Genomic DNA, 922,746 nt, shown 5'->3' on the forward strand with positions numbered 1-922,746 from the left:
AGGATCCGAACGTCCAGCATGAACTAGAAGTTATCTTCAATGATGCGAATAAGAAAGTAGAAAATTTTTTTGATAAACCATATGAGGAAGGAAAGACAATTAAGTTTGAACTAGAAAATTATCTTCAAAACTTTTTTCATCAACCTATTAATAACGAAAAGATATACGATCCAGATTTTAAAATCGTTCAGGTCAAATTGAATGAGATTCTAAGGAAATTAAGCTTGCTATTAAGCGATCTACCTGCGGGACTCGGAAGTTTAAATCTGCTGTTTATTGCAACAGAGTTACTATTACTAAATTCTGATATAAGTCATGGTGCAAATATTACTTTAATAGAAGAGATTGAAGCGCATTTACACCCTCAAGCACAATTGCGTTTGATTAAATTCCTTCAATCTGAAGATCAAGAAAAGCGATTAAAAGGCCAGTTTATTCTAACTACCCATAGTACGACCTTAGCAGCTTCAACTAAGCTTGAGAATATTATAGTACTAAACAGTAGCGTAGCATATCCTATGGGTGAGCAACATACTCAATTACATAAAGATGATTATCTTTTTCTTGAACGCTTTTTGGATTCTACAAAGGCTAACTTGTTCTTCGCAAAAGGTGTCATTTTCGTTGAAGGGGATGCAGAAAATTTACTTCTTCCAACAGTAGCTGAAATATTAGATAGACCGTTGCATCGTTTTGGGGTCAGCATCGTTAATATAGGAAACACTGCATTTCAACGTTATTCAAAAATATTTTGTAGGTCAGAAGAATGGTTAACTAAATATCCTGAATTAAAAATCCCAGTTTCCATTATTACTGATGTAGATGTGAGGCCATTAAGCTATTATGAAAATAAAGGCCTAAGTGGAAAGATATATTCTCTCGAATCGCAAGATCAAATAGCATCAATAGCCAAGATTTTGGAAATCGAAGATGATGATTTAGCAGTATTTACAGGACATGTGTTCCTTACCAAAAAAGAAGTTCGAGAAAGTTTTTCGCTATTAAATACTGAATTAAAAGCTGAGAGTTATGAAGTAATATGTAGTATTTTAGAAAATGAGTTATCAGTACCTCTATTAAACTCAATGAGGGAAAAAAAGCGTGAGAATATAATTGCTAAATTAGAAGAAGATAGATCTAAAATTCAGGTTTTTGTTGCTCCTCATTGGACACTAGAGTACCAAATAGCTTTAAGCTCAATTTGGAGCCATTTGTTAGTAGCAACACATAATCTGCGGTATAAAAAACCAACCAGTATTGAAAACACCAAAAAGTATGAGCAATTATATAAGAAGTTGCAGAGTTTACCTGATTAAGAAAGAGCATTTGAACTCTACAAGCCATTGTTAGATAAAAATATCTCTAAAGCTTCAGTTGCGCAGTCCCTAGCATTAATTCTAAAACAGAAACAGGAAGAAGTTAAAGAAATCTTGATTTCGGATCCCTATTTAACTTACTTAAGAGATGCTATATACCATGTGACAGGGGGATCAGAGATTTGAGTGGATATACTGTTGATGAAATAAAAAATATCGGGAGGTTACTTTTACCACCAAATAGTAATTTTAGTGAGGAACAGATAAGCGCAATAATGTCGCATCATTCTTTTGACGTAGTAGCCTGCCCTGGAAGTGGCAAGACAGCTGCATTAATAACGAAAATAGCGCTACTTTTAAAGCAATTGGATAATGACAAGCAAGCTAAGGGCATATGTGTTATTACGCATACAAATGTTGGGGTTAGTGAGATTCTAGATAAGTTAAAATTAGTAGGTATTAACAATATTACTCACCCACATTTTATTGGCACTATCCATGATTTTTTCAATTCATTTTTTTCCATAAGAGCGTACGACTACTTAATGAATAATAATAAAAATTTAGTATTCCTTGAGGATGATGAATTCTTTCAATATTGTAGTAAAGTTTTCAATCGTAATAAGCCAGCATGGTGGACAAGCCCATTGGCAAGAACCGCGATAACAAATTCCCAACTTTATATTAATGATGATATGTCATTCCGATTAGTTGGATTAGAAGATAGGTCTGAGCAATATAAAGGTATACTTCTAAACACATTCAAAGATGTTTTGAAGCAGGGCATTCTATGTCATCGTGATTCATTAATCCTTTGTGATTGGTACACAAGATACTTCAAATCAGAGATTACTAAAGCCATCAGAAATCGATTTTCATTTGTTTTTATGGATGAAACTCAGGATACAAGTCAAACGCAATATTTAATTTTAGAACGTATTTTTAATGAAGAAAATACTGTTGATGATCAAATTGTTGTTCAAAAATTTGGTGACCCTTACCAAGCATTGTATAATTTGTGGAATGGTGAAGAGGATTCTTGGGTCCCAGATGAAGAGAAAAGTTTGCAAATATCCACTAGCAATTGCAAAAATATTAAGAACAACATGCATTAAAAGTTACAGTTTACTTGAGGGGAATCCAAGTATTTCATCATTCGCTCCAACTCTACCAACAAATCAAAGGCATTTAATTACAGATATGGTGTGTGGAGTCATTACTTTTCAGAAAACAAAAATGAAGTGATTAGACAGCTACTCGCGGTTTTGTGTCATTAGACAAAAGAGGTGTCGGTTGTCAAGAACTTTGTCCGAATGAAGTCCGCGTAAACCGCGGGCTTTTTTAGTTATCGGATCAAGTTCTTGTCTTTTCGCGATGACAAGAACTTGAGCCGATTCCCGATTCGTGACAAGAACATTGTCCGATTGCCGATAAGCAGTAGACTGGCCTGTAACCGACGAAATCCTGCGAATGAGTGAGTATATGAGAGAAAAACCCTTAAAACCGAGGGACGGGCAGGATAATGGAAATAATTCGAAGAAATTAACTAGGATAAAAATCGGCTGCTTTTTCTCGATACGAATGAAAGGGGTGATTGTAATTGAAGGTACGGAGTGGAGTAAAAGGAATCGTTGTAAGTAAAAATAAACTGCTGACAATAAAAAAGTATGATCAAGTATTTGGTGCTGATTTTACGTTACCAGGCGGAGGTCAAGAGCATGGTGAAAACTTGATTGAATCACTTAAACGGGAATTTCTTGAGGAAGTTGGCTGCCGAATAGAAGTGAAACAGTTTGCTTTTGTAAGAGAATATATAGGCAGAAATCATCATGGAAACAGCTTGGTAGATCCGAATACTCATGTTGTAGACCATATTTTTTTGTGTGACATATTGGATGAACAAAATGTAGGTCACGGTACAGCTCCAGATGAGGACCATCTTGGTATTGAGTGGATTCCAATATCAAGTCTTGAGGAATATAGATTTTTTCCTAAAGCTTTAATCCCGTACATCAGGGAAATTGCAGAAGGTAATATTATCGAAAGCATTTATACAGGGGATATAAATTGAATTCAGTATTGAAGTAACGGATAACGAGAGTTCAACATAGTAAAATAAAAGCAGTCGATCACTTTAGATCGGCTAACGAGCAGTATCGGTATTAAATCAGGTACTAGATAAAGATAGCACTATTTAATTAAGCTATAACATCCTATAATTTGATTGAAAGTAAATTTGTGTTGGATACTTTAAAGGGAGTTATAAACAAATGGTTAAGCTTGTCTTTCCTGTAGTGATTTCTTTATTGTTGTCACTGTTCTATAGTGTCAAGTTAAATAAGAATCATAAACTTGCCACAATAATCTCAATCGCAACAGTTATTAATATTTTTTGTTTGCTTTTAGGTACAGTTTGGTGGTGGGTAACTGAAACAGATGGATTGGGTCAAGTTATGCAAATCATTATTTACGCTATATGTTTAGGTGTTATATTATTAATTAACGTTACTGCTGTCATAGTTGTAAAAAAGCGTAGAATGTAAGACATAAGGCTGCCATCGATGGGCAGCCTTATTCGTTCAGCGAACGGGCAATGAGAGCTAAATAAACGATAACAGGCAGGCCACCGTGGGAGCAGCCTGTTTATATTGAGCTAAATGGCCGAAACGATAAGGAATTGAAATTACCTAACTCCAGATCTATTAATCCAAAATAATCTAGAATTAATGTTACTTCCACGAAATGAATCTTATAACAGGAGGATGCTGAAGTGATTTATATTTCCATAGTGATTCTAATACTCTTATTTTATATAAGTTTAATTTTACCTACACAATGGTTAAAAATTGAGCAGATTAAACATCCTCTGAATTTAAATTTGAAAATCCTACAGATTAGTGATTTGCATGTAGAACGATTAAGAATAAGTCCATCGAAAATTACAACTATTATTCATCGCGAGAATCCAAATTATATTATTATTACAGGTGATTTTACTAAACGTAGTAAAAGTCTCTCCAAACTAGAAAAGTATCTAAGAGCATTGACTATTTGTAACGTGCCAATTTATTGTGTTCTCGGAAACCATGATTATCAGCAAAAAAATGTTAAGGATTTAATCAATCTACTTAGAAAATATGGTTTGCATTTATTAAGGAATGAATCGGTACATTTAGATCAATTTGAGTTAATTGGAATTGATGATTTTGATTCAGGTATGAGCAACATTGAAGCATCGTTCCACGCTGTTGATCATAATAGAACTAAAGTCGTTATTACCCACGATCCTAACGTAGTCTTACATTTAAATAAACACTATGACTTTTTAATGGCTGGGCATCTTCATGGTAAACAATTTAATATCCCATTTTTTTTTAGTATCAAAAATGCAGGAGACTTACCTAGGAGGGGAATATATAAAGGACTCCATAATAATCAATATGGTACTTACTATATATCGAAGGGAATTGGACAGACGGGGATTAATGCAAGATTTCTAGTCAGAAGTGAGATAACAATGCACCATCTTTAGCTAGATAGAATTAAGCCTAGACGAGTAATTCGCATAGGCTTTTTTGTGTTGTTTGAATTGGGAAGTTTAACGTAAAGCGATAAACTTCGATTCATTTCTAACAGGGTTATGCAGGAATATAAAGATTAGATTAATTGTATTCAACTAACGTGGAACGATAGCTCAATCTACACAAAGTAAGTCTGCAGGTTTTTAGAGGAAAGGACAAGATTTGAATGAGCAGGAAAAGCGTGGTTGCCGGGATACTTTTATCCTTGTCTGTACCGATGATCGTGTTTTTCGCAATTGTAGCTATTACTAATCTCGGTAACGTGCAGGGGCATCCAGAAGATTTTCAATATCACGATTCTTACTTCGTCGTGATACATATTGATCCATACGTGTATCCCGTATTGGCTGTGATTACTTTCACGGTTTATGCAGCAATTTTCTGGGTCGTGCGATACGTTAAGCGAAAGAACCTGTAAGCTTTCGAAGAATGAATCAATGATTCGTTACACTAACTGGGAACGTTTGTTCAATGATAGCAATGTAAGGTTTGCCAGTTTGAACGAAAGGTGATCGTAGTCTTTTTTACTAGGCTTACATTATTGATTTAGCGTTTAAATCCATTTAACTGCTGCTCAGCAATTTGTACAAGACGCTTTGTAATTGTTCCTCCGATAGAGCCTGCATCCCTTGTAAGGAGATTTCCATTGTAGCCATTTGACTGAAGAGGGATGCCCAATTCTTGAGCTACTTCATACTTTAGTTGGTTAATTGCCGCTTTAGCCTGTGGTACGAGTAAAGTGCTGTTATTTGCCATGGGATAAAATCACTCCTTTTCTCAATGTGCTTTATTTTGTGGAGATTAAGGGAGGATTATGTAAGAATAATCTCATTTGAAAAGCTTTAGTTCCCAGTAAGAAATTATTGTTTAATTTCGCCGACCAACTAAGTGATTGGCACAATGTGTCTGCTTATATTACTTCTTAATTGAGTACAATATATATGTTTCAAATTACTCAAAGGGGTGTGCTAAAGTTAACAGGCTTAATTTTTTAGCTTATTTCATCAAGATAGAAAGGAGGTAATCTCAATGTCCGATAAAACTAAAACTAAGATAACCAAATCTCAGCGAACCCTAGATAAGGAACTGCAATCTCGAACTCGAAAATCGCCTGACCAGTCTGCACAAAATAATACACACGATCAACCAGGTGATGCTTAAAAATTTCAGCGAACCCTTCAATTAACAGTAGCTGAATCTGTTGGTGTTGATTACACAATTGCATGAGGCGAAAACGAACCAATGAGGCTCTATGTGGAATAATGGTGGAAAATAGCATCGTAATATAGTAGGGAGATCAACTTTCGAATTTGGAGGATAAATACAATGACATCCAGTAGAGGACATCAAGGAGCTCATGGCACAGGACAATTGTTAAGCAACTGAACAATCAAGCCCAAGCCGCGGAGCAAATTCAAGGAAGTAATAAGGTCGATCAAGAAATTATTGCAGCCGCAAACGAACATAGTTCAGAACTGGATGAAATCATTGATACGGATGTCAGTTCCTAAGTTGAGCTTCGGCATGGAACAATCTAAAGTAATACGAGTTAGAGACCTGCGGCATGCTTCATGCTGCGGGTTTTTTTTCTTGTTCGGCGGCACAAACATAATCGTTGTTTATAGTAAGTGAAAAGGTGCGTACATCACGTTCGCGAGGCTCTAACAGAGAACCTTGGTAATAATAAATGATCCACGGGATAATTCGTGGATCATTTTCCTTTACATATCCAAAGTTCAACAAAGTGGCTGGTCCTCGTGGCTTCTTTAAACGGATTTCATTCGGCTGCTTTTCTCCTTTAGAAACATCCAGGCAATGACTGGATTCACATCTCTCATCCTCTTCTTCGTATTTGCCGTCAATCCCTGACTTAGCATCGCAATCGAGTCTAATTCTTATTTTCAATGTACATTCGGAACACCCACTTTCGTCGTTTATTAATCTACATTGCCCAGATGTTGACCTAAATGAAGTTCGAAATCGCTTCGTTGATTAAGGCCCCGCTCAAGTACTTTCGGCAATATTTCTTGCGTATATTTGGACATTACCCCAGAGATGAAAGCTGTGCGGGATTCTAGTAATTCGGAAGCTTCCGGAAGTCCGCTGCGGCTAAGAAGCGTTTTAGCCTCTATTAATGTTTCTTTCTTGAATGAGGATATTCTTTGCGCCAAATTTTCCACGAATTCGGTTAATTGGGCGTCAGGAATCGATCTGTTAATCCACCCGTAGCGCTCAGCCATTGCGGCGTCGTAATCGTCTGCGCTAAGAACGATTTCAAGGGCGCGGGACCGGCCCACCAATCGGGGCAGCATCTCATTGCCGCCACCTCCAGGCACGAAGCCTACGCCCACTTCAAACTGTCCGAAAACAGCCTTTTCTAGGCTTGCGAACCGCATATCGCAAGCAAGCGCAAACTCGCTCCCCACACCCCGGGCTCGTCCCCGTATTTCAGCAATGCTTACGACTGATGCCTTGGCAAGGCGCGTTATGAAATCCAACCACGCCGGAAGCTCAGTCTCTTTCGGCGTTATTAGCTTTTCTCCAGCTCGCGTCAAATCGTAGTGCGAGATAAAATATTCAGGATCAGCACTGTCGAATACAACAATTTTCAATTCCGGGTCCACCTCGATTTGATCCATAAGCGTCGAAAACTCAAATATCGTATCCGGATCCAAAAGGTTAATCGGAGGGTTTTGAAATGTCACTCGCCAGTAAGATGACGTTTTGCGTGTTATCGAAAGTTGTTTGTACATACGAATTGGTAATAGCTCCTTTGCTTTTATGAGTAAATTCGTGCGGCCGCCTCGCTTACAATTCGGTCAACGATTTGTTTGGCTGTATCGTTTGCCGTCAGCAACGAGTCCCTTGCCCAGCTCACAACGATAAATACTACGCTCGCTGCTTCCTTGGCTGCACCGTTTCGGATATCGCGAGTAAAATTGCTCGCATAAATCGGTTTGTAATGTCGATTTTTTTTTGATATCACCCTTTTTGTAGCTTTCCACAATAAGTGTGCGTGTACTCATTTTTATAGATATTAGTGACAAACGAGTAACAAGAAAGGGAGTACGAGTCGTTGTCCAAGCCAAGCGGGAACGAAGTGAAATCACCAATTCAGCCGTCCAAGAGTTCGGATCGATACGGTACAAAGCAATAAGAATCAGCCAAAATTGTTCAGGAGCAGATTGGACAAATTCATAACAAATACTAGAGAAAACAAAATGTACGGTCAATGGAATGATAATGGACGTCTACTAGATAATTAAGATGCTCTGGGGCAATTTTCAAAACTTTAAGCCAGCCAGTTTTTTGTTCATTCAAGTAAACATTCCTGTTAGTCCTAAGAATTGGACTTTGAAAGAAAAGGAGCGCCTCGGTATGATGGGTTTGTCAAAGGGTTTAACCCAACACCATCAAGGAGGCGCTCTTATTATGAAGTTTAAGCAATCTGACGGTCAAAATCAACGGATCGAACGAATTTCCACGACTCACCTCATTGTGGGAATCGATATAGCGAAAGAAACACATGTCGCACAAGCAACAAATTTTCGAGGAATCATACTTACTAAGAGGCATCTTTCTTTCTCAAATACAATTGAAGGTTATATGAAATTAGAGCGATGGATCCATGAGATTGGGCAGAAGCAAGGAGAGAATCGGAACAAATTCTTGTCATTTATCGGAACAACTTTTTGTCATCCGACAACAGAGGAAGTGATAAGTTAGCAATAAAGATAAAACGTCTGATGGACATGTGTATAAAATACGGGTTTTGTGAATATGTCGTTGTTGACAAGAACATACACCCGATAAAGTTCTTTGTTAAGGCAACCGGTTTAGCAAAGATACGTTTTTCATAAATATACTTTCTTGTTTGTTAACTAAGGGTCCATCCAGTTCTGAGACTCGTTTTACTTCAATCCATTCAACGCATTTCCATATTGGAATGCTCAACAACATAATAAAGACGGTTATTTGTTTCTTCCACATTATGATTCATAAATAATTGAATAACATGATCTCTAAATCTTTCTTGGATAACCTTCATCTTGCCTGGATTTACATCATAAACTCGCAGTTCGTACTTATCTATTAAAAGGTAGGTTACATTAAAAAAAATATCCGCCTTTATTTTTTAAGTTAAAGCGGATATTAATTCTTCGGCAATCATGTTAAACCTACTTAAATCCCGAAAACTTCTCGCTAGTAATTGCGCACCTTGAAGCGAAGCAAGAAATTGATGTGCTTGCACATCCGCGGCACCTTTAAAGTTTAGATGCCCTACTCGACGCCCCTGTTCCAAGACTCTTTCCAACCATTCTAAATTAGCGGTGAAAAGCTGAACTAACCCTTCTCGTGTCTTTCCTGATAAAGTAGCCAGGTCAGTTGAAAGCATGACGCCCAGACAAGTACAAAAATCTTGAACAGGTCCACCGTAAAGCAAAGTGAATTTTCGTAGCTTTTCCAAATTGTTCTGTGTCTCGGTATCGATTTGAGCAATTGCAGAAATAAAATGTCTGTGATAGCGTGCAATCAGCGCTTCTCCTAAATCCTCCTTGTTTGGGAAATGGTAATGAATACTGGCAGTGCGTATCCCTACTTTTTCTGCAATGTGTGCATAGCTGAATCCGTTAAACCCGGCATCCTGCACAATTGATTGGGCAGTATCCAAAATAATCTCTGCTGTATTCTTATTATTGTTCATGTTGGTATTCTACCTTTTAGTAGATAGCATGTCAACCCCTCTTCCCGAGCAAGGAAGGTTGGTTACTGCTGCAGACACCCCATCGATTCCAACTCGGCGGCCTATTCCGAACGGGCAGATATTGTTCAGTAGAAATATTTTCAATTAGTCTAGTATTGCTGTCATATGTGCTTTCGTAACCGACCAGTGGGAGGTAGCCCAGTATTTGGCTTTATCCTTGATGTAAATCATTTGCGGGGATTCGTGTTTGACATTCAAATCCTCAGCAATCTTGTTTGACACCGGACGGGATTCGATAACTTTGACAAGCGTGTAATCTACCTCTTGATTCGGGGTACTCTTCAAATATTCTTCATATTCATGAAGCGCATTGGCGCTAACCGGGCATGTCGAACTATATTTTAAAATAACTTGTCCGCGTATTGACGACTTCGCAAGCATTTCATTCCACTCTTCAAGCGTTGTGATTTCTTTCCAGCTCATTTGAGTAAGTCTCCTTTGTTTCAATATTTATTTTTTCGATGATTACCGGGACAATGCGCCGCAGTCGTAAGAATCAGCTCTCAGAACTAGTGCAAATCTGCGGGGAGTCATGTATTACAAAAGAAAAGGCACAACTTTTGACCGCTGAATCATGAAGAATTTCATGCCTTATGCCAAAAGTAATGCCTCGTGATTTATAAGAGATGGCGAACCGAAAATACCGCAGCTTGCGTTCTGTCGCGCAGCCCATCTTGGCTATGAGATTTGAAACGTGAAAATCACCTTACAAAACAATGGCATATGGTGATTATTGTGATGTACCTTTAGAATAATAACGATTAAATTTGACTGAATAAATTAACACATAGATAACCATTAGCGCAGCAAACAAATTTAGAAGAATCAACGAGAAGTTCAAACTAAAAAATTGAGTCAGCACTCCGACACCAACAGGGGGAACAATGAATCCGGAGTATGCGCATAAATAAAATGCCGAAATGACTCGCGGACGTTCTTCCGGCTTCGGTAACTGGCTGGCAAACCTTAAAGAAACTTGAAACGTCCATCCGGCGCCAATTGCTTGAATGAATATACCGGCCCAGAGCAAAAATAAACTCGCTGTCTGACCAGAAAAAACAATGACCCACGATCCAATGGCAAGAAACAGGATTCCTATACGCATCCGTGTAACGGGATTACGCGGCCAAGGGAAGAATTGCATCAAGGCCCCCCCGCCTAGAAGCACCAATATTAACAACCCGGAAATAGAGAGATTGTTGGTGTGAATAACGTTCTTGACGAAAGAAGGAATAAGAGAAAATACAATTCCGCCTAACGTGAAAAGGGTAAAGATCGGAAGTCCGATAAAAGACCAAAAATGGGAACGAATATTGTCAGGAACACCGAGCGAAATCTTAGTTTTAGCCGGTTTCTGCGCTTGGGAATCTTCGTGCTTCGGTAACATTTCCAGAACTACCAAGGAACTCAATAACATGACGAGCAGAAACCAATACGGCAAATGAAGCGGCTGAAAATGCATATATTGCACGATTAAACCTGAAATAGCTGGACCCAAGCCAAAACCGATGTTTACTATTACTCCTGATAACTTAATTGCCGTACCCACTTTATCGTGAGAGGTTTGTTTTAATAAAAAAGCGCTGGCAGTACCTGTAAAAGCGCCATAGGCGATGCCTTCCAAAATCCTTGCCGCATAGAGCATCCAAACGTTGAAACTCCCTATAAAGAGCAACGTCGATGCGATGGAAATCCATATACTGAAGCGAAGCACCCTTTTCAATCCCCAGGCGCTTCCTCTGGCTCCCACGACAAGCAAGGTTGGCAGCAGGATAGCGGCATAAACGGCAAACAAAATGGTGATTTCCAAACTGCTCAGCCGATAATGCTCCCCATATAAAGGGAATAATGAGGAAATAAACGTAGCTCCGCAGGACATCATAAGAACAACCCAAAGCATTCTTTTCATTTTAGTAATTTCCTTCTCTCATTTAATTTTATTTACTAGTAGATAAGTATTAGTTGTAGATAAACCGCCTTTTAACTTTTAATAAGACGGTTTATCTGATTCAGAACTTGAGATAATACATCCTTTCCCAATGTTCGTTTATATTGCAGAGCACCTTTTATACATGACAGAATGGTATAAGCTAGTGCTTCAACATCTTCTGATTTTTGAACGATATCTTCATTATACCCTTCTGTAAGAATACTTATTAAAACCTTTAATTCAAACTGACTTACCTCCTGTACTTTTTGTCTAATAATATCTGGTAAGGATACAAAATCAGATTGTAGAGATGATATAGGACATATCCCTTCCCCGCATATTTCAATTTGTCTAGCAATGTAATGCATAAGCTTCTCTTCTACTGTCATCGTAGAATTATTAATAAATATTAAGATTTTCTCTAAATTTTGTTGTATCCGCTCGGTAACGGCAACTCCTAAATCCTCCTTTTTTTCAAAATGATAATGAATGCTTGCTTTGGTTACGCCCAATTGTTTGGACAAATCATCATAACTTATGGCAACATAACCTTTTTCTCGAATAAGTTTAAGTGCTAGGTCTAATATTTGTGTTTTTCGATTTTCCATAAGTGAAATATAACCTACTAGTAGATAAGTGTCAAGCCGTGTCATTGAAACGTGACAATAAACTACTCCCTTAATGTTGAAAAGCCCTTGATATATCTATGAAATCAATGATCATATTTTCCAACTCAATGTCGGACAACTTCCGTTGTTCTGCTTTCATGATGTCTACCCCTTCCCCATTGGTATCTCCGCTTTCTGTACCTTGCCCAATTATATTTCTTCTATTCTATCCATTATTTAGCTGTTTTACTTTGGTCTCTATTTTGACAATGGCTGGACTCGCAGTTTTTGCAATTGATGAGATACTGTTCGTCCCTAAAGGGGTTATCGATGCAGTTTGGACATCAGCTGCTGCCGAGTTAGCTGCAGCTGCAGCGACGCCTGATTGAACGGGTTGGGCATCATACCCAAACAGATTCATCTTATCCGAAGTGAACATCAACCCACCGACAACGACCGCGCCAGCCATAAAAGTTGCAAATACAGATCTCAATTTGCTGCTCCCTATCTTCTTTTCAACCTTTTTATCCATTTAAGTTAATCATATTTTTCATATCTTCATTCATGCGATTACCGCCTTTCATATGCCCATTTATTTGAATAGTGTTGATAGATAGAAGTATAGAGCGCTAACCTGAAGTGTTACTTAAGTTTGGCTGATAGGCACATGAAAGTTAACTGAAAGTATGCTGAAGGTGTCGATAGGCGCAAAAAACCTCTTGTTTAACAAAAATAGTTAAACAAGAAATTTTTGTGGTGATACCTTATTTTTGACGATAAATTGGAGCGCCAAACGGGGATGAGCCTGCGCCTCCATCTACGCTAATTTCAGCACCCTGGACAAATGAAGAGTCATCCGAGGCCAGGAACAAGGCGACATTTGCTATCTCCTCCGGTTCACCCAAACGGTTCAGCGGAACCGCGCGCGTGAGTACGGATTCAAATTGCGCTAACCCTTCAGGTTGACCCCAAATTGGCGTCCGCGTCGCTCCCGGCACGATGGTGTTCACGCGAATGCCACGCGGCGACAATTCGGAAACCAGCACTCTCGCCATACTGGTGACAGCCCCTTTGCTGGCCGCATAGGCCGACCATCCCGGGCTTCCTGCCTTTGCAAGCACCGAGCCGTTTAAGATCACCGAAGCACCAGCCTTCAGATGAGGCAAAGCGGCTTGAACAGTGAAAAAAGTCCCAGTAACGTTAATCTTAAGTATCTCCTCAAAGACGGAAAACTCTGTGCCACCTAATGGCGTATTACCACTGATACCTGCATTAGCGAATACCACATCTAGACGGCCAAATTTTTCAACCGCTGCGGCCACAGCTTTATCCGCGCTTGTTGGATCGGCGGCATCAGCCTGCACGACAAGAGCGTTGGTGGTGCCAAGCTCCTCCACTGCCGCGTTTAACGCGACTTGATTACGGCCGGTAATAACGACCTTTGCGCCTTCTGCCACAAATAGTTTTGCGGTTGCCAAGCCAATACCGCTGCTACCCCCAGTAATTAATGCAACTTTCCCATACAGTTTTCCCATAATCTATTGCTCCTTTGTGATTTATAGTTTTCGTCTATTCCGTTTCTTTTTCTTGAGAACGATCATTCTCAAATAAATAAAAAAAATTAGTTGATCTTTAAAATTGACATTGTTGTTTCCACTATTTGCATTAATTTCTATCTGTCATCTGTCGTCTTCGCCAAAACCCGCAGCCCAGTAAATGCATTATTAAAATAACACGATAACCATTCCGCATTGAGCGTTTTGTCAAGTTCGCCCGATTGTTGACCTGCCTCAATAAGCTCACGAATCAATTGTTCAAAATCGGTCAAGCTTTGGTTGACCCAAGCTCTGGACTCAGAATCATGTGGGGCTAACTCAACCGCGGTATTTACCATCAGGCAGCCTTTAGGGAGCTCATCATCATCCCTTCTGATTGCCGTTTCTAACACCAGTCTAATAGTTTCCTTTGCAGAAATGGATCCATTAATAATGCGTTTAACTGATTTATCTATCATTTCACTATATCGCTTTAACGCCTTGATATACAAGGAATGCTTATCGCCAAAGGAGTCATACATGCTTCTCTTGTGAACCCCCATTTGTGAGACTAGGTCCATCATGGAAGTCTTCTCATAGCCCTGTTCCCAGAATAACTGCATGGCTTTGAGCAACACCGCATCCTCATCAAATTCCTTGGTTCTGGCCATTCCTGTTGACTCCTCCTTTCAATAATATCTTAACATATTGAGAACGATCGGTAAAGAATTATTTATACACCAAAGGGATGTTCTTTTGCATTGTATTATCTCTCTTTAAGCGTATAAGTGGATAACGATAAGTCAATACTTGGAACAACCTCTGTGAGGTTAGGAGAGGGAGTGTGAAGATGCAGACAACAGAAAAAATCACGGGAAATCAGCTAGGCTTATTACTATTTACTTTTATCGGTTCCACCATCGTCTTAACCATTCCCGGATGGATGGTGATGATTGCAAAACAGAATGGTTGGATATCCGTGATTCCTTCTACTTCAACAGGTTTATTAACTCTGTGGGCGCTGATTACACTCGCCAATCGTTATCCGGGTTTGACGATTATACAATACAGTTCAAAAATCATTGGGAAATGGTTAGGCAAATGTTTGGGGGTTTTTTATATTTATGCTTGGTTTAATGCTATTTCGGTTATGACCATACAGCATACCTTTTTTATTAAAGCGCTTCTATTACCAAAAAGTCCGTCCATAGTAGAAAGTCTATCGTTATTGATCCTATGCGGTATAGCCGTTTTTGCTGGAATTGAGGTCATTGGAAGATGTAATGAGTTTCTTACACCATTGCTCTTGGGTTCTTTGATTCCGATCTTGATTCTGGCGTTTGGGGAAGCAGATCCCGTCCGGCTAAAGCCATTTTTAGGAGAGGGAATACTGCCGGTATTGCAAGGAGCTGTCATTCCAGGAGGAGCATTCATGAATCAAGTGTTTATATTGGGCTGGCTCCTTCCTTATTTGAATCAGCCGAAAAAGGCTCGCAAGGTCGCGCTGATTGCGTTTTTCAGCCTTTCCATTTTAGTATTTATCATCGTATTACTTACGATTATGGTCCTCGGTACATTAACAGGTAAACTGACCTATTCATTTTTAAGTCTCATGCAATATATAGGTATTGAAGGTTCATTTGAACGTCTGGAGGCTATCGCTGTTGCGGTGTGGGTGTTGGGGAATTTTGTGAAGGTATCGGTATCGTTGTTTATATTATGTCTTTGTGTAAGTCAGCTTTTCGGGATCCGAAATTATCGTGATATCGTAGCTCCGCTAACACTTTTGTCCATCATTGGATCAGCTTGCGTTTTCAAAAGTGGCGCGGAGCTTCAAGCTTTTCTTGCTTTCATTTACCCGAGCGTGGGTTTTATCACACAAACCCTCATACCGTTGTCACTTCTCATGATAGACACTATAAAAAGAAAAGTGCACCATTCAGTGCATTAAAAGCATTTTTCCGATGGGTTCAAAAATAATTTTGAACGGGACAACCATGCTCGGTATGTCAACCCGGGCAATTAATAAGGAACCGGTAATGGATGATACTCCCATTAAAACGCCGAATACCGCTGCTTCTTTGTTTTTTTGCATACTCAGCAAGGATCGGATTCTAACAAAAGACCATACAACCAATAAACATACATATCCCACGATTTGGACGATCATTTTATGATCTCCTTTTCCTTCAAATGTAAAGGAGGACCTGCCATCCCGCTTCCTATTATATTAAGCTTAACTGCAACGGAAACGTCTACCTCCGGAAACTTATGATCCCATTGTTCTTTCAACGCTTTCCATTGTTTCGGCTTATCACGGTAAATTTCTTGGCCGAAACCCACACTATCTACTTTGTACCGTTTCTGGAATTTGGATAATGTATCCAGGACTTGTTTCTCGACCGATTTCTCCAATGCTTTCTGTACAAGTCTAAGATTCTCCGGCAAACTGATATCCAAAGGGGTATTATTTTCCCAGATTGTTCCTTCCCCTTGCAGCTGAATCTTGAATTTGATCTTATCACCACTTATCTCCGTGGTAATTTTTCGGTTTGTTTTTCCCAGAATCACCCCAACTGTTCCATCACCTTCCGGTAATTTAGCGTTGATTCTGCCATCTTTCATTCTATCTGTAACCCAAAGAAATCCATTTGTTTCATTCTCGTTTAGAAAACAGACTAATTTGAAATCCTTAAAAATGGCTGATCCGGCTAGCTTAAATATGTTGTTTTCTTTCATTCCTTCTGATAAATCCTCAGGCATTATGACTCCCAAAACGGGACTGATCCCTTCACTTGATGACGCTAAAAAAAAGTCTCGCAATGTAACCGATAACCCGCTTCCTAATGCTTCCATTTCCTTGATTGCTTCGCTGGGAGCTTGTTCAAAGGGGTATTTAACTTGCAAGAGTCTCCGCGCTTCTCCCCCCTTTACAACCATCATATAGGTTTTTAATCGTTGTTTCGAATCGTGGGTGTAAACATCGAGAATATCTTGAATCCCGTGTTTAGATAACGATTCACCTATAAAAATAACGACGCGATGTGCGGTAAACAACCTGCGTGAACTTTTTTTCTGAAGCCTATAGAACGCTTCATTAATATTCTTTCCAACAGCCGATATAACAAAAAACTTCTCTTTCTGGCTTCCTCCACTCCCTGGTCCCCCCTGAGCGGAGGAAGGGATCGCAATCTGATGTGATAATATATATTCCCCATCATCCGTTATGTCAAATGCCGTACCCGCAATGAACGCAAGATCATTAATCTCCGTACGATCCCAACAACCGCTTGTGGTCAATATTGTGAATAGTAAGCCGATGTATAGGAATGGTTTCATTTTGAAGTTCCTTTCCCTTTCCTCGCAGATTCTGGACTTGGTTTTTGACCTGCCGGTTCACGGACCAAATTGTTAGATCCTGTTGCCTGTGGACGACGAGTTTTAGCCCATATAGGTGCCCGGATGATTACATCTTTCAAATCCGTTATGGTCATAGGGGCTACCGGAGTGAAATAAGGGACACCGAACGAACGAAGGGAGGTGACATGTATCAAGATGCCCAGAAAACCCAGTACAATGCCATAAAGTCCAAGCGTACCTGCCAAGAATAGTATCGGAAAGCGAAGAACTCGGATTCCATTTGCGAAACTGTATCGCGGTATCGTAAACGCTGCAATGCCCGTGATCGAAACGATAATGACGACCGGAGCGGATATAATTCCCGCCTGCACAGCCGCTTGGCCGATGACCAATGCCCCAACAATGCTTATCGCTTGCCCGATTTGTTTGGGTAATCGAATCCCTGCTTCCCGCAATGCCTCAAATATAATTTCCATTATTAAAGCTTCGAACACAGCCGGGAAAGGAACAGGCTCCCTAGAGGAGGCAATACTCAGCACGAGATTAGTCGGAACCATTTCCTGGTGGAAGGTCGTAATTGCAACATATAGGGGAGGAGCAAATATGGCGATACTGATGAAAAGGAATCGAATCCACCGCACAAAAGTTGCAATGGGCCAACGAATATAGTAATCCTCGCTTGCCTGGAGTCCATTCCAGAATGTCATGGGAACAATTAATACAAATGGGGTGGTATCGACAAGAATGGCTATTTTCCCTTCCAATAGCTCTGCAGCTACAACATCTGGTCGCTCTGTACTGTGCACTAGTGGAAAAGGAGAGAAAGGTGAATCCTCAATAAATTCCTCGATATAGCCTGAATCGAGGATCCCGTCGATTTGAATCCGAGTTAACCTTTTTCGAACTTCCTCAACAACAGACTCGGAAACAATACCAACTATATAAGAAATGACTACTTGGGTTTGAGTAAGCTCCCCGAGCGTAATGGATTCCATTTTTAGTCGAGATGTTTTAATTCTATTTCGTATTAGACCAATATTCGTTGAAATGTTCTCGATAAATCCATCCCTAGGACCACGAATAACCGGTTCGGAAGAAGGTTCTTCAAGACTTCGTTGCGACGTGCCATTAACCTTAGCAATCAACGCATTGCTGTCCCCTATCGCAAGAACGGCAGCATGACCATTTAACATATGACTCACAATTTCAGTTACTTTGGAAGTAACAAACGTCGTTCCGATGGAAATCATTTGGTCATCCAGAACTTTTACTTCGTTATTTATCAAATCATCTTGTTTGCTTGATTTAGATATCAATGGTTTCAATATATGCTCGTCAATCAACTTTTCTTCAACCAGACTAGTAAGATATATCACAAGCCATTGAATTTGCCCAGCTATCTGAATCTTGCGGAATATGATGTCAGAGCTGTTTTGGAATATTTTTTTTAAAATCATTTCATTTTGTTCTAAATTCGAGGTTAACCTGGGGTTTTCTTCATCAATTTGATGATCCTCCGGTATATTTGGATACTCAGGTTTAATGCGAATCCATTTCCTAAACCATTTCACTAAATAGACCCCCAAAGAAAACACTGATTTAACTATTTTTCCATTTTACGTCAAAAATATTCTAAACAGGCAAAACATTGGATCGCACTGATGATCGCCTCCGACGGCATGTCCTTTAATAAGTATCCATGAACGCCTTTCTCCAGAACTTTCATAATGAGTTCCACGTCATCGTTCCATACCCGGCTCTAAACCGATGATGGTCGCAAGACGCTCTCTCATGAGCCGCTGATCGTCTACAATCAGGATTTTCAATTTCTTTGCCCCATTTCCGTTATAGGATAAGGAAACTTAACTTCAACAGCAAAGCCTGTCTTCTGATCCATCCTAAAATGCACTTCTCCGTTCCACTCCTTCACCCTTTCTTGCAAATTCATCAAACCAAACCCCGGCTTCAGTTCGGCAGGCAGCTCTCCATCATTACGTATGCTTAGAGAAAATTCGGTTTCGGCATAGGCCAACAAAATGACAACATTGGTCGCATGGCCATGCTTCTGAGCATTGGTAAGGGATTCCTGTACAATTCGATAAGCCGTTAATTGAAGATCGCCCGGGAGGGAAATGGGTGTACCTTCAACTTCAAAAAGAGTATGAACCTTTGCAAATTTGGTAAACTCTTCTGCTAAGCTGGTAAGGCTATCATTTAAAGTAGTAGATGTAATAGACTCGTCTCGTATAGCCCTTACGGAAAGACGTACCTCTTGCAAGGCAGACCTAATTAAATCCTCACATTCCAAGTAGGCTTGCTCACTGCGTAAAGAATCCAGCCTGCTTAGCTTGCGAGCCACTTGCATTTGAACCAACAATGCCGTCAGTTTATGACCAACCGTATCATGAATATCCCGTGCAATTCTCACTCTTTCCCTCGCGGCTGCCCACTCCTCCGTCTGGAGTGCATACTCCTGCAGCCGCTCATGAGATTGCATCAATTGTGCATACAGTTGCATTGTATCCGAACGTGCCTTTTGATGGAAATTAATCAAAGAGCTCACAATACATGCGAACACAATGAACGAAGAGGAAATAAAATAGCTTGTTTCATCAAACCGTTGATACAAATACCATCAATGCTGCCCATCGTAACCATATAGAGTAATAGTAAAAATAACCCAGAGATGATGAGCACTCGGGTATTCTTTACAAACATGAAAATGGCAAAAGCTGTAATTCCAATAAATAGATGATTGGGGAATTTGTCGCCAATATAAACATAGCCATAAGAAGCGGATACCAAGAAATCGATGATCAGGAGGTGCAATAGCCAATGCTTTTTCATGGTGGAGTAAAATAGATAAACGAAAAGAAAAACCATCAAGGAAAATACAACAAAACTTAGTCTCCAAAAGATCGCAATCGAGTTTTCAAAATAAAACATCCCGGTCAGGACTAAATCAAAAACGAGCTTCAGCCCGAATAGCCATCTTAACGAAATAGGATTCTTCCATACGATATCCGTTACTTTCAGCATCATCTATAACTCCCTTATCATGCAACTCCATGTTTGTTCTGACTAAAGTTGAACAAATGCCTCTCCTATATCCGAATCGGAACGATGCCAGAAAAAGTTCGGCGACCGATTCCCCTATTGAATATAGTGAGAATCGATCGCCGCTTAAATAGTTTATGAAACCCCGGATGGTAATAACATTATTCCATTACTAACCGACGGAATTTCATTATCCTTCAGCCGAACGATCCCACCATGCGTTGACCTCCTCAAGCCGTTTCGTATAAGCTTCGCGAATCGTATATGCAGCTTGAGTACCAACCGGAAGACGAAGTGGAGGATTGTCGCTTTTGATAACAGAAATGATCAATTCTACCGCTTTTGCCGGGTCTCCGATCACGATGTTCGAGACTCCTTTCTCGTATGCTTCATACAGCGGAGCATATTCTTGCTTCTTCTCGGTATGTTGCAGCGATTCGCCTAAAAACTCTGTTGCGTACACGGAAGGCTCCACGATCGTCGTCTTGATCCCGAAGCTTGCAAACTCTTTCGCGAACGCTTCGGAGAAACCTTCAACTGCAAACTTGGATGCAGCGTACAGGCTATACGGAGGCATGGACCAGGTTCCGAAGAAAGATGAAACATTAACGTAATGTCCCGATCCTTGACGCTTAAATACGGGGAGTGTCGCTCGGATGACGTCTAGAACACCGAACACGTTGACGTCGAACTGCTTCTGGATTTGTTCATCCGTATACTCCTCCAGCATACCGAACAGTCCGTATCCGGCATTATTCACGACAATATCGATTTTCCCGAAAACGTCAACGGCTTCTTGAACGGCGGATTGAATTTGCGCCTTGTTTGTCACGTCCAAAGCAGCGAGGTGAACACGATCCGGTGCCAGTTCTTTAAAATCCTGAATTGTCTCTAGTTTGCGCGCCGTAGCGACCACTTTGTCTCCTGCTTGAAGCAGCTGCTTCACAAATTGTCTTCCGAATCCTGTCGAAGTCCCTGTAATAAACCATACTTTACTCATCGTTTTGATTTCTCCCCTTTAGTTTTTTCGAAAAGAAAATTCTGCTTATTAGTTGATAAGATTTATTCGGAAGGCCTCCGTTTCTTGCAATCCTCTACAGCCTTCATTAATAGCCGGAGCGGCAATTCGAATTGCCGCTCCGGCTTTATAAGATCTGGAGAGGCTTAAATGTAATTGCATTATGATTTCCTGTATTTATCAAGAAATACGGAAGCTGTAATGGCAATCCAATCAATTTTACTTACTAGTTGATAATTTTTACCCGAAAATATTTAGCTTATAATTAATCTAACTATTTGATCAGTGATCTGAGGTAAGATGTCTTTTTTTAACACACGATTGTACTGCAAGCCACCTTTAAAACTTGACAGGACGGTATAAGCTAAAGATTCAATGTCGACGGAACTTTTAACTAGTCCTTCTTTCTGCGCTTCTCCTAGAAGTTCCATCCAACTCATCAATTCAAACTGGCTTAGTTCTTGGACCTTTACTTGAACGACTTCCGGAAGGGATTCATAGTCCGTTTGAAGCGAAGAGATTGGACATATGCCATTACCCCCAGCTCTAATTGTTTGGCGATGAATCTTTTAATTTTCTCTTCGACGGGTATTGAATCTTTATTCAAGGACAATCTTAAACTTTTCAAAGACTGATGAATCCTATCCGTTAAAGCAACCGCTAAATCCTCCTTTTTTTCGAAGTGGTAATGAATGCTTGCCTTTGTCACGCCTAAGTGCTTAGATATATCGTCATAACTATTTGCAACATATCCTTTTTCGCAAATCAGATCCAGCGACAGGTCAAGAATTTGTGTTTTTCTGTTTTCCATACTCATATTCTAACTTACTAGTAGATAAGTAGTCAAGCGCCCTTAACTTCTCTGCATTTCCCTCCGACAATACCCATAGTAACATCGAATTATCCGACAGGGAGATCGAGGGAGGTGATCGCTTCATTTAAAATTTCCATAATTCTTTTGTTCGACTCGATTGCCACCGTGCCGCCGCGCAGCATAGCTGCCCCGTTTTGAAACAAAGGCCCACAGCATTGGTCGGGCTTTCATACTTGATGTCGATTTAAGTCAAGACAATGTATGACTTCTTTTCATGCAGAAAACTCGAGCCCAGAAAACTATAAGCAAACGTTCCTGGAATGATTCCCAGAAGTGTACCGAATAAAAATGACGAAAAATTCACTTTGGCCACGCCTGCTCCGTAACTGATAAGATCAAACGGGAATATGGGAATCAACCGCAGAAGCAAAATGTAGATAAAGCCCTTCTGCTGCAGTTGCTTTTCAAGCTTGCCCCATTTCTCCTTCGACCTCGTGGAAACCAATTTATTACCCAAAAATCGCGCTAACCAAAAAGACAACACCGCGCCTATCGTTGCACCGATGATCGTATACACGGTTCCCCACACCGGACCGAAAGCCAATCCGCCCGTCAATGAAAGAACGGACGCGGGAAACAATATCAAAGGACGCACCGCATAAATGAAGATGAACAGTACTGGCGCAGCCCCTCCGAATGTTAATATCCAAGTCCTTATGCCTTCAGGACTGAGATGCAAAACTTTATGATTGAACCATAATAAACCTCCGACTACTACGATGAACAATAATGATTTGATTAGCCATGATCGTTGTTTCATTCCAATCTCCTCATGTGGCTTTTCTACTTTTGTTTATTTATCAAAAACAGCAGTCAAATATAGAATTTGGACTGCTGTTTTTGTTTTACTTATTATTTTAGTTGCAGTATTTGCAGCATTGCGGCTACAACGCCATTATGATTGGATAAATGCGCCGCAGTCGTGAGCATCAGCTCTCCAAAATTTTCAGCTTTTTTGAAGTTCTCTGGTACAGGCTCTTCCAGTCTGTCTTTGAACGTATTGTAAAGATGTTCGCGTTGTTCTTTCAAGAGAGCGATCATCTCGTCCCATGCAGGCAACTGCGCCAGCTGCTCTTCTTTCCATTCCGTAGCTTTCGTTCCATAAAAGAAAATATCATGGTACTTTTGCGGAAGGCTCGTTGGTTGTGCACCAAGGTCAAACACGTGGAACTCAGTAACCCGAAGTACATGCCCTAAATGCCAATAAAGGCTGGTGTTAAAACCTTCAGGGACGACCATGCGTTTGTCCTCTGGACATTTAGCAAGCAGGTTTAGAAAGTTATCGTGTTCAACATTATATAGGTGGTAAACGAAATCTTTTCTCATTTTTACAATCTCCTTATATTTAGGTTTTTTATATTAACCATGTAACTGCAAATGATACCGCAGTTACTGTTGATTAAACAACTCGGCATAATCGCCATATCCTTTTTGTTCAAGTTCATTTTTCGGTATAAATTGTAAGGCCGCAGAGTTAATACAGTAACGCAATCCCGTTGGTTTGGGTCCGTCTTTGAACACATCGCCTAGAAAGGAATCCGCATTACGGCTTCTGACCTGCGTAGTCAATGATAGAAAACCAGAGCTTTCTTTTAATATAATATTATTTGGCTCCAAAGGTTTTGTAAAACTAGGCCAGCCCGTGCCTGCATCAAATTTGTCCTTTGAGCTAAACAAAGGCTCACCCGAAACAATATCCACGTAAATACCTTCTTCTTTGTTATCCCAATATTCGTTATTAAATGGCGGCTCATCAATACCATTCTGAGTTACGTTGTATTGGCGCTTAGTCAGCATTTTCAGCTTTTCCTCCTTATTAAAATCTTTATTAATAACTGTTTTTGCAGTAATTTTCACTTCCCGATCCTTGCCCCAAGTTTTATTCAAAAATGCATCGCGACCAGAGCCAAGCTCACTTATCTTGTAGCTGATTGGATTTTTTTTGTAATAATCCTGATGTTCCACTTCGGCTTTGTAAAACGTTGATGCAGATGAAATCTTAGTTACAATTGGTTTATCAAACCTGTTTGATGCTACTAATGCATCTCTGGATGCTTCAACCAACTCTTTCTGTTCATTGCTATTGTAAAATACAGCGGATTGATATTCATTGCCACGATCAACGAATTGACCGTCTGCATTGGTAGGATCAACGTTTCGCCAGAAAACTTGAAGGAGGTTGTCATACGTAATCTGTTTCGGGTTATAACGAACTTCCACCGATTCGAGATGTCCTGTAGTTTCAGAACCCACTTCTGCATAGGTTGGATTTTCCTTATGTCCACCTGTATAACCACTTTCAACACGCAAGACACCGTCAAGCTTTTCGAAAGCCTCTTCCATATGCCAGAAACAACCACCAGCAAAAATAGCGGTTTCGTAAGGCGTGCTCGAATTTTCATTAACCGTAGTTAAAACCTCTTGAGCCTTCACTATCTCTTTTTTGTGAAACGAACTGTAAAAGGAATAAACAATAAAGACTAATAGGGCAATGGTTAACACAACTAATTTACTTTTTTTAAAATTCAATATCTTCTTCACCTCCGTGGTATCTATTAGGGATCGTGCCTCCCCTATCTTCTTAGTTGTTCAAAAAACAATTAATTACAAAAAAAGTTTATCCTCCTTTATTTTTTCTTACACTTGGATTTTAACAAGAAAAGAACGGAAGCAAATCTGTGAAAGGTCATGTATTTACAAAGAAAAAGGCAGAACATTTGGTCGCTAAAGCATGATAAATCTCACGCTCTATGCCAAAAGTCATGCCCATTGAATTATATTGAATGTCTGTACCTTCCGTAATAAAAAGTAAGCTGCAATATCTTTACTATTTAATCCTTGACCCTATAAAGCTAGTACCTCTTTCTCTCGTTCGGTCAATCACAGGGGCAACATTCCGTTATTTCCAATGTCATGGGCGTCTCGGGACGCGACGTGCCGAAGTGTTGAAATCTGTTCGATAAAACCGTCCCTTGGGCCGCGTATAACTGGCTCGTATGACGCTTCCTCAATACTTCTTTTGGATGAACCGGGAATTGAAACCGTCATTACGTTACTGCTGCCTGTCAATAGAATGGCGGCATGACCTTCTAAGACGTTTCGTATGGTATACGATACTTTTGTAGAGCTATTCGTGGTTCCTATGGAGATCATCTCACTTTTAAGATCTCCTGCTTCCTTCGGAAACGTATCCCTTGTTACGCTCGTTAGCTTGGTTTAATGACATGCTCTTCAAGTATTTTAATATCAATCAAGTTATCAATGTAAACAATGAGCCATTGACTCATGAAAGATCCTCCTGGTTGACACAATCACTGCTATTATTCCAATAGAGTAACATAAATGACAAGAACATTATCCCATTCCCGATAAGCCGCCTCGAAAAATCCAAAAAAAGCCGCCCTGTAGTTTCACATGGCGGCTAGGGTTATTGGTGGACCACAGTGAGAGCGCAACGACGATCAGCCAGATCGACTTCCACACCAATTCCCACAGAAGCAAAGGCAGCATCTGCAGTGGATACCGAAGCCCCAGGACGGATAGAGCCGAAAAGGCAGCCAACATGCACTGGACTACTCCCTCCATCAGTTCCCACGGCTTTTCGTGGTGGATGACTCCAGGCCATACCTCGATACCGAGTCCCATGATGATATGAAGGTAAAGCGCCCTCAGCAAATAAAGACATGGCTCGTCATGATGAGTGTCTGAGATTCCAGGTCAACATATGAAATCATTCCTTACACGATCGATTCTCGTACCACCGGACGGCGAAATCCACGATTTCGTCCGCCTCCTCGAAATCATGCCGGCCCTCCTCCCGGAAGAATCTCCCCGATCTTCATCCGGTTCTCCGCCGTAATCTTACTATCAATAGATTAAAGTTCTCCCCCTAATCTTTAAATCTTGACGTCTTCCTGTACTGGATCGGCTTTTCCGGCACCCTTTTCTCAAATTCCCTCAGGAAATGATGATAATGCACATAACCGATATCCTCCGCGATGGAACGGACCGTATCGTCGGAATACCGGAGTCTCCTCTTGGCTTCTTCAATCCGCATGTCGTGGATACATTCGATGATGCCGATACCGTTTCTTCATAAAAGCCTGACCCAAATAGACCGGGTTCATAAAAAACTGCTCTCCGATCTCTTTAATGTTAATCGACTTTCGGTAATTCTCCTGGATGTAGCATTCGATCCCGCGAAGCGGATGACCGTAGCTAGCTTCCTTATGCTTCCGCAACCGGGTCATAAATTCGGTTAAGTAAGCATGCAGGATGTGCTCCAGCCCCGCAAGTGAATTCGGCTCCATCCGGAGAAACCCGCGAAGCTGCTGTCCTATATCCGTGGCAGCCCCCAGTTCCCGGAGCACCTCCATACTCTTCAGCACGAGGTTGATGCTTATCATGCGCACTACTTCCGGTGCGGTCATGGTTTCCCGTAGAAATTGGAACAGTCCTTGCAGAATTCGAAAAGTTTCCTGCTCCTGCAGCCTTTCGGCGGCGGCCAGCAATTGCTCAACTGTAGCCATGGCTTGCAAGTCGTAGCTGACCTCCATCTCGCTCACGATCTCATAATTGACCAGACCGGCATCAGTGTGGAAGAAGTGGTAAACCGAAACCTCCACCGCACCCGAATAGGAATGGGCCAAATCACGGAGAAATGAAACAGTTGGACCCACCGACACGCTGCAATTCGTCCCCCGCTTCCGAAGTTCGCTGCAGACTTTCTCCGCCATCTCTCGTGCCAATTCAGTTCCCTGGACCACCAAGCCGAATTGGCTCCCGTACAGATCGATGAACATACTTTGTGGGGATAGATCCAAAGCTTTGCAGAAATCCAAGTCGTCCCCCTTCAAACCTTCAATAAGAACGAATCTCCAACTTCCTGCCTGCCGGTCCAGTTGTTCGATCAGTTTCGATCCAATAACGTCCGGCTCTTGGACCTCCCCTCGCAGAAGCTGGGCAAGCATGACTGGTAAGTGTCGGCGGGATACCAGTTCCTTCTGATATTTCGAACGGACGCACTCAATCGTAAGTTCGTCTGGGAATACTGTAAATCGGCAGCGGGCTAAAACAAGTCCGAATTTCCTCTTCATACTTTTCATGAATTTCACCTGGCTTCAGCAATGACCATTTTTTCCGGATTAATCACCATTTTAGTAAATTAGGATAGCTAAGCAGTTTTAATGTTTTCCAATAGCAGCGGCAACACTCGTTTTCCCAACTCAATTGGCAACCCCCTATTTTTATTACGATTTCGTACTATTTATGCAAAAAAATTTATAATGATTAATCGTCAATCGCTATTTTACGCAATTTAGCATCTTGAGTTCCGTTCTCTTTCTTTTCATTCCCTTGCAAGGCTTTCCCGACTTTCACGACCAACGAGAGGAACTGTTGAAGCTCATCATTACTGAGTGCAGACTGAACGCGTAGGAACATATTTTCCATGATCGCTCTTGCCTGCAAGGCTAATTCCTTTCCTTCCGCGGTTAGTTGAACAAGAATGATCCGTTGATCCTTATCAGAATGAGCGCGATTTATAAGTCCTTTGCGAACGAGTCGTTTAACCAGACTTGTAACTGTACTCAGAGGTGCCCCTAACTCTGTAGCAAGCACGGAAGTTGACATTTCACCACGGAAGTGCAGAACCAACAATGCTGAAAGATCGGAACGGTTCACTTCCTGTTCAAATTTAGCCGTTTCAGATAATAAACTCAAAGGTCTGAGGCCGTTTTGCAAAAATAACTCTAACATTCGATCTAACACTTGCTGTACCTCCATGCCTAAGAAAGAAGATTAATTTAACAGTTTGATCTTACTACGATTTCGTAACATTTTGCAAGTACAAATAGGTTACGATCAAAATGTTTTTTTAGAAGTATAAAAAATAAGCCTTCACACTGTTTTCAGTGTAACATTCAAGTTTCTACCATTTTATCACATTATGTCTAACCAGAAAGCTGCTATTTCCCAACATCACCTTCACTTTTGAAATACACTCCGCAGCCTCCCGTTTCACCTTAATCGTACCAATTAATGGAGTGAGCTTTAATAAGATTTCATAACATTTATTATGTTAACAAATTTTCAAGTTCCACTTTATTTACGAAATTAACGATTTTAATTACTAAGAAAGCCATAATTTCAAACAAAAAAAATAACCTGTTAGTCAGGTTATCTTTTAAAGTTCAAACATAAATCAAGTACCACAAAAGGTTCGGTAAGGCTGTGTTGATTGTGTAGGCAGTGTGTAATCAGCCTGTTCGGGGGAGTGCGCATAGGGTCTTGAAAGAACATCAAGAAGCCGCTCCATCACGCTATAGTCTCCTTGTTCCACCGCGGCTTCTAATGCGTCTTCTACCCGGTGGTTACGGGGGATTATCGCAGGATTGCTGCTGCGCATCAACTGATTTGAGGAGTCTTTTGTTTCCTGCTGCCTGCCTAGTCTCGCCTGCCACTGCTCATGCCACTGATCAAATTCCGTGGTACCGAACAGGGCTGTCTCGTCTGGCTTATCAAAAGTTAATGCCCAGAAAGTATTGGTATAGTCCGCACTATACTTCTGCATCATAGTGAGCAGGTCTTTAATAAGAGATTCATCCTGCTGTTCTTCATGAAAGATTCCCAGTTTTGCCCTCATGCCTGCGAACCAATTACGGTGATACACCTCGGAAAAACTTGCAATCGCATCCTCAGCTAGTTTGAGAGCCTGTGCCTCGTCGTCATGAAGCAACGGTAGTAGGGTTTCAGCAAATCTGGCGAGATTCCATGCAGCAATATATGGCTGGTTACCATAGGCATAGCGGCCCTGCTTATCAATGGAACTGAATACCGTTGCCGGATCATAGGCATCCATGAAGGCACAAGGACCGTAATCAATGGTTTCTCCACTAATCGCCATGTTGTCGGTGTTCATCACCCCATGAATAAAGCCAACGAGCTGCCATTTGGAGATGAGTACGGCCTGACGCTTGATCACTTCTTGAAGTAGTAAAAGGATGCGGTTCTCATCAGCAGCTTCAATTTCTGGAAAATGTCTTTGCAAGGTGTAATCAGCCAGAGCTTTGAGATCCTGGGCAGTGCCAAATTTAGAAGCATACTGAAAGGTTGCGACGCGCAGATGACTGGCAGCTACGCGGGTAAGAATGGCACCGGGCTGCTCGGTTTCACGGATTATCGACTCACCGGTTGTTACCACCGCTAGGCTGCGTGTGGTAGGAATACCAAGCGCATGCATGGCTTCACTGATGATGTATTCACGCAGCATCGGTCCAAGTGCCGCTCGACCATCGCCCCCGCGGGAGTATGGCGTCCTACCTGAGCCCTTCAGCTGAATATCAACCCGCATACCTTCAGGAGTGATCTGTTCGCCAAGCAGATGAGCCCGGCCGTCCCCTAACCGGTTAAAATGCCCGAATTGATGCCCTGCATAGGCTTGGGCGAGAGGCAAAGCCCCTTCGGGAATCAGGTTGCCGGCCAACGCCGCTGCACCATCATTGCTTTGCAGCGATTGGACGGATAACCCCAAGGATGTTGCCAACTGATCATTAAGAATAATTATCTTCGGTAAGCGAACAGGAGTTGGATTAAGTCTGGTAAAAAGTGATTCCGGCAGACGAGCATAACTGTTGTCGAAGTTCCATCCTGTTTCTATCATTGTTTTTTTCTCTGTCATCGTAGCTCCTTTTTCATTTGTCTTTTTGTATCTTATATTATCACAGTTCTACGCCATCAACTGCAACGCTTTGTTAGCTCCTACTATTATGTCCAATAGTGATGACTACACTTCCCTTTTTGTGTCCTTTATCTACATAACGGTGAGCCTCAGCAGTCTGCTCCAACGGATAGCGTTGATCGATGACCGATTTTATCTTCCCCGACTCATATAGCTCTTTAAGGAAGATTAGATTTTCTTTATTCTGAATTAAGCCTGCAGTCACAAATATGGCTTTTTTGCCGCCGATCATTGAAGTCCATAACATTTGCAGCACAATGGACAACGTAGGGACAGTAGAAAGATAGACTCCACTTTGCGTTAGCGATCCTTTACATTGAGCAAATGAACGCTTGCCTACCGCGTCGAAAATAACGTCATAGGACTGACTTGCTTGTGTAAAATCCTCTTTGGTATAGTCAATGACCTTATCAGCTCCCAGTGACTTAACCAAACTAATATTCGTGGAACTGCATACCCCGGTAACTTCTGCCCCATAGAACTTGGCAAGCTGTATCGCATGAATACCTACCGATCCGGAAGCGCCATTGATCAGGACTTTTTGTCCGCTTTGAATCTTTGCCTTATCTCTAAGGAAAGTCAACGCAGTTGTTGCCCCATCGACGACGGCGACGGCTTCTTCATAGGACATAGAGGACGATTTGATTGCTAGTGGGGCGTCTTCAGGCAGACATTTGTACTCGGCATGAGTACCAGAGATCTTTGCACTTAAACCAAAAACCTGGTCACCTTCTTTATATAATTGCACATCCTTTCCTACTGCCTCGATTTCCCCTGCTAGCTCAAACCCCAGTATTGGGTTTCTCGGTTTGCGAAGACCGTAGATAAGTCTGACAATATACGGGTCGCCCTTTCGAAAGGCGCAATCAGCAGGCCCTACTGTTGCCGCGCATACTCTGATTCGTACTTCATTGTCCTTGGGGGTAGGCTTTTCTACCTCCATAAGTTGAAGAACATCCGGTGATCCGTACTTGGTGCATACAATTGCTTTCATTCGGGATTCCCTCCTACTCTGTATTTCCATGCAGCGAAGTTGTTGTGTAATAAATGTAAAGTATTATATACATAATGTAATTTATTATATACGTCATGTCAAGATTAATATACATTAAATGACGAAGAAATTAGGGAATACACGATGCCTTTTTTGTTTTTCCACTGGTCATTTTTCCAGACAAACTCTCATAAGGTGTTAATTGAACCATTGAACCATTCTACATGAGGCAGGTGAACATAATGTCCGATCAGAACGATCATGGATCGAAGTATTTTGAGAAAATGTTGAATATCATTGATGTCGGTGTTCATCTGATTGATAACAAGGGAATAACCATTTTTTATAATGATAAGATGGCTGAAACCGATGGTTTTAAGCGAGAACAAGTTGTAGGAAAGAACTTCTTCGACCTATTTCCTTCCTTAACGAATGAAACAAGCACCTTCATTAAAGTTCTGCAAACTGGTATAGAAATACGAGAAAAAATACAAACATACGTGAGCGTAACGGGGAAACGGATCACTACCATTAACAGCACGTATCCTCTTTTGGAAAATGGTGAAATCATCGGTGCCTTAGAAGTGGCAAAGGATATAACAAGCATTGTTCATCTCCACGACCAAATCCTTGATCTCAGGCATCAAATCTACGAATCACCATCAAAAGATAAGAAAAACGCAAGCTCCGCTCGATACCATTTCAGTGATTTAATTGGCAAAAGCGAAACCTTCTTACATACCGTCTCTTTCGCCAAAAAGGCATCTCGTACTAGCTCGCCTGTTTTGATATCCGGACCTACCGGTACTGGTAAAGAATTGTTCGCCCAGAGCATACACAATGCCGGAGCCCGCCGAAACCGTCTATTTATTGCTCAAAATTGCGCGGCAGTCCCCAACGAGCTGATGGAAGGTATTATGTTCGGAACTGCGAGAGGAGCGTTTACTGGCGCTATTGACCGAGCTGGTTTATTTGAGCAAGCTAGCGGCGGAACTCTTTTTCTGGATGAGTTAAATAGCTTGGATTTATTTTTGCAGGCCAAATTATTGCGGGTACTTCAAGACGGGATCGTTCGCCGAGTCGGGGGAACCCAGGAACAGCAAGTCGATGTCCGCATCATTACAGCCATGAATATAGACCCGAAGGAAGCATTAGACAAAGCATTGCTGCGCAGCGATCTTTTCTACCGGCTAAACGTCGTGAATCTGTACCTTCCACCACTTGTGCAAAGAAAAGAAGATATTCCTATCCTCACTTACCACTTTATTGATAAATTTAATCACGTATTCGGCATGAAAATAACAGGCATTTCCCCAGCTGCAATGAATTGCTTAATGAACTACCATTGGCCCGGCAATATACGGGAATTAAGCCATGCCATCGAATCCACCTACAATATGATGGAACTGGAATGTGAAATCATTGAAGAAAGTCACCTTCCCGCTTATTTCATGGGGAATCATATAAAAACCGCATCTCCCACCCGGCTATCCGCTCCGTGGAGTGACGAAATGACAACAATCTCAGCAGGTAGATTAACAGATAAAGTGAGGCAAATGGAAAAGGAAACCATCACGGATGCATTAGAAAATCATCAATATAACATCACTCTCACCGCACAAGCTCTAGGAATCAAGCGCCAAGCTTTACAGTATAAACTGAGCCGCTACGGCATCGTGAAAAAGCCCTAAACATCATTAGTTCAGACTCCGACAGGAGTCCTTTTTGCTTTTCAGTTTGTGGTGAAAAGTTGGCATGCTTTTTGCATCCTCCTATTATAAGAAGGCATCATTACTGGAGGTGCAATAATGGAACGACGTGACTGGAAGCAAGTTGATCTATGGAAAAATGTAACGGATGAGCAATGGAATGATTGGCTTTGGCAGCTGACACATACCATTCGTACCTTGGAAGATCTGAAGAAAGTAGTGAATTTAACCCCCGAGGAAGAAGAGGGTGTTCGCATTTCAACGCAAACCATTCCATTAAATATTACCCCTTATTACGCTTCATTGATGAATCCAGATGACCCGCGATGCCCGATTCGCATGCAATCTGTTCCCATTTCCGCCGAATTATTGAAAACTAAGTATGATCTCGAGGATCCCCTATACGAGGACGAAGACTCCCCTACCCCTGGTTTAACACATCGTTACCCTGACAGGGTTCTATTTCTGGTAACGAATCAATGTTCGATGTACTGCAGATACTGCACACGCCGCCGCTTCTCCGGCCAGGTGGGCATGGGGGTTCCCAAAAAACAATTGGATGATGCGATTGCTTATATTCGAAATACGCCCGAGGTGCGTGACGTTCTGCTTTCTGGCGGGGATGGACTATTGATTAACGACAATATTTTGGAGTATATTTTGAAAAATTTACGAGCGATTCCCCATGTTGAGATCATTCGTATCGGTACGAGGGCCCCGGTTGTTTTCCCGCAACGGATTACGGAGCATTTGTGCAGCATTATCAAAAAATATCACCCGGTTTGGCTGAATACCCATTTTAATCATCCTTTGGAAATGACGGACGAAGCGAAAAAGTCCTGCGAAATGCTAGCTAATGCCGGAGTCCCTTTAGGCAATCAGTCGGTGATTCTGGCCGGTATTAACGACAGTACCTATATTATGAAAAAACTCATGCATGATCTTGTGAAAATACGTGTTCGTCCTTACTATATTTATCAATGCGATTTATCCGAAGGGATCGGTCATTTCCGGGCACCTGTTTCCAAAGGTTTGGAAATTATCGAATCGCTTCGCGGCCACACCTCAGGGTATGCGGTACCAACTTTCGTCGTCGACGCTCCAGGAGGCGGCGGGAAAATTGCGCTTCAGCCTAACTATTTAATCTCGCAAAGCCAGGATAAGGTCATTCTGCGTAATTACGAAGGTGTCATAGTCGGTTACCCCGAGCCGAAAAACTATGAACCAGGCCGTGCAGACGAATATTTCAACGAAATCTACGGCATCGAGAAACAGCCGGAAAGCACCGGAATTATTTCGCTCATGAAAGATGAAAAATTTAACCTAGTGCCAGAAAATTTGCGCCGGATTGGCAGAAGGAAAATTTATCAAGATACACCGGAGCACGCATCGTTGAAGGAACGTCGGCCAAAGAGGGATGAAATGAAAGACAAATTGATGAAAGCGCAGCAGAAAGAGATTAAAAAGGATAAAGAGAGAAACGAAAATAAAGAGGATAAAGAGAGTATTCCAAATACGGAGAACTGAGTGTTTGAAAAAACCAGAGGCTTTACGTCAGGTTCTTCGTATAGATCAACCTTCATACACGTTGGCGGCATTGGGAGCGGGTTCCTGCCAACCATTGGAAAGCTCTTGAAAGGGAACGACGATTCGTTATTATGCTTGAAAGCACCTGTTTGGCTAGAGAAGCGGAACGTCGATCCCTTATATCCGCTTTAATTGCCATATTAGAAACAAAAACGGCAAAATAACGTATTAAATGTCACAAAAAAAGACCTCGCCCACGTCAATCATCAATCGTGTGGGTGAGATCTTTTTCCCATGTGTAGACTACTTTTTAAATCATGTCAATTTCAGCTCCGTCAAAACCACACCAATGAATCAGGGTCAATGCGATAATCTCCGCTGCCTCAAACACATGATCCAGCACAATGTGCTCGTTAGGATAATGGGCCACTTGTGTGATGCCTGGGCCGAAAACGATACAAGGTGTTTCGCCGAGCTGCGTCAGCAAACCGCCGTCTGTTCCCCATGGCGATGCTTCAATCGTAGGTTCTTCTTGCTTAACCTCCCGATATTGCTCCATCAGAACCCGCATCAAATCATGCCCTGGATCCACGCTGCCTGGGACCCACCGGGCTCCAAACCATTCAACTGAAACCGGATGTTCTTCAAACCAAGGATCTTTTCCCTTAAGCCCCTCCATCCAACGGGTCATTTCCTCTTTAGCTTCATCAAGCTTTTCCTCAGGTGCTACGCCCATTCTTCCCTCTAACTTTACAGTGTCCGCAACGGAAGAAGGCCAATTGCCTCCTTGAATGACACCTATATTAATAGGGATAGGAATAGGATTTTGAGCGTACAAAGGATCCGAGATCCGAGCATTTCTTTGCTCCTCAAGCTCCCGGATATGCTGCATCACAATCATGCTTTTCTCAATGGCACTAACCCCTTCGTACCTGGTTCCGCCATGAGCTGAACGGCCTTTGACCTCAATACGGAACCACATAGAGCCCTGCTGCTTCGGAAATATGCGTAAATTGGTAGGCTCCGGAATAAGGGCCGCATCTGCTCGATATCCCTTCACAATCGCAGCCAATGTCCCTACCCCTCCGCTTTCCTCTTCAATGACGCTTTGAACAATGACGTCACCATTCAACCTAATGCTAAGACTCTGAATAGCCTCCACAGCAAGAAGGAGAGAGAGATTTCCGCCTTTCATATCCGTTGCTCCGCGTCCATACAGCTTCCCGTCCATCACATTGCCGCTAAATGGATCATCTTGCCATTGATCTCGATTTCCTTCCGGAACGACATCTATATGACCGTTGAGTAGGATAGAACGTCCCCCTCCGGAACCTTTCATTACTCCGACTACATTGGGACTGCCTGTAAACCGTTTTCTAGGAGAACAAAAATAAGGATGTGTCTCAAGGGTCTCTCCATCCGGCTCCCATACATCCACGTCCAGTCTCAACTCACGAAATTTATCAGCAATTAAGGCCTGGACCTCCTTCTCATTGCCTTGTGTGCTGGGGATTCTGACCATCTTCTGCAGAAAACAGGTTCCTTCTTCACGATGAAGCCTAATCCACTCATGAATTTGCTTTTGCAGTTCAGCGTTCAGATTGGGCAAAGGAATTCCCTCCTTCAGATATGCATAAGAAATTGAGTTTGTAACACACGTTTATGGAATGTACGAGATGTTCTCCGGAATGATTAATTCAGCTTCCGTGTGATTTACAACGTCCTCTACCGTATAAGGAAGCATGATTTCTTTTAAAAGCAATCCTTGATCCGTGACCTTCATCACGGCCATTTCCGTAATAATCAATTTGACGCATGTCTGCGCTGTTAGCGGCAAGTCACATTGTTTTTTAACCTTGGATTCCCCCTGCCGATTGACATGGTTCATAAGAACGATGACTTTTTTGGCTTTTTGCGCAAGCTCCATCGCCCCTCCGATCCCTGCCACCCGCTTCCCCGGCCACGATCCAATTGGCCAAATCCCCACGCTCACTGACCTCTAGCGCACCAAGAATCGAGATATCGATACATCCCCTGCGAATCATGGCAAAAGCAATGCTGCTATCGCAGTAGGAAGCACCATTAGTAATCGTGACGGGGTATCCGCCTGCGTTACAGAGAAAAGCATCTTCTTCCCCAGGAAGCGGGGCGCCCCCTGCAGCCAAAATTCCATTTTCCGCATGAAAAACAACATGAATGCCTTCAGGGACGTAATCTGCAACCTGGGTCGGGATGCCGATTCCTAGATTGACAGCCATGCCGTCCTTTAATTCTTGAGCAGCCCGCTTTGCTATTCGGACGCGGGTTTCTTTTCCCATACCCATTCCCAAGTCACCCCTCTGCTCAATATCACCATATCTACGAAAATCCCCGGCGTTACAATGTTTTCGGGGTCAAGTTCGCCTAGCGGTACAATCTCATCAACTTCAGCAATCGTAAATTTCCCGGCCATGGCAACCAATGGATTTAGGTTTCTTCCGCTTTTATCATAGACAAGATTCCCGTAAGTATCGGCTTTTTTCGCATGAACAATGGCAACGTCTGCCGTCAGTGCCGGCTCCACCAGATAATTTTTCTCGTCGATAGAAACAGTCGCCTTTCCCTGCTCCATGATCGTTCCGACACCGACATCCACCAATATCCCGCCAAGACCTACGCCGCCTGCCCGAATTTTTTCCGCCAACGTTCCTTGCGGGTAAAACACTACCTCCATCGTCCCTTCCTCCATCCTTAGGCCGGCGTTAGGATTGGAGCCGATATGGGAGGCAATCACCTTCTTTACTCTGCCTGCTGTGATTAAGCGACCTATGCCGATCTGCGGAAACCCGGTATCATTCCCAATGATCGTTAAATCTTTAATCCCCTTTTGCAAAATACCTTCGATCATCGTTGGAGGCGTTCCTATGCCGCCAAACCCGCCATACATCAACGTACAGCCATCGTTTATCGCTAGAAGTGCCTCTTCCAAGGTCCTTACTTTTCCGTCTATGACATGTGCGTTCTCACGTGGGATCATCATTTCTCCTCCAATACGAGTCGGGTAACTCAACCATAACTTCCCGAATGGATGCATCCAAAATCAGCACGAGCTGGTCGATTTCTTCTTCTGTAATCACAAAAGGTGGAGCCACTATAATGACATCCCCTACCCCGTCCATCGCGCCTGCCGCAGGGTACACGAGAAGGCCTTTTTGAAAGGCTTTTTCGACGATTCGAGAGGTGACACCTAGCCCTGATGGAAACGACTTCTTGTCGGTCCGATCGGAAACAAATTCCATGGCCAGAAGAAGTCCTTGGCCCCTTACATCGCCGATGATCTCGATCCCGTCAGCCATTTGGCGCATCTGGCCCAGCAAATAACTGCCATTGATCTCTGCTGCCCTGACTAACTGATGCTTTTCGATATAGGCGAGAACCGCCAGTGAAACTGCCGCTGATTGCGGATTTGCGCTGTAAGTGTGGCCGGACATGATGCTTTTGGATCCCTGCAAAATGGGTTCCATCACGTGATCTTTAACCAACGTTGCTGCCATTGGTGTATATCCGGCGCTCATGCCTTTTCCTAGAGCCATCAGATCCGGTTCGACGCCATAATGCTCCATGCCGAACATAGCTCCTGTACGGGCAATTCCCGTCATGACCTCATCGGCGATAAAAAGAATCTCATTCCGTTCGCAGATCTCCTTGATCTTCTTGTAATATCCTTCAGGTGGAACAATAGCACCACCTGCAGCACCAATGATCGGCTCTGCTATGAATGCGGCGATATGTTCGGCGCCGATCCGCTTTATGGCGGTTTCCAAATCGTCCGCACACGCTAACTTGCAATCCGGATAGGCCTTGTTCAAGGGACAGTGGTAGCAATAAGGGGGGACGACAACTGGAAAGTCCTCTAATAACGGAATAAATCGTCTTCTTCTAAGTACATGGCCTGACATCGAAAGAGCGCCCATCGTTATACCGTGATAGCTCATCCTTCTTGAAATAACTTTATTTTTTCCTTGGCGACCCTTCTCCTGCCAGTGCTGGATGGCAATCTTCATCGCCGTCTCCGTTGCTTCGGATCCGCTGTTCACAAAGAAAGCCCAGTAATCATTGCCTGGCGCCAAATCACTTAGCTTCTTCGCCAGCTTTTCGGCTGGTTCACTTGTAAACTGAGAACGGTAGACAAAAGAGACCTTGCCCGCTTGCTCCAGCATCGCATCGATGATTTCTTGAACCCCGTGCCCGATTCCGGCTGTCACAGCCCCCGACGATGCGTCTATATAGGCTTTGCCTTGATCATCGTACAAAAAGACGCCTTTTCCATATTGAATGGTGGGATAATGGTGATCCAAAACCGGCTTGATTAAATGCTCCCGCTTCATAAGGCTCCCCCCATTGTAACCATCGCTACGGTTTTATTTGAGAAACATATTCTTAACCCGCGGAGCCTTCAACAGATCTTCATAACGAAATGAGGTTCCAAGCGCGGACACATCATGCCAATATAATGTCTCTTCAATTTGCTGCGCGGTGCTCTCCAAAACGTAAGTACGGCAGTTGGAACATTCGATAGCGGGGACTTCCAAAATCTGAACCGCCACTCTCCCATCCGGCATGACCCAGTAGCAATCTTTCACGCTTTCACGGATATCCTCCGTTTCACACCACATGCACTTCATATGCTTCCTCCTCAATGTACCCCACAAAGTGAAGTAATGCTTCGAAGCTTAGTCCTATTACTTTGCGGGGGCCCCAGAATTTATTTGTTTAGAACATTCTTATCGCTACCTGATTACTATGCAAAATACATACCAACTTTTCGAAGTAGGCATCTAACTTCTGCAGGGTAGGTTATCGCGGGAAAAGCCGCCAATTATTTGGCAGTAGCTATATTTTTGGCAGCAAAAAATTAGAATTCATACGGTATTGCGTGCTTGCAGCACAAACCATGATCTCGTTTTGCAGTTGGCACCATTTTTGCAAATAACTGAATAGAACCATTTTAGGGAGAAAGGGGAATGCAGGATGCCTAATAATCAGCCAACGTATACGAATCAAGTTGAGAAAGGCGACGATTATACGGTAAGCTTTTGCCTCGATTTTTTTAACAAAAGGCTGCGGGTGGATGACTATCTGGGAAATGTGGATGCCGTCTGCAAGAGGATAGGTGAAATTGCCAAAGCCAATGCTTTGACCAAAGTGTTTATTAAATCGAGAGAGGATGATTGGCAAACCTTTCTATCCAAAGGCTGCATGCTGGAGGGAATTTATAAAGGATATTTCAACGGTGGCGATGCTTACTGTATGGCTCTTTATAATGATCTTGAGCGGCGGACTAGCGACTATTGGATGGAGGAAGATCAAATTCTAAAGCAAGTGCTAGCTCTTCCCCTCAAGCCGGATCGGCCCTTGGTTCCTGAATACTATACACTGCGTATAGCTCGGATGGAGGATGCTGAGCGGCTTTCTGTTTTATACGATCAAATATTTCAAACGTACCCGACACCGATGAATGATCCTTTTTACGTCGAAAAAACCATGCGCGAGGGAACGATTTATTATCTCGTAGAATCGCCGGATCAACTGATTAGCGCCGCCTCCGCTGAGATCAATACGGTCTACGCCAATGCGGAAATGACGGATTGCGCCACACTCCCTGCTTATCGAAATCAAGGACTCATGAGACTTCTTATGCATGCCTTGGAAGATGAATTAATCGCACGAAACATCACTTGTGCTTACTCCTTATCCAGAGCCCTTTCTTTCGGTATGAATGCCGTTTTCTTCCAGATGGGATACCGTTATTACGGCAGACTAACGAAAAATTGCGATATCTACGATAAATTTGAGGACATGAATTTGTGGGCCAAAATGCTGAAGTGATTTTGACCCCTTTAGAAACTATATGCGTTTTCTTCTCAGGGAAGAAGAAATGCCTAACTCCTCCCGATATTTGGTTACCGTACGGCGAGAAATTTGAATGCCTTCCTTCATCATTAACTCTGTCAGCTTCTGGTCGGAGTAAGGCTTGGCGTGGTTTTCCCCATGGATCCATTCCTTTATTCTCGCTTTTACGTGCTCCGAGGACGCTGAATCTCCAAGGTTCATTTGCAAACCGGAGGGGAAAAAGTATTTCAACTCGAAGATGCCCCATGGGGTTTGGGCATATTTTCCAGACGTTGCACGGCTGACCGTCGATTCATGTACGCCCAATTTATCGGCAATTCGCTTCAAAGTCATCGGTTTGAGATTGGAAGTTCCCTTCCAGAAAAAATCGGTCTGTTCCTCCACAATAGCTTGCGATACGCGATATATGGTCTTTCGTCTTTGCTCCAAACACTTCAGGAAGAACATCGCTGAATTTAATTTACCAAAGAGGAACTTTGTTGCTTCGTTATTGTCGCTGCTATCCTTCACCATTCGTTCGTAATAACCATTAACGGAGAGGCGGGGCGACGCTGTTTGATGAATCAACACAACGAGCTGTTCACCTGCCTTCTCGATGATGACCTCGGGAATGATATAATGAATAGCTTCTGTGTGAAAAGCTGCACCGGGTCTAGGATTCAGCCCTTTGATCACATCGATCGCAGCCTGAAGTTCTTGTGCTGTCACTTGCAGCATCGTCGACAATTTATGAATGCGATAATCCGCAACATCCTTTAGATGATTACGAATTAGTAAGGATACTAACGGAAAGTACTTCGACAAGGACTGGACCTGAAGAAGCAGACATTCTCTCAAATTTCTTGCTCCCACGCCGATGGGCTCAAAGCCCTGCAAGATCCTTAGGGCAAGCTCCGCTTGAGCAAGATCGACCTTACATACGTCGGATATTTCATTTAAGGAAGGTACAAGATATCCATTATCATCCAGATTTCCGATCATAAACGCGATCATTTTACGAATGGATGGCTGGATCTTTTTTACAAAGCCCAACTGCTCCTTTAAATGCCTTTCCAAGGATACCTCGTTTGATGCTGCGTGATGAATGGGGTCATAGATGTGTTCACGCCTGACTGATGCAGTATGGAATTTATGCGAGGCGTTATAAGCATCCCATTCGTTTCCGCTGAATTCCAATACCGGGTTATCATTCATCTCCTGCTGGACAACCTCCAGCAATTCCGGTGTCGAGAGTTGCAGTATCGTTATGGCTTTTCGCAATTGCGGAGTCATTCGCATTTTTACGGCTTGTTGTTGGAACATTCCGTATCCTGGGCGCATGTACATCACCCCTTTATGTTTTTGCTTTGCTTATATATGTATTCAAGTACGAACCCTTTTTGTCCATTTCGACTAGAAAAGAAAGAAGACGCCGTTTGAAATATTGACGTCTTCTCCTATTACACTACGATATAGTCCACAATGCGATCAAGTAGTTTGCGCTCGCATTGAGTATGGATGCCGCATGTCGGAGCGGTTGAGCCGTAGACAGACTCGGTTACTACCGTATCCGATACAGCAACGTAAGCATTTGCCTCGTTATAATTGCTGCCGACCTCCCAGTGGCCCCACATGATATATTTCTTTGTTTTCTCATTGTACATTACATTAGGCCGCTCGATCTTAGCGTTTGTGAGGTTGGCCGGATCGGACGCAATCGTGAGCGCCTGATTGCGGAACTCCCATTGGATCAAATCCTTAGATGCATATACGGATACCGCCTTAAACAAAGCCGAATTGTGGCTCTTGTCTTCACCGAACCAATAGTACGTGTCGCCCGATTTGATGACGCCGCCGCCATGGGCTTGCATCACATTGCCGTCCGTGTCTAACCAAGGGATGCCGTTGGCAATATTCCCCTACTCCGTCGGGTCAGGGATTGGATCATCCGAATCCGTTGGCGTGACCGTGGTCGTCTCGCTTGCAGCTTCAGACAGATTCGATTCATCAAAGGACATTTCCTCTGCTGCCTTATAGGACACTTTGTCGACGTGCCGGCCACATTTTTGCTGAGTTCGACTCTGGCTTCACTTGTCTTGTTTACTCTGAACATATAGTAATTGCTTGCATCTGTGTATCGGACTACAATACCGAGATAAGCGCCTCCATCCGTCAGCTTCACCCTAAACAGTCGGTGCACTTGCGGATGCAGATGGTAAAGCGATGACTGGATACACCATCGAAAGGATCTGAATAGCCGTCAAGATCTTCGTTCGAAGGTTATAAAACTTCATCATACTATGTACCCCCTTAACTATTCACTCATTTAGAATAAAAAAAGCTCGTAAGATCATCATCTTACGAGCTGTTTGAACACTGCGCTAGCTCCAGTAACGCCTTGACACGCAGTGCTCTTTGGCTAACTTATAGCTGCTTAAATCCACAATTTCAATTGATTTGATCGATTCAGGGGAATGGATCATCTGATTGTCTCCAGCGTAAATCCCCACATGGTGAATAGCTCCCTTGCCTTCTTCATAAGCGAAAAAGAGCAAATCCCCCGGTTCCAGTTGTTCCTTTGCAATGAGCGTTCCCTGCTTAGCTTGGTCAGAGGCGTCTCTTGGAATCGAAATCCCAAAATATCTGTGCATGCTATATGCAAAACCGGAGCAATCGTAGCCAAATGAGGACATTCCGCCCCATAAATAAGGCAGATCAAGAAATCTTCTCCCCTGCTCCACGATTCCACGTCCGATGTGGCCTTCACTAGGCTCGGGGATCAGAGAGCCATCGATCAGGCGAACCTCGTTCACTTTTAAACAACCAGCACCCTCTGGCGTCTTCACCTTTACCCATTCTTCGGTTTCATCAAGGACAGGAAGAGAGGTCAGATAGCTCAACTCGATCGAGCGTTCGGACGGATTCCGATACAGCCACGCTTGAGCTGTTATCACTTCCGCTCTCTTCGAGCCCGCATAGGCTTCCGACTCTCTAACTAGCTGGCATCTTGGCACCCAGCCGGGGTAGCCTAAAGCTTCCTTGCGTGTTCCCTGCTGCGGAATGAGCACTTTGATCCAATCTTCCAGTTCTTCCATGACAAGAACGTAGGTACCATAAAGAATTTGAGTCTGAATCCGGTTCCCTTCCCACAAGTCCAGCTTATCGTCCAAAGTCATGCTGCTCAGCCATACTCTGATTTCGGCTGGATGCTTCAATGCAGGCTCATCCATTAGCCGAGGAGATTCCGGCTTCGTCCAAACCGTTGCGACGGAAACACCGACTGTCATCCGTTTCTGCATACTCATGACCACCCCACAACACTTTCGCTGGGGACCACATCCCGAATGCCAAGGCCTGCTTCTTTTGGGAAGGTCATCATTCTGCCGTCATATTTCACACCGCCAACCACAATATCGTTAAGCATCATTAAAGGAGCATCGAAATCAAAACGGGTAATGTTCTTCTTGCTAGCTGCCAGATGAGCTGCTGCTGTTACAGCCACACGAGATTCGATCATGCTTCCCACCATGCACTCGACACCGAATTCTTCTGCGATATGGTTAATAATTTGCGCTTTGTAAATACCGCCGGATTTCATCAGTTTGATATTAATCAGATCGGCTGCGCGGTGTTTCAGCACTTCGAAGGCTTGTGCCGGAGAAAATACACTCTCATCTGCCATAATGGGGGTTTCCACACTATCTGTAACCATTTTCAGCCCTTCAATGTCGTTAGCTTTCACTGGCTGTTCTACCAATTCAATATCAAGCCCCAAATCCTCCATGCGGCGGATAGTCCGGATGGCGTCCTTTACCTGCCACCCCTGATTCGCATCTATGCGTATTTTCACACTGCTGCCGACACAACTGCGGATTTCCTTAATTCTTTCGATATCCTCTTGGATAACATCTTTGCCAACCTTTATCTTCAGTACATTGAAGCCTTCCTGCACATAACGGATAGCGTCTTCTCCCATTTCCTTAGGTGAATTGACGCTTACCGTGTAATCTGTCTCTATCTGATCCTTATATCCACCTAGGAACTGGTACAATGGCAAACCGCAATACTGCGCGACCAGATCGTATATAGCCATATCTACTGCCGCTTTGGCACTGCTGCTGCCTATCATCGAATGATGAATCTCCTGCAGAATGCGCTCGTACGCCAGTACGTTTTTGCCAATAAGTAAGGGGGTGAACGTATTTACAATAGACGAATGGATACTATCCAAGCTGTCGCCGGTGATTACGATCGTTGCCGGTGCCTCTCCCCATCCGATCCTGCCATCGTTAGCTTGAATCCGAACGATGATAGACTCCGTTTTATACACCGTACGCAGTGCTGTTTTAAATGGCTTAATGAGCGGAGTCGATTGCCGCATTACTTCAACACTTTGAATGTTCATGTTTGCCTCCTGAAAGTTTTGTGCAGCTATGCAAGCGAAGCGGGCTTATGCCACAAAACGACTTCGGAAGCATAAGCTTATGCCTCTACACCGAGTTCCATACATGCCAGCAGCTTATCGTACGTACTCATTCTTGCTCCTATGCCCATCGGAACCGCAATGTTGGGAGAGCAGTGGCCGATCTTAAATCCAGCGAGTGTCGGCTTCCCTGCAGAAACGATGTGATCGTTAAATATTTGCTCTAAAGTAAGCGACACTTTCCGTTTGTTCGGCACGCAATTGTTAAAATCGCAGATCAGAATGCCGGCTGCTTCAGCGAATTTACCTGCTAGTCTTAACTGGTTTAACATCCGATCCAACCTATAGGGCTCTTCGTCAATATCTTCAATAAAAAGGAGTTTCCCCCTCGTGTGCAGCTCATAAGGAGTTGCAAGCGTACTAACAATCAAGGAAATGTTCCCTCCCACGAGGGCCCCGCACGCTTCTCCTTCAACTAAGGTTTGCAGAGGGGAAATCTCCTCCGTATAGCGAAGAACGGAAGGGCGAAGAAGCGTCTCATAATTTTGAATCGTGAGCGGGTGCACATCCTCTTTTCCCAGATCGATCAACATCGGACCATGAAAAGTAACCAAACCCGCTAAACGACCTATCGCCGCATGTAGAAAGGTAATATCGCTATAACCCCAGAAAATCTTCGGATTAGCGCGAATGAGTTCATAGTCCAGCAAATCTGCCATTCTCCCGGTACCGTAACCGCCACGCGCACAAATGATCGCTTTGATCGTCGGATCGGCGAACATTTCGTTCAATTCCGCTGCCCGCTGCTCATCCGTTCCTGCCAGATAGCCATGCTGCATAGAGAGGGTATTTCCCAGCCGCACATGGAGCCCCAGCTCCTCCAGATAGGACGAAGCCGCTTTCACTTGATCCTTGTCAGACCAACTAGCCGGCGCCGTTATGGCTACCGTATCGCCAGGGCTTAACCGCCTAGGCTTTATAAGCTCAACCATCAAGGCACTCCTTACCCGCATGAAAAAAAGGGAGAAGCACCTCTTACAGGTGCATCCCTTGATCATCCGATTTTATTTTAAATCCGCCCACTTAAAGTCGAGGAAGCCGAAAGCGTGTCTAACGACGCCTTCCAATTTGTCGCTTTGCAGGTAAGTGGAATTATAGAAGTAAAGCGGCAGAACCGGAGCTTCGTCCATTAAAATCTTCTCCGCATCATGCATCATTTTGTATCGTTTAGCCTCATCCGATTCTACATATGCGTCTTTGATCAATTTATCATAAGAAGCGTTAACCCACCCTGTTCGGCTGAACGGATTCGTCGATTGGAAGCCGTCCAGGAAGTTGATCGGATCGGCAAAGTCCGGGAGGAACGAAGAACGTGACAATTGCAGCTGCAGAGCCTTTTGTTCGGTAGTCAGAACTTTTCCTTCTTTGTTTGCCAGTTTCACATCGATACCTAAGTTATCTTTGAGCATAGCTTGAAGCGTTTGAGCAATTCGTTGACTCACATCGTTCGTATTATAAGTCAAAGTAACTTCTGGCAGCTTCGTGTATCCGGCTTCCTGCATCCCTTTGTCCAATAGCTTTTTCGCTTCGGCCGCATCAAACTTGATTAGGCTGCCGCCAACCTTGCGGAAGTCTCCACCCGCAGGATCCTTGAGTCCAGGAGATACATAACCGTCTGCCGGTTTCTGCTTTTGCTTTAATACCAAATCTACAAGCTTCTGTCTGTCTACAGCCCCAACAAAAGCTTTACGAATGTTGACGTTATTGAAAGGTGCCATTTTCACATTAAAGCGGTAGAACGCAGTTCCTGCAGCATCTTCAACCTTCACTTTGTTTTCTGCAAACAATTTATCGCTCATGTCAGCCGGAATGGATCCGGTTGTATGAAGCTCGCCAGTAGTGAAGAGCTGGTAAGCGGTGTTGGTATCATTGATCATTTTGAAAGTAACACCCGTCAGTTTTACGTTTGCGGCATCCCAGTACTGGTCGTTTTTCACCATTTTCAGCTCACTATCGTGCTTCCATTCGGTAATTTTGAACGGCCCGTTACTTACAATCGTAGCCGCTTCGCCGGCCCATTTGGCGTTGCTTTCTACTGTTGCCTTATGTACCGGGAAGAACGCCGGACTGGATACCATGCCAATCAACCAAGAAGCAGGCTGTGTCAAAGTAACTTCAAGTGTCTTGTCGTCCAGAGCCTTAATTTTCACATCGCCCGCAGTACCCTTACCGGAGTTGAAAGCTTCTGCACCTTCAATAGGATATGCGAGGAAAGCTGCGTCAGAAGCAGTTTTCGGATCCAACAGACGCTTCCATGCATACTCAAAGTCGGCAGCTTTTACCGGATCTCCATTGGACCACTTAATGCTGTCACGAAGCGTGAACGTGTACTTTTTCCCATCAGGAGTGACTTTCCACTCTTTCGCCATAGCTGGCTCAGGAGACTGGTTCTTGCCAAGACGCGTCAATCCCTCAAACGCATTATTGACAACGTCGTAAGAAACTTGGTCAAATCCTTTCGGAGGATCGAGGGATGTTGGTTCTTTTAAATTGTTGTAAAGGAGGATTTTGGACTTCGTTTCTTTGGCTGCTTCCGTCTGCTTGGCTCCAGACTCTTGCGTTCCGGACCCTGGATCTTTGCTGCATCCGGCTAGTAACGTACTGAATACCAATACGGAGCTGATTAGCATTGCTGAAACTTTTTTCATGAGCACTTCTCCCCTTCGTTCATGGTCTTATTTATCCTAGAGCCGACATCATGTTACTCTTCATCGGCGGCTGGAATACAAATTGAGAGCGCGGATCCTGAAGCCAACAGGCAACCGAATGGCTGCTCGATACAGCAGTCTGCTCCGGCTGATAGGCACCGCATACTTCCATGGCATAACTGCAGCGCGCTGCAAAACCACAGCCTTGTGGCGGAGCAAACAAATCCGGCGGTGTTCCAGCAATTGGAGTGAGCGGAAGTGACTTATCCGTGTCTAGACGCGGCATGGAAGCCAGCAGCCCTTTGGTGTAGGGATGCTGCGGATTGTGGAACAGCTCATCCACTGTCCCTGCTTCAACGACCTTACCGGCATACATCACATTGACCCGATCGGCCATATTCGCAACAACACCAAGGTCATGCGTGATGATGATAATGGAAACACCGGTTTTCTTCTGGAGCATTTTGAACAGCTCAATGATTTGGGCCTGAATGGTGACATCCAGTGCCGTAGTCGGCTCGTCCGCAATAAGAACGGAAGGTTTGCATACCGCTGCGATAGCGATCATAATCCGTTGTCTCATGCCACCGCTGAACTCATGCAAATATTGCTTCAAACGCATCTCGGGGTTGGAAATACCTACCAGACCGAGCATTTCAGTTGCTTGCTTACGGGCTTCTGCACGCGATATTTTCTGATGGCGGATGATTCCTTCCATAATCTGCTCACCTATGGAGATGGTGGGGTTTAAGGCTGTCATCGCATCTTGGAAAATCATTGAAATTTCAGAGCCTCTCAGCTCTCGCAGCTGCTTCTCACTGAGTAATGTCAGTTCCCTGCCCTTATAGCGGATACTGCCTTGGCTGATCTTCGAGCTATGCTCGGGAAGAAGGCGCGTCATGCTGCGGGCAGTTACACTTTTACCACAGCCGGACTCGCCTACGATAGCCAAAGTCTCTCCCTTACTTAGCGTAAAACTGACTCCGCGGACCGCCTTCACTTCTCCACCATGTGTGGTGAACGAGACATGAAGATTGTCCACTTCCAATAGAACGTCGGACATGTTCGTTGCATTCACGTTGGCTACCTCCTCCTCTTCGGATTAAAAGCGTCCTGCAATCCATCGCCCACCAGATTAAAAGCAAGCATGGTCATCGATATGAAAAACGCCGGATAGAACAGCCGCCACCACTGACCTGACAAAATGGTCGACAGACCGTCGTTGGCCATGACGCCCCAGCTTGCCAAGGGAGGCTGAATACCTAAGCCAAGAAAGCTTAAGAACGCTTCTGCGAAGATGGCTGATGGCACCGAGAACGTCACTTGCACGATAATGACTCCTAGCGCGTTGGGTAATAAATGTTTGCGGATAATATAACCCGCACCTCCGCCTAACGTCCTTGCCGCCAGCACGTACTCCGATGATTTCAAACTAAGCACTTGTCCGCGCACGATGCGTGCCATTCCGATCCAGCCTGTGGCACTTAAAGCCACGATGATAGTTAATAGGCCTGGACCCATGACTACCATCAACAGGATGACGACAAGCAAATAAGGGATCCCGTATAAAAGATCAACGAACCGCATCATAAGATTGTCGATCCTTCCGCCTAAGTAACCAGCGATGCCGCCATAAATAATGCCGATGACGAAATCGATCAAAGCAGCCATGAGGCCGATAAATAGCGAGATGCGTGCTCCGTAAAGGATACGGGCATAGACGTCGCGTCCAAGTTCATCCGTACCGAACCAGTGGGCTGCAGATGGATTTTGATTGGCATCGAGCAGCACCTGTTTCGAGTAGCTATGGTCGGTAAGGAACGGTCCAAGGATGGCCAGTAGCGACATCAATAGAACGATGATTAACCCCACCATGGCCAGTTTGTTTGCACGAAGCCTAATCCATGCTTCCTGCCAGAACGACAGCCGTATTCGGACAATCGCTTCAGCCGTACCGTTACTCTTGCTCATTGGGACAAATAAGGAATCTGGAACGTTCATCCTACCCCTCCTTCCTGTGCAGTTTGATGCGGGGGTCAATGATGCCGTAGGCGATATCCACCAGAAACATCATAAAGACTAAAAGAGCGCTATAGAAGACAGTCGTGCCCATAATAAGCGAGTAATCCCGATTATTAATGCCATCAACGAAATATTTGCCCATTCCCGGAATGGCGAATATCTTTTCGATAACGAAGCTCCCTGTGAGAACGTTGGCTACCAAAGCGCCAAGCAGTGTGATGACCGGAAGTACCGCATTACGGAGCGCGTGCTTAATGACAATCGTTGCGGGCGACAGTCCTTTGGCCCTTGCCGTTTCAATGTAGTCTGCCGTCAACACTTCCAGCATGCTGGCCCTTGTCAATCTTGCAATGATCGCAAGAGGCCCAGTCGATAACGCAAGTGCAGGCAGGATGACATGTTTCCAGGTTCCCCATGTAGCTACGGGAAGGAGCTTCCATTCGACTGCTACATATTTGATCAGCAAGGTCGCCACAATGAAGTTGGGTACCGCAATGCCAATAACGGCGAAGATCATGGCGAGGTAGTCTATGATTCGGTTCTGCCTCAATGCTGCGACTGTGCCGAGTGCGATACCGGTTACGATAGAAATAAGGATGGACACGATACCGAGCTTAAACGATACTGGAAATCCCCGGCTGATCATGGAATTGACGGTATCGGGGAAGTGGCCGATGGAAGGTCCAAGGTCCAATGAAAGCAGCGATTTTAAATAAAGCAGGTACTGAGTCGTAATGGGTTGGTCCAAATGGTAAAATTCCATCATGTTCTGAACCGCCGTCGGATTCGAATTCTTGCCCTCCTTTTCGAATGGCGACCCCGGAACAGCATGCATCAGTGCAAAAGTAACCGTAATAATTAGCCACAGTGTGACAATCATGGAGATAAATCTGCGAAGAATATATTGTGTCACGCTATCACCCACTCCCGCTTTTTAACAAAATGCCGTTCTCATCGCCAATTCCGTCATAACCAACATGGCTTGGTAGGCCTCTAGAATATTTTTAGCCTGAAAAGTAACAATAGGGCTATTATCATCAATGGTCGTACCCGGCATCAAGTGTGCCCATTCTGCTTGACCATAGTTGGCAAATTCAATCTTCAACACCGGATTATCCGGCGTTACGAGCGGCTTGACCTTACTGCGATTAGCTAATGCTTCCCTCGTTTTCTCCCGGAGCAGCTGTCCGCTTTTTTCCGGGGTTAGGCACAAAGCCGAAGTCCGGGAAATCCGCCTTTTCACAATCGCTGTCGTGATTCCCGGAATAAGCTCCTCCGCTTCAATCGCAGTCTCATCGTCCCCAGCTACCAATAGAACAGGTACGCCGTAATGACCGGCAACATAAGCATTAAAACCCAGCTCGCCAATTACTCTATCATTTATGTACATATTACGAACGCCGAAGATCATCGTATGGCTTAGTACCCCTTTGGTGGCCGCTCTAGTGTGATAGCCTAGAAAAGCCGCTCCTGCGAAAGAGGCGTCTAATCCTTGTACCATGGAAAACGGCTTCACATCACCTGAGATCAACTGTGTTTCGGGATGGAGCTTCTCGATCAACAGATTGTTCATTTTGGAGTGACTATCATTGACGATGACTTCCTTGCAGCCTGAATCAAAAGCAGTTCCTATAACATAATTGGCTTCATCCGTCATGATGTGCTGCCCGCGAGTATAGTTGTACTGTCTAGAATCGATAAACGTGTTATCGACAAGTCCAGTGATGCCTTCCATATCAATGGAAATATACAGTTTCATAGGTTATCCTCCCATAGTGTAGAGTTGCAAAAACCCAGCAAACAGCCAAGGGAACATTCATCCCAAGAGACTATTTGCTGGGTTTTATTTACGGGTATGTTTCCATACGGATAAATAAAGCAGCTTACACTGTACCGGAAGATTGGAAACCCAGTTCTTCTCGGCCGTTAAGTGCTAATTTATATTTTTTGTGTGCGTCTTTATACGCTACGCTCAGAGCCTTCTGAGATGATCCATGATATCTGCGCCGGATTTCCTCCGTCACCACATCAAGGAGCAGCATATTGTGACCGATAAAGATCGAGCGTACAAAATCCGATGTAAGCGGAATTGTGGATGAACATCCTGCATCGATAATTTTATGGCTAGTGGTATCCACGACAAGTCCGATAAAAAATGCGTTGTACTGCTGAGTAATAGGATTGTTCACGGAAGCTTGAGCGTCGCCGATAACATAAATTGTGTCTTTGTCGTAAAGCAAACGACCACTCTCCTAATTAGCATTCTGTTCGGTTTCCGAGCGGGATGTGGGAAGGGGGGTGCTTCCTACGACCGCCAGAAGCTAGAACACTAATGGTGTAATATATTCTAACATCGAATTAACATGTTGTAAATAATGAATCACTTACTCAAGGAAAGTGGCATGCAATAACCGTGTAAGCTCTTCTTCTGCTTCAAAATAAACGCCATGATCTTTTCTTTGGATAAGACCGTTCATCAGTAAAATAAAGCCCCATTTTTCCTGTTTATGAAAATACATATCGCTAAGCAGTCCATAAGCATCACCGGAATGTCCAATAAGTCTGTGTCCCGGGATCAGATCGTCTGTAATCTGAAACTGGAGCCCGCAATTACGGAAGAAGCCATCTCGTCTATGTCCCGACCAATGAGGGAAGTGCATAAGGTCCACTGTCTCTGGCTTCAGAATTTGAACGCCGTTCAATTCACCCGCATTTATATGCGCTTCCAAAAACCGCGTTAATTCATCTACATTTGTGCGCAGTCCGCCTTGAGGGCTGAAAAGTGCTCCGTTGGTGCCCGGTATATATCCGCTGTAATCGATTGCGTCCGGTTTTCTTCCACGAAAATCGTCCGTTCCTACAATAAATCGATCATTGACCTCGGAATATTCATACAGCACAGCAACGGAATCCATATCCTTGAGATCGCCAATATGAAAACTCGTCTCGTTCATTTGAAGCGGTTCGAACAGATGCCACTTGCAATATTCGTCAAAACGTTCATTCGAAAGCCGTTCCACGACAGTTGCTAGAATGACGGCACCCAGATTTGAGTATTCAAAGCAATCCGAATCCCCGGCCTTCCCTTCTCCCCAGAGGTTGTCCGTGTAATAAGTCCCGCCTGGCAATAAGATATCCGCAAGACGTTTTTGGGGCGGGTTCTCATTTCGCGAATCAACGACAAAGCGAACATATTCATCTTGCAGCCCCGAAGTATGGGTCATGATATGTTTGAGCGTTATCGGTTTATCTGGATACTTTGGATTACGCACCAGAAACCCGAGTAGTTCTCCTACATCCTGATCGATACCGCATAAGCCCTTCTCCACAAGCTGCATAATCGCTGTCGCGACCACTGTCTTCGAAATTGAAGCAATCCGGAAAATGGTTTGAGTCGAAACGGGTATGCGTCTTTCCACATTCGCCCATCCATACCCTCCACACCAAATCAAACGCCCTTCGTAAATCATCGAGGCTGCTAAACCAACGATCCGATGCTTGTCCATAATCTGTTGGATCCGTTCATCCAAAGATTTCAAGGCGATCCTCCTTTGTCCTTTTTTGGCAAAAGAATTTATCGATATATTTACATTATAATAAAGTCTATTCCTGCTGTGTAGCATTTTTTTTGTTAGAAAAACGTGGGCTTAGGACAATACGCAAAAACAGTCAAACCTCGACTGCTGCCGATGGTTTGACTGTTATCTTAGGATTATAGGTTTAACTGCTTCGTCACTGAATGGTTAAGAGGTCTTGATAATTCGGTGGAAAGTCCTTTTTATTGGGTCCCTTCAAATGTTCAAATTTCACGAGTTTAACATCTACTCCGGATTTCACTTCAAATGTAAAGAGATCGTCGCCAACAGCAATATGAGGTCCCACAGTAGGAGTTGCTTCAAGTGTAATCTGAAATTCAAACCCTCGAAACCCGTTTAATCGATCTACCTGTTTAACATCAATAAAATAAGGATACAAATCTGGTGCACCTTTTAAATCCGTGGAATACACCTCAGAGAGCTTGTCCTTCATATATGGTAATAAAAACAGCACAAGCATATCTTGTATTTTCAATTCCTTGGAATCTTTTTCAGGCTTTGTATGTGCTGAAGCAGCACAAGAAATTTGCCATGTAACTAATGATGCAATGATTAGAACATAAACAATGACCCATTTGTTTCTCATTGAAAAGCCCCCCTTTGTTAAACTACATTGATAAGTTTTCCAAAAGGAGTGATGTTCATCACTTTAATCTGCGCGCTACCACCAAAAATAAAACAGGTCGCCGCGGCGCCTGCTTCATAAACTTTATCTATTAATGATCGTTCCTTGTTAGTTTCAAATTAGAATTAAACCCATCCGAACGGCCTAATGACTCGGACTTCAACATGCTTTAAGCCCTGTTCGACTGCCCAATCCAATGCTTCCTCGAAATTAGCTGAAGACGTATTTTTCGAAGTATAGTTACATTTTTTAAGCATTATACTCCTTGTCTAAATAGAAAAAAGTCAACCGATTCACTTAGACCGGCTGACTTTTTCAGATAGTATTGAGTTCTGTTTCTCAAAGTGTCATAGCATGTCCATGCCGTGCCAAAAACGCTTCCTTTTCTTTATAATCCGGCATAATGCTTCCTACACGTCTCCAAAATGATCGATCATGATTCATATGAAGGAGATGACATAGCTCATGAATGATGACATAATCAATAACTTCAACTGGAGCCATGGCTAACCGATAATTAAAGGTTATTTTTTTGTCCGAGCTGCAGCTTCCCCACTTGGTTTTGGACTCATCTACCTCAATCGTTTTGGGTTTTACTTTTAGTTGTGTTTGATAAATTTTGATTCGTTCCCCTACAATCTTCTTGCAGCTTGAGAAATAGAACTTCTTAAGATTCATTTTCAATTCTTCTTCATTTAGCTCATCCGTCTCGATTAACTCATGGAGAAAAACATATTTTCCAAGATGAAGGAACTTTCCTTTATCTTGATACTCTCTTGTCTTCGGGGTTTCTCGAGCTTCCGCAATGAGTTGTAATTTTTCCGAGATCCCTTTCCCATGATGTTTCACAGCACTCATCACCATCTCCTTACTTGTATCATTAGGAGCTTTAACAGTTATGAAACCCATAGAATCAATATGAATTGAGATCTTTTTTCTAATTCCATATTGAACATTAAATTCTATCGTATTATTTTCAAATTCAATTTTCATAAACATCGTTCCTAAAAGGTTATTTATAAATCGTATAAAAGTATCAAAACATTTTTCCATTTATTTTGCAATGTGGGAAACCTTTATGTTAGTTAAAATTAATAGAAAACGCTTGATCCCTGAGTATGTAAGGACCAAGCGTTTCTCATCTGGTGATTGTCTAGTTTTTCATTTGCCCACAGTCGTCGGATTGGTTCTGAACCTACTTGCGCAGTGTTTGAAGCGCTCCACTCCATGCGATCACTTGATCCAGCATAAGTTTAATATTGTGAAGATGTAATTCAGCTGGCTTAAATGTGCTATAATTCTCAAAATCGGTAAATATCGATAAAGTTGGATGTGCTTTCACATCAGCAATTAGTAACTCTCCTAAGATTCCTCTCAGATGCTCAGCCGCTCGTGCCCCGCCAGTTGACCCATAACTAATGATACCTGCAGCTTTGTTATTCCATTCCTCACGTGCTAAATCGAGTGCGTTTTTTAAAGCACCAGTAATACTGTGATTGTATTCTGGCGTAATAAACACAAAACCATCAAGACTATTCAATTTTTCAGTCCAATTTTTGATTTGTTCTTCGCTGCCCGGATCACCAAAAAAGGGCAATTTGTAGTCTGCAATATCCACTAACTCGTAGCTTGCATCTCCGCGTTTATCTGCAATTTCTTTGACCCAATTTCCCACTTGTGGACTCACCCGTCCAGGTCTAGTACTTCCTAAAATAATTCCAATCTTCAGCATATAAAGAGCCTCCTTATGAATTCCTATTTTGAGCTTATGATTCAATTCTGCAAGTATTCTCATGTGTTATTTGACTGCATCCGGAAATTAGTTGGCTTGTAATTGGCGCCACATTGTCATCATATCGATCCAACCTCGATGTTCGGCAATCTTACCATCTACGACTCGATATTGACGGTACAGTGTAACATCAATTGAATTGCCTGTAGGTAAGTTTCCAAAAAACAATCCCTTATGCGTACCTCTCACAACCATTCTTACGATTACCTTCTCCCCTTGAGCTACGATCTCTTCCACTGTGTAGAGTTTATCAGGAAATGCCTCTAATATTCTTCCAGCAAATTGTTTCAGACCTTCTTTTGATTGATAAGAGAGCTCTTGATAATCGGTTGACAAAAATTGTTCTGTACACTCCAAATCACTTTGATTCCAAAAAGCCTCGATAAACGCTGTTACCGTTTCAATATTTTTCTGTTCAATTGTTATCACAATAAAACATCTCCTTTGTTGATATATGTTTGCCTTTTACTACCTCATTCTCGTTCAGAACCTGAAGTTAATTGGCTTTAATTTGGGGCAAAAGTGTCGCTGTATCGAACCAACCACGATGTTCGATAATCTCGCCATCTACTACACGAAATTCACGAAACTGAGTGACCTTAACTGAATTGCCCGTAGGTGAATTTCCTGCAAACGCACCTTTATGCGTACCTGTCATAAAGATTCTCGCTATTACCTTCTCCCCTTGGGCAATGACCTCTTCCACTGAGTAGTGTTTATCAGGAAATGCCTCCCCTATTTGATTAGAAAAGAATTGATCTGTACAATCCAAATCATTTTGATTCGAAAAAGCCTCAATAAACGATGTTACCGTTTCAATATTCTTCTGTTCAATCGTTTTCATAATAAAACATCTCCTTTTTTGTACATACATGAAATGCTTTGAGACAACAATGTTTTCGAGCGATTATGTTACAATAACTAGTCGAGTTAGACGGATCTGTTTATCGCCGGCTGACAAACAAACTTGTTTATGCTAATATGTGACTATACTGTCACCTTTATAATACGTTACCATTTGGTAACATGTCAAGAACAAAAAAAGCATGCTCGTAAGCATACTTTTAGAAGGAGGCGTTCCAAGTAGATAACGATATATTTAAGGCACTTGCTGATCCTAGCCGTCGCACACTCTTAGATCTGCTTCACGCAACAGATGGGCGAACGTTGAACGATCTTTGTACCCCTTTGCAAATGTCAAGATTCGGTGTAATGAAGCATCTTAATATTCTGGAGGAAGCCAACCTCATTACCACCAGAAAAGTTGGCAGGGAAAAGCTGCATTATCTAAATTCAGTGCCCATACGACAAATATACGACCGATGGGTGAGCAAATACGCCGAACCATGGGCTATCGAATTAACATCACTTAAAAACGAATTGGAGCGTGAAACGAATATGGAGAATAAACCCCGACATGTAAACCGAATTGCCATTAAAGCGACACCCGAACAAGTGTGGCAAGCCATTACAGATCCGGCCAAGACATCAAAGTTTTGGTACAATTGCGCCATCCGATCCAACTGGGAAATTGGCTCCTCTTTCGAACTATGGAACCGAGAGGAGAAAAAACTAGCAAATGGAATCATTCTCGAAATGTCTCCTCCACATAAGCTGGTTATGAGTTGGCAGTTCCCCGCGTTTCCAGACACGGCCTCTGAAAGCCCGTCACGTATTACGTGGGAAATCGATTCTCATACCGAGTTAGACGGTATTACCCTTGTAACAGTCGTGCATGATGAATTTGAACAAGCAATAAACACCGCAAAGATTCTTGAAATGGGTCTACCTATTGTACTTTCGGGTATGAAGACATTACTTGAAACCGGCTCAACACTTACTAACGATTAATAAAAGCAAATAGAAAACTACGCTTCTTCATAAGCGTCCAAATCCCTACTCGAATAAATGGCTTGATCTTGGAAACTCTAATTCAATGAAAGGAGGTTCAAACATGGTTGAGTACACAAATATTCAAGACAACTCCGAAGAAATAATGAATTGTATTGTTAACTGCGACACCAACACCGAGCAAGATCAGAAAAAAGTAGATAAAAACCTTTTGAACAGCATCCCAAACGAAGAAGAATATATCGATGAACCTTAATTCACTAACCGCCAAAGATGGCGGTTTTATTTTATCGCGCCTCTCTTTTCTCCCATCCATACGAAAGTAGCTGCCGCGCCAGCAGGAAGCACGTATGAGAACGACTTGCTTCCCCGCTGCACCTTGAACGATCTGCTCTCAGCAGCTGAATTAAAAGCGACGAGCACCTCGGAACCGTTCTGATTTCGGAAGGCGACATCCTCGATATTTCCGCTGCCGAGCGCGTTCGAATCGATCCTATAAGCTCCCGCCCGCACAAACTTACCCGCATGCCCGAAAGCATAATACTCCGGATTATAGGAAATCGCCCCGATCTTCTGATCGATCTTCACGAAGCCGCGACATTTGGGACAACCCCCGTTCTTGGGCCCGTACGTTTCATCAAGGGCCAAATTCCACTTCAGACTGTCCGCGAAATCAGGGGCCCATAATCGATCGAAAATTTCCTAAGCTCAGGATCAGTCCGCCCTTCTGGCACATCGTCATATGTGTAGCTCTTTAGAGAAAAATCCGCGGCTTCCATCGGGAGCCACAAATAGCTAATGCCGATGCCTTGCTTATGATCGAACAATTTATTCATCAGATCGCTTCTTTGCTCAGGATTTAGCTTGTTCGCAATCAACCAGTCGGATGAATCCGTCATAGCCGCACCGAAGCCGTCGATCTATTGATACTTTTTCTCCCTATCGATGACAATGGTAGAATCATTCGGTATGTTATCCTTTACCCAAGCCAAATCCGCCTCTTGATGAATTGACCATAAAAAAGCATCCGGCCTCCAAGGATGGCCGGATGCTTTTGCATATAATACGTAAATGCTCTTTATTTTGCGGACCAAATTTCGATCAAAGCTTTGGCATCAGCCGTGAGGATGGACTTCACTGTTTCGGAGACGTTATCTGTCATCGACATATTATTCAGATGCTTCAGGAAATCCTGCATATGTTTAAGCGCTTTGTCTTTGTCGCCTTTGCCCAATTGATACAGCGCCTGGTCCAGGCTGTTGCGCAATTGGTTAATCAGGGGCCCTTTCAATTCACCTGCTTTGGCATAGCGGTCAATCAAGTTGGACAGTCCTTCGGGGGTGGCTGCAATGGTAAAGCTAACAGTTTCATCCGTCTTATTGCCGGCCAGATCGGTGATAACGATCTTCAGCGTATGGAGGCCAAGATTGCCGGTCAAATCTACGGAAGCGCCGTTTTCCAAACGCTTTCCGTCCAGGGCGAGTTCCTGGCTCTCTAAGCCGGACAATGCATCGTTCGCATTCAAGAGCAGCGCAATCGAACGGTCGTCGGAGAAAACAGCATTTTCCGCAAGCGGTTCCCCGTTTGCCGTCAGAACAAAGACCGGCTTCGTTTTGTCGATCTGGACGCTTAGCTCCTTTGTTTGCTCGATGTTACCCGCAGCGTCAACCGAGCGGAACTGCAGCCGATACACGCCTTCGTTCTTGAAAGCGATTGACCCAGCATAGGTTTGCCATTCCGTGTTATCCCCTACCTCGTATTCCGTTTTCACTACAGCGGAGAGATAGTCAAGCGCCGTCAGTGCGACTGACCCATCCTTGTTCAGCCAGCCATTCCGCAGCGACGGCTCGATCCGCACTTCCGTTTTAGGAGGTGTAACATCTTGCGGATCTACCACCAAGGTCGGTGCCGATATCATTAACTTACGGGAATTCGGGTCTGTTCCTTTTGATCTAACGGCGACTTTGGACACATCGGTTATGCTGCTTGGTAAAGTATAGCTTGTTGCGGTTACCGGTAAGTCAGCAAGTACAATTACTCCATTATAAATTGCGTAACCTTCGCTTAAATCATTAGTATCCCATTTCAGATTTTTAGCTAACTCATTTGCTTCAATTGTAAGATTCTGTGGAGGAGTTGGTGCATTGAACACTTGAACCTGTGTAAGACGTGGAGGTCCTGTTAGATCCGTGCCGGAATTACCGCCTGATGCGTTCTCTACCATTACCTTGATATATCTGGAATGATAGGTCTTACCAAGGTTAATTGGATAGGAACCATCTTCAGAATCAGTGCCTCCATTATTGTTGCCAGTTGCATACGTATAACCTTGAGCAGTCTGTCTATCCACTTGTTTAAACGTCATTGCGTCAAATTCAACAGCCGATGTATGGTTTCCAAAATCATCAGATACATAAACAGTTGCACCTTTTAACCTGTTGGATTTTGCAAATAGTCTTAATTGGCTAAAATCCATAGCCTGGCCAAGGTCAATGACGAAACTGCCTTTTCTCTCTCCGTCAGTACCCAGCCATGAATAATTTCCGATTTGATTCAGACTGGTGACGTTGGTAACATTCCATTTTGTCGGATCTTCCAGTACACCATTGGTCAGTTTGTTTGCATTACCGTATTCGTTAGCCATAGCAGATTGCATCTGGATTGGGTTGGCACCTGCTGCCCTGCTTAGGTTATACGCTTTTTTATTAAGGGCAATGTTTACTGATGATAAACCTGATGCCACCTTTCTTATAGTTATGTCAGCAAGTTGAAGCGAAGCGTCATAGGCAGAGTTGGTTCCGTTAGCAGAGCTGCGGTAAATGCCCCATTTGGGACGCAAATATTGATCAAATGCAGCTGGATATTCCGTCTCGAAGCCGCCGACTCTTTCCGGTCTTCTCCATATATCTTTCATACCGTCACTTGCGCCTTTGTTTGTGAACACTTGATAAACATCCGGGCTGTCATAAGTGTATACCTTACCGGTTACCCTATCCGTTATCTTAATTGTGAACCAGCCGCTATCCGAAATAAGCGCGTTAAGTTCAACCTTAATCCAGTGGCCGTCGATTTCTTTTAACGGAATTCTCATCATGGTCTTATCGCCGTCATATCGGTTATGATTCACGACCAGATCCCTGCTGTTCGTTCCCGAAATCGACATAGCCATGATATAAGCACCGTTTTCACCGCCGTTGTTTCCACCCGGTAAAGTATCAGGCGCTTGGCGATTCACAGCCTTCAACTGGAAAATATGTCTGAAGTTTGATTGATTCCACTGATTGCCGTCCGGAATATTCCAGAGCCATTCATAGGAAACCAAGTCGCCTTCATAGGCTACAAAATCGCCGTTTGAATCTTCACTGGGGCGAATTTCAACCCGCTGCCTGTCCGTGATAGCTGCACCGTCAACCACATAGCCTAAATTCCGATCAAAAACACCTTTGTGGCCATACTCACCGTCGCGAATCTTATCAAGGAATTCATTATTCAAGCCTCTGCCGTTCGCAATGACCTTGAATACATTTTTTTGCAAGGTACTGTCCCAAATGCTTTTAATATGGTCGTCGGCCGCAGTCGCCTTAGTCTGATCACCGTAAAATTCGTGGTAAGCGTCTCTTATTCTTTTGGTAACGCCTTCTACCGGCTCGTCCGTCCCCATTGCGCCGCCTAAAATGTTATAAGGAGATACGCCTTCAATTGCGTTCATCTTGATCGTCTTGTCATTCGCACCATAACCGCGGGCAATTACGTCCAATGCAAATATGGATGGGTTTCCGCTGTTAAAATGAAAGTTGAATTCATTCGTACCAAGTGGCAGTTTGGCAAGGTATGGAAGAGAGAATGTAACTGTGCTGCCAGTTAACGAGTAATCGATATTCGGACGAAGCGCAGTATCGCCTTTGGTAATGCTCGTAAGCGTCTGTCCACTCGCAAGGCTTATATTTGTAGATATAGGTGCAACCTGATCCCATGTGCTGTAGGTATCCTTAGCAGGTACCAATGCGGTTGTGTTAGATACCGAATCTTTGCCGTAGATAGCCAAGCCGGATATCCCCATCGTTGAACTGGTATCATTCGCGCGCTTATCGCTGGGTCCAACAAGTAGCGTGTTGATCATCACATACCGTGCTGTAAACGGATACAAGAATGTCTTGGTATCATAGCCCCATTGTTGTCCGTTGTAAGTGACATAAGACCATAAACCTTCCGTTTCCGTCCCGCCGGCTAGCGTCCAGCCGTTTGCCTTCCAATTATAATTGTTTGCTGTGTCGGAGGCGGTGGGAGCACTTGCCCAAGAATTAGAGTCATTTGTGTAATAAACCTCAAATCTTGTCGCATTGCTTTGGATATTTGCAATTGTGTTGGGTAATTCAAGGTAAAGTTTATCAATCGTTTTTGGAACGCCCAAGTCAAGGGTCAATGCCAGTGAGGATGGCGAATAGTTACTCTTATAGACATTTGAGCTTGAATTACGCCAGTAGCCGCTGCCTCCCGATCGCAAAGCGTCTACTCCTGGATGATCAGCAGCTTCTGAACTTACCTTTAGATTCACACCTGCTTGTGGTGTAAAACGAGAGGGATCCAACAGATTGACTGAACCCGTTTCTGCAGGAAAATAAACAGCTTCCATTACCGAAGAGTTGAGTGTATTGGTATCTGGCGTATTTGCATGAACCGTTGATGCTGGATGAGCGGACAGATTAATAAACGAAAAAGCAAGTGCAAATGAAAGAACTAAGCTTACTATCTTTTTTTGAACCTGTTGCTTAAACATTTGAAAGCCTCCTTATTTTCGTAATATTAAACGTTTACGGTTTCCGCGCCTATTTGTTCGGAGGTGTCCGATTAAGCGCGTTTTCCGCGCTTAATCGGCATGAAGGCGAGGGACGGTCATCTGGGAAGTAAATGTGAACATGTCACTCGATCCCGAATAAAAAAAACGATTCTGCTAATGACAGATAAAATCAGACTAAACTTCTTAACAAAACGAACCCCTTCTTTCCTCATTTTTGCGAGACTGGTAAACGCTTTCAATTACCATCATAATGAATCGATGAAATTTCTGTATTAGTTAATTTATGATACACATGGAATTTTTTACGATTTTACCATGCCGCTGATCTCGTAAACAGCAAGCAAAGCAAAACGCTCAACCTCCCCGATAGTAAATTATCGGCTTAAATTGAACGTTCAACGCATCCTTATCTTATTCTCAATATTGTAATTTCACATTGAGAGGTATCAGAAAACCCACTCGGCAGCTTGTTCCATGGTTCGTCTTGTTGTTTCACGCGGTTCATGCACACGATAGCCAAATGCGATCATTACGCTTATGCCTTATTTCTTCACCCTATGTTCTTTGGTATTTGGATATATAGGTTTATGTATAAACACTGTACATGTCATACGACGACTTTAGTTCATCCTAAGATCTTAGGAAACTTTGGTTATAACGGTTGTTTCGTTTGAAATGTAATGAAGTTGTCTGTTAAGATTTTCCTTGGGTATAAAACGGAAGGGGGTTATTGGAACTAAATTTCAGAATGCAATAAAAAATAAAGTCAACATAACGGAGGAAATAACAATGCTAAAAATCGGAATCATTATTGGCAGCACGCGTCCAGGACGCAGAGGTGAAGCAGTCGCTCGATGGGTTCTCGAGATCGCACAAAAACGCAGTGATGCTGAATACGAAATCGTGGATATTGCTGATTTCAATTTACCGCTATATGATGAACCAAAGCCGCCTATGTTGGCTCAATATACAAAGCCGCATACGGTGGCTTGGTCGAAAGCAATCCATTCGTATGATGGCTATGTTTTCATAACACCCGAGTATAATCATGCGGTCTCCGGCGCCCTCAAAAACGCCATTGACTTTCTTTTCAATGAATGGAAAGATAAGGCGGCAGGTATCGTTAGTTATGGCGGTGGCACTGGCGGGGCTCGTGCGGCAGAAAACCTGAGACTCATCTTAGGTGAGCTGCATGTGGCTGACGTACGTGCTCAGGTCACCCTTTCGCTCTTTACGGATTTTGAAAACTACAGCGTTGTGAAGCCCGCACCTCATCAGGAAGCAGCCGCCAACACACTGTTCGATCAAGTCGTCGCCTGGAGCGGCGCATTAAAAACGTTGCGCTAACACTCCAACCAATCGAATAAGAAAAATAAGCTGGATAGGGTTCGCCTAATCCAGCTTTTTTGATTGTTAAATCACTATTTTGAGTTGCGATTACGCTTATACTCTTCGATCTCAGCCCAAATTAAATAAGATAATAGGGTATTCACCAACCGAATAAAGCATATTTTGAATTAATTGTGGATTCCACCAAAAAAACAACTCCTCTTCAATAAACCTCATCCATATATTACCATATTCTGCCTTATATTACTTCTAAGTAACTATATGACTTCAAAGTGCGTACTTTTCATTCAACACGCCAAAGTGCACAATGATCATGAAACCACCACGGAGTAGGAGAGGATATTTTATGGAAACAAAAGAAGCCACACCACACAAAACCGCTCTTGTTGTCGGAGCTAACGGCGTTATTGGAAGAAATCTTATCGCATATCTGGAGCAGCTTCACGACTGGGATATCATTGGTGTGTCACGGCGGGGTGGGGAGTCGAACAACCGAGTCCGCTATATAGCCGTCGACTTACTTAATGAAAATGATATCCGTGACAAACTTGGAAGTCTAACAGAAGTCACACATATCTTCTATGCTGCTTATCAAGACCGTCCTACCTGGGCCGAATTGGTCCCCCCAAACTTAGCCATGCTCGTCAACATCGTCAATGCGATCGAGCCAATCTCTCCATACCTCCAGCATATCAGTCTCATGCAGGGCTACAAAGTATATGGTGCGCACCTCGGTCCCTTCAAGACACCAGCTCGTGAAACAGATGCCTATCACATGCCGCCTGAGTTTAATGTCGACCAACAACAATTCCTTGAAAATCGACAGAAAGGCAGCAACTGGACCTGGTCGGCGCTTCGGCCTTCCGTCGTATGTGGATATGCATTGGGCAATCCAATGAACCTAGCAATGGTTATCGCAATCTATGCTTCCATGTCAAAGGAACTTGGGTTGCCGCTCCGTTTTCCCGGTAAGCCGGGAGCCTACAACAGCCTTCTGGAAATGACCGACGCGGGATTGTTGGCCAAAGCCACCGTCTGGGCAGCGACAGATGAACGTTGCGCGAATCAGGCGTTCAACATCACGAACGGAGATCTCTTCCGGTGGAACGAGCTTTGGCCAAAGATTGCCGCATATTTCGGACTAGAGACAGCACCTCCGCTGCAGATGTCACTGGATGTAGTCATGGCCGACAAGGAGTCGTTATGGAACACTATGGTGAAGAAGCATGGGTTGGTGGATAACAGCTATAGTGACGTTTCTTCCTGGCGGTTCGGTGACTTTGTTTTTTCTTGGGATTACGACTTTTTTGCTGACGGTACGAAAGCGCGTCGTTTCGGCTTTCACGAGTTCATTGATACAGAAGCAATGTTCCTGAGCATCTTCGAGGATTTGCGTTAACGCAAAGTTATTCCATGACCTAACACAAGAAACTGGCCTCTGAATTCCAGAGACCGGTTTCTGTCTTATTACTGATTATATTCCATTCAAGCGTGGTGAACTTTCCACGATCTTGACCTTATCACCGTACACACGCTCAACATGCCTATCTCCCCATCTGCACATGATATGAAGAAGTTCCTTCAAGCTCCAGCCATACTCGGTCAGCTCATACTCGACTTTTGGCGGCACCTGGTTATATGAAATCCGGGTAACAACCCCATCCTCCTCAAGTTCTCGCAGCTGCTGGGTTAGCACTTTTTGTGTAACCGTTGGCATCAAGCTCATCAGCTCACCGTTGCGTTTCGTACCGAACGTGAGATGGAACAAAATGACTGGCTTCCACTTGCCTCCGATCACCTCGAGCGTTACTTCTACTGCCGTATTATATGTTTTCCCCGGTTCCAGCATAGGATTTGCATCGCCTCCCTACCCTTTACGATACCGTCTCAAGCTCGCAGGTGCAAGCTCTAAGTATTTTAACATTCGTTCTAATGTATTCGTTGTCCCTCTCTTCTCTTACTAAATTTGAGAAACCATAAATAAATGAGTTAATATAGATAATGAAGGAGGCGAAACATGATGGCCGATATGGCAACTAACATAGAAATAGGAATAAGTACTTTCTTGGAGACGACACCAGACCCAGTGACAGGAGAGGTCATCAGCCATGCCGAGCGATTACGCAATGCGGTTGAAGAAATCGTACTAGCCGATCAGGTCGGGCTTGATGTCTATGGCATTGGAGAGCACCATCGTACCGATTACGCAGGCACCTCGCCTGCTGTTGTTCTGGCTGCAGCAGCTGCCATGACTAAGCGGATAAGGCTCACGAGCGCCGTAACCGTGCTGTCCTCAGACGACCCGGTTCGCGTGTATCAAGCTTTCTCTACCCTTGACGGCATATCAAACGGCCGGGCCGAAATTATGGCGGGCCGGGGTTCGTTCATTGAATCCTTTCCGCTTTTCGGATATAGTCTGGATCATTATGACGAATTGTTCGACGAAAAGCTGGAACTGCTGCTTGCGATCAGATCTTCCGAAAAGGTATCCTGGCGCGGCGGTCATCGTCCCGCCATCCATAACCTCGGTGTCTATCCCCGGTCCGTTCAGAACCCATTGCCTGTGTGGATCGCAAGCGGCGGGAATGCACAATCCGCTGTTCGGGCAGGAATGCTGGGTCTACCGATCGTATTCGCTATTATCGGCGGAATGCCCGAGAGTTTTGCTCCCTTAGTTGCACTCTACAAAGAGGTTGCCATGAAGGCTGGGCACGATCCTATCAAGCTGTCCATTGCGACGCACTCGCACGGATTTGTCGGAGAAACTACGGAACAAACTGCCGATTTATTCTTCCCTTCAACGCAGGCCCAAATGAACGTCATCGGACGTGAGCGGGGTTGGGGGCAGAATTACAACCGCGGTACTTTTGATGCCGCACGTAGTATTCGTGGCGCTCTTTATGTCGGCGATCCTGAATACGTTGCAGAAAAGATCATTCTACTGCGTAAAAATTTGGGAATAACTCGTTTCTTCCTACATGTAAATGTCGGAACAATGCCGCACCGTGAGGTCATGCGGTCAATCGAACTGCTCGGCACTAGGGTTGCGCCAATTGTACGACAGGAGCTTGCCCGAAGCTAGTCAAAGAAATAAATGAGCTGTGCTAAGCCCCTCCATCGCCTATTCCGACAGAGAATATGAGCCTATGTTTGTAACGTTGGACATAAAATAAATACAGCTCCTACTTTGTATGATCATTGTCGATTTGTCCGAAGATGTTCTGGTGTTGACGGAAGGTTTCTTAAAATTTTCTAGACCTATGGAGGTTTTGGTTATGATCGTATCCGAAGAAATTTATCAGTCCTACGGCATGGAAAAAGATTCCTTTATTGCGTTTATGAAAGAAAGAAGTCAGAATACCGCTATCCGTACGCTAGGCATTGAAATTGTAGAGCTAACTCCCGATCGCGTTGTGATGACGATGCCAGTTGGACCGGCCACACACCAACCAGCAGGGATTTTACATGGAGGGGCTTCTGTCCTATTGGCTGAGACCGCAGCTTCTATCGCTTCTGAAATTAATATCAATAAAGAAAAACATGCAGCTGTAGGACTTGAAATTAACGCCAATCACCTCAAAAGTAAGAAAGATGGTATCGTAACAGCTGTTGCAACTCCTTTGCACAAAGGCAGGAAAACAATGGTTTGGGAAATTAAAATTTCCGATGAGAATAACCAACTCATATGTATTTCTCGCTGTACGGTCGCGATCCTTGACAAAAAATGATTTGCTTAATAATAATGAAGAGGCTGTCTCACTTTGATATGCTCCCCTTTAAGTAGACAGGTTAAATAAACAAACCGCTACTTGAAGGGGAGTTTTCTTTGTCCAAAAAGAATCAATATAACGCTATAGAGAAATTAGCGGTTATTAAAGAATGGGAAGAAGGCACTGGTAATCGGGCGGAAGTTGCCCAGAGGTACAACATCAGTATCAATACCTTAGTGAAATGGCGACATCGGTATGAATTGTACGGGATGGAAGGATTAGAAATCCGAAGTGGTAAAAGTAGCTATTCCGTGGAACTTAAGCTTCGAGCTGTTCACGATTATTTCTCAGGTCAATATTCTCAATACGAAATCATCGATAAGTACAAAATTGCTAGTCGTACCCAACTCAAACGTTGGATTGACAAGTATAATGGTCATAGCAGCTTTAAACCAGATAACAAGGGAGCAAGAGCTATGACAAAAGGTCGATCTACAACATGGCAGGAACGAATCGATATTGTACTCTACTGTCTTACACATCAGCATGACTACCGGAAAGCCGCGGAGCAGTATCAGGTCTCCTACCATCAAGTGTTCCAGTGGGTAAAAAAGTACGAAGATGGTGGACAGGATTCATTAAAAGACGGTCGGGGACGGAAAAAGGCAACGACGGAAACGTTAAACGAAGCGGATCACCAGAAGCTCGCAATGAAGAAGCTGGAGTATGAAAATGAACGACTTAGAGCGGAGAATGCATTCTTAAAAAAGTTACAGGAATTGCAAAGGAGGCGACGTTAAGCGGGCACCGACAGGAACATGTTTACCTGGCTATCCAGTCCATCCAGCAGGAAGATACGTTTAGTCTACAGCTGCTGTGTGAGATTGCCGAGGTCCCACGGTCAAGCTATTACAAATGGCTCAACCACAAACCTAGTTTGCGTGAACAAGAAAATGAGGGGCTTATAGAGGCTTTGCTTTTCCTGCATGAGAAAGTTGGTGGCATTTACGGATACCGGCGACTAACCCTTCATTTGCGTCGACAAACCAAGCAGCGGATTAACCACAAACGTGTGTATCGCCTTATGAAGCTGGCAAGAATCCAATCGGTTATTCGCAGAAAGAGAAAGAAACATACACATTCCACGCCTCAACATATTGCCCAGAATCTGTTAAAACGTGAGTTCCACGCAGAGTCCCCAAACGAAAAGTGGTTGACAGATGTAACGGAGTTGAAATACGGCAATGGCCAGAAGGCCTATCTCAGCGCCATTCTAGATCTCCATGATAACACTGTAGTCTCCTATGTTTTGGGACACTCCAACAACAATAGTCTTGTATTCCAAACCGTCAAATTGGCCTTACGAGCGACACCAGGAAGCAAACCGATGCTTCATAGTGATCGGGGCTTTCAGTACACCTCTTTAAAATTTAAGAGGTTATTTGGCGAGAAACTCACCCAGAGCATGTCCCGGGTTGGCAGGTGCATTGATAATGGTCCCATGGAAGCATTCTGGGGAATTCTTAAATGTGAGAGGTATTATTTGCGTTCATACACTACCTTTGAGGATCTGAAGAAAGACATTGATACCTACATCTATTTTTACAATAATGAACGATTACAGGCGAAATTAAACGGCCTTAGTCCAATGGAATTTAGGACCAAGACCGCTTAGAATTTTTAATTTTTTGTACTGTCTACTTGACGGGGTGCAGTTCACTTTGGGGACAGCCTCTTGTTTTGTCATAAAGCCTATCTCACAGTCATCTTCGGCGACTTTTTGCACAGCCACTTTTGCTGCAATGATGTATTTCATCGTTAGATTCAAGTTGAGGTAGCATTACGATTGCTGCATCGATGTTTTACATCGTTACGAGGGAGATTGGGAGTATGACGGCTCATCAAAGATTCGACGGCATTAAGAATTTTACCATTGCTCATTAAATGAAAATAACCAGTTATCCGGTCACGCCAACTACGCCCGTATTTCAAAAATTCTTCAGCGGTTAAATGTTCAAAAAGTTCCGCTAGTCGATATTTAAACGGGCGTTCAACCAATTTATCCTCAATTAGTCCGTCACGAAACAATTCATCGGCAATCATTGAAACCTTATACGTCATCGCTTCTTGCGCTGGCGCTAATTCATCATTTGATAGTAAACGATCAAGTACGATGTAACCTTCCTCATTATAAAATTCAATTTGTTGTTTAGTTAAATATCCGCTTTTATTTTCTACCGCCATCTCTATCACCTTCCATTATTAAGTCTCAACGGATAAAGAACCTTCAACCCACTGTAGGTTTGAAGGTTCTTTGCAAACTCATAATAGCAAACGCAATTACTTATTTTTTATACACTTTGTCGTAGGCATCCTGATAGATTTTGATAAATTGATCCATGCCGGAATCTTTAAGGCCTTTCACGTAAGCGTCCCAATCTTTGTCGATGCTTTTGGCCCCCATGATGAATTGCAGCATGGACTGTTTGACGTAATCCGTAATAATCGGCTTCAACTGTTTCACTTGATTGGCCTGGTCGTTCGTCAAGAAAATATCCGTAGGGAACTCTTCTTTCGGTTGATGCCCCTCGTACAATTCCTTGGTGGCCTTGTACAAGCGGGTTTCCAAGCCATCCATCGTATAGATTTCCTGGCTGGCTGCATACGAAGTTTCGCGATATTCGGCTGAACGAAGGTTCGGTCCCATTTGATTCCAATGATCGTTCTGCACCTGACCTACCCCGTAAGACGTTTCCTTAACCTTGAACTTGGCTGCAGTTCCGCGCGTGTTTTTATCGTTCGCTTCCGCCTTCACCCAGTTACGGCCTTCTTCCCCAGAGTTGGACGTTGTCGTCCCCTCTTCTGAGTACAGATAATCGGCTAGACGAATGGCCGCTTCCGGATTTTTATTTTTATTCGTTATTGCAAAAACCGAGTTTCCGATGCCGATGTAGTGTGCTGTGAATGAGGCTCCGTCCGGTCCTGTAAGCGGCGCGATCGGATCATAGTCTTTGTGGCGTGTTGCTGCCGGCGATGCATCCGTAAATTCACCAAACCAGCCTGCAGGAATAGCGCCGGCGATCGCCGTATCCGGGCTATTCCCTTTTTGGGTAAGCGCATCGGATTTTTGTGTAAATGCTTCTTTATCAATTAAGCCTTCCGCATACAGTTTATTCAAAAATTGCAAACCTTTTTTGAAGCCTGGTTGGTCGACCGATGTTGCCAGCTTGCCGCCGCTCATCATGAAATAGTTGTTATCCGCATTGTAATAGACGAACGCGTTCATCACGAACGTCTCAACATCCGTATGCCAACCTGTCGGTGAACCCGTGAACGCAATTTCGTCTGCCTTGCCATTGCCATTTGGATCCTTCTCCTTAAACGCTTTGAGCATGTTATAGAAATCGTCAGTTGTCTTCGGCGCGCTAAGACCGAGCTTTTGCAACCATTTCGTGTTCACCCACATTTTGGCTGAAAACTGGCAGTGATAGCATTCATTTACGGAAGGGATCGCATAAATATTTCCATCTGGCGCAGTGATCGCCTTCTCCAAATACGAAATATCTTTAAACGCTTTCTTAATGTTCGGTGCGTATTGATCGATTAACTTGTTTAATGGAATCAAGACGCCTTGTTGCCCGTACAGCAGCTGCTCCTCTTTCGTTAGATTCCCTTGCATGAAAATATCGGGATAGTCGCCGCTGGCGAGCAGCAGCTGCTTCTTCTCATTCAATGCCGCTGTTTCTCCCGGCACAAGCTGCCAGTTCAAATGAATATTCGTCTTTTCTTCCAAATACTTGGTAAACCAATTCGTATTCAAATCTGCAATATTAGCCGATTGCGGCGCGAAAGCACTCATCGTAATTTTATTTTTGGCGATAGGAAAGCCTATTGCATTAACGTTCGCTCCCCCGTTTACGCTTCCACCCCCATCAGGGCTAGTGCTATCCTTCGGCTCATCACTATTGGACGTACAGCCGATTACAAGCGAAGTGATGAATAAAATCAGGACCACCGATAACCATGTTTTTCTGGTTCCTTTACTTACCATATTCAAAACCCTCCCTGTTTTTTAAAGATAATCAATCCTTGGGGGCAAACCTGATCTGTTCGTGCCTCGCATCCCTCCTTTCAATATCTAACTAGATTCAACCTTTCAGAGAACCAATCAATAACCCCTTTACAAAATGTCTTTGTACAAAAGGATACAGAATAAGAACGGGTGCGCTTGCGACGACGATCAGCGAATATTTAAGCAGCTCCTTCAAGCCTTGTCTTTCCGCAAGTTCTCTGACATCTTTAATCATCGTAGGATCGATCGAATTCAGAATTAGAATGTTCCGTAGAATGAGCTGAAGCGGATACAGATTAGCCGATTTCAAGAAAATTAATGCTTCAAAATACGAATTCCAATAGCCGATAGCGTACATGAGCACTAGTACGGCAATGATGGGTTTGGAAAGTGGAATCACGATACGAAATAAAAACTTGAAGTCGCTGCATCCATCCAAATGTGCGGCCTCCGTTAGTTCAGAAGGAATCGATGTCTGGAAAAACGTTCTCGCCAGAATGACTTGCCATACCGAAATTGCGCCTGGAATAATCATCGCCCCTCTCGTATCGAGCAAGCCCATCCCTTTCACGGTCAAATAATAAGGAATTAATCCCCCACTGAACAGCATCGTAAAAACAAATAGTGCAGTAATGACGTTGCGTCCATAAAAGTTTTTTCGTGAAAGCGGATATGCGGCCGTTATCGTTAGCGTTACGCTAAGCAGTGTCCCGAAGAAGAGATAGAACAAAGAGTTGCCGTACCCCGTCAAGATTTGCGGATTTTGAAACACAGCTTGGTAGCCACGAAGGGTTGGTTCAACCGGGAACAGCCAAACCTTGCCTGAAATAACAGCTGATGACGAGCTGAATGATGAACTAATAATGTAGATGAGCGGATAAGCTACAATAATCAAACATAGGATCAAAAACAAATAGACAAAGAACAAATACAATCTGTCCACACTATTTTCAAGAATGCGGGTAGGTGACTTTCGCACTTCTAGCATCAGTGTCTGTTCGGGATTAGCCATAATTTCTACCTCCTACCACAAACTCGTCTCAGAATTTTTTCTTGCCACATAGTTGACCACAATGAGCAGCAGCAAATTAACGATGGAATTAAACAGTCCGACTGCTGCGGAGAAACTAAAATTCGCTCCTACCAAGCCCATTTTGTAAACATAGGTGGAAATAACCTCAGACGCCCCAACATTAATCGCATTTTGCATCAGGTACACCTTCTCGAATCCAACGTTCATGATTTGCCCTGCATTCAGAATGAGCAGGATGACGGCTGTCGGCATTAAGCTTGGCAAATCGATATGAATCATCCGCTGAAAACGGGACGCGCCATCCACCTTGGCCGCTTCATACAAATGCGGATCCACCCCTGCTAGAGCGGCAATGTAAATGACCGAGGCATATCCCGTAAACTGCCAAACGTCGGAAAGTACATACACGGTTTTGAAATATTCCGGCTTTGACATCAAATTTTCCGCTGGAAACCCGAACTTATCCGCCAAGAGATGGATGAAGCCAAGCTGCGGGGAAAGGAAAAGCATAATAATCGAAACCATGATGACCGTTGAAATAAAGTACGGCGCGAATGTGACCAGCTGTACGGCGCGCTTGAAAACCCCGTTTTTCAGTTCGTTCAGTGCAAGAGCGAGTATAATCGGCGCCGGAAACCCGATAAGAAGCGAGTAAAGGCTAAGCAGCGATGTGTTCTTGATAACCCTCCAAAAAATGGGCAAATGGAAAAAGTCTACAAAGTGCTTAAAACCAATCCAATCGCTTCCCCATATCCCTTTGGTAACCATATAATTTTTAAAAGCAATCTGCACGCCAGCCATAGGTACGTATTTAAAAATAATCAAATATACGAGTGACGGCAAGATAATCAGATAGAGTTGCCAGTTTTTCTTTACCATTCTAAGTGCTATACTCATGATACTCCCCCTCACTGCATTTACGTAAAAGTTAATATTAAGCGCTTACAGGATCTATGATAAAGGAGCTAGAATTAAATTTATAGGGATCATTCTTAAGCAGTAGTGTCCGTTCATAAGGTGGTGTGAGTCATAACAAAGCCAACGATTAACTTTCAAAACTTGTCGATTGTGAAAAAAATGGCGATAGGCTATATCGTTATCATCTTCATTCCGATTATTTCGTTCGGCCTGTTTCTGTATAACCAGAACTACAACAGTTTTCTCGAAGAGTACGCCCAAGGAAGGCAGAAAATTGTTAATCAGGTGCTTAACAACTTAAATGTAAGTACAGTGCAGATCGAATCCGCTTATCAATTATTTCAAAATAATTCGAATACCATTGCTTATTTAAGTGGGAACTACCGGACCGATTTCGATCAGGTATCTAACTTTTTAACCTATATCAGACCCCTATTCTCTTATATTTTGTCATCCAATCGACTGATCGACGGAATGACCATCTATATGGAGCAGCAGAATGGTATGATATTTCGGCCTGAAATGGCCAAGATGGACGAATCCAAGTTGGACGAGAGCATCAAGAAACTCCCGCTAGGGGTTGGAAAATGGATTACGATAAAAAACGGGTCGAATCCAGACATCAACCTACATTTTGTCCATAAAATCGGAAACCGGAATTTTGAACAGGATATCGGTCTTCTCGATATCAAAGTTACTTCGAAATTAATTAAACCTTTGTTAGAATCGCTAAATTTGAACAATAGAAGCAATTTATATGTGCTTGATCAGGATCACCAAGTCATTTCTCTTGTGGAAAAAGTCCCCTTATCTCAGGATTCAGAACAGGCTTTATTTGCCGATGTCTTCCAATCGAACGCAAAATACTCGTATCAGCAGGTTAATGGAAATAAAATGCTAATTGAATCGTTTTATGCCGAAAGCCTTAAGCTGCAGTTTGTCATGATTGAGCAAGTTGACGACGTCTTTATTGGCATCAAAAAAAACAAGTACGTACTCGTATTAACCGTGTCCATCCTTTTATTACTACTTTCCGGCATTTACTATCTGATCGCCAGTTCAATTACGAAGCGCATTTTGAAGCTTTCCAAACATATGCGTCAGGTTGACGAAAACCATTTCCCGCTCTATCACGGAGAAATTAATAAGGATGAGGTCGGGCACCTGACCTCCGCTTATAATGCGATGATCAGGCGTATGGATGAGCTGGTAAATACGGTACACCGTTCGGAAATGCTGCGGAAGGAATCAGCCTATCTCATGATGCAGGCGCAAATCAAGCCCCATTTCCTGTACAATACCCTCGAATCGATTCGCATGATTGCGGAAGCGAACGATGATCCAGAAGCAGCTGAGATGTCCTATACACTTGGCAAACTATTTCGCTACAGCCTTTCGGGAACGAAAAGCGATACTTCGCTGAGAGAAGAAGTTGAAAATGTACAAGACTATATCAAAATCCAGCAAATTCGGCTGGCTGATCGGCTTCAAGTATCTTTCGATATAGACGCTGTTATCGATAACTTTATTTGTCCCCACTATATGCTGCAGCCAATTATTGAAAACTGCATTGTTCACGGGATCGCGAATGTAAGAAAACAAGGCTCGCTTTCGATCCGCATTTGGGAAGATTCCGCGTTTATGTTCATTGCCGTTGAGGATTCTGGTGCAGGTATTGAGGAAGAAAGACTTGTGCTCATCCAAGGCGTCTTAAACGGTAAAATGGATGTCCATCTCTTACAGACGGATGGCGGGGGTCTCGGTATTTTCAATGTAAACGAAAGAGTGAAAATGTTTTTTGGTGAACGTTCGGGTATTCAAATGGAGAGTAAGCTTAACGAGGGGACGACATGTATACTCAAGTTAGCAAAGGGGGCAACACAATGAAGCTGATGGTTGTCGATGATGAGCCTATCATTTTAAATGGGATTATCCGCATGATCCAGAAAGCGAATACATCGTTTACCGAGATCGTCGGCGCTGCCGACGGCGTTGATGCGGTGCAAAAGCTAGCCTATTTTCAGCCCGACCTGATCCTTACAGATATTCATATGCCGGAAATGGACGGTCTCGCTCTTATTAAAGAAATACAAGCTCTGAACCTTTGCAATCGCTTCATTATTTTAACCGGTTATGGCGATTTCGCATATGCTAGACAAGCTCTGCGCTATCAAGTCATCGATTATTTGTTGAAGCCGATTAATAAAGAAGAACTACTCACTGTACTCACAAGAGTTGAGCGAACAATTATGGAGGAACAGCATCAAACCATTGAGCATGACCTACTGCTTCTCAAAGAACATATCCTTTACAATACGCCAATTGAGGACATGCCGCTCAAGCCTGAGCAGCTGCACACCCTACTTCCCTATCCATATACGACGATTATTGTATTCCAGGCATACGAGAGTGTTCCCCTTTTGACGGCCGAACGTCTGGAAGGTGTTTGTGCCCTTCTGTCGCACGTTTGCAAGAAAACGTACACCGTTCATTCCCGTTTCTTAAGGCAAACGGTCCTCATTGCGAACGGTGTGCATGTACCGACAGACGAAGAGTTTCAGCGTGCATGTGGCGAGTTGTTCGATACGAAAAGAATACTGGGCAGCGGATATTGCATTGGGCTCAGTGTGAGGAAGAACGATAATGATAATTTGCGTGATCTGTATATAGAAGCAATGGCTGCAATGTTATTTAATCGGTACTTTTCAAATACCAGTTTGACGATATATAGACCAGAGTCAGAGAACATACATAGTGACTATGATAATCTTGTTCAATATATTGAACATTCGCTAGCCCAACAGATTTCGATCGAGCAGATTGAGAAGGACATCCAGTCCATACTGCCTCCTTTCTCAGGCCATGCAGATTGCAATAAGAAACTGCGTGAGCAGTTTCTTATCTGTGTTGGTGTCTATTTGCAAAGTGTTGGCCTGACGCCTGAATCCATTTGGGGTGAACACGCGGCAAACAAACTATTTTCGCCCAGCAGCACCCCGCTTGAGAATATCAGTGTATCGGAGATCATCGCACAATTAATTCGCTATGCACGCAGCACCGATCGCCATCAGCCGCACACACAGGCAATCGATAAAATCGTTGCTTTCGTGGAACAAAATTACAAGCTGGATCTATCGCTCGATGCCGTTGCGGATCATGTGCAAATGCATCCCAATTACATCAGCATGTTGTTTCGCAAAGAGATGGGACTAACCTTTCTTCACTACTTGCATACGTTCCGACTGACCAAAGCCAAGCAAATCATGCAAGAGAATCCGGAATGGCCGATCAACACCATTGCGGAGCTTGTAGGTTATGAAAATCCGCGGCATTTTTTCAAAGTGTTTAAAAAATTCGAAAACATCACGCCCGGGCAATACCGCCTTGGAAATTCTTCCGTATGAAATTCCTAAGCCTCTTCCATTTCGATATCCAGATTCAGAATCCATCTGCTTATAACGCCGCTTCAATAGTAGGCGTTTTCCGCTGTACAGCTTTACGGAACAAATATACGGACAAACTGAGCTCGAACATGATGACGACGGAACTCGTAATCCCAGCGATCAGACCATTAAGCCCAGGATTGTAGTCCACAAGAAGGAAAAGTATCGTCACTGACAAAATCACATTGCCGAATTTGCTGTAAGCGATTGTCTTATTTACGCCATGATACATAGCAAGCCCGTTCAAATAGTCGATCCAGGGATAGACCGCCGATCTAATGATGAGCACAATCGGGTGGGAAGGCAGCTTGTCAGGCAACCGTCTGGCAAGCGAATGACCTTCGAAACAAGCAACCGCGCTCTCGATGGCCATCCCTGCCAAGAACAGCAACGCTCCGTACCTGCTGTCGTTAGTTAGATTCCAGGAGACCATAGCCCATGACATAAGACCCATGACGAATAAGCGTATCAGAATGCCGATCGTCATCCATTTGGTCAACAGATGTTGGATTATAATGCCCTGGTACAAGCTGCGGGCAGCTGAAAACACGTTGACGAACATCAAGATTTGATAAGCGTTGACTGTAGCATCCAACAAGCTGTCTTGAGCCCCGAAAACATAGTGGAACAACAGCCGGCCAAGCGGCGTCCATGCAATCAGAGCGTTAAATAAGGCAATGATGCCAACAATCGTAACGATCATACGCACCATTTCCCTAAATGAGTGTTGATCCTTCACATATTTGGCGCTGGTTTGCCGGAGTGGAGCGATAGCCTGTTCCAGGATAAATGACAAACTGAGTGCAAGCGCATAACCGCTTATGGTGAGATCAGGGTGTGGCGAGCGTGCAAGCACTCCGCTGATAATGACGTGAGTAAGTGAAGCAAGCAAAGCTGAAGCACCCATGGGCAGGTAAAATAAAATCAATCGAAGCAAACGAGTTCCTCCTGATAGTCGGGTAGATGATTCCTTAAGAGATTTTCATTCGGTAAAGTAAGCTGTTTAATGTGGGATTGTGACGTTTATAAATAAATATATTTATTTTTTTGTGGAATTAAACACATTTTCCCCCATGAACCAACATGTGTCAAGGTTTATAACGGGAAGTTCCCCATTGTTCTAACAAAAACAAAATTTTTAATTCCAACTTTTAGCTGCTTATGCTTACATAAAAAATGCACCCCTTAGAACTCATCGGAATCGATTTTCCAATGTTTATCCTAAGGGGTGCATTTCAAATTTTGAGTGAAACGTTTTTTTTCTTACCTTTTACCAAGCATATGCCTGCGGAGCTGCTCCTCCTGGACCCGGGAAGATTTCATCTAGTTTCTGTAGCGTTGATTCATCCAGTACAATATCAACAACACGCAGTGTATTTTGAAATTGTTCAAGTGTACGCGGTCCAATAATCGGTGCTGTCATAGCTGGGTGAACCAGCGTCCATGCCAACGCCACATTCGCTTCACTTTCACCAAGCTCCTTGCTTAAAGTCGAGAAAGCCTCCAACTGTGTACGAAACTTCTCTACCCTCTCAGGGTTACTCGCTCGTTTAGAGCCCTCAATCGGCTTCAAAGCATTGCCGCCTAGCAGTCCGCCATCTAGCGGGCTCCATGCTATTACACCAATTCCAAGTTCCTCAGCCGCTGGCAGCACTTCAAGTTCAGGCAGTCTGCAGAGCAAGCTGTATTTGTGCTGTTCGGATACAAGACCAATAAGATGACGAGCTTTGGCTTCATATTGCGCTTTCACCAAATCACGACCCGCAAAGTTACTAGATCCTACATAGCCAATTTTCCCTTGGTACACTGGAACTTGAAAAGCTTCCCACAGCTCATCCCAAGATACATTGCGATCCACATGGTGCATTTGATAGAGCTCAATATGATCCGTTTGTAGGCGGCGTAATGACGCGTCCAAGTGTCGGCGAAGCTTGTAAGCGGAAAGCCCGCCTTCCCGGTTAGGTCCGTCGTTCACATCATACATGTCCCCATAGAACTTCGTAGCTAGTATCGTCTTCTCTCTTCGTCCACCGCCTTGTGCGAACCAACGACCTATAATTTCCTCGGTACGCCCCGCATTCTCTCCCCAACCATAAATATTTGCCGTATCAAAAAAATTGATTCCAGCATCCAATGCAGCATCCATGATTCGAAAAGCTTCTTTTTCCTCTGTATCTACACCGAAGTTCATGGTTCCAAGGCACAATTTACTAACTTTTAATCCCGAACGACCTAAGTAACTATATTTCATCTTTATCGCCTCCATTAGTTTATAGAGCAAAGCACGTTTCCATCGTGAAGTGACTCATCCACTTATTCATTTCAACAACCTAATCATACCTGAATCTGGGATGCTTCAGAAGTACGCACTTTTCCTTAACATAGTTGGCTTAGGGTAATCTACTCACCTAAATGTTAGTACTATTTTTGATAAAAAGATAGCCTGAAAAAATAAAAAAAGCCGCGACTAGCGCGACTTTCGAGCTTATACCTTTTTAACAAATTCGGATTTTAATTTCATAGCTCCGAAATCATCAATTTTGCAATCAATATCATGATCTCCATCAACCAAACGTATATTTTTAACTTTTGTACCTATTTTTATGACGGATGAACTTCCTTTTACTTTAAGGTCCTTGATTACCGTAACAGTATCACCGTCATTTAAAACATTTCCATTGGCATCTTTAACAATTTTGTTATCGGCACGATCTTCCGTTTCCAATTCTAACGTCCACTCATGCGCGCATTCTGGGCAAATCAATAGATTCCCATCTTCGTACGTGTACGCTGATTGACATTTTGGACAATTTGGTAAATCTAGCATTAATCTCATTTCCCCCATTCGTTATATGCTTATATACTGCCATAGTCTTCCCATTTTAACAACCCTTCCTCCTTCCTTCGTAACGTACAAATGTACAAACACACTTGCAGCTTTTGCATTTACTGTATTAATAAAGGAAGGAGAAGTGATAGGATGATTGCAAAGCGAGTTACATTCTCAACTGGTATTTTACGGAGACCAAATAAAACGAAGTTTGCCCTTGTCGATGTCGTTAACTTCAATAAAGGGTGCTCCCGCAGGGTAACGGTACAAGTATTTGACTGGTCTAATGGATCACCAATTCCCTCGAAGGTAAGTCCTTGCAACACCAAAAAATGTACGGTAACGGTTGCATCTAATAAATCGGTTTTCTTGTTTGCAGACGTGTCAAAGGTAAGGTTTAAATATGAGGTTCGTATTACACAGCACAATGATCACAAGTTAGTAACGAATGTAACTGGTGTTACGAATGCACCCTTTACTCCGCAAGTAGGAGACACGGTGCTTCAACGAAGTTTAATAAGAATAAAATAGTTTCAGCATTTCAGCTGAAAAACATAAACGAGCAGACTGCGGCTGATGCTCTTTTTATGTTTTGTGTTGTTTTACTTTTGACTATCGTACAATGTAAGATAAAGGAAACAACGAAAGAAATGAGATGATTTCGGATGGAGAAAACAATAAAAGTGTTAGCAATTTCAGGAAGTCTTCGCCAAAAGTCTTCTAATACGGCACTTATGCACGCTATCATAGGACTAGCCCGTGAAAATATGAGCTTTACTGTATATAACGGTTTAGGTGATCTACCGCATTTCAACCCCGATCTTGACGTTGATGATGGACCTGCATCGGTCCTTCAGCTGCGCACACGACTAAACGAAGCCGATGCTGTTCTTATCTGCACACCAGAGTATGGGAATGGAGTACCTGGGGTTTTGAAAAATGCACTAGACTGGTTAGTATCTTCAGGTCAGTTTATGAATAAACCGACAGCGGTAGTCACCGCGTCTCCCACTCCAATGGGCGGTGACAAGGCGCACGATTCCATTCTGCTTACGCTGAACATGATCAATGCCAAAATTGTTGAGAGAGGAACCATGATGATCCCCCACATTAACTTAAAACTTAATAAAGAGGGCGTCATTACTGATGCTAAAACCGAGAATGGTTTAAGTTCCCTGCTTGAAAGTCTTGTAGAGGCTTGTTCATAATTAAAATTCGCCCTCTTATTGCTGATATTTTTTCCTCATAAAATCAAAAGAGCTCCGATTTCTCGAAGCTCTCTTTGGTCACTTGAACCATCCCTTTTCTTTAAAACGCATAATAGCCTCAATACGATTGCTTACATTGAGTTTATCAAGGATTACAGAAATATAGTTGCGGACGGTACCCGTTGTTATATACATTTGATCGGCGATTTCCTTCGTATTTTTACCGTCGGCGATAAGGATCAGCACTTCCTTCTCCCGCTCGGTCAAAGGATTTTCTTCCCCATATGCGTCATCTACTAACTCTGAGGCATAGATGCGGCGGCCAGCCATGATACTGCGAATCGAAGTAGCGAGTTCCTCACTCGGGCTATCTTTCAACAAATAACCGTTGGCACCTGCTTTCACAGCCCTTTCAAAATATCCAGAACGGGCAAATGTAGTCAGTATCATCACCTTGCAGCCAAATCCCTTTAGTTCCTCAGCCGCGTCTAATCCGCTCTTAACTGGCATCTCAATATCCATGATACAAATATCTGGCTTATGAAGATGAACCAGCCTCACAGCGTCCTCTCCATTGCTTGCTGTACCAACGACCTGCATATCTTCTTCCAAATCGAGCAAGGAAGCAAGTGCGCCAAGCAGCATTCGTTGGTCCTCAGCAATTACAATTCGAATCATATCCCCGCCTCCCTTTCCGGTGGTTTGAAGGCATTCGGCACTTTGATAACGATCGTCGTTCCAATGTTTGAAACAATTTCCATGCATCCGTTCACAAACTCAAGCCGCTCTTTCATGCCGCGCAGTCCATTTCCAAGTAAGACAACGGATTCTTTGGCCATGCCGACCCCATTGTCCCCCACTTTGATAACCAAATCGGTTTGTGATGGCTCAATGGAGATCGAACAGGTTGAAGCGCTGCTATGTTTAATTATATTGGTAATGGCTTCCTTTAAGCACATACTCACCACATTCTCGTTCATCAGGGAGGTGTTCGTTAACTGAGGGTCCCCTTCCAAAATGAGGTCGATTTCTGCAGCCTTCAAAATCTGCTTAACGCGAAACATCTCATCCTCGAGTCTAGTACCTCGCATTTGCGTGACCATTTCCCGAACTTCCTTTAATGCACTTCTAGCCGTCTGCCGAACATCATTGATTTCAATTTGTGCTTGCGTCGGGTTTTTGCTAATTAATTTCCCCGCCAAATCACTCTTTAAGCCAATTAATGAGAGCTTCTGACCAAGTGTATCGTGTAAGTCGCGAGCTATTCTTTGGCGTTCTTCCAACTTTACCAGCTCGGAAATTCGTTTATTTGCGTCCTCTAGCTGTCCCTGCAGTTTATCACTCCTGTTTCGGTTGTATGTAGTGACTGGAAGGAGAATAACGCCAATCACGTTAATAAGGACAAACGGCAGCTGTGTAATATATACAGGATTTTGGGATACAAATCCATAGTTGATCGTTACAATTGTGCTTACTAGATGAATGGTGTACAACGTAATAAATCCGGCTCGATTTTGAATATTGCCAATAAAAAATGCTAAAAACAGTGAGAAATAAACATAGCTAAACAATAAGGTCATCGTGATTGAAATCAGAATTTGTACACTCGACCAGAAGTACATGAGCCAGCCTTTAGAGACAAAAGAAAGCACGTAGCAAATAAAGAATACAATAATCATGCTGGTGCCTAATACAATTTGGTAAGTGGCAGAAGAACGAAATATGAAATAAAAAGGGAGGATATAAAAGACAACCCATACATATGGACTAAGACCTGTTTTTTTGTGAAAAATCTGATGCCACTTTTGCATGGTCTCTTTACCCTCTTTTTCTTCGTCATTGATTTCATTCTATTTTAACATAAACATGAATTGACAGGATTATTTTCCTTAAATGACCGATTTACGGACTTTTAAGTTGTTCCCCAAAGAATCTTGCTTATCTTGGTTAGGGAGCACCTGTTTTTTATTTTTATAACCGACAAACGTTTTGTTCTGCTCGTCCCAAAGACGGAAACGTAATGATTGCAGACTTGTGCTAATTGTAATCGTCGTTGCTTTTTGCAGCGGAGGAGTTGCATTATGCGCCTTCTCCAAGTTATAATTTGGCACTTTCGGACTCAAATGATGCACATGATGAAACCCAATATTACCGGTTATCCATTGCAAAAGCTTGGGCAGCTTGTAATAGGAGCTTCCATCTACCGCGGCTTTCACATAACTCCACTCATCTTCGTTCTCAAAGTAGGAATCCTCAAACTGATGCTGTACATAGAACAGCCAGATCCCCAACAAGCCGGCTACAAAAACAAGCGGAGCTTGGATCATAACAAACGACTGCCATCCAATTGCCCAACACATAAATGCATATAACATGATGATGGAAACATTAGTCAAGTAAGTACTGATTCTTTCCTTACGCTTCGCACCTTTTGTATTAACACGGTTAGTAAATAGGAATAAAAAGATGGGGCCAAGACCAAACATAATAAATGGATTCCGATATAATCGATAAGCAACTTTACGCAATAATGGAGAAGCCGCATATTCATCGACAGTAAGAACCCACATATCACCTGTGCCGCGTTTCTCGAGGTTACTGCTCGTTGCATGATGAATGGAATGACTGTTCTTCCACTGTTGATACGGAAAGAGCGTAAGGATACCCGTTATCGTACCGATGATTTCGTTAGCTCGGCGGCTTTTGAAGAACGATTGATGACAACAATCATGGAAAATGATAAAAGTCCTTATAACGAACCCGGAAGCAATGAACGTAATCGGTAACGTTATCCAATAAGAGACAGATAGGCTTAGATACGCAGCATACCACAGCAGCAATAAAGGTCCTAAGGTGTTGAGTAGCTGTTTAACACTCGCCTTCGTATTTGATTTTTCATAAGGGGCAACCTGTTTTTTTAAATTGGATAGCGTAGATTGGGTCATTGTATAGTTCCTCCTCGGGTATGGTAAGCGAGTCATGTTGTCGAACGTAAGTCGCAATATCCTATCTTCATTATAGATATCGCTTTCATTTCGTTGTAGTCATAAACGTCAAGTAGCGGGTATGACAAATGTCATGTCCTATAGTAAAAAAGTGCCGCTACTTCGTAAATAACGAAATAGCAGCACCTGATCACAACATTCTTACTTTAGACGCAGACCCACCGATAGCTTCTCTACGGCCTTCTCAATGCCGGCGCTCCTTGTTACAACACATTAGTCATGGTCCTGATCTTCTAATTTGCTCATCAAAAGTCTGACTTTCGAATCGGTATCCGAACCGGGAGAAGGTGTATACACACTGCATCTTAAATCGGTACGGCCTTGCACTTGAAGTGTTGTCAAATCGAACAGCATCTTTCCTACTTTGGCATGCCTGAATTCAATGAATACTTCTGGCGCTGAACTCACATCACCTTGGTTCCAAAAAGCCCTAAAATCCTGGCTCTGCTCACTGATCTGCTCGATAAACTCACTGTACCAGTTATCTCCCACATATTGCCCATAATAAGATCGAAACATCGCCAAGAATCCCTTTACGAAATCATGCCAGTTTACAGCCAGAGCCTTCAATTCTTTACGTGTAAAAAGCAGCCATATCATATTTCTTTGCTCTACAGGGATAATCGCAAAATCTAGGAATATAGCTGCGGCAGCTTGATTCCATCCAACAATATTACATCGGCGATCTGAAATAATCGTGGGGCAATCGTGAAGTTCTGTCAGGATTCTACTTAACGCTGGGCTGATTGTTGGTATCTTGTCTTCAAATGTGGTCGGTGCCGGCTGCTCGAGAGCCAGCATGAAGAGATACTGGCGTTCATCCTCATTAAGCTGCAAAGCTAATGCGATACGGTCCAGTACTTGCACGGACATTTTAATATCTCTTCCCTGCTCTAGCCAGGTATACCAGGTCGTGCTGACACCAGCAATTGACGCCACTTCTTCTCTGCGTAAGCCAGGTGTTCGTCTACGACTCCCGCCAAGCACCCCAGCTTCACTGGGTTGGATTCTAGCACGATGAGTAGTTAAAAACTCTGACAGCGCCTGTAACCGTTCCTTTGTATCCATGCCAAATCCTCCTACGCATTTATCATAGAAGCTATTATACCAGTATAAACCGTAACTTGTAATAGGATAAGGAGTGTGACAATCTAATGGTAAGTAATCGATTAGGAGGAATAACAAATGAAGCGTGTAGTTGTGACAGGGATGGGTGTCATTACACCCATTGGGAATCAGGTGGATACGTTCTGGGGGAATCTTACGGATGGAAAATCAGGTATTACCAAAATAGATCATATGGATGTAACCGATTATAAAACCAACTTTGCTGGTGTGGTTCGGAATTTCGATGCAGAAGCAGCTGTTGGTCGGCGAGATGTACGCCGGATGGATCGATACTGCCTATTTGCCGTTGCCGCGGCCAAACAGGCTCTTGATGATGCAGCATTAGTCATTGATTCCACGAATGAGGAACGTATCGGCGTCTATATTGGCTCTGGTATTGGCGGTATTCAGACGATTCTGGACAATTATCGTACGTTACTGACCCGCGGACCAAGCCGCGTGAGTCCGACCGTTGTCCCCATGATGATCGCCAATATGGCGGCGGCACAGGTCAGTATCTTGTTCGGTGCCAAGGGCCCATCGCTAGCTCCAGTGACCGCATGTGCCACGGGCAATAACGCCATTGGCGAAGCTTTTAAGCTCATCCAGCGCGGAGGCGCCGACGCCGTCATTGCCGGTGGCGCCGAAGCGACGGTCACCGACCTCGCGCTGGCGGGCTTCGGCAATGCGACAGCGCTCTCGACGCGCTGTGACGCGCCGGAGCAGGCAAGCCGCCCGTTCGACGCGGAGCGGGACGGCTTCGTCGCCGCCGAAGGCGCCGGCGTGCTCGTGCTGGAGTCGCTCGAGCATGCCGAGCGTCGGGGGGCGCGGATCCATGCCGAGCTTGTCGGCTATGGATCAACCTCGGACGCCTACCATATTGTGGCGACCGATCCTGAAGGCTCGGGGGCTTACCGAGCCATGCGCGAAGCGATCGCCGACGCCGGGATCGCCGCGGCGGAGATCGACACGATCAATGCACACGCGACGAGCACGATCGCTGGCGATCTCTCAGAGACGCTCGCCATCAAGCGGCTGCTTGGTCGCGGTGCGTATGACGTACCAATCAGCGCAAACAAGTCCATGCTCGGCCATATGCTCGGCGCAGCTGGCGGTGTAGAAGCCGTCGCGCTGATCAAAACCTTGCAGGACGGCCTCATCCCTCCGACAATTAATCTAGAAAATCCAGATCCTCAGTGCGATCTCGATTATGTTCCAATCGTTGCAAGACGAGCTGAACTTCGTTATGGCTTGTCCAGTTCATTCGGATTTGGTGGGCATAACGCCGTCCTCATTTTCAAAAAACATGAATAAATAATCTCTTCCATCTACTCTCATACAAAATAAACCTAATCCGTTCAGCATAGCTAAATGGATTAGGTTTATTCCATGACTGATTCAGGCGTCTAATTCCAGAACCATCTCTCATAAATATAGTAGCTGCAAAATGAAATGAAAGCGAGGGCTATACTGAGCCACCCTGTAATAAGGGCACCTTTTTTTTCTTTGATCATATTAGCCTTCACATAGATTCTAACATCGAAACATAAAATGAGGATCCCAGAAATTAGTAACAACAAAACCGTGTAATAATTAAAGGTAATCATTGTCGAACCCCTTCTCACCCGAGCCGCGGTCATAAAACTCCTAGCATGGAACCAAGCTTTAACGGATTATTTGGTTTTCGTACCAATTCGTCGAATATTTATACGTAGACTTACGTCAACGGACATTTCACGATACATTTCTTCCCACTTCTGCTTAGTTTTAATTTCTCTATTCCAATAGGAAGGATGGAAAGCACGCACGTCTTCCCCGAAACCGAAGATGTCGCAACCGTCCTTTTGGGTCTGATGAATTAATTTTTCGAAACCTATTTTCCCGTCCTTTTCTATGGTTTGCTCTAATTTTTTAATCGTTTCCTTCGTTAAAGTCAAATTTTCATCCGATTTCTCCCGTAAATCTCCTTCTATTTGACTCACAACTGTGGCATGAATTTTACCGTTTTTGATCTCCGTAGTAATTTTCGCTTTACGATGGGTAGATTGAAATATGGCAGAGGTTTCTGATCCAGGTATCTGTGAGATAACGCTGTATCCTCCAGGATTGATTTGCTTCATTGCCATAAAGTGACCGATTTGCAGTGGCGTAGTGATTCCCTCCATTTTATCACCTTTAAAATAAGCCAATCCGGCGATTTCAATGTTAGATTCTTTCTTCAAATCCAGATAAGGGAGAGACCCTTCCTGTCCTTTAGCAGAACTAGCACTATAGAATACGCCTAGGAAATTATTGGGAAGCTTCCCCATTTCCTTGGCACGATCTAGAGTAGCCACTAGATATAAGGTGGGAACACGCTCTAATTGAGGCGTGGCTCTCATGATATCAGAAGCTTTCCCTTTGGACACAACCATCCAGACTGTTCTTCTTACCTGGGGCTGACGACGGAAGAAATCTTTCTCATTTTCGATCCCCTTCCTTGCCATCGCTTCTGACACTACGATTACACGCAAATGACCAAAAAACAAACGATCCGCCAATTGCTGCTGCAGATTCATCAAGGAATCGTAGATGGTACTCCCAACGCTAGTCAGCACCCAGACTGGTTTCTGCCCCGCTGGACCGCCTCCAGTACCTCCCGTCCCCAAGGGAATGCGTCCCGGAACGGCAATTTGTACAGTGATACGTATTAATCCTTTATTCAACTTAGGATTTTTAAGGATTTGTGTTGCATTGCTGCTTTCATTCGCTTCTTGCGGTTTGGCCTCATCGATGGCAATGGCTAAAACAACGGCTCGATCTTCGATTTCTAAACGATCCCAGCATCCCGTAAGCATTGGTAAAAGTAGTAGAAAAACAAGACCCCGGTTAATCCGTTTTCGCCACACGTTGATCACCCCGACTCCCCTTCTTTTTCTTGCGAATGAGGGCTACGACCAGTAGAACCAATGGATAGAAGACCGTGATGACCAGTCCCCAACGACCAACAATTTGAATAATGCCATACATCTGAAGCAAGTTTTGGGGAAACATGGCAATGACATAGATGAAAGGAATGAGAAAAAATGAAAACAACTTGTGATCGCGCAAATGTAACAGTTGGCTTAAAAAGTGAATGGCCAAGTAATAGGTCGACAACAATGTGGTAAATACAGCTGTGACCCAAACGGCAAGAAAGGCGCCATCCAACCTCTCCAAGATGTTGGCGGGCAGTGATGTGGTTTTGGCTAATTCCAAGGTAGGCCAAACTAAATTTTTAATTTCCTCTGCTCCGAATACGCCAACCGTAGCAACTACGATGAGTAAGTAGAGCCCCCCCGAAATTAACATGCCGACTAAGCTTGCCAACATCGCTCTTTCCGGCCTACGCATCGCAGGAATGACGATGGTCATGACGAAAGATCCTTGAAACAAGGCAGCCATGGTAAGGATTCCTTTTGACATGCCACTCGGTTCATTCCCCCATATTGGCAATAAATTGACCACTTGCGCATTTTTTAGTGATAGAACGACGATCAATACAAGTGGGAACACAATTAGCGGGAAATAAAAATGATGGAAATAGGTGAAGGTTGTCATATCAGCACGCGAAGAAACCGCAGCTAACAACAGCATCACAATAACAGTCACTTCCAGCGGCGTTTTCGTTAAAACGGAAGTCACTACGACTTCACCGAATTCGCGCGAAGCCAGCGCTGTAAGTACGGAAAAGAAAACGATAATCAAGACGCTGAAAACCCGAGCCGTCCATTTACCGATCAAAACTTCACTGTATTCAATAATTGTTTGAGTGGGAAAGCGCATGCCGAGTACAGTAACTAGCCAAAGCCCCAGAGAGCCGATTAAGATACCTATAAAGGTTACGAGTGGCGCCCCCGAATCGGCAGCTCTGACAGCAAAAAGCGAGAGTGCTAATACACCTACCCCGATAATCGTACTAATCAGAATGATCGCCGCTTGAATCATCGTTACTTGGCGAGGATACTCCATCTTTTATGTCCCTCCTTATATTCCCTACTTTCAATGGATCTAAGGTATTGCTTGGTGGATGCTTCATTTCCTTCGTTTTCATTCCCAGACGGGTATCATTCGGCGTATGCAAGAGTGCCGGTCTCTTTGGCATGGACCAGAGTGGCAGCCGAGCCAATGTATCCTTCATCCCTTGGAAATTTCCAGGGACAATCGGACTTAAGTAAGGCACCCCGAACGATTTTAAGGAGAGCATATGGTTGGCGATCAGGATAAGCCCGATCATCACGCCGTACAAGCCAAACATACCAGCCAAAATCACAAGCGGAAAGCGCAGCATCCTTAACGCCAAAGCCGCGTTATAAGCCGGTGTGGCAAAGGAACCAATCGTTGTTAAAGCGATGATTACGACCGTAATTGGACTGATGAATCCAGCAGCAACCGCGGCCTGTCCGACGACTAGTACTCCGACAATTGATAGCGCTCCCCCAACCTGCTGCGGCAGCCGTAGAGTCGCTTCCCTAAGCACCTCCATGGAAACCTCCATGACTAGAACTTCAATTAGAGATGGAAAAGGCACTCCGGCTCTCCCACCCGCAACGGCCACGGCAAACTCTGTTGGTATGAGCTCCGGATTAAAAGAAATCAAGGCAACATATAACGAGGGGAAAATCAAGGAGAAAATAAGAGCTACCAGTCGCGCTAGCCGAATAAAGCTGACCAGTAGAAATCGTTCCGAGTAATCTTCGACGGTTTGGTAAAACTGACTGAACACGGTCGGCAATATGAGGGCAAAGGGGGAACCGTCGACCAGCAGGATAACTCTGCCCTCCAGTAGATTGGCGACAGCCTTATCCGGGCGTTCCGTATTTTGAATCTGCGGGAACGGGGATAGGTGGTTATCTTCAATAAACTGTTCCAAGTATCCAACATCAAGAATCCCATCAATGTCTATCAACGCTAATCGTCTAAACACCTCTTCAACAAGTTGGGGATTGACAATCCCATCCAAGTAACAGATCGCTACTTTAGATTTGGTTACACGCCCTATCCGAATCGTTTTTACCCGTAGATCCGGTGTCGGGAGGCGGTAGCGAAGCAGCGAAAGGTTCGTACCTAACATTTCGATGAATCCTTCTCGTGCTCCGCGGATGACCTGCTCCGTTTCAGGTTGAGTAATCGAGCGCTTATCCACATTTCGTGTACTGAATAGCAGCGCTTCCTCCAACCCGTCCACTACAAGAACTGTTTCTCCTTGTACAATGGCTTGGATAACCTCAGATAAATGCTTTTCTGTTCTTCCTTCACAGGCATACAGCGTATCTCCAAATAATACATCCTTTAAGGGCCGGCTTACCTTCGCTTTCCCTTGCTTGCTAGTCGACGATATCATCAGCGGTTTTAAAATATGCTCATTCAAATACTGCTTTTCAATTAAGTCTGAGAAATACAAAAGCACCGCCGGGTACTGATCAAATATACGAAACCGATGCATAACAAAATCGTCATTTTCACCAAGTATCTTATCAACGAATGAAATCGTTTCTTCGAGAAGTGGAGTGATTTTCCCTTCTTTATTTTCTTCCAAAACCTGATGGGCAGGCGGCTCCTTTGGCGGAATCATGCGAGGTTGCTGGCTTTGTGATACTTTTCTAGACCTTCGTTTATACCATTGCCACATAGCCACGCTAACACCGCCTCCTGAAAACAGTCCCAAGATGTTCTATTCTTCCTGATTCCCTTTCATTTCCTTCTCCGTATTTTTATCCATTTCCCCAATAATATACATGAGAATAGGTAATCTGTCCTGATGAGCCTTTCCTACCGTAACCCCAAAGAGGAAGTTTCCACAGATACATCGAATAACTGTATAGTAAATTATTTCAGAACTGGCGAGGGGGAGCCCTATGCTCTATATCAAAGAAGTTTTGCTGCAATTACTGTTCGCCTTAACTCCCTTTGTTCTATATAACATCTACTATCGTGATAAAACCGCTAACTATTCAAAACGGTTTATCAATATTACGTGTATGATTTGTCTATTTATGTCCATGACCTTTTATTCTAGCGTGCAGAACGGAATTATTTTTGACATTCGTTACGTGATCATGTTTTTCGGACTGGTGTACGGCGGCATGACTACTGGACTTATATTGCTTGTTGAGTTTGTAATGTACCGAATACTAATTGGCGGACAAGGACTATTTTCAGCGATGATTATTCTAGTGATTACATTCAACTTGTCTGTCCTGTTATCCATCTTATATCGTCGACGCTCCGAGTACCGAAACCTAATAACTTTCCTAGCTGGGTTAAGCTTTTCCGTTATACCTATTTGTGTAATGTTAGTAACTGAACATAAATATGTAGTCGAGAACTTGACGTTTAATATCCTAGCTATGCCCATTCAAAATTCCTTGGGTATTTGGTTGTTGATTTCCCTTTTCAATAAGGCTGTTTCGGATAAGCAGCTCTTCCAGAAATATCTTCAAAACGAAAAAGTTGAAACCATCGCTCATGTTGCCGCCTCCCTTGCCCATGAAGTGCGCAATCCACTTACAGCCGTAATGGGATTCTTGAAATTAATTCGTAATGATTCTATCTCTAAAGAGAAGACCAACTATTATATTGATATTTGTGTTGAAGAGATGAAGCGGACGGAAGTTATTCTTTCCGAATATCTATCCATAGCTAAACCTAGTACTCCTAATTATGAACAAATGGATCTTGTGCCGCAGTTGAACTCCATTATAGATATCATGACACCATACGCTAACATGAATAACGTCGCATTAGAAGTACACAATCAGGGGCAAGAACTTTATATATCTGCGAATCCAAACGAAATCAAACAACTACTCATTAATTTCATTAAAAATGCCGTTGAGGCTTGCTCTTATATCTCAAGAGGAAAAGTCGTCATTCGTATGGCCCCCGAATCCCAACTCTATGCAAAGATAACCATACATGATAACGGGGTCGGCATGAGCAGCGAGCAGCTTGAGCGGCTTGGTACCATTTATTTTTCAACTAAAAGCAATGGTACAGGAGTAGGACTAACATTTTCTTATCAATTAATCCGTTCGATGAACGGTTCAGTCCATGTTCAAAGCACATTAGGTAAAGGAACAGAATTCGTTATCTCGTTACCTTTAACCAACTGATTAATCTCTTTAGATTTAAAGTTCGAGATAAATATGAAAAAAGACACCCCGGGGTGTCTTTTTTTCATTCTAAAATATGGCTTCCTCTACGCGATCAATTTACTCAACTTAAGAGTTAGTCGCAACCCCATTAGTCAAAAGAACGACGAGATGGCCAAGACCCCTGCAGTTTGCGAATGAACATGATCTGTCCCGTGTGATATGCGTCATGCATGATGAGGCTATTCACCCATCGGCCAACGGATTGAGATCGATTGGGGAAAATGTGTTCGAATTCTTCCTCTTCCCAGCTTGCGATCCGATCACGAATTCCCTGATGAACGGATTGCAGACGATCCAAGGTTTCTTGCCAATCCCCATTTGTTGTTGCCCCCACTGCAAATGTATCATCATTAGTCAGTTCCTCAGGATAATCGGATTCTTCCCCCGTCATTCTTTTCAATAATCGTTCTTTATAAAAAATCAGATGATGGATATTTTCCCAGATCGTGTTGACATGTTCACCCTCAGGCCGCCAATTGGCTTGCTCTGCGGACAGTTCTTTTAACGCATCAGTAAGTGGCGGATACCAGTCTTCCTTCTCATAGCAGCTATCCCATCCGTGAAGCAACAGCTCGACTTTATTCATTTCATATCCTCCTTAGATTACGCATATGTAACTATCTAAACAAGATTAACGAGTTACACGAGTAATTTACCATGGAATATTATGGAGGTCAAGTAACTAGTAAAATCGATGTTAAGGTGTTACAATGTTTTAAAAAAAGAACGGGGTTTACCTTCTATGCTTTGGGACGATTTCCTGAATAGCTTACATCATGATTGGCGAGGAGACGGAGCAATCGATGATCGTCTAGAAAAACCGGAATGGTTGGATCAATGGATTATGAAGCACCAACTTTCCGTTAATCATCATCCCTCTCCTAACGAATTAAATGCCCTGAAACAATTAAGAACGCTTCTCCATCGGATAGTGACGGATTTCGTAGCCAATTCCTCACCTAGTGAGGATGATATAGAAGCCCTCAACAAAGTCATGGCTGATGGGGCCGTTATTCGTCAACTTACAAAAAACAGTGAACGTTATCAATTAAATTTGTATGCAATCGGTCAGCAGTGGTCCCATATTCAGGCTGAGATTGTATCATCTATGGCACAATTGATCGCTGAGGGAGAACCATCTCGGATACGCATTTGCGATAATCCGAACTGCTTATGGGTTTATTATGATGATACTCGCAACCGCTCCAAAAGATACTGTGATGACAAGCTGTGCGGTAATTTAATGAAAGTACGCCGATTCCGCGCACGACAAAAAGCAGCTGCCGACTTGCCCAAGCATGAGCACTAACGACAACTGTTTTTTTGTGAGGAAGTTAAATGATTGTTGTAGGTACAGGAAACAATGAAGATAGTTATGTGTCTTGAGGATTTAACTGGGAAATGGAGTAATAGGCACGCTCAGTTTGAAGCATCAGCCCATTTTCATTTTGAATCCCTTGAATGATACCGATAAAAGGTATTTCATAAACATCTTCGGGAAGCTTTTGCATTTGACCCTCCACCGTTTCAATGCTTCCATTACCACGTAGTACAATCGTCTGTGGCAGTATATAGCTGTCAAAGGTTTCAGAGCTTCCCATTAAACCAACGTTATCTAGTGTAAATTCAATCTGATCCATATCTTGCTGTTCCTTCTTTTGAATCGTCAAGCTATTGCCTATTTGGCCTTCCAACCAGTTGCAAACTTCTTGTACTGTTATTTCCTCCATAGTGTTCTCCCCTACTTTTATGATTTAGAAGCCTTAACCGGCAAGCGGTCAAGGCTTCTTGTTATTTTTGACCAGAATCAAAAGGCTCGTCCGTTATTTTGACCTTCCCCTCTGCAAGCTGGTGTATACCGTCGCTCGTCCCCGCTGCATACACATCCGAAAGCTGTTCATGCGTAACTATGTTGCCTTCTAATTTTTTGTCACGAGAATCCTTATCATTTTCCACTGCACTCACCTCCATTTGCCTGCTATATCCAATATAGTTTGTACTTACAGACTGTTCTTATTCTCTAATATTTGCATATCTTATTTAAGTATTTCTGCTCAGTAATTTAGCGACGAATTTGGGATTAAATACTTCGGATAGCTCGTCCATTACATTTAAATAGACAAGCCCATTGCCTTCAAGTTTTGGAGAATTCCCTAAGGGTACGGTTCGCTTTATTAATTGAGCATACAGCTCACGCTCTGTGAGATTTCGCTCGAAGCTTGCATTCACAAGTACTTTGATTAACGCCATTGCTCCGGCGACATGTGGAGTTGCCATAGAAGTTCCGCTTAATGTAGCATAGGCTCCGTTTAAATAGGTTGATAAAATTTTCTCTCCAGGGCCCACTAAATCGACTTCATTGTTTGAATTTGAAAAATTGGAAGAGCGTCTCTCCAAGTCAATTGCACCTACGCTAATGACTTCGTTATAACAACCTGGATAGTCAAATTCGTCTGTTGAATCAACCCCATCGCCTTCATTACCTGCCGCACAAATCACAAGAATGTTGGAGGCTACGGCTTTTTGAATCGCTTCGTGTAACGCAGGAAGATTTTCTGGGCCGCCAAGAGACATGGAGATAATATCCGCTTTTTGTTCGATCGCATAGTTAATGCCATTAATTATCCATTCGTATTGACCAGAACCATTTTTATCAAGAACCTTAATAATAAGCAAATTAGCCTCAGGAGCTACACCTACAACGCCATTATTGTTTTTTGTCGCAGCGATAGTTCCCGCAACATGCGTTCCATGACCATTGTAATCCTTGTATACATCCGTCTTGCCTCCATCATCCTTCGTAAAATTAATTCCGCCGATTATTCGTTCTTTTAAGTCAGGATGGGTGATATCACAGCCGGTATCCAGTATGGCAACCGTAATCCCCTTCCCTTTGGTTTGATCCCAGATTTTTGGGGCCTGAATCATTTCCACCCCGGTTGGAATTTCATTGACCTGTTCAATCTTCTCAAGAACTTGAAACGGAATCACACGCATTTGTCGCTCCATTTTAATTTCCTCCTAATTATTATTAAAATAATAAAGCTTTGATTCATTCAAATTTGATGTTGATCGACGGGTTATCTCTATGCTATTATTTGGGAGAACATTTTAACATATCGTTGTAATTTGCTAAAAAAAACAAGAGTGCTACCAACACTCCTGTTTTTTAGATACATTGGCTTTTGGGACCTCCTGGGGCTAATGGTTCATACACACCTACCTGATCGTTTAGCGGCGAAGGGGTAGGTTTTTTAGTGTATTCTAACAATAATTAACGCTATAAAAGTTAACAATGCCAAGAGGAAACTCCCAAATTGTAGAATCAACTTTATCATTTCATCTGGTTTCACCTTTACCCTCCTCCTTCCTGACGAAAGGGAGATCCGGGTGGCCTAGTATCTAACAAAAGTATCTGTAAAGAGTCATTTTGGACAGAAAAAGCCTACCCTCATTTGACAGCTGGCTGGCATAGTTTCCCTTAGCCCCTCTAGCTTTGCGTCACCGCCTTTAAACGGTTTTGCCATTATCGTGGGTAGACTTCTATATACTGTAAATCTATTATATGCCTAATTATTATATAAGAATATAGGGAGTTAGACACATTATGTATTGTAAGTGCATACAACAAATTTGTCGAACTTAATCAAGAAATACACCGGAACATAGAAAATCGTCATTCAACTAGTTCGAAAGCAATGTATTCTACATCTCCGCCATTAAATTCTCAGTAACATGCTGTCTTGTGAACTCATAGAAAGAAAAGGCTTCCTCCCACGTCTGGAATCCCGCCTGTGCAATTATATCGCTACCTCCGCCTTTCCCATTGTATTTTCCTACATATTCTTTGAAGAAAGCACCGCACGAAAGTGGAGAACTACTGTTGTTTGCAAGAATAACTTTGTTCTCCGCAGCAGTAGCGAGCAATACGGGAGTATCACTTTCTGAAGCTAGCTTCACCGCCAGACTTTGCAAATCTTTAAGCGTCTTGTCTTCAAACACACTTGCTATCAAGTTGCCTTCGCGGCTTGATAACAGCTCCTGCGCTACATAAGCATTGTTTTTCTCTTTGAGAGAAACCAGTTCAGCCTGAAGCTGCTTCTGTTCATTTTCCCACTTCTCAATCCGGTCGATAATCTCGTCTTTACCGGTGTTGAATTTGGATGACAAGACACCCAAAATCCGCTGGCTTTCATTAAACTCCTTCAGGGCACGGTATCCGCACAAGAAGTAAATCCGAGTGTTTCCCTTTTGCTTTTCTGCTTTCAGAAGCTTGATCATGCCAATTTCGCCCGTTGATGCGACATGTGTCCCACCGCAAGCGTTGTATTCTACACCTTTTATCTCGACAATTCGAATATGATCCGTCACTTTGGGCTGTTTAACTAGCTGTAGATGAGCTACTTCTTCTTCGGTAATAAAATAACTAACAATGCTGTTGTTCAGGTAAATTTGCCGGTTGACTTCGTTCTCAATTGAAGCAAGCTGGTTCAATGTCAGTTCAGGCTGCTCCACGTCGATGGTGGCATAATCGTTACCCAAATGAAAGCTTACCGTCATGGCCTGATAAAGGTCGCGGCATACCGCAGAGAGCAGATGCTGCCCACTATGCTGCTGCATATGGTCAAATCTTCTATTCCAATCGATCTGGCAAGTCACCTTACTCACATCGGGAAGTCGTGCTAGTTTGTGCAGCACTTCATCTTCTTCATTGATCACATCAAGCACAGGAATTCCGTTAATATGCCCATAATCGCAGGGCTGTCCGCCCCCATGTGGATAAAAAGCTGTCTCCTCCAGGATGACATAATACCCATCTTCTCTTTCGAGCGTTTGGTGTATGTCTGTTTGCCATTCGGTAATATAAGCGGAATTGTAATATAGTTTTATGGACATGACGATTTCCTTTCTTCTTGCTGGCTGTTACAAAAGAGAAATTAATCATTTAGTTACTAGCACTTAACCAACGTGCGCTGTTGAGTATTAGACGCCTGTAAGCTTCCGGTTTAAATGATGGAGCATGATGACCGGGTTGTAAATAGATCACTTTCCCAAGACCATAAGCTTGCTCCCAGGCTGCTGGATACCTGTTTCCATCAAATTCATACTCTAGAAAAACGGTTTTCTTGGTGAAAGGATCAAAATCGAACATATACGGCTCTTCCTCCATGCTGAAGTCCTCGACACCGTCGAGCAATGGATGATTCTCCACGGATCCGTAATAATCCAGAGACTGGTACGGCGGGTGGCCTGTAAACTTTGCACCGATCATCTGGATCAGCTCGTAGCTACGTTGAACCGAAATGCCATTATGGATCACAAGCAACCCGCCTCCACCCGCCACAAATTGAATTAGACCAGAAGTTTGTTCCGGTGACAGATCTCGGTTCCAGCAATCCGTATAGGATATGCAAAGTTGGAATTGTTTTCGATCCAATTCCGTGAAATAGTTGTAGTCCTCCGTACTCGTAATCAGAAATTCTTCGCCAAGAATCCCCCTAAGCTGATGCTTGGCGGGTTCCAATGGATGCCATGGAACATCTGTGTCGTCACCAACCAAAAGTACATTCGTTTTATCACTCATGCGCTCTTCTCCCCCACCTTTTGTTTTACCAAGGCAATTCTTTTCCGGTGTCTGCTTCAAGATAAACCGGCTTTTCGCGAAGCGTATCTTTATATTCCTCTAATCGAGTCAAAATATTGTCGGCCGCTTGTTCCGCAGTATAAGTACCCGCATCATTCCAAATACCGCTCATATACGTTTTGATCGCGTTTTTACTAAATCTCTCCCCAATACACCTCAGTTTCATAATCGAAAAACACATTTCCATCTTGCTCATGCCGTTCAAATATATGCTGCAGTTCCGTCATCATCGGCGCAAAGTTGGGGTGCTCAGGTACGGGAATGTAGGAAGATGACATCAACCTCCCCATCAAACCTTCAAAATCGAAAACTTGAGTAATAGCGAATCGTTCTAGCTGCATACTATCGTTCTTGAAGAAAGACGCCAGCGTTTCCTGCGAAATATTTTTATGAGTAACTTTTTCATAATCACTTCCAAATGTACGAAGCAGTAAGTCGTACTCTTCTCTAAATGCATTGCCATGTTCCAGACGTGAGTTCCAAATCAATAGCACCTTCCCGCCAGGCTTCAGAATCCGTTGGAATTCGGCTTGTGTGGCCGTGCGATCAAACCAGTGAAACGCTTGGGCACAAACGATAAAGTCAACAGACTCATTCGATAGACCAGTCGCTTCTGCGGACCCCGGTATGGTATGAAAATTGGCATCTCCGCTCAACATTTGCTCAGCGGCTTCCCGCATCGCTTGATTCGGTTCAACAGCGATTACTTGGCTCCCTCTTTGTAAGAGCAGCTTTGAAAAAATACCTGTCCCTGCGCCGATGTCCGCAATTACTGCATTTGCGGACAGACCAACGACGTCGTACAAATAATCAATAGCCTCTTTCGGATAACTCGGGCGGAATTTCACATAGGTATCAACGCGATTTGAAAAACGTTCTTTATGATTATTCATCTCATACCTCTCCCATCAGATAAAATATCCTTCTACAAACAAAGCGACCAACTGTTGTTGAGTTAAGAAACTGCGACTTTTGTTTCACTTGGTGAAACAACGTTTCATTAAATACATCTATATCATATTCAATTATTTGGCAAAAGTCCATAACAAATACATAGCACTAAAACACAAAAAACGACCGCTAATTTCGCGGCCATTCACCATTTCTTACAACTTCAACCCTTCTCGAATTCGGTAGGATAGCTAGCTCCAAATGGCGCATCTGGTCTTGCAAATTGTCCCATTAAATAACGGCGTGTCGGAGTTGTGCGGTCTACGAACTCTTGATTATTCTCGAAACGATCTGAGCATCGAACCCACGGCGGACTATAAATATAGTGCATCGTATACCGGTCGTAATCACCATCATGAGCGAAAGTCCGATGCCAGACGGCATTATGAAAAAATAATACCGATCCCGCCGGTGCACAAATGACATGACCGATCGGAACATCATCCTTGGCAGTTCTAATCGCACCCGGAAGCTGCACTTGGCTTCTATGGCTTCATGGGATCATCTCCATATTCCCCATATACAGCGGGATGATCAATCAATCGCTCCAAAGCGGATTCCGTTTCATAGCCTTTTCCCACCTGTGCCAAACCTTTTGCGTCGGCTGACTCGTGTAAACGGATGGATGCTTCCAGACATTCCTTCACCTCATCTTCGGAGAGCACGTTAGGAATAATCAGATAGCCCCATGATTCAAACATAAACCGATCGAGCTCCGTAAACTCTCCTGGATTAGAAATAGGATTCATAGTAAAGCTCCTCCTTTTTTAAACAAATGATTATTTCTTAACCAATAGTTCTCCAGTGGATTCTCCTAACACTAGGGCCGATTTTACGATCACTTTAGTCGGCTCTTTCACACTCTCCTGGTTATTCAACAGTTTAAGCAGAAGTTCAGCCGATTTAGCGCCAATTTCCTGCTCATGTTGGTCTATATGAGTGAATGTAGGGTTTCCGTCTAGCTCGGATGAGGGATTATCGTACGTTATAATAGAGAGGTCGCGCGGTATATTCATTCCCAGTTTTTTAACCAAACTCGTTAAAATCAAGCCTAACTTCAAATTCAAAGTAATGAACGCGGTTGCTGTGCGATATTTGAGATAATGATATAACGGGTGCTTTTCAATGGGGATCGTATCTGTCACTTGAAAATCCGTCACAATTAAAGCCGGGTTAATCATCGAGCCTTTTTGTTTCAGTGCTTCCATATAGCCGCGAATCCGCTCGTCGACGGTCACTGTATGGATCGAAATATCGGAGCAAATAGCAATGTCCCTATGGCCTTGCTCCCATAGATGGTTGACCGCCAATTGAGCGCTCATCCAATTATCCGAACAGACACAGTGGGTATCAAAGCCTGGCAAGTAGCGATCAATGAGCACGAAAGGAAATTTCCGCAGTTTCAGTACCAAGATTTCTTCGTTGTACGTTTCCGCATCAATCGGAAAAATAATAAGTCCGATGGCCCCATTCTTAATCAGCTCCTGAATGGCTTCCTTCTCCCGCTCCTTGCTATTGTGAGTTAGCACAATCGACACATAATAATTTTTGTTCTCGAGCACGGAATTAATTCCCTTCAATAGTCGAATCGCAAAGAAATCTTCCAATAAGGGTAGAACGAAGCCGATCATTTTGCGGGAGGAAGCACGCTCATCCTGCTCTTTCACATCAATTGCGTCAAGCTGATTGTAATCCAGGCTCTCATCTTCTACCTTCGTACGGGATTCTGGACTAACGAAGCTTCCTCTCCCTGGAATCCGGTAAATCCATCCGTCTTTCGCCAGCTGCGTAAGCGCATTGGAAACCGTCATTCGACTGACACCGAATTGCTCCATCAGCTGCTTTTCCGTTGGAAGTTTGTCATTTTCCTCCATAGCGCATAACTGGATCAACTGTTTAAAATGCTCTTGAATCTGCAAGTATAGCGGTTGTCGTTCATCCGTCCTGGCTGATACCCGCATTCTGCTCATATATCTCCCCCTCAGAAGGGCTCAGTGTGACACATCGCCATGCTTCTTCCATATCCCGAATTAAGTCGTCCGGATCCTCGGAACCTATATAGAGTCGAACAAGCGAACCTGTTTGTTGATCATTGTTATTTAAGGCATTTACATTGATTAAACTTTCGAAACCACCCCAGCTGGCTCCAATTCTGAAATAGTGCAGATGGTCCGCCCAAGCCCTTAATTTGACAACCGGCTCATCGGATTCGAACGAAAATAAACTGCTGTACCCGTACATTTGCGTACGAGCCAGCTCATGCTGAGGGTGGTTTGTCAACCCCGGATGGTTAACCTTCCGGACATAATGCTGCCTGCCTAAATATTCGACGACCCTCAGCCCGCTCGACTCATGCCGCTGCATGCGCATTGGCAGTGTACGCAGCCCACGCGTAACTAATCCCGCCGTCTGTGGCGTCATAATGCCGCCGAACAACATATATTCCGTCGACATGAGCGTGTCCATTAATCGGTGGGAGCCGATCACAACACCTCCCACGCAATCGCTATGCCCGGAAATGTACTTCGTGATCGAATGGATGACGAGGCTAACCCCCATCATGAGCGGATTTTGATGACAAGGCGTCGCCCACGAATTGTCGAGAATTGTTTCTGCTCCTATACTTTGAGCCAGCGCTGTACAACCTCTGATATCTTGCAGCTGGAACATCATGCTAGTCGGGCTCTCCAAATACAGTAGTTTGGTATTCGGCCGAACCGTACATTTCCAATTTTCCAATGAACTGCCATCGACAAAGGTCGTTTCGACCCCAAACTTTTGCAAGTAGACGCCTAGAAATTCTCGTGTCGGTCCGTACGCCTGATGAGTGCAAATGACGTGGTCACCCTGCTTGACTATAGACATAATCGCTGCCGAAATCGCTGCCATTCCGGATGAAAAGCACTTGGCTCTTTCCCCTTGCTCCAGCTGGGCGAGCTTGTCCTCCAGGTACCTCACCGTAGGATTATTGCCTCTGGAATACACGAAGTTTTCTTGCTCATCGAGTCTTGCCATGTTGAATTGCTCGTACGTATCGAACGAAAATAAACTTGTCTGATAAATGGGAACATTGATGGCGCCATGATGACGATCATCGTGCGCATCATGTGCCACTATGGAGTACATCTTCTCCTTTGCACTCACTACCCTTTCACCGCCCCTTGGGTTAATCCTTCTACAATAAATCGCTGCGCTAGGGCAAACAACAGTATCGTCGGGAGTACAGACAGCACAGTTCCGGCGGACATAGAGCCCCAATCAACATTAAATTTGAGGATAAAAGAATTCATCGCTACCGGCAGTGTTTTTAACGATTCATTATCGATAAACATGACGGCCAAGAAAAGCTCGTTCCAGTTCTGGACAAAAGCAAATATGAACATCGAGGAAATACCCGGCATCATGATCGGGATAATGACTCGAATGAGGGCAGACAACTGGGAACAGCCGTCGATCATCGCCGCTTCCTCCAGATTGGAAGGAATTCTTTGAAAAAAGCCTCGCAGCATAATCGTGGAAAACGGGATCAAGATGACCGTATACATGAGGATCAATGAAATTCGCTGATTAAGTAGATGCAAGTTTGACATCATCATGTAAAGCGGAGCCAGAGCGATGAATCCTGGAAGCATCTGTGTGACGAAGAATGCGAGCATGATTTGTTTGTGGCCGCGAAACCGAAATCGCGCGAGTACATAAGCGCTGCATATAGCAATCACGATTACGATCAGCGCAGAAGAAATCGAGACGAGAAGGCTGTTGGCAATATATACGTTAAATTTAGACACTTTGAAAATGTTGACGTAATTTTGAAGTGTGAATTGTTCGGGCCAGTAATGAACGGGATAACTGAATATTTCCTTTTGCGGCTTTAACGAGGTGATGACGATCCAGTATAACGGAAACACCATAACGACTAAGTATACGGAAAGAAAGGCAACTTTGATGACCCGATACCCATAATTTCGTTTCATTTAGAAGTCACCTACTTTCTCCGACTTGGTAACCATCAAATAAAACAAAGTGTACAAAAACAACATGACGATCATTATGACCCCGACTGCCGATGCAGCCCCATAATCTCCGTCATAAATAATTTTATTGAGCATCAAGGAGGATAAAATGTGGGTCGCCCCTCCCGGGCCGCCATTCGTCATGCCGTAAATGAGCGTAGGATCATTGAAGATCCAAATAACCCGCAGCAGCGTAGTAGCGATGATGGTTGGCATGATGTACGGAATCGTCACATAAAGCAGCTTTCGATAACCGTTTGCTCCGTCAATGCTCGCTGCTTCGTACAACTCCGAAGGTATAGATTGCAGAGCAGCCAGCAGCATGATGGTAAAAAAGGCTATCCCGTACCATACGTTGGCGACGATAACGGAGGACATCGCCCATTTGGGATCCGACAAGAACCCAATCCGATCTTCAATAATACCTAGTCGCAATAAGAGATCGTTAATGACGCCGATTTGAGAGTTAAACAGCCACTTCCAAATAAGGCCGATCAGAAATCCCGATAATGCCCATGGATAAAAAATAAAGGCTTGGTACACGCCTCGTCCCCAGAATTTCTTGTTCAGAAACAATGCCAGGATGAACCCAAAGAGAAATTGCAAAATTAAGGAGAAAAACACCCAGTAGGCGCTGTTTTTCAATGCTGCAAGAAATTGATGGTCTCGAAATGCATCAACGAAGTTTTGCATACCGACAAAATGCACCTGCTTCAGATTGAACAGCTTGTAATTTTGAAAAGCCATCACCACTCCCTTGAAGAAGGGATAATATGTAAAAATCAACACTAGAAGCAGTGCGGGCAGCAAGCTGGAGAGAATGAATTTTTGCCGAGAACTCACATGAACACCCCCCGGTAAGAAAAAGCGGCAAACGATGACCGCCCGCCGCTTTCAACTATTTCCTTTATTTTTTCATTCCCGCTTTCTGATCTAACCAAAATTTATCCCATTCCTTCAGAGTATCGTCAGTCGATTTCTTGTCGAGCAAATACGATTGCTGCCCTTTCATGCTCAGTTCTCCCCAGCTCCCGTTCCCTGGATATTTGAAAGGAGGTGTAAAGTTGACGAAAACATCTGCTTTTGCAGTCATATCTAGCAGCGTCTTATAAGGGCCTGTTTGAAAGAATGTATCAGCTGTCGCAGATGTATGAATCGGTATGGTGCCAATTTGCTTTGAGAATTCCGTATTTTCTTTCGGGCTCGAGAGATAAGATATCAATTTCCAAGCTTCGTTTTTACTTTTGGAATTCGCTGTTACGCCCCATCCTGCAGCCCCCGTACTGACCAGTGATTTGCCGTTAGGTCCGAGTGGCATCGCTGCCGTTTCTAGTGTTTTGGGGTCCATTTTGTCCTGAAGCACCTTAATAACGTCTGGGTCCTGGAGCAAAATGCCGGTCACCCCAGATGTAAAGGCTTGAACCTGATCCTGGAATCCCCAGTTGATCGAGTCCGGCGGCGATGCTTCTTTATAAAGCTTCTTGTAAAGCTCCAATGCCTGCTTAGCTTCAGGTGTGCTGTACACCGACTTGCCATCCTTCGTAAACGGCGCATCATCGATATTCATCGATTTATCGTTATAATCGTAAATCATATGGTCAAAGTTGCCGTTAGCTCCCGGACCTCCGCGGAATGAGAAACCGTACCGATTTTGTTTCGGATCGGTCAGCTTCTTGGCAGAATCGACCAGCTCTTCCCACGTCTTCGGTGCAGTAAGCCCCTTGGCGTCGAACCAATCTTTCCGATAAAACATTTGTCTTTGATAAAGAGCGTTCGCGATAAAATAGAGTTTTCCGTTATTCGAGCCTACAACTTTGGATGTACCAGAGAGAGTTTTACTATCCGCCCAACTCGATGCGTAGGTATCCAATGGTTCCAAATAACCATTATTCACATACTCGGCAATGTTCAGATCCCGTACCTCGAGAATGTCGAGTTCTTGCTTGGCGGCAAGCATAGTTCTAATTTTGTTGTCCGCTTGATCGAATGGCGGGGATATGAGTTCCACTTTGATGTTCGGATTGTCCTTTTGAAACCGAGCTATGGCATCTTGAAGCAGTTTGGTACGTTCCGGACTCGTTAAACTTTCAATCATATGAAGCGTTACTTGTTTGGCTGGAGGCTCCGTGCTCTTCGAGCTTTCACTGGGCGCTGCCGTATTCCCGCTTGGAGTTGCCGTATTCTCGGAGCTGCCACTCCCGCTACACCCTGCTAAGGAACCCAATAACATTACGCCGGCAAACAAAGTTGTCCATCCTTTGACCACAGCTGCCCCCATATCTGACGCCCTCCTCAATTTAGTCATATTCAACTATATTGTCTTAATTAAATAGATATGTCTTATTGCTGCCGCTTTAATTAACAAAAGCAAAAAAACGCTAATGACATTCCTATGTCATCAGCGTTTTATTTTCCTTTATCTTATACCCCTTCAATAACAGCATGGTTTTGTTTATGTTCAACGACAAGAGCAGCTCGCATGAGCTCTCTCATGACATCGGATTGCAGCTGTGGATTTAAATAGAGAGTTTTGATGTACAGCTGGCCTTTTTCACTCGACGTATATTTGGGAGGTATGCGATTTAAAACTAGCGCAAGAATATCCTCTTTGCAATGCTGACATCCGCATTTGATCTCGTAGCTCTTTTGAAACTCTTCATACAAATTGCTAACGATCGCTTCTACTGCATTAACTAATCCCATACTTGTTCAGACTCCTCTATACCGGCATTTATCTCACTAAACTATCGACTCTATTATTCATTCATCAGCCTTTGATTAAAGTCTTATGTTCCTATTCAATCATGAATATGTTTAGTAAGTGTTAGGCTGCCATAAATGGAACCCTTGCCGTATCTCGAAATAGAAAAAACGAGAGAAGCTTATAAGGAGCTCCCTCGTTTTGTTGATATTATACGGTTTCCGTGCTGTTTAAGAATGCTTTCAAACGCTCTAACTGAAGAAGATGATGGCGATAATGCATCTCAATTAGTGCAAACCATTCTTTCGCGTTAAGCGCGCCTAATCTTGGATGCAGCGAGGTACATCTCGGAGAAATGTCCTCAAGCAAAGGCTCGATTTCTTTCATTCTTTGGAGCACCGTATGCATGCCGTCTATGATCTGCTGTTTACTACCGGGCTGCTCGGGCGTATATTGAGGAGAAGCCGGAACCCTAATGCGTTCAGGTGGAAAACCACCTAACGTAAAGACTGCTGCTCCCGCATCTGTTTTTCCCCCTATAGTATCGACTGCATCTGCGCTCTGATTTTGGCATTTCTCGATATTACCAATCTGCATGTAGAGAGCTGTTTTGATGAGATGGAGGTACAACTGTCCAAGCGACCATTCATTCTCATTTGACTGAAGCTTCAGTTGCTCCATGCTCAGTGGATGTAATTCATCTAGGTAATAGTGCGTGAGTTCCTCAATTCGTTCCACAATTTCAGCTGTTTTTATCATATTATTAGCTCCTCTCGAATCTTATAACTTTAGTATACAAGACACTACTGACAACTGTATGTCAGTAGTGTTTATGCGTTTTAAGACTTTCGTATGAAATAAAGTCCTTGCGGAATAACGAGCCAGAAGCCTGATATAGGCATTATTATTGCCCCTACGACAGACAAAATGAGAATATGCCAGCCTACAAAGCGAGGAATCGCAAGGCCCTTCTCTTTGGTCATCCAACGTATCATTCGTCCAATAATCCACAACAAAACACCAAAAAATAAAAACCAGATAGCTGCCGACCTGTCGAAGGAAGAATCAACGGAATTCCATATCCCAGCTTTCACCATCTCGCTGATCGGTTTCCAAAATAAAATCAAACCGACAGCATTATGAATGTAAGAAGTCCACTCCATCATCCATCCGCTGTGCTTCTGTATGGCCATGCTGCACCTCCTTAGAGTTTCGTTCTAACCAAACTATTTATCGTAAACATAGCTTTAATCTTCAACAGGAATCTGTTTCAAATGATTACTATCGTTCACTTGTTTCATGGAATCATCTTCTTCCAACCGAACTATAGCTGCATCAAGCAGAGATTTGACACCTAATAAGGCTTCTTTTTCCGCTAATCGAAAATGAGCTCTTGCTGCCTCTGGAACGAATCTTGCCACAGCGATGTTTTTAATTCCCTCGAAGAGGAGCACAATATTTTCTAAATCCTGCATATTTGTGCGGATGCTCATGAACCATTTCCTCCTACCTATTTACGATTCTTTGTTAAGACCGAAATGTATGGTCAGTATACCCTCTGCAAGACGTGCTGCCTCCACCTGTCTCCCTATCAAGATCCGAGGCAGTGCAACGATCCGTCTATAGCTGCCGACCTGCAGTGTCAATTCATCGCCTTTTTGATTTAATTGGAGTTGTTTCTTTTCGGTAAAAGGTAGCGAGATGCGGAGTTCATATCCTGCTTCTGTTTTCTTCACTTCCTCTATGATTCCTCTATGCAGAATCGCTCCGCATTCCCGTTCGTGGAAAGCTGCTGCTGCAACGCGCTCTAGCATCTCCTTACCAACAACCTCAAGAGGCATTAGAGGTACTTTCAAGATTGGCAATGGACTAAAGCATTGGACAATTTCTTCTTCGTACTTGTTCTGAATTTGTTTCCACTGCGCGAAATACCCTTCGGATGCTTCTTCGGAAAGCACTTTATTAACGATGACCGCGTCGGTGTGAAACCCGTATAAGTTGAGGTTAGTAAAGGCTCTCCGCGCTTCGGAAATAACCATTTTTTCCGGATTAACGACAAGGCGAATACTAGTAATTTCGGGATCGGCGATTACCTGCTGCAGCTTTTCCAATTGATCGACAACTTGGCTGAAGCTGTCCATAACATCGTCGCTGGGCAGTTCCAAGCCCTTGGTCACTTTCATAATCGGACGGGCAAGCTTGAGAATTTTACGCTCGTAAGGAAATATATTTCGCACCCACCATCGAAGCAGTTGGGGATAGCTAAGCAAACGAAGTGTTTCCCCAGTCGGTGCGCAATCCACAATGATTGCATCATACAGTCCACTTTCGGCATGCTCTTTAATTCTTAAGAGACTAAATAATTCTTCAAACCCTGGAAACACCATAAGCTCTTCAGATCCGATATCATCCAGGTTGGCCCACTGCATAAAGTTCGAGAACCAATTGCGAACACTCCCCCAATACCGCTGTGTTTCCCTTAAGCAATCGATTTCTTGCGCCCACAATCGCTCATGAATTAATATTGGTTCGTGCTGCAGCGGAATACCGAGCGAATCCGATAAGCTGTGTGCAGCATCCGTACTTATAACGATTGTTCGCTTTCCTTCGGCTGCCATTCGGTAAGCCGTTGCTGCGGCGATACTGGTTTTTCCCACTCCGCCTTTACCTGTGTAAATAATAATGCGCAAACTTAGCACCTCCAATAGTACGATTTCGTAGTAATTGCATAAAAAATTAATCAATTTCAATCATTCTCACCATAAACTACGATATCGTAATTAATTCCTACTGTTAAATTACTACTTAATCGTAGTAATGTCAACTGTTCATGCTGGAATTGTTTTTGATCACTTGGTAAATATTATTAATATACAGTCTGACTTCCGTTGTGGCACACATTGAACTGATACATTGAACAGATCAAAATAAGCAGGTGCCATGGCGTCCTGCTCTTTAGTTTCTTTTCGAATATAGGTTTTTTTAATATAGGGGCAAATAAGCGTGCTGCTTGCTCAATTATACGCTATGGATACGAGCGCTGTATCAATTATTCCATTTGCAAAGGTACTGCATTAAGTAGATCACGCTCGAATTTCTCCGTAATTCGCCGATCCTACTCCAGCCATTTCATCATCAATGATCATCACAGTTTTTGGAATAAACATATTCCTTACTCTATTATTCAATCACAGCTATAGCATCAATCTGAACCATAAAACCCATATTTGCTGGCCCTATTGTTCGAGCTGGATATGGTTTTGAGAAGTAGTCTTTGTAAATCAAATTAAATTCATCGAAGCCTGCTCCTTCTCCAAGGAATACAGTTACTTTTACAACATCTTTCAACGCAGCACCCGATTCTTCCAAAACTGCTTTAAGGTTTTCTAATGCCCTTCTCGCTTGTTCTTCTAATGTATTTCCTACTAACCTACCCGTTTCAGGATCAAAAGGTCCTTGTCCAGCAACGTATACCGTATTACCTGCTTTAATTGCCTGCGAGTATGGCATTCCATCAGGGTTTTGTGCTTTCGCTGTAAAAATAACTTCTTTCATGGTTATACCTCCAGTTTATTATTTCGGCCCGTTGATTAATTCGATAAATCCCAAAATATTCCTGCATTTCTTCTGATTTGTGCTCATAAGTATCGGAGAATTTTTATATTTGCCTAACATAATAAGCCGACACGAGCGCCACAAAATAGCAGCTCATGCCGGCTTATCATGTTTAAACCTATTTGGACCAAATCAAGGTAAATATTGATTCTCATAATACTTGACTAATTCAATAACCATGGCCCCCATCCGTTCGCTTTCAGGTACTATGACGAGGTCTAATCCTTCTTCTCTCAAAGCCTCTTCCGTTACTTTCCCTACCGCTACTGCATTTACTCGTGTGTTGAACGATTCTCGGACTGTATCCGCGATCCCTTGACGTTTGGCATATTCAAACAAATATCGCACTTGCACCGCGGTAGTAAAACAAACAGCGTCTATTGATTTCGTTGAAAGCTCATGACACAATGTCTCCAAAGTGGATGATTCCGGTTCTACATGCCGATAAGGCAGCAGTTGAATAACATTCGCCCCCCGATTCTCTAAGAATTGGATCAAATCGGGCTGAGGTTCACCATGTAACTGGACAACTACTGTTTTACCCGCGAAATCACAAAGGTCCATACTTCGAATTAAACCTTGCGTCGTACCATCCTCATCGACAATTTCAGGTTTTATATCTAATTTTTTAAGCAAAGCATACGTCTTATATCCGCGTGCCGCTACCTTCGCTTCTTTCATTTTTTGAATCAGAGTTGAATGAATTCCTAAGCGTTCTGCTGCCACCAGCAGCGTATCTGTTCCAGTGCCTGTTGTTAGAACAAACCAATCAATCCTATTATTCACGCAAAATAATAACTCTTGTTCTATTGCCGACTCATCAGAATATAAAAGGCCTTGCAAAGGACGAATGACAGGGATACCGCCCTGCTTCTCAATTAATAGGCTCATTTCCTCTGTTTTTCTAGAGCCTGCGATTACGATTTTCTTGTTGATAAGCTTTTTCATTTGCTATGAATCCCCCTTTTTTAAAATGACCACGCTTCGCATTGTGCAGCGAAGGCGTGGTCATTTTTACCCGATCGAATAACGAATATACGCTAGTAAGGCTAACAAACCTGCAACAATTGAAATCACATAAAAAGATGTAAGCCGAACCCATTTTACCTCTGTTTTTTGAAAATAAGTTTGATCGCCTTCACGATTCTTACGAGAAAAACCAACCATAAAGGTAACAACTAAACCAAATAATAGTATGATTGAAAATATCCCAAAATAGATATACATATTCATAAAATAACCACCTTTTTCTTTGTAAAATTGGTCTTCGGTGAAAATTATATAGGAATTTAATCCGAAATTCATCAACCACTTTCGTGCTATTTATACCATCCAATTTCTCAAATAGCGGCTAGGCTTCTCCTCAACTAGTATAAATGCAATTTTATTCAGTAGTACGAAGCCAAAAGATAACAAAAAGCCGCGGTCTATAAAAGACTGCGGCTTAATTGCCTTGTTTATGCTCGTTTTATGAGTTCAATCCGTTCACAAGATCTTCAATCGCCTCGCTCAGTGGTGTAACCGGGCGACCAAGAAGTGTCGGAAGATCGTTGCTCTCTATTTCTAGAACGCCATCTCTAATCGCGCTTTGGATGGCAACAAGAATGGGAATAACTTGCTCAGGAACCCCTGCACCGGCCATGATCTTAGCGTAAGTCTCATCGTCAACTTGCTGAATTGGAACCTCACGATCAAGGACCTTAGAAAGAACCCCCGCGAGGTCTTCATGCGTGATCAATGCGCCCGAGAGCTCATAAACCGTATTCTCATGTCCGTTACCTGCAAGCACATTTGCTGCCGCTTGTGCATAATCGCCGCGAGAAGCCCACCCAACTTTGCCAGCTCCTGCTGAGGTCACGAGCGGTGCACCCGCCAATACGCCTTGTAACGTTCCAATCTCGTTCTCAATGTACCAGTTATTACGTAGAAATGAGTATGGAATTCCCGTTTTACGAATCGCTTCCTCTGTCGCACGATGCACAGGCACAAGAAAGAGAGAGCTTTCCTCTGCGTTTGTGGCACTAGTGTACGCGATGAAACCAACCCCAGCGCGCTCAGCCGCAGATACAGCAGCTAAATGTTGACGAATTCGAGTTTCATTATCCCCTTGCGTCGAAACGATAAGTAGGCGGTCAACACCAGCGAAAGCTTTATCAAGAGATGCTGGATCATCAAAATCACCATGGCGTACTTCAACTCCCCGAGAATGTAAATCGGTTGCTTTTTCCGTATCTCTTACGCTAACAGCCAATCTCTCAGCCGGTACGGATGCAAGTAAAGCTTCCACCACTTTTGATCCCAATTGTCCTGTTGCACCGGTTACTAGAATTTTCATTTGTAATACCTCCATCAGATTATTTAATAATAAGTTAGAATCACTATAGTTATAACTAATTTGGTTACAACTAAGCTATAAAAATTAGCTCATTAAGAGCTATTTTTATTTGAAATTAGTTATCAGCTGTTTCAAGGAAACGTTAGACAATCTTTGTTCCATCGCAGATTGAGCATCACGCATTTCTGCACGGAGAACAGATTCAATATTTCTTCCTACCGTACATTTGGGGTTAGGATGGTTGTGGAAATTGAACAATTCCCCATTCTCGATCACTTCCACTGCCCGGTATACATCAAGTAATGTAATCTGGTCCGTATCCTTACATAGCGAAGCTCCGCCAACTCCAGCACGTACTTCAACGAGTCCTGCCTTCTTCAGCATCCCAATAATTTTGCGAATGATGACAGGATTCGTATTCACGCTGCCAGCAATGAAATCACCTGTACATTCTGTTGGAATGGTCGCAATTAACGACAGGATATGAACAGCTATCGAAAATCGACTGCTAATTTGTTTCATTCATCATCACCTACTCGTTGTAACCAGTATAGTTCTAACTAACTTCTAAGTCAAGTTTGTCATGTCAGTTAAAATCATTTTTTTCACCCTTCTTGAATTGTGGCTCATGATTATGTTTGTTAAGAAGAAAAAGAACTCCTTTCGGAGTTCTTCTCGACGGTGAATTGATTGATGGTACTTATGCCTTGAACCTTACTTGGCTTGGTCTATACCTCATCCATTATTGCAGTACAAGTACTACATTAAGTGTTTGCGGCACATCTCCTCGCTTCTATATGGATTCAAAAACAACTTCCCTGGTATTTATCTCGTTGAATGTACAACGGAACCACACCTCTCTTGTTTCACCGTCATAAGTATTATGACTGATCTAATTCAAATTATACACATTCATTTACATAAAGAGTTGCTCCATCCTATGTTGCATCAGTAAGGTCCAATCTCCAATCGTTGCATCGCATGAAGCTTCCCGGAGGGTATTCGAAGCTGCACTCGGCGATGAACTCGAAGTCGAGTTTCCGGCAAATGGCATTCGATGCGGGGTTATCGACCGACGGGAATGCGTGAAGGTACCTGATCTTCTGTTCTGCTCTGGCGCTAGCAGCGGCCGCCGCGGTTGCTGCGCTTGCAATGCCTCTGCGTTGGAACGTCGGCAGTACGCCCCAACCGATCTCGTACACGATCTCTTCCTGCCAGACACGTTCCCAGTACCCGATGTTGCCGACCGCTTCTAGTTCTGGAAGCAGAACGATGCTGAACATACGGCCATTCCCCTTGCCGCCAATCTCGACGTAGCGTTTGTGGCGCGCCAGGATCTGCTCCTCCGTCTCCGGACCACCCAAGTGTTCCAGCATCTCTGGTGCATTCATGCGATACAGCAGTGCAAGATCAGCCTCTGCCCATGGCTCGATCCTTACCTGCAAATCATTCGTTCGATTTAGCATCTTCACACTCCTACTAGGGAAATCATGTCAAAATAAGTTCTTTTACATTGTACTTCTGAATCATTACCATCATCAAGTTTAAAGCCTAATATTCACGATATCAGCAGCAGCTCGATCTACTGATTTTATAGTTGATGTGTTTAATTTATTTGCCCAGATGCAGTAACCCATCCCCACATAAGTTAATCCCCAAAAGAACGCGAACCATTTATTATCTGCGACTGGAATGACTATGGAGAGAATCATAAGCAAGAACAGACCTGGAACCCAGCGGGGAACGTCTCATCTTCCCACAAACTGCGGGTGGAAATCACGGATAATGGCGCATCCCTCCCATCTCGGTCGGGGATTTCGGGCAGTAAAGGCGGCATTGGCCTTGTCTCCATTCGGGAAAGGGCCGCTGAATTGGGTGGTCACTGCACAATGGAAAGACTTGAAAACGGGGGCACACGAGTTTTGGCTTTGCTGCCACTGTAAGAGTTTGTGCTAAGAGATTAGAACTTGAAGTAGATTGATACTAAACATGAAGATCATAATCGCAGATGACCATCCGATATTTCGCAGCGGAGTCAGAAATTTGCTTAGAACGACAGAAGATTTGGAAGTTGTTGGAGAAGCTTCCTCTGGAGATGAGGCTTTGAAGCTAGCGGAACAATGCCAGCCTGATTTGATTTTGATGGATATTCGCATGCCAGGGCTGAACGGGATCGAGGCCACGCGGTTGATTAAAGAGAAATTCCCGCATATCGAAGTATTAATCCTTACCATGTTCCGCGACGATCAGTCGGTCTTTACCGCCATGCGCGTCGGGGCCAAGGGCTACGTGCTGAAGGACGCGGACGAAGTTGAGCTGATGCAGTCCATCCGCATGGTGGGTAGTGGCGGAGCTGTATTCAGCTCGGATATCGCGGCACGGATGATGCATTACTTTTCGGCGCCCAAGCTGGTGGACACTGTGGATCACCCTGCTTTGGCTGAGCTGTCCAAGCGGGAGAAAGAGATATTGGAGCGTATCGCCGAGGGGGATACTAACGCTCAAATCGCCACACGCTTGCACATCAGTTCCAAGACTGTAGCCAACAACGTGTCTACGATACTGAATAAGCTTCAAGTTGTAGATCGGAACGAGGCTAAGCGGCTTTTGAAGGAATCACGGGAGGGTTGAGATTCAAAACAACTATTCAATCACACCTGAGCGAACCATGATTGCTTTGATATCCACTTGGACCTTGGCTTTGGGATACATCTCCCTCCACTTCTCATCCGTCAGATTGGAGTGTCGTACTTTAGAAATATAAGTTTCACCAAAACCGATCGGATCCGATTGAACCGCTTGGGTTTTGGTAATCAGATGTTGCGCACGCCGAACTAATTCCTTGGCAATCTCGCTTTCGAGGGCATGAACGACCTTTGGTTCTCCTAAATTCATCTCGTTTGAAATCTCTTGAATTCTGGCATGCATAGATATATGGACAGAAAATGACGGAATAGTGGGGTCTACTAGCTTAATTTTACTGGAACTTGTGATATTTTCTATCACGATATTAATTTTATCCGTCTGAATACCTGACTTAATTTGTTTAAAAGGTTCAGCGTCCAAGGTTAACTCCAACGCACCAGCTCTGTAACGATCTCGAATAAGTTTAAGCAGAAAAGCCTCGTCCACCTTAAGCCCTCCTACCATCTTATCATTCTGAAACATTGCCGTATTATGCATTGAAATTTCGTCGCCAGAACGCTCAACAATAGGGAGAACCGGGTCTTTTCCTACTGCATATACATCATGAATAAATTCATGAAGCGTGCATGAAAGAATTTGTTCTCCTTGAATATTTTGACGAATCATTTTATAGAGGTAAGTTCCGATATTGCTTATTTCCGGAAATCGATGCGTGATAATATTTTCACTGCTCCCTTTACTTACAGTTACATACATTGTATCTGAAATGGAAGGGTCTCTTGAGAGCGTATCGGTAAGGGTTAAGATCCCACTCCGGGCCAACTTCTCATTATACATGGCAATTCGGAGCTGTCCACCAACGACACGCTTGGATACTTCACGGTTCTGAGCATTTCGAACCCCTTTGCTTGTGTTACCGGTTGTAACGACTACCTGAACCTTTTCTTTCGCTTCCGGATCTATTTGATGGAGCAGCGCTGTTCCCTTGATGCGGTCATTCTCTTGAGGATCATAACCAACAATGACGATGAGTCCTAATTCTTCTAAAATCCTCTTTTGCACACAGCCAGTAGGAAAAAGTAGTACGATAACCGACAGAACTAGCAGGGATTTCCTCATTGTATCCCCTCTCTTTTCTTGTGAAAATGTTGTTTGAGTAAGACAGCTGCGTAAAGTACCCAGGGATAAGCAAATACAAATCTCAGGGCCACTTTCGAAAAGATGTCATTTAAAGTATTAATCTGTAATCGTGTTTTAAAAAAGATCGATACAACAACCAGTATAAGAGCAAAGGTATAAAGGGCATATTTTTGCTTCCATCCAAATATTCGTTTAATTCCTTTGGACGCTGCCCACATGTACATCATTAAGTTGGGAAGGACGATCAACATCCATATACTTATAGCCACATATTCAAAGCGTTCCAGAAATGGAAACACAACAATCTTAAAAAGGCTGAACGTAGCCCAAACGGTCTTCGATAATTGTCCAGGACTAAAGTAAACAAGCGTGACCACCATAACAGCTACATAGATGACAGTGGTGGTAATAAGTCCTAAATGGGCGGCCAAAGGGGCACGGTGTTTATTACGAATAAAAGGATACAAAAACATCAGAATTTCGAAACCGACGATGGTCAAAGACATTTTAACCATGCCTTGAACTAATTCAGAAATGCTTGCTTCCATTATCGGAGTAAGATGTGTCCATTCTGCATACCGAATAGGAAAGTACAAAAATACTATCAACCATGTTGTCAATATTGCGGACATAAAGGAGATCCCCACTACAACCCGAATACCGCCAAGAACGCCATAATTAGTTAACATAGCCAAAAAAGTGCTCAGCAGCCATGTGGGTAGGTCCGGGAATATCCAGGTCTGGACCATTTCTACATAATTGCGGGATATCACCAAGACAGCAGTTAGCATATACAACATAACAATTGTGTTGATTATCCCCCCGAAATATCGACCATAAAGGTCTCTGTGAACTTCATAGAGGTCCATATTCGGATTCAGCTTAAGAGTTCGCAGCATGACCCAAACCGTTAGATGAGACCATACCCCAGCCATGCAGACGGATATCCACGCATCATGCCCCGCCGATTGGAAAATAATACGCTGAAATCCAGACAAACCAGTTCCTATCTGATTGGAAAGAATAACAAAGAATAAGAGAAAGGAACTAAACATCAATCTCTTTGGAGGACTACCAGTCTTCACCTTTACTCCTCCTTGTCCATTATTCATCAATATCGCTGTGGCTAGTCACAATCTCTTGTTCCTCAAACCTGTTGGTGTCATCGCCACGGATATACATGGAGCGTTCACGCAAAAAATTGAAAGGTAATCTCAAAATGCTGTCTTTCAAATCCCCTTTCCGAAACGGATAGAGGGGGTACAAATAAGGCTGTCCCAGACTAGTTAAACGAAGAAGGTGAATCACCAAAAAGCAGATACCAATCATGATCCCAATTCCTCCATAAAAGCCTGCAAGTATAATGATTGGATACCGGATGATACGAATCGTAATACCCATTAGATAAATCGGTGTTATAAACGATGCCAACGTTCCTAGTGCTACGATGATAATGAGAATATTACTAGTAAATCCTGCCTGTACGGCGGCCTGTCCGATAACGATACCACCTACGATTCCGATTGTTTGGCCAATCTTGGTCGGAAGTCTTGCACCAGCTTCACGGAGCAGTTCAATCGTTATTTCCAAAAACAAGGCTTCCATTAAGGGGGGAAATGGTACTCGTGTTCGGGATTCAGCCAGCGGCACGACCATGGCAGAAGGAATGATTTCATAATGGTATGTTAATGCTGCTACATATATGGGTGTGAATAGTAAGGATAAAACCATGGCTCCAACCCGTAAAAGCCGGAAGAAAGTAGCCATATTCCACCGAACTTGATGGTCTTCAGGGGAAGAGAAGAAATCCATCATCGTCGATGGGCATACAATGGCGAACGGACTTCCAGAAACAAACAGCACAATTTTCCCCTCTGATAGGGAGAACGAAGTACGGTCTACACGTTCGGTCATAACAAACTGTGGGAAGATCGTAAATTTATTATCCTCTATGAACTGAACTAGTTGTGCACTGGATACCACACCATCTATCTCAAGATTATTGATCCTGTCGCGCACTCGTTTAACGAGTTCATTATCTGTAAGATTTTTGATATAAAACATCGCCACTTGTGTCTTGATTTCTACGCCAACTTCCAGGTTCTCCTGACATAAGTTTGGACTCGGGAGATACATTTGGAGCAAGGCAACATTGGACCTTAATATTTCGTTGAATGCGATCTGTGGACCAAATACTTGGCTTTCAATGTCAGCTTTTGAAAAGCTCCGATTAGGAGGCTTGTACACATTCAGCAGAAAATTGAAGCTGCTATCATCGGCGTGAAGATACACCCAGCCTAGCAATAATTTTTCCACAACAGCCTGAATATCTTTAACCTCAACAATCCCTGCAACAGGGAATCGGTCTGTTACATTTACTGAAAGGACATCACTTAAACTTAATAATGGCTGGATAATATCCCTTTGGAGCAAATCCTGATCCACTAATGTTTCTAAATAATAGAGAGCAGCCGTTTGTTGTCCTAGCATGACATACTTGGCAATTAAATTCGGATTTTCATTAAGAGATTCCTGTAGCAGCTGTTCCAGCTCGATAATATCGGCAGGTATGTACTTTTTCATGTTCTGCACGATAAAAATCCCTCGTTTCACAATGCCATATCGCATAGTATGTCAAAAGATCAGGAAAACAATCCCATATAGCTTTGAAAAACGTAAAAAACCATCGCTTTGGTTGCGATGGTTCTTAAGGGCGTGAGGCCCGTTAGTTTAGCCAATAAATTGAGTAAGTACCTGGTTAAATCGATCCCGTTCCTCCCAAAAAGGGCCATGGCCACTGTATTGAAATGGAACGAGCTGCGAATTTCTTATTACTTTATTTACTTCCAGCGCTTGTGCAAATGGAATCACTTTGTCATGGATGCCATGAATTATTAATGTTGGTACGAATATTTGATGAAGATCTTGGGATACGTTCTCATCTCTTAATAACTTTATTACTGCAGCAGTTGACCAGCCAGCAGCTTCTAATCCCATCTGAAAAAACCAATCCGAGAATGGCCCGGTTATATATTGAAAGAAAAACGTGTCCGTGATACCTTGCAGCATTTTGGGGCGATCATTAGCATTCTCGATGAGGAATTTATTCGCCGTTTCTGGTGTAAAACCTCTAGGAGCTGCAGCGTCTATTAGGACTAGTTTAGATACACCATAGCCATTATATCGCGCCATATATCGTATTGCGATCGCTCCCCCTGTCGAGTGACCCGCTAATGTGCAATTCTCTAATCTAAGCGCTCCAACTACAGCACGAATATCATCCGCCAATCTGTCATAATGATAGCCACTAAACGGTTTGTCTGAATTACCGAAGCCTCTCCAGTCAATACCAATGCAGCGATATCCCATTGCCGGCAGAACATTAAACTGATATTCAAACTGCTTATGGCTTAAAGGCCAACCATGAATAAACAGGATGGTCTTATTACCCTCCGGGTTTACATCTTCAATAAATATTTTTACTCCTGCTTCTACATTAACATAATATCCCATTTGGACATGCTCCTCTAATAAATTACTCATGTGCAACAAGATATTCACATGCGCAAAAATAGGTGCATGCCTATCGGCATTCTTAATGTTTGGCAGCAATTTTGTAAACAACATTAAATTTTGAACATATCACTGACCGATTGAATTTCGTCTTCACTTAAATGAACGTTTAAGGTTTGAATATTACTCTTGATTTGATCGGGGCGCTTAGCTCCAGGAATAATGATATCTACCCTGGGTCTTGTTAATAACCAAGCTAGAGCTACTTGTGCTGTTTCGACTCCTTTATTCAAAGCGAATTCCTTTAACTGTTCAACACGTTTGAGATTGGTAAGATACGCTTCCCTTTGGAACAGAGGATTATTCATTCGAGACAAATCATCAAATGTTTCATTCTTCGTATATTTACCCGTAAGTAAACCTGAATATTTGTACCTGCAGGATATCCAAATGATCATCCGTATTAAATGCTTTCAATTGATCAATAGTGACGTTGGATACACCAATTGCTTTAACTTTGCCTTCCTGCTTCAATTCAGCCATGGTACGGGCTACTTCTGCAAGCGGGGTTTTGTTATCCGGGAAGTGAAGGAAGAAAATATCCAAGTAATCGGTTTGCAGCCGTGCTAGGCTGTCTTCAATAGATTGTCGAAGGGCAGGCCGGCTGTTATCCACTTCCATGACGCCATCTATATACTTGATATCAGCAGATGCTTTCGTGGAGATAACAAGACGATCACGTCCACCTCTTTCTTTGATAATTTCGCCAATCAATTGTTCAGACCTTCCGAACCCATATAAATAAGCGGTATCGATAAAGTTAATATTTTCATCTAGAGCAGTGTGTATAAGCTGTTTTCCGGTTTCCTCGGTTACATTTGGATACATCATTTGATTGCCTACAGCACCTGCACCTAATCCAATCTTGAAGGCACTTAACCCTGTTCTACCAATTGGTGTTCTGTTATTATTCATCGTAATGGCTCCTTTTTATTTCAAAGTTATTCTAACAGAGCCATCGTATTACTTGGAGTCAACTCCAAGTCAAGTGCTTTTTTTATTGTTCAAATGAGTCTGGTGGACCGAATTTCCCGCTTTTTAATTTCTGATCGATAAAATCCTTAATTATCTGTAATTCGGCCATTTGATTTTCGATACTTTTCTTATGATTTTGAAGCTTTCCATATATTTCAGGAAATTCTGTAAGATCAGCATCATAAGAGAGCTGCAAATACGGCTTCATATCGTCAAGCGACATCCCGGTTTTTTTCAGACATTGAATGAGCTTCATGGTCTTAATATCCTCTGTATGGTATACGCGGTGACCACTTATCTTTCGTTCCGCTCGTGGTAGAAGACCGATTTTCTCGTAGTAACGAATCGTATCTTCAGTTAATCCGGTTTGCTCTGCCGTTTGTTTGATCGTATACTCAATGACTTTGGTCATAATTTCATCACATGCTTTCTGATCCGTTTAGAAGTAATAACGAATTCAATTCACAGTCAACACAATATGATTTCCTGATGGGTCAACTGCTGTATATTCGTTTACAGGATAGCCCAACCGTTCTAGATTCCTTGTCGCAGCATCTCTAGTTATATCATCGGCAAATACTATCGTGAAATATTTCAGACCAACGCTGTTACGAGATGGTGCTTGTACGCCTTTACCGTTCCAGATGTTTAATCCAATATGATGATGGTATCCTCCACTCGAAATAAAGAGCGCTTGATTGCTTATTTGATAAACAACCTTAAACCCAAGTCCATGGATATAAAATTCCGCCGCTTTTGCGAGGTCTGAAACATGTAGATGAATATGCCCCATAATGGTTTCAGACGGCAAACCCGTGAACTTCTCTCCATTCGTTTCAGACAAAAGACTGCGTAAATCAACCTGTTCGGTTGACATGCTAACTTGTTCCCCAATCCATTCCCAACTGTCTGAAGGACGGTCTACATAAATTTCCATCCCATTCCCGTCCGGGTCCGCTAAGTACAGCGCCTCACTCACAAGATGATCGGATATTCCTTGTAACGGGTATCTAATATCGATAAAGTGCTGAATGACTTTTGCCAGCTCTTTCCGGTCCGGTAGAAGTATCGCATAATGATAAAGTCCTGAACGACGTGTTTCTTTCGGTAAGACATCTGCTGGCTGCTCTAGGGTTACTAGAACATCCTTTCCGTTTAACGTCAGTGAAACTGAGGTTTCTGTACGATCCAAAAGTTGAAAACCTAATACCCCTTGGTAGAATGATAAAGACCTTTCAAGCTTTTCAACGATTAAATGTACATGACTAACAAATGTAATTGGTTGTTGATGAAACTTCATATGAGTACCTCCCATTATATATTGGACATTCAACTATGGTTGATGCGTAAATGTTCATCTTGATCACTTTGCCTTACCCTTAGATTCTATAACTTGGAGTTAACACCAAGTCAAGTTATTTTTGACTGAGTAAGCAATAGATGTTGCCACAAAGTTATTATGAAAAAAGCAGGTCGCCGCGGCGCCTGCTCGAGTTATCTTATTCATTTCAATCCTACTTACTTGAAATCTTTATTATCAAGCATAATTAATTGGGAGCTTGACGATTTTGCGGTCTGTTTCGTATGTTGAACGAGATTAAAAATGTCTTTATAGGCTTGTTTTGCCCCTATAACCAATAAGGGCACACCTATGAAATCAATTTTCAACCATCGTGAAAGCATACCACCGCAGGTCATCGCAAAAGGCACAGTCGGAGACGTATTAGATAAAATGATTTTTTCGTTGAGAACCTCTTCTTCAATCAGCATATCAATGAAATTAAAAACGCCTGGAATTAGGATTTTAGACCTTCCTCTGCCCATTGTGTATACTTTATTGCCATCCTCGTCCTTGCCATGAAAGTATAATTTCCCTCTGTCTTTATAAACTAGCTTATTGAAATTGTGTGTATTCAATATTTCATTTTTTGTAGGCTCGTGAGAAGCGTCCAACTTATTGAGATGATAAGCTGCAGCTAAAACTGTTGTATGAGTTCCCCCGAAATCGTTGTAAATATAGATCATAGTTCAAACCCACCACCCAGAGAACAATATTGTATAAAGCTTCTTTACTCATTATCTCCTATAATGAATAAAACAACCCTATTCTCGAGCATATTACAGTTTGTTGTATCCTATTAAATAACAGCAAGGGAGCATTCTTAACGATGACAACAAACAGTGGACATCAAGGAGCGCATGGGATCGGCCAAGAAATAGAGCAGTTAAACAATCAGGCGCAAGCGGCAGAACTCATGCAAGGAAAAAATAAGGTAGATCAAGAAATCATTGCAGCGGCTAACGAGCACAGTTCAGAACTAGAGGAAATCATTGAACGTGAGACCACGTAATTTGTAACGGATTAGAGAAATATACAGAGAAGCCACGCACTGATGCGTGGTTTTTTGTTGTCACTACGTCATCTTGGAATATTCATTGAGTAGGATCAGCTGTATAATCGGGGTCCGCATTTTTTGTTTCTTTGCCAAAAAACAATAAAACCAGTGCTCCGATGACAATCGCTACAAAGAATACCATAAAAATGGAGTTGATTGCTTTATTACTCGCCACCAGCAAACCCACAAGGTACGGACCAATAATACCGCCGATACGTCCGAAAGATGCGGCAAGCCCAACACCCGTTGAGCGTACTTCAGTCGGGTACAACTCAGGTGTATAGGCATACATGGCTCCCCATGCACCAAGATTAAAAAAAGATAAGCTAACACCGGCTGCTATCAACATCCCTTCTGTTTCAGCATTACTGAACCATAGTGCGCTTGCTGCCGTCAGCAGCAAATAGGTGACGAGCACAAACTTACGGCCAAATTTCTCAATAAAATAAGCAGCTGTAAAATAACCTGGAAGCTGTGCCAACGTCATAATCAATACATATTGAAAGCTTTTCACGAGACCAAAACCCTTAAGAACCATCACGGTTGGAAGCCATAGAAACATGCCGTAATAGGAAAACACCACCGTGAACCACAAAATCCAAAGAGTTAAGGTGGATCTTCGATATTTAGATGACCATACGGAAGCTACACGTTTGCGGAATGACAATTTCCGGCTACGCAGCTCGGTAAATCGAGGTGAATCTTGAATCGATCGTCTGAGGTATAAAGCATATAAGGCCGGCAGCGCACCGATAACAAAGGCCGCACGCCAGCCATAAGTAGGAATGACGAAGTAAGCGATGAGCGCCGCGACGATCCACCCGCACGCCCAGAAGCTTTCTAGCAGCACGACAGCACGTCCCCTTTCACTAAGGGGAAATGACTCAGAAACAAGAGTTGACGCGACAGGAAGTTCCCCTCCAAGCCCTACTCCAGTAACGAAACGCAAGACACATAGCATAACAAAGCTAGTGGCAAGAGCAGAGAGTCCGCTGGCAGCGGAAAACATAATAAGCGTTCCAAGTAATACCATCCGGCGTCCGTAACGATCAGCTAGGGAGCCTGCTAATAAAGCCCCTACGGCCATTCCGATGGAATTAATGGCTGCCAATAGACCAATCTGCTGAGCACCTAATTTCCATTCGACTGCTAACGCAGCAACAATAAACGAGATAATCCCTACATCCATAGCGTCGAACAACCAGCTAATACCTGTGCTGAAAAGCAACTTTCGTTTTGCCGGTTCACGTAACAAATTTGTTTTATTCACATTCAAAACGCATTCTCCTAATCATCACATTAGCTTGCCTTATCCTATTTTGTGTTACTTCACAGAAAAACACTCCCTCTGCAACTAATAATCAAACTTCAAGTTGATCGCTCTACCCATCGGATTAAATATGATCGATCTAAACATAATATGGGTATCAACTATAGGAGGAAGTCATGAAACACACAAAAAAATTACTTATAGTATTCAGCTGTATACTTGTTTTGTCTGGGTGCGGTAAAAGGGATGTTACCCCTCAAAAAATTGGAGTCTCCACGCAGCAAGGCGGTATGGATAGTCGGCTGTTGGATCCTAAAATTACAAATCAAGACTTGCTGCTTCAAAGGGGTGATGCCAACATCGAACTAGAAAAACGTGGCTATCGCGCTCAAGATGCCGCTTCTTCCACTAATAGCTCTATCAAAATCCTCGGAGGAACTCAAGGACTCGTTCAAGTATGGCCCAATCCCTCCATCCAGCCCAAAGAAGGTAATTATGCAGAAAATGTGATCTCACAAGCCGCTATGTACTATGGAACTCCATACGAATTCAGTTCGGATCGATCGGACCCATCCACATTTGACTGCTCCGACTTCACACATTGGGTTTATCTTTCTTCTCTAGGGATGGATATCCCAAATGATTCTCGAAGTCAAGCGTCCTATGTTCAATCTTTTTCCAATCGGACTTACACATCTATCGATCAAGCCCAGCGTGGAGATTTACTTTTCTTCGTCAGTTTTAAAGGGACAGATCCGAATAATTACACTGGAATTGATAAATCAATCGAAAACATTACACATGTTGGTCTCTATTTGGGTAATGGCAAAATCATACATACAGCCTCAGCGGCCACAGGTGGCGTACGTATTGATGAAGTTGCCAATAATCATCTAACCTATCGCTTTGTCTTAGGTGGTTCGGTACTAGATACTAAATAATCCTTATTTTAGCGTTTAGTTATGTTTTTCCTGCGCATATCTCAAACAATCTTGGGAATGTTCTCGCAAGTAAAAGAGACGTGTTCTTTTCTAAAGAACACGCCTCTATCTATTGATTATTTATTTTGTATTAAACCGATCCCATTCCCTACTGGATCCACTAAATAGGCAAGATAAAAATCATCAAATTCCATTTTACCACGAACAACTTGTGCTCCCGATTCAACAGATTTAGTAAGTGCTTCATCTATGTTGTCAACTTCGATTTGAATTCTTATTCCGTGTGGAAAATCACTGGGTCCCTTAGAAATACCGCCATTAATGCCAGATTTATCATCATTTCCTGTAGTCACTGGGTGATATCCCCAGTTAGGCTCTGCAATCTTCCAGCCAAAAACAGACGAATAAAAACTTGCAGCACGTTCCGGATCTTGACTATTCATTTCAAATAACACAACACGACCCAAATGATTCAACCTCCGTAATTGGAATTTATACCCACTTCCATAATACCGAATATTTGTTCCCATGTAAATAAATTTATTTCTGAAAAATAACCAAAAAAAACCGATCCTTGATGACCAAGGAACGGCTTCTTTTTGGTATTAATTATAAGTAATCTTTAAACCTAATTCCAGGGCACGGGCAAGCGCCCCTTCAGAAAATTTAGGTTTCTTATACTTCTCTTCAAACTCTTCTTTAGATAGCGGTGCCCAGATGAAATCTTTATTCTGATAGATCCACGTTTTGGTTCCCCAATCGACATGAACCGTCCGGCTCGCAACCTTTTTTACGATGCCAATCTCGATAATAACACCCGTTTTACCGAATATTTTGGCGCAGTATTTGTTAAGCATTTCGCTCACAACAACACCCCATTTCTATACGCCTGATCTTAGTGAATGAATGATACTTGAAGCTATTTCAACAGACTGTTCGTCTGCATGAAATTCATCACGAAAGGAATCAGCCAATACCTTATTAATCGCCTTACCGAGAGATGGAGCATCCAGATCATCTATATGTTTAGTGATATAAATGGTTATCGTTCGCGTTTCACCATCATACTCATCATCCGGACAATCCATCGCTAGAAGCTTTACGGGGTCCCATCTATCGATGTGGTGTTTCACGACCTCCATAATTGGCGTAGGGTCATAAGATAGGGATTCTAAATATTTATTCTCTTTCATGATTTCCTTTTTAATACTCCAAAGCATAACATTCATTTTCGTCTGATCAGATACTGCTCTAAATTTCAATAGAAAAGCCTCCTTTACAGGACGCTTTCTCGATCTTCTGTCACAATCTTTTCAGACCGCTCAATAATCGCCCCATTGAAGTTTATCATTTTCCCTGTACCATGAGCAATACATTCCATCGGGTGCTCTGCGAGATGAACAGGAACGCCTATGTCTTGCTGAAGCCGCTTATCCAACCCTTCCAGCAATGCGCCTCCCCCACATAACAGAATGCCCTGCTCCATCACATCACCAGCAAGTTCTGGCGGGCATTTCTCCATCGCGAGTCGAATGCATTCCAGAATCGATTTCACAAAATCATCCATAATCTCGTAAATTTCCTGCGATGAAATCGAAATCGTTCTGGGCAAGCCCTGCATGAGGTCACGCCCTCTTATATCCATCTTCACTTCTTTCAAAGGCATCACAACGGCAGCAACGTTCTTCTTGATCTCCTCCGCAGTCCGTTCTCCAATGGCCATATTATAAGTTTTCTTCACATATTCGATAATATCCTGATCAATTGACATGCCTCCACGGCGAACCGACTCACTTACGACAATTCCACCAAGTGAGATGATGGCTACTTGACTTGTCCCTCCGCCGATATCAAGTACCATACTTCCAATTGGTTCTGCAACAGGAAGCCCGGCGCCCATAGCTGCAGCTAATGGCTCCTCGATGGTGATCGATCTTCTTGCTCCTTTATGTACAATCATTTCTTCAACGGCACGCTTCTGCACATTCGTTATTCCACAAGGCACGGAGATCAGCACTTGGAAGCTGCGAAACCATTGATAACCTCTTTTTATTTTGCCTATAAAATACTTCAGCATCGCTAAGGTCATATCAAAATTGGCTATAACCCCATCCTTTAAGGGATAGATTACTTCCACATTAGCAGGAGTTCTTCCAATCATATTATAGGCTTCTTGGCCAAAAGCTTTAATTTCCCCCGTATCCGTTTGAATGGCGACGACAGATGGCTCTGACAATACAATCCCTTTTTTTTGTTGATAAATAAGTGTGTTACAGGTGCCCAGGTCGACTCCAAACAGTTCTTCCAATCTCTTTAACATGACTCGCTCCTTCTCGCTGTTCAATAGACTATGCCCATAGTAGCGTGTATATTATTTGATTTTGACTTAACTGCATCTTCATACTTGTTCGCATAAAGCAGCCATTCTAGGGGGGTAAGCCAAAAAATGCCACCCACCATATAGGTGAGCGGCACTCTCAAGTAAGCTTAATTTAGTTGGCAGCTGCTGGTTCTGCTACTGCTTTATAAGCGGAGGAAACGTAAGTTACGGCTTTCGCCTCCGTTATCACATCAGCATACATCGTGTCTGGTTTTGGATCTTGCAGGGTATACGAAATCACCGCTTGACCGTTTTGGTCAAATCGAACATTTTGAATGGTAATACTGTAACCTGAATTCGGTTTTTGACCTCTTGATAAGGTAACCTTGTTCACATCGTCAGTTACTTTCTCCACAGTTACGGATACCTCTTCAATAGGTGCCGGTTTTTGGATATGTGTTTCTAAGACGCGAATCGCATTAAAGATCCATCCAGCAGCTTCACCGCGAGTAAGCTCGGCTTTGGGATTAAACTTGCCATTATTGTCTAGAACGGCAATTTTGTAAAGCAGCAAACGTTGTAGAGCCCCTTGATACTCGGGTGTAATTTGATCCTCATCTTTGATCGGGATAAACATTTTCACCAGTGGGAAATTGCCCTTCTTTTCCAAAGCTCGTACGAGCATTTCCCCAAATTGTTCACGAGTTATCGTAGCGTTCGGGTTTACATCCTTCGGAATGTTCATACCGTTGTAGTGCGCTATGATAAAGGCCTCCGCATACCAAGCATCATTCGGAATGTTGGTAAAAGTGTCAGAAGCTAATGGCTGTTTAATAAAACGCAATGTATCCATATTTAAATTCATGCCTTTAACAATCATTTGAACGGTTTGAGCATAACTAATTTTTCCTTTTGGGACGAAATGATCCTTATCAATACCGCTCACGATTCCGCGTTCTTGTAGAGCAGAGATTGCTGCTGCTTGTCCTTCCTCTACATCCGTAAAAGCGAAGGCACTGCTAAAAGTCAAACTGCTAACTAAAGCTGTCGTCAAAGTTAAAGCTGCTATCTTTTTCATAGTTAATTCTCTCCTTTTAGTTGATTATCTTATTACACTCTATTAACGTATCGTACGTGATAAATGTTTCAGTGATTTCAAAAAAAAATAAAACCGAAGGATTTCCCCCGGCTTAATCATCTTTTAAATGAAGTTCAAACTTCTTTTCAGATCATGAATTATTCTCCTTATTTCTTTGAACGACGTACGTCAAACAATCACTCTTAAGCAGAATTTCGCGCCCATTTCTCTCTATATTAAATTGCAATGCTTTTAAAGTAGTAAATATTATTGTCCAGTCTGGATACGCCGATGATAATAATTGTTTGGCATACTGTTTTTACTGGCTTTGATAGCCATGATCCCTCTTCAAATAATTTGTAGTTATCATAACAAGCTTCATGATATTTCCGCTCTTCATCTCTAATGATTTTGATCCTATTGTCCATTTTTGTTTTCCTCATTTTCTTCTGGAAAAACTGCAACTATTATTCAAAAAGAAATACATTCACACGGATATCATCTTTACCACACCGGGCGTGACGATTCCAGAGATCTATTCGCAGATAATACAAATGGATTAATACAGTTTCTTACTCATTACATACCAGCTATCTGCTCGATCAGGATAAAATTCATGTTCAATTACTTCGTATTTGAGCCGTTTATACATATCTATGTTTTCTGGAATCGACAACCTTACCGCAACTTTTGATTCTTTAATTCCCATTGACAATGCTTTGTTTTCTATAAAATTTAATAAAGATTTACATATTCCTCTTCCGCGATATTCCCGTATAACTGAAACTCTCCCAATATAAATATAATGTTCAATAAATCTATATCTAGCTGAGCCTACAGCCATAATTCCATTCCATGCTAATACGGCTCCTCCACCTTCTTTAAAGGTATTTATTACATTTTGAGTCGTTTCTGAAAGTGCTCCTGAAGGTGGATTCAGTTTCCCACTATATTCCATAAATGATTCTTGCATTGTACGAAATACAATGTCTACTTCTTCTATTTTGGCTTCTCTAATTTCTATTGACATGGTATACACAATCCTCACTCTATGTCTAATTGTTATCCGCTTTTCTATATTTACTTTCAAAAAGTGAAACAAACTCTTCAATTTTAATCATATTCTGCTCAAGTGTTCTTAATTTCTGTTCATCGATATTTAGCAATCCACTCGCGTTTCCAGTAAATAAAGAAAAAAATTCTAAAAGACCAATTGAGGTCTCAAAACCTAATAACTTACTAAACCTCCCCATTTCATAAGATAATTCAGTTGGCTTGATCTGCATGCCCATTTGCAATAATAATCTATCGTTTTCATATGGCCAATCCCTTTTTGATGAACCCAACATACCATTCATTTCTTGCAGGGCAAGGGATCTTAAGTCTTCATCATATTGCTCAAATTCAACCGCACCTTTCAGGTCTAAATAAAACTCTATTTCGTTACAACATATAGAAAAGCATCGCACAGTTGAGGTCCACTCTTTATATTCGGTTGATTTCAGTACGAGTTCTCTTGCCACGGCAGGTGTTGTTCCTTGTTTCAATAGCGTTCTTGTTAGTCGTTCAATGCTCTGACAAACTTCCCAATCTACTTCAAATTTTTCATCATTCATTTTTTTATCCCTTACTTAACGAATTTTTAGTTCAATCATTCTCAATCCTCACGTTTCTCATTTAACCATTTGTTCAAAATTTCTTTGCCAGTTGCAATCTCAATCGTCTTTATAAAAAACCATGTAAACCCAGAATAGAAACCTATAAGTGGGTAGCGAAACGATGCCGGTTTATTCCCCTCAAAATAGAAATGTCCTATCCACGATAAAAGGTAATGTAACATGGCTAGTATCAGCGTTGCTTTTAGACTATAAAACAAAAATAGCCAAGCCATAAAAGCCGACATAAAAGCAAAATAGTGCAGTATACGATTGGTCTTATTCTGATGCTCTTTCAAATAATAATCTAAATCGCGTTGAACTCGATGTATGAACTTCTTTAGTCTCATCTCAATTTTTCCTCATTTTTTAGTGTCCATATCTTTATTTTTATCATTCACTTTGTTCAAATAAGCCTCAAGCTCATCTTCAATTTCTACATTAATCTTTTCAAGTTCCTTTTGTTCGGATTCACTACGCACTTCAAGTTCAAGTTCCTCTTCAATTTCCTCATTCGACATATGAAAATCGTTACGATCCACGATGCCTAATCGTTCTTTAATTCTCTGTATATCATCATACATTTTTTTGTTTCTTTGATGTGCACTTAGAACAAGCCCAAAAATAACAGCCAGTAAAACGATTCCCCCAAATGGCCCTAAATAAATAGAAATCAGTATTGCAAAAATAATGGCTGTAATTATCCCAATAATCGTCATTCGTTTATTCCTTTCAGTGGTTGATCAATTTTTCATCAAAAACTTCCTTTGTTTTAATTCAATAAATCCCAAAATATCCCTGCACAAACTCCCCCCTTTCTCAAATATACTTATAGTCGAATCAAAATGGACAGCCCCCTGTGAAGTGACTGTCCAATGGTATCCTTATTTTCAACCATGATACGAATAAAACCCCTGACCAGATTTGCGCCCCAAACGCCCTGCTTTCACATACTTCCGCAGAAGTGGACATGGGCGATATTTCGAATCCTTAAAGCCTTCATAAAGAATTTCCATGATGGATAGACATGTATCCAACCCGATGAAATCCGCCAACTCTAGCGGTCCCATGGGGTGCTTCATGCCTAGCTTCATCACGGTGTCGACCGATTCAACAGATGCAACACCTTCATAAACGGTAAAAACAGCTTCGTTAATCATCGGCATTAAGATACGATTCGACACAAACCCTGGAAAGTCTTTCACTTCTACAGGGGTCTTCCCCATTCTTTCACTCAATTTATATACAGCTTCGAACACTTCCTGCGAGGTTTCCAAACCTCGGATGACTTCAACTAAAGGCATAACCGGTACTGGGTTCATGAAATGCATGCCAATCACCTGGGCCGGACGCCCCGTCACCGCGGCAATTTCGGTAATGGGAAGCGATGACGTATTCGATGCCAGTATTACTCTAGGCGGGCAAATGGCATCCAGCCTTTGGAATAGTGAAGTTTTCAACACCATATTCTCGGAAATGGCTTCTATTACAAGATCAACCTGTTCCGCGTGTTCTAATTGCTCCGCAGGTTGTATTCGACTTAGAATTTCAGCCTTTCTTGCTTCTGTAAGGCCCCCGTTCTCAACACCTCTAGATAGTTGTTTGTTTATCGAAGCTAATCCTTTGTCAATAAAAGCCATGGAAATATCATGCAATAACACCTTCAAGCCTGAAGCAGCAGCAACTTGAACGATGCCGCTCCCCATTTGTCCCGCACCAGCAACCATGATACTCTGTATATTCATCTATTCACCCCCGCCACAAACTTATGGATCTACATGCAAAAGAATGGCGTCCCCTTGAGCTGCACCGCTGCATATCGCGGCAATCCCATAGCCTCCGCCAATTCTCCGCAGTTCATGGATCAAAGTGAGTATGATTCGCGCCCCGCTGGCACCAATGGGATGACCAAGTGCAATTGCTCCCCCATTTACGTTGACTCGCTCCGGATTCCAGCCAAGCAATCTTCCGCTGGTTAACATAACGGCCGCAAAGGCCTCATTTACTTCGATCCTGTCAATTTGCTCCAAAGACATAGCCGTTTGACGCAACAGCTTCAGAATCGCCGTAGCTGGTGTGGTCGCGATATATGGCGCTCTTTCACCTACAGCAGCGTGACCAATAATCCTTGCCAGAGGCTTTATCCCCTGAGAAACAGCCTTTTCTTTGGACATGACCACCATGGCAGCTGCGCCGTCATTAACGCCGGGGGCGTTCCCAGCTGTTATAGTGCCATCCTCTGTGAACAAAGAAGGTAATGCAGTAAGTTTTTCAAGACTTGTATCTGCTCTAGGGACTTCGTCTTGACTAATTTCAATTGTTCCATCCTTTTTCTCGATGGTTACTGGGACGATTTCCTCCGCAAAATATCCCCTATTCATCGCTTCTACGGCTCGAATATGACTGCGGAGTGCCCAATCATCCTGTGATTCGCGGCTAATTCCGAACTCTGCGGCTACAGTGCTGCCATGAACAATCATATGCACGTTGTGAAATGAACACCATAGACCGTCATGAATCATGAGATCCACGAGGCTTTGATCTCCCATTCTTGCTCCCCACCGGGCGCTTGGCAGGGCAAATGGTGCATTGCTCATGCTTTCCATCCCGCCGGCTACGATACTATCTGCATCCCCTGAACGTATGATTTGATCTGCCATTGTTACACTTCTCAGGCCGGAAGCGCATACTTTGTTAATGGTCTCCGTCGTCACTCTCCAGTCCAGACCGGCCCATCGGGCAGCCTGACGAGAGGGAATTTGTCCTGTTCCTCCCTGCAGTACCATCCCCATAAGCACTTCGTCAATGGTTGCCGGATCAATCGAAGATCGGATGATCGCCTCTTTAATCGCTGTTCCACCAAGAACAACAGCCGGGACTTCTTTCAAAGCGCCGCCAAATTTACCGAATGGAGTTCGGGCACCGCCCACAATCACACTTTCTCTCATAGAATAGTCCTCCATGATTCTCAATAAATGATCGTTTCTTGATCATATTGTTCCAAATAATGCTTAACCCGCTGCATGAAACGACTGCAAATCATCCCGTCCACAATCCGTTGATCATAGGAAACACAAAGTTTGGCTATCGATCGGATCGCAATCATCTCCTGAATGACTACAGGCTTACGTACGATGGACTCAAAAGTCAGTATGGCCGCCTGCGGATTATGAATGATTGGACAGGAAAGCAAGGATCCTACCGAGCCGGTGTTACTAAATGTAAATGAACCCTCTAATAAATCGGCAGGCAGTAATAATCCACTTCTCGCCCTCATGACCAACTCATACAGCTCAATCGCGATTCCTGCTATGGATTTACGATCCGCATGATAGATCACAGGTGTTACGATGGTATCGTCGGCAAGAGCAACAACTATCGAAAGGTTGATATCCTTTTGGAAAAGAATGCTGCCCGAGTGCCAGGTTGAATTCAACATGGGGAACTCCTTCAAGGCATTCACGATCGGTTTCAATACGAAAGGGCTAAGCGAAAGCGGAACGCCCTCTCTACGCATAAAGTCGTCTTTCAACTCTTGCCGCAAGGCGACGAGGTTACTGACATCCACTTCGATCATCATCCAAGCATGGGGATTTTCAGAGATCCTCTGCATACCCAGCCTCCTTCAGATTTCCGCTAATTGGCGCATGGCTTCTTTGACGATGTCGACATTCGGCAGGTAAAACTTCTCTAAGGTTGGCGCCATGCCAACAGGGGGAATATCGGGAGGGCAGCATCTCATGATAGGTGCATCCAATTCGTATAATAGGTGTTCCGCTATTAGAGCCGATATTTCAGCTCCGATGCCACCTGTTTTATTATCCTCGTGGACGATCAATATTTTACCTGTTTTGGCTGCTGCCTCATAAATAGCAGGCTTATCGAGCGGATGAAGTGTCCGCAAATCCAATACTTCGGTACTAATTCCTTCTTGCTCCAGCTCGAAAGCCGCTTTAATTGCATAATGTACCGACAAACCGTAGGCAATCACTGTGATATCCATACCTTCGCGCCTTATGGCTGCTTTGCCAATAGGAACCGTGTAATCTTCTTCAGGTACTTCATCTGATATCGAAAGATAGCATTTCTTATGTTCGAAAAAAAGGACAGGATCCTCGTCCCGTACTGCCGCTTTCAGCAAACCTTTGGCATCATATGCTGTAGACGGCGCAACAATCTTGAGTCCTGGAGTGCCAAAAAACACTGATTCCGGACACTGTGAGTGATACAATCCGCCTCCGCCTGTCGCGCCGTAAGGTGCGCGAATGACGATTGGACAATGCCAGTCATTATTCGAGCGATAACGGATTTTCGCTGCCTCACTAATGATTTGATTAGCCGCCGGGAAAATAAAATCGGCAAACTGGATTTCCGCAATCGGCCTCATCCCGACCATAGCCGCTCCAATCGCAACACCCACAATGGCTGATTCCGAGAGAGGCGTGTCAAGGACTCTTAATTCACCGAACCGATCGCGCATGCCTTTCGTCGCATTCAAAACGCCGCCCTTCCCAATATCCTCTCCGAGCACAAAAACATGCTCATCGCGTTCCATTTCCTCCACCATCGCACGGCGAATGGCCTCCAAATACGTTAAGATTGGCATTTAAGCATCACCCCCATCTTCCGCATAAACATGCCGTAATACATCCTCGGGAGCCGGATATGGGGCTTTTTCAGCATATTTCGTTGCTTCATTCACTTCTTTTGTAACACTCTCATTCAGCACTTGTTCGATCTCTTCGGACATAACCCCACATTCGATCAAATAACGACGAAACCGCTGCAAGCCGTCCTGCTCCTTATGGTACTCTACCTCTTCTTTCGTCCGGTACAGCATATCGTCATCTGCTGTGGAATGCGGCGGGATCCGATAAAGCATCGCTTCAATCAACGTCGGCCCATACCCGCGAACGGCACGCTCCCTCGCTTCTTTGACCGCGCGATACACCTCAAGTGTGTCATTGCCGTCAACACGCTGACCTGGAAAGCCATAGCCTGCGGCACGATCAACAACGCGTCCGGCCACTTGTCTATGCGCAGGAATGGAAATGGCATACTGGTTATTTTCGCATAGGAAGATAACGGGCAGCTTGAATACACCGGCAAAATTGAACGCTTCGTGCACATCCCCTTGGTTGCTCGCCCCTTCGCCGAAGCTGACGAAAGCTACATGATCTTCCTTCCTCATCATGGCCGTCAGTGCGATGCCGACAGCGTGTAGGGCCTGTGTGGCAACCGGGCTTGATCCCGAAACGATATGATGCTTCTTATAACCAAAATGCCCTGGCATTTGCCTGCCACCGTTGATGTCCTCAGCTTTAAATAAGGCTGCCAGCATGAGTTCACGCACGGTCATACCCACCGTTAGGACAAAGGCATAATCCCTGTAATAAGGCAGAAAATAGTCATGCTGCTTATTTAATGCGAACGCCGCTGCTGCCTGGGTCGCTTCTTGACCTACACTAGAGATATGAAAGGCCGTTTTGCCTGACCGTTGAAGAAGTGTTGCTCGCTCGTCAAACTTCCTCGCTTTGAGCATGAAGGTATACATCTGCAGCACCTGTTCATCGGTTAAACCGAGCTGTTGATGTTTCGTATTTTGCTGAGAAGACATAGAAATTCCTCCTCTCTCCTGCTGCTACATATTTCTGCGATATTGCCCGCCTACCTGATAGAGCGCGTGAGTAATTTGCCCCAAACTGGCTACCTTGACCGTTTCCATCAATTCGGCGAAAATGTTGCCGCCATCAAGCGCTATTTGCTGCAGCTTTGCCAAAGCCTCGGTTGATTCTGCTTGGTGCCTCGAGAGAAACTCTCTGAGATTCGTAATTTGCTGCTCTTTTTCTTTCGACGTTGCGCGAGCTAGCGGGATATTCATGTCCTCATCTTTGGAAGGATTGGGATGAAGGAACGTATTTACCCCAATAATGGGCAGCTCGCCATGATGTTTTTTCATTTCATACAGCATCGATTCATTCTGGATTTTACCCCTTTGATACTGAGACTCCATAGCTCCGAGTACACCGCCCCTTTCACTAATTCGTTCTAATTCCTGCAGCACAGCCTCCTCAACCAAATCGGTCAACTCCTCGATGATAAACGAGCCCTGCAGCATGTTTTCGTTTTTAACAAAACCAAGTTCTTTTGTGATGATTAATTGAATAGCCATTGCTCGACGTACGGATTCCTCCGTTGGTGTTGTAATCGCCTCGTCATAAGAATTCGTATGAAGCGAGTTACAGTTATCAAGAAGGGCCATCAGTGCTTGCAGCGTGGTTCGGATATCATTAAAATCAATTTCCTGCGCATGCAGAGATCGCCCCGACGTTTGGATATGATATTTCAGTTTTTGGCTGCGTTCATTAGCGTTGTATTTGTTCTTCATAACCGTAGCCCAAATTCGGCGCGCCACTCGTCCAATCACCGTATATTCCGGATCAAGCCCATTGCTGAAAAAGAAGGACAGATTCGGTGCGAAGTCATCAATCGGCATGCATCTAGCCAGATAATACTCAACATAAGTAAATCCGTTAGCTAATGTAAAAGCGAGCTGTGAGATCGGATTCGCCCCAGCCTCGGCAATATGATAACCCGAAATAGAAACCGAGTAATAATTACGGACTTCATGATCGATAAAATATTGCTGAATATCGCCCATCATCCGCAGTGCGAACTCCGTTGAAAAAATACACGTATTCTGTCCCTGATCCTCCTTCAGAATGTCAGCCTGTACCGTCCCCCTCACCGATCTCAGCGTCTGCCCGCGGATCTGGTTAGCCTCCACGTCCGTTGGTAGTCTAACCTGCTCCCGGGAGAAGCGTTCGATCTGGAAATCGATGGCCGTGTTCATGTACATCGCAAGAAGTATCGGTGCAGGACCGTTGATCGTCATTGAAACCGAAGTTAAAGGATCGCAAAGATCGAACCCGGCATACAGCTTTTTCATATCGTCTAATGAACAGACACTAACCCCGCTCTCACCGATCTTGCCGTAAATGTCCTGCCGTTCATCAGGATCCTCCCCATACAAAGTGACGGAGTCGAAAGCCGTGCTGAGACGCTTGGCTTGATCATTCTGCGATAAATAATGAAATCGTAGATTGGTGCGTTCCGGCGTCCCTTCGCCTGCAAACTGGCGTTTGGGGTCCTCTGCTGTTCGTTTGAAAGGAAAAACACCTGCTGTAAAGGGGAATTCCCCCGGAACATTCTCACGGTACATCCAGCGAATGAGATCTCCTGCATCGCGGTATTTGGGCAGGCTCACCTTCGGGATGTCCAGACCTGACAAGCTTGACGTTGTTAGCTCTGTCACGTATTCTTTATCCCGTACTCGGGTAGTGAATGTTTTGCCTGTGTATTTTCTTTGCAGTTCCGGCCACTGAGCCAGCAGATGGCGTGTTTCTTTTTGCATACGCGTCTCGAGATTCATCTTTAGTGTTTGCAGCAAATTAATACTTTCGTCCGCTCCTAGCTCCTGCTGCAGGGCTGTAATCGCCCCTTCAATTTGATAGCAATTAGTAGCCAGCTCGGCTTCCCCTTCTGCGTAGGCATGATACGCCCGTACAGTATTCGCGATTTCTCCTAAATACCGTGTGCAATCAGTTGGTATGATGACATGCGTCTTAGCAGCAATATGACCAGTTGAAAATCCCTGAACAGGCCACTGCAAAGCACATTTTCGATTCAAGGTTTCGATGAGAGCGTTGAATAACGTATCCACGCCAGCATCGTTAAATTGACTAGCCATTGTTCCATAGACAGGCATGGTTTCAAAATTCAACTCAAATAATCCATGATTTCTCTGAACTTGCTTCTTCACATCCCGAAGTGCATCCGCAGAGCCTCTTCGGTCAAATTTATTAATCGCAATCAGGTCCGCGTAATCAAGCATATCAATCTTCTCTAATTGCGAAGGCGCGCCGAATTCGCTTGTCATCACATAGAGCGACACATCGGCTACTTCTGTGATCTGATGATCACCTTGACCAATTCCGCTGGTTTCCACCAAAACGAGATCAAAGCCGGCCGCCTTCAAGATGACAATGGCAGGAGCGATTGCCAGAGATAGCTCGTTGCCTGAGCCCCGTGTTGCCATACTTCGCATATACACGCGATCGTTGTGAACAGCATTCATGCGGATGCGATCCCCAAGCAAAGCGCCACCGCTTCGCTGCTTGGTTGGATCGACCGATAGGATGGCGATCGTTTTATCCGGGTACTGACGCAGGAAACGCTGGACTAATTCATCGGTTAGGGAGCTTTTCCCCGCTCCGCCCGTACCTGTGATGCCAACAACTGGACATGTGGCCCCATTTGACTGTTTACTTAATATCTCTATCTCCGATTTCGATTCCCTGCTTTCACAAGCTAGTTCGGCAGCTGTAATGAAGCGGGCTATCGACCTATGATCTTTGATTTGCCCTAGTCCGCTTACTTCATAACCTTGGACATAGCCAGAAACCGTACTAAAATCACACTCCTTCATCATGAAGTTAATCATCCCTTGCAAGCCAAGCTCCCTTCCATCGTCAGGGGAAAATAGGCGAGTAACGCCATAGTCATGCAGCATTTTGATTTCTGAAGGAAGGATCACACCCCCTCCGCCGCCGAAGACTTTGATCTCGAGTGCCCCTTTTTCCCGCAATAAATCAATCATATAAGTAAAGTACTCGACGTGCCCGCCTTGATACGATGAAACGGCAATTCCCTGAACATCCTCCTGAATAGCTGCTTGCACAATTTCCCTAACGGATCGGTTATGCCCTAGATGAATGACCTCCGCTCCACTGGCTTGAAGAATTCGCCGCATAATCGTAATGGACACATCATGGCCGTCAAATAAAGCCGAAGCCGATACGAATCTCACCTTATGCATCGCACGATAGTTGGTTTCCGAACCCACAGATGCCACGACTGCACCTCTCTTCCTCAATCAGCAAGAAGGCTTTGAGAAATGACCACTCGCTGGATTTCGTTCGTCCCTCCATAGATTTGCGTGATCTTGGCATCGCGCATATAACGTTCAACGGGGAACGCTTTTGTATAGCCATATCCTCCGAAGATTTGAACAGCTTCTACAGTCACCTCCATGGCCGTGTCTCCAGCAAAAAGCTTGGCATAAGCAGATTCTTTGCCGTATGATATCCCCTGACTTTCTCGCCAAGCGGCTTGATACGTCAGCAATCTGGCTGCCTCGATTTTTGTTGCCATATTCGCAAGCTTAAAGCCAATCGCCTGCTGCTGCGCAATCGGCTTACCAAACTGTTTGCGTTCTTTGGCATAGGCCAACGAGACATCCAGTGCTCCTTGCGCAATCCCTACCGCCTGAGCCGCGATTCCGATTCTAGCGCCATCAATCGTGCGCATTGCGATTTTATATCCTTCTCCTTCATTTCCAAGTAGGTTTTCCATGGGTATGCGGCAGTCGTCAAAGAGAATCTCCGTCGTCGGCGATGAGCGAATGCCCAATTTTCTTTCCTTTTTGCCAAATGTAAATCCGGGTGTGTCTTTCTCTACGATAAATGCGCTCCAGCCTTTGTGCTTTTGCAAAGGATCCGTCAAAGCGAACACGATATAAATTTCCGCAGCACCTGCATTGGTAATGAATTTTTTGGAGCCGTTTAATACATAGTGATCCCCATCTCGTATGGCTGTCGTTCCCATGGATCCAGCATCGGAGCCTGAGCCGATCTCTGTCAGACCGTATGCCCCAAGCTTCTTCCCTTCTGCCATCGGACGTAGAAACCTTATCTTCTGCTCTTCCGTCCCAAAGGTATAAATAGGCCAGCCTGCAAGCGAAATATGTGCCGATAGAGTAATACCTGTAGAAGCGCACACACGAGATAGTTCCTCTACAACAAGACAATAGGTCAGATAATCGGAGCCAAGCCCACCGTAGTTCTCAGCCCAAGGAATCCCCGTCAGACCAAGCTCTCCCATTTTGTTAAATAAGGCTCGATCAAACCGTTCATCCTCATCTCGAAGGGCAGCACTCGGTTCCACCTCATTTTCGGCGAAATCACGGACCATACTGCGAACCATTTCCAATTCCTCCGACAAGCTAAAGTCCATGCCAGTACGACCTCCTCTAGATGACTTAAGTGTACGCAAAGACCCCACCGATATCAGGAGATCAGTGAGGATGATTCAAAGGCCGCTAATCATTTTCATTCAAAATCGTTTTAGCAATTTTCCCATCTAATGCTTCATAATCGTAATACCGAATCGTATCATACAGCTCACTCCGGGTTTGCATATGGCTGATAGAGCCCTTTTGGGTTCCTGTCTGACTAATTTCCTCAAATACTCTTTCATAGGCTTTGGCAGCTACGCGAAGAGAAGTGACAGGATAAATAACCATATGAAATCCCCAGCTTTCAAATTGCTCCGCCGTATAATAAGGAGTTCGCCCGAATTCCGTCATATTGGCTAAAAGTGGGGCCTTCACTTCTTGGCTAAAGTGTTGAAAGTCTTCTTGACTCTCCAACGCTTCTGGAAAAATCGCATCCGCTCCGGCTGCGAGATATTGCTTTGCTCTATGAATCGCTTCACCTATTCCCTCGACGCTCTTGGCGTCCGTACGCGCAACGATAAATAATGTCGGACTCACGGCTTTGATCGTTCGAATTTTTTGAATCATTTCCTCAACCGAAATGAGCTTCTTTCCATTCAAATGTCCGCATTTTTTCGGCATTTCCTGATCCTCTATTTGAACGGCTGCGACTTTCGCCTCCACCATTTCCTTAGCTGTTCGTGCTACATTTAAAATACCGCCGAATCCGGTGTCTATATCGACAAGTAGAGGAAGACCGGATGCACGAACTAACTCTCGGGCACGTTCCGCCACCTCATTAGAGTAAATGAGGCCTAAATCAGGCAGTCCCCTGCTAGCTGTGTAAGCAGCTCCTGATAAATATATGGCTTTAAAATGAGCCTGTTTGGCTATTCTTGCTGCCATTCCGTCGTGGGTTCCGGGGATTTTGACAATTGGACCAGCACCAACAAGCTGACGAAATTCAGCGGCCAATCGTTGTTGATCCGGTTCTTCTTCAATCAGCCATGACATAAAGACCTCCTGCATCTCGCCGATTTTATTAACCAGTGGTCATATAATAAAATGCGCCATAAACTCATGAACAGGTGTTTGAATCAACCGCTCATAATCAAGTGAGAGCTTCCGTATTTCTGTCGTCTTCCTACGAGGAAACCGAGTAAGTAAATTTGCTTCATATTTCTCAATAACCTTAGGTAAACCTTCCTCACGCCGCCTTCGATGCCCGATCGGATACTCGCAAACCACTTTCTCCGTATTCGTACCGTCTTTGAAATCAACTTGGACCGCGTTGGCGATCGAACGTTTGTCAGGATCCAGGTAATCCTTGCTGTACTGCTCATTCTCGACAACGACCATTTTCTCCCTAAGCGCATCAATCCTAGGATCCTTAGCGACCATTTCTTCGTAATGCTCAGCTGTCAATGTACCAAACAGCAGCCCAATCGCTACCATGTATTGCAGACAATGATCCCGATCAGCAGGATTGTGCAAGGGTCCCTTCTTATCAATAATCCGAATCGCAGATTGATGGGTAGTCAATGTGATGTGTGCAATCTCATCCAGTCGCTTGTTTACCTTGGGGTACAACTGCAAAGCACATTCTACGGCCGTTTGAGCATGAAATTCAGCTGGAAATGATATTTTAAATAAAATATTCTCCATCACATAGGAGCCTAATGAACGACCTAATGTGAGTTCTTTTCCTTGAAATAAAACATCTTGGAAGCCCCAGTTTTTCGCAGTAAGTGCCGACGAATAGCCCATTTCTCCACCTACAGCCATCAAAGCTAACCGTACCCCACGACTTGTGGCATCACCGGCAGCCCATGATTTACGTGATCCTGTATTGGGAGCATGTCGATACGTTCTTAAGCTAGCTCCGTCAATCCATGCGTTAGAAAGGGCGCTGCACAGCTCTTCTCTGTTCGCCCCCAACATTGCCGCAGCAACGGCTGTCGAAGCTATTTTCACAAAATGAACATGATCCAGCCCCACACGATTTAAGCTGTTCTCAAGAGCAAGCACTCCTTGAATCTCATGCGCTTTAATCGTCATGGTGAGGACATCTTTCATAATGAGCGGCTTTTTCCCCTCAGCAGCTCGATTGCGGCTAAGATAATCGGCGACGGCAAGAATACTGCCTAAATTATCCGATGGATGCCCCCATTCAGCTGCCAGCCATGTATCGTTATAATCCAGCCAACGTATCATACAGCCGATATTAAAAGCCGCATGGACAGGGTCTAGCTCGTATCTCGTCCCCGGCACACGGGCGCCCCCCGATAAGTTCGCACCTGGTACAATCGGACCCAAATGCTTCGTACAATCCGGGAATCGTAAAGCGAGTAATCCGGTGCCAAGTGAATCCAATAAGACATGCTGTGCGATGCGATACGCTTCCTCACTTTCAATCCCTTTTGCCAATGTATAATCGGCAATTTCCTCTATTAAGGGATCAAAGGTCATCTCCTTATTTTCCAGATATCCAGAACTACTCATTCGTATTCGTCCTTTCTGCTTAAGCGACTCGGCTGCTGAGGAGGGTGTAGATCTCGAGGCCCCTTATAATGAACTCGTGGTCGAAAGAGTCGATTATTATCATGTTGTTCGATCACATGCGCGCTAATGCCGATCGTACGGGCAGCAAGAAATACCGGTGTAAACAAATCAATTGGAATCCCTAGCAAATAGTAAACAGGAGCTGCATAATAATCCAAATTCGGATGCAAATTCTTTTCTCGCTTCATGACTTCTTCCCCAAGGACACACATGTTGTAGAGCTCTGGTTGATTTTTGTCTACTGCGAGTTCAGCAAGCGCCTCTTTCATAAGCAGCGCACGGGGATCCGCTTTTTTCATATAAACCCGATGTCCAAAGCCCATAATTCGTTCTTTCTTTGCTAATTTATTCAGCATGAGTGCTTCAAGCTTTGCTTCCGATCCCGCTTCCAAAAGCATAGCCATGACCGCTTCATTCGCACCGCCGTGCAGAGTCCCTTTGAGTGAAGCAACCGCACCTGTTAATGCACCATAAAGATCGGATTGTGTGGATGCAATAACACGAGCAGCAAACGTAGAATTCGGCATTTCATGCTCACTATAGACGATCAGTGATTGATCAAAGATAGCTTCTTCCATCTTGGTTGGGACGCGTCCTGTGATCATATATAAGAAATTAGCTGTATAGGATAGCACTTTGCGCGGGTCTATGAATGGCTGCTTCGTTTGCGCGCGATACCCATTGGCTACAATTTCCGGCACTTTCGCGAGCAATCGAATGGCTTTACGGGTATTGGCTTCTCTAGAACGATCCTCAAGATCTACATCGTAACTAGCTATAGCTGAGATGCCTGTTCGCAGAACATCCATGAAGTCGGCTTCCTCGGGGAGTAGTTGTAGAATTGCATTCACATTTGGAGGTAATCCATATTCCGATCTCAACTTCTCTTCGATCGAATGCCGTTCATCTGGATTAGGCAGCACTCCGTTTAGAAGCAGCCCTACAATATCCAGATAGGTTACATGTTGGGCAAGCTCAATAAGGTCATATCCGCGAACAACAATTTCCTCCTTCTCCACATCCAGATACGAGATGTTCGTCTCGCTAGCAATGACATTTTCAAGTCCAGGCAAATAGTCTTCACTCATCTCATCGCTCTCCCTTCCTCCGTTCGTTCTTTCATTCAGTCAGTCGGCAAGAAGCATTCGGGATATCACAATACGCTGAATCTCGTTCGTCCCTTCGTATATCTGGGTTACCTTCGCATCGCGCAAAAACCGCTCTACAGGGAAATCCTTGGTATAGCCGTCGTCTCCAAATATTTGCACAGCCTCAATGCAGACCTGAACAGCGGTATCACTGGCGAAAAGCTTGGCAATAGCAGCTTGCTTCCCATATGTTAACCCCTTGCTTTCCCGCCAGGCGGCCTGATAGGCAAGCAGTCTAGCTGCTTCAATGTGAGTTGCCATATCAGCGATTTTATAAGCAATCGTTTGCTGCCCACCAATCGGCTTTGCCAATTGATTTCGTTCTTTTGCATAAGCAATTGAAGCATCTAGAGCACCTTGCGCAATTCCAAGTGCTTGAGCAGCAATTCCGATACGTCCGCCATCCAGACTTTTCATGGCAATTCGGAAGCCTTCACCCTCCGGCCCTAGCAAGTTTTCCGCTGGAACACGGCAATTCTCAAACCTCAATTCCATTGTCGGTGATGAACGGATGCCTAGCTTCTTTTCTTTGCTGCCAAAAATGAATCCAGCAGCTCCCTTTTCTACGATAAAGGCACTGCACCCTTTTTGCCTTTGCTGCATATCTGTCATCGCAAAAACGATGTAAACCTCCGCCTCCCCTCCATTTGTAACAAATAGTTTGGAGCCGTTAAGGACATAACTGTCCCCGTCCTTTATCGCTGTTGTCCTCATTGCCCCAGCATCGGAGCCGGAACCACTTTCCGTTAAGCTATAAGCTCCTAGCTTCTTGCCTTCTGCTAAAGGCCGCAAAAACTTTTGTTTCTGTTCTTCTGTGCCATACCTGTAAATCGCCCAACTGACTAAAGAGGTATGAACGGAAAGCATAACTCCTGTGGAACCACATACCCTAGAAAGCTCTTCGATGACCATGGCATAGGTCAGAAAATCGGACGCAAGCCCACCGTACGCTGCAGGCCACGGAATGCCCGTCAAACCAAGCTTCCCCATTTTATCGAACAAATTACGATCAAATCTCTCTTCTTCATCCCGCTGTGCAGCCGTCGGCTCTACCTCGTTAATCGCAAAATCACGCACCATGAAACGAATCATGTTCTGTTTATCCGTATAGGACACATGCATTCGACTGCCTCCTTCGACATGATGGACATTTCTTCATGTTCTGCCGAGGAAAAATTCGGTCGATGGATTGAAAATAGGACAAGCTGTAAACGCTTTCAGATCTATGCTTTATATATACACCCTTTTACAAAGGCTTATACCTTCGGGGCTGCACTAAAAAATTAAAAGAGCCAGACCTTTGTACAGGGTTGGCTCTTCCAAGTTCATTGTCTTTCCAGTATTTATACCAGTTCATTGACCAGTTGTTGATTTTTTTTGCCAAAAGATACGAAATAAAGTAATGTACTTGCTACGACAACTAAGCATAATATCAGAATGAGATTGCCGTACAAGTAGGCGTGTGAGTCTGAAATTAGAGGATGAAGCGGAAAAGCAAGCAGTTCTTTCTCCATCACTTTAGCAACGAGTGCCGTCACGACCGCTCCGGAAATCGTTGATGTCATATTGAAAAAGCCCATCCCGACGCCAATTTGTTGAACAGGCAATATTTGCGTAATCGTTTCCGTTAATGCCGTCTGCATGAAAGAAAACCCGATGTACATCATGATGAGGGCTGCTCCAATGTACCATACCCAAAGTCCGATTGATGAAGATTGCAGTAAAAGACTAGCTGCTATTAATATCAATCCTAGATATACAACATAATGGCTCCCTCGCTTGACCGTCATATTGCCGGCCACTTTCCCAAATACGACCGCGCTAATGGCTCCAGGAAACATTATAAGTCCAATATGTTCTGTGTCCAGGCCGTATATGTTACTTAACATTAGCGGAATGACGAACATGACCGACATTACGGTGCCAAAAATTAGAAAGCCGATGATGAGACCATTTCGGTAAAGAGAATTTGTGAAAAGTGCAGGTTCGACGAACGGCTCCTTCGCTCTGCGAATATGAACGATAAATAAAATAAGAGCTATCAGCACGATTCCCAAGTAGATCCAATTTCCTTCTGTCGTAAACAAAATCAGCGTTGATATGATAATACCCAAAAGTACCGCTCCTGCAACATCCAATTTACCTGCTTTGCGCGGTTCTACAGGCAGAAACTTTTGAAAAAAAGGAATGGCTATAACGACTGGTACCGAAACAAGAAACAAAAAGGCCCAGTGAAACGATCCTGCAATATAACCGCCAAGTACCGGACCGATCCCAATCGCGAATGAAACGGTCGATGTAATAATACCAAACATTCTCCCCCGTTCTTTCACTGTGAAAAACCGGGCTACCATGACGAAAATCAAGGCTGGGATAGCTGACCCACCTGCCCCTTGTATGGCCCGAGATAAAATGACAGCGGGATACCACGATTGGCATACAAAACCCAATATGGACCCAAAAGCGTAAAGAGAGATCCCTATTGTAATCAATTTTTTGATGCTGTACATATCGGAAAGCTTCCCGAATATAACCATTCCCATACCAAAGACGATAAAAAAGATCGTAACTACCCAGCTTACACCGGAAGCATCCAGACCGAACTGCTTGGCAATGCTTGGAGTAGATACATTGAATACGGATTCATTCAATACGGCAAAAAATATAACATAATAAATCCAAAGGACACTTTTCTTTATTTCTGAGTTGTCCGCTACAGTGTTGGTTTGACTCTCCACGATATTCATTTCGACAAACTTCCTTCCTCTTTACGAATTTAAATTTCATATCATTGAACTTACTACTCATTTACTCCTCGATTCACCCCATTTCTTACCAGCCACCTCAACTTTACCAAACTCACGTTCTCATGTACAGTAGTTTACACAACAAAAATTGTTGACAACATACAACTTGAAAGCTTCGCCAAACAAAAAAACTGCCAACTCTCCGTCGCCAGAGACTAAGCAGTCTTTATAATGGTTTAGTTTACATCCACACTCACTGTAGCATGCGCAACCTCGCTATAAATGGTAATCTTATGAGTACTATCCAACAATTGTTTAGCAATCAGTCTCACTTCAAAGCGAGCATTCCCATTTTCATCAAATAAATCAGTTGTTCCTAGCGAGGTACCTGCCTTTACAATCTCAAGGTTTGGATTTTCAGGCGACACAACAGGCGTCAAGTTCTTTGAAGTGACCTCATTTTGATCAAACTGTTTTTTGATGATCGGGTTCCCATACTGGTCAAACAAATTCAATGAAATGGATACTTCGAGCTGCGCTAAGTTTGCTATTATTCACATAAACGGTTACTGATAAATAATCATTCGTTTGGGAAGTATTCGCTTCTTTGACGTTAGCAATTATAACGAGGTTGCCCCATTCATCTTTTTTAAAATCTGCTGGAGCTGAGCCAGCTACAATGGCCGTGAAACCCGACGTTCCAAGGGATGCCGTTTCTCCGTATTGATTCATCTAATCGTTGCAGCCACCATCGCTAACGCCATTCGTAATTCCAGCTGTTTTCAAAGCTTCAATATATGGTAATGCAAAGCCATTGGCTTGATCATATGTACTTACATCTATAAATGAGGAAACTCTTAAACTAGCATTAATCGGAAGATCCAAGATCTTTGCCGCAACTTTAGCGAACTGTGCACGGTTCATTTGACTCTTTAATCCGAAAGTCGTTTCGGTCATTCCCTCAAAAATACCCGCGCTAATCATCGCATCGAATTTGGCTTTGGTAGCGGCGTCTAGTTGGCTCAAGTCCGTGAAGTCAAATGACGTTTTGCCGAATGCGACAGATGAGAACATGGATAAAGCCATAGCGGATGTAAGTACGAAAGATAGTTGTTTTTTCATAACGTTTCATCCTCCTAAGTCTGGGTTTTGTGTTGATAGGAATTTATACCCAGCTGCTTTGAGATCGAAACGAAATGTTTTGAAATATTTACATTTACCTTCTTGCTTGATGTTTGGATAGATTCCAGGAAGGCCATGAATAGTCTCCGGAATCTGCTTTAATGCGATCTATGGTTGCTTGTATCGACACCAACTCAGGGTGCTTGGATTGCAGTTCCTTAAGTGGCGGGACCACGTCGGTTGAGAGTCTCCCCAGATATTCAAGGTCGATGATTCCCGTTCTTTCGTACCGCTCCATGTTGTTGATTACGATTCGTTGTTCAATGTTCATATAATTCATCACCAGATAGGCCAGGATTGCCGTCGTGATAACAGCTTTTGACAAGGACATCCGCTCCATCCAGATTCGGAAAAAAGCAATGATAAACAAAACACCTAAGAAAATCATGAAACCATGAACGAGTAATCTCGTTTGCGTGAAGCCATACGCCTCTTCATACAACGAAAGCCTTCCATAAGCGGAAATGAGCATCACGATCGTGCATCCAACGAGCATCGTCAGCAGCCCTTTTCGAATGTTTTCCCCCATTTGACCGCTGCGGCGGATCCAATGCAGGCCTGGAAACAGCAGCGAAATATTGATGATAGCGACCGCAACAAGCTCAGCAAACCCTCTTCGCGCGTACTCCGCATAGATCACACCATTTGGTAAAAACCCATTCGCTGCTCCGAATAAATAGGAGAACTGAATGATAGCGAACAGCACATAGACAACGTTGACACACACCAGTAAAGTACCGGCTGTTATTGGATCAATGAGAATTTTTTTGTTTACAGCGGCAGATTCCTTACTTAACTCTTGAGGCGTTTGACTGGCTTCGAGGACTTTTGGAAAAAGAATTCCCCATAAATAGCAGAACGTGTATAGGGTTATTGCAATCCCAAAACCGGTACGTACTATCCCCTCAGCAACCGATATTCCGTTGAACCAATGAGGGATTTGGGTCACCCAAGATTGAAAAACACGATCCGCAGAAGCTAACAACCCAATTACGATGAACAATATGGGGGCTGCCAGCAAAAGGCCTGCACCAACTTTCCCCATCTTTCCCCATGCAGACTCCTTTTCGGTCTTTCTGCTCGGCAGCCAAGCTTTGATCATTCCAAAAGGTACTGACAAGTAAGCTATCGGCCTGCCAATGCAATGTCTCAGCAGATCCTGCAGGAATGTAGCATGATACCATGCATGCTTACTATTGCGTGATAAGACAATCGTCTGCATCGCAATGCATAGGGGTAAGGCAAGCAAATTAAGTGTATGGAACAGATTGTTGGCAAACAATGTATACGTCATAGCAATTAATACAACTGGAGCCAGAAGGAACCAACCCGCTTTATTTTGTCCTTCCCACGGCTCAAAGCCGCCTAATCTTCCTTTTATGGCGTAAAAGTAAAGGCTGTAAAAGCCAGCCACACTAATCAGAACAGAGATGCCGGCGGCATGGTCAATAAACATGTATTGAACCATGAAACCCAATAAACATGCGTACACAAGCATTAAACCGTATTTTCTTTGCCATGGAGCAGGATCTCTCATTGGACTTGTTCTCCTTTGTTTTACAGATGGTCAGGCAGCCTAAGCGTTTGTTATTTCCTGCCCTTTATTGTAACCTGTAAAACAAGAACAAAAAGTGTAAGTTTAAATTTCATAATTTCATATTTTATTCCGGAGGCTAAAGGGTGAAAATACGCAAACATTATTTAACAATTCGACGCTCATTTCCCCATGTCCATGAAGAGAATCCGCTCGAAATAACACTAGAAGAGTTAGCGTTGCATTTGGACTGTACGCACCGCAATATGGTTCTGCTTCTCAAGCGAATGCAGCAGGAGCAGTGGCTCACTTGGCTGCCCAAGAAAGGCCGCGGTAATCGCTCGACCCTTATTTTCCATGCGCGCAAAGAAGATATGCTTCTGGAGGAAGCTAAGGAATTGGTCGCGAAACAGGATCTGCATTCTGCTCTTGAACTGCTGCAAGCAGCCGAGCATGCTTCTTCCCTGCGAGAACAATTCCAAGTTTGGTTGTCAGGGCAATTCGGCTTTCGTTCTGAAGTGCAAGGTCAGCGGAGAACGGATATTTTGCGCTTCCCACTTACGCAAACGATTCACGCCTTAGACCCTGCAGCCATCCATTATGCGGGGGAATCCCATCTGGTGAATCAGCTCTTCGATGGACTCGTTCGGATGGATGCCAAAGGAGATCAGATCCTACCGCATCTTGCACACGCGTGGGATGTGGATGCTTCGCGCACCTTATGGACCTTTTATCTCCGCAAAGGTGTGCAGTTTCATCATGGCCATGAGATGCTGGCAAGCGATGTGAAATATTCACTTGAACGGCTTGGGCGCTTAGCGCCGCGTGGACTGTATAGCTGGGCTTATGCAGGCATCATTGACATTACAACTCCAAACGAAACAACAGTTTGCATTCAACTGTCTGAACGCAATGAATTATTTCTCGGATTTTTAACTACCAATCGCGCTTCTATCGTACCAGCTGATGTGTGTGAAGCTGCCGGCGGACTGATGGATAAGTCGCCTATTGGCACAGGACCTTTCCGGTTAACTGGGCATGAGCAAGGGATATGGATCTTGGAGGCATTCCCTGCTTATTTTCAGGGACGCGGGTTCTTGGATCGGGTCGAAGTATGGACATTGCCGGAGAATGAACAGACGGAATTATCAGCTCAAAGACAGCCTTTCCAAGTCATGCACAATGTGCGAATTTCAGACATGGAAGCGCAGCGTTGGCAGCAAGTAAGGCAATCCGGCATGACGACGAAATTCATGACCGTGAATGAATTGAAAGACGGACCGTTAAAGAATCGCTTCATTCGCGAGGCACTTAACTTAGCCTTGGATCAACCCTATTTACTGGAACAGCTCTCGGGAGATGTGATTGAAGCGGCAAGCAGCTTCTTCTTGCAGCGACAACAAGATACGGATCGTCCAAATCCTGCCATTGACGCGGGACAGCTAATTGAAGTCGAACAGCTGCTAGCAGCTTCCGGCTACCAAGGTGACGTACTGAAGCTGGCGACCATCCCGCAATATGAACAGGACGCGCTTCTTTTGCAGAAAATGTACGCCATGTCCGGAATCTCACTGGAAATCCTGCTTATTCCTGCTGAAGAATTCAAGGGCGAGCTGCGCATGACAGCAGATCTGCTGCTATTTGCCGTCATGCTAGACGAGCATCGTGAGCTGCGGCTCTATGATATGTACAAGAGCATGCGGCAGCATGCGGCGCCTGATGTGCAGACCATGCTCGATGACAGCTTGCGGCAGCTGCGTTCCGAGTCCGACCCGAAACGCAGAATGGCGCTGCTTGAGCAGTTGGAATCCCAGCTCAAGCAGCGCCACAGCCTGCTATTTCTATATCGAAAACATCTCAAAACCGCTTACCATCCGTCGATTCGCGGCATCTCCCTCGACTCACTTGGATGGGTGCGATTTCGCGACATTTGGTTCACCTAGAACCACCCATCGAAGGTAATTTATTCGCTCTTCAGTGTTACACCAGAAGGCAATATGCGAACAATGTGCTCGCGAAGCACCACGTTATCGTGCAGTTCGTCATTGAAGATGGCAATAATTCCACTGTCTTCACGGGTTCTAATCAAGCGCCCTATTCCCTGTCTAAGCCTTAACAGCATATATGGAATATCCACCTCTTCGTACGGCGAGGTTGATGCTTGACGCTTCGCATTGAATACGGGATCTTGTGGAGGAAACGGCAGTGACCAGACAATCACATTGGACAACGAAGGACCCGGTATATCGAGTCCTTCCCATAGAGTGACTGCAGACAACACGCTGTGTTCGTCTCCCTGGAAAGAGGCAATCAAATGGCTGATTTCTTGATCCCCTTCAAACAAGAATGTCAGTTCCGAACAATCCGAACGACCTTTGATTTCTCGCTTAAACCGCTGCAGCTCCTCGTGAGTTGGGAACAGAATAAGCGCTCTTCCTTCTGTTCTTTTTAACAACTGAACCGCGGATTCCATCTTTTCTTGAAACGTACCGCCAGACTCCCATTTGGGTGCGATAACTTCCATCCGCTCTGCATAATCAAAAGGAGAATCTACAGAGAAAGATAGATACTTATCAAGCCCCAAACTGTTAGCCACGTAATTAAATTTCCCCTCAACAGACAGCGTAGCCGATGAGAAAACGATTGGCATTCTGGAAGAAAACACGTGCTCTTTCAGCACTTCTTTCACGGTTCTTGGCATAATCACTAGGCTAAGACCTGTAATGCTTTCGGTTGCCCAGCAAATGAAGGTTTGATCATTGCGGAACAAAGCCAGCGCTTTCTGCATCATTTCCAAGTGTTCTTCCACGATCTTAAGCTGGTAGTCGTTTAATGTGAACATTTCACCTTCAAAGACAAGCTCCTCTTCAATCTCCGATAAAATATCACTTAGACGATGGATCTCTCGCAGCAGTCGGTCATTGATGATAATCTGCTTACGATCCGATCCAACAATCGGTTGACAGCAGCTTTCAAGCACTTCGAACATGAGCTCGCTTTGCTCAATGGCCTGATCAATACAGACGGCTAACGTCTCGCGCACTTCCCCTTTTAACAAACGAACCACTAATTCCTCGAACACCATATGCTTCAGCTTGTACGTTAAAGCTTTCTGAGCAGCCGATTCCATCAGATGTCCTTCATCGAAAACAACCGTACAATGATCCGGCAGCAAAGGAAGCTGACCTTCACGTTTTCTTCCGTCGTACGTCCACACATGTTCCATGTAGAAATCATGCGAGCAGATAATCAGATCCGCCGAACGTCTATACGCTTCACGAGATAACGTTTGGCCGCAGCGATGACGCTTATCGCAGACGAAACAATCCTGATAGGCATCCCAACTCACCTTGTGCCACTGTTCATCATTCAGGTGTGGGTAGTTTTTACGATCCCCATAAGCATGGAATGTTTGCAGCGCTTCACGAGTATGAACAAAGTCAGGAAGACCTTCATGCAGCTCTCTATATATGCCGGTATCCTCATGTCCGAATCGCGCCTCATCAAGCTTGACGAGACATACGTATTGGTCAGGCGATTTGGCAAGCCGCGCATCAATAACGAGATCCAAGTGACGCGATATTTTATCAATATCTCCACCTGGCTTGACCAATTGTTCAATCAAAGATTCATCCGCACAAGCGATGATAGCCGGTTTCTTCATGAATCGCGAGTAACATATCGCATACAATAAATAGACTAGCGTTTTCCCCGTACCTACCCCTGCTTCCGCAAAAATAGTCGATTTCTCAGCAAAAGCTCGTTCTAACTGGAACGCCATGTAAATCTGTTCGTCACGCACCTCAAAGCCTGCTTCAGGCAAAACTTCATAAAATATATCCGCAATCCAGTCAGAAACCTGCTGCATGAATGGCTGTGCGTGATCATATGCAAAAGGATAACGTCCCACGTAATGTGCCCCCAACAAATAGAATTGAATCAAACTTATATTATCCCACGAATGCTGCTTAAAAGCAAAGATCCGCTTGAAAAAGAAACATAAGAAAAAAGCCCATTCCCCAGCACGCACCTGCTAGAATGAGCTCTACCTATTTCTACATGCTAAATCGTTCGCGATATCCACATTTGCGGCATAATTCCTCGACAACTTCACGTCTGGAAAAGCCCTCGAACAATCGGTTCGCCCGTTCACCCTCAACGATTTCGGAGAAAGGCGTTTGGTTGATATTACCCAGATTAATAACCCCTTCTCCATCCAGACAACAAGGAATCACAGTGCCATCAACAAGAATGCCTGCTTGATTCCGCAGCGCGTGACAGAAGCCCGGCCCTTCAATTTCTTCCGCCTTCAAATCCGGCCACTGGAACTCATGATCCTGATTCAGATAGACGCGATCGGCCAGCTTAACACCAGTACCGCGAACGAATTTCTCATCGATTTTGTAATCAAGATCGAACTCTTTCTCGAGCAATTCCAGCACTTCACGGTTTCGCTGCCGTTCTTGATTCGTCTGATTGTCCGTATCTAGATTCCATAAACGGAATGAGATAATCGCATTGGACTTGGCAACGATTTCCTTAGCAAATCGCAGGATACTCGTGACGTATCCTTCTTTATCCTCAGATCCTTCGTGGCCATCAAAGCTGTGCAAGGAGAAATTCATTTGCCGCAGCGCCGGTTTATCCAGCAGCTTGTGTCTATTTTTGTTAATCAGCGTGCCGTTGGTTGTGATATTGACCTTGAAGCCTTTCTCGTGGCTCAAATCCAGCAGTTCGTCAATCTTTGGATGCAGCAAAGGTTCCCCTTTGACATGCAAATAAATGTGATCCGTATGCGGCTTAATTTGATCTAATATATTGGTAAATGTATCGATTTTGATAAAATTAGCTTGGCGCTTCGTCTGTGGGCAGAAGGTGCAGGCCAAGTTACAAACACTTGTAATTTCGATATAAAATTTCTTGAACTTCTTCATTCTATAGCTCCGTTTCTAGCTGCGCTCCTATGATATTTGCTATTATACCAAGCAAGCCCTGTGAAGGAAAGGAAATCGAACAATTAGAAAAACCATCTGACCATCCATCCAATAAAATGAGCAGACGGGATAAGGAAAACTTGCGCAAGCAGTGTCCCGAGAAATCGAGATGTCATGAGCAGCGCATAGATCTTTCCAAGCTGTCTACGTTGCGATTCGTCATGCAGTGCTTTGTCCGTGATAAGACCTAACTGCGGATCTATGAATATGGTAAGCAAAATAGTAGCAATACCGTTAATAAGTCCGGATGCTTGCGACGCTGTCGTTGCAAATTCAGGTAATAAATGCGCGGCATATAAGGAAGAAAGCACACCAACCGAATAGAAAGCAGTCACCATAATATTAATCAAAAGGAATCGTTTTGGAATCCCCAAATAACGGAACTGGCTCAACAGCTTGACATTCGGCTTCTTCAAATATTTTTTCGTGTTCTTCAACTGAGTCACCGTTACACTCGTTATGAGTTTCGGAATCGATCCTGCAATTTCCAACCGGGAAATGACTCGAACGCTGAGATTGATAAAAGACGGGAATAAAGCAATCGCAATCAGTGTCCCAATCGACGAGGCGAATAAACTGATTCGCAGGTATCGTTCCAAATCGAACGTCGGTTCGATCTTCGCAAAATCAACGAAGTGCGCAGTCATTGGCGCCTGAATTAAATTCGCTGTGCGCGATACAAGGACGACAATGCCGACTAAAGAGAGTGCCACGGCCAGCTTATTCACTTGCACCCCAGCGTACCGAATCGAGTATGACAACGTTTCCGCTGTGTGGATAATCATCGTCAGAATGAAGACCAATATGAGCGTGTTCGTCATCGTATGGACTTTTCCTTAGAAAGGGCTAGTAATCCGCTGATTACCTCTTCCCAATGTGCTTTCATCTCTTCTCTTTGCTCCGCGCTGTCCAGCTTCTCTTGATGGAAGCTAATTGTTGTTTTCCCTGGACTAGCGGCAGGCAGCAAGCGAATTTGTAGTGTAGACGCCTTCGGGAAGCCAATTGGCTGCCAAGTCATTCGAAGCTGCTCCTGCGGCTTCACCACACGAAATTCCCCCGTCGTTCCTTCTTGCGTCACGAACTTGTGACCTTTCACGATCTCAACTGTCGCTAAATCACCTAACCAAAGCTTTCTCCCTTGTGTTGAAGTCAGCAGCTCCCAAGCATCCTCTTGGAAAAAGGGAAGTGTACGTCTAACACCAATTTGAAAGCCTGCCGAAGCGGTCAGACCAACTGGTTTATTGGTATTCATCTCTTCTTTCCTCCTATCGGGGTAAAATTCACTGCTTTTATACCGGAAGTCGTTTTCTCATCCAACGAATCTGCCCCCGATGATTAATCTCATCCTCAAATACGTGGTACCACATGAAATAATGGTTAGCGGGCTGGTTCCGCCAGAATGGGTATTCCTCATACAACCAATCATCTGTCTTCTTCTTGAAAACCTCATATGTTTTGCTGCGCACCTCGCTCAAGATGCTTAGATAATAGTCGAGGTTATTTCCCTTAATTTGGGCTCTTTCTTGATCACCAAGCTCGAGGGCTGCTCCCCAGATTTTCATTTCTTCCTCGTTCAAATCACGGTGCTCGAATGTCTCTAACTGATAAGCAACCTCGACGGCCGCGAAGTGCAGCAGCAAAGAGCCGATGGAGTTACTTGCCGCGTCCATTGTGTAGTCTAATTGCTCGGTTGTGAGTCCTTCCACACTTCTCAGCGTCGTACTTCTCGCGTAATTCATCATTGACATCAGCCTGCTAATTTGAGGCGCATAGCCTGGGATGTCTGTGATTAAAAGAAGATTGGGTGAATCGTGCATATGTACATTCGCTCCTTGTTTAATCGTTAAAAGATTATCTTATTTAGATTCGTTCTTTTGGTAGATTTTCCCTGCATAAGCTTTAAACGCCTCTCTCAATCTCAGCTTAAATCTTCCCACTAGCCCAAACATGATAAAGAAACTACCACTATCACTACACCAACAACAACAACAACAACAACCTCTACCAGTTCCAAGTGCTAGGTGCCAAGTGCCAAGTCCAGCCCCCAGTCCCCAGTCCCCAGTCCCCAGTCCCCAGTCCCCAGTCCCGTTGGAGTATCGAACAATATTTGCTGTAAAACATGCAGTTAATTTCACTTCAGCTGCTCATCTCTCATGTATTACCTGCATTTCCTACATCAAATTCACCCATAACGCTCAGTTTGAGCCTCTTAAGGCGAAATTAGCTGTATATTTTGCAGGTAATCCCCTCCGAAGGGCGTTCAACACCTAATTTTGATGCACAAAATGCATGTATTGTGAATTCGTGCTTCCCTCATGGTTGGTCAATAATCTTTACATTTCCATCGTTGTATCCAATGACTAATGAACTTACCATACGAGTAAATAAGCCATTATCAACAACACCTGGAATCAAGTTGATTTGTTTATTTAGCTCTATTGGCTCTACTATTTTTTCAAAGTTACAATCTACGATTATGTTTCCGTTATCCGTGACATACTCTTTATCGTTACTCATTCGTATCCTTGTGTTACACCCTAGTTCCTTTAATTTATTTATTGTTAAATTCGCAGCAAATGGGACAATTTCGACCGGTAATGGAAATTTGCCTAAATGTTCTACTTGTTTTGATTCATCTACAATTACAAAAAATCTCTTACTATTAATGGCTAGTATCTTCTCTCTGACTAATGCGCCTCCTCCACCCTTGATTAAGTTTAAATGAGAATCAACTTCATCCGCACCATCAATCGTTAGGTCTATCACATCTATTTCAGAAAAAGCTACTATTGGAATTCCTAATTTATTTGCCAATTCATCCGAGTCTCTAGAACTCGCTACGGCCCGGATACGAAGTCCTTCCTGTATTCTTTGAGCAATTTTTTGGATTGCCCAATAGGCTGTTGATCCAGTACCTAATCCAACTACCATGCCATCTTCAATAAATTCTACAGCTTTCTCAGCAGCTAGTTGTTTGGGGTTCATCATTTTCTATTTTCACTCCTAAATTTAAGTTATTCCTTACCTTATTTTGCCCTTATCCTATCTTAATTACAATCTTTGTCCATTGGAAAAGGAATTCATATATTTTCGTTAACCCCCCACAAATTTCCTTTATATAAATAAAAAAGAAGCCCAATCTCTCAGGCTTCTCTACTTATTATGATTGCCGCTCATCGCCATACCACAGTTCCCTGAACGTCGCACTTTGCCGCAGCAGTTCCTCCGAGTTTCCTTCGGCCTCAATACGGCCGTCCTTCATTACAATGATGTGGTCAGCCCGCGAGAGCGCCGTTTTGCGGTGAGATACGACCAGGCAGGTCGCGTCGCTTCGACGCTGGAACATCCGCTCCCACAGCTTCTGTTCCGTCTCGACATCGAGCGCGCTCGACAGGTCGTCGAAGACGTAAAGCTCGGCGTCGCGCACGAGCATGCGCGCTGCAGCCGTTCGCTGCGCTTGCCCGCCGGAGAGCTTCACCCCGCGCGGGCCGATGACGGTGTCCAGCCCGCCAGGCAGCTGCGCGACGTCGAACTCCATCACCGCCGCGTGTAAGGCCATTTGCAAGCTATCGCCTTGCTCCGCTTGCCCGAGCAAAATATTGTTGCGCAGCGTATCGCTGTATAGCCGCGGAACCTGCGCGGTATAAGCGCTCCGCGGCGGTGTAAAGAACGTGCCCGGATCTTCGACGGGCACGCCATTCCACGCAATCGTTCCCTCTCCCTTGGGCAGCAGCCCTAGGAGAGAGCGAACAAGCGTGGTCTTGCCCGAACCAATCGTTCCCGTAATAACGGTGAACGATCCTCTTTTCAAGCTGAAGTGAATGTCCGAGATCCCTCTGCCTGTATCAGAGTAGGCGTAGCTAAGTCCATTCACATCAAGCCGCTGCAGCGAGGTCTCAATCTCTTTTTCACGATTGTATCTTTCCTCTACCTTTGCACCAACCGCGATTTCATGCTCGAATCCTATCTCTTGTTTTCCCCCACCCAGACTCTCATTCTCTCTTCCTTTCTGAGCCAAAGGGATAGCGGACACATTAACCTCCGCCACTTTACTTTCCGCCTTCAAATGAAGTGAATTAACCATTGTAAGAACCTTAGCCGATGCCCCCTGCAAAAGGAACGTCAATCTCTCCAGCGACACACTCATCTGCTTAAAATACGTAATAAATTTACCCACATTCGTAATAAACTGCGTAACAAAAGTTAAATAGTACACGAACAAAGCCAAGTCACCGACGGTAAACGTCCCAGCTCTCATTTTTGTTCCAGCTAGTAATAGAATCAGCCCCGTTCCCAAATTAACTGAGTTTGAGAACACTGAATCCAGCAGTTCACCCATGAGCCGATCCTTCAGCATCGCTTTCCTACGGTCATCACCGAAACTGCTGAACCGAGCGATCACTCGTTTCTCCGCACCGGCGACTTGAATCGCCTGCACACTGCCGAACATTTCGCTGATCTCTCCCGTTACCTTGGAGGTAGCTTCGCGGCTAGCTGCGCGATATTTCTGTAAGCGAACCGTAGCCAACTGCGCAGCCGTAATGACCAGAACGATCGGCATAAACACAAGCAGAGTCATTTGAGCATCAATCCGAATCAGGATATAGCCCGATACGAGGGCAAAACAAGTCATCCCGAAAACATCGACCGACCAGCTTGCTGCCTCTTCCGATTGATCAACATCATCTCGGAAGTGACTAATCGCTTCCCCAGGCGAAACGGGAATGGCCTGTGCCCCCGGCTGTTTTAATACATGCTCAAGCAAGTTTCGTCTAAGCAGCATCCCCATACGAAAGCGAAAATTAACATCCGTAATAAAACCAATTACAATCAGCATAATGCGCCCTAAGGCTGCAGCCATTAACAATGCGATCAGTCCCCATACACCATAACCGAGCGCTGACGTACCTGTCAGAGAATCGAAAAACTCTTTCGTTATAAGTCCAGGCGCAATCGGCGCCAAATAGATAACTGTCCAAGCTATGGCGTTAACCAGATACCGTATTGGACGGTACATAATAAGCCGCCACAAATATTGATACGTATTCATGCCAACACCTCCTCTAAGCCTGTGGCAAGTAACTGGCTGAAGCGAGAGTTCGGATCTGCAGCCAGATGCTCTCTTTTACCCGATTCCAACACACGCCCATTATCCAAAATAAGAATGTGATCCGCTCGTTGAACGGTTGTTAGACGATGAGCAATCATGATACAGGACCGCTGTGTCAACAATTTAGAAACCGCTTTTTCCATACGCTGCTCTGTCAGCGGGTCGAGTCGTGAAGAAGCTTCGTCCATGATCACAAGTCCGGGGTTCGTTAAGAAAACCCTTGCGAAGGCTAGCAGCTGTGCTTCTCCTGCTGACAGGCTTCCTCCTCCGGAGGCTAAACCTGTATTTAGCCCATCAGGCATGGCTTCATACCACGCTCCGAGTCCAAGTTCCTTGAGTACTTCAATAATTTGTTCGTCCGTAATCGAATCGTCGTAGAAGGTTAGGTTATCTCGAATGGTCCCTTGCATAATTTCAATATTTTGCGTCACAAGGGCTACACGTTTACGTAGATCAACTAACTTACAGCTCCGGATATCCGTACCGCCAAGCGCGATACTTCCACTTTGAGGATCGTAAAAGCGGAGCAGCAACCTTGCCATTGTTGACTTACCACTCCCCGTGCGGCCGAGAAGTCCTAGGACTTCTCCTGGTTTTAGAGTCAGATTTAAACCCTCAATCGTAGGCTGATCCCCATCATAACTAAACGTGACGTCGCGGAATTCAACGCTTAGCGGTCCTTCCGGTAACGAAGCCCCAGTCCCATCCTTAATCTCAGACTGGATAGCGAACAGCTCGCGAATACGTGAGATACTAGCGTCTGCCTTTTGCAAATCTTCCATTTGCGTACGAATCTTTTCAATCGGCTTGGCTAGTAATTCCGTATAGAAGAAAATCAGATACACCGTACCTAGAGAGATTTGCTGGGTGTGCCACAGATAAGCACTAATACCAAACGCCATGGCATTGCCAAGCGCAAAAACGAAAATAGACATGTTCCACATCGCACAGAAACCGAGAAAGGCTTTTACCCGAAGCGGCAGCATTTTTCTAAGCATCGTATAGAAGCGATTCATAACGAACCCAACTGCACCATTGGCGCGAATATCTTCTGTTCCTTCCAAATGCTCACCAATAAAACCATAAAACTCTGCGTTCGCCTGCCGCCAACCCGCCCAAACTGGAACAGCGAATTTACGAATCCACTGAATCATAAAGACCGCAAAAACGACGAAAAAGGCCATCCCCGCGCCAATCAACCAATTTTCCCGAAGTAATAAAATAATGATACCAGCCATCAAGAGCAGATTACCCAATAAATGAATGATCATGCTCGAGAAGAAATTGGCCAATGCATTCACATCCCCATCTACACGTTCGATGAGCGAGCCTGATGTATGTGATTTATGAAAGGACATATCCAGTGATAAACAATGAGCGGCAAGATCCACTCGCAGCTTATTCGTAGTTTTCCACCCTACATTTTCACTAAAATAGGTAGCTATGACGGAAACCAGCTGCTGCACAAGCGCAAAGCCAATAAACATAATCGCGGCTGTGATCAGTGGCTGCATCGCCCCTTGTGTTTGAGCGGTATCGATAAAATAGCGAATAATTTGCGGGTTGATGAGCTGAAGACCAATAGATGCGAATAAGAGCATCGTCAATACAATGAGCGTACCCTTTTGCGGGAACAAATATCGGCTAAGCAGCTCCGCATATTGTCCCATCGTGTTATGCTTTTTTTGTTTATGCTTCATCATAGAAGCGTCCTCCGCCAATAATTAATGACATTAATATTTTACACTACTAATCAAACCATTTCTTGTTTCTGAATAGCAAATACATGCCGAAACCAATGCCGAACATGATAAATAGAACAACAAAATAACCCCAACGCCAAGTAAGTTCCGGCATATTTTGAAAATTCATTCCGTATATCCCAGCAATAAATGTCAGAGGCATGAAAATCGTCGTAATCACCGTTAAAGTCTTCATAATCGTATTCATACGATAGGAATTTATGGAAACATAACTATCTCGTATATCCGCAGTTAAATCTCGATTGGAGTCAATAATTTCTGAGAGCTTAAGCAGATGGTCGTAGATGTCTGTAAAATAGACGACATGTTCTTTAAGACCTTCAATTTTTTCGGTATTAATAACACGATAGAGCAGATCCCTCATAGGAACAATTGTCTTTCTAATCTTTAACAGCTTAGCTCTTATTTCAAATATTTCATTCATTAAAATGTGAACTGGAACACTTTTACCTCTTACTTCGATTTCATCTAATTGATCTTCGATTTGATATAGACTAGGGAAATATTCATCTACCAGCTTATCTATAATTAAATAAGCCGTGTATACAATACCTTTCTCACGAAACTTTTGTTGTTCTGCCATCCGATGCCATGCCTCATCAATTTCCTTAGACGGTGAATAATGAAAGGTAACAATGAAGTTAGTGCCCCAGAACATGTCCACCTCTTCCGCAGCTAACGTTTCAGGATGCAAGGCATGTAGGACAAAAAAATGAGTATCATTGTAATGATCTAGTTTAGGTCGCTGCAGATGATGATAACAATCTTCTATAGCCAGTGGATGAAATTGAAAGTGCTTTTGTAAGAGCAAGGCTTCCTCTTTGGAAGGCGCATTGAAATCTACCCAATACCGATCTATATTTGAATGTTTAAGATCTTCTAATGAGGATAGATGGATAATCTCCTGTTCTTCGTTAACAGCCAATATTCTAATCACTTGTGTCTCCCCCTTAATTCCCTATTCTTTAACCTACAACAACGATTAAAGCTTGTCCATACACAACGGCAAAAAAGCCGCAATCGCTCGCGGCCCTCATTCCCCTTTTTTTAAAAAAACTAATTAAAAATAACGTGATGTTATCATCTTTTTCTTCGTATAAAACTCTACACCATCTTTGCCATTGGCATGCAAATCTCCATAGAAAGAGTCTTTCCAGCCTGAGAATGGAAAAAAAGCCATCGGAGCCGGCACGCCAACGTTCACGCCAAGCATTCCCGCTTCCACTCCTTCACGAAATTTCCGCACTGCTTTAGCATTTTCCGTGTAAATGACCGCCGAGTTGCCGAATCGCGATTGATTCACTAGGAGCAGCGCTTCGTCCAAATCCTCAGCACGGAATAGGGATAAGACTGGGCCAAATATTTCCTCTTTAGCGATGGTCATGTTCGGTTTCACATGATCAAATACCGTAGCCCCAAGGAAAAATCCTTCCGTCGAACGAGCCTCCGCATCTCTTCCATCTAATAGAAGTTCCGCTCCCTCCTCTATCCCTTTGTCAATAAAAGCTTCAATCCTGGTGCGCTGTTCACTTCGAATGAGCGGTGTGAGTGTTACTTCTTCCTTCATCCCATTGCCAAGAACCATATTACGCGCCTCATGATGAAGCCTATTCACGAAATTATCCCCGTCCCCAACAACTACAATAGCCGAGCAAGCCATGCATCTCTCCCCCGCGCTTCCAAAGGACGACATGATAATATTCTCAATCGTTTTTTCAACATGGGCATCGGGCATGACGATATGATAATTTTTGGCTCCTGCTAGCGCTTGCACACGTTTACCTGCAGAAGAAGCCTTCTCATAGACATATTTCGCAACCGGCTGCGAGCCTACGAATGAGATAGCTTTTACGGCGGGCGTCGTTGTCAGCGTATTTACCACATCATGTGAACCATGGACGATATTCAGCACCCCATCAGGGAGCCCAGCTTCTTGAAAAAGTGCGGCTAATTTCATTGCCGTCAGCGGCGTTCGCTCAGAAGGCTTTAACACGAACGTGTTTCCACAAGCAATGGCTAAGGGAAACATCCAACATGGCACCATCATCGGAAAATTAAAGGGTGTTATCCCTCCAACTACACCGAGCGGCACACGAAATAACTCTGAATCCATATCGGCGGATATGTTAGCCAATGTCGAACCCATCATATGGGAAGGCGTTCCTGCTGCAAATTCTACACATTCGATACCACGTAGTACCTCACCTAACGCTTCTTTATAGCTTTTACCATTCTCAGACGTAATGAGCTCTGCAAGCTCTTGCTCGTGTTCCTGCAATAACTGCCAGTAATGAAATAAGACTCTTGCTCGTTTGGGCACGGGAGTTCTGCTCCATGATTCGAAAGCCGTTTGTGCCGCTAGGACAGCAGCTTCTACGTCTTCAGAAGAAGAAAGCGGCACTCGAGCGATGATTTCTCCTGTTGCCGGATTAATCACATCACTCATAGCATCGCTTTCTGAATCGATCCAAACTCCATTTACGAAATTCTGTAAGAGTTTCATATTCGTTCATCTCCTGGTAGGAAGAATTTTTCCCAAAAGTCTTTGGACACATTGTATAATAGGTGAAATTACTATTCCGCTCTGTTACGTCAACTTTCCTTACATGAAGGTGGTGAACTCGCTTGGTACAGACACTCTTACAATTAACAGTGAAAGATATTTTGCAGAGACCGCTATTCCGCAAAGCAGAAGCCATCGCAAGTGAGGAAGCTTTGAAGCGAAAGGTACGTTGGGTACATATCATGGAAGTGACCCAAGTCGGCCATCTTCTCAATGGGAATGAGCTTATTCTAAGCACAGGCATTGGTTGGCATGATAACGAGGAGCTTAGTCTCTCCTTTTTACAGCAGTTGATCGACAGCGGTGCTTCAGGATTATGTATTGAGCTCGGTACATATACGAAACAGCCGCTTGAACGGATGAAGGAGCTTGCCATCCAAGAGAACTTTCCACTTATCTTTTTCCACGAGGAAGTTCGATATATTGACATTACGCAGGATTTACATGCCTATTTCATCCATCAGCATCATAAAATGGTGTCAGACCTGGAATCCCTCTCCACCCAGTTAAATCAGTTACTCCTCTCGGGGAAAGGACTGCAATCTCTCTTAAAGCTGCTGCATCAAACGACACACTCACAAGTCGCCTTCTTTCCCTTCGGTGCTGAGGCGCAGTTCGTCCCTACCATGCCGAAAGCGAAGGCCGATGTCTTTTATGAGAAATGGATTTATGGTGAGATCTTTCAACTGCCTAAGGCTAAAAGCAAACTGGCCCATCGCCCTATTTTAGCCTTAGAACATTTGTTCGCAGACTTACTTTTATACGCCGATCAAGAACTTAGTGAATTTCAGATCCTTGCCTTAGACAGGTTCGCAACGGCCATTGCACAAGAAATGATGCGAACGAAATATATGGAAGAGAAAACGCGGTACAAACAGAATCTCTGGGTCACAGATTGGCTAAACGGCAAACATACAGGGCAAGAAATTCGCGATTATATGCTCTCCATCAAACCCTCCATGAAGCTGGGCCAAACCATCGTCTGTCTATTTGACATCGTCTCATCAGCCGAATCGTCCAAGGACTATGAAGATCTGCTCTTACAGAAGCAGATGATCGCCCGCGCCCTCTTCGAAGGTGAAGGTTTCTATCTCATACCGACCGTCGTACATGGTCAAATCGTGTTCATCCTACTTGACCAATTGCCCGCTATGCCTTGCAAAGAACGAATCTCCAGAGCCATACAAAGACTTCAAAAATCAGAAGCTAATCAAGAAACAATCTTGTTCTCCCCTATGTTCGGCATCGGGAAAACATTAAGTGATCCGTCTCGCGTTAAGGAAAGCTATGTGACCGCCCAAGAAACGATTGAGATTCAGAAAGATACCCGTTTGTTTGCAAGTCCTTTTTATCATGATCAGCATGTTAACAAAGTGATTCTAAAAATGAAACAAACAGGTTTACTGGAGTCATTTATCGATGAATACATCGGGAAATTAATTCATTATGATCGAGAGAAAAATGGACAGCTCTTGAAGACATTGAAAGTTTATTTAGCGCTATGCGGATCCAAACAGGATACTGCCAAGGAGTTATTTATCGTCCGACAAACCCTGTACCACCGTCTGGACAAAATAGCAGCGCTGCTTGGCGACGATTACATGCATCCACACAAGAGGATTGCCATCGAACTCGCCCTACACGGCTACGAATACATAAATGGCGCTATCGTTTAAGCCTGCGATTGTCCTTGAGCAAGGAGTAAAGAGACATAATACTTTCTAGCATTCGCCGTCGTTAGATGCAGATTCGCCGTTTCACCGCCGGGATGTTCGAGATCGAGCCACGCTCCCTCCAGATCTTCCTTCACCCCGACGATTTTGAACTTCTGAGCCACGAAGTCATCCAATTTCTGCTTTTCTAGCTTAAATTGTGCAAACTCAGACATGTGTGGCTCCCCCTTTGATAGCTTCTTCTTTCTTCGATTTTACAACGCCTGAAGCTGCATGGTACGCGTCTCGTTTCACGAATTGCCCGGCACCTGCTGTGCCAACGAATTGTTTATTCCGGATGACGTATTCGCCTCGAGACAGTACAGTAACAGGCTCCCCAGAGATCACGAAGCCTTCAAATGGATTGTAATCCACATTCATATGGTGGGTTTCAGCTGAGATCGTCCGTGTAACGCTCGGATCAAAGATGACAATATCCGCATCGCATCCTACAGCGATGGTCCCCTTTTTCGGAAATAAGCCAAAAAGCTTCGCAATTCGCGTAGACACGATATCTACGAACTGATTCAGCGTGATGCGGCCCTTCACTACACCTTCTGAATATAGGATGGAGAATCGATCTTCAATGCAGGGTCCTCCATTCGGGATTTTGCTAAAATCACCTAGCCCCAAGTCTTTTTGCCCGTTAAAGTTAAATGAGCAGTGATCAGACCCGAGGGTCTGGAGCTGTCCATTTTTCAAAGCGGTCCACAGAGCCTCTTGGTGATACCGCGGTCGCAGCGGAGGCGACCATACGTATTTCGCCCCTTCGAAATTCGGCTTTTCCAAATAGGTCTGATCCAGCATCAAATACTGCGGGCATGTTTCCCCCCATATATCAACGCCTTGATTCCGTGCTTCGGCAATCTGCTGAACGGCTTCTTCGCACGTCACATGAACTACATAGAGCTGAGAACCAGCCAATGCAGTAAGCTTAGCCGCACGCCCAGTCGCTTCTCCTTCAATTAATGATGGACGCGTTAGTGCATGGTAAATCGGATCCGTATTCCCCGCTTCCAACGCTTCTTTAATCAAATATTCGATCACATCGCCATTCTCTGCGTGTACCATGACTAGAGCTCCGTGTCGCTTTGCCTCGAGCAATGTCCGATACAGCGTGCCGTCGTCGGCTTGGAACACATTTTTATAAGCCATAAACACTTTGAGTGAGGTGATCCCCTCTTCGTGAATCATTTTCGGCAGCTCTGCCAGCACCTCATCGTTGATTTCCGCAATCATTAAATGAAATCCATAGTCGATGACGGATTTGCCTGCGGCTTTTTGATGCCAAGTTTGAACAGACTGACTCAGCGGTCTTCCTTTGTTCGTTAAACAAAAATCAATGATCGTTGTCGTTCCACCGAAAGCAGCCGCTTTAGTACCTGTTTCGAAATCATCGGCTGTAACCGTGCCGCCAAAAGGCATGTCAAGATGAGTATGCGGATCAATACCGCCTGGGAACACATAATGACCTGCGGCATCCACAATTTCTGCCCCTTCCTTGGAGAGGTTCAGACCTATTTGCGTAATGATCCCGTTCTCGATAAGGACGTCTGCCTGATATTGGTCAACAGCCGTCACGACTGTTCCGTTCTTAATGAGCTTGGACATGGGTTACACAGCCTCCTTCTTGGTGGTGTCTTTGCCTTCCGACAGCTTGGCGACAGCCTCCTGCCTTTCGTTCCACGTCATTGGCGCATCTGTACCTGATACCTCAATCATAGAAATGGCGCCTTCAACGGGACAAACAATCGCACATAAGTTACATCCCACACAATCTTCTTCGCGTACTTGCAAATAGGACTGCCCCTGGTCACCGGTCAACATATCAATGCATTGATGAGACGTATCCTCGCAAGCAATATGGCATTTGTTGCAGTTGATACAGGTATCCGTGTCAATTCGTGCCACGACCGCATAGTTCAAATCCAAGTTCCCCCAATCGGAGTAGCGCGGAACGGATTTCCCAATCAATTCGGTGACGCTGGCGAGACCTTTTTCATCCAAATAGTTATTCAAACCATCGATCATATCCTCCACAATGCGGAAACCATGGTGCATCGCCGCCGTACACACTTGAACACCTGTCGCGCCCATCAGCATGAACTCAACGGCATCTCGCCAATTGGAAATACCGCCAATACCAGAAATAGGTACGCCAACCTCTGGGTTTCGCGCACAATCAGCAACCATATGGAGGGCAATTGGTTTAACTGCCGGTCCGCAATATCCGCCATGAGAGCCCTTGCCCCCGACATGAGGAATCGTGTTCCACGAATCGATATCCACGCCAGCTAATGAGTTGATCGTATTGATCAACGAAATCGCATCCGCTCCGCCTCGAACCGCCGCCTTAGCGGTGCTCGTAATATCGGTGATGTTCGGCGTCAGCTTCACGATGACCGGCGTCGTCGCTGCTTCCTTCACCCACATCGTCTGCGCCTCCACGAGATCCGGCTGCTGCCCCGAAGCAGCACCCATGCCGCGTTCAGCCATGCCGTGCGGGCAGCCGAAGTTCAGCTCCAAGCCGTCTACTCCGACAGCTTCGACTTTTTTCACGATCTCATGCCACTTCTCCCGGTTCGGCTCTACCATCAGGGAAACGACAATCGCATGATTCGGAAAACGCTTCTTCGTCTCATAAATCTCTTTGAGATTGACCTCGAGCGGCCGGTCTGTGATAAGTTCAATATTATTGAAGCCTGCAACGCGTTGTCCGTTAAAATGAATGGCCGCAAAGCGCGAAGAGGTATTAATAATAGGATCGCCAAGTGTTTTCCAAACCGCTCCACCCCAACCCGCTTCGAAAGCACGCTGAACTTGATAGCCCGTGTTGGTCGGTGGCGCCGATGCTAACCAGAACGGATTAGGTGACGCTATACCTGCTAGATTTATGCGTAAATCAGCCATGTTGAATCCCTCCCGATCCATTTAGATAGTCATTAAGCCGATGCATGTTCCCTTTTCACCAGTTGATTATAAATAGCGTAGGCCGTTTGTTTGCCCTGCTGAGCCGCCGACACAACCATCGCTTCTCCCTGTCCTTCTCCGAAAATGACGTCGCCCGCTGCATACACCTTGGGATTGGACGTTTGACCTGTTGACGGATCAACCGTAACGGTTCCTCGCATATGTGCAAGTTCGAATTGATCAATGAGCGAAACATGCTTCGTCTGACCAATCGCCTTAATAACAGCATCCACCTCAATGATGAATTCTGAGCCTTCAATGGGAACCGGACGTTTGCGCCCCGCTTCCACATCCACAAGCTCCATCCGCAAGCATTCTAATGCCACAACATTTCCATTCATATCCCCGATGATCCGTTTTGGAGCAGTGAGCCACTGAAATGCAACGCCATCCTGCTTAGCGAAATCATATTCGAAATCATACGCCGTCATCTCTTCCTGCGTACGCCGATACACAATTTGTACCTTTTCAGCTCCTAGCCTCACTGAGCACGTGGCCGCATCAATGGCTGTATTCCCCGCTCCAATGACCGCTATCCGTTTCCCAATGAGGGTTGTATCCAACTCCTGTTCCATCTTCGTAGATTCAACAAAATCAATGGCATCGTACACGCCCGTCAAGGCTTCGCCTTCAATACCCAGCATCGGAACCTTCGACATGCCCACAGCCAGAACTACGGCATCATAATCGCTGACCAGCCCGGTCGCACTAACATCTATGCCAACTCGCGTGCTCATGCGGAATTCCACACCTAACTGTCTAACCTGCTCGACTTCCCATAGCGAAATCTCTTGGGGCAGCCGAAACGATACGATCCCGTAGGTATCTAACCCTCCGGCCTGCTCCTTCGCCTCAAACACAGTGACCTTGAAGCCGAAGCGGGCAAGCTCCCGAGCTGCCGATAAACCAGCAGGCCCGCCACCAATCACAGCAACCGACTTCCCATTACTTGCCCCGGCCTTGAATAAAATTTGTTCATTCTTGATAGCCCAGTCTGTGGCATAGCGTTGTAAGTTACCAATCAGGATAGGCTTGGACGAATGATTGAGTACACAAGCCCCTTCACAAAGCTCCTCTGTGGGACACACCCTTGAACAAGAGGCCCCTACCGGATTCGCTTCCATGATCGTACGTGCGGAGCCTTTGAGATTGCCGGAAGCAATCTTTTTGATAAAAGAAGGAATATCAATACCTGTTGGACAGGCACGAATGCAAGGAGCATCATAACAAAATAAACAGCGGTTCGATTCCTCGATCGCCTCTTTCGGCTTCATGCCAGATTTGACCTCGGCGAAATTGCGTTTCAAATCCGTTAAGGAAATAAATGTTGAACTCATCTTCACTCCCCCTCCCACGCTTATAAGCTAACAATTTGATCATAGGTTTCAGGCCTGCGATCCCGATAAAATTGCCAAACATTGCGGACTTCACGGATTAACTCTTTGTCCATTTCACCGATGACCACTTCATCTTGATCCCGACTTCCGATGGAAACGATCGAACCACGCGGATCCACTAAGTAAGATTGACCATAGAATTCTCCCATGTTCCACGGAGCTTCGAGACCAACACGATTAATAGCACCGACATAATACCCATTGGCCACGGCGTGAGCTGGCTGTTCGAGCTTCCAAAGATACTCGGATGTCCCCGCTACTGTAGCGGAAGGATTGAACACGATCTCCGCTCCGCCGAGTCCGAGAGCCCTTGCTCCTTCTGGGAAGTGGCGATCGTAACAAATGTAAACCCCAACTTTAGCAAACGCTGTATCGAACACGGGGTAGCCCAGATTACCAGGTTTAAAATAATACTTCTCCCAGAACCCGCAAGAACCGCCGCCTGCCGCCACGTGTGGAATGTGATGCTTGCGGTATTTGCCCAAATAGGCACCATCAGCATCAATCACAGCAGCGGTATTGTAGTAGGATGCGATGCCTTCTCTCTCATAAATAGGGAGAATGATGACAACACCAAGCTCCTTCGCCAATTCCTGAAAAAGAATTGTCGTTGGCCCCTTCGGTATTTCCTCTGCGGCATCATACCACCTTGTTGTTTGCTCTGAGCAGAAGTAAGGGCCGTAGAAAATCTCTTGCAATGAAATGATTTGCGCGCCCTGCAGCGCCGCTTTACGAACCAACGCGATATGTTTTTGTATCGCTGCTTCTTTGTGCTTGGCCACAGCCTCATCCCCATGCACATCATGCGATGCTTGAATGAGGCCAATTTTCACTTTGCTCATGGCTGGAAGCCCCCCTTTTCCGTGGCTATTCGTCGTGCAGTGCGGTATAAAAGCTCCGTGCCCTGCGTAATGTCCTCTGGACTAGCATATTCTTTGGGATTGTGACTGATGCCTTCGAGGCATCGAACGAAAATCATCCCATAGTCACACACATAGGACATAGTGAGCGAATCATGAAAAGGTCCGCTCATCAGCTCTGGCGGGGTCAACCCCATCAGAGCTGCTTCCTGATGCAGGCTTTGCTTGATCCAATTCGCGCAGTAGCGTGGTTCACTGTTCGTATCTTCGCGAATCGTATACGTAAGACCATGCTCGCGCGACACGTTCTCGATCACGCTGAGCAGCTCCGCTTCAAGCGCATTGCGACGCCGTAAATCAATGTCCCGCAAGTCAATGGTGAAGGATACCTTCTCTGGGATGATATTGCGGGAATCAGGAAACACCGTAAGGGAGCCCACCGTACCGACGGTCGGAGCACCAGGCTCCTGCCGCACTAACTCATTGAGCGCCACGATAATTTTGGCACAGCCTAGAAGCGCGTCCTGACGCATAGACATCGGCACCGAACCGGCGTGCCCGGCGAAGCCGATCATCTCCACGGTGAGCCACAACGGACCAGAGATTCCGCTGACGATACCGATCGGAGCATCGAGTGACTCCAGAACTGGACCTTGCTCGATATGCAGCTCCAGAAAAGCGCCAATCCGACCTTCTTGGAACACATAGCTCTCGAAGTCAGCAGGGTCACACCCGAACTGAACCAAAGCTTCTCTGCGTGTAACGCCATTTTTGTCCGTACGCTCCAACTCATTTGCTTCAAGCTTTCCGGTCATTCCACGAACGCCGAAAAGCCCTTTGTTGAAGCGACAGCCCTCTTCATCACAGAATGCCACAACTTCAATATTACATTCTGGCGTTATCCCTTCCTCCACCAGCGTTTGGACCACTTCGATCGCACCAAGTACACCTATCGCACCATCAAATCTACCGCCATAAGGCTGCGAATCCACATGAGAGCCTAGCATGAGAACAGGCGCATTCGGATTGCTCCCCTTAAGTACCCCAATTAAGTTGGCGAATGGATCGATGGAAGCTTCCATTCCAGCTTCTTGCATCCAGCTTTTCACCAGCTCTACGCCTTCTCGATCTTCTTTGGACAAGGCAAGCCTGCATACGCCCGTTTCGCCAATTTTCCCGATTTGGGCGAGCTCCTGAATTCGCTGTTGCAGTCGTGAAGCGTTAATTTGTATCTGAGGTGCTCTAGGCAAGTCATATCATCCTCTCTCCTGATTGGCATCAAACACAGCAAGCAAGGTCTCGATGATAAAAGCCACATCCTCATCTGTTGAAGATAACGGCGGACTTAGCGTGAGAATGTTAGCAAATCCAGGCACTGTATCCCCGTTCCTCCCAATGAGCAGACCCTTTTGCTTGCAGCCTACTATGATCTTAGTCACACGATCAGCAGTTGCCGGAACCCTCGACACTTGATCTTCTACGAGCTCGATACCCATCGCTGATCCGAAAATGCGTATCTCTCCAACATGCGGGTGGTCAAGCAAAGGTTCCAATTGAGTTCTAAATGTGTTTCCGATATGAGCAGAGCGCGTAACCAGATTTTCTTTTTCCAAAATCTCCATATTTTTCAACGCAACAACGCAAGAGACTGGATTACCCCCGAAAGTATTGATATGTCTTAAATGGCTGGTCGCTTCTTTATCTTTGAATGATTCATACAATTCAGCCGAAACAGCGGTTGCAGAAAGCGGCGAGTACGCACTGGTCAAGCCTTTGGCCATTGTCACGATATCCGGTCTCACTCCATAATTCAGATGACCGAATTTCTCACCGGATCGACCGAATCCGCAAATCACTTCATCTACAATGAGCAGCACATTATACTTATCACAAATGCTTCGCACCATGGGCAGGTACTCGTCCGGAGGAACAATCATTCCGCCTCCCGTAATTACCGGCTCCACGATTACACCGGCAACAGAATCTGCCCCCTCCCAAACAATGGCATCCTCGATGGCTTTGGCGCATTGAAAACTGCATGACCCCTTCGTCTGGCCAAATGGACAGCGATAACAATAAGGCGGCGGCACATGCTGAAAGCCCACACCAAGCGGTTCATATTTCAACTTACGCTGCGCTTGCCCTGTTGCACCCAATGCCCCCATTGAATTGCCATGATAAGCGCGATGCCGCGAGATGAACTTATGTTTGGATGGCTTCCCATTCTGATGATGGTATTGGCGAGCAATTTTGAAGGCCACTTCATTGGCATCCGACCCCGAATTTGAGTAAAAGATCCGATACTCGCCATCCAGCCACTCATTCAATTTCGCCGCTAATTCAATTGCTGGTACATGGGATTGAACGAGCGTAGCATAAGCGATTTTCATCATTTGCTCAGCGGCCGCTTCCGCAATTTCTTTTCTACCGTGACCCACATTAACGCACCATAATCCGGACATGCCATCCAAATAACGATTCCCATCCACATCCGTAACCCAGCTGCCCTCACCAGAAGCAAGTATTATCGGATTTTCGTTATGTGCAGACATGTGATGCCACACATATTTGCGATCCTTCTCAAGCAGGTCCTCCTTCGTCACCAGATCACTAACCTCGTTAGTGCTCATAAGCCCAGCTCCCCTCTCTTGATGATGTAAAGAAGGATCGCAGACTACAGTCATCCACGATCCGCCTTCCTTTCCAAAACTCACTTGCCCTGTAAAATCGTTTTATCAATAGCCGCAGTCAAATCGGCCGGTTTCTTAATCAAGCCATATTTCAGCGCAATGTCCGCTGTCCGTGTCACTGATTCATCTACGAATGAACCGACTTGTTCACTTTTAAATCCTTCCGGCTTCACAAGCTTCGCCATCTCCTTCAGCATCGTCGTTTGGTGCTGTTTGGTTGTACTGCCTGCCGTTACACTTTTCATCACGATATCAACGACTTCATCCTGATGCTCAATCGCATAATTCCAGCCTTTCATGGTAGCTCTCACGGCTTTAACTGCGAGATCGTGGTTTTTGTCGACCCAGTCCTTCTTCGCAATGAGCGTATCCTCCAGCATCGCAACACCGGCATCATCAAAGTTAAACACATTCAAGTCTGTCTCTTTCACACCGCTCTCAAGCACAACATAGTACTCGTTATAAATCGTCGCTGTCGCCACATCCAGCTGATCCCCAAAGAATTGATCCATCGTAAAGCCTTGTTTCACTAATTGAATGTCTTTCTTCGGGTCAAGTCCGTTCTTCTCCATAAAAGCAAGCACTTGGAACTGCTGGCTGCCCATCCATGTCCCGACCTTTTTGTCCTTCATTTTGGCTGGTGCATCGATACCGGTCGATTTTTTGGATAATAAACGGTACGAACTCTTCTGAGTCACTTGCGCCAAAGAGACGAGAGGTAAACCATTGTCACGGTTGACTAACAAAGAGTCAAAGCTCGATACGCCAATATCGACAGCGCCATTTACAACTTGCTGCTCGATGATGACATCCGGTCCGCCAGGCACAATTTCTACATCTATGCCTTCATCCTTGTAAAAGCCTTTCTCTTTAGCGGCATAGATTCCGGCGAACTGCGCTTGCGGCACCCACTTCAACTGAATTTTGACCTTCTTGAGCGGCTCTGCCGAAGGAGACTTGGTTGCACCTGCTGCGGTAGAAGCACCTGGTGTTGTGGTTGCTGATTTGTCGGAAGCACAAGCTGTGACGAGAACTAAAACCATGAACATACTTAACATCAAAGCCAATTTGCCAGTAAGGATTCTCTTTTTCAATCGAATCAATCCTCTCCTATTTATTTCTATGTATGTAAAGATGGTGTCATCCCTTGATGCTAATGTTAAATATTCGTTTTCATTTAGCGATTGGAATTTGACCACGGTATAAAGCTTTTTTCTACAAGTTGAATGATCGTATATAAAACAATTCCCAGGATAGCTGCGATGACAATACAAGCCCAAGCTAAGGGCATATTGGCCAGTCGGATTTGGTCCGAGAGCAAGTAGCCTAGCCCACGCGATGCAATGAAAAATTCCCCCACTATCGCACCGATGATGCTCGTGGACATGTTGATTTTAAGGGCCGAAAATATCGACGGTAAGGCCTTAGGTAATCTTAATTTGAGAAAAAGCTGTCTGGTGCTAGCCGCGTATGAAGTCATTAACTCCAGGTAGGACGGCTCAATGGAACGCAGCCCTTTGTAGGTGCTAACCGCCATGGTAGCCATCGTCATAACCGAGACGATACCCATTCGTGAGGCGACGCCGTCTCCCAACCAATTATTCATGATTGGTGCAAGTGCCACGATCGGCACCGCATTGAGCGAGGCCATGATCGAAATCGCACCCGCACCCGCTTGTGGCCGAAAGGAAGCCGCGACCGCAGCAAGCCACCCCAGCAGCGAACCGATGAGGAAGCCGCCGATGATTTCCACACCCGTGTACAGCGTATAAATGAGCAGGATATCGCCATTCTCGCGCATGGCTGTGATGATATCCGAAGGAATAGGCAGCTGATAGCGTTCTAAACTGAATAATGTGTGTATCCCTCTGAATTGCCAAAGCAGCAAGAATACGAGACCGAATACATACGGGAATAGCTTCATTGGCTGCGTGAACATAGCCGTGTAGCCTGCTCGTACTTTTCCAGTGGAAGCTCGGGTTGGTTCCTCTAAGCTCGTTAGTGTCGTCACTGCAGTTTGTTGGTCTTTGCTTAAAATGACCTCCTTCATGCGCCTCCCCTCCTGCTTTCGCGGAAATCAGGCTGCCAAGGTGTCAACCATCTTTCTAGAAGAACTAGCATTAGAAAGGTTGTAAAGCCGATGGCAATCGAGACCAGCACCGTGCACCAGAACATGTACACTTGTGCAGCTCCGTAGTACAGCGAGCTGACCATAAGCACGCCGATTCCATCAGGAGCCCCCATTAGCTCAACGATGATGGAAGCTGTGATCGCCAGCGGAGCTGAAATCTTGAGCCCAGCGAACAGCCCCGGCAGCGCAGATGGCAGCTTGAGCTTCAGGTAGCTATGCCAGGTTGAAGCAGCTAAGGAGCGCATAAGCTCCAGCTGTTCAGGCTGCACACTGCGCAGCCCGCGAAGCGAGTTGATAGTGACAGGAAAGAATGTCACATAACCTGCCATAACAATCCGCGAAAGACTCGGATCATGGAGAATTCCGTACAGGATCGGTGCAAGACCGATGATGGGCACCATTTGAGAAGCGACCATGTAAGGAGTTAGCGTGTGTTCAACCGTTTTGGAGAGGCTCATCGAAATGGCTAAGGCGGCGCCGAAAATGGTACCAATCAGGAAACCAGTCATCGCATTGCCGAACGTTGTGAAGCCTTGCTTGATGAGAGTGGGAAGATTGTCTTGTAAGGAGGTTATCACCTTATGCAAATAAGGCAGTTTGGAATCGGGTTGTGAGACTTGAATTACGTTATGGAGCAGCCAAGCGAACACTTCCCAGAGGAGGAGCAATGCCGCTATCCAACAAGCAATAACAGCAGCTTGATGCCATTGTCTATCCAATTTGATCATCAAGGGCATCACTCTCCTCGTAGAAGCAATTTCGAATGGAAGCGGTCAACGCATGGAAACATTCCGATTCTCTGGTTTGCAAAGTGCGATCCTCTCCCAAATCGACGTGGTGTACGGAATGTACGCGACCGGGATTTGCCGATAAAACAATGATTCGATTGGATAAAAAAACGGCTTCCGGAATGCTATGAGTGACGAAAACAATCGTCTTATTCGTCTTTCTTTTAATTTCAAGCAGTTCGAATTGCAGCTTTTCCTTTGTGAATTCATCAAGCGCCGAGAATGGTTCATCCATAAAGAGAATGGGCGGATCCAGCGATAAAGCACGTGCAATAGCAACTCTTTGCTGCATGCCGCCACTTAGCTGCCAAGGATAATAATCTTTGAATTTCGTCAAACCTACGGTTTCAAGGAGTTGATCGACCATACTTCGATACTCCGTGCGATTACGCCCCATTACCTCTAAGGGAAGCTCCACATTTTCGCGTACGGTTCGCCATTCGAAAAGCGTGGGATTTTGAAACACAATGCCGAACTTCCTGCGCAAACGCACTTCCCGCGGATGTTCCTTTTGAATAATAATTTGCCCGCTCGAGGGTTGCAGCAGGTCAGCCATCAGCCGCAGAAGCGTTGATTTGCCACAGCCCGAAGGCCCAAGCAAGGATACGAATTCATTCTGGGCTACATCGAACGAGATGTCTTGGAGTACAGTCACTTGCTTTCCTTTTTTCCCAAACACCATGCAGACGCCATCCACCGATATTTCCACTTTCTGCCCGGAAAGATCTGAATTCATTGTGTCCCTCCTCATACTTTAATGCCGCGTTATGTATATGTCATGTATGATTACTGTATATGTTATATTATATAACTTATATAACGATTTACATTATACAAAGTGTTCCTAAATTTAGCTTTGCATTTGACATAGTGTAAAACAGGTAGTAAAACACTCCACAGCATTGATATATTTTGGATCCCCCTACTCGAACTCTTTTATCATGCATGGGGAAGAAAGCTGTTCATTATGATGCTCTCTAATCAATTGATTACATAATATTTGTTATGTAAACAAATATTATGTAAATAGCCCCGCCTCATATTTATCCATAATTTGTTCATATTCTCTATTTCTTCATTTTGATAGAATATTTATGTACTACATAAACATTAGGAGGAAATTCATGAGAAAGTTTATTCTTTCAACCGTAATGGCGACAAGCCTCTTATTCGGCGGAATCACTTATGCGGCACCTTCAAATCAGTACATTGCTACGGATGCTGACACGTTCTGGACTATTTCACAGAAGTTTAATGTACAATTATCCGATCTTATCGCAAGTAATCCAAACGTTAATCCGCAAAATATCTACGCAGGTGTTGTTATTAACCTTCCAGTTAAAACTCCTCTTAAACAGAGCTGGGAAGTAAAAGCAGATGCCATCATTGCTACAGGGATGCAGCAACTCGGAACGCCATATGTATTTGGCGGCAGCACACCATATGTTGCTTTTGATTGCTCCGGCTTTGTACAATATGCGTTTAATCAACACGGGTTTAACCTTCTTCATTCATCAGCATTGCAGAGTCAATTAGGAACGCCAGTAGATAAAAGCAATCTTCGTAAAGGAGACCTTGTATTTCTACAAGGAACTTATACAAGCGGAGTCTCCCATGTAGGTATCTATCTTGGAGATAACAAAATTCTTCAAGCAGGTACGATGGGAACGAGGGAAGTTAAAATTAGCACACTCTTCGGCACCCCCTATTATGATGCACATTATTGGGGTGCACGTCGTTTAATTAACTAGTATGAGAAAAAGCCGGTTTATACCGGCTTTTTTTTCATTCTAGAAAAGGGGTTACGTGTAAAAAGTGCATTAGGCTTTTACCGTGGGTTCAAGTACAGTAAGCCTGTTATTGTATGTATCAAGGTTTACGTTCGCTCCAATGGGGATTGCTGCTTTATAATAGCCATGAGCTGTACTTACATTGGTCATGAGAGGTTTTCCTAGAGGAGCAATCACCCCAGTTATTAAGTCATTATAAGTCGTAGAATAAGATATAGAGCAGTTCGTGCATTGTCCCATTACCACACCGACGCAATCTTGGAATTTCCTTGCCATGATTAGATGAGTCAAATGTCGGTAAATCACATTCGTTGCTTCGTGTGTCTCTTCTATGACCAATATTTTACCGGCCGTATCAATTTCGTATGGAGTTCCAAGTGCATCAACAAAGGAAGTGAGATTCCCCCCTACGATTGGACCTCTAACATTTCCCTCAACCAGGCTGGTCATCTGCATACCGGGTGGATTCTGAATCACTCTTGGACTACTGAGGGTTGATGTAGCAGAATAAAATTGGTTGAAGTTATAAGCTGGTGTGCTCGTGCTAAAGTCAATTAACAATAGACTTTGAAAAGTAATTAAGTTGGAAAATTGGTACAAGATATTTAATAAAATCGTGATATCACTGTATCCAGTTACGATCTTAGGATTGTTTTTTATAATCGTATAATTTAGGTATGGTAAAATATCTTTGACCCCTGTCCCTCCTCTTGTAGGTAAAATCATCTTCACACTGCGATTTTCAAACATATTCATAAGATCTTCAGCACGCTGCTGTGCTGTTGCGGCAACAATGCCACCATAAGCATACGCATATTTCCCCACTACTACTTTGAATCCCATATTTTCAATTGTTTGAATTCTTTCATCAATAATATTTGCATCAAGCGGACTTCCTAAAGTAACAATTCCGATGGTATCACCCCTTTGTAAAATGGGGGGTTTTATAGCCATATATATGCCTCCTACCAAAGAGAAGTAATTCCATATTTGGATCCTACTTTGTAATCTCTCTGTTGCCTTATATGCGCTACCCGAACTAATTATTACATCTCCCGTTCTAGATCCCCATTCCTACTGGAATAAACGCAGAAACCCGGTTCATTGCATCCTGCTTTTGCTTATCTCCAACATGGGTGTAAATCTGTGTGGTCTGGATGCTCGCATGGCCAAGTAATTCCTGCAAAGTTCGGATATCCGTCCCTGCCAGAACTTGCATCGTGGCGAACGTATGCCGAAGCTTGTGACTTGAGATCGACTTCCCCTGTAGCTCAGCATACTGCTTCTTTAGCACCTCGAAATACTTCTCAGCAATCGTTTGAATCATACGAACACTAATTCGCCGTCCAAATTGAGAAACAAAAAAAGGCTGCTCCACCGAGCTCCTTGTATCCATTCGTTCCATTAATGCTTTATTCAGAACTTTAACCAGTTCGGCAGGAAGAGGGATGACTCGCCATTTCCGTCCTTTGCCAAACACCTGCAGCGTACTCGTTGAACGATTGAAATCAGCGATGTTTAGTCGATGCAGCTCACTTACACGCAAACCTGCATAACTCATCAATAGAAACATGGCCACATTCCGGATCTGATACTTCCCCTCAATCGATTGTAAAAACACAGCAAGCAGCTGCTCGCTGAGAAACGTGGGAATTTGGTTTTTCTCGACCTTCGATTTTTTTACGTTTAGGGAAGGGTTGCTCTGCACAATTTGAAGTTCGATCAACGCCGCGAAAAATGTCCGAATCGAAGATAAATAGCGATTACGCGCGGCATCCCCTGCCCCACCCTGTCGCATTTTCGTCAAGAAGCGCATGATATCAATTGCCTCAATCGTTGGCAACGACTTCTCTATACCGGAAAGGAATAACCGAACATCCCCTAAATAAGCTTGTTGTGTTCGTTTCGTAAAGCCTTGATCTTTCATCCATGAGTCAAAAAGCTCTAAATACTCATCATCATACTCGTACACTTGCCCCAATCCTATTCACTCCGTCCGTTACAATCTAAGTTGCGTTAAATATAGATTTAGTGCAATATTTTTGACAGCAAAAAAACGGTCAATTAGCGCTTATCCCGTGTGAAGAACACCAAAATAAGCTTATTAACCGTTTTTCCGGTCTTAATCCCGTGGGTATTCGACTTTCATAATGTCCATGAAAGGAACTTTATCAATTTCACCATTCGTTTCCATATGTACTCTACCGGTCCGCGAATCCATTGTCGCTATGATGCCGCGAACACGGTCTTCACGCCCCCAAACTGTCAGAACAATCTCGGAGTTTTCCTGCTTCGCTTCGGACAGTTGGTTACCAATCTCTTCCAATACAAATTCATCCCGCGTTGGTCTTTTTGCTACTTTTGCTTTCGCCATCTCACGTTCCCCCTGGATTATAAATCACCTTGCCGGCGATAATATTTCTTTAACACGTCCAACTTGACCATCTGCAAGTCTTACTTTAATCCCATGCGGATGGGTAGACGAGTTCGTTAATAAATCTTTGACAATTCCACGTGTTAACTTCCCGCTGCGTTGGTCTTGCTTCAAAACAATATTCACTTCAATACCTGGAATCACATCTTTACGATTTTGGCCATTCATGCTGTGTAAATCGCCTGCTTTCTTTCAATTGTGTGCTTTATTATAACATAGTTTTCCCCCATTCCCCACCAAGTTGCGTACATTTGCACAACCCTTTACAACGGCTTACTAAATCAATACGATTAATCTACAAAATAAATTTCGAAGTCACGAATATAGAAGGAGATCCACTTATGAGCCGATTATGGCCGTTACCTGACAAGCCCTGGATCATGCGCCAAATCTGGAATGATTTACTCTTTGCTCATTGGCCCATTCCCATCGAAACATTAAGACCACTCCTACCAGCCCATATCCCCATTGATACCTTTGACGGAACAGCATGGATCGGTGTTGTCCCCTTTCACATGTCGTGCGTTGTACCTAGAGGTATACCTCCATTGCCTTACTTTTCAGCTTTTCCAGAAATCAATGTTAGGACCTACGTAACCATACACGGTAAACCCGGCGTTTACTTTTTCAGTCTAGATGCCCACAACCGTTTCGCTGTTGAAGCAGCACGATTCGCTTTCCATCTTCCGTACTTTTATGCGCATATTCAAGTTCAACATCGGCCTAAGAACACCATATTCTACCAATGTTTACGAAAAGATAGTCGTGCACAACAAGGTGAATTTACTGGTGAATACCGCCCATCATCTGATATACGATTAGCAAATCCTAGGACTCTAGAATATTGGTTAACAGAACGATATTGTCTGTATTGCACAGATCGACACGGTAATGTATATCGAGGAGATATCGATCATGACCCCTGGCCCTTACAAGCGGCTGAAGCTTCAATCAACGTCAATACCCTCCCTAATTCTTTTGGGATCCAGCTGCCAGATACACCACCGCTTTTACATTTTGCTAAAAAATTAAAGGTTAAAATCTGGGCGCTTGAAAAGCTTTGCCTTACATAAAACATGATATTACTACTCAAATGATGGAGAAAATATAATTAACCACATTAATATTTAATGGAGTTAATTCATATAAAAACCACAATTAAACGTTGCGTTTCTATCATTTCGTGCTTTTTCCTATTGAAAAAAGCTTATTTCAGTTAAAATAATGACAGAGATGGTAATCGTTTCAGAGAGGTTGTGATTCAAGGATGTTGATTAGTGGAATTTCTGTTTTCCTATTGTTTTGTATCGGTGGCTTACATGTGTTCTGGGCATTTGGCGGTAAATGGGGAAGCAAAGTTGCAATTCCTTCTACAAGCGGATCAAGAGAACAGACATTTATACCTGGCTCAATAGCCACTTTAATCGTGGCCATTCTCTTGTTTAGCGGTGCACTGCTACTGGCTATTCACGGGCACTTACTTCCAACCCTCCCTTCATCTCCATGGGTTCAATGGGGCTGTTGGGTTTGTGTCTTCGTATTTGGACTCCGTGCAATTGGAGATTTCAAGTATGTGGGTATATTTAAAAGGGTCAAACAGACTCGTTTCGCTACATATGATACATTTTTGTTCACACCGCTTTGCTTATGGCTTTGCTTCACATTTTATTACACGCTTATTTACAGCTAATTTGCCCTCACAAGCACAAGACTTTTTTTCGAAAAATATGGAGCTAACACGGAGGGAATACACGATATGCCAAGATTCATGGACTATATGATCAGTCCTTATCCGCTTCGGATCATTACATTACCAATTGATTCCAGTAAATTGAAGCTGCAATCCTTGATTATCCGTGCTGTTGGGCATCTTCCAGGCCGTATCTCATTTCGAGCTAATGCTTCATTTGAGAAATGGGCATTTGTCTATATAGCTGGTGGAAAAGGCTCCTATCAAGTCGATGATGGCGCCGTTCAACACGTTGATAGCGGCAGTCTGTTCTTCCTTCGACCTGGAGCTGTTTATAATTATGGACCTGACTCAGACGGTTATTGGGACGAGTATTACTTCACATTCGAGGGAAGCCGTATTGCGGAATGGCTGAGCAGTTGGCTTACACAAGTGGATTTGGCGAAGCTGGTTGGGCACGAAGATGCTGCACAGCACAATCGAATCGAGCGTATTTTTATCCTTATGGAAAGCGGTATACCCGATAATATAGATCGTGCTGCCTTGCTGCTTGAATCCTTGCTTTTTGAATTTATTCTGGAAAATCAAGTACCAGCAGAGACGACAAAAACGCAGCAATTGATCGATCTCATGGTCGACCTCGGTGATTCGTTATTTCAGCCTTTTGACGCGACGGTTATCGCAAAACGCCACCATATCTCGCTTTCTACGCTGCGGAGAATCGTGAGCGAATATACTGGCTACCCACTTGGTGCTTACATTCACCGTTTGAAAATGGCAGCAGCGAAAAATATTCTATTAAATACGCATGATACAGTAAAGGAAATCGCAGATTCGCTTGGTTATAAAGACGTTTTTTACTTCTCACGGTTATTTAAGAAATACGTCGGTGTCTCTCCTCTTATTTATCGGAACAATATGCAGCTCTAAATTTGTTTACATAATTATGATTATGTAAACATGATTTTTACATAAAATAATCGTGTTGTCCTAGTACGACTTGTTATATGACAGCATATGATAAAGTAGAAAGAAAATCTTCCTACGGGGAGGTGAATCTAAATGACACTTACACTTACGGGTTGGATGCTCTATTCGATGTGGGTAGTTCTTGGTTTTATGGGGCTTAGCTTTTTACTAGGCTTATATAAAGCACTCAAAGCTGGAAGCTTCTCCAGCACTCTGATTCTGACTTATCTGCAAGATATGCTGTACTATGTTTTCCCTTTATTTTTAATTTCGAACATGTTGTCCCTTGATCCAACAGGCTTCGTATTATTAATTGCTTATTACCTCGGCGCACTTGGACTTGTTCTCAAGTATCTGGCACATTTCAAAAAATAAAATGTATCCGCATTCAAAGAATGCTATTATATGAGCTCATAAGAACGCTAGAGCAAAAAGGCTGCCGATTTGTAACGGTGGCCTTTTCATTTGGGTGCACCTATTCATAAAAAAACCTGAGGCTCCTCCTCAGGTCCTTTCAAATGCGGACACTTTCGCTTTTCCACCCTATTCCCCTCATCTTAAACCTTAGCAATCAGACTTGCGCGGCGCAACGGGCTGCAAGCGTCTTTTCGGCGCTTAGCGGGCGTCTTTGCGCGGCGCAGCGAGACATATAAATTCTTATTTGTATAAAAAAAGCAGTTTGCACCATGGCAAACTGCATGCGATAAGCTTTTTAAAATCGAGGTAAATTAGATAAATTGTTACTTGGATCGCCATCCGGATAAGATCTTAGCGTTTTTTGACCTTCACGATTCCTACCGGTATTCACATCTTCAATCAGTCCTGCTTCTGTCATGGCAATGGCATTCGCAATATCAACCACCCTGCCATCTTGGAATTGAACCGCACTGATGCCGCCATCTCCATAATGGACGGATTGAATGATAGCTTTATTGGGGTCTATCGTGTGTGGACCAGCACCATACTGCGTTCCATCCCGCATAAAAGTGCCATATTGGGTTGGTTGGCCATTTGCACCATAGCCGGTATATCCCCCTTGAAAGCCTACATTTCTCGCATCCGCATTGTTGATTCCTGTGTTTCGCTGACCATATTCGGCATTCATGTTGCCTGAAGAACCTGGAACTGGCATTCCACCTTGGGAAGTCTGAGTTCCATTGTTACGAGCTTGGGGAATAAATGACTGCTGCCCGCTTTGACCAGCTTGCTGGTACATCTGTGTTGGAATCGGTTGACCATTCCATGCAAAATTTCCATTATGGGTTGGTTCGACCGCATTGCTATAATTTTGAGAGGGTTCAAACTGTGTATTCGTCATACCATACGGTTGATTCTGCATCATCGGTTGTTGTCCACGTCGGCGTCGCGCCATAGATATCAGCTCCTTTGTTAATTCTATTTAGTGGCTTCCACCTATAGCATGCGTCACCTATATGCAGTTTATCCCTTTTAACCCAATTAACGCCGAAGCCCCATCATATTGCCAGAGGCGTATCGACGGAGTCCTATGTAAAACAAATAGATGCCCCCCAAGCAAAGCAGACCTGTCACAGCTATGGCACCTGACATAAAAGGAATATCCACCTGACGTAACAACCCAATGGGTAAGTAACTGATGAACCCTGCCGGCAACACAGTAAACAGTACGACTTTGCCTAGCCCCCGAAATATGCTCGTTGGATACGTAGTGAATGTTAGGAGCCCATTATATAGCTGAAAACTCAGCCCATCGGAACTCCCAAGCCAGAATGCAGGGCAGTTCACAATAACCGTGAAAAATAAGAAAATCAGCGTCGATAACAGCATGGCTAGACCAAATTTTATGAAGCCTATCATCGATTTATCTCCAAATGCGACGTAAATTAAAAGTGCGAATAAGACGTCCCCAATTGCACTTACCGACATGCGGCTGATGAGAACATGAAGAAGTATCGGCTTTGGTTGAGTTAAATAAATATCAAGCTGCCCGTTTGCGATCAGATTCGAAATTCGCATAGCGTTACCGAAAAACGTAGCCATAACGCCAAAGCCGCCAGCCGCTACAGCCCAAAGCATCATCACATCCTGTAGTTCCCATCCATTCAATACAGAAAATCGGCTAAAATAAAGTCCCCAGAACACAATCCAAACCACATTATTGATAATCATCATACCGGCCGTGAGAAAGAAGCTCATCCGAAACTCCATGGCGCCAGCAAGATTAAGTTTCCAGCATTGCCAGACGAAACGAAGTAAACGCCCGTATTTACCTGGCTGATCAAATTCACTAATAGGTGTCAATTTGCGGCTATCCACCATTAACATTGAGCTTTTTCACTCCTTTTCTATAGACCAATGAGACAATTATGCCAATTATAATAACCCATATCAGCTGAGTGCCGATCATACTTGGCATTTGAACTGCATCAAAGGTCACTGTTGTCTTGGCCGGGATGTAGACAATGGCTTGAAACGGCAGCCAACGACCTACCCGCTGCAGCATGTCGGGAAATAACTCCAGAGGCATCAGCATGCCACCAATCGTGAATAAAAATTTGTTGTATACGAATTCCAGCCCGCGTGTCTCCTCCACCCAGAAAGAGCTTAGCGCTAAAACCATATTCAGCATGAAATTTACTGTGAAACCGCACAATGCCACAATTGGCAACCATAGTAACCCATAACCAAAATCAGGTGGACCCATAATTAGCAATCCTAACAAACCGCCTAGCGCCGCGTTGACGAGAAAACGAATCGCAGCTTCACTCATATATTCGACATAGTGAAAGGCGACAAAACTAACAGGACGGACGAATTTGAACACGATATCCCCGCTTTTCACTTCTTCTTCTACGCGTGAGCAGAGACTTGGACAGGCGAGGATCATCGATTCCGTTATAACGAGATACCACATGATCTGCTTAAAGCTGAAGCCTGCTATGGTTTCCGTACCCTCGCTATGAAACGTTGTCTGCCATAGTTGAAGAAAAATATAAAGAATCAACAGCAGAAACAACGAGCGGATAAGAAAATCGGCCACATAAGCAAGTTGATTACGAAGTGTGATTTTGCCGATAAAGGCATATTTAACCGATTTTCTCCAGCTGTTCATATCCTTTCTCCTCCTTACCGAAATTCCCGTACATACGTGTGATGATGTCCTCCATCGGTGGATCTTCAACCGTAACGTCGATGATCCGGTGCTCAGCCATGATCTGGGACAGCGCTGCTTCTATCGTTGTTTGACTCATATCGACGGAAAGCGAAATTCTTACACCACTTCGTTCGAGTACCTTCACCCCGACAATTTCTATGGAATCCGGCTCCTCTCCCAAAACAAGGCGGACTGTTTTCTGTGTCAAAAACTGCTGCTTCATAACCTCAACACGGTCATCGAAGACAATCCGCCCATGATTGATAACAATCGCCCGGTCACATAGCCGCTCAATATCACCAGCATCATGTGAAGTAAGAAAAACAGTTGTTCCTTCTTCACGTTTTAACTCAAGAATAAGCTCTCGTATTCGCTGTTTAACGACAACATCTAGCCCAATCGTAGGTTCATCAAGGAAAAGCACCTGTGGGCGGTGCATCAAGGATGCAGCGATCTCACAGCGCATCCGTTCGCCAAGCGAGAGCTTCCTCACTGCTGTATGCAAATAGGATCCAAGTTCAAATCTCTCTATGAGTTCATCACGCCGGTGTACATACTCGCTGCGCCGAAGCTCGTAAATACGGCTCATTAACTCAAAGGTATCGATGGGAGGCAGATGATACCATAGCTGAGACTTTTGCCCGAAGACAGAGCCTATTCGATAGCTCAGCTTCGTTCGTTCCTTCCATGGACAGCAGCCTAGAACTTCAGCCTGACCTGTTGTAGGATGAAGGATGCCTGTAAGCATCTTAATTGTTGTGGATTTCCCCGCACCATTCGGTCCGAGAAAGGCAAGTGTTTCCCCTTGATCCACGGAGAACGTTATGCCCTCTACGGCTGACTTGTCTACATACTCCGGCTTTAACAGTGATCTGACACTCGCCATAAAGCCTTCTTCTTTTTTCTTGAGTCGAAAGGATTTCCCCAATTGCTCCACACGGATCGATGCCATCTCTGTTCCCTCCACTTTTTATTTCGGTAAAGCAAAAAAAGACCTCAGTCCGTTTCGCCTAAGCAGGCGGAACTTTCCGAAGGTCTTTTATCCCTTACGGTGTAACACGTCATATATCCGTGTCGGCTTCGCTCGGTTCGCCACCTTTGTAGGTTCGGATCCCTAGAAGCCCTTCCGTTTATTTTCCACATATTAACACATGATGTCATGTACAGACAACACTTTTTTTGCGACCCATTCAAGCAAAAAAAGCCTGTTGCAGATGCACAGACTTTTTACGCTAACTCTCTTGCGTTGCGCTATTGGGATTGATGAGATTCCGAAGATTGTTGAGAATGTTGAGGTTGTTGAGATAGTTGAGATTGTTGAGATTGCTGCGATTCTTGTGTCGTTTGTAATTCTTGTTTTAAATCTTCCGTCTTTTGCTGAGCCTGCTGGATTTGTCCCTGAAGATCTTGCAGCTGTTGTTCTGCTTCGGACAGTGCAGCTTCAGTCGCCTGTGAATAAATCTGCTGAGCAACTTGCAGAGTTTGTTCAGCAGCTTGCTCAGCTTTTTGGGCAGCTTCTTTTATTTGCTCAAAGCCTTGTTGATTTTGTTGCGGCGTTTGTTGTTGCATAGAGATACCCCCAGCTGAATTTTTCATACCTGATTAATTTTAGTAAATGTTCCTTTTTTTATTCCTAATGAATATACTCGCCTCTTATTGTCAAAATATCAGACAGTACGGGAGTCGGAATGATGAATTCAACAACGCCCATATAACCGGGAGAGACCCCGTATTTTTGGAAAGAGAGAATTGTGTCGTTTTGATGGTCATAAGCTTCGAATCGACCTTCTTCTACCAATTTCCCTTACCCACTGCTATACTAACAGCAAGAAGAAGCAAGTGAGGTGACATTTACCTATGAACATCATTAAAGTCAAAGATCGCCTTGAATTAGAAAAAAGAATCCCTTCTATGCCATGGTATATTGAGAAATTTATTAATTATAAGCTGCCAGACCTTTCTCCATCCTCATTACTTGAGTATGTCCGTGATTACGAAATCTTTCTATCCTGGCTGTTGGCCGAAGGATTAAGTTCTGCTCCCTCTATGAACCAAGTTCCTCTGGAGGATTTGGAGAAATTACATATGGATAGCGTTGACAACTTTCGCATGTTCCTAGCTACTCGTAAAGCTCAGGCTAATGTGAAAACCACGATTAACCGTAAGCTTTCCGCTTTGCGTTCCTTATTCCATTATTTAAGCCAGATTGCCGAGGACGATAATTTCTACCCGCTTCTAAAGCGGAATGTGATGGCCAAAGTGGAGATCAAACGCTCGCATAGGCCCAAGGACAGTGCCGCTAAGCTCGAGGGCAAGCTGCTTCAAGAAGAGGAGATTGTTGAATTTATTGCGTATGTGCAATCTGGCTATGAGCACGATGTAGCTACCAATAAGCAAGCCCTTTACTCCTACGAGTTGAACAAAATAAGAGATACTTGCATCATTACACTCATACTAAATTCGGGGCTTCGTGTATCGGAAGTATTCAATCTGAACGTCGATGATATTGACCTTAAGAAGAAGCTTACCTACGTATATCGCAAAGGTAAGAATGATGACACGTTCAAAACTCCCGTATACTTCCGTAATGAAGCTATTCAAGCTCTAACGGACTATATCACCATCCGCTCAACTCGCTATAAGCCGCTCAAAAAGGAAAAAGCCCTCTTCCTTGCCATCGCAAATGGCAAAAAAGAAGGCGAACGTATGACGAAACGGGCTATCCAGGAACTCGTTATTAAGTACGCTAAGCGCTTTGGAAAGCCCTACCTGTCTGTTCATAAGCTGCGGCACTCGTTCGCTACAGACTATTACTTACAGAATGACCTGTACAAAACCCAAGAGCAGCTCGGCCATGCCTCCCCAGAAACAACACAAATCTATGCGCACCTCACGGATAAAACAATGTCCGAAGCGATTGATAAACGATTGGAATCCTGAAGATTACTTCAGGATTTTTTCAATTTTAGCCAATTCTTCTGGCGTGAATTCTAGGTTTTTAAGTGCAGCTACGTTCTCCTCAATTTGGGACACACGACTTGCACCAATCAAAGCGGACGTTACTCGCTCGCCGCGGAGAACCCAAGCTAACGACATTTGCGCCAAGCTTTGGCCACGACTGCTTGCTACCTCATTCAGTTGATTAATTTGAGCAAGTTTCTCTTCCGTAATATCTTTTGTGTTTAGGAATTGACTCTTCCCACCCGCGCGAGAATCACTTGGCACCCCACTCACGTATTTGTTCGTCAGCAAGCCTTGTGCAAGCGGACAAAACGCGATGCTGCCTACGCCAAACTCATCCAGCACATCCTGCAAGCCATTCTCAATCCAACGATTCAGCATACTGTAGGAAGGTTGATGAATCAGCAGCGGTGTTCCCAGACCTTTCAGAATGGTTACTGCTTCTTTCGTTTGCTCTGCCGTATAATTGGAAAGTCCTATGTACAATACTTTACCTTGACGAACAATTAAATCCAGGGCAGCCATTGTCTCTTCGAATGGCGTATTCGGATCCGGTCTGTGGGAATAGAAAATATCTACGTATTCCAATCCCATTCTTTTCAAACTTTGATCCAAACTGGACACTAGACTTTTCTTGGAGCCCCACTCCCCATAAGGACCTTCCCACATGTGGTAACCAGCTTTGGTTGAGATGATCAACTCATCGCGATACGCGGCCAAGTCGCTTTTCAACACCTTACCGAACAATTCCTCAGCAGACCCTGGTGGAGGTCCGTAGTTATTAGCCAAATCAAAATGAGTAATCCCTAGGTCAAAAGAGCGAAGCAGCATAGCCTTCCCATTCTCATGAATATCCAATCCACCGAAATTGTGCCACAATCCTAATGAAATAGCCGGGAGCTTAAGGCCTGATTTACCTGCACGATTATATTTCATTTCTGCATAACGCGTTGAGCTTGCTTGATAGACCATTTTTGTCCTCCTAAATGTTATCGCAGATAACTTACTTCGTAAGCTTCTTCTTGAGTTATCGTAGAAAACTTATTTCGTAAGCATCCACCTAAGTTTCACCAGTGAACTGGCTTCTTAAGTACTAGTATAGGTTAACCAAGGCAACAAAAAAAGAACTGAAAAAAACGTGTCTTACTTACCTCAAGGTTAGTCATGTATTTATTTTACCTACAATCAGAAATAAAACTGCCGAATCTCTTCGACAGCTTTTTCAAATTTATTTACATTTGCCACAACCGCAATGACATTTACGTTTTGATTTGTGAGCCATTTTTCCTTTTGATTTTACTGTGGACTTTGCACTTCCGCGTAATCCAGCACACCGCAGACAATCCGCAATACATTGATTGCGCCCAACTACAAATAATCGATTACACACATTACGACAAAACCGACCACAGTTAGGCACAGCAAGAACATTGCCCAGATAAACACCTTTAGGCATACCTAAACACCACCTTTTCAATTGGTGCTATATAGTATTCCAACTAAAGATCTATCGATTGTACGATTACCCCCATCTTGATGCTATTTGAGCAAAGTAAGCACAAGCTCCGACCCATTCATTTGCAGCCACTTCGTTTTATCAAACGTGTTATGAATAATATCAACGAGCACGCCTTGAGCATCCACACCATCTAAATATCTTCCTAGGAAATGGATAAATACATCCAACCGACGAAGCTCAATCAGAAGAGGCAGCAGCGCAATTTCTTCCTCTCCCAAATGAATCGATTGGCCATACCCCTTATAAAAGGCAGTGCAATTGCGTCGTAGTTCTTCTGCCGGTAGAGTGGGATCGATAAGATCTGATAAGCAGACAGCTAGCTCCATGACTCGAACATCAAGAGTTACGAACTCAAAATCAAGTACAGCCGTAATTTGACTATCGGCATTAACCAGCATATTAGACCCATTGATATCACCATGAACGAGTTGATGAGGAAGCTTCCGAAGATCAGGAATAGCCTTGTAGAAAGCAGCAAATCGTTCAAATATATAGGAAAGCTCATCGCGCTGCTGCCAGAACGGTTCTGGTGGATGAAGACAGAACTCTTGAATCGCATCTGGTGTGCAGCGAGGATGGATATGTTCAATTTCATAATAAGGTGGGTAGACAGGTTCAAGTTCCATGGAAATCGCAGCCAGAGCAGACGAGAGCTGTCCGACAGCTTCTCCGAATTGCAGCAGTTGATGCGTATTCCCCCAAATAGGATTACAGCCTTCTGTGTACGTAAATAAGGCAGCCAATTTGCCTTCCTTAGCGTCTAATCGAATAACAGTCCCCCCTGCTGTGAGCTCCACTGGCACAGGTACACGAAAGGGAAGTTTATCTTTTTCTTTATCTAATGCCAAAAGAACACTATGCTCGAAAATTATTTTGTCCATGTCACGATGAGTTTCGTACAATCGAAGAACATAGGATGTACCTTCCACGTCTACGAACCGAGTTGTATTATTCATACCTCCCGCACCAACACGAATGGACCATGTTTGAGTTGGAAACCAGTATCTTGGCAGTGAGGTTAATTGCTCCTCTTGATCTTTGACACGCATAATTGCATTCCTCAACTCCTCTTCCTAAACCTGATTGTCACCTTCTACCGCAAATTCAAAATCCTCTACGTCATAAGCTTCGACTGGAATTCCTGCTTGAACCATGCGTTCAATGAAATCTAACTGGTCTGTTAACAGAGCAGCCTGTTCTTTGATTGCCGTTAGAATTAATTCGGTTTCAATCGGGTCGAAATTGTCCCCATACTCCTCATTGTCAATCGCAAAAACAACCATCAAAGTAACATGCTCATTAATTGGCAAAGGTGGGCTTTTCCGCCAAGGAACAGTTAACGCTTTTTCAATTTTTTTCTTATTAAACGCTTCCTCGAAGAAAGCAATCAGCTCACCAATCATCTGCTTCACGAAGCCGTCGTCTTCTTCCTCTAACATGATCGGCTCACTGCCGGTTTGAAGCTCGTATAACTCCTGAATGCTGGTATAAGGTATCACATAAGTAACAGGCTGTTCTGGCAACATTAACTGACCATGCACCGCAAGCATAACAGCTTCGATAATAAATGTTTTGCTCATCTTGTTCTCCCCTTTCTCTCTAACCTTGTAAAAGCATTATTTCGCTAAGAAGCTGAGGAATCCTCTTTTCACAACCTTCTCAGCCAAACAAAACCGTCAGTTCCTATGATCGAGGTGACCACATCGAACTAACGGTTTCGATTACTCTTATAGGATGCCATCGATGACCTCATGATTCTCATAAATTGGCTGATACGGCTTCTTCGAAAAACGATTGGCATAGGCCGAAGCTACATAACAATCCGGTTTAATAACAGGAACCATTCCGACGGATTCCACTCTCCGCACCATCTCTTGAACGAATTTAGCCGTCCGATTCTTATTTACATCGTCACCAGCATCAATATGAATAAACATATCGAAGGAAGCACCTTGATACAGATGTGGAAGAATGATGTTTTCCATATCCTGTCGTTTAGACTCATCAAAATACATGGCAATCTCTTCACTCAAGGCAGTTTCCATCGAAAGCTTTTCTTTAATCGAATGTAGGGCCCGATGAACGATGACTTGACGATAACACGCCCACGCTCCTTTTCCTAACCGCTGGATGACTACACCGGTAATGAATTTCGTATGACCTGTGTGTACCTGACAATCCGTACCAATAATAAATTTATAGGTTGCTACGGGGTCGTGACGCATGAAATGGAGAATACGCTCGTGTACGGTATCTAGGTTTAGTCCTCTTTCCGTTGTGTTCCGAAATTCCAGTGGATGGGTCGTCGTCAAAGGTTTCAAAGATAAGGTTCTTCCTTTCTTCTTAGAATGAGGAAGAAGCGGATGCTGAAGCTGCATCCGCCCCTATCTATAGTATATGGCAAAGTTCCTCTGATCGAACCATCACTTAACGTAAAACACTGCCTCCGAACAAAAATCGATTTTCCCATTGCTTCCCAACGATCGTATCCGTACGAACACCGCCGGATTCGATCGAATACGTATGCAGCATATTCCCATTGCCTAAATAAAGACCAACATGCGTGATCGGTTCTGTAAGAACATTCACGTTATCATAATCTGTTGCTTTGCTCCCTTTGTAGTTGCTGAAGAACATCAGATCTCCACGTTTCAAATTTGTCCACTCCTTACTAACAGGACCTAACGATTTAACATAGTTGCCTTGTGCTTGTGAATCGCTAGGTACGGAGAATCGTAGAGCATCCCAGAACATCGTTTGAATGAAATCCGAGCAATCGAAGGTCGTGGTATCATTGCGTTCCGAGCCAAATTCATAAGGAGTGCCTAAGTAAATTTGGCCAGCTGCGATAACGGCTTCAATTTCTTCGGCGAGAGGTAGATTGGGTTTGATAACAGAGAAATCAGTGCTTATGTATTTACTATTTGTGCTTACATACCCGCTAGTTCCATTCGCGTCTTGAATTTGATACCAACTGTCATTGACTTTTGCTGTAACGAGGACGTCTTCCCCTTTACTTAACATCCGAATAACCTTGGAGCCGAGCTCGGAAGCTGGAAGTGTGCGAAAGTTTACGCCATAGATGATTTCCGCATTGCTAGTTATTTTTATGTATTTGCTATTCGTCGAGACATAGCCGCTTACACCCTGCGCATCCTTAATTTTATACCAATTCGTAGTTACATAGTCCGTGACTGTAACAATTTCGTTTGTTTTCAATAAACGTATAACATTGCTTGATGTACTAGCTTGATCTCTGAAACTTACCCCCGAAACAATTTGAGCCTTTGTCGTTATCCCCTCATCTGCGTGAATAGCTTTAGGGACTACAAAAGTAAGCGCTAAAACAAGCATTCCGATAACCATCGTCCATTTTTTCATCGTCTCTACCTCCATATGTTAATATCACTCTAGATGTATCTGCGTAAAACCGAACTGACGAAATGGATAATTTGAACCTGACACCTCCTCTTCATCGTAAAAAGGATGACCCGTTTGCCTCTACTGGGTCATCCTCTTCTTGTAGAAGGGTCCCATCGCATTCGGCAGCTGGCTAGCACTGTGCCTTAGGCACGAGAGCCCCTGTAGCTTTGCGTCCCAAGCTTTCGCTCGGTTTGCGATTTCGATGTGATGTTAATTTTTTCTTTCACATCCTTATTATAGTTGAGCGGGTCTTTCACGAATATAGGTGAAAGGTAGCGTTTGTTGTCGAAATCATAGTGGCTGCGTACCTATTGACGCTGCGGTTTATTTTTCCAGTTTACGGACTTCCGGTTTTCGTGTAGGAAGCCAAAACACTTGCAAATTAGGGTCATTTTTCAACTTCACATTGCAGAGCTTCATTTCCCCTTCCTCAAGCTCAGTCACATGCCAAGCATCCGGCTCCATTCCCCCCATGTTGTGCAGAAATGCAGGAAATTGCTGCTCAGCCTCTTCTAAATCCAGCCAAAATTTTACGCCATAATAGGCTAAACCGTAGTGATTGACTTGTGTACATGTGAAAATCTGTTGCGATATTTTGTGCTGCAGCACATAGGGCATCTTTCATTCCTCCGATAAAAAGGCACGTTCACCAAAGAGGTGAATGTGCCTTCATTTTTATGATGACGACTTATAAATAAGCATTCTCATGCTTGGCTTTTAACATATTCCAACGACGCTCAACTTCCGTCTCGAACGATTTCAGGGAACCCTCATATTCTGGCTTCGTCATATGCTTCGTTTTCCCCATCGTCTTGAGCCAATCCGATAGAGGAATCTTCTTGCTCTTATCCTCCGGATTATACGTGATGGACGTAATCCCGTGCTCCACTTCATAGAGCGGGAAGAAGCAGGAATCTACAGCAGCTCCGACGATATTGGAGCCTTCCTGGTCATCCGACAGCCAGTTGAGCGGACATGCAATGAGAATTTTCCCATACACCAATCCCTCATTTTGGGCGTACCATTGTGCTTTCGCCGCTTTCTTCACAAGATCCTGCGGGTACGCTTCCGACCCCGTAAATACATACGGAATATGGGTAGCGGCCATAATTTGGGCTGTATCCTTGTGATGGAATACTTTACCGCCCTGATGTTTCCCAACGTTTGAAGTCGATGTACGATGACCCATTGGCGTCGAATAAGACAATTGAGCGCCCGTATTCATGTATCCCTCGTTATCGTACTCGAGAATAATCATTTTATGATTGCGCAAAGCCGCTCCGATTGCTGGCCCCATGCCGATATCCATTCCGCCATCACCAGTGATCATGACGAAGGTGAAATCGTCTTTCAAACCCAAATGGTCGAGCTCGCCACGGCGCTTACGCTCCCAGAACATCTCCACAACCCCTGAGAGGGTCGCTGCGCCGTTCTGGAACAGATTATGAATATACGTCGCCTTGTGAGCCGAATACGGATAACCCGTCGTTACAACCATCGCACAGCCTGTATGGAAGATCGAGACAATATCGCCTTCAATCCCTTTGAAAAACAGCTCCAAGCCGGAGAAAATGCCGCAGCCTGGACATGCGCCATGACCCGGAGCAATACGCTTCGGTTTCTTCGTCAATGCACGTAAAGGCGGGATACGTACATTCAGCTTGCCCGAGTTCTCATCCGGCGTTACCGTGATGAGTCCCGTCTTCAAATCCTCATACTTCATCGGCGTCAACACCCGCTTCGGCGCTTTCGAAGGATCGCCTGGCGTGTGGCCGTAGTAATCGAAGGGAACTTCCACCTTGCCGCTTTGTACAGCGTCAATGGCAAATTGGAACAAATTATGCCCGTCTTCGGCATAAAAGTCCTTGCCACCTAAGCCGTAGATTCGGCTTATGACAAGCGTATCTCTGTTCCCATGTGTGAACAGCGCCGCTTTAATTTCGTTGACCATATTGCCGCCATGGCCGCCATAGGAATCCGCGCGATCGCCAACGGTGATCGCCTTTACATTCTGCAAAGCTTCAGCGATCTGCTTTGCTGGGAATGGACGGATGATATTCGGCGCGATCGATCCGGCCTTAATGCCCTTCTCGCGGAGCTGGTCGACGACGTCCTTAATGATTTCGGAAGCCGAATTCATCAAGAACACGGCGACTTCCGCGTCCTCCATCCGATATAGCTCAAGAATCGGATAATCACGGCCTGTCAACTCAGCATATTCCTGCCGAATACGATCATAAACGCCTTCAGCGTTATACATGGCCATGGATTGCTGGTAGCAGTTATTAATATAATCCGGCTCATTCATATAAGGACCTACGGTAATCGGATTATTACGATCCAGCGTATCCGGGAAGCCCTGTGGCTTCTCTCCGACGAAAGCATGCACATCCTCACGATGCGCGAACGTTTGTACTCTACGCTTTTGGTGGGACGTGAAATATCCGTCCGAAGCAACCAAAACCGGCAATCGAACTTCCGGATCTTCAGCCAGCTTTAAAGCTATGATATTCATGTCATAGACCGCTTGCGGGTCCCGGCACATCACAATCGGCCATCCCGTATTTAAAGCATAGTACAAGTCAGAGTGATCCCCATGAATATTCAGCGGTCCGGATACGGAGCGGCATACCAAGTTCATCACCATGGGAAAGCGTGTCCCGGATTGTACCGGCATTTGCTCCAACATATACAAATAACCGTTGGCGCTTGTCGCGTTAAATACGCGGCCGCCAGCAGTTGAAGCGCCATAACATATGCCTGCCGAACCATGTTCACCGTCTGCTGGAATGAGCACGATATCATGTTGTCCGTTGGACTTCATAAGATCTAGAAATTGAGCAACCTCCGTAGATGGAGATATCGGAAAGTATCCCATAACATGATAATTAATTTGATGAGCTGCATATGCCGCCATTTCGTTACCTGATTCATATACAATGCGCTGTTCGACCTTGGCTTGCCCTAATTCTTTTTTGATATCAATGGACATGCGAGTAGTTCCACCCTTCTCCCATAAATACTCTCTAAGAGTTTACAGCTAGATTGAATCGATGCGGCATGCGATTTAAGTCCGCATAACCATCTTCTTCCCGCTCATTAGTGAGCGCTTCGGTCGGACAAGCCTGTACACATTTAAGGCAACCCTTACAATATTGATAGTCGATCCCTTGTAAGAACATTTGAGGCCGCCCCTTCTTGTCGGGGAGTTCATCCCAAACGAAACAGAAATCCGGACACACATTATCGCAGGAGGCACAGTGAATACATTTATCTTCATGGAAATGCGGCATCATCCCCGCACGTGAAATGCTTAAATCTTTCAGAATGCTGTTCCCAGGATTCGTAATGACACCACCAATGGACTGCGTTTCATAGCCAAGCACTGGCGTATCGAAACGAACGAAATCGGGCATCGTCTCCCCTTCTGGAAGCGCATACGTTTGGAACTTAACTTCATTGTAACCGCGGTCAAACGTTCGTAGGGCTGGTGCAACAGCAAGCGGATATTTCTTTTCTAACGATTTACGAATAACGCCTCTCATGACATCTGGATCAAGGAAATCACACAACCGGAATAGCGCGCCAAGCATCGCCATATTAACGCGATTCTTCTCCTCTAGCGAGATTCCAATTGCATCAATAACGGCAATGGTACCTCCCCGGAGCTTCATCTTTTCCTTCAACTCATCCGGCGTTTTTGTCGAATTTACAAGTACGGTACTATCTTCATAGATGCCACTGATAACGTTTACAGTTTTGGAAAGCGATTCGTGAAAAACACCCACAACATGCGGTCGTTCGACCGGTGAAGTATCCCGAATTCTCGTATCCATATCACAAAACCTTATATGTGCTTTCACTGCCGATCCTTTCTTCTCTGAACCATAGGAAGAAAAGCTAACCCCGTTCAAACCCACCCCAACGACTCCCGCTTCCGCCAGCATCTTACCCGCTAGATTCGCGCCGAGTCCACCGATGGATTCCAGTCTAATCTCAAAAAAACCGAGATCGTTCAATTTAGGTAAAGTTACCATGCCAGGTCTCCTTTCAAAAATGAACTGCATAAAGAATGAATAGTATGAATAGTAAATCTACTCTCATTGTAACAAGAAATCTCTGGTAATCAACCTTTTTTTGAAGGAGCCATTCATAGTAAATAATCAATGATGAGGCCGCACCCTCCCAAATAGTAACTTCTCGACCCTGTATTCTCTTCTTGAGCAGAATTGTCTTTCTCAGCATCCTCACAATCTTCACATACGTCCACATAATCATCATCAATCGGATTAAAGACAACACCGCAAACCTGTGAGCACGCCCGCATCCTCATCTCTCCTTGTTTGACAACCAACTTAGATTGTAAACGCTTGCATCATCGTGTTCCTTTATTATACCGCGGTTTATAGGAATTACACCATAAGTCTTTATCAAATCTTTAGCATTTGAAATGCCCCATTTCTCTTGATAAGGTCAGTTTTTGTGAGATAATGTAGAAATAATAAAGATACTGTCGGACAGCGGAAAGGATGGCATTCATTTGTTCCATTCAATCATTTCCAATGAACTACATGGTCTCTTCTACATCATGAGTGCTATATTAATCCATCTAGTTCTTACCCCCATTTTCATATACAAAGAATATCAGCGTAGATCTCTATTCGCACTTATTTTAATCGTACTCATCTTTTTGTACTGGAAATTTGAAGACATTGATCCCTTAATTTATTCCCTCCATTTGTTTCCGATCAGCTTGATTGCTGTGATTTTATTTGTCGGATTTATACCAGCTTTTATCACCTGGACCTTATTTAACATAGGCTGTATGGTCGTCCTGAATTACTACTGGCAACCCGCTCTAATAAGCAGTGCTGTTTTATTATTAGGTGGATTTCTCATCAGAAATACTACAACTCAACCTACACTCAAGATGAAATTAACTTATGCAACGGGTATGCTGCTCGTGTACGAAGTATTGTATGCGCTTATAGCGCTGAACATACGATCTCATATAACCTTGTATGCTGCATACACCGTGTTTTTTTCCTTTTTCTCTCTTTGGATGATTACATACTTACAATTTTTTGTGAAAAAGCATGAGATGCACAAACAGAGACTTGTCGCATTGGAAAAGGATCGAATGCTCGGCCAGTTTGCAGCCACCATTTCTCATGAAATACGTAATCCTCTCACATCAACAAGAGGCTTTCTTCAGTTGCTGGATCAGAATGAGTTATCCTTCAACGATCACAAACGTTATGTAGACCTTGCTTTGTCGGGCGTGGATCAGGCGACCGCCATCCTGGGTGATTACTTAAACTATGCCAAGCCATCTTCTAACTTACAGGAACAATTAGAACTCAAAGAAGAGATAGAAGCCATGCTGCGTTTCATCACACCATTTGCTGCAGATCACCAGGTTGCTATCCATATTAGTCATGAAAATGAAGAACCCCTTTACATACTGGGAGAATCCAAAAAGCTGCGCCAATGTTTGATGAATCTTGTTAAAAATGCGATTGAGTCCATGCCTAACGGCGGTAAAATTTCATTAAGCACCTGTAAGCTGCCTAATGCTGTACAAATTTCTATTTCTGACACTGGCGTTGGAATGAGTAAGCAGCAATTAAACTCACTCGGTATGCCATTCTACACAACCAAAGAACAAGGAACTGGACTTGGTCTCGTCGTGGTCATGAGTATTATCAAAATGATGAACGGAAAAATCTCCTTCTCCAGTAATTTAAACCAAGGCACGCAATGCTCCATTTTATTTCAGCAAAAGTGAACACCCAGCGCCCTCCATTAACAACCTTGATGATCTGTGCTATTCTGTTAAGACAAGCGATCATCATGATTGGTAAGGAGGGCTTTATTATGAATTCAGATTTCATTCCGATTAAATCACTTGAGGGCGACTTGAAAATGTCGCATAAGAAGAGGGATTTCGGTCTTACTGTCTCATCCAAAGAGTTGATCCTTCACAAACCTCACATTAATTATTATTTCAAGTTGGAACATATAATTAGCATTATTCCATACGATCATTCTGCTCTCAAAGCCGTCACCTTCGTAAACTTGCGATCAGCTAATCGAGAATTCACCCATGTAGCTCCGGTTTCTGATTACTTCCGCATTTATGTCCAAGCAGCTACCGTCCATAACCGCAGCGGGCTGTTCGAAATAGGACCAACCGATATCATCATTCCCATCCATCCGAGTATGCTCAAAGCCATATCTGAATATATGCAGCGCATCGGTATAACCATATTTTAGAGCTCCTCCACAACAAAAAAGCAAGGATGAGAAAATAATCTTTTCTCACCCTTGCTTTTTTTATTTCATAAGAGATCATCTTACAGCTTTTCTTTCTCGACAATAAAGGCTAGTAAGCGTTCACAGCTCTCTTCTACCATCTCGTACACCTCTTGAAAATTACCCGTGTAATAAGGGTCTGGAACATCTTTATTTACGCGATCAGGTGCAAAATCCAGCAATTTATGAATGGCAGCTCGTTTCTCACCTTCTACTACAGCAGGAGCAAACGATGCCAAATTCGTTACATTACTCTCATCCATCGCAATGATATATGTATATTGTACAAAGTCATCGGACCTAACTTGCCTTGCTTTTAGACCCTCATGATTAATCTGATACTGATCCAATATATCCCTAGTTCCTTGATGTGGGGGATGTCCAATGTGCCAATCACCGGTTCCGGCTGAATCAATAGCAATTACATTATCGAGACCCGCTTTTTTGACCTGATGACGAAAAACAGCTTCAGCCATGGGAGAACGGCATATATTTCCTAAGCAAACGAATAAGACCTGGATCATATTTCACCAAAGATGAGCTTTTTTTCACGCATAGTGAGCGACCTAGCCGGAATATCCAGCACAATTTTACCTTCAGAAAGTCCCCAAATGCGAGTAGCATATCTCTCCGCGAGCTCAACTTGGTGCAGAGTAGCAATGACGCTCATATTTCGATCTTTGCAAAGGGATTTCAAATCCTGCAAGATATATTCCGTTGATTTCGGATCAAGACCAGATACAGGTTCATCTGCGACAAGGACCTTTGGTCCAAGTATTAGAGCTTTAGCAATAGCAACACGCTGCTGCTCACCTCCGCTTAGCTGACCAACCTTCTTCTCACCCTTATCAAGCAACCCCACTTTTTCTAAATAATCCATGCTGTCCACATGCTCATCTCTTGAAGTCATGCCAGTCAAAATACGCAGAGGCGTTTGATAGACACGACCCATCATGACATTCTTGACAGCGCTTTTATTTCGATTCAAAGCAGGCTTTTCTTCAAGAAATGCGAAATCTCTACCTAATTTGAAGCGTTCGAATGGACCTGGCTTTGATATATCAATGGAGTTATAGATCAACTGACCGCTTGTCCATTTCTCTTGATGACTGATACAACGCAATAATGTGGTTTTCCCACTACCACTACCGCCAATAACAGCAATGAATTCGCCTTCATCAACTTGAAAGCTCACTTGTGAAAGTACCTGAATGTCCGGAGGATATACTTTACTTAAATTACGAACTGTAAGCATGACAATGTCTCCTTCGAGTAAGTCTTCTTCCGTCTTTCCGATAGAAAGACTCATTTCATAAGTTGCTCTTTTGGGAAAAAATCGCCACTCATTTCAAGCGGTAAGCCTGAGTTGAGGGCGATTTTCTAATTCCCAAAGGATGTTATCTTAATCGCAAGATGTCGGAGCTTCCGCCGTACCTGCTTCAACATTAATTTTATCTGATATCGTATCACGAATGACCGACATAACAAGCTGTAATAAATAGTTGATATCCTCTTGTGTTTGCTTGAATTCATTCACAATTGGAATCTCATCTAATTGATCCTGCAGCACTTCAATCTCATTCTCAATTTTTTCGATCATTTTAGCATTTTGGAAAGTCTCAAAAGCAACGACTTCCTTCTGTTTCTTTTTGATCGCACCAATTAGCACTTGGATGTCAGGATTCGTAGCGATTTGCTTCTCAGCCTTTTGATAAAACTGTACCTCATTCGAAGTCGTTAACAATTCAGCCAATTCCTTAGCTTTGGTTAAAATATCTTCGCGTACGATCATTTCCGTATTTGTAAACTCCTCTACTTTAAAAGCATGAGGCTCATTATCGTTATGATTATGATCACATTGGGACACTTCTAAACACGCTCCTATCTATTTCAACTTCAAATTAAATGGACATCTTCATGGGTTTGTGTACAATCTCACCCTTCAAAATCCATGTTTGTGCATGTGTCACTTCTACTTCAACCATTTGACCAATTAAAGACTTGTCGCCAGTAAAATGGATCAATTTATTCGTCCGCGTGCGACCAGCTAGTACTTCAGCGTTATTCTTACTTTCGCCTTCAACAAGTACTTCAACGGTCTGCCCTAACAATCTCTCGTTACTCGCTTTACTGTGTTTATTGACTAACTCATTTAAGCGATAAAGACGTTGTTTCTTTACTTCCATCGGTACATTGTCTTCCATATCGGCAGCAGGTGTACCTTCTCGCGGTGAATAAATAAATGTAAACGCGAAATCGAAGCCTACTTCCTCATAAAGTGACATCGTCTCATCGAATTGCACATCCGTTTCACCTGGAAAACCAACAATAATATCTGTTGTCAGAACGACATCGGGCATCGTTTCTTTAATTTTACTGGCTAGCTGTAAATAATGATCTCTGGAATATTTTCTACTCATTCTTTTCAGAACCTCGGTATTGCCCGATTGAACTGGAAGATGTATATGCTCTACAAGATTACCGCGTTTACCTAACACTTCAATCAAGCGATCATCAAAATCTCTTGGATGCGAAGTAGTAAAGCGAATACGCGGTACATCAATTTTACGAATATCGTCCATCAAGTCAGCGAAAGAAAACGTAATATCCTCAAAATCTTTACCATAGGCATTGACATTCTGTCCAAGCAGCGTAATTTCCTGAAACCCTTGACGAGCTAAGTCTCTAACCTCAGCAAGCACGTCTTGTGGTCGGCGACTTCTCTCTTTACCCCGCGTATAAGGAACTATACAGTATGTACAGAACTTATCGCAGCCGAACATGATGTTCACCCAAGCACGGATTCCTTCACGTTTTTTTGGTAAATTCTCAACGATATCGCCTTCTTTGGACCATACCTCAACGACCATTTCCTTGTTATAGAAAGCATCCTTCAATAAGGTCGGAAGTCGATGAATATTGTGCGTTCCGAATATCAAATCTACAAAAGCATGCTTTTGCATAATTCGATTCACGACCGCTTCTTCCTGCGACATACAACCACAAACACCCAGAACAAGGCCTGGTTTCTGTGCTTTAAGTGCCTTTAAATGGCCAAGTTCACCGAACACCTTGTCTTCTGCATTCTCCCGAATCGCACAAGTGTTGAGCAGAATAACATCTGCTTGGTTCTTGTCCTCTGTCGTTTGATAGCCCATTTGCTCTAGTAAACCCTTCATTACTTCTGTATCATGCTCATTCATCTGACATCCGTAAGTGCGAATCAAATAATATTTATCTTTGCCGAACTCCTGCATGTCCTCAGGAATGGTGAAGTCATAGTGTACGGCGATCTCTTCTTTTCCGCGCTTCTTTGCATCTGTCAGTGAAGGAGGCTGAAAATATTGGGAATAATCCTTGTCGGATTTCACTTGGTTAGCCACTTTCTTTCCTCCTGAGAGTTTTCGTAGAAAACTTACTTCGTAAGCGTTAACTGAGTTTTGCTGTAGTAAACTGACGCAACTTTTATTATAGCATCACATGCCTACATAGTACAAAGAAATTAGCATATGTATGAATATTTGCTTCCTAGAACTAATCTATCAGTTCAGCTAAATCGCCAGTTTTCACACCAGCAGCATTCCCCTCATCCGTGTCAATGTGCATGTCTAATGCATAATGATCAGATACACGCGCAATGACATTCTCGAAAATCAATGGTCGTTCTCCATTCACTTTGACACGCAGAAGCTGTTTATCTTGAATGCCCCATTTCTCAGCATCCGAAGTATGAAAGTGAATATGTCTAGCCGCGACAATTACGCCTTGCGCCAAATCCACCTCTCCCTTTGGACCAATAACTCGGAGGCCAGGAGTGTGCTCAATCTGTCCGGATTCACGTACCGGTGGATTTATCCCTAAAGAAAAAGCATCCGTTCGAGATACTTCGATTTGTGTATTTGGACGAGCAGGACCAAGAATACGTACTTTCTCGATCTTACCTTTGGGTCCAACAATCGTTACCGTTTCTTGAGCCGCAAATTGTCCTGGTTGTGAGAGATCCTTAAACGTCGTCAATTCATATCCCTGACCAAATAAAATATCGATATGAGCTGGAGATAGATGTATATGTCTAGCTGAAACCCCTACTGGGACTGTTTTCATAGTATCCATCCTTTTACTTTTGTGATAGTAGACAGTATTGCCGCTCAGCAAAAAAGGCATACGGAAAATCTCCATATGCCCTCAAGGTGTAACTATTATTTGAATTCAGTAAGCATTTTGCTGAAATCAGCTTCTGAAAGCTTAAGGTCTTGTTTCGAAAGTCCTTCTTTAGCAAAGCTTGGAATGGAATCTTCATAGCTCTTTTTCTCTTTGTTTTGATAGATAATACCTGTCAACATGGAGTTTGTTTCCATGATTTTGGTCATTGCCATCACACGGTTCGTATAATCATAATCAGGAATTTCATCCAGATCTACGATATTCTCTTTGAACCAGTCATACGTGTTTACTTTATTGAAAGTTACGCATGGGCTAAACACGTTAATCAAAGAGAAACCTTTGTGATTCAAACCAGCTTCGATAACAGCCGTTAACTGTTTCAAGTTACTGGAGAACGATTGTGCTACGAAGGAAGCACCGGCAGCCATCGCAACTTCTAATGGTGAGATCGCAGACTCAATTGTACCTGATGGAACGCTTTTCGTTTTGAAACCTTCCGCACTACGTGGGGATGCTTGACCTTTCGTCAAACCGTAGATTTGGTTATCCATAACGATGTATGTTACATCAATGTTACGACGAATCGCATGTACAGTATGTCCCATACCGATTGCGAAGCCGTCGCCGTCACCGCCTGAAGCGATAACAGTCAAATCGCGGTTAGCCATTTTCACACCTTGTGCGATTGGCAAAGATCTACCGTGAATACCGTGGAAACCATAAGCATTGATGTAACCAGAGATACGACCGGAACAGCCGATACCAGATACGATTGCTAAGCCTTCAGGCTCTAAACCAACATTAGCTGCCGCACGCTGAATTGCCGCTTGTACGGAGAAGTCTCCGCAACCTGGACACCAGTTAGGCTTTACATTGTTACGAAAGTCTTTTAATGTTGCCATGCTAAAGTCAACTCCTTACATTTTTGTTCAATTTCTGCTGGCAAGAACGGGTTACCGTTGTATTTAAGAACGTTTTTAATTTTATCTGCATGACCAACATGCAGTTTAATTTGATCTGCTAATTGTCCAGTTGCGTTGTTTTCAACAACGATAACTGTTTTCGCTTTTTCAACAAGAGGTCTAAGCTGCTCTGCAGGAAACGGATGAATCAAACGCACTGTAGCGTGATTTGTCTTGATTCCTTCCAGTTCAACGCGGCTTCTTGCTTCATCGATCGTTCCACCAGTGGAACCCATTCCGATAATCAGAAGATCTGGATTCTCATGAGGTGCGTCGAATTTAATGGCATCTGTTACTTGAATGTGTTTCAGCTTCTCAAGACGCTTATCCATCATACGTTGACGGTTTTCAGTGCTTTCCGAAGGACGACCTGTTTGGTCATGCTCAACACCTGTAACATGGTGAATACCATGCTTCACGCCAGGAATCACACGTGGTGAAACACCGTTCTCAGTGAACTCATAACGTTTGAACAATTGATTCGCTTCTTGTTCAGGAGCTTCTGATACAAGCGCTCCGCGGTCAATTACAATGCGGTTGTAATCTAGCATCTCAGCTGATTGTTTACCCAGAGAGAGTTGCAGATCCGTCATCAAAATCACCGGAACTTGATATTTCTCAGCAAGGTTGAAAGCTTCAATTGTATCATAGAAGCATTCTTCAATCGTGCTTGGGGAAAGAACGATTTTTGGGATTTCACCGTGTGTACCGTATACCATGGCATTCAAATCGGATTGTTCTTGTTTTGTCGGAAGACCCGTACTTGGACCACCACGTTGTGTATCTACGATAACAACAGGCGTTTCTGTCATACCGGCTAAGCCAATTGCTTCCATCATCAAAGACAGACCAGGACCTGCAGAAGCTGTAAGTGCACGAGCACCTGCGTAGTTAGCGCCGATAGCCATTGTACATGCTGCAATTTCATCTTCGGTTTGGATAACAGTTCCACCCAATTTAGGAAGTGCTTTTTGCAAGTATTCCATAACTTCAGATGCTGGTGTGATTGGGTAAGCTGGCATAAAGCGGCAACCTGCTGCTACAGCTCCAAGAGCGATTGCATCGTTACCGATCATGAACAATTTTTGATTGCCGTCAGCTGGTTCCAATTGGAAGTCAGCAATAGGTCCACCGGCTAATTCTAGTACGGATTCTGCACCTTTACGAACAGCTTCAATATTTTTTTCTACAACAGCTGCGCCTTTACGGCCAAATTCTTCTTCAACAGCTTTATTAAACACGTCAAGCGGCAAACCGAGCAATGCCCAAGAAGCGCCTGATGCGGCCATGTTCTTAAATAAGGAAGTTCCTAGTTCTTCTGCAATCGCAGTAATTGGAACTGGAAACAAACGCGCTTTAATTCCTTCAGGTAAAACGGGGTTAAACTTAGCATCTGCAACGATAACACCGTTATCACGAAGTTCGTGTGCATTAAAATCGATACTTTCTTGGTCAAAAGCGACCAGAATGTCCAAATCGTCTGAAATTGCGCGAATCGGTTTAGTGCTGATGCGGATCTTGTTATTTGTATGCCCCCCCTTAATCCGTGAAGAGAAATGACGGTACCCATACAAATAGTAACCGAGACGGTTCAATGCAGTAGAGAAAATGCGGTCTGTACTTTCGACCCCTTCACCCTGCTGACCTCCGATTTTCCAAGATAACTGACTAATCACCGTACGTCCACTCCTTTTGATTGTAGCTGCATGAAGACCTAAAAAGCTAAATTAGTAGAAATTTATGATGATGCTATAAAAATTTTCTTTCACTTGTCATCCAAATTCTATGCCTTTACAGAGCAAATTGCAAGGGGTTAAACGATTCTAAAACATAGAGTTTTTAGATCGAATCCATATCAATATTAGAATGATTCCCAACTTTCAATTTGGAAGATTGGTGAGCATGAAATTCCGCCAATTTCCATACAGGAATGCCTCCACTTGTGTTTCCTTATAGTTTTTACATAAGGCTTCTATTATATTTCCATATTGACCGACATGTCTCAAACCTTTCATCCATTGCTCAATCCCATCAAAATCCGATCCAAAGCCAATATGCCCTTCCCCACCCAATGAACAAACATGATCAATATGCTTCAGCAGTGCCGTAATGGGAACAGCTAAATTAGTGCTATCTACAAAGTAAGGAACAAACGTAATTCCGATCAATCCTTGACACTGAATGATAGCTTTGATTTGATCATCTGATAAATTTCTTGGATGAGGACAAACTTTTTGAGCGTTCGAATGAGATGCTATGAATGGTTTAGCATATACCTCAACCAATTCCCAGAACGCCGCTACGGATAAATGTGATACATCTGCTATTATACCCATAGTTTCTAATTCTTTTAACATCAGCTTGCCTTTTCTTGTAAAACCACTTTTACGCGGCTCCATAACACCATCTGCAGCCCAATTTGCATAGTTCCAAGTCAAACCAATACTTCTAACACCTAGGTGGTGAAGAATCCTTAGATGCGTCATGTTACCAGCTAAAGCATCTAAACCTTCAAGAGTGAGAATAGCTCCAATCTGTTCCCCTGCTTCAACAGCTCGCCAGTCTTCTACATTCTGAATAAATTTCATTCCTGGGTGACGAATAATTTTTCGATGAAATAAATCAACCATTTGCAAAATATGATCAAAAGTAGGCTGCTGAATGGAGTCCGATAAGTAGATGGCAAAACACTGAACTTTTACTCCCGCTTGCTTAAGCCTTGGATAACTAACATCCAACTCCTGTTCTTCTTTATCAAAATCCAGCTTGGGGTTCATATACAATTTCGTAAGCGCATCGCAGTGACCATCCATTATTCTCATCCTAGCAGCCTCCTATACCTCATTTTCCAGACAACACAAAAACCCCTAAGCAGAGGTTTGATAGGAATTGTGAAAAACCTGTCTACTAGGTAAACAGGCTAGGTATTTGGTATGGTACAGTTTATTACCTTGGCTCTACAATAAGTTTAATGGCCGTCCGATCTTCCCCGTCAATCACGATGTCTGTGAAGGCTGGTACACAAATTAAGTCAACTCCACTGGGCGCGACAAATCCTCTTGCGATAGCTACTGCTTTGATGGCTTGGTTTAAGGCGCCTGCACCTATTGCTTGGAGCTCAGCAGCCCCACGCTCGCGCAAAACACCTGCCAATGCACCTGCTACGGAGTTTGGATTGGACTTTGCTGAAACTTTTAATACATCCATGAATAGTAACCTCCTCGGGAATGATGGATAGATTCCATTACCCATCATATTCTCAAGGTTTAACAAACATGCTATCGTATCCAATTAAAATGTTCACAATATTGGGAATTATCTACTAATCCATGAAAACTTGATCTTCATCATAGCGGATAAGGTTAATTCCTTTCGCCAAACCTGTCTGATCGTTCAATTCAATCACGACAGCGTGGAAATGCCATTTGCCTTCATCCGTTACAAATCGAACTGGAAGCTGGGTTTTGAACTTTTGCAGTACAGCATTACGTTCAACGCCAAGAATACCATCACGTGGCCCTACCATCCCTACATCGGTTACATAAGCTGTTCCTTGCGGCAATACACGGTTATCATTCGTTTGTACATGTGTATGTGTGCCGACAACTGCTGACACTTTTCCATCCAAATGCCAACCCATCGCAATTTTCTCAGAGGTTGCTTCCGCATGGAAATCAACAAATACAAACTTATGTTTTTTCTTATCCGCTTCAAGAATTTCGTCCACTTTACGAAATGGGCAATCAATCGGCGGTAAGAATGTGCGTCCCTGCAAATTAATGATCAGCAATTCCTGATCTTTGACCTTAATGACCGTATGTCCTCTACCTGGTGTTCCAGGAGGAAAGTTAGCAGGTCGAACCATCTTCTCGTCACGATCAATGAAATCAAAAATCTCTTTCTGGTCCCACGTATGATTGCCCATCGTCAGAGCTTGAATGCCCATCTCATAGATTTCCTTAGCAATAGCCGCTGTAATACCTTTCCCTGCTGCAGCATTCTCACCATTAGCAATGAACACTGCGTGAGGATGAGCTTGTTTTAATCTAGGCATAATATTCTTTAACGCTTTTCTTCCGACAGATCCTACAATATCTCCAATAAATACAATTTTCATAACAAATAATAGCTCCTTTATAAACACTAGATGCAAAGGCCAGCAATTGATGAATTCAATGACCAGCCTGAAAATAAGGAAAAGTGGCTATATTAGCCACTTTTCGCATTGGTATCTTATTTAGCGTATTCAACAGCCCTTGTTTCACGAATGACCGTAACCTTAATATGTCCTGGATAATCGAGTTCACTCTCGATTTTCTTCGTAATATCGCGGGCTAGACGGAACGCTTCGGTATCATCCACTTTCTCCGGCTGAACCATTACGCGTACTTCGCGACCTGCTTGAATGGCGTATGATTTCTCAACACCTTCGAAGGATTCCGAAATTTCTTCAAGCTTCTCCAGACGTTTAATATACGTTTCGAGCGTCTCTCTGCGTGCTCCAGGTCTTGCTGCGGATAAAGCATCTGCAGCTCCTACTAACATCGCAATAACAGAGGTTGCTTCCACGTCACCGTGATGCGAAGCAATACTATTAATAACGACTGGATGCTCCTTGTACTTCTTACCAATCTCAACACCGATTTCCACATGAGATCCTTCAACCTCGTGGTCTAGCGCCTTACCGATGTCATGAAGCAGCCCGGCACGTTTCGCCAAAGTTACGTCTACCCCGAGCTCCCCGGCCATCAGACCAGCCAGATAAGCTACTTCCATGGAATGTTTCAACACGTTTTGACCGTAACTTGTTCTGAATTTCAAGCGACCCAAAATTTTGATCAAGTCAGGATGCAATCCGTGTACACCAACCTCAAACGTGGCTTGCTCCCCATATTCGCGGATACGTTCGTCCACTTCTTTACGGGATTTCTCCACCATCTCTTCAATGCGTGCTGGATGAATACGTCCATCAGCAACAAGCTTTTCTAAAGATGTACGAGCAATTTCGCGTCGGATTGGATCAAATCCTGATAAAATAACTGCTTCTGGCGTATCATCAATAATAAGGTCGATACCCGTCAATGTTTCCAGTGCGCGAATATTACGTCCTTCACGTCCGATGATTCGGCCTTTCATTTCTTCATTTGGCAGTGATACAACTGAAACGGTTGTTTCAGCAACGTGATCTGCAGCACAACGTTGAATGGCGAGCGTGATGATTTCACGGGCTTTCTTATCGCCTTCTTCTTTGGCTTGCTGTTCGATTTCTTTAATAAGCTGTGCGGTTTCGTGACGAACTTCCTGTTCTACATTTGTAAGAATGATACTCTTAGCTTCATCCATTGTAAGACCAGAAATTCGCTCTAACTCCGAAACTTGACTTTTATAAAGCTGATCAATTTGTGATTGTGTATCCTCGATCCGCTTCTCTTTGTTGGCAACTTGCTCTTCTTTACGCTCGAGAGATTCTAATTTTTTATCCAGCGATTCCTCTTTTTGCAACAATCGTCTTTCTTGTCGTTGAATTTCATTTCGACGTTCACGAATGTCTTTTTCAGCTTCGGACCTTAGTTTATGCACTTCGTCCTTTGCTTCCAGAACCGTTTCTTTTTTCAGTGCTTCTGCTTCCTTCTTGGCAGATTCTCTAATCTGTTCAGCGGCTGTTTCAGCACTGGAAATTTTCGCTTCTGCAAGAGATTTACGGATAAAATAACCAATCCCTAAGCATGCAGCTCCAACAATGAGAATGATCGCGATCCAGATGAATGACATCATCTTGTTCACCTCCTCGTTGGTTTCTCCAAGGTGTTAGCCTGGGATTCCCTTCGGTTTTTTAATCCGATTTTTAATTGTTTGACTAGTCATACATACCCTACTTATTAAGAGTATGGCTTTTAAATGAATGCGCACCGTGCGTTAGAGGCACTATAGTGCTAATAATCCATAATCAACAGTGTAAAAATTGGCGGTTTCTACATCTGTCCCCTCAAAATCAATGAATTGAGTATGATTTTGAATACATTATGAAAATATACACTGTTATTTTATCTTTTGTCGAAGAAGCTTGTCAAGCGAATGTCCCTGAGATGACGGAATAAGTATTTCCAGTACCTGCACAATACTTAATGACATTAACTAACTGAAGTAATAGTTAATGACATTAACAATCAAATGGGTCATCTGAGATTTCAAATTCCTCTTCACTCGATTCACTGCTTAATACCCCCAAAACCTTGTTAACAATAGAGCCTGTATAACCTCTCCGCATTAGAAAAGCTCCCGTCTTTCTTTTACGATCCATCGTCTTGCCTGAGGTTTGCTTCCATTTCGTTTGGCCCAACTTCATTGCCCCCGTATACTCATCTTCGGGATTGATAGTCTCCATAGCATTTTTGACCAATTCTTTATCAATGCCTCTTTGTTGGAGCTCCTGTCGAATGAGATTACGACCTTTCCGCTGTGAAATAATGCGATTATCTGTCCACATTTTCGCAAATTCCTCATCATTGATATAATTTTGCTGGACTAGCTTCTCACATGCCCATGCAATAATAGGCACTTCGAATCCTTTCTCTTTCAGCTTACGTTTTACTTCACTTAATGAATGAGGTCGTCTGCCTATCATGCTTATTGCCTTTATATAAGCCATATTCTGTTCCTCATCAAGCGTTATACTTTCGATTTCTTGTAGATGTATGGTTTCCCCTTTATTTAACCGATGCTTGATTAGAATGTCTTCATGAACAGAGAATGCATACTCTTCATTTAGAAATATATTGTATCTATGCTTACCGCGCTTCTGTTTCTCAACCTTGGTAATAATCAATACTTGTTGCTCTTCACTATTCAAAACTAAACCACTCCTTCAATGAACAAAAGCACCTTAACACAAGGTTTAAGGTGCTTTCATGTATGATCATTTAAACTTATTCGAAATCCGGTTCTAATTCATCATCTTCCTCGTCAACATTAAGAGGAACTGCTTTGATTAAATTACTGTTCTCTCGAATCCGTAATTCAATCGTTTCCGAAATACTTTTGTTATCTTTCAAAAATTGCTTCGAATTCTCACGGCCTTGACCAAGACGCTCACCTTCATACGAATACCAAGCTCCGCTTTTATTAACGATATCCATCTCTGTTCCGATATCAATAATACTGCCTTCGCGTGAAATTCCTTCACCGTACATAATATCAACTTCCGCTTGCTTGAACGGCGGTGCTACTTTATTCTTAACGACTTTAATTCTTGTGCGGTTACCAACCATATCATTACCCTGTTTGATTGTTTCCACACGGCGAACATCTAGTCGAACGGATGAGTAGAACTTCAGTGCACGGCCACCAGGAGTTGTCTCTGGGTTACCAAACATAACGCCGACTTTTTCACGTAATTGGTTAATGAAAATCGCGATAACTTTGGACTTGTTGATCGCACCAGACAGCTTACGAAGTGCTTGGGACATCAAGCGAGCCTGCAGACCCACGTGAGAATCACCCATATCGCCTTCAATCTCTGCTTTAGGCACTAATGCCGCTACAGAGTCAATAACAATAATATCTACAGCACCACTTCGAACTAGTGCTTCAGCGATCTCAAGTGCTTGTTCACCGGTATCTGGCTGAGAGAGTAGAAGCTCATCTATATTAATACCAAGCTTGCTTGCATAAGAAGGATCCAATGCGTGCTCCGCATCGATAAAAGCTGCTTGTCCACCATTCTTCTGTACTTCTGCGATAGCATGTAGAGCTACCGTTGTTTTACCGGAAGACTCGGGTCCGTATACTTCTATAATTCTTCCGCGTGGAAACCCACCAATACCAAGAGCGATATCAAGTGCAAGAGATCCGGATGAAATCGTTTCAACTTGCATATGTGTAGATTCTCCAAGTTTCATAATGGAGCCTTTTCCGAACTGTTTCTCAATTTGACGTAAAGCATTATCAAGTGCTGCGCGACGATCTGACAAAACACTCACTTCCTTCTTCTATCATTATAGGTATATGATAACTTGTTTTCAGGTGTTTGCCAAGCATTTTTTCGAACATACATTCGACTTTTTAGCGAACAAACAAAAAACCGCAACAAAGTTATCGCTTTGCTACGGTTCTTCCGTTAACACTTAGTCTCATTATATGCCAACTCTAGCTATCTTTCAACTGTTTCCATAAATGATAGAGTGCGCTTTTGGCTGCTCTATGCTTGATGGACTCCCGATTACCAGATAGCAGCAGAGTAATAACCCTTGTTGCTACGTCTTTTTGAGCAAAACCTATATAAACAAGTCCAACTGGCTTGCCTTCAGACGGACTTGGACCGGCTACACCCGTGACTGATAGACCAAAGTCACTTCCGGTCACAGTAATCAATTGCTCCGCTAAAAGGGCCGCTGTCTCGCTGCTAACAGCACCAGGTGCACCCTCCCCTTCCAAAACTTCTATTGGAACACCGAGGAGCTTATGCTTTAAGGCATTAGAATAACAAATAACTCCTCCAAGAAATGATTGGGAACTCCCTGGCACCGCAGTAATCAAATCACTGAGCAAGCCGCCCGTGCAGCTTTCAGCTACAGCAAGTGTCTGATTCTTCTCGCCAAGCAATTGCAGCACAATCGTTTCGATGGTAACATCTTGGTCGGCATAGAGATGCTCTCCTAATCGCGTTCTAATCTCTAGTTCGGTCGCTTGAAGATTCCGTTCACCTTCTGAAGCTGTCTGTGCACGTGTTGTTAAGCGAATCGTCACTTCGCTTTCTTTGGCATATGGAGCGATCGTCGGGTCCGTTTGAGCTTGGATTAGATCAATTAATTGATGTTCCAAGTTAGATTCACCGATGCCGGCAAATTTAAGCATTTTGGAATAAAGCGGAATCTCACCCGTCATCCTTGCGCGCAGCCAAGGAGCCGCATACTTGGTGAACATCGGCTTCATTTCTTTGGGCGGACCTGGCAGAAGAATGAAATGTGTCCCTTCGTATGTAAATGCAACACCAACAGCAAGCCCTGTTTCGTTATGTAAAGGATCACTTCCCTCAATCATCATCGCTTGTCGTCTGTTACTTTCCACCATATGAATTCCGCGCGACTGGAACATATCCGTAATTGTTTTCATAGAGGGCTCATGCATAATCAATTCACGGCCTACAAACGCAGCAAGCACATCTTTCGTCAAATCATCCTGCGTAGGTCCAAGACCTCCTGTACAAATAACGACATCAGCCCTTGAAGCGGCTAATTTGAAGCTTTCTAACAATCTCTGTTCATTATCGCCAACGACCGTTTGGAAATACATGTCAACGCCAAGAGCAGCACATTCTCTGGAGAGAAATTGAGCATTTGTATTTACAATTTGGCCGAGTAAAAGTTCCGTTCCAACAGCGATAATTTCTGCTTTCATTCCGAATTACCTCCTTAAAATGAGAAAACCTCTATCGAGGTCATTCAAAAATGAGCGACCTCCTATAGGGATCTTTGGTCTCCAACCAAAGATCCCTGATGCGGAGAGACTTTGGTCTACGACCAAAGAGCCCTGATGCGGAGAGACTTTGGTCTACGACCAAAGACCCCTATCCGCCAATTCTTATGTGGTAGAAAAAACACAATAGGTTGTCCTATTGTGCCTTTTCTGAAAAATCTATGACATGCTTATTCTTTACAAAGTACTCTACACCAGAATACACGGTAATAATTGCTGCTGCCCAACTAGCTATAACATCAAAAGGGAAGTGCATAAACGTAAAAGGAAAATTATTAATAAGTAGTGCAATGATGGCTGTAATCTGAGCTGCCGTCTTCGCTTTTCCCCATTTGCTAGCCGCCATCACGGTGCCTTCCAATAGAGCAATTTGGCGAAGTCCTGTAACAGCCCATTCCCTACTGATAATGACGATGACAATCCAAGCATCTACTTTATCCATTTCCACTAATGACACGAGCACAGCCGTAACAAGCAGCTTATCCGCTAAAGGATCAAGCAGCTTGCCCAAATTAGTTACAAGATTACGTTTTCTGGCAATGTAACCATCTAAACTGTCTGTACTCGCTGCAATAATGAAAATTAAAGCAGCAATAATTTGATTATACGTTATGCTAAATTCCTCTATCCGTATATGAGGGAATTTCACCTTAATCAACAGAAAAAACATGATGATAGGTACTAATAAAATCCTCGCCACGGTGATGCGGTTGGCCAGGTTCATGCAATTACCTCCCCGGATAAGTCAAACTCATAAGAGTGGGTAATACGAACTTTAGCTAGTTCACCAATGTTAAGCTTCGCATTCGATACGAATACTTCTCCATCAATCTCAGGAGCATCAAATTGGGAACGTCCAATATATACATCACTTCTGCCATCGTATCTTTCGATAAGTACGTCAATTTCCTGCCCGATGCGGCGTCCGCCACGCAGATTCGAGATTTCACGTTGAATTTCCATAATCGCGTTCGCGCGGTACTCTTTTACATCATCAGGAACTTGGTCCGACAAACGTGCTGCTGGCGTATCATCTTCCTTGGAATAGGCAAAAACACCGAGACGGTCAAACTGGATGTCGCGAACAAATTGTTTCAAGTTTTCAAAATCTTGTTCGGTTTCGCCTGGGAAACCTACAATGAGTGATGTGCGTAGGGCTACATCCGGAATCGCTTCACGAATTTTACGAACCAGTTCACGCGTATCCTTCTGGCGGCCAGGTCTACGCATCCGTTTGAGGATAGAATCTTCGCTGTGCTGAAGTGGCATATCGATATACTTACATACCTTCGGATTAGATGCCATGACAGCAATCAATTCATCGCTAAAGAATCCAGGATAAGCATAGTGAAGTCGCACCCACTCGATACCTTCCACTTCACTAACTTTATTTAGTAAAGTAGGTAGCATGAAACCATCGTATAGATCCGTTCCATAATTCGTGGAATCCTGCGCGATTAAACTAATCTCTTTAACGCCTTGTGCAGCAAGATTAGCTACTTCAGCAACAATGGACTCCATACTTCTGCTTTTGAAATTGCCTCGCATAATTGGAATACTACAGAATGTACATGCATTATCGCAGCCTTCTGCAATTTTCACATAGGCTGTATATCGAGGAGTAGTCATAAGCCTTGGCAGGTCCGCATCATAATTAAACACCGGATTCCCAACAAGAACCGGTTTCTTTCCGCGAAGTGCTTCATCTACGATATGGTTGATTTTATCGAAATCTCCGGTACCCACGATGCCATCAATCTCAGGCATTTCTTCCATCAACTGCTTTTTGTAGCGTTGAGTCAAACACCCTGATACGATAAGCGCTTTGAGATTCGCTGTTTGCTTTAGTTCTGCCATATCCAAAATTGTATTAACGGATTCTTCTTTTGCTGCATCAATGAACCCGCAAGTGTTCACGATAATGACAGTGGCATCTTCCTTGTTCTCAACAAGCTGAAAACCACGGCCATGAATTAATCCTGACATAATCTCGGAATCGACCAAATTCTTTTCGCAACCGAGAGTAACTACTTTAACCTTTTCTGTCATGAAAGAAACAACCTCCAATAGTCCTAAAAAACACTCCCTACCAGTATAATACAAGCCCTATAGGGTGTCAAAATGTAAAAACCCCCTACATGTAGGGGGTGACTTTCCAAAGAACATCGTATGTATGCTTATTTCAAGTTTACAAATTGTAAATCAAGAGGAATTTCCGCCTTACGCAGCAACGCAATAACGGCTTGTAAGTCATCACGACTCTTCCCGGTTACCCGGATTTGATCCCCTTGGATTTGCGTCTTAACTTTAAGCTTAGAGTCACGAATTAGAATGTTAATTTTTTTCGAGTTCTCCTGATCGACACCTTGTTTCATGCTAATTTTCTGCCTTACGGTAGAACCAGCCGCTGGTTCTACTTTACTGTACTCGAGATTCTTAATCGAGATACCGCGCTTCGTCATTTTGGCATGCATAATATCAAGGACATTCTGAAGCTTAAACTCATCATCGGAAGTGACAACAAGCTGGTCCTTATCCAATTTAATGCTGCTTTTACTACCTTTAAAGTCAAAGCGGGTAAGGATCTCTTTTTCCGCCTGCTGTATGGCGTTGTTTAGTTCCTGCATATCCACCTTGGATACGATATCAAATGAACATTCTGAACTCATCTTAGACAAAACATCCTTTCCATCAAATTACAATAGCATTATAGCAAGAAGCCGTAAAAAAAGAAACATCCCAAGCCCTCTCGGCCTAGGATATCTCTTGGTATTATTCATTACCCGGGAAAGCGCAGGAAACGTCAAAATGCTAGTTTTTCTGCAAATTGAGCTGTACTCTCTTGGGGTTTGGTGTATCCCCGACAGGAACGATCGTACCATTCACATTAAGCTCCAAAGCACTAGCTGCACCTACATTTAAATACGCAGAACCAGTTAAATCAAAAGAGTCCGTGTCACCGGCTTTGTAAAGTTTCTGTCTAAGCATTTCTTTACCGCCTGCCTCTGTAAGAGAGTCCACACGAATCCAACACGAGCCTGTTATTTTCATCTGAATATTCAGATTGGAAGTACCGGTTATCGTATAATTATCTACACCTTTCTCGCTACTGCTAAACTTAACTTGAACAGATGGCGTTGGTGTCGGTACCGGCGTTGGAGTAGGAGTTGAAAGAGGCGCCACTTTACCGTCACCGGACGCATTCATTGTCGTACTTGGAGCAGTGCCAGTCGCTGGATTCGTAGAATCCGTGATTCTCGGAGATTGCGTTTGAGAAGGATTTTCATCCGCTGGCGTTCCCTTATAATTCTTATATGTATAGTAGTATACGATACCGAATATAAGGAGAATGAAACAGACAAACATCGTACCTGAAGCCCAGCGGCTCAATTTCTCGGTATTACGCACACTAGTTCTATTATTACGAATCGTTTCTACAACTGGTTTCTCTACAGCTGGGGAGGGATTCGTCGTTTGGTACATGCCCAGAACTTCAGCAGGATCAAGTCCCACCGCTTCTGCGTAGCTCTTAATAAAGGCACGTACATAGAAGCTGCCAGGCAAAACCTTGTAGTTTCCTTCTTCAATCGCTTCCAAGTAGCGTTTACGAATTTTCGTAACTTCTTGAAGATCATCAAGCGAGATCTTTTTTTCCTGTCGTGTTTTGCGTAAAATGTGTCCTAGATCAGACATATGGTCACCTCCCCGCGGGATCTTCTTTATTTAATGACGATACAGACATCAAAAAGGTTCGGACGTATACGTAAATGAATCATAATTGATTTCTTCATCTGGGCTATTTCGCAACTCAATAATATAATCGAAGTGATTATAAGTGTATTCCGACTCCCGAATAAATATATCCGGATGCTCGATAACCTTGGTAGAAGGCATACCCATAATGTCCTGTAAAAGGCTGTAATGCTTCTCATTTGAACGTATAGTGGAAACGATACCATCAATAATATATACATTATTTGGAGTCATTTCATCTTCCGACAGTTGACTGCGTACGGTTTGTCTGAGTAACGTAGAGGAAACGAAAGTCCAACGTTTGTTTGCGCATACACTTCCTGCAATAATCGACTCCGTTTTACCAACTCGCGGCATTCCCCGAAGGCCTACAACTTGGTTCCCTTCTCGCTTGAAAATCTCACCAAGGAAGTCAACTAATAGCCCCAATTCATCACGAGTAAAACGGAATGTTTTGCGATCATCCGAATCACGCTCAATATACCGACCATGACGGACAGCCAAAATATCAACAAGCTTTGGGGGTCTAAGAGCAGTAATAGTAATATTATCTACTTTTCTTAACATTTTACCCATTAAGTCAATTTTTTCTTCATCATTGGTTTGTAGAAGCATACCGCGTGTACGATCTTCTACCCCATTAATAGTCACAATATTAATATCCAGCATCCCCATCAAGGAAGCAATATCCCCTAATAAGCCGGGACGATTTTTGTGAATTTTGTACTCCATATACCATTCTTTAACGTCCAATCTTTCCACCTCATCGCAATATCTGTAACGAACAAGTCGATACCTATTGAAGTAATTTCTACAATTTCCGTCAATGTCCTTCTTTTATCGCGCAAAAATCCACAAATTTATTTCATTTTTAGTTCTTTAAGCTCTTGTTCGTTGTAAATCGTACCACCCTTTTTCCATGAACTGGTTTTCATCATAGCGAGACGATTTTCCAAAATTTGGGCCCAGTTAAGTTCAGCCGATATAGCTCCTGAGATATCCACAACCGATACTCCAATAGACTTAGCTTTCTGTACTTGTGCCTCATCAACTGGTGTATAGAAAATAATCGTGTTGGAGTGATGCTGTCTTGTTTGGAATGATAGCTGCTGAAACCACTGTTCATTATTATCGAGCAAAACAATATGATCCGCTTCCTCCGAAGGTGCCCAAGCAGAAGGAATGGGACGATCACTTCGAGTCACCCACTCCACGACAACGTTTTGTGCTAACAGGTCTTGGATCCATTTATTTTTCAAGGTCTCAATCTGAAGTGAATCAATTTGTAAGAACGAAGCTTGCTCATTTACCTGACTAGTGATTCCTTTGGCATCAAGCTGACTTTGTAATAAGGTCCATTTACCCATCGAAAGTCCTTGCCCAATCACCCCATTAGCAGAAGGAAACAGTTCATTACCAATGACATATATGTAATCATATTTACTTGCTTTCAACTTTGCTATTACGCTTTCATCCAGTTGATTCAAATCCTTGATCCAATCAAAGGTTATAAAATTCGTATCTCTCCACTGCTGAAGCGCATTTCCTACCGACTGCTTAGAAGACGCAGATATACTAGCTCCTGTCAGCATTAGCACAGATAATTTATTATCCAACAATTCCTGCTTAATGACTGGAATTCCACGATTTCCACACCCTGCTAAGATAAAAGATAAGAGCAATAAAGTAAGCATAAAACGTTTGATTGCCATGAAGTTACAATTCCTTTCTTCCTTATAAAGCGTGCAAAAGCCTCCGAAAGAGGAGGCTTTCACATAGTACCCTATTGAATTGTAAAACGGTTATTAACCTTTGTCTACTAATTTTACCATGAGGCGGGCAATTGTAAGCTTTTCTTGCTCATCCCCTGCATCCCACAGCTCTTTGAGCACTCGCTCTTGTTCATTTTCGGGATCCACTTTATTTGACAGAAATTCACCGATTTGAAAAGCGAGCTTAGAAATGGTTTCCTCACTCATCCCCGCATGTCCAGCCTGACTCACACGTTCAGCCAAAAACTCTTTCCACTTATCAAATACTTTAAGTACAGTAGCCATTGTAAGAAGCCTCCTTTGAGTTATGAGAAATGGTCATTACATACGTAATATTCGCTTCCCTGCTTAAAATTATGCGCGAGGCTTCCTACACTGTACTCAGGTTAACCAACCACCATTTGGACTTATGATTTGACCCGTAATATAACCGGATTCAGGCAGTGCTAGAAAGTATACAAGTGAAGCAACTTCAACAGGCAAAGCAAAACGGCCTGCCGGAATTTCGTTGGCGATCGCTTCCCGCTCCTCAGGCTGAAATCCTGCCATCATTTCGGTATGTACCGCACCGGGCGCTACGGCATTCACAGTCACACCAGAAGGAGCCGAGCTCCTTCGCTAACGCCTTCGTAAAGGCGTTCAACCCACCTTTGGCTGTTGAGTATACAACCTCACAGGAGGCACCTGAGATGCCCCATATGGAGGATACATTAATAATGCGGCCGTACTTTTGTTTGACCATTGCCGTCATGAAAGTTTGTGTACAAAGAAAGGCTCCTTTAAGATTTACATTCATCACCAGGTCCCAATCTTCTTCGCTTACATCAGAAAGCATACCAAAGTGAGAAATCCCCGCATTGTTCACGATAATATCAGGGACCATGTCTCTTTGTTCCAGCTTCTCCTGCATCTTGTTGATTTGCTCACGAGATTTTACATCCGCGGATACGGTTAACACCTTGGCGCCATGCTTCATGCAGGATCTGGCCACTTCATTAGCAGCTTCATGCGACTCACGGTAATGAATAACAACATTCATGCCTACCGCGGCAAAACGCTCAGCAATGGCTGCACCAATTCCCCGGCTAGCTCCTGTTATAAGAACTGTTTGTTCACTGAATGGCTTAGGGAACGTCACGACGGCTTACGACTTTGCACAATCGAAATAGCAAGTCTGCTCCAATCAAAATGCTCGCGGAACCGACGGTTCACGTCTTCAAGTGTAATCTGCTCGTAAACAGGCAGTATATCGAATAAATCAATATCTTTGAAACGGTATTTAGTGAATTCATTCGCTATGGATTCCGGTGAGTTCATCATCCGAAGGAAATTACCAATTTTTTTCTTACGACTCCGTTCAAAAGTGACTTCATCGAGTCCAGAATCCTTACGTTTCTCAACCTCTTCGCGAATGCGCACTACAAGTTGGTCCGGATCTTTGGTATCTCCGCCAAGAATGGAGAAAGCATAACCCTCACTGCAATTATATTCATGACCAAAATTATCGGAAATCAATTGCTCATCATATAGTGCCTGATAAATATCAGAGCTTGAACTGAACAAAACATCTAACATTAATTTCGTCGTCAATTCTCTAACTAACAAGTCTTTCCCACTTACAGAAGGCGCAGGCTCCTTGAATCCGATTAAACATTTTGGCAATGAAACAGGTAGTAATGTTACTCTGCGCGCTTCCTTCACTTCTAGGGGCTCTTCTGGGAAAAATCGTTGGATATCACCTTGAGGTGGAAAAGTTTTGGCAGCTTGGTTCCCTTTAACTAACGACATTACCTCTTCTGGGTCTACGCCTCCAACCACAAACAGACTCATATTGCTAGGATGATAAAATGTGTTGTAGCACTCATACAAGGTTTCTTTTGTGATTTCGGCAATAGACTCTACTGTACCAGCAATATCAATATGGATGGGATGCTTAGCATATAAGGATTCAATTAATCCATAATAGCTTCTCCAATCCGCATTATCTTCGTACATTTTGATCTCTTGACCAATAATGCCTTTTTCCTTTTCTACATTTTCATCTGTAAAATAAGGATTTTGCACAAAATTAATTAATGTCGTTAAATTTGTTAAATAGTGATCCGTGGATGAAAATAAGTACGCTGTCCGATCAAAGCTTGTAAAAGCGTTAGCCGAAGCGCCGTTTGAAGCGAAAGTAGCGAAAATATCACCTTCTGGCTCCTCAAACATTTTGTGCTCAAGAAAATGAGCAATGCCATCCGGAACTTGGACTGCCTCTTTCCCTTCAACTTGAAAAAAGTTGTCAACAGATCCGAATTGCGTCGTGAACGTCGCATAGGTTTTCTGGAAACCGTCTTTGGGTAGAACAAACACATGTAGCCCATTATCAAGCTTCTCGTGATAAATGGTTTCACCCAGGTGTGGATAAGGAATAACCTGCATCTTCTACTCTCCCTTCTGGTCCCGCAAAAAGTATATCGTATCCAGTTGAACACGCTTAGCAGCTTCTGCAATAGCCGTAATATCTACCTGCTCCACAGATTCAATCAAGCCTGAAACCGTACGTTCTTTTCCAGATAAAATAGCATTAAAGTCAAATGAAATTAATTCAAATGCGGAATCCTGAATTTCGCGCAGTTGATTGGCAATCATGGCTCGGGTTTGATTCCATTCAATATCACTAATCTCCCCTTGCTCCATGGCAGTCAGCTGCTTTCGAATGATATCAACCGCTTTCTCATAATTCGCCATTTCAATCCCCGATTGAATCGTCAGAATACCTTTGTGACCATCAAACCGAGAAGAGGCATAATAGGCCAGACTCGCTTTCTCACGAACATTCGTAAACAATTTGGAATGTGGGTACCCTCCGAGAACGCCGTTATACATAAGAGCTACTGGGTACTGCTCATCTCGATACGAAATATTTGTACGCAGTCCCATGTTCAATTTCCCTTGATTAACATCTAGACGTTCAACGATTGTCTTCACATCACCTGAAGCTCCCCGCGGGGCAGATGTTACATATCCGACATCCTCCTTACGTTCAATGGAGAATGCCTGCTTTACAATACCCTCTACTTCAGAAAGCGTCGTATTTCCAACGACATAAATATCGATAGGTGCCGATTGAAGCCAGTGTTTATATTGTTCGTATAGTCGCTCGGCATTGATAGGGTCCAAATCATCTATTTTACCTAAAGGGTGAAGCCGGTAAGGATCATCACTGCACATTTCTTCGATACAGCGTTCAGCCGCATAACGAATTTTATCGTTAATGACTGATTCTATGCGCTTCTGGAGAGTCTGCTTCTCAGCATCGACATATTTATTACGAAAATGTCCTTCTTCAAGCGCTGGTTTTGTCAAAGTTTCTCCAACGAATTCAAGTCCCTGTTTTAATAAAGATTGTGCCGATTTCACGAATCGGTCATTGATGATATCCATGCGTAACTGAACAATCTGATAATCGCCCCGTTTGTAAATATCAAAACCGAATCCTGCACCATATAAATCATCTAAATATTCTCGAAATTGCTTCGTTTCTGGGCGCAATTCCGTACCTCTACGCAGTACAAATGGTGTTAATGCGGTACTCGTGACCGTTTCCTCCTCTAGAGGACGGCCTATGTACACTGAAATGGCAAACGTTTTAAACCGATCTGTCGGCAGCACATGTAAACGTATATGATTCCATGTAGTGCGCTCAAATTGGATATGCTTCAAAGGTCGGTCTCCCTTCTTTGTCCGTGATATAAATCCATTATATTCCTATACGAAGAGGAGAAGCAACCAAAGCTGGTTCCTTCTCCTTGTCCATGTCTAAATTATTTACAGAAAATATGCTTCCCAATATTTTTGACTTGCGGCCTACTCCAAATCCATTTGGATGTCGCCGTTACCGGGTTGAAATAATAGATACAACCGCCCGTAGGATCCCATCCATTCAGCGCATCTTTTACGGCCTTTTTCGTCGATTCGTTTGGTGTTAGCCAAATTTGGCCATCTGCTACGGCTGTGAAAGCACCAGGCTGAAAGATAACACCAGAAACCGTATTAGGAAAACTTGCTGACTTCACACGATTCAAAATAACTGCTGCTACGGCTACTTGACCAATATAAGGTTCTCCCCGAGCCTCACCGTGCACAGCATTCGCCATCAGATTAATATCCTGCTCAGATAAGCCCAGGTTATTAGAAGGCAGCAAATTGGCCGGCTTTTGATTTGAAGTAGCCGTTTCTTTGCCTGCACCGCTCTGTCTTCCTGCAGATGGTGCAGTAGGCTTCCAATTCTTCGTAGCTTCCCACAGTTTAAGCTTGGTCTTGGGACCTACAACGCCATCTACTTTCATCCCAAACTCACCTTGGAATCGCTTCACTGCCGTTAAAGTCTTATACCCATAATCTCCGTCTATACTGCCGTTATAGAAGCCAATGAACTTCAATCTGCCTTGCAGCTCGTTAACGTCTGCTCCTGTGGCTCCATAACGCACTTCATTTTTACTAAACGTTTCTTCTGCAGGTGGATTGAACTTTCCCTTCAACTGAAAAGCGACAACTAGTACGAAAACAATACAAAATGTAAGTACAATTAATCGTTTATTCATTCCCCTTCTCAACCTCACTTTTCAAATTACAGCCTTTTCTTGCTTATTATGAGAAAGGGGCTCTCTGTTTATGCAAAAAAAAACACTCTCCTAAGGAGAGTGCTTGTCCAATCGTCTATTTTAACTAGGAACTGATCCGATTATGATGGTATTGTTCAATCGACATCAGCACCTCTCGAGGCTTACTGCCTTCGTACGGACCGACGACCCCTTTGGCTTCCATAGAGTCAACCAGCCTTGCCGCACGTGTATAACCGACTCTCATACGTCGTTGCAGCAGGGAAACAGAGGCTTGCTTGGCTTCCAATACAATTTGAACAGCCTGGTCGTACAGCTCGTCTTCAAATTCATTTTGCTGTTCCGGCATTTCTTCCACATGCGGGACCATTTCTTCTTGGTAATTCGCCTGCTCCTGCGTGCGTACAAAGCCAACCACATGTTCAACCTCTTGGTCAGATAAAAAGGCACCCTGAATACGAACAGGCTTGGACGCGCCTACTGGCAAATAAAGCATATCGCCTCGACCTAACAGCTTCTCGGCTCCGACCATGTCCAAAATGGTCCTTGAGTCCACTTGAGACGAAACACCAAACGCAATACGAGATGGAATATTGGCTTTAATCACGCCCGTAATAACATCAACGGATGGTCGTTGTGTAGCAATAATTAAATGAATACCTGCTGCGCGGGCCATTTGAGCAAGGCGTGTGATAGAATCTTCCACATCATTAGCAGCAACCATCATTAAATCGGCTAACTCGTCCACAATAACTACGTAATATGGCAGAGGGACTGCTGTACCGCTTTCTGTCAACATGGCATTGTAGCCCTCAATATTTCGCGTTCCGCTTTTCGAGAATAGTTCATAACGCTTTTCCATCTCAACGACGACCTTCTTTAGTGCTAACGAAGCTCGTCGAGGATCAGTTACAACTGGTGCCAGTAGATGTGGGATCCCATTGTAGACATTCAATTCAACCATCTTCGGATCGATCATAAGAAACTTCACTTCATTAGGCTTTGCTTTATACAAAATGCTCGTAATAATCCCATTAATACACACGGATTTTCCTGAACCGGTGGCTCCAGCTACAAGTAGGTGAGGCATTCTCGCCAAATTTCCGACGATTGGTTGTCCAGAAATATCACGCCCAAGTACAACGGATAGCCGCGAGCTGGATTCTTGAAAAGCGGATGTTTCCATGACTTCACGCATGGTCACGATTGAAACCTCCAGATTCGGCACCTCTATGCCGATCGCAGCTTTACCAGGAATCGGCGCTTCCATCCGAATATCCTTGGCGGCAAGCGCCAACGCGATATCATCGGTCAAGGAGACGATTCGGCTGACCTTCACACCCACGTCGGGCTGTATCTCATAGCGTGTCACGGCAGGGCCTCTGACGACCTCCAGCACCTTGGCGCGAACCCCAAAGCTCTCCAAGGTGGCTTCGAGCTTCCTTGCATTCGCTTTATAGTCGGCCATCTCACTGCCTTTGCCAACAGCAGGCTTAGCTAATAATTCAAGGGAAGGCATCTCATATGGCCGTGTTTGCACAATCGGCACATTCTCTTCAAATTCTAGCGTAACTGGTTCCTCATCCGTGTCAACAGCCCCTGCTCCCTGAACTTTAGAGACCGGCGCTGTAGAGGAAGCTGCAGGATGTTTGACAGCCTGCTGAGCTTCTTGAAAAACTTGCTCCTGAAAATCACGAATAATAGGTGTGATTGGTTGATCTGTGGATGGTGAATCTGATTCAGCAGCTTGCTTCGCGCTTGACTTATAAAGAACTTGCTCGGTTTCATCTGCTGCACCTAAATCATTTAAATCATCTGCATTTGAATTATTCTCGACTTCCGCCTTTTTCCGATTTTCCTTATTAGGACGAAGCAGCTCCATAAAAAGAGGTGTCTTCTTCGCCCGTTTAACAGGCTGAAAAACCTCCTCATCGAATTCATCATCAACAGGAACATATGAGGATTTCTTCGCCTTAGGTGCACTAGCACCTGCAGAGACTGTTTGGGGCTGACGTGTTTCGCGATCCTGCAGCCACTCTTTCATTCTATCCTTAAAATTTTGGCCTACATTACTGAAACGACCCTTCACGATATTACCAATGTCTACGTAAGAAATGCCTGTTGCCAGAATAAAACCCATGACAAACAGGGCATATTGGATTAATCTTGCGCCCAAATAATCGAACAGAAAGTAAAGGACACTATATAGCATAGCGCCAATCATTCCGCCGCCAATACCATGTTCGAGTGCCGCTTTGCCTGCTTCTGTTGGATGCAGCCCATCTAACATAGCATTCCATGTTGATCCGATGACTTTACCAGACGTGAAACCGCCATCAGGATATAATTGAGCAAACAAATCAATATGATTTTTTATTAGTAGTCCAAGAATGAAAAGCAGTATGCCTGCTTTCTTGGGCGTAACCATCTGTGGCCATGCTCTCTTAATCATCGCATATAAGGCCACATATATGAAAATCAGCGGTATAAGTGAATACCACGTTCCCACAAAAAATCGAAAAAGGTAAATCAACGAATTCCCGACATGCCCTTGATGAGCAAGCGCAATGACGGAGAAGATTAGAATGAGAATACCATATAACTCGAATAACAAGCTTGTTTTTAGAGCCTTACCTTTTTTCTTGCGTTTCGCCACGCTTGCCACCCCCAAGTCCACATTATACCATATTTGACTTGGGGGATGATACAGGAAGAGCACACTAGAAAGTTAAAGTTGCCTCAACTACAGGACTATATGAAATAATAGTTCCAGGGGCATATTGATTGTTTAAATAATCCTGCGGATTACAGCTAAACAGCCTGACAATACGTGCCTGAAAGCCACTAATCGGTTCAATTTGCATTTTGACTCCACCCTGATCGATCTCGATAAATTTGGGTTCATAAGTCTCCATTCCTTCAAAAATCACATCCATGGGAATAACGGAGTAATGTATCATTGTACGATGCCTCCGTTCGCTGCTGCTTTCTTGATCTCTATACGCTGATTAAGCTCTCGGATTGCATCTCCGATACCACCCACTTGATCTATCAGGCCATATTTAACAGCGTCTATACCAATGACTGTTGTCCCAATATCCCTTGTTAACTCACCGGTCTTAAACATTAACTCTTTAAACTTTTCTTCCGTTACATTAGAGTGCTTCGTAACAAACCGCACAACACGTTCCTGCATTTTATCCAAATATTCAAATGTTTGTGGGACTCCAATAATTAAACCATTTAAACGAATGGGGTGAATCGTCATCGTTGCCGTTTCGGCAATAATCGAGTAGTCCGCTGAAACTGCTATGGGTACACCTATACTGTGCCCGCCACCTAATACCAAAGCAATGGAAGGCTTCGATAGTGTTGCGACCATCTCTGCAATGGCTAGCCCTGCTTCTACATCTCCCCCTACCGTATTTAAAATAATCATAACGCCTTCAATCTTAGGATTCTGCTCTGCGGCGACTAATTGAGGAATTAGGTGCTCATATTTGGTCGTTTTATTCTGGGGAGGGAGAACGATATGTCCTTCCACTTGCCCAATAATGGTGAGACAGAAAATATTAGATTCGCCAGAAAGCGTATTAGTTTGACCTAACTGTTGAATGTTTTCGAGGACTGCGTTTTTCTTACCTTCTTCCGTTTCCGGTTCTTGTTGTTTCGGTCCTGTGGGTGCTGCCACTGAAAATCCCCCTTCGAGTTTTATTTTTGCGAAAACAGCTTTGTAAGCTTAAACAGCATTGTGCTAGCAAACTTTGCATGTACTGTTCATAATCTCCCATAGTATGAATAAATTTGCGTACTTTCATGCATTAGCCCCCACTAACTACAAGAAAAAAAGCTCCCTCCAGTGATGGAGAGAGCTTTACTATTGCATAGGTTCAAGTGACTTGTTCGAGCCTAGACTTCCATGATTATAGGAAGGATCATCGGTCTTCTTCTGGTTTGTTCATATAAAAAGCGTCCGAGAACATCTTTCACGTTTGTTTTTAAAGATGCCCACTCATTTACATTTTCATTCATTAATTTCGTTAATGTATTCGTTACGATACGATTAGCTTCTTCCAAGAGACCCTCAGATTCACGTACATATACGAATCCGCGAGAAATAATATCTGGTCCAGATAAAATTTTGCCATCTTGTTTGCTGAGTGTAACTACGACCACAAGGATACCGTCCTGAGACAGTAATTTACGGTCACGCAACACGATGTTGCCTACATCTCCAACACCCAGTCCATCAATAAGAATGTTGCCGCTTTGAACTTTAGATCCTTTGCGAGCAACACCATTTTGAATTTCTACCGTGTCACCGATATCGCACATAAATATATCTTCTTTAGGAATGCCGACAGACTCGGCTAGGATGGCATGTTGACGCAGCATGCGATATTCGCCATGAATCGGAATAAAGTACTTAGGCTTCATAAGATTGAGCATTAACTTCAATTCTTCTTGGCTACCGTGACCTGATACGTGTACGCCAGTAACAGAACCTGGACCGTAAATCACATTAGCACCAATACGGAATAACTCATCTACGGTACGGCCTACATAACGCTCATTCCCCGGAATTGGAGTTGCCGCAATAATGACAGTATCACCTGGTAAAATATCGATTTTACGATGGGTTGAACGTGCCATTCTTGTAAGAGCCGACATTGGCTCTCCCTGGCTTCCTGTGGAAAGAATGACAACGCGATCAGCGGCAAGTTTGTTAACTTCCTCTGGCTCAATTAACATGCCATCCGGAATGTGCAAGTACCCTAACTCGCTAGCGATCGAAACCACGTTAACCATACTGCGACCGATTACTGTTACTTTGCGATTTGTTGCTGCGGCTGCATCAAACACCTGTTGAACACGGTGAATGTTGGATGCAAATGTCGCAATAACAACTCTTTGCTTAGCTTTACGGAACACTTCTTCAATCTCAACCCCAACACTGCGCTCAGAACCTGTGTAACCAGGACGTTCTGCATTTGTGCTGTCGGAAAGCAAGGCAAGTACGCCTTTCTTCCCAATCTCTGCCATACGATGCAAATCCGCATATTGATCATTTACAGGAGTTTGATCGAACTTAAAGTCTCCTGTATGAACAACAACACCTTCTGGTGTATCTAAAGCGACACCCACAGAATCAGGAATACTATGATTGGTTTTGAAGAATGTTGCTGTAAGAACGCCTAAGGATAGAACGGATTCCGAATTAATGAGGATCCGGTTCGTAGTACCAAGTAAATTTGCTTCCTTCAGCTTTGCTTCGATAAGTCCCATTGTAAGCTTAGTAGCATAAAGTGGAACGTTAAGATGCTTAAGCACATAAGGTAAGCCGCCAATATGATCTTCGTGGCCGTGTGTGATGATAATGCCGCGTACTTTATCCCGATTCTCCGTTAGGTATCCAATATCTGGAATGACGATGTCGATTCCAAGCATGTCCTCCTCTGGAAATTTCAAACCACTATCAATGACGATGATATCGTTCGCATACTGAACGCAATACATATTTTTTCCGATTTCGCCCACGCCGCCAAGAGCGAAGATCAAAAGTTTATCAATATTTTTTTTGGACAAGAATATACCTCCTTCTAAGATTGGACGACGAATTTTAAATGAAAAAACCGAACTAGTCACTTGCAACCATTATACATGAAAAAAAACAACAAATACAAGTTAATACCTATTACTTTAGATTCCCCAAAAAAAGAAAACCGATGCCGGAAGCACCGATTCATTAGGCGTTATCATACAAAAAGTGATTGGATGAATTGTCCTTCTTGCTCGGATACACGAACTAACGGAAGTCTTACGCCTCCAGTTTGAATGCCTTTCAATGCTAGAGCATGCTTAATTGGAGCAGGACTCGGTACACGGAAAATGCCAGTAAAAACAGGATGAAGCTTACGATGAAGTTCTGCCGCTTGCTGAGTGTTACCTTCTAAATAATACTTTATCATAGATTGCATTTCTTTTCCAATCACATGACTAGCAACACTAATAATTCCCTGACATCCAACCGCTAGAGCAGGCAGCGCACTGCTGTCATCCCCACTGTACACATGGAAATTAGGGGCTGCATCATTAAGTATACGTGTCAATTGATCCGTGTTAGCGCAATCTTTGGTAGCCACGATATTCGAAATTTGGGATAGACGAATAGTTGTCTCCGCATCCAAATTCACACCTGTGCGTCCCGGTACATTATAAAGCATAATCGATACCTGAACAGACTCAGCTACTGCTTTAAAATGCTGGTACAACCCTTCTTGGGAAGGGCGGTTATAATAAGGAGCTACGATCAGTAACGCATCGACTCCAAGTTTTTCAACTTTTTGGGAAAAATGAATGGTGTGTGCAGTGTCATTACTTCCTGTACCTGCAATGATCTTGCAGCGCCCCCCAGCATAACGAACAGATAGTTCGATAAGCTTCAGCTTCTCATCATCTGTTAATGTTGGTGCCTCACCAGTCGTGCCACAAATAACAAGGCTATCGGACTGCTGCTCTTCGATCAAATAGTTAATTAATGGTTCCACTTGCTCCCAGTTCACTTGTAAGTTCTCATCAAACGGAGTGACCATAGCTGTAATTACTCTTCCAAAATCCAAAAGTTATACCTCCTCAATCTCACATTTTCACTTATACAAATTGAACTTATGATGTAGTGCCCTAACAGATTTAATCATATCAACACCATGGACAAGCACCCAAATCGTTGTATTTGAATCGGCTGATTGAAGGATACGTATGTCCTCTACCGTTAATGCCTCAACAATATGCGCCATAATTCCTGGCACTCCGTTCATACCGCCGCCGATCACAGAAACTTTCGCACATCCACTCACAGCCTTAGGATCATAACCTTGACCTCTGAGCAGTTTGAGAGCGCGTTCTGCTTCATGATCGAACACCGTATAAACGACACCCGATGGATTGACATTTATAAAATCAACACTAATCTGATGCAGTGCCATCGTTTTAAATACACGAAGCTGAAGATCGAATTGACCTTCAACCGCAGCAACATGAATTTGAGTAATGTTCGTAAAATGGGCAATTCCCGTAACGAATCGATCCTTCACTTGACTAATATCCGTAGGGATACTGTCTGAAGCTGTAACCAACGTTCCTTCTTCTTTGGAAAACGTAGATCGCACACGAATCGGAATATTAGCCTGCATGGCAACTTCTACCGCGCGTGGATGTATAACCTTAGCACCATTATGTGCCATATTGCAGATTTCAGCGAAACTTACGCGAACTAGCGGTTTAGCATCCTCAACGATCCGTGGATCCGCTGTCAATATCCCGTTCACATCTGTGAAAATATCTACAATTTCAGCTTTAAGAGCAGCACCAAGAGCAGTAGCCGATGTATCACTACCCCCGCGACCTAATGTTGTCAGTTCGTCTTGACTTGTTTTACCTTGAAATCCGGTAACAATGACTACCCTATCTTGCTCCAACAATTCAAGGATCCGGTTGGGCTGCATAGCTATTATCTGGGCATTACCGTGAACATCATTCGTAAGAATACCAGCTTGCCCACCTGTCAAAACCGTAGAGTTAATACCTGTTGCTTGTAATAAGCTACACAAATGTACCGCAGAAATTAACTCTCCGCAGCCCATTAGCATATCGAGTTCCCGCGCTGGCAGCCCCTCCCCGTTTTTTCGAACGAGGTCTAAGAGCGTGTCAGTCGCATAGGGTTCTCCTTTTCTTCCCATCGCGGATACAACAACAACTAATTTATAATGATTGATAAGTGCGTCTTGAATGTGTCCAATAACGTGTTCTCTGGCATTAGCGGTGGAAAGCGAAGTGCCTCCAAATTTTTGTACAAGGATTCGCATGAGTTTCCCCCATATTCACTGCATGATGATTAACGCAGTTCTACTTGCTGATTATTGTTCTATAGCAATATATTCAGCAATTTGTACGGCATTCCATGCAGCGCCTTTTAGCAGGTTGTCAGAAACAATCCACATATTTAGCGCTTTCGGATTGCTCAAATCACGGCGTACACGACCAACGAAAGTTTCCAACTTACCCGCTGCATCTGTAGCTAGTGGATATTGCTGCTCAGCCGGATTGTCAACAAGAACAATACCAGGGGCATTAGCAAGTAACGTCTTCACTTCTTCTACGTCGAAATCTTCTTTTAATTCAACATAGACAGACTCAGAGTGTCCATAAACAACCGGAATACGAACACATGTAGCTGTAACTTCAATGGACTCATCGCCCATAATTTTTTTCGTTTCAAGAATCATTTTCATTTCTTCATTCGTAAAACCGTTATCGAGGAATTTATCAATTTGCGGAATCGCATTGAAGGCAATCTGATGTTTCACTGGCAAAGAACCAACCGGCAAAATATCCGGCTTCGCATCATTCCCTTCAAGCACTTCTTTCGATTGCCTCAACATTTCGTTAATCGCTTTAGCACCAGCTCCAGAAACAGCTTGGTACGTTGATACAATGATACGGGAAATCCCGTAGCGATTATATAAAGGCTTAAGTGCAGCTACCATTTGGATCGTGGAACAATTCGGATTTGCAATAATGCCTTTGTGCTCGTTAATTTTCTCTACGTTTACTTCAGGTACTACTAGTGGTGTTTCAGGATCCATGCGGTATGCACTCGTATTGTCGATACAGATCGTACCCGCCTTAACCGCGTGAGGAGCTAATGCCTTCGTAACATCGCCTCCAGCACTAAATAAAGCAATATCAACGCCTTGAAAACTTTCTGGCGTCGCTTCTTGAACAGTTACTTCTTGACCTTTGAAAGAAAGCTTTACGCCCGCTGAACGAGCGGAAGAAAGTAATTTCAATTCCTTGATGGGGAAATTCCGTTCATCCAATAGACGGATAATTTGTTCTCCTACTGCGCCTGTAGCGCCTACGACTGCAACGTTAAAAAGTTTCTGGTTCGACATGAGCTGGACTCTCCCCTTCAAGATGTTATATATGAATTAGTATTGAAATCTCTCAATAATCATGGGCTGCAATTGCTTACCTTCAAGAGCAGCTTCACAGGCTTCCATAATCAAGTCCATCCGAGCTACCAACGAATTTGGTTTCGCTCCAGGTGCATCTTGACCATAGGGTACAAAATAAATGTTTTTGGTAATGAGAAGCTTAGCGATATTCATCGCGTTCAAACCCAGCCCATCATTGGTCGAAATGGCTAAAACTAGCGGCCGCAAATTTCTCATTTGCGCTTTTGCAGCCATAAGTACTGGACTCTCTGTCATCGCGTTTGCTAGCTTACTAGTCGTGTTCCCTGTGCATGGCGCAATAACCATCACATCAAGCAGCTTGGATGGACCTAGAGGCTCAGCGGCCACAATTGTAGATATAATTTCGTTACCTGTTATATCCTTTATCTGTTGCTGCCAATCAGCTGCATTGCCGAAACGTGTGTCGGTAGTCATGACTGTATTCGATACAATCGGAATGACACGAGCACCTGCATCTACAAATCTCTTAATCTGAGGCATGACTTCTTCCAACGTACAGTGAGAACCAGTTAAAGCATATCCGACTGTTTTCCCTTGCCAATTCATTCCACATCGCTCCTGTCTTTGAAGTCTTCCACGATCAGCTGACTGAGTGTGTTTGCCATGATGCGGCCAGCTGTTTTGGGGGCGACGATGCCAGGTAAACCGGGCGCTAGCATCGCTTTGATGCCTCTTTTCTCGGCAAATCGGAAGTCCGTTCCGCCAGGTTTAGAAGCCAAATCGATGATAAGCGCGCGATGTGGGATATTAGTAATAACTTGCGCTGTGACTATCATAGTCGGAATTGTGTTAAAAAGCAAGTCAATATTCCCCACTTCCGGGTACAAGTCCTTTGTATAAAAAGGCTGAAAACCCATCTCCCACGCCCTTGCAAAATGCTCCGGTTTCCTCACGCCAACCTTCACGGTTGCCCCTAATCCCTGCAAAGTTTTGGCCATTGTAAAACCTGTACGACCAAAACCTAAAACCATACTAACTGAACCGTGGATGGTAATATCGGTATTCTGGATCGCCATCATCAGCGCTCCCTCGGCTGTCGGAATGGAGTTATAAATCGCAATATCATCACGCTCGAATAACTCCACTACCTCAATCCCATTTGCCGCACAAAGCTTTTTTAGAAAGCTTTTGGCCATTCCTGTATACACTTTGGCATGCTTTGGCAGTGAAGACATAAGATCGTCAGTCAGTCTCATCTCTTCACTCGAGAATATAGATTCCACTTGTCCCGAATCATCCGTACCTACAGCAGGTAAAATAAGTACATCAACGGTTTGAAACAGCACGGGATCGAGTCTAGCATTTGAAACACCGCTAAATTGTCTCCCTAAATTGTCAAAGCCGATTAATGTCACCGTAGCATCAAGTTCAGTAAATTTCTGAATTACTTCAAGCTGCCGGGCGTCTCCACCCATAATAGCAACCGAAATCCCAGTGAGCATTCTCGCTTACACCCCTTTCTCGGTCCGTTTCGATAAGTTATAGTATGCGTTCGCCTAAGGATGGGTGACTTTCCGTACTCAGTTCCTTGGAAAACAAAAAGAACCCCTTCAATTGAAAGGGGTTCAGGCATTTTATGCTTACGTGTGCAGTAGATTTATTACCGTCCTGTATGACCGAAACCGCCTGATCCTCGCTCCGTCTCCGTTAATTCCGAAACCTCATTGAGCTGGATCTGTGGTACAAGCTGGAATACCATCTGTGCAATTCGCTCATTCCGCCGAATGGTGAACGGCTCCGTCCCATGATTAATCAGCAGCACTTTCACTTCCCCGCGGTAGTCGGCATCAATCGTACCCGGTGAATTCAGTGTTGTGATGCCATGCTTGTAGGCGAGCCCGCTCCGTGGTCGGATCTGAGCTTCAAGCTCAGGTGGCATACTAAGTGCAAAGCCTGTAGAGATAAGTTGACGCTCACCCGGACCTAGAACTACCGGCTCGCTCACAGCAGCATGAAGATCGAAGCCGCTGGCAGCGGCGGACATTTTCTGAGGCAGAAGAATATCTTCCTGTCCGGATACCCGTTTAATTTGAACATCAAAGTTATAGAGAGACAAGCTGATCCCTCCTGAAGCCGTTAATTACATCATCCGAATTTCCCACCATTGACAGAGAAAAAGGTGCCCCGAATAGCGTTTTCGTCAATAGACGAATGTTCTCCATCTGAACGCTTTCAATTCGCTCGATCATTTCGTCGAGACTGTAATGTTTACCAGTCATCAGCTCATTTTTTCCAAATCGGTTCATACGGCTGCTGGTACTCTCCAAACTAAGAATCAAGCTGCCTTTCAGCTGCTCCTTTCCTTTCTTTAGCTCAGAATCTGTCATTCCATTCACCGCAATATCATGCAGCAGCTCCATAGTCACTTTGAGCACTTCTTCCGTCTGCTTCGGTGCTGTGCCTGTATAAATCGTGAACATACCGCTGTCGATATGCGAGGAGTGATACGAATAAACGGAATAAGCAAGCCCGCGTTTCTCCCGAATTTCCTGGAACAATCTAGAACTCATTCCACCGCCAATGGCATTATTCAGCAGTACCATCGGATATAGATTCTCTTCTTGGAGCGATAGACCTGGAAGCGATAGACAGATGTGGTTTTGCTCCGTTTTTTTCGCATGGAAAATCAGTTCTCCAAGGAAATCTGGTGCATCATAACTTGTTTCCACGCCCGTTTGAGCGAATTCACCGAAATGCTTCTCAATAAGCTCGCGCACACTATCATCAATATTGCCAGCAATACTAAGAACTGTATTTTCCGTATTATAGTATTGCTTCATATAGTTACGTAGATCTTCGGATTTCATTTTCGATAAATTGTCCTGAGTTCCGAGGATCGTATACCCTAGCGGATGTGAGCCATAAGAAGCTTTGGCCAATAAATCATGAACCAAATCGTCCGGTGTATCTTCATACATAGAGATTTCTTCATAAATGACGTTCTTCTCTTTTTCTAACTCACTCTCATCAAATGCAGAATGGAAAAACATGTCCGAAAGCATATCCATGGCAAGAGGCAAATGATCATCGAGAACCTTCGCGTAATAGCATGTATACTCTTTGGAGGTGAATGCATTCACATTTCCTCCGATTCCATCAAATATCTCCGCGATATCTTTGGCTGAATGGCGCTCTGTCCCCTTGAACAACATGTGTTCAATAAAATGCGAAATGCCGTTATTATCTTGAGACTCATTACGCGAGCCCGTCTTCACCCAAATCCCGAACGTTACCGATCGAAACGTAGGAATTTGTTCCATGACGACTCTCAAGCCATTATGTAAGCGATATTTGATCACCAAGGTTCCTCCTCGAATTGTAGCACCTAAAGTCCTTTTCCCCAATTATACTTACTCAGTCTAACAAAAATGTGCCAACGACTCAACTTTCCAGCTGATTCATCGATTAATTCGCGATTTGACCCGCTTCAACAACACGTCTAGAGGATAAAAGCTCAGATACGGTACCAATCGTCAATCCTTTATTTTTAATGATACGAATCATACCTTGCAGTGCTTCCTTGGATGAGGTCGTTGGATGCATCAAGATAAGTGATCCAGGCTCGACACTTGTCGATAACCGCTGAAGGATTCGCTCAGCCCCTGGATTTTTCCAATCTAACGTATCGAAAGTCCAAAGGACCGTTTGCAGGTTGAACTCCGATGCTACTTGAATCGTTTCTTGGTTAAAATAACCCGACGGAGGCGCAAACAGTATGTTCTTCACACCAATCTGCTGTTTCAACAAATCCTCTGTTTTAGAAATTTCCTCAACAGCTTTACTGCGAGTTATACTTCTCATATCCTTGTGCGAATAAGCGTGATTAGACAATTCATGCCCTTCGCTTTGGATCTTTTTGGCCATTTCTACGTTCTTCTTCAACCACGAGCCATCCAGAAAGAAAGTCGCATGTACATTTTCCTTGCGGAGAGTGTCTAGCATACTAGATAAATACTCATTTCCCCAAGCAACATTGATCATGAAAGAAACCATTGGCTTCTTGGGATTCCCTTTATAAATTGGATTCGGACCGAGATCGTTCAATTGAATACTAGGCTGCACTTCTTTCATTACATAATTAATTTTATTCGGCGTTAAGTGATGCTCTGCTAGCTTGAGCGTCTCCTCAATATCGACTTCCAATCCATTGTAACCGGGTATAGCTTTCCAAACGGGATCGATTTTGGCATTAATAGGGGCAATCTTTCGTTTTTCAGCTTCTTTCATGATCGTTTCTAGTAAAATGCTATGCTTTGACTTCTTTAGTTCGGTTGAATTTAAAGTCGCAGAGGCAAAGACAGGGAGTGCTTCTTCATCCCTCCAATTGGAATCTGCTAGATACGTGTTTTGATTATTTTTCACTGCATGAATGTAAGTTCCTACGCTAGGGATTGCATCCAATATAAGCAGAACCATAGCAAAAAAACTTCCAAGAAGAAGCCATTTTTTGTGGAGCATACACAGATCTCCCCCTTCCATATTTCCTGATTTTATGCAGGAAAGGACAAGAGTAGAACGAGGCATGTCCTGGTATGACGGAAAAGCAAAAAAGAGACAGATTGATCTGACTCTTTATCCAAAACTATTTAAAGGGGACTTCACAAGTCACGCGGCTTAGGTTTGAGCTGGGACTTGCGAAGTTAATGTCGCTTTGCGAGAAAGATTAACTCTTCCTTGTTGGTCAATCTCGGTTACTTTGACGGTGATTTGATCGCCAATGTTCACTACGTCTTCCACTTTCGCTACACGCTCTGTGGAGATTTGTGAAATATGAACCAAACCTTCTTTACCAGGCAAAATTTCTACGAATGCTCCGAATTTCTCAACGCGTTTTACGGTTCCCAGGTAAGTTTCACCCACGATAACCTCGCGTACGATGCCTTCGATAATGGAACGTGCTTTTTCGTTCATCTCTTGATTGGATGAAGCGATGAATACACGGCCATCTTGTTCGATATCAATTTTAACGCCGGTTTCTTCAATAATTTTATTGATGATTTTACCACCTGCACCAATGACATCACGGATTTTGTCCGGGTTGATGTTCATCGTAAGAATCTTAGGCGCGTATTTGGAAAGGGTCTTCTTAGGCTCAGAAATACGAGATACCATTTTACCCAAAATGTGCAGACGGCCTTCTTTGGCTTGCTGCAAAGATTGCTGTAGGATGCTGCGATCAATCCCATCGATTTTGATATCCATTTGCAGGGCTGTAATACCTTCAGCAGTTCCCGCAACTTTAAAGTCCATATCGCCAAGGTGATCTTCCATACCCTGAATATCGGATAGAATGGAGAAATGATCTCCGTCTTTGATCAGACCCATTGCAATACCAGCAACCGGAGCTTTAATCGGAACACCAGCATCCATTAGAGCAAGTGTACTTGCACAAATACTCGCTTGGGATGTTGAACCGTTCGATTCCAATACTTCAGATACGAGACGAATTGTGTAAGGGAATTCAACTTCATTAGGGATGATTGGCTCAAGGGCTCTCTCACCTAATGCACCATGTCCGATTTCACGACGACCTGGTGGACGAAGCGGTCTTGCTTCCCCAACGGAAAACGGAGGGAAATTGTAATGATGCATGAAACGTTTCGTTTCTGTAAGATCCAAGCCATCCAATATTTGAACATCGCCTAAAGCACCTAATGTACAGATACTCAGAGCTTGTGTTTGTCCACGTGTGAACAAGCCTGAACCGTGAGTACGCGGTAACAGATCAATATCACAATCAATTGGACGAATTTCTTCTGGTTTACGTCCATCCGGTCTCACTTTATCATGCGTGATCAAACGACGTACTTCTTCTTTAACGATATCATAAAGCGTTTCCTTCACATCACCTAGTAAGCCAGGAGTCTCTGCATACAAGGCTGTAAAATGTTCCACGGCTTCGGCATTCACAACATCGATTGCTTCTTGTCTAGCATGCTTCTCAGGAATTTTAATCGCATCAACTAATCTAGCTTGAGCAAATTCACGAACTGCACGATTTACCTCGGCATCAACCGTATGAAGTTTGACCTCCATTTTCGGTTTACCCGCTTGTTCAACCAATTCTTCAATCAACGCAACAATCTTACGGATTTCATCGTGTCCAAACATGATAGCCTCGAGTACAACTTCCTCTGAAACTTCATTCGCACCAGCTTCTACCATCATGATCGCATCTTTGGTGCCGGCAACTGTCAAGTGAAGATCACTTTTCTCTGCTGTCTCACCCGTCGGGTTAATAACGAATTGCCCATCTACTCGTCCCACAATCACACCACCAACAGGCCCATTGAAAGGAACGTCAGAGATTGCTAGTGCAGCAGAAGTACCAATCATTGCTGCCATTTCTGGCGGACACTCTTGGTCTACGCTCATTACGATAGAAACGATTTGCACGTCATTACGGAAGCCTTCAGGGAAAAGTGGGCGAATCGGACGATCCGTTAAACGGCTCGCTAGGATTGCTTTCTCACTTGGACGTCCTTCACGTTTAATAAAACCACCAGGAATTTTACCTACGGAATACAATCTTTCTTCATAATTAACCGTTAACGGAAAGAAATCCAGATCTTTCGGTCCGCTTGAAGCCGTTACTGTACTTAGCACAACCGTATCACCATAACGAACTGTTACAGCTGCATTGGCTTGTTTGGCCAGTCTACCCGTTTCAAGAATGAACGGTTTGCCGCCAAGTTCCATTTGTACCCTTTTCTCCATAACATCCTCCTAAGGAATTGTTCTATTCAATTCATATGTGTTTGATAAACATGCACAGAAAGTAAGGTTCAGAAACCTTTAATATTATGCTCCGTATGTACTCAAAAAATTGCCTAGCGCTGGAGTCATCCACTATTTCTGCGTAATGTCTAGTATTTCCTTCTTTTTCCGTTTTAAAAATACAAGAAAAAGCAACCTCGTTGCTTTTCTTCGCCAAAGCTTTATCAAGCCCAGCAAAGGAGCAACAGGTTGCTTCTCATTGTCGGTTTTATCGACGCAAACCAAGCTTTTCAATCAAAGCACTGTAACGGCTCACATCTTTGTTCTTCACGTATGCTAGCAGCTTACGGCGTTGACCAACCATTTTGAGCAAACCACGGCGGGAATGATGATCTTTCTTGTGAGTCCGCAGATGATTTGTCAGGTTGACAATGTTTTCTGTAAGGATTGCTACTTGTACCTCAGGTGAACCCGTATCGGTATCATGTACCTTGTGAGTTTGAATCAGTTGTGTTTTACGCTCTTGAGTTAATGCCATGATTGTTCATCTCCTAAATTCTATTGTATCCCCGCTAGCCTAGAAATCGCCGATGATAGCGTATGTCCAAGCTAAGGTTCATGCCAGAAGGTATAGATCCTTTTGGCAACGTTATTCAGTATATCATAATCGCACAGTAGAAGTAAATGCTTGTTTCAACTGAAACGTTATAATTTGTTCTTGGCTGTTTCGACGTCAAGTTTAATTTGAGTAACCAAATCGTCCAGGGATGAGAATTTCCGCTCTGGTCGAAGGAAAGCTATGAGCTCAACATTCATATGCTCGCCGTAAATTTGTTCGGAGAAATCAAATAAATGAGCTTCGAATGAGGGCTTCAATTCTCCAGTTGTGAAGGTAGGTTTTACACCAATATTCATAACCCCTTTATAGGTTTCCCCTTTAACAGAAGCTTTAATCGCATAAACACCATTGGTAGGGATGACATAAGACTCATCCAGTTGAATATTAGCGGTAGGAAAACCAAGTGTTCTCCCCCGCTTTTCTCCATCCACAACGATGCCGCTTATACTATAGGGACGCCCAAGAAGTCTGGTAACTGTGTCTATGTCCCCTTGCTGTAATGATTCACGAATGAGTGTACTGCTAACTTTTTCGCCATCCATATGAAAGGGTCTCACCACTTCTACAGAAAATTTCCCATGACTCAACTCACAGAGCGAATCCGGGGTACCTTTACCTTGAAAACCAAACGTAAAATCAAAACCGCATATGACACTTTCAACACCAAGTCGATCTAATACTTGATCCACGAAATGTTCCGGGGATAACCGCATTAAAGAGGCATCAAAGGTAACAATGTAGGTATGATTCACACCCAGTGATTCAAACATCTTCATTTTCTTACTCATCGGAGTTATTAGATCCGTATATCTATCTTGACCCATTACTGCTCTAGGATGTGGGTGAAAGGTCATGATGGCTGCCCTCAGCCCAAGATTCTTAGCCGTGCGTAGGGCTCGTCCAATGACTTCCTGATGTCCCAAATGTACACCATCGAAATCACCAATTGCCACCACTTGCTCTCCTACAATTAGGTCCAAATCATCCATATTAATGGGATATGATATTGGTATTATGCGCATAAGTTCATTTCACCTACCCATGTCAACCTGTCCCGTGACGTTATAATTAGAGGAAAACTTTGGCTGGGATCAGGACTTGGCTAGCGCTGTTCCATTCATACAAACCAAGAAAACGTTCATCAGGCGAATAAGCCCTGAAAATGGTTTGTGAAGCTTCTGCATGAGCCGTCCGATTCGCAGTCATAGTAATTTTCTTCCCCTGTAGTGCATGTACAGCTTCCCCGGCAGATAGTTCAATGAATGGGATATGTGAAATCGCCTGATCCATAGGAATCATATGCGCCTGCAGTAATCCTTGAACCTTCATTTGTTCAATCTGTTCAAATGTTAAGCACTGTTCTTGGCGAATACTGCCCGTCGATGTACGTATTAGACTTTTCATCACCGCCGGATATCCGAGAGCTTTGCCTATATCCACACATAAGGTTCTTATATAGGTCCCTTTGGAGCAAGAAGCACGAAATTGAATCTCTGGATGCTTTTGTTGTAGGTCCATATGAAGAATGTCTAGCTTATGAATCGTCACTTTACGTGACTTCCGCTCTACTTCCTTGCCTTCTCGAGCTAATTCATAGAGTCGTTTCCCATCAATCTTCACCGCAGAGAACATTGGTGGAACCTGTTCAATTTCTCCGACAAAAGAATGAAGAACCTCACGGACCTTCATTTCATCTAAAGTCACCTGTGAAACTTCTTCCAACACCGTACCCGTCATATCCTCCGTATCGGTAGAAAGACCAATTCGAAGAACAGCTTCATATTCCTTAGGCAGATCCTGAATGTACTCCACCATTCGAGTTGCCCTACCTATACATAATGGCAAAACCCCAGTTACTTGCGGGTCAAGCGTTCCCGTGTGGCCGATGCGTTTGATCCCAAGGATACCTCTAACTTTGGCTACTACATCATGAGAAGTGAAGCCCGCTGGTTTCCATACAGGCAAAATGCCTTCTAACGTCATATGAGTTCGTTCCCTACTTCCTGAACCATTTTGGCTACTGCTTCCTCAAGCGTACCTTGGATTGTACAGCCTGATGCACGAACATGGCCGCCACCGCCAAGTGATTGCGCAATCGCAGCAACGTCAACAAGTCCTGATGATCGGAGACTTACTTTAATGACACCGACTGCTTTCTCTTTAAATAGCATGCCCACTTCTACGCCTTCCACATTACGCGGATAATTGACAAGCCCATCCAGATCGTCGCTTGAGGCACCAGTTAACTCCAAATCTGCCAGAGAAACAGCAAGCCATGCTAATTTACGATCATTCGCAAATGAAAGTGTAGATAAAGCTTTCTGAAGAAGTACGATTTGCGAATAAGTGACTCTTTCCAGCACTTGCTCAGCTATGACAGAGCCCTGAACACCAAGTGATAGCAGCGTTGCACCAATCTGCATAACCTCAGGCGAGGTATTCGAATACCGAAAACCACCTGTGTCAGTCAGCAAGCCCGTGTAAATGCAATCACCAAACTCCAAATTCGGTACAAGTTTCATATGTATAGCTAAATCATACAAAATTTGAACGGTTGCAGCGGCATCATGTTTAATCAAATGGCACGAACCAAATCTATCGTTCGTTGGATGATGATCAACATTGAGCAGCTGTGCCTGGTCATCAAAAAGAGTGCTGATCCTACCCATTCTGGAGAAATCAGCACAATCTACACTTATGATGGTTTGGTAAAGTCTTTCTGGAACTTCCTTGCCATAATCAAGGACTTGATCATTTCCCCATAAATAGGAAAATTTAGAGGGCATAGCGCCCTCATTGATCATTGTAAAGGATTTTCCCAGTTGTTTAAGAATCCAACCGGTGGCATACGTAGAACTGGCGGCATCCCCATCCGGTTGGATGTGAGATACCACCAGGAAATCATCATGCTGCTCGATAAACGTAGCTGCTGCTGCCAGCTGCTGGCTGTACTCGGTGGCATGGTTCATTCCACTTCTCATACGCTTGAATTTCCTTCCTGATTAAGCTTGTGCAACAAGTTATCGATATGACTTCCATAATCAATAGAAGCATCGAACTTAAATTGCAGTTCTGGAATTTTACGTAAACGAATTCGTTTGCCTAATTCCGAACGAATATATCCAGAACCCACAGAAAGTGCCTTAAGTGTTGCAGCTTTCTCTTCTTCTGTGCCCATTACGCTAAGAAAAACGCGAGCTAAGGATAAATCGTTCGTTACTTCTACACCAGTTACGGTTAAGAAACCAATGCGTGGATCTTTCAATTCGGACTGAACGATCTGGCTTAATTCTTTCTTGATTTGTTCGCCAACTCGACCTACACGAACTCTAGCCATTTGTCATCACCTCTCAACGGACTCCATGATGAAGGCTTCAATAATGTCGCCCTCTTTAATATCATGATAACGCTCAAGAGATATACCACACTCGTAACCTTGTGCCACTTCTTTTTGGTCATCCTTGAATCGTTTCAGGGAGTCTATTTTACCTTCGTGCACGACAATACCACTGCGGATCAAGCGAGTTTGTGCATTACGAGCAATTTTGCCTGAGATAATCATACATCCAGCAATTGTACCTGAACCCGTAATTTTGAACACATTACGTACTTCTGCTTGACCAAGTACAACTTCTTTAAAGATAGGATCCAGCATGCCCTTCATAGCTTGCTCGATTTCTTCAATTACGTTGTAGATAATGTTATGCAGACGGATATCAACTTTCTCTTGATCTGCTGTTGCTTTCGCAGCAGGTTCAGGACGAACATTGAAACCGATAATAATCGCATTTGATGCAGAAGCCAGAATAATATCAGATTCTGTAACAGCACCAACACCGTTGTGAAGAATTTTAACGCGAACGCCTTCCACTTCGATCTTCTCAAGTGAGCTTTTCAGGGCTTCAACAGAACCTTGAACGTCACCTTTGATGATTACGTTAAGCTCTTTGATTTCGCCGTCTTTAATGTGTTTAAAGAGGTCATCCAGCGTGACGCGGGAATTCGCCGTCATTTCGGATTGTCGAAGTGCTATGGAACGACGATCTGCAATGTCTCTTGCCTTACGCTCATCTTCATAAGCAAGGAATGGATCCCCAGCTTGTGGAACTTCTGTAAGACCCGTGATTTCAACTGGTGTTGAAGGACCCGCTTCTTTCAGACGTTTACCTTTATCATTCACCATCGCTCTTACGCGGCCGAAGCACACGCCAGCTACGAAGCTATCTCCGACTTTTAATGTACCATGTTGAATCAGGATTCTGGCAACTGGACCACGACCTTTATCCAACTCGGCTTCGATTACGGTCGCTCTAGCACGTTTGTTCGGATTAGCTTTATACTCTTGAACTTCCGCAACAAGCAGAATCATCTCAAGCAGATTTTCAAGTCCAATCCGTTGTTTTGCGGAAATTTCGCAGAAAATTGTATCTCCGCCCCACTCTTCCGGAACCAACTCATAAGCAGTAAGTGCTTGTTTGATTTGATCTGGATTTGCGCCTTCTTTATCAATCTTGTTAACTGCAACAATGATCGGAACGCCTGCTGCCTTAGCATGGTTAATTGCTTCAACGGTTTGCGGCATTACGCCGTCATCAGCAGCAACAACGATAATTGTAATATCGGTTACTTGTGCACCGCGGGCACGCATCGTTGTAAAAGCTTCGTGACCAGGCGTATCCAAGAAAGTGATTTTCTTTTGGTTAACTTCAACTTGATAAGCACCGATGTGCTGCGTAATACCGCCTGCTTCGCCTTCGGTTACACTTGTTTTACGAATAGCATCAAGTAAAGTCGTTTTACCATGATCGACGTGCCCCATAATCGTAACAACTGGCGGACGCTCAATCAGATCTGCCTCATCGTCAATTTCTTCGAAAGTCTCGAAATTATCTTCTTCGACTTTAATCTTAATTTCAACTTCAACGCCAAACTCGGATGCAATCAATTGAATGGCTTCCAAATCAAGCTCTTGGTTGATTGTTGCCATTGTACCCAAGAACAAAAGCTTTTTAATAACTTCAGAAGCATCTTTGTGAAGTAATTTCGCTGTTTCACCAACGGTCATACTGCCACGAACGATGATTTTCTTAGGCGTGTTGTCAATTTTTTCTTTCTTAACGGTTTCTTGTTGGTATCTGCCTCTATTGTTACCGCGTTGATTTCCTCTGTTTTGTCCACCAGGTCCGCGATTGCCGCCGGAACGGTTATCATCAAAACGCTTAGGAGTTGGTTTGGATTTCTTAGTTGTAATTACACCAGCTTTAGCTGCTGCATCATCCAATTCAGCTGCTGTTGCTCCTACGTGGAACTGCGGCTTTGCTTCTTGAATGACAGGTCTTCCGCTTTGATTATTGTTACGGTTATCAAACGGTTTGGACTGACGGTTTGGGCCAGCACTACGGTTCGGGCCTGCATTTTGCGGACGGCTGCTATTTGCGCTTTGTCCACCACCAGCTCCCGGTCCACCAGTCCCCTGACTTGGACGAGACCCTGCATAGTTACTATTGCTGCGTGGAGCTCCGCCTTGGCCTTGACCTTGGCCTTGGCTGTAGCCTTGACCGCCACTAGGACGTTGGCTATTGTAGCCGCCAGTTGAACCACTTGGACGCTGGCCACCTGGATTGGAACCTTGATAACCCGTACGTTGTCCACCTTGGCTGGAACCTTGACCACTAGGGCGTTGTCCACCTGGATTGGAGCCTTGATAACCCGTACGTTGTCCACCTTGGCTGGAACCTTGGCCGCTAGGACGCTGTCCGCCTGGATTGGAACCTTGATAACCTGTACGTTGTCCACCTTGGCCTTGACTGTTTGGGCGTTGCCCGCCTTGCGATGATCCTTGACCACTTGGGCGTTGATCACGCCCAGGCTGAGCTGGACGACTAGCCGTATTAGGCGTAGATTGTCCTTGGGGTGCTGTTACAGCACCATTTGTAGTCGTGCTGTTCGTTGGTTCTGAAGCAACTGGCTTCGAAGCCTGTGTTGCTGCACCTTTATTCTCTTGTGCTGGAGCCTGCGTTGCAGGATTCTGATTCGTCGTAGATGAACTCACATTTCCTCCGTCCGTAGCTGCTCGTTTGGCAGCCGCATTGGCTTTAATATCACGAAAAAACTTTTCTACACTGCTTACTGCGTCATTTTCCATTACACTCATATGATTGTTAACGGGAATATTCAGACGTTTGAGGATGGTTATAATTTCTTTGCTGCTCATATTGAGTTGCTTTGCGTATTCGTAAACGCGAGTCTTATCTTTATTGTCTTGTTTATTGGTCAATATGTTTCACCTCCGCAGGATTATCTTGACTCTTCTGCAGCATCTGCGCGAAGCCTCCGTCCAATACACCTATGGTGACACGCATTTCTTTCCCAATGCTGCGGCCCAATTCATACTTCGTACCTATTTCCATGAGTTTAATTCCATAGAATTGGCATTTATCTTGAAATTTCTTACGTGTATTAGCAGATGCATCCTCCGCCATAATGACAAGTTTGGCTTCTCCCGAGCGAATCGCTTTAAACACACCTTCATCACCGGTAACTAGCTTCCCTGCCCGCATCGCCAAGCCCAATTGGGATAGAAATTTAGGATTCATCTTCAGACTCCTCCTCTTTAGAAGAGAGGAACTCATCTTCAACACGAATGAAATCTTGCTCCAATTGGTCATAAATATCGGCACCAACGGCATGCTTCAGCGCTCTATCCAGGGCTTTACTTTTCTTCGCCAATTTAAAACAAGAAACTTTACCGCACAGGTAGGCACCGCGCCCAGACTTTTTCCCTTTGAGATCAATGAGAATTTCATCTTCAGGCGTTTTGACGATGCGGATCAAGTCCCTCTTCGGCATCATTTCCTGGCAGGCCACGCATTTTCTCAGAGGGATTTTTCTCTGCTTCATTCCGATCACCCCTTGCTACGAACAAAAACTTAATCGACACTCACAGAATCTTGATGCATTTCTTCTGAATAAGTTTTCACTCTGCCATATTCTTGTTCGGCTTGTGTTTCACTTTTGATGTCTATTTTCCAACCTGTCAATTTGGCAGCAAGACGAGCATTTTGCCCTTTGATTCCAATAGCCAAAGAAAGCTGATAGTCAGGTACAATGACACGCGCCATTTTTTCATTTTCATGAATTTGCACTTCAAGCACTTTGGAAGGGCTAAGCGCATTGGCTACGTATTCTTCCACGCTTTCCATCCAACGAACGATGTCTATTTTCTCGCCGCGCAGTTCGCTTACAATCGTTTGAACACGTAACCCTTTAGGCCCTACGCAGGATCCTACTGGATCAACTTCAGCGTTGCGAGAGTGAACAGCAATTTTGGATCGGAAGCCGGCTTCACGCGCAACCGAACGAATCTCGACCACACCATCAAAGATTTCAGGAACTTCCAGTTCAAAAAGACGCTTCAACAGCCCTGGATGTGTTCTTGATAAAATGATTTGCGGTCCTTTCGTCGTATTTTCCACTTTCGTGATATAAGCTTTAATCCGATCGCCCTGTTTGAACTTATCCGTAGGCATCAATTCAGTCAAAGGCAGCACAGCCTCAACTTTACCCAAGTCCACATATATGTTACGTTGATCTTGGCGTTGAAGGATTCCTGTAACGATATCTTCTTCCTTGTCGATAAAAGCATTATAAATTAAGCCACGCTCGGCTTCACGAATACGCTGAGTCACCACTTGTTTGGCAGTTTGAGCAGCAATACGTCCGAAATCACGAGGAGTCACTTCAATTTCAACGATATCTTCCAATTGGTAATTCGGATTAATTTCACGAGAAGCGTGAAGTGAAATTTCCAATCTTGGATCTAATACTTCCTCAGTTACGGTTTTACGGGCATATACCTTGATGAGGCCAGTATGGCGATTGATATCAACTCGCACGTTCTGTGCGGTGTTGAAATTACGTTTATAACTTGAAATCATCGCTGCTTCAATTGCATCGATAAGTAACTCCTTTGAGATACCCTTCTCACGTTCAATTTCCGACAGCGCTTCGATAAAATCCGTGTTCATTTGAACTGAGTCCCCCCTTTCAATAAGTAACGGTCACTAAAAAACGATAGCTAGACGAGCGCTTGCTACTTTAGCGAACGGGATAATTATTTTCTTTTTGCCAATTTCAATAACGAGTTCTTCCTCGTCAAAGGAAAGCAGCAAACCTTCAAATTCCTTGGAACCGTCTATAGGTTCATAGGTGGTAACAAATACATGACTATTCACAGCCTTATAATAATCTTGTGTCTTCTTAAGCGGACGTTCCGCGCCAGGTGAAGAAACTTCCAAGAAATAGGCATCAGCAATGGGATCTTTTTCATCCAATTGAACACTTAAGTATTCACTGATGCGGCCGCAATCATCTATATCAATTCCGCCTTCCTTGTCTGCATAGACACGAAGGAACCAATTGCTGCCCTCTTTGACATATTCAATATCCACGAGTTCAAATCCATTTTGTTCAATGAAATCCTTCAGCATGTCCTCAATGACGGATTTGATTTGCGCTTGTGTAGCCACAGATAAATGTACCTCCTAAATTGACTTTCCCTTATCGTATTCCGAAAAGTCCCTATATCAAAATGTAAAGAGTGGGTTTCCCCACTCTTTAATCACAAGATGATATCCTCATTATTGCCAATAAAAATTATACCATAACCATTCTTTGCATTACAATAGCAAACTTGTTAATCATTTTCACTTGACAGCCTAAAGTTTTCTTAAGAAAACTTGCTTCGGAAGCATTAACTTTTGAGTTTTTCTAAAGAAAAACTGACTTCGGTAGCTTAAAATAAGGACAATTGATTCGATTCCGGCAGTCCACGGAAACATCCCATCGAGCTGAGCATCTCAATGACCGTCTTTGAGGCTTTGGACCGATTCTGGAAATCTTCGATGGAGAGGAAGTCGCCTTCCTCTTTGGCAGCGGCAATATTTTTGGCTGCGTTATCTCCGATACCTGACATTGCCGCAAATGGCGGGATAAGTGACGTACCATCGATAATAAAACGTGTCGCATCCGAACGATAGATATCAATCGGTTTGAAACTGAAGCCACGGGACGTCATTTCGAGTGACATCTCCAAAATGGAAACCATCGCTTTTTCTTTCGGCAGCGCCTGGAAGCCTTTTTCTTCAATCTCAATCAACTTTTTAAGAATGGCATCATATCCCTGACACAGAAGCTCTAGATCAAAGTCAGCCGCACGAACACTAAAATAAGTGGCATAGTAGGCTATCGGATGATAAACCTTAAAGTAAGCTGTACGAACAGCTGAGATAACGTAAGCAGCAGCATGCGCTTTTGGAAACATATATTCAATCCGTTCACAAGATTCAATATACCAGGCTGGCACATTACAGCGTTTCATCTCATCTTTCCATTCATCTGTAAGCCCCTTACCTTTACGAACACTCTCGGTAATTTTGAAAGCAAGACCTGCATCCATTCCCGCCTTATAAATCAAGAAAAGCATGATATCATCCCGACAGCCAATAACGGTCTTAATGTTACATATCCCTTTTTTGATTAGCTCCTGTGCGTTCCCCAACCAAACACCTGTTCCATGTGACAAACCGGATATTTGCAGTAAGTCGGCAAAGGAGCTTGGCTGCGTTTCCTGAAGCATCTGACGAACGAACTTGGTTCCCATTTCCGGTACACCATAAGTGGCTACTGGAGAGCGGATTTGATCCGGTCTGACCCCAATCGCTTCCGTCGAGTTGAATATACTCATCGCTTTTGCATCATTCATTGGAATTGTTGTCGGATCAATACCTGTTAAATCTTGCAGCATCCGCATCATCGTCGGGTCGTCGTGTCCGAGAATATCAAGTTTCAGCAAATTGGCGTCAAAGGCGTGATAATCAAAATGGGTCGTTTTCCATTCGGAATTCTTATCATCAGCTGGGTATTGTACGGGTGTGATATCATCAACTTCCATATAATCCGGAACAACGACAATACCGCCGGGATGCTGACCTGTACTTCTCTTCACACCTGTACAGCCCGCAGCTAATCGGCTAATCTCAGCACCGCGCCATTTCTGTCCTTGCTCTTCTTCATACTTCTTGACGAATCCGAATGCCGTCTTCTCGGCGACAGTACCGATGGTCCCCGCGCGGAATACATTCTTCTCACCAAAAATTTCTTTCGTAAAATTATGCGCAATCGGTTGATAAACGCCAGAGAAGTTTAAATCGATATCGGGAACCTTGTCCCCTTTAAAGCCAAGAAACGTCTCAAACGGAATGTCGTGACCGTCACCTTTTAAATTACCCCCGCAATTAGGGCAAACTTTGTTCGGAAGATCGAATCCACTCGGAACGCTCCCGTCAAGGAACCACTCACTATGCTGACAAGATAAACATATATAATGAGGAGGCAGCGGATTAACCTCGGAAATGCCTAACATCATCGCAACGACGGAAGAACCAACGGAACCCCTTGAACCTACGAGATAACCGTCCGCATTCGACTTTTTCACAAGACGTTCGGAAATCAAATAGTTAGCAGAGAAACCGAACTTAATAATCGGAACAAGCTCTTTCTCAAGCCGGGCTATAATGACTTCCGGAAGCTCATCCCCATACATTTTCTTCGCTGTATTGTAACAGGTGGCACGAATTTCTTCGTCGGCACCTTCAATGATGGGTGTAAACAGCTTGTCAGGGAAAAGTTCAATGACTTCAAAGCGATCCGCTAGATCATTCGTACTGCGAATAACAACCTCGATCGCCTTTTCTTCACCAAGAAACTTGAATTCTTCCAGCATTTCTTTGGTCGTACGGAAATGTGCATCCGGTTTTTTCATAGCTTTAAGTGGGCTAAACCCGGTAATTCCATTAATGGCAATATCTCTGCATACTTTCTCACGAGGATTCAGATAATGCGCATTCCCTGTAGCAATAACCGGTTTGCCGGTCTTATAACCAATTTCACAAACACGTCGTACAGCATTTTCTAAATCTTCGACACTTCCCACGAGACCCTTTTCTACCAGATGCATGTTATAGCTCACAGGTTGAATCTCGAGAATGTCATAGAACTCGGCCACTTGCTCGGCTTCTTCGATTGATTTATTCAGAACGGCTTCAAAAAATTCCCCTTTTTCACAGCCGGAGGTGATAAGGAGACCTTCTCTATGCTCTACTAGAACACTTTTGGGAATTGTTGCAGAGCGCTGTAAATAGGTTGTATGGGATAAGGATATAAGTTTGAATAAGTTCTTCTTCCCAACGGCATTAAGTGCATAAACACAACAATGGAAAGGACGTTGATTTGACAAATCTTTTCCTACATAATCATTCAATTTAGCAAGATTCGTTATTTGTCGATCATTAGCCTCGTTAATTAAATGATATAAAACAAAGCCTAAGGCAATAGAGTCATCAATCGCGCGGTGATGGTTGTCCAAGCCTACTTTAAATTTATCCGACAAGGTATTCAATCGATGGTTCTTCATTGAAGGGAATAAAAATCTTGCAAGCTCTAGGGTATCAAGTACGGAGTTCGTAACCTCTGGCAATCCCATACGTTTCAAATTCGCTTGAAGGAAACCCATATCAAATCGTGCATTATGGGCTACGAGAACACAATCACCAACAAACTCAATAAACTTAGGTAGCTCATCCTCGATATCAGGCGCATCTTTTACCATATCATCGTTAATGTTTGTTAATTGTTGAATGTTATAAGGAATTTTCTCGTGGGGATTAATGAACGTTGCAAACCGCTCAATTTCTTTACCGTCCTGCATTTTAACACCTGCAAGCTCAATAATTCGGTTATTGGTAACAGAAAGTCCCGTTGTCTCTACGTCGAATATCACATATGTTGCTTGCTTTAGATCCATATCTCTACCATTCATCACAATAGGAACAGAGTCATTCACAACATTTGCTTCCACACCATAAATCACTTTAATCCCGTGCTTTTTGGCGGCTTTTCCTGCATCAGGAAAACATTGAATGTTACTATGATCGGTAACCGCGATGGCTTTATGTCCCCATTTAGCTGCCATTTTCACATATTGATCAATTGGTGTCAGAGCATCCATGGTACTCATGGTTGTGTGAAGATGAAACTCAACACGCTTCTCAGATGCATCGTCCATCCGATCTCTGGGAGCCATAACTTCATTCAGGTCATTCGGAATCATGACAAGTTCAGGAATTTGCATGAAACGATCGTACTCGACCTTCCCTCTCGCTCTAATCCATGTTCCATTTGCAAGAAGGCTCATAATTTTCACATCATCTTTGGTTTTCGCAAATACTTTCATCGCCAAAGAATCTGTAAAATCGGTCAGGTTAAATGTAAATAACGTGTTTCCATTTCTCAATTCCTTTACGTCTAGTCCAAATACGGTACCCTGAACCGTTACTTTCTTCTCTTCTTCTTGAATGTTCTTAAGTGGCGTCGGCACCTCTTTGATATCGTAGCCCATGACAAGCTTGAGATCCGTATCTGGTAATGAGGATTCTTCTTCTTCCATGTCAATGGACATCATAATCTCTTGAGTGATGGTCTTCTCGCCTTGCTCGCGCTGCTTCGCAAATTTCTCGTACTCAGCTTCGATCTCGCTAGAATCACTTATCGCATACTTTACGTTTAATTCTGTTTGAAAAAAGTTATGAAAAAAGTTCCGTATAAACATATCTACATTTTTCTTTTTAGCAAGTTCAAGTCCAATCTGATCTAGCATTATGAGTGTTAGCGTATGACCTTGTACCTCGAACCTTGCTTTCGACATCCAACCATTAATCGATGCTACTTCTCGCTGCAGCCATTCCATAAATAGGCTCCAGTATTCTTCCACTAAAGCAGCGGGTTCTACTTGCTCATATTTCCAAATAAAACGAATCTTCGCAATTTGAGCGAACTTCTCTTGAATCATTTTGCAAAAAGAGCGGTAAATATTCTGAGGCACTATTTCATTTTTCACCAAATAAAAGGTCCAGTCGCGATTTTTACGACTAATTTCTACTTGCTCGATGTAGCCTTCCGCAAAAAATGACCGCACGATATCGGCTGGAATCTCGGCTTGCTGCATCAAAAGCTCAAAGCGATTCCGTTTATCAGCCAAATTACTCATGAACAGCCTCCCCATAAAAATACGAAGGGCAATGGAATTGTTGCTTCCATTTGCCCTTGATTGTAATTAATAACTTCGGCCAAAAACGACCGTATGTTTAGCAGCATCGCCGCAAACCAGACATGTTGATTTCGTTTCTGAAGGTGTGAAAGGAATGTTACGGCTTGTTGCCCCCGTCTCTTCCTTCACTTGCGCTTCGCAAGCGATAGACCCGCACCAGCCGGCCAAAGCAAAACCGCGTTTCGTCTCCAGGAATGTTTTGAATTCATCAATGGAATCCACTGCAATATAATGCTCGTCACGGAACTGCTTCGCTTTATCATACATCTGCTGATGAATCTCAGCAAGTAAATTTTGAACTTCCTGAACGAAGTCAGTTTGCTGAACGGTTTTCTTCTCCCCGCTTACTCGAGAAACGAGAACAACTTGCCCATTTTCCATGTCACGAGGTCCTAATTCAACTCGGATCGGTACACCGCGCATTTCGTATTCATTAAATTTCCAACCTGGGCTTTGGTCTGCACGGTCATCCACTTTAACTCGAACTCCAGCTTTCTTAAGCTCAGCATACAATTCATCTACTCGTCCAATAACTTGTTCACGTGTTTTTGGCGGACCAATTGGAATCATGATGACTTGTGTAGGGGCAACTTTAGGAGGCAAAACCAACCCACGATCATCACCATGAACCATGATAAGTGCACCGATGAGTCGAGTACTAACTCCCCATGAAGTCGTATGGGCAAATTGATGCTGATTTTCACGGTCCAAGAACTTGATATCGAAAGCGACTGCAAAATTCGTACCCAGATAGTGAGAGGTGCCAGCTTGCACCGCTTTCCCATCTTTCATCATTGCCTCGATAGAGAACGTATCGACAGCACCCGCGAATTTCTCAGAAGGAGTCTTCTGCCCAACAATAACAGGGATTGCTAAGAAATCTTCCGCAAATTGGCGGTATACATCCAGCATCTGCATCGTCTCACGGCGAGCATCCTGCTCATCTTCATGAGCCGTATGTCCTTCCTGCCACAGGAACTCTGTAGTTCGAAGGAAAGGCAATGTTCGCTTCTCCCAACGAACTACGTTAGCCCATTGATTAATCAATAGGGGAAGATCGCGATAGGAGTTGATCCATTCCGAATACATGTGACCGATCATCGTTTCCGAAGTTGGACGAATAGCTAGACGTTCTTCGAGCTTCTCTCCACCTGCTTCAGTGACCCAAGGCAGCTCTGGATTAAAGCCTTCCACGTGTTCTTTTTCCTTCTGGAAAAAACTCTCTGGAATAAATAAAGGAAAATAGGCGTTCCGATGACCCGTTTCTTTAAATTTACTATCGAGTTCACGTTGAATGTTTTCCCATATTTCATAGCCATCCGGTTTAAACACGATACAACCGCGCACTGGTGAATAGCTCATTAAATCAGCTTTCTTGATCACATCTATGTACCAACGGGAGAAATCCTCTCCCTGTGGTGTAATCTCTTTAACAAACTGTTTATCGTTTGACATAAACCCTCCTACAATATTAGGACTATCCCTTAATTAATCTTAAAATATCATTGTAAGTAACTGCCACCATGAGCAGCATTAGCAGTGCAAAACCAACAAAATGAACCATACTTTCTCGATTCGGATCAATTGGCTTCCCGCGTAGTGCCTCTAGACCCATAAATAGAAGTCGGCTTCCATCTAAAGCAGGAATAGGCAGGAGATTAAATATACCTAGATATAAACTTAATGTAGCTGCCCAAGAGATTAAGTAAGTTATTCCCATTTTGGCAAACTCAGCAGATACTTGAGCAGTCCGGACAGGTCCGCCAAGATCATCAAGTTTAAACTGCAGCATAACAAGCTTCTGTAAACCAGTCACAATGCCAATCGTTGTTCCAACGACTTGTTCGTAGGTGCCAGTTAATACTTCGCTAAAGGTTGCGCTTCTACGATCCCCTGAAATGACAACGCCGAGCTTACCAGCCCCTGCTTCCATTTCAGGTGTAACCTGAAGTGTAATTGGATTACCTGCACGATCCACAACCCAAGTCATCGACTTTCCTGCAGATGATTGAATCGAGGTGACAAGCTTCTCCCGGTCATCACCAATCGGCTGATTATCAATCGACATGATAATATCCCCTTTATGAAGACCCGACTTCTCGCCTGCCTTACCTGCAAGCACAGAATCTAGCTTAACGTTCGTAAATACGCCCGACATAATAACAACGATAAAGAACAATACAATCGCGAGTATGAAGTTCATCACAGGACCCATCACAATAGCAATTGCTCTCTGGCCAACCGTTTTCGAACCAAACTGACGATCATATGGAGCAATCTGTGTTTCTGTCCCTTTGGTCACCATCATAGCTTGTGGATCAATGGGATAAGTAACGCTTTCTCCGTCAACATCAAGTGATACTTGAAGCGCTCTATCTAAATCAATTTGTTCCACGACACCAATGATAACATTCGAGCGTCGATCTAATTGATCAAGATAAAGAGATAACACTTGATTTTGTTTATTTAGCTTAACGGCAACCGTTTGTCCAGGGTTCACTTGGACAATTTCCGGGTCTTCCCCTGCCATGCGAACGAATCCACCAATTGGCAAAATGCGCAAGGTATAGCGAGTTTCCCCTTTTTTATATGAGAAAATTTTGGGTCCAAAGCCGATTGCAAATTCTCGAACTAAGATGCCTGCACGTTTCGCAAAGTAAAAATGACCCCATTCATGAATCGTAACGAGAACGAAAAACAACAAAATAACCTTCAATCCAACTTCTATGGCTGACAAGTCGTATTTCCTCCTTCGGGTTTTCTTCAGAAAACTTACCTATGTTTGCAAAAACCATAACGTTTTCGTTTGAAAACCTGCCTTCTAAGCATCCACTTATGGACAGCATGTTCTTAGATTAACATTATTGAACTGCTGAATACAAGCTATGCCCTTTTAGCACAGTATACGAGCTGGGAGTTTGAATTAGACTTTACTTTATAGAGCGCCTAGGTGATAGATTGAAAAAAAGAGCAGAGCCAACCTCGCTGACCTAAGCTCTCATGAAATTAAAATACAATAGATGATGCAAAGGCTCTTGCCCAAATATCTTGTTCATGTATGACATCTAGATGAGGGTTTGAATGTGATTCATGTTTCTGCAAAACAACTTCAATAATCTGTTCAATTTGCAAGAACGTAATCTCACCTTTGAGGAAGCGTGCAACAGCGATTTCGTTCGCTGCATTATAAACAGTAGGTGAAGTACCTCCTTGTTTGCCACTCTCAAAGGCCATTCGTATACACGGATACCGATTGTAATCCATCTCACGGAAATGAAGTTTTCCGATGGCAGCCAAATCTAGCCGATTGGTTGGCGTCGGATATCTGTCTGGATAGGTTAATGCGTATTGGATAGGAACTCGCATATCCGGATTACCTAGCTGAGCAATAACACTATTGTCAACAAATTCTACAAAGGAATGAATGACACTTTCAGGATGTATGAGGACATCTATTTGGTCATAGGAAAGATCAAATAACCAATGAGCCTCAATGACCTCAAGACCTTTATTGACCATCGTCGCTGAATCTATCGTAATCTTAGCTCCCATCGACCAATTCGGATGTTGGAGAGCTTGTTCGACCGTTACTCCCTCTAATTGTTCACGTGATCGATCTCGAAAGGAACCACCAGAAGCAGTAAGCGTTATTTTCGCAATTTGCGAGCGATTCTCGCCATTCAAGCATTGAAAGATAGCCGAATGTTCACTATCAATAGGCAGCAAAGACACACCTTTTCGACGAATAGCATCCTTTACAATATGGCCTGCACTCACTAACGTCTCCTTATTTGCAAGACCAATGTGTTTGCCAGCTTCTATCGCTGCCATTGTAGGCTTAAGTCCCTGACTCCCTACCAACGCTGTTACTACCAAGTCTGCATCTGTTGATGCAGCAACTTCCATTAATCCCTCTTCACCATATAACACCTTGGTCGATGACGAAACATTCTTGGAAACTTCGTCGGCCAGCTCCTTGGTCGCGACCGATACAACTTTTGGGTGAAACTTTTTAACCTGTTCAATCAATAATTGACTATTATAACCGCCAGATAATGCTTCAATCTGAAATTTATCTGGGGCATGCTGGGCAATATCTAAGGTTTGTGTACCAATAGACCCTGTTGAGCCCAGAATGGCAATCCGTTTCATCATATTCCACCTCGCCTATGACTGTTAGTGAGTAAGAATTCCAAGCCAATAAATAAATGGAAATACGATAAGCCAACTATCCATCCGATCGAGTACACCACCGTGCCCGGGAAGTAAAGTTCCCGTATCTTTAATACCCTTTACTCGCTTATAAGCCGACTGTATTAAGTCTCCTACTTGTCCAACAACAGCTATTACGAAACCAAGCACCAATGCCTTGCCAAGCCCAAGTAAATCCGGTGCATACCAGGCGAATCCTAATGCTGCAATCATCGAAATAACGACGCCACCTACAGCTCCCTCAATTGACTTCTTAGGACTGATTTGAGGCCATAGAAGATGTTTCCCCAGCTTCGAACCGACAAAATAAGCTCCTGAATCCGAAGCCCAAATACATACAAACACAACTATTGACCAAAATAAGCCATGCTCCATTAAGCGTGCAGCAATCATATAATTAAATCCAAAACCTATGTAAATGACACCAAGTAAAATAACAGAAACCTGATCTATTGTGATCGTATTTTTTGAAGCGACTGTAATGAAAAGCAAGACAAACATGGTCAGCCAAATAATGGCTGTCGAAGAAACGGGAAATGATCCACCAAACGTTTCCCACGGCACTGTTAAGTATAACAAGGAAATTAAACCAATAGCCGCTGTAAATTTATACTTCGTGTAGCCATTCATTTGCAAATATTCACGGTAGCCGATAATTGACAGTAATACGATTAACCCAGCATACCAATAACCACCCAGTACTAATAACGTAATGAAAACGAGCCCGGCAATGACTCCCGTGACGATCCTTTGCTTCAAGTTGAATCCCCCTAGATGAACACGCGCCGGAAACATACGAAGTGATTAGATACCTCCGTATCTTCTCCCGCGGCGCTGATATTCTGCAATTGCTTGCATAAATAATGATTCCGTGAATTCCGGCCAGTACGCCTCCGTAAACCAAAGCTCCGAATACGCTAATTGCCAAAGAAGAAAATTACTGAGTCTGAGCTCACCGCTTGTTCGAATTAACAAGTCTGGATCTGGTAAATCCGAAGTTAACATATAGGAAGAAAAACTTGCCTCATCCAAATCTTCTACTTGTAGTTTGCCATTCTGAACATCACGAATCATATCCTGAACACCAGCAATCATTTCTTTACGCCCACCATAATTTAAGGCAAAGTTCAGAATGAGTCCTGTATTATCTTTCGTCCGTTCGATAGCTCCCTCAATCGCTTTGAGTGTGTAATCAGGTAAGCCTTCTTTCCAACCCGTCATTCGGATACGAACATTGTTTTCGATCAGCTCTTCAATTTCTAAAGGAAAAAATTCTTGAGGAAGTTTCATTAGAAATTCAACTTCTTCCTTCGGTCTTTTCCAATTTTCCGTTGAAAAAGCGTACATCGTAAGGACCTTAACACCGATCTCATTTGCAGCCATCGTAATTTTCTTCACATTTTTCATGCCCGAATGATGCCCTGCTACGCGAGGCAAGCCTCTTTGCTTAGCCCAACGACCGTTCCCGTCCATAATAATAGCGACATGTGCTGGCACTTTATCCAATTCGATAGCCGGTATAGCCGAAGAAACAGATTTAACATTGATTCCTAACCATTTCTTAATTAGCTTGAGCACAGTTGTTCCTCCCAACTAGGGAAAGATGAAAAACCCCCAGCGAATACCCGGGGGCATATCTATCTTATACTTCCATGATTTCTTTTTCTTTAGCAGCCAAAACTTTCTCAACTTCAGCCACGAATTTATCAGTGAACTTTTGGATATCCTCTTGATGTTTGCGGGACTCGTCTTCGGATATCCCCGCTTTTTCTAACTTTTTGATCTCATCGTTGGCATCACGACGGATGTTACGAATAGCAATTTTTGCTTCCTCGCCAAATTTCTTCGTCATTTTCACAAGATCGCTACGACGCTCTTCTGTTAAAGCCGGTATAACAATTCGAATAACCAAGCCGTCGTTAGATGGCGTTAATCCTAAATCAGACTTCATAATTGCTTTCTCAATCGATGTCATCGAACTTTTGTCCCATGGTTGAATAAGTAATGTACGTGAATCAGGTGTTGTTAAATTTGCCAGTTGATTCACAGGCGTCATCGCTCCGTAATATTCCACTTGGATGCGATCTAATAAAGATGGCGTAGCACGACCTGCACGAAGAGAAGTTAAATCTCTTCTCAAGGCGCCAATTGCTTTATCCATCCGATCTTCTGCATTCTTTTTTACTGATTGTGGCATGGTTTAGACACTCCCTTTAACTGTAGTCCCAATTTTCTCGCCAAGGACCACTCGTTTGATATTCCCTTTTTCTGTGATATTAAACACCACTAACGGGATGTTGTTATCCATACAAAGGGAAGATGCGGTGGAGTCCATGACACCAAGATTGTTACTGATAACTTCCATATAGGTTAACGTCTCGAATTTCTTCGCTGTTGGATCTTTGAATGGATCTGCCGAATATACGCCATCCACTTTATTTTTGGCCATGAGAATAACTTCTGCTTCAATTTCAGCTGCTCTTAAAGCCGCTGTTGTATCTGTTGAGAAATATGGATTCCCAGTACCTGCCGCGAAAATAACAACTCTCCCCTTTTCAAGGTGACGCATTGCTCTTCTACGGATGTATGGTTCAGCCACTTGCTGCATAGTAATGGAAGATTGAACTCTTGTAGGCACATCAAGATTCTCTAGTGCATCCTGCAGAGCCAATGAATTCATGACGGTTGCAAGCATACCCATATAATCTGCTGTCGCACGATCCATACCCTTCTCACTACCTGCAATACCACGCCAAATGTTTCCACCGCCCACAACGATAGCAACTTCTACATTTAATTCCACAACATCCTTCACCTGTTGGGCAATGGAAGTAATAACTTCCGAATCAATGCCATAACCCTGCTGTCCTGCCAAAGCTTCGCCGCTCAATTTTAGCACTATTCTTTTATAAAAAGGTTGACCCAACTTGTATAACCTCCGTTTCAATGCTTAAACAGATCTCTTATTGGCTAAAAAAGAAGGAACACCAAGTGTTCCATCTTTTTTAAATGCCTATTATAGTTTAACTTGGGACATAACTTCTTCCGCAAAGTTCTCTTGTTTTTTCTCAAGACCTTCACCAAGGCCGAAACGTACGAAACGACGAATGGAAATGTTCTCGCCGATTGCTGAGATTTTTTCATTCAACAATTGGTCGATTGTTTTGTCTGGGTCTTTAACGAATTGTTGCTCCATCAAGCAGAACTCTTCGTAGTATTTACCGATCCGGCCTTCAACCATTTTGTCAATGATTTTCTCTGGTTTACCTTCATTCAAAGCTTGGTTACGAAGAATTTCTTTTTCTTTCTCCAAAGCTTCTGTTGGTACTTCTTCGCGACGTACATAAGTCGGGTTAGCCGCAGCGATATGCATAGCGATGTCTCTGCAGAAAGTACGGAATTGCTCCGTTTTACCAACGAAGTCAGTTTCACAGTTGATCTCAACAAGTACGCCTACTTTACCTCCAGCGTGAATGTAAGATTCTACTGCGCCTTCTGTAGCAATACGTCCTGCTTTGTTAGCTGCAGCAGAAAGACCTTTCTCGCGAAGCAATTCGCCTGCTTTGGTGATATCACCGTTTGCTTCTTCAAGCGCTTTCTTACAATCCAACATTCCTGCGCCTGTTTTTTCACGTAACTCTTTCACTTGTGCTGCTGTAACTGCCATTGAAAGAAACCTCCCGATAGTTGTTATTGGTATGTAATACCTATTGATTCTTTAAAAAAAGAGTGGTGACAGGCTGTTACACCTTCCAACCACCCTTTTCACATTCCTATAGATTAAGCTGTTGTTTGCTCGCCTTGGTGTGCTTCGATAACTGCATCAGCAATTTTTGCTGTTAATAATTTAACGGCACGGATCGCATCATCGTTACCTGGAATCACGTAATCAATTTCGTCCGGATCGCAGTTTGTATCAACGATACCAACGATTGGGATACCCAATTTGCGAGCTTCCGCAACAGCAATACGCTCTTTGCGTGGGTCGATAATGAAAAGTGCGCTAGGCAGACCCTTCATGTTCTTGATTCCGCCCAAGAATTTCTCAAGACGATCTTTCTCTTTACGGAGAATGATAACTTCTTTCTTAGGAAGAACTTCGAAAGTACCGTCCTCTTCCCATCTTTCAAGAGTTTTCAAACGGTCAATACGCTTTTGAATCGTTTGGAAGTTTGTTAGAGTACCACCCAACCAACGTTGGTTGATGAAGTACATTCCGCAACGTTCTGCTTCTTCAGCAACGGAATCTTGTGCTTGTTTTTTCGTTCCTACGAAAAGAATCGTACCATTATCTTCAGAAACGGATTTAACAAAGTTGTAAGCTTCTTCAACTTTTTTAACCGTTTTTTGTAGATCGATAATGTAAATACCGTTTCTTTCTGTAAAGATGTATTTGTCCATTTTCGGGTTCCAACGACGTGTTTGGTGACCGAAATGTACGCCAGCTTCTAAAAGCTGTTTCATGGAGATAACTGCCATCCCCAATCCCTCCTCTAAAATGGTTTATTTGGTATCCGCCGCCTGTCGCATCTTTGCATAAAACTTACCAAAGTAAGCACCATTATGCAAATTGACGGGCGTGAGTTTTTAACACCGTGAATAAATATACCACAACTGAAATACCTATGCAACTTTTTGTCATGATCCTCATTTTGCCCTACAAATGGCATGTATATGTACAGAAACAACAAAAACAGACCTCATAATAAAGATCCATTTGTCGGACTATCTATTGAACTGTAATTAAATTGGTCACGACTTTGGGAATATCCGTAACACCTTCAAAAACATGGTAACCGATTTGGATTTTAGTGTTACCACCTTGCTTTTCAAGCTCCGTAACAAAAGCTTTACGATCGGTAATAATGCCAGATTTCACGAGAAGTTCACTGACAGCAGTTGCATCAAGATTTGGCTGTACATAAATAACTATTTTCGGTGTAACTTCAGGTGTATTTGCTTTGGGCTGATCCTGAGGTTTAGCTGCCGCCAATTTGTCTGTTTCCTCTTTGACCTTTTTCAATACGGCTGCATCGAACTCATTTTGCGTAAATACTTTTGTATTCTTATCGAATACTTGGTAGTACTTCGCAGCTTCGACCTTTAACTTCTGAGGATCCATTTCATCCAATGCAAGGCCCGTTTGACCAGGTGCACTAGCTCGCACAGACATTATTTGCAGAAGTAAGGCTCCTACGATAATTCCAGTCCCTATTCCAAAAACGTACGACCTATTTTTAAACACGGGCCCTTTCCTCCTGTCTGGATAATTGAAGGATTAGACTGACCTCGCCTTTATTCATGCCTAGCTTCTTAGCAATGGCTTCGACGCCTTTTCCTTGATCATACAGTGAAAATAGCTCACTGTATCTGCTTTTCATGCCCAATCCAGTGTAGATGGGTTCTTCTACTTCCGATTCTTTAGCAGACGCAACAAGTTCAGAAGAAGCGACTTGAACAGAATGGGCTGGATTAGCACTAGGTATTCCCGAGATAATAGCATGCTGATCATCAGAAAACACGTCAGTTGCCGCATTTGTTCTTTGATTTATTTGATGATTGACATGCACTTTCGTTAATTCCTTCGACAGTTCATGTTTTTGCTTTTCCAATGATTCCAGTCTGCCTGCAAGCTTAGCAAGCTCTATCTCGTAATCTTGTTTCGTTTTGGAGAACAGATTGAGCAGCGTTTGATTTTGTTCATCCATCTCAGCAGCGAAATGCTCGATGGTTTCCTCGATCTCTTGGACTACGTTCGTCTTAATGGACGCTGCCGCTTGTTCCTTAGGTAGGAAACGTGCGTAGACAATCAAGACAAGACCTAGAAGTACGACATACATCCACGGCTGCATAGCCATTGGGTTCACCTTTTTCTATATGTGAGATAATTAGTTATAAGGATAAATCAATATGATGCCCTTTATACGGATGATCTAGCTGATGACTGCCTTCAGGGGAAGCGGAAACTGTCTTACCTTTGTTCTTGGCTTTACCCTTATTAGACTGCTGACGCTGGTCGCCATGATCCTTGATATCTGTACGAACGCTCTCTTCAAGCTTGGCGCTACGATGGCGATCCTTCTCCGTTGTTTGTGCAGCTTGATTCTCCAAGATCGTTTCGTCCTGCCGCGGTTTTTGCATAAGCTGATTTTGACGGATGCCAGCTTCATCGTTTTTGTGTACAGCGAACTGTAAATCGATGGCTTTAAAACTCATCGCTTACCCTCTCCTTCACTCACACATACGCACTCATGGAAATATCGCCTTCACTTAAACGGAACGTCATACGGCTTGTTGGATCTTTGATATATTTCGTATACCGGCCAATGACAATCTTAGTTCCCCCATAAATAGTAGACAATACTTCTACTTTCGCTTTGTCGGAGTCTTCTAACGATTTCTCGATCTCAAGAATACGTTCTTTGATGGTATTTTGCTCTTCTAAAGCTTGCTTTTTCGTATGTGTCAACTTGATTCGCATGGCCACTTTATCCGGACCTAATTGACCTGCTGCTGCTAATTGATTTAATAACGTAAGCGCTTTATCCGTTTTATCCATATTTTCCATGAAAACTTTTAGTTGGTTGCGTAAATCAATCATTTCATTACGAAGCTCTGGAAGAACGCCAACTTCAACAGCTGTAGCCGTTGACATCGAATTCCCTATCGTCCTCGCAGTAACACGCTCCCCGGCTTGTATGGTACCTCCAACTATGAGTCCTTTGGAACCATTACAATTTACGGCCTTGCCTGCTCTAATCGTTGAATGCATAATACTCTGAGAAACCGTTAATTCTCCTGCTACTTCAACAATAGCATCCTGAATGAAGGAACTTTTTACATTCTTACCAGCTTTGATATGTGCCTTATTCTGCCCAACAATGCCTGCACTAATGTCAATAGAACCTTCGGCTTCAAGTTCTGCGGCCTCCACGCCTCCAGTGACACGAATATCCCCAGCAGCACGGATTTTAAAACCAGGAAGAACATTACCTCGAATAACCACAGTACCGATAAAATCAATATTCCCAATATTATAATCAACATTTCCATTCACTTCATAGATAGGAAACACATTAATTTTGTCACGATCTGTTCTTACCACCATGCCATCAATTGTAGAATAAAGCCCCATTTGTTCAGCGTCTGTTACCACATTCTTGCCTAATTTAAATCTAGCTTCTTTCCCTGCTTTAGTAAAAAGGGTCTCACCTGTAACTGCTCTTCCCGGTGTGCCTTCCGTTGCCAGAAACCGCTGTCCGATAAGCTGTCCTTTTCTAACATTATGAAGAGATACTACTTCTTTATAATTCACCCTGCCGTCATCCAGCTCTAATGGTTTTTTTTCATCCTCATCAAAATCAAAAATAAATTTAATATATCCGCTCTGGCCTTCTATTGCCTTCGTTCCCGTTGCAATTGTAACTTTTTGATGATAAAAAGGTTTCGGATTTGCAGCTATTTGAGCAAGTAAAGATCGATTTAAACCGTGAACGATGTGATTCGTTTGAACTAACTCTTCCAATTGTCCTGCTGTTACTTGAAAATCGTCATCAGCATTGTTAATTAACAAATAAGCTGTTAATTTGTCATCCGAGATGGAAATACTAATGTAAAAACCCAAAGGCATGTTCCTCTCAAGCATAGACAAACCACCTTTCATTACCTTCTGATTGTATGTTATGTATCTTGAAATAATTGCGTCTTAAATCGACCTAGTACGCCTTTAAGCCGAAGTATTGCTTTCGAATGTAATTGTGAAATACGAGAAGGAGACAAGCACATAACCTCAGCAATTTCACTTAAGGAGAGCTCTTCGAAATAGAATAATGAGACAACCGTTCTCTCTTTATCCGTTAATCTTTCAATAGCCTTTGCCAAAGACTCCTTCAAATAAAACTCATTAACCTGAAACTCTGGGTTCTTGGCCTTTTCATCTACAAGTAATGAAAGACGCGTTTCCGAATCTTCCTCTCGGATGGGATCATCAATCGAACAAACGGTTGTAATCGAAATATCCTGAAGCATCTGCTGAAAATCTTGCTCACTAATTTGTAAATAGTTGCTGATCTCAGCATCCGTAACTGAGCGTAGATACTGCTGTTCTAGCTTCTGGTAAGCATCTTCGACCTTCTTGGCCTTTTCTCTTACAGAGCGTGGTACCCAATCCCCTTGCCGAAGTCCATCAATAATAGAACCACGAATTCTCCAAGAAGCATAGGTTTCGAATTGCAGTCCGCGTGAATAGTCAAATTTCTCCACGGCATCGATAAGGCCCATCACACCAAAGCTCGATAGATCTTCTCTCGAAACACTTTTGGGAAGTCCTATTGCCATACGTCCGGAAACATAATCGACTAAGGGCAAGTAACTCTCGATAAGCGACTGCTTAGCGGGAACCCAGCCCTGTTCCTTCCATTGCTTCCATAACTCGATGTTGACTAGTTGTGATTGCTTTTGTTCGATCATGATTTACGTTTCACCATCCTTAGTCTTCAGACATTCGCCTTAAGGCACCCGCCAGTTGTTCAGGGTCCAAATTATTCTTGGTGACTAGCTTAGGTGGATTCAGTGGTGAAAATTGCATTTCATTAGATAGTAAAGAGTTATTACTGCCCAGGTTAGCCTTCATCATCTCCCGTGTTTCCTCATCCTCATCTGGTGTAGTCAAATCCAATGATTGACCAACGGACGATTCTATCGTGGGATTCACATAAGATGCACCGCCTGCAGCATGTTCAGCTCCTATCATTACACCCAACACCCATCTAAAACCAAATGTCAGAACGAATAAAATAAGAAAGCTGTATGCACTTTTAAGACAAGTAGAAAGAAATAAATTATTGCCGATCGATAAGGCAAATGTAAATAAGGCAGCCAATGATGCTACGATGACATTAATTCGAATGGTTCCAATCATCATCAAATTTCCTTTACTCCTAATTGGACACTTCGAATAACCAGGATGCCGGTTTCACTATGGAATTCTATCGTTCGACCGTAATTAGCCCCGGTATCCTCAGCATGAATTGGAATTTTGTATTTATTCAACATTTCTTTACAAGATTCTACATTTCTTGGACCAATTCTCATCGTATCATTATTTCCAGCAAATGCAAACATTTGAGCACCGCCGGCAAGCTTTGCTTCTAGCCTATTCACAGTAGCTCCGAGCTTTTCCATTCTGGAGATTAACTCAGGAATAGCCGTATCCGCGTATTTAGCAATATTCAGCGAGCCTTCACGAGCTATCTCGGAAGAAGGCAGCATCACATGAGCCATACCTGCCACTTTTACGCGGCTATCATATAAAGTGACACCCACACACGAACCCAGCCCTGTTGTCTTCAATACACCTGTCTGGTGAGCAACATTCAGGTCAGCCATTCCTACTTTAATTAAATTATCTAACGTCATGGAGACTCTACCCCTAATGCCGAAAATATTTTGCCAAACGATTCCGGATCAGGAATTAAGAAGAAATGTCCTTGTACTTCATTTTCCCCTTCCATAAATTTGGTATCAATGAGAAGTGCTTGATCTCCCATTTGACCAAATTGCAATAATCCATAGCTTAAAATGGCACCGGCCATGTCAATTGCTAACGCAGGGACAGTAGGCTGCATATTCAAATTCGTAAAATCAGCAAGAGAGGATAAATAAGAACCGGCTAGAATATTCCCGATCTCATTCAAAGCAGATAATTCCAGTTCTGAATACTCTTCATGATCTTCGATATGTAACCCAATCAAATCCCTTAGCATATTTTTGGCGGCATCTAAATCAAGGATAAAAAACATATTTCCAGGCGCGTCTCCATCCACACGCAAGAAGATAGCAAGAACAACAGTCTCTGCTCCGCCAACACTTTCGCAGATTTCTTCGAAAGGAAGCATTCTTACCTTTGGAACGAGCATATCAATCGGCTTATCCAGCAAAGTAGATAGGGCGGTAGCAGCATGCCCCGCACCTATGTTACCTACTTCTTTGAGAACGTCCATTTGAAAATCCTCTAAACGACTAAATACATCCACAAGCTATTCCTCTAATCTTTCTAACTGTTGAATTTCATTGCGATCCAAGACTTGCTCTAAATTCAACAAAACAAGCAATCTTTGTTCACCAACGCGTGCGATACCATCCAGATACTTGGCTTTGATTCCGCCTACAATTTCTGGAGGATTATCAATATTATCCGTGTCCAAATCAATAACGTCATTCGCAGAGTCTACAATGAGACCCACTTCAAAGTCACCTGCAGATACGATGATAATACGAGTAGCATCTGAATTAATTTGCTCTTCAAGTCCGAATCTTGAGCGAAGGTCAATAATAGGAATAACAACACCGCGAAGATTAATAACGCCTTTAATGAATGCTGGCGCTTTAGGTACGCGCGTCATTGGCTGCATTCTTTCGATCGTTCTAACTTTCTCAACTTCCACGCCGTACTCTTCCGTTCCAAGTGCGAAGACGATTACCTTTTTCTCTTCTCCCATTGTGAAACCCTCCTTAAAAGTATGTAATTATTTAATCAATGCATTCGGATCAATGATCAATGCGACTTGTCCATCCCCTAGAATCGTTGCACCGGATATTGCGAATAGTCCGGATAAATATTTACCTAAGGTTTTGAGAACGATTTCTTGCTGACCAATAAATTCGTCTACCATCAAGGCAACTTGTTTGTCACCTTTGCGTACAACAACAATTTCGGTCTCTTCCTCAAGATCCTCATTGAAATCAGGCACATTAAATAATGTACTGAGCGATACAAGAGGAATAACATTATTACGATACTCCACCATTTTGTTACCATGAATGTTACGAATCTGATTCTTCTGAATAGCAGAAGTTTCAACAATGGACGATAACGGTATCGCATATTTTTCACTGCCCAGACGCACAAGCATGGCAGAAATAATGGATAACGTCAGTGGTAATTGGACTGAGAACTTACTTCCAAAACCTGGTTTGGAATCAACTTGAACATGTCCACCCAACATCTGAATCTTCGTCTTCACAACGTCAAGACCAACGCCACGTCCAGAAATATCAGAAATTTTCTCGGCCGTACTAAATCCAGATGCGAACAATAAGTTGTATACTTCCAAATCACTTAACTTCGCTGCTTGTTCTGCTGTTACAAGACCATTCTTGAGTGCAGTCTTCAATACCTTTTCTCTATAAATCCCTCTGCCATCTTCTTCAATTTCTATAAACACATGATTCCCACTATGGAAAGCACGCAGCTGAATGGTACCTTGCTCACTTTTGCCAGCAGCCAATCGATCACTGATAGACTCAATACCATGATCGACAGCATTACGCAGTAAATGTACAAGTGGGTCACCAATTTCATCAATAACGGTCCGATCTAATTCTGTTTCTGCACCTGTAATGACCAAATCTACTTTCTTATCTAGCGATTTAGCCAAGTCCCTTATCATCCGTGGGAAGCGATTGAATACAGAATCCACAGGAACCATGCGGAGCTTCAATACTATATTTTGCAAATCACTGCTTACTCTAGACATATGTTCAACTGTTTCAGTCAGATCATTACGTTTAACCTCACTAGCAAGTTGTTCTAAACGTACTCGGTCAATTAATAATTCGCTGAACAGATTCATCAGTGCATCTAAGCGTTCAATATCAACACGTATTGTACGACTTGCAACAGGAGCCCCACCCGCCGCTGGTTTAACTGCAGCTGTAACTGCCTCAGCATTATGTATATTTTCGACTGATACAGCAGGTGCGATTGCTTCTGCAACCGCTGCAGCAATTTCTTGTCTTGCCGCCTCAACTTCAGTTCTTGGACGGGATAATTCGGCAAGCGATTCTGAATCAACTGTGATAATGACGGCTGATTGGATTTCGGAAACATTCAAAATCTCTTTCTCTAACGTTGCTTGATCAACCTTAGAAATAAAATAAAGAGAGAAGGAACGATCAAATTTCTCTTGTTCGATTTCTTGTACGGATGGCGTCGCTTTTACGATTTCGCCCATTCCCTCGAGTGCATCGAACACCATATATGCCCTTGCTGCCTTAAGTACGCAATTCTCATTAACACTTACTTCGATATAGAATACAAGGAATCCCGAGTCAATCGACTGTTGAAGAATAGAGAGTTGAAACTCATCAACTTCGATTCCTTTAGCTGGTTCCTTCGCAGCTGTCACTGCTGGAGCTTGTGCGGTTTTATAGTCACCTGTCACAATGGAACGAAGAGCAACGACGATAGGTGAAACATCCGCTTTCCCTGTACCACCTTGAATAATATCTTCGACCATAGATTCCAATGAATCAAGACTTTTGAAAATGCAGTCAAAAATGAATGGGTTCATATCAATTTTACTGTTACGTACTAAGTCCAACACATTTTCCATCTCGTGTGTTAGGGCGGCGATATCCTCGAAGCCCATTGTTGCAGACATCCCTTTCAACGTATGAGCAGAGCGGAAAATGTTATGAACAATACTAATATCCTGAGGATTGCTTTCTAAATTAAGTAAGTTCTCATTCAAAGATTGCAAATGCTCTTTCGATTCATCGATAAACATGGATAAATATTGACTAAGTTCCAAAACCATACACCTCCAATAGAATCATTATGTACTGCATGCAAAAATTCATTTAATTAAGTACGCATTGTGCTAATCGAATTGCAATATCCTGCTGTGGCAAAACATACATAGCAGCTTGGATCTCTACAGCAGCTCTAGGCATCCCGTATACGATACAAGTTTCTTCGCACTCGGCAATGGTTGTTGATACGCCGGATTGCTTTAATGAGAGCATGCCTTTGGCTCCATCGCTACCCATGCCGGTCATCAGAACGATGTGCCGCTTCAACTCACTCATACCAAGCAATGACTCAAACATGACATCCACCGAGGGGCGGTGGCCAGAACGAGGTTCTTCTTTGGTTAATCGAATTTTGTACGTTTTGTCCGTATCTTTGTAGATGACCATATGCCATCCTCCCGGTGCTACATAAGCTGTTGCCGTTTGGAGCACATCCCCTTCCGCAGCCTCGACTACCTGTATCTGAGAAATGTCATTCAGGCGTTGGGCTAATGATTTGGTGAAATTAGGTGGCATATGTTGAACAATTAAGATCGGTGCAGGAAAACCTGCTGGAATATGAGAGATCACCTGATGTAAGGCACGAGGTCCTCCTGTTGAAGTACCTATGGCTACAAGATGATCGAAATGCGTTGAACCGGGCTTTGCAGCAAGTTTAATATCGGGTGCTTTCATCAAACTGGCATTACTTTTGGATATTAACGGTTGAGTAACCCGCGGAGACACAGGCTCTTGCTGTACCGGCCTTAACTTCGTTCGAACTGCCATATGCAGCTTCTCATGAAGAAGTTGTTTAACTTTATACAGGTCAAGGGATATGGAGCCTGAAGGCTTTCGAATAAAGTCGACAGCTCCCCACTCGAGTGCTTTAATCGTTTCAGAAGCACCCTCCTGGGTTAAGGAACTTAACATAATGACGGGAGTTGGTTGTTCTGCCATGATTCGTTGTAAAGCATCCAAACCATTCATTATTGGCATTTCCACATCCATCGTAACGGCATCGGGGCATAAAAGCTTCACTTGTTCAATAGCTTCTTGACCATTTTTTGCTGTTCCTATTACTTTGTACTGAGGATTATCTGAAATCAAATCGCTTATAATTTTTCGCATAAAGACGGAGTCGTCTACGACAAGAATGTTATATGGTGCCAAGCTGCTTCCCTCCCCCTTATGAGCATATTCGACACGATTTGCGAAAATCCTATTTCAAAAGTTTCATCATTTTATTTAAAAAGCCCTTGACACCGGATGTTGGTGTGTCGATTACTTGATAACCATTCATATAATTAGCGACTAATAATTGAAGACTTCGTGAGGCAGCCGAATTCGGAAAAGCAACAGTAAAAGGTATCTGTTTTTTAACCGCCTTAGATACAGCCGCATCATCGTCAACGAATCCTAATGTAGGGATTTGGATATCCAGAAATTGTTTAGCTACTAAAGAAATTTTATCAGCCGTGTGCTTGCCTTCCTTTGCATCGGTTACTCGGTTGATAACTAGTTTAAACGAAACGTCATGTCCCATTGAGTTAACCATTTTTATAATGGCATAAGCATCAGTTATAGAAGTAGGCTCAGGCGTTGTGACAACAAACGCTTCTTCGGCGGCAAGAATAAATTTCAACGTTTCTTTGGACAATCCGGCTCCTGTGTCAAAAATGATAAAATCAACATACCCGTTGAGCTGCATGACTTGCTCGGCAAAGTAGTTCAGTTCTTCATCGGTTAAGCGAAGTAAATCGTTAAAGCCAGATCCACCTGCTATAAAATCTAAATCATTGTAACCTTTCTGGATAATTTCCCAGATCGTTTTTTCCTTTTTCAACAAGTGATACAAATTGTATTTGGAGGAAATCCCCATCAGCACATCAATGTTGGCAAGCCCAATATCTGCATCAAAGACTAGAACCTTATAACCTTGGGACTGAAGCGTTAAAGCAAAGTTAAGCGTGAAATTTGATTTACCAACGCCTCCCTTTCCACTAGTCACGGTAATAATCCTGGTTGCTTTTGTGCCTTTGTCATTCTGCATCTGTACCAGGTTCCGCAACCCTTCTGCTTGATCCTTCATGCTCTAGGTTCCTCCAATAACAAATCGATGATTTGCCACTCATTCATTTCCGTAATATCATCGGGTACATTTTGACCGTTCGTAACATACGAAAGCTGTAATGAGAACTCGTGAACAATATTTACAATAGCACCGTAGGAGTCTGTTTCATCCATCTTGGTGAATAATACTTTGTCTAGCTTAAATTTATTAAAATTGTTCGTGATCGCTCTCATGTCCCGATACTTTGTTGTTAAGCTCAGAACCAGAATGGTCTCACTATTTCCTTGTGTCTTAAGCAAAGAGTTAAGCTCCGAAACATACATTTCATTTCGGAAATTGCGTCCAGCTGTATCCATGAAAATAACGTCACATTCTTCTAGATTATGAAACGCTTTCGCTAAATCCTGTGGTGAGAAAACAACTTCAAGGGGGACATTCAAGATTGTTCCATATGTTTTTAACTGCTCTATTGCCGCAATTCGATATGTGTCTGAAGTAATAAAACCAACCTTACGTTGATACTTCAACACTTGTTCCGCTGCTAACTTTGCTATGGTTGTCGTCTTTCCAACTCCTGTTGGACCTACGAAATGTACCACGCGTGTTTGCGGTGAAATTTGTTTACTGCGATTGGACTGAAGCACCTGCCCCAGCTTGGATCGCACAACTTGAAGAGCTGACTCATCCGTTAAAGGCTCATCTGCAAGGTGAAAATCTGCCACTACTTCATCCACAATTTGACGAATTAACGTAGGATCTACTTCTTGGTCAAATAATCGTTGTTCAATCTTCTGTAAAGGTTCAGGGAGATTTGACTCCTCGGTTGCATGAGTAAGCTTTCTCATCATTTCCTTCATTTGTTTGAGCTCCTCCATGAGGTGCTCATCTTTGAGAATGGCTCTATTAGGTGCATTTATCGAAACCGGTGAGTAAGACTGCTGTGAAGCATTACGCTGTTGTATCTCAACGCCTGCACTAACGGTAACTGGTTCTTTTTTGGCTGAAACAGGAGCGATTACATCTGGGACATCAGGAAAATCAGATAGATGCGATTGAGCTCTTGCAGGTTGATCTTGACTCATGACCTTCTGCTGTTGAGGCTGTGGTTGAGGTGCAAAACGCTGAGCAGCCCCTCCTGAATTCGTGCTTGCTCCATCAATTGCAGCGATAACTTCAATCTTTTTCTTACCGAATAGACCAAGAAAACCACCCGTGCGAATTTCCTTTGTATTGAGGATTACCGCATCCTTGCCTAAATCCGTTCGAATTTTTTGCAAAGCGTCCGGCATGGAATCGACAACGTATCTTTTTACTCTCATAAATTGACTACCCCCATACTCTGAATTTCAACGCTAGGCTCTAATTCGCTGTAGGATAATACAGGTATATCTTGCAAAGTTCTCTCAAGCAATTGTCTTAAATACATCCGAATCGTTGGTGAAGTTAAAATAACAGGCTGTTGTCCGGATTGAATCAATTTAGAAACTTGCTCACTGACGCGATGATAAATAATTTGTGAAGAGGATGGGTCAAGTGCTAAGTAGCTCCCTTGATCTGATTGCTGAACAGAATCGGCAATTTTCTTTTCCACAGAAGGACCAACCGTGATGACTTTTAAGGAATCTCCTAAAGAAGTAAACTGTTGAGTGATTTGTCTCGATAATGATTGTCTAACATATTCAGTCAGTATTTCAGGATCCTTTGTATAAGAACCATAATCAGCAAGAGTTTCCAAAATCGTTACCAAATCACGTACAGAAATTTTCTCACGAAGTAACTTTGCCAATACCTTCTGAACGTCCCCTACCGACAACACGGAAGGAATAAGATCGTCAACAAGTGCTGGATAAGACTCGCGAACATTCTCGATTAGAGCTTTTGTTTCTTGACGACCTAGAAGTTCATGTGTATGTTTCTTAATAATTTCGGTTAAATGTGTAGCCACTACGGAAGGAGGATCAACGACTGTGTAGCCAGATAGCTCCGCTCTTTCTTTGGTCACTTCATCTATCCATATAGCAGGCAATCCGAAGGCAGGCTCAGTCGTTTCTATACCTGCTATTGAATCATCATCAATACCAGGACTCATGGCTAGGTAGTGATTAAGAAGTAGTTCGCCACGTGCAACCGTATTGCCTTTTATTTTGATGATATACTCATTCGGCCGTAGTTGAATATTATCGCGGATACGAATAACGGGTACGACAACCCCAAGCTCAAGCGCACATTGTCGGCGAATCAAGATAATACGATCTAGTAAATCCCCGCCTTGTTGAGTATCTGCAAGAGGTATTAAACCATAACCAAATTCAAACTCAATGGGATCGACTTGTAACAAGGAAATGACACTTTCAGGACTCCGCACTTCCTCAATTTGCTGCTCTTCCACCAATTGTTCTTCTTTGATCGCTTCGCGCTCCAAATTCTTTTGCATTTTAAAAGCTGCGAAAATTAACAATCCGGCAATCGGAAACGTAGTGTACCAATGAATTGGTGTGAATAAGCCAAGCACCATAAGAGTACCAGCAACAATATAAAGAAGCTTTGGTTGTGCAGTTAACTGTTTGGTGATATCGTGACCTAAATTTCCTTCTGATGATGCCCGTGTTACGATAATACCTGCTGCAGTTGAAATCAACAGGGCAGGAATTTGGCTGACGAGTCCATCACCAATGGTTAGGATTGAGAATGTTTCAAGTGCCTGAGAAAAAGACATCCCTTTCATCGTCATCCCAATAATAAAGCCACCAATCAAATTAATGACAAGGATGATGATGCCGGCAATGGCATCCCCTTTAACAAACTTACTTGCACCATCCATTGCTCCGTAGAAATCCGCTTCTCGTTCAATCTTTTGTCTACGTTCACGAGCCTGGACTTCGTTGATTAAACCTGCATTCAAATCTGCGTCAATACTCATTTGTTTTCCCGGCATCGCATCGAGTGTAAATCTCGCTGCAACCTCGGCAACGCGCTCAGAACCTTTGGTAATTACGATGAATTGTACCAAGACAAGGATGAGAAACACGACGAATCCCACGACGATATTGCCTTGAGCAACGAAAGAACCAAAAGTTCTGACCACGTCGCCTGCTTCTGCATGCGACAAAATGTTCCGCGTAGTCGAGACGTTTAACGCCAACCGAAACAAAGTCGTAATCAGGAGTAAAGAAGGGAAGATTGAGAACTGAAGAGCTTCTTTTGTATTCATAGCAACCAAAATAATCATTAAAGCAATCGATATATTAATAATTAATAAAAAATCCAACAAAGGGATTGGAACCGGTACAATCATCATTAATACAATACCGATAATGCCTATAAGAACCAATAAATCCTTGATCTTCATCTGATTGTACCTCCCTCCTCATTCGTTCGTTTTGCCCTTCACTTTATATACATAAGCCAATACTTCCGCGACAGCCTGGAACAGCTCAGCGGGAATGGAGTCACCAATTTCCACCTGTGCAAAGATCGCTCGAGCAAGCGGTTTATTTTCCATCGTCATAATACCATTTTTCTTCGCAACTTCTTTAATCTTTAAAGCAACATAATCCGCACCCTTAGCAATAACTGTCGGGGCTTGCATATTGTTAGAATCATATTTCAAAGCAACCGCAAAGTGGGTTGGATTGGTAATAATAACATCTGCTTTGGGGACTTCTTGCATCATACGCTGCATGGCCATCTGGCGCTGCTTCGCGCGGATCTTTCCTTTGATAAGTGGATCCCCTTCACTCTTTTTATACTCATCCTTGATATCCTGCTTGGACATTTTGAGACTTTTCTCGTACTCATACTTTTGATATATGTAATCAAAAATGGCAAGGACAATTAATATCGCTCCAATTTTGATCCCTAGTTTTAGCGTGACCGAGGCAATAAATGAAAATGTACTCTCCAGTGGAGCATGGCCAAGGCCCAGCAGTTTAGCTTTTTCCCCCATTAATGTCGTGTACACGACATAACCGATAATTAACATCTTCATTGTTGACTTGAGAAAATCCATGACGGTTCGTAGCGAAAAAATCCGCTTGAAACCCTCGATCGGATTGATCTTGTTAAACTTCATCATCAGGGGGTCACCAATGAACATAAAGCCAATTTGTGCATAATTTCCAATAAAAGCTACTAAAACAACAAGTATAAATATGGGAGCTAAAATGATTAACCCTTGTTTGACTAAATCTACGAATAATACCTGAACGTTAGCGGCTGTAATGTCCATCGTCAGTTGATTCTCATAGACGTTCCGAAAGATGTTAACTATCTTCTCTTTCATATAGCCACCGAACATGAGGAACGATAGAAATGAAAAGAGTAATATAAATGCCGCAGGTAAGTCCATGCTCTTCGCAACTTGACCCTTTTTACGAGCATCTTGCCTTTTCTTTGCAGTCGCAGGTTCCGTCTTATCCCCAGCAAACCATTGTAAATCGAGCTTCAATCGAAATGTTTGGGACACGGCGTACCTCCTACTTAGGTGATGGTTGCTGTGTGCCGCTAATCAGTTGAAGCAACTTCTCCATGTAATCAAAAATTGTTGCAAATAAATGTTGGAATTGTGATATTAATTCTGGGAAAAGAATGACTAGCAGAAAAAAGCCAAGAATCATCTTCAAAGGTGCACCGATAACGAAAATATTAAATTGCGGAGCAACCCTTGTTAGGAGTCCTAACCCTAAATCTGTCAAAAAAAGGGCTGCTATAATAGGAGCAGCGAGTTGAAACGAGAGATAAAACATTTTGGAAAGCGATTGAAACAAGAAATTCGAAATTTGTCCATCATAGATGCGTGAGAACAGTTGATTGTCCAGCGGTATCCAGCGGTAGCTGTCAATAATCGCTCTGATCAAATAATGGTGCCCATCAAAAGAAAGAAAAAGCAGCACGGCTATCATATATTTAAGGTTACCTAACATTGGGGTTGAAGCCCCCGTTAGAGGATCAATTACACTCGCCATACTGAAGCCGATTTGCATATCCATAAAAGAGCCGGCTGTCTGGACAACTGTAAAAAAGATATAGGCGAGAAAACCAAGTAAAACGCCAACAAGCATTTCACGAATGATCAATAGAATGTATTCACCATCCATGGGAATGGGTTTATCCAGCCCCATAGTCGCAAAAATGATTAACGAGATGAATACAGAAAGACCAATTTTGAACATCATCGGAACATTTCTTGAAGAGAGGATAGGAACAACGACAAAGAACGATGTAATTCGACAAAAAATAAGCAGAAAGATAGGGATAACTTGGAAAAAGTATGTCATATCGCTCACAACCTATCCAACGAATTTGTAAAGGTTGTTGAGTAAATTAAAGGTAAAGTCAACCAGTGTATTCATGATCCACGGTCCAAATATTAAAATAGACAGCAGAACCGCAACAATTTTGGGAACAAACGCTAAGGTTTGTTCTTGAATCTGCGTCGTTGCTTGAAAAATACTTATGATCAGACCAACGACAAGCCCAATAATAAGCATGGGCGCACTTGCTTTAAGCACGGTATAAACAGCCTCACCAGCAATCCGTATAACAAATTCCGAGCCCATTTAGAAACCTCCGATATCTTGATCCTTAACCATAGCTTAGGAGTAATGATCTCACCACAAGATACCAACCATCTACAAGTATGAAAAGTAGAATTTTAAAAGGGAGTGAAATCATAACAGGCGGTAACATCATCATTCCCATTGCCATTAAGGTACTGGATACAACCATATCTATGACCAGAAACGGGATGAAAATCATGAACCCCATCTGGAAAGCTGATTTCAGTTCACTTATTGCGTATGCAGGAACTAATGAAGTAATCGGTATATCTTCTACGCCTGTAGGCGCCTTAGCTTTGGTATAGTCTAAGAACAACTTTAGATCCTTCTGACGTGTATGTTTGAACATGAACTTCTTCATTGGTAAGGATGCTTTCTCAAAAGCCTGGGTCTGATTAATTTCACCCTTCAGATAAGGCTGCAGAGCTGTCTGATTAACCTCTCCCAACGTTGGAGACATAATAAAAAAGGTTAAAAACAGAGCTAGTCCGATTAAAACCTGATTAGGCGGCATCTGCTGGGTACCAAGTGATGTTCGAACGAATCCAAGCACGATGACAATTCTTGTGAAACTAGTCATTAAAATAAGAAAAGATGGTGCAAGACTCAATACGGTTAATAAAAGCAATAAGGTAACTGTATTAGAAGATCCACCGGCAGTGCCACTAGTCCCAATATTCACATTTAACCCAGGTATCGGATTGTTTGGATCTGTTTCAGCAGCAGAAGCTGTCAGTGATAAGAGGAACGCTGAAATCATGACAATCAGAAGCGTAAGAACTAATTTATTTCTTTTCATTCATCATTCAACCGATCTGTTTGTTTTTGATCAGAAAGCCACTCGTGAGCATCTTTATTACGGTTTGATACTCGCTGCAGCCTATCGTGAAATACTTGTTGAAAAGATGAAGTAATTTCTACTTCTTCTTCGATCTCTTTCTTTCTAACAGGAAGTTTGCTTATCCACTTACTTATTGCACCAAAGCCCACGCGATCATCCTGAGAAGAAGTAAGCAATTCCGAAATATACGCAACTTCATCGGCGTCATTGATTTTATCCAACAACTGAATGTTCTCACCGACGCCAACCACGAAGAGCGAATGACCAATTTCAACAATCTGAATAGATTTATTTTGTCCGAGGGGAACTCCACCTAAAGAACGAATTGAGTTCCCGAACATAGTACCTTTATTTTTCTTAGCTATGTACTTCATAAGTACAAAGAATAAAAGAATAATTAATACGAGAAAGAAAATGACCTTTACAATCATGCCAAACGAATTAAATGAGTCGGTAGTCGGAAATTCCGATGCTGGAAGACCTTGTCCAGGCTCTGTTTCAGCAAAGCTCATGGATTTGGTATATAACATCGCGACTACACTTAATATTGCTGAAATCAGTCGTTTCGATTGGAGTCTTCTCATAGTCACAACCCTTTCGGTTTATGTAAGACTCAACCGAACGTAGACGGCTTAACCTAGAGTCTTTTTAATCGCTTCGATAACACGGTCTGCTTGAAATGGTTTCACGATAAAGTCTTTTGCCCCTGCTTGAATGGCATCAATAACCATGGCTTGCTGCCCCATCGCGGAACACATAATAACCTTAGCAGTAGGTTCAATTTTTTTTATTTCCTTCAATGCTTGAATACCGTCCATCTCAGGCATCGTAATATCCATAGTAATTAAATCTGGTTTCAATTCCTTGTATTTCTCGATGGCTTGAGCACCATCATTCGCTTCTCCACAAACCTCATAACCATTTTTAGATAAAATATCACGAATCATCATTCTCATAAATGCAGCATCATCAACAATTAGAATACGGTTAGCCATGAGTAAAATCCCCCTAAATATAAATTATTGTAACTTTTGAATTCGTTCCCACTGGTTCACAATGTCTGTAACACGAACCCCAAAGTTTTCATCGATGACTACAACTTCGCCTTTGGCAATTAACTTATTATTTACTAAGATATCTACAGGCTCACCTGCTAGCTTATCCAATTCAATGATCGATCCCTGGGAAAGTTCTAAGATGTCTTTAATCACCTTGTGCGTTCTGCCTAATTCTACAGTCACCTTAAGAGGTATATCCAGTAGTAAATTAAGGTTTGTATCATCAGCCTGCCCCAACGAACCCGATTGTAAATTCCCAAATTGTACGGGTTGAACATTTACATTCCGATTCGGCATCCCACCATAAGCTGCCGGAGGCTGCTGATACATGGGTTGCTGTGGCGGATACATGGGCTGTTGTGGTGGATACATCGGCTGTCCCATTGGTGGCTGTTGATACATCGGTTGTTCATACACTGGCTGCTGTTGTTGGTACATTGGTTGCTCGTATATAGGGCTAGGAGCTACTGGAGGCGGTGTAAGAACTTCCTGTGTAGGTGCTGGTGACGGTGCAGCAGGAGCCGGTGCTTGAGCCGCAGGTGCAGCCTCCATTGAAGAGTCAGAATCACCACCCATGAGAATCGATACCATTTCTTTGGCGAATGGAACAGGTAATAATTGCATGATGTTAGAATCAATAAGATCGCCAATGGCTAGTCGGAACGATATCTTTATAAATACGTCCTCGTCGGGCAGTTTTCCTTCTCCTTTCGACAAATTTAATATGTCGATTCCTGGAGGAGAGATATTGACAAATCGATTAAAGATGGTAGACATGGACGTAGCTGAGGATCCCATCATCTGATTCATCGCTTCTTGTACAGCGCTGATGTGAATTTCACTAAGATTTTCATCACCGCCAGTACCATCACCGCCCATCATTAAATCAGCAATGACCTGAGCATCACGTGTTTTAATGACAAGTAGATTAATACCATCAAAACCATCAACATAATTCACATGAACGGCTACATGAGGTTTCGGAAACTGCTGTTCTAATTCTTCTTTACCAATAATAGAAACCTTAGGTGTCGTTATGTCTACTTTCTTTCCAAGCAATGTCGAAAGCGCTGTGGCTGCACTACCGAAAGTGATATTACCAATTTCACCAAGTGCATCCTGTTCTAGGGGAGATAAATAGTCTTCAACTTTAGGAGGCCCGTTAAAAGAAGAGGCTGAACTATCGTCCGAAGACTGTCTCAACAAAGCATCGATCTCTTCCTGGGACAAATAATCTCTGTTATTCGTCATAATCTTCTTCTCCTTCGTTTACGATTTCTGTAATCTGTACAGCCATCTTCCCTTTTAAGGTTCCGGGGCTTCCGAGATATTTCAGCTTCTCGCCCACTTTGACTTGAAGCGAATCTTCGACGGATTTATGCAGCGGGATTACATCGCCTGGTACTAAGCCAAGGAAATCACGTATGGTAATTTCGGACGATCCCAATTCTGCAATGAGAGGCAGCTTGGTTTTTTCCAAGCGTGATTGAAGTGCTTCCATTTCTTCAGGTGCTCTCGTCTTCTTCTGGGAGACAAACCAGTGATGCACAGAAAGTCGAGGCATAATGGGTTCGATGACCACGTGAGGGATACACAAGTTGATCATCCCTGTTGTATCACCGATTTTGGTGCTAAGTGATATTAACGCAATGGTTTCATTAGGTGAAACAATCTGCATAAACTGCGGATTTGTTTCAAGGGCCTCTAAACGAGGTTGAATATCAATGACAGTCTTCCATGCCTCTTGTAAACTATCGAATGCTCTGCTAAAAATACGTTCCATCACAATCGTTTCAATCTCAGTTAAAGCATTAATTTTGGTTGGGGTCGTACCCGCACCGCCCAACAAACGATCCAACATAGCAAATGCGACATTGGGATGAACCTCAAGCACCATTCGACCCTCTAAAGGCTCCGCTTCAAAGATGTTCAAAATGGTCATTTTCGGGATCGAACGAATAAATTCGTCGTAGGGCAGTTGTTCAACCTGGACAACACTGATCTGTACGAACGTACGGAGCTGAGCAGAAAAATACGTTGTTAAAAATCGTGCAAAGTTTTCGTGAATCCGGGTTAAGCTACGAATATGATCCTTTGAGAAACGCACTGCTCTCTTAAAGTCATAGGCCCTTACCTTCTTCTGCGTTTCCTCTTTTTTAAGTTCATCCGCATCCATTTCGCCTGAGGACAAAGCAGCTAGCAAGGCATCGATCTCATTTTGCGACAGAACATCAACCATTCGAGTCACCTCCTTTAAGCAAAATCAAAAGCGAGTTATTGAAGTACTTTATCGGTTATCCATATTTGCTTAATTTTACCCTCATGTAGCAAGGGGTTAAGCTTGTTCATTAACGTAGAAGTTAAACTATCTGAACCTTTACTACCTTCAATTTGTTCCTTTGTCAAATCCCCTAACGCTTGTACAATTGTGCCTTTAACAGCAGATTCAAGTAAACTATCAAATTCTGTTTTAGTCTTCGAGTTCTCTAACTCAAAAGCGAAGCTGATTTTAATGAAATTTTGACTACCAGATAAGTTGGTCAAAATATCTTTAATAATCGCTGTGTTTGCCTTTACTGCCTCAGCCGATGGCGCTTTCGTTGGCTTCACGCTTGCAACGGCTTCCTGAGCCTGTACCGCAGGGTCTTTGGATTGATTATTTTTCTCCATAAAGTTCCACAAAACAAAGGCGGCCGTCAAAATCAGAGTAATTGCAATTAGAATGGAGACAATGAGTATGAAAATTTTGTTCTTAAACACTTACGAACCCTCCGCATCCCTGGACTTTATTGTCGCTCGAACTGAGCCAATCTCCTGCATGTAGGTCCGCACTAAGCTTACCACAACCTCTGCCTTTTCGAGTACTGTGATTTTCTTGCCTGTTGTCAACGTGATCATTGTGTCTGGAGTCTCTTCAATAAGTTCGATCAGTATGGCATTCAGGATAATCGCTTTACCGTTTAAACGAGTGAGAGAAATCATGCTTCTCCTCCTGTATCAGGATAAGGGGAGACCAGCTCCCCTCTTTCACATCAACTTAAGATTAGTGTTTAAGATTAACAACTTCTTGAAGTACTTCATCCGAAGTCGTGATAATCCGAGAATTTGCTTGGAAACCACGTTGAGCGATAATCATCTCTGTGAATTCACCTGTTAAGTCAACGTTTGACATTTCCAGTTGACCGGAAATCAGTGTTCCAGCTCCTGCCGTTGCATTGCCAGGTGTTGTGATTGCGCCACCGCTGCCAGCTGACATTGGAGCATTAGCAGTTGTCCGGTATAAGTTACCGCCTATCTTTTCGAGACCCCCGGGATTATCTACAGTAATGATCCCCAATTGTTGACCAACAACCTGTGCTCCTGTGTTATCGATTCCATTAATGAAACCATCTTGGCCAATAGAGAATGAAACAATTTCAGGAGCTATATTAATGGGAGCCCCACTCGCATCCAATACATGTAGTCCATCTGCATTTACAAGATCTCTCTTTGCATCCAAAGTGAAGTTACCAGCTCTTGTCAAGAAGGGTCCTGTCGGTGTAGTTGTGTCCAATGCAAAGAATCCATCGCCATTAACACGTAAATCAGTAACCACATTCGTCGTCATGGCACTACCTGCTGTATGCACAGTATCTATTGCTGCTGCACTTACACCCAAACCTACTTGTTGAGGATTTACACCACCTCGTTCGTCTCCAGGGGCACTTACCCCCGCTACGGTTTGACTAAGAATATCTTTAAACATAACACGGCTGCCTTTGAATCCGATGGTATTTACGTTCGCGATATTATTCCCGATAACATCCAATTTCGTTTGAAAACCACGCATACCTGAAACGCCTGAGTACAAAGATCTTAACATCTATAATAGGCCTCCTAATCGGATATAAATATAATGAGCTGCTTCAATCGCTCCACAGCTCCAGGCTTCCTTCACGGTCGAGCCTGATGGTTAAGTAATAATAATGGCACTATCTATTTGCGTGAAAACATGTTCATTCATGGCGTTTCCATCAAGCGCCGTCACAACAGTCCGGTTAGGAACATTAACGATTAAAGCATTTCCACCTAAAATCATAAGTGCATCCTTAGCACCTTTAGCAGCTACCTTATCGATAGCTGTACTTAGCTTATCCAATTGCTCAGGCTTAAGTTGAATGCCTCTCTCTTTGAGTCTAACCTCTGCATGATGACTGAAACGAACAAGTTGCTCCTGAAGGAGTTTCTGAAAAGTAGGATTACCGGATTGGGTTACCGGCTGCTGTACAGGTGTTCGTCTCGTAGACGCTGGAGAAACCGCATTAGGATAAAGCTGCCCTAAGGATATTCTCTCTGTCATTTGGTTTCTCCAACATTCTCAATTTTCTTGAGCTTGTCTAGAGAAATTTCCACTCCCTTCACATTCGCGTATTGATTTCCGTCTTTAAATGAGATGGAATCAACAACACCAGACTTTTCAACTGATGCTCCAGAAGAGTCAATCTCCGTCCATGTGATTGATTTACCGATTAATCCTGAAACAAAACCAAGAGATTGACGCATTAGCTTCATTTCACCAGCCATATTGGTCAGTTGCTCTACGGATGTGAATTGAGCCATTTGTGCAATAAACTCTTTATCTTGTAAAGGCTGCGTTGGATCTTGATTTTGAAGTTGAGTAATCAAGATTTTTAGGAAATCATCTTTACCTAAAGTATTATTGTCTTTATCTTTGCTTTTTGCATTTTTGCTAGCATTGATTAAATCCGCAACATTACCTGAAATCGGGCTTGTAGCCACACTTTCACCTCCAACTGCTTCACATAGATTGCCTTTAGGCAATAACATCGAAGGAGTTACCATTAACTGTCGTTCGTATTTGAGCTATATTTTCTATTTCTTGATTAAAATCAATTGAATCTTCATCATAGTTACTTGAACCATTTTTGCTTTGACGCTGAGATTGACCAAATGTTTGCTGTTGACGTTGATCTTGGAACATACTGGATTGCATGTTTTGATTTTGAGTGACCTCAAGCTTCTCAACTTGCAAACCTTGTGTTTGAAGAGCTTGTCTTAACTGCGGAAGCTGACTTTCCAACATCTGCTTACCTGCTAAGGAATCAGCTGCAAATTGAGCTACCAGTTGTCCATCCTGCATCGATATTCTTACATCAATATGACCGAGATTTTTAGGGAATAAAGATAATTTAGCTTCAGAAAAACCGCCAGCCATCGTTATCTTCATGTTCTTCAACACATGCTCTGTCATTTCTTCTGTAAAATTAGCCGCATTGATTGTTGTTGCTGGCACTTTATCAACTGGAATAGCAGCCTGTTGCGCTTTCTGCAGATCACCGATCGTAACAATGGAATTCGTTGCTGGAGCATCTTCAGTCGGCAAATCAACTAGGGCTACAAATGATTCTTCGGACGCTGTAGTAGATTCGACAACTGGTGCGTGAAGTACATTTTTAATTGCTAAGAGCTCAAGCTTGGACTTTGTTGGTTGCACGAGTGTAAATGAATCAACATCAATCTTCTGCTCAACACCAGGTTTATTTGCCTTTTTAACATGATTAGCTCTGTTAACAGATGCGGTATCACTCTTACTTTCATCTACCAAACCTTCAGTAGCCTTGGGTGCATTCGTAGCTGCATCAGTTATTGATGTTGGTCCCTTCAAAGTCGCCATTAATTCTGGAAGCAAAGGCCCTATGGTGCTAATTAAGTCCTGGTTCAAAAACTTCAAAATAGGATTATCGGGCTGCTGTTTAGATAAAGTTGTCAGTGTAAGCAAAGTATTCTGAGCCTGTAAGTTTAATGTATCTGCTGGCTGAAGATTCAATCCATTCGGTAGTGTGAAAGCCGCGTTAGATTGTGCATCGCCAAGTGTACTTAACAACTGCTCAGCATCTTCGAACCACTTCTTTACATTGGGATCTTGTAATAATTGTTCAGCAAGCGCAGGATTACTGTTCATTGCCTCCAAAAGCATTTCTGATAGAGGTTGATCTCCCGTTCCTTGCTCAATCTCCTGTACTGCGGCACCTTGAAGCGGCAATACTAAACTTTGCAGCATTTGAAGCAGCATGTTCAGAGAAAGAGCTGGATCGGAAACATTTAGATCATCAGAAGCACTCTCTTGTCCAATTTGACCATCTAATACTTGATTAAAAGTAGTGTCTTTGGTAGCCGTTTCAGTCGTACTTGCTTTACCTGTTGCTGTTGAAGCAGCATTGTTTCCCGTAGGTACTGTTGACATTTGTACGTCCATTTTTTTCACCTCCCTTCGTGAAATCAATGACATTACTGAACAAGTTTAGCTGTAATTGAAGCTGCGATTTCTTTATTTGCGTCTGACAAAGAAGACATTACTTTAGAACGAGAAGCGTTATCCATCCCACTGAGAATAGCTAACACTTTGTCAGGATTAGATTTATTCATTTCCAGTAGTACATTCGAAGCACTTTTCGGCGTCATGTTGGCAAAAGTTTGCCCTAAATCTGTTTTACTTACGGATGTTGCGGTCTTGGTCGAGTCTTTCGCTCCATTCGTTGACAATCTCTCTTGTAAGGCAGCGATTTGTTTATCACGAGCTGGAACAACATCCTTAACCCCAATAGAAGCCTCAGCTGCTTTAGTCGGATCCATTTTTTCAAGAATTGCTCCACGACTATCTGCTTTCATCATTGAAAATACAAGTACCATTTCTTTAGGTGTCAAGGCTTCAATAATAGGGGCAGCTTTACTTGGATTCATTTTTGCATACATATTCGCAAGTTGCGTAATTTGATTATTGTATTCTTCTTCGGTTTGCGTCTTATTCTTCAGCTTCTCTTCCAGTTCGGTTAACTTCGCCTGAGCATCCTTCAGTGAAAGATCCTTCTGCTCGGTTGTCGAGTCAGCTTTTTGCAAAGCCGATTGAAGTTCAGCAATTCTTGCATTTAGCTTCGTAATCTCTTCATCTTTAATCTTAATGCTTTGCTCAGAAGTCGGTACCTTACCATCACTGGTCACTACTGCTTTTTCTTTGGGAGCAGGGATGATTGTCCCAATGACCGGTGTATTGTGCAGCGCCTTCTGTATACTGCTCTTGATATCATAATCAAAAATTGACAACAGTACGAAGAGCAAAACTGCCGTAAACACAAAGGGGATGACAAACCATATCAGAAATCGTTCCAGTGCACTATAAGATGCACCCTCTATGCTTGTATCGGCCATCTCCTCTTCCCTCCTTTACCTTCCTCAATACGTTAGTCGTCTGAAACGGTTGGTGGCCATTTCATCTAGAGCTTCTTGCTCTTTTTTGGCGACAAAAGATTGAAATTGGTTGTAAGCCTTTTCCCTTGCCTTCGACCAAACCTTCTCATCAATCATTCTTTCCGAAAGATGTTCCTGCTTTTTGAGTACAACATGCTGTGCTTGCTGCACATCCAAATGCTTGCGGGCGATCTGTTGATCAACATGATTCATGTAATTTTGCATCAACAGCATCTTAGAGATGGATACCGAACTGCTAGATTCATTTGCCATTTCATTATGAAGGCTATCTTTTTGCTCAAACAATCCATGCAAGCTCGTTTCTTCGTTCCTTAGTTGCCCCATTGCCTCAGACAGAATCCACTCTGCCTGTGTTCGTTCATTGTTTTTCAAATCGACAATTTGCTGGAAAGAATAACGAAAATTCATTCAGGACCCTCATCCCTTATAAAATTCATGAATCAAACGTTCTTGAGCTTCTTCAAATGTTAACTTCTCATTGGTTTTTTGCTTCGTAAAATCCCATATTGCCTCGATATTCTCCAAAGCGATATCAATATTTGGGTTAGAACCTTTTTGGTATGCCCCTATATTGATAAGATCTTCCGAATCTTTATATATAGAAAGAAGTCGCTTCAATTGATCTGCTGCTTCCATGTGTTCAGTAGGAACAATTTCTTTCATAACTCGGCTTACGCTGGATAAAACATCGATGGCTGGGTAGTGACCCTTATTAGCAATGCTGCGATTTAGGACAATATGTCCGTCCAAAATACCTCGCACTGCATCAGCGATAGGCTCATTCATGTCATCTCCATCTACAAGCACGGTATAAAAAGCGGTAATGGAGCCCTTTGGTCCCGTACCTGAACGCTCTAGAAGCCGCGGAAGCATTGCAAAAACCGAAGGCGTGTAACCACGTGTGGCTGGAGGTTCTCCAACAGCAAGTCCGACTTCACGCTGCGCCATAGCAAAACGAGTAACTGAATCCATCATCATCATGACATTTAAGCCGCGATCTCGGAAATACTCGGCAATGCTAGTTGCAATCATTGCACCTTTGATTCGGATCAAAGCGGGTTGATCCGACGTTGCAACAATCACAACGGATCTAGCAAGTCCTTCAGGACCTAAATCTCTTTCGATAAAGTCTAGAACCTCTCTACCACGCTCACCAATAAGTGCAATTACGTTGACATCAGCGGATGTATTACGGGCAATCATTCCCATCAACGTACTTTTACCTACACCAGAACCTGCGAAAATACCGACACGCTGACCCTTACCAATTGTTAATAAGCCATCAATACAGCGTACACCAACCGAAATTGGATTCAGAACGCGTGGACGTGTTAACGGGTTACCGGGTACATTATTCGTTGAATATTGTGCCATTCTAGAGGGTAGGAATGAACCATCTAAGGGTTGTCCCAAACCATCCAATACCTTACCAAGCAGCTCATGGCCAACTTGGACTGTAAGCGGCTTTCCGGTCCCTACGACATCGCATCCAGGGCCTATTGCATCCAAATCACCGAGCGGCATCAGGATTACTTTATTGCTGCGAAATCCAACGACCTCAGCCTTTAACGGCTTGTTAGACTTATGCGGATATATGTAGCAAAGATCACCTATGCTCACATCAGGACCTTCTGACTCAACTGTCAGCCCTATTACCTGCGTCACTTTACCGTTAACTCGAATGGGATCAATCGTATGTAGATGCTCCTTGTATTTATCAGCATTTGGCAGCTTGCTGCTCATGACTCGGATACCTCACTTTGAGTTGCCAATTGTCTTAGCGCAGACTTGATCTCTTTTAACTGAGTATCAATTCTGGCATCAATGCTTCCAAATGAGGAACGTATCACACAGCCACGGTCTTGTACCGTTGAGTCCGGGATAATTTGTAATTCCGCTTGAGAATCAATGGAAGTTAGTAATTCTTCGCGTGCATCTTGGATGTACGCAAACTGTGAAGGTGCTACACAAAGCGCGATAATCCCTTTTTCTCGTCTACGTGAAAGTACCATCTGAATTAAATCAATAACCCATTCTGGATTTAAAGTTAACTGACGCCCAATTACTTTCTCAGCGATGGAAGTGCTAAGCTCAATTAAGAAAGGTTCTGATTCTTGAATGATTTGCTGCTTAAGCTTGTAGGCTTGTTCCAAAATGGCTCGAGCCTCTGATAACATCTCACCGTATTCTTGTCGGAGGTTATCTTCGACTTGAACAATCCCTTGTTCGTACCCCTCTTCAAATCCTGATTGTCTGGATAGCGCGATGTGCTCCTCATCTTCAGCACGGCGGCTCTCCCACCAACTCGTGATTTCTGCATGTGTTTGTTCTCGGAGCGCAGCACACTCCTGCATAGCCTGATCGATTTGTTCATGGGCAAAAGTCTCAGCGTCTTGAAGGATCTGCTCCTTCATACTTGTGGCTTCTGTCAGTTCCTGCTGCTGTTCCGGAGTCAATTGATTCGCTTCATCCGTTAACATACCTGCGCGTAATAATTCAAGTGGTGGAATCGTTTCTACTAATTTCTTATCATCTAACGGAAAATAAGCAAATGATTTAATGACATTAGACAATAATATCATCTCCTCCACCACGTGCGATGATGATTTCACCAGATTCTTCTAAGCGGCGAATCGTTGCAACAATCCGGGTCTGAGCTTCTTCAACATCACGTAAACGTACGGGTCCCATAAATTCCATCTCTTCCTTAAAGGTATCCGCCATACGTTTGGACATATTCTTGAACAAGGCATCGCGAACTTCTTCGCTTGCAACTTTAAGAGCAAGCTGTAAATCAGCATTCTCAATGTCGCGAATAATTCGCTGAATGGAACGATTGTCGATATTGACAATATCTTCGAAGACAAACATCCGCTTCTTAATTTCTTCTGCAAGTTCCGGATCCTGTATTTCGAGGGAATCGAGAATGGTACGCTCTGTACCCCGATCGACACCATTCAGAATTTGAACGATAGAAGCAATACCACCTGCATTTGTGTAATCCTGAGTTACAGTTGACGATAGCTTTTGTTCAAGAACGCGCTCTACTTGACTAATGACTTCAGGAGAGGTGCTATCCATAAGCGCAATACGCTTAGCAACATCAGCTTGCTTTTCCTGTGGTAGTGAAGACAAGATGATCGAAGCTTGATCTGCTTGCAAATAAGACAATACCAAAGCGATTGTCTGGGAATTCTCATTTTGAATGAAGTTTAGAATTTGAGCAGGATCTGCTTTTCTTGCAAAATCGAAAGGTCTCACTTGCAAAGTTGCTGTCAAACGATTGATGATATCAAGCGCTTTTTGTGACCCCAAAGCCTTTTCTAAAATATCCTTGGCGTAAGCAATACCACCTTGAGAAATAAACTCTTGGGCTAAGCAGATCTGATGAAATTCAGATAAAATGGCTTCTTTTTCATAAGAATCTACTTTTCTAACATTCGCAATCTCAAGTGTTAACTGCTCAATTTCTTCTTCACGCAAGTGTTTAAATATTTGAGCAGACACCTCAGGGCCTAAACTGATCAAAAGAATGGCTGCCTTTTGTCGTCCGGTTAACCCTTGCAGAGCAGCTTTGGCCATACAAGTGCACCTCTATTCGTCTACTAACCAAGTACGAAGCAAATTAACAAAGTCTTCAGGTCGCTTTTTGGCAAGTGTCTCTAGTTGCTTGCGTACTTGATTGTCATTAGTAACATTTTCGATATCAATCGTTGGAAGCTCTGCTTTACCTGCTGCCATATTCATTTCTTGTTCCAATTGTTGTTGCACAGCTTTTCTTCGTTTTCTAATTGCGAAACCTGCAATTAATCCAATTGCTAGCGCCGCTAAAGCTAAACCTGCATACGTCAAGTACGTTGTGGTTTTCGAAGCGAGTGTGTCCGTTGGTCTAGCGAAAGAATGTGCGAATACTGTAACTTTTTTCTGTAAATCCTCGTCTGTATATGTAACCTTATTATCCGCTAAAGCTGTTCTTACGATGTTAACTAGTGCACTTTGGACCGCAGCCTTGGTCTCAGCCGTCAATGAGTTGGGATCATCTTTAACCGGAGGCTCAATCCCTACATTAATACTTAAATCTTTCACAACATAAGGCGTTGAGATAATATCGTTCGTAATACGGTTGACTTCATAATTGACAGTCTTATTATTTTTCTCTGAGTTAGACTTGCCTGAACTGGCCGCCCCTGGATAGCCTGGAACATCTGTAGTTCCTGTACCTGGTACTCCACCTGTATCAGCACCATTGTTCTGATACGACTCGCTTGCTTCCTGTAGAGAAATTTCCAACCCTTTTTGATCTACTTGATTCGGAGCGCTGACAAGCTGCTCTTTGCTTTTCTTTTGATCAAAATTCATTGTTGAGAATACACTTACATTCACTTTGTCACGGCCAAACATTGTACCCAGCATCGTATTGATATTCTTCTGTAAATCATTTCGGAACTGGTTATTAATATCCGCTTGACTAGTGACTAAACTCGTGGATGAAGTCCCGCCGACCTTCGAAGATACAAGACTCTGTCCATACTGGTCTGAGATTGTAATGTTCTCTAGAGGGAGATTCTTAACACTGTGTGATACTAAATTATAAATCGTATCAACCTTTGCTTGATCTAATGTATAGCCCTGTTTCGTTTGCACGACAACAGAAGCCGTTGCTTTCTCTTGCTGTTGCTGTAAGAAAGGTCCTTCTTCTGGAAGTGAGATGAGAACTTTTGAACTAGCGATTGCTTGATTAGCGTTAATCAATTGTTGAAGCTCGCCTTGTATCGCGTTCAAGTATTTCACTTTGAATTCGTTGTCTGTAATGCCAAATGAGCTGCTGTCGCTAAATGCACCAAAGCCTAATGAGCCGTTCTTATTTAAACCTTGGGACTCAACACCAAGCTTTACATTTGCTACTTCGCTTGTTGGTACTTCGATACTTTTTCCATCAGCGCTAAGATGATACGGAATCTTTGCGGTATCCAGATAGGACTTGATGGCTGAAGCATCACTTGGCTGCAATTCAGTAAATGCGAGTGAATACTCCGTTTTTGATAAATTAATACTTATAATTGCAGCAGTAAGAATCAGTAGGACAACCGTTGCTATAAAAGTGATTTTCGTAGTTCTACTATAACGATTCCAATATTGCTTCACCTTTTCCCAGTACTGGAGCAGGTTCTCGTTCACTCTGTCACCTCATCGAACCAAAATTTAGCAGCATCTAAGTCAATCACAGCTGCATTCTCATCATTTCTTGGTAAGCTTCAAGGACTTTGTTTCTGACTTGTACAGTCAACTCAAGTCCTAGCGATGCTTTCTCAGAGGCTATTGTCAGTTGATGAACATCGGAAAGCTCACCTTTGATGAAACTCTGATTCAAATTGTCCACTTGCTGTTGTTGCGTGTTTAAGTTTGTTATGGCGTTATTCAGGAACGAACCAAATCTTTTACCAAGGTCAGCAGCCCCTTCACCGGAGTTATCCTTTGGTTGAATGGAACTCATGATGTTTAGTGGACTGTAACTTATTTTGTCAATCATGATGCAACCTCCTGTAGTGGTTATCTACCAATTTCCAAAGCTTTGGTTATCATTGATTTACTTGCATTAAGGGCTGTTACATTCGCTTCATAAGATCTGGTAGCAGAGATCATATCAACCATTTCTTTAAGTACGTCGACATTGGGCATATAAACGAATCCGTTCCCATCCGCATCTGGGTGAGTTGGGTTATACACTTGCTTCAAAGGCGACTTATCTTCAAAAATTTTGTTCACCCTTACACCTTCACCAGTACCATCAGCCATTGCAGAATTAAGCGACTGCGCAAAGCTGGGCTGTGACTTCGTTTCAAAAGCAACTAACTTTCTTGTATAGGGAACCCATTTCCCATCTACGAACTTAGCACGTGTTGTATCAGCATTCGCTATATTAGAAGAGACAACATCCATTCTTAATCGCTGAGCAGTAAGTGCCGATGAACTGATGTCAAATCCATTGGTTAACCTCATTGGTTATTACTTCCCTCCTAAGACTGTGCGCATTTTTTTGAACTCGCTGTTCATTTGCTGAACCATTGCGTTGTATTTAAGTTGGTTTTTAGCCATTAACGACATTTCATAATCCATATCGACATTGTTCATATTATTGTTAATCGCTGTCGAATCATCTGTTTTTATTTCTGAATTTGGCAGATTTGTGGATTTCCCTATTAAGAAATGCCTGGGGTCTGTCCGATAACCTTCTATAGAGGGTGTTGATGAATTCATCTGACCTTGTAAAAGTTCTTCGAACACGACATCCGAACGCTTAAAGAAGGGTGTATCCGCATTGGCTACGTTGTTTGCTACAACCTTTTGCCTTAAAGTCGATGCATCAAGCGATCGCTCCATCAAGTTCCAACTTGGTTTGTCTAACAAAGACATATTCCTATACCCCCCGTCTATAGAATATTTGACATATACTTCAACATTGCATTTATCGATTCCTTCTTATTTCGACATTATTTTCATAAAATAATTCGAAATGGTCTCCTTATTGTAGAAATATGTAAAACATTCGGTAACCTTTCTTATCATCTAAGATATTACGATAACTTACAATAAGAAAAAAGCCCTATCTTTTACAAGACAGGGCTTTTCTATGTGTTTATCTACAGTTTCGTTTTTAATTGCTCGATACTTTGTATTAATTGCTCATTTAAAATACGGATATAAGTGCCCTTCATACCAAGCGAACGAGTTTCAATAACTCCGGCACTTTCCAGTTTGCGAAGTGCATTAACAATAACAGAACGAGTAATTCCTACCCGATCAGCAATTTTGCTCGCTACCAAAAGACCTTCCTTACCGTCTAATTCTTCAAAGATATGTTCCACCGCTTCCATTTCACTAAAAGATAAGGAACCGATCGCAACTTGAACGACTGCTTTGCTTCTAGCTTCTTCCTCTATTTCTTCGGCACGTTCTCTTAATATTTCCATCGCAATAACCGTAGATCCATATTCAGCCAAAACTAAGTCATCGTCAATGAAAGTTCCCTCACTACGACTTAAAATGAGCGTTCCCAAACGAGAGCCTCCACCAATAATTGGTACTAAAGTCGTATGCGTGTATGGAAACATATCTTTCATTTGCTCCGTGTAATAGAAATATGGACTGTCCGGTTCTGCTGTTGATGATGTTTCCTCAATCTTCAAGAGCAGATTGTTGGACTCCATCGGAAATCTGCGTTCAATTAATATGGTCTGATTCATTTCGGGTGAAACAGGATCATTCGTTACCGCATATCCTAAAATTTTGCCTTTGCGGCTAACGACGTAGATATTCGCAATAACAATATCACGCAGCACTTCGGCCATATCCATAAAGCTAACTGCGTTGCCAGCTTCTTTTTGCAGCAAGCGATTTAGCCTTCTTGTTTTATTTAATAAACTCATGTAACTGCCTCCTACTTACTTCACCATGCGATAGTTCTTTTTTTATAAGATATACTGACTTAAGTCTCGGTTTTGAACAATATCACTGAGTTTCTCACGCACATATTCCGGATTAATAACAATGGACTCCAAAGTAATCTCAGGCGCTTCAAATGATAAATCCTCAAGCAATTTTTCTAAAATGGTGTGTAACCGCCGAGCACCTATATTCTCTGTATTCTGATTAACTTCAACCGCGATACGAGCAATTTCATAAATAGCTTCGTCCGCAAACTCAACCGTTATACCTTCCGTTTGCAACAATGCTGTATATTGTTTAGTTAATGCATTTTTGGGTTCTTTTAAAATAGAAACAAAGTCTTCCAAGGTTAAATTACTTAACTCAACTCGAATCGGGAACCTTCCCTGAAGCTCTGGTATTAAATCAGAAGGCTTAGCAATATGGAAAGCACCTGCACCAATAAATAAGACATAGTCCGTCTTCACGGGCCCATATTTGGTTACAACCGTCGATCCCTCTACAATCGGCAAAATGTCCCTTTGAACACCTTCCCGAGAGATGTCTGGTCCAGTGCCGCCGCGGCTATTACTAGCGATCTTATCGATTTCATCAATAAAAATAATACCGGATTGTTCGGCGCGGTTAACAGATTCCTGGATCACTTCATCCATGTCAATCAATCTTTGTGCTTCTTCTTGAGCTAACACTTTCCTAGCTTCCTTTACAAGCAGCTTGCGTTTCTTCATTTTTTTCGGGAGAAGATTGCCGAACATCTCCTGCATATTCATACCAGCTTGTTCATTGCCTTGACCAGCTAGCATATCCATCATCGATGGTGAAGAGTCTTCCACCTCGATTTCTACAACTTCATTCTCTAATTTACCATTAGTCAATTGCTCAGCGATTTGAGCCCTTTTGGCAGCAAGTGAAGGATCTGGAGCGCTTTCTTCTTGATCCGGTTGGTTTTGCCCTCCAAACAGCATTTCTAGAGGGTTACGCTGTGTTTTGGAACGCGTAGGGCTCGGCGCCAGCAAGGTAACAAGACGCTCGTTAGCGAGCTTCTCAGCACGGTCTTTCACCTTTTCCATCCGCTCAGCTTTAACCATACGTACGGAAGTTTCGATCAGATCACGCACCATTGACTCTACATCGCGACCAACATAGCCGACTTCTGTGAATTTGGTGGCCTCTATCTTAATAAATGGTGCGCCTACCAATTTAGCTAGTCTGCGCGCAATTTCAGTCTTTCCAACGCCGGTAGGCCCGATCATGAGTATATTCTTCGGGACAATTTCATCCCGCATAGCCTCATCCACGAGGTTTCTCCGATAACGGTTTCGCAGAGCAATAGCAACCGATTTCTTCGCTTTTTTCTGACCTACTATGTATCGATCCAATTCTTGGACAATTTGTTTAGGTGTAAGGGAGCTGTTTGCCACTTTGGTACCCCTCCTAAAAGTTTTGCTTTAGCAAAACTAACATCGTAAGTGTAAACTGAGTTTTCCGTAGAAAAACTTGCATCGTAAGCATTAACTATTCAATCTCTTCCACAATAATATTATGATTCGTAAACACACATATTTCGGCTGCAGTTGTTAAAGCAGCGTGGGCTATTTCCTTAGCACTTAGCGATGACGCATGGCGATGCAACGCTCTTCCTGCAGCTAATGCAAAGCTGCCACCAGACCCAATAGCTAAAATACCGTCATCAGGCTCTATAACTTCACCATTTCCCGAGAGCAGCAGTAAACCAGTTGAATCCATAACGATCATCATTGCTTCAAGCCGTCGCAGAACGCGATCCTGACGCCAATCCTTCGTAAGCTCTACCGCAGCACGCTGCAAATTACCGTGGTGTTCTTCAAGCTTGCCTTCGAATTTCTCGAAAAGTGTAATCGCATCGGCAACAGAACCAGCAAAACCAGCGATGACCTTCCCTCTATGTAAACGCCGAACTTTTTTGGCCGTGCTTTTCATAATCATGCTGTTGCCAAATGTCACTTGCCCATCACCGGCAATAGCTCCCTTACCTTGATGACGAATGGCAAAGATTGTTGTCGCATGAAACGTAGCTTGATTAGGATCCATCTCTTCTCACCTCTCAAATGGAATCATACACCATGAAAGTCACTCTATACGTTGGTTTCGGTCTCATAAATGAGATAAACCTCTAGCGAGGTCAATTCGAGAAATGACCGCATCTAGAGGTAAATGTATGAGGAAACGAATGAAAAATGCTACAAAACATAATTATAGTAACATAGCGAAGAGTCCAATTACAACCTACTCCGCATATGTTTTCGTAAAATTCTGAATACTCTCTAAAGCTCGATTAGCCAGCTTCTCGTATTTTTCTTTTTTATTGCGAATTCGTTCGGGTAACTGTGGAAGTAAACCGAAATTAGCATTCATCGGCTGAAAATGTTTGAAGTCAGCTGTCGTGATGTAATTCGCCATACTACCTAGAGTCGTTTCCTCCGGTACAACCAAACAAGGCTGCCCTTTAGCTAAACGCCCCGCATTCATACCTGCTATCAGACCGGAAGCCGCAGATTCCACATATCCTTCTACACCCGTCATTTGACCTGCAAAAAACAGATTTTCACGACGTTTAAATTGATAAGTAGGTTCAAGAAGCTTTGGAGAGTTTATAAACGTGTTGCGATGCATAACACCATAGCGTACGAACTCTGCTTGCTCTAACCCTGGAATCAAGGACAATACCCGTTTTTGCTCTCCCCATTTCAAATGGGTTTGGAAACCAACTAAGTTATACAAAGTCCCCGCTGCATTGTCTTGACGGAGTTGAACGACAGCATGCGGCATCTTACCTGTATGTGGATTTATTAAACCGACTGGTTTCATCGGACCAAACAGTACCGTTTGTCTACCGCGTTTCGCCATAACTTCTAAGGGCATGCAGCCTTCGAAATAAATTTCTTTCTCGAATTCCTTCAATTCAGCAACTTCAGCAGTTATTAATGCTTCATAGAAAACATTGAACTCTTCTTCTGTCATAGGACAGTTAAGGTAAGCTGCTTCTCCTTTGTCATAACGAGATGCCAGGTACACCTTATTCATATCAATGGAGTCCTTCTCCACTATCGGAGCTGCTGCATCATAGAAGTACAAGTACTCCTCACCCATAAGCTCTTTGAGGCCCGCAGAAAGAGCAGGTGATGTTAATGGACCTGAGGCAACTACCGTTATGCCTTCAGGCAAGGTTTGAACTTCCTCATTGCGAACCTCTATCAGCGGATGGTTGCGAAGCGTTGTTGTAACAGCTTGAGAGAACCCATCACGGTCAACAGCTAATGCGCCCCCTGCCGGTACAGCATGCTCATCTGCACAAGATAGAATGAGCGAATCCATACGTCTCATTTCTTCCTTCAGTACTCCGACAGCGTTGGTAAGGCCATTTGAACGTAGTGAGTTACTACAGACTAGTTCAGCAAATTGATCAGTTATATGTGCTGGGGTTTTTCGGACATTACGCATTTCGTATAAAGTAACAGGCACGCCCTGACGGGCAATTTGCCAGGCGGCTTCACTTCCAGCCAATCCTGCGCCGATGACTGTTACTCTTGGATATTCTGGCAAAATCGGACACCTCTAATCTTTCATATCATCTGAATTATCGTCACTAACTTCCTCTTTATGATCACAACCGGTACATTGAATATTCACGCCATTCTTGCTTCTTTTCTCGATCATCATCGAGCTGCAAACAGGACATGGCTTATTGACCGGTTTATCCCATGAGACAAAGTCACAGGCTGGGTACTGATCGCAACCATAGAAAACTCGGCCCTTTTTGCTTCTGCGTTCGACAATTTTCCCGGTATGACAAGTTGGACATGTAACACCAATATCTTTGATGATCGGTTTCGTATTGCGGCAATCTGGGAATCCAGAACATGCTAGAAACTTACCGAAGCGCCCCATTTTATAAACAAGATGTTTCCCGCATTTCTCGCAAATCTCATCCGAAATCTCGTCTTGGATTTCGATTTCCTTCATTTCCTCTTCAGCGAATATAAGCCGCTTTTCAAAGGACGTATAGAATGTATCCAGAACTCGAACCCAGTCCTCTTTTCCCTCTTCGACGAAGTCTAGCTCTTCTTCCATATGAGCCGTGAACTCAATATCGAGAATTTCAGGAAAAAACTCCTGCATTAATTGAATAACTAATTCACCAAGCTCTGTAGGTACGAATTTCTTCTCTTCGATTGCAACATACCCACGCTTCTGAATCGTCTCCAGTGTCGGTGCATACGTACTCGGACGCCCAATGCCCATTTCTTCTAACGCCCTAACTAAACGCGCTTCCGTATACCTTGGAGGCGGTTGAGTAAAGTGCTGCTTCGGATCCACGCTTTGCTTTTGCAAAGAATCCCCCTTGGTCAGAGGCGGAAGCAATTTGTCTTCTTCTGTCGTCCCGTCATCATTGCTCTCGACATATACTTTCATAAATCCAGCAAATTTCATCTTGGAACCATTCGCTCTAAATACGGTTTCACCAGCTGTTAAATCAATGGTCATCGTATCCAAGACGGCTGAAGCCATTTGACTTGCTACGAAACGATCCCAGACTAGCTTGTACAGACGATATTGATCTTTACTGAGAAATGCCTTCATTTGATCAGGTTCTCGAAGCACAGATGTAGGTCGAATACCTTCATGCGCGTCTTGCGCGTTAGCATTTTTCTTCGTGTACTGGCGTGGTGTCTCTGGGTAGAAGGCAGGACCATATTTACTAAAGATAAAATCTTTTGCTTCCTCTTGGGCAACCGGCGAAATGCGGGTTGAATCGGTACGCATGTAGGTAATCAAACCAACCGTACCTTCTTTTCCTAAGTCTATTCCTTCATATAACTGCTGAGCCACAGACATGGTCTTCGACGCACGGAAATTAAGTTTCCTCGCCGCTTCCTGCTGCATAGAGCTTGTAATGAAAGGAGGAGAAGGATTACGCCCACGTTCTTTCTCTTTCACTTCTTTCACTGTAAAAGCATCACTGCCCATCGCAGCTAAAATCAGATCGACATCCTCTTGCGAGTGCAGTTCCTTTTTCTCACCGTTAATGCTGTGATACTTTGCTTCGAACACGGTTTTACCAGCATCCAAAACAACGGTAATCGACCAATACTCTTCAGGCTCGAAGGCCTTAATCTCATTCTCTCTGTCTTGAATTAATTTAACCGCAACCGACTGTACACGGCCTGCAGATAATCCTTTTTTTACTTTCTTCCAAAGTAAAGGACTGATTTTATAACCAACGAGTCGGTCCAATATGCGACGAGCTTGCTGTGCGTTAACGAGATCTTGATTAATTCGACGCGGCGTTTTGAATGCATCTTTTACCGCATCCTTCGTTATTTCGTTAAATACAACACGACAGAGCTCTTCGGGACCTACATCCAAATAATGAGCTAAGTGCCAGGCAATAGCTTCACCTTCACGATCCGGATCCGCCGCCAGATATATTTTCTTCACTTTTTTACTTGCATCTTTTAATTCTTTCAGTATAGAACCTTTACCGCGGATTGTTATGTATTTAGGCTCAAAGTTACGATCCACTTCTACGCCAATTTGGCTTTTCGGAAGGTCGCGAATATGACCCATCGAGGCTTTTACTATAAATTTACTTCCCAAATATTTGCCGATGGTTTTGGCTTTTGCTGGTGACTCAACTATGACTAAAGAATCCGCCATGGATCGTCCTTCCTCCCCTCTTGGTTTCAAGGTAAAGTCTATTGGCGAGAAGAAAAGCTTCGTATTAGCCTATGCTAGTATGTAAGTAGAACCCGGAAGCTGTTTAATCGCCTTTTTCATTAGTAAAGATAACAGAACTGCATGCAAATGTCCAAACGTAAATTGACCGTCCTCTAACAGAGCATCAATCGAGACTGGTTCATTCGACAACTTTCGAACGATTTCGCCTTCCTCATCCGTTAGCGAAAATGTCGGCAAAGGCTTCTTCATGGCACCCCGATCTTCCGCATTTAACATATGTTTATAATCTTCTACAATCTCATCAACACGGGTAACCAGTTTAGCGCCATCCTTTAGAAGCTTGTGGACACCACTACTTTGGTTAGAGTCAATAGGACCAGGAATGGCGAATACATCTCTTGATTCATCCACGGCAAATTCAACAGTAATCAGTGATCCACTATCTTCTGCTGCTTCCACAACCGTAACTCCTAATGACAATCCTGCTATAATTCGATTCCTCTGCGGGAACATACCCGGCCTCATACCTGTGCCTATGGGATATTCAGAAATGATGACACCCTCTTGTTCTATATTTCGATATAATAATGCATTCTCACGCGGATAAATTTGATTAATCGCACATCCAAGAACAGCGACCGTTTTGGATTTACCTTGCAATGCACCAATATGGGCCTTGCTGTCAATCCCCCTTGCCAGTCCACTTACGACACCGAATCCTGCTCTCGAGAGGGCAGCTGCCCACTCCTCAGCAATCTTCTTACCATAAAGCGTAGGGGTACGTGTTCCTACCATACCGAGGAGACGCCCATTCAATAATGACACATTTCCTTTGACATATAACACCCATGGAGGTTGTGCAATTTCTTTAAGAATCGAAGGATAGTCCTCATCCAAAAGCGTTAGAATTTGAATGGATTGTTTCTTATATAACTGAAGCTTTTCCTCAACAAAAGTCGGTGTAAACCTCGTGGCGATTTGTTCTGCAATAGAAGTTCGGATACCTTTGGAGGCAATTGCTGCAGCTGAAAGCTCAAACAGTACGTGAGGATCAGGGAAACGGCTCAGGAGCTGAAGAATCGTTTTCCAACCAACGCCCTCTAGCTCGTGAAGGCCAAACAATATAAAACGATTATCCATAAGTATATACACTCCCTTCTTGAATAACAAATAGTTAAAAAGACAAGAAAAACAAAAAACCTCCCAAATCCCTGAATCAGGGAGATGGAAGGTTGCTTACCTTCGTTAGAAGAAAACTATTTTTTTGTGATGACTTTATCCAACATGCCTTTTTCTTCAAGCACACTTACAAGTGTGGAACCCATCTCGGATGGTGTTGCAGCAACGCGGATACCGCATCTTTCCATTGTTGCAACTTTCTCAGCTGCTGTTCCTTTACCACCGGAAATAATCGCGCCAGCGTGGCCCATACGTTTTCCTGGAGGAGCTGTTTTGCCGCCGATAAAGCCTACAACCGGCTTCGTCATGTTTGCAGCAACCCACTCAGCCGCTTCTTCTTCTGCCGTACCGCCGATTTCACCAATCATGATGACAGCATACGTATCTGGATCATCGTTAAAGCGCTTGAGGATATCGATGAACTCGGAGCCTTTAACAGGGTCTCCACCGATACCTACAGCAGAGGATTGTCCAATACCGCGAGTTGTCAATTGATGAACTGCTTCATACGTTAGTGTCCCGGAACGGGAAACTACACCTACGTGACCTGGCGTATGAATGTAACCCGGCATAATACCGATTTTGCACTCGCCTGGTGTAATAACGCCTGGACAGTTAGGTCCGATTAGAACGGTTTTCTTGCCTTCCAGGTAACGTTTCACGTTAACCATGTCAAGAACAGGAATACCTTCTGTGATACAGATAACGAGATCAAGTTCAGCTTCGATAGCTTCAATGATCGACTCTGCAGCGAAAGCTGGTGGTACATAGATAACGGATGCCGTAGCACCAGTTGCATTTTTAGCTTCGATAACAGTGTTGAAAACTGGAAGTTGAACTAGCTCACCGTTTTCCAATGTGATATCTACTTTTGTTCCGCCTTTACCTGGGGTTACGCCACCAACCATTTGTGTGCCGTATTCTAGGCCGCCTTTGGTATGAAACAAACCCGTAGCGCCGGTAATCCCTTGAGTAATGACTTTTGTATGTTTATTAACCAAAATACTCATGATCTTTTGTTCACATCCCCTATATTATTTGAAACCGCTCGGGTTTAAATTTTCCACATAAGAAAGATAAGTTTTCGGTCCCGAAAACCACTTTATTATTTGGCGATAAAACCTACATCTAAACGCGGTCGCTCATCTTTGAATTACCTCGATAGAGGTTTTCTCATTTAACTAATGCAACGATTTTTTGTGCGCCATCTGCCATGGAGTCAGCAGCGACAATGTTCAAGCCGGATTCGTTAAGAATCTTTTTACCAAGTTCAACGTTTGTTCCTTCAAGACGAACAACAAGCGGACGGGAAAGTCCAAGCTCTCTGGCAGCAGCTACAACACCATCAGCAATTACATCACAACGCATGATGCCACCGAAGATGTTAACGAAGATCCCTTTAACTTGCTCATCGGACAAGATGATTTTGAAAGCTTCTGTTACTTTCTCTTTCGTAGCACCGCCCCCTACGTCTAGGAAGTTGGCCGGGTCTCCGCCATAGTGCTTGATAATGTCCATAGTGGCCATAGCAAGTCCTGCGCCGTTGACCATACAACCGATGTTACCATCAAGAGAAATGTAGCTCAGGTCAAATTTAGAAGCTTGAATTTCTTTCGCATCTTCTTCTTCAAGGTCACGAAGCTCAACAATATCCTTGTGACGGAAAAGAGCGTTTGAATCAAAGTTCAATTTGGCATCAAGAGCCATAACGTCGCCAGAACCAGTAACAACCAAAGGGTTGATTTCGGCAATGGATGCGTCTTTCTCTACGAATGCTTTATAAAGAGCTAGCATGAATTTAACCGCTTTGTTAACAAGCTCGTTAGGAATGTTGATGGAGTAAGCAAGTCTGCGTGCTTGGAAAGCTTGAAGACCGATCGCAGGATCCACAACTTCTTTGAAGATTTTCTCAGGAGAATGCTCAGCAACCTCTTCAATCTCCGTACCGCCTTCTTCAGATGCCATCAAAACGACGCTACCTGTTGCACGGTCAACAACAACACCAACATAATATTCTTTCTTAATGTCACAGCCTTCTTCGATCAATAGGCGTTTAACTTCTTTGCCTTCAGGACCTGTTTGGTGAGTAACAAGAACTTTACCAAGAATTTCGCTAGCATATGTACGAACTTCATCGAGGCTTTTGGCTACCTTAACGCCGCCTGCTTTCCCGCGACCTCCGGCATGAATTTGCGCCTTTACAACAACGACGGATGTTCCGAGTTCTTTTGCTGCTTCAACAGCTTCGTCAACGGTAAAAGCAACTTTTCCGTTAGGAACGTTGACTCCGTACTGTCTCAGGACTTCTTTGCCTTGATACTCATGGATATTCATTTCCTAAAATCCTCCTATCAGTATGGAATTTCTAAACGTGCTATACAGGGAAAAAGTGTAATTTCCTATTTGTGTAGTGCACGAAATAAATCTTGCTGCCGGAATTAGTATCACACTTCTTCACAAGCCCTAACCATTGTATCACTAATTTTCGACAGTTTCCTTATTTTTTTCGTTAATGCGTTCGAAGTTTCCTTTCACGCTGAAAAACTTTAGCTATCACTTTCAACATAAAAAAAGACGCATTTTCAATTGCTGAAAAATACGTCTAGCTTCGGCTTTTTTAATAGAGCGGCGTTGTTGGTGTGTTCATCCGTGGTTCACGCTCCGCTTGTTTAATGAAGCGAAGCTCATTACCCGTGAAACTGCACACCAAGCATTGAATTGTAGGTTCTGGTTCTGGTATTGCGTCAGGATCCTTGAATTCTGTAATATTTCCTGATAGAGCGTCCTTCAAAAACGACTGAGAATAGCTAGTAATTACACTGAACTTGATACGATTGGAACGACAATTGGGACAAAAATATGGTTTCTCCTGCATATCATCACCTCTAGTTCCAGTATGTGCAAGCCGTACATTTTTAAAACGTACTGTGATCATTTACGGATTGCGTAATTTTACCATTATCGTATACAATTAGGACAAAGTATAAATCGGATCAATAAGGAAGCACCTTTTATCCCACTTTATGACAGCTCGAAACAGCTGCATAACTATGGAGAGGAAGGTGTTTTTTCATGTATGGCAAAGTCATGAGCGCTTGCTTGCAGGGAATAGAAGGTCAAACAATCGAAGTAGAAGTTGATATCTCAAGTGGCTTACCCCAAATTAACTTGGTTGGTCTCCCCGACTCGGCCATTCGGGAATCTGTCGAAAGAGTGCGCTCCTCCATTAAAAACTGCGGATACACATTCCCCATGGATCGGATTACGGTCAATCTCGCGCCAGCAGATTTACGCAAAGAAGGCTCATCTTTTGATTTAGCCATTGCGGTAGGAATTCTGATTACAACCGGTCAAGTGCCAATGGACAGCTTTCTGCACACTTTGTTTCTAGGTGAACTTGCATTGGATGGTACTCTTCGCCCTGTACCTGGCGTTCTTTCTATGGCGCATGCCGCTAAAAAGCTAGGGATTAAACGCGTCTGCCTTCCCTTTGCGAATGCTCCTGAAGCTGCTTTAATAGAAGGTATTGAGGTGTGCGCGATAACTAACCTTTCTGATTTTAAGTCCTGGAACAAGCAATCCCATCACGATTTTATATTTAATGGCACTAAATATAAAGATAGTGAAATTCCGACAATTTCTGCCGAAGAACGCAACTTTATCGAAGATTATGCCGATGTCAACGGACAGCATCAAGTGAAGCGTGCCATGATGATCGCCGCGGCCGGGATGCATAATATTCTATTAATCGGTCCTCCCGGAACGGGGAAAACGATGCTAGTTAAGCGCATGCCATCTATTCTGCCACCTATGTCTGACAAAGAAGCATTAGAAGTCACGAAAATATACAGTGCCTCAGGAAAGCTTATTGATCGCTCATCTCTCATGCGTACAAGATCTTTTAGAGCCCCTCATCATACGATTTCACCCGCCGGACTTGTCGGAGGAGGAACAATACCCAAACCGGGAGAAGTTAGCTTATCTCATCGCGGCATTCTTTTTCTAGATGAACTGCCGGAATTCACGAGAACTGCCCTCGAAGTACTTAGACAGCCACTTGAGGATCGTCATGTTACAATTGCAAGAGCAAGAGCGGTTTACACATTCCCCTCACACTTTATATTGGCCGCAGCCATGAATCCATGTCCGTGCGGGTATTATGGAGCCGAAACAGAAGCTAACGCTTGCATCTGCAGCCCTGCTAAAATTGTTCATTATCGTTCTAAGATATCAGGTCCCCTGCTTGATCGCATCGATCTACATGTGGAAGTACCCAAACCAAGTTACACCCAACTCAAGGAACGAAACAATCACTTGTCCTCAAAAGAAATGTTAATGCAAGTTATGCGCGCACATCAAAGACAACAACAACGTTATGCAGGATCTGGCATTCAATATAATAATGAATTAAGCGGTAAGCGGATGAGACAAATTTGTCATCTAACCGTAGAAGGTGATCAACTGCTCAGTGCCTCTTTTGAAGCTTTGGGACTTAGTGCAAGAGCCCATGATCGCATTCTAAGGCTAGCCTTAACCATCGCCGATCTTGAGGAATGTGACAATATCCAGCCGCAGCATCTGGCAGAGGCGATTCAATATCGTAATTTGGATAAAAAGCAACAAATTGAAGAGATTGAAATCTGATGTTATGTTAACTCCTCAATTTCCTAAAAAAAGAGCCCTTTGACGCGTTGTCTTATCGACAGACGACTCTCAAAAGGCTCCTTGTATGTGTTCAATATGAGGCGCTGCTCCATCCACGGATAGTTCTACAGTGATCACATCAAATTGAATGGACTGCTCGTATTTTTGAAATCGATGTAAGTAAAATTGTGCTGTCTCTTTGACTTTCAACTGCTTACGATAGTCGACGGATTCTTTGGCTGAACCAAAACGACCTGAAGGGCGTCTTGTTCTGACCTCAACAAAAATTAACTTGTTGGCTTTCTCTGCAATAATATCAAGCTCGCCAGTACGGCAGCGCCAATTACGTGCCACAATTCGGTATTCACGCTCACTAAGAAATGCTTCAGCCAACTCTTCGCCAAGCTTCCCCAACTGCTTCCGGTCATCTTTACGAAGTTCCGTCATCCATTATTCCTCGACGATCTCATTCGGTTATCTGAACGATAGATAAAACTTAATACCTCAGCGACCAATTGATACAGTTCCGGGGGGATTTCTTGATCCAAATCCAGCTTAGACAACACTTCAACCAAAGAAGAATCCTCTTGAATGGGGATCCCATTCTCCTTGGCTTTCTGAAGAATGGCTTCTGCCATGTACCCTTTCCCTTTAGCAATAAGGGTTGGGGCTTTTTGCGCTTCAGGTGAGTAGCGAAGCGCTACAGCCTTCTTAAGAGGGGTCGGTTGCGACTCCTCGTGTGCATTCCTTTGCTTAGTCATGCTCGGAAATCCACCCCTTTGTAGGCTTTTGGCTGATAGAGCGCTCGAAGATCTACTCTACCATCCGATGGCCCTTGCTTGGAAGCTTCATTCTCCGCAGCAGGCGGCAGCGGATATGGCGAGCATTTTAATGAGATAAACTGATACCCCGCTTTATTCATGGCAGCTGTTATTTCTTCTTTGGACTCCTCCATTAGAGGAGCTAACGCAGGATGATCATTATGGATGTTTAAAGATACGATTTTATTGACTACATGCACATCGAGCAAAGTATTGCCCATCACTTTCATTTGCAGGTCGAACAGTAAACGACAATTGCTCGCGTCAACTTCCCCGCGCTTTCCTTTGCGGGATTGGATGTGAATGGCGGCAGATTGCTGGCCAGTACCATCCATGAAGGGGACAAACAATGTCATATGTGCAAACATAGAGCTCTTGTCACCTGTCAACATGAGTTGTTGCCCTGTAATTTGCCCAAGGGCTTGCTGCGCCGCCTCTTTGAGCGGCGCTGGCGTGTCATCAGAGGCTGTAAGCTGCAGCAGCAGACTCTTCAGTGTGTCAGCAGCAGGTTTGACGGGGTCATCCTGCTGGGATGCTGTGGCGATCAGATTAGGCAGCTGATCGTCAGTGTTGTTGCGCCCACGTTGGATAGCGTCTGCTCGCTCATCTAGCTTCACCGCTAGATTAGACTCGTGCTCCACGCCTACGGCTTTGAGCATGCGGCTGATCCAGTTTGTCTCTGGAGCAGCCTCGACCTCTTGAGGCGCGCTATTATGCGCCTCTGGCGGAGCCGCCTTCTGCTTCGCAGGCGGCTCTTGGTTCACAGGCGAACCCGCCACGGGCGGTTCGCCTTCACCTGCAGGCTCAGCGCTGCGCGCCTGAGCCTCTGGCTGGGCCGCCCCCGCTGCGCGGGCGGCCTGCAACCCCGCCGCCGGCAGCGCCGAGGCGGCGGTAACGGTCTCCGCGCGTGGCGCAGCCGCCGCGGGAAGCTCCGCGCCCGCAGCTGCTGCTGCAGCGGGCGGAGCCGTAACGGCAGCGGTCGCAGGCGCGCTGCCGGGCACTATTGCAGGCGGCGACCCTGCGGGAGCCGCCTTAGCCCCACCGCCAGCCTGCGGAGCAGCTGGCGTAACGGCAACGTCCGCGGCCGGCGCCTCCGGCGGCCGCGCAGGCCACGTTGCTGCGGCGGAAGCGCGCAGCTCCTTGAGCAGCGATACCACCTGCTTCGCTGTATCAGCCGCCGGATGTGCCGGATCTTGCTCAAGCATGGCTATCGCCTGCTGCTCTAGCTGCTCCAGCACCTTACCCACAGGTGGCCCCGTGGTAACCTGTCTCAAAGCCCCCACAGTCGTCTCTGTAAGCGGAAATCCCTTTTTATAGGCAAGTACAGCCGCTTGTGTCCATTCTTCCTTATTGACATCCTCAGGCATGCTGCGCATCACAGCCTCAAAATCCTTCACATTCTCCTTAGATACCGGAACGCCTTCTTGCTGCATCTGCTGAACCATTTGACGATTCCCAGCTGTATCTTTAAGCGTGAAAGCCTTTAACAGCTCACTAAGCGAATCATCCGCAATTTGTACATCTGACGCCGTTAGTGGCTTGAGCAGGATTTGACCGCCACTAGATTCAGGCTGTACTTGCAGCATCGTAACATCCCCTTGCTTAAGGGGAGTTTCCAACTTAGCCCGCACCTGCACGCCGCCAATATTAATCAACGCTTCTTGGTCACTGAGCAACTGAAGCACAACACCTTTTACAATTTGTCCTACTTTTAATTCAAGCACCTTACTTTCAGATGCTGTTAAATCGCCAACTAAACTGCGAATTAAACCACTAATATTCATGGCGCTCACCTCAAATCTTCCTAAAACACTTATGTATATTATCGGCGGCTTCGTGCCTTTTCGTTACAATAATAAGTTAAATGAGATCCAATTCCAGCTGTTCAGACTCGAGCACTATCTCTTTCTCATCCAACTGTGCCATCACTTTACGTATAAATAATTTCCGATGCAGCGGTGTAGGTCCATAGCGCAAGAGCATTTCTCTATGGTGCTTTGTTGCATATCCTTTATGTATAGCAAGTCCATATTCGGGAAACTGCTCATCCCAATCCACACACATACGATCTCGGGTAACCTTGGCAATAATCGATGCGGCTGCAATAGATTGACTAAGTGCATCTCCATGAATGATCGCGGATTGTTCTATGTCCACATCAATGTTCTCCGCATCCACAAGAAGAAAATCAGGTGCTATGTTTAACTGCTCCACTGCCTGCTTCATAGCAAGCCTTGCCGCCTGTTTTATATTGATCGCTTCAATTCTATCTACATCCACAATGCCTACACCTATAGCTAAAGCCTCAGCCATGATCTGATCATAGAGGATATCTCGCTTCTTTTCAGAAAGCTTCTTGGAGTCGTCCACACCCTCCAGCACATATCCCATCGGAAGTATAACAGCAGCTGCGACTACATCCCCAAATAAACAGCCTCTGCCTACCTCATCAATACCCGCTATTAGAGTAAAACCTTGCTCCCACAGTTGTTTTTCATACGCTAGCAATGGCTTTCCGCCCCTTTCCATCTCCTCATTATAAAGGATTGGCGCTTGGTCAAGCCACACCCATTTTTTTCAATGTTCTTAATTAAAAAAGAAAAAGCCACCCGAACCCGCTTGATCAGCTGAGTCCAAAAGTGACCGTTACTTTTCTATAATTTTACTGCCCTGACTATCTTTTATCTAAGGGCCTCTCCAAAGAAATACGCCCCATCTTACCCGCCCTAAGCTCACGAATAATGATTAAAGAGGCTTTGTCCAAATCCACTTTGCCCCCGCTCACAATCGCTCCACGCTTACGACCGATAGCTTCCATGACTTTGACCATTTCCTGTATGTCGTCCAAATCCTCAGGAAGGTCTTGTACCCCAAATCGTTCTTGAATACCGGCCCCATAATTCTGAACCATGTATTTGACGACAAAGAGTGCAATCTCATCTAAATGAAGCAGCTCTTCTTTAATAGCGCCCGTTGCTGCCAATCTCATTCCAACCATTTGGTCTTCGAATTTTGGCCACAAAATACCCGGCGTATCGAGCAAGTCCATTTCGGTTCCAACTTTAATCCATTGCTGCCCCTTCGTAACACCAGGCTTATCTCCGGTTGCCGCAATCTTCTTTCCTGCTAACTGATTAATCAACGTCGATTTCCCAACGTTTGGGATACCCACAATGAGCGCCCTTACGGCACGGGGATTAATCCCTTTGCTAAGTTGCCGTTCAATTTTATGTGCCCAAAGCTGTTTAACTCGCGGCAAAATTTCTTTGACGTGCGTTCCGGTTGCTGCATCAATTGGCAATGCTGGTAGGCCCTGATCAGCAAAATACTTAACCCAATCTGCCGTCACTTGCGGATCTGCCAAGTCATTCTTATTAAGCAGAACCAAACGAGGTTTACCTTTTAAAATCTCATCTACCATCGGGTTCCGACTGGAGAGCGGTATGCGGGCATCCAAGAGCTCGATCACAACATCAATCAGCTTTAGCTTTTCTTCAATCTGTCTTCGGGCCTTGGTCATGTGACCGGGAAACCATTGAATGGTCATTCTTCTTCACCTCAAAAATGTATGAAACTGATTTTGCTCACTGGCCAAAAAATGACTTCCGCACGGCCTACAATTTTGTTGTAAGGTATGAAGCCAATCGCTCGGCTGTCTTTGGAGTTACCACGGTTATCTCCCATTGCGAATATTTCACCATCAGGTACTTTTTTCTCTTGAAAATCTGATAACGTATTATAGGCATGTCCTTCTTTTTTCGCCTGCTCAATCGCTTCCTTGATGTAAGGCTGATCAATTTCTTGACCGTTAATGAAAACTTTGTCACCCGTAACCTTTACGGTCTCACCTGGAAGAGCAATTACGCGTTTAATGTAATCTTTACCTTCCGGTGCATGGAAAACGATGACTTCTCCACGTTTGGGTGAGCGAATATCATAAACAATTTTATTGACAATGAGTCGTTCACCTGTGAAAAAGTTCGGACGCATGGAATCTCCATCAACAATAAAAGGAGAGAACAGGAACCAACGAATGATAATCACGAGCACTCCCGCAATCACTAATGCTTTGATCCATTCCCATGTTTCGCTTTTCGCTGTTTTAACGGGAGTCGTTTCCGTTGTTGTATCCGGCTCTATGTAAGGCTTCTCTTGATTATTTTGTTCCATCACTGATTGCCTCTTTTCCAGTTTTGGTCTATATCTATTATGTACCATGAAAATGAAAAGGAGACTTGCCTGAACAAGCCCCCCGTTTTCTTATCGAATTTCTTTAATTCTTGCTGCTTTACCACGAAGACCACGCAGATAATAAAGTTTCGCACGACGAACTTTACCACGGCGAGCCACTTCAATCTTGTCAATCTTCGGAGAATGGAATGGGAAAGTTCTTTCCACACCCACACCGTAAGAAATTTTACGAACTGTAAACGTTTCGCTGATTCCACCGCCATGGCGTTTAATAACAACACCTTCGAACAGCTGAATACGCTCACGTGTACCCTCGATAACTTTTACGTGTACTTTAAGTGTGTCTCCTGGACGGAAATTAGGAATATCCGTACGGAGTTGCTCTTTCGTAATCTCTTGAATAAGATTCATAGTTGACTCCCTCCTTCCACACAGGTGTTCATTCCGCTTATTGGCATAGTCGTTCTTAGTTGTTATGCGTAGAGGACCACCAGACTCGAACTGTTGAAAAATTCACAACAGAATATATATTATCATAGACAGGAAAGAAATTCAATAGAGAAGTTTTTGGGGGCTTACTCCTCTTGCTTCCGCCCGTTCCATTCAACCACCCAAGCTTTTTCCTCTTTGGATAGTTCTCTTCCTTCAAGCAAATCAGGGCGACGTTCTAGCGTTCGGAACAGAGACTCCTTGCGGCGCCAACGCTTCACATTTTCATGATGCCCTGATAACAGCATCTCAGGTACGTCCCAGTTCCTAAATTTCGCAGGCCTCGTATAGTGAGGATACTCTAGCAAGCCTGTGGAAAACGAATCTGTCACCGCTGACATCTCATTGCCGAGCACACCAGGCAGCAATCTCACTACGCTGTCTATAACGACCATAGCGGGTAACTCGCCGCCTGTTAATACATAATCACCGATGGACAGCTCATCCGTCACAAGATACTGCCTAATACGCTCATCATAGCCTTCATAATGACCACAAATAAACACGAGATGCTGTTCATTAGACAGCTCCTCCGCTTTCTTCTGTGTGAACGTCTCCCCTTGTGGGCACATGAGAATCACTCGCGGCTTCACTGGGTCTTGTCCATCTTCTTGATGTATGGGCAGATTCTCAACAGCAGCAAATATCGGCTCTGGCTTAAGAACCATCCCTCCACCGCCGCCGTATGGATAATCATCTACTGTGTTATGCTTATTATTGGAATAATCTCGAAAATTAACCGTGTTGAGAGCAACAATTCCCTTGTCATGTGCTTTCCCTAAAATGCTGGACGAAAACACACCCTCGAACATTTCCGGGAACAGGGTCAATACATCGATTCTCATTCCATTAATCCTTCCATCAGATGAATACGAATCGTTTTGTTGGCAATGTCCACATCGAGTATCACATCATCAATGACTGGAAGCAGCAACTGTTTGCCTTTCGGCAAAGAAACAACCCATACGTCATTAGCTCCCGGTGTCAACACCTCAGAAACAAGCCCTAACTCCTGGCCTTCTTCCGTAACGACCTTACAACCAATGATCTCGTGATAATAGTATTCGCCCTCTTCAAGAGGTTGTTGCTCCTTAGCTTCAATCTTAAGAAGCGAACCTTTGAATTTCTCAACATCATTAATATTAGAGAACTGGTCAAACTGCAAGATAAACATATTTTTATGTAAGCGGGAGGTTTGCACCGTCACCGGCGTTTGCTTATTTTGAGAATCTACAATAATCAACGCGTTTCCTTTATCAAAACGCTCAGGAAAATCAGTTTCCGGAACCACTTTTAGCTCTCCACGAATACCATGGCTATTCACAATTCGACCAACTGTCACAAGTTTTTCGCTCATATGCGCTTGCCCAACCTCCACATTAATTTACCTTCAAAACCATACAAGAAAAAGGTTAGGAACTAAATCCTAACCTAGTTTCTTATGAAACGATTTCAACGGCTACCCGTTTCGTTTCTTTCACTGCTGCCGACGTGACAACTGTGCGGAGCGACTTCGCAATCTTGCCTTGCTTGCCAATCACTTTACCGACATCGTCGGGATGGACAGAAAGCCTGTACTCGATCTTGTCATCTTTCTCCACCACAGCGACACGTACTTCTTCCGGATGATCGACAAGAGCCTTAGCAATAACGGTGATAAGATCCTTCATGAACCCACCCTCCGAAAGATAACAGATTACTTCTGTAATTTCAGCTCGTGAAACTTAGTCATCAGACCTGCTTTTGAGAACAGGCTGCGAACTGTATCGGACGGTTGAGCGCCAGTTTGAAGCCATTTCAGCGCTTTCTCCTCATCAAGAGTTACAGCTGCTGGTTCAGCAATTGGGTTATAAGTACCGATTTCTTCGATAAAACGACCATCACGCGGGGAACGGGAATCCGAAACCACCACACGGTAAAAAGGAGCTTTATGAGCGCCTACACGTTTAAGACGAATACGTACTGCCATGAAAAATCACCTCCTACTTAGAATAAAATGCTTATTTAAAAGGGGAATTTAAATCCCTTGCCTAACTTCTTCATTCCTTTGGCACCTTTAGGTCCCATCATGCCGGAAAACTGCTTCATCATTTTGCGCATATCGTCAAACTGCTTGATGAAACGGTTGACCTCTTGCACCGAGTTGCCACTGCCTTGAGCAATCCGTTTGCGACGGTTCGCATTGAGAAGTTCAGGCTTGCGTTTCTCTTCAGTTGTCATCGACTTCACAATAGCTTCAACACGTGCCATTTGTTTGTCGTCAACTTTCATATCTTTCATGCCCTTGATCTTATTAGCTCCTGGCAGCATCTCAAGAATTTGATCCAGAGGTCCCATCTTCTTCACTTGCTCCATTTGATCAAGGAAATCCTCGAATGTGAATTCGGCGTTGCGCATTTTGCGCTCCATCTCTTTCGCCTTGTCCATGTCGATTCCGGCTTGCGCCTTCTCAATCAAGGTAAGCATATCACCCATACCAAGAATTCTTGAGGCCATACGATCAGGGAAGAATGGTTCTAGAGCATCCATTTTCTCACCGCTAGCCACGAACTTAATTGGGCAACCTGTAACAGCTTTAACCGATAACGCCGCGCCACCGCGGGTATCGCCATCCAGCTTAGTCAGTACAACACCCGTAAGCTCAAGCTGTTGATGAAAGCTTTCTGCAACATTGACTGCATCCTGCCCGGTCATCGCATCGACAACGAGCAATATTTCATCCGGTTCAACAGCAGTTCGAACATTTTTCAGCTCGTCCATCAGGTTTTCATCAATGTGCAAACGACCTGCGGTATCAATAATGACATAATCATTACCGTTATCTTTGGCATGCTGAAGACCTGCTTTTGCAATATCGACAGGATTTACTTGATCCCCAAGTGAAAATACCGGAACATTGAGCTGTTCTCCAAGAACCTGCAACTGTTTGATTGCAGCCGGACGATAAATGTCACAGGCTACAAGAAGCGGTCTATGGTTTTGTTTAAGGAGCATTTTCGCTAGCTTACCAGAGGTTGTTGTCTTACCTGCCCCTTGCAAGCCTGCCATCATAATGATAGTTGGCGGTCGATTCGAACGAGCTAACTTACTTTGTGTTCCGCCCATAAGTGCGGTTAGCTCTTTGTTAACGATATCGATGACGATCATGCCTGGTGTGAAGGATTTCAATACTTCTTGTCCGATGGACTGTTCCTTCACCTTAGCAATAAAGTCTTTGACTACTTTAAAGTTAACGTCCGCTTCAAGCAGCGCCAATCGTACTTCGCGAAGCGCTTCGCCTACATCTTCTTCCGTCAGCTTACCTTTGCTTCTCAGCTTACCGAAAACGTTCTGCAACCGGTTTGCCAATCCTTCAAATGCCATGCGCTTCACCTCCTGCTTCTGGACTTTCTATATTTTAATCGATCCCTACTATTGTATCAAAAAGTTCCGCCATTTTCCTCTTTAGCTCCGGTTCGCAAACATCAAGCACCTGAACCAGTTCCGCACGCAGCTTCATGCGTTGTTCGTGCTTATGTACGAGATGCAATTTGCTCTCATAATCCTGAAGAGTTGATTCCGCACGTTTAATATGTTCATAAACCGCCTGGCGGCTAATTTCAAAATTCTCAGCGATTTCTCCTAGCGAGTAATCATCATGAAAATAAAGTTGGAGAAAAGTTCTCTGTTTATCGGTCAACAGCGGTTCATAGAAATCAAATAGCAAGTTAACGCGATTCGTTTTCTCAAGCATTTGATCGATAGACATGATCCACCTCCGTAAAGGTTGCACGCTTGACAGCAGCACAACAGAACCTATCATACTGAATTCCAAGATGATTGTCAAGCATTTGACCTTGTCAGTTAAAGAACAAAAAAAAACCCTCTAACCGACTAACGGCTGAGGAGAATTTTTCACGCATCAGAGAAGCAAATGATTAAGCATTCTCTTCTTTTTGCTCACCGATCCATTTGCCAAAGAGGGCATGTACGAATTGCTCGGAATCAAAAGGTTGAAGATCATCCATTTTCTCCCCGAGGCCAACGAATTTCACAGGAAGTGATAACTCTTGACGGATAGCTACAACGATACCGCCTTTGGCCGTACCATCGAGCTTGGAAAGTACCAACCCTGTCAGACCTGTTTTGTCACCAAAAAGCTTTGCTTGGCTGAGTGCATTTTGTCCCGTAGTAGCATCTAAAACGAGAATTACCTCATGGGGAGCATCAGGAACTTCACGCTGGATAACGCGATAGATCTTATTCAGTTCCTCCATCAAATTCACTTTGTTTTGCAAACGACCCGCGGTATCGCATAACAAGATGTCTACATTACGCGTTTTAGCTGCCTGCACTGCATCAAACATGACCGCGGCAGGGTCGGCACCTGATTGCTGTTTAATCACATCAACACCAACACGCTCGCCCCAAGTTTCCAACTGCTCAATTGCACCGGCACGAAATGTATCGCCTGCAGCCATTAACACTTTTTTCCCTTGTGATTTGAACATGTGTGCCATTTTACCGATTGTCGTTGTCTTCCCTACGCCATTCACACCAACAAACAAAATGACAGATAATCCATTTGGATTTAAGTTTAGTCCTGCATCAGCGTCTCCCTTTAATAGCTCAATTAACTTTTCGGAAAGGATCGGTTGAAGCTCCGCGGGATCTTCAATTTTACGTTTCTTCACCTCGACGCGAAGCTGATCGATTAGCTTAAGCACTGTATTTACACCCACATCAGCGCCAATTAGAATTTCTTCAAGTTCCTCATAAAAGTCTTCATCTATCTTCTTGCGGCGGCTAAATAAATCATCCACACGATCGACGAAGGCATCTCTTGTTTTGGTTAGTCCTTCTTTGAACTTATTCGTGACCACTTCGGCCTTACTGGAAATACTTTCCTTTAATCGTTTAAAAAAGCTCATGGTTCCTCCTAATAAAATAGCATTCAACCTAATTATGATGCGGACATGGCGGCTTCTTCATCCTCTAAACGAACGGATACGAGCTTGGAAACACCGCCCTCTTGCATTGTTACCCCGTACAGCACATCCGCTTCCTCCATCGTCCCCTTGCGGTGCGTAACGACGATAAATTGCGTCATTTCAGAGAACTCACGCAAGTATTCGGCAAAACGAGATACGTTTGCTTCGTCCAAAGCAGCCTCTACCTCATCTAGTACACAGAATGGAACCGGCTTTACACGGATAATTGAGAATAACAGCGCAATCGCTGTGAGAGCGCGCTCTCCACCGGAAAGAAGCTGAAGATTTTGCAGTTTTTTACCAGGTGGTTGTGCAACGATCTCGATACCTGTATCCAGCATATTCTCCGGCTCAGATAGAATCAAATCCGCACGGCCACCACCAAACAATTTAGCAAATACGACGCCAAAGTGCGAGCGAATCGCATCAAAAGTGGTCTTAAATCGTTTGGACATTTCTAGATCCATTTCACGGATGACCTGATAAAGCGTCGTTTTGGCTTCGATCAAATCATTTTTCTGAGAGTCTAAGAATTCATAGCGCTCAGAGACCCTCGCATATTCTTCAATAGCGCCAAGGTTCACATCACCAAGCGAAGCGATTTCGCGTTTAAGTTCGCGCACTCTACTCTGCGTACCTTGGATATCTTCCGGTACTGGATAGCGCTCTTTAGCTAACTCATAGCTAAGCTCATATTCTTCCCCTAGCTTCTTCAGCAGGTTTTCTAGCTCAACATCCAGTCGAGTTACCCGGACCTCAGTTTGATGCAGACTCTCTTCAACCTGTTTCAGCTGAATACGTTGCGTCCGGGTTTCGTTCTCTTCTTGCTCGAGCTTATGTAACCAATCAGTTCGTTCAGCACGCTTGAAATCAATGTTTTCTGAGCATTGCTGCTTCTTGATTTTGAGATCATTAAGTAATTCAACTTGAAGTACAGTCTCTTGATCAAGCGCTGCCATATCTTGCTCCAACTGCTCAAGCAGACCGCGGTTCATTTCCATTTCCCGCTCAGCTTCGCCTAGATCCTGCTGCAGTCGCCGTTGTTGATCTTGTAGCGATTGTTTCTCTTGCGAAATAGAAGCAACCTTGACCTTTAAATCCGTCAACTGGCTTTGCAGCTCTTCCTTCTCCGACTCACTCGCTTTACGGGAGTGTTCGGCATCTCGAATCGCTTGCTGTAAGGAAGCTTCTTCTTCCTGCAGTTCAGCCAGCGCTGCTTCGGACTCGACTTTCTTCCGTCCAAGATCAGCCTGCTCTTCAAGCAGCGAACCTCGATCTTGACTATCCAGTGTTAGCTGTTCTTCAACTGTGCGGCTTTCGGACTCAAGCGGATTCAATTCTGCCCGAATTTGCTGCTCGGTGATACGTTTTTGCTCACCTTGCTGACGGAGCTGTTCGATCGTCATCATATCATCCGTAATCTCGCGCTTCATCACGCTGGATTGGCTGCGTAAACCGCTGAGCTGCTCCTCAGAAGTTTTGATCTCCTGATCCAGCTCCTCAATTTGACGTTGACGTCCAAGCAGATTCGTTGATTTCTTCTGCAAGCTTCCGCCTGTCATCGAACCACCAGGGTTCACAACGTCACCTTCCAGCGTGACTACCCGATAGCGATACTGTGCTTTAGCAGCAATATGATTCGCATCTTCTAAACTCTGCGCCACAACAACATTCCCAAGCAGGCTTGAAAAAATGTTCTGGTAGGTGGACTCAAATGAAACAAGGTCAACCGCAAGGCCGACAAAGCCTTTGGAAGATTTCAAAGAACTAAGCTCACTGTCGGAAATCGAGCGTCCGCGAATAACATTCATAGGCAGGAACGTAGCTCGTCCCATTTGACGGCGCTTCAAGAAGGCAATGGCTTCACGCCCATCCGCTTCGGTCTCGACAACGATATTTTGCAACGCGCCGCCGAGCGCCGTCTCAATCGCAACCTCAACGTCTGCCGGCACCTTAACAAGCTCGGCTACGGCCCCGCGAATACCGCGCAAATCCTTGCGGCTCTTCGCTTTAAGAACTTCTTTAACTCCCTGCATGAAGCCATCGTAATCGTTGGCCATCTCTTTCATCGTGTCGCGGCGGGATGTCAACGCATCCAACTTCTGCTCCCATTTGCGGACCATGCTTTGTGCTTCATCAAGCAACCCTTGCTTGCTTTTCAAGCTTTGGGTTAACTGCACATACCTTTGTCGTTCATTCTCAATTTCACTAACCGTTTGTTCCAATTTAGCCGTCAACTCTTGCTTACGGATCAAAATCTTCTCGCGCTGTTCCGACCATTTCTGACGTTCTTCATCTAGCCTTTCCAAACGACGACCGATACTTTCCGTTTGCTGCTCAGCGTAACGAATCTCGTTCCTCGCCTGAGCCATCCGGTTCAGCGTTTCTAGTAATTCGCCCTTCAACTGATCTTCAGGCGAGGAGCTAATACCGCCATTAACCCCAAGTAACCGCTGTTCTTCCGCGGTCAGCTTTGCTTGAAACTCAAAAAGCTGGGCGCCAATTTGAATGATTTTCTCCCGCTGCTGGCTCAGCTCTGCATCTTTATCTATTTTACGCTGTTCTTGAATTGCGATAGTAGTGCTTAGCTGCTGGTGATTAGCCACGTAATTCTTATTACGTTCTTTAAGCACCTCGCCATGCCCTTCGCACTTCTCGAAATCTTCGCTCAGCTGGAGTAAACTTTCTTGAAGCTTTTCCAGCTCCTCCTCTAACCTTCGAGTTTCCCATCTATGCTTCTCCAAGTGCGCATCATGCTGATTCACAATCGTCGAAAGCTCTGTTTGTTCTTTGACTAGCTTCTCTAGTAACTGCTTCGAATCATTCCATGAAATGTAAATCTGATCAATTTGATGTACATACATAGCAATCTCACTGCTTTTGAGCGTCTCCCGAAGCTCTTTATAACGAATCGCCTTCTCAGACTGCTCGCGAAGCGGTTCAATTTGATCCTCAAGCTCAGAAACCAAGTCGTGAATCCGCAGCAAATTTTGCTCCGTGTCACTTAATTTCTTCTCCGCTTCACGTTTACGCGATTTATATTTAACAATCCCCGAAGCCTCTTCAAAGATCCCTCGACGATCTTCGGATTTCGTACTTAAAATTTCTTCAATGCGGCCTTGTCCAATAATAGAATAAGCTTCTTTCCCTATCCCTGTGTCCATGAACAATTCCGTAATATCTTTCAGGCGGCAGGGCTGCTTATTAATTAAATACTCACTTTCCCCACTGCGATGCACCCTGCGAGTAACCGTCACTTCATTGAAGTCAAGTGGAAGCGATTGCGACGTATTATCAAGCGTAAGCGAGACTTCCCCATAATTGACAGCTCGGCGCGCATCACTGCCTGCAAAAATAACATCTTCCATTTTACCGCCACGCAAGGACTTCGCACTTTGCTCACCTAACACCCAGCGGATACCGTCCGAAATATTGCTTTTTCCACTGCCGTTAGGACCTACAACCGCGGTAATACCGCGTACAAATTCCAGCTCCGTACGGTCTGCGAAAGACTTAAACCCGGATAATTCAATCCGTTTCAAAAACATGGTCTCACCTCAGAAATTATTGTAACATATCCCTTATAAAAATAAGAGAAAAAAACAAAAAGGCGGCCGCAGCCGCCCCTTTAAGCCATATGCATTACCGCTGAACGGTTACATTCAATTTCGACAAGGCTCCAGCAGCTGCCTGCTGTTCCGCTTCTTTCTTAGAACGTCCTGCTCCGGTTCCCAGAAGGTCGGCATCCATGTGCACTTCAGCTACAAACTCACGTTCATGAGCTGGCCCACGTTCATTCACAATGCGGTATTCCAATAAACCCATGTTGTGATGTTGGGTATGCTCCTGCAAGAGAGTCTTGTAATCAATAATTAGCAGTTTACCTTCACTGGAGATTTTTGCGAAAACGTGCTTTTTGAGAAAACCTTTTACGATATCCAAGCCTTGATCAAGGTATAAAGCTCCAACAAAGGACTCGAAAACGTCGGCAAGGAGCGCTGGGCGTGACCGCCCTCCAGTTAACTCTTCCCCTTTACCGAGTAATACAAAAGCACCGAAATCCAAATCTTCAGCGAACGTAACGAGTGACGGCTCACAAACGATAGACGCCCTGAGCTTCGTCAGTTCACCTTCTGAACGCCCTGGATAAGAATCATATAAAAATTCCGAAACTGTTAGTTCAAGGACAGCATCCCCTAGAAACTCCAGACGCTCGTTATCTTTATGCCCAGCAATGCGGTGTTCATTGACATAAGAAGAATGGGTAAAAGCTTGCTGAAGCAGCTCTTTTTTCCGAAATGCAATCCCAATTCGCTGCTGCAACTCTTTAATATCACGGTTCATAGCCTTTATTCACCACCCAGAGAGAATGATATTCCGTTATCTTTCTTCGTAGGAAGGCAAATTATGCTTCAAACCTTTTCAAGATAATCGTTGCATTATGTCCACCAAAGCCAAACGAGTTCGACATCGCAATGTCTACCTTCGCTTCACGAGCTGTGTTTGGTACATAATCCAAATCACACTCAGGGTCTTGGTTGACCAAATTGATTGTAGGTGCAATCAAGCTATTCGCAATGGTTAAACCACAGATAACAGCTTCTACACCGCCTGCAGCGCCAAGTAAATGGCCCGTCATTGATTTCGTCGAGCTAACAGCTACTTTGTAGGCGTGTTCGCCTAAAGCTTTCTTAATAGCCGTAGTCTCCGATCTATCTCCTACTGACGTAGAAGTTCCATGAGCATTGATGTAAGTAATCGACTCTGGGCTAATGCCCGCGTCTTTAATCGCTTTGACCATACAACGCGCTGCCCCGTCCGGATCTGGATCTGTCATATGATAGGCATCACCGCTCATCCCATAACCAATCACTTCGGCATAGATGCGTGCCCCACGCTTCTGCGCATGTTCAAGCGATTCCAAAATCATCACACCTGCTCCTTCGCCCATGACAAAACCATCGCGGTCTGTATCAAACGGGCGGCTAGCCAAGTGAGGCTCTTCATTACGAGTTGACATGGCACGCAAAGCACAGAAGCCAGCTACACCAATTGGTGTAATCGTTGCTTCAGCACCGCCGCAAATCATTACGTCAGCATCACCACGTTGAATCATTTTGAACGAATCACCAATGGAATGTGTACCTGTCGCACAGGCAGTAACAGCCGTGGAATTCGGTCCTTTTGCCCCTGTAATCATTGAAACTTGACCTGACGCCATATTCGCAATCATCATCGGAATAAAGAAGGGAGATACGCGTTTCGGACCCTTCTCCAAAAGAATTCTATGCTGTTCTTCCCACGTATTCAAACCGCCAATTCCTGATCCAACCGATACGCCCACGCGTTCAGGATCCGTATCTTCCTTCACATTCAAGTTCGCGTCTTTTAGCGCATTAATAGCACCAGCTACAGCGAATTGAACGAAACGATCCATCCGACGTGAATCCTTACGATCTACATAATTCTCAATATTAAAATCTTTAACCTCAGCAGCAATACGAGTCGGATACTCGCTTACATCAAAATTCTCGATCAAACTGATTCCGGATTGACCGGAAGTCAGATTGCCCCAAAACGTTTCTAAATCTTGACCAAGGGCAGTAACTACGCCCATACCTGTAATTACAACTCTGTTCATTTGTACCACCTTCTATGTAGTAAAGCTTCATTTTTTATTGTTTGAAAATGGAGAGAAAGTCCCGTCTTGATTAGAAACGGGACTCGGTAGACTATTACGTATGAGATTTTATGTAATTCGTAACTTCTCCTACAGTCGTAATCTTCTCAGCATCTTCATCGGAAATTTCTAAATCGAACTCATCTTCTAATTCCATTACTAATTCAACTACATCGAGAGAATCAGCACCTAGATCTTCTTTGAAAGATGCTTCGAGGGTGACTTCAGCTTCATCAACCCCTAGACGATCGACAACAATTCGTTTAACACGATCCAATACGTCGGACATCCGGTTCACCTCCTCTTTGGTATTATACGAGAATCTCTGACAGATTGCCAGTAGTCAATTTTGAGATTCTCTTTCTGGTAAAACTTACATGTACATGCCGCCATCCACATGGAGTGTTTGGCCTGTCATGTAGGACGCATCGTCTGATGCAAGGAAGCGAACAACCTTTGCAATTTCCTCAGGTTGACCAAGGCGCTCCAGTGGAATTTGCTTCAGCATTTGCTCTCGCATCTCGGATGACAACTTGTCCGTCATATCGGTTTCAATGAAACCTGGCGCTACAGCATTCACCGTAATGCCTCGAGAAGATAATTCTCTCGCAGTCGCTTTGGTTAAGCCAATAACGCCTGCTTTTGCTGCTACATAGTTGGCCTGACCCGGGTTACCGAGCACACCCACTACAGAAGATATATTAATAATTCGACCGAAACGCTGTTTCATCATCGGGCGAGTAACGGCTTTTACACAGTTGAACACACCCTTGAGATTCGTAGCGATGACTTGATCGAACTCTTCTTCCTTCATCCGCATGATTAAATTGTCTCTTGTTATTCCAGCATTATTCACAAGAATATCAATTTTACCAAAACTTTCTAGCGTTTGCTTCACTAAATCATCAGCTTCTTGAAAACTGCTTACGTCAGCACGCAGCTTAATAGCTTTACGTCCCATCGCTTCAATCTGCGCAACAACTTCTCCAGCAGCGGCTTCACTTCCTGCATAGTTCACAACAACATCAGCGCCATGTTCAGCCAAATGCAAAGCAATCGCTCGGCCAATACCTCGAGATGCCCCCGTTACCAGTGCCACCTTACCCGTTAACATGATTGTGTACCTCCTGCATGTACTTCTCCAACGCTTCTAGGCTACCGATCGACACGGTTTTCACCGTTTTGTCTACCTTTTTGATCAGACCTGCGAGAACCGTTCCCGAGCCAAGCTCAATAAACGTATCGACGCCTTGGCCGATTAGATAGACAATGGTGTCCTCCCACAATACTGGAGAGTACACTTGCTCTACAAGCAGCCCGCGAACATGGCCAGGCTGCGTGACAGGACGAGCCGTTACGTTAGCCACAACGGGCACGGCTGCATCACTCATCTCGATCGATGCGAGCACCTCTGCAAGGCGCTGCGAAGCTGGCTTCATGAGTGAAGAGTGAAAAGGTCCGCTCACCTCGAGCGGTATTGCACGCTTCGCTCCGGCTTCTTTGCAGCGTTCGACAACCGCTGCAACGCCCTCTTTACTGCCCGAGACGACGATCTGTCCCGGGCAGTTCACATTGGCGAGCTCCACGACGGAGCCGCCGCTTGAGATAGCCGTGCATAGCTCCGCAAGCGCTTCGCGCTCGGCTCCCAGCACGGCTGCCATCGCACCCAGGCCGCCTGGGACGGCCTGTTCCATGAACTCGCCGCGGGCACGAACCGTGCGGACCGCGTCTTCGAACGCGAGTACGCCCGCTGCGACCAGCGCGCTGTATTCACCTAGACTATGTCCGGCGACATAGTCTGGCTTAATGCCAGCTGCCTTGAACGCTTCCAGACAAGCAATGCTTGTTGTCAGCAGCGCAGGCTGCGTGTGATACGTGATCTTCAATTGGTCCTCTGGACCTTGGAAGATCAGATCAGATAACGAAAAGCCTAGTGCTTCGTTAGCGCGCTCAAAATATGCTCTAGCAGCAGGATGATTCGTGTATAAATCTAGACCCATACCCACCGACTGCGAGCCTTGACCAGGAAATACAAATGCTATTTTACCCATACGAGAAAAGGATCCCCTTCCGCGATAATTTTCAGTAATTAATTATATATGTTTACTTAAAATTCCATTTGTTTGTCGGGTGACTATTTTTCAAACATCCTTATTGACACTATCCCCTTGGCTCAGTTCTTCAGTTCTTCAGTTCTTCAGTTCTTCACACAGCGCCCACTCAATTTGTTTACTGAGTCTCGGGGATAGTGCTAATAGCATCACTCGGAAAACTTTTATTCAGCTGCCAGTCTTTAGACGATCGTCATTTTTTTAAGCGTAATCCTCGGGTTCAGTGGAAAGAAGAAAAAATTGTCTTTTTTAGCCACCTGAGCCTTAGGGATAGTGCAGATAGTAAAGGACTACCAAACCAAAGCAGCTGCGCCCCAAGTAAGGCCGCCACCGAAGCCGACTAGCACGAGGCGGTCGCCTTCATTCAATCTGCCCTGCTCAACTGCTTCAGCGAGTGCTACTGGGATAGAGGCCGCGGACATGTTGCCGTACTTGTCTAGGTTGATCATGCATTTGTCGTCAGTTAGTTCTAGACGATTTAAAGAAGCTTGAATGATTCTCATATTCGCTTGGTGCGGTACGAGCAGATCGATGTCTGTTTTTTCCCAGCCTGCTTTGCGCAGCGCTTCATCAGCGGCATTGCCCATAATCCGGACGGCGAATTTGAAGACTTCAGCTCCGGCCATGTAGATGTAGTGCAAACGTTGGTCAATGGAGGCTTGTGAGGAAGGATTGCGCGACCCGCCACCTTCAATTTTCAGGAGCGGACCTCCTGTACCGTCAGCACCCAACTCGAACGATTTGAAACCTCTATGTTCAGGCACTTCCCCAATAACAACGGCTCCAGCGCCATCGCCAAAAAGAATGCATGTGTTACGGTCAGTATAGTCAGTAATTTTGGATAAGCAATCGGCGCCAATGATAAGTGCATGTTTATATGTACCTGTGGCAATGAAGTTAGAGGCATTAGCTAGTCCATATACAAAGCCCGAACAAGCTGCCGACAAGTCAAAAGCTGCTGCTTTTTGGGCTCCCAGCTTCTCTTGGAGAATACATGCTGTTGAAGGGAATGCCATGTCAGGTGTAATCGTCGCTACTATAATTAAATCAAGTTGGTCTGCCGTAATCCCTGCATTAGTCAGGGCAATCAGAGCGGCTTCATAGCAAAGATCAGACGTAGCTTGTCCTTCGGCAGCTATTCTTCTCTCACGTATACCCGTTCTGGTCACGATCCATTCATCATTCGTTTCGACCATGGTTTCCAATTCTTGATTTGTTAAAATTCGTTCTGGTACATATTTACCCGTTCCGAGTACCCCAACTGGTATTAAGTTCATGTTGTTATATCTCTCTTCCCGTGGCTAATTTCGGCAGATATCGTGCCAACCAAATCATTTTGTAAGGCAATTCTCGCTTGACGAACTGCATTCTTAATAGCATTCGCATCGGAGGAGCCATGGCTTTTTAGGACTAATCCATCAATACCCAAAAACGGGGCCGCCCCATGTTCGTTATAATCCAACTTTTTGCGGAATTGTGTAAGTCCTGGTTTCAAGACAGCCGCTGCAAGTTTAGTGAAGAAGGTTTTAGTGAACTCTTGTTTAAGTGCTGAGAAAATGGTAGACGCAGCGCCTTCCAATGATTTCAGCATGATATTCCCCGCGAATCCATCGCACACGATGACATCGCATTTGGCACGAAGTACTTGAGAGGATTCGACATTCCCTACAAAATGAATTGGAGCTTGTTCCATTAAAGGATATGCCGTTTTCGTTAATTCATTCCCTTTGGTAGCTTCTGTACCCACATTCAGCAGGCCTACACGAGGCTTGGCAATACCATGTACTTTGGAGCGGTAAATACTGCCCATAATGGCGTATTGAATCAGCTGTTCGGCTGTTGCATCCATATTGGCACCTAGATCTAGTGCAAGCACACCATTTCCATCCATGGTAGGAATCATAGGCGCTAGTGCAGGACGTTCAATCCCTGGAATTCTTCCTACGACTAGCAATCCAGTCGTCATCAAAGCACCTGTATTTCCTGCGGAAATCATGGCTTCCGCTTTCTTCTCACGTACCAGCCTTCCTGCTACCACCATGGAAGCGTCTTTTTTGCGGCGAACGGCCTTAACGGGCTCATCCTCTGCTTCAATGACTTCTTCCGTGTGATGAATAGTTAAGTTCGCAGGCCTTTCTGTGAGATGCGCTTCAATCGCGGCGCTGTTGCCGACCAGAATGATATGAACATCCTTCCATTCTTTGGCCGCTGCGAGTGCACCTTCCACTACGATTTTAGGGGCATTATCGCCACCCATTGCATCAATCGCGATTCGCATGCAGCTTGTCCTCCCTATCTAGATGTTGCTCTTTCTTCGAATGAAAGATCACAAAGTTGCCTCGAAAAACCGTTTCATCGCCAACATATGAAAACACCTCGACTCTTGCTTTCCCTTTGGAAACGGAACGCACATAGGCTTTGGCGATACATTTCTCTCCGAGCTTTACAGAACGAATAAAACGGATGTCTGCAGAAGCTGTTAAAGCTATGGGATCGTCGATGACGGCAACCGCCAGGGAGTTCGCTTGCGAGAAAATATGATGTCCTCTTGCAATTTTGGTTCTTGAGAAAACATGATCTTCTTTAATTTCAAAAATCGAGATACCGCTTTGATCCAGCTGTAAATCAATCACTTCTCCAATAATTTCATCAATGGGCAGTGAGCGTACATGATCGTACGTTTTGACCGCCATATGCTTCATTCGTTCCCGAAGCTCAGGAATGCCGAGTTCCAACCGATCCAATCGGACGGTTTGGATACTGACCTGAAACGTTCGCATCAGTTCTTCGTCTGTCATAAAAGGATTAGCTTCAATGGCTTGAAGTAATTGCTGCTGCCTTTGTCGTTTAGGAAGGCGTTCGATGGCGAGCACCACCTTATCTCGTGAGATCTCATCTTATTACCAGATACTAAACTGTAGTATATTAAATTTATAGCCAAAAAGAAAGCAAAAAAAATAGCACCTCACACTAGGATGAAGTACTATGTCCAATCTTATGCTTTTACGATCTCTCTACCTTTGTAAGTTCCGCAAGACTTGCACACACGGTGTGCTAGCTTCAGTTCTCCACATTGTTCACATTTCACCATGCCTGGAACTTCCAATTTAAAGTGAGTACGGCGCTTGTCGCGACGAGTTTTGGACGTTCTTCTTTGAGGTACTGCCATATTCAAAACACCTCCTTATACGAATTTCAACGATGCCTTATTCTTTGTTAAAAAAGTCCGCGAGACCTGCAAGCCTAGGATCAATCTTCTCCTGCTTACAGCCGCAATCAACGTGATTGCGGTTTTCTCCGCACACGGGACAGAGACCTTTGCACGCTTCGTCACAAAGTGGTATGTACGGTAAACCGACCACTACATTTTCTACAACGTAAGGCTCCAAATCGACTTTATCTCCAACCACCAAATGAATATCCTCATCTAGATCCGGATCTTCTTCTTCTGGTTTTTGCATGAAGACTTCCTCAAAAGGAAGTTCGATTGTTTGGTTAGTGTGCGATAAGCATCGTGAACAGCTTAACTCCAAGTCTAGCGTTAACGTACCGTTAACTTTTGCTACTCCATCTTCATACACGGCTTGAAGATCGACGTGTACGGGACCATGACCAAGGATATCTTGACGTCCTTCAAAAGGATCGGTCAATGTCAATTCTTCGGTCATATGAACCTGCCCTTTAAGAGATAGCTCTCTAAAACGAATTTGCATGTTTTTTTCACCCCAAACAAACAAAGATTATTATATCCAGTTTGTATGCCTTTTGTCAATTTAAATTATATTATTTTTACTAAATCTAGCTTATTTCGGAGGCAATGCTGCTAGAAATTTGAGCGCATCTTCCATAGTGCCGATTTCGACAATTTTCATTTTGGTCTTAATTTGATTGGCTCTCTCGACAGCTGCTGTGTAATTCTCGACTTTGGTACCATCTTTATAAGTCACATCTTTGGGTGCGAAGAAATAATCAGCCTTTTCCCGATCCGCGGCAATGATCTTATGCTGAATACCGCCAATTGGACCTACAGTGCCATTGCTTTCAATCGTTCCTGTCCCTGCAATACGATAACCCTTGGTAATATCATCTGCCACGAGTTGATTGTAAATCTCTAAGGAGAACATTAATCCCGCCGAGGGACCGCCAATCTCACCAGCCTTGATGGATACTTGTTGATCCTCTTGATCCGCTTTTACGGCCTGCATATCCGCCGGTACAACGCCTATGCCTGCCCGCGGCTCGCCCTGCTCCCCTTCCTGCTTAGGAAGCGCACCAAGCGTCAGCGTAGCTTGCTGTTCGACTTTTTTCCTCGAATACGTGATAGCAATTGTATCCCCTGCTTTTTTACCTTTAAGCGAGTCCAGTAAATCTTGAGCGACTTTCACTTCTTTATCTCCAGCTTTTAAAAGGACATCCCCCGGTTTGAGAACCTTTTCTCCCGATAGGCCAGGCAGCGTCTGGAGTACCATAACCCCTTCATGATTGATATGAAAGGGAATTTTCGCTTGCGTGTAGGCCGCTTGAATAGCACTCGCTTGGGATGTCAACATAACATACTCTTGGCGCTGTGAATACTCCTGTTCCGACTCACCTTTACGCAAAACACTCGTTTTGGGCTGAATCTCTTCATAAGGATGTACGAGACCGATTAAATAATTGACCATGTTGGCATCGGCAACTCGTACCGTGGTTAGCATCAGCGTCCCCTTTTCGGCATCAGAGCCTTTGGGGATCGTCACCATCGGTTTAATTTCTTCTGCTGTCCCTGGCATGAATATAAAAAAAGGAAGTCTTACAAAAAACAATAAATAAACAATGACAACTCCGATAATCGCAGATATTAAATAGCGCCTAGTCGCTGATCTTTTCGGATATCGATACGAATCATTCGACCATGTACGAATCGTACTCTCTTCTTCGTTCTCCATGCAGGTTCCCCTTCCTGATGCCTTATACAAGTGATGTCTCTTGCTCTGCCTGCCAAGCGAAAGCTTGGTCTAAACCCGCATCCTCTAGCGTACAATTGAAGCATGTTTAAAGGACGAGGTGATATTATGCAGCCTAAGAATGTAAGATCCAACTCCAAACTCACAACGCTGGTACTGGGGTCTTTGGCTGCCCTTGTAGTCGTTTCTATCATTTTATTCCCGGACAAGGCATTTCAGTCTTCGCTCGAGGGACTTACAATTTGGTGGAAGCTTGTATTTCCGGCACTGATGCCTTTTCTCATTATGACCGAACTGTTAATCGGTTTTGGCGTAATTCAAGGAATAGGCATTCTTTTAGAGCCGCTGATGAGGATTGTATTCCGTCTTCCCGGTGTAAGTGGGTGGGCGCTAGCATCTGGTCTTATAATAGGATTTCCTACCGGAGCCAAAATTACAGCTACCCTGAGGGAAAAAAACCTCATCTCCCAAAAAGAAACAGAACGATTAACGGCACTGTCCCATTTGTGCAGCCCCTTATTCCTGATAATGGTCGTAGGTGTAGGCTTTCTGCACAGCGCTAAGCTGGGCTTCATACTTGCAGTAGTCCATTATGCCTCGGCTATTTTAACAGGATTTTTGATGAGAAATTCCAAAAAAGCACAGCAGCCTTTTGATAATTCCCATGAACTTCAAGTAGCCACTTTGCGGCCTAATAATCAAGTATCCACTTCGGTATGGAAACTATCCTTATCAACGATGCGCCAAGCTTATTTACACGATGGACGTCCCTTCGGTAAACTGCTAGGGGATGCGGTAACCTTTTCCGTGCAAACCTTAATGCTAATTGGCGGATATATGATGATTTTTTCCGTACTAATTAATGTAATTAACATAACTCATCTTACGGATGTATTTCGACCCGTCACACGCTATTTACTTGGTTTTATGAATGTCCATACCGATACCACACCTCAGTGGCTCAAGGGGATTCTAGAAATTCATCTGGGTGCCTATGCTTTTAGCCAAGCACAAGGCCTTTCCTTACTTCCGCAAATGGCGCTACTAAGCGCTTTTCTTGGCTGGGGCGGCTTGTCTGCCCACGCGCAAGTAGCTGGCTTTCATCAAAAAACAGATGCTCGTTATCTGTTCTTCTTCCAGTCCCGAGCTCTGCACGCCGTACTCGCTTTGGTATTAACCGTTCTGCTTTGGAAGCCGCTACAGCTGCTTTTGCTGGATTCTGAGCCTAGTTTTCTTTGGTTAGACAAAGCCAAAAGCGAATATCCTACGGTTGCCTTTCCACTGAACGGCGAATCGGCATGGGGCCTTTGGGGACCTATGCTGATGCAGTTCCTTCTATTATTCACTTTGATGTTGATTATTTCAACGATCCTAAGAACTTTCAAAAAAAAAGCTATTGATTCGTAATTCCATTAAATTCGAGGGAATTTCTTTTTCAGCGCTTCTTCCACCTCAGCCGGAACTAGATCTTCCACCGGTCCATGAAACTTAGCAATCTCCTTCACAATACTTGAGCTCAAGTACGAGAACTGTGGCTTCGAAGTCATAAAGAAAGTTTCTACATCTGGATTCAGCTTGTGATTCGTAGAAGCCATCTGCAATTCATACTCAAAGTCAGAGACCGCCCGAAGTCCACGAACAATTAGACGCACATTACGAGCTTTCATATAATTGACCATCAAATCTCTAAAACCATCCACCTCTACATTCGGCAGATCCTTGGTCACCTTCCTAATGAGCTCCATCCGCTCTTCCAATGTGAACAGAGGATTCTTGGATGTGTTATTCAGTACAGCTACAATCAACTTATCAAACACCTTTGCCGCTCTATGTATAATGTCAAGATGGCCGTGTGTAACAGGATCAAAACTGCCTGGATAAACGGCCACTGTAATCCCGTGTTCTTGCCTCATCATGCTGTTCATCTCCTTAAAAGCTTGCTCATATTTATTCTGCTGATCCTTTGTAAATCGTGACAGCAGTATCTCCGTAATCGGATCTTCGCTGCTGCTTAAATCCACCGATGGTATCTTCGAGGACATCCTTAGCATCGTGTTCCACAACTATCGTAGCATTCAAAGGAACGATCGACTGCTCTTCCATCGTGCTTATCAGCTCCGCGATAAATTTCATTTTGTACGGAGGATCGAGGAAAACGAGCTCAAATTGCTGTTCCCGCTTCGCTAACGCTTTCAACGCCCGAGTAGCATCCGTTCGGTAGATCTCAGCTTGGTCCTTGAGACCTGCGGTTACTAAATTATGCCCAATCGTGTCGATGCTTTTCTTCTCGATATCAATGAAGACAGCCTTATCCATCCCGCGGCTGAGCGCTTCAATCCCGAGCCCGCCAGTACCGGCGAATAGATCAAGTACTTGTCCTCCATCAAAGTAAGGACCGATCATACTGAAGATCGCTTCCTTCACTTTATCCGTTGTTGGCCGCGTGCTGGTACCGGGTACAGCTTTTAACGACCTTCCCTTGGCGGTGCCTGAAATCACTCTCATCTTACGTATTTCCCTTCTAGCTGGCTCATTCTTTTGCTATCGTACCACAAGCTCTAATCGGACACAAAAATTTTATCCCTGCGATGTATAAATTTTCCGTAAAACGGTCATCCTTGAACTATCGACATCAGAGAATGTCGTAGACAACCGCGGAGAAGACTTACGTTTCCCCATAAGTTCTTCGTCCGGTTTCTCCTCTCCCATGAGGCGGCTGCGCAAGCAGTCGCCGTTATTATTTATATAGTATAGTTAACGGGACCCTTATTATATAAGGGGTTATTTGAGTTTAACAGGCACTTAACAGCATATACAGTATGGATTTAGGGCATTGGGTGACCACTTGGTGACCAAATTCTATATCTTTTTATAACCTATAAGAGTTGAAAATAAAAAAACATCAAGATATTACTCTCGATGCTAAAATTATATTTATATTTTTTTATCTCTTTGAATGTACTAACGATTTTTGTTAAGTCATCTTTGGAAACATCCATTTGTTTAGTAGATGTCCAGAAAAGAACCCGATAGAATCTATCATTCGTTTCAATAAAAGAAATATGATAACCAGCCTTTATACTTTTATTAATGACACTATGTATTTCTACCTGTTTTGCTGGGTTTCCGTTTACAGTTTTATCAATTTCTGATGATATCGTGAAATCAGCAATAACCCACATAAAGTAACTTTGCATGTCCCGAAACGATTGCTACTATACCCATGATTAGTCCAATTGTAGCCATAATAGACAAAGGAATGCTCACAATATAAATTGTTGTTTTAATAATGCTTTTCTTATTTACTTCAAGTATTTCGTAGTTTTTCATATTTGGCTTCCCCTTTAAGTTTTTCATTGTTTTTATCTAATAATTTCAGATTCTCATAAATACCTTGACCCCAAGCCCCCACTTTAAATCCTCCATTTATTTTTAGTTAGTAACATATAGTGGAAATTTATATGATTAAAAATTAACAAAGAACCTATCCCTCAAGGAATAGGCTATTCTGTAAATCCTCCGATATTTTCTTCTGAGCCTCGTCACATACACCTCACATTTCCTTTTCTCACTCCAAGTCATGAGGCGGTCGCGCAAGCGTCAAAGAAAAAGAATAATCGACAGGTTATTCGGAATCCTTCGTATCATTAGAGTTCTCCTCCAACAACTGTTCCTGAGCAACTTGTGCTAGGGAATCAATAACAGCCTGGGGTTTTACCTCAGTTGGCTCTGGACGACTACGGCCATACAGCCGCACATAGATCTGCTCAATCTCTTCGCCGGTTAGATCGCCTTGTTTTAGCAACTCTTCAGCAATGGAGTGGACGAAGTCGGCGTGTTCCCTTACTAAATTCTTTACTTGGAGCATCTGATCCTTCAGAAGCTCGTTAATCTTTGGCCGAAGTGCCTTGAGTGCATCTGCCCGAGAGCCCGTCGCAAGCCAACTGAACAGCTCATCGCCCATACCGACCATACCGAGGTAGGCGCCGGCCATCTCCGTAGCCTGCTGAAGATCGGAGGTGACACCGTTTAATTTCTTCCCTAAGAACACCTCTTCCACCGCCCGGGCTGCCAGACAGACTTGGATCTCCGCTAAGATCTCACTATCGCTTCGGTTATACCGTTCATGCGTCGGCTTGGTGGCAGCAAGACCGAGCGCACCGCCCCGGCGGATGATCGTCACTTTCCAGACCCGGTCGTGGGGCTTTAGTAAGTACTGGGCCACCGCATGGCCAGCCTCATGGTAGGCGACATTCCGCTTCTCGTCGTCTCTCATGGAGCGGAGCGGCTGTTTGAGTCCCCACTCATAGGTCTCCATGGCAGCCCGGAAGTCCTCGTAACTAGCTTCCTGGGCTCCCCGTTGGTGGGCGATAACAAGCGATTCATTGACGATGTGTTTGATCTGCGCAGGGCTGTAGCCGACCGTATCGAGCGCCGCTGCTTCCGGAGTTAGCGTAGAATCCCGTTTCACTTTCCGGAGATAATATTGGAAGACGTCCACCCGACCATCATAGTCGGGGGTATCGACCCAGAGCTGCCTGTCGAAGCGGCCGGGCCGGAGCAGCGCTGGGTCGAGTACGTCGGGCAGGTTGGTCGCTGCGACCGTCAGCACCGGCGGACGCTCTGCCTTCTTTCGCCGCAGCCCGAGCGAGCGAAGCAGCTTGGCAAACCTGGAGTTGTCGATGTTCGGCGGGTCCATCTGCAAGAGCAGCTCGTTGAGCAGGCCAGAGCCGCCGCCCATGCCGAACATCCCTCCTCCTCCTGCTCCTGCCTGTCGACTCATCCCGATGGCATCAATCTCATCGATGAAGATGATGCAGGCGCCGTACACCGTCGCCAGCTTCCGGGTCTTCTTGTAGAGGCGCATCACCTTCAGGTTGCCGACGCCGAAGAACATGTTTTGGAAGCTTGGGGCCGAGGCGTAAGCAAAAGGCACCTGTGCTTCGTTAGCGATCACCTGAGCCAGGTAGGACTTTCCAGTGCCGGGAGGCCCGCAGAGCAGCAAGCCTCTGATCGCCTCGCCACCCATTTCCTTGAACTCTTTTACGCCTTTGAGCAGGGTGACAATCCGCTTGGCATTCTCAACGATTTCAGGGTTACCCCGGTAGTCATCCCAAGTGGCCCCGGTCTCACCAGGCAGAATCCAGTATGTGCGTCCCCGGGCCAGGAACCAGAAAAGGGCTACGAACTGCACGATCATGAACATGATGGCAAAGAGCAGCTGCATCACAATACCAACAATAGTCAATGCGATATTCCAAGATGTCGGGCCTCCTACCCATAACAACACGCCGGTTAAGACGAGTGCTGCGAGCCATAGGATGAATGTTCGCCACTTGATCCACTGATATCTCTTCATGGACTCACTTCCTTTAAGACGGTTTGTATTATTCTATGAAAACCATAGGCCTCCCATGAAGGAAGGCCACAGTCTTGTTTATTGAAATTTTCTTTTAATGTCCAATATATACTTGAGAATGACAGCGATACCTCCAACGAAATAAAAAATCACAAGAGTCCAGCCCGTAGGATCAGTTGGTATCAAGGATAAAACAATCTCTAATGGCAGGACATAATATAGGACATCTTTCAAATAGCCTAACACAAAAGTTGGATCAAAAGAGCCTTTCCAAAATGATTGGAAAAAGGCGATTAGAAAATCAATGATCATTAATCCAAATATGGCCCACATGGTGTAGATCATCCAGTCTGCAAGCGTAAATGTCATTTATCATCACCACCTTCCTACATACTATGCTAGGAATTCTGACATGATACAGTTTTTTATCAATCTGCCCATTCGCTGTAGGTACAGCTCAAGTGCCGCATTAAAGTTATTATTAAAACAAAAAAACTGGGGACTAGCCCTTAGAAAAGCACTTTCTCTCCTCTCCCATGAGGCGATCACGCAAAGCGGTCGCCGTTATAATTTTATGAAACAGTTTAACGAAAACCCTTGGTATGAGAACGGGACTAGAAAGCAGTTGACACTATAGAGAAGAGGCTTAAATAAAAAACCAAACGACTTTTAGGTAAAAGTCGTTTGGTTTTTATTTAGGCACATTCAAAATACGTTTTATAATTCATAATTATCTTCGTTGTAGACAGAAAGCACTCCCCTACTGATGTTCTATATTCTGTTCTTCAAGAAATTTGCAGTAATAATCAACGCTTCGACATAGACATATTTTGTATCTTTAGAACTAGGACGATGTTATAGTATTGGAAGACATTACTATATAAGGATGAATTTTTTTAATGAAAAAATACTTATGACCTATTATTTCTACACCTTTACATTTAGCTATTTCTTTCATAACATCGTTTCAATTCAATAACTACTCAAATAAAAAGTGAGGTATACATTCCCTATGGAAAACCATAATCAACTTTCACTAAATGAAATCCAATACATAGGATTCTGGAAACGAGTCCTGATGTACATCTTGGACCTGATAATCATTGGCATACCTTCCATTTTGTTGTACAGATTCTCACTAAATACATCAATAAAAATTGGTTCAGTCTTCCCTTTCATCATTTATTGGCTGCTGTTTTGTGCTTTTTATGTGTTCATGGCCGTCAAGTTTGGTGGTACCCCAGGAAAATTACTTAGTAAAGCTAGAATTGTAGACAAAGAGGGAAACTTTCTTCATATTGGTAGTGCAGCAATTAGATATCTGCTCTTTTTTCTTTATTCGATCATTGTGGTGCTTAAACTAAAAGAAGGGATTGATTTAAAAGTCAATTCTCATGATATTAGTCACTTCTTAAGTACACATAAAGGAAAATTTTCATTAATCGGGAATTTTATTGGAGTTATTACTTTCTTCGAATGTCTTTCCGTTCTATTCAATTACAAAAAACGAACACTCCACGACTTTGCTGCCGGAAGCTACGTTGTTTCACTAGATACTTATAAACGAATGAAAGATACTCATGAGCCTCAAATTGATTTATCGCGTGAAGATAACACAAACACAAGTTCATCAGTATTTAAAAGCCTTGGAAAAGCTGTGATGTGGACTATTATCGGCCTTGTTATCTTTTTAGTGTTTGTGGGAGTCATTCATTTCATATCAACTCAAAACGATTAAATGAAAAAAAGCCGCTAAGTGCGGCTTTTTTTCATTTAGAACCAGTAAATTCTATACTAAGATCTATCCATACATAGTCTCCTTCATTATTTTATTCCTATTCACATGCCACACCGTCATTTACCACTTTTGCCGAGACATGGAAGCACCTACCTATTTTTTATTAGTAGTAAATTTAATTTCAATACCCCGTTGGGGTAAATGATTTTAAAACCTTGTATTCCCTCCTACATACTTCATGTGATATGATAGAAACAAGAACATACATTCTCTTTATTTCGCATTCATCTTACAGTCAGAAAAGAAGGTATCCTATGCAAGATCACACAATTTTTGAGCGTTTGCGTAACAAATATGCGGATGAAGACAGGGCCAAGCTGGTCATGCTGCAATTAAGAACGTTAATGGAGCAGAAGAAAAAGAAGAAATGGTATCAAAAATGGAAGACGCCGACAAAAACGCAGCCATCGAGTTGGAACGAATAACAGGCATGCATTTAATTGTAGAAAATCAGGAACATAAATAGAAGCTTTCCTTTCGTAGTAGAACTACTGAGGAGAGCTTCTTCGCCTTTAGTTGCTTCTTTTGCGTGAATAATACAATACACCGAGATAATGCGCTCCTGTAAATAGGGTGAGAATTCCAAAGAACAGCAGGAACCCTCCTTCACGATCACGGAAGAAAAATTGCAGAACAAAAAGCGCAAGTGATATTTCGCTCCAGAGAAGCGTTCTTCTTTTGAGCTGGGTCAGATCCGCAGTAGATCTACTTATTTTGCGAAGATTCATAAATGTAAGACCAGCGAGCACGATTACGCCAATGACGATCACGAGAATGTAACTTGAATTACCTGACATGTGACTCCCCCTATTTCCGATGGTTCAACTTTATCTTTTATTAATAGTAAGACAATATATCTAAGATACATGGAATATGGCTAGATGTCTATTTCGAATTGTCCTTTTAAAAAGGATTTTAGCTTCTTCCGTGGAACATATTTGAATGTGTTGTCTAAATCTCACAGCGAGGAGCTTACACCATGTCTACCCTGTCATTTAAAGAATTAGAAGAGTCTGATATTTCCCTTCTGATGGATATTTACAATCATTTTGTCATGCATACGACTGTTTCTTTTCACACGGAGCCTGTAGAGATATCAGAATTTACGGAGAGTGTTATTCATCCAAACCCGCGTTACCAAACTTATGTGATAACATGGGATGGGAACCTTCAAGGATATGTACAAGTCATGCCGCACAAGAAAAAGCAAGCCTATGATACCACCGGGGAAGTGACGATCTACTTGCATCCGGAATGCACGGGCAAAGGATTGGGCTCGGCAGCCATACAGTACATTGAAGCGGTCGCTAAAGAGCGCGGCTTTCATGCTCTAATCTCCACCATTTGCGCGGATAATAAACCTAGTATTCATATGTTTACGAAAAATGGCTATACACAATGCGCCCATTTCCGTGAGGTTGGCTTTAAATGGGGCCAATTTCTCGATATCGTTACCTATCAAAAAATCATATAAGAGGTTTATGGCGTTAGTAAGCGCCAGTTCAAACCCCCGTCTGTCGTTTGCCACAAATCTCTAGCATCCAAAAGCCAGCCACTAGTTGCTGTAGGAAAACTTAGGTGTAAACTCGCAGCTAGCGGCTGGAATGTGCTAGGAAATTCGTGTTGTCTCCACGTTTTGCCTCCATCAAATGTCCGAAGGAATTGCCATGTTTTCTCACTACTTTGTGGATTCGCATACAAGAGAATGAACCCATTTTGTTGATCTGTAAAAGAAATGGCCTGTGGGGCAAGGAAACTCGGCAGCCTGCCTGTTTCTTGCCATGTCTCCCCGTCTGTCATGTGATATAGTATCGACACTTCTTTATCCTTCTTACTGGGCCCAATAAACCAACCCTCGATGGCTGAACGGAACGTAAACAAGCCCTCCTTTTCTGTCGGCATTGAGATACGGCTTGATGCAGACCAAGTCAAGCCCCCATCTTGTGTGCGAAGGAGTATCATGTCCTTACCACTCTGGAACGCAATCAACCCTTGATGTCGGTCAAAAAAGCGAAAAAACAGCTCTTCTCCTCTAGTCTCTAATCCAGGTAAGTCCTGTGCGATAACCTCCCACGTTTGACCACCGTCTAAGGTTAATCTAAGTTCTGATTTTTCGTCAGAAGATTCACTGGTAAGCAGCCAACCCGTTTGATAATCAAAAAAAGAAATCGCGCTCGCCATGATTGTTTGAGGCAATCTACTCAGAGCCCGCCAGGTCATCCCACCGTCGCTGGATTTCAAGAATTGAAGATCAAGGGTGCCCGAAGAGACACCATAACCATGAAGCTCATCCACGAATGAGATTGCTTTGGTTGGTGTTAAGTGTATAGGTTGAACTACTTGATCTTGAATACCAATTTTCTCACCTGCAACGATCGAAAAGCCATTGTCACGTTTTTGATTTGGAGAAGTCATTAGTTTGGGAGACGGAGTTGAGGTCTCTTCATGAAAACAGCCTGCGCACAGCAGAAAAACCAGCAGTACAACTAATTTTTTGTTGTTTATCAAGGCTGTCATGAATTCATTCCTCTCCTTTCTTGCCGCTAATACTGCTTTGGGTATATGTAATGACGGTCCATGATCCAAAATAGTTCATGTCCATTGCTGCAGCCACAGCGTACGGGATATTTCTTGCCGGCCGTAGGGGCTGTTGATTCCGTTATTTTCACTGGATAGGATGTCCCTTATTAACAAAAGCTAGAGCATATTCATATTGCTCGGAGGGGATTGCAATGACCAAATGGCTTTGGTCCATCGCCATCGTAGGCTTGTTAGCAACAGGCTGCGGTGTGTCAAAAAACAAGCCTTATTACGATCAACGCTCTACACAAAATTCTCATGTAGAAGAACAAGATTTAACAACAGATTCTAGTTCCAGCAACGACGAAATTGATACAGAGCCCCTTGCGAGTCCGAGGAGCATGAATAGTCCACCCCCTGCTGGGATACCCACGACTTCCATTCAACCTGAAGCAACATCTACAGTTATAACGACCAGACCATCGCCCAAAGCTAGCCCCAAGAAAGCAGCGGTACAACCAGAAGCTTCAAAGAAGCCTTCTGTTCCTGTTCAAAAAAATCAAGGTCAAGCTAGAATTTCTCAGAAAAAGCTTACACTCTCTCAACTGGTTGTGAAATATCCGGATACCTTTAAGCTGCGCGGCTCTGCTCAGGAAAAGAAAGTGGCGCTAACCTTCGATGATGGGCCTGACACCCGATTTACTCCAAAAGTGCTTGATGCCCTTAAAGCGAGCCAAGTTAAAGCGACCTTTTTCGTACTTGGTGCTCAAGCTAACGCTCATCCTGATATCATTAGGCGGATTGTCAAAGAAGGCCATGTCATTGGGAATCATTCTTACAGTCATGCGAACCTGCCGAAGCTAACGGTGGACAAATTCCAAAGTCAGATTATCAGCACGGAGAGCGTACTGCAAGGCTTAATCGGCTACGCACCTAAGCTAATCCGCCCGCCGTACGGCGCGATTAACGAGGAGCAGGTCAGATGGATCGCTGACCACCATTATTTGATCGTGAATTGGAATGTCGATTCCCTCGACTGGAAATCGCTGAACTCCGATCAAGTGCTGAATAATATCATGCAGCAAACGAAGCCTGGTTCTATCATCCTTCAGCACTCCGGAGGTGCTGATAGCCAGGATTTGTCGGGGACGGTACAAGCCATCGGACCGTTAATCAGTAAACTCAAAGCAGCCGGTTACACATTTGTAACCGTACCTGAGCTGCTCCATGTCGCAAAAAGCAAATAAGCCGGAAAGCGCATCCTGAGGTGCGCACCCGGCTTATTCTTTTTGTCAGCTTATTCTTGCAGCTCCGAGAGCCTCGACTTGATGTCTCGGATGATCTGAAGCTGCAAGGGGGCGTTCTCTGGGCTCCACGCCCCCTCGCTCATCAGCTGCGCCAGCGTTAACTCCAGCTGGCGCCTTTCGTTGGCTCGCGCCAGCAGCTCCGGCGAGCTCTCACTCGCCAAGCTCGCCTCCGCATACTCATCGTAAGTGCCAGAGAAAGCGATTGGGCTGCGCTCCGCGCTCAGCCACAATAGCTTCGTCGCCAGCTTACGAAGGAAGAAGCGGTCATGCGAGACGATGACCATGGCGCCGGGATAGCGGAGCAGCGCCTGTTCAATCCTCTCCCGCGAATCAATATCCAAATAATTCGTCGGCTCATCCAGCACCAGCAAGTTCGCGCCGCTGAAGTAAAGCTTGAGGAAAGCGAGCCTGCAGCGCTCGCCCATGCTTAAATCACCGATGCGCTTGCGCACCTCTTCGCCTGAGAAGAGAAAGCAGCCCAGAATCGTACGGGCTTGGGTCTGCGTCATGGCAGGCAGCGCCAGCAGGCTGTCTAGCAGTGTCATGCCGTCATCGAGAGCCCTTAGCTCCTGCGAAAAGTAGCCGATCGACGTCTGCGGGTGCTGCCGCACCTTGCCGGCAGCGGGCTGCAGTTCACCGACGAGGAGCTTGAGCAGCGTCGTTTTGCCTGAGCCATTGGGGCCGAGCACGGCCAAACGGTCGCCGCGGTCTACGCTGAGGCTCAGCTCAGCGAACAACTCGCGTTCGCCGTAGCGGAACGCGGCCCGCTCCAAGCGCACAAGCGAGCGTGAAGCGAAGTCGCTCGCACTCAGCTTCACCTTCAGGTGCGCCGCTTCCCTCGGCTTCTCTACGCGGTCGCCCTCTAGGCGCTCCAGCTCCTTCATCTTCGCGTTCATCCGCGAGACATGTGCGCCGGCTCGACCCTGAAAGTATCCGCGTTGTATCGGCACCTCAGCTATCCGGGCATTTTTCTCGCCCTGATGGAACCACTGCCGATACGTGCGAATGCTCTCCTCCAGCTGCTCTCGTAGAAGCTGCTGCTTGCGATAGAGTTGCTCCTGCGTACGCAGCTCGAGCTCTTTTTGGCGTGTATACTCTGTATACCCGCCTCGGTATTTTCGACTGCCTGTCGGCGTCAGCTCGACCAGGCAGGTCGCCACACGATCCATGAAATGGCGATCGTGGGAGACGAACACGACGGTGCCCGGATAGGCTCGAAGCCACACTTCGAGCCATTCGAGCGACGCCGCGTCGAGGTGGTTGGTGGGCTCGTCGAGCAGCAGCAGCTGCGGCTCACGCACCATCAGACCCGCCAACTGGGCGCGCGTCTTCTGCCCGCCGCTTAGCTGGCCGAGCGGCTGATTCCACAACTCGCGGCCGAGTCCGAGCTGCAGCAGCTTGCGCTCCACTTGGATTTCCCAGTGGTAGCCATCCAGCCCCATGTATCGCTCTGCTGCCTCCTGATAGTCGGCTAGCAGGCTCTCCATGCAAGGAGCATCCGCGTCCTGCATCCGCGCCTCCAGCTCCTTCAGGCGACGCTTCGCAGCGCAGTGCTCTGGGCAGCCTCCCTCGACATAGGCGTGTGTATTCACCGCCTCATCAGCCTCTGTCTGCTGCCCCATCCATCCCCACTGATCGAGCGGCAGCCTGCGTTCCACGCTGCCTTCATCCAGCTCCAGCGTGCCTGCCAACAGGCGAAGCAGCGTCGTCTTTCCTATGCCATTGCGGCCATAGATCGCGATCCGCTCCCCAGCATTCACTTCCAACTCCACTTGTTCAAAAAGTGGTTTCCCCGCAAATTCCTTCATCACATTCATTGCTTTTATTAGTAAAGTCATAGACTCATTTCCTCCTTTAAATTCAAATACAAAAAACCGCAAGCAATCGCCTACGGTCAGGAAGAACAAGTCATGATTTTGGTATGCAAAAAACAGCAACCCCTGAAGGAGTCAGCCCCTTTAGACATACGTATCCCACTCGCTCTACCTGCACAATCGTAGAGTCTGCCTATCAACGAACAATTTCGTTTTAGCAGAAAAAGTTAGGCTACATACTTCATCGTCAAAGGGTACCTCCGAGTTCTTCAAGATAGCTATATTGTAACATAGCCCCTTGAGCACTCAAGGGAGAAAATTATTATAACCATCTTGCAGCCTGCTCTTTTTTATACTACAATTCAATTCGTAATAATTACTTTTTAATCCCATGATGAAGGAGTCCTTGTTTTGAGCAAAGTTCCCGTTATCGTACTGAGTGGATTTCTAGGCAGCGGCAAAACAACACTGCTCATCCGCATGCTTCAAGAAGCTGCCTCCTTTAACCTCAACCCTGCTGTTCTTATGAATGAGCTTGGGAAACAAGATGTAGACGGTCATCTCCTCCAAGAAGCCTCACCCGATGTCAACATGGCCAAACTGCTCGATGGCTGCATCTGTTGCAGTAAAAAAAGTGATATTAGTGATTCCATTAAACAACTGTTAGCGCGCAAGCCTGACGTCATTCTCATTGAATTAACCGGTGTTGCCAACCCAGAGGAAATCGTCGATGCATTGACCGAACCTAAACTACTTCCTCATGTGAAACTACTTAAAGTCATCACCATACTTGATGCCGAATACGTACTTGAATATAACAGTATTTTCGCTTCGGACCGAGAGCTTGTCCATACACTTCGTAGACAGATGGAAGTTGCGGATCTTCTTATTCTGAACAAAATCGACTTAATCTCTGATAAACAACAGAGGTCCATCGAAAAAACAATTCGCAAATTCAATGAGCGTTCTTTAATACTGCCAACCGCACATAGTCAATTTGATTTAGAGCTTATTTTTGGCACTCTCAGTCCACAAGAATCGCAATCCAACGTCTCTACAAGTTTCAACAAAAAGTTTCAAGTTAAAGCTATTAAAACTGCACAGCCGCCAAGCGAGACATCCAAACATACCCCATCGTTCTCACGTATTCAGACAATTACAATCCCTATGGATGATGACCTCGCTTTGTCACAACGCTTTGTGGAACGTTATTTAGCAAAATGGGGCTCCACACTGCTTCGCGCGAAAGGTTATTTGATTATTGGCGCTAAGCACGAATCCTTTGTTATGCAATTCGCAGGCAGACGCACGAACTGGCAGCAGACCACTTTCCAAGGAACGCCTTATCTCGTCCTCATAGGTATGGATCTGGATGCGAAAACTCTCGAAGATGACTGGCAAAAGCGATTAACAGAATTTCAACTATAAAAGCAATGCATACCAAAAAAGCAGTTCCGCTGAGTTCACCTCAAGCAGACTGCTTTTACTTTTCCCGACTTTTTTAGTGCAGCTCAGAAGAGGGAGAGATGCCCGACTTACAATCTGAGCAATATCCAAATATCTCAAAACGATGGCTTTGAATTTCAAAACTCTCCGGCAAATCCTTTACAAGCTTCATCGGACAGAACTCGAAGGTGACCGTCTTTTCACAATTGATACAGATCATATGGTGATGATGATGGGATAAACAACTCGCCTTGAATTTCAAACCATCCGCCAAGTGAAACTGCTCCAGAACACCCATCTCACTCAACAATCGAAGATTTCGGTAGACAGTATCAAAACTCACACCAGGATATTTAACTTTCATGTATTCATAAACGTCTTTTGGCGACAAATAACTTCCGGATTCAGCGAATAACGTTGCCAAGCTCCTGCGCTGCTCTGTAATTCTCCATCCTTGCTGAGCCATAGCCCTTAGCATCTCGTCAATCGTATGCGTATGAGTGCCCACTTGCATTACCCCTCTGTCATAAATTGTTCTATTAACATAGTGCAGCAAATGGACCTCTTGCGTCAAGTAGACGAACATCTCGTCCTTAACAAAGTTGTCCTATTCCCCTTTCATTCATCATAGGTTACAATAGTAATAATTATGATTAAGGAGTCTTCGTCAATGCCCACTACTGTGTTTCGAGCGAGCATGCATATTATCGCCGCCATCTGTTTCCTTTTAATTGTGCTTATCCTTTTAAACAACGACACGCCTACACTGTCCCTGCTAACAACAGAACGCATTCAAGCTTTCAAAACCATGTTCATCAGCATCCTATTAGAAGCTATTCCCTTCATTTTACTAGGTGTATTGCTTTCTTCCTTGCTCCAAACGTTCGTATCCGAGCAAACCATACGCCGTTTCATTCCCAAGAACCCTATTCTTGGCATCCTGTTCGCCTGCGTTTTAGGCATCCTATTCCCAATGTGCGAATGCGGCATGATTCCTGTCGTTCGAAGACTAATACTCAAAGGAATGCCCGTCTATATCGCAGTCGTTTTCATCGTAACCGGACCCATCATTAACCCTATTGTCTTCGCGGCTACTTTCATGGCTTTCCGAAATCACCCCGCAATCGCATATTCCCGAATGGGGCTGGCTTTTGCTGTTGCTATAATAATCGGACTGATCCTCTACCGTTTTATCAAAAGCAATCCGCTGCGTATAAGCCGCGCCAACTTTTCCAGTCAAGAAGCGTTGGAGGGTCATCAGCATCAGGGTAGTGGCATATCCAGTAAGTTAAATACATTTTTCGTTCATGCTTCTGATGAGTTTTTCGAAATGGGTAAATATCTCGTCTTTGGCTCCCTGCTCACCGCACTGATTCAAGTTTTTATGCAGCGCGAAAGCCTGCTTGCCATTGGTCAGGGCCCTATCAGTTCCCATTTGTTTATGATAGGCTTCGCCTATATTCTTTCACTATGTTCCACATCAGACGCTTTTGTCGCTTCCTCTTTTCAAACGTCATTTACGTCTGGTTCACTGCTTACTTTCTTGGTTCTCGGCCCTATGCTTGATTTCAAAAGCACACTTATGATGCTTTCCGTTTTCAAATCCAAATTCGTACTCATGCTTTCGGCATTAATTGTTATCACCGTGCTGGCTTGTTCACTGCTTTTGGAACGCTTTTCTAACTTTTAAGGTCATACAATCTAGGAGGAATTGACATGAGTGAAGTCCGGTTAATAAGCTTTCATTATTTCTTTCGCACATTAATTTTGCTTGGTTTTTCCAGCTATATCGTGATACTCACCAAGACAGATGCCCTTCAATACTACATAGCTCCGCGTATGATGATTTATGTCAAAATCGCCTCCGTTATCCTTTACATCATCGCCTGCTTTCAAGGCTATATGGCACTTCGTGCTTACTGGGGCAAACCAGTTGCCTGCGAATGTGAACAACCGGTTTCTCGCTCAACCTTGCGCAATACAGTTGCTTACGGACTGCTCATTCTGCCGTTGTTAATCGGCTTTCTGCTGCCTAATACCGCCTTAAGTAGTGCTATGGTAGCTGCCAAAGGGATGAATCTCTCTGCTGCAAAATCTAGTATAGCCAAACAAAATGCAGACCTAATCAACGATAATGGCTCCTCAACAGGTGTGAAAGTGTCCAACCAGGCAACTGCTGCCGCTCCAAGTCCAACAACAGTTCCATCTGCGAACTCTAGCACAACTTTGAGCCCTGCTCCTGCTTCTAGTACCGAGACTCCAGCAATCGCTAAATCCGATGCCGAACTCCAAAAGATGTTCCACGCCGATAACGAGTGGGATGAAGATTTTTCCAAAATCGGCATGATCCTCTACAAAAAAGACACCATCGTCGTAAAACCAGAAATATACATGGAAATCCTTTCGTCCATAGACCTTTTCAAAAACAACTTCATAGGCAAAAAAATCGAGCTCACCGGCTTCGTCTACCGCGAAGAGAACATGTCCAAAAGCCAATTCGTCGTCGGACGCTTTGCTGTAAGCTGCTGTTCCGCTGATGCTACCCCTTACGGAGTCATGATTGACTTCCCGACCGCTCAAAGCTACCCCAAAGACATGTGGGTAAAAGTCACAGGCACCATCCAAAACGGCACCTACAACGGAAACGAAATCTTCACCATAAAAGCAACCCAAATCGAAAAAACCGCAGCCCCCGACTCACCGTATATATACCCAAACTTCGAACCGCTCAAAGAGCTTAACTAGTCAGCACAACAAACGTTAACCAAACCCAAAAACCGTCAGGACCACTCTTCATGATCCTTGACGGTTTTTCTTCATCATGCGGTTGTCCTATTAAGATTCAAAGTTCATGCTCCAGTTCATGCTCCAGTTCCTGCTCCAGTTCCAGCCCCACTCCTCACGATTTTTTCCACAAAAAGGAAACAACTTCAACTTTACATCAACTTTAAACTCATATATAGACACTATCCCCACCACTCATTATGTTTATATATCCACCGAATTCTTTGTCTTAAAAAAATCGCTGCTCAGATCCGATCGAATTTATGACTCTCATACTTTGAAATATTATTTTAATCCCCGCACACCTTGTATTCTTTAAAAACAAATCTTTCCACGAACCATAATCCTCATATCGATCAAATACCCAAACCCTAAGATTAAACGCCCTTTTCTGAGACTTTCATTTAAATCTCCAGACTATGAATTAGACTTGATATAAGAACAAATATTCGATATAATGAAATAAGAACAAATGTTCCGCATTTAATTGGATTGAGGTGTCTTAATGGGAACAAACTATCATTTACCAAGCACCCTGGAGCAATTTCAGCAGCAATTTCCTACTGAAGAGGCCTGTAGAGATTACTTTTTCTCGACGAAATGGCCCTCTGGTTTTTCTTGTCCGTCCTCAATGTGGGCATTCGCATGCCTATATAACCAATACACGCCGGCTCCCTCTTTATCAATGTCTTCAATGCCATCACCAAACATCCCTTACAGCTGGTACTATAATGGCAGGCAGTCGCACTTCTTTACATAAATGGCTTACAGCTATTTTTCTGATATCACGGACGGAACAGGGCACGAATGCTGTTGCGCTCTCCAAGATTATTAGTGTCACCTACAAAACAGCTTGGCTCATCCTCCACAAAATTCGTCACGCCATAAGTACAGCCGACCAAGGCACTCTACTCTCGGGTATCGTCCAAGTAAATTCAGCTGTCTACGGGAAACCGTATAATCCTTACTTCCGCAACCATCCACAGGAACACTATCTTCTAGCAGGCTCCTCCCTCAACATTCAGGGTGAACCTTCCTACATCAAACTCAAACTTGTCCCTAAAATACATGTAAAAGAAAAGCTTTTTCAACGAGCCGCAACATTGGATTTCACCCAACAACATATCGAATCACAAACAAGCAGCATCGAATTTATTACTGGACGGTTTAGTTCAAAGAAATTCCGCGCCCTCCTTGCATTCGCTGCACAAGCCGGTAAATCTATTAACAACACTTTCCATGGCATTGGTCAAAAGTATCTACAACATTACCTAGATGAGTTTTGCTATAGGAAAAATCTCACTTTACACGAAGCACCCGTCTTTCAGCATTTGACCCACTTATGTACAGCTCCTCATGCCAAGTTAAGCTATTTCAACCCCCAAAACACACCCATGTGCGCCTAATAAGAGTATAACAATGTATCCTTAAGCATCCTATCTTGTAAGGTAATTGGTTTTGTACGAACCCCCAAGCTATTTGAGGTAATGTTCACTAGGCTTTTTTGGTGATATACAAAATCAGAATACGGATGGAAGTTTTTAGTTATTACTGTAACCTGAGTCAAAGGGATAGTGGGGATAGCGCGCATACATAGTAGTTGAGAGGTACTGGGATAGTACTCATATTGTTCACTTAAAGGATTGACTCAAATAATTTTAACTAACGGTTCTAATCACTGTCTTGCCTTGTCTTATTTTATTTTATCTTATCTTATCTTATCTTATCTTATCTTATCTTATCTTATCTTATCTTCTTTTCTTTTCTCTTCTCTTCTCTTACTCTCTTATCTACTCTTATTTACTCTCCTTACTTTCCATAAGTCCCCTTACTATCATTTCCTTCAACACCTGAGCCAAGGGGATAGTGATCATAGTCCCTAGGTACGACCCACATAACAAGTAACCCTAATCACTCCGCTCCCCTGATATGAGCCATAGGGATATTGGCTACAGCACCCCCTAGGACCTATCCAACCAACATGTTACTAAATCATAAAAAAGAATCCTCAGCTTGGTCGCTGGGACTCTTTTGGCATTGAATTGCTTATTTCGCAGCTATTTCGGAAAGGGATTCCAGTTTGAGCAATTCTGTTCGGACTGCGTCTTTAGAGAAGTTCTCTCCTATAAACACAGCAACGTCCGGCACATCGCCTTTGGGAGTGATTTTGACGAAATCCATTTCTCTGTAGGCGTACTGGAATAAGAACCGGCTTGAGGTATCGGAAAAACTGAGAATTCCTTTAGCACGGTAAACCTCTTGCGGTAGCTTACTGACAAATTCTTCGAATGCGTTGCTATCTACTGCCCGCTCAAAAAAGTGCGTATACGCCATCACATGATTATGAGAATGATGATGGTGACTGTCGTGCGTATGATCATGGCCATGATCATGATGCAAATTATCGCGAGATTCATGAAGCTCATGATCCTCAGACGAATAGGTGGCGTGATGGACGTCATGATCACGGTCGGCGTCATTATGGGCGTCATACTGGTCTTCAATATGGTCTTCATAATGATGGTTGGCATTGTGCTGCACGTTATTATTAGTGTCATTATGTTTTGCGTTAAGATGCTGTTTCTGCCCTTGCTCTTCTTCCAGCATTTCGATGAGTCTCATGTCGATTTGGCTGAACACGGTGTAGTGTACAGATGCATATGGATTCCATTCGCGTACAAGAGCATCTACTTCCTGAAGCGCCGCTTCCTGTAACAGGTCTGCCTTGTTCAGTAAAAGTAAGTTCGCGCAACGGATTTGTTCCTGCATAAGCCGGTAGGTCTTGCCTCGACTTGTCCGACTTAGCTCCAGCAATTGCGGTGCATCCACTACGGTGATGACGGCTTTGAGCTCCACCGGGAGTATAAGCGAAGCATCAGTTACTTCATCAATGATTTCCATTGGATTAGCGATACCCGTCGATTCTATGAAAATCAGGTCAGGCTGCTCCTCAGTTACAAGTTCTTTGAGTGCCGTCGCAAGATCACCCCGGCTCGAACAACAAATGCAGCCGCCCAGCAGCTCGGACATCGGTACTTCATTGGCAATTAACTGCCCATCTAGGTTAACCTCACCAATCTCGTTCATGATAACCGCGGGTTTACGCCCCGCTTCGGTAAAATGATCAATTGCCTTCGTTAATAAGGTGGTTTTGCCGCTTCCGAGGAACCCGGATAATACATACACGGTAACTCTTTTGTGTGCTGCCATACTCATCTCTACCTCCGCCAAGCAGTATGATAGCAAAAGCTTCTAACCTGCTCATAATTGATTCCTCTTCTATTATTCGTAATTATTACCTTTAAGTCAAGAGGAGACCATATTTCCGTAGAATTTGAGCATGTTGATTCCTTTATTACGTTTCTGCTATTTCTATCTCAGAGGACTTTGCTTAACTTCGAATTTAGTAAAAAGGATCGGCCATTTCCCAACGAGCTGGACAAGAAAGGGAAATAGCTTGACCCACAACAGGCTGTTTACCCGATCGGCTGGCTTGAGTGGAAGCTCGAGTCGATCGTAGAGGATTGCCGCAGCTTCTTCGACAAGTGCTAGCGCCAGGTCTGTGGGAGCAGCTGCGTCGACTGCTTCCAAACGCGGAAGATAGTGCTGACTGATGGATTCCGATAAGTGATGCTCAGACAAGTTGTCTGAACCCATCACTTCCCCCATCCCTAAGCTGACGAGACGTGCAACGTCTGCATCGAAAGCATGGGGAATGCAGTAAATTTCCAACGCTAAGGCTGCTATATATATCTCCCTCAATAAATCGTCTTCTTTAGACTCGGATAATATGGGCTCTTTTAGGTAGGCCGCAACGACCGGTTTGACTGTATCCCAGCTATTTTCTATGCTTTTCATTGTAAACTGCATCATTGCTGCAGCTAGTTCTATGGGTGTAATTTGTTTTTTTTCTGCCTCTTGCATGCTGCTTAACCCTCTTCTCTCTCGTTACTTTTAAAATGAATGGTGAGTTCAATAATTTCTGAGCGGCTGCCTAGACGAATGGGCGGTCCCCACGTACCAAAACCTGAGGAAACGATAGCATGAAGGTTACCTTTGCGCAAGTAGCCCCAATCCAGCTCAAAGAGCCTTCTTGTTATAAGGTGATTAGGCGCCATTTGGCCTCTATGTGTATGACCTGATAGCATCACATCTGCACCAGCATCGGCTGCTTTGTCTAGGTGGTAGGGTTGATGGTCCATCACGATTATAGGTTGTCTGGGATCTTTGCCCTCCAGCAATGTAGCCAGCGCCTTACGTCCATCGTGCGTTCGCTCGGCCGCTTTGTCTTTTCTCCCAACGATGAACAGCCGTTCTTTGATATGAACGGTTTCGTCCATGAGCACACGAATGCCGATCTGATTCATTTGGTCCACGAAGGCAGGAATATGTCCGCCAATGTATTCATGATTACCGAGCACAGCGTAAATCCCTAGTGGAGCCTGAAGTTCTCGCATTGTTTTACCCATATTGTAACGGATAAATGGCTTAATATCATCGTCAATGACATCCCCCGGCAAAAGAATCAAGTCCGGTTTTAAGCCATTGACTTGCTCTACAAGCTTACGCAGATGGCGGTTTCCGACAATTGAGCCCAGATGGATGTCGGAGGCTACTGCGATGCGAAGCTGCTCCCAGTCTCCCGCTTTTTTGGGAACCGTAATGTCATATCTGCGTATAACAGGGCTCCGTGCATTATAAGAACCACGAATCATAGCGATGAGTATAATCCCTACATTTATCCAACCAAGAATAGGAACGTATGTATTTGAAGGAACAGATGCCAGATGGAACACGCCTATCGCCAAATCAGTCAACGGCAGCAGCAGAATACCAAATTGCATGATGGCAAACCAGTATGAGCCGATAATTTTCAATAGTCGGGACACGCCGGCAGGCAGCACCCGCGAGCATACCCATGCTAACAAATACGATAAGGCGACAATCCAGAAGACAATCCAATATAGCCCAGGATGAAACCAAGAACCTAGTTGGTCCGATAGAAAGACTAGGCAGTGCCAACCAATGTAGCCATTCATACCAAAGACAATAATGAATATAAGTGTGATGCTTATTGCCATACGTGCTTTCATGTTGTAACTCTCCCATTCTGTTCTCCAAGCCAGCTCTTCTATATGAGCAGGCTTAACGGCTCTATACACAGCTCATCGTCGTTACGTACATTGCCCACTCGACTCGATACGGGGTAAGCAAACATTTGATCCGCCGGATACGGTTGCAATAATGGCCGTAGCGTGTCGGTGTTTGTAATGCTGCGATCCAACCAAACCGCCTCCATCTCCCTCGGCAAAATGACCGGCATACGCTCATGAATATCCGCCATCAGTTCGTTCGCTTCCGTTGTAACGACGGTGCAGGTAGAAATGCGCGTGCCATCCGGAGATGTCCACGTGTCGTACAGCCCTGCCATACTAAAGATGCCTTTGCTGCGCAGCATAATACGCATCGGCTGCTTATGCTTACCTGTCCCTTTCCAGTCATAGAAGGAGTCCGCCGGAATCAGGCAGCGCTTACGCTCAAACGGCTTGCGGAAGGCAGGTTTGTCCGCGAGCGTCTCAGCTCGTGCATTGAGCATCTGGTAGCCTAGCTTCTCGTCCTTCGCCCACTCTGGAACGAGCCCCCAGCGCAGCTCGCCGAGCTTATTCTTCTCCCCGTCATGGACGATCGCCATGATTTGCTGTCCCGGTGCTACATTATATTTTGGGCTGTATCTTCCAGGATATTTATAATAAATATCATAATGAAGCATAAGCTCCTCTAACGTCACGGTGATCGTATAGCGTCCGCACATCTGTGCCCATCTTCTCCTTCGCATGGTTCTCCCACTCTATTAGTTCCGCAACACTCTTCCTCCATTATGAGAAAAAGAATTACTCACGTCAATTCGCGTAAGCCCGAGGGAGATTTCTCCATCGGGCTTACTGTCTTGGTCTTGCTATTATTTCGAGCTTCTCTCGTTCTACGCTTTCTGTTCATCAACTTTCGGAGCGTTATACACACTTGCTACCAGATGATCAATGTACCGTGCTGTTCGCACGCTAATTTCAGCACGCATGTAATCTTTAGCTATGATAAGCGCATCTTCATGCCCACGACATACATAACGGTAGTGAATGGCGCGGTCATTCTTTTCCTCTTCAAATAATTGAATGCTTCGCTGCATCATCTTGGTTTTAACTTCGCTTAAGTCGGCTTGTATATGCGCAGCAAGCGCATGAGCGACTCGGGCATAAAGCATTCGGAGCGTTTCGGAGGATCTCTCGATTTCACTGGCTTTTTTCTTGATCATCCCGTGCATGAGCGGCAGCAAGACATAATCTCGCATAACCCCAATGTCTTCCGCTGTGGGACGGTTGGCCGGAGCAGGTCTATCACTGCGCTGGTTCTGAAAAGCCTCTCGATGCTGAGGCAGCATCATCCTGCTGGATTCCCATAGGCCGTTTTTTTCCAATTTTTTGCTCATTTATAATGCCCTCCGATTTTGAGCGCCCTGTTCTGCGCTTGGCCGGCTGTTGTGAGCGAGGAAGCACGAACAATCGCCGCGTTGCCGAATCGGTCCTTGATGCTGTCCGTCACTTTTTCAAGCGCTCGCGCCTTGATCTGATCCTCGAAGAGGGTAAGCTGGTAGGTATCATCATCTACTAACTGGCTCAGCATGACACCAGCTCGACGTACCGGCATGGTGTCCCAGAACTTGTAGAAAAGCTTTTTCACAGCTTGAAACACCGTACTTGTATGATTCGTAGGATCAGGCATCTTCATTTGACGCGAAAAGCCCGTCGGGGCGTCGAAAGGACTGCACATACAGCTTACGGTAACAATTGAAGCCATATAGCCTTTGCGCCTACAGTCGCGGCACACCTCTTCCGTAAGCTCGAGCAGGATGGTATCTACTTCAGAGGAGTCCGCGTAGTCCCTCGGCAAAGTCATCATATGGCCTACGGACTTCGGAGGCGTATCAAACGTACCCGGCGTGACCGGACTATCATCCAGCCCGTTCGCTGTTCGCCACATGACTTCGGCGTGAATGTCCGACTGCTTGCCGAAGCGTGCGCGGAATTTATTCTTGAGCTGCGGCAGCGGCGTTCTCGCCACATCGCCAATCAAATACATACCTAGCTTGGCAAAATGGGCGGTCATTCGAGAACCGACACCAAACATTTTACTTACAGGCTGCTCCCACAAGTATTTCTCCACGTCTGATGGGTGCAGCGTGAAAATGCCACTTTCATTCTTTTTAGCCCAAATATCGGTCGCGATCTTCGCAAGTATTTTATTAGAACTAATCCCTATGCGAACCTTTACCCCCGTTTGACTGAACACCTTTAGCTGAATGGTTTTCGCAATCGTGATCGGATCTCCGAACATAGATAAACTCGCTGTAACATCAAGAAACTGCTCGTCAATACTGAAAATTTCAACAAGATCGGTAAACTCTTCGTAAATCTTGGTAATCTGCAGCGAAACATCAATATAATGCTGCATGTGCGGACGCATCACGATCAGCTCAGGACACTTCTTAAGCGCTTCACCCAAACGTTCAGCTGTGGATACGCCGTATTGCTTGGCAACGGGGCAGGCGGCTAGAATGATACCCGATCTCCTTTATCAAGACTATTTTTTAAAAAAAGTCGTATATTGCTGCTTTTTATCGTTATTTATATGTATTTAAAGATATATATATAAATCAATCTTCAATAGTCTGTATATTATGTAATAACCACTTCTACGACTTGTTTCACATTCTGTATTTTTTCATCTTTCATTTTGGCTTCTTCAAGTATAAAAGCCGTAGCATTAGCCACGGCGCAATTATTCTTCATATTTTAATCTTGTTTTGATCTTTTTCAATTTTTTACCCGGTTATCTTGACTCATTTAACCAATTTAAATAGTTCATTAATTTACACATACAATAAAACAAGTCCTTATTATGAAAGTTCTCTTTGTAAGTTTTTAAGACGACCTCTAAAAATTAATGGCATTTGCTGCAATAGAGTGTCGATTACTTGTTTTGTATAAATATTTGTATTTAGTTTTTTCACTTTTGTTAATACAGTTTCCAATAAATCCAGGAACTTGTGACATGCTTCATTCACATCATCTGACGTTGCAAGAGTAGCAAGTATTTCTATTGAAACTTGCCATTCTTCCTCATGCAAATGAAGAAGACTAATTAAATCATCTCGATATACCTCCGTGAAGTTGTTTTTTTCCACAGGAGGTAACGCTTTAATAAGATTTGAGAGAATAGCTGCTCTCTGATACAGTGAATCTCCGCGCTGATCAGGAGTAATTCGGAACTTATTAAGTATTTCTGCAACAACTTGTAGCATTCCTGTATGTAACGGTTGCTGAGAAAGTAATGAAAGATATCCAAGGGATTCTTTTGTCAATTCATTATCACTAAGAATATTTTGTAGTGCCATGTTAGCAAAAGAAACGGGTTCAAACTCGAACTCAGACAAATCCTGTTCTGCATCCCATTTTTTCACTAGATGTAAAAGTCTCATCACGTTGTTTTGATTAAACCCACTTATTAACGAATCTTTACAATTGTAAAAGGTGAAGAATACTTCATGAGCCCCTGGTATAGTTAACTTAAAGTTAATGCAATGTAACAACAACTTTTGTAAACTCGGTAAAAGCATATTCTCCAAGTCTTTTGGCAAAATATTTGTTGTTAATATTTCTACTGCCCCCCCTACAACTAATCTCCAAATAGACACCGCCTGGGGATGAGCACATTCAATAGGTTTTGTAAAGACATCTCGCAGTATAGGTTGATTCAATTTTTTCTCTGCGTACTCTTCCATAGCATTACTAAATGCAGGAATTGTAACTGGTAAATTGGATTCTTCGAATACTTGTAACATTTGGCCAGCGTATAAGTAAGACCAGATGATCCTTGTAATTTCAGAGTAAAAAGTATAGTTCTCGGAAGTAACCATGATACTATCTGCGTATTTCAATAAACTTAAGTAAAGGTTGTATTTTTCTTGGTGTGCACGTTTCTGATCACTCTCCTCGTACTCTAGTAAATCTGTAAAAATGACATGCAATAAATTGATTTGTTCCAGATCATTGCTTCCATTTGAGCATTGCAATAGATAACGAAGAATTTGTTGTTTTTGAATAGGATTAAAAGTTTTCAATGCATTTTCAATACACCATAACCGCACCTGTTCTTCTTCAAATTCCCCTTGCCTAATTAACTTTTTCATCAAACCTACAAATCCACATTCTCCACTAATCGGTATAGAACTGATCAACGATAAAACTTCTTTTAAATCGTATTTTGCGAGTAAAGAGATACAGATATTTAACCATTGTTCCTCGTCCGTATGATCTTTTGGGGGGTGTAACCAAGTTAAAAAAATATCAACTTGGCTTGGAAATAGATCTTCTTCAGTTGGTAATTTATTGCGTGAAGCTTCTAAATTGAATTTGACTCGTTCAAAAAAATAAATTGGCGATTGCATCAAACGCTCTTCTAATTCAGAATTAAATGTCGAAGATGATTGGTAACGACTCAATTCATCATTAGTGATTCTAAGGTATTTTTTTGCTAAGTCTAGCCAATGTAATCTTTGTGATTCATCACCGTGCTCAAGTTGTGCAAAAGGAACTAAAATGTTAACCCGCGTAAAGTTTCTATCTGATTCCTTTTTCCATCTAACCTCGAGTGATTGATTAATAATTCCTTGCTGAGAATGCCATAAGATTTCAAACTCATATCCTTGATAAATTTCTCTGTATGTATTTTCATTACCTCTATCAATCGCATGCTGAATCCATTGTTTCCAAACATCATGTTCAATTTCTAGTTCCAAGCTTTGTATTCGTATAGTCTTTTTGTACTTAATACCTATTTTTTCAATCCAATGAGTGTCCAACTTGTCTAAAACATCTCCAAAGACATCCTCAGGAAAATTAAAAAGCAAGGATTGTAATCTCATCAGATATACGTATTCATAAATTTCTAACTGGTCGTTATTTAAATTTTGTGTTTCATCTACCGGTACATCTTGGAAGATACTAACGATTCTGTCCAAAAACAACTTATAACTGTTAGGGATAGACTCCCAGCCCTGCCTTAGAACAGGAAATAACCAATTTAGATAACGTTGTTGATAAAGAGCCGCATTGTTTCCAGAAAACGTAAGTGCATGATAGACCAACATACTTTGAAAGAAAGCTGCTTGCTGAACAAGAAACTCTTCATTCTCGTTCTCTGGTAGACCTGTGACATCATATGGGAGAGTATGGGCATGAGTAAATAACCAATTTGAAGCGGAAATTGACCATAGCTCATCACTCTGATCATTTTGCCAAATCTCACGTAATGCGTTATTGATCATTTTATTTAATTGTGCAAGATACAATCGTATTTCTGAAGATGGTTTATTATGTAGGCTTTCTTTCCCAAGCAATGATTTTTTTGAAAGTGCCGCCGATAATGCGTAGCGTAAAGATTTAAGTTGTTTTGTTTCTAGAATATTTCCATGTGTATCGACTCTTGATTGTCTTAGCAACTGTACTACATATGCTGCGGGCGGCACATGAAATTGTACTTGACTTTGATATAGTTTATTAAGTTTACCAATGTACATAGGTGTAGTAAGAAACTTTTTTTCATAGAGATGCTCAATAATATCAATTATTGACACTATTTGTGATTGTTGACCTGTAAATACGTAGCTATTTAGGTGTCGATCATCGATCCAAACTGCGGCCGCGGCATCATAGGTTTGATTTAACAAATCCACTATTTGTAACATAATAGGAGTTGCTTCATCGTTTTCGATCGGTGCTTTTGGAAGGAATTCAATTACTTCCTCATCAGCTAGATCCCGTAATATTCGAAGAAGCCCTTCTAACCAGCGAATCGACTCTTCACGTCTCTCTTCTAACTCTTGCTGCATCTGCAAACTCTTTTTGACATCTGTTGGAATAAGGATCGTGAAATGGCTAGTTACAATTTCGAGCCAATCGTGTTTTGCTAAGACATCTAAGCAAACTTCATCCACCAACAATGGATTGCTAGCCTCAATTAACTTGTTAACCACTTCTTGCCGACCTGTAAGACCTTCAAATTGAGTACCATTTAAAGCTTCTTCTGAAAGATCACCTATACTGATAAGTGACAATAATACTTCGTGTATCTTTACTTGTAATTTTTGAAGCTCATCTGGCACTTGCTTGTCTTCATGCAGTAAATCCGTTGCAAACTGATTTGTTACAATATAGGCATTATGTTCTAATGCAGCTTCCCATTCGCGTGCATCCTGAATTACGACATCATCTGTTTTCTCAACAATTTCAGGAAGTACTATCTCTTGTACTTGTATACGCTCAAGCTTTCGTCTCAACTTCTGACGAGCGTAGTTAACAGATGGTTGATGACTTCTCATCTTTCCAAGATCAGAATGAATACAATTAATCAAATTTGGTGAAATAAGGATCCGCGAAAACCTTTCTATTAATATTGGAAATAAGTCAAGCATATGTGCTGTCAAACATGCAGAGTACTCTAGAGTAATACAGTCTCCCTGATAATTTTTTAATGTTTCGTGTCCTCGCCCACCGAATAGTAGGGGGAATGTGTATTTAATTGGTTGATCAAGATCTTTATTCGTTTGCCAAAGATTATAAAACCAAGCACCATAAGCTGAGTTCTCAGATACGAGCAAAAGTTGAATTGGGATTTTTCCGGCAGCATATAATTCATGATTTGCCCTATACCTCTCATGGTGTGCATCGCTCATTTTAAGAAGATCTGGCACACTCACTAGCTTAAGTTGTGTACTCTCTGGAAAAAGCACTTGAAATTTACTCAGCAGTTCACCGGCTTCGTTGTCATGAGATGTTGCAAAACCAATGGAGATAGCATGAAGGTAAGTTTCTTCATTTTTATATTTCTCCATTGCCTCGATTGCATAACGATATGCTTCATCAGGGAAAGTGGGCACCAGCATTTTTGTAAGATAAAAATAAACCTCTTTAGAATCAATTCCATCATATATTCCCTCTTTTAAAATCGTTATAACCTTTACAATGTCACCCAAACTCTGGTATAAAAACGAACGGGTCATTAACAACTCTTCATCAGGTGCATGTGTCCAAAGGTTATCTGCTTCTTCTATAGCAGCCTCGAGCTGTCCTAGATTTTGCAACGCCTGTATTTTCATACTTTTCGAATGGTAACTCAACTCATAGTCTGGGAAGATTTGCAGATAATTTTCTAGCGTTTCTAAGCAACCCGTAAAATCTTGAATCCTAGATTGTGCTTCGGCCAGTAACTCAACTGCTCTTACATCGGGGTATGTTTCTATCCACTTTTTCGTAGTATCAATGAGTTCTCCCCACTCATTATTCTGATAGAGAAGTCTGGCCAAATTGTAATAATCTATTCTTTTACCACGAAGTTCTACTACCTTTTTAGCCGTATGAATCGTCTCAATTTTATTGTTATGTAGCATACATAACCGCATAATTGTCTTATCACTATCACTTATACCATCATTGTTAAATAAAAATGATTCAAGAGTTTCTTGTTCTCCGACTGAAGACAGGTATTGCGCCATCAGATACGACCATTCACTTGACATATCGTTTTGAATAAATTCAATCTTGTAATCCTCAATAAGTTCCAAAGCGCTTTCAAATTTTTTCGTATTTAAGTAATACAATATCAATGATTTAATTAAAAGAACATTCGCTTCATTTCTCTGAATAGCATTGATTATCGGCTGTACATGTTCTGTTTCATTTAAAACTAGATCATTATAAATAGAATAGGAAAATGCAAATAGATTACCGGGGTCTTCCTTTAGAATGCTAAGAGCTTCTTTATCAGCCCAGGCTTTATGTTTTGGAAGTAGCGCGTAGGTCAAGAAAATAGCCAATCTGCATGAATGTTCGAGCTCAGTTGCTCCTAGCAAGTTCGCTCGATTTTTTGCTATCTTAAAAAAATCAATTGCGCTTTCCAGGTGTTTCAGTTGTTCAGCAGTCGGAATAATATCATCTACCCAAAGAGGAGGAAAAATTTGGAAACGATTAGACTGAAGGTCACTTGGAATCCCCTGCCAATATTTAATATAACCAGCTATCAAATAGTGGACTGGCATGTACTCGTCCTGGTTCATAGCTTTTTCTATTTCCCGAGTAGCTCTCTCGTACGATCCTGCCTGTAAGAAACAACGGGCTAAAGCCTGATGAATTAAAGGAGTCAGTTTCACTTTTGATTCCAATAATAGTTTCTCAACCTCAGCTCCTTTATCGTTTTTCAAAAAAATGTTAAATGCTGAAATTAGAACAGCTTCCCCATCCAATGGTTGTAATACTTTAATAGCTTGCTCGTAATCATCCTCCAAGCTTAATTTATTTGCTTGAAATATCCTATCGTCAATTAATGGGTCAAGAAACTTCGCTTTCCGATGATATTCTTCGATCTCCTTAGAATAAGTTGAATCCTCCATTCCCCATAGAGCCGCTTTTAAATAAAATTGTGCTGCGACATTGACTGGCATTCTTTCGGTTTTTATTAAAATCTTTCTCAATTCTTCCATGGCGCCTTTCCGGTCACCTATCCTTCGTTGACGGACAAACCTTTCTAACTGTTCCTCATAGACTTTTCCTATGTCCTCTTGGATATCAAGAGCAGAACTCTGATATGAGAGTGAAAGTGTATTGACTTGATTGTCAAAAACTGCTGGTTTAGTTGGGTATTCTATTTCGCGATGAAACCATTCTGCAGCATGGTTTATAGGTTCATGAAGTAATGGGGATTCAACTATTTCGAGTAGTTGATTTATTTTTTCTATTGACTCGGATATTAGTGTGCGGTAAGCAACTTCTATATGTTTAACCTCTATGAAAATTCCAACCAATGACAAATGACCTTGATCAGATTCTATGAACAATCCGGAACCGGAAAAAGCATGTAGATAATTCTTATCACCTTTTTCCATTGTCAACAATGGGTCAATTCTAAATTCTATCCTACCAGTAGTATTTGTTATTATTCCAAATAGTTTTTCCTTCGGGTTATCTAAGTACTTGCTCAACTCATCAGGATATCCACACATTGTAACTTTATGATTATATTTTGCTACAGCAATCTCGGGCGACTTAAACAAAGGTAGTTGCTCTATCTCGATTACTGCTAAATCCACATTCTCGTCGGGATGTAAATAATATTTCATAACGGTGAGTTCTTCAATTTTGCCATATGATTCATTTCTTGTTATCTTAATATCATCTTTAATAATGTTTTGAGGGTTACTCTTGGTTCCTATTAAACAATGCTTTGCAGTAATCACATATGTAATGCCGTCTGAGATGGCGCCAACGATTACACCTGAGCCATTTAACGCTTTACATGTAACTTTAACGCAAATACTATCATATATTTTATCTAAACCCATTTTTTAAACCTCCACATTATTTAAAATATATTTGCATTCGAATTCATATTGCAGATATTCTTCCTTAGAGAACATCTCCCCATAGATATTGTAATTGAATAGTAGTTCAACATTCTTTTTACTTCTAATTATTCGTCCTAGACACTCTTTGCTAGGCATACCTCTCTTACTTCCATCTGTACTTACAATATAACGTGAGCAATCTATTAGATTTAATAATTTGATACTTGTATTTTTCTTACTCGCATGATGTGATAATTTTATTACGTCTACCTTTAATTGATTTTTTTCACTATAACCCAACCTTTTCAAAGCATAAATAACATCCGATGGGAAAGCATCACCTAACATCATTATTTTCTTACCATTATAATCAAGGATAAAAGAAATGCTGCTTCGATTTAGTACAGAATTGTCCTCTTCAAAATTAAAAAGCGATATCTTATCAAGACTAATTTCATAATCATGCATCGCTCCTGCCATTTGGCGCTCTTCATCAAATTCCACTTTAAGCCCTTCTAATCCATCTGAATTTGGAGTCAGTACAGTGATAAATGCACCATTTATAGATAAGTTCATATATTGTTTGCTTCGCTGAACTAATGAATCACTTAATAGGCCTAATCTATCTAACGATCTCTCTAGAGTGTTGGCTTTGTTAACCCCCATCTCACGTGATTCATTGTCATATAAGTTAACCTCATTTGGGACCAGATCTTCAATATATCTAGAAAGTAACTTGTTTGAATTAAACCAGACTTTTTTAATCAATGATTTATCTATGTCATTATCACTGAAAAGTTTGACTATTCCTTGTAGATGATCATCATGAATATGAGTGACAACTAAAAGATCGATTGATTGCCCAGATTCAATAATAGATCTGATTTCGTTCTTTAGTTCACTGTTGTATGTTCTAGTAATTCCACCATCAACTAAAACATTTGATATTTGATCACCTTCACCAAATCGGATTAAAAAACAGTCCCCATAATTAGCCTTTAATGATTTAATTGTAAACAAAGAAAATCCCCCTCTTAAATATTTTGTGTATGCTATTAGGATTCTAATCCTATCTATAAGTTATTAAATGAAGGTATGCTCAAGCGATACTGAGTACCTCTAATATAATGTGGCGCAACCCAGTTATCATTCTAACACTACTATATCTTCAAGCAACATTCGCTGTCATTACGAATAATGAGTATCTCAACAATTTAGCCCGATGGACACATTATTCCATCGGGCTACTTCATGATCTATAATTATTACACATCTGGTTTTGCCGTGTTATACATGTTTGTTACAAGGCCATCAGCATAACGCCCAATTCTCACACTTATTTCAGCACGCATGTAATCTCTAGTGATTGTAAAACTGTCTTCATACCCCCCGTAGTTATATCTGTAGCGGATCATCCGATCATCTTTTTCCTCTTCAAAAATACGGATATTTCTTTCCATCAAGCCTCTTTTTACTTTGGATAAATCGGTATGAATGTTTTTAGCAAGCACCTGGGCAACTTTAGAATAGAGCACTCTTAACGTTTCAGAAGAGCCCTCTACCTCTCGAGCCTTTTTTATAATAATTGAATGTATGATAGGTAATAAAGCATAATCTCTCATCATATTGATTTCTTCTGTTGTTGGGCGACTATGTTGACCCGCTTTATCGCTAAGTCTGTTCTGAAATGCCTCCTTATGTTGTGGAAGCATCATTCGACTAGATTCCCACAGCCCGTTCTTTTCCAGCTTTTTGCTCATTTATAATGTCCTCCGATTTTCATCGACCTATCCGCTGCTTGCCCTGCAGTAGTAAGCGATGATGCCCTTACAATAGCAGCACTGCCGTAACGATCCTTAATTTTGTCAGTGACCTTATCTAAGGCTCTTGACTTCACCTGATCCTCAAAGAGCGTCAATTGATATCCTTCATCATCTACAAGGTTACTAAGCGTCACTCCTACGCGGCGTACCGGCATTTTATCCCAGTAACGATAAAATAGTATCTTGACGGCTTCGTAAACTGCATTCGTATTATTAGTTGGATCAGACATCTTCATTTGCCGTGAGAAGCCCGTAGGTGTTTCGTAAGGACTGCACATGCAGCTAACTGAAACAACCCAACCCATATACCCCTTACGACGACAATCTCGGCAAACCTCCTCTGTGAGTTCGAGGAGAATCGTGTCTACCTCAGTATTTTCAATGTAATCTTTCGGCAAAGTCATCATGTGGCCGACAGATTTAGGAGCTGTATTAAAAGTGCCAGGTGTGACGGGAGAGTCATCTAAGCCATTCGCGGTTCTCCACATGACTTCAGCATGAATATCTGATTGCTTCCCAAAGCGAGCACGAAATTTATCTTTAAGACGCGGTAGCGGTGTTCTGGCAATATCGCCGATTGTGGTCATTCCAAGACGAGCAAAATGTGCTGTCATACGCGAACCAACACCGAACATCTTATTTACTGGTTGTGGCCATAGCAATGATTCGACTTCAGTTTTTGATAAGGTAAAGATGCCACTTTCATTTTTCTTTGCCCAAATATCAGTTGCAATTTTAGCAAGCATTTTATTAGAACTTATACCTACTCTTACCCATACTCCTGTTTGACTGAGAACCTTTTGCTGAATTGATTTAGCAATCGTTATAGGATCTCCGAAGATGGGCAAACTCGCAGTAACATCCAAAAACTGCTCGTCAATACTAAAAACTTCAACAAGATCTGTAAACTCCTCATAAATCTTCGTTATCATCAGTGAGACATCAATATAATGCTGCATGCGCGGACGCATAACAACGAGATCTGGGCATTTATTTAAAGCCTCTCCTAGACGCTCTGCTGTAGTTACTCCATAGCTTTTTGCAATCGGGCAAGCGGCCAGAATTATTCCTGATCTACGTTCAACAGACCCGGCCACAGCAACGGGTTTATTTTTACATCCCGGGTAATCTGCTTTTTCGACACTGGCATAAAAACTCTGACAATCGGCGAGAAATATAACCTTTTCACCTTTTCTATTCATCCTAACCGCCTCCGCATTTTCATCAGCATGGTCATTAGCTCTGCTTTAACCAAACTCCTCAACATTGTGAAATGGTGGATATAACCGCGAACTTTATATTCAACATTAATGCCCAGTGAATTCATTTCTGTGTTCAAAACTTTAATATCCTGTGTTCTCATTTTTCTTTTAATGCTTTGTAACTCGGGGTAAATCGAATGTTCAACTTCTTTAAGATAAAAAAGGACATGATTGTACACAATTTTATCCCTATAAATTTTCAGTTCATCCATATCTCTTGCTAACATATCCAGCAAAATGGGCAGCAATGTGTACTCCTTGATGATTTGAACATCCTCTTCAGTTTCGATTCTTGGATTAATACTCATAATCACACCACCATAATGCGAACATTTATTCGTATTTTATATTATATACCGAACATGTATTCGTTATGCAAGTGAATTTTTGGGATTTATAATTTAAAGATTGCTTTGGTTTTTCATCCTTTAAAATTAGAACGGTTATTTATACAAAAGAAAGCTGCCATCACACTTAGACGGCAGCTTTCGATCATGGTTATCTCACTACGATTTGATTCTATTTATGCGTCCACTTAATTAGGTAAACCCCTTTGTTAGCAAGGGATGGTTTCAAAAACTACAACACCACAAGGCTGCCGCGGGATGATCGGCAACCTCATTGTGTCTATATCCATTAAATAAAAATGCCGCAATTACGACTGCTAATGCAAGTATGATGTTCCTATCGTCCGACAAAAGAGAGTGCAATCATCCCTCCGGTTGTTAGACTTCTCGATATATAATTAATCCCACACGAACAGGGCTTTCGTTTAATCCGAAAATCAAAGATCTTCGATAAAGCATATAATTCAATTTGTGTTTCGACCTTATTTCATGTCTTTGGGACAATTAAACAGAGCTCCGCATTAGTAGTAATAGTACAAGACCTATTCAAAGCATAGGAATGAATGAGATTAATGATGATAGCCGCTAGCATTCTTCGAGTTCAAATTACCCATGCTACAAAGGAACATCGTACAACAGCGATCGAAAAAATGCTGATATTGATGCAAATCATAAACGGATTTACAAAGATACCTGCTTTGCAATCACACAGACAATTTATACGCATCATAGCTACTTTTCCGTTAGCTACACATGGATCCTAAAAATAACGTCGATATAATTCTCTCCGTCGTTCACCCCGCAACTGAGCATAAATTTGAGTGGTTGATGCTTTCTCATGCCCAAGCATCCCTTGTATAAACTCCAATGGTGCACCGTTATCTAACAGTTGACAAGCATAGGTATGCCGAAAACGATGTGGGTATACATTTGCAGCTACTTCACCTCGCGCTGCCAACAGTTTTAATGAGTGACGGATCGTTGGGATACTCAAACGGCGGATAGGATGGCTTTCGGTGACAAACAACGCTTTACTGGAATCCTCACGACTCTCAAGGTATCGTTTTAACCACACCTTGCACTCTGTCGTAAAATATACTTCCCTCTGTTTGGAACCCTTACCATTTACAATGGCCGAGCAGTTTTCCCAGTTGATGTCTTCAATATTTAATTTCTGTACTTCGCCGACACGGCAACCCGTACAATACAGAAATTCTAGAAGAGCATGCTCACGTGGTGAATGACAGGAAATCTTGAGATGGATAACATCTTCTTCAATCAGAAATTTGGGAATTCGTTTGTCCATCTTTGGTTCTCTCAACTTAAGGGATGGATTTTTAGGAATATGGCCTTCTTCAAAAGCAAAACGAAAAAGAGAACGTACAAATCGGATCCGATGTCCTAAACTGCTTGGTTTTAATCGCTCTGTTTGTTTGGCCAAATAGTCTTTTAGCTGATTTAAAGATACCTCCTCGAGTTCGAGATTACCCATTTCGCGGATCAACATCTTTAACTGAAGTGAGTAAGCTTTTAATGTGTGAGGACTGAACCCCAATATTCGTTTATCGGTTTCATACAGTATCCATAGCTCGTCTAATTTCATAGCAAAACCCTCCCAATTCATCTAATAATTCTAGTTTTACTAGAATCGGGAGGATTTAATCTGTCTAAATCATCTTTTTCAAAATAATTAAGATAACACGCAGTTTGAATCTAAGTGCCCATGAGCTTAATAACAAAATCTTAGCAACATATTCGAAACTGACTGTTAAAAATATTTCATAACTTCTCGAGATTTACTGTAAATAATTTCATATTTATGAAATAATGTAATGATAAATTATTTTATTTCATAAAGGGAGATAACAATGCCAAAACAACGTCAACTAATAGAACCTTCAGACTTTGAACGAATGCGTGTATTTCAACAGCCAATCTCAATCTTTTTACAAGGTGAACTTATAGGTGAGAATGTAATAATTCAATCTCATGATGAAGAACTTGTATTAAGCACCATTGGAGAACGGTACGTTAAGGCAAATTGTCAATTTCTTAGTAAAAGATAATTCCAATACTATACTCATAATCATAGAATATAGTTATCACTAAGAAGAATAAACCTAATAATAAAAGGTCAGTCTGCTGATGCAAACTGACCTTTTGTTATTCAACTATCGTTCTCCGATAGCGTAATCAAATGAGGCGTAGAGTTAATGCTGATAGTTGTCGTTTGTTACGTTATTTTCTCGATTACCCCACCATTAAAGTAAATAGCTTCGTTATCAGTAATTCTTTCAACTTCATGTTGGTACAATTTTTCAAATTCTTGTATTCTAGTTTCATGAGTTTTTTCGTGCGGAAATTTATTATTCGTTCCATAATGTGGGAAAATAACAAGTTGGATTAATTCAAGTGCAGTAAGTTCATTCAAACCAAGATGATTAAACTGTGGAGTAAAGTGGTCCACTATACGTATATCGGGTCCTAAAACCACGGTTCCTGCACTTATCCCCACAAGTACTGTACCTTTGTTACTCAACTCTTTAATTATCTTGTCTGCTCCACTCGACTTTAGATGATGTAATAGGTAATAAGGATTCCCACCACTCAAACATATGACGTCATAGTCATACAGTTTTTCTGCATTCTCAAACTCAATGTCTATAAAATCACTTTTTTGAAATCCCATGGATTCAAAAGCCTGTTTCGCTTTAATGGATACCGGAGCAAGTGATTTAAGTCGGCCATGAGCCGTTGGAATAATAGCAGCAGTCGATTTATTTGGACTTTGATCGATTAGACGGAGTAATGCTTCTGTAATCTTTGAAGTAGTAAATCCATCAGAGGTTAACAACATTTTTCTCTTACTTTCCTTATCCATAATTACCCTCTTCTCAACGTTTTTCCTAATACTGACATTGCTTACTGATTCACCATGCCGATACACCAATAGTTATAAAATAATTCCATGCAAAATTTCATTATCCTGCCCGTTACTTCAACAGACAACGGCAGCCGATCGTGCGCCGGCTGCCGTCATGTCGTGAATGAACTATCGTTCCTCGTTAGCTTAATAACTTGAAGTGAAATTCCACATTCGTTAGATTATTGCATTCTTAAACAAAGAAGAAAGGTTATTTGTTAATTGAACTTTAGTAAAATCATCGTGATATAGACGAAATACTCCTGGATTATCGTTTGAGCTTAATTTGATAAATATAGGGTCTCCGCTCCCGTGGGAGCAACTAGCTACAAAAACGTATCCATCTTTTAATGCTGATATTCCAGGTTCACATTCGGTGCTCTCAACAATTATATCGTTCACACTACCCCACATCATATAAGAAATCCCGTCGTAATCTTCATCTGGTTCATCTTCCTGAACACCAAACTCCGCATCAATTAAAGGAACGGTTGTGTAAAGTTCGATGTACCATTTTGGCAATTTCATCTTTAATTTTCTTTCTAACACTACTATGTCACTTTCGTTTGCTGTTTTACCAATAAAATCAGGATATTTTAACTTAATTCTATCCACTAACATCTTGGCTTCGAAAATAATTTCATTTTCATTATTTGTCATTATTCAATCCCCCCACAGTAAACATTTAAACCTTGTTGTTATTTTAGTCTGCTTATCCATAAGAAATCATCCCTTTTATTGTCATTGTATCCAATTCAGGGACTGAAGAAAACTGCCCGTTAGCGTGGAAACGGCAGCCGATCGATCATTGGCAGGCTGCCACGGTCTCTCTATCAGCTATCGATCCCAGTTAACTTAATAATCGGCCACATTCTCCGAATAGTTTCCATAAATTTTACAAATAATACCATAAAACTAATTTAGAGAGGATGATTAATTTTTGAGAAAATCATTATTGATGCTGGTTTTAGCCTTTCTATTCCTTAATTTAGCCCCTAATACTGCAGAAGGCAATCAGAGTAATCCACTCACTCCTGAAGAGAAGTCTTTCCTGTGGTATAAAGATTTTGTAAGCTCGTGTCTAGGACCGAACATTATGGAATCGATTAAAATGGAGTATAACATCTCTCAGGGGGGCTACGGCTATGAAAATAGATATGAGAAAAATAAAATAAGTTACGGGCTGCAAGAGGGATATGATGGATTTGTTATTGTTGTTTATGTATGACCTAACGATGTTGATCACCTTGATCGATTAACTTTTTATGTAAAACCCCAACTAATCCAATATGGAAAAGGTATCAAATTATTGAAGTATGAAAGAGCAGTCGATTCGTAATAAATTAAATAAGTTCAATCGAGAGAGTAATATCTTTTATTGCTCGCTTTAACGAAACCAGGTAGCAACTGCCGTGTGGCGAATTGCTACCTGGTTATTGCGCTAACGGTAACAATAGGTAAGCATTTGATGTCATCTCCAGCTTTTCCCCTGCTCCACACCGGACGTGCCAGTTTCCCGGCATCCGGCGTTCCCTCTAACTGAATTTACTAAATCATAAGTTCCTCGTTACTCAAGGATATTGACGTTTTGTCATCCTAGTAGCTTGCACTGTGGCATCCATTGATGTTCCCACGTTCCTACCTGATCGGTGCAATTCACGCTTGGAAAACAATTTTTCTTTTCAGTTAGACTTGGGGCTGTTCCTCCACTCCCATTACAGGAGATTCACCAGTCGCGCCCCTGCCCTCACAAGGATTAATGTATTTCGGCATGTGCCTTATAACAACCGTTTTGGGTAACAGCCCTTGTTGCAACGTCCCTTGCTTTCCAAGTCCCTTACATCCTAGCTATTCTTTCTGGACTTAGGTGCTTCCTCTAAGCCTGTGAGACCAATGCCGCCATTGTTTGGCATAGCGTATTTCATAGGAAAAATTCTTACTCTACGCCGCTCACCCCATCATTTGATGGTGCATATGTTTCCATATGCTCTAACTTTAGACCTGTACATTCGGAAGTTCGTCAGTTCAGTCTGTTTGAACATTCTCACCATATCCAGTTTTTCAGCCGCGCGGCATATCCGTTAGCATACCTTTTCTATTCGAATGGCTCTAGCCTTCGTTCTGCCGAATCTACCTGTACTTCACACCACATGACCTGTTAGTCATGACGCGCGCAGGAGTATTGGCGGAATGGTTTCGGGATACATGGTTCCGTCATTCCCATCCTCGGTTGTAAAGTTAAGATTACTCATTGCAATCTCCTGCTTTTCACGAAGTTAGTCGCTTATAGCAGAACTTGTCATACTTTTCCGTTAGCTCAATCAACTTTCTCTTTTTGAGCCCTTTGGGTTTCTCTAAATGAACCGAACATGCCTGTAAAAAGCCCGATTAACCCAATAGTAAATCCATATCCAGAAGAACCTTCAAAAGCTAACAAAACAATTACTCCGAACAATGTTATATGAACACCTAAAAGTTGAACTTGAAGAGCACTTGGATTGATAAAGTCCATTAATACCACCTGCATAAAAGATTACAATAACTATTAGAATTAGAACGATTAATCACACTAAGCTAAAACTAACCATCTTGACCCTCTCCTCTAAAAAATTTAAACAAATGTTTTCAACCACACCATTCCCTAAGAATCTTCTTAAGTATATTCGTTTAAAGTGATTTTTTTCCTACATATGTGTTTTTGAATTAGCCTAAACCTCTACCAAGCAAGCTTAACGTAATATACAAGCGATCACTCCTCGTAGTGATAATCTCTGAATTCCTGTGGCGTGGTGCCTACCATTTTCTTGAATAGGAAGGTAAAATATGCCGCAGTCTGAAAGCCGACACGTTCCGCCACCTCGTAAACCTTGATATTCGGATCCCCGAGCAGTTCCTTCGCTTTGGCCATCCGTGCCTCTTGCACGAATTCCGAGAGGGTCTGGCCCGTTTCCTTCTTGAACAGAACACTTAGATAACTGGCGTTCAGATGGAACTGTTCGGCTAATTGCTTCACCGTCACGTTATCCTGCAGATGTTCTTCCAGATAGCGCGAAATCTTATGGACGAGGTTATGCTGCTGCCTGGTTTGCTCCTTCTGCTTTAACACGCTATATTGGTTCAGATACTCCAGAACTACTCCCCTGATCTCTGTCGCGTTGGTGCAAATGATCAGTTTCTGCCATATCAGGATGTTCGATTCCCCATCGGAATCCTTGGTCCGCTTGATCTTACGCGCCAATTCGCTGATGAGTCCCATGCCGAATGCCTGCACATACGAGAAGGACACCGGCTCCTGTGTTAACAGCATGTCGAAGGCATGGTCGAAATATACAACGGCATTGCCGCTGTCTCCCTTCTCCAGCATCTTGACGATCTCGGGGATGTATTCTTCGCGTAGCCGAAAGTCGCGGTATTCGGTCATTTCCCCCCTGTCGAAATAGAGGAGTTGGCCTGGACCGGCCAGTCTGCCGTTGGCCATCATGTATTTGACTTCCTTGTACAATAGCGGAATCTCTTCCCAGCCGAGGCATTCCCTGCTGATTCCAACGGTCACCGTTGTGTTATACTGCTCCCTTAGCACGTCTTGTATAAAGGCTAGCTGCTTTTCCAGCTTGGCGCGGTCTAGCGGGGAGGCATTCAGATAGATGACCGCCGCTTCGTCCACCCCTGTCTTGCCAAAGTATGTCCCTGTGAATCCGGATAAACCCACCTTGACGATTTTCATCAGCCCTTCGCTGAATACAACCCATTCCCTAGCATCGTGCGCGTTGGAAGGAGTAAGCCTGTCGTATCCGAATAAAAAGAGACTGGTCTGCCAATTCCTTTCCGGCAGCTCAAGTAGACGTCGCCAGGATTCCAGCAACTCCACACTGAGAATCCGCCCCTCGATCAGGTCGTTGACGAACCGTTCCTGCAGAACGTCGAGACTGCCGGTCACCTTTTCTTTCAGGGCGGTAGTCTCCCGTTCAATCCGAATCCTTTTCTCAATTGAATCGCGGAACGCGGCTAGCTTCTCCTCTAGCTCCTGCGTCTTGATGGGCTTCAGCACATAGGCCTTGGCCCCGAGATGAATGGCCTCCTGGACAAATTCAAATTCGTCATACCCGCTGATCATCACGGTTTGCATGGACTGCAGATGCGGATAATCCGATTTGCACTTGGCCAACAACTCAATCCCCGTCATCCCGGGCATCGACACATCCGTAATGAGAACATCCACCCGGGTATCGGCCATAATCGCAAGCGCCTCCTCCCCCGACTCGGCGGTCACAGGCTGATGGTATCCCAATTTTTCCCAATCGATATGGCGAACAAGCCCTTGGATATGCATCGGCTCGTCATCGACGATTAATGCCTGGATCATCACTCATCACCTCGTTTAAGTTCGGGACGTATTTCGCAAACTGGAATTCGAATGGATACGGACGTCCACTCGCCCTCAATGCTGTCAATGGAAAAATGCCCCTCCAGCCCGAAGTACAAGTTCAGCCTTTCGCGGATGTTGTTCATGCCGAACCCGTTGCTTGTACCGGTATGGGTGCCGGCTCGGATGGCCTCCAGCTTCTCGGCGGGAATCCCCTTCCCGTTATCAAAGATAAAGAATTGAACCGTGTCTTCCACCTGTTGGATCGAGATTTGAATAAAGGCATCTTTTCTCTTCGTTATGTTTCCGTGCAAATAGCTGTTCTCCACAATCGGCTGCAGGAGCAGCTTGATGGTGTACAAATCGAGCACCTCGGTTTTCACCTGCCACTCCACGTGTACCAGATCCGGGTAACGTAACTTCTGGATTTCGACATATGCCTTTAAATGCTCGAGTTCGTCACGAATCTTGGTCACATTGACCCGGTTGTTCAACGCAATCCGATAAAAGGTTGTCAAGGCGTCGATGGTCCGGACCTGCAGCTCATCCTGCATGTCCATGGCACGCCAACGGATCAAACTGAGCGAATTATAAATGAAATGGGGATTGATTTGCGCCTGAAGCGCTTTGAACGACTGCTCCCGCTCCTGGATTATGGCTTGCGTATGCTCTTTAACAAGCCGGCCCAAACGGTTGGACATGGAGTTAAACAAGATCTCGATCTCCCCCAATTCGTCGTTGTCCCGGTTCTTCACCGTAACCTCAAAATCCCCGTTGGAGACATCGTTCATCCGGACTCCTAATTTGCGAATCCGCCATATCACGTTTTTGAGCACCGTCGTGATCAGAAAGATCGACAAGAGTAGGAAAAAGGCGATTCCCCATCCTACCGTATAAAGTATCCGAGTGGATTGCTCCTCCAACCGGTTCAGGTGCACCAAGGCTGCAACAGTCCATTCGGAGTTGATTTTCTGCGTAATCAGGAGTTTCCCGTTGCTGGGGGAACCCATGGCACCAGGTTTATCCCAATACTCCTTGAGCGGTGTACTGGCAAGCCGGTCCCCGATCTCACCGGGGTCCGTGGATGCGATGATATTGCCGTTCTCGTCCACGATAAATAGTTCCCCCGCCCCTTCAAAGGGGTGCTCGAAAGATTCCGAGAATACTACGTTGTAGTTCAGCAGCAGGTAAACAACCCCATAAATGTTCCCGTAAGTATTTATGATCTTGTGGGAAACAACCAGTCGGGTCTTGTCATCCAGGGCGTTGGACCAATTGAGATTCCCTGGAGAATGGAGGTTGTTTTCATACCAGACCTTCTCGGTTATTCCGGAGAGCATCCGATTTTCCGGTTTCCACAAGAGTCCGCCGTCCTGAACCAGAGTCCCATTACTATGGTAAATGCGGAAATCCTCAATGCCAGGCAAATATTTGCTCGTGAACAGAAAAGAGCGGTCCACATATTGGACCGTCATCAGCTGCTCCTCCATATCCGCGTAGTCCCGAGAAAGGCGGGAGATCAACTCACCGTCAGTCGCTGTACGGATGGCGAGCAAATCGTAGCTTTGCTTCCGGAATTCGATGCTTTGTGCGCTTTGACGGACCGCTTCCTTGATGGTCAGCATATAATTCGCCCTTACAATGTGCAGAGCCAGGTAACCGGCACCGACGGCCAAGAGAACCGTGGGAATGAACACAATCAGACTGTAGAATAGGACGATTTTGCTTCTTAAGCTCATGTAACGGGTCAAACGTATGACCGATTTCTCAATAAGATGTTTGATCTTCATAGCTTTCCCCTTCCATGAACTACAAAGGGAGCCGCCCCCCTTGGAAGAGGGCTGCTCCTTCAACTCTTAAAATTCTCCGTTGACTTTAATTTCCTCCTGATAGGATTCGTTCCATTCCTTCTTCAGCTCGCTCCAGTGCCCACGCTTCTCCAGCGCATTCCGGAAGGCTTCCCAAGCGGACTCAAACTGGGCATCATCCTTGGCCAACAGGAATTTGGACCGGTATTCCTTGCGGATGTTCTCCATCTCCGGCCAATACTTCTCCCATACGCCACCCTGCTTTGTCTGTACCAGATCGTAGGAGTGGGCAACCCGTACACCACCCATTTTGCCAACCGCTTCCGTGAACTTGGAGGTTTTGGTCCCTCCGACCTTGTCCACATCGGCGGTATTCCACCACGGATACCACTTGTTATTGAAAGACGAAGTCATATATAGCTCCGGTGTAACTTTGGACTTCTGGGCCGGATCGCCCGAATTCCGGCTCTTCTTGTATTCTTCGTTGGTAAATCTCCATTTACCCAACGGCTTGTCGGCCCAATCCCAATACAATCCTGCGGGACCTTCATTGACGACCTGCTGCATCTCCGGCTTCGGTTGGAGCGTGTAGTCAAAGAACTTCAGAATTGCTTCCAAATTCTTCGAATTCTTACTTATATAGACTTCAAAACCCGGATTCGGATTTACGACTTGGTTCACACCGACCTTCTTCACGCCGTTCACCTTGGGGAACGGAATCACTTCATAGTACCAACCGGGTTCCGTAGGACCGTCCAACGTTTCCCAAAGGGAGCTGGGAATATTCCAAAAGCTCCCTGTGTTGAGCGCAACCCGCCCGGATTTGTTTTTCTCTTGGTATTGCTCTTTTTTGTTGGTCACGACTTCTGGATCAATCAGCTTGTCCTGGTACATCTTGTTCATCCACTTATATGCGGCTTTGTAGTTCGGATCATCGTAGGCGAATGCGAACTCATTTCCTTTCTTCTCCACACCTTTACCGGAAGTGGATACCCCGAATGCGGTCAGAATCGCATTTTCGTCGCTCCAACCTAAATTATCGTTGATGTCCAGTAAGAAGGAAAGGGGAAGAATCGATTTGCCCGATGCATCCTTTTGCTCCGCGGCTTTCTTCAGGAAGGCTTCGACGCCTTCTAGGGTGGCCAAGTCCTTGGTTGTCATGCCCGCCTTCTCCAAGATGTCGGAACGGACGGTCCAGGTCATGGAGGCCCAACCCGGCCAGGGATCGCTCGGATTCTGATCGAACCAGGTGGGAATGGACCAGATATGGCCATCCTTATCCTTCATGCGTTCCAGGTATTGCTTCGGAATGGAAGCCAACCCGGGATACTTATCAGGCATATTGAAATACTGTTCCACTGGGATGATTTGTTTGGAACGGTTCATAGCGCTCTTGACCGTATCGTTCCTGCTGAAGATGGCCGCATCATCGAAGCCGCCCGTATTGATCTTCAGATTCAAAGCAGTGATTGCATCGCCTTGGGTTGCTTCCAGTTTAACATCGATTCCGGGTTCTTTCTCCCGCCAATACTTCTGGACCAAGCTGTCGTTATTGATGGTTGCCGACCAGCCCAACCATAAACTGAATGACTTGGAACCGCCGGCGGCCAGACTTCCGGTTGCCGAATGACTCCCTGTGGTGGCCGGACTAGCAGTGTTTGACGCCCTATCCCCGTCCGAGCACCCTGTGACTACGGCCAGTACGGCCGCTGCCGTCAACGCCGCCCAACGCATTCTTGATCTTGTGAAACCCATTGCAAAACTCCCCCTATTCATTCCTTAATTTCGGAATATTGGATGATGCCTTTTACCCTTAATCAGCCTTTCAAAGAGCCCACAAGAACCCCTTTGACGAAGTACTTCTGAAGAAACGGATACACACACAAAATCGGTATAGCGCTGACCATCACGACAGTCATCTTAATCGACATGAGTGTGATATTCTTCAACTGTGAGCTCCTTGCCAATGCTTCCTGATTGTTGTTCGAGCCCAACACGGAGGACAGATCCTGCGCCGCCAGCAGCTGCTGCAGGAAGGTTTGGACCGGGATTAGCCTCTGGTCGGTGACGAAGAAGGCGCCGGCGAACCAGTCATTCCAATGCCCAACTGCCGTAAACAACCCGAGCGCCGCCAGCATCGGCTTGGACAGGGGGATGATGATCTGAAACAGGATCCGTACAGGACCTGCCCCGTCCAGCTCCGCCGATTCCACAAGCGCTTCTGGTATGCCTTGGATGAATTTCAGCATGACGAACATATTCCAAACTGAGAACAAGCCCGGGAGGATATAGACCCAAAACGTATTCAGGAGGCCCAGGTTGTTCAATTGGATGTAGAATGGGACCAAGCCGCCTTGAAACAGCATAGTGATTAGAATATAGCTTAAGATCACGCCTCTCAGCGGAAGACTCCGGTAGGACAGGCCGAAGGCTACCAGGAGGGTGATGAACAACCCGGCAACCGTCCCCACAACCGTTCTTGCAACCGTAATGAGATACGACTGCCGGATCACTTCGTTGCCCAGCACAATCTCATAGTTAATGAGCGTGAAGCTTCTCGGCCACAGATACACACCGCCCTTGGCGGCATCCGCTCCTTCATTGAGTGAAATCGCCAGCATATACAGGAACGGGTACAATACGGTTACGCACAGCATAGTCAGCAAAGCCACGATTAGCAGCTGTACCGATCTTTCAACTCCAGTCTGTTTCATCATGTAAACTCACCACAATCCCTCGCCGTTAATTTGTCTCGATATCTTGTTTGTCGACACGACCAGCAAGAGACTGATCAGCGACGAGAGCAAGCCTATGGCGGTCGCCATTCCGAAGTAGCCTTGCTGCAACCCGCTTCGGAGAATGTAGGTATCAAGCACATCCGAAACCTGCTGGTTGGCCGAATTCATAAGCGGGTAAATTTGGTCCATCCCGACGGTGATCAAGCTCGGAATACTCAGGATCAGTACGATGGAAATCGTCGGCAGTATACCCGGGAAGGTAATATGCCGGATCTGGGCCAGCTTCCCGGCCCCCTCCACCTTGGCCGCCTCATACTGCTGCGGGTCGATGGTCGTGATGGCCGCCAGATAGAGAATTGTGTTCCACCCCGTTTCCTTCCACAGCCCGCTCGCTACCACAATGGGGCGGAACCATTCAGTGGACCCTAAGAAGAATATGGGCTCACCGCCTACTTTACCGACGAACTGGTTCACCAGTCCGCTGTCCAGCGCCAAAAAAGATTGCAGGATGTAAGCGACTACAATCCAGGAAAAAAAGTGGGGCAGGTAGCTGACCGACTGCACGAAGCGCTTAAATACCGAGTGGGTTACCTCGTTAATCATCAGCGCCAGAAGGATGGGGGCCGGAAAACCAAAGATGAACTTAAGCACCGAAATATATAACGTATTCCGGACGACGATCAAAAATTGCGGGTCCTGGATAAAAGAAAAGTTGTCCAACCCGACCCACGGGCTGTTCCAGATCGAGGTGCCGATCTGAAAGTCTCGGAACGCAACCTGTATCCCCGCCATAGGAATGTAGCTGAAGAGAAACAACAGTACGACGCCCGGTAAAATCATGAGATATTGCCAACGGTGTTTGTAGATCTTTGCGTACATGATGACTACCCCCTTGATATCTCTATCATAAAGGGTTATGGAGAACACGACTATATAACGGTGGTTGGATATCTATCACTCTAATTAGTTTGTTTGATTAACAACCACAATCCGAATCAAAAATTAGAAAAGGTCTATAGGATCGAGAACCTTTCTGACTGTCGACAAACCATCGACAGTCTTTCTTTTCGCTGCAAGGATTCAACCATTCATTCTCGTTTATTAGAACTTTGCACCACAACCGTGGCAAGAACATCTTTAAAATCATATTTCTTTTTTGTAACCAATTGATTGATTCACACCTCTTAAAACCCGGAATTGCTCCGGTGTATGTCCCTCTGCAAGACGAAACCTTCGAATAAAATAAGAGCATTGTGAAAAGCCCAAACGCTCAGCAATATGCTTAACGCTCCAATTGGTAGATGACAATAACTCCTTCGCCTTTAACAACCGGCTTTCCAATAAAAATTCGCTCGGCGTTTTCCCCATGATCTGATGAAATTGTCGACTAAAATAGTATGAACTGTATCCTGAAAATGCCGCCATATGTTCCAGTGTTAATTGATTCGTGCATTCTGCTTTGATCCAATCAGCTGTCTTCAGCATCGTTTGCCTCAATCCGATGGCCGGGGTACCATTTAAATCTTCCCCATTTTGCAGCAACTCCATGAGAATTTCATAAAGCAAGGCAGAGATCTGCGTCTCCTTTTCTTGAATGAACGATTCACCGTTAACTAACAATTGATCTAGTAAACCCGGCAATCGCGTGACCCCTACCCAAGCAAAGACCCATACCTTTCCGCCCATCTTCCAATCAAAAAGTCCGGGTAAGCCCTCGCCAAAGAAATGTACCCACCGAATATCCCATGGCTCTCCCTCATCCGAATAGTACTCTTGAGGCATTCCTTCTCCATATAGAAAACCTGTTCCTGCGTGAAGCCTAACTTTCTGGTTTCCTTGCACTACATATCCTGTACCGCTCATGACCACATGCAAATTGTAATAAGGCACCTGCTCGGCCGTTCTTTTCTCTCGGTGATTCGTCTCCTCCTTGTAATGCCCGAACGACTCCGGATAACACATATACCGGCTGAACCGGGGCTGCGGCAAATAGTGGTTTACTCTCATATCAACAACTCCTGAATATCGCAATATAATACTATTCATCGCAAAATTATGTGATTTACCACCACGTTGATTATGAATAAAATATGAATTAAGCACTATTATATCAACAAAATAGTCCTATATGTAGTCTGAAAGGATGTGCCATATATGTGGTTTGGCGTAGATTATTATCCAGAACACTGGCCTGAGGATCGTTGGCCTCTGGATGCAAAAATGATGCGTGAGGCGGGAATGAACACCGTCCGGCTGGCTGAGTTCGCTTGGGCGCTGATGGAGCCTGAAGATGGCTTTTACGATTTCACTTGGCTTGATCGCGCTATTGAGGTACTAACGAAGGAAGGCATACAAATTATTCTCGGGACACCTACGGCTGCCGCACCTAAATGGCTGATGGATAAATATCCGGACATGTATCCGGTAGATGTCTATGGGCTTACGAAAGGCTTTGGAACAAGAAGACATTATTGCCCTAATAACAAAATTTACAGACAATATTCAGTGCTTATCGCAAGACGGATGGCCGAGCATTACAAGGATCACGCACATGTGGTTGCCTGGCAAATAGATAATGAATTTGGCGGAGCATGCTATTGCAAGAGCTGTCTGCAGGCCTTCCGAGTATGGCTGGCGCACAAATATGGTACGATTGATAAGCTGAATACAGAGTGGGGCACGGTATTCTGGAGCCACACTTACAGACATTGGGACGAAATCATCCTTCCTACCTATTCGTCCAGCGATGGCTTCAGCCAAAATGCCGGCGCCCGTCAGTTATTGTCTACACCTTATAATCATAATCCTGGCCTGCTGCTTGATTACCAACGTTTCTTCTCGGATGCAACGGTAGCATACCAGCGTCTGCAGATTGAAGAGATTCGAGCTTGCACCGACCTGCCAATTACACATAACCTGATGGGTCACTTCAGCGAGTTAGACTATTTTGACCTTGCCCGCGATCTAGATGTTGTCTGCTGGGATAACTATCCGAACAATATGTGGGGCAAATCCTCCTATAGTCAAGTATCGATGGCCCATGATTTAATGCGGGGTCTCAAGAACAAGAACTTCTGGATGATGGAACAGCAAAGTGGTCCCTGCGGCTGGCATATGCTGGGCGATACGCCTGAACCCGGACAGCTTCGATTGTGGACTTACCAAGCGGTAGCGCACGGAGCTGAGGCCATGATTTACTTCCGTTGGCGTTCCTGCACGGTGGGCATCGAGCAGTATTGGCACGGCATTTTGGACCATGACGGTATCGGCCGCAGAAGGTACAGAGAAATCAAAGCCATCGGCGCCGAAATCTCAGCCCTCAGCGATCTTATCGTCGGTTCTGAAAATATAAGCTCCGTGGCTCTGATTAAATCCTTTGATAATTGTTGGAGCCATCGCGGACAGCCGCATAATGCAAATTTTAATTACAATGCTTTGCTTGACGCTTATTATACGGCGGTCGTCAAACAGCACGTAAATCTCGATGTTACTGGAGTTGAGAGCGACTTTTCCAAATACAAGCTCGTGATGATGCCTGCGTTCAATCTCGTAACAGAAGAAATCGCAGCGAAATGCGAAGCTTATGTCGAAAATGGCGGCGCTCTTATTCTTACCTTCCGCTCAGGCACCCGCACATGGAACAATCAGATGACCACATTGACGGTTCCCGGTTTATTCAAGCAGCTGGCTGGCGTTGAGTTAGAAGAGTTCGACTCCGTTAACTTCGGCAGAACGGTTCGTATTCAGGGAGCCTTCGGGCAAGGGACTGCCTCTATATGGTGCGACGTTTTGAAAACCGTTGGTGCCAAAACGATTGCCTCTTATGGTAACCATTATTATGCGGGTGAAGCCGCAGTAACTGTCAACACATACGGAAAAGGACGAGTTTACTATGTTGGCTGTGACCTGGATCAATTAGCATTAGGCTCCTTAATGGAACTAATCGTGAAAGAAGAAGGAGTTCCAACAGCATTGACTACTCCCATCGATGGTATCGAAGCTATCGAAAAAGTGAAGAACGGTCAAGCTTACCTTATGCTGCTTAATCACAACAATGAGCATGTGGAATGTCCGCTTAAAGGCTGCTACCAAGATGCAATGAGCGGTGTCAAATTACAAGAACGAATCAAAATAGCCCCCTACGGCGTTCAACTCTTGTTAAAGTGTTAATCGGTTATTCGCCTGAAAAGGGGCATCAACCAAGCAGGTTCTCCTGCCGATTGATGCCCTTTTGACATGGATACTATTCTTTTACAGAACCAAGAGTAATCCCTTGAACAAAGAATCTTTGGATAAACGGATACAAAATAAGAATGGGCACCATCGAAATGACAATTTTCGCGGAGTTGAAGGTTCGGTTCGAGACCGCCATCGCTTCTGCCAACTGTTCCGGGCTCATTCCCGGCATTGAACTTCCCGTTAACTGGGATTTCAATTATGTAACATTTACTTAACGGTGATCTTGAACTAACGTTCTTCGTTAGTTCAATGATCAAAAGCTTCATATTTCTAGAGCGCTTCTTTTTTGTATTATATTTTAGGCTTTTGCTTTTATTAATACTTCTTTATTTGATAATATAGATTGCTCAATGCCTAGTTTGCCGATAAGTTCTTTTATACCATAAATCCACATACTATCTTCTTCTAGGTCTGCTTGATCTAATACTATGTCAATAAATGGTATTAGTTCATCGGTATCAAATTGCTTTAAGACTTCTATCGATTCATTTGCTCCTGGCCAATTTAGATCTTTTAGCAAAAATAGTAGCCATTGAATAGCTATAATAGCCCTATCTTTACCCAAGCTACTTATGATTTTCATTGAATTGCCCCACGTGTCCTTATCAGTGTCTTGGATAAGGCGTGAAATATATTTATCTTCAATTTTATTAGAAAAATAATTCACTGCTTCTTCCTGAGTGTTTTCTGGCATACTCCATTTGAGATGTCCTAAATAATACTGGAATTCATGTTCCTCCATCCTGCACCTCCGCGAAAAATTCAAAGAACAGCTATCGGACCATGCCGTTATCCTCGTCATGATGATTGTTGCTATCGTTCTCCTATAGCTTAGCAAATTGAGTCTATATAACTCTTCAAAATTAACTACACTGAAAAATAGTTTTTAACGGCTTAGATTCACATCTTTTACAAACAAAAAAGTATATTTTCCCCATATCCCCAAAAGAAAGCCCCAGAGGCGATTGAACCATAACACGTTCTTCGTAAGGAATACCCCAAAAGTTAACAATCTCATTAGGGCACCATCGCTCATATGTACCACCATCAAACTCTGCTTCCGAAATGGTGAGAAGATGCTCCATTTCATTATTACAATTACACTTCGGTGTTTCATCGGATTGAATCCAATTTACATATCCACCGACTTTAGTTCCATCTGCCACACTTAATTGATATTCGTAAATTGCCTCTTCCTCTTCATTCTCTTCACCTTTTCCCGATTGCCATTCCATTAGAGATCTGCCTAGAGGTTCGTTAATAGAGAGTAACTTCTCCAGCGAGGGATACTCAATTACAGTCTCAGGATTTAGTGAAATAACATTATTACAACTATTCAATCCTTCAGAATTACTCCATATTGCTTTAAAATGCGGGTTATCTATTTCTCCGTGATTTTTTGGGCACGTGAAAATACATAGTAAATCGTATTTAATTGGGAAATCAACTTCAGGGTAATCCGACTTTGAAATTTGAAGGAGTGGAATATACTGCACCTGGTGTTCCTCACAGACTGCCTTGCTTATAACTGGTACATTATTTTTGATTACATTTTTTCTAACAGGTGTAGTCGTATTGTTTTTTTTCGATATTGAGCTAATTCCGGGAACATATTTTCTATATCGTATTTTGGTTGTCGTGTTGTTCTCAATTTATCGCCCCTTCAGTTTTAAAATTATTATGTCAATATAACCATTCAATTTTTAACACTTATTTCCTTCTAGAATTAGAACCATTACAATAAATGGTTCGATTGAATTAAACTGCTGTCCATTACTTTAAAAACCAAAGAGGACCTGCCGCGAAGCAAGCCCATCAACTCTCGTTACCCGTTAGCGTAATGACCGCACTTTTGTCTTAGGTACTCTTCTACGTACTGGATCAATACAAAGATTTATCCATCATAAAAAATTTGTTTAATACAAGACAAAACGTGGTTGCAATTACATTTAGGTGCATCCCTTATATTACCAGAATGTTTAATGTGACAAAACTTAAAATAGAACGTCTAATAGAGTGACAAATAGACAAAATTTGCATAAAGGATTCTGAGGGGAATTAGTGATGTTTAAGAGGAAATCCATTTTATTGCTGGCAGGTTTAATATTGGTCGCTATTTCAGCATTCCTTTATTTAAATACAGATGAAAGAAAAAATAGTCGGCTGTGGGACAAAATTCGAAGTGGAATAGATGAAAAACAGGTTGAAGAAGTAAGCATCAACCATCTCCATTCCCAAAAAATCGTTCTTAACAAAACGGAACAAATGGAGTTGCTTCGGTTGGTAAAACAAGCTGAATTTCAGAGCAGTAATCGAATTGGTCACGGTTCTACACCCGATGGGAACATTTCAATCAATTTTAAAGATAAACAGATTTCTTTCAGTTACCTGATTGGAGGCAAAGGGGTCAGTTCAAGATTTGAGACTAGCCCTAAAGACATGGACCCTGATGCACAATTCCATGTTGAAGGTGAAAGTTTAGCTAAGTTCCTAGAAACGAAATTAACCCAAAATATGCCATAATTTCGAATTAGGGACAGGTTCTTGTTAGCGTAAAAAAGGCATTCGATCCACAAGTGATCGACTGGCTTCTCTTCGATGTTAAACTATCGTTATTCGTTAGTTCAACAAGTTAAATCTGTTTACAAGGTCTAATTGGAGCAAAACAAACTAGTAAGATCGGTAAGCATTAACTCTTAGTGGCTTACTTATTCTTTTGGAATTCCTACTGGCGTAAAGTAGGGAGGAACAACTAACCATCCCTTTTCAATCATCATGGATTTAAGTGTAGTACCGTATTTTAGAACTGTTGTCATGAACCCTAAGAACAAAGCCCCAACATCCCCTCTAACTGTCTGTGCCATTGACGTTCCAATGAAGGCAATGTATCCTGCTGTCTTTACAGCAATAAAGTTGGCAATTTCCTTATCAGTAAAGCGAACCCCTAATGGCACGGAATCCTGATCTGATTTAGGCTTTTCCGATGAAATATCTGGTAAAGGGATTCCTTCATTTATCAAGAACTCTTTTAGAGTTGAAATAGCGCTTTCCGTTTCATCTTTTGCGCTTGTAATTGCGTCAATTAGCTTAGCATCTGTGGTCGTGTTCAAAAACACCCCATAAAACGCAATTGCCTCACCAAGGGCGGTGTAGAATGTCCATAAAGACATAACCTCTCCAACATGCAATGGTTGTTTCGGTTCATCATCTAATTCGGGTTTGAAATAACTTGCTATTGTTTCAATAATATTAGTCATGCTTATAGCCTCCAGATTATTCGAGTGGGAAAAAAGTCAGATGCAATCTCTGACTTCTAGAGTCCACTTTGGCGATAATTCATGTGGGACCAACATTTTAAAAATCGCCTTATCCTTAATTTTGGTTAGTGTATGAAAATCTATCTTTGGATAATTTGATTTTGCAATCGCCGAAGGGATTGAAAACCCAAAGAAAAGAACTAAAATCAGTATCAGTTTTGTTTTCATTATATTCACCCATACTTAGTTTTCCTTTAAAGCCAATTACTATGCAATCCTGTCCGTTAGCTAAGAAGGCCGCCGATCGTTTGATGTCGGCAGCCTTCTCTTGATGTTTTTGAGCTAAAGTTCTTCGCTAGCTAAAGGTCTGGCAATAAGTCAATATGTGCTTCAACCCGAATCTGTGTGTCTACTTAAAAGGGATATTACCAGGGCAAGGGTTTTCTGGTTTTTCTGAAATTACCACTCATGGCGTCGATCATTTCCCGTTTCTAGCGTTTGATTAGACAAACGAGTTAGTTCTTTAGCCGTCCTACGATCTTTTGTTAATTATGGGTCAGAGGCCATGTACAGTTTTCCATGGCAGCAGCAAGACCAAGAGCCAAGGCACCGCATAACCCAGCATTATCCCCTAAGCTAGGCGGTACGATGTAAGCGTCGATATTCGTAAGAATCGTCTCCGAGCTCACATACCCGTTCAGGTTACGCTGCACCTCCTCTCTAATCATGCTAAACAATTGCTGTTGGTGCATAACCCCACCTCCGAGAATAACTTTTTTGGGAGAGAGCATGAGAATAACTCCCGTAATTGCTTGACCGATATAGAATGCTTCCATTTGCCAAGAAGGATGATCGATGGGTAGATCGATGGCCTTCCTATTCCATCTTGCCTCAATAGCAGGACCAGCGGCCATGCCTTCCAGACAATCTCCATGATAAGGGCAAAGACCCTCGAATGCATCATCCTTGTGCCGTCGAATTAAAAGATGTCCTCCCTCTGGGTGAACTAGCCCATGAACGATTTTACCTTCGGAGTAAACGCCTACACCGATACCTGTCCCGATGGTGTAATATACGCAGCTATCTAATCCTTGGGCTGCCCCCCACATCACTTCCCCGTAAGCAGCAGCATTCACGTCCGTATCCCATCCGAACGGAACATCGAACGCTTTTTTAAGTGTCGGAAGGAACCGATACCCCGACCATCCCGGTTTAGGTGTTGTGGTCACATGCCCAAACTGTTCGCTCTTAAGATCTAGGTTAATAGGGCCGAAGGTTCCAATTCCGATAGCCTCCACGCCTTTATTCTGAAAATAGGCAATTACTTTCTCCATGGTTGGTTCTGGTTGCTCTGTTGGGAATTGGATACGATCTTCGATGATTCCGTATTCATTCCCGATTCCACAAACGATCTTGGTTCCGCCTGCTTCAATAGCGCCTATACGCATGATAATTCTCTCCTTCAATCCTTGTAAGTTAGTTAAAAAAACTCCCGATCGTCGATTGAACAGACCGGGAGTGGAATGAAGACGACGTGCTAATTCCTATTCATAGCTGGCGATCGGTTTGTCGTATACATGGACTCCAGTGTATAAAGCGACATGGATATTAATTTAGCTTCACCAGCAATAGCGTACAATTCCAACCCTGTGCTTGAAGGGTCAGGGAAAATCTGATCCGTAAGAACGAGTTTTCCATGATTCGCAAATACTTCTACAGAAGATTGATCAACGAAAATGTGAAGCTTTATTTTCTCATTATTTAGCATTAGGGATGCACTGTGCTTACATGCGAATTGGTTATGAAAACTTGAATCACCTGAGTTGGAGCGGTCAATGAATATTGCATTGTTTACAGCATCGTACCCGATAACGGTTTCTTCGCGATCAGATGTCCTAATCTTAATCCCAAACTCCGCTGCGCTGCCGCGCTCAATCTCGAGCTCGATTTCATACCTATCTGCTTGCAGATCTGCCAACAGATTGTGCGCAGGCTGAATTGTAACATCCTTTATGTCATGCAGCTCATTTCGTAGTGTTCTCATTGCATCAATTGGTGTTTGAATCAAGCACAAGCCTTCTGGTTCTTCCCTAAGGGTTAACACGCGCGGGATTGTCATTGCACTGCGCCATCCATCCGTCGGTGTTATATTGGCATATTTCCAATTGCTCATCCAACCGATAAACAACTTTGCCTTGCCCAGACCAGTCGAATCGGACCATGTTACACCTGCATAATTATCTCTCCCATGATCAAGCCATAGGATAGTCTCCGGAGAATGATTGCTTATAAAGGTAGTTCCATCAAAATCCCCAATAAAGTATTGGGTTCTTGAGCCCTCCGGCATGTCGGCATGGTCTCCGATACTGACGATCAACACCCATTTGGTCCAATTAGATTCACCCTCGATGGGCAGTTCAATTAGGTCGGGGCACTCCCAGACGCCGTCATGTGAGCCTTCCTTAGCCCCGAATTCACTGGCAAAGGACCATTCCTTCAGATTCTCTGAGGTATAAAAGCGGATCCGATCGCCTGCTGCAATCGACATCACCCATCGACTGCTGTTTCCGTGCCAAAATACCTTAGGATCCCGGAAATCCACGATGTGCTCATCAGACAACACGGGATTCCCCTCGTACATCGTCCAGGTTCTACCTTTATCCGTACTATATGCCAAGCTTTGTCTTTGTCTCGGACGATCCGAGTCCGGATACGTGCCTGAGTGTGTAAATATGGCCACCAGACCAGGTATTCCGGAGAAAAAGCCGGTGGTATCGTTCCAATCTACTACTGCGCTTCCCGAGAAAATATAGCCGTGCTGATCGGGAAACAAAGCTATCGGCAAATGCTCCCAATTTACCAGGTCCGTACTCACCGCATGACCCCAGTGCATCGGTCCCCAGGTCGTCCCATCCGGATGAAATTGATAAAACAAATGATATTCTCCCTCGAAGAAAACAAGGCCATTCGGATCATTCATCCATTGCGCAGCCGGTGTAAAATGAAATTGCGGTCGGTATCTCTCTTTATAATCTGTCGTAGACATTCTCTCACACTCCCTAAAATTTTCCGATGAAACGTTTCCAAATAAGTGCGTTCAATCCTATAAGATTGAATCGTTTCCGCACGTCCAATGATTACTTGTTGAACTTATCCATGCCATCTTGCCAAATTTTCATCAGCTTAGGTAGTCCCATCCCGTCCAGTTGCTTCACATAATCGTTCCACTCTTGCTCGATGCCGCCCTCCATCAACCACTTGGCTTTTTTCTGAGCAACCACTTGTTTGATCTCCGTATTGATTCGATTCATCGTGCTACTTTCCTCAGGACCGAAGAAGATCCAAGGATATGACTCTTTCACCTGATAAGGTTTATAATAAGTCTTTAGATCGTTTAACCGTTGTTTGGCCCGCGGCTCCATGTCTACAACAGTTCCAAAATGCTCCTTCAACACGACAAACGGACCACCCGGTGCCACCTTCTGACGCAATTCACCCATAGCTACGCCTTCCGGAAGTTTCTTATTGACAAGCATCCCTTTGGCATCTGTTTCGTACACGTCCCCGATCGGTCCCCAATTCACCTGCGCTGACATTTTCGGCTCATACATTTGGTCTACCCATCTCATTGTAATCTCTTGGTTTTTGTTTGCTTTGGTCATAACGAACGCATCTCGGCCATATTCCGAATAGTTGGATCGACCCACCAAGATATCCCCGTTTACGCCTTTGAGCGGCGGCAGAACCACGTAGTCTTTGGCTCTATCCGTACCGACAACCTCTTCAATTTCCCACCAGATAAAGGAACCAACCGTTACATCTTTCGTTTTCCCCTTGGCAAAAAGCTTCGTAGGGTCGAGAGTCGTAACTTCAGGATCGATCAATCCGTCCTTATACCATTTATGCAAATAGGTTAAAGCCGCTTTATATTCTGGCTGTACAGCGGAATATATCACCTTACCGTCCTTCACAATCCTGTGGTCATTTTCAAAAGGTGTATCCGGCAGCCCGAACCATGCGAACAGGTCGCCTTCATTCCCGCACCAGCCCTGCCACCACCACGTCAGTGGGATTTCATCCTTCTTCCCGTTTCCGTTCGGGTCTTTATCGCGGAAAGCAATCAGTGTATTCTTGTATTCCTCGACCGTCGTTGGCATTGGAAGCCCAAGCTTATCCAGCCACGTTTTGTTAATCACCATGATGTTAGGCATATTGATAAGATCCATTTCCTCTGCGCGAGGAAGCGAATAAATATGTCCGTCCGGAGCTGTGACCATTTTCTTAAGTTCTGGCCTTTGTTCGAACAAAGCTTTCAAATTGGGTGCATATTTATCGATCAGGGTCTCAAGAGGAAGCAACGTCCCCTCAGCCCCATATTTAACGAGATCGTTGTCAGAAAACCCCGAAGCATAGAAGGCGTCTGGTAAATCTCCGCTTGCCAGCATCAAATTTTTCTTTTCCTGATAGCCATCGCCGGGAATATTGTTCCATTCAATGTGAACGTTCGTTGCCTTCTCCATGTTTTTAAAAATCGTCATATCATTATAATCCGGCGCAATGGGAGACTTAGGTGATGCGAGGCGAAGTGTTACTTTCTCGTTAACAATCGGCAATCCCGTCTCATTGAGTTGCGCCTTACTTGTTGTACTTTCTCCTGCTCCATTACCGCTGTTACTTTCACACGCTGCTAGGACCGAAGCTAACATCGTAGTTGCACATAGTACAGATAGCGTTTTTTTCATGGATATTCCCCCCAATTAAATAGTGTGTTTATTAACTTTTGAAGAATGAAGTACGATCAGCATCTTACCCCTTTGCTACATTCCGGTAATCCCCCCTTTAATAAAATCTAGTTTGTACAGGGATGTCTAACCTTTGACGCTGCCAATCATGACACCCTGCACAAAATATCTTTGTAGAAATGGATAAACGATAAGTAAAGGAAAAGAGGCCACGATGATGACACCATATTTGATCAACTCTGCGATACGCTGCTGTGCGGCAAGCCCTTCGATACCACCGCCAAGCATTTGCGCGGATATTTGGCTTTGAATCAATATGTTTCGTAAGATGAGTTGCAGCGGGTAAGCCGCTTCTCGATTTAAATAAATGAGGGCATCAAAATAGGAATTCCAATGACTCACCCCATAATACAGGCCAATAACGGCAATAATAGGTTTGGATAAAGGCAAGGCAAAATTAAAGAAAAATCTAAAGTCCGAGCACCCGTCCATCTTGGCCGCCTCGAGCAGTTCATCGGGCAATGTCGTTTGAAAGAACGTCCGAGTTACAATCAAGTTAAATAAAGCAACGGCTTTAGGCAGGATCAGAGCCCACATCGAATTCAACATCCCTAAGTCTTTTACAAGCAAATACGTAGGAATTAAACCGCCTGAGAAAAACATCGTAAAAATAAAAAACAGCATGACTACGTTACGTCCGTATAAGTCTTTCCGCGATAACGCATAAGCCCCCATAACCGTAAGCAAAACATTAACAAGCGTACCTACCAAGGTATATTTTACGGTATTCAAATAACCTATCCAGATTCGGCTATCCTGAAAGATCCGGTTGTAGCCTTCAAAGGTAATATCTTTGGGAAATAACCACATTTCGCCCGAATTAACCGCATCTGGATTACTGAAAGACGCAATAACGACGAAATAAAGTGGATAAAGCACGGTAAGCCCAACGACGGTTAAGAAGATCAAATTCAAAATATCAAATAGTCGATCATCTTTTTTACGAATAGTTGAAGTAGTCATCGTTTCCTCCTACGCCCATAATCCTGAGCCGGATAATCGTTTGGCAAAGCTGTTCACAAGCACTAAAAGGATCAAATTGACCACAGAGTTAAAAAGTCCCACCGCAGCAGAGAAGCTATAGTCGGCTTGTTGAAGCCCTACTTTATATACATAAGTCGAAATAATTTCTGCCGAGGGTTGGTTCAAAGGAGTTTGCATCAAAAAGGCTTTCTCGAATCCAACATTCATGATGCTGCCGCAAGCCAAAATTAATAAAATCACGGCGGTCGGCAGGATGGCCGGGATATCCACGTTCCATATGCGCTGACGCTTACTCGCACCATCCATGATCGCCGCTTCATGAGTTTCCGGATTGACACCGCTTAACGCCGCCAAATAAATAATGCACGCGAAGCCCGTTTCTTGCCAAACCCCGGACAAGATGTAGAGGGGCTTAAACCATGCTGGATCGGACATGAAATTGATGCGTTCTCCGCCCATGGAAGTGGACAGACTGTTGACAGCACCTTTCTGTGATAAGAAGACAAACAGCATCCCGACCAGAACGACCACGGATATGAAATGAGGGGCATAGAGAACGGTCTGGATGAATTTCTTGTACCTTTTAAACACGAGTTGATTTAACAGAAGCGCTAAAATTATCGGGAGCGGAAAGCCTACAATTAGCGAAACGAGGCTTAATCCCAGCGTATTTCGGATTATCGTCCAAAAATGGTAGGATTCAAAAAAACGTTGGAAGTGCTCCAGCCCAACCCAAGGGCTTCCTAAAATCCCTTTTGTTGCAGAAAAATCTTTGAATGCGATCAGCACGCCATACATGGGAACATAATGAAATAGGACATAATAGGCCACAACGGGCAGCAGCAGTAAGTAAAGCTGATAGTTCAAGGCCATTTTTCTCATGGGTATCTTACTCCTTTTTGTCAATATTGAAACGTTTCCAATTTATTCAATAAAAAATGCGTTAAAAATTGTGAAACGTTTCCAATTTGAGTTAAAAAAATAACTTCTTGTGACTAGGTTGTTTCCCCTTCTCTATAAGTTACCGGAAGCTTGTAGATTTGCCTATCGAAAATTCTTCCCTCAACCTTCTGAAGAAGCAGCTTCACCGCTGTTCGCGCCATTTCTTCCACAGGTTGCCGAATTGTCGAGAGAATAGGGTGAAAATAGGGATGATCCTGAATCCCATCGTAACCAATGACCTTGACATCATCAGGAACGCGAATTTCGTAGCCTTTTGCAAATTCAATGTATTTGGCAGCAAGCATATCTGTAATGGCGAAGATCCCATCAACATCTTTGTGTTTTCTAAAAAAGCCTTCAAAAAAGGATTTATCGTCTGCTATCGGCTCGGGTTCCTCATAAACCGTGTATTCGATGCCTTGCCTTTTCGCTTCATCAATAAACCCTTCTCTTCTCAGCATGGTCTCGCTGTAAACAGCGGATACGCCTCCTAAAAAGGCAGGTTTCTTAGAACCGGCTTTGATGAGTTCTCGCAATGCAATCTGTCCACCGCTGAAATTATCGGAAGTCACGCACGTTATCATCTTTGTGAAATGCCGATCGATGCTAATCATTGGAATATCTGTGCTGACACTGTTTTCTATATTGTTGTAAGTGATCCCGATTATGCCCGCCACCTTATTTTGCCTGAGCATATCCAGATAATAATACTCCTTCTCGGGTTTGCCTCCACTATTGCACAGCATCAGCTTAAATCCTTCCCGATCCAGCTCATCTTCAATATATGACGCCAATTCAGAGAAAAAAGGATGAAAAATACTCGGAAGTAACAGCGCAACCATTTTAGATTTTTGCATTTTGAAATTTCTAGCCACTTCATTCGGTATATAGTTCAATTCAAGAATCGCTTGTTTCACTTTTCGCTTTGTTTCGGGTTTAACGGAGCCTATATTGTTAATCACTCTCGAAACCGTGCCAACTCCGACTCCCGCCAACACCGCGACATCCTTTATGCTAGGCAAGTTGCGTTCCCCCTGATTTATTGTTAGCGCTATCATATCACCATTTTGGAAACGTTTCAACTAGAAAATTCATGCCTGACGAAATTGGAACATAACTAAATTACTTTAAAGATATTAAACATTACTAAAAGGTCAAAAAGGCCCCCGGATCATACCGGAAGCAAACTACAATGACGTCATAGCGATTTCGTCTACTCTGCTTTCATTGACGTAATGCTTTATAAACAACTCTTTATCATTTTAGTTCAAGTGCGCCAGCAACTGTTCCATTTCGAAGCTTATTTCGTCATAGATACGATTCGCTGCATCCGTCAGGTCATTAATGTCTTTATCCTCAAACTGATACTGTTCTAAAACTCTGTAATATTTCCGTTGATAATCGATGGATTTATATTATGATATTGCCACCACCCAGTTTTTAAAGGAATTTTTTTCCTCATAATATTTGTCAATGTTGTTCCAAATGGAGAACAGTATATCATCCATACATTCATCACAGGCATCAGGTTGTTGAACATGCTTTCGGATGATGCTTTTTATGAGACCGCCATATATGTCAATCAGTAGACAAAGTGCTTTTTCGTTTCGCTTTCGTAATTCAAAGACCAAATCCATTTCTGCTATCTTCATCCCAGACCTCCTATTCAAACCGGTAACACTTACTATTTCGTTTAATCAATCCATTTTCTATCAATGTTTCATGAAATACAACAAAAAAGTTTCCTTCAAGAAGGAAACTTTTTTGAGTTTTTAACTATCCTGCCCGTTACTTCAACAAATGATAAAGGAGTTTCCGCGTAGCAAGCTCCTCAACAATCGTGTCTGTTAGTTCAATTATTTCCCCCACTTAACCTTATTTAATTCCTCTTTCTGCTTAAAAGAATCTTCAAGATTTATTTGAAAAATGTTTGCTATGCAGGCGGTGTAATAAAGAACATCGCTTAGCTCCTCTTCGATTGTTCCTTTAATTTCACCATCGCCTTGTCTTTTGTTTTTTCTCATAACTTCAGCTAATTCTCCGACTTCCTCGATAAGTTTATAAAAATAAGCCATTGCCGCATCAGGATTATAATCTTTATTTTTAAGATACTCCTGTAATTCATTCAATGTAATGTTTGTCCCCAACGTGTTCAATTAAATCACTCCAAAGTAATTTTAATTTATTATACATTTTCTTATCCAGCTTAACGCCCATCAGCGTAACGAGGCTGCCAATTGATTGATTCCACGGCAGCCACGTGTCTTCGCTATTCAGCTCTCGTTTCCGTTAGTTGATCTTTGAGAGATGCTCAACATATTCATCCTTGGTTAGCCCAAACAAAATGGAATCAAAATATCGTCCATTAGTATAGAATACCTGGCGACGAACCCCCTCTTGAACGCATCCGACCTTTCTCATCATTGCAGTGGATGCTTCGTTTCCTTCAAGTACGTAATCATTGAACTTATTTAGTCTACGTTCAAAGAAAGCGTACTTTAAAAGTATGTTTACTGCCCTTGTGCCGTAACCCTTGCCGCGGTGGTCTCTGTCAATTTGAATACCGATGCTAAACGTTCCGTTTTTTTCGTCGATGCTGTTTAGGTTGATCCCGCCGACATTTTCACCGTTCAAGTTTTCGATAGTAAACATAAGACGATTCGATGAGAAGTCAGAAAATGATTCTGCAAATGATTTTGCCTCTGTAACTGTAGGAGGCAATTCAACCGCACACTCTAAAAGGCGCCGTGCAGGAGTATCAAAACGGTTGATATAGTGATTCTCCCAATCTTCTGGTTGTATTGCACGCAATCTTATTGCTTCATCCTGCCAGAAATAATTGCTGTAATCTATATCTCGCATATGTGCCTCCAATAATTTTATGTGTTCAGACAATTTTAACCCTCAAATCAAACACGTAGGTAGTATTTTTTCGTTATAAGTATTCTGCCCTCTTGAATCTCCTTTTTTTGCTCAAAAAGAGCCTATTTCTAGGCTCCGTTCATGCAAGAATTACATTTAATTACTGACTTCAAAACTACATAATGGTATAATTTTCCTATTAATTATAGGGAGATGATGATATTATGCCAGATGACATCCAGCTCTATATTCCAGTCAAAAAAGAATCTGTTGAAAAATCCTTTAATACACTCGACGACTTAACAGAAGACGACACCAATGAAGAACTTGTTCCCTTTACTCAAGAAATCGTTGAAAAAATCGCAGCCAAGTTTACCAACTTTGAATTAAACAATCTTCAAGTATCTGTGAGTGCAAAAATAGGATCAGGCAACGCATTAAAATGGGTTGTGAGTCTAGAAGGCACTGGTGGACTTGTTCTTAACTTTAAGAAATTGTAGAGTTACCTACCTTCGGGTAGTTTTTTTGTATTACTTACCAGTGTGAATCCAATAGGGCCTATCCATCCTTTCGAGAATACATTGCGTCATCCCCATCAATAGGTCAAAGGACTCCACAATGGATCTACAAGAGTAGTAAATCTTACTCTTGAACTAATTACAAGAAAATCGATAATGAGGGTTTGCTAAGATTGGCAAAATCTTAAAGGTTTAGTCCATTTTCATCCAAAAGTTTTCCAAAGAGCAAGCCCTTCACCTTTCAGGCATGGAAGCAAAACCGGTTTGCATTCCCCTTTTGTGAAGCAAAAGTGGTTGCAAACAAAATAAAGCCCTGAGTACCAAGGGCTTTATTGTAACCTATTTATGTTCACCGTACAGTACGGTGAAGTGTTTTATATATTGTTACACACAAGCCATGTGCTCTCTTAAAATAGTTTGAAGTTCTAGTTATTTTCTTCAAACGTCTGTGGATCAGCTGACTATTAACTTATTTATTATCAAATAGCAATATTGGTATCTATTTCTATTTTAGCTTCTTCAACAACTATGATGGCTGTTTGCTTTGATGAACAGCAGTATCCTAATGGAATTTTCTTACCTCCGAAGAACATAAAACCAGTTTTGAAAACTTCCCCATTACAGTCCGACAATTTATGAGTTTCTTCACAGGATATACAATAGTACAAAAGGAATCACCCTAATCTATTGTTTATATTACTATTATTATATCAGAATAATCAGACTATTACATTAATTTAATGTTAAGTTTTCTTACATTGGTTAGTTATTCGATTCCAAAATAATGATACAAAAAATATAAGGTAACATCTTTTGTTATAATTGCGTTTAGTTTGGTTCGTGAACGTACACCTATGCTTCAAGTTCCTCGATCCGCTTCCTTGGCGCAAAGGTATCCTCAATTTTACATATTCATTGATAAATTGCATAAATTCTTCACCCCGAATTTACTTTTCTTGTTATTATTACCACTCAAAGAAAATGTGAAATAAGTGCAGTTTAACAAGGTACCTCATCTTATTACTTTGTGTTTGTTCTCTTCTATATACGACATTGGAACTTCCATTAAGTCACCTTCATCTTCCTCATTGCCTGTAGATAAGACCTCAAAAACAATTGATTTATCTTTGATTTCAACTACTTTTACTCTAATGCTTTCGAATGTTAATGATTCTCCTACTTTGAAATCCATCTTTTTTTACTTTCTCCTTCTGATACATGAACTACTTCAAGTTTTGTCCTATTTTCGAGAATATAAAACCACTTTATTGAACTATGCTGCCCGTTAGCTCAATCGTTGCCCCTTTCCAGCTTACGTTTTAAATTCATCTAATTTAACCTGTTGTTGATAAAGGTTTTCAGTTGCGCATAACAATACAAGTTCTTGTCATCATTCGGCAAACGATATATGTTCTTGTCATTGGCTTTTGACAAGAACATATATCGTTAAAACAAAAAAAGCCGCAACTACGCGACTTTTAAGCTTATATGTTCTTGTCACCCGACCTGCGTTAAAGGACAAGAACATATATCGTTAACCAATCGGTCGCCTCTTTTACGCTTTTTCTAAGAAAATTAAAAACGTTGCCATCAATCATCCTGGCAACGTTTATTTCTAAAACCTTAGTCTTGATACATAATGATCAACGTAATTCATTAGCGCGATCTCGCGCGCCTCAGCGGTCAACTGCATGCCCTTGTTAGGCGGCGTTTATGACTGGGACTTGATCACCGGACACTCTTGACCGCAAGATACTCCGAATGGAGTCCATTTAAACTTAAAAGCACGGCTTCTGAGCCACACCTCAACTACGACAACACAATGCGCGCGACTTCCGTCGGGTTCTCGACCGACGAGAAATGACCGGTGTTCTGAAGCGTAACCATGCGTGAACTCTTCAGCAGGTCCTTAGTGCGATTTCGTTCGGGGACTCGTGACCAGTCCCTGTCGCCGTAGACGAGCGTTACAGCCGCTTTCACCCCCGGATAGCACTCACGCGCCTTGCTCCAAGAGCGCCATGAGGCCAGCACCTTTCGTTCAGCGTAGTGAAAGTTGGGATTTCGGCCCGCTCTATAGAAGGTGGCGATTAGATCGGCGGGCATCTTACGTGGGTCCGCATAGCCGCCAGCCATGATTTTGCCGATGATCCATGAGTTCGCGAGAGAGGCACCGATCGCTCCGACTACAGGGAATTGCAGGCTGCCAATAATCAGGTTCGCAAACCAGTTGCCGCGCCGCATGCCATCGCCGTATCGCGTCTCGTAATCGTAGGTATTGAACGCGTATACGGCCTTGATACGGTCAGGGATAACAGATGCCACCGTTAGGGCTAACACAGCACCAATGGATTCGCCAACCAAGGTTACCTCACGCAGGTCCAGGGCCATCAGGAAGTCGATGACGCCCTTGCGAAGGTATGGCTCATCATACTGGGCTGCTGTGTCGACCGAAGAAAAGCCATGGCCTGGAAGATCCACGGCGTAGACGGTGTACTTCTTCGCAAGAAGCGGCACTAGCGCTCGGAAATACTCAAGCTGGGTGCGGATTGTGTGAAGGAGAACCAGAGGGGGGCCATCGCCCGACTCTTGATACCGGAGGCTGATCCTGTCGGAAATCCTGAGATACCTGGGATCGGCCGAGGGTGTCTCCCGGTTTTGACTTGATTCACTCATTGCAGTTTCCTCCTCGATTGTGCTTGGTAAGTGCCGTGTTTGTCAGCCAATGCGCTCTGGCCTCGAGGTTGCCCTTTGCGACCCTCCAGGAGCGCACCTTTGCGCTGTTGGAGCGTGAGCGGCTGATCGACACCGCCACCTACATGGCGACCGGCGTTGGCTGTGACGAGACAGCTTTCTTCTGGTAGCACATTGATCCGTTGGCCCGGCGCTTCAAAAGGCGCCTGCGCCCGTTACTCCGCGGAGTGAGCCTGACTGCCAGTCAGGGGCAGAGCGCGCTCATGCAGGCCGTCACCTTTCTCCAAGACCTCTTCGCCCGTGATAGGTCACTCAGCCAGGTGAATGCCCAAACGATAGTGCAGATCACCCAACATGGCACCACGCGGCGCTGGACGCTCCAGACCTCCAAAGCGCGCGATCCCATCAACCACGCGCTGTTTGAGCACCTGCTCTAAGTCGCGCTCAATGATGTGCTGGCCCTGGTCCATACGCGGTGTGGCTTCATGGACGCCTTTGCCCGAGCAAGATCAGGAACGCGTTTCCTTCGACTCGAAAAATTGACGGTGTTCACCTAGAATGCGCTCGCATCAACAGGCTGTAATTCAATCGTATTCATTCATTTTGTCCTCCTGACCCAGACATCATATCGTTGAACTGGGTCACAAAAGCTCCTTCGTTCGGGCCCGGGTTATTTCGAAGCATTTTCGCTTCTTCCACCAGAACCTCGTCTGCATCCGTACCAAGTACCTTCATCGTTGCTTCAATGAATTGCGTAAGCGGCATCGCGTGCGGATTGTTGAGATCCATCAGATCCGTTTGAACCCCCGGCGGCGCCATTTCCAGTACTTTTACCGAAGTGTCTTTAAGCATGTACCGTTGAGAAAGCGTGTAGGAATGGAGCGCTGCTTTCGTCGCCGAATATACAGCGGTCATCGCTAGCGGCACGAATCCAAGTATCGAAGTCGTGTTGATGATAACCGCTTCTTCCTTGGACTTCAAATGCTCTATTAACGCAGACGTCATTCGGATTGGCCCAAGCAAGTTTGTCGTGACAGTCGTAACCAAAACATCTTCGTCGATCACGCCCGCCGCGTCATCGAGCTGCATAATGCCGGCGTTGTTAAACAAGACATTTAAATCCGGGTATTCTTCGATTAACTGCTTGGCGACCGCCTTTATGCTGTCAGGATCCTGTACATCCAGCTCCACTGCGGACATTCCGGGATTCGCTTTAATCGTTTCCTCCAGACGCTCTTTACGCCGCCCGGAGATGATCACTTTGTTTCCAAGTTTGTGTAAAGCTTCTGCTAGACCACGTCCAATTCCCGTACCGCCGCCTGTAATAAAAATCGTGTTTCCTGTAAGCTTCATTTGTAAACCCTCCAAAAATTAATTTAGTTTACCTCATTGTTTGCGATAACGCCGCCAAAATATTTCCCATAATCGAATTGATGCGCCCAAGAGCAGGGTACCTGAATAGTCACTGAATATTTGCGATTTGATCAGACTCCCAGATCGCGTAGGGCCTAGCTTGCTTGCTCACGGCGATCAGATACATCGCGTAGGCAACTTGGCCTGCTCCAATCGGCTTCTTTATGTTTGGCCGCTGAAAGTTCGCATCATGTTAGATATTGACATGTTCCTCCTGGTTTTAAATCGGTCAAATTTCAAGAACGATCATTCTACAAAACGCGCAAATAATTAATATACAATAAAGCAATCATTTTTCTAAAAGCTTTATCGATATATCGGTAATACGGTGAAGTTTTTCTTTGGTAATCGAGGTTCTTGCCATTGCCCTTAAGCCAACCAGTACATTATGCAGATATTCCGCCATTTCCCCGGCATCATAATCAGTGGTGAATTCACCGTTCTGCTGCCCCCAAACAATTATTTCCTTGAGTAGCTGCTCTGTTTCTGTGAAACATACAGTGGACTTTGTATCAACATCGGCATCGCGCGCTGCCAATTCCACCGCCGAATTCACAATTAAACAGCCGGCCCCTTCTTCGCTAATCATGAAGTCAGAAATAAACTTAAGAGCTTCCGCTGCAGACTTGGAGCGTTTAACTCCTCCTGTAATCGAGGCGTTGACTTTGTCAACATAACGATTATAAGCTCTCAGAAACAGCGTATGTTTGTCGCCAAAAGTGTCATACAAGCTTCTGCGATGGATTCCCATATTCTCGACCAAATCGGTCATGGATGTCTTCTCGTATCCCTGTTCCCAAAAGAGCCTCATCGCTTTTTCCAATACCGCGCTCTCTTCAAACTCTTTGCTTCTGGCCATCCCATTTCCCCCCGACAACAATATAACATATTGAGAACGATCGGTAAAGAAAAGATTTTTGCATCACATAGGGATTACTGAATTGCCATTTTCGGATGACCCCCCATTGTTTGAAGCCATTTATGTATAGGGGCTCTCCAACAACTAACAGTTCCTTCAAAGCTTTTTGGTTTCCGGTATTGACGACAAAGAGTGTTTCGTTTGTAAATCCATTACCGGTTGGATCAACATGATAAACCTCAATGCCTGCAATCGCAGGCATTCGACCGGTACGCATTTAATGGTTTTCCCTGAACGCGGCAAAAGATGCATGTTCTTGTCCTCAATCGGGAAACGATGTAAGTTCTTGTCCCGACCCAAGGACAAGAACTTACATCGATAAAATGAAAAAAGCAGCGCTGTGCGTGGATTCGAATGATTGTATGTTCTTGTCCCCCGACATTTGTCGACCCCTTCCATTAAAAGCAATAGCTTAGCGATGGCGATGCCTGCCGCTCCCGAACCGTTGATAGCACCTCCTGCTAAAAGACCAACAGGATCCCAGTCATTAATTACTTGGGTTAGAAACTCTATATCTATGTTCACCTTTTTATCACCTTCTGATATTGGTTATATGCTCTAATTATCCCTTCCGTTTGCTCAACAAAAAAGGAACAGCTGCCAGCCGCGACAATCTGCTCCCTTATTTTGAACTAACGTTCTCCTCGTTAGTGGAATGCCATTTCATATAGAAAATTTCATCAGCTGAGAATACCCTAATCTCCACTAAATAGTGAGACGGCTGTGATAAGTGCCAAAAAAATAATAGGTTTGAGATCTGCATTTTCTTTTGTCTGCTCTCTGATCAACGAACTTCTCCTTTCAAAATAAAAAGCGGCATTGCCCTTAAGACAACGCCGATGTAATCTAGCTGCAGCATGAAGATGTCGATGCCACCGGTTTGGTAATTGGTGAACAACAAGAACTAACTTCATCAGATTTTACTACCATAGCTTCACTTTTTTCAGGTTCACAGCAAGAGCTCCTTTGGATACTACATACCCCAGTTTCAGGCAGTTCAAGTTCCACCCTCTCAGCTGCTTCACGATCGCCAACTAAAGCTGCAACAACGGATCTCACTTGTTCATACCCTGTCGCCATCAAGAAAGTCGGTGCTCTACCGTAGCTCTTCGATCCAACAATATAAAAGTCTTTCTCTGGTTGTCTAAGCTCATTCTCTCCATGTGGTCTAACCGTACCGCAGCTGTGAACATTCGGATCGATTAGAGGCGCTAACTCCAAGACACTTTCCAAGCCTGGATCTGCAGTCACCCTAACTTCTCTTAAGAAGGAAAAATCAGGACGGGAACCTGTATTCGAGACGATCTCATCAATGGCATCAATTTGGGTCAATTCGCTATTTAAAGAACCAACTACCTGAATTTTTTCCCCATCCTTCTTTAATTCTTGAATATGAAATGGCGTCATCACTTTTACTTTACCTGATTTAACTAACTTCTGAATACGTGTTCCGAGTTCTCCTCTCGCAGCAAGCTGATCTTGCTCCCGCCCCCCGTAAACATCCTCTAGCCTAGATTTTCTTAGTACCCAGACAATTTCAGTCTCCTGTACCTGCCCCTTAAGCTCCCCGAGATCCAAAAGTGTATTGATCGCGGAATGACCACTACCAGCAACAAGAACTTTCTTTCCACTATAGCGATTTTTATGCTTACCAAGAATATCGGGGATACCGTAAAATACTTGTTTACATAAATTTTGTTCCTCAGTTGTCCAGACCCCTTCAGAAAGAATTGGGTTCGGACTGGTCCAGGTACCCGAAGCATCGATGACTGCTTTGGCCTCAACCAAGAAGTGTTCACCATTTTTCTCAACATGCAAGACAAATGGAAGGTCGTCGCGGCCATGTGTTTTTACCTTGTTCAAGCCTTTGCGGCTCACAGCGGTCACTTTCGTATTCAAGCTTATGAAAGGTTTGATTTCAGGTAACTCGGCAAAAGGCTTAAAATAGTTCTCAACCATTTCTAATCCAGTAGGGATTTCCGAATGATTCGGAGCTATCCAACCATGTGAAGTAAGTAGCTGCCGCGCAGCTTTATCAATATTGTATTCCCATTGAGAAAAGAGACGTACATGAGCCCAGTTAAGGACACTGGCCCCCACCGCATCCCCTGCATCAAACAATACAAAGGATTCACCTCTTGTAACTAAATGTGCCGCTGCTGCAAGGCCAACAGGCCCAGCTCCTATGATCGCTACAGGTAATTTCGCATTAGATTGAACTGTATTTCCACTCATTGATGATACCTCCATATACTAGTTTTCTTTATCATCCATTTAAGACGTTAGCTATTTTGGAAAGACGCAAACTTATTTACTTTTAAGAACAAGCACATGCGCAGCAATCGCTTTGATTTTTGTTAATCCGGAATAGCCTTACGAAATTTTTGAGACTAAAGCTAAATTGTTTTTGCCCCTGACCTTGAGCCACTTTCGCTATGATTACTTGTTTGCCTTGCTGTTCTACGTACATCAGTTGGGGATTGATATCATGAAATAACATGTAAAACCACTCCTTAATCAAAATATATTGATATATACATCAAAAAAAATTGATGTAATGTTCAAAAAAATTTAAGAGCGACTCGGTCTAAAAATGCAGCATAGCTCTTCTGAAAGCAATCCGTTCACTGCAGAAGTATTGATCTCGTAATAGCTCCAAGTGCCAATCATTTCTTTTGTTATTAGATTGGCGTCTAAAAGGATCTTCAAGTGATAAGATAACTTGGATTGAGCCATTTCCACGATATCGCATAGGTCGCAAACGCAAGTTTTTCCCCGCTGTGTTAACTCATACATGATTTGCAGTCTCTTGCGATCCGCCAAGGCTTTAAACTTTACCTCATACGTTTCAAAAAATGAGTCGTTTGGTGCAGTATTTATCTTTACTTCATGTATTGGGATTATGGTTTTCATTGTTTTCACCCGATTGCTTAATCAATTTTTTTTGATGATTCAATAACAATATATACCAATGAAAATCAGATTGCAATAGTTTAATCATTTTGAAGCACCTTTTATTTAACAAAACTCTTTTGGGTTCTATCATTCGTTCATTCCTCATAGAATAGTTAATAGATTCAAAAATTATCCGGAGGAACAAACAATGAATTGGTATAGCGTTTATCATAAACTAAAGCGATATCTTTGTGACATAGCAATAAATTCCCGTATATTTTTATTTTTATCTGTATTTTCATTCACTCTTTTTATTTTCCTTAGCATTTCTATTATACTACAGAGTAAAGTTTCTAGAGCACCAATTGCTAGTATGCATTCATTAACCTCAAATGCTTCTCCCTCTATCTTATATAATTTATTTTCGATGGAAGTACCTAACTTAAATAGGGATGAAAAAAAGGAAGTTCTTTCTCCCAAACGTATATACAAATCCTTAGTACAAAGAGCTCCAATAAGTAATCAGGACGTTTCTGAAAAACCAAATAATGCCCCAGATGTTCAAAGTGACAATTCAAAATTATTAGTTGGTGAAAACACATCTGATATTGATTACCCGTCGGATATTAACGATGTACCAGTCGATGCACTTAAAACGAAACCCTCTACCCCACTAGAAACAGAAAAAAGTAACGATCAACTAAAGGAACAAACTGAACCACCAAGTAAAGAAGCAATGACTTCAAAAAGTAAAGCTGTGCTCATCTATCACACCCATAACCGAGAGTCTTGGTTGCCTGAACTAAAAGGGGTTAAAAACCCTGATTTTGCACTCGACCAGAATAAAAACATAACGCTTGTGGGGGAAAGAATTAAGCAAAAACTTGAAAAGCGTGGTGTAGCAACATTACATTCTGATAAGGATTATCCTTCTTCAGTTAAAGATTTTAAGTACCCGAGTTCGTATAAATACTCTAAAAAAACCGTACAAGAAGCATTTAGTTCTCATCCGAACATCAATTATTTATTCGATATACACAGAGATTCACAGAAGCGTTCAAAAACAACAAAAAGGATTAACGGGAAAGATTACGCGCAAATTTATTTTGTCATTGGTGAAAAGAATCCTAACTGGGAAAAAAACTTGGAATTTACGAAGAAGATCCATGATCAGTTAAATGCAAAATACCCAGGGATTTCGAAAGGGATTTATCAGAAAAACTCTAATGGCAATGGTGAGTACAACCAATCTATGAACCCAAATAGCACATTAATAGAAATAGGTGGAGTGGAAAATACATTAGCTGAATCATACCGAACTGCCGACCTATTAGCGGAAGTAGTATCTAATATTTATTTTGACGCTGTAGAAGGAAATGCAATTGTTGCAAAAAAATAAGCATGTTTATGAATAGAAAAGGATAACCCACTTATCAGGGCTGTTCTTTTCTATTTTGTTTAATCTTTACCCAATATCGATAAATCACATATACAAAGATAAGGAAAATTGAATACATAGTAACTACAATGACTACATTCTTAATGCTAGAAAACAACTGGTCACCAACAAAAGCAAACACAAGCATAACTGGGATTTTCCCAACTATGGTCGCAATAATGAAAGCAATACTTGGTATATGGCTTATCCCTGAGTAAATATTAACCGCTGGTGCAGGAATAATTGGGATAAGCCGGGCAAAAAACACGGCTAAAAATGGGTTCGCTTCAAATGCCTTTGTGAAAAATTCTACTTTACGGTTTCGGGAAATATATCTTCTCGCAGCATCAGAAAACGCATAGCGCACGATCATAAACATGATATACGCCCCGATCGTTGATGCGATTACATTCATGAGCCCGCCAGTTACGATACCAAATTTTGCTCCGATGATTCCTGCGATCACACCATATGGAATAACCGGAAATAGTGCTAATATTGTTGCTAATACAATCAATGGAACAATATCTGTTGTGTCTTTCTCCTGGATCCAGGTCAAAATGTATTCCTTATTTACAAAGGCTAGTACAATGCAGCTAATGTACATAAAAACGAGTAACAACTTTTTCACGTAAAACTCCTTCTCTAATCAATTATATTTCTCGCCGTGTGATCATTTAATTTTACGAAAACTTGTACATATTGCACATATACCCTCCATATGTATCCTATATAAGGAGGAGAAACTATGAACAGTCCCCTAATATTTATAATTGAATATTCCATGCTTTCCTTTTGGATTATAGCTTTTGTTATTCGATTTAGATCCAGAATAACCTGCATGGTAGGTATGATGAGCGCCATGTGTCTTGGGATGACGATAGGTCTTGGAGCAGGGACACTAATTGCTGCATTATTTCCTGGACATTTTTTTCAAGCGTGTATGATCAGTATGTTACTTGCCGGTATGATTGGCGCTATAGCTGGGATTCCGATCAGCACCATGGCTGTACTTGATGGCTTGCTATCAGGCATTATGGGCGGAATGATGGGTGCCATGCTAATTGCAATGTTACCAGCTGCGTATATTACACCCACGCTTAAAATTACAGGAGTATTCACTGCAAGCATTATTTTTATTTTGTTCCTCATGCTTATAGGTGAAGTTAAGAACGTGGGTTCAACAAGACGATCGCGGTTTTTCTTCTTACCGCAAACCATGTTTTCTGTTAATATCTTTTTGTTTATCTCCCTTTTCTTTTCCCAACCTCTCCCCGCCCATATGGATAACATGAGCCCAGAAAACCACTATCATGAAAAATCAAATAGCAGTTATACAAATGAACTTGTCATCACTGCTACCGATTTTGCATTTTCACCTCAAAACATAACGATAAGTGCTCATGAATATGTAAAAGTTACTTTAGTTAATAGCGGGAAAGCAGAGCATGATTTTGAAATTGAAAGTGCGAACATCCATATCCATGCTATGCCGGGATCAGAAGATAGCGATGTCATTCGCATTGATAAACCAGGTATCTATAAAGCTGTCTGCACGCTTCCGGGTCATAAAGAATCTGGAATGGTCATCACGCTCACAGTAACTCCCTAAAACTTACAATAATGAAGGAGCAAAGAGATGAGACGTAGAAATAACAGATTGACTTTGTACCTTGGTACAGGGTTTATCATAATAAAAAAGGAGGGTAACGATGAGTAGGTTAACGGTAAGCCGAGTAGCAAAAGCATCTAACGTTAATATTGAAACAGTTAGATATTACGAAAGACGGGGGCTTATATCTAAGCCTCCTAGAACCGAATCTGGATACAGAATGTTTTCTCACGAAGCAATTGATGACATTCAATTTATTAAACGCGCACAAGATTTAGGATTTACCCTTGAGGAAATTAAAAATCTTCTATTCGTATACAAGAAGGAAGACTACTTTCCAGTTGAGGAAATGTACCAATTTGCCGCGGTAAAAATTCAAGAAATCGAAGAAAAAATAAATCATTTAAATAACTTTAAATCTTTATTAGAGTCAGCAATTATACGGCAAGATTCGGAACCTAAATTTCCAAAGAATGAATGCCCAATTATTAGAAAACTATCTGAAGGAGGAAATTAAATTGGCAAAAGTCGAAATATTTACAGCTGGTTGTTATTTATGTGACGGTGTTGTACAGCAAGTCAATGATTTAGTATGTTCAAACTGTGAGGTTATTGTTTATGATTTAAATAAAAAAAGTGGTACTACTGAATCTGAGGATAAAGCCAAAGCTTACGGCATTCAAACTGTTCCGGCTATTGCGATTAATGGAAAATTAATAGCTCTTGAATTACTGAATAGGACAGCGCATACAAAATCTATATTCAATGCCTTGGGGAACCTTAGCTCAAACTCGTAAGCCCTCTTCTCTCTTCCCCCACTCCTCACCGTATGACCAGCCCAGGGGCATCAATAAGACACCAGACACGCTCCCATCAAGCCACATCCCGGCTCGTTGCACAGGCTGCCACACATCACAAACAAGCTAACCCCGCTGGGGAGCCCTCAGTCTCGCATTGATTATGCTCCTATGCTCTAGTCACCCCAGTAAAGTCAGGACAGGTTTCGCTCGCTCGAGGAAAAGTAGAACTTGCTGAATCTACGGCTACGAGTTCGTACGCTTCTTATACTGCTTTCGCCATCCGTACGGGGTCATGCCCCGCGGCTTGTACATCGATAGCGTCGTGGCCACTAGCAACGCTAGCATGGCGGCACTTGCGATGATCACGAGTTGGATTTGCGCCTGGTAATCGCTACTTGACAATGTTGTCTTTGCTGCAACTTCTGCTAAATATCTAATCGGCTGTAAATGCACCAGCAAGCCGATGGTGGAAAGGATAGTTATCAGGAGTTTAATCAGGATCCAGTAGTACCGGAACAAGCCCCACTCGGTACCCAATGACGAGATAAGCCCGGTTAGCAGCGAAGCGAGGCACAACGGAACGATGACGAACCGAGCACTTAACTCCATCGCGAGATAAGTAGCGCGCACCATCTGAGCATCCTTGCTGGTCAGACCCGCGATGGCGAGAGCTAGGAAGACAGCGACTGCTCCAAGCCATCCGACCGAGGAAGTGACATGTAAGGTAAGCGCGAACTTGCGGATATGGGGTGTCATGGTCATGGCTATTCCACTCCTTGTTCTATGCCGCTGGAGTGTAGTGTGTGTCCGCCATGACCACCAAAGTTATTGCCTGTGAGGTGCAGGATGACAAACAGCAGGACCAGGACAAGGGCGATGATACCAAAAACTTTCACCCAACGTGGTGTGCTGGGGGGTGATCCGTGGCCGTGCTCCACACTAGTGTCTTCATTGGATTCTGGTAATTTACTCATTGAGATATCCTCCTCTTTATTTCATGATCACTTGGTTCAGAACCCAGTATATCAATGTTTCATGAACAGGAGGTGAACGGAGAAAATCACTCTTTTTCAGGTTTTTTAGATAAGTTCGGAGCTATAGGGAGCGTAAAAGTGAAGATTGACCCCTTCCCCACTTCACTCTTTACGTGAATGGAGCTTTGATGAAGATCTAATATGTGCTTAACAATGGACAATCCGATCCCTGTACCTGTTTTTTTAATTCGGGCTCTATCTGCTTTATAAAATCGTTCCCAAATATATTCAATGTCCTCTTGCCTGATTCCCGGTCCGTAATCTCGAATAGAAATTACCGCTTGTTCATTTTTTTCCAATATCACTTCGACAGAACTCTCGGCTGTGGAAAATTGTACGGCATTTTGAATCAAATTGGCAATCACTTGATCAATTCGATCCGGATCAGCAAATACGTGGACGTCTTCTGCTTCTTCAGATATCAATTCCACATTGATTTGTTTTTTCACAAATTCAGGTTCCATGCGAGCCACGACTTGACGAACCAATTCCGACAAATTAAAGATGACAGGACGTATTTCGAGTTGCCCTGCTTCTATTCGAGCCATATCTAGAAGATCATTAACTAGCTTAATCATTCGCTCAGTTTGTTCTTTCATGATCGTATAATAATGGCGTTTTCGTTCGCCCGGGATCGTGTCATCCAGAAATGCCCTGACAAATCCATGAATTGAAGTTAGAGGGGATCGCAAATCATGGGAAACATTGGAAACAAAGTCCTTTCTCATCTGATCCAAGCCGGCCAACTCCTGAGCCATATAATTGAACGTCTCTCCCAATTCACCCAGCTCATCGCGCGTGTTGATTTTGACTCTTTGATCAAATTTCCCTCTAGCAATATGGAGGGCAGCCCGATTCATTTCCCGAAGTGGGGCGGTAATCCTTTTAGAAAGGTAGTAAGCAAATACGGCTGTAATTGCAATAGAAATAATAGAGGACAATACTAACAAGTAAACCACCATATGTAATTGGTTACGATCTAAATTTTGATGCATGTTAGTCAGATTGTTCTGAAACAACAAAAAAGAAGCAATAGCAAGAACGAAATGCGATACAAATAAAATGACGATATACGTGATAAACAGCTTCAAAAAAATACTTTTTTTTCGAATCACTAGATGTCCACCTCAAATTTATAACCTATTCCTCTTATCGTTTTCACCTTCCAATAAGGATTAGAATCCCCCAATTTTTCTCGAATCCTTTTAATATGCACATCGACTGTTCTTGGATCCCCCTCATAATCCAAACCCCATATCTGATTCAACAACTGCTGACGTGTGAACACTTGATTTGAATGTACGGCGAGAAAATACAGCAACTCCATTTCCTTGGGCGGTAACACGATCTCATGTTTATCACTGATCACTTTGTATTGCCCAAGATCAATCTTCAATAAGGGAAGTTCAATGATCTCATTTGCATCTAGCATTGGGTTGGCTCGCCGCAATAACGCTTTTATCCTTGCCATCAGTTCATTAGGATCAAATGGTTTCACCAAGTAATCATCTGTGCCAAGGTCGAAACCTTTAAGTTTGTCGAAACTTTCGCCTTTCCCGGTCAACATGATAATAGGAGTTTTATCAAATCTCCTTATTTCCCTACAAACTTCCCAACCGTCCATTTCAGGCATCATAATGTCCAGAATGACTAGATCAGGATGATTATCATAAAACATCTCTAATCCTTTCATTCCATCGTTTGCGATGCTAGCTATATACCCGCTTTTTTCAAGATATAGAATAATCAATTCGCAAATGTAAGGATCATCTTCAATAATAAGAACTTTAACTTGCTTGTACATTATCGGTCCCCCTGATTTATTTACATCTATACTAGCATCTTTTTATGAACAGAAAGTGGACATAAGTAAAAGACGCCCTAATCTCTTAAACATCAGGTGAGCGTCTTGTCATTTTATCAATGCTTTCTTTTGCCCCAATGTATAATAGCCCAGTTTTCACAGAAAACTGGGCTATTAATCATTTTCAATTATTATACAGTATGAAATACTATCAACTTAAAAAGATAACTTCTTCAAAAAGACCTGTTTCGCCAATTCTAATTTTTTACACCTTCAGTTGCTCCTGCTTTATCGGCGGCTGTTGGGTATGTAGCGTTTCTATCTGAGTAACCATACATCAAAACTCCAATATTATTTGAACTATATAAATCATTTAACCCAATTGAATGACCTAACTCATGTGCCATAGTAACTTTTCTACCCTCAACAGTTTTGGCATCTAATTTAGGGATATTTAAAAATATATTCCAAGAACTTAAGTGCCCATTCGTTGATGAGTAGTTACCAAAAAATGCAACCGTAGAGGTATCTGGATCAGCATATGCGGAAAATACCCCTTTGTTAGTGGTATTTGTATTAAAAAATGATACCGGTCCTACAGAATTCCATCGTGCTGCACCATCTTTTATATAGCTCGCATATGTTGAGTTAACGCTAACATCAATCTTATAGCCTATACTCGTGGTACCCGCATGATTATTAATATCGAGAATCCATTGACTTGACTCACTTCCTGTAGAACCAGATGTATGAGCATAAGTTTGAAATGGAATCAAACATAACATAAAGCATCCGATAGTAATTTTGATTTTCTTATTCAATTTCATTTACCTTCACATCTCTTTCTATTTATTTGTTTTGTAGCTTTTAATTTTCTCAATAAATTTCTCTCTATCCATAACCTGAAATTCGCGATCTTTCTTGTCGTTTAGATAAGAGTTCTTTGTTATATCCTCTAGTTGTTTATCTTTCAATGAATACTTTGTTACCTCGTTTTCCAATACCTTATAAATGTTCGTTTCTTCTCCTAAAATCCAATAAGCATTTTCCACTGTTTTTGCTTGCATTAAGAATAGAATTACTTCTTCGTTCTTTTTAAAAAGTTCATTCCCATTAAAATTAACTTGTTCACTTCCTTGCTGCATTATTTTCACTGTTTTTGGCGATTTATTACTTTTATCAGTAATGATCTCTTCAACATTTGCTTCAAAAGTAGTCTTAGGAATAGGTCCATCTATTAGACCAACTTTATCCTTGATCTTTACACGAACAATTAAGTCTGATTTAAGGACCGCTTGATCAAAAGGATAGACTTCTAATTCAGCTTTTACTTCCTGATTAGATAAGGGAGTGGGCTTTATCTTACTTGGTATTGATTGCTGACTAAAAAGTAAATACCCACCAACTGATAGTATAGCTAGACTTCCCAAAATTACAGTTTTAATTTTCACATTGATCTCTCCTTATTTTTGCCTTGTTTTGTTGTTTCCACGCTAAATAGTAAATCTCTTAGAGATCGAACAGAGATACTCCTTCTAATTAACAAATAATTAAAATCATGGTAAATAAGAAGAATTCTTATGTAGATCTATGACACATCATGTATTGATAAAGTTGCACTTATAGAAAAATAATTTGAAGTGTCTCCAACATCTAAAATGAACAACCTATCCCCATTAACCTTGATTTCAGTTAGACATAACTAAAAGACGCCCTAACCTCCTAAACATCAGGTGAGCGTCTTTTCATTTGATCATTTCTGAACTACAAAAATGTACAGAAAATCGGTTGGTGATAGGCGTTTCGCAATCGTAAGACCCGCTTTATTAAGCTCCTCTTCCATCTCACTTGAGGAAACCCGAATATTCATTGGAGGTCCAATCGGGCTCTCTTTGGGTTCCCAATCAAAACACAATAGATAAGCCTCATCCTTCATGACTCGTTTAATCTCTGCTATACCTAAAGATAAGGGCTTTATAGCATGTAAAACAAGAGAGGCTATTACGCAATCCACTGAATGATCTGTAAGTGGAATGTTGGTTATTGATGCTTCAAGTAATTCAATATTTGATATGTTTTGTTCTTCCATTTTGGTTTTTAAATCAGCTAGCAATTCAGGTTCAATATCAAGAGCGAATACGGTTTCCAGCGTCATCTGAGCGGCTGGAATAGCAAAGTACCCCGTTCCAGCGCCTAAATCTAAAATAACGTGATTATTCTTAATCGGTAGCAGCGATAACAACTTTTCTGGGGGCAGCAATTTTCTTCTGTCAGGTGAATCTAATAACTCTTTTTTTGCTGGATCAAACCGAAGATCGTCCATTAGTCATCCCTCCAAAAATGTATGAATAGCCCAGTTGGGGAAACTGGGCTTCAATCACATTACGGTACTTTTACTACAAACGGTACGGTAAATACTTTACCGTTCTGCTGGAATTGTCCCCAAATCTTATATACGCCGCTATGCGGAAACGTCGTCATAAATTTGGCATCCGGTCCTGACGCCTTCTCATCTGTCGGATGTACGTGCAGATAATTTTCTGCATCTTGGGTTAAGATCACGACGTGTCCAACTGCTCCTAGGTAAGGCTGTAGATCTGTTACAGGCTGCTTCGATTGAGCATCTTTAATATTGAAGTTCAAGTTTAGCTCCATGCCCGACATAAGGTGATCAATCGAAAGCGTGACTTCCTTACCGTCAACCACTTTAGTTAATGTAGCATCAGGTTCAATTGATTTTTGAGCAGGCAGTGCTCCTTGAACCGTAATCCATTGGCTCTTACTCATGGCTCCCATACCCGTTGGAGTGATATCGGCGATCACCTTGAAATCACCTGCAGTCGGGAATTGTGTGGTAACGGTAAACTCACCGTTTCCTTTGTAATCGGGGTGAATGTGATTAAAGAAAGATAAATCTTTGCTGACAATGATAAAGTGCATCTGTTTTTCATGTACGGTATCAAATTTATCAATCGCTTTGCCGTCTTTATCCTGAATTTTAATCGTAATCGTTGAATCTTGGTTCGGCATTGTCTTATCACTAGAAAGCTTAAACTGCGCTTGGACATTTCCTGCTTGTGTGGAAGCTGCCTCTTTGGCCATGCCGCTATGGTCCATTCCCCCGGTACCGCCTTGCGCGACATTATTCGTTGATCCTGCCGTTCCGCTATGCGAAGAATGGTCCATCGAACTGCCTGATTTACCGCATGCCGTTAAGAGCGCAGCCGTAAGTAAAATTGAAATCGCTACTTTTTTCATGATTTCCTCCTAATATAGGGATCTTTGAGCGTAGGTCAAAGTCTCTCTGCTTGGGGATCTTTGACCGGAGATCAAAGTCTCTCCTCTTTTTATCACCTTATTATAAAAGGTACTTGTGTAGATCTTGTGAGGATCGGCACTAAATCTTAGGGAATTGTATCTCTACAGATGTTCCTTCACCAACCCGACTTTGCATTCGAATGGTTCCTCCATGCGCTTCCACTAATTTTTTTACAATAGTTAAACCAATCCCACTTCCTCCTGATTTACGGTCGCGGGATTTTTCTACGCGGTAAAAACGCTCAAATACCAAACGTAGATCCTCTTCATTCATACCAATCCCAGTATCCGATACAATAATAACCACCGCGTGTTCTTCTTCCTTCACTTCAACAGATACTTTTCCCCCTTGGGGCGTAAACTTTAGCGCATTCGTTAAAAGGTTCAACACAATTTGACCCAAACGCTGCCTATCCAAGGTAGCTTCAACGTTTGTTAAACCTTCAAAAAAAAGGTTAACTCCCTTTTGATCAAAAGAAGCCCGGTTCGCTTCGATATTACGACGAACAATTGCTGAAACATTTTCTTTATGCAGCTTCAGCTTGAAATGCGGGGACTCCATTTCTGTTAGTTGCTCTAAATCACCAACAAGGAACCGCAAACGTTCAATCTCCTCATAACAAGACTCTAGGCGCTGGTGAGTTGGTACCCAAATGCCATCAATCATCGCTTCCATATGGCTTTTAAGTGTTGCAATCGGCGTTCTTAATTCATGAGCCACATCAGCAGTCATCGTTTTACGTAACTGCTCCTGGTGCATGAGCTGTTCGGCAAGGTGATTAAGAGAGCCCCCTAGATCAGCGATCTCGTCATTGCCTTTGACTGTCGTTCTTGCTCCAAGCTCTCCATTTGCCATTCTCTCTGCAACATTTTTCATGTGTATCAGCGGGGCGGTTATTCGCTTAGCGACAAAAAGACTTAACAGAACCGCGAGCATAATACCAATAATGGCAGACACAAGAACAGACTGTACTAAAGCCTGCTCAAAATGGGTGTCAAACGTTGGGGAATTCATATTAGTATCCATAGCTTGATCTTGATACAACGAGAAGTGGTAATGTGTTGCCAAAACAAACGCTATGGTTGAAATAAGCAAAACAATGGTGGCTATCCCAATAAATGCGATGGCGATTCGTGCGTATAATCCTTTCATGATGATTCGCCTCCAGTAAACCTATAACCTACTGAAAAGACGGTAACGATGTATTGAGGCTTTTTGGGATCAGCTTCTATCTTTTGACGGAGGTTTTTGACATGCTGATCTATCGAGCGAGTATCGCCTTCAAAATCAAAACCGAGCACTTTTTCAATTAATTCCTCCCGTGTAAAGGTTCGGTTTGGATGATGTGCCAAAATCAGTAGCAATTTATATTCATTTGGAGTCAGACTTATCAGATTCCCTATTTTATAAACTTCATGTTTCATCGGCCGAATGACAAGGTCGTCATTTTGAAACGAGATGATTTCAGCAAGAAGCGTATCATCTTGCGTGCGACGCAAAATAGCTTTTACTCTTGCTGTTAATTCACGTGGGCTAAATGGCTTCACGACATAATCATCGGCACCAAGTGTTAATCCTTGGACGCGGTCATCTTCAGAAACTTTCGCTGTTAGCATGATGACGGGAACAGGTGAAAACTGCCTTATCGCTCTGCATACATCTTCCCCAGACATGTCCGGAAGCATCAGATCCAAAATAAGAAGATCAACATTTCCGCCGCGAACGAGATCAAGTGCTTTGTTCCCTATACCGGATTGAATAGTAGCATATCCTTCATTTTGCAAATAGGATGCAACAACTTCACGGATCTTTTCTTCATCATCAACGATTAAAATTGTCTTCATAAATCAAACAGACCCCCGTTACACTCACTCTGCAATTGCCTCACGCAATGCCTCGATTGTTACCCGATTGATAAATTTCGAAAACTTTTCCTTCATTTTTCCATGTTGTTGAAAATGATGGATAAGCTTTTGAACCATCGGAATCAACCTGTCTGCTTTAACATCGGATATTAGCAAGACCGCAAAAGATGGTTTTAACGATTTGGGCTCACCACCGACATAAATATCAAACGTATCTCTCATTTTGACCACACCAATATCTTTCAAAAGCGGCTCGCTCGTTCCGAGCGCACAACCCGCATAGCCGATTTTTAAAGGTGTTGGCGTTTCGATCCCTGAAATCGCTTTGTTTAACGCTTCAGCCATTTCAAGCCCTGCATCTTCTGCTCCGCGGCAAAAGTTACACGTAATGAGGCTCTTGGTCACGAAGCCCGTAGGATATATTTCTAATCCGATGCCAGACAACTTTTCCTTCACTTCATCCATTTTCTCTTCTTGCATTTCAACATACAGTTGTTTAAATGTCGTTAATTCTATTTTAGCATCCTCACCGACGATCGATCCAAGAACAGCCAATTGTTCTGGCTTAAATAAGGTGCCCCCAGTTTGAAACCCTGGGGTAACTGCAAACTTCATCATCTGCATGTCTTCCCCTCCCATATATGCCGATTATAACTTCACTCGTTGCAAGCGTAAGGCGTTTAACACAACGGATACCGAGCTTAGTGCCATAGCAGCACCAGCTACCCAGGGTGCCAAAAGTCCAAGTGCCGCAATCGGAATCCCGAGTGTATTGTAACCGAGTGCCCAAAACAGGTTCTGTTTAATGTTGGTCATCGTTTTACGGCTCATATAAATGGCATCTGAAATGCTTGTAAGTTCTCCGCGCATCAGTGTCACGTCCGCTGCTTCCATCGCAATGTCCGTGCCGGTGCCAATAGCTATGCCGACGTCTGCAGTCGCAAGAGCAGGAGCATCGTTGATGCCATCGCCCACCATCGCCACTATCTTTCCTTGTGCTTGAAGTTTTTTCACTTCTTCGGCTTTGCCTTCCGGAAGAACTTCCGCGAGAACATGATCGATGCCAACTTGCTGCGCTATGGCATGTGCTGTTCGTTTGTTGTCACCTGTCATCATGATGACCTCGATGCCCATTTGTTTTAAACGAGAGACCGCTTCTTTCGATGTGTCTTTGATCGTATCCGCTACGGCTACCATACCTGCGTACTTGTTATCCACCGCTACGAGCATAGCGGTTTTACCTTCGGATTCGAGCTTTTCCATAGCCGTATCTGCTTTTCCAAAGTCGATTGTTTCACGCTGCATGAGCTTACGGGTTCCAACCAGCACTTCCTTGCCTTCTACGATGGCTCGAATTCCGTAGCCGGGAATGGCTTCAAACTGCTCAGTAGCGGTCAGTAGGATACCTTTAGCAATAATCCCAGCAACAATTGCCTCAGCAAGTGGATGCTCTGATTGTTTTTCGGCAGAGCCGATTAGTCTAAGAATTGTATCTTCGTCATCCATATTTTCAATTTGAACGTCTGTAAGTTCCGGTTTTCCTTTCGTTACCGTACCCGTTTTATCAAGCACGATGGTTTGCACTTTTTGCATGGATTCTAAATGTTCCCCACCCTTAAACAGGATGCCATATTCCGCCGCGCGACCAGATCCAGCCATAATGGAGGTTGGTGTTGCAAGTCCTAAAGCACAAGGGCAAGCAATGACAAGGACAGCAATAGCCTTTTCAAGCGCAGTTGCAAACTCACCAGGAGCAACCCAAATATACCAAACCAGAAATGTTACAACAGCAATTCCTACAACAATCGGGACAAAGATACCCGAGATCACATCAGCAATACGCTGAATAGGCGCTTTAGAGCCTTGGGCTTCTTCTACAACTTTGATAATTTGAGCGAGAGCTGTCTCCTTCCCAACACGAGTTGCTTTAATTTTTAGGCTGCCGTTTTTATTAACAGTAGCGCCAATAACGGCGTCACCAGTTTTTTTCTCAACAGGGATACTTTCCCCAGTTAGCATGGATTCATCAACAGCGGACAAACCTTCTACAACTTCACCGTCGACTGGGATTTTCTCACCTGGTTTTACAAGAACAATGTCCCCAATGACAACTTCTTCAACTGGTATATCCATTTCTTCACCATTTCGAATGACTAACGCTGTTTTCGCTTGAAGCCCCATCAATTTCTTGATGGCTTCAGAAGTTCGTCCTTTCGCCAACACCTCAAACAGTTTCCCTAAAATAATCAAAGTAATAAGAATCGCACTTGTTTCGTAATACATATCCGGTGCATGGTGATGAGCATCAACTGAAATTGCCCACTGAAGCGTTAGATATAAACTATAGAAGTACGCGGCTGATGTTCCGAGAGAAACAAGCACATCCATATTGGCGCTTTTATTACGAAGGGCTTTGTATGCCCCTACGTAAAACTGCCAACCGATAATAAACTGTACCGGTGTGGCAAGTATAAGCTGCACCCAAGGATTCATCAAAAACTCTGGCAAGTAAATCCACGATGTAAATGTAAAGTGGCTCACCATTGCCCATAGAAGTGGTAACGAAAGGATTGCCGATACCGCTAACTGAATTTTCTTGTGGTGTATCTCTTTTTGCTTATAATCACTTTTTGATGATTCTTCCTCTTTACGCATGGCTTTGTATCCCAGTTGATCAACTTTATTAACCATATCGCTTACAGAAACTTCGGCAGCGCTAAACTCAACATGAGCAGTTTCTAAAGCAAGGTTAACAGTTGCTTTGCTAACACCAGGCATTTTATTTAAGCCTTTTTCAATACGTGTGGCGCACGCTGCGCATGTCATACCTACGATATTAAAATCTACTGCATCCTTCACGGTGCTGTAACCCAGATCCAGTATTTTTTCTTCCATGGCAGATACGCTGATTTGACTCGGATTATACGTCACTGAAGCCTTCTCAAGTGCAAAATTCACGTTGGCATCTGCAACACCTTCTAATTTCTTCAAGCCTTTTTCGATACGGTTTGCGCATGCTGCACAAGTCATGCCCGTAATTTGCAAACTCGCTTGTTGTTGCTCTAATGGTTTCGCCATTTCTTACCCTCCAGCCCCTCCATACCCCTACGGGGTATATTTTATTGAAAAAAAATAGGTGTTACATTGGAGCCGCATGAAGCGGCTCATTTATCTTTATTTCGCAACGTCATAGCCTTGATCTTCGATTGCTAATTTAATAGCGTCCAATGAAACTTTAGACTCATCGAAATCTACAGTAACGGATCCACCACTCAAATCAACTTTGCCGGAAGCACCAAGTTTCTTAACTGCGCCTTCAACGGAATTCACGCAATGACCGCAGGACATACCTTCAACTTTAAGTGTAACTGTTTGCATATCTAATCTCTCCTTATTATTTCATTAATTTATTCATGGTAACCATGAGTTCTTTAATAACCTCATTATCGCCTTCTTGAATGCGTTCGATTACACAGCTGTTTAGATGATGCTCTAGAAGCAGTTTCCCAACACCGTTTAAAGCTGATTGAACCGCGGCGATTTGATTTAACACATCGTCACAATACGTATCCTTCTCAATAAGACCTTTCACACCGCGAATTTGTCCTTCGATGCGATTGAGCCTTGAAATCAAATTATTTTTTGTTTTATCAGAATGATGACTTTTTCGATCACTGCCAGAATGACAACTGTCCTCATTTAATTCTTGTTTATCATGTTGTTCCATATCATTTCCTCCTCACATTTTGAATATACCATACCCCCATATCCTATATCAAGACCATTTTTTAATTTTTTCCATAAAAATTGATTAGCCCACCTTTAGAAATTATTCCCACGCTGATATTGAAACAACCAAGCAGGCTTTACCAACCAAACTTCACAAGTGTATACATTATAAAACCCAATGAAATCGCGGCAGAGAGAATAGTCATAATAATCACCCAAGTTACCTTATACTTGTGTTTAATTAAACGATACATCGATACAAACATCGTTATAATGGTTGCAATGATCATGATACGTCTAATCCATAATGCTGCTGACATTGTCGCCATCATATTCGTCGAGCCGCCTAAGAGAAGTAAAATCCCAATATGAAGCCAGTGATGGGATGAAGCCAGAAAAGAAAAAATAAACGATAATAAACTTGTAGCTGTTTGACTTTTTTTATATTTCATCCTGTTTCCCCTTGTTTTTTAATAGAGCTCCTGTAAATTTTTCGAATCCCTGCTGAACCAGTTGTTGATCAGCTTCAGTCATGTGTTGCAAAACATTTTGATAAAATCGAATGGACTGCTGACGAACCTGCTCAATTGTCCGTTCACCTTTTTCAGTAAGAGAAATTAACATTTCTCTTCGGTTTTGTTCGTTGATTTCCCGGCTTACGAAGCCTCCTTTTACTAGCCCATCAACAAGCCGGCTTACTGAACTTCGTTCTAGATGCAGCCTATCTGCTAATTCACCAAGTATTAGAGTGGAGTTCTCCACTTCTTGTAGAGCAAATACCTGTGATACTGAAAGTTGAAAACCACATGGGGTTACTGTTTGCTCTAATAAACCAAAATGCCTGATAAATTTTTGTACATTCAATCGAAGTTCCAAAATATTGTTTAATTCCAAAATAAACAGCTCCTTTATGTGTATTATACATATATTGTATTATACACATAAAATCAAATAATGGAAATATAGTGTAAAAAAATAAAGATGATCACCAAAAGGCTTAAACGATTGTATCGGGACATTCACCCATTGAATACGTTATTAAGATTATTTATTAATTCTTAGAGGAGTGCTTTAGATGCCAATTCAAACAATGATGCCTGAGATGTTAAAGATGCTTCACGATTGTGCTGCTATGTGTGAACATACCGTTCATGTATTACTTCATAGACAGGACGCTCACTTACGAAGACATCAAATCAAACTTTTAACTGAATGTGCTTCAATCTGTCATTTGTGTTCAAAGTCTATATCTAGACAAAGCCCGGTTATGAAAGCAATGTGTGATTTTTGTGCTTATGTTTGCGAGGTGTGTGGCCATGAATGTTTGAGACACAATGATCACGAATCTCAAATGTGTGGCCAAATGTGCTTGGCTTGTGCGAGAGAATGCCGCTCCTTTGCAATGGCAGCATAATAAAATCCCTTTCAAAGGAAAATCCCCCACCAAAAGCCCAAAAGGTGGGGGATTTCTTTAGTCTTAAAACATCACTCCAGGGATACGTATCTCAAATGGGAAAGTAATTTCTTCTCCCTGAGTCGTGACTGCATGAACTTCCATTTGAACAACTCCAGCCGCGTGCAAAAAATCTCCCGTTAGACGGTATTCACCGTTACCCAACGAAAACGCAGTATCTTCGACAATCCAATCAGGAGGCATCGTAAATTTAACACGTACTTGTTTAAAATCTAATTGATTGTCAAACCGGATAGAGATCTCATTTGTCCCCATTTTCAAGGGTGTAATTCCAATAGTAGCTTTCACTTCTTTTATTATTGCGCTTTTGGGAAATACCCCTTGTTCTGCCTCTTTTGGTGAAAGATCAATCAATACAGCAGCAACAACTAGGATGATACCAGCGACATAAACTTCAATCTTCAATTGCTTTAACAGGCGTAAGCCCATTATAGAAAATTTCTTTAAATATCTCATTTGTAAAAAGCCAATGAATAATATTTCAATAAATAAAACCATTTTTATAACAATGAGTTTACCCCAATTGCTAGCGAGGAAAGATTCAATGCTATATGAGGTTACATAATTGTTCGACATCAATAATCCCGTTATTCCGATAATAAGGATACTTCCTAATGCCCATTTTGAGTACGTTTTTCCTACGACTTTAAGCCAATCCAATGAGTTTTCTTTTGGTATCATCAATAATAAGCCGATTAAACCACCTAACCAAACAGATACAGCTAACAAGTGGAATCCATCCAATAAAATACTCCATGTTCCACCGTAGCTCGGGGTGGAAGAATGCCCAGTAAAAGTCCATAGCAAAACAGTAATTAAAAGTAATGTTAATCGAATGATTCTTTTGAAAATCCAAAATCCCATTGTCAGAAGGATGATCTGAATGATCGGGATCCATATAAACGAGAATGTGAAAAATTCATTCCACTGTACTTGCATATAATTGATTCTGTTCATAATGAACTCAACGATGAAGCCGAGAGCAGTTATACTATAAAATAAATTTGAAGCCATTCTCCAACGCGGAACATTTCCTCTTCCTCTAGCCACGAATAATTCAAACAAACTTCCACCTGCCAGTGACAGCAGCCCTACAAAAGCAAGCCAATGAGCAAACTGTAGAAAACCAACATGACTAAATATAGAGTCTTTTGAGATACCATTAGAACCTTTTAACGGCGTATACTCCTGAACTGCGAAATAATAAACACTATTTTTCTCAAACTGACCTACAGTCGCATACCAATGAACAGAGTAGGTTCCCTTGTGAAGCTGACTATTCATTTTTACGGTAAAGTGATTGGGGTTTGCAGGGTCTTGAACAGGCTCTCCTATAGGAACCACTTTATCTTGGTCATCAAAAACACCAAAAACCGTTACATTGGTCGCATCTGTAAACCAAAGTTCGATTTGTTCAGGAGATTCGGATAAGATGGTGCCATCTCCTGGACTTGACCTTTCCAATTTAAAATTTCGAAGCATCTCTGCTTGTGAGCGAACCGGCTTCTTAACTTCAAACTGATAATTCTCCTTAACTTGATGTCCGTCATAACTAATGGCTTCAATCTTTACTGAAAATTTACCTGGAGATAGTTGATTCGGAAACGCCGCTATAACGTGACGCTTATCATTTGGATCAAGTTGAGGTTTTTCAAGCGTAACATTAGTATTCTGTTCGCCAATTACAACAATCGAACCTTGAAATAGTTCAACAGGATCCTCAAACCAAAGTTCAATTTGGGCAGGTGTATTCTCTAAAACAGCTCCTGCTTGCGGTAACATTTTTTCAATGGGCGAATGAGCTAAAGCAATGTGGTTCTGAAATAGAAGAGCAAAAAATGCAAGTAGTGGAATAACTTTGTTACGCATAACAACCTCACTGTGAACTATGAAATGTGGAAATCCTAAAGCCGATATAGCGGCTCTTTTTTATTTTGGTAAAATTGGTTTTATTAAAGTTTCTATTGTCTTTTCATCCATTTGCCCAAGATTTATATGAGAAATCTGTCCATCAGGTTGAATAAATACTGAGTGTGGCAGTGCATTTGCTTGATAAATATCGGCCACCTTCAATCCTGGATCTAATACAATCGGAAAATCGACTCCTAGTTCCTTAACAAAAGCAGAAACCGTTTTTTGGGGTTCGCTAGCATTCATACCGATGATCACAAGTCCTTGGTCCTTGTATTTTAGATATTCTTTTTCTAATGCCGGCATTTCGTCACGACAAGGCTTGCAGAAAGTTCCCCAAAAATTAAGGACGACCCCTTTACCTCTATAATCACTAAGTGATAAATCACGTCCGTCTAATGTCTTCAATTGAAAATTAGCAGCATATGTTTTTTCTTGGATAGGTGATGATGATTTATATATTTGAGAAATAATAGTTACGCTAGCCAAAATTACAATCACGACAACCATTACCCATTGGAGGATTCGCTGATTCAAGTGAGTTCCTCCTTTTCTCCAGTTTTTATTTACTTCGAGATTCCGTTACCCTTGTCGGAAATTCTGGTCCATTTCGTTCCTGCATCTTTACTTATAAATACATCTTTTTTGTAAGTTGCCAACACTAATTCATTATGATCTGTTGGATTTTGAGCAATATAAGAGATAGCATCATCTTTATCCAATGTAGGAAGTTTGATTTCTTTCTTATCTTTACTACTCACATTGATTTGTAACATTGTTGGAGAATTTGCCGCTGCTACAAATAACTCACCGTTATTGCTAAATGTTAGGGATGTAACTACTAACCCGGATATCAATTTTTCAATATGGTTTCCGGAATCTTTAGAAAGAAAAAGTCCTTCTTTGCTTCCAAGTGCAACAACCTTGTCGTCAGATGGATGAGTTGCTATTGCTAATGGTTCTCCAGAAAAACCGTTTAATTCAGACTTATTCCACGTCTTAGCCTCGTCCTTTGAAACATACAACCCAGTAGATTTCATTTTTGTATTTGGTTGTTCATTGAATACATAAATCGTGTGTGTTTTATAACCAACTGTCATTGCGTGAAAGTCGCTTACACCTTCAAAATCAAGTATAGTCAATGATTTCCCCCCATCAGTGCTTTTTACGACTCCAAGTGGGTTTTTCAGTTTAGAACCTTGTCCTGGATGACCACTACTATAAAAACCACTATCAACTGCGACAAAGCCCATATAATCGTTTTTCGGAGCATCGACATTGCTCCATTTCCCCACCGAGTATGCAACCAAACCTGTATGTGCAGGAATCAAAATTTGTTTTCCGTCACTTGTATAACCCAATCCGTGAATATGTTCCATAGTCACTTTGGAAGTAGAGTTAGAGCAAGCAGACAGCATGAAAGAAGCTGCTACTATTGAAACAAGCATTCCTTTATATTTCATTTTCTTCCCCCTTTTCTTGACTTGATAATAAGATAAACGATTGCCATTACGATCAGTGGAATGCCAATCCACATACAAACGTTGAAAAAATTATTTAAGTAACGAAGAATGGAACCTGAGCCCATCATCCACGAAGCTGACATCGTTAAACAACCAATTCCCATTAACACTAAAGCTAAAGCAATAAACCAATCAGCCAACTTCACTTTCAACACCTCCGCCAGGAGAAGTTGGAACAATAAATTCAATTTCAAATCGTGTCCCCTTATTAAGTTCACTCGAAACTTGTATGTTACCACCTTGAAGTTCAATAAGCTTTTTTACTATAGCTAACCCTAACCCCGAACCACCGTATTCTCGTGACCTTGATTTTTCAACTCGATAAAACCGATTGAAGATTTGGGATAACTCTTCTTCCGGAATGCCGAAGCCCGTGTCTTCAATGAGGATAGAGACTTTGTTATTTTCCTTGTTAATAGCTGCGTGAATATGACCTTCATTGGTATAACGAATTGCGTTTTCCAATAAGTTCGTAAAGACTTGCTCCATTCGTAAGCCATCACCATAAATGAGAGGTAATTGCTTGTCAAAATGATAGTCCAGTTGTAATCCTTTTTCGTTTACTTTCAACCTGCATTTATGAATGGCATTCTCCATAACCTCTGTAAGGTCAATCCATTCCATTTCTAATGAAACCTTACCTTCTTCCATCTTGGAAAGTTCGAACAAATCCTCAATCAATAGCGTCAACCTATTGGATTCCGAAGCAATTAAGTCCAAATAGTGTTCTTTTTCTGCTTCATTTTGATAAAGTTTGTTCTTCAGAACTTTCGCATAGCCATCTACATAGGTGATGGGTGTACGTAATTCGTGTGATATGTTAGAAAAAAATTCATTTCTCGTATCTCGATAATTTTTTAAATCCAAAGCAAGTTCATTAATCGCTTGTGCTAACGAACCGATTTCGTCATTGGATTTCAAACGAACTCGAGTGCCCAAATCTCCTTTTGCGATTCTCCGTGTTGCTTGCTCCATTTGAATAAGAGGAGTCGACAACTTCTTGGAGAGAACAAAAGTAAAACCGAGCGCCAATAAGAACGCTCCAAATCCCGATAGAAGCAATAAACGCTGTACATTTTGAATAGACTGATGCATTCCCTCAATGGATGAGAGAACAAATACACCACCGACTACTGTATTTTCAAGCATAACAGGACTTCCATAAACCATATAACGATTACTGGTGGTTGGTTCTTCATAATCCATTGATAATGATTTACCTTCAAAGAGAGGAGCAATATCTTTGTCAGGGAGAGATGCATCCTCTGTAATTGTGATCAATCCAGAGTTGGCAATAATCTTTCCCGTATTATTGATAATAAAAAACTTTACATCGGAAAACTCCGCAATGGTCTTAATGGTTTGGGCGGTTGAAGCACCATCAGATAAAGCCTGTGCGTAGCGAGTAGATAGTGCCTTAATATTGTCTTGAATATTCTTTTGGTAAAAGCTAGTTAAAATCTGATTGATAACGAATCCCATTGGCAGCAGTACAACAAGAAAAAGAATAATGATCGTACTACCTAATTTAACAACCACTCGATTCCATTTCATTTGGCTTCATTTCCTTGGAATTTATAGCCCACACCCCAAACGGTTTGAATAGGATTATGAGTAAAACCTGCGTTACGAAGCTTCTCTCGTACATTTTTAACGTGCGTATCCACGGTACGAATATCACCCAAATAATCTCGGCTCCAGATCTGATCTAACAATAATTCTCTTGTTAGAACTTTTCTTGGATGACTTGCTATATAAAATAATAAATCGTATTCTTTAGGGGCCAAGTCTACCATCTGCTCACCGATAGTGACCTCACGACGTTCGGGATTAATACTCATTTCAAAATAACGGATGACAGCCGTTGATTCTATGAATGGACCCGACAAATTAGCTCTCCTTAGGAGAGCATTCACACGTGCAGCAAGCTCTTCATGTTCAAACGGTTTTACCAAGTAATCGTCTGCGCCTAATTTCAATCCTTGGACTTTATCTTTTGTTTCGGAACGAGCTGTCAACATAAGTATCGGAATTTGACTGTTTTCACGAATTTGCCGACATACTTCCCATCCATCTATACCAGGCATCATGATGTCTAAGATGATAAGATCATAAGCATGCAGTTTAAGAAGCTCGAGCGCTTGATAACCGTCCTCAGCCTCTGTAACCTCGAATCCCTCTTTGGAAAGATAAATGCGAAGGAGGTTGCGCATATTTTTTTCATCATCGACCACCAAAACGTGTGCCATAAATCCTCCAAGTATCAAGCCGTTTTTACCTGCAATTTAGACCTTGCGTAAAAGTAACCCATCAGAAGTACAGATAAACCAATAATGGTCATACTTGTCCATTGTGCCGCTGTCCAATGAAATAAAAATCTTGGCGTATCGCCGCGAAGATACTCCAGCATAAATCTTCCCAGAGCGTACAATATATTATAGGTTAAAAAAGTAAATCCTCTAAACCACGTTCGATTTTTGAAAATGAGCAGCAATCCGAATATAACAAAATCCCATTGCCCTTCCCATACCTCCGCTGGAAACAGAGGCACAGAACCATAAGTTTCATAAGCAATCGTTCCCGGTGGATATACAAGCCCGAAATTGGAGCCTGTAGGTGAACCGAACGCATCTCCATTAAGCAAGCAAGCGATTCTTCCAACCCCTTGTCCAAAGGCGATAGCAGGAGCCAAGATATCAGCAATTTCCCAAAAATCTAGCTTCTTGAGTTTTGTATAGATAGCTCCGCCTATAAAACCTCCCACTAAACCACCTTGGATAGATAGTCCGCCTTCCCATATCGCAATGACTTTCCCCAAGTGTTGCGAATAATATGCCCAATCGAAGAAAAAAACTTGCCAAAAACGAGCCCCAATAATGGCACCGATTACGGCATAAAAAACAATATTTCCAAGATGTTCTCGATACTTGGTTCCTTTCGCCAGATAATAAGCGACCCCAAGTCCTAAAATAATAGCAATCGCCACAAGGAGACCATATGACCTTATGGGATATCCAGCAATTGTAAATAATATAACCCTCATATTCCACCATCCTCATCCCATTCATTATATCCAAGAAATTTGTTGAAATTGTGATGGATGTTATGAATTATTGGTGTCCATTACACCTGGAACTTGAATTCGGTATGGAAAAACAACCCTATCGCCATTCGACTTTATCGCTTGAACATCCATATTTATCGTTCCAGCTCCGTGAAAGAAACTTCCAGTAAGTTTAAACACGCCATCTTTTAAATGAAATGCTGAATTTTCCGTTGACCACCCATTAGTCGAATAAAATTTCACACGGACCTTTTTTATGTCTGGCGTATTTACAAATCCAATGTTTATGTCGTTTGCGCCCGCTTGTAAAGGGGTAATCATCAATTTAGCCTCAATCCCTTGTTGAACTTGCTTTTTGGGGAATATACTTTGCTCTGCTTCTTTGGGCGATAAATCGACCAATAATCCAGCTAAAAGTAATAATAAAGTCGCGATCACAAGTTCAATTCTTATCAACTTTCGGAAACCGGTAACCAATATTTCAACCCATCGAAGCAACAATTTACGTTGCCAGTAACCAAGACCAATTATCACAACGTAGAGAACGATTTTGGCAAGCAATACCTCTCCCCAGTAGCTTTGGAGCATACTCCTGAACGTAAAGGACGGAACAAATTTAAATGTCATCCAAACACCGGTAAATCCAATCACAACGATGCTCCACAAAGCCCACTTGGAGAAGACTTTTGTTGTTTCCTTTAACCAAGAAGCTGTGTTTTCTTTCGGAGCCATAAAGAATAGTACGAACAATCCCCCAACCCATATGGATGCTGCCAATAAGTGAAGAAAGTCAAGAACAACGCCCAACATCCCTCCGTACGGTGGAGCCACGGAATGTCCGGTTAAAGCAAAGCACAATAAAGCCAGGATCAGTAAGATCTGTTTGCCCCTATGCCATCTTACAAAATAACTAATTGTCAGAAGAATCAATTGAATTATCGGAATCCATATAAAATTGAATGTGATAAAGTCCCGGATGACAACTTCGGAATACTGGAATTTGTTTAAAATCAGCTCGAGCAATATCGCGGCGCTACTTAACATATAAACGTATGGTGAAATCTTTTTCCATTTGAGACATGTTTCTTTATGCGCGCTTATTATGGCTCGAAACCAACTACTCCCATTAAGTAAGAACATACCTAAATAACTTAGCCAATGAGCGAACTGCAGGAAATCAATGTGTTTCCAAATGCTATCATTCGAAGAGGATGCCGAACCCGTTATGGATGTCACATTTTTTACAGCAAAATAGTTAATCTTATAATCTTCCTTATCAACTGTCTTGGCATAAGAAACTAAAGAGTAGCTGCCTTCCTTTAACGTCCCGCTTAATTCAATAATATAGTGCTTGGGGTCGTTAGGGTCGGCGTATGGCTTTTTCGTATCCAAAGATTGTTGTTTATCATCCAACAACCCAAAAACAGACAGCTCAGTTGGCGTTGAAAACCATAAGTCAATCTGTTTGGGAGATTCTTGCAGAATTGTTCCATCTTCAGGGAACGTTCGATCCAATGTTAAAGATGGCATATCTTTATTTGCTTTTGGAGGTTCTTTTAACTCAAAAGAATATGATTCTTTCAGTCCGTGTCCATCAATGGAAATGACATCGACATCAACATTATAAATTCCAGGTGATAAGTTCTTTTTTACATCAATAAGTATGTGTCGATCGTCACTTGGGTCAAGCTGAGGTCTTCCAACTTGAACCTCTTCTTTTGCAACATTACGAACGATAATGGAGCTTCTGTGTATTTCAACTGACTCCTCAAAGAATAACTCTACTTTCTCCGGAGAGACTTGAAGAACAGCATCCTTTTCCGGAACTCGCTTCTCAATTGGCGAATGAGCCGAAACAATTTGAATGGGAAATATCATAACGATGAGGATAATAACTACATAGGCCCATTTTTTTAACATTAAAGTCCCTACCCCTAACTCAGAAGTAAAAATGAAACCACCCGAAAGGGTATCATTAAACAACATTCCTTTGATTCTTAATCGATTCCATCTCTTTGATAAGAGCTAGATTTTGTTTTTGTAATGCATCTACTTTTTCAGACAAATCGTTTTGATTCTGGTCCTTGTGACAACTCTTGTTTTTTCTAAACAAACCGCCCATACAGAATACCATCATTAAGGGACAAGCGAGTAGAGCCAAGATATTAATAACTTGTTGCATAATAAAGCCCTCCTTAAATTTTAAGATATTATTTAACGGTGATAGTCCCACCATACATGTACATTCCACACGTGTATCGGTACGTTCCGGGTTTCAAGTCATTCAGGTCTATGAAGTTTTCTCCCTTCTTAAGATCCACATCTATTCCCAATTCATGAGAAACAATGTGTTTTGTACAACTAATACCTGATTGTGTTTTAAAATCAATTTTCGTCGGAACACCGGCTTTTACTTCAATATTTTCAGGACCATAACCATTAGATTTTACATCGACAGTAGCAATTTGATAGCCTTCGTTTTCTTGAGAGGTGGTCTGTGCTTCAGGCTGCAAGCCTAGTGATTGACTGGCTGATGATACCTTTCCTTGATATTGAAAAAGGAGTACCACACCTACTATTACAATTCCTACAAAAAGCGTTAACGCACTTCCGAAAAACGGTTTGTTAACACCTTCATTAGTTGCCTTCGCTTTACCCGTTTCTTCATCAATTAACTGAATGAGAACGCTCATTACGAAAATAAAAATGACATCGATAAATAATACAATCGAATCTGAAACAACGAGCATTACCCCAAGCATAGCACCCATCATACCGCCCATTATTCCTGCCATCATTCCATCCAATGCTGCCATTAAACTGATGGGCTTTCCTGTTAAGTACCCTGCTCCCATCCCGAACAAAACTGCGATTATAGTAGAGAGTGTTAAATCGTGCTGGAGAACAACGCCTAATACAACCCCGAGTGCGAGGCTAGACATCATACCAACAGTCATAGCAATCATCATACCAGCCATACACGTTAGTTTTTCTCTTCGCTTGTAGGTGTAAAAAACATTGTAACCTGTGAAAAGCAAAGTCAAAACCACACTTAAAATCGCTACCATCATAACCCTCCTAAAGAACTTGATTCGTTGGTCTTTATCTTACACAATAAATTTGTTGGATTTGTGAAGTTTCGATAATAGTAAAAAGCTTATGTGGTTCCCAAATAATTGGCTATTTTGTTCAAATAAAAGAAGCACAACTAATGAGCCAACTTCTTGGCTTCAAATAGTAGTGCTCTCTACGTCCGAAAAGAAGCAACAATCTTAACTCTTTGAATCGAGTTACCTTTATCATTTAAAATGCCAAAGATCTGGATCCAACTATCTCGTTTCACCCTTTAACTTTCACTAATCTCATACTATTCATAATTACAATTAAAGCTGCGCCTGTATCACTAATCACAGCAATCCATAGAGTAAGTAAATCAGGGAAAATCAAAATCAAAGCAAGAGCTTTGACGATGAGCGAAAACCAAATGTTTTGTTTGATTATTCGTATTGCCTTACGGCTCAATTTAACAGTATGGGGTAGTTTTTCAAGATTGTCAGCCATTAACACGATGTCTGCTGTTTCCATTGCCGTGTCAGTTCCGGCCCCCCCCATTGCAATACCTATATTGGCTGTTGCAAGCGCAGGAGCATCATTGATACCATCTCCAACCATCGCTACAATGTTTCCTTCTTCTTGAAGTTGTTTAATGGCTTTCACTTTATCTTCGGGTAACAGCTCTGCAAAAAATCGGTTTACCCCGGTAGCAGAAGCAACCTTTTTAGCGGTACCTTCATTGTCTCCTGTTAACATTACAACTTGGTTGACGCCAACTGCTTGAAGTCCTTTAAGAGCTTTTACGGAAGTAGCACGAATAGCATCCGCAACGGCAATAACACCGTATATCTTCTCTTTTGATCCTATAATAACGATTGTATTTCCTTCTTGTTGAAGGGATAAGATTCGTGACTCTAGTTCTCCTAGAGAAGCGCTTAGTTCCTGAAACAATTTAAGGTTTCCTGCAAAGTATTCATTATCTCCTATAATCGCGCCAATACCTTTACCTACGATGTTTCTGAACTTATCACCTAGAAGGGTTGAGACGCCTTTATCTTTGGCGTATTGGGCTACTGCTTTTGCAATGGGATGTGTAGAATATTCTTCTAATGTTCGAGCAATACTCAGCAACTCAACTTCACTCGATCCCGTTAATACAACTTGAGATACCTTTGGTTTTCCCTCCGTTAAAGTACCCGTTTTATCAAAAGCAATCGCTGAAATCCTTCCCGCTATTTCTAAGAAGGCTCCACCCTTGATAAGTACCCCGTTCTTGGCTGCATTTCCTATTGCTGAAACAATTGCCACTGGAGTTGAAATAACCAATGCACAAGGACACGCTACGACCAATAACTCTAATCCTTTATAAAACCACTCTCCCCAGGTTCCAAAACCCATAAGTGGGGGAAGAACCATCACAACGAGTGCAAGAATAAATACAATTGGCGTATAGATACGAGCAAATTTATCTACAAAAGCTTCCGTAGGAGCCTTTTGTTCTTGCGCTTCTTCTACCAGGTGAATGATTTTGGATATGGTTGTATCTTCAACCAGCTTGGTTACTTTAATCTCCAAGGAACCGTGTTCGTTAATTGTACCTGCGTATACACCATCACCAACTTGCTTATCAACCGGAATGGATTCTCCTGTAATTGGTGCTTGATTTACACTTGATTCTCCTCCAATTACTAGACCGTCTAACGGGATTTTATCCCCTGGTTTAACAACTATGACATCCCCAACTGAAATGTCCTCTACGGGCTTTCTGATAAGCTCCTGACCGTTTTTCACGAATGCTTCAGGAGGCGCTAGGTCAATTAAGCTTCGAATCGAATTTCGAGTCTTTTCAATGGACTTCGTTTGAAGAACATTCCCTAGTGCAAACAACCAGACTACCGTAGCACCTTCTAACCACTCACCAATTGCAGCGGCACCAAGCACTGCTGCAGTCATTAATACATTCATATCCAATGAACGGCTTCTCACAGCATAATAGGCGCTTCTAGCCGGTTTATAGCCACCTATTATTATCGATACAGCGTAAAGCAGTGTAGTAAAGGTTGGTGATACATTCGCGAAGGAGCCAAGAAATCCAAAAAGAAGTAGGGCTCCAGAAAAAATTATCAGGTTTGTACCTGAATTGTCTTTTTTGACCTGATCACTTTTCCTTTTGCTTGAAACTAGCGTAGCTTTATAACCGGATTTGGATATTTCTTTGATGATTTCTTCGACTGAACTGTCGTGTTCAGCTGTCATTTTCCCAGTTGAGAAATTGACACTTACACTTTTGACTGAAGGGAGGGTTTTCATATGTTTTTCTATCGTGAAAGCGCAGGAACTGCAATCCATTCCTTCTATGTGATAGATTCGCCCATTCCCCATCTTCTGAACAGCCTCAATGGTGTGCCCCAGTTTTTTTATTGTATCCGGTAGTTGATCAAGGACTTTTTCATCCTCATAAACGACTTGCATTTTGCCTGTGTTATAGTTGACTTGAACTCCGTTGATCCCTTTGATACCCTTGACTGCTTTTTCCAAGGTTAAAGCGCAGGAAGGGCAATCCATACCGCCGATTAGAAAATCTGATTTTTGACCATATTGGTCTTCTGTGTTTTGTACTTGTGGAATTTCTGTTATTTTGCAACAATCATCCTCACAACCGGCATTTGTATTTGAAGTGGCACTTACATCCAGTAAGGATAGGCTTTTTTTGAATTTCGGTTCTTTGTCCGACATCTCAATCCCCCGTTTTAGTAAAGTCCCGTATCACACTTGGTAACACCATCGTGTACTAGGGATAGTACAGTATCGAACATATGTAACATATCCTTAATCTTCTCATTACTTAAACTGTAATACACATATTTCCCATCTTGCCTTCCAACAATAATCCCGCAGCCCTTCAAACAAGCGAGGTGCTGTGAAATGTTCGATTGATTCCCTTGAATTTCGTCAACGATTTGAGATACAGGCTTTTCTTTATCTTTAATACATTCCAGTATTTGAAGCCGCGTCTTATCACTAAAGCCACGAATGAATTTGGCTTTAACATCTAATTGCTCTATTGGATCTTGATTCATTGAGACTCCCCCCCAAACAAATTAATAATCACTAATATGAACATCATATTAGCTCACTCTAATATATGTGTCAAATTAAACCCCATCATTAAACCATATTTATTCGTTTGCGGTCCGCGTCGACAATCCTTTACTCTGAGATGATCTTAACGAAATTGCAGCTTATTAGGGCATACAATATATCAATTTTGATGGTGATTTCGTATTTTTTAAATTTATTGAAATGAACCAATAGAAGGAATACAATGAAATATGTCTATGGATTTATAGGTAGTGATTATAGCTAGAGTAAGCTATCCTCCATACATTCCAAAGCAAATAATAACTTGGAAAGTTGGAGACTACACAACATGTTTAAACAGAAATTTATAAGATACTTTTGCATAACATTCGTATTCTTAGTATTTTGTTATGCACTATTAAATGATCGGTATAAAAACTATAACGGATACCATTTTAGCAACCGGGTTGCAGTTCTTGAGTATCATCATATCGACCCTACGGAATCTGAATATACAATTACGCCCGATACTTTTCAAAAACATTTAGAAGCGCTGAAGGCTAATCATTATCATGTGATTTCAATGAAGGAGTTCGTCGATTTTCTAAATGGTAAAAGCTCTGTCCCCCCTGATTCAGTCGTACTTACTTTTGATGACGGGTATGAATCTTTCTACAAATATGCATATCCCGCGTTGAAACAGCAAAACATGACTGCTACCAATTTCATTATTGTAAATTATCTAGGAACCAATCCTGGAACTCCTTTTTTGAACTGGAATGAAATTCAAACAATGAAGAGGGATGGTTTTGGTTTTTACTCCCATACCCTTAAATCTCATGATTTTTCCGTTGATCAAAACGGAAATCCTGTTTCTCCTTTAACTAATCCAATCTATTTAAAGGATCAGAACAGAATGGAAACCGAGGAAGAATACAAACAACGTGTCAAAGCCGATCTTGAGGAAGCTGAAGAAATCATTCAAAATAAATTGGGGATTCAGGATAAGTTATTTTGTTTTCCTCATGGAAGGTATAATAAAACCCTTATAGACATCGGGGACCAGTTAGGATATAAATATTACTTTACTGGGTTGGATGGGTTGAATACACCTGGGACTAAGTTAATAAAACGGATAAATGTTGGATCAGCAAATATCACAGCAAAAAGTCTGCTTCGCATACTCAATGGAGAAACTAGCGTAACCGGAAATTTAAGGATCTTTTTGAAAAACATTATCGTAAAGCAACGGATGGCAGAATAAAACATAATAATAAAGGCCCTGGCTTCTAGCCCGGGCCTTTATTATTGCTCTATACATGCATCAGAATCATAATACCCAACACTAAGCTGTAGCTTGCTGTTAAGCATCCCACAATGCGATATACCGATAGGCGCAAACGAGCTTTTAAAAAGCCTATTACCGCAAGTAATGCTATCATGGATGTAGACAATATTAATCCTATGACGAAAGAGAATACAACCGATCCACCTAAGAATATAGTACTCATCCCAGCTGCAGTGCTAATTAATAAAATCTGCGTTGGGGTTTCTGCCCCAAATCCATGTATGATCCCTACTAAAAATGCACCCGCACGTCCGACAGTTTTCTTGGATGAAGATACTTGCACGATATTTTTCTTTAATAGCTTTGAAGCAATAACATATTTGATTTGGCGAAGTCCTTCTAATGCCACACTCCATTTACTCCGTAATTCGAACCCATTCCATTGGCGAACTAATGTGATAAACATCCATATGCCCAGAAGAATTAATGTACTTGCTACTAAGAGTTCCATTGTGGAATCTATCCATTCAGGAATATTTTTACCTAATCCAATTGCTATAAAGCCAAGAACAAGGATGACTAAACCATGTCCCAAAGAATACATTGTTGCAAGCAGCATCCCGTGCTTTGCTCTAGTCTCCACACCTACAAGGTCTGTGATTGCTGCAATATGATCCCAATCAACTCCGTGACGAAACCCTAAAATTAACGATGAAAATATGATTAGTAACATCTCATGCCCCAACGGAAATTCCTCCTCTTAAATTACGTTAAACCAAACAAACCTTGACCATTTTGGCCAAGGACGCAGAAAATTACGATATAAAGACAGAAAAATCCTGTAAAAATATCATTCTACACCAGCCCCTTTCCTCGAAGGACATCTACTGTACGATATTAGGTAGGTCTCCTGGCTCTCAGATCAATGCTTCTTTCTTCCTTCCCCATGAAATGAGTGGATTCTTAGAAAGTTGCTCCCTGATTACAGTGGCGGGACCGCTGAGGAGTTTCACCTCATTCCCTGTTACCCTCTTTGTCTCCAAAAAGGCACCTAGTATCTACGACATTATGTAATTGTTAATCAACAATAAAATAACATAGTAACGTTTGTAGATCAATAAAGATTCTTCTCTCCCTTGCCTGTTATTGATGCTTGGAGATACAATATTACCATTCAAGCTCGCAATGAGCACCTGATATGATATGCATTAAAGTTTTCCGCACTGGATAACAAAGACTCGGATCTGTGGTTCGAATCTTTGTTTTTCCATGGTTATCTCACAAGCAAGTTAAAACACACTATAATTCCACTCCATGAACAGATACTCTTTTCGAAGAGGTTCTGGCTATGGGTGAGCGTTTAAGACAAAGCGGGCTTCTTCTAATCGATGAAATGAATACGACTTGCTGTTATGCGGTTCAAGATAAAGTATGAGTTTATGACCCAGATGGAAACGCATGGGAAATATTCTACACAAAAGAAGATTCTGAATTTGAATCTGCAGGAGATTTGCAGGATATGTCTTTATGTTGCGCTCCACCTTCCGCGCCATCCTCACCTGTAACTATTGAATTCACATCTTTTAAGAAAAAAATAAGGAGTTCATTATGCAAAAAAACTATCAAGCTTTAGTTGAAGATAAAATTTATTTTGGCGGAGCTTCTGACGTCAAGGATATGGTTAAAAATGAAGGCGTTGAAGTAATTGTGGATTTGCGTGGAGAAGCTACGGAGTGTGCCTATCCTGCAGGTAACGTAGAATGGCTCCAAGTCCCTCTTGGAGATAATGCAGAAGGACCACAGGACCAACTATTCGAACAAGCTATTAATCACGTTGTAGAGGCTTATAGAGGCGGTAAGAAGGTTGGGTTCCATTGTGGTGGTGGAAAAGGTCGCACTGGCGCTGTGGCCATTGGCACGTTGTTAGCCTTAGGTAAAAGCCAAACCATCGAAGAAGCTGAGAGATTGGCGCAAAGCATTCGCCCTGTTGTTAGTATTAAACAGCCTCAACGTGAGGCATTGGAGAAATTATTTAACAAATGATCTAAATTGATTTGGCCCTCTGGCAAATATTTTTGCTACAGGGCCTATATTATTTTAAAGGATATAAAAATTTCTCGAAAAAGTGCATCCATTTGCAAAATCGTACGTCTCTGTATTAAACATTTCTGGAGGGAAGAATATGAACACCGAGGAAGTATGGAGATCATTTTATAGTCCTTTGCGGAATTTCATTATTAAACGGGTAAAACGTGAGCATGATGCTGATGACATTCTACAGAATGTTTTTATGAAAATACACGCTAGCTTAGATACATTAAAAGATGATCAGAAACTGCAATCTTGGATATATCAAATTACTCGAAATAGCATCATTGATTATTACAGAAAAGAGCAATTCCAACTGAAGGTTGAATTGCCAACAGATTTACCTTTAGAGGAAACTGAGGATCTAAACGAGGCTATTAAGGAAATAGCCTCTTGTATCAGACCAATGGTGGGGCAACTCTCCGATAATTATAAGCATGCTCTTGAACTAACCGAATTAGGCGACTACACTCAAAAACAATTAAGCGAGCAACTAGGTATTTCTTTTTCTGGAGCAAAATCTAGAGTGCAGCGCGGTAGGGAGAAGCTAAAAGAGCTCTTGCTTAATTGTTGTAATTTTGAATTTGACCGGTTAGGTAATATCATTGATTACAATTCTCGAAATAATAACAAAACAAAATGCAGTACATCTGATTGTTGTTAATTTGATAAAAAACGAATTGCGTCCTTACGAATTATCGTGCGTCTACAGATATGTAACACACTTTAATCAATAGGGAGGAAAAGAATATGAGCAAAAAAATTAATATGAACGAACAAGGCAATTTTAAAAGCGAAAGCTATTGTGGTGGACCTGCACCAAATGAGATAAACGCGTGTTGTTCAGAAGATGCAAATGCGAAGGCCGCTGGACAGGATGGTTGTGTTTGTGATTCGAATTCAACTGCTACAAAGTCTGCTTCCAGTTCCTGTTGTTAGTAATTATATTTAGAAAACAAATGGCCGTTAATCATTCGCCGCCATTTGTTTTCTTTCATTAAATTCAGTTACCACCAACTTTGACTAAATCATTCTCATATTAGAAAGAATAGCAACCCACTGAACATTTCCGTGGGTTGTTGCTATTTGTAAATAAGTTTGTAAATCTCGTAAAACTTTCGTAAATCATCCAAACTTCTAGTTTGTAGTTCGGACGTGAAAACTTCTAGAAACTCACTTTTTGCCATTTTACTTGAATTACCAATTTCATTAAATTGAAAGAATTCAGATTGAGACATTTTCAAAGCTTTTATAATTTTCTCTACGGTTTCAAGCGATACATTTCTTTCTCCTCGCTCTAATCCTCCTATATATGAGCTCTGAAGTTCTGCTAGTTCCCCAAGCTCTTCCTGTGTTAATTTTTTTATTTTCCTGATAGTTCTTACTCTTTCACCAACTAATTTTGCAAGGTTTGCCACTTTAACCACCACCTGTTTACTACATTAGGTAAGTCAAAGTTTTTTAAACAGATTATTTAACTATAAATTCCATTGAAAAAAGAACTTATAAGTACTATATTGATCATAAAAACTTCTTGGAGATGACAAAATGCACCCCATGCCTACTCAATATGTTATTGAAAATGTCATACAGTATAAAATGCGCGGAAAAGTAGCCTACCAAAGTCAATTACCTGCCGCAACTGCTCTCAATATTACATTTGTAAAACCCTATGATGATCCTTTAGGTAAGGGTTATCAACGGCCTGTTGACCCCAAACGTTGCCATGATTTTGCAGTTTACCTTTCAAAGGGGGCAGATGCACTATTCACGCCTGTATTGCTAAATGCCTGTGGAAACTGGGAGTTCTCCTGTTACGACAAACTGAGACCGAATTATGGAAGGTTGCTTTGTAAAGGAAAAGCGTCATTGATGGATGGTCAGCATCGACTTGGTGGTATTAAAAAGTACGTACAAGAAACAAACTCTGATATAACAATCCCTTTTCTGGCATTTCATTGCTTAGATGATGATGAAGAGATAAGACTTTTTGATACAATTAATACTAAAGCAAAAGGTATTGGTCTATCCCTGAGCAAATATCTTAGAAGAGATTCTGATGATTTGAGTTGGGTTGCAACTGAGCTGTTAATGAGAAAGGAAAGCCCTTTTTATCATATCGGTAGTATTATCGGTAAACGCGTAAAGGGAAGACACATCACATTACAAAATCTATATAGAACACTTCATTTTCTATTCAAAGATAGTGAATTAGTGCTTATTCCCAAAGAAGAAAAGCTGAACATCGCTTTGATATATTATAACGCAATAAAAGAAACTCTATCTGCAGAGTGGCTTGATTATTCTGGTCATCGCCTGACTCACATCGTTTGCCTGGATGCTCTTTCGTTAGCAGCAGGTAAAACAATAAAAAAATATTTAGGTAACAACAAAAAGTCTATAGATTATCCCTCTTTGCTAAAATCCATAAAAAAATTAAAGCAAATTGATTGGTCATCAAATGGCCCTTTGCGATTTATAAAAGGACTTTCCGGTTCGCGAACATTATCAGAGGAATTAACTGAATTAATGGTGGGTTAATAGAGATAAATAAATAAATAAATAAATAAATAAATAAATGAATGAATAAATAAATGCATACTAGAGGCTTTATTATTACAAGTGTTACGGAGGCAGATCGTGTATATGTCAATTAAAAAGTTGACTCACCCCGATGATAAAAATGGGCACCCGAGGGTGCCGGTATTAATGGGAGTTATCGCGCATTAAAAATCAACGGACGTCAACTTTCGATAGAGCTCCAGGTTGCCTTTCATTAGGGCATCGCGTTCTTGATGAAGGCGATGGATCTCACTGCGAAGGCGTTCAACAGCAGCTTCCATTTCTGCAATTCCGTTATGTATTTGCTCATTCTTCGTTTCTAAGGTGTTCATGGGGTGGTACCTCCTTTCCAAGTACTCTCAGGGTTGACGGAAGCGATAGGAATCGCCATCAAAGAGTAGGATGTGCGAGTGATGGGTCAGTGATCTAGTAATGCCGTGGTCAGTGCAGGGTCGCCAAAGACATCCATCCAGCGGGAAAGCTCCAAGTTAGATGTGATGATGAGACTGCCTTGCTCATAGCGCCCAGAGATGAACTGAAAGAGCAACTGCCACCTTCACCACGCGGCACATGACCAAGCTCATCCAGAATGACCAGTTCATATTTGTTCCAACTTTTTAGAAATCGAGGCAATCGGTATTCCATCTCCACCAGTTCTTGAATGAGTTGCATGACGGATTCGCTTCAAACTTAAGGAAGCATTCTTGAGCCGCCCCTTTGAGTTGTAGTGACGACCTCTCTGAGCCTTTCAAATATTCGGGTAGAGGTATGCCGTTGTTTGACAGGGGTTTTCTGTCCTCTTCAAAGATTTGCTCAAAAATTTGTACGGTCTACTTGACGGGGTGCAGTTCACGCGGCAGCTGCTCCTTATTTGCATTAATTATTGAATGTCAGAATTAGATTAATAAATGAGCTCGTCTTCATGTTTTACTGAACTAGGTTTAGAATTTTGCAACATTCTTGCCTAAGACTCGCTCAGTCCCCGTAAATTCACGTTTTGATTTCTCCAGACCAAAGATACCAGCATTGTTCTGTAACCCCTGTAGGATCCCTGTGTATCTGTCTAATTTTATTTGAAGTAACTCAATAGATCTAGTTCGATTCGCCTTTTTATAAATCACAATGTCGTTTTCCATCTTGTTGATTTGATCTTCATAATAGGCAATAAACGTGTGATCGACATGGAAACTTTTACAACTTTTCTCAATACAAGGGGGGTCTAATGTCTGTTTTAAATACTCACAGTGTGCTTTGGGACTTTTAATGCAAAACCCGTGGTCTAATCGAATGGAATCAAAATTATGCCGAATCCACTCTAATTCTATTCCATTTTCAATGGCTTGTTCATCAAGATTTGCGTGTACGACATTACCATCTTGGGAAAGCCTTATTGATGGAAAAGCACCATTCCCTCTTGCTTGTTCCCATTCTCTACGTTTCGTTTCGCTCAATAATTTTGCATAAACAGCTGTCATCTCCGGACTGGTATGTGCCATTAATTGCTGTACAATGGTGATATCCATACCGTTATTTATCAACGTGATGCCGTACCGATGTCTAAAAGCATGGTTTTTAAACCAATATAGTTGACCATTGGCATCTAAAATATTGCATTTTTGTGCAAGTATATTTAAGTTTTGTGAAATTGTCTTGGCAGCCACTGGCTTGCCTTTCCGTGAGCCTTTAAAGACCGGGAAAATTAACGATAGTGGATTTTCTGCTTGTGTTAAGTTGTTCTCGACAAGTTTTTTTTGTGCCGCAATGATATGAGCTATTTCTTCTGAAATTGGAACTTTATGATCCTTGTACCTAACTTTTTGCTGGTCACCAACTAACCACCAACCATTGTTGGTTTCTAATAAACAATCAAGCTTTAATGATAGTACATCAGAAGATCTGAATCCAGATGCTTCCATGACGAGAATAATCGGCACATACTGTTTAGGAAATTGATCGATATGATTAATTACCTGCTCCCATATATCGTCAGGAATGTGGTTAATGTCATCTTTAACACTATAATCTATGCTTGGTCTATCTTCTGAAAAAATTAGCTTGTGTACTGGAATACTTGGCGCTTCTACCCAATCATATTTCTGTATTGTCTCGATAAAAGTATTTAATGTGGTAATACAATTTGCTATGTGACGCTTTGATGAAGGACCTTGGAAAGCATGGTTCTTAGTTGTTCCTCCCATCGGCGTCTCCCGTAGATATTGAAGATATTTTTCAATATCATTACGGGATAGCTCTCTTAGATCTCTCCATTCAGGGTAAGAAATGTTAATAAATTCTAAGAATTTAACCAGTAGCATTAGGTTACGGAGCATAGTGCTGTGTGCAGTTGATTGTTGATTTAAGCGTAGCTTTATATACCTCTTCATAAAATCCTTGAACTGTAAGGGTACTCTGGTAAAATTTATTTTTTCCTCAGCCTTTGATAAATTGAAGGAGATACCCGATTTTCTCACATCCCATATATCTTTTTCAAACTCATCTCTTTCGTCATAAAAGTCCATGAAGAAATCATAAAATTTACTAATGAAAGTCATAATTCCGCTAGGTTCCGTATAAACCCCATCGCGATTCTCATTTTGCTTTATTCTCGTCCAGCTCTTTTTTGTGCGTGATATCTGTATATTCAGGCTTTCAAGATGATTTTTCCACATCTTTTCCAAAATTACTTTCGGAATGTCAATAATTGATTTTATATGAGGCAAATGATTATTTATAAATTCTGCAAACCGGTGAATACTCCGGCCGTAATTTTGGAACACCGAGTATAAAGATAGATGTCCAAGTAACAACTTTTGCGCTACATAATATTTCATCTCAGTCCTAATAAACTCATTCTGATACTTCTCCCAATACAAATTCCTTCCATTTGGTTTCCATTCTTCAGTAAGAAGGAGCGGACATTCCTTAACATACCAATGATTCCTGTCCCAAAATCCCGTTAGAGTCTTTTCCATCTCCCAGTAATGATGTTCTTGAGGGGTAATTACAACGCTATGTGTCAAGTGAGGTTCCGTCCTTTCAAAAAACAGACTTTCTTTTTCTGGATTTTACGTAGTAGATCATCCGAAGGATGCTATATTTGGTTGTATAAGTCTCCGAAGCGAAATTTTAATTGTTCTTTAAGTTCAGAGTTTTCCTTTTCCAGTTTTTGAACCCTTTGTTTTAGTGTAGCTATTACAACATCTTTAGAACTATCACTCATATGTCGTTTTACTTGCTTGGCAGAGGGAAGACCTTCTTGTTGTTTTCTTAACATCTCAATCCTTCCACGCAAATCAGAGTTTTTGTATAAAAAGCCTTTTGAAGCTCCAGAGTGCTCCGAAACCGCATTAAAATTAATTTTAACTTGTTTTCTGATCATCTTTTTTAGTGCCTCATCTACTTTACGTATTGCAGTCTCTGTTTTCTCTTTTGAATACTTATTTATACCTTCGATGTTAGGGCTATTGTTTGCCATCTTCATACCTCATTTCTCGCTCAATCCCTGTGAATTCACGTCTTGATTTTTCCAAACCAAATATACCGGTAGTATTGCGTAACCCCTGAAGGATCCCTGAATATCGGTCTAATTTAACTTGAGTTAACTCAACCGATCTAGTTCGATTTGTCTTTTTGTAAATCTCAATATCATTTTCCATTTTGCTAATTTGCTCTTCATAATAGGTAATAAAAGTGTGATCGACATGGAAACTCTTGCAATTGTTTTTTATACAAGGCGGTTCTATTGTCTGCTTTAAAAAGTCGCAGTGTGCTTTGGGACTTTTAATACAAAACCCGTGGTCCAATCGCATGGAATCAAAATTATGCCGAATCCATTCTAATTCTATCCCATTTTCAATTGCTTGCTCATCAAGAGTTGCTGGTACGATATTACCATCTTGAGAAAGTTTTATTGATGGAAAAGCACCATTAGCCCTGGCTTCCTCCCAAGCTCTACGTTTTGTTTCACTCAATAATTTCGCATAAACAGCGGTCATTTCTGGGCTGGTATGCACCATTAATTTCTGTAGAATAGTTATATCCATACCATTATTTATCAACGTTACTCCATATCGGTGTCTAAATGCATGGTTTTTAAACCAATAGAAATGATTATTACCATCCAAAATATTACATTTTTGAGCAAGTACATTTAAATTTTTTGAAATTGTTTGTGCAGCCACTGGATATCCTTTTCTTGGTCCTTTAAAGACAGGAAAAAGTAAAGAAAGCGGGTTTTCTTTTTCAGTAAAGCTGTTCTCGACTAACTCTTTTTGTGCAGTGACGATATGAGCTATTTCTTCCGAAATCGGAACCTTATGATCCTTGTACCTTACTTTTTGCTGGTCACCAACTAACCACCAACCATTATCTGTCTCCAATAAACAATCAAGTTTCAAAGATAATACATCACAAGATCTGAATCCAGAGGCTTCCATAACCAGAATAATTGGTACATACTTTTCTGGAAATTGATCGATATGATTAATAACTTGATCCCAAATATGATCAGGAATGTGGTTGATCTCATCATTCACATTTTTATCTAGCTTAGGCCTATCTTCTGAAAAAATTAGCTTGTGGGCAGGAACAGTTGGCGCTTCAAGCCAATCATATCTCTGAATATTATCAATAAAAACATTCAAAGAATTCATACATTTTATTATATGATTATTTGAAGAAGGGCCTTGAAGAGTCTTGTTCCTTGTTGCCCCTCCCATCGGTGTTTCTCTTAGATATTGAAGATATATTTCAATATCATTACGGGATAGTTTTCTCAGATCCCGCCATTCAGGGTGCGATATGTTAATAAATTCTAAAAATCGCTCCATTTTCGCTAAATTTTCGAGTGTAGTACTATATGTATTTGATTTTTGACTAAACAGGCGAAGTTTTACATACCTTTTCATTAAATCTCTGAACTGAAAAGGAATTCTTGTAAATTTTATTTTATCCTCGACCTTTGATACAGTGAGAGTGAATCCCAACTTTCTACCATCCCATATATCTTTTTCAAACTCATCTCTCTCGTCATAAAAATCTAAATAGAAATCATAGAATTTGCTTATAAAAGCCATAGGTCCACTAGGTCGAGTGTAATATCCATCGCGATTTTCGTTTTGTTTTACTCTATCCCAACTCTTTTTTGTGCTGGTTGTCTGCAAATTCAGGCTCTGGAGATAAGTACGCCACATCGTTTCCAGCTTGAATTCTGGAATATCTATAATTGATTTAATATGTGGGAAGTATGTATTAATAAAATCTCCAAACTTGTGTATTGCATAACCGGCAAATTCAAAAACCGTATGTACTGACAACTGTCCAAGCAATAGTTTCTGTGTTAAATAATACTTCATTTCCGTCCTTATGAACCCGTTCTCATACCTCTCCCAATATAAAGTCCTCCCATAACGTTTCCATTCCTTGGTAAGAGTAGGACATTCCCTCACATCCCAGTGATTCGTTGCCCAATATCCAGTTAGAATTTTTTCCATCTCAAGGTAATGATGCTCTTGAGGGCCAATAAAAATTCGGTTACTCTTTGTCAAAATGCTTCGTCCTCTCAACATGCAAACTTTCTCTTTTCTTAGTTGCTGCTTTGTCGTACTCAGCTCTGACATCCTCATCCGAAGGATGAAGGTACATATCCATGGTTGTTTGAACATGACGATGACCTAATAATTCTTGAATCGCTTTAATACTTACACCATTTCTATGTAGTTCCGTTGCATAACTATGACGAAATAGGTGAGGAGTGAAATCTATCCCTGTTTTTTTCTTCATGCGTTTTACCCAAGAGCTTGCTGTTGAATAGTCCAACGGTTGTCCCTTGTTATCTCCACGAAGCTTAAAGAAAACATAGTTTGTATCAATATCATCAGCGTGGTATTCAATTAGAAAATCTTGAAATAAGTTGATGGTGTTTTCAGTAACATACACCCTTCGCCCCTCACCCGCAGGTGTTTTCGATTCTCTAACAACAATGGAGTTTGTACCGATATCAAAATTTTCTATATATAGAGATAGTGCTTCTGAAATGCGTAAGCCACCTTCGTATAAAACGGATAGAAGTAGAAGGTCTCTAATATTTGAGCATGCATTCTTAATACATTCGATTTGAGCGCTAGTCAAAGTTTTAACCATTCTTCGAGGAACCTTTATCTTCAATATATTAATGTCAATAGGATTACTTTTATTTATGTGATGCAGGAAAGATTTAAAGGAACGACGATGTCCTGATACTTTTCGAGTAACCTTTTCTACAATTTCGTTTGAAAAGATTTCAGATCGTTCTAAATAGTCGTAGAAGGAGACTACACAAGTAATTATTACATTTATGGTATTTTCAACTCGTTTTGCTGGAATTTCTTGCATAGGGACTACATTAATTGATTCGTACGGGGTCCTTAACCACTGCATAAAGTCACTCAATAAATCTAAACTCACATCCTGATAATCTTTATCATTTTGCATTAGAAACTCAAAGAAGAGCTTTAAGTGATAACAATAAGATTTAATGGTATTTGTTGATTTCTCACTGCGATCCAAATATTTCAGATATTTGATTACGGGAATAACTGGAGATCCATCTGTGTACAATAACATGTACCTAGTCTTGTTCTCTCCGTAATCAGTGGGTACTAGTACTTCTTGAACCTTCACCATATTTTAATAACAACCTCCCGCGCCTTCGCTTGAGCTACACCCGTCACATTAAAACTATGAATCATTATAAACTATAAATACTATAAATATCTAATATATATAGTATTTATATAACGAAATAAAAAAGGAGTAATCACTAACGTTGTTTACGTTAATGACTACTTCATATTATAGTCTATATAATCTTAGAGCAGGGTCTCCTGCAACAGCAACCGGTTTATTCTCCAAGCCCGGATGACCCGCTTTCTCCACACTGGCATAGAAGCTCTGACAATCGGCAAGGAAGATCGTTCGTTCCCCGCCGTGGCGATCTTTGCTCACCGCAATCCCCCCCGCATATTCATGAGCGTGGTCATAAGCTCAGCCTTGACCAAGCTGCGAAGCATCGTGAAATGATGAATATAGCCTCGGACTTTGTATTCTACGTTAATGCCTAAGGCATTCATTTCGGTATGGATAACTTTAATATCTCGTTTCTTCATCTGGCTCTTAATACTTTGTAATTCCGGATAAATAGCCATTTCAACCTCTCTGAGATAAAAAAGAATATGATTGTACACGATTTTATCCTTATAAACCTTGAGCTCCTCCATATCCCTTGCCAGCATATCGAGCAAAATGGGCAGCAGCGTGTATTCCTTAACAATTTGAACATCCTCTTCTGTCTCAATTCTTGAACTTGAGCTAACTTTCATATTTCCACCACCATATGCGAACATATATTCGTGTTACTTATTATATACCGAACACGTATTCGTTATGCAAGTGAATTTTTCTGGAAGCAAAAAAAGCCACTTAACAGGGTATCTTTAACCCTGCAAGTGGCGCATTTGTTTAGTCTATCGAAACATGGACCAGAGTTTGATCAAGTGAAAGGCGTTAGATGGATCAATCTTTTGTGCAAGGATAAACTGCAAAATTTGGGTCGTTTGGCTTCCGCTTAGCTTCTCACCGAGAATGCCGGCGGCAAGTCCTATTAAGCGCGTAACTTTGGTATGATTTTGTAAATCAGCCTTCGTAACACCCTGCAGCAGCATTTTAATGCGTTCTTTGATCTCTGGATTTTTCATCTTGAACTTTACGCGCTCTACGAGCGCAGGATCGATGCCATAATGGTGATAGCTCATGTTCGCACCTCCGATAACCTGTCATGCTCCTATCTTATGAGTAAACGCATGCAAACTTGACTAGGACTCCTGTATAAAACAAGAAACAGCTGCCGCTGCCGGCAACTGTCTCCTTTTTTTGCTATTGCTACATATAAATCGCGATCATGATGACACATAGACTATTTAGCATAACAAGCAGCGGCATGCCAATGACGAATGAGGTATGTTTCGTCTTATGGCGCCAAACCCGCATACCGAGCCACCCGCCAATCCCGCCACCGAGAGCAGCCAATATAAAAAGACGTTTTTCAGGCACTCTACGCCCGCCTTTTTTGGCTTGTCCCTTGTCATGTCCCATTTCTATGAACGTAACGATATTCATCAGCAGTAAATAACAGAGGAAATAAGTCAAATTCCATACACCTTCGTTTCCAAAAGAATAGTAAGCTGTCTACTATCATCTTAAAATCGAATGCGGGCACGGTCAAATGTTAATTTATTTCCGTCTTTAGAGTAACTCCAACTCCACAACCGTAGCTCTATGATCCGGCAGCGGATAGCTGGAGTGCTCAGGTCTAGCGAAACTAATGAACGCATCATCCGGATACTGGGCGGCATTCCAAGGACGGCTTAGGAAGAGCTCGGAACCGTCAGATAGCAGCCTTGCTTTCTTCACCTTACCAGCCAACCCGTTCAAGTTAATGGGGCCTACGCTTTCCTCAAACAAGTGGGCATACAGCAGATTCCCCTTTTGCGTATACCTGCCCCACTCCGGTTTCGGTAAGTAGGCTTGCCCGCAGCCGTAAATACTGTCCCCATTTTTCTGAACCCAATCGCCGATCTCTGCCAAAATGTCCAGCGACTCCTTCGGAATCTCGCCGAGCGCATTCGGACCCACATTCAAGAGCAGATTCCCATTTTTACTGACGCACTCTATCAACTTCCGGATAAGGGTAGTTGAGGATTTATATTGGAAATCTTGAGATGCGTACCCCCAGTTATTATTCAGCGTGATACAAGCTTCCCACGGAAGCGAATTGCCCTCGTCATCCGTCACGCCTTGCGGCGGAATGATCTGTTCCGGTGAAGCAAAGTCACCCGAATAGCTGAGCGGATTTTTAGTGAAAATAGTTCCGCCTTCTTCACCGCTTGCGTCCAATCTGTTGTCTACGATGATATGTGGCTGCAGAGATCGAATCATCGCCATCAGCTCAGTTGCTTTCCATGTCTCCCCCTTCATGTGATCATAGGAGAAGTCGAACCACATCACATCCAGTTTGCCATAGTTCGTCAGCAGCTCCCTTACTTGTCCATGCATATACTGAAGGTACCGATCGAACGTCTCCGGATTTCTTGTGTAGCTCTCATTATCCCGCATCGGATGAATGCGATCCCCATAAGCCGGATAATCCTCATGATGCCAATCGATTAGCGAATAATAGAGCCCCACCTTTAAGCCTTCCGCCCGAAACGCTTCAATAAATTCGCGAACCAAATCTCGCCCGGCGCGTGTATTCGTTGACTTATACTCAGTGAGAGCGCTATCAAATAAACAAAAACCGTCATGATGCTTCGCTGTCAATACGGCATATTTCATACCCGCTTGCTTCGCCGCACGCGCCCACGCCTTAGGATCATAACGGACAGGATCGAATTCATCATAATACGTTTGATAGTCCTCTACCGAAATACGCTCGACACTGCGCACCCATTCTCCTCTAGCTGGAATAGCGTACAGTCCCCAATGAATAAACATACCGAATCGATCCTGCAGAAACCACTGCGTACGCTCTGTTCGTTCTTGAATAATCGGATGATTGCTTGTCATCAGCTACACACCTTTCGCATTTAAACTTCACAGCTTTAGTCTATCAAGCCTGTGCTATAATAGACAGGTACGAAACTAACCTCAATCAGGATATAATTAACATTCTCAGGTGAACATGATGATGAATACGCAGCAAATTACATTCCTATCGGACCTTCTGCAGAACCTACAGATCCACATTTTAGAGGCTCATCTTACGCAGTGTACCACCTCGTGGAAGGAGCTTAATTTTACACCAGAGCATAATAAGCTGTATTGGATTCTGGAAGGCGAAGGCTGGGTTAAGGTTGACCATCAAGAGCTTAATCCTATGCCCGGTCAGCTATGTCTGCTTCCTGCCCACGCGCTCCATTCTTACTCCACGATCAGCGATCGTCCTTATTTAAAATATTGGTGCCACTTCACGGCACATATCGGTTCTTTTGATCTATTTCAATGGCTGGATATTCCTTTGTTCATCCAAATTCGCAATGTCGAACAGATGACGGCATGGTTTCAGGAGCTTGCCACCTTGCATCATGAACCGTCACTAACTTCGCGTTTACGGGAAAAAGCGATCCTGCTGCTAATCATATCCAGCTACTTGGAAGCGGTTCCTGTACAGGTACTGCAAAAGCGTACCGATGAAATGGACCGACTCGGCCAATTACGGCAATTCATTGAGCAGAATCTTCATAAGAGCATCACTGTGGAACAAATGGCCAAGTCCGTTCACCTGCACCCCAATTACTTGATCAAATATTTTAAAAAGCACTTTGGCATGCCCCCGGCCAAGTACATGCAGCGCAAGCGCATCGACAAGGCCAAATTTCTGCTCACGACTACGTCGCTCAGTATGAAAGAAATTGCCGAGCAGACTGGTTATGAGGATACGAACCATTTCGCGAAAAGCTTCCGCAAAGATACCGGCTTTCCACCTACGGAATATCGGATGAATGTGCGGGGGAAAGGATAAAATAGTAAAAAAACGCTAGGATCAGCGACTGACAGTTGTCATCAGTCCATCCTAGCGTTTTGTTTATTTTAGTTATAAGGCTGATTAGTCCAACACTTCGCTGTCAAAAATCTGCGCGCGCTGCAAGTAGGCTCTGAGCGGTATGAACGAAGCCCCCGTCCAGAAGGACGAGTCACCGACAAGCTCAGCCGCATCATCGCGTGCCTGCTCCATGACTTCAAAGTCCGCCATCATGTCGGCGATCCGGAACTCCGGCAGACCGCTTTGCTTCGTGCCGAAGAAGTCCCCCGGCCCGCGCAGCTCTAGATCGCGCCGGGCAATCTCGAAGCCGTCGGTCGTTTCGGTCATCGCCTTCATGCGCTCCTTGCCGACCTCGGTCTTCGGGTCGGCGATGAGCACACAGAAGGACTGGTGCTCGCCGCGGCCCACCCGCCCGCGCAGCTGATGCAGCTGCGACAGGCCGAAGCGGTCGGCGTCGTAGATCACCATCAGCGTGGCGTTCGGCACGTCCACGCCGACTTCGATCACCGTGGTCGACACGAGCGCCTCCACGGTGCCTTCCTTGAATGCGCGCATGATCGCTTCCTTCTCCTGCGCACTCATTCGCCCGTGCAGCAGGCCGATTCGCATGTGCGGAAAATGCTGCTGCAGCTGAATGTGGACGTCGATGGCATTCTGCACGTCCAGCTTGTCCGACTCTTCGATGAGCGGACAAATGATATAGGCCTGCCGCCCTGCGGCGACCTCGCGCTGGATGAAGCCGAGCACACGCTCCAGCATCGCGTGCTGAACCGCGTACGTCTTGATCGGCTTACGCCCCTTCGGCAGCTCACGCAGCGTCGAAACGTCCATGTCGCCGAAGGCCGTAATCGCCAGTGTACGCGGAATTGGCGTCGCGGTCATCGTCAGCACGTCGGGGTTCATGCCCTTGCGCCGCAGGATGCTGCGCTGGTTCACCCCGAAGCGGTGCTGCTCGTCCGTCACGACAAGCCCCAGCTGGCGGAAGTAGACGTCCTCTTGAATGAGGGCATGCGTGCCGACCAGCACGTCGATCATGCCCATCTGCAAGGAAGCCAGCAGATCCCGCCGCTGCCGATCGGTTGAGCTGCCTGTCAGCAGCGCAACCTGCAGCCCGTAGGGCTCGAACAAGCTGTCCAGCGAGCGCTTGTGCTGCTCAGCCAGAATCTCCGTCGGCACCATCAGCGCGCCTTGGTAGCCGGCCTTCACCGTCGCGTAGAGGCCTATGGCCGCGACGATCGTCTTCCCCGCACCGACATCGCCTTGCAGCAGTCGGTTCATGGCGTACGGCTCCTGCATATCGTGCAGGAGCTCGCCTACGACCTTCTTCTGCGACTCCGTCAGCTGGAAGGGGAGCGCGCGCACGAAGGCGCGGACAGCAGGCAAGTCCACCTGCTGCTTCAACCCATCCGCGCGGCTGCGCGTCACGGCGCGGTAAGCCTGGAGCTTGAGCTGGAATAGGAACAGCTCCTCATACACCATGCGCCTGCGCGCCTGCTTGCCTTCCTCCACACCGCTCGGCGTGTGGATGACAGCCAGCGCCTTGCTGCGCGGCATAAACCCATACCTGCCGGTAATGGCTGCCGGCAGCACTTCACTGATCATCGCGCTGTACTGCGTCAGCGCCTGCTGAATAACCTTACGCATCCACTTCTGCGTAACAGAGCCTACAACCGAATACACCGGCTGTATAGTGCCGGTATTGGAATCGCCTTGTCCGGGAAATTCCGAATCGGATACGCTCATTTGCCTGCGCTTGCCGTCCCATTTGCCAGTGAGTATAATCTCCTGCTGCGGCCGCAAGCGGTCCTTCAAGAAGTGGCGGTTAAACCACACCGCCGTCAGCAGGAACTCATCGACCATCACCTTGCAGGATAGTCGGGACTTGCCGCTGTAGCGCTGCAGCACCGGCTCTCCGATGATGTAACCCTTCACAGTGACGCGGTCGCCGTCCTTCACACTAGCTAAATCACGTACCGTGTAATCCTCATACCGGAATGGCACATATTCCAGTAAATCCATAACCGTAAAAATGCCCATGGAGTTCAGCTCAAGTGCCTTCTGAGCGCCCACTCCATGGACTTCGCGTACTTCGAATTGATTCAAATCCATATCTTACACCGTACTAACGAACGCTGCGATGGTACCTGGTCCAGCGTGTGCGCCAATAACAGGTCCCAGTGTAATGTAGTCCACATGCTCCACAACAAATTGCTGCATGATGGCCGCACGCAGCTGCTCCGCACCTTCCAAATTGTTTGCATGAGCAATGTGTAAACTGCGGATTGTCTTACCCGATACATCCGCCGCCAACAGCTCTAGGATTCGCGCAACCGCTTTTTTGTGACCGCGAACCTTATCAATCGCAGCTACTTCGCCCGCTCGATCCAGAGAAAGAATGGGCTTTATGTTTAGCAAAGATCCGAAAAGCGCGGATGCTTTGCCGATTCTTCCACCTTTTTGTAGAAATTCTAGCGTATCTACGAGGAAGTATATGTAAAAGTTCTCTCTCATCGTTCGTACAAGCTCTAAAATCTCTTCGACACTTTGCCCCGCCTTAGCTGCTCGGGCAGCAGCTACAGCAAGAGCGCCAATCCCATAGGAAGCCGAGCAGGAATCGAACACACGAACCTTGCCCGGCGAGTCCTCCAGCATCGTGGTAGCCAACAGCGCTGACTGGTATGTTCCGCTCAACACAGATGCCAAATGAATGGAGATAACCTCCGTATTGGGCTCTTCAAGCAGTCTCTGATACAAGTCCAAAAACTCCGCAGGAGACGGCTGTGACGTACGGGGAAAGTGAGGTGACGAGGTCAGCTTCGGATAAAATTCCTCAGACTGCAGCGTCACCGTATCTAAATATTCTTCATCTCCAAAATGAATCTTGAGAGGCACCATCTCGATATTAAGTTCTTGTCTGAGTGCCAAAGGTATGTCGGCCGTGCTGTCCGTTACGATACGAATGTTTGTCAACAGGGCTCACTCCATTCAACGAATTTACTCCACTGCTAATGGTATTCTTTTACTCGACGGAAAACAGGTACGCATACAAAGGCTGTCCGCCAGGATGAAGCTCAATTTCTATTTCGGGATACGCCGCTTGAATGAACGCCTCTAGCTCCTTCGTCTCTGCATCGACGGCATCTTCTCCGGTGAGGATAGTGACAATTTCGCTGCTTTCTTCAATCATTTCCTCCAGCAGCTTCTTACAAGCATCCAGGAGACTCGGCTCTGAAGATACAATGCGCCCATCTTGGATGCCAATAAAATGGCCCTGTTTGATGTCAATACCGTCCATGTTCGTATCGCGCACAGCGTAAGTAACTTGGCCCGATTTTACACGTCGAAGTGATTCACTCATGGCTTCCGTATTTGTTTTGGCATCCGCCTTCTCTTGGAACGCCAGAATGGCAGCAAGACCTTGCGGAATCGATTTAGATGGGATCACAATTAGCGTTTTATTGTCTACCAGTTCAATAGCTTGCTGCGCAGCCAAAATAATGTTGGAATTGTTGGGCAGCACATAAATGGTGTCTGCATCAATGCTGTTAACCGCATTCACAATATCCTCGGTGCTTGGGTTCATCGTCTGTCCACCGGACAGAACGACATCGACGCCTACACTAGACAAAATATCGGTAATGCCATCACCTAGAGCAACCGCAACGAAACCATATGCCTTGCTTGGCGGTACAGCTATGGCCGTAGTAGAAACAGAAGCTTCGTACCCTTCGGTCATATCTTCCAATATATATGAATGCTGATCGCGCATATTTTCAATTTTGATACGGCTCAGAGCACCGTAATTCATGGCTTGGTTCATTACTTCCCCCGGGTATTCGGCGTGAATATGAACCTTCACCAACTCGTCATCGGCTACAACCAGCAGCGAATCCCCCAACTTGCTCAGTTGATCACGGAACGTGCCTTCATCGAAAACTAGTCCTTTGATCTTGCCTGGAGCAATCGTCAGCATAAATTCCGTACAATATCCGAATTCGATGTCTTCCGTAGCCAAATATGCCTGTGCGGGAAGATGTGCGTGCACTTCCTTCGCTAGGTTCATGCCGGGAACGAGTGAAACCGCACCAAGTGTTGTATCCATCGTAGCATAGTCATCGTTCACTTGAACCAGACCGCCGCTTAACGCCGCTACAAAGCCTTCATAAACACATACAAGCCCTTGTCCGCCTGCATCTACCACACCGACCTGTTTGAGCACAGCAAGCTGCTCAGGCGTTCTAGCGAGGGCTTCCTTCGCTTTGCCCAGAACCTCCTGCATGAGATCAAGCAGGTCACTTCCACGCCGATACTGTGTAGCATGCTTAGCTGCTTCTTTCGATACCGTCAAAATCGTTCCTTCCACCGGCTTCACAACAGCTTTGTAAGCTGTCTCTACACCTTGCTGCAGAGCGCCCGCGAATTGCTGTACATTTACATGCTCAAGATCATGCACATGTTTCGCGAATCCGCGAAACAGCTGTGACAGAATAACCCCTGAGTTGCCTCTTGCGCCCATCAGTAACCCTTTCGACAATGCATCAGCTGCTTTCCCAATATGGGAGGATGGCTTCTTTTTAAGTTCCTCACAACCCGCAGTGAGTGTCAAATTCATGTTGGTGCCGGTATCTCCGTCGGGTACAGGAAAAACGTTCAATCCATTAACCTTATCTACATTTCTGCGAAGGTTATCCGCACCCGCCAAGACCATGGCTGTGAAGTCATTTCCATTTATTGAAATAAAGCGCTTACTCAAAGTGATTCCCCTTCCTGGTTATCGGGCTTTTACTTGGCTACACGAACGCCTTGAACAAAGATATTCACATCGTCTACATGAAGCCCTACAACGTCATTCAAAATATATTTGACTTTCGTTTGGACATTACCTGCGACTACGGATATTTTCGTTCCATAGCTGACAATAATATAAAGATCAATTTCGAGTCGCCCGTTTTCATGGCGGACTTCGACGCCGCGGCTTAAATTGTCCCGGCCTAGCAATTCAGCTATTCCGTCTTTCAGTTGCTTTCTCGTCGCCATGCCAACAAGTCCATAACAATCTAACGCAGCGGATCCCGCCAGTGTTGAAATCACTTCATTGGTAATATACACTTTTCCGTACTCGGTTGTGAGTTCAATTGGCATTATCTAACAACTCCTTCAAGTTTCGCTTTAGCAAGACTAACTTTGTAAGCATTCCCTTTCCTACTTGCTTTAGCAAATTCGACTTAATAAGTCAATTACTATGTACTTGGAATGTGGGCTAATCTTCATTGTACTATAACATACTGAATAAATAAACGGCAAAAGTGCAGGTAATTCGTTGACTAGGCTCCTTTTGCTATGCTATTATATTTAAGTGTGTTTTTGCTGGTTATATTATGAATCGCAACAAACCAAACAATGTCTAAAATTATGGAAAGCTGTCATGTCAAGCTTAGGCTTGCCACCCAGGCTGCTTTGTATACTGCCCAAGGAGGTGTCAAACATGTCCCGCAAATGTTTCATTACAGGTAAAAGTCCTTCTTCAGGAAATCACGTGTCCCACGCTAACAATAAAAACAAGCGTACTTGGGGAGTTAACGTTCAAAAGGTTCGCATCCTCGTTGATGGCAAACCAAAACGGGTTTACGTAAGTACTCGTGCGTTGAAATCCGGAAAAGTGGCTCGCGTTTAATTTGTAGCTGCGCATACTTACACTTTCTTATGTGAAAGACAAAAAGCACCTTATCGGTGCTTTTTTTGCATTTCTGGGGGAATGGGGTAAGTATTGTGTTGGCCTAGTTTTTACTAAACGTATTAAGTACGGCTTTCACGAATCCACCCAAAAATCTTGGTAGTTTGATTGTGTAGAACTTCATTCTCTACCCCTCCTTAGAGTTTTCGTCAGAAAACTGACTTCATGAGCATTCGCTTAGAGTTTTCGTGAGATAAACCTCTACCGAGGTCTTACGAAGATGAGCGACCGCGCTTAGAGGAAGGCAGAAAACTGACTCCATGAGCACAGACTTCAAGTTTTCAGAAGAAACTTACGTCGTAAGCATATGCTTTCACAAGTTGCATGACTGCTCCTTAGCATCGTTACAACAGTATATGCCCGGACCGTAAAAAAGTGCCTTCTATTTTTACTTTCTCCCACAATTCGCTCGCTTCCAGAAAACAAAAAAAGCTACAAGAGCGCTTCACTCTTGTAACTATATGTATGCGGCTATGGTGCAGTTATGCCCAGCTGCGTGTAAAGCGCATAAATTAAACTGAAAATAAAATAGAAGAGAACAGAAATAACGATGAACCAAATGCGAAACCCAATTTGCTCAAACCGACGAAAGAATCGCATCCCTACATACAGGGCGCCAAGCGAGAATATATACTTCGAGACATCATGTATATTTGAAAAACACGCCAATAGGATTGCGCAAAGCAAACTATACATCAATAACCAGAGAAATCTCATTGTCCTTCGTTCCCCCTCTACCCGCGAATTCGCCTGATAGCCTCGGCACGATCGGACTGCCCAAACACAGCATTGCCAGCAACCAACACATCGGCTCCAGCTTCCACCACCTGGCGAGCCGTCACCTGGTTAATACCGCCGTCCACTTCAATATGAAGCCCCTTCAATCCCTTAGCATTCGCTTGCTCACGAAGCGTGCGAATTTTGCTCAGCATGCCAGGAATGAAAGCCTGTCCACCGAATCCAGGATTGACCGTCATAATAAGCACAAGATCCAGCTGTTCATCGAGTACATGCTCGATCAGCGAAATCGGGGTTGCAGGATTCAGCACAACCCCCGCTTTAATCCCGCTTTGCTTAATAAGATGAAGTGTCCGATGCAGATGCGTACATGCCTCCACATGGACGGATATCAAATCGGCACCCGCTTTGACAAAATCAGGTATATAGCGATCTGGCTGCTCAATCATCAAATGAACATCAAGCGGCAGCTTGGTCATTGGGCGTATCGCTTCAACTACAAGTGGACCAATTGTGATATTTGGCACGAAATGGCCGTCCATGACATCCACATGGATCCAGTCGGCTCCGCCAAGCTCCGCTTCCTTAATCTCTTCCCCAAGTTTAGCGAAATTGGCTGATAAAATAGAAGGTGCTACGTATACCATCCGTCCTAATACCTCCTCTTCCGATCCTTGATTTCAGTTAAAAACAACAAGTAATGATCAAACCGAGAAGCTGCAATAACTCCCTCGGCTACCGCATCACGAACCTTGCAATCCGGCTCATGCAGGTGCAAACAGCCTCTGAACCTGCAGCCCTCCGCTATCGCGGCAAACTCCTTAAAGCAGCTGCTGAGACCCTCTGCTTCGACTTCCATAAAGTCTAACTGGCTGAATCCCGGCGTATCGGCTACAAGGCCACCATTCGTGAGTGGCAGCAGCTCAACATGACGTGTGGTATGCTTTCCTCTGCCTAATCGCTGAGAAATGGCATTCGTCTCCAGATTAAGACCACTAATCATTGCGTTAAGCAGAGAAGACTTACCCACACCGGATTGTCCAGCAAAAACACTGACGGCTCCGTCCAAATGATGCAGAATCGCTTCCACGCCTTCTTGCAGCTTAGAACTCGTCTTCACTACCGTATAACCGATTCCCTCATAGAGCTTCGTAATCCGCTCCAGCTCGGCAACCGTCATTTCTTTGGGAACGGACGACTCATCATCTTTCGTCAATAAATCACTTTTCGTGAAACATAACAAAACATCAATGCCCGTATTTTCGATATGGACCAGAAATTTATCTAACAACTGCAAATTGAGAACAGGCTCTGTCACCGAAAAAACGAGCACAACCACGTTTACATTGGCGATTGGAGGTCGTATGAGCTCCGAAGTGCGGGGAAGGATTTCAGTAACGGTCCCTTCCCCATTCTCCGTTTCCGCGTACATAACGCGATCTCCTACAAGGGGGGTTATGTTTCTGTTTTTGAAAACGCCTCTTCCGCGGCAAGTAACCGTCTTGGCTTCACGGAGATCGGCCTCCTCAGGCAATACGTAATAATAGCCGCTCAGCGCTTTTACGATATATCCTTGCGGCATTAAGGTGTGCCTCCAGCAGGTGGTTTAGAGACAGTGCCGCCTGTTTGCCCATTTCCAGTGCCGCCAACCGGAATAGCCGGTCCATTGCTTTGCTGTTTAGGCGATGGCGATGGTGACGTGGAAGGACTAGGTGATACTGTCTTTCCATTTTTTTGATCCAAGTAGTCTTGATATGTGCGAGTAATGGAGTTGACCAAGTTATCTCCTTCTTTAATCAAGATGACAGCTTTCTTATCTGGAGAAACAATGACTTTGACATCCATATTCTGAGGCTTCGATACTTTTTCTGTTTTGTATTCAAAGTTCTCATACTGGGCATCACTTACGACAATTTTGAACTCAGAATCTTTGCCTTCCGTCGTCGGCTTAACAGCAATACTTACCGCAAGCTGTCCGGCATCCTCCGGCAATCCGTCGCTAATGATCAAAGAAATCTCAGAGCCAACGGATACATCCTGGTTTTTTTCAAAAGGAAACTGTTTGACAACCTTCCCTTTCGCGACTTTGTAGCTTTTCTCACGGGTAATGCCATTCACAGGGAGCTTAAGATTCAGCTTTGTGAGTTGGGCCTTAGCTTCTGCTTCCGTCATTCCGACGAGATCCGGCATTTTGAACGTTTCCTTGGCTTTGCTTACGGTAAAAGCAATTACCGCTTTGTCAAGCTCAAACTCTTCGCCAGCCAAAGGGGATTGCTTCAAAATCATATCTGGAGCACCATCAGTCGTCTCTTGTGTAATCGTAATCTGATCATCCTTGATGCCGAGGGCTTGCAGCTTCAGCTTAACATCCTTAAATGGTTGCCCTGCATAATTATCCATCTTGATTTTGGGCATACCCTTACTAACATACAGCGTCACTTTGGTGCCCAAATTCATTCTCATCCCCGTAGGATCTTGACGAATGACAATGTCTTTAGCAAGCTTGCTGTCCAAATCATATTCAACCGTGGAGCTGAGTTTAACCGCCGTCAATTCAGCTTGAGCTTGAATCAACGGTTTGCCTGCCACATTGGGAACCTCGACGGTTTCAATGGCAAACATCCCTTTCACGTACCCGACCATATACCACATAGCGCCGAGCACCATTAACAAAACGACAATCCAAATGAGCGGCTTAATCCACCCTTTCCCTTTAGAAGGAGCAGGCTCTTCCCGCCAGGCAGGTTTCTCGGGCTCATCATCATCTTCGAACTGTCCGAGTTGGTCTGCGCGAATCGCAGGCATCACAAGGGTACGCTCTTCGTCCATCCCATCCGCATCCCAGAAAGCTACCTTCGCTTCATTCCGGCGATCCGGATTCAAACAGGTATCGAGATCTGCCATCATTAGCTTCGCAGACTGGTAGCGTTCTTCAGGCTTTTTGCGCATGGCTCTCAAAATAATGTTTTCCACGCTTTGCGGAATGAGAGGGTTCACCTTACGCGGTTCTTCCACATCTTCCTGCAAATGCTTCAAAGCCACTGAAATCGGGCTCTCACCGAGAAAAGGCAGCCGAGCTGTCAGCATTTGATACATCACGATACCTAGGGAATACAAATCGGATTTCTCCCCTGTATTCGTCCCTTTGGCATGTTCCGGTGAGAAATAGTGCACAGAACCGACAACCGATCCGGTTTGCGTTATGGTGGAAGACGTGGCAGCCCGTGCGATACCGAAATCCGTCACTTTGACACGGCCGTTTTTACCGATCAAAATATTGTGAGGTTTGATATCCCGATGAATGATTTCATTGTGGTGGGCGTGATCGAGGGCATCTGCAATTTGACTCGCGTAGTGAACCGCATCTTCGACCTGCAGCGGTGCTCTCTCTTTGATAACATCATTCAAAGTCGTGCCTTCTATGTATTCCATCACAATATAATGCACGTCTTCTTCTTGTCCGACGTCATAAATACTGACGATATTAGGATGAGAAAGTGAAGCGGCTGCTTGAGCTTCTCTACGGAAACGACGAATGAATTCTTCATCGTGCACATACTGCTGGCGCAGTACTTTCACAGCCACTTTACGATTTAATAATAGATCATGCCCTTTGTAGACTAAAGCCATGCCGCCTCCGCCAATGCGATCTAAGATTTCATAGCGGCCTCCAAGCTTTCTACCGATCAATTCCCATCACCCCTTTTTTCGTCCGAATCATGATCGTGCGCAAGTAAAACGACCGTCACATTATCGTCTCCACCTTCATCAAGCGCGCTTTGAATCAACTGTTCCGCTGCATCTTCCATACGTTCATGTGATTTGACAATTCGTAAAATGTCGCCGGAATCCACCAATCCGCTTAAACCATCCGTACAGATCAGAACGATATCACCCGGACGCCACGCGTACTCATAGAGATCCACCTCTACGCCCGGCTCTGTGCCGAGTGCGCGAGTAATCCAGTTACGTCTAGGGTGATGATCGGCTTCTTCGATGGTAATCTGCCCGTTCTTGACAAGCTCATACACCAAAGAATGATCTTCCGTTAGTTGTGTGATCGATTCATCGGTGATCTTGTAAGCGCGACTGTCACCGATATGTCCAATAATAAGAAGCTCTTGCGAAGCAATAATGGCAACAACCGTCGTGCCCATACCATGATAACTTTCTTGCCCTGAGGCGAATTCATAAATTTTCTCATTCGCCTTTTCAATGGCTTCCTTCAGCACTTGCTTACAAGCTTCCACAGACATTCCCCAATGGATCGATTGCAGCTGATCTGCAATCATTTCGATGGCCATTTGGCTGGCGATATCACCAGCTTGATGTCCCCCCATGCCATCAGCCACAATAGCCAAAGATAGGCCATTGAGATCATGATGGATGGCGGCTTGGTCCTCATTCACTAAACGGACTTTGCCAATATCGGTACGGCTTACCATCTTCATCCGGATTTCACCTCATTACTTGTTCTCCATATGCTTCGCGCGCAATTGTCCACAGGCAGCAGCAATGTCACTACCTTGTTCACGACGTATGGTGGCATTAATTTTGCCCTTCTCAAGAATACGCTGGAAGGTGAAAATATCATCCCTAGGCGTACGTTTGAAATCCCGTTCGGCCACGAAATTCACAGGAATCAGATTCACGTGGCTAAGCGGCATATCCTTCAGCACTTGCGCTAGTTCCTCTGCATGTTCAGGCTGGTCATTCACTTCCCCCATAAGGGCATATTCAAACGTAATTCGTCTGCCGGTTTTGGCAATGTAATACTTACAAGCTTCGATTAAGTCAACGAAAGGAAATCTCCGATTGACCGGCATTAGCTTAGAACGAAGCTTATCGTTCGGAGCATGAATCGAAATCGCCAAATTCACTTGTAAATTCTCATCAGCGAACTTATAAATGTTCGGCACAATCCCACTCGTCGATACTGTGATATGACGTTGTCCAATGTTCAGACCTTTCGGGTGAATCATGACACGAAGGAAATTCATTGTCGCTTCATAATTTTCAAAAGGCTCGCCAATACCCATAATGACGATGGAAGAGATTCGCTCCTCTGACTCATCCAGCAATTTCTGGGCTTTAACAACTTGGGCCACAATCTCACCTGGTCTCAAATCCCGCTTCAAACCGCCCAACGTAGATGCACAAAACGTACACCCTACCCGGCATCCTACCTGCGTTGTTACGCAAATACTGTTGCCGTAGTTGTGCTTCATGACAACTGTTTCAATGGCATTCTTGTCTTCCAATTCAAATAAAAACTTGACCGTACCGTCCTGCGACTGATACTTGGCAATCTCTGTCAACGTAACGAACTCAAACTGATCCTTCAGTTTGTCCCGCAGCGTCTTCGGCAAGTTCGACATCTCATCGAAGCTGAATACCCGCTTTATATACAGCCAGTCAAAAATTTGTCCAGCACGAAACGAGGACTCGCCGTTCTCTTTCACCCAGCTCTGCCACTCATCCCAATTTAAATCATACACAAATGGTTTCACATTCTCACTGACTTTACTAGTCACATTTATCACAACCTGTTGTTATTTCGTCTATTTTTTTGCTAATCGTATGTTATTTTATCACAAAGCGAGAACGAACACACGTCCCCGTGGTTAGCAGCAGCGGTCGATAGGCATTTGCGTGGCCGAGTAACCGTCAACACCAACCCAGACTACCCGAGCATTACCTGCAAAAAGTGCAGTTGATTAGATGAAATCAGCTTAATTTCCCGGTTCCCTCGAAATTAACTGTAGTAAATACAGTTAAAGCAAGAAGAACCGTTGCTTAGCCTACGGCTGACAAGCTATACACGTTTGCGCAGCCGTGCGATGAAGAAACCGTCGGAATGAAACTGCTGCGGCAGGATTTGCACCATACCGGCTGCGGCAGCCGCAGGGTCAATGCTTGCGAAAACATCCGCCGGCAGCGGTGCTAGCTCAAACTCGCTATGCTCGGTGAGGAAGCGCTCAACCATGCCCGCGTTCTCTGCATGCTCAATCGTGCACGTGCTGTAGACCAGCACGCCGCCCGGCTTGAGCAGCCTATGCACTTTGCTCAGAATAGCATGCTGCAATTCGCTAATCGCGTCAATCTCCGCCTCCTGCTTCGCCCACTTAAGGTCAGGCTTGCGGCGAATGACCCCAAGGCCCGAGCAGGGCGCATCGAGCAGGATGCGGTCAAATGACTCCGCCGCAAAATGTTCGTCCAGCTTCGCAGCATCCATCACCAGCGTCTGGATCGACGTCAGTCCCAGACGCTCCGCTTGATCTGCGATCAGCTTCTGCTTGTGCTCATGCAGATCACAAGCCCAGATCTTGCCCACATCGTCCATCATCTCGGCGATATGCGCGGTCTTGCCGCCAGGGGCGGCGCAGCAGTCCAGCACCGTCATGCCTGGACGCGGATCCAGAGCCTCGGCGACGAGCATCGAGCTCTCGTCTTGAATCGAGAAGTCCCCATGCTGGAAGCCGGGGACTAATGCCATGTTCCCGGCCCCCTGCACGAGGATGCCGGCCGGGGACAGCTCTGACGATTCCGCGCTGAGGCCGCTGCCTTGGAGCTGCTCCAGCAGCTCCAAGCGACTGCGGCGCCTCGCGTTCGCGCGAATGCTGACGTGCGGCGGCTCATTGTTCGCCGCACAGATCTGTTCCGTCAGCTCGGCACCCAGCTGACGGATCCACCGGCGCACGAGCCATTCCGGATGGGAATGGCTCAGCGCGATGCGCTTCACGTCGCCGAGCGCAGCCGGCAGCGTGAGCTCGGCTTTGCTGCGGATCACCGCGCGGAGCACGCCGTTGACCATGCCCGAGATGCCTTGATGGCCTCGGCGCTTCGCGATATTGACCGCTTCGCTCACGACCGCATGGTCAGGGATGCGGTCCAAATAATGCAGCTGATAGAAGCTCAGCCGCAGCAAGCATCTCACCCAGGGCTCGAGCTTCGCGAGCCCCTTGCTGACGAAACGCTCCAAGAAGAAATCGATCGTATTTTTCCGTCCGATGGTCCCATAAACAAGCTCCGTCGCCAGTCCCGCATCCGCCCGTTCAAGAGCATGCTTTTGCAATACCTGGTTCAGCAGCAAATTGCTGTACGATTGATTTTCTTCAACTCGAATCAACACATCCAGCGCCGCATCACGGGCAGAATGCTTAACAGCGCTGCTCTTCGCAGCGCCTGAGGATGATTTTGGAGCAAAGGGCTTGCCGGCCCCCTGCGATTTCATAAGTCCGTATTGCGGACGATTTGGTTTTTGCGTTGACAAATCGAATACCTCATTTTTTAGTTGCTTTAGTTACTGTGTCCGAATACCGTACCAGCTGGGATTTGCACACCTCGTACGAACTCTGACACGGGCATCGCCTTTTTGCCTGAAGGTTGGATCTCAGTCAGCCACAGCGTACCTTCACCCGTCATCACTTCAATGCCCTGCTCACTACTGCCAAGTACAGTTCCAGGAACAGGTGCATCTCCGCTGATTCCAGAGAAGCTTCGGCTTCTTGGCTCCGAAGAACTTTTCGGATTCGCGCTCGCCCACACTTTCATAACTTCCCCGTTCCAGAGCGTGTAAGCGCCGGGGAAAGGGTTTAAGCCGCGTACTTGATTCCAAAGCTGGGCGGCAGAACGCGACCAATCGATCAATTCGTCCTCCCTGCGGATATTCGGAGAATAAATGGCATCTGCCTCATTTTGAGCGACAGCCTGGATACGTCCTGCCAGTAAATCAGGCAGTGTACGCTTAAGCAGATCAGCACCGGCTATGCTTAGCTTTTCAAATAATGAGCCCGTCGTATCCGTATCTTCAATCGGAAGCTCCACCTTTGAAATCATATCGCCGGTATCAAGACCTACGGCCATGTACATAATCGTAACGCCAGTTACGGCTTCCCCCCGAAGCACAGCGTGATGAATCGGCGCTCCGCCTCGATATTTGGGCAGTAGCGAAGCATGGATGTTAATACACCCGTACTGCGGCAGGTCCAAAACCGCTTTGGGCAAGATCTGTCCGTAAGCGGCTGTCACAATCAAATCCGGTTTTAATTGTCTCAAAAGCTCAACCGAATCCGCTTGACGCAATTTCTCCGGCTGAAGGACCGGAATCCCATGCTTTTCTGCTTCCACCTTAACCGGTGGCGGCGTCAGGACGCGCTTGCGTCCTTTCGGCCGATCCGGCTGTGTGACAACCGTCGTCACGTTATAGCCTTCCTCCAAGAGAAGACGCAAAGAGGGTACTGCGAAATCAGGCGTGCCCATGAAAATAATGTTCACTCGGAATCTTCCTCTTCTTCAGCCGTATACGTTTTGGTTGCAAGATCCGTAAACAGAACACCGTTCAAGTGATCAATTTCATGGAAAATGCAGCGAGCCAGCAAATCCGTACCCGTCACTTCAATCGGATTCCCATGACGATCTTGGCCTTTGGCCGTAACATGGAGCGGCCGAAGTACATCGCCGCGAAGTCCGGGAATACTTAAGCAGCCTTCCGGCCCCATTTGTTCACCACTTGAAGTGACAACCTCAGGATTGACCATTTCAATCAATCCACCGTGTTCTTCTCCGCAATCCATGACGATAACGCGTTTAAGAATACCGATTTGCGGGGCAGCAAGGCCTACGCCCTCAGCTTCATACATCGTGTCTGCCATATCATTAAGAAGTTTATGCAGATTGGAATTAAATTTCGTAACCGTGATGGCTTTCTCACGCAGCACTGGATCTGGATCTTTAACAATAATACGAATAGCCATAATGTGCACCTACCTTTGAAGTCTTCTCTATTTGGGGTTCATTACATCAAATATTGCGGGTCAACATCCACGCTAATCAGCAGCTTTTCTTTCGCTGAGCGCTCTTCAAACCAAGCTACTGCTTTAGCAACGATCTCTGCAGCCTGATCTTCCCCCCGATATTTTACCACGCATTGGAATCGATATCTATCTTTGATTCGCGAAATCGGCGATGCAACAGGTCCTAACACATCCATTTGAAAAGATTGATCCGTGGACAACGTGTTCGTAAACAAATCAACCTGTTGGGCCCGATACGGAAGAGCAATCTCTTTCAGTCTCGTTACAAAAGCCTCCGCAGAACGTACCAAGAGCGGGACTTGCTCATGCGAAAAAGTGACCAGAATCAAACGTTGATAAGGCGGATAGCCTAAATTTGCACGTATATCAAGCTCATGGTTCGCAAAAGCGATATAATCGTGCCTGCTTGCATATTGCACACTGTAATGTTCAGGTGTGTATGTCTGGACGAACACTTCTCCTTGCTTTTCATGACGACCCGCCCGGCCTGCAACCTGTGTTAATAACTGAAAAGTCCGCTCCGCTGAACGGAAATCCGGCAGATTAAGTACCGTATCCGCTGCAATAACCCCCACTAAGGTCACGTCAGGAAAATCCAGCCCTTTGGCTACCATCTGCGTGCCAAGCAGCACATCCGCCTGCTTCTCGCGAAACATCGTCAGCCATTTTTCATGTGAACCTTTCTCCGTCGTGGTATCTACATCCATGCGGATGACCCGAATCCCGGGGAAAATCTTACTAAGCTCCTCTTCAACACGCTGTGTTCCTGTTCCAAAATGACGAATATGCTCCGACTGACAGCTAGGACACTGCGTAACCTCACGCTCCGCATAGCCGCAATAATGACAACGCAGCATGCGCGAGCTTTGATGATAGGTTAGTGAAATATCACAATGCGGACATTGCGAGACGAAACCGCATGTACGGCACATAACGAACGTCGCATACCCACGCCGATTCAGCAGTAAAACAATCTGTTCTTTCTTTTGTAACCGATCTTCGATCGCTTTATACAAGGAACGGCTGAACATAGAACGATTTCCGTTTTTCAGCTCCTCACGCATATCAACAATAGCTACTGGGGGCATCGGTCGGCTGGCCACGCGTTCCCGCATCGTCAACAACCGAAAGGGAGGTTTATCCCTGTCGCGGCGTCGCCTTGTTTTCTCGATACTTTCAAGAGAAGGAGTTGCGGAACCGAGTACAACGACGGCGTTTTGCTGCTTCGCTCTTTGAACCGCCACATCACGGGTGTGATATTTGGGGCTCTCCTCTTGCTTATAGGAAGATTCGTGCTCTTCATCAATGATAATAAGGCCAATTCTCGTAAAAGGAGCAAAAATCGCCGAACGAGCGCCGATTACAACCTTCACTTGCTTACGCATAATTTTGCGCCATTCGTCGTACCGTTCACCATTCGATAACCGGCTGTGTAGGACGGCGACCAAATCGCCAAACCGCCCTTTAAATCTTTCTACCATCTGCGGCGTCAGTGAAATTTCAGGAACGAGCACAATCGCTTCTTTATCCATATCCAAGCACTGCTGAATGGATTGTAAATAGACTTCGGTTTTACCGCTGCCCGTAACCCCATGCAGCAGAAATACCTCATTCCGTTCCTCCGCTACAGCATCCCTAATTTCCGCAAAGACACTGCTCTGTTCTTCCGTTAAAGGAAGCGGCTTCGTCCGCGTGAAAGCACGACCCGCATAGGGGTCGCGCATCACTTCGACCTCACGCAGCTCAATCCACCCGCGATCCGCCAAGCTTTTGACCGTGCTTGCGCCGACCTCCACCGTTTCCATCAGCTCCGTAAGCCGAATCGCGTGTGGATGCTCCATCAAATATCGCAGCACATCCTGCTGTTTGTTAGCTCTGGCAGGAAGCTCGGCCAAAGCCTCTTCCAATCCACTGCCTCCAACTGGAGGGAAAACGGTCAATGCCTTCTTGGTGTTCATTCGGTCTTTGACCACTTGTACTTCCGTTAGGATACCTGCGCTCAGCAGTTGTTTAATGAGGGCGCCGTCAGTTGCAAAACGCTCCATCAAAGCATCCATCGAGACTGAACCTTTGGACTTAACGAAACTAACAATCTCTTGGAGATCCGACATGTCCAGCAGCGATTGCTCGCCAGACTCCTCCCCGACCCCAATCGCACGTTCATATTTCGCTTTAAGCGCAGCGGGCAGCATCGCCTGAAGTGCCGTAACTTCATGGCACAAGTACATGCGGCTGACCCACCTCCCCAGACTCACAAGTTCCTCCGTGAGCGGAGGAACCAAGTCCAGGACGTTCTGAATCGGCTTAATGCGAGTCACATCCACCTGCGTTTCCTCAAGCAGTTCGACGACAAAGCCTTGCAGCACCCGAGGGCCGAAAGGTACGCCAACGCGACTGCCCACTTCAACCCATTTGCTCAGTGATGCGGGTACTTCATAGTCGAATGCCCGGTTCGTTTGTTTCGCTGGGACATCGACAATGACTTTGGCGTACATCAGGATTCCCCCGCTGCGGTATGCATACGATCCGCCGCAAGCTCGAGCAGTCTACGTGCCACATCTTTCTTACTTTGTATAGGAAGGGCCTCTACAAGCCCATTACGATCATAGAACCGGACCACGTTCGTATCTCCGCTAAAGCCCGCACCCTCCTGTGATACATCATTACCAACGATGAGATCACAGTTTTTACGGTTCAGCTTGTCCATCGCATGCTCGTCTAAACGTTCCGTCTCCGCAGCAAACCCGATGATGAACTGATGCTTTTTGAGCATACCGATTTCCTGTAAAATATCCGGATTTTTAACCAGCTCTAGCGTTAGCGATTCCGACTTCTTTTTGATCTTTTGCTCTGAAATAACCGTTGGGCGGTAATCGGCAACCGCAGCGGCCTTAACAATGAGGTTACTCTCATCCAAATGAGCTAGCACGGCCTCTCTCATATCCAAAGCAGACTGAACATTGATAAGCTGAACGCCATCAGGCGCGGATAAAGCGGATGGTCCTGATATCAACGTCACCTTGGCTCCCATACGCACCGCTTCTTCAGCGATAGCGTAGCCCATTTTGCCGGAGGAGTCATTCGTAATGTACCGTACCGGATCAATACGTTCAACGGTGCCACCGGCAGTCACAAGGACACGTTGTCCTTCTAAGCGCCTTGGCTCCCCCTTAAAATACTGCTCAACCGCAGCAAGAATCTCCTCAGGTTCAGCAAGCCGTCCTTTTCCAACGTAACCGCAAGCTAATTGCCCTTCTCCCGGTTCAATAAACCGCACTCCACGGCTTAGCAAGGTCTGCATATTATGCTGTACAGCTGGATTCGCATACATATGCACGTTCATTGCAGGCGCTACCCATATCGGTGCCATGGTTGCAAGCAGCGTCGTACTGAGCATATCATCGCCAAGACCAAGCGCTAGCTTGCCAATCATATTCGCCGTTGCAGGCGCAACAAGCACGAGGTCAGCACTATCCGCCAAGTTGATATGCGATACAACCGAAGGGTCTTTCTCATCAAAGGTATCCACAAAAACATGATGACGTGACAGCGTTTGAAACGTTAACGGCGCTACGAATTCAACAGCTGATTTGGTCATAATAACACGCACAATTGCACCAGCTTGTGTCAATTTACTCGTTAAAGCAGCAGCCTTATAAGCGGCAATGCCTCCGCATACGCCGAGCACAATCGTTTTACCATGCAGTACACTCATAGGTATCCCCTTTCTACGCACAATTTGAGAAAAAAATAACAACCACTAGGGTTGTTGGGTAAACCAATTTATTTCTTCTGATATTTCTCAGTCTCTGTCGTCTCAATTTTTTCATAACCGATGTAGTTACCATATAGCTCTTCTAACGCAACACCAACATGTTTGTGGGCCTTTTGGCCTTTCAAATTTGATTTAGCGCCATCACGCAAGGATCTTGCTCTTTTGGAAGCAGCTACAACCAGTGAATACTTGCTATCCACGATATCAAGCAGTTTATCAATTGAAGGGTATAGCATTCAATTCACCTCATCCATCCATTGTACGATTTTTGGATACATCCGATCTTTTTTGCAATGTTCTGCTAAGAGAATCGCTTGTATTTTGGAACAAGCCGTTTCTACATGGTCATTCACAATCGCATAGTCATAGTGCTCCATCAAGCGAATTTCGTCTATAGCCACCGACATGCGGCTGCGAATGACTTCATCCGTCTCCGTACCACGCGTTACAATGCGATTCTCAAGCTCATCTAGAGAAGGCGGCAGCAAGAAAATGAAAACACCTTCGGAAAACTTTTGTTTAACTTGCAGAGCACCCTGCACTTCGATTTCCAAGATGACATCTTGACCGGAGCGCAGCGTTTCCTCAACAAAACGTCTCGGAGTGCCGTAGAAGTTACCTACATATTCAGCCCATTCCAACACTTCATCCGTTTCGATCATCTGTTGAAATTGCTCCCGTGTTTTGAAGAAATAGTTCACACCATCCACTTCCCCTTGTCTAGGAGAACGGGTTGTGGCCGATACCGAGTAGACGATATCCGGTGAGCACTTGCGCAGCGCGGCGCAAACGGTTCCCTTGCCGACACCGGAAGGACCGGATAGAACAATCAGAATGCCTCTCTCACGCTCAAGGGTATTCGTATTACTCGTCATGATCATCGTCCTTGTTGGAAAGTCTATGCGCTACCGTCTCTGGTTGTACTGCCGACAAAATCACATGGTCGCTGTCAGTGATAATAACGGCACGGGTTCTTCTACCATATGTAGCGTCAATTAGCATGTGACGATCACGCGCTTCTTGAATGATCCTCTTGATCGGAGCCGATTCCGGACTTACGATCGAGATAATGCGGTTCGCCGATACGATGTTGCCGAACCCGATATTAATTAATTTGATAGCCATTACGACTTCCTCCTCGCGAAGCTCCATGCCGCTTCACTCGATATTCTGTATTTGTTCGCGCATCTTCTCAAGCTCTGCTTTCATCGTAATCACTCTAGCCGTAGGCTCCGAGTGATTGGACTTGGATCCGATCGTGTTCACTTCTCGATTCATTTCTTGGATCAAGAAATCCAACTTTCGTCCAACAGGCTCTTTCTCTGTAAGCAATTGATCACATTGCTCAAAATGACTTTTCAGTCGAGTTAATTCCTCATCCACATTCGAACGATCTGCGAATATCGCAATTTCTGTCGCTAAGCGCTGCTCATCCACAGGCGTCTGATCCTGTAGAAGAGACTGAATTCTGTTCGTCATCTTAGCCGCATAGTCTTGAACCACCTGAGGTGCCAAAGCTTCCAATTCCACATGGATTCGCTTCAGTTCCGCCAAGCGCTCACGAATATCTTGCTCCAGAAACGCTCCTTCCCGCAGCCGCATGTCGGATAATCTGGCAACGGCCTCCTGCAAGCAGGCGCATAATTCCTGTTCAATCTCTTCATCAGGTTCCTTACGCGACTCCTTCATCTGAATGAGATCCGGAAGTTTCAATAAATCATTGAGCTCGACCTGCTCGGCATACCCATAACGCTCCTTCAACTGCTCCGCAGCCTGTAAATAGGCATCTGCCAAAGCAAAGTTAACCGTTACGCTCTTCGGGGAAGCCGTTTCACGTTCCGCCGTGACGAAGACGTCTACCCGTCCTCTCTTCACCGCTTGCAGCACCGTTTTCTTCAAAGCGTCTTCAAAAGCCGCCCATTCCTTCGGCAGTCGAATCGACACTTCACTATACCTATGATTGACCGATTTCACATCGATAAACACGTTGTATCCCGCAAAAGAACGATTCGCTTGTCCGAATCCGGTCATACTGCAAATCATCCTTATCACATCCATTAACCTATTTTAATTCATTTTGAAAGTGGGTACAAGTGGAAATCATGCCGATTCGACTTTTCCCATACATACTTGGTCAGGTCTACGCACATCTCATAGGCCAGAAAAGGGGTCATCAGATAGATGCCATTAAAGAAAGGCATTGCTGCATCCAGCAGCTCTTTGGCAATCTCAACGCCCATTGCCCGCCCTTCTGAACCTTTGAGTCCATTCATGCGTTCTCTCACTTCATCGGACAACCGAATACCTGGAACTTCATTGTGCAGATATTCAGCGTTCCCTCCGCTAGCCAGCGGAGCAATACCTATGAAAATCGGTATATTTAAATGCTTCGTCGCTTCATAAATTTGTTCAATCAGCTTGGCGTCGTAAACGGGCTGCGTCATGATGTAATCGGCGCCTGCCTCAATTTTGCGTTCCAAGCGCTGAACCGCTTTGTCCAGATGCTTCACATTCGGATTAAAAGCAGCCCCTACAACGAAGTTGGCCTTCTGCTTTAGCGGCTTACCCGAGAAGGCAATGCCTTCATTAAGCTGCTTAATCATCCGAATAATCTCGAATGAGGTCAGATCGTAAACGGAGCTAGACCCAGGGAGATCGCCGAATTTGGCGGGATCGCCGGTCACGGCCAGCACGTGGTCGATGCCCAGCGCGTGAAGACCCATCAGATGGGACTGTGTCCCAATCATGTTGCGGTCACGGCACGCGATGTGGATCAGCGGACGCGCGCTTAAGCGTTCCTGCACGAGGTAACCGAGGGCCAGATTGCTCATGCGCGTCACGGCCAGTGAATTGTCGGCCATCGTAATGGCGTCGACATGCGCATCCTGCAGGGCCTTCGACCCCTGCATAAATTTCTCGATGTCGAGATCCCGAGGGGGATCCAGCTCGACAATGACGGTTTTGCGCTGCTTCACGATTTCGAGCAGCGAAGGTTTGCCTGCCGGCGGCGCAGGCTTCGCCGGAGCGGGCTCGCTCACGCGCACAGGTCGCGCCGAGGCCATCGTACCAGGCGCTGCCGGGACGTAGCCTTGCAGCGCATTGGCGACGGCGGCGATATGCTCCGGCGTGGTGCCGCAGCAGCCGCCGATGATGCGCGCGCCGAGGTCGGCGAAGCGCAGCGCGCTCTCAGCGAAGTACTGAGGCGTCGCCGCATAGGTGTAGTGCCCGTCGACGTAGTCAGGCAGCCCCGCGTTCGGGAACGCGGAGAACGGGATGCCAGCGATCGGAGTTAACTTCTCCATCGAACGGAGAATCCCGTTCGGGCCGACGCGGCAGTTGAAGCCGATGACGTCAGCCCCGTCGTTGCGTAACCGTTGGAACGCTTCTTGCAGCGGAACGCCGTCCTGTGTGCTGCCGGTGCCTTCGTTAGCGAACTGACAAATGACAGGCAGCTCACTCATGCTGCGAATGATGCGCAGCGCAAGCTGCAGCTCTTCCAAGTCGTAGAAAGTCTCAAGCAAAAGCCCGTCCACAGGCGAATCCAGTAAGATGCCAATCTGCTCGCGGAGTGATTCCTCAACATCCGTCGTACGAACGTTTTTGCGCTTGCCCGCACGAATAGATCCAATAGCCCCAACGACATATGCTTCGTCGCCAACCGCTTTTCTGGCTAGCTCAACACCTGCGCGGTTAATGGCTTCAACATCGCCTTCTAGTCCGTACTTGGATAATTTTTCGCGATTAGCCGAGAATGTATTCGTTTCAATAAGACGCGCACCTGCCTCAAAATAACGGCGGTGCACGTCAGCAACCGTTTCCGGTCTAAGCAAATTCAATTCTTCATAAGAAATGCCGACAGGAAATCCCATCTGATATAAATAAGTCCCCATAGCGCCGTCACCGACCAAAATGTCCCGCTGCAGCGCCGTACGAAGATCCAATTTCATGATAAATTCCCCACCTACTAAAAAATGTAATTAACTTAAACCGTGCCCGTAAACACTTCTTCCGCAGGTCCAGTCATATAAACATGGTTATCCGCTTCATTCCATTCAATAAACAACTCTCCGCCTTTGAGCGAAACCGTCGCTTCGCGATCCGTTAAACCGTTTAACACAGAGGATACAAGCGTTGCACAAGCGCCAGTTCCGCAAGCAAGTGTAGGACCTGCTCCCCGTTCCCAAACGCGCATATCCGTGTAAGCACGATTTTTCACCGTTACGAATTCAACATTGATTTTACGCGGGAACATCGGATGAACTTCAAGCTTCGGCCCCCATGTGGCAAGATCGAAATTCACAGCATCCTCCACATAAATGACACAGTGCGGATTCCCCATCGAAACAGCTGTAAAACGAAATTCTTTCCCGTCAACTTCAATCGGGTAATTGATAACTTTAGCTTCATCGACCGTAGTTGGGACTTGAAGGCCTTTCAGGATCGGTTGACCCATATCTACGCGAACAGTCCGAACTTTGCCATCTTGTACATTTAATTGGACCTTTTGTACGCCTGCGCCAAGTGTTTCAACGGTAATCTCCGTTTTATCAATTAGCTTATGATCGTATACATATTTAGAAACGCAGCGGATGGCATTGCCGCATTGCTCGGCTTCAGATCCGTCGGAGTTTATAATGCGCATTTTGAAATCAGCATTGTCAGAAGGAAGAATATAGACAATACCGTCGGCTCCAATACTAAAAAAACGATTGCACAGCTGGATCGCACGCTGATCTGCATCAGCAGGAAGTTCATTCTCACCAGCTACTACGATAAAATCGTTGCCTAGACCATGCATTTTTGTGAAATTCATTGTTAATAGCACTCCCAGTATGCGGTTTAGCCATTATCATAGCGTAAAAGCTTCAAGATGCATAGTCTTTTTGACACAAAAGGTCAATAGAATGGGGTTTAAAGCACTTATTAGGAATATCTTTTCCTCTTGATTAAAGCAATCCCTAGAAGCAATAAGGGGAAGAAAAGTCCAAAAGTTAGGGCAAACAACGGCCAAATCTTGATGTCAAATGATATTAGATAGCTTATATTGGGTGAAATGATGATGGAAGCAGAATAGAGGATCATTCCCATAGGTAGTGCCATTGATCGATAATCGGAAAGTTTCAAAGTCTGTGAAAGACTAGAGATTAATATATAAAAACAAAGAATCAACTTTAGAAAAATGCTTATAAACCAAATAGCGGCTATGATAACCTCAACTCTCTGAATGATTTCGGTTATTTTAATTTTTTTGGCCAATTCAAAGCTTGAATACAAATTGCTGGCCGTGTTCTCCGCTCCCAAAACTAAAAGGCAGAGAAATGTAATGACGAACAAAATGAGTCCTCCATTGAACGTTCCCTTCAAAAATGCTCTTCCTGCTGCCTTTGGCTCCTTCACAAGCGGAAAGATCATCAAAAATAGAATAAGTTCCATGAAGGGGAAAGCAATATAGGGGTAAGAGGCGTTTAGAACGGGCTTTATTCCTTTTGCCAAAATCGGTTGCAGATGTTTGAATTCAAAATTGGGGACGAGCAAAATGACGAACAGAACAAAAAGAATAAGAATCCATGGATAAAAAAGGTCCACGGTACGGGCTATGTTGGAAGGGCCATAACGCACACCTATAACTACAATGCATAGATATACGATATGTATCGCTTGAATCGGAGTTTCCGGTAATAAGGCAGAGGTTAGAAAATCACCGAGATTTCGCAAGACGAGAGTAGTTAAAATGAAACAGTAAAAAACCATCAACAAAGACACGCATGAACCAAGCCAAGAACCTAAAATGTCTCGACTTAATTCCACCAAGCTCCTGCCGGGATACAGATGGCCAAGCGCATTGTATATCCACACAAGTAAAAGACCAGCTATAATGCCGACAATAGCGGAAATCCAAGCATCTTGTTTAGCTTCAGAAGCAAGTATCGTCGGAATCAATATGATGGAGGTACCAATAATAAAGATGGACACCATTTTTTTAAATTGATTGGCTTGAATCATCTCGTTTTCCAACATTGGGTTCACAGTCTCGCTTTCATATTAGCCTATCCGCCTTTGCTGATGGGTCCATAAATTTTCTTAATCCATTCTAAAGGTGTTTGGACTTCTACTCCCAAACTCACTGTTATACCTAATGTAAGCCCGGCAAAAAGCAAGATAAAAAATGTCCATAGCTCCCTGCGCTTTTTACTTTTCATAAGTGATGGCACTTCGATAACTATCATCATGATACTAATCGCCAAAAACGCAGCTACACGCCACAATGGATGCTACTCCCCCATTCTTTCGTAAAAAGATTTTGATGTTTTAAACATTTGCTTGATTTTCACTTCGATTTGAACATCTACTTGCAACGAGGACATCCTTTCATCCCAATTATCTTTTGCCTTCTCCCAATATTCAGGGAAATTACGTTCGACTTCTTCGCCAAATCCGAAAATATCAGACTTATACTGGGTTTGTACCGTTTTTATCGCAGCTAGAATGGAAGCCTTTATTTTGTTTTGCGTTAATTGTTCCATTTGTAAGATGGAAGACGGCTTCGTTAAGTCCATGGGACATTGAGCGTCGGTCACTGCACCTTCCGCTTTTATTTTCAGGCTAATAATAGGCTTCCCATTTTTCATGACAACCTGCGTTTTGTTCTTGGTACGCATTAACTCCACCGTCATGTGGTTCTCTTCATTAGGACAAGTCAGCAGAACTGCAGTGCTTTTCACCTCCCCTTGGGTATAATTAAATCCCATGCTTTCCTCCTCGTTTAACCAACCCAAAAGCTTATCTTTTTTGAAAACAGCGATCCCGAAGTATTTGATTCGGGCAGGCGAGAAAATTTTTTCTACATTCCCTTTATCATTGCCGACCTGGGGGTCACCATTTAGCGTAATTCCTGTCAACACGGCTTCCTTTCCTTTACTGATGATATTAGAAGTAAAATCGTCAATTTTAACCGCTGCAGTCGCCCCCCATGCTTTCGATGAGACTTCTAGGGAAGCATTCATTTTCGTGGCCGGCGTTTTTTCCAAAGGGGTGAACACTTTAAGAATGTCTTGCGCCTCAGCTCCCCGAGCAATGATGACATAAAAGTCTTTGCGATATTCATGATCTCTTGAGATGTGATCCAGTACCCGACCCACGCCCTCCCTTGCGAATTTTTCTCCGAAAATAAGGATCTGCATTTGTCCTACATAGATTTTTCTTGTGCTTCTCGTCGTCATTCTTCTTGCCACCTCCTGAAATCCGTCTCCCTTTTCTTGAAACAAAGTGACCGGAGCAACGGAAGAAGAACCTCCCTCTTTACCCGAAATGGCTCCCGCGTTCAGAATCTGATTGGAAATCATAATTTGCTTGCCATTCTTATCCACACCAATAGCAACGGTAACTGCGAGATCATTCAACTCGCGACGATTCCAACACCCGGTTATAAGCACCATGCAAACGAGAGTAACAAACGTTACATAAAGACTTCTTTTCGTATTAAACTCTCCCTTCAGGGTCTGGGTCCGTTGTAGACGAATGACTCTGACGAATCTGGTTTTGCTTACTCGCAGTCACAGGACGTGCATTCATTTTCCACCAAGGAACACGTATCCCCCCATCTTTTAAATCATCTGTTAAAACAGGAGCGTATGGAGACATGTAGGGAACTCCAAAAGAATTTAATTGACAGAGATGTTGGGCGATCGCGATGATCCCTGCAATGATACCAAACAAACCGAAGGAAGCCGCTAGGATCATAATCCCAAATCGTAAAATTCGAATGGGAATAGCCATGTTGTAGGCCGGAATTGTAAAACTGGCAATCGCGGTGATGGAGACAACGATCACCATGGCGGCCGATACGATTCCGGCTTGTACGGCTGCTTGACCAATGACCAGCGCTCCAACAATGGAGATCGACTGTCCAACTGCTCTAGGTAACCGGACTCCTGCCTCGCGCAAAAGTTCGAAGGTTAATTCCATCATTAAAGCTTCAACAAATGCGGGGAATGGTATTCCTTCCCGCTGAGCCGAAAGACTAATCAATAATCGCGGAGGCAGCATGTCATGATGAAACGTTGTAATCGCAATGTACAAGGGGGGTCCCAGCAGGGCAATCAGCAAAGCTGAATACCGCAGAAGACGCAATAGGGTAGAAATATCGGAACGCTGATAATAGTCTTCCGCAGACTGAAAAAATTGCGGAAATATAGCTGGAACCAAGAGAACAAACGGCGTCCCGTCCACAAGAATCGCAACACGCCCCTCCAAAAGTCCAGCCGCAATCACATCAGGTCTTTCAGTGTTATAGATCGTGGGAAAAAGTGTAAATGTCTTATCCTGAATCAATTCCTCGATATAGCCGCTTTCCAAGATGCCATCTATTTGAATACGTCCAATTCTGTCACGAACCTCTTTCACCACGTGGTCTTTTACTATGCCATTGATGTATACAATAGAAACGCTGGTTTTCGTGATTCGACCGACAATAAATCCCTCTATCCAGAGGTTAGGATTTTTAATCTTTCGCCGAATTAATGCAATATTTGTTGTTATATTTTCAGTGAATCCATCCTTGGGACCTCGTATCACCGTTTGGGAGCTCGGCTCCTGAATGGGGCGATCTTCCCAGCCTTTTGAAGTAATGATTAAACCCTGATCATAGCCTTGGCATAAGAGAACGGTGTCTCCACACAAAATACCTGACAGCAGCATATCTAGGTTTAATCCATCATGAATTCCGCCAACGGGCAGCAGCAGCTGTTTAAATTCATCTAAATGATTTCCTTCTGGCGATTGTAGACCCGAGAAATGCTGGTTCTGATCTAATGCCATCAGGGGTTCTATTATAAATTGATTAATTAATTTGACATCGGCTAGCCCACTAGCATAGATAATGGCCACTTCGACAGCGTTGGAACCCTCGGAACGCCATTCTCTAACCACGATATCCGCGCTGTTTCCAAAAGTCTGTTTGATCCTTTGAATGTTTTCCTTAAGATCCTTTTTTAAACTCAGTGAATCATCGTCGCCTGGTTTTTGCTTATGATGGGTTAGCACACTTAATTTGAACTTATTGGATAAAAATTTAATAATTCCCATGATGTGGTACGCTCCTTCCATGCTTGTACATAATTTCACCAATAGGTAATTATTTCATACACTTACATTGCCCCGTCTCATCCCCACCCAGCAAACTTGCTACTTTGCCTTATTAACGAAAAAAACCGCCCAAAGGCGGCTTTTAATGTATACATCTAATCATCTAAAACTTGGCTTGGAAGAATTATACGAAACAGAACGTGAATTCTTGTTGCGTTTTGGCGACAGCACACTGCCCAGCCCCATTAAGAAGGTCGGAATGCCAGCGGCGATCAGAACCAGAATCCAATCCTTCCAACCAAGTGGAACCGTTTTGAAGATAGGTTGAAGAGCTTCCACATACATAACGGCCAGCATCAATATAAGCGAGGAAAGCACAGCGAGAACAAGGTAACGATTTTGAAAAGGATTACGGTGGAAAATAGAGCGTGAACTGCGGCAATCAAATACGTGAATGAGTTGAGCCATTACCAAAGTGGCAAATGCGACGCTTTGCGCTTTCAGCAGGGTCTCGGCATCAGATGGGTTGACTCGTAATACGAGCCAGAAAGCACCCAAGGTGCAAACGCCGATAAGAATACCTCTGGAAATAATTTTCCAACCTAATCGTCTTGCGAAAATATTTTCTTTCGCCGAGCGTGGCTTGTGCTGCATCAAATCCTTTTCCGCTTGATCAACACCTAGCGCCATAGCAGGAAGGCCGTCGGTGACAAGATTCACCCATAGAATTTGAATAGGTACAAGCGGCAAAGGCAGACCGGCCATCATCGCAATGAACATCGTCATAATTTCGCCCACATTAGAGGCAAGCAGATACCGAATGAATTTACGAATATTTTCATAAATACCGCGTCCTTCTTCAATCGCTGCAACGATCGTGGAGAAGTTATCATCACTGAGAATTAAAGACGAAGCTTCCTTGGATACATCCGTCCCTGTAATCCCCATCGCAATGCCGATATCCGCAGCTTTGATCGCTGGCGCATCGTTCACGCCATCCCCTGTCATGGCCACTACATGCCCTTTGCGCTGCAAAGCTTTGACGATACGCAGTTTATGCTCAGGGGATACCCTCGCATACACATAGGTATCATTCACTTTAGCATCCAGTTCATCGTCAGAGAGACCCGCAATCTGCTGACCACTCATACTGACTCCATTCGCAGGAAGCATGCCAAGCTGCTTAGCTATCGCCTCAGCTGTTGTCTGATGGTCCCCTGTAATCATGACCGTTTTGATGCCTGCTTTACGGCACTTCGAGATCGACTCACGAACTTCTTTACGCGGCGGATCAATCATGCCGGTTAATCCGACAAAGATCAGACTGTTTTCCACATCATCGTATTCCTCGTATCGGTCACTGCTCTTAAGTTCTTTGTACGCAATCCCCAACACCCGCAGAGCGGATTTGGCCATTCCTTCATTTGCAGAAATCACTTTCTGTTTAAGTGTAGATGTGAACGGAATTACCTTTCCATCCCAAAGAATGTAGCTGCAGTGTTGAATTAGAACATCAGGAGCTCCCTTCGTGCAAGCCATGCGACCATGCTCTGAAGTCACAAGTACAGACATTCTTTTGCGATCAGAGTCAAAAGGAAATTCGGCGATACGCTTATACTTCTCGCTTAGCGATTCCTGGGTAATGCCACTTTTCGCACTCAGGACAACTAATGCGCCCTCAGTTGGATCCCCTTTGATGTTCCAAACAGAGACGACGCCATCTTTGCCATCCTTGCCCTTCTTCCGTTTCAACTCCTGCTTTTCCTCATACAAAGTTGCATTATTACAAAGCACGGACACGTGAAGCAGTTTACTGAGTGATGGATTCTTAAGCGCATCGGTGTTTTGTCCACTTAATTGGATATCCCCAACCGGCGTATAACCGTCACCCGTCACTTCCAACACGTCGCCGCCCACCCATAAATGGGTAACCGTCATTTTATTCTGAGTCAGCGTTCCTGTTTTATCAGAGCAGATGACCGAGGCACAACCTAAAGTCTCTACAGAAGGCAATTTCCTTACAATGGCTTTACGCTTAATCATTCGCTGTACGCCGAGTGCAAGCGCAATGGTTACTATAGCCGGAAGTCCTTCAGGAATAGCGGCGACGGCTAAGCTGACACCGGCCAGGAACATCGCATAAGGTGGTTGTCCATGCATAATACCTGCGATAACAACAAGGACTGTCAAAGCAATCGCGACAATGATCAGAATCTTCCCAAGCTGTTCCAAGCGATGCTGAAGCGGCGTTTCCATTGATTCTGTATTTTGAATCAGATCAGCGATTTTTCCCATCTCCGTGCTCATCCCGACACGAACAACAATGGCTTTGGCTGTTCCACGCGCGACCATCGTACCCATGAAACCCAGATTACGCTGATCCCCAAGAGGTACTTCATCGTTAGATATAGCCGATGTTATTTTACCGACGGCTACCGACTCCCCTGTTAAGGCTGACTCCTCGATATATAAGCCATTTGTTTCCAGAAACCGCACATCTGCCGGCACCCGGTCGCCACTTTCGAGCAAAATAATATCGCCTGGAACCAAATCGCGAGCCGGTATTTGATGAATAGCCCCTTCTCTCCAAACGTTTGCGTTAGGGGCTGACAGTTCTTTAAGTGCACGTAATGAACGTTCCGCCCGAAATTCCTGTGTAAAGCCAAGAATGCCATTCATCACAATAATGACGATAATGGTAATGGCATCTAAATATTCACCCAACAAGCCGGAAATCAAGGTCGCCCCCAATAAGACCAGCACCATGAAATCTTTGAATTGATTCAAAAGCAGTGTAATCGGAGAAACACGCTTCCCTTCGGAAAGCTCGTTTCGACCAACTTCTGCCTGTCGCTTCCAAGCTTCCTCCCAGGGCAATCCTTGCTGCATGTTCACCTGCTGTGACTGCAGGACTTCCTCCGACGTCAACTGGTACCAATTATTCTGACTCATCCGCCTTTCTCCCTCCCACTTCCACATAATCTCGCCATTAACTCATAAGTAAATGTATTCAGACAAGCAGGAAAATATCCCTGAAATCATCTTTCTTGCCGACTAACGCTTAAGTTTTTGTGAAAAGTATGGCATCATAGAGGTTAGCAAAGTTTTCAACCTAGAATGGAGTTGTATGTATCATGGCTTTAGACGGACTAGTCCTTCATGCAATTGTTCACGAACTGCAAATGTGTGTAGGAGGCCGAATCAATAAAATTCACCAGCCCACTGAAAATGACATTATTATGCACATCCGAGCACAAGGGCAAAATGTGAAACTACTTCTTTCAGCAAATCCTACCTATCCAAGGGTCCAAATCACCGAGCAGTCCTCGTTAAATCCAATGGATGCTCCTATGTTCTGTATGCTGCTTCGCAAACACTGTGAGAGCGGCGTTATTGAAGCCGTGGAACAAATAGGCATGGAGCGTGTCATCCGTTTGCAAATTCGTCATCGCGATGAATTGGGAGATATGAGCACCAAACATATCATTGTGGAAATCATGGGGCGACACAGCAATATTATTCTGCTGGACCCGGCAACGGAAACAATTCTAGACGGCATCCATCACGTTACTCCTGCCATCAGTTCTTATCGGATTGTCATGCCGGGAAGCAAGTATGTCACGCCGCCTGAGCAGGACAAACAAAATCCACTAGAGGCCGATGCCTCCACGTTCCAGCATGCTCTTAGTCAAGATTCAGGTCAAGAAGAGTCCAAGGAGAAACCTGAACACAAATTAGTCGCTGCATTCAGTGGGCTAAGTCCTTTGATTGCCAAAGAAATCGTATTCCGCAGCCGTCAAGACGGGAACAACGAACAAGGAGATGACCTAGCGGCCTTGTGGACAGCTTTCGATGGTGTCATGACGGCTGTACGTCAGCATCGGTACAAACCCGTTATTGTAGAGCAAGAAGGTACCGGTAAATTGTTCTTTGCCATGACACCCTTAAGACACATTACCGGCATTTCCACGTCATATGCGACACCAAGTGATTGTTTGGAGCACTTTTATGGCGACAAAGCGGAAAGAGATACGGTCAAACAACGTGTGGCTGATTTGCTCCGTTTTTTGCATAACGAAGCGAATAAAAATGTTAAAAAGTTGGAAAAACTTCAAGAAACCGTTGATGAATCTAAAGATGCCGACAAATATCGGATTCTCGGCGAGCTGTTGACGGCCTCCCTTCACCTGATAAAAAGAGGGGATCGCGAGGTCGAGATTATCAACTACTATGATGAGGACCAGGCTTTGATAAAAATAAAGCTGGATCCGCTATTGAACCCTTCTGAAAATGCACAGCGGTATTTTAAAAAGTACACAAAAATGAAAAACAGCACGGCGATTGTCGAGGAACAAATTGCACAAACCCATCAAGAGATTACGTACTTAAACTCCTTGCTGCAGCAGCTTAGTGTCGCTTCTTTGACCGATATCGAAGAGATCCGCGATGAGCTTATGGAGCAAGGTTATGTACGTGACCGTAACAAAAAACAACGTAAAAAGAAAAAGAAAGATAAGCCGGCTTTGGCCTGCTACCTTTCCAGTGAAGGTGTTCCTATCTATGTTGGTAAAAATAATACGCAGAACGAATATTTAACGAATCGACTTGCCTCTTCGATGGATACTTGGCTGCATACGAAGGATATTCCTGGCTCCCATGTCGTGATTCGCAGCGATAGTTTTTCAGAAACTACCCTGCTGGAGGCAGCCCAATTGGCCGCTTATTTCAGTCAAGCCAAGCATTCCAGCCAAGTCCCAGTTGACTATACAGCCATTAAACATGTTCACAAGCCAAATGGGGCAAAGCCCGGATTTGTCATCTATGTGAATCAGAAGACGCTATTCGTGACGCCGGATGAGAACATGATTAAGCAGATGAACGTTACGATAAAATAAAATTGGGAGAATAAAGAACCTAGCGAGTTAACCCGCTAGGTTCTTTGTGTGTCATATTTTTATGAAATAACCATGTCCAACACGGCTGTTTTTCTGCCGATCGACACATAAGCGTTTCTCTATTTCAATTCCAACTGACGAATCAGAGATAATAGATAAGCTTTTACTTGGTCCTGTAAATCTGGACGCTGCAAGGCAAGTTCGATGGTCGCTTCTATGTATCCCATCTTATCGCCAACGTCGTAGCGCTTAGCTTGCATCAGATAGGCAGCCATTTGCTGCTGCCTGTTGAGTACACGCAAAGCGTCAGTCAATTGAATTTCGCCGCCGCGGCCAGGCTCTTGTCTCTCCAGAATGCCGAAAATTTCCGGCATAATGATATATCGCCCAATAACGGCTAAATTCGAAGGCGCCTGATCACGGTCAGGCTTCTCAACCAGATCTTCTATCAACTGGTACTTGGCTAAGCTGCTTGCGGGAGAGACAATACCATACTTACTTACATCTTCCCATGGCACTTCTTGCACAGCAATGACGGACGTTTCGGATTGTTCATAAATGTCCATCATTTGCTTAAGTCCTGGCGGCGAGGATTGGAGAATATCATCGCCAAGCAGAACAGCGAATGGCTCATCCCCAATGAATTTGCGGGCGCATAGAATCGCATGACCAAGTCCGAGAGGCTGCTTTTGCCGAATATAGTGAACATCGGCCAGATTCGAAACGGATTGCACGATTTCGAGAAGCTGAGTACTGCCTTTTTCCTCCAGCATCATCTCAAGTTCAACCGATTTGTCAAAATGATCTTCAATTGCACGCTTATTGCGTCCAGTGACAATAATAATATCTTCAATGCCAGATTCGATCGCTTCTTCCACGATATATTGAATGGCAGGTTTATCAACAATAGGCAGCATCTCTTTGGGCTGCGCCTTTGTAGCTGGCAGGAAACGAGTTCCCAGACCTGCTGCAGGGATAATAGCTTTGCGAATTTTCTTCATGTACGCTGCTCCTTCTCTGGTTTTAGGCGTTGTAAAACATCGATTCCTATTCGCCTTGAACCGATAGGTGCGTGGAATACTACACCGCCTCGTTCACCATGGAAATCGGAACCAGCCGTTATGAGAAGTCCGGAGCGCTGTGCAAGGCTGAGATATTTCGCTTCTTCTTCCGGCGTATGGTCTGAGTGATAGACTTCAATACCATTCAGGCCTTGATGGATAATTGCCTCTACAAGGGTATCATCATGGTAAATACCTGGATGGGCGAGGACGGCCTTTCCTCCCGCTTCTTGGATCCACCCAATCGCCGTAGCTGGCTCGATCCTTGGTGGATTGGCATAAGCTGCAGCACCAGTGCCTAAATACCGGTCAAAAGCCTCGCTAATCGAGCTCACATAGCCTTTATTCAGCAGCACCGCAGCGATGTGAGGCCTTCCAACTGTGTCGCCCTTACTCTTAATATTCTCTACTTCCCGCAGTACTTCCGCCATTGTAATGTCTAGTCCGAGCTGCTGTAAGCGCTCAATAATCATATTATTGCGGGTATCTCTCGTTTCTCGCAAAGACGCCAGTCTCTGAAGAAATTGCTCATTATTAATGTCAATATAATAACCCAGCACATGGATATCCTGCCCACCCGCAACCGTGGAGATTTCAACTCCTGGCACAACCTCAATACCGAGCTCACGCCCCGCTAAGAGCGCCTCTGCGACACCTGAGACCGTATCATGGTCCGTGATCGCGATAGCGCCTAGTCCAGCATCAAAAGCCATTTGAACGTTAGCCGCAGGGCGCTCAGTCCCATCTGATGCTGTCGTATGTGTATGTAAATCCGCTTCGATTCTTGCAGACATTTTCTATTCCCTTCCTTCATCGGAAATGACAACTATGAACTTATCATTAGTGAACTGTAGATTTATGTAAAATATTAAAGGAAGCGGCTCAAATCCTCTTGTCGCAAAAAGGTCATGAAGCTTACTGCCGATATAGGCAGCAGCGTAGAGTTCAAGTAAATGGCATAGAAGCTGCGTTCGAAAGCAATGTTCTCGATCTGCTTCACTTTAAAAAGGCCTAGCGTCACTTCATGCTTAACGGATGACTGGGAAAGAATGGATATACCCAAACCCGCTTCAACAGCAGATTTGATAGCACCTGTGCTGCCAAGCTCCATGACAATCTTCATGGAAGAACAATCCATGTTGCAGCGCGCGAACTCCTCTTCCATCACTCTTCTCGTCCCGGATCCTTGCTCACGAAGAACAAACGGATATTTCAGCAGCTCCTCCAGAGTTACAACCTCCATATCGGCTAACGGATGGTCCGCAGGCACGATGAGCTTAAGCTCATCACTAAGAATTGCTTCGGTATGGACATCCGGATGATGAATGGGCGCTTCGACAAGTCCGAAATTGAGCTGATGACCCAGGACCTCGTCCAAAATCTGGGTCGTATTCATCACTTTCATCGATACGGAGATGTTAGGATAGTCTTTGCTGAAGGGCCCAAGAAGGCGAGGTAAAATGTATTCCCCCATCGTCAAGCTGGCGCCCAACTGCAGCCGTCCTTCAATCATCTTCGTAAATTTGGACATGGCAACATCGGTCTCACGGATAAGCTCAATGCTGTTTTTAGCAAAAGGCAGCAGTGCTCGTCCCGCTTCGGACAGCTCGATCTTCTTGGTGCTGCGGTGAAATAGCTTGACGCCGAAATAATCTTCCAGTGATTGTACCTGCATGGTCACAGCAGGCTGTGTCATATGCAGGGCTCCCGCCGCATGAGAGAAGCTGCCTTTCTCCGCCACGGTAAAGAAGATATGTAGTTGATGAAAATTAAGTGCCATGTAAACCCGCCTCTCTTTGTTTCCATTATATGAAATCGCAAGCACACAGTCCATTAAGACGCAAAAAAGAGCATGCCTTCATCGACACACTCCAGTTAAGCAACCTATTCGGCTATCGACGCTTACGACTGTTCTTGATCAGTGTCATGCGACGTGAGTGTCTAAGCCAAGAGTAATAAGACTTCAAATCACGAAGCTCCATCGTTTCCGACATTTTCCCAAGGAAAGTAACAATAATCATTTTGTGAAGCGGATTGCCCACAAGATCAGTTTCATGTTCCAGATGGGAAAACTCGGCAACAACAACAAGGTCGTCATCAATGAGATAAACGTCTTCTTCATTGCGATAATAAGGGACGATGCTATCATTTTTAAGCTTTTCCCACAGAAAAGCACAAATTTCCTCGAGTGAATTGTTTTCGCTAGAAATACGATCACTCCATCTCAGCTTAGCATGATTCGTGATCACGACATCCGCCACTTTCTTGTCACCCAGCTGTACGAAGAATGGTTCATAAGTACTCCATCTCCCCATCACCTTGTCTTTCATGATCACAACCCCTTTCCTACTAAAATGAGACCGTGTACCTATTCCCTATGTGCCTGTAAGTTATATTTTACTTGATTATAACTTTTTTTCCTATGAAAGAATATATAAAATTATTAATAAATATTTGTGAAATCATGAAAAAATGCTTATTTTCTAAAAATTCAAAAAATAAAAAAAGCTTCTTACGAAGCTTTCGTTTTGCACTGCAGCCTCAAAGGGTGTAAAATCTAGTTTTGTCCGGCACATCACTACTGTATTCGGTTTTAATTTCGTTTCGGTAAGACTTCTCTACCTTTTTGACGTACGGGAGCTTCAACAGGTTCCGTGTTGTCTCATCTACTTTGCTGGCATGTATATAAAGAACGGCATAATTCATTTTCTTGGATATGTAATGAAGGGAACCGAACCGTTCCAAGTTTCTGGCGGCTTTGATATCGTTTACCCAAATGATTAATCCGCTACGCTCGATCATCATGATTGCAACCTCTTTTCAATAATCCTAGTATGGAGTGATACCACTACATGAAGCCTTCTGACACCATGGTCCGCATATTCCGTGGAAGCATAACAGAAAGTATTCACCGCGTCCACCTCGCGGTCGTTAACGCTGGGGGGACGCTGCTGCATCAAGCAGGCGACCCGCAGCTGCTCACCTTCGCCCGTTCGACAGCGAAGCTCTTACAAGCATTGCCGGTGATTGAATCCGGCGCAGCTGATCATTTCGGCCTCACTGATGCCGAAATCGCCTTATGCTGCGCTTCCCACAACGGGGAAGCTGAGCACGTGAGCACGGCCCAGGGTATCCTGGGCAAGCTCGGTTACCATCATGAGCACCTGCAGTGCGGTGCACATGATCCTTACCACGCACCGACTGCAAAGGCGATGCGCGAGCGAGGAGAGTCCCCGACAACCTTGCACAACAATTGCTCGGGCAAACATTCGGGCATGCTAGCGCTAAGTGCACACCTGGGTGCATCGCCGGATACCTACATGAGCATCCAGCATCCTGTACAGCAGCTTATGCTAGATGCGGTATGTGCCATGACCGGCGTGCCGAAGCCGCAGATGCATCTCGGGATTGACGGTTGTGGGGTGCCCGTATTCGGTATGACGATTGACCAACTGGCACTTGCCTTCGCCAGATTAGGCCGCCCTGACGAATTGCCGCAAGCACGTGCAAACGCTTGCCAAAGAATTGTCGCCGCGGTGCGAAAATATCCTCAATTCCTCGCGGGAAGCGACCGCTTCGATACGCGATTAATCGAGGTTACGGGTGGCCGTATCATCGGCAAGATGGGAGCAGAAGGCATCTTCGCCATCACAATTCCTGAGCAGGGACTAGGCTTTGTCTTAAAGATCGAAGACGGTACCGTTCGGGCCTTGTATCCCGCTGTCGTCGAAGCTTTGAAGCAGTTAAGCTTGCTCTCGGAATCCGAAGTAGGCGAACTTGCATCCTATCATACCCCTACTATTCATAACTGGCAGGGAACCGAGGTCGGAATCATCCGCCCCGATTTCCAGTTTTAGTTTTTACCCGCAATTCCCGCTGCAGCTTCCACCGGAACTGCAGCCTTTGCCAGTTGGAAGTGGATTATTACTTGGGACTTTAATCGTATCGGAGACCGCATGCGCGATCGTCGTTGAAACCGTAAACAGCAAATCGTCCAAACGGTCTTCCGCTTCTTTGAACCTACGCACCGCTTCAACAGCATGCAGCTTCTCCTGAATCTCATTCACCGCGGCTAATGCTTCGTGATAGCTTGGGTGGTAATGCCCGAAGCGTTCACATTCCTCGAAAGCATCTTTCTTTCTGGCGAAAACCGCTTTAAGATCCCGAACTTCCGCGCTGTTCTCCACAGCGATCTTCCAATATAAATAATCTGCCACTTCAGCAGAGGAATTAATCATATCACCCATGTCATAAGCCTGCATAAGAACGGCCGACATATCTATTGTTTCTGCTTCCATTGTCTGTAACATAACTACGATCAACATCCTTCCTCTCAAAGAATAGATAACATCTCTACTATACCACAGTTCCCCAAGAGTTTCTTCCTTTTCTCTTTGCAGCGAAATCCTCGTTCATTTGATCATTAGCTCATTCCATCCAATGTATAAACACCTTCATCATTGATACCAGGCAAAATAAGCTTCATTTCCTCCCAATCCTCGCTCGCCAAAGAAATCTCCTGATATTCCTCCAGTCCTTCCAATATCCAGCCCGACCGTTCTTCGCGAAGAATTCGGGGGATAATGAAGCGATTTCGCCCTTCTTTACGAAGCTGCAGAACGCTTTTCCATTCAATAGCTTTGCGGATCATCTCTTTGCGTGTAGAGCCATGATACTCACGGATTTCCTTAATCCAGCTTACAGGAATATCCTGCATATCCGGATACAATTCATACCGCTCCGGCAAATGGGTATCCATTTCATAGAGCTGAATGGTATCCCGTGAATAACAAAGGCCACCTGTCTGATTTTCGGACGAAATCAAGGGATTGGAAATCACTGAGTTCTCATCTTTTCGGCTGCTTCTTGGATTGAAACCCATATTCTCCAGACACTTCGTAAGCATTGTAAGATGTTGACGCAAAATAATAAAGTCTGAGCCGCCAACGCGGTCCCCGAGAAGTGGAAGGCATTTCTCGTTTCTAAGCAGTGCCTCTGCAATATCCTCGGAACGGCATCGAAGCAGTGTTACTTCTTCGATATACAGCTTACCGGCCTGCTCCCCCCATTGCTGTAAAGTAAGCGTTATATGTGCAGGTACTTCGTAGAGTGCGTTCTCGTGCAGCATCCGAATCATCTCTTCGCTGCTCAGACCCTTCTCACAAGCACGATAGAAGCTTTCTTTGGTTATGCGATAGGTACGAACAAGATCTGTCATTTTGAGGTCAGCGAAAGCCGCGATATCCCATTCTGTGCGAAGCGATACGTCAGGGGGGAGTAACATTTCGAAATCCGGCTGCACATAAAGCGAGGGATGCACCTCAACATGCGTTTCTGACGATCTGAGGCCATCATCCTTATAATGTGAGGCCTCTTGTATCGGTGTGATTAACCATCGAAACCATAGATGATCATCCTGATCGGTACCCAACTTTATGAAACGAAAAACAGACAAAGGAGCCATCCATGTAGTCATGATAGACTTGCGAAGCGATGATTCACCCATCACCTGTCCCCCGAAGGAACAGCAAGAACGGATTTCTTTCACAATAGTGTCCACTTCATACCACTGTCCGAACTCTCCCCTCTCCATCAATGATATGCCATGTTCAAGCCAGACAGGTGCAGGAATCAACAGTTGACGCCAAATCTGATATAGCTGCCCCTGCTGCTTATCGTAGGAGTCCTGAAGCCATCTTAGACAGGCCTGCTGGTTGAAAAGGTAACGGTCACCTTGACTATGAATAGAAAGGAAACCCATGCGAATAGCCATTTCAATCATTAGCGCGGCAGGTTCGTTATAAACGTCTCTAAATGCGTAAGTAAGCCCAGCAGAGCGTAAAATATCATTAGGCAAGGCTAGATGTTCCGTTAGCTTTTGCAGCTGCTTTTTATGTAAAATCCCTTTGTTCGTGAGAGGTAGCGATGGCTGTTGGTTGCAAGCCACCAGAAAATGAAACAGCTGCTGTGCCAAGCCTCTAGGATTAATCGGCGCTGCTGCATCTGATGTGTTTAATTGACCAGAGCTCCCGGCTTCCCACAGCTCAAGAGCCAAATCCTCTTTACCTGTTTGAAGCTGATCTGACGGAAATAACAACAGGTGCCACGCTGCAAAAGTATCCTCAGGCAGGATAAAAAGTTGCTCCCCCCATGCTTTGCGAAAAGCCGCAATAACGCCTGCTCTTCTAAGTCCTACAAGGCCTAGAGCGACTTGCGCACCCGCCATACGAAGAGCTGCTTGCTTTTCCAACGCGTCTTTTGTAAACGGTTCACAGCCGAAAGTGGATAATATGAGACGCAGAGTATGCTTTTCATCCAATGACAAATGCCGGTTCAACTCAGCAAGGTACTTCCGATCCGTCATTAAATCAGGAAATGCCACACCTTGTTCTAGGAAAGAACTGCACCATTTTTGTTCAATAATGAGCTCCCTCAGTTCTCGGGGCATTTTCCTATCGATATGTTCAAATCTCATCCTATGCTCCTTCTCGTCGTCATTTTGCCGCTTGATTCCAACTCGTTATGCTATATTGATAGCCCTGCTCAACTAGAAATAACTGCCTTTTCATAGCAAAATCCTGCTCCTTCGTATCCTCGCTAATCAGAGAATAGAAGACAGCTGCGTTCGTACCGCTGCTCTTAGGTCGAAGGATGCGCCCAAGCCGCTGCGCCTCTTCTTGCCGCGAACCATAACTGCCCGACACCTGAATGGCTACGACGGCATCGGGCAGGTCCACTGCAAAATTGGCAACCTTGGATACAATAAGGAGGGGCAGCTGACCCTTCTTGAATTGGTCGTATAGTTCCTCTCGGAGTTCATGCGCCACTCCACCGCTGATCATAGGCGCGCCGGTATGGGCAGCGATAAGCTCCAACTGACTAATATATTGGCCGATGATTAACGTCTGTTCATTAGCATGAAGCAGCAATAAGTGGTCAATAACGTCTAGCTTAGCGGCATTTTCTCCAGCAATCCTGAACTGCTGCCTAGCACCTGAGGCTCCATAACGATCCCGATCCAAAGCCGATAGAGGCACTCGTACTTCCTTGCAGGCGACCTTGGCTATCCAGCCCATTGACTCTAGCTCTTTCCAAGCCATATCATATTTCTTCGGTCCTACAAGTGAGAAAACGTCTTCTTCTCGACCGTCTTCCCTAATTAATGTAGCCGTTAACCCGAGTCTGCGAGTCGCTTGTATCTCTGCTGTGGCCCGAAAAACGGGGGCTGGCAAAAGATGAACCTCATCATAAATAATCAACCCCCAGTCTCTCTGACTAAACAGCCGCATGTGAGAGAATTCGTCTTCTTTCTTCCCTCGATGCGTCAAAATCTGATAAGTCGCAATCGTGATGGGCCTTACTTCCTTCGTTGTGCCGTTATATTCCCCTACCTGATCTTCCGCTAAGCCCGTTTTGCTCAAAATCTCACGCTTCCACTGCTTCACCGAAGTAACATTGGTTGTCAGAATCAATGTAGCACAGTTGCACTTGGCCATCGCAGCAATGCCGACCACTGTCTTCCCCGCTCCACAGGGGAGCACCAACACACCGCTGCCGCCTTCTCCTACACGGTTAAAAGCATCTACAGCATGCTTTTGGTAATCACGCAGCTGGAACGGCGCTTCCATCGTATCTTCATTCCGAAGCTGAATCGGAAGATACTCACCGCTGCGATAAGCGGCCAAATCTTCAACAGGATACCCCAGCTTGATAAGTTCTTGCTTCAAGACACCTCGTGAAATCGGAGAAATAGCAATAGCGCGCTCTCCGCGGGTATCCTCTAAATACCTCTTCAACGAATCGTACGCGCTAATTTCTTTTAACACGACCGTATCATCGCTAACTAAATAGAGCTCATTTCCGACATTCTCTATACGCAGTATGCCGTAGCGCTTCACATATTTACGTATACTGCTCAGTACCGCGGGAGGAACACCAAATTTCGCATATCGCTGTAAAAAAACCGACATTTCTTCTATTGGCATCCCTGCCGCTGAAGCATTCCATAGCGATAATGGCGTAATCCGATACGTATGGAGATGCTCCGGGCTTTTGATCAGATCCGCGAAACGGGATATGGTCCCCCTTATAGCTTCAAATTCCGGGTGATTCGTTTCCACTAATATCGATAAATCGCTCTGTACAATCAGCGGACGGGTAGGATCCATGGCAATCATGTGCTGCCTCCTTTTTTCCTAGTATGAAAGGAAAGCACTTGATTTAAACATCCCCACCATGCTAACGTCTAAAACATACTTAAGGAAATGCTTACGATGCAAGTTTTCCTAAAGGAAAACTCAGCTTATGCTTACGAAGAAAGTTTTCTTACGAAAACTCTAAGGAGGTCATTCATGCGCAAATGGAAAATCTCTCTTGCTGTACTGCTAAGTCTAGCTATCTTGATGACTGCTTGTGGGAGTAAACCCGCAGCTGTAGCTGGCAGAGAGCGTGTAAAAGTGGAACGTATCGTGGACGGTGACACGCTTGAGGTCACAATAAAGGGGAAGAAAGAGAAAGTTCGATTAATTGGTGTGGACACACCTGAGACGAAGAAACCTAATACACCGGTAATGTTTTATGGGAAAGAAGCAAGTGCTTATACGAAGAAGCGATTGGAGAAGGAAACCGTCGAGCTTGAATTTGATGTAGATAAAAAGGATCAATATGATCGTTTGCTCGTTTACGTATGGATCGGAGAAGAACTGTTTAACCGTACCCTGGTTCAAGAGGGGTATGCGCGGATCGCTACATATCCTCCGAACGTCAAGTACGTGGATGCCTTTAAGAAAGATCAAGAAACAGCCCGTAATAAAAAGAAAGGCTTATGGAAGGATTACGATAAAGCATTCGATACCAAAAAATAACCGATAACTACCAAGGCAAGTGCCGAAAGCATCCCAGCAATCGGGAGGAAGTGAAAGCCCCTTCTCTCCTTCTTTTCGTACCAATGGGCCCTTCTTGAGCGCTTTTCTATTTCTCTTATATGCTGCTCAAATCTTTTCTCTATTTCGTATTGATTCCACATGGTAACTCCCCCTATCCTTTGGTTGAGAACGATTTTACCATGGCAGGAACTCCCAGAGTTATCTATAATTAATGATAGTAACCATCGGAAAAAGTGATGATTGGAGGGCGACTAGGATGGATCTTACCTTGTATAAAACGCTGCTTGAAGTCGCCAAATGGCAAAACTATACGAAGGCCGGTGAAAGTCTCGGATATGCTCAGTCTAGTGTGACATCCCAAATTCAAAAGTTAGAAATGGAATATGGTATCGAAATATTTGAACGTGTCGGTAAAAAGATGAGACCGACGCCAGCCGGCGACATTTTACTCCGATATGCCTCCAAGCTTGTCAAACTAGTAGAGGAATCGAAGATAACTGTTGCGGGTCAAACGACGGGGAGCTTTATCATTGGCACACATGAGACAACCATGTGCTCATATATGCTGCCACCGTATTTAGGAGCTTTCAAGAGGCGCTATCCGCAAATTACGATCACCATCAACGAAGTTGTCGAGAATGATATTTATCGGGCACTTAAAGCAGGCGAATGCGATATGGGGTTCATTGTTGAACGTGAAATACATGACCCTGATTTGATATTTGAAAATATTCAAGAAGAGGAATTCGTCATTATTGCCTCGCCGGATCATCCGTTAGCAGCCCAATTATCCATTGTTCCACAAGATTTAAACGGCTGCGAGATTCTGATGTCGACAGTAGGAAGCCGGTGCCGCAATCTTTTCGAAAAGATGCTGCGCAAACACCAAATCCAATATACACTGGCCTATGAAATTAATAACTATGAAACGGTCAAAAAATGCGCGATGCATGGACTGGGTCTTTCCTTGCTTCCCAAAACGACCGTTACCGCTGAAACGCAAAACGGGCAGCTAGCAATTTTACCGCTAGACTACCCGAATTTTAAGCTAAACGTACAGCTGTGTTATCATGCCAAAAGGCAATTATCGATGCCCATGAAGGCTTTTATCCAGTTATTGTGTAGGCCTACTCCACACGGATTGCATTCGCCTGAGCAATCAAGCACAGCTCTGCTGCTTTGAACGTATGCGCCTGTGTCATGGCATGCTCTGTACGATTCAGACAGTCCAAGATCAACTGGCCGAAGAAAGGAAAGCCTACTTGTCCATGAAGGCTGTAGTGCTTTTCTCCTTGCTGGTTGACCAGGTATAACTGATCTCCCTGCGGATCGCGAGCGATGTCAATATATTTACGCAGCTCAATATATCCTTCTGTTCCTAGAATAACCGTCCGTCCATCTCCCCAAGTACCCAAACCACTCGGTGTAAGCCAATCCACACGGAAATAGTTTGTCGCTCCGTTGTCCCCGATCAGTGTAGCGTCACCGAAATCCTCCAGCTCCGGATAATCCTTCGCATGGTAATTCGCCACTTTGCTGCTTACAACGGTAGCATCCTTACACCCTGCATAATGCAGAAATTGTTCGATTTGATGACTGCCGATATCACAGAGAATGCCGCCATAATTTTCCTTCTTGAAAAACCAGTCAGGGCGATTCGATGCACCCAATCGGTGCGGCCCTAAACCAATGACCTGTACGACACGGCCAATTGCACCCTCTTCAATGAGCTGTCCCGCAAAAACGGCGCTCTCCACATGGAGACGCTCACTGTAATATACAGCAAATTTGCGACCCGTAGCTTCAACAGTTGCCTTGGCGGCAGCCAGTTGATCTAATGTTGTGAAAGGAGCTTTATCTGTAAAAAAATCTTTACCATTCTCCATCGCTCGGACACCTAACGCTCCGCGTTCAGAAGGTACAGCAGCTGAAGCGATTAGCTTGACTTCGGCATCGTCAAATATTTCTTGCTCAGACGCAGCAACTTTCACATGAGGATACTTCTCTACGAAAGCCTTTACCTTGGCAGCGTCCTGGTCATAAACCCATTTGAGCTCTGCTCCTGCTTCCTGCAAACCATTACACATACCATAGATATGACCGTGATCCAAGGCAATCGCCGCGAAAACGAACTCCCCTTTTTGAACGACAATGTTCGGCTTCCCTTTTGGTGCGTAGTTCATTCCATCGCTTTTCTGCATGTCCCAATTCCTCCACTATCCTACCCATGTACGCATTAGCGCGGGGTGTTCATTTATTTAGACCACAAGTGTTTTAAAGCCAGCCTCTTTATTGACGGTGGAATTTTTTATTTTCTCTTGCAAATGCTGCTCGAACAGTTCTTCGTCAATCGGCAGATCTACCCAATTGTCCGTCCACGTCGACAACAGCATGGCGTTGGATAGCATCAGACCTTTGATTCCTTCTTCCCCTGGAGCAACCAATGGCGTGCCATGTAGAATGGCATCCACCCAGTTTTGCGTGATGCCTTTGTGGCCTGTTTCTTGCCCTTCAATTGGAATCTCGCACTTCCAGCACTCTGGTTGGCCAAATCCACCCTTGTAGGTTTCATTAAATTCTCTCTCGGATACACGCAAACGCCAGAAAGTTAGCTTGCCATCTTCGATCACAATTTTACCGCGGTCACCGGACAACTCGAATCGATTCGTACCCGGTGCTTCGCCAGTTGTTGTAACGAATAAGCCCGTAGCGCCATTCTCATACTCTACGAATGCGGTTACATCGTCCTCTACTTCGATATTGCGATGCTTTCCGAAATAACAAAATGCACGAACTCGTTTAGGCATCATATCGATCGTCCATTGCCACAAGTCAAGCTGATGCGGATCCTGGTTAATGAGTACACCGCCGCCTTCGCCTGCCCATGTTGCACGCCAGCCGCCTGAATCGTAATAGCTTTGGGATCTGTACCAATTCGTAATAATCCAGTTCGTTCTGCGAATTTCACCAAGCTCTCCGGAAGAAACCAAATCCTTCAACTTTTTATATAATGGATTTGTACGTTGATTGTACATCATACTGAATACTTTACCTGAAGCTTGCGCAGCTTCGTTCATTTGACGAACTTGTTTGGTATAAACACCTGCTGGTTTCTCACACAACACATGGAGTCCGGCTTTAAATGCACGGGCAGCTACATCTGGGTGATCATAGTGAGGAGTCGCAATCAATACACCGTCAATTGTCCCCGAAGTAAGGAATGTATCGAGATTGTCGAATAGTTGGACGCCTTCACCTAGGTTTTCTTTCGCCCATTCTAAGCGGTCCGCTCTGAACTCACAAACAGCGGTTAGCTGAGCACCCTTCACTTCATTGTTCACCAAATATTTGGCATGTCCGGTTCCCATATTGCCCAGACCAATAATACCAATCCTTACTTTCTCCATATAGTTATCACCTTTTTCTTGTTAGATTCACAATTATTGAACACGTTATCAATGTAGCATATTTAGAAGACCGCATCTTGTCGCAGATTGACCACCTTATTGCGAACTTTGACAGTTACTGAATATGTACAAATGGAAAAAAGACCAGTTCCCCGGTCCATTCCCTCTCTTTTTTACGAAAATGCTGGCAGTTGGATAAGCACTGTGGTGCCAACGCCAAGCTTACTTTGATATTCGATATGTCCTTGATGTTCATCGATAATCGCGAAGCTAACCATTACGCCGAGCCCGGTACCCTTCTCTTTCGTCGTATAAAAGGGTTCCCCTATGCGCGGCAGCCGCTCCTCCGATATACCTAATCCCTGATCTGCGAAATAAAGAGCTACACCGCCCGCAACCTTTTTCGCAGATACATTCAGGCAGCCTCCTGTTGGCATCGCCTCAATGGCATTTTTAATCATATTCACGAAAACCTGCTTCAATTGATTTCTCTCACATTTAACCAGAGGAAGATCAGGTTCACAATCTAGTTCGATGATCACATTGCTCATAATTGCTTCTGTATTCAGTAGTTCGATGACTTCGCTTAGAATAGCCTTCGTATCATGAGGTTGAAACTCTACTACTTGTGGCTTAGCAAGAATCAGAAGCTCTCCCAAAATCAGTTCAATCCGGTTAAATTCTTCCTGCATGATCTGAAAATACCGCAGCTTGCTTTCTTCGTTTGCATGACACATCAGCTTAGCAAATCCTTTGAGTGCCGTAAGCGGATTACGGATCTCATGCGCGATACCTGCTGCCAATTGTCCAGCGACATTCAACTTTTCCGTTTTGCGAAGAAGCTCTTCAGTCTGTTTCTGTATGGTGATATCCTGCACCGTTCCAAATAGACGCAGCGGTCTCCCCCATTCGTCATAGGTCGTTTTGGCCATGGTATGAATCATGCGAACTTCAGTCTCATTCACAATAATTCGATACACCAAATCTAGTAGACCGCCATGCAGAGCTTCACGAATTGCCTCTCTCACTTTAACTGTATCATCCGGATGAACCGTATTAAAAAAGGCTTCTATTGTATTCCCAAAACTTTCACGGCTCATACGAAAAAGCACAAACAACTCATCTGACCAATACAAATCATTCCTGATCACATCCCAATCATAGTGACCCAATCCCGCGATTTCTTGCGCAATTTCCAAATTGTCTTTACTTCTTTTAAGCTCAGCTTCAATTTGTTTATATGTTGTAATATCGTGAATGAGTCCCCGTACAGCCGTACGACCGTTATCGCGGATGACTCGCTCGATTTGAGATTTAAGATAGCGTACCTCACCATCATTTCTAACAATCCTGTACTCGACTTCTGATCGTCCAACCTGAATAGCTGTCTCAAAAGCAAGTGCTACTTTCTCGCGATCATCCGATACAATTTGCTTAACAGCTTCGCTTAATTCCAAGGAATCTACAGGATCAAGACCATGGATACGGTACATCTCCTCGGACCACATGCAATACTCATCGTTCAGATATCGTTCAAAGCTGCCAAATTGCCCCAACCTTTGTGCTTGAATAAAACGCTCCTCGACCAGCTTACGTTCTGTAATATCACGCCAAATGCCCAATATCTGACTTCTCTTACCATCTTCGTCTAACATCCATTTGAAATTTTTCTCAAACCACACGTACCAACCTTTTTTATGTAAGAAACGACAGGTGATCATCCCTTGGTCTACAACAACCGAATGGTTTTCATCCGTAAGAATGTTCCTCAGAATCTCTATGTCTTCTGAATGACAATACGTCAAGATACGAGTACCGACCATTTCATCAACCTCATAACCGAGCAGCGGATGAATAGCAGGGGATAGATATCGAAATTTACCATCTACGGAAGTCAACGTGATTAAATCTTGAAAATTCTCTGTATATTTTAGATAATACTCACTTTCTAGCAATGAACTAATTTCAGCAAAATCCGGTTTACGGAGTGCAATATGCAAGCTCCCCTCAAATGGATATGCACTTATCCTTACCCACTGATTGGATGATTTTATGTATTCTTCAAAATGAACTTCTTCCTTATTTTTACGGGCTTTATGGAATTGATCGTAACAAGCGTACCGTATCGCAGCAGGAAATTCTGCCCAAGCGACTTTACCCAATAATTCATTGGGCGTACGATTTAAAATTTTTGCTGCATATTCGTTGATATATGTATAATGCCAACCTGCGTCTAGAATAATCACACCAATAAATGCGCTGTCTTCGACCCTATTCATTCTAAGATGTTAACCTCCCCTACCCTTTTCGCTATCATTATCTCTCATCACTTATCGGTAGTAAAGATAACAATTTTTCCTGACAAAAAAAGCAACCCTTCTCCATAGCATGGAAAACAGGTTGCTTATTATTATCCGTGGACCATGATTATCTACTTCCGACTAGTGTTTTATCTGAAGAAATTTTGCTAAGCGCTTCCCCTGCTTCATCCTCAAAGCTGCCGCGAACCGCTAGGTCTCCGATGGCTACGATTCCAACAAGCTCACCATTCTCTACTACAGGTAAACGTCGAATTTGATCTTTAGCCATCAATTTGGCGGCTTCTTCAACAGATGTATCGGGACTTATTGTCTCGATATCCTTCGTAATTACTTTATCGACAGCAGTAGAACCAGAATGCTTTTCTGCGTATCCGCGAACAACAAGGTCACGGTCCGTTACAACACCAATGAGCTTCTTACCCTCTACAACGGCAACGAATCCGATATCGTGCTGCTTCATTTTCAAAGCGATCTCGTAGACATTATCCTGCAGAGTAACGGTCACGCAATCTTTACTCATGATGTCCCTCACTGTTTTACCTGCCATGTCCCATAATCCCTCCTCGGAGTTAACTTACTTCTATAGCATTCTCCAAAGGAAGCACGGCATTCATGCCATATAATCCAAAGCCATTCCTAACAACAAATTTGCCGCATTTAGCATGGATTTCTCGTCAATATCGAACTTCGGATGATGATGCGGATGTACGATGCCAGCCTCCATATTACCTGCACCTACGAACATAAAACAGCCTGGTCGGTGGTTCAAATAATAGGAAAAGTCTTCTCCGGCCATAATAAGTGGAGACTCGTGCACGGCTTCTGCCCCAAACAATTCGGTACCAACTTTGAAGAAGCGCTCTGCTTCTTTCACGTCATTAACAACCGTAGGGTAACCTAATTTATAGTTTATCTTATAGGAAGCCTGATTCATCTCACAAGTGGTATGTACGATCCGTTCGAGGCGCTGCTTCACATCTTGTCTAAGTTCCGCATTGAACGTGCGTACAGTGCCATTCAGCACACTTGTTTCGGCTATGACATTGAAGCTAGAGCCTCCGTGGAAGGATCCAACGCTGACCACACATGGTTCTATCGGATCTATTTGTCGACTCACGATCGATTGAAGATTAACAACTAATTGAGAAGCTACATAAATGCTGTCAATGGTTTGATGAGGCAAACCCCCATGTCCACCTTTTCCTTGAATATGAATGGTGAATTCGTCGGGTGCCGCCATTAAGGGGCCCGCTTTGGAATAAAAATGGCCTACCGGAAATGGTGTCCATAGATGAACGCCGAATATGGCATCAACACCTTCAAGAGCGCCGTCTTGGATCATGGAATCAGCGCCACCAGGCGTAATTTCTTCAGCATGCTGGAACAGGAAAACCAGATTTCCTTTCAGTTGAGAGCGATGCTGACTCGCCACCTTGGCAATACCAAGCAGTGTGGCGGTGTGTGCGTCGTGTCCACAAGCGTGCATAACGCCATTTGTTAGCGAAGAGTACGTACAGTTCTTCTCATCTTGAATAGGCAATGCGTCCATGTCTGCTCGAAGCGCAACCGTGGGACCTTCGCTGCTGCCGCGGAGCAGTCCGACAATGCCATTGCCTCCTACATTTTTGCGAACTTCTATATCCCAACTTTCTAGATGATTAGCCACAAATTCAGCAGTATGATATTCATGGAAAGAGAGTTCTGGATTTTGATGTAAGTAGCGCCTCCAGGCAACCATTTCTTCATAATTCGCTTGTAAGCTTGCTTGAAAATCGTTCATAAGGAAAATCCTCCGCCCATCCTTGTTTCTTAACTTTTCACGCTTGCCGTGTCATTGAACCTATTCTACCAAATAAATGATCATGTTTCATCTGTAAAGTGCCATCAAATATTAGAAAATTGACGTTGTTATCGACTTGCAGAACCATTGGAAACATACTATCATGAATAAAGAATGCATACGTACAATATGGAGGCGTTAAAAGTGATTATTGAAGCAACTGGCCTAAAAGGCTTAAAAAGCGATTTGGCTCACCTGGATGAAGTAACGACTAAACTTGGTTTCGTGCGTTGGCAGTGGGAATACACGCGTGCTACTTATGATTTTAAAATGGAAGATAAAGCAAGTAAATCCGTGTATTTCTTACGTGTAAATGCTCGTGTAGAATCCGGCAAACTAGAATCTCCTTATGCAATCTTATTCCTAGAAGAAGCTTACATAGGTAAAGAAACATTCCCGCATGGCTTAGATTACAATTCTCCTATCCCGGAGTCTGTTCTCAAAATCTCCAATCAAAAATTAGCACAGCTGCAGCAATTATTAGCGGACTAGGCGAGGAAACAGCATGAATCCCCCTCGAAGAGGAACGCCGGATTTTCTGCTGCTATTTTTAACCTTTGTACTTGTTTGTTTCGGTCTTGCTATGGTCTTCAGTGCAAGCTCAATGACGAGTGCTTTTTATGACAAATATAATAATGATCCATGGTTCTTTACAAAAAAGCAGCTCATGGCGGTAGGATTAGGGACAGTCGGCATGCTTTTCTGTATGAACCTCCATTACACCAAGCTGAAAAAATTGGTTATTCCTGCTTTCTTTGTTATCGTTGTGCTCCTTGTTCTTGTTATTTTCACTTCAAAATCAAATGGTGCCGCTAGCTGGTTTAATGTAGGTAAATTTGGCATTCAGCCAACGGAATTTGCCAAACTAATCGTTATTCTTTATTTAGCTTCTCTCATTAGTAATAAAGAAGAGAAGTTCCGTAATTTCAAGAAGGGGCTGCTCCCTGCCTTGGTGATCGTCGGATTTGTCAGCATACTTATCATGCTCCAGCCAGATTTGGGCTCCTGTATGATCCTGCTAGTTTGTTCTGCCATTGTCATCATTGTGGGCGGCTCCAACTTAAAGCATATCTTCTTTTTGGGGACAGGCCTTGCTGCAATCGGCACCATGGTTGTTACTCTTTACTTACTAAAAAATAACACAGCAGAAACGTCGAGCAGTTACCGTGTGAACCGTCTAACCTCGTTTCTTGATCCATGGGCCGATACTTCGGATACTGGGTATCAGGTCGTCCAATCCTTATTCGCATTCGGACACGGCGGACTGACTGGCGCAGGATTCGGTCAAGGCATTCAGAAGCTGCATTATTTACCTGAAGCTCATAACGACTTCATTTTTGCAATCATTGGGGAAGAGTTTGGTTTTATTGGGAGTTCCCTATTTATCCTTATCTTCCTGCTCTTTATATGGCGTGGTATCCTCGTCGCTGTTCGCAGTCCCGATTTGTTCGGCATGGTAGCCGGAGTTGGCATTATGAGTATTTTTGCCTTCCAAGCTGTCATCAATATCGGTGGCGTTACAGGATCCATTCCACTTACCGGTGTAACCTTGCCATTTATATCAGCAGGCGGCTCCTCCATGATGGTCTCTCTCATCAGTATGGGGATCCTGCTCAGTATATCTCGGGAACAAACACACAAAGAAGATGCAAAACCCAAAAAAAGACCCAATCGATTTCAGTAAAATCGATTGGGTCTTTTTGCTATTTTACACGATGTGGATCGTCTGCTGTCTCATCTTCCTTGAACGCGACGCCTTCCACCTTGACGTTGACCTCCACCACGGTTAGTCCAGTCATATTTTCAACAGCTTCTCTCACGTTTTCTTGGAGATCCCTGCATACATCCTGAATACGGGAACCGTAATTAACGATAACACGTAGATCGATGGCTGCCTCTACTTGCCCAACCTCAACAGAAACGCCACGCTGCACGTTCTTACCACTGAGTCGCTTAGCTAAGCCTTCCGAGATACCCCCTGACATGCCTGCTATGCCTGCTGTCTCCAGAGCTGCAAGTCCTGCAATTGTCGATACTACATCATCAGAAATACGAATTAAACCGGTTTGATTGTCTTCGGACATACAGATCAACTCCTCATAAGATCTTTGGGTGGAGCTCAAAGTCTCTCCACTCTGGTATAAATCTATTGTAATAAGTTCACTAGATGAAAGCAAGAACAGCGACAATAGACAAATCGAATTTACATTGGGTTCCAAAGTAGGTATATTAAAAGAAGTCAAAAAGTACCAATAAAAGAATGAGTCGGAGGGTTTACTTTGAAAGGAAAATTGTTTTACATCGGGTTAATCATTTCTTTCGTTACAACGGGTATCGCTCATTACATGCATCTGAATTCAACACTTCAATTCGTTATTGCTTGTATAGCGATCATTTTTGTAGCTGGATTTCTTGGTAAAGCAACAGAAAGTGTTGCCCACTATGCAGGTGAGCGCGTAGGTGGATTCCTCAATGCAACATTCGGTAACGCAGCTGAGTTAATAATTGCATTCTTCTTAGTTAGAGACGGATTGTTCGATGTCGTTAAAGCCAGTCTCACCGGAGCCATAATCGGTAATCTGCTGCTTGTTCTGGGACTGAGTATATTTGCAGGTGGGTTAAAGTTCAAAGAACAGTCATTTAACGTAAAACTTGCATCACACAATTCTTCCTTAATGATTCTTGGAGTTGTTGCGTTATTCATTCCAGCCATCTTCGCAGGTGGATTAACAACCAAAGAAACGTCAACAATGAGCATGATTGTCGCCATATTACTGATAGTCGCCTACTTGCTTTGGCTTCTATTCTCCATGGTTACACACAAAAATATACTTTCTGATGAAGCCATTGAACATGGTGAGGCTGCGTGGTCCAAAGGAACTTCCATTCTTTTTCTAATCCTAGCCACAGTCATGGTAGCTTTCACTAGTGAGTGGTTAGTTGGAACACTAGAAGAAGTTACCCATAGATTTGGATTGTCAGAGCTGTTTGTAGGGGCATTCCTCATTGCCATTATCGGAAATGCCGCGGAGCATAGCGCAGCCGTGATGATGGCCATGAAGAATAAAATGGGCGCAGCCGTAGAAATAGCAATCGGCAGTTCGTTGCAGATCGCCTTATTCGTTGCTCCTGTGCTTGTACTTGTCAGTTTCTTCGTAAGTGGAACACCCATGAACATTATCTTCACCACCTATGAACTTGCTGCCATCGGAGTCGCCGTCTTTATTACGAAGTCGATAACCCAAGATGGCTCCACCAACTGGTATGAGGGTCTCCTGTTACTCGTTGTCTACATCATTCTAGGCGTCGTATTCTTCCTCGTCTGAATACATAACAAAGACAAAAAAAGTAACCCATTGTGAAGGGTTACTTTTTGTTATTCAACGCTTCATATAGCTGCGCAAGGTTACGTTCAAGCTTGCTGAGAATTAGTTTACCAGGCATTTCGGAAATAAGTCCCGCTCGAATGGCAAAATCAATTTCTCTAGAAAGTCCGTACATTTGCGTATCTAAAACTTCTTCGTACAGTGGACATTGACGCGTTGTCAAATTCTCCATTTGCACTTCGATTAGTTTTTCGATTTTATCTGCATCTTCTTGGAGAAGATTAAGCGCTTTTTGATTCATGTCCAGCAATAGATCAGATGAAGACATTCCCAACTTCCCCCTATACGCATAGTCATCCGTCCTTATATGATCTATATTAAGCGAAATTGGATCAATATACAAGAGAAGGTACCCTCAGAGATTCTGAGAGTACCTTCTTTAAGCATGAACTTTATTCTTGAACAACGTTTACGCCTAAATTGTGTTTAGCGAAGACTTCAGCCATAGCGATTTTCGCTTCTTCTGCATCTGGCCCATGAACATGAAGATCATAATTGCTGGAGCTAAGCAATGTAGTAAACAAACCTAAGATACTTTTTACATCGATATACTTATTATCATATTGGAGAACGATTGACGATCTGAATTTATTAGCTGTTTGTGAAATTTCAACAATTGCGGCATTATTAGCACTTGGCATATTTCATTCCTCCATTTATTCGCATCTGAATTGGTCGCCTTGCTCCCTATATGATAACTTGGAAAGGTTACTTAACGCAACTAAAAATTTCCTTCATTCTCCAAGTGAAGCGCTTTACTTCGTCTTTGTTGCGATGGCTTTCTTCACGCCGTTCCCCACTAGAATCAAAACAACGAAAATACCCAGCAAAAAAAGTAGTCTTCCCTTATATTTCTGGAAATGAAATAAATCATGCGCAATCATCGATTCCAGAAATACGATCGGCAATTTCCCCAGCAAGGTACCCCATAGAAAATGAGTAAACCGCATTCGCGTTAGCCCCGCACCAAAATTAATCGCCGAGGAAGGCAAAATAGGAATCAATCTGCCTAAAAGGACATATAGGAATCCACGTTTCTCCATCCGCTTACTAAACTGCGTCACTAACGGAAATCGCTCCAGCTTTTTCTCTACCCATGCATGTCCATAATAGCGAGCAAAATAAAAAGAGGCAACCGCTCCCAAACAAGACATTATGTAATTAACAAGAAACCCTATTTTAATACCGAAAATAGCAACATTCGTACCTGCTACAACAACAAATGGAATAAACGGAAAGAACGTTTGAAAAAAAATTAAAGCCATTCCGATAATTTTACCGGGCCAACCAATATCCCTTAAATGTTCAGATAGCTGTCGCATATTACTGTGAGTAAGTTTAATGCCTGTAGGGTTATAAAATAAAAAGGCAATCAAAGCAACGAGCAAAATACCAATAAAAAAAACTAGCAAAATGTGCTTTCTGTTCAACACCGACAAATTTCGACCATCCTTCCCTTAGACCAAACCATTGTAACATGTTACAGAAGGTTCAGGAAGAGAAAAGTGAGGAGTTATCTGGTTATACAACGTTAAAGTACCCTAACCTATTTCTATCCTTCATATAGTTTACCCTATCTAAGCAAATTTATTAGACTAGATAATTTTTTTCGACATTATTTGCAAATTGAGCAACCACGTACTTGATGTAAAGTGTTAGAGTGAAGCAAAAGCACCTGTCCTTAGACAAGTGCTTTTTACTAACCGATTCGAATCTGGTTACGACCGTTATTTTTAGCCTGATAGAGAGCCATATCTGCTCGATAGAACAGTGATTCTACACTAATCTTATCTTCTTCCCAATTCCAATCCGAAACACCGCAGGAAACGGTTACTTGCGGATTTGTCTCCTCAAGAACACGAACACGAATACGTTCTGCGATTCGAATCGTTTGAGACTTGGCAACTTGGGGTAAATAGACCGCAAGCTCTTCCCCGCCCCACCTTGCTGCAATATCACTTTCCCTAATACTAGTCTTAATAATTTGACTTACCTGGATCAAGATTTTATCGCCCACCTGATGACCGTAGGTATCATTAACCCGTTTGAAATTGTCTATATCGACTACAATGAGTGAGCCGCAGAAGTCCTTCTTTTGCATCGAATTAGCCTGTTCGTCCAAATAATGACGTACATAAAGCCCTGTCAAATTGTCTGTAATAACCATTCGTTTAACTTCAGCATGCAGTGAAGCATTCGTCATGGCGAGACCAATATGCCCCGAAAGAACCTGCAGTAATTTGTAGTTATCATAGGAGAAGAAATTAGGCTTGCTATGCACGACTAGAATAACGCCTTCAACTTGTCCATTCACGAGAATAGGCGAACCAATAAGCGATCTAGAGTTAGTTAACTGCATCAGCTTGGACTTGACCTTGTCATTGCTCCAATAGTCCGAAATAATAATCGGTTCTTTGGAGGTATAGACGACGCCAGAAAAGCCTTGATCTATGGTAAAAGTCTCATGAAACATCGCAGGCAAATTAGTCGCTTGCACGATTAAATTCTCACTATTTTTGTCTGCTTGCAGGATACAACTATAATCCGCGCCAAAAATACTTAAAATCTCGCTCGATGCTGAGTTAAAGATTTCATTTAAACGCAAGCTCTGATTTAACTGCTTGGTGATTTCATTAATAAGTCGAAGCTCGTTAATCATTAAATTGGACTGTTCATACAGTTTAGCGTTTTCAAAAGCAGATCCGGCTGTATCGGCAAGCAGTGATATGAATTGCAAATCCGAAGCGTGAATCAAATCGCTCTTAGACGTCATATATAACACACCATATACACCCTGTTTGCCAGATAATGGAGCAGCTATATGACCCGTACTTGGGCCACTATTCTCGGATGAAGGTTCAAATATGACATGCCCTTCCATAAAAGCACGTATTCGAATGTCATCCTCCGTACTATGGAAATTCAAAGGCTTCACGGATAGATTCGTAGAGTCATTATCTTGTGAAAGCAATAAGTCTACTTGTATATTGGGATAAACGCTATGCATGCACTCAATAACTTCGGTCAATACCGAATCGACATCAATTTTGGCGTGTAGCTTCTTAGAAGCCTCAAATAAAATATCATGTTTCTTAAACTCAAGTTCCCTGTTTAGATGCTGCATAAACAAATGGTCGTACTTACGACGATCCTCCACGCTCTGCACACTGCCTTGGAACGAAAGGGAAAGTATATAAAACAATTGTGTAAGTTCGTCTACTTCTTCAAGTGTATGGGTAAATAGTCCCAAGTATACAATTGGATTTCCCTGTGGATCTAGGACTGGAATCGAAGCAGCCAAAACGGACTTCAGTTCTTTTGCGCTCATTTCTTCGCTAGTCATTATATGCATTTTTGGATTTTCAGCACATCGTGCCAACGGATTGTCATTGCGTTCTGCATAGCTCCATGGTGCTCCTACTTGCAGCAATGCATCAGTAAGAAGTGTATCATGGGAGCAAGCCTTAACCACTTTCAGATCCGTATCCACGCATAGCAGTGCGGTTTGAGGCGGTAGCATCGCTTGCCCGAATTGGTGAATCCATTCATCAAAAGCATCTTGTACTGCATGATGACAATTGGATTCCCAATAGGAAAAGTTGCTAGAAAGAACAAGTCCTTGCCGAAGAAACTCTTCGAAGTGTTCTGCACGACTATGTTGTTTCATACTACGAAGTGATTCACTCATAGGCTCTCCTTCACCAACAAACTGTAGTCCTATTGATCCAGGCTAAATCTTACCTCATTTATCATACTATTTTTCTATGCTTATTGCACGATATTTTAGAATCACTTTAAAGGATTGAGACTTGACACATGCCCTTGTTTTTAATAAAATTAGAAGTCGAGTAACAACATGATTTCGGTGAATGCCATTTGTGATCACCCTCACTGCTTTTGCTCCTGCCAAGACAGCGGCTGAACTACTCTTGTCAGGGAATCACATTATGATTCGTAAGCAAAACCAGGCACTTGTCTTCACCCTGACATCTAGATGCTATCTACTAAACTAATTGTTGAAAAGAAGGAGTTTTTCCTAAATGTCACGTTATACAGGACCTAAATTTAAATTAAGCCGTCGTGTTGGTATTTCTTTGAGTGGTAACGGTAAAGACTTGAAACGCCCATTCCCTCCAGGTCAACATGGCCCAGGACAACGCAAAAAAATGAGCGGCTATGGCGTTCAATTAAATGAAAAACAAAAGCTTCGTCACATGTACGGTTTGAACGAGAAACAATTCCGCAACTTGTTCGATAAAGCTTCTAAACTAAAAGGTATTTCCGGTGAGAACTTCATGATCTTACTCGAAAGCCGTTTGGACAACTTGGTTTACCGTCTAGGTCTTTCCAACTCCCGCGCAGGCGCGCGTCAACTAGTTGCTCACGGTCACGTAACTGTGAACGGCAAAAAAGTAGATATCGCTTCTTACATCGTATCTACAGGTGACGTTATTGCTCTTCGTGAAAGAAGCAAAGGTCTTTCCGCAGTGAAAGAAGCTCTTGCTAACCGTAATTACCTGCCAACTTACCTTGAGTTTAACGACGCAAGCGTAGAAGGCAAGTACATTCGTTTGCCAGAACGTTCTGAGCTTCCACAAGAAATTGACGAGAAACAAATCGTCGAGTTCTACAGCCGTTAATAAAAGCAAGCCCCTCAGGGATTTCCCTAAGGGGCTTTTTTTTTCGTTAAGCAAACTGTACAAGGTAGTAATTCTTTTTACCGCGGCGAATAATGATATAAGACTCTCCGAGCCTACCCAAATCTCTAGTAACGGCATCGAATTGCGTTACTTTAACGCCATTGACCGTGACAGCTCCACTCTCAATATCTTGACGTGCTTGACGTTTGGATGGTGCCGCTCCAACGGAAATCAGTAAATCAACCAACGCAATATCATCTTGATCTATGGTTGCAGATGGTACATCCTTGAACGCTTCTTCAATCTCCGTACGAGAAAGCTCTTGAATATTACCACTGAATAAAGCTGTTGTAATGTTAAGAGCACTTTCTAACGCTTCTCCACCGTGTACAAGCTTCGTAACTTCGCGGGCAAGTAATTTCTGAGCTTCCCTCTTCTCAGGCTGAGCCTGTACTTCTTCTTCGAGACGTTCAATTTCCTCATGAGAAACGAAAGTAAAATATTTCAGGAAACGGATGACATCATTGTCGGCTGTACCCAACCAAAATTGGTAGAACTGGTAAGGAGACGTTTTGCTTGCATCCAACCAAATAGCTCCGCCTTCTGTCTTTCCGAACTTTTGACCATCACTCTTTGTCACTAGCGGCAAGGTTACCCCGTAAGCACGTTTATCTGTGGATTTACCGATAAGCTCAAGACCAGCCGTAATATTACCCCATTGGTCACTTCCGCCAATTTGCACAGAGCAATTTTTCATTTCATTGAGCTTGAGGAAATCGTAAGATTGCAGAATCATATAGCTGAACTCTGTGAAAGAGATCCCTTTGGAGATCCGTGAATCAACAGAATCCTTTGCCAACATGTAATTAACGGTAAAATTTTTGCCTACATCACGAAGGAATTCAATGACGTTCAGCGATCCAAGCCAATCGTAATTGTTGACAAGCTCTGCACTATTTTCTATTTCAGTGGAGAAGTCGAGAAAGCGAGATAACTGATTTTTAATGCTTTGTGACCAAGCCTCGACAACTTCAGGCCCATTGAGTGTTCGCTCATTGGCTTTTCCACTTGGATCACCAATCAGACCTGTTCCCCCACCAACGAGTGCCAAAGGAACGTGGCCAGCGAGCTGAAAGCGTCTAAGCGTTAGAATAGGCAGCAAGCTGCCGATATGCAAGCTGTCCGCAGTCGGGTCAAAGCCGCAATAAAGCGTAACACGCTCCTCGCTAAGCTTTTTGTCCAAGCCCTCTCGATCCGTAATTTGATGAAGCAGCCCCCGAAACTCCAAATCCTTCAAAATATCCATGTTCATCCATCTCCTTTTTTTCCTTAAAATACAAAAAAGCCTTCTTATCCACAAAGGGACGAGAAGACTTGACTCGCGGTACCACCCTAATTAAAACAGTAGTTACGTACATCTATAACAGGTGTTAGGTGTTATGTGCACGGCTAGCTATTTTCACTCAAGAACCTTTAACGGGGTTTAATCGGCAAATACTACTTGTGCAGCTGATATTGCTGCAGGTTCCCATTCACTGCTCAAGACCGTAATTCACTAACCTGCAGGTACCGGTTCGCACCCTCCACCGGCTCTCTGAAAGCATCCACAAGCTACCTACTGCTGATCTTTCTACGCATTTGATAAAAATTTATCATATGTTTCTGGGTGTTGTCAAACCAAGTCGGCATCGTATCTTCGCTTCATCATTACCGCACAAGGTGCAATTATGGTATACTATTAGGGTTCACGTAAGGAGGATATTGGAACTTATGCGCAATTTTTTCGCTAAATGGAATCGCCCTTGGGTGAGAACGACATTCAAAGTAACTTGGATTACCTTAAAATGGACCATCATTAGTGCTTTTTTGGCGGGAATTGTCGGTGGATCCGCCGCATTCGGGTATGTGAGTGCCCTAGTCAAAAAAGATCCTGTACGCACCGAAGAATCCATACGTCAGCAGATGCAGGAAAATGCAGTCACAGGCTTTGCTTATTTCAATGATGACACCGTGATTGGGCAATTGCGAACTGAAGAAGACCGGCGTCTCGCTCAGCTAGATGACATTCCGCAGCTTCTGTTAGACGCTGTCCTTGCCATTGAAGACAAAGACTTCTACAACCATCGCGGGATCGATATCCGCGGACTTTATCGCGCAGTAACACAGAAGCTGCTGAATGAAGAAGTTCAAACCGGCGGCAGTACGATTACGCAACAGCTTGCCAGACGGGTATTTCTTACGCTAGACCGCGATGATGGCCGTAAAGCAAGAGAGCTGCTGCTCGCTCTGCGGATGGAACGCCTAATGTCCAAGGATGAAATTTTGCTCGCTTATTTGAACAAAATCCCTTATGGCAATGGCGCGACAGGTTATAATCTATATGGGATTAAAGCGGCTGCCAAAGGCCTCTTCAACATCGACGATCTGGATAAGTTAAACGTTGCTCAAGCCGCTTACTTAGCCGGTCTGCCACAATCCCCATCGCAGTACTCTGCATTCACGAGTAAGCCTGACTTTGATGAAGAAGGTTTCAAAAAGGCGGTTACGCGTGAACAATTAGTACTCAAACGGATGCTGGAAGAAAAGAAAATTACGAATGAACAGTACCAAGATGCCCTTAAATTTGATCTCAAAGCTTCCATGCCCCCTGCGGCTCAAAAGGCTTATACGACTTATCCTTACCTAATGATTGAAACGGAAAAAGAAGCAGCTGAAATTTTATTGAAGATCCAGAAGCCTGAGCTTGATCCTAAGAAAAATCAGGCCGCTTATAATGAAGCATTAAAAGGCATACATACTCAACTCTTACGTGGTGGATATCAAATCTATACAACCATAGATAAGACGATTTATGATTCCATGCATGAGATATCGAATAACGATAAAAACTTCGCCCCTACGGATGATAAAAAAGGCATGGAACAAGTTGGGGCCATCATGATCGATTCTAAATCCGGCGCTATAAAAGGGATGATTGAGGGCCGCAATTTCTTCGAAGAGCAGCTCAATCACGCCACACAAGCATTCAGACAGCCTGGATCAACCATGAAGCCCATTGCCGCCTATATACCAGCCTTAGAGAAAGGGGCTATTCAACCGGCTAGTATCGTGGATGATATCCCTATTATTCTAAAAGACGGTGTCAAAGGCTTTCATCTTCCAGAAAACTGGGATCACAAGTTTCACGGATTAATGACAGCAAGAAAAGCTTTAAACCAGTCATATAACATTCCTGCCATTGATATATTTTTGAATAAAGTGGGTATTAATGATTCCTGGGATTTTGCAAAAAAACTCGGTATCACGTCCATCCAAAAAGAAGATTATTATGCGCAGACCGGCGTAATCGGCGGTTTAAGCAAAGGAACTTCGGTGAAGGAACTCACCGGCGCCTATGCTTCTATTCCGAATAAAGGCGTATTTAATGAAACGTTTATGATTCGCGAAATCAAAGATTCGAATGGCAAAACGATTTATACGCATGATCTGAAGCCTACCCCTGTCTACTCTCCACAAAGTGCATATCTAATAACGGATATGATGAAAACGGTGATTAGCCAAGGTACAGCGACAGATTTGATGAAAAATTATAAATCATACGGCAAAATTGAGATTTCAGGCAAAACTGGCTCTACGCAGGATGATGCGGATGCTTGGTTCATGGGGTTTACCCCAGATATCACGGTTGGCGTATGGATCGGCTATGATCAACCGATTAATAAGCTGTCATCTTCAACGAAAACATCGCAAACGCATCAAACTTATCACGCCAAAGATATATGGGCACTCATCATGAACCGAACGATCGAACAAAAACCTGATCTATTCCCTACCAAAACATTCGCCAAACCGGATGGGATTGTCTCGGCAACCGTATCCAGTTTATCCGGCAAGTTGCCAAGTGAATTAACGTCTAAGTCCGAATTTCTAGTTACTGATCTTTTTAACAAGAAATATGTACCTACTGAAGTCGACAATGTGATGGTAAGGATGAAAATCAGTTCATTTAACGGACTGAATTACATGGCGCAAGACAATACACCGGCGGATTTCGTGCAAGAGAAAACGGTCATTAAGAGGCAAAAATCGATCAGTCAATTGCTCAAAGAAATCGAAGTAGCGATGAGTAAACTTCCTGAAAAAAGCCGTAAACCGATCGATAATTATAAGCCTACAGATTATGACGATGACGCACCATCCGAAGTTGACCCTCGGGTTGATGACGGTAAAGAGCCAGCAGCACCAACGAACGTTGTAACAACCAAGTCCGGTGACACGGCAACTATTTCCTTCCAGGCAAGTCCGAATCCTGATATCGTCGGCTATCGCATATATCGTTCCGATAACCGCGGCAAGTTCCAGCTCATGGGCGGCAAAGTTGTCTTGGCAGGCGCTGAGACGAAATTTATTGATCAAATCCCCGGATCTAGCCTAATCGGTTATTATGTGACAGCAGTCGATGTAGCGGGGAAAGAATCAGCACCAAGCCGTTCCTCCTATACAGATGGAAGCTCGCTAGATTCATTGTTCGTACCTTCTGTTGATGGCAATCAAATTCCAGGAGCTACTAACCCTCCATCAGGCTCTAATGGTGGAATCGGTGAACCCATCGGAACTGACAACGGTAACAACGGAAGCACAAAGGACCTCCCTTCTGCACCAACTGGTATTAAAGCCAAAGCTGATGGCGCTGGTGTGATATTAACCTGGAAAGCCAATGCGTCTAAGGATAAAGTGAAGAAGTATAATGTTTATTTTAGTGATAAAGAAAAAGGAACGTTTAAGAAGCTTGGTTCTGTTGAGGATGCGACTGAATTTCATTACTACGCAGCAGCTTACAACGGTTATTACAAAGTAACTGCTGTCAACGATGCGGGCGAGTCAAAGCCCTCCGCTTCTATCGCCTATAACAACTAAATCATGATGTATAAAGACCCGGATATCCGGGTCTTTTTTATTTCCAAGCACTTATGTATGTAATAAAAAGCCTCCCTCACACCATGAAATCTGGTGCAAGGAAGGCTTGTTTGCTTACTAGTCTTCGATCGTCGATAAGTCGCCTGTTGGCAAATTGAGCTCCCAAGCTTTAAGAACACGGCGCATAATTTTACCACTGCGTGTCTTAGGCAGCTTGTCTTTAAACTCAATTTCACGAGGAGCTGCGTGGGCAGAAAGCCCTTCTTTAACAAATTTTGAAATTTCCGCTTTTAGCTCATCAGATGGTGTGTAGCCTTCACGCAGGGCGATAAACGCTTTGATAATCTCTCCACGCATTGGGTCAGGCTTACCAATAACCCCAGCTTCTGCAACCGCAGGATGCTCAACGAGCTTACTTTCCACCTCGAAAGGACCTACGCGCTCTCCTGCAGTGTTAATCACATCATCCACACGGCCTTGGAACCAGAAGTAACCCTCTTCATCCTGATAAGCCGAATCACCGGAAACGTACCAACCTGTCAAACGAAAATATTCTTCGTATTTAGATGGATTATTCCAAATTTTGCGCATCATGGAAGGCCACGGTGTTTTGATAGCTAGGTTCCCCATCCGATTAGGAGGCAAGATGTTCCCTGCATCATCAATAATAGCCGCTTCAACACCTGGGATTGGACGCCCCATTGAACCAGGCTTAATCGTCATGGATGGATAGTTACAGATGAGTTGTCCACCTGTTTCTGTCATCCACCAAGTGTCATGTATACGTTGGTTATAAACTTTTAGTCCCCAACGTACAACTTCGGGATTTAACGGCTCGCCTACGCTAAGTACGTGACGAAGCGATGACAGATCAAATTTAGTAACCACATCATCACCGGCACCCATCAACATACGGAAAGCAGTTGGCGCACTGTACCAAACGGTTACTTTATATTTCTGAAGCGTATTGTACCAATCTTGGGGACTGAAGCGTCCGCCGCGAATGACATTAGTTGCACCATTTAACCATGGAGCAAAAATCCCATAGGAGGTTCCCGTTACCCAACCTGGATCCGCTGTACACCAGTAAATATCATCCTCTTGAAGATCTAATACAATCTTACCCGTATAATAATGTTGAAGCATGGCGTTTTGAACGTGATAGACACCCTTCGGTTTACCCGTTGAGCCAGACGTATAATGGATAATTAATCCATCCTCACGATCCAGCCACTCGATGTCAAGTTCTGTTGAAGCGCTTTCCATCTCTTTGTAGAAATCAACTTGTCCCTCAGCTATCTCCACATTTTCTCCAACGAGAATGACGTGCTTCAAATGTGGAAGTTCATTATAAGGAACACGCGATAGTAAACTTGGTGTCGTAATAATCGCTACGGCTTCACTATCTTCCAAACGGTCTCTGACTGCTGTTTCCATGAAAGCCTCAAATAATGGCCCAACAACAGCACCTACTTTGAGGGTTCCAAGTAATGAATAGTAAAGTTCCGGTGTGCGTGGCATAAAAATAAAGACGCGCTCGCCTTTACCAACGCCAAGACCTCGAAGCACATTACCAAACTGATTAGATTTCGCTTTCATTTGTCCATAAGTGATTGCTTCTTCTCGCTGACTATCGCTGTAATAAAGCGCGATTTTATCCTTTTTGGATGAGTCAGCATGACGGTCAATCGCTTCATATGCCATGTTAACTTTACCTGTTTCATACCAGGAAAAGCTCTTCTCGATGTCTTTCCAGTCAAATGCCGCATGCGTTTCTTCATAGTTGTTCATGTTAGGATTAGTGGATACAGCTTCAATGAGTTCAACTTTCATTTGATCCATGTACGTAAACCCTCCTCACGTGGTAAACCGCTTTCACTTTACTGATTAATTCAAGCAAAATGTGATCGATTTTTGACATATTCTATTATATCATAATAGGAAATATTCGCCTACGTTAAAAATCCGTCTTTTAATTCCAACCAAAGTTTGGTATAAGAATACTATGACCTAACGGAAAAGGAAACGTTCATCATGCTTTTTTTTAAAAGGAGAGCTAAGGTTATGCAGCATATCAAAATATACCACTCACACAGCTTGCGCGCAGCTCCCGATCAACCCGAAATTATCATAGAGGGTCCTGTTTCAGCAGAAACCTTGCAGGAACTTGTTATGCATACCAAATTAGATGCGTTCCGCAGACCTAAGGAGCAGTTAGAGGCACTAGTCGAAATCGCACAATTACCTGAAGGACGTATCATCCTAGCAAGAGACGGCTCCACCATAGTCGGCTATGTCACCTTCCACTATCCAGACGAGATTGAGCGTTGGTCACAGGGGCATATGCAGGATTTAATTGAACTGGGCGCCATAGAAGTTGCAGACGACTACCGATCCATTGGATTAGGTAAAAAGATGATTCGACTCGCTTTCGAAGATGAGCAGATGGAGAATATCATCTGTTTCACCACAGAGTATTATTGGCATTGGGACTTGGAAACAAGCAAATTAACAGTCTGGGAATATCGTCAAATGATGGAGAAGCTAATGAAAAGCATCGACATGATCTGGTTTGCTACTGACGATCCAGAAATTTGCTCACATCCAGCCAACTGTCTTATGGTGAGAATCGGCAAAAAAGTGCCAATCTCTTCCGTTGAGCAGTTTGATCGCATTCGTTTTCAGCAGCGTTTCATGTATTAATTTCTAAGTAATCGTGGGATTTCTAGGGCTTCAAGCGAAATTGCTAGTCCATTCGGGGGAATTAGGATATGAACAAGAAGGCAAATCCTGTCTTTATCTATGATGATCAAGAAATTCAATATAAATTTAATGAAAACCACCCGTTCAATCAAGATCGCCTTACGATGACGGTTGATCTGCTGCGAAAAGCCGGCGCGCTCCCTGACAGCGCGCTAAGGACTCCTCGCTCCGCGACAGATAGCGAACTGCTGCGGGTTCATTCACCCGCTTACATCGAAGCCGTGAAAGCGCTTAGCTGTTCCGTGCCGGATGCCGCCTGGGTCCGAGAAGCAACGCGATTCGGACTTGACACCGACGACACGCCCTACTTCGCCGGGATGCATGATACCACGGCGAAGGTCGTGGGCGGCTCCATCACCGCAGTCGATCTGGTGATGTCCGGAAAGGCTCCGCACGCCCTTCATCTTGGCGGCGGATTGCACCACGCCCTGCAAAGCAAGGGCGCAGGTTTCTGCGTCTACAACGACGCGTCAGCGGCGATTGCGCATGCCAAAGAGAAGTACGGCGCAAAGGTGCTGTACATCGATACAGATGTGCATCATGGAGATGGCGTGCAGTGGGGCTTCTACGCCGATCCTCGGGTATGCACACTTTCTATCCACGAGACGGGGAAATATTTATTCCCCGGCACGGGCGCCGTGAACGAACGCGGCGAAGGCGACGCGTTCGGCACGAACATTAACATGCCGGTGGAGCCCTACACCGAGGATGAGTCGTGGCTGGAGTGCTTCGGCGAGGTACTTACCGAGACGATAGCACGCTTCCAGCCAGACGTCATTATCTCGCAGCATGGGTGCGATGCCCATGCTTTTGACCCGCTCGCGCATGTACATTGCTCCATGCGCGTGTACAAGGCTATGCCCGAGCTGATCCACTCCCTTGCGCATAAGTGGTGCGAAGGGCGGTGGATAGCGCTCGGGGGCGGCGGGTACGACATCTGGCGTGTCGTACCACGGGCTTGGAGCCTGCTCTGGCTCGTCATGAGCGAGCAGGCGATCTTAGAGCAGCTGGAGGCGCAGCCCCAGCTGCAGCTGCCACAGGCGTGGCTCGACGCCTGGCAGAGCAAGAGCCCGGTCCAGCTGGTGGATACGTGGCTGGACCCTGTAGAGGCTTGGGCGCCGATTCCAAGGCGCCAAGCGATTGCCGAGAAGAACCGGCAAACGAAGGAACTCGCCATGATGTATTTGAAGTAGAAATAAAAGCTCAGAACCGCCGCCATTTCGGCGAAGTTCTGAGCTTTTTTTATAACTATCTTAAAGATGTTTCACCATATCCTCAACCATTTTGTACGAATTCTCAGATGCCTGAACCGTAAACTCAGCAAAGTTAACATGAGCTGATCCATCTGCTTTATCGGACATCGATCGCAGCACGACATAAGGAGTGGCATTCATCGAGCAAACTTGAGCAACCGAAGCTCCTTCCATTTCGACACAAACGCCACCAAGCTCTTCATACAGGCTGGCAACAACTTCTCTGCTTGCAATAAACTGATCCCCTGAGAGCACTCTCCCCTTTTTAACCTTGCCTGCAAACAGCTTTTCACCCGAAGCCACAGCCAACTCAACAAGCTTGCTATCCGCTTCGAAGATGGAATTCGCCTCATAAGGGATGACGCCACGTGGAAACCCAAGTGCTGTAACATCCATGTCATGCTGCATGCATTCACTCGATATCACGAGATCCCCGATATTCAGCTCTGGATCTAATGCTCCCGCTACTCCCGTAAAAATAACAGCTTCGACGCCAAAGTTATCAATTAAAATTTGGGTTGTCACAGCCGCATTCACTTTCCCTACACCTGTCCGGCACACGACAACTTGCTTGTCAAAATACATACCTTCACGAAACGTAATGCCGGCTTTGATCGTTTCACGTACATCGGTCATATGCGAAATTAGCAATTCTATTTCTTCGTTCATCGCTCCGATAAGAGCAATTTTATTCCATGTCATTTCATTATCCTCTTTCCCTTATCAACATGAGAAAACCTCTACCAAGATCACCCCAAAAGGAATGACCTCGCTTAGAGGTTTGATTTGATTAAGATTGTGTAACGGAGTTGCGGTAAATAACTTCGTGCGGCAGGATGACCTGCATATGATCCGTTGATTCTTTATTCATCAACTTCGTTAGAAGACGCATCGACACGGCGCCGATATCATACATCGGTTGGGCTACTGTCGTTAAAGTCGGTCTAACCATGGAAGCCATGCGGATATTGTCCACACTAATTACGGCGATATCTTGCGGTACTCTGAGTCCATTGTCTTGAATCGTATGAATGGCGCCAATCGCCATCTCGTCTGTTGCGGAGAAGATCGCTGTTGGTCTTGGTGAAAGCTCCAAGAAATAGTTCACAGCGTCTACACTTGACTCATAACGATAGTTTCCAATGCGAACATATTCATCGCGCAGTGGAATACCTGCTTCATCCAATGCTTTTTTGTAACCTTGATATCGCGCAAATCCATTCGCTGGATCATGCAGCGTTCCGGATATCATCGCAATGTCACGATGACCGGCTTCAATAAGCACATTTACAGCATCGAAAGCTGCTTTCTCATGATCGATATCCACGGATGCCATAGCTTGGTTCTCATCCTTCGTGCCGCATAAAACGACAGGTACGGAAGACGTACGGAATGCCTGTGTATGTTCCTCTGTTACTACGCCACCCATGAAGAGCAATCCATCAACCTGCTTCTCAAGCAAGGTGTTAATAACACGAATTTCTTTTTCTTTCTTCTTGTCCGCGTTACACAAAATGATATTGTAATGGTACATATTTGCAATATCTTCAATCCCGCGTGCAACTTCAGCAAAAATGGAATTGGAAATATCGGGAATGACAACACCGACTGTTGTTGTCTTCTTACTTGCTAATCCCCTTGCTACCGCATTAGGGCGATAACCGAGACGCTCAATGGCTTCAAAAACCTTCTTACGTGTTTGTGGCTTAACGTTAGGATTGTTGTTTACAACCCTAGAAACGGTTGCCATCGAAACTCCTGCTTCTCTTGCTACATCATAAATGGTTACGGTCACGGTTACTCTCTCCATTTTCAAAAGTATTCTGCGATCCTAGTATATTATCGTTATGATACGACAAATTAATCCATCTTGCAATGTATATTGAAAATGCTTTGAAAATAATTTCAATGTTTTTTCAAAAGATGTACACATTATGCATAAAAGCCAACCCCCACTGGGATTGGCCACGTACTGCTTATGTCGATATTGCACTCTGTGTGATTTGTGATAACCGCTTGCGAATTTCTTCGGTCCATGGTTCATCACCCAGCGATTGTGCTAGCAATAAGATGTCCAAAAGTTCATTGATTCGTTCTTCAACGATCTTTTCCATGGAATCATTCATATGCTCTTTTTCTGTCACCTTCAGCAGCAGAAAAGCAACTTCCGAAAGCTCATGAAAAAAGAGTTGCTGCTTCTCAGGCTTACTCCCCAGCCTACCGATTAAACCGGTAAGTTCGGGTTTAACATGAGGAACAACTTCACTGCGACCACACGCTTCACATGAGTAAATAGGTACATTCTCAATGTCGACTTTGTTTTGATAAATAACCGTACGCAGACGAAGGTTCATCGTGCGTCCGCACTTACAATACTTTTGCATTCTAACACTCCTTCACTGGCGGGCGGCATGTACATGAATTGCTTGTACTATGATATTCTACGATTTTAATCGATTTCCTGCCGAATGAAGAGTAGTAGTTTTTGCCACCTATGGTAGTTGAATGTTACTTTTCCTGTTGTTTATTAAATTGAATAAGCTCATCCACAAATCGCTTGGAAAATGCGGGAAGATCTGGTGGGCGACGCCCAGAAATAATGTTGCGATCGACAACCACTTCTTCGTCCAACCAAGTTGCTCCCGCATTTTCGAGATCATCTCGAATGCCTGGCGTAGACGTCATCGTGTACCCCTTTACGATTTTCGCCGAAATCAGCACCCAACCTGCATGACAGATTTGAGCAATAGGTTTAACTGCCGCGTGAAACTCCTGTGTAAGACGAATCACGTCCGGATAACGACGCAGCTTATCAGGCGCCCATCCTCCCGGAACATAAAGGCCGATGTAATCGGAAGACTTTACTTCATCGAAGGCATAATCTGTCGTAATAGGTACACCATATTTACCGTGATACACGGTTTTTGCCTTAGGACCAACAATATCCACAACGACCCCGGATTCACGCAAACGTAAAACGGGATACCACATTTCTAAGTCTTCAAATTCTTCATCAACAAAAGCTAATACTTTCGTTCCTGTCAATTCCATGCTAATTTCCTCCTACTATGGATTCTGTTTGTTCGGTTTGAGCAAGCAATTCTATGATTTCATCACTTGTTTTGCAAACTAGAATTTCATTGACTAACTGTTTGCACTTTTTAGCGTCACTGCTTAATAAACGGTGTTTTACTTGTAACAGTGTCTGCACGGAAATACTTAGTTCTTCTATTCCCAATCCCAGCCATATCGGAAGCGCTCGGATGTCACCCGCCATTTCACCACAAACGCCTACGGGAATTCCTACACTTTTGGCCGAATCGATCACATGTTTGAGAAGCCTAATAACTGCCGGATGATAAGGATTATATAAATGCGCAATGTTTTCATTCATCCTGTCCACGGCTAATACATATTGAACAAGATCGTTCGTTCCAATGCTCATAAAATTCACTTCACTTGCAAGGACATCCGCGATGAGAGCTGCAGCGGGCACTTCAATCGTTAATCCAACTTCGATATTTGCATTATATAGCAACCCTTGTGCATGCAATTCCGCCTTGGCCTTCTCGAGAAGAGCTTTAGCCTGACGCACCTCATCCAAGGAAGTTACCATAGGATACATAATTTTCACGTTGCCGTAATGGCTGGCCCTTAGAATCGCTCTAAGCTGTGTCATAAATAGATCTTTACGATCCAGCGAGATACGAATCGCCCGATACCCCAGAAATGGATTATCTTCTTTTGCAAGCGGCAAATAATCGAGCTTTTTATCTCCGCCAATATCAAGCGTTCGGATTACAATGGGGCGACCTTTAAGCTGTCTCGCTGCTTGACGATAAACTTCATACTGCTCCTCTTCGCTGGGCAGCGAATCGCGGTCCATGTAAAGATATTCCGTCCGGAACAAACCTACCCCAGAAGCGCCATTGCGTAAAACCTGATCGATCTCCAGCACGGAATTGATATTGGCATGTAAATTCACATAACTCTTATCCAACGTTACTGGAGCAACGTCAGCTATCTCTTGCAAGCTTTCTTTGAACTCAAGCCAATTCTTTTTGCGTGCTTGATACCGCTCAATCGTTACTTTATCAGGATTGATGTATAAGGTACCCTCTTGTCCATCGATGATCAGGAAATCGCCATTTTGAATGGGCCGTAGAAGCTTCCCTTCCAAACCCAGCACATACGGTACGGACATTGCTCTTGCCATAATGGATACGTGCGAATGTGTGCCACCGAGAATCGTTAACAGACCAAGCACATTAGCTGGATCCAAATGAGCCAATTGAGATGGTGTTAGCTCCTTGGCGACCAATATGTAAGGATGGTCGATCGGTGGTACCGTTGAGCTTGTATCGCCAAGCAAGTGTTTCAGAAGCCGGTTTCCGACATCTTTAATATCAAGCGCTCGTTCCTTCATATATTCGTCGTCAATGAGATTGAACATATCGACAAATTTATCGATAACTTCTTTTACGGCGACTTCCGCCGCCTTGTACTGCAGCTCAATAATCCCTTGAATCTCGTTCATAAAAATGGGATCTTCCAAAATCGCCAAATGTGCATCAAAAATATAGGCTTGATCTTGTCCTACAACATCCTTAATCTCTTGCTTAATGATCTCTAGCTCATCTTTGGAAGATCGAATACCATCATACAAACGTTCAAACTCATAGGACAAATCAGTGACATCAATCATTTTCTCAGGAAAATCCCACTCCCAAGTAGGTATGACAAAAGCCTGACCCATCGCGATCCCTGAAGACGCTCCTATTCCTCTGATCATCCCTTCGTCCCCCCCGTTTGTTTAGTAGGCTTTAGGACAACAGACATCACAGAACCTTGGCCTTTTTTGACAGCTTTAAATGGAGCAAAGCTCCAGGATTTAACAAGATCGGGATTCGTAATAATCATCGGTGTCGCCATCGATGAAGCGAATTTTTTAACTTTATTATAGTTAAACTTAACAAGTAGTTGCCCCGGTTCCACGTGATCGCCTTCTTTTACTACCGCATTAAAACATTTACCTGGCAAGCTAGACGTATCGATGCCAATGTGCAGCAGGACCTCCAAACCTTCCTCGGTCAAGATGCCCAGGGCATGCATAGTCGGATAAATGTGCATAATGGTCCCGGCAACAGGAGAAACCAGTTCTCCTTTCTCGGGAATAAAAGCAACGCCGTTTCCTACCAAACGCGAAGCAAAGATACGATCAGGCACTTCTTCAATCGGGATCATGCGTCCTTGCATTGGCGAAGTAAATAAAACCACATGAATATCCTTGCGCAATACTTTCATAATCTCTTCACGAATTAGCTCTGAGAATGTTCCGAACACGACCTGAACATTGCCTCCTCCAAGACGGATGACGCCTGCTGCTCCTAAGTGTCGTAATGCCGTGATGTCCATCAAACGATCATTGACAAGTGTAAGACGCAATCTGGTAATGCAGGCTTCAATCTTCTTAATATTGTCTTTCCCACCGAGTGCTTGCAAAATAAGTGGAGATCGATATGGGATATCGCCTGCCCACTCTTCGAGAGAAGATCCTTCTTCTCTACCAGGTGTAGGAATCTGGAACCGCCGTATAGCCCAGCGGAACAAGAAATAGTAGAGAAGCCCATAAACGATACCGATCGGTATGAGCAATAAACCGTTATGCGATAGGTGCAAATTAATGACATAGTCGATGGCCCCGGCTGAATAAGAAAAACCATGATGAATATTTAATTCATAAGCCAACCACATGGCCGCTCCAGACAAAATCGCATGAATAACAAATAAATACGGAGCTACGAAGAGAAAGGCAAATTCAATAGGCTCAGTGACGCCGGTTAAAAAAGAAGCTAGCGCTGCCGTCAAGAATGTCGCCTTAATCTTCGGCTTCAAATCTTCCCGCGCTTCCCCAATAATCGCAAAAGCGATTGCTGGAAGGGCAAACATCATAATGGGATATAATCCGGCCATATACATACCCGCTGTCGGATCCCCGGCAAAATACCTAGGTAAGTCCCCATAAGCCATATGCCCCGTTGGGGTCTGATAAGCACCTACTTGAAACCAGAAAAAGTTATTCAAAATATGATGCAAACCCGACGGTACGAGAAGACGATGCGCGATACCATAAACAAAGGCACCTACACCGCCTAATCCAAGCAGCCAGTTGGAGAGCTTGCCCATCCCCATTTCTAAATAGGGGCCAATAGTGATCATAATATAAGACACTACAAGCGTGCACAGCCCCATAATAAGCGGAACTATGCGGGGGCCACCGAAAAATTGTATGTATTCCGGGAGCTTAATCTCTTTACAGCGATGATAAATAATAGCTGCCAGTAATCCAATTAATATCCCACCTGGTACACCCAATTGAAATTGAGTCCCCAGCTCATGTTCAATAAGTCTTGTGAACATAAAATAGCCCAGCATGGCTGATAAACCAGCAATCCCAGCACTTTCTGTAAGGCCTAGCGCCACACCAACAGCGAATATGATTGGTATATAATCGAAGACCGTATTCCCAGCCAACAGCAGCATATCCCCTAAGCTAGATGCGTGAATGACATCCCAAGGTAGATCCCCTAGACGAAGCAACACAGCAGCAATAGGAAGCGCAATGGTAGGCAGCATTAATGAGCGGCCAAGCTGTTGTAAGTTCCCCATCCAGTTCAAACGTATGCTACCTCCTAAGAGTTTTGCTTTAGCAAAACTGACATCGTAAGCATAAGCTCAGCGTATTCGAAGAAAACTGCCTCGTAAGCATAAGCCCACTCTTATCAAATCGTAAAGCTTGTTAGCCTGTTTGTCAAAACAAAATAAGCAGGTCGGTATTCGACCTGCTCGTAAACTCATTCAAAACGGTTCCCCGATTAAAACGAGGAATTGGATCCGAATTGTTGCCCCATGCCTGGATTATTAAATCCGGGATTAAAGGATTGAAGCGATTGTTGTGGATTGTTTTGTTGCATGCTTTGTTGCGATCCATAGCTACTCTGGAAGGATTGTTGAGAAGGTGTCGAGGATTCACCACGCAAATACGCATCATGCCCTGGTTGATTCCCACGATAGTTCGCCGTATGGAAAGCGTTTGGTGAAACGTAAGCTTGTCCATATGGTTGTTGATTCGACTGTGCAGAACTAACGAACTGACTAGAAACAAATGGTTGTTGAGCAGATGCATAACCAAATTGTTGGGATTGATTAGAAGCATATTGGTTGTTCACTGGGATATAAGAAGAATATCCGCTTTGGAAGCCTGATTGTTGTTGTTGAGCTGGCATCGAAGAATCGCTACGTTTGTAAGCATCATGGCCTGGTTGATTTCCACGATAATTCGCAGTGTGAAAAGACTCTTGAGAAGTTGCTTGAGCTACTTGAGAATTCCCTTGGTTGAATCCTTGGTTGAATCCTTGGTTAGCTTGCCCAGCGTTAGATTGATTATAGAAAGATTGTACAGCCCCAATAGGTTGGTACTGTTTTTGGAAACCCTGGTATTGCGCATTATTCCCCTGAAAACCTTGTGAAGATTGATAACCTTGGGAAGCATTCCCAAAGCTGTTGTTATTGTTGTACATTTGTAAATCCTCCTCGGACTCTCATATTTTTGGGCACCTTTTTTGGGGCCTTTTTTATTCTCTCCGCTTGTTGATTTTTTATTTATGGAAGCCATTGGGATGTTCTTTAGAAAATGACAACATACAGAAAACCGCTTCCCCCTTACCTATTTTGGTAAGAGAAAAGCGGTTTTTAGTTTTGTCCAAAGTGCAATGATTTTAGTTATTTCGAGGATTTAGAATCGCATCTTCCACTTTAATACAGCGGTCCATAATGACTTCTAACCCGGCTTCTCTAGCAATACGTCCGGCTTCTTCATTCACAATATCGAGCTGGAGCCAGAAAACCTTCGCTTTAATTTTAACGGCTTCTTCAGCGACAGGAACCACTTGGTCAGCACGGCGAAACACATTGACGATATCCACGGGTTCAGGAATATCAGATAAAGAGGCGTAGCACTTCTCGCCAAGTATTTCGGTGGCGTTCGGATTGACAGGAATGATCCGGTATCCCCTGCTTTGCATAGCCGCGGAAACCATATACGATGTTCGATCTGGTTTATCAGATAAACCCACTACGGCAATATTACCCGCACTCGCTAGGATCTCCTTAATGTGCTCTCTTGACGGATTTTCAAAAGTCATGCGTTTCCCTCCTATTTTTTCAAGTATGTGAGACCTTGTTTCCCCATTGCGGTCCAACTGTCGATAAACTGATTTTTGTTTACCTGCACTTGCTTTTTTCCGCTTAATGGATCATTCAAGTATACATTATTCTCATCATATCCTACCAATAATACAGCATGTTCAGCATATGTCGTCTGGATAGGTCCCTTAGGTGTGTCCCAAGTTACCCATTTGTAAGGTAAATTGAAATCAATCGTTGTCCAAATAATAACAGGAATATCATTCGCAATCTGCTGCTCGTACATCTCGAAGGACTCGCCTGTAATGTCAATGGCTTGAGGTATATACGATTTCAGCAGTGGAAATAGTCCGGAATGATAGATGCCAAAACCTCTCTGTTTCCGAGTGACATCGCCTACGAAACCTGTATTAGGATTTCCCCAATAAGCAATTGAACCGTCCGCATTTAATGTGGCTGGTGTATCATCCTTAGGCATTTCTGCAGCAAGTTCCATTTTTGTTTTTGTAATACCATGATACTGCAGCAGCATCGTTAAACTTGTTATTTCACAGCCTGCTGGCAGTTCTGGTAGTTGTGCAAAGACAGGCGCATCAATCATTGCTGATTTTTTTATCTGGATAGCTGGCGGCGGAGATGCAACCTCATTTACTTTCACGGATGCTGAAGGCTTGGCGGCAAGTATTGCAGGACTTGACGCAAATAACGCTGGTTCTTTACCAGTCGCTTTGGCATACAGCAATACAGCAATTACACTGCTTGCAAACACAAGTCCAGCAACGAGGAAGAAACCGAACGTCACCTTTAAACCCTGCCAAATAATCGTCATGCTGACTCACCCATTCGTTGTTTTGGGAATCTATGTCTCACTCACAAGTTCAACCTGAGCACCAATGGAACGTAAATGGTCAAAATACTGCGGGTAGGATTTGGCCACATGATGGGCATCATGAATAATCAAACCCTTCTCAGAACGAAGACCTACAACAGTTAAAGCCATAATGACTCTGTGATCGAAATGGGCATTAATTTCGACCCCGCCTGTGACACCTTGTGGTTTACCATGCACAATAATTTCACTTTGGCGTTCTTCAACATCAGCACCGGCTTTACGCAGCTCGTTCAAATAATCGGTGATACGGTCGCACTCTTTATAACGTAAATTTTCGACATTGTAGAACCGAGAAGTACCTTCTGCAAATACAGCTGCTGCAACCATAGCAAGCACGGCATCTGTGAAGTGATCACCATCAAACTCGCCAGCAACCAGCTTCTGGTTGCCTTTCACATGCACAACACCATTGTCATGAGTTAAATTGACACCCATTGCTCGCAGGACATCCACACAAGCCTTCTCACCCTGCTTGCTATTCTCTTCAAGACGAAGAACGCGTACATCTGAATTCGTCACTGCCGCAGCTGCTAGAATCGCAGCAGAGCCCGGATAATCGCCTTGAATGACATATTCTTTGGCTTGATAGGATTGTCTACCTGGAATGCGGTAGTGCATTAGGTCTTCGCTGGCGTGCACAATAATACCAGCTTGTTCTAACACTTCAAGTGTTTGACCTACAATGATTTTGGATTTCAAATCATGCAGCACTTCAATTTCGCTATCCTCTTCTAGCAAAGGTGTCATAAATAAGAGAGAGCTTAGGAACTGGGAACTGACATTACCGGAAACAGTGAGCTTACCACCGCGCGGTTGCCCCCCTTTAATAGTTATCGGCAGACGTCCGTTAGAATGTTGTACTTCCACACCCATTTGTTGCAAAGTAACAATGAGATCATCATGCGGGCGCTTGCCCAGAGATTCAGGATACGTGTTTACGAATGTCACATCTGGACAAAAAGCGGCTGTAGACATCAAAAAGCGAAGTACAGCACCGGCATTCCCTACATTAAGCTCAGAAACATGCTTGGGATTCTTACCAAAACCCGTAATAACGATTTTCTCATCATCTTCTTCAATAATAGCGCCCAAATCACGGACACAACGTCTCATGGCATCACTATCTTCACTATGAGCCGGATAATAGATGGTGCTCGTCCCGTCCGCAAGCGCACCAATTAGCAAATAGCGGGTAGTGTAGTTTTTGGATGAGAGAGCGTTTATTTCCCCTTGTAGATGGTCGGTTGGTTTCACGATGGCTTTCATGTCGTTGATTTCTCCTTCGTATGTGCTTATATGTAATATCCGAGGAAAGTCATAAGAATTCCACCGGTATAACTGAGTAGTGTATATAGGATCCAAGCTTGCCATAGTCCAGCTCGGAGCTGCTTAATGCTTTCGAGATTCAATGTGGAAAATGTGGTGAAAGCACCCATAAAACCCGTACCTATCAACAATTTCCAATCGTCAAATGAATGATATCTCATCAACAGGCCAAGCAAAAAACAACCCAAAAGATTTATAGTCAGTGTACCATACGGAATAGAACTTGGGAACCTGTTTGCCATGTATGTCCCTAGCTGAAATCGGCAAATTGCGCCAAAGAAACCTCCAAAACCTACCAGACAAATGGGCCATAACCAAATCATCATGAACGACGAACTCCCCCTCGAACAGACTCACCTATACGGACACCCATCCATGTAGCACCGAGTCCTCCCCATAAACTTCCCAAAACATAAATTGCGGCAAGGATCATATGCCCATGGTTTAGCATGTTTATGGTTTCATAGCTAAAGGTAGAGAACGTTGTAAAAGATCCAATAAAACCTGTTGTTATTGGTAGTCGAAGTCTAGTCGGTATGGGAAGCTTTTCGGCGAACGTTATAAACCCAAGTATCAGACAACCGATTAAATTACAAAAAAAAGTTCCCCAAGGAAAAACGGAAGCCAAAGTTGGATTCCATAAGGCGGAGAGCCCAAATCGGGCAATGGCGCCTAATATCCCGGCTAAACCAATGTAGAGCATGATTACACAACTCCTGTTTATTAACCGTAGGTTTGACATCTTGACTTTTTGTTTCTATCATTACTTGTAATGGGGCTTTTTCCCTACATAACAAGCATGGAGGTCCGAAATGGATACGATTTTACCATCCGAAATCAAAGAAAGACTGGACCGCGGCGAAAATTTAGCGATTGTCGATGTTCGCGAAGACGAAGAAGTAGCTGCCGGTATCATCCAAGGAGCTATACATATTCCGCTAGCTCAATTGCCAGACCGCATCAATGAAATCCCCCAAGTCGAAGAGCTTATTCTCGTTTGCCGCAGCGGAAACCGCAGTGGGCGCGCAATTAGCTTCTTGGAGGCACAAGGCTATAAAGGTCTTAAAAACATGACAGGCGGCATGCTGGAGTGGGAGGACTAAGCTTCTTAGCTTGTCCCCTCCTCCTAAATTTCAAGCTTGCTGGATGATAAGTGCGGTAATCTCGTCCGTTGTTAATTGCGTAGTATCAATAACCGAATGCGCGAAATCATAAGCAGACTTACGTTGTTCAAGCAGTAGGTGAACGCGCTCCTCTAAATTCCCCTGCAGCAAAGGACGACTGGTATCGCTGCTCACTCTTTGAATGATGATCTCTGGTGATGCTTTCAACGCTACCACAAAGCCATTCTGCAGCATACAATCTCGATTACACTCGGCCAGCACTGCGCCGCCGCCAGTAGCCACAACTTGTCCTTTACGAGCTAATATATGTTCCAGCGCCTTACTTTCCAAAGCGCGAAAATGCGATTCACCATGAATACGAAACAAGTCAGAAATGCTTGTCTGATACTCTTCTTCCAGAGCCGCATCCGAATCTTGAAAGATCCAACCCAGATGCTCTGCCAGCTTCTTTCCAACAGTTGATTTCCCTGTCCCCATAAATCCTACAAGTACAATATTGCTTGCTGTCACGTTAATCCCCTTTTCCCATATGCTGTTCATACAAACTTTCCCAACATCATAACATAGCCAAATCGACATGAATACAATCCACCAAAAAATCATATAGTAGTGTGAATAAATTCCAGCACAAACAGTTAAGATTTTAAGAGAGACCATATGCCGACAAGGAGAGATGGAGCTTTGAACCCAACTGTTGCCTATCAAAACCGCACAAAAGGCAAACTGGAGCAAATTTTACACCCAAGCTATACGCTTTGCAAAGAGGATGTTGTGTGGATACTGGAGTTTATTAAGAAAAAAGTGGCTGAAGAAGACCCGCTTATGCAAGGTCTTACTCAACCACGATTATTAAGAAATTTTCGCTATTTTGCCGAAGTCTCCCTGATGCTCATCCACAGACGGAACGGCTTTGATCAAGAAGCCGATCGTTTGAAAATGTGGCTGCGTGAAGCGGCATACGGTTTGCAGGAAGAGGCTTAAAAAGCCTTATCCTCTTAGTTTTCCATCCAATTGTAGTGGAAGGAACCTTCTTTGTCCACACGTTGGAACGTGTGTGCACCAAAATAATCGCGCTGCGCTTGCAGCAAGTTAGCTGGCAATCTTTCCGTACGGTAGCTATCGTAGTAGGCAAGTGCCGATGCGAAAGAAGGAACAGCAATACCGCGAGTAACCGCTTCTGCAATGACTTGTCTCCATGATTGTTGATAGTTGTCTACAACACCGTTGAAGTAAGAATCAAGCAGCAGGTTTTTGAGTCCAGGATCACGGTCATAGGCTTCCATAATATTTTGCAGGAATCTAGCACGAATGATACAGCCGCCACGGAAGATCTTCGCGATATTGCCATATTTCAGATCCCAGTTATATTCCTCGGAAGCAGCTCTCATTTGAGCAAAGCCTTGGGCATAAGAACAAATTTTACTTGCGTAAAGCGCTTGGCGAACAGCCTCGATAAACGCTTTGCGATCGCCTGTAAAGGCTGGAGCATCAGGTCCTTTGAGCACTTTGCTTGCCGCTACGCGTTCTTCCTTCATCGCGGAGATGAAACGGGAGAATACGGATTCTGTAATAATGGAAAGCGGTACGCCTAGATCCAGAGCACTTTGACTGGTCCATTTTCCTGTTCCTTTTTGACCAGCGGAATCCAGAATAACATCAACCATAGGCTTGCCGGTTTCAGCATCATATTTGGTGAAAATATCACGTGTAATTTCGATCAAGTAGCTGTCGAGCTCGCCATTATTCCATTCTGTGAAGATCTCGTGAAGCTCTTCTACGCTTACATTCAGAACATCTTTCAACAATTGGTAGGCTTCGCAGATAAGCTGCATATCGCCATACTCAATGCCGTTATGCACCATTTTCACGTAATGACCAGCGCCATCAGGTCCGATATAAGTACAGCAAGCATCGTCGCCCACTTTGGCAGAAATCGCAGTAAGAATAGGCTCAACGAGTTTATATGCGTCTTCTTGTCCGCCTGGCATAATAGATGGGCCTTTAAGCGCGCCTTCTTCACCGCCGGAAACACCCGTGCCAACGAAGCGGATACCTTGCTCAGCAAGCTCTTTATTACGGCGCTGCGTATCTGGGAAGAACGCATTGCCTCCATCGATCAGGATATCGCCTTTATCCAAATAAGGAACTAGTTGGTTAATGGTATCGTCAGTAGGACCGCCTGCTTTAACCATAATCAAAATTTTGCGTGGAACTTCGAGCGATTGCACGAATTCTTCAATGCTGTATGTACCTACTAATTGTTTGCCTGGGGCTTCTTGCAGAAGCTCTTTTGTTTTTTCAGCAGAACGGTTAAAAACGGATACAGTGAATCCTCTGCTCTCAATGTTTAAAGCCAAGTTTTTACCCATAACCGCTAGACCGACTACACCAATTTGTTGTTTAGACATCTCTCTCATACACCCTTCCGATAAATAAATATTTAAATCGTCATCGCGCCAAAACCGCCATCCACTCTTAAAACAGAACCTGTTACAAAGCTAGAAGCTTGTTCAGAAGCAAGGAACACAGCAGCACCCTGAAGCTCAGACGCTTCACCGAATCGATTCATTGGCGTATGACGCATGATGGACTCGACACGTTCCGGCGATAGAATCTTACGATTCTGCTCCGCCGGGAAGAATCCAGGAATAATCGCGTTAACACGCACTCGGCTAGGAGCGAATTCACGGGCTAGATTCTGCGTAATGTTATTGACAGCTGCTTTGGAAGCGGAGTAAGTGAATACACGGGAAAGCGGCGGATCTGACGAAACGGATGAAATATTAATAATACTTCCTCCCTCTCCTCGATCAACCATGTATTTCCCAAACACTTGGCAGGCTAACACGACACTTTTCAAATTAACCTCCATAATAGAATCCCATTCTTCCATGGAAATGTCAAAGAAAGGTGTGGCACTATTTTTGCCGGGGCAGTTCATTAGAATATCCGCACCGCCGGACCAAGCGATAACTTCTTTGAGAACAAGCTCCAAATCTTCCCGTCTCGTAGCATCAGCTTGAAAGGTATGTGCTTCCCCGCCAATGGATTCAATGCTCTGGCGAACCTGATCACTTTTCTCTTGATTACGACCGACGATGGCTACTTTCGCTCCATGTCCAGCCAGAGCAAGAGCCATTGACCCTCCAAGTGTGCTGTTGCCGCCAATAATAACTGCTGTTTTCCCTGTAAGATTGAATAAATTCATTGTCTTCATCCCCTCCGGCATTTTGCTTGTCAATCCTTCTTAACAAGCCTAAGCTAATTTATCATTGAGGGCTCCGTAGGTGCTGTTGTTGAAAGGCGGTAATCGCATCGAATTGATCTTTTAACTGATGATATACGCTTGTATAAATAGATGTCAATTGTTGATAGATGCGATAATCGTTTTCATTCACCTCGTGAGCCTTTCCTACCTGAATCCATTGATGAGCGTGAGATAAATCTTCGATTTCCCCCATCGCGAGCAGACCTAGCAAAGCTGCGCCGATCCCTGAGCTTTCAATCGAATCCGGCACAGTAACGGATGTGCCGAGCATATTCGTCATCATCTGGCGCCAAAAATCAGATCGGGCAAATCCACCAGACGCGCGAATCACAGTGGCAGGTCCCATAATCCGTTCCAAGGAAGCGCTAACTGCTTGGATCGAGAACATGACACCCTCGAGCGCTGCACGAATCATATGCTTCTTCTGATGGCTAAGTGAAAGCCCGAAGTAAACACCGCGTGCATTCGCGTTCCAATAAGGCGCACGTTCGCCGGAAAGCAGCGGCAGGAACAGCAGGCCATCAGAGCCCGCAGCAACTTGTGACGCCAGCTCCGTCAAATAATCATAGGGATCGATTCCCAGGCGGCGGGCTTCTTCTGCTTCCGCCGTAGCGATCTGGTCTCTCACCCAACGGAAAACGATGCCACCGTTGTTGATTGGTCCGCCCACGACCCAGAAGTTTTCTGTTAGCGCATAGCAGAACAGCTTGCCTTCGGGGTCGGTTTGCGGCTTGGTGACGACACTGCGCACGGCACCGCTGGTGCCGATGGTGACGGCGACGACACCGGGCTCGAAAGCGCCTACGCCGAGATTCGCGAGGACGCCGTCGGATGCGCCGATAACGAACGGCGTGTTCTCGGACAAGCCCATTGCGGAGGCTAACTCGGCGCTGAGCCCTTCTACGCGGTGCGTTGTCGGCACCAGCTCAGACAGCTGCTCCGGCGTCACACCGGCCTGACCAAGCGCTTCTTCATCCCAATCGAGCTTCTCCAGATTGAATAGCCCTGTTGCACTGGCTAGTGAATGGTCAATGAGATAACGACCAAACAGCTTCGCGAAGACGTACTCCTTGATGCCAATGAACTTGTAAGTTTCCTTGACGAGCCCTGGCTCGTTATCACGGAACCACATCAATTTGAGAAGTGGTGACATCGGGTGAATCGGCGTTCCTGTACGCGAGTAAATCTGCTGACCTAGGCCGCTGCGCTTAAGCTCTTCCGCATATTGCGCACTGCGATTATCCGCCCAGGTAATGCATGGGGTCAGTGGCTTCGTCTTCTCGTCAACAGCAATGAGGCTGTGCATGGCTGAGCTGAAGGAGACGCAGAGCACTTGGTCAGCTGTGATACTAATCTTGCGAACAACAGCGCCAATTCCTTGGACAACAGCATTGAAGATTTGATCCGGATCTTGTTCGGCCCGATCAGCGGCTGGTGTGAAAAGGGGATATTCAATAGAGTGCGAGGCTAGAACTCGACCATCCCGATCGATCACGAGCGTCTTCGTGCTCGTTGTCCCAATATCCGCCGCGACAATGTAAGGCTTATCTCTGACTGTATCAACTGTCATTTGCTAATATTCCCCTCTGCATCAAATGAAAGTTCATATGGTTCTGATAGAATTTCAATATCCGGATGCTGACGAGCTGCATCTAACAAATTCACGGAAATTTCAATTTCGCCCAGATGAAGTGTATCTTGAATCCAAACTAGCTTGCAGGTCGTATAATCTAGAATGTTACAGGTTTTAACCGCTGCTTTGATCGCGTAGAAATCGTTCTCCAGCGTTGTTGCGATCTTGGTAGGCGCACATACGGTTGACGTTAGTCCGTTCGCGTAAGTGAACTCCAAATTCGTTTTATCCACTAGTCTTTGAGTAGTGAAATCAGCTGTTCCTACACCGTTGGCGTTACCCTTCGTTTCTGGCGTTAAGTCCAGAACAACCATTTTGGCAACCTCTGGGCCGCCATGCGCGTATGGTGTTGGGTAGCGGCCGGTAACATTGGGATCCATGCCATCGCCGCTAATATTTTTGCCAATATAATCAATGACAAGAACATCGATTTCGTCGAATAAAATCTTCGGCAGACGCGATTTTGCTTCAATTAGCAGTTGTTCCTCCCGCACTTCAATTTCAGCTGCAGGCAGCACTTCCACTTGGCATGTCTCATCATAGGCATTTTCTACTAGCGCGACGCCAAACACGATGGGCAGCTTCTCGATCATCAAATTGGCCATGGCCGGCACATTCTCAGCCATATACTTGAAGCCAAGCTGGTGGCAGGCTTCAGCGCCTTTCTGCTTCCCTAACCCGATGGCGATCATCTTCATGATCCCGCTCTCAATACGTCCACGAAACGCCGTATGCGGCTTCACGCGGTTAATAACGACAATAGCATCTGCCTCAGAAGCAATGCGATCAACATAAACCGGCAAGCCGTTAGGCAGTTGGTCGATCTTCACGACTTCCATGGAAGAACGGATATGGGCACCCATCGAGGCTTCCGTAATGCCAAAATGCTGCAATACCTCCGTTTGTCCTTCGGCAGTAGCACCACCATGACTTCCCATACAAGGTACGATAAACGGGAACGCACCTCTATCTTTTATGGCGTCAATGGTCGTTTTGGTGAAGCCAGCGATATTAGCGATCCCCCTGCTTCCCACAGCAACAGCAACCTGCTGACCGGGATGAATGCTTTCCATAACTCCGCTGCTGGCAAGTTTATTCACTAATTCCAATTCTGGATTTTCCAAAATGGTACGATCAAACTTCTGCCGAATCTTAATCATTTTGGGAATCGGAATATCAATTAATAACTCTCTCAGAATGCTCATCGACTAATCCCTCTTTCCTTATGGCGTCAATAACCGTACGGATTCCCGCACGATCAACTCTGTTTTTAAAAGCAACTGCTCCGTTTCGTGCTGCTTATTTTCTATATTTCCAAGAAGTCGCAAAGCGCCTTCTCTACTAATTTGCTCAATCGGTCTGCGAACGGTTGTCAGTGCTGGGGTTACGTAGGCTGCGAATACTGTGTCGTCAAAACCTACCACTGAGATATCGTTAGGCACGTTCATCCCGGCTTCCGACACCGCTTTCATTGCCCCAAGCGCCATTTCATCATTACAGCAAAATACGGCCGTCGGTCTTTCATCCAGCGTCAAAAATTGCTGCATGGCCTTATGTCCGCTCTCCAGATCGTACAGTCCCGGCATGCGATATACGGGTGGAACAGTAATCTGGTAATGCTTCATCGCTCGTTCGAAGCCGTCTTTCCGATTCTGAGCGGATTTAAATCCTTTGCGACCCTCAACGAGAGCAATTCGCTTATGTCCCTGCTCAATCAAATAAGAGGCTGCCAGAAATGCGCCTTGCTCCTCATCGGAGAGAACATTCAGCACACCTGAAGTTTCAACAGGGCGATTCAGCACAACTTGCGGGATACCTTTACTGGCAATGTGGTCAATGATGGCTTGATCGTCATCACTCTGACTGACAACAACAATACCGTCGAAGCTTTTCCTCGTAATCGAGTGAAAACTGGTGTAATCATCAATCCCTTTAACGATCAATTGGTAACGATCCTGTATGACACTATTGACACCACGGATAGCTTCATAGAAGAAGCCGGCGGAAGTTCCTTTACTTAGTGTGGTAAAGAACAGCCCCAAGTTATACGAACGATCCAATACCAAACTCTTCGCACTGTAATTAGGCGTGTAATCCATCTGTTCAGCGATGATTCGGATGCGCTCCTTTGTCTCCTCTTGAATGAGCGGACTGTTGTTCAGTGCTCTGGAAACCGTTGTATGAGACACACCTGCAAGCTTGGCAATATCCTTAATGGTAACGCTCATACCTTCACCTCTATCAGAAGCATATCACATCTATGCACACGTTAACAATAGTCTATTTCATAACAAAAAAACTCCCTTCTCAAGGAGCTTCCTCTTCTTGTATTATTTGAAAAAAGCCGGTAAATACGCTCTATTCTTCTCCAGCATTTCTTCCATAAGCGTCTTGGCTACTGCCACTGACGGAACCAAAGGATGGTGAACCAACGCTTGTAGAACGAGATCTCTACTGCCTGTAACAGCAGCTTCAATGGTGAGGCGTTCATATGTTTTGACTGCATGAATAAGGCCTTTGACATGTTCAGGAACTTTGGTCAAGCCCATTGGAATAGGACCACCCGCTGTAATGACACAATTCACTTCAATACAAGCATCCTTCGGCAAAGTCGATGATGTTATCGTTCATAACGTTCAGCGTTTGAATATCCCGCTTATCATTGTAAATGGAATCCATGAGATTGACAGCTGCCTCGGAATAGTAAGCGCCCCCGCGTTTCTCCAGCTGTTTAGGCTTCTCCTGCAGGTCAGGATCTTGATAAAGCTCGAACAATTCATCCTCAACGCGTTTCACAACTTCCGCCCGAGTACCATTTTCTTTGAGCGACGCCAACTGTTCTTCAAGCATGATATCCGTCATGTAAAAATATTTCAAATAGTAGGAAGGCAGGGATTGCAGCGAACGCAAGAAATCCGCATCCCATTCGCTTGCCGGTACGTTTTTGCCGCTATATTCTTCTTTGCGATCCAGCAATTCAGCTAATTTATCCTCGCCTCTGATTTCAGCACGCGTTACCCAGTGGAGATGGTTTAACCCAACGAACTCGGTGTAGATCTGTTCAGGAGCAGCATCATACTTGTTCATTAACCATTTGTGCAAGCCGATAGGCGCATTGCAAAGGCCTATGCTTTTTACTTTGGAGTACTTATGAATCGCCTCAGTCACCATACCTGCCGGATTCGTGAAGTTCAGCAGCCACGCGTTAGGGCTCAGTTCTTCGATATCCTTACAAATATCAAGCAGTACAGGAATCGTACGAAGCGCTTTCATCATCCCGCCCGGACCGGTCGTTTCCTGACCAATAACACCGTATTTATTAGGAATATGCTCATCCCATTTACGGGCTTCCAAAAGACCTACACGCATTTGCGTACTTACGAAATCCGCATTTTCGATCGCTTTTCTGCGATCCAAGGTTAAGTGCACCTCGATCGGCAAACCGGACTTCTCGATCATTCTTTTTGCCAAATTACCGACGATCTCCAGCTTGTGCTTACCTGCTTCCACATCCACAAACCAAAGCTCTCTTACAGGCAGCTGGGCATATCTTAAGATAAAACCTTCTACGATTTCCGGCGTATAAGATGAACCTCCGCCAATGATGGCAATTTTCAATGCATCTCTCATTGCACTCACATCCTAGTCTTATCTAATAATTGTATGGTTTGATAATCGGACACGGTCCGGAGTTTCTCGTACACATCTATGGTAACGGGGTTACCTGCGGCTTCCATCGCCATCCAAACTGCGCCAACCACAGGTTCAACGTTCAATTTCACAATTGTCGCATTGGAGGCGACTTCGCTCACTGCCTTTTCAATATAAGAATGAATAAATGGCCCGTCACCTCTTGCAATGACACTGCCCGCAAGCACAACTTGAAAAGTCTCTTGCTCCATGTTTAAACGTTTAATTACAGCTGTGGCTGACTTCCCAAGCTCTTCCCCTTGCACCCTGAGAATGCGGCAGGCGACTTCATCTCCCTGCGCCGCGGCTTGGAACAACAGTTTGGTCGTATGGAGCGGTACGGATTTGTTGTTATCCAGAAAATCATCAAACATATCCTGCACCGAATTATAGCCAAGAAACTTGATCAGCAGCTCAGTCAGCATCGTGGGTTGCTCCCTGCCATCCCATGACCGAATGACAGAACGGAAAGCCTCTACGGCAAGAGTGCCTCCCCCGCCAAAATCACCAAACTGGTAGGTGAAGCCTCCACATTGAAAAAAATCACCCTGCCTGTTCTTGCCGGCACTGTTCGTTCCACTTCCGCAGATTAAAACAACGCCAAAAGGCTGTGACGTACCCGCACGCAATGCAATCATGGTATCACAATCAAAACCATAATTCGCGAATCCCAGTCCGCCAATTAGCGGGCGAAGGATCGTATAATCAATCGGTCGATCTGCGCCAGCAAGGCCGAAAAAAGCATATTCAATGTCACTGAGTGTAAGTCCCGCCTGCTGTAGAGCCATGGCTACGGAATTTGTAATATTTCCGAGTGCTTGTTCTACACCAAGTTGATGATTGCCATTGCCGCTGTGCCCTTTACCGATTATATGTCCATGTTCATCTGTTACGAGTGTGTAGGTTTTACTCCCGCCTGCGTCTACACCCAAATAATATTTCATGCTTTCAACTCCTGAATATATCCATCATCTCTAGTTTCGTTTACTTATGGTGGATTCTCGAATAATTAATTCCGGTTCCAATTGCACCGTTATATTGCGTTTGGCTGTACCATCAATCCACTTAAGCAAAATATCAACGCCTTGCTGCCCCATTTTGTCCGCCGGTTGACGAACGGTAGTTAACCTGGGGCGGAATTCCTCCGAGAAAATCTGATCATCAAAACCAACAATTGACATATCACGCGGTATTTTGTAGCCCTCATTTTTGAGCGCGTCCATCACACCAAAAGCCGTCAGATCATCTGCGGCAAATACCGCACTCGGAAGTTTTCCCGACTGAATCCAGCCACTTGCCGCTTGATAACCGGAGGTGATGCTAAAATCACCTTTTTCAATCCAAGAAGGATCCAAACCTGCCTCCTGCATCGCACTGACGAAACCGCGCCGCCGCTCGCTGCTGCTTAAGTAAGGTGCAAGCCCGGAAATATGGGCAATCTCCGTGTGGCCTAGGTCAATTAAATGTTTCGTGGCTTCGTAACCACCTTTATAATTATCAATGATTACAGAGGATATCGATGGATGAATATGCTGATTATCCAGCATGACGAAAGGAATTTTCTTCTTTTTCAATTCCATGACATAATCATCCTCATGAACCGGCGAGAGCATAATAACACCATCCACACGGTCCTCTTGGAACATAGAATTATCGAAAGATGCGAACACATCTCTTGATATCGAAAGCGCTAAGAAGTAACCTTTTTCAGCAAGCCGATCGTTAATCTCTTTGACTACTGCATCCAAGAAAGAATCATTTAATGTGGTAATGCCGAGTCCAATGATACCCGTCTTGCCACGAGCCAAGCTTCGTGCAGCTGCATTCGGATGGTAATCTAACTCTTTCATCGCTTGCAGCACTTTTTGGCGGTTTTTTTCACGTACAGTACCAGCTTGATTAATGACCCGCGAAACGGTGACGACTGACAAACCGCTTCTCTTGGCGACGTCAAAGATGCTTACTTTCATATTAAAACAACTCCTGTAGCTCTATAATTGCAGTAATCAAGTCGATTTACAGCATGTTTCCAAAGTATAACAATTAGCGTTTCAAATATACAGGAGGAATGCAAATGCAGTATCGCCATTTTCGACGCTTGCCAGCTCGTTTATGAACAGCTCATTAATCTGCGAGTAGTCCGACTCCTTCCACTGTTTTCTTTGTTGTGAATTCTCATCACTTAAAGTTTAACCGCTTTAACTTTTAGCGTTTACTTCCTCTTTTATTTTAGAAAATAAACACATATTAGGGTAGTATCAAAAAAAGATTCACCGTAAAAGTTAAAGTGCTTTAACTTTCATAAATTGATTATATACGATGACTTTCGGGTTAACAAGCGTAATTTCACAAAAAATTTAAAGAGAGGCCCTATCTATTAACTAGATACAGACTCTCTCTTTATTTGATTCCAATATTCATTTTCACATCTCCAATAAGAGCATTTCTTGTCTCATTTCGATCAGCTTGGTTTTACTCTCCATGACCGCTTTGACATCACCTGAAGCCATAGCATCATGCAGAGTAGCCAGTTCGTAATCCAGCTCCATACGTAAAATAGGAATCCGATCGTCGGTACGTTTGGATCGCAGCGCTTGCATGACTTCCTCTACGGTCACGGCAGGCTCCTTCTGATACAGCACTTTATGTTCGATACCGCTAATCTCTACCATTCGAATAATTTCACCGAACATAATATTCTCAATGAGAATTTGCCGATCCTTGAATCTTTTTACTACAGCATGACCACGTGTATCACCAATCAGCTTCTCCATCATTTCGGCGAGCTTCTCATCTTTGAAGGAATAATTGCCTACAATTTTATACTTTTCACCGATTCGTTCGAACTTCAGCTTAATGAGCTTGCGTCCTGTGCGAATGGAAATGATGAACTGCAGCTCGCTTTCGTTCCAATACAGAGAATAACCTTCCTGAATGAGTGCTTTAATGAAGTTCCGGATTAGCCGGCGATCAAATCGTAACTCTAGGTTGCAATACTCCACTTCATGACTCTTACTCACGGCAATCCCCTCCATAATTGGCGCATATTATTTTATTTAAATATTCAGACAACTTATCTGCTTACTCTTATCTTATTATGAATTCTATGTTTTAGCAACTTGGATTATTGACATTTTTTTAAGGAAAAACGTACAAAAAAAGCTGATGCCTGTATCCTAACGGCTTCAGCCCTAAACGGGAAGACTACGGCCTCTGCCTATGCAGTACCTACGTGTTTAATGCCATCCCCAGAAAAATCCATCGCGCTCCCAAGCTGCTTTACCGCCATGAAGTTTTTTAAATATTTTCTTCACATCTTTGGAAATCGCTTGATTCCCATTCTCGTTCACATAGATGAAGGATTCCCCAAAATGTTGAATTATATAGTCCACCGCTTCTTTTTGATGTAAAATACCCGCGGATTTCAACTGCTCCATCATCCATTCCGCAACTTCATTCGCCGTAACGGCCATTTACATTCTCTCCCTTTACTCGTATGTTTCTGGGGCCTGTGTACAGGCAAGTGACGTTATTGTACCATTGTAACACAATCTTCTCGAAATCATCGTTCGAATAGGTACAGGAGCACAATCATTAGTGTAAAACCTAATAGCCCATTCATTCCATAGGGGAACACCATATGCTATCTCGTAAGACAAACGAACAGATTTTTAAACGAAAGGGTGATTTAAATGGGTTATGACGCAGGTGTCGGTGGTTATAGATCTTCCGCAGCCGTTTTGGTTCTCTTCATTTTGTTGGTAATTATTTCTAGCGCTTTCTTTATCTAATACACTTAAAAACAAAAGGGCTATTCACAGAAGCAGGTAGCCCTTTGATTTTTAGTTAACTAACCTCAGCATCTCCCGGTCTAAGAATGACCGAACCGACACCCAAAAGAATCAGTCCAAACAAGGTGAGTACGCTCATGTGCATCCACATCTGGGACAGAGTCTGACCAGAAGCCATTCGCTGAATGGCCTCAATCACCCACTTTTGCGGAACGAAATTCGCAATCTTCTGCATCCAGTCCGGCATCAGGCTGATCGGCCAGAAACATCCGCCCAGCATACACGTTGGGGTAACGACGAGAGAATTAATCATGCCCATATTCGACGCATTCTTAACCATACTAGCTACCGCGCTGGCAATTCCCATGCATGCTAGTAAAAAAAACTCCAACAAAATAAACTGCGATACAAACGGAAGTCCATACTCATAATTCGTTACATAACGCGTAAACAACAGGATGACAAGCACCTGAAGCGTTCCAACCAAGAAACTGCCTATGAAATTCCCAAGTATAATTTCGAAAGAATGAATGGGCGCTGAATACGTTCTTGCCATTGTGCGTTGTCTTCGATCATCCATAATCACGGAAACGGTATTATTGATTAACCCCATCATGAACATCAGCATGAAACCTATTACCCTATTCATATTCGGGTTCACATACAAATTAAGATCAGTGACTTGCGCCTTCACCTGATGCTTCTCCATCTGAGAAATAGTCTTCTCCACTGCTTCACGAAGCGCTGCTTCTTGGAGCCCTTGCTGGCTATGCAGTTCAATCGTTCCTTGATATCTAGATAGAATACTATCCAGATTGATTTTGAGCGTGATCGAAGCCTCATTGATGTTTAGTTGGTACATATCTATTTGCGCAGATGCACCTTTCATCAACGTCTCGCTGAATCCTTCAGGAATTAGAAAGGCGCTGCTCACTTTTTGCTTCGTGACAACTTCTTTAAGCGCAGTTTCAGAAGCTTCTTCTTTGAGCCGATAATCTGGCAGCATCGAAAGTTCTTGCAAGAGATGGGAACCCATCGCTCCCCGATCCAAATTGATATAAGCAATATCAACCCCGTGCTCGCTCTGTTGACCAAGTACACCAATGATTAGTGAAACCGCTGCTGCTGGAATGACTAAATACATCAGAAAGCCTTTTTTCTGAAAAAGTGTACGACGCAGCATATTGAGCGCTATAAATAAGCTATTCATGATATCCCGCCTTCCGATACACAATCAGGGAAAGAAGCAACAATCCCCCGCTAATACACGCCAAAATCGATATATGATGCCCTATGATTGCAGCGTCACTTCCGAGCATTATACGAAACATACTCTGCATGGCCCAGTGATTGAGCGTAATCTCTCCCATCCGCTGCAGAAGACCTTCTGGAAGAGGTGTGAAGCCTCCACTTAGGAAAGTCATGACAAGAATGAGCATTTGGAACGTCGTGCTGATTGCTTTAGACGATTTCGCTGCCAGCATAATCAATATCGCTAGACTCATCGAAGCGACGATAATCAATAAGCAAACCAGGAAGAGATGGAAGAAGTCATTTCCCCAATCGACACCATAAAACAGAATGGTAGCACTAATAACGAGCCCTGCCTGGACGATCGAACTGAAGATATTTCCTAAGATTTTACCCAATAAAATTTGATATTCATGAATGGGCATCGCATTTAATCGGGATAACGTGTGCTTTTCTTTCTCTCCTTGCAAACCCAATGCCGCCCCCATGCCCGAGTATAACAAAAACATGACTAGCATAGACGCTGTGTAATATTGCATTGCCGTATAGTTGGAATTAGAAGAAGTAAGCTTACCAAGCCGTACATGCGAAGAAGCCTCCGCTGTCGGGTTGAATGATCCGTCACTACCTTGTTTCTGCAGTAGTTCCGCAGCCCCAGGGCCTGCTGAAATCATCGCGGATTGCATGTAATTAACTTGATCCAAAAAGGAGCGAAGCGTCATCTTAGCGGTCAAATTCTGCCCATAATCCTGGCCTAGTAACATCTCCCACTCTGCTTCTTTTCCTTCAAGCACGCGGCTGCTAAAATCACTTGGAATGATGAGTGCAAACTCCGAATCCCCTGACTTGAGCCGTTTTACCACTTCCTCACGTGATTGAATGTTCATAGGCTGTATAATCTTCATTAACTCCGGTGTGCTGAGAAAGCTTGTAAACCCTGCGCTTAAGACGCCTGAATCTGACTGTACCACATCTACCTTAACGGGCTTCAGTGTCCGATCTTCCATTTTGAACGCACCTGAGAGCGCCGACCCCAAAATGAAAATAAGTAAAAGCGGCATCAAAAACTGAATAATGAGTACATAACGCATACGCATAAAACGCAATATTTCATACTTCGCAATGATCCAAATCGGCATGTTGACCTCCTCCTAATCCCGTAAGGTTCTTCCGGTCAACGACAGGAATAATGCCTCAAGATCAGGCTCTACCTGCGTGAGCGATTGGATTTTCACTTCGTGTTTGGAAAGGATGAACAGGATGTCCTGCAAATAGGCTTGGAAGGAACCTACCAGCAGCTCAAGTGTCTGCTCATGAATGGTGACTTGCTTAATCCGCGGATGATCCCTTAGCTCCATTACGGCTTCTTCCCTCAGGTTAGCTGCTTGAATGATAATTTTATTGTCCTGCTCAACTTTACCGCGCAATTCTTCTTGGGTTCCACAAGCAATGAGATGCCCATGATCCATGATGCCGACCCGCGTGGATATGGCGGACACTTCTTCCATGTAGTGTGAGGTATAAATGATCGTTGAGCCCATACGGTTCAGCGTCCTAACCGATTCCAGAATGTGGTTTCGGGACTGAGGATCGATGCCCACGGTAGGTTCATCCATAATAATCAGCTTTGGACGATGCATAATTGCACACGCAATATTCAATCTCCGCTTCATTCCGCCGGAAAATGAACTTGGTTTATCACGAGCACGATCCAATAATCCTACAAATTCCAGCGCTTCCTCTACTCTTTCTTTCAGGAGCTTACCTCTTAACCCATATAATTTTGCGAAAAAAGTGACATTTTCTCGTGCTGTTAGGTTTTCGAAGATTGCGAGATCTTGTGGAACAAGACCAATTCTCCGTTTCACTTCAATTGTATCTTTCGCAACTGAGAGCCCGTCAACAAACATTTCGCCTTGATCGATTTTGAGCAGGCCGCTCAGCATCTTGATCGTAGTGCTTTTCCCAGCCCCATTGGGGCCTAACAATCCGAAAATCTCACCTTCATGAATCGATAAATTCAAATGATCGACAGAAATTTGATTGCTATACTTTTTGACAACATTTTTTAAATGAACAAAGCTCACAAGATCCTCTCCCTTTTCCCCTGTTTCCAACTGGTCTTATTACAATCATTGTATCTCCAAGGGATCCCATTAACAGGTAGAATAAGTCATTATTCAAAGGTGACAAAAGTCATTATCTGTCTATTAGACGTGTTAACCCACTTGGTTATTATGGTATACTTTGCTAATACTTGCCCTGCAAAGGAAGGAAATCGATTGACACAATTACGCTCGTTAACCCGTTATTTACTCATTCTCATTCCAGCGATTGCCTCGATGTATCTCGAAAGCTATTCATCCAATGGCATGTATGTTTTCCTCATTCTCTTATTCATTTGGATCGCAGAACTGCGCAGAACGATATTCTCGAAATCAGCATGGATGCTTTTACTCGAAATTGGATTTAGCGGATGGATGAGCTATCACTATGACGGCATTTTGTTCATCACCTTTTACTCCACGCTCTTATCTTATGTAACCACCGTAAATAGTCATATCCGTTACTATTACGTGAGTATTCAGTTGATTCTGTTGAACATATCCTTACATAGTCAGCCAAACAGCTATTACCTCATTGCCAATCTGATCTTCTTCTCTCTGACGCTGCTCCTGCTGCAGATGCTTCAGACTGAGCAAAACAAACAGGAAGTTGAGCTGCTCTATGACAGGCTTCGGAGGCAGCATTACGAACTGGACGAAGCTCGCATTCAGTTAATGGATTACGCCCGGAAAGTCGAAAACATCGCACAAACGGACGAACGCAATCGGATTTCCCGAGATATTCATGATGAATTGGGACATAAGCTGATCCGACTGAAAATGATGATGGAAGCATCCTTGCAGATCCTTCCTACTCAACAGAAGAAAGGCGTAGACATGTTAATGTCGGTCCGTGACCAGTTAACAGAAAGCATGGAACTGCTGCGTTCAACCGTACGTAGACTGAAACCAGATGAAGAAACGGTGCAAACCTACTCACTGGGGAGGCTCATTGAAGGACTGACAGCAGATAAAGGGATATCCATTGAGGTTGAGATGCAGGGGATGCCCTACATGCTGTATCCGAGTCTAGAGTTCATTCTATACCGTAATGCCCAAGAAGCCATCACGAATGCCATTCGTCACGGGTCCGCAACCCAAGTTCTTATTCAGTTAACGTATGAATCCAAACAGATTACAATGTGTATTTCGAATAACGGTAAACTGCCTACAGAGCGCAGTGTGAACGGACTAGGAATGTCTGGGATGGAAGAACGAAGTAAGCTCATTGGCGGTCAACTTATTGTATCGCTCGAGGATCGATTTACAGTGACGACTGTCTTGCCCACTTTTCGCCAATTTGAATCTACCTAAGAAAGGGTTGAACGCAGCATGATTCATGTACTCATTACAGACGATGATCCATTCATCCGCGAAAGCTTACAATTAATCATTGGACTTGATGAAAATATTAAGGTCGTTGGCACGTGTACGCATGGAGACGAAGCTCTTGCTTTTATCCAGAACGGCGTCCAGGTTGACGTTGTCCTGATGGATATTCGGATGCCAATCTGTGACGGTGTACAAGGCACTTTGAAGATTAAGCAAGCTTATCCGGATATTGCTGTGCTTATTCTGACCACATTCGACGATGATGAATTTATCGTTCAAGCCTTGCGAAACGGAGCCAGCGGTTATCTGCTCAAAAATATTTCGCCAGATCGGATTATTCAAGGAATCAAAACGGTAGAACAAGGCAATCTACTGATTCATGCAGATATTGCCAAGAAATTGACAACCTTCATCAACCCTGGTTCTCCTTCGAACGTACCTGCACCCAAACCACTTAGTGGATATGGCTTAACAGCAAGTGAACAAGCTGTCGTAGCGAAAATCGCTGAAGGTCTATCCAATAAAGAAATCGCCCAGGAGCTATTCCTGAGCGAAGGTACTGTTAAGAATTATATTACGGAAATTCTCAGCAAGCTGAACCTCCGAGATCGCACGCAAATTGCTATTTTCTATTTAAAAAGGCAATCAGGTTCCGATAGTTAATTATTTAACTCTCGTCACTTGGATGTCCTCTTTGGAGGAGCTTCCAACCACATAATCAGGCTTATTATTATTGCCATTTATTTGCGTCAGTTTGAGGGTTGTGCGATAGAAATGCCCATTTTCCGTAAGTAAGTAGCTGTATGTATTCTCTTCAGGCATCGCATCAATGATAATCGGATTCGTCATGTAAGGTACTTTATTGATCTCATAGTATCGGAAACCTTCCACATACGCTCTGATTGTCTTGAGCTTAACCGGATCCTGCTCTCCTGTAATGACGATGGGTTCATTAATGAGATAGGAAATTTGCGGCGTTTCTTTCCAGCTCTTTTTCAATTCTTCTTCGCTGACATAGATATCCTCTGAATACTTCTCCTTCGCTTTCCGCAATCCGCTGGTAGAAACACCCATTCGGTCCAAATCTTTCAATCGGTAATACGTCTGATCCGTCATATTAACGAGAACCGGATAAGTCGCCCCTAAGTAGTCCAAATATTGTGGATACGGGTACTGCAGCACAATTTCTGTATAATTCGTTTCGTTGCCTTCCGCAGGCTGCTGAGGATTAACACGGGAATTCAGATAGATTGTTTTCGTACTATCCTTCCAATTCACAACCGCTCCCAGGTAAGTTCCTAGCTCCTTCACAGGCAAATAACTGGAATTATTATAAATTAAAGGCGGATTCGTCAGCTTCACTTCTTGCCCGTTCACCACGACTTTAAAATCATTTCTTAAGTAAGCATCAACGCGCTGCAGCACATCCTGTGCGTAAACACCTGCTGTGAAACAAGTTCCCATTAAAGTGCCAAGTACCGCAATTTTGGACCATTTTGACATCCTCATAAGTATAAATTCTCCTGTCTTCCTAATGGATAGTTACCACATATTTCGGCATAGTTCCACTTTTTTCCTGCTTTTCTGCCATAAAATCGGTCCAATGGCCTACTTCCTTTCTACGAAACTCGTAATCATTGCGGGAATACGCGAATTGCTTTAGAATAATTGAAAACGTAATTGAAAAGAGGAATTAAACAGATGAGTTTCACTGGATTTGCACAGCATGATTTCGATACCTTTGCTATAGAGGGTCTTGATGGACGTATGGAAGCCATTCGAGAGCGCATTCAGCCTAAATTCAAAGCATTAGGTGATTCTTTGGCCCAGGATTTGTCCGTCCTTTCCGGTACAGAAATGTTCCTACATATCGCTAAACACTTAAGACGCAAAGTGAATCCCCCAGTTGATACATGGTTGGCAATTTGTCCAAACAAACGAGGGTATAAACAGGTACCTCATTTCCAGGTTGGTCTATTTGATGATCGTGTATTTATTTGGTTAGCACTTATCTATGAGCTTCCGAATAAAAGTAACATTGCGACTACCTACATGAAAGAAATCGACCGTTTGCAGAAGGAGATTCCATCCGATTTCGTTCTTTCCTTCGACCATATGAAAAAAGACGTTACCTCTCTTGCCGATTTAGACCGCAGCGGCTGGAACGACGCACTCATTCGTTTCCGCGATGTTAAAAAAGCGGAGCTGTTAATCGGCCGCAACCTCAGTTTCAAGGATCCAGTGCTAGTGAAACCAGCTGAACTTGAATTGCTTATTAAACAAACCTTTGAGAAGCTTATCCCCCTTTACCAGATGGCTGTGAACGCAAAGTAAATCGGATTTATGGAAATTTTTATGTGGGACTAAGGTTCCTTTAAAGTAAAATTAACCCCTCCTGCACAGACTAAGCGCTGTAGTCCTAATCCAACAGGAAAGGAGGGATCCAACAAGTATGAACCCTACGTATATGAAAAAGCTAATGGCGAGCTCAATTGCTCTCACAATCGCTCTTGGCTGCAGTGCTCTTCCCTCCCTAACGGCTGCGGCTCAATCTCCTTCCGAAGATCAGGAGCAAACGATTCGTTTGCATCAGACCGACGAGAAGGAACAAGGCGGTCATCGCCGAAAATGGCCGATTGTCGATGAGTCTGCTACTGTCATCGGCATTGACAAAGAAGCGCTCGTTAAAGCACTGAAGAGCGGCAAAAGCATCGTTGAAGCAGCCGCTGACAAAGGCATCAATGAAGCCGACTTGACGGCCAAACTGCAGCAGCTTCGAACAGGTAAAATTGAAGCGGCTGTCAAAGACGGCAAGCTGACAGCAGATCAAGGCGAACACATGAAGATGAAGCTCAGTGAGCATTTGAAGTTCATCCTCAACGAGAAAAACTTGTTAGATGGTCATGATGGCCGAGGGAAGTGGCATAAGTTTGGACTGAAGCCGGATACAGAGAAGCTCGCTAAGACTCTCGGTCTGAGCACGGACGAACTTCACGCCCAGCTCCGCTCCGGCAAATCGCTGGCTGAGATTGCCCAGTCTAAGGGCATTTCGAAGGACAAGCTTGTGGCGTCCATAAAGGACCAATTAACCCCATCTATTGAGAAATGGGTTGACCGAAAAAAAGACGCGAAAGTCAAAGACTGATAGATGTAAGTGATAGCAAAAAGGCATTCCTCTGGGATGCCTTTTTGCTGTTTTAATTTATAAATCCATTTCAAAATAAATATTAAAAATGAGTGATTACTCACTTCTCAATTTTAATAAGATCGCGTATGATAAGTACATCAATACAAATGAGTGATTACTCACTCTGAAAGAGGTGCAAATCTATGACAACGGACATATCTATTCAAGTGCATAGTGTCAGCAAGCAATTTGACGAAAAGGTTGTTCTGAATGGCATTACTCTGGCTGTACCTAAAGCCCATATTTTCGGATTGCTCGGCCCTTCCGGATCAGGGAAAACAACGCTTGTACGTATGATTGCTGGCATTGATGTACCCACTTCTGGTACCGTTCATGTGCTTGGGCAGCAGATGCCCCAGTTAACGATGCTATCGCAAATCGGTTACATGGCGCAATCGGATGCCCTTTATGCAGAACTAACCGCTCAGGAGAATTTGGAGTTTTTCGCTTCTTTGTATGGGTTAACGGGTACAAAGCGCAATCAGCGCATCCATGACGTCATGGAGCTTGTTGATCTAGGCTCTCATTTGAAGAAGCAGATTTCCAACTATTCTGGAGGAATGAAGCGCCGCTTATCGCTCGCTATCTCTTTGCTGCATGAGCCAGGCATTCTAATTCTTGATGAGCCTACAGTGGGAATTGATCCCTTCTTGCGGAAATCAATTTGGCAAGAGTTGACGCATCTCAGTAAGCAGGGTACAACGATTCTCGTGACTACTCACGTGATGGATGAAGCTGACAAATGTCATCAGCTTGGGATGATCCGTGACGGCAGACTCACGGCTGTAGGAACACCGGATGAGTTGAAACAGGCAACTTCCTCCGCAACGATTGAAGAGGCATTCTTATATTATGGAGGTGTCAAGCAATGAGAATTCGTGCGATTGTGATCCGTATTTTACGCCAGTTCTTTCACGACAAACGAACTTTAATGATGATGCTTGTAGCTCCAATGTTAATTCTTTTTATGATGTCATTAGTGTTTAACGGCAACACCTATGTCCCTAAACTAGGCGCTGTCAATATCCCCGCTCCGCTCATTCAAAAACTGCAGGATCAAAATGCTGAAGTAATTGTCTACACGGCAGATGATGCCCAAACTGAGCTAGAAGCTGTACATTTAGATGCCGTCATTGCGATGAATGGGACAGCGCCGCAAGTGACTCTGGAAGGAAGTGACCCCAGTAAAAATAGAGCTGTGCTGTTCTTGCTGCAAAAAGCATTGCAAAGCGTCGTTCCAGCGAACCCCAACGTTAACTCAATCTCCAATTTACAAGCGCCAATCATCACCTACTTGCATGGCTCTGCCGATATGGCGGCTTTTGACAATTTCGGTCCTGTTCTCATCGGGTTTTTCGTCTTTTTCTTCGTCTTCCTGCTATCTGGCGTTTCCTTCTTGAGGGAACGAACCGGCGGAACCTTAGAACGACTGCTGGCTACACCGCTTCGTCGTTGGGAAATCGTTGTCGGCTATATTCTAGGCTTCGGTATATTTACAACACTCCAAGCAACGCTCATTGCATGGTTCGCCACTAGTGTGCTGGGTCTAATGATGGTCGGCTCTTTCTGGTATGTTTTGCTGATTACGGTCCTGCTGGCACTGGCTGCCCTATCACTAGGAACGCTGATTTCAGCTTTCGCAAACAATGAATTCCAGATGATTCAGTTCATTCCGCTTATTATCGTACCCCAAGTGTTCTTCTCAGGCTTATTCAGTCTCGATACGATGTCTGTATACCTTCGCTGGATCGGTGTCATTATGCCGCTTAAATACGGAGCTGATGCCCTACGGAATATTATGATCCGCGGTGCTGGTTGGGATCGCATTTGGTTGGACGTTCTCGTGTTAGCAGCATTCACGACTTGCTTCATGATCTTAAACATAGTGGCACTCAAGAAGCACCGTAAGATATAATGTTAGGATGTCCTATGTTACAATGCCAGTTTTGCTAAATGAAGAGGTGAATACATTGTCCCAAATCGAGCCATGGTTAACTGAACTTCTGCGTCTAAATGACGAAGAAGAGAAGATGACCGATAAACAGATAAAGATTGTTCAAGCGGCCGTTGAGATTTTCTCTGAGAAAGGGTTTGCAGGCTCCTCGACCAGTGAAATTGCCCAAAAAGCTGGCGTAGCGGAAGGTACCATTTTCCGTCACTATAAAACGAAAAAAGAACTGCTGCTCTCGATCGTTGCCCCCATCATGACGAAGCTCATTGCACCGTTTGCAGTGAAAGACTTTACCAATGTGTTGGAAGCTGATTATCCCGATGTTGAACAATTCTTACGCGCTATCACGGTGAACCGATTAGAATTCGCCCGCAAAAATTTTCCTGTTATTAAAATTTTCATGCATGAAATCCCTTTCCATACAGAGCTGCGTGAACAATTTAAAGAAACAGTTGCCGTATTAGTGCTGGAAAAAGCTTATAAAGCCATTCGTCAATTTCAGGCTGAGGGTCAATTAATCGAACTTCCCGAAGCAACTAGTATGCGGTTGATTGCCTCTACGATTATTGGCTTCCTGATTGCTCGATTTTTGTTAATGCCGGATTCGGAATGGGATGAACCCCAAGAAATCGAGCACACGATTAACTTCATCATGCACGGCTTATCGCCTCGCAAGCCATAGCTAGGCGTTACACAGAAAAAAGCTGCACACCAGTCTTCCCCTATTCGGGAAAATAGTGTACAGCTTTTTTTGCATTTGTCAGGCGGTTTGCTGCTGCGCGCGCGTCTGACGATCTACAAGTACGAAGCGCTGCAGCAGCAGGATCGCTGCTAAGCAGAGTACGCCGCCGATAATGAACGGCAGCGAATGCGCGATAGCGAATACCGCTCCTCCAAGGAGCGGGCCCGCAATGCGGCCTAGACTGTCCATAGAGGAGCTGAGGCCCGTCGCAACGCCCTGACCGACTTTCGTGCGCTGTGTAATCAGCGACGTCACACACGGGCGTATGAGGGCGTTACCTGCGCCGAAGACCGAGAGATAAATTGCAGCGGTCACCACGCTGCTAGAGTACAGCAGCAGGAAGAACCCTGCTGCCGATAGCAATAACCCAATGCCGATCACACGCTGCTCGGCTCCCTGTTTGACCAAGCGGCGTACAACGCCGCCTTGGATTAAGGCGCCAACAATACCGCTGGCTAAGAACATCATGCCGATATCGAATGGCGTTGCGCCAATCTTGTCCATTTGGTAATACTGCAGTGTCGCTTCCAACCCTGCCAATGTGAAAGATACGAAGAATGATAACACATAGAGATACTTCGATGCCCCAGCGAAAGCTGTCCATCTAGATGGAGCTTTCTCCTTCACGGAGGTGCGTTTGTCAACTGACAGCGATTCTTTAAGTATAGCAAATGCAAAAACAAAGGAGGCTAGTGCGAGTCCAGATGCTACAAAGAATGGAAGGTAGGTCCCCCATCGACTTAAAATCCCGCCGATAGCTGGACCGAAGATAAAGCCTAACCCAATCGACATCCCCACCATACCCATGCCTTTTGTCCGATTCTCAGCAGTTGTAATATCAGCTACATAAGCCACTGCGCAAGCCGTTGCTGCTCCTGAGAATAATCCGCCGAGAATGCGGGATACGTACATGATCCACAGATTACCGTCAGCGAATCCAAATATCAAAAAGCTAACACTAAACCCAAGAAGACCAATTAAAATAATCGGTCTGCGTCCTATGCGATCCGATAGTCCTCCCCAAATGGGGGACATGAGAAAAGAGGCTGCGGAATAAACCGACAATAGCAGCGCGTTATGATATTCAGCGCCTGCACCTTTAACAACTTCCGGCAGTACAGGAATGATGATCCCGAAACCTACGAATATAGTCATCAATAACAGCATGATGATTCCGATCTGTTTATTCATGATGCTTATAATCCTCCAAACGAAACATTTTTCCCTTATCGTACCATACCTTTTTTGGGGATGGAAATGAACATTTGGAGAACAAGCAGCAGTATTAGAACAAGGCCACTCATCAAGAATGGTGCATGATAGCCATACACATCCCAAATCTTACCGGAAACGATCGGCCCAATGATCATCCCCAGTCCTTCAATCGTTAGGAAGAAGCCCCACACTGCGCCTCGTTTCTCCGGTGGAATGGCTGAAGCAATAAGCGCATTCCAAGAAGGAATAATGAAGGCATAGCCCGCCCCAAGCACTGCAACCAAAGCATAAAGCATCATCATTGACTTCGCGAAGGTAAACAGCAGGAGTGCAGAAGCGCTTAGCATAAATCCTGCTACCAAAAATGGGCGAATGCCTAGACGATCAACCAATTTCCCCATCGGAACTAAGAAAATGACAGTTACAGCTCCGCCCGCAATTAGAAACATGCTGTACTGAAAAGATGTAAGCATCAATACCTCTTTGGCATAGAGTGTGAGAATGGGTGTCAGTATACCAAGAGCGAAAGTTTGCAGGAACATCGCGGGGAATAACAGCGGGCTAACAGACATAGAGCGCCGTACTTCACTTAAATATGTTGTTATCCGATTCCAGAGTGGCGCAGCAGCATGGTTAGAAACCAACGCTTTCTCTACCCTGCCCTCTCCATCCGTTCTTACCACGCCATTCTTTCTTGGAAGCATGAGCGCAACAATAACGACAACCGTCATACACCCGATCAATAATCGAAATGCGGTACTGTAGTTATTTTCGCCAACGAAAAAGTTAATAGCTACCGGTCCCAGTCCAACGCCTGAGAGCCAAGCCATATAGACAACGCTCATGATCGTGGCTTTACCATCATCGCCGGCCACTTCCGTCGTTCCTGTGATCACACAGGGCCATAATGGCGCCGTACCAAAGCCAAGAAGCGCACATCCAACGATCATCCATATATACTGGGAAGTCGTTGCAATTAGAATGACCGAAACAAATGTCAGGAGCACACCGGTAAGCATGGTTGTTCGGTAACCCAACTTGTCAATAATCCAGCCAACGGGTGTACGAAGCACATTATCACCAATATATTGAGCAGCTAGCGTCCAGCCGATAATAAATGCGGAAGCACCTAATGTCGTTTTCATATAAACGGGTAAAATCGTTAAAAGTAAGGCTCCCTTCACAAATTCGACGACAAACATAATAATTAACAATTCGATCACAAATGGGGAAAACAAGCGATTATTCCGCCATTTTTGTATCCAAACCATATGATTTCTCCTTATTTTGGCGTATTTTAACAAGTTGCTGTTAGTTTTACCTGAACTAGCACAAACTATTTTGAGAAAACCTTTATCGAGGTAATTCAAAGATGAGCGACCGCGTTTATAATGTAGGTTTTATCGCCAATAAGAAAGTAGGTTTTCGGAACCGAAAACCTACTTTTTCTTATGTGGACAAAAAATTAGCTTGCATGAAATCTCTATTTTGATATACTCATTTTGTTTGTTGCATTGTTCGACAAGCAATCCACTATAGAAGGGAAGCGATAATCAGGTGGATCATACCCGTACCCCCCTGTTCACTGCACTGCTCACACATGCTGAGAAAAATCCAATTCAATTCCATATTCCAGGCCATAAAAAAGGAGTCGGCATGGACCCGGAGTTTCGTTCCTTTATTGGGGACAACGCGCTGTCTATCGACCTCATCAATATAGCACCGCTGGATGACCTTCATCAACCAATGGGCGTGATTGAAGAAGCCCAGAAGCTTGCTGCAGACGCCTATGGAGCGGATCACACGTTCTTCTCCGTCCAAGGGACAAGCGGCGCCATTATGACCATGATTATGACCGTTTGTTCGGAAGGCGATAAAATTATCGTTCCGCGGAATGTACATAAATCCGTCTTGGCCGCGATTATTTTCGTAGGCGCTAAGCCCGTGTTCATCCAACCTGCCCGCGATAAAAACTTAGGTATTGATCACGGAATTCCGACACGTTCTGTTCGCCGCGCACTGGAAAAGCATCCAGATGCCAAAGCTGTTCTAGTCATCAATCCAACCTACTATGGTGTATGTACCGATCTTAAAGAGATTGTTGACCTTGTTCATAGCTATAACATGCCTGTCCTTGTGGATGAAGCACATGGCGTGCTCATTCATTTCCATGACAAATTGCCAATGTCTGCGATGGAAGCCGGAGCCGATATGGCCGCGACCAGCGTGCATAAGCTAGGTGGTTCCATGACACAAAGTTCAGTACTCAACGTGAAAGGGAATCGTGTTAATCCAAAGCGAATCCAGACCATTATTTCGATGCTTACAACAACTTCAACTTCCTATATATTGTTAGCCTCATTAGATACTGCACGCAGACATTTGGCGTTAAATGGCTATGCAATGGCCGAGCGCACGATAGAACTTGCACAGTACACAAGAAAACAGATCAACGAAATCAGCAACCTCTACTGCTTCGGGGAAGAGATTCTGGGTGAAGAAGCGACTTACAACTATGATCCGACGAAAATATGCGTTCACGTACGCAAGCTTGGCATCACTGGCTTTGAAGTTGAGAACTGGCTGCGCGATCATTACAATATTGAAGTCGAAATGAGCGACATGTACAACATCCTGTGTCTTATAACGCCGGGTGATACCCAAGAAAATGTAGATACCTTACTGGAAGCCTTACGCGAGCTCTCTCATATGAATGATGATGTTGTTGAGGTGAAGGAAGTCGTCATCAAAGTTCCTGCGATTCCACAATTAACCTTAACACCACGGGACGCCTTCTATGGCGAAACCGAAATACTCCCATTCAAAGACGCTGCTGACCGCATTATTGCTGAATTTATTTATGTGTATCCGCCCGGAATTCCCATTTTGCTTCCAGGTGAAGTGATAACCCAAGAGCTTATTGATTACATTGTGGAGCATGTGGAAGTTGGGTTGCCTGTAAAAGGACCTGAGGACCGCAGTGTTCAAAATGTGAAGGTTATCGTAGAAACACAAGCGATTTTCTAGTATCCTCCTAGAGGTGTGTATATATTGTAAAACCGTTTACATGATGCTATGATGTTGGTGATGTTTAGCGAATGAGGTGAACAAGGAATGGCTCAAAGCGCTTATATTAAATTCGTAACAGGATCCATAGTTGCCGCACTCACCTTAGATGAACTAAAGGAAAGGCTGCTGCATTACCGTGATCAGCTCAGTCAGACAGCCAAGCAGCTTGGCTGGGAGTATGATGAGGCCGGATTCCCTTATACCATTGAGACGAAGCCGGAAGGCGAAGGCAAATGGTTCTACCTGAAAGGTATCAATCCTTTATACAAATATATTGTGATTGGTGTTGGGAATGAGCAGATCCAAGAGAAAGAGCAGCATTATGTGCAAGTCGTGTTGCCCGACGACGCCACGCATGGCGACAAAAGCAAGGGCAATGAATTCTGCAAATACCTTAGTAAACTGCTGAAAGCTGAACTTCATCTATTTAACGGCAGAATCATGTATTTCAATCCTAGAAAATGAATGTATGCAAACAGAAACCCCCTAACAGATTATTCTGCTAGGGGGTTCTTATGTATAGCTCTTATTCTTCGCCTTCTTGAGCTACGATCTCATTGTAAATAGTCACTACACGTTCCCACTCTTCTTCATCTTCAATGTTGACAAGGAAGGCATCGTCGTCCTCTTCTTCAACACGGAAAATAACACCGTCAGCTTCAGGATCGTTGCGATCGAGCAAAACAGCATAAGCCTGCTCTTGAGATTGGAAGGTGTAAACCATCACCATCTCATGCTCTTCACCGTTCTCGTCCGTTACGATAAAAACATCTTCCCCTTGCTCGTGATCGTGGTCACAGTCCGGGCCGTGTACATGATCATGCTTATCATCGCTCACAGGCAGAACCTCATTTCGTCGAATAATTAGTTACCTAATTATCCTAACATTTTCATAATAAGAGGTCAAACCACTTTCGAGTTTGCTTTTCCTACTCGGATTGAATCTGCTTCTCTGATACGACTGAGTAGTCGTTAGAACCATCTTGCTTCATAGCAAATTTAACGACGTACGTACCCGCCTCATTAAAAGAAACGCCATACAAAGGTACTTTCAGCCAAAACGATTCTTTGGATTCTGAGATTGATTTCACAACCGGTGTAATCACGCTCTTCCCACTTGGTGATACAACAGAAACCCGTACAGAATTAATGCTTGTCTTCAAATTATCAACTTGAGCAAAAACGATAAAATCTGCTTCTTTGCCGCGCTCTACAACACCAAAAGGAACGATGGCGGAGTCTTTACGCACCTCAGTCGTAAAGAACATGTGTACATTTGGTTTGTATAAGTAGGCAGTCTTGTTCGAGTTATCCCATTTCACCAATGCTTGAAGCGCATCACTTACTGCGCGCAGCGGCAGAACGGTTTTACCATCAACAATAAGAGGCGGAACATCTGTATCCCCGAATTCCACTGTCTCTTCATTAACGATTAATCGGGCAATATTATTACCTTTAAAATCCCCCCATATCGATGAAGCCACCACTGCAGCCGTACTTAGAACAAAAAACATCAGCATCAACGCTAATATCCGTTGAACTTTCATTCGCGTAACCTCCAGCTCTTGTTAGTAATCTTTGTGTCTGCATCTTTATACTCCAATGATTAAGAAGAGTTGCGATGATTTTATAATTTTGATAAAAAAGCTAGAACACGTTGTGTATAGGCTTCCGGTTGCATGTGATAGGAGCCGACATGCCCCGCTTTTTGTGTGACCCAAAGTTCAAATGTATCCGGATGACGGCTCCACATTCCTTCACTGTTGGACCAAGGAATAGCCTCATCATCTCGACTATGAATAAAAAGAATCGGCCTAGGATAAATGTGATCTACCGCGGCAAGTGCATCAACCCGATGAGGGTTGATACCAATTAATCTAGGTAAAATAAGTAGAATTAGAGGTGTAAAAGGAAACCGAGGGAGCCTAGACCATACAGGCAGATTGTCCTTCAAATAAGGACTAAGCTGACTAAAAGCGCTATCTGTTATGACCCCTAATACAGCTCTTTCTTCGGCTGCTGCTAAGATGGAAGTACTTCCTCCCATTGAAAAGCCAATCAAGCAGATTTGACTTGGTTCGCGCTCCTGAACCCAGTCGATAGCACCGAGTACATCTTGTTTTTCCAAAAAGCCAACCGTCGTTATTTTCCCCTCCGATCTCCCCGAGTTCCGAAAATCAAACATAAGCACATGATATCCTGCTTCGGCAATGGATTTAGCCAAGGCCAACGCCGGAAGCCCTTTTTCCAGACGTGTTCCTGCATAACCATGAGACATAATAACGGTCATTGGAATAGCATCAGTTGGCGTATAAGGAGACTTCATGAACCATCCATCTAATCGAACATCTCTTGATCGGCTTAGGAAACTAATATTCTCCATGTGCAACCCAATAGTCGTCGGGCGATACATCAACCGGCTTACGTTGCGGATGTGTGAGCTGCCAACCTACATAGACCGATATACCTATTAGAGCTAGACAGACAAGTACGATCAAAATACTACTAATCATCCAAATCATAAAGTAATCAACACCTTTTAATTAATGGTTGAAATTCCGCAACCTCCCATGCTACATTAGAAAAGATGGTTTTTGTCGAACAATGGAGGCTGCTGAATGAGTTTGCAAATTCAAATGTTGGGAACCGGCAGTGCGTTTGCCAAAACATTTTACAATACAAGCGCATTAATCCGTTCTAATGAACTGAACATCCTAATCGACTGCGGGGCAACAACGCCTAGATCGCTACATGACATCGGTGTACATCCTGACCAAATTGATGGTATCATCATTTCGCACATTCATGCCGATCATGTGGGCGGATTAGAAGAAATTGCCTTTCGATTGTTATACCAATATAAGAGTAAGAAAACCAAACTTTTCCTAACAGAATCGCTAGCAGGAGTCCTTTGGGAAAACACGCTAAAAGGCGGCATGTATAATCCCACAGACGGCTTCAGCAGACTAGAGGATTATTTCGAAGTCATCCATATCGAAGAAAATGTACCTGCTAACATCCTACCTGGGCTAACCATTGAATTTATTTCCACACTTCACATACCTCATAAGCTTAACTACTCACTTTTTATCAATGGCCGAACGTTCTATAGTGCTGATACCCAATTTAATAAGGAACTTCTCATTCAAGAAATTGTTAACAAAAGAAACTGTCATACCATTTTACACGATTGCCAACTAAGCGGGAACGGTTTTATTCATGCTACATTGGAAGAACTGCTTACCTTGCCTGACTATGTACAGGAGCGAATCTATCTGATGCATTATGACGATGCTATGATGAATTTTGTTGGAAAAACAGGGAGGATGACTTTCATCCATCAGCATGAAGTGATTGAAATTCCTGAATAATTTTTTTGCGATCAAAACCTAGGGATGAATTGTCCTTAAGGTTTTTTTTGAGAAGAAGCGAGATTTCAATTTTGTTTACTATTGTTAGAAGGGATTTAGTTCATAGACAGAGAACATGTCACAAGGTGTAAGAAACCTCTATGGAGGCCATTCAAAGATGAGCGACCGCGTTTAGTTACATTCAGGAGATGATATGGTGGTTATCAATTGGATTTTTTATGTCTATGCTCTTGTTTTTTGTCTATACACAACTATTTTGCATACTGCACTTAACATACCCTTACTTGTTGTAGGATTGCTCCTTTACATCATCAGTCTTAGGTTTCAAATGCAGCATGCGGCATTCCCTTGGCTTCGCCTACTTTTCATTGGATTTTTACATTACATCGGACATTCGAATCTATGTCTTCCCTTGTACATACTAACACTTTCCTTCGATATTTATAAAGAAGAAAGCCGCAAAAAATCTTGGTTGTTAGCTGCGTCCTATTCACTCATTTATATTTGCAATGTTTATCTCATTATTGGTTTTTCCAGTAAGAACATACTATGGATTCATGCTCTTAATAGTATACTTGATTTTACAGCGGTAGCCTTATTCACACGAGCAGCTTATTCTACCATTAGACAAGCAGATTCATTAAGAAATGAACGATATTTATATGCGCAAAAGGATTCGCTAACAGGATTATATAATTACGAAGAGTCACATCGCAGATTGGAACAATACATACAGCAAAAGCAAAGTCTAGTCCTTATCCTTATTGATTGTACGGATCTGAAGGCAATGAATACGACTCGCGGGTTTCAAGCGGGTAATTTCATTTTGAAGCAAATGGCAGACCTCCTGCAAATCTTGTTTATTGACTCCCTCTTTATAGCAAGATACGGTGGTGATGAGTTCGCTGTCGTCATGCCGCTTCATCCAGATCATGATTTAACCACTTCTTTCAAGCTAAAGCTTGATTCTGAACTCCCTAAATTGACTGGCATTCAAATCACGTATGGGATTGCAAGTTATCCGTTAGAGGGTTTGACGAAGGATGATCTCATTTTATTAGCCGAGCATAACTTATTCATGAAGAAACGCGAATCATGGTTAAAGCGCGAAGAGCATATGCTCAGATCGGAAAAACTGAGAGTCGTCGGTGAACTTGCTTCCGGGATGGCTCATGAAATTCGAAATCCATTGACAACGATAAAGGGATTTTTGCAAATTTCCAAGGCAAATGGTTACAATATTGAAAATTGGTATGCTATGATCATGGATGAAATTGATCGGATGAGTGAATTAACAGCTGAATTCCTCCAATTCTCAAAGCCCCATCGCATTGATTTCCAGGTCGATTCACTCCATGAGTGTGTACTCAAGGTTATTGCCTTGATGGAATCAGAAGCTACTCGTTTCGGCCACGAAATTCATTATCAAGAATGGATGGATCCGACCTTCGTATGGATGGACCAAGATAAAATGATACAGTTATTGCTAAACATTATTAAAAATGCCTGCGAAGCCATGGAAGAAAATGGCATAATCGACATGAAATTAAGCCGCGATCCGAAGAACGCGACGTTAATTATTTCAGATAACGGCCCAGGTATTCCAAGTGAACAGTTGGAGAAAATCTTCCATCCCTTCTTCACGACAAAAGCAACCGGTACCGGACTTGGATTATCTATTTGCTATAAAATCGTTCAAGATCACCAAGGGACCTTGGAAGTTGAGAGCGAACTAGGAAAAGGCACTCGGTTTATCATAACCTTCCCATTAGTTGATGAAAATTCACAGAATGAAAAAACCGCTATTCTTTAAAGCGGTTTTTTCATTCTGACATGTAAGATGCCAGCATCGTAAAAAGGTTCAACCGAGATGACTTTATAGCCAAGTTGGCTATAAAAGCCCTCTGCTTGACATTGTGCGTCGAGGATCGCATTTGTACAATGCTTTTCGCGAGCTTGCTGTTCCATGGCAAGAATCATTTGTTTACCTAGGGATTGACCTCTGTATTCTTTCAAAACCGCTACCCGCTGCAGTTTAGCCGTCTGAGGTTGATATTCATACCAACGAGCTGCTGCAACAGGTTGATCTCCATCTAACATAAGAAAATGATGGCACGCTTCAGGTGATTCATCCTTTTCATCGATTTCCTCGTGCTCAGGTACTTGCTGTTCTTCAACGAACACTTTGTACCGTACTCCAAAACAGGCTTGTAATTGATCTTTCGTTGTGACTCGAATGATTTCCATGTGAACTTCTTCCTTTCTAAGAACATTTCTTGATCTTATCCCATTCAAGAAAAGTTGTCCACATGTACCGTTCATACTATTTCTTGTTTTCCAGCATATAACTAAAAGCACCTATGGCAATACCTAGAAGCGCTCCCCCTACGACTTCTCTAGGTAAATGACCTAATCGTTCCTTTAAAGCTTTTCGTCTTCGTGCATGGTACAAACCTGGATGCTGTTTAGCCAATCTCTCGACTTGCTCATCGAGGTCATTCACTTCAACCGCAATCTCGCCAGCAGCTCGCCGGATCCCCATCGCATCATACATGACGACCGCTCCGAAAACGGAACTCACGGCAAAATCGATCGCAGAAAGACCTCTTCTCATCGCTATATAGGTTGCAAGCGCAGATACCCCCGAGGAGTGTGAGCTTGGCATCCCTCCTGTTTGGGTCAGCTGCGACCAATCCCACTTTCCAGTTTTCAAATAGAAAAGTGGCAATTTCATTACTTGAGCAGTACCAATTCCAATCACTGCTGTTGTCAATGCTCGATTCATTACTTTCACCTCACTTCTAGCATCCATCACAGGTTTAGATTCTATTCGAAAAGTTTGATACAATAGAAATGTTGACCCTGCATGACAAGCAAATAAAGTTTTCCAACGAAAAACTCAGCCTATGCTTACGAAGAAAGTTTTCCTACGGAAAACTCTAAGGAGTGTTAATTAATGAATATTGCTTTTTTCCTTTTACCTAAATCCGAAGTTATAACAACGACAATGCAAGCAACGCTTCGTCAAACATTAGAACGTATGGAATATCACCGTTATACGGCTGTGCCTATTCTTTCCGATGATGGTCATTATGTAGGTACGGTTACCGAGGGAGATTTATTGTGGTTTCTTAAAAATTCAGACGGAATTGGCTTCGAAAATGCTCACCGCCATGTGCTGGCCGAGGTTCCTCTGCGTGTACAAAATAAACCGGTTCATATTCATGCCGAAATGGTCGATCTTATCGATTTGGCCAAAGTGCAAAACTTCGTTCCGATTGTAGATGATTCCGATAAATTCATCGGGATCGTTCGTAGAAGCGAGATTATCGAATACTGCGCGAAGCAGCTCGTGTTTAAATCCCCCTCCGCTGCAGGAGAGAGGTAGTCCAAGCGCTATGAAGTAAGTAAATGACTTGTGTAATCAAATAAGCGCTGCTCAGCATCAGAAATGGAAGCATACCATACACATAGCGATCCACCGGAATAAACACCATATGGACAACTAAGAACAAGAGAAATGCCATTGTCAAATATTGAATCGAAGGCTTGCGAAAGCTGAAAATGATCATCGCTATGCTACCTGCAGCAATTAAGAAAGTATGCAACTGTGTTAATGCATTCGCATACCACGCCGGTACGGAAAAAGGATAAGGTCCCACCCACATCGTTTTAAAAAATACAAGCAATTTTCCTATTGTCATCCATTTCATCCATAACAACGGTTCCTCAACCAAACCTTCTTTTATTCGTCTCACACCTTCAGCGAACTGATTATCTGTATCGATATGGTCCCAATCGATTGTTCCTTGGAAGTACGGGTCCGTTCCTCCAAGGAACGGATTGCCCGCTTCCCCTTTGGCGATAAAAATAAAAGAATGAAAAGTCATCCAATTCCGAATCCACCAAGGCATCATGATACAGGCAAAAGACGCAGCTGCAAGCAATCCATAGGCTGCGTCTATTTTCTTCGTTCTCACCCAAAGAAACATATAGGGAACAACAGCTAGGGGAAGTACATTCGGACGAATGAGGACGCAAACCCCAAGTAGAGCCCCCATCCAGAGATGATCCCGCCATTTGTTATCTTGTATGATGCGCACCTGCATGTAAAGTAGACCCGTAAAAACAGTCAAAAACGGAACCTCCGTCAAGATGAGTGAAGTTGACCAGACGTAGGAAGGATATACCGCGGCAAAAGTACCGGCGATTAGCCCTGTTATGGGGTTAAACAACCTTTTTCCAATCAGAAATAGGAATAGAATCGCTCCTAGTGAAATAAAGCAGTTCATGATACGAACGACCATTAATGCCGGCTCCAGTTGTTCATGGCCTGTAAGGCTAAATACAGCCCCTAAGAGCAGCGGAAATCCGGGTGTCACGAGTGAGTTAGACACAGTATCGCGATAGGCAAATATGCCTTTTTCGAGCAATTGAATTGCTGTCTTCGTGTACTCTAATTGATCCCACTCTAGTGGTGGGTATTCAGCTTCAAGCACATAGTGTAAGCGTATATACAAAGCTGCAGCCATGAGCACCAGCAAGCCAAGCCAAACTCCGCGTTTCATAAGACCCTACTCTCCTTAATGGACGAACCTATCTAGCTAACAGGAAGGCGCCTCCAACTAAGAAGAGCAGCCCTAACCATTGCGATGATGTAAACGTTTCCTTTAATACCAACCAACCGAACAACGCGCCTAGTACATACGCAATCGATTGGAGCGGGTAAACACGACTTAGATCAAATCGGCTAAGAGCATAGAACCATATCAACGTAGAAATGCCATAAAGTAAGCATCCCACGAGTATATAAGGCTGCATCAGTACGGTTCCTAAATTATCTATCCCTGTTAATGGCGTTCGATTGAGCGCTATTTTCCATACAATTTGACCACACACCAGTAAGCATACATTTAGGAGTACTATGAGAATCGGAGCCGTCATCAGGATCATTCAGACCCCTTTCCTCGTAATTGTTCCTGCAGCAGCGCAACTTCCTGAATCAATCGGGTTAATTTGCGATGAAGCTTAGAAATAACTAGTGTCAAATGCATGATAAATACAAGTGAGAATAACAATCCCACCAGAAAAAGCAACGAAGGCGCGTAGTAGATATGCATTCTGTGCGATACCAGATCCAATAAGCTTGGAAATACACTAAACAATGCCATGATAAATCCTAGTACTAGCCAGAGAATGGCGTACTGCTCCTGTAGTTTTTGCCTACGAATAAGCTCTACGGAAATGAAAATAAACACCAAACAAAAAGAGATTGCCCAAACATACACATCCACGAATCATCAACTCACATTACGAATTCTTGTCATACATACTGCTAGAGATACTTTAACCATATAGTAAAGCGATTTCACAGGGGTAATGGACGATTGCCCCGCTTTCCTCGCATGCATTAAAACAGATACTTCTTTCACTCTGAATTGCTGCCTTTCCAGTAAAACTACAGCCTCTACCTCCGGATAATCCTCTGGGTAATAGCTGGCAAAAAGCTCTATTATGGGACGGTTCACCGCTCTAAAGCCCGATGTAGGGTCAGTGAAGGTCTTACCAATCATCCAACTAATCATCCAGGTAAAAAAGAGAATGCCTAATCTTCGGTTCCAAGCTGAACGATAAGCGGTCATCTCCAGAAATCGAGAACCGATGCAGCAATCAACATGCCCAGTCAAAATTGGCTCCATAATTTGAGTCAGCGCTTTTGGATCATGTTGACCATCTGCGTCGATCTGAATAGCGATATCATAGCCATTCCTTGCTGCGTACATGTATCCCGTTTGCATAGCGCCTCCGATGCCTAAATTAACAGGTAAATCGATTACAGCCACACGCTGTAACGCACGGGCAACCGCTGAGGTACGATCCGTTGAACCATCATTGACGATGACAATATCCATTTCAGGCTGCTCCCGTTTTATGGAAACCACCACGCTTGCTAGCGTTTTTTCTTCGTTATAAGCCGGAATGATGGCAAGTGTCTTCATTAGGTCATTCCTTCCCTCGCTAAGATCATCCATTCTTAACCATTTCTATTCCCAAGCATACCCGCTTCTCCATCTGGTTAAACCAAATGGCAAGAACGCTAATGGATAGGGCCCGACTTAAAGAGACAAACTAAGAGGAAAACTTTGCTTGGAAAGGAAGGATATTCTTATCTCACAAGCCAGAACAAACAGTGGCTTTCGTTTCGGAATATTTATTCGATTTTTACCACAAAAAAAAAGAATGGGGTTTGGATCCTATCCTCCCCATCATCGAAGTATCTATTATACGATCAACACTTCCTTCATTTTCGATTAAGAAAAAGCCAAACTCCATTTGGACTCTGACGAAACACGACTATATAATGTGATGAAAGTAGAGTTAGAGCTTCATGTGAATATTCAAGTTAAACTTGATGGCGTGGGGGTCATTAAGTAATTGGGAAGTTTCTATCCTTGGGTCGATAGCGTATGTACGTTCAACTTCATTTTGCTGATTTTGTTTATCTTGAAGTTCTTGCCATTGATTTGGCTGAATTCCAAGCTGACTCATGACGTGATTAATATCGATTTCTCTCACGATTCCAACACCCCATCCACGGTTTTTCTCTTTCTTTTTGTCTACACTTTACTTTATCGGTCATTCTGCCATCTGTAAATATGGACATATTGTCGAATCGCCTAAAAAATCAATAAACCTTTTATTAAGTTCAATTAATGAATTAAGTTGAAATTCGACAAAAAAGACAAAAGAGCTGTTTCGCGGCTCTTTTGTCTTTTCATGGACATTTTCAACTATTGTACTTGCCCATTCGACGACGCTCTAGATGAAACAAATTCGCTCGCCCAATCTACCATACCATTCATTAATGTCAGTATAAGATTAACCGCATCTTTCTCTGTTAATGTACCATTGGACTGACTGCTTACATATTGGGACGTTTTTTGTTCTAATTTTTCAACGAGATCCTTAATTTTCAATAAATCATTGGCTAAGTCCGTTACTTGTTGACCGTTCGCGTCACCTTGACCAGCCTTTTTATTTTGATTTTGATCTTGACCCTGTGCCTGTTGATTAGAGTCAGAGGTTTGCTGGTCACTGCTGCTATTATTAAATTGTTGCTGCCCTTGGCTTCCTTGTGTGCTTTGTGAGCTGTTAATCAACATCTTCTTTACTTGCTCTAGCTCGATGAGCACCATATCATTTTGTTTGGTTAGTTCATCCATTTGCAGCTTGAGATCCTGTGTTTTAATCATGTTGTCAGACAGCTCCTTCCATTATTTCACAGCACCGCATGCAATTCGTTTCCCCGAATTACCGGATGGATCCGTCTTCAGATCATCTTCTTTCTCATGGATGACCAGACTAGTCCCCCCTTGCTTCAACAATGAATTAGGCTTGTCTTGAAGCAGCACTGCAGACTTTGTAATGGCATTGAACTTCCCATTTCCCTGTGCATCCACAACCAAATTAGGGAGATCCCCTACATGGAAACCTTTAGGATTGTGAAAACCATGTTCCTTCTTAAATGGATTGAAGTGGGCTCCTGCCGATTCAAAGCTAGGGGCTTCACAGATTGCTTTTTCGTGAAAGTGTAAGCCATGATTTCCTGGTGTCAGCCCGCTAACTTGGAGATCAATTTGAACGCCATCCTGAACAGATGTTAAATGGGCAGTCCCTATGGGTTGGCCGCTCGAACCGATTAATGAAACTTGCAGCTCTGATGGTGGTGATGCGGCTTCTGTCGCTACAGTGCTCTTCACACTTTGACAAGCGGTAAGTACAAGCAACCCCAGACTGGCAGTCATGATGATCTTAATTGATTTCATACAATATTATCCTCCCGAAAACTTGGCTTTTACATAATCTACCCTTAGGATGCACAACTGCATTACACTGTAACCGCATTAAAAGAACAAATTTTTCATAATTAGCGTTATATAGCAAAAAGCCCGCAATCTCTCGATTGCAGACTTAATTCGTTTCATTATCTCCTTATAGAATCGTCATGAGTTTCGCAATGATCTGTAGATTCTCTAGCTTCCTTTTGTAGAAATGGAACTCAACCTTCGTATGCTCGACGGCGTCTTCCATCCTCAAAACTTGCTGCTGTAAATCTTTGGTGTATGGCCACATCTCCGCTTGCCGGTGAAGCTCGTTTTTCCCCGTAACCATTCCGTCCCCAATTACTTCACATTCTTTGGCTAGAAGCTGATGCTTTGCCCAGGCTAATTCCGATACCGCATCCACATAGATGGCTTCTGCTTGTTTAAGTAATTCCGGTACAAGCTGTAACTCCAAAATAACATCCGACCGATTCATTCGGATTCCTCCTAAGAGTTTTCGTAAGAAAACTAACTTCGTAAGCATAAGCTCAGCTTAACAAATCATGAACTTTTGCTGCTTCGCCTCATGTATATTCATATAAAAAATAAAACATGCTTAATCGTGCTATCTGGTGAAAACAAAGCATTTTCTCACAGGAAACGACTTATATTGCTATAGGAATTCAACAAGGAATGACAAACTGATTAAGGTTATATTAAATCTATCAAATCCCCCATTCTCCTACTTGTTTAGCCTGCTAGAAGGAGCTAAGATGATACTATACGTATCAGAGGAGGTGACCAAAAATGAGCCAAGAGGAAGAAGTTGTATCCCAAAATGAAGAAGAAATCGCCCCAGAGTCCACCGAAGAAGTGGTGAACGAAGAGGCGTCTGAAGAAGTTGCAGAAGCTACCCAAGAAGCTGCTGCTGCGGAAGAAAGCACGGAATCCGAAGAGGAATAATCATTTTTATTATATATTCCCCCCAGCCTTCTGGTTGGGGGTTTATTGGTGTTTGGAAGACAGTAAAAAAGTTGTTAATTTTTTTTATTTGCATGTATAAATAAACTGAACATTCAAATAATACTGGTGTACCAAAAAAAAGGAGATGATTATGAATGGCTAGAAACAACACTTTAGTCGTACAACAAGCAAAGGCAGCATTGGATCAACTGAAGTATGAAGTCGCTCAGGAAATTGGTGTCCCTCTCTCCCCTACTGGTTACAACGGTAATTTGGCAACACGTGATGCTGGTGCAATTGGTGGCAACATCACGAAGCGATTAGTGCAAATAGCTGAGCAACAACTTTCCAGCTTCAAACGCTAATCCTTTGATGTAGGAGCAAGCAAAAAAGACTGATTCACTCGATCCTCCTTAGAGTGAAAATCAGTCTTTTCTTTTTTCCCTTCGAAATAATCATGTATTCCTTCAATTTCCTCACCAGTTTCCACGGAAGTATTCTATTCTGAAAATAGTTCTAGTATGATTATGTTGTCCGTTATCCGATAAAGGAGTGTTTACCATGACTGAACAATATGAAATATTCCGTGATCCCTATCGCATGCTAATTCTTTTGGCCACATTAGTTAGTGAGCAAAAAGGCGAAAAAGCTCTCCAATTTGACAATGTACCTTATTTCGAGAATGATACATTTCTCATCCAGAACGAAAAGTTTGTATACAAAAAAATCCCCACCGAAATCACTTGGTTTCAATTCTTAGGAAGAGACATTGCCTGCAATAAAGACTATACCCGCGAAGAATATAACAAAATGTTCGTTGATTGCCTTGCTTCTCTATACAACATCACCTAATACATACACGGAGGCTGTAAAGTGCAGCCTCTTTCTAATGCAAAGAGAACAAAAAAACGCCATCTATCGGAATCATCCGACTAGAATAGCGTTCACGTTGAACCATTATTTCTTTTTCACTTCTTCTACAAACACGTCGCTTGCGTCACGATTACTCCCAAGCTCGAGGATCGTATATTTCTTCTCGCCAATCATGATGACATCTTCGACTTCTGGAAGTGGATCCCCTAAATATACGGTGCCTAAATATACATTACTGCTCTTCAAACGTAAATTCCATCGATGCTGTTGTTTCGTCATTTCCTTGTTCCTCCCAAGATCTACTGTCATCAAGTTACCATAAATCAAGCCAAGATGAAAGCCCCACTATCAAACAAGCTCCTAAGTATGGTACAGTAGTATTAAGATTGTCCGGAAAGGTTGAACACTACTATGACAGCACAAGGTGTCTCAAAGGAAGAACTTTCTATCCTGCTCCCAAAAAATAACGAGACATTTCACGGTTCACTGGCGAACATATCCTACATTCCCAGGTCCAAAAAGAAACGAGCGACGTATCCGTTTTTCCAAAAGCTGTTCCGTTATTGGCGTAAATAAGAATGATAACCATGTGTTGACAATCACATAAATCCTTGGTATATTACTAATTGTCTTCCAAAAACGACTTGTTAGCTCAGCTGGGAGAGCACTATCTTGACAGGGTAGGGGTCAGTGGTTCGAGCCCACTACAGGTCATCAATTTTTCAAACGAAAAAAAGCCCAAGTTGGGCTTTTTTTCTATTTTATTATTTTTCGCCCTAGGACACAAAGGGTAATTATTTACCAAGGTAATTCTATCATTTGCATGATCAATAGGATGCATGGGAGATTTAATCGTATATGTCGTTGACAACCAAATCTTCGGATTCCGTTATACGAAACTAAAGATTGTCGATAGAAAAAGGTACATCGAAACGCCTTCACGACTGCTCCTCACTCACCACAACTGAATCTCGAATCTGTTCAAAAGAAACTGGCGTATAATCCCAGTGCTCCACACTCACATTAAAGTAATGGCGTCCCTCATATTTCTGGCTGTGAATGTGGCCGTGTACATTGACGTAGGGCATTTGTTTGTTCATATACATTGGCTCATGGGATAGGAAAAAGAAATTCTTAAAAATGATCGGATACTCACTAACTTCGTCAAAACCGACTTCAAGCCACCAGGTTCTCGACCTTCCCCGATCGTGATTGCCTAAGATGAGGATTTTGTAACCATTTAACTCCGAAACAATGGCTTTGGTTCGCTCTTTATTCAAAAAGGAAAAATCCCCTAGATGAAAGACTTTGTCCTCTTTTTTGACGACAGCGTTCCATTTGGCAATCATGGTCGCGTTCATTTCGTCTGTATCAGCGAAAGGCCTAGCTTCGAAATCAATAATGGATGAATGACCAAAGTGATGGTCCGAAATAAAATAAGTATTAGCCATCGTATCCCACTCCTCTTCTACTTCTTAAACTTCCACTGTCCTTCCACCATAAAGACCATATCACGGTACTTACAGGCAAAGCCCAAAGAAACGGGGCATAGCCGACATAAGCTAGCACCGGTACGTCTACTATTGTTCCACAGACGATGGCAAGCATGTTCCACGGAATCATTGCAGCTAGAATGAGGCTTGAATCAGCCACAACTCTGGCAAGTTGACTGCGAGGAAATCGCTTTTCCCAAAAAGGCAGTAAGTTCCGCCCTGTCATCATAATTGGCAATGTTTGCGTACAAGAAACAAGCCCAAGCCCTAGGCCAAACAATGATGTACGTACAGTCGCAGAAAGGAGTGAAGCGGATGTTTCCCCTAGCAGCTTTTGCATATAAGTCTCTAGGATACGATACTTTTCTAAAATGCCACTGTAAGCACCTGCGAGTGCGATAAGAGCAATCAGTTCGATCATGTTAGAAAGCCCTTTGGTTTGCAGCGAATTAAATAAGCTAGATTGGTAGCCGAACCACATATCGTGCAACCACTCATTCCAAGTCATTTGTTGCAAGCTCATGCCAATTAGGATGGCACAAGCAATCGATAAGAGGAAGCCATTTCTTGTTTTGAACCTTAAAAGGATTGAAATCAATAAAATAAGTACTGGCAGCAGGAGCCACAAGCTGTATCTAAATCCCGAAGCAAACTGCTGATTGTGTAAGGTGATGTCACTATGATGCCATTCTCCACTAAAATCGCAAACTAAGAAAAACCCAAGCGCGACACCTATCGCACCTATAGTTGTGGGTAGTAATGCTTTAAAAAGGACCTGCATGGAAACGCCTGTTGAAGAAGCCACAAGTCTGTTTGCACTGGAAAATGGTGAAGTCCGATCACCAACGAAAGCACCCGACACGAGTGCACCAGCAACCATCGGAAGCGGGATTTGCAGCAGCAGCCCCAGACCAATTAATGGGATACCCACTGAACTTAGCGTTCCCGTAGATGTGCCCAGAACCATAGAGATGCAAACGGAAAGTACAAATGAAAATGTTAGAAAAAAACTAGGATCAATGATACTCATGCCCAAATCAATCATAAATGGGATCGTACCGCTCATTGTCCATGTAGGGATAACCACGCCAACTAGGGCAAGAATCCAAATGACCTCTTTGGTGTGTTTGACACCTTCCCACATGCTTTTTAGGATGCCCCGAAAGGTTGTTCCCGTTCGCCAAATGAGGGCCCCCAAGATCAAAAGCCCCAATGAAAATCCAATCACTAAAGGAATATGTAGAAAATATGCGGCAGAAAGCCCTATAATCGTTATCGTGAGTACTGCACTAAGTTGTCTAATTGTTAACATCGTTTAGGCTAACATCCCTTGAATGGTTCGTTTGGTTTCACGAATTGCTTCCTGCAGCGGCTTCGTCTCCCCTTGATACGGGTGAACAGACCCAAAGGTATGGTTGCCCTCAGGAATTCTAACCCATGCAATGGCGGCATTTTGCTCAACAAGCCTCTTTGAACCTCGGATTCCTCTCTCTCCATCTTCCGTTCCCTGGATAAGGGCGATTGGGAATTTAGCACCGCTAATCCTACCTACAATATCGAAGCGCTCACGATTATGCTCCATATCTTCTAAAATTTCGAGGTCCAGCGGCATGTTTTGCTTCGTGCGCCCGTTCATCGTGTACGTTCGCCCTGCTGCCCGCATCTCCGCTTTATTTTCCTCTGTAAACAAATCGACATTCGCAATCCCGTTCCAGCTAATCACACCGGCAATGTGTTCAGGATGATCAAGCGCATAGATCAAGCACACTGCCGCACCCCTGCTATGGCCTAAAAGAAGAATGGGTTTCGGAGTGGCTGAGCCTTCACGGTTACGAATATCATTCACAACAGCATGCAAATCTTCTAAATCTTTGGAATAAGTTTCTCGAGCAAACTTCTCAAGCTCCGTGAACTCAAGTAAGTCCGGGCCCACGCCGTTGTGAGAAAAATTAATCGAAATCACATCAACCTCTTCGGCTAACGCCTGTGCCACATGCGGGAACATCCCCCAATCCTTGAAACCTTTATACCCGTGACAAATAATTAATGTCCCTCTAGCCGGCTGTGATACCGCTTCGTAAAAGTCCCCTCTCACAACACGATCTGTTTCTTTACATAGTTCAAACGGTTTACCCGCGCTTGGTTTCATTCGTATTACCATCCTTTCTAAATCGTGTTCTAAACGCTGCATACTTCTGTTATTTTATCACAAATCTAAATAGGACAGCTTTAGCAGGACTACTGTTCATAAATTTAAGACATTTAGTAAAAACTTGATTATGTGCTTATTAAACTGAATGAGGAGGAAGCTAACCTATGCATCCACTCCGAGCAAACAGCTTGCTCCGAAAGCTGTTTTACACGCTGTTGTTTTACAAGCCTATTAACAGCGGCAACAAGTATCAACACACAGGCTCACGGCGGTATGCCACAGATTGAAGAAACCGCGAGTTCTGGGAAGTTCCAGCTGGTTGTTAAAGTTTCACCTCATGCCGCTTATCAAACTGATGCTATATTTGTAGATAAAAAATTACAACGAGAGCTAGATGATGGAGGGATAGGTACACCATTCGTCGCCCCCCTCCCCCCGGATACCACGCTTTCCTTTGACAAAAAAGGTGTGCAACAACGCTATGGTGTCACCCCGAATGGTGAAGTGATAGATCTCTCAGCGGGACTTACGTTGAATATATCAAGCACCGCTCAAGAAACGCTGCGCTCGCAAGTTCAAGTAGTTAGAGCCAGGCACTATGGCGAAATACTTCCCTGGGAGGAGGCGAGTGAAGTCCTCCCCAAATACAGTAAATTCACCATCGTAGACGTGGAGAGCGGTCTCAGCTTTGAGGGGCAGCGCCGCGCGGGCTCCCATCATGCGGATGTACAGCCGCTGACCAAATCCGACTCCGCGACGCTCAAAACCATCTACGGCGGCGCCTGGAGCTGGGACCGCAAAGCGGTCCTCGTGAAGCTGAACGGCCGCACGCTGGCCGGGTCCATGCACGGCATGCCGCATGGGGGTGATGGTATACCGGGAAATGACTTCAACGGTCATTTCTGTATTCACTTCCTCGGGAGCGTGACGCACGGCTCCCGCTCCGTTGACCCGGCGCACCAGGTCATGGTGCACCGAGCGGCAGGCTTGCTGACGGACTACATCAGCAAGCTCTCGCCCTGGGCGCTGATCGACGTGTGGATCAGCGCGGCGAACCAAGGTGACCTGCAGCTGCTGCAGGTCACTACAGGGCAAGAGCAGGCGCTGCATGTGCGAAGCATGCGACGCCTGTCTAAGCTCCCGGAGCGGGACGTGTCCCAGCTCCTGCAGCTCGACACCGCGGTTGACATTTCGGCTACGCCGGTACGTCCTTCCGCGGTTGCGAACAGGCGAGTGCTCTTTCGCCTCGAAAGAGCTTCGCTCGATGAGCGCTGGTATATCCGCAGCGCTGTCATTCAATAATAAAGCCCGGCATCTCAGAGCTAGTCGAGAGATGCCGGGCTTATAATCTTTATTTCACGGTAATTTTACCCTTCATGAAATTCTTATGAGGTTCACAGAAGTACGTATACTCACCTGCCTTAGCAAACGTAACACTTTCCGATTCACCCATCGCCAAAAGCGCTGTTTGGAAACTGCCATCATCAGCGACAGCATTGTGATTCACTTTATCCTTATTCGTAAAGATAACAGTGGAGCCTGCTTCAACGGTGATATCCCCTTCTTTGAATGCAAAGCCCTCAATATTCACATAATACGTTTTAGCCACCTCTTGTCCGGATCCGGAAGTCCCTCCGCTAACGAGATTTACTGTCCGCGTTGTTTCATCATACAAGACCCTAATCCCGAAAACTTCAGCCAAAAAACGGGAGTGAACGAAGGTTGAACTGTTAATTAACTGAGCAGGACCGACCATGGAAACTTTGGCGCCGTCCACATTGGCTTCAGAGGATCCGATCATGAGCTTAACGGTTTTTGTGTCCTTCTTAACGGTTACTGTTTGTGTAGCGGCATCATAGCCTACTTCTGATCCAATGCCTTCTGCAAAGGCACGATACGGTACAAACAAGGAGTTATCAATGAGGTAGGACTCATCGAGCTGCAAGGGTTTACCATTCAAAGTGAGCTTCATATCCGACTTTACCTGCTGTTGTACCGCTGCTTTCATACTCATTTCAGCCGCCATGCTATCATGCCCAGGCTCATGTTCATTAGCCGAAACCGATAAGATGCTTGTAGTGAGCAAACCGAAACCGAGAACAACCGCGAATAAACTTTTTTTCATATAAAAAATCCTCCTTTGAATTTGTACATCTACTCTATAGAGTAAACGTATCAATGGAGGATTCGGTTTACTTTCGGGCGATTATTGTTCTGGTTGACCCGAAACTCTGCGCAGCTCATTGGCAAGTCGATGAAATTCTTCCCTAGCAGCAGTGGATGACGTCGCCTCATATCCGGCCGAAAGGAAGGGTATAATCACATTGGCATCTTTAGGAGACAGAGGATACGACACGGGTGGCTCAGGTGGTGCTATCGTATTCCACCAACCTTCATTTCCATACGATTCATCGTAATCCACACCAATCCCATGCTCAACCACATCGTTCAAGTATTGATAAATATTTATGAAACTGGACTTTTTACCACCACTCCAAGCATACGTCTGCCAAAAATGAGAGCAAGCTCCAGCGTTCCAGACGGCTTCCATCACGGAATAAGAACCATATACACCAGTCGTATACTCGGGTGTCGCCTCACTTGCTGCCCGGATATAGGCAATAACGGTTGGCATTTGAGCACTTGAGGCATCAAAGTCGACAGCAAAGTAAATACAGCTGCCAGGTGGTTGGCCCAGATTATGAGCAACCTGCACAGCTGTTGCCCCATCAGCCAATCCAGCGCTTCTTCCTCCGAGAGCTCGGTTAGCGGTTGTTTCGAAAACAGATACGATTTGCAGTCCTGCCTCGCTGATCGTGTCCGCTTCGCTTTTGGTTAACGCCTTGTAACCACTCGGAACGAGATATCTGGCTACAAACAAGTAGCCATCTTTGACGAAAGCAGCGGCAGTTTGCGCCGTTAAAGGCGTTGAACAATCAAAACCTTTGGTCACTTTCTATCACCTAATTTCTACTAGTTTCATACAGAATATGCGTAACGAGGGTTGAACGCTACAAGGACAAGTTGAAAGCCTAACCAGGTAAATACAAAAAAGGCTCTTTCCCCTTAAGAAAGAACCCGTACTTCATCTATGATGTCATTCATCTTCTTTTGTTCCAAACCTTTTTGCATTCCTAGCACGCGCACGTTCGATTTCAACCTCACGATTACGGGGCTCAGCGTTGGTTACCAGCGAGTCCAACAGATTCCGAGCAATTATACTAACCTCCTTGACAGCTTGATTAAACGCCGCCTCATTCGCTTTTGAAGGCTCAGTAAAGCCTGAGATCTTTCTCACAAATTGCAGCGAGGCCGCCTGAATTTCATCATTGGTAGCCAAAGGATCAAAATTGAATAATGTTTTAATATTTCGGCACATAACTTTCTCCTTTTGAATCGTTATAAAATTAATTTTACAATAACATCCGAAAATAAGCACACTATCCAATCATCGCTGCAGATAACCATCGCTCCTGACTCATTTTACTCGATTTTATAAAATAACGAATAAAGGCCGACGAATATCGTCAGCCTCTATCCTTTTTCATCTATGCATGCTTGGTATTATTGATAACCGCGGGACGATGAACCATATGAATTGGCATAATTCGTTTGTTGTTGAGGTTGCATCATATTTTGAGACTGAAAGCTGCTTTGAGCTGTTTGTTCAAGCTGTCTGCACAGCTGGGAAACTTGTTGTAATTGTTGAATAGCCATTTGGTGGCCTTGCAGCGCAGATTGAATGATTTGGACGGCTTTTTGTTCCCGTTGTGCTAGCTCTTCAAGTCTCATTGCATTTTGCTGCTCTTGTTGAAGCATCTGTTGATACATCTGCGAGGATTGTTGCGTTTGGTTTATAAGTTGTGCAATGATACCTTGCGTTTGTTGAAATTGGTTATTGATATTTTGGTCTTGATACATTGTAAATCCTCCTCATATTTTGGGTCTTAAGCTTCTACTAAATCGGGTCTTTTGATTTGTAGAGGCGGGGGGACAAGCCAGCCCTTTTCTTTGCTTAGTCGAAGAGCTTTTAATCCGATGGCAGCTTTGGTGACATGGTACTTTACAAAAAGAGCACCTACATCTTCACGAATAGACTTGCCCATTACCTGACTGCAAGTGATCAGACCTGCCGCCAAATCTGCCGATACCATAGCTGCGATCTCGGGATCAGTGAATCTTGCTCCGATAGGTATCTCCTCTAATTTCGCTTTTGGGCGGTCAGGATGTACCGGATGAGGAACGATACCATTACTATTAAGAATTTCGTCGCACTCTCTGACTTCTAACTCGGCTTGGTTGATGACATCTCCGATGATCTCTTTTAAGTCTTTATCTCCAGCATGATAGCTCAAGGCTCTATAACCCGAAATACATCCCTTTGCTGCCATGGAGAACTGCCAAACATCATAAACCTCCCCGTAATGCAAGGGCTCGTCTTTGGGTTTCCCACTTAAAATCCCCATCCAAACCTCTCCTTTCTTATCTTACCTTTAGCAACCTTGTATAAGATTTCTCATCGGAGTGACTTTTATTCCCACAAAAACAAAAAACCTGATTTCTCAGGTTTTCATCGATTACTGTATAGGTTGTTTCGTGCCTATTAAGGACTGGTTAAACCACTCACTCTTTTGAACAATTCCTTATTGCATTGATATAACTCTCTAAAGATTGCGTACTGCTCTTCATAGACGGATCTGTTCTTCAAAATAGGCGCAATCGGTCTCTCCGCTTGCTTCACCACGATCTCACACGCTTCCTCTATAGATGCATATACACCTGCCCCTACTCCTGCCATCATGGCCGCACCAATGCTGGCCTGCTCTTTCATAACGGATGGATATAACTCACAAGTTAGCACATCTGCAAGTATTTGCAGCCATAAAGCACTTTTTGCTCCACCACCAGCCATTACGATTCGGTCAACTCTCACACCCAATGCTACCAATACCTCCAACCCATCGCGCAGCGCAAAAGCCACTCCCTCCATCACAGCCCGAACCAGATGTGCTTCATTGTGCTTCAGCGTTAAACCGAACATGGCGCCTCTAGCAAAAGGGTCCATATGCGGGGTTCGCTCGCCTGTTAAGTAGGGCAGGAAAATAAGACCTTCTGAGCCTGGGGGAACATGAGCAGCGCTTTCATCGAGTGACCTGACGTCCTTATTTTTGAGAATGTTCTCTGTTAGCCATCTATGTGATAGGCCAGCATTCAGCATCGCCGCCATCAAATACCATTTGCCTGGTGCTGCGTGGGTAAAGGTATGTGTTCGCAGCAAGGAATCATAGGTAGGCGTATCTACAGGGACAAACCATTGTCCTCCTGTGCCCAACGTACACGAAGCTTGCCCCTGATGTAAAATCCCATTACCAATAGCCTGCATGGGCTGGTCTGCGCCGCCAAAGACGACAACAGTACCTGCTGGAATGGCACAATCGTTTGCTGCCTCAGTTGTCAGCGTTCCTGCAACCTCCCAAGGCTCACGTACGGTTGGCAGCAGTTCCGGATCAATTCCAAGCTGCCCCAACAGTTCACTTGACCAACACTTATTGGCTACATCATAAGCTAATGTGCCTGATGCATCCGTTGACTCGGTTCCTACTTCGCCGGTTAGCCTGTACCTGATATAATCCTTCGGCAGCATGACTTTCCAAATCTTCTCATATGTATCCGGTTCATTCTGCTTTAACCACAACAGCGATAAAAGCAGAAAGCCAGTCGCAGCCCGGTTCTGTACTAGCTTGCCAAGCTGCTCGATAGAATACATCGCCTCAAGCTGTTCTTTCTGTTCAATTGAGCGCTGATCACACCAAATAATCGCAGGCCTAAGCACCTGTCCATCCGTCCCGATTGCAACAAGCCCATGCATCTGTCCAGATAAGCCAATAGCGTAACGGTCGCTGTTACCTGCGCCTGCTTGCCTGACAGATTCAGACAAGGTTTGTCGTACTGCTTCCCACCATAGCTGAGGCTCTTGCTCCGCATAGCCGACCAAGGGCGAATGAATGTCATAGCTTTGTTGAGATAAGCCTACCATCCGTCCCGCAGGGTCCATGGCAGCTGTCTTCACACTAGAAGTCCCTAGATCTATTCCGAGCAGTGTTATCATTCTATATCCCACCCATTTCTTAAGCGTTCATCCTGTTTTTGCTGTCCAATATGCTCATATTCTATGTGTCCCATTATCGTGCATGAACAATTCTTCGACACTCGAGGTCACTGTCCCTTTAGGAGAATTGGATAAGCATGCAATACTTCGGACAAAATGTAAAAAAGCCTCTCCAATTCATCGTGAAGAGATGAAATCGAGAGGCTTATTTGATGTTATAAAATAATAAAAACCCTTATACGAAGGGTTTCCGTGCTATGGGCCCAGAGGGACTCGAACCCCCGACCAATCGGTTATGAGCCGACCGCTCTAACCAACTGATTTAATTAGCCTATATTTTCGTAGTTTAATGTGTTCTAAAAACACTGTAATATCGCCGTTCCTTCTATTATAAGAGTAATGTGTTCTTACAAGTTCGTGCACATTTTTGTGCACAAGATATAATTATTGAATAATCCCCTCACCTTTACGTATAATAAGAACAAACATTCGTATATGGTGGTGAGGCATATGTATGGTCAAACTCAAATTGAAACATCAAAATATGTCGCTCAATACATTAAAGACAGGTATGGCAAAGACATCTCTCCGGAAGAACTTTATCATAAACTTCCTTGGCATGAAATTGTATGGCAAAAGTTTTTCGCCTATGCATTTTATAAAGTGAAGGATTATTATTTTAGTTGGGACGAAGTACCTGAACCAGTGGAAGGAATGTATGCGAAAATTATTTCAAAGGAGATTCTCGAAAATTATCAATATCGTGGCGGCAAGTGGTGGGATATCGGATCAGCTACGGCAAGCTGTTGGAAGTAAACAAAAATCATTAACTTTAAAGTAAAAGCCCGAGGAGGAGTTTCACGGGCTTCCTTCAAGTTCCATTAGTCATGAGTATGCTCTAAGGTGTACCATTAATATGGGTGATGAAGATAATGTTTATTCCTCCAATGCTTCTCCAATATGCCAAAAACAATAAAGCATTTGATGATCCTTCCACATTTGCAGAGCTTAAATGGGATGGTATCCGGTTGATCGTTTCCAATTTAGATGAGCTAAACCTTTATACAAAGAACATTAATGCAACATCCAAATATCCAGAGTTGCACAATCCGCCGATTCAAAAGGGAACAATCCTTGATGGTGAGATCGTGGTGTTAGATGAACAGGGGAAGGCTGACTTCGAAGCATGTAATGCTCGTTTCAAGTCCAGCAAGGTTAAGCATAAGGTTGTCTACTTCGCTTTTGATATCTTGTACCACCGCGGCGTAGATGTGACTGGCTTGCCTTTGGAAGTTCGCAAGGGACTACTTGAAGAGGCTGTCCAAGAGAATGAGTATTACCGAATAGTCCGGCCGATCAATGGCAGCTCTACGGATTTCTTTAACATCGTCTGTGAACACGGATTAGAAGGCGTAGTCATTAAGAAGAAAAACTCCAAGTATGAGAAAGACACGCGCTCTTGGGCATGGCAAAAGGTTATCAACTACCAAAAAGCTGAGGTCTATATAACGGGATACAGCAAGAAGGAGCATTCATGGCTTCTTGGGTATTCAGATGACGGCCGCATTCGACCGATCGGAGCATTAGAGCTAGGAATTACCCAGTCTGCTCGCCAGTCGATGTGTCCTGTATTTCAGGCGTACAAGAGCGGTGAGAGCAAGGATCACGTTTATGTTCAGCCTGTAGTGCGCTGCATGGTAAAGTATCGGGATTGGTATAAGTCGGGAGCGATGAGGTTGCCAGTGTTTGAGGAATTTATTGTTTAGGGGATGACCTCATGGAATATAGAATAGTAATCTTCCAGATTCAAAATTATATGTCTTCCTAGTACAATTTATTTTTCACTTCAACTTTTCTGCCAAATATATAAACAATCCTGCCCGTTAGGTGAGAAAAGGCAGCCAATCATCTGACCAGCTGCCTTTATGCTTTATTGATTGAACTATTGTTTTCCGTTAGCGTAATGCCGAGGCACAAGTTGGGACCGTTTCATAATAACTTTTTATATTTTTGGAGTGTAAAGTACGATGGTATTCCTACCATTAAAACTATAATAACCCACGCAAGCCACCACATACCTATAAACATCGGTAAGCTAACGAGAATGAATACAGGTAAGCCAAGTAAAAGTGGTCCAGGAAGAAATGGGTTTGTAGAATTCCTAAACATAAAAAATACAAATACAATAAAAAGAATTATCGTAACCACGACACCCAATGCTTGAGCGTTTGTAATTAAAAGCAAAACAAGAACCGAAGCGATGACGCAAGCTGCAACCAGTCCATATCGTGAATTCTCGAGATTGGTTTCTATCTCGATTCTTCTTTTCTGTTCTTCGTTAGCGATCTTTTCAGCTTCCTTATTTATTCTCAGTAATTCTTCTTGCTTCTTCTTTTCCTCATAGTCGAGTTGACTTTTTCTAAACTCTTCTTGAATTCTCGAAGTACGTTCGACGACCTGATCGTGTTTGTCAGTCCTATATTGCCGTTGCGCACTTTGTTGCAGCCTTTCCCTTCTATCTTGGGTAGCCCACTCTGTATAAGCCTTACTCCAATCATCACTGCCATTACTCATGCTGCCGCCCCCATGTTCATGATATCAACCAACCTCTTGAATTCGATAAGAATAAAGATGCTTTCTTCCTTGCAGGGTTGATTTCCCCCACATGGCTTTTGACTATATAAATAAGTCCTTTACGATGGTTGTTGTAAAGATTGGGGATTGAGGGTCAACTAATTATTATTTTCTTTTCTGCCACGCCAATTCTTAGGATGATTTGGTTGGCTGGGGTTAGGCTGATTTTTATCTAATATCCAAGTCTTTCCTATCTGAATAGCAAGAACCTTACCATCCCGACAGAGATTTTTGACATGCCCCTGTTTAATCCCCCAAAGCTCTGCAGCTTCTTCGGTGCCCATGATATGTTCGAGAGGATTCATAGTCTAATTCCGCCTTTTGCTTAGTAAATAGAGGGTGTACGCACATATACCAAGTGTGACGACAATCAAAGCTAATATTAGTATTGTCATCTCTGGCTGCCTCCTTCCATGTGAGTCATATACATGTTATACTTTGGTTATAATGTTAGGAGGAAGAGGAGGATTGAACTGACATCCTCTTCCTTGAAGGTTCTACCTTTTCCTTCGTCTGTTTCTTGGTTGCCTTGACCGTCGCGAGCGGTTGGGGCTTTTTCTTTTTTCTCGATAGTTCATTTTTGCTATTTTCAAGTTAATAAGCGATGTCATTAACTGAACTAGCATGATTCCTATCGAGATAAGAAGTGTTGTAACCAAGTCCATCACCTCCTAACAACTTAATTATAACATATGCGTTATCGCATGTCAAAGAAATATTTGGATTATCATGGTATAAAGTATTAAAATAATAGAAAATGGTTTCATATATTAATAAAGAGTAAATAGAAGAAAAGCGAAGATCACCATTTGGTGTTTTTGGAGTAATCCTATGAATGTTCCTCGGTCGGTTAATCAGCAGCACTCAAGGCGAAATATAAAAGAATTTGGGAAACGAGGGCTTTGATATATGTATAAAATATCTAGTTTTATAACATATGTTCTCTGTCCTCTAGGGTTTGTTAAATATCGTGGTAAATTTTTCCTCAATTTGCTAGAATGTTATTATAATATTACCTATAAGGTTGTGACGATATGAGTATGTGGAGTAAAGTGAAAGAGGATTTCAAGAAAGCAACTGAAAATGGTAAGTTGATAGGTTCTGGCAAGGCTGTGAACCTCAGTTATCTGGGGGGTCATCCTAAAATTAAAGCCGGCGGTGAAGTGATAGTCGCTAAAGGATCTAATCAAAATACCTTACTAATTGGTTCTCAAGAAATTGAAGTATTAAAATTAGAATGGGATGAAAAAGGGCAGCGTAGTGCAGGTAAAGCAGCAGCCGGAGCAATAATTGGCGGGGTATTAACAGGCGGCATCGGATTATTGGCCGGAGCTGCGCTTGGTGGACGGAAAAAAGATAACTCTCTGGCTGTCGTGAGCTTTAAAGAAGGCGTGTTAGAGGGTAATATATACTTCCGTTGTGATCAAAAAGAATATCAAAAACTATCTAATTTACTTTACTAGATAAAGAGCCCTCACGAAGCCACAAGCTTAAAAGTGAGGGCTCCTCGCGCTACTCCACCGGCTGTCCAGAAGCTTTACGTAACTCATTGGCAATCCAATGTATATAATCGGCTTGATCCACCGCGCCAGATTCGCTTGCTTTCTTCCAATCTGGTGAAAGCCATGTATTGATAATTGTATCCACCACTCCGCTATCAAGTGCCGGTTGTTGTTTGATTGCCATCCCTAATTTCCACCCTCCTGCATCGCCGTTTGATTCGTCTCGGTCGATCCCTATCCCGTTTACAATGATGTCATTCTCATATTGGTACACATTTGGATCATGTAACTTGGCACCACGGCTCCAAGCATATGTTTGCCATACCTTTTTAATTACGCCACGCGCTTGCATTTCTTTGCAAATCTCGTATTCACCATAAATGCCAAGTTCGTATCCAGTGATTTGCTCATCAAACGCTCTCATATACGCTTCAATTGTACTGTAGTGGGATGAGTTTACGTCTGTATCAACGGCAGCATAGATGACAGTGCCTTCAGGTTGTCCGACTTCTCTGGCGTACTGAAGCGCCATGGCGCCATCTTCTCGTCCTTGTGAAGCCCCAGCTAGAGCATTACTAGCGCCGCGTTCGAACACAGAGACAAGCCACAATCCAGCTGTCAAGCATGTAACTGCTTCTGTGGCTGTGAGTCGTTTGCCAGAACCTTTGGGAGCGAGATAGCGACAGACGAATGTAAACCCCTGACTGACAAAAAGGGCTGCTGTTTTGGGTGTCAGCGGCGTTGCACAATCAAATCCTTTACTCATCTTTATCACTACCTTTCTGACGCTGTGCTCTTTCCATTTTCGCTCTAATTTCGCTACTGACGAATGACGTTACACTCTTTGGTATCCACTTTTCCCATCCGGCTCGATAGGCATTAGCTGTCATGCTCTCCCATGTGTGATAGGCAAGCATGATCGTGATTGCGAAGAAGGCGTATCCTGGTTGATTGATGCCAAGAACAGTTAACGTGACTTTATCAAGTAACCACCCAATAAAGGGGATCCAAAGCATAAGTAAGGTGCGCAATGCTCCGGAAATCCCGTACTCTGAGGAATACGTTTTATCTTTTTTGGCTGCGGCCATTCCTGTGATCCAATCAGCTACGATGATAGAGAAGAACAGCAGAAATGCCCAAAACTTTCCGCTGCTAAAAGCTTGACCAATTAAGGGGCCAACGACAGCTCCGGCAAAAGCCGCACCAACATTTGTTGGTTTAGCTAGTGTTTCCAATGTGAAAAAAGATTGCAAGAAACGATTCATGAAAACCTCTTTCTGCCATTTCAGGCATAATAATAGCCCCGTTCTTTGAACGGGGCCTTTTATTTTTACGCTGCCGGTTCTTCTATTGGTAATGGTTTTCCGTCTGTGCCAAGATCCATAGCTAAGAGTTCTGCTTCAACTGCAAGTTTCAAATTGTTGGGAACCTGTGAAAAAGTTTTATACCCTTTGATAATGAGTGTTACATATACAGTGACCATGATATCACCTCCTTTCAGCAATAAAAAAAGAAGCCGTATTATGGCTTCTTTAAACATTGTTTTCATCCAATAGAGCTTGTACTTCGGCTCTAATCGTTAAAGGCACTTCTTCGATTGTTTTTTTCCCAGCTATAATTAATTTGAAATAAATAGTTGCCATTGTTTAGTTTCCTCCAATTAACATTTCATAAATTTCAGTAATAGCTAGCATAGTATCGATGTTTTGATCAGAAAGTTCTGCAACTTGCTCTTCAATGTTTAACGGTCGGTTAAATATTTCATAATAAATTTCTTTCGTACTAATACGTATAAATTGTTTAGCTTCTTTCCCACTATCCAAATTCGGGTATGGGGGAACACTGGACACTTCAATTGTTTCTGGTAAAATGTATTCGGGTATAAACGCTTTATTAACCCATATAGAGTCCACTTCCCCAATATCGCCATTAATCTTTTTACACCATACATATTGCATATTATTCATCCTTTCTAAAAACTTTCTAAAGTTGTCTACCCCACGCATACCAATACACTCCACCTGTAGGTATTTGGGCACTACCCCATTGTAAATATGTAACCTTTCTCAATAGGTACGAAGCTTCTATTCCATCATTCGCTTTAGCATTCTGCATTCCATTAGACCACCAACCGCGTTTATTATTGCTGTCATCTAGTGAATAACCACCCCATCCTGTTCCTGTATCGTATCCACCAAAAAACAGCGCTTCATTAACCAAGAAAGGAACATCAAAATCACAAATATACCAATTACCGACCGTTCTTGTATAAGTAAAACCTGCACGACTCATAAACCCACTAGCATAATATCCGCTTTTACTATTTGTACCAGCTATGCCATAAAGAGTTACGCCAGCGGTAATACTAGCCCCAATTAAATCAGGTTCGGCGGCTTGTAATTGAGCAACAGATACTTTAAGTTCTCCGTCCCCCGAACCACCTTTATAATATCCCTTCGGAGGATAAACAGCTAGTGCACCATCACCCCATTGTGCAGTTCCCTGAGCATTAATAACACCCACCATATTCGGCATAGTGCCAGCAGTACCAGCAATAGTTGTACCAGTCAAAACATTCGCGGCAGGAACAACAACAGCAGGAACATTTCCGCTACCATTATGATAACCTGCAGGAATCGCTTGGCTCGATGCGCTCGGCGTAATTGTTACAGCGCCCCTGTCCGTCATCGTCCCTGCTACACCTGCAATAGTTGTTCCTGCTTTGACATTTGCTGCTGGAACTGTTACTTGTGAGACTGTTCCGCTGCCGTTGTGGTATCCTGCAGGAATCGTAACTGGACCAGTACCAGACGGAGTAAGAGTTGTGGCTCCTCGATCGGTCATTGTCCCTGCTACCCCTGCAATAGTTGTCCCTGCTTTGACGTTTGCCGCAGGAACAGTTACTTGTAATACTGTTCCGCTGCCGTTGTGGTATCCTGCAGGAATCGTAACTGGACCAGTACCAGACGGAGTAAGAGTTGTGGCTCCTTGGTTCGGCATCGCTCCTGAAATCCCTGAACTATTTCCGTTTGTGAATGTTTTTCCCGTCAACACATCGGCGGCGACTGCATCCCCAGTACCTGTGCTAATTTGTCCGATCTTCGTACTAAGTTGAGTAAATGTATCGCTTCCCGAGGCTACTACACCCTTGCCAGTAATAGCGGAAGCGACCGCTGTTTTACCGTTACTGACATTTGTAAAAAGCTCTGACATGGCACCTTCAACATTTGTCGAAGCAAAATTATTACTAGTATCGACTAAAGTAACATCTGAGCCGGTGAGATTACTTATTTTGTTTCGAATCTCTAGGAATGCTTTGTAAGTACGATTAAAGAGCCAGTTAAAATAACCGGCTGGAGGCTTGTCATCTGGCTGCCAACCATCCGTTTTCTTTGATGTTGGCGGCTCCGTGCCTTCTGCCAGCCAATCAGGAAGCTGTTCATCGAAGTTCATGTTATTTATCACCCTTTCTAAATAGGTAAATCAGGATCATCACCAGGAGTATATACAGCACCAAAGTAACCGCCTGTAGTCCCCACATCGTTGCTGAAACCTTCAGTGGAACTTGTTTCTGTGGTAGAACCTGAAGCAAATTGAAAAGTTCCTGTCATCTCAATGGCGCCCACTCTTACCCCTGCAGCAACCGTTTGTTGAATAATGCGAGCGAATTGAATAGGTGACATACCTGCCTCATTGACCGATTGTAAGGGAAGTTTGATAAGTGAGATTGTAGCAGGTTCAGGATCAACAGGATCGGTGTAGAGTTCTTTTATTTCTATTTCGCTCGGTTCACAGTCGAGTGCGGTAGACAGAACACCGATAATAGTATTAATGTCACCTGTGCTCAGGTTTCGGGCGATCTTGGATTTAATGAGGATACGGTAAACCTCATCGGTAGCAGCTCCACGAGATTGGTTAACAATCGTTCCGATTTTATCGAGTGTCGTTCCTTCAGCAATATCAATATCCCGCCAATCCCGAATCCGTTCAAATGTTTCTTCTACATCCCTCAATTGGTCGGCCATGATGGATAGAAGCTTCCCTATGTTGCTGCTTGGATCTTTCGTAAACTTGTCCGATAGATGCTTAATAATTTTATCAACGGTAATCACGGACCAACCACCACCGAAATAAGTGTATGAGTAGATGGGGCAACTTCATTGGGTGCAATGTCCAAATTTTCCTCAGACCATGTTATACCGTCCGTACTAATCTGAACCTGTACATCGCTGACTCCCTCGACAGAATAGGCGGCTGAGATTAACCTTGATTGCACAACGTTGTCTCCCATATTTAGCCCGATGTAAAGTGTTCCGTCTGCATCTAAGCCGCCAATGTATTTGAGAGCAGCCGACTTCAGCAAGGCATCACCATCTGCAGGATAACGGGCATCCTTTGTAATGGTGAATTTCACATGTGTGTTGATCTCGTCAGCGTATGAAAATTTCATGATGTGGCTGAATCCAGCATCATCGTTGACAGCAATTGACTCACTCCCATGAGGCTCAATCCCTGCTGCTTTTGTGTCCAAAATCGTTTGACCGATATCTATGGGCGAACCCCCAAGAACATAACACTCAAATGATTTACTTGGCCTACCTGCAGAGTCTGTAACGTTAGAGTAGTTTTCAATGACGGTTGCCGCCCTAACGCCAGAGACTTTCAACAACTCTGCTCGAATTGAACCTATTGTCGCCTTTCCGCGACCTTCGCTTGATATAGCAAATCTTCCACGGAACTCAGCATCCGTTTCATCTTCTCTGCCGCCTGTAGTTGCTTCGGCATTCGTGGCTGCTGTTATGTTGGTATTGGGATTCACAATTTCATTGATCTGCCCTGCCGATACATTCCCCGTTTTTCCCGTTTGAATGGCCCGTATGGCACCTGTGCCGGTGCCGCCCGATAATGTAATGGATTCCGTTGTCACGAAAATAACCTCATCATTCGTTTGGACGCGAAATCCTGAAGTTTGAATAAACCCATCTGTGCCAGTTAATGTAATGGTCCCCGTTGCCTGAATGGGCTGTAGAGATTTAATCCCCGCATAGGGTCCCAGCTTTTTTAAACTTGTTCCATTTGCCGTGTTGGGATATGCGCTATTATATACATCCTCCGCAAGCTGCCAGACAAAAGAAAGGAACCAAGCGAAGATCCGTAGGATGATCCCCATGACAGCGCGCTCGGATGTGTTGATTTGTTGGCCGTAAACTTCCTTGGCCTTTACTTCCATTTCGGAGAATAGATCGACGAAACGCTTTCGCTTAAATCCGTTTCTATCCAGTGCCACCTTGGACCACCTCTCCTTCCTCACTTGTTGCTCTGAATGATATCTGACTCTCGCGTGATTTGGTGTTCAGGTTGACCGTAATTGAATCAATGGTTTGTATTCGGTTTTCTTGCCGGAGTCCTTTTCGGATCTCTTCCTTAACGGCTTCTTCGCTAATTTGTTTGCCGTTCAGTTTCGAGAAATCAATACCGAGTGATGGATTCAAAAACCATTCCCCTTGATTCGTACCAAGAATGATTTCGCAGCATTGTGCCAATTCATCGGTACCATCTACCAAAACCAAATCATTATGCTCAATCAACAAATCTCCATTAATTAACTGAGGAGACTGCATGAAAACACCCCCACAATGACAGCATCGTTATGATCATGTGATCTCTTGCTATTGGTCACGGCTATTTGTCCGTTTAATGCGTTCTTCAGTTCATTGTCTGTACAAACCACCAGAACAGTGTCACCGGCATGTAAAGCAGGTGTGTACACACGTTCCACGCCATCAACAAGGAATCGTTGACCGAGTACAGGAACGTTTAGTATGGGTGCTGGATCACTGTCTGTTTTACGAATAAGGGGTTGAATAGTAGCCATACCCGAACCTGCATCATAGGAGATGATGCGACAAGGGAAGGAGACAGATAGTGTAGCAGCCATTTTTTCTATGGCACCAAAAATCAGCGCGCCGATTGCTCCGGCAGGATCATTCTTCATGGTAGTATCGCCTCCACTTCTGTCGTGAAATTTCCAGTATTGCTAAATTTATGAGAACCCGAACGTACATGTACACGCCCTTTAAAAATTGAACTTTTCAAGTCAATGACGGAGGCGGTTGTTACTCTGTACTGTAGCTGGGAATGAATCGTGAATCCTTTAAAGTTCTCCTCTTCAAAAGTCTCAGGAGAACCGATGAGTCCCGTGTCAGAAGATAAGGAAAAGACATCGTCGGCGCCTATTCGTAGATTCCTGATGTAGAGTTTTCCCTTGTTCACATAGGCCGAAGTTCCACAATCTGCAGCCACATCACTAATGACCTTTGTGACTTCCCCTTTTGCCGTGTATCCTTCTTCATACCGATAATCTTGGTTTAATTCAAATTGTCCAATCGGGAGCCCAAGTTGACGAGCCATGTCTTTCAGAATGTAACTAGCGAGTGTGCTATTTTTATAAGCAATATCGACTTCCCGTTTGGTGATATCATCCGAATCAAGTACATAAATCGATGTGACGCGGTCAACACCTTCCCGTTTCGTTATGACTTTGGATACAAATCCGTGAAGGATCAGACCGATATCTCCACGGTAACCGGCATTCACCATTGCTGTTTGGCCGCGCTTCAATTGAGCAATGGTATCATTAGAAAGGTTCCAGATTTTAATCTCACTTTCGTTCGGTAACGGGTCATTATCAAAAGGAACGGTTCCTTCCAGTGTGAAATCAGCATTTGAAAACTTCTTGTTACCAATGAGCACTTCAACTACTCGACCAAAGTTAGGCATCGTCTTCACCGTCCACATATAAGAACACATTCACGTTCAGTGTGTCCCATGTGACTACGCTGCTGTTTCCTGATACATCTAGCGGCATGATACTAACAGAAGGAAACCGAGCATCCAAGCTATCATTAAACAAAGGCGTGGCGTAAACGATTTTTTCGCCGAGGGCTAGAATGTCTGAGCCTTTTGATAAATCCACGGTGAAAAAGTCATACTCGGCGTTGTAGTGAACTTCCATCGTGAATATCTCGCCAGACAGAGAAATATCAAAACGGTAAGGGATTAAATTTTTCTCTATTTCCACATATTTCATTGGTCACCCCACGGGCTGCCGGATTTAAATGTTACTTTCTCGACTTCCTTGTCACTGCTTTTGCTTGTCTTCTTCGTTTGCTTGGTCCCTGAACTGATAATAGGTGCAGTCTGAGCACGAACAGGAGCAGGAAGACTTTCCACATAAGAGCTCTCTGCAGTTCGCATTTCTTTTAGCGTCATGGAGAAAGCGAAGCCATTTGCTGTTTTATGATCATGTTTGGGTGAAAAGCTTTCAATAAGTCCTGTAAAGTAATTTCTACCGTCATAATTAACAATCGTACCTGTGTTCATAGATTTAAGTAATGACTGCCGGATCTCATCGGCATTATCCCCAAGGATAAATCCTGAAATAGACATCGAAACGGCTTTACGTTGTACATGATCGGTATTATCAATACCTTTTTCAACGGGCTCGTCAGTAATATCTATAGCATATTGAGGATCTTCACTTTCAACGGTGATATAATACCCATTAATTTGTGCCAACGGCATCAACTCCCATTCTGCGAGCTGCGCTTTCGATAACATCTTGGACAATGGATTTGATTTGATCCGTTATATCTCGTCCCAGCAGTGAGCCGCCTGAGGATGTTCCGTTACCGTTCACATCAATCGTAAACGCAAGCTCAATCCTCTGCTGTCCGCTTGCGGATAGTCCCGCGCTTGATTGTCCAGAAGCACGAGCAGGAGCCAATGACGATATGCTTTGATGCGGATCGGTCACTCCATCTGCAAGTCCCGAGGATGCCTTAGAAACCATGGATTCTGTGCCCGTAATGCCATCGGCTAATCCTTTGCCGGTGAAAAAACCAACCTCCATCATGACGCGAGAAGGGGAATGGATGCCGAGAAAGTCTTTAATACCACCTGTTATCGTACTCCCGATATCTTTCACCTTATCGAGTAGAAAGCCTTTCATATCAAAAAAACCGTTAATGAGTCCTAAAATAATGTTCTTACCCACATCGTATAAATTAATTCCACTAAAAAATGAAATGATCTCATTCCATTTTGTAGAGAAAAACTCACCGATGGATGTAAAAACACCAACGGTATACGATTTGATTTGATCCCAATAAGCGATAATTAGCATGACAAACGGTGCTAGTGGCCCCGCAAGGAGTGCCAAAGCGTAGGGCCAATAGGTAGAGAAGAAATCACCAATAGATTGGAAAATACGCACTACCCATCCTTTAAAGAGGTTCCACTTTTCTACAAGCCAATTGCTGATTTCTCCCCAATGTTTAAAGGCATAGACAATGCCTACAATGACAGCGGCCACGCCTAAACCTATGGCTATAAAAGGTAACCACGGGGCTACGGCGGCCCAGCCGGCAACAGCAGCAAGCCACATTCCGCTACTCCATGCTATAAATGCAGGAATGAGTGAATAACCAATGACTGCAGCGAATCCAGCAAGAGCAGGAGCGATATACTCAAATTTATCCGTAAGAAAAGAAACACTTGTTGCAACAACGGTTATGGCGCCGCCAAGTGTGTTGCCTAGTACCGCGCCCACGGCTTCTATTTGTGGTTGATGCGTAGTCATCCATTGACCAAATCTAGTGAAATAGGGTAACAGTTTTTCACCAAATGGAATAAGGAGGAAGGTTTCGATTTGCCTTCCAAACGCTTGGAAGGCTTGCCCTGGTGAACTAAAACTAATTTGATCGACTTCATCAAGACTTTTCTTGGTCATGTCAAATTGACTTTTCGTCGATCCTAAAGAAGAAATAACGGTTGCTTCAAGATCTTCAAACTGTGATCCCATTAAAGAAACGCCAATTGTGTTCTTTGCAACAGGGTCCTCTATATCTGCTATCATTTGCATGATTTGAGTAAAGGACTTTTTCGCCTCGGGTCCACCTGCAGCAAACGTACTCATCATTTTTTCTGCATCCAAACCTAACATTTTATAGGCGTCCGATGATGCTTTAGATCCATCTTTAGAGCGAATGTTAAACTCTTTTACGGCATCCCCAATCTTATCTAGGTTAAAGGCGCCGCCTTCGAGTCCTGCAGAAAACGTGTCAAACATTTCATTTGCTGAGAATCCGAGAGATTTAAACTGTGGTGAATACTCGTTAGCTGTATCTAGGAGTTCCCCCGACTTATCGAGTCCCTGTTGAGCGCCTTGTGAAAATAGTGAGAAAGATTCATCGGAAGAGATCCCGAAATTCTTCATCATCGTATCTGCTACTTTCACGGAATCTGTTATTTCATAACCAAAAGCGCTGCGTAACAGGATCGCGTCTTTGGTCGTCTGTTTCAATTCCTCGCCTGTTTGTTTGGTGAACTGTTGGACGGTTGAAATGGTGCTGCCTAAGTCTTGCCAGTTTTCGCCATAGTTTTGAGAGTAGAGGTCTTTTGCAAGATCCCTTGTCTCTTGCATTTGTTCCTTACTGGCACCTGTAGACATTTGAACTTTTGACATGGCTGTTTCGTACTCGGAAGCAGCGTGGACAGCAGCACCCCCAAAACCCGCCATTGCTGCAGCTCCTGCGATTCCAAATTCAATAACACCTTCGGAGAGGGAATCGACTTGCCTATCTGTGTCGCGTAGTGCGCGGTCAGATATCTTGAACCCCACCGCAAACATAAGATTACTTATAACACCCATTACATGGCACCCACCTTCCTAACAAAAAAAGAAGCGCCCCAAAGGAACGCTACTTCTTAGTTTTTGCTTTTTGCTGTTCAATATGAATATCTAAGGCCGCATTTGCTTCTAGAATATCGTCTTGATCCATGTGATTAAGATCCGAATAGCTGATATTCATATCAGATAGGAGAAGCCGCCACATTGGCCAGTTTTCTAAGGCGCGTTCCTTAGCTTCTTTCTGACTGATTGGCATCGTCTTCCTCGTCATCAATTCCATGCATGAAGTTAATTGCTGCCCCGATGACCTCGTTAAATTCACCGATATCATCGAAGTCTTCTATTTTCATTTTCGGATCTACGATAACATGTTCAAGCATTTCGTCAGCTGTTCTTTCGTCGAGCGGAATACCGTATTTATTTTTCACTCTGTCTTTAATTTTTGTAACAGCGCGAATGCCAGGGAATTGAAAGAGATACGTTTTACCTTGTTTTTTAGATGTGTATTTTTTTTGTTTTAAATTACTCATAGTTTAATCGTCTCCTATTCCATTTTAAGGTCCATACATTTAATTTCATATTCTCGATCTTCCACGGCATTACCATACTTTCGTGCTGCCGGTTTACTGACATAGGCTTCTGTAGCCGATGAGGTTTCGCGGGTAGTTCCGGCATTAATGACCGTAACAGGAACTAACTTTCCACTGTTAGCGAGTCCATCCATGTAAGGAATCTGAGGGCTTGTATGCTGCAGGGTGACTTTGATCGTTCCTAATTGGTTATTTATTTTAGCCCTTGCTGTATCTCCTTGCGCGCCAACCTTCACTTCATAATTGTCTTCATCCTTCTCGACTTCAACGATATCTTCTGAGAAGCCGGTTAGATAAGTTCCGTCCACAATGACGGATACACTTTTTGGATCATACGTTTTTGTGCTCAATGTCTATCCCTCCTATGATTTAATAGTGCCGCGAATGGTTGTCTGATGAATGGCGCCAGCTAACTCAAAGCTAAATGTTCCATCGTTGTATGTTCGTGCAGCACGATCAGCAGCTTCAACGTCTGATCTGCTTTTAAATTCGGTTCCATAGATCCCGAGTCCGTCACTATCAGCAGCAATGATGCCCTGATTAAATGCTCTTTGCAGAACCGTTTTCACGACACTTTCAAGCTGTGCAATACCGTTGTCGTCATAACTAATTTTTGGAGAACTATTCAATAGCTTTTGGATGGCATATTCAATAGATGCGGTGACGTAGTCCCTTGCATGAATAATATCAATATACTCACCGCTAACAACCTTGCCTTCGCTTGTTACGTCATCGCCAGCCTTCGTGATGTAGGTATTTGCTGCAAGCCCATGGATTTCCAAGAGTTCAGTCGGTGTTAATGAAACTGGCTGAATGCTCGTTAAGGTCTTGAATTTCCATGTCAAACTTCCAACATCGGCAGAACCTGCTTTGCCAATCCAAGCCGCCTCAGGATAATTGTCCACAGTTGTGTGATAGAAAAGAGTTGTTCGTGTCCAATTCTTCGCCTTGAAAGTGGCCAAGTCCGTTTTGCTGCTGGAACTGGCGAAGTACTGCCGAGTATTGTTCGTCTCAATGGCATCGCCAATTTCGGTAATATCAGCAGCTAATGAACTTGTTGAAATAAGGAAGTACCAATCTTTCGTGAATAAGAATTGCAAGGCTTCTGCGACCGTTTCAGGTGTTGCACCTGTTTTTCGAGAGTAGATGGCAATCTCTGCCGGTGCATCGCTACCTTGTGAGAAAATCGCCAGAGCTGCTTTATACTCTTCGGTTGTGATGGCGTAATCGGCTTTTACACCCTCTAGATCTGCATACGTTTTAAAGGCTTTTCCTGCCGCACTAGATCCAAGAATTAAAGGCTTTCCGAATCCTAGTTTAGGCGTAGGCTTTTGAATATCAATAATAACGATAACGTCATTGTTTGTTGTCAATACAATCAACTCCTTTGGATATCAGCCGATTCAATCGGCAATTCACTTGTAACGATGGTGTTCACCGTTCGAAAATCTACATCAAACCCATTCCTTCGTTCCCATTCATTGCCTACCCGAACATCACGGTTTTGAATGGCGCCAACCCGAGCAACAACCACATTGACGTCATCTTTCAATTTCTGATGACCTGCAGTCAAAAACCAATCTCTCAGCTTCATAGCATTTTCTATGCTTTCATCCTTGTAATCGGCGTATGACTGAAAAGAAACGGTAAATTCAACTGTCTCTTCATGTGTTTTATTCAAACCGTCAAAACTAACAGCCGCAAGTCCGCTTGTTGGATCTGGAATGTCCGTAAAATCATAAGTGATATACGGATAAGGTGCGGCAGGTCCTGAACCGTTCATCTCAACCAGTGGCATATTTAATTCTGCTGAGGAAGATTGAACAATGGCTGATCGGATGTTACGGAATGGGATCATGCGTACTCACTCTTTTCAACATAAATTTATAGGTATCACAATAGCCGGATCTATCATCGCCATCATTTACGATGTATTGATGTCCGTTATAGCTAATGACTTCACCATTCACATGTGCATATGTGGTATATAGGGCGCGGTCATCTTCCGTATACCGTCCTCCATCGAGTTGTAACAATCGAGCGCCTATGGGCTGGATGCTTCCCTGAAGAGGAATGATTACAGGAGCACCCTTGCGGTACACTCCATCCCCATCGTACTCCCCGTTATTGCTTTGTACCAAGGAGTATGAAACTGAATATTTTCTTACAAGGGATCCAAAACGAAACATGGTCTATCCTCTCCCTTTGGTTACCACAACATAGGAAATGGAGTCACGGAGCTTCTTTTCCATAATAAGAATCTTCTTTGATCCTTTACGTTTGGCATAAATGGGGCTGAGTGCCGGTGACCTGATCTTGTCAAAATTTTTGAGTGTACGTTCCTTACCCAATTCCCCAATCTCAGCGAGTAAGGTGCGCGCTGTGGTTTGATCATTGGCAATGTCATTGACACCTGCCCGAACAAGCTTAGATATGGCCGCTGCTGATTTCTTCTTTCCAGAACCGATGAATGATCGAGCCGGGATCTGCATTTTTTGTGATCCATGTTCCAGTACCCCAGCTACCATGGCAATGTCCTCATCACCCCATGAGCCAATATGGACCTCAAGTTTTTTTAGATCTCGGAGTTTAGCGAGAACAGCGGGTAAAAATGTACTCTGAATAACCGTAACGTTAGCGCGTCGGCTTCTGGACCTTGTTGGAGGCATTTATACTCGCCTACTTACAAAAGGAGCTATCAGCGCCTTTACAGCCGGAGGAAGATTGTCTCCATCGTTTTGATATGTCACCGCTAAATCTCCCACTCGCTCTGACGTGACTCCTGGCGCCCGCATGAGTGTTTGTATGAGTAAGATACATGCCATTTCTATCGACTTCGGCAGATTTACAGGCTGTTCAGTGGTTGCTATATCCGGCGTGATATATCCGGCTGTATAGCTCGCTTCAATGATGTACTCACCTTTAGGCCAGCAGCTTTGGCGGTATAAAATGCCGCTATCTGAAAGAAGCTCATAATCCGTCATACTCTCCCCAAAGACACTAAACGATTCCATCGAAAGAACGGGGTATTGCCGGAGAACAAGCTTCGTAAGCGGCTGCTGAGTGACCTGGTATGGCTCCTGCAGGGTACTCAGCTTTTCAGTATGCGATTGCTTTTTGAATATTCGCTTACAGTGTGTTTCGATGATGCTGGATGCCATTTCGATAAAAAGTGAGATGGCATCATCTTGACTCGTGTCTTCGATGGGGATGGAAAGGAGTGATTTAGCTCGCGCTAGGGTCGTTAGCATCGCTACCGCCTTCTTTCACAACATTTCCTTGATCGTCTCCATCTAATTGCTCGGGTGCTTGCTGCAGTTCTTCAAGATATGCCTCTAACGCTTCTTGAGCCTTCTTTTTGCCTTGAATAACTTCGCCGTTTGGAAGCCGGTACGCGCCTTTGGAAACGAGTTCTAGTCCTTCGATTGTCTCAGCATGATGGTTGTTAGCGTCTAGATCAGCGACTTTAACAGGAACATCCTCATACAATTTGGCATATCCAACCTCGATCCAAGCTTCAGCTACTTCGTCGGAAACTTTTACAAGGTCATCGGGTTGATAACTATCTGTGGTTGAAGCCATAGAGATAAGCATAACTACGAGTTTCAAATGAAACACCTCCAAGAGAAATAAGGAGGGCATGATGCCCTCCAATGAAAATTAAGTTGCACTGTTGGCATAATAAGATACTGGATTAACACCCGCGTTAATAAAGCGGCCATCTTGACGGAAGAAAAGGACAAAACCGACTTGGAAAGCGTCCATATATTTTTCGCCAAAGCGAACCATGATCGGGTTACGTACACGGCGTACCATATAGTTTTTGAAATCGCCAAATACAATGGATTTTGCATTAGCTGCCATTTGAGCCATATCGTTATTGATGGAATAACCGTAACCGTTGATGACATCTGGCTCTTTATAGGCGATGCCAGGGAGCCAAAGAGGACGACCTTGGGAGTCTTTCAGCTTCTTCAGTGCTTTCAGTGTAGTATCATGGAACATGAATTTAGATTTTTGACGGTAGGCAATATCCACGGAATGCTCTAAATCCACCAAATCATCAAACACAACGGATGTTGTTTGCCCAACGATTCCCGTTTTTCCAAGCGCGGCTTGTCCGACGATGCCCTCAGGTTGGCCGGTCCCTGTGCCTGTTGTGAAATGACCGTTAGCAGCTCTAGCTATCCGTTCGGCTAGTTTGTCTCGAAGCCATGTTTCAAGATCAAATGCGCTGTCTTGTAGTAAACCGACAGGGACTAACACGACATCAGAGGTATAGATAAAGGAACCAACGGATTTTTGACCAAATGAAGGATCTTGATTGTTATTGGCTGCAACGTTCTCACCAATGATTCGTCCGATATTTCCTGTATCGTTGCCGGTAGGAATCAGAAGTGTATTTCCTGAATCCGTGTCGATGGTGTTGGCATCTTCGTAAAATGTACTGTAGTATTTCATTGCCGTAACTAAGCTATTGTAGAAATCAATAGGAATGGTATTTCCACCGGCTGTTGCCGTTCCTGCCGCAAGTGCGCGCTCTTCCTGTTCAAGCGGTCGATAGCCTGATTGAAGGGCTTGTCGTTCTTCTTGCGTTAGTTCATGCATGCCCACTTGTAAGAAACGTTGAAAGGCTTTGCGATATTCTGGCTTGAGTTTATTCTCTTCGGAATCAGCGGCTGATCTGTTTTCATGACCTTCGAGGGAACGCTGCATATCTTCAAGTTTTTCAAATCGCTCAATTTTTCCGCGAAGCTCAACTTCTTCCGCAATGATGCGGTCTGCTTGCGTGTTTTCTTCTGGCGTCAGTCCACGTTTTTCATTCGTTCCGCGGTCAAGCAATTCTTGCAGTTTTGTAACTAGGTTAGCTCTTTCTCTTCGCAATTCAATAACTGTATGAACATGTGCCATGTGTGGTTAAACCTCCGTGGATTGTAGGATTTTTAGGTAATCAAAAAAGCGCTGATCAGGCTTCGTTTCCTTAACGGATTCGGCCAAATTGCGCTCTTCATCTAACGTTTTTAATTTGTCTTTGCTTCGCTGCGAGAGTACAGCTTCTGTATCAGGGTAAGCCGGTGTTGTCACGACAGATACATCATAGAGTGTGCCGATCCGTTTGATCGTTCGCTCATACGCGCCTCGATCTTTGTTATAGGACCACTCTTCCGCGTCCTCACCTTCAGCAAGTGAAAAAGCAAAGCTGCATTGATTAATGACGCCGCTGCGCATATTCTCCATTAAATCGCGGCTATATGACGTGTCCGTGGGTGTGCATCGCCATTTCAGACCGATACCATCGGTTTCAAGCGTTACGGAACCTTTGCCGGAGGCGACAGTGTTTCGACCTAGCACCAGATTGCTGTCATGGTTAAAGAGGGCGACAACGTTGTCCATATCGGCATCATCAAGTGCTCGGCTATCAATCTTTTCATAAACAGGTGTCATCCATCCTAAATTATCGCTTTCACGATTAAATTTAAGTGCATACGCCTCGATGTACTCGGTACCATCACTCGCCGTTCGGATCTCCATTGGAGCCGTTAGTGTTCGGCGTTCCGTTTTTAACATTTCCTTCATCACCTCCCTTCAGCAGTACGGATACGGGCTGCATAGCCGTGTTCACCATATAGGTGTCACCGCCTTGTTCAGCGGGTATCGGATTTTGATTTTCCTTTTTCAAGATATCATTCGGACTCATCCACCCGTTTTGCCTAGCAATTTGGTACGATTCGTAACGGGCTTTTGTATCACTACGGAGCAGCGCTTCTGCCAAGTGCTCGGCATAATATTTTTTTCTTTCCTTGCCGACAAGCAGCCGCATGGTGATAGCTTGTTCCCATCGAATCATCCAAGGCTGTAAGCTGTCGGTTAGAAATTCCATGCTTTGATGTTCAATGTTGCTGAAAGTTGCTTTGTCCAAATCAGCAATCTTGTGCGGCGGCACACGGAAGATACGAGCAATTTCACCCAATTGAAATTTTCTCGTTTCCAAGAACTGTGCATCTTCAGGCGGGAGTGAGATTTGATGGTACTTCATCCCCTCCTCTAGGATGGCAACGCGGTGAGCATTATCAAGACCACCATGCGCTGCATGCCACGAAGCTTTGAGTCGAGCCGAACTGTCATCGGTTAAGGAACCAGGATGTTCCAAAACGCCGCTTGGCCTTGCTCCATTTGTAAAAAACTTATTCCCATAACTTTCTGTTGCTTTGGCTAAACCAAGTGCTTCCGCATGTAAACGAATTAACGATTTTCCACCGAGCGGCCCCTTGAGTACGAACACTCGATAGGCTGGAAGCTTATACCCCACGCCTTTGATAAACGTGACATACTCAAGTGTCCGATTCAGTTCATCGTAATACTCGGTTGTGTTCTCAGCGCGTAGGGGCCACAGTGCTTTAACTTGACCGTAAGCATCCCACTCGATCTCCGCAAATCCCATCCCTCTTGTAATGGCATCAACGGTTATCCACTCCCTGAACTCCATGGACGACATGAGCTCATTTGGGGCATCATGAAGAAGGGAATAGATGGGATGTTCTTCCGCTCGTCCTCTCCCATCCTTTACCCTTTTATAGAGAACAAGCGGCAAGGATGAAACGGGTTCGGAAATGGCGCGTATCGCTGCGGAAACGGCTGTTAATTGGACAGCAGTTCGTTCGGTGACGCCTGTCCCAGTGGTTTGCGTAATATCGGCCCATGTTGATCCGTTGCCGTTATAGTTCACGGCTTGCCGCTTTTCCCAAAACTTCCAACGCAATGTGTTAACCTCCTTTATAAAAAGAAAATCCCTCTGGCCTCGTATACAGATTTTTGTTTCTTGCTACCTAAGGCCAGCTTATGGGCGTCGATCACGGCGTCAACGGGGTCAATACGTTTGGTTTGTGCATGTTTTTCAATCTTTATTTCACCGAAACTATTGGAATCGGTTTTCGCATTGACCATGGACCACGTTAAAAGACGATTATGTTTGTTGTAAATCACATTACCGGCTTCAACTTCAAGTTTAAAATCGACGGTAGCATCATTTAAGCTTCTCGCGCTTTGGATAATCTCCACGCAATCCACCCCAAACACCTCATCGAGATCATGCAAAAAGGCATCTGCGTTATGTGGATCATAACCAATGCCTTTGAGCTTAAGATCATATTTTTTGATCAGGTCCTTATAGTACGCAAGAATGTATTTATAGTCTGTCTTTACGCCGCCAAGTGTTTCGGTAACCGTGAGAAGCCCATCCCGAATCCACATATCATAAGGTGCATTATCGCTTTTAATGTGCTCGGCCACGCGCGCCTTTGGAATAAAGCTGTGGGAATGGATGTAGTACTTTCGGTCAGCACCAACATCGAATGGAAATTCAAGCGCGCCGGAGGTAAGGTCACCACCACTGGATAAATCAAGTCCCATAAAGCAGTCCTTGCCACGCATGTCTTCTAACGTCATATCACTTTCACAGTTTTTCCAGTGTTCCATATTCATGTACTGGTTATCTGCAAACTGAACCCATGTGTTTAACGACTTCGTAAGGAAGTTTCGAAGTTCTTCACCCTGCATCTGTTTGGCCTTAATCGCCTCAGAACGCAAACTAAGCAGAGTTTCAGGGGTCCATAATGGATTGGCTTTAATCCAATTACTCTCATCCCACACATCATCGTCTTTATCGAGCTCACAAATAAATACAAACTGTGTTTCATCGGCATGTGTACCGACAAGGATCTGTTTGCAGTATTCATATAAGGCATAGCAAGGGCTATTCAAATCAAAGCCAGCCGTTGTGATGACCGAGATTAAGCATTGTTTCAGTTTTTTTGTACCATCGGCAAGCAGCTTGTACATTTGATTATCTTTGTGAAGATGATACTCATCGACACTGGCAAAGTAAGGCCGGAACCCATCAATGGATTTTGTATCACGTCCGAGCGCTTTGATTTCGCCCCTGGTGATGTTGCAAATGATTTTACTCGCATAATCCTTGACGGTGAACATCCCGTCTTCACGTTCGCTTCCTGATAACTCAGGATCTGCATTGATAAACTTCATGCACTCTTTTAAAACGATGCGCGCCTGAAGCTCTTTGGTTGCCGTACAGTACACTTGGGGGTACTGGTAACCGTCGAAATTGCTGTAGTACAAGGTTGGAACGGCGTTTCCAAGTGACTTCCCGTTCTGCCTAGCTACCTGTACATAGGATGTACGAAATCGTCGGTACCCTTCTATGGTTCGCCAGCCATGCCAAGAACCAAAGATAAAGTCTTGAAAGGGCATCAAATCTAAGGGCCGTGGATCATCACCCTCCGCAAGGGTGAGAGATTCAGCAAAATCAATGATATCCTGTGCGTGATCGGGGTCCCATACATAAGGGAAATCATCGGTGCCTTGCCGTTCTAAATCGTTGAAGTGACGCGCGCAAGCTTGCTTTTGTGTTTCACCTGCAGGTATCCGGCCTTCCAGTACATCAACGGCATACCGTGTTGTTCGGTCGAGATCAGCAAGCGTATTAATGGGGTACGTGTTTTGTTTAGCCACCACGACCACCGCCGAACCTTCCAAACTTACTTTGCTTCTCCTCTTCTTTCTTCGTTGGCTTCAACACGTTTTTAACTTTTGCTAGTGGATTGAGGAATAAACGATCCTGCATTTTCAGCAGCATATCAGCTTTCTTATTAATGGCAGATTCAATCCGAAGGAGTCCGTCTATGGAAACCATGCTGGCAATCATCTTCATCATCTCTTTGCTAAATACGTTAACGTCATACATATACTCTTCAAGGGGATCACAGTTTTCAGCCATGCTATCAATGCGCTGATACGAACGAAGAAGCCGCTCATATTCGGCATAGGTTTGACAGTACATACCAAGGATACCAATGTCCGAAGAACTGAGAAGTTCAATTCCCTGTTCTGCAGCTTCCTTATATTCTTTCATGTGCTGCTTCCAATAAGAAAAAGCCACCGTATCGTTTTTCACGAAAGAGGGCGGCTTTAGTTTATCGAGCTCTTTTTTTCCAAGTTTAATTTCGGAATCTTTGCGCTGCTGAATTTCAGTTTTCGTTAAATGCTTCCGGCCATTGGCGACAACAAGATCAATGGGCTGTCCTCGGCGGGTCATGGGCTCACCTCCTCTGAAACTTTATATGGGGAGTTTTTGCGCGAATAAAGGGACGCGCGGTCTATAATCGGGAAAGTAGTAGAGATATAGTCCCCCCTCCCCCTTTTCTTTTCTTACCCTTCAATCAACAGATAGGTTCGTCCATTGACTTGCGAAAATGTTGTCTTCGTTTTGCTTAGAATTTCTTTCAATAGATGCACCACCTAAACCAAACGGGAAGATATAATAAAAAGCATCCGACGGAAACCGCCAGATGCTCTTTACTTAAGTTTAATAACAACCTTAATAAATACAAGTTTCGTTAATTAAATTGAAGAAAATCGACTTCCACGTATTGACCCACAGCTGATGGATTAGTATCGCTCCGTTTTACGATTTTGATCGTATGAGAACCATAGGTTAATCCCGACTTCGTGTAGCATAACGTCTGTTGCGCTCTTGTTGTCTGGTACAAATCCACTGTAGCATCAAAAACGTCATCTATATAAACATCAGCTTTACCGTGATCAGAATCCATTACTCCGTACCATGAAATACTTGTACCGTTAAACGTGTACTGAACATTACTGTCAGTATTTAACGTCCAATGATCTGTTTCGTTGTAGTAGCCAGTAGGTTGACCAATAGTGTTCCAGCTACCTTCGTATGTTAGTGCGGTATCGTCAACTGTTGTAATAAGATTTTGTATCACAGTAACATTAGCTGAAGTCGATTGACCATTCCATGTTGCTGTTATTGTTGAAGTACCTGGATTTGCTCCATACACAGTGCCAGTTGAACTGACAAGGGCAACATTCGAATCCGTAGAAGTAAAAACAGATTGGCTCGTAACATCTTGGGTACTTCCATCAGAATAATGTGCAGTAACAACAGTACTGTGAGTATCACCGACATTGATTGTATACGAATTGGAATCAAGTGAAAGACCTATCAGAGTTTTCACATCTACTTTTCCACCAATAGCAATTAGTTTAAAAGTAGCACCATTCAAGGAAGGCAAATAAAGAGTCCCATCAGAAGCAATGGATGCCGGATGACTTAGTGTTGTTGAAGCCTGAGCTACTTGATATTTCCAAATTTGCTGGCCAGTTGGAGAAATTGCATACATTGAACCCTTACCTGATATTCCAATAAAAATATTTCCGTCTTTATCTAAAATAGGACCGCTCCAATATGTCGCCCAATCAAGATCAAATTTCCAATTTTGTGTACCATCAGCTTTATATGAAGTTAGAGTTCCAGAAGTTGATGATGGGTTAGCTCTAACGAAAATATCCCCATCTTTATTGACGACAGGTTGTGAGGCTGTTGTATTAGTAATGTTAATATTCCATTTTTCATTTCCATTTTTGTTAATAGCATTTAATTTACCATTTGATGTTGTTATGTAGAGAGTACCGTCTGGTCCAATAGCAGGAGCTGTTTTATTTTGGGATATCGCATAATCTTTCTTCCATTTTAATGTGCCGTCAGATGCAAATGCTCCAAGCTGAGTTTTACCAGCTAAATAGATTGTTCCGTCTGAATCTATTACTGGATAACTTGCAGGAAATAAATCAATTCCAGTAGACTTTCTCCATGTAATAACTCCTTGACTAGGATCAATTGCAACTAAGGTTTGGCCTCGATCCGTGGCATAGATAGTTCCGTCAGCGGAAATGGCAGTTGCATCAATCTGGAAACCTGGGGAAATAGACCATTTAATCTGTCCACTTGGAGTTATCGCATAGAAAGTAGCATAAACTCCACCGTATATGGTACCATCAGCTCCAATTGAAGGAGTTCCGAAATTTACTCCAACTCCAGTAGAATTAATAATTATTTTCCATTTAAATGTTCCATCTGGATTTATCGCAACTATGTTAACATCAGTAAATACGTAAACCGTGCCATCAGATCCAATTACATGGGGGTAAGCTGTGTATCCATCGATAGGTAATGACCATTTCACATATACATCTGAAGTAACTCCAGCAAAACGTGAGTTTCGATCCCAGTTATAAACCGTTGGTTGCATTGCTGTTTGATCATACTGACCTTGTTGGTACTGACTTCCCTGCTGAAATGGGCTTGTAGCAGCAAAAGAAGCTGGAGAGAACCCAACTGCAATAACTTGAATAAATGCAAAGCAAATTAAAATAACTTTTGAGATGTGAATCAATTGTTTCTTTCGATGTAACAATCTTATTACCACCTTTTGTATTTTTTTTGTTGTCGAATATACCTTTCGACATTATATTCCAATTTCCTGCAAATTATTGTTAAAACCACCAAGCATTAAACTTTTGAACAAAAAACCTACTTTTGTGTAGTTGATGAACTGAAAACGATTGTTCTTTTCATCTTCCAAAACCTCCGTCTTCTTTCGCAGTTTTAATATCGTGATGCCTCTTGCAAAGCCCTTGCCAATTGTCGCGATCCCAGAACAAAGCCCTATCTCCCTTGTGTGGCTTGATATGATCAACCACTGTAGCGGCTCCTATAGCTCCCTCTTTTTCACAATGAACACAGAGAGAATGCTTCATAAGGAAGAATACTCTCGCCTTACGCCATGAGCTGTCATACCCTCGCTGTGCTGCCGTCCCTCGCTGCCTATCATTGATGGAAGCCTGTTCCTTATGATCACTGCAAAAGCCTACGTCGGTTAGGTTGGTGCAGCTTGGTTTACGACAAAACTTCTTAAGTGCCATGCTCATACGCTCCTATCCTCTTACCGTGGAACAATTTTGAATAATATTCATAGACAAATCAACAAAAACAACCCTTTTAAAATAAGGAGTTATCCGACTTGTTTATATATTATTCACATTAAAAACAATGACTTTATGCAAGATTTTGCATAAATGACCCAGTTCCTCATATCTTAATAGAGAGCATAACTCGAATAAGGGCCAATGCCCCTTGTCTCGCAAGGTCTCGCGCCTTTTTCTGAAAATCAGTTATACACTCGCTAAATGTGTGGAACTCATAACCCAAATCCTCGCATGGCTCCGTTCATGGCGTCTTGGTCCATACCAATATATCTCATGGTGATGGCCTTGTCAGAGTGGTTAAGGAGTGTCTGGACAAGCGTGATGTCCTTTGTCTTCTTGTACATGTGGTATCCGAATGTCTTCCGCAGTGTATGTGTGCCAATGTCCTTCAGTTTGAACTTCTTCGCAGCAGTTTTCATCACCTTATAGGCCATATCTCGTTTAATTGGTCTGCTACCACCCTGTCTTGAAGGAAACAGGTAATCATCATCCGGCATTCCCGATGTATAGCGCTTAATTTCACGCTTTAAGGTTGGGTTAATTTCAATGATCTTTCGTTTACCGGTCTTCATTTCATTCATAAATAAATGCTCGCCGATCACATCCTTGACTTTCAGCTTTAAAATGTCCTGAATACGCAGGCCGGTATTAATTCCGAAGACAAACATCATGTAATTGCGATGACTCTTCTTTAATAGAAACTCCTTGATAGCATCGATCGTTTCTTGATCACGTATTGGCTGAACGAAGTTCATTTAGAAGCACCACGCTTTACTTAGGAGATCTTGGAACAAAACTATTTCAAGCCTTCCCATCTGTTTATTCTTCCTAAAAAGTGATCTTAGTTTACTAAACAACTTCCATCCCTCCTATCCATTACAAATTAAAAAAGAGGCTGTATGAGCAGCCCCTTAGATTTGTCTGATTTTTTTGGAAAAGCAGACTACTATATTTTTCTCCTGTTCATGGTAGCCGTATGAACAAAAGGAACTGAATGTCTTGAAAAAGACATACACTTCGTTTTGCTCATAAAGAGCTGGGGCATCAAACCCCACCTCACACCACACCCCTGACGCTTAACGTCTAAGATCAACGATCTGATCCACAGCATGATCGAGTCCTACATATGATAAAGGTACAGTAGGTATCACCTGAGCAGTATTGCTCTTTGTGATTCCACTGTACCTGAATTAAAGTATCAAATTATTACTAAATTTCACTCAAATTACCGTCAAAATCAGAATCATTTCACATTGCATCTACTTATTCTATACATATCCAGCCCTTATTCAAGTGCAAAAATATTATTTCTCTTGTTTCTCTAAAGCAAATGCTTCACTTTTTTAATTATAAGTACAAATTAGCCATTTCAAATAGTTTATGGAATGCGATATCTTCTGTTTGAAGTTCTAATCCTTCTTTAAGAAGGTCCCAGGTAAATGTTACAAATAGATACTGAATTTTGTTTGCAGTTGTTATATGACCTGAAATAAAGGTCTCAATCAGTTTAATTATGGCTTCTGGACTAGTAGTATTTAGTAAAGGGATAGAAACTTTTTTTACATCCAAAGGTAACATGTATAAAAGCATTATAAAAAAGTCAATCTCACGATGTTCGCCAGCTCGTGTTAATTTATCGAAACTTTCTGAATTCCATTTTAAATATGGTATATTAATAACTTTTTCATTTATTAGATTGACAAGTCCTACTTGGGTATTAGATTTAACTTGAATATTTTCGCTACTATATTCTTCTTTAACTTTTCCCATCTTCGATTGATAATCAAACATTTCATTAAAAATTTCTTTTTCAAATTCAAACAGTATTAGAATATATAGCGTATATATGACCTGTAAAGGCTCGTGTCTCGAAAAATTTTGAGGAATCAGCTTATATTCCAATCCATTACTTTTATGTTTGTTTACTCGGTTAAGTTCACACAAAAATAAATATTTATTAAAAATTTTTTTGATTTTTCTAGGGTTATTGAAATTAATATGTCCAAGAAATTCTTTTATTAAATTGCCAGTCTTTTCTGACATTTTATCAAAGTCATTCACTTTAATTAGGAAGTCTTCTATTAATTTATCTAACTCATATGTTGTAGGCATATGAAAAGTTACATCAAATATTTTTTCTAGATATTCTTCAGCAGTAATGTGATTGTTGTATTTAATATTTATCGCTTTACTTACAGCCTTTTTATCTATCCCACTAAAATATACTATTTTGTTTGTATCTGTAAAAAAATGTTTTATAGATGATAAAAGATTTAAAACATTGCTAGGCTCACATCTATCTAGATCATCAATAAAAATCAATAATTTCTTATTAGTTATCTCATAATATTTCTCAATTATTCTGTTAAATTTATTATTAAAACTCTGCACTTCGCTATAAAATGATTTTTTTTCATACATTTCTTTCGTTTGAGAGAAAGCCTTACTAGTCGATATTTTAGCTCCTGGCAATGATATGTCAGTATTAAGAATTATATTTTTGCCTAGTGAGAATAGCTTTCTTGCAGCAGATTTGGTTTCATCTATAAAAGTATGTAATATATCTTTTTCCTTTTCTATCTGATCCATAATAGCTTCTAATAGAGAAAGTGAGAGATTCGAGTCATATTCATATTTCCATGCCTCGAAAAAAATAACAGAGTAGTTTTCGATTTCACTTTGTAAATATCTCATAACTGAAGTTTTACCACTACCCCAAGTTCCATACAATGCTATCATGTTATTTTCTTTGAAATAGTCCATTCTAACATCAAGGATGCTCTTTATAGTTCTTGACTTAAAATATGTTCCAAACATATCAGAACTGCTGTTTAAATCGAATGGTCGATTACTATAAATTGTTTCCACCAATAAATACCTCTTCTCATCTGTTTTGCAATCTTTCCATATTCTACAAGATTTATTCTATTCCTCCTTTCGGTTTTCCTGCAAATTATGATTCTTGTTCCTTCATATTTTATTCCGCTTTATTTTTCATTTATTTCGCACGATAATATTAATAATCCAGCCTTTTGCATACTTCATCTATAATCGTCTCTTTAACAGCTTTTATAGCTTTCGAATTCATCCCATAACTTAAATGTTTGAGCTATGGATTCAATACCTTTCTCAATGTACCGGTCGATAGTGCTTTCACTCATAATACTTTTAAACCGTAAAATGGTGGTTTTACGGTTATTTCCTTTAAGGAATCTAAAATCAATAATACGTCTTGTATCATTATCGATAATTAAATCAGCTGCTTTCTCAATGTTGGATTTTACCTTAATAGCTTCTTTCAGTATTTCACTTCCCTCGCTTAGGTTATTGGTTTCGAATCCCTCAACATCTGCTTTTAACTTCATATATCTGGAAAGCAAATATCTTGTTCGCACAATGTCAGCAGCGTTCGCTTCTGGAAATAATGAAAATTGATCTACATCAGATTCAGCTACCATCATATTCTCACACCCCGCTGTATATGTTATAATCGGTGTAAGAAATCAAATAATCCTCTGCGAGCCCTGCCAAGGTATACACGCAGAGGATTTTTATTATTAGCAAACTCTTTCTAGTATCTTCTCTTTAAAATCGTTATATATAAGGATGAGCTCTTCATCACCACAACTAAGTATTTGCTCCTCACTTGTAGCTCCGTAAAAACGGACTAATGCTTCTATTACTTTATTGGCTTGTTCCTGTGTCAGTTTCTCGTCTTCAATGATGTTAGTAACAATATATAACGATACTGCTGAATTAAATTTATCTTCTGAGTTTAACTTCAACTTAACTTCCCCTTTCCTTTCTTGTAACCCACCCAAAAGCGCTACTCTGGCTATTCTCAATGGGCCTCTGTCGATTTAGTGGCCTTTTTGCTTAATGTATTTCAGTATTCATTGTGATACTTCATGCTGAATGAATCTGAATCCCTTCGTGCTCGAGGACTTTCCACAACTCGCATAAGGTCATGTCTTCAACTTTTTTTTCTTGCCTAATACTAACAACTGGCTCTTGGATAAACCCGTAATCTGGAAGGGCACTGTACTCTACATACACACTACCAACAACGGTTTGCTTATTTACGTCTGCTAGCCGCATAAACGCTCCAGGCAAAACAACAATGGATTGCTTACTGTAATGAACTATAAAATTTTCATTCCTATCTTTTTCAAATGAAATTAATACTTGCATATCCATTCCCTCCTATTGGTGAATTTATGGTATGGTCTTCATCAATCCATGCAAAAGTAACCTTTTCCGATCCTCTCCACATCATCCTCCGTTGCAGGTGCAATAATGAAGGGGCGTCCTTGGAGGTATATTACTTCCTCGTCGCCTTCCTTGATGCTTAGAATAAACTCTTCATATAGTTTTATAGCTGTCATACTTCCTCCTGGATGTAATCATCAATTGTTGCTTGATTTTCTTCGTAGTATTCTTCCATGCGATAACCCTCGTAACCTTAAGCTGGCATCCTTCTCCCAAATACACCATTGGGGCGATTCTTGATCAGTCCTCTTCGAGCTCGGTCCATAATGAGCAATGCAATTTCATCCGCATCTCGGTCAAATGATTTGGCAATGTCCTCTATGCTCAGACCTTCATTCCACATGGAATCGAAAGCTAACACATCCCGTTCATCCCAAATCATATTGACATCCTCACAGGCTATGTATATCTTTAAACGCTCCAGCATGTCATTCACCTCAATCAGTCTTATTGATGACTTTCATCGTACCTGTTGCTCGGTGAATCAGGACTATTTCGTTAGAAGTATCACGTTCAACTAACCAGTTTTTAGTGTTCCATCCCATTTGTTCAATTAGCTTTTTCTGTTTCAAATTTGGACTCGTTCCTTGTTTCATTATCCTTTCGCCTCCGCATATGCTATTTCTAGAAGCTGACTGATAACTGCAGCAAAGGGTTTTAAATATTCAGCTGACATATCGTCAAAAAACTGCTTGTCCGGCCAATCACCATCATCCTCTAAGAGCGGAACTAGTTTGATGACATTTGGATTCCACTGAATCACTGTACCTATGCTTCGCATCGTCCATAGCCGTTTTTGCAAGAGGATTGATCTTTCTTTGTGTTCAGGATCAAGGATGATAAGGAGTAACCTACGCCATACACGATGGTCTGGAAGATATGGACGCGGATCAGTAAACATATCATTCATACTACGACTGGCTTATTCAATTTGTCGTCTAGACTTTTAGCCTTTTCACGAGCCTTAGCTAGCTCTTCATCAGATAACCGAGAAGCAGGTGTGCTGTCTGGCAATATTCCTTGAATACGCGGCTTACTGCTCTTACCTGACCGATATGACGATGGACCTTTGCCCATTTGAATAACTTTCGGGGGTACTTCATGTTTAGCTAGTTGAGCCTTCCACATATCATCAATAGCTTTTTCGTAATATTTAAACGTACTTGGAATCCTAAATCCTACTCCTTCTTTGTCATCTTCACGGCTTCGCTTTTCTTCGAAAATCGTTTTCATTGCCGATACAATGAATTCTACGGTAGGTATGTTTGCAATAAGTCCATTCATACTCTTGTAATCACTCTGTCTTAACTGTGTTGGAATCTTTCCGTGAAGATCACAAAAGGCATCTTGCAAAATAATTAACGAGTTTGAAACTTCGACCTGAGCAGTAATAATATTTTCTTTAAAAGCTTGTTTTAAAAGATTTATTTCTTGAGTGGTGGATTCACCACTACTAGAAATGGTAGATTCACCACTACCCCGCATGGTATTTTCACCATTAATGGTTGATTCACCAGTGGTAGCTTCACCACTGGTAGCTTCACCATCTATGGTAGATTTACCACTGGTGATTTCACACAACCATTCATCGTAGTTCTTGTTAAATCCGAGTACTCTTACGGTGCTTTCCGGTACTGATTCAAGTATGATTTTCCTGTCCAAAAGCTTTTTTAATTCCCTTTGCACCTGTCGGCGGTCACCATCCACAGCTTTAGACAAAAACCCCATTGAAAAAGCATGGGACTTCCGCTTAAAGCCATATGTAAACCTTAGAACAGCAAGAACGATCCGATGCTGGGTTGCGTTTAGCTTTGTTTGGTACAGTTGTTCAAGAACTACGTTGGCAATGGCCGTATAACCATTTTCAAGCTGCACGTCAGCCATAATCTGTCCCTCCAAGCTTGTGCATCAATGCCTTCTGAGCATCAGCTGCGATATTTTATAGAATTCACAACACGCAAACACGTTAGAACCACGTCCCATCCAAACAATAATGCCACCAGTCACCGTTCTTGAAATAAACCTTTAGACAACGCTCCTTCATGTCCCACTTGATTTCTTTTAATTGATCGAGCTTATGCTGCTTCTCGGTTCCCATAGCATTTGAATGCATGGTATATGCACGTTTAAATAAGTTCTGTTGAAGTTCCGTTAAGTTTCTATAGCCTTTTGCTTTTATAACTGGATTCTTAGGCATTGCTTGTCACAGCCTCATGATGACTCCCCCCTTGTCTTCCACTGACATGAGCGGTATAATTGATGCACAAATTGTTTTTAAATAGTTTTTCTTGAAATAGTCATCGTTCGCCGCGGTGGCTATTTCTGCGTTTACAGGAACCCCATTTTCTCTTAAAATCCGCTGAGTCATTTCAGATATACTTTCCTGAGCTCGATAGTCAGCTGCCATGCTAATAACTTCCCTTGCTTTCATAATTTTGGTTACATAAACAACACCTGATTTAAATCCTTCATTTTCAAGCATCTTTGCGAACATCGCATAACACTCCTTTTTAATTGAGATAACCCTTCATTTTTAACTCTTGGCGGTGTTCTCGCCATAATCCCATCCAACTAAATCCATACTCCTTACAAAGGATTGCGACGTTATGTGTAAGTGCTGTGATTGCTTCGATCTGTTCCATAATGGATACTTTGATAAGCTTAAGGTCGTCCGTGTTTAACTGATCTCTCCGTTTTGTTATAGGGGTCGCAGCGAGTGCTGCAACTGCTTCGCTGATTTCTTCTATTGTCTTTAAATGAACGCTTGTTTTATGTAAGTCGGCTCCATTTAGCCAAGGTGAAGATGTACCACCGTTATAATCAATGGAGGCTTCCATGCAGAGTTCAGGCGAGTCGTAGTGTTCTACAAGCTTTTTCATCGTTTCATCATTAGGTCTGCGTGTTCCGATTTCATATTTGCTGACTGTCGCAGAGCTTACATGTGCAACCTTAGCCGGTCCTTTTTGAGTTTCTCCCCTGCTTAATCTGACTGATTCAAGTACTTGTCCAAATGACACGGTAAAATCATCTCCTTTGTCCAATTTGTGGGATTAAATTTGCCAAATTTTTAGTATATGATATTCTCATAACAACTTGATGGTTCGGTTGGCTACTAGAACCTCTACAAATGATTCCCCTACCTCCCCATTGCCCACCACCGTACGAGTGGGCTTCCTCCTCACTCATTAATCAGCGGCTCTTAAGCCATTCATAAAATTCCATTTTCAGTACAAGAACAACCTCACCCTTTTTCCTCTGTTTGTTCAAAATAGGAAAGTTAGGATCATTGGTCCATTCCGTTACCTTCGACTTACTCACATCACACAACTGCATGATATGGGAGATCCGCAGCACCTCCGGATACTCATTGTTCAAGCGGAGCTCCGAAAGCTGTAATTCCAATTTTTCATTCCTCTCTGCCAAGTCAGCTGCTAATCTTAATGCTGCAGAAAGACTCTTCGGTGATTGAAAATCTATTTTCAATGCAATATTCATTGTCAACCTCCCTCATAATTTTCCTAGTGCCTTGCTGCTATTGTTTATATTGCTTCGAGTATATTTCGTTGATATTCGATTGTAGTGGTAACCGCGGCGACTTCCTTAAGATCTGACTCTTCACTAAAATGCTGAATCATTCTTATTACTTTTTGATCTTGCCCGACATTTTTTCTTTGAATGACATGGCTGCCTCTTTGTAGTTTTCAAAGGCTCGCTTCAAGATTTAGATCACCTCACTTTCTCTAAACTCTCCCTTATTGTGTATATCACTACACAGTTCAGTTAAAAAAAATAGATCTTCGAATTTTTTATGTGGAAATGCTTGTAAAGTACCAATAATGAGACTTTCTCCTGGCGAACAATACTTTGGATGATTATCATCTAATTTAGTTCTCCAGAGCCTGCTTCTAGAAATCCCCATTTTTTCAGCGAGCTTAGTATCATTTAAATTCTCTTCTTTTTGTAGTTCTTCAAGTACTTCAACTCGTAGCTTAATCTTCAATTAACTCACCTCAACCTTCTGTTTCGTTCTCTACACAAATAATATACCCCAAATGTGTAGTTAACGCAACAAAAACTTTTCGCCAACTACACAATAATTTTGTTACATGTACGAAACACTTTTGTTAAAATGGTCTTATTACTAATGAGGTGTTGATGATTCATATGAATATTGTCGAGTTCGGATTATACTTTGCTGAACTAAGAGAAAGAAGTGGATTTAAGAGCCAACGTCAGCTTGCTATTAATAGTGGGGTTAGTAATGGGACAATAGCCAGAATTGAATCAGGTACACAAAAAGTAACTCCCGAAACATTAAAATTGCTTGCACCACATTTGAAGGAAGTTGACTACGAGCAATTAATGATTAAAGCAGGTTACATAAAAGAGTCAGAACAAACTGTTTCCTATGAAGATTTTGGTGGTCGAGCTTACTACGGTGGTGGTTCCGACTGGACTGAGGAAGAGAAAGCCGCGGCTGACGCTTTCATTGAAACGCTGAGGAAGAGAAAAGCTGACCTGGAAAATAAGTGATGGATAAAATCGACAAACTCACCGGTAGGTCATTGGTACTAATTCCGATCTACGTTGGAATTGTTATCATCGTGTTTAAACCTGCGACAAGAGAAGTCAAAAAGAAGGAATATAACTTCTAGCACAGTATATGGTGAAACTCAACCGATCATTGATGAAATGATTGAGCTCTCGAAAGAAACAAAATACAAGAAATCTGAAAATAAAGAAAAAAACATTGATTAGTCAAAATTGAAGATATAAGCAAATACCCCAACCGATGGGGATTGTACTGGAGTATCCCATGCTTAAAAGAAACCAAACTCTCTCCACCCCTGCCGAATTCGAAGAAGCAATCAAGACAGGTGTTAAAGTAATGGTTATGCAAAAAGGCAAGCTGCTTGATTACGGCGGCCCGATCGAGCGTTTTTCAGAAGACGCGGTATACATAGACGGCGGTTACTTCTTAACGATGAATTGCGAATTTAGAGTGAGATAACAAGGAGATTTTATATGAAGGATTTATTTCCGGGGTACTACAAACCTACAGAACAAGAGTTTCAAACATTGTGGTCGGAAGCACTGTTTGTTTTTGATGCGAATGTACTCTTAAATTTTTATAGATATTCTCAACAATTAAGAGAAGTACTTTTATCTATTTTCAAAAAAATTGATAATAGGATATGGATTTCTCACCAAGCTGCACTTGAATATCATTTCAATAGAACTGCTGAAATAAATAAACAAGAAAATGCATATGAGAATATTATCGCAATTCTCGATAAAAAATTAAATGACAATGGTGAGTTGAATCAATATAAAAAACATCAGCTAATTGATATTCTTGAAATCAATAAGTCCCTAAGTGATTTATTTAATCAATTAAAATTACAGTTAATGAATCAACGGGAATCTCATGGGACAATCGTAGATTTTGATCATACCTCCGAAATACTTTCAGACTTATTAAATGGGAAAATTGGCGAACCATTTGATAATGCGGAATTGCAAGAACTTTACAAAAAAGGTGAAGATCGTTATACAAAGAAGCTTCCCCCTGGATTTGATGATGCAAGCAAAAAAGAGAAAAAGTATTTTGAGGACTTAATCATTGAAGAAAAATTTGGTGACTTTATAATTTGGAGTCAAACTATAAACAAAGCAAAAGAAACTAATAAGCCGGTAATATTTATTACTGATGATGCCAAGAGTGATTGGTGGTACAGGCCATATGGTAAAACCATTGGCCCTCATCCTCATTTGATACAAGAAATGAAAAAAGAAGCTAATGTGTCATTTTACATGTACCAAACCGACCAATTTATTCAGTTCGCAAAAAAATATTTAGAAACTGAAGATTCTATTGAAACAATAAGCAATGTTGTTCAAGAAATTAAAGAAGTCCGAAAATCTAACGAATCAGCTTTGCAATCTGAATTCTTTTCAGAAAAAATACTTAGTGAATTTATTTATGATGAAAAAGATTTGGTTCATATGATTAGTGTTGTGAAAAATAATGGAAATTCAGTAACAGCACCTACTACAGACTCAGAAATTAATATTGCAAAAATAGCACTTAGAATGCAGTTCATAGATAGAAAGTTTAATATTAAATCAAAATCAAATTTATATACCCCTACTAGAACTTTTCTAAAAACCGCCTTTAATTCTGACTTAGATATCTTAAATGCAATTGAAACACCTGATTTATCTAGAATTTTCGGGTCATTTCTTACATCCGTAAATGATCATGAATATGTCCAAACTCTACTAGATGCCGAATTGATTGATAGTAGTTTCACTTTAACTGCTAAAGGTATTTCTTTCTTAAAAGACTCATTGCTCTACAAGGTATAGTTGAACAAGCCCACATTTCGGGCTTTTCTTTTAACCAAAAAATAGAACATACATTCCTATAAATCCAACAACTAGGAGGCACTATATGTACCTAACTTACTACAAGCCTACAGATATAGAGATATGGATCAATCAACAATACCAATCATCTGGTATTCATTATGCTTCTGAATTGGATCTTGATCGCATTGCGGATCTGTTCGGAATCGAATTACATATATATGATGGTAAGTCATTCGCTGATTGGAAAGACGATTCACACCGCTTTATCCTATTGAACATTAGCCTACAGCCTGCACAACGCCGTGCTGAGTTCTTCCACGAGCTATGTCACCCACTTAGGCATGTTGGGAATCAAGACGGCATGGGGAAGTTGTTTAAGGAGTTGCAAGAAATACAAGCAACTCAGTTCCAATATTACGCAGCTATGCCCTTCTACATGTTGGAGGAATTCAAAGATATCTCTCCTTCTCTCTTAGTTAAAACAATGGCTGAGGAGTTTATGTTACCGGACCGATTCGTTGAGCGACGGCTTGATCAAGTCAAGAGACGCCTTCAAATGGGTCGCCAAGACGCCGAGTTGAATGAACGCATGAAGACACCTGTGAAAGTCGATATGGCGCACGTCCGCCGTGTCATGGAGGAATTTGGTCGTAAGCAAAGAGAGAGACAGGGTGCATACTGATGAATGTTTCTGTATATTACGAAGATCATGAAATTCACGGATTGTTATTACCATTAAGGATTAATTTCTATTTTGGCCGCGGCGTCATCCAGTGGGACAAAGAAAAGGTTATTTTACCTGCCCAATTCCCCTTTAAAAAAATGACGGCTGATGATGTTTTCCCTGATGTTACAAGCGTCACTGTCATGGCTGGGGATTTATTCCCCCATCCCACCAATGTAAATAAATTTGGGGTATATCTTCCGTTCATTGTTGAGCGAATGGAACAATATAAATTTAGCACTGGAGCTAGTTATGAATACGAAGACATTGAGCAGTTAATCATCCAAGTTACAGATATAGAAACTGTTGTACGAACGAAATTGACTTCACTCTACGATGAGGAGGAATTTTGATATGAAGGGTTACTTTATTCAAAGAGGAAAGACATGGACCTACCGTATTGATTTACCGATTGATCAAAAGACCGGCAAACGCAAACAGAAATCTAAAGGAGGATTTCCAACAAAGAAAAAAGCTCAAGAAGATTGTGCAATTGAGTTAGCGAAGATCGCAAATGGCGATTATATTACCGATGAGCAAGATATAACGCTGGATGAGTATTTGAAGGTCTGGCTAACGACTTATGCCAAACCGAATTATAAACCTACATCACTCGATACAGCCACCTTTATGATCGAGGCACGGATAATACCAGCACTTGGACAATTAAAGCTCTCCAAGATCACACCAATTATAATTGAACAGTTCTATGAAAAGCTACATGCTGCAGAGTATTCAAGTGAGTACATTTCCAATATCCACAGTCTGATCCGACGGACACTTCGGCAGGCTTACAAATGGGATATGATGAAATATAATGTTATGGAAAAAGTGAACACTCCAAAAAAGAGAAGAAAGACAATGGAATTCTGGAACCTGGAAGAATGGAATCATTTCTTGAAGGTTGCGCACGGACATGTGCACTTCATCTTCTATTCACTCGCCTTACGTGCAGGCATGCGTAAAGCGGAAGTCTCTGGGCTTAGATGGTCTGATATTGATTTCGAGAAGAAAACTCTAACGATTCTTCAAACAGTTGTTAAAACAAGAAATGCCCTTATTTTTCAGGACACAGCAAAAACAGATAACTCTCAGCGAGTCATAGAAATGGATAAGTACTTGATCGAGGAGCTTAAAGAGCGTCGGAAGCAAGTAATTGCTAAAAAGTTGGAGTATGGGCCATCCTATAAGGACCATGATCTCGTGTTCTGCTACGAGGACGGCGGAGCTGTGAAACCTAAGAGGCTTACGGAGAGCATGGATGTGTTAACGAGGAAAGCTGGATTAAAGAAGATCCGCGTACACGACCTGAGACATACGCACGCCTCTTTCCTTCTCTGGCTTGGTATAAACCCTAAGGTAGCTGCTGAACGCATGGGAATGAGCATTCAGATGTTCAATGAGCGGTACTCTCATTTACTGCCTACCATGCAGCGGGAAGCGGTCGATCATATTGAGTTAGCACTCGAAAATTACAAGAAAGCTGAACAAAAATAAAGCAATGTGCACAAAATGTGCACAAGCCCCTCATTTCCATCATAATCATGATGAGAACGAGAGGCTTGTTATGTGTCTAAAAATAATAAAAACCCTTATACACCAAGGGTTTCCGTACTATGGGCCCAGAGGGACTCGAACCCCCGACCAATCGGTTATGAGCCGACCGCTCTAACCAACTGAGCTATAGGCCCAAAATAAAATTTGGTTGCGGGGGCAGGATTTGAACCTGCGGCCTTCGGGTTATGAGCCCGACGAGCTACCGGGCTGCTCCACCCCGCGTCATTAGCTGCCGCTCAACAGCGACAAAAATAAATATACACTAAATGCGAGGTCTAAGTCAAGCGTTAATTTCTAGGTTATTTCGTACGAATTACGTGTTATAACGAACGCCAAATCGCCCTTTTTTGGACTTAAATACTTCCACTTCTTGTGGACATTCATAGCCGTAAATCCACCAGTCCTCTTCCATTCTTTTCGCCAGGCAGCCCGCTTGAAACTTGGAATCGTATAATTTAGCCCAATATATCCAGTTCATTGCATTCACTCCGTTATGTTCATATCGTTAATACTATCTTATCCAAAATAAGGCCTCCTTATGAGCACTCCTCCACAAAGCAAAGAGTTACCTCTCGATATATAGCAAAAAAACTACTAGGAGGTGCTCTAGAGTACGAGTCCAAGTAGCTATTTCGTTGAGTTAACTATTGTTTGAATGTAGTCAACAACCGTTTCACGGATTCACCATATTCGTTCGTGAATGTCTCAAATACTTTGACCTGAATCGGGAAGTCCAGTTGGTTGGATTTCGCATTTAGGTTAATTGTGTTTGTTCCATTGTATAAACGTCCTTCGCCTGACAAGGCTTCAACTGATTTTCCAACCGGATTTCCAACATTATCGAATAATTCGAATGAGAGCTTACTGTTAAACTTATCTACCGTTACTTGCTTATCCGGCTTAATTTCCAGATCAAGCTTCAGCTTATAATCATAAGTCATATTACCTTGGAATATAGCTGAAATTGTCCAATCTTTAATCGTAATGCCATACGGATACACGTTTAGAGTTTTGCTCGTTGGATCATTCTTCTGAACAGGTACTTTCGCCGTCGCAAGCAGTGATTTATAGGTCGTATCTCCACTAACTTGTTGGCTGTAAAGGTTCATTTTCAGGCCTTCGCCATTTTCCGATGCTGGAAGTGCATACGAATAACTAACCACATACGAGGCATTAGGAACAACACTTAGTGCTGTAGCTTCCTGTCTTCTTCCTCCATACGCATAACCATCTTTACTAACAAGCTCCGTTTGGATCGCCGGAATTGGGATCGGACGGTCACTGTTGTTCGTCAGTTTAAACTTCGCCACAGCTGTGTTAAAGCCATCGTCTTCATTACTTGTTACATGTAATTCAACCAGCGAAACATCGACATTAAAAGGAACGAATTTATTCGTAGAATCCAGTTTAACTGGTGTACCTAAGGTATATTCTGGGGCAGGGATGACTCCCTGCGTCGCAGCACCTGTAGGGAGAAGAATATTGATACGTCCTACCCGATATGTGTCTTCGTGGAACTTACCCTCACCCGACGCAGTGGCAAAACTCTCCGGTGTTACGACATTCAAGCTAGTAAATTCCGTATCCAGATCAGTTGGAATGACAATATGGATATATTTCTTCTCACCTGGATCTAGCATGACGGAAGCTTCGGCGCGACTGCCGGAATAAACGTTATTTTCTGTTTTCCCATCAATCCCAAAGTTAGGTACGGTTTGACGTTCTTTGGTCGGATTTACGACTTGAATTTGAACAACCGTGGAAACGCCTTTAGCTGTAATTTCCTTATGAATGTCCACAGGTATGAACCCAAGGGATGAGCGCAAAGAAGGTAAGGTAAACGCTTCTCCCCATTTAAGGATAGCGGTTGGTTTTGTTATGGTGCTGTCACTGCCATTCCATACGATGCCAGAGTCAACTGCCACGTTAAGCAGTGTTGTTTCTTCTTTTGGATAAACCTCAAGATCTACATCTACAAAGCTGAGATCGGTAAGAGCAACATCGTCACTCCGTTCAACCGTCGTCAAGAAGCTGAGCTCCTGCTGGCTCTTGGGTTGTATGGATTTAGGGTTTTTGGCACTTGGCTGCAGCGTATATTCGACGCCATCTGCCATGCGAACCCGTAGTTCAAAGTCAGGTACACGCGAGATTTTACCACTCGTATTTCTAATTCGAATGACGGCACCCAATTTCGTTGAATCCGACTCGTGCTCATTGAGAATGCTTTTAATTTCGACCTCAATTTTATCCGTCAGTGTATAGCTTATATTGGTATTTGCTGCAGCTACTGCTGCCAAGTTCAGACCATCCGCAGCCCATGCAGGAAAAGATGCTGTAGTTAAAAGTGCAGCTGATAGAACAATGGTAGCTAGTGATTTCTTCATCGTCTTATTCACTTATTTCTCCTCCTCAAGTTTTTGTTAGTTACCCACTTTTATTTTATCTTGATCTTTTAGTTGATGTTGACCAGATATGACAAGAATTTCGTCTTCTTTAACTCCGGAAATAATTTCCTGATTGGTCTCATTCAAACGACCAAGTTCAACTTTACGCTTCTGTACCGTTTCACCATTTACAATATAGACAAAGTTATTCCCGCCCTCGCGAACGATGCTAAGACTTGGAACGACAGGTACATTTTGTTCATCATCTTTAGTAAGTTCCACTTGTGCCTTGGAGCCTGGTTTCAGATTGCCATCCGGATTCGGAACCTCCAATTCCAGATCATAAGCTTTGGATTGCCCGTTAATTACATCCGATAAGTAAATCACTTTGGCTCCAGCTTTCGTCGTTACCCCAGGTATGTAGAAAGTCAATTCGCTCTTGCCTCTAACAAGGTTAGCCGATGCTTCGGTAAGCTGGGCTTTGATTTTGACCGGATTCGTCTGTTGAACTTCCCCTACGCGGCCGCCAGGCGCTAACGTTTGGCCGACAGTCACGTTGAGATCTGTTAACACGCCGGAAGCTGGCGCTTTTACCTCAAGATTGCTAAGAGTCCTCTCAATATTCCTCGCACTTACTTGCGCCGATTCTAAACTAGTCTCTACTTGTGCGAGCGAATTCGTCTCTTGCAGTGTTTTCAGTGATCTACGTGCGCTTGCTAAATCTTTCTTTCTATTAATAAGCGCCGTTTCCGCCTGCTCTAATTGAGATTTCGTTGCTGTGCCTAGATCATATTCATTGCGAACCGTGTTGTAGGCTTTCTCTAGATCAGTAACGGCGGTCTCCAACTTAGAAACACCATCCTTGGCATCTTCTATGCCGTTCGATGTCTTCTGTTTAGCCTCCGTAAGCCCTGCCTGCGCCCCTTTAATATTAACGGAATTCAAATCCTTCTGTATAAGAACATCCGTTGGATCCAAACGGAAAAGCACATCGCCCTTCTCTACAATATCTCCGCGTTTCTTCACGATTTCAATGACTTCGCCACCAGACTTCGCGACAATATCTAATTGTACGGATGATACCACGTCACCGACTTGTTCAACAGGCTCACCAATCTTTTGCTTGGCTATCTTGGCCGTTTTGACTACCTTGACCCCTTGCTCGGCTGCAGCAGTTGTTGCTGCTGGGCTTGCTGCTGGTGATGCGGAACATCCTACGGCTATCGCCGCGCTAAGCGCGACGACACCGAATAATTTGGTACTCTGTTTAATCATAAACAACTGACGTTTCATATTCGTTTTCTCCTTTTCCCTTGTTTAGCTTATTGGAGGGCAGATGCTGCTTGCTCCGATTGGATTGAATTCGACTTTCCTTTTCTCTTGAAGAGGCGGCCTTCTCTTTTCTTAAATAAGATCTCATATATGATAGGCACAATTACGAGTGTTAGTAGAGTTGAAGTCGTAAGACCACCAATAACTACGACAGCCAAACCTTTGGAAATGATCGTTCCTTTGGATAATCCAAGTCCTAAAGGCATCAGTGCAAGGATAGTAGCACCTGCCGTCATGATAATAGGTCTTAACCTCGTAATACCCGCTTCAATAAGTGCGTCACGAATCGAATAATCTTGCTCTCTCAGCTGCTGTACGCGGTCTACGAGTACAATCGCGTTTGTTACAACGATACCGATCAGCATTAGGAAGCCGATGAGCGATGTTACATTGATCGATTCGCCCGTTATTAGGAGTCCTAAAAGGCCCCCAATCGCAGCAAGCGGCAGTGAAAACAGAATCGCAAGCGGTGCTCTAGCGTTTCCAAAGGCAATAACCATGACCATGTAAACAATGAAGATGGAAGCGATGATGGCCATAAACATTTGCATGAAGCTTCTGTTAATATCATCGGATACGCCCTTCACTTCACGAGTAACACCTGAAGGAAGTTCTAACTTAGCTAACTCTTCCGTAATTTTCTTGCTGACGCCGCCTTTATCCGTGGCATCAATTTTCGCTCTTACACTGACGATTTGTTCTTGGTCTTCACGACTAATGCTATTTGGTGCTTCAATCTGTTTGACTCGAGCGACTTCATTTAACTGAATCGTTTGACCGGTAGGAGTCTTAATTAAGAAAGTACCCAGTTTATCCACAGAGTTTTTGTAAGCGGGATTTAACATAACTTTGGTGGCATAGGTGACGTTATTAAATTTAAGATCGCCAAGCTTCTCTTCCGCAATCCATGCGTTGACCGATTGTAAAATTTGAGCACTGGAGAGTCCATACAAGCGTGCTTTATTTTGATCTACCGTAATCTCTACTTCGGTTTTGGAATCACTCAAGCTGTCTTTAATGTCGTTCAGCTCAGGGAACTCCTTCATTTTATCTTTAACCAGCTGCGATGCTTGCTTAAGATAAAGCTGGTCATCCCCTTTAAGGGAATAGGAGAAATCGGATCCAGTTGAGGTAGGAGGCCCACCTGTAAACAATTGTATATTCGCATCGGATCCTGGAGGCATCAGTTTCAACATATCTTCCTTATACTTTTTGACACCTTCTGTCGCATCGGTTTCTGCTGTTAGCTCGAAAAACATCATCGCTCTATAAGCAAATCGGTCACTGCTCTGGTTGTAACCTACAAGGGATTCAATGTACTTGAATGCTGGTTTGCCGGCTTTGTCCAAATGTAATTTCAAGTCTTTTTCAAGCTCTTTGGCCTTCTCATTCATCATTTCGATGGATGTTTCTCGCGGCATTTTAATCTCAATAACCCCTTGTTTAACGGCTTCACTATTGGGCATGAAAGCCACCGCTAAATTAGGTACTGTAATGATGATCGAGAGAATAAGGGCAGCACCAGCCATCAATAATGTTTTGATGCGGTTATTCAAGGACCATATGATCGCTTTTTTGTAATTCTCACCCATAGGTCCAACATGATTATCATCGTGATTGGTAAGCTTCTTGCTTCGAAGTACCATCAGCTTCGCCAGCATCGGGATTACCGTTAATGCAACGATCAATGATGACATTAAGGCAACGACTAGTGTAATGGCAAAAGGACGGAATACTTCACCAACAACCCCGCTAACAAATCCGATGGGACCAAATACACCCACTGTTGTAATTGTAGAGGAAGTAATCGCACTAGAAACCTGTTTCGTTGCTAATTTGATAACAGATTCGTTACGTTCTTGTGCTCTTTGCAATTGACTATAGATATTCTCAATAACGACGATACTATCGTCCACGACCCGCCCGACTGCAATGGCCATTCCTCCTAACGTCATGATGTTAAGGGAAATCCCTAGAGGTCCCATGACTAGTAACGTAACAAGAATCGAAAGAGGAATCGAAACGAGTACGATGATCGTCATACGTATATTACGCAGGAAGAGCAAGATCATTAATGAGGCAAGCACTGCGCCTAATCCGCCTTCTTGCACCATACCATGGATGGAATCTTTAATATCGTTGGCTGAATTGTAAATTTTGTGGAATTTCACGCCAGGCAGCGTTTGTCCCCAGTCTGTCATAAGCTTATCTGCACTATCTGCAAACTCTACAGCATTCGCTGCTTTCGTTTTGTAAAGCAGTACACCGATGGCTGGTTGATCATCTAATCTTGCAATGAACTTGGACTCGCTGATAGCTTCAACTTTGGCAATTTGTTTGAGAAGAAGCGTATCGCCTGTTTTCGTTGTGATTTTCAAATTGTCTAAATTGTAAATCGTATCCATTTCACCTTTGACTCGAACCATCTGCGTGTTTCCATTGAAATCTACCGTACCCGCAGGACTAGATACCAATGAGGCTTTGATCAAACCCGAAACATCTGCCGGCGTTAGGCCATAATTATTCATCGCAGGAGCATCCAACTTAATGGTAAGTACAGCATCCTGATTGCCTACAGAGTCAACATGGTCAATCCCTTTGAGCCCATTAAAGCCGGGAAGAATCGTATCCTTGTAGGCTTTATCCAGCTCGGTTTGGTTCATTCCTGCCTCACCGTAAACCGCTAAATAATAGACCGGTTCGGAAGAAAAGCCTGCTGTTAACACTTTAGGCTTCTCAGAGCCTTGAGGCAGCTTAACATTGGAGATCAGGCTCTCCACATCTTTCTTAACATCTTCAGGCTTTTTATCTTGGTCTAACTCCAAAATAATCTGTGAATAATTGTCCTGTGATCCGGAGCTTAGGGTTTTGAGTCCATCCAACCCTGCGACAGCCTTCTCTAACGGCTTTGTAATTTCATCCAGCACATCCTTCGGAGGTGCTACGTATGTAGTGCTAATAATGACGACCGGAAATGTAATATCTGGCATACTTTCTACCTTTAGTGTGGTTGTAGAATACGTTCCTCCTACGACCAACAGCAGTATGACGATGAAAATCGCTGCCACATTTTTCATTGAAAACTCGGTTAACTTGGACATTCTCACTTCTCCCCTATCACCAGCTTTAATACCTACATCCTTCGTGCTCACTCACTCAATCATCATACTTGGAATTTCTTAACAAAATATAAACTAGAATTGAAAATTTTATGTTTTTTCTCGGTCAGGATTTATTATAGCTCTTCATTTTGATAAAAACAGGTGAGGGAAGTCATATTCCAGTCATATATTGGGTCATATGAGCAGCAAAACGGCTATGACTTCATGTGACTTAAATGAAAAAAAGCGAAGGCTGAATGCCCTCGCTCCAAATAATGAATTAGTCCGTTGTGATAAACCAATCAGCTTTCTGTGTGGCCAGCAGCTTTCTCTGACCTTGAAACTCGTCATAAATACTGAGTGTATACTTCTGTAAGAATTTGGTGTTATAAATGAGGCCCGGATCAGGATTTGTAATCTTGAAATTCTCCCGCTTGCCAAGACGCATCTTCGTATCTTCATCTGCGGTTGAGTCTCCGTTAATAACGTCAAAGTCTTTGAAATCAAACTTTTTCTCAAATCGTTTAATCCCGCCGCCATCTTCAAAAACCAGCAGCAAGTTATGACCTTCGGTATTAATTTCCGTCAGTTTTTCTTTGGTTAATTCGTAGTTGAATTTTAAAGTAAAGACGTTATTATCAATCGATGTCCCAATTTTATCAATCGTAATAGTATAGGGGAATAATTCGACATTTTTAAGCGTTGTGGCTACATTCGTCTTCTCATCAGGCAGCCAGTAGGAAACTGGATTCACATAGGAATCAGCAACGGCTTTCTCACCTTCCGACAGCTTCCCTTCAGTCACTGCTTCTCCAAGAAGTAAGTTCATATTCGCTGTCGTGTAGCCTTTTGGCACAGAAGCCCATACATTTAATAACGCTTTTCCTGTTGGACTAATCTTGTTCTTTACTTCAGCAATAGTTGCCGGGAAAACCGTTCCATCCGATGATCGGAAATTGGCGACGAACTTGGATACATTCGTGAAACGCTTCTCCAAATTGGTTGCTTCCACCATAGCAGAGTACATGATATTCGTTTTATCCTCATATGTGGATACACTTCGAACTACATACTTCGCTTTACGCCCAATATCATTGGATGTATAGGACTGCCCCATACCAATGAAAGGGATGGCCTGCAGCTCTGCCTGTGTGGAAAACTCCAGCACATCCGTTGCTGTAGCAGTGCCCGTACCAGTACCCGCCGGCGGCGTTTCTCCCTCATTCTCTTGAAGAACTAATTTAATTTGAGAAAATTCATACGTATACGGGACCTTGCCTGCTATTTGCAAATTGACGCTCGCTCCTGCTCCCAATCCAATTACTTTAGCTGTCTGAATGAGCTTGGCATCAATTTTCACTGCGCCATCAAGCAGGAAATACCCTGATAATTTCGGGATCGGAAGTGACTCCTCACCTTTATTACTTAGTGTCAAATCGGCCGTTAATAAGTCTTGATCTTCCCAAGGCAGTCGGTGCAGTCCATTAAGTTGAGTTGTATAAATACCGGATTTACTTGTGAAGGAATACTCCTTACCTACAGAGCCTCCTTCTTGCTGCGTAACGGCAGGCAGCCCAAAATTCGCAACGGAAACATTCAATTTCAAGTCAGGAATTGTTTCTGCTACCGCCAACTGCCAATCGTCCGTTGAAACAGCTACCGGAATGGAACCGGATAGCTGAATTTCTTTGCTTTCTTTCGGATTGATCTTCAAATCTTTCAACCCTTTGGCTTCCAGCGGATAAAGCAGACCCTCTTTCGTGCGAATTGAGAAGAGGTAAGCAGGAATCGTAACGGTATGATTGCCAGCATTCTCTAAAGTCACATATACGGTGGGAACGTGATATTTTTCATTCTTATTGCTGACAAACTTTTTAATTGCAGCTTTCACGTTGGTTCCATTTACAGAAATTGCTGCAGCACCATCTGAAGGCGTTACATCTGTATAGGTATCCGGTACTGCGATTTCTCCCAGCACACGCTCGAAATTGGACTGGCTAAAATCCCATTTGATAAATTGGACAACGAGATCATGCAGGTTCGTGCTGGTGTTAACAGTCGCATAGAACGTTAAATCTGTCGTTGAACCGGGAGCAACCCGGTTCTTATCCTTATCTGCGGGCAGCAAGCGTGCTGAAAATTGATTGCCAGATTTGCTTTTCAACCGAACCCAATAATCAATAAATTGCAGCTCACTGCTCCCCTCGTTGTGAATAGTAATGGTAAATGTCGCGAGCTTTCCGCTTTGATCAGGCAAAACATGGATCTGTTTTAATTCAAAGTAACTACTGCCTGTGATGGAAACCTTACCAATGGTTGCAGTAATAGCGGATAGACTGCTATCCGCCCAAGCGGGCGTTACAGCTCCGAGCGCCAATGCAGCAGACAAGGCAATCGTTGCCAAGCGATTATTGCGTTTCTTGATATACATGGTAATGAGCGTCCTCCTTCATAATATCATCCTATTAGAAATTCCAGCCTGCCTTAGCCAGCAGGTACAGCCTGTTGTATCATCGGGTTCATAGGCGTATTCGGATTTTCCTTCATTTGTTTGAGCATCGCATCCCCCTGGGTTTGCCATTGCTTGAGCGCTTCGCGAGCTGTTGTTTTCCCTTGAAGGACACTCATAAACTGCGTTCGACCGATTTCCTGTACCTGATAAATGTTAGGATTATTGCGATAAATTTTCATGTTATTATCCATTGGAGCTGGTGTCACATTGTAGAAAGCTTCCATATGAAATTCCAACCCATCTTTGGGCTTCAAATATTTGGAGCGGGCAACCAAGTTATAGGAACTGTGAGATTTCAATTTTGCCCAATCTTCGCCATTAATGAACTTTATGAATTTCCAAGCATCATCAGGGTTTTGCGCTTTGGCATTTATACCCATAATACCATTCATATAGATGGATCCGCCAACACCTTTTGCTTCCGGGTGGGAAGGAATCGTTACGACATCCCATTCAATTGGTGTGTAACCTTTAAAATTGGCTGCATTTTTGTTCGCATTCGTAAGCTGTTGAATTTGACCATAATTGATTATCGCCATGGCCAACCGGCCTGACATGAAATCATCATACGCAAAAGGATTATTTTGATCATACTGACGATTCATTTGCTTCTGCGGATCCATCATCTCTGGGAACACATTCTCTTTTTGCATCTGAGCCATTTTTGCCCAAACCTTTTCCCATTGGTCCGTATCCACTGTCATTTTCTCACCGGCATCATCGAACATTTTCAATTGCAGGGGAGCTGTATACATTTGCATACCATAGAACAAATCTCCGCCTTGAGATTGCGTATTAAACGAGAAACCATTGATGCGGCTCTCCCCTTCGCCTTTAACAAGGCGTTTGGAAAGATCGAACGTCTCATCCCATGTCATCCCATCCTTAGGAAAATCGACACCCGCATCTTGGAACATTTTCTTATTATAAATGAGTGCCGAGGAGCTGAATGTTGGAGCAAGTGCGTAAAGCTTCCCGCCGCCTGCATTTTTCATGCCATCGATAACCGCTGGAACGATTCCTGCGGTGTCGAATTTATCTTTCGTTATTCGTTGATCCAGCTGTGTGAGCATGTTGCTTTCAATCATATCCGGCAGCTGTTCATATCCAAGCATAACCACATCCGGCGGATTATCACCCTGCATCACTTCCTTCAGCTTTTCCATAGGATCGGGCATTTTCTCTCCAGGCTGAATGTTGCCATAACGGTACTTTTCATCCATCGTTGGAATCAATTCAATCTTGATATTGGGATTGGCGAATTCAAATATTTCGGTGAATTGCTGTCTGAAATACTCGTCTTCACCTCCGTACATCATAGAAGTCGCGATCTTAAGCACGCGCTCTTGTTTATCATCGGTTTTTTCCCCTTTGGTACAAGCAACAGCTAGTGGGGCTACCATAGCCAGTGTTAGGGTTGTAGCAAGCATTTTACGCGAGATCATTTTCATTTTGATTTTCCTCCAACGGTTTGTGAATTTGATTCAATTCGTTCGATATCTTCACTCGTAGATAAATCTTTCGGTGCTTTAATCATAATTTTCTCGCCGTCAAACTCCATCGTAGCTTTACCGTCAATCTGCAGAGCGTTCAAATAAGCCTTCGGAACCTGCAATCGTCCCGCGCGGTCTAGTACCACATACTCCTCATGGTCTTCACCCGTGAGCCCTGCCGACGTTCCATCAAGTGCCGAAATCGAAGGATTGCGGGCAATAAACTCCGAACTTGTCATGCCATCTCGAATGGCAACGACTCGCCCTACTTTGCCTGCCATGGACATATCGTGGGTAACAATGACAATCGTCACACCTAATTCCTTATTCAGCCGTTGGAAAATAGAAAGGATCATATCCGCCGTCTTCGTATCCACCGACCCCGTCGGTTCATCCGCAAGCAGTAAACGCGGACGGTTTGCAAGCGAAATCGCAATCGCCACGCGCTGCTGTTCACCACCGGATAGTTCTTGCAGCTTGTTGTTCAAGCGGTGGCTGAGGCCCACCCATTCAAGCAGTTGTTTCGCGTAGGCAGGGTCATAGTTCCCGCTGAGCATCATTGGCATTTCTACGTTCTCGAGCGCAGTCAGGTAAGAGACGAGATTTCGCGCATTATTTTGCCAGATAAAGCCAACTGTATGTCGTTTGTAATCAACGAGCTGCTTATCGGTAATCTTCAGTAAATCCCAATCGCCGACTTTCACTTGACCTGCAGAAGGGCGATCAAGCCCTCCTAATATGTTCAGCAATGTGGACTTGCCGCTTCCGCTATTCCCAATAATGGCCATAAGCTCGCCGGCATCGATCTGAATGTTTAGCCCTTGCAAAGCGACAACTTCAATCTCGTCTGTTTTATAAATTTTGACTAAGCCCTCGCAAGTAATCACGCTATTTCTCCTCTCCCAGCTTCACAGCTTGATGAACGCGCAGCCTTCTAATGTGTAAGAACAGCAGCAGCGCCCCTGTTATCATCATGAAAGCAACTACGAAATATAGCTGATAGGTGTCTTTGGAATCGAAAACAACTCGGAACGGCGGCACCTGCGTCTTCACATTCTGGGAAGTTTGAAGGAAAGGCAGGAAGAAATAACTCGTTAATTTACCAATTCCGATGCCAAGCGCGATGGACAATCCAGCCGTAAATCCTTGCTCGAGGAGCAGCATACCGGTCAATTGTCTGCGGGAAAGCCCCATGGCGCGAAGCACCCCAAACTGTACAACTCTGCTAGATAAATTAAAGAACCAATACAGCATATAACCGATTAAGGACACGATCACAGAGACAAGAAAGCCCAGGCTAAGAATACCAAAGACGCCGCCTCTTGCTGGAAGCTTCTTCTGAATAATGAGCTCGTTACGAACATCCTTCACGGAAGCTAGCTCAATCCCTTTGGCCTGCAAGGCTGTAACAATCGGTGCAACTTTAGCGTCCGGTTTCATTTTGAGCCATACTTCATAAGGAGTAATAGGTGCCTGATCGTATATATAATCCAAATTTGCAATGAAAAATGGTGTCTGATCCGGATATTGACTCGGCCAATACGGCAGGATACCAACAATCACGAATTCCACGGGCTGCTGCCCAATGGTAATCGAAAGCAGGTCTCCCGCTTTAAGCGCATATTTGCTTGCATAATTCGCAGGTATGATGACAGCTTGCTCATAGCTTCCTAGTAAATTCAGGTATTGATTCGGATGTGCTGGGAATAAATCGGGCCGGAACCACGCTACTTTAGCAAAATCGGCATTATCGATCCCCATGATCATTCCCTGGCCGGTTGATTTACCAGAAACAACGACGTTTCCTTTCATCTGCAAAACTCTGGCTGCAGCCTGAACGCCCTCTAGATCACGGAACATTTGGAAAGGCGGTTCGACGTAACGAATCATGGAGGGTGTCTCCTCTCCAGGTTTCGGGCCACCTTGACCTTGGCCTCCACCCGCACCGGAGCCACCGCTGCCGCTGCCACCGTTATTACCTCCGGCACCAGATGTCCCGCCTCCCGGAGCTCCGCCGCCGCTTTTCCCTGCGTTCGGATCTTTCGGCAGGTCGTCCGAGAAACCTTCCCATACGGTTTGCAGCACAACATCGGTACCGTATTGATACAAGATCCGCTCCGTCGAGTTCAGATCAATCGTTCGTGCAGCCGAAGAATTGTACACACCGAGGCCGAGCGTAAGAATGAGCAGCAGCATGAGCGGGTAGTAGGCTTTGGCTGAGCGGGAAAGCTGAACAAGCGTCAAAAATAGCGGCACGGGCAGGAATTTCCGTCCAAGCCAGCCGAACAATCGCAGCAGCCATGGAAAGATGCGAAGAAAGAAAAGTCCTAGCGCGAAGATCGAAAGTGCTGGAACGAAAAACAACAGCGGATGCACCTGTAGTTGATCGGTCGTTAGCCCTGTTTGTACGGATAATACTTGGCGTTGATCAAACAAGTAGAAGCCGTAGCCAACAAGTCCTAACAATACAATATCGATGAACCACCGCTGCCATAGTGGCGAACGGTCTGACCTTGCGAGCTGCTGCTTATAATTGACGATCGAAGATCTTGCGAAAAGGACAGCTGGAATCACACTGGCAAGAATTGCAATCAGAACAGCGAGTCCGCCGTAGAGCATCGCCTCATTTGTAAAGCTAACAGGAATCGATTTACGATCAACGAACGTTAGAAATCCACTGGAAGAGCCGATACTTTTCGCCATGAACCAGCCCATGAAGGGTCCAATCAACAGCGCAATCGCCCCAAGCAATAAACCTTCCAGAAAGTATATGCCTACAATTTGCTTCGTACTGCCTCCACGGCTTCGCAAGATGGCAATCACACCACGCTGTCGATCAAGCGATTGTCTGGCATTCATCACAATGTAATAGAAAACCATCGCAATCATCGGGGCCGCTAATGTGAATAATAAAATCTGCATCTGTAAGCTTTGGGCTTTAAATTCAGAAAGAATTGGCTTAAACGAAACATCTACCTTTGTATTCTTGAGTTTTTGGAACAAATTGATATCCAGACGCTCCAAACGGTTCTCAAGTGGCGATAATTGACTGGTTTGGATGTTCCGCAGATCGAATGCATAATACCAATTGGCGAGTTGAAGCGGAATCTTCTTCTCCGTCAACAAGGTCTTCATGAAAACATCATCATGAATAATAAGTGCGTTTACTAACCCTTCTAAGCCTTGAAACCAATAAGGACTCGTTTCATTTTTAGGTTTGAAGGAACCAACGATCTTCACTTTTAACAATTGACTGCCGCCGCTACCTGCAACCGAATAACTGAATACGTCCCCGACATGCAGATCGTTTCGAAACAAAGCTTCTTCTAAGACCACAGCTTCCAATATGCCATTCTGCACTTGCCCAGAAGCCATCTGGCCGATTGACCATTCAACCTGATCGGTTAGTCCGCTTAACGTCGTTAGTGTCATTTGTCGACGTTTACTTGGGTCTGCTTTTGTCCCATCTGTGGGAGTTAGCTGCGCTCCTTTGATGGTATAGCTTCTTGCATAGGTCTGTAATGGGAAACCAACATCTTTCGGAATTTCATCTTGTATATACACATTGACGTCTTTGAGTTCTTCCAACCCTGCACGTTCTGTCCCAACAGCTTGATAGCGCATGAGCAGTGAGCCTGCTGGAAGTCCCTCGCTCTTTTCTTCTAACGATTTGGCGACAACTCGCTTCAGCGACCCATCGGCATACATCGGAATGCTCGTGGTGAAAGCAACAGCCATCACTAGTCCAAGCAAGGTGCTGAGCGTTAGCCAGCGGGTATTCCACATTTTCCGAAATAAAAACCGCAGCATCGGCATGGACATTAGCGACCCACTACTTTCTGTCCAGCTGTGAGACCTTTTACAATCTCCACATCCGTTGACGTCTGCTGACCGATTTCCACGTCCACTTCCTTCTTATTTCCTTGATTATCAATGACTTGGACATAATTCCGACCCGAGTACGAGCGAAGTGCAGCCTGAGGGATCGTCGTGGCGTTTTCTTTTCTTTGTGTAATAATCGTGACACTGAGCGGTGTTCCTCGATTCAGCCCTTTCGGAAACTCACTAAGCTGAACGACCAAATAATTATCGATCGTATCCTGCTCACCTTGTTGTCCTTGACCAGGAAACCCGCCGTTATTATTGTTGTTCCCAGCTTGCGGGTTCGGAAGCTGCTTCACTTTCCCTTTGTGCTGGCCGGCCGAATTAATATCCACCTGCACGTCCATGCCAATGGCTACTTTCTTCGCATCATCTGCACTAATACTAGCGGCCACAGTTAGCTCATTCAAATCGGCGAGAGTCGCAACGGATTCTCCGGTCTTCACAGTATCGCCTTTCTTGGCTGTTACTGTGACGATGGTTCCGCTGAACGGAGCGAGCAACTGCGCTTTGCCAACTTGTGTTTCAAGCTTGGTCAGTTCTTCACGCTTCAACTCAAAATCAATCTTTGCCTGCTCGATTTGCTCAGGCGACATTTCATCCGCTTTACGTAGTGTTTCGATCATCGTAAGCTCATCCTTACGTGTTTGAAGCTTCTTTCGCTTCAAATCGCTCGCCATATCCGATACGTCAAGCTCCGCGATCTGCTGCCCTTTTTCGACGGAATCCCCATTCTTCACAAGAATGGCACTGATCCGTTTGGCGGACATATCTTCGGAGAAAAACAATTTCTCTTCTTGCAAAGCCATTAAGCGCCCACTCCCTCTCACTTTCGTTTCAAGGGTTTCCGTTTTCACCGTATATTCAGGCTTTTTGGAAAGTTTAGGTGGATTAATCGTCGGAAGCGATTCTTCTTCCTGCTCCTGAGGCAAAAGCGAACACCCAGAAGCAAATAGTAATGTCGAACATACAAGCAGTGCAGCTAAAGGCTTCATCGTCCAATTACGTGACGAATCTTCCGTCCACCATTTCGTAAACATGATCGGCAACCTCCAAAATTGTAGGGTCATGTGTTGTCATACATATCGTGACTTGCTCTGCTTTCATGATGCTGCGGAAAACGGACATAATCTGCGCACCCATCTGAGAATCTAGCTCAGCAGTAGGCTCATCCGCCAAAATAAGGGAAGGCCGATGCGCAATCGCCTTTGCAATCGCGACACGCTGCTGCTCACCACCGGAAAGCTCATAAGGACGATGGTGCATCCGCTTGCCAAGCCCAACGAGTTCCAGGCAATGCTTCACTCGCTCTTTCCACTGGGAACGCGGAATCCCCGCCATTCGCAGCGCTAGCTCCACATTTTCCCAAGCAGACAACAAGGGCATTAACGCATAGGATTGAAAGATAAAACCAATTTCCTTGCGACGTATCAACGTCCGTTCATCGTCACTGCTGAGATGAAAGGCATGCTTTTGAAACAAAATCTCCCCCTCATTCGGCTGATCGAGCCCCCCAATTAAATTAAGCAGCGTTGTTTTCCCAGAGCCGGATCGGCCTTTGAGCATGACAAGCTGCAGCGGTTTGAGCTCCATCTCAATTCCTTTCAGTACCTCTAACTTCTGGCCTCCAACTTGAAAGGAGCGGTGCACACCACTAACCGTTAATAACGGTGAATGTAGTAGGCTGAGACGAGAGGAATGTTCATCAGACTGCGGCTCCTCATCGATAGCCAAAGCGTCAATTGCGCTTCTTTTACGAAACCAGCTTGCCATTTGGTATGTCTTCCTTTCATTTCCAAACTGTATGTATGATAAAATAGACGGCACATCTTTCCAAAAGGTTTCATGAAACTGAAAATTTGCTGAAAGCTTTTAAGCGATAATCCCGTTTGTATGAATCTATTAAAATATACTATGAAATGGAAAATACATCCATACAACGAATTGCCTATTTTTATACATACCAATCACCCCATCTACATTATTTCCGGAAATCTCAAAAACCCCACTTCTTCATTCTCAGTTTCCTCCTTCCATTCATACATATAGAATAGGGGAAACTGTTAAAAGAAGAAGTAGGGTAAACATAAATTTTTCATTAAATGATCGGCACAATAGTTAACCGAGTCCTTCGGATGCCATTTCTTGCGGGAAACGGACTTCAAAAAGCGTACGAATTAAACTGCTTTGGGCTGTAATTGTACCTTGATGCTGCTCTACAATATTCTTCGCAATGGACAAACCAAGGCCAGTGCTCCCCTCGCGATGAGTTCGCGCTTTATCGCCGGTAAAAAACATATCGAAGATATGCGGCAGCTCTTCCGGGGGAATACAATCCCCATAATTGACCACTTGAATTGCCACATCTTCTGCTTCAATATGGCAATTAATATCAATAAACTGGCCATCTTTTCCATATCGAATGGCATTCGTCAGCAGATTTTCAAATACACGTGCCAACAGCTCACCGTCACCCCAAACAGTCAAGTATGGAGTCACATTCAATCGAGTTGTTACGTTATTTTTCTCAAAAACAGGGTATAATTCCTCGTTTAATTGAATGAGAAGCTCGCTTATTTCGATTGGTTTTTTTTCAATGGTAAGCTTTCCATAGTTCATTCGAGTGATTTCGAATAGTTCGTCAATGAGCTTTTCTAAACGTTGAGACTTGGTAAAAGCAATGCTCGTATAGTGCTTGATTTGTTCTGCAGTCAATTGACCGTTCTGAAGAATGAAATCCAAATAACCTAAAACGGAAGTCAGCGGCGTACGCAAATCATGAGCCAAATTCAAGACCAATTGTTCCTTACTGTTTTCTGCAAAGTCCCCTCTCTCCAATGCTTGCTGCAATTTTTCGCTTGCCAGATTGATGTCTCTCGCAATATCCCCGAACTCATCATTGGATGGAATACGTATACGACTGTTAAAGTCGCCATTCGCAAGCTGATTAATTCCGCTGGATATTTCATGAAAATAAGCCGCATATCTTTTGGTGAGGAGAAAGAAAAACAAAATCGAGAGAGGAATGAAAATAAGCAAAAAGAAGTTAATATCCCCAATATCTCTAATAAAATAACGTACTTTAGTTAATGGATTTTCCATCTTTGTCGAATAATAAAAGAGTTGGAGAGCTTTATAGAGCATATAGGTAATAGCAGCGGAAAAAAACATGCTTAAACCAAAGTACTGAATCATTTTAAATCGAAAGCTTCGGATCATTTCAGCCATTGAATGTATATCCCACCCCCCAAACTGTTTTAATCAGTTTATTTTTATGATCGTCTTCTCCAAGCTTTTTACGTAAGGTACGAATATGTACCATGACCGTATTGCTGCCTTCATAATAAGCATCGCCCCAGACCTGTTGAAAGATATTTTCCGCGCTATAAACTTTCTTAGGACTACTGGCTAACAGATACAAAATATCAAACTCTTTTGGAGTTAGTTCAATAGGCTTGCCATAAACGAATACGGTTCGTTCTTCGGGATAGATGACCAGTCCGCCTGCCTCCAAAGTAAGCTTGCCCGCTTGCTTTGGTTGATTAAACTGTGTGGAACGCCTCAGCTGAGCATTCACGCGAGCAACCAATTCCATCGGGTTGAACGGTTTGGTTACATAATCATCCGCTCCGCTTACCAGTCCTGTAATCTTATCAAGGTCCGTCGTTTTGGCGCTTAAAAAAATGATAGGCAAATGATACTGAGCTCGAATTCGCCTTGTTGCTTCATAGCCATTCAGTATAGGCATCATAATATCTAAAATCGCCAAATCAATGGAATAGGTTTGAATAGCTGAAATAGCTTCCTGCCCATTAGCTACTTTCACGCAGCGGTAACCCTCTTTTTCTAAATACAACTCAATCAGATCAGCGATTTCCGCCTCATCATCCGCTATCAGAATTGTGATCGACTTCATTCGTTCCACCCCTGTATGACCTTAATATTGTTTTTATTGTATCAGATGGAGCTACCTCTTGCTTGGTTAGCACTTGATGTAGAAACTGTAGAAACTAACATAGCGAATAATTTAAAAATAATGAAACCGATCAAGCCCCCGCTTGAATTTAGTATGAGATCATCTACATCATAACGTCCAATAGAGAAAAAAGCCTGCGCTAATTCCAAGATTAGACTTAAACCTAATGAAAAAATGAACGCGTCTATCCATGATACTTTTTTGTTTCTTAACATTAAACCAAGAAGAATTCCGTACGGCATGAATATCGCAAAATTCCCAACCAGGTTAATTAGACCATGACTCGAGATATCATGAATGGTTCTGGATATTTCTTTAAAGGGAATCAGATTACCTTTTTGAATCTGCCTGCTCATATGATCCGTGTTCCCCAGACTTATCTTAAGCTGATGCCAGAGAAATGTCATGTCGATTGAGCTGAACTTAAATAGAATAATTTTGAATAAAGTGTACACATAGAGGGTAAACAGCACTTGAATTGTAATATCTTTCAACATTATTTTATGTTTCATACGCCATTCCCACCTTCTTGAGACTCATAAGCCCTGATCATGGATACATGGTCACAATGATACCGTCCATATTGTTGCCTGATATCTGATAGCGACCATTTGCTGGCACAAGGATAGTTGTGTTTTTGGAGACAGGATAATAAGAGATTTGATAGGTTTGGTGATCTACAATAGTCGTAATGGTCTTCTTTTCTTTCAAGAAATCCAAGTATTCTTCCAGGACAAAATTCTTTTCCTGCATAATTGAGCTATGCGGCAAACCAACATAGCGAAAATGCCAGGGTTCAGATTGAATACCTGTGATGGCAGTTTTGTCAGCCGGATAACGCAAGATAAACCCGTATCTCCATGCGTTTTTTTTCAGCCACTTCCCTTCAGGTGCTTGACTCATCTCCGCTTGCGTAGATCCAATATCAAGCGATAAACCTAAATTATGTTCGCTATAGCCTGCTGGTAACGCATAATCAGCACCCATTTGTTTATAGAGCTGGTTTTGTTCTTTATTGTCCCGATAACCGCTGCTGATTAAAAATCGATTAACCCCATCATTTGCTGCGGCCCCAATCATTTTTGAGAATTTTTGCACCAAGCTCGGCGACAACCGAATCGTATTATCCATCACAATGAATCCATTCACCAATTCCTTATGCTTAAACAGATTCACCGCTTCGGACTCTTCACCACCGGTAGGTACAGGATGGTCCTTATTGACCAATAACAAATTACCTTTATAAATCTGATCTTTTGTTACTTTAATCTCGTTCATTTGAGGAGTCACCTCTTGAGCTTGATTGTTTTCTTCCGGTGGTTTCTCGTTAACGACTTTCAGTTTGTGTTGAGCAGCGCCATAGCCGAGCAGTATAAGTATAACAAGCCAAAAAAACCACTTCTTCATCCTTAGTTCCTCCTAACCATTCATTCAATCCTAGGATAAAGAAAACTAATGAAAAAGAAATGGGGTTAAAAATAAAATTTTTCTTAAGCTTGTACATCACCACCCAAATAGAAAAAGACCGCTCATCGCCACCTTCAGCAATAAACGGTCTCTATTTATGTATTAAACATATTTCACAAACTCACCAATCGGTTTACGATAACCGCGCGGCCGCTGGCTGGACGTGTCTTCTTTCCCAATCGTAATTAACATAACTGGAACAAAACGCTCCTCTAATTGAAGAGCCTCAATGAGCTTGTCTGCCTCAAAACCGATCATCGGACAAGTATCCCAACCTTGCTCTTTCGCCGTGAGCATAAATAACATGGCTGAAAGACTTGCATTCCGAATCGCTTCATCTCGCTTGAACGGCTCTCCCCGTTCTTCATAGAAATGTGTCACTTGCTCTACTTCGGAATCTAATTCTTGTTTACTAAAGAATCCCAAATGGAAAAGTCCTTCATTTATTCTAGCAGAATCCTTATATGCTTCCAAATCGCCAAGGACCACAATAACTGCGGACGAGCTCTGAATTTTGTACTGCTTATAAGACGCATCATACACCTTCTGTTTCATCAAAGGGTCTGTGACAACAACATAATTAGCATGCTGTAAGTTATAAGCGGATGGGGCAAACTTAACAAGGGAAAAAATTTGCTCTAATTCTTTTTGTGAAATATCGATCCCTTGCGTGAATTTGCTTGCAGATCGTCTAGATTTTACAACCGATTCAAAATCATTCAACGTAAAGTCCCCCTAGTAAATATGTTATGTATTAGTACATGCTCAATACTTTATTCTATTAGAGTAAGGACTTGATAGCAATATGATATGGCTAATTTTTATTACATTTTTCGACATTTCTCTACGATTTCCCTGATTTTTATTCCATTGCTGTATTGCGCAGTACCATATGAATATGGTCCTCCCAAACACCATGAATTTGTAAATATTTGAGCGCCAAGCCCTCCTCATAAAAGCCCAACTTTTCTACGACCTTCAGGGACGCCACGTTTCTAGGCATGATATTGGCTTCAATGCGGTGAAGGTTCATTTCGTCAAAAGCGTAGGCAATGATCGCTTTCAGTCCCTCTGTCATGAGACCCCGATTAAGAAGCTTCCCGTCCATTCGGTAGCCCAAATGGCAAGATTGAAATGCACCTCTGACGATATTACTAAGAGCGATTGACCCTACAATTCGTTCTTCAAATAGCATCCATACCTTAAACATCTGACCTTCCTCGATCTTGATTCCTTCTTGTTCCAACTGCTCAGCTTGATAATCCTTCATGAAATACGTATCAGTACGTTCTAATTCCCACGGTTCGAGAAACGTTCGATTACGAATCACATAATCCAGAACCAGATCTACGGAAGAACGATCCAATATAACTAAAGACATTCGTTCAGTCTTAACCAATAGTTTCATTAACTTTACCCCTTTTAAATAGCAGGATTTACCTATACAATAATACCCACTTCTATTTACTTCGTGCAACTCTCTTATAAAATGTGTGTCTGCATCACTTATTTGCAGGAATTTACTTGCATTTGGGGAACTTAAAAGAAGCAACAATCTAAATGGCTTACAAAGAAGGAGAAATCAAACATGATTGAAACGATCAAAACCTATTTGAATGAGCAAAGGGATCAACACATAGAGGAATTAATGCAGTTTTTGCGGATTCCAAGTATTAGTGCTGTCGCCGAGCATCAACCAGACATGATTCGCTGTGCAGAATGGACCGCTCAGTCTTTGAAACAAGCCGGTCTTGAGAACATTGAAATTATGGCTACTGGGGGACATCCCGTTGTCTATGCAGATTGGTTGCATGCTCCGGGTAAGCCAACTGTACTTGTATACGGACACTATGATGTTCAACCGGCCGAGCCATTAGAGCTGTGGAACACCCCTCCATTTGAGCCTGTGATTCAAGATGGCAAACTATTTGGCCGCGGAAGCACGGATGATAAAGGTCAACTGCTGCTTTACGCCAAAGTGATTGAGGCTTTTTTAAGAACGCACGGCAGTCTACCTGTTAATGTGAAGTTTTGTATTGAGGGTGAGGAAGAGATTGCGAGTAAGCACCTGCCGGCATTCGTGGAAAAATATAAAGATAAATTACAAGCCGATACCATTGTTCTTTCCGATACTCAAATGCAAGGGCCAGGAAAACCTGCACTTATGTATGGTCTTCGCGGGCTAGCTGGGTTCGAAATTACGATTGATGGCGCAAATAGTGACCTTCATTCTGGTCTGTTTGGCGGAGCGGTTCAGAACCCGATTCACGCTTTATCGAAGCTGCTGAGTTCCTTCCATGATGAGAATGGTCGTGTAGCGGTGGAAGGCTTTTATGATCGAGTCATTGAGCTCTCGGACAAAGAGCGTGAAGCCTTTAAACAAGTAGAACCTGACGCGAATAAGGTTCGATCGGACTTACATGTTGAAACGTTATATGGGGAAAATGGGTTCTCGTTCTATGAACAAACGACTTCCAGACCGACCTTGGAAATCACATCCGTAAGCGGCGGCTTTCAGGGTGAAGGTATTAAACCAATCATTCCTAACCGTGCCAGCGCTAAAATAGCTTGCCGTCTCGTTGCCGCACAAGTTCCCGAGGAAATCATGGATGCAGTTGAAAATCATATCCGTGCCCTCTCCATGCCTGGCGTAAAAGTGACCCTCGACCGCCAGCTGCGCGGAAACCCATTTATCACGCCAATTGACGAGCCAGTAATGGTAGCAGCTGCGGAAGCTTATGAGGATACCTATGGCGTATGGCCTGTATATACAAGAAGCGGAGGCTCTATCCCTATTGTTGAAGTGTTAGGACGTGTGTTAGACGCACCCGTAGTACTGCTTGGTTTTGGATTGCCAGGTGAAAATCTGCATGCGCCGAATGAGCATTTCCATTTGGTCAATTGGGACAAAGGAACAGAGACCATCAGCCGTTTTTGGCTGAAACTTGCCGCAATGAATGAATAACCACTGAAAGGAATGAGCCAAAACATGAGTACGAATCCCCTAACGATCCGCAATGCGAGCTTGGAAGACTTAGCAGACATTGTACGAATTTATAATTCTACCATTGAAGGACGCATGGTTACAGCAGATACAGAGCCCGTGACCACAGCCAGTCGCGAAGGCTGGTTCTATGAGCACTCTGCTGATTTCCGCCCTTTATGGGTATTGGAAAACGGCAGCGGCATCTGTGGATGGCTCAGCTTTCAGTCCTTTTATGGCCGACCTGCCTATAACGCTACAGCGGAAGTCAGCATTTATGTCGATGAAGCTTTTCGCGGCCAAGGCATTGGTCGTTATCTGATGGAGCATGCGATAGACGCTAGTCCAAGGCTAGGACTGAAGACGTTGCTCGGCTTCATATTCGGTCATAACGATCCAAGCCTCCACCTTTTCCGTAAATTCGGATTCGCTAACTGGGCACATCTGCCTGGCGTTGCTGAACTTGACGGAATCGAACGCGACCTCATCATTCTTGGTAAACGTGTAGGATAATATGTAAACAAAAAGCGCTTTCCCCTTATGCCCGCGATTTCAAATCGCCTTCTAAGAGGACAAGCGCTTTTTTTACAATTAAATGCCTTGCCTTACCTCAAAGCCTTTCTCAGTTTCATCGATCAACAGGGCTTCAACCTCAATCTCTATCAACAACAGAGGATCTATTAAAGCCTTCACTTCAACCATCGTTGCCACGGGCTGCACGTCACGGAAATACTCCCCATGTGCCCGGCCGAATTCCTGCCATAACGAAATATCCGTTACATACATTCGCGTTCGAATCACATCTGACATTTGACCCCCGATTTCTTGCAGCGCCTGCTCGATCGTCTGGAGGACGAATCGCGCTTGCTCATACGGATTACCTATGCCAACGACCTCGCCATCCTTCATTGCTGTTGTGCCTGCAACCTCGATCCGGTCCCCCACCCGAATCGCACGGCAATAGCCTACAACAGGTTCCCAAGGTGAGCCTGTAAATACCCTAGTCCGATTCATCAATCTCTCCCTCTCATTTTTGCAAATAATAGGCTAACTTCTCTTGTAAGCCTTTTGTCACGGAAAGCAGCGGTAATCGAAGTGCTCCGGATTCAATGACACCTTGCTGCTCAAGCAGCCATTTGAGAGGCGCTGGATTGGGCTCTTCGAAAAGCAATCGAATGAGTGGTTGCAGCTCATCGAATAGTTGTTTGCTCATCTCGTGTTGACCAGCTGCAAAATGCTGATAAAACGATACAAAACGCTCAGTCATTACGTTCGCTGACGCGCTCATAACCCCTTTAGCACCGGAGCTAAGCGCCTCAAATAGCAGTGAATCTTCCCCACACAAGACGGGCTTCGAGCCTAGACGAGTAAGCTCAGACACCAATCGGGTGTTCGGCGTACTGTCTTTCATACCTATAACACCATCGAGTTCAAGTATCGTACGCACGGTATCAAGTTCCAACGTCACGCCCGTGCGATGCGGTATTTCATATAAAATGACAGGCACACCAACGCTGGCTGCCCGGCGAAAATGTTCAATAATCCCTTGTTGACTCGGCCTATTATAGTAAGGCACAACGACTAGAACGGCATCAGATCCTAATTTCCCGGCAGCCTCCGTCTTTTTCACCGTGGACAACGTATCATTCGTTCCTGTACCTACAATGAGCGGAACATCTACTTGCGCAGCCTCGCGAGCTGCTTGTGCCGTAGCGAACAAGATCGACATCTCTTCATTTGTAATCGTCGGCGATTCCCCTGTCGTTCCATTGACGACTAGTCCGTCTACCTCATCTTGAAATAAATTGTAAGCTAGATTATAAAAAGAGGCAGCATCCACCTCATATTCCTCATCAAATGGTGTAATTATGGGTACATAGATCCCCTGTAAGTCTTTCTCTCTTAACATCCCAATCATCTCCCAGTCCTATTTCATTTGTACATTCACTTTAGCATGGATCATTGGATCACAGTTAGCTATAATAAATGATAAGACTCATCAAAATTTTTGATATTAAAGCGAGGGGTTCCCATGGATTTAACCTATTTCCGAACCTTTCGGGAGGTTGCACGGAGAAAGAGCTTTACACGAGCTGCTGAAGAATTGGGCTATGCGCAATCGAGTATTACGATGCAAATTCAGAAGTTGGAACGAGAGTATGGCGTACCCCTTTTCGAAAGATACGGACGTCAGCTTCGATTAACAGCACCCGGAGAAAGTTTGCTAAAGCTAGTCTTGCAGATGCTTGACCTCTACGATCAATCCAAAGAAATGATACTTAACAAGCGAAGTCAGCGGAACACTGACGATCGGTACGATTAACTCACTTGCTGCTTACTATTTACCACCCTATTTACATGTGCTGAAACAACAATTTCCTGGACTGAATATCCAGCTCTTTCCTGACAGTGAAGCTTCCCTCATTACTAAAGTAAGAGATGGGGACTATGACATTGGACTCCTACTAGATCGTTATCCAGCAGATACCACACTTACTTGTACAAAGGTCAGAGAAGAACCTTTAGTTTTGGTGGCACCGCTTGAGCATCCTTTAACGAAACAAACACAAATACAACTAACCGATTTTCAGCAAGCCGAATTTATCGTAACTGAAGAGGGCTGCATCTATCGAGGTATGTTTGAAAAGTTACTAAAAGATCATGCTGTCCCGCTTCAAATTGGATTTGAGCTCGGTAATTTAGAAACAATTAAACACTGTGTCATGAATGGGCTTGGTATCGCCCTGCTGCCCCAAATTGCTGTACAGAACGAACTGGAACTAGGGAAACTAGCTCATCTTCCTTTTTCACATTCGGACTTAAAATTAGACCTTCAACTGCTGCTTCACCCCAAAAAATGGATGTCTCAGCCCTTACAAACATTCATTCAACTACTGACTCAAGGATAACCTCAGCAAATAAAAAAAGAAGCTCTCCTTTTCGTAAAGGTAGAGCTTCTTCCGTTATGAACTTATATGCGGATGTTGGCTTGCTTCAAAGCGTCTCCGCCGCAAATCGCAGTCAGAACTGACCTACATACCAAACGCAGCAGGATTCGATCTCCAAGAACGAAGGAGCTCCATGTCCTCTTGTTTGATTTTCCCCTTCTCTAGAGCCACTTCAAGCAGTGTAGAGTAGTTGGAAAGTGTATATAGTGGCATATCAGCAGCTTGGAATGCTTCTGTAGCTTTATCTAACTGATAGGAGAAAATCGCCAGCACGCCCAGTGCTACAGCACCAGCTTCTTTGACAGCAATAGCTGCTTTCAAAGAACTGCCACCCGTAGAGATAAGATCCTCAATCACGATCACCTTTTGTCCCGGTTTCACAGTGCCTTCAATCAAGTTCTCTTTGCCATGTCCTTTGGCTTTATCACGAATGTAGATCATCGGGAGACCTAGCTTCTGAGCAACCCAAGCGGCATGAGGAATGCCCGCTGTTGCCGTACCAGCTACAACCTCAGCATCCGGGAATTTCTCTTGGATCAAAGCTGCGAAGCCGTCAGCGATCGATTCGCGAATAGCTGGGTGTGACATCGTCAGACGATTGTCACAATAGATTGGCGATTTGAGGCCAGAAGTCCATGTAAAAGGCTGTTGCGGTCGAAGTGCTACCGCTTCGATATCTAATAATGACGCTGCAATATGCTGCGCGATTGTTTCGAGTTGACTCATGTTACTTCCACCGTTCCTTCCGTTGTTAGACAAAGCATGCTACACGATTGAATCGATAATCGCTTCAATTGCTGCTCTTGGATCCGCTGCTCCTGTGATCGGTCGACCGATCACGACGTAATCCGTTCCCTGCGCGAATGCCTCAGCCGGCGTCATAATGCGCGACTGGTCGCCCACGTCGGCTCCCGCAGGGCGAATGCCTGGTGTCACGGTGACGAAACCGTCACCGCACACCGCCTTAATCGCGGTCACCTCAAGCGGTGACGCGACGACCCCCTGCAGCCCCGCAGCATGCGCCAAGCGGGCATAGCGAATGACGGCCTGCTCAACCGTACCGGTCAGGCCGATCTCGTCATTCAGCACCTGTACACTGGTGCTGGTTAATTGCGTCACGCCGATGACAATCGGACGCGAAGCACCTACAGCTAGCCCCTTGTCGACACCCTCCAAGGCGGCTTCCATCATTTGCTTGCCTCCGGCAGCATGGACATTGAACACGTCAACCCCAAGGCGCGTCACGCTTTCCGCGCCGCCTTTGACCGTGTTCGGAATGTCATGCATCTTCACATCGAGGAACACCTTGTAGCCGCGATCCTTCAGACTCGCGACGAAGCCGGGACCCGCAGCATAGAACAGCTGCATGCCCACCTTCACGTAGCAAGGGATGCCTTCGAGCTGCTTAAGCAGCCCTTCAGCACCTTCTGCGTTCGCATAATCCAAAGCGACCATAATGCGTCCAGTAACATCTGTGCGAGTTAGCGTACTCAAGTTCGTCACTCTCCTTTAGACATGAATTGGCATTGCACGTGAGGAGAAGTTGATCGCTTCAAGCATATTAACAAGCGCTCTTACTGTATCAAGTGATGTCATACAAACCACACCGTTCTCAACCGCTTCACGACGAATGCGGAAGCCGTCACGCTCTGGCTCTTTACCTTTCGTCAGTGTGTTCACAACGAACTGTGCATCACCGCTGCGGATGAGATCCAGAATGTTAGGCGAACCTTCGCTCAGCTTGTTCACAGTCGTCACTGGAAGACCAGCTTGTTCAATCGCCGCTGCTGTTCCGCCTGTTGCAATGATTTTATATCCTAGGCGATAGAAGCCCTTTAAGATTTCAATCGCTTCCTCTTTATCTTTGTCAGCTACCGTTACTACGACAGATCCTGCTGCAGGAATTTTCATCCCCGCTCCAATTAAGCCTTTGTAGAGTGCTTTGGCAAAATTGATATCGCGCCCCATAACCTCGCCCGTCGATTTCATCTCAGGTCCGAGCGTCGTATCTACACGGCGCAGCTTAGCGAAGGAGAATACTGGCACTTTAACCGATACGTACTTGTCTTCCGGCCATAAACCGCCTTGGTAGCCCATATCAGCCAGCTTTTGTCCCATAATGACGCGTGTAGCCACGTTGGCCATCGGGATGTTCGTTACTTTGCTCAAGAAAGGCACGGTTCTGGAAGAGCGCGGGTTTACCTCGATCACATACACTTGATCGTTATGAATAACGAATTGGATGTTAACCAGACCAACTACGTTCAGCTCAAGGCCGATTTTCGTCGTAATGTCGATAATTTGTTGTTTAATCTCATCCGAAACGGATTGCGGTGGATAAACCGCGATGGAGTCACCGGAGTGAACCCCTGCGCGTTCAACGTGTTCCATAATCCCTGGGATTAGAACCGTTTCTCTATCGCAGATGGCATCAACCTCTACCTCTTTACCAAGCATGTAGCGATCGATCAGAACAGGATGCTCAGGGTTGATTTTCACGGCATATTCCATGTAGCTTAGCAATTCTTCATCGGAGTAGACGATTTCCATTGCGCGTCCACCTAGGACGTAGGATGGGCGAACAATAACCGGATATCCGAATTTCGCAGCTGTACCCACAGCTTGGTCAACCGATGTAACGGTGCCGCCTGGTGGTTGAGCAATCGAGAGCTTGCTAAGTAAGGCTTCAAATTTCTTGCGATCTTCCGCTGTATCGATACTTTCCAGATCGGAACCGAGAATGCGTACACCAGCTTTGTGTAAAGGTGCAGCCAAGTTAATCGCTGTTTGACCACCGAATTGAACGATAACCCCGATTGGGTTCTCGCGTTCGATTACATTCATCACATCTTCAAAGAACAAAGGCTCGAAGTACAAGCGATCAGATGTATTGAAATCCGTTGACACCGTTTCTGGGTTATTGTTGATAATAACCGCTTCGTAACCTGCTGCTTGGATCGCCCAAACCGCATGAACCGTGGAGTAATCGAACTCAATCCCTTGACCGATACGAATCGGGCCGGAACCCAGAACAACCACTTTTTCTTTCGTTGTTTCCGTAACTTCATCTTCTTGCTCATAAGTCGAATAGTAGTATGGCGTTGAAGCTTCGAATTCCGCTGCGCAAGTATCTACCATTTTGTAAACTGGCTTGATATTTTGTTGTAGACGATGAGTTCGGATGTCAGCTTCTTTGGTAAATGTCGAGCAGCCCGCAAGTGCGCGAATTTCGGCAATGGCACGATCTGTGAAGCCTTTGCGTTTCGTTTCGAAAAGCAGCTCGTTTGTAAGCTCGCTAGCTGCAATCTCTTTTTCGTATTTAATCAGACCATCCAGTTTGTTCAAGAACCACCAGTCAATATTCGTCAATTTTTGCAATTGTTCCACGGTATAACCTCTACGATAAGCTTCTGCTAGTAAGAACAAGCGCTCATCATCGGGCTTTTGCAGGCGGAACTCGAGTGTTTCTTGATCTATGAGATCTGTCTCTTTCAAGAACAAACGGTGTACGCCGATCTCTAAGGAACGAACCGCTTTATGAATGGACTCTTCGAATGTACGGCCAATCGCCATAACTTCGCCAGTCGCTTTCATTTGCGTACCCAGCTTACGGTTTGCTGCCGTGAATTTATCGAACGGCCAACGTGGAATTTTGGAAACGATGTAATCCAGAGCTGGCTCGAAGCATGCATAGGTTTGGCCTGTAACTGGATTGACTAGCTCATCGAGCGTGTAGCCAATCGCAATTTTAGCAGCCATCTTCGCAATCGGATAACCCGTTGCTTTGGATGCAAGCGCTGATGAACGGCTTACACGCGGGTTCACTTCGATTACGTAATATTGGAAGCTGTGCGGATCAAGCGCGTACTGAACGTTACAGCCACCCTCGATGTTCAAGGCGCGAATGATTTTAAGCGAAGCCGAACGCAGCATTTGATACTCACGGTCCGACAATGTTTGGCTTGGTGCTACAACGATACTATCTCCGGTATGAACACCTACTGGATCAAAGTTCTCCATGTTACATACCACGATGCAATTATCGTTCGCGTCACGCATAACTTCGTACTCGACTTCTTTCATGCCTGCAATACTGCGCTCTACCAGACATTGGCCGATTGGGCTGTAGCGAATTCCGGAAGCCACAATTTCGGTCAACTCTTCCATCGTGTTACAGATACCGCCGCCCGTTCCACCTAATGTGTAGGCAGGACGAATGATGATTGGAAACCCGATCTCGTTAGCAAAATCTACCGCTTGAGCGACCGTCGTTACGATTACGCTATCTGGTACAGGCTGCTCTAATTCTCTCATCAAGTCTCTGAAAAGGTCGCGGTCCTCTGCTTTCTCAATCGCCGTAAGCTGTGTTCCCAGAAGCTTCACGTTCTCGCTTTCCAGAACACCCGCACGAGCTAGCTCAACAGCCATGTTCAGACCTGTTTGACCACCGAGTGTTGGAAGCAAACCATCCGGACGTTCTTGACGAATGATTTGCGTAACAAACTCAAGCGTGATCGGTTCGATATATACTTTATCCGCCATGTTCGTATCCGTCATGATCGTAGCAGGGTTGCTGTTGATCAGGATAACTTCCATGCCTTCTTCTTTTAGCGCTTGGCAAGCTTGCGTACCTGCATAGTCAAATTCCGCTGCCTGACCGATGACGATAGGACCGGAACCGATAACGAGAATCTTTTTGAGTGTATTATTTTTTGGCATATTGCAGTTCCTCCTTCACAGATGTCGATGCCGTGGAAGCTTTCCACTGTGCAAGCATTTGCGCTTGGCGCGGCTGCTGTGGGTTATCGATTTTGTGCTGACGAATCAGCGAGATGAAATCATCGAACAAGTAGCTGGAGTCAAATGGCCCTGGTGCTGCCTCTGGGTGATACTGAACCGAGAAGGCAGGGTATTTCTTATGTTTCAAGCCTTCAATGGTGCGGTCATTATTATTGATGTGCGTCACTTCAAGGTCAGTTCCTTGGACGGATTCTTCCTTAACCGTGTAGCCATGGTTTTGCGATGTAATGTAGCAGCGTCCAGAAATTAAATCTTTTACCGGATGGTTGCCGCCGCGGTGACCGAACTTCAGTTTATCTGTATCTGCACCGCAAGCCAGTGCGAACAGCTGATGACCCAAGCAAATACCGAAGAGCGGGATATCGCCGAGCAAGCCTTTAATCATTTCGACAGCGTGAGGTACGTCTTTCGGATCCCCAGGGCCGTTAGACAGCAGCACGCCGTCTGGCGCAAGGCGACGAATTTGTTCAGCTGTAGCTTCTTGAGGTACAACAACAACGTCACAGTCACGTTTGCTAAGATCACGGATAATTCCGCTTTTTGCACCATAATCAACAAGTACGATACGTTCCTTATGTCCAGGTGCGCCGTATACACTTTTCGTGGATACACGAGCGACTTGATCTGTCATTAGAGGCGTTCCTCTTAAGATTTCAGTCAGCTCAGCAATGGATTTATTGGATGTTGTCAAAAGGCTTTTCATAACGCCGTGATGACGGATTTTACGAGTTAACATGCGCGTATCGATGCCGCTGATCCCAACGATGCCGTATTCTTTCAGCAGGCTACCCAGCGTATATTGCGCTCTCCAGTTACTAGGAATCTCTTCATGCTCACGAACGACGAAGCCATGAATGAAAGGACGTACGGATTCAAAATCATCCCGAATCACACCGTAGTTCCCCACCAATGGATACGTCATCGTCACGATTTGACCGCAGTAGGAAGGATCAGAAAGCACCTCCTGATAACCTGTAATTCCTGTATTGAATACTACCTCGCCGACGGATTCACCTTCACTACCGAACGATTTTCCTGTAAAAAGAGTGCCGTCTTCCAGCAACAATCTTGCCTGCATGTTCTTTCAACTCCTTCGCTATTGTCAAACGATTCTCACGAACCGCAGATGTCATGCCTACAACTTCTTTGTGTAATGCATAAGATTTGCATAAAAAGCAATCATTCTGTATAAATATACACGATTTTTCGGCCTGCGTATAGATCTTAATGCGGATTTATGCTTGATTTCAATGCCATTTAAGAACGGTTTATGACCAAACCACTTTACCGGAAGCGATTGTAACAACCGGCCAGCCTTGCAGCTTCCAGCCGATGAATGGCGTGTTTTTGCTGCGTGAAACGATCTCTTCTTTGAGAACTTCGCGCTCTGTTTCCAAATCCACGATGGTGATATCAGCAGCACTGCCTACTTCAAGTGTTCCGTATGGAAGACCGAATACGTCGGCAGGTTTTTTCGTCATACGATCCACGAGGAAACCTAATGACCATTTGCCTGTCAGTACAAATTTCGTGTACAGCAGGGAGAACGCTGTTTCGAAGCCGAGTATGCCGAAAGGAGCCAGCATCATACCCTTCTCTTTCTCTTCTTCCGTGTGCGGCGCGTGATCCGTTACGATAATGTCTATCGTGCCGTCTTCCAAACCTTCAATGACAGCCTGCACATCGCGCGGCGTGCGCAGCGGCGGGTTCATCTTCCAGTTGGCATCGAGCCCTGGAATATCTTCATCTGAGAGCACGAGGTGATGTGGACATACCTCGGCAGTCACTTTAATGCCGAACTGCTTCGCATGGCGGATCAGACGAACGGACTGCTCGGTGCTTACGTGGCACACGTGATAGTGAACACCCGTCGCTTCGGCTAGCAGCACGTCGCGGCCCACATGAATCGCCTCGGACTCGTTCGGGATTCCCTTCAGTCCGTGCTTCTTCGCGAACGCGCCTTCGCTTACCGGCGCGCCAACTACAAGCGTGTCATCCTCGCAATGTGCGATGATTGGCATACCGATCGATGCAGCCAAAGCCATCGCATCTTTCATCATTTGCGCGCTTTGCACGCCGACACCATCGTCTGTGTAGCCGATGACGCCCGCTTCTTTCAGCGCAGCGAAATCAGTCAACTCGCGGCCGAGCTCGTTCTTCGTAATCGTACCGTATGGAAGAACACGGACGACACCTTCCGTTGCAGCTTTATCCAATATGTAGTTCACTGTATCAACGGTATCGATCACAGGTCTTGTATTCGGCATGCAAGCTATAGTTGTGAAGCCGCCTCTTGCTGCGGAACGTGTTCCGGTCGCGATATTTTCTTTATGTTCAAATCCAGGCTCTCTCAGGTGGACATGCATATCGATGAATCCTGGAGTCACTAGCTTACCTGCTGCATCAATGACTTCATGGCCTTCAGTTTGTGGAGCCGAACCTTCTACTACATCAATAACCTTTGCAATTTTATCATTCTCTACCAAAATGTGTTTCTTCGCTTGTACATTATTTACATCGACGGTAAGTCCGTTTAATATCCAAATGCCCATTGTGTTGAAGTCCCCCTGTTTTATGATAAAGCTCGTTCGATGACCGCCATACGAATCGGAACACCGTGAGCAATTTGTGTGAAAATTTTGGATTTCTCGTGTTCAACCAACTCATCATCAAGCTCTACATTTCGATTCACCGGAGCCGGATGCATGATGATTGCGTGAGGAGCCATGCGGCTTGCACGCTCTGCCGTTAGCCCGTATTGCTCGCGATATTCCTCTGCCGAGCGAATAATTCCTTTGTCGTGCCGTTCAAGCTGTACACGCAGCATCATGACCACATCAGCTTTCAGTGCTTCCTCGAAGGACACATATGGAGCAAATTCAGCCAACTCCGGAGCTTGCATGCTTTCGGGCGCGCAGAACTGCACCTTTGCTCCTAAGGCAATGAGTCCCCATAGGTTGGAGCGAGCGACACGACTGTGCAGGATGTCTCCGATGATGGAGACCGTCAAACCTTTGATGGCGCCGAACTGTTTGCGCATCGTGTAGAAATCGAGCAGCGCCTGCGTTGGATGCTCGTTATTGCCGTCCCCCGCGTTAATGAGCGGGATTTTGATTTTCTCAGCCAGCTCTTGCAGGACACCGTTCGGCTTCAAACGGATGATACCGGCATCGATGCCCATGGACTCGAGTGTACGGACTGTATCGTAGATGGACTCCCCTTTTTGTACACTGGATTCCGCAGCGGAGAAATTGAGCACGTCGGCTCCGAGCCGCTTTTGCGCCAGTTCAAAGGAGAACCGAGTTCTTGTACTATTTTCAAAAAACAAGTTGGAAACGAATTTGCCTTGAAATTGATTCGTCACCTTCGAAGGATATTGTTCCCAGTAGGCAGCACGATCAAGAATGCTCGTTATCTCCCCTGCGCTTACGCCTTTCAATCCTAGAAAATGCTTGGTTTGTATACTCACGATACTCACTCCTGTTTCCCCCTCTGTTGAAGTATAATGACGCCATCTTTATCATCGATTTCCGTAAGCAGCACTTCAATACTTTCACTTTTGGAGGTAGGTACGTTCTTTCCTACATAATCAGGGCGAATGGGCAATTCACGATGCCCCCTGTCAACTAGTACGGCTAGCTGGATCATCTGCGGTCTGCCCAGATCGATCAATGCATCCATAGCTGCTCTCACTGTTCTTCCGGTGTAAAGCACATCATCGAACAGGATGATTTTGCGGTCTTGAATTTGGATCTTACCGCCTTCCTGAACATTTTCCACTGATTTCACCTTCACGCGATCATCACGATAAGAAGTGATATCAATCTCACCGACAGGAATCGGCACACCTTCAATCTCAAGAATTCGCTCTGCTACTCGCTTGGCCAAGTAAATACCACGGGTCCGAATCCCAATCAAGGTACAATCCTCTACCCCTTTATTCTTTTCCAGTATCTCATGTGCAATCCGTGTTAGTGCTCTGCGAATTCCCATTTCATCAATAATCGTGTGTTCGGCCGTTTCATTCATCTTTATCGCCTCCTAAGAGTTTTGCTTTAGCAAAACTGACATCGTAAGCATTGGCTGAGTTTTCCGTAGGAAAACTTGCATCGTAAGCATTAGCTGAGTTTTGCTTTAGCAAAACCAAAAAACTCCTTGCCATTTGTTGGCAAGGAGTTACGAGAGCATAAAGATACAGAGCGGGGCATAAGGATGCGCACATCCCCAAGCTTAGTCATACACTGAATCCGCGACTCAGTATATCCCGTCTTTTCTCATCGACTACCTTGCCAGCCTCTCTGGACTGTTTTTAAAGGTACATATTTAATTAAAAGAATTATCCCACTTTCGACACGATAAGTCAATATCTATTTCATGAACTTGCTTTGAGCTAGCGCTCAGCCATGTGTTATAATTTACATATAAAAACACGAGCTTTGTCCGTTTTCTCGCGAAAACTCAGCAACGCTTATAATGCCAGTTTTGTTAAGGCAAAACGCTAAGGAGGAACCCATGTTCAAACTGTTTCGGCTTCTGAAACCGTACAAAATTTCTGTGGTTGCGATTATTACTTTGATGCTATTGCAATCACTGGCGCAGTTGTACCTGCCAACACTGCTCGCTGACATTGTCGATGTCGGGGTTATGAAAGGAGATATTCCTTATATTCTCCGGTTTGGCGCTTACATGCTTTTAGTAGCCATGGGCGCGATGGTTTGTGTCATCATCGCAAGCTACTTGTTGGCACGAACGGCGACAGGATTCGGCAAGGATTTACGACGAACGCTTTTTACCCATGTTGAAAGCTTCTCCTTGCACGAATTTGATAAACTCGGTACTTCCTCCCTCATTACCAGAACCACGAATGACATCGCACAAGTTCAGCAAGTGATTGTCATGATGCGGATGTTCATCGGCGCACCTACGATGCTAGTCGGCGGAGTCATCATGGCCACTTATAAGGACGCTCATCTCGCCATTGTATTAATTTCTATCATCCCGATTCTTGCACTTGCTATTGTAGGGATCATGCGTAAAGGACTTCCCTTATTCAAAACATTGCAGATCAAAATCGATGGCATCAATCTCGTGCTGCGTGAAAATTTAACCGGTATCCGCGTCATTCGCGCCTTTAACCGTTCCGAACATGAAAAGCGTAAATTCGAAAAAGCGAACCTGGATTACACGCAAACAGCCGTAAAAGTAAATGTAATCATGTCCACGATGATGCCCATCATGATGCTTGTATTTAATCTTGGGGTTGTCGTCATTCTTTGGTACGGCGGAGTTCGCATTGATGCCAATCAAATGCAGATTGGTGACTTAATGGCCTTTATCCAATATGCCATGCAAATTATGTTTTCAATGTTCATGATGACGATGATTTTCATGATGATTCCACGTGCATCTGCTTCTTCTGTCCGTATTAATGAAGTTTTAGAACTACAATCTAACATAAATAGCACCGAAATGGCGAAATCTCTAAATTCCAATCAAGCTGCTGTTGAGTTTAAGCATGTATCCTTTAGTTATCCGGGGGCTGAACAACCAGCAATTCGTGATCTATCCTTCCGCGCTGAGCCTGGTGAGGTAACAGCGATTATTGGAGGAACCGGATCGGGCAAGACGACCCTCATTCATTTACTGTTGCGCTTCTATGATGTTGAGTCCGGCACTATCATCTTAGATGGTCATCCCCTGCCTACTTTGAAGTTAGAAAGCCTAAGACAGCAAATCGGTTATGTCCCACAAAAGGCGGCGCTTTTCTCAGGAACAGTTGCGGATAACATTCGTTTTGGACGTGAGATGGCAACGGAAGATGAAATCCAGCATGCTGCGACCACTGCGCAAGCTGCAGATTTCATCGCCGAGATGAAAGAAGGCTATCAAGCTGTTCTCGCCCAAGGTGGCACGAACCTGTCCGGTGGCCAGAAGCAGCGGCTTGCCATTGCCCGTGCACTTGTTCGTAAACCGAACATTTATGTATTTGATGATAGCTTCTCTGCACTTGATTTCAAAACAGATGCTAAGCTTCGGGCAGCCCTCAAAACCGAAACCGAGCAAGCAACGATGATTATTGTCGCCCAACGCGTCAGTACAATTATGGACGCTAACCGAATTATCGTACTGGAAGAAGGACAAATTGCAGGGATAGGCACCCATTCAGAACTGATGAAAACATGTGTTGTGTATCAAGAAATTGTTGCTTCTCAGCTGTCAGAGGAGGAAATTGCATGAGTGACAAACCAAAAGAGAAAGCTCCTTCTCAAGCGGGGGTAAACCCCGGTCACTTTGGCCGAGGCGGCATGGGCGGCATGGGAATGCCAGTCCAGAAGGCTAAGGATTTCAAGGGAACAATACGACGGTTGTCGAGTTATATGAGTCCTTTCCGTATATCTATCCTGCTTGTTTTTATCTCGGCTGTGCTCAGCACACTCTTCAGTATTATTAGTCCCAAACTCATGGGTAACGCAACAACCATATTGTATGAAGGCTCTATCGCGAAGCTCAAAGGTGTTGCCGGCGCCAAAATTGACTTTGATGCCATTTTCCAAATCGTTTTTATTCTTTCAGCTCTCTACATACTCAGCGCCATACTCACCTTCATCCAACAGTGGATTATGGTCGGTGTCACACAGAAAATCGTATTTAATCTTCGTAGAGATATTAGCGAGAAGCTCACCCGAGTACCTCTCTCCTTATTCGACTCACGCAGTCATGGGGACACGATGAGCCGAGCTACTAACGACGTAGATACGATCAGTTCTACCATGCAGCAAAGCTTGACACAGTTGATTACTTCAATCGTGACCTTAGTCGGGATCATTATTATGATGCTAACCATTAGTCCTTTGTTGACCTTGGCCACCATCGTAACCTTGCCGCTCAGCATTTTGGGAACGAAAATGATTGCATCACGGTCTCAGAAGTTTTTTAAAGGACAACAAAAAACACTCGGTGAACTGAATGGTCACGTGGAAGAAATGTACACAGGCCATACCATTGTCAAAGCTTTCGGCCGTGAGCATAAATCGGTTGAGCAATTCAATGAAATTAATGAACGTTTGTATCATTTAGGCTGGCGTGCACAGTTTATCTCGGGGATGATTTTCCCCCTTATGTCCTTTATCGGGAATATCGGCTACGTATTGGTCAGTGTGATTGGTGGCATCATGGTAACAAATGGGGCTATTAAAATCGGAGATATTCTTGCGTTTATTCAATACTCAGGGCAATTTGGGATGCCGATTGCACAGGTAGCTAATATAGCTAACGTGATTCAATCAACAATCGCCGCCGCGGAACGTATCTTCGAGTTGTTAGATGAGCCTGAGGAAGTACAGGAAATCACCCATGTAAAAACGACCCAGAATGTCCAAGGTCATGTTCAATTTAAACAGGTTACCTTTACTTACAAAGAGGATACTACCCCGTTAATTCAAGATATGAATATCCAAGTAGAGCCAGGACAAACGGTTGCCATTGTTGGCCCCACAGGTGCGGGTAAAACAACGATTGTCAATCTACTGATGCGTTTCTACGAATTAAAGGGTGGTACGATTTCCATTGATGCGGTAGACACACGTGAAATGTCACGCAGTCATCTGCGCGGACTGTTCGGTATGGTACTGCAAGACACATGGCTGTTCAACGGAACGATTCGCGAGAATATCGCTTACGGACGTCATGGTGCCACTGAAGACGAGATCGTTAGTGCTGCTCGCGCGGCCTATGCTGATCATTTCATTCGAACCTTGCCGGAAGGTTACGATACCAAGCTGAATGAAGAAGCATCCAACCTTTCACATGGGCAAAAGCAGCTTCTCACCATTGCTCGCGCCATACTTGCGGATCCAACCATTTTGATTCTTGATGAAGCGACGAGCAGCGTAGATACACGCACGGAAGTGTCCATCCAAAAGGCGATGAGTAACCTGATGGAAGGGCGCACAAGCTTCGTCATTGCACATCGACTTTCCACCATACGAGATGCCGATCTCATTCTTGTTATGAATCATGGTACTGTTATTGAACAAGGAACACATGAACAGCTATTGGAACAGCACGGCTTTTATGCAGATCTGTACAATAGTCAGTTCGCTCAAAAAGCTATATGAATACACATTGGCCGAAATGCCCCCTTTCTGATAATATAGGAGAGTCAATCTAAATTTTAAGGAGATGTCACCATGACCGAGATGAATACGTTAGAAATTATTCAGTTTATTAAAGAAAGCAAGAAAAAGACCCCTGTTAAAGTATACGTAAAAGGAAACCTTGAAGGTATTAACTTTGGCGAAGGCAGCCAAACCTTCTTATCCGGTGAAAGCGGAGTTGTTTTTGGCGAATGGAGCGAAATCCAGCCCATTCTTGAAGCAAACAAAGCGCAAATCGCTGATTTCGTAGTTGAAGCGGATCGTCGCAATTCTGCGATTCCAATGCTTGATCTGAAGCCAATCAATGCGCGCATTGAACCAGGTGCGATCATTCGTGATAAAGTACATATCGGAGATAACGCCGTCATCATGATGGGTGCTCTCATTAATATTGGCGCTTCTGTTGGCGATGGTACAATGATCGACATGAATGCTGTTCTTGGCGGTAGAGCACAAGTCGGCAAAATGTGTCACATCGGTGCTGGTGCAGTAGTAGCAGGCGTTATCGAGCCCCCTTCCGCACAGCCTTGTGTGATTGAGGATGATGTGCTTGTTGGAGCGAATGCCGTTATCTTGGAAGGTGTTCGCATCGGAAAAGGATCTGTTGTTGCTGCCGGCGCTATCGTTACACAAGACGTAGAAGAATATACGGTTGTAGCAGGAGCACCTGCACGAGTGATTAAGAAAGTGGACGATAAAACGAAGTCCAAAACAGAAATTTTACAAGATCTGCGCACCCTGTAAGGTGTTCTGGAGGAATTCACCATGCTTAGCCCATTCATAGAGCTGCGCCGTCAGCTTCACCAAATTCCGGAGCCGGGCTTTCAAGAGTTCAAAACGCAACAGCTTCTCCTTGACCATCTATCAAAGCTTCCTCAGGATAGACTGACGATTCGCACTTGGCGCACTGGCATTCTGGTTTACATCAAAGGTACGAATCCTACCAAACGCTTCGGATATCGTGCAGATATGGACGGGCTGCCCATTACGGAAGAGACCTCTCTTCCGTTTCCATCCCAGCATCCAGGTTACATGCATGCGTGCGGACATGATTTTCACATGTCAATTGGGATGGGCGTTGTTACCCATTTCGCTCAGCAGCCTATGCAGGATGACCTAATTGTGTTATTTCAGCCGGCAGAAGAAGGCCCAGGCGGCGCTTTACCCATGCTTGCTGCTGAAGAATTGAAGGATTGGAAGCCCGACCAGATGGTTGCTCTCCATATAGCACCTGAGTATCCAGTAGGCACGATTGCCACGAGGCCGGAGATCTTGTTTGCCAATACGTCTGAGCTGTTCATTGACCTGCTAGGCAAAGGTGGACATGCCGCTTACCCGCACCAAGCAAACGATATGATCATAGCGGCGACACAAATGGTCGGTCAACTGCAAACCATTGTTTCCCGTAATGTGAATCCGCTTGATTCGGCCGTCATTACCATTGGTAAAATGGAAGCCGGTACAAAGCAAAACATCATTGCGGAAAAAGCCCGCTTGGAAGGCACGATTCGCACCCTTTCCGCTGATTCTATGAACAAGATCAAGAAACGCATCGAAGCTGTAGCTGCAGGGATCGAAAGTTCCTTCGAGTGTCAAATCTCCATTGATTATGGCTCGAATTACCGCCAAGTGTTCAATGATCCTGCTTTGACCGTGGAATTCATGGACTGGCTGCGCGGTAACGATAATATACAGCTTGTGGAGTGTACAGAAGCGATGACAGGCGAAGACTTTGGCTACTTTTTGGAGCAAATACCTGGCTTCATGTTCTGGTTAGGGGTAGACACCCCTCATGGGTTGCATAACGCCAAGCTTGATCCTAACGAGAGCGCTATTGATGTAGCCATAGATACCATTACAGCGTATTTACGATTTAAATCTAATTAATAACAAAGAAAAACCTCCAACCCACTTTCATTGTGGATTTGGAGGTTTTTTCGTATTGTCATTAATGTAATGTCGACTAATAAAATGCTTTACAATTAGCTAGCTCACGCTAGTTTATTGACAAAGCGCTCAAGACGATCAAGTGACTGTTCCAATACTTCTTGTGAATAAGCATAAGAAATTCGGATATAACCTTCTCCGTAAGAAGTGAAAGCATCTCCAGGAACAACAGCAACATGTTCCTCATGAAGCAACCTCATGGTAAATTCCTGAGAGGATAATCCAAACTTCGCTATGGAAGGGAACAAATAAAAAGCCCCATTCGGCTTCTCCAACTCGAAGCCCATAGCAAGTAAACGGTCATAGACATAATCCCTACGAACTTCATAGGCATTGCGCATAGGCAGAGCATCATCTATACCTACTGTCAGAGCCTCTAATGCCGCATACTGGCTTACAGAGCTTGCGCAAGTTACATTATACTGATGCACCTTGACCATATGCTCCGTAATGTAAGCCGGCGCTAATGTAAATCCAACTCGCCAGCCTGTCATAGCATGGGATTTGGAGAGGCCATTAATGACAATCGTTTTCTCACGCAGCTTGCCCATCGTTGCAATAGACTGATGACGAACACCGTAAACAAGCTCACTATAAATTTCATCGGATAAAATAAACAATTCCCGATCTTCTAATAATTGAGCCAAATCGGCCAATTCCTGCTCCGTGAGTACTTGGCCTGTAGGATTAGACGGGTAACATAAGATAACGCAGCGTGTGTTGGCTGAAAGATAAGGCTCAAGTAACTCTGCCGTTAATTTCAAGCCATTCGGTCTAGTATCGACGTAGACAGGGATTCCCCCTGCTAATCTGATTAAAGGCTCGTACCCAGGGTATATAGGTGCGGGAATAATAACTTCAGCACCAGGTGTAAGAATGGTACGTAACGTAATGTCTACTGCTTGACTCGCTCCAGCTGTCACGATAATTTCATCAGCCGCGCGGTATTGTTGGCCATACTTAGTTTGAACAAAACTGGATACTGCTTCTCGCAGTTCCAATAGTCCGGGATTTTGCGTATAAACCGTTTTATTTTGATCCAAAGCCCTCTGCCCAGCCTCAATAATATGCCGCGGCGTCGGGAAATCAGGCTGTCCAATCGTTAACGTCAAAGCGCCTGGAATGGTGCTCACAAGATTAGAAATTTTACGTATGCCTGAAATTTGAATGTCTTTCACTTGCGGATTAATCAGATGCTCCATGTGATTCACTCCTCTCCCATTGGGAAGAACCCTAGGATGTTCGAATTGTTTGTAGAAGCTGTTCCATATCTGCTGGAATCGGTGCTTCAAATTGCAACCATTCCCCTGTACGCGGATGCTTAAAGCCAAGAATGGCAGCGTGCAGCGCCTGGCCATCCATGAGCATCCCTTTGCTCTTGCCATACATCGGATCACCTACAAGAGGGTGACCTATGAATTTCATATGCACACGAATTTGATGGGTTCTTCCTGTTTCCAGCTTTAATTCCACCAAGGTGAAATCGCCAAAGCGTTCAATAACTACGAAATGAGTTACCGCTTGCTTACTGTTTTTCTCCGTTACCGTATACATCTTGCGGTCATTTGAATCGCGACCTATCGGAGCGTCAATGGTACCTTGATCATGCTGTAGATTCCCATGTACCAAGGCGATATATTTGCGATTGACTGTATGAGCCTTTAACTGCTCAGCTAAGCTAGCGTGTGCTTTGTCATTCTTTGCTGACATGATAAGCCCGGATGTGTCCTTATCAATTCGATGTACGATTCCAGGACGCAGTTCTCCGTTGATACCAGATAGATCCTTGCAATGGTACATTAATGCGTTAACCAATGTACCAGAGTAATGGCCAGGTGCTGGATGAACGACAAGTCCCCGCTGTTTATTGATCACGATGACATCAGCGTCTTCGTATACCACATTAAGAGGAATGTTTTCCGCGGCAAGCTCAACACCCTGTGGTTCAGGAATGCGCAAAGAAATAACATCTTGTTCAGACAGCTTATAGTTTGGTTTTATTGCTTTCCCATTCACTTTAACATGCCCGTCTTTGACCCATTGCTGAACGAGTGTTCTCGACACATCTTCTTCCAATGCTTCCGTAATGAATTTATCAATACGTTCACTGGCATACTGTACTTCAACTGTCCATTCGACGACATCATTAGTCGCGGCCTCAGATGAGGTCTGATTTGTGTTCATTCGTTGCTCCTTTTTTCTCTTTTCTCCAAGTAAGTAACGATTCTAAGAAAATCAGGATTACCCCGATCACGATGGCCGAATCAGCTAGATTGAAAATCGGATAAATATAATAAATGGCTTTGCCGAACAAGCTAAAATCAAAGGTAAACTGCAGGAAATCCACAACTTCACCGAATAAAGCTCGATCAATGAAATTACCGATTGCTCCTCCTAGCAGAAGACTAAGCGCAAAAGATAGCAAAACTTTTCTTTCACTAATCGTCCGACGCATGTACCAGAGAATACCAATCACAACAATGAGCGTAATCACAATGAAAAACCATCTTTGGTTTTGCAAAATACCAAATGCCGCTCCCCTATTGCGATGCGACGTCAGGATGAAGAAATCACCCAGCACTGGACGTTCCTCGCCAAGTGGAATCCGTTTTACAATAAACCATTTGGATACTTGATCCAAAATAAATACGATGAGCGCATAAAAATAATATTTCATTATCTTTTCCTCCTGAGAGTTTTGCTTTAGCAAAACTTACTTCGTAAGCTTAAACAAGTTCCTTATTTCCTTAGTTTCAAGGAATTACCTCACTAAAAAAAGCTGTCACTCGGCATTATAACGGTATGCATCAGCTGTTAGAAAGGAGCTGTACGACGACCTATGAGCCATTTATCCGAGGAGCAATTAAGAGAATTATATCTGCAATTATTGGAGGAAAAGCTTTATCTCGAGAAACATTTTGCCACGAATGATAATTACGGCCTGTCCAATTCTTTCAAAGATAGTACCGGTGAGCTCTCCATGTACGATAATCATCCAGGAGACATCGCCACAGAAATTTACGAACGAGAAAAAGATATTTCACTCAACGAACATGCTGAATTTCATTTAAATCAAGTCAATGAAGCCTTAGCTCGCATGGAGAGTGGAGAATATGGCATATGTGTGTTCAGCAAACAACCGATTCCCTTTGAGCGCCTTCAAGCTATCCCTACCACAATTTACAGCTTAGAACACGTTCCAGATCCTGATCGATCATTCAGAAGACCTGTTGAAGAACAAGTGCTCTACCCACCTTTTGGCCGAACCAGCTTTGACGAACGTGACGATGAGACCGAATTCGATGGTGAGGATGCCTGGCAAATCGTTGAAAGTTGGGGCACCTCCAATTCACCTGCATTTGCTGAAGATCCCAACGTTGAAAGCTATGATGAAATGTATGTGGAAGCTGATGAACACGTTGGTTATGTTGAGTCTTTCGAGAGCTTTGTTGCGACAGACCTATATGGTGAACATGTTACCATTGTTAGAGGCAAGGCCTACCGTGATTATATGCATAACGGTGAGGGCGATCCTCTACTCGAACCAGAAAACCTTTCCGGCTCAGAGGATGAGCAGCTCTAGAAAAAATAGGACAAACGAGCTTCGCATATAGCGAAAGCTCGTTTGCTTCCTTTACTCGTGGTAATGAGCCGAAACAACGTCATTACATCTGGCACAAAGTGTCGGATGTTCTTTACTTTGCCCCACCTCAGGAGTCACTATCCAGCAGCGCTCGCACTTCTCGCCTTCAGCTACAGTGATAGCAATAGCAGCATCCTTCGATTGATACACCCCAACAGGAGCATCCGTACCAGGTTTATGCACGGTCACAGCAGACACGATGAACAGCTGATCCAACTGCTCCAATTGCATAAGTAAGCCGTAAGTGGCTTCATTCGGATATAAGTGTACAGCAGCACCTAACGAGTTACCGATTACTTTCTCTTTACGTGCTTCTTCGAGAGCTTTCAGCACTTCATCTCTAACATCCAGGAAGCTATTCCATTTATTTTCCAATTCTTCCTTGTATAAACTTGAATCAACTTCCGGCAGCTCTGCTAATTGCACACTGCTGAGTTCAACTCCAGGAATGTACTTCCATACTTCATCTGCTGTATGTGGAAGAATAGGTGAGATCAACTTCGTAATCGCAGTTAAGGTAGCATATAATACGGTTTGCGAAGCTTTCCGAGAAGAATCATGAGGCGCGTTTGCATATAAACGATCCTTGATAATATCTAAGTAGAAAGAGCTCATTTCAACCGCGCAGAAATGATGAATCGTTTGGTAAACGACATGGAATTCATACGCTTCATAAGCCTTCACTACCTTCTCAATCATGCGATTCAAGCGGATCAAGGCATAACGATCGAGCTCAGATAAACTTTCCGTTGCAACACGATCTGTTTCTGGGTTGAAATGACTCATGTTACCCAGCAAGAAGCGCATCGTGTTGCGAATTTTACGGTATACTTCCGTTGTTTGGTTCAAGATATTATCCGAGATCCGGTGATCCGATTGATAGTCGACTGAGGATACCCACAGACGCAAGATATCGGCGCCTAGCTTACCACACACAACATTCGGATCAATCGTGTTACCGATCGACTTGGACATTTTCCGTCCTTCTCCATCCAGCGTAAAGCCATGGCTGAGAACGCCTTTATATGGCGATTTCTCTCTTGTGGCAACACCTGTAATGAGGGAGGAGTTAAACCATCCACGGTACTGGTCAGACCCCTCTAAATACAGATCCGCAGGCCACTGCAGCTCAGGACGGGATTCTAAAACAGCCACATGGCTAGAACCAGAATCAAACCATACGTCCATGATATCCGTTTCCTTACGGAACTCACCATGACCACATTTGGAGCAGCTAGTTCTCTGAGGAAGGAGATCTTTTTCATCCTTGATAAACCAAGCATTTGAGCCTTCTTGCTCAAATAACTGTGCCACATGTTCAATGGTTTGCTCATTGACTAGCGGTTCGTTACAGCTGCGGCAGTAGAAGATTGGAATAGGAACCCCCCATGCACGCTGCCTCGAAATACACCAGTCTCCGCGATCTGCAATCATGTTATGCAGGCGGATTTCGCCCCACTCTGGCGTCCACTTGACTTGTTTGATTTCATCCAGCATCTCTTGTCTGAATTTATCGATAGACGCGAACCACTGCTCTGTTGCTCTATAAATAACAGGCTTCTTCGTGCGCCAATCATGGGCATATTGATGCTGAATTTCGCCAGCTTTAAGTAATAGACCTGATTCTTGCAGCTTCTCGATAATCAGCTTGCCGCCTTTTTCGTAGAACATGCCTTCAAACCCTGGTGCTTCAGCTGTGAAATGCCCTTGATCATCTACAGGACATAGCACTCCGATGTTATAACGTTGTCCAATTGCGAAGTCGTCTTCCCCATGTCCAGGAGCCGTGTGTACACAGCCTGTACCCGCTTCTAGTGTCACATGTTCGCCAACCATCACAAGCGATTCACGGTCATAGAACGGATGCTGGCACGTAACGAACTCGAGCTCGCTGCCTTTTACCGTCGATAACACTTCGTAATCGGTCCAGCCAATTTCCTTAGCTGCAGCTGCAAGTAAACCTTGTGCGAGTACATATTTCTTCCCACCGGCTTGAACAACAGCATAGTCGAACTCAGGATGAAGTGAAATGCCCAGGTTGGCTGGCAGTGTCCATGCCGTTGTCGTCCAGATCACAATAGCGGCATCCTGCGGCAGCTTGCCTTTGCCGTCTTTAACAGGGAACGCCACATAAATGGAAGTGGAGGTTTTTTCTTTGTACTCAATTTCAGCTTCTGCAAGTGCACTTTCGGAAGATGGGGACCAATAAACAGGCTTCAAACCTTTGTATACAAAGCCTTTTTGTACCATCTTGCCGAAAACCCGAATTTGCTGAGCTTCATAATTCGGCTGCAGTGTGATATATGGATTCTTCCAGTCACCGCGAATACCCAGACGTTGGAATTGGCTCTTCTGTTTCTCAACAGACTGAAGGGCGTACTCTTTGCAATATTCACGGAACTCAGGGACGGTCATTTTTTTACGATCGACTTTCCCACTGTTCGTAATCACCTGCTCAATTGGCAATCCGTGTGTATCCCAGCCTGGAACATATGGCGCATCGAAGCCTTGTAATGTTTTGAATCGCACGATGATATCTTTCAATACCTTGTTTAACGCATGTCCGATATGAATATCACCGTTCGCGTACGGAGGTCCATCATGCAGAATGAATTTTGTTCTGCCTTTGCGACTCTCCTGCACTTTGGCATAAATGTCTTCAGCTTCCCAGTGTTCTTGAATTTTCGGTTCCGCCTGCGGCAAATTGCCTCTCATCGGAAACTCCGTTTGTAGTAAATTTAATGTTTTGCCATAATCCATGCCAACCACTCCATTCCTGCCTTAAACTTTATGTTGTTAGAAAAACAAAAAAAGCCTCTCATCCCCAAAAGGGACGAGAAACTTTAACTCGCGGTACCACCCTCGTTAAAAAGCAAATGAACATACACCTTACGGCGTATCGAACTTAAGCTTAATCACTCGATCATGTGTAACGGCATGACCCGTTTCTCTCTACTCGCTTCAAGAGACGCTCCTGGGGGATATTCGGTACGCTGCAGAGATTAGGCTCACACCAATACCCTAATTCGCTGACACTGCTAAATTCGACCTACTCGTTCCAGTCATAGCTTTACTGAGATACATTTAACAGGAGTATAACCAATTCGTTAGGCATAGTCAATAAGACAGCAACCTAATCATCGATTCCTACTCTTCTTTATTTTCAAACTGCATACTTTGCCAGCCTTCCGTGTTGAGCAGCTCTAATTGTGCTTCAAGCAGCGTACGGAAGCGTGTGCGATAAATGGAGGCTTGTTTCTTCAACTCTTCAATCTCCAAAGCAACCTTGCGTGAACGCGTCAAGGATTCGTTAATAATCCGATCTGCATTCTTCTCAGCTTCCTTCAAGATCAGCTGTGCTTCTTTCTTAGCATTGCTTCTCACTTCATCCGCAGCTTCTTGAGCAACGATAATCGTTTTACTAAGTGATTCCTCAATATTCGTGAAATGATCCAAACGTTCCTGCAGAGTCACCGTTTGATTGTGTAAGTCTTTATTCTCACGAATCAATGCCTCGTAATCCTTAATGACTTGATCCAGGAATTCATTCACTTGATCTTCATCATAACCGCGGAACGAGCGGGAAAACTCCTTATTATGTATATCTAGCGGTGTTAATGGCATCAGTGCCCCTCCTTAGCGTTTTGCGCAGCAAAACTGACTTCGTAAGCATAAGCTGAGCTTTCTTCTAAGAAAGCTAGTTTGAACCCACATCTATACTGAATCAGTTCGACAGAAAATAAGCAATTCCTGCAAAGTTCGTGGATAAATGTTCCACTTTCATGCAAATTTGCCGATCTTCACACGAATTCGCCCTTTTTTCGTTACGCCTTCCACTTCAAGCACCTTGAATCTACCAAATCCTTGCAAAGACACCATATCTCCCTCTTTAAGGGGCTTACTAGGATCTTCCTCCAGCTTCCAATTGACGCGGCAGCGGCCAGCTTGAATGGGAACCAATATTTTAGCACGGCTAAGCCTGAATACATCGCTCACAATCCCGTCCATACGCATTGATGCAACAGACAGGTTCAGCTCGTCCAATTGTATTTGAGCGAGTTCCAGCTTATCTAAAGACAGCAGTTCTGTTTGTACATGAACCCTATGTACCTGGGACAAATTCAAATGCAGGTAATCCGCAGCATCCTGGGTAACCAAACAATGGCAGCCGCCCTCTATAACATGAATATCGCCAACCTTGTCTCGCTTCATGCCGAGTCCAAGAATGGCGCCCATGTAATCTCCATGTTCTAATGTTAGAAATTTGCCGTCTCCGGAAGAAACGGACAAGACCGCCATCGCCATATCTTCCCCATCCAAAGATCGGTAATCTGGGGCAATCAGAGCTCTTTTTCGTTCGGCGGCCGAATATCCGCCATCTAGACGGCAGTGGACATCTGGGTGTCGATTAACGAGTGATGTCAGTATAAAAGCTTGTCTGGGATCTAGAAAATCCGTTAGCTTCACAGCATGCTGCTCAGCTGCCCGTTCCACCCAATCCCAGGCTTTATCGACAAAATGGTGTTCATCCGAATGAAAATGACCATAGAGTTCTTTTGGCAATGTTAGAACAACCCCACAATGAAATCGAGAACAGCCATAATCCCCATAACCACAAATCGCAGTGCGATTAAGGCCACAATTGGTGAGAGATCAATCATTCCGATGCTAGGAATAATTTTCCGGAAAGGGCTTAAATACGGTTCAACCAATTTCCCAAGGAGTCCTCCAACGAAGCTATCACGTGCATTAGGAAACCATGACAGGATCAAATAGCCGATAATCATGAAATAATAAATTTCCATCAAAATACTAAGATAATAGTGAACGTAATTCACGTATGCATCCACCTCTGTGTTAGGATATGTGCCTATTCTTCACCCATCATCTCGGAGATGTGACCATGAATATCAACTGAATCTGGTGTACAGAGGAAGATATTTGGTCCTAGTTTGGATATAGACCCATTCAAAGCATATACCGTCCCGCTTAAGAAATCTACGATACGTATGGCTTGATCACCACGAACTCGCTGCAAATTGACAATCACAGCTCTTCTGGAGCGAAGATGATCTGCAATATCCTGCGTCTCTTCATAGGTTCGAGGTTCACTTAGCACAACACGTGCATTTTTCTGTGAATGAATGCTGACGACATTCGCCTTATTTTTATTACGTAATTCATAAGGATTGGTTTCAGGTTCTTCTGTTGCTTCCACAATGCGCTCCCGCTCCACAACCTCTTCCTCTTCTTGCAGCCCAAGAAAATTCATAAATCGGTTATAAACACCCACTATAGTTCCCTCCTTATCATGTTCTTAAATCAGGTTATCTAAAGTTCTTTCCCCACCAAAATAGTGCCCAAACGAACCCAAGTTGCACCTTCTTCAATTGCTACTTCAAAGTCTCCAGACATGCCCATGGATAACTCCGTAATTTCGTATGGGAAAATTCTCCGCTCATTCAGACGGTCTCGCAATTCTCGCAATCCACGGAAGACAGGTCTTGTTGCATCGGCCTCCATCTCATAGGGAGCCATGGTCATCAAACCTGTGATATGTATATGTTTTAGCCCACTAACTTCTGTAGCAAAATCGAAGAAATGCTCAGGTGCAATACCATACTTTGATTCTTCGCCGGAAACGTTCACTTGCAATAAACAGTTCACTTCAATTCCCAAAGCTGCAGCCTGCTTGTCCAGTTCTTTGGCCAGAGATATCCGATCCAACGAGTGAATGTAGGCGAATTTGCCAATGACGTCCTTTACTTTATTCGTTTGCAAATGCCCAATGAAATGCCATGTTCCCCGTTCGTGGAGCGCTTCCCACTTCGGCTTTACATCCTGCCAGCGATTTTCCCCGATGTGCAGAAGTCCTGCATCCAAAACGCTTTTGGTCGTCTCTAAGGAAACATATTTCGTTACAGCAATCATCTTAACTTCGTTCTCACTCCGTCCAGACCGCTTACAAGCTGCGGCGACACGGGCTTCAACCTCATCTTTACGGGCTAGTATACTCACTTATGAAGACACCTCAATTCAACGCTTCGCTTGCATCCATCTCCTCAAAGAAGACCTATCCAAGCAATCATTCTTCCTGTAGAACCGCCTTCTTTTCGATGTGAAAAAAAGAGATCAGTGCTACAACTCGTACATAACTGTGATACTTCGATATGGGACGACAAAATTCCTGCTTGCAGTAACAATTTTCGGTTCAATTCTTGCAAATTCAGCATATACTTGCCATTTCCTTTGTCGACCATAACAACTTGACGCTCTTCTGATGATGCTTTGACATCCGCAAGTACATGGTTTACACGATTAGCTACAGTCTCATCAACCTCATAGCAGCAGGCTCTTATGGATGGACCAATTGCCGCGCGAATGTCTGTGGCTTGACTACCAAAAGTATGTGTCATTAAGGATATAGTAGCCATGGAAATGTTTAACACCGTGCCTTTCCAACCTGCATGAGCAAGCCCGGCAACACGCTTAACAGGATCGTAGAAAAATAACGGTACACAATCTGCAAATTGCGCACAAAGAACGATTCCTTTCTCATTTGTAATGAATCCGTCCCTCGCTTGAATGGCCGTTTCCCTGGAAGCTCTGCCCATTCCCTTTTCCTGTAGGCTTACTACAGTGACTTCGTTACCATGTACCTGTTCTGCATACGTGAATGCTTCAAACGGCAGTCCTACGGCCTCAGCGATCAACTCACGATTCCTCGCCACATGTTCAGGCGCATCGTTCACATGCAGTCCGCAATTGAGCGTTGAATAGGATCCCTGACTCACTCCTCCATGGCGGGACGTAAAACCAACAGTCAATTCATTGTATTGCTCCATCCAGCTTGCTATCGTAAATAGGACTGGCCCATCTTCTTTCGCTTGTTTCACAAATGGTTCCACGGTTGCTCTCTCCCCACATTTGGATCTTTACTCCTTTTACTTTAGCACAAAATAAAAAGACACACGATGTTTGCTTTGGCCTGCCCATGAAGCAGCGGCCTTCGCTCGTGTGCCTTCCGTCAATTTCGGAATTGCTGATTGAACTCATAAACACCTTCGTTATCATCCGTTTGACGATAAGGCCGGACGTCTTCCAATTTCACAAGAACGACATCTGCACCGATTTTCACAATATGTTTCCAAGGTATGATGACATCTGTCCCTGAACCAAACAACCCGAAAAATCGGCTTTGATTGGGTACAACAATCGATTCGATACGACCCTGACGCAGATCAAGCTCCAAATCACTGATTTGCCCGAGCTTTTTACCATCGACAATATTGATTACATCCTTCGTCTGGAAATCAGATATTTTCATGAGGCTATTCACCACGAATCTCATTAGGATTTTTAACTGATTTTGTACTAGTATATGTGCGGTGTGGGCAAAATGTCCTGAAAACCAAAAAAAGACCTTCACGGCTTGTCACAGCCGATCCAGTCTTTATGTTAATTACGATTTCACATGTTTCTGCATCTGACAGATCGCAGATTTCTCAAGTCTGGAAACCTGAGCTTGGGAAATGCCAATCTCATCGGCAACCTCCATCTGCGTTTTCCCTTCAAAAAAGCGCATGGAGAGAATCATCTTCTCCCTAGCATTTAGTTTACGCATTGCTTCACGAAGAGCAATTCCTTCAATCCACGACATGTCCTTATTGCGCTCATCACTGATCTGGTCCATGACATAGATGGGATCTCCGCCATCATGGTAAATCGGTTCGAATAAGGATACGGGGTCTTGGATGGCATCAAGCGCGAATACCACGTCCTCCTTAGGCACATTAAGGGCCTCGGAGATTTCATAGATCGTAGGTTCGCGTGAATTCTGATTCGTTAAGCTGTCTCTGACTTGCAAAGCTTTGTAAGCAATATCTCTTAAGGAACGAGAAACGCGAATCGGGTTATTATCTCGTAAGTAGCGGCGAATCTCACCTATAATCATCGGTACAGCATAGGTCGAGAACTTAACATTTTGACTTAAATCAAAGTTATCAATGGCTTTCATCAAACCAATACAGCCAACTTGGAAGAGATCGTCCACATACTCTCCGCGATTGTTGAACCGCTGGATCACACTTAGAACTAACCTTAGGTTCCCATTGACCAATTTCTCTCTTGCAGCTCGCTCCTGTTTCGTCTGCAAATCAGAGAACAGTTCGCGCATTTCAGCATTGGTCAGAACAGGCAGTTTGGCGGTATCAACACCACATATCTCAACTTTATTTCGGGTCACCGTGATTACCTCCCAAGGAGAAACATTACTGTTAATTATCCCCGTGAGCGGTTGATTTATTCCTGTCCTATCCCTTATGGAGCTACTTGACAAAAGGGTTTCGACTTGCTCCCTCCCGTGACTGCTGAACAATTTCAACATGAGCCGTCAAAAAATATTTTTCAGACCATCTTATTAAATTCTTTACGAAGCCTTTTAATAATACGCTTTTCCAATCTGGAGATATACGATTGTGAAATGCCCAATAAATCAGCGACGTCCTTTTGCGTTTTTTCCTCCCCGTCTTGCAGGCCAAAACGGAGCTCCATAATGATGCGTTCTCGTTCTGTTAACTTATCAAGTGCTTTATGCAGCAGCTTTCGATCTACCTGTTCTTCAATATTTCTGTAAATTGTATCATTTTCGGTCCCTAAAACATCAGATAACAGAAGCTCATTTCCGTCCCAATCAATGTTTAGTGGTTCATCGAAAGAAACTTCCGTACGTATTTTACTGTTTCGTCTTAAGTACATAAGAATTTCATTTTCAATACAGCGGGAAGCATATGTAGCTAGCTTGATCTTTTTCTCCGGGTCAAAAGTGTTCACTGCTTTAATTAGGCCGATAGCACCGATAGAAACCAAATCCTCGATATTGATGCCAGTGTTTTCGAATTTTCTAGCTATATAGACAACCAATCTCAGGTTGCGCTCAATCAGCATAGCTCGCACAGCAGCATCCCCGGACGGTAACTTTTCCAATAAGTACTCTTCTTCTTCTCTCGTAAGTGGGGGCGGTAAAGCTTCACTACCACCAATGTAATAGATTTCTTCGCCTTTAAGACCTAATAGCATTAAAATACGATAATACGCTAGTTGAAAGAGCATTTTCCACTTCAAGAACATGTTAGTTTCCTCCTAAGAGTTTTGCGTATGCAAAACTGACTTCGTAAGCATTCGCTGAGTTTTGCGTTAGCAAAACTTTCATCGTAAGCATAGGCTGAGTTTTCCGCAGGAAAACTGGCATCGTAAGCATATGTAGAGTTTTGCTTCTCGCAAAACAAATTTCCTAAACCGAAGAAGTGGTTTACGTTACTTATTACTCACTTTCCAATTTGAAAGCGCTATCCTGCTGAAATCAAAGCTGGATGGATAATCGCTTGATAAGTGCCGTCACTGCAAAGCTTTCCTCCGTCGAGTCCGATAAGCACCTTAGACGCCTCAATTTGCAAATGATTATGGGTGATCACCACCTTATCCGGTTTAATGGCCAGCATGAATTGGGTATTCCGATTAACACCACGGTATGGCACGAGACGCAAGCGATCCTGCCATATAAATTCCTCCACACCCAAACCACTTATGATCTGATCAACATCTGCCGATCTAATCCTTTGGAGCCATTCTACAGGCAATACATCCCCCCACTCAGACACTTCCATTACCATTACAGGGGTTCGTGTTAACGGGTCATACAATTGATTTCCCGTATCTATTAAACCTTTGCAAGAGGCTGTATAATCACCCACATGAATCGTTACTTCCGCCAAATAAGATGTTAACACCTCACGCTGCTTCGAACTCTGAAACACCGTTCTGAACCACCATAGCAAAGGCAGCAGCAGCATGAGCACAAACAGGATGCCTCCAACCTTCATCTGAAACATGGCCACACCTGTTTGCGTAAACACAATCCCCTCCATCACATCGGATGAGGATGCCAGTACATAATGAATGCCGAACATACCACCGGCTACAGCAAAATTCACTAAAAGGAACGTTCCGATGTTTCTCAATAAATTTTGTAAGGAGCCAAAACCAAAAGCAGTCATAATCATACCGATACAGAACATACATTTCACAGAAAATGTAAAAAGAAACAACGGCACTGGCAAGAACATAATGACCACATAGGAAGCTCCCAAAACCGACGAACCTACGATTCTCCACCACTTGAACGATATTTTCCGCGTTTTAGCCGTTACGATAAGCATGGCCGCATCCATCAGAAAGTTCAGCAGGAAAATGAGATCCGCATAGACGACCACAATTTCCTCACCTCCAAGACGGATGCTTTTATAGTAATTTTTCTGACGAAACTTTAAGGTTCTAAATCAGTATATGGGAATCTAAATTCAAAGTCTGTCTAAACTTGCTAGTAGGATGATACTTTTTTTGTCAGTTGACGCGGCCTATCCCAAGCTAGAAAAGCCCTAAGAACAACAAAAAACCGAAGCCTCTACATCATGTAGGGCTTCGGTCTCTTTACAACTATTATGTAACTATTTGTCGGTATTCCGTCCGCGATTACGCAGAAACGTCGGAATATCTAATTGGTCGTTGGATGGTTGTGAACCAAAAGGTTTCAAGTTGTTTAACCGATTGTCTGGAGCAGGAGTTTCTGGTTGACCCGTGCCAGGACGTTTGATCGGTTGATGAACAGGTGCTGCCTTATGCTCAAAACCAGTTGCAATAACAGTAACAAGAATTTCATCCTTGAGTTTGTCATCAATGACAGCTCCGAAAATCATATTCACTTCGATATCAGATGCAGATGCAACGATATCAGCTGCTTCATTGACTTCGTACAAGCTGAGATTCACGCCACCCGTAATGTTCATCAGAACCCCGCGAGCTCCTTCAATGGAAGTTTCCAACAAAGGACTGGAGATCGCTTTTTTGGCTGCTTCAGCTGCACGATTCTCACCTGTTGCCACACCGATACCCATGAGTGCTGAGCCGCGTTCAGTCATAATCGTTTTGACATCTGCAAAATCCAGATTGATAAGTCCAGGCACAGCAATTAAGTCTGAGATCCCTTGTACACCTTGACGAAGTACGTTATCCGCTTCGCGGAAAGCTTCGAGCATAGGTGTCTTCTTATCAACAATCTCTAAAAGACGGTCATTCGGGATAATAATAAGCGTGTCTACCTTCTCTTTCAATGCTGCAATACCTTGCTCAGCTTGCAAAGAGCGTTTGCGTCCTTCGAACGTGAAAGGACGAGTAACTACACCTACTGTTAAAGCGCCTACTTCTTTGGCGATCTCAGCAATAACAGGTGCAGCTCCAGTACCCGTACCGCCACCCATGCCTGCTGTAACGAATACCATGTCTGCGCCGCGAAGTGTATTCAGAATTGTCTCCCTTGACTCTTCTGCCGCTTTCTTACCTACTTCAGGGTTCGCACCTGCACCAAGACCGCGTGTCAGTTTATCCCCGATTTGTAATTTATGCACAGACTTAGCTAAGTGTAAAGCTTGAGCATCTGTATTCACGGTGATAAACTCAACGCCTTTAACACCGTTCTCGATCATTCGGTTTACTGCATTGCTTCCGCCGCCACCAACACCGATGACTTTTATTTGAGCCAATTGGTCTAAATCCATATCAAATTCAAACATGTGAGTCATATCCCCCTAACTTTGCGTTCACTATATAAATTCACTGAAAAAATTTTTTACCCGTTCAAGAAAACCTGGTTTATTACTATCGGAGGATTTTTTTGCTGTTGACTTCGTTACTACTTTCTTTGAGAAACCTGAATTCCGATTTTTCATGTATTTGGATACGAATTGAATGATACCAACGCCACTAGTGTAGGAAGGATCACGTACTCCAATGAAATCCGGAACAGCGATGCGTACAGATGTTGCGAGTTCAGCTTGTGCGACCGCAAGTATGCCCGGCATACAAACGGTTCCGCCTGTAAGCACATAACCACCAGCTAAATCACCATAACCCAAACGATGAACTTCCGCACGGATCATTTGGAAAATTTCTTCAACGCGGGGTTCAATGATATTCGCGAGGTCTACTTGCGAAAACTCTTTTTCCACATTGCTTCCCATTCTCGTAACCTTAAATACTTGATCAGGCGCTGAATCATCTACAGAAGCACAACCGTATTTCAGCTTTATTTTCTCTGCGATTTCGAGCTGAGTCCGGAGTCCAATTGCGATATCATTACTGATGTACTCGCCACCGATTTGAATCGTCGACGTAGCCACAAGATTACCTTGTTCAAATACTGCAATTGTTGCTGCCCCTGCTCCTACATCAACCCAGAACCGTTCCAACAGCTTTCTCATCCTTGGATAAAGCTAACTGCCCAGATGCGAGAGACATCAAGATGAGGCCTGCAACCTTCAGTTCGGATTTTTCCACAACACGGATTAAATTATGTATCCCTGTCTTCGCTCCAGTGATAATTGTCGCTTCCACTTCTAAGCGAACACCAATCATGCCACGAGGATCATTAATGCCTTCTTGCCCATCTACTAAATATTGCTTAGGTACAACTCCAATAATTTCACGTTCGGGAGGTAATGCGATGACTCTGGCCGCCTGAATAACACGATCGATATCCTCTTCTCCGATTTCTCGGTCTTCATTAGAAACAGCGACAACACCATGACTAGATTGAAGAGCAATATGATTACCTGAAATTCCTACGTAAACCTCGGAAATTTGTACGCCGACCATTCGTTCAGCATGATCGACAGCGCTGCGAATTGAATTCACAGTTTGATCAATATCAACAATTGCGCCTTTACGAATACCCTCTGACTCGGCAGATCCCACACCTATTATATTAATGGTTCCGTTTACGACTTCCCCAATAATAGCTCGAACCTTGGATGTACCGATGTCTAAACTAACAATGATGTCATTGTTGCTCAAGCCCCTGGCACCTCCTGTAACTTGGGTAATAAAGTGAATTCATCACAAATACTTCTATACGTATTCCACACAACCGCCATATTCCCTCTTTTTTCTACATTTTTTTTGCCAGTAAAAAAAGTCGTTTACATATCTAGTCTTAATGATGAGAAAATGATATAGATCCTGTCTAGTAACTACTTAAAACAATCTAACGAACTGATAGATACCTAATTAACCATAAATCTAATTTTAACATTATTTTAAGTGATTGAGTAGCCCATTAAACGTTTTTTTGTCAGGAAGGACGCACTGTTTCCTTTGGCGGCGTTTTGGGCGTCGCTTTTGGAGTCGGCTTCGGGCTTGTCTTACCCCCATCTTTGTTCGAATCGGGTGTAGGACTTGGTGAATTGCCCCCCGCCTTCTGACCGGATGCGTTGTTAGCTTCATTTTTGGACTCTTCATTCGGTTCGAAAGGAGCGTGATACTCTACTTCTAGCATTTTGATAACACCACTCGTAATATGATCTTCTTGTAAGCTTGCTATATAGGCAGGCAGATTGTCAATTTTCTCTGGTAAATAGGCAATCGTTGTATACACTTCGAATTGAGATCTTGTATACAGTTTGATCTTGTCAGGGTATGGTTCCGACGGGTCCGGTTTAATTTCGGATATGTCAGAAAGCGCACTCTCCGGGATTTCACCAAGCACTTTACAAAGTGCGGCCTTGTTCGGATCTCCGTCTGTCCACCCTGTCAAAATAGGCATGTCCAAAGGAATGCTTCCTGCAGAAAGCTGCACGACAGCGCCATCAGCTAGCACAGCCTGCTTCTTACCATCTGCTCCAATTTGGAACGCCACTTTAGGGAATTCTTCCACAATAATACGGATAATGCCTGGAAAATGCTTCTTCACGACTGCCGTTTTGATCATGGGCATCTTGGCAATGCGCTGCTGGGTAGCCTGTGAGCTAACGGCAAAGAAACGATCACCAACCGCAATTTGACTAGCTTGTCCAATTACTTCGGATGCCATAAGTTCATTTCCTTCAACTTCAATGGCACTAATTCGGCTAAGGGATGATTGAAAAAACAAAATAATAAGAACTGTGATGAAAAAAACGAATAAGAAAATGAGCAGCTTCCGATTTGTACGCGCACGCGGCTTAGGGACAGGCAGAGTGGGTACTTTGCGGTCTTCAGACAAAATGGGCACCACCTATTATTTGTGTATGACAAACAAATGAAAACCGTGTATCCCCACCTGCAAGCAGGAAGGGATCCGCGGAAGTCATTCAAACATTCTACTCGCTTGGAACGGGTGATTGGCGATGCACGGAGGCTCCCAGCATGGAAAGCATATGTTCAATTCTATCATAGCCTCTATCAATATGATGAATTTGCTCAACGATCGTTGTGCCATGCGCAGCCAGACCGGCAATGACAAGCGCTGCACCGGCTCGCAAATCAGTCGCTTCAACCGTAGCTCCATATAACCTCGGAACCCCTCGGATAAAGGCTGAGCTCATATCTACACGGATATCCGCTCCCATACGGGAAAGTTCATCAACGTGCTTAAATCTACCTTCGAATATCGTTTCTTTCATTACGCTTAGTCCATCTGCTAGAGATAACAGCACCATAACTTGGGATTGAAGATCCGTTGGAAAGGACGGATGCGGTGAAGTAACAATACGTTCGACCGCCTTCGGTCTTGTTGGACAGCTTACATGTATTATATCACCGTCCGTGATGATTTGAACACCTGCGCGCTTAAGGACATGAATGACCGAGGTTAGATGAGCAGGGTTCACCTTTTCCAACGTAATGTTCCCTTTAGTCGCAGCTGCTGCAACAAGGAATGTTCCTGCTACAATGCGATCGGGTATGATGCGATATGCACAAGGAGATAATGACTCCACTCCGCGAATCGTTATGGTGTCCGTACCTGCGCCAATAACATCGGCGCCCATCGCGTTCAGGAAGTTTTGCAAATCCTGAATCTCAGGTTCACGGGCAGCGTTGTAAATCGTTGTGATGCCTTCTGCTTTGACAGCAGCCATCATAATATTTTCCGTAGCTCCAACACTTGGGAAGTCTAGCACAATCTCGCTGCCGTACAGAGAATCTGCCGTGCAAACAATTTTATTGGCGCATTCTTCAATGTTGGCCCCGAGAGCCTGCAAACCTTTAAGGTGCAAATCGATTTTACGTTCACCGATCGCGCAGCCACCCGGTTGATATACCGTAACACTGCCGAATCTAGCGAGTAGCGGACCCATTAGAAAGATGGAGGAACGCATCTGCCCCATTAATTCTTCTGGGATATGAGAGGAATGAGCTGTGGATGTTGTGATAGATACCGTATCCCCTTGCTGCTCAGCACGACAGCCCAGCGCGCGAAGAATGCGCAGCATGGTGTCGATATCGAGCAAATTAGGAACATTATGCAGAGTATGAGTGCCGCTAGCCAGGATGCAGGCTGCTAAAATTGGTAATGCGGCGTTTTTCGCGCCGTGTATCTGGATGGCTCCCGTAAGAGGTCTTCCACCTTCGATAACGAGCTTCTCCAAAGTTCCACCTCCGATTTACCTCTCACCCAACATCAGAACTTCCGGTACTAGCGATATGCCGTACTGTTTCTGTACGATTAGCTGTACCTCGCCTATGAGAGTAAGAACGTCCTCGGCTGTAGCATCTCCGGTATTAACAATGAAATTGGCGTGAAGCGTAGAGATTTCCGCTCCACCGACACGTTTGCCTTTCAGGCCGGCATCTTCGATAAGCTTAGCTGCGAATCCCCCTTCGGGGTTGCGGAATACACTTCCTGCGCAAGCTAATTGGCCGGGTTGAGTACGCCGACGCCGATCGCGGTAAGCCGCCATAGCACCGGCAATTTCTTTGCGCTCTCCAACCTGTAATTCAAAGACAGCTTCCGTTACAATGCCGGGCAATGTTTGCAGAATGGAATGTCGATAGGCATACCGCAAATCCTCCGCCTGCATAGTGACCAATTCCCCTGTGTCCAGGATGACTTCAGCCTGCTTGAGTATGCGTGACACATCGGACCCATGAGCCCCTGCATTCATGTAGACGGCGCCTCCCACAGAACCGGGAATGCCAGAAGCAAACTCCAGTCCGGTTAAACCCTCTTTGGCCGCTAGTACGGACAATTTAATGAACGAATAGGAACCACCTGCGTAGACCATCGCACCATCAAAGCGAAGCGTTTCTAACGCATTGCCAAGTTTAATAACGACCCCTCTAATGCCTTTATCACTTACAAGCAGATTGGATCCTCTTCCGATGACCGTCCATGGAACACCGCGTTCATATAGAAATAGGATGGCAGCAGCTACCTGCTCTTTCGTTTGGGGGATAACGAGGCAATCAGCCGGACCGCCGATTTTCCATGTCGTGTAAGGGGCTAGTCGTTCATTCGTTCGAATCTCGCCAATATTTGCTGCCTGTAAGTCGGATATTAACTGTTGCATGGGAAAACCTCCTTCACAGAACGTAGGGCGAAATTATCTTGAAAAGCAGCTTCAAGCTTCATAATTTCATAATACGGACCGAGTCGAAGATGGCCGGTCTTCGTTGTTTGGCGCCATATTAAGCCTTAGGTGTCTGTCACGGTTATAGTGTAGTTTATGTAAGATCGGATAGAGTGTGACAATCGCCAATTCGGTTTAGCAAAATCAAGTCGATAAGCTATAGGTTTCAATCAGTTTTACGATCGATGCAACTGCATCGCTTTCTTTGCGTGATTGCATCGCTGCCTTGTGGGCCTCTCGATTTGCATGAAGAGCCTCCACACGCTCTGCGAGCGTATCGGCTGTTAAAGCATCTTCTTGTAGAACGTCCGCGTAGCCAGCTTTCTGAAATGACTCCGCATTTAGAATCTGGTCTCCTCGACTTGCCTGCAGCGATAAAGGAATAAGCAGCATCGGCTTTTCCATGACTAAAAATTCATAAATAGATGTGGCACCAGCCCGGGAAATAACAAGCTCTGTCATGGCCAAAATATCTGGGAGCTCCTCATTTAAATATTCAAATTGTTTATACCCCCGGGTATTGGCAAGCTCTGACGCAATATTGCCTTTCCCGCATAGGTGTACGATCTGAAACTGAGCTAGTAATCGCCTTAGGTTGCCTCTGACGGCTTGGTTTATCACTTGCGAGCCTAGGCTGCCGCCCATCACCAAAATGACTGGTTTCTGCGTATGAAAATCACAAAGCTGGTAAGCGCGAGACGCTTTACCACTGAGAATGTGTTCACGAATCGGTAAACCTGTCAGCTCTGCCTTGTCTCTTTGAACATGCTGTAAGGACTCCGGAAAGGTAACGCAAACCTTGGTTGCAAAAGGAATTGAAATTTTGTTCGCAAGGCCTGGCGTTATATCCGACTCATGAATAATCACCGGAATCTTGTTCATTCGACTGCCAAGAACGACCGGGACGGAAACGAACCCGCCCTTCGAAAAGACGATGGCGGGCTTCAAACGACGGAGCAATCTATAAGACTCATAGACGCCTTTCATCACTTTGAAAGGGTCTTTGAAATTTTTCAGATCAAAATATCGACGTAATTTTCCAGACGAAATCGAATAAAAAGGTACCCCTTCGCGTTCAATGATGTCTTTCTCGATGCCCGTAGCTGAACCTATGTATTTAATTTCCCAACCTAACTGCGCAAGCTTGTGCATCAGCGCTATGTTAGGTGTAACATGTCCTGCGGAGCCTCCTCCGGTAAAGACAATCGTTTTCATTCCCCTGTCACCTCGAATAGCGGGATATATTGAGCAGGATGCCGACCGATGTCAGCATAAGCGTCAATGAAGACCCTCCTGCACTTATGAATGGTAAAGTAATGCCGGTTACCGGGAACATCCCAATAACAACACCTATATTAATAATGACTTGAACGGCAATCATACCGATAATGCCTACAGCGATCAAACTGGCAAACGTATCCGGTGCTGTAATAGCTGCCCGCATTCCGCGCCATACAAGAATCGTAAAGAGCAGCAGTACAAGCGTACCGCCGATAAATCCAAGTTCCTCAGCAATAATGGAGAAAATGAAGTCAGTTTGCGGCTCTGGCAAATAGCTGTACTTCTGGCGGCTCATACCTAGACCAAGCCCTACAAGACCTCCAGGTCCAATAGCATAGAGCGATTGAATCGACTGATAACCTGCACCTAAGGGGTCCTGCCATGGATCCAAGAATGCTGTAATTCGCTTCAAACGGTATGGGGCGGCAATGACGAGCCCGATAAAACCCGCAACTCCTATCATACCCAGATACGAGAGATGAAGCAATCTCGCCCCTGATGTGTAGATAATGAGCAGCGAGGCTCCGACGAGAACGGCACCTGTTCCAAGGTCAGGCTGCAGCATAATGAGACCGAACGCTAAGCCCATGATACCAAGCGGTGGCAATAAGCCTTTTCTGAATAATGTTATTTTCGCTTGGTTTTCGGATAACATGTTGGATAGATAGAGAATCATCCCAATTTTCATAAATTCGGACGGCTGAATACCAAAGGCACCTATACCTAACCAGCTTCTAGCCCCACCACGAACAACCCCGATGCCGGGAATCAGAACGATAATCAACATGGCAAAGCAAATAAAAAGCGCTACTCGGGCAAACCTTTTCCAAACTAAATAATCAACATTCATCGTAAAAAACATGGCGATAACACCCAAAACAGCAAATATAAATTGACGTTTCAAGTAGTACAGGGAGTCGCCAAATTCGCGAAACGCAAGAACACTGCTCGCGCTGTAAACCATAATAACGCCAATTGTCAAAAGCAACAAGGTTGGAACAATAATCCAAATGTCAGGAGCGGACCGTGCTTTACCCATAACAGACACCTCTTCGTGTGTTGTGGGCGTCATCCATGATACATACCAACAAGCAGCGACAGTATCGCCAACCAGACAGCATATGTGGATAAGCCCTATTTAAAGGTTATGCACGGACTCCTTAAACATGCGTCCCCTGTCCTCATAGGAGGGGAACATATCCCAGCTTGCACAAGCAGGTGAAAGTAAAACAATATCTCCAGGTTCACTCATTTGCCAGGCTAGCTGAACGGCTTGCGACACCGCGTCCGCTGCATCCTTAGCAGTATCGACGGTTTGAATGCGGCTAATCCCTGCCAACTCGGCAATATGCGTAATTTTCTCTTTCGTTTGACCTAAGGTAACGATACCTTTAATCCGCTCCCGGAAAGTAGGCAGAAGTTCCATATAATCCGACCCTCGATCCAAACCTCCTGCAATCAGAACAACACGTTGGTTGAACGCCTCAATCGACTTTATGGAAGCCGCTGCATTCGTTGCTTTGGAATTGTTATAGAAGGTCACTTCCTTCAGCTCTCTAACGAGCTCCAGACGGTGTTCTACGCCTTGGAAGCTCCTTAGCACATCTGATATGGCATCTAGCTGAACACCCGCAGTAATGGCTGCTGCCGCCGCTGCTAGCGCGTTCTCGACGTTAAAGCTGCCCGGGATCCTCATTTCACTTGCCGGCATAATTGGCTGCACTTGGCCTAGCCCGTTTGCGTAAACAATAACCTCAGTCTCTACATCGAAGTAGACGCCAAGAGCGAGCTTCTCTTTCATAGAAAAAGGGAACAGTTTAGCCTTCAGACTAGGAATTATAGACTGACACACCTCATCATCCCAATTCAGGATGGCCGTATCTTCTTCGGTTTGATTCGCAAATAATTTAGCTTTCGAAGCGATATAGTCATCCATTGAACCATGATAATCCAGATGAGTTTCGTACACATTTAACAAAAGTGCAATCGTTGGTCGGAACGAAGTCGTTCCTTTCAGTTGAAAGCTGCTGAGCTCAACAACCATCCAATTATCAGCTGTAACTTCAGGCACAGCCTCGGTTAACGCTCGCCCAATATTACCCGCTACAACGGGAGATAAACCAGCTGCGTCCAGCATTAAACCAATTAATGTTGTCGTTGTGGTCTTGCCATTCGAACCTGTTATGCCAATTATTGGTGCTTCACAGAATTGATAAGCAACCTCAACCTCAGTCACGACTTCGATTCCCAGCTCTTCTGCTTTGCGAATCGGCTCTACCGTATACGGAATTCCCGGGTTTTTCACAACGAGAGAAACGCCCGCATGCACCAAGGACTCCGGGTGAAAGCCGCATACAACAGAAATACCCAGAGCCTCTAATTCGTCGGCTTCAGGGCATGCGCTTCGCTCTTTTTTGTCGTTGACCGTGACCAAGGCTCCTTTTTGATGAAAAAGCTTAGCCGCAGCGACACCGCTGCGAGCCAAGCCCAAAATAATCACTTCAAGTCCACGATAATCCCGCGGATGCTTCATGCTCTACAACACCTCATTCATATATAATCCGAGTACAGCAAGTACGAGACCTACGACCCAGAATGTGATAACAACACGCCATTCCGACCAACCAACCAATTCGAAGTGGTGGTGGATCGGACTCATTTTGAAAACACGCTTACCTCTTGTCTTGAAAGAAACAACTTGAATCACAACAGAAAGAATTTCAACCAAGAACACTCCGCCAACAATGGCAAGCAGCAGCTCCGCTTTCGTTAAAATGGCAACAGCCACAAGGCCGCCACCAATCCCGAGCGATCCTGTGTCACCCATAAATACTTTGGCTGGATGCGCATTAAAAACGAGAAAACCGAGTACGGCACCAACCATGGCTGCCGAAAAAATAGCCGCTTCCGGCTGTGTATTATTCATAGCAATAACGGTATAAGCACCAAATGCAATGGCACTTGTCCCTGCAAGCAGTCCATCAAGACCATCTGTAAAATTCACCGCATTCGATGCACCCAACATCAGAATTGCCATTAACGGGAAGTACAACCAGCCTGGGTTGAAGTGGAACGCCACAAATGGAATATATAAGTCCGTGCTATGTCCTTGCATGACAAGCAGGTAACAAACGATGGCGGAGATCAAGAGCTGACCGAACAGCTTTTGTTTCGCTGTTAGACCGAGTGAGCGCTTGAAAATAATTTTGATATAATCGTCGAGAAAGCCAACTAATCCATAGCCTAAAGAGGCTATTAACAGGATTAGAAGATCCGTATTTTTATCGGCAAAACGAAGCGTAGCAAGGGCCAGCGCGAGTAAAATGATGATTCCGCCCATGGTCGGTGTCCCTTGTTTTTTCAGATGCCCTTGCGGGCCATCCTCACGTATTTGCTGCCCGAATTTCATACGCCGCAAAATGGGTATAAAAAGCGGTCCCATAATAAGCGCAAGCACAAAAGCTACGCCCATCGTTAATAAAATTGCGTTTTCCACGTTGGTTCCCCCTGCTCGTTTTCGTCTTTCGAAAACGATCTACTGTTTCATCCTATAATTAATAACAAAACGCCATCTAGGCGAGTAAGGCATTAACCACATGCTCGAGACGCATGCCTCGCGATCCTTTTACGAGCACAAGGTCATCGGATCGGACCTCAGCCCCGAGCTCTGCCGCGAGCCGCTCTTTGTCATCGAAGGCGCGCACGCACGCCTTCGGGAACCGATCAGCCGCTTCATCCGCGATGAAGCGGCCAAGACGGCCGAACGTGAAGACGTAGTCTACACGTTCTGGAGACAGCATCGCACCAATGCCGCGATGGAACTGCTCTTCGTGCTCGCCAAGCTCCAGCATGTCGCCGAGCACGAGGAACTTGCGACCGAAGCCGCGCAGCTGCTCGGTCAAATCGATCGCAGCCCGCATGGATGCCGGGCTGGCGTTATACGCATCGTTAAGCACAGTCAGCCCTGAGGCTGCTGTCAGCTTCTCGATGCGCATGCTTGTCATCTGCAGTGAGCGAAGCCCCGCTGCAATTCCCTCAGGCGAGACGCCGAAGGCTTCGCCGATGGCAATGGCTGCTAACGCATTAATCACATTATGCGTGCCGAGCAAGGGAATGAACATTTCCGGGTAACCCGGTGAATTGATCTGGAAGTACGCCCCGTCCGCATCCATCCGGATGTCGGTCGGGAACAGATCATTGCCCGTGCCGCTGCCAAAGCGGATACGGCGCAGCCCTTCTGGCAGGCCTCGCTCCGCGAGGGCCTGTTCAATCAGTGGCTCGTCGCCGTTGTAGATGAATAGCCCACCGCTCGGCATTCCGCTAACGATCTCGGCCTTAGCCCGAGCAATTTCATCCCGCGAGCCAAGCTGAAGCATGTGCGATTCGCCAATCATCGTAATGATCGACGCTTCCGGCTCGGCCAGATTGGATAGCAGCTCGATTTCGCCACGTCCACTCATCCCCATCTCGACAACGGCGAATTCCGTAGTCTCTTCAAGCTCAAGCAGCGTGAGCGGTAAACCAATATGATTATTCAGGTTTCCCTTTGTTTTATGCACTTGAAACGTACTGCCCAATACGGCCGCAACTAAATCTTTGGTCGTCGTTTTGCCATTACTCCCCGTGATACCAATAATGCGAACCGGCAGCTGCTTGCGGTAAGACTTAGCTAACTGCTGCAGGGCTATTAGCGTATCCTTGACGCGAATGATCGGCATGCCTTCTGGGGGGTGAGGATGGTCATCTTGCCATAATGCAGCCGCAGCACCCTTGCTGTAAGCCTCTGAGGCATAAGCGTGACCATCGAAATGATCCCCGATCAGCGGCACAAACAAACTTCCCGGTCGTATTGTACGCGTGTCGGTAGATATGCCTATTATTGGAATGTGCCTTTCAGCTGACGTCGAGGTCACCAGCACACTTTCAACGCCTAGCATGTCTGTCATTTGTTCCAACGTGCGCTCTATCATCGTCCTCTCCCCCTTATCGCAGCCTTAGCCACCAATCGATCATCGAAATCATGCTTGACCCCCATGACATCCTGATACGTTTCGTGGCCTTTTCCCGCTATCAATATTACATCCTTAGGGCCTGCCCCTTCAATAGCCTTTTGTATCGCTTTTTTGCGATCCACGATTAATTCATACTGTTCCTTTGGGTAATTAACCTCTTTTAGACCAGGAACGATATCATCCAGAATGGCATCTGGATTTTCCATACGCGGATTATCTGAAGTCACATATAAATAATCACTATACTTAGCCGTAACCTTACCCATAAGAGGACGTTTCGTTCGATCACGGTCACCACCGCAGCCAAACACAGTGATTACCTTACCTTCTGCAAAGTCACGTACAGTAGACAAGGCATTCTCTAGTCCATCTGGGGTATGAGCATAGTCAACCAAGACTAAGTAATCCTGTCCCTCATTCACAACCTCCATACGGCCATCTACTACCGAAATATCTTCTAAACTATTCCGGACCGCTTCAAGTGGAATCCCTTCCGCCAGTGCCGCAGCAATGGACCCGAGCGCATTGTACACGTTGAATTTACCAACCAGCTTCATTCTGAAAAAAGCCTCTCCCACAAAGGAAATAAGTTGAAACTCCGTGCCTTGGGCTGTCATTCGAATATTTGTCGCCCTTACATCACATTCGTTCTCTATACCATATGTAATAATTTGTGCGGCTGTCAGCTTACTGAACGTATGGGAAGCATCGTCATCCGCATTTAGAATAGCATACTGGCGCTCCTTGAGATCAGCTGAGAAACCATTCCCCAATCTTGAGAAGAGCAGGCCCTTTGCCGCTGCGTAAGCATCCATTGTTTTGTGATAATCTAAATGATCTTGTGTTAAATTCGTGAAAATACCCGAACGGAAATGAATACCCTTCACGCGACCTAATTCCAAGGCATGGCTGGACACTTCCATAATACAATAATCCGTCTTTTGTTCACACATCTGGCGGAAGCTGCGCTGTAAATCGACGGCTTCTTGGGTTGTGCGCTCCATTTCCGTATAGGTATCCCCGATTTTCATTTGAATCGTTCCCATAAGTCCCGTCGTAAAACCTTGATCCCGCAATATTTTCTCGATCAAATAGGTCGATGTCGTTTTGCCATTCGTACCCGTAATACCAATTAATTTCAGTTCTTTGCTGGGATAGCCAAAAAAATGGGCTGATAAAGCCGCCATCGCATATCTCGCATCTTTCACAACAAGCTGAGGAATTGGCAAGTCAAGCAATCTTTCCGTTACAAGCGCAGAAGCCCCAAGCGCAATCGCTTTTGGGGCATAATCGTGACCATCTGCTGTCAGTCCAGGGATACATAGAAACAAATCCCCTGTTTGTATTTTACGAGAGTCTGCTTCAATCCCAGTAATCTCTGTTTCAGCATCTCCATGTATGTGGGTAATGAGCAGTGCGGAAGCAAGCTCCTGAAGTTTCATGAGCAACCCTCTCCTTAATGTTATTGCTACCTATTATTGACAATTTTATGCCTATGGAAAAGCTAAACATGTCTTACTTGCAAAATCTTTTTTCCAGCCAACTAAACCACATTACTGCGGTGGCGCATTATTCGAGAGAAAAATGCGTATTGTAGAGCCTTGGTCTACTCGTGAACCCGGCTTCGGCGCTTGACTGATCACATATTTGCCACTGCCAGACTTAGCCAACCTAAAATTCATGTTCAGATCTTCTAATATATCATCAACTGAGGCTCCAACCAAGTCCGGCACCTCAACAACCGGAGTTTCACCATAGCGATAATCTTTATCAAGCTGGTTTTTATCAGGTTCGACTTTCATATATCGCAAAGCATCAGCCATCATATTCTTCACAAGTGGTGCTGCAATCAGACCTCCAAATTGAATTCCTTGAGGATCATCCACAGCCGCATAGATGACAATCTTTGGATTATCGGCCGGCGCGAAGCCAATGAAGGAGACAATATGCTCATCCGGCGAATAACGTCCGTTAATAACCTTCTGTGCTGTTCCCGTCTTCCCACCTACGCGATAGCCGTCGATAAACGCATTGCGTCCTGTGCCTTTGGCAACTACGCTTTCAAGCGCTTCGCGTACTTGCTTCGATGTCTCCTCCGATACGACATTGCGTACAAGCTCGGGCTTTACAACATCAACAATCTCACCTGTATCCGGATTCGTGAATGACTTCGCCACATACGGCTTAAAAAGTTTACCTCCGTTAATTGCCGCAGAGACAGCCGTAATTTGCTGAATCGGAGTGACCGATACACCTTGGCCGAATGCCGTCGTTGCAAGCTCAACCGGCCCCACCTGAGACGGCTTAAACATAATACCATTTTCTTCGCCGCCGAGGTCAATTCCCGTCTTCTTCCCAAAGCCAAACTTTGAAATGTAATCAAACAACTTTTCCTTGCCTAAACGCTGTCCCATAACGACAAATCCGGGGTTACAGGAGTTTTGGACGACTTGCAGCATCGTTTCACTGCCATGACCGCCGCGTTTCCAACAGCGGAGTCTAGCCCCTCCGACCTCAATAAATCCGGGATCGTAAAATTGTTCATTTTTTAAATCAACCTTTTTTTCTTCTAACGCTGCAGCTAGTGTAATAATTTTGAAGGTAGAACCCGGCTCATATGTTTTCCAAATCGGTAAGTTTCGGTTATAAGTTTCAGCCGGATAATCCTTATAATTGCCTGGTTCATACGTAGGCCTGCTCCCCATGGCAAGAATTTCTCCGTTATTGGGATCCATCATGATGGCGATGACATTCTGAGCCTGGTACTGTACCATGGCCTGATCCAATTCTCTCTCCAACACAGACTGCAGATGACTATCAATCGTCAACTTCATATTGAGGCCGTCTTTAGGCTTCGTATAGGTATCGGTTGTCCCTTCCAGCGTTCTTCCTGCTGCATCAGTCATATAGGATATGCTTCCTGCTATTCCAGTCAATTGGCTGTTATATTTTGCTTCAATGCCTGTCAGCCCTTTATCTAATCCAGCAAAACCAAGAATATGGGCAGCTAACGAGCCGAATGGGTAGTATCTTTTGTTGTCTTCTGCTACCACAATACCAGGAAGATGAAGATTTCGTACTTCTTGCGCTTTTTCAACCGTTATTTTGCGTCCAGAAGGCTTGATATCGTTTTGAGATGTTTTCTTTGTAATTTGTTTATAAATGTCATCTTCGTTCCCTTGCAGCACTTCGGCAAGTTTGGCTGCAGTGCTTCGGGCGTCTTGAATTTGAACAGGTATAGCCACTATCGTAGGTGTACTCATACTGTAGGTCATCGTTATCCCATTGCGATCTTGAATCTCGCCTCGCTTAGGTGCAAATTCTATTTTTCTCCGCCAACTATCCTCTGCTTTATTCGCCAAGTCTTGTCCAATCCATAGCTGGACATAAGCTAGACGGAGAATAAGTGCTGTAAAGATGACAGTGCCCATAATGAGCGCAGTAAACAATCTGCGACGAACGGTAACGTTAGAAACACGCATGAACGTTCAGTCTCCCTTCCCAATAAGTCAACATCATTCCTAACATGACTATTCGGGACAAACAGGGGTTAGAACAAGCTCTCCGTTAAGGTGTCTTTTTGGCCGTAGATCGCTGCGCTTCTGTTTTCGTATTCGACGCCGGCGTTGGCGATGGTGTAAGTGTTGATGAACTTGCAGTTGATGATTTATCGCTTAATGGTTTGAGCTGCAACGTCACACTTCTCCCCTCGCCTTCCCCCGTAGTAGCCTGATCCGAAACATATCCTTCACCGGCGGTTTGACAGTCTACTTTAAAGAAGGAACAGGTTTCAACTGCATCTCGAAGTGATCTACCGACCAAGTTAGGCAGCGGCATTTCGTCAACAGTTTGCATCGCAACATATATTCGTTGTGTAGATAAGATTTCTGTACCTGCTTTCGGAAATTGATCCACAACCTTGGCTCCTTTACCGAAAACCTCAAGTGACAAACCGCTCTCCTTTGCTGTAGCCTTGGCGCTTTCTGCTGTCACATCTACAAAATTAGGCACAGTTAGCTTATTCGCTTGCTTCGTTACCATTTTCGTTTGCTTATTCGATGCAACGCCCATATATTGCAGCGATTCACCAACAATTTCTTTGAAAGCAGGAGCCAATACCTGCCCTCCTAAGTGATAGTTGCCGCCTAGATCAGGTTGATCAGCGATCAGTGTAACTAAGATACGAGGATTTTCAGCAGGAGCGTACCCAATAAAGGAAATAACCCACGAATCCGTGGAATAGGTCTTTTCACCGGGAAGGACTAAGTTAGCTGTCCCTGTCTTTCCTGCGACACGGTAGTCCTCCATAAATGCAAGCTTACCTGTACCAATATCTTGGTCAGATACAACTTGTTCTAAATATCCGCTCACCAGACTAGCTGTCTTTTCACTCACGACCTGCCTAACGACTTGTGGCGCAAAAGACTGAATGCTTTTCCCTGTTTTCGGATCGACAATATCCTTAACAATGTGAGGCCACATCAATTTACCACCGTTGGCCATTGCAGCATAAGCAGCTGTTTGTTGGATGGCTGTAACAACGACCTTTCCTTGTCCATACGTTGCTGTTGCAAACTCAGATGGATATTTCATATCGATTAAACCGGAGACTTCATTTGGCATATCAATATTCGTTTTTTGATCGAACCCAAATTTGTTAATGTAATCTTTGAGCTTTGGAGAAGTTAATTTCTCGTAACCCAATTTAACGAAGGCCACGTTACTAGAGCGCTTAAGGCCATCTAAGAAAGATATTTTCCCCCACCCAACGCGGTTATGGTCATGAAGCTCTCTATCTTCAACCTTAATACTTCCGGACTGGTACATTTCATTCGGATTAAATAGACCCTCTTCTACTGTAGCAGCTAACGTCACTAGTTTAAAAGTAGAGCCAGGCTCGTAACGAGAGGCTACCGCATTATTTTTGAAATCACTTTGATCTTTAATCGTCCAATAGGTATTGGGGTTAAAGGTAGGCGTATTTGCCATTCCCAGAATTTCCATCGTTTGCGGATCAACAGCAATCGCCGTTAGGCTCTTCGGGTGCCATTTGTCATTTACTTTTGCAAGCGCGCTCTCCAAATAAAACTGAATATTTTTATCAATTGTGAGTCGCACATTGTTCCCGTCTTGCGCTGGCTTGAAATTGATCTTGGAATCAGGAAGTTCAACACCCATCCCGTCCTTCTCATAGCTTAACATCCCAGGAACACCCTTAAGGGTTTGATCTAGTTTAAGCTCTAATCCTAGTGCAGCTTCGCCTTCTTTATTCGTATACCCTAGAATATGAGAGGCAAGAGATTCTCCTGGATAATAGCGTTTCTTGTCTTCTAAAATACTAATTCCTACGTTAGCTTTTGCTTTTAACTTGAGTTTTGCTTGAAGAACTGAAATTAACGCACGAACTTGATCTGCCTTCTCTTTCTCAATCTTCCAACCTTCATTTCTAATCTCTGTATAGACCGCAAAATCCGTACCGTCCGGCTTCATTTTCGTTGCGCGCTCACGGATTTTATTGACAAGCGTAGGCTTCGTTACATCCGATTCTTTCAAAATTTCCGCTAATCCTTGCGTAACATCCTCAGCAATATGGAAGCTATCAATCATTTTGGGATTAAGTGCAATGGTATATGATGTTGCTTCCACGGCAAGCACTTTATTGTTTCGGTCCAGGATCGAGCCCCTTACCGGATTTATCACCTTATCCGTTTCCCATTTCTTCTCGGCTTTCTCTAGTAACCATGAAGCTTCTACCACTTGAATCCAATAGACTTTAGAAATAAGGACAACAAAAAGAAGGGTGAAGAACCCTCCAATTAGCAAAGATCGCAACTTAATTTTTTTTGTCATATCGAATACCTGCCCATTACGGTTTAGAAGCTACTTTATTATTTTTGCTACTGCTTGTATTTGATTTTGTTTTCTCTGGAGTGACTAAACTTACTTTCTTTTCATCTCCTAAATTAAACCCAAGCCGTACAGCCTCACCCTTCATACGTTCAGGACTTTGCAGTTTCTCTACTTCTTGCTTCAAAGCACTGTTCTGAGCTTGCATCTCACGAATTTCACTTTGCATTTTTAAAATATTGGCATTCATCTGATAAATGGCCGCGTAACGCCAGATAATAACTCCCGCCACAATGACACAAAGAATTACAGTGAATAAATAGAGCATTTTCTCTTGTGTCGGTAACGTTTTATTGCGATAAACAACCTTTGTTGTTTCTCTTATCTTCACTTTAGGTGCTGGGGCCGAACGTTTTGGATTGAGAGCCAAATTGCCTTGAATGTAAGATGGCATATTTTATTTCCTCCCTTGTGTCAAAGCTTTTCAGCGATTCGCAGTTTCGCGGATCTTGCCCTTTGATTGACTTCAAGCTCATGTTCGCTTGGTGAAATAGGTTTTCTTGTTACTAATTTTACAACTCCGGTCTTCTTGCAAACGCAATATGGAAGATCCGAAGGACAGGTACATTTTTCAATGTTTTTCACAAAAAATTGTTTACATATGCGATCTTCCAGTGAGTGGAAAGTAATTACAGCAACTCTGCCTTGTGGGGCAAGGCAACGGAGTGATTGCTCCAGTGCTTCTTCAAAAGCTCCTAACTCATCGTTCACCGCGATACGCAGCGCTTGGAAACTTCGCTTCGCTGGGTGACCGCCGGTCCTTCTCGCTGCAGCGGGAATACCTTCCTTAATCAGCTCCACCAGCTCACCTGTGGTTTCAATGGGTTGTTTGGCCCGAGCTTCCACAATGACGCCCGCAATTCGCCTGGAAAACTTTTCTTCCCCATATTCAAACAAAATTCTCGCAATTTGGTCAGCAGGCCACTCATTGACGATCGTTTTGGCGGTTAATTCCGTAGAACGATCCATCCTCATGTCGAGCTCTGCATCATGGTTGTAGCTGAAACCACGATCCGCATCATCCAGTTGTGGAGATGACACGCCAAGATCGAAAAGAATCCCATCCACCTGCGGCTTGCCCTCACGAAGTGCTCTCGGCTCATTCTGGAGCACCTGCTCCAGCTCTCTGAAATTGCTTTTTACGATTTTTTACGCGATCCAGGTAAGGCGCTAGCACAGTTTGAGCATTAGCTAATGCGACATCATCCTGGTCTAAAGCAATCAGCAAGCCATTTGGACCTAACTTGGATGCAATCAGGGAACTATGCCCTGCTCCTCCCATCGTACAATCCACGTAAACGCCATCCGGCTTTATATGTAAACCTTCAACAGATTCTTCTTTTAGTACCGTCACATGATGAAACACTTGGTGTCCTCCTAAGAGCTTTGCTTTAGCAAAGCTTTCTACGCAAGCATAATCTGAGCTTGCTTTAGCAATGCTTTCTACGTAAGCCTCTATAAATCAAAATTAAAATCGACGAGTTTCTCAGCTATTTCATTGAATGACTGTTCCGATTCATTGGCATAGCTTTCCCAAATTTGCTTGCTCCAAATCTCAACTCGGTTGGAAACACCGATAACCACACAATCCTTTTCAAGTTTGGCATGATCTACAAGGTTACCTGGAATGTTCGCTCTACCTTGTTTATCGAGGTCACACTCCGTTGCACCGGAGAAGAAGAACCGGGTGAAGGCACGCGCATCTGATTTCATTAGCGGCAGTGCTTTGAGCTTCTGCTCGAGTATCGCCCACTCCGATTGCGGATAAACGAATAAGCACTGATCCAGACCGCGGGTGATGACAAATGAGTCGCCGAGGGCTTCGCGAAACTTGGCCGGGATGATCATTCGGCCTTTCTCGTCAATGCTATGTTGATATTCACCCATGAACATAGCATGTCGCCCCCTTTTCCTCCACTTTGTACCACTTTCCACCACATTTGAATCAATATTCGCTAAAAATAAAAGAAATCCTGCTTTGAGAGCAGGATTTTCAAAATTATTTTCAATTTTAGGTCTATTCTGCGTCTTTTGTTCCTTGTTTCTCATCTTCAAGTGCGTTTAAAGAAGCATTTTGATCTTTGAGTTGTAATCGCATCTCTTGCAGTTGTTTATTTCTTTTGCGTCTGAATACCCAGATCGGTACGCCAATCAATAGGCCAATGACGAGAATCGGAAATGCAGCTGCAAGGAAAACGAGAATACCTTGCATTACAGCAACTAGTACATTTAGGCTAGAATTCCATGCTTTTTGAATGCGTTCCTCTAGTGTTAACTTATGAGGATCAGATAACAGCGGCTTATTACCTGTTTGCTGGTACATACGAAGCTCAATCGTCGAGAAAGAGACATTTTGATCCAAGTACCTTATCCGCCCCTTTATCTGTTCAATCGCTTCTTGTACCTTGGATAGCTCGTTTGAAAAAGCAAGCAGCTCATCCGTTTTTGATGCTTTCTCCATAAAGCCCAATAATCTCGTTTCAACCATTTGTTTTGCTTTGAGGCGTGAACTAAGATCCACATACTCCTCTGTCACGTCCTGTCCCTGTACATTCCTTTGGAGCGATGGACTCATCTTCTCTAAGCCATCTAGCAAGGAGACAAATCCATTTGCTGCGACTTTAATTGTATATGTCCCGCCCCGTTCCCCCGTATTCGCATTTTCCGAGAATTGCAGAATGTAAGCCCCACTAAGCGCTACCAGGTCACGGAGGGCTGTCTGAGCTTTGCTGTAGTCCTCTACAGGCATAACCAAGTTAGCACGGTAGATTAACTTACGATTAAATCCTGCTGCTTCATCACTTCCCGTTGCTGGCATGACCGTGATCGGTGCATTTTTCACTTCCGTAGGCGCTATTTCTGCCGCTCCCTCTTTCCCTTTGGATGACGAATCTGCGCTGCTTGCTTTCCCTCCAGCTGCGGCAGCAGGAGCCGCGGACTTAGCGTCAGCCGACTGTGCAGATTCTGCCTTCAAAGCGTCACTAGTCGCAGCCATTTTCATTTCTTTTGATGATGGCGCTGACGACTCATCCTTTGCAGAGCTGCAGCCTGATAGTAAACTAATTACTAACATGCACGTGGCAAGCAGGAAAGAAATTTTCCGACCAAACGTATTCCTCTTAGTTTTGTAATTCTCAATACTGCTTTGCATGAACCTACCGTTCATTTTGCTTTTTAAGACCCCCATCTTGCCATCTCCTCGCTACCAAATATAGGTTATACACCCTATAAACGGGGGTTATGATTGAAAGGTTGCAAGTCGCCAAGTCACTTCAACAAATAATTACCGATAAAAATAAACCTTAATTGAAAGACCAAGAAGATTCCGGCGAGGAAATTTTCAATTTGATGTTTGAGTTTTCAACTATAAATACTAAAAAGAAGCAGCACAAGCTACTCGTTAAAACTTAGCTAAAACTCCGAAATCGACTTCTCAACAACTAAATTACTTACCTTGCAGCGCTTCTCACTCATTTAAGCTCCATTTTCGAGCTTATCTCAGCAGCCACCTAGCGAAAGCTCGGTTTCCGAGCTTATTCGCCCATTCCGTAGCCATTTGCTAATCCCTTGTTCCGTAATCATTACGAAAAAGAAAAAGCCTTCCAGCCCACTCCAAAAGTGGTCTGAAAGGCACTCAAAAGTTCTTGAAGGCTCTTAAAGGCTCTTAAAAGCACTTCAAGGCACTGAAAGCTCTCCTAAGCTATCCAATGCTTATAATAGCTCTTAAAAGCTCTCTCGAAGGCTCCCCAAATCTTAATGCTCCGCCCAGCTATCCAGGTACATCTTCTGCTCTTCTGTCAATGAGTCAATGCTAGTTCCAAGAGATTCCAACTTGAATCGAGCAACTTGTTCATCCAGCACGTAAGGTACATTAACAACAGTTTTGCCTAATTTCTTGTACTCATCATTTACATATTTAAGTGACATAGCTTGAAGCGCAAACGTCATATCCATAATTTCTGCTGGATGACCATCGCCTGCTGCTAGGTTAACCAAACGTCCCTCAGCAAGTATATATACTTTACGACCGTCCGTCAGTTGGTACTCTTCAATATTGCGTCTAACTGTACGCTTGGAAGAAGACATTGCTTCAAGTTCCGGTTTGTTTACTTCAACGTCAAAGTGGCCTGCATTTGACAGAATCGCGCCATCTTTCATGACTTTGTAGTGTTCTCCACGAATCACATCACGGTTACCCGTAACTGTTACGAAGAAATCTCCCAATTTCGCTGCTTCCAGCATTGGCATAACAGCAAAGCCATCCATATAGGCCTCGACACCTTTAATTGCATCAATTTCTGTTACAATTACATTCGCGCCCAAACCTTTAGCACGCATTGCCACTCCTTTACCACACCAGCCATAACCGACAACAACAACTGTTTTACCAGCTACAACCAAGTTAGTTGTACGGTTGATGCCATCCCAAACGGATTGACCCGTTCCATAACGATTATCGAACAAGTATTTACAGAAGGCATCGTTAACAGCGACCATCGGGAATTCAAGCTTGCCTTCTTTCTCCATCGCTTTTAGACGAAGAATACCTGTTGTTGTTTCTTCAGCTCCGCCGCGAACTTGTACAGCCAAATCTTTACGTTCGGAATGAAGAATAGAAACCAAATCGCCACCATCATCAATGATGAGGTCAGGCTTCGTTTCGAGCGCTTTAATCAGCAGCTCTTTGTATTCTTCCGGACTCGGATTGTATTTCGCAAAAACGGTAATACCGTCCTCAACAAGCGCTGCACAAACGTCATCTTGTGTAGATAGCGGATTGCTGCCCGTAATCGTTACTTCAGCTCCACCGGCTTTTACTACTTTGGCTAAATAGGCCGTTTTCGCTTCCAAATGCAAGGAAATAGCTACTTTCAATCCTTTAAAAGGCTGTTCCTTCTCAAATTGCTCGCGAATACGGTTCAAAACAGGCATATGCGCCTGGACCCAATCAATTTTCAAATGACCTTCAGGTGCCAGCGTTATATCAGCAACAATACTCTTTTCTACAGTTGTCATGTTAGTTTCCTCCTATAAATAATAAATACGATGCAAACCGTCCACAGGAATCGGTGTCTCAAGTAAATCTCGGAGCCATTCATTCCCATACCGATTCATATAAGCACACCCATTATACACTCTTTCTTGTGGCTTGGCGAACGGTAATATCGTTAGTCTTATGCGTTCTAATTGTCGCAACGCTGCATCGAATTGCGCGTTATATGCTTCTCCTGCTTTATTACGCAAATATTCGATTTGCTCCAGGATTTTCGCCAAATTCGTTTCTCCCAGCTTTTTAACCCCGGGATTAATCGCGGCAAGAGATTCCACAAGTGGTGCGTAGTTCACACTGAAATCCGATTTTACGGCTTCGAAGCGCTCATTCAATTGCAATGTATCTTGAGCATCCAGCCACTCTTGCTTCTTGTGCTCAAAGCGCTCAAGTACGTCCTCAAATGTAAAGCCATATTTGTTCATTTGCTTCTGAACCGTACCCTCGATCAGAGTAAACTCCATTCGCGGTGCTATGATCGGCATTTTCATTCCAAATTGTTCAAAAGCATGCTTCGTTAGCGACCAGTAAGCAATCTCCCCTGGTCCTAGCACAGTAGCGAGAACAGGGAATAGAAATTCTTGCATTAGAGGCCGCGACATCACGTTGTTGCTCAAATTCTCAGGCGTTGTTAAAGCTAAATCTTGGAGCTGCTGCCTAGTATAACTATAGTGCTTCTTCTTATCTGTAAATATTTCACCTTCACGATGCAAGAGCAGCCGCTGTCCATCTGCAAATACAAACAAATTAGCTCCGTCTTTGCTTACTTCAGCTTGACTCTCATATCCTGCTTGCCGGGCTGCATCCTGACTCTTCTGTAGCGATCCCGAGAATGCTTCATTCTGTAGGATTAGCTTCTCAAACATGGACGCTTCCAAAGCTCGTAGGGAAGGTTCATCGGAATCTATAAGGACAAGCCCGTATTCCCCAAACAGGATGGCCATCCAACGAGCAAAAGCATCGGATAACGTCGCCCCATCTTCTGTTGTTCCCTCCAGCTTAGCGATTAACGAAGCTTTAAACTCTGTATCCATCAAAGATTGATCTAACGCCGTCAAGGCCTCTTTCCATGCATCAGGTTCAATAGGCAGCTTACTGACGGATGTGCGACGCCCTGTCGGATGATCCACCTTGATTTTCTCAATTTGCTGGGCATTCGATAGCGTATACGTATGGTTAACTTCATCAAAATCATGATCCTCACCAGCGATCCAAAAAATCGGCACAACTGGGCGTTGTAATTTCCCACTCCATTCACGTGCCAATTGAACAATGCTAATGGCTTTGTACAAAACAAGCAGTGAACCGCCGAACAACCCGGCTTGCTGGCCACCAACAATGGCAAGTGTATTCTTATCAGCCAACGCTGATATTTGGTCAAATGCAGCCTGTGCATTCCCTATTCTCTCATTGTATTCGCGCAAAACTTGCACCATGCGCCCTCGATCAACTTGAGGTGAAGTCTTTGTTTCGTCTAACCATAGCACTCGGGACTGCCAGTCTTCCAAGTTTCCGAAGTGGTAAGGAAATAAAGCTTTAGCTTTATCCGTTTGAGCTATGTAATCTTCCGCTAACTTCTGATTTTTCTTCCAATGAAAAGTTTCCATTTGCATACGCGACTAGTGTCTCCTCTTCATACCAAATAAACCGACTATCCTTTGATTGTACACGTAAGGTCAGCAATCGTCAAAACTGTATTTTTAATAATTACAATTGAACATTAAAAAGCCGCCCCCTGCGGGACGGCTCGACAATCTTAATACAAATGACAAGCTACGAAGTGATTTGGTTCCACTTCTTTGGATGGCGGCATCGATACCGCACACTGCGGCATTGCTTGCGGACAGCGCGTACGGAACGGACATCCACTAGGCGGATTAAGCGGGCTTGGTACATCACCTTGTAAGATGATGCGCTCACGCGTACGCTCAATTTCCGGATCTGGGATCGGAATTGCAGAAAGCAGTGATTGTGTGTAAGGATGAAGCGGCTTCGCGTAAAGAGCATCTGACGTTGTCACCTCAACGAGGTTACCAAGGTACATAACACCGATACGATCGGAAATATGCTTAACCATCGCCAAATCATGCGCAATAAATAGGTAAGTCAAGCCCATTTCCTTCTGTAATCTCTTGAACAGGTTAACAACCTGAGCCTGTACGGAAACGTCCAGTGCTGAGATCGGCTCATCCGCAATAATGAATTTCGGCTCAATCGCAAGCGCACGGGCAATCCCGATACGTTGACGCTGACCACCGGAAAACTCATGCGGGAAACGGTTAGCATGCTCATCGTTCAAACCAACGGCACGAAGCAATTCCATCACGCGTTCTTTACGTTTAGCGCCTTTGTACAAACCATGAATATCAATACCTTCAGCAATGATATTTCCAACCGTCATACGAGGGTTCAAAGAAGCGTAAGGATCTTGGAATACCATTTGCATATTCCGATTAAAGTCTTTCAGCTTCTTCCCCTTCAACTTATGAACATCTTCACCGTCGAAAATAACTTCGCCTTCCGTTGCATCATAAAGCTTAATAATCGTTCTACCCGCTGTCGATTTCCCACATCCGGATTCCCCTACGAGACCAAATGTTTCACCGCGGTTAATTTCTATGGAGAAATTGTCAACAGCTTTCAAAATTTTACCGTTGCCAAGATTAAAATGCTTCTTCATATTACGAATTTGCAAGATAGGTTGATTAGATTTAGACATGTTGATGACCTCCCACTCCTACAGGACGTTCAACCTTCGGTGCATCTGGGTGCAACAGCCAGCAAGCGGCACTGTGTGTCTCAGAAAGCGACGTATGCTCTGGATCTTCTTCCAAACAATGATTCATAGCATATGGACATCTGGCTGCAAAAGCACACCCTTTTGGAGGTGCGAACAGATCTGGTGGCGTACCTGGAATAGGTACAAGCTCTTCATTACTATTCGTATCCAAACGCGGCACCGAACGAAGCAAGCCCCATGTATATGGATGCTGCGGCTCGTAGAAAATTTCATCTACTGTACCTTGCTCAATAATTTTCCCAGCGTACATAACGACAACACGTTGAGCCATATCAGCTACGACACCAAGGTCATGCGTAATTAAGATAATAGATGAGTCCGTTTTAACAGAAATCGTCTTCATCAAATCAATAATTTGCGCTTGAATCGTTACGTCAAGAGCCGTTGTTGGCTCATCTGCGATAAGCAGTTTTGGCGAGCAAGCAAGTGCGATAGCAATCATAACACGCTGACGCATACCACCGGAGAGCTCATGCGGATATTGATGAATACGGCCCTCTGGAGAGTTAATGCCTACAAGCTTAAGAATTTCAATAGCCTTCTCTGTTGCAGCCTTTTTGTTTAAACCTTCATGTTTGATCAAACCTTCTGTGATTTGATCGCCGACTTTCATCGTCGGATTCAAAGAAGTCATTGGATCCTGGAAAATCATACCCATTTCGGATCCACGAATTTTCTCCATTTGTCTGTTGGAAAGCTTGGTAATATCCAATTTCCCGTCAAACATGATAGAACCGCTTTTTATATAGCTAGGCGGAGTAGGAATTAAACGCATGAGCGTTTGTGCCGTTACGGACTTACCGCAGCCGGATTCACCTACAATCGCCAACACTTCACCTTTTTTCAAAGAAAAAGATACGCCGCGAACAGCTTGAACTTCCCCCGCATATGTCCGGAAAGAAACTCTCAAATCTTTTACTTCTAGTAAATTGTTATTGGTGCTCATCATTATTCACCCCTTCTTACTTGCGCATTTTTGGATCAAGCGCATCACGAAGCCCGTCGCCGAGTAAATTGAAGCTTAATAGAATCAAGCTGAAAATAATCGTCGGGAAAATAAGGCGATGCGGATATAACCGGATATAATTGGCGCCGTCAGATAGCAAGTTACCCAGCGATGCGAGCGGCGGTTTAACACCAAGACCAATAAAGCTAAGGAACGCTTCCGTAAAGATAGCAGCTGGAACAACAAAGGTAATTTGCACAATGATGATACCTAACGCATTAGGAATCAAACTGCGCATAATAATTCTCATTGGAGATGCACCAAGTGTACGAGATGCAAGTACAAACTCTTGCTCTTTCAACGTTAACATTTGACCGCGTACCAAACGTGCCATTGGAACCCAACCCGTTATGGCCATGGCCAAAATAATAGATGGAATACCTGAACCAATAACCATAATGAGTAGAATGGCGATTAACAAGAAAGGAATCGCATATACGATTTCAATCGTACGCTGCATCACTTCATCGACTTTCCCGCCATAGTAAGCAGAAATACCGCCATAAATAACACCAATAACCAAATCAATTATAGCTGCGATAATCCCAATGAATAATGAGATACGTGTCCCCCACCATACACGGGTCCATACATCGCGGCCGAAGTCGTCTGTACCGAACCAGTGGTCACCACTTGGAGCCACATTTTTCGCTTTTAAGTTTTGCGTCTGATAATCGTAGCTTGAAACAAAAGGTACAATAATCGCAAATACGATCAAAGCAACCAATATAATTAAGCCAGCCATAGCCAGTCTATTTTTCTTAAGTCGTCTCCAAGCGTCCTGCCAATAATTGAGCGAAGGTCTAACAATTTTTTCGCCAGTTAAAGATTTATTTGAAACGGGAGCAAACTTGTAGTTATTCTCTGTTGATTGATTCGGAGTTTGCATTGTTTATTTCCCGCCTTTCCCAAGACGAATTCTAGGGTCTACAAAGCCATACACTACGTCTGTAATAAATATTACTAAGATAAGAATACTTGAGTAGAAAATGGTTAATCCAGAAATCATTGTGTAGTCATTGGAATAAACCGATGTTACAAAGTGTTTACCCAAACCTGGCACAGAGAAAATTTGTTCAACAACTAGCGTTCCTGTGATGACGTTTACAAATATTGGACCTATTATTGTGATAACTGGTAAAATAGCATTTCTTATCGTGTGCTTAACAACAACTGTAAAATTGGTTAAACCTTTGGATTTGGCTGTCTTAATGTAATCTTGATTCAGAACGTCCAACATGGAAGTTCGCATCAAACGTGCCAAGATTGCAATAGTTCCGAATGAGAGCGCAAGTGATGGTAAAATACGATAACTTGGACCTTTCCATAATCCTGCAGGAAGAATGCCCCATTTAACACCGATATAATAAGAAAGCAATGGACCAAGAACAAATGATGGGATAGATACACCCAGAATCGCAATAAACATTGCCGTATAATCGCCTGCTTTATTATGCTTCAAAGAGGCAATGATCCCTAAAGTAAGACCTGCAATAATAGCAATAGCGATGGAAATCAACCCAAGTTCTAGTGAAGAAGGAAATGCTTGTTTGATAATATCAGTAACTTTGTGAGCAGGGAATTGATAGGAAGCTCCTAGATCGCCATGGATGATATTGTTCATGAAAGTCAGGTACTGTTCCCATAATGGCTTATCTAAACCGTATTGCTTCATCAGCATCTCTTTCGTCGCTTTAGGAATCCGTTCAGAACCTTCTCCAAGTGGATTACCTGGTAAGTTTTTCATCAATACGAATGTAAATGATGCAATTAGCCATAACGTAATAAGCGCATATAAGAAACGGCGAAGAATGAACTTAACCATATTGCTCCTCCTTTATTAAAATGAACTGCTTAGAAATTTAGAAGAGGCCGCTCCCACGAGGTGCGAACGGCCCCTTCTTGTAAATATGAAGTATAGATTACTTAATAGTAACCCATTTCAGTTCCCATTCTTGACCAAATGAAGGAAGAATCAAACCGTTAACTGCAGGCTTTTTCAAGTAAGCACGAGTACGGAAGTAAAGTGGTGCTACACCTTGATCATCCATGAGGATTTTCTCAGCTTCAATCATTGCTTTCGCACGTTTGGAAGGATCAACTTCTGCTTGAGCTTGCTTAATTAGCGTATCATATTGCGGGTTGCTGTAGTCGCCTTCATCAAACTCTCCGCCAGTTACCCACATATCCAAGAATGTCATTGGATCGTTGTAATCCGCGCCCCATAGGGAAAGAGCGATTTCGAAGTCATGTTTGGAGGACAACTCGATACGCAATGCATGCGGAACTGGGTTCGCTTCTGCTTCGTATCCAAGATTTTGTTTCCATTGTGCAAGGATGAACTCAAGTGATTTTTTCGCAGTTTCTGTATCATCCGCGTTCACTTTCATTTTTGGAAGAGCTGTTAAACCAGCTTCTTTCAAACCTTCAGCAAGCAATTGTTTTGCTTTAGCTGCATCGAACTTAGGTTGAGTTTCGCCAGCAGATTTACGGAAGTCGCCGCCTGCACCGTCAGAAGTACCGCCAGGCACTAAACCTGTGGATGATACGGAACCGTTAGCAAGAACTGTATCTACGTAAGCTTGACGATCGATTGCCATACCTAAAGCTTGACGGATTTTCTTGTTAGCTAAGGCAGGAACTTTTTTCGTTTGGTACATCAGGTAGGAGTTAGTCAACTCAGGTTTTGGCAAGTTGTCTGGTTTACCTGCATATAGTTTAAGTTGATCGCGATTGATTTCAGCCAAATCAGCTGCATCTGTTTCATATAGGTTGAGTCCTGTATTTGTATCTTTTACGATATTGACAGTTGCTTTCGTAAGCTTAACGTTAGCAGCATCCCAATATTTATCGTTTTTAACAAGTTCAAGTGTTTGGCCATGATCCCATTTGCTTAAAATAAATGGACCTGCACCAATGACTTTATCAGCTTCTGCTCCATATTTATCACCAGCTTTTGTAACGAAATCTTCTCTTTGTGGCAAGAAAGTTCCGAACGCAAGCATTTGTGTAAAGAAGGTAACTGGTTTCTCAAGTTTAATTTCAAGTTGTTTGTCGCTAATTGCTTTTACGCCAAGTGCATCTTGAGCTTTTTTAACATCTTCAGGTGTTTTTGCTTTCGTTACAGCTTCTCCACCTTTTATCCAAGCTACTACGAAGCTATATTGTCCTTTTGTTGCTGGATCTAAAGTACGTTTGAAAGAATAAACGAAGTCTTGTGCTTTTACTGGTTGACCATCTGACCAGTTCGCATTGTCGCGAATGTCGATTGTGTAAGTTAGACCATCAGCTGAAATTTTAGGGAAATCTTTTGCAAGTCCAGGAGTCGCTTTGCCGTCTTTGTCAGTACGAAAAAGACCTTCGTTAAATGCGCTAATGAATGTGAAAGCAGCATTTGCTGTTGCTTTGGAGCTATCCATAACAGGTGGCTCTGCAGTAAAGTTGATTTTAATTTCTTGCGGTTTGTTAGATGCCGCAGGAGCTGCTGTACCTTTAGTATCCCCAGTTGGAGATGCAGATGGTTCCTCTTTTTTGGCACAACCAATTGCCACACTACCCATAAGCGTTAATGCTACTGCTGTAGAAACCCATTTCGTCGCTTTCATAAAACTCCTCCTTTAAAATATGTATCTAAACATCTATGGTTAGGTGTTTTGATAGTTTTACTAACACAAACCTCACACCTTAAACCCTAAAACAAATGAAACAGCTTTACGCATGTCAGTATATCTGACTCGAACCTCTGGTAAAAAAATTTACTAGACTCTACGCAAGGAATTATAACATATAACTATGCTTTGTCCAGAACAAATTTTCCTTTTCATTCATTCCGATAAAATTTTAATTCACCTTTGTTAAAATAATATGAAGAAAAAGGTCCTTTACGGTTTCTAATTATACAACCATCGGTCAATAAAATCTAGACGGATTTCATTGTTATTTTCTACAATTCTTAAATAAATATTACAAACACACGCTAACAATTGATTTATTCACATTATTTCCACAAAATTGATCTATACTAGGTCAAAAATATATAATTTTTCCCGATATGCAGGAAAAATAGCAGGATATAAAGTGCTGATAGACCCAGAAAACTAAGCCTCCATACTACCCTGCTAACCTTTAATAATTCGGTTTTTCCTTTCATATGCGTCTGATAACCACCAATGATCCCAAAAGCGATGAGCAGCACGAGCGCAATGAGCCAGAAACCAAAATTCGTATGAAATAATTGATTCCACATCAAAGAAACAGAGCCAAACAGAAATAACGTCGTCATATCCATGGTAAGTCTTGTTGTCATCTTCTTATCTCTAAGAAAAACAAAAACTAGAAACCACAAAAAGATAAACGTAATAAACGGTGCCACTGCTAAGACCGCATATATCGTAGATATCCAACTGGCTAGCACATTCATCATTAAGAATCACCTACTTATTCTAAGGCTTTCACTAAGTGGTACACGGTTTGGTGAGTCGGAATCTCAAGATTTAAGTCTTTTGCCATTTTTACTAGGCTTCCATTAATATAATCAATCTCGGTACGTCGAGACTGTTCAATATCCTGAAGCATAGATGAATGATTTAAGCTTGTGGCTTCACAGACGCTAAGTATCGTGTCCCATAGCTCATCAGGTAGTAAAATCCCCTTGGTAGCCGCCACCCTACGAGTTTCTTGATAAAGGTCATTCATGAGTGAGCGCGCCCAGGGTGAAAGCAGCAGATCTCCGTTCTTTACACGTAAAATTGCTGTAAGCGGATTAATTACTGCATTTATCGTCAGCTTGCTCCAAATCCTTACATCCATGTTCTTCGACATCACTGTATGAAATCCTGCCTTCTCAAGCATCTCAACTAACAAAATATGTGTTGAATTTACAGAATGATCCGAATCTTCCGTTGTTCCTATATAACTGACACCCTGTCCTGTGTGAGTAACCCTCGTTAAGCCCTCGCGCTTAGCCCCTTCCGTCGTAACAGCGAGCAGCAAGCGATCCCGCCCGAGATCTTCACCTAACCTCACTTCGTGTCCTATTCCGTTCTGGAAACTTATTAAGTAGGTGTCTTTAGACATTTGAGACTTCAAATTGTTTATTAGTTCTTGTGAAATAGCAGGCTGTTTGACCATGAGAAATATGTAATCAAAATGATATAAAGACGATTTAGCTGTTTCTGCTCCTTCTATATAGTAGCGAAAATCTATAGTCCCACTACGAGTAGTCCTAATTGCCTCTGCAGTTCCATCCAACTCGATTCCCTTCTGAGCTAGCATATCTGCTTGTTCTATGGTTCTTGCAATGATTGTCATATGTTCACAAAAAGCAGACAACTTGGCAGCGAATAACAGCCCTAAGGAGCCTGCACCAATAATCATAATGCGCATCACATGTCCCCCTTTACATACAATTCCCATTATACAACAAAAAAGCCCCAGTCCAAGGGCTCTCCTTGTTCTGAAGCTTCTATATGTAAGGGCGGATTGGCAACTTAATCTACTCTTTCTAGGTTACCATTCGCATCCATCTTGAACCGCGGCTTCTCTTCTTCCTCTTCTTCAACAAGGAAGGCCATTTTCCTAGCACGATCCATAATTTGAATCAATGCTTTATAATCATCATTCACAATACGGTAATCAGTCTCAACTTCATTAACTTGCTTATTCAGCTTGTTGTTTTCTCTGCCAAGTCTATCTAGTTCGTCCTCTTTGTCTTGCAGCTCTTTTTCCAAATTTTTAATATGACGATTCATATCTTGGTACGTATTTCTCCATTGTCTCAGAAAACGGATCACAGCATCAATCGATAATGTTTCTTCCGTGAATGTCTCTACTTTGCCCGTAGACAACTCAGGTCCATCCAGCAGTCCAATGGCAGAAGAACCGGAAATCGAGACGGCCGCATGCTTTTTGAGCTGCGTTCTTTTCTGGCGCTGCGCTTTGGCAATCTGAATTGCCGCTTCATATTTTTTCCTTACAAAACTATTCCATCGGAATCCACATGCTGCTGCTGTACGCCCAATGCGCTCTCCAACCTCTTCGAATGCAGATAATTGTGTACTTCCCTCTCGTATGTGACGCAGTGTCACTTCCGCTAAGATTAAGTCGTCTTCATCGCTCCAAGCATCTTGCCTAATTGCTGACATATGGTCAAACCTCCTAACATAATATAGGGATCTTTGGCGTAGGCAAAGTCTCTCCTTTTTGGGATCTTTGGTCCGTAGATCAAAGTCTCTCCTTTTTGGGATCTTTGGGTCCTTGATCAAAGACTCACCTATTGGGGATGCATCATAATAAAGAATCAATTCGTAGAGAGCAGGGATAAATTGATTCGTGCCATTATTATTATTTCTATGCCCGTACTAGAGTTCATAGAATCTATTTGATACTAAATGGTATTGCCAAATTTTTTGTCACTCATACATGGGATCCCGATAAAAAGACATACTACTACTATCTGATGAAATGTTTTCAATTTCGTCACCGTTTGACGGTTTACACCGCTCATTTCAAACGGTATAATGTGTTGTAGTTAAAGTGCAACGTGGTATGAGAGGGGGATGTTACGAGAATGGATCGCATGTTTCGGGTTCTAGGTTTTTGGACACTTGTTATCGCACTAATGAGCTTAGCTGGCGATATGATACCTATGTCTCTGATTTTCTTTTTTCAAACTGCCGTATTCGTCATTCTAGGCTATATGCGCTTGTCAGAACGAACTTACATATTGTTGTTCTGGGGATATATGATTATTTCCTTCAGCGGATTTACGTATTGGTCATTTTTCAAAATGTCTGTCTAATACCCACAACAATAACAACAAGCAAAAAGGTGAACCGACTGTTACTCAGCGGCTCACCTTTTTTTCATAGAGAATGCTTACTTGCGATGAATACTTTGAATAGCTCACTCATTTGATCACTTAGCAGTAATTGCCTAATTGAGCGGTTCCGCTTAGACACTTCACTGAAAGGGTTCGGATCATAATGATTTTGAAGCCTTTGCAGGATCCCTTGCTCCACCAGAAACTCCCTTTGCGTCTGAAGTTTGCAGTGAGTAAAGCCACTTCGCCTTGCAGCTAATTCACAAGAAGTAAAGTTAACGTGTGATGTCATATCCTGCTCACCCTGGTGGATGAATGGGTCATCCTGAGCTTGGTGTTTGCGATAGCACATTAATGTTCCATTATAACGGTGATGAGCGAATAGTTCTTCTGCTGTATCGCCATAATCAATGATCATGCAGCTCCCGCTTCGGATCCGTTCAGCTACACGCGAGACCCAACTCTCAGCTTCAAGGTTTATCTCCCCTATTTGACCATCCAACCATTGAACTTTGGAACGTTCTAGGAAGTCTAATATACGTCGGGAGCTTATAGGACGCCAAATTTCTTGAAAAATTTGTTCCTCCTCTTGCCATTTTACAAAGGACTCTTGGAAAAGCGAATCTTTATAGCGAATTCGGTGGATTGGGAAAGCATCCAATAGCTCATTGGCAAAAACATATACCTGATCTTGCGGCGTTTGAGCCAACCATTCTGTTTCACTTGCGAATTGAATAACTTTGATGTGTTCTTCAAGCAGTGTTCGCTGCTGCTGAAGATGATAACCACTAGATTCAATAATTGTATAGGTTAAACGAGCATAAATGGCGGGTTCAGTTCGCTTTATTTCGCCCATGATGTGAAGAGCCATTCGCCCGTTCCCCCCTCCCCATTCAACAATATGAACGGGTTCTGTATGAGGGCTTTCATTATGCTGCTGCGTACAAATAAATGATGCCACCATTTCCCCCATTATTGAACCAATAGAGGAACTTGTATAGAAATCTCCTTGTTTACCAATTTTCGGCCTCTCATTTCGATAATAGCCATACGGTTCGCTATATAGACAAATTTCCATATAGTCTCTGAATGTGATGGCTTGAAATTCTGCTGACTGAATGGCCTTTTTTAAGGCGGTTACAACACTTGGGTATCCGAGCTGATGATTCAATGAAGAACCCTCCAATTCTTTACTTAAAGACAAAACATAAGGAAACCATTATAATGAAGAAGGATTTATGGAAGGAGAGATAGAAAAGCATGTCAAAGAAGTGGATTACCTTAACTACGGTAACGGCGATCAGCCTAATATCGCTGACAGCTTGTACAGACAACACGAAGGTCAAAGAAGCACTCGAACAATCACTAAATAAACAAAAAGAAATGAAATCTTACACCTTCGATGGGAGCACAACATTAGCCATAAGCGATGGATTGATGAAATCCTCCAACCCTTTAACTAACGGGCTGTTATCTTTGGTCAGAGAAAGCACAATCGATTGGAAGGGCATTAGCAATGTGGAGCCTCTCCAGTTCCAGACAGATTTGAAAATAACGCCTAAGGGCTCTACATCGCCTTTTGAGATTCCAATTCTCATTAAAGATAGCAAATTGTATTTTAATATGCCAGCACTAAATAAAACAGCTGACGAGTACTATGCAATCGATTTACAAAAAATGAGCCAGAACAGTACCAGTCCCTTAACCGTAGACAGTTTGAAAAATACTTCTCAATTGTCAACCACACTAGGTAATCTTATTTTCAGCGGGATTGACCCAAAATGGTATAAAGAAGCCAAGGAACCGGTTAAGCTGAAAGACGGATCTTCTGCCAAATCCATCAGCGTTGAACTTACTAGTAAAAATGAAAAAGAATTGAATACGCTGCTGCAAACAAAGCTTCCAGAGTTTATTGGGTACTTACAAAACAATGGATTCCTTACCGCCGATAAAGCCGAACAGCTCAAAAAAAATCAAGCAAACCTCTTGCAGCTCAAAGCTCCGGGTAAAATGGTTGTCGCCATTGATGACACTGGCTTTATTCGTGACCAGACGATTGATGTTGGCTTCACCATAACAATGGACGGCAAAGCGCAGGATAACCATATCCTTCTTCACCAAACCTACGACGCTATCAATCAAGCTTCTCCTTTAACGAAAGAAATACCGAAAAACGTTAAAAGCTTCGATGAAATCCTTAAATTAATTACGCCGGCAAAAAAATAGGTAAAAGGCAAAATACTTATCTCTTCCCCAGAGGTAAGTATTTTTTTGTGCTTCATTTAATAGAAATATGATAATCTGTTCTTAGGGGGAGAATTCGTTCAATGACATATAAATTCGTAGCTATGATGTTGTCCATTCTATTGCTCACTCAAGTAACACTACCACTTCATACAATATCAGCCGAAGAAAAGACCCCTACACAAGACGAAGCCAAGGATCTCGTCCAAAAAGGGCTTACCATTTTCGAAATTGACAAAGAAGTGGGCCGATTAAATGAACAAGATGCAAGCATCGTTACCCAAATCAAACAAAATGAACAAGATATCATCAAGCAGAACAGCAATGTTGAAAACACCCGTAAACATGCCGGAAAAGTGTTGAGAGCTTATTATACAGGAGATCGAGATTCGATCTGGATGCTGCTGTTTACCGTTAGTTCCTTTACGGATGCATTGCGAATGTTCGAGTATCTGCAAATGATTATTAGTAATGATCATCGCGCTTTATCAGCTTTCACCGAATCGTTTAAGAAATTGAAAAGCCTGCGAACCGAACTTGATTCTTCTCGTGTCGAGCTCCAGAAAACGAAGGAGAAATTCCTCACACAGCGTGAGAGACTCGTAAAGCTTCAAGAAGAGCTGGACAAACAACTAGCCGTCAGTGCACAAGCACAAGTCATAGAAGCCCAAATAAAAAGCTTAAATGACCAATGGAAACAAGAAGGCATCCCTTTATTCCGCGAGTACTTGAATAGTTTATCATCGGCTTTCAGAGAGCTGCCACAGTATGTAACGACAGAAAATAAATTCATGGACTTATCTTCCATCAAAAATCCGGTCATAACGATTAGTGATACGGATTTCAATGCTTATCTTCATTCAAAAAATGAACTTTTACAGAATTTGAATTTTGAATTTGCCGATGGGTCGATCATTGCAAAAGGTAAAAAAGATCAGGTACAAATCGTGTTGGAAGGAATGTTTTTGTTGAAGGAACATCCCGATATGAATGAAGTCCGCTTTGTTGTGGATAAACTTGAATTCAATGGCTTCCAACTGCCTGATACCACAATTGAAGACTTTATGAAAGAATTCCAACTTGGCTTCATCCCGAAAAAAATTGTCAATTATCTCGATGTCGTTAGTGTAGAGACGAAGAATGGCATCGCAGTTGTAAAACTCAAATTATCCCTGTAAAGTAGCAGAGGATAATGAAGTAAAGTGAGGACTACGAATGGAACCGAAAATTGGTCTGATGATGGATTTGCCCGAAGGAAAAATACCTGGATTTTACGCACAAATTGTTAAAGCTCTTGCAGGCAAGGTTGATTTATTTGATCGCGATAAAGAAATGCTTATTGTCAGCAATGAAGAACAACAGCTTGCCGCGCTCGGTGTTATGGCTCATTTCAATATTGAGACGAACCTGATGCAGCTTCGGCTGCTGCCGGATGACGCTGAACTGACTGATCTATTCAGCGATTATGGCTTTACAAGCCGTGCAGAACACAATTATTTATACGATAAGCTTGTCGTACAATTCCGATTTACCGCAGATAGCCCACAAGCTGAAATCGACCAAGCTGCCCTTCAGATCGAAGAGCACCTCCTTGCTCAGTACCAGGTTCAGGATCACACTGTGTACGTCGTAGATCGGCAGCTCGAAGAGCTCATGCAGGGTATTGCCAAAGCTTATCGATGCCGCATCGAGATGCTGCCTTAGAACAGGCAAAGAAGCCCACATCCCCATAATCAGGGGTGTGGGCTTTTTGAATTTTCAGAGCAGATCGGCTGCTAATTGCGCTAGATGCGAGCGTTCACCACGCTCAAGAGTGATATGCCCACTAATACCTTCCTGCTTGAATCGTTCAACCACATAAGTTAATCCATTACTCGAGGCATCGAGATATGGATGGTCGATTTGGTCTGGATCACCTAGAAGAACTATTTTACTGCCCTCCCCCACGCGGGAAACAATCGTTTTCACTTCGTGCTTGGATAAGTTCTGCGCCTCATCAATAATGATGAATTGGCCAGGAATCGAGCGTCCTCGAATGTACGTCAGAGCTTCCACTTGAATACTACCGAGACCCGCTAGTATTTTTTCAATGTCGCCCGGTTTTTTGGTATCGAATAAATATTCCAAATTATCATAGATCGGCTGCATCCAGGGACGCAGCTTTTCATCTTTTTCACCAGGCAGATAACCAATATCCTTGCCCATTGGAACAACAGGTCGAGCAATTAGCAATTTTTTATATTTACGATCATCCTCAATCTTCATTAGGCCCGCAGCTAACGTAAGCAGCGTTTTACCTGTACCCGCTTTCCCAGTCAGGGTGACGAGCGGGATGTCGTCATTGAGCAGGAGCTCAAGAGCCATTCGTTGCTGCGCGTTACGCGCGGCAATCCCCCAAATGGGATCGTTACTCATGTAGAGCGGCTCCAGCTTTTTGGCATCGGGCGTCACTTTCAATAAAGCTGATTTGGAAGAACCCAGCTCATCCCGCAAAATGACAAATTCGTGAGGATGCAGCATATAGCCCAAATTAAGCGATGTCACAGTCAAGAAACGATATGAATAAAACTCATCAATGATAGAAGGATGTACGTACAACGTTATATATCCCGTGTACATATCCGTTTGTGCAACTATGCGATCTGTTAAATAATCCTGTGCAGGTATACCGAGGACATCCGCTTTAATACGAACTAATGTATCTTTACTCACGATAACGACAGGTCTCGGAAATTCATTATCCTGCTCTTCTAGATGATAGTTGAGCGCGACAGCGAGAATTCGGTTATCATTCGTTAATTCCGCAAATGTATCCTGCAGCTTCGCGAAGCTGCGGTGGTTGAGTTCCACTTTAATGCTGCCGCCACGTTCGAGTGTGATGCCATCGGACAAATTTCCTTTGGTTCTTAGTCCATCCAGCAATCTCGATACATGTCTCGCATTACGGCCTATTTCGTCCGCATTTCGTTTCTTAGAATCGATTTCCTCCAACACCACGGCGGGTATGACTACTTCATTATCTTCGAACGCGAATAAAGCATTAGGGTCCTGAAGCAGAACATTGGTATCCAACACGTAAATTTTTTTCATTGGTGTGTCCCCTCCCAGATTTGGCGTTAGATCATTGGTTATATGAAATACATACAACCTAGCTGTGCCGGACAAACTAAACGCGAGATTCAGGAAAGAAAGGAACGATTCAAGTGAGACTATTGTGCGTAGTTATAGTTATACTGACCCTCGCGGTTGGCTGTAGTCAAGCGCCGAAAAGTGGTGCCCCCTCTCAAAATCCGAATCAAAATCAAGTAAAAGTTCAACAAATCGCCCCACAAAAGCTCGAGATAAAAGATTCTAAAGCAGTTGTAGAACGTTTGGAAAACTTAGCCACCAGTATCCCTCAGGTTGAAAGCGCGCACTGCGTCGTCTTCGGTGATACCGCCGTTGTCGGCATCAACATTAAGAAAGATTTGGATCGAGCCAAAGTCGGCACCGTCAAGTACTCGGTAGCTGAAGCGCTCAAGAAAGATCCATACGGAGTTAATGCCATTGTTACCGCAGATTTGGACTTAGACCAACGCTTGCGCAACATTCGGGATAACATTCGAGCAGGAAGACCCATTACTGGTTTCGCAGAACAAATGGCAGACATCATGGGCCGTGTAATGCCTCAGCTGCCGCGCGATATTCGCAATATGCCAAACAATGCAGGACCTAACGGTACGAATCAGTCGGAAATTCCGAACCCTTAATCCACCGAAGATAACAAAAAGCCTGACTGCATACGCAGATCTAGGCTTTTTTTATCACATCAAAAACTCGGCCGGCTGGATTCACAGTTACTCGGCTTACACAAGTTTTCTCATATTCAGGCTCGGTCATCATTTGGGCGCGATCAATCCATTGCTTCGGTAAAGCTGTATTGTGTTCAGCCATATCGTTTGCGCCTCCTACTAGATGGTTGAAAACGCTCCTTACACTTACAGTATAGCATAGCCGGTGGCAAGCGTTCCACCTTTATGTATCTATTTTCAGATCATGCGAACACTCCTTTTTCAGCCAGATATACCTTAGTGTACGTCGGTTTAAAAAAGTTATGTCGTCAACCATGAACGTCTATTGATTATTGTAAATTGGATTCGAATTAATATCATCAAGCAGCTTTTCCGCCGATTCACGATCAAAACTTTGTTTACTCTTGATACTTTCTTGTTCATAGGCGATGTGAATTTTCATCGGATCCGATTCGTCCACAATTTCCATATGAGTGACCCCATGATCTTCACGCAATATAAGAGCAAAAAAATCAAGCGTTTCTTTCGCCGCTTCGTCATCCGGTCTTGCTTGACTTACTATATGCATTTGCAGCCAATTAAAAAAGGCGTCTTGCAGTTTCATTTTAACGCCCGTCCTCTCTAAGTAAAATAACATCGCAGCCTAATTCCAGCCAACGAAGCCATTGATTTTTCCAAATGATTTGCTGGACATCTAAAGCGCTGTCATCCAACGATGAGACGAAGTCCCAAGCTTCCTCTCGCTTCAGGAGACGATCTAGGAAGGCTTCTGCACAATGCGATAAATGATAAGGGTCACCATCAAACACAATGGTCTCAGAATGCGATAAATCAAGTTCTACGAGCTCTGAACCACATATCTCTTCATCGTCACTTAACAGCAGACTAGCCTTAAACATAGATAGCAATCTGGGGTGTCTCCCATTCGCCAATTCACGGAAAGCTTCCAGCTTTGTGAGCGGAGAGCAGTCCAAGCGATCAGCCCCCAACACCAAAGGAGAATAGCCCACAATCGGAGTTAACCAGTATCGAGTCATTCGCTCCTCCTTAGAGTTTTGCTTTAGCAAAACTAACATCGTAAGCATAATCCTTATTAAGTTGGTTTATTGCCGCTTCTTTTCTCGATGAAATAACGAATACGAACCAGAAACATTAACGATATGGCAACAGCCAGGCAGAGTACGATAGGTAGTCCTACAATTTGAAAAACAAGCAGCATAACCGATCCAATGGCCAGCAGCACATAGATGATAGCTGTCTTGAGAACCGGCAATTTACGCGTTTTGAAAACTTTGTTATACACATAAGACATAAATATAAATATTAACAGATAAGTGATGTACAGGTGATTTCCAAACCACTCGTTCAAGGCAGTCAAAACATACACTCCATTTCATTCAAAAAGTAAAGTCAATTATCATTATCCCTCAAAATTACAAATAAATAAAGGGAAATGCGGCATTGCAGCCCACATTTCCCATATTTAGAACACTTTGTGAATTACACGTTAGCTTCAGCTGTTTTGCGGTGTTTCTCAGCACGCTCGCGCTCGCTTTTGTTCAAAATCTTTTTGCGAATACGAACGGATTTCGGTGTGATTTCACAATATTCATCATCGTTCAAATACTCAAGCGCTTGCTCCAAAGAGTACATACGAGGAGTTTTCATTTTTACAGTTTCTTCTTTGTTTGCGGAACGGATGTTGTTTACCGCTTTTTCCTTACAAATGTTAACGATGATATCATTGTCGCGCGTATGCTCACCAACGACCATGCCTTCGTAAACTTCCGTTTGTGGATGAACGAACAAGATACCGCGATCTTCAACGGAAAGGATTCCGTATAAGGTAGATACGCCAGATTCGCTGGAAACAAGTACGCCTTCATGACGTCCGCCAACACCAGCTCCTTGGTATGGACCATAGCTGTCAAAAGCATGGTTCATAATACCGTAACCGCGAGTTAACGTTAAGAAGTTCGTTCTGTAACCGATCAAACCACGTGCAGGGATTAAGAACTCAAGACGAACGTTGCCGCTGCCGTTGTTGATCATGTTGACCATCTCGGCTTTACGGGAACCTAAGCTCTCCATAACGGAACCCATGCTATCTTCTGGAACGTCGATGATTAAACGCTCAATCGGCTCCATTTTTTGACCGTCGATTTGACGAATGATAACCTCTGGTTTGGAAACTTGCAATTCAAAGCCTTCACGGCGCATGTTTTCAATCAAAATACCTAAGTGAAGCTCACCGCGGCCAGATACAACGAAAGCATCCGGGCTATCCGTATCTTCAACGCGCAAGCTTACGTCTGTTTCAAGTTCTTTGTAAAGACGCTCGCGAATTTTACGGGAAGTTACCCATTTCCCTTCGCGCCCTGCGAATGGTGAGTTATTTACGATAAAAGTCATTTGCAGCGTTGGCTCATCAATTTTCAAGACTGGCAATGCTTCCGGATTCGCAGGATCTGCTACCGTTTCACCAATATTGATATCTTTGATCCCTGCAATGGCAATAATGTCCCCTGCAGCCGCTTCTTCGATCTCAATACGCTTCAAGCCTGTGAAACCAAAAAGTTTCTCGATTCTAGCTTGCTTCTGACCGCCTTCACGCGTCATAACAGCAACGGTCTGGCCTTGACGAATTTTACCACGGTTCACACGGCCTACGCCGATACGACCCAGGTACTCATTGTAATCCATCAATGTAACAAGGAACTGAAGCGGTTGATCAACATCTTCTGTTGGAGCTGGAATGTGACTAACAATCGTCTCATAAATAGCTTCCATGTTGTCATCTTGTTTCTCAGGATCAAGACTTGATGTACCTTGTAATGCAGAAGCATATACAACGTGGAAATCAAGCTGCTCATCTGTAGCACCTAGTTCAATGAAAAGATCAAGAACTTCGTCCACAACTTCTTGAGGACGCGCGTTCGGACGGTCAATTTTGTTAACAACAACAACCGGAGAAAGGTTGCTTTCTAATGCTTTACGCAGAACGAATTTCGTTTGCGGCATGGTGCCTTCAAAAGCATCAACAACCAGCAAAACGCCGTCTACCATTTTCATGATACGCTCTACTTCACCACCGAAATCGGCATGTCCAGGTGTATCCACAATGTTAATCAGGTAGTCTTTATAATTAATTGCTGTATTTTTTGCAAGAATGGTAATACCACGTTCTCTCTCGAGATCGTTGGAGTCCATCGCTCTCTCTTGAATAGCCTCGTTCTCTCGGAATGTTCCGGATTGTTGAAGTAATTTATCTACGAGTGTCGTTTTACCGTGGTCAACGTGTGCGATAATTGCAATATTGCGAATTTTGTCTCTTGCGTGCATGAATGTCAAACCCTCTCTACCCTATAATTTTCGTCTCTGTTCATAAAACAAGCGTCGGACGAAAGCGCCGACGCTTGACATTTACACTTATTATACGCAGTTTCTCGACATTATGCAAGGTAAATGCGGCTCTACATAAAACTTTTACAAGTAAATGCCTGAAATTACCACACATTTCGCTTACGGAAAATCATGACAAGTCCAGCTACCACAAGGATCAAAGCGATTACATAGATCCCTAAATGAATAAGTAGAGTTAACCCGAAAAATACAGCTGAAATAATTCCCAGCACCATAGCACCAATCAAAACACCGCGATCACTTCCACGATCGAACAAGTGCATCTCATACAATCCAATAGCTACACCAAGAATGAATCCCGGCCACAAATAGCTCATTGACCCCCAACCAAATATATTGCAGTAAAAGAACATTAATGCATAAGTCGATAAAATGCCTCCAGGTACAAGAACGCCTGCGGGCAGTGATCGATTAAAAAAGAATACGTGGAACAGCAGCCCAGGAATGAGTAGAACTAGCGGCCAGAAGAACGAAAGAAGAACATGGAAAAAACCTAATTTTCCAAGAAGCAATAGGGCGGCCAGGCCGATTAACAGGATACCAATGGAGTAGCTATTTCTAGCCATTCAAATCCCCTCCTAATTCACTTGTCACTAAGGGATCGACTTCGACACCCTTCAACAAATAGTTTATCGTACCTGGCGAGAAATTGCTAGGTGTTTGGCGCTATTCGCGGCCTCGCCGTTTGGCTTCGAGCAAACGGCTCATGCTGTCCGGAGGCGCACTATAAAACGATGCGAATTGCTTAAACGCTCACCTTTCCAAGAACGAAGGAGCTAGCTTTATCTTGCGTTCAAATTCCTTAGCATGGGCATACTACTATGCGTACAATTTTCCCCTGTCAAACAGGTTTGCGTATGGACAACATGGGAGGTAAAATGGAAACGTTATTTGTAGATAAAAAGAAGAGAAAACCGCTTTGGACCAAAGCTTTTCTGATTACATCACTATCCAACTTATTGCTTTTCTTTAGTTTTCAAATGCTCATACCAACGATACCTACACATGTGTCGCAATTAGGCGGAAATGATGTTCAAGTCGGTCTCGTCATTGGCATTTTCACTATTTCTTCCCTGCTTACCCGCCCTTTTGCTGGGCGAGCGCTTGATTTGTTTGGAAGAAAACATGTGCTTCTGGTTGGACTCGCACTCTGTGCGCTAACCATTGCTGGCTACTCCTATATGGCTGCAGTCACGCTAATTCTTGCTGCGCGCTTTGTTCATGGGATCGGTTGGGGGATGTCCACAACTTCCTTAGGCACTGTTATAGCCGATATCATTCCATCTGAGCGGCGTGGAGAAGGTATGGGTTATTACGGGTTGTCCAACACGTTCGCTATGGCACTTGCACCACTTACAGGCCTGTGGTTGATGCAAACCTATGGCTTCCCCCGCGTACTTTTAATATCAACATTATTAGCATTACTTTCCTTATTTAGTTCTCTTTTTATCACCTATTCCAAACCGATGCCTATAGAAAAGTCGGCTCAAAGGCCGAAGCTTATGGATCGTTTATGGGAACGGACCGCGATGCTTCCCTCCGGTTTATTGCTATGCACAGCAATTTGTTATGGCGGAATTGTGACCTTTATTACGCTGTTCGGCCACGAAGCCGGCATTTCGAATGTCGGTTGGTTCTTCCTATGCAATGCCTCCATGGTGCTAATTGTTAGACCTATAACGGGTATGCTGTTTGATCGAAAAGGACCCGAATGGGTGCTCCTGCCCGGCGCTCTCTTTACCCTAGCAGGACTCCTGCTGCTTTCTTATGCTCACTCAGAAGCTAGCTTGGCCGGAGCAGCGATATGCTATGGCATAGGTTTCGGATCCTTGCAGCCGGCACTGCAGGCTTGGACCATTGCACGCGCTGCTCCGAATCGCCGCGGTGCAGCCAACGGAACCTTCTTCTCGGCCAATGATCTCGGCATTGGGTTAGGCGCGATGGTTTTGGGAGCTCTCGCTAACATAAGCGGGAGTTATGCGTTGATGTACCGTTACTCGACCTTGCTTATTCTGGTTTTCATCCTTATTTATGGATGGTGCTTTTGGCAAGCTCGGCGAGGCATTCAGATGGCACAGCACTAACTTGCATACCTTACTTAATCGAACAATTGGTGAAAAGTTTCAATTCTTAATAAAAAAACAAACCGCTAGCTGATTGCTTCAGCTTGGCGGTTTTCCAAATCATCTATTCATTTTTTGCTTTGAATTGCAGCAATCGCACCCATTTGACGGTTAAGCCGATCGTAATAACAAGAGAAGCCGCTACAATAGGGATCCATACATGCAGCATTTCATAATCATGCAGCAGCCAATCAATCATTTTCTCATCTTTAACAAACATTTCCCCTGCTGTATATCCGAGAATGCCTGCACCCATAAATACGAGAATTGGAAATTTCTGTAGCAGATCCATCACTAGCGAACTCCCCCAAATAATGATGGGAATACTGAGCCCTATCCCTAGTATGATTACGGTATTGTTCCCATTCCCTTTAGCTGCAATCGCAAGCACATTATCCAAACTCATAACAAAATCCGCTACTACAATCGTCCATATCGCTTTACCAAGCGTAGAGGCTTCTTTCACATTTGCATGACTGTCATCATCTGTAAGCAGCTTTATTGCAATCCAGAACAGCAGAAGGGATCCCCCAGCTTGAATATAGGGGATATCGAGCAGACTTACAGCAACTAAAGTCAGGATCAACCGCAAGGCAATAGCCCCGAAAGCTCCCCACCATATGGCAAGCTTACGCTGTTCAAGCGGCAAATTTTTGCTCGCCAATGCAATGACAACGGCATTATCACCGCTAAGCACAATATTGATCAACATAATTTGTAAAAACAAAATGAGCGCATCAATCATGCTTTATAACCTCCCAAGATGCATGGCAAGCAGGTGACGATGTCTGCGATCTTAGCGGCGAATAGTAGTTAGAATAAGTGGGAGTCCGACACCTTCTTCATTTGTCCATGAACAATTTCAATGGTTTCTGTTTGTAAGACAGCTTTCTCAATTAATTCGGGTAAGAAGTCCATACTGTTCTCGATTTTCTCAACCATACGCAGGTTAGGATTGGTACTTGGGGATGGAGGAAGAAATAAGGAACAGCAATCCTCATAAGGCAAAATCGAGATAGGGAAAGTACCAATAGATTCGGCTATTCGAATAATCTCTTGCTTGTCCATCATCATGAGCGGCTGTAAAAGCGGCAGTGTTACAACGCGCCCTATGACGTTTAGGCTTGGCAGCGTTTGACTAGCCACCTGACCTAAACTTTCACCGGTCACTAACGCACTTAGACCTTCTCGATCTGCCATTTGTTCGGCAATGCGATACATCGCTCTTCGTATAAGCGTTACTAATAAATTATCTTGATACTCACGGTGGATAGATGTCTGTACATCCGTGAATGGAACCAAATGAAGCTTCAAGGAATCCGTATAAGCAGACAGCTGGTGTGCCAGTTCAATTACTTTATCCTTCGCACGCTCGCTGGTGTAAGGATAACTATGAAAGTGAATGGCCTCGATGGAAAGTCCCTTTCGCATCGCTAACCAACCGGCAACCGGACTATCAATTCCCCCAGATAGCATCAACAGCGCTTTTCCACTCGTTCCTGACGGGAATCCTCCTGCCCCCTCAATAACCTCTACATACATGAGTACTTGCTCTTCGCGTATCTCCACCCGCAGCTCAACCTCAGGATTATGAACATCCACCTGAAGACCCGGTGATGCTTGGAGCACATAGCCTCCAACCAAATAATTCATTCGCTGTGAATCAAGTGGAAATGATTTGTTCACTCTGCGAACGGTCACTTTAAAGGTTGCTGGTTGTTTAGGCAATGCCTGCATCATACGCAGCGCCATCTCTTGAATGGCTTCAACCTCCATAGGAGCATGATAGGCAGGACTAAACGACGCAAGTCCAAAAACGCGCTGCAAAGCTGCTGAAGCTTCTTCATAAGCTGCTCCCCCTAGCTCCACATATACGCGTCCAAACTCGGGAATATACCTTAAATCAGGAAATGAGCCTAAAACTTTACGAATTTGAGTCATGACGCTTCTCTCAAAACGCTTACGATTTTTTCCTTTGAGCATCATCTCGCCAAAACGCAAAATTAAACAATCCGGTTTCATCTTCGCTTCTCCCTTCTGACTGATGGTTTGCCGAGCATGGGTGCAAGTTCCTTCACGACCTCCCGCAATGCGGCAATGAATAACGCTATCTCTTTATCTTGATGTTCGTCAGAGAAGCTAACTCTTAATCCGCTAACTGCTCGCTCTCGACTACAGCCTAATGCAAGCATCACCGTGCTTGGATCTGATTCCTCTGAAGCACAGGCTGATTTCGTAGAAATGTATATTTGCCGCTGCTCGAGTGCATGAACGACAACCTCAGCCTTCATTCCCACGAAGGCAAAATGAACAATATGGGGTGCCATTTCCTCTTCCTGCTCGGATCCTGTAAGGGTAAGCTCAGGGATCGATGAGATACCCTCTACAATCATGCGTCTTAAACGATACTTATGCTCTGTTTTGACTGTAAGGTTGTCTACGGAAAGTCGAAGCGCTTTGGCCATTCCTACTATGAGCGGCACATTCTCCGTACCGGAGCGAATGCCATATTCTTGACCGCCCCCTACAAGCAGCGGCTTGAGCTGCACACCCTCTCTGCGGTACAGAAACCCAACTCCCTTAGGACCTCTGAATTTATGGGCAGATGCACTGCATAAGTCAACGCCCCACTCTTTAGGGTGAAAGGGAAGCTTTGCAATGCCTTGAACGGCATCAACATGAAATAACACCTTTGGATATTGAGCTAACCATCTGGCGATTTCTTGGATAGGCTGAATCGTACCTACTTCATTATTAACATACATCACACTAACAAGGATGGTATCTTCTGCTATCGCTGCTTGAAGAGTCTCTAGCTCAACACACCCCTTGCTATTCACAGGTAAATAAGTAACTCGAAAACCCTCACGCTCCAGTTCGAGAAAAACTTCCTTCACCGAGGAGTGTTCGATTTGCGTAGTAATGAGATGCTTTCCGCGGTTTTGATAGCTGTAAACGGCACCTTTAATTGCCAAATTATTACTTTCCGTCCCGCCGGACGTGCATATAATTTCAGCAGGCAGCACACCTAATGCTCCTGCAATCACCTCTTTGGAGCTGTATAGAAGCTTCTCCGCTTGTATACCTAATCGATGAATCGAAGATGGATTTCCATAATGTTCCTTCATTACTTCGGCTATCGTATCAATGACTTCTTCATAAATTGGCGTTGTCGCCGCGTAGTCCAAATAAAGCATTTATTGCTGATTCCCCTTTTTCACGCTCTTCCTGCCGCGCACAATCAATTTAAATTCCTTTCATCATTAAAGCCTAAAACAGGGCATAACTCAAGCATTCCCTTGGTAACACAAAAAGCCGACCTCCGCATAAACATGCGAAAATCAGCTAGTTAGCTAATGATTATAACGAAAAATTCTGCCTGTGACCCATCACTTTAGATATGTAGCCTTGCGTTTCCCTTGGCAGTAAATGGAGTTTGTTAGCCAGATCCTGATCGGTCTTAATGCCTAATCGGTCAACACGTCCAGGCCCGGCGTTGTAAGCTGCAAGAGCAACCCCTTCATTTCCGTTGTACTTCTTAATTAAGTTGCTAAGGAAATGAGTACCCGCATCCACATTTTGCTTAGGATCAAATGGGTTCGTTACACCGAAGCCGCTGCCTGTCCCATCCATAAGCTGCATTAAACCTTTGGCACCTGCCGGTGATACAGCCTGGTGATTGAATTCTGATTCTTGCTGAATAACCGCCTTGACTAGCGAGGTATCCACACCGTATTTATGACTTGCCTCTTGGATTAAACCGTCAAACTGTGAGACTGAGGATGCTTTACTCACCGATTGTAGCGGTGTATACGCTCTATTTAAAGCCCCCAAAGAACTTGGCATACTGTTTGTCGTGTTATCTAGCATGGAAGATACAGTATCTTGGCTTGTAACGCCAGTTCCACCAGATTGTCCCATAAGCGTGTCAAGCAGCGCACTAAAATCGCTTGAATCATCCGTACTTGATGCCGCGGTTTCACCGGATAGCAAACTCATTTTACCCATCAACTGAAGCTGGAGCAATTCTTTCATTACTCTAGGATCAATGCTGTTCGTGCTGTTCATCCGTCAGACCTCGTTTCTATCCATTCATCGTTGTCTTTATTGTACACGTTTTGTGCCCTGACGACCATCCCCAATTTATATAGAGTCACAAAAAAAGAGGCCGTCAATTGACAGTCTCTCTTCCATCTTAAGAAATGTTTTGCTGCAGTAGCTCATTCTCATCCGACAATTTTCGTACCATGACACGAGAAATTCGTAGATGATCGGTCTCTTCAACAATAAATAAAAACTCATCGTTGTAACTTACTTGCTGGTTCTTGCTTGGCGGTATCTCAGTTTTCGAGTAAATCCATCCTCCGATTGTATCATAATCATCCGACTCAATTTCAAGTCCGAAATACTCATTCACTTCATCAATTAGCAGCAATCCATCAATAGAAAAGGTGTTTTCATCCTTGATTTCGATCGTAGGACGTTCTTCATCGAATTCATCTTGAATTTCTCCAACAATTTCTTCCATAATGTCTTCCAGTGTCACAAGACCTGATGTTCCACCGTACTCATCAATGAGCAGTGCCATCTGGCTTTTTCTTTTCTGCATCATTTTCAACAAATCACTGATAAGAATCGAATCCGGAACCGTCGTTATCGGTCGGATAATTTTCTTGATCCCTTTCAGGTTCGCATCCGGTTTGAGTAAATCCTTAATGTGGACGAAGCCAATAATATTGTCTTTGTCCGGATCACATACCGGGTAGCGCGTGCGCATTTCTTTAATGGCACTCGCAAGATTCTCAGAATAGGAAAGTCCGGCATACAAACATTCCATTTCTGTTCTTGGGATCATAATTTCCCTGGCAGTCGTCTCTGCAAATCCAAATATATTATCAACAAGCGTGAGCTCTGTATTATCTATTAGTCCGTTTTTGTGACTTTCTTTCATAAGGACACGAATTTCATCCTCCGTATGCGCCGATTCATGTTCAGTCGCAGGCTCGATTCCTGCACGTCGTAACATCCAGTTCGAAATACCGTTCAACAACCATATAAACGGATACATCACTTTATAGAAAAAAACCATAGGCCCTGCAGATAGCAGAGTTATTTGCTCAGCTTTACGAATCGCATACGTCTTAGGGAACTGTTCGCCTAATGTAATATGCAATGTGGTCATTAAGGAAAAAGCAATAATGAAGGTAATCGTGTGGAACACCGAATCTGGCAAATTCAGAGGAGCGAATAACGGTTCCAGAATTTTGGCGAACGTCGGTTCCCCGACATAACCAAGTCCCAACGAAGTAAGTGTAATCCCAAGCTGACAAGCACCTAAGTAGGCGTCGAGATTATTCATGATTCCTTGTGCAAATTTCGCATTGCGGCGGCCTTCTCCAACAAGCGAATCAATGCGACTACCTCTTACCTTGACCATCGCGAATTCAGCTGCGACAAAAAAACCATTTAATATGACCAGTCCAAACATTAACAGAAAACTGATTAACGTTCCGGGCAAAGGATCTTCCAATACCTTACCTATCCCCTATCAAGCACGATTACCGCACCAAGGAGAATAGGTACACCTCCCTTAATTTCGATTTGAATTTGAATTATCACTTTTCATTATATAATAATACTGTAATCATTCAAAGGTGCGAATATGACTCTTGTAGCCAAATAGTACGAGCAAATGGGAGTATACGCATTAAAACGATGCCTTAATGAGTCTCTACCCGCTATTTATCCCTTTGAAACGCGAATTTACGCGATTTTTTATTGAAAAAACAAAAACAAGCCGATCGCTCGGCTTGCTTCTAATCGGTCATGCATAATAGGGTACTAACAAAAAATAGGCGGCGACGGCAATAAAACCTAGCGCGATTGACCAAGACCCCAGTCTTTTATTCCCCATAAGAAACGCAATAACACCAAGCACAATACCCGAAATACCTAACAACACAGGCCATACAAAAAGAGAAGCCAAGGCAACGAACAGAGCGACATAGCCTACTGCTTTGTTACGCGTGACAGCCTCTACCAATTCCGCAACTTCTTCATCTGACACATCGGAGTCAGTTTCAAGCCTCTCTGGCTTATTGGCTTTATACTGTTCGGCATAGTTGATTCTTCGGGTAGGTGCTATAATTTCGGCTGCGTATTCTTCCTTATGGTTCAATCCGCTTTCAACGCGGAGCTGATCCTTTTGGAACCGCTCCTTGGTGGCATGATCCAGAGGGACATCGTCTTTATTCATGCTGCCTCCATGTTACGCACCTTAATGTTTATTCTTAGCTTTGAAAGTGTGACAGCAAGTATTAGCTACTTTGTTTGCTGCATCTTGATGATCCGTATCAAATGATTCCCCTGCAAACTCTTCATTATAATTGGCGGCAGCATGCTGATCGACTTCAATCATAATCGTTCCTGCACTACAGTTGTTGCCTTGCGCCCAGTATTCGCAATTGGCAACTGCACATTTTACATCCGGCATAATCATCACCCCTTTAACAATTTGCCCGCTGTCAGGGTGAACTATGCTTATTTTAAGCTGTCAGATAGCACCAAGAACATCGCTTGAGACCAAAGCAATGGTAGCGCTGGCTCTCCCCATTTGGCAATCCATTCCGGGTGAGATGAGGGGTCTCTAAGACTTTCAGCCACTTGTTCCGGCAATCGCCCCAGCTTATCTGCTTTACTCATTATCCAATCTAAGCATCGCTGAGCCTCTTCACGATTACCAAGCTCCGCTTGGTACCATCCATACCATGCGGTTAGCAGAAGCCATTCTCCGCCCCCATAGTAGCGATCATCGACATATCTTTGGATGCCTCCATGCTTTAGGTCAGCTTCAATCGCTTGTACCGTCTTCAACATAATAGGATCTTTAACCTCACAGGTGCCGAACGGGACAGCAAGCCACAACAGACTTGCATCCACACCATTTAAAGCCGGCTGCCAGACTTCTCCCAAGCAATGGATGGATTTAACAAAACGCCCTTCATAAACTGCGTGATCCATTATAAACTTTTTAATCAACGCCGCTTTCTCAAGTAATGGAGCACGATTCTCAAGTTCACCAAGTGCCTTTAAACCGCCATATACGCAAGCTAATGTTGCCGGATGAACATAATCAGGAAACTCTTCCCAGCAATCAAAATTCGGAAAATGCCAGAACGTCATCAAATAATCAACTGTTATCTCGATACTCTCCCGCAATTCATTCAAGAGCCCGGAATGACCTGTGATACGAATATGTTCCGTAAGGCCCCAAAGCCACGCTCCATAACCATCCAGTTGAAAATGTCCCCACTCTGATAAATCATCACGACCATCTAAATGATAACGTGTCCCAAAAAATTCGGAGCGGTCTATCCATTCTTTGGCTTCCTGTTTACGAATTAACGCATCCACACGCGGACGCTTGTCCTTCAAAACACGATGTACCCAGCGATAGAAAAGCTCAGCACTTTCGGTTTCCATAGAGCGATCCATCGCGTTCGCGATAAAAGTCCCATCTCTGAGCCAACTGTAAGAGTAAGGCGGGAATAATGGTGAAGCTACATAACCCCCGCTAGGGTGCTGATTCAGCTTAATAATCGAGATACTGCTGTTGATTAATTGTTTACGCTCCATGCACCAAGTCTCCTTTTAAAAGAAAAAGGATGCGCTTTTAGTCGCATCCCTTCTTGTATTTGCCAATTCGATTAAAATTATACTTTTTCGCCTTGCATACGACGTTGAGTGATGTAGTCTGTTTCATAGTAAGACAGATCTTCACGAAGTTCCTCGAATACTTTGGACAACTCAATCGTCAAATCACGCACTTCACGTGAAGGCTTTTTGCGGAAACGAATAGCATCTTGTCCTGTATAAGCGTAGCGACCATCCTCGGAATAGCATTCATTTTTAGGGTAGAAAAATGTATTGACGCATGTATGATAAACCTCATACAGTACTTTTTCCGAAAAATCCACATTAAAAGTAGGACGTCTCAAGCTAACGCCCAATTTCTCATAGGCCACTTCACAAAATACTAATAGATGGCGAGTATCCTGCAAATAACCGCGGTAAAACTCATCCATAGCAGGATCATTCTCCACATTTAACTGTGCGAGCGAATTTTGATTCAGAAACAGTTCCATTTTGGCAGTTGTTTCTTTTAACTTCGTACGCGTTGAATCACAAATATTTTTCACATTAAAAACAGCCATTTATGAAGACCTCCTATAATTGCGCTATTCCTATCCTACCATAAATTAACCCGAAGTGGTATATGCAAAACTCCAGTTTCCATGTATAAAACAATCCTCCGCGCCTCACCCTAGTCAAAGGTAAATCGTTTCGTCACTTGAAAACAAGTTAGTTAAAAAGGAGGGCCTGAGCATGTGGCGTTATCTATCTTCTATTACTCTTATTCTTGGTTTAGGTGTCATCCTATTTCCTGAGCAACCGAACCCCCAGACGAAACCAGGACCGGAAGTGTACAGTACAAAATATGAAACAACATCCAAGCTCGCGCTGTTGGAGCAGGACGTGAAATTGACCGATGATCTATGTAGAAGCCAATGTTCCATTGATTATTCGCGAATGCTTAGCAAGATTGAAAGTGGAGAGCCTGTGTTAAAAGTGCTTGGCGAAATGAAAACTGAGCATGAAAAAATGGATGTGCTTATTTGGTCGAAGCAAAGTCAACCGTTGGAAAAAGGGATTACAGTAGGTGAAATGCCAAGTTCTTATAAAGAACAAGCCACCTCCTATTTGAAAGAAGCTAAAACAGCCGTCGATGAAGGAAAACATTATCAATCACCTAAATTTGGCGCGGCGCAGCAAACTTATTTCGTTCAGGGCACTCCTTCAACCAATAGGGACAGCTCGGTAGTAGGTGTTATTCATCAGGATGTTCTTCATCAAGTAACAGATCACCAGATGAAAAACTTACGCCTGGAACCTTACCCTAATGAAAATCGTTGGAAAGTTGAGTCAGTGGATACGGACACTTTACAAGATAAAGTCGTTGATCATCCTGAGGATAACCAAGGAACAAGCCACTATCATCAAAATGAAGTCGTCGTCCGCTTCAAGCAGGATCCCACGGAGGCTCAGCTTACACAAATCAAAAACGAAATAAAAGCCATTTCCGCTCAAAAGCTTGGATATACGTATGTATTTCGCACGCAGGGCATGGAAGCCAAAGCATTAATGGCTTATTTCAAAAAATGGGATGTAGCCTATGTGGAGCCTCATTTCCTCTACTTAACAAATGATTATTATGACGATCAAGAAGAAGATGAAAATAAAGATGATTCCAGTCAAACAGATACGGGAGCCTCGACCCCGTCAGATATATCGGCTAATTTTATGCCGAATGATAATTTATTCAGTAAATATCAATGGAACTTGCCCCTTATCGAGACTGTTCAGGGTTGGCAATTAACACGTGGTACGAAAGATGTAATTGTCGCAGTTGTGGACACAGGTGTTGACTTGAAGCACCCTGATCTGCGCAATCAACTTTTACCTGGCTATAATGTCATTAGTGATAATGACAACCCGCAAGATGATGTTGGACATGGTACACATGTCACTGGTGTTATTTCTGCATTAGTTAACAACAATCTGGGTGTTGCAGGTATGACATGGTATAATAAAGTATTACCAGTCAAAGTTTTGGACCAAACAGGAGCAGGCAGTACCTATTCTGTCGCTCAAGGTATCATTTGGGCTGCCGACCATGGCGCTAAAGTCATGAATCTCAGCCTTGGCAATTATGCGGATTCAAGCTTTCTCCACGACGCCATCCGATATGCCTACAATAAAGATGTGGCACTCATCGCGGCGAGCGGCAACGACAATACAGAAAGACCTGGCTATCCAGCCGCTTATCCGGAAGTGTTAGCTGTAGCCGCGAGTGATTCCCAAAATAACAAGGCACCCTTTTCGAATTATGGCGACTATATTGCCGTGACGGCCCCTGGTGTCAGTATCGCAAGTACGTATCCTAATAATCAATATGCGGCGTTATCGGGTACATCAATGGCTAGCCCTCATGTCACTGCTTTGGCAGCCTTGGTTCGTTCTACGAATCCTAGTTTGAAAAACACGGAGGTTTACGAAATCATTAGACAAACCGCTCAAGACCTTGGTACAAAAGGTAGAGACAAATATTTCGGCTTCGGATTAATAGATGTCGTGAAAGCTGTAAAAATGGCCGAACAAAGCTCGAATCAGGTTTCTTACTTTTCGCAAAGTTTATCTCGTCAAATACATCTCATTACGAAAAAGTATGCCTACTAAAGTAAAAGGTTGGTCAGCCTCTGTGCTGATCAACCTTTTTTTGGTATCATGCTCACCTAATGTTCCGCAAGCCCTTTGAATATATCAAAGCTTCCGTTTCTTTGATCTGCTCCTCACCTTTTGGAGTGGAACGTACAAGAACAATTCTACGATCTGCGGAGATCAGATAGCCTCTCCAGATAACCGGCTTGTTCAAGAGCACCCACGAGATGGGTCGCTCCGGCCCGGAGTCATTTCGAGGGCACGGCTGAGCCCTGAAATCTTGATGCCAGAAGTATAAGCGCTCGTGTAGTAAGAGACGGTAGTAAGCAGGGTAAATTCACTTTGACGCAGCCCTTTGAACGATTTACTTTTACTGCTTGATCTTGCTAATTGACCAAATGTACGTGCTAATTCTTGTACGATAAATACAGCATTTTGCGGGGAATCAATAATCGGTACTCTTCACTAAAGTTAAATAAGGGTCTCAAGGGACTCTTATTTAGCCACTTTTTGTGGAAATAGAAACTTTTGGAGATTCTTATTTTTCTTCCAGAAAAATTAAATACCCGCAAGGCCTAAGCCTTGCGGGTAACCGACAGTATGGAAAGTTTGCCGTAAGCCGGGTTCTGTACTTCCAGTGGTCATAGCGGGCGTCTGTCCCCTGCCACCATTGAAGTGACAATCATCTATCTAGGCCATACATTGCTGTACAGCTCAAGCGACCAACCCGAACGCGTCTCAGGCTAAGACTGCCACCTCGAAAGCGGCTTGCGTTCCTCTAGGTCTTGCTCCAAGTGGGGTTTACCAGGATCTATGTCACCATAGAACCTCGTGGTCTCTTACACCACGGTTCCACCCTTGCCTGTGAATCCCTTGCGGGAAACCATCGGCGGTCCATTTCTGTGGCCCTATCCTTCAACTCGCGTTGACTGGACGTTATCCAGCACCCTGCCTTATGGAGCCCGGACTTTCCTCTCGCTGTGGCTTACCCACAGCCAGCGATTGTCTGTCAAACTTTCCGGTGCATTTGCTAGTATACTAAGAATGCCTTTGAAATACAACTGCTGATCGTTTCCTCAAATACCATTTGCAAGTCATGAAGTTATCAAGGCTGCAAATAATCGACTGTGCGAGAACCCTCCACCCTACTCTACAGAAACTGGAATGGTTCTGTATCCACCTCGGAAGCCAGCACCTGCGTGTCCGTCTTGACCAACTGCGCGGCGAGATAATCGGCCACGCCGCGCTTCATGATCTTCTCGACGTTATGTCCAACGTCGATCAAAGTCAAACCCGCCGCAAGCGCATCGTGCGCGGTGTGATAGTCGATGTCGCCGGTGACCAGCACATCGGCGCCTGCAAACAAGGCGTGCCGCATATAGCGGCCGCCAGAGCCCCCCAGAACGGCCACCTTACGGATGGGCCGTTCCAAATCTCCGACGACGCGCACCGTCGGCACGTCGAACACCTGCTTCGCGAGCTCCGTTAGCTCGCGAAGCGTCGTGGCCGCGGGCAGCTTGCCCACGCGGCCCAAACCGAACACTCTACCCTTGAGGTCCATCGGGTAGAGGTCATAGGCCACCTCCTCGTAGGGGTGGGCCTTCATTAGAGCCTGAACCGCCTTGCGCTGGACGCTGGCGGTTACGATGGTCTCTACGCGTACTTCCTGTACGCGTTCAAGCTTGCCTACTTCCCCGATAAACGGGTGCGTCCCTTCCTGCGGCAGGAATGTCCCCGTTCCGGGGATGTTGAAGCTGCAGTGGCTGTACTGCCCGATTCCACCCGCTCCCGCGGTGAAAAGGGCATCCAGCACAGCCTGGTGATGCGTCTCAGGGACGAAAACAACCAGCTTTTGCAGCTTCTCCGTGTGCACATCCTCTAAATGAGTAAGCTCCGTCAAACCGAGCTTATCCGCCATCATATCGTTCACGCCGCCCTCAGCTACATCCAAATTCGTATGAGCGATATAGACAGCGATGTCGTGCTTAATTAATTTTTCATATAAACGACCAGCAGGCGTATCCGTTTGCAGATGAGCGAGCGGTCTGAAAATAATCGCATGATGAGCAATAATGAGATTAGCACCTTGCTGAATCGCTTCTTCAACCACTTCATCGGTGACATCCAAGGCTACGAGGACTTTATGGATTTCCTTCTGCAGAGACCCTAGCTGTAAACCTATTTTATCATCAGGCATCGCATAATGCTTCGGCGCCAGCTGTTCAAACAGCTGGATTACGGTTTGACCTTTTGCAAACAAGCGAGTACCTCCTTTATTTCCTTCATTTCTTGACCGACCTGCTCCGCCTTCACTACTGACGCTTCAGCTGAAGAAAGCTGGAGTTGCCCTTTAATCATGGCTAGCTTTTTCAGTTCGCTTTCCCACTTGGTGAACCATACTTCTGGAGCCTCGCTAATGAAGTAAGGCCCCATTTGGAGCAAGCGTTCCTTCGATACCCTTACCCCACCTGGCAGCTGACGTTCAGCGTAAAGAACCTCTAAAGTATGTTTTTCCTCATCCGGCACAGCTATGGCTGTCAAAATCTCATAAATCTTGCCGTCTTCCTCTAGAATCGTTTCGGATTCTAGCTTCCAGCCCTGCTGCAGCAACCAACGTCGCACATGATCTTCACCGACATTGGGCTGCAAAATAAGATGAGTGACGCCTTGCAGCTTATGCTTTCCAGCTTCCAATATACTTGCCATCAAACTTCCGCCCATTCCGGCAATCGTAATGACATTCACTTCTCCAGCATCAATAACGGCGAGTCCATCACCGGATCTTACACTGATTTTCTTAGACAATCCACTTTCAAGAACCTGCCGAGTTGCCGCTTCAAAAGGCCCTGGATTCACCTCGCCAGCCACAGCAAACAAAATAATACCCTGTTGTGCCAAATACGTTGGCAATAGGGCATGATCGGAACCAATGTCCGCTACCTTTGATCCTAATGGAACTCGATCTGCAATCATTTGCAGTCTTTTCGATAATTTCACCATATGTTACATTACCCACTCTACCCATTTTTTACGCAGCAAAAATAATGCCACACCTGCAGAAACTAACTTTCCTGTAAACGATAATTGAATGAGACGAGAGCTCATATCGACATCTGTCAGAAACGTCATCACTTCAGGAGCAAACCAAACGATACTTCCAACTAACAACAGCACACTAGCTGCTTGCTTATTCGTATGATGCGCAAGCCAAGCCATCCATATAAGTACAATACTAACCGGAATCCAACTAATTTCAAGTGAGAACCACCCAGGGCTCTCCAGCTTGTGCAGTAATAGCCACCCATATGTACCCACTAGCCCCAGCCATCCACATATCTGGAAAATGGCCATTCGGCCTACCAACCCATTAAACAACCAGATACTACTACAAAAGGCTAAATAACCAACATAGGCATTATCAGAACTCACAGCGTATAAATCTAATAAATACAGACCGACAAAAAGCAAAGCAATCGAAGAAACACCACAGAGCAAATAAGAAATAACAGGTGCTTTCTGATAATACCGATATGCAAATCCATAACAAATGATGACAAAAAGCGTGGAAATTCCAATTTGCATTGGCAATCCAAAAGAGTTAAAATTAAGAGCAGATAAGGCCAGAGCGGCAATCACCGCCATGATGGCCAACCATATTTTCCAATTACTGTTTGCTACCGAGGATGCGGATACCCCCATTAATGAAGTATGTTTAGGCGTTGATTCATCCACATACAAATTCATTAGGAAATCACAATAATGCTCAGGAAGCAATTTGCTTCTGCGCCAATGATGGATTTCCTTTACAATCAATTTACGTTTCTCTGCATCCATTTATTCGCTCACCTTCCTAGCTACTTTATCGGTGAATTCGTCCTTTGGCTTTAGTAGTAGTTTCAAAATAAAAAAGACCCCGCCGAATATGGCAGGGCCCTCTCACAGCGTCTTTATTCCAAGAAATCCTTTAATCGTTTGCTGCGGCTAGGGTGTCTCAACTTCCGCAAAGCTTTGGCTTCAATCTGACGAATCCGTTCACGTGTAACACCGAATACTTTACCTACTTCTTCAAGCGTACGTGTACGTCCATCATCTAAACCAAAACGTAAGCGGAGTACATTCTCTTCTCTTTCCGTCAACGTATCTAGAACGTCCTCAAGCTGTTCCTTCAGAAGCTCATACGCGGCAGCATCAGCTGGAGCTAACGCTTCTTGATCCTCAATGAAATCTCCCAAGTGGGAATCGTCTTCCTCACCAATCGGTGTTTCTAACGACACAGGCTCTTGTGCAATCTTCATGATTTCACGTACTTTATCTGTGCTCAAATCCATCTCTTTAGCAATCTCTTCCGGCGTAGGTTCGCGCCCTAATTCTTGCAGCAATTGACGGGAAACGCGGATCAGTTTATTAATCGTTTCGACCATATGTACCGGAATACGTATCGTTCTCGCTTGGTCAGCAATGGCACGGGTAATCGCCTGACGAATCCACCAAGTCGCATACGTACTAAACTTATATCCTTTGGTATGGTCAAACTTTTCCACAGCTTTAATAAGCCCCATATTACCTTCTTGAATCAAATCTAGGAACAGCATGCCGCGACCTACATACCTTTTGGCGATACTAACAACGAGTCTAAGGTTAGCTTCTGCTAAACGTCTCTTCGCTTCTTCGTCCCCATTTTCAATCCGTTTGGCTAACCCTACTTCATCTTCCGCGGAAAGAAGCGGTACTCGACCAATTTCTTTCAAATACATCCGAACTGGATCATTAATCTTAATCCCTGGCGGTAAGGCCAGATCATCATCGAAGTTAAATTCATCGCGCTCATTTTCTTCTGGATTCATAGAATCCTCATCGGATTCGTTCCCTACGTCGATCCCTTGCTCCGAAAGCTGTTCGAAAAACTCATCGATTTGTTCAGGATCCTGATCAAAGGGAGCTAATTTCTCCATAATATCCTTGTAAGTTAGTGAGGACCGCTTTTTCCCTTGCTCAATAAGCTGGTCTTTCACCTGGTCCAGGGTCAATTCTGTCTCTAGTTCTGTACGCTGATCATTCGCCATGGTACGGACTCCCTCCTCCCTAGTCATTGCAGTAATTCTAAGTTGACTTCAATCGTTTTTCTAGGGCAATAATTTCAATAGCAATTTGTGCAGCTCTAAGATGGTCGCCCGCGCGTTCAGCACGAACTCGTTCTTCTTTCTTACGTTCAACTTCTTCTTGCATTGGAACTTTGCGAATTTGGCGAATATAGTCGTCAATCACTTGTTCGTTAATTCCATGACCAGCACCCATCATTACAATGGAACTAGCCAAGCTCTCCAGCTGTTCGTCTTGCAGCATGGCAATGTATCGGCTTGCATCCGGCTCAGCATTCTGAGCGTAGTAAGCATATAAATAAGCAGCTAAGACTGCGTGAGCTTCAACATTGAATTGATCACCTAATTGTGCTTCCACTTGTGCGCAGACGTCACGGTCATGCATCATTACCGCCAAAATTAACCGTTCTGCATTATGATAAGCGGGCAAAAGAGAAGGTGTTTTTTTGAGTGTTCGTTCCACTGTTCTCCCATTATTCATAACATTATTCCACAGAATTGGTTTATTATCCCCCTCTGGTCGGTTTTTTTCCGATTGCAGCAAGATTTCGTGAAGGTCTAACTTCATCGCTTCATACGAAGATTCCGGGAATTCAGAAGCCAACTGTTTCAAATAATGTTCACGTTCCATTGGAGATTGAAGATGACTGATTAATTTCACAGCGGATTGCAGATAACGAAGTCTGTCACCGTCCTCATGCAACTTAAAATTTTTGCGGATGTACAATAGCTTATATTTCATCGATGGTACGGCTGGTTCAATAATCTCCCGTACGAATCGGTCAAAACCATAGTTTCTTACATAATCATCTGGATCCTTGCCATCTGGCAGCATAGCTACCGTGACTCGGCTGCCTGTCTCTTCTAGTATAGGAATGCTTTTGAATGCAGCTGATTGTCCCGCGTTATCTCCGTCGTAACATACGACGATTTGATCGGCGTTACGGTTCAGCAGAGCGGCATGTTCCTTCGTTAATGCTGTCCCCATCGTGGCGACACCATTACTTATTCCCGCTTCCCATGCTTTGATGACATCCACATAACCTTCAAAGAGAACTGCTTGTTGAAGCTTACGCATATTGGGTCTAGCCAGATGTAGGTTGTACATCGTCCGACTTTTATTAAAGAGAATGGATTCCGGACTATTTAAATATTTGGGCTGCACATCGCCCATTGATCTGCCTCCGAATGCGATAACTTTGCCAGTAGAGTCGCAAATAGGGAACATGATGCGTTCCCGGAATTTATCTACATAACCGTTACCTTCATGTTTGGCAGAGATTAAACCGCCCTTCTCCATCAGGGCTAAGTCGAACTCTCGTTTATCTAGCTGTTGAACGAGTGTGTCCCACATGGCCGGTGCATAACCAATTTGGAAGGTATCGATCAGCTTATCCGATATTCCTCTTGAGGCCAAATAACCTTTAGCCACTTTGCCTTGCTCCGTGTTGCCAAGAATATAATGATACAATTTCGCAGTAAAATCATAAGCTTTTAACAAGGTTGATTTCTCTTGCTGCTGCTCATTTTGCTCTTCAGTTGCTTCTTCCCAAGTGATTGGGATATCCGCTTCTTCAGCCAGCTTGTTAACGGCCTCGGAGAAGCTAAGTCCTTCGATTTCCATTACAAATCGAATCAAATTCCCACCCACATTACAACCAAAACAACGATAAATTTGTTTTTCGGGTGTGACAGTGAAAGAAGGACTTTTCTCAGAGTGGAACGGGCATAGCCCCTTCATATAATGCCCTTGCTTGCTCAAATGTACGTGCCTACCAATGACATCAACAATGTCATGGCGCTTAAGTACAGCCTCAATGACCTCTTCAGGTATGCGTCCGTACCTCATTTTTGTTCCACCTACAATTCAGGTCGCTTTTCCGACTAATTACTATTCGCTACTTGTTTTCGATTTCCTGCAAATATTTTAAAAGTTTTGTCAAACCATGTAGAAAATTTTGACGATCTGCCTCTGTAAAAGGTTTTGGCCCCTTCGAATGCTTTCCGCTTCTACGCATTTTCGCCGATGAGTGGCGACGGTCCAATAGGAAATCAATCGAACTATCGGTATATTCCTGCCCTCGATTCGTTAAGCAAATAGATCCCTTAGCCAATCCTAAGGCGGCGAGTCCAAAATCTTGTGTCACCAAAATATCACCTTGCTGAATCTGATTGGCAATATATAAATCGACAGATTGATCGGAACGGTCCACTTGAACGACCTTCACGCCAGGGTTCTCCTTCATCCGATGATCGAAAGAAGCAACTAGCACAACTTGTACACCAAACTGCCTACCTGCTTGCTCAATTTCGGATTTTACAGGACAAGCATCGGCATCAACGATAATATTTCTCGCTCGCATACAGTTCAGCCCCTGCTTTCTAAACGAAATCTCACCGTACTATTATATACGATGGACTTACAAAAAATCCTGCAAGGGAAAACATAAAACCTTACTGGACTCGTTCGATATGGTCCATGATTAAACTTGCTGTCTCCTCAACGGCACGGTTGGAAACATCAAAGATGACGCAACCGATTTTGCTCATAATTTTGTCAGCAAAAGCCAGTTCTATTTTAATACGTTCTACATTGGCGTAGGTTGCATTTTCTGCAAGCCCTAATGTCCGAAGCCGTTCTTGGCGTATGACATTCAATTTATCCGGGTCGATCCGCAATCCAATGATCTTATCCTTTGGAACCGTATAAATGGCAGCAGGCGGCTGCATTTCAGGTACCAATGGAACATTAGCGACTTTAAATCTTTTATGCGCCAAGTACATAGATAAGGGTGTTTTGGACGTACGAGAGACGCCCAATAAGATGATGTCCGCTTTTTGTATGCCGCTAAAATCACGACCGTCATCATATTTAACCGCGAATTCAACTGCTTCAACTTTTTTGAAATAATCCTCATCGAGCGGATGAATCATTCCCGGTTGTCTGCGAGGCTCTTGGTGTAATGCTAGCCCTAAGGTAGCAACAATCGGCCCAAGCAAGTCAATATGCGGGATATCGTACTCCTTCGCCTTGGCAATGAGATCGTCACGCAATTCAGGAATAACCAAAGTAAAAACGACAATACCGCCATGTATTCTAATCGCATTGATGACTTTATCTATTCCTTCAAAATCATGGATAAAAGGAGCTCTCATAATTTCAACGGGTACAGGATGAAACTGCATCGCAGCGGCACGCACGACAGATTCTCCCGTTTCACCAACTGAATCTGAAACAACATATACACGAGTAGGTAGTGGGTGGTCCATTTCCCTAAGCCCCTTTCAGCAGGGACGAGGCCCTACATTAGTCATTTGTATGTAAAGTAGACGCAAACAGAACGAAAGCATGAGAAAAACCTCACCGATATGCGGACAGCACAAGGGCGAGGTGATTTCCACCACATCATATCAAAGCCGAAATCACATGTCAAATTAGACATGATCACTATATATTGTATTTTTCCATTTGTTCAATAAAGCCTCTGGATTTCCACTGAACACCAATATGAATATCCATATAAGCGCGCATACAGGTCTTCAACTGCACTTTCGTTTCTTCCTTTACCTGAACGGCACCAAGTCTGCGCATATCCATGCGAGGAAATATTTTCAGAAGCTTAAGCGCTCCTTCACCGATCGGAATAGCCGCAGTATCTTTGTATCGACAGCGAGCACATAATGTCCCACCCATTGCAGGGCTAAAGGTCGTAATCCCCGAAGTTTCTCCACAGGAGACACAAGCATTAGTCACAGGGAGATAACCGGCTAGATCAAACATCTTCATTTCATAGAGGTGAACGACGATCTGCATGTCCTTGCCCTCTTCAATAGCCATTAGTCCAGCTTTCAACTGCTCAAATATATAAGTGCTGCCCTCTTCGTCACCAAGCATCCGGTCTGTCATCTCCACCAAATAGGAAGCATGTGCAGACATATGTAAATCTTCTCGCAAAGCATGATGGGCTTCGATAATCTCAGCACTATTCAGGGACCCCATCTGACCCCTTTGTTGTGAAAAAAACAAAATCGCCGTACGTAAAAAGCTGCGTAACGGCGGCATGTCGACTTTTCACTTTCTTAGCGCCCCGAGCCATGACACCAACCTTACCCAGCTCGGGGGTGAATAAACTAATGATCTTATTTCCCTCTCCATAGTCCATACTACGGAGTACAATCCCCTGTACGCTGCGCAGCAAATGACTTCCCCCATGAATGCCGCTCTGAACTTACTCGCTAATGAATATGAATTTACATATTCAGACCTTCGAGCGGCTCTTCGTTACTTTGATCCTCTTCCTGTACATCAGTGTCCATACCCGGTTCTCCGGAAACTTGTTTGTACAGCAGATAGGCATCTACATCACCGGTCTTTGAAAAATACGTCCACGAAAAATCTTTCATGTTCAGCATCCTCCCCATTGAACGTGATGTTCTTAGGATGCGCAGAGGAAGCTTCTCTATGCGAAATAAAAACTGGAACTGTTAGGGAAAAACCTGTTAGTCGTGACGGAAGCCAAGATCACGTAGAACTCTGTCTTGATTTCTCCAGTCTTTTTTCACTTTAACCCACAGTTCCAAGAAAGTTTTGGAACCAAGCAGCGTCTCGATATCACGGCGAGCCTGCCTTCCAATTTCTTTGAGTAAACTTCCTTGTTTACCAATGACGATACCTTTTTGCGAATCTCGCTCAACAAATATAACTGCAGAAATATGGACTACACCATTGGGCTCGACACGCATGTCTTCAATCTGGACGGCAATGGAATGTGGAATTTCTTCCCGTGTTAAATGTAAGATTTTCTCACGTACGAGTTCAGCACATACGAATTGTTCCGGGTGATCTGTAATTTGGTCGGCTGGGTAGTACTGCGGACCTTCCGGCAAATAGCGAACAATTTGTTCCAACAGTGTTGTTACATTGTTACCCTTGAGCGCAGAAACCGGCACGATTTCAGCAAAGTTATACAAATCTTTGTAATTTGTAATAATCGCCAGCAGCGCTTCAGGCTGAACAAGGTCAATTTTGTTTAACACCAGAATGACGGGTGTTTCAACATGCTTTAGCTGCTCGATAATATAGCGGTCACCGCCGCCAATCCCTTCGGCAACATCAACCAAAAACAGCACCGCATCTACTTCCCCAAGCGTCCCATGCGCCACTTTACTCATGTAATCGCCTAATTTGGAAGTCGGTTTATGAATACCTGGCGTATCCAGGAAAACAATTTGGCCGTTGTTGGATGTATAAACCCCATGAATTTTGTTTCTTGTTGTCTGAGGCTTATCTGACATGATAGCAATTTTTTGCCCGATGATTTGGTTCATCAGCGTTGATTTCCCAACGTTTGGACGTCCGATGATAGCGACAAAGCCTGATTTAAATTCTTTTTTAGCCACTTCTAGTTATCCTCCATTTACATGCAAATCTTTCGTTGTGAAAGCGCCCGGTAATAGGGCAGATACGGTTGTTTCTGCAAAATCCCCTTTAAGATTCCCAAGGTAAACTGGCATTTTCGGTTCACATAATTCCACCAATACCTGGCGGCAAACGCCGCATGGCGAAATTGGACCTTCTGTGTCTCCCATAACCGCTATAGCTTGAAAGGAACCTGCCTTATGACCATCCGCGATTGCACGAAATAACGCAGTTCGCTCAGCGCAGTTGGTCGGTCCGTACGCGGCATTTTCTACATTACAGCCATAATGTACATGACCGTTCGCATCCAGAAGCGCCGCACCCACTTGAAAATTCGAATAAGGCGTATAGGCTCTTTTCATCGCTTCTTTCGCGTGTTGAATGAGTTCTTGTTGATTCATAGCCATCAACCTACTTTCATTTTATATTAACGTTATAGCATGTTAAGGCAGGAAAAAGCGAGGATTGTGACCATGATACCAATGAGTGCTCCAAGAATTAGTGCTGGAAATGGTCTCTTTCTTTTGTCGTACAGCATAATAAAAATAAGTGCAGAGAGCGTGTATGCAAGCAGTGCAACTATCGTTTGCGAGACGAAAATCGTAATGACAGTCGCAATTGCGAAGGAAATAGCCGTCAACAAGCTAGGGCGCACCAATTTCCCTTTATCTGAGAAACGTGTTTCAATCACGATAACTGTCAAAACAACAAGGGCAATAAGGATCCATATCGTTCCCGCGGATACCGGAGTATCATGCATTCTTGAATTTCGCAGCAAGTGATCGATAGGCTCATAGAATACAATCATGCCTACAATCACTGCGAAACCTGCGGACACCAATACGGACGCCGCGGCGACGTCCTTCGCAATTTTGGCTAACGGATGGCGCTCTGGCATAGCCAGATCCACTGTTTTCTCCACAGCCGTATTGATGAGCTCAGTAACAATCATTAGAGTTACCGCCAGCAGAATAAACAGAATGTCCGTTTTGGGTAAATGGATAAGTAGCGCTGCCAATAAAACAAGAAAAGCAACGCAAAAATGGAATTTCATATTACGCTGCGTATCTAAAGCATATTTGATTCCTTCATAGGCATACCGGAAGCTCCTGCGCCATTTACTGAAGCCGTCCGACATTAGCGTGTCAAACCTGCCTTCTGCAAAATGTCCTCCTGCTTAGCAAACATTCTCTTCTCTTCCTCTTCACTTTGGTGATCATAGCCGATCAAGTGCAGGAATCCATGAACGAATAGAAATCCGAGCTCACGCTCAACGGAATGTCCATAATCTTCGGCCTGAGCGATGGCACGGGGAACCGAAATGATAATATCGCCTAAAGGCTCAATGAACCCTTCAGACACCGTCTCACCGTCTTGAAGATCATCTAGGTCGTCTTCACCCTCATCCTCGTAGTTGATACGAATTTCATCCTCTCCGAACTCGCTCATTGCAAACGAGAGAACATCGGTCGGTTTATCTAAGTCACGGTACTGTTTATTAAGATCTTGAATCGCTTCATCGTCTACGAATGTAAGGGCAACTTCCCCCTCCGTAACGCCTTCAAGCTCGCCTGCTAAGCGCAGCAGCTCTTCAAGCTTTTCAATAAATGCAGTCGTGATTTCTTTCACTTCTTGCTCACTGCTCCACTCTAACGTTAAATCCATACTTGCCATTATGTGCCCTCCTTTAATTTGTCGTAGATATCATCAAGCCCCTGACTTCTTTGGAGCAAGCTCACTTGGATATTCGATCCTTGAGTGAAAGATCCCTAACAAGGTTTCGTTTAATGTTTTGGCAATCTTATCGAGTTCTTTGAGCGTGAGATCACACTCATTAAATTGTCCGTCGTCCAAACGGGACTTAATAATTTTGTGCACCATTGAATCGATTTGTTCAAGCGTCGGATTACGCAGTGATCGAACAGCTGCTTCCACACTATCCGCAATCCCTACAATTGCTGCTTCTTTGGATTGCGCTTTGGGACCTGGGTAACGAAAATCCTCTTCGCGGATTTCTTTCTCACTGCCGTCTTCTTCGGCTTGTTTCACCGCTTTAAGATAGAAAAAGTGCAGCAGAGTCGTCCCATGATGCTGTTCAGCAATGTCTCTTATCGGCTTAGGCATTTTGAAATCCTTAAGCATTTCAACGCCATCACGAGGATGCGCTATGATGATGGACTTACTTAAATTCGGATCAATTCGATCATGCGGATTCTCAATATTCGTTTGATTTTCAATAAAGTAGCTTGGGCGCTTTGTTTTGCCAATATCATGATAATAAGAACCAACTCGGCACAGCAGCCCGTCGGCTCCGATGGATTCAGCCGCGGCCTCCGACAAATTCCCCACCATGACACTGTGATGATAGGTCCCCGGTGTCTCCGTAAGCAGCTTGCGCAGTAAAGGATGATTCGGATTTGAGAGCTCCACCAATTTCAGCGGAGATAGAATACCGAATGCGACCTCGAAAAAGGGCAGCAGCCCAATAACGAACACAACCGTTAATAATCCGCCTGCAGCCGCGAAAGAAAGCGACAGAAGGGCTTCTCTCTTCTGGAAATGATCTTCCATCAACAGCATCGATGTAATCGTTAACATGGAGAAGAAGGCAATCATGAGACCAGCTTTCAGAATGGTAGCCCGTTGGCTTGCCCTTTGAATCGTAAACACGGCACTAAAACAAATAGCTAAGCTAACTAATCCGAAACGGTAGTCAAAAAGCAACACATGCTCCGTGTTAAAGATAATACTAGCCATTAAGGAGAATAAGACCGATGCAATGAACGCTAGCGGAGCATCCAGTAAAATGGCAATCAGGATGCTTCCTAACGCAGTCGGAGCCAGATAACCAATATAAGGATAATCTAAATTTTGCACGAGAGAGATCAGTTTCATTCCCATAACATTGATAAGAAATATAAGAATGAGCATCACGAGCTGAGAATTATTGTATTTGATCGGTAATGTGCTTTGTCGGACAAACATATAAATAGCGAATGACAAGAGAGCCGAAAGAATACTGAGCCCTAATTGTGGCAAATAATTCGCTTTGTCCTTCAAAAGCTCTAGTTTATCCAGCCTAGCGTATATCTCTTCCGTTATGACATCCCCAACCTTAACGAGAACATCGTTCTTATTGATGTATACCGGTTTCACGCTCTCTCTAGCTTGTCCTTTTGCATCCTCGGTGCCCTTTTGATCAAAAAATTTATTCGGCGTTATGAGGGCTCTTGCGATTTCGGTAACCATTTCACGGGATGTATTTTTCGTCAGGTTCGATGTATTTACAAGCTCAGCAACTTTAGCTCGGGCCGTCTGCGCATCCAAGATTTGATCATTCATCAATTTGTAAATGATGTCTTTCGTCACAGGACGCATGGCCGCTAAATCATCCTTGGTCAGCCTTGGAAGCTTAAAATAAGTTTCCTCCGGCAGCGGGTAATTCTGTTCGGCAAGCCCCTGCTGGATCTGTTCAAGCAATAACTCGTTATATTGACCGCTGATACGAAGTGATTTAATAGACTGATTCTGCATATCGCTGATTAGCTGTGGAATTGCTCGACGATAAATGCTGACTTTGTCATCGAATTTCACTTCTTCATCCGCATTGATTTGCAATAATTTATCATAAATAACATCAATAATCGTATCATTTTTGAGATTTACAATTCGATAAACGGGTTGGACGTGCTTAGCAGCGTCTTCTTTCGCTTGTTCAGTAGCAATTGCGTTTTCAATTTGTCTAGGAGCATAAATGGTTTTTTCACTCGTAGTTCCTAAAACAATATCATAAACTTGAGGCACAAGCTTAACGTAAAGGGACATATAAAAAATTAACGCCAGCAAGAGAAACAACAGTACCCGTATACCTGTACTGTATTTCCATCCGTTCAGCTGGTAATGAAATTTGCCTTTCATTTGCACTTCATTTTTCTTCACGGAAGGTCATTCCTCTCTAACTAACAACCCTGCTCAGTTACTTATCATTTTCAGCATTGTAAGCAACAATGATTTTCTGAACAAGTGAATGTCGAACCACATCCTGCTCATCAAAATAAATAAAGCCAAGTTCCTCGATATCACGGAGAATGCGGTTTGCTTCTACGAGACCGGACGATTTGCCGCGCGGTAAATCAATTTGCGTAACGTCCCCGGTAATCACCATTTTGGAACCGAAACCAAGTCTTGTCAGAAACATTTTCATTTGTTCAGGCGTTGTATTTTGCGCCTCATCCAGAATGATGAAAGAATCATCCAACGTTCTACCACGCATATAAGCCAGTGGCGCAATCTCAATAAGTCCTCGTTCTAATGACTTGGCTACCTGCTCAGGTCCAAGGACATCATTAAGAGCATCATACAATGGGCGTAAATAGGGGTCAACTTTTTCCTGCAAGTCCCCCGGCAGAAAGCCCAGACTTTCCCCAGCCTCAACAGCAGGGCGCGTTAATACAATCCTTTTGACGGCCCCTTCTTTAAGCCTCGTCACGGCTAGCACAACAGCTAAATAGGTTTTACCTGTTCCTGCGGGTCCAATTCCGAAGACGATATCTTTCTTCTTAATCGTCTCGACATACTTCCGTTGTCCGATCGTTTTGACACGTATAGGCTTACCCTTATGTGTTGTTGTAATTTCACCTTTGAACAAATCAAGTAATTGGTCGGTTTTCATCTGCTTCGCAAGTTCAACCGCATACAAAACATCCCGCTCTGTCAACGTATAATTATTACGGATGAGCTGTAGGAGAACCTCAAAAAGCTGCTGAAGTGAGTTCACTTCCGCAGCAGCCCCTTGTATCGTTATTTCGGCTTCACGCGTATAGATTTGTGCAGGAATCTCCCTTTCGATGACATGCAGAAATTTATCCTGCGGTCCGAACAAGGCTAGACCCTCAACCGGATTTTTCAATGTTATTTTCACAGATTGCGCGTATTCTACCAACAGGCCTCATTCTCCTCGTATCACAATTGGTTGTTCTTCGGCGATATTTTCTTCGACTTCAAAATGCACGTCTATATAAATTTTACCATTCTCTGTTTTTTCATGCAAAATTTTTTCGTCGACAATTCTAGCATCTGCTCCTTCGGTTCCAAGTAATTTAGCTTTAGCCTGCTCTAAGCCCGCCTTTTTAGCATTCGCTGGATCAATAGGTTCCTCTACAATTTGAACCTCCATCACCTTTTCATGAAGCCAACCGAGGGGAAGTGAAAAAGACCGCCAAGCCAGCGTTTTTCGCTCTGGAATCGTTTCGAAATGTTCGAATTTCTGCTTACCATAACCGCTTACTTGCAGTGCTCTTGTCCCAAAAACTAAATAGTTGCGAGCCATAGCTTCACCTGAATATACTCTATATGTTTTCGTAAGCGGAGTTTCTATTCGGGAGGTATACCAAACGATGCCCTTTACTTTACCACTTGCAACCACGACTTGGCTATTTTGTTCATCGCCAATGGTTCCCGAGATAAGCACGTCCCCTTTTCGCACATACGTATTCGGCTTCACCATGGGTTTGCCTTTATCTGATAAAATCTCGGTAACGAGCGCGTTTTTGGCAGCAACCAAATTCCTAGGATTCATAAGCGGTCCCTTATCAGGAATGGTCGCTTCGACAACCTTGATTGTGATATGTGTACCGCGAATTTCGACCCCAACCCAAGCGGCTTGCGGCAGCATTCCTTGAATTTCGCGCGATAAATCCTCCGCTTTCTTCAACTTAAACTTCCATTGAAACGTATGTATGCCCTGTTTGGAAGCAGCTTGCAAAATTTCCGACTCAGAGATACGATCATTCCCTTCCACACTAACTTGCCATACGAGCGAAGTCAATAAATAAAGACCTATGATGAAAGCAGCCATTCCTGCAAAAAAAACCTTTCTACGGCCCAGTCTGTCCATAAAAAAAGGCAGCCCGTGCCTTTCCGTAACATGCACTCGGCAGCCTGTCCGTTTCAGGAGCGGTCGAAGTCTGAAAAAATCTTTGATCAGGATAAAAAGCTCAATCTTCCCCTTATCTCCAGCTTGAATATCCCATATGGAGAAGCCCTTCTCCATCATGGGATTAATTAATCTTTCACAACCTTCACCTCGTATTTGAATGCGTACATAACCTCGCAAACGAGCAATGAAAAGGGATTGTTTCATGACTCAGCCTCCTGTTCTCAGTCCATACTTTCTATACTTCATCTATGGTTCATATTTCACATTATCGATCAAGCCTTCAATAAACACTTCTTCTGAAAGAATAGCTCGAATAACTAACTGCTTTCCGAACACTTCTAGCGTTCCTTTCGTTAATTCGAGCTTCAAGTTTTCACTTGAAAAATGAAGTACACCCCGATGATTCTCTACATAAAGCTGTACGTTGCCGATCATCGTAATTCGCGGCAAGTCCTGTACCACATCCTGAGGAAGATCAAGGATTTTGGCCGTGAACTGGTTCCATTTGCGGGTCAAGCGACGCATAGCTGGGAGTACCCCCTCTAACTAGATGATCATAAATACAGAAAAAGCGCAGAGACTTTCTACCAAATTATGCGGAGAGCGCCAGTTTTATGTTTTAAAAACCTGCAAAGCAAAGAACGCCCTCTCGATCAATCGAGAGGGCGTTCTTACCTACTATTATCTGCGATATGGTTTCTTCGACCTAGGCGGGCCGAGAATTTCAGCCCACATAATTCCTTGCAGGAGCTGATCTTGGCTCGGTTGATCAGGAAAAGGACTCGGTGTAGAGATTACATCTGCGTAAACAGACGAGTTTTCATTAATAACCTGCGTAGGCGAGCCGAATGGAGATTCTTTCTGAGTGGGCATAGCCGAGACCGCCTTAGCTTTGTTAGAGCGACCATACTCGTCTTTCACGTGTCCCAATTGCAAAGTCGATCCAAACCCCTTTTGGTCTGATTTCTTCGCTTCTACTGGTCGTGTAGCGCCATTAGGAGCATCGCCAAAGGAAGGCATTCCCGGCCTCGCCTTAGTTCCCTGATTCGCTCGCCGGCCCTTACTTCGAATTTGATAAAAAAAGGCGAATGCTATAATAACCAGATACCAGTTCTTCAACAAAATTCCAATGAGCTGTTCCATCTGATCACCTCTTCAAGACTACTATTCTTTCTCACTCTTACCATCATTTATTTTGCCAAGTGAAGAACGCATTTGTGTATCTGCATCGATATTTTTAAGATTCATATAGTCCATGACACCTAGTTTACCATTTCGAAGTGCTTCAGCCATTGCAAGTGGCACCTGTGACTCCGATTCGACAACCTTCGCGCGCATTTCTACAACTCTGGCTTTCATTTCTTGCTCCGCAGCAACGGCCATCGCACGTCTTTCCTCAGCTTTAGCCTGAGCGATTCGCTTATCGGCTTCTGCCTGCTCAGTTTGTAAATGGGCGCCAATGTTTTTACCTACATCCACATCCGCGATATCAATCGATAATATTTCAAAAGCCGTTCCGGCATCTAACCCTTTACCCAGAACCGTTCGAGAGATCAAATCCGGATTCTCCAGCACATCTTTATGAGAGTCACTGGAACCAACTGTAGTGACAATCCCCTCACCTACACGAGCGATAATCGTTTCCTCGCCCGCTCCCCCAACAAGCCGGTCAATGTTGGCTCGAACAGTAACCCTGGCTATAACCTTTACTTCAATTCCGTTCTTCGCTACTGCAGATACATTAGGTGTTTCAATGACACGTGGATTTACACTCATTTGTACAGCTAACAAGACATCCCGACCTGCAAGATCGATAGCTGCTGCACGCTCAAACTCCAAGTGAATCTTCGCGCGGTGAGCTGCAATTAAAGCATTGACAACCCGATCAACGTTACCGCCTGCAAGAAAGTGGCTTTCCAGCTGATTGACACTTAGATCAATACCCGCTTTAGTAGCCTTAATCATCGGATTGACGATCCTACTCGGGGTCACGCGGCGAAGCCTCATAGCAATTAAAGTAATAATGCTAATTCTTACTCCAGAAGCAAGTGCTGAAATCCAAAGCATGACAGGCACAATACTCAGTAATACCGAAAGTGCAATAATAACAATGGCCGCTACCAAAACCAAATATAATCCTGGTTCTATATTCATTTTTTTCCTCCTAATATAGGGATCTTTGAGTGTAACTCAAAGTCTCTCCGCTTTGGGATCTTTGAGTGTAACTCAAAATCTCTCCGCTCTGGGATCTTTGAGTGTAACTCAAAGTCTCTCCGCTTTGGGATCTTAGCTCAAAGTCACTGCGCGTTAGTGGTATCATTCTCTCGTACTACAACACGAACTCCTTCTACTTCCACAACAACTACATTCCTTCCTGTGGCAATAAAGCTGCCATTCGTCACCACATCCACGCGCTCCCCCTGAATGATTGCAGTCCCTGCCGGGCGCAGCGGAGTAATGGCTTCTCCCGTCATTCCAATCAAATAGGATCGATCAGGGCTGGATGTAAATCCTTTGTTCGTCGTTAGTTGCTCCTTTAGAATAAAACGGTTCCAAATACCACGGTGCCTAAAGGTTTTGATCGCGAAGGAGATCGCAACGATTGCTAACAACAAGGCGATACCCAGCATTATCGCTGCTTGTGTGGGATCTGAAGATGCCATCAGAACCCCGCCAAAGAGGCATATGGCGCCCAACACACTTAGAATCCCAAAACTTGGAACGACCAATTCTAGGATAAGAAGAATTAACCCGATTCCGAAGACAGCCAAGTCACCGAAACCAGCAAAACCAGCTAAATAAAACCCAAGAAAATAGAGTGCAAAACCAGATACCCCCGCCAAGGCGAGTAATCCACCACTGAAAAAAAGCAGCTCCAACGCAATTCCAATGATCCCAACCACTAATAATACCGTCGCTGTTACGGGATGAGTCAGAAAGGCAGATAAGTTTTCTACAAACATCATCTTTCACTCCTTTCCCTGAATCTTCCTTATCACTAATATGTACGTTCCAACACACAAACTGTTTCGTTTTTGCCCAAGAGAATGAGAAAACCTCTATCGAGGCCATTCAGGGATGCGCGACCGCGTTTAGCGAGGTGAGACTTTGGTCTACGACCAAAGATCCTTATATTAGGTTTTATCGCCAATAAGAAAGCGGTTTTCGGGATCCGAAAACTTAAACTTTCTTATGTGAAAACAAAAGACCGAGAGGACTTGGCCCACTCGGTCTTGTCAAACATATTTAGTATTAACCTAATAATTGTTGAACTAACTGATTGATAAGTTTACCATCAGCGCGTCCTTTGACCTGAGGCATCAATGCTGTCATCACTTTGCCCATATCCGCTTTGGAAGAAGCACCAATTTGCTGGATGGTCTGCTGTACAATGGCTTTCACTTCTTCCTCAGAAAGCTGTTGCGGCATGTACTCAGCTAGAATAACAAGTTCTGCCTTCAGGCTCTCGGCCAAATCATCTCTGCCGGCCTTCGTAAATTCATGGAGGGAATCCTTACGCTGTTTGATTTCACGAGTTAGAACGTCAAGCACTTCATTGTCATCTAAGGCTCTTTTCAGATCAATCTCTGAATTCTTGATGGTAGATCTTACCATTCGAATTACGGAGAGTTTGAACTTGTCCTGACTCTTCATCGCTTGCTTCATATCTTCGTTCAATCGATCGCTTAAGCTCATGTTGCCTCCTAGAACTTTCTCTTACGAGCAGCCTCAGATTTAAGCTTACGCTTAACGCTAGGCTTGTCATAATGTTTACGTTTTTTAACTTCTGCAAGAATGCCATCCTTAGCGATGGAACGCTTAAAGCGACGAAGTGCAGCATCTATAGTTTCGTTCTTACGAACTCGAGTTTCTGACAACAGTTTTCCCTCCCTCCGAACAGACCATCTAAGACAAAACGGTTCATCAAATCTCATTATAGGTCATAGTAATTAGGGTGTCAATCGCAAACCTTACGTTTCGTAAAAGGAAGCTTAATTGTGTACTCCTAAAGGCGATAATCGAGCCCCAGCCATAAGATGATAATGAAGATGGTGAACAATTTGCCCCGCGTTAGCTCCAATATTCGTTATAACCCGATAACCTGATTCTTCTACTTCTAGTTCTCTAGCAATTTGTGCAGCCACACGCTGAATTTTCCCGATCATGTTCCAATCCTCTTCTCCCGCATCCGCTAGTGAAGCAATATGCTTCTTAGGAATGATAAGGACATGAATGGGAGAAGCTGGCTGAATATCATGGAAAGCAACAATCTGTTCGTCCTCATACACTTTCTTAGAGGGGAGTTCCCCCGCAATTATTTTACAGAAAATACAATCACTCATTGTTCGGCTTGTCCCCCACTTTCGTGAAATTACTATTTTTAATTTTATCGGAAAAGACCTAAAAAATCCAATCCAATCTACAATTTTAATTGGAATAATTGCAAAAAAAAGAAACACCTCATGGACTATAAGATGTTTCTAGATTGAATGGGTTTCATTTTATTAATAATATGGAAGTAAGGATAAAGCTAGTAATCCAGCTAGAGGTAGGATTTGTCTTACAAAGCGCCGTCTTGGATAGCCATATCCCGGATATGGGTACGGATAGCCGTAGTATGGGTACGGATGAGCGTAAGGTAAGAAAGCTCTCATTTGATCATGATCCATACCACCAATCGGAACGGCTAGGTATACATTGTCATCATCCACATCTTCCACAATACCGTCATAAACCGCACCACTAGTCATAGTTACACTCACATAACGATACATATGCTTCTTACAAATGGCATGAACTTCTTGATGATTCATAGGCTTATGCCTCCTTTTTACCAACAGCATATTCAGCTATAGGCAAAAGGCTACTCCGTGAACATATTTGGGCTTATCTCACCACGAAAAAATTTAACGGTTATGCTGGTTCTTATGAGCCTGATGAATCTTTTTCCACTTTGCTTTCTCGGCTGCTTGAAGCCCTTTATCTTCTTTGCGCGCCAAATAAGCGAGCTCCTTTTGTAATTTTAAGTAGTTATTAAATCGTTCAACCGCCAAAGTCCCTTCATCTAACGCTTGTCTAACAGCGCATTTCGGTTCATTTTGATGCTTACAATCCTGAAAAAAGCACATTCCTGCAAACTCTTCGATATCTTGAAATGACGTGCTTAACCCCTCCGAAACATCCCACAGTTGGAGTTCACGCATACCTGGCGTATCAATCAATATGCCTCCTCCAGGCAGCGAGATGAGCTCGCGGTGAGTCGTGGTATGCTTCCCTTTGTCATCCCCAGAACGAATATCCCCTGTGTCCAAAATATCCTGCCCATAGATGCGGTTCACCAAAGTAGATTTGCCAACACCGGACGAGCCAAGAAGCGCGACTGTTTGGCCTGGAGAAATATAAGCAGCAAGCTCATCTAGTCCGCGATTTTCTGCTGAGCTAATTATATGGATGGGCACACCCACCGCAACAGCCGCGACCTCTGCAGCCAGTGCTTCCGGATCTTCGCATAAATCTGCTTTACTTAAAACAATAACCGGATTTGCTCCGCTCTCCCAAGCTAATACCATATAACGTTCAATACGGCGTACATTAAAATCTAGATTAAGTGCTGTGAACAGAAACACTGTATCTACATTCGTGGCAACAATTTGTTCTTCGGTGACTTGACCAGCTACTTTACGGGAAAACTTACTTTTGCGTGGTAATACAGCATGGATTGTTGCTCGCTGTTCTTCTCCTCTTATGGAAAGGACGACCCAGTCGCCTACAGCAGGATAGTCTTCACGACCCAGAGCAAGATGCCGCATTTTACCAGACACCTCGGCTAGGGCTTCCCCAACTTCCGTTTGAACGCGATACATATGTTTATGTTCCAAGGACACCCGTCCAACCTGATATCCCTCATTTAGGTAAGGTTCGAATGCTTTTTCAAAAAAGGAATTCCATCCTAAATCTTCATTTTTCAAGTGTTTATTTCATCCTCTCATGTGGTTCTATTCTGAAGTATAGACCGCTGGTATCGACATCACACGGGAAACAATAATTAAGATTGTTTTTTCCTTCTTCAAATTTCATACGCATGGTCAATTAAAATGTAGACTGAAAGTCTATTTTTGCATATAATAAGAGTAAATCGATGGTTGGAATGGAGTGAGCGGATGAGCCAATTCATGAGAGCCTCCACCCGCAAAAAGCGTGATGTGATGATGGAAGTCGCCTTAACCATGTTTATGGAAAAAGGCTATGAGAATGTATCCGTAGACGATATCATCGCGGCGACAGGATCATCAAAGGGAACGTTTTATCATTATTTTAAAAGCAAAGATGCCATCATTTCAGCGCTTTACAGTAAACAAATTCAATTGATTCAAGAATGGGTGAAGCAGCCTCCCTCCAAGGTCCAATCCCTTGAAGGACATATTAATCGCTTATTCTTAGACTTAGCGTCCAACATTCATTCCTCACCACGGCTAGTCCGAAGCTTACAAGCTTTATCCTTACAAAATGAAACCGTAAAAACGGAAGAACAGCAGCAATTAAACGTATTATCTGAAAGTTTATTACATTGGCTGCCTGAACCCAGAAAAATTGAACTGCTCGTTTGCATCTATACGGGAACGGTCCGTACTTGGTGCAATCAAGATGACGCCGACTTACTCTCCATGATGAAAAACAACTTAGCCTGGCTTTGGGTAGGTTTGCGCTCCAGCGAACCCTACGCATCTCTGCAGGTAGAACCAGTCCCCAAGGAGGAAAACAAAATGAAAGTAGCTATTATTGGCGGAGGCTTGGCAGGATTAACAGCAGCCGCTTATTTATCTGAGAATCCGCATGCCGAAGGTATCCTTTTCGAGCGCAGCCCGCAGCTTGGAGGACGGGCTTTTACTTACGAAAAAGCAGGATTTACACTCAACTATGGCGCACATGCCATCTATGGGATTGATCGACATACGTTAACAAACATGGAACGTGAATTGGGACTATCTTTCTCTTCTAAGCAAGTAGATAAACGCAAAGTTTTTTATGCGAAACATAATCAACTTACGCCAGCACCACTCGACGCGATAAACCTCTTAAGAACTGATCTACTCAGCACGATGCAAAAAGTAAGATTCGTTGGTGAAATCACAGCCATTATCGCGAATATTCACAACTTAAAAAACTACGCAACTCTTGCTGATTATTTGGCAGAGTCCAATGCGGACGAGGATGTTAAAGAGTTATGGGAGCATCTGGTTTGCTCCAACTTTTTCATTACGCCTGAGGATGCTCGCAACGTATCAGGAGCAGTAATCAGCGAATACTATCACAACTTGTTCCTTTCCTCGAAGCCCGTTAATTATGTATTGGGAAGCTGGGCCGTTATCACGAATCAGCTTAAACAAAAGTTGACTACGTCCGGCAAATGGGAAATTGCCCTTCAAGAAGGCGTAGAGAACCTCCGGTATGCGGATCGCAAATTTGTATTGCAAACCAAAAACCGTGAAGTCGCTTTTGACAAAGTAATTTTCGCTATGCCAGTTCAACAAGTCGTCAAGCTCCTGAAGGGTACAGCATGGGAGCCATTCCTAGCTCCATATGAGTCTAATACCGCAACCGAAGTTATGGTGTACGACGTTGGGTTAAGCCGTGTTGTTGCGAGACCATTCAGTTACATCAGCGACATGGATAACAAGCTATTCATCAGCGATGTTTCAGCGACAGATCATACACTTGTACCAGAAGGCGGGCAGCTGCTGCAGGGTATCGCATACTTAAGCGACCGCTTTGAAAACGAGGAGCAGCGTAAAGCGTATCTAGAAGAAAAGAACCTCCAAATGGAAGCCCTATTTGATAAACATTATCCAGGCTGGCGCGATGTCACAGCCGTAAAACGGGTTTCAAAGAAAGCGATGGTATCCAGCGTGAAAAACATCGCTTCCAATAATCTACTGCCGATACGCGTTGAAAACGTGCCTTTCTACTTCTGCGGAGACGGCTGTACGGGTAAGGGCGAGCTTGCAGAACGCGCATTCTCTAGTGCCCGCACCGCGGCGCTATCCATTGTGCAAGAAGTTCAGCAAGCACTTCAAAATGTTTAATCCCCCAACATGGATGGATTATCCTAACAAACAAACAACCAGCCCTCCCATTCGCGGGAGAGCTGGTTGTTTGTTTATTGCTTGGTCACACGCACATCATCAAAGTGAAGCGTAGTCCCCCCAGGTGAATCCACGTAAAATCCAACATCAATCTGACCATTGGTCACCATAATATCACTTACACTGATGTATTTCCAAACACCGCTGTTACTGATGTTGGCATAAATGGCAGATCCGCCATAATTTTGAATTTCGGCTCTGGCTATCGTCGGCGTCGTGTTCTTCATGCGGACCCAAGCTTCGAATTTGTACTTAACATTATTAACAGGAACACTGACTGTTTGATGAATACTTTGTTGATAAGCGCCTGCTGCAAAGAAGTATGCCCGCTTATCACCCGTCCATGGGGATTCCGGCGGATTGGTTGTTGAGCCGCTATCAACGCCATAAGCAACGGCTTGCGTGCTTGGATGCCACTCAACCCAGTTATGGCTCTGACTCGTGTCACGCTCGAAACCAGGATTGTCTAGCAGATTCTGCTCAGAAACCGGCGTTCCCGCTGCCGAAGTTGAAAGAAGCAGGCGATCTAAGTTGATGTTCCCACTATCAGCAGCGTCGTATTTAAACGCAATCGTGTTTACCCCTGCGTTTAAAGTCACCGTTTGCACGTTATCCTGCCAGACGTTCCAATTGGTACCAGGACTCGTGAAACTGGTTTGTCCAAGCTTGGATCCATTGATGTAAGTACTCAACGTTTTCGTTGCTGCACTGCCATTAGCATATCGCAGCGCTATCTGATAGCTCCCAGCGCTAGGGATATTCACGTTGTATTTCACCTGTGCGCCTGCCGCACTCAAACCGTCAACAAAAGCTGTACCACTATAGTACCAATGGTTCGTGTTCAATGCGCTGCCACCAGAAAGCTCAGCACTCTCTGCTTCATACTTACCGACGATTGGTGCAAAGGGTACTGTGATGTTGTCGATGTTAACATTGCCCGTATCGCCCGCATCGGAGTAATACTTATAGGTCACTACATTCACACCGGCCGTCAGAGGCAGTGTCTCGGATTGCGTAGACCAAGTGTCCCAATTCGCGAGATTAGCGAGTGAGGTAGACTTCACTCTTTTTCCATTAACAAAAATACTGATAGACTTTGCTGAGCCTGAAGCATTCGCATAACGTAAGGAGACATTATAGTCACCGCCTGTTTTCACCTTTGGATAGAAAGTGACACCTGCGCCTGCGTTACCTAAACCATCTACAAATCCAGTTCCCGTATATCCCGTATGATTGGTGTTAATGGAAGCCTTTGTCGCAACCGTATTGCCAGAAAGCGATGCATCCTCAGCTTCGAATTGCGCAGAAGCTGCACTCACTGCAGCAACACCTGTAACAGCAATAGATTTAGAAGAAGCAGTACCTGCCGTGACTTTTACATAGGTGACATCCCCATAGATGTCCTTCCCAGTTGCCCAACCTTCCCCAGCGGCAGCTTTTAATGCCTGTAAGCTTGCATAAGACGTCATAGCCACGCTGTTATTCGTTACGGTAGTCCCAGCTGAACCGTGCAGCTTAACGATATAGGATTGGAGAGCTGGCGTGTAACTGCCACTCTTTGCCCCTAATGTAAAACTTAGCGAGCCCGCACCAATATCCTGCGCAGTCATATTTTGCTTAAAATAAGTACCGCCTTCGTAGTTATAACTGGAGCCATCATCATCGTAATACGTAAAACTCGACTGCGTCGTATCCGGAAACACATCCACATCAACAGAAGTGACAGAAGTCTGCCCAACGTAATCCTGCACTTTCTGTGTTGGAATAATGGCACCTTTTTTGATAAAAAGAGGAATGTCTGTCAACGTGTCCGGATTAACCGAGTAACGGATGGTTTGACCGCCAGTTATTGCATTACCTCGCGCATAGTCAATCCATGAACCAGACGGCAAATAAATATCTTTACTCGTCTGCTGTTTATCTACCACAGGTGCAGCTAGCAGCCAGTCACCGAACATCCAAGCATCCGTATAATTTTTAACGGCAGCGTCCGATGGATATACCTGCATTAAAGGTCGAACGAGCCCATTCCCATTCTCGTAAGCACTTCTCTCATAGGCATACATATAAGGGATCAAGGAGTACCGCAACTGAATAGCTTCTTTGGAAGCCTCTTCCGCCGTCGATCCGAAGTACCAGGGCTGGCGCTGCTGATGGTTGTTCCCATGTACACGGAAAACAGGTGTTAAAGCGCTGAACTGCATCCACCGTGCGTATAAATCGGGATTCGGATTGTTCGTCGTGCCATCCTGTTGATTGAATCCGCCGGTATCCATGCCCCATTTCACTTGGCCATTGTTCATTGAGGATAACATAACTGCCCTTTGCTCCTGCATCCCAGCAGCCCAGTTGATCCGTTCGCCTTTATTGTATTGAATGCCAATATCACCAGACCAAAGCGTAGTCGCATACCGTTGGGCACCTGGGTAGAAAGTTCTAGATGTTTGCCAAACACGCTGGGCTCCACTCGTGTAAGCCCGTTGACCCTCGTACATGGTCTGAGACATATGGCCTGTTGTGAAGTTGCCAAACCAATACGAAGCTCCACCGGAAGATACTTTATCCGTTTCGTCATTCCACCAACCAACGATCCCTTTATTGAGCGCATCTATGGAATGATTCCAGAACCAGGCACGTTCGCTGGCATTATAAGGGTCGATACTGCGTACAGTTACGGGGATGAAATAATCCTGATACTCGTTATGACCCGGATAATAATAACCACCGTTTGTCGCGTCCGCCCCCTGGCTCGTCACATTCGAAGAAGCATCCTTCGTAACGATTCGAGGCTTCGTAATTCCGATCATTTTGATGCCTTTAGCATCCATTGTTGTCTTTAGTGAAGTAGAAGAAGCAGAAGGGAAATTTGTCGTGTTCCACGCGAATTCGCCGTAGTTGGTTTCCCCGTATTTTTTCCAGTCATAGTCGAAGGCGTAAGCATCTATAGGGATATTCTTAGCACGATACGTATCCACATTATTCGTAAATTCCGTTTGATTCGTATCCCACTCAAAGTTCATGAACCCAAGCGACCACTTAGGAAGCATTGGCGGTTTGCCCGTGATTTCCCCAACGCTGGTCATGATTTCCTTCGGGGTGCCGAGCATAATATAATACTCCACGTTTTGCTTAGCATAACGACGTCCCTCAGGAGGGGTGCCACCATAATAAAACTCCATCTGACCGGTTGTGCCATTTGTATATGGGTATCCGCCATCGCTATCGACTAATAATCCATAACCCGCTGTACTCCAAATAAGCGGACCACCGGAATCTCCCTGTTCACCTGCATGGGCGGCATGACTGGACGAATTCCGCAGCAGGTCGCCTCCGCTATCAAAGGCGTTAAAACTCCGGATGCCATACATATTGTCACCGGAGCCATGAACGAAGCGCACACCATCTGAGAATACCCCTCCGCCGGATGGTTCCCAGAATAGTGTAGTGCCGTCAGCCTTTTTGACCGTCATTCGAACTGGGTTCTTGGTAATCTCAATCTTCATATTGGAGGTCGTGATGGTCATTGGATTGGCAGCTGTGTTAATCATAGCCCCTACAGCTGACCAAGTTTTGTCTGGATCCAGCATCGGCGTTTTCGCGCTTGCCGCTATGCCATTCGGTCGATAATCTACCTTCAAAATACCGTTTTGCACCGCCTGTACAACCAAGAGGTCATCATTCGGCTCCGCACCATTATCCACAGTTAGCGTCAAGGTATCTCCGGTTACGCTCGAAGTGATGAGATTGCCAAGGCTGCTGACATAAGCCTGAGCAGGAGAAACAGGAAGCAAGGTAAGGGTTGAACCAAACAACGTAAATGCTGTGAATAAAGCAAGGATACGTGGAACTTCTTTGTTTGGCGAACTCATTATGGATACTCCCTTTCGATTAGAAAATAAGGGAGGGACATCCCCTCCCTGCTTTTTATTGCTCTACGATCGCGATGTTATCAAGATTAATACCGAGTGAACTGGTACCATCATAGCTGACTTTCACCGTGTTGAGACCTGCACTGAGCGAGACGTTGACCGTAGCCGTACCCCACGTATCCCAGTTCGTTGTTTGCGGTAAGGCAAGGTCCGTCACTTTGGTGTTATTCACATAAATGGCTCTTGAGCCATTGCCTGCACCAGATGAATATCGAACCTTCATTGTATAGGTACCTGCGGCTTTAACAGAAACATCGAAGGTGACATTATCTTCCAGAGTCTCAAAGCCGTCTACAAACCCCGTACCTGTATAACCCGTATGATTCGTGTTCGTGGATACTCCACTTTGCGTACCAAATTCAGCTTCATATTCCACCTTGTTGACGCCATTTAGTACTACAGATTGAGTAGATGCACTTGAGCCAAGCTTGACGTAGGTGAATTTCTGTACCATGTCGTAGTACCAGCCTGTCGATGCTCCGGTTAAAGCAGTTAATGTGCTGTACTCTGTCATCGCAGAACCACCCACCGTTACAGAGGAAGGTTTTGTTGTAAACACTTGCAATGTCTTCGTCGAATTAATCGCTGGAACAGTGACTGTTTCTTTATTCAACCCATATTGCTCTGTAGACGTTATAGTTTTCACCGAACCGCCGATATCATCATTCCAGTCATATGTTGTTGTGCCAAGCGGATAAATGCGGAATGCGAGGTTGGTGTAGCTCGTCAAGCTGTTGCCAATAGTCCCACCCACCTGATATTGCGCGTTCAAATTCAACGGAAGAATGCTGCCGGACTTCACAAAAACTGGTAGATCATCTATGCCGGCATTGTAGCTGATTGTTCGACCGCCAGGACGCTGAGCACCGAACCAGAAATCGATCCAATCCCCCTGCGGGAGATAAATACTCTTGTTTGTTTCTCCCTGATTCATGACAGGAGCAACGAGCAAATTACCCCCGAACATATACTGCTGCGTCAAACCGTACGTGTTCGTGTCCGTCGGATATTCTAACGCCATAGCGCGCATCATCGGAACACCGGTATCACTTGCTTTCTTTGCTTCGCTATAAATATAAGGAAGCAAATTCATGCGTGTATTCGTATATTTAGCAAATTGGCTAATGATCGTATTGTCGCCAGTACGAGCTTGCGCGTTCCATGGCGAACGTTCCTCGTTAATACCGGAGCTGCCGTTAGACTCGGAGTGAAACTGCATGACCGGTGCAAAAGCGGCCATTTCGGCAGCTCGTTTGTACAACTCAGCCGTTGGATAAGTGCCAGTAAAGCCTGCCATATCCCAGCTCCAATAAGGAACGCCAGACATACTTGCCGTGAGCCCTGCACTCACAGCCTGCTGGAAAGCACCGAACGTTGACTCTTGATCGCCAGACCAGAATATTTGATTCGCCTGTGCGCCTTGCGTGCCAGATCGGCTGAAGGAGACCGCATCGGCTTTCTTCGAGCGTGCGTACTCGTTATATGCCTTCACATACTCATTTGGGTATTGATTGCGCATTTCATCACCTTTTTTACCGTTTGCGAAGGTATTCGAGCGACCCCACACCATTTCACCGCCATCTGTTTTGAAGCCGTCTATACCTACACCATCAAACAGATAAGCACGTTTAGACATCCACCAGTTTTTCGCGGCCGTATTTGTAAAATCAAGCAGCAAACTGTTCTCGAACCATTGACCTGTAGGTATCCGGTACTGGCCTCCACTGCCGTTGCCCACGGCATAATTCTGAGCAGTCATATAGGCTTCGTCATTATCTTTCTGGGTATAAGGCGTAGAAGTCCATTTCTGAATAGGGACCTGCCAGAGCACCAGCTTCATCCCATTGCTATGTAAATTGTCCGCCATAGCTTTCGGATTCGTCCATTTCCCTGTTGTCGGGAAAGTGAAATCGGTATAGGCATGCGCAGCGCTGCCCGTTTTAGGGGTATAGGTAGCATCATTGAAAATGTAGAACGTATTCTCATCACTCCACTGTTCGAGCACAACTGCCGTTGCCGGAATATTGTTGGTATTCGCGTTATTAATGGCTGTAGTTACCTTGGATTGACGATCCCACTCGTTAGCTGACATCCATAACCCGAAAGCCCATTTCGGAAGCGCTGTTGGCTTACCGGTAATGTTAGCGTAGTTACCCACAACATTTTTCAAATCATTTCCGTAAATGAAATAATAATCCAGTGTCGAGGCAGCACTACCCCCTGTATCAGCCGTAAAGCTGAACATATCGGTGCGTTCGGTTGCCAATCGGAATTTGGAATAATACGTTGAATTTACGAAAATACCATATCCGCTGCTGTTAAGCATAAAAGGAATTGCCATGTAGGTTCGATCATTTTGATTCTTATACTGATTAAACACGTAGGTGTCCACATCATTTCCGCGTTTACGGAAGTTGTTGTAATGTTCGCCAAAGCCAAAAAACTCCTCTGAAGCAGGCGAATAAAAATGATCTTCTACCTTGTTGATGATAGTACTGCCATTAGTTAACCAAGCTATGTTACGATTCGTAGTGCTGTCATATTGACGGGCAATCAACGTCGTTCCATCAGGCTTATACACACTAAGTTTAAAAGGATTCTTATCCACCTTCACCTTCAGCTTGGAGGTTGTAAGCCAAGTGGTCGAGGCGGTATCCGATACCGTGTAATTACTAAGTCCACTACTTAACGATCCTGTTCCCGTTGGAGAAACCTGTACGCGGAGCACATCATCTGCTGCAAAGGACAGGTTGATCTTCGGCGTCAAAGAACCTGTATTCGGAACCGCATTCAGCACAACACGGTTCGTATTATTCGTGATGGAGCTGATGCTACTAACAGATTCCCATCCAGTTACCGTAAAAGTAAAAGGTCCGCTAGTCTTCTCATTCGCGCCATCCTTGTTCCCACGAACGGTATAACTGATCACATCCCCTTTAGCAAATGTGCCAAGGTTCGCTTCCCAGTAAGTGTTGTTGCCGCTGTTGTATTTGTAAGCTGCTCCGACAGCAGCTTGATTGACACCATTTTTCGTCCAGGTCACCCAAGCCGTTTGTCCAGATTCAATCGGCCACGTTGTTATTTTGATATACACAGTGTCGCCTGCAACAGGATCTCTTGGACTGCGCTCCGTCGCCTGAATCTCGTACAGATCATCGATACCGTTTGGCGCATGATGGACACCATCAATGGCATAAATCGGGGGGACGAAGAGACAGAAACAGACCAAAAAAGAGAGAGAAAATCGGAATGGCACTGATAATTTCCGTACATACATAAACACTTCCCCTTTCGTACCGAAATTTGTTTTCTAACACGAATGACTAAGAGGCTCAAACCGTTAATCCTCACTATGTACTCGCTGCTCCAAGCATCCCCCCTTTCAATCGTTGGGAGGTCGCGAATCCTAACCAATCGCGACCGCCGTTTGATTACATCAGATATTCCCTTTCTACAATCGTCTGCGCGAGCTGCAGCCATTTGTTTGAATCCGATTGCCAGTAATGATGATCGCCTTCGCAAACGTGCACATCGCAGATTTTCGCCGTATAACGGCTCCACTCCGACAAATGGTCAACAAGCGCATGTTCATCCTTCTTGCCTGTAAAAACACTGAATCTAGCACGAAGTGGTTCTCGATTGACCTGAGTACGATATTCCTCCACAGGCTGACAGCCAATCTCGGATGCCTCCCCCTGCATGCCATTCGGTACACCGCGAGGTCGAAGAAGGTGCGGGGCGCTGCAGCCAGATAGAAATAAGTGACGTGGCTCTGCAATGCCTTCTGCTTTCAACCGATGACTGGCCTCAAAGGCAAGCAAGCTGCCCCAGCAGTGGCCGATAAACACGTATTCTTCACCAGGCATCACCTGCTGCTTGACGTATTGGGAGGTCTCGTGCAGAGCCTGCTCCCACAGATCAGAGGAAACCTCGCGCATTGATAATTGGGCTTGACTCAGTTCAACAGGTTGGAACCTAACACGAGCGGGCAATCCTCTGCTCCAAGTAAGGTACGACTTTGAGTGATCTCCACAGTGAGGGAACCCGAACAAAATCACTGCGCTATCACCAGACTTCCTGCCAATTCCGGGACAGTAATGAGCAGATTCTTTTGGCTAATCAAATAATGACCTGGAAGCAGTTGTTCCACATGATTGACTGGTGACAGTACCGATTCAGAATTTGAAATGACGGATACGCCATCTGGTTGATGTAAAATAAAGGTTATGGGTTGATTATGGCTAATACTGCCTGACCATTGCAAACGGATCTGACCACTGACTCTTTTTGCTGAAATGGTCACACGATTGCCTAAGTCATCCTCAAACTCTGTCTGCAGCTCATTTACAACATAAACTCGGAAACATAAATGCTCATAGCCGTTTACTCTATTGCCCACATGATCGCCAAGTGAATAATTCTCAGCCAGATTGAGCGCAATGACACTATCCTGTTTCTGATAAACAGGAACAGCCTCTAAAGGTGCAGCAACTTTCATCAGGCACGGACCTTGGACCTCTTCTTGATCGAACAATGATAACCATGACCCTTCCGGAAAATAAATCTCCTTAGCACCATGACCCTCCGCCGTAACAGGGGCGACCAGCAAGCTTTCTCCAAACATGTACTCACTAATCATTTCAGTGCAATGCGGATCAGCAGGGAATTGAAGGGACATTGCACGCATCATAGGCAGCCCTGTTCGACTGGTACGGATCGCTTGATCATAGATGTAAGGCAAGAGGTTCATTCGAATGTCTGCGTACCTTTTGTATAAATCGATGACTAGCGGCTGATTTGTACGTTCAGCAATGTTCCACGGCGTTCTGTCTTGATTGAACTCGCCTTTCGTTTCGGCATGATACTGCATGACCGGGCAAAATGCGGCCATTTGGGTGGATCTTATAAACAACTCCGCCGTCGGAATGTCGCCATGAAAGCCACCCAGATCCCAACCCCAGAACGGGATGCCCGACATACTGCTGGATAACCCGGCAATCATCGAGGAACGGAAAGCCTGGAAGGTCGAACGCTCGTCGCCCGCCCAATGCATCGGGTACCGCTGTGCTCCCGTATAGCCCGCCCGGCTAAAGGTAATACCTCCATCTTTGGCAAACTGCTGGATGAACTCGTAATAGCTGCCCACATACAAATTTGGATACAAATTGCGCATTTCGCGGCCTGTAGAGCCGTCATAGAACTGCAGATCGTGACCGAAGACGAACTCGCCGCCATCTGTTTTAAAACCATCCACACCGATTTCATCAGCGAGGTATTGGCGCTTATTAAACCACCATTTCGCCGCTTCTGGGTTCGTAAAGTCAAGAATATGACAATCCTTAAACCAGTTATAAGGCAATGTGTACGGCTCCCCTTCCGCCGTTTTCACACAGTAACCTTGCTCCAGCAGCGTAATTTCATCCTGATCGCGCTGACCGTGAGAAACGCCATACATATGTTTATGAATGGGTATTTGCCATAACAGCACCTTCAAACCCTGCTCATGCAGCTCTTCGACCATTCCCTTCGGATTCGGCCAACGACCCCACTCTGGGAACTGGAACTCATCATAGCGAAACGGTTGGTTACCATCTTTGACATTGTATTGCGCATCATTAAAAATATAGAACGTCGCCTCGTCACTCCATTGCTCAATAACTAGCACGGTAGAAGGGATCTGATACTTCGCCGTTAGCTCGGCCTGTTTCAAAACCTCTGCCTGGGAATCCCAGTTATTACTGGACATCCATGGTCCAAATGACCACTTCGGCGGCAATACAGGTTTGCCTGACAGATGGGTGAACTGTCCGACCATCGTGAGCGGCTCTTCTGCAAATATATACGCAACCAGCTGTTGATTTGCCTGCGACACATCCACTTCCACTTCAACAAGATCAGATAAACGTGTATGAAAGCGGAAGGTCGAATAAAGCGCTGTATCCACGAAAATCGCATATCCGCCGGAGGATATGGCAAAAGGAACCGGCATGTAAGTCTTCAGGCCTTGATCCCGGTACTGATTGTACACATATTGATCGACTTCATGACCCGAATATTCATAATGGGAGAAGCGTTCCCCCATGCCGAACCAGCGATGCTCCGGCCTAGTTTTCAAGTTCAAGCGAAGCTTATGCAGGCATCCCGAGCCATCGGTTAAAGCCTCGATAAGCGGCTTCCCTTCGGCGGCGAAGCCTTCCATCAGCACGCCCTCCGTGCTGCGCAGCGCGAGCGCAAACTTGCCCCCGCGCACCTCGGCTTCCAGCCGTGCGCGCCCAACAGCTAGCGCCGCCCGCTGCGCAGGCGCGCCCTGCGTACGTTCGCCCTGTGCGGCGAACGTCAGCATGATCGCGCCGCTCGCATCGGCGCGGAAAGACAGCTGAGCGGTGCGGGTACCCTCCGCACCGTAAGCCAATTCGACGACGAAGCCATCCGTCGTCTCGTACAGCGCATGGACGCGCTCCAGCGCCGTCCATGCCCGCACTTTAAAGCGGTAAGTCGCTGAACTCAGCGACTTGCTTCCGCTCTGAAGCACAAATACATAGCAGACCTCGTCACCTGCGAGGTAAGGGCCCAGCTGCGCTTCCCAGACCTTTTCCCCGCCGTCCGTCACTTTCATGACGGCGGTCACGGCTTCGGCCGCCGGAATGCCATTGACGGCGGCCTGCACGGTCACGACCTGACTCGCCTGAAAAGGCTGCGTCAAGAGGCGTACAAGCACCGAATCCCCCGTTTCGGGATGACGGGGAAACCGCTCGTAAGGCAGGATGACGTAAGGGTCATCGTAACCCGTCGGTTGATGCACCAGACAGACGCTGTCCAAACTGTCACTACGGACATCACCTGAAACAAGTGCAGTCTGAGCAAGCTCCAACAGTAAGCCCCCCCATGTACTGACGGGTGGTTCCCCTGCATGTTCACGCCAATAAGTAAGCAGTAAAGGCTCTTTGGCTGTAGAAATGTCTACCTCATACAGCTTCGAATCTTCTTTCTGAAGCGACTCTACATGAGAGAGCAGTTCTTTCACCCGAACCGTGTCCCCTTTTTTAGCGTAGTACCACGCCAACAGGCAGGTAAGGTCGGATCGCTCACAACCTCCATACAAAGTATCGCCAGCTTTGAATCTTACACCTTTACTAACAAGTGTTTCTTCCAGTTTATACAACGCTTCGATCAGAATACGGTCTTCAATACCCAGCATACCGAATGGAATCGCCGCTGTGATGATATCCCCATGAATCGCTGTATCACCCAATTCGCTAACAACTCGGCCTTCTTTAATGAAGCTGGCAAAGACAAGTTCACGGATCGCCTTCAGCAAACGCACACCCCGCTCGCCAACTCCGTTCTGAATATTGGCTTGAACTGCAGCGAAGTACATTGCCAAATGGCTCAAATAAATGCCTTCGTTCCCGCGCTGCAGCCAATGAGGCTGCGGTTTCTGCCAATTGGTATCTAGAAGCAAGGTGGCTTCCTCGACAATCCCTTCTATCTCCAACCTAAAATCCTGATCTTCCGTTACCTTCAGATATTCACCGAAAGCCCATATCCGAAGCGCCACATCCGTCAGCGCCAACTGTCCCTTAAATTGATCGCTGCTCATCAAACGCAGCACAGATAATACACGCTCCGCCTCACCTCGCTGGATAAGCGCGTAACTCAAAAAAGCAATATCTCTAAAAGTAGCAAGCTGCCCAGAGATCGTAATCTGACCTGTATGTTCATCTAGCGAGTAATTAACATTCTGATTTGAATCTAGTGTTTGCACCATAAATCCTCCTACTCCATCCTATGTGTATGAATGAGAAAGGGGCCGTTGCCGCAACAATGCCCCTTCCCTGCCGACTCTATGTCCGCACTACGCTATTTAGTTACTAATTTTTCAATCTTAGCTTGCGCTTCATTGAGTGCTTTTTCCGCTGTATAATCGGATTTCAATTTCGCTTTATCCAGCTCATCGCCGATCGCTTTAGTCAAATCGTTCCATTTGTCCGGAATTGGACCTACTGGCGTCAGTACAAGCGAATTCAATGCATCAAGTACGATTTTCTTTGAAGCTGGCGGCGTTTGTTTGAAATAAGCCTCCATGACTTTTTCATCAGAAACAGCTGGTACACTCCAGCCTTTCTCAATCCGTTTGCTGACAACAGAAGGATCGGAAGACATGAATTTGATAAACTTCCAGGCTGCTTCGGCATTTTTCGTTTTTTCAGAAACAACAAGACCATCCGCAAAGAAATGATGTGCTTTCTTCGTATTACCAGGCTCTAGTGCAATATCCCATTTGAACGGAGCATCCGCAAAGCGGCCAAAGTTCCAAATCCCGCCACGCAGCATAGCAAGCTTACCCGCTTTAAATGCGTTTAAGTCAGCATCCGGTTGGTTAAAGGTATCGTCATTGAGCGCTGGAGACACTTTATACTTTTTCGCTTTATCCAGCATCCAGTTCAAGGCTTCAATATTTTCTTTACTGTTTACAGTAGGCTTGCCATCTGCACTCCAGATACCTCCGCCATTCTGAGCAATTGTTTTGTAAAACTCATAAAATTGAATTGGCGAGTAGGTTCCCCATACGCCGCTTTTGGCGTCGGTGAGCTTTTGAGCCGCTTCCAGCTCTTGCTTCCACGTCCAATCCGCCTTCGGATACTCAACTTGCTTTTTGTCGAACAAGTCCTTATTATAGAAAAGAACTACGTCTGAAAATGACTCTACGACTCCATATTGCTTACCGCTATACTTGAAAGAGTCATAGGCAAGGCCTTTGTAGATTTCCGGCTTGAACGTCGTGTCCTTCGCAATGATCGGCGTCAAGTCTTTTAGTGTATTTTTGGCTGCATAAGAGACAAAGTTTTCGTAACCAACCTCAAATACATCAGGCGCATCCCCCGATGCGAGCTGTGTATTGAGCTTCGTGTAGTAGTTGTTGTAATCGACGATATCCACTTTGACCTTCACGTCAGGATTGGCCGACTCGAACGCCTTCACCATATCGCCGAGCGTCTGCTCTTGAGAACCGCTGGCGGTATACTGCATGAACTTGAGTGTAACCGGTTCTTTCTTTGTCTCCGGTGTTGCCGCTGCCGTTGCGGCTGCAGTCGGCTCTTGTTTTGGCGTCGACGCAGCTTCTTTTTTCGTATCCGCTCCACACCCCGTTGCTGCAAGAGAAACAACCACACCTAACGCTACGACCCAACCTGTTTTTTTAGTAACCATCTTTAAACCCTCTCTTCTTATGAATTTTCTTCTGTTAACTCATCAATGTCATTTTCATCACTTACTTCTCAAACGACTTCCATCACCCCTCTCATTATCCTTTAACGCCACTCATGGTCATTCCCTTAATAAAGTATTTCGATGCGAACAAAAACACAATGAAAATCGGTATAAAGCTGATCACATTCCCCGCCATCAAAATGTTCCACTCCGTCGCCCATCTGCCCTGCAGCTTGCTTAGTCCTATCGGAAGTGTCATCAACTCCTTATCGCTCGTAATAATAAGCGGCCATAAAAAATTGTTCCACGAAGCCATGAAAGCAAAAATAGCTAGCGTTGCAAGAGCAGGTTTACTAAGCGGAAGAATGATACTCACAAACACCCTCAAATAAGAAGCTCCGTCCATTCTGGCCGCCTCAATCAACGGATCAGGAATTGTCATGATGTGTTGTCGAAGCAGGAAAGTCCCGTAAGCACTGAAGATTCCTGGCAAAATGAGACCGAGATATGTATTCGTCAGGTGCAGTTTTTGAAATACGATAAAGAGTGGAGTCATCGTCACCTGCATGGGAATCATCATCGTGATCAAATAGAGAACGAATAGTGTTTCCCTACCGCGGAACGGAATTTTAGCAAAAACAAATGCAGCCATCGCACACACAACAATCTGTGCTGCTGTCGTTACTAAGGAAACGCCTACACTGTTGCCCAAAAAGCGATAGATCGGAAAGTATTTCGTAATCTCGACGTAGTTACTGAATTTAAATGTATCGGGTATTAGGTTCGGCGGCATTCTGACGACTTCCAAGTTATCCTTGAATGAACCCGACAGCATCCAGACGAAAGGAAACATGAGAACGACAGCCGCCACAATCAAAATGAGATGTGAAAGCAGGTTCCGATACGGCATATAATTATCTGTCATAGGTAACCCACCTTTTCTGAAGCTGCTGCTGAACGATGGTGACGGCGAAAATAATTACGAATAAGATCCATGACTGCGCAGAGGCAAAGCCCATTTTATAGCTTTGAAAAGCATTCCCATAAATTTGCTGCACAAGCGTGCTCGTTTGCCCAGCCGGACCGCCACCTGTCATAACTAGCACCTGATCAAAGAGCTGGAAGCCATTGATGAGGGATATGACAAGTACGAAAAAAATACTCGGCGTGAGAAGAGGTAGCGTTACACGAAAAAACTGTTGCAATCCACCTGCTCCATCAATCGTCGCAGCTTCGTAATAATCCTCCGAAATATCCTGCAGTCCCGCAAGAAGTATGACGGTCACATAACCGATATCCTTCCATACGCTCACCGCGATAATTGAGGGCATTGCCCATACGAAGTCCTGCAGCCATACAGGCCCTTGAATTCCGATTAGCGACAGCAGGTAGTTAATGAGTCCGCTCTGTCCATTCAGCAGCCAGCGCCATACGATGGAAACAGCTACCCACGAGGTGATGACGGGCACAAAGATGAAAATTCGATAAAGCTTAATACCTCTTAGCTTCCTATTCAATAAAACAGCGAACAATAGACCAAAAGCAAGAACAGATGGCAAGTAACCAAGGATGTACTGAAGAATGTTCATCAGCGATGTAAGCGTTTTCTCATCCTGCAAAGCTTCGGTGTAATTATCCACCCCAACGAACTTCGCCGGGGTTAACAAATCCCAATTCGTAAAGGAGATGACAGCGGATGAAAGCATCGGGATGAGTTGGAACAGAAACAAACCCGCTAAACTTGGCAATAAAAATCCGATAATGACAACTGCTTTAGAAAATCTCTTTTGTCCGACCATGACGTTCTCCTTTTCCGGTTCCTACGTGTTAATTATTCCTTGGCTCTAACAGTTGCTCTCTCTACGATCGTTAGCGGCAGCATGATTTCATTCGCTTCTTGCTCTACGCCGCCTTGAATCATGTTGATGAGGTGCTCGGCCGCAATAGCGCCTTTTTCAGTTATATTTTGCCGGATTGTTGTTAGTGGCGGGATAAACATTTTCGACATCGTGATATCATCAAAGCCAATGACTGAGATATCTTCCGGGACTTTTTTGCCCATGTCCACCAAGCTCCGAATCGCTCCGAATGCGACCATATCGCCCGTAGCAAATACAGCGGTGATTTCGGGAAACTTGTTTGCGATCAGCTGTCCTGCAGCCACACCATGTTCATAACTCATGGATTCTTCAAACACATAGTCCGGATTATAAAAGAAATTCGCTTCACGTATCGCACGTTTGTAGCCAAGGAAACGTTTCTCAACAACACCATCTTTACGAATCGCTCCGGTCACGAGTCCAATGTTGGAGTGGCCCTTATCAATCAGATATTTCGTCGCCAAATATCCGCCGTATTCGTCATCAATGCCGATTCGCTTGAAATAACTGTCGTTAATGTAACTGTCGATCAGGACAATCGGAATATTAATCTTCTTAAAGCCGTCATAAAACTGTTCGGGATAAATACCCATCATAATAGCACCATCCAGATTACGCTGAATGGATAAATCCAGATAACTTTCTCCTTGGTTAACGCCAGATAACAAGAGGTGGTACCCATACTCGCGAAGCTTGCCTTCAATTCCACTTATCATTTCACTGTAGAAAGGGTTTTCAAGTATAAGCTGTTTGTGGGATTCCGTCTGTGGAATCACGATGCCAATCAACTTGGATTGGTTTTTGACTAAACTTCTCGCCGAGAAGTCCGGTATGTAGTTTAAGGTTTCAATAATTTTCTTAATGCGCTCGATCGTCTCACTGGAGACTTTATCCGTTCTGCCGTTTAATGCATAGGACACTGCGGCTGCTGAAACGCCTGCGACTTTGGCCACATCTTTTATTGTTGGTTTCTTCATTCCTCAACCCTCTTTAGTTACACGTTTAACTAGATTATAAGACACAGTTGTCGATATTACAATATGATAGCGCTATCTTTTTGCCATTAAATTGATTTATCAGTTATGCGTTTAACTAAATTATTTTTAATGTCTATTTTGAAGCTTGGCTCTGTCGAGGCACTAAAAAAGGCCCCAATCCTACATTAATTGTAGAATTGGAGCCCTCTGCTACATGATAGAAAATTTATAAATAGATGTCTCCCTGTAAATCTGACCCGGAAGCAATTCCGTGCTGGGGAAATTTGGATGATTCGGAGAGTCAGGATAATGCTGAGTCTCCAGACAGAGCCCACCGTACTTTTTATATACGCTCCCTCCTTTTCCGATATCACTTCCATTTAAGTTATTCCCTGAATAAAACTGAACGGCGGGCTGCGTTGTGTAAACCTCCATCATGCGGCCTGATTTCGGTTCATACACCCTCGCTGCCAACCCCATTGAAGTTCCGGTCTGATTCAAAACATAATTGAAATCATAACCATTTCTTGCATATTTCATCTGCGGGTCTTGGCTATGAATCCGGGCACCGATTGCCATTGGATTACGGAAGTCGAGCGGTGTACCTGCGACACTCCTCACTTCCCCTATCGGGATGAGACCTTCCTTGATCGGAGTAAACCGATCAGCGTTAATCATAACGATATGCCCTAGAATATCCCCATTTCCTGCACCCGCGAGGTTGTAGTAGTTATGCTGAGAAAGATTCAGCACAGTCTTTTTATCCGTCGTGGCCGTAAAATCCATCCTCAGTTCATTATCATTCGTTAGAGTATATACAAGTTTTACCGCAAGATTTCCCGGGAACCCTTCTTCTCCATCATTACTCACATAATATAATGCGAGTCCGACTGAGTCCTCGTGGTACACTTCTTCCGCTGCCCAGACCCTCTTGTCAAATCCCCTTTTCCCGCCGTGCAGCGTATTGTGATCTTCATTTATGGATAACTGGTAAGTCACACCGTCAAGAGTGAACCGGCCGTTTGCGATGCGATTCGCGTACCGGCCGAGCACAGTCCCGAAGTAGGGCTTATTGCCGGTACGTATAAAATCTTCCAGCGCCCCATAGCCAAGAAGGACATCTTCCAGATTTCCGTTTCGATCCGGTACCTTGAGGGTCAGCATAATAGCTCCGTAATTCATAATTGCGGCTTGCATGCCGTTCTTATTCGTTAACGTGTAAAGGGATATCGACTCGCCTTCTGCCGTTTTACCGAAAAATTGACTGGAGATGCTGCCAGAAGCCGCTTTCGCTTGATCGGGCAAGGGAAACTCCCCTATGTTTATTTCCTCAATCGGCTGCATATGTCCATATACAGGTTCAGCTCCATGGGGCGACGCAGCCCACCGTGCTGCGTTTGCTATAACTCTCAACACATCTTTGTTATGGTAAGTAGGATACTCTTCGTGTCCCGGCCTGAAATAAAAAATTTTCCCGAGTCCGCGTTGATACACACATCCGCTTCGGAAAACTTCTCCGCCCTGAAACCAGCTGATGAAGATAAGCTCTTCCGGCGCTGGGATATCAAAAAATTCTCCGTACATTTCTTCCGTTTGCAGTTCGAAATATTCGCCGATTCCTTCCGTTATCGGATGAGAAGGGGCAACAACCCACAGTCTTTCCCGCTCAGCATCTGTTCTCCACTTCAAATTGCAAGTAGTCCCCATCAATTTCTGAAATATTTTCGATCGATGAGCGGAATGAAGGACGATGAGCCCCATACCTTGCAGCACTCTTGCCTGAATTCTCTCGACAATCTCATCGGCAACTTGCTCATGTGCCACGTGCCCCCACCAAATCAAAACGTCCGTATACTTAAGCACTTCATTTGATAGTCCATGCTCCGGCTGATCTAAGGTTGCTGTTCGTATTTGGAACCCGTACGGACCAATGCCTGCAGCAATCGTTTGATGAATGCCTTTTGGATAAATACGGGCTACTTGCGGGTCCGCTCGCTCATGAATAAATTCATTCCAGATGGTTACCTGTATTGGTTTCATCTCAAACATCGGTCCGCTTCCAATCCTTACTTTCATCGATAAAATCCCTCCATCTTTATAAGTGCATAGATATGAGAATTTCCATGTATAGGGAGAACGTCATTAACATAGGTATGGGAAGCATATATTTGAAATTAAAAGGATGTGGTTACTCTTGAGGATATATATAGCCGATCATGAAGAAACACTTCTTTCAATTGCACATAAATATCAGGTTGAATGGGTACAATTAATGTCCCTGAATCCGCACATTGACAGGTCTGATGTAATCATCACAGGCCAGCGCGTCAACCTTCCATCCCGAACCAGGCAAGTAACTGAAAATAGGGTCGTTGCCCCTTTTTGCCCACCTGTAACTCAGGAGCAATTTCTTTCTACCTGGATTCCGCTCACTTCCGCGGAGCAGATGGCCGAAACCGAGTACGACGTTCTCATTGTCGGTTCAGGCGCAGGGGGAGGAGCTGCCCTTTGGAGATTGTGCGAACAATGGGGGGAAAATGGGAAAAAGATCGGGATCGTGGAAAGAGGAGACCTCTTCTTGCCCACCCATGTCGCCAATATAGCGACCATTGACGGAGACAGCTTCAGGCTGTATGCTCCGCCTCAAATAACCGATTTGATCGGGAACAGACTCCCGCAATATTCCGGCATGAAACTAATTTACGCTTTGGGTGGAAGAACTATTTTGTGGGGAGCCGTCTCTCCTCGTATGCCCGCTCACGTCATAGCAGAATGGCCAGTTTCCATGCATGAGATGGAATATTATTACAATATTGCTGAAGAAATCATGAATGTTACAAATACCTATACGAAAGATTCGTCGATTACACAGATTCTTCTGAAACGGCTCCGTGAAAACGGATATTACAATGCGGACGATATTCCGGTTGCCACCGACCTTGATGAAACGCGTTACGGAAAGCTTCATTCCAATGTATTTTTCAGTTCCATTGTTTTATTTGCCAGAGCCTTGAATCGTCGTCCCTTTGACCTGGCCGTTAATACCTATGCTGCAGAAGTGATTACCGATGGTAGCAAAGCGGTCGGCGTTCGGGTGATGACCGCAGATAAGAAATCACATTTCATTAAGGCGAAAACGGTTGTATTATCGGCAAGCTCGTTACAAACTCCGCGTATTTTGCTGAATTCAAGGATTCCAGGAAAAGCAATCGGCCGGTATCTTATAAACCATTCCTACTTGATTGCCACTGCAAGTATAACCACCAAGAATTTCCCTGAACCATTAGGGGCATTGGGGATAATCGTTCCAGAACTTGAAGACCAACCTTATCAGCTGCAGCTGCAAGGACCGGAAAAATATTTCAACTACCAGTACGATAAAAAGCCGATCAAAGACGAGTGGAAAATCAGCTTTTACGGCGCTTCCGGCAGGGTAGAATCACGCTATGAAAACAGGGTCTTTATTGACCAGAATAGGTTGGATGAATTCGGGATGCCGGAATTACAAGTCAGTTTCTCGCACAGCGAAAAGGATGAAGCCATTCTTCGTATGATGTATGACGCTATTCTGCGTGCTTCCTCCGCTATGAGCTTAAGTCTGGCCACACTGGGCGGGGTACCTGCCATTTGCTTGATGCCGCCCGGGGCGGATAACCATGAAGCCGGAACATGCCGCATGGGTGATAATCCGAACACCTCAGCTACGAACCGGTACGGACAAATTCACGGTGTACCAGGTCTATATATAGCCGATAACAGTGTTCTCCCCTCTATTGGCGCCGCCAATCCAACCTTGTCAACCGTTGCTCTGGCGATTCGAACGGCGGATCACATCATCAAACAGCTTCAATAGTCGTGATAAGAGGAAGCGATGCAGGAATGAGTGGGGTCCATGTCCTACCGGGAGTGACAGCGTTAACGCAGATTCCTCTTTTGAGAAGAGATAACGCTAACGACCGAGTAAAGATACCCCCTGCTATCGTCAAACATCTTCGACCTATCTGCTCAACTCTCGCTTTCGTTTCCGCAGCATCGCCATGTTCATTGAGATAGACCACAACGATATCAGCACCCTCCTTGGCAAATAAATAGGAAATTGCACGCCCGATGCCGCTTTCCCCGCCTGTAATAATGGCCACTTTACTTTACCGTAGTTCAATACATGATCATTCCTCCATCGGAATTTGTTACTTTCAGGGTATTCCCCAAAATACAAATGGGTGATTGCCCAAAAGATATTAACTCCCATTGCCTTTCCTAGGAATTACTTTTCAATATTATGGCAAAAATAATACAATCACCAAGGAAGGAAGGCACCTATGAACTTTTTTAGACGACTTGTCCAAAGTCGTAATCGCGGCAAAATCATGGAGCAAAACAACTTCTATAGTCCTTTGACAGAATCACGCACTCCGAATCAAGAAGAGCTTCCCGAGTCGGGTGTTATAACGATTGCAGAGATATCTTCACTTTTGTCGGACAACCTGCAAAGGATGAAGGAAGTATTCGATCGGTGCAATGACGTTACCTTCCTCCAGTGGCAATATGGTCCCGAAATGAAGCATACCGCATTCTCCATTTTTTCGGAATCACTCATTCAAAAAAAAGAGCATAACTTTTTTAAAGAATCGCTTCAAGATCTAGTCACACATGAGGTTGGACCGGGAACGATGGTTACTCCAGAGGATGTCGACTTTTTTTTCAACCGCCATGTCGCCTCTGCGCAAAGTGCCACATTGATCGAAGATTTCAATGTCGCGATAAACGAAGTTCTGCACGGCAATCTTGTCATCTTCTTCGACCAATGGAACAAAGCGCTCAGTTACAAGGCGATAGGCCTTGAAACACGGCAAGTTACTGAATCGGTGAGCGAACCTGTCGTTCAAGGACCACGTGAAAGCACAGTTGAGAATATAACTAAAAACATAGGAATGTTACGAGTACGGTTAAAGACATCTAATTTTAAAATTGAAATGTTACCACCGTCAGGACAAACACAAACGAAGGTTGCTTACGGTTATTTGGAAGGAACCGTCAATCCCGAAATGTTAGCCGAATTTCAAAAAAGAGTGGCCAAGCTTCAGAACAAAGAGATATTGGAAACCTCCTACATCGAAGAAGTCATTGAGGATTCCGTGTACTCTCCTTTTCCTCAATATCGTTATACGGAAAGAACGGATGTTGCCGTTGCCTCTTTACTAGCAGGGAAAATTGTCGTGATCGTTGAAGGGACCGGATCCATCCTGATCTGCCCTGGTTTGTTAGTCGAACTGCTTCAATCGAGCGAAGATTACTATCAAAGAACCGTTATTGCAAGCCTTATCCGTCTCTTAAGATTTTTTGCATTGTTGATTGCCGTTTGCCTGCCCAGCATATATATTGCTTTTTCCACTTATCATCCGGAATTAATTCCGACCGTATTACTGCTTGCCGTCATCAACTCCCGCGAAGGGATTCCCTTCCCTGCTGTCATTGAGGCATTCATTATGGAATTCTTTTTCGAACTGCTTCGGGAGGCCGGAATTCGTCTTCCGCGTCCGGTCGGTTCTGCGGTGAGCATCGTCGGAGCGCTTGTTATCGGTGAAGCGGCCATCAATGCCGGTATCGCTTCGCCGATCATGGTAATCATTGTTGCATTAACCGGCATCGCCTCCTTTGCCATACCCCAATACAACTTTGCCATTGCACTGCGTATTATAAGATTTCCAATCATGCTGTTCGCAGCTATTATGGGCATATTCGGCATCATGATCGCTTTCATGCTCATTTGGCTGCATTTAGCGAATTTACGTTCTCTAGGTCAGCCCTATTTAAGCCCTATTGGCCCTTTTAGGCCTCGACAATTGAAGGATGTTTTAATACGTGCGCCACTCGGAACATTAATGCGCTCACAGCAAACTCAGGAGTGAACAGATCATGATCAGACGGATATGGATGAGCTTAAGCTTATCGGCACTTTTCGTATTGACAGGATGCTGGGATCGGGCCGAGCTTCCAGAAAAAGGTTTTGTCATGGGAATTGCCTTAGATCAAGCCAGTGGCGGAAAAATTTCACTGACTACACAAGTATTCAGGCCAACCCAAGGGGTCGGTTCAATAGGCGGCAAATCGCCCGATGTGTCATTCGCGAATGTTACGACTATCGATCGTACGCTCCCCAGAGCCATTCGCGATATTCCCATTAATCTCGGACGTAAAACCCAGTGGAGCCATACCCGCCTGATTATTATTAGTGAAAAACTGGCTCGTGAACAAGAGATATTCAGTCTACTCGAATTTTTTTACCGAGATCACGAACCCCGTTTAACCGTTTCCATCATGATTGCGGAAGGAAGAGCAGACAAATATTTGAACATGAAACCTTTCATCGAAAATACGATAAGCCAACAATTATTTCAAAGCGAAAAAGCGTCTGCTTCTAATAGCGGAAAAACAATAGAGACTAATTTGCTGAAAATGGGCATGCAAATGAAAAGCGAGGTTGGCAACGCAATGGTGCCTTTTCTGTATTTATCCAAAGACTCAGAGACGGTAACAAATGTAGCCGGAATCGCCTTGCTTAAAGCTGGGAAATTAGTGGGTAAAATGGAACCCGAGAAGGTTGAAAGCTTACAAATGCTGTTGAACACTTATCAAAGCGGAATGCTTGATATTCCTTGTCAGAATCCATCCAAGCCGAATCAGAAGGTTGAAGCTGTAGAAATCGTGGACTTAAAAAGCAAATGGCAGCCTACCTCACTCGAAGAGCATTCTCTGAAAGTTCATGTAAAACTCAACATGGAAGTAGCTGTCATGGAGTTGAGCTGCTCCAAGCTGGAAACGATAGCTGATGAAAAGAAGTTCGCAAAAAATGTGGAAGAGACGGTTAAACAGCAAATTACGGGAACAATCAATTGGTTAAAAAAAACAAAATTCGATGCCATTGGATTGGGCAACAAAGTGTATCAGAAAAATCCGTCATTGTGGAAGCAGTGGAAAAAGGACTGGGATGATCAATTTGCAAGCAGTGAATTCGATCTCGATGTTGATGTTAAGGTTATTAACAGCGGAACCACAATCGGTAAGCCTATTTTCAAAAAATAGAAGGGACCGAAAAAATGTCGGGTAAGATGTTATTACTGCTGATGATTTATACGGCCATATTACTCGCAGACTTACCGAGACTAAAAAAGCTGGATCGCCGCGAGATCTTTGCTTACTCGGCCATGCTGCTGCTCTCGGTTTACTTAGGCATCAATTATATATTTGACCTGAAATGGCCGTTTCTTGAGGAAGCCGCTGCTGCACTCATTGGTGAACCTGCCCGTCGCATTATTGAGTTTTTAAAGGTTCCCTCTTAAACAATCGAGAATCTGCTGTCGTGGGGGTGCAAGAGATGAAAGTAAAGGAGCAAATCAGCTCATCGCAAATGTCCGTTTTATTTTTTTCTTTCATGACGGGATCTGCCATCGTAAACATCCCCGGACCGTTAATCGGCTACGCCAAAAATGGAGCATGGATATCCCTTTTGCTTTCTATATCTGCAGGCATATTCCTACTATCCTGCATCTTGTATTTGTACCGGAAATTTCCCGACCTGACTTTTATCGATTACAGCAGGACTTTGCTTGGTAATTGGGTTACGATTCTTCTCGCTATTCCCTTTATTTCGTTTCAATTCCACATGACATCCGGAATTGTCCTAGATATCGGTTTATTTATGACCAGTTCAATGATGCGGCAAACTCCGTTGTCTATATTTGTATTATCGGTATTTGTGGTTATTGCTCTTACGGTTCGTTCAGGAATAGAAACTATGGCTCGAATGATCCTGGCTCCTATGATTGCCGTTCTCGTCTTTATCATTCTCATTCTTGTATTATCTTTCAACAATTATGAGATCGACCATCTGTTTCCCATCATGCCTGACGGCATCAAACCCGTCATTCTTGGCGCTTATTTCTCATATGGTTTTCCCTATGTCGAGCTTACGCTAATGGCTATGCTTCTTCCTTACGTACGCAAGAACGAACAAAAACAGCTAAAGAAGGGCATGTATCTCGCCCTACTTGTAAACGGTTTATGTTTAATCGCCGTGACGATCGCCACGATAATGGTGTTTGGTCCAATGGCAGGAGATCGAAAGTATTCGATGTTTGAGGTCGCTCGAATCATCGACCTGCTTGAAGTCATTCAAAGGATTGAATCTATCATTGGGATCTCCTTAATTTTAACTTCATTTTTAAAGGCTACCATTACGCTATATATACTGAATTTAACATTTACAAAATTGTTCAAGCTCCATGACGATCGCATATTGGTATTTCCTCTAGCGCTGACCTGCTACCTTTTTTCTCTGCTTCAAATTGATAAAGGATCAGCCACTTGGATTTATGCCGTATCGGTCATTCATCCGTTATGGGCCACTTTTTCTTACTTGCTGCCATTGCTCTTGGTTACAGTGGTTGCAGTTATAAGAAAAAAAAAAGTTGAATAAGAGAAACCTATCGTTTATTGAAAAAGCTGCTCCAGCGTTCTGACAATCCGTCAGACGAAGGAACAGCTTTTTGTAGATGATGTTCTATTTGGTTGTAATCGTAACTGTTCTGCTTGTACCGTCCCAAGCGACTTTGCCGCCAAAGGTTTCCCCTACGAATCGAGCAGGCGCAAGTGTATAACCGTTCACCAGCTGAGCTGGCTCATCTAACTGCACAGCTTGGCCGTTCACATACACTGTTTTCTGATCAAGAGTTAAGCGTAACGTTGTACTTCCTTTTTTGGCTGTAACAGTTTTTGTCGCTGCTTCATAATCCACCGTTGCACCCATCGCTTCGAAAATCGCACGCAGCGGCGTAAATGTTGATCCTTTTACAATGACGGGTGCTTGTTCAAATTTCTGCTCTTTCCCATCAATTTCTACAGATACTTGTGAGGATAAACCGAACGTACGTAAAGCTGTTTGCTTACCGGCTTTATTATAAACCCTGATCTGAATGACAGAACCCTCCGGAACATCACCGGCTCGCAGCTCTAGACCGTAAGGCAGATCTGTTTGAGAGGCAATCACTTGTCCGTTTAAGATGTACTCTACTTTGCCAATGTAAACGTCAGGTATTTTGACAAAAGGAATTAACTTGGTTTGTTTCGTAAAAGCTTCATGATTCGCATCTACGGGTACATAACCCATACCATCAGTAGGTTTAGCTGCATCTGTTACTTTGGAAAGTAAATAAGGATTAGCAATTAACTTGCTGTAGTAATTTTGGATCTCAGACGAAGTGGAAAGTGAATAGTCATTTTTCGCATTGTCCATCTTTTGATCGACATTAAAGTAAGTGATAGCCTTCAATCTTGGATATTTATAAGGCATAATCTCATATAAACGCTGCAGATTAAGTTTCGCCCACTCCGTGAAATCTTCACCTGCCGAATGCGCGTAATGCGGGACACCCGTTTCGCTTAGCATTAACGGTTTACGGTCCGAATAGGTGTTGTAAAGCCTCGTTAACCTCTCTACACTGCTCGTAGAAATCATGGAAGGCAGAGACGGATTCCCATTTTCATAAGGCTCAATATATAGACTAACCCCAACCCAATCTACATAAGCATCTCCCGGATAATAAGGGTCAATATCATTCGCAGGTACGTCACCAGGACTCCAAACCATCGCGACATTCGGTGCTTCAGCAGCGAATACATCGTGCAGCATACGGAATTTCGCAATATATTGGGCAGGGTTTCCGTGCCATTTGACCCAAGCGCCATTCATTTCCCCTGCAAAACGCAAGAAAATCGGGATACCTGCCGCCTTGGCATCTTGTGCCCATTTGCGCAAATACGTGCCGTCTGTAACCGGATCTAAGCCATCGTCAGGTTCCCAAGCAATTTGTAAAGCGCCACCTGCATCTTTAGCTCTCTTCGCATATATAGAAGGGAATCCTTGACCCCAGTGTGCATAGGCCAAATAAATCGCGTGCTTTTTACCATAAACAGTTTCCATCTTCGTGAAAATATTACCTACCTTGGGATCCAGTTCGGAGTACACCCCCAGATAAGTGCCGTATGTAGGTTCAAACTTGGCCAATTGACTGTTCTTAGGCAAGGCTAATTGCTGTACAGTCGTCTCATTACGATCCTGTCTATACAATTCAACCGTTGTTCGAATTTGATCGGCTCGCTGCAGCTTAACAGCTCCCCAATCCTTCCCGGCTTTCACCCAATATTCGTTTTCCGATTCGTAAAAGCTAATCGCTTGATCGTAATCACCGTTTGTATCGTAGTAGGCGGCCAAGTTTCCATAGAATAAAGCTGCATTCTCCCATTCTCCAGTGCTCGCATAGTGATTAGCTAGGAATTGCCAATGCGGCACAGCCTCATCTTTATTCCCACTTGCACGAATTGACTCTGCTTTCTGCCAGTGATCCCACACGATGTCTGCACGAGCAGGTGCGGGTGCACTTGCTAGGCTAGCTGCGATAATTCCTACAGCCAACGTCATAATTCCAATTCTTTTTTTCGTGATTTTCAAGTTAAGATGACTCCCTTCGACCCTGTTGTAAGTTTGTATGTCCATAACTAATACGTTTCGGATGGAATAAAGTAGCATTTTGTCGAAAAATAAATAAAAAACAAAAAAACCAATGCGTCTTAATTCATTGGTTTTTGGATGAAATGACAGTATTTACTTAGAGGACTTAACTAGTACAGCGCGAGTGCGTTTACGCTGTTCATCTGTTAATCGCTGAACGTAAGCATGGTTGCCTCGTGGTGCTATCCCTTTAATCGCGCCGGCTTTGAAAGTTCCACCAGGGGCCGGAATGGCAATGCGTAACCCATACGTGGACATAACGATACCAATTGGATTACTAATCGAACGTCGGCCATCCGCTGTACCCGCGAAATTAAGCGCCGCTGCAAAGCGATCCGTTGCGCGGAGCCATACAGAACCGGAATCACCAGGGAGCGAAACAGCGCCCGTATTCCCACGAATAACCGATTGATTTCGGAACAATAATGTCCCTAAAGTTCCTCCATAGGAAACACGCACATCCACATTATTGGACTCTACTGTTCCTCTGACAAACCCGGTTGTACGACCCGATTTAAACACTTGTAGACCGACAGGATAGCTTAACAAGTGACCAGGAACTGTAACCAGCTGCCCTGTTGCACTGACTAAGTATCTCGGATTCAATAAGCTATTTGAAAACGGCAGTGCAATCGCTGAATCTTGGAAATTGACTTCACCTGGGCGCAATCTGACGAATTGAAAGGCTCTCCCTATGGTATTACCCGCAAGCGCTGCATCTGCCGGGCCTGGTTGTACGGTTGCAGAGAAGGCAGTGGAGTTGTTTTTAATGAGAACATGGTTGTTGCTCAGAATGTAAAGCTGGTTATTTCTGATTACAATCACACCTGCCGTTCCTGTGGAAAACGGATCTGGTTTACCAATGCTTACACCGCCTGGCACAGGACGAATTCTACCGCGAAACAATGTTGGCCGGATGGCTTTCGGTTTTGAAGATGAGACATTCGTTTTAAACATCCCAGAAGGCACAAAACGAACGGGAACAGCCGTGCCTGCTTTGGCAACCACTCCTTTGAGGCTGCTCAGACTGGAGGGGACGACTTTTTGATGCGTGTAGACAACAACGCCTGCTCCAAGTGCTGGTTTACTCGGATCAGCATAGCCAACACCAACAGCCATAACCTCCGCTCTTTTTAGTAAAACGGGTGAAATTCTGTTTTTATGTTTTAGAGCCTCATTAAATGTAGCCATTCACATTCTCCTCTTCCCTAAAGATGTTGCAGTGTATGCCAACTTGTACGAATCGGCTTGATGACTTCACCTAAAGATGATTTGGGGGATGTAAAAAAGGCTAACGACGGTTGGAGCGTCGTTAGCCTTGGATAGGGATATTAATTTGAGAATAAATTGTTAAAGTCTCAGTGGCTTATTGTTCAATTGTCACTTCATGCTTTATAAGCTCTGAAGACAATAGAACATAAAAATCTCTCTTAATAAATTCGGGGTACACCTCAATTTGATTTAATTCATCAAATGAAAACCACCTAAAAATCAATCTGCCACCATCTTCAATCCCATTAAATTCAGATTCCTTATTCATTATTTCGTTATTCTCTGGTAGTGAGATCAGATAATAAAATCCAAGTTCATGAAAGTTTTTACCAACTTCTGTAAAAACTAATTCGTGAACATAACTCAGACGTTCCACATGTGCTAAGACACCCAGTTCCTCTTGTATTTCCCTCACGATTCCATCATTAGTTGATTCATTAAATTCCACACGTCCTCCAGGCAAAACCCAGTAATCATGTTCTGGGGTTGTATGTAGGAGGATCTTGTTGTTATGGATAGCAATCCCTGCAACTCTAAAATTAAACTTATTATTTTGTCTTTCGAAAGTTAACAAATGTTCACCTTCCTCCGTAAATTCTGAGCAGTATGCAAGTAGAAACTACAGTTCCTCAACTACAATGCGGCTCCCGCGCCCAGATGGCTCTGCTGGGAGGACGATTAATTTACGAGCTAGACGAGCACGGAGCTCTGGAACGTGGGAAATGACGCCAACCGCTAGACTGTCCATATGAAGCTTCTCAAGCGCACCGATGACCATGTCCAGCAGCTCTTGGTCGAGCGTACCGAAGCCCTCATCGAGGAAGAAGAATTCCAGCGGATATTCCCCCTTCAGCTGAATCTGTGCCGAAAGCGCGAGCGCTAACGCCAGCGAGGTAAGGAATGTTTCACCGCCCGACAGCGTGCTTACCGGCCGCTTCACCCCTCCGTTGGCATCATCACGGATGACGAAGCCTCCGCCAGAGTCGACCTCAATCGCATAGCGTCGACGCGTCAATTCACTAAGCCGCTCCGAAGCAGCGCGGCTAACTTGCATGAGCTGCTCTTCGGCGAGGTATTCGACGAAGGCATTGGCCTTAAGCACGGCTTGCAACTTGCCAAGCCGCTCCAGCTGCGTCGCTTGTTCGGCACGACGCGCCTCAAGCTCGCACCACCGCGCATGCCGCGTAGCCAACTCGTTCGCGCCCTGCGCCGCCTTGGCCCGCGTCTCGAGCGCGGCCTCAGCGGCCGCTTTCGCGGCGCTCAGCTGCGCCTGCGACTGCGCCCACTCGTCCGCGCTCAGCACGCGGCCCTGCAGCTTCGCTGCCAGCTGCGCCAGCTGGGCGCGCAGCGCCTGCTCGCGCTCGCGGTGCTCCGCCGCGAGCTGCGCCCACTGGCGGCGCTGCTCGGGCGCCAGCGCCGCGGCTTCTGCGGCTTCGCGCGACGCGAAGCCGTTATCCGCGAGCGCGCCGTGCAGCGCGCGCTCGGTCTGCGCCAGCTGCCGCGCGGCGGCGGCAGCGGCTTCGGCGGCGGCGCTGAAGCGCTGCGCCGCCAGGAGCTGCTCGCGCTGCGCAGCAGCGTGCGCGAGCTTGGTCTGCTGCGCGAGCTGCCGCAGCTGCTCTAGCGCGGAGGTCGCCTCCGCGATGAGCTGCGGCACAGCCGCGCCGGGCGCGCGCAAAGCGAGCTGCCGCGACTTGTCGGCGGCGAGCTGCGCCAGGCCCTGCAGCCGCTCATGCAGCTGCAGCGCGGTACGGTCCTGCTCCAGTGCAGCGCGCTGGAGCTCGTCGATCTTCCCGTTTAGCTCGTCCAGAAACGGGATGCTCTTCTCAATTCGGACGCGGAGTTCCTCGGCTAATCGCTCATTGGCAAGGAGCAGTTCAAGCTGCTGATCCACAGCTATCCAAGAAAGCTCCGCATAACGCTCCTGCCAACCTTTTAACTGCTCAGCTAATGTTGTTGTTATTGAAGTTAACCTGATATCCGCTTCCGATAACAAGCTCGCAGCCGCCTGCAGCTGAGCACCTGCTTGCACGAATTGTTGTGCAAGAAGTGCATGTTCTTTCTGCAGACTTTGGAAAGAATGTTCAAGTTCTTCAGACTGGGAAATACAGGAAGATAGGCTTGTCTCCATAACTTTCCATTCCTTACGTAAAGCCTCAAAACTAACATCTTCATGATGCGCCCCAAAAATGGCATAAGCTCCTACTTCTATCCCAGCAGCAGCCTCACCCCATGCCATAGGGGACTGTTCACTGGTTACTTCACCATGTCCCTGTCCGATTAAAGTTGGAACAGTCAAATCAACCGCTTGCTGATAGACGGTTCCCAATCTGCGCAGCAACTGCTGCCCCGTGAATTGACGCTCTTTTGCAAGCTGAAGCAGCTCTTCTACTTGTCCAAGCAGTTCTTCATTTGCCTCCAGATCATAGGCAGTTTCAGCTGGTACTTCGCTATGCTGCTTTAACGGATGCTCTGTCGCACCACATACAGGACAGTGATCCCCATCTACAAGCTCACTGGCAAGAACTGCCGCCAAAATATGACGCTCTTGCATTTTCCAGCTCAGCTTCTGTCTCTCTTTGTAAGCTTGTAAAGCAGGAACGAACTTAGTAAATGCTGCACTTTGCAAGTTAACCTCTATACCCGTTTCCTGCAACTCCTTCAGCCATCCTGACAATTTAACTTGATAGGCTTGCTGCTTGGCTGCCAATTGCAATTGACTTTGTTCCACTACCGAGTAAGCGCCAGCTTTTTCTTCTCTGGCCTTCTTCGCTTCAAGCTCTTGGGCTTGGAGTAGTTCAATTACCTTCTTTTCTTGAGATGCAGATTGTAATAGCTGTCGGGATACAGAGTTGGTTTCAACCAACTTCAGTTGATCTTTAAGCTCGGTTTGTTTAAGGATTGCTCTTTGTTTTGTTTCTATGTTTTTACTCACTTCAGCCTGTAAATTCGTTAAAGTCGCCTTGACTTTAGCTTCTTGATTCTGAGTGGACTGGATTTGAACTTGCACTTGTTCAAGCTCCTGTTGAATGACAAGTGCTTGCTGCAGTTGATCCAACCGCAATAAAAGCGGCCCTTCCTGTAAAGCCAGCTCTTGCTGCGCATGTTCAAATTTGTGAACAGCTTGCTGATAAGTTGTTTCCGCTGTTAGTTGGGAAGCTGCTGCAATCTCAAGCTGCGTTTCCCCTGTCAACACATCTTTGGATGCCAAAGCATGCTGCTCCAGATAGGGTCTCACCTTTTCGGCCTGCTCTGCTTTTTGAAGAAGCAGCTCTTTCTCGAGGATTAACGCCTCTTGTTCCTGCTGCTTTTGCTTTTCTTGTTCCAGCGCTTCTTTCTCATTCTGCCACTGAAACACCTGCTTATGCTCGTCATAAGACTTCTCCTGCTGTTCCAAATGAAGACGACTTCGAACCGCTTCTTGTTCTGCTTCCAGAAGTCTGGCATTGGCCTCTTCTAGCGCTCTCTCTGAAGCATCACCAAGCCCCTGCTGCTCTGCAGCAAGCTGCTTAACTGTGCTGTCCGTTTCTTTCACTTTGGAACTAACCTTCGCGCTCAATTGGTCCCCATACTGTTCAAGGTGAAATAGCCTCTGCAGCATTTGCCTACGATCCTTGCCGGTCAACGTCAGAAATTCTGCGAATTTCCCTTGCGGGAGCACAACAGCTCTCGTAAAGTCCTGCATAGACAGACCCAGAATATGCTGTACCTGCTGATTCACCTCACCCGCTTTATCCGCAAGAACGATGGTCTCGGTCCCTTTGATATGTAAAAGCCGAGTAATGGTCCCGTTAATGGACATCTCCGCTCCCCGCTTGAATTGCCGCTCGACACGATAACGTTCAGTGCCAGCCGCATTCGTCAGCTCAAACGTAAAAGAAACGAACAGCGTCTGCTCCGCATGATTCATAATCGCTTGGGTGCCTCCGCTTGCTCTTTCCACTTTGCCATATAACGATAACGTGATCGCATCCAGAATCGAAGATTTCCCACTGCCCGTTGGCCCAAATATGCCAAACACGCCCGCATCCACTAATTGGCTAAAATCGATCGTCTGCATTTCCCGATAACTCTGAAGTCCGGACATTTGCAACTGAATTGGACGCATGCCAAATCCTCCTTTCATAAAAACGCTAGAATCGCTTGTTATATGTTCCATCTGTTTTTTCTTCGTTAACATATTAATCTACTTAGGTTTTCGCAGTTATCCACAAGTACTTCTTGGGCATAAAACACTTCTTTTCCTGTAACTAAGCCGCAGCAACTAATTCAACTGAAAGCAATTCATCAAATTTGTCTTAAATCATTCACTCCGGTAAAAAAACTGCAAAAACTACATCAAATTCTTCTAAACTGAAGCTATTTGAGTAAATTTGACGATATTAACTACACTTTTTGCATTAAAACTCACATTTATAGTCATTTCGCGTGAAATAGATGCACTAAATGCAGTTCCTTTTTCCACGTCGTGGGAGAAAGAACTAGTGAGTGAGTAAGCTAGAGAGAGTTCGACTCCCCAAACCTACTCCCCCGCAGCACCCGCCAAATCCTTCTCCTGCAGCAGCTCCAAAAACAACCGAACCAATTCAGGTTCCGGCTGCGCACCACCTGTTTGACGCGAGTAGAAGCGCGTGAAATGCTCCTCCATCGACAGATCAGATCTGGATACCACGGCTCGGACTGCCTCCATCTCTGGGTAAATTGGCCGAATATGTATGAAGCCTTCGTATGCTTTACGCAGCGATTGAATCTGTTCGATTGACATGGCTTCTGTCATCGTGACTTCTAAATCAATCCAGGCTGAAGCATCGCGTTGTTCATCAAGCCATTGATGTACTTGCCCAATCCCTTCTTTGGCTTTCCAACTAACAAGCGGACGGCCCGAAGTCAGAAAAATCTCTTTAGGCTCGGCCACTTGTCCCGGAGCTAGATCGAGCACTGTGACCGACTTCGCTTGTCCGGCTTCCGAGAAGCTGTAGGCGATTGGAGAACCACAGTAACGGATGGGGGACGCTGCTTTCACATTTTGCGGTCTATGCAAATGGCCAAGCGCAACATATTGCGCTCCTGCCGTCAGAGCATTTGTATCCACCGTGTAGGCGCCTCCTACTTGGATTGGGCGCTCCGATTCCGTTTCATGACCGCCGAGTACGTACAAATGGCTCATGATCAAATTCACCGTACCGGCTTCAAAAGAAGCCGCTTGCTTACGAATAAGTGCACCCACACGTTCGGAATATTTACTGCGAAGTACTTCCTCCTCGGCAACATCCGAGAGAAGCTCCTTGAGTCGTGATTCAGACGGATACGGGAGCGCTATCAATCGTGCCAACTCACCTGTTCTAGCAATACCAATCGACTGAATGTCAGGGACCGGTAAGCCAATAATCGTGATCCCTTGTTTAGCCGCAAGCGGCCCTGATGCTGCAAGCCGATCCGGATGGTCATGGTTGCCGGAGATAATAGCCACTTGGCGCTTACCGCCGTCAGCCAACCTGGAAATGCCTTCATAGAAAAGCTGTTCAGCAGCAGCTGGAGGATTTACGCTATCATAGATGTCTCCTGCGATCAGAACCAAATCGATGGCTTGATCTTGAACAATCTGCACAAGCTCATCCATGAAAGCCGTCTGTTCCTCTAGCCGGCTGCGACCTTCGAGTGTTCGACCGAAGTGCCAATCGGCAGTGTGTAAAATTCGCATAACTCATCTCCTTCCTAGGCATTCTTTATACTCCGTTGCTATCTATCCCCTTTTACATCTCCAACAACTTCGCCCCATCAAAGAAATACAAGAACTTCCCATTTACAGGACGCTTCCAAATATGTTCCACGGCCCGGGTATACAGTGATATTTGCTTCTCATAACGAACCATTAGTTCCGCATCAGTGCTTCCCTTTACCGCATCCGTTTTATAATCAACCAACACGAGTCCTAGGTCGTCTTCGAATAAACAATCGATAACCCCTTGAATTAACACCGTCTCCCCTATCGTGGAGCGGTCGGTTCCAATGTAGACCTCATCCGCAGGCAGTCCGTAGCTAAATGGCACCTCACGCTGCACGTTCGCAGCTTGTACCATCCGTTTGCCAACTTCTGTTTCGAAAAACTTCAATACAACCGGAATATCTACAACATCACACTGCTCCTGCGTGAGCGTTTGTTTGTTCAGCATCTCCTCAAGAGTTGCCTGTATACTTGATTCCGTTGGCGATTCCTGCAAAGAAAGATTTTGCATAACAGCATGGACAACAGTTCCCTTTTCAGCTGCAGTTAGCTTTTTCTCTTCCATGAATCGAGGCCTGCGCCATACCGCAGTCTTTGGCTTCACCTCAGATTCATCCAAAACAGCAGTCTCAGCCCCAGATGGAAATTCCATTTCTCCTGCTATGCGATTACGCTCAGACAAACGCTTCATTTCCGACACAGTGGTCTTAGCAAAATGCTTAGGCGCATCCGGGTATTCGTATGTCCATGAAAGCCGATCCTCCAACCAATCCTTCCATCTGCCCACTGTAGGTACAGAAAGACTATGATGTACGGCTGATATTCGTTCTGCGTCTGGTAACACACTCTCAGCTTCTAATGTTTCTTCCAATTGCAAACTCTCAGGCTGGATAACCGTCAACTTCCACTGAGAAGGATCTTGAAGCAGACGAACGCCAGATGATGCCTCACTAATGCCGAGGCGCTCTCTCCAAAGAGCCGCATCTGGATGACGAAGCAGGGCAGGTCCGACCCAATCGAGATAGCTCCTCGCTTTCGCCAGTTCAAAGTCTGGCAAATACCAATCTGTCCTAGACAGATGACGCCCCCACCCACGCAGCAGCTTATCAAGTGATTTCACTGTGCCAAGTAAATACAGCTTTTCTCTCGCCCTTGTGAGAGCAACATACAAGACGCGCATTTCCTCTGCAAGCAGCTCTAGCTTCATTCTTCTTTTGATAGCTAAGGAAGGCAGTGTCGGATAGCTTATACGCAAATTCGTATCCACAAAACGCGGTCCAAAGCCAAGCTCTTTATGCAGTAAAAAAGCATCATTCAAATCACGTTGATTGAACATTTTGGCCATTCCTGCCACAAATACAACAGGGAACTCAAGCCCCTTACTTTTATGAATGGACATGATGCGAACTACATCTTCTTGTTCACCGAGCGCACGCGCTGTGCCTAAATCTCCGCCACTCTCTTTCATTCGTTCAATAAAACGCAGGAAGCGGAATAATCCACGTAGGGATGTACTTTCGTATTGTCGTGCACGATCGTATAACGCTCTTAAATTAGCTTGTCTTTGCAAGCCTCCTGGCAATCCGCCGGCGAAATCGTAATAGCCCGTTTGTCTATAGATGCTCCAAATTAAATCGGCAAGGGAGCCTTGTCTAGCATCATTCCGCCAATTTTCCAGAAGCCCAAGAAAATGGTTCAGCTTTTGTAAAAGAGCTTCATTATCATCTGACTCTGCACTTTTAACTACCTGTAAGATAGACTCGTAAAATGGCACTGATTTATCCGCGACCCTGATTTGCGCTAAATCCTCAGCGGTTAGCTGCACGACCGGTGAACGCAGTACGGCCGCCAATGGCACATCCTGATACGGATTGTCGATGACTTTCAACAAGGAAAGCATCACTTCTACTTCCGTTGCAGAAAAATATCCCGTGCTCAGTTCTGCATAGGCCGGTATGCCCTGTTTTTTGAGTTCATCAATGATGACAGGAGACCACGCCTGCGTTGCACGCAGCAAAATCACGATATCACGATAGGTCGCAGGACGATCGCCACCGGTTCTTTTATCAAAAACCTGAAAAGCTTCCTGTCCCCCAGCCCCCAGCAATCCTCGAATTTGGCGAGCAATCGTGCGTGCTTCCAGCTGCGCAGTTTCCAGTTCTTGCGCTTCTATTACGGGATCAGAGGCTCCTTCGGCCCCCTCTCCAAAAGCTTCTGACTCTTGATCATCGGTATCCTCAGTGAACAATTCACTTTTGTCTGACACTTCCGTCCCACGATCAACAATCAGCATTTCTACTGAGCAGTCAGAAGCTGATGGCGGATAACCCGCTCCGTATACAAGCTCTGCGCGCTCATCATAGGCGATTTCACCAACAGTTTCATTCATCATTTGTTTAAAAAGAAAATTAACTGCATCGACAACCTGTATACGACTGCGGAAATTACGCGCCAAATCGATTCTTCCACCTTCGGAAGACGTCTCTGGCGATTCATCCTTATTGGAACGGTACGCCTTATACTTCTCCAGGAAGAGACCTGGCTCAGCAAGACGGAACCGATATATACTCTGTTTCACGTCGCCTACCATAAACCGATTGCCAGGCTTCGTATTCGAGATTAGTTCAACAATAGCTTCCTGTACGCGGTTCGTATCCTGATATTCATCCAAAAGTACTTCCACGAATTGTCTGCGATAAGTCTGAGCAGCCTCGGATGGAATCAGATCCCCGGGGATTGAGCCCTCTGCGCTAAGAATTTGTAAACAATAGTGCTCTAAATCGGCAAAATCGATCAAACCCTTAGCTTGCTTGGCCTCTTGATACCGCTGTCCGAAATCAACAACCAGATCCACTAACGTGTGAAGCAAAGGAGCCATTTCGGCAATTTCCTGATGGAATTGTTCAGGTGTACGTCCGAACAGCTCTTCTTTCATTTTGTTAATTTGCTCTTTGGCTTTATTGCGCAGTTCTTTGACTTCCTCTTGCAGCTCTTTATCATAGTCATCGCCTTTGCACGCTTTGAGCTTGCCAAACTCGACCGTCTGGAAACCAAGATACAAGACGGACCACGGATAGGTGGTCGTTTCACGCAAATTATCTACGAGCAGCAAATCTTCTCGCAGATTGTCCAAATACGGGGCCGGACCGCCAGGCGATTCAGCGATTTGCTGCGCTTGCCGCAGCAGATCAGCGGCTCCTTCCAGCTCTAAAGACAGGTCGCGGATCAGACTCTGCTCCCAGATCGAATAGTCCACTGGCGCAGTCGCAGCGGCAACGTAAGGCAGCGCCTCCTGCATAACGGAGGCCGCCTCATCCGGCACGTCCTGCGGTACCTGCGGCGCCGGCGGTCCAAACATCGAAGCCGTCGCCCTGAGCCAGTACTCCGGCCACGGATGACTGCGCGACACATCATACAGCTTCTGAATAAGCTGCATGATCGCGTCGTCGTTGCGCTCGCCGCTGAACGAATCGACCAGCCGCCAGAAGGCGCTGTTCTCTCCGCTCACGGCGTAGTACTGCTCAAGCATTTCGCCTAACAGATCTTGGCGAAGCAGGTCAGCTTCCGTCTCGTTCGCTATACGGAAGCCCGGATCTAACCGAATAAGGCTGAAGTAACGTTGAACGACTTCCAGACAGAAGGAATGCAGCGTAGTAATCGATGCACGTCCCATCAGTGCGAGCTGCTTGCGCAAATGCTGCGAATGCGGCTGCTTCATCAACTCTTTTTCCAGTGCTTCACGAATGCGATGCTTCATCTCGGATGCCGCTGCCTTGGTAAACGTCGCAACCAGCAAGCGGTCAACATCAATCGGCTCCCACTCATTGGATATCCGGCGTATAATCCGCTCGACGAGCACGGCGGTTTTGCCTGAACCAGCAGCAGCGGCAACAAGCATATTTTGACCCTTGAGTGTAATCGCATCCCATTGATCATCCGTCCATGTACTGCCGGGAGGCTTAGGCTGTTGTTGTTTATTCACGTATGTTACGCTCCTTTCTGCCTTTAGGATTGGCTCACGTTTTGCTCCAGATCGGACCAGAGCTGATCTTTGCCCCGTTGTTTGAGCTGGTGAACCTCATTGCCTTCAAATAAGGGATCAAATTGACAAATCGATTTATACGAGCAATGCAGACAGGCTGTTTTTTTACCCAAACGGTACGGAGCAATATCCACATGTCCATCTGTGATACCCGTACCGATCTGTTTGACCTGTTTCCGCACATATTTACGAAGTGTATCCCACTGTTCATCCGTTGCTACCGAAGAGGTTGAATAGAAGCTTCCATCCTTTTTCAAGGCAACTGGGATAAGCTGTGAGTGACCGGCACTTTTCACCAGCTCATCGTCCATCATACCGGCTACTTCCGCATCAGCGGTGATTAGGCCTTTCATTTTATAACGTTTGCGCAGCTCCTTCTCCACTTCAGAGGGATCGAGGGCATTTTTTTGCTGGAGCATCGGATTGTGCACATGGAAATAAAGCACGCCTGCCGGCCTCGCTGCAATGCCCAGCCACTGCTCCGCGTGAGTAATAATGACGTCCAAATACGTCAGCATCTGCAGGGAAAGACCGTAATACACCTCAGATAACTGTAAGGAGGTTTGACTTGATTTATAGTCAATAACGCGCAAAAGAACGCCTTGCTCGCCATCCGCTCGATCCACACGGTCAATCCGACCGATAATTTCCATCGTGCAGCCATTATCCAACTCGAAGGTCAGTGACGGCAATTCTTTGCCAGGTCCAAAATCAATCTCCAGCCCCAGTGGCTGGAATTGTCCATGCTTGGCATGCTCACCGAGCACAACTGCTGCTCTGCCTACAACCTGCTTCAATTTTCTTGCTATGTAAGCATAACGGCTTGAACTTAACAGAATTTCTCCCTGGAGCCTTGGCGCTAGCTCATCCACGACTTGAGCGGAACGCTCCATGCATTGCTCAGCTGTAAGCGAACCCCAGTCGAGCTGATCCTGCTGGAGCTTTTGCACAAACTGATTTAGCGCTGCGTGGAACAATTGCCCAATGTCCGGAGCATCTAGTCGATAAACCCGTCTTTCCTGCAGTCTTAAACCATGGGACACGAAATGCGAGAAAGGACAAGCCACATACTTCTCCATTCTCGATACACTCGCACGTAAATTTTGCCCATATAGAAGCTTGCTGGTCTTCGAGCTGAGGCCATTCTCTTTATTCGTATATTGCAGTGCCTGAACTAACGATTGCAGCTTCATCTGCCACTCCGGCTGCTCGGCATACCAATTGTACGTTTCCCACCAAAGGTCAGCCATTCGTCCGCCTAACATCCAATGCTTCATGCGGACAGCCAAATAGGAGATAGCTTGAATAGGGTGTGAAATATATGCCGCCTGTTCGCCTTCGGGCGTTTCAGCTGCTGGTTCAGCAAGTAAAAGCGGGGCTTCTGTCCCCGGAAAAAGTTGACGCATCTGCTTGATTAGCTCCGAAGGCAGAAGTGATTTCCCTTCCTCATCGGCAAGCGGGTAGCTCATCCAAAGCCTTTTACCTGGCACAGTTAGCGACGTATACACAATAAACTGCTCGTCCAGGAGCTTGCGGCGACTGCCATCAGCCATTGGCAAGCCTGACTCTGTCAGTACACTTCTTTCCGCTTCCGTAAGGACGCCTTTTTCATCCATTTGAGCAGGGATAACCCCGTCGTTGACGCCCAGAATGTAAGCATATCGAATCCCGCTGGAACGTGTCCGATCCATACTTCCAATCAATAACTGATCCATCGAAGGCGGCACTAAGCCTAGCTTCATGCTCTCCATACCGGTCTCAATAAGTCCGTTAAAAAGCTCCAGACTCAGGTCGTCTTCCCCCATTGTCTCCACCAATTGATCCAGCATATCCATAACACTATCCCACATTTGGCTATGCTCTCGCGCTTTTTCTGGCTTCCCATCTTGGATCGCTTGCCCACTCCAGGACTCTAATTTCTCAGGAGCCTGTACAGTGACCAGAAGCTCATATAACGCTTCAACCTGATCTTTAACAGAGCTTGCTTGCTGTAAACGTTTCGAAAAAGCAAGAAGCGGTCTTACAACCCATGCTTTGCTCGTATTTAAGGATTGCAGCTCAGCCGTTTGCTCCTGTACACCTTCGTCCGCTTGTTCCAAATTAGCTCGGAATTTATAGGTCCATGGCTTACCGTCCGTCCATCTGTACCCTTGAATGCCGAAGGCAAGTACATAATTCTCTAATTTATCCAGCTCCGTCCGCTGAGAAGCTGCTTCCTTTGGCAGCAGCAGATCCGTTTTGACACACCGAAAAACGGCATCGTAATGCCAATTATGCTGCACAACTTCCAAGGCTGAGCGAATGAATTCAACGAGTGGATGATGAAGGACTGACCGCTTTTGGTCAAAAAAGTGAGGAATGTCATAATCGGTCAAAACCGCTTTTAACAAATCCTGATAGCCATCCATGTTCCGTACCATGACCGCTATTTCCCGCCATCGAACTCCTTGTTCACGAACCAGCAGCAGCATATCCCGCACGGCCCCCTCAACCTCAGCACGGCGATGGACAGCCTCCCTAATAACAAGCTGGTCGCTTAATTTCTCGGTTGGCGCAGGCTTATATTGCCCAGCACCGCCACCAATACGTCGATCGAAATTTCGCTCTAAATAGCCCAGAGCCGGACTATCTTCATAGCGCGGCGAAGTTTCAGGAGCCAAGAGATGAACTTCAGCTGCCGGTAAACCAAGCTTCCATATGAGTTCTTGCATCCGTACCATCGTCATCGCTGTAGGGTGAAACAAATCCAGCTCATCGGGCGTATCTCCGGCCTGCAGCTCACGATCAAGACAGAGTGTAACCGTCACCTGTTTGCACGCAGCGAAAAGCGCGCCAAGCACCGCAAACTCTTGCGGTGTGAAGCCGTGAAAACCATCAATCCATACCGATGCCGACCGCAAATACGCGGAGTTTGGAATTTGCTCTGCCAGCAGCGTTAAATAATCCTCGCCGTCCAAATACTGACGGGAAAGCTCAGATTCAAATTGCCGATAGACCAGCCCTATATCATGCATTTTATCACGCAGCAAACCACTCTCTCCGAGCGTAATGATACGTCTATTCTCGTGTTCTTCCAGCTGCTTAGCGGTTACACAATACCGTTTCATTTCCGTGAAAAGTTGATTCAGCCGGTCGACGAACCCCATTTGCTCCGCCGAATGACCGAATAGGTGAAGCTCATCTTTATATTTATGTAAAATGCTGGTTAACAGCAATTTCTTACCTGTATCATCAATGGGCAGCCTCGCTGTGCCGCCTTCTTCTTGCATGACACGCCATGCCAAACGGTGAAAACTTAACACCTGAGCGCGGATCATTCCACGAATGCTAGGATCAGAGACAAGCGCATGCTCCGCCTGAAACGTTGCTTGCTCAGGAACGAGTAAAATAAGCGGATGACCTTCCGGCTCTGCCGCCAAATGCTGCTTCATCTCTGTGAGGCAGCGTTCGCTTTTGCCACTTCCGGCTCTGCCGATTACGAATCGAATGGACATATACAGGGCCTCCTTAAAGCTTTCCTTGGAAAGCTTGCTTCGTAAGCATATACTTTGTTCTCATATCTCTCCTATTCTATCATACTTTTGGTAGAAAAGAGGTGTGGGAGATGATGGGCTTTCGCTAGAACAAATAAGCTGTTCCCTCGCCATTAGGACCGAGAGATCAGCTTATACGTAAACATATGGTATTTTTCTAATCTATATTTTTGACAGCTATTTTGTACTTTTCATACCACTGTTCCCATTCGCCTTTTGGAAAGTCCATGAAGTGTCCATCCAATAAAGCGTACATCATATCGAGGCAAATGTGCCATCCCGATAAATCCTTGGGTGTATGATCGGTTATTGCGCTAATAAACTCATTTAATACGAGTAAACAACCTTCCGGCTTTGGGTATAATTCGAACTGAACACGATCATTACCCCATTCGAATTCGAGGACGGAGTATGGCTTGAAATCTGTAATTTTCATATCGATAAATATCCCTGATTTGTCCTTCATATCGAATTTGATATTTCCCCCGATGCGAAGATCCTCAACTTGGAGATTAGACATCCATCTGGCAAGCTTATCATTCTCCGTTAAAGCAGCCCAGACTTTTTCAACGGAATGTTTGAGTGGACGATCGAAGCGAGCGATATAGCCACCCTCAACTTTCTGTATGGAAGCTAACATATTATTTATTCCTCCTCATCTAAAAACTGTTTTTATGTCTGTTGGAGGGCAGTTGGCATCTCACCGATATAGACCGATTGCGGCCGAAAAATGCGATTACAACTTGCTTGTTCTAGCAAATGAGCCGTCCAGCCGACCATACGGCTAGCTGTAAAGCTGGGAGTAAATAAAGATTTAGGCAAGGCGATAGCCCGCATAACGGCTGCCGCATAAAACTCCACATTCACATACAATTTCCGGCCAGGTTTATAGACAACCAACAATTCGACTGCCAGCTTTTCAACGTGAATGGCAAGTTCAAACCATGGATCCTCTGAGGCTAATTCCGTCATAATTTGCCTTAGCGCTTCCGCTCGAGGATCGCTCGTTTTATAAATTCGATGTCCAAAACCCATCAGTCGATGACCCGATTCCAGCTGTTCAATCAACCATGCTTCCGCACGATCCTTGGTTCCTATTTCATCCAGCATATGAAGGACTTCAGATGGTGCTCCGCCATGAAGCGGCCCTTTCATCGCGCCAATCGATGCGCAAAGAGCTGAAGCAATATCAGATTGTGTAGACAGCACTACACGCCCTGCAAACGTAGAAGCATTCATCCCATGTTCCATTGCTAATACGAAATAAGCCGTTAACACCTTCACATGTACAGACTGTGGTACTGTACCAGTCAGCATGTACAAATAATTGGCTACATGATCCAGCTCTGGATTAGGTTCAATGGGCTGAAGTCCTAATGACTGCCGATACTTAAAAGCTATAATGGTTGGTAGCAAAGCTGTATAGGCCAAGACTGATTCATATTGGGGAGGCCAAGCAGCTTTCTTTACTGACTCTGTTCCTAGAAATGAGATCGCTGTACGCAGTACACTCATCATATCGCATTCCAATGGCAGCAAATTTAAAGCCGCTTTCAATGTTTCGGGCAATCGCCGGTGAGCCGACCATTGGTTTCTGAAATTGACAAGTATTTCCTCTGTAGGCAGCTCACCATGCCAGAGTAAATAAGCCACTTCTTCGAAGCTCTTATCCAAGGCTAACTTCTTTGCCTCATGCCTGCGATATACAAGATACCCGTTCTCCCCATCCACCAAAGACAATTCTGTTTCGGCCGCAATAATGCCTTCTAAACCTGTTACGGATGCCATACTGTCATCTTCCTTTCGATGAGAAGTGAAATCGTTCTTCCCTCATCTTAGTCGGTAATGACAGTTTCATCCAATTGGAGTTTCTTTTCATCCCGATAAATAAAACTCAATAAAATATATGTATCGATCATAAAAATTTATCAACGTGATTTCATTTATAATATTGCTACTCTTCTTCGTAAATCATTTTAACGCTCATCTCACCATCAAAAGCCATAATACCTCTTAATAGGGCCCCCGAATATGATCTTTCACCTTATTTTGATAAAAGCTTTGGATACGTTCTAGCTCCTCTGGCGTGAACGAAGGAACCTGAACCGTACCGAGGTTATCCTCTACCTGACGTTCGTTTTTAAATCCCGGAATTACACAGGTAATGTTCGAATTGTCCAGAATCCAGCGCATTGATGCTCGGGCCATATTTCCACGGCTTTCCGCAATCCATGCCAGGTCTCTCGCCAGCTCAACACCCTTATTGAATGGCAGTCCTGCGAACGTTTCACCTACATTGAACTGTGCACCGTCTGCATTGAAGCTCCGATGGTCATCCGCGGCAAATGTACTCGTTTCTGTAAATTTCCCAGTCAGTAGTCCGCTTGCTAACGGTAATCTTACGAGAATCCCTACGCCTGCTGCTTTCGCCTGGGGAAATAATTCTTCGGCAGGTTTTTGGCGGAATAAGTTGTAAATGACTTGAAGCGCCTTCACGCCAGGAATACCAATAGAGAACAAGCCTTCCTCAACCGTCTCTACGCTCACCCCATAATGGCGGATTTTGCCTTCTGTTTTTAGCTTGTCCAGCACCTCGAACACATGACCAACCTTCAAGATGGAAAGTGGCGGGCAGTGTATTTGATACAGATCGATTCTTTCACGTTTCAATCTTTTCAAGCTGCTCTCACAATATTGACGCACGGACTCCTCAGAATACGTACTAAGATCGTGAATATCGCCGGCGCGGCAAAACTTCGTTGCAACATGAATTTTATCTTCTTTTCCTTTGGTGGCCTTAGCTAAAAGCTCTTCCGCATGGCCCGAGCCATAAACATCAGCCGTATCAAAAAAGTTGACCCCCGCATCCATAGCCTGATTTAAACCTTTCAGCGCCTCATCATCATTTGAGTGCCCCCATCCGCCACCAATTGCCCATGTACCGAAGCTAACTTCACTAACTTGAAGCTCTGTGTCTCCCAATTGACGATATCTCATACGTCTCTCCTCCTTCGTGTTATAACTCACAATTTGTTTGATGATTATTCAACATTTCTAATTTATTTCCTTTGGCTGATAACTGACAAATGCCAGCTGCTTGCTATCGGGCGACCAAGAATTAACGTTAATTGTACCCTGGCCCCCAAACAGCTTAACTAGTGTGCGAAATTCTCCACCTGCACTAGACATCAATCGAATTTCTACATGCTTATTCGCTGGATGGTCTCCCGGAGCGACATCATCCTTGCCGTAGGATAGAAAGGCTACGGAATCTCCATTGGGAGAGATATGCGGGAACCAGCTGTTGCTTTCATCAAATGTCATTTGTGTCTGTTCACTGCCATCGGCTTTCATTCGCCATACCTGCATAAGGCCAGTACGGACTGAGTTGAACCAAATGTGCATGCCATCCGGTGAGTATTCGGGGCCGTCGTCAAGACCAGGAGAATCAGTCAGCTGCGTTTCAACACCGCCGGTTACAGGAATGGTGTAAATATCATACTGGCCGTTCCTCTCGGCACAATAAGCTAATGTGCTGCCGTCTGGCGACCAGCCATGCAGATAGCTGGGTGCTATGGGTGTGATGAGGACCGGATTGCCGCCCTTTAAGGGCAAAACATAAATGCGCGAATGACCATCCTCCTGAGTATGGTGACTTACCGCGATTTGAGTATTATCAGGCGACAGTACATGGTCATTGTTACATTGCGTGGCATATCCCGTATCGATAATCGTACTTTCTAGCGTGCTAATGTCGAAGGAATAGAGGTGACCTAAGCTGTTATAAATGAGCCGCTTACCATCAATTGTCCAATTTGGCGCTTCAATCAGTTCATCAAACTGGGCCAAAGCCTTTCGTTCACCAGTCTGAATATCCACCGTTTCAAGGGTACTAATCACATTTCGACCTAAGATTTTGTTAGGCTGCTTTAAAGTATTCATTTTGTAGTTTCACCCTTTCCATTTCTTGTTTGAAGTGGGAATGCAGTCTGAGGTGATCTTAAATTACATTGGGTATGTATGTATTCAAGTGTTTCTTTTGTTTTACCTTCTTTCCATCCTTTACAAATTCGATCTCATAAACTTTGTAAAACTGTTCAAATCAAAAATCCGACTGCTTTGCCTGCTCTCGGCAGCTGAGAGGTTCTTTTCAGACGTCTCGTGCCACTTTCGCCTGCATTCGGGCCTCCGAGACAGCCTTTTCTGCCTTCTCAGGCTGCAAATCCACTAACTTAACTGCTCTCGGCAGCTGAGAGGTTTTTTTCAGACGTCTCGCGCCACTTTCACTTCATTCGAGCCTCCGAGACAGCCTTTTCTGCTTTTCACAGGCTGTAAACACACTAACTTATCTGCTCTTAGCTGCTGAGAGGTTCTTTTTAGACGTCTCGCACCACTTTTGCCTGCATTCGGGCCTTCGAGACAGCCTTTTCTGCCTTCTCAGGCTGCAAACACACTAACTTATCTGCTCTTAGCTGCTGAGAGGTTCTTTTCAGACGTCTCGTGCCACTTTCACCTGCATTCAGGCCTCCGAGACAGCCTTTTCTGCCTTCTCAGGAAGCAACATGCTACTTTACTTAGATCATCTAAAAGTGTCTTTTGACCTCTCACTGCGACACCATTCCCACACTATTGCGATGAATTTCATTGCCTCGGCGGACCAAATAAAAAAGCAAGGCTCATTAGCCTCGCTTTTCAAAGTCCGATCTGTCCGTTTTTACTACTTACTCCGTACCTCAAACATAGCAAACTTCAAATAATGTCCCTCATCTACACCGAGGATGCGAGGATGATCCATACCTGCTTCACGGAACTCTATTAAACGCAAAATTTTACCTGCATCAGTCGCCGCCGCGTGAATGGTCTCTAGGAACAACTCGGGATGCATGTGATAGGAACAACTCGCTGTTACCAAGTAGCCACCTTCATTCACAAGCTTCATGCCGTGCAAGTTAATATCCTTATAGCCGCGGCAGGCACCTTCGACGGCGCTCTTCGTTTTTGCGAAAGCAGGAGGATCAAGAATGACCACATCCCAAGTTCGTCCACCTTCTGCAACGGGCTTCGACGTATCCACTTTAGCTTTACCGCTGCCAGCACTGGCACGAACCTTACGCTCATCCAAGCCTTTAACTTGTGTACGCAAGTATTCGAAAGCATCTGCGACCACAAACTCTACTCGTTCTTCAAAACCGTTTAGAGCAACGTTCGTACGCGCACTTTCAATCGCATGCTCCGAAATATCGAGGCAGGTTACTTTTTTCGCACCGAATTTACAGGCATTTAGCGTGAAGCTTCCTGTATGGGAGAAACATTCAAGCACCGACGCGCCGTCCCAATATGGAAAGGAAACGACTTTGCCATTCGCATTCACAGGGAGTGTCTGGCTCACGCCATCTTCCTTAACTTCTTTCAGTTCAATTCCGCTGCGATGCCCCCATCCTGTCATTAAAGGAGCGATAGCTGCACGGTTCTCCCTTTGGTCAAAGAAATAACCGGTTTTCTGACCTTCTTCAATATCAACGCGAATGCGCAGGCCATTTTCTAAGATGTCAACGTGCTTGGGACACTCGCCATATAGTAAGCCCTTAGTCTGTTTCAAGCCTTCCAGCTCACGAATCGAAACATCACTGCGTTCAAATATGCCTGTTGGCTTCACAACCTGAACCAATGCGGCAACAATTTGCTCTCTGCAGCGATCCATCCCCATGGTAAGGAGCTGCACAACCAGCGTACTCTCAAATTTATCTACAATGAGCCCTGGCAAAAAGTCGGCTTCACCATAAACCAAGCGATAGGATTGCGCATCTTTTACAAAGCGCTTGCGATGCTGTAAACAACGCGTAAACCGCTCAACAAAAAATTCCGTTGTCATCGCTTCAAGCGGTTTGTAGGATACGATTCGGACCGTAATTTGGGAAGCCTCGTTATAATAACCCGTTGCTAGGTATTGGCCGAGATGTGTTTGAACTGGAACTAGTTGTCCTGGCTCGATCTCACCATCTACACGCTCGATTTCACTTTTGTATACCCATGGGTGTCCTTGCTCCAAACGAGCTTTACGTTTCTTATGTAAAAATACTGCTGTCATTATACTTTTAGCCGTCCTTTGTGTGAAACCGTTCACTCTCATCAGCTTGCTTGTCATGCTTGTCTGTACGGTCACATATATTGGTTGAAAAATGATTAGCAAGCTCGCAAAGGAGATCTGCTGCAATGATAACTGCCATCGTACTGCCTGTATTGACAGGCTTAGCTCTATTTCTGTTCGGGATGAAGTTGATGGAAACCGCACTTCAGCGGTGGGCAGGCCCTCGCCTCCAGCTGTGGCTGGAGCGGTTTACCCGCACGCCGGTACGCGGCCTCGCCACCGGCACCGTACTCACGGCGGCGCTCCAAAGCAGCACCGCCATTACTGTAATCGCCATCGGCCTCGTAGGCGCTGGCGTACTGACCTTCCCGAGAACGCTCGGCGTCATTCTCGGAACGAACATCGGCACGTGTCTCACCACCGAGCTGATCGGACTCAGCCTCGGTGGCATCGGCGTGCCGATGCTGCTCGCGAGCGCCGGCATCTGGCTCGCGAGCTGGTTTGCTGGGCCGCTCCCGCAGGGCAGGGCCCCCACTGCTACCGCCGCGCAACCGCTAGCGGCGACAATCGGCTCGTCCGCCACCATCGGCGGGCGAAGCTGGCTGCGCAGCGTCCGCTACGGGTCGCTTGCGGTCAGCGGCTTCTCTCTCGTGCTGCTCGGCATCGAGATCATGCAAACCATCGGGCCAGCTTTGCAGTCCCGAGGTCTGTTCGCCTGGTTCGTGCTCCAGGCGCAGCACAGTCTGCTGTGGGGCGTCATCGCCGGTGCCGCGGTCACCGCGCTTGTACACAGCAGTGCAGCTGTCATTGCGATGGCGATGGGCCTCGCAGCTGTTCAAGGCATTCCCGTCGAGCTTGGCGTAGCGATAACCATCGGTGCCAATGTCGGCACCTGTGTAACCGCACTAATCGCCGGGATGAGCAGTTCCCGCGCCGGGCGATACGTCGCCTGGTCGCATATCCTCCTCAATGTCGGAGGCGCAGTGCTATTCTATCCCTTCATCCATCAGCTCGTAAGCCTTTCAGCTCTTCTTGCCAACGATGCTTCCGAACAAATTGCCCGTTCCCAAACGATATTCAATATCGTATGTTCCTTGCTCGCTTTGCCGTTATGCTATCTTAATATGTGGAAGCGTCTTGAGTTCCGCTCACAATAGCAACACCAGAGCTTGTCCCTAATCTTGTTGCCCCTGCTTCAATCATAGCAATCGCAGTTTGTAAGTCTCTAACGCCACCCGATGCTTTCACACCAATCGTATCGGATACGTTTTGGCGCATTAAACGAACGTCTTCCACCGTAGCCCCACCAGGACCAAAGCCAGTAGATGTTTTAACGAAATGAGCGCCTGCTTCTTCAGAAAGTCGACAAGCTGCTGCTTTTTGCTCATCATTTAGGAAACCCGTTTCCATAATTACTTTAACAATCGCTTTGCCTTTTACAGCGTCCACAACTTGTTTAATGTCAGAACGAACAGCGTCATACTGCCCTTCAAGCAATAAGCCAATCGGCAGGACAGTGTCAATTTCAGCAGCCCCATTCTCTACAGCCTTAGCCGCTTCAAAAGCTTTCACTTCGCTCAAGCTTGCGCCAAGCGGGAAGCCAACAACAGCAGCAACCTTTACACCTGTTCCTTCTAGTGCTTTACTTGCTGTTCCAACAAACTGGGAGTTTACACAAACACTAAAAAACTGGTGCTTCGCAGCTTCCTCACACAGTTTGTGGATCGCAGCTGTGCTCGCATCTTGTTTTAGTAACGTATGATCGATGTATTTTGCAATTTCCTTTGCGCTCAAAGTACTCATTTGATGCACCTCATCTTTTGATTTTTGAAACCATTCCCTATTTAAACCCTTTAATGAGAAAACCTCTAGCGTAGCCATTCAAGATGAGCGACTACGTTTAGAGGTAGATTTTATAGCCTAAAGAGAAACGCATTACAAATTCACGACATTAGCCGCTTCTAAAACACGAACCAGCTGTCCCTTGCTTTCATTAACACCGGCTTCCGTTACCTTCACTCGGCAAACTTGACCGATCATATCTTCGGAGCCTTGGAACACAAGCTGCACATAATTATCGGAGTAACCCATGTACAATCCGCTGTCAGGAGCGCCTTTGTAAGCTCGTTCCGGAATGACTTCAAGCACATCACCCACAAATTTCTGCGCGTAAGCAAGCTGCATTTTCTCGGAAAGATCGATCAGCTCGTGTACGCGGGCATTTTTGATTTCCTCATCCACTTGATCTTCCATCCGCGCAGCAGGAGTACCTGTCCGTTTGGAGTAAGGGAAAACGTGCATTTCGGAGAATTTCATTTGCTCCATAAACTTGTAACCGTCGCGGAACATTTCCTCAGTTTCACCTGGGAAGCCAACAATAACGTCGGTCGTAATCGCGACATCCGGCATGATTTCATGAAGACGTTCGATCTTGCGAGCGAATTCCGCTGTTGTATACTTTCTGCGCATCCGTGCGAGAACTTGATCATCGCCAGCTTGCAGCGGGATATGCAGATGACGGCACATTTTGTCCGAGGACTTCAGAACTTCGATGACTTCATCTGTAATTTGACTAGCTTCAATCGAGGAAATACGAATCCGTTTCAATCCTTCTACCTTATCCAAATCCCAAAGCAGCTTCGCTAAGCTGTAGTCCTCAATATCTTCGCCATATCCACCAGTGTGAATACCCGTCAGTACGATTTCTTGATAACCAGCAGCCACAAGCTGCTCAGCTTGCGCTATAACGCTTTGCGGTTCACGACTGCGCATCAATCCGCGTGACCATGGAATAATGCAGAAGGTGCAGAAGTTATTGCAGCCTTCTTGGATTTTAAGAAAAGCTCTTGTCCGATCGGCAAAATCAGGCACATCCAGTTCCTCGAACTGACGTGTTTTCATAATGTTGCGTACGGCATTGATCGGCTGACGATCTTGCTCAAATTGTTTCACGAGCGGAATAATTTTCTCCCGATCCTGTGTCCCGATCACCATATCCACGCCTGGAATCGCCATAATTTCCGCTGGTGACGTCTGCGCGTAACATCCAGTTACGGCAACAATGGCTTCAGGATTACGACGAATCGCACGACGAATCATTTGGCGGCTCTTCTTATCCCCTGTATTCGTAACGGTACATGTATTAATGACATACACATCTGCCGTATTCTCGAAATCAACCTGCTCGTAACCCTCATTTTTGAATAGCTGCCAAATGGCCTCTGTATCATAGAAATTTACTTTACAACCTAATGTATGAAACGCTACCGTTGCCATAACGCTTATCCTCCCATCTCTCCGGTTTCATAGAAAAGACACGTAAGACCTACCATTGCGGCAGTCTCCGTGCGTAAAATGCGTGCCCCCAGCGACACGGAAGCGAAGCCAGCCTCTTCAGCCTGCTTAATTTCCTGTTCCGTAAAACCACCTTCAGGGCCAACCGCAATCAGCACTTGTTTCCCTAGCCCCAATTTACCGGCCGCTTGCGCTTCCTGAATAGCAGGCTTTAATTGCTGACCATCTTCCTTCTCATAGCAAATCCAAGCGACATCCGCTTCCTTCGCACGCTGCAGCAGCTGCTTCCAAGAATAAACGGAATCTACGTGCGGCACACGATTTCGGTGAGCTTGCTCCGCCGCTTCTTTGGCAATCTTCTGCCAACGTTCGGTGCGTTTTGCTTCTTTCTTTGCATCGTACTGCACAATCGTTCGTTCTGATAAAAAAGGAAGAAACCGGGCTGCCCCGATCTCAGTCCCTTTTTGAATAATAAGTTCCATCTTATCGCCTTTGGGCAAGCTCTGTGCAATCCACACCTGAACAGCCGCTTCAGCATCCATAGGCAGCTCTTCCACGATTTCTGCGGTCGCTTGCCCATTATCCAGCTCCGCAATACGAGCGAGCACTTCACGGTCTACGCCATTACTGCAAATAATCTTGTCTCCAATGTCTGCCCGCATGACTCGAATCAGATGATGTGCGTCGTCTCCCTCTATGGTGACTGTATGTGTAGCTTCGTGAAACTGCTCAGGCGGGAGAAAATAACGCTGCATAGTCTAAGCCTCTCTATCTTCGTTCATTTCGATATTGAAGTGAAACTTCCACTCACCATCATACCTTTTTTGGTCGTGGAAATCTACAATGGGTTGAATTTGGAACCGTTACATACCCAAGATCCAAACAATCGGCTTTGATAAAATGCGGACGATGTCTCCACCCAAACTTAAGTAGGGATCTAAAGTCACTTCACGTAATGGTCTTACAAATACAACTAACAGGAAAATGACCGATGCCCATTGTTCAAACTTCTGCAGCGACTCCGTGTATCTCAGGTCCACCAGATCTTGAATAATACGGTAACCATCTAATGGTGGAATCGGAATTAAATTGAACAGAAACAAGGTTAAATTAATGCTTAACATCTTACTCAGAAATTCTTGCATAGCTTCGGCACTACCCACACTCATGCCTTCTAACCAACCATATTTCTGAAATAACGCTATAACAAACAATGTAATAAATGCCAAAATCAAGTTGCTGAGCGGGCCTGCTGCCGTTACGATAATCCCCATCAAGCGGGGACTCTTGAAATTGCCGCGGTTCACTGGTACAGGCTTCGCCCAACCAAAACCAGCAATCAAAAGCATAATCGTACCGAACAAGTCTAGATGGACCATCGGATTTAAGGAAACTCTGCCGAACTGATAAGCCGTAGAATCTCCTAATTTATAGGCGCTATACGCATGAGCAAATTCATGAATGGTAAACGAAAGAACGAGCACTAGAATAACAAACGGCAATGTACTCCAGTCATAAAACAATAATCCTCCCATGTATGGACACCTACAGCTTTCTAGCTACAATCACTACCCAATTCGAATCATAGTTTTTCTCTACGATCGTAAATTTGGCTGCAATTAGTGCTTTTTCGACATCAGCTTCTTTGTTTGTAATAATCCCTGAGGTGATATAGTAACCACCTTGCTGCAAGACTTCATACACATCATCTACGAAAAGAACAATGACTTCAGCCAAAATATTCGCAACAACCAGCTGTACAGGAATTGTGACACCCAGCTGCGCAGCATCTTCGGTCTCGCTTTCTTTCAGTACTCCGAGTAAATCACTAAGTTTGACAGTAATCTTATCTTCGAGCTGATTCTGTTTTGTATTATCAAGCGCACTCGTCACAGCTACCGGATCCAAGTCAACAGCAAGTACATGCTTCGCACCTAGCTTCGCAGCTGCAATCGAAAGAATACCGGAACCAGTTCCCACATCAATGACGTCGTCTCCTGGCTGGAGCACCTTCTCCAGTGTTTTTAAACAAAGAGATGTTGTCGCATGTGTACCTGTACCGAAAGCCATCCCGGGATCAAGCTCCAAGATCAATTCATCAGGCGAAGCCGTATACTCTTCCCATGTTGGTTTAATCGTCAAACGGTCAGACACGCGAATAGGTTTAAAATACTGCTTCCAAGCATGCGCCCAATCCTCATCGTCAACTTCTATTAACTCAAATGTAGGATTTCCAGTATCGATATCGAATTCTTTAAGCTGCTCAACAGATTCCTTCAGGTTAGCCATGATAGGTTCCATATCTGTGCCATGGTAGAAGTAACCTTTAATGACGGCTCTTCCCTCTGGGATATCGTTAAAAGGTGTTTCGTACAATTGACCAAACGAGGTATCTCTCTCTTTGTTTAAGGTCCCTGATTCTTCAATGGAAACGCCCCCGGCGCCCAGTTCATGAACAAAGTTCGTAATCATTTCTATTGCTTCTTCTGTCGTATGTACAGTTAATTCCTGCCAAAGCATCGGTATTGCTCCTCCTGTCGGTTATCACTTACAAATAAACCAAGCCCTAATCGGCTATTTGGGCTATTTTCACACTGATTATTGTACTACACTTCTCTTCTTGGGTAAAATGGCGTACAACTTGTAAGCGCTCTAATATTATTCCTCTTCCTAACAACTTCCTAATACCTTCATGATAGATTGAAAAGTAGACTGAACTTATCCCCAAGTCCGACATTATTAATCCTTAGAACGGAGTCTTCCCATGTTCAAAACACTCTTATTCTTGCTTGTTTTCCTATCCGTTGAGTTGGTAGCCCCATTCACAACAACACCCTTGCTTGCGGATAACTATAGCCAAGTTACCGCACATCGCGGCAGTTCCGCAGTCACGCCCGAGAATACGCTCCGCTCCTTTCGTCAAGCCATCATCGATCGGGCAGGTATTGCTGAACTGGATGTCCAAGAGTCAGCTGACGGAGTCGTCATGGTTATGCACGATGACAATGCCCTCCGTACGACGGGAATTAATAAATACATGTGGGAAGTAACCTCATCGGAGTTAAAAGAGGCAAGCGCAGGCAACTGGTTTAGTTCGGATTTTCTAGATGAGCACGTGCCAACGCTGGATGAAGTCATAGGTTTAGCCAAAGGTCATATAAAGCTGAATATCGAAATGAAAAATAACGGCCATAGTAAGCTGCTCGCTGAAAAAACAGTCGATATTATCCAAGCACACAGCTTTGAAAAGGAATGCACGGTGACATCATTTGATGCAAAGCTGCTTTATAACGTGAAAAAGCTCAATCCTCAGATTAAGACCGGTCTTATTGTGGGGCAGAACACGGAAAACATTGACGCCATCATGGGGAGTTCTGATTACGATGTTATTTCTGCAGCCTATCCCCTCGTAACTGAATCATTCATGAAGCTTGCCGAGACACATCAGAAGGAAGTCTATGTATGGACGGTCAATCAACCGTCTATCATGAAGCAGATGCTTGCACTCGGTGTATCCAGTATTATTACGGACCGTCCAGAGCAACTTGTTCAAGTCATGAGCGGGCAATAAACACTTTATATATGAAAAGCATCTAATCATACAGGCAATAGCCTTTTGATTAGATGCTTTTTTTGAACTTACATAGTTCCGCCTGCGCTTTGAATGACACGTACCGCCTGCTCATAGACAGCATCGTCGATGACGACAGCCAGTATAATGTCAATTCCCGTTACACCGCCACCTCCACCGTCGCTTAAACCGCTTGCCGCTGGATCTGCCGCAATCAAGATTCCTTCATCTGGTGTAGATACATCTGCCGCCTGGGTTAACGAACCCAAGCTTCCGAAGTCCCCCGCATAGGGATTCATCACGGATTGCAATCCACTGCCTGCATATCTGCCGAATCGATCTACCTGAACGTCAATAGCACGCAGTGCTTTCAGCTTGGAAGCTGCTCCCTCTGCTTGCTCCGGTGAATGAAAATAGGCGAGAATACTTTTCTCCGCCATTACTGTTCTTCCTGTCTGTAATCCGCTGCTTGCGCTCTCTCAGCCGCCTCGAAATCATCGGCATCAGCTACTTCTGCTGCGAACTCAACATCCTCGTTTTTTGCCACAGGCAACTTGCTTTGCTCATCCTGGTTTTGTTTCTGATTCATTTGTAAACCTCCTTTAAACACCGTTGAATTTTCATCCATTTTTTATTGTGCCAAAGCATGATTTTTTTATGCCACAAAAAGAAGATGACCGCCTCTCTCGCAGACGGTCATCTTTTATACAACATTCAGATATCTTATTCATTTTTGCTGCCTTTTATAAATCAATTTGGAAAGGGTCACGCTGATTTCATACAACAAGAATAGGGGAATGATGACTAGAATGTCCGAGATGATATCGGGTGGCGTTATGGTTACAGCGGTAACCGCCAACACAAAATAAGCTAGTTTGCGCATTTTAGCCATTCTTTTCGGTGAAAGCACACCAATTTGCGTCAGGAACATCACGACTACCGGCATTTCAAATAAAACACCGAACGGCACCGTCATATTCACCATGAACGTAAAGTATTTCTCAGCCGTATACATCGTTTCGAAGTTTCCGGCCATCCCTTCCAAAAAGGAATATACCATCGGATAGATGATAAAGTAACCGAAGCAAACCCCGATTATAAACAGCAAAGCTAAAGCTGGTATAAAAGCAAGGGTCGCCTTATATTCATGAGCACGAAGCGCAGGCTTTACAAAGAGCCAAGCTTGCCATGCTAAAATGGGCATCGTAATAGCTATAGCCAAAACACCGCTAAGCATGAAATATACCCAAATGACATCGGACGGAGCGAGTATCGTAAGCTTACCTTCTACATCACGTACTAGCCAACGATATACGTCTTGAACATAAACAAAAGCGACGCAAAACGAAATAAAAAAGGCGACAAGCGTAATAATAATTCTTTTGCGCATTTCCTCTAGATGTAAGACAACGGATCCTTGCTTAATGGAAGTGTTCACCGCGCTTAACATTGTTTAATTTTTATCAGCTGCAGCTACATGCGGCTTCAAATCTTCTACTTTCTTCTGTTCTTCTTTTTCTTCCTTATCTCCGTTTAACAGTTCGCGAGTTCCGTTCTTAAATTCACTTAACGTACGACCGAAAGCACGTCCTAGCTCAGGCAATTTGGAAGGTCCAAAAACAATAAGAGCAATGACCAGAATAACAATAAGTCCGCCTACACCGATATTTCCGAATGGCATATGAATGATCTCCTTTTAAGTAGATAGCTACTGATTAGATGAAGATCCCCACCATGCAGTGGGGATTTTACAATTTCGTTTTTGGACTGCTTACCTACTACATGCACTAACCAAGTTTGAATCCGCTGATTGCAACTACGCCACAGCGAGGTATTGTATCACCTGAACGGTGTGGCCACATGCTTGTAGGCTTAGCCAAATCAGTAGTCAATTCACCTGGATGCTGGATGGAAAGGAACAACGTTTGTTCATTCGGCGTAAAGAATGGGCCTGTCATTTCACTTTCTGCAGGTCCTGAGGCAAACTGCAAGGCAACACCCTTGCTTGGACCTTTGGTTGGGATAACGAATAATCCATTGTTCATAAATGATGAGAACACGCCTTTATTATGGCTGCTTGAGGAAATGTCTGTAACAACCCATAAATTTGCATTTGAATCGAATGCTAGATTGTCAGGTGAGCTGAAGCCGGATTGGCGGCCTCCAGCTGCAAATATCTCAAAATCAAAATCTGTTGCTCCAAGATCATTATCCTTCTCAAAAATTCGTGTGATATGACCATGAATATTACCGTGGGCATCATTGTTCGTATGGCAGATAAATACGGTGTTATCGAATGGTGAGATCTCGATATCTTCCGGCCGATCCGTAGGCATGCCACCAAGAATAAGAGCAGCCTCATGACAGTATGTAACAACATCACCTTGGTTTTGGAATTTCTTTTGCAAATCTTCCCTTTTGCCGCTTATACCAGCCGGATTTTTGAACTTCTCATTGGCCAAAGCTTTAGTAACAGCTTCGATCGTCACTGGAATCCATTTGCCGGATTTCAAGTTAGCCACATATAAGGTACCTTCAGATAACAAAGCGGAATTACCGCGACCCAATGCTGCTTCATATTTGTATTTGGAAATAAACTTGTACACACAAGCGTCTTTCTTGTCATCTCCCATATAAACAACAACACGTCCGTCTTTAGCAATTCCCATAGCGGTGTTTTCATGGTTGAATCTACCTAATGCCGTATGTTTCTTCAAGAACGTACCGTCGAATGGATCCACTTCGATAACCCAGCCATAGTGCGTTTGAGGCAATCCAGCTGATTCAGCAGTTTCAGTGAAGTTTTCTTCACAAGACAAAACCGTATTCCATAAAGTAACTCCGCCGGAGCAGTTGGCAAAGGTCCCTTGTACTGTGTTTGCGTTATTTAATGCCGCAATACCTTTGGCAGGACCAGTAAGTTCAAATTTAGTGAAACCGTTAATTCGACGCGCATATTTAGAAGTCTTGTCCATTTTCCATGTGCCGGTCTCATCTTGGAATACTTCAATGACGGACATTCCTTGATAATAAAGATCTTTTTCAATTTGTTCTTTCGTAAGCTTACCGTCTTTTACCGGGCCTACTGAGAAAATGAGGGAGTATTCATGATTTGTTGCCAACAACCCGCGTGTATTCGATCCGTTGATCGGGAAAAAGGCATTATAATCTGCGCATTGACCAAACTTATCTCCTGCACTGTTAATCACATCGTCGAATGCTGCAACTACATCGTATTTGTAGCCCTTCGGCAATATCAGTTTATCTTCTTTAGATGCCGCAATCGGTTCGAAATAACCGCTTACTTTGTTGGTCCCGAAACCAAACAAGTGGTCTGCAGTTGGCGACATAGCGGATGCTTTGCCTTCGAGAGTACCTAGTCCTGCAGATGCTGCTGCTAATGCGGCAGCTCCGGTACCGAGGTAAGATAAGAACGTACGGCGGTCAATATTTTTTTCCATTGATATGTACAACTCCCTTAGAAATTTATTAGACTTCTAAGACAAGCTTACGTTGTGAACATCAACACAGTGTTTTGCTCATTTAAATATTTTGTAAATGAAGGAATAAATAAAAAAAACACCCCACATGAAACTTTCAACAGATTAATCTCTGTGAAAGCTCTGTGGGGTGTTTCATACTTCTCGATGGCTATTAATCGCCTAAGAAGGCTCTTTTCATACGTTCAAATATCGATTGATTTTGCTCAGAAGTATTTTCCCCGCTTTGTTTACCGAACTGACGGAGTAAATCCTTTTGATCTTCGGTCAGATTCGTTGGCGTCATTACAATGACTTTCACGTGCTGATCACCTTGACCGAAGCCGCGAAGGTGAGGAACCCCTTTACCTTTTAAGCGGAAATACGTATCGGTTTGGGTACCAGCAGGAATTTTGAGCTTAACCTTTTCAGTGAGCGTTGGAATCTCGATCTCATCACCTAACGCTGCCTGCATGAAGGTTAATGGAACTTCACAATAGACGTCATTGCCTTCACGTTCGAAGAATTCGTGTGTTTTCACACGAATAACGACGTAAAGATCGCCCGCAGGACCTCCACGAGTTCCGCCTTCACCTTCGCCGGATACACGCAGTTGTGCGCCATCATCAACACCAGCAGGAATCTTGATGTGGATGGTACGCTGTTTTTTCACCTTACCAGCGCCATGACACGTTCCGCATTTTTCTTTGATGATCTTCCCTTGGCCATTACACGTCGTACAGACACGACGGTTAACAATACGGCCAAACGCCGTATTCTGTACCACTTCCTGCTGACCGCTGCCGTGACAACCGCCGCAAGTTTCTGGCTTCGTACCTGGCTTAGCACCGGATCCGTTACACGTATCACAATTTTCAGTTCGAGGAATATGGATATCGGTTTCTTTCCCGAAAATCGCTTCTTTGAACTCAACCGTCATTGTGTATTGCAAATCATTTCCACGCTGCGGAGCATTCGGGTTACGACGGTTTCCACCGCCGCCACCGCCAAAGAACATATCAAAAATATCCCCAAAGCCGCCGCTGAAGTCTTGGCCACCCATGCCCTGATTAGGATCAACATGACCGAAGCGGTCATACTGAGCTTTTTTCTGATCATCGCTGAGTACATCATAAGCGTCTTTCGCTTCTTTGAATTTATCTTCCGCATCTGCGGCTTTGTTCACGTCAGGGTGATACTGACGTGCCATTTTACGGTAAGCCTTCTTGATATCATCTTGCGATGCATCTTTGCCTAGCCCAAGCACCTCATAATAATCACGTTTACTCATTGTTCCACTCCCATGTTCAAGACTACAAACGGAAAGTCAAAGCCACGGAGAAACTCCTGTTGGCTTTGACTCATACGTTTTCATTCAAATAAGTGTTTAAAAAATGGCTTTCAAAGTCAACTTTTTAAACTTCATCTCAATAGGATATGATTATTTTTTGGGTTCGTCAACAACTTCGTAGTCAGCGTCGACAACATTTTCTCTGCCTTTAGGGGCTTCGCCAGCACCAGCATCGCCTTCAGCACCTTGTGCCCCAGCAGCTTGCTCATACAGCTTCACGGAAAGTTGTTGAATGACTTCTGTCAACTCTTCTGTTGCTTTTTTGATCGCTTCGAGTTCATTACCAGCTAGTGCAGCTGTTACTTTCTCTTTTGCAGCGTTCGCTTTGTCGATCTCGCCTTGGTCTACTTTATCGCCAAGATCTTTGATCGTTTTGTCAACGGAATATACGAGTTGATCCGCTTCGTTGCGAGCTTCTACAAGCTCTTTACGGATACGGTCTTCCTCAGCATGAGCTTCCGCATCTTTCACCATTTGTTCAACTTCTGCATCGCTTAAGCCGCTGGAAGAAGTGATCGTGATTTTTTGGCTTTTGCCAGTTCCTTTGTCGAGTGCAGACACGTTAACGATACCGTTCGCATCGATATCGAAGCTAACTTCGATTTGTGGAACGCCACGCGGAGCTGGAGGAATATCACCAAGCATGAAACGGCCTAGTGTTTTGTTCCCGCTAGCCATCGAACGCTCACCTTGAAGCACGTGAATCTCAACGCTAGTTTGGTTATCTGCATAAGTGGAGTACACTTGTGATTTCGTTGTAGGGATCGTTGTGTTGCGGTCGATCATTTTCGTGAACACACCGCCAGCTGTTTCGATACCAAGAGAAAGTGGTGTTACGTCAAGAAGAACGACGTCTTTCACTTCACCTGTCAATACACCAGCTTGAACAGCTGCACCAAGGGCAACAACTTCATCTGGATTAACGCCTTTGTGAGGCTCTTTTCCAGTTAATTTTTTGATCGCTTCAACAACCGCTGGGATACGTGTGGATCCACCAACAAGAACTACTTTATCGATTTGGCTAGTGGACAAACCGGAATCCTGCAGTGCTTGACGAGTTGGTCCAAGTGTTCTTTCAACAAGACTAGCGGAAATCTCTTCGAACTTCGCACGAGTTAGGTTCAACTCCAAATGCTGAGGAACGCCGTCAGCTACTGTAATGAACGGCAGGGAAACGGTTGTTGTCAGAACGCCGGAAAGCTCTTTTTTCGCTTTTTCAGCTGCATCTTTCAAACGTTGTACCGCTGCTTTATCTTTGGAAAGGTCGATGCCTTGCTCTTTTTTGAATTCAGCTACGAGGTAATCGATGATGACTTGGTCGAAGTCGTCGCCGCCAAGCTTGTTGTCTCCACTTGTTGCTTTAACTTCAAAGAAACCATCGCCTAATTCAAGGATGGATACGTCAAATGTACCGCCACCAAGGTCATAAACGAGAATCGTTTGATCTTCTGTTTTTTCCAAACCGTAAGCTAGTGCTGCTGCAGTTGGTTCATTGACGATACGAAGAACTTCAAGACCAGCAATTTTACCAGCATCTTTTGTAGCTTGACGTTGGCTGTCATTGAAATAAGCAGGAACCGTAATAACGGCTTGAGTTACGGTTTGACCAAGGTAAGCTTCAGCATCAGCTTTCAGCTTTTGCAGAATAATAGCTGAGATTTCTTGTGGTGTGTAATCTTTGCCATCGATGTGTTCTTTGTGGTTAGTACCGATGTGACGCTTGATGGAGCTAATTGTTTTGTCTGGGTTTGTGATTGCTTGACGCTTTGCTGTTTCACCAACTACACGCTCGCCATCTTTCTTGAAACCAACAACGGAAGGGGTTGTACGGTTACCCTCCGGGTTAGGAATTACGACGGCTTCGCCGCCTTCCATTACGGCAACGCAAGAATTTGTTGTACCTAAGTCAATACCAATTACTTTACTCATGTAAAGCTGCCTCCTTTTGCTCCTATGGAACATTTCGTTTATTTGAATGTTGAGAAAAAATAAGATCTCTTACACGCTAACTTTGACCATGGCAGGTCGGATGACTTTATCTTTGAGGATATAGCCTTTTTGCAGTTCTTCTACCACGATACCTTCTTCGTGCTCTTCGGATTCAACCTGCATAACCGCTTGGTGGAATTCCGGATTGAACGGTTGACCTACGGAATCGATCGGTTTAAGCCCTTCTGCTGTTAGCAGTTGATCAATGCCGCGGTACGTCATATCCAAACCTTTCACCAAAGCGTCGAAATCCTTCGTCTCTTTGCTTGAAGACAGCGCGCGATCGAAGTTATCTACAATCGGTAAAAGCTGTTCAATCAATTTAAGCGAAGCGTATTTCGCGAAATCTTCCTTCTCCGCTCTAGCGCGGCGGCGGAAGTTGTCGAAGTCCGCTTGAACGCGTAATAAACGCTGATAGTTTTCTTCTGCTTGCATACGCGCCGTATCCAACTCGCTAACTTCTTTGGTTTCCTCAGAAACCTCCGCTTGCGAATCTTGGCTCACCGCTTCTTGTTGTTCAGCGGCTTGCTCGCCTTCGGCTGCGTATGTAGTGTTCACGTCTTGCTCGGCTGTTTTGTTTTCTCCAGTACTCAATTGTCCTTCACCTCCTAAACATAATACATCATACTCTCTCTGACGTCAGTTTGCCCATCTTTAGGCCTCTTCAAAAGGCTGTTTCATCTTAATAACCGTATGAATGCGCAGCACAGCGGCAGCAACTTCTCCAGCCGCTTGCAGAGCGTGAATTTTCACATCAGCTGGATCCACAATACCTGCTTCTAAGAAGTCAGTTACTTGTCCGGTATCGCAATCGATACCGAGACTGTCGGTTTCCAGCGCAATCTGCGCGGCTTTCAGCTCTTCAACCTTCTCGAGCGGATTGTAGCCCGCATTGACGACAATCTGGGCCACTGGCTTGCGAAGTGCCCCTGCGACAGCGGCAACACCGAAGCCTTCCATGCCCTTCATCGTCTCACGGACGCGCTCGAGATCATGGGCGACCGCCATCTCCGCGGCGCCGCCTCCGGGCAAGTACCCGCCGCGCACAGCGGCTTGAACCGCTGACGCAGCGTCCTTCGCGATGCGCGAGCGCTCGTGCGCCGCTTCGCGTGTCGCGGCGCCGACGATCACGGTCACGTGCTGCTCACCGTGACCGCGCGCTACGCGCACGCGCTCCAGCCGCTCGTCGTACGCGGCATAGCCCGCGTGCCCGAGGGCGGCGCCGAGCTCCGGCGCGCTCTTGCGCAGCGCTGTGCGCCGCACCGGCCTAGCGCCGGTGTGCTCGCTCAGCAGCTGCATGTCCCTGCGGGACAGCCGCTGCAGCACGATAATGCCATGGTCGGAGCAGAACTGCTCCGCCTCTGGGTCAACCCCGCGGTCTGATGCAATCAGACCGACGCCAAGTTCCAGCAGCGAGCTTAGGCTGCTGCGGAACTGCTCCCGCAGCTGCATGTAGCGCTGGAAGCCTGCCTCGGTGACCAGCGCTTCTTCGCTGACCGTCTCAGGCTCCAGAGCATCATGCAGCACGAGGATTCGAGCATCGCGCAGCTCGTGCTCGAGATGCAGGTTCATCGGCTTCTGGTTCAGCAGAATGCCGGTCCATACCTCGCTGCTCGCCTCTTCGTGGGCGAGCACGCTGTCTGCGAAGCGGTAGCCGTCTTCGCGGAGCTTCGCCTCACCGACCGCTTCGGCTGCCTGAACGATGAGCTTTGCGATGTCCGCTTGCTCCCTACCGGCTGTGATAGCAATGCGCTTCAGCGCGCTATCACCTAAACCGACAATCGCGCGGCTTCGGCTTTGTAAGCTTTTTACCGCCAGCTCGATGCCTTGCAGCATTCCGCTGACGACTTTCGCGACCGGTACACCGCGCGTCACCTGAGCGACGCCTTCTTGCACCAAAGCTCCGGCAAGAACCGTTGCCGTCGTTGTACCGTCGCCGATTTGGCGCTGCTGGCTGCGTGCGACCTGAATCATCAACCTGGCCGCGGGATGGGTGACGTCCATTTTTTCCAAAATTGTTACACCATCATTGGTAATAATGACTTCACCCTGCCCACCAACTAACATGGTATCGAGACCTTTGGGTCCAAGTGTCCCCTCGACTGCAGAACAAATCGCTCTTACAGCGGCAGCATTGTTGACCAGCGTAGAGTAACGTTCCTCTCCCTCGCTATGAACTGTTTTCATTCCGCTCATTTGCCATACCAACGCCCAAGGACGACTTCAAGATGCTTCGACAAATGCTCCATTAAGCTAATGACCCTGCCGTATTCCATTCGGGTAGGACCCAAAATCCCTATCGTTCCAAGAGGCTTATCACCGATTGAATAGGAAGCCGTTATTAAGCTGCAATTATTGATAGCTTCAATACTATTTTCAGCACCAATTTTAATCTCAATGCCTTCATTTGACGATGTAAACAATTTGATAAGGGTTGGTGCTTCTTCCAATAAATCAAAAATGCTCTTGACTTTGTCAACATCTTTGAACTCGGGTTGAGTCAGCATATTCGTCATACCGCTTAGGAAGACGCGATCCTTCTCATTACTTTGAAGTACACTTTCCACAACCGCAAGAAGCTCTTGATACCCGTTCACATATTTGCTTAACTCGCTCGAAATTTCATTATAAAGCCTGGATTTAAACTCTATCAACGGTACATTTTTAAGCTTTGCATTCAGAATATTAACGACCTTCTCGATCTCAGACATCCGTATGCCTTCAGGAATGGAAACTGTTTTATTCTCCACATGACCCGTGTTCATAACAATAATGGCAACGGCTGTCGTCTCTGTAAGTGGGATAATCTGTAGGTGTTTCAGCGTTGTACTGAATACCTCAGGGCCAAGCACGATCGATGTATAATTCGTAAGACTGGAGAGCATTCCCGCAACATGCTGGATCACACCTTCCATCTCTTGAATGCGTTCGGCAAAAGCACCCTTCATGGAGTCCAAATCGTTATTATGCAAAGTACCGTGTTGAAGAATATGATCGACATAATAGCGATAACCTTTGTGCGAGGGTATACGACCTGCGGACGTATGGGGCTGCTCCAAATAACCCATTTCTTCGAGATCAGACATCTCGTTACGGATCGTCGCCGGACTGAATCCGACATTGCCCCGCTTCGAAATACTTCGCGAACCAATTGGCTCTGCTGAACGAACATAATCATCAATGATAGCACTTAAAATCATGCGCTGACGCTCCGTCAACATAAGGTACCCCTCCTCTTCACAAATCACTATTTGCCACTTTCGTTAGCACTCGTATTTAGTGAGTGCTAAATCCTAATACAAAAATAACAGACCCTAAGGTCTGTTGTCAAGTCAATCCAAACGTTTAAGTACGGCGATTTCGTCGCAGCAATACTGTTTTTTGCAATGCATACAATCTTTCCAAACCTTCTCTGGGAAAATCTCTTTGGGCACGAGGGTAAAGCCGTTTTTTTGAAAAAAAGCTACTTCATACGTGAGCGCCATCACTTTAATAATTCCTTGGCTCCTTGCCTCTTCAACTAAGAAGTTCACAAGTTTTCCGCCGATTCCTTGCCCCTTGTAGCCTTGGGTCATCCCAAGTGAGCGAATCTCAACAAGATCAGGCCCAAGTTGTGTAAGGGAGCCGCAGCCAATTAGCAAGCCATCCGATTCAGCGACAACGAAAGTGTCGATCTGCTCCTCCAGCATCTCTTTGCTCCGTGGCAGCATAATCCCCTGCTTGGCATAGCCTTGTATAATATCATGCAGCTTCTCAATATCACTTATCGAAGCTTTTCTAACGGACACTGTAGTTGATAGATTCACTGTCATCCCACCAATCGCAACAAAATGCATAAAACCCACGCTAGCGCCACTACGGCTTTGCCGCTGATTCGCTTGTGGATTCATGTATAAATATACAATAAACCGTATATTTGCACAAGAGTTTTTTGCATCAAAACAGGTCTCTCTATGTTACCCGCCTAGGCAAGGAACGAAGCAAAGACTTCGTTGCCAAGCAGGATGCCATGTTTGGACAATCGATACCCATCCGGCGTTTGTTCAAGCAGCTGTTTTCGCAGCCAGCCATTCAAGGTTTCCCCGAATTGTGATTCGATGGTGATTCCGAATTGATCGATGAAATCCGCGTTCCGTACACCTTCCAGCAATCGCAAACCAACCATCATGAAGTCTTCCATAGCTTCCTGCCGAGTTACCTCAAATTGTTCCATGATCGGCAAGCCTACCTTTGCAGCATCGATATAAGGTTGAATTCCCTTCACGTTCACATGACGCTGGCCATTCATATACCCATGAGCCCCTGCACCAAGTCCATAGTAGGAACGATTCCGCCAGTACATTGAGTTGTGTCTGCTCTCTCGACCCGGTTTAGCGAAGTTGCTGATTTCATATTGCTTATAACCCGCTGTCTCTAACCTCCTCATGATGAGTTCGTACATATCGACTTCCTCATCTTCACTTGGAAGAGGCAGTTGATTCTTATTGAACAATGTGTGAAACAACGTGTTCTCTTCTACTTTCAGGCTATAGATGGAGTAATGCTGCAGATCCAGAGATAAGGCCTCATCTAAGGTAGCTTGCATGATATCCACGGTTTGTTTGGGAAGTCCGAACATCAAGTCAATGGAGAGGTTATCGAAACCTAGCTTTTTGGCATTCGCGATGCTTCTATGAACGTCATCTGTATTATGAATACGCCCAATCGCGGCAAGCAAATCATTATTGAAAGATTGCACACCGAAACTGATTCGATTGACGCCGCCTTCTTTCATAACAGCCAGCTTATCTTCATCCGTCGTACCTGGGTTTGCTTCCATCGAAAACTCGACTTCCGTGCTGTCTGCTGGGAAATACGTACGAACCATGCGCAGAAACCGCTCCATTTGATCAGGAAGCAGTACAGTTGGTGTTCCCCCGCCTACGAAAATCGTTTCCACCTTAACCGGTGGGTTATTCCTAACCGTAAGTTCCATCTCGCGCTCAAGTGCATCCAGATACTCCATAACGGGTTGGCCTTTGAGTACATAAGAGTTGAAATCGCAATAATGGCATTTGTTTGTGCAAAAAGGGATATGAATATACACAGCTGTTGGGGCCGTATAGGTTACTAACATAGGGGTATTTCCTTTCTATTAAGAAAAAGCCAAGGGGCAGAGTTACTCTGCCACCCCAGCTTCTCATTCATTTCAATCTATTCTTCGATTTCATTTCAATCTATTCGTCGATTTTAAGAACAGCCATGAACGCTTCTTGCGGCACTTCTACACTGCCGACTTGCTTCATGCGTTTCTTACCTTCTTTTTGCTTATCAAGGAGCTTACGTTTCCTTGAAATGTCACCGCCGTAACATTTGGCGAGTACGTTTTTACGCATCGCTTTAACCGTCTCACGCGCTACGATCTTTTGTCCAATCGCCGCTTGAATCGGCACTTCAAACATTTGCCGCGGAATCAGTTCCTTCAGCTTATCGCAAATGATTTTACCACGATGATACGCGGTATCACGGTGAACGATGAAGGAGAGAGCATCCACTTGCTCAGCATTCAAAAGAATGTCCATTTTCACAAGATTCGATTTCTTGTAGCCAGATATTTCATAGTCAAATGAAGCATAGCCTTTTGTTCTTGACTTCAACATATCGAAGAAATCATATACGATCTCGGATAATGGAATTTCGTACGTTAGTGTCACACGATTAGTATCCAGGTACTCCATGTTCATATATTCACCGCGTTTGCCTTGGCAAAGCTCCATAATCGTTCCCACGTAATCATTCGGAACAATAACCGATGCTTTGACATAAGGCTCTTCAACGAAGTCAATTCGCTGTGGATCTGGATAGTTCGATGGATTATCGATTTCCATTACATCGCCATTCGTTAATGTGATGCGATATATAACGCTTGGCGCCGTCGTAATTAACGGAATATTGAACTCACGCTCAATCCGCTCCTGAATAATTTCCATGTGCAGCAGACCTAAGAATCCGCAGCGGAAGCCAAAACCTAAAGCTGTAGATGTTTCCGGTTCAAAACGTAGAGAAGCATCATTCAGCTCCAGCTTCTGCAAAGCTTCGCGCAGATCGTTGTAATCCGTTGTTTCGATCGGATACAGTCCGCAGAACACCATCGGGTTGATCCGGCGGTAGCCTGGCAGTGCTTCAGGCGCCGGGCGATCTGCTTCCGTGACCGTGTCCCCGACTCGTGTATCTCCTACATTTTTGATACCGGCTACAACGAATCCAACATCTCCGACTTCAAGGGAAGGAACGGATGCCATTCTCGGTTTGAAAGCCCCGACTTCAATAACTTCAAACACCTTGTTCGTGGCCATCATTTTGATTTTGGAGCCCGCTTTAATCGAACCATCAACGACACGCACATAAACGATAACACCTTTGTAGCTATCGTAATGGGAATCGAAGATCAATGCTTTCAGCGGATTGTCCGGATTTCCTTGCGGAGCCGGCACTTTCTCACAAATTTGCTCGATGATCTCTTTAATCCCAATACCGGCTTTCGCGGAAGCATGAACAGCCTCGCTGGCATCTAGTCCGATAACGTCCTCGATTTCCTGCTTCACTTTGTCAGGATCAGCACTAGGTAGATCGATTTTATTGATAACAGGTAAAATTTCTAAATTATTTTCCAATGCCAGGTACACGTTAGCCAGCGTTTGCGCTTCGATACCTTGTGCAGCGTCTACAACCAGCAGCGCACCTTCACAAGCGGCAAGGCTTCGGGAAACCTCATATGTAAAATCTACATGTCCCGGTGTATCAATTAAATTAAGAATATAATCGACGCCGTTGTCAGCACGATAAGCCAATCTAACCGCCTGAAGTTTAATCGTAATTCCGCGTTCCCGCTCCAAATCCATCTGGTCCAGCACTTGCTCCTGCATCTCACGCGATGATAGCGCGCCCGTATATTCCAGTATGCGGTCGGCAAGTGTTGACTTGCCATGATCGATATGAGCAATAATTGAAAAGTTGCGAATTCTTTGTTGTCTTTCTCGAATGTCCGTCATGCTAAAGACTAACCCCCACTACATGCAAATAATTTTCATTATAGCAGTTGTGGGAAGTTGCAGCAATGTACCCCTAACCTTTCCCTAAGATAGCATCAAACAAGGACACGAATAACTTAATCCCATGATGCGATGCAATCTGCAAAAAGTCCCCTAATTTATTCCCGACATGATTCAATGAATTATCGTGATCAGCAACCGGTTCCGACTTCTTTTCAGCCTCTGGTTTCGCGGCAGTCTTAGCTTTCGCTGCTGCGTCTCCTTTGGCCGCCCCAGTTGGTGACGCTTTGACAGTGGTCACTTTCCCTGGTGGCGTCTTCACAGCGGACTCTTGTGCAGTTTTAGAGGATGGCTGAGGTCCTTGAATGCGTTCCATACCGCTCGACGCCAAGCTGACTCCGAATAAAATACAGAACAACAGCAAGAGTCCAAACAAGCCTACTTTGATATAAAAATGCCTCAGCCTCATTTTGAGTTCCTCCTTAGAGTTTTCGTAAGAAAACTGGCATCGTAAGCATTAACTAAGTTTTGCTTTAGCAAAACTGGCTTCGAAAGCATATGCTTAGAGTTTTCGTTCGCAAACTATTCTACGATTGCTTAGGGGTAACAACCGGTGCATCCACTTTCTTCGCGTTCAAAATCACCTCTGAAATAGCTTCTGCCAACCAATCTGTTGTTCGATAGCACTCTTCGAGTGAATTGTACGGACCGCCGACTTCAATCAATATATTATTAGGCGAAAAGTTCTGATTATATAATCCGTTGCCTTCACTGGCTTCTTTTGCATGAATTCCTTTGGATATGCCGGGATGCTTGGCTTCTAACGCTTGATGAATCTTGCTCGCGAACTCCTCATTCTTTTTCCAATTCGGATTTTTACCGCCGATGATGAAATACACCTGGGCATAATCTTTGCCGTCGAAGGTTGCGGTCGTTTTATTGCGTGCAGCAGAATCCCTATGAATATCGAAATAATATTGCAAATCCGGATGTGAAACAGCAGCTTCCTGCAACGTTTTCAAGGAATATTTGTAGGAGTACGGATATTCGAAGTTTTTGACTGTACTTGGATAGACCGTCTTGGAATGTACGGCACCGATACCGTCCTTCTCCAAATTTTGCGCTAATCTTTGACCTACGGAAATGATATTCACCTTATCGCTATAAGCCTTGTCAGGATCCGTAACACCTCTTAACTCCGGCAAAAAAGACTCATTGCTATGTGTTTGATAAATGAAAGCTATATTATCACCCGCAGTTCTTGGCGGTTGTCCAGTTGCGTTTGTAATCGGGGCTGCACCACCCACAGGTGAGGGTTCTGGTGATGGAGAAAGCTGAGGATTCTTCGCCTCTGCCTCTAGATACTGGGAGTTTGGACTGTAATCAATAGGATCACTGGGATTCGTTTCTGTCCCTTTTACCAAGACCGTCGTTTTATTCGCATCCATACCAGGAACTTCACTAGCCACGAGACTCTTGGGATCGCTTGGATTAATGTCCGTCATGAACTGAAAAGCGAAATGAAACACATTATGCTGAGAAAATGTAAATTTCTTCTGATCTTTATGTAGATGAGGCACTTCCATGCCCAGCATATCGATAAAAAATTGATTCGTGACGGAAGCAGCTAAGCTCTTCATTGATGAAACTGGCGAGGTCGTCATGACTCTATTTTGTAAGAAGCCGCCTACGCCAATAAGAACAAATAAAGCTAAAGTGCCGAAACTGAGTATAAAAAATGTTTTTCCGACGGAACTTGCGCTCTGAAACGTTTTCCGAACATGGCTGAGATTCAAAGTAGCTGATGTCCATTTCATAGTTTGATTCCTCCTAATCTATCTTACTTCAATCTATGAAACGAGCTCCTTCGATAGAACCCAAAACGCTAGAATTTTTCTGATAGAGGGAAAATGAAGCGCAAATAAACCTGAGACGCTTCTCAGGTTCTTCTGTCAATCCATACACGGGTACTGCAGATAAAGCTTGTTTCCTTCAAAATCACCTCTCGACTCTTGAAAGGGAAGTTCCCTTTGGATAGTTCTCTCGCGCCTACACCCTTGTTTATTTACAATTCCCCCACGTCTGAGGTCCGAAAAAGCTGGTTATTAACATAACTTCTTATAAGTGAGCAGAAATCTCGAGTAAAGCTAAATTGACATCCTACACTTATACGCAAAAAAAGAACCCCTCACGGGGTTCTTACGTTTATCTTATTACAGCTACGCAAGGGATTCGAAATCAAATGACCCTTTGGCCACAATCGTTACCCCGCTTGTTTTATTTAGAACAGTGGGACCGTTATATAATTTGAGCAGCGTCTTATCACTCGGTTTATGTTTATTGTCTGTGGTTGGTCGGTTACGAACTTTCTTCATGTGCTTCAGCATAAATAATCCTTCCTTTCACAATGGATTTGAGTGAAGACACGAGCTTCGCATTTCTTTCCGATAACTCCATCATGACTTGATGATGATTGCGCGCGGGAATATCCGTCCTTGTTTTGAAATGTATGGATGAAACAATCGTCGGATGCAGCTTAATGCAGTAAATGTATTCAAACTCGCCATCTTCTTTATCCTTGGCTTGCCCCAGGTAGATGTTCGTATCCTTGCCCCGGTAACATTCGGCTAGATAGCTAGTAGGGTCATTGACGTTGAAGCTGTGGTTGTTGCTAACCTGACCGGCACGGCCAAACTGCTGCAAGGTAACACCATCTTCGAGAAGTTCAAAGAGCGTTGCCGCTGTCACTTCTTGAAGCTCAATTATACCACAATTGGTATCAAATGTCTTATGGAATTTATCCAATACGCGGTCATAATCCACACTGGACACACTAAGCGAATCCAAGGCGTCGAACAAAAAACTGCGTATTGCATCGTTCTTCTTCATATCGGATAGCTTGAACCGATTCTTATGAACGCCGATACTATGCTTAATCGGGTAAAGGTGAGGACCTGCTAGCTCCGCAACTCCCGAAACGGCCTGCTGATCATCGATTCGCAGAGGGTTGTAACCCTCCAGATACTCAGGCAGTTCACAATTCTTAGACATCACAATGAACGTGCGGCTATGCCCCAATTCTCCGATACAAAGCCCTATCAATACGAGTATATTCCCGTAAACCAAGGGATCATGACAATCCGCATGCGTGATAATAAGTAGGGCAAAGTCCGTCTCTTCGATATGCTTTTTTAGCATTTTCAATTTATGATTGGACGCCGTAAGCACACCCTGATTAATAACCGTAACCTCGGATGAAGACGATAACTGCGCTTGATAGAATTCGGCCCACAGCGAACTTGCAGGAGAGCAGCCTATAAATATCTTTGGTTTCATTTCTCTCTCAGCCCTAACTCTTTGAGCATTTGCTTCACGACGAAAGTTGCCGGGCCTAGGCCAGCCATTAGCCCAGAGGAATGATTCGCATCATAAGTAAGTGGGGTTAGGCCGATTAAATCGGAGGCTATATGTAATTTTTCTTTTTCCGGAATAAGAAAATACGTCCGTTCTAGACCTATTTGTCCAATAAATAGACCCAATTCTAAAATAACATTGTCACGTACTGTGCTAACCAATGAATCTCTCAAAAGTGTCAAATCATTAGGTTGGAAGACAAAGATAGCAAAATCACTAGACTTCGCCTGCTTAATAAGTGGAGCCAAGGTTGTATGTGAAGGAGGGAAAAGCAATTGACTCCAAACCGTTACATCAAATGAAAAATGGAGATTAGATTGCAAAGCCTCTGCTACTTCAACACTTTCAGCAGATGACCCTATGAATAGCTTCGCTTTATGTGCGCTGCTCAACAGAACCACGTCCTCATTTAAGTTGATCGTCCCTTATTTCGACGCCCCCCTCCTTATTCCTTCCAAATTACGTAAAAAAGGACAAAAAGAAAGAACTGCATCCACAAACTAGCGGACTCAGTTCTTACAATCATTTAGTGCGTATAGGCCGCTACATTATCAACACCCACGGCATCGTGTAAGGCAGCATTTAAGCCGCTAGCAATAATATTGGCGATGTCTTCAATAAACTGGTCGATCTCCTTCGGCGTGACAAGCAGATCGTGTCCTACGGGGTTTAGAACCTCTTTAACCAGCAGCAGCCGCTCATCTTCGTGGATATTATCAAGAAGCCCCAGAATCTGCCCTGTGTTGCTCGTTTGCTGGCTAAAATGCTTGTGCATCAAGTCAAAGGCATTATTCACGATGGTCGATGCATAAACAACAGTCGGGACTCCAATGGCAACCACAGGAATGCCAAGGTTTTCTTTGGTCAACCCTTTGCGTTTATTTCCGATGCCTGAACCGGGATGAATACCCGTATCCGCGATTTGAATGGTCGTATTGACCCGATCTAGGGACCTGGAAGCCAGCGCATCAATAGCAATAATGAAATCAGGTTTAGACATATCGACAATCCCCTGAACGATGTCACTGCTCTCAATCCCTGTTGTTCCGAGCACCCCTGGCGCTACCGCGCTAACTGCCCGATACCCTGGACTAACGTCTTCCGGAACTAGTTCAAAGTAATGACGTGTTACCATTACATTATCCACAACTAGAGGGCCTAGCGCATCGGGTGTCACATTAGAGTTGCCTAGACCAATAATAAGCGCTTTGGCATTCTTAGGGATGCCGATTTCACGCAAAAACTGTTCAAACTCTTGGGCCAATTTCGTGGCGACACGGTCCTGTAATTGGCTGTCTTTCTCCCGAAGAGCTGGCACTTCTATCGTTATATAATGTCCGAGAAGCTTACCAAGCGCTTTGGAGCCCTCTTCGTTCAGAACGTTGATCTTGGTAACTCGTATCCCGTTTTCACGCGTCGACTCCTGTTCAATGCCAGGTATCGGTTGCCCCTGATTGGCTGCATGAGCCATATCCCTTGCATCTAGCGCAAGATCCGTATGTGTTGTAAAAGAGCCTAAGTCCATTGAAGTTCCCCTTTCTCAGGTGCATTGCATCCCTTATTGTGCTACGATTTACAACCGCTTATACAAAAACAAAGACCACTGAAAACCTATTGACAGGTCTTGCATTTTCAATAGTTGCATGGTAGAATACTTAAAGTTGTCAGCAAACAAACAAATGTAACGTTGAACCGTGTTTTGTAAGTAGGAGGTGAATTTCATGCCAAACATTAAATCCGCTATTAAACGAGTAAAAGTTAGCGAAAAGCGCCGTCTTCGTAACGCTTCCCAAAAGTCCGCTTTGCGTACTGCTGTGAAAGCTTTCGAAACAGCTGTAAGCCCAGAAGCTCTAATTAACGCTTCTAAGAAATTAGACAAAGCTGCTTCTAAAGGTTTAATCCATAAAAATGCCGCTAACCGCAAGAAGTCCCGTCTGGCTAAAAAGCTGAACGCTCTTACGGCTCAAGCGTAATAAAACGGACATAAAGCAAAAGTCCAGTTCTCTACACAGAGAGCTGGACTTTTTACTTTTCGTAAGGCCGTCCTCCTAGGCAGCAAGCCTAAGAAGGAACAACTCCAAACCTAACACTTTATCGATTTTTCCCGTTTTCATTTGGAAATCGAGATCCGCAAGCTGCGACATGATCCTGCTCAGCTTCTCAATATTATATTTGCGCGCTTGCCCTTCAGCCACCTTCACGGCAAAGGGATGCAAACCGATCTGTGAAGCCATTTGCTGCTGGGAATAGCCTTGTTTACTTAGCTCCTTCACCTGCAGCATGATGCGGAACTGCCTCGCGATGAGCGCCGCGATTTTGATCGGCTCCTCACGCTGCTTCAGCAGCTCCTCGAGAATAACAAAGGCACGTTCCAGCCTTATATTTACAATGTCCTCTATAAGAATGAAGACGTTCTGTTCTGTACTGCGGGCAACCAATTGATCGATTACATCAACCGATGCTTCTGCACCTACTCCTACATATAAAGAAATCTTCTCAATTTCTGCAGATAAGGATTGCAAATTCCCTCCGGTGTATAGGATCAGTTGATCGGCAGCTTCCCCCGTGAACGTAAAACCCAGCTGCCCAGCTTGTTTGGCCACCCATTGCTGCAATTCTTCTGGGCTGAGTGATAGGAAGGGAACCGCTGCTTCAAGGTCCTTGAGCGATTTCACAATCTTCTTACGCTCATCCAATTTATCTGCATCGACCGTAAACACCACGACGGTATGTTCCGCTGGAGATTTCAAATAATCCGTCAAACGATCCAAGTGATGTTCAATCTTCGAACTCTCCTTCGCCCCTGTGAAAAACAGTGCATTCTTCGCGATGACCAGCTTCTTCGGAACCATAAAGGGAAGGGTCTCCGCATCCTCCAGCACCGCAGAGAGACTAATCTCACTTAAATCAAATTTACTCACTGCAAACTCTTTGTGCTCGGGCTCAATGAGCAAATCCGTTAGTACTTGAATAAATTCCCTCATCTTATATTTCTCAGGACCGTAGCACAAATAAACCGGTGCAGGGCGCCCTGCTTGTATATCTTTTAATGCTCTCTTTGCGTCCATAGCTCGTGTTCACTCCTTGCTACCATTTTACCAACAACAAAGGGATTACGTCAAAGCCCGAAGACCTTGAGGTAATCCCCTTGTTTGTCTATTTAAACACCGGTGAAAGGCTCTAGAAACCTTATACCGTGTGGACAAACCACCAAAGCATTGCCGCTTCCTTATCCTACAGCATACGCTAGAACCGTTACTTTGGTGCATTCGTATCACAAATTTACTTAGCTGATTCCTCTTTCACATTTAAATCAATGAGGAAAGTTTGAAGCGAGCCTTCGCTTTGAACTTGATAAAATAACTTGTCGTCCTTAGACCATTCCACTAACGTGATAAGATCACCAGACTTCCAAACTTGCTTGGACGCAAAAACAACTTCCTTGGTAGAGCTGTTTCGGATCACGACATGCTGTTCTTCAACAACAGCCTCAAGAACGCCCGTTGTTGATTTCAACGGATTCGCACTAGGTGCTGTCAAAGAATATATGCCTCCGACATCACTCGTTCCTCCACCCTTCTTAGCAGCTGGCGTAGGTGTTGGTTCCGTAGTTTTCAATAACTTCTGCTCTTCCGGCAGCTTATTTGAAGTTTCACTGCCTGCTGGCGGATTCGTCGATACAGGGTCCGATTCCTTCTTCTCATTAGTCCCAGCGGAAGCTTGGACTCTCAGCCGTTCAGGTTCTGAAGTAGAAGGTGCCTGGCGAAAACCATCCGTACCTTTCGTGGTCCCAGATGTACTCAGCGTTTGTGGGTCCTCCAGCTTCGCATCTGTTGTAGCTTGCGGCCCCACTAGCCCATTTCCCGTTGCTGCTTCCGGCTGATCTTTCTCTTGCCCAAATGACTCAGCGGCCGGGGCATTAGGTGCCACCTGCTTCGCGTCTGCACTGTCTGCCGCCTTATTCTTGACAGCATCTTGTGCGGCGTTTGAATTGGAGCCAGCCGTGCTTTGCATTTGTCCGGCACTTTGCTTATCAGATGCAGCCTTTGGCTGCAGCAAACCGTCTGCTTGATCCAGCATAGGATGCTTAAGGTTAAATGCGAAGAAACCAAGGATGAGACCTGCGGCAACGACACCACCTGCAAATTTCCAGGAGAACTGTGATCCTAAACGGCGTGTCCAAGGGAGTTTGGGAGGCTGCACAGAAGCTGTCTGGTTAGCATTGGTGCCGAATGCAGCCACCTTGTCGGTAATGGACGCCGCGGCATGTCTGTCTATATCAGCTAGCTGCGGCATGATAGCATCGACCAAACTGTATGGAGGAATGACCTTTGGTAACTGGGTCAGTTCATCGGACAATCTTTGTAAACGTTCAAACATCTGTGCACAGTCCAAGCAATGCATCAGGTGAGCATGAAGCTCATCTTCCTCTTTTGCATCTAAATCCCCATCCAGCTGTCTTTGCATAAATTCCATCACCTCTTGACAATTCATCCCCGAACACCTCCTTTCTGATATTCTTGGAGCAGCGACTGTAATTGCTGTCTAGCTCGAAATAAGTAAGACTTCACCGTGTTTAACGGTAGGTTGAGAGATTCTGCAATTTCATGATACGAAAAGTCCTGCAAATAACGGAGAACAACAACAGATCGATGGTGTTCGGGAAGCTTTTCGATTGCTTCTCTAATATCTTTGGCTAAATAGCCAATTAACATTTCCTGTTCAACATTATGCTCTGCTGTAAAGGTCATATCATGCTCATCAATCGAAACCGTTGGTTTCGCTTTGCGAAATTTATCGATGCAGATGTTCGTTACAATCCGCTGTACCCACGTCTTGAAGAGCGCTTTTTCTTCATAGGAATTAATTTTTGTATAAATCCGAAGGAGTGCCTCCTGTGAAGCATCGAGGGCATCCTGTTCATTATTCAAAATATAATAAGCGGTTCGATATACGTGAGACTCAATTTCTCGCAATAGGGTAATGAGAGCATCACGATCACCGGCTTGTGCAGATCTTACCAGTTCGGGTGCTACCACTGGGATCCCTCCCTCTTGCAATCTTACAGACGCAGCAGCGTCTCATAAGGTTGCAACTCTTTTAGAATAAAAAAACGATGGCAGTCTTGCAACTACCAGAATAACAAACTTCCAGAAATAAATACACTTGTTATTAGACGTATACAAGACCGATTAGTTTCATCTTCGCCTCACAAACCGCTCTCCCCTCTTTCTCATCAATCAAATTACCTCTATTGTAAGCTTTTTTAAAAGAAGAGATAGTACTATGTTTGGATAGTACCGCCTAAGAAATTGCCATAACCGTTTAATTCTAACCGAAGTGGTAAATATTACAGATGAGCTATTCGAAAGTGGAGGGCTGCATCATGTTCAAACAATTATTTGGCAAAAGGAACCGATCCCCTCAGGTTCATAACCAGCCAAACACTTCAAGTCCAGATTCCATTAAACCATTATCATCGTCATTGCAAGAAAATCTGGCTACCATTCAGACGATCCTGCACCATCCAAGCGATCTACTCATTAGACAGTTTACAATCGGAACAGACCAATATCCGTGTGCATTAGTCAGCATTGATGGTCTGGTCGACATAGCGATGATTAATGAGCAATTACTAAGCCCGATGCTCCACTCCTTTGATCATCCTGTTACCTCAACTTCGGAATTAATAAACGTATTGAAGCAGCAAATTCTAACGGCTTATGAGTTGGAAACAGTTGAACTTCTGGACGACGCTTTAATGGCCATTCTATCTGGCAATACGCTTCTTCTATTCAACAATCTCGCACAGTGCATCATCATTTCCAGCTGCGGTTGGAAAACCCGCTCGATTGAAGAACCACAAACAGAATCAATCATTCGGGGACCAAGAGCAGGTTTTACAGAAGACATACGCACGAACACCGCATTGCTTAGAAGAAGAATTAAAGAAACCAACCTTGTTTTTGACACCTATCAAATCGGGCAAAGAAGTAGACGTGAGGTGATCGTCACTTATATCGCTGACATTGTGCATCCCGACCTTGTGAAAGAAGTTACTCGCAGAATCAAGAGCATTGATATCGATGATATCGAAGGATCGGGTTACTTGGAGCAATGGATAGCAGACAGCTTCCTTAGTCCATTTCCACTTATTATGAATACCGAACGACCTGATCGAGTATCTGGCGCACTTCTCCAAGGTCGAGTTGCCATTCTAGTAGATGGAGATCCATTCGCCCTCATATTGCCGATTACATTCGCTTCAAGTTTGCAATCACCTGAAGATTACTATCAGCATTGGCTCATCTCGACGTTGACGCGGGCACTTAGATTAATTTCAGCTTTCATTGCTACCTTTTTGCCAGCTCTTTATATTGCTTTGCTCGAATTCCATCATGGGATGATCCCTTCAAAATTGGCATTCTCCATCGCTGGAGCCAGGGAAGGCGTGCCATTCCCTGCAGTCGTCGAAGCCTTCGCCATGGAATTCACGCTCGAACTTCTCAGGGAAGCAGGACTCCGATTGCCCAAACCAATCGGCCAAACCATTGGGATCGTAGGCGGTTTAGTTATTGGAGAATCTGCTGTTGCTGCCGGCATGGTAAGTCCCGTTATGGTTATTGTTGTAGCCGTCACAGCCATCTCTTCCTTCTCGCTGCCATCTTATTCGTTTGCCATTTCACTGCGCGTCATGCGATTCAGCATTATGTTGGCCGCTGCCTTTTTAGGCTTATACGGGATCATCTTAGCCTACATCATGATCAATATCCACCTGGTAAATCTGAAGAGCTTTGGCGTTCCATACTCCACCCCTTTTGCGCCAATTTTATTACGAGACTGGAAAGATCTCATTCTAAGATCACCCCTGCTATTCGTGACAAAGCGGCCAAAAATGATGCAAACCAAAAATGATCAGCGAATAAGAGGAAGGAGAAACAGAGGATGAAATCTTTTGAATATGGAGATAGTGAGATCGGTTCCATGGATATAGTCATTACGATTTCATCCATGATTATTGGCGTAGGTATACTCTTTCTGCCGAGGGCACTAGCGAAAACGGTACAATCATCTGATGGGTGGGTATCCATGCTGCTGGCAGGTCTTCTTGCGATCGGCTCAGCCTGGATGCTAGCCAAAATTGCGATTCATTTTAGCAAACAAGGTTATTTCGCTTATGCCTCAGCAGCCGTTACGAAGCCTATTGCCCTCATTGCAATCATTTCTCTTGCCCTTTACTTTATCCTATATAGTGCCTATGAAGTTAGGGCTATTGCTAATATTTCCAAACAATATCTATTTGAGCGGACTCCTGTTGAAGCGATATCCTTAACCTTTTTACTAGTCGTCGTTTATGCCGTTTCTGGCAGTCGAGTCGGTATTATTCGTCTTAATATTTTATTTTTACCCATTGTTATCGTCATCTCACTAGTCGTACTGACTTTTAGCATGAGCATATTTAACTTGGACGACTTAAAACCGTTTATGATCTCAGATTGGAAAAGTTTGGCAAAGGGAATACAAACCAGCGCATTCTCGCTCCTTGGTTTTGAAGTCATCTTAATTTACATCACCTTAATGAATCACCCAAAGAAAGCCCCCAAAGCAGTTGCCATCGGTGTGGCTATTCCTGTTGTACTATATACCGCAATCTACCTTGCTTGCGTTGGTGTATTTTCACATTTCGCCCTTCAACAAATAACGTATCCCGCCATTGAGCTTGCCAAGGAAATGCAAATTCCAGGCGCATTCTTTGAGCGGTTTGAATCTATGTTTTTTACAATTTGGATTATGGCTGTCTTCACTACGACCATTATGGCCTATGACTGTTCCATCTATCTGCTTATGTCTATCTTTAATAAAACAAAGAAAAAGACATGGGTATTCATACTAAGTCCGTTCATTTATATACTTTGCATGTTCCCACGAAACTTAGCTGATTTCGATGAAATTAGCGGTATCATTAGTTATATCGGATTAATTGTCGCCATTATTTTTCCTATCCTCATACATGTTGCTGCTAAACTTCGAGGAGTGAATAGTGATGCTTCTTAAAAAAAGGAGCTGCTGGCCCAGTCTAATCTGCATCCTCTCCCTTTTAACAGGCTGCTGGGATCGTATAGAAATTGACCAACGCGGGTTTGTCGTCGGTGTTGCTATCGATTACAGCAATACTCCGAAACACAAATTCAAGGGAACCTATCAGATTGTCGTACCCAGTGGGCTGAAACAAAGCAGTCAAGGACAAAGTGGATCTGGCAGTTCCGGTAAAGCCTACTTTAATTTATCAACAACCGAAAACTCTATGCCTGCCATTAGCTCGAAATTGGCAGTCAGGACGAGTCGTTCCCCTTATTTCGAGCATCTAAAAATCATTATCATTTCCAGCGAAGTAGCCAAAGACGATAAAATTTTCGCCGACTTGTTGGACTTTTTCTTACGAAATAGTGAAATGCGAAGAGGCGTTCAAATATTAATTACCGATGGAAAAGCCGCGGATATTTTAGATATTCCTACTTTTAATGAACCAACACCTATCGATTATATTACTTCTATTGCCAGAAACGATCGAAAATCAAACTATATGTTACCCGAATCACGCATAGGTGATGTTCATGAATTTTTAGTCAAACATGAGAGCTTCGCTATTCAAACCGTAAAATTGGAAGAAAAAGGGGTTTCGATGACCGGATCCGCTATATTCGATGGTCATACCAAGGAAATGGTCGGATTCTTGACAGGTGATGAAACACAAGGATTGAACTTCGTCACTGAGCAAGTTAAAGGCGGTATCATCGAAGCTAAGATTAAGGATCACACCCTTGCCTTCCGAGCGGAAAGAACAAAAAGTAAAATTACAATGCAGCAGCTCAGTCCAACAAAGTTCAAGTTCAACATTAAAATCGCAACTGAAGGGGTTCTTGATAAATCGATTTCCGATTATGATACCTCTAATTCAGAAACAATTAAAAATTTGGAGAAAAGCCTGGAAGATATGGTCAAAGCAAATACCCTTAAAGCCATTAAAAAGCTCCAACAAACTTATAAGAAGGATGCATTGGGACTAGGGGCTTATCTATATCAAAATCATTATAAAATATGGAAACCCATTGCAAATGATTGGGATCAGGGATTAAATATATTCACACAATCAGAGATTAACGTGCAGGCAGAGGTCATTATAAGGCGTATCGGAAATATCATCAAAACGACAAAGGAGTAATGCAAGTATGTGGTTTTCTCTCATTGGAAGGTTGCCTTCAGGGATGATACTGATTTGTACCATTCTCTCATTCGTCATTCCCTTCGGTGTTCATTGGATATACAAAGAGCTGCATATGTATGGTGATCCACCATGGAAACAGGAACCTATATCGGAAGAACACAAAGATCCACAATCGAACAACTCTGGATAGAGATCATTCAAATCTTGATTCATCCATTATTTTTATACGGGAGTAAATCCCCTCTTTACGGACTTCTAGTTGCACTTCCCCCATTTGATCTGTACGTAACACTTGCACCTCATTTTCTTCCAAACGCCTTAACACATCAGGTGCTGGGTGACCATAACTATTCATACCTCCTACAGATATGACAGCCCATGAAGGCTTCCAATAGTCGAGCCACCCTGGTGTCGTGGATGTTTTGCTGCCATGATGAGCAAGTTTCAGTACATCGACCTTATGATTTTTGTTTTGTTCTAGGTCAATTAACGAAGGATGTTCTTTTAAATAATCGACCACAACAGCTTCAGATTCTTTCTCCATATCGCCCGTAAATAACCAACGCGTCCCCTGCATCTCGAGCAAAAAAACAACGGACTGCGCATTCTGTTCTTTGACAATTTCAATGAGCCGATTATCTCTTTCCAAAGGGTACAGAACCTGCAATCTGGTAAGCGGATCAATCTGGATCCAATTGCTTACATTCGCAGGCAGAAGCGGCACTTTTCGCGTTAACAGGGTGTCAAATAATTTCTCTATGCTTGCCCCTGGCTTGAGCGTTCCATTAAAAAGAAACTGCTTGACGGGCATTTGCGCAATAACAGCCTGCAGACCGCCACTATGGTCCGCATCTTCATGGGTGAGAACTACGAGATCAAGTTGATGAACACCACGTTTCTTGAGCAGCGGAACGAGCAGCTTTTGGCCAACTTCATAAGGATCCTTGCGAATTTTCCAAGCTTCACCAGGTTTCCTGAATGTAAGAGTCCCTCCACCATCAACCAGAATATGTCGACCATAAGGCGTCCGAATCAGAATAGCATCACCTTGACCAACGTCGATAAATTGAACGAGACCGGATCTATTGAAGCGCTCAGGCGAATACCCCATCCAAAGCAATAGCAGGAAACCTCCTGTCGCACATACTAACCATTTCGATAAGTTCACTTTCTTTTTGCCTTTAACACTTACCAAAACAATCGGAGGCTCTCTTCCAGCTTCTTGAGATAAGCGCCAACATAATCCATAAATCAAAATGAGAAAAGCATAATAAAAGGCAATCCATGGTAAGCTTGGCGACGGCCACAGCATCTTAAATTGGTTAAAATGCTGAAGCTTGTCAGTCATCCAGAAAATTACTTCGTTTAACCAAGAAATAAGCAAACCGATGCTTTTTCCTGCAGGAACATAGACCATTCCCAGAACTAGAGCAAGCAGGCCAGCGGGGAATACAATCATACTTATAACAGGAACCAAGATGGCATTAGCTAGCCAAGACAATAAAGAAAACTGATTAAAATAATAGATGGATACCGGAAAGGATACCATTTGGGAAACAAGCGTGATGGAAGCCGTATTTCGTATAATAGGGGAAGAAATCCACGGAACGAATAAATCATTGACTCTTTGTACGCCAACAATGAGACCAAGGGTAACCAGAAAAGAAAGCTGAAAGCTGACATCCAGCAGGAAGTATGGATCCCATAAAAGCATGATCCATGCGACAATCGCCATAATATGCAAAACATCCTTAAAAAGCCCTCGCCGCGCAGCATAGAGGGCAATTATAGACATGAGTCCGGCCCGAACAATGGAGGGCGAAGCACCTGTCAGTAGGATATAGAACGGCAATAACCATATACAGATTAGCAAATAGGTCTCCTTCGCCAGCTTTAATCGGCGCATGATCCAAATACAAACGCCAAGAAATACAGCAATATTCAAGCCGGATATAGCCAAAATATGGGTCAATCCCAGCTCCGAAAATTGCTGGAAGCGCTCGGGATCGAGATCGTCCGTTTGACCGATCAACATGCTCTTCATGAACCCCGCCTGCGGTGCGGAGAAGATAAGGTCCATGCGCCTGCTAAGGGCACCTCGCAGCTCGTCGTTCCAGCGCAGCAGCTGGACGACGCTTAAGCGCGCAGCCGCAGGCTCGACCTGCGCCTGATCCACCCCTTTGGCAGAAAGCAGCCAATGGGTGTGGTGAAGGCGCAGGTATCGGCGGTAGTCGAAGCCGCCGAAGTTACGGGCCGGGGACGGGCTGCGCAGCGTCCCGTGCAGCGTCACGGCGTCGCCTCGGCGCCAGCCCGACGCCACCGCCTGCTGCGCCTGCTGGAGCAGGCGCAGCGAGACCTGCACGCTTTCCCCGCCGAGCGGGAAAGCTTCCGCGCTTGGGAAGCGGATGGATTCCGCTTCCATCGTGAAGCTGGCCCTGTCGCCGTCGACGGTGACAGGGCTGGAGAATCGACCGAGCAGCGTGACCTCGCTGCCGTCCAGGCTCATCTGCTGCTGCGCTAGCGGCAGCAGCGCAGAGACGTTTCGCTGGTCGGTCCATTGGAAGTAGCCGTAGGCTACTCCGACCAGCAGCAAGGCGCACAGCGGCTGTCTGCCAGGCAGCCGCAGCGCGTAGATGACGATAAGCGCAGCTAACAGCAGCGCGCTCGTCATCAAAGATAACCACCGCAGCTCGGTATAGAGCGCCAGCGCGTAGCCAGTTATCCACAGACAACACCCTATAACAACTGGTCGTTTCATAAGCATTTGCATATACATTTGCTTCCCCCTCCTCTTGAATGTTATAAAATCGAATTGTATTCATTTACACATGTATTTGAAGAAACGATATGTACATTGAACTTCATCATTCATCTTTCATCTTTCATCTTTCATCATCATCATTCATCTGCATCATTGGATTTTTTACAATGCTTTTCACTCTCAGACTTCAAAAAACAGCTCCTGTTGGAGTAATTCCAATAGAAGTCTCCTGAAAAGACAATCTTCAAGGATAATCATAAATTTCATTGGATTATTCCAGTCAAAGCACAATAACCCAAGTCAGAATAGCCATTACACTGTATTTACTCCAATGAAAATGTAGGTACTGCGCAGTTACCGCGCCTTTGATATCCATACTTTTTATCAGCTGCATAACGAACAAAAAAACCTCTCCCCAGAGCAGCCCTAAAGACTGCTTCTAGAAAGAGGTTCTTCCCCTTGCTTCAGTAAACATATTTAATTCACAACGTCAGATACAGTACCTGGTGGAGGTTCATATCCTTCCATTTTACGGAAAACGATACCTCTGTTCTCCATCAAATGGCTTACTTTCTCATGATCCTTGGGGTATCCGCGATGGAAAACGATCTCCATAACACCGCTGTTGGCCAGCATATTCGCACATGTCCAGCAAGGCTGATCTGTAACATAGACAGTCGATCCTTCGCGATCTTCCCGATCCGTAAATAGCAGTAGATTTTGCTCTGCATGGATCGTACGAATGCATCGCTGTTTACGAATAACTTCCTCGGTATCATCCACCACTTTCAGCTCGATTTCTTCTACAAGCATGCAGCCTGCCTCTGTGCAATCGGGTACACCCATGGGGGCACCATTGTAAGCAGTTCCTAGCAGCTTCTTACCCTGAACCAACACTGCCCCCACATGCCGACGGTTACATCTTGATCGTGTTGATGCCATGTAAGCAATATCGAGGAAATAAGTATCCCAATCTTTACGGTTGTTCATAACGGATTGCTGACTCCTCCTTCCGAAGATCACTGATATAACTATTGAATCCCTTTTTTCATTTCTAGTATTCTCTCATATTTTCTAGCAAAATAAAAGAAAAGCAAGGACTACGACGTAGTTACATAAAGAAATACCTTTAACTTCTCAAGCATTTTCTCCCCGATTCCCTTCACCTCTATCAGTTCTTCAATCCGGCTAAATCGCCCCTTCTTTAATCGATAGTCCAAAATAGCCCTTGCCTTGCTCTCTCCAATACCCGGTATTTCATCTAACTGCTTGAGCGTAGCTGTGTTAAGATCCAATTGACCAGTAGACCGTGCTGCTGGCAAACTAGCCTCCGGTTTTTCATTAGATACAACAGAAGGCGTAGGCATTGCCATAGGTGCAGGTATTGCTGATTTCGGTTCTGTGTCTATGGTTGCATTTGGTTCTGTGTCTGTGGTTGTCTTCGGCTCAGTGTCTCTCGTTGCCTTCGGTTCTTCGTCTATCGTAGTTTTCGAATCTAATTTCCCTGTAAGTTTCGCTTCATGTAGCGACTCCTCCCCAGTTTGAGAAATCATAGCCTGCATCTGAGTGTTCAAAGGCATAAAATCTGTCTGAATCATAGATCTGCCTCCACGAAGGAATGGCCAAGCGACAAAAGCAAATAAACAGATCGCTGCCATCATGAGCAGTATCCTTCCTCTTTTGGAACCAAAAAAATCCACGAATTCCCTCCTCAGAGTTTTGCTTTAGCAAAACTGACTTCGAAAGCATAAACTTTAGAGTTTTACTTTTAGCAAAACTTGAATCTTAAGTCTTTTCGAACATAATTGCTGACATATGAACATATACATGAAAAAGCATCTGAATGGCATTTAAAACTGACCCCGTTCAATAAACGATGAAAGAAAGTGACTGATTTTTTCGGGAGGGATTACTGGATGAAAGCAGGATTCATCGGTACTGGGAGTATGGGAAGTATTCTGATTGAAGCGTTCATTCATTCTGGAGCTTTCAATCCGGAGCAAATTATTGCGGGAAATCGAACAATTCGTAAAGTTGAGCTGCTTGCGGAGACATATCCTGGACTTCATGTTGCCGGGTCGAATAGAGAAGTCGTACTGGGGAGCGATCTCATCTTTCTATGTGTGAAGCCATCTGAATTCAAGACGGTTATTGATGAAATCAAAGAGGACGTGCTTCCCTCTCAACTCATCGTGTCCATCACAAGCCCTGTCCTGCTCAAACATTTGGAAGGTCTTCTGCCGGCGAAAATCAGTAAAATTATCCCAAGTATCACGAACTACGTGTTAAGTGGTGCTACACTATGTATTCATGGGAATCGAATGCAGCCTGAGGACAAAGAGTGGCTTGAGAACCTATTTGCGCATATATCTTCACCTATTCGTGTTTCTGAAAATTATACGCGGATCTCATCCGATATATCCAGCTGCGGTCCCGCTTTTCTAGCCAAATTCCTGCAATCTTTTATTGATGCAGCTGTCGAGGCAACTGGTATTTCAATTGAGGAAGCTACCTTACTTGCCAGTGAAATGACGCTAGGCACAGGTAAGCTGCTTACGACCGGAGGATTCAACCCTACTACTCTGCAAAAACGCGTATCTGTTCCCGGTGGAATCACAGCGGAAGGATTACGTATTTTGGACGACGAGCTTGCGGGGATATTCTCACGAGTCATTTGTGCTACACATACCAAATATGAAGAAGACATTGAGAAGGCAGAGCTGCTGTTTACTTTGAAGCAGTAGCCTTCCCAAATTGTCAACTTCTCTTGCTATCCTACGACAATATTTACTAATTTACCTTTTACAACAATCAATTTGCGAACGGCCTTTCCGGCGGTCGCTTCTTTGACTTTATCGAGGTCAAATGCGATTTTTTCCATCTCAGCTTCATCTGTATCCTTGGAAATCAGCACACGATCAACAATTTTTCCATTGACCTGTACAACAATCTCAATTTCATTGTCGACTGTCCACGCTTCATCGTAGGTTGGCCACGGCTGATAGGTAATTGATTCTGTGCCGCCGAGCTTCTCCCAAAGTTCTTCGGCCAAATGCGGCGCAATTGGAGATAACATTTGAACGAAATTTTTCATCGCTTCAAGCGGTAAACGTTCTGTTTTATAGGCTTCATTCACGAAAATCATCATTTGACTGATCGCTGTATTAAACCTAAGGGCTTCGAAATCCTCGGTTATTTTTTTGATCGTCCGGTGCCAAGTACGTTTGAACGCATCGCTGCCCAATGTTTCGGCGGCGCTGATTTTAGCATTTATTTGACCATTCTCGTCAACAAACAGCCTCCACACACGATTCAAGTAACGATAGATACCATCCACACCCGTTGTATTCCATGGTTTTGTAGCTTCAAGTGGTCCCATGAACATTTCGTAAATACGCAGTGTGTCGGCCCCTTGATCGCTGACGATATCATCCGGATTCACAACGTTACCGCGAGATTTACTCATTTTCTCCATGTTCTCACCAAGAATCATCCCTTGGTTTACAAGCTTATGGAAAGGCTCTTTGGTATGAACAAAGCCAAGATCATAAAGCACCTTATGCCAGAAACGCGCATACAGCAAGTGAAGAACAGCATGTTCCGCTCCGCCGATGTAAAGATCTACAGGCAACCATTGCTGCTGAAGCTCCTGCGAACAAAACTCTTTATCATTACGCGGATCGATAAAACGTAGATAGTACCAGCAGCTGCCGGCCCATTGCGGCATGGTATTCGTTTCACGGCGAGCTTTCATGCCGGTTTCCGGATCAATCGTATTTACCCATTCGGATACGTTCGCAAGCGGTGATTCTCCTGTACCTGATGGTTTAATTTCATCGACTTGCGGAAGCAAGAGTGGCAGTTGATCCACGGGAACAGGCTTCATTGTGCCATCTTCAAGATGAAGAATTGGAATCGGCTCTCCCCAATATCTTTGACGGCTGAAGAGCCAATCTCTCAAGCGGTAGGTTACTTTGCCGCGGCCTTTGCCGTTTTGCGTAAGCCAAGCGATCATATGGCTGATCCCTTGTTCGATGTTCATGCCATTAATCGGACCGGAATTGACATGTTCGCCATCCCCTGCGTAAGCTTCCTTCTCAACGTCTCCACCTTGTACGACTTCGATAATCGGCAAATTAAACTGTTTAGCAAACTCCCAGTCACGTTGATCGTGTCCTGGAACAGCCATGATTGCTCCCGTACCGTAACCGCCAAGCACATAGTCAGCAATCCAAATTGGCACTTTGGCGCCATTTACCGGATTGACAGCATACGCTCCTGTGAAAACACCTGTCTTGTCTTTTGCAAGATCCGTACGTTCGAGATCGCTTTTGCGAGAAGCTTTTTCTTGGTATTCCTTAATGGCAGCAGCTTGATCGCCTGTTGTAATTTGCTCAACAAGCTCATGCTCAGGTGCCAGAACGCAGTACGTAGCGCCAAACAATGTATCTGGACGTGTAGTGAAAACCGTCAGACTCTTCTCATCGTATCCATCAATGGCAAATTGGACTTCTGCCCCTGTTGATTTACCAATCCAGTTGCGCTGCATATCTTTGATGCTTTCGGACCAATCCAGCTCCTCAAGATCTTCAAGTAGACGTTCAGCGTACTCGGTAATTTTCAGAATCCATTGACGCATCGGCTTACGAATAACGGGATGGTTACCGCGCTCGCTTAGACCGTCAATTACTTCTTCATTAGCAAGAACAGTTCCCAGCGCTGGACACCAGTTTACGGGCACTTCATCCACATAAGCGAGTCCTTTATTGTACAACTGGATGAAAATCCATTGTGTCCATTTGTAATACTCAGGATCTGTTGTACTAATTTCACGATCCCAATCGTACGAGAAGCCTAGTGATTTAATTTGACGACGGAATGTATCAATGTTCTTCTTGGTGAATTCTCGCGGATCATTTCCCGTATCCAGTGCGTATTGTTCAGCAGGAAGTCCGAAAGCGTCCCATCCCATTGGATGAAGTACATTAAAACCTCTCATCCGTTTGAAACGTGAAACGATATCAGTTGCTGTGTAGCCTTCCGGATGCCCTACATGCAGACCAGCTCCTGATGGGTAAGGGAACATATCCAACGCATAAAACTTCGGCTTATCCGAATTCTCAAGCACCTTAAACGTTTTCTTCGCATCCCAATAAGCCTGCCATTTCGGCTCAATTGCTTGTGGATTATAGCCTTGCTGCTCTTTTGTTTCTTTGGTTTCTTTAGTTTCCTGTGTCATGTGCAAAATCCTCCCTGTGTACAGCCATCCTCTTCATCATTCAAAAGCGCTGTAAGCGCCAAAAAACCCCTCATCGCTAGCGGATATCGCTAGGGACGAGAGGTTAGATTCCCGTGGTACCACCCTAGTTAACACAAGCATTCTTTGCCTGTGTTCACTCTGCCCCTTAACGCGGGTGAGACGATCCAGCTAGCACCATATATAGGGATCTTTGAGCGTAGCTCAAAGTCTCTCCGCTATAGGGATCTTTGAGCGTAGCTCAAGTCTCTCCGCTTTCCATGGTGATTCACCTTCTAGCTCCAAGGCGAGTTCACAAGACTGACATCTACCGGCTTCCACCCTACATCCGGCTCTCTGAAAGATGCTGTACAAGTTACTATTCCTCTTCTTAGCTTTAATAATCTAATTAGCTTTGATTATATGTAAAATAATGCCGCACTGTCAAGCTGCAATGGACTTCATTGTCGTTATTTCTTTGCAATAAAGAAAGCTCGCTCCGTCATAGAGGTAGGTTGCTCCCAAGTAAAGTCAGCAGCCATTTGCACCTCAGTGAAACCGACTGCAAGCAGCATTTCCTTAAGCCAATGCAAAGAATAAGCCCTTTGCAGATGAGTTTCATCGATACGTCGGAAAGAATCCTTTCCGCTGTCTTTGACAAATATGGTCAACTCGTGCTCAATCTGCACTCTTTCTTCATCTAACTCGCTTGTCCATATGTAGGCAACATCGTCTTCATTCAGGAAAAAGGGCTGAGAGTCTGCATAAGCGAACAACTGCTCAGGTGTATGCACATCAAAAAGGAAAAGACCGCCTGGCTTAAGACCCTTAAAGGTTTGACGGAAAGCATCAACGATATCTTCTTCCTCTAGCAAATAGTTGAGACTATCACAGATCGAAAGCGCCACATCCACTTGTTCACCGAGGTCCCATTCACGCAGATCCTGTTGTACCCAATGAATGGTGCCACCGCGCAGTTGACTTTTGTGCTCCCCCGTTTTTTGCTCGGCGACTGCCAACATGTCTTCAGATAAATCAATACCTGTCAGCTGGTACCCTTCCAAGGCTAAAGGAATCGTCAAATTTCCAGTACCACAGCCCAGATCAACAATCGTAGATGGTTTCATACCAAATCGTTCGAAGCTTTCTTTCACAAAACGAAGCCAATCTTCATATGGCATGCTGTTCATCAAGCGATCATAGGTGTACGCGAATTTTTCGTAACTCATGTTAACCTTGCGTCTCCTCTTGCTTCAGATAGGTCCAATCATCCTCTTGGTAGATGAGCCCGTCCTTCATAAGCTTGCCTAATGCGCGTTTGAAAGCCGCTTTACTTAGGCCAAACCGATCCTTGATGACATCTGCCGACGTTTTATCCGAAAATGGCATCGCATTTCCAGGCCGTTCTTGGAGGACACTCAAAATGCGCTCCGAATCTTCATCCATTCCTTTTTCTTTCCGGAGTCGCATCGATAGATTGACCCGCCCATCCTCTTCACGAACGAATGCGACCCGTACTTCTACCAACTCACCTACACGCAGCAAGCGTGTCCGTTCCGGAGCAGCAATAAGTCCAATAACACCATAGCCAAGGACTCCTGCTTCGCAAATAACAAAGGTACCAATTTGAAGCGGTCTGTACACACGTGCTTTGACCCACTGATTATTCCAACTCGAGGGTGCACGAACGCAAAGAGGAGCCAGGTCCTCTTCCAGAGCCAGCTTAGCGATTAAACGTTCTTGCCGATCGTGAGCTAATGTGGCAAATACCTTATCTCCTACTTGTGGACGCAGCTCTTCGAGCTCCGGCACATGTCTGTAGGGAAGCAACAGGTTGCGACCCAGTCCCATTTCAAGAAAATATCCAAATCTAGGGTGAATATCTACTACTTCCAGAAGTCCTACTTCGCCCATGAGAAGAAGAGGTCGTTTCATTGTAGCCATCAATCGATCCTGCGTATCGTGAAACAAGAAGGCTTCAACATGATCTCCGGGTTGTATCTTACCTACGATTTCTGCATAAGGCAGAAGAACATCCTGCTGGCCGTCAGTAAGGAAATAACCGTTAGGAGGAACCTCCCTCGCTACCTCTAGGGTAACAAGGGATCCTGCTTCCATTCTCATACGCGCTCCACAACTTTGGCATCGGACCAAAGTCTTTCGATATTATAATATTCACGATCATCGCGGTGGAAGACATGAAGAACAACGTCCCCTAGATCAAGCAGCACCCATCTTGCTGTATCAATACCTTCGTAGCCTCTGATATTAACGCCATACTCATGTGCTTTCTTTCTAGCTTCGCTGGCAATCGCTTGCACTTGCGTTTCCGAATTCCCGTGACAAATAACGAAATAGTCGGCAATTGGGGATACGCCTTTCAAGTTCAGGGTTACAACATCTGCCGCTTTTTTATCTTCAGCAGCCTCAACAACAAAAGCCAAAACTTCTTCTGGGTTTTTACTCATTCAATCATCCTCCAAGGTTCATGTGTTTATTTGTGTAATCAAATCGTTCCGTGTCAAAATAGTAAGCGGATAAATCCGTTTGCCTTTGGCAAGTAAAAAGCTAATCGTGGAATCAAAACCGGCAACCAGCGCCTTCTCTAGGCTTCGCTCAGCCAGTTCGCGAATGAGATCAACACCCGGAAAATCGCGTCCAGGCTCCATATAATCCGCTAAGCATACGATTTTGTCCATTAATGTCATCTGAACACGACCGGAGGTGTGATACCGAATTGCATCTAGTATCTCCTCATCATGGATGCCAAATTGCTCCTTAGCGATAAAAGCTCCAGCATGGGAGTGCCATAGCTCCTTCTCATAATCCAGCAAGTCCTGGGGCAATCCATTCTCGCGAATAATCTTAGCTTGCTCCTGAACGGGCCAATACTTGCAATAATCGTGCAAAATGGCCGCAAGGTCGGCTTTGGCCGGGTCTCCACCAAAGCGTTTCGCCAAAATAACGCTAGTTTCCATGACACCGAGTGTATGCAGCCAGCGTCGCTCAGGCATTTGTTCCTTTACCGCCGCCATCAGTTCCTCACGATTCATACAAACGGTTCACCTCCATATAACCATTCACCGTATCTGGCACAAGGTAACGGACTGAACCGTTCCTTTGTCTTTCATTACGAATAGCTGTTGACGAAATTTCAACAAGCGGCATGGGTACAATCGTAACTCGATTACGAATGTTAATAGGCATTTGCGACATATCAAGTTCATAACCAGGTCTAGCTAATCCAATAAAGCGAATATGCCGCACAATGTCATCAATGCGATGCCATTGCGGCAAATATTGAACCATATCGGCACCTATAATATAAGCAAATTCCGTACCTGGATATTCCTTGCTGAGCAGCTCAATCGTATCGATACTATAGGATACGCCGCCTTTACTAATTTCGATATCCATTGGACGAAAAAAAGGATTGCCTACCGCAGCAAGGCAAACCATCTCCCAACGCTGCTCCGTCGTCGCTTTCGGCGCATTTGGCTTATGCGGCGGCACATTAGCCGGCATCAACCATACTTCGGTTAGTCCTGCTTCCACCCTCGCTCTCTCCGCCGCGATCAGATGACCGGTGTGAATTGGATCGAAGGTGCCTCCCATTATTCCGACAAGCATGCTTCCACCTCTTTAGCGCGGCAGTTCAATCTTTTTCTTGTCACGCGATTCTTTGTAAAGCACGACGATTTTACCGATAACCTGAACGAGCTCAGCGCCAGACTTCTCGGACAATTCAGTGCCGACCTCGTCGCGGTCTTCTCCACTGTTGTTGAGTACCGTAATTTTAATCAATTCACGAACTTCCAAAGCTTCTTGAATGTGACGGATTAAATGATCGTTCACGCCGCCTTTACCTACTTGGAAGATCGGATCTAAATGGTGCGCCATTGAGCGCAAATAACGTTTCTGTTTGCCTGTTAACATAGATGTCCCTCTATTCATTCTTATTCAGCTAACGACTGTTCTACCACCTGTCTCATCGCCGCAACGGGCGCAGGGGTGCCAGTCCAATATTCAAAGGCAAAAGCACCTTGATAAATAAACATACCGAGTCCGCCATGTATGCGGGCTCCTCTTGCTTCCGCTTCACGAAGAAATCTTGTAATTCGCGGATTATAAATGAGATCGCTGACCAGATGATGCGAACGCAGGAGTTCAAGCGGTAACGGAAGTTCTTCAACATGAGGATGCATGCCGGCCGAAGTTGTATTCAGAACAAATTGGACTTCATCTACAACATGTCCTAGCTCGTCCATGCCAAGTCCAATCGCTTCGGTGTAAGCACTGATCGTTTCGGCAAGCTCCAAGGCGCGTTCTTTGGTACGATTCGCGATGTAGATTCGGCCTGCTCCTTCTTTGGCAAGCGCATAGGCAACGCCTCTGGCAGCTCCACCAGCACCAAGGAGAAGAACACTTTTCCCTTTCAGATCAATACCCGTCTCTTCCTTGAGCGATCGCACATAGCCAATACCGTCTGTATTGTAACCGATGAGCTTACCAGATTCATTCACGATGGTATTCACCGCCCCAACGATCCTAGCCCCTTCATCGATTTCATCCAAGTACTGCATAACTTCCACTTTATGCGGAATCGTTACGTTGATACCTCGGTATCCTAATGCCCGTATCCCGCGAACAGCATACCCAAGTTCTTCAGGACGAACGTGGAAAGCAGCGTAAACTGCATTAATACCCGCTTCCTGAAAAGCCCGATTCAACATAATCGGGGAACGGGAATGCCGTATCGGATCTCCGAAAACCCCATATAGAATGGTATGACTGTCAATCGTCGTCATCAGTTTCTCCATGTTCTCCTCTTGTCCCCCTAAATCAACGACTCACGCGTGATCACCTTAATCCCCTTCGGCGCATGAATGGCAAGCTGAGCACCAGCTAAACTGTTCACTTTAATCCAGCCTAAACCAGAGATCAGCACATCCATTTGTTTCCCCCTCGGAATATGCAGCGGATGCTTCACAAGCTTAGGCAGCTCGTCTAAGTCCGCTAGGTTAGGTGGCGCAAGCATGACACCTTTGTGTTCTTCATACAAATCATCAGCCTTTTCTAGCTTTGTACGATGAATTTGAATGGCATTGGACGTGTAGCAAGTGAACGACTGATGTTCACCGCTAATAAAATCAAATCGAGCTAAGGCGCCAAAGAATAACGTCTGCGCTTCATTTAATTGAAACACCATCGGCTTAAGTGGTTTGTCAGGCATGATTCTAGTTAAATCACGCTTTTTCACGACTTCAGTTAATCGATGAGTGTGCACGATTCCTGGTGTATCAACAATAAACCGACCATCATCCAGTGGGATTTTGACCAGATCCAGTGTTGTACCCGGGTACTGCGACGTCGTAAGCTCCGACTCCAGATCACTATAATCACTGATTAAGCGGTTAATGAGCGTCGATTTACCGACATTTGTTGCACCGACCACATAGACATCCATGTTGCCGCGATATTCCTGCACAGCTGTAATAACACGATCGAAACCAATGTTTTTCTTCGCACTGCAAAGGATGATATCAACAACCTTGAGGTTCTCCTCTTTGGCTCTGCGCTGTACCCAGTTAATGATCTTGTTTGCGTTCGTCACTTTTGGCAGCAAATCAATCTTGTTTACGACCAACAGAACAGGATTCGTACCCACAAAGCGTGCAAGACCGCTAATCATACTGCCTTCAAAGTCAAAAATATCTACGATTTTCACAACCAGAGCTTTCGTTTGACCGACATGTCCTAGTAATTTAAGAAAGTCGTCCTGCTGCAGTGTGATACTCGAAGATTCATTATAATGCTTGATGCGATAGCAGCGTTGACAAATAACCGGTTCCTTCTGCATCGCTTCAGCCGGGATAAAGCCCAGCTTACCCTTTTCTTCCGTTTGCAGCAATACGCCGCATCCCGCACAATGATTAATCGTTTCTGTACTCATGAATCCTCCTATTTCTTCATCCTTGCTAAAGCCCATTTCTCAATACGGCGATTGATTTTCGTGAAAAAACCCTCATCCTTAATTGAAATGGGTTGAACAAGGATCGTATATAGCCCCATCCGATTGCCGCCAAGCACGTCTGTTAACATTTGATCACCAATGACAGCTGTTTGTCTCGCATTCGTACCAAGCAGCTTCATGGCTCTGTGGAATGAAACGTTCGTTGGTTTCTTAGCTCGGTGAATGAATGGAATGCCAAGCGGCTCCGCAAAGGCTGAAACCCGTCCATGATTATTATTGGACACGATGACGACCTTGAAGCCCATTTTTTGCAAACGGTTCAACCACTCTATTAACTCCGGAGTCGCATGCGGATCTCGTGCGCCTACGAGTGTATTATCGAGATCTGTTATAATACCACGGACACCAAATCCCCATAGGTGATTGGCATCAATATCATAGATCGTATGTACAGACTGTCTGGGAACTAGCTTTTTCAGCAAACAAATTACCTCCAACTGCTTCCTCGCAAAGCGGAGAGACTTTGAACTACGTTCAAAGATCCCTTATATACGTGAAACTATACCATAGTGATCCACTTGTTGCAAAAAGAAAAGAACATATTTTCCCACTAGGAACGGGCCGGAAGCGGTAACCAGTTCAATACATTTTGAATTTTACGGTCCCAATAGCCCCATTCATGTTCCCCTGGCTCTTCTTCATAGGTCAGATCCATACCCAATTTGCGGCAATAATCTCGGAATCGAATATTATCTTCATAAAGGAAGTCTTCCGTACCGCAGCATTGATAAAGCTTAGGGGATTGTCTAGTCGCGCCTGACAACTGCTCAACCAAATAAAACAAATCATTCCCGCTGCCTTTAATCTTGGATACATCTCCATAAATCAGTTTGAAATCGTCAGGAAAGTTCAATGCTCGGTCCGATATATCCAATGCCCCCGATAAGCTTGCCGCTGCTGCAAACCGATCTGGATGTGAAAGTGCCAGTTTCATCGCGCCATAGCCACCCATTGACAGGCCTGCCACATAATTCAATTCTCTTTCCTCAGCTAGTGGGAAAAATGATCGCGCTAAAGCTGGCAATTCTTCACTAATGAATGTCCAGTATTTCGGCCCAAACGCCATATCGGTGTAAAAGCTGCGATTGACGGCAGGCATTACAACTGCTATCCCCAATTGCGAAGCATACCGTTCTATCGAGGTTCTTCTCATCCAAATGGTATGATCATCAGATAAGCCGTGCAGCAGATATAGTGTAGGATGCTTAACCCCATAAACCGCAGATGCCAACCCGATTTGATTTTGAGCCGCTTGCGGCAAAATAACGTTCATGGATGCTGAAACACCAAGGGAATCTGAATAAAAATGACAGTCGATAAAAGCCATAAATAATAATCTCCTCTCATAGGAAAACCACCCCCTCGAAAGGTGAGTGGCTTCTTGGTCCTATTTCATTTGTTCTTTTAATCGAATAATAGATTGACTAACGGTCTGATAGTCGACTTCCGTGGAATTCTCCTGACTGTACTTCGCACGCTCAAACAGCTCGAGCACCGTTTCCAGTTCTTTTTTCATCCACTTGCTTTGGTTCGACCACCTTGTCGTCGCTTCTCGCATTGTTTCGTACTCATGTCTCGTGTAGCCCTTGCGACGGCTTAGCCGCAGCAGTTTTTCGAATTCAACGATAATTTTCTGATTAAAATTAACAACTTGTCTTTTCTTCCTGCGGGTTCGCCATGCTCTCCAGTTGTCGCTTTTCAAAATAAAGAATAGAACTACTGCAACTACCGCGGCAGCTGCTACACCACTTAATGTCAACCACAACCATGTAAGGCTCGGAGCCTCTTTTGTTTCGTCTGGCAAAGTAACTGGGTCACTATCTGTTGATAGATCAACAGGTGGCGGTGTTTGCTCTGGGAACACATTCGGCAGTTTGAAGCCTGAGGTCGGTTCAAAGGGGATCCAGCCAAAGCCTTCAAAGTACACTTCAACCCACGAATGAGCGTCTGAATTTCTAACTGTATAGGTACCTGCTCCATCTGTATCGATTTCAGAACCCAGTTGACTCAAAATACCTAAATCCCTAATTTCCTCAGGAATCGGTGAAGTACCCGATGAATAACCTTTCACCCAACGAGTTGGAAGCCCAATAGAACGGGCTAGTACAGCCATAGACGATGAGTAATAATCACAATACCCTTGCTTCACTTCAAATAAGAAGCGGTCTACGAAATCTTTGCTCTTGCCCTTACTTTCATCCGGGGTATTCGTATACGGATAATGATCTGATAAATACTTCTCGATCGACTTCGCTTTGTCATAAGGATTCGTCGCTGCCTTGGTAATTTCAACAGCTAGCTGCTTCACTCGTTCAGAAAGGTCGGCAGGCACTTGTAGATACTCCGCCCATTCCAGTTGATTGGCATAGTCTGATTTGACTTCTCGCAATAACGCTTCTTCCAGTATAGGTTCCTGGGTAACAATTGTATAATCTTTAGGATAATTATTTCTTCCTACATAGCGCAGCTCAGACTGACGCGGAGACCATATCAGGCGTTGAAACGGGTTCTCACCTTTATTCACTTCCACAATCTTCTGGATGGCGAATCCCCCGAACAAAACGGGAAATACTTCCTCTCTATCCATGACAACCGTTTGTGTCACTTCTTTGGTTTTCAAAAGTGACAGATCAAATCGCGGATCTAGCGGCAGCGGATTACCATTCACACGATTGACTGGCAATTTCCGTTCTACAGGGCTAAGATCCCAGCCTTTTCCATTATATAGCGATCTCGTTTCGCCTCGGAAATAGGTTCTCTTGCTCGTTTCAACGGTCATAACCGGCGTGTAATCATAACGAAAACCGCCGCCAAGTCGGCTATCATCTCGACTATAGCCGGAAGAAGCATCGGCGTTCGCAGATGATGTGATGCTGACTCCTTTTCCAAGTAGAGGGACAGCTTCACCACGGCTAACTTTCCAAGCTGTGTAAGGATCCGTTAAGATCGGATTCACAGTTGGCGCTAGTAGACCCACTAGAAAAGTGACACCGACAATCAATAGAACTGGAATAATAAGGGTGGACGGGTAATCCGTAATCGTCTCCCAAATGACCGGAGCCCGTCTCTTCAGTTGACTAAAATGCTGCACCATCAACAGTGAGAATCCGCAAAATATGACCATAGCTACTTGCGGCCACAAAAAGATCATACTGAAGGAATCACGAATTGCAAAAAATAAAATACTGACAAAAATAAGGACAAATACACGCAGTCTCGATTGGATAGACCACATCGCAAACAAATAAGTCATCCATGCAATTAAACTAAACCAAATGTATGGTTCCAGCTGCCCTGCATTCAGAGCAATCCATTTCACCGCATCTTTCCATGTTGTCACATTAACGGCCACAAAATGATAGCTCAAACCAATTCCATGCAGCCATATAATCAAACCGAATTGTATCAAGGAACGCCAACCGCGATGTAAGTGGGGTATGAGGTAAGTTACCGCTACAATTGAGAGGGTTCCCGTCACAAAAGCGACCGTTTCAGGCAACCAAAGCCCATCTTCTTTCATGATCCAGATGACAAATTGATAAAGGAAAATACCAGTAAGAATTGCGGTTACTCGCTGTGACCAATCTGTCAGTAAAATCCTTTTCCATAATACGTTAGGCATAACGTTTCGCCCCTCCCAACAGGTTAGGCAAGTCCGTCAACTGACTAACCTCATAACCCATATAGCCTTGTGAGCGAATCGCCTTTATCCAATCCTCCTGATTGCCTTCCATGTCCACCCCTTGCGGTTTGAATGCATGGTTGGACTTCGCACGAACCCAGATATGGCATGGATTCATCTGAAGATGTTCCAGGTGATGAATCACCTGAATCATCTCTGAACCCTTTTGCGGAGAAATAAGTACAAAGAAGCAGCCTGCTGGCCATTCCCTCGAGCGTTCCTTGATGATTTGGTGAAGTGAGTGATAACCATCTGCCTCTACACCGACCAAATGCTGTATGATTTGTTTGTGATGATTCTGACTTTGCTTCGGTTCAAAATACGTGGATTCCTTTCCAATCGAAAGTAATCCCAGTGCTAAGTCACGACTCGCTCCATAGCGAAATAAAGAAGCTGCGACAGATACCGCTAGTTCAAATTCGGCAGCATCCCGATAGGCGCGGGCATTCCGATCCAATAGAATAATCGTCTTGGGAAGGGATTCTCGCTCGAATTCTTTGGATTTCCATGTACCTGTCTTCGCAGTGGCATTCCAATGTATACGTGATAAGCGGTCTCCATAAATATATTCACGGACACCATTAATTTGCGTCGTTTCACGATGTGCTCGTGTCGTTGTGGAATGATGCTGCATACCTTTAAGCATTTGGTGAAATTGCGCCCATTCCCGAATAGCAACCGTTTGTGGATAAACAGTGATCGACTGTTGAAGCTCTAAACGGCCCTTATGCTGAAAGAAACCAAAAATATCCTCGGTTAAGCACTCCGTTTCACCAAACCAATAATACCCTCTTCTTAATGGTGGTGTACTGTAAAGTAATTCGCCTCTACGTTTCCAATCCGGCACAATGGAGCCTTCGAATATGGTCTCTTCCCCATTCTGTCGAATAAGCTGATCTTTAATCATCATATAAGGAATAGGCCAGTACCCTGGAATTTGCACGCCAATACCAATCTGCAACGATTGCCCAGCTTCTATCTGAGTTTCTTGCCCTACATTCGCAAGTTTGCGTGTACCTTGCGCACGTTTAATTCCACTCCAGTTGCCAGAGAGTAAATAGGCGGACAATAACGTGATAATGATAAAAAGCATAGAGGCCAGCTTCCCACCTTGAAACAACAGGAACATTAAACTAGCTGTGAAACAAGAAATAAGAAGCCATAGAGCTGCCGGAAACCGGGGAAGTTCCCCGAATCGTTTGAATACCGGTCGATTCATAGGCTCACTTCTCCAATCGAACCGGCACGCGTACTTGCTCGAAAATCGCGCCGAGAACTGAGGAAACCGTGGCTCCGTCCATACGGGCTTCGGAATGAAGAATCATTCGATGACCAAGAACATAAGGAGCAAGGTATTTAATATCATCAGGAATCACATAGTCTCTTCCATGGAGGAACGCAAAAGATTTGGAAGCTAAAACCAATGAAAGCGTTGCCCTTGGGCTGGCTCCCAGGAATACGGCCTGATGTTCACGTGTTTTTCTTGTAATGGTCACTAAATAATCGGCTACTGCTTCATCCAAGTGTACATGACGAACTTGTTCCTGGATGGCTAACACTTGAGACGTATCCATGATCGCCTGCAGCGCCTCCATCGGATGCGCTTTGCTTTGGGACGTAATCATTTGCTTCTCGGCAGCTTCACTTGGATAACCTAGACTTAGCTTCATCATGAATCTGTCAAGCTGTGCTTCAGGCAAAATATATGTGCCTTCGAAGTCAATCGGGTTCTGGGTCGCCAGCATCATAAATGGGGAAGGAAGTTCGTGTATATCACCATCGACGGTGATATGTTGTTCTTCCATTGCTTCCAGTAAAGCTGACTGTGTCTTGGTTGTTGCCCGATTAATTTCATCGACAAGTAAAATGTTCGTCATAATCGGTCCTGAACGGAACAGGAACTTCTCTTCTTTGGGATGATATATAGAAACACCTGTTATATCGGAAGGTAATAAATCCGGATTACATTGAATGCGGCGAAATTGACCATCTATGGATCGAGCAAGTGCTTTAATCAGCACTGTCTTGCCAGTACCCGGCACATCTTCAAGCAAAACATGCCCACCGGCCAGCATCGCAGTTAGCAACAATTCAATCTCAGAGCTCTTGCCGAGAATGCATGATTCCAAATTCGCTTTCAACCTAGCTAGAACTTCTACATGATGATGGGTGGCAGTTTCCATTTGTGATCCTCCTTAGAGTTTTGCTCAGCAAAACTTTCTTCGAAAGCGCTACTGAGTTTTCGTAAGAAAACTTACGTCGTAAGCAGATGCTTAGTCTTCAGAAAGTTTACGACAAAAGCATTCGCTGCGTTTTTCTTTGCAAATTGCGTTTGTGCTGCCATTTATGGTGAAAATACTTCCATAAGTCCGTATTCCTCAAAAATGATAGGAAAATGAGCGTAAATCTAGTTTACAGTAAAGTTTTTCTTCCGTATACTTGTAAATCCTCTAAATTTATTTGTTAAATTTAACCATCCATAGCGGTTTACGATGAGAAGCAAAAAGAAAGAGATCCACAGCAACGTGCTGTGGATCTCAATTTAATATATTACCTATTGCTGCGTATCATATTGCAAAAGTCATAGTAATAATCACCAACAAAATAAAGAGAACCAATACTGCTGCTGAACTACTACCGCCATATCCTGCTCCTGCTGCTGAATATCCCATAAATTAGTCACTCCTTTCATGTGATCGCTGTCTAGGTACTACCAAAAGAAGAAAACGGAGACCTATGGAAGAATGCTTACGGATTTGGCATTTGAACGAAGATAGATTTTGTCACGCGTGCTCTTAGCCAAAATTCCCTCTAAAATTTGCCCTTGTCGTGTCATAACGTAAACATGTTTGCCCATAAGGGATTTTAGCCGATTATTGTCGATTGACATTCCTATAACCACCAATTGTTGAATTCTCTTAAAAAGCTTGAGGTGTGTTGTTATGAATTACCATACAAATGCGCTGGTAATAATAACCAAAAGAATGAAAAGAACCAAGACAACAGCCGTACTAGTACCCAGACCACCGCTATAACAACCTCCTGCAGCATAACCCATTCCACTTCGCTCCCTTCTGCTATCAGATGGTCTATTGTATTTCAACGGCATTTGAAATGTATGGACAAATGTCAGATAGTAAAGGCCTGTTTTAAGATTAGGATCAATAATCGCTGTTTTTTGAATAAACGCATGCAAAATGCTGATAAATTAGATTTTTTCTGTAAGTTCCATCAAGGTTTTTATGAAGCTGAACCATAATTATAAAAGGGGCTATCCTTTTGGGACAGCCCCTTGCCAAGCATTGATCTTATCCTTTGGGTTTGACAAATACGGCAGCTATGAAGGAGAAAATGATCGCCGCGGATACCCCCGCGCTGGTCACTTTAAAAATACCGGTGATGATCCCTATATAGCCGTCCTTATGAAGTTCTTCTAACGCCCCGTGCACAAGAGCATTGCCGAAGCTGGTAATCGGAACAGTTGCACCCGCACCAGCAAATTCAATGAACGGATCATACAAATTACAGCCGTCTGCTATAGCGCCAAGCACGACAAGTGTGCTCATGGTATGAGCGGGTGTCAGCTTGCCCACATCCATCAAAAGTTGGCCAAATACACAGATGGCTCCGCCTATCAGAAAAGCCCAAAAAAAGTTCATGCGTACAACCCTCCAGACTCAATTGAAACAGCATGTGCAATGCAAGGAATGCTTTCCCCTTGTTGAAAAGTAAGCGGTGAAAGCAAAGCTCCAGTCGCTACGACTAGGATTCGCTTCAATTCGCCACTCTTAATGCGCTTTAGGAGATGACCATAAGTGACGGTTGCAGAGCAGCCACAACCGCTCCCTCCCGCTTGGACAGTCTGCTTCTCGCGATCATAAATGATCAACCCACAGTCGTTATATGTCGTTTGATCAATTGGAAACTTGTGCTTCTCGAATAGTTCGCGCGCAATATTCACACCCACTGTTGCCAAATCACCGGTGACGATTAGATCGTAATAACTAGGCTCAATATTCAGTTCTCGGAAATGAGTTTGAATGGTATCTACCGCGGCCGGCGCCATCGCAGCGCCCATATTAAACGGATCCGTAATGCCCATATCGACGATCCGTCCGATTGTGGCCGAGGTGACGACGGGTCCGTCACCGGTCTTGCCAAGCACAGCGACCCCAGCGCCGGTAACTGTGTATTGAGCTGTCGGCGGCTTCTGCGATCCGTATTCCGTCGGATAACGGAACTGCTTCTCCGCCGTACAGTTATGGCTGCAGGTGCCTGCCATCACGTAGTTGGCAGCCCCCGAGTCCACCAGCTGCGCGGCTATCGCCAGCCCCTCCATCGATGTGGAGCAAGCGCCGAATATGCCGAGATACGGCATATTTAATGTGCGCACAGCAAAGGTATTGGAGATGATCTGATTCATCAGATCGCCTCCAATATAAAACTGTATGTTGCCGCCTTCGAGCCCTGCCTTAGCAAGTGCTCGTTGCGCAGCTTCCTCTAGCAGTGCCTTTTCGGCTTTTTCCCACGTTTTTTGACCTACGGTCAAATCACCGTGGACAATATCGAAATCCCCACTAATTGGCCCCTGGCCTTCATCAGGTCCTACAACCGTCCCCGTTGATAAGATCACGGGGCGATTCTCAAAGACCCAGCTCTGATGTCCCTTCAGCATAAGGTCAACCCCCACCCGTAATGATAAGATGTACGATACCTACAATAAAGGCTGCGACGGTTCCGAAGACAATGACGGAGCCAGCTAACTTGAACATATTACCGCCTACCCCAAGCACAAGTCCTTCCGCCCGGTGCTCAATAGCTGCTGAGCATAACGAGTTTGCGAAACCTGTTACTGGAACGGAGCTTCCCGCTCCGGCCCATTGGGCTATTTTATCGTACACACCGAAGCTCGTCAGTATGACGGATATGATAATTAACACGGCAACCGTTGGATTCCCTGCCGTTTTTTCGGTAAAACCAAACCAATTAACGAACATCTCCATGATACATTCACCAATTAAACAGATTGTCCCTCCAACGAGAAAGGCTCGCAGGCAATTAATTAGAACGGGTCTTTTGGGCTCTTGCTTCTTCGCTAGTTTCTGATACTCCTGCTGCGTCATTGTCAAGTTCTTCTTCTTGTTGTTGGCCATGTTGTCCCTCCAGCTTCCTCTAACGCCCTAAGTTCTTAGAATCATATGCAGATCCTGAATGACCTTCGTTAACTGCACCGAACATGCCTCGTACATCTTCTTTGCTTGCGGATGACTAGTCGTCAATGAAAAAAGTTCAAGATCTGCCTCACACTTCTTCAAAGTGGCTAATAATGCAGGCCTTTCAATCGGTTGAGGCACTTTTAATTTATCATCATAGAGATCGACAGTTAATTCGCCATGCGTGTCTACTTGTGCGAGGAACACATTCTCCTTCGTTACTCCTAGCTTATCCAGTTCCGTATGTAGCCATCCTCTTCCTCTTCCTGTTGCGGCCAAGGGTTCATCTTGTATGACGCCATCCATGATGACGGACTGCGTCGGTTTCTCAATATTCAGCTTCATGCCCAAATGATTAGGTGTCAGAGGCTGGAGTTCACTTTTGAGCAGAACACTTAAATCACCACTAGCCTCAAGCATAGCGAATTCAACATCTGCCATGCGAAAAACACTTTTGGTTCGCAGCTGCGCCAGCAGCTCGTCGCCCGTGTAACGCTCTTTTTTCAAATTGTCCTCAAGAATTTTGCCATCTTTTATCACAACCGTTCCTTCACCTTCAAACCAAAGTCGTAACGTCTTACTTTTGAGCGTTAGAATCTCCAGTGTTAAAGGGATGAGAACCCAGACGAGAATAGCGATGACCCCATGCCAGAATCTGAATTCCACATCTGTGGAAATAGTCCCAGCCAAGTCCCCAATCGTAATTCCGAGAACATATTCAAAAAAAGTCAGTTGAGATATTTGTTTTTTACCAAGAATTCGCGTCAGTACAAACAAAAAGACTAATGCGAAAAACGATCTGATTACGATACTCACCCAATCTGCCACAAGCTTTCCCTCCCCTTTCCTAAAGCTCGAAACAACCTCATTATGTGCTATTTAGGCAGCAAGTATGATCAATTTGAGTTGGATTTAAATGTTAACTACGCGAGCGAAAAAATAGGCTTGCAAGTTTGAATTTACACGAGTAAAATACATTTTATAACAAATGGATAAAGAGTAACTTACTCCTTATCCATTTTATTTTTAACATTTTTTACACGAGTAAAACACAAGGAGAACAATGAGAATGACGACAGTGATCCTGGATATCCCCGAGCTCTCACGACAATTTGAAAAGGACGGTTATTTATTGCTTCGCAATGTACTTTCGGAAGAAAGGATAGCAGAATTGAATAGTGCCGTTGACGGCATCCTTTCCGATGAGCAGGAGTCATTATCCTACAATATTTACAATAGCGTAGAACGAGACCCCACAATTTTGTCTTTAATGGACAATCCGACACTGCTTCCACTTATCGTTAATTTGATGGGTTATAACATCCAACTTCATATCTCACATCTGACCGTTCGCAAACCAAATCCCAATGATCTCAAGACTGAGACCAACAGCTTCATTCACTGGCATCAGGATGGACCAGCGCCCAAATTCCCAAGTATTAACGGACTAACATCCACCTACTACATTAAAGTTTGTTATATTTTGAGTGATATGTCTGAGCCAGACCGCGGGAATACGAAAATCATTCCGGGCAGCCATAAGTGGCCAGATTATCAACCCGTTCAAACCGATGTGAATGTGCCTTTACTAGAAGAAATGCAGATTTGCGGTAAGCATGGGGACGTATTCCTATTTGCACAAAATCTTTGGCATGCCGGTTCCCCGAATCGCTCCGACTTCACACGTCGACAATTATTTATCGGCTATAGTCCGATTTGGATGAGGCCTATTGATTACCATGCTGCTTCCCCAGCTCTACTCGAAGGGGCAGATCCGATTCGCCGCCAACTGCTAGGTGCAATTAGTGAAAACTATTTCAAATTCTACGTACCGGATGAGTCAATGGTCCCGCTTAAAGAATTGTGGTTAGGCGATGCTGCATCGAAAAGCGAGTACATTTAGATTTGTCCAAATTTATGATACCCTTGAGGAAAAAAGAAAGGGAGCTCCCTATGATTACCAGGAAAGAAGTTGCAGACCGGGCAGGTGTTTCAGTAGCTGTCGTATCCTATGTACTTAATAATCGAAGCATCGTCAAAGAGGAAACCAGGCAAAAAGTACTTGCCGTGATCAATGAACTAGGTTATCGTCCCAATCAAACAGCCCGCAGCCTCAAAACTAGGAAAACAGGGCAAATTGCTGTCCTCGTCCATTTCGTGGGAAACCCCTTCGAGGGTGGATTGCTATCGTATATTGAGAAAAAAGCTAAACTCAGCAATTATTCTGTGTTCTTTCATTCATTTGAACCTGCTCGTGAAGAGGAATTAAAAAATACACTGATGGGGCGTGTGGACGGCATTCTTCTGCTGGGCCAAACGCTAAGTGAGGAAAGTCAGGCATTTTACTGCTTGATGGAGCTTCCCGTTGTATCTCTCATGCATCCAGGTGTTTCCATGCCGAGCATCCCGGTCGTTGATGTGGATTGGGTGACTGAAATGCGGCGGTTAATTGTTCATCTGCGTGAACAGGGGCATGAGCAGATTGCCTTTATGACCGCTGGCGATCTGCAGGATCCGATTGCTTATCGGCTCAATGCTTTCCGCGAAGCCATGCATCACGAAGGATTGAAACTGCCGGAGCCATATATTCTCGAAGGAGCTGGCCGCTTCGAAATGGCTTTCAACACGTTAACAACAACACTAACGCAGGGTTTTGATTTTACAGCCATCGTAGCAGCAAATGATTTGATGGCTGTTGGTTGCCTCGCGGCTTGCCGCGAATCCGGCATTCTTGTCCCACAACAATTGGCAATCGCCGGGTGCGAAGATATTCTAATGTCTTCGCAGGTCTCGCCAGCTTTGACAGCTATCTCTTATCCACGGATGGAGGTTGGTTTGGCAGCGACAGAATTGCTGCTATCACTCATCGACGGAAATAATAGGAAGACACCTCGACTAGAAGGCAAGCTTTCAGTCAGAACTTCTACAGTTGAGTCTTTATGAACAAATTCAATTGGATTTAATTGTTATAAATGCAGGTGAAAAGTTAGGGCATATTAAAGATCGCAATCAATTGAAAAACGATCAATTTGCTTGCTATCCTACACAAATCTTAAAGAAGAGGTGCACAACATGACAGTAGCTTCTCAAGTAAAAACAACATTGGCTTCACTTAAAAGTGCGCAAGCAAGCTTAGAAACATTTGCTCTAGGCACGCAAAATCAAGAAGCTAAACAGTTATATGAAGCGGCCGCCTTATCTGCACAAGACATCGTAAATCAAGTCGCCTCCCGTGTGCAGCAATTGGAAAATGAAGAACCTCAGTACAAAGGCTTCTAGTTAACAAACCAAAACCAGCCGTTTGCGATCGCACGCAGACGGCTGATTTTGCATTAAAACAAAACGATGAATACCAGAGTAAGTAAAACGAACAGAATTAATATAAGCAGTATCAGCTTATCTTTTGGCATTTAAGCCGCCCCTCGTTTCGGATGAGATTCCTATTTATTCCAATGGTTGACCGGATGATTTCCTTAGCTCATTGGCCAAACGATGAAATTCTTCTCTTGCCTCAGCATCCTCGGTTGCCAAATAAGCCGCAGACAAGAACGCAATGATTTTATTTGCATCTTCCACACTTAACATAGATTCAGCACCTCCCTGAAGTCGGTTTATTTACCGGTCCAATAATCGAACGTCATCACGTTATTTTTGAAAAAGGAATAGGGCATGTAACAATAGCCTTGATCTCCCCATGCTTTCCCCCATGAATTCCGCACGATGACTATTCCCTTTCCCTTCTGCTTACCATCCTTATATCCGACGGCCACTAGGGCATGCCCGCCTAACATTTGCTCTTTTTTCCGATTCGGGTACGGGATCCTTCCTGTTTTTGCAGCCAATGGACTTTCGAAGGATTGATACAGCCAGATTCCAAAGACAACAGGCTGGCCATCAGCTAAGGCTGCTTTAATCCCTGCCAAATCATGAATCCGATGATACCCCTCGATACGGTAGGCTCCTGCTGCAGCTTCAGCCTCAGAATCAGGCTTCACTTTAAATTTGGCTATCCGATAAGGCCATTCGGATTCCGGACATACCCCTATTTTATGCAGCACCTTCATGCCATCACGTACGGTAGCTCCCGAGTCCCAATTGATCGTACCCTCTAATTTACGCTCATGCCAATAATGAAAAAGGCGAGATAGCCGTATCGTTGAATCTCGTTCTTGACGAAGCCAATACTCACGCAGCCCGCTTACAATGGCATTCGATGTGCAAGAGCCTAAATTCCCCTGATTTACGATAGGAGACAGCTCCTTGCGCAAATCTACTTTGCGGGGCAATTGCGATTCCCGGATATAATTGACGCTTCGGTAAAAATAATCCCGAAAATCTCTCTGGTCCCGTTTAACCGTGTATTTACGCATCCGTTGCCTCCCCACGGTGTATTAGCCAGAATTGTACTCCAGTATATTCACCCATAGGCTGCAGCGTGCAAAAAAGCACGCATCTCTATGGAATGCGTGCAGGTTGTTGCAGATTATTTTTCATTGCTTTTTGATAAATTTTTAAGTAATTTGTTGTCATTTGGAACGTTGTAAATCTACGAATGACATAACGACGAAGCTCGGCAGGATGCGGATAATTCCCTTCTTTTACCTTTGCAACCATCTCAGAAACGGAACGGCAGATTAATTGCGGAAATCCCGCCATAACTTCGGGTACCGCGCCATGTTTCAAGGCGATTACTGGTGTACCACAGGCCATTGCCTCAATCATGACGAGTCCAAAGGGCTCTTCCCACAGCGTTGGAAACAGCAAACAGCTTGCATATTTGAGCAGCGTCTGTTTATTTTTGCCACCTATGGGTCCAACAAAATGGATATGGGGACTCCTTCTGATACGAGGAGCAACTTCGTTACGAAAAAATGCTTTATCTTTAATTGGTCCAGCAATAATAAGTTTTTTATTCGTTCTCTCCGCAATCTCAATGGCGAGCATGACACCTTTCTCTCTCAGAATACGTCCCATAAATAACATAAAACTGCGCTTTTTATCACTGAATTCATATTCACTAGGATTAAGTCCGTTATATACATAGTATCCGCGATTATTGCCCATCACCTTTCTAGCTCGTTTGGAAACATATACAGGATGTTTCACTAGCTGTTTTACAGGGAGATGCAAGGTACATACCGTAGGGAAATTATGTTTGCTCCGCCCAAGTGCAGAACTGAACGTATGATCATGAATAACATCAACATCCCGCGGCATCTTACTCAAGACATAACTTGCTATTCCTCCATCACGAAGACCCTCTGGGAACGGAATAAGCTTAGCACTAGTTCTACTGCCTCTTGGTGCAAATACCGTGACTCGATGTCCTCTTTGCACAAGGTTTTCGGTCAATTCATGGACAACTTTCTCTGTACCGCCTTGATTCGTGGGTGGCAGCTTCTGTGCATTTGGAAAGTTAGAAATCACCTGCACAATGTGAAGACTTTTCATTCCCCTATCACTCCGTTTCTCTTAACATTTTCTCTATGTGCTCGCGAAGCCATGGCCTCAGACTGGCTCTCTTATTCGCTTCAGAAAGAATCGATGTAATAAAACCTCTATGGTTTCCAATATCATGCCATTGCCCCTTTACCTCACAGGCATAAATGGCTTCGATTTCGTTCAACGTAATCAGTGCGTCCGTCAATTGAATTTCTTTACCTACACCGGCTTTTTGAGTGGCCAAAACATCGAAAATCTGAGGTGTCAAAATGTAACGACCCAGTATGGCCAAATTAGACGGCGACATTGGAAGAGCTGGTTTCTCAATAAGGTCTACTACACTATGAATACCTTCATGCAGGACTTTGGCCTCTACAATTCCATAATCCGAAACGAATTGATCCTCAACTTCCTGAACACCAATAATTGACCTATGATATCGATTATAGTAATGGATTAATTGCGCCAATGCAGGCGTTTCGGCATCAAAAAACGTATCGCCCAATAACACTGCAAAGGGTTCATTTTGAACAAAAGCGCGGGCACACCAAATAGCATGTCCTAGTCCGAACGGCTCGGTTTGGCGAATATAATGAAGGTTGGCTAGCTGGGTTGGCTCCTGCACACGCCCTAGAAGATCAAACTTCTCACGCGTTCTAAGATAACTCTCCAGTTCGAAAGCGGTATCGAAATGATCTTCGATCGCTTTCTTCCCTTTCCCAGTTACTATGATAATGTCTTCAATGCCTGAAGCTACCGCTTCTTCTACGATAAATTGAATGGTTGGTTTATCTATGATAGGCAGCATTTCCTTGGGGAGAGCTTTGGTCGCCGGTAGGAATCGCGTACCCAAACCTGCTGCAGGTATGACCGCTTTTCTAATCTTCAAACATATCACCATCTCTCAATTAAAATTACTAAGCTTTATGTATAAAATATGCAAACCAGTTTCGAATGCCACGGACATGTATCTTTTTCACTCAAAATATACTGGTTAAAACAGGTCATAGGCACTGGGTGAACTTTCAGTTATGATGAAGGTGTGAACATGATCAACTGACAGAAAGGAGCAAACTCCATGACGATGACATCATTCACTAAAGTGTTACTTGGGAGTACCAGTCTCTTATTCATGCTGACCTTAGGGACTCAGACGACGGAAGCAAGGGAAAGTCAATTTACTAGAAATGGAACAGGGCCCCTATATTGGAGCACTTATGAATATCAATACACACGTAATGCCCCTATGAACGAGGCAGAATGGAAGAAAAACATCGATTGGATTGCAAGCGATTACAAAGCATCGGGCTATGACATGATAGCTTCCGACGGTTGGATTGAAGGTGCTCAGCTCACAAATGAGAACGGTTACATTTTATCCCACAATGATAATTGGCAGCATGACTGGGCGTATTGGTCAACCTACATTCAAAATAGAGGCATGAAGCTCGGCGTTTACTATAACCCCTTATGGGTAACACGGAGCGCCGCGGCAGATCCAACGAAAACAGTCGCCGGAACGAATTACAAAATTAGTGAAATTGCCAGCTCCGCAGATAAATTTAATGATGATTTGTACTGGGTAGATGTTACGAAACCCGGCGCCAAGGCGTACATTCAAGGGTATGTGAATTACTTCAAACAGCTAGGTGTTCCCTACCTGCGAATTGATTTTCTCTCTTGGTATGAAACCGGAACAGATAAAGGCAAGACGATTGGAGTTAATCATGGCTCCGAGAACTATCAGACGGCTCTAAAGTGGATGCAGGAAGCAGCCGGCGATGATATGGAACTAAGTCTCGTAATGCCTCATTTAAACAATCATGCAGCTGGCGAACTGCCGTATGGTGATATGGTCCGAATCAATGAGGATCTCGCCCATGGCGGTTGGGAAAACTTAAGCGGTCAACGTCAAAATTGGGTGAACAGCTGGTCGCAGTGGGCCAATCCGTTCCAAGGATTCACTGGATTTTCCGATATCGCTGGCCGTGGTTCCAATATGATCCTGGATGGGGATTTCATCCGCATGAATACCTTCAAAACGGATGAAGAGCGCAAAAGCATCATTCAATTATTCACAATGGCTGGATCGCCAATTGCGATAACGGATCAGTATTCCACGATTGGCAATTTCGGCAGCTTTTACAAAAACAAGAACATGCTTGCGCTCCATAATCAAGGGTTCGTAGGCAAACCTTACTATAATAATGGGCATTCATTTAGCAGCGATCCGGGGGCAAGGAATTCAGAAAAATGGCTTGGACAATTACCAGATGGCAGCTGGGTTGTCGGTTTATTTAATCGATCAGATGAGACAGCCACTCGTTCGGTCAATTATCTGAAAGATTTGGGACTGACTGAATCAGCGAATACAACCGAGCTCTGGACAGGAACTAGCCTGGGCAAACTTACTGCCTACAGCCCGAGTCTAGTGAAACATGCTTCTAAAGTTGTGAAAATTGAACCGGAAGGCACGAAAGCGAATTATGCTGCTGAAGTTGCCACTTGGCTGGGCGGTACGCATTTTAACAATAATTATGCGGGTTATCAAGGATTTGGTTTTGTGGATGGTTTGGGATTGACGGGGGCGAAAATTGTCTATGCAGTCCAAGCAGCTGAGGAAGGTGACTATGCGCTCTCTTATCGTTATGCAAATGCGTCAGGGATGAACAGCACTCTTCATGTAAGCGCAACCGATGATAAGGGAGCTGTTGTTCAACCTTCGCGGGCAGTCACGTTTGGTTCGACTTCAGCTTGGCAGACATGGATGAACCAGAATGATCGCATTCATTTGAAAGAGGGTTTGAACCTGATCACTTTAGAACGCACAGCCTCAGATACGGGTGAGATTCACTTGGATGGTCTTGTGCTCGACAAGAATCAGTTAGCCGACATTGACTCTTCGCTCTTGGAAAATGGGGATTTTGAAAGCGGTGACATTCGAGGCTGGTCGGAATGGCATCCATCAGGTCAGACAGCAAAGTACGGCGTTGATTCTTACGATGCATATAAAGGTAACTACAAGCTCTATTTCTGGGACACCAAAGCCTATAAGCAAAGCATTCATCAAAAATTAACTGGACTTTCAAATGGATCATATACCGTCAGCGCATGGGTCAAAGAGACGTTATATGGAAACAAACCAACGACAGTCCGGATGGAGCTTCGTGAGCATGGTGCTAAGACAGTATACAAGAACATTAGTCCGATCAAAGGGTATCAACGGATTCAAGCAACCGTTAATGTAACGAATGGCAGCTTGGACATCGGCTTCTATGTGGATTCACCGGGTTTAACTTCTTTGCAAATCGATCAAGTTTCCATTGAGAAGATAGACTGATTCAAAATTGACCTGGCTTTTTGGCCAGGTCTCCATCTCTTCCATATGAAATCGAACCTAAAAACATCGTCTCAGGCCTTATTTAGGATTAGGATGGTCCATCCTCCCCCATTTGCCCCAAAACAAATCCCCAGCCTATTGTGATATTTATCACGTTGGGCTGGGGTTATTTGTAATACTCATCACCTTAGAATGGGTTAATTCATGATACTCATCACCCTGACTGGGGGTATTGTGATACTCGCCACTGGATTCCTACATCCTACTTCGTTGGTTTTCTTTAGACAGCCACTTACTAACGCAGATAACGCATAAGCGGCTGGATATTTTGCTTTCTTATACAGTCTACGACCAGCTTGGCGATGGCAATACCGCCTCTTTCCTGGAAATGTGTATTATCCTCTGCGCCTTGGGGGAAGTTAGGGAACTCCCCCGGCCACGCCCACATGAACAATGATTTCGTTTCCTCCGGACCTAGTGCTTCAAACAATTGCCTGCTCTCTTCTGCCAAATCAATCAGGGGGACGTTTTCTTCCTCTGCGAGCTGCTTCATCGCGGTGATATAATCACCATGTGTATCTATGATTTTACCGGCAGTGTCAAAAAATCTTCGCTGCACAGGCGTTACTAGAATCGGGGCAGCTCCCCGCAATCTGGCCTCTTGTATGTAGATGTTCAAATGCTCATTATACGTTGTAAAAGGGGATGTTGCCCGCTCCGTATCCAGCTTCTGATCGTTATGCCCAAACTGAATGAACAGGTAGTCATTCGCATTCATGTGATCAAGGATGGGTGCCAGGCGTCCTTCCTCCAAAAAGCTTTTGGAACTGCGGCCTGATACCGCAAAGTTGGCTACAGCAGCGTCCGCTTTAATAAAAAGCGGCAGCATTTGTCCCCAACCTGTGTACGGATAACCATCCTGCGGTTGATCGGTAACGGTGGAATCACCAACGATGTATAAGGTTGCCGCTTGCGGTGATGAGGTGATTTCCAAAGCGTTAATTCGCGGGGTAACGCCAGAGAAAGCAAGCTTTAGCTGTCCATCAGCCACATGAACGGTAAAGCTGCTAGTAACAAACTCACCTGCTGCCGTCAGTACATCAGCCAATATAAGTCTTCCAGGCCCTGCCTTTAATCCCGTACAAGTTGACGTGATCAGGTCGCCCATAAGTGTCTGAACCGTATAGCTGCCATTCGGCACATCCACAACGAAGATAGCACCAACCGGAATACAAAAATCTTGGCGGAGCGCCGCGGGACGCCCTCGGTCTCGTTCAAACACCGTTGAACCATCCAGAAAGCCGTAGCCCATTTTCTCATTGTAATACGAATGACCACTAACTCTCGTATACCCTTCTTTTGTACAGCTTGAATTCTGTTCTGGACCGAAATTGAACCTGTAGTGTACGTTCATAGACGTTTACCTCCTACCAGTCTTTGCGATTAAGCAAGGATGCTAAGAAAGTAAGCCCTAACCCTTGTCCCCAGCCCTGAATCCGTTTGTAAGGAACCCCTTTGTAGCCGTCAATATCCCTCATTACCGCTGTCCCGGCTGAAACGTGAGTGATTGTCCCATCTTCCGTGATGCGCGAAAGTATGCCTTGAATTGATTTATTCGTATATTTGTTGTAAAGAGGACCTGAACTGATAAGCGCCGCCGCGATACCAGCAGAGCCGCTTGTTTCCAAATAAGCATCCTTGTCCGTCAATACGGTATGCCAAAGTCCACTCTCTTCTTGCAAGCGGACAAGTGCGCTCAATTGATCACGCAGCGAGCCCTCGAGAATCATAAATGAAGGGTGCGTCACATGCACAAGTCTCAGCGCACGAGCCATCGTGATCGCTGCCCAAGCATTGCCACGGGCCCAGAATATGCTCGACATATGATTTTGCGCTAGATGATCCCAGCCGTGGTAGTAGAGATTAGTTGTCATATCTTGCAAGTAATTCTCGTGACCGTGATATTGTTTCAACCCATCTTCGAAATAATCGTCACGCTTTAGCACGGAACCGATCCGCAGGAGGAAGTAACCTGCCATGAACATGGTATCCACCCATGCCTGCTGCGGAAAGTTATAGGTTTCCGAGTTCACCGTGTGCTGGAATATGCCTTCTCCGAAACGCTCAGCCTCATGCTGAAGGAATTCAGCCATTTGGGAAGCAATATCGATATACCGATCTTCGCCAGTTTCTTTGTACAATGTCAGCAAGGAGTGTCCAATGGAGATCCCATTAACGGACAGCTTAGGCAAGCCATCCTCCAGCTTCTCATCGATCCAATCTTTCAGCAGCTGCAGATATTCCTCCTTGCCCGTCGCTTCATAGGCTTCGGTTACGCCATAGAAGGCTACACCACCCGGCCAATCCCAATTAAAGTCCATTCGGAACGTTCTATGAACTACACGGTCAATCACCTTGCGAATTTCATCTGGATCGAATTGTAAGGCTGGCATCTCTTCATTTCCTCCCTGTAGTTGGCTATTTTCTATGTTTGTAACCATCTCTTCTTATCCTTTCAAACCGCTCGTCGAAATCCCGTCAACAATGTACTTCTGGAATATGATGAAAACTACGAAAATCGGGACAAGTGATAACGTCGACATGGCAAACATGCCGCCCCAGTTATTCAAAGACTCGCTATCCAAGAAAAGCTTCAATGCTAAGGAAACTGGATATTGACTCGGATTGTTCAAATAAAGCAGAGGCGTGTAGAAATCATCCCATCTCCAATAGAAGGAGAAAATCGCTGACGTCACGAGTGCCGGAACAATTAAGGGTACGATGATTTTGTAAAAGATGCTGTATTTGCTGCATCCGTCCATTTTTGCGGCTTCATCCAATTCCGGAGGAATCGTACGAATAAACTGCATGATCAAGAAGATGAAGAACGGAATCCCAAAGAACTGCGGGACAATAATCGGTTTAAAGCTGGATAACCAGCCTATTTTGGCAAATAAAATATATTGCGAAATAATCGTTACGTCTTGAGGAAGCAGTAAAGTAAGCATAACCGCTGAAAACCAGAATTTGCTTCCGGCAAAACGAATCCGGGCAAATCCATATCCTACTAAAGCGGAGGAAACCACCGCACCTAACGTCGAAAGAATAACAATAATGAACGAATTTTTCATGAATGTAGCAAACGTATTGCCTGCAAACCCTTTCCAGCCCGACACATAATTGTTCCACTCGAGCCGACTTGGGATCAGACTGGTAGCCGTTGTATAGATTTCATCATTCGGCTTCAGTGAGCTGGCGACCAGCCACAGGATCGGATAAATCGCCGTTACCGCGATGATACAAACGATGAGATGATACAGCAGCGTTTTCACATTTTTGACTCGTAAAACCATGTTCTACCCCTCCTAGCTTTCGTAATGAACCCAATATTTCGATGTTTTGAAAATCACTAAGGTAATGAGTCCGATAAGGATCAGCATGAACCAAGCCATGGCCGAAGCGTAACCCATTTCGAAGAAGACGAATGCTCGATGAAATAAATAAAGCGAATACAGCAAGGTATTGTTCAGCGGCCCGCCTTCCCCATTGGAAATAATGTAGGCCGGGGTAAAGGTTAAGAAGCCTGAAATCGTTTGCAGGATTAAATTAAAGAGAATAATCGGACTTAACAAAGGCAGTGTGATGTGGAAAAATTTGCGAATCGGTCCAGCGCCATCTACACTTGCGGCCTCGTAATAGGTCCCCGGAATATTCTTAAGACCGGCAAGAAAAATCAGCATGGAGGAACCAAACTGCCAAACCGAAAGCAGTACTAACGTTCCAAGCGCCGTTGCCGGGAAGCCAATCCAAGATGTACTGGTGTGGATGCCGATGTTTCCTAGAAAAGCATTGATAAGTCCCTTATCTCCGAATATTTGTCGCCACATAATAGAAACCGCTACGCTGCCGCCAATCAATGACGGTAAGTAATACGTGGCTCGGTATAAGCCAATTCCTTTTACCGCACGATTCAAAAGCATGGCGACGAGCAATGCAATAATGAGTCGCAATGGAACGGACGTGAGTACGTAAGTCAGTGTTACTCGGATGGAGTCCATGATTTTGTCGTCATCTGTGAACATTTTCTCGTAATTGGAAAGTCCCACCCATCGTGGAGCCGAGAGTAAATCGTACTCGGTAAATGAAAAATACAGCGATGAAAACATCGGAAACAGCGTGAAGATCAGAAAACCCAGGATGAAAGGTGATATAAACACATAACCGACTATGTGATCATTTTCACGTAGTTTCATAGTTCCACTCCCTTACATTCGTCAAATTCTGTTTATTTGGGGAGGGCAGCTTGCATGAAGCTGCCCTCTCACCCCTACTTTAACCCCTATATAAAGCTGCTTACAAAGTTCTTACTTCTTGTTTTTGGCAAGAATTGCGTTGGCATCGTTCATGAATTTGGCTGCGGCCTCTTCCACCGAGAGCTTCCTGTACAAGATCTGCTCCTGCATATCCCGAAGCAGCTTGCTTACTTCTGCAGCCCCTGGCGGATCCGGTGGATCCATAACACTGCTGTTCAACTGTGCCCAAGCGACGTAATCATAGACTTTCTGATCGGCCTCTGTTAGTAGGGGTTTCAAACCTTCCCTAACGGCAGCCGAAATCGGAATCCCGCGGTCTCCATTTATGAGCTTATTCGCTTCCAAATCATTAATAAACCAAGAAATAAATTTAGCTGCTTCTGTTTTCTGCTTCGAACTTTTCGAAATGGAGAACAGCATGGTTGGCTTCAAATAAAGACCTTGCTTCCCATTTGGACCCGGAAGCCCTATCATGCTCAATGATTTCTTGGCAGCCTCCTGCAGAGTCACGAATTGATTCGACCAGGCCATCGTCATGAACCCATCGCCGAGTACAACCGGATTCTCCTCCGGAGTCAATTTGGTCAAAGACTCTTTATCCCAGTTTCGCATGTAACCGGCATCGTACCATTTGAGATACATCGTGAAGTAATTTATAAAATATTGGGGATCGCTATAACCAAGACTCGTACCATCCGAGCTAAAATAGTGCTGATTTTGCGTACGCAAGTAGTAAGGAAAGAACTGATCGAATCGCATATGATCGAGCACTTTGCCTATTCCCTTCATACGCTTAGCGATTTGCTCCAGATCAAACCACGTCCAGTTCACAGGAATCGAAGTGATACCTGCCTGCTTCAGCAGCGCTGCATCGAAGGTTGCTCCCATCGCATTCACCCCAAGAGGAATACCGTAAAGCTTGCCGCCAATTCGTCCAGACGCTATCGTTTCCGCTGAAGCTGAACGAACATCTAGCGTTCCGTTATTTGTAAGCTCATCTAGATCTTCCAGCTGATTCTTCGAACTATATTGATTTAAGTACGAGATATCCATCTGGATAATATCCGGAAGTTGGTTGGCCGCGGCTTGCGGCGCCAGCTTTTTCCAATAATCATCGAAGCCGGCATATTCCGTATCGATCTTCACGCCTGGATTCTGCTGTTGGTATAACTCTATCAGCTTCAAAGTGTAGTCATGTCTGGCTTGACCGCCCCACCAAGCGATTCGAAGCTTAACGTCATGCTTGCTTTCACTTTTCGCAGTTTCTATCGTTCTTGATGTCCCCGTTCCCCCATTCGCTGATTGCTGACTCGAGCTGCATCCGATTAACAACAACATGACTAGGAGCAGGACTAGTATTGGTATGCGTTTCATAGTTAGCTTCCCCCTATGAGTCACCTGCGCTCCACACTTCTTATTATCAGCTTGGAAGAGCGAAAGTTGAATCTAATTTACCGCGATAAATGTTCAAAAAACAGTGAAAACAAGATTTATAGCGCAAGATTTATAGCGTCAACTTCTTATACTCGGAAGGAGCGCAGCCTGCAATCTTTTTAAACACTTGAGAGAAGTATTGCGGATTGTCGCCAAAACCCAGCTGTTCCGCTAGTTCGAACATTTTAACATCATCATTATGTCTAATAATCTCCATTGCTTTCTTAATCCTTACGGTGACCACAAAGTTAGAGAAACGTTCTCCTGTCTCTTTCTTGAACAATTTCCCCAAATAATCCGGGTTCATATACATCATCTGGTGGGCTACCCAATTGAGAGAAAGTTCAGCGTTGGCTAACTCCGAATTAACGATATCTATAACCTTCTGGACGACTTGCGAATGTTTATTTTTATTTTGTTCAAAGTTAATAAGCGTGATTTCGGATGCGATTTGTTTCAGCAATTGGATGCTCGCTTGCAGGGTTTCCAGTTGAGATATTTGACCAATCAGCCCCATGTAATGATTCATTTTCTCTTCTGCAACTAGTCGCGTCATGGAAATAAATATTTGAATGACATACGACTTGGTCGTCTGAATATCGAGTCGGGAATTGGCCAGTTGATCGTGAAACGCGTCAATACTCACTTCTGCTTCCTCCCAATTGCCTGCCCGGATCGGGAACAGAATCCGATCTTCGTCATAGACGAAATCGGCTTTGCTTAGTAGGGTGGAATCCAGGATATCACGCATTGTAATCAGTCCGCCTTCACCAAGATAAAAGCGATGGCCCAAACAATCGAGCGCTTGCAGATAAAGACGTCTCGCCTCTACGATATCTCCTGATTCGCTTAATGCGACTGTCGTATCAATTTTGTAATAGAGCATAAAAATGCGCCGTATCTCTTTGATTTGCTCTTGTAATCGCTCCATGTCTTGCTGATCCTCAATCATAATCAGAATTTGTTCAGCAATGGTGGAGCTTAGCAGAGGTTCATCGAGAATATCCTCAGCAATATTTTTCACGGCAAAAAGATGCTCATATTCGAACTTGTCTTCCAGACGAAAAAGCAATAAACGCACTTTCTTCCCGCTAACCTGCAGTCCAAATAAATCCTGATAATAATCCCAATCCCGGCTTCCATACGACTTATTCGTCACGAACTCCTTCAGAAACTGTTCCTTCACATGGGGCAGTACCTTCCGCAAATTCGCCTTCATCGACTGAATAAAGCCTTCCTTGCTCTCTTCCTGCTTATATTCCGCAGCAATTTCGCTTAAGGCCTTCAGAATGCTGTTCTCGTTGCATGGCTTTAATAAATAATGCTTCACCCCATACTGCATGGCGATTTGGGCATATTCGAATTCATCGAATCCAGAAAGCATAATGAAGCGGATGTGCGGATGGGTTTCTTTTACTCGGGCCACAAGCCCGAGTCCATCCATACCAGGCATGCGAATATCACTTATAATAATGTCGGGTGTATGTTCACACACGAAGGCGTAGGCTTCAACACCATTTCGCGCTGTTCCAACTAACTGTGTATCCACCGATTGCCAATCCACAATGGAAGAAATACCCTCCAGAATCATTCGTTCATCATCGACTAACAGCACTTTATACATAAGCAGTTACCCTCTTTTCGTAATAGGAATACGGACTGTAATACGAGCACCGCTGCCCACGCGATTATCCACTTGGACTCCGAATTCATCGCCAAAAGAAAGCTTGATTCGTTCATCAATATTTTTCAGACCGATACCTGTACCTCTGGATTTACGTTCTCCTGTCAGGATCTGTTCTAAATAGGCTTCATCAATACCAGGTCCATTATCTTCCATAATGAGTAAAATAGATTCGCCTTCTTCTCGACCGATAATTTGGATGACACATGGCTCTAGCATGACTTCTACCGCATATTTAATCGCATTTTCCAAAAGCGGCTGCAGCGTCAGCTTTGGTATACTGTTGCTTCTAATTGGTTCTGGAACATCGAGTCGAAAATCGAGCCGTTCTTCAAATCTGACCCTTTGAATCGTAATATAATGCTGCACAAGCTGCAGCTCTTCTTCCACGGTGATGATATCCTGCTTCAGACTAATCGACGAACGGAGCAAATAACCGAGTGATTCAACCATTTGGGACACTTGTTTCTGTCCATTCATCTTGGAGATCCAATTGATTGATTCTAACGTATTGTAAAGAAAATGCGGATTAATCTGCGCCTGCAAGGAACGAAACTCGGTTTCTTTGATGATCAACTGTTTCGTGTAGTTCTCTTTGATCAGCTCTTGAATACGCACTAGCATCATGCGATACGTACGCTGTAGCAAGCCTACCTCATCCATCTGCTGTGATAATGGTGCGAGCGTTGGCAGTTCGGACTTCTCTAGATCACTAATTTGCAGGCCGCGCATGTTGGTAATTAAGCCTTCTATTGGTCTTGTTACGCTTCTTGCAACCGTCATCCCAAACCCTACAAGTAGGAAAAAGCTAAGCAGGAATGCGGCAATCATCCAGTTTTTCATCAAAATAATATGATAAAAGATGGTTTGGAAGGGCAGGGTGTTGTAATACGTCCAGCCCAAATAATCAGAGTGAATATGGGAAACGAAATATTTCTCTCCGTCTTGTTCCATAATGCGAAAGCCTTTGGATGCCGACTCCGCTGGATTGCCCTCACTAAGCAAGGATTTCATACTAGCTGCGCGCGGGTATACTAAATTCCTGTCTGATACAATGACGAGCTCGCCGTCCCTCGTTACGGCTTCTCTTGCGTATTGGTTAACAATCTTGTCTAAATTCACATGCAGCACCAAGGTGCCCAGCTTGTTTAGCTCCAATTGGTCGAAGGAACGAATTTGTCTGGCCGCAATTAAGCTGTAATCCTGCGCGTCCGGGTTCACCCATCCCAGGGTTCCATTGCCTCGGTCAGCCGTTGTTTGGATAAGGTCTCTCCGCTCTGATGAGAGCGTTATCAAATTACCGCTGGAATAGCTGCTTCCCTTAACATCGGTTATATCTGCTGCAATGATATACGTCTCAGTATTAATGTATTGCACGAGTCGATCCACAAGTTTAGCACGTGATTGGATCCGATTGTAATCGGACTCATCCGCGTTCATCACGATTAAATTTTGCTGAATTTGTTCATCCGACATGATACTAAAGGTCAATCGTTCCACTTTGTTTAACTCATTCTCAATCAAGGTGGATGATAGATTCAGAACTTGAGATGATTTCTCATAAATTTGCTGATCATAAATCGAATAGGCAATCTGGAGCCCCACCAATGAGATGCAAGAACTGACAGCCATAGATATTGTAATTAGCAAAAATAGCTTCGCTTTAATACGCAGATTGCGTATTTCGTTAAACCACTTGCTTATGCCTGATTTCATGCAACGTCACCACTTTTCTTCGCTGAATAAGGTTCATGTTGGAGAGAGTCTTCGTGATGAAGGTTCCAATTCCCTTTAAGGGTAACAAAAAAGGATGCTGGTATTTATAGCCAGACATCCTCTTTAGTTTATGAAATTAGTCACTCGGCAACAAATTCTAGCGTTTACTTCTCTTCAATATCCGAACTCCGTAAGGCTGGAGCAGCAAGCTAGACGATACGGAATCCGAGGCGAGCATGTCCGTATATGCTTGTTCATCCAGTGTAATGGTGTGGGTTTTACTGCTAAAATTCATGAGGAAGATGAACTCATTCACACCGTCTGTACGAATTTGAGCTGTAACCTCTGCAGGCAGCTCTGTTTGTAGAGCAGCATCGATGCCCGCTTCTTTAAGGATCTGCTTATAGAAGCTGCTCTGGAAAGTTTGATCCGTACGAGCTGCGATATAGTAAGCTTTTCCTTTACCAACCGCATTGACTGTGAGCGCAGGTCGACCTGCATAGAAGTCATCACCATATACGGCAAGAGTCTCTGCACCTTCTGTATGAATCAGCTCGCACAGCTCACGAACCTCATATTCACCTGTAATTTGAAGCGCGTTGCCCTTCAAGAAGAGGACACGATTCACTTCATGATCGTGGAGTCCGTCGATCTCCTCAGACCAGATGCCCAGCGTTTTGCGAAGCGGTCCCGGAAAGCCGCCTTGGAAGCAAAGGTCATTCTCATCCACAATGCCAGACCAATACGTAGTGACGAAAGTTCCCCCATTCGCGACAAACTGTTCGATTCGCTCTCCGACGCCCGGGCGTACCAAATATAACATTGGCGCAACAACAAGCTTATATTTACTGAAATCACAGTCCATATCGATGACATCAACGGGAACACCTTGTTCCCAAAAGGCACGATAATGGCTTAATACTGTTTGTTCGTATTTAATTCCCATATTACGAGGACCTTGCGAATCCTTAACGGCCCAGCGATTTTCCCAGTCGAAAATAAGTGCCGTTTGTGCGGGCACTCGTGTCCCGATGAGATCTGTCAGTTTCTCCAAAGCGCCGCCAAGCTCAGCTACATCTTGAAAGACACGCGTATGCTCATGACCAACGTGATCAATCACCGCGCCATGCAGCTTCTCGCTGGCTCCTCGGCTTTTGCGCCACTGGAAATACTGGACGGAGTCGGATCCATGTGCCACTGCTTGCAAGGAAGACAGTAGATGCATGCCCGGCTTCTTCAGCTTTGAAACGGGCTGCCAATTCGTTAAGCTCGGTGTACTCTCCATTAGCAGGAAAGGCTTACCGCCACCAAGCGAGCGAAACATATCATGGTTGAGCGAGAACCATGCGGCTAGATTGCTCTGATCTGCCGCATCATGCCAAGTTGGATAGGCATCCCATGAGATGACATCCAGTACATCGGCGAACTTCCAGTAATTAAGACCTTCGTAAGCGTCCATGAGATTCGTCGTAACGGGCAGTTCGGTATTTTCCGCCTTCAGCGGAGCGATTTCATGACGGCAGAAATCAACGGTTTGATCCGTTACGAACCGTTTCCAATCCAAATTCATCGCATGGACCAGATTTTCGCCATGCGGTGCAGGAGATTCAATCTGAGACCAATTCGTATACGTATGGCTCCAAAATGAAGTCCACCACGCCATGTTGAGAGCATCCAGCGTTACGTATTTGCGCTTCAGCCATCCGCGGAAAGCTTCCTGACAATAGTTGCAGTGGCATTCCCCTCCATATTCATTGGAGATATGCCAGCCCACTACGGCAGGATGCTGCGCATAGCGCTCTGCCAACTGCTTATTCATGATCGCGACTTTCTCCCGATAGACTGGGGACGTATAGCAATGATTATGACGCGCACCGAATAAATTGCGCACCCGGCCAGGGCTTACCCGCAGCACTTCCGGGTATTGCTCCGCCATCCATGCTGGTCTGGCGCCACTCGGGGTAGCCAACCACGCATAAATGCCGTTGGCCGCAAATGTGGCCAACACACGGTCGAGCCAATCGAAGGTGAACACACCTTCCTCCGGCTCAAGCGCTGACCAAGCAAAAATGCCGACAGCCATCACATTACATTTGGCCAGTTTCATCATGCGAATGTCTTCTTCCAGCACATGTGGATCGTGCTGCCACTGATCAGGATTATAATCGGCACCGTGCATGAAAACGGGTAATTTCGGGCTTATTGGCGGATATTTCTGTGACAAGATGATCACCTCTAGGATAAATGTATGGACTCATATTAGTTCATTGCATTCAAGTTTATCAGGTTCACCACCACAAAAATACCCGACAAATTATCGATTACCCGTCATTTCTTTCGATTTACGCACGAACCATTTGTTCGACCAATCGCTGAAGATCAGCAATATCGACATGTCCATCGTTATTTATGTCGGCCATAGCCGCCACTTCCCAATTCGCTGTTCCAACAGCCGCTTGTAAGTAATAAACAACCAAGGCCAAATCAGCCACATTTACAGCTTGGTCACCATTGAGATCCGCAGACTTCAAGGTTACCGAAGCGGTCGCAATAGCAGGGATATCCGAACCTTGAACGACTCCCATCACCTGGAATTGGCCTGTTTGAGCATAGGTATTCTCTGTGACCGTTTCCCATGTTACTGGCGTAGTCTTGTAGGAATAATCGTCACGATAAACGGCTTTCACGACAGTCGGAAGCTGAGGCGCTACATGGATAATCGTACTAATCTGAATCGGGTTAATGTCTAGCGGCACTGAGGTACTCTCCGTGTCACCAATCCGTGTAAATGTAACATCGTCTAAAGAGCCCCAATTCCCGTCATTTCCTTGGATTTCAATTCCAATTGTACAAGTCCCATTGGTTACCTCAATATTGATATGTGTTAGTTGCGATTGCTTCCACTGCGCATAACCAGTATGAGTAATATCTGCACTCAACTGCTCTCCGCCATAATCCTTTGCAAATAACCGGGAGACATTCTCGCCTCCCCCTCCCTGTGTCCATGCGGATAGCCTGTATCTTCCGTCTGGCAAACCTTCAATCGTTTGTGAAATTGTGAAATGGAAAGCCGAAGCTGACCAATAAGCGGCTGAATGTGTACCTCCCTCTGTATGGTTATCCTTAGCTTGAATAGAAATGGCTGAGGTTGTTCCCGTGATGACCCAAGGAGATGTGTTCGCCTCCTCAAAAGCACCATTTGCAGCTAAATTAACGGGTACGATAGCAATAGCCTTCGCTGGGTTTACTCCAGATAAACTCGCCAGCCATATGGAGGCCGCCAGAATGCTAGTTTTCAAGTAATATCCAATCCTCATCGGGATGAACCTCCTTTAAATGAGAGATGCAGCAAGCGATAAATGATCAGGGCTGCTTCTGCTCTTATCGTGTTAGCTTGTGGCGCAATCCCTTCATCATTACCACTTACGATGCCGCTTTTGACCAAAGTTGAAACGGATGCAGCAGCGTAATCCGAGATACGGGAGCTGTCCTTGAACACATTCAAGGAACTCATATCCGTTGTTACATCCAATCTTTTCGAGATATGAAGCGCCCTTGCAGTCAATACCATGAGATCCTCTCGGGTGATGGATGCTTTGGGATCAAAGCGGTTATTGCCGCTTCCTTCGGAAATGCCCAGAGCTTTGGCAATGCCTAACGCTTCGTAATAATAATCTGAAGATTGTACATCGGTAAAGTTAGATTCCACCTTAGCGCTCAGACCAAGAGCTTTGATCAGCATAACCACATAGTCCGCGCGCGACACTTGCTGTTCTGGACTAAATGTGTCTTGTGAAGTTCCTGTGGTTACCCCTTTGGAGGCGAGAGCTTCGATGGCTTCCTTCGCCCATTCGTATTTCGCGATATCCTTGAAGGACTTGGTAACGAATGATATGGCGTAGGTACTGAAATGTGTCGTTGTGAAAACGATTGCTTGCGTCACAGCATCGTATTTCGCATTGGGAACAGCTATGGCGTCACCGCTTCCATCCAAGTACCACATCACGAGATGATCCGGATGTTGGAGTTCTTCCTTGGTTGGTGTATACGGTATCGATACGGTAACCGGTGCCGCTGGATTGTTCCACGAAACGATCTCACTGCCTGATTTCAGGTATAGATCAATGAGCGGTCTATCCCCAATCTTTGCTAACAATGATTCAGGAAGTGTCGTAGGATCTACGTATCCGATATGTAAGCTAACTCCTTCCGCAGTGCTAAGAGTGGTAGAGTTCAGCATGTTACTCGAGATTGAAACGGTGCCTTTTGGCGTTACAATATCCAATTGCTTAACTACTTTCGACGATTGCAATGCGGTCTTAGGCAGCTGCTGTGCATACGAATTTGCTCCTTCAATTTTGGAAATTTCCAACGATACTTTTTTCTTGCCCTCGTTGTCTGCCTTCGCCTGATCCAGCATTTTTTTCCATATCTCCGCGGATAAAGCAGCCAGCGCTGTTTTACTTTGATCTAATACAGGCAGTTGTACAAGGCTGGATGAACCATCTGCCTCCGTCTTAATTGTTTCCAAAGGAGATGCTGGACCTGAACTTAAGTTAGTACTAGGACTGCTAGGAGTGTCATCACCGCTATCTACATCAGTAATGGCAACGGCAGCCGAGCCTAAGATAGCCGGCTTGATGCTAGCACCTGCAGGAGCACTACCCCACTCGACATCGTGAACGGTAATCGTACCTACAGTTGCAACAGTGTTTGTCTTTGCTTTGAAAGTAAGCGCTAGTGAGTTTATATTTAACGCTTTTCCCCCTGGGTGTGCTAGAACAAATCTTACAGTCCCAGGAACAGCATGATCTGTATGCAAAAGAAGCGTACTTTCCGCGCCGCTTTGCGCAGTCATGTATTCAAATTTGTCCGCGTCATAATGAAGGGTAATGTCTTCTGCGTAGATGGTTTCTACCAAGCCGCCATTTCCAACGTTCACTGTGAAGGAATCTCCCTTCGTCACACGACTAGGAGCTGTTAACGTCTCTGCCGTACGGTCTGTATAAAATTCAAAGTCATCAATATTTCCCCAATTGCCGGCGTTGCCGTCTGCTTTGACCCCAATGGTTGCTTGACCATTGGTAACTTGAATGTCCATAAGAATGGGGTGCTTCCACTCCAACCATTTGGTGTTATGAATATCGGCGGTCACTTCTTCTCCACCAAAGTTGTTTGCAAATAACTTCAGGCTATTTTCGCCACCGCCTCCGTGCGACCAGACTTTCAATGTGTAGTTGCCATTTGCTAAGCCTGTAATCGTTTGCGATGCCGTAAATGGCATGGCTTGAGGTAACGAATAATGCAGCGCATGGCTGCTGGCGTGAGCATTTGCTTGATCTGTCACGACTTTTACCGCGGTTTCATCGCCTGTAATTGTCCAGTTGCTGCTATCTCCGCTTTCAAAGCCTGGATTTTTGACCAGGTTGGTAGCTCCCTGTACGATCACCTTTAGAGTGGCTTTCAGTGGAACCCCTGCGATCGAGCCTTGCAGAGAAATGGTTCCAGGATGATTCAGTGCATCAGTATCGAGCGCCTCCCAAGTTACCGGTAATTCTCTAACCGAATCATCTGTAAATTCAACCTTCACTTTACTTGGCAGCAGCAGTGTTCCTCCGACAGTGACATTGACCTGGGAAGGGTGGATCAGCGCAGCTTCTGCTGTGAAGATTTCTCCATTTCCAGCGGAAACACGATTGAACACATCGAGAGATGGGAGAGCATTGCCGTTAAAATCAAACATCGCCTGATTTTCCCATCCGTTACCTTCACCTGGTTTGGAGCTCCACTCCGCTCCTTTGACTGGAATCCAGTCCGGCTCCCAGTAGAAAATACCCAGCCCTTTCTTCTCCGGAACTTGAGCCACAGCGTTCATGACGTCCCGAACTTCTTGAGCTTGTCCTTGAATGGTTGCTTTATAACCGCCAAGCTGTTCTTGACTGGGACCAAAATTGTTTGAAAAGTTGTCCCCATCATTCAATGTATACGCGTAAGCGTTTTCAGCAACGAGCACCTCTTTGTTGTACCTCTGCGAAATGTCCGTCATGTTCTGCTGAAGCTGCTCCAGCGGACCGTGCCAATAAGGGTAATATGAGAAACCAATCACATCGTAGTCCACTTTAAAAGTTTCCAGTTGATCAAAGTTGCGACGAAAAAGTTCGTTGTTCCCCCCGTCGGCGAGATGAATCATTATTTTCGTTCTTTTCGCAGGATTATTCTGGTTAGGATCGTTATCACGGACAGCTTGAACGCCTTTTTTCACGAGATTAGCCCAGCCTTCAAATCCACCGCTGCCTGTCGTTTTCCCATCCGGCCATACCATACCTGTATTCGTTTCATTTCCAATTTGCACCATCTCCGGCATTGCACCGACAGCCGTTAAGCCTTGTATCACATCTGCCGTATAGTCATAAAGAGCTTCTTGAAGCTCTGCGGTGTTAAGTCCCGCCCACGCCGACGGTTTATTTTGCTTCTCTGGATCCGCCCAGAAATCACTGTAATGAAAATCCAGCAGCACCTTGAGGCCGAGATCATGCGCCCTTTTGGCGATTTCTATGGTTTTGGCCTTATCGTTATTGCCCCCACCAAGCGGCTTGCCGTCACCATCGAAGGGGTGATTCCAAATACGCAGTCGTATCCAGTTAACTCCGTGATCTTTCAGAATTTGCAGGGCTTCCTTTTCTACGCCTTGATCATAAAATTTACCTCCGCTAATCTCAATTTGCTTCAGCATCGACACATCGGCACCTTTAATAAAATCAGGGGATATGCCCTGAATCGGGTTAATGCGAATTTGTGCAGAAGCATTTGAATTCGGCTCCGAGGCATAAGTTGTCGGAACCATCGCTGATGTCAGTATCAAACTAAGCAGAATGGCCAAGCTCTTTTTCATTTTCTCAATTCCTTTCCAAAGGCAAAATGTGAGCGCTTTCTATTTGTCACCTAAATGGTACCAACATCTGTTTTTCAAAATAACCCGCTAAAATATCGATTACCTGTTCATTCTATCGACCTATATAAAGGCTTAGGCGAACCTACTGGGTGATCCCCCTATTTGATCCAAGTAATGTTGTATTTTGTACAACAAAAAGCTAGTTAAGCCTCGTTATCCTCTCGATTGTTGCAGTAAATACAACAATTTCCCCCTAAAATAGCTCCATAGAAGGAAATTAGGCTAAATTGTTGTACACCATACAACATTGACAGCTTTATGAGAAGAAACCAACGAAATTGTTGTACTGCGTACAACAATCACTCCTCTAAACCAAATAAAAGACTGTCAGACTGGACTGTTATTCCCCACTGCTCACTCAAGCCAGTAACCAATAACCAGAAGCAAAATCACTCAGCATAAAAATTCACTACAACGATCCAATCAAAAAAACTTGGCTTCCAAGTGTAATAGGGTTAAGCTTCGCCTCCCCTTCCGAGACGCCTCTTTATTCCTTCTCAGGACGCAACTCGCCCTCTCTCAGCGGCTGAGAGGTCCTTTTCAAACGTCTCGCGCCACTTTAGGTCCATTCGAGCCTCCGAGACGCCCCTTTATGCCTTCTCAGGACGCAAAACCCGCTAACTTGCCTTCTCTCAACAGCCGAGAGGTCCTTTTCAGACGTATCGCGCCACTTTTGCTCCATCCGGACCTCCGAGACGCCCTTTTCTGCCTTCTCAGGACGCAAAACCCGCTAACTCGCCTTCTCTCAACAGCTGAGAGGTCCTTTTCAAACGTCTCGCGCCACTTTCGCTTCATTCGGACCTCCGAGACGCCCTTTTCTGCCTTCTCAGGATGCATTTTCGACCTCTCACTTCGCTTTAGCACCATTCCCACACTTTAGTGATTAATTTTATCGTCTCAGCAGACATTACGGAGGTTCCGGACGGATCCTCCGATTTTAAGCGTGTTTTCTCACTATCAAATCACTTCCACGCGCTCCCCGCACTTTAGAGAAGAATACATCCGTTTCCGCGGCGGCCCAATAAATATGGGTTAAATTTCGCCTACCCTCACACTCTAACGAAAAAAAATCCGCTTCCTGATAACAGGAAGCGGATCCCTCTTCAACTTTCGCAATCAATGATTAGCTTGGTTCAGCATGCATTTTGTCCGATTTAATCTTCGTAAATCACAACGGACTTCGTTTCTTCTTCCCATTTAACCGTAGCTTTTAGAGCTTCGCTAATGAAACGAACCGGTACAACCGTGTTTCCTTCAACGATGGCCGCAGGAACTTCCAATGTAACTTCTTTACCGTCTACAGTAGCTTTCGTGCTATCGATAAAGAGTTTAACTGTAATTCCGCCACGAGTAACGGTTACCGAACGTTCTTCGGCGTTCCAGGTTACTTCGGCTTTTAAAGATTCGGATATCGCACGGAATGGTACCAATGTGCTGCCGTCTTTGATGAAAGGATTAACTTCCAAAGTAGGCTCCTCACCATTCACATACAAAAACACGCCTTTTTTACCTAGCTTTTCAAAAAGTTTTCCAAGTTTCTTATAGGAATTCAAGTTCTTTATGTTTGCTTTCACGGCTTCCTTTTGAACATAAACCGCATCGGTTACACTACCCTGCTCGTCCAAAACATCAGCAACAGCAGAAAGTGCAGCATCACGATCTTTAATCGCATCAAGTTCAACCTTTAATTCGTCGCTAATGTGAGCACCGTAGTTAGTCAAAAGTAGATCAGCAATAACAGCTCCGGCTGGCTTGTCCTTTACATTCTCGAGCGCTTTAAGAAGACCTTTATACCCGTTTTTGCCTTCATTGCCATAAGTGTCGGTAGTTACAGTTGAATCTGCACCTCCATTAACCTTTATATTCAGTTCAACTGCTGGTTTGGACGAATCCACTTTATCAGCATTGTTGCCATTTTCGGATTTTGCAAAGGCAGATCCTGTCATAAGGCTAGTTACAACAACGCATGTTGCTGTAATCATCCAAGTCTTTTTCATTTTCATAATAACGACTCCTCAATTGTGATTTATTAACTCCCTAACATATTCGACATCTTTCCTATTTTTGGAGGGGTCGCTTTGAGAGAATTGAAAAAAACCGCCTCCTTTCAACAGGAAGCGGACTTCTTTTCAACTTATTTTTTCGCAATCAACGGATTAGCTTGGTTCTGCATTTCAGCAACAACCTTTTCAATACCAGCTTGCTTCAGCTTATCATTAAACACTTTCACACCATGCTTATCATCGTTAGGATCAACCAAACCGTAGAAGAGCGGTTTACCGTAAGTCTCCATTACGTTGCTAACAGCGGCGACCTCATTTTTCACTTTGGTATCATCAAACGTAAATGTCTCTAAAGGATGGTTGACAGTCACTGTCTTTTTCCAGTTTTCTGTGAATTTTTGTGTTTCAGCAGCTACTGTGGAATCCAAACGTTCATGCAAGGAGTTCCAGCCCCATGGATCCGTACCGGACGGAGGGAAATCAGCAGAAGCAGGAAGCGGTTTGAACTGATCGTTGCCTACAGGCTCGTAGTGCTTGCCTTTAATCCCGTAGTTCGTCAGGTCATGAATTTCTGGATCATAACGGAGTAAATCAATCGCCATTAAACCACGTTCGTAGTTTTTGGAACCTGCATGGATGGACATCCCGTTATTGATAAACGGATTGGATAGACGTTTTTTGTCAGGACTCAGATCATACAGCTCCACCTTCCAATCTGGATGTGTGGTTTGCATTTCGGATTTGGCACGCAATAATGTTCCTAAATTCCATTCTACGGAAGCTAGTTTACCATCTTTGAATGCTTGTGTTTTGTCGACTTTATTGGCAATGGCATCTCGGGACCAAGCACCTGTTTTTTGTGTATCATTCATTTTCTTAGCAAAATCAGCGAACTCCGGTGTATCTACAAAGTTGAATAGTTTTCCGGAACCATCTGTTACTTTATAAGCAACTGGCAGTTGAGGAACGACAAAGTTCCACTCATTCGGTTGAACCAACTCAATCGCATTAAACTCACTCACACCGATACTTGGTTTGAAATCCTTCTCTTTCTCAGCAACCGTTTTCAAATATGTCACGTAGTCATCATACGTTTTCAGCTCAGGTAAATTGTACTTTTGACGCAAGTCTCCTCGAATACCGACCATATGGTAACTGTACTCAAAATTGTTTTGTGGAACCATATAAATTTTACCGTTGATTTTGGCTTGCTCCCAAGCTACTTTTGGCTCTTCCGCCCATGTTTTCGGGGCAAACTTCTTAATCATATCTTCTGTCAATTCCATAAAGCCGTTTTTCGTAGCTTGCTGCGCATAGTAGGACCATGTAGCCGAGAACACGAGATCGAAATCCTCGTTAGCTGCGAACATAAGCGGATATTTCTGTTGATACTCGCCCCAATCTAGAAAGCTAACATCAAGCGTTGCATTAATCTTTTGCTTCATCAATTTATTTACTTCACCATAAACCTCATCAAAAGCTTTTGGCTTGGAGCCAAGCAAAACCATTTTCAGCTTTACTTCCTTACTTGTATCAATACCATTACTTGAAGTTGCGGAAGCGCTTGCTTGAGGTGCCGCTGAAGTACTCGGTGTCGGTGTTGCCTCTTTCGTGCCGCAAGCCGTCAGTACAGTACCCATCACGAAAAGTGATGCTAGACTGAGTTTAGCTAATTTCTTGGTGTATGCCATTTTTTTCTCCCCTTATAAAAGATAGATAATTTATGATAACCGGGAATTTGAATTCCCGGGGTTATCCTTTTACAGCTCCAACGGTTAAGCCTTGAACGAAATAACGCTGAACGAACGGATATAAGAAGATGATCGGACCTGTAACAAGAATGGCGAGCGCCATTTTCAAGCTTTCACCAGGCAATTCCGTAACCTGCATACCTGTAATGGCCATAACCTTGCGAATGCCTTCGAGATTGCCCAGCATTTTATAAAGTAAATATTGCAGGGTATACAGTTTCTCATTCTGTACAAACAGCAAAGAGTTAAACCAATCGTTCCAATAATTCAGTGCGGTGAACAGTCCAATCGTGGCCAGTCCCGGTTTGGCTAGCGGTAGAATTAAACGGATAAAAATCGTGAAATCCCCTGCTCCGTCTATCTTCGCAGATTCCGTAATAGCGTCCGGTATGCTCCGTAAGAACGTCCGTAAGATGATAATATAGAACACGTTTAAGAGCGGAGGCAATAACAGCGACCAGAAGGTATTCTTCATGTGTAAATAGTTAACCATTAAGATGTACCAAGGTACAAGTCCGCCATTAAAAAGGGTTGTGAAGTAGAAAAAGAAGGAAAATCCGCCGCGCCACTCAAAATCCTGACGTTGAAGGACATACGCAGCCATCGCTGATATGAATAGTCCCACAATCGTCCCCGTTACGGTTAGAGCAATCGTCAACAGATAAGAGCTAACAAATTGCTGTGGATGTTTGAGCGCAAAGGCATAGGCATCCCAAGAAAATTCCTTGGGCCATAATCGAAAGCCATCACTCGTAATCGAGGATTCGCTCGTTAAGGAGCCGCTAATAATAAGAATAAAAGGAATTAAACAAGCCAAACTGATCAAACTGATAAACACATAGCCAATGACATCCAGCATTCGCTGATCGATTTGACTCTTTTTAACACTCGTCGTACTCATAGGTTCACCCCGCAAATTGCATTATGTTTAAAATAAGGCATTCTCTTTATCCGATTTACGTACAAGGAAATTCGTTACCATAATGGTCGCAAAACAGAGGATGGATTGATAGAATCCAATTGCGGAAGACATCCCGATTTCATTGTTAACCAATAAGGAACGGTACACATACGTGTCAATAACATCCGTCGTTTGATACAGCAGACCATTGTTGCCCACGAGCTGGTAGAATAGTCCAAAATCACCGCGGAAAATGCCGCCAATCGCAAGTAGAACAAGGATAGTTATCGTAGGACGCAAGGACGGAAGTGTAATATAGCGAATCCTTTGAAACACATTAGCGCCGTCAATTTCAGCAGCTTCATACGTTTCTCGATCAATACTCAGAATGGATGCCATGTAAAACACAGCGCCATAACCAACTGCTTTCCACGCTGAGAAAAAGATCAGAATATACTTCCAATATTCCGGAGTCGTATAAATATCTAGCTCAGGAATATGTAAGGAGCGAAGCAGTGTATTCACGGTTCCATGTTCGTAATTGAAAAGATTGTATGCTACAGCTCCAACCACGACCCAGGATAAGAAATACGGTAGAAACATAAGGGTTTGCGCTGTTTTGCGAAACAGTTTCGAGCCGATTTCGGCCATCAGGATCGCCACCACAATTTGCAGCACATTGTTAATAAGGATAAAAGCCGCATTGTAAAGCATCGTGTTCCGAGTGACTCTAAACGCATCGCCCGTCATGAAGAAGAATTTGAAGTTATCAAATCCCACCCATGGTGAGTTCATAATGCCCAAATCATAGCGGTACTGCTTGAACGCAAGCACGATACCGGCCATCGGCACATAGCTGAAAAGCAAGAAGTAAAGGACTGCCGGAGCAATCATGAACAGCAGTGTTTTCTTAGACTTGAGTCGATACAGGAGTCCTGTTCTCATCTCTATTCGTTCCCCCATCCGGTTCTAGTTGTCTCTCCTGTTACTAAATTAACAGGTTCCATGCAGCGTAGTAACCCGACAAAATATCGATTCCCTGTAACTTTTGCAGATAGCACCTAAGTTAGTGGCTTTGCTGTCTAATATGCGCTAATCTTAAGCTACACTAGGATAAACGGATCCGCCGTCCTCCAGGACGAGCGCGTTTGTCAAGGTTGATGCAAAGCCAAAGTATAAAACTTATACTTCCTTATCAACTCTAGAGAAGCTTACGCTTACATCATAAGTTTCTCCGAAAATTCTTGGGGGCGATTTTAACTATGAAACTTCTTTTCGCAGAGGATGAAAAATTCACGAGAGAAGGAATTCGTAAATCGATTGCATGGGGAGAACTCGGGATTACTGAGCTTGTCGAAGCGGTCGATGGTCTAGAAGCGGTTGCTATCGCTGAGCAATTTCAGCCCGATATTGTGCTGACGGATATTCGCATGCCGCGCATGGATGGCATTGAGCTTGCTACACACCTACGCCGGAAGTATCCACTTTGCAAAATTGTTTTTATGAGTGGTTACGCAGATAAAGACTACTTAAAAGCAGCGATATCGTTGAAAGCGGTCAGCTATGTAGAGAAACCGATTGATATCGAGGAGCTAGAAGAAGCGTTGCGAAGCGCAATAGCCATTTGTCTGGAAGAGCAGCGGCATTTGGCGAACGACGCGGTAGCCAGAGATAATAAGAGCTACATCAAGCAAGAAGCAGCGCTCCAGCTCATACGCGGGGGATTTGACGAGGAATTGCTGGTTAAGCGACTGTTGGCCGTTGGATTCGAGGCATCGCTTCAAGCCCCGGCAGTTACAATATTGGCCAAACTAGTTACACCACAACCAACGAAAGAAAACATTAATTCCATTATTGAATCAGCATTGACCGCCTTCGAAAACCCGTACTTATATGCACTGAAAGATGACAATCACGTTATCCTTCATTTATTTTCGAGCGGCATAGTGCCTATAGAAAGCAGTGGATTGCATCACGTTTGTTACGAGCTCTCTTCTGCTTTAAAAAAGGAATTTCATTCCTTCTCCATTGCCGCGGGGAAAATAGTTCCTTCGGTTAAAAGGCTGCAGGAGTCGTATACAAGTGCTGTCCTTCGTCTTCAGGAGTCATTCTTTCATAAACCATGCTCCGTCATATTGCATGACAGTTATGGCAGCGAAGTGAATTCTGAGCATTATCAAGTGCCGGCTGAGTTATTCAACAGGTTCCAAGAAGCACTTGTAGAGGAAAACTTTGAGGATATTTCCCGTTTGTTGAACACGGTTACCACGGATATTCATCAGCATCCTGGAACACTAATTGTCAGCGTCAAAGAGCTCTATTATCGTTTTGCTTTGGAAATGGACAAATTTGCTCGCAGCCGAAATGTCATCCTGTTCGATGTCTCGGAAGAAAATAATGTGCCGTGGAAGCTTATCCTGGAATGTCACTTCCTAGATGATATTCATCGGGTGATCACCCAGAAGCTGGATGAGCTGAAGCAATCCTTCAGGGAACGTGGGAATGGAAGCATGTCATCTGCCAGCTCGCGGATTATTCGTTACATTCATCTGCATTTTGCTGAGGATAACTTGTCTGTCCAAGATGTGAGTGATCATATGCAAATGACAGCCTCGCATCTCATCTCGATTTTCAAAGAAGCGACTGGCAAAACCATTAAGCAGTATGTCACAGAATATCGAATGGAAAAGGCAAAGGATTTGCTACGAAACAATCGATTGAAAGTGCTCGACGTCGCTTCACAGGTGGGGTTTAAAGATGGGGAGCATTTCGCGAAAATATTCCGCAAATCAACAGGGATGACACCTTCCGAGTACCGGGAGCGATGCCAACTATGATGTTCACTTTGATTCAAACGATACGAAAATGGCTGTACAACGCGAAATTACGGCATAAAATCATGGTTACTTATTTACTGCTGATTATGATTCCACTTGGCTTCTATCAATTCATTGCTTCGGATAAAATGTCAGCCATCATCATTAATCATGTGACGTATTCGGCCAAGCAGGGCTTCGACCAAACCTATTCGTTCCTCAGCTACCGCGTACAGCGAATAGCGGAAACGACGAATATCCTGGTTTCGAACACAACCATCTCTAGTATCTTAATGGACACGAGTATCACGCAGAATATTAATCGCGAGCTGCAAGATTATAGTAATTTGAAGCAGCTCCTCCGATCCATGCAGGACAGCCTTGATATTTCACGGGTCATCCTCTATGTGCCGAAGGCATTTATTTTCTCCAACGAGTCGGAGAATTTCCTCCCCCTCGACCAGACTGTTGACAGCCCTTGCTTTGCTCGTTTAAATGAACTGCATGCCAAATATTTATGGTGCTCGCCACCGGAATTAGGTTCTCATGCTACCCATGATAACTCCTCCCTCTATGTGGTTAGGAGCATTCTGGATCCAAATAATTATTCGGTGCCCATCGGCCAGCTGCGTGTGGATGTACAGGCGGAGACACTGCGCTCCATGCTTAAAAAAGCCAACGTGGTGAAGAAAAGCGCCACCTTCTTAGTTGACCAGAACCATCAGATCGTGCTTGCTTCTGAACCTATGACCCTTACCGACTTTACCCTGCCAGATATCTCCAGCGACTCGGTTACGATGAATTGGCAAAGCAACAATAACTACTATTTATACCGGCAGCTCCCATCGAATTGGGGCATGGTGACAGTCATTCCGTTAGATGAAGTCGTTCAGCAAAGCAATGAGCTGCGCAATGACTTACTAGTTATTTTACTTATTGTAAGTGGACTCGCGTACCTGCTAGCCTATTTATTCTCCTTCTCGGTTACTCGGCGCATCTCACAATTAACGAGCCGTTTGCGTGATGTACAGAATGGCAATCTAATCGCATTGGCTCAAACGCAAGGAAAAGATGAAATAGGAGAGCTGATTCAAACCTACAACTACATGATTGAACAAATTAGTTCTATGAATAAGGAGCATTACCGGCTAGGACAAGAAGTGAAAAACGCGGAGCTTAAAGCACTTCAGTCGCAAATCAATCCTCACTTCCTGTATAATACCCTCGATCTTATTAATTGGATGGCTGACAGCGGTCTTAACACGGACATCAAAAAGGTCGTCAAGGCGCTAGCTCGTTTCTATAAAGTCAGCTTAAGCAGCGGGAAAGATATTATTTCGCTCCGCGAGGAATTAAAGCATGTTTCTTTTTACATGCAGATTCAGAATATCCGATTTGAAAATAAGATTGATTTTCAGATTCATGTGCCAGAGGAGCTTCTAGATAACACGATTCCGAAAATTACTTTGCAGCCAATTGTAGAAAATGCAATCCTACATGGTATTCTTGGACGTACTCACCGCGAGGGTACGATTACAATTAGCGGTGCGAGAGTGAATGACAACATTCACCTGATCATCAAGGACGACGGAGTCGGCATGCGCGCTACACAGGTCGAAGACATCATGACGGGCACGAGCCGCAGCAAAATAAGCGGCAGCGGATACGGCGTCAAAAATGTCATCGAACGCATTCGCCACTATTTCGGCGAGCCTGCGAATTTGACGTATCGCAGCGTGCCTGGCGAGGGCACTGAAGTGGAAATTACGATTCCGGTTACAACGGGATCCGAGATGTAGTCATAGAAAGAGCCTTAGGATGCAGCTACTTCCTAAGGCTCTACTTCTATCTATTTCAAATAAAACACTTCGCGCATCGGTTGAATTGGCACCGCTTCGCGGAAGTCGAAGGAACCGACGACCATCTTCGAAGTAATCGCATTCCATCGATTACAAGCTTCGCTTTCTGCTAAATAAGCGAAAGCAGCTTCTAAATCATCGCACAAGAAGCAATAAAAAAATTGCGCACCATTTTGAAAGATCGAGTAATCCCTAATCCCGGCTTTCGTGTGCTCTTCCATAATTTCCGGCCATGGTGCCAGATGCATACTCACGTATTCCTCTAAATCTTCTTCACGAATGGTCCATGTCCATGCGAATTTCCCACTATTCGACATACGGTCACCCTTTCCCATTAACATTCAATCAATTGTACTTTAACTCGACAACTTCGTCTCGTCAATAAACATCATCGCCCAAGCTTATAAACAGAAAAAGACGACAGCCAATTAGGGCCGCCGACTCTTGATGCATGGTGCTTATTATTCGATTTTACGGGATGCTCCAATGAACCAAACGAGAAAAGCGTAGCACAATAGCGCAATAAAGCCATAGCCGCCGAATACGTCATATTTTGAAGCAAAGTAACCGAAGCCAAGACCAGCGAGAGTGTGCACGAGATTCTCCCCTAACGATTGGAACGAATCGATCGTTGCCCGCATAGAGGAATGGGTCCGGTGATGTAAGTAGCCGGAGGCGATTGGCTCCATCACCCCAGAAAACAAGCAAATGATGAACATCGCTGAGAGGCCGATGAAATCCTTGCTAATGGCAACATAGGTGAAGCCGACGGCGAATACAACCATAATAATGAAAATCAGCGCTCTATAGCTGAACCAACCTAACAGCAAGTGTGCCATTAGATTGCCAGGAAGCTGCAGCAGCATGATCGCGGCAGATAATACGCCGAAGTATGCAACCGGAATACCCAGTCTGCTCACGTATAACTGCCAGAATTCTTCGATGTAACCCATGGCAGCACCTGTCACCATGGCTGAAAGCATCACAAGAGAGACGCTGGGGTTCGTTCGAAAAAAACGTAGAGACACAGCGACATAGGTCTTGAAAGGAATTACTTCATTGACAGAATTATCTTCTGAAGCAGCAGACGGCTCGATCAAAAGGATTGAGAGCGTCAGGGCGATTAGCGCGCTCCCGAACGATATCCAGTAGTTCAGCTCAAGGCCGTATTTACTTGCGAGTAAGCTTCCGCACAAGGCGGCGAGAATTGCGGATACGAAGTCGCAGGCATTCAATCTGCCCAGTTGTTTTTCGTATGAAGAGGCCTTCCCTTGCAGCATTAAAGAATCGTATAGCAGGGCATTTTCTGAGCCGCTGCTGGCCGATCGACTCACACCCGCCAAGAAAACGACCAAGGCAAAGTGCCAGAATTCGGTCGCAAACAGTAGCATCAGAAACTCGCTGCACCCAAGCAGGGCACTGAGCACAAGCATCTTTTTTCGGCCCCACTTGTCGGCCATAATGCCAGTGGGAATTTCCAGAAAGACGATTGTCAGGGCGTAAATAATTTCCGTATACACGACCATCTGAATGGTCATGCCCCGCTCCTCCCAGAAAAGCCTCTCGATGACGTAGGCTGGGATAAGGCTGGAAAAGAAGCGGAGCGCATATAGTTTTCGAAGGTTGGCTGTGTAGTCCATGAAGGAGCTCCTCTCCTAGATTTGATTGGCTAATTAGGCTCAATCAAATCAGGGGGCGCTCGCGGAGGACTAGCGGTTACGTTTTAGCAGGGAGGTCGTGCGAAAGCTATCATGGTGAGGTATCTCCTTTCATTCAGGTCGTAGTTATCCCCATCATAAGTTGCGAAACAGGGCGCGTCAATGATTCTCGGATCATTGCCTCTTTTTCATTTCTTTTCGCCACAATATCAAAGCAAGCATGCCCATTGAAATAACCGCCCCAGCTAATCCAAGTCCCATGTCTTTTTGAGTATCAAAAACATCACCTTGCAAACCAACATATTCCTCCCCATGTTGCCCAGCTACAAAAGCAGCCCCCATCTCAATGATTTCGAAACAGGCGCTGCAACTGAAAACGACTGCCGCGGGAATGACGAATGACCAAAAACCACGAAGTGCGGCGGCACGGGTTAGCAATTCACGGAATGGATATGACCAGAATAAACCGAATGCGAAATGAATGACCCTATCGTAATAGCTTCTCTGGGTATAAAACGAAGCTTTCAGCCACATGTCGAACGGTGTACCCTGATAGGTATAATGAGCCCCATAGGTATGTAAGCAAAGAAAAATAAACATGAATAAATAGGAAACATTAGAGAATCGGAAAACTTTATAAGTAAAGGTGAGAACAAGTACAACGATAACGGGAAGTATGCTCTCCATAAGCCATTGTATCCGGTCAGTGGGTGAGATGGCCATGAATCCCCAATACACAGCAAACACGAAGATCATCAAGTGCAATAGCCAATTGCGGGAAAACGGTCTTTCGGGGTTTGTCAGCATATTCGTCCGTTTCTTAGAGATAGGATGCTAGTCATGTAGAAGTCAACCTTTCTTCCGCCTTGTTTGTTTTTATCTGGATTACATATAACAAAATCCCGTTAGCCATTTCGGCCAATGGGAGATTTATGAATGACTTTAGTCTTCTGGTGTACGATCCAAGTACAAACGAGTCACTGAAGTAGCATCGCCCTTTTCAATATCTTCTTCCGTTGCTTTTTTCTCAAGAGGATCATGCGTGTTCATACCCGGTGCAATTGTCGGCTCGTTATGGTTGGATTGGGACTTGTCTTTCAAATTAATCACCTCCATCACCCTTAGTTTGGATAAATATGCCGATTCTATACTTGGGCAGAGAAAGATAACATCCAAAGTGGCTTTTGGGCATCCCAAGCAGGATAGTTGGGGTTGGGGGTGGCTCTCGACAAGCATAGATGTAAAAAGTACATCAAAATTTGTTAAAAGTGACTCTTAGGGCGAGTAATCATGCATTTTCTCCTAACGCATGAAAAAGGCAAAATTGTTGTACAACATGCAAGCCGCGGCAGCTCCTAGTTGATGTACATTACCGTCAATATTCGTTTTATGTAAGTTGAGAATAAATAAAAGGGAAAGCCCATCTGATGGATAACATCAGAGTTTTTTCCCTTTGTTTTATTGCATTTGAAGGCCAAGCTACAATCTTACACTAGCCACGACTGGATAGTGGTCCGACGGATAGCGACCGTTGTACATGTTTCTATCGATATTGATTGAATTCACTTGAATTTCGGGCGTCACGAAAATGTAATCTATCGGCTCTCCCGTGTCGCCGCCGTTAAAGTCATGCCAGGTGCAGCCTACATCATTGTCATCACCATAAGCGTCACAAAGCCCCGCTTGTGTCAGAATTTCGATCACTTCGCTGCTTGGGCCGCAGTTAAAATCACCTGTCAAAATTGCCGAAATCCCGTCTCGGCGGTTCATGGAACGGATTCGTTCTACAATAAGCTGGATGCCGTTCGTTCTAGCTTCCTCACTCATATGATCCAAGTGAGTATTGAACACGTACCACTCCTGTCCGTCTTGCTGCTTCAGCCGTACCCAGGTGCATATTCGCGGACAGCCAGTGTTCCAGCTCAAGTAACCGAGCCGTTCAGGATATTCCGATAGACCGAAGTTCCCGCTCTCGACTGGCTTCAACAAACCACGATGATAGAAGACAGCGCAATGCTCGTCTTCATTCCCTCCCTGACGGCCATCACCAAGCCAGGCATAATCCGATAGCTGCGCCTCCAGATCCTGCAGCATGGCATGCGTTCCCTCCTGCGTGCAAACAATCGCTGCCCCTGCTTTTTTTATAGCCTCAGCCGCTTCAATGATCCGGTTCGGCCATGCATTGTCGCCATCCTGCTTGACATTAACCCGCAGGTTAAACGTCATCACGGTTATATCCATGTTATCCTCCAATAGTTACAAATAACCTGCCAACTTTTTAAGAATTTGCGCTTGTTCGGTCGTCATTTTCTTGCCGCTTTGAGCGTTCACTTCGTTAAGGAAAGCGTGAAGCATTCCTTCCTTTGCCTTTAGATTTCCTCGCTTCTCCGCTTCCTGTGCATTCAGAAGCTTGCTGCAAAGCCCATTGGCAATCTCCTGATCGTCCGCTATAAATTGACGAATGAGTTCGCACACCCCGTCATAGGTCACGGAAACTTGGAACGTAAATGTGGCGGTACTGGTGTTTCCTGCCAAGTCTGTGGCCGATACCGTAATATCGTGGCTTCCAGGTTCAAACGTATAGGCAGGTTGCCCAACGAGTGGAGATGAACACGAATTCGTAACCAGTCCGGATAAAGCTTACCCCTTCTGCAGAAATCGGGAATTGAATTGTTGATCCCTTTACTGTCGTTTGATTAATCGACTGCGCCCCCGTAGCGGAATAGGAGATGGAGTAGGCATGGTTTGCTTCAATCGTTACGGCCGCATCCTTATTGATCCAACCGCTCTCGTTCGGAGACGGATTGATGCTTGCGACTGAGATCGGCGGGACTGAATCTTTGACACTAATGAAAAAATCATCATAATACGCTGATGAAATATTATATCGGCTCGTAACAGCGATTAGACTAGCGTAGGCTGCATTGGCCGGCGCCTTTCCTTTGAGTGTCACCTTCTGCCATTGGGCCAATCTGGATTCGTCCAGATGGATTTCCAGCGTGGAGATCGTCGCGTTGTTCTTGTCAAAGAAACGGAACATGAATCCCGGTTGACCTGACTCAATGTACAGATTAACGCCCGCTTGGTATTCTTCACCAGGCTTGACCGGAATCTTGTCACTTTGTACGGCAACGGAAGCTGTCCGGAGTTTATCCGTGATCTTCAGGCTTTTGGATCCGGAGAAGCTGCGATCACCGTTGATTTCAAACCGGTAATCCGTTCCTGTTGTGAACAAAGAAGTCCAACCGGGAATAACACCATTATTCACAGTATCTTCCAATCCAGCGTTGCGGATAGAAACTGGAATGCCCGGTGGCTCCTCCACGATTTCCCCATCTACCTTCATTCGGTATAAAATCGTATTGGTCGCCTGATCGGTAAAGTATAAGTTGCCATCCATTCCCAGATCAAATCTTGAAGTGTCCGCCAAAGTGCGAAACTCCAGCGTTTGCGGATCAATAACAGTCAGTTTGTTATTGAAAAGGACGTAGAGCAGTATCCAGAAATCTTGATTGGTGAAAAATTGGATAAAATGCTTCAGCCCGACCCACTCACTGCCCAGCACGCCAGAGAAGACACTGTAATCCTTAAAGGCAATAATCAACCCATGTAAGGGGCCGTATCGGAATAAAACGTAGAAGATTATACATGGAATAAAAAGTATTAGCAGCTGGCGATCCCGCCTCATATGCTTGAATGCGGCCGATAATCGGGATTCTGTCTTTGGGTTATTTGGCTGCATCATACCGTTTTTGTGCGTCGTTGTAGACTTTGATATACGCATCCAGTCCTTTTTTCGCAATCGTCTTTTTCCATTCTTCCCACTGGCTATCCCCGTATTTTTTATCAAGGATATACTTGGCGTTAAATTCTTCGGCTGCTTTTTGCAGCGATGTTTGAAGCTGAGCTAAGGTCGATATTTCTTCATCTGTGAAGTTCAAAATAGGATCGACAGGCTCAAACTTTTTGCCTTTCAGAATTTTATCCTGTGCTTCGCGTTCTTTCTCAGAAAATTTGTAATACACACTGCGGCGATCCGGTCGCAAGTAAGCCCCCTCCAGCCACATTGCATAGCGGTCTTCCAGCACGCCGATGTCAACCAGAGGCAGATCCTTCAGTTGTGGATAGACAGGGACCCCATCTTTGCCCCACTCAAAATTCACGCCCTCGACCCCAATCGTCATCAATTCGCCGCCGGACGGGCTCGTCAAGTAGTCAAGAAGTTTAAGAGCTGCTTCTTTGTTTTTACTGTTGGAGACTGTCACGCTAAAATCAGATACTTTAGGCAGTGTTCTTACGTTGCCGGTCGGACCGATCGGATTGGCATAACGCAGATTATAATCGGGATTTTTATCCTTAATTTGGTTATAGAATAAATCCAAACGTCCGATCCAATCCCAAGTAACAAAAGACTTGCCGGTGGTCATCTTCGTTGTCCACGAATCCTGCGTATCTGTCAAAAACTCAGGATCCAATAAGCCTTCGTTGTACACCTTCTTCATGAAATCCAGCATTTCCTTATGCTCAGGCTGAACGCTCGCATACTTCCAAGTTTTATCTTTCTCGTCATAATAGGAAGGATAAGTATCCGTTGCCTATGCCCCAGCCGAACGACCAGTCTCTAAAAATATTGGCAAGACCTTTCGAGGCATACGGATAGGAGTCCGGGTAAGCTTCTTTCAGTTTTTTGAGCGCTTGATAAAACTCTTCCGTATTCATCCATTCTTTTATCCCTAATTTGTCAAAAACATCTTTTCTAAACATAAAACCGTGATTGACATCCCGATTCAGGTTAAATATAGGCCACGTGTACAGCTTTCCGTTTTCATCGCCATAAGATTTTATGACCCAATTGTTTTCTTCCACGTATAACTTTTTGAAATTTGGAAGTTGATCCGTGTAATCATTGATGGCAACTACACCTTTTTGTTTACCGATTTTCTTTAATTCCGCCGGCTTGAGTCCGCTGAAAATGTCCGGCAGCTTGCCTGAGGCAACAACAACCTTAAGCTTATCTTGATAAGTTTGAGGCGAATACGTCTGGAACTCGACTTTAATGCCTGTATGTTTTAATATTTCCTGCACAACCAGCCGATCTTCTTTAATATTGGATGAATTGCTCGGCAGCATCCAAGTCAGCGTCGTTGGTTTGTCCACCAGTGGAAGCTTTAATCCTCCGGTATCGCCGTTAGGATTGGCCGCAGCCGTTGGCGAGCTTACAGGTGATCTCGTCGCATTGCCGACTGTACCTATATCCTTGTTTACGTCGGCCTTTCCACTGCAAGCAGCCAGAATCATAATGATTGTTGATAATACGGTAATGATACGGATCGGCTTTCTTGTCATTTGTGTTCCTCCCTTTTATTTGCAGTTACGCTTTGGGTATTTACTTGTAAGCGTGTCAGCTTCCCTTTTTATATTAAAAGCGCTTCCAACTTTCGTAAATAAAACGATTTCCACCCGCTTATATTTTTCTTTGACTTTCCTTTAAAAACAAAAAAAACCTTGTCATATCAAGGTTTTTCTGCGTGTGGAAAATGATAAAGAGGTAGAAATTAGTGAAAAATGAGGAGCGCAATACCTTTAATATCAGCCGATCGTGATCTTCCCCTCCGGGTAACGGTAAGGCTCTTTTTTCGGCAATGGCGACAAGGAATAGGCAAGCGAGACGGGGCCAAGACGTCCGACGAACATCAGAATGATGATGAAAACTTTACCGAATCCCGAGAGCTGCGACGTTAATCCAACCGACATTCCCGCAGTAGCATACGCCGATGTAACCTCGAACAAAATCCCTAAGAAATGGAAGTTCTCGGTGATCGAGAGGATCATTGTCGAAAGTACGATTAAGATAAAGGAGAGTAACGCAAATGTAATAGCTTTATAAATCCGATCCTTCGAGATTCTTCGGTGGAACAGAACAATTTCATCCCTGCCTCGAACCATTGCGTAAACCGCTCCAACAAGAATTACGAAGGTAGTCACCTTAATACCCCCACCGGAAGAACCTGGCGCGGCTCCGATAAACATCATGATAATAATAAAAAACTGCGTAGCTTGCCTCATCGAGGCAATATCGACCGTGTTCACACCCGCTGAACGTGATGACACGGATTGCAGCATCGCGCTGAGCGTTTTGCCTATGGCGGACAACGGCTGCAGTGTGAGGGAATTCGAGTACTCAAACACAAAGATGACCAGTGTGCCTAACAATATCAAAGCCGCGGAGGCGCTGAGGACAACCTGGCTGTGCAGCGTTAGTTTTTTATTCTTAGGGTATGTAAGCAAGTCAGAGATAACGATAAATCCGATTCCGCCTAAAATGATAAGCACCATCGAAACGATATTCAGGTACGGGTCCTCTACATAATGCATGAGACTTCCCATTCTATTAGGTAAACCGCCAAACAGATCGAATCCTGCGTTGTTGAATATCGATATGCTATGAAAAATACCGAAGTACAACGCTTGGCCAATTGGCATTTCAAATGACCAGCGAAGTGCGAATAACAATGCGCCTGCCAGTTCAATATACAGCGCATAGATCAGCACCTTACGAAAAAGACGGACTATGCCTTCCGTTGATTCATGGTTCATCGCCTCCTTGAGAATAAGGCGTTCCTGAAAGGAAATACGACGGCGGAGAACGAGTGCGATTAATGTAGACATGGTCATAAAGCCGAGCCCGCCAATTTGGACTAGCAGAATGATGACAATCTCCCCAAAGGCCGATAAATGTGCTCCTGTATTGATCACGGACAGCCCGGTAACACAAGTAGCGGAAGTCGCCATAAATAAGGCATCAATGAATGTTAATCTGCCTGCGCCAAAATAGGAGATAGGCAGCCACAGTAGTACGGCACCAATTAGGATGATCACTAGGAATCCGATCGCCATAACTTGAGGAGGACTCCAGCGGAATTTTTTCTTGAAATGAGTTAACATATAGGGACTCCATAAACTTATGATTGTCCGATTATTGTATAATCTGTCAATAACAAAGTAAAGACAGCATTAAACAAGATGGTATGCCCTAAATTGTCTTATAGAATTTTTGATAATTATTTCTTCTTTTCATTCGAATTATGGTAAGATATCGTACGATAACTTTAAGAAGGGAGTTCCAACCGTGTCTCGTATTATTCAAGTAGATGAACGCCCCTCCATAGGCGAAAGTATTCCCCTTAGTTTACAACATTTATTTGCTATGTTTGGCTCCACCGTGCTGGTCCCTATTTTGTTTCATGTCGATCCAGCTACTATTCTTTTGATGAACGGGATAGGCACCTTGCTTTATATTTTCATCACAAAAGGAAAGATCCCGGCTTTCTTGGGGTCAAGCTTCGCCTTCCTCTCTCCTGTTTTCGTCGTCATCGCTTCCAAAGGATATAGTTCGGCGTTAGGCGGATTTCTGGTTGTTGGATTGATTTTTACAATCATAGCGTTGTTGATTCGGGTCGTGGGGACACGCTGGATTGACGTTGTATTTCCACCTGCTGCGATGGGAGCGATAGTTTCCGTTATCGGTTTAGAGTTGGTGCCTACAGCTGCCACTATGGCAGGTATTATTCCACCGGCTAATTTAAAAGAAGCCTGGGTTCCCGATCCTATCGTTATCTCGGTTTCTATTTTTACATTTTTGGTAGGCGTAGTAGGTTCCATTGTCTTTCGTGGACTTTTGAAGGTCATTCCCATTTTGGTAGCCATCTTTGTCGGTTACCTACTTGCAGCACTGCTTGGTTTGGTGCATATTGGTGAAACGTTTGGGGCTGCTCAGTGGTTCAGACTCCCTACATTTTACAGCCCAACATTCGATCTGGCGAGTATCTTAATCATTGCTCCTGCTGCTTTAGTCGTCATTGCGGAGCATATTGGCCACTTGATTGTTACCGGGAATATGGTAGGAAAAGATTTATCAAAAGACCCTGGACTAAGTAGATCCTTACTCGGAAATGGCATCTCTACGATGCTGTCCTCCTTAGTAGGTTCAACACCAAATACAACTTACGGTGAAAACATCGGTGTCATGGCGATTAGCCGCGTATATTCTGTGTGGGTTATCGGAGGAGCAGCGATCCTGGCGATTGTGCTCTCCTTTGTCGGAAAAATCTCAGCATTGATTCAAACCATTCCAACTCCTGTCATGGGCGGCGTTTCCTTGCTGCTGTTCGGTATCATCGCCGCTTCGGGGATCCGCATGCTGGTGGAAACCAAAGTCGATTATTCCAAACCGGTCAATCTAATTCTAACAACCGTTGTTCTTGTCATTGGCCTTAGCGGAGCAACGCTGAAATTGGGACATTTTGAACTGAAAGGTATGGCACTGGCCACCATAGTTGCCATTCTACTCAGCTTGTTCTTCAAGCTGCTGGAGGTTTTCAAGCTTTCTAACGACTAAAGCTCAAATGGTATAAAGAATGGCTATCCCTTAAGTCTTAACAGACCCGGGGGATAGCCATTTTTTTAAATATTAGACATCGTTATATCTGCTTCAAGCTCTTAAAAACATGGATGGCATCAAAAAAAGGCACGTTATATCTACCATCCTCCTGAACTGTCCAACAGGTTGCTAGAACTGAATGTGCAAAACCCCACGATAACATTCTTTTTTTGTCTAAGTTCAACTCTTTTACAAATATATCAATACGCTTCTCAATGACATGTGTTGAATCTCCATTAGGCAATTTATTTAATAAATACTGAATGACGTCGTATTCTCTGTCTCCAATCAACCCTTTAGGATCAATCGCTAACCAAGGTTCTCTAGCAGCCATTAAAATATTGTAATGATGTAAATCGCCATGAAGTAAAAATGGTTTATCCGGCATAGCGTTCATTGATCTATAAGTGTCAACTGCTTCATGTAGAATATCTTTTGTTATAGGACCGTGACCTTCTATATTTCTCTTATAAATATTGATTAATTTCTCTTCCATATGCATAGTTGTTGGAATGCTAGATGAATTAGAAGGTGCAGGAATCCATAATTTCTTCATTACTTGTGAGGCTATATGTGCAGCTTCGTCCTCACTTTCTAATGACGCTAGTGTTTGCCCTGGAATTAATCGTTCAAGAATAAGAATCCCTTTTGCGATATCAACATCAATGATTTTAACTATGCCATTCCCATTAAAAAGTGTTAGAGCATCGACTTCAGATACAAATTCATCACCTGGAATGACGAGTTTTATCACAACTTCAGTTCCGTCTTTCCGAATGGCAGGAGCCACAAAATTAAAAGATAAATCAAACGGGGACATCATTTTCATTTGCCAACGCTTTTCACAATCATAAATAAGCCTGTCAAAATTTCTCAACCACTCTTCGGCTTTACCCTTATGGACGTCTCTTAATGTTTGAACGAATTGTTTTGGTAAGCTGCTCATTGTCTTTACCCCCACAATAGTCAAATCCTGATCAATTTAAAGTCTATTCGATCTCATTATAAGATATATCGTTCAGATTATGTACTTATCTACATATGAGAATGGTTTCATCTAATATAGGATTTGTTTTTACCTGAATTTTTTATTAAAATATATAAATTCGCTAACCATTTTGCAAAGAAGGAACCCATATGCCTTTTCTCAGATTTAAAGGTTTTCAAAAGGATTTCATTTCTTCGATTTCAAGTACCGTCATCCAACAATTTTCAAAGTTAACGGGCGTTTTGCAAGAGAAAATAAAAATTGAACTTCTTCTTGTGGAACAATTAAATAATTCTCCCCTATCCTTAGAAATATATATGTTCCCTAGAGATCAGGAATTGCATGATAGCATTGTTAAAGAACTCTATACGATTTTATGTGAACATGGCTTTCGCGATGTTCATATCTTTTTTATCCTGCTTTCTCCTCATTTGTACTATAAAGAAGGACAACCATTAATCACCAATCATTCAGAACCTTTCTTAATAACATGACTATTTGGAGTAACAAAAGAACAAGAAAAGGCACGCTTTTAGCGTGCCTTTTCTCTATTTAGCACATCCACAGTCATCTTCGGCGACTTTTTGGACAGCCACTTCATGTTGCAGAATTTCGCTAAAATTCTCTTTTATTCTAAATGATTCTATGCGTACAGATAGGATTTAACGTCCCTCCCGACATATGCTTTCCAAATAATCAGATTGTATGGATAGCTCCAATCTATTTCGTAGCCGCCAAACATCTCGTGAAGCCGATTATTGTTAAAAATGATCGAGCCCTTCTGGTCAAAAGCGACTCCGTCCACCCAAAGCATCCGATCGTCAGACACAAAGTTATGAAAGCTGCGACCACTAGCATCGTAGAAGCCGATCCCTTTTCCCTCTAGCATCGTGTAGAATATATTGCCTTTATTGTCTGCGTGCATACCGTCGGTGGTCGTGCCTTTGCTGCCGATCACTTTCACAGCATCTTTAATTTGCTCAAGAGGCGTCTGATCGTTTTTCAGAAGTGAGGTATCGATAGCGTACAAATTGCGGCCGGTTACCTGGCAATAGTACAACGTGCTGCGGTCTGCGGACAAGGCAATGCCGTCGGCGCCGATGCGCAGTGGCTTATCTTTAAACACAGGTTTGTAATCGATTTGAAAATGAAAATCGGGAAATTCCTGTGTGCTGTAATGCCGGTCCAATACTCGCCGAAACGTTCTCGTTCGCATGTTGTAAACGATGATTCCGCCATCCAGCGGGTGGTCCGGCCAACCACATCCCGAATCCGTTATGTAAACGAATCCGTTCTTGTTATCGATTACGACGTCATTGAGGAAGGAAGTTCGAAGTGGCGCAATTTCGTTCGGAATGACGATCGAGTCGAGCAGCTTATTCGTATTCAAGTCCCAGATGACCAGCTTCTGTGAGCCTTCCGGAGAAGGTGCATAAGCGATTTTACCCTGATCCAGCAGCCACATCCGGTTATATTCGTCTATCTCATAGCCGAGGACGGATTGTAATGCTTGAACGTTACCGGCCTTATTCCAATCCCAGCTTGGGAAGGCTTCCAGTAACGGTTTTCCATCCCTTACGACAATGCGGTTCATCGTAGCGGGTATACCGTGCGCCCACCGCGGGACTGAAACATAATAGTTGCCTTGATGATCGACCTTGACGCCCGCGGGCATCGCCTTTTTCCAGAATTGGTTCGTCTCGAACTCCTGTTTCATCCCGGGATTGGGGAAATTCCAGTCCAACCGGTTCCAGTGGCATATCATTTTATACATCGGGTTAAAGCCTCCTGCGACCTTATAATCAGGTTAAACACCTTCCTTATAGGTATGCGCACAGGAAAAAAGAGCGTGGGCTCTTAGCTTTTTACATTCCAAATTAGAAACATTTATTCATCGTTAAACTCCATATGCGTTTTATCCTGTCTATAATAATCTAATCTGTCCTGTAAAGTACCTGTATGAAATTCGAACTTATGACCGTCTGGGTCTGTGAAATAAATAGACTTCTTATCTTTCTCGTCTCTTGGACGACCTGGAAGGATGTTAACATGCAATTTCTTTAGTTTCTCATACAGACCATCAAAGTCGGCTTCTTCAATTGAAAAAGCAATGTGTGTGTACGATAGATTTATTTCATTACGTGGAATATCTTGTTCTACATTTAGGGCAATCCACATGCCATTCAGATCAAAATAGGCAGTACTTCTTCCTTTAACTAACGGCTTTGCATCAAAAACATGTTGATAAAACGAAATCGATTTCTCTAAATTAGAAACAGAAAATAATAAATGATTCAAATCTTTAATAGACACCCGATCACCTCAGAATTTATTTATTTTTACTGACCCCAGCTAACTCTTTAATCATCTCCGCCAAATGCTCAATCCCCCATTCAAGCTCATGAAGCTTGGCGTAGGCATAGGAAATACGCAAGTAACTTCCCGCATTTCTATCATAAATCGAACCCGGGTTCAGCAAAATCCCTGCTTTCAAAGCACGCTCAAACAGCATTTGCATGGGCACATCCACATGGAGACGAACCCAAATGTAGAAACCGCCTGCCGGCACTGACCAGGAAGCAATCTCTGTAAAATTGGTCTTCAACAACTGAACAGTGAGATCCCGTCTTCTCTTAAGTTGATCTCTAGCATAGACAAGATGCTCTTGATATAAGCCTCTGCCAAGCCATTCGGCTGCTGCCCATTGGGATACCGAGCTCGAGCCGTAATCGTTCTGCATTTTAATATCAGCCAATCGTTCAATAACCGGCTCTGGGGCAACTACCCAACCAATTCTTAGTCCTGGACTTAAGGTCTTCGACAAACTCCCCAAATAGAGGACTAGTGCATTAGGGTCCCTGGACTTTAATGGTAGAGGTGGTGGCGTTTCAAACCAAAGCTCCCTGTAGGCATCGTCCTCAATGATTGGAAGTCCCTCATCCGCGCAGATTCTCATCAGCTCTTGACGTCTTGGCTCTGACATCAGCGTACTGGTAGGATTATGGAAAGTAGGAATGGTATAAAGCAGTGAAGCGTTATAGCCTTCTTTGTAACGGCTAATCTGATTCGTCTGAATGCCTTCTTCATCCATAGGTAGACCAACTAGCTTAATTGCACTAGATTGGAACACATGGACCGAATACAGATAAGATGGCTTTTCCAAAAGGATGGAAGAACCTCGCTGCAGCAAACCGATGGATATGAGCTGTAATGCTTGGAGCGAGCCAGATACAATAAGAATGTTGGAGGGTGAAGTTTGAACGCCAATTCCATGCATGTACGCGGCTACCTGTTCCCGCAAATACTGATTTCCCTTAGGTTCTTCATATCCCAATGAGAAAGGATTCAATGAACTATTTTCAAAAATCTTTTTCATTTCTTCAGAAGGAAGCAGTTCAGGGGAAAGCTCTCCAGTCCCCAAACGGATAATGCCATCTTGAAATTCCGCACGATTAATGTGCTGTATGGCAGGCTGGTTTGGATAATAAGTGCCGGCTTGCACATAAGAGCTCCAGTCAGGGGGAGGCGAAGCCGCTAAAAGGTTCCAAGAGTTATTGATGACTCTAGTCCCCCCTTTGGTGTTGCCCTCCAATAAGCCCTCGGCAATTAAATCGCTCAGCGCGGTCACAACCGTACTTCGATTCACGTTAAAGCGTTCAGCCAGCGCACGCTGTGAAGGAATTTTGGTCCCAACCGCCCATTCGCCTAGCGATATTTTATTTTTAATAAAATCTTTAATCTGAATATATAAAGGGGTTTCCGACGATAAGTCCGGTTTCCAGTCCATGCTATGATCCTCTCCTAACAAGTTCAAATATAACATTTGGTTGGGTGATACGCCATCCATTTGGAGGGAGACATCCAATAGATTTGTTCTATACTAGTGAAGAATAGTCTTATAGATGGGAGAGATCGTTTTGCTGGAAACTGTTTTACATGGGCTTATTTTGGGTTTTGGGCTCATTCTGCCTGTAGGGGTACAAAATGTTTTCGTATTCAACCAAGGTGCCCGCGGGCCATCTTACCTTAAATCACTGCCTGTCATCCTCACGGCGTCGGTTTGTGACACGATCCTTATTTTATTGGCAGTCTTAGGCGTTTCTTTCGTCGTATTATCCTTCACTTGGCTTCAAGCAGCGCTCTATGGATTTGGATTCTTTTTCCTGTTATATATGGGATGGGTACTCTGGAGGAGTAAACCTGGCTCGATGACCTCACAACGGGAAAATGAGCCAAAAAAACAAATCCTGTTTGCAGCATCCGTCTCGTTAATGAATCCCCACGCTATACTTGATACGATTGGAGTTATCGGTACAAATTCCTTACAATATGTTGGCGGAGAAAAATGGGTGTTCACTGTCTGCGTTATTCTAGTTTCCTGGTTCTGGTTCTTCGGTTTAGCGTTCGCAGGACGCCTAGTGGGCAAGCGTGATCCTGGGGGGCAATTCATTGACAAATTAAACAAGGTTTCTGCTTGTATGATATGGGCTGTTGCTGTCTATATGGGCATGCAATTCTTATAAAAGGAATGGAGGAACCGTTGAACACTAGATGAATGAATCCACATACTCGGGAGAAAGATGTTGTAAAAAGCACAACAATTACTACCTAAATCCCGCCTCTTACCCTTCGTCGCTCTATAATGTATAATAATTGGGCCCGAGACAGGCGATTTTGCAACAAATGGCCTCAAAATGTTGTACGAACTGCAACTTCAAGTTGCAAAATAGCATTTAGGCGTGTGAATTGTTGTAGTCAAATAATGAGCAGGTTGTCCCTCCGACAACTGTTCATTATTTGTTTCAACCCAACCAAATATCTAAAAAAACTACAAAAAAAACTAAAAACAATGGCATACCTGTGGGTAGATAGGAGCGCTATACTTAAGTCACATTAATGAAAGCACTTACAAATTAGAGAGAGGAGGTCCGCTTTACGATGAGAATACTTCGAAAAATTGCTCTCGGTTTTGATACATGTATCGAGTCTGCCGCCCTCATCGGCTTGCTTAGTATGATCATCATCGTCACCGCACAGGTCATGACCCGCAAGCTGTTTGACTTCGTATTCTTCTGGTCGGAGGAAGTGACCATGCTGCTTCTTGTCTGGTTTTCCTTCATGGGCATTGCGATTGGCTTTCGTGAGAAGCTGCATTTGGGCATCGATTCCTTCACCCACAAGCTTCCAGCCTCCGTCAATAAAGTTCTTGATAAAGTCATCGAGCTAGTTATTCTCGCCTTTGGTGCCTATCTCGTGTACTTTGGTTGGGACTTCACCGTCATCATGAATGAATCAGAATTACCGGCGACGGGCCTGCCTAACAGCACACTGTATGTCATCATGCCAATAACCGGCGTCATGACCTGTGCCTATGCGCTCTTGCAGTTGTTTGGTATCGAGACGAAGCGGCATCAAAATATGAAAGAAGGAGGCCCCGAATAATGGATCCGACCATAGCTATTCTCATACTTTGTATCACTTTTGTTGGTCTGATCGTCCTCCGCTTTCCGATCTCATTGGCTTTAGCTGGTTCATCATTGCTCACCTTACTTTACTTGAAAGTCCCGCTGGCAACCGTGGGCCAAACGATGATTCAGGGGATGAACTCTTACTCCCTCCTAACCATTCCGTTCTTTATACTTGCCGGGCAAATTATGAGTGAAGGCCAGATGGCTTTGCGCCTCATCAATCTCGCTCAAGTTCTCGTTGGAGGCATACGCGGAGGCTTAGCCATGGTCAACTGCGTCGCCTGTATGTTCTTCGGAAACATCTCCGGATCAGCCATTGCTGACGTCTCCTCCATCGGCTCTGTCATGATTCCGATGATGAAGAAAAAGGGCTATGATACCGATTACGCAGTTGGCGTTACGGTCTCTGCCGCTATTCAAGGCGTTGTTGTGCCGCCAAGCCACAACCTCGTGCTTTATTCCCTAGCGGCTGGAGGTGGAATCTCCATCGCGTCGCTTTTCCTAGCGGGCATAGTCCCGGGATTGATCCTATGTGTCTCCCTTATGATCACGAGTTATATCATCGCCATCAAGCGGGGTTATACGAAGAGTGAAGCTGTTCCAGTGCGAGAAATCCCAAAGATTGTACGCGATGGCCTGCTTTCCCTTTTGACTGCCGTCATCATTCTAGGCGGTATATTCACAGGATGGTTTACGGCTACAGAAAGCGGCGCATTAGCTTGTCTCTACGCTTTTATTCTTACCTTTTTAGTGTACCGAGATATTCCCATAAGCCGGATGTGGATCATTCTCCAACGTACATTCCGAACCGTAGCGATGGTGCTCTTCCTGATAGCTGCCTCCGCTACCTTCAGCTGGGTACTAGCCTTTCTCAAAGTTCCCGGCATGTTAACGGATTGGATGCTGGGCATCACAGACAGCCCCATTGTTATTTTGCTGATCATCAATGTCTTGCTGCTCTTACTGGGCGCACCGATGGATATGGCTCCACTCATCTTAATCATGACGCCTATTTTACTTCCGGTCGTGACGACCCTTGGCATGGATCCTGTTCACTTCGGCATCATTATGATGTTAAACTTAGGCATTGGATTGCTGACACCACCTGTCGGAACCGTTCTCTTCGTAGGCTCTGCTATTGGAAATATTTCGATTTCTGAAGGCACCAAAGCCATGATGCCGTTCTTTTATGTCATGTGCGTTGTACTCATGATACTTACCTATATACCTGGTCTTGTCATGTGGCTTCCTAACTTAATGAAATAAGGAAATAACTCAACAAATTCGATAAAAAGGGTGAATATTCGATATGAAAATGAAAAGAAAATACATCACGGCTCTAAGTACAGTAATTGGTACTAGTCTCTTGCTTGCGGCTTGCGGTGGCGGAAGTACACCGACGAATAGCGGTTCAACAACGACTCCTGGAGCCGCGAGCCCTGCAGCAGCGACGAAGAAAGCCGATGGACCTAAATTAAATTTCCGTCTGGCTGAGACACACCCTGCTGACTACCCTACGACACTTGGCGATAAGAAATTCGCCGAACTCGTCAATCAAGCATCGGATGGCCGCATCAAAATCGATGTATTCCCTGCCTCTCAGCTCGGTGAGGAGAAGGCCGTGATCGAGCAAGTTCAACTTGGCGCGATTGAATTCACTCGTGTCAGTACGGGAGCACTTGGCGGGTTCAACAAGCAATATGAAGTGTTCAGCTTGCCCTACATTTTCGATAATGATAATCATCAGTGGAAATTTCTGGAAAGTGAACAAGGAACGAAGCTGCTCGATAGCTTAGAGTCTTCACGTATGAAGGGACTGGCGTATTACAGCTCAGGAGCTCGTCATTTCTATTCCAAGAAGCCGATTAAAAGCATCGCCGATCTGAAAGGACTCAAGATACGCGTTATTCAAAACAAGGTCAATATTGATCTCATGAACGCACTTGGCGCGAATGCAACACCAATGCCTTATGGAGACGTCTTCAATGCTTTGCAAACAGGTATCATCGATGCCGCTGAGAACAACTATCCGAGCTATTTCTCTTCCAATCATTTTCAACAAGCCAAAAATCTCATTCTTGATCAGCACCAACGGGTGCCTGAAGTGCTTTTGATTTCTAAAGTAGCTTGGGATAAGCTGTCTGCTGACGATAAAGCACTTATTAAAAAAGCTGCTATTGAATCCGTCAAAACGCAAAAAGTAGAATGGGATAAATTCGAGAAGGATTCCGAAGCCAAAGTGAAAGCGGCGGGAGTTACGATTACGGACGTATCTGACCTGGGGCCATGGCAAGATGCTGTAAAGCCTGTTATCGAGAAGTATCGCAACGACTACAAAGAAACGTTAGACGCGATCGAAAAAGCTAGAAAATAGGCAATTCAGAACAAAGTAAAAAAAGGACATTCTAAGGGTTGCACTCTCCCCTCAGGTGTCCTTTTTCATTTGACTTCATTTCGCTTCTATTTGGCTTCATCCAACCTTCCGCCACATTTCCTATATTCCAACGGGGAGCAGCCTGTCAACTTTTTAAACGTACTGCTAAAGTAAGAAATATCCCCGTAACCAAGCCTTTCCGCGATTTCAGAAACACGTAAAGACGTTTTTATAAGCAGCTTCTTCGCTTCTTCCATGCGCATTTCAATGACATAATCGACGAACTTGCCTCCCGTTTGCTGCTTAAAGAGTTGGCTCAAGTAGCTGGGGTTCAAATGGACCAATGCTGCGGCATCGGTTAAGCTGATATCTCTGGATAAGTTCAAGCCGATAAACTGCTGTACTTGTTCAATAGCTGACAATTCGTCCGTTCCGATTAGCGGGGAATCCGCCAACCGCCTCGCTGTCTTCGTTATCCTGTCTTGCATCCATCGGCCCAAACAATCTGCCATCGCCTCCATTTCCACAGGTTTCAGCAGATAGTCCTTCACCCCGTAGCGAATCGCTTGCTGAGCTAGCTGAAAATCGTCATACCCGCTCACTAGGATTAAATTGGCTGATACCTGTGTCATCTGCTCCGCCAAAGCAATGCCGTCCATAATCGGCATCTTCACATCCGAGATAACCAAATCAGCTCTATGCTTCTGTAGTGCATCGATAGCTTCTAAACCGTTCGCGCATTCCTGCACGATTTCGAAAGGAAGCTTTGTTTGTTCCACGGCTTTACGCAGCACGACACGAACCCATCTTTCATCGTCTACGAGAATGACTTTGTACATGACCTACTATTACCTCCCTTCCTCTCCATGAGGCTTCAACGGCAGCTTGATTCTCACCAGAGTTCCTGCATTTGCTTCACTGTCTAGCTCTAGACCGTAGGCGTCACCAAACAGATAAGAGATACGCCGATGTACATTGACGATGCCGATCTGTGACACCGCCGTAATCATGTCTTTCTGCAGCAAATCGAGCTGTAAGGCACGGAGTTTCGCAGCCGGAATACCAACACCGCTATCCTTAATTTCAACTACAAATTGATGATCATTTAATTGAGCAGCTGAAATGACAATATGAACAGGCTGTGCACTCGTTTCAATGCCATGAATGACACAATTTTCAACCAAGGGCTGTAAAGCGAACTTCGCGATGATTTGTCCTTCTGCCCATTCAGGGATCTGGAATTCATAGGTAAGTTTATCGTCAAACCGATATTTCTGAATCCGTAAATACATGTCGCATATCTGAATTTCCTGCTGCAAGGAGATCGTTGCCCCAGCATGATTTAAATTGTAACGCAGTAGTCGAGCAAGGGAGGCAACTAGCACAGAGATGTCGGTCATATCCTTTTCCAGTGCCATCCCTCGCACCGTTTCTAAAGCGTTCATGAGAAAGTGCGGATTAACCTGCGATTGCAGCACTTTCAGCTCTGTCTCTTTTTGGCGCAGCTGAAGATCCTTCTCTCGGAGCTGAGAGTAGTAAATTTCATCGAGCAGTACCTGGAGCTTTTCGACCATTTTATTAAAATCGTTCGTTAGCTGCCCAATCTCATCCTTAGATTCGATATCCACACGAGCCAGAAAGTCGCCCTCTTTCACTCTTTTCATGAAAAATTGCAGCGCCCTTACAGGTCGAACGATACTCGTAGCAAAACCAATCCCAATCAAATAGGCAATCAGTAATGTGGCAAGAACCGTCCACCAAATCGTTCGCCGAATATACTCGGTTCCACGTGTCAATTCTTCTTCAGGGATCGTCGTCACCAACCGCCAATTTAAATAGGATGACAGGCTGAAGGTGTAGAAAGGCTTATCTCCTGTTTGTGCTTGGTAAGATCCACTTTCCTGCTGTAAAATCCATTCTAATTGATCCCAATCCGCCAAATGTCCAATTTTCGTGTATTCAGGTGAATAAATATAACGCCCGTATGAGTCGAGAATAGATAAATACCCCGTTCGGCCAATTGTAACCCGTTCAGCAATCTCTTGAATCCGTTTGAAGTTGACTTCCATAATTAACGTTGCAACGGGCTCTAATGTATTGGGACTCACTAAGCGCTTCACGATGGAGAGAACAGGCACATATTCCAGCTCGTAGCGCTGAGAAGGCGGTCTGATGATCAACATAATGTCACTGTTGGAGGGTACACTGGCAAACCATGGCTCCTGAATCAATTGCAGCGCCGGGGTCACGTTTTTATTCATGCTTGTATCCAAGACAGTCTGATTTTCCATAACAAGCATGATCCGAGAGATGTCTGATCGGGAGTAGGCGGTGTCGTTCAAAAGCTGCATCATGGGCTCGCGAATGCCTGAATTCTTCACTTCCTGTTCACTTGTCATCCTTAGAAACTGCTGCATCGAAGGATGATTCTGCATGCGAATCGAGTCGATCTCGAAATCTCGAATATAGTATTCAATATGCAGCTTGACTTGCTCAATGATTTGCTTGTTACTCAAATTGGCTTCCTCGCGCAGCACTTCAGATGATTTCTGATAAGAAATCAGCCCAACCACAAGCAGCGGAATGACAACTAGCATTGCCGAATAGACGAGCAGTTTCACTGTCAGTGGACGATCACGCAAAAACAAGTTTCTGTAGAACCAGATCCAAGCTCTACGACCTCTTCTACTCATGTTCAGCCTCCTTTCCGCCAAATTTGCAAGCGCATTCAATGTTGATTAGGAAAGAAAAACCAGTTGCAAGTGCAACTGGTTACCGTTTTACAAGATCTTCGCGAATCGGTGTGAAGACATCTAACAACGCGGATTCTTCTAATGCCGTAACACCATGCTTAGCGTTACTTGGTATGTATACCGTCTGGCCTTGGCTGATAACGGTCACCACACCATCTATAGTAAACTCAATTTTCCCTTTTAAGCAATAGGACATTTGTTCATGAACATGACTGTGTTGGTAACCAATGGCTCCTGGCTCGAAATGAACCTCCATCATCATCAAACCAACCTCAGCTTTCAGAATGCAGCGCTGAACGCCTGGCTCGGCTGCTTCCCATACGCCAATATTAGACATCTGACTTTCCCCTTTCATTATTAAACGATTACCGAAAAAAATAAAAGGACCGCAAGCGGTCCCTCACTTACTTTTTTAATTATAACTGAAAAGCACCTAAATGAACATACTTGAATCCAAACGAACATTAAGAGTTAACAGCTGCGCGATCTTTCCCTTTGTCCGCTTCACCTGCATTTTTATTCGCAGCTTCACGATCCTGCTGCATTTCTTCCACTGTTTTCACCTTCAAGCGCGCTGCTCCTTCATAGCTGCGCGTAGGAACGAGGTTCCCAGCTGCAAGACGTTGTTTCGCTTCGGCAATAGCCGTGCCGTATTGTGGCAGCCATGACTCTTGTGCGACCAACATTTCATCGACCATCTGCCATATTTCATTGGGATTGCAGACGGCTCCTACGAGCGGATCCATCATAAACGCTTGACGAAGCAGCTTTTCATCGCCATGCACGGCCGCTTCGACAGCAAGCCGCTGCACAGAAATACTTACATTGCATACCGCTGCTGGCCCAAGCGGCAGGTCTCCAACATGCGGCATCGAGATACCGTTGCGATCTGCATAGCCAGGCGCTTCGATAATTGCATCATCAGGCAAATTCGAGATGACACCGTTATTAACCAAGTTGAAATGTCCACGATATACGCGTCCTGTCTCAAGACCCTCAATAATATAAGAGCCATGCTCTTCACTGCGTTTCTCTGCTTCGTAAACGAATGCCTTATCCTTCATCCAGTTCGGAAACTCCGTTTCGAACCAGTTGCGACCCTCCGTGCAAACACGCAGATAGCCGCCTGTTTCTCCATTAATCCAGCTGCCCATGTCGATCCAATCTTGGATTTCGCTAGCGCGCTTTCGATACCAAGGCACATACTCGCTCAGATGTCCATTGGATTCTGTACTATAGTAGCCAAAGCGGCGCAGCATGTCGATACGCACTTTCTCCGTACGCGTGAACTCCGGATGGTTCTCGAAGGCTTCCAGCAGACCGCCCGTCAAATCCTGACCGTTGTGACGGATCTGTACATACCAAGTTTGGTGATTGATACCTGCGCAAATAATGTCTACTTCCTTTTTCTCCAAGCCGTATACTTCCGCAATTTGTTGATGCCCATGCTGAACACCGTGACACAGACCAATCGTCCTCACACCACCGTACTTGTTGCAAGCCCAAGTCAGCATGGCCATCGGATTCGCGTAATTTAACAACAGCACATCAGGCGCCGCCACTTCTCGAATATCTTGGCAAATGCGAAGCATTTCCGAAATGCCGCGCTGACCATACATAATGCCGCCTGCACATAGCGTGTCGCCCACACATTGGTCAACGCCGTATTTCAGCGGAATATCCACATCGGTGGCAAAAGCCTCCAGACCTCCCACACGAATCGTACATAAGACATACTTCGCATCTTTCAAAGCTGCTCTACGATCTGTTGTAGCTTGAATCTCTATTTTCAATCCATTTTCTCGAATATCCCTTTGGCAGAGCTCGGTAACCATATCTAAATTATGTTGATTGATGTCTGTAAAAGCGACTTGAATATCGTGAAATTCAGATACTGCTAACAAATCTCGAAGTAACCCACGTGTAAATCCAATACTCCCTGCTCCAATAAAAGCTACCTTAAATGACATATCTATCGTCCTCTCTATCGTTTAATCTACAATTCACATTGTATCAAGATCGAAAGAGAAAACGTTATCAAATTCCTAACTTCATCGGAGGTGATTTGTCAAAAATCCTAACTTTTTTCTGGATATTCCCACTTGTGAGTATCCATTGATTTCCGATATTCCGTAGGGGTTAAATCGGTATAGTCTTTGAAAAGCATATGAAAATACTGTCGGCTCCCAACCCCGATATAATCGCATATTTCTGAAATCGGCACATCTGTTTCCAGCAGCAGCATTTTGGCTTTTTCCATTCGAATCACGGTTAAATAAGCCATAAGGGTTTGCCCTGTTAACGATTTGAAAATCCGCTGTAAATACCCGGGGTGTAAATTTACAGCTCCAGCAATATCCTTCACTTGAATGTCGCGGTCATAGTTCTGATGCAAATAATCAACGCTCTGTTTCACATACCACTCACTTTGCGCCATGCCGCCGCTTGCTGCTTCTTGCCTAAGTCGTGCTATTCGAATGAGTAGTTGAGCGATGAGCAATTGAACCATCGTATCACTTTTGGCGGCTGCTTTATCCAGTTCAAGCACCAAGCTTTTCATAATATGATAAACCTCATCGGGGTCGCGCAGTACCAAATAAGGAGATTTGACCTCCAGTAAAGAAGCCAATAGCTTGTCTTCTGCAGCCAGTTGATGAATAGATGGAAATACACCCTTTTGCTGGGTAAAGCGGAACTCTACATTTAGCATTCTACAAGGGGCAGCCTCGTCAACGATCAATCGATGGGAGACATTTGCGTCCATAATAATGAACTCTCCCTTTTTGAGACTAACACTCTCGATATGTGTAGGCAATATTTGGATTTCAACGTCGCAGGAACCTTGTATGGTATACATAATTTCTACCGCATCATGGCGATGAAAGGACATATCAAAGCCTTGCCATTGTTTAAAATAATACGCCATCACTTGAGGATGGCAGTGATGCTCGGTCACAAAGGCTGGGAATAGACTACCGCCATTCTGCATTGGAATCTCCTTTCCCTGAGAGGAAGTCCTTATTTCTGAAGGGGTTTTACCTGATTAAAACTAAGATGTTCCAACGGATTCGCCATGTGCTTCATCTCCAGAAAAGCTGTGTCATCATTAAGGCAATTGTAACCGCCTGTAGGAAAAAAGAAAATCCCTTCGTATGGAAGGGATTTTGCACCTTAATTATCGTTTAAATAAAACTGGTAAATACTCATTTGCAGAAGCTTGACCGTGAAAAGGATGCGGTCCTAACAGACGGGAATTGTCATGACGCTGTACACCTGCGCGGTAGCTCGTACCGCCCGGCATCAGATGTGCAACGACCGACATACGCGGCTCATTCGTCTTATTAGCTCCAGACCCATGGAAAGTAAGAGCGTGATGGAAGCTTGCCTGACCTGCCTTCAGAATGCAGAGCTTCCAGTCAACATTTTGCCACCGTGTTTAAAACATTACAGGCATGACCCCGATCCAATGGAGAATGAATCAAACTGGCTTGAATGATTATGCCTATCCTATCCACAATCTCACTTAGCCAAGCAAAAATCCGTAGAAAACTATCCTAAGTAAGGTAAACTTCGTCGCCTTACGTCTAAATGAAAAAGGACCTTGGCATCTACACATGTAGACTGCAAGGTTCTTTTCAGCACTCTCCCATTCTCGGGTGAAGCTTTTCCAGTTCCTAATCCCGATCATCGGGATCGCTGGTCGAGAACACCTTTTTTACATTATCCATGATTTCCTCAACAGCCTCACTCAGCATATCTGTCGGTGTTGTGGCCTCCTCATCAGGTTGAGTGGGAATTGTGTCGTTACATACGTGATCGAAATAATGACTTTTATCCATGCGCTAACCTCCTAGGTGTAACATAATCTCGTTTGCTTGTTGTTTACTTAATCCGTATCCTTTATTCACCCTAACAGAAACTTTTGAAACATAGGTCCAAAAACCCTTGCCTAAACCCCGTTATTGGAGTAAATTAAACCTATATGAACGCATATCAACATAAATAAACCAATTTTAAGGAGAGATTAACCGATGGATATCCGCTACGCATCACACCCGAATGAAGTTAAGCAATTTGATACTGAACGCCTGCAAGCTGAGTTTCAAATTAATTCTTTGTTCTCACCTAATGAAATTAAATTAGTGTACTCCCACGTTGACCGTTTCATCATTGGTGGCGTGCTTCCTATTACAGGCACACTTCAATTGCAAGCTGACAAGAAAGAAATGGCAGCAGATTATTTCTTAGAGCGCCGCGAGATCGGTATTATTAATGTTGGCGGCAGAGGCACGATCACAGTTGATGGAACGGTTTACAACATGGATTCCAAAGATTGTATTTATATTGGTCTTGGCGCGAAGGACATTTCATTCGCAAGCGAAAATGCTGCCGAGCCAGCGAAATTCTACTTTAATTCAACACCTGCTCACCAAACATATCCAACGGTAAAAGTCGCCATCAGCGAAGCTACTCCTACTCACTTAGGCAGTATCAATACATCTAATGAGCGTACGATTTACAAATACATCCACACAGGCGGCGTAAAAAGCTGTCAACTCGTTATGGGTATGACACTTCTGAAGCCAGGCAACATGTGGAACACAATGCCTTCCCATACTCACAATCGTCGTTCCGAAGTTTACTTCTACTTTGACATGCCGGAAGATGCGGTTGTGTTCCACATGATGGGTGAACCGCAGCAAACACGTCACGTAGTTATGCGCAATGAGCAAGCTGTCATCTCCCCAAGCTGGTCCATTCATAGCGGTGTTGGCACGAACAACTACACCTTCATTTGGGGCATGGCTGGCGAAAATCAAATTTTTGATGATATGGACGCCGTGGCCATGAAAGATTTAAAATAGTCGGTAACCTCTATTTAGAAACGGATGACACCCGATGAACCCTTTACGCAGATATGAAACCATTATGGAAATACTTCTGGCGCAGAAAGAAGTAACCGTTAACGAGCTTAGCGAACGGCTGGACGTTACTGGTAAAACGATTCGCGAAGATTTGGCCAAACTCGAAGAAAAAGGGCTGCTTGTTCGCATTCATGGCGGAGCGATGCTCGCTCAAAGTGATCAGCTTGGCATACTTTCAACGAAAGAGCCGATCATTAAGCATGCTGATCAGAAATCCGAAATCGCGACGATTGCTTTGCGTTACATTCAACCAAGAGATATTATTGCCCTCGATGGCGGCAGTACGACACTTGAAATTGCTAGGCGGCTGGAGAATCAGCCGCTTACTGTTGTAACGAACGATTTATTTATTATCTCCGAGCTCTTGCATAAGGAAGAAATTCGGCTGGTTGTTCCAGGCGGCTACCGTCTGCGCAACATGCTCGCAGGTCCCGAAGCCGTGGAGTATGTGAGCAAGCTCAACATTCAGAAATCATTTATCTCTGCCACTGGCGTTCATTTGCAGCATGGCTTTACCATCTACACGAGTGATCATGCCGATTATAAACGTGCATTGATTAGATCCAGCGCAACGGTTTACGGCGTTGCCGATCATTATAAATTCGGCCAATGTGCCTTAAGAACGTTCGCTTCCTTGTCTGAGGTGGCAATGATCCTAACAGACAGTTCCCTACCCGCTGATATTGCCAAGCAGTACCGTGATGCTGGTATCCAGATCGTAACTCAATAGTGAAAAGGAGTATCCTTCATGACACTTTTTAATTTAAATGGCAAAACGGCCTTCGTAACCGGCGCTTCCGGCGGTCTTGGTCAAGCAATGGCCATTGGCCTTGCAGAAGCAGGCGCAAACGTCATTGCTGTATCCTCTTCCGAAAGCGTTCAAACGGTAGAAGCCATCCGAGCATTAGGCGGCAAAGCTGAGCTGATCGCAGCTGATCTTAGCAACGAAGACATCCTCGAGGATGTTGTAAACAAAGCCATCGGCATCTACGGCGGCATCGATATTCTCGTGAATAATGCCGGAATCATCCGACGTACGCCGGCAGTCGACCATGCACGTCAAGATTGGCACGATGTTATTGATCTGAACTTGAACTCTGCGTTCTTCTTGTGCCAGCTGATTGGCCGTCATATGATTGAGCGCGGCAGCGGCAAAATTGTGAACATCGCTTCCATGCTGACCTACCAAGGCGGTATCAATGTTCCTGGCTACACAGCAAGTAAACATGCAATCGCAGGTGTTACCAAAGCATTAGCGAATGAGTGGGCTGGAAAAGGCATCCAGATCAATGCCATCGCTCCTGGTTACATGACGACTAATAATACGGCTCCTATTCTCAAAGATGAGAAACGCACACAATCCATTACAGATCGAATTCCGGCAGGCCGTTGGGGCTCACCAGAGGATTTGAAAGGTCCAGTTGTGTTCTTGTCATCGCATGCATCGGATTATATGAACGGACACGTACTGTGCGTGGACGGCGGATGGATGGCTAGATAGATGGGAATCGGTACATTAGCCCATGCCGCCGGCCATCTTCCATTGAAGCAATTAACAGAGAAGCTAAGCGGACGAGGCATTGACTTCGTTCAACTGGCACTTAGCAAAGCGATCAGTGATATTGACACCAGCCTCGGTAGGCTCAGCCCTGCTCTGGCCAATCACATTGGCGAGCAATTCCACCGTGCGGGTATCCGGATTGGCGTGCTTGGCTGTTATATCAACCCGATTCATCCTGATCCGCAGCAGCGGCGTCATGAAATCAACCGGTTCAAAGAGCATTTGCGTTTCGCCAGAGACTTTGGTACCTCTATCGTTGCGACGGAGACAGCTGACCTAACGACTTACCTTTCGCAGGATTCCGAGCGTTATGAGGCCATTGGTTGGGCAACCCTCAAGCAAACTGTTGAAGAATTAGCAGAGGAAGCTGAACGTTGGGGTGTCTTCATCGGACTCGAACCTGTATTCACTCACACATTATCTAGCTGCGATAAAATGGTTCGGATTTTGGATGAAGTTCCATCCAGTAATCTGGGAGTTGTATTTGACCCAGTCAACCTGCTCCCGCCAACAGCTATAGATTCACAAGATGTTTTCCTTGATCAGGCATTTGCTGCTTTTGGTGACCGGATTGTCCTCGCCCATCTTAAGGATGTTGTCATTCAGAACGACAAGCTGAAAGAGGTACGATCTGGTAAGGGTATTTTTCAAACGAAATCGTTCTTGGAGAAGCTGTACCTGGCAAAACCAGGCATCGATATCTCCTTAGAACAGCTTGCTGATGATACGCTTGATGAAACTTTTCAATATGTAAGAAGCCTTATGAGTTAAAAATAAGCCCCGTCCTCTCTTTCATCGGAGGAACTGGGGCTTTACTATTTGAAATGATGCCTATTTCTTTATATCAGGCTCTGTCATGACTTCGTACGCGTTACCCAAATAACACTGCAGCGCCTTTAACGCCGCAACCCCTACCGCTATGTCATCCTCACCATTCCCTCCGCTTACACCAACCCCGCCAATGACACTCCCGTTCACCACAATCGGAAGTCCCCCGACGAAAATGGCAAATTTACCAGGCATCATGGCATGAATCCCAAATGCCTCACCATGGATGGTCGCTGGGCCGCCGGGCTGATTGAACAAATGTGTAGAACGCCTGTGATTGCTAGCTGTAAACGCCTTAGCTATGGCGATTTCCGGGCTCGTATTGCGAGCGCCATTCATTCTTTCTAATGCAATTAGATATCCGCCGTCGTCTACGATACATATCGTTTCGGCTGCTTTCGCTTCTATTGCCGCTTGTATGCCTGCTGCGATCATGACTCTCGCTTCTTCTAATTCAAGCTTAAATACTAATTTCATAAGTCATTCCCTCCCTGCTTGGTAGGCCATAATGACGTGCGCAACGAACACCTCTTCAATTCATATGGGGACGTGAGGGGTTTAAGTCATGGTCGCCGCTTGAAAAAAGTTATTGAATTTCGGAGTTGGAAATTGTAAGATTATAGAAATTAAACCGATGTGTGACTGGCGTAAACATGGATAACCATGAGGGAGCACATCGCAAGCAGCCGTACGCCTGGGCAAAGTATTTGATCCTTGATCAAGTGCTTTTTTGTGCTTTTATGACAATTGAAAGGTCAGGTGGCTGTTTATGAAAATGGCATTCGTACTATTTGATGGGATGACCGCGTTAGACTTCGCCGGCTTCTATGAAGCTATCACATGGATGGGTATTTTGGGAGCTAAAGAAAACGTCACTTGGGATTTCTGCTCCAATAAGGAGGAAATTACGGACGACCGAGGCTTAACCCTTAAGGTGACGCATGTCTATCCCGATCTATCGGGTTATGATCTCCTGTTTGTTCCTGGCGGATTTTCAACGAGAAGCCTTAGATTCGACTCTGCCTTCATCACTTGGCTCCAAACCTCAGGTAATGTGACTTACAAGGTTTCTGTGTGTACAGGTGCGTTATTACTAGGTGCAGCCGGATTCCTACATGAAAAAAAAGCAACCACCAATCCTTCCGCCTATGAGTTATTGACGCCTTACTGTTCCGAAGTCATTAAAGAACGAATCGTCAGAGACGGGAATCTCTTTACCGGCGGCGGCGTTTCGGCCTCCATTGACTTAGGATTATTCGTCATTGAATCGCTCACTGATTCAGATTTCGTACAGCTAGTTCAACAAAAGATGGATTACCCTTACTACCAAGCGGGACAGTTGTCTAATGTGAATTTGGAGTAATAACCTACTCTATAAGGATAAACGGCTTACACTTGCCTTGGACGAGAGCGAAAGTGAGTGTAAATGTGAGAGTGTGTGTGTGTGTGTGTGTGTGTGTGTGTGTGTGTGTGTGTGTGTGTGTGTGTGTGTGCGAGTGCGTTTATTAAGGTTGATATAAAGCATGGTGCGCCCAGACGTAAATTTTCAAACATTTGCTTGCTTACTCGCTCATCGATGTAAAGTTGTTGCACTTTGTACAACATTTGGAAAGTTTATTCACGTTTTTCTCGCGATTGTTGCACAAAATACAACAATTCCAGCCGAAAGAAGCATTTTAGCAGGAAATTAGGCTAAACTGTTGCACAAAATACAACATCTTCACCTTTGTCCTGAAGAAATGATGGAAATTGTTGTACGCTGTACAACATTCCCTCCCATATTCCCCACATCAATTGTATAGCACAAAACAATAAACCAGAAGCACAAAAAACACTATCGCTTCCCGGCCGATTATGCATGATCATGTATCCTAATCACTCGAGCCGAGTCCGTATCTCCTTCTTAACAGTGGGTAAGCTCTTCTCCCTCTACCCAAACAAATAAAAAATAAGCCTATCCAGCCCTCTCAAAGAGGCTGGATAGGCTTATTTTATTCTTTAGGCTGTTCACGGTTAACACGAACGGGTCTCTCGACCCAATTCTCACGATTCATACGTTGAACCTGATTAATCGGGTTCTTAAGATCGATAATCTCAGCGGGTTTACCCTCCGCTTGCATGGTGGTCGCTAGCTTTTCCTTATAACCCGTTCCGGCTGCTGGTCCGCCACCCCCGTTGCGCTTACCCTTGTTCCAAACTCTACCTTTACTCATTTCACCACTCCATTTTTGTTTTAAGTGTAAAGGCATAAGTAGAAAAACGCAAATTTTTACTTCCAATCATCATCAACTTTATGTCTAAAAGGTGGTTACCCGTTCCAAAACCAGTCACTTCACGGGTCCCATACTTCCTATGATCACCTTAACGGAAACGTGAATGTCAGCCTTCGACAGTGCTTCTCCCCAATGATCCTCCACTTTCATATATTGGTTATATTCATAAGCCCGTGCGTAGAGACCAAGCCCGATCGGATCAATCTGATGTTCCTGTAGGTTCTTGATGAGTTTCTCAAATTGCTTTTGCACTTGGTCAGAAATCATTTTCTCTAACTCTTTTCCATTCTTTCGCACATCAAAAGGAAATAAACGTTCCGAGACACCAGCCGGCATTTTAATGTTGATATCGAACCGAAACTTATTCTGATTGTATGAGGTCTTGACCTTCGTTTTCACTCCCTGAACCGTTATACTTAAATGGTCTGTGTAGAATGGACCGCTCTTCTTTTCTCCGGGAATTGGAAGTGTCAGACTAACAGCCTTCTTGGCGTTTTTATTCAAAATTTGAAGTAATACGGTTTCCTCCGCGGACAATGAAAGTGTATATTTCCCCTTATGATCCAGCAGCGATACGCCAGTCAGCTTGATCCGTTTGGTCTTGTCCAACTGAATTTCGGAGATATAGGGCGTCACCCCCTTCTCATTTATTTGCCAATGCAGCTTCTGAAGCGTCGTTTTTGCCGTTTCCGATCTAGCGCTCTTCGTATCGACCATTCCCCTCAACAATAAAGGTAATGACGGCTGGTCTTTGGGATTTAGGTAAATCATGTCTGAGACAGATCCATCAACTGCGATGACTCTTGGCATTAATGGATTTTTCGTATCACGAAAGAAGACATCCAGTATCGGGAACCAATCTTCATGCTCCAGGATGCGTTTCCCTATAAGAACGACCTGAACCTTTCTGCCAGTAATAACACCTGGTGAACGTTCGTCTATTTCCTCTCTCGCTTTCCGAATCGTATCCGCCTTCACTTTGACCTCTGTCATGTGCTTCTTGACATTTCTGCTGAACACAGGATTTTTCATATAGATTAGCAAGTTGTTTTCATTATCGAGATCCAGGCCGATGGCAAGGTTGTTCGTGGCATCTTCCAAATCCAATCTGTCACTGCACCCTGAAGCGATAGTAATCATCATAATGATGAGCAAAACGAATCGCACCCGCTTGTTCATAAGTGCTTCCTCCACCCCAAACGATCATGTATCCATACATATAGGAGTAAACAAACAGGAACTATGTACTCAACAACAAAACCAATCTGACCAAGAAGCGTATTCATCTTTTCGCTCTGAAAAAAAGTAGGCATGAAGAAATACGAACCCACAGCGATGAATAGCCAAAGCAGCCGCAAATGATTACGGTGGTCCTGTTTTCCGATTAGCCAAGTTGTGCAAAATACACTCATGTACATCGTAGGTATCCATGACAATGAAAAGATAAGCAAATAAAACGCGATAAATAACAATTCGATCCGTGCTATAAACTTAAACTCAATCGTTTTCAATAAATTGATTGTCGGTTCGTTGTACGTCATAATTTCATCTGAACTGAAATAGACAAAACAGATCACGGTAATGAACAAATACATAAGCATCGTCAGTGTATATGAGATAACAATTCCGGTTGAGGCCTTTTGCTTGTTTCTGAGAAATGGATACAAAATAAACGTGGTTGAAAAACCAATATGATAATAGAAAGTACCGGGTACCGCCGCGAATACAGGCTCCCATCCTTCCTTAAGCACAGGAAACAGCCGGAGCCAATTAGCGTCCTTAAGCGGAAGCAAATAAACGAAGGGGATCCATACAGATAAAAGCATAATCAATACTACGTATCTGCCCACTATGCGGAGTCCACTCCGCACAACAACATAAGTGGGAATGAGCAGCAGAAACATAATGAGATATGCCGGAGTTTGCTGCAGGAGATATTGTTTTGTAATCATTACAGTATAAATAAGACCGGTATATCCGTAGTAAATGAGATAAAGGGCAAATAGGACAGCTCCCGCTTTGCCTGCCCATTTGCCCAAATACACCGTCAATAAATCTAACAAGGTGCCGTCTGGGTACCTCTTCATTACCTGTATGACGATCAAACTCGCTATTAAGGAGATAACCCAAACGATGAGGAGAGCGATCCACCCAGCCGTTCCCGCCTGTTCGGCTAGTACGCGCGGCAGCGACAAGAAACCGATGCTCACTACCATACCAAAGTTGAGAAAGATATACTGCATGAGGGTAATTTCATTAAATGTATATTTTTTCACGTGTTATCCCCCTTTGGCTTTACTTCACTGT

906 protein-coding genes, 3 tRNA genes, 1 other RNA gene, 16 pseudogenes, 4 riboswitches and 3 other annotated features (2 of these 933 running past the window's edge) are annotated in these 922,746 nt (G+C 44.1%); of the genes and pseudogenes, 157 read left to right on the forward strand and 769 right to left on the reverse strand.

Features of this window, described 5'->3' with window-relative positions; genetic code table 11:
• The 6 genes from QFZ77_RS23680 to QFZ77_RS23705 all read left to right on the forward strand — a co-directional run.
• Positions 1-1,316, forward strand: partial view of an ATP-dependent nuclease gene (locus tag QFZ77_RS23680; RefSeq protein ID WP_307443136.1) — the 3' portion only. Its footprint begins 571 nt before the window's first position; the window shows 1,316 of its 1,887 coding nt (coding positions 572-1,887); the start codon falls outside the window, past its left edge; the stop codon is at positions 1,314-1,316.
• 182 nt (positions 1,317-1,498) lie between these two features.
• Complete coding sequence (locus QFZ77_RS23685) at positions 1,499-2,431, forward strand: UvrD-helicase domain-containing protein (RefSeq protein WP_307443138.1); 933 nt, start codon at positions 1,499-1,501, stop codon at positions 2,429-2,431.
• Positions 2,432-2,916: 485 nt separating this feature from the next.
• Positions 2,917-3,387 (forward strand): NUDIX domain-containing protein, encoded by a 471-nt coding sequence (locus tag QFZ77_RS23690; RefSeq protein WP_307443141.1) that lies wholly within the window; start codon positions 2,917-2,919, stop codon positions 3,385-3,387.
• A 199-nt stretch (positions 3,388-3,586) separates the two neighbouring features.
• The gene (locus QFZ77_RS23695; RefSeq protein ID WP_307443142.1) at positions 3,587-3,859 is read left to right on the forward strand and encodes a hypothetical protein; all 273 of its coding nucleotides are present in this window, start codon (positions 3,587-3,589) and stop codon (positions 3,857-3,859) included.
• 227 nt (positions 3,860-4,086) lie between these two features.
• Positions 4,087-4,848, forward strand: coding sequence for a metallophosphoesterase (locus QFZ77_RS23700; protein ID WP_307443143.1), 762 nt, complete (start codon positions 4,087-4,089; stop codon positions 4,846-4,848).
• A 215-nt stretch (positions 4,849-5,063) separates the two neighbouring features.
• Positions 5,064-5,315: a hypothetical protein gene (locus QFZ77_RS23705; RefSeq protein WP_307443144.1), complete on the forward strand. Its 252-nt coding sequence runs from the start codon at positions 5,064-5,066 to the stop codon at positions 5,313-5,315.
• 128 nt (positions 5,316-5,443) lie between these two features.
• On the opposite strand, the gene QFZ77_RS23710 is transcribed toward QFZ77_RS23705, so the two are convergent.
• The 4 genes from QFZ77_RS23710 to QFZ77_RS23725 form a co-directional block, all read right to left on the reverse strand.
• Entirely contained in the window at positions 5,444-5,653 is a 210-nt protein-coding gene (locus tag QFZ77_RS23710; RefSeq protein ID WP_307443145.1) for an alpha/beta-type small acid-soluble spore protein, read from the reverse strand.
• Between the two features lie 813 nt (positions 5,654-6,466).
• Positions 6,467-6,802 (reverse strand): hypothetical protein, encoded by a 336-nt coding sequence (locus QFZ77_RS23715; protein WP_307443147.1) that lies wholly within the window; start codon positions 6,800-6,802, stop codon positions 6,467-6,469.
• A gap of 32 nt (positions 6,803-6,834) precedes the next feature.
• Complete coding sequence (locus QFZ77_RS23720) at positions 6,835-7,650, reverse strand: enoyl-CoA hydratase/isomerase family protein (protein ID WP_307443148.1); 816 nt, start codon at positions 7,648-7,650, stop codon at positions 6,835-6,837.
• Between the two features lie 26 nt (positions 7,651-7,676).
• Positions 7,677-7,883, reverse strand: coding sequence for a hypothetical protein (locus QFZ77_RS23725; RefSeq protein WP_307443150.1), 207 nt, complete (start codon positions 7,881-7,883; stop codon positions 7,677-7,679).
• Positions 7,884-8,022: 139 nt separating this feature from the next.
• On the opposite strand from QFZ77_RS23725, the pseudogene QFZ77_RS23730 reads away from it, so the two are divergent.
• Both QFZ77_RS23730 and QFZ77_RS23735 read left to right on the forward strand, forming a co-directional pair.
• A pseudogene (locus QFZ77_RS23730) lies at positions 8,023-8,163 on the forward strand (YdeI/OmpD-associated family protein); the annotation flags it as partial.
• 166 nt (positions 8,164-8,329) lie between these two features.
• Positions 8,330-8,623: a hypothetical protein gene (locus QFZ77_RS23735; protein ID WP_307443151.1), complete on the forward strand. Its 294-nt coding sequence runs from the start codon at positions 8,330-8,332 to the stop codon at positions 8,621-8,623.
• 409 nt (positions 8,624-9,032) lie between these two features.
• On the opposite strand, the gene QFZ77_RS23740 is transcribed toward QFZ77_RS23735, so the two are convergent.
• The 7 genes from QFZ77_RS23740 to QFZ77_RS23770 all read right to left on the reverse strand — a co-directional run bounded on the left by QFZ77_RS23740 (position 9,033) and on the right by QFZ77_RS23770 (position 14,406).
• Complete coding sequence (locus QFZ77_RS23740; RefSeq protein WP_307443153.1) at positions 9,033-9,602, reverse strand: TetR/AcrR family transcriptional regulator; 570 nt, start codon at positions 9,600-9,602, stop codon at positions 9,033-9,035.
• A gap of 144 nt (positions 9,603-9,746) precedes the next feature.
• The gene (gene ytxJ, locus QFZ77_RS23745; RefSeq protein ID WP_307443154.1) at positions 9,747-10,085 is read right to left on the reverse strand and encodes a bacillithiol system redox-active protein YtxJ; all 339 of its coding nucleotides are present in this window, start codon (positions 10,083-10,085) and stop codon (positions 9,747-9,749) included.
• A gap of 307 nt (positions 10,086-10,392) precedes the next feature.
• Positions 10,393-11,571 (reverse strand): MFS transporter, encoded by a 1,179-nt coding sequence (locus QFZ77_RS23750; RefSeq protein WP_307443155.1) that lies wholly within the window; start codon positions 11,569-11,571, stop codon positions 10,393-10,395.
• 71 nt (positions 11,572-11,642) lie between these two features.
• On the reverse strand, positions 11,643-12,200 hold the full coding sequence (locus QFZ77_RS23755; protein ID WP_307443157.1) for a TetR/AcrR family transcriptional regulator: 558 nt from the start codon (positions 12,198-12,200) through the stop codon (positions 11,643-11,645).
• Positions 12,201-12,426: 226 nt separating this feature from the next.
• Positions 12,427-12,693 carry a hypothetical protein gene (locus QFZ77_RS23760; RefSeq protein WP_307443158.1) on the reverse strand — a complete coding sequence of 89 codons (267 nt, stop codon included), beginning with the start codon at positions 12,691-12,693 and terminating at the stop codon, positions 12,427-12,429.
• 271 nt (positions 12,694-12,964) lie between these two features.
• On the reverse strand, positions 12,965-13,735 hold the full coding sequence (locus QFZ77_RS23765; RefSeq protein WP_307443160.1) for an SDR family NAD(P)-dependent oxidoreductase: 771 nt from the start codon (positions 13,733-13,735) through the stop codon (positions 12,965-12,967).
• A gap of 137 nt (positions 13,736-13,872) precedes the next feature.
• Entirely contained in the window at positions 13,873-14,406 is a 534-nt protein-coding gene (locus QFZ77_RS23770; RefSeq protein ID WP_307443162.1) for a TetR/AcrR family transcriptional regulator, read from the reverse strand.
• A 179-nt stretch (positions 14,407-14,585) separates the two neighbouring features.
• Here QFZ77_RS23770 and QFZ77_RS23775 point away from each other — a divergent pair, with 179 nt between their 5' ends.
• The gene (locus QFZ77_RS23775) at positions 14,586-15,686 is read left to right on the forward strand and encodes a GerAB/ArcD/ProY family transporter (protein ID WP_307443163.1); all 1,101 of its coding nucleotides are present in this window, start codon (positions 14,586-14,588) and stop codon (positions 15,684-15,686) included.
• Here the strand turns inward: QFZ77_RS23775 and QFZ77_RS23780 are convergent.
• From QFZ77_RS23780 to QFZ77_RS23855, 18 genes and pseudogenes are all read right to left on the reverse strand, one after another.
• A complete protein-coding gene (locus tag QFZ77_RS23780) occupies positions 15,675-15,905 on the reverse strand; it encodes a hypothetical protein (RefSeq protein WP_307443164.1) in 231 nt (76 codons plus the stop codon). The two genes, QFZ77_RS23775 and QFZ77_RS23780, sit on opposite strands and share 12 nt — an antisense overlap.
• Entirely contained in the window at positions 15,902-17,074 is a 1,173-nt protein-coding gene (locus tag QFZ77_RS23785) for a Ger(x)C family spore germination protein (RefSeq protein ID WP_307443165.1), read from the reverse strand. The genes QFZ77_RS23780 and QFZ77_RS23785 overlap by 4 nt, the downstream gene beginning before the upstream one ends.
• Positions 17,071-18,666: a spore germination protein gene (locus QFZ77_RS23790; RefSeq protein ID WP_307443167.1), complete on the reverse strand. Its 1,596-nt coding sequence runs from the start codon at positions 18,664-18,666 to the stop codon at positions 17,071-17,073. Before QFZ77_RS23790 ends, QFZ77_RS23785 begins: the two co-directional genes overlap by 4 nt.
• Before the next feature lie 251 nt (positions 18,667-18,917).
• Positions 18,918-19,613: a sensor histidine kinase gene (locus QFZ77_RS23795; RefSeq protein ID WP_307443168.1), complete on the reverse strand. Its 696-nt coding sequence runs from the start codon at positions 19,611-19,613 to the stop codon at positions 18,918-18,920.
• A gap of 41 nt (positions 19,614-19,654) precedes the next feature.
• Complete coding sequence (locus QFZ77_RS23800) at positions 19,655-20,137, reverse strand: hypothetical protein (RefSeq protein ID WP_307443169.1); 483 nt, start codon at positions 20,135-20,137, stop codon at positions 19,655-19,657.
• A 205-nt stretch (positions 20,138-20,342) separates the two neighbouring features.
• Positions 20,343-21,152, reverse strand: coding sequence for an SDR family NAD(P)-dependent oxidoreductase (locus QFZ77_RS23805; protein ID WP_307443171.1), 810 nt, complete (start codon positions 21,150-21,152; stop codon positions 20,343-20,345).
• Positions 21,153-21,424: 272 nt separating this feature from the next.
• On the reverse strand, positions 21,425-21,736 hold the full coding sequence (locus QFZ77_RS37970; protein ID WP_373462764.1) for a TetR family transcriptional regulator C-terminal domain-containing protein: 312 nt from the start codon (positions 21,734-21,736) through the stop codon (positions 21,425-21,427).
• Positions 21,640-21,987: a TetR/AcrR family transcriptional regulator gene (locus QFZ77_RS23810; protein ID WP_307443172.1), complete on the reverse strand. Its 348-nt coding sequence runs from the start codon at positions 21,985-21,987 to the stop codon at positions 21,640-21,642. Before QFZ77_RS23810 ends, QFZ77_RS37970 begins: the two co-directional genes overlap by 97 nt.
• Positions 21,988-22,228: 241 nt before the next feature.
• A complete protein-coding gene (locus QFZ77_RS23815) occupies positions 22,229-22,804 on the reverse strand; it encodes a TVP38/TMEM64 family protein (protein WP_307443174.1) in 576 nt (191 codons plus the stop codon).
• Between the two features lie 92 nt (positions 22,805-22,896).
• Positions 22,897-23,370: a DinB family protein gene (locus QFZ77_RS23820; protein ID WP_307443176.1), complete on the reverse strand. Its 474-nt coding sequence runs from the start codon at positions 23,368-23,370 to the stop codon at positions 22,897-22,899.
• A 63-nt stretch (positions 23,371-23,433) separates the two neighbouring features.
• The gene (gene msrA, locus QFZ77_RS23825) at positions 23,434-24,573 is read right to left on the reverse strand and encodes a peptide-methionine (S)-S-oxide reductase MsrA (RefSeq protein WP_307443178.1); all 1,140 of its coding nucleotides are present in this window, start codon (positions 24,571-24,573) and stop codon (positions 23,434-23,436) included.
• A 351-nt stretch (positions 24,574-24,924) separates the two neighbouring features.
• A pseudogene (locus QFZ77_RS23830) lies at positions 24,925-25,206 on the reverse strand (spore germination protein); the annotation flags it as partial.
• 192 nt (positions 25,207-25,398) lie between these two features.
• Positions 25,399-25,629 (reverse strand): hypothetical protein, encoded by a 231-nt coding sequence (locus QFZ77_RS23835; protein ID WP_307443180.1) that lies wholly within the window; start codon positions 25,627-25,629, stop codon positions 25,399-25,401.
• A gap of 304 nt (positions 25,630-25,933) precedes the next feature.
• Positions 25,934-26,101: a helix-turn-helix domain-containing protein gene (locus tag QFZ77_RS37975; RefSeq protein WP_373462645.1), complete on the reverse strand. Its 168-nt coding sequence runs from the start codon at positions 26,099-26,101 to the stop codon at positions 25,934-25,936.
• The gene (locus QFZ77_RS23840; protein ID WP_307443182.1) at positions 26,091-27,149 is read right to left on the reverse strand and encodes a hypothetical protein; all 1,059 of its coding nucleotides are present in this window, start codon (positions 27,147-27,149) and stop codon (positions 26,091-26,093) included. Before QFZ77_RS23840 ends, QFZ77_RS37975 begins: the two co-directional genes overlap by 11 nt.
• 184 nt (positions 27,150-27,333) lie before the next feature.
• On the reverse strand, positions 27,334-27,813 hold the full coding sequence (locus QFZ77_RS23845; protein WP_307443183.1) for a MarR family winged helix-turn-helix transcriptional regulator: 480 nt from the start codon (positions 27,811-27,813) through the stop codon (positions 27,334-27,336).
• 433 nt (positions 27,814-28,246) lie between these two features.
• On the reverse strand, positions 28,247-29,722 hold the full coding sequence (locus QFZ77_RS23850) for a protein adenylyltransferase SelO (protein ID WP_307443185.1): 1,476 nt from the start codon (positions 29,720-29,722) through the stop codon (positions 28,247-28,249).
• Between the two features lie 73 nt (positions 29,723-29,795).
• Positions 29,796-30,776, reverse strand: a complete 981-nt coding sequence (locus QFZ77_RS23855; protein ID WP_307443187.1) for an NAD(P)-dependent alcohol dehydrogenase — start codon at positions 30,774-30,776, stop codon at positions 29,796-29,798.
• 242 nt (positions 30,777-31,018) lie between these two features.
• Between QFZ77_RS23855 and QFZ77_RS23860 the strand changes: the two genes are divergently transcribed.
• The 3 genes from QFZ77_RS23860 to QFZ77_RS23870 all read left to right on the forward strand — a co-directional run bounded on the left by QFZ77_RS23860 (position 31,019) and on the right by QFZ77_RS23870 (position 34,204).
• Positions 31,019-32,467, forward strand: a complete 1,449-nt coding sequence (locus tag QFZ77_RS23860) for a sigma-54 interaction domain-containing protein (protein ID WP_307443189.1) — start codon at positions 31,019-31,021, stop codon at positions 32,465-32,467.
• 117 nt (positions 32,468-32,584) lie between these two features.
• The gene (kamA, locus tag QFZ77_RS23865; protein WP_307443190.1) at positions 32,585-34,012 is read left to right on the forward strand and encodes a lysine 2,3-aminomutase; all 1,428 of its coding nucleotides are present in this window, start codon (positions 32,585-32,587) and stop codon (positions 34,010-34,012) included.
• Positions 34,013-34,204: a hypothetical protein gene (locus QFZ77_RS23870; protein ID WP_307443192.1), complete on the forward strand. Its 192-nt coding sequence runs from the start codon at positions 34,013-34,015 to the stop codon at positions 34,202-34,204.
• A gap of 118 nt (positions 34,205-34,322) precedes the next feature.
• On the opposite strand, the gene QFZ77_RS23875 is transcribed toward QFZ77_RS23870, so the two are convergent.
• The 5 genes and pseudogenes from QFZ77_RS23875 to QFZ77_RS23895 form a co-directional block, all read right to left on the reverse strand.
• Positions 34,323-35,621, reverse strand: a complete 1,299-nt coding sequence (locus tag QFZ77_RS23875; RefSeq protein WP_373462646.1) for a peptidase — start codon at positions 35,619-35,621, stop codon at positions 34,323-34,325.
• A gap of 51 nt (positions 35,622-35,672) precedes the next feature.
• Positions 35,673-36,336 (reverse strand): annotated as a pseudogene (locus QFZ77_RS23880) (3-oxoacid CoA-transferase subunit B).
• Positions 36,303-37,031, reverse strand: coding sequence for a CoA transferase subunit A (locus QFZ77_RS23885; protein WP_307443194.1), 729 nt, complete (start codon positions 37,029-37,031; stop codon positions 36,303-36,305). Before QFZ77_RS23885 ends, QFZ77_RS23880 begins: the two are co-directional and overlap by 34 nt.
• A complete protein-coding gene (locus QFZ77_RS23890; RefSeq protein ID WP_307443196.1) occupies positions 37,015-38,379 on the reverse strand; it encodes an aspartate aminotransferase family protein in 1,365 nt (454 codons plus the stop codon). The genes QFZ77_RS23885 and QFZ77_RS23890 overlap by 17 nt, the downstream gene beginning before the upstream one ends.
• A gap of 33 nt (positions 38,380-38,412) precedes the next feature.
• Positions 38,413-38,676 (reverse strand): YokU family protein, encoded by a 264-nt coding sequence (locus QFZ77_RS23895; protein ID WP_307443198.1) that lies wholly within the window; start codon positions 38,674-38,676, stop codon positions 38,413-38,415.
• Between the two features lie 346 nt (positions 38,677-39,022).
• Between QFZ77_RS23895 and ablB the strand changes: the two genes are divergently transcribed.
• Positions 39,023-39,880 (forward strand): putative beta-lysine N-acetyltransferase, encoded by an 858-nt coding sequence (gene ablB / locus QFZ77_RS23900; RefSeq protein WP_307443200.1) that lies wholly within the window; start codon positions 39,023-39,025, stop codon positions 39,878-39,880.
• Positions 39,881-39,898: 18 nt separating this feature from the next.
• Here the strand turns inward: ablB and rpoN are convergent, their stop codons facing one another.
• The 17 genes from rpoN to QFZ77_RS23985 form a co-directional block, all read right to left on the reverse strand.
• A complete protein-coding gene (gene rpoN / locus QFZ77_RS23905; RefSeq protein ID WP_307443201.1) occupies positions 39,899-41,224 on the reverse strand; it encodes an RNA polymerase factor sigma-54 in 1,326 nt (441 codons plus the stop codon).
• A 119-nt stretch (positions 41,225-41,343) separates the two neighbouring features.
• Positions 41,344-41,757, reverse strand: a complete 414-nt coding sequence (locus QFZ77_RS23910; RefSeq protein ID WP_307443203.1) for a glycoside hydrolase family protein — start codon at positions 41,755-41,757, stop codon at positions 41,344-41,346.
• Between the two features lie 507 nt (positions 41,758-42,264).
• On the reverse strand, positions 42,265-43,188 hold the full coding sequence (locus QFZ77_RS23915) for a C40 family peptidase (RefSeq protein WP_373462647.1): 924 nt from the start codon (positions 43,186-43,188) through the stop codon (positions 42,265-42,267).
• Entirely contained in the window at positions 43,185-44,288 is a 1,104-nt protein-coding gene (locus QFZ77_RS23920) for a dipeptide epimerase (RefSeq protein WP_307443206.1), read from the reverse strand. Before QFZ77_RS23920 ends, QFZ77_RS23915 begins: the two co-directional genes overlap by 4 nt.
• A gap of 77 nt (positions 44,289-44,365) precedes the next feature.
• Positions 44,366-45,298, reverse strand: a complete 933-nt coding sequence (locus QFZ77_RS23925) for a S66 peptidase family protein (RefSeq protein ID WP_307443208.1) — start codon at positions 45,296-45,298, stop codon at positions 44,366-44,368.
• Between the two features lie 72 nt (positions 45,299-45,370).
• Entirely contained in the window at positions 45,371-47,014 is a 1,644-nt protein-coding gene (locus QFZ77_RS23930; protein ID WP_307443209.1) for a peptide ABC transporter substrate-binding protein, read from the reverse strand.
• 31 nt (positions 47,015-47,045) lie between these two features.
• Positions 47,046-48,077, reverse strand: a complete 1,032-nt coding sequence (locus QFZ77_RS23935) for an ABC transporter ATP-binding protein (protein ID WP_307449788.1) — start codon at positions 48,075-48,077, stop codon at positions 47,046-47,048.
• 20 nt (positions 48,078-48,097) lie between these two features.
• A complete protein-coding gene (locus QFZ77_RS23940) occupies positions 48,098-49,015 on the reverse strand; it encodes an ABC transporter permease (RefSeq protein ID WP_307443211.1) in 918 nt (305 codons plus the stop codon).
• Position 49,016: 1 nt separating this feature from the next.
• Positions 49,017-49,949, reverse strand: coding sequence for an ABC transporter permease (locus tag QFZ77_RS23945; RefSeq protein WP_307443212.1), 933 nt, complete (start codon positions 49,947-49,949; stop codon positions 49,017-49,019).
• Between the two features lie 21 nt (positions 49,950-49,970).
• Positions 49,971-50,795, reverse strand: a complete 825-nt coding sequence (locus QFZ77_RS23950) for a M55 family metallopeptidase (protein ID WP_307443214.1) — start codon at positions 50,793-50,795, stop codon at positions 49,971-49,973.
• Between the two features lie 124 nt (positions 50,796-50,919).
• Positions 50,920-51,276: a DUF3870 domain-containing protein gene (locus QFZ77_RS23955; RefSeq protein WP_307443215.1), complete on the reverse strand. Its 357-nt coding sequence runs from the start codon at positions 51,274-51,276 to the stop codon at positions 50,920-50,922.
• A gap of 144 nt (positions 51,277-51,420) precedes the next feature.
• Entirely contained in the window at positions 51,421-52,575 is a 1,155-nt protein-coding gene (locus QFZ77_RS23960) for a serine hydrolase domain-containing protein (protein ID WP_307443217.1), read from the reverse strand.
• 193 nt (positions 52,576-52,768) lie between these two features.
• On the reverse strand, positions 52,769-53,218 hold the full coding sequence (locus QFZ77_RS23965) for a DUF3888 domain-containing protein (protein ID WP_307443219.1): 450 nt from the start codon (positions 53,216-53,218) through the stop codon (positions 52,769-52,771).
• A gap of 378 nt (positions 53,219-53,596) precedes the next feature.
• Positions 53,597-54,250, reverse strand: coding sequence for a M48 family metallopeptidase (locus QFZ77_RS23970; RefSeq protein ID WP_307443220.1), 654 nt, complete (start codon positions 54,248-54,250; stop codon positions 53,597-53,599).
• Between the two features lie 202 nt (positions 54,251-54,452).
• On the reverse strand, positions 54,453-54,989 hold the full coding sequence (locus QFZ77_RS23975) for an NADPH-dependent FMN reductase (protein WP_307443223.1): 537 nt from the start codon (positions 54,987-54,989) through the stop codon (positions 54,453-54,455).
• Positions 54,990-55,076: 87 nt separating this feature from the next.
• Positions 55,077-55,481: an ester cyclase gene (locus tag QFZ77_RS23980; RefSeq protein WP_373462765.1), complete on the reverse strand. Its 405-nt coding sequence runs from the start codon at positions 55,479-55,481 to the stop codon at positions 55,077-55,079.
• A gap of 64 nt (positions 55,482-55,545) precedes the next feature.
• On the reverse strand, positions 55,546-55,893 hold the full coding sequence (locus QFZ77_RS23985; protein ID WP_307443226.1) for an ester cyclase: 348 nt from the start codon (positions 55,891-55,893) through the stop codon (positions 55,546-55,548).
• 251 nt (positions 55,894-56,144) lie between these two features.
• On the opposite strand from QFZ77_RS23985, the gene QFZ77_RS23990 reads away from it, so the two are divergent.
• Together QFZ77_RS23990 and QFZ77_RS23995 are read left to right on the forward strand one after the other, a co-directional pair.
• The gene (locus tag QFZ77_RS23990; RefSeq protein ID WP_307449791.1) at positions 56,145-56,900 is read left to right on the forward strand and encodes an ArsR/SmtB family transcription factor; all 756 of its coding nucleotides are present in this window, start codon (positions 56,145-56,147) and stop codon (positions 56,898-56,900) included.
• 103 nt (positions 56,901-57,003) lie between these two features.
• Positions 57,004-57,156 carry a hypothetical protein gene (locus tag QFZ77_RS23995; RefSeq protein ID WP_171688098.1) on the forward strand — a complete coding sequence of 51 codons (153 nt, stop codon included), beginning with the start codon at positions 57,004-57,006 and terminating at the stop codon, positions 57,154-57,156.
• Positions 57,157-57,182: 26 nt separating this feature from the next.
• Here QFZ77_RS23995 and QFZ77_RS24000 read toward each other — a convergent pair whose 3' ends face one another.
• The 3 genes from QFZ77_RS24000 to QFZ77_RS24010 all read right to left on the reverse strand — a co-directional run bounded on the left by QFZ77_RS24000 (position 57,183) and on the right by QFZ77_RS24010 (position 61,677).
• Positions 57,183-57,488, reverse strand: a complete 306-nt coding sequence (locus tag QFZ77_RS24000; protein WP_307443227.1) for a glycoside hydrolase family 30 beta sandwich domain-containing protein — start codon at positions 57,486-57,488, stop codon at positions 57,183-57,185.
• A gap of 68 nt (positions 57,489-57,556) precedes the next feature.
• Positions 57,557-57,820 (reverse strand): hypothetical protein, encoded by a 264-nt coding sequence (locus tag QFZ77_RS24005; RefSeq protein ID WP_373462766.1) that lies wholly within the window; start codon positions 57,818-57,820, stop codon positions 57,557-57,559.
• Positions 57,821-57,978: 158 nt separating this feature from the next.
• Complete coding sequence (locus QFZ77_RS24010) at positions 57,979-61,677, reverse strand: FIMAH domain-containing protein (protein ID WP_307443229.1); 3,699 nt, start codon at positions 61,675-61,677, stop codon at positions 57,979-57,981.
• A gap of 810 nt (positions 61,678-62,487) precedes the next feature.
• On the opposite strand from QFZ77_RS24010, the gene QFZ77_RS24015 reads away from it, so the two are divergent.
• Positions 62,488-63,045 (forward strand): NADPH-dependent FMN reductase, encoded by a 558-nt coding sequence (locus QFZ77_RS24015; RefSeq protein WP_307443231.1) that lies wholly within the window; start codon positions 62,488-62,490, stop codon positions 63,043-63,045.
• Between the two features lie 316 nt (positions 63,046-63,361).
• A complete protein-coding gene (locus QFZ77_RS24020) occupies positions 63,362-64,447 on the forward strand; it encodes an SDR family oxidoreductase (RefSeq protein WP_373462648.1) in 1,086 nt (361 codons plus the stop codon).
• Positions 64,448-64,522: 75 nt separating this feature from the next.
• On the opposite strand, the gene QFZ77_RS24025 is transcribed toward QFZ77_RS24020, so the two are convergent.
• Complete coding sequence (locus tag QFZ77_RS24025; RefSeq protein WP_307443233.1) at positions 64,523-64,897, reverse strand: winged helix-turn-helix transcriptional regulator; 375 nt, start codon at positions 64,895-64,897, stop codon at positions 64,523-64,525.
• 171 nt (positions 64,898-65,068) lie between these two features.
• Between QFZ77_RS24025 and QFZ77_RS24030 the strand changes: the two genes are divergently transcribed.
• From QFZ77_RS24030 to QFZ77_RS24045, 4 genes are all read left to right on the forward strand, one after another.
• Positions 65,069-66,130, forward strand: coding sequence for an LLM class flavin-dependent oxidoreductase (locus QFZ77_RS24030; protein WP_307449797.1), 1,062 nt, complete (start codon positions 65,069-65,071; stop codon positions 66,128-66,130).
• A gap of 256 nt (positions 66,131-66,386) precedes the next feature.
• Positions 66,387-66,776 (forward strand): PaaI family thioesterase, encoded by a 390-nt coding sequence (locus QFZ77_RS24035; RefSeq protein ID WP_307449800.1) that lies wholly within the window; start codon positions 66,387-66,389, stop codon positions 66,774-66,776.
• Positions 66,777-66,874: 98 nt separating this feature from the next.
• The gene (locus QFZ77_RS24040) at positions 66,875-67,558 is read left to right on the forward strand and encodes a helix-turn-helix domain-containing protein (protein WP_307435529.1); all 684 of its coding nucleotides are present in this window, start codon (positions 66,875-66,877) and stop codon (positions 67,556-67,558) included.
• On the forward strand, positions 67,537-68,433 hold the full coding sequence (locus QFZ77_RS24045) for an IS3 family transposase (RefSeq protein WP_307449187.1): 897 nt from the start codon (positions 67,537-67,539) through the stop codon (positions 68,431-68,433). Before QFZ77_RS24040 ends, QFZ77_RS24045 begins: the two co-directional genes overlap by 22 nt.
• Positions 68,434-68,582: 149 nt before the next feature.
• On the opposite strand, the gene QFZ77_RS24050 is transcribed toward QFZ77_RS24045, so the two are convergent.
• The 4 genes from QFZ77_RS24050 to QFZ77_RS24065 form a co-directional block, all read right to left on the reverse strand.
• Positions 68,583-69,002: a phytanoyl-CoA dioxygenase family protein gene (locus QFZ77_RS24050; protein ID WP_307443235.1), complete on the reverse strand. Its 420-nt coding sequence runs from the start codon at positions 69,000-69,002 to the stop codon at positions 68,583-68,585.
• 100 nt (positions 69,003-69,102) lie between these two features.
• Positions 69,103-70,809: an ABC transporter substrate-binding protein gene (locus QFZ77_RS24055; RefSeq protein WP_307443236.1), complete on the reverse strand. Its 1,707-nt coding sequence runs from the start codon at positions 70,807-70,809 to the stop codon at positions 69,103-69,105.
• Positions 70,810-70,906: 97 nt separating this feature from the next.
• Positions 70,907-71,842: a carbohydrate ABC transporter permease gene (locus tag QFZ77_RS24060; protein ID WP_307443238.1), complete on the reverse strand. Its 936-nt coding sequence runs from the start codon at positions 71,840-71,842 to the stop codon at positions 70,907-70,909.
• A 12-nt stretch (positions 71,843-71,854) separates the two neighbouring features.
• Positions 71,855-72,760, reverse strand: coding sequence for an ABC transporter permease (locus QFZ77_RS24065; RefSeq protein ID WP_307443240.1), 906 nt, complete (start codon positions 72,758-72,760; stop codon positions 71,855-71,857).
• 171 nt (positions 72,761-72,931) lie between these two features.
• Between QFZ77_RS24065 and QFZ77_RS24070 the strand changes: the two genes are divergently transcribed.
• Together QFZ77_RS24070 and QFZ77_RS24075 are read left to right on the forward strand one after the other, a co-directional pair.
• Positions 72,932-74,668, forward strand: coding sequence for a sensor histidine kinase (locus tag QFZ77_RS24070; protein ID WP_307449804.1), 1,737 nt, complete (start codon positions 72,932-72,934; stop codon positions 74,666-74,668).
• Entirely contained in the window at positions 74,665-76,185 is a 1,521-nt protein-coding gene (locus QFZ77_RS24075; RefSeq protein WP_307443241.1) for a response regulator, read from the forward strand. The genes QFZ77_RS24070 and QFZ77_RS24075 overlap by 4 nt, the downstream gene beginning before the upstream one ends.
• Before the next feature lie 49 nt (positions 76,186-76,234).
• On the opposite strand, the gene QFZ77_RS24080 is transcribed toward QFZ77_RS24075, so the two are convergent.
• From QFZ77_RS24080 to QFZ77_RS24090, 3 genes are all read right to left on the reverse strand, one after another.
• Positions 76,235-77,161, reverse strand: a complete 927-nt coding sequence (locus QFZ77_RS24080; RefSeq protein WP_307443243.1) for a hypothetical protein — start codon at positions 77,159-77,161, stop codon at positions 76,235-76,237.
• Positions 77,162-77,494: 333 nt separating this feature from the next.
• Positions 77,495-78,475 carry an aldo/keto reductase gene (locus tag QFZ77_RS24085; protein WP_307443244.1) on the reverse strand — a complete coding sequence of 327 codons (981 nt, stop codon included), beginning with the start codon at positions 78,473-78,475 and terminating at the stop codon, positions 77,495-77,497.
• 234 nt (positions 78,476-78,709) lie between these two features.
• Positions 78,710-79,051: a zinc ribbon domain-containing protein YjdM gene (locus tag QFZ77_RS24090; RefSeq protein WP_307443245.1), complete on the reverse strand. Its 342-nt coding sequence runs from the start codon at positions 79,049-79,051 to the stop codon at positions 78,710-78,712.
• A gap of 153 nt (positions 79,052-79,204) precedes the next feature.
• On the opposite strand from QFZ77_RS24090, the gene QFZ77_RS24095 reads away from it, so the two are divergent.
• Together QFZ77_RS24095 and QFZ77_RS24100 are read left to right on the forward strand one after the other, a co-directional pair.
• A complete protein-coding gene (locus QFZ77_RS24095) occupies positions 79,205-79,585 on the forward strand; it encodes a hypothetical protein (protein WP_307443246.1) in 381 nt (126 codons plus the stop codon).
• A gap of 134 nt (positions 79,586-79,719) precedes the next feature.
• Positions 79,720-80,262: an NADPH-dependent FMN reductase gene (locus tag QFZ77_RS24100; RefSeq protein ID WP_307443247.1), complete on the forward strand. Its 543-nt coding sequence runs from the start codon at positions 79,720-79,722 to the stop codon at positions 80,260-80,262.
• A 78-nt stretch (positions 80,263-80,340) separates the two neighbouring features.
• Here the strand turns inward: QFZ77_RS24100 and QFZ77_RS24105 are convergent, their stop codons facing one another.
• The 4 genes from QFZ77_RS24105 to QFZ77_RS24120 all read right to left on the reverse strand — a co-directional run bounded on the left by QFZ77_RS24105 (position 80,341) and on the right by QFZ77_RS24120 (position 84,335).
• The gene (locus tag QFZ77_RS24105; protein WP_029197103.1) at positions 80,341-80,940 is read right to left on the reverse strand and encodes a response regulator transcription factor; all 600 of its coding nucleotides are present in this window, start codon (positions 80,938-80,940) and stop codon (positions 80,341-80,343) included.
• Positions 80,937-82,073 (reverse strand): sensor histidine kinase, encoded by a 1,137-nt coding sequence (locus QFZ77_RS24110; protein ID WP_307443249.1) that lies wholly within the window; start codon positions 82,071-82,073, stop codon positions 80,937-80,939. The genes QFZ77_RS24105 and QFZ77_RS24110 overlap by 4 nt, the downstream gene beginning before the upstream one ends.
• A 78-nt stretch (positions 82,074-82,151) precedes the next feature.
• Positions 82,152-83,207, reverse strand: coding sequence for a Delta(5) desaturase DesA (gene desA, locus QFZ77_RS24115; protein WP_307443250.1), 1,056 nt, complete (start codon positions 83,205-83,207; stop codon positions 82,152-82,154).
• Positions 83,208-83,480: 273 nt separating this feature from the next.
• A complete protein-coding gene (locus tag QFZ77_RS24120; protein ID WP_307443251.1) occupies positions 83,481-84,335 on the reverse strand; it encodes a helix-turn-helix transcriptional regulator in 855 nt (284 codons plus the stop codon).
• Positions 84,336-84,452: 117 nt separating this feature from the next.
• Between QFZ77_RS24120 and fabF (QFZ77_RS24125) the strand changes: the two genes are divergently transcribed.
• Complete coding sequence (gene fabF, locus QFZ77_RS24125; protein WP_307443252.1) at positions 84,453-85,688, forward strand: beta-ketoacyl-ACP synthase II; 1,236 nt, start codon at positions 84,453-84,455, stop codon at positions 85,686-85,688.
• Positions 85,689-85,780: 92 nt separating this feature from the next.
• Here the strand turns inward: fabF (QFZ77_RS24125) and QFZ77_RS37980 are convergent, their stop codons facing one another.
• Genes QFZ77_RS37980 through QFZ77_RS24140 form a run of 4 tightly spaced genes read right to left on the reverse strand, consistent with a single transcriptional unit; the run spans position 85,781 to position 90,024 of the window.
• Positions 85,781-86,014: a CLC_0170 family protein gene (locus tag QFZ77_RS37980; protein ID WP_373462649.1), complete on the reverse strand. Its 234-nt coding sequence runs from the start codon at positions 86,012-86,014 to the stop codon at positions 85,781-85,783.
• Between the two features lie 33 nt (positions 86,015-86,047).
• A complete protein-coding gene (locus QFZ77_RS24130) occupies positions 86,048-87,271 on the reverse strand; it encodes a Ger(x)C family spore germination protein (RefSeq protein WP_307443254.1) in 1,224 nt (407 codons plus the stop codon).
• The gene (locus QFZ77_RS24135) at positions 87,243-88,364 is read right to left on the reverse strand and encodes a GerAB/ArcD/ProY family transporter (RefSeq protein ID WP_307443255.1); all 1,122 of its coding nucleotides are present in this window, start codon (positions 88,362-88,364) and stop codon (positions 87,243-87,245) included. The genes QFZ77_RS24130 and QFZ77_RS24135 overlap by 29 nt, the downstream gene beginning before the upstream one ends.
• Entirely contained in the window at positions 88,312-90,024 is a 1,713-nt protein-coding gene (locus QFZ77_RS24140; protein WP_373462767.1) for a spore germination protein, read from the reverse strand. Before QFZ77_RS24140 ends, QFZ77_RS24135 begins: the two co-directional genes overlap by 53 nt.
• Positions 90,025-90,250: 226 nt before the next feature.
• Here QFZ77_RS24140 and QFZ77_RS24145 point away from each other — a divergent pair, with 226 nt between their 5' ends.
• Positions 90,251-91,507 (forward strand): sensor histidine kinase, encoded by a 1,257-nt coding sequence (locus QFZ77_RS24145; RefSeq protein WP_307443256.1) that lies wholly within the window; start codon positions 90,251-90,253, stop codon positions 91,505-91,507.
• Between the two features lie 130 nt (positions 91,508-91,637).
• Here QFZ77_RS24145 and QFZ77_RS24150 read toward each other — a convergent pair whose 3' ends face one another.
• The gene (locus tag QFZ77_RS24150; protein WP_307443258.1) at positions 91,638-92,135 is read right to left on the reverse strand and encodes a DinB family protein; all 498 of its coding nucleotides are present in this window, start codon (positions 92,133-92,135) and stop codon (positions 91,638-91,640) included.
• A 156-nt stretch (positions 92,136-92,291) separates the two neighbouring features.
• Here QFZ77_RS24150 and QFZ77_RS24155 point away from each other — a divergent pair, with 156 nt between their 5' ends.
• Positions 92,292-92,858: a CGNR zinc finger domain-containing protein gene (locus QFZ77_RS24155; RefSeq protein WP_307443259.1), complete on the forward strand. Its 567-nt coding sequence runs from the start codon at positions 92,292-92,294 to the stop codon at positions 92,856-92,858.
• A gap of 64 nt (positions 92,859-92,922) precedes the next feature.
• Here the strand turns inward: QFZ77_RS24155 and ymzB are convergent, their stop codons facing one another.
• From ymzB to QFZ77_RS24280, 26 genes are all read right to left on the reverse strand, one after another.
• On the reverse strand, positions 92,923-93,279 hold the full coding sequence (gene ymzB / locus QFZ77_RS24160; RefSeq protein ID WP_307443261.1) for a protein YmzB: 357 nt from the start codon (positions 93,277-93,279) through the stop codon (positions 92,923-92,925).
• 61 nt (positions 93,280-93,340) lie between these two features.
• Complete coding sequence (locus QFZ77_RS24165) at positions 93,341-93,505, reverse strand: YozQ family protein (protein WP_307443262.1); 165 nt, start codon at positions 93,503-93,505, stop codon at positions 93,341-93,343.
• A gap of 84 nt (positions 93,506-93,589) precedes the next feature.
• The gene (locus QFZ77_RS24170) at positions 93,590-94,558 is read right to left on the reverse strand and encodes a S8 family peptidase (RefSeq protein ID WP_307443264.1); all 969 of its coding nucleotides are present in this window, start codon (positions 94,556-94,558) and stop codon (positions 93,590-93,592) included.
• A gap of 245 nt (positions 94,559-94,803) precedes the next feature.
• Positions 94,804-94,887, reverse strand: coding sequence for a putative holin-like toxin (locus QFZ77_RS37985; protein WP_367618672.1), 84 nt, complete (start codon positions 94,885-94,887; stop codon positions 94,804-94,806).
• Positions 94,888-95,003: 116 nt separating this feature from the next.
• Positions 95,004-95,084: riboswitch (cyclic di-GMP riboswitch) on the reverse strand.
• A gap of 170 nt (positions 95,085-95,254) precedes the next feature.
• Complete coding sequence (locus tag QFZ77_RS24175; RefSeq protein WP_307443265.1) at positions 95,255-96,445, reverse strand: alanyl-tRNA editing protein; 1,191 nt, start codon at positions 96,443-96,445, stop codon at positions 95,255-95,257.
• Between the two features lie 49 nt (positions 96,446-96,494).
• The gene (locus tag QFZ77_RS24180; protein WP_307443266.1) at positions 96,495-97,133 is read right to left on the reverse strand and encodes a ThuA domain-containing protein; all 639 of its coding nucleotides are present in this window, start codon (positions 97,131-97,133) and stop codon (positions 96,495-96,497) included.
• Positions 97,134-97,158: 25 nt separating this feature from the next.
• Positions 97,159-97,359, reverse strand: a complete 201-nt coding sequence (locus QFZ77_RS24185; protein ID WP_307443268.1) for a hypothetical protein — start codon at positions 97,357-97,359, stop codon at positions 97,159-97,161.
• Complete coding sequence (locus QFZ77_RS24190) at positions 97,328-98,086, reverse strand: class I SAM-dependent methyltransferase (protein ID WP_307443269.1); 759 nt, start codon at positions 98,084-98,086, stop codon at positions 97,328-97,330. The genes QFZ77_RS24185 and QFZ77_RS24190 overlap by 32 nt, the downstream gene beginning before the upstream one ends.
• A 221-nt stretch (positions 98,087-98,307) precedes the next feature.
• Positions 98,308-98,622 (reverse strand): hypothetical protein, encoded by a 315-nt coding sequence (locus QFZ77_RS24195; RefSeq protein WP_307443271.1) that lies wholly within the window; start codon positions 98,620-98,622, stop codon positions 98,308-98,310.
• Positions 98,623-98,629: 7 nt separating this feature from the next.
• On the reverse strand, positions 98,630-98,893 hold the full coding sequence (locus QFZ77_RS24200; protein ID WP_307443273.1) for a phytanoyl-CoA dioxygenase family protein: 264 nt from the start codon (positions 98,891-98,893) through the stop codon (positions 98,630-98,632).
• Between the two features lie 30 nt (positions 98,894-98,923).
• Positions 98,924-100,114 (reverse strand): GntR family transcriptional regulator, encoded by a 1,191-nt coding sequence (locus QFZ77_RS24205; RefSeq protein WP_307443274.1) that lies wholly within the window; start codon positions 100,112-100,114, stop codon positions 98,924-98,926.
• Positions 100,080-101,288: a trans-sulfuration enzyme family protein gene (locus QFZ77_RS24210; protein ID WP_307443275.1), complete on the reverse strand. Its 1,209-nt coding sequence runs from the start codon at positions 101,286-101,288 to the stop codon at positions 100,080-100,082. Before QFZ77_RS24210 ends, QFZ77_RS24205 begins: the two co-directional genes overlap by 35 nt.
• Positions 101,288-102,118, reverse strand: coding sequence for a carbohydrate ABC transporter permease (locus QFZ77_RS24215; protein WP_307443277.1), 831 nt, complete (start codon positions 102,116-102,118; stop codon positions 101,288-101,290). Before QFZ77_RS24215 ends, QFZ77_RS24210 begins: the two co-directional genes overlap by 1 nt.
• Complete coding sequence (locus QFZ77_RS24220) at positions 102,119-103,000, reverse strand: carbohydrate ABC transporter permease (RefSeq protein WP_307443278.1); 882 nt, start codon at positions 102,998-103,000, stop codon at positions 102,119-102,121. It lies immediately after the preceding gene.
• A gap of 64 nt (positions 103,001-103,064) precedes the next feature.
• Complete coding sequence (locus QFZ77_RS24225; protein ID WP_307443279.1) at positions 103,065-104,435, reverse strand: ABC transporter substrate-binding protein; 1,371 nt, start codon at positions 104,433-104,435, stop codon at positions 103,065-103,067.
• A 143-nt stretch (positions 104,436-104,578) separates the two neighbouring features.
• Positions 104,579-104,860, reverse strand: coding sequence for a late competence development ComFB family protein (locus QFZ77_RS24230; RefSeq protein WP_307443280.1), 282 nt, complete (start codon positions 104,858-104,860; stop codon positions 104,579-104,581).
• A 208-nt stretch (positions 104,861-105,068) separates the two neighbouring features.
• A complete protein-coding gene (locus QFZ77_RS24235) occupies positions 105,069-105,614 on the reverse strand; it encodes a DinB family protein (protein ID WP_307449810.1) in 546 nt (181 codons plus the stop codon).
• Positions 105,615-105,697: 83 nt separating this feature from the next.
• Entirely contained in the window at positions 105,698-106,051 is a 354-nt protein-coding gene (locus QFZ77_RS24240; protein WP_307443281.1) for a DUF6463 family protein, read from the reverse strand.
• A 54-nt stretch (positions 106,052-106,105) separates the two neighbouring features.
• A complete protein-coding gene (locus QFZ77_RS24245) occupies positions 106,106-106,351 on the reverse strand; it encodes a hypothetical protein (RefSeq protein WP_307443283.1) in 246 nt (81 codons plus the stop codon).
• A gap of 21 nt (positions 106,352-106,372) precedes the next feature.
• Positions 106,373-107,548: an ArsA family ATPase gene (locus QFZ77_RS24250; RefSeq protein WP_307443285.1), complete on the reverse strand. Its 1,176-nt coding sequence runs from the start codon at positions 107,546-107,548 to the stop codon at positions 106,373-106,375.
• A 490-nt stretch (positions 107,549-108,038) separates the two neighbouring features.
• The gene (locus QFZ77_RS24255; RefSeq protein WP_307443287.1) at positions 108,039-108,413 is read right to left on the reverse strand and encodes a Rid family detoxifying hydrolase; all 375 of its coding nucleotides are present in this window, start codon (positions 108,411-108,413) and stop codon (positions 108,039-108,041) included.
• A 192-nt stretch (positions 108,414-108,605) separates the two neighbouring features.
• The gene (locus tag QFZ77_RS24260) at positions 108,606-109,421 is read right to left on the reverse strand and encodes a uroporphyrinogen-III synthase (RefSeq protein WP_307443289.1); all 816 of its coding nucleotides are present in this window, start codon (positions 109,419-109,421) and stop codon (positions 108,606-108,608) included.
• 66 nt (positions 109,422-109,487) lie between these two features.
• Positions 109,488-109,706 carry a hypothetical protein gene (locus tag QFZ77_RS24265; RefSeq protein ID WP_307443290.1) on the reverse strand — a complete coding sequence of 73 codons (219 nt, stop codon included), beginning with the start codon at positions 109,704-109,706 and terminating at the stop codon, positions 109,488-109,490.
• A 235-nt stretch (positions 109,707-109,941) separates the two neighbouring features.
• Positions 109,942-110,808, reverse strand: a complete 867-nt coding sequence (locus tag QFZ77_RS24270; RefSeq protein ID WP_307443292.1) for an SDR family oxidoreductase — start codon at positions 110,806-110,808, stop codon at positions 109,942-109,944.
• Positions 110,809-110,913: 105 nt separating this feature from the next.
• Positions 110,914-111,330 carry an Rrf2 family transcriptional regulator gene (locus QFZ77_RS24275; RefSeq protein WP_307443293.1) on the reverse strand — a complete coding sequence of 139 codons (417 nt, stop codon included), beginning with the start codon at positions 111,328-111,330 and terminating at the stop codon, positions 110,914-110,916.
• A gap of 416 nt (positions 111,331-111,746) precedes the next feature.
• Positions 111,747-112,274, reverse strand: coding sequence for a GNAT family N-acetyltransferase (locus tag QFZ77_RS24280; RefSeq protein ID WP_307443295.1), 528 nt, complete (start codon positions 112,272-112,274; stop codon positions 111,747-111,749).
• Positions 112,275-112,797: 523 nt separating this feature from the next.
• Here QFZ77_RS24280 and QFZ77_RS24285 point away from each other — a divergent pair.
• Complete coding sequence (locus QFZ77_RS24285; protein ID WP_307443297.1) at positions 112,798-113,439, forward strand: response regulator transcription factor; 642 nt, start codon at positions 112,798-112,800, stop codon at positions 113,437-113,439.
• A 12-nt stretch (positions 113,440-113,451) separates the two neighbouring features.
• On the opposite strand, the gene QFZ77_RS24290 is transcribed toward QFZ77_RS24285, so the two are convergent.
• The 8 genes and pseudogenes from QFZ77_RS24290 to QFZ77_RS24325 form a co-directional block, all read right to left on the reverse strand.
• Positions 113,452-114,573 carry a Ger(x)C family spore germination protein gene (locus tag QFZ77_RS24290; RefSeq protein ID WP_307443299.1) on the reverse strand — a complete coding sequence of 374 codons (1,122 nt, stop codon included), beginning with the start codon at positions 114,571-114,573 and terminating at the stop codon, positions 113,452-113,454.
• The gene (locus QFZ77_RS24295; RefSeq protein ID WP_307443301.1) at positions 114,570-115,679 is read right to left on the reverse strand and encodes a GerAB/ArcD/ProY family transporter; all 1,110 of its coding nucleotides are present in this window, start codon (positions 115,677-115,679) and stop codon (positions 114,570-114,572) included. Before QFZ77_RS24295 ends, QFZ77_RS24290 begins: the two co-directional genes overlap by 4 nt.
• Before the next feature lie 19 nt (positions 115,680-115,698).
• Positions 115,699-117,177 carry a spore germination protein gene (locus tag QFZ77_RS24300; RefSeq protein WP_307449813.1) on the reverse strand — a complete coding sequence of 493 codons (1,479 nt, stop codon included), beginning with the start codon at positions 117,175-117,177 and terminating at the stop codon, positions 115,699-115,701.
• A gap of 147 nt (positions 117,178-117,324) precedes the next feature.
• On the reverse strand, positions 117,325-118,137 hold the full coding sequence (locus tag QFZ77_RS24305) for an alpha/beta fold hydrolase (RefSeq protein ID WP_307443302.1): 813 nt from the start codon (positions 118,135-118,137) through the stop codon (positions 117,325-117,327).
• A gap of 83 nt (positions 118,138-118,220) precedes the next feature.
• Positions 118,221-119,082 (reverse strand): annotated as a pseudogene (locus QFZ77_RS24310) (aldo/keto reductase).
• Between the two features lie 82 nt (positions 119,083-119,164).
• Positions 119,165-119,554, reverse strand: a complete 390-nt coding sequence (locus tag QFZ77_RS24315; RefSeq protein WP_307443303.1) for a MerR family transcriptional regulator — start codon at positions 119,552-119,554, stop codon at positions 119,165-119,167.
• Positions 119,555-119,599: 45 nt separating this feature from the next.
• Positions 119,600-120,442, reverse strand: a complete 843-nt coding sequence (locus QFZ77_RS24320; protein WP_307443305.1) for a VOC family protein — start codon at positions 120,440-120,442, stop codon at positions 119,600-119,602.
• 218 nt (positions 120,443-120,660) lie between these two features.
• Positions 120,661-121,167, reverse strand: a complete 507-nt coding sequence (locus QFZ77_RS24325; RefSeq protein WP_307443306.1) for a DUF3189 family protein — start codon at positions 121,165-121,167, stop codon at positions 120,661-120,663.
• Positions 121,168-121,310: 143 nt separating this feature from the next.
• Between QFZ77_RS24325 and QFZ77_RS24330 the strand changes: the two genes are divergently transcribed.
• Positions 121,311-121,493 (forward strand): hypothetical protein, encoded by a 183-nt coding sequence (locus tag QFZ77_RS24330; protein WP_029194957.1) that lies wholly within the window; start codon positions 121,311-121,313, stop codon positions 121,491-121,493.
• Positions 121,494-121,575: 82 nt separating this feature from the next.
• On the opposite strand, the gene QFZ77_RS24335 is transcribed toward QFZ77_RS24330, so the two are convergent.
• On the reverse strand, positions 121,576-122,814 hold the full coding sequence (locus QFZ77_RS24335; protein ID WP_373462652.1) for an MFS transporter: 1,239 nt from the start codon (positions 122,812-122,814) through the stop codon (positions 121,576-121,578).
• Positions 122,815-122,984: 170 nt separating this feature from the next.
• Between QFZ77_RS24335 and QFZ77_RS24340 the strand changes: the two genes are divergently transcribed.
• Complete coding sequence (locus QFZ77_RS24340; RefSeq protein ID WP_307443308.1) at positions 122,985-123,749, forward strand: C40 family peptidase; 765 nt, start codon at positions 122,985-122,987, stop codon at positions 123,747-123,749.
• Positions 123,750-123,865: 116 nt separating this feature from the next.
• Here QFZ77_RS24340 and QFZ77_RS24345 read toward each other — a convergent pair whose 3' ends face one another.
• From QFZ77_RS24345 to QFZ77_RS24470, 26 genes and pseudogenes are all read right to left on the reverse strand, one after another.
• Positions 123,866-124,216 carry a VOC family protein gene (locus QFZ77_RS24345; RefSeq protein ID WP_307443309.1) on the reverse strand — a complete coding sequence of 117 codons (351 nt, stop codon included), beginning with the start codon at positions 124,214-124,216 and terminating at the stop codon, positions 123,866-123,868.
• Positions 124,217-124,354: 138 nt separating this feature from the next.
• On the reverse strand, positions 124,355-124,615 hold the full coding sequence (locus QFZ77_RS24350; RefSeq protein WP_307443310.1) for a hypothetical protein: 261 nt from the start codon (positions 124,613-124,615) through the stop codon (positions 124,355-124,357).
• A gap of 15 nt (positions 124,616-124,630) precedes the next feature.
• A complete protein-coding gene (locus QFZ77_RS24355; RefSeq protein WP_307443311.1) occupies positions 124,631-125,011 on the reverse strand; it encodes a hypothetical protein in 381 nt (126 codons plus the stop codon).
• Positions 125,012-125,025: 14 nt separating this feature from the next.
• Positions 125,026-126,069: a rod shape-determining protein gene (gene mreB, locus QFZ77_RS24360; protein ID WP_307443312.1), complete on the reverse strand. Its 1,044-nt coding sequence runs from the start codon at positions 126,067-126,069 to the stop codon at positions 125,026-125,028.
• Positions 126,070-126,241: 172 nt separating this feature from the next.
• On the reverse strand, positions 126,242-127,147 hold the full coding sequence (locus QFZ77_RS24365; protein ID WP_307443314.1) for an S-layer homology domain-containing protein: 906 nt from the start codon (positions 127,145-127,147) through the stop codon (positions 126,242-126,244).
• A 311-nt stretch (positions 127,148-127,458) separates the two neighbouring features.
• Positions 127,459-127,575, reverse strand: a pseudogene (locus tag QFZ77_RS24370) (class I SAM-dependent methyltransferase); the annotation flags it as partial.
• Positions 127,576-127,706: 131 nt separating this feature from the next.
• On the reverse strand, positions 127,707-128,177 hold the full coding sequence (locus QFZ77_RS24375; protein ID WP_307443315.1) for a GNAT family N-acetyltransferase: 471 nt from the start codon (positions 128,175-128,177) through the stop codon (positions 127,707-127,709).
• A gap of 25 nt (positions 128,178-128,202) precedes the next feature.
• On the reverse strand, positions 128,203-128,763 hold the full coding sequence (locus QFZ77_RS24380; protein WP_307443317.1) for a hypothetical protein: 561 nt from the start codon (positions 128,761-128,763) through the stop codon (positions 128,203-128,205).
• A 41-nt stretch (positions 128,764-128,804) separates the two neighbouring features.
• The gene (locus QFZ77_RS24385; protein ID WP_307443318.1) at positions 128,805-129,152 is read right to left on the reverse strand and encodes a DUF962 domain-containing protein; all 348 of its coding nucleotides are present in this window, start codon (positions 129,150-129,152) and stop codon (positions 128,805-128,807) included.
• 12 nt (positions 129,153-129,164) lie between these two features.
• Entirely contained in the window at positions 129,165-129,521 is a 357-nt protein-coding gene (locus QFZ77_RS24390) for a hypothetical protein (protein ID WP_307443320.1), read from the reverse strand.
• 171 nt (positions 129,522-129,692) lie between these two features.
• Positions 129,693-130,547, reverse strand: a complete 855-nt coding sequence (locus QFZ77_RS24395) for a 3-hydroxybutyryl-CoA dehydrogenase (RefSeq protein ID WP_307443321.1) — start codon at positions 130,545-130,547, stop codon at positions 129,693-129,695.
• A 21-nt stretch (positions 130,548-130,568) separates the two neighbouring features.
• Entirely contained in the window at positions 130,569-131,750 is a 1,182-nt protein-coding gene (locus QFZ77_RS24400) for an acetyl-CoA C-acetyltransferase (protein ID WP_307443322.1), read from the reverse strand.
• Positions 131,751-131,770: 20 nt separating this feature from the next.
• Positions 131,771-132,415 carry a 2-oxo acid dehydrogenase subunit E2 gene (locus tag QFZ77_RS24405; RefSeq protein WP_307443323.1) on the reverse strand — a complete coding sequence of 215 codons (645 nt, stop codon included), beginning with the start codon at positions 132,413-132,415 and terminating at the stop codon, positions 131,771-131,773.
• A gap of 12 nt (positions 132,416-132,427) precedes the next feature.
• Positions 132,428-133,408 (reverse strand): alpha-ketoacid dehydrogenase subunit beta, encoded by a 981-nt coding sequence (locus QFZ77_RS24410; protein ID WP_307443325.1) that lies wholly within the window; start codon positions 133,406-133,408, stop codon positions 132,428-132,430.
• Entirely contained in the window at positions 133,409-134,419 is a 1,011-nt protein-coding gene (locus QFZ77_RS24415) for a thiamine pyrophosphate-dependent dehydrogenase E1 component subunit alpha (RefSeq protein ID WP_307443326.1), read from the reverse strand. It abuts the gene before it with no gap.
• Positions 134,420-134,443: 24 nt separating this feature from the next.
• On the reverse strand, positions 134,444-137,680 hold the full coding sequence (icmF, locus tag QFZ77_RS24420; protein ID WP_307449818.1) for a fused isobutyryl-CoA mutase/GTPase IcmF: 3,237 nt from the start codon (positions 137,678-137,680) through the stop codon (positions 134,444-134,446).
• Positions 137,681-137,733: 53 nt separating this feature from the next.
• A complete protein-coding gene (locus tag QFZ77_RS24425; protein WP_307443328.1) occupies positions 137,734-138,876 on the reverse strand; it encodes an acyl-CoA dehydrogenase in 1,143 nt (380 codons plus the stop codon).
• 85 nt (positions 138,877-138,961) lie between these two features.
• Complete coding sequence (prpB, locus tag QFZ77_RS24430; RefSeq protein WP_307443330.1) at positions 138,962-139,870, reverse strand: methylisocitrate lyase; 909 nt, start codon at positions 139,868-139,870, stop codon at positions 138,962-138,964.
• A gap of 39 nt (positions 139,871-139,909) precedes the next feature.
• Positions 139,910-141,358 carry a bifunctional 2-methylcitrate dehydratase/aconitate hydratase gene (locus QFZ77_RS24435; RefSeq protein WP_307443331.1) on the reverse strand — a complete coding sequence of 483 codons (1,449 nt, stop codon included), beginning with the start codon at positions 141,356-141,358 and terminating at the stop codon, positions 139,910-139,912.
• The gene (gene mmgD, locus QFZ77_RS24440) at positions 141,355-142,506 is read right to left on the reverse strand and encodes a citrate synthase (RefSeq protein WP_307443332.1); all 1,152 of its coding nucleotides are present in this window, start codon (positions 142,504-142,506) and stop codon (positions 141,355-141,357) included. The genes QFZ77_RS24435 and mmgD overlap by 4 nt, the downstream gene beginning before the upstream one ends.
• Before the next feature lie 39 nt (positions 142,507-142,545).
• Positions 142,546-143,688, reverse strand: coding sequence for an acyl-CoA dehydrogenase (locus tag QFZ77_RS24445; protein WP_307443333.1), 1,143 nt, complete (start codon positions 143,686-143,688; stop codon positions 142,546-142,548).
• Between the two features lie 221 nt (positions 143,689-143,909).
• A complete protein-coding gene (locus QFZ77_RS24450; protein ID WP_307443334.1) occupies positions 143,910-145,313 on the reverse strand; it encodes an MFS transporter in 1,404 nt (467 codons plus the stop codon).
• A 236-nt stretch (positions 145,314-145,549) separates the two neighbouring features.
• Complete coding sequence (locus tag QFZ77_RS24455; RefSeq protein ID WP_307443336.1) at positions 145,550-145,828, reverse strand: hypothetical protein; 279 nt, start codon at positions 145,826-145,828, stop codon at positions 145,550-145,552.
• Positions 145,815-146,045: a hypothetical protein gene (locus QFZ77_RS24460; RefSeq protein WP_307443337.1), complete on the reverse strand. Its 231-nt coding sequence runs from the start codon at positions 146,043-146,045 to the stop codon at positions 145,815-145,817. Before QFZ77_RS24460 ends, QFZ77_RS24455 begins: the two co-directional genes overlap by 14 nt.
• The gene (locus QFZ77_RS24465; protein WP_307443338.1) at positions 146,046-146,435 is read right to left on the reverse strand and encodes an S-layer homology domain-containing protein; all 390 of its coding nucleotides are present in this window, start codon (positions 146,433-146,435) and stop codon (positions 146,046-146,048) included.
• Positions 146,436-146,529: 94 nt separating this feature from the next.
• Entirely contained in the window at positions 146,530-148,032 is a 1,503-nt protein-coding gene (locus tag QFZ77_RS24470; RefSeq protein ID WP_307443339.1) for a DUF4153 domain-containing protein, read from the reverse strand.
• Between the two features lie 143 nt (positions 148,033-148,175).
• Between QFZ77_RS24470 and QFZ77_RS24475 the strand changes: the two genes are divergently transcribed.
• The gene (locus QFZ77_RS24475) at positions 148,176-149,972 is read left to right on the forward strand and encodes an ABC transporter substrate-binding protein (RefSeq protein WP_307443341.1); all 1,797 of its coding nucleotides are present in this window, start codon (positions 148,176-148,178) and stop codon (positions 149,970-149,972) included.
• 20 nt (positions 149,973-149,992) lie between these two features.
• Here the strand turns inward: QFZ77_RS24475 and QFZ77_RS24480 are convergent, their stop codons facing one another.
• From QFZ77_RS24480 to QFZ77_RS24525, 10 genes are all read right to left on the reverse strand, one after another.
• Complete coding sequence (locus QFZ77_RS24480; RefSeq protein WP_307443343.1) at positions 149,993-151,939, reverse strand: ATP-dependent DNA helicase; 1,947 nt, start codon at positions 151,937-151,939, stop codon at positions 149,993-149,995.
• 145 nt (positions 151,940-152,084) lie between these two features.
• Positions 152,085-152,963 carry a radical SAM/SPASM domain-containing protein gene (locus QFZ77_RS24485; protein ID WP_307443345.1) on the reverse strand — a complete coding sequence of 293 codons (879 nt, stop codon included), beginning with the start codon at positions 152,961-152,963 and terminating at the stop codon, positions 152,085-152,087.
• A gap of 83 nt (positions 152,964-153,046) precedes the next feature.
• On the reverse strand, positions 153,047-153,844 hold the full coding sequence (locus tag QFZ77_RS24490) for a lipid II flippase Amj family protein (protein WP_307443347.1): 798 nt from the start codon (positions 153,842-153,844) through the stop codon (positions 153,047-153,049).
• Positions 153,841-154,275, reverse strand: coding sequence for an SRPBCC domain-containing protein (locus QFZ77_RS24495; protein WP_307443349.1), 435 nt, complete (start codon positions 154,273-154,275; stop codon positions 153,841-153,843). The genes QFZ77_RS24490 and QFZ77_RS24495 overlap by 4 nt, the downstream gene beginning before the upstream one ends.
• A 37-nt stretch (positions 154,276-154,312) precedes the next feature.
• Positions 154,313-154,840 carry a DinB family protein gene (locus QFZ77_RS24500; RefSeq protein ID WP_307443350.1) on the reverse strand — a complete coding sequence of 176 codons (528 nt, stop codon included), beginning with the start codon at positions 154,838-154,840 and terminating at the stop codon, positions 154,313-154,315.
• A 496-nt stretch (positions 154,841-155,336) separates the two neighbouring features.
• The gene (gene rpiA, locus QFZ77_RS24505; RefSeq protein ID WP_307449822.1) at positions 155,337-156,008 is read right to left on the reverse strand and encodes a ribose-5-phosphate isomerase RpiA; all 672 of its coding nucleotides are present in this window, start codon (positions 156,006-156,008) and stop codon (positions 155,337-155,339) included.
• Between the two features lie 175 nt (positions 156,009-156,183).
• The gene (locus QFZ77_RS24510) at positions 156,184-158,073 is read right to left on the reverse strand and encodes an ABC transporter ATP-binding protein (protein ID WP_307443351.1); all 1,890 of its coding nucleotides are present in this window, start codon (positions 158,071-158,073) and stop codon (positions 156,184-156,186) included.
• The gene (locus QFZ77_RS24515) at positions 158,070-159,836 is read right to left on the reverse strand and encodes an ABC transporter ATP-binding protein (RefSeq protein WP_373462654.1); all 1,767 of its coding nucleotides are present in this window, start codon (positions 159,834-159,836) and stop codon (positions 158,070-158,072) included. Before QFZ77_RS24515 ends, QFZ77_RS24510 begins: the two co-directional genes overlap by 4 nt.
• Positions 159,837-159,882: 46 nt before the next feature.
• On the reverse strand, positions 159,883-160,833 hold the full coding sequence (gene corA, locus QFZ77_RS24520; protein WP_307443352.1) for a magnesium/cobalt transporter CorA: 951 nt from the start codon (positions 160,831-160,833) through the stop codon (positions 159,883-159,885).
• 123 nt (positions 160,834-160,956) lie between these two features.
• Complete coding sequence (locus QFZ77_RS24525; protein ID WP_307443353.1) at positions 160,957-162,399, reverse strand: CoA-acylating methylmalonate-semialdehyde dehydrogenase; 1,443 nt, start codon at positions 162,397-162,399, stop codon at positions 160,957-160,959.
• A gap of 122 nt (positions 162,400-162,521) precedes the next feature.
• Between QFZ77_RS24525 and QFZ77_RS24530 the strand changes: the two genes are divergently transcribed.
• Positions 162,522-164,135 (forward strand): PucR family transcriptional regulator, encoded by a 1,614-nt coding sequence (locus tag QFZ77_RS24530; RefSeq protein ID WP_307443355.1) that lies wholly within the window; start codon positions 162,522-162,524, stop codon positions 164,133-164,135.
• On the opposite strand, the gene QFZ77_RS24535 is transcribed toward QFZ77_RS24530, so the two are convergent.
• The 11 genes from QFZ77_RS24535 to QFZ77_RS24585 all read right to left on the reverse strand — a co-directional run bounded on the left by QFZ77_RS24535 (position 164,132) and on the right by QFZ77_RS24585 (position 175,743).
• Positions 164,132-164,347, reverse strand: a complete 216-nt coding sequence (locus QFZ77_RS24535) for a hypothetical protein (RefSeq protein WP_307443357.1) — start codon at positions 164,345-164,347, stop codon at positions 164,132-164,134. The two genes, QFZ77_RS24530 and QFZ77_RS24535, sit on opposite strands and share 4 nt — an antisense overlap.
• The gene (gene hydA, locus QFZ77_RS24540) at positions 164,340-165,782 is read right to left on the reverse strand and encodes a dihydropyrimidinase (protein ID WP_307443359.1); all 1,443 of its coding nucleotides are present in this window, start codon (positions 165,780-165,782) and stop codon (positions 164,340-164,342) included. Before hydA ends, QFZ77_RS24535 begins: the two co-directional genes overlap by 8 nt.
• 3 nt (positions 165,783-165,785) lie before the next feature.
• Positions 165,786-167,081, reverse strand: a complete 1,296-nt coding sequence (gene preA, locus QFZ77_RS24545) for an NAD-dependent dihydropyrimidine dehydrogenase subunit PreA (RefSeq protein WP_307443361.1) — start codon at positions 167,079-167,081, stop codon at positions 165,786-165,788.
• 32 nt (positions 167,082-167,113) lie between these two features.
• A complete protein-coding gene (locus tag QFZ77_RS24550) occupies positions 167,114-168,478 on the reverse strand; it encodes an NAD(P)-dependent oxidoreductase (protein ID WP_307443363.1) in 1,365 nt (454 codons plus the stop codon).
• 20 nt (positions 168,479-168,498) lie between these two features.
• Positions 168,499-169,380 (reverse strand): nitrilase-related carbon-nitrogen hydrolase, encoded by an 882-nt coding sequence (locus QFZ77_RS24555; protein WP_307443365.1) that lies wholly within the window; start codon positions 169,378-169,380, stop codon positions 168,499-168,501.
• Positions 169,377-170,648 carry a M20 family metallo-hydrolase gene (locus tag QFZ77_RS24560; protein WP_307443367.1) on the reverse strand — a complete coding sequence of 424 codons (1,272 nt, stop codon included), beginning with the start codon at positions 170,646-170,648 and terminating at the stop codon, positions 169,377-169,379. Before QFZ77_RS24560 ends, QFZ77_RS24555 begins: the two co-directional genes overlap by 4 nt.
• A 6-nt stretch (positions 170,649-170,654) precedes the next feature.
• Positions 170,655-172,028, reverse strand: coding sequence for an aspartate aminotransferase family protein (locus QFZ77_RS24565; RefSeq protein ID WP_307443368.1), 1,374 nt, complete (start codon positions 172,026-172,028; stop codon positions 170,655-170,657).
• Between the two features lie 80 nt (positions 172,029-172,108).
• Positions 172,109-173,182 (reverse strand): ABC transporter substrate-binding protein, encoded by a 1,074-nt coding sequence (locus QFZ77_RS24570; RefSeq protein ID WP_307443369.1) that lies wholly within the window; start codon positions 173,180-173,182, stop codon positions 172,109-172,111.
• An 83-nt stretch (positions 173,183-173,265) separates the two neighbouring features.
• Positions 173,266-174,138 (reverse strand): ABC transporter permease, encoded by an 873-nt coding sequence (locus QFZ77_RS24575; RefSeq protein ID WP_307443370.1) that lies wholly within the window; start codon positions 174,136-174,138, stop codon positions 173,266-173,268.
• Entirely contained in the window at positions 174,135-174,947 is an 813-nt protein-coding gene (locus QFZ77_RS24580; RefSeq protein WP_307449828.1) for an ABC transporter permease, read from the reverse strand. Before QFZ77_RS24580 ends, QFZ77_RS24575 begins: the two co-directional genes overlap by 4 nt.
• A complete protein-coding gene (locus QFZ77_RS24585; protein ID WP_307443372.1) occupies positions 174,931-175,743 on the reverse strand; it encodes an ABC transporter ATP-binding protein in 813 nt (270 codons plus the stop codon). Before QFZ77_RS24585 ends, QFZ77_RS24580 begins: the two co-directional genes overlap by 17 nt.
• Before the next feature lie 388 nt (positions 175,744-176,131).
• Between QFZ77_RS24585 and QFZ77_RS24590 the strand changes: the two genes are divergently transcribed.
• Positions 176,132-176,758 carry a C40 family peptidase gene (locus QFZ77_RS24590; protein ID WP_307443374.1) on the forward strand — a complete coding sequence of 209 codons (627 nt, stop codon included), beginning with the start codon at positions 176,132-176,134 and terminating at the stop codon, positions 176,756-176,758.
• A gap of 69 nt (positions 176,759-176,827) precedes the next feature.
• Here QFZ77_RS24590 and QFZ77_RS24595 read toward each other — a convergent pair whose 3' ends face one another.
• The 4 genes from QFZ77_RS24595 to QFZ77_RS24610 form a co-directional block, all read right to left on the reverse strand.
• Entirely contained in the window at positions 176,828-177,751 is a 924-nt protein-coding gene (locus QFZ77_RS24595; protein ID WP_307443375.1) for a S66 peptidase family protein, read from the reverse strand.
• Between the two features lie 106 nt (positions 177,752-177,857).
• On the reverse strand, positions 177,858-178,769 hold the full coding sequence (locus QFZ77_RS24600; protein WP_307449830.1) for a tyrosine-type recombinase/integrase: 912 nt from the start codon (positions 178,767-178,769) through the stop codon (positions 177,858-177,860).
• A 150-nt stretch (positions 178,770-178,919) separates the two neighbouring features.
• Positions 178,920-179,171: a YolD-like family protein gene (locus QFZ77_RS24605; protein WP_307443376.1), complete on the reverse strand. Its 252-nt coding sequence runs from the start codon at positions 179,169-179,171 to the stop codon at positions 178,920-178,922.
• A 24-nt stretch (positions 179,172-179,195) separates the two neighbouring features.
• Positions 179,196-179,399 carry a YwbE family protein gene (locus tag QFZ77_RS24610; RefSeq protein ID WP_307443377.1) on the reverse strand — a complete coding sequence of 68 codons (204 nt, stop codon included), beginning with the start codon at positions 179,397-179,399 and terminating at the stop codon, positions 179,196-179,198.
• A gap of 173 nt (positions 179,400-179,572) precedes the next feature.
• On the opposite strand from QFZ77_RS24610, the gene QFZ77_RS24615 reads away from it, so the two are divergent.
• From QFZ77_RS24615 to QFZ77_RS24630, 4 genes are all read left to right on the forward strand, one after another.
• Positions 179,573-180,304, forward strand: a complete 732-nt coding sequence (locus QFZ77_RS24615; protein WP_307443378.1) for a YqjF family protein — start codon at positions 179,573-179,575, stop codon at positions 180,302-180,304.
• A gap of 194 nt (positions 180,305-180,498) precedes the next feature.
• Positions 180,499-180,921 (forward strand): DUF3995 domain-containing protein, encoded by a 423-nt coding sequence (locus QFZ77_RS24620; RefSeq protein WP_307443379.1) that lies wholly within the window; start codon positions 180,499-180,501, stop codon positions 180,919-180,921.
• Between the two features lie 66 nt (positions 180,922-180,987).
• Entirely contained in the window at positions 180,988-181,851 is an 864-nt protein-coding gene (locus QFZ77_RS24625) for a helix-turn-helix transcriptional regulator (RefSeq protein WP_307443380.1), read from the forward strand.
• Positions 181,852-181,983: 132 nt separating this feature from the next.
• Positions 181,984-182,265, forward strand: coding sequence for a hypothetical protein (locus tag QFZ77_RS24630; RefSeq protein ID WP_307443381.1), 282 nt, complete (start codon positions 181,984-181,986; stop codon positions 182,263-182,265).
• Between the two features lie 337 nt (positions 182,266-182,602).
• On the opposite strand, the gene QFZ77_RS24635 is transcribed toward QFZ77_RS24630, so the two are convergent.
• The 5 genes from QFZ77_RS24635 to QFZ77_RS24655 form a co-directional block, all read right to left on the reverse strand.
• The gene (locus QFZ77_RS24635; protein ID WP_307443383.1) at positions 182,603-183,262 is read right to left on the reverse strand and encodes a DUF3892 domain-containing protein; all 660 of its coding nucleotides are present in this window, start codon (positions 183,260-183,262) and stop codon (positions 182,603-182,605) included.
• 86 nt (positions 183,263-183,348) lie between these two features.
• Positions 183,349-184,194 carry an ABC transporter permease gene (locus tag QFZ77_RS24640; protein ID WP_307443384.1) on the reverse strand — a complete coding sequence of 282 codons (846 nt, stop codon included), beginning with the start codon at positions 184,192-184,194 and terminating at the stop codon, positions 183,349-183,351.
• Positions 184,178-184,981: an ABC transporter permease gene (locus QFZ77_RS24645; protein ID WP_307443386.1), complete on the reverse strand. Its 804-nt coding sequence runs from the start codon at positions 184,979-184,981 to the stop codon at positions 184,178-184,180. The genes QFZ77_RS24640 and QFZ77_RS24645 overlap by 17 nt, the downstream gene beginning before the upstream one ends.
• Entirely contained in the window at positions 184,956-185,975 is a 1,020-nt protein-coding gene (locus tag QFZ77_RS24650) for an ABC transporter ATP-binding protein (protein WP_307443387.1), read from the reverse strand. Before QFZ77_RS24650 ends, QFZ77_RS24645 begins: the two co-directional genes overlap by 26 nt.
• A gap of 299 nt (positions 185,976-186,274) precedes the next feature.
• Positions 186,275-186,592, reverse strand: a complete 318-nt coding sequence (locus tag QFZ77_RS24655) for a hypothetical protein (protein ID WP_307443388.1) — start codon at positions 186,590-186,592, stop codon at positions 186,275-186,277.
• 288 nt (positions 186,593-186,880) lie between these two features.
• Between QFZ77_RS24655 and xerS the strand changes: the two genes are divergently transcribed.
• Entirely contained in the window at positions 186,881-187,963 is a 1,083-nt protein-coding gene (gene xerS / locus QFZ77_RS24665; RefSeq protein WP_307443390.1) for a tyrosine recombinase XerS, read from the forward strand.
• 3 nt (positions 187,964-187,966) lie between these two features.
• Here xerS and mgrA read toward each other — a convergent pair whose 3' ends face one another.
• The 9 genes from mgrA to QFZ77_RS24710 all read right to left on the reverse strand — a co-directional run bounded on the left by mgrA (position 187,967) and on the right by QFZ77_RS24710 (position 197,253).
• Positions 187,967-188,956 carry an L-glyceraldehyde 3-phosphate reductase gene (mgrA, locus tag QFZ77_RS24670; protein ID WP_307443392.1) on the reverse strand — a complete coding sequence of 330 codons (990 nt, stop codon included), beginning with the start codon at positions 188,954-188,956 and terminating at the stop codon, positions 187,967-187,969.
• Between the two features lie 567 nt (positions 188,957-189,523).
• Positions 189,524-190,552, reverse strand: coding sequence for a phosphotransferase (locus tag QFZ77_RS24675; RefSeq protein ID WP_307443394.1), 1,029 nt, complete (start codon positions 190,550-190,552; stop codon positions 189,524-189,526).
• Between the two features lie 24 nt (positions 190,553-190,576).
• Complete coding sequence (locus tag QFZ77_RS24680) at positions 190,577-191,083, reverse strand: ADP-heptose synthase (protein ID WP_307443395.1); 507 nt, start codon at positions 191,081-191,083, stop codon at positions 190,577-190,579.
• A gap of 147 nt (positions 191,084-191,230) precedes the next feature.
• Positions 191,231-191,824, reverse strand: a complete 594-nt coding sequence (locus QFZ77_RS24685; RefSeq protein WP_307443397.1) for a ribonuclease H-like YkuK family protein — start codon at positions 191,822-191,824, stop codon at positions 191,231-191,233.
• Positions 191,825-191,930: 106 nt separating this feature from the next.
• On the reverse strand, positions 191,931-192,884 hold the full coding sequence (locus QFZ77_RS24690) for a C40 family peptidase (RefSeq protein WP_307443399.1): 954 nt from the start codon (positions 192,882-192,884) through the stop codon (positions 191,931-191,933).
• A gap of 160 nt (positions 192,885-193,044) precedes the next feature.
• A riboswitch (cyclic di-GMP riboswitch) is annotated at positions 193,045-193,132 on the reverse strand.
• A 118-nt stretch (positions 193,133-193,250) separates the two neighbouring features.
• Positions 193,251-193,544: a hypothetical protein gene (locus QFZ77_RS24695; protein WP_307443400.1), complete on the reverse strand. Its 294-nt coding sequence runs from the start codon at positions 193,542-193,544 to the stop codon at positions 193,251-193,253.
• 70 nt (positions 193,545-193,614) lie between these two features.
• Positions 193,615-195,918 (reverse strand): thiamine pyrophosphate-dependent enzyme, encoded by a 2,304-nt coding sequence (locus tag QFZ77_RS24700; protein ID WP_307443401.1) that lies wholly within the window; start codon positions 195,916-195,918, stop codon positions 193,615-193,617.
• Between the two features lie 34 nt (positions 195,919-195,952).
• On the reverse strand, positions 195,953-196,963 hold the full coding sequence (locus QFZ77_RS24705) for a 2-oxoacid:acceptor oxidoreductase family protein (RefSeq protein WP_029195292.1): 1,011 nt from the start codon (positions 196,961-196,963) through the stop codon (positions 195,953-195,955).
• Positions 196,964-197,076: 113 nt separating this feature from the next.
• Positions 197,077-197,253 carry a hypothetical protein gene (locus tag QFZ77_RS24710; protein WP_307443404.1) on the reverse strand — a complete coding sequence of 59 codons (177 nt, stop codon included), beginning with the start codon at positions 197,251-197,253 and terminating at the stop codon, positions 197,077-197,079.
• A gap of 213 nt (positions 197,254-197,466) precedes the next feature.
• On the opposite strand from QFZ77_RS24710, the gene QFZ77_RS24715 reads away from it, so the two are divergent.
• Both QFZ77_RS24715 and QFZ77_RS24720 read left to right on the forward strand, forming a co-directional pair.
• Positions 197,467-198,714: a sensor histidine kinase gene (locus QFZ77_RS24715; protein WP_307443406.1), complete on the forward strand. Its 1,248-nt coding sequence runs from the start codon at positions 197,467-197,469 to the stop codon at positions 198,712-198,714.
• A gap of 89 nt (positions 198,715-198,803) precedes the next feature.
• Positions 198,804-199,202: a hypothetical protein gene (locus QFZ77_RS24720; RefSeq protein ID WP_307443408.1), complete on the forward strand. Its 399-nt coding sequence runs from the start codon at positions 198,804-198,806 to the stop codon at positions 199,200-199,202.
• A gap of 80 nt (positions 199,203-199,282) precedes the next feature.
• Here QFZ77_RS24720 and QFZ77_RS24725 read toward each other — a convergent pair whose 3' ends face one another.
• From QFZ77_RS24725 to QFZ77_RS25240, 104 genes and pseudogenes are all read right to left on the reverse strand, one after another.
• Positions 199,283-199,765, reverse strand: a complete 483-nt coding sequence (locus tag QFZ77_RS24725) for a low molecular weight protein-tyrosine-phosphatase (RefSeq protein ID WP_307443410.1) — start codon at positions 199,763-199,765, stop codon at positions 199,283-199,285.
• Positions 199,762-200,496, reverse strand: coding sequence for a phosphonate ABC transporter ATP-binding protein (locus QFZ77_RS24730; RefSeq protein WP_307443414.1), 735 nt, complete (start codon positions 200,494-200,496; stop codon positions 199,762-199,764). Before QFZ77_RS24730 ends, QFZ77_RS24725 begins: the two co-directional genes overlap by 4 nt.
• Before the next feature lie 147 nt (positions 200,497-200,643).
• Complete coding sequence (locus QFZ77_RS24735) at positions 200,644-201,033, reverse strand: YlbF/YmcA family competence regulator (RefSeq protein WP_307449832.1); 390 nt, start codon at positions 201,031-201,033, stop codon at positions 200,644-200,646.
• Positions 201,034-201,142: 109 nt separating this feature from the next.
• A complete protein-coding gene (gene miaB / locus QFZ77_RS24740) occupies positions 201,143-202,612 on the reverse strand; it encodes a tRNA (N6-isopentenyl adenosine(37)-C2)-methylthiotransferase MiaB (RefSeq protein ID WP_373462768.1) in 1,470 nt (489 codons plus the stop codon).
• A gap of 163 nt (positions 202,613-202,775) precedes the next feature.
• Entirely contained in the window at positions 202,776-203,345 is a 570-nt protein-coding gene (gene pduL, locus QFZ77_RS24745) for a phosphate propanoyltransferase (protein ID WP_307443417.1), read from the reverse strand.
• 95 nt (positions 203,346-203,440) lie between these two features.
• The gene (locus QFZ77_RS24750; RefSeq protein WP_057301495.1) at positions 203,441-204,307 is read right to left on the reverse strand and encodes a 2-oxoacid:ferredoxin oxidoreductase subunit beta; all 867 of its coding nucleotides are present in this window, start codon (positions 204,305-204,307) and stop codon (positions 203,441-203,443) included.
• Positions 204,295-206,043 (reverse strand): 2-oxoacid:acceptor oxidoreductase subunit alpha, encoded by a 1,749-nt coding sequence (locus QFZ77_RS24755; protein ID WP_307443420.1) that lies wholly within the window; start codon positions 206,041-206,043, stop codon positions 204,295-204,297. Before QFZ77_RS24755 ends, QFZ77_RS24750 begins: the two co-directional genes overlap by 13 nt.
• 204 nt (positions 206,044-206,247) lie before the next feature.
• Complete coding sequence (locus tag QFZ77_RS24760; RefSeq protein ID WP_307443422.1) at positions 206,248-207,189, reverse strand: dipeptidase; 942 nt, start codon at positions 207,187-207,189, stop codon at positions 206,248-206,250.
• Between the two features lie 124 nt (positions 207,190-207,313).
• The gene (locus tag QFZ77_RS24765) at positions 207,314-207,574 is read right to left on the reverse strand and encodes a stage V sporulation protein S (RefSeq protein WP_028558349.1); all 261 of its coding nucleotides are present in this window, start codon (positions 207,572-207,574) and stop codon (positions 207,314-207,316) included.
• 115 nt (positions 207,575-207,689) lie between these two features.
• Positions 207,690-208,484, reverse strand: a complete 795-nt coding sequence (locus QFZ77_RS24770) for a TIGR00282 family metallophosphoesterase (RefSeq protein ID WP_029195281.1) — start codon at positions 208,482-208,484, stop codon at positions 207,690-207,692.
• 116 nt (positions 208,485-208,600) lie between these two features.
• Entirely contained in the window at positions 208,601-210,142 is a 1,542-nt protein-coding gene (gene rny / locus QFZ77_RS24775; protein WP_307443427.1) for a ribonuclease Y, read from the reverse strand.
• 385 nt (positions 210,143-210,527) lie between these two features.
• Positions 210,528-211,217 carry a regulatory protein RecX gene (locus QFZ77_RS24780; protein WP_307443428.1) on the reverse strand — a complete coding sequence of 230 codons (690 nt, stop codon included), beginning with the start codon at positions 211,215-211,217 and terminating at the stop codon, positions 210,528-210,530.
• A 76-nt stretch (positions 211,218-211,293) separates the two neighbouring features.
• Complete coding sequence (gene recA, locus QFZ77_RS24785) at positions 211,294-212,337, reverse strand: recombinase RecA (protein ID WP_047672987.1); 1,044 nt, start codon at positions 212,335-212,337, stop codon at positions 211,294-211,296.
• A 175-nt stretch (positions 212,338-212,512) separates the two neighbouring features.
• A complete protein-coding gene (locus QFZ77_RS24790) occupies positions 212,513-213,763 on the reverse strand; it encodes a competence/damage-inducible protein A (protein ID WP_307443430.1) in 1,251 nt (416 codons plus the stop codon).
• Between the two features lie 214 nt (positions 213,764-213,977).
• Positions 213,978-214,565: a CDP-diacylglycerol--glycerol-3-phosphate 3-phosphatidyltransferase gene (gene pgsA, locus QFZ77_RS24795; protein ID WP_171648926.1), complete on the reverse strand. Its 588-nt coding sequence runs from the start codon at positions 214,563-214,565 to the stop codon at positions 213,978-213,980.
• The gene (gene rimO, locus QFZ77_RS24800) at positions 214,562-215,890 is read right to left on the reverse strand and encodes a 30S ribosomal protein S12 methylthiotransferase RimO (protein ID WP_307443432.1); all 1,329 of its coding nucleotides are present in this window, start codon (positions 215,888-215,890) and stop codon (positions 214,562-214,564) included. The genes pgsA and rimO overlap by 4 nt, the downstream gene beginning before the upstream one ends.
• Positions 215,891-216,018: 128 nt before the next feature.
• Complete coding sequence (locus QFZ77_RS24805; RefSeq protein WP_047672977.1) at positions 216,019-216,510, reverse strand: YajQ family cyclic di-GMP-binding protein; 492 nt, start codon at positions 216,508-216,510, stop codon at positions 216,019-216,021.
• 142 nt (positions 216,511-216,652) lie between these two features.
• On the reverse strand, positions 216,653-217,534 hold the full coding sequence (locus QFZ77_RS24810; RefSeq protein ID WP_307443435.1) for a helix-turn-helix domain-containing protein: 882 nt from the start codon (positions 217,532-217,534) through the stop codon (positions 216,653-216,655).
• A 48-nt stretch (positions 217,535-217,582) separates the two neighbouring features.
• Entirely contained in the window at positions 217,583-218,326 is a 744-nt protein-coding gene (locus QFZ77_RS24815) for a DUF3388 domain-containing protein (protein ID WP_373291262.1), read from the reverse strand.
• A 128-nt stretch (positions 218,327-218,454) separates the two neighbouring features.
• Complete coding sequence (locus QFZ77_RS24820) at positions 218,455-219,306, reverse strand: hypothetical protein (RefSeq protein ID WP_307443437.1); 852 nt, start codon at positions 219,304-219,306, stop codon at positions 218,455-218,457.
• 93 nt (positions 219,307-219,399) lie between these two features.
• Positions 219,400-219,651: a DUF3243 domain-containing protein gene (locus QFZ77_RS24825; RefSeq protein ID WP_307443438.1), complete on the reverse strand. Its 252-nt coding sequence runs from the start codon at positions 219,649-219,651 to the stop codon at positions 219,400-219,402.
• A 96-nt stretch (positions 219,652-219,747) separates the two neighbouring features.
• A pseudogene (ymfI, locus tag QFZ77_RS24830) lies at positions 219,748-220,504 on the reverse strand (elongation factor P 5-aminopentanone reductase).
• Positions 220,501-221,790, reverse strand: coding sequence for an EF-P 5-aminopentanol modification-associated protein YfmH (gene yfmH, locus QFZ77_RS24835; protein ID WP_307443440.1), 1,290 nt, complete (start codon positions 221,788-221,790; stop codon positions 220,501-220,503). Before yfmH ends, ymfI begins: the two are co-directional and overlap by 4 nt.
• Positions 221,791-221,793: 3 nt before the next feature.
• The gene (yfmF, locus tag QFZ77_RS24840) at positions 221,794-223,074 is read right to left on the reverse strand and encodes an EF-P 5-aminopentanol modification-associated protein YfmF (protein ID WP_307443441.1); all 1,281 of its coding nucleotides are present in this window, start codon (positions 223,072-223,074) and stop codon (positions 221,794-221,796) included.
• Positions 223,075-223,175: 101 nt separating this feature from the next.
• A complete protein-coding gene (sleB, locus tag QFZ77_RS24845) occupies positions 223,176-223,955 on the reverse strand; it encodes a spore cortex-lytic enzyme (protein ID WP_307443442.1) in 780 nt (259 codons plus the stop codon).
• Between the two features lie 124 nt (positions 223,956-224,079).
• A complete protein-coding gene (locus QFZ77_RS24850) occupies positions 224,080-226,629 on the reverse strand; it encodes a DNA translocase FtsK (protein WP_307443443.1) in 2,550 nt (849 codons plus the stop codon).
• 64 nt (positions 226,630-226,693) lie between these two features.
• A complete protein-coding gene (locus tag QFZ77_RS24855) occupies positions 226,694-226,933 on the reverse strand; it encodes a YlzJ-like family protein (protein ID WP_171688227.1) in 240 nt (79 codons plus the stop codon).
• The gene (locus tag QFZ77_RS24860) at positions 226,930-227,664 is read right to left on the reverse strand and encodes a ClpP family protease (protein ID WP_307443444.1); all 735 of its coding nucleotides are present in this window, start codon (positions 227,662-227,664) and stop codon (positions 226,930-226,932) included. The genes QFZ77_RS24855 and QFZ77_RS24860 overlap by 4 nt, the downstream gene beginning before the upstream one ends.
• 218 nt (positions 227,665-227,882) lie before the next feature.
• Positions 227,883-229,559, reverse strand: a complete 1,677-nt coding sequence (locus tag QFZ77_RS24865) for a ribonuclease J (RefSeq protein ID WP_307443445.1) — start codon at positions 229,557-229,559, stop codon at positions 227,883-227,885.
• A 170-nt stretch (positions 229,560-229,729) separates the two neighbouring features.
• Positions 229,730-230,593: a 4-hydroxy-tetrahydrodipicolinate synthase gene (gene dapA / locus QFZ77_RS24870; protein ID WP_307443447.1), complete on the reverse strand. Its 864-nt coding sequence runs from the start codon at positions 230,591-230,593 to the stop codon at positions 229,730-229,732.
• A 27-nt stretch (positions 230,594-230,620) separates the two neighbouring features.
• Complete coding sequence (dapG, locus tag QFZ77_RS24875; protein WP_307443449.1) at positions 230,621-231,838, reverse strand: aspartate kinase; 1,218 nt, start codon at positions 231,836-231,838, stop codon at positions 230,621-230,623.
• 51 nt (positions 231,839-231,889) lie between these two features.
• The gene (locus QFZ77_RS24880; protein ID WP_307443451.1) at positions 231,890-232,927 is read right to left on the reverse strand and encodes an aspartate-semialdehyde dehydrogenase; all 1,038 of its coding nucleotides are present in this window, start codon (positions 232,925-232,927) and stop codon (positions 231,890-231,892) included.
• A 36-nt stretch (positions 232,928-232,963) separates the two neighbouring features.
• The gene (locus tag QFZ77_RS24885) at positions 232,964-233,557 is read right to left on the reverse strand and encodes a dipicolinate synthase subunit B (protein WP_047672942.1); all 594 of its coding nucleotides are present in this window, start codon (positions 233,555-233,557) and stop codon (positions 232,964-232,966) included.
• On the reverse strand, positions 233,554-234,453 hold the full coding sequence (gene dpsA, locus QFZ77_RS24890) for a dipicolinate synthase subunit DpsA (protein WP_307443452.1): 900 nt from the start codon (positions 234,451-234,453) through the stop codon (positions 233,554-233,556). The genes QFZ77_RS24885 and dpsA overlap by 4 nt, the downstream gene beginning before the upstream one ends.
• Before the next feature lie 158 nt (positions 234,454-234,611).
• Positions 234,612-235,067, reverse strand: a complete 456-nt coding sequence (gene dut / locus QFZ77_RS24895; protein ID WP_307443453.1) for a dUTP diphosphatase — start codon at positions 235,065-235,067, stop codon at positions 234,612-234,614.
• Positions 235,054-236,310, reverse strand: coding sequence for a M16 family metallopeptidase (locus tag QFZ77_RS24900; RefSeq protein WP_307443455.1), 1,257 nt, complete (start codon positions 236,308-236,310; stop codon positions 235,054-235,056). Before QFZ77_RS24900 ends, dut begins: the two co-directional genes overlap by 14 nt.
• A 106-nt stretch (positions 236,311-236,416) precedes the next feature.
• Positions 236,417-237,469, reverse strand: a complete 1,053-nt coding sequence (locus QFZ77_RS24905) for a polysaccharide deacetylase family protein (protein WP_307443457.1) — start codon at positions 237,467-237,469, stop codon at positions 236,417-236,419.
• A gap of 156 nt (positions 237,470-237,625) precedes the next feature.
• Positions 237,626-239,728 carry a polyribonucleotide nucleotidyltransferase gene (locus QFZ77_RS24910; protein ID WP_307443458.1) on the reverse strand — a complete coding sequence of 701 codons (2,103 nt, stop codon included), beginning with the start codon at positions 239,726-239,728 and terminating at the stop codon, positions 237,626-237,628.
• A gap of 268 nt (positions 239,729-239,996) precedes the next feature.
• Positions 239,997-240,266 (reverse strand): 30S ribosomal protein S15, encoded by a 270-nt coding sequence (rpsO, locus tag QFZ77_RS24915; protein ID WP_029195252.1) that lies wholly within the window; start codon positions 240,264-240,266, stop codon positions 239,997-239,999.
• 167 nt (positions 240,267-240,433) lie between these two features.
• Positions 240,434-241,369: a bifunctional riboflavin kinase/FAD synthetase gene (locus QFZ77_RS24920; protein ID WP_307443460.1), complete on the reverse strand. Its 936-nt coding sequence runs from the start codon at positions 241,367-241,369 to the stop codon at positions 240,434-240,436.
• Between the two features lie 46 nt (positions 241,370-241,415).
• A complete protein-coding gene (gene truB / locus QFZ77_RS24925) occupies positions 241,416-242,330 on the reverse strand; it encodes a tRNA pseudouridine(55) synthase TruB (RefSeq protein ID WP_307443462.1) in 915 nt (304 codons plus the stop codon).
• Positions 242,327-243,328, reverse strand: coding sequence for a DHH family phosphoesterase (locus QFZ77_RS24930; RefSeq protein ID WP_307443464.1), 1,002 nt, complete (start codon positions 243,326-243,328; stop codon positions 242,327-242,329). Before QFZ77_RS24930 ends, truB begins: the two co-directional genes overlap by 4 nt.
• The gene (gene rbfA / locus QFZ77_RS24935) at positions 243,325-243,684 is read right to left on the reverse strand and encodes a 30S ribosome-binding factor RbfA (RefSeq protein WP_057301522.1); all 360 of its coding nucleotides are present in this window, start codon (positions 243,682-243,684) and stop codon (positions 243,325-243,327) included. Before rbfA ends, QFZ77_RS24930 begins: the two co-directional genes overlap by 4 nt.
• Before the next feature lie 6 nt (positions 243,685-243,690).
• Positions 243,691-246,624 (reverse strand): translation initiation factor IF-2, encoded by a 2,934-nt coding sequence (gene infB / locus QFZ77_RS24940; RefSeq protein WP_307443466.1) that lies wholly within the window; start codon positions 246,622-246,624, stop codon positions 243,691-243,693.
• Positions 246,614-246,943, reverse strand: coding sequence for a L7Ae/L30e/S12e/Gadd45 family ribosomal protein (locus tag QFZ77_RS24945; protein ID WP_171648885.1), 330 nt, complete (start codon positions 246,941-246,943; stop codon positions 246,614-246,616). Before QFZ77_RS24945 ends, infB begins: the two co-directional genes overlap by 11 nt.
• A complete protein-coding gene (rnpM, locus tag QFZ77_RS24950; RefSeq protein ID WP_029195245.1) occupies positions 246,933-247,247 on the reverse strand; it encodes an RNase P modulator RnpM in 315 nt (104 codons plus the stop codon). The genes QFZ77_RS24945 and rnpM overlap by 11 nt, the downstream gene beginning before the upstream one ends.
• 29 nt (positions 247,248-247,276) lie before the next feature.
• Positions 247,277-248,374 carry a transcription termination factor NusA gene (nusA, locus tag QFZ77_RS24955; RefSeq protein WP_047672911.1) on the reverse strand — a complete coding sequence of 366 codons (1,098 nt, stop codon included), beginning with the start codon at positions 248,372-248,374 and terminating at the stop codon, positions 247,277-247,279.
• A gap of 36 nt (positions 248,375-248,410) precedes the next feature.
• Positions 248,411-248,875, reverse strand: a complete 465-nt coding sequence (rimP, locus tag QFZ77_RS24960; protein ID WP_307443467.1) for a ribosome maturation factor RimP — start codon at positions 248,873-248,875, stop codon at positions 248,411-248,413.
• A gap of 266 nt (positions 248,876-249,141) precedes the next feature.
• On the reverse strand, positions 249,142-253,452 hold the full coding sequence (locus tag QFZ77_RS24965; protein WP_307443469.1) for a PolC-type DNA polymerase III: 4,311 nt from the start codon (positions 253,450-253,452) through the stop codon (positions 249,142-249,144).
• A 66-nt stretch (positions 253,453-253,518) separates the two neighbouring features.
• Entirely contained in the window at positions 253,519-254,967 is a 1,449-nt protein-coding gene (proS, locus tag QFZ77_RS24970) for a proline--tRNA ligase (RefSeq protein WP_307443471.1), read from the reverse strand.
• Between the two features lie 22 nt (positions 254,968-254,989).
• Positions 254,990-256,249, reverse strand: a complete 1,260-nt coding sequence (gene rseP, locus QFZ77_RS24975; protein ID WP_307443473.1) for an RIP metalloprotease RseP — start codon at positions 256,247-256,249, stop codon at positions 254,990-254,992.
• Positions 256,250-256,518: 269 nt separating this feature from the next.
• Positions 256,519-257,664: a 1-deoxy-D-xylulose-5-phosphate reductoisomerase gene (locus tag QFZ77_RS24980; RefSeq protein WP_307449836.1), complete on the reverse strand. Its 1,146-nt coding sequence runs from the start codon at positions 257,662-257,664 to the stop codon at positions 256,519-256,521.
• A gap of 24 nt (positions 257,665-257,688) precedes the next feature.
• A complete protein-coding gene (locus tag QFZ77_RS24985; protein ID WP_307443475.1) occupies positions 257,689-258,483 on the reverse strand; it encodes a phosphatidate cytidylyltransferase in 795 nt (264 codons plus the stop codon).
• Between the two features lie 45 nt (positions 258,484-258,528).
• Complete coding sequence (locus QFZ77_RS24990; protein WP_373462655.1) at positions 258,529-259,302, reverse strand: undecaprenyl pyrophosphate synthase; 774 nt, start codon at positions 259,300-259,302, stop codon at positions 258,529-258,531.
• A gap of 64 nt (positions 259,303-259,366) precedes the next feature.
• On the reverse strand, positions 259,367-259,921 hold the full coding sequence (frr, locus tag QFZ77_RS24995; protein WP_029195236.1) for a ribosome recycling factor: 555 nt from the start codon (positions 259,919-259,921) through the stop codon (positions 259,367-259,369).
• Between the two features lie 3 nt (positions 259,922-259,924).
• Positions 259,925-260,650: a UMP kinase gene (gene pyrH, locus QFZ77_RS25000; RefSeq protein WP_029195235.1), complete on the reverse strand. Its 726-nt coding sequence runs from the start codon at positions 260,648-260,650 to the stop codon at positions 259,925-259,927.
• A 90-nt stretch (positions 260,651-260,740) separates the two neighbouring features.
• On the reverse strand, positions 260,741-261,391 hold the full coding sequence (gene tsf / locus QFZ77_RS25005) for a translation elongation factor Ts (protein ID WP_307443477.1): 651 nt from the start codon (positions 261,389-261,391) through the stop codon (positions 260,741-260,743).
• Positions 261,392-261,504: 113 nt separating this feature from the next.
• Positions 261,505-262,203 (reverse strand): 30S ribosomal protein S2, encoded by a 699-nt coding sequence (rpsB, locus tag QFZ77_RS25010; RefSeq protein ID WP_029195233.1) that lies wholly within the window; start codon positions 262,201-262,203, stop codon positions 261,505-261,507.
• A gap of 250 nt (positions 262,204-262,453) precedes the next feature.
• Positions 262,454-262,969: a hypothetical protein gene (locus QFZ77_RS25015; protein ID WP_307443479.1), complete on the reverse strand. Its 516-nt coding sequence runs from the start codon at positions 262,967-262,969 to the stop codon at positions 262,454-262,456.
• Entirely contained in the window at positions 262,962-263,582 is a 621-nt protein-coding gene (locus tag QFZ77_RS25020; protein WP_307443481.1) for a DUF6115 domain-containing protein, read from the reverse strand. Before QFZ77_RS25020 ends, QFZ77_RS25015 begins: the two co-directional genes overlap by 8 nt.
• 34 nt (positions 263,583-263,616) lie before the next feature.
• Positions 263,617-263,940: a hypothetical protein gene (locus tag QFZ77_RS25025; protein ID WP_307443482.1), complete on the reverse strand. Its 324-nt coding sequence runs from the start codon at positions 263,938-263,940 to the stop codon at positions 263,617-263,619.
• Between the two features lie 19 nt (positions 263,941-263,959).
• Positions 263,960-265,369, reverse strand: a complete 1,410-nt coding sequence (locus QFZ77_RS25030; RefSeq protein ID WP_307443484.1) for a flagellar assembly protein A — start codon at positions 265,367-265,369, stop codon at positions 263,960-263,962.
• Between the two features lie 35 nt (positions 265,370-265,404).
• The gene (locus tag QFZ77_RS25035; RefSeq protein WP_307443485.1) at positions 265,405-266,193 is read right to left on the reverse strand and encodes a FliA/WhiG family RNA polymerase sigma factor; all 789 of its coding nucleotides are present in this window, start codon (positions 266,191-266,193) and stop codon (positions 265,405-265,407) included.
• Positions 266,194-266,212: 19 nt separating this feature from the next.
• The gene (locus QFZ77_RS25040) at positions 266,213-266,650 is read right to left on the reverse strand and encodes a hypothetical protein (RefSeq protein ID WP_307443486.1); all 438 of its coding nucleotides are present in this window, start codon (positions 266,648-266,650) and stop codon (positions 266,213-266,215) included.
• Entirely contained in the window at positions 266,647-267,141 is a 495-nt protein-coding gene (locus QFZ77_RS25045) for a chemotaxis protein CheD (RefSeq protein WP_307443487.1), read from the reverse strand. Before QFZ77_RS25045 ends, QFZ77_RS25040 begins: the two co-directional genes overlap by 4 nt.
• A complete protein-coding gene (locus QFZ77_RS25050; protein ID WP_373462769.1) occupies positions 267,138-267,725 on the reverse strand; it encodes a chemotaxis protein CheC in 588 nt (195 codons plus the stop codon). Before QFZ77_RS25050 ends, QFZ77_RS25045 begins: the two co-directional genes overlap by 4 nt.
• A 36-nt stretch (positions 267,726-267,761) precedes the next feature.
• Positions 267,762-268,223, reverse strand: coding sequence for a chemotaxis protein CheW (locus QFZ77_RS25055; RefSeq protein ID WP_307443489.1), 462 nt, complete (start codon positions 268,221-268,223; stop codon positions 267,762-267,764).
• Between the two features lie 27 nt (positions 268,224-268,250).
• A complete protein-coding gene (locus tag QFZ77_RS25060; protein WP_307443490.1) occupies positions 268,251-270,317 on the reverse strand; it encodes a chemotaxis protein CheA in 2,067 nt (688 codons plus the stop codon).
• A 49-nt stretch (positions 270,318-270,366) separates the two neighbouring features.
• A complete protein-coding gene (locus QFZ77_RS25065; RefSeq protein ID WP_307443491.1) occupies positions 270,367-271,470 on the reverse strand; it encodes a protein-glutamate methylesterase/protein-glutamine glutaminase in 1,104 nt (367 codons plus the stop codon).
• Positions 271,471-271,519: 49 nt separating this feature from the next.
• On the reverse strand, positions 271,520-272,389 hold the full coding sequence (locus QFZ77_RS25070) for a MinD/ParA family protein (RefSeq protein WP_307443492.1): 870 nt from the start codon (positions 272,387-272,389) through the stop codon (positions 271,520-271,522).
• Positions 272,386-273,690 (reverse strand): flagellar biosynthesis GTPase FlhF, encoded by a 1,305-nt coding sequence (flhF, locus tag QFZ77_RS25075; protein WP_307443494.1) that lies wholly within the window; start codon positions 273,688-273,690, stop codon positions 272,386-272,388. Before flhF ends, QFZ77_RS25070 begins: the two co-directional genes overlap by 4 nt.
• On the reverse strand, positions 273,687-275,720 hold the full coding sequence (gene flhA / locus QFZ77_RS25080) for a flagellar biosynthesis protein FlhA (protein WP_307443495.1): 2,034 nt from the start codon (positions 275,718-275,720) through the stop codon (positions 273,687-273,689). Before flhA ends, flhF begins: the two co-directional genes overlap by 4 nt.
• Positions 275,721-275,738: 18 nt before the next feature.
• A complete protein-coding gene (flhB, locus tag QFZ77_RS25085; RefSeq protein WP_307443496.1) occupies positions 275,739-276,836 on the reverse strand; it encodes a flagellar biosynthesis protein FlhB in 1,098 nt (365 codons plus the stop codon).
• Positions 276,837-276,846: 10 nt separating this feature from the next.
• Positions 276,847-277,647, reverse strand: a complete 801-nt coding sequence (gene fliR, locus QFZ77_RS25090) for a flagellar biosynthetic protein FliR (protein WP_307443498.1) — start codon at positions 277,645-277,647, stop codon at positions 276,847-276,849.
• Between the two features lie 12 nt (positions 277,648-277,659).
• Positions 277,660-277,929: a flagellar biosynthesis protein FliQ gene (fliQ, locus tag QFZ77_RS25095; RefSeq protein ID WP_029195371.1), complete on the reverse strand. Its 270-nt coding sequence runs from the start codon at positions 277,927-277,929 to the stop codon at positions 277,660-277,662.
• A 25-nt stretch (positions 277,930-277,954) separates the two neighbouring features.
• Complete coding sequence (fliP, locus tag QFZ77_RS25100) at positions 277,955-278,728, reverse strand: flagellar type III secretion system pore protein FliP (RefSeq protein WP_307443500.1); 774 nt, start codon at positions 278,726-278,728, stop codon at positions 277,955-277,957.
• Positions 278,725-279,354 (reverse strand): flagellar biosynthetic protein FliO, encoded by a 630-nt coding sequence (locus QFZ77_RS25105; RefSeq protein WP_307443502.1) that lies wholly within the window; start codon positions 279,352-279,354, stop codon positions 278,725-278,727. The genes fliP and QFZ77_RS25105 overlap by 4 nt, the downstream gene beginning before the upstream one ends.
• 48 nt (positions 279,355-279,402) lie before the next feature.
• Positions 279,403-279,765 carry a response regulator gene (locus QFZ77_RS25110; protein WP_029195368.1) on the reverse strand — a complete coding sequence of 121 codons (363 nt, stop codon included), beginning with the start codon at positions 279,763-279,765 and terminating at the stop codon, positions 279,403-279,405.
• A gap of 24 nt (positions 279,766-279,789) precedes the next feature.
• Entirely contained in the window at positions 279,790-281,079 is a 1,290-nt protein-coding gene (gene fliY / locus QFZ77_RS25115) for a flagellar motor switch phosphatase FliY (protein ID WP_307443504.1), read from the reverse strand.
• Positions 281,069-282,067, reverse strand: coding sequence for a flagellar motor switch protein FliM (fliM, locus tag QFZ77_RS25120; protein WP_307443505.1), 999 nt, complete (start codon positions 282,065-282,067; stop codon positions 281,069-281,071). Before fliM ends, fliY begins: the two co-directional genes overlap by 11 nt.
• Before the next feature lie 35 nt (positions 282,068-282,102).
• Positions 282,103-282,588 (reverse strand): flagellar basal body-associated FliL family protein, encoded by a 486-nt coding sequence (locus QFZ77_RS25125; RefSeq protein WP_171688258.1) that lies wholly within the window; start codon positions 282,586-282,588, stop codon positions 282,103-282,105.
• Positions 282,589-282,810, reverse strand: a complete 222-nt coding sequence (locus tag QFZ77_RS25130; RefSeq protein WP_029195364.1) for a flagellar FlbD family protein — start codon at positions 282,808-282,810, stop codon at positions 282,589-282,591. It abuts the gene before it with no gap.
• A gap of 61 nt (positions 282,811-282,871) precedes the next feature.
• The gene (flgG, locus tag QFZ77_RS25135; protein ID WP_307443506.1) at positions 282,872-283,690 is read right to left on the reverse strand and encodes a flagellar basal body rod protein FlgG; all 819 of its coding nucleotides are present in this window, start codon (positions 283,688-283,690) and stop codon (positions 282,872-282,874) included.
• A 90-nt stretch (positions 283,691-283,780) separates the two neighbouring features.
• A complete protein-coding gene (locus tag QFZ77_RS25140) occupies positions 283,781-284,167 on the reverse strand; it encodes a TIGR02530 family flagellar biosynthesis protein (protein WP_307443508.1) in 387 nt (128 codons plus the stop codon).
• Complete coding sequence (locus QFZ77_RS25145) at positions 284,164-284,607, reverse strand: flagellar hook capping FlgD N-terminal domain-containing protein (RefSeq protein ID WP_373462656.1); 444 nt, start codon at positions 284,605-284,607, stop codon at positions 284,164-284,166. Before QFZ77_RS25145 ends, QFZ77_RS25140 begins: the two co-directional genes overlap by 4 nt.
• Positions 284,608-284,641: 34 nt before the next feature.
• A complete protein-coding gene (locus tag QFZ77_RS25150; protein WP_307443510.1) occupies positions 284,642-286,084 on the reverse strand; it encodes a flagellar hook-length control protein FliK in 1,443 nt (480 codons plus the stop codon).
• A 32-nt stretch (positions 286,085-286,116) separates the two neighbouring features.
• Positions 286,117-287,034: a hypothetical protein gene (locus QFZ77_RS25155; protein WP_307443512.1), complete on the reverse strand. Its 918-nt coding sequence runs from the start codon at positions 287,032-287,034 to the stop codon at positions 286,117-286,119.
• Between the two features lie 24 nt (positions 287,035-287,058).
• Positions 287,059-287,502 carry a flagellar export protein FliJ gene (gene fliJ, locus QFZ77_RS25160; RefSeq protein ID WP_307443514.1) on the reverse strand — a complete coding sequence of 148 codons (444 nt, stop codon included), beginning with the start codon at positions 287,500-287,502 and terminating at the stop codon, positions 287,059-287,061.
• Positions 287,503-287,511: 9 nt separating this feature from the next.
• A complete protein-coding gene (gene fliI, locus QFZ77_RS25165) occupies positions 287,512-288,837 on the reverse strand; it encodes a flagellar protein export ATPase FliI (protein ID WP_307443516.1) in 1,326 nt (441 codons plus the stop codon).
• A complete protein-coding gene (locus QFZ77_RS25170) occupies positions 288,834-289,676 on the reverse strand; it encodes a FliH/SctL family protein (RefSeq protein WP_373462657.1) in 843 nt (280 codons plus the stop codon). The genes fliI and QFZ77_RS25170 overlap by 4 nt, the downstream gene beginning before the upstream one ends.
• Positions 289,660-290,676 (reverse strand): flagellar motor switch protein FliG, encoded by a 1,017-nt coding sequence (gene fliG / locus QFZ77_RS25175; RefSeq protein ID WP_171648839.1) that lies wholly within the window; start codon positions 290,674-290,676, stop codon positions 289,660-289,662. The genes QFZ77_RS25170 and fliG overlap by 17 nt, the downstream gene beginning before the upstream one ends.
• Before the next feature lie 12 nt (positions 290,677-290,688).
• Positions 290,689-292,272, reverse strand: a complete 1,584-nt coding sequence (fliF, locus tag QFZ77_RS25180) for a flagellar basal-body MS-ring/collar protein FliF (protein WP_307443519.1) — start codon at positions 292,270-292,272, stop codon at positions 290,689-290,691.
• A 43-nt stretch (positions 292,273-292,315) separates the two neighbouring features.
• A complete protein-coding gene (gene fliE, locus QFZ77_RS25185) occupies positions 292,316-292,624 on the reverse strand; it encodes a flagellar hook-basal body complex protein FliE (protein WP_173185921.1) in 309 nt (102 codons plus the stop codon).
• Positions 292,625-292,644: 20 nt separating this feature from the next.
• Complete coding sequence (gene flgC, locus QFZ77_RS25190; RefSeq protein ID WP_171648834.1) at positions 292,645-293,094, reverse strand: flagellar basal body rod protein FlgC; 450 nt, start codon at positions 293,092-293,094, stop codon at positions 292,645-292,647.
• A gap of 6 nt (positions 293,095-293,100) precedes the next feature.
• Positions 293,101-293,508: a flagellar basal body rod protein FlgB gene (flgB, locus tag QFZ77_RS25195; RefSeq protein ID WP_307443521.1), complete on the reverse strand. Its 408-nt coding sequence runs from the start codon at positions 293,506-293,508 to the stop codon at positions 293,101-293,103.
• A gap of 227 nt (positions 293,509-293,735) precedes the next feature.
• Positions 293,736-294,521, reverse strand: coding sequence for a GTP-sensing pleiotropic transcriptional regulator CodY (gene codY / locus QFZ77_RS25200; protein WP_029195350.1), 786 nt, complete (start codon positions 294,519-294,521; stop codon positions 293,736-293,738).
• Positions 294,522-294,563: 42 nt separating this feature from the next.
• Positions 294,564-295,961, reverse strand: coding sequence for an ATP-dependent protease ATPase subunit HslU (hslU, locus tag QFZ77_RS25205; RefSeq protein ID WP_307443524.1), 1,398 nt, complete (start codon positions 295,959-295,961; stop codon positions 294,564-294,566).
• A 94-nt stretch (positions 295,962-296,055) separates the two neighbouring features.
• Positions 296,056-296,610 (reverse strand): ATP-dependent protease subunit HslV, encoded by a 555-nt coding sequence (hslV, locus tag QFZ77_RS25210; protein WP_047672807.1) that lies wholly within the window; start codon positions 296,608-296,610, stop codon positions 296,056-296,058.
• Positions 296,611-296,805: 195 nt separating this feature from the next.
• Entirely contained in the window at positions 296,806-298,122 is a 1,317-nt protein-coding gene (gene trmFO / locus QFZ77_RS25215) for an FADH(2)-oxidizing methylenetetrahydrofolate--tRNA-(uracil(54)-C(5))-methyltransferase TrmFO (protein WP_307443527.1), read from the reverse strand.
• 12 nt (positions 298,123-298,134) lie between these two features.
• On the reverse strand, positions 298,135-300,237 hold the full coding sequence (topA, locus tag QFZ77_RS25220) for a type I DNA topoisomerase (protein WP_307443528.1): 2,103 nt from the start codon (positions 300,235-300,237) through the stop codon (positions 298,135-298,137).
• 69 nt (positions 300,238-300,306) lie between these two features.
• On the reverse strand, positions 300,307-301,398 hold the full coding sequence (gene dprA / locus QFZ77_RS25225) for a DNA-processing protein DprA (RefSeq protein ID WP_307443529.1): 1,092 nt from the start codon (positions 301,396-301,398) through the stop codon (positions 300,307-300,309).
• Between the two features lie 116 nt (positions 301,399-301,514).
• Positions 301,515-302,447 carry a succinate--CoA ligase subunit alpha gene (gene sucD, locus QFZ77_RS25230; RefSeq protein WP_029195344.1) on the reverse strand — a complete coding sequence of 311 codons (933 nt, stop codon included), beginning with the start codon at positions 302,445-302,447 and terminating at the stop codon, positions 301,515-301,517.
• A 163-nt stretch (positions 302,448-302,610) separates the two neighbouring features.
• Positions 302,611-303,771, reverse strand: a complete 1,161-nt coding sequence (sucC, locus tag QFZ77_RS25235; protein ID WP_307443531.1) for an ADP-forming succinate--CoA ligase subunit beta — start codon at positions 303,769-303,771, stop codon at positions 302,611-302,613.
• A gap of 283 nt (positions 303,772-304,054) precedes the next feature.
• Complete coding sequence (locus QFZ77_RS25240) at positions 304,055-304,312, reverse strand: hypothetical protein (protein WP_047672798.1); 258 nt, start codon at positions 304,310-304,312, stop codon at positions 304,055-304,057.
• 197 nt (positions 304,313-304,509) lie between these two features.
• On the opposite strand from QFZ77_RS25240, the gene QFZ77_RS25245 reads away from it, so the two are divergent.
• Positions 304,510-306,081 carry a YifB family Mg chelatase-like AAA ATPase gene (locus QFZ77_RS25245; protein WP_307443534.1) on the forward strand — a complete coding sequence of 524 codons (1,572 nt, stop codon included), beginning with the start codon at positions 304,510-304,512 and terminating at the stop codon, positions 306,079-306,081.
• Positions 306,082-306,150: 69 nt separating this feature from the next.
• Here QFZ77_RS25245 and QFZ77_RS25250 read toward each other — a convergent pair whose 3' ends face one another.
• The 26 genes from QFZ77_RS25250 to QFZ77_RS25375 form a co-directional block, all read right to left on the reverse strand.
• The gene (locus QFZ77_RS25250; protein WP_307443536.1) at positions 306,151-306,528 is read right to left on the reverse strand and encodes a YraN family protein; all 378 of its coding nucleotides are present in this window, start codon (positions 306,526-306,528) and stop codon (positions 306,151-306,153) included.
• Positions 306,525-306,842, reverse strand: coding sequence for an EscU/YscU/HrcU family type III secretion system export apparatus switch protein (locus QFZ77_RS25255; RefSeq protein ID WP_307443537.1), 318 nt, complete (start codon positions 306,840-306,842; stop codon positions 306,525-306,527). The genes QFZ77_RS25250 and QFZ77_RS25255 overlap by 4 nt, the downstream gene beginning before the upstream one ends.
• Positions 306,839-308,686 (reverse strand): hypothetical protein, encoded by a 1,848-nt coding sequence (locus tag QFZ77_RS25260; RefSeq protein ID WP_307449844.1) that lies wholly within the window; start codon positions 308,684-308,686, stop codon positions 306,839-306,841. Before QFZ77_RS25260 ends, QFZ77_RS25255 begins: the two co-directional genes overlap by 4 nt.
• 76 nt (positions 308,687-308,762) lie before the next feature.
• Complete coding sequence (locus QFZ77_RS25265) at positions 308,763-309,410, reverse strand: ribonuclease HII (protein ID WP_307443539.1); 648 nt, start codon at positions 309,408-309,410, stop codon at positions 308,763-308,765.
• A 166-nt stretch (positions 309,411-309,576) separates the two neighbouring features.
• Positions 309,577-310,449 carry a ribosome biogenesis GTPase YlqF gene (gene ylqF, locus QFZ77_RS25270; RefSeq protein WP_307443541.1) on the reverse strand — a complete coding sequence of 291 codons (873 nt, stop codon included), beginning with the start codon at positions 310,447-310,449 and terminating at the stop codon, positions 309,577-309,579.
• 11 nt (positions 310,450-310,460) lie between these two features.
• Positions 310,461-311,072 (reverse strand): signal peptidase I, encoded by a 612-nt coding sequence (lepB, locus tag QFZ77_RS25275; RefSeq protein ID WP_307443543.1) that lies wholly within the window; start codon positions 311,070-311,072, stop codon positions 310,461-310,463.
• 90 nt (positions 311,073-311,162) lie between these two features.
• A complete protein-coding gene (gene rplS, locus QFZ77_RS25280) occupies positions 311,163-311,504 on the reverse strand; it encodes a 50S ribosomal protein L19 (protein ID WP_028558249.1) in 342 nt (113 codons plus the stop codon).
• A 164-nt stretch (positions 311,505-311,668) separates the two neighbouring features.
• Positions 311,669-312,427, reverse strand: a complete 759-nt coding sequence (trmD, locus tag QFZ77_RS25285) for a tRNA (guanosine(37)-N1)-methyltransferase TrmD (RefSeq protein WP_307443545.1) — start codon at positions 312,425-312,427, stop codon at positions 311,669-311,671.
• Positions 312,424-312,939: a ribosome maturation factor RimM gene (rimM, locus tag QFZ77_RS25290; protein ID WP_307443547.1), complete on the reverse strand. Its 516-nt coding sequence runs from the start codon at positions 312,937-312,939 to the stop codon at positions 312,424-312,426. The genes trmD and rimM overlap by 4 nt, the downstream gene beginning before the upstream one ends.
• Positions 312,940-313,021: 82 nt before the next feature.
• Positions 313,022-313,252, reverse strand: coding sequence for a KH domain-containing protein (locus QFZ77_RS25295; protein ID WP_047672782.1), 231 nt, complete (start codon positions 313,250-313,252; stop codon positions 313,022-313,024).
• A 26-nt stretch (positions 313,253-313,278) separates the two neighbouring features.
• Positions 313,279-313,551, reverse strand: coding sequence for a 30S ribosomal protein S16 (gene rpsP / locus QFZ77_RS25300; RefSeq protein ID WP_029195333.1), 273 nt, complete (start codon positions 313,549-313,551; stop codon positions 313,279-313,281).
• A 35-nt stretch (positions 313,552-313,586) separates the two neighbouring features.
• The gene (ffh, locus tag QFZ77_RS25305) at positions 313,587-314,945 is read right to left on the reverse strand and encodes a signal recognition particle protein (protein ID WP_307443549.1); all 1,359 of its coding nucleotides are present in this window, start codon (positions 314,943-314,945) and stop codon (positions 313,587-313,589) included.
• A gap of 34 nt (positions 314,946-314,979) precedes the next feature.
• Positions 314,980-315,330: a putative DNA-binding protein gene (locus tag QFZ77_RS25310; RefSeq protein WP_307443550.1), complete on the reverse strand. Its 351-nt coding sequence runs from the start codon at positions 315,328-315,330 to the stop codon at positions 314,980-314,982.
• 169 nt (positions 315,331-315,499) lie between these two features.
• Positions 315,500-316,492 (reverse strand): signal recognition particle-docking protein FtsY, encoded by a 993-nt coding sequence (gene ftsY / locus QFZ77_RS25315; RefSeq protein ID WP_307443551.1) that lies wholly within the window; start codon positions 316,490-316,492, stop codon positions 315,500-315,502.
• A 32-nt stretch (positions 316,493-316,524) separates the two neighbouring features.
• On the reverse strand, positions 316,525-320,100 hold the full coding sequence (gene smc, locus QFZ77_RS25320) for a chromosome segregation protein SMC (protein ID WP_307443553.1): 3,576 nt from the start codon (positions 320,098-320,100) through the stop codon (positions 316,525-316,527).
• Between the two features lie 94 nt (positions 320,101-320,194).
• The gene (gene rnc, locus QFZ77_RS25325; RefSeq protein WP_307443554.1) at positions 320,195-320,896 is read right to left on the reverse strand and encodes a ribonuclease III; all 702 of its coding nucleotides are present in this window, start codon (positions 320,894-320,896) and stop codon (positions 320,195-320,197) included.
• A gap of 61 nt (positions 320,897-320,957) precedes the next feature.
• Positions 320,958-322,193: a beta-ketoacyl-ACP synthase II gene (gene fabF, locus QFZ77_RS25330; protein ID WP_307443556.1), complete on the reverse strand. Its 1,236-nt coding sequence runs from the start codon at positions 322,191-322,193 to the stop codon at positions 320,958-320,960.
• A gap of 94 nt (positions 322,194-322,287) precedes the next feature.
• Positions 322,288-322,521 carry an acyl carrier protein gene (gene acpP, locus QFZ77_RS25335; protein ID WP_028558238.1) on the reverse strand — a complete coding sequence of 78 codons (234 nt, stop codon included), beginning with the start codon at positions 322,519-322,521 and terminating at the stop codon, positions 322,288-322,290.
• 84 nt (positions 322,522-322,605) lie between these two features.
• Positions 322,606-323,346: a 3-oxoacyl-[acyl-carrier-protein] reductase gene (gene fabG, locus QFZ77_RS25340; RefSeq protein WP_029195326.1), complete on the reverse strand. Its 741-nt coding sequence runs from the start codon at positions 323,344-323,346 to the stop codon at positions 322,606-322,608.
• A complete protein-coding gene (fabD, locus tag QFZ77_RS25345; protein WP_307443558.1) occupies positions 323,333-324,283 on the reverse strand; it encodes an ACP S-malonyltransferase in 951 nt (316 codons plus the stop codon). The genes fabG and fabD overlap by 14 nt, the downstream gene beginning before the upstream one ends.
• Positions 324,284-324,633: 350 nt before the next feature.
• Positions 324,634-325,620 (reverse strand): beta-ketoacyl-ACP synthase III, encoded by a 987-nt coding sequence (locus tag QFZ77_RS25350; protein ID WP_307443560.1) that lies wholly within the window; start codon positions 325,618-325,620, stop codon positions 324,634-324,636.
• Entirely contained in the window at positions 325,617-326,621 is a 1,005-nt protein-coding gene (plsX, locus tag QFZ77_RS25355; RefSeq protein WP_307443561.1) for a phosphate acyltransferase PlsX, read from the reverse strand. The genes QFZ77_RS25350 and plsX overlap by 4 nt, the downstream gene beginning before the upstream one ends.
• Positions 326,605-327,219, reverse strand: coding sequence for a transcription factor FapR (fapR, locus tag QFZ77_RS25360; RefSeq protein WP_047672754.1), 615 nt, complete (start codon positions 327,217-327,219; stop codon positions 326,605-326,607). The genes plsX and fapR overlap by 17 nt, the downstream gene beginning before the upstream one ends.
• A gap of 119 nt (positions 327,220-327,338) precedes the next feature.
• Positions 327,339-327,512, reverse strand: a complete 174-nt coding sequence (rpmF, locus tag QFZ77_RS25365; protein ID WP_029195321.1) for a 50S ribosomal protein L32 — start codon at positions 327,510-327,512, stop codon at positions 327,339-327,341.
• A gap of 37 nt (positions 327,513-327,549) precedes the next feature.
• Positions 327,550-328,056: a YceD family protein gene (locus QFZ77_RS25370; protein ID WP_307443563.1), complete on the reverse strand. Its 507-nt coding sequence runs from the start codon at positions 328,054-328,056 to the stop codon at positions 327,550-327,552.
• A gap of 90 nt (positions 328,057-328,146) precedes the next feature.
• The gene (locus tag QFZ77_RS25375; RefSeq protein WP_307443565.1) at positions 328,147-329,271 is read right to left on the reverse strand and encodes a SepM family pheromone-processing serine protease; all 1,125 of its coding nucleotides are present in this window, start codon (positions 329,269-329,271) and stop codon (positions 328,147-328,149) included.
• Positions 329,272-329,397: 126 nt separating this feature from the next.
• Between QFZ77_RS25375 and QFZ77_RS25380 the strand changes: the two genes are divergently transcribed.
• Positions 329,398-330,696, forward strand: coding sequence for a nucleoside recognition domain-containing protein (locus QFZ77_RS25380; protein WP_307443567.1), 1,299 nt, complete (start codon positions 329,398-329,400; stop codon positions 330,694-330,696).
• Positions 330,697-330,701: 5 nt separating this feature from the next.
• On the opposite strand, the gene coaD is transcribed toward QFZ77_RS25380, so the two are convergent.
• From coaD to QFZ77_RS25405, 5 genes are all read right to left on the reverse strand, one after another.
• A complete protein-coding gene (coaD, locus tag QFZ77_RS25385) occupies positions 330,702-331,205 on the reverse strand; it encodes a pantetheine-phosphate adenylyltransferase (protein ID WP_029195317.1) in 504 nt (167 codons plus the stop codon).
• A gap of 31 nt (positions 331,206-331,236) precedes the next feature.
• Complete coding sequence (gene rsmD, locus QFZ77_RS25390) at positions 331,237-331,794, reverse strand: 16S rRNA (guanine(966)-N(2))-methyltransferase RsmD (RefSeq protein ID WP_307443569.1); 558 nt, start codon at positions 331,792-331,794, stop codon at positions 331,237-331,239.
• A gap of 660 nt (positions 331,795-332,454) precedes the next feature.
• On the reverse strand, positions 332,455-332,619 hold the full coding sequence (locus QFZ77_RS25395) for a hypothetical protein (RefSeq protein WP_307443571.1): 165 nt from the start codon (positions 332,617-332,619) through the stop codon (positions 332,455-332,457).
• Positions 332,620-332,914: 295 nt separating this feature from the next.
• Positions 332,915-334,648, reverse strand: coding sequence for an AAA family ATPase (locus tag QFZ77_RS25400; RefSeq protein WP_307443573.1), 1,734 nt, complete (start codon positions 334,646-334,648; stop codon positions 332,915-332,917).
• Positions 334,649-334,726: 78 nt separating this feature from the next.
• Positions 334,727-335,017, reverse strand: coding sequence for a hypothetical protein (locus QFZ77_RS25405; protein ID WP_307443575.1), 291 nt, complete (start codon positions 335,015-335,017; stop codon positions 334,727-334,729).
• A 643-nt stretch (positions 335,018-335,660) separates the two neighbouring features.
• Here QFZ77_RS25405 and QFZ77_RS25410 point away from each other — a divergent pair.
• Together QFZ77_RS25410 and QFZ77_RS25415 are read left to right on the forward strand one after the other, a co-directional pair.
• Positions 335,661-336,386: an RDD family protein gene (locus QFZ77_RS25410; RefSeq protein ID WP_307443577.1), complete on the forward strand. Its 726-nt coding sequence runs from the start codon at positions 335,661-335,663 to the stop codon at positions 336,384-336,386.
• Positions 336,387-336,700: 314 nt separating this feature from the next.
• Entirely contained in the window at positions 336,701-336,871 is a 171-nt protein-coding gene (locus tag QFZ77_RS25415) for a hypothetical protein (RefSeq protein ID WP_157036524.1), read from the forward strand.
• 87 nt (positions 336,872-336,958) lie between these two features.
• On the opposite strand, the gene QFZ77_RS25420 is transcribed toward QFZ77_RS25415, so the two are convergent.
• Positions 336,959-337,243 (reverse strand): hypothetical protein, encoded by a 285-nt coding sequence (locus QFZ77_RS25420; RefSeq protein ID WP_047672726.1) that lies wholly within the window; start codon positions 337,241-337,243, stop codon positions 336,959-336,961.
• A gap of 182 nt (positions 337,244-337,425) precedes the next feature.
• Here QFZ77_RS25420 and QFZ77_RS25425 point away from each other — a divergent pair, with 182 nt between their 5' ends.
• The gene (locus QFZ77_RS25425) at positions 337,426-337,920 is read left to right on the forward strand and encodes a GNAT family N-acetyltransferase (RefSeq protein WP_307443580.1); all 495 of its coding nucleotides are present in this window, start codon (positions 337,426-337,428) and stop codon (positions 337,918-337,920) included.
• Between the two features lie 5 nt (positions 337,921-337,925).
• On the opposite strand, the gene QFZ77_RS25430 is transcribed toward QFZ77_RS25425, so the two are convergent.
• Positions 337,926-338,963 (reverse strand): WD40/YVTN/BNR-like repeat-containing protein, encoded by a 1,038-nt coding sequence (locus tag QFZ77_RS25430; protein ID WP_307443582.1) that lies wholly within the window; start codon positions 338,961-338,963, stop codon positions 337,926-337,928.
• A 215-nt stretch (positions 338,964-339,178) separates the two neighbouring features.
• Between QFZ77_RS25430 and QFZ77_RS25435 the strand changes: the two genes are divergently transcribed.
• Positions 339,179-340,213, forward strand: a complete 1,035-nt coding sequence (locus tag QFZ77_RS25435) for a polysaccharide deacetylase family protein (protein WP_307443583.1) — start codon at positions 339,179-339,181, stop codon at positions 340,211-340,213.
• Positions 340,214-340,263: 50 nt separating this feature from the next.
• Here QFZ77_RS25435 and abc-f read toward each other — a convergent pair whose 3' ends face one another.
• Positions 340,264-342,111, reverse strand: coding sequence for a ribosomal protection-like ABC-F family protein (abc-f, locus tag QFZ77_RS25440; RefSeq protein ID WP_307443584.1), 1,848 nt, complete (start codon positions 342,109-342,111; stop codon positions 340,264-340,266).
• A gap of 387 nt (positions 342,112-342,498) precedes the next feature.
• Here abc-f and QFZ77_RS25445 point away from each other — a divergent pair, with 387 nt between their 5' ends.
• Positions 342,499-343,515: a CobW family GTP-binding protein gene (locus tag QFZ77_RS25445; RefSeq protein WP_307443585.1), complete on the forward strand. Its 1,017-nt coding sequence runs from the start codon at positions 342,499-342,501 to the stop codon at positions 343,513-343,515.
• Positions 343,516-343,588: 73 nt separating this feature from the next.
• On the opposite strand, the gene QFZ77_RS25450 is transcribed toward QFZ77_RS25445, so the two are convergent.
• Entirely contained in the window at positions 343,589-344,047 is a 459-nt protein-coding gene (locus QFZ77_RS25450; RefSeq protein WP_307443586.1) for a Fur family transcriptional regulator, read from the reverse strand.
• A gap of 156 nt (positions 344,048-344,203) precedes the next feature.
• On the opposite strand from QFZ77_RS25450, the gene QFZ77_RS25455 reads away from it, so the two are divergent.
• From QFZ77_RS25455 to QFZ77_RS25465, 3 genes are all read left to right on the forward strand, one after another.
• A complete protein-coding gene (locus QFZ77_RS25455) occupies positions 344,204-345,223 on the forward strand; it encodes a permease (RefSeq protein ID WP_307443588.1) in 1,020 nt (339 codons plus the stop codon).
• 26 nt (positions 345,224-345,249) lie between these two features.
• Complete coding sequence (locus QFZ77_RS25460) at positions 345,250-346,278, forward strand: TIGR03943 family putative permease subunit (protein WP_307443590.1); 1,029 nt, start codon at positions 345,250-345,252, stop codon at positions 346,276-346,278.
• Positions 346,279-347,048: 770 nt separating this feature from the next.
• A complete protein-coding gene (locus QFZ77_RS25465) occupies positions 347,049-347,723 on the forward strand; it encodes a transposase (protein WP_307443592.1) in 675 nt (224 codons plus the stop codon).
• Between the two features lie 640 nt (positions 347,724-348,363).
• On the opposite strand, the gene QFZ77_RS25470 is transcribed toward QFZ77_RS25465, so the two are convergent.
• From QFZ77_RS25470 to QFZ77_RS25525, 12 genes and pseudogenes are all read right to left on the reverse strand, one after another.
• Positions 348,364-349,533: a CobW family GTP-binding protein gene (locus tag QFZ77_RS25470; protein WP_307443593.1), complete on the reverse strand. Its 1,170-nt coding sequence runs from the start codon at positions 349,531-349,533 to the stop codon at positions 348,364-348,366.
• Between the two features lie 156 nt (positions 349,534-349,689).
• Positions 349,690-350,241 carry a hypothetical protein gene (locus tag QFZ77_RS25475; RefSeq protein WP_307443595.1) on the reverse strand — a complete coding sequence of 184 codons (552 nt, stop codon included), beginning with the start codon at positions 350,239-350,241 and terminating at the stop codon, positions 349,690-349,692.
• Between the two features lie 5 nt (positions 350,242-350,246).
• Positions 350,247-351,410 carry a metallophosphoesterase gene (locus QFZ77_RS25480; RefSeq protein WP_307443597.1) on the reverse strand — a complete coding sequence of 388 codons (1,164 nt, stop codon included), beginning with the start codon at positions 351,408-351,410 and terminating at the stop codon, positions 350,247-350,249.
• Positions 351,411-351,448: 38 nt separating this feature from the next.
• Positions 351,449-352,129, reverse strand: coding sequence for an SOS response-associated peptidase (locus QFZ77_RS25485; RefSeq protein ID WP_307449848.1), 681 nt, complete (start codon positions 352,127-352,129; stop codon positions 351,449-351,451).
• Positions 352,130-352,297: 168 nt separating this feature from the next.
• Positions 352,298-352,801: a YhjD family protein gene (locus QFZ77_RS25490; protein ID WP_307443599.1), complete on the reverse strand. Its 504-nt coding sequence runs from the start codon at positions 352,799-352,801 to the stop codon at positions 352,298-352,300.
• Positions 352,798-353,943: pseudogene (locus QFZ77_RS25495) on the reverse strand (DNA polymerase IV); the annotation flags it as partial. The gene QFZ77_RS25490 and the pseudogene QFZ77_RS25495, both read right to left, overlap by 4 nt.
• A 325-nt stretch (positions 353,944-354,268) precedes the next feature.
• Positions 354,269-360,766, reverse strand: coding sequence for a serine protease (locus QFZ77_RS25500; RefSeq protein WP_307443600.1), 6,498 nt, complete (start codon positions 360,764-360,766; stop codon positions 354,269-354,271).
• Between the two features lie 3 nt (positions 360,767-360,769).
• On the reverse strand, positions 360,770-361,789 hold the full coding sequence (locus tag QFZ77_RS25505; protein WP_307443602.1) for a ComEC/Rec2 family competence protein: 1,020 nt from the start codon (positions 361,787-361,789) through the stop codon (positions 360,770-360,772).
• Between the two features lie 245 nt (positions 361,790-362,034).
• A complete protein-coding gene (locus QFZ77_RS25510; RefSeq protein WP_307443604.1) occupies positions 362,035-362,529 on the reverse strand; it encodes a YhjD family protein in 495 nt (164 codons plus the stop codon).
• Positions 362,526-363,794: a DNA polymerase IV gene (locus tag QFZ77_RS25515; RefSeq protein ID WP_307443606.1), complete on the reverse strand. Its 1,269-nt coding sequence runs from the start codon at positions 363,792-363,794 to the stop codon at positions 362,526-362,528. Before QFZ77_RS25515 ends, QFZ77_RS25510 begins: the two co-directional genes overlap by 4 nt.
• On the reverse strand, positions 363,791-364,162 hold the full coding sequence (locus tag QFZ77_RS25520) for a YhjD family protein (protein WP_307443607.1): 372 nt from the start codon (positions 364,160-364,162) through the stop codon (positions 363,791-363,793). Before QFZ77_RS25520 ends, QFZ77_RS25515 begins: the two co-directional genes overlap by 4 nt.
• A gap of 799 nt (positions 364,163-364,961) precedes the next feature.
• Positions 364,962-365,804 (reverse strand): tyrosine-type recombinase/integrase, encoded by an 843-nt coding sequence (locus tag QFZ77_RS25525; protein WP_171650680.1) that lies wholly within the window; start codon positions 365,802-365,804, stop codon positions 364,962-364,964.
• Positions 365,805-366,069: 265 nt separating this feature from the next.
• Here QFZ77_RS25525 and QFZ77_RS25530 point away from each other — a divergent pair, with 265 nt between their 5' ends.
• Positions 366,070-366,267, forward strand: a complete 198-nt coding sequence (locus QFZ77_RS25530) for a hypothetical protein (protein WP_171650679.1) — start codon at positions 366,070-366,072, stop codon at positions 366,265-366,267.
• Positions 366,268-366,434: 167 nt separating this feature from the next.
• On the opposite strand, the gene QFZ77_RS25535 is transcribed toward QFZ77_RS25530, so the two are convergent.
• The gene (locus tag QFZ77_RS25535) at positions 366,435-367,082 is read right to left on the reverse strand and encodes a Type 1 glutamine amidotransferase-like domain-containing protein (protein WP_307443609.1); all 648 of its coding nucleotides are present in this window, start codon (positions 367,080-367,082) and stop codon (positions 366,435-366,437) included.
• 219 nt (positions 367,083-367,301) lie between these two features.
• Positions 367,302-367,784, reverse strand: coding sequence for an SMI1/KNR4 family protein (locus tag QFZ77_RS25540; RefSeq protein ID WP_307443610.1), 483 nt, complete (start codon positions 367,782-367,784; stop codon positions 367,302-367,304).
• A gap of 280 nt (positions 367,785-368,064) precedes the next feature.
• Here QFZ77_RS25540 and QFZ77_RS25545 point away from each other — a divergent pair, with 280 nt between their 5' ends.
• Positions 368,065-368,352 (forward strand): hypothetical protein, encoded by a 288-nt coding sequence (locus tag QFZ77_RS25545; protein WP_307443612.1) that lies wholly within the window; start codon positions 368,065-368,067, stop codon positions 368,350-368,352.
• Between the two features lie 1,089 nt (positions 368,353-369,441).
• On the opposite strand, the gene QFZ77_RS25550 is transcribed toward QFZ77_RS25545, so the two are convergent.
• From QFZ77_RS25550 to QFZ77_RS25580, 7 genes are all read right to left on the reverse strand, one after another.
• Positions 369,442-369,636 (reverse strand): hypothetical protein, encoded by a 195-nt coding sequence (locus QFZ77_RS25550; protein ID WP_307443614.1) that lies wholly within the window; start codon positions 369,634-369,636, stop codon positions 369,442-369,444.
• 237 nt (positions 369,637-369,873) lie between these two features.
• Positions 369,874-371,487, reverse strand: coding sequence for a response regulator (locus QFZ77_RS25555; RefSeq protein WP_307443615.1), 1,614 nt, complete (start codon positions 371,485-371,487; stop codon positions 369,874-369,876).
• Complete coding sequence (locus tag QFZ77_RS25560) at positions 371,487-373,277, reverse strand: cache domain-containing sensor histidine kinase (RefSeq protein ID WP_057304619.1); 1,791 nt, start codon at positions 373,275-373,277, stop codon at positions 371,487-371,489. The genes QFZ77_RS25555 and QFZ77_RS25560 overlap by 1 nt, the downstream gene beginning before the upstream one ends.
• 66 nt (positions 373,278-373,343) lie before the next feature.
• Positions 373,344-375,050, reverse strand: a complete 1,707-nt coding sequence (locus QFZ77_RS25565) for a type 2 periplasmic-binding domain-containing protein (protein WP_307443617.1) — start codon at positions 375,048-375,050, stop codon at positions 373,344-373,346.
• A 62-nt stretch (positions 375,051-375,112) separates the two neighbouring features.
• Entirely contained in the window at positions 375,113-376,012 is a 900-nt protein-coding gene (locus tag QFZ77_RS25570; protein ID WP_307443619.1) for a carbohydrate ABC transporter permease, read from the reverse strand.
• A gap of 6 nt (positions 376,013-376,018) precedes the next feature.
• On the reverse strand, positions 376,019-376,912 hold the full coding sequence (locus tag QFZ77_RS25575; protein WP_307443621.1) for an ABC transporter permease: 894 nt from the start codon (positions 376,910-376,912) through the stop codon (positions 376,019-376,021).
• A 264-nt stretch (positions 376,913-377,176) separates the two neighbouring features.
• Positions 377,177-378,040, reverse strand: coding sequence for an AraC family transcriptional regulator (locus tag QFZ77_RS25580; RefSeq protein WP_057304615.1), 864 nt, complete (start codon positions 378,038-378,040; stop codon positions 377,177-377,179).
• A 147-nt stretch (positions 378,041-378,187) separates the two neighbouring features.
• Here QFZ77_RS25580 and QFZ77_RS25585 point away from each other — a divergent pair, with 147 nt between their 5' ends.
• A complete protein-coding gene (locus QFZ77_RS25585) occupies positions 378,188-380,203 on the forward strand; it encodes a beta-galactosidase (protein ID WP_307443624.1) in 2,016 nt (671 codons plus the stop codon).
• Positions 380,204-380,276: 73 nt separating this feature from the next.
• Here the strand turns inward: QFZ77_RS25585 and QFZ77_RS25590 are convergent, their stop codons facing one another.
• From QFZ77_RS25590 to QFZ77_RS25600, 3 genes are all read right to left on the reverse strand, one after another.
• On the reverse strand, positions 380,277-380,432 hold the full coding sequence (locus QFZ77_RS25590; RefSeq protein WP_373462658.1) for a hypothetical protein: 156 nt from the start codon (positions 380,430-380,432) through the stop codon (positions 380,277-380,279).
• Between the two features lie 138 nt (positions 380,433-380,570).
• Positions 380,571-381,014 (reverse strand): hypothetical protein, encoded by a 444-nt coding sequence (locus QFZ77_RS25595; protein WP_307443626.1) that lies wholly within the window; start codon positions 381,012-381,014, stop codon positions 380,571-380,573.
• 121 nt (positions 381,015-381,135) lie between these two features.
• Positions 381,136-381,768: a hypothetical protein gene (locus QFZ77_RS25600; protein WP_307443628.1), complete on the reverse strand. Its 633-nt coding sequence runs from the start codon at positions 381,766-381,768 to the stop codon at positions 381,136-381,138.
• 568 nt (positions 381,769-382,336) lie between these two features.
• On the opposite strand from QFZ77_RS25600, the gene QFZ77_RS25605 reads away from it, so the two are divergent.
• Positions 382,337-382,795, forward strand: coding sequence for a hypothetical protein (locus QFZ77_RS25605; RefSeq protein ID WP_307443630.1), 459 nt, complete (start codon positions 382,337-382,339; stop codon positions 382,793-382,795).
• A 185-nt stretch (positions 382,796-382,980) separates the two neighbouring features.
• On the opposite strand, the gene QFZ77_RS25610 is transcribed toward QFZ77_RS25605, so the two are convergent.
• From QFZ77_RS25610 to QFZ77_RS25655, 10 genes are all read right to left on the reverse strand, one after another.
• A complete protein-coding gene (locus tag QFZ77_RS25610) occupies positions 382,981-383,529 on the reverse strand; it encodes a DUF3231 family protein (protein WP_307443632.1) in 549 nt (182 codons plus the stop codon).
• 545 nt (positions 383,530-384,074) lie between these two features.
• Positions 384,075-384,977: an ROK family protein gene (locus tag QFZ77_RS25615; protein ID WP_307443634.1), complete on the reverse strand. Its 903-nt coding sequence runs from the start codon at positions 384,975-384,977 to the stop codon at positions 384,075-384,077.
• An 89-nt stretch (positions 384,978-385,066) separates the two neighbouring features.
• The gene (locus tag QFZ77_RS25620) at positions 385,067-386,575 is read right to left on the reverse strand and encodes a glycoside hydrolase family 32 protein (RefSeq protein WP_307443635.1); all 1,509 of its coding nucleotides are present in this window, start codon (positions 386,573-386,575) and stop codon (positions 385,067-385,069) included.
• Positions 386,576-386,666: 91 nt separating this feature from the next.
• Positions 386,667-388,271, reverse strand: a complete 1,605-nt coding sequence (locus QFZ77_RS25625) for an ABC transporter substrate-binding protein (RefSeq protein WP_307443637.1) — start codon at positions 388,269-388,271, stop codon at positions 386,667-386,669.
• 126 nt (positions 388,272-388,397) lie between these two features.
• Positions 388,398-389,294, reverse strand: a complete 897-nt coding sequence (locus QFZ77_RS25630; RefSeq protein ID WP_307443640.1) for a carbohydrate ABC transporter permease — start codon at positions 389,292-389,294, stop codon at positions 388,398-388,400.
• Between the two features lie 9 nt (positions 389,295-389,303).
• On the reverse strand, positions 389,304-390,197 hold the full coding sequence (locus QFZ77_RS25635; protein WP_307443642.1) for an ABC transporter permease: 894 nt from the start codon (positions 390,195-390,197) through the stop codon (positions 389,304-389,306).
• Between the two features lie 113 nt (positions 390,198-390,310).
• Complete coding sequence (locus QFZ77_RS25640) at positions 390,311-391,279, reverse strand: LacI family DNA-binding transcriptional regulator (RefSeq protein WP_307443643.1); 969 nt, start codon at positions 391,277-391,279, stop codon at positions 390,311-390,313.
• Between the two features lie 393 nt (positions 391,280-391,672).
• Positions 391,673-391,909 (reverse strand): sigma factor, encoded by a 237-nt coding sequence (locus QFZ77_RS25645; RefSeq protein ID WP_307443644.1) that lies wholly within the window; start codon positions 391,907-391,909, stop codon positions 391,673-391,675.
• Positions 391,910-392,113: 204 nt separating this feature from the next.
• Positions 392,114-392,413: a MazG nucleotide pyrophosphohydrolase domain-containing protein gene (locus QFZ77_RS25650; RefSeq protein WP_307443645.1), complete on the reverse strand. Its 300-nt coding sequence runs from the start codon at positions 392,411-392,413 to the stop codon at positions 392,114-392,116.
• A gap of 133 nt (positions 392,414-392,546) precedes the next feature.
• Complete coding sequence (locus QFZ77_RS25655; protein WP_307443646.1) at positions 392,547-393,119, reverse strand: GNAT family N-acetyltransferase; 573 nt, start codon at positions 393,117-393,119, stop codon at positions 392,547-392,549.
• Positions 393,120-393,343: 224 nt separating this feature from the next.
• Here QFZ77_RS25655 and QFZ77_RS25660 point away from each other — a divergent pair, with 224 nt between their 5' ends.
• Positions 393,344-393,619: a hypothetical protein gene (locus QFZ77_RS25660; RefSeq protein WP_307443648.1), complete on the forward strand. Its 276-nt coding sequence runs from the start codon at positions 393,344-393,346 to the stop codon at positions 393,617-393,619.
• A 497-nt stretch (positions 393,620-394,116) separates the two neighbouring features.
• Here the strand turns inward: QFZ77_RS25660 and QFZ77_RS37990 are convergent, their stop codons facing one another.
• From QFZ77_RS37990 to QFZ77_RS25670, 3 genes are all read right to left on the reverse strand, one after another.
• On the reverse strand, positions 394,117-394,305 hold the full coding sequence (locus QFZ77_RS37990) for a DUF3973 domain-containing protein (RefSeq protein ID WP_373460017.1): 189 nt from the start codon (positions 394,303-394,305) through the stop codon (positions 394,117-394,119).
• Positions 394,306-394,649: 344 nt separating this feature from the next.
• The gene (locus tag QFZ77_RS25665; protein ID WP_307443650.1) at positions 394,650-394,829 is read right to left on the reverse strand and encodes a hypothetical protein; all 180 of its coding nucleotides are present in this window, start codon (positions 394,827-394,829) and stop codon (positions 394,650-394,652) included.
• 617 nt (positions 394,830-395,446) lie between these two features.
• Positions 395,447-396,310, reverse strand: coding sequence for an alpha/beta fold hydrolase (locus QFZ77_RS25670; protein ID WP_307443652.1), 864 nt, complete (start codon positions 396,308-396,310; stop codon positions 395,447-395,449).
• A 281-nt stretch (positions 396,311-396,591) separates the two neighbouring features.
• On the opposite strand from QFZ77_RS25670, the gene QFZ77_RS25675 reads away from it, so the two are divergent.
• Positions 396,592-396,765, forward strand: a complete 174-nt coding sequence (locus tag QFZ77_RS25675) for a hypothetical protein (protein WP_307443654.1) — start codon at positions 396,592-396,594, stop codon at positions 396,763-396,765.
• Between the two features lie 157 nt (positions 396,766-396,922).
• Here QFZ77_RS25675 and QFZ77_RS25680 read toward each other — a convergent pair whose 3' ends face one another.
• From QFZ77_RS25680 to QFZ77_RS25700, 5 genes are all read right to left on the reverse strand, one after another.
• On the reverse strand, positions 396,923-397,681 hold the full coding sequence (locus QFZ77_RS25680) for an SDR family oxidoreductase (RefSeq protein WP_307443657.1): 759 nt from the start codon (positions 397,679-397,681) through the stop codon (positions 396,923-396,925).
• 349 nt (positions 397,682-398,030) lie between these two features.
• Entirely contained in the window at positions 398,031-398,600 is a 570-nt protein-coding gene (locus QFZ77_RS25685; RefSeq protein ID WP_307443659.1) for a TetR/AcrR family transcriptional regulator, read from the reverse strand.
• Positions 398,578-398,877 (reverse strand): hypothetical protein, encoded by a 300-nt coding sequence (locus QFZ77_RS25690; protein WP_307443661.1) that lies wholly within the window; start codon positions 398,875-398,877, stop codon positions 398,578-398,580. The genes QFZ77_RS25685 and QFZ77_RS25690 overlap by 23 nt, the downstream gene beginning before the upstream one ends.
• Positions 398,878-399,506: 629 nt before the next feature.
• On the reverse strand, positions 399,507-400,895 hold the full coding sequence (locus tag QFZ77_RS25695) for an FAD-dependent oxidoreductase (protein ID WP_307443663.1): 1,389 nt from the start codon (positions 400,893-400,895) through the stop codon (positions 399,507-399,509).
• A 336-nt stretch (positions 400,896-401,231) separates the two neighbouring features.
• On the reverse strand, positions 401,232-401,573 hold the full coding sequence (locus QFZ77_RS25700) for an ArsR/SmtB family transcription factor (RefSeq protein ID WP_307443665.1): 342 nt from the start codon (positions 401,571-401,573) through the stop codon (positions 401,232-401,234).
• A 190-nt stretch (positions 401,574-401,763) separates the two neighbouring features.
• Between QFZ77_RS25700 and spoIIP (QFZ77_RS25705) the strand changes: the two genes are divergently transcribed.
• Positions 401,764-402,954, forward strand: coding sequence for a stage II sporulation protein P (gene spoIIP / locus QFZ77_RS25705; protein ID WP_307443666.1), 1,191 nt, complete (start codon positions 401,764-401,766; stop codon positions 402,952-402,954).
• A 34-nt stretch (positions 402,955-402,988) separates the two neighbouring features.
• On the opposite strand, the gene QFZ77_RS25710 is transcribed toward spoIIP (QFZ77_RS25705), so the two are convergent.
• Positions 402,989-403,624 carry a TVP38/TMEM64 family protein gene (locus tag QFZ77_RS25710; RefSeq protein WP_307443668.1) on the reverse strand — a complete coding sequence of 212 codons (636 nt, stop codon included), beginning with the start codon at positions 403,622-403,624 and terminating at the stop codon, positions 402,989-402,991.
• A gap of 117 nt (positions 403,625-403,741) precedes the next feature.
• Here QFZ77_RS25710 and QFZ77_RS25715 point away from each other — a divergent pair, with 117 nt between their 5' ends.
• From QFZ77_RS25715 to QFZ77_RS25725, 3 genes are all read left to right on the forward strand, one after another.
• Entirely contained in the window at positions 403,742-404,605 is an 864-nt protein-coding gene (locus QFZ77_RS25715) for a cupredoxin domain-containing protein (protein WP_307443669.1), read from the forward strand.
• Between the two features lie 100 nt (positions 404,606-404,705).
• Entirely contained in the window at positions 404,706-405,122 is a 417-nt protein-coding gene (locus tag QFZ77_RS25720; protein WP_307443670.1) for a MerR family transcriptional regulator, read from the forward strand.
• Between the two features lies 1 nt (position 405,123).
• Positions 405,124-405,402, forward strand: a complete 279-nt coding sequence (locus tag QFZ77_RS25725) for a thioredoxin family protein (RefSeq protein WP_307443672.1) — start codon at positions 405,124-405,126, stop codon at positions 405,400-405,402.
• 246 nt (positions 405,403-405,648) lie between these two features.
• On the opposite strand, the gene QFZ77_RS25730 is transcribed toward QFZ77_RS25725, so the two are convergent.
• The 16 genes from QFZ77_RS25730 to QFZ77_RS25805 all read right to left on the reverse strand — a co-directional run bounded on the left by QFZ77_RS25730 (position 405,649) and on the right by QFZ77_RS25805 (position 418,050).
• Entirely contained in the window at positions 405,649-406,167 is a 519-nt protein-coding gene (locus QFZ77_RS25730) for a DUF2269 domain-containing protein (RefSeq protein ID WP_307443673.1), read from the reverse strand.
• Between the two features lie 2 nt (positions 406,168-406,169).
• Positions 406,170-406,379: a hypothetical protein gene (locus QFZ77_RS25735; protein WP_307443674.1), complete on the reverse strand. Its 210-nt coding sequence runs from the start codon at positions 406,377-406,379 to the stop codon at positions 406,170-406,172.
• Between the two features lie 86 nt (positions 406,380-406,465).
• Positions 406,466-407,554: a sensor histidine kinase gene (locus tag QFZ77_RS25740; RefSeq protein WP_307443676.1), complete on the reverse strand. Its 1,089-nt coding sequence runs from the start codon at positions 407,552-407,554 to the stop codon at positions 406,466-406,468.
• Positions 407,554-408,243, reverse strand: coding sequence for a response regulator transcription factor (locus tag QFZ77_RS25745; protein ID WP_307443678.1), 690 nt, complete (start codon positions 408,241-408,243; stop codon positions 407,554-407,556). Before QFZ77_RS25745 ends, QFZ77_RS25740 begins: the two co-directional genes overlap by 1 nt.
• Positions 408,244-408,500: 257 nt before the next feature.
• Positions 408,501-409,070, reverse strand: a complete 570-nt coding sequence (locus QFZ77_RS25750; RefSeq protein WP_307443679.1) for a snapalysin family zinc-dependent metalloprotease — start codon at positions 409,068-409,070, stop codon at positions 408,501-408,503.
• A gap of 18 nt (positions 409,071-409,088) precedes the next feature.
• On the reverse strand, positions 409,089-409,694 hold the full coding sequence (locus tag QFZ77_RS25755) for a hypothetical protein (protein WP_307443681.1): 606 nt from the start codon (positions 409,692-409,694) through the stop codon (positions 409,089-409,091).
• 302 nt (positions 409,695-409,996) lie between these two features.
• Positions 409,997-410,566: a class I SAM-dependent methyltransferase gene (locus QFZ77_RS25760; protein WP_307443682.1), complete on the reverse strand. Its 570-nt coding sequence runs from the start codon at positions 410,564-410,566 to the stop codon at positions 409,997-409,999.
• A gap of 59 nt (positions 410,567-410,625) precedes the next feature.
• On the reverse strand, positions 410,626-411,501 hold the full coding sequence (locus QFZ77_RS25765) for a hypothetical protein (protein ID WP_307443683.1): 876 nt from the start codon (positions 411,499-411,501) through the stop codon (positions 410,626-410,628).
• Positions 411,502-411,640: 139 nt separating this feature from the next.
• A complete protein-coding gene (locus tag QFZ77_RS25770) occupies positions 411,641-412,714 on the reverse strand; it encodes a sensor histidine kinase (protein ID WP_307443684.1) in 1,074 nt (357 codons plus the stop codon).
• A complete protein-coding gene (locus QFZ77_RS25775) occupies positions 412,711-413,406 on the reverse strand; it encodes a response regulator transcription factor (RefSeq protein WP_307443685.1) in 696 nt (231 codons plus the stop codon). The genes QFZ77_RS25770 and QFZ77_RS25775 overlap by 4 nt, the downstream gene beginning before the upstream one ends.
• A 24-nt stretch (positions 413,407-413,430) precedes the next feature.
• Positions 413,431-414,051, reverse strand: coding sequence for a nitrite/sulfite reductase domain-containing protein (locus QFZ77_RS25780; RefSeq protein ID WP_307443687.1), 621 nt, complete (start codon positions 414,049-414,051; stop codon positions 413,431-413,433).
• A gap of 24 nt (positions 414,052-414,075) precedes the next feature.
• On the reverse strand, positions 414,076-416,505 hold the full coding sequence (locus QFZ77_RS25785) for a heavy metal translocating P-type ATPase (RefSeq protein WP_307443689.1): 2,430 nt from the start codon (positions 416,503-416,505) through the stop codon (positions 414,076-414,078).
• Positions 416,506-416,601: 96 nt separating this feature from the next.
• Positions 416,602-416,805 carry a copper ion binding protein gene (locus QFZ77_RS25790; protein ID WP_029195815.1) on the reverse strand — a complete coding sequence of 68 codons (204 nt, stop codon included), beginning with the start codon at positions 416,803-416,805 and terminating at the stop codon, positions 416,602-416,604.
• A 16-nt stretch (positions 416,806-416,821) separates the two neighbouring features.
• Positions 416,822-417,154 (reverse strand): metal-sensitive transcriptional regulator, encoded by a 333-nt coding sequence (locus QFZ77_RS25795; RefSeq protein ID WP_307443690.1) that lies wholly within the window; start codon positions 417,152-417,154, stop codon positions 416,822-416,824.
• Positions 417,155-417,293: 139 nt separating this feature from the next.
• Entirely contained in the window at positions 417,294-417,608 is a 315-nt protein-coding gene (locus QFZ77_RS25800; protein ID WP_307443692.1) for a hypothetical protein, read from the reverse strand.
• The gene (locus QFZ77_RS25805) at positions 417,598-418,050 is read right to left on the reverse strand and encodes a MarR family winged helix-turn-helix transcriptional regulator (protein ID WP_307443694.1); all 453 of its coding nucleotides are present in this window, start codon (positions 418,048-418,050) and stop codon (positions 417,598-417,600) included. Before QFZ77_RS25805 ends, QFZ77_RS25800 begins: the two co-directional genes overlap by 11 nt.
• A gap of 208 nt (positions 418,051-418,258) precedes the next feature.
• On the opposite strand from QFZ77_RS25805, the gene QFZ77_RS38165 reads away from it, so the two are divergent.
• On the forward strand, positions 418,259-418,570 hold the full coding sequence (locus tag QFZ77_RS38165) for a four-helix bundle copper-binding protein (protein WP_483874777.1): 312 nt from the start codon (positions 418,259-418,261) through the stop codon (positions 418,568-418,570).
• A gap of 63 nt (positions 418,571-418,633) precedes the next feature.
• Here QFZ77_RS38165 and QFZ77_RS25810 read toward each other — a convergent pair whose 3' ends face one another.
• From QFZ77_RS25810 to QFZ77_RS25865, 12 genes are all read right to left on the reverse strand, one after another.
• On the reverse strand, positions 418,634-420,499 hold the full coding sequence (locus tag QFZ77_RS25810; protein ID WP_307443696.1) for a copper resistance CopC/CopD family protein: 1,866 nt from the start codon (positions 420,497-420,499) through the stop codon (positions 418,634-418,636).
• A 60-nt stretch (positions 420,500-420,559) separates the two neighbouring features.
• The gene (locus tag QFZ77_RS25815; RefSeq protein ID WP_307443698.1) at positions 420,560-421,078 is read right to left on the reverse strand and encodes a redoxin domain-containing protein; all 519 of its coding nucleotides are present in this window, start codon (positions 421,076-421,078) and stop codon (positions 420,560-420,562) included.
• Between the two features lie 29 nt (positions 421,079-421,107).
• Positions 421,108-422,004, reverse strand: coding sequence for a F510_1955 family glycosylhydrolase (locus QFZ77_RS25820; protein ID WP_307443700.1), 897 nt, complete (start codon positions 422,002-422,004; stop codon positions 421,108-421,110).
• A complete protein-coding gene (locus QFZ77_RS25825; protein ID WP_307443701.1) occupies positions 422,001-422,210 on the reverse strand; it encodes a hypothetical protein in 210 nt (69 codons plus the stop codon). Before QFZ77_RS25825 ends, QFZ77_RS25820 begins: the two co-directional genes overlap by 4 nt.
• The gene (locus QFZ77_RS25830) at positions 422,197-423,618 is read right to left on the reverse strand and encodes a sensor histidine kinase (RefSeq protein ID WP_307443703.1); all 1,422 of its coding nucleotides are present in this window, start codon (positions 423,616-423,618) and stop codon (positions 422,197-422,199) included. Before QFZ77_RS25830 ends, QFZ77_RS25825 begins: the two co-directional genes overlap by 14 nt.
• The gene (locus tag QFZ77_RS25835) at positions 423,615-424,313 is read right to left on the reverse strand and encodes a response regulator transcription factor (RefSeq protein WP_307443705.1); all 699 of its coding nucleotides are present in this window, start codon (positions 424,311-424,313) and stop codon (positions 423,615-423,617) included. Before QFZ77_RS25835 ends, QFZ77_RS25830 begins: the two co-directional genes overlap by 4 nt.
• 14 nt (positions 424,314-424,327) lie before the next feature.
• Positions 424,328-425,107 (reverse strand): prolipoprotein diacylglyceryl transferase, encoded by a 780-nt coding sequence (gene lgt, locus QFZ77_RS25840; protein WP_307443706.1) that lies wholly within the window; start codon positions 425,105-425,107, stop codon positions 424,328-424,330.
• Positions 425,108-425,167: 60 nt separating this feature from the next.
• Positions 425,168-427,114 (reverse strand): copper resistance protein CopC, encoded by a 1,947-nt coding sequence (locus tag QFZ77_RS25845; protein WP_307443707.1) that lies wholly within the window; start codon positions 427,112-427,114, stop codon positions 425,168-425,170.
• Positions 427,104-427,310, reverse strand: coding sequence for a DUF2933 domain-containing protein (locus QFZ77_RS25850; RefSeq protein ID WP_307443708.1), 207 nt, complete (start codon positions 427,308-427,310; stop codon positions 427,104-427,106). Before QFZ77_RS25850 ends, QFZ77_RS25845 begins: the two co-directional genes overlap by 11 nt.
• A 28-nt stretch (positions 427,311-427,338) precedes the next feature.
• Complete coding sequence (locus tag QFZ77_RS25855; protein ID WP_307443709.1) at positions 427,339-428,199, reverse strand: cupredoxin domain-containing protein; 861 nt, start codon at positions 428,197-428,199, stop codon at positions 427,339-427,341.
• Positions 428,200-428,467: 268 nt separating this feature from the next.
• The gene (locus QFZ77_RS25860; RefSeq protein ID WP_307443710.1) at positions 428,468-430,918 is read right to left on the reverse strand and encodes a heavy metal translocating P-type ATPase; all 2,451 of its coding nucleotides are present in this window, start codon (positions 430,916-430,918) and stop codon (positions 428,468-428,470) included.
• Between the two features lie 14 nt (positions 430,919-430,932).
• Positions 430,933-431,262, reverse strand: a complete 330-nt coding sequence (locus tag QFZ77_RS25865) for an ArsR/SmtB family transcription factor (protein WP_307443712.1) — start codon at positions 431,260-431,262, stop codon at positions 430,933-430,935.
• 350 nt (positions 431,263-431,612) lie between these two features.
• On the opposite strand from QFZ77_RS25865, the gene QFZ77_RS25870 reads away from it, so the two are divergent.
• Entirely contained in the window at positions 431,613-432,527 is a 915-nt protein-coding gene (locus QFZ77_RS25870) for a polysaccharide deacetylase family protein (RefSeq protein WP_307443713.1), read from the forward strand.
• A 49-nt stretch (positions 432,528-432,576) separates the two neighbouring features.
• On the opposite strand, the gene QFZ77_RS25875 is transcribed toward QFZ77_RS25870, so the two are convergent.
• The gene (locus QFZ77_RS25875; protein ID WP_307443714.1) at positions 432,577-433,296 is read right to left on the reverse strand and encodes a HoxN/HupN/NixA family nickel/cobalt transporter; all 720 of its coding nucleotides are present in this window, start codon (positions 433,294-433,296) and stop codon (positions 432,577-432,579) included.
• A gap of 138 nt (positions 433,297-433,434) precedes the next feature.
• Positions 433,435-433,621, reverse strand: a riboswitch (cobalamin riboswitch).
• A 263-nt stretch (positions 433,622-433,884) separates the two neighbouring features.
• On the opposite strand from QFZ77_RS25875, the pseudogene QFZ77_RS25880 reads away from it, so the two are divergent.
• The 4 genes and pseudogenes from QFZ77_RS25880 to QFZ77_RS25895 form a co-directional block, all read left to right on the forward strand.
• Positions 433,885-434,184, forward strand: a pseudogene (locus QFZ77_RS25880) (hypothetical protein); the annotation flags it as partial.
• A complete protein-coding gene (locus tag QFZ77_RS25885) occupies positions 434,160-434,594 on the forward strand; it encodes a protein-tyrosine phosphatase family protein (protein WP_307443716.1) in 435 nt (144 codons plus the stop codon). The pseudogene QFZ77_RS25880 and the gene QFZ77_RS25885, both read left to right, overlap by 25 nt.
• Positions 434,595-434,715: 121 nt before the next feature.
• On the forward strand, positions 434,716-435,303 hold the full coding sequence (sigZ, locus tag QFZ77_RS25890) for an RNA polymerase sigma factor SigZ (RefSeq protein ID WP_307449851.1): 588 nt from the start codon (positions 434,716-434,718) through the stop codon (positions 435,301-435,303).
• Positions 435,304-435,389: 86 nt separating this feature from the next.
• Complete coding sequence (locus QFZ77_RS25895; protein WP_307443717.1) at positions 435,390-435,578, forward strand: hypothetical protein; 189 nt, start codon at positions 435,390-435,392, stop codon at positions 435,576-435,578.
• 143 nt (positions 435,579-435,721) lie between these two features.
• Here QFZ77_RS25895 and QFZ77_RS25900 read toward each other — a convergent pair whose 3' ends face one another.
• Positions 435,722-436,057: a helix-turn-helix domain-containing protein gene (locus QFZ77_RS25900; protein ID WP_307443719.1), complete on the reverse strand. Its 336-nt coding sequence runs from the start codon at positions 436,055-436,057 to the stop codon at positions 435,722-435,724.
• A gap of 130 nt (positions 436,058-436,187) precedes the next feature.
• Between QFZ77_RS25900 and QFZ77_RS25905 the strand changes: the two genes are divergently transcribed.
• Positions 436,188-437,180 carry a DGQHR domain-containing protein gene (locus QFZ77_RS25905; RefSeq protein ID WP_307443721.1) on the forward strand — a complete coding sequence of 331 codons (993 nt, stop codon included), beginning with the start codon at positions 436,188-436,190 and terminating at the stop codon, positions 437,178-437,180.
• A 185-nt stretch (positions 437,181-437,365) separates the two neighbouring features.
• On the opposite strand, the gene QFZ77_RS25910 is transcribed toward QFZ77_RS25905, so the two are convergent.
• The 11 genes and pseudogenes from QFZ77_RS25910 to QFZ77_RS25960 form a co-directional block, all read right to left on the reverse strand.
• Entirely contained in the window at positions 437,366-437,533 is a 168-nt protein-coding gene (locus tag QFZ77_RS25910; protein ID WP_307443723.1) for a hypothetical protein, read from the reverse strand.
• An 86-nt stretch (positions 437,534-437,619) separates the two neighbouring features.
• Positions 437,620-437,748 carry an ATP-binding protein gene (locus tag QFZ77_RS25915; RefSeq protein ID WP_307443724.1) on the reverse strand — a complete coding sequence of 43 codons (129 nt, stop codon included), beginning with the start codon at positions 437,746-437,748 and terminating at the stop codon, positions 437,620-437,622.
• 394 nt (positions 437,749-438,142) lie between these two features.
• Positions 438,143-440,221, reverse strand: coding sequence for a tyrosine-type recombinase/integrase (locus QFZ77_RS25920; protein ID WP_307443726.1), 2,079 nt, complete (start codon positions 440,219-440,221; stop codon positions 438,143-438,145).
• Between the two features lie 71 nt (positions 440,222-440,292).
• Positions 440,293-440,676: a DUF6262 family protein gene (locus tag QFZ77_RS25925; protein WP_307443727.1), complete on the reverse strand. Its 384-nt coding sequence runs from the start codon at positions 440,674-440,676 to the stop codon at positions 440,293-440,295.
• On the reverse strand, positions 440,663-442,747 hold the full coding sequence (locus QFZ77_RS25930) for a tyrosine-type recombinase/integrase (protein WP_307443729.1): 2,085 nt from the start codon (positions 442,745-442,747) through the stop codon (positions 440,663-440,665). Before QFZ77_RS25930 ends, QFZ77_RS25925 begins: the two co-directional genes overlap by 14 nt.
• On the reverse strand, positions 442,734-443,864 hold the full coding sequence (locus QFZ77_RS25935) for a tyrosine-type recombinase/integrase (protein ID WP_307443730.1): 1,131 nt from the start codon (positions 443,862-443,864) through the stop codon (positions 442,734-442,736). Before QFZ77_RS25935 ends, QFZ77_RS25930 begins: the two co-directional genes overlap by 14 nt.
• Before the next feature lie 183 nt (positions 443,865-444,047).
• Positions 444,048-444,185: pseudogene (locus QFZ77_RS25940) on the reverse strand (Y-family DNA polymerase); the annotation flags it as partial.
• Complete coding sequence (locus QFZ77_RS25945) at positions 444,182-444,559, reverse strand: YhjD family protein (protein ID WP_057303562.1); 378 nt, start codon at positions 444,557-444,559, stop codon at positions 444,182-444,184. The gene QFZ77_RS25945 and the pseudogene QFZ77_RS25940, both read right to left, overlap by 4 nt.
• Before the next feature lie 144 nt (positions 444,560-444,703).
• The gene (locus QFZ77_RS25950) at positions 444,704-444,991 is read right to left on the reverse strand and encodes a stage VI sporulation protein F (RefSeq protein ID WP_307443732.1); all 288 of its coding nucleotides are present in this window, start codon (positions 444,989-444,991) and stop codon (positions 444,704-444,706) included.
• A gap of 127 nt (positions 444,992-445,118) precedes the next feature.
• On the reverse strand, positions 445,119-445,385 hold the full coding sequence (locus QFZ77_RS25955; protein ID WP_307443734.1) for a DUF1294 domain-containing protein: 267 nt from the start codon (positions 445,383-445,385) through the stop codon (positions 445,119-445,121).
• A gap of 96 nt (positions 445,386-445,481) precedes the next feature.
• Complete coding sequence (locus QFZ77_RS25960) at positions 445,482-446,801, reverse strand: alpha-L-fucosidase (protein ID WP_307443735.1); 1,320 nt, start codon at positions 446,799-446,801, stop codon at positions 445,482-445,484.
• 115 nt (positions 446,802-446,916) lie between these two features.
• On the opposite strand from QFZ77_RS25960, the gene QFZ77_RS25965 reads away from it, so the two are divergent.
• Positions 446,917-447,756: a helix-turn-helix domain-containing protein gene (locus tag QFZ77_RS25965; protein ID WP_307443737.1), complete on the forward strand. Its 840-nt coding sequence runs from the start codon at positions 446,917-446,919 to the stop codon at positions 447,754-447,756.
• 84 nt (positions 447,757-447,840) lie between these two features.
• Here the strand turns inward: QFZ77_RS25965 and recG are convergent, their stop codons facing one another.
• The 4 genes from recG to QFZ77_RS25985 are packed head-to-tail and all read right to left on the reverse strand — an operon-like array spanning position 447,841 to position 452,919.
• Positions 447,841-449,886, reverse strand: coding sequence for an ATP-dependent DNA helicase RecG (gene recG / locus QFZ77_RS25970; protein ID WP_307443739.1), 2,046 nt, complete (start codon positions 449,884-449,886; stop codon positions 447,841-447,843).
• 3 nt (positions 449,887-449,889) lie between these two features.
• Positions 449,890-450,747 carry a DegV family protein gene (locus QFZ77_RS25975; RefSeq protein WP_307443741.1) on the reverse strand — a complete coding sequence of 286 codons (858 nt, stop codon included), beginning with the start codon at positions 450,745-450,747 and terminating at the stop codon, positions 449,890-449,892.
• A 49-nt stretch (positions 450,748-450,796) separates the two neighbouring features.
• The gene (locus QFZ77_RS25980) at positions 450,797-452,530 is read right to left on the reverse strand and encodes a DAK2 domain-containing protein (protein WP_307443742.1); all 1,734 of its coding nucleotides are present in this window, start codon (positions 452,528-452,530) and stop codon (positions 450,797-450,799) included.
• Positions 452,531-452,559: 29 nt separating this feature from the next.
• Positions 452,560-452,919, reverse strand: a complete 360-nt coding sequence (locus QFZ77_RS25985) for an Asp23/Gls24 family envelope stress response protein (RefSeq protein WP_057303556.1) — start codon at positions 452,917-452,919, stop codon at positions 452,560-452,562.
• 343 nt (positions 452,920-453,262) lie between these two features.
• Here QFZ77_RS25985 and rpmB point away from each other — a divergent pair, with 343 nt between their 5' ends.
• Entirely contained in the window at positions 453,263-453,451 is a 189-nt protein-coding gene (gene rpmB / locus QFZ77_RS25990) for a 50S ribosomal protein L28 (protein WP_029197753.1), read from the forward strand.
• Positions 453,452-453,554: 103 nt separating this feature from the next.
• On the opposite strand, the gene spoVM is transcribed toward rpmB, so the two are convergent.
• The 22 genes from spoVM to QFZ77_RS26100 form a co-directional block, all read right to left on the reverse strand.
• Entirely contained in the window at positions 453,555-453,635 is an 81-nt protein-coding gene (spoVM, locus tag QFZ77_RS25995) for a stage V sporulation protein SpoVM (RefSeq protein WP_036634233.1), read from the reverse strand.
• A 610-nt stretch (positions 453,636-454,245) separates the two neighbouring features.
• A complete protein-coding gene (gene rpe, locus QFZ77_RS26000; protein WP_307443746.1) occupies positions 454,246-454,896 on the reverse strand; it encodes a ribulose-phosphate 3-epimerase in 651 nt (216 codons plus the stop codon).
• Positions 454,897-454,901: 5 nt separating this feature from the next.
• Positions 454,902-455,831 carry a ribosome small subunit-dependent GTPase A gene (gene rsgA, locus QFZ77_RS26005; RefSeq protein ID WP_307443748.1) on the reverse strand — a complete coding sequence of 310 codons (930 nt, stop codon included), beginning with the start codon at positions 455,829-455,831 and terminating at the stop codon, positions 454,902-454,904.
• Positions 455,831-457,939, reverse strand: a complete 2,109-nt coding sequence (pknB, locus tag QFZ77_RS26010; protein ID WP_307443751.1) for a Stk1 family PASTA domain-containing Ser/Thr kinase — start codon at positions 457,937-457,939, stop codon at positions 455,831-455,833. The genes rsgA (QFZ77_RS26005) and pknB overlap by 1 nt, the downstream gene beginning before the upstream one ends.
• On the reverse strand, positions 457,936-458,700 hold the full coding sequence (locus QFZ77_RS26015) for a Stp1/IreP family PP2C-type Ser/Thr phosphatase (protein WP_307443754.1): 765 nt from the start codon (positions 458,698-458,700) through the stop codon (positions 457,936-457,938). Before QFZ77_RS26015 ends, pknB begins: the two co-directional genes overlap by 4 nt.
• Positions 458,701-458,715: 15 nt before the next feature.
• Positions 458,716-459,759, reverse strand: a complete 1,044-nt coding sequence (gene rlmN / locus QFZ77_RS26020) for a dual-specificity RNA methyltransferase RlmN (RefSeq protein ID WP_373462770.1) — start codon at positions 459,757-459,759, stop codon at positions 458,716-458,718.
• A gap of 305 nt (positions 459,760-460,064) precedes the next feature.
• Positions 460,065-461,483, reverse strand: coding sequence for a 16S rRNA (cytosine(967)-C(5))-methyltransferase RsmB (gene rsmB, locus QFZ77_RS26025; protein ID WP_307449857.1), 1,419 nt, complete (start codon positions 461,481-461,483; stop codon positions 460,065-460,067).
• Positions 461,484-461,548: 65 nt separating this feature from the next.
• Positions 461,549-462,526 (reverse strand): methionyl-tRNA formyltransferase, encoded by a 978-nt coding sequence (fmt, locus tag QFZ77_RS26030; protein WP_307443759.1) that lies wholly within the window; start codon positions 462,524-462,526, stop codon positions 461,549-461,551.
• A complete protein-coding gene (def, locus tag QFZ77_RS26035; RefSeq protein WP_307443760.1) occupies positions 462,523-463,005 on the reverse strand; it encodes a peptide deformylase in 483 nt (160 codons plus the stop codon). The genes fmt and def overlap by 4 nt, the downstream gene beginning before the upstream one ends.
• A gap of 41 nt (positions 463,006-463,046) precedes the next feature.
• Entirely contained in the window at positions 463,047-465,560 is a 2,514-nt protein-coding gene (gene priA, locus QFZ77_RS26040) for a primosomal protein N' (protein ID WP_307443763.1), read from the reverse strand.
• Positions 465,560-466,780: a bifunctional phosphopantothenoylcysteine decarboxylase/phosphopantothenate--cysteine ligase CoaBC gene (gene coaBC / locus QFZ77_RS26045; protein ID WP_307443765.1), complete on the reverse strand. Its 1,221-nt coding sequence runs from the start codon at positions 466,778-466,780 to the stop codon at positions 465,560-465,562. The genes priA and coaBC overlap by 1 nt, the downstream gene beginning before the upstream one ends.
• A gap of 68 nt (positions 466,781-466,848) precedes the next feature.
• A complete protein-coding gene (rpoZ, locus tag QFZ77_RS26050; RefSeq protein ID WP_171648715.1) occupies positions 466,849-467,076 on the reverse strand; it encodes a DNA-directed RNA polymerase subunit omega in 228 nt (75 codons plus the stop codon).
• Positions 467,077-467,715 carry a guanylate kinase gene (gene gmk, locus QFZ77_RS26055; RefSeq protein ID WP_307443767.1) on the reverse strand — a complete coding sequence of 213 codons (639 nt, stop codon included), beginning with the start codon at positions 467,713-467,715 and terminating at the stop codon, positions 467,077-467,079.
• Positions 467,705-467,965, reverse strand: a complete 261-nt coding sequence (gene remA / locus QFZ77_RS26060; RefSeq protein WP_009672664.1) for an extracellular matrix/biofilm regulator RemA — start codon at positions 467,963-467,965, stop codon at positions 467,705-467,707. The genes gmk and remA overlap by 11 nt, the downstream gene beginning before the upstream one ends.
• 33 nt (positions 467,966-467,998) lie before the next feature.
• Positions 467,999-468,871, reverse strand: a complete 873-nt coding sequence (locus QFZ77_RS26065) for a YicC/YloC family endoribonuclease (RefSeq protein ID WP_307443811.1) — start codon at positions 468,869-468,871, stop codon at positions 467,999-468,001.
• 41 nt (positions 468,872-468,912) lie between these two features.
• Complete coding sequence (locus QFZ77_RS26070; protein WP_307443813.1) at positions 468,913-470,787, reverse strand: bifunctional homocysteine S-methyltransferase/methylenetetrahydrofolate reductase; 1,875 nt, start codon at positions 470,785-470,787, stop codon at positions 468,913-468,915.
• Between the two features lie 35 nt (positions 470,788-470,822).
• Positions 470,823-471,653 carry a diaminopimelate epimerase gene (gene dapF / locus QFZ77_RS26075; RefSeq protein WP_307443817.1) on the reverse strand — a complete coding sequence of 277 codons (831 nt, stop codon included), beginning with the start codon at positions 471,651-471,653 and terminating at the stop codon, positions 470,823-470,825.
• A gap of 110 nt (positions 471,654-471,763) precedes the next feature.
• A complete protein-coding gene (locus QFZ77_RS26080; protein WP_307449859.1) occupies positions 471,764-472,858 on the reverse strand; it encodes a GerAB/ArcD/ProY family transporter in 1,095 nt (364 codons plus the stop codon).
• Between the two features lie 29 nt (positions 472,859-472,887).
• Entirely contained in the window at positions 472,888-473,106 is a 219-nt protein-coding gene (locus tag QFZ77_RS26085) for a hypothetical protein (protein WP_307443820.1), read from the reverse strand.
• A 6-nt stretch (positions 473,107-473,112) separates the two neighbouring features.
• Entirely contained in the window at positions 473,113-474,393 is a 1,281-nt protein-coding gene (locus QFZ77_RS26090; RefSeq protein ID WP_307449862.1) for a Ger(x)C family spore germination protein, read from the reverse strand.
• Complete coding sequence (locus QFZ77_RS26095; protein WP_307443823.1) at positions 474,320-475,924, reverse strand: spore germination protein; 1,605 nt, start codon at positions 475,922-475,924, stop codon at positions 474,320-474,322. The genes QFZ77_RS26090 and QFZ77_RS26095 overlap by 74 nt, the downstream gene beginning before the upstream one ends.
• Positions 475,925-476,083: 159 nt before the next feature.
• Positions 476,084-478,876 carry a calcium-translocating P-type ATPase, SERCA-type gene (locus tag QFZ77_RS26100; protein WP_307443826.1) on the reverse strand — a complete coding sequence of 931 codons (2,793 nt, stop codon included), beginning with the start codon at positions 478,874-478,876 and terminating at the stop codon, positions 476,084-476,086.
• A gap of 182 nt (positions 478,877-479,058) precedes the next feature.
• Here QFZ77_RS26100 and QFZ77_RS26105 point away from each other — a divergent pair, with 182 nt between their 5' ends.
• Positions 479,059-480,819 (forward strand): Rqc2 family fibronectin-binding protein, encoded by a 1,761-nt coding sequence (locus QFZ77_RS26105; protein WP_307443828.1) that lies wholly within the window; start codon positions 479,059-479,061, stop codon positions 480,817-480,819.
• A 119-nt stretch (positions 480,820-480,938) separates the two neighbouring features.
• On the opposite strand, the gene galU (QFZ77_RS26110) is transcribed toward QFZ77_RS26105, so the two are convergent.
• The 5 genes from galU (QFZ77_RS26110) to QFZ77_RS26130 all read right to left on the reverse strand — a co-directional run bounded on the left by galU (QFZ77_RS26110) (position 480,939) and on the right by QFZ77_RS26130 (position 484,685).
• A complete protein-coding gene (gene galU / locus QFZ77_RS26110) occupies positions 480,939-481,820 on the reverse strand; it encodes a UTP--glucose-1-phosphate uridylyltransferase GalU (RefSeq protein WP_307443831.1) in 882 nt (293 codons plus the stop codon).
• Entirely contained in the window at positions 481,817-482,674 is an 858-nt protein-coding gene (locus QFZ77_RS26115) for a PHP domain-containing protein (protein ID WP_307443832.1), read from the reverse strand. Before QFZ77_RS26115 ends, galU (QFZ77_RS26110) begins: the two co-directional genes overlap by 4 nt.
• 74 nt (positions 482,675-482,748) lie before the next feature.
• Entirely contained in the window at positions 482,749-483,660 is a 912-nt protein-coding gene (locus tag QFZ77_RS26120) for a selenium metabolism-associated LysR family transcriptional regulator (RefSeq protein ID WP_307443833.1), read from the reverse strand.
• A gap of 112 nt (positions 483,661-483,772) precedes the next feature.
• Positions 483,773-484,210: a hypothetical protein gene (locus QFZ77_RS26125; RefSeq protein ID WP_307443835.1), complete on the reverse strand. Its 438-nt coding sequence runs from the start codon at positions 484,208-484,210 to the stop codon at positions 483,773-483,775.
• Positions 484,211-484,421: 211 nt separating this feature from the next.
• Positions 484,422-484,685 (reverse strand): YlbG family protein, encoded by a 264-nt coding sequence (locus tag QFZ77_RS26130; protein WP_029195610.1) that lies wholly within the window; start codon positions 484,683-484,685, stop codon positions 484,422-484,424.
• Positions 484,686-484,750: 65 nt separating this feature from the next.
• Between QFZ77_RS26130 and QFZ77_RS26135 the strand changes: the two genes are divergently transcribed.
• Positions 484,751-485,737, forward strand: a complete 987-nt coding sequence (locus QFZ77_RS26135; protein ID WP_307449865.1) for an asparaginase — start codon at positions 484,751-484,753, stop codon at positions 485,735-485,737.
• A gap of 3 nt (positions 485,738-485,740) precedes the next feature.
• On the opposite strand, the gene QFZ77_RS26140 is transcribed toward QFZ77_RS26135, so the two are convergent.
• The 3 genes from QFZ77_RS26140 to QFZ77_RS26150 all read right to left on the reverse strand — a co-directional run bounded on the left by QFZ77_RS26140 (position 485,741) and on the right by QFZ77_RS26150 (position 490,057).
• Entirely contained in the window at positions 485,741-486,190 is a 450-nt protein-coding gene (locus QFZ77_RS26140; RefSeq protein WP_029195608.1) for a YlbF/YmcA family competence regulator, read from the reverse strand.
• Between the two features lie 113 nt (positions 486,191-486,303).
• Positions 486,304-488,355: a helicase-associated domain-containing protein gene (locus QFZ77_RS26145; protein WP_307443840.1), complete on the reverse strand. Its 2,052-nt coding sequence runs from the start codon at positions 488,353-488,355 to the stop codon at positions 486,304-486,306.
• Positions 488,356-488,374: 19 nt separating this feature from the next.
• Entirely contained in the window at positions 488,375-490,057 is a 1,683-nt protein-coding gene (locus QFZ77_RS26150; RefSeq protein WP_307443842.1) for a DNA repair helicase XPB, read from the reverse strand.
• Positions 490,058-490,231: 174 nt separating this feature from the next.
• On the opposite strand from QFZ77_RS26150, the gene QFZ77_RS26155 reads away from it, so the two are divergent.
• Together QFZ77_RS26155 and QFZ77_RS26160 are read left to right on the forward strand one after the other, a co-directional pair.
• Complete coding sequence (locus QFZ77_RS26155; protein ID WP_307443845.1) at positions 490,232-490,744, forward strand: thermonuclease family protein; 513 nt, start codon at positions 490,232-490,234, stop codon at positions 490,742-490,744.
• Between the two features lie 277 nt (positions 490,745-491,021).
• Positions 491,022-491,948 carry a LysR family transcriptional regulator gene (locus QFZ77_RS26160; RefSeq protein WP_307443846.1) on the forward strand — a complete coding sequence of 309 codons (927 nt, stop codon included), beginning with the start codon at positions 491,022-491,024 and terminating at the stop codon, positions 491,946-491,948.
• On the opposite strand, the gene QFZ77_RS26165 is transcribed toward QFZ77_RS26160, so the two are convergent.
• The 5 genes from QFZ77_RS26165 to QFZ77_RS26185 all read right to left on the reverse strand — a co-directional run bounded on the left by QFZ77_RS26165 (position 491,893) and on the right by QFZ77_RS26185 (position 498,273).
• On the reverse strand, positions 491,893-492,966 hold the full coding sequence (locus QFZ77_RS26165; RefSeq protein ID WP_307443848.1) for a Gfo/Idh/MocA family protein: 1,074 nt from the start codon (positions 492,964-492,966) through the stop codon (positions 491,893-491,895). The two genes, QFZ77_RS26160 and QFZ77_RS26165, sit on opposite strands and share 56 nt — an antisense overlap.
• Positions 492,967-493,023: 57 nt before the next feature.
• Complete coding sequence (locus QFZ77_RS26170; protein WP_307443849.1) at positions 493,024-494,172, reverse strand: Gfo/Idh/MocA family protein; 1,149 nt, start codon at positions 494,170-494,172, stop codon at positions 493,024-493,026.
• Between the two features lie 173 nt (positions 494,173-494,345).
• A complete protein-coding gene (locus QFZ77_RS26175; RefSeq protein ID WP_307443851.1) occupies positions 494,346-496,451 on the reverse strand; it encodes a PAS domain-containing protein in 2,106 nt (701 codons plus the stop codon).
• A gap of 148 nt (positions 496,452-496,599) precedes the next feature.
• Positions 496,600-497,040, reverse strand: a complete 441-nt coding sequence (locus tag QFZ77_RS26180; protein WP_307443853.1) for a CBS domain-containing protein — start codon at positions 497,038-497,040, stop codon at positions 496,600-496,602.
• A 63-nt stretch (positions 497,041-497,103) separates the two neighbouring features.
• Positions 497,104-498,273: a M20 family metallopeptidase gene (locus QFZ77_RS26185; RefSeq protein ID WP_307443855.1), complete on the reverse strand. Its 1,170-nt coding sequence runs from the start codon at positions 498,271-498,273 to the stop codon at positions 497,104-497,106.
• A 204-nt stretch (positions 498,274-498,477) separates the two neighbouring features.
• Here QFZ77_RS26185 and QFZ77_RS26190 point away from each other — a divergent pair, with 204 nt between their 5' ends.
• On the forward strand, positions 498,478-498,825 hold the full coding sequence (locus QFZ77_RS26190; protein ID WP_171648669.1) for a YugN family protein: 348 nt from the start codon (positions 498,478-498,480) through the stop codon (positions 498,823-498,825).
• Positions 498,826-498,838: 13 nt separating this feature from the next.
• Positions 498,839-500,017: a putative lipid II flippase FtsW gene (ftsW, locus tag QFZ77_RS26195; protein ID WP_307443857.1), complete on the forward strand. Its 1,179-nt coding sequence runs from the start codon at positions 498,839-498,841 to the stop codon at positions 500,015-500,017.
• Positions 500,018-500,036: 19 nt separating this feature from the next.
• Here the strand turns inward: ftsW and QFZ77_RS26200 are convergent, their stop codons facing one another.
• Positions 500,037-500,417 (reverse strand): Asp23/Gls24 family envelope stress response protein, encoded by a 381-nt coding sequence (locus QFZ77_RS26200; protein WP_307443860.1) that lies wholly within the window; start codon positions 500,415-500,417, stop codon positions 500,037-500,039.
• Positions 500,418-500,612: 195 nt separating this feature from the next.
• Between QFZ77_RS26200 and cax the strand changes: the two genes are divergently transcribed.
• The gene (gene cax / locus QFZ77_RS26205; RefSeq protein ID WP_307443862.1) at positions 500,613-501,659 is read left to right on the forward strand and encodes a calcium/proton exchanger; all 1,047 of its coding nucleotides are present in this window, start codon (positions 500,613-500,615) and stop codon (positions 501,657-501,659) included.
• A gap of 40 nt (positions 501,660-501,699) precedes the next feature.
• On the opposite strand, the gene QFZ77_RS26210 is transcribed toward cax, so the two are convergent.
• From QFZ77_RS26210 to QFZ77_RS26225, 4 genes are all read right to left on the reverse strand, one after another.
• Positions 501,700-501,987, reverse strand: coding sequence for an Fpa/YlaN family protein (locus QFZ77_RS26210; protein WP_307443865.1), 288 nt, complete (start codon positions 501,985-501,987; stop codon positions 501,700-501,702).
• Positions 501,988-502,111: 124 nt separating this feature from the next.
• Entirely contained in the window at positions 502,112-502,360 is a 249-nt protein-coding gene (locus QFZ77_RS26215; protein ID WP_171648663.1) for an HPr family phosphocarrier protein, read from the reverse strand.
• A gap of 114 nt (positions 502,361-502,474) precedes the next feature.
• A complete protein-coding gene (locus QFZ77_RS26220; protein ID WP_307449867.1) occupies positions 502,475-503,152 on the reverse strand; it encodes a TVP38/TMEM64 family protein in 678 nt (225 codons plus the stop codon).
• Between the two features lie 266 nt (positions 503,153-503,418).
• Positions 503,419-505,407: a sensor domain-containing diguanylate cyclase gene (locus QFZ77_RS26225; protein WP_307443868.1), complete on the reverse strand. Its 1,989-nt coding sequence runs from the start codon at positions 505,405-505,407 to the stop codon at positions 503,419-503,421.
• Between the two features lie 352 nt (positions 505,408-505,759).
• Here QFZ77_RS26225 and rpsD point away from each other — a divergent pair, with 352 nt between their 5' ends.
• Positions 505,760-506,359 carry a 30S ribosomal protein S4 gene (gene rpsD / locus QFZ77_RS26230; RefSeq protein WP_057302933.1) on the forward strand — a complete coding sequence of 200 codons (600 nt, stop codon included), beginning with the start codon at positions 505,760-505,762 and terminating at the stop codon, positions 506,357-506,359.
• A gap of 46 nt (positions 506,360-506,405) precedes the next feature.
• On the opposite strand, the gene tyrS is transcribed toward rpsD, so the two are convergent.
• Positions 506,406-507,665: a tyrosine--tRNA ligase gene (gene tyrS / locus QFZ77_RS26235; protein ID WP_307443871.1), complete on the reverse strand. Its 1,260-nt coding sequence runs from the start codon at positions 507,663-507,665 to the stop codon at positions 506,406-506,408.
• Positions 507,666-507,716: 51 nt separating this feature from the next.
• Positions 507,717-508,001: a binding site (T-box leader), on the reverse strand.
• A 128-nt stretch (positions 508,002-508,129) separates the two neighbouring features.
• Between tyrS and QFZ77_RS26240 the strand changes: the two genes are divergently transcribed.
• Positions 508,130-511,276 (forward strand): transglycosylase domain-containing protein, encoded by a 3,147-nt coding sequence (locus tag QFZ77_RS26240; protein ID WP_307443872.1) that lies wholly within the window; start codon positions 508,130-508,132, stop codon positions 511,274-511,276.
• A 117-nt stretch (positions 511,277-511,393) separates the two neighbouring features.
• Here the strand turns inward: QFZ77_RS26240 and acsA are convergent, their stop codons facing one another.
• Entirely contained in the window at positions 511,394-513,118 is a 1,725-nt protein-coding gene (acsA, locus tag QFZ77_RS26245) for an acetate--CoA ligase (RefSeq protein WP_307443873.1), read from the reverse strand.
• A 222-nt stretch (positions 513,119-513,340) separates the two neighbouring features.
• On the opposite strand from acsA, the gene QFZ77_RS26250 reads away from it, so the two are divergent.
• Both QFZ77_RS26250 and QFZ77_RS26255 read left to right on the forward strand, forming a co-directional pair.
• Positions 513,341-513,979, forward strand: coding sequence for a GNAT family N-acetyltransferase (locus QFZ77_RS26250; protein ID WP_307443875.1), 639 nt, complete (start codon positions 513,341-513,343; stop codon positions 513,977-513,979).
• A gap of 68 nt (positions 513,980-514,047) precedes the next feature.
• Entirely contained in the window at positions 514,048-515,232 is a 1,185-nt protein-coding gene (locus tag QFZ77_RS26255) for an acetoin utilization protein AcuC (RefSeq protein WP_307443876.1), read from the forward strand.
• A 60-nt stretch (positions 515,233-515,292) separates the two neighbouring features.
• On the opposite strand, the gene QFZ77_RS26260 is transcribed toward QFZ77_RS26255, so the two are convergent.
• The 12 genes from QFZ77_RS26260 to crcB (QFZ77_RS26315) all read right to left on the reverse strand — a co-directional run bounded on the left by QFZ77_RS26260 (position 515,293) and on the right by crcB (QFZ77_RS26315) (position 526,418).
• Positions 515,293-515,994: a 5'-methylthioadenosine/adenosylhomocysteine nucleosidase gene (locus QFZ77_RS26260; RefSeq protein ID WP_307443879.1), complete on the reverse strand. Its 702-nt coding sequence runs from the start codon at positions 515,992-515,994 to the stop codon at positions 515,293-515,295.
• Positions 515,995-516,082: 88 nt separating this feature from the next.
• Complete coding sequence (gene ccpA / locus QFZ77_RS26265; protein WP_307443881.1) at positions 516,083-517,087, reverse strand: catabolite control protein A; 1,005 nt, start codon at positions 517,085-517,087, stop codon at positions 516,083-516,085.
• Positions 517,088-517,268: 181 nt separating this feature from the next.
• Entirely contained in the window at positions 517,269-517,676 is a 408-nt protein-coding gene (locus QFZ77_RS26270) for a hypothetical protein (protein ID WP_029195585.1), read from the reverse strand.
• A gap of 124 nt (positions 517,677-517,800) precedes the next feature.
• A complete protein-coding gene (locus QFZ77_RS26275; protein ID WP_307443884.1) occupies positions 517,801-518,343 on the reverse strand; it encodes a type 1 glutamine amidotransferase domain-containing protein in 543 nt (180 codons plus the stop codon).
• Between the two features lies 1 nt (position 518,344).
• A complete protein-coding gene (gene ptsP, locus QFZ77_RS26280) occupies positions 518,345-520,084 on the reverse strand; it encodes a phosphoenolpyruvate--protein phosphotransferase (RefSeq protein WP_307443888.1) in 1,740 nt (579 codons plus the stop codon).
• Entirely contained in the window at positions 520,081-521,970 is a 1,890-nt protein-coding gene (locus tag QFZ77_RS26285; protein WP_307443891.1) for a glucose PTS transporter subunit IIA, read from the reverse strand. The genes ptsP and QFZ77_RS26285 overlap by 4 nt, the downstream gene beginning before the upstream one ends.
• A 197-nt stretch (positions 521,971-522,167) precedes the next feature.
• Complete coding sequence (locus tag QFZ77_RS26290; RefSeq protein ID WP_307443893.1) at positions 522,168-522,872, reverse strand: hypothetical protein; 705 nt, start codon at positions 522,870-522,872, stop codon at positions 522,168-522,170.
• A gap of 198 nt (positions 522,873-523,070) precedes the next feature.
• Positions 523,071-523,496: a CoA-binding protein gene (locus QFZ77_RS26295; RefSeq protein ID WP_307443894.1), complete on the reverse strand. Its 426-nt coding sequence runs from the start codon at positions 523,494-523,496 to the stop codon at positions 523,071-523,073.
• Between the two features lie 11 nt (positions 523,497-523,507).
• Positions 523,508-524,326, reverse strand: a complete 819-nt coding sequence (locus QFZ77_RS26300) for a C39 family peptidase (RefSeq protein WP_307443896.1) — start codon at positions 524,324-524,326, stop codon at positions 523,508-523,510.
• 30 nt (positions 524,327-524,356) lie between these two features.
• A complete protein-coding gene (gene aroA / locus QFZ77_RS26305) occupies positions 524,357-525,655 on the reverse strand; it encodes a 3-phosphoshikimate 1-carboxyvinyltransferase (RefSeq protein ID WP_307443900.1) in 1,299 nt (432 codons plus the stop codon).
• 26 nt (positions 525,656-525,681) lie between these two features.
• The gene (crcB, locus tag QFZ77_RS26310; protein WP_307443903.1) at positions 525,682-526,041 is read right to left on the reverse strand and encodes a fluoride efflux transporter CrcB; all 360 of its coding nucleotides are present in this window, start codon (positions 526,039-526,041) and stop codon (positions 525,682-525,684) included.
• A complete protein-coding gene (gene crcB, locus QFZ77_RS26315; RefSeq protein ID WP_307443905.1) occupies positions 526,038-526,418 on the reverse strand; it encodes a fluoride efflux transporter CrcB in 381 nt (126 codons plus the stop codon). Before crcB (QFZ77_RS26315) ends, crcB (QFZ77_RS26310) begins: the two co-directional genes overlap by 4 nt.
• A 109-nt stretch (positions 526,419-526,527) precedes the next feature.
• On the opposite strand from crcB (QFZ77_RS26315), the gene QFZ77_RS26320 reads away from it, so the two are divergent.
• A complete protein-coding gene (locus QFZ77_RS26320; RefSeq protein ID WP_307443906.1) occupies positions 526,528-526,818 on the forward strand; it encodes a rhodanese-like domain-containing protein in 291 nt (96 codons plus the stop codon).
• Between the two features lie 30 nt (positions 526,819-526,848).
• Here the strand turns inward: QFZ77_RS26320 and QFZ77_RS26325 are convergent, their stop codons facing one another.
• On the reverse strand, positions 526,849-527,418 hold the full coding sequence (locus QFZ77_RS26325; RefSeq protein WP_307443907.1) for a shikimate kinase: 570 nt from the start codon (positions 527,416-527,418) through the stop codon (positions 526,849-526,851).
• Between the two features lie 78 nt (positions 527,419-527,496).
• On the opposite strand from QFZ77_RS26325, the gene QFZ77_RS26330 reads away from it, so the two are divergent.
• Positions 527,497-527,820, forward strand: a complete 324-nt coding sequence (locus QFZ77_RS26330) for a hypothetical protein (protein ID WP_057302951.1) — start codon at positions 527,497-527,499, stop codon at positions 527,818-527,820.
• Positions 527,821-527,834: 14 nt separating this feature from the next.
• On the opposite strand, the gene gndA is transcribed toward QFZ77_RS26330, so the two are convergent.
• From gndA to QFZ77_RS26380, 10 genes and pseudogenes are all read right to left on the reverse strand, one after another.
• Positions 527,835-529,247 carry an NADP-dependent phosphogluconate dehydrogenase gene (gndA, locus tag QFZ77_RS26335; RefSeq protein WP_307443910.1) on the reverse strand — a complete coding sequence of 471 codons (1,413 nt, stop codon included), beginning with the start codon at positions 529,245-529,247 and terminating at the stop codon, positions 527,835-527,837.
• Between the two features lie 32 nt (positions 529,248-529,279).
• Entirely contained in the window at positions 529,280-530,047 is a 768-nt protein-coding gene (locus tag QFZ77_RS26340; RefSeq protein WP_307443912.1) for an SDR family oxidoreductase, read from the reverse strand.
• A gap of 61 nt (positions 530,048-530,108) precedes the next feature.
• A complete protein-coding gene (gene gntK / locus QFZ77_RS26345) occupies positions 530,109-531,677 on the reverse strand; it encodes a gluconokinase (protein ID WP_307443914.1) in 1,569 nt (522 codons plus the stop codon).
• Complete coding sequence (locus tag QFZ77_RS26350) at positions 531,674-532,945, reverse strand: nickel pincer cofactor-dependent isomerase, group 22 (RefSeq protein ID WP_307443916.1); 1,272 nt, start codon at positions 532,943-532,945, stop codon at positions 531,674-531,676. Before QFZ77_RS26350 ends, gntK begins: the two co-directional genes overlap by 4 nt.
• A gap of 18 nt (positions 532,946-532,963) precedes the next feature.
• Positions 532,964-533,968 carry a LacI family DNA-binding transcriptional regulator gene (locus QFZ77_RS26355; protein ID WP_307443919.1) on the reverse strand — a complete coding sequence of 335 codons (1,005 nt, stop codon included), beginning with the start codon at positions 533,966-533,968 and terminating at the stop codon, positions 532,964-532,966.
• Between the two features lie 102 nt (positions 533,969-534,070).
• Positions 534,071-535,370: pseudogene (locus QFZ77_RS26360) on the reverse strand (6-phospho-beta-glucosidase).
• A gap of 5 nt (positions 535,371-535,375) precedes the next feature.
• Positions 535,376-536,374 carry an N-acetylglucosamine kinase gene (locus tag QFZ77_RS26365; RefSeq protein WP_307443921.1) on the reverse strand — a complete coding sequence of 333 codons (999 nt, stop codon included), beginning with the start codon at positions 536,372-536,374 and terminating at the stop codon, positions 535,376-535,378.
• Between the two features lie 30 nt (positions 536,375-536,404).
• Positions 536,405-537,400 carry a LacI family DNA-binding transcriptional regulator gene (locus QFZ77_RS26370; RefSeq protein WP_307443922.1) on the reverse strand — a complete coding sequence of 332 codons (996 nt, stop codon included), beginning with the start codon at positions 537,398-537,400 and terminating at the stop codon, positions 536,405-536,407.
• Positions 537,401-537,853: 453 nt separating this feature from the next.
• A complete protein-coding gene (locus tag QFZ77_RS26375) occupies positions 537,854-538,450 on the reverse strand; it encodes a hypothetical protein (protein WP_171648607.1) in 597 nt (198 codons plus the stop codon).
• Between the two features lie 216 nt (positions 538,451-538,666).
• Complete coding sequence (locus QFZ77_RS26380; RefSeq protein ID WP_056833181.1) at positions 538,667-538,903, reverse strand: DUF6953 family protein; 237 nt, start codon at positions 538,901-538,903, stop codon at positions 538,667-538,669.
• A gap of 219 nt (positions 538,904-539,122) precedes the next feature.
• Between QFZ77_RS26380 and QFZ77_RS26385 the strand changes: the two genes are divergently transcribed.
• Positions 539,123-539,221: a YjcZ family sporulation protein gene (locus QFZ77_RS26385; RefSeq protein ID WP_307443928.1), complete on the forward strand. Its 99-nt coding sequence runs from the start codon at positions 539,123-539,125 to the stop codon at positions 539,219-539,221.
• A 55-nt stretch (positions 539,222-539,276) separates the two neighbouring features.
• Here the strand turns inward: QFZ77_RS26385 and QFZ77_RS26390 are convergent, their stop codons facing one another.
• From QFZ77_RS26390 to QFZ77_RS26400, 3 genes are read right to left on the reverse strand one after another with little or no spacing between them, the layout of a single operon-like run.
• Complete coding sequence (locus tag QFZ77_RS26390; protein WP_307443931.1) at positions 539,277-540,431, reverse strand: ABC transporter permease; 1,155 nt, start codon at positions 540,429-540,431, stop codon at positions 539,277-539,279.
• The gene (locus QFZ77_RS26395; RefSeq protein WP_307443934.1) at positions 540,424-541,611 is read right to left on the reverse strand and encodes an ABC transporter permease; all 1,188 of its coding nucleotides are present in this window, start codon (positions 541,609-541,611) and stop codon (positions 540,424-540,426) included. Before QFZ77_RS26395 ends, QFZ77_RS26390 begins: the two co-directional genes overlap by 8 nt.
• 12 nt (positions 541,612-541,623) lie before the next feature.
• The gene (locus tag QFZ77_RS26400) at positions 541,624-542,559 is read right to left on the reverse strand and encodes an ABC transporter ATP-binding protein (RefSeq protein WP_307443935.1); all 936 of its coding nucleotides are present in this window, start codon (positions 542,557-542,559) and stop codon (positions 541,624-541,626) included.
• 195 nt (positions 542,560-542,754) lie between these two features.
• Between QFZ77_RS26400 and QFZ77_RS26405 the strand changes: the two genes are divergently transcribed.
• Entirely contained in the window at positions 542,755-543,891 is a 1,137-nt protein-coding gene (locus QFZ77_RS26405; RefSeq protein ID WP_307443938.1) for a sensor histidine kinase, read from the forward strand.
• Between the two features lie 18 nt (positions 543,892-543,909).
• Positions 543,910-544,572, forward strand: a complete 663-nt coding sequence (locus QFZ77_RS26410) for a response regulator transcription factor (RefSeq protein ID WP_307443941.1) — start codon at positions 543,910-543,912, stop codon at positions 544,570-544,572.
• Here QFZ77_RS26410 and QFZ77_RS26415 read toward each other — a convergent pair whose 3' ends face one another.
• On the reverse strand, positions 544,573-545,418 hold the full coding sequence (locus QFZ77_RS26415) for a stalk domain-containing protein (RefSeq protein WP_307443942.1): 846 nt from the start codon (positions 545,416-545,418) through the stop codon (positions 544,573-544,575).
• Positions 545,419-545,610: 192 nt separating this feature from the next.
• On the opposite strand from QFZ77_RS26415, the gene QFZ77_RS26420 reads away from it, so the two are divergent.
• The 5 genes from QFZ77_RS26420 to QFZ77_RS26440 all read left to right on the forward strand — a co-directional run bounded on the left by QFZ77_RS26420 (position 545,611) and on the right by QFZ77_RS26440 (position 549,729).
• On the forward strand, positions 545,611-546,243 hold the full coding sequence (locus QFZ77_RS26420) for a YktB family protein (RefSeq protein ID WP_307443944.1): 633 nt from the start codon (positions 545,611-545,613) through the stop codon (positions 546,241-546,243).
• 118 nt (positions 546,244-546,361) lie between these two features.
• Positions 546,362-547,054 carry a hypothetical protein gene (locus tag QFZ77_RS26425; RefSeq protein WP_307443946.1) on the forward strand — a complete coding sequence of 231 codons (693 nt, stop codon included), beginning with the start codon at positions 546,362-546,364 and terminating at the stop codon, positions 547,052-547,054.
• A gap of 185 nt (positions 547,055-547,239) precedes the next feature.
• Positions 547,240-547,968 (forward strand): ABC transporter ATP-binding protein, encoded by a 729-nt coding sequence (locus QFZ77_RS26430; RefSeq protein WP_307443948.1) that lies wholly within the window; start codon positions 547,240-547,242, stop codon positions 547,966-547,968.
• Entirely contained in the window at positions 547,965-549,011 is a 1,047-nt protein-coding gene (locus QFZ77_RS26435; RefSeq protein ID WP_307443951.1) for an ABC transporter permease, read from the forward strand. The genes QFZ77_RS26430 and QFZ77_RS26435 overlap by 4 nt, the downstream gene beginning before the upstream one ends.
• 22 nt (positions 549,012-549,033) lie before the next feature.
• Positions 549,034-549,729 carry a TetR/AcrR family transcriptional regulator gene (locus QFZ77_RS26440; RefSeq protein ID WP_307443953.1) on the forward strand — a complete coding sequence of 232 codons (696 nt, stop codon included), beginning with the start codon at positions 549,034-549,036 and terminating at the stop codon, positions 549,727-549,729.
• Between the two features lie 78 nt (positions 549,730-549,807).
• On the opposite strand, the gene QFZ77_RS26445 is transcribed toward QFZ77_RS26440, so the two are convergent.
• Both QFZ77_RS26445 and QFZ77_RS26450 read right to left on the reverse strand, forming a co-directional pair.
• The gene (locus tag QFZ77_RS26445; protein WP_171688374.1) at positions 549,808-550,980 is read right to left on the reverse strand and encodes an MFS transporter; all 1,173 of its coding nucleotides are present in this window, start codon (positions 550,978-550,980) and stop codon (positions 549,808-549,810) included.
• Positions 550,981-551,015: 35 nt separating this feature from the next.
• Positions 551,016-552,275: an MFS transporter gene (locus tag QFZ77_RS26450; protein WP_307443956.1), complete on the reverse strand. Its 1,260-nt coding sequence runs from the start codon at positions 552,273-552,275 to the stop codon at positions 551,016-551,018.
• 286 nt (positions 552,276-552,561) lie between these two features.
• On the opposite strand from QFZ77_RS26450, the gene QFZ77_RS26455 reads away from it, so the two are divergent.
• Together QFZ77_RS26455 and QFZ77_RS26460 are read left to right on the forward strand one after the other, a co-directional pair.
• Positions 552,562-554,031 (forward strand): aminotransferase class I/II-fold pyridoxal phosphate-dependent enzyme, encoded by a 1,470-nt coding sequence (locus QFZ77_RS26455; RefSeq protein ID WP_307443959.1) that lies wholly within the window; start codon positions 552,562-552,564, stop codon positions 554,029-554,031.
• Between the two features lie 87 nt (positions 554,032-554,118).
• Positions 554,119-554,538, forward strand: a complete 420-nt coding sequence (locus tag QFZ77_RS26460) for a DUF1885 family protein (RefSeq protein WP_307443961.1) — start codon at positions 554,119-554,121, stop codon at positions 554,536-554,538.
• 61 nt (positions 554,539-554,599) lie between these two features.
• Here QFZ77_RS26460 and QFZ77_RS26465 read toward each other — a convergent pair whose 3' ends face one another.
• From QFZ77_RS26465 to QFZ77_RS26480, 4 genes are all read right to left on the reverse strand, one after another.
• A complete protein-coding gene (locus QFZ77_RS26465) occupies positions 554,600-554,911 on the reverse strand; it encodes a DUF1292 domain-containing protein (protein WP_047672482.1) in 312 nt (103 codons plus the stop codon).
• 91 nt (positions 554,912-555,002) lie between these two features.
• On the reverse strand, positions 555,003-555,620 hold the full coding sequence (locus QFZ77_RS26470; protein ID WP_307443965.1) for a stalk domain-containing protein: 618 nt from the start codon (positions 555,618-555,620) through the stop codon (positions 555,003-555,005).
• Between the two features lie 80 nt (positions 555,621-555,700).
• Positions 555,701-556,399 (reverse strand): alpha/beta hydrolase, encoded by a 699-nt coding sequence (locus tag QFZ77_RS26475; protein WP_307443967.1) that lies wholly within the window; start codon positions 556,397-556,399, stop codon positions 555,701-555,703.
• Positions 556,400-556,442: 43 nt separating this feature from the next.
• Complete coding sequence (locus QFZ77_RS26480; RefSeq protein WP_307443968.1) at positions 556,443-556,595, reverse strand: hypothetical protein; 153 nt, start codon at positions 556,593-556,595, stop codon at positions 556,443-556,445.
• 96 nt (positions 556,596-556,691) lie between these two features.
• Between QFZ77_RS26480 and QFZ77_RS26485 the strand changes: the two genes are divergently transcribed.
• Together QFZ77_RS26485 and QFZ77_RS26490 are read left to right on the forward strand one after the other, a co-directional pair.
• On the forward strand, positions 556,692-557,444 hold the full coding sequence (locus QFZ77_RS26485) for an MBL fold metallo-hydrolase (protein ID WP_307443971.1): 753 nt from the start codon (positions 556,692-556,694) through the stop codon (positions 557,442-557,444).
• A gap of 193 nt (positions 557,445-557,637) precedes the next feature.
• Complete coding sequence (locus tag QFZ77_RS26490; RefSeq protein ID WP_307443973.1) at positions 557,638-559,257, forward strand: ATP-binding protein; 1,620 nt, start codon at positions 557,638-557,640, stop codon at positions 559,255-559,257.
• Here the strand turns inward: QFZ77_RS26490 and QFZ77_RS26495 are convergent.
• Both QFZ77_RS26495 and QFZ77_RS26500 read right to left on the reverse strand, forming a co-directional pair.
• Positions 559,254-559,691 carry a GNAT family N-acetyltransferase gene (locus QFZ77_RS26495; RefSeq protein ID WP_307443976.1) on the reverse strand — a complete coding sequence of 146 codons (438 nt, stop codon included), beginning with the start codon at positions 559,689-559,691 and terminating at the stop codon, positions 559,254-559,256. The two genes, QFZ77_RS26490 and QFZ77_RS26495, sit on opposite strands and share 4 nt — an antisense overlap.
• Positions 559,692-559,767: 76 nt before the next feature.
• The gene (locus QFZ77_RS26500) at positions 559,768-560,229 is read right to left on the reverse strand and encodes a divergent PAP2 family protein (protein WP_307443978.1); all 462 of its coding nucleotides are present in this window, start codon (positions 560,227-560,229) and stop codon (positions 559,768-559,770) included.
• A gap of 171 nt (positions 560,230-560,400) precedes the next feature.
• Between QFZ77_RS26500 and QFZ77_RS26505 the strand changes: the two genes are divergently transcribed.
• Entirely contained in the window at positions 560,401-560,832 is a 432-nt protein-coding gene (locus QFZ77_RS26505) for a CBS domain-containing protein (protein WP_307443980.1), read from the forward strand.
• Here the strand turns inward: QFZ77_RS26505 and QFZ77_RS26510 are convergent.
• From QFZ77_RS26510 to QFZ77_RS26545, 8 genes are all read right to left on the reverse strand, one after another.
• Positions 560,801-562,012 carry an ArnT family glycosyltransferase gene (locus tag QFZ77_RS26510; protein WP_307443983.1) on the reverse strand — a complete coding sequence of 404 codons (1,212 nt, stop codon included), beginning with the start codon at positions 562,010-562,012 and terminating at the stop codon, positions 560,801-560,803. The genes QFZ77_RS26505 and QFZ77_RS26510 overlap by 32 nt on opposite strands.
• A gap of 28 nt (positions 562,013-562,040) precedes the next feature.
• Entirely contained in the window at positions 562,041-562,397 is a 357-nt protein-coding gene (locus QFZ77_RS26515) for an EamA family transporter (protein ID WP_307443986.1), read from the reverse strand.
• A complete protein-coding gene (locus QFZ77_RS26520; RefSeq protein ID WP_307443988.1) occupies positions 562,394-562,738 on the reverse strand; it encodes a DUF2304 domain-containing protein in 345 nt (114 codons plus the stop codon). The genes QFZ77_RS26515 and QFZ77_RS26520 overlap by 4 nt, the downstream gene beginning before the upstream one ends.
• Before the next feature lie 6 nt (positions 562,739-562,744).
• Positions 562,745-563,443, reverse strand: coding sequence for a glycosyltransferase family 2 protein (locus QFZ77_RS26525; RefSeq protein WP_307443991.1), 699 nt, complete (start codon positions 563,441-563,443; stop codon positions 562,745-562,747).
• A gap of 379 nt (positions 563,444-563,822) precedes the next feature.
• Positions 563,823-564,020 (reverse strand): hypothetical protein, encoded by a 198-nt coding sequence (locus QFZ77_RS26530; RefSeq protein WP_307443993.1) that lies wholly within the window; start codon positions 564,018-564,020, stop codon positions 563,823-563,825.
• A gap of 215 nt (positions 564,021-564,235) precedes the next feature.
• On the reverse strand, positions 564,236-564,697 hold the full coding sequence (locus QFZ77_RS26535) for a hypothetical protein (RefSeq protein ID WP_307443995.1): 462 nt from the start codon (positions 564,695-564,697) through the stop codon (positions 564,236-564,238).
• 21 nt (positions 564,698-564,718) lie between these two features.
• Positions 564,719-565,270, reverse strand: a complete 552-nt coding sequence (locus tag QFZ77_RS26540; RefSeq protein WP_307443997.1) for a superoxide dismutase family protein — start codon at positions 565,268-565,270, stop codon at positions 564,719-564,721.
• A 166-nt stretch (positions 565,271-565,436) separates the two neighbouring features.
• Positions 565,437-565,763, reverse strand: a complete 327-nt coding sequence (locus QFZ77_RS26545; RefSeq protein ID WP_047672455.1) for a hypothetical protein — start codon at positions 565,761-565,763, stop codon at positions 565,437-565,439.
• A 311-nt stretch (positions 565,764-566,074) separates the two neighbouring features.
• On the opposite strand from QFZ77_RS26545, the gene QFZ77_RS26550 reads away from it, so the two are divergent.
• The 3 genes from QFZ77_RS26550 (at position 566,075) to QFZ77_RS26560 (ending at position 567,082) form a co-directional block, all read left to right on the forward strand.
• Entirely contained in the window at positions 566,075-566,230 is a 156-nt protein-coding gene (locus tag QFZ77_RS26550; RefSeq protein ID WP_307444001.1) for a hypothetical protein, read from the forward strand.
• 155 nt (positions 566,231-566,385) lie between these two features.
• Positions 566,386-566,595, forward strand: a complete 210-nt coding sequence (locus QFZ77_RS26555; RefSeq protein WP_029196083.1) for an alpha/beta-type small acid-soluble spore protein — start codon at positions 566,386-566,388, stop codon at positions 566,593-566,595.
• A gap of 196 nt (positions 566,596-566,791) precedes the next feature.
• On the forward strand, positions 566,792-567,082 hold the full coding sequence (locus QFZ77_RS26560; protein WP_171648541.1) for a hypothetical protein: 291 nt from the start codon (positions 566,792-566,794) through the stop codon (positions 567,080-567,082).
• A 105-nt stretch (positions 567,083-567,187) separates the two neighbouring features.
• On the opposite strand, the gene QFZ77_RS26565 is transcribed toward QFZ77_RS26560, so the two are convergent.
• Complete coding sequence (locus QFZ77_RS26565; protein WP_029196081.1) at positions 567,188-567,382, reverse strand: hypothetical protein; 195 nt, start codon at positions 567,380-567,382, stop codon at positions 567,188-567,190.
• A gap of 362 nt (positions 567,383-567,744) precedes the next feature.
• Here QFZ77_RS26565 and QFZ77_RS26570 point away from each other — a divergent pair.
• Positions 567,745-567,817, forward strand: a tRNA-Val gene (locus QFZ77_RS26570).
• 224 nt (positions 567,818-568,041) lie between these two features.
• Here QFZ77_RS26570 and QFZ77_RS26575 read toward each other — a convergent pair.
• Genes QFZ77_RS26575 through QFZ77_RS26585 form a run of 3 tightly spaced genes read right to left on the reverse strand, consistent with a single transcriptional unit; the run spans position 568,042 to position 570,745 of the window.
• On the reverse strand, positions 568,042-568,554 hold the full coding sequence (locus tag QFZ77_RS26575) for a metallophosphoesterase (RefSeq protein WP_307444009.1): 513 nt from the start codon (positions 568,552-568,554) through the stop codon (positions 568,042-568,044).
• Entirely contained in the window at positions 568,547-569,908 is a 1,362-nt protein-coding gene (locus tag QFZ77_RS26580) for a Na+/H+ antiporter NhaC family protein (protein ID WP_307444011.1), read from the reverse strand. Before QFZ77_RS26580 ends, QFZ77_RS26575 begins: the two co-directional genes overlap by 8 nt.
• Positions 569,909-569,911: 3 nt before the next feature.
• Positions 569,912-570,745, reverse strand: a complete 834-nt coding sequence (locus QFZ77_RS26585; RefSeq protein WP_307444014.1) for an alpha/beta hydrolase family protein — start codon at positions 570,743-570,745, stop codon at positions 569,912-569,914.
• A 167-nt stretch (positions 570,746-570,912) separates the two neighbouring features.
• Between QFZ77_RS26585 and QFZ77_RS26590 the strand changes: the two genes are divergently transcribed.
• Positions 570,913-571,035 carry a hypothetical protein gene (locus QFZ77_RS26590; RefSeq protein WP_307444016.1) on the forward strand — a complete coding sequence of 41 codons (123 nt, stop codon included), beginning with the start codon at positions 570,913-570,915 and terminating at the stop codon, positions 571,033-571,035.
• The gene (locus QFZ77_RS26595) at positions 571,022-572,050 is read left to right on the forward strand and encodes a hypothetical protein (protein WP_307444018.1); all 1,029 of its coding nucleotides are present in this window, start codon (positions 571,022-571,024) and stop codon (positions 572,048-572,050) included. The genes QFZ77_RS26590 and QFZ77_RS26595 overlap by 14 nt, the downstream gene beginning before the upstream one ends.
• A 49-nt stretch (positions 572,051-572,099) precedes the next feature.
• Here QFZ77_RS26595 and QFZ77_RS26600 read toward each other — a convergent pair whose 3' ends face one another.
• The 6 genes from QFZ77_RS26600 to xylB all read right to left on the reverse strand — a co-directional run bounded on the left by QFZ77_RS26600 (position 572,100) and on the right by xylB (position 576,857).
• A complete protein-coding gene (locus QFZ77_RS26600; protein ID WP_307444020.1) occupies positions 572,100-572,873 on the reverse strand; it encodes a stalk domain-containing protein in 774 nt (257 codons plus the stop codon).
• Positions 572,874-572,954: 81 nt separating this feature from the next.
• Positions 572,955-573,701: a DUF1906 domain-containing protein gene (locus QFZ77_RS26605; protein WP_307444023.1), complete on the reverse strand. Its 747-nt coding sequence runs from the start codon at positions 573,699-573,701 to the stop codon at positions 572,955-572,957.
• 144 nt (positions 573,702-573,845) lie between these two features.
• Entirely contained in the window at positions 573,846-574,127 is a 282-nt protein-coding gene (locus QFZ77_RS26610; RefSeq protein WP_307444024.1) for a DUF2277 domain-containing protein, read from the reverse strand.
• A gap of 185 nt (positions 574,128-574,312) precedes the next feature.
• A complete protein-coding gene (locus QFZ77_RS26615; protein ID WP_307444026.1) occupies positions 574,313-574,669 on the reverse strand; it encodes a hypothetical protein in 357 nt (118 codons plus the stop codon).
• Between the two features lie 26 nt (positions 574,670-574,695).
• Complete coding sequence (locus QFZ77_RS26620; RefSeq protein ID WP_307444029.1) at positions 574,696-575,214, reverse strand: DUF3231 family protein; 519 nt, start codon at positions 575,212-575,214, stop codon at positions 574,696-574,698.
• A gap of 137 nt (positions 575,215-575,351) precedes the next feature.
• Entirely contained in the window at positions 575,352-576,857 is a 1,506-nt protein-coding gene (gene xylB, locus QFZ77_RS26625; RefSeq protein WP_307444031.1) for a xylulokinase, read from the reverse strand.
• Between the two features lie 510 nt (positions 576,858-577,367).
• Here xylB and QFZ77_RS26630 point away from each other — a divergent pair.
• Entirely contained in the window at positions 577,368-577,673 is a 306-nt protein-coding gene (locus QFZ77_RS26630; protein ID WP_307444035.1) for a hypothetical protein, read from the forward strand.
• A gap of 116 nt (positions 577,674-577,789) precedes the next feature.
• On the forward strand, positions 577,790-578,623 hold the full coding sequence (locus tag QFZ77_RS26635; protein ID WP_307444037.1) for an ATP-dependent DNA ligase: 834 nt from the start codon (positions 577,790-577,792) through the stop codon (positions 578,621-578,623).
• Between the two features lie 223 nt (positions 578,624-578,846).
• Here the strand turns inward: QFZ77_RS26635 and QFZ77_RS26640 are convergent, their stop codons facing one another.
• Positions 578,847-579,431 carry an APC family permease gene (locus tag QFZ77_RS26640; protein WP_307444039.1) on the reverse strand — a complete coding sequence of 195 codons (585 nt, stop codon included), beginning with the start codon at positions 579,429-579,431 and terminating at the stop codon, positions 578,847-578,849.
• 158 nt (positions 579,432-579,589) lie between these two features.
• The gene (locus QFZ77_RS26645; protein WP_307444040.1) at positions 579,590-579,796 is read right to left on the reverse strand and encodes a helix-turn-helix domain-containing protein; all 207 of its coding nucleotides are present in this window, start codon (positions 579,794-579,796) and stop codon (positions 579,590-579,592) included.
• 729 nt (positions 579,797-580,525) lie between these two features.
• On the opposite strand from QFZ77_RS26645, the gene QFZ77_RS26650 reads away from it, so the two are divergent.
• Complete coding sequence (locus QFZ77_RS26650) at positions 580,526-580,954, forward strand: hypothetical protein (protein WP_307444042.1); 429 nt, start codon at positions 580,526-580,528, stop codon at positions 580,952-580,954.
• 49 nt (positions 580,955-581,003) lie between these two features.
• Here the strand turns inward: QFZ77_RS26650 and QFZ77_RS26655 are convergent, their stop codons facing one another.
• The 45 genes from QFZ77_RS26655 to QFZ77_RS26875 form a co-directional block, all read right to left on the reverse strand.
• Positions 581,004-581,759, reverse strand: coding sequence for a DUF1906 domain-containing protein (locus QFZ77_RS26655; protein ID WP_307444044.1), 756 nt, complete (start codon positions 581,757-581,759; stop codon positions 581,004-581,006).
• Entirely contained in the window at positions 581,752-582,258 is a 507-nt protein-coding gene (locus QFZ77_RS26660) for a phage holin family protein (RefSeq protein WP_307444047.1), read from the reverse strand. The genes QFZ77_RS26655 and QFZ77_RS26660 overlap by 8 nt, the downstream gene beginning before the upstream one ends.
• Positions 582,259-582,323: 65 nt before the next feature.
• Positions 582,324-582,476 carry a CD1375 family protein gene (locus QFZ77_RS26665; protein WP_307444049.1) on the reverse strand — a complete coding sequence of 51 codons (153 nt, stop codon included), beginning with the start codon at positions 582,474-582,476 and terminating at the stop codon, positions 582,324-582,326.
• A 49-nt stretch (positions 582,477-582,525) separates the two neighbouring features.
• Positions 582,526-582,636 carry a CD1375 family protein gene (locus tag QFZ77_RS26670; protein ID WP_307444052.1) on the reverse strand — a complete coding sequence of 37 codons (111 nt, stop codon included), beginning with the start codon at positions 582,634-582,636 and terminating at the stop codon, positions 582,526-582,528.
• Between the two features lie 3 nt (positions 582,637-582,639).
• Complete coding sequence (locus QFZ77_RS26675) at positions 582,640-582,999, reverse strand: hypothetical protein (RefSeq protein ID WP_307444053.1); 360 nt, start codon at positions 582,997-582,999, stop codon at positions 582,640-582,642.
• Positions 582,977-584,446: a hypothetical protein gene (locus tag QFZ77_RS26680; RefSeq protein ID WP_307444055.1), complete on the reverse strand. Its 1,470-nt coding sequence runs from the start codon at positions 584,444-584,446 to the stop codon at positions 582,977-582,979. The genes QFZ77_RS26675 and QFZ77_RS26680 overlap by 23 nt, the downstream gene beginning before the upstream one ends.
• 17 nt (positions 584,447-584,463) lie before the next feature.
• Positions 584,464-585,105, reverse strand: a complete 642-nt coding sequence (locus QFZ77_RS26685; RefSeq protein WP_307444057.1) for a hypothetical protein — start codon at positions 585,103-585,105, stop codon at positions 584,464-584,466.
• A complete protein-coding gene (locus QFZ77_RS26690) occupies positions 585,102-586,280 on the reverse strand; it encodes a baseplate J/gp47 family protein (protein WP_307444059.1) in 1,179 nt (392 codons plus the stop codon). The genes QFZ77_RS26685 and QFZ77_RS26690 overlap by 4 nt, the downstream gene beginning before the upstream one ends.
• On the reverse strand, positions 586,267-586,614 hold the full coding sequence (locus QFZ77_RS26695; RefSeq protein ID WP_307444061.1) for a DUF2634 domain-containing protein: 348 nt from the start codon (positions 586,612-586,614) through the stop codon (positions 586,267-586,269). The genes QFZ77_RS26690 and QFZ77_RS26695 overlap by 14 nt, the downstream gene beginning before the upstream one ends.
• The gene (locus QFZ77_RS26700) at positions 586,596-586,988 is read right to left on the reverse strand and encodes a Gp138 family membrane-puncturing spike protein (protein ID WP_307444062.1); all 393 of its coding nucleotides are present in this window, start codon (positions 586,986-586,988) and stop codon (positions 586,596-586,598) included. Before QFZ77_RS26700 ends, QFZ77_RS26695 begins: the two co-directional genes overlap by 19 nt.
• Positions 586,985-587,773, reverse strand: coding sequence for a phage protein (locus QFZ77_RS26705; protein WP_307444064.1), 789 nt, complete (start codon positions 587,771-587,773; stop codon positions 586,985-586,987). The genes QFZ77_RS26700 and QFZ77_RS26705 overlap by 4 nt, the downstream gene beginning before the upstream one ends.
• A complete protein-coding gene (locus tag QFZ77_RS26710; RefSeq protein WP_307444067.1) occupies positions 587,766-588,083 on the reverse strand; it encodes a phage baseplate plug family protein in 318 nt (105 codons plus the stop codon). The genes QFZ77_RS26705 and QFZ77_RS26710 overlap by 8 nt, the downstream gene beginning before the upstream one ends.
• Positions 588,080-588,571, reverse strand: coding sequence for a phage baseplate protein (locus QFZ77_RS26715; protein WP_307444069.1), 492 nt, complete (start codon positions 588,569-588,571; stop codon positions 588,080-588,082). The genes QFZ77_RS26710 and QFZ77_RS26715 overlap by 4 nt, the downstream gene beginning before the upstream one ends.
• A complete protein-coding gene (locus QFZ77_RS26720; protein WP_307444072.1) occupies positions 588,558-590,705 on the reverse strand; it encodes a phage tail tape measure protein in 2,148 nt (715 codons plus the stop codon). The genes QFZ77_RS26715 and QFZ77_RS26720 overlap by 14 nt, the downstream gene beginning before the upstream one ends.
• A gap of 49 nt (positions 590,706-590,754) precedes the next feature.
• On the reverse strand, positions 590,755-590,940 hold the full coding sequence (locus QFZ77_RS26725) for a hypothetical protein (RefSeq protein WP_307444074.1): 186 nt from the start codon (positions 590,938-590,940) through the stop codon (positions 590,755-590,757).
• Entirely contained in the window at positions 590,915-591,214 is a 300-nt protein-coding gene (locus QFZ77_RS26730) for a hypothetical protein (protein ID WP_307444076.1), read from the reverse strand. Before QFZ77_RS26730 ends, QFZ77_RS26725 begins: the two co-directional genes overlap by 26 nt.
• A 14-nt stretch (positions 591,215-591,228) precedes the next feature.
• Positions 591,229-591,624, reverse strand: a complete 396-nt coding sequence (locus QFZ77_RS26735; protein ID WP_307444078.1) for a phage structural protein — start codon at positions 591,622-591,624, stop codon at positions 591,229-591,231.
• Between the two features lie 12 nt (positions 591,625-591,636).
• Positions 591,637-592,647 carry a DUF3383 family protein gene (locus QFZ77_RS26740; protein ID WP_307444081.1) on the reverse strand — a complete coding sequence of 337 codons (1,011 nt, stop codon included), beginning with the start codon at positions 592,645-592,647 and terminating at the stop codon, positions 591,637-591,639.
• A 5-nt stretch (positions 592,648-592,652) separates the two neighbouring features.
• The gene (locus QFZ77_RS26745) at positions 592,653-593,132 is read right to left on the reverse strand and encodes a phage neck terminator protein (protein ID WP_307444084.1); all 480 of its coding nucleotides are present in this window, start codon (positions 593,130-593,132) and stop codon (positions 592,653-592,655) included.
• Positions 593,116-593,463, reverse strand: coding sequence for a hypothetical protein (locus tag QFZ77_RS26750; protein WP_307444085.1), 348 nt, complete (start codon positions 593,461-593,463; stop codon positions 593,116-593,118). Before QFZ77_RS26750 ends, QFZ77_RS26745 begins: the two co-directional genes overlap by 17 nt.
• Positions 593,464-593,466: 3 nt before the next feature.
• Entirely contained in the window at positions 593,467-593,943 is a 477-nt protein-coding gene (locus QFZ77_RS26755; RefSeq protein ID WP_307444088.1) for a phage virion morphogenesis protein, read from the reverse strand.
• Positions 593,944-594,525: a phage head-tail connector protein gene (locus QFZ77_RS26760; protein WP_307444089.1), complete on the reverse strand. Its 582-nt coding sequence runs from the start codon at positions 594,523-594,525 to the stop codon at positions 593,944-593,946.
• Positions 594,500-594,883: a hypothetical protein gene (locus tag QFZ77_RS26765; protein ID WP_307444093.1), complete on the reverse strand. Its 384-nt coding sequence runs from the start codon at positions 594,881-594,883 to the stop codon at positions 594,500-594,502. The genes QFZ77_RS26760 and QFZ77_RS26765 overlap by 26 nt, the downstream gene beginning before the upstream one ends.
• 51 nt (positions 594,884-594,934) lie before the next feature.
• Positions 594,935-596,185, reverse strand: a complete 1,251-nt coding sequence (locus QFZ77_RS26770; RefSeq protein WP_307444096.1) for a phage major capsid protein — start codon at positions 596,183-596,185, stop codon at positions 594,935-594,937.
• 6 nt (positions 596,186-596,191) lie between these two features.
• Entirely contained in the window at positions 596,192-596,842 is a 651-nt protein-coding gene (locus tag QFZ77_RS26775; RefSeq protein WP_307444099.1) for an HK97 family phage prohead protease, read from the reverse strand.
• Entirely contained in the window at positions 596,784-598,034 is a 1,251-nt protein-coding gene (locus QFZ77_RS26780; protein WP_307444103.1) for a phage portal protein, read from the reverse strand. The genes QFZ77_RS26775 and QFZ77_RS26780 overlap by 59 nt, the downstream gene beginning before the upstream one ends.
• Before the next feature lie 14 nt (positions 598,035-598,048).
• Positions 598,049-599,803: a terminase large subunit gene (locus QFZ77_RS26785; protein ID WP_307449870.1), complete on the reverse strand. Its 1,755-nt coding sequence runs from the start codon at positions 599,801-599,803 to the stop codon at positions 598,049-598,051.
• The gene (locus QFZ77_RS26790) at positions 599,796-600,386 is read right to left on the reverse strand and encodes a terminase (RefSeq protein ID WP_307444106.1); all 591 of its coding nucleotides are present in this window, start codon (positions 600,384-600,386) and stop codon (positions 599,796-599,798) included. The genes QFZ77_RS26785 and QFZ77_RS26790 overlap by 8 nt, the downstream gene beginning before the upstream one ends.
• A 301-nt stretch (positions 600,387-600,687) precedes the next feature.
• Entirely contained in the window at positions 600,688-602,568 is a 1,881-nt protein-coding gene (locus QFZ77_RS26795) for an outer membrane protein assembly factor BamB family protein (RefSeq protein ID WP_307444107.1), read from the reverse strand.
• A 157-nt stretch (positions 602,569-602,725) separates the two neighbouring features.
• Positions 602,726-603,076 carry an HNH endonuclease gene (locus QFZ77_RS26800; protein WP_373462660.1) on the reverse strand — a complete coding sequence of 117 codons (351 nt, stop codon included), beginning with the start codon at positions 603,074-603,076 and terminating at the stop codon, positions 602,726-602,728.
• 275 nt (positions 603,077-603,351) lie between these two features.
• Complete coding sequence (locus tag QFZ77_RS26805; protein ID WP_307444112.1) at positions 603,352-603,894, reverse strand: site-specific integrase; 543 nt, start codon at positions 603,892-603,894, stop codon at positions 603,352-603,354.
• A 592-nt stretch (positions 603,895-604,486) separates the two neighbouring features.
• A complete protein-coding gene (locus tag QFZ77_RS26810; protein ID WP_307444114.1) occupies positions 604,487-606,007 on the reverse strand; it encodes a KAP family P-loop NTPase fold protein in 1,521 nt (506 codons plus the stop codon).
• 191 nt (positions 606,008-606,198) lie between these two features.
• A complete protein-coding gene (locus tag QFZ77_RS26815; RefSeq protein ID WP_307444115.1) occupies positions 606,199-606,600 on the reverse strand; it encodes a hypothetical protein in 402 nt (133 codons plus the stop codon).
• 96 nt (positions 606,601-606,696) lie between these two features.
• Positions 606,697-606,924: a hypothetical protein gene (locus QFZ77_RS26820; RefSeq protein ID WP_307444118.1), complete on the reverse strand. Its 228-nt coding sequence runs from the start codon at positions 606,922-606,924 to the stop codon at positions 606,697-606,699.
• A 121-nt stretch (positions 606,925-607,045) separates the two neighbouring features.
• Positions 607,046-607,330 carry a hypothetical protein gene (locus QFZ77_RS26825; RefSeq protein ID WP_307444121.1) on the reverse strand — a complete coding sequence of 95 codons (285 nt, stop codon included), beginning with the start codon at positions 607,328-607,330 and terminating at the stop codon, positions 607,046-607,048.
• A 41-nt stretch (positions 607,331-607,371) separates the two neighbouring features.
• Complete coding sequence (locus tag QFZ77_RS26830; protein ID WP_307444123.1) at positions 607,372-607,524, reverse strand: hypothetical protein; 153 nt, start codon at positions 607,522-607,524, stop codon at positions 607,372-607,374.
• A 77-nt stretch (positions 607,525-607,601) separates the two neighbouring features.
• Positions 607,602-607,835, reverse strand: coding sequence for a helix-turn-helix domain containing protein (locus QFZ77_RS26835; protein ID WP_307444124.1), 234 nt, complete (start codon positions 607,833-607,835; stop codon positions 607,602-607,604).
• A 10-nt stretch (positions 607,836-607,845) separates the two neighbouring features.
• Entirely contained in the window at positions 607,846-608,004 is a 159-nt protein-coding gene (locus QFZ77_RS26840; RefSeq protein ID WP_307444127.1) for a DUF6906 family protein, read from the reverse strand.
• On the reverse strand, positions 608,004-608,210 hold the full coding sequence (locus QFZ77_RS26845; RefSeq protein WP_307444130.1) for a hypothetical protein: 207 nt from the start codon (positions 608,208-608,210) through the stop codon (positions 608,004-608,006). Before QFZ77_RS26845 ends, QFZ77_RS26840 begins: the two co-directional genes overlap by 1 nt.
• A gap of 104 nt (positions 608,211-608,314) precedes the next feature.
• Positions 608,315-609,292, reverse strand: a complete 978-nt coding sequence (locus QFZ77_RS26850; RefSeq protein WP_307444132.1) for a replication protein — start codon at positions 609,290-609,292, stop codon at positions 608,315-608,317.
• A gap of 82 nt (positions 609,293-609,374) precedes the next feature.
• Positions 609,375-609,605 (reverse strand): hypothetical protein, encoded by a 231-nt coding sequence (locus QFZ77_RS26855; RefSeq protein WP_307444135.1) that lies wholly within the window; start codon positions 609,603-609,605, stop codon positions 609,375-609,377.
• Between the two features lie 6 nt (positions 609,606-609,611).
• Positions 609,612-609,902, reverse strand: coding sequence for a hypothetical protein (locus QFZ77_RS26860; RefSeq protein WP_307444138.1), 291 nt, complete (start codon positions 609,900-609,902; stop codon positions 609,612-609,614).
• Between the two features lie 16 nt (positions 609,903-609,918).
• Positions 609,919-610,425 carry a helix-turn-helix domain-containing protein gene (locus tag QFZ77_RS26865; RefSeq protein ID WP_307444141.1) on the reverse strand — a complete coding sequence of 169 codons (507 nt, stop codon included), beginning with the start codon at positions 610,423-610,425 and terminating at the stop codon, positions 609,919-609,921.
• 172 nt (positions 610,426-610,597) lie between these two features.
• Positions 610,598-610,903 (reverse strand): hypothetical protein, encoded by a 306-nt coding sequence (locus tag QFZ77_RS26870; RefSeq protein ID WP_307444144.1) that lies wholly within the window; start codon positions 610,901-610,903, stop codon positions 610,598-610,600.
• Positions 610,904-611,129: 226 nt separating this feature from the next.
• Positions 611,130-611,408 carry a winged helix-turn-helix domain-containing protein gene (locus QFZ77_RS26875; RefSeq protein WP_307444146.1) on the reverse strand — a complete coding sequence of 93 codons (279 nt, stop codon included), beginning with the start codon at positions 611,406-611,408 and terminating at the stop codon, positions 611,130-611,132.
• A gap of 164 nt (positions 611,409-611,572) precedes the next feature.
• Here QFZ77_RS26875 and QFZ77_RS26880 point away from each other — a divergent pair, with 164 nt between their 5' ends.
• The 6 genes from QFZ77_RS26880 to QFZ77_RS26905 all read left to right on the forward strand — a co-directional run bounded on the left by QFZ77_RS26880 (position 611,573) and on the right by QFZ77_RS26905 (position 616,001).
• Complete coding sequence (locus tag QFZ77_RS26880; RefSeq protein WP_307444149.1) at positions 611,573-611,941, forward strand: helix-turn-helix domain-containing protein; 369 nt, start codon at positions 611,573-611,575, stop codon at positions 611,939-611,941.
• Between the two features lie 283 nt (positions 611,942-612,224).
• Positions 612,225-612,419: a hypothetical protein gene (locus QFZ77_RS26885; protein WP_307444150.1), complete on the forward strand. Its 195-nt coding sequence runs from the start codon at positions 612,225-612,227 to the stop codon at positions 612,417-612,419.
• Between the two features lie 14 nt (positions 612,420-612,433).
• Positions 612,434-613,777: a PIN-like domain-containing protein gene (locus QFZ77_RS26890; protein WP_307444153.1), complete on the forward strand. Its 1,344-nt coding sequence runs from the start codon at positions 612,434-612,436 to the stop codon at positions 613,775-613,777.
• Between the two features lie 85 nt (positions 613,778-613,862).
• Positions 613,863-614,462, forward strand: a complete 600-nt coding sequence (locus QFZ77_RS26895; RefSeq protein ID WP_307444158.1) for an ImmA/IrrE family metallo-endopeptidase — start codon at positions 613,863-613,865, stop codon at positions 614,460-614,462.
• Positions 614,462-614,857 carry a hypothetical protein gene (locus QFZ77_RS26900; protein ID WP_307444160.1) on the forward strand — a complete coding sequence of 132 codons (396 nt, stop codon included), beginning with the start codon at positions 614,462-614,464 and terminating at the stop codon, positions 614,855-614,857. Before QFZ77_RS26895 ends, QFZ77_RS26900 begins: the two co-directional genes overlap by 1 nt.
• 1 nt (position 614,858) lies before the next feature.
• Positions 614,859-616,001 (forward strand): site-specific integrase, encoded by a 1,143-nt coding sequence (locus QFZ77_RS26905; RefSeq protein ID WP_307444163.1) that lies wholly within the window; start codon positions 614,859-614,861, stop codon positions 615,999-616,001.
• Between the two features lie 120 nt (positions 616,002-616,121).
• On the opposite strand, the gene QFZ77_RS26910 is transcribed toward QFZ77_RS26905, so the two are convergent.
• From QFZ77_RS26910 to QFZ77_RS26995, 18 genes are all read right to left on the reverse strand, one after another.
• Positions 616,122-616,195: transfer RNA gene (locus QFZ77_RS26910), tRNA-Ile, on the reverse strand.
• An 11-nt stretch (positions 616,196-616,206) separates the two neighbouring features.
• Positions 616,207-616,283, reverse strand: a tRNA-Met gene (locus tag QFZ77_RS26915).
• 91 nt (positions 616,284-616,374) lie between these two features.
• A complete protein-coding gene (locus tag QFZ77_RS26920) occupies positions 616,375-616,539 on the reverse strand; it encodes a hypothetical protein (protein ID WP_164484139.1) in 165 nt (54 codons plus the stop codon).
• Positions 616,540-616,705: 166 nt separating this feature from the next.
• Entirely contained in the window at positions 616,706-618,457 is a 1,752-nt protein-coding gene (locus QFZ77_RS26925) for a hypothetical protein (RefSeq protein WP_307444168.1), read from the reverse strand.
• Between the two features lie 24 nt (positions 618,458-618,481).
• Positions 618,482-619,738, reverse strand: a complete 1,257-nt coding sequence (locus QFZ77_RS26930; RefSeq protein WP_307444169.1) for an efflux RND transporter periplasmic adaptor subunit — start codon at positions 619,736-619,738, stop codon at positions 618,482-618,484.
• Positions 619,739-619,767: 29 nt separating this feature from the next.
• A complete protein-coding gene (locus QFZ77_RS26935; protein ID WP_307444170.1) occupies positions 619,768-622,878 on the reverse strand; it encodes an efflux RND transporter permease subunit in 3,111 nt (1,036 codons plus the stop codon).
• 280 nt (positions 622,879-623,158) lie between these two features.
• Positions 623,159-625,309, reverse strand: coding sequence for a hypothetical protein (locus tag QFZ77_RS26940; protein WP_307444173.1), 2,151 nt, complete (start codon positions 625,307-625,309; stop codon positions 623,159-623,161).
• Between the two features lie 53 nt (positions 625,310-625,362).
• On the reverse strand, positions 625,363-626,841 hold the full coding sequence (locus tag QFZ77_RS26945; protein ID WP_307444177.1) for an ABC transporter substrate-binding protein: 1,479 nt from the start codon (positions 626,839-626,841) through the stop codon (positions 625,363-625,365).
• Positions 626,838-627,770: an ABC transporter ATP-binding protein gene (locus tag QFZ77_RS26950; protein ID WP_307444179.1), complete on the reverse strand. Its 933-nt coding sequence runs from the start codon at positions 627,768-627,770 to the stop codon at positions 626,838-626,840. The genes QFZ77_RS26945 and QFZ77_RS26950 overlap by 4 nt, the downstream gene beginning before the upstream one ends.
• A 1-nt stretch (position 627,771) precedes the next feature.
• On the reverse strand, positions 627,772-630,705 hold the full coding sequence (locus tag QFZ77_RS26955) for an ABC transporter permease (protein ID WP_373462661.1): 2,934 nt from the start codon (positions 630,703-630,705) through the stop codon (positions 627,772-627,774).
• Positions 630,705-631,805, reverse strand: a complete 1,101-nt coding sequence (locus tag QFZ77_RS26960) for a permuted SH3 domain-containing protein (RefSeq protein WP_307444183.1) — start codon at positions 631,803-631,805, stop codon at positions 630,705-630,707. The genes QFZ77_RS26955 and QFZ77_RS26960 overlap by 1 nt, the downstream gene beginning before the upstream one ends.
• Positions 631,768-632,538 carry an ABC transporter ATP-binding protein gene (locus QFZ77_RS26965; RefSeq protein WP_307444184.1) on the reverse strand — a complete coding sequence of 257 codons (771 nt, stop codon included), beginning with the start codon at positions 632,536-632,538 and terminating at the stop codon, positions 631,768-631,770. Before QFZ77_RS26965 ends, QFZ77_RS26960 begins: the two co-directional genes overlap by 38 nt.
• 345 nt (positions 632,539-632,883) lie before the next feature.
• A complete protein-coding gene (locus QFZ77_RS26970) occupies positions 632,884-633,993 on the reverse strand; it encodes a sensor histidine kinase (RefSeq protein WP_307444187.1) in 1,110 nt (369 codons plus the stop codon).
• Positions 633,986-634,681 (reverse strand): response regulator transcription factor, encoded by a 696-nt coding sequence (locus QFZ77_RS26975; RefSeq protein ID WP_307444188.1) that lies wholly within the window; start codon positions 634,679-634,681, stop codon positions 633,986-633,988. Before QFZ77_RS26975 ends, QFZ77_RS26970 begins: the two co-directional genes overlap by 8 nt.
• Positions 634,682-634,722: 41 nt before the next feature.
• Positions 634,723-635,253, reverse strand: a complete 531-nt coding sequence (locus QFZ77_RS26980) for a VanZ family protein (protein WP_307444189.1) — start codon at positions 635,251-635,253, stop codon at positions 634,723-634,725.
• 37 nt (positions 635,254-635,290) lie between these two features.
• Entirely contained in the window at positions 635,291-636,148 is an 858-nt protein-coding gene (locus QFZ77_RS26985) for a M15 family metallopeptidase (protein WP_307444190.1), read from the reverse strand.
• Positions 636,149-636,310: 162 nt separating this feature from the next.
• Positions 636,311-636,931, reverse strand: a complete 621-nt coding sequence (locus QFZ77_RS26990) for a nitroreductase family protein (protein ID WP_307444191.1) — start codon at positions 636,929-636,931, stop codon at positions 636,311-636,313.
• Between the two features lie 139 nt (positions 636,932-637,070).
• Positions 637,071-637,616 (reverse strand): GNAT family N-acetyltransferase, encoded by a 546-nt coding sequence (locus tag QFZ77_RS26995; protein WP_307444193.1) that lies wholly within the window; start codon positions 637,614-637,616, stop codon positions 637,071-637,073.
• A gap of 180 nt (positions 637,617-637,796) precedes the next feature.
• Between QFZ77_RS26995 and QFZ77_RS27000 the strand changes: the two genes are divergently transcribed.
• Both QFZ77_RS27000 and QFZ77_RS27005 read left to right on the forward strand, forming a co-directional pair.
• Positions 637,797-639,173 (forward strand): dipeptidase, encoded by a 1,377-nt coding sequence (locus tag QFZ77_RS27000; RefSeq protein ID WP_307444194.1) that lies wholly within the window; start codon positions 637,797-637,799, stop codon positions 639,171-639,173.
• A gap of 24 nt (positions 639,174-639,197) precedes the next feature.
• Complete coding sequence (locus QFZ77_RS27005; RefSeq protein WP_307444196.1) at positions 639,198-639,704, forward strand: GNAT family N-acetyltransferase; 507 nt, start codon at positions 639,198-639,200, stop codon at positions 639,702-639,704.
• 78 nt (positions 639,705-639,782) lie between these two features.
• Here QFZ77_RS27005 and QFZ77_RS27010 read toward each other — a convergent pair whose 3' ends face one another.
• Both QFZ77_RS27010 and dapA (QFZ77_RS27015) read right to left on the reverse strand, forming a co-directional pair.
• On the reverse strand, positions 639,783-640,205 hold the full coding sequence (locus QFZ77_RS27010; RefSeq protein WP_307444198.1) for a RidA family protein: 423 nt from the start codon (positions 640,203-640,205) through the stop codon (positions 639,783-639,785).
• 13 nt (positions 640,206-640,218) lie between these two features.
• Positions 640,219-641,100 carry a 4-hydroxy-tetrahydrodipicolinate synthase gene (dapA, locus tag QFZ77_RS27015; protein WP_307444200.1) on the reverse strand — a complete coding sequence of 294 codons (882 nt, stop codon included), beginning with the start codon at positions 641,098-641,100 and terminating at the stop codon, positions 640,219-640,221.
• A 123-nt stretch (positions 641,101-641,223) separates the two neighbouring features.
• On the opposite strand from dapA (QFZ77_RS27015), the gene QFZ77_RS27020 reads away from it, so the two are divergent.
• Together QFZ77_RS27020 and QFZ77_RS27025 are read left to right on the forward strand one after the other, a co-directional pair.
• Positions 641,224-641,514 carry a LysR family transcriptional regulator gene (locus tag QFZ77_RS27020; RefSeq protein ID WP_307444201.1) on the forward strand — a complete coding sequence of 97 codons (291 nt, stop codon included), beginning with the start codon at positions 641,224-641,226 and terminating at the stop codon, positions 641,512-641,514.
• The gene (locus QFZ77_RS27025; protein WP_307449876.1) at positions 641,510-642,100 is read left to right on the forward strand and encodes a LysR family transcriptional regulator substrate-binding protein; all 591 of its coding nucleotides are present in this window, start codon (positions 641,510-641,512) and stop codon (positions 642,098-642,100) included. Before QFZ77_RS27020 ends, QFZ77_RS27025 begins: the two co-directional genes overlap by 5 nt.
• Positions 642,101-642,223: 123 nt before the next feature.
• On the opposite strand, the gene pyrE is transcribed toward QFZ77_RS27025, so the two are convergent.
• From pyrE to pyrR, 7 genes are all read right to left on the reverse strand, one after another.
• Positions 642,224-642,865, reverse strand: coding sequence for an orotate phosphoribosyltransferase (pyrE, locus tag QFZ77_RS27030; protein WP_307444202.1), 642 nt, complete (start codon positions 642,863-642,865; stop codon positions 642,224-642,226).
• A 39-nt stretch (positions 642,866-642,904) separates the two neighbouring features.
• Positions 642,905-643,594, reverse strand: coding sequence for an orotidine-5'-phosphate decarboxylase (gene pyrF, locus QFZ77_RS27035; protein WP_307449879.1), 690 nt, complete (start codon positions 643,592-643,594; stop codon positions 642,905-642,907).
• A 54-nt stretch (positions 643,595-643,648) separates the two neighbouring features.
• Positions 643,649-646,858 carry a carbamoyl-phosphate synthase large subunit gene (gene carB, locus QFZ77_RS27040; protein WP_307444204.1) on the reverse strand — a complete coding sequence of 1,070 codons (3,210 nt, stop codon included), beginning with the start codon at positions 646,856-646,858 and terminating at the stop codon, positions 643,649-643,651.
• Positions 646,845-648,017 carry a glutamine-hydrolyzing carbamoyl-phosphate synthase small subunit gene (gene carA / locus QFZ77_RS27045; RefSeq protein ID WP_307444205.1) on the reverse strand — a complete coding sequence of 391 codons (1,173 nt, stop codon included), beginning with the start codon at positions 648,015-648,017 and terminating at the stop codon, positions 646,845-646,847. The genes carB and carA overlap by 14 nt, the downstream gene beginning before the upstream one ends.
• A gap of 190 nt (positions 648,018-648,207) precedes the next feature.
• Positions 648,208-649,491 (reverse strand): dihydroorotase, encoded by a 1,284-nt coding sequence (locus tag QFZ77_RS27050; protein ID WP_307444206.1) that lies wholly within the window; start codon positions 649,489-649,491, stop codon positions 648,208-648,210.
• Between the two features lie 20 nt (positions 649,492-649,511).
• On the reverse strand, positions 649,512-650,417 hold the full coding sequence (locus tag QFZ77_RS27055; protein ID WP_307444208.1) for an aspartate carbamoyltransferase catalytic subunit: 906 nt from the start codon (positions 650,415-650,417) through the stop codon (positions 649,512-649,514).
• Entirely contained in the window at positions 650,414-650,968 is a 555-nt protein-coding gene (gene pyrR, locus QFZ77_RS27060; protein ID WP_307444209.1) for a bifunctional pyr operon transcriptional regulator/uracil phosphoribosyltransferase PyrR, read from the reverse strand. Before pyrR ends, QFZ77_RS27055 begins: the two co-directional genes overlap by 4 nt.
• Before the next feature lie 483 nt (positions 650,969-651,451).
• Here pyrR and QFZ77_RS27065 point away from each other — a divergent pair, with 483 nt between their 5' ends.
• The 4 genes from QFZ77_RS27065 (at position 651,452) to QFZ77_RS27080 (ending at position 656,982) form a co-directional block, all read left to right on the forward strand.
• Positions 651,452-653,176: an ABC transporter ATP-binding protein gene (locus QFZ77_RS27065; RefSeq protein WP_307444211.1), complete on the forward strand. Its 1,725-nt coding sequence runs from the start codon at positions 651,452-651,454 to the stop codon at positions 653,174-653,176.
• Entirely contained in the window at positions 653,173-655,056 is a 1,884-nt protein-coding gene (locus QFZ77_RS27070; protein ID WP_307444213.1) for an ABC transporter ATP-binding protein, read from the forward strand. Before QFZ77_RS27065 ends, QFZ77_RS27070 begins: the two co-directional genes overlap by 4 nt.
• A 72-nt stretch (positions 655,057-655,128) precedes the next feature.
• A complete protein-coding gene (dapD, locus tag QFZ77_RS27075; RefSeq protein ID WP_307444214.1) occupies positions 655,129-655,839 on the forward strand; it encodes a 2,3,4,5-tetrahydropyridine-2,6-dicarboxylate N-acetyltransferase in 711 nt (236 codons plus the stop codon).
• 21 nt (positions 655,840-655,860) lie between these two features.
• Positions 655,861-656,982, forward strand: a complete 1,122-nt coding sequence (locus QFZ77_RS27080; protein WP_307444216.1) for an N-acetyldiaminopimelate deacetylase — start codon at positions 655,861-655,863, stop codon at positions 656,980-656,982.
• Positions 656,983-657,086: 104 nt separating this feature from the next.
• Here QFZ77_RS27080 and QFZ77_RS27085 read toward each other — a convergent pair whose 3' ends face one another.
• Genes QFZ77_RS27085 through lspA form a run of 3 tightly spaced genes read right to left on the reverse strand, consistent with a single transcriptional unit; the run spans position 657,087 to position 659,719 of the window.
• The gene (locus QFZ77_RS27085; RefSeq protein ID WP_307444218.1) at positions 657,087-658,244 is read right to left on the reverse strand and encodes an aminotransferase A; all 1,158 of its coding nucleotides are present in this window, start codon (positions 658,242-658,244) and stop codon (positions 657,087-657,089) included.
• Between the two features lie 31 nt (positions 658,245-658,275).
• A complete protein-coding gene (locus tag QFZ77_RS27090) occupies positions 658,276-659,226 on the reverse strand; it encodes an RluA family pseudouridine synthase (RefSeq protein ID WP_307444220.1) in 951 nt (316 codons plus the stop codon).
• Positions 659,201-659,719: a signal peptidase II gene (gene lspA, locus QFZ77_RS27095; RefSeq protein ID WP_307444222.1), complete on the reverse strand. Its 519-nt coding sequence runs from the start codon at positions 659,717-659,719 to the stop codon at positions 659,201-659,203. The genes QFZ77_RS27090 and lspA overlap by 26 nt, the downstream gene beginning before the upstream one ends.
• 162 nt (positions 659,720-659,881) lie before the next feature.
• Between lspA and QFZ77_RS27100 the strand changes: the two genes are divergently transcribed.
• A complete protein-coding gene (locus QFZ77_RS27100) occupies positions 659,882-660,625 on the forward strand; it encodes a TraR/DksA C4-type zinc finger protein (protein WP_307444224.1) in 744 nt (247 codons plus the stop codon).
• Between the two features lie 51 nt (positions 660,626-660,676).
• Here QFZ77_RS27100 and ileS read toward each other — a convergent pair whose 3' ends face one another.
• From ileS to QFZ77_RS27290, 38 genes and pseudogenes are all read right to left on the reverse strand, one after another.
• On the reverse strand, positions 660,677-663,445 hold the full coding sequence (ileS, locus tag QFZ77_RS27105; protein ID WP_307444226.1) for an isoleucine--tRNA ligase: 2,769 nt from the start codon (positions 663,443-663,445) through the stop codon (positions 660,677-660,679).
• Between the two features lie 66 nt (positions 663,446-663,511).
• Positions 663,512-663,760 (reverse strand) — a binding site (T-box leader).
• A gap of 72 nt (positions 663,761-663,832) precedes the next feature.
• Positions 663,833-664,309, reverse strand: a complete 477-nt coding sequence (locus tag QFZ77_RS27110) for a DivIVA domain-containing protein (protein ID WP_029196502.1) — start codon at positions 664,307-664,309, stop codon at positions 663,833-663,835.
• A gap of 156 nt (positions 664,310-664,465) precedes the next feature.
• Positions 664,466-665,248: a YlmH family RNA-binding protein gene (locus QFZ77_RS27115; protein WP_307444227.1), complete on the reverse strand. Its 783-nt coding sequence runs from the start codon at positions 665,246-665,248 to the stop codon at positions 664,466-664,468.
• 2 nt (positions 665,249-665,250) lie between these two features.
• Positions 665,251-665,490, reverse strand: a complete 240-nt coding sequence (locus QFZ77_RS27120; protein ID WP_373462771.1) for a YggT family protein — start codon at positions 665,488-665,490, stop codon at positions 665,251-665,253.
• 65 nt (positions 665,491-665,555) lie between these two features.
• Positions 665,556-665,978 (reverse strand): cell division protein SepF, encoded by a 423-nt coding sequence (locus QFZ77_RS27125; RefSeq protein WP_171648417.1) that lies wholly within the window; start codon positions 665,976-665,978, stop codon positions 665,556-665,558.
• A gap of 38 nt (positions 665,979-666,016) precedes the next feature.
• Positions 666,017-666,703 (reverse strand): YggS family pyridoxal phosphate-dependent enzyme, encoded by a 687-nt coding sequence (locus QFZ77_RS27130; protein ID WP_307444231.1) that lies wholly within the window; start codon positions 666,701-666,703, stop codon positions 666,017-666,019.
• A 44-nt stretch (positions 666,704-666,747) separates the two neighbouring features.
• Positions 666,748-667,593, reverse strand: a complete 846-nt coding sequence (pgeF, locus tag QFZ77_RS27135) for a peptidoglycan editing factor PgeF (protein ID WP_307444232.1) — start codon at positions 667,591-667,593, stop codon at positions 666,748-666,750.
• Positions 667,594-667,712: 119 nt separating this feature from the next.
• Positions 667,713-668,012, reverse strand: a complete 300-nt coding sequence (locus QFZ77_RS27140) for a YlmC/YmxH family sporulation protein (RefSeq protein WP_047672367.1) — start codon at positions 668,010-668,012, stop codon at positions 667,713-667,715.
• A 135-nt stretch (positions 668,013-668,147) separates the two neighbouring features.
• Positions 668,148-668,930, reverse strand: a complete 783-nt coding sequence (gene sigG / locus QFZ77_RS27145; RefSeq protein WP_057303043.1) for an RNA polymerase sporulation sigma factor SigG — start codon at positions 668,928-668,930, stop codon at positions 668,148-668,150.
• Between the two features lie 161 nt (positions 668,931-669,091).
• On the reverse strand, positions 669,092-669,814 hold the full coding sequence (gene sigE / locus QFZ77_RS27150) for an RNA polymerase sporulation sigma factor SigE (protein WP_047672364.1): 723 nt from the start codon (positions 669,812-669,814) through the stop codon (positions 669,092-669,094).
• 218 nt (positions 669,815-670,032) lie between these two features.
• Complete coding sequence (spoIIGA, locus tag QFZ77_RS27155; RefSeq protein ID WP_307444238.1) at positions 670,033-670,956, reverse strand: sigma-E processing peptidase SpoIIGA; 924 nt, start codon at positions 670,954-670,956, stop codon at positions 670,033-670,035.
• 234 nt (positions 670,957-671,190) lie between these two features.
• Positions 671,191-672,312, reverse strand: coding sequence for a cell division protein FtsZ (gene ftsZ, locus QFZ77_RS27160; protein WP_029196512.1), 1,122 nt, complete (start codon positions 672,310-672,312; stop codon positions 671,191-671,193).
• A 30-nt stretch (positions 672,313-672,342) separates the two neighbouring features.
• A pseudogene (gene ftsA / locus QFZ77_RS27165) lies at positions 672,343-673,591 on the reverse strand (cell division protein FtsA).
• A gap of 277 nt (positions 673,592-673,868) precedes the next feature.
• A complete protein-coding gene (locus tag QFZ77_RS27170) occupies positions 673,869-674,777 on the reverse strand; it encodes a cell division protein FtsQ/DivIB (RefSeq protein ID WP_307444240.1) in 909 nt (302 codons plus the stop codon).
• A gap of 97 nt (positions 674,778-674,874) precedes the next feature.
• Positions 674,875-676,143: a UDP-N-acetylglucosamine 1-carboxyvinyltransferase gene (gene murA / locus QFZ77_RS27175; protein ID WP_307444242.1), complete on the reverse strand. Its 1,269-nt coding sequence runs from the start codon at positions 676,141-676,143 to the stop codon at positions 674,875-674,877.
• A gap of 15 nt (positions 676,144-676,158) precedes the next feature.
• Positions 676,159-677,064: a UDP-N-acetylmuramate dehydrogenase gene (gene murB / locus QFZ77_RS27180; RefSeq protein ID WP_307444244.1), complete on the reverse strand. Its 906-nt coding sequence runs from the start codon at positions 677,062-677,064 to the stop codon at positions 676,159-676,161.
• Positions 677,065-677,268: 204 nt separating this feature from the next.
• A complete protein-coding gene (locus QFZ77_RS27185) occupies positions 677,269-678,339 on the reverse strand; it encodes an undecaprenyldiphospho-muramoylpentapeptide beta-N-acetylglucosaminyltransferase (protein WP_307444245.1) in 1,071 nt (356 codons plus the stop codon).
• Positions 678,340-678,346: 7 nt separating this feature from the next.
• Positions 678,347-679,444, reverse strand: coding sequence for a stage V sporulation protein E (gene spoVE, locus QFZ77_RS27190; RefSeq protein WP_307444247.1), 1,098 nt, complete (start codon positions 679,442-679,444; stop codon positions 678,347-678,349).
• 99 nt (positions 679,445-679,543) lie between these two features.
• Positions 679,544-680,938: a UDP-N-acetylmuramoyl-L-alanine--D-glutamate ligase gene (gene murD / locus QFZ77_RS27195; RefSeq protein WP_307444248.1), complete on the reverse strand. Its 1,395-nt coding sequence runs from the start codon at positions 680,936-680,938 to the stop codon at positions 679,544-679,546.
• Positions 680,939-680,941: 3 nt separating this feature from the next.
• Positions 680,942-681,877 (reverse strand): phospho-N-acetylmuramoyl-pentapeptide-transferase, encoded by a 936-nt coding sequence (gene mraY / locus QFZ77_RS27200; protein WP_307449882.1) that lies wholly within the window; start codon positions 681,875-681,877, stop codon positions 680,942-680,944.
• 100 nt (positions 681,878-681,977) lie between these two features.
• Entirely contained in the window at positions 681,978-683,375 is a 1,398-nt protein-coding gene (locus QFZ77_RS27205) for a UDP-N-acetylmuramoyl-tripeptide--D-alanyl-D-alanine ligase (RefSeq protein ID WP_307444250.1), read from the reverse strand.
• The gene (locus QFZ77_RS27210; protein WP_307444251.1) at positions 683,372-684,859 is read right to left on the reverse strand and encodes a UDP-N-acetylmuramoyl-L-alanyl-D-glutamate--2,6-diaminopimelate ligase; all 1,488 of its coding nucleotides are present in this window, start codon (positions 684,857-684,859) and stop codon (positions 683,372-683,374) included. The genes QFZ77_RS27205 and QFZ77_RS27210 overlap by 4 nt, the downstream gene beginning before the upstream one ends.
• Before the next feature lie 111 nt (positions 684,860-684,970).
• Entirely contained in the window at positions 684,971-686,899 is a 1,929-nt protein-coding gene (locus QFZ77_RS27215) for a stage V sporulation protein D (protein ID WP_307444253.1), read from the reverse strand.
• An 85-nt stretch (positions 686,900-686,984) separates the two neighbouring features.
• Complete coding sequence (locus QFZ77_RS27220; RefSeq protein WP_307444254.1) at positions 686,985-689,267, reverse strand: penicillin-binding transpeptidase domain-containing protein; 2,283 nt, start codon at positions 689,265-689,267, stop codon at positions 686,985-686,987.
• A gap of 16 nt (positions 689,268-689,283) precedes the next feature.
• Positions 689,284-689,718, reverse strand: coding sequence for a septum formation initiator family protein (locus QFZ77_RS27225; RefSeq protein ID WP_307444256.1), 435 nt, complete (start codon positions 689,716-689,718; stop codon positions 689,284-689,286).
• A 20-nt stretch (positions 689,719-689,738) separates the two neighbouring features.
• Positions 689,739-690,690 (reverse strand): annotated as a pseudogene (gene rsmH / locus QFZ77_RS27230) (16S rRNA (cytosine(1402)-N(4))-methyltransferase RsmH).
• Positions 690,691-690,779: 89 nt separating this feature from the next.
• On the reverse strand, positions 690,780-691,217 hold the full coding sequence (gene mraZ, locus QFZ77_RS27235) for a division/cell wall cluster transcriptional repressor MraZ (protein ID WP_029196525.1): 438 nt from the start codon (positions 691,215-691,217) through the stop codon (positions 690,780-690,782).
• A 124-nt stretch (positions 691,218-691,341) separates the two neighbouring features.
• The gene (locus QFZ77_RS27240) at positions 691,342-692,511 is read right to left on the reverse strand and encodes a DUF4349 domain-containing protein (RefSeq protein WP_307444258.1); all 1,170 of its coding nucleotides are present in this window, start codon (positions 692,509-692,511) and stop codon (positions 691,342-691,344) included.
• A gap of 566 nt (positions 692,512-693,077) precedes the next feature.
• Complete coding sequence (locus tag QFZ77_RS27245) at positions 693,078-694,340, reverse strand: adenosylhomocysteinase (RefSeq protein WP_047672343.1); 1,263 nt, start codon at positions 694,338-694,340, stop codon at positions 693,078-693,080.
• A gap of 12 nt (positions 694,341-694,352) precedes the next feature.
• Positions 694,353-695,987: a bacillithiol biosynthesis cysteine-adding enzyme BshC gene (bshC, locus tag QFZ77_RS27250; protein WP_307444261.1), complete on the reverse strand. Its 1,635-nt coding sequence runs from the start codon at positions 695,985-695,987 to the stop codon at positions 694,353-694,355.
• A 143-nt stretch (positions 695,988-696,130) separates the two neighbouring features.
• A complete protein-coding gene (locus QFZ77_RS27255; RefSeq protein ID WP_307444263.1) occupies positions 696,131-697,093 on the reverse strand; it encodes an ABC transporter ATP-binding protein in 963 nt (320 codons plus the stop codon).
• Positions 697,086-698,123: an ABC transporter ATP-binding protein gene (locus tag QFZ77_RS27260; protein WP_047672340.1), complete on the reverse strand. Its 1,038-nt coding sequence runs from the start codon at positions 698,121-698,123 to the stop codon at positions 697,086-697,088. The genes QFZ77_RS27255 and QFZ77_RS27260 overlap by 8 nt, the downstream gene beginning before the upstream one ends.
• Before the next feature lie 13 nt (positions 698,124-698,136).
• Positions 698,137-699,069 (reverse strand): ABC transporter permease, encoded by a 933-nt coding sequence (locus QFZ77_RS27265; protein ID WP_307444264.1) that lies wholly within the window; start codon positions 699,067-699,069, stop codon positions 698,137-698,139.
• 3 nt (positions 699,070-699,072) lie between these two features.
• Positions 699,073-700,005, reverse strand: coding sequence for an ABC transporter permease (locus tag QFZ77_RS27270; RefSeq protein WP_307444265.1), 933 nt, complete (start codon positions 700,003-700,005; stop codon positions 699,073-699,075).
• Positions 700,006-700,102: 97 nt separating this feature from the next.
• Positions 700,103-701,785, reverse strand: coding sequence for a peptide ABC transporter substrate-binding protein (locus QFZ77_RS27275; RefSeq protein ID WP_307444266.1), 1,683 nt, complete (start codon positions 701,783-701,785; stop codon positions 700,103-700,105).
• A 416-nt stretch (positions 701,786-702,201) separates the two neighbouring features.
• Positions 702,202-702,603: a DUF3397 family protein gene (locus tag QFZ77_RS27280; RefSeq protein WP_307444267.1), complete on the reverse strand. Its 402-nt coding sequence runs from the start codon at positions 702,601-702,603 to the stop codon at positions 702,202-702,204.
• Positions 702,604-702,617: 14 nt separating this feature from the next.
• Entirely contained in the window at positions 702,618-703,565 is a 948-nt protein-coding gene (locus tag QFZ77_RS27285; RefSeq protein WP_307444268.1) for a ketopantoate reductase family protein, read from the reverse strand.
• Positions 703,566-703,669: 104 nt separating this feature from the next.
• Entirely contained in the window at positions 703,670-704,323 is a 654-nt protein-coding gene (locus tag QFZ77_RS27290; protein ID WP_307444271.1) for an RsfA family transcriptional regulator, read from the reverse strand.
• Positions 704,324-704,748: 425 nt separating this feature from the next.
• On the opposite strand from QFZ77_RS27290, the gene QFZ77_RS27295 reads away from it, so the two are divergent.
• Positions 704,749-704,979, forward strand: a complete 231-nt coding sequence (locus QFZ77_RS27295) for a DUF2626 domain-containing protein (RefSeq protein ID WP_029196536.1) — start codon at positions 704,749-704,751, stop codon at positions 704,977-704,979.
• Positions 704,980-705,043: 64 nt separating this feature from the next.
• On the opposite strand, the gene QFZ77_RS27300 is transcribed toward QFZ77_RS27295, so the two are convergent.
• Positions 705,044-706,171 (reverse strand): class I SAM-dependent methyltransferase, encoded by a 1,128-nt coding sequence (locus QFZ77_RS27300; protein WP_307444272.1) that lies wholly within the window; start codon positions 706,169-706,171, stop codon positions 705,044-705,046.
• A gap of 89 nt (positions 706,172-706,260) precedes the next feature.
• Between QFZ77_RS27300 and QFZ77_RS27305 the strand changes: the two genes are divergently transcribed.
• The 3 genes from QFZ77_RS27305 to QFZ77_RS27315 all read left to right on the forward strand — a co-directional run bounded on the left by QFZ77_RS27305 (position 706,261) and on the right by QFZ77_RS27315 (position 708,948).
• The gene (locus tag QFZ77_RS27305; RefSeq protein ID WP_307444273.1) at positions 706,261-707,226 is read left to right on the forward strand and encodes a hypothetical protein; all 966 of its coding nucleotides are present in this window, start codon (positions 706,261-706,263) and stop codon (positions 707,224-707,226) included.
• Positions 707,227-707,327: 101 nt separating this feature from the next.
• Positions 707,328-708,422, forward strand: a complete 1,095-nt coding sequence (locus QFZ77_RS27310) for a coiled-coil domain-containing protein (protein ID WP_307444275.1) — start codon at positions 707,328-707,330, stop codon at positions 708,420-708,422.
• A gap of 37 nt (positions 708,423-708,459) precedes the next feature.
• On the forward strand, positions 708,460-708,948 hold the full coding sequence (locus QFZ77_RS27315) for a hypothetical protein (protein WP_307444276.1): 489 nt from the start codon (positions 708,460-708,462) through the stop codon (positions 708,946-708,948).
• Between the two features lie 54 nt (positions 708,949-709,002).
• Here the strand turns inward: QFZ77_RS27315 and QFZ77_RS27320 are convergent, their stop codons facing one another.
• Entirely contained in the window at positions 709,003-710,334 is a 1,332-nt protein-coding gene (locus QFZ77_RS27320) for a PhoH family protein (protein ID WP_307444278.1), read from the reverse strand.
• A gap of 113 nt (positions 710,335-710,447) precedes the next feature.
• Between QFZ77_RS27320 and QFZ77_RS27325 the strand changes: the two genes are divergently transcribed.
• Positions 710,448-710,993 (forward strand): YhcN/YlaJ family sporulation lipoprotein, encoded by a 546-nt coding sequence (locus tag QFZ77_RS27325; protein WP_307444280.1) that lies wholly within the window; start codon positions 710,448-710,450, stop codon positions 710,991-710,993.
• Between the two features lie 40 nt (positions 710,994-711,033).
• Here QFZ77_RS27325 and QFZ77_RS27330 read toward each other — a convergent pair whose 3' ends face one another.
• The 6 genes from QFZ77_RS27330 to QFZ77_RS27355 all read right to left on the reverse strand — a co-directional run bounded on the left by QFZ77_RS27330 (position 711,034) and on the right by QFZ77_RS27355 (position 715,024).
• On the reverse strand, positions 711,034-711,177 hold the full coding sequence (locus tag QFZ77_RS27330) for a hypothetical protein (RefSeq protein WP_157036514.1): 144 nt from the start codon (positions 711,175-711,177) through the stop codon (positions 711,034-711,036).
• A 180-nt stretch (positions 711,178-711,357) separates the two neighbouring features.
• Positions 711,358-711,639 carry a hypothetical protein gene (locus tag QFZ77_RS27335; protein WP_307444283.1) on the reverse strand — a complete coding sequence of 94 codons (282 nt, stop codon included), beginning with the start codon at positions 711,637-711,639 and terminating at the stop codon, positions 711,358-711,360.
• Position 711,640: 1 nt separating this feature from the next.
• Positions 711,641-712,072, reverse strand: a complete 432-nt coding sequence (locus QFZ77_RS27340; protein WP_307444285.1) for a hypothetical protein — start codon at positions 712,070-712,072, stop codon at positions 711,641-711,643.
• A 56-nt stretch (positions 712,073-712,128) separates the two neighbouring features.
• Entirely contained in the window at positions 712,129-712,404 is a 276-nt protein-coding gene (locus tag QFZ77_RS27345) for a YlaH-like family protein (RefSeq protein ID WP_307449885.1), read from the reverse strand.
• 131 nt (positions 712,405-712,535) lie between these two features.
• On the reverse strand, positions 712,536-714,377 hold the full coding sequence (gene typA, locus QFZ77_RS27350; RefSeq protein ID WP_307444286.1) for a translational GTPase TypA: 1,842 nt from the start codon (positions 714,375-714,377) through the stop codon (positions 712,536-712,538).
• Between the two features lie 164 nt (positions 714,378-714,541).
• Positions 714,542-715,024 carry a hypothetical protein gene (locus QFZ77_RS27355; protein WP_307444288.1) on the reverse strand — a complete coding sequence of 161 codons (483 nt, stop codon included), beginning with the start codon at positions 715,022-715,024 and terminating at the stop codon, positions 714,542-714,544.
• 312 nt (positions 715,025-715,336) lie between these two features.
• Between QFZ77_RS27355 and QFZ77_RS27360 the strand changes: the two genes are divergently transcribed.
• The gene (locus QFZ77_RS27360) at positions 715,337-716,542 is read left to right on the forward strand and encodes an MFS transporter (protein ID WP_307444289.1); all 1,206 of its coding nucleotides are present in this window, start codon (positions 715,337-715,339) and stop codon (positions 716,540-716,542) included.
• A gap of 103 nt (positions 716,543-716,645) precedes the next feature.
• Here the strand turns inward: QFZ77_RS27360 and QFZ77_RS27365 are convergent, their stop codons facing one another.
• The 9 genes from QFZ77_RS27365 to QFZ77_RS27405 all read right to left on the reverse strand — a co-directional run bounded on the left by QFZ77_RS27365 (position 716,646) and on the right by QFZ77_RS27405 (position 724,794).
• Positions 716,646-717,326 (reverse strand): TerC family protein, encoded by a 681-nt coding sequence (locus tag QFZ77_RS27365; RefSeq protein ID WP_307444290.1) that lies wholly within the window; start codon positions 717,324-717,326, stop codon positions 716,646-716,648.
• Between the two features lie 68 nt (positions 717,327-717,394).
• The gene (thiI, locus tag QFZ77_RS27370; protein WP_307444292.1) at positions 717,395-718,603 is read right to left on the reverse strand and encodes a tRNA uracil 4-sulfurtransferase ThiI; all 1,209 of its coding nucleotides are present in this window, start codon (positions 718,601-718,603) and stop codon (positions 717,395-717,397) included.
• Positions 718,600-719,778 carry a cysteine desulfurase family protein gene (locus tag QFZ77_RS27375; protein ID WP_307444294.1) on the reverse strand — a complete coding sequence of 393 codons (1,179 nt, stop codon included), beginning with the start codon at positions 719,776-719,778 and terminating at the stop codon, positions 718,600-718,602. The genes thiI and QFZ77_RS27375 overlap by 4 nt, the downstream gene beginning before the upstream one ends.
• Positions 719,779-719,941: 163 nt before the next feature.
• Positions 719,942-720,649, reverse strand: a complete 708-nt coding sequence (locus QFZ77_RS27380) for a lytic transglycosylase domain-containing protein (RefSeq protein WP_307444295.1) — start codon at positions 720,647-720,649, stop codon at positions 719,942-719,944.
• 127 nt (positions 720,650-720,776) lie between these two features.
• The gene (locus tag QFZ77_RS27385) at positions 720,777-722,069 is read right to left on the reverse strand and encodes a hemolysin family protein (protein ID WP_307449888.1); all 1,293 of its coding nucleotides are present in this window, start codon (positions 722,067-722,069) and stop codon (positions 720,777-720,779) included.
• Between the two features lie 336 nt (positions 722,070-722,405).
• Positions 722,406-722,837, reverse strand: a complete 432-nt coding sequence (locus tag QFZ77_RS27390) for a hypothetical protein (RefSeq protein WP_307444296.1) — start codon at positions 722,835-722,837, stop codon at positions 722,406-722,408.
• Between the two features lie 21 nt (positions 722,838-722,858).
• Positions 722,859-723,074, reverse strand: coding sequence for a DUF1540 domain-containing protein (locus QFZ77_RS27395; RefSeq protein ID WP_029195901.1), 216 nt, complete (start codon positions 723,072-723,074; stop codon positions 722,859-722,861).
• 47 nt (positions 723,075-723,121) lie between these two features.
• The gene (locus QFZ77_RS27400; protein ID WP_307444298.1) at positions 723,122-724,216 is read right to left on the reverse strand and encodes a glycoside hydrolase family 15 protein; all 1,095 of its coding nucleotides are present in this window, start codon (positions 724,214-724,216) and stop codon (positions 723,122-723,124) included.
• A 77-nt stretch (positions 724,217-724,293) separates the two neighbouring features.
• Positions 724,294-724,794 (reverse strand): YpuI family protein, encoded by a 501-nt coding sequence (locus QFZ77_RS27405; protein WP_029195899.1) that lies wholly within the window; start codon positions 724,792-724,794, stop codon positions 724,294-724,296.
• A 172-nt stretch (positions 724,795-724,966) separates the two neighbouring features.
• On the opposite strand from QFZ77_RS27405, the gene QFZ77_RS27410 reads away from it, so the two are divergent.
• Positions 724,967-726,877, forward strand: coding sequence for a S8 family peptidase (locus QFZ77_RS27410; RefSeq protein ID WP_307444300.1), 1,911 nt, complete (start codon positions 724,967-724,969; stop codon positions 726,875-726,877).
• Positions 726,878-727,459: 582 nt separating this feature from the next.
• Here the strand turns inward: QFZ77_RS27410 and rnpB are convergent.
• From rnpB to rsgA (QFZ77_RS27540), 26 genes and pseudogenes are all read right to left on the reverse strand, one after another.
• Positions 727,460-727,877, reverse strand: an RNA gene (gene rnpB, locus QFZ77_RS27415) — RNase P RNA component class A.
• 132 nt (positions 727,878-728,009) lie between these two features.
• On the reverse strand, positions 728,010-729,119 hold the full coding sequence (locus tag QFZ77_RS27420; protein WP_307444301.1) for a Nif3-like dinuclear metal center hexameric protein: 1,110 nt from the start codon (positions 729,117-729,119) through the stop codon (positions 728,010-728,012).
• Positions 729,095-729,859, reverse strand: coding sequence for a tRNA (adenine(22)-N(1))-methyltransferase (locus QFZ77_RS27425; protein WP_307444303.1), 765 nt, complete (start codon positions 729,857-729,859; stop codon positions 729,095-729,097). The genes QFZ77_RS27420 and QFZ77_RS27425 overlap by 25 nt, the downstream gene beginning before the upstream one ends.
• Positions 729,860-729,862: 3 nt before the next feature.
• Positions 729,863-730,693: a hypothetical protein gene (locus QFZ77_RS27430; RefSeq protein ID WP_307444305.1), complete on the reverse strand. Its 831-nt coding sequence runs from the start codon at positions 730,691-730,693 to the stop codon at positions 729,863-729,865.
• Positions 730,694-730,806: 113 nt separating this feature from the next.
• Positions 730,807-731,922 carry an RNA polymerase sigma factor RpoD gene (gene rpoD / locus QFZ77_RS27435; RefSeq protein WP_028558036.1) on the reverse strand — a complete coding sequence of 372 codons (1,116 nt, stop codon included), beginning with the start codon at positions 731,920-731,922 and terminating at the stop codon, positions 730,807-730,809.
• Positions 731,923-731,959: 37 nt separating this feature from the next.
• Complete coding sequence (gene dnaG / locus QFZ77_RS27440) at positions 731,960-733,807, reverse strand: DNA primase (protein WP_307444311.1); 1,848 nt, start codon at positions 733,805-733,807, stop codon at positions 731,960-731,962.
• A 49-nt stretch (positions 733,808-733,856) separates the two neighbouring features.
• Positions 733,857-734,321 carry a YaiI/YqxD family protein gene (locus QFZ77_RS27445; protein ID WP_307444312.1) on the reverse strand — a complete coding sequence of 155 codons (465 nt, stop codon included), beginning with the start codon at positions 734,319-734,321 and terminating at the stop codon, positions 733,857-733,859.
• Positions 734,322-734,412: 91 nt separating this feature from the next.
• Entirely contained in the window at positions 734,413-735,228 is an 816-nt protein-coding gene (locus tag QFZ77_RS27450; protein ID WP_307444313.1) for a pyruvate, water dikinase regulatory protein, read from the reverse strand.
• A gap of 178 nt (positions 735,229-735,406) precedes the next feature.
• Positions 735,407-736,157, reverse strand: a pseudogene (gene recO, locus QFZ77_RS27455) (DNA repair protein RecO).
• 52 nt (positions 736,158-736,209) lie between these two features.
• Positions 736,210-736,362, reverse strand: a complete 153-nt coding sequence (locus QFZ77_RS27460; RefSeq protein WP_082562144.1) for a YqzL family protein — start codon at positions 736,360-736,362, stop codon at positions 736,210-736,212.
• A gap of 96 nt (positions 736,363-736,458) precedes the next feature.
• Entirely contained in the window at positions 736,459-737,358 is a 900-nt protein-coding gene (era, locus tag QFZ77_RS27465) for a GTPase Era (RefSeq protein ID WP_057303091.1), read from the reverse strand.
• A 6-nt stretch (positions 737,359-737,364) separates the two neighbouring features.
• Positions 737,365-737,778, reverse strand: coding sequence for a cytidine deaminase (gene cdd, locus QFZ77_RS27470; protein ID WP_307444314.1), 414 nt, complete (start codon positions 737,776-737,778; stop codon positions 737,365-737,367).
• A 32-nt stretch (positions 737,779-737,810) separates the two neighbouring features.
• Positions 737,811-738,515: a diacylglycerol kinase gene (locus QFZ77_RS27475; protein WP_307444315.1), complete on the reverse strand. Its 705-nt coding sequence runs from the start codon at positions 738,513-738,515 to the stop codon at positions 737,811-737,813.
• Positions 738,515-739,042: an rRNA maturation RNase YbeY gene (gene ybeY / locus QFZ77_RS27480; RefSeq protein WP_307449891.1), complete on the reverse strand. Its 528-nt coding sequence runs from the start codon at positions 739,040-739,042 to the stop codon at positions 738,515-738,517. The genes QFZ77_RS27475 and ybeY overlap by 1 nt, the downstream gene beginning before the upstream one ends.
• A gap of 42 nt (positions 739,043-739,084) precedes the next feature.
• A complete protein-coding gene (locus tag QFZ77_RS27485) occupies positions 739,085-741,295 on the reverse strand; it encodes an HD family phosphohydrolase (protein WP_307449894.1) in 2,211 nt (736 codons plus the stop codon).
• Positions 741,296-741,353: 58 nt separating this feature from the next.
• Positions 741,354-742,319 carry a PhoH family protein gene (locus QFZ77_RS27490; RefSeq protein ID WP_307444316.1) on the reverse strand — a complete coding sequence of 322 codons (966 nt, stop codon included), beginning with the start codon at positions 742,317-742,319 and terminating at the stop codon, positions 741,354-741,356.
• A 6-nt stretch (positions 742,320-742,325) separates the two neighbouring features.
• Complete coding sequence (gene yqfD, locus QFZ77_RS27495; protein WP_307444318.1) at positions 742,326-743,519, reverse strand: sporulation protein YqfD; 1,194 nt, start codon at positions 743,517-743,519, stop codon at positions 742,326-742,328.
• Between the two features lie 42 nt (positions 743,520-743,561).
• Complete coding sequence (yqfC, locus tag QFZ77_RS27500) at positions 743,562-743,840, reverse strand: sporulation protein YqfC (RefSeq protein WP_047672305.1); 279 nt, start codon at positions 743,838-743,840, stop codon at positions 743,562-743,564.
• A gap of 156 nt (positions 743,841-743,996) precedes the next feature.
• Entirely contained in the window at positions 743,997-744,458 is a 462-nt protein-coding gene (locus tag QFZ77_RS27505; RefSeq protein ID WP_307444322.1) for a hypothetical protein, read from the reverse strand.
• A gap of 21 nt (positions 744,459-744,479) precedes the next feature.
• The gene (gene floA, locus QFZ77_RS27510; RefSeq protein ID WP_216625510.1) at positions 744,480-745,469 is read right to left on the reverse strand and encodes a flotillin-like protein FloA; all 990 of its coding nucleotides are present in this window, start codon (positions 745,467-745,469) and stop codon (positions 744,480-744,482) included.
• 143 nt (positions 745,470-745,612) lie between these two features.
• On the reverse strand, positions 745,613-746,281 hold the full coding sequence (locus tag QFZ77_RS27515; protein ID WP_307444323.1) for an NfeD family protein: 669 nt from the start codon (positions 746,279-746,281) through the stop codon (positions 745,613-745,615).
• Between the two features lie 286 nt (positions 746,282-746,567).
• Positions 746,568-747,011 carry a GatB/YqeY domain-containing protein gene (locus QFZ77_RS27520; protein WP_307444324.1) on the reverse strand — a complete coding sequence of 148 codons (444 nt, stop codon included), beginning with the start codon at positions 747,009-747,011 and terminating at the stop codon, positions 746,568-746,570.
• Positions 747,012-747,019: 8 nt separating this feature from the next.
• Entirely contained in the window at positions 747,020-747,193 is a 174-nt protein-coding gene (rpsU, locus tag QFZ77_RS27525) for a 30S ribosomal protein S21 (protein WP_029195880.1), read from the reverse strand.
• Positions 747,194-747,307: 114 nt separating this feature from the next.
• Positions 747,308-747,658, reverse strand: coding sequence for a histidine triad nucleotide-binding protein (locus QFZ77_RS27530; RefSeq protein WP_307444325.1), 351 nt, complete (start codon positions 747,656-747,658; stop codon positions 747,308-747,310).
• Positions 747,659-747,820: 162 nt separating this feature from the next.
• On the reverse strand, positions 747,821-748,129 hold the full coding sequence (locus QFZ77_RS27535) for a hypothetical protein (RefSeq protein WP_307444326.1): 309 nt from the start codon (positions 748,127-748,129) through the stop codon (positions 747,821-747,823).
• A gap of 93 nt (positions 748,130-748,222) precedes the next feature.
• On the reverse strand, positions 748,223-749,284 hold the full coding sequence (gene rsgA, locus QFZ77_RS27540; RefSeq protein ID WP_307444327.1) for a ribosome small subunit-dependent GTPase A: 1,062 nt from the start codon (positions 749,282-749,284) through the stop codon (positions 748,223-748,225).
• A 192-nt stretch (positions 749,285-749,476) separates the two neighbouring features.
• Here rsgA (QFZ77_RS27540) and QFZ77_RS27545 point away from each other — a divergent pair, with 192 nt between their 5' ends.
• The gene (locus tag QFZ77_RS27545) at positions 749,477-751,399 is read left to right on the forward strand and encodes an FAD-dependent oxidoreductase (protein WP_307444329.1); all 1,923 of its coding nucleotides are present in this window, start codon (positions 749,477-749,479) and stop codon (positions 751,397-751,399) included.
• A 74-nt stretch (positions 751,400-751,473) separates the two neighbouring features.
• On the opposite strand, the gene QFZ77_RS27550 is transcribed toward QFZ77_RS27545, so the two are convergent.
• The 10 genes and pseudogenes from QFZ77_RS27550 to QFZ77_RS27595 form a co-directional block, all read right to left on the reverse strand.
• Complete coding sequence (locus tag QFZ77_RS27550) at positions 751,474-755,328, reverse strand: TIM-barrel domain-containing protein (RefSeq protein ID WP_307444331.1); 3,855 nt, start codon at positions 755,326-755,328, stop codon at positions 751,474-751,476.
• A 55-nt stretch (positions 755,329-755,383) separates the two neighbouring features.
• Positions 755,384-758,665 carry a TIM-barrel domain-containing protein gene (locus QFZ77_RS27555; protein WP_307444333.1) on the reverse strand — a complete coding sequence of 1,094 codons (3,282 nt, stop codon included), beginning with the start codon at positions 758,663-758,665 and terminating at the stop codon, positions 755,384-755,386.
• 154 nt (positions 758,666-758,819) lie between these two features.
• The gene (locus QFZ77_RS27560) at positions 758,820-759,446 is read right to left on the reverse strand and encodes a thioesterase II family protein (RefSeq protein WP_307444335.1); all 627 of its coding nucleotides are present in this window, start codon (positions 759,444-759,446) and stop codon (positions 758,820-758,822) included.
• A complete protein-coding gene (locus QFZ77_RS27565) occupies positions 759,443-763,156 on the reverse strand; it encodes a glycoside hydrolase family 31 protein (protein WP_307444339.1) in 3,714 nt (1,237 codons plus the stop codon). Before QFZ77_RS27565 ends, QFZ77_RS27560 begins: the two co-directional genes overlap by 4 nt.
• Positions 763,157-763,248: 92 nt before the next feature.
• Complete coding sequence (locus QFZ77_RS27570) at positions 763,249-764,598, reverse strand: ABC transporter substrate-binding protein (RefSeq protein ID WP_307444341.1); 1,350 nt, start codon at positions 764,596-764,598, stop codon at positions 763,249-763,251.
• 94 nt (positions 764,599-764,692) lie between these two features.
• The gene (locus QFZ77_RS27575; protein WP_307444343.1) at positions 764,693-765,523 is read right to left on the reverse strand and encodes a carbohydrate ABC transporter permease; all 831 of its coding nucleotides are present in this window, start codon (positions 765,521-765,523) and stop codon (positions 764,693-764,695) included.
• Positions 765,513-766,397: a carbohydrate ABC transporter permease gene (locus QFZ77_RS27580; RefSeq protein WP_307444346.1), complete on the reverse strand. Its 885-nt coding sequence runs from the start codon at positions 766,395-766,397 to the stop codon at positions 765,513-765,515. Before QFZ77_RS27580 ends, QFZ77_RS27575 begins: the two co-directional genes overlap by 11 nt.
• Positions 766,398-766,429: 32 nt before the next feature.
• Positions 766,430-767,455: a LacI family DNA-binding transcriptional regulator gene (locus QFZ77_RS27585; protein WP_307444349.1), complete on the reverse strand. Its 1,026-nt coding sequence runs from the start codon at positions 767,453-767,455 to the stop codon at positions 766,430-766,432.
• Between the two features lie 210 nt (positions 767,456-767,665).
• On the reverse strand, positions 767,666-768,799 hold the full coding sequence (locus tag QFZ77_RS27590) for an aldose epimerase family protein (protein WP_307449897.1): 1,134 nt from the start codon (positions 768,797-768,799) through the stop codon (positions 767,666-767,668).
• Positions 768,779-769,531, reverse strand: a pseudogene (locus QFZ77_RS27595) (ThuA domain-containing protein); the annotation flags it as partial. The gene QFZ77_RS27590 and the pseudogene QFZ77_RS27595, both read right to left, overlap by 21 nt.
• 118 nt (positions 769,532-769,649) lie before the next feature.
• Between QFZ77_RS27595 and QFZ77_RS27600 the strand changes: the two are divergent.
• Positions 769,650-771,308, forward strand: coding sequence for a GMC oxidoreductase (locus tag QFZ77_RS27600; RefSeq protein WP_307444351.1), 1,659 nt, complete (start codon positions 769,650-769,652; stop codon positions 771,306-771,308).
• A 10-nt stretch (positions 771,309-771,318) separates the two neighbouring features.
• On the opposite strand, the pseudogene QFZ77_RS27605 reads toward QFZ77_RS27600, so the two are convergent.
• Positions 771,319-771,597 (reverse strand): annotated as a pseudogene (locus QFZ77_RS27605) (SDR family NAD(P)-dependent oxidoreductase); the annotation flags it as partial.
• Positions 771,598-771,948: 351 nt separating this feature from the next.
• On the opposite strand from QFZ77_RS27605, the gene QFZ77_RS27610 reads away from it, so the two are divergent.
• The 4 genes from QFZ77_RS27610 to QFZ77_RS27625 are packed head-to-tail and all read left to right on the forward strand — an operon-like array spanning position 771,949 to position 775,931.
• Positions 771,949-773,364: a spore germination protein gene (locus QFZ77_RS27610; RefSeq protein WP_373462773.1), complete on the forward strand. Its 1,416-nt coding sequence runs from the start codon at positions 771,949-771,951 to the stop codon at positions 773,362-773,364.
• 7 nt (positions 773,365-773,371) lie between these two features.
• Positions 773,372-774,538, forward strand: a complete 1,167-nt coding sequence (locus QFZ77_RS27615) for a Ger(x)C family spore germination protein (RefSeq protein ID WP_307444359.1) — start codon at positions 773,372-773,374, stop codon at positions 774,536-774,538.
• Positions 774,539-774,552: 14 nt separating this feature from the next.
• Entirely contained in the window at positions 774,553-774,795 is a 243-nt protein-coding gene (locus QFZ77_RS27620; RefSeq protein WP_307444361.1) for a hypothetical protein, read from the forward strand.
• 35 nt (positions 774,796-774,830) lie between these two features.
• Entirely contained in the window at positions 774,831-775,931 is a 1,101-nt protein-coding gene (locus tag QFZ77_RS27625) for a GerAB/ArcD/ProY family transporter (protein ID WP_307444364.1), read from the forward strand.
• An 84-nt stretch (positions 775,932-776,015) separates the two neighbouring features.
• On the opposite strand, the gene QFZ77_RS27630 is transcribed toward QFZ77_RS27625, so the two are convergent.
• From QFZ77_RS27630 to QFZ77_RS27685, 12 genes are all read right to left on the reverse strand, one after another.
• Entirely contained in the window at positions 776,016-777,962 is a 1,947-nt protein-coding gene (locus tag QFZ77_RS27630; protein ID WP_307444366.1) for a stalk domain-containing protein, read from the reverse strand.
• A gap of 153 nt (positions 777,963-778,115) precedes the next feature.
• On the reverse strand, positions 778,116-779,213 hold the full coding sequence (locus tag QFZ77_RS27635; RefSeq protein ID WP_307444369.1) for a chymotrypsin family serine protease: 1,098 nt from the start codon (positions 779,211-779,213) through the stop codon (positions 778,116-778,118).
• A 175-nt stretch (positions 779,214-779,388) separates the two neighbouring features.
• Complete coding sequence (locus QFZ77_RS27640) at positions 779,389-779,868, reverse strand: NUDIX hydrolase (RefSeq protein ID WP_307444372.1); 480 nt, start codon at positions 779,866-779,868, stop codon at positions 779,389-779,391.
• Positions 779,869-779,913: 45 nt separating this feature from the next.
• Positions 779,914-783,399, reverse strand: a complete 3,486-nt coding sequence (locus QFZ77_RS27645) for an AAA family ATPase (protein WP_307444374.1) — start codon at positions 783,397-783,399, stop codon at positions 779,914-779,916.
• Between the two features lie 414 nt (positions 783,400-783,813).
• Positions 783,814-784,992: an exonuclease SbcCD subunit D gene (locus QFZ77_RS27650; RefSeq protein ID WP_307444376.1), complete on the reverse strand. Its 1,179-nt coding sequence runs from the start codon at positions 784,990-784,992 to the stop codon at positions 783,814-783,816.
• A gap of 52 nt (positions 784,993-785,044) precedes the next feature.
• The gene (gene addA, locus QFZ77_RS27655) at positions 785,045-788,998 is read right to left on the reverse strand and encodes a helicase-exonuclease AddAB subunit AddA (protein WP_307444380.1); all 3,954 of its coding nucleotides are present in this window, start codon (positions 788,996-788,998) and stop codon (positions 785,045-785,047) included.
• 23 nt (positions 788,999-789,021) lie between these two features.
• Positions 789,022-792,552, reverse strand: coding sequence for a helicase-exonuclease AddAB subunit AddB (gene addB, locus QFZ77_RS27660; RefSeq protein WP_307444382.1), 3,531 nt, complete (start codon positions 792,550-792,552; stop codon positions 789,022-789,024).
• Positions 792,553-792,748: 196 nt separating this feature from the next.
• On the reverse strand, positions 792,749-793,231 hold the full coding sequence (locus tag QFZ77_RS27665) for an SRPBCC family protein (RefSeq protein WP_307444385.1): 483 nt from the start codon (positions 793,229-793,231) through the stop codon (positions 792,749-792,751).
• A 32-nt stretch (positions 793,232-793,263) separates the two neighbouring features.
• Positions 793,264-794,379, reverse strand: a complete 1,116-nt coding sequence (locus tag QFZ77_RS27670; protein WP_307444388.1) for a citrate synthase/methylcitrate synthase — start codon at positions 794,377-794,379, stop codon at positions 793,264-793,266.
• Between the two features lie 225 nt (positions 794,380-794,604).
• Positions 794,605-795,588 (reverse strand): aldo/keto reductase, encoded by a 984-nt coding sequence (locus QFZ77_RS27675; RefSeq protein WP_307444390.1) that lies wholly within the window; start codon positions 795,586-795,588, stop codon positions 794,605-794,607.
• 57 nt (positions 795,589-795,645) lie between these two features.
• A complete protein-coding gene (locus tag QFZ77_RS27680; RefSeq protein WP_307444393.1) occupies positions 795,646-796,533 on the reverse strand; it encodes a TolB family protein in 888 nt (295 codons plus the stop codon).
• Positions 796,534-797,308: 775 nt separating this feature from the next.
• A complete protein-coding gene (locus QFZ77_RS27685; protein WP_307444395.1) occupies positions 797,309-798,679 on the reverse strand; it encodes a class I SAM-dependent rRNA methyltransferase in 1,371 nt (456 codons plus the stop codon).
• A gap of 125 nt (positions 798,680-798,804) precedes the next feature.
• Between QFZ77_RS27685 and QFZ77_RS27690 the strand changes: the two genes are divergently transcribed.
• Positions 798,805-799,836, forward strand: coding sequence for a Na/Pi cotransporter family protein (locus QFZ77_RS27690; protein WP_307444397.1), 1,032 nt, complete (start codon positions 798,805-798,807; stop codon positions 799,834-799,836).
• Here QFZ77_RS27690 and deoC read toward each other — a convergent pair.
• From deoC to prmA, 5 genes are all read right to left on the reverse strand, one after another.
• On the reverse strand, positions 799,799-800,482 hold the full coding sequence (gene deoC / locus QFZ77_RS27695; protein ID WP_057303124.1) for a deoxyribose-phosphate aldolase: 684 nt from the start codon (positions 800,480-800,482) through the stop codon (positions 799,799-799,801). The genes QFZ77_RS27690 and deoC overlap by 38 nt on opposite strands.
• Before the next feature lie 132 nt (positions 800,483-800,614).
• Positions 800,615-801,955, reverse strand: a complete 1,341-nt coding sequence (gene mtaB, locus QFZ77_RS27700) for a tRNA (N(6)-L-threonylcarbamoyladenosine(37)-C(2))-methylthiotransferase MtaB (RefSeq protein WP_307444399.1) — start codon at positions 801,953-801,955, stop codon at positions 800,615-800,617.
• Between the two features lie 5 nt (positions 801,956-801,960).
• Complete coding sequence (locus QFZ77_RS27705; RefSeq protein WP_307444400.1) at positions 801,961-802,728, reverse strand: 16S rRNA (uracil(1498)-N(3))-methyltransferase; 768 nt, start codon at positions 802,726-802,728, stop codon at positions 801,961-801,963.
• A gap of 108 nt (positions 802,729-802,836) precedes the next feature.
• Positions 802,837-803,508: a site-2 protease family protein gene (locus QFZ77_RS27710; protein WP_307444402.1), complete on the reverse strand. Its 672-nt coding sequence runs from the start codon at positions 803,506-803,508 to the stop codon at positions 802,837-802,839.
• 10 nt (positions 803,509-803,518) lie between these two features.
• Positions 803,519-804,493, reverse strand: a complete 975-nt coding sequence (gene prmA, locus QFZ77_RS27715; RefSeq protein ID WP_307444405.1) for a 50S ribosomal protein L11 methyltransferase — start codon at positions 804,491-804,493, stop codon at positions 803,519-803,521.
• Between the two features lie 244 nt (positions 804,494-804,737).
• On the opposite strand from prmA, the gene QFZ77_RS27720 reads away from it, so the two are divergent.
• A complete protein-coding gene (locus QFZ77_RS27720; protein ID WP_307444408.1) occupies positions 804,738-805,544 on the forward strand; it encodes a glycerophosphodiester phosphodiesterase in 807 nt (268 codons plus the stop codon).
• 68 nt (positions 805,545-805,612) lie between these two features.
• Here the strand turns inward: QFZ77_RS27720 and QFZ77_RS27725 are convergent, their stop codons facing one another.
• The 19 genes from QFZ77_RS27725 to gpr form a co-directional block, all read right to left on the reverse strand.
• Complete coding sequence (locus QFZ77_RS27725; protein ID WP_307444411.1) at positions 805,613-805,984, reverse strand: hypothetical protein; 372 nt, start codon at positions 805,982-805,984, stop codon at positions 805,613-805,615.
• On the reverse strand, positions 805,984-806,133 hold the full coding sequence (locus tag QFZ77_RS27730; protein WP_307444414.1) for a YfhD family protein: 150 nt from the start codon (positions 806,131-806,133) through the stop codon (positions 805,984-805,986). The genes QFZ77_RS27725 and QFZ77_RS27730 overlap by 1 nt, the downstream gene beginning before the upstream one ends.
• Before the next feature lie 138 nt (positions 806,134-806,271).
• Positions 806,272-806,994 carry a twin-arginine translocase subunit TatC gene (gene tatC, locus QFZ77_RS27735; protein ID WP_307444416.1) on the reverse strand — a complete coding sequence of 241 codons (723 nt, stop codon included), beginning with the start codon at positions 806,992-806,994 and terminating at the stop codon, positions 806,272-806,274.
• A 3-nt stretch (positions 806,995-806,997) separates the two neighbouring features.
• Complete coding sequence (locus tag QFZ77_RS27740; RefSeq protein ID WP_307444417.1) at positions 806,998-807,225, reverse strand: twin-arginine translocase TatA/TatE family subunit; 228 nt, start codon at positions 807,223-807,225, stop codon at positions 806,998-807,000.
• A 106-nt stretch (positions 807,226-807,331) separates the two neighbouring features.
• Positions 807,332-809,005: a PhoX family protein gene (locus tag QFZ77_RS27745; RefSeq protein WP_307444419.1), complete on the reverse strand. Its 1,674-nt coding sequence runs from the start codon at positions 809,003-809,005 to the stop codon at positions 807,332-807,334.
• A gap of 193 nt (positions 809,006-809,198) precedes the next feature.
• On the reverse strand, positions 809,199-810,314 hold the full coding sequence (gene dnaJ, locus QFZ77_RS27750; protein WP_307444422.1) for a molecular chaperone DnaJ: 1,116 nt from the start codon (positions 810,312-810,314) through the stop codon (positions 809,199-809,201).
• Between the two features lie 150 nt (positions 810,315-810,464).
• A complete protein-coding gene (gene dnaK, locus QFZ77_RS27755) occupies positions 810,465-812,303 on the reverse strand; it encodes a molecular chaperone DnaK (RefSeq protein WP_307444425.1) in 1,839 nt (612 codons plus the stop codon).
• Between the two features lie 69 nt (positions 812,304-812,372).
• Positions 812,373-812,957: a nucleotide exchange factor GrpE gene (grpE, locus tag QFZ77_RS27760; RefSeq protein ID WP_307444428.1), complete on the reverse strand. Its 585-nt coding sequence runs from the start codon at positions 812,955-812,957 to the stop codon at positions 812,373-812,375.
• Between the two features lie 60 nt (positions 812,958-813,017).
• Positions 813,018-814,559: a TCP-1/cpn60 chaperonin family protein gene (locus QFZ77_RS27765; protein WP_307444429.1), complete on the reverse strand. Its 1,542-nt coding sequence runs from the start codon at positions 814,557-814,559 to the stop codon at positions 813,018-813,020.
• Positions 814,556-815,584: a heat-inducible transcriptional repressor HrcA gene (hrcA, locus tag QFZ77_RS27770; protein ID WP_307444431.1), complete on the reverse strand. Its 1,029-nt coding sequence runs from the start codon at positions 815,582-815,584 to the stop codon at positions 814,556-814,558. The genes QFZ77_RS27765 and hrcA overlap by 4 nt, the downstream gene beginning before the upstream one ends.
• Positions 815,585-815,695: 111 nt before the next feature.
• Positions 815,696-816,169, reverse strand: a complete 474-nt coding sequence (locus QFZ77_RS27775; protein WP_307444433.1) for an N-acetyltransferase — start codon at positions 816,167-816,169, stop codon at positions 815,696-815,698.
• Between the two features lie 158 nt (positions 816,170-816,327).
• The gene (hemW, locus tag QFZ77_RS27780; protein ID WP_307444435.1) at positions 816,328-817,479 is read right to left on the reverse strand and encodes a radical SAM family heme chaperone HemW; all 1,152 of its coding nucleotides are present in this window, start codon (positions 817,477-817,479) and stop codon (positions 816,328-816,330) included.
• Positions 817,480-817,579: 100 nt separating this feature from the next.
• The gene (gene lepA, locus QFZ77_RS27785) at positions 817,580-819,394 is read right to left on the reverse strand and encodes a translation elongation factor 4 (RefSeq protein ID WP_307444437.1); all 1,815 of its coding nucleotides are present in this window, start codon (positions 819,392-819,394) and stop codon (positions 817,580-817,582) included.
• A gap of 73 nt (positions 819,395-819,467) precedes the next feature.
• On the reverse strand, positions 819,468-819,863 hold the full coding sequence (locus tag QFZ77_RS27790; protein WP_307444440.1) for a DUF3679 domain-containing protein: 396 nt from the start codon (positions 819,861-819,863) through the stop codon (positions 819,468-819,470).
• A 118-nt stretch (positions 819,864-819,981) separates the two neighbouring features.
• The gene (spoIIP, locus tag QFZ77_RS27795; RefSeq protein ID WP_307444444.1) at positions 819,982-821,211 is read right to left on the reverse strand and encodes a stage II sporulation protein P; all 1,230 of its coding nucleotides are present in this window, start codon (positions 821,209-821,211) and stop codon (positions 819,982-819,984) included.
• A gap of 402 nt (positions 821,212-821,613) precedes the next feature.
• Positions 821,614-821,781 carry a hypothetical protein gene (locus tag QFZ77_RS27800; RefSeq protein WP_307444445.1) on the reverse strand — a complete coding sequence of 56 codons (168 nt, stop codon included), beginning with the start codon at positions 821,779-821,781 and terminating at the stop codon, positions 821,614-821,616.
• The gene (locus tag QFZ77_RS27805; protein WP_307444448.1) at positions 821,753-822,730 is read right to left on the reverse strand and encodes a TIR domain-containing protein; all 978 of its coding nucleotides are present in this window, start codon (positions 822,728-822,730) and stop codon (positions 821,753-821,755) included. Before QFZ77_RS27805 ends, QFZ77_RS27800 begins: the two co-directional genes overlap by 29 nt.
• Positions 822,727-823,200 carry a nucleotide-binding protein gene (locus QFZ77_RS27810; protein ID WP_052228179.1) on the reverse strand — a complete coding sequence of 158 codons (474 nt, stop codon included), beginning with the start codon at positions 823,198-823,200 and terminating at the stop codon, positions 822,727-822,729. Before QFZ77_RS27810 ends, QFZ77_RS27805 begins: the two co-directional genes overlap by 4 nt.
• A 134-nt stretch (positions 823,201-823,334) precedes the next feature.
• The gene (gpr, locus tag QFZ77_RS27815) at positions 823,335-824,333 is read right to left on the reverse strand and encodes a GPR endopeptidase (RefSeq protein ID WP_307444453.1); all 999 of its coding nucleotides are present in this window, start codon (positions 824,331-824,333) and stop codon (positions 823,335-823,337) included.
• 196 nt (positions 824,334-824,529) lie between these two features.
• Between gpr and rpsT the strand changes: the two genes are divergently transcribed.
• On the forward strand, positions 824,530-824,781 hold the full coding sequence (gene rpsT / locus QFZ77_RS27820) for a 30S ribosomal protein S20 (RefSeq protein ID WP_028557986.1): 252 nt from the start codon (positions 824,530-824,532) through the stop codon (positions 824,779-824,781).
• A 75-nt stretch (positions 824,782-824,856) separates the two neighbouring features.
• On the opposite strand, the gene holA is transcribed toward rpsT, so the two are convergent.
• From holA to QFZ77_RS27835, 3 genes are all read right to left on the reverse strand, one after another.
• On the reverse strand, positions 824,857-825,876 hold the full coding sequence (holA, locus tag QFZ77_RS27825; RefSeq protein WP_307444456.1) for a DNA polymerase III subunit delta: 1,020 nt from the start codon (positions 825,874-825,876) through the stop codon (positions 824,857-824,859).
• A 214-nt stretch (positions 825,877-826,090) separates the two neighbouring features.
• Positions 826,091-827,302 carry a zf-HC2 domain-containing protein gene (locus QFZ77_RS27830; RefSeq protein ID WP_307444459.1) on the reverse strand — a complete coding sequence of 404 codons (1,212 nt, stop codon included), beginning with the start codon at positions 827,300-827,302 and terminating at the stop codon, positions 826,091-826,093.
• A complete protein-coding gene (locus tag QFZ77_RS27835) occupies positions 827,299-827,847 on the reverse strand; it encodes an RNA polymerase sigma factor (protein ID WP_056838612.1) in 549 nt (182 codons plus the stop codon). The genes QFZ77_RS27830 and QFZ77_RS27835 overlap by 4 nt, the downstream gene beginning before the upstream one ends.
• 347 nt (positions 827,848-828,194) lie before the next feature.
• On the opposite strand from QFZ77_RS27835, the gene QFZ77_RS27840 reads away from it, so the two are divergent.
• The 3 genes from QFZ77_RS27840 to QFZ77_RS27850 are packed head-to-tail and all read left to right on the forward strand — an operon-like array spanning position 828,195 to position 832,031.
• On the forward strand, positions 828,195-829,757 hold the full coding sequence (locus QFZ77_RS27840; RefSeq protein WP_307444462.1) for a spore germination protein: 1,563 nt from the start codon (positions 828,195-828,197) through the stop codon (positions 829,755-829,757).
• On the forward strand, positions 829,754-830,863 hold the full coding sequence (locus tag QFZ77_RS27845) for a GerAB/ArcD/ProY family transporter (RefSeq protein WP_307444464.1): 1,110 nt from the start codon (positions 829,754-829,756) through the stop codon (positions 830,861-830,863). Before QFZ77_RS27840 ends, QFZ77_RS27845 begins: the two co-directional genes overlap by 4 nt.
• The gene (locus QFZ77_RS27850) at positions 830,853-832,031 is read left to right on the forward strand and encodes a Ger(x)C family spore germination protein (protein ID WP_307444467.1); all 1,179 of its coding nucleotides are present in this window, start codon (positions 830,853-830,855) and stop codon (positions 832,029-832,031) included. The genes QFZ77_RS27845 and QFZ77_RS27850 overlap by 11 nt, the downstream gene beginning before the upstream one ends.
• Positions 832,032-832,227: 196 nt before the next feature.
• Here QFZ77_RS27850 and QFZ77_RS27855 read toward each other — a convergent pair whose 3' ends face one another.
• The 3 genes from QFZ77_RS27855 to QFZ77_RS27865 form a co-directional block, all read right to left on the reverse strand.
• Positions 832,228-834,810: a DNA internalization-related competence protein ComEC/Rec2 gene (locus tag QFZ77_RS27855; RefSeq protein WP_307444468.1), complete on the reverse strand. Its 2,583-nt coding sequence runs from the start codon at positions 834,808-834,810 to the stop codon at positions 832,228-832,230.
• A gap of 462 nt (positions 834,811-835,272) precedes the next feature.
• Entirely contained in the window at positions 835,273-835,785 is a 513-nt protein-coding gene (locus QFZ77_RS27860) for a deoxycytidylate deaminase (protein ID WP_307444471.1), read from the reverse strand.
• Positions 835,786-835,895: 110 nt separating this feature from the next.
• Positions 835,896-836,495, reverse strand: a complete 600-nt coding sequence (locus tag QFZ77_RS27865) for a helix-hairpin-helix domain-containing protein (protein WP_307444474.1) — start codon at positions 836,493-836,495, stop codon at positions 835,896-835,898.
• A 216-nt stretch (positions 836,496-836,711) separates the two neighbouring features.
• Between QFZ77_RS27865 and comER the strand changes: the two genes are divergently transcribed.
• Positions 836,712-837,539 (forward strand): late competence protein ComER, encoded by an 828-nt coding sequence (comER, locus tag QFZ77_RS27870; protein WP_307444478.1) that lies wholly within the window; start codon positions 836,712-836,714, stop codon positions 837,537-837,539.
• A 26-nt stretch (positions 837,540-837,565) separates the two neighbouring features.
• On the opposite strand, the gene leuS is transcribed toward comER, so the two are convergent.
• The 20 genes from leuS to QFZ77_RS27970 form a co-directional block, all read right to left on the reverse strand.
• Positions 837,566-840,034: a leucine--tRNA ligase gene (gene leuS / locus QFZ77_RS27875; protein WP_307444480.1), complete on the reverse strand. Its 2,469-nt coding sequence runs from the start codon at positions 840,032-840,034 to the stop codon at positions 837,566-837,568.
• A gap of 88 nt (positions 840,035-840,122) precedes the next feature.
• Positions 840,123-840,433: a binding site (T-box leader), on the reverse strand.
• A 68-nt stretch (positions 840,434-840,501) separates the two neighbouring features.
• A complete protein-coding gene (locus QFZ77_RS27880; protein WP_307444482.1) occupies positions 840,502-841,260 on the reverse strand; it encodes a class I SAM-dependent DNA methyltransferase in 759 nt (252 codons plus the stop codon).
• 1 nt (position 841,261) lies between these two features.
• Complete coding sequence (locus tag QFZ77_RS27885; protein WP_171643691.1) at positions 841,262-842,155, reverse strand: CvfB family protein; 894 nt, start codon at positions 842,153-842,155, stop codon at positions 841,262-841,264.
• Positions 842,152-842,499 (reverse strand): ribosome silencing factor, encoded by a 348-nt coding sequence (gene rsfS / locus QFZ77_RS27890; protein ID WP_307444487.1) that lies wholly within the window; start codon positions 842,497-842,499, stop codon positions 842,152-842,154. The genes QFZ77_RS27885 and rsfS overlap by 4 nt, the downstream gene beginning before the upstream one ends.
• A gap of 18 nt (positions 842,500-842,517) precedes the next feature.
• Positions 842,518-843,084, reverse strand: a complete 567-nt coding sequence (gene yqeK / locus QFZ77_RS27895; RefSeq protein ID WP_307444490.1) for a bis(5'-nucleosyl)-tetraphosphatase (symmetrical) YqeK — start codon at positions 843,082-843,084, stop codon at positions 842,518-842,520.
• Positions 843,074-843,661, reverse strand: a complete 588-nt coding sequence (locus QFZ77_RS27900; RefSeq protein WP_307444492.1) for a nicotinate-nucleotide adenylyltransferase — start codon at positions 843,659-843,661, stop codon at positions 843,074-843,076. The genes yqeK and QFZ77_RS27900 overlap by 11 nt, the downstream gene beginning before the upstream one ends.
• 12 nt (positions 843,662-843,673) lie before the next feature.
• Positions 843,674-843,967, reverse strand: a complete 294-nt coding sequence (gene yhbY, locus QFZ77_RS27905) for a ribosome assembly RNA-binding protein YhbY (RefSeq protein ID WP_029193567.1) — start codon at positions 843,965-843,967, stop codon at positions 843,674-843,676.
• Between the two features lie 20 nt (positions 843,968-843,987).
• Positions 843,988-844,851 carry a shikimate dehydrogenase gene (gene aroE, locus QFZ77_RS27910; RefSeq protein WP_307444496.1) on the reverse strand — a complete coding sequence of 288 codons (864 nt, stop codon included), beginning with the start codon at positions 844,849-844,851 and terminating at the stop codon, positions 843,988-843,990.
• Between the two features lie 17 nt (positions 844,852-844,868).
• Entirely contained in the window at positions 844,869-845,984 is a 1,116-nt protein-coding gene (gene yqeH / locus QFZ77_RS27915) for a ribosome biogenesis GTPase YqeH (protein WP_307444499.1), read from the reverse strand.
• A gap of 8 nt (positions 845,985-845,992) precedes the next feature.
• Positions 845,993-846,487: a YqeG family HAD IIIA-type phosphatase gene (locus QFZ77_RS27920; RefSeq protein WP_171643686.1), complete on the reverse strand. Its 495-nt coding sequence runs from the start codon at positions 846,485-846,487 to the stop codon at positions 845,993-845,995.
• A 128-nt stretch (positions 846,488-846,615) separates the two neighbouring features.
• On the reverse strand, positions 846,616-847,392 hold the full coding sequence (locus tag QFZ77_RS27925; RefSeq protein WP_307444502.1) for an alpha/beta hydrolase: 777 nt from the start codon (positions 847,390-847,392) through the stop codon (positions 846,616-846,618).
• A gap of 60 nt (positions 847,393-847,452) precedes the next feature.
• The gene (locus QFZ77_RS27930) at positions 847,453-849,687 is read right to left on the reverse strand and encodes a transglutaminase TgpA family protein (protein ID WP_307444505.1); all 2,235 of its coding nucleotides are present in this window, start codon (positions 849,685-849,687) and stop codon (positions 847,453-847,455) included.
• Positions 849,680-850,966: a DUF58 domain-containing protein gene (locus QFZ77_RS27935; RefSeq protein ID WP_307444507.1), complete on the reverse strand. Its 1,287-nt coding sequence runs from the start codon at positions 850,964-850,966 to the stop codon at positions 849,680-849,682. Before QFZ77_RS27935 ends, QFZ77_RS27930 begins: the two co-directional genes overlap by 8 nt.
• A gap of 4 nt (positions 850,967-850,970) precedes the next feature.
• Positions 850,971-851,930, reverse strand: coding sequence for an AAA family ATPase (locus QFZ77_RS27940; protein WP_307444510.1), 960 nt, complete (start codon positions 851,928-851,930; stop codon positions 850,971-850,973).
• A gap of 384 nt (positions 851,931-852,314) precedes the next feature.
• A complete protein-coding gene (locus QFZ77_RS27945; protein ID WP_307444513.1) occupies positions 852,315-852,419 on the reverse strand; it encodes a YjcZ family sporulation protein in 105 nt (34 codons plus the stop codon).
• A gap of 275 nt (positions 852,420-852,694) precedes the next feature.
• The gene (locus QFZ77_RS27950) at positions 852,695-852,805 is read right to left on the reverse strand and encodes a YjcZ family sporulation protein (protein WP_307444515.1); all 111 of its coding nucleotides are present in this window, start codon (positions 852,803-852,805) and stop codon (positions 852,695-852,697) included.
• 250 nt (positions 852,806-853,055) lie between these two features.
• A complete protein-coding gene (gene spoVAE / locus QFZ77_RS27955; protein WP_171643680.1) occupies positions 853,056-853,406 on the reverse strand; it encodes a stage V sporulation protein AE in 351 nt (116 codons plus the stop codon).
• Complete coding sequence (gene spoVAD, locus QFZ77_RS27960) at positions 853,403-854,422, reverse strand: stage V sporulation protein AD (RefSeq protein ID WP_307444518.1); 1,020 nt, start codon at positions 854,420-854,422, stop codon at positions 853,403-853,405. The genes spoVAE and spoVAD overlap by 4 nt, the downstream gene beginning before the upstream one ends.
• A gap of 4 nt (positions 854,423-854,426) precedes the next feature.
• Positions 854,427-854,900, reverse strand: a complete 474-nt coding sequence (gene spoVAC, locus QFZ77_RS27965; RefSeq protein ID WP_307444520.1) for a stage V sporulation protein AC — start codon at positions 854,898-854,900, stop codon at positions 854,427-854,429.
• A 27-nt stretch (positions 854,901-854,927) separates the two neighbouring features.
• Positions 854,928-855,788, reverse strand: coding sequence for a DUF421 domain-containing protein (locus QFZ77_RS27970; RefSeq protein WP_307444523.1), 861 nt, complete (start codon positions 855,786-855,788; stop codon positions 854,928-854,930).
• A 241-nt stretch (positions 855,789-856,029) separates the two neighbouring features.
• Here QFZ77_RS27970 and QFZ77_RS27975 point away from each other — a divergent pair, with 241 nt between their 5' ends.
• From QFZ77_RS27975 to QFZ77_RS27985, 3 genes are all read left to right on the forward strand, one after another.
• Positions 856,030-856,863 carry a phytanoyl-CoA dioxygenase family protein gene (locus QFZ77_RS27975; RefSeq protein ID WP_307444526.1) on the forward strand — a complete coding sequence of 278 codons (834 nt, stop codon included), beginning with the start codon at positions 856,030-856,032 and terminating at the stop codon, positions 856,861-856,863.
• A 50-nt stretch (positions 856,864-856,913) separates the two neighbouring features.
• Entirely contained in the window at positions 856,914-857,903 is a 990-nt protein-coding gene (locus tag QFZ77_RS27980; protein ID WP_307444528.1) for a LacI family DNA-binding transcriptional regulator, read from the forward strand.
• Between the two features lie 129 nt (positions 857,904-858,032).
• Positions 858,033-858,239 carry a DUF1657 domain-containing protein gene (locus QFZ77_RS27985; RefSeq protein WP_057303170.1) on the forward strand — a complete coding sequence of 69 codons (207 nt, stop codon included), beginning with the start codon at positions 858,033-858,035 and terminating at the stop codon, positions 858,237-858,239.
• A gap of 165 nt (positions 858,240-858,404) precedes the next feature.
• On the opposite strand, the gene QFZ77_RS27990 is transcribed toward QFZ77_RS27985, so the two are convergent.
• The 4 genes from QFZ77_RS27990 to galU (QFZ77_RS28005) form a co-directional block, all read right to left on the reverse strand.
• Positions 858,405-858,545, reverse strand: coding sequence for a hypothetical protein (locus QFZ77_RS27990; RefSeq protein WP_047672235.1), 141 nt, complete (start codon positions 858,543-858,545; stop codon positions 858,405-858,407).
• A 26-nt stretch (positions 858,546-858,571) separates the two neighbouring features.
• Positions 858,572-859,330: a C1 family peptidase gene (locus QFZ77_RS27995; protein ID WP_307444531.1), complete on the reverse strand. Its 759-nt coding sequence runs from the start codon at positions 859,328-859,330 to the stop codon at positions 858,572-858,574.
• A gap of 85 nt (positions 859,331-859,415) precedes the next feature.
• Positions 859,416-860,411 carry a glycosyltransferase family 4 protein gene (locus QFZ77_RS28000; protein ID WP_307444534.1) on the reverse strand — a complete coding sequence of 332 codons (996 nt, stop codon included), beginning with the start codon at positions 860,409-860,411 and terminating at the stop codon, positions 859,416-859,418.
• Between the two features lie 7 nt (positions 860,412-860,418).
• Positions 860,419-861,291 (reverse strand): UTP--glucose-1-phosphate uridylyltransferase GalU, encoded by an 873-nt coding sequence (galU, locus tag QFZ77_RS28005; protein ID WP_307444536.1) that lies wholly within the window; start codon positions 861,289-861,291, stop codon positions 860,419-860,421.
• Positions 861,292-861,480: 189 nt separating this feature from the next.
• Here galU (QFZ77_RS28005) and QFZ77_RS28010 point away from each other — a divergent pair, with 189 nt between their 5' ends.
• A complete protein-coding gene (locus tag QFZ77_RS28010; RefSeq protein ID WP_307444539.1) occupies positions 861,481-863,742 on the forward strand; it encodes a carbohydrate-binding protein in 2,262 nt (753 codons plus the stop codon).
• Positions 863,743-864,037: 295 nt separating this feature from the next.
• Here the strand turns inward: QFZ77_RS28010 and QFZ77_RS28015 are convergent, their stop codons facing one another.
• The 14 genes from QFZ77_RS28015 to QFZ77_RS28080 form a co-directional block, all read right to left on the reverse strand.
• Positions 864,038-865,156 carry a rhamnogalacturonan acetylesterase gene (locus QFZ77_RS28015; protein ID WP_307444541.1) on the reverse strand — a complete coding sequence of 373 codons (1,119 nt, stop codon included), beginning with the start codon at positions 865,154-865,156 and terminating at the stop codon, positions 864,038-864,040.
• A gap of 13 nt (positions 865,157-865,169) precedes the next feature.
• Entirely contained in the window at positions 865,170-866,195 is a 1,026-nt protein-coding gene (locus tag QFZ77_RS28020) for a glycoside hydrolase family 88/105 protein (RefSeq protein WP_307444543.1), read from the reverse strand.
• 54 nt (positions 866,196-866,249) lie between these two features.
• A complete protein-coding gene (locus tag QFZ77_RS28025; RefSeq protein WP_307444545.1) occupies positions 866,250-867,095 on the reverse strand; it encodes a carbohydrate ABC transporter permease in 846 nt (281 codons plus the stop codon).
• A 12-nt stretch (positions 867,096-867,107) separates the two neighbouring features.
• Complete coding sequence (locus QFZ77_RS28030) at positions 867,108-867,995, reverse strand: carbohydrate ABC transporter permease (protein WP_060645324.1); 888 nt, start codon at positions 867,993-867,995, stop codon at positions 867,108-867,110.
• Positions 867,996-868,106: 111 nt separating this feature from the next.
• Positions 868,107-869,429, reverse strand: coding sequence for an ABC transporter substrate-binding protein (locus tag QFZ77_RS28035; RefSeq protein ID WP_307444547.1), 1,323 nt, complete (start codon positions 869,427-869,429; stop codon positions 868,107-868,109).
• Positions 869,430-869,559: 130 nt separating this feature from the next.
• The gene (locus QFZ77_RS28040; protein WP_307444550.1) at positions 869,560-871,113 is read right to left on the reverse strand and encodes a response regulator; all 1,554 of its coding nucleotides are present in this window, start codon (positions 871,111-871,113) and stop codon (positions 869,560-869,562) included.
• Between the two features lie 6 nt (positions 871,114-871,119).
• The gene (locus QFZ77_RS28045; protein WP_307444552.1) at positions 871,120-872,889 is read right to left on the reverse strand and encodes a cache domain-containing sensor histidine kinase; all 1,770 of its coding nucleotides are present in this window, start codon (positions 872,887-872,889) and stop codon (positions 871,120-871,122) included.
• 157 nt (positions 872,890-873,046) lie between these two features.
• Positions 873,047-875,068 (reverse strand): beta-galactosidase, encoded by a 2,022-nt coding sequence (locus tag QFZ77_RS28050; RefSeq protein WP_307449900.1) that lies wholly within the window; start codon positions 875,066-875,068, stop codon positions 873,047-873,049.
• Between the two features lie 163 nt (positions 875,069-875,231).
• Positions 875,232-876,206 (reverse strand): Ig-like domain-containing protein, encoded by a 975-nt coding sequence (locus tag QFZ77_RS28055; RefSeq protein ID WP_307444555.1) that lies wholly within the window; start codon positions 876,204-876,206, stop codon positions 875,232-875,234.
• Positions 876,203-879,781 carry a glycosyl hydrolase 53 family protein gene (locus tag QFZ77_RS28060; RefSeq protein WP_307444558.1) on the reverse strand — a complete coding sequence of 1,193 codons (3,579 nt, stop codon included), beginning with the start codon at positions 879,779-879,781 and terminating at the stop codon, positions 876,203-876,205. Before QFZ77_RS28060 ends, QFZ77_RS28055 begins: the two co-directional genes overlap by 4 nt.
• 1,214 nt (positions 879,782-880,995) lie before the next feature.
• Positions 880,996-881,844: a copper amine oxidase N-terminal domain-containing protein gene (locus tag QFZ77_RS28065; protein WP_307444559.1), complete on the reverse strand. Its 849-nt coding sequence runs from the start codon at positions 881,842-881,844 to the stop codon at positions 880,996-880,998.
• Between the two features lie 131 nt (positions 881,845-881,975).
• Positions 881,976-883,535: an ABC transporter substrate-binding protein gene (locus QFZ77_RS28070; protein ID WP_307444561.1), complete on the reverse strand. Its 1,560-nt coding sequence runs from the start codon at positions 883,533-883,535 to the stop codon at positions 881,976-881,978.
• Positions 883,536-883,596: 61 nt separating this feature from the next.
• Positions 883,597-884,496, reverse strand: a complete 900-nt coding sequence (locus QFZ77_RS28075) for a carbohydrate ABC transporter permease (RefSeq protein WP_307444564.1) — start codon at positions 884,494-884,496, stop codon at positions 883,597-883,599.
• 27 nt (positions 884,497-884,523) lie between these two features.
• Positions 884,524-885,441 carry an ABC transporter permease gene (locus tag QFZ77_RS28080; protein ID WP_307444567.1) on the reverse strand — a complete coding sequence of 306 codons (918 nt, stop codon included), beginning with the start codon at positions 885,439-885,441 and terminating at the stop codon, positions 884,524-884,526.
• A 317-nt stretch (positions 885,442-885,758) separates the two neighbouring features.
• On the opposite strand from QFZ77_RS28080, the gene QFZ77_RS28085 reads away from it, so the two are divergent.
• Both QFZ77_RS28085 and QFZ77_RS28090 read left to right on the forward strand, forming a co-directional pair.
• The gene (locus QFZ77_RS28085) at positions 885,759-887,333 is read left to right on the forward strand and encodes a response regulator (protein WP_307444569.1); all 1,575 of its coding nucleotides are present in this window, start codon (positions 885,759-885,761) and stop codon (positions 887,331-887,333) included.
• Positions 887,330-889,111 carry a cache domain-containing sensor histidine kinase gene (locus tag QFZ77_RS28090; RefSeq protein ID WP_307444572.1) on the forward strand — a complete coding sequence of 594 codons (1,782 nt, stop codon included), beginning with the start codon at positions 887,330-887,332 and terminating at the stop codon, positions 889,109-889,111. The genes QFZ77_RS28085 and QFZ77_RS28090 overlap by 4 nt, the downstream gene beginning before the upstream one ends.
• 50 nt (positions 889,112-889,161) lie before the next feature.
• On the opposite strand, the gene QFZ77_RS28095 is transcribed toward QFZ77_RS28090, so the two are convergent.
• The 10 genes from QFZ77_RS28095 to QFZ77_RS28140 form a co-directional block, all read right to left on the reverse strand.
• Positions 889,162-889,488: an L-rhamnose mutarotase gene (locus QFZ77_RS28095; RefSeq protein ID WP_307444575.1), complete on the reverse strand. Its 327-nt coding sequence runs from the start codon at positions 889,486-889,488 to the stop codon at positions 889,162-889,164.
• 144 nt (positions 889,489-889,632) lie between these two features.
• Positions 889,633-890,811 carry an MFS transporter gene (locus QFZ77_RS28100; protein WP_307444577.1) on the reverse strand — a complete coding sequence of 393 codons (1,179 nt, stop codon included), beginning with the start codon at positions 890,809-890,811 and terminating at the stop codon, positions 889,633-889,635.
• Positions 890,812-891,003: 192 nt separating this feature from the next.
• Positions 891,004-891,636 carry a DUF2238 domain-containing protein gene (locus QFZ77_RS28105; protein WP_307444579.1) on the reverse strand — a complete coding sequence of 211 codons (633 nt, stop codon included), beginning with the start codon at positions 891,634-891,636 and terminating at the stop codon, positions 891,004-891,006.
• Positions 891,637-891,771: 135 nt separating this feature from the next.
• Positions 891,772-891,930, reverse strand: a complete 159-nt coding sequence (locus QFZ77_RS28110) for a hypothetical protein (RefSeq protein ID WP_171643649.1) — start codon at positions 891,928-891,930, stop codon at positions 891,772-891,774.
• Positions 891,931-892,308: 378 nt separating this feature from the next.
• The gene (locus QFZ77_RS28115) at positions 892,309-893,070 is read right to left on the reverse strand and encodes an endonuclease/exonuclease/phosphatase family protein (RefSeq protein ID WP_307444580.1); all 762 of its coding nucleotides are present in this window, start codon (positions 893,068-893,070) and stop codon (positions 892,309-892,311) included.
• Between the two features lie 15 nt (positions 893,071-893,085).
• The gene (locus QFZ77_RS28120) at positions 893,086-893,364 is read right to left on the reverse strand and encodes a hypothetical protein (protein ID WP_307444583.1); all 279 of its coding nucleotides are present in this window, start codon (positions 893,362-893,364) and stop codon (positions 893,086-893,088) included.
• A gap of 37 nt (positions 893,365-893,401) precedes the next feature.
• A complete protein-coding gene (locus tag QFZ77_RS28125) occupies positions 893,402-894,613 on the reverse strand; it encodes a hypothetical protein (protein WP_307444585.1) in 1,212 nt (403 codons plus the stop codon).
• Positions 894,558-895,343 carry an extracellular solute-binding protein gene (locus tag QFZ77_RS28130; protein ID WP_373462662.1) on the reverse strand — a complete coding sequence of 262 codons (786 nt, stop codon included), beginning with the start codon at positions 895,341-895,343 and terminating at the stop codon, positions 894,558-894,560. Before QFZ77_RS28130 ends, QFZ77_RS28125 begins: the two co-directional genes overlap by 56 nt.
• A 52-nt stretch (positions 895,344-895,395) precedes the next feature.
• A complete protein-coding gene (locus QFZ77_RS28135; RefSeq protein ID WP_307444590.1) occupies positions 895,396-896,175 on the reverse strand; it encodes an extracellular solute-binding protein in 780 nt (259 codons plus the stop codon).
• Between the two features lie 243 nt (positions 896,176-896,418).
• A complete protein-coding gene (locus QFZ77_RS28140) occupies positions 896,419-897,774 on the reverse strand; it encodes a TrkH family potassium uptake protein (RefSeq protein ID WP_307444592.1) in 1,356 nt (451 codons plus the stop codon).
• A 184-nt stretch (positions 897,775-897,958) separates the two neighbouring features.
• Here QFZ77_RS28140 and uraA point away from each other — a divergent pair, with 184 nt between their 5' ends.
• Entirely contained in the window at positions 897,959-899,227 is a 1,269-nt protein-coding gene (uraA, locus tag QFZ77_RS28145; RefSeq protein WP_307444594.1) for a uracil permease, read from the forward strand.
• An 82-nt stretch (positions 899,228-899,309) separates the two neighbouring features.
• Here uraA and QFZ77_RS28150 read toward each other — a convergent pair whose 3' ends face one another.
• Positions 899,310-900,215 carry an aminoglycoside phosphotransferase family protein gene (locus QFZ77_RS28150; RefSeq protein WP_307444597.1) on the reverse strand — a complete coding sequence of 302 codons (906 nt, stop codon included), beginning with the start codon at positions 900,213-900,215 and terminating at the stop codon, positions 899,310-899,312.
• Positions 900,216-900,406: 191 nt separating this feature from the next.
• On the opposite strand from QFZ77_RS28150, the gene QFZ77_RS28155 reads away from it, so the two are divergent.
• Entirely contained in the window at positions 900,407-900,751 is a 345-nt protein-coding gene (locus QFZ77_RS28155; RefSeq protein WP_307444600.1) for a DUF1904 family protein, read from the forward strand.
• Between the two features lie 149 nt (positions 900,752-900,900).
• Here the strand turns inward: QFZ77_RS28155 and QFZ77_RS28160 are convergent, their stop codons facing one another.
• The 3 genes from QFZ77_RS28160 to QFZ77_RS28170 all read right to left on the reverse strand — a co-directional run bounded on the left by QFZ77_RS28160 (position 900,901) and on the right by QFZ77_RS28170 (position 904,044).
• Entirely contained in the window at positions 900,901-902,031 is a 1,131-nt protein-coding gene (locus QFZ77_RS28160) for an L-dopachrome tautomerase-related protein (protein ID WP_307444601.1), read from the reverse strand.
• Between the two features lie 113 nt (positions 902,032-902,144).
• Positions 902,145-902,570: a FosM family fosfomycin resistance protein gene (fosM, locus tag QFZ77_RS28165; protein WP_307444604.1), complete on the reverse strand. Its 426-nt coding sequence runs from the start codon at positions 902,568-902,570 to the stop codon at positions 902,145-902,147.
• A gap of 16 nt (positions 902,571-902,586) precedes the next feature.
• Positions 902,587-904,044, reverse strand: a complete 1,458-nt coding sequence (locus QFZ77_RS28170; protein WP_307444607.1) for an aminotransferase-like domain-containing protein — start codon at positions 904,042-904,044, stop codon at positions 902,587-902,589.
• 130 nt (positions 904,045-904,174) lie between these two features.
• On the opposite strand from QFZ77_RS28170, the gene QFZ77_RS28175 reads away from it, so the two are divergent.
• From QFZ77_RS28175 to QFZ77_RS28190, 4 genes are all read left to right on the forward strand, one after another.
• Positions 904,175-904,780, forward strand: a complete 606-nt coding sequence (locus QFZ77_RS28175; protein WP_307444609.1) for a LysE/ArgO family amino acid transporter — start codon at positions 904,175-904,177, stop codon at positions 904,778-904,780.
• 415 nt (positions 904,781-905,195) lie between these two features.
• A complete protein-coding gene (locus tag QFZ77_RS28180; RefSeq protein WP_307444611.1) occupies positions 905,196-905,699 on the forward strand; it encodes a TRAP transporter small permease in 504 nt (167 codons plus the stop codon).
• Positions 905,699-906,991 carry a TRAP transporter large permease gene (locus tag QFZ77_RS28185; RefSeq protein ID WP_307444613.1) on the forward strand — a complete coding sequence of 431 codons (1,293 nt, stop codon included), beginning with the start codon at positions 905,699-905,701 and terminating at the stop codon, positions 906,989-906,991. The genes QFZ77_RS28180 and QFZ77_RS28185 overlap by 1 nt, the downstream gene beginning before the upstream one ends.
• 43 nt (positions 906,992-907,034) lie before the next feature.
• Positions 907,035-908,099: a TRAP transporter substrate-binding protein gene (locus tag QFZ77_RS28190; protein WP_307444615.1), complete on the forward strand. Its 1,065-nt coding sequence runs from the start codon at positions 907,035-907,037 to the stop codon at positions 908,097-908,099.
• Between the two features lie 86 nt (positions 908,100-908,185).
• Here QFZ77_RS28190 and QFZ77_RS28195 read toward each other — a convergent pair whose 3' ends face one another.
• From QFZ77_RS28195 to QFZ77_RS28230, 8 genes and pseudogenes are all read right to left on the reverse strand, one after another.
• Entirely contained in the window at positions 908,186-908,938 is a 753-nt protein-coding gene (locus QFZ77_RS28195) for a response regulator transcription factor (protein WP_307444617.1), read from the reverse strand.
• Positions 908,939-908,947: 9 nt separating this feature from the next.
• Positions 908,948-910,792, reverse strand: a complete 1,845-nt coding sequence (locus QFZ77_RS28200) for a sensor histidine kinase (RefSeq protein WP_307444619.1) — start codon at positions 910,790-910,792, stop codon at positions 908,948-908,950.
• Positions 910,793-910,871: 79 nt separating this feature from the next.
• Positions 910,872-911,189 carry a cupin domain-containing protein gene (locus QFZ77_RS28205; protein WP_307444621.1) on the reverse strand — a complete coding sequence of 106 codons (318 nt, stop codon included), beginning with the start codon at positions 911,187-911,189 and terminating at the stop codon, positions 910,872-910,874.
• Positions 911,190-911,316: 127 nt separating this feature from the next.
• On the reverse strand, positions 911,317-912,822 hold the full coding sequence (melA, locus tag QFZ77_RS28210) for an alpha-glucosidase/alpha-galactosidase (RefSeq protein ID WP_307444622.1): 1,506 nt from the start codon (positions 912,820-912,822) through the stop codon (positions 911,317-911,319).
• A gap of 107 nt (positions 912,823-912,929) precedes the next feature.
• Positions 912,930-913,841 (reverse strand): AraC family transcriptional regulator, encoded by a 912-nt coding sequence (locus QFZ77_RS28215; RefSeq protein WP_307444624.1) that lies wholly within the window; start codon positions 913,839-913,841, stop codon positions 912,930-912,932.
• A 186-nt stretch (positions 913,842-914,027) separates the two neighbouring features.
• Complete coding sequence (locus QFZ77_RS28220; protein ID WP_307444626.1) at positions 914,028-914,174, reverse strand: hypothetical protein; 147 nt, start codon at positions 914,172-914,174, stop codon at positions 914,028-914,030.
• Positions 914,175-914,183: 9 nt separating this feature from the next.
• A pseudogene (locus QFZ77_RS28225) lies at positions 914,184-914,255 on the reverse strand (phytanoyl-CoA dioxygenase family protein); the annotation flags it as partial.
• Positions 914,256-914,526: 271 nt separating this feature from the next.
• On the reverse strand, positions 914,527-914,691 hold the full coding sequence (locus QFZ77_RS28230) for a hypothetical protein (RefSeq protein ID WP_307444628.1): 165 nt from the start codon (positions 914,689-914,691) through the stop codon (positions 914,527-914,529).
• A 192-nt stretch (positions 914,692-914,883) separates the two neighbouring features.
• On the opposite strand from QFZ77_RS28230, the gene kduI reads away from it, so the two are divergent.
• Genes kduI through QFZ77_RS28250 form a run of 4 tightly spaced genes read left to right on the forward strand, consistent with a single transcriptional unit; the run spans position 914,884 to position 918,109 of the window.
• Positions 914,884-915,717, forward strand: a complete 834-nt coding sequence (kduI, locus tag QFZ77_RS28235) for a 5-dehydro-4-deoxy-D-glucuronate isomerase (RefSeq protein ID WP_307444630.1) — start codon at positions 914,884-914,886, stop codon at positions 915,715-915,717.
• A gap of 34 nt (positions 915,718-915,751) precedes the next feature.
• Entirely contained in the window at positions 915,752-916,507 is a 756-nt protein-coding gene (locus tag QFZ77_RS28240; protein ID WP_307444632.1) for a DeoR/GlpR family DNA-binding transcription regulator, read from the forward strand.
• Positions 916,508-916,525: 18 nt separating this feature from the next.
• On the forward strand, positions 916,526-917,278 hold the full coding sequence (gene kduD / locus QFZ77_RS28245; protein WP_307444634.1) for a 2-dehydro-3-deoxy-D-gluconate 5-dehydrogenase KduD: 753 nt from the start codon (positions 916,526-916,528) through the stop codon (positions 917,276-917,278).
• Entirely contained in the window at positions 917,279-918,109 is an 831-nt protein-coding gene (locus tag QFZ77_RS28250) for a sugar phosphate isomerase/epimerase family protein (protein WP_307444636.1), read from the forward strand.
• Between the two features lie 60 nt (positions 918,110-918,169).
• On the opposite strand, the gene QFZ77_RS28255 is transcribed toward QFZ77_RS28250, so the two are convergent.
• Positions 918,170-918,643, reverse strand: coding sequence for a GlcG/HbpS family heme-binding protein (locus QFZ77_RS28255; protein WP_307444637.1), 474 nt, complete (start codon positions 918,641-918,643; stop codon positions 918,170-918,172).
• Between the two features lie 151 nt (positions 918,644-918,794).
• Positions 918,795-918,873: riboswitch (ZMP/ZTP riboswitch) on the forward strand.
• A gap of 62 nt (positions 918,874-918,935) precedes the next feature.
• Between QFZ77_RS28255 and QFZ77_RS28260 the strand changes: the two genes are divergently transcribed.
• On the forward strand, positions 918,936-919,529 hold the full coding sequence (locus tag QFZ77_RS28260; RefSeq protein WP_307444640.1) for a DJ-1/PfpI family protein: 594 nt from the start codon (positions 918,936-918,938) through the stop codon (positions 919,527-919,529).
• Between the two features lie 628 nt (positions 919,530-920,157).
• Here the strand turns inward: QFZ77_RS28260 and QFZ77_RS28265 are convergent.
• From QFZ77_RS28265 to QFZ77_RS28280, 4 genes are all read right to left on the reverse strand, one after another.
• Positions 920,158-920,379: a hypothetical protein gene (locus tag QFZ77_RS28265; protein WP_307444642.1), complete on the reverse strand. Its 222-nt coding sequence runs from the start codon at positions 920,377-920,379 to the stop codon at positions 920,158-920,160.
• A gap of 114 nt (positions 920,380-920,493) precedes the next feature.
• Positions 920,494-921,618, reverse strand: a complete 1,125-nt coding sequence (locus QFZ77_RS28270) for a Ger(x)C family spore germination protein (RefSeq protein ID WP_307444644.1) — start codon at positions 921,616-921,618, stop codon at positions 920,494-920,496.
• Entirely contained in the window at positions 921,615-922,715 is a 1,101-nt protein-coding gene (locus tag QFZ77_RS28275; protein WP_307444645.1) for a GerAB/ArcD/ProY family transporter, read from the reverse strand. Before QFZ77_RS28275 ends, QFZ77_RS28270 begins: the two co-directional genes overlap by 4 nt.
• Positions 922,716-922,734: 19 nt before the next feature.
• A protein-coding gene (locus tag QFZ77_RS28280) for a Ger(x)C family spore germination protein (protein WP_307444648.1) crosses the window boundary here: on the reverse strand, positions 922,735-922,746 show its 3' portion. It continues 1,110 nt past the right edge of the window; 12 of the gene's 1,122 nt are visible here — the last part of the coding sequence; its start codon lies off the right edge, out of view — the gene reads right to left on this strand; the stop codon is at positions 922,735-922,737.

The organism is Paenibacillus sp. V4I3 (assembly GCF_030817215.1).
Classification (GTDB): Bacteria; Bacillota; Bacilli; order Paenibacillales; family NBRC-103111; genus Paenibacillus_E.

Bases quoted from the DNA above. Each gene is read 5' to 3' on its own strand.
- QFZ77_RS25665 (WP_307443650.1), bottom strand. From the start codon at position 394,829: ATGGATTTCAAAGTAGGAGAATCATTAACATTCGAAAGCATTAGAGTA.
- QFZ77_RS24495 (WP_307443349.1), bottom strand. From the start codon at position 154,275: ATGAATACCAATAAACCAGTTGGTCTGACCGCTTCGGCAGGCTTTCAA.
- QFZ77_RS27265 (WP_307444264.1), bottom strand. From the start codon at position 699,069: ATGCAAACTCCGAATCAATCAACAGAGAATAACTACAAGTTTGCTCCC.
- QFZ77_RS23775 (WP_307443163.1), top strand. From the start codon at position 14,586: ATGCAGACAACAGAAAAAATCACGGGAAATCAGCTAGGCTTATTACTA.
- QFZ77_RS28150 (WP_307444597.1), bottom strand. From the start codon at position 900,215: ATGAGCAGCTTACCAAAACAATTCGTTCAAACATTAAGAGACGTCCAT.
- QFZ77_RS26145 (WP_307443840.1), bottom strand. From the start codon at position 488,355: ATGAGATTTGAACATATCGATAGGAAAATGCCCCGAGAACTGAGGGAG.
- QFZ77_RS26180 (WP_307443853.1), bottom strand. From the start codon at position 497,040: ATGGCAGGTAAAACAGTGAGGGACATCATGAGTAAAGATTGCGTGACC.
- QFZ77_RS27305 (WP_307444273.1), top strand. From the start codon at position 706,261: ATGTCAAAGAAGTGGATTACCTTAACTACGGTAACGGCGATCAGCCTA.
- QFZ77_RS27050 (WP_307444206.1), bottom strand. From the start codon at position 649,491: ATGGGCATTTGGATATTAAACGGACTTACCGTCGATGTAAATAATGTA.
- QFZ77_RS26165 (WP_307443848.1), bottom strand. From the start codon at position 492,966: ATGCAGAAAAGCGATGGAATGAACTACGCACCAAAAGGGAAGCCGAAC.
- ffh (WP_307443549.1), bottom strand. From the start codon at position 314,945: ATGGCATTTGAAGGATTGGCAAACCGGTTGCAGAACGTTTTCGGTAAG.
- QFZ77_RS26660 (WP_307444047.1), bottom strand. From the start codon at position 582,258: ATGAATCGTTTCTTGCAATCTTTTTTCACATTGGAAACACTAGCTAAA.
- nusA (WP_047672911.1), bottom strand. From the start codon at position 248,374: ATGAACACGGATTTTATCGAAGCGCTGTCGGAAATTGAACGTGAGAAG.
- QFZ77_RS25945 (WP_057303562.1), bottom strand. From the start codon at position 444,559: ATGAAAGTTAGCTCAAGTTCAAGAATTGAGACAGAAGAGGATGTTCAA.
- QFZ77_RS25810 (WP_307443696.1), bottom strand. From the start codon at position 420,499: ATGCGTAACAAAGTTATTCCACTACTTGCATTTTTTGCTCTTCTATTT.
- QFZ77_RS26380 (WP_056833181.1), bottom strand. From the start codon at position 538,903: ATGGCCGTTACGGCGAATGAAGTTGCGGAATGGATGATGGAGCAGTTG.
- QFZ77_RS26580 (WP_307444011.1), bottom strand. From the start codon at position 569,908: ATGTTAACAATTAGACAACTTAGTGCAGTACTCACGATAACGATTATA.
- QFZ77_RS28240 (WP_307444632.1), top strand. From the start codon at position 915,752: ATGAACCCTTTACGCAGATATGAAACCATTATGGAAATACTTCTGGCG.
- QFZ77_RS27745 (WP_307444419.1), bottom strand. From the start codon at position 809,005: ATGGAAAAAAATATTGACCGCCGTACGTTCTTATCTTACCTCGGTACC.
- QFZ77_RS27975 (WP_307444526.1), top strand. From the start codon at position 856,030: ATGACGACAGTGATCCTGGATATCCCCGAGCTCTCACGACAATTTGAA.
- QFZ77_RS28040 (WP_307444550.1), bottom strand. From the start codon at position 871,113: ATGTATAAAGTGCTGTTAGTCGATGATGAACGAATGATTCTGGAGGGT.
- QFZ77_RS24810 (WP_307443435.1), bottom strand. From the start codon at position 217,534: ATGTCTGATCTAGGACACATTTTACGCAAAACACGACAGGAAAAAAAG.
- QFZ77_RS24910 (WP_307443458.1), bottom strand. From the start codon at position 239,728: ATGGAGAAAAGGGTACAAATGGAACTTGGCGGCAAACCGTTCATTCTT.
- addB (WP_307444382.1), bottom strand. From the start codon at position 792,552: ATGTCCATTCGATTCGTAATCGGCAGAGCCGGAAGTGGCAAAAGCGAA.
- QFZ77_RS24465 (WP_307443338.1), bottom strand. From the start codon at position 146,435: ATGAAAAAACAACTATCTTTCGTACTTACATCCGCTATGGCTTTATCC.
- QFZ77_RS25170 (WP_373462657.1), bottom strand. From the start codon at position 289,676: ATGATATTATTGTCTAATGTCATTAAATCATTTGCTTATTTTCCGTTA.
- QFZ77_RS26665 (WP_307444049.1), bottom strand. From the start codon at position 582,476: ATGGTCACTGTATATGTAACACTCATTATCAAAGGGTATAAAACTTTT.
- QFZ77_RS25020 (WP_307443481.1), bottom strand. From the start codon at position 263,582: ATGGCTATGCAGCCGTGGATGTATGTCGTACTTCTAGGTCTTGTCTTG.
- QFZ77_RS25465 (WP_307443592.1), top strand. From the start codon at position 347,049: ATGGCAGGCAGTCGCACTTCTTTACATAAATGGCTTACAGCTATTTTT.
- QFZ77_RS26545 (WP_047672455.1), bottom strand. From the start codon at position 565,763: ATGAATCGGTCGGATGTTATTTTGGAGTTACAGCTTGTACCGGAATTA.
- QFZ77_RS23890 (WP_307443196.1), bottom strand. From the start codon at position 38,379: ATGAAGCGGGAGCATTTAATCAAGCCGGTTTTGGATCACCATTATCCC.
- QFZ77_RS27625 (WP_307444364.1), top strand. From the start codon at position 774,831: ATGAAAGTAAAGGAGCAAATCAGCTCATCGCAAATGTCCGTTTTATTT.
- QFZ77_RS25785 (WP_307443689.1), bottom strand. From the start codon at position 416,505: ATGGCGAAACCATTAGAGCAACAACAAGCGAGTTTGCAAATTACGGGC.
- QFZ77_RS25250 (WP_307443536.1), bottom strand. From the start codon at position 306,528: ATGACGGAACTTCGTAAAGATGACCGGAAGCAGTTGGGGAAGCTTGGC.
- QFZ77_RS25775 (WP_307443685.1), bottom strand. From the start codon at position 413,406: ATGAAGACAATTTTAATCGTTGATGATGAAGAAAAGATCCGTGAAGTT.
- fabF (WP_307443252.1), top strand. From the start codon at position 84,453: ATGAAGCGTGTAGTTGTGACAGGGATGGGTGTCATTACACCCATTGGG.
- QFZ77_RS27475 (WP_307444315.1), bottom strand. From the start codon at position 738,515: ATGTCGGACGGCTTCAGTAAATGGCGCAGGAGCTTCCGGTATGCCTAT.
- QFZ77_RS25675 (WP_307443654.1), top strand. From the start codon at position 396,592: ATGCAGGCCGTCACCTTTCTCCAAGACCTCTTCGCCCGTGATAGGTCA.
- QFZ77_RS27520 (WP_307444324.1), bottom strand. From the start codon at position 747,011: ATGAGCTTAAGCGATCGATTGAACGAAGATATGAAGCAAGCGATGAAG.
- QFZ77_RS24820 (WP_307443437.1), bottom strand. From the start codon at position 219,306: ATGGCAATCAAACGTTTTATGCTTACTTTATTGCTCTTATCTTTTATC.
- QFZ77_RS24655 (WP_307443388.1), bottom strand. From the start codon at position 186,592: ATGCAACAACAAACGCCGCAACAAAATCAACAAGGCTTTGAGCAAATA.
- QFZ77_RS26480 (WP_307443968.1), bottom strand. From the start codon at position 556,595: ATGATTTGGATGATTAGTAGTATTTTGATCGTACTTGTCTGTCTAGCT.
- QFZ77_RS24025 (WP_307443233.1), bottom strand. From the start codon at position 64,897: ATGCTGGAACCGGGGAAAACATATAATACGGCAGTAGAAGTAACGCTC.
- hemW (WP_307444435.1), bottom strand. From the start codon at position 817,479: ATGTTAGTAACCTATACGGCCCCAACAGCTGTGTATATTCATATCCCT.
- QFZ77_RS26745 (WP_307444084.1), bottom strand. From the start codon at position 593,132: ATGATCCCATTCCGTAACATCCGATCAGCCATTGTTCAATCTTCCTCA.
- QFZ77_RS24585 (WP_307443372.1), bottom strand. From the start codon at position 175,743: ATGAATTCAGATCTTTCCGGGCAGAAAGTGGAAATATCGGTGGATGGC.
- QFZ77_RS25105 (WP_307443502.1), bottom strand. From the start codon at position 279,354: ATGAGAAGACTCCAATCGAAACGACTGATTTCAGCAATATTAAGTGTA.
- QFZ77_RS27270 (WP_307444265.1), bottom strand. From the start codon at position 700,005: ATGGTTAAGTTCATTCTTCGCCGTTTCTTATATGCGCTTATTACGTTA.
- QFZ77_RS26170 (WP_307443849.1), bottom strand. From the start codon at position 494,172: ATGGAGAAAGTAAGGATTGGTATTATTGGTCTGGGCAATATGGGAACC.
- QFZ77_RS25030 (WP_307443484.1), bottom strand. From the start codon at position 265,369: ATGCTTGAGAGGAACATGCCTTTGGGTTTTTACATTAGTATTTCCATC.
- QFZ77_RS27830 (WP_307444459.1), bottom strand. From the start codon at position 827,302: ATGAATTGTCAAGAGGTGATGGAATTTATGCAAAGACAGCTGGATGGG.
- cdd (WP_307444314.1), bottom strand. From the start codon at position 737,778: ATGAATCAACAAGAACTCATTCAACACGCGAAAGAAGCGATGAAAAGA.
- QFZ77_RS27245 (WP_047672343.1), bottom strand. From the start codon at position 694,340: ATGACAACTGTAGAAAAGAGTATTGTTGCTGATATAACGCTGGCACCT.
- prmA (WP_307444405.1), bottom strand. From the start codon at position 804,493: ATGCTTTGGCAGGAATTAACTGTACATACGACAGAAGAAGCAATAGAA.
- QFZ77_RS23820 (WP_307443176.1), bottom strand. From the start codon at position 23,370: ATGAGAAAAGATTTCGTTTACCACCTATATAATGTTGAACACGATAAC.
- QFZ77_RS25480 (WP_307443597.1), bottom strand. From the start codon at position 351,410: ATGAAAGCACGTATGGCAATAAGCATCACACTTATATTCATTATTGTC.
- QFZ77_RS24920 (WP_307443460.1), bottom strand. From the start codon at position 241,369: ATGCGCATAATACCAATATCATATCCCATTAATATGGATGATTTGGAC.
- dpsA (WP_307443452.1), bottom strand. From the start codon at position 234,453: ATGCTCACTGGGATTTCGGTTGCTATTATGGGTGGAGACGCCCGGCAG.
- QFZ77_RS28035 (WP_307444547.1), bottom strand. From the start codon at position 869,429: ATGAAACGCATACCAATACTAGTCCTGCTCCTAGTCATGTTGTTGTTA.
- QFZ77_RS27405 (WP_029195899.1), bottom strand. From the start codon at position 724,794: ATGGCTGTTTTTAATGTGAAAAATATTTGTGATTCAACGCGTACGAAG.
- QFZ77_RS26430 (WP_307443948.1), top strand. From the start codon at position 547,240: ATGACAACGGACATATCTATTCAAGTGCATAGTGTCAGCAAGCAATTT.
- QFZ77_RS27100 (WP_307444224.1), top strand. From the start codon at position 659,882: ATGAGCCATTTATCCGAGGAGCAATTAAGAGAATTATATCTGCAATTA.
- QFZ77_RS26640 (WP_307444039.1), bottom strand. From the start codon at position 579,431: ATGAGTAATGGCAGTGATGATTGGAGTAAGGCTTATACAGAGTGGGCT.
- QFZ77_RS28080 (WP_307444567.1), bottom strand. From the start codon at position 885,441: ATGAGAACAGGACTCCTGTATCGACTCAAGTCTAAGAAAACACTGCTG.
- rpsP (WP_029195333.1), bottom strand. From the start codon at position 313,551: ATGGCAGTACGTATTCGTCTTAAACGTGTAGGCGCTCATAAAGCTCCT.
- QFZ77_RS24305 (WP_307443302.1), bottom strand. From the start codon at position 118,137: ATGAGTAATTTATTAGAGGAGCATGTCCAAATGGGATATTATGTTAAT.
- QFZ77_RS25525 (WP_171650680.1), bottom strand. From the start codon at position 365,804: ATGAAATTAGACGAGCTATGGATACTGTATGAAACCGATAAACGAATA.
- QFZ77_RS27220 (WP_307444254.1), bottom strand. From the start codon at position 689,267: ATGACAAAAAAAATTAAGTTGCGATCTTTGCTAATTGGAGGGTTCTTC.
- QFZ77_RS24930 (WP_307443464.1), bottom strand. From the start codon at position 243,328: ATGAGAAGTGGAATGAACCATGCCACCGAGTACAGCCAGCAGCTGGCA.
- QFZ77_RS26655 (WP_307444044.1), bottom strand. From the start codon at position 581,759: ATGAGTAAAGGATTTGATTGTGCAACGCCGCTGACACCCAAAACAGCA.
- QFZ77_RS27110 (WP_029196502.1), bottom strand. From the start codon at position 664,309: ATGCCATTAACACCGCTAGATATACATAATAAGGAGTTTTCCCGCTCG.
- QFZ77_RS27365 (WP_307444290.1), bottom strand. From the start codon at position 717,326: ATGATTGATGCGCTCATTTTGTTTTTACAAATTATGTTGATCAATATT.
- pyrE (WP_307444202.1), bottom strand. From the start codon at position 642,865: ATGAGTCAACTCGAAACAATCGCGCAGCATATTGCAGCGTCATTATTA.
- melA (WP_307444622.1), bottom strand. From the start codon at position 912,822: ATGTCATTTAAGGTAGCTTTTATTGGAGCAGGGAGTATTGGATTTACA.
- spoVAE (WP_171643680.1), bottom strand. From the start codon at position 853,406: ATGAACTTTTTTTGGGCTTTTCTGATAGGCGGAGCCATCTGTGTATTT.
- QFZ77_RS24010 (WP_307443229.1), bottom strand. From the start codon at position 61,677: ATGTTTAAGCAACAGGTTCAAAAAAAGATAGTAAGCTTAGTTCTTTCA.
- rimO (WP_307443432.1), bottom strand. From the start codon at position 215,890: ATGACAGAAAAGGTTAAAGTAGTTACTCTCGGTTGCGAAAAGAATTTG.
- QFZ77_RS24500 (WP_307443350.1), bottom strand. From the start codon at position 154,840: ATGCACGATTCACCCAATCTTCTTTTAATCACAGACATCCCAGGCTAT.
- QFZ77_RS26255 (WP_307443876.1), top strand. From the start codon at position 514,048: ATGAACAAGAAGGCAAATCCTGTCTTTATCTATGATGATCAAGAAATT.
- QFZ77_RS26550 (WP_307444001.1), top strand. From the start codon at position 566,075: ATGAGCCAAGAGGAAGAAGTTGTATCCCAAAATGAAGAAGAAATCGCC.
- QFZ77_RS26760 (WP_307444089.1), bottom strand. From the start codon at position 594,525: ATGCTAACGACCCTAGCGCGAGCTAAATCACTCCTTTCCATCCCCATC.
- flgG (WP_307443506.1), bottom strand. From the start codon at position 283,690: ATGTTAAGATCTTTGTACTCAGGCGTTTCAGGTATGCGTGGTTTTCAA.
- QFZ77_RS26320 (WP_307443906.1), top strand. From the start codon at position 526,528: ATGGATACGATTTTACCATCCGAAATCAAAGAAAGACTGGACCGCGGC.
- rpoD (WP_028558036.1), bottom strand. From the start codon at position 731,922: ATGGCGAATGATCAGCGTACAGAACTAGAGACAGAATTGACCCTGGAC.
- QFZ77_RS27675 (WP_307444390.1), bottom strand. From the start codon at position 795,588: ATGAGATATCGTCAATTGGGAGACACAGAGCTTCAAGTTAGTGAAGTT.
- QFZ77_RS28085 (WP_307444569.1), top strand. From the start codon at position 885,759: ATGAAACTTCTTTTCGCAGAGGATGAAAAATTCACGAGAGAAGGAATT.
- QFZ77_RS27565 (WP_307444339.1), bottom strand. From the start codon at position 763,156: ATGGTGCAAACACTAGATTCAAATCAGAATGTTAATTACTCGCTAGAT.
- QFZ77_RS27410 (WP_307444300.1), top strand. From the start codon at position 724,967: ATGTGGCGTTATCTATCTTCTATTACTCTTATTCTTGGTTTAGGTGTC.
- QFZ77_RS26275 (WP_307443884.1), bottom strand. From the start codon at position 518,343: ATGGAATTGACAGGAACGAAAGTATTAGCTTTTGTTGATGAAGAATTT.
- QFZ77_RS24400 (WP_307443322.1), bottom strand. From the start codon at position 131,750: ATGAGAGAAAGTGTGATTGTGGGCGGTGCCCGAACTCCATTCGGTAAA.
- fliP (WP_307443500.1), bottom strand. From the start codon at position 278,728: ATGAAAAGAAATAAATTAGTTCTTACGCTTCTGATTGTCATGATTTCA.
- QFZ77_RS24565 (WP_307443368.1), bottom strand. From the start codon at position 172,028: ATGAGCACTAACGAGGTTAGTGATCTGGTGACGAAGGAGGACCTGCTT.
- QFZ77_RS24620 (WP_307443379.1), top strand. From the start codon at position 180,499: ATGTTGATTAGTGGAATTTCTGTTTTCCTATTGTTTTGTATCGGTGGC.
- QFZ77_RS26330 (WP_057302951.1), top strand. From the start codon at position 527,497: ATGCCGACAAGGAGAGATGGAGCTTTGAACCCAACTGTTGCCTATCAA.
- QFZ77_RS27705 (WP_307444400.1), bottom strand. From the start codon at position 802,728: ATGCAGCGTTATTTTCTCCCGCCTGAGCAGTTTCACGAAGCTACACAT.
- QFZ77_RS27610 (WP_373462773.1), top strand. From the start codon at position 771,949: ATGAAGGAAGTATTCGATCGGTGCAATGACGTTACCTTCCTCCAGTGG.
- QFZ77_RS26975 (WP_307444188.1), bottom strand. From the start codon at position 634,681: ATGAAGTCGATCACAATTCTGATAGCGGATGATGAGGCGGAAATCGCT.
- QFZ77_RS27535 (WP_307444326.1), bottom strand. From the start codon at position 748,129: ATGAATCATCAAGAAGTTCATGCCATTTGTAAGAAGCATATGTATCGT.
- QFZ77_RS26130 (WP_029195610.1), bottom strand. From the start codon at position 484,685: ATGATGATCGAGCGTAGCGGATTAATCATTTGGGTAAACGATATCAAA.
- carA (WP_307444205.1), bottom strand. From the start codon at position 648,017: ATGCAGGCAAGATTGTTGCTGGAAGACGGCACTCTTTTTACAGGAAAA.
- QFZ77_RS27530 (WP_307444325.1), bottom strand. From the start codon at position 747,658: ATGAGTGATTGTATTTTCTGTAAAATAATTGCGGGGGAACTCCCCTCT.
- QFZ77_RS27850 (WP_307444467.1), top strand. From the start codon at position 830,853: ATGCTTCTTAAAAAAAGGAGCTGCTGGCCCAGTCTAATCTGCATCCTC.
- QFZ77_RS23940 (WP_307443211.1), bottom strand. From the start codon at position 49,015: ATGAACGTTCCAGATTCCTTATTTGTCCCAATGAGCAAGAGTAACGGT.
- spoIIP (WP_307444444.1), bottom strand. From the start codon at position 821,211: ATGAAATGGACATCAGCTACTTTGAATCTCAGCCATGTTCGGAAAACG.
- QFZ77_RS25690 (WP_307443661.1), bottom strand. From the start codon at position 398,877: ATGCGTACCGGTCGAATGCCTGCGATTGCAGGCATTGAGGTTTATCAT.
- QFZ77_RS25510 (WP_307443604.1), bottom strand. From the start codon at position 362,529: ATGAGCAAAAAGCTGGAAAAGAACGGGCTGTGGGAATCTAGTCGAATG.
- tsf (WP_307443477.1), bottom strand. From the start codon at position 261,391: ATGGCAGTTACAGCAGCACAAGTGAAAGAGTTACGTGAAAAAACAGGC.
- QFZ77_RS26695 (WP_307444061.1), bottom strand. From the start codon at position 586,614: ATGCAGTCTCCTCAGTTAATTAATGGAGATTTGTTGATTGAGCATAAT.
- QFZ77_RS23935 (WP_307449788.1), bottom strand. From the start codon at position 48,077: ATGTCCGACGTTCTATTGGAAGTGGACAATCTTCATGTCTCGTTCACC.
- ytxJ (WP_307443154.1), bottom strand. From the start codon at position 10,085: ATGAGCTGGAAAGAAATCACAACGCTTGAAGAGTGGAATGAAATGCTT.
- QFZ77_RS25530 (WP_171650679.1), top strand. From the start codon at position 366,070: ATGCCAAAACAACGTCAACTAATAGAACCTTCAGACTTTGAACGAATG.
- QFZ77_RS28140 (WP_307444592.1), bottom strand. From the start codon at position 897,774: ATGTTAACTCATTTCAAGAAAAAATTCCGCTGGAGTCCTCCTCAAGTT.
- dprA (WP_307443529.1), bottom strand. From the start codon at position 301,398: ATGGATAATCGTTTTATATTGTTTGGCCTTCACGAGCTAGAGGGCGTT.
- recG (WP_307443739.1), bottom strand. From the start codon at position 449,886: ATGGATTTGAATCAATTCGAAGTACGCGAAGTCCATGGAGTGGGCGCT.
- QFZ77_RS27900 (WP_307444492.1), bottom strand. From the start codon at position 843,661: ATGCTTGTCGGAATAATGGGAGGCACCTTCGATCCAATTCACACCGGT.
- QFZ77_RS25055 (WP_307443489.1), bottom strand. From the start codon at position 268,223: ATGGGAGAAGAGAAAAAGGTAATCGTCTTCGCACTTGGAACGGAAGAG.
- QFZ77_RS26155 (WP_307443845.1), top strand. From the start codon at position 490,232: ATGCGCAAATGGAAAATCTCTCTTGCTGTACTGCTAAGTCTAGCTATC.
- QFZ77_RS23815 (WP_307443174.1), bottom strand. From the start codon at position 22,804: ATGAAACAACGATCATGGCTAATCAAATCATTATTGTTCATCGTAGTA.
- rpsD (WP_057302933.1), top strand. From the start codon at position 505,760: ATGTCACGTTATACAGGACCTAAATTTAAATTAAGCCGTCGTGTTGGT.
- QFZ77_RS25035 (WP_307443485.1), bottom strand. From the start codon at position 266,193: ATGATCGAACAAAAGCAATCACAACTAGTCAACATCGAGTTATGGAAG.
- QFZ77_RS27740 (WP_307444417.1), bottom strand. From the start codon at position 807,225: ATGCCATTCGGAAATATCGGTGTAGGCGGACTTATTGTTATTCTGGTC.
- QFZ77_RS27590 (WP_307449897.1), bottom strand. From the start codon at position 768,799: ATGCAGCCGATTGAGGAAATAAACATAGGGGAGTTTCCCTTGCCCGAT.
- QFZ77_RS24385 (WP_307443318.1), bottom strand. From the start codon at position 129,152: ATGAGACTAAAGAAGTTCATACATCGAGTTCAACGCGATTTAGATTAT.
- QFZ77_RS27255 (WP_307444263.1), bottom strand. From the start codon at position 697,093: ATGTCTAAATCTAATCAACCTATCTTGCAAATTCGTAATATGAAGAAG.
- QFZ77_RS25750 (WP_307443679.1), bottom strand. From the start codon at position 409,070: ATGAAATTGAATAAGAAAATCAAAATTACTATCGGATGCTTTATGTTA.
- QFZ77_RS24750 (WP_057301495.1), bottom strand. From the start codon at position 204,307: ATGGCAACATTAAAAGACTTTCGTAACAATGTAAAGCCTAACTGGTGT.
- QFZ77_RS25715 (WP_307443669.1), top strand. From the start codon at position 403,742: ATGAACAGTCCCCTAATATTTATAATTGAATATTCCATGCTTTCCTTT.
- spoVE (WP_307444247.1), bottom strand. From the start codon at position 679,444: ATGGGTAAAGCACGGTCCGCTCCTGACATTTGGATTATTGTTCCAACC.
- coaD (WP_029195317.1), bottom strand. From the start codon at position 331,205: ATGATGAGGCAAGAACACGGGATTACAGTGGCCGTTTATCCAGGCAGT.
- QFZ77_RS26215 (WP_171648663.1), bottom strand. From the start codon at position 502,360: ATGCCAAGTGCTAATAATGCCGCAATTGTTGAAATTTCACAAACAGCT.
- QFZ77_RS28220 (WP_307444626.1), bottom strand. From the start codon at position 914,174: ATGTCGGTCGTTGCACATCTGATGCCGGGCGGTACGAGCTACCGCGCA.
- QFZ77_RS25765 (WP_307443683.1), bottom strand. From the start codon at position 411,501: ATGAAAAAAGTAGCGATTTCAATTTTACTTACGGCTGCGCTCTTAACG.
- QFZ77_RS26960 (WP_307444183.1), bottom strand. From the start codon at position 631,805: ATGTTTACGAAATGGTGGACGGAAGATTCGTCACGTAATTGGACGATG.
- acpP (WP_028558238.1), bottom strand. From the start codon at position 322,521: ATGTCCGACGTATTGGATCGTGTTAAACGAATTGTTGTCGATCGTCTA.
- QFZ77_RS25565 (WP_307443617.1), bottom strand. From the start codon at position 375,050: ATGGGTTTCACAAGATCAAGAATGCGTTGGGCGGCGTTGACGGCAGCG.
- QFZ77_RS26100 (WP_307443826.1), bottom strand. From the start codon at position 478,876: ATGAGTCAGAATAATTGGTACCAGTTGACGTCGGAGGAAGTCCTGCAG.
- QFZ77_RS24405 (WP_307443323.1), bottom strand. From the start codon at position 132,415: ATGCAGAGGATCTCTGAAAATCCCCATGCTTGGATGATGATCGAAGTG.
- QFZ77_RS27445 (WP_307444312.1), bottom strand. From the start codon at position 734,321: ATGCGAGCGAGAAATATTATCGTTGATGCCGATGCTTGTCCTGTAAAA.
- QFZ77_RS23995 (WP_171688098.1), top strand. From the start codon at position 57,004: ATGGTTGAGTACACAAATATTCAAGACAACTCCGAAGAAATAATGAAT.
- QFZ77_RS24550 (WP_307443363.1), bottom strand. From the start codon at position 168,478: ATGAGTTCAACATTTATTTCCTTAACGGATTTGAAACGCAATTTCGCC.
- ymzB (WP_307443261.1), bottom strand. From the start codon at position 93,279: ATGGAGGAAATAACAGTACAAGAAGTTTGCAACTGGTTGGAAGGCCAA.
- QFZ77_RS26475 (WP_307443967.1), bottom strand. From the start codon at position 556,399: ATGAAGTCTCCTTATACGCCAACTGATGCTATTCCAATGACCGTTATT.
- QFZ77_RS24390 (WP_307443320.1), bottom strand. From the start codon at position 129,521: ATGACGATTATTGGGATAATTACAGCCATTATTTTTGCAATACTGATT.
- sigE (WP_047672364.1), bottom strand. From the start codon at position 669,814: ATGTTCTTGAAGTGGAAAATGCTCTTTCAACTAGCGTATTATCGTATT.
- truB (WP_307443462.1), bottom strand. From the start codon at position 242,330: ATGACGTTAGAAGGCATTTTGCCTGTATGGAAACCAGCGGGCTTCACT.
- QFZ77_RS23950 (WP_307443214.1), bottom strand. From the start codon at position 50,795: ATGAAACTGTATATTTCCATTGATATGGAAGGCATCACTGGACTTGTC.
- crcB (WP_307443905.1), bottom strand. From the start codon at position 526,418: ATGCTCTACATTGGTTTAGCCGGGATATTAGGCGCCATTGCCCGATTT.
- ptsP (WP_307443888.1), bottom strand. From the start codon at position 520,084: ATGATCAGAGGAATAGGAGCGTCTTCAGGGATCGCGATGGGTCAGGCT.
- ylqF (WP_307443541.1), bottom strand. From the start codon at position 310,449: ATGACCATTCAATGGTTTCCCGGTCACATGACCAAGGCCCGAAGACAG.
- QFZ77_RS24075 (WP_307443241.1), top strand. From the start codon at position 74,665: ATGAAGCTGATGGTTGTCGATGATGAGCCTATCATTTTAAATGGGATT.
- QFZ77_RS24725 (WP_307443410.1), bottom strand. From the start codon at position 199,765: ATGATCCAGGTCTTATTCGTTTGCTTAGGAAATATATGCCGTTCTCCC.
- QFZ77_RS26435 (WP_307443951.1), top strand. From the start codon at position 547,965: ATGAGAATTCGTGCGATTGTGATCCGTATTTTACGCCAGTTCTTTCAC.
- pyrF (WP_307449879.1), bottom strand. From the start codon at position 643,594: ATGGTCGCTTTGGATTATGCGAACGCAGAAGGTGCTGAAGGGCTGCTT.
- QFZ77_RS23970 (WP_307443220.1), bottom strand. From the start codon at position 54,250: ATGAAAATTGAATTTGAAAATAATACGATAGAATTTAATGTTCAATAT.
- QFZ77_RS25570 (WP_307443619.1), bottom strand. From the start codon at position 376,012: ATGATGAAACAGACTGGAGTTGAAAGATCGGTACAGCTGCTAATCGTG.
- QFZ77_RS26805 (WP_307444112.1), bottom strand. From the start codon at position 603,894: ATGAACTTCGTTCAGCCAATACGTGATCAAGAAACGATCGATGCTATC.
- leuS (WP_307444480.1), bottom strand. From the start codon at position 840,034: ATGACACAGGAAACTAAAGAAACCAAAGAAACAAAAGAGCAGCAAGGC.
- QFZ77_RS24415 (WP_307443326.1), bottom strand. From the start codon at position 134,419: ATGTCTTCTCAGCAAAATACGAAACATCAACAGCTCGGTTTAACCGAT.
- QFZ77_RS28115 (WP_307444580.1), bottom strand. From the start codon at position 893,070: ATGGATATAACCGTGATGACGTTTAACCTGCGGGTTAATGTCAAGCAG.
- QFZ77_RS24265 (WP_307443290.1), bottom strand. From the start codon at position 109,706: ATGAATATGTATATCTATTTTGGGATATTTTCAATCATACTATTATTT.
- QFZ77_RS27090 (WP_307444220.1), bottom strand. From the start codon at position 659,226: ATGAACACAAATCAGACCTCATCTGAGGCCGCGACTAATGATGTCGTC.
- QFZ77_RS28090 (WP_307444572.1), top strand. From the start codon at position 887,330: ATGATGTTCACTTTGATTCAAACGATACGAAAATGGCTGTACAACGCG.
- QFZ77_RS24270 (WP_307443292.1), bottom strand. From the start codon at position 110,808: ATGAAAATTCTAGTAACCGGTGCAACAGGACAATTGGGATCAAAAGTG.
- fabD (WP_307443558.1), bottom strand. From the start codon at position 324,283: ATGGGTAAAATAGCATTTGTATTTCCTGGTCAAGGCTCGCAGTCGGTG.
- QFZ77_RS23965 (WP_307443219.1), bottom strand. From the start codon at position 53,218: ATGAGAAACAAATGGGTCATTGTTTATGTTCTAATCATTGCATCATTA.
- fliY (WP_307443504.1), bottom strand. From the start codon at position 281,079: ATGACGAATAACAGAGATTATTTGTCCCAGGAAGAGATCGATGCTTTG.
- spoVAD (WP_307444518.1), bottom strand. From the start codon at position 854,422: ATGCTGAAGGGACATCAGAGCTGGGTCTTTGAGAATCGCCCCGTGATC.
- QFZ77_RS25830 (WP_307443703.1), bottom strand. From the start codon at position 423,618: ATGAAATGGAATCGAGTGGTTGTTAAATTAGGTAGTACGATCATTATT.
- QFZ77_RS26160 (WP_307443846.1), top strand. From the start codon at position 491,022: ATGGATCTTACCTTGTATAAAACGCTGCTTGAAGTCGCCAAATGGCAA.
- QFZ77_RS23850 (WP_307443185.1), bottom strand. From the start codon at position 29,722: ATGACAGAGAAAAAAACAATGATAGAAACAGGATGGAACTTCGACAAC.
- QFZ77_RS23695 (WP_307443142.1), top strand. From the start codon at position 3,587: ATGGTTAAGCTTGTCTTTCCTGTAGTGATTTCTTTATTGTTGTCACTG.
- QFZ77_RS25580 (WP_057304615.1), bottom strand. From the start codon at position 378,040: ATGAGAGTAAACCACTATTTGCCGCAGCCCCGGTTCAGCCGGTATATG.
- QFZ77_RS27950 (WP_307444515.1), bottom strand. From the start codon at position 852,805: ATGGGTTATGCTGCAGGAGGTTGTTATAGCGGTGGTCTGGGTACTAGT.
- QFZ77_RS27210 (WP_307444251.1), bottom strand. From the start codon at position 684,859: ATGAAACTTCAGGAGCTTGCTTCCGCACTGCTCATTACCCACATACAT.
- QFZ77_RS26860 (WP_307444138.1), bottom strand. From the start codon at position 609,902: ATGTTCGCAAAGATGCTTGAAAATGAAGGATTTAAATCAGGTGTTGTT.
- QFZ77_RS24240 (WP_307443281.1), bottom strand. From the start codon at position 106,051: ATGGCCATACAGAAGCACAGCGGATGGATGATGGAGTGGACTTCTTAC.
- QFZ77_RS28075 (WP_307444564.1), bottom strand. From the start codon at position 884,496: ATGAGTACGACGAGTGTTAAAAAGAGTCAAATCGATCAGCGAATGCTG.
- QFZ77_RS26385 (WP_307443928.1), top strand. From the start codon at position 539,123: ATGGGTTATGACGCAGGTGTCGGTGGTTATAGATCTTCCGCAGCCGTT.
- QFZ77_RS27570 (WP_307444341.1), bottom strand. From the start codon at position 764,598: ATGGTTACTAAAAAAACAGGTTGGGTCGTAGCGTTAGGTGTGGTTGTT.
- mtaB (WP_307444399.1), bottom strand. From the start codon at position 801,955: ATGGCAACGGTAGCGTTTCATACATTAGGTTGTAAAGTAAATTTCTAT.
- QFZ77_RS27185 (WP_307444245.1), bottom strand. From the start codon at position 678,339: ATGAAAACGATTGTCTTTACCGGAGGAGGCTCCGCAGGACATGTTACA.
- QFZ77_RS28205 (WP_307444621.1), bottom strand. From the start codon at position 911,189: ATGTCTAATATTGGCGTATGGGAAGCAGCCGAGCCAGGCGTTCAGCGC.
- QFZ77_RS25845 (WP_307443707.1), bottom strand. From the start codon at position 427,114: ATGTTGTTTAATGATACCCTTTCGGGTGGTTTCATTTTTACTTCTGAG.
- gpr (WP_307444453.1), bottom strand. From the start codon at position 824,333: ATGGACTTAGGCTCTTTTACAACACATACGGATCTTGCGCTAGATGCA.
- yfmH (WP_307443440.1), bottom strand. From the start codon at position 221,790: ATGCAGGTTATTCCTTATCCACACCTGGGTGAAACCATTTATCACGAG.
- QFZ77_RS25780 (WP_307443687.1), bottom strand. From the start codon at position 414,051: ATGCAGATGATGAAGTTTGCAGTTACCCCAGGGTTTCAAACTGGGGGC.
- QFZ77_RS26350 (WP_307443916.1), bottom strand. From the start codon at position 532,945: ATGAGCATTCTGAGAGAGTTATTAATTGATATTCCGATTCCCAAAATG.
- QFZ77_RS27585 (WP_307444349.1), bottom strand. From the start codon at position 767,455: ATGAAGAAACCAACAATAAAAGATGTGGCCAAAGTCGCAGGCGTTTCA.
- QFZ77_RS24330 (WP_029194957.1), top strand. From the start codon at position 121,311: ATGACAACAAACAGTGGACATCAAGGAGCGCATGGGATCGGCCAAGAA.
- QFZ77_RS27725 (WP_307444411.1), bottom strand. From the start codon at position 805,984: ATGGCGGAGAAAAGTATTCTCGCCTATTTTCATTCACCGGAGCAAGCA.
- QFZ77_RS26495 (WP_307443976.1), bottom strand. From the start codon at position 559,691: ATGGAAATCATTCGAGTCACAACGAAAGATCAATTACAAGCCTGTTTT.
- QFZ77_RS26890 (WP_307444153.1), top strand. From the start codon at position 612,434: ATGAAGGATTTATTTCCGGGGTACTACAAACCTACAGAACAAGAGTTT.
- QFZ77_RS26445 (WP_171688374.1), bottom strand. From the start codon at position 550,980: ATGAATAAACAGATCGGAATCATCATGCTGTTATTGATGACTATATTC.
- QFZ77_RS24625 (WP_307443380.1), top strand. From the start codon at position 180,988: ATGCCAAGATTCATGGACTATATGATCAGTCCTTATCCGCTTCGGATC.
- QFZ77_RS25615 (WP_307443634.1), bottom strand. From the start codon at position 384,977: ATGCGTATAGGCGCTATTGAAGCAGGCGGAACCAAGATCGTTTGTGGA.
- QFZ77_RS26560 (WP_171648541.1), top strand. From the start codon at position 566,792: ATGACTGAACAATATGAAATATTCCGTGATCCCTATCGCATGCTAATT.
- QFZ77_RS26815 (WP_307444115.1), bottom strand. From the start codon at position 606,600: ATGATGGTAGCTGAATCTGATGTAGATCAATTTTCATTATTTCCAGAA.
- QFZ77_RS24590 (WP_307443374.1), top strand. From the start codon at position 176,132: ATGAGAAAGTTTATTCTTTCAACCGTAATGGCGACAAGCCTCTTATTC.
- QFZ77_RS26295 (WP_307443894.1), bottom strand. From the start codon at position 523,496: ATGACTTTTGAAAATCCGTCAAGAGAGCACATTAAGGAGATCCTAGCG.
- QFZ77_RS26250 (WP_307443875.1), top strand. From the start codon at position 513,341: ATGCAGCATATCAAAATATACCACTCACACAGCTTGCGCGCAGCTCCC.
- QFZ77_RS27215 (WP_307444253.1), bottom strand. From the start codon at position 686,899: ATGCGTGTTTCTAACGTTACCGTTCGTCGCAGATTGTTTACTGCGCTC.
- QFZ77_RS25520 (WP_307443607.1), bottom strand. From the start codon at position 364,162: ATGAGTATTAATCCAAGAATCGAAACTGAAGAGGATGTTCAAATCATC.
- QFZ77_RS26955 (WP_373462661.1), bottom strand. From the start codon at position 630,705: ATGTCCATGCCGATGCTGCGGTTTTTATTTCGGAAAATGTGGAATACC.
- QFZ77_RS26905 (WP_307444163.1), top strand. From the start codon at position 614,859: ATGAAGGGTTACTTTATTCAAAGAGGAAAGACATGGACCTACCGTATT.
- QFZ77_RS24200 (WP_307443273.1), bottom strand. From the start codon at position 98,893: ATGAATCCTATTTCTAATCCAGGAGAGTTTACGGAGCTCGATCGGTTT.
- QFZ77_RS26535 (WP_307443995.1), bottom strand. From the start codon at position 564,697: ATGATTAAAACACAGGATCTCAAGCTGCAAATGGATGAACTAACCAAA.
- dapD (WP_307444214.1), top strand. From the start codon at position 655,129: ATGACCGAGATGAATACGTTAGAAATTATTCAGTTTATTAAAGAAAGC.
- gntK (WP_307443914.1), bottom strand. From the start codon at position 531,677: ATGACAGTTGATACAGTCAGAGATAAGCCTTACATTGTCGCGGCGGAT.
- QFZ77_RS25130 (WP_029195364.1), bottom strand. From the start codon at position 282,810: ATGATTTCTCTCACTCGTTTAAACGGTAAAGCGATTATCCTGAATGCC.
- QFZ77_RS26140 (WP_029195608.1), bottom strand. From the start codon at position 486,190: ATGTTACAGACAATGGAAGCAGAAACAATAGATATGTCGGCCGTTCTT.
- QFZ77_RS27380 (WP_307444295.1), bottom strand. From the start codon at position 720,649: ATGAACAGCACGAACAGCATTGATCCTAGAGTAATGAAAGAATTGCTC.
- QFZ77_RS25350 (WP_307443560.1), bottom strand. From the start codon at position 325,620: ATGAACTTAATACCAGTTGGGGTACTCGGAACGGGTAAATATGTACCA.
- QFZ77_RS27240 (WP_307444258.1), bottom strand. From the start codon at position 692,511: ATGGGGGTCTTAAAAAGCAAAATGAACGGTAGGTTCATGCAAAGCAGT.
- QFZ77_RS24285 (WP_307443297.1), top strand. From the start codon at position 112,798: ATGAAGATCATAATCGCAGATGACCATCCGATATTTCGCAGCGGAGTC.
- QFZ77_RS25670 (WP_307443652.1), bottom strand. From the start codon at position 396,310: ATGAGTGAATCAAGTCAAAACCGGGAGACACCCTCGGCCGATCCCAGG.
- QFZ77_RS28255 (WP_307444637.1), bottom strand. From the start codon at position 918,643: ATGAAATTAGTATTTAAGCTTGAATTAGAAGAAGCGAGAGTCATGATC.
- QFZ77_RS27635 (WP_307444369.1), bottom strand. From the start codon at position 779,213: ATGGCTACATTTAATGAGGCTCTAAAACATAAAAACAGAATTTCACCC.
- QFZ77_RS26840 (WP_307444127.1), bottom strand. From the start codon at position 608,004: ATGAAACAAGGAACGAGTCCAAATTTGAAACAGAAAAAGCTAATTGAA.
- QFZ77_RS24090 (WP_307443245.1), bottom strand. From the start codon at position 79,051: ATGCTAGATTTACCAAATTGTCCAAAATGTCAATCAGCGTACACGTAC.
- QFZ77_RS24965 (WP_307443469.1), bottom strand. From the start codon at position 253,452: ATGAGTAATTTGGCTGATAAACGGAATCGCTTTGAGCTTTTGATGCAG.
- QFZ77_RS27880 (WP_307444482.1), bottom strand. From the start codon at position 841,260: ATGAGTTACGAAAAATTCGCGTACACCTATGATCGCTTGATGAACAGC.
- kduD (WP_307444634.1), top strand. From the start codon at position 916,526: ATGACACTTTTTAATTTAAATGGCAAAACGGCCTTCGTAACCGGCGCT.
- QFZ77_RS26370 (WP_307443922.1), bottom strand. From the start codon at position 537,400: ATGAAAGTAAGCATCTTTGACGTCGCCAAGAGAAGCGGTTTGTCAGTC.
- QFZ77_RS26830 (WP_307444123.1), bottom strand. From the start codon at position 607,524: ATGACAGCTATAAAACTATATGAAGAGTTTATTCTAAGCATCAAGGAA.
- QFZ77_RS25155 (WP_307443512.1), bottom strand. From the start codon at position 287,034: ATGGCCGATACAAGCATAGAGGGTGCATCTTATAGTGCACTGGAACGA.
- QFZ77_RS26790 (WP_307444106.1), bottom strand. From the start codon at position 600,386: ATGACCCGCCGAGGACAGCCCATTGATCTTGTTGTCGCCAATGGCCGG.
- QFZ77_RS27070 (WP_307444213.1), top strand. From the start codon at position 653,173: ATGAGTGACAAACCAAAAGAGAAAGCTCCTTCTCAAGCGGGGGTAAAC.
- QFZ77_RS24695 (WP_307443400.1), bottom strand. From the start codon at position 193,544: ATGCCCTATGTGCTGCAGCACAAAATATCGCAACAGATTTTCACATGT.
- QFZ77_RS26095 (WP_307443823.1), bottom strand. From the start codon at position 475,924: ATGGGAATTATTAAATTTTTATCCAATAAGTTCAAATTAAGTGTGCTA.
- QFZ77_RS26720 (WP_307444072.1), bottom strand. From the start codon at position 590,705: ATGGGTGTTATAAGTAATCTTATGTTTGCGGTGGGGTTCAAGATATCT.
- preA (WP_307443361.1), bottom strand. From the start codon at position 167,081: ATGGCTGATTTACGCATAAATCTAGCAGGTATAGCGTCACCTAATCCG.
- QFZ77_RS27140 (WP_047672367.1), bottom strand. From the start codon at position 668,012: ATGAAAATATCTGATTTCCAGACGAAGGATGTAATCAATATTGTCGAT.
- QFZ77_RS28215 (WP_307444624.1), bottom strand. From the start codon at position 913,841: ATGCAGAATGGCGGTAGTCTATTCCCAGCCTTTGTGACCGAGCATCAC.
- QFZ77_RS25585 (WP_307443624.1), top strand. From the start codon at position 378,188: ATGTGGTTTGGCGTAGATTATTATCCAGAACACTGGCCTGAGGATCGT.
- QFZ77_RS26595 (WP_307444018.1), top strand. From the start codon at position 571,022: ATGCCACAGATTGAAGAAACCGCGAGTTCTGGGAAGTTCCAGCTGGTT.
- yqfD (WP_307444318.1), bottom strand. From the start codon at position 743,519: ATGAAACAATCCCTTTTCATTGCTCGTTTGCGAGGTTATGTACGCATT.
- QFZ77_RS23975 (WP_307443223.1), bottom strand. From the start codon at position 54,989: ATGCTGAAGATTGGAATTATTTTAGGAAGTACTAGACCTGGACGGGTG.
- rpoZ (WP_171648715.1), bottom strand. From the start codon at position 467,076: ATGCTATACCCTTCAATTGATAAACTGCTTGATATCGTGGATAGCAAG.
- dnaK (WP_307444425.1), bottom strand. From the start codon at position 812,303: ATGAGTAAAGTAATTGGTATTGACTTAGGTACAACAAATTCTTGCGTT.
- QFZ77_RS28105 (WP_307444579.1), bottom strand. From the start codon at position 891,636: ATGCTGACAAACCCCGAAAGACCGTTTTCCCGCAATTGGCTATTGCAC.
- QFZ77_RS25855 (WP_307443709.1), bottom strand. From the start codon at position 428,199: ATGATGGTAGCGATTTTAAGTGTGGTTTTGACTTTGCTTTTCACAGGT.
- ftsW (WP_307443857.1), top strand. From the start codon at position 498,839: ATGAATCCCCCTCGAAGAGGAACGCCGGATTTTCTGCTGCTATTTTTA.
- QFZ77_RS27340 (WP_307444285.1), bottom strand. From the start codon at position 712,072: ATGACTCGATACTGGTTAACTCCGATTGTGGGCTATTCTCCTTTGGTG.
- QFZ77_RS27205 (WP_307444250.1), bottom strand. From the start codon at position 683,375: ATGATAGAGCGCACGTTGGAACAAATGACAGACATGCTAGGCGTTGAA.
- QFZ77_RS27860 (WP_307444471.1), bottom strand. From the start codon at position 835,785: ATGAACAACCGTAAAGATTGGGATACTTATTTCCTCGATATTGCTTAC.
- QFZ77_RS24905 (WP_307443457.1), bottom strand. From the start codon at position 237,469: ATGCTCCACAAAAAATGGCTTCTTCTTGGAAGTTTTTTTGCTATGGTT.
- QFZ77_RS27355 (WP_307444288.1), bottom strand. From the start codon at position 715,024: ATGGCTAGAAATAGCTACTCCATTGGTATCCTGTTAATCGGCCTGGCC.
- QFZ77_RS23705 (WP_307443144.1), top strand. From the start codon at position 5,064: ATGAGCAGGAAAAGCGTGGTTGCCGGGATACTTTTATCCTTGTCTGTA.
- QFZ77_RS24275 (WP_307443293.1), bottom strand. From the start codon at position 111,330: ATGAAACAAATTAGCAGTCGATTTTCGATAGCTGTTCATATCCTGTCG.
- QFZ77_RS24790 (WP_307443430.1), bottom strand. From the start codon at position 213,763: ATGAAAGCAGAAATTATCGCTGTTGGAACGGAACTTTTACTCGGCCAA.
- QFZ77_RS25700 (WP_307443665.1), bottom strand. From the start codon at position 401,573: ATGAAAACCATAATCCCAATACATGAAGTAAAGATAAATACTGCACCA.
- QFZ77_RS27295 (WP_029196536.1), top strand. From the start codon at position 704,749: ATGGATCGCATGTTTCGGGTTCTAGGTTTTTGGACACTTGTTATCGCA.
- QFZ77_RS26425 (WP_307443946.1), top strand. From the start codon at position 546,362: ATGAACCCTACGTATATGAAAAAGCTAATGGCGAGCTCAATTGCTCTC.
- sucD (WP_029195344.1), bottom strand. From the start codon at position 302,447: ATGAGTATTTTGGTTAATAAACATACAAAAGTCATTACTCAAGGGATT.
- QFZ77_RS26200 (WP_307443860.1), bottom strand. From the start codon at position 500,417: ATGTCCGAAGACAATCAAACCGGTTTAATTCGTATTTCTGATGATGTA.
- QFZ77_RS25960 (WP_307443735.1), bottom strand. From the start codon at position 446,801: ATGACAAGCAATCATCCGATTATTCAAGAACGAACAGAGCGTACGCAG.
- QFZ77_RS26460 (WP_307443961.1), top strand. From the start codon at position 554,119: ATGGCTCAAAGCGCTTATATTAAATTCGTAACAGGATCCATAGTTGCC.
- QFZ77_RS24030 (WP_307449797.1), top strand. From the start codon at position 65,069: ATGGCCGATATGGCAACTAACATAGAAATAGGAATAAGTACTTTCTTG.
- QFZ77_RS24225 (WP_307443279.1), bottom strand. From the start codon at position 104,435: ATGGGGGCAGCTGTGGTCAAAGGATGGACAACTTTGTTTGCCGGCGTA.
- rnpM (WP_029195245.1), bottom strand. From the start codon at position 247,247: ATGAAGCAGAGAAAAATCCCTCTGAGAAAATGCGTGGCCTGCCAGGAA.
- QFZ77_RS24825 (WP_307443438.1), bottom strand. From the start codon at position 219,651: ATGGCTACTGTACTTAAAGTATTTGATAAGTGGAAAGAGTTTTTGGCT.
- QFZ77_RS27580 (WP_307444346.1), bottom strand. From the start codon at position 766,397: ATGGTCGGACAAAAGAGATTTTCTAAAGCAGTTGTCATTATCGGATTT.
- QFZ77_RS28185 (WP_307444613.1), top strand. From the start codon at position 905,699: ATGGATCCGACCATAGCTATTCTCATACTTTGTATCACTTTTGTTGGT.
- QFZ77_RS26675 (WP_307444053.1), bottom strand. From the start codon at position 582,999: ATGCGTGGGGTAGACAACTTTAGAAAGTTTTTAGAAAGGATGAATAAT.
- QFZ77_RS24450 (WP_307443334.1), bottom strand. From the start codon at position 145,313: ATGAATATCGTGGAGAGTCAAACCAACACTGTAGCGGACAACTCAGAA.
- QFZ77_RS24435 (WP_307443331.1), bottom strand. From the start codon at position 141,358: ATGAGTAGTTCTGGATATCTGGAAAATAAGGAGATGACCTTTGATCCC.
- QFZ77_RS28000 (WP_307444534.1), bottom strand. From the start codon at position 860,411: ATGAAAAGTCTTCACATTGTGCAGGTGATTTCTAACTTTCCAAATGCA.
- QFZ77_RS28170 (WP_307444607.1), bottom strand. From the start codon at position 904,044: ATGGACTGGAAACCGGACTTATCGTCGGAAACCCCTTTATATATTCAG.
- QFZ77_RS27310 (WP_307444275.1), top strand. From the start codon at position 707,328: ATGACATATAAATTCGTAGCTATGATGTTGTCCATTCTATTGCTCACT.
- rpmF (WP_029195321.1), bottom strand. From the start codon at position 327,512: ATGGCAGTACCTCAAAGAAGAACGTCCAAAACTCGTCGCGACAAGCGC.
- QFZ77_RS27395 (WP_029195901.1), bottom strand. From the start codon at position 723,074: ATGCCGGATGTAAAATGTGCAGTTGCCAATTGCGAATACTGGGCGCAA.
- rpmB (WP_029197753.1), top strand. From the start codon at position 453,263: ATGTCCCGCAAATGTTTCATTACAGGTAAAAGTCCTTCTTCAGGAAAT.
- QFZ77_RS24230 (WP_307443280.1), bottom strand. From the start codon at position 104,860: ATGGGATTAGTTAATGCAGTAGAAGCGATCGTTAGCAATTTGTATGAA.
- QFZ77_RS24705 (WP_029195292.1), bottom strand. From the start codon at position 196,963: ATGGTAACTTTACCTAAATTGAACGATCTCGGTTTTTTTGAGATTAGA.
- QFZ77_RS24140 (WP_373462767.1), bottom strand. From the start codon at position 90,024: ATGTGGCAATGGTATAAACGAAGGTCTAGAAAAGTATCACAAAGCCAG.
- QFZ77_RS26585 (WP_307444014.1), bottom strand. From the start codon at position 570,745: ATGAAACCAAGCGCGGGTAAACCGTTTGAACTATGTAAAGAAACAGAT.
- QFZ77_RS28025 (WP_307444545.1), bottom strand. From the start codon at position 867,095: ATGGTTTTACGAGTCAAAAATGTGAAAACGCTGCTGTATCATCTCATC.
- QFZ77_RS25400 (WP_307443573.1), bottom strand. From the start codon at position 334,648: ATGAAGAGATATCAGTGGATCAAGTGGCGAACATTCATCCTATGGCTC.
- QFZ77_RS25635 (WP_307443642.1), bottom strand. From the start codon at position 390,197: ATGAGAAAAATGGCCTTGAACTATCAGCTTTACTTACTGCTGCTGCCC.
- QFZ77_RS28065 (WP_307444559.1), bottom strand. From the start codon at position 881,844: ATGAAAATGAAAAAGACTTGGATGATTACAGCAACATGCGTTGTTGTA.
- QFZ77_RS25260 (WP_307449844.1), bottom strand. From the start codon at position 308,686: ATGAATATTAGTGGTTTAATTCGCAGTTTAGTTGGCGATTTAACAGCA.
- QFZ77_RS27290 (WP_307444271.1), bottom strand. From the start codon at position 704,323: ATGTCAGCAATTAGGCAAGATGCTTGGAGCGATGAAGACGACTTAATC.
- QFZ77_RS26995 (WP_307444193.1), bottom strand. From the start codon at position 637,616: ATGAAACTATTGGTTAAGACTGAACGAATGTCTTTAGTTATATTGGAT.
- QFZ77_RS27285 (WP_307444268.1), bottom strand. From the start codon at position 703,565: ATGCGCATTATGATTATTGGTGCAGGCTCCTTAGGGCTGTTATTCGCT.
- QFZ77_RS28010 (WP_307444539.1), top strand. From the start codon at position 861,481: ATGACGATGACATCATTCACTAAAGTGTTACTTGGGAGTACCAGTCTC.
- QFZ77_RS27385 (WP_307449888.1), bottom strand. From the start codon at position 722,069: ATGTTTGGACTGGTCATATTAAATGGTTTTTTTGTCGCAGCTGAATTC.
- def (WP_307443760.1), bottom strand. From the start codon at position 463,005: ATGGCTATTCGTATTATTGTTAAAGATCCAGATCCAGTGCTGCGTGAG.
- QFZ77_RS25380 (WP_307443567.1), top strand. From the start codon at position 329,398: ATGCAGCCTAAGAATGTAAGATCCAACTCCAAACTCACAACGCTGGTA.
- QFZ77_RS26850 (WP_307444132.1), bottom strand. From the start codon at position 609,292: ATGGCTGACGTGCAGCTTGAAAATGGTTATACGGCCATTGCCAACGTA.
- QFZ77_RS24535 (WP_307443357.1), bottom strand. From the start codon at position 164,347: ATGTCTGAGTTTGCACAATTTAAGCTAGAAAAGCAGAAATTGGATGAC.
- QFZ77_RS23805 (WP_307443171.1), bottom strand. From the start codon at position 21,152: ATGAGTAAAGTATGGTTTATTACAGGGACTTCGACAGGATTCGGAAGA.
- QFZ77_RS25435 (WP_307443583.1), top strand. From the start codon at position 339,179: ATGACCAAATGGCTTTGGTCCATCGCCATCGTAGGCTTGTTAGCAACA.
- yqeH (WP_307444499.1), bottom strand. From the start codon at position 845,984: ATGAGTACAGAAACGATTAATCATTGTGCGGGATGCGGCGTATTGCTG.
- QFZ77_RS28265 (WP_307444642.1), bottom strand. From the start codon at position 920,379: ATGAGTAAAGGTAGAGTTTGGAACAAGGGTAAGCGCAACGGGGGTGGC.
- QFZ77_RS26900 (WP_307444160.1), top strand. From the start codon at position 614,462: ATGAATGTTTCTGTATATTACGAAGATCATGAAATTCACGGATTGTTA.
- flhF (WP_307443494.1), bottom strand. From the start codon at position 273,690: ATGAGAGTAAAAAGATACGTTGTCGATTCCATGCCGGACGCTTTGCAA.
- QFZ77_RS27425 (WP_307444303.1), bottom strand. From the start codon at position 729,859: ATGGTGAAATTATCGAAAAGACTGCAAATGATTGCAGATCGAGTTCCA.
- QFZ77_RS27790 (WP_307444440.1), bottom strand. From the start codon at position 819,863: ATGAGGCTGAGGCATTTTTATATCAAAGTAGGCTTGTTTGGACTCTTG.
- QFZ77_RS24610 (WP_307443377.1), bottom strand. From the start codon at position 179,399: ATGAATGGCCAAAATCGTAAAGATGTGATTCCAGGTATTGAAGTGAAT.
- QFZ77_RS25965 (WP_307443737.1), top strand. From the start codon at position 446,917: ATGATGATGAATACGCAGCAAATTACATTCCTATCGGACCTTCTGCAG.
- QFZ77_RS24055 (WP_307443236.1), bottom strand. From the start codon at position 70,809: ATGGTAAGTAAAGGAACCAGAAAAACATGGTTATCGGTGGTCCTGATT.
- QFZ77_RS24135 (WP_307443255.1), bottom strand. From the start codon at position 88,364: ATGGAGTATCCTCGCCAAGTAACGATGATTCAAGCGGCGATCATTCTG.
- QFZ77_RS24635 (WP_307443383.1), bottom strand. From the start codon at position 183,262: ATGGCGCGACGCCGACGTGGACAACAACCGATGATGCAGAATCAACCG.
- QFZ77_RS25935 (WP_307443730.1), bottom strand. From the start codon at position 443,864: ATGGTGAAGGTTCAAGAAGTACTAGTACCCACTGATTACGGAGAGAAC.
- QFZ77_RS26540 (WP_307443997.1), bottom strand. From the start codon at position 565,270: ATGAAATCAATTAAGATCATCATGACTGCCAGTCTGGGGTTGCTTGTA.
- QFZ77_RS25485 (WP_307449848.1), bottom strand. From the start codon at position 352,129: ATGTGCGGACGCTATACGATCACCGTGACGTTAGAGGAGCTTATGCTT.
- typA (WP_307444286.1), bottom strand. From the start codon at position 714,377: ATGCACGCAAGAGACAAAATTCGCAATATTGCAATTATCGCACACGTT.
- QFZ77_RS23835 (WP_307443180.1), bottom strand. From the start codon at position 25,629: ATGGAGGGAGTAGTCCAGTGCATGTTGGCTGCCTTTTCGGCTCTATCC.
- QFZ77_RS25870 (WP_307443713.1), top strand. From the start codon at position 431,613: ATGTTTAAACAGAAATTTATAAGATACTTTTGCATAACATTCGTATTC.
- QFZ77_RS25655 (WP_307443646.1), bottom strand. From the start codon at position 393,119: ATGCGAGATATAGATTACAGCAATTATTTCTGGCAGGATGAAGCAATA.
- ftsZ (WP_029196512.1), bottom strand. From the start codon at position 672,312: ATGTTTGAATTTGATATGGATTTAGACCAATTGGCTCAAATAAAAGTC.
- abc-f (WP_307443584.1), bottom strand. From the start codon at position 342,111: ATGACTTTACTAATAAAAGCAATGAATGTGATGAAGGAATTTGCGGGG.
- QFZ77_RS26590 (WP_307444016.1), top strand. From the start codon at position 570,913: ATGCATCCACTCCGAGCAAACAGCTTGCTCCGAAAGCTGTTTTACACG.
- QFZ77_RS28030 (WP_060645324.1), bottom strand. From the start codon at position 867,995: ATGAAACTACGTGAAAATGATCACATAGTCGGTTATGTGTTTATATCA.
- QFZ77_RS24260 (WP_307443289.1), bottom strand. From the start codon at position 109,421: ATGAAAAAGCTTATCAACAAGAAAATCGTAATCGCAGGCTCTAGAAAA.
- QFZ77_RS28260 (WP_307444640.1), top strand. From the start codon at position 918,936: ATGAAAATGGCATTCGTACTATTTGATGGGATGACCGCGTTAGACTTC.
- floA (WP_216625510.1), bottom strand. From the start codon at position 745,469: ATGAATATAGAACCAGGATTATATTTGGTTTTGGTAGCGGCCATTGTT.
- rimM (WP_307443547.1), bottom strand. From the start codon at position 312,939: ATGAGCGAAAAACTTGTGACAGTTGGTCGAATTGTGAATAGCCATGGT.
- QFZ77_RS26620 (WP_307444029.1), bottom strand. From the start codon at position 575,214: ATGGGGATTTTAAGTGGGAAACCCAAAGACGAGCCCTTGCATTACGGG.
- QFZ77_RS27690 (WP_307444397.1), top strand. From the start codon at position 798,805: ATGATAACTGCCATCGTACTGCCTGTATTGACAGGCTTAGCTCTATTT.
- QFZ77_RS27430 (WP_307444305.1), bottom strand. From the start codon at position 730,693: ATGGATGCAGAGAAACGTAAATTGATTGTAAAGGAAATCCATCATTGG.
- QFZ77_RS28050 (WP_307449900.1), bottom strand. From the start codon at position 875,068: ATGCACGGTGCCGATTATAATCCTGATCAGTGGCAGCACGATCCACAT.
- QFZ77_RS28095 (WP_307444575.1), bottom strand. From the start codon at position 889,488: ATGTCGAATAGTGGGAAATTCGCATGGACATGGACCATTCGTGAAGAA.
- fabG (WP_029195326.1), bottom strand. From the start codon at position 323,346: ATGTTAACGGGTAAGGTGGCACTGGTAACGGGGGCATCTCGAGGTATT.
- QFZ77_RS37985 (WP_367618672.1), bottom strand. From the start codon at position 94,887: ATGATAAAGTTGATTCTACAATTTGGGAGTTTCCTCTTGGCATTGTTA.
- QFZ77_RS26800 (WP_373462660.1), bottom strand. From the start codon at position 603,076: ATGGCACTTAAGAAGTTTTGTCGTAAACCAAGCTGCACCAACCTAACC.
- QFZ77_RS26415 (WP_307443942.1), bottom strand. From the start codon at position 545,418: ATGAGGATGTCAAAATGGTCCAAAATTGCGGTACTTGGCACTTTAATG.
- QFZ77_RS27840 (WP_307444462.1), top strand. From the start codon at position 828,195: ATGTTCAAACAATTATTTGGCAAAAGGAACCGATCCCCTCAGGTTCAT.
- QFZ77_RS27320 (WP_307444278.1), bottom strand. From the start codon at position 710,334: ATGAAAAAAATTTACGTGTTGGATACCAATGTTCTGCTTCAGGACCCT.
- QFZ77_RS26610 (WP_307444024.1), bottom strand. From the start codon at position 574,127: ATGTGCCGAAATATTAAAACATTATTCAATTTTGATCCTTTGGCTACC.
- QFZ77_RS23895 (WP_307443198.1), bottom strand. From the start codon at position 38,676: ATGAAGTGCATGTGGTGTGAAACGGAGGATATCCGTGAAAGCGTGAAA.
- QFZ77_RS26150 (WP_307443842.1), bottom strand. From the start codon at position 490,057: ATGATTGCCATGGATCCTACCCGTCCGCTGATTGTACAGAGCGATTTA.
- QFZ77_RS26270 (WP_029195585.1), bottom strand. From the start codon at position 517,676: ATGCAAAAGTATTGTAAGTGCGGACGCACGATGAACCTTCGTCTGCGT.
- QFZ77_RS27645 (WP_307444374.1), bottom strand. From the start codon at position 783,399: ATGCGTCCAATTCAGTTGCAAATGTCCGGACTTCAGAGTTATCGGGAA.
- QFZ77_RS28130 (WP_373462662.1), bottom strand. From the start codon at position 895,343: ATGCTGGATTTCATGAAGAAGGTGTACAACGAAGGCTTATTGGATCCT.
- QFZ77_RS25405 (WP_307443575.1), bottom strand. From the start codon at position 335,017: ATGACATTTACGCTTGCAGACTGGATGATCTACACCATGTGGGCCATA.
- QFZ77_RS25475 (WP_307443595.1), bottom strand. From the start codon at position 350,241: ATGCAAGAGGCAGAAAAAAAACAAATTACACCCATAGAACTAGCTGCA.
- thiI (WP_307444292.1), bottom strand. From the start codon at position 718,603: ATGAAACCGGATTGTTTAATTTTGCGTTTTGGCGAGATGATGCTCAAA.
- QFZ77_RS26300 (WP_307443896.1), bottom strand. From the start codon at position 524,326: ATGACGATTATTTGGCAGGGTTTAAAGGTGACGTTCGGTTTCTTCCTC.
- QFZ77_RS27990 (WP_047672235.1), bottom strand. From the start codon at position 858,545: ATGTTAAGTGTGGAAGATGCAAATAAAATCATTGCGTTCTTGTCTGCG.
- QFZ77_RS26730 (WP_307444076.1), bottom strand. From the start codon at position 591,214: ATGAGTAATTTAAAACAAAAAAAATACACATCTAAAAAACAAGGTAAA.
- QFZ77_RS24255 (WP_307443287.1), bottom strand. From the start codon at position 108,413: ATGAAAGAAGTTATTTTTACAGCGAAAGCACAAAACCCTGATGGAATG.
- QFZ77_RS24645 (WP_307443386.1), bottom strand. From the start codon at position 184,981: ATGAACAGCTGGAGAAAATCGGTTAAATATGCCTTTATCGGCAAAATC.
- QFZ77_RS25140 (WP_307443508.1), bottom strand. From the start codon at position 284,167: ATGACAGAGAGAATATCCTTAGGGCAGCTTTATCCTAATGCGGTTTCT.
- QFZ77_RS25850 (WP_307443708.1), bottom strand. From the start codon at position 427,310: ATGCAACAAGTTATTAATATCTTGGCTCTACTCGCTTGTCCCTTAATG.
- QFZ77_RS26440 (WP_307443953.1), top strand. From the start codon at position 549,034: ATGCCAGTTTTGCTAAATGAAGAGGTGAATACATTGTCCCAAATCGAG.
- dnaG (WP_307444311.1), bottom strand. From the start codon at position 733,807: ATGAGGTACGGACGCATACCTGAAGAGGTCATTGAGGCTGTACTTAAG.
- QFZ77_RS27120 (WP_373462771.1), bottom strand. From the start codon at position 665,490: ATGGAAATTTATTATTTCATGATTATCGGCTATTTGATCCTGTCATGG.
- QFZ77_RS27555 (WP_307444333.1), bottom strand. From the start codon at position 758,665: ATGTATGTACGGAAATTATCAGTGCCATTCCGATTTTCTCTCTCTTTT.
- QFZ77_RS26135 (WP_307449865.1), top strand. From the start codon at position 484,751: ATGGTCCGCATATTCCGTGGAAGCATAACAGAAAGTATTCACCGCGTC.
- QFZ77_RS24525 (WP_307443353.1), bottom strand. From the start codon at position 162,399: ATGAAACTCTTACAGAATTTCGTAAATGGAGTTTGGATCGATTCAGAA.
- QFZ77_RS26410 (WP_307443941.1), top strand. From the start codon at position 543,910: ATGATTCATGTACTCATTACAGACGATGATCCATTCATCCGCGAAAGC.
- QFZ77_RS24145 (WP_307443256.1), top strand. From the start codon at position 90,251: ATGCTCTATATCAAAGAAGTTTTGCTGCAATTACTGTTCGCCTTAACT.
- QFZ77_RS26600 (WP_307444020.1), bottom strand. From the start codon at position 572,873: ATGAAAAAAAGTTTATTCGCGGTTGTTCTCGGTTTCGGTTTGCTCACT.
- QFZ77_RS26525 (WP_307443991.1), bottom strand. From the start codon at position 563,443: ATGAAGACACTTGCCATCATTCCGGCTTATAACGAAGAAAAAACGCTA.
- desA (WP_307443250.1), bottom strand. From the start codon at position 83,207: ATGACCCAATCTACGCTATCCAATTTAAAAAAACAGGTTGCCCCTTAT.
- QFZ77_RS25645 (WP_307443644.1), bottom strand. From the start codon at position 391,909: ATGAAGATAGCAGAAATGGATTTGGTCTTTGAATTACGAAAGCGAAAC.
- QFZ77_RS23810 (WP_307443172.1), bottom strand. From the start codon at position 21,987: ATGAGTATGGAAAACAGAAAAACACAAATTCTTGACCTGTCGCTGGAT.
- QFZ77_RS24575 (WP_307443370.1), bottom strand. From the start codon at position 174,138: ATGAAGGAGGTCATTTTAAGCAAAGACCAACAAACTGCAGTGACGACA.
- QFZ77_RS24720 (WP_307443408.1), top strand. From the start codon at position 198,804: ATGAATTCAGATTTCATTCCGATTAAATCACTTGAGGGCGACTTGAAA.
- QFZ77_RS27885 (WP_171643691.1), bottom strand. From the start codon at position 842,155: ATGAGAATGGAAGCAGGATCCCTTGTTACCCTAGAGGTAGCGAGGGAG.
- QFZ77_RS25800 (WP_307443692.1), bottom strand. From the start codon at position 417,608: ATGAAATATAAAAAAAGTCAAACAGCTACAAGTTTATTATCGTTTATT.
- QFZ77_RS26575 (WP_307444009.1), bottom strand. From the start codon at position 568,554: ATGGCTAATACTTATTTTATTTCGGACCATCACTTTGGTCATTCATCC.
- QFZ77_RS25375 (WP_307443565.1), bottom strand. From the start codon at position 329,271: ATGGAGAACGAAGAAGAGAGTACGATTCGTACATGGTCGAATGATTCG.
- QFZ77_RS23735 (WP_307443151.1), top strand. From the start codon at position 8,330: ATGAAGTTTAAGCAATCTGACGGTCAAAATCAACGGATCGAACGAATT.
- QFZ77_RS25885 (WP_307443716.1), top strand. From the start codon at position 434,160: ATGCAAAAAAACTATCAAGCTTTAGTTGAAGATAAAATTTATTTTGGC.
- QFZ77_RS25550 (WP_307443614.1), bottom strand. From the start codon at position 369,636: ATGGACTTTATCAATCCAAGTGCTCTTCAAGTTCAACTTTTAGGTGTT.
- yqeK (WP_307444490.1), bottom strand. From the start codon at position 843,084: ATGAATCGTGAGGAACTGATGGCGGCGGTAAAGGAACAAATGCCTGAG.
- QFZ77_RS26325 (WP_307443907.1), bottom strand. From the start codon at position 527,418: ATGTCGATTTGGCTATGTTATGATGTTGGGAAAGTTTGTATGAACAGC.
- QFZ77_RS25515 (WP_307443606.1), bottom strand. From the start codon at position 363,794: ATGAATAGAAAAGGTGAAAAGGTTATATTTCTCGCCGATTGTCAGAGT.
- QFZ77_RS25045 (WP_307443487.1), bottom strand. From the start codon at position 267,141: ATGACGTTAGATAATTTAATTAAAGTAGGAATGGCTGACCTGAATGTT.
- crcB (WP_307443903.1), bottom strand. From the start codon at position 526,041: ATGATGATTTGGTTATGGCCCATTTGTCTGGTAGGTTTTGGAGGTTTC.
- QFZ77_RS27335 (WP_307444283.1), bottom strand. From the start codon at position 711,639: ATGAAACTGCAAGACGCCTTTTTTAATTGGCTGCAAATGCATATAGTA.
- QFZ77_RS26490 (WP_307443973.1), top strand. From the start codon at position 557,638: ATGGTGGTTATCAATTGGATTTTTTATGTCTATGCTCTTGTTTTTTGT.
- QFZ77_RS26670 (WP_307444052.1), bottom strand. From the start codon at position 582,636: ATGGCAACTATTTATTTCAAATTAATTATAGCTGGGAAAAAAACAATC.
- QFZ77_RS27020 (WP_307444201.1), top strand. From the start codon at position 641,224: ATGGATTTAACCTATTTCCGAACCTTTCGGGAGGTTGCACGGAGAAAG.
- rpsO (WP_029195252.1), bottom strand. From the start codon at position 240,266: ATGGCATTAACTCAAGAGCGTAAAACACAACTGATTCAAACTCACAAG.
- lepA (WP_307444437.1), bottom strand. From the start codon at position 819,394: ATGACGGACATTCGAGAAAGACAACAAAGAATTCGCAACTTTTCAATT.
- QFZ77_RS24640 (WP_307443384.1), bottom strand. From the start codon at position 184,194: ATGTTAATGGTGGATAGCCGCAAATTGACACCTATTAGTGAATTTGAT.
- priA (WP_307443763.1), bottom strand. From the start codon at position 465,560: ATGTACGCCAAAGTCATTGTCGATGTCCCAGCGAAACAAACGAACCGG.
- QFZ77_RS26930 (WP_307444169.1), bottom strand. From the start codon at position 619,738: ATGAAACGTCAGTTGTTTATGATTAAACAGAGTACCAAATTATTCGGT.
- pgsA (WP_171648926.1), bottom strand. From the start codon at position 214,565: ATGAACCTGGCCAACCGCATCACCGTGGCGAGGATTTTATTAGTACCT.
- QFZ77_RS25895 (WP_307443717.1), top strand. From the start codon at position 435,390: ATGAGCAAAAAAATTAATATGAACGAACAAGGCAATTTTAAAAGCGAA.
- QFZ77_RS25610 (WP_307443632.1), bottom strand. From the start codon at position 383,529: ATGACTAATATTATTGAAACAATAGCAAGTTATTTCAAACCCGAATTA.
- QFZ77_RS23855 (WP_307443187.1), bottom strand. From the start codon at position 30,776: ATGAAAGCAATTGTATGCACCAAGTACGGATCACCGGATGTTCTTCAA.
- flgC (WP_171648834.1), bottom strand. From the start codon at position 293,094: ATGAGGTTAACCAATGGATTTGACATCAGTTCATCGGCACTTACTGCT.
- QFZ77_RS28250 (WP_307444636.1), top strand. From the start codon at position 917,279: ATGGGAATCGGTACATTAGCCCATGCCGCCGGCCATCTTCCATTGAAG.
- QFZ77_RS24105 (WP_029197103.1), bottom strand. From the start codon at position 80,940: ATGATTCGAATTGTAATTGCTGAGGACCAACGAATGCTGCTTGGCGCA.
- QFZ77_RS26070 (WP_307443813.1), bottom strand. From the start codon at position 470,787: ATGAAATTGGATCTTCGTACGGCGCTGCAGCGGGACATTTTGGTCGGT.
- QFZ77_RS25025 (WP_307443482.1), bottom strand. From the start codon at position 263,940: ATGAGTTTTAAAGCCATCGATTTACAGTTCGCTGTACACAAAAACGAT.
- QFZ77_RS24700 (WP_307443401.1), bottom strand. From the start codon at position 195,918: ATGTCCATTGATATCAAAAAAGAATTAGGGCAAGCCAAGGTCGAACAG.
- dapG (WP_307443449.1), bottom strand. From the start codon at position 231,838: ATGCGAATCCTTGTACAAAAATTTGGAGGCACTTCGCTTTCCACCGCT.
- galU (WP_307443831.1), bottom strand. From the start codon at position 481,820: ATGAAGAAAATTCGCAAAGCTATTATCCCTGCAGCAGGTCTGGGAACT.
- xerS (WP_307443390.1), top strand. From the start codon at position 186,881: ATGAACATCATTAAAGTCAAAGATCGCCTTGAATTAGAAAAAAGAATC.
- prpB (WP_307443330.1), bottom strand. From the start codon at position 139,870: ATGTCATGGCTGATTGAAGAAGAACCGGATCAACAACGATTGGCCGCT.
- kamA (WP_307443190.1), top strand. From the start codon at position 32,585: ATGGAACGACGTGACTGGAAGCAAGTTGATCTATGGAAAAATGTAACG.
- QFZ77_RS27360 (WP_307444289.1), top strand. From the start codon at position 715,337: ATGGAAACGTTATTTGTAGATAAAAAGAAGAGAAAACCGCTTTGGACC.
- QFZ77_RS24035 (WP_307449800.1), top strand. From the start codon at position 66,387: ATGAAAGAAAGAAGTCAGAATACCGCTATCCGTACGCTAGGCATTGAA.
- QFZ77_RS24885 (WP_047672942.1), bottom strand. From the start codon at position 233,557: ATGAATTGGCAAGGGAAAACAGTCGGATATGCTTTAACTGGTTCTCAC.
- QFZ77_RS26505 (WP_307443980.1), top strand. From the start codon at position 560,401: ATGAATATTGCTTTTTTCCTTTTACCTAAATCCGAAGTTATAACAACG.
- QFZ77_RS25865 (WP_307443712.1), bottom strand. From the start codon at position 431,262: ATGAATCAAGATCCAATAGAGCAATTAGATGTTAAAGCCAAATTCATT.
- QFZ77_RS25415 (WP_157036524.1), top strand. From the start codon at position 336,701: ATGCAAGATCACACAATTTTTGAGCGTTTGCGTAACAAATATGCGGAT.
- QFZ77_RS26680 (WP_307444055.1), bottom strand. From the start codon at position 584,446: ATGAACTTCGATGAACAGCTTCCTGATTGGCTGGCAGAAGGCACGGAG.
- QFZ77_RS26340 (WP_307443912.1), bottom strand. From the start codon at position 530,047: ATGAATTTATTCAATCTTACAGGGAAAACAGCAGTTATTATTGGCGGC.
- murB (WP_307444244.1), bottom strand. From the start codon at position 677,064: ATGCAACAGTTAATATCCGACTTACAGGCAGCAAATATTGGCGAGATT.
- lgt (WP_307443706.1), bottom strand. From the start codon at position 425,107: ATGAGGGTTATATTATTTACAATTGCTGGATATCCCATAAGGTCATAT.
- QFZ77_RS24020 (WP_373462648.1), top strand. From the start codon at position 63,362: ATGAAACCACCACGGAGTAGGAGAGGATATTTTATGGAAACAAAAGAA.
- spoVM (WP_036634233.1), bottom strand. From the start codon at position 453,635: ATGAAGTTCTACACAATCAAACTACCAAGATTTTTGGGTGGATTCGTG.
- QFZ77_RS26880 (WP_307444149.1), top strand. From the start codon at position 611,573: ATGAATATTGTCGAGTTCGGATTATACTTTGCTGAACTAAGAGAAAGA.
- QFZ77_RS26940 (WP_307444173.1), bottom strand. From the start codon at position 625,309: ATGTATATCAAGAAACGCAATAATCGCTTGGCAACGATTGCCTTGTCT.
- mgrA (WP_307443392.1), bottom strand. From the start codon at position 188,956: ATGGTCTATCAAGCAAGCTCAACGCGTTATGCAGAAATGAAATATAAT.
- icmF (WP_307449818.1), bottom strand. From the start codon at position 137,680: ATGCATAAGGTGAGATTCGTATCGGCTTCGGCTTTATTTGACGGCCAT.
- QFZ77_RS27460 (WP_082562144.1), bottom strand. From the start codon at position 736,362: ATGAAAGATTTTTCGTGGACGTATTTTTCAAAGACCGGTGATGTAGAT.
- QFZ77_RS24380 (WP_307443317.1), bottom strand. From the start codon at position 128,763: ATGAATGATGAAAAATTTGAAGTAGATTGGGAAGTTTGTCAGAGCATT.
- QFZ77_RS27085 (WP_307444218.1), bottom strand. From the start codon at position 658,244: ATGGAGCATCTGATTAATCCGCAAGTGAAAGACATTCAAATTTCAGGC.
- hslV (WP_047672807.1), bottom strand. From the start codon at position 296,610: ATGGATCCTAATCAAGCTACGTTTCATGCGACAACAATCTTTGCCATT.
- QFZ77_RS23840 (WP_307443182.1), bottom strand. From the start codon at position 27,149: ATGAAAAGTATGAAGAGGAAATTCGGACTTGTTTTAGCCCGCTGCCGA.
- QFZ77_RS24605 (WP_307443376.1), bottom strand. From the start codon at position 179,171: ATGGCGAAAGCAAAAGTAGCAAAAAGACCAACGCGGGATGAATTTGTA.
- QFZ77_RS24170 (WP_307443264.1), bottom strand. From the start codon at position 94,558: ATGGAGCGACAAATGCGTGTGATTCCGTTTCAAGTTCTTGAGAAGATT.
- QFZ77_RS26645 (WP_307444040.1), bottom strand. From the start codon at position 579,796: ATGAATCCTCTCGAACATATCATGGGCACCGAAGAAGCTGCAGAGCTT.
- QFZ77_RS23795 (WP_307443168.1), bottom strand. From the start codon at position 19,613: ATGCAACTGTATGCACAATTGATGCAATCTCATGAGCGGCTGCAGGAG.
- QFZ77_RS27945 (WP_307444513.1), bottom strand. From the start codon at position 852,419: ATGGGATATTCAGCAGCAGGAGCAGGATATGGCGGTAGTAGTTCAGCA.
- QFZ77_RS28190 (WP_307444615.1), top strand. From the start codon at position 907,035: ATGAAAATGAAAAGAAAATACATCACGGCTCTAAGTACAGTAATTGGT.
- mmgD (WP_307443332.1), bottom strand. From the start codon at position 142,506: ATGAGTGAAGACTATTTGCCTGGACTTGAAAATGTCATTGCTAGCGAG.
- QFZ77_RS26210 (WP_307443865.1), bottom strand. From the start codon at position 501,987: ATGTCTTCATCTGATCTATTGCTGGACATGAATCAAAAAGCGCTTAAT.
- QFZ77_RS25820 (WP_307443700.1), bottom strand. From the start codon at position 422,004: ATGAAATATAAAGGAATGCTTGTTTCAATAGTAGCAGCTTCTTTCATG.
- QFZ77_RS25950 (WP_307443732.1), bottom strand. From the start codon at position 444,991: ATGAGCTATCACCATTATGGCATCGATCCTGCGCTCGTAGAGCGCGTA.
- QFZ77_RS24470 (WP_307443339.1), bottom strand. From the start codon at position 148,032: ATGAGAGATCCTGCTCCATGGCAAAGAAAATACGGTTTAATGCTTGTG.
- QFZ77_RS27940 (WP_307444510.1), bottom strand. From the start codon at position 851,930: ATGGAAACTGCCACCCATCATCATGTAGAAGTTCTAGCTAGGTTGAAA.
- QFZ77_RS24050 (WP_307443235.1), bottom strand. From the start codon at position 69,002: ATGGCGGTAGAAAATAAAAGCGGATATTTAACTAAACAACAAATTGAA.
- sucC (WP_307443531.1), bottom strand. From the start codon at position 303,771: ATGAATATCCATGAGTATCAAGGCAAAGAAGTCCTGAGACAGTACGGA.
- QFZ77_RS24395 (WP_307443321.1), bottom strand. From the start codon at position 130,547: ATGAATATACAGAGTATCATGGTTGCTGGTGCGGGACAAATGGGGAGC.
- QFZ77_RS26920 (WP_164484139.1), bottom strand. From the start codon at position 616,539: ATGAACTGGATATATTGGGCTAAATTATACGATTCCAAGTTTCAAGCG.
- coaBC (WP_307443765.1), bottom strand. From the start codon at position 466,780: ATGAGTGTACTGCATGGTAAAACGATTGTGCTCGGCGTATGCGGAGGC.
- QFZ77_RS23780 (WP_307443164.1), bottom strand. From the start codon at position 15,905: ATGATCGTCCAAATCGTGGGATATGTATGTTTATTGGTTGTATGGTCT.
- QFZ77_RS25985 (WP_057303556.1), bottom strand. From the start codon at position 452,919: ATGCCAATTGAACTCACAACCGAGTACGGAAAAGTGTATATTACCAAT.
- QFZ77_RS28270 (WP_307444644.1), bottom strand. From the start codon at position 921,618: ATGAACAAGCGGGTGCGATTCGTTTTGCTCATCATTATGATGATTACT.
- QFZ77_RS25070 (WP_307443492.1), bottom strand. From the start codon at position 272,389: ATGAAGGATCAAGCAGAAGGGTTGCGGAACCTGGTACAGATGCAGAAT.
- fliQ (WP_029195371.1), bottom strand. From the start codon at position 277,929: ATGGGCTCGGAATTTGTTATACGGATTGCTGGTGAGGCTGTTTATACC.
- QFZ77_RS26355 (WP_307443919.1), bottom strand. From the start codon at position 533,968: ATGAGCGTTACCATTAAGGATATTGCCAAGCTTGCAGGTGTGTCTCAT.
- QFZ77_RS24325 (WP_307443306.1), bottom strand. From the start codon at position 121,167: ATGATCTATATTTACAACGATTTCGGGGGAACTCATACAACAGTTTTA.
- rpsB (WP_029195233.1), bottom strand. From the start codon at position 262,203: ATGGCAGTTATCTCCATGAAACAGCTTTTAGAAGCTGGCGTACATTTC.
- QFZ77_RS26725 (WP_307444074.1), bottom strand. From the start codon at position 590,940: ATGCCAATCAGTCAGAAAGAAGCTAAGGAACGCGCCTTAGAAAACTGG.
- QFZ77_RS28200 (WP_307444619.1), bottom strand. From the start codon at position 910,792: ATGAGTAGAAGAGGTCGTAGAGCTTGGATCTGGTTCTACAGAAACTTG.
- kduI (WP_307444630.1), top strand. From the start codon at position 914,884: ATGGATATCCGCTACGCATCACACCCGAATGAAGTTAAGCAATTTGAT.
- QFZ77_RS24690 (WP_307443399.1), bottom strand. From the start codon at position 192,884: ATGAAAAAATGGACGATGGTTATCGGAATGCTTGTTTTAGCGCTTACT.
- QFZ77_RS24185 (WP_307443268.1), bottom strand. From the start codon at position 97,359: ATGAAACTGAGGTGTATTGGGGAGAGATTTAGTAAAAACGCGATCAAA.
- QFZ77_RS24760 (WP_307443422.1), bottom strand. From the start codon at position 207,189: ATGAGAATAATGGATGGTCACTGCGATGCGCTTACGAAATTGTATATG.
- QFZ77_RS27080 (WP_307444216.1), top strand. From the start codon at position 655,861: ATGCTTAGCCCATTCATAGAGCTGCGCCGTCAGCTTCACCAAATTCCG.
- QFZ77_RS26390 (WP_307443931.1), bottom strand. From the start codon at position 540,431: ATGAATAGCTTATTTATAGCGCTCAATATGCTGCGTCGTACACTTTTT.
- QFZ77_RS27995 (WP_307444531.1), bottom strand. From the start codon at position 859,330: ATGCGTAAATACACGGTTAAACGGGACCAGAGAGATTTTCGGGATTAT.
- QFZ77_RS27065 (WP_307444211.1), top strand. From the start codon at position 651,452: ATGTTCAAACTGTTTCGGCTTCTGAAACCGTACAAAATTTCTGTGGTT.
- topA (WP_307443528.1), bottom strand. From the start codon at position 300,237: ATGGCGGATTCTTTAGTCATAGTTGAGTCACCAGCAAAAGCCAAAACC.
- QFZ77_RS25590 (WP_373462658.1), bottom strand. From the start codon at position 380,432: ATGAGCCCGGAACAGTTGGCAGAAGCGATGGCGGTCTCGAACCGAACC.
- QFZ77_RS27260 (WP_047672340.1), bottom strand. From the start codon at position 698,123: ATGATGAGCACCAATAACAATTTACTAGAAGTAAAAGATTTGAGAGTT.
- QFZ77_RS26565 (WP_029196081.1), bottom strand. From the start codon at position 567,382: ATGACGAAACAACAGCATCGATGGAATTTACGTTTGAAGAGCAGTAAT.
- QFZ77_RS23915 (WP_373462647.1), bottom strand. From the start codon at position 43,188: ATGAGTATGCAGAAACGGATGACAGTCGGTGTTTCCGTCGCAACGGTT.
- QFZ77_RS25450 (WP_307443586.1), bottom strand. From the start codon at position 344,047: ATGCAAGTGGGCACTCATACGCATACGATTGACGAGATGCTAAGGGCT.
- QFZ77_RS25310 (WP_307443550.1), bottom strand. From the start codon at position 315,330: ATGTCTATCGATCAAATGCTTGAGAAAACGAATCGCGTTAACTTGCTA.
- QFZ77_RS25255 (WP_307443537.1), bottom strand. From the start codon at position 306,842: ATGACTAAGCAAAGGAATGCACACGAGGAGTCGCAACCGACCCCTCTT.
- QFZ77_RS23985 (WP_307443226.1), bottom strand. From the start codon at position 55,893: ATGAAAACGATTGAACAGAAGAATATTGAAACGGTAACATCGTTTATT.
- QFZ77_RS26105 (WP_307443828.1), top strand. From the start codon at position 479,059: ATGGCTTTAGACGGACTAGTCCTTCATGCAATTGTTCACGAACTGCAA.
- QFZ77_RS25720 (WP_307443670.1), top strand. From the start codon at position 404,706: ATGAGTAGGTTAACGGTAAGCCGAGTAGCAAAAGCATCTAACGTTAAT.
- QFZ77_RS27005 (WP_307444196.1), top strand. From the start codon at position 639,198: ATGAGTACGAATCCCCTAACGATCCGCAATGCGAGCTTGGAAGACTTA.
- QFZ77_RS28070 (WP_307444561.1), bottom strand. From the start codon at position 883,535: ATGGCATACACCAAGAAATTAGCTAAACTCAGTCTAGCATCACTTTTC.
- rsmB (WP_307449857.1), bottom strand. From the start codon at position 461,483: ATGAAATCGCAGGGGGCCGGCAAGCCCTTTGCTCCAAAATCATCCTCA.
- QFZ77_RS25540 (WP_307443610.1), bottom strand. From the start codon at position 367,784: ATGACAAATAATGAAAATGAAATTATTTTCGAAGCCAAGATGTTAGTG.
- QFZ77_RS24770 (WP_029195281.1), bottom strand. From the start codon at position 208,484: ATGAAAATTGTATTTATTGGAGATATTGTAGGATCTGTCGGAAGAAAA.
- QFZ77_RS25595 (WP_307443626.1), bottom strand. From the start codon at position 381,014: ATGGAGGAACATGAATTCCAGTATTATTTAGGACATCTCAAATGGAGT.
- QFZ77_RS25620 (WP_307443635.1), bottom strand. From the start codon at position 386,575: ATGTCTACGACAGATTATAAAGAGAGATACCGACCGCAATTTCATTTT.
- QFZ77_RS27575 (WP_307444343.1), bottom strand. From the start codon at position 765,523: ATGACAGATAATTATATGCCGTATCGGAACCTGCTTTCACATCTCATT.
- QFZ77_RS28135 (WP_307444590.1), bottom strand. From the start codon at position 896,175: ATGACAAGAAAGCCGATCCGTATCATTACCGTATTATCAACAATCATT.
- lspA (WP_307444222.1), bottom strand. From the start codon at position 659,719: ATGAAATATTATTTTTATGCGCTCATCGTATTTATTTTGGATCAAGTA.
- QFZ77_RS27545 (WP_307444329.1), top strand. From the start codon at position 749,477: ATGAGCCAATTCATGAGAGCCTCCACCCGCAAAAAGCGTGATGTGATG.
- QFZ77_RS26885 (WP_307444150.1), top strand. From the start codon at position 612,225: ATGCTTAAAAGAAACCAAACTCTCTCCACCCCTGCCGAATTCGAAGAA.
- QFZ77_RS27450 (WP_307444313.1), bottom strand. From the start codon at position 735,228: ATGGACCACCCACTACCTACTCGTGTATATGTTGTTTCAGATTCAGTT.
- QFZ77_RS27665 (WP_307444385.1), bottom strand. From the start codon at position 793,231: ATGTTAGCTTCCATACAGAAAGTTGAGGGTGGCTATATCGCTCGCTTC.
- dapA (WP_307444200.1), bottom strand. From the start codon at position 641,100: ATGTTAAGAGAGAAAGACTTACAGGGGATCTATGTACCCATAATTACA.
- QFZ77_RS25455 (WP_307443588.1), top strand. From the start codon at position 344,204: ATGCCCACTACTGTGTTTCGAGCGAGCATGCATATTATCGCCGCCATC.
- QFZ77_RS23750 (WP_307443155.1), bottom strand. From the start codon at position 11,571: ATGAAAAGAATGCTTTGGGTTGTTCTTATGATGTCCTGCGGAGCTACG.
- QFZ77_RS28100 (WP_307444577.1), bottom strand. From the start codon at position 890,811: ATGGACTACACAGCCAACCTTCGAAAACTATATGCGCTCCGCTTCTTT.
- QFZ77_RS24650 (WP_307443387.1), bottom strand. From the start codon at position 185,975: ATGGCATCGATCCGTGTGGAGCAATTGGGGAAATCCTTTCGACTCAAG.
- dnaJ (WP_307444422.1), bottom strand. From the start codon at position 810,314: ATGAGTAAACGTGATTATTATGAGGTGCTTGGGCTAGGCAAAGATGCA.
- QFZ77_RS25050 (WP_373462769.1), bottom strand. From the start codon at position 267,725: ATGGACGTTCTCAAAGAAGTAGGTAACATAGGTGCGGGGCATGCTGCT.
- QFZ77_RS26755 (WP_307444088.1), bottom strand. From the start codon at position 593,943: ATGCCTCCAACAAGGTCCAGAAGCCGACGCGCTAACGTTACGGTTATT.
- QFZ77_RS25680 (WP_307443657.1), bottom strand. From the start codon at position 397,681: ATGAAGCTTACAGGAAACACGATTTTTATTACAGGCGGCGGTACGGGA.
- QFZ77_RS26935 (WP_307444170.1), bottom strand. From the start codon at position 622,878: ATGTCCAAGTTAACCGAGTTTTCAATGAAAAATGTGGCAGCGATTTTC.
- rsfS (WP_307444487.1), bottom strand. From the start codon at position 842,499: ATGAGTAAAAACCCAGAAGAAGTTTTGGCTTTTGTTGTTGAGGCTGCT.
- ablB (WP_307443200.1), top strand. From the start codon at position 39,023: ATGCCTAATAATCAGCCAACGTATACGAATCAAGTTGAGAAAGGCGAC.
- QFZ77_RS24290 (WP_307443299.1), bottom strand. From the start codon at position 114,573: ATGAGGAAATCCCTGCTAGTTCTGTCGGTTATCGTACTACTTTTTCCT.
- mreB (WP_307443312.1), bottom strand. From the start codon at position 126,069: ATGTTAAAGAGATTGGAAGAACTGTTTGGAGTCGACCTGGGCACCTGT.
- QFZ77_RS26705 (WP_307444064.1), bottom strand. From the start codon at position 587,773: ATGCCTAACTTTGGTCGAGTAGTTGAAGTGCTCATTGGTAACAAGAAG.
- proS (WP_307443471.1), bottom strand. From the start codon at position 254,967: ATGTCAAACGATAAACAGTTTGTTAAAGAGATTACACCACAGGGAGAG.
- QFZ77_RS25625 (WP_307443637.1), bottom strand. From the start codon at position 388,271: ATGAAAAAAACGCTATCTGTACTATGTGCAACTACGATGTTAGCTTCG.
- flgB (WP_307443521.1), bottom strand. From the start codon at position 293,508: ATGTCTTTGTTAGACAAACCAAGTTGGAACTTGATGGAGCGATCGCTT.
- QFZ77_RS25425 (WP_307443580.1), top strand. From the start codon at position 337,426: ATGTCTACCCTGTCATTTAAAGAATTAGAAGAGTCTGATATTTCCCTT.
- rsmD (WP_307443569.1), bottom strand. From the start codon at position 331,794: ATGAGAGTGATTTCAGGCACCGCCAAGGGAAGGTCGTTAAAAGCTGTA.
- QFZ77_RS24680 (WP_307443395.1), bottom strand. From the start codon at position 191,083: ATGAGCAAAACATTTATTATCGAAGCTGTTATGCTTGCGGTGCATGGT.
- deoC (WP_057303124.1), bottom strand. From the start codon at position 800,482: ATGAGTACTTTGAGCGCAAAGGAAATTGCAAAATACATCGATCATACG.
- QFZ77_RS26870 (WP_307444144.1), bottom strand. From the start codon at position 610,903: ATGAATATTGCATTGAAAATAGATTTTCAATCACCGAAGAGTCTTTCT.
- spoVAC (WP_307444520.1), bottom strand. From the start codon at position 854,900: ATGGCCAACAACAAGAAGAAGAACTTGACAATGACGCAGCAGGAGTAT.
- QFZ77_RS26175 (WP_307443851.1), bottom strand. From the start codon at position 496,451: ATGAATAGGGTCGAAGACAGCGCATTTATTGGTGTGATTATTCTAGAC.
- QFZ77_RS24675 (WP_307443394.1), bottom strand. From the start codon at position 190,552: ATGCGTGTCAAAGATCAAGAGGAGCAATTAACCTCACTGCCAAGATAC.
- QFZ77_RS24110 (WP_307443249.1), bottom strand. From the start codon at position 82,073: ATGCAAAAGTGGCATCAGATTTTTCACAAAAAAACAGGTCTTAGTCCA.
- QFZ77_RS27765 (WP_307444429.1), bottom strand. From the start codon at position 814,559: ATGAGCGGAATGAAAACAGTTCATAGCGAGGGAGAGGAACGTTACTCT.
- QFZ77_RS27730 (WP_307444414.1), bottom strand. From the start codon at position 806,133: ATGAATCAGAAACAAAACCAGGATGAGCAAAGCAAGTTGCCTGTGGCA.
- QFZ77_RS24100 (WP_307443247.1), top strand. From the start codon at position 79,720: ATGGAGAAAACAATAAAAGTGTTAGCAATTTCAGGAAGTCTTCGCCAA.
- gmk (WP_307443767.1), bottom strand. From the start codon at position 467,715: ATGACGAGTAATACGAATACCCTTGAGCGTGAGAGAGGCATTCTGATT.
- hydA (WP_307443359.1), bottom strand. From the start codon at position 165,782: ATGTCCAAGCTCATTAAGAACGGAACAGTCGTGACGGCTGTTGACCAA.
- QFZ77_RS26515 (WP_307443986.1), bottom strand. From the start codon at position 562,397: ATGATCCTGATGACGGCTCCGATTCTCATAGTACTCCTAAATGTATGC.
- QFZ77_RS37975 (WP_373462645.1), bottom strand. From the start codon at position 26,101: ATGCGGATTGAAGAAGCCAAGAGGAGACTCCGGTATTCCGACGATACG.
- QFZ77_RS23885 (WP_307443194.1), bottom strand. From the start codon at position 37,031: ATGATGATCCCACGTGAGAACGCACATGTCATAGACGGAAAAGTAAGG.
- QFZ77_RS24190 (WP_307443269.1), bottom strand. From the start codon at position 98,086: ATGAATAATCATAAAGAACGTTTTTCAAATCGCGTTGATACCTATGTG.
- QFZ77_RS24015 (WP_307443231.1), top strand. From the start codon at position 62,488: ATGCTAAAAATCGGAATCATTATTGGCAGCACGCGTCCAGGACGCAGA.
- QFZ77_RS26855 (WP_307444135.1), bottom strand. From the start codon at position 609,605: ATGCCTAAGAATCCAGTTATAAAAGCAAAAGGCTATAGAAACTTAACG.
- QFZ77_RS26240 (WP_307443872.1), top strand. From the start codon at position 508,130: ATGCGCAATTTTTTCGCTAAATGGAATCGCCCTTGGGTGAGAACGACA.
- QFZ77_RS27855 (WP_307444468.1), bottom strand. From the start codon at position 834,810: ATGTATATGCAAATGCTTATGAAACGACCAGTTGTTATAGGGTGTTGT.
- QFZ77_RS27275 (WP_307444266.1), bottom strand. From the start codon at position 701,785: ATGAAAGCGACGAAATGGGTTTCTACAGCAGTAGCATTAACGCTTATG.
- QFZ77_RS26485 (WP_307443971.1), top strand. From the start codon at position 556,692: ATGAGTTTGCAAATTCAAATGTTGGGAACCGGCAGTGCGTTTGCCAAA.
- QFZ77_RS28045 (WP_307444552.1), bottom strand. From the start codon at position 872,889: ATGAAATCAGGCATAAGCAAGTGGTTTAACGAAATACGCAATCTGCGT.
- QFZ77_RS26615 (WP_307444026.1), bottom strand. From the start codon at position 574,669: ATGTATCAAGACCAAAATATCAATAACCAATTTCAACAAACGCAAGGT.
- QFZ77_RS26985 (WP_307444190.1), bottom strand. From the start codon at position 636,148: ATGAAGAAGTGGTTTTTTTGGCTTGTTATACTTATACTGCTCGGCTAT.
- QFZ77_RS25460 (WP_307443590.1), top strand. From the start codon at position 345,250: ATGAGTGAAGTCCGGTTAATAAGCTTTCATTATTTCTTTCGCACATTA.
- mraY (WP_307449882.1), bottom strand. From the start codon at position 681,877: ATGGGCGTAGCTTTTGTGCTTGCGCTTATTATGGGACCGCTTTTTATA.
- QFZ77_RS27685 (WP_307444395.1), bottom strand. From the start codon at position 798,679: ATGACAGCAGTATTTTTACATAAGAAACGTAAAGCTCGTTTGGAGCAA.
- rpsT (WP_028557986.1), top strand. From the start codon at position 824,530: ATGCCAAACATTAAATCCGCTATTAAACGAGTAAAAGTTAGCGAAAAG.
- QFZ77_RS27400 (WP_307444298.1), bottom strand. From the start codon at position 724,216: ATGGAGCGTAAACAATTAATCAACAGCAGTATCTCGATTATTAAGCTG.
- QFZ77_RS24425 (WP_307443328.1), bottom strand. From the start codon at position 138,876: ATGGACTTTAGCTTGTCGGAGGAATTGGAAATGGTTCGCAGTATGGTC.
- QFZ77_RS25685 (WP_307443659.1), bottom strand. From the start codon at position 398,600: ATGGCCAGAAGCAAAGAGTTTGAAGAGAGCGCGGTATTGGAAAAAGCG.
- QFZ77_RS26225 (WP_307443868.1), bottom strand. From the start codon at position 505,407: ATGAGTGAATCACTTCGTAGTATGAAACAACATAGTCGTGCAGAACAC.
- QFZ77_RS25860 (WP_307443710.1), bottom strand. From the start codon at position 430,918: ATGTCGGACAAAGAACCGAAATTCAAAAAAAGCCTATCCTTACTGGAT.
- QFZ77_RS25555 (WP_307443615.1), bottom strand. From the start codon at position 371,487: ATGATCCAGGCATTAATCGTCGATGACGAGCCGATGCATATCCAAGGG.
- fliR (WP_307443498.1), bottom strand. From the start codon at position 277,647: ATGACATACTTTTTCCAAGTTATCCCTATCTTTCTGCTTATTTTTTGT.
- QFZ77_RS27505 (WP_307444322.1), bottom strand. From the start codon at position 744,458: ATGGAACAGCTCATTGGAATTTTGTTGAAGAACTGGTATCTGGTTATT.
- xylB (WP_307444031.1), bottom strand. From the start codon at position 576,857: ATGATAACACTGCTCGGAATAGATCTAGGGACTTCTAGTGTGAAGACA.
- carB (WP_307444204.1), bottom strand. From the start codon at position 646,858: ATGCCAAAAAATAATACACTCAAAAAGATTCTCGTTATCGGTTCCGGT.
- QFZ77_RS27650 (WP_307444376.1), bottom strand. From the start codon at position 784,992: ATGCGAATTTTACACACTGCCGATTGGCACTTCGGTCGAACACTCGAA.
- QFZ77_RS25470 (WP_307443593.1), bottom strand. From the start codon at position 349,533: ATGAGTATGGCAGCACACAAAAGAGTTACCGTGTATGTATTATCCGGG.
- QFZ77_RS23755 (WP_307443157.1), bottom strand. From the start codon at position 12,200: ATGGAAAATCGAAAAACACAAATATTAGACCTAGCACTTAAACTTATT.
- aroE (WP_307444496.1), bottom strand. From the start codon at position 844,851: ATGGAGAAACTGATGACGACGATTGACAGTCATACCATTCTATATGGG.
- QFZ77_RS25490 (WP_307443599.1), bottom strand. From the start codon at position 352,801: ATGAGCAAAAAATTGGAAAAAAACGGCCTATGGGAATCCAGCAGGATG.
- QFZ77_RS27615 (WP_307444359.1), top strand. From the start codon at position 773,372: ATGATCAGACGGATATGGATGAGCTTAAGCTTATCGGCACTTTTCGTA.
- QFZ77_RS23740 (WP_307443153.1), bottom strand. From the start codon at position 9,602: ATGAACAATAATAAGAATACAGCAGAGATTATTTTGGATACTGCCCAA.
- QFZ77_RS37980 (WP_373462649.1), bottom strand. From the start codon at position 86,014: ATGACCGCGGCTCGGGTGAGAAGGGGTTCGACAATGATTACCTTTAAT.
- QFZ77_RS23770 (WP_307443162.1), bottom strand. From the start codon at position 14,406: ATGGCCAGAACCAAGGAATTTGATGAGGATGCGGTGTTGCTCAAAGCC.
- QFZ77_RS24245 (WP_307443283.1), bottom strand. From the start codon at position 106,351: ATGAGCATCCGCACAAATATGCAGGATTTAGAAAATATTGTGCTCCTC.
- QFZ77_RS24510 (WP_307443351.1), bottom strand. From the start codon at position 158,073: ATGAATACGTATCAATATTTGTGGCGGCTTATTATGTACCGTCCAATA.
- QFZ77_RS27710 (WP_307444402.1), bottom strand. From the start codon at position 803,508: ATGGGAGGATTATTGTTTTATGACTGGAGTACATTGCCGTTTGTTATT.
- QFZ77_RS26365 (WP_307443921.1), bottom strand. From the start codon at position 536,374: ATGAAATATTATTTGGGTGTAGACGCAGGCGGGAGTAAAACCTACACA.
- QFZ77_RS24580 (WP_307449828.1), bottom strand. From the start codon at position 174,947: ATGATCAAATTGGATAGACAATGGCATCAAGCTGCTGTTATTGCTTGT.
- QFZ77_RS24880 (WP_307443451.1), bottom strand. From the start codon at position 232,927: ATGTCGAACCAGAAACTTTTTAACGTTGCAGTCGTAGGCGCTACAGGC.
- QFZ77_RS25500 (WP_307443600.1), bottom strand. From the start codon at position 360,766: ATGGGTTTAGATAAAATATATGATAGTATTTGCGTTAAAGTTACATGT.
- codY (WP_029195350.1), bottom strand. From the start codon at position 294,521: ATGAGTTTATTAAATAAAACAAGAAGGCTAAATCGCTTGCTGCAAAAA.
- pduL (WP_307443417.1), bottom strand. From the start codon at position 203,345: ATGAAAACAGTCCCAGTAGGGGTTTCAGCTAGACATATACATCTATCT.
- QFZ77_RS25110 (WP_029195368.1), bottom strand. From the start codon at position 279,765: ATGGCTAACCGTATTCTAATTGTTGATGATGCTGCATTTATGAGAATG.
- yhbY (WP_029193567.1), bottom strand. From the start codon at position 843,967: ATGTTAACAGGCAAACAGAAACGTTATTTGCGCTCAATGGCGCACCAT.
- QFZ77_RS24735 (WP_307449832.1), bottom strand. From the start codon at position 201,033: ATGATCGTACGCGAAGATATTTTAACCAAAGCTAAGGAATTGGCTGAA.
- QFZ77_RS25790 (WP_029195815.1), bottom strand. From the start codon at position 416,805: ATGCAAACAGTTACACTTAAAGTTGAAGGTATGTCCTGCGGTCATTGC.
- fliI (WP_307443516.1), bottom strand. From the start codon at position 288,837: ATGAGCAGCAAGCTGCCAAATGCTGATAAATACAAGGAGCATCTACAT.
- QFZ77_RS27330 (WP_157036514.1), bottom strand. From the start codon at position 711,177: ATGGCTGAACACAATACAGCTTTACCGAAGCAATGGATTGATCGCGCC.
- QFZ77_RS27225 (WP_307444256.1), bottom strand. From the start codon at position 689,718: ATGCCATCTTACATTCAAGGCAATTTGGCTCTCAATCCAAAACGTTCG.
- QFZ77_RS24205 (WP_307443274.1), bottom strand. From the start codon at position 100,114: ATGAGCAGAATGCGGGTATCAGCCAGGACGGATGAACGACAACCGCTA.
- rbfA (WP_057301522.1), bottom strand. From the start codon at position 243,684: ATGGCTAGAGTTCGTGTAGGTCGAGTTGGCGAACAAATCAAGAAAGAA.
- flhA (WP_307443495.1), bottom strand. From the start codon at position 275,720: ATGAAGATCAAGGATTTATTGGTTCTTATAGGCATTATCGGTATTGTA.
- QFZ77_RS26630 (WP_307444035.1), top strand. From the start codon at position 577,368: ATGTATGGTCAAACTCAAATTGAAACATCAAAATATGTCGCTCAATAC.
- QFZ77_RS25910 (WP_307443723.1), bottom strand. From the start codon at position 437,533: ATGAACACCTTAGAAACGAAGAATGAGCAAATACATAACGGAATTGCA.
- aroA (WP_307443900.1), bottom strand. From the start codon at position 525,655: ATGAAAGCCATCGTGAAACCAACCGACCATCTACAAGGGGAAATAAAC.
- QFZ77_RS23710 (WP_307443145.1), bottom strand. From the start codon at position 5,653: ATGGCAAATAACAGCACTTTACTCGTACCACAGGCTAAAGCGGCAATT.
- spoIIP (WP_307443666.1), top strand. From the start codon at position 401,764: ATGAATTGGTATAGCGTTTATCATAAACTAAAGCGATATCTTTGTGAC.
- QFZ77_RS23800 (WP_307443169.1), bottom strand. From the start codon at position 20,137: ATGATGCTGAAAGTAACGGATATCGTATGGAAGAATCCTATTTCGTTA.
- QFZ77_RS27620 (WP_307444361.1), top strand. From the start codon at position 774,553: ATGTCGGGTAAGATGTTATTACTGCTGATGATTTATACGGCCATATTA.
- QFZ77_RS26775 (WP_307444099.1), bottom strand. From the start codon at position 596,842: ATGTTAAAAACGGAACGCCGAACACTAACGGCTCCAATGGAGATCCGA.
- QFZ77_RS25430 (WP_307443582.1), bottom strand. From the start codon at position 338,963: ATGACAGCCTTGATAAACAACAAAAAATTAGTTGTACTGCTGGTTTTT.
- QFZ77_RS27670 (WP_307444388.1), bottom strand. From the start codon at position 794,379: ATGGCATCCGTAACAGGTTTAGAAGGCATTATTGCGGCCGAAACAGAA.
- murD (WP_307444248.1), bottom strand. From the start codon at position 680,938: ATGAAGCATCCGCGGGATTATCGTGGACTTGAAGTGATTATTTTGGGC.
- QFZ77_RS24855 (WP_171688227.1), bottom strand. From the start codon at position 226,933: ATGATACATTACTCCGTTATTCCCATGGATGTGATTTTTGAAGGAATG.
- QFZ77_RS25835 (WP_307443705.1), bottom strand. From the start codon at position 424,313: ATGGCACACGTTTTGGTGGTCGATGATGAAAAAAATATGCGCAACCTC.
- QFZ77_RS26500 (WP_307443978.1), bottom strand. From the start codon at position 560,229: ATGAATCGAGCATTGACAACAGCAGTGATTGGAATTGGTACTGCTCAA.
- QFZ77_RS25770 (WP_307443684.1), bottom strand. From the start codon at position 412,714: ATGAAAGGATTATACGCACGAATCGCCATCGCATTTATTGGGATAGCC.
- QFZ77_RS27390 (WP_307444296.1), bottom strand. From the start codon at position 722,837: ATGAATAAAGACGATGTCCCTCTGGATCATGCCACCAAGGAGCGGTTC.
- QFZ77_RS23925 (WP_307443208.1), bottom strand. From the start codon at position 45,298: ATGGTTGAGCTTATAAAGCCTAGGCGGTTAAGCCCTGGCGATACGGTA.
- QFZ77_RS24730 (WP_307443414.1), bottom strand. From the start codon at position 200,496: ATGCTTACAGTTCGTAATTTAAGTAAAGTATATCCTCCGGACATTCAG.
- QFZ77_RS26420 (WP_307443944.1), top strand. From the start codon at position 545,611: ATGAGTTTCACTGGATTTGCACAGCATGATTTCGATACCTTTGCTATA.
- QFZ77_RS26835 (WP_307444124.1), bottom strand. From the start codon at position 607,835: ATGCTGGAGCGTTTAAAGATATACATAGCCTGTGAGGATGTCAATATG.
- QFZ77_RS23920 (WP_307443206.1), bottom strand. From the start codon at position 44,288: ATGAACATTCAAAGTGTTGAAGTAATGCGGCAATCGACTCCGCTCATT.
- QFZ77_RS24445 (WP_307443333.1), bottom strand. From the start codon at position 143,688: ATGCATGTGTCCTATACGGATAAACAGAACATGATTCGTTTCATGGTG.
- QFZ77_RS26260 (WP_307443879.1), bottom strand. From the start codon at position 515,994: ATGACATGGAATAAAATTGCTCTTATCGGAGCGATGAACGAAGAAATA.
- rnc (WP_307443554.1), bottom strand. From the start codon at position 320,896: ATGAACCGTGATATTAAAGAGTTGCAGCAGCGAATTGGGATTGCATTT.
- QFZ77_RS26700 (WP_307444062.1), bottom strand. From the start codon at position 586,988: ATGAAGAATGATCCTGCCGGAGCAATCGGCGCGCTGATTTTTGGTGCC.
- rplS (WP_028558249.1), bottom strand. From the start codon at position 311,504: ATGAATCTTATTCAAGAGATTACGAAAGAGCAACTCCGTACGGATATT.
- mraZ (WP_029196525.1), bottom strand. From the start codon at position 691,217: ATGTTCATGGGTGAATATCAACATAGCATTGACGAGAAAGGCCGAATG.
- QFZ77_RS25660 (WP_307443648.1), top strand. From the start codon at position 393,344: ATGCCAGATGACATCCAGCTCTATATTCCAGTCAAAAAAGAATCTGTT.
- sleB (WP_307443442.1), bottom strand. From the start codon at position 223,955: ATGAATAAACGATTAATTGTACTTACATTTTGTATTGTTTTCGTACTA.
- fliG (WP_171648839.1), bottom strand. From the start codon at position 290,676: ATGGCCAAAGCTGCTCTGCAAGGGTTAACCGGACGACAAAAGGCAGCC.
- bshC (WP_307444261.1), bottom strand. From the start codon at position 695,987: ATGCAAATGGAAACTTTTCATTGGAAGAAAAATCAGAAGTTAGCGGAA.
- QFZ77_RS25560 (WP_057304619.1), bottom strand. From the start codon at position 373,277: ATGAAGATCAAACATCTTATTGAGAAATCGGTCATACGTTTGACCCGT.
- QFZ77_RS26555 (WP_029196083.1), top strand. From the start codon at position 566,386: ATGGCTAGAAACAACACTTTAGTCGTACAACAAGCAAAGGCAGCATTG.
- QFZ77_RS24120 (WP_307443251.1), bottom strand. From the start codon at position 84,335: ATGGATACAAAGGAACGGTTACAGGCGCTGTCAGAGTTTTTAACTACT.
- QFZ77_RS26895 (WP_307444158.1), top strand. From the start codon at position 613,863: ATGTACCTAACTTACTACAAGCCTACAGATATAGAGATATGGATCAAT.
- rsgA (WP_307443748.1), bottom strand. From the start codon at position 455,831: ATGCCGCAAGGATATATCGTAAAAGCGCTGAGCGGCTATTATTACGTA.
- QFZ77_RS25695 (WP_307443663.1), bottom strand. From the start codon at position 400,895: ATGAGTGGAAATACAGTTCAATCTAATGCGAAATTACCTGTAGCGATC.
- QFZ77_RS28180 (WP_307444611.1), top strand. From the start codon at position 905,196: ATGAGAATACTTCGAAAAATTGCTCTCGGTTTTGATACATGTATCGAG.
- holA (WP_307444456.1), bottom strand. From the start codon at position 825,876: ATGGACGCAAAGAGAGCATTAAAAGATATACAAGCAGGGCGCCCTGCA.
- QFZ77_RS25575 (WP_307443621.1), bottom strand. From the start codon at position 376,912: ATGTACGCAAAGATCTACAAACACCGTTGGCAATATCTCATGATTTTA.
- QFZ77_RS28160 (WP_307444601.1), bottom strand. From the start codon at position 902,031: ATGTATAAAATGATATGCCACTGGAACCGGTTGGACTGGAATTTCCCC.
- QFZ77_RS27280 (WP_307444267.1), bottom strand. From the start codon at position 702,603: ATGATGAATGTGCTAGCCAGTTGGATATCTACGATATATGCGGTCTTA.
- QFZ77_RS24410 (WP_307443325.1), bottom strand. From the start codon at position 133,408: ATGCCAATCTTAACGTATTTGGAGGCCATTCGCCGTGCGATGGTGGAG.
- QFZ77_RS26945 (WP_307444177.1), bottom strand. From the start codon at position 626,841: ATGAAAATGATCTCGCGTAAAATGCTTGCTACAACCCTAACACTGGCT.
- rny (WP_307443427.1), bottom strand. From the start codon at position 210,142: ATGATGTCATTCATCTGGATCGCGATCATTCTCATTGTTGGAGCTGCA.
- QFZ77_RS27800 (WP_307444445.1), bottom strand. From the start codon at position 821,781: ATGCTGAAGCACATGAAGAAAGTTCGTAACCGACCAACCACAGACAAT.
- QFZ77_RS25795 (WP_307443690.1), bottom strand. From the start codon at position 417,154: ATGGAACAACATGATAAACAAGAATTAAATGAGGACAGTTGTCATTCT.
- frr (WP_029195236.1), bottom strand. From the start codon at position 259,921: ATGCCACAATCAGTAAAAAAGAATGCAGAAGATCGGATGGATAAAGCA.
- QFZ77_RS24515 (WP_373462654.1), bottom strand. From the start codon at position 159,836: ATGATGAAGCATAAACAAAAAAAGCATAACACGATGGGACAATATGCG.
- QFZ77_RS26965 (WP_307444184.1), bottom strand. From the start codon at position 632,538: ATGGCAAGCTGGTTTCGTAAAAGAAGCGCAATTGACGCTTTGGCTATC.
- QFZ77_RS27010 (WP_307444198.1), bottom strand. From the start codon at position 640,205: ATGAATCGGACTAGGGTATTTACAGGCTCACCTTGGGAACCTGTTGTA.
- QFZ77_RS24710 (WP_307443404.1), bottom strand. From the start codon at position 197,253: ATGCGGGCGTGCTCACAGGTTTGCGGTGTTGTCTTTAATCCGATTGAT.
- QFZ77_RS26510 (WP_307443983.1), bottom strand. From the start codon at position 562,012: ATGAAACGCGGAGTTTGGCTTGGCTTGCTGGTGCTCATGGCTGCAGCT.
- QFZ77_RS23785 (WP_307443165.1), bottom strand. From the start codon at position 17,074: ATGAAACCATTCCTATACATCGGCTTACTATTCACAATATTGACCACA.
- QFZ77_RS28020 (WP_307444543.1), bottom strand. From the start codon at position 866,195: ATGCCAGCCTTACAATTCGATCCAGATGAAATTCGCAAGGTGATTGAC.
- ileS (WP_307444226.1), bottom strand. From the start codon at position 663,445: ATGGATTATGGCAAAACATTAAATTTACTACAAACGGAGTTTCCGATG.
- QFZ77_RS27925 (WP_307444502.1), bottom strand. From the start codon at position 847,392: ATGGCTTTTATCGACTGTCATTTTTATTCAGATTCCCTTGGTGTTTCA.
- QFZ77_RS25295 (WP_047672782.1), bottom strand. From the start codon at position 313,252: ATGAAGGATCTTATCACCGTTATTGCTAAGGCTCTTGTCGATCATCCG.
- QFZ77_RS24555 (WP_307443365.1), bottom strand. From the start codon at position 169,380: ATGAGCAAAGTGAAAATTGGCCTCATTCAAGCATCGCATGATGTGCAT.
- QFZ77_RS26710 (WP_307444067.1), bottom strand. From the start codon at position 588,083: ATGAAATATGTGGAAATAGAGAAAAATTTAATCCCTTACCGTTTTGAT.
- QFZ77_RS24065 (WP_307443240.1), bottom strand. From the start codon at position 72,760: ATGAGTATAGCACTTAGAATGGTAAAGAAAAACTGGCAACTCTATCTG.
- gndA (WP_307443910.1), bottom strand. From the start codon at position 529,247: ATGTCTAAACAACAAATTGGTGTAGTCGGTCTAGCGGTTATGGGTAAA.
- fliJ (WP_307443514.1), bottom strand. From the start codon at position 287,502: ATGAATTTTCGTTATTCTTTCCAGCAAATTGTCGATTTGAAAAACAAT.
- ybeY (WP_307449891.1), bottom strand. From the start codon at position 739,042: ATGGATTTAACGTTAGAGTGGAGCAGTGAGCAAGAAGTGAAAGAAATC.
- QFZ77_RS25925 (WP_307443727.1), bottom strand. From the start codon at position 440,676: ATGGCAAACAATAGCCCTAACATCGAAGGTATAAATAAGTATTCAAAA.
- QFZ77_RS26080 (WP_307449859.1), bottom strand. From the start codon at position 472,858: ATGTTGGAAAACGAGATGATTCAAGCCAATCAATTTAAAAAAATGGTG.
- QFZ77_RS26115 (WP_307443832.1), bottom strand. From the start codon at position 482,674: ATGTCTGCAAGAATCGAAGCGGATTTACATACACATACGACAGCATCA.
- QFZ77_RS28125 (WP_307444585.1), bottom strand. From the start codon at position 894,613: ATGCGTATATCAAAGTCTACAACGACGCACAAAAACGGTATGATGCAG.
- rpe (WP_307443746.1), bottom strand. From the start codon at position 454,896: ATGGTATACGTAGCACCTTCTATTTTATCAGCCAATTTCGCTAAACTT.
- QFZ77_RS24765 (WP_028558349.1), bottom strand. From the start codon at position 207,574: ATGGATGTATTAAAAGTTTCAGCAAAGTCCAATCCAAACTCCGTAGCA.
- QFZ77_RS24490 (WP_307443347.1), bottom strand. From the start codon at position 153,844: ATGACGAACACGCTCATATTGGTCTTCATTCTGACGATGATTATCCAC.
- QFZ77_RS28055 (WP_307444555.1), bottom strand. From the start codon at position 876,206: ATGAGGATTGGATATTACTTGAAAACTAGCATTCTGGCGGCCTCCATA.
- QFZ77_RS28230 (WP_307444628.1), bottom strand. From the start codon at position 914,691: ATGGATAAAAGTCATTATTTCGATCACGTATGTAACGACACAATTCCC.
- QFZ77_RS23930 (WP_307443209.1), bottom strand. From the start codon at position 47,014: ATGAAAAAAGTTTCAGCAATGCTAATCAGCTCCGTATTGGTATTCAGT.
- QFZ77_RS27935 (WP_307444507.1), bottom strand. From the start codon at position 850,966: ATGAATCGACCGGTATTCAAACGATTCGGGGAACTTCCCCGGTTTCCG.
- QFZ77_RS26750 (WP_307444085.1), bottom strand. From the start codon at position 593,463: ATGTTTCGTTTTGGATCCCTTGTAAGAAAATATTCAGTTTCATACTCC.
- QFZ77_RS25905 (WP_307443721.1), top strand. From the start codon at position 436,188: ATGCACCCCATGCCTACTCAATATGTTATTGAAAATGTCATACAGTAT.
- QFZ77_RS24280 (WP_307443295.1), bottom strand. From the start codon at position 112,274: ATGCTAAATCGAACGAATGATTTGCAGGTAAGGATCGAGCCATGGGCA.
- QFZ77_RS24630 (WP_307443381.1), top strand. From the start codon at position 181,984: ATGACACTTACACTTACGGGTTGGATGCTCTATTCGATGTGGGTAGTT.
- QFZ77_RS27720 (WP_307444408.1), top strand. From the start codon at position 804,738: ATGTTCAAAACACTCTTATTCTTGCTTGTTTTCCTATCCGTTGAGTTG.
- lepB (WP_307443543.1), bottom strand. From the start codon at position 311,072: ATGGAACAAAATAATCAAGAGAAGCCTTACATAGAGCCGGATACAACA.
- QFZ77_RS24155 (WP_307443259.1), top strand. From the start codon at position 92,292: ATGCTTTGGGACGATTTCCTGAATAGCTTACATCATGATTGGCGAGGA.
- QFZ77_RS27550 (WP_307444331.1), bottom strand. From the start codon at position 755,328: ATGAGTTCGCCAAACAAAGAAGTTCCACGTATCCTTGCTTTATTCACA.
- QFZ77_RS25150 (WP_307443510.1), bottom strand. From the start codon at position 286,084: ATGGACGTACAAATGTCAACAGTACCTACGGGAAACAATGCTGCTTCA.
- QFZ77_RS27680 (WP_307444393.1), bottom strand. From the start codon at position 796,533: ATGAATACTTTAAAGCAGCCTAACAAAATCTTAGGTCGAAATGTGATT.
- QFZ77_RS24300 (WP_307449813.1), bottom strand. From the start codon at position 117,177: ATGAAAAAGTACATACCTGCCGATATTATCGAGCTGGAACAGCTGCTA.
- QFZ77_RS24085 (WP_307443244.1), bottom strand. From the start codon at position 78,475: ATGAAATATAGTTACTTAGGTCGTTCGGGATTAAAAGTTAGTAAATTG.
- QFZ77_RS25630 (WP_307443640.1), bottom strand. From the start codon at position 389,294: ATGACTACTTCAACTATTCGTAAAAAAGATGATCGACTATTTGATATT.
- QFZ77_RS24375 (WP_307443315.1), bottom strand. From the start codon at position 128,177: ATGTCAATAGAAATTAGAGAAGCCAAAATAGAAGAAGTAGACATTGTA.
- QFZ77_RS27375 (WP_307444294.1), bottom strand. From the start codon at position 719,778: ATGCTTTATTTGGACTACGCGGCGACAACGCCAATTTATGAAGAAGTC.
- QFZ77_RS24215 (WP_307443277.1), bottom strand. From the start codon at position 102,118: ATGAAACGAAATTATGGGTATCGGGTCATCAAAGTTGCCTTTCTTTCC.
- QFZ77_RS26970 (WP_307444187.1), bottom strand. From the start codon at position 633,993: ATGGCTGAAATGATCCGAAGCTTTCGATTTAAAATGATTCAGTACTTT.
- QFZ77_RS26470 (WP_307443965.1), bottom strand. From the start codon at position 555,620: ATGAAAGTTCAACGGATATTAGCGTTGATGCTGATGTTTTTTGTTCTA.
- dapF (WP_307443817.1), bottom strand. From the start codon at position 471,653: ATGAATTTCACAAAAATGCATGGTCTAGGCAACGATTTTATCGTAGTA.
- QFZ77_RS28060 (WP_307444558.1), bottom strand. From the start codon at position 879,781: ATGAAAAAGAGCTTGGCCATTCTGCTTAGTTTGATACTGACATCAGCG.
- QFZ77_RS27000 (WP_307444194.1), top strand. From the start codon at position 637,797: ATGATTGAAACGATCAAAACCTATTTGAATGAGCAAAGGGATCAACAC.
- QFZ77_RS27930 (WP_307444505.1), bottom strand. From the start codon at position 849,687: ATGCCTAACGTATTATGGAAAAGGATTTTACTGACAGATTGGTCACAG.
- yqfC (WP_047672305.1), bottom strand. From the start codon at position 743,840: ATGCGTCGCTTGACCCGCAAATGGAACCAGTTCACGGCCAAAATCCTT.
- QFZ77_RS27845 (WP_307444464.1), top strand. From the start codon at position 829,754: ATGAAATCTTTTGAATATGGAGATAGTGAGATCGGTTCCATGGATATA.
- QFZ77_RS24180 (WP_307443266.1), bottom strand. From the start codon at position 97,133: ATGAGTGATAAAACGAATGTACTTTTGGTTGGTGACGACACAGATGTT.
- QFZ77_RS26395 (WP_307443934.1), bottom strand. From the start codon at position 541,611: ATGCCGATTTGGATCATTGCGAAGTATGAAATATTGCGTTTTATGCGT.
- rpiA (WP_307449822.1), bottom strand. From the start codon at position 156,008: ATGAACCCCAAACAACTAGCTGCTGAGAAAGCTGTAGAATTTATTGAA.
- QFZ77_RS25535 (WP_307443609.1), bottom strand. From the start codon at position 367,082: ATGGATAAGGAAAGTAAGAGAAAAATGTTGTTAACCTCTGATGGATTT.
- QFZ77_RS27485 (WP_307449894.1), bottom strand. From the start codon at position 741,295: ATGAAAGGCAAATTTCATTACCAGCTGAACGGATGGAAATACAGTACA.
- rpoN (WP_307443201.1), bottom strand. From the start codon at position 41,224: ATGCGCCCAGGATACGGAATGTTCCAACAACAAGCCGTAAAAATGCGA.
- QFZ77_RS27515 (WP_307444323.1), bottom strand. From the start codon at position 746,281: ATGATGTTTGTAGAAAACTTATCTGCCTTTCTGACTCATCCCGTAACA.
- acsA (WP_307443873.1), bottom strand. From the start codon at position 513,118: ATGGATCAAATGAAAGTTGAACTCATTGAAGCTGTATCCACTAATCCT.
- QFZ77_RS25760 (WP_307443682.1), bottom strand. From the start codon at position 410,566: ATGGACGATCTTCGGTTTGATCCAGCAAAAAAAGAGTTATTAGATTCA.
- QFZ77_RS38165 (WP_483874777.1), top strand. From the start codon at position 418,259: ATGTTAAAGATGCTTCACGATTGTGCTGCTATGTGTGAACATACCGTT.
- tyrS (WP_307443871.1), bottom strand. From the start codon at position 507,665: ATGGATATTTTGAAGGATTTGGAGTTTCGGGGGCTGCTTCATCAAATT.
- fliM (WP_307443505.1), bottom strand. From the start codon at position 282,067: ATGGTTGATGTTCTGTCGCAAAATGAGATCGATGCCTTGCTAGCTGCT.
- QFZ77_RS26635 (WP_307444037.1), top strand. From the start codon at position 577,790: ATGTTTATTCCTCCAATGCTTCTCCAATATGCCAAAAACAATAAAGCA.
- QFZ77_RS24815 (WP_373291262.1), bottom strand. From the start codon at position 218,326: ATGGAGTACAAAATTCACAAAAATCGTCCCGGCTTATTAGGGGATATT.
- QFZ77_RS24595 (WP_307443375.1), bottom strand. From the start codon at position 177,751: ATGGCTATAAAACCCCCCATTTTACAAAGGGGTGATACCATCGGAATT.
- QFZ77_RS26125 (WP_307443835.1), bottom strand. From the start codon at position 484,210: ATGAAAGACAAGGTGATGGGGAGATGGAGTACTTATGAACCATTCTTC.
- QFZ77_RS24805 (WP_047672977.1), bottom strand. From the start codon at position 216,510: ATGAGTTCAGAATGTTCATTTGATATCGTATCCAAGGTGGATATGCAG.
- QFZ77_RS24060 (WP_307443238.1), bottom strand. From the start codon at position 71,842: ATGGCTAATCCCGAACAGACACTGATGCTAGAAGTGCGAAAGTCACCT.
- QFZ77_RS24980 (WP_307449836.1), bottom strand. From the start codon at position 257,664: ATGAAACGGATTGCCATTCTGGGCTCAACAGGGTCTATTGGTACACAA.
- QFZ77_RS25410 (WP_307443577.1), top strand. From the start codon at position 335,661: ATGGAAAACCATAATCAACTTTCACTAAATGAAATCCAATACATAGGA.
- QFZ77_RS27980 (WP_307444528.1), top strand. From the start codon at position 856,914: ATGATTACCAGGAAAGAAGTTGCAGACCGGGCAGGTGTTTCAGTAGCT.
- QFZ77_RS23765 (WP_307443160.1), bottom strand. From the start codon at position 13,735: ATGGGAAAACTGTATGGGAAAGTTGCATTAATTACTGGGGGTAGCAGC.
- QFZ77_RS28015 (WP_307444541.1), bottom strand. From the start codon at position 865,156: ATGAACGTACACTACAGGTTCAATTTCGGTCCAGAACAGAATTCAAGC.
- QFZ77_RS27985 (WP_057303170.1), top strand. From the start codon at position 858,033: ATGACAGTAGCTTCTCAAGTAAAAACAACATTGGCTTCACTTAAAAGT.
- QFZ77_RS24945 (WP_171648885.1), bottom strand. From the start codon at position 246,943: ATGAATCCTAAATTTCTATCCCAATTGGGCTTGGCGATGCGGGCAGGG.
- QFZ77_RS25420 (WP_047672726.1), bottom strand. From the start codon at position 337,243: ATGTCAGGTAATTCAAGTTACATTCTCGTGATCGTCATTGGCGTAATC.
- QFZ77_RS26450 (WP_307443956.1), bottom strand. From the start codon at position 552,275: ATGGTTTGGATACAAAAATGGCGGAATAATCGCTTGTTTTCCCCATTT.
- remA (WP_009672664.1), bottom strand. From the start codon at position 467,965: ATGGCTATCAAATTAATTAATATCGGGTTCGGCAACATCGTATCGGCG.
- QFZ77_RS24175 (WP_307443265.1), bottom strand. From the start codon at position 96,445: ATGTCCATAAAACTATATTACAATTCCGCTTATATTACCGAATGGCAA.
- trmD (WP_307443545.1), bottom strand. From the start codon at position 312,427: ATGAGAATCGATGTATTGACCCTGTTCCCGGAAATGTTCGAGGGTGTG.
- smc (WP_307443553.1), bottom strand. From the start codon at position 320,100: ATGTTTTTGAAACGGATTGAATTATCCGGGTTTAAGTCTTTCGCAGAC.
- comER (WP_307444478.1), top strand. From the start codon at position 836,712: ATGAAAGCAGGATTCATCGGTACTGGGAGTATGGGAAGTATTCTGATT.
- QFZ77_RS26825 (WP_307444121.1), bottom strand. From the start codon at position 607,330: ATGCAAGTATTAATTTCATTTGAAAAAGATAGGAATGAAAATTTTATA.
- QFZ77_RS24485 (WP_307443345.1), bottom strand. From the start codon at position 152,963: ATGAAGAAGTTCAAGAAATTTTATATCGAAATTACAAGTGTTTGTAAC.
- QFZ77_RS25745 (WP_307443678.1), bottom strand. From the start codon at position 408,243: ATGTACAAGCAAGTTAAAGTTCTTATTATTGAAGATGATCCTTACATT.
- pyrR (WP_307444209.1), bottom strand. From the start codon at position 650,968: ATGAATGAAACGGCCGAACACACGATTATTGATGAAATGGGAATTCGC.
- QFZ77_RS26650 (WP_307444042.1), top strand. From the start codon at position 580,526: ATGAGTATGTGGAGTAAAGTGAAAGAGGATTTCAAGAAAGCAACTGAA.
- QFZ77_RS24150 (WP_307443258.1), bottom strand. From the start codon at position 92,135: ATGAATAAAGTCGAGCTGTTGCTTCACGGATGGGATAGCTGCTATGAG.
- QFZ77_RS24340 (WP_307443308.1), top strand. From the start codon at position 122,985: ATGAAACACACAAAAAAATTACTTATAGTATTCAGCTGTATACTTGTT.
- fabF (WP_307443556.1), bottom strand. From the start codon at position 322,193: ATGAACAGAGTTGTAATTACAGGTATGGGCGTAGTTACTGCCCTTGGT.
- QFZ77_RS25735 (WP_307443674.1), bottom strand. From the start codon at position 406,379: ATGAGTAAATTACCAGAATCCAATGAAGACACTAGTGTGGAGCACGGC.
- fliE (WP_173185921.1), bottom strand. From the start codon at position 292,624: ATGATTGACAAAATAAGTTACAGTCCACTAAACATCATGAGTTCCATT.
- QFZ77_RS25240 (WP_047672798.1), bottom strand. From the start codon at position 304,312: ATGCAGGAGAAACCATATTTTTGTCCCAATTGTCGTTCCAATCGTATC.
- QFZ77_RS27315 (WP_307444276.1), top strand. From the start codon at position 708,460: ATGGAACCGAAAATTGGTCTGATGATGGATTTGCCCGAAGGAAAAATA.
- QFZ77_RS25395 (WP_307443571.1), bottom strand. From the start codon at position 332,619: ATGAAAAACTACGAAATACTTGAAGTAAATAAGAAAAGCATTATTAAA.
- QFZ77_RS27805 (WP_307444448.1), bottom strand. From the start codon at position 822,730: ATGAAACCAAAGATATTTATAGGCTGCTCTCCTGCAAGTTCGCTGTGG.
- QFZ77_RS26185 (WP_307443855.1), bottom strand. From the start codon at position 498,273: ATGAACGATTTTCAAGCAAGCTTACAAGCGAATTATGAAGAAATGGTT.
- tatC (WP_307444416.1), bottom strand. From the start codon at position 806,994: ATGTTAAGCGCGGTGAACACTTCCATTAAGCAAGGATCCGTTGTCTTA.
- QFZ77_RS24320 (WP_307443305.1), bottom strand. From the start codon at position 120,442: ATGAAGTTTCATCAACAACCAATTACATTTGTTAGTCATGTACATTTA.
- QFZ77_RS23860 (WP_307443189.1), top strand. From the start codon at position 31,019: ATGTCCGATCAGAACGATCATGGATCGAAGTATTTTGAGAAAATGTTG.
- QFZ77_RS26980 (WP_307444189.1), bottom strand. From the start codon at position 635,253: ATGAAACATAAAATAATGTTGAAAGATATTACAATTCAAGTGCTGTTT.
- plsX (WP_307443561.1), bottom strand. From the start codon at position 326,621: ATGCGAATCGCGATTGATGCAATGGGTGGCGATAATGCCCCTAAAATC.
- hrcA (WP_307444431.1), bottom strand. From the start codon at position 815,584: ATGTTGACGGAGCGTCAGCGCATGATTTTAAGTGCTATCATTGATGAT.
- QFZ77_RS24315 (WP_307443303.1), bottom strand. From the start codon at position 119,554: ATGACCAAAGTCATTGAGTATACGATCAAACAAACGGCAGAGCAAACC.
- QFZ77_RS25605 (WP_307443630.1), top strand. From the start codon at position 382,337: ATGTTTAAGAGGAAATCCATTTTATTGCTGGCAGGTTTAATATTGGTC.
- QFZ77_RS26065 (WP_307443811.1), bottom strand. From the start codon at position 468,871: ATGACCGGATTCGGACAAGCGAATCGTTCTTTTGCGGGATACAACGTG.
- QFZ77_RS24615 (WP_307443378.1), top strand. From the start codon at position 179,573: ATGAGCCGATTATGGCCGTTACCTGACAAGCCCTGGATCATGCGCCAA.
- QFZ77_RS26015 (WP_307443754.1), bottom strand. From the start codon at position 458,700: ATGAAGATGGTAAGCCGTACCGATATTGGCAAAGTCCGTTTAGTGAAT.
- ftsY (WP_307443551.1), bottom strand. From the start codon at position 316,492: ATGAGCTTTTTTAAACGATTAAAGGAAAGTATTTCCAGTAAGGCCGAA.
- QFZ77_RS26120 (WP_307443833.1), bottom strand. From the start codon at position 483,660: ATGGCACTTAATTTTCATCAACTACATATCTTCTTTACCGTGGCGGAG.
- QFZ77_RS26290 (WP_307443893.1), bottom strand. From the start codon at position 522,872: ATGTACAACAATAACAACAGCTTTGGGAATGCTTCCCAAGGTTATCAA.
- QFZ77_RS24095 (WP_307443246.1), top strand. From the start codon at position 79,205: ATGATTGCAAAGCGAGTTACATTCTCAACTGGTATTTTACGGAGACCA.
- QFZ77_RS25730 (WP_307443673.1), bottom strand. From the start codon at position 406,167: ATGACCATGACACCCCATATCCGCAAGTTCGCGCTTACCTTACATGTC.
- QFZ77_RS25245 (WP_307443534.1), top strand. From the start codon at position 304,510: ATGTATGGCAAAGTCATGAGCGCTTGCTTGCAGGGAATAGAAGGTCAA.
- QFZ77_RS26770 (WP_307444096.1), bottom strand. From the start codon at position 596,185: ATGGCACATGTTCATACAGTTATTGAATTGCGAAGAGAAAGAGCTAAC.
- QFZ77_RS25370 (WP_307443563.1), bottom strand. From the start codon at position 328,056: ATGCAAATTCGTTTTAGAGAGCTATCTCTTAAAGGGCAGGTTCATATG.
- QFZ77_RS24365 (WP_307443314.1), bottom strand. From the start codon at position 127,147: ATGAAAAAGATAGCAGCTTTAACTTTGACGACAGCTTTAGTTAGCAGT.
- QFZ77_RS24460 (WP_307443337.1), bottom strand. From the start codon at position 146,045: ATGAATCAATACGGAGAAACGGCATCCCTTGGAACGTCGGGTTTCACG.
- QFZ77_RS28155 (WP_307444600.1), top strand. From the start codon at position 900,407: ATGCCTTTTCTCAGATTTAAAGGTTTTCAAAAGGATTTCATTTCTTCG.
- QFZ77_RS28195 (WP_307444617.1), bottom strand. From the start codon at position 908,938: ATGTACAAAGTCATTCTCGTAGACGATGAAAGATGGGTTCGTGTCGTG.
- QFZ77_RS23720 (WP_307443148.1), bottom strand. From the start codon at position 7,650: ATGTACAAACAACTTTCGATAACACGCAAAACGTCATCTTACTGGCGA.